The sequence below is a fragment of the Microbacterium sp. Leaf151 genome, assembly GCF_001424225.1.
Lineage (GTDB): Bacteria > Actinomycetota > Actinomycetes > Actinomycetales > Microbacteriaceae > Microbacterium.
This window is the reverse complement of record NZ_LMOR01000004.1, coordinates 169,300-1,085,332: the sequence shown is the minus strand read 5'-3', so window position 1 is coordinate 1,085,332 and position 916,033 is coordinate 169,300. Positions and strand designations below refer to the sequence as shown.

Here is a 916,033-nt window from a genome sequence, read left to right as displayed (position 1 = left end):
GAGGATCTGCGCGTCGGGCTTGAGGCTCGACACGAACATGAACACCAGCGGGAAGAGGAAGAACACCGCGAGGATCGACATCGACACGTAGGTGAGGATGCGACCGTTACGACCCTCCGTGGAGCGGGTGCGCGTGCGGGTGGGCGAGGTCCGACGCGCGGGGCGTGCAGCCCGCGCGGCGCCGTCAGGGCGCTCGAGGGTACTGGTCATGTCAGTTCTTCTCTCGGGTCAACCAGCGCTGGATGAGCGCGATGATGAGCACGGCGACGAAGAACAGCAGCGAGATGGAGGCGGCGTAGCCGATCTCCTGCTGCTCGTAGCCCTTGCGCACGGCGTGGAACACGACGGTCGACGTCGAGTTGAGGGGACCGCCCTGGGTCATCACGTCGACCTGCACGAACAGGCCGAGGGCGGCGATGGTGATCGTGACGAGGACGAACACCATGGTGGGACGAAGTCCGGGCCAGGTGACGTTGGTGAACTGGCGCCAGCGGCTCGCGCCGTCCATGCGCGCGGCCTCGTAGAGCTCCTCCGGGATGGTCTGCAGCCCCGCGAGCCAGATGATCATGTGGAAGCCGACGGCCTGCCAGATCGACAGCACGATGATCGCGCCGAGTGCTGTGCTCGGGTCGTTCAACCAGTCGGCGCCTTTCAGGGCTCCGAACGTGAGCGTGTCGATCATCGAGTTGATGAGGCCGTCGCTCTGGTACATGAAGCGCCAGAGGATCGACACCACGACGATCGAGGTGACGACGGGGATGAAGAAGACGACCCGGAAGAACGTCGTACCGCGCAGGCGCTGGTTCACCAGCACGGCGAGCAGCAGACCGAGGCCCGCCTGGACGGGGACGACGACCAGCGCGAACAGGAAGGTGTTCAGCGCCGACTGCAGGAACACCGGGTCGGCGGTGAAGGCCCGGAAGAAGTTGTCGAGACCGACGAAGCGCGGGGGGTTGGGCGAGATCAGGCGGGCGTTAGTGAACGACAGGGTGAAGGCCAGCAGCACCGGCACGATGAGGAAGAGCAGGAGCAGGAGGGCGGCGGGGGCCATCATCGCCAGGCCCGCCCACGTCTCGCGACCGCGTGAGGTGCGGAAGCGGCGAAGGGATCGGCGCGGCTGCTTCGCCGCGGCGACCGGAGGAGACACGGTCATCAGGTTCTTCTTTCGCGGGGTGCGGTGGGGGCCCGGAGCGGACCCCCACCGCTGGACGCGGCGTCAGTTCGCGCCGTAGCCGTCGTTGGAGGAGATGTTGGTGTCGATCTCGGTGACCGCGGCATCCAGTGCCGACTGCACGTCGGCGCCGTTCATGATGTCCTTGGCCGCGGTCTCGAACGTGCTCGAGATCACCGCGTACGCGGGGGTCTCGGGGCGCAGCACGGCGTACTCCTTCGAGAACTCCGCGAACGGCCGCAAGGGGCCGTCGGTGGAGTTGAAGTACTTCGACGCCTCGGTGGGCGCCTCGGTGGCGGGGATCACGAGCTGCTCGTCGGCGAACTGAGTGATGTACTCGTCGTTGAAGCTGAACTCCAGATACTCGCGCGCGCCCTCGGGGTCGCTGCACGACGCCGAGATGCCCCGCTGCCACGAACCTCCGCCGATCTTGGGACCGTTGCCGAGGTCCGGCGGCGGGAGGATCAGCAGGTCGTCGCCCACGGCATCCACTGCGGCGAGACCGTTCCACACACCGGTGTAGCTGAGCGCGACGTCGCCGTCGACGAACTCCTGGTTGCCCACGGTGCCGCCGCTGTTGGCGTAGCCGTTGGTGAAGAGCGACTGGAACCATTCGCCCCACTTCACGGCGTCCGGTCCGTTCAGGGCGCCGTCGGCCGAGAGCATGGTGTCGCGGTCGATGAGGTCGCCGCCGAAGCTCTGCAGGAACGGGGAGTAGGCGTAGGGCCACCATTCGCCCGTGTCCTCGGCACCGAGGTCGATCGGGGTCTCGTACCCGGCGGCCTTCAGGGTCGCGAGGGCGGCGTCGAACTCGGTGGCCGTCCAGGGCTGGTCCATGGTGGGGATGCGGATGCCGTTGGCGTCGAGCACCGACTTGCGCGCGAAGATGCCGAGGGCGGCATCCCAGTACCCGGCCGAGTAGATCTCGTCGTTGTACTTTCCGACCGCGGTGGGCAGCAGCTTGTCGGTGATGTCGCTCGAGAGGCCGAGCGGCTGCAGGTAGTTCGCCCACGCCCAGTTGGGCATGATGGGGCCGTCGAGGTCGAGCAGGCAGGGCAGGTCGCCCGAGGCCGCCGCCGCGACGATCGCGTCGTTGTACGCGCCCTGCGGGAACGACTCGGTCTTGACCTCGTACTGCTCCTGCGAGGCGTTGAAGTCGCTGATGATCTGCTCGTAGACCGCGAGCTCGGCGGGGTTGCCGGCCGAGTGGGTCCACATGGTCAGGACGGTCCGACCGTCTTCGGTCGTCGCGCCTCCCTGACCTGCCTGGCCGCAGCCGGTCAGCGCGAGCGCTGCGACGACACCTGTCGCGGCGAGCGGGATGAAGGACTTCTTCATCGTGTTCCTTTCGAGTGGCGGCGACATCGCTGTCGCCGGAGAGGGGGCCGCGTGGTGCGGCGTCAATCCGTGGCCCGGGGGTCCCGTGCGCTGCCGAGGTGCGCGGGAGGGCCGACGGAAGCCCGACGAACGATCGGGCAGTCCATGAGGTGGGGGGAATCGATGTCGGCCTCGCGGAGGCCGAGGGCGACCTCCATCGCCCAGCGGCCCATGGCCGCGTGGGGGAGCGAGACGGTGGTCAACGGCGGGTCGAGTTCCGACGCGACCAGCTGCTGATCGTCGTAGCCGACGATCGACAGGTCCTCGGGAATCCGGATGCCGTGGCGGTGCGCCCACGTCACGACCCCGGCCGCGATGCGGTCGTTGTAAGCGAAGACGCCGGTCGGGCGCTGCTCGGGCGCGAGCGCGAACAGCGCGGCGGCCGCCTGCTGCCCGCCCGCCGCCGAGGTCGGCGAGAACACGTGGAGGGCGGGGTCGGGCTCGATGCCGGACTCGGCGAGCACGTCGAGGTAGCCGCGCAGACGGAGTTGTGCGGCCACCGGGCGGTCTTCGTCGTTGTCGATGAAGGCGATGCGGCGGTGTCCGGCGTCGACGAGCTCCTGGGTGGCGACCCGGCCGCCGGCGTAGTCGTCGGGCACGACGGCGGGGTACCCGCCGTCTTCGGGGCGGCAGTCGAGGAACACCGTGCCGGCGGGGAGGCCCGCGGGCGCCGGGATGACCCGGTGGTACATCGAGGCGTAGACCATGCCGTCGACGCGGTGATTGACGAGCGTGGAGATCGCGTCGGATTCGATCTCGGGGTGGCCGTCGGTGTCGACGAGGATGACGAGTCGGCCGTTCTCGCGGGCGACCTCTTGCGCGCCGGCGAGCATGCGGCCGGCGAAGGGAGTCGTGGCGATGCGGTCGGAGACGAGGCCGATGGTGCCGGTGACGCGGGTGCGCAGGCTCCTGGCGATCGGGTTGGGCGAGTAGCCCACCTCGTCGGCGACGCGGCGAACCCGCTCTTTGGTCTCGTCGGAGATGCGCGACTCGGCGTCGTTGAGCACGAGCGAGACCGTCGCGGGGGAGACGCCGGCCGCTTTCGCGACGTCGGTCAGACGCACTCGAGTCATCGCCCCACCCTCCGTTGGATAATCGATTTTTCTTGCTGATAAACCGATTTATCAGCGACCGAGATCAGTGTGCAGTCTGGGTTGGCGTGATGTCAAGTAACGGTGGAGTAACGGTGGGTGCGGTGGTGTCGTGGTTCACCCCAGGTGGTGGCCGTGTCCCGATAAGTGCAGACCGCGTCCCCATTTGTGCTGCCTGGGACGCCTCGAGACCGCACAAAGTGGGACATGGTCTGAGCGAGCTGAGCGAGCTGAGCGAGCTGAGCGAATGAGCGAGCTGAGCCAGCTGAGCGAGCTGAGCGAGCCGCGCCGCGGCCCGGAAACGCCGAACGCACACGCTCCGAAGGTGTGGGAACGTGTGCGTTCGAGCCGATCGTGTGATCTCGGCGCGGGACGCCGCGGCAGCGGCGCCGCGCGGTCAGGCGGGGTCGCCGCCCAGCGGGCCGACCGCGGGGATGGGGCCGCCGTCGTCAGCGCCGGTCCGGCGGGCGCGGGCGATGGCGTTGCCGAGGTGGTAGATGACCAGGGCGGCGACCGACCCGAGCACGATGGCGCCCAGCTGGAACTGCCCGAACTGCAGGGTGAACCCGGCGATCGCCATCACCAGCGACACCGCGCCGGTGTACTGGTTGACCGGGCGCGAGAAGTCGACGCGGTTGTCGACCCAGATCTTGATGCCGATGATGCCGATCAGGCCGTAGAGGGCGGTGGTGACGCCGCCGAGCACCCCGGGCGGGATGGTGTTGAACACCGCGCCGACCTTGGGCGAGAGGCTCAGCACGATCGCGGTGAGACCGGCGACCCAGTACACCGCGGTCGAGTAGACGCGTGTCGCGGCCATCACGCCGATGTTCTCGCCGTAGGTGGTGGTGCCCGAGCCGCCGAAGGTTCCGGCGAGGGTCGTGGCGACGCCGTCGGCGATGAGGGCGCGACCGGTGGACCGGTTGGCTGTGGCATCCGTCATCGCGGCGACTCCGCGCACGTGGCCGACGTTCTCGGCGACCAGCACGAGCACGACGGGCAGGAACATCGCGATGACCGACCAGGTCGCGGGGGTGGTGAAGTCGGCGAACTGGAACGTGGGAAGGCCCACCCAGGGCGCGGCCTCCACGGCTCCGAAGTCGATGAGCATCTCACCCGAGACGGCCTGGATGATCACGGTCGCGACATAGCCGACGATGACCCCGAGGAAGATCGAGATGCGGCCCAGGAAGCCGCGGAACAGCACGCTGAACAGGATCACCGCCACCAGGGTGATGGTGCCGGGCAGGGGCTGCAGCTGGAAGTTCGACCATGCGACGGGGGCGAGGTTGAAGCCGATGAGGGCGACGATCGCGCCGGCGACGACCGGCGGCATGACCTTATCGACCCAGCCGAGACCAACGAACTGCACGACGAAACCGATGGCCGCGAGCAGGATGCCGACGGCCACGATTCCCGCGAGCGCCGACCCCGTGCCGGCCATGGTGGTGGCGGCGGTGATCGGTGCGATGAACGCGAACGACGAGCCGAGGTAGCTGGGGAGGCGGTTGCGCGTGACGAGCAGGAACAGCAGCGTTCCCACGCCCGAGAACAGCAGGGTCGTCGACACCGGGAAGCCGGTGAGCACCGGCACGAGGAAGGTGGCGCCGAACATGGCGATGACGTGCTGGAGCCCGATCGCGATCGTCGCGCCCCAGTTCAGACGTTCGCCGGGGGCGACGACGGCCCCCGGGGCGACGGTGCGGCCGTTGCCGTGCAGTTTCCAGCGGAACATGTGTCTCCTCAGGGGATGAATGGATGCCGAGATCACGCGCCTCTCGCGAGGTCACGCCCCGTTGCGTCGAACCGCGCGTGAGCTCGACGAAAGCGGGTCGTCTCGGCGACGCGCCGGCGCGGGAAGGCGGGTCAGGACGCCGTGAGCAGGCGCAAGAGCGTCGCGTAGCGCTCGCGCGTACGCTCGACGATCTCAGCGGGGAGTGCGGGCGGTTCGCCCTGCTTGTCCCAGTTCTCCGACAGCCAGTTGCGCACGATCTGCTTGTCGAAGCTCGCCATGCGTTCGGCGGGGGTGGTGCCGGTGCGCCAGGCCTCGGCATCCCAGTACCGGGACGAGTCCGACGTCAGCACCTCATCGGCCAGCGTCAGCACGCCGTCCGCGTCGAAGCCGAACTCGAACTTCGTGTCGGCGAGGATCAGCCCGTGCGCCTCGGCGGTCGCGGAGGCGCGGCGATAGATCTCCAGCGACGCATCGCGCAGCGCCGTCGCCGTGTCGGCGCCGACGAGCTCGACCGACCTCTCGAACGTGATGTTCTCGTCGTGCTCGCCCATCGGGGCCTTGAAGGCGGGGGTGTAGAGCGGCTCCGGCAGGCGGTCGCCGTCTTCGAGCCCCTCGGGGAGGGGGATGCCGCACACCGTGCCCTCTGCGCGGTACTCGGCCCAGCCCGAGCCGGTCAGGTAGCCCCGCACGACGCACTCGATCGGTTGCATGTCGAGCGAGCGGACGAGCATCGCGCGCCCTTGCACGGCATCCGGGATCAGCTCCACCGTGTCGTCGCCTGCGAGCGCGTGGTCGGGAGCGAGGTGATTCGGGATGCCGCGACCCCCGTCGGCGCCGGCGAGCTGGTCGAACCACCACAGGCTCAGTGTCGTCAGGAGCGCGCCCTTGCCGGGGATGCCGGGGGAGAGCACGTGATCGAACGCGCTGACGCGGTCGCTCGCCACGACGAGCAGGTGCGCAGGAGCCGCCTCGTCGCGGGTGTCGGCGGGGACGTAGAGGTCGCGCACCTTGCCGGAATAGATGTGGCGCCAACCGGGGAGCTCGAGCGGGGGAGCGAAGGTCACCCGCTCATTATTGCGGGTGCGGAGGGTCGGCACCGGCGCGGATTGTGCCACACCGCTCGCTCGGGCGCCCGCCCGCCGGCCGCCGGCGGCCCCCTGGCTACCCTGGAAAAATGACCGAGGCAGCCCCCGACACCGCGGCATCCATCGACCCCCACGCGGGGAGCCGCCACTCGACCATCCGCGGCTGGGTCTTCTGGCCCGCTGCGGCCATCGCCCTGGCCTTCATCGCCTTCGCCCTGCTCTTCCCGAACGCCGCGGAGGCGACCTTCGGTGCCGTGCAGACCTCGATCGTCTCGGCGTTCAACTGGTACTACGTGCTGATCGCCGCGTTCTTCGTCGTGTTCGCCCTCGCCATGGGATTCAGCCGATTCGGCAACATCAAGCTCGGCCAGGACGACGACGAACCGGAGTTCTCGACGATGTCGTGGTTCTCGCTGCTGTTCGCGGCGGGAATGGGCATCGGTCTGGTGTTCTACGGGGTCAGCGAGCCGCTCAGCCACTTCGTCGAGCCGCGCCCGGGCGTCGAGGGCACCCCGAACCAGCTCGCGCAGCAGGCGATGTCGCAGACGTTCCTGCACTGGGGCGTCCATGCGTGGTCGATCTACGTCGTGATCGGTCTCGCACTCGCCTACGCCTTCCATCGCCGCAAGCGTCCTCGCACGATCCGCTGGGCGCTCGAACCCATCCTCGGCGCGCGCCTCGTGCAGGGAGCATGGGGCAACGCGGTCGACGTCGCGGCTCTCGTGGGCACGCTGTTCGGTGTCGCGACGTCGCTCGGTCTCGGCGTCATCCAGATCAGCGCCGGTCTGGACTACCTGGGCATCGTGTCTCCGTCGGTGATCAGCGAGGCGATCATCGTGGGCATCATCACCGGCTTCGTGCTCTTCTCGGTGCTCTCCGGCGTCGGCAAGGGCATGAAGTGGCTGTCGAACATCAACCTCGTCCTCGCCGGTGTGCTGATGCTGTACCTGCTGTTCACCGGGCCCACCGAGTTCCTCCTGCGCGATGTGGTGCAGTCGATCGGCAATTACATCCAGAACTTCGTCGGACTCTCCTTCACCACGAGCGCGTACTCGGGCGAAGACGGCGTCGCCTGGCAGGGGACGTGGACGTCGTTCTATTGGGGCTGGTGGATCTCGTGGGCCCCCTTCGTCGGTATTTTCATCGCGCGCATCTCGCGCGGTCGCACGGTGCGGGAGTTCGTCACCGGGGTGATCCTGGTGCCCACGCTCGTCGGCATCCTGTGGTTCACCGTGCTCGGCGGCACGGCCATCTACGGCGAGCTGACCGGAACCGTGAGCCTCGTCGGTGCGGACGGCTCGGTCAACGTGTCGACGGCGCTCTTCCAGATGCTGCAGGGGGTGCCCGGCGCAGTATTCCTGTCGATCGGCTTCCTCGTGCTGATCGGGATCTTCTTCGTCACCTCCGCGGACTCCGGCGCGCTGGTCATGGGCATGATCGCCACGGGCGGCGAGGAGGAGCCCAAGCGCTGGGTGCGCGTCTTCTTCACCCTCGCGACCTCGCTCATCGCGTTCGCGCTGCTCCTGGCGGGCGGTCTCACCGCGCTGCAGGCGGCGGCGATCAGCATCGCCCTGCCGTTCAGTCTCGTCCTGCTCGCCATCTGCTGGGCCACGGTCGTGGCCTTCCGGCGCGAGCTGCGCGCGTACGACAAGGCCGAGCGAGCGCAGCTGCGCGACTCGATCGGCGAGCACTACGGGCTCGAGGTCGAGGAACCCAACCAACGCGGCATCTTCGGCATCCCGGTGCGGTGGGGTCAGCGACGGGCGGACCCGAACGCGTCTCCGCCCGTGCGGCCCGAGGCGCCGTCGTCGCCGCAGTCCTGACGCCGTCCCCTCCGCGCACCCCTCCCTCTCCCACGCCCACCCCCCTGTCGAGTGTCCAGAACACGCCGTGTGTGCTTGTGCGACGCGGCGTGTTCCGGACGTTCAACGGGTCTGCGCGGGGGTTCGCGTGCCGTCCGGAATAGGCGTATAGTCCACGTGGACTAGTCGACACGGACCACGAGGAGGACGGATGCCGCAGCCCCTCCGCCTCACCCCGATCGCGGTCATGATCCTCGCGACCCTGCGCCAAGCCGACATGCACACCTATGAGATGGTGCGCCTGCTGAAGGAGCGTCGCGACGACCGCCTGGTCCCCCTGCAGAAGGGCACGATATACCACACGGTCGCCCGCCTCGAGCGTGACGGCCTGCTCGCCGAGGTCGGCGTCGACCGCGACGGCAACCGCCCCGAGCGCACGACCTACACGCTGCGTCCCGCAGGCCGCCAGGCTGTGGAGGAGTGGGTGCGCGCCGAGCTGCCCCAGATCGACCGCGCGAGCGACTTCCGCGTCGCCCTCTCGGAGGCGCACAACCTCGAGCGCGACGAGGTCGTCGCCCTGCTCGACCAGCGCCGTGCCCTGCTCGTCGCCTCGGTGGGCGAGCACCGCACGGGACTCGCCGGGGCGACCCAGCGCGAGACCCCCGAGCAATTCCTCGTCGAGCTGCAGCGACAATCCGCTCTGCTCGACGCCGAACTCGCGTGGCAGGACTCCCTGCGCGCGCGCCTCGCCGACCGCTCCCTCGCCTGGGGCATCGCCGAGATCCCCGAGCACATCAAGAACAAGCGTCACGTCTCGAAGGAGACCACCCCATGACCGACTCCCGCGCCGCCTCCGCGGCATCCACCCCCACCGGGTCGACCCGCACCGGGTCCACCCGCACCGCCGAACGCAGCCCGTGGCCCGCTCTCTGGGCGCTCGTCATCGGGTTCTTCATGATCCTGGTCGACACCACGATCGTGTCGGTGGCGAACCCCGCCATCAAGGCGGCCCTCGACCCGAACACGGGCAACCTCGACAACGTGGTGTGGGTCACCAGCGCCTATCTGCTGACCTACGCCGTTCCGCTGCTCATCACCGGCCGCCTCGGCGACCGCTTCGGCCCGAAGAACATCTACCTCATCGGCCTCGCGCTCTTCACCATCGCCTCGCTCGCCTGCGGTCTCGCCCCCTCGCTCGAGATGCTGATCGCCGCCCGCGCCGTGCAGGGCCTGGGAGCGGCGATGATGACGCCGCAGACGATGGCCGTCATCACCCGCACCTTCCCGCCGCAGAACCGCGGAGCGGCCATGGGCCTGTGGGGCGCGACCGCGGGTGTCGCCACCCTCGTCGGTCCGCTCGCGGGCGGCCTGCTCGTCGACGGCCTCGGGTGGGAGTGGATCTTCTTCATCAACATCCCCGTCGGCATCATCGGGTTCATCGCCGCCGTCATCCTCGTGCCGCAGCTGCCGCGCACGGCGCACAAGTTCGACATCGTCGGAGTGGTGCTCAGTGCCGTCGGCCTGTTCCTCATCGTGTTCGGTCTGCAGGAGGGCGAGCACTACTCGTGGGCCGCGTGGATCTGGGCGATGGTCGCGGCGGGCATCGCCGTGATGGCGCTGTTCATCTGGACCCAGGCGCGCAGCAAGGGCGAGCCGCTCGTGCCGCTCGACCTCTTCCGCGACCGCAACTTCTCGATCGCGAACCTCGCCATCGCGGCCGTCGGCTTCACCGTGACGAGCATGGCGCTCCCGCAGATGTTCTACCTGCAGCTCGCCCGTGGACTCACCCCGACCGAGTCGGCGCTGCTGCTCATCCCGCTCGCCATCCTTTCGGGCGTGCTCGCCCCCTTCGCCGGCAAGCTGCTCGATCGCACCGACCCGCGGTTCCTGCTCGTGCCGGGTCTGCTGCTCGTCGGCGGAGCGCTGGGCATCTACGTCGCGCTCATCCTGAACGACGCGCCGATCTGGATGTTCCTCATCCCCTCCGTCTTCATGGGCATCGGAAACGCCGGCATGTGGGGTCCCCTCGCGACCACCGCGACGCGCAACCTCCCGCCGCGCCAGGCGGGCGCCGGCGCCGGCATCTACAACACCACCCGCACCGTCGGATCGGTGATCGGTTCGGCATCCATCGCCGCTTTCATGCAGGCGCGGCTCGAGGCCAACCTGCCCGGGGCGGGCGATGCCGGGGCGAGCTTCGGAACCGGAACGCTTCCACCGCAGATCGTCGGCGGATTCTCCGAGGCGATGGGTCAGTCGCTCGTGCTGCCGATCATCGTGATCGGCGTGGGTCTGATCGCGGTGCTGTTCATGCGGCGCCCCTCGGTGATCCGGCCGCACGGCGCTCCGCGCGACGCGGCCCCGGCCGCACAGGCACAGGCCGCACCGGCCGCCGCGGGCGAGTAGCGCTCCGACCCTGAACGCCGTCGTCCCCGCGTGGGGCGGCGGCGTTCGTCGTTTGCGCCCAGTGGCCAGGCGCTCGCGTCGGACGGGTCGCGGCGGTGACGAGGGGAGGAGGCGCGGCGGGGGGGAGGATGGATGCCGGGCCGGCGGTCCTCCGCTCGCCGCATCTCCTCCGCGGGGCACGGTTCAGCGGCGGTGACGCCCGGCGCTGTCGCCGCTCGGGGCTACGGCGTGATCTCGTCGACGAACGCGCGGGCCTCGTCGATGAGGCTCTGCCATCGGTCGGCGCCCGCGTCGAGGGGCACCTCCGCCCACTCGCGCAGTGGCCGCCCGCGCATGATCATGGGCGCGGCCACACCTTCGTCGACGATCTCGCCGATGCGCTCCTCCGGCAGTTTCACCACGAGCGAGCCGTTGTGCACGATGAAGGCGTAGACCTTGCCGCGCACGCGGAGTCCCTCAGTGCCGAACATCCGCCCGATGTCGACGCCGCGCAGCTCACACTGTCGCTCCGCGATCGGATCGAAGATCTCGCGGCCGCGGGCCATGGCATCCCTGTCGACCATGGCCCACACGCTAGCGGCGAGGGGAGGCCCGGGCCAGAGGGCGAAGGTGACGGCGACGGGGTTCGTGCGTATGCGACGGGCGCGGATGGCGCCTTGCCCAGAAAGTAGTATGCGCGCATACTAAAGACATGCGCACCCTCGCCTCCGCCGTCCGCGAATCCTCCGCTTCTCCCGCCTCGTTCTTCGCCCGGTGGGTCGACCACGACACGTGGCGGGAATGGTCGCCCGACACCGAGTGGGTGCGCATCGCGCACCCGGTCGCGCAGGGCAGTCGCGGCATCCTGAAGCCCGAGGGCGGACCGCGCGTGAGGTTCGTCGTCGCCGAGCTCGAGGCCGACCGTGTCTACACCGATGTCACACGGATGCCGGGAGCCCGACTGACGTTCCGTCACGGCGTCGAGCCCACCGCCGGGGGGTCTCGTGTCACCGCCGAAGTGACGATCGACGGTCCGCTGTCGGGGCTGTGGGCGCGCACCGCGTTCGCCGGCTTCGAGCAGTCGGTTCCCGCCGATCTCGACCGGCTCGTCGCCGTGGTGGAAGGCCGATGACCGCCTGGATCGGCGTTGCGTCCGCGGAGCACGTCGCGCGCGGTGTCGCGCTCGGTATCGCCCAGATCGGCCACGGCAAACGCCCCGGGCTCGCCCGCATGCGGCCGGGCGACACGCTCATCTATTACTCGCCGGTGCACCGCCTCGGCGATACCGCGAAACTGCGGGAGTTCACCGCCATCGGACGCGTGGACGAGGGGGAGATCTGGCAGGCCGACGAGGGGGACTTCCGTCCGTTCCGTCGGGCGGTGACGTATCGAGCGGCGCGACCCGTCGCCGTCGCCGACCTGCGGGGCCGGCTCGCTCTGACCGCCGAGCCGAACTGGGGGTATCAACTCCGGCGCGGTCTTGTCGAGATCGCGCCGGCCGACGCCGACGTCATCGAGCACGCGATGATCGAGAGATGACGAACCCCCTCGACAGCCGCTTCCCGACCGGCGATGTGAGTCCCGGGTTCTTGTTGTGGCAGGTGACGAACCGGTGGCAGGCCGCGATCCGTCGAGCGCTCGCCCCGCATGAGCTGACGCACGTGCAGTTCGTCCTGCTGGCGGTGCTCACCTGGGGCGACACCGCTGAAGGAATGACCCAGGCCGAGTTGAGTCACCGCGCGGGCGCCGACCCGATGATGGTGTCGCAAGTCGTCCGGGCGCTCGCCGAGCGCGGTCTCGTCGAACGGCATCCGGATGCCGCGGACCGCCGCGCCATTCGCGTGCGTGCCACCGCCGAGGGGTGCGAGCGGGCGCGGGCGGCCAATAACGCCGTCGAGGACGTGGATGAGGCGGCGTTCGGGGATCGGGCGGGCGATCCCAGCCCGCTCGCCGGTCATCTTGCCGACGTCCTGCGCCGGCTGCAGTCCTGAGGCCGCGACACGATCGTCGGTGAGTCGTGGCGGGCGGTTCCATATTCATTTATACGCCGCTATAGTGAAAACGAGCCGCCGTCCGATCCCGGTCACTCGCAGGAGCATCCATGACCACCTCCGCCCCGCACATCACCACCCCCACCGCCGTCGCGAGCGACGCCGCGACGATCGGCCCCCGCCCGCGGTGGGCCCGAACCGCCGGCATCCTGATCGCCGTCGGCGGGGCTCTGCTCACCGCGGCGACCGCGATCGAGCTCACCGCCGACGTCGCCACCGAGTCCGGGCCGGCGACGGCCTTCTGGGTGCTCTTCCTCGCGAGCACGCTCGCCCACGTCGCGGCGATGGTCCCGCTCGCGCTGGGCCGAGGCGACGGAGAGGGCGCCGTCGGCTCGTCTCTCGTGGGCAAGGTCGCGCTTCTCGGGTTTGGGGCTCTGTTCCTCGCGAACCAGAGCATGTACCTCGTCACGGCCTACCTGCTGCCGTCCGCCGTGTTCACCGATGGGGCGATGGCGTTCCTGTTCGCCATGAGCGCCGTGCAGGGCATCGCCCTGCTGGTCGGCGGCATCGTCATCGTCCGCGCCGGGGTTCTGACGGGCGCGGCACGCGGGGCCGTCTTGGTGCTGGCTCTCGTCGGCTTCGCGCTCGGCGCCGTGCTCAACCTCAGCACCATCGAGGCGCTGTCGAACGCGATGTACTTCGTCTCCACCGGCGCGCAGATCGTCGCGGGGCTCGTGATCTTCCGATCGACGGTCGCGGCGGCGAAGTAGCGTTCTCCCGTGCCCCGTAGCTACCACTCTCCCCGACGGCAGGCCGACGCAGCCGAAACCCGCGCGACGATCGTCGAGGCGGCGGCCCGGCTCTTCGTCCGCGACGGGTACGTCGCCACCTCGATCAAGGCGATCGCGGCCGAGGCGGGGGTGTCGGTTCCCACGGTGCACCTGAACGGGCCCAAGCACGCCCTGCTCATCGCGGCGTTCGAGCGCACGTTCGCGGGAGACGAGGGGAGGCACTCGCTCGCCGAGCGCCCCGAAATCGTCGCGATCATGGGCGAGCCCGACACCGATACCGCGATCACCCGGTACGTGGATTTTCTCATCGACGCCAATCAGCGCTCGGCGGCGATCGTGCGCGCGATGGTGGCCGCCGCCGACAGCGACCCGGAGGTGCGCGCCGCCTACCTCGACCTCGAGATGCGCCGCCACCGCGACATGACCATCGCCGCGGGCTGGTTCCAGCAGCGCGACCGCATCCGCGTCGACCAGCTCGACGTCGCCGCCGACGTCCTGGGGCTCATCACCGGCCCGGATCCGTGGACGCACCTCACCGTGGCCCGCGGGTGGGACATCGCCGCCTACCGCACCTGGCTGACCGCGCAGCTCGTCCACCTCTCCGACAACCTCGCCTAGACCCCGCCCCTCGGCGGACAGGGTCATCCTCGAAAGACGCAGACATGACACTCTCCGCCCTGCTGTGCAGCATGCCCGCCACAGGCCACGTGGGCCCGCTCCTCGTCGTCGCGCAGGAGCTGCAGCGGCGCGGGTGGCGCGTGCGCCTGCTCACCGGGTCGCGGTACCGGCGGATGGTGGAGCAGGCCGGCATCCTGTTCCTCCCTCTTCCGGCCGAGGCGGACACGCTGGACGGGATCGGCGCCGACGAACGCGATCGCGGGCTCGCGACCATCAACCGCGGCGTCGAGCGCGCCTTCGTCGACCCCGCGGCTCCAGCGGCGGCCGCCCTCGAGCAGATCTTGCGCGACGAACCCGCCGACGTGGTGCTGCACGACATGACCTTCCTCGGCGTGCAGACCTTGTTCGCACGGCCGCGCTCTCAGCGCCCCCTCACGGTGATGTGCGGCATCGGGCCGGCGGGTTTCTCCAGCCGTGACACGGCCCCGTACGGGCTCGGCATCACGCCGCTGCGGCACCCCACGCTCAACCGCCTGCGCAACGGCGTGCTCGGGGTGACGGCCAAGACGGTGCTGCGTCCCGTGCACCGCTCGCTCGACCGCTTCCTCGCGGGGGTCGGCGCGCCGCCCCTGAACGGCGCGTTCTTCATGGACGTCCTCTCGCGCAGCGACCTGCTCGCGCAGTTCACGGTGCAGGAGTTCGAATACGCCCGCCGCGACGCCCCGGCCGCCCTCCGGTTCTACGGTCCCATGGTCTCGGCCACCGCCCATCCCGTTGCGGCGCCGGCGTGGTTCGACGACCTCGACCCGACCCTGCCGCTCGTGCACGTCACGCAGGGAACGGTCGCGAACACCGATTACACCGAGGTGATCGAGCCGACGCTCGCGGCGCTGGCCGACCTGCCCGTGCAGGTGGCGGTGACCACCGGCGGTCGCGACGTCGACACCCTGCCCGCGCTCCCCGACAACGCCTTCGCCGCGAGCTACCTGCCCTACGACGACCTGCTCGCCCGCACGAGCGTGCTGGTCACCAACGGCGGCTACGGGGGCCTTCACCATGCGATGCGCCACGGCGTGCCGATCGTGATCGCCGGCGACTCGGAAGACAAGGTCGAGACCTCCGCGCGCGTGCAGCACGCCCGGGTGGGCGTCAACCTGCGGACGGGGCGTCCGACTCCGGATGCCGTCCGCACGGCCGTCCAGCGCATCCTCGCCGACGATGGCTATGCAGCCCGCGCCCGCCGTATCGGCGACGCGATCGCGGTCGCTCCCGGCGCCCCCGGGCTCGTCGACGACGTCGAGCAGCTGCTCGCCGCCCGCCGCCGCTGATCTCGCTCCGCGCAGGAGCGCCGAGACCCCCGGTGTCAGGCCTCGACGACGCGCGCGGCGATGTCGGTGCGGTACTGCCCGCCCTCGAGGCCGATGCGCTCGAGCCCGGCGTAGGCCGCGGTGCGCGCCTCGGCGAACGTCGTGCCGGTGGCGACGACGCTGAGCACGCGTCCGCCGGTGGCGACGAGCTCGCCGTCGCGGAGCGCCGTGGCGGCGTGGGCGACGTGTACGCCGTCGACCTCTTCGGCCTCGTCGATGCCCGTCAGCACTCGACCGGTGAGCGGCGCCTCGGGGTAGCCCTCGCTCGCGAGCACGACCGTGACCGCGGTCGCCTCGGCGAACGCGGGGCGGGGCTGATCCTCGAGTGTGCCCGAGGCAGCGGCCAGCAGCAGCCGCGACAGCGGGTCGACCAGGCGGGGGAGCACGACCTGCGTCTCGGGATCGCCGAATCGGGCGTTGAACTCGATGACCTTCACGCCCTGCTCGGTGAGGATGAGTCCCGCGTAGAGCAGTCCGATGAAGGGGGTGCCCTCGGCATCCATCTGTCGGATCACCGGTTCGGCGATCGCACGGGTGACGTGGTCGACGAACTCGGCTTCGCCGCCGAAGCGGTCGGTGAGCCACGGCAGCGGCGAGTAGGCGCCCATGCCGCCGGTGTTGGGGCCCTCGTCGCCGTCGCGCAGGCGCTTGAAGTCCTGCGCGGGGCTGAGGGGTGCGACGTGGTCGCCGTCGCTGAGGAAGAAGAGCGACACCTCGGGGCCGGAGAGGAACTCCTCGATCAGCACGGCGCCGGTGGGCAGATAGGTCTCGGCGTGCGCGATGGCGGCGCCGCGATCGGAGGTGACGATGACGCCCTTGCCCGCGGCCAGGCCGTCGGCCTTGACCACGTACGGGGCGCCGTACTCGTCGAGGGCCGCTTCGACCGATGCCAGGTCGCCTGCGCGCGCGGAGCGTCCGGTGGGGACGCCCGCGGCATCCATGATGCGCTTCGCGTACGTCTTCGAGCCCTCGAGCTGCGCCGCGGCCTTGCCGGGACCGAACACGGGGATGCCGTGTTGGCGCAGCGGATCGGCGACGCCGGCGACGAGGGGCGCCTCGGGGCCCACGATGACCAGGTCGACGGCCTCGGCCTTGGCGAACTCGAGCACGGCCGTGGGATCGAGCGGATCGAGGTCGACCAGGTGCGCCTCGCGGGCGATGCCGGCGTTGCCGGGCGAGGCGAAGATCGCGTGCGACTCCTCTTCAGAGCGCAGGGCGAGGATGATGGCGTGCTCGCGCGCGCCCGAACCGAGGACCAGGATTCTCACGCGGCCAGCCTATCGAGCCCGCGACGGGCCTCCTCGAGCGTCCAGGACACGCCGCGACCGCTGAAGCAATGCGGCGCGTGGTGGACAGTCACCGCCGGGGACCGCCACGGGTGCAGGCGTCGTCGCGGAACGAGACGAGCGAACGCGTCAGTTGCGCGGGATCGACGAACGGCGACATGTGCGCGCCGTCGCCGACGTGGAGGACGGCTCGCGGCAGACGCCCGGCGAACGCCGCCATGACCTCGGGCGTCGAGACCCCGTCGTGCCTCTGCGCGAGAAGGGTGACGGGGACGTCGAGCGTCGCGGCCTCGGCGGCTCGGTCGAACGTGGAGATGGCGCGCAGTGCGCGTGCCCAGTCCCGCGGCGCGCGGTGAGCGACCGTGAGGTCGGCTGCCGCACGGGCGACCGCGTCGCCGTGAGCCGCCAGCTCCGCGGGGACGAACCAGCGCGCCAGACCCGCCTCGACGGTCGGTCCCTTCCCGGCAGCGACCGCGTCGGCGACCGCCGCGAAGGCGGGGAACGGGGTGTCGCGGCTGCACAGCACCGTCAGCGAGCGGACCCGCTCGGGCTGCGCCAGTGCCAACTCGAGCACGATCTGTCCGCCGAATGAGTGACCGACGAGATCCCAGCGGCCCGGCGGCAGCGAGGGAGCGAGGCGACCGGCCACCGTGGCCTGGACGTCGACGCCGTCGGGCAGGTGCGACACGTCGGGGCAGACGACGGGTTGGTCCGTGAGCCGCGACGACACCCCGTCCCACACCGCGGGGCTCAGCGGGGTGCCGTGCACCAGGACCCAGGTCGTCACGCCCTCAGGGTGGCACTCCGTCGTCGGCGCGCGCGGCGCCGCGCGGCAGGCGCGACGTGGCGGATGCGGGTACGCGACCCGGCGACCCGCGTGCGCCGCGGGTAGCGTGGATGCCATGCCTCCCCGCCGTATCGAGACCGGAGACGGCCGCGCAGCCCTGGCCGCCGTCGCCGCCGGAGACGCCCCGCGCCCGGCGACCGCCACAGCGGTGCGTTACCTACTGCAGCTGCTGGTCGAGAAGGCGCCCGGCAACTCGGTCGAGATGCGCGTGCCGCCCTTCGGCGCCGTGCAGGTGATCGAGGGCCCCCGCCACACGCGAGGCACCCCGCCCAACGTCGTCGAGACCGACGCCGCCACCTGGATCGCCGTCGCCACGGGTCAGGAGCACTGGGCGGATGCCACGACCGCGGGCCGCATCGTCGCCTCCGGCGTGCGCGCCGACATCAGCGCGCTGCTGCCGCTGCGGCCCTAGGCCCGCCCTCCTGCCGCCCCCCCGCTCGCGCCGAGACGCCACCGGTGGGCGCCGAGACCGCATTCGTTCGCCGAGGCCGCACGGTATTGCGGACGAACACGTGCGGTCTCGACGAACGGATGCGTCCTCGCGGAGCGCCGAGGGGTGCGCCCTCCTCAGCGCTGAACCGGGTCGCCGCCGCCGGCGAGGAACCGCACCAGGTCGCGGCGGGTCGGGGCCGCCTCCCAGTCGCCGGGCACGAGGCACGCCATGGCGCCGCAGGCGTTGGCGCGCACGAGCGTGTCGGCGACATCGAGTCCCTCGAGGTGGGCGCTGAGGTAGCCGGCGACGAACGCGTCTCCGGCGCCGACGGTGTCGAGGGGGTCGATGACGAAGCCGAGCGCCTCGGTGAGGCCGGTGTCGGTGAAGACCGCCGCCCCCGCGGGACCGCGTTTGACCACGACCTGCGCGACGCCGGCGACGAGCAGCGATTCCGCGGCATCCGGGGTCAGCAGGGCGAACTCCTCCACGCCGCCGAAGACCAGCGTCGCGCGCTCGGCGATCTCGCGCAGGAGGGGCCCGGCGACGTCGGGGGCCGCCAGCGCGGAGCGGTAGTTCACGTCGAAGCTCACCGGCACGCCGGCGTCGCGGGCACGATCGACGGCGGCGAGCACCGCGTCGTGTGCCGTGGTCGACAGCAGCGGGGTGATGCCGGTCACGTGGAGCAGGTCGGCATCCTCGATCCATGCGGCGGGGATGTCGGAGGGCGCGAGGCGCGAGCCGGCCGAGCCGCGCCGGTAGTAGTGGACCGCGGTGGATGCCGCAGACGGACGCTCCTTCAGCATCAGGCCCGTCGCCGCTCCGTCGTCGACGAGCGCGTGCACGTCGAGGCCTTCTCCGCGCAGCTCTCGCGCGATGCGCTCGCCGAGGGGGTCGTCGCCCACGCGGCCGAGCCAGGAGGTGTCGACCCCGAGGCGCCGCAATCCGACGGCGACGTTGCTCTCGGCCCCGCCGATGCCGAGCGCGAGGCCCGCGGCGTGCCGGAGCGACCCGATCTCGGTGGTGCGGGCGAGCGCCATCGTCTCGCCGAGGGTGACGACGCGGGTCATGCGTCGTCACCCGTGTCGCGGGCCGACCTCGCAGCCGCGCGCGCGACGCCGGGACGGCCGACCGCCGAGGTGGCGGTGCAGGCCCGACCCGCCGGGGAGACACCACTCACGCCGAGACCCCCGCGCACACCTCGACGAACCGCTCGGCCCTCGCGCGCAACGCGCCCAGATCGCCGCCCCGGAACGCGTCGCCCAGCAACGGCCCGCCGACGCTGACCGCCACCGCGCCCGCCGCCAGCCACGCGGCCGCGCCGTCAGCATCCACCCCTCCGGAGGGGACGACGGCGATGTCGGGGAAGGGACCGCGCAGATCCTTGAGGTAGCCGGGGCCGACCTGGCCGGCCGGGAACACCTTGACCGCCGAGGCGCCCGCCGACCACGAGGCGAACAGTTCGGTGGGAGTGAGCCCTCCCGGGACGATCGGCATGCCGGCGGCGACCGCGCGCTCGACGAGGGTGGTCGAGGTGATCGGGGTGACGACGTAGTCGGCGCCGACGGCGATCGCCCGCTCGAGCTGGTCCAGGTTCGTGACCGTGCCGATGCCGAGGTCGCCGTCGAAGGACCCGCGCAGCTCGGCGAAGGCGTCGAACGTGCCCGGCGTCGTGAGGGTCAGCTCGACGCTCTGCACACCCGCGTCCGCGAGTGCGGCGAGCACCGGAGCGTAGTCCGAGGCCGCGGACGCGCGGGCGACCACGACGAGCTTCGACGAGACGGTGCGGGTGGGAAGCTCACCAGTCATGGACGGTCCCGTCGAGCAGGCGGTTCACGGGCAGGTAGGCCTTGGTGTACTCGAATGCGCCGGCGGCCTCCTCGTCGAGCTCCACGCCGAGACCGGGCTGGTCGCCCGGGTGGAGGAACCCCCTGTCGAAGGTGAAGGAGGTCTGGAACACCTCGAGCGTCTGCTCGTTGTGCGGCATGTACTCCTGGATGCCGAAGTTGTGGATCGCGAGGTCCAGGTGCAGGGCCGCCGCCATGCCGACGGGGGAGATGTCGGTGGGACCGTGGATGCCGGAGCGGATGCCGTAGATCGCGGCGAAGTCGAGCAGCTTCTTCATCGCGGTGATGCCGCCGGTGTGGGTGACGGCCGAGCGGACGTAGTCGATGAGGCGCTCCGTGATGAGCGTCTGATAGTCGTACACGGTGTTGAACACCTCGCCGATCGCGAGCGGCGTCGTCGAGTGCTGGCGGATGAGGCGCAGCGCCGTCTGGTCCTCGCCGGGGGTGGCGTCCTCGAGCCAGAACAGGTCGTAGGGCTCCACGTCCTTCGCGAAGCGCGCCGCCTCGATCGGCGACATGCGGTGGTGACCGTCGTGGAGGATGCGCAGGTCGGTACCGAACTGCTCGCGGATCTTCGAGAAGATCCCGGGCATGTGGTTGAGGTACTGGCGGGTGTCCCAGGTCTCCTCGGCCGGGCGGTCACCGGAGCGCTTCGCGGGCTCGTAGTCGTAGCGCACACCCGGGCCGGCGGCCGAGACGCCGTAGATCTGGCCGAGGCCGGGAACGCCGGTCTGTACGCGCACGGCGGTGAAGCCGAGCTCGCGGTAGCCCGTGATGGCGTTGGCCAGGGCCTCGAAGTCGGTCCCCGAGGCGTGCGCGTACACGCGGACGCCGTCGCGGCTCGCGCCTCCGAGCAGCTGGTACAGCGGCATCCCGGCCTTCTTGGCCTTGATGTCCCACAGCGCCATGTCGACCGCGGCGATCGCGGCCATCGTGACGGGGCCGCGGCGCCAGTAGGCGCCCCGGTAGAGGTACTGCCAGGTGTCTTCGATGCGGTCCTCGTCGCGGCCGATCAGCATCGAGGCGAGGTGGTCGGAGAGGTACGACGCCACCGACAGCTCGCGGCCGTTGAGGGTGGCATCCCCCCATCCGACGACGCCGTCGCTCGTGGTGATCTTGAGGGTGACGAAGTTGCGTCCGGGGCTGGTGACGATGACGTCGACGGAGGCGATGCTCATGAGGGACTTCCTGGTCGAGAGGTGGGGCGGGTCGGCATCCGGCCGTGAGGCGCGTGCAACGACCGTGAGAGGGAGGGATACCGGGCGGGCCCGCCGTCACGAGCCCACCCGGACGCGGGCTGCGCGGCCCGCCGGGTGACGGGGCTCCCCGGAGGAAGCCCCGTCGGATCACATCGCGGGGCGGGGATCCCGCAGGTCGCGGCCGGTCCACTCGGGTGCGACGATCGCGGCGACCAGGGCGGACGCCGTGAAGATGCCCATGAGCACCATGATCGGGATGATGCTGCCGGTCGCGGCGGCCACCCATGCGGCGGCGACGACCGGGCCGATGCCCGTGGCGATGATGGCGGCGACCTCGCGGACGACGGCGGTGAGGGTGTACCGGTTGCGGGCACCGAAGATCTCGGGGATCGAGATGTTCTCCATCGATGCCAGACCCAGCACCGAGATGTTGTGGATCAGCGCGTAGCCGACGAAGATCCAGCCCACCTCGCGGGAGTTGATCAACAGCAGGGTCGGGACGATCAGCACGAGCGACAGCGACGACATCACGATGTACATCCGGCGGCGACCGACCTTGTCGCCGAGGAACCCGACGAGGGGGATCGTGATGAAGCCGATCAGCGACGACACGATGACGATCTCGGGGCCGACCTCCTTCGAGATCGCGAGGGTGATCGTGATGAACGAGATGAGGTAGGTCTGCACGATGCCGGAGTTGCCGGCCTGGCCGAAGCGCAGGAAGAACGACACGAGGATGGCCTTCAGAGGCTTCTTCTGCAGCGACTCCAGCGTGCGGACGTCGTTGGTCTCGGTCGCCACGCGCTCCAGCTCGGCGCGCGAGAGCGCCTTGCCGTCGACGACGTCGGTGCGCTCCTCGAAGACCGGGCTCTCCTTGAGGTTGAAGCGCACCCACAGGGCGAAGAGCATGATCACGGCGCTGCCGATGAAGGGGATGCGCCAGCCCCACGCGATGACGTCGCTCTCCATCATCACGGCGAGCAGGATCGCCCAGATGCCCGAGGCGAAGAGGGTTCCGCAGTTGGTGCCGAGGGCGACCAGCGAGGCGACGACGCCGCGACGGTTATCGGGGGCGTACTCGGCGAGCATGACGCCCGCGCCCGAGATCTCGGCCCCCGCACCGAAGCCCTGCGCCAGACGCAGGATCACCAGCAGGATCGGAGCCAGGATGCCGACCTGCTCGTACGTGGGCAGCACGCCGATGAGGGTGGTCGCCGCTCCCATGAGCAGGATCGTGTAGAAGAGCACCTGCTTGCGGCCGATCTTGTCGCCGATGCGGGCGAAGAAGAACGCGCCGACGGGGCGGGCCACGTAACCCACGCCGTAGGTCGCCATCGCGAGGACGACCGCCATGGCGGCATCCCCTCCGGCGAAGAAGATCTGGCTGAAGACCAGGGCGGCGGCCAGCGAGTAGAGCTGGAAGTCCATGAACTCCAGCGCGGTGCCGAGCCAGCCCGAGACGGCGGCGCGGGCGAGGTCGCCGGTCGACCTCTTGGCGACGGGCGGTGACGTCGAGGCGTCGACGCCGGGGGCGGAAGAGCTGCTCATCGGATTACTCCTTTGTAGTGATGACGGGTCTGTGACAGCGGGTGTCGGTGGGTTAGAGGGAGAGGAGGACCTTGGCGGATGCCGAGGAGTCGCGCGCGGTGGCGAACGCGCTGATGGCGTCGGTCGCGGGGACGACGTGCGAGACGACCGCGTCGAGGGTGTCGGTCGACGCCAGCATCGCGATGGCGTCGTCGATCTCGGTCGAGAAGCGGAACGCACCGCGCAACGTGAGCTCCTTCGCGAGCATCGGGGCGAGGTTCACTCCGAGCTGGGTATCGGGGAGCATGCCGACCTGCACGACGGTGCCCGCACGGCGGGCTGCGCGCACGGCCTGCGTGAGGGCGACCCCCACGCCCGAGCACTCGAACACGACGTCGAACGATTCGTTCTCGATCGTGTCGGTGCCGACGAGGAAGGTCTCGGTCGCGCCGAGCGTCCGCGCCCGCTCGAGGGGTTCGGGTCGCACGTCGCTCGCGCCCACGACCTCGGCGCCCGCGTGGACGGCCGCGGCCGCGACGAGCAAGCCGATCGGACCCGCGCCGATGACGAGGGCGCGCCGGCCCGTGAGGTCGCCGGCCAGGCTCACCGCGTGGATGGCGACGGCCAGCGGCTCGGCGAGAGCGGCGCGCTCGAGGGGAAGCCCCTCGGGCAGAACGCGCACCATGTGCTCCTCCACGATGAGCAGCTCGGCGGCGCCGCCCTGACGGTGGGGGAATCCTGCGGCGCTGCCGAGGTAGTCGCCACCCGCGCGCAGGTGCGGGCGGTTTTCGAGACCCGCGACCGAGGGGCCGAATCGTGCCGGGTGCACGGTGACGGGGGTCCCCGGCGCGAGGCGTCCCGAGGGGTCGAGGTCGACCTCGGCGGAGAGTTCGTGACCGGGGGTCAGGGGCTCGCGGACGGCGTACTCGCCGTTCTTGCCGTGGAAGTAGTAGTGCAGGTCGGAGCCGCAGATGCCGACGTAGCGCACGCGCAGGCGCACCTCGCCGTCACCGGGCTCCGGGGTGGGGCGGTCTTCCCAGCGGATGTCCTCCGCGCCGTGGATCGCGAGAAGCTTCATCGCGTCTCCTTCGTGTCGTGTGCGCTTCTGGAGCGCCGGATGGTCAGGGGGTGGTGGTCGCCAGGGCTCGGGATGCCGAGAGGGCGTCGGCGACGGCGCTGTCGATGCCGCGCTGCACGATGGTGTCGAGCAGGTCACCGACCCGGTCGACGAAGGCGGTGCGGTGCGCGAGGTCTTCGCCGAACAGGTGCAGGTCGACGATGGCGCGGGCCGCGAGGTCGCGGCCACCGCGCCCGGCGCCTGCGGTGAGGCGCTCGCGCGCGTTGTCGTTCATCGCCGCGGCGTGCGGACCCGGGTCGAATCCGGCGGGCGGCGCGACGCAGGCGAGGTAGGCAGCGACGGTGAGGGCGATGAGGTGCGGGAACTCCCCGCGGTCCAGCGCCTGCAGGACGGGACCGGGGATGCGCTGGCCGAGCTTGACCGATCCGTCGGAGCCGACCTGGTCGGTGCGGTGTCCCAGTGCGCTGTTGCCCCAGCGCGCGAACAGCTCGCGCTCGTACTGCTCGACGTCGACGCCTGCGGGCGCGGTGACCGAGGGCTCGTACTCGTGACGCAGCACGGCCGCGGCGGAGGCCTCGATCTCGGGGAGGGCGATGGCATCCGGAATCGTCGCCGCGCCCTTCAGCGCGCCGAGGTAGGCGATGAGCGAGTGAGTGCCGTTGAGCAGACGCACCTTGAGCAGCTCGTACGCGCCGACCTCGTCGGTGAACACGGCGCCGCCGGCCTCCCACATCGGTCGTCCCGCGGCGAAGCGGTCTTCGATCGCCCACATCGTGAACGGCTCGGCGGGCACCGGCGCGTCGTCGCGCACGCCGAGCAGGGCGGCGACGCGATCGGCGAACTCCGGGGTCGTCGACGGGACGATGCGGTCGACCATGCTCGAGGGGAAAGTGACGGCGCGGTCGAGGTAGGCGAGGACGTCGGCACCTTCGGCATCCGGGAGCTCCTGCAGGAACGCCCGCACGAGCTTCTCGGTGTGCGAGCCGTTGGACAGCAGGTTGTCGCAGCTGAGGATCGACATCGGCTCSCCGCCGGCCCGGGCGCGACGCTGGAGCCCGCGGGCGAGCTGCCCGATCGTGGACCGGGGAGCGCCGCCGCGGATGTCGGCGGCGACGATCGGGTCGGCCACGTCGAGCCGCTGACTCGAGGGCGAGTAGTTGTAGCCGTTCTCGGTCACGGTGAGCGTGGCGATGCGGATCCGCGGGTCGGCGAGGTCGGCGACCACGCGCGCCGGGTCGTCGGCGGCGACGTAGGAGTCGGTGTGGACGCCCGGAATCTCGAGCGAGGTCTCCGTGGGCGAGACGGTCGCGACGGCGTAGAGGTGATCTTGCGCGTGCAGGGAGTCGACGATGCGCCGCGACCGCGAGGCGACTCCGACGATTCCCCAGTCCCCGCCGTCGGCGCGGAGGGCGGCGGCGGTGTAGACGGCCTGGTGAGCGCGGTGGAAGCTGCCCAGGCCCAGGTGCAGGATCCCGGCGGCGGCGGGCGCCGCGGGGATCGCCACCGTGCCGGACGTGGCGCGGGTCAGGCGAGCGGTCGCAGCGGCTCCGTCGGATGCGGCACGGGTCGCCTCGAGGGGATCGTCGATGATCGGCATGGAAACAGTGTGCAGTTGTTTGTACAAACTTGTCAAGTGTTTACATCGAACGATGAAGGATGATGGACACACGGCGACAGGAGGTGGAGATGGCGGCGAACCTCACAGAAGTGGCGCGGCACGCGGGAGTGTCGATCGCCACCGCGTCACGCGCCTTCGGCGAACCGGACCGATTGGCGCCCGCCACGCTCGAGCGCGTGCGCCGATCCGCCGTCGAACTGGGGTACTCCACGCCCCAGGTGGCCACGGGGACGCGCACGATCGCGGTGGTGGTCCCGGATGCCGCGAACCCGGTCTACGCCACCCTGCTCAAGGCGATACAGGGGCAGGCGTGGCACGGTCGGCATCGCATCGTGTTGTTCGACGCCGACGAAGACCTCCGCCGCGAACGCGAATCCATCGAACTCGGATGCCGTACCGACGGCCTGGTGCTGTGCTCTCCGCGCCTTCCCGAGGACGAGGTGCTCGCTCTCGTCCGCGACACCCCGCATGTCGTGATCAACCGCGTCCTCCCCGGCGCGGTGTGCGTGGTGATGGATGCCGAGCGGGGACCGACCCAGGCGGTGGAGCACCTCTCGGCCCTCGGTCACGACCACGTCGCGTATGCGTCCGGACCGCACGGCTCCTGGGCCGACGAGCAGCGCGTGGGTGCCGTGGCCCGCGCGTGCGAGCGCTTCGGCATCCGTCTCACGCGATTGAGCCATCACGCGGCATCCATTCAAGGAGGCCGGGCAGGGGCCGCGGCCGCCGTCGCCAGCGGCGCCACCGCGGTGATCGCCTACAACGACCTCGTCGCCCTGGGCCTCGAGGCGGGAATGGCCGAGCTCGGCCGCGTCTGCCCCGACGACATCAGCATCGTCGGCATCGACGACATCGACCTCGCCGGCGCCGTCACCCCGAGTCTCACCACTGTCCGTATGCCGATCGCCCGCTCCGGCGCCCTGGCCGTCGAGCTGCTGCTTCAGGCGATGGTGGGCGGTGCGCCGATCGACGAGACCGTGCTGCCCTCGCAACTCATCGTGCGCAGCTCCACCGCGCCGCCGCGCGGGCCCCGACGCTGACTCGACGCCGAAAGGTCACGGCCCACGGAGACCGCGACGGTGGGAGAATGAGCACATGGCCGAGCAGCCCGCCCCCGAACGACCGGTGTACGTCCGCGACGACATCGAGACCGCGACCGTACGTCGCGCACCCAAGTACGGCGTGTTCCTGGCGGCGGGGGCGTTCCTCGGCATCCTGGTCGCCCTGATCCTGACGGTCGCGATAGACGGATCCGACATCAGCCCCTACACGCAGGTCGTCTACTCCGAGCTGCAGGTGTTCGGCTTCACCGCTCTCATCTGCGTCGTCGCGGGCGTCGTGCTCGCCGCGATCGTCGCGCTGATCTTCGAGCGGGTCCTCAATGGGCGCACGCGCCGCGTCATGGTCGACCACGAGCAGTACGAGGTCTGATCTTCAGGCCAGCTCCGCGATGATCGGGTGGATCGCGGCGTCGAAGGCCACGACGTCGCTGCGCAGACCGTCGGTGACCGCCACGGTCAGTGAGCCGATCCACCACACCCCCCGCTGAGTCAGCGGCAGCACCTGCACGTTCAACTCGAACGAGTGTGCACGCCTGCCCACGGTCCGCTCGTGCGCCGCGATCGCGCTGGCGTAGGCGCGGTACGACACACCCGGACGCGCCGCCGATTCCCGCGAGTAGCGATCATGGGCGAGGCGGGCGAAGTCGAGCGCGTCGTCGGCGTGCGCGGTCGCGGCCCGGCGCAGCGTGTCGGCGCCGTCGACGGGCAGGGCGACGAGGCCGCCGAACCCGTCCACCAGCTCCAGCGGTACGGGTGAGGGGTGCGCCTGCGGCTCGACGGTCATCGCCCAGAAGCCCCGCCACTCGCGCTCCAGCTGTGCGTGCGCGGCATCCGTGTCGCTCGTGATCATCGGGGGCGGCACGCGCCGGAGAGCCGGAAGCTCCTCGGGAGAGCGGATGCCGAGCACCTGGCGCAGATACAGCGCGACGAGCACCGATTGCCCGGCGTCCTCGCGGATCACCCACTCCGGTTGACCGCTCGTCATGCCGACAGCTTAGGGACGCTCCGCGCCCGGGGGGACGGCCTTGCGCCCGGTCGGGGGTTCGGCGGGGAGAGCGGAGGGGCGGGGGCGGCGGGAGGGCCGTGTGTGGGGCCTCGGGCGCGGAGCACCGGGCGCGGGGCACCGGGCGCGGGGCACAGGGGAGGAGATTCCGGGAGGGGACGATGCCATGCACTGCGGGGTCCTCCGGTCGCGGGATGTCCTCCGCTCGCGGTGTGTGCGGGTGGCGTGTGTGCGGGGGAGGAGTTTCCGGTAGGGGAGGATGCCATGGCCCTGGGGGTCCTCCGGTCGCGGGATGTCCTCCGCTCGCGGGCAGGTGGCCGGTGGTGCGCGCCCCTCCTCCCCACCCGGTTGTCCACAGGCGGCGCCCCCGGCTTCCACACCGATTCCGAGCAGCCGGGCACGCTACCTCGATGAGTTCACCTTTCTCGCAACGCATCGATGCCCTCGTCAGCCGCGTCCGCGCGCTCGACGGGGTCGCCCCATCGGCGCGAATGCAGCGCGAGGGGACGTCCCCTGACACCATTGCCGCGGCCGTGCGGACCGGTGCTCTTCTCCGGGTTCGTCGACGGTGGGTCGCGCTCCCCGATGCCGACCCCCTTCTCGTCGCGGCTGCGCGGGCGGGGGTGACGCTCGCCTGCTGTACCGCGGCTGCGCGTCACGGGTTGTGGGTCCTCGATCAGTACGTCTTCCACGTGGCGGCACCGGCGCATGCGGGGCGAATCGTCGTCGCGTCCGGGACGCGCGTCCACCGTGCGCGACCGTTGCTTCCGCGGCATCCGGAAAGCCTCGTCGATGGAGTTGTCAACGTGCTCGGGATCGTGAGCGCGTGCCTTCCGGCGGAGCAAGCGCTGGCCGTGTGGGACTCGGCATTGAACAAACGGCTCGTCACCCTCGACGAGATGCGGCGCTACCCCCTCTCAGGACGCGCGCGAGACCTGGCCGAGGAGGCGACGCCCCTGCCGGACTCCGGTCTCGAGACCTTCTTGATCGTCCGGCTGCGGTGGCTGCGCGAACGACTCACACCGCAGGCGTGGATCCTGGGTCACCGGGTCGACCTGCTGATCGGGGAGAAGCTCGTGCTGCAGGTCGACGGCGGTCATCACGTGGGCGCGCAACGCGAGGCCGACATCCGCCACGACACGCTCCTGACCCTGAACGGGTATCACGTCATCCGCGTCGGTTATCGCCAGATGGTCGAGGACTGGCCGTCTGTTCAGCTCCTCATCGTGCAGGCCATCGCGCAGGGCTTGCATCGAGCCCGCTGACGCAGCGAATTCCGTTGCCGACCCCGGGAGCGGAGGAGATTCCGGGAGGGGAGGATGCCGGGGGCCCAACGCGTCCTCCCGTCGCCGGATCTCCTCCGACGGACGTGCCCCAAGCCCGCGCTCGGCAGGTGCCGCACTCGGGACGGGTGCGCGGCAGCGCGGTCCTGAGAGGCGCTCGCGCGGTGTCGGTTCCGTGTCCGCCCCCGGAGCGGAGGAGATTCCGGGAGGGGAGGATGCCGGGGGCCCGACTTGTCCTCCCGTCGCCGAATCTCCTCCCTCGCCGCACCTGTTCCCACTGCTATCGCGGAAGCGAACCCGGCCGTCGCAGACGCGAACCCGGCCTGCGCCGACGCCGACACCCGCGCCCCCGCCGCCCTGCTTGCGCTTGCGCCTGCGGCCGCGGGCCCGACCCGCGCGGAACGCGCGCGCGTCCACCCCGGGTAGTCTGTTGCGGTGGCTTCCGCTCCCCACGAAAACCCCTATTCCGCCGCCGGCGTCGACACTGCCGCCGGAGACCTCGCCGTCGAACTGATGAAGTCGGCCGTGCGTCGCACCCACGGCCCCGAAGTGCTCGGCGGTGTCGGTGGCTTCGCCGGCCTCTTCGACGCCTCGGCGCTGCGCGACTACGCCAAGCCGCTGCTCGCGACCAGCACCGACGGCGTCGGCACGAAGGTCGCCATCGCGCAGGCCATCGACAAGCACGACACCATCGGCGAAGACCTCGTCGGCATGGTCGTCGACGACATCGTCGTGGTCGGTGCCCGCCCGCTCTTCATGACCGACTACATCGCGTGCGGCAAGGTGGTGCCGCAGCGCATCGCCGACATCGTCGCGGGAATCGCGCGCGGCTGCTCGATGACCGGTACCGCGCTCGTCGGTGGCGAGACCGCCGAGCACCCCGGCCTGCTCGGCGTCGACGACTACGACGTCGCGGGGGCGGCGACCGGCGTGGTCGAGGCCGACCGCATCCTCGGCGCCGACCGCGTGCGTGGCGGCGACGTCGTGCTCGCCCTCGCCTCCAGCGGCCTGCACTCCAATGGCTACTCGCTCGTGCGCCACATCATCACCGGCGCGGGCATCGCCTACGGTGCCGCGTCGGCCGAGCTCGGGGGCACCTGGGGCGAAGCGCTGCTGGAGCCCACGCGCCTGTACACCTCGCCCCTGCTGCGCCTGCTCGACGACGAGGCGGTGGGCTCCGGCATCCATTCGCTCAGCCATGTCACCGGGGGCGGCATCGCGGCCAACCTCGCGCGCGTGCTGCCGCAGGACACGTGGGTCGACGTCGACCGCTCGACGTGGAGCCCGTCGCCGGTGTTCCGCGTGCTCGCCGACATCGGCGGGCTCGAGCTGACCGCGACCGAGGGCACGTGGAACCTCGGCATCGGCTTCCTCGCCGTCGTCGCACCCGAGATCGCGGATGCCGCGACCGCGGCGCTCACGGCCGAGGGCATCGCCACGTGGCAGGTCGGGGTCGTCCGTGACGACGCGCGCCCCGAAGGCGAGTACGAACAGGGCGCGAAGGGCGTCGACGGAGGCGCCGTGCGCCTGGTCGGGACCTACGCGGATGCCGGACACCCGGCGAACGGAGCGAGCTAACACCCCATGTGCGGCATCGTCGGCATGGCCGGGCAAGGCCCGGTCAACCAGGAGATCTACGACGCGCTCCTCCTCCTTCAGCACCGCGGACAGGACTCCACGGGCATGGCCACCGCCGAGGCGAGCGGTGTCTTCCACATCCACAAGGCCCGCGGCCAGGTGCGCGAGGCGTTCCGCACGCGCGATATGCGGGCACTCCTCGGCGACATCGGCCTCGGCCATGTGCGCTACGCCACCAAGGGCACCGCGTCGAACGAAGAAGAGGCGCAGCCCTTCTACGTCAACGCCCCGTACGGCATCGTGCTGGTGCACAACGGCAACCTGACGAACACGCGCGAGCTCACCCGTGAGCTGTTCAGCAAGGACCGCCGTCACCTCAACACCAGCAGCGACACCGAGCTGCTGGTGAACATCCTGGGTTCCGAGCTGCAGTCCGAGATCACCGGACCCGATCTCGACCCCGCGCAGGTCTTCCGCGCGGTCGCCCGCGTGCACGAGCGCGTCGAGGGCTCCTACGCCTCCATCGCCCTCATCGCCGGCTACGGACTCCTCGCCTTCCGCGACCCGTTCGGCATCCGTCCCCTCATCCTCGGCAAGCGCCCCGCCGCCGACGTGCCGGGCGGCGAGCCGCGCGACGAGTTCATCGTGGCATCCGAGTCGCTCGTGCTCGAGAACGCCGGCTTCGAGGTCGTGCGCGACATCGAGCCCGGCGAGGCGGTGTTCGTCGCCCTCGACGGCACGCTCCACGCCCAGCAGTGCGCGCCGAACGCGACGCTGGCCCCGTGCTCGTTCGAGTACGTCTACCTGGCTCGCCCCGACTCCGTGATGAACGGCGTCTCGGTGTACGAGACGCGCTTGCGCATGGGCGAGCGTCTCGCCGACACGGTCGCGAAGTACACCCCCGCGGGGTCCATCGACGTGGTCATGCCGATCCCCGACTCCGCCCGCCCGGCGGCGATGCAGGTGGCCCGCAAGCTCGGAATCGAGTACCGCGAGGGCTTCTACAAGAACCGCTACGTCGGCCGGACCTTCATCATGCCCGGGCAGGCAGTGCGCAAGAAGAGCGTGCGCCAGAAGCTCAACGCGATGTCGACCGAGTTCCAGGGCAAGAACGTGCTGCTCGTCGACGACTCGATCGTCCGCGGCACCACGAGCCGCGAGATCATCCAGATGGCGCGGGATGCCGGCGCGCTCAGCGTGACGTTCGCGTCGGCCGCGCCGCCCGTGCGGTACCCGCACGTGTACGGAATCAACATGCCCTCGCGCCACGAGCTCGTCGCGCACGACCGCACGATCCCCGAGATCGCCGCGGAGCTCGGGTGCGACTACCTGGTGTACCAGGAGGTCGACGACCTGAAGGCCGCGATCATGGAGGGCACCGACCTGGTCGACCTCGACATGAGCTGCTTCGACGGCCGCTACGTCACGGGAACCGTGTCGGAGGAGTACCTCGCCTGGGTCGAGGGCAGCCAGGAGTCTTGACCCGCCGCGCGGCGGGAAATGTCGCGCTCGCCGCGGCCGCCGTCGTGCTGCTCGCGTTGACGCTGCGCATCGCGGTGGCGTCGCTGTCACCCCTGCTGACGGTGATCGGCCGCGACTTCGAGGTGCCCGCCGCGGTCGTCGGGCTCATCGGCATGGCGCCGCCCGTCGCGTTCGCCCTGTCGGGCATGGTGACGCCGGCGATCGAGCGACGTCTCGGTCTGGAGCGCACGGTGCTCGTCGCCGCGATCGTCGGCGCCGTGATGCTGGCGCTGCGCGCGGCCGCCGTCGACGCCTGGACGCTGCTGGCGGCCACCGCAGGTGTCTTTGCCGCCGTAGGGGTGGCGAACGTGCTGCTGCCCACCGTGGTGAAGAAGTACTTCCCCGAGCGCATCGGACTCATGACCACCGTGTACTCGACCACGATGGCCGTGGCGACGTTCACGCCGCCGCTCGTGGCCGTGCCCCTCGCTGAGGCGGTCGGCTGGCGGGGGTCGTTCGTGACGTGGGCGGCCGTGGCGGTGGTCGCGGTGGTGCCGTGGATCGCGATGAGTGTGCGCGCCCGTGCCTCGCGCTCCGACATCGTCGCGCAACCCCGGGCGTCGGTGCTGTCGCGCATCGTGCGGGTGCCGCAGACCTGGGCGCTGGTGATCACGTTCGGCGTGAACTCCGCCGTCGCGTACGGGATGTTCGCGTGGCTGCCGCTGATCCTCATCGACGACGCCGGGGTGGATGCCGCCGAGGCGGGCGGTCTGCTCGCCCTGTTCGCGTTCATGGGGCTTCCGGTCTCGCTGCTGGTGCCCGTGCTCGTGGCGCGCCTCGGGCGGACGACCCCGTTCTACGCGGTGGCGATCCTCGGCGGGCTGACGGGGATCGTCGGTCTTCTCGTGGCGCCCGCGGCGGCGACCGCACTGTGGGTGGTGCTCATCGGCATCCCGCCCCTCATGTTCCCGCTCGCCCTCGTGCTGTTCGGGCTGCGCACGCGCTCGCACGAGACCGCCGTCGCGGTCAGCGCCTTCGTGCAGAGCACGGGCTACGCCTTCGCGGCGCTCATGCCCCTCGCGATCGGGGTGACGCACGAGCTGACCGGCGGATGGACGGCGGGGCTCCTCGTGCTCGGCGCGGCATTGCTGCTCGTCGTTCCCGCCGCGATCGTCATGGCCAGACGGGAGTCGGTCGAGGCGGCGTGGGAGAGGCGCACGGGGCATCGCTGGTGACATCGCTGCCGCCGGGGAGCGGCGAAAGGCGTAGTGCGGGTGGAGCTACCTTCCGCATGCCCCTCGACGTGACGTGAGCGGGCCCACCGGAGTCGGTCGTTCTCTGAACTTGCCCGGCCCGCGCCACATGGAGCCGACGTCCTCACGCTTCACCTTAAGGTGAACACGCCACGCCCGTTGGTCTTCACCTTAAGGTGAACTCCCGCCTTTGCATCCCCTGTAGCGGGCGACATCGACGTCGAGGGCGCGCGACCCGGAGAAGTGACCGGCTTACAGTGCACAGCGGTTCGTGCACATCTGCGAACCACTGACTTCGGGAGTGTTCATGCCACAGCTCAGCAACCAGAATCCGACCGCATCATCGTCGGGCATTCCTCGACGGGCGGTCCTCGGGGCGTCGGCGGTCGCCGTTCCCGCCATCGTGATGACCGCGTCGTCGCCCGCGGTGGCGGCGTCGGGCCAGGCGATGTCTATCGTGCTGTCTCCCTCGTCTGTGGTGGCCGGGGGCACCTCGTCGGTGGTCGTGACGGTCAAGAGCGCGGCGGGCGCTGCGGTGGCCGGACAGGCGGTCACGCTGTCGGCGGTGGCGGGGGTGTCGTTCTCGCCGGCGACCGGCGTGACGCAGTCCGACGGCACTTTCCGCTCGACGCTCACGGTCGCCTCGACGCGTGCGGCCGGGACGGTCACCATATCGGCGGTCGTCAGTGGGGCCAACGCGAGCGCGGCCCTGTTGGTCAAGACCGTGGCCGTGGCCGTGGTGGTCTCGCCGTCGTCGTCCGTGCGGGGCGATTCCGCGACGGTGACGGCGACGGTGAAGGACTCCAGCGGTGCCGTTCTGGCGGGTCGCGCGGTGACGTTGTCGACCTCGAGATCCGGCGTGTCGTTCGCGGCGGCGAGTGGGACGACGAACGCGTCGGGACAGTTCTCGACCACGGTGAGGTCGACCACGGCGACCGCGGCGGGAGTGGCGACGCTCACGGCTTCGTCGTCGGGGGCTTCGGGCAACGCGTCGTGGACGATGCTCGGGGTGAGGGTGGCGGTGGCGGTTTCACCGTCGTCGATCGGCGCGGGCGGGGCTTCCACCGTGACGGCGACGGTGACGGACTCCAACGGTGCCCCGTTGGCGAATCGGACCGTGTCATGGGGGACCACGTACAGCAAAGTGGGTCTCAAAAACGCCAGCGGAACAACGAACGCGGCGGGGCAGGTCCAGACGACGCTGCAGACGCGAGGCAACACGCCGGTCGGCGCAGGAACGGTGTCGGCGTCCAGTCTGGGCGCGTCGGGAAGCGGCGCCTTTACGGTGTCGACACCGACCTTGGCCATTTCCGCACCCCCGGAGATCGGGGCCGGCGGCAACGCCACGATCAGTCTGTCGGGCTGGCCCGGGCGCGATGTCACGGTCACGAACAGCGGATCCGGTATCGGTTACCCCAACGGGCCCACCGCGATCTTCGCCGCCAACGGCTCTGCCAGCGTCGTCGTGAGTGTGAGCAACGCGGCCGTCCCGTCGGTGACCTTCACCGCGACCTCGTGGGGTCTGGTGGCGTCCACCACGGCGCGCGTCGGCCCGGCTGGTTCGGCGGGAGCCGGCGGCACCCGACTCGACCTGGCGACGTTCACTGACGGGATCAAGCCGTCGAGGAACCAGGTCGTCGACGCGCTCCTGTTCGATGTTCTGACCGCCAGCGGGACGATCGTGCCTTCGAACCAATATCAGGTTCTCGTTCCGAACAGCGCACCGAGCGGGTTCGGATGGTTTGCCCTGAATGCCAGAGCCGGTGGAGGTGGGCTCACGGGCGGCTTCCGGGCGGTCTCTGCCGGACAGTGGCTGGTCGGATCCGGGGCGGCCAATGAGTTCTCCGAGACTTTGGCGTTGCGCCGGCTCGACGGCGCAGCCTTCAACAATCGGAGCGTTCCGACCGGATCGGGCTCGGACTACATCACGGCCAAGTCGCGCACGGGGGCAGCATTCTCGTACAGCCCCGCGATCGGCCTCTTCGCCTTCGCGTCGGGCGGCGCACAGTACGTTCGCTTCGAGTCCCGGGTCGCGTGGGTGTGATGCGCGCGTCCCGCTGAACAACAGGACACCGCTGGCCGCACTCTTCCCGGAAGGGAGAGTGCGGCCAGCGGTGTTCTGTCGCTCAGCGGTGTTCTGTCGCTCGCGTGATTGTGCGCACGGCCGCGGGAGTGCCGCAACGGCAAGACAGATCGACTACGCCACAAATGTCGACCGTTGCCGAGGTGCCGGGATAACTCACCGGACACCCCCGCGTCGGTGCTCAGGTATGAGGAAAGAGAGCTACGCCTTCTTGTCTTCGTACTCGTCGTTGTACTGGTCGGCCCACTTGTCGACGTACGCGTCTTCACCCGGAGCGGGGGCACCCAGTTCGCGCTCGAGAGCCGAGTAGTTCACCGAATAGGTGTCGTACTTCAGCTCACGGGCGATCTTGGTGTGCTTCGCCTTCTGACGGCCACGCCCCATGCGAGACCCCCTCACGATCGACGTGCAGGGCCGCGCTGTGCCCTGCGTATTGCGGTTCCGGACCGAGCCGGTAAGAGTAACACCCAGGATATCACGGCGCATTCCGGCTGCGCCGTCGTACGGCGTCTGCTGGGCCCGGCCGGCGAGAGGAGCACCCATGACCGACCAGCCCCACCACGCCCCCACGGGACCGGTGATCGCCGGCGTCGTTCCCGGGCAATCGCCCCGGGTTGTGCGGGAAGCCGCTCGGCAGGCGGCACTCGCACACGTCGACCTCGTCGTCGTGCACGTCGACACCACCCGATTCGTCGCCTTCGAAGACCCTGACGGCTACGTGCACCCCTCCTCCGGCGACGTCGCCGGAGCGGCATCCAGAGCCGCCCTCGACGACGTGCGACGATCCACCGCAGAGGTCCTGGGGGGTGACGCGGTCGCGTGGAGCGTCCGACAGGAGATCGGCGATCCGGCGCTCGCGCTGATCAAGCTCGCTGATGAGATCCACGCGTCTGTGCTGGTGGTGGGCACGCGAAAGCGCGGTCTGGGTGAGTCGCTGCGAGAGTTCCTCACCGGGTCTGTCGCCGCCCGGCTGAGTCACCGCCAGCGCCGACCGGTCCTCGTCGTCCCGCAGGACGACCCGGTCGGCGCCGACGATCAGCTCCCGTGGGAGTGACGCCTCAGCCGCGCATCGCGCGGGTCACCGCTTCGGACGCCTGACGCAGCGCCGCCTCGATCTCGTCGACCCCGGATGCCGCGAGCTCGCCGCCGCGGGTGACGTGCGACCGCAGTTCCGACCGCACGCGGCCGCGGAACTCGTTGATGGCGGCGTCAGCGCGCGAGAGCTGTTCGCGGCTGCGGACACGGGGATCGTCGGCCGGCGTGGTGTGCGCCTGTTCCCGTTCCTCGCGGGATGCGGCGGCGAGATCGGCGCGCAGGCTCCGCATGGCATCCCGTACGCTTCCGCGCACCTCGTCGGCGATGAGGCGGACGCTGTCGGCCAGACCCGCCTGGATGCCCTCGAGATCGCCGGTGCGGTTCGCGACCTCGGCGCGTCCGGCATCCGTGATCTCGTAGACGGTCTTGCGGCCGTCGACGGTCTTGGTGACCAGGCCCTCTTCCTCGAGCTTGGAGAGCCGGGGATAGATCGTGCCGGCCGAGGGCGAATATGTGCCGCCGGTGCGTTCGGTGAGAGCCTGCATCAGGTCGTAACCGTGGCGCGGCGCCTCATCGAGCAGGCTGAGGATGTACAGGCGCAGGTCGCCGTGCGAGAAGACGGGGCTCATCACCACTCCTCCTCTCCGGCGAGTTCCTCGGGGCGCAGGCCCGAGATGCCGCGTCGCAGAACCGTGATCTCGCCCGAGACGGTGTTGGCGCGCACGTCGACGAACGACCCCGCGAGGGCACCGGTCGAGCCGGTGTAGTTGGTGGGGCCTTTGCCCGAGCGCACCTGACCGTCGATCTGCACGCGGCCGCTGACCGAACGCGAGACGTAGTTGGCCGGAAGCGAGCGGTCGAGCCGCACGGTGGCCGTGCCGCTGACCGAGTTGAGGCTGATCGACTGGGTGGTTCCACCGGAGTCGACGAGCATCGCGCCCGACACCGTGTCGATCGACGCCTTGGTGATGCGGCCCGTGGCCGCGACGTCGCCCGAGACGCTGTTGGCGCTCAGAGCGCCGTCGAGCTCGCGCACCTGCACGTCGCCCGAGACGGCGTTGAGGTCGACGTCGCCGACGAGGCCGTCGACCATGATGTCGCCCGAGACGGTGTTCAGGCGCACGTCGGTGCGAAGGCCCGCCACGAGCGCGCTCGCGCTGACGACGCCGAGGGTCAGGGCGACGGTACGGGGGACGGCGACGCTGACCTCGGCCTTGGGGCCGCCGGCGCCGAAGTTGCGGAACACCTCGAGGAAGTTATCCCAGCGCAGCTGGGGGTGGTCGATCTCGAGGCGGCCGTCGACGACCTCGATGCGAAGGTCTTTGACGGTGACGCCGTGTACTTCGATGCGCGTGTCGGGCTCATCGTGGGCGATGACGTCGACCTGTCCGCCGACGAGGCCGATCTTGAGTTCGCGTACGGCATCGAGGTCGATGACGCGCGTCTCTCCGGGATGGATGATCCATTTCTCCATGGCTGGGGCTCCTCACTCGCGATATATCGCGTTAAGACGAGTATCGCGATATATCGCGTTCGCGTCAACCTCTCGGAAATGTGAGGTGGCTGTGTCTCCGCCCGGGGCGGACCGATGGCATCGATGGCTCGAACCTCGCCGATCCGGTGCGTTGTCAACCCCGCGCGCCCGCGGTCGTTGCCGCCCGTAGCGTCGTGATTCCGACGGAAGGAGACGGTCATGCCCCGAGGACGTGGATCCGGCAGTCTGAAGGACCCCGAACTCTACGAGGAGCTGCGCAAGCAGGGCGACTCGAAGGAGAAGGCGGCCCGCATCTCGAACGCCGCCGCAGCGGAGGGCCGTGAGGCGATCGGCGAGAAGGGCGGCCACGCCGAGGACTACGAGGACCGCACCGTCGACGAGCTGAAGAAGCGCGCGAGAGAACTGGGCATCACCGGATACTCGGGCAAGAAGAAGGCGGAGCTGATCGACCTGCTCCGAAACCACTGACGCGATGCCTCGCCTCATCCGCGTCCGGCCGTACGAAGACCCGGGCTACCGCCGGGTGCGGTCGGGCTCGGGCTTCCGTTACGTCGACCACACCGGCGCGGCCGTGCCCGAGCGCGACGCCGAGCGTGCGCGCGGGCTGGTCATCCCCCCGGCGTGGCGCGAGGTGTGGATCGCCACGACGGCGAACGCGCACATCCAGGCGGTCGGCACCGACGAGGCGGGGCGGCGGCAGTACACGTACCACGCCGACTGGTCGAAACGGCAGGACAAGGGCAAGTTCGCCCGCGCGTTGCAGCTGGCCGAGGCGCTGCCGCGGGCTCGTGCGCGGGTGACGCAGTCGTTGCGCCGCGCCGAGGCCGACCGGGAGCGGGTGCTGGCCGTGTCTTTCCGCTTCCTCGACCTCGTGGCCCCTCGCGTGGGCAACGCGCGCTATTTCGTCACCAACGGCAGCCGCGGGCTGACGACGCTGCAGAGGCGCGACGCGATCGTCGAGGGTGACCTCGTGCGGTTGTCGTTCCCGGCCAAGAGCGGCAAGCGCGCCGAGCTGTCTCTGCGTGATGCGGAGTTGGCATCCATCGTCGAGGAGCTCGCCCTCGGGCGCTCGCGCGCCGCGCTGCTGAGTTACAAGCGGGGTCGCCGCCGCGTGCCGCTGACACCGGGCGACGTCAACGCCTACGTTCGCTCGCTCACGGGCGGGCCGTTCAGCGCGAAAGACTTCCGGACGCTGCGGGGGACGATCCTCGCCGCCGAATCGCTCGCCCGGGTCGGCGCGACAGGGGGCAAGAACGAGCGCAAGAAGGCGGAGGTGGCCGCCGTCCGCGCCACCGCCGAGGCGCTCGGCAACACTCCCGCCGTCGCCCGCGCGAGCTACATCGACCCCCGGGTGTTCGCGTTGTACCGCAAGGGCCGCACGATGGATCTCGGAGGATCGAAGGATGCCGCGATCCGACGCCTGATCCTGGGGGAGTGATCGCGCGCACCAGGTTGGGGCCCGGCGGCCGCTGCGGGTGCAACCTCCGTGATGTGCGCAAACTCTGTTGGCATGCGTGTTCTGGGGCTGAGGTTGTGCGAATCGCCGACTCTGTGCGGGGTGTGGGCGGTACGGGTGCATCCTCCGTGATCTGCGCACCCTCAGTCGGCATCCGAGCTTCGGAACGGACGTCGTGCAGATCGATGACCTCGAGCGGACGCCCGGCTCGCGGGGGTCGACGGCGCGAGGCGGCGTAGGGTGGCGCGGTGAAGATGTGGCGCGACGTCGTTCTCGTCGCCATGGGCGGCGCGATCGGCACCGCGCTGCGCGCGGGCATCACCCTCGCGGTCGGTGACGACCTGGGACCCGCTCTCGTGCCGCTCATCAACGTCGTGGGGGCGTTTGCGATCGGCATCCTGTTCGGGTGGAGATCCCGGATGCCGGCATCCTCTCGTGCGCAGCGCGTACAGCTCTTCTTCGGCACCGGCGTGCTCGGCGGGTTCACGACCTACAGTGCGCTGGCCGTCGAGGCCGCCGAGCCGGGCCTGCTGTGGTGGGGCATCGGTTCGGTGGTGCTCGGCACGGGTGCGGCCTGGGGCGGCCTGGTGCTCGGCCGCGGCGGGCGGCGGCAGCGATGACCCCCCTCGTCTTCGTCGTCGTGGCCATCGCCGGGGGTGTGGGCGCAGCGCTGCGGTTCCTGCTCGACACCGCGGTGCGGCGCGGGACCGGCGACCGGTTTCCGTGGGGCATCCTCGTCGTCAACATCACGGGCGCCTTCGCGCTCGGCATCCTGAGCATGCTCCCCGCCGAGGAGGCCTGGCGATGGATCGTCGGCACGGGCCTGCTCGGCGGGTACACGACGTTCAGCGCGGTCGCGGTGACCACGGTGCTTCTCGCCGAGGAGGGGCGGACCGCGACCGCGACGAACTACGCGGCGGTGTCCTTCGCGGGGTCGTTGTTCGCGGCCGCGGCGGGATTGGCGCTCGGGTCGCTGTTCTGACCGGCCCCAGTCCCGCCGACGGGCTCAGCGACTGGGGGTGCGGTGGGCCGGTCATCTCGACGGACTCAGGACCGCGCCGCACCCCGCGGTGACGAGCGGCGGAGTCGGAGGAGCCGAAACACGACTGCTATCCGGTCGTCGTCGTGTGGAAACACCCCGTGGTTCTACTGGTCTGCATGGACAACGTCTCAGCGCTTGCACCGGTGGACCGTGACCGGGTGTCGACCCGTGTCAGCCTAGCTCTCCTCGGCGTCCGCAGCGACGCTCCCGTGCGGCGCACGGGTGGGGCGGGTCCCAGCGACGACGGGCACTTCGTCGTCGACGGCGAGGGAGCGGCGATCCCCCTCAACCCGAACAGTCCGTACGTCATCACGGCCGCGGGTCGTCTCACCCGGGACGGTGCCGACCTCGGCTTCGACGTCGCCCCCGTCGTGCGGCCGCGCTTCTACGACCTGAAGACCGCCGAGGGCGTGGCGTACGACCAGATCGCGAAGCTCCACGGCAAGAACGTGCTGGCCACGACAGTCGTGCAGACCTGCGTGCGCTACGACGAGAGCGAGCGGTGCCGATTCTGCGCGATCGAGGCGTCGCTCGACGCCGGCATGACGATCGCGGTGAAGACACCCGCGATGCTGGCCGAGGTGGCCGAGGCCGCCGTGCGGCTCGACGGTGTGACCCACATGGTCATGACGACCGGCACCTCCAACGGCTGGGATCGGGGCGCGAAGCACCTCGCCCGCTGTGTGCGTGCGGTGAAGGCGGCGGTGCCGCAGCTCGAGATCCAGGTGCAATGCGAGCCCCCCGCTGACCTGCAGGCCATCACCGACCTGTACGACGCGGGCTCGCGGTCCATCGGCATCCATGTCGAATCGATGGACGACGAGGTGCGCCGCAGATGGATGCCGGGGAAGTCCCGCGTGAGCATGGATGAGTATCGCGCCGCATGGCGTGAAGCGGTGCGGGTATTCGGCTGGAACCAGGTGTCGACCTATCTCATCGTCGGCATGGGTGAAGACCCCGACGAGGCGGTCGAGGGGGCGCGCGAGCTCATCGAGATGGGGGTCTACCCCTTCGTGGTGCCGTTCCGGCCGCTGAAGGGCACGCTCGCCACCGATGTCGACAAGGTGCCGGCGCCGCACCGTGCGGTCGTCGACGACATCACCTCGCGGGTGGCGGGCCTGCTGCACGCGGCGGGGATGCGCGGCGAAGATCAACGCGCCGGCTGCGCCGCGTGCGGGGCGTGCAGCATCCTCAAGACGGCAGGTGCATGATGTTCGACGTGCCGGTGCTGACCGGTTCGCGCCCGCGGACGGAGCCGCTGGCGTGGGAGATCCGCGTCGCCGACCCGATGCAGGTGGGCGCGTACCGGTTGATCCGCCGCGACGTGTTCGTGCGCGAGCAGGGCCTGTTCGCGGGACGAGACGACGACGACGTCGACGATGATCCCCGCACGGTCGTGCTGGTTGCGGTGGCAGCCTCCGGTGACGTTCTCGGCGGCGTTCGTCTGGCTCCGGCGACGCCCCGCGACATCGGGTGGTGGACCGGCAGTCGGCTCGCGGTGCGTCGCGATGCCCGCAATGCCGGCGGGATCGGTTCCGCTCTCGTGCGCGCCGCGTGCCGCGAGGCCGTCCAGCGGGGTGTGGTGCGGTTCGAAGCCACCGTCCAGGAGCGCAACGAGCCGCTCTTTCGTCACCTGGGGTGGGAACGGTGGGGCGATACGACCGTCGCTGGTGCTCCGCACGTGCGGATGCGGTGGCCCGTCGACAGGTTCGCCGCGCTCGTGGCCGCGACGAAGCAACCACTGGGTTCTCTCTTGTCGGGCATCCGCGACGACCATCCCGAGGGCCTCGGCGGCCCCGGTTGGGTCGGTGACGACGGCGCGCTCATCGCCGGCACCGACGTCGTGGTCGCCACCGACGCGATCCTGCCCGCACTCATCGACAGAGACCCCGAGTGGGCCGGGTGGTGCGGCGTACTGGTGAACGTCAACGACCTGTCCGCGATGGGCGCGCGTGCCGTCGGACTGATGGATGCCGTGTCGGCGCCGACCGCGTCGGCCGTTCGCCGGATCGTGTCGGGGTTTCGCAGCGCCGCCGTGGCGTGGGGCGTGCCCATCCTCGGCGGTCACACGCAGTGGGGTGGAGCGTCGTCACTCGCGGTGACCGCCCTCGGGCGCACCGAGCATCCCGTGGCCGGCGGCGGAGGTCGACCGGGGCAGACGCTCGGGCTCACCGTCGACCTGCACGGACGATGGCGGCGCGGCTTCGAGGGCCGCCAGTGGGATTCGACGTCGACCCGCGCCGGCGCCGAGCTGCGCCACCTCGCGGGACTCGTGCCCGAGCAGCGCCCCGCAGCGGCGAAAGACGTGAGCATGGCCGGCATCGTCGGCACCGCCGCGATGCTCGCCGAGGCTTCGGGCGCGGGGGCCCGTATCGACGTGGCCGAGGTTCCCGCCCCGCAGGGCGTCGGGTTCGGTGACTGGCTGACCTGCTTCCCCGGCTTCGGCATGGTGACCGCCGGGACCGCGACCCTCGCCTCGCCGCTCGCGAGCTCGGCGACCATCGGAGAGCTCACCACGGGCTCCGGCGTCGTGCTGCGCTGGCCCGACGGCGTCGAGACCTCTGTCGTCGCCGCCGGTGCCACCGGACTCGGCAAGGCGTAACGCAACCTCATTCCGGACGAAACCAATCCGAAACACCCGGACGCGAACCTGGTAACCAGACACGCGCTCCATCCCCGGCTCCACCCGACGCGAAGGACACGAACATGACCACCGACCTCGACGCCCAGATCGCGGAGAACATCGCCGCATCCCTCGGCGAGATCCCGCACCCCTCGCTCCCCAAGGGCAGCAACATCTACGGCTCCACCAAGCTGTTCCCCGACTTCCAGGCCGAGAACGGTGAGTCGTACTTCACGCTCATCCACGGCATCCCGCACGAGTCGTCGGTGAGCTTCGTCGCGATCCTGCAGGCGACCCGAGCCCTCCGTAAGGGCTTCGAGTCGGCCATCTACCTGTACGGCCCCGGCACCCTCGCGGCCGCCGCGAACCGCGGCTTCCCCACCACGGGAGATGCGGGCTTCCCCGGCGAGCTGAACATGAACAACTCCCTCGAGACCTTCATCAAGGAGGGTGGCACGGTCTACTGCTGCCGCTTCGGCCTGGCGCTGCACGGCATCCGCGAAGAGGACATCATCGAGGGCGTCATCCCCGCGCACCCGCTGGATGTGCAGGACGCGGTCATCTACTACGCGCGCAAGGGCGCGATCATCAACTCCGTCTACAACCTCTGAGGCTCGCCATGTCGATCACCGTTGCCTCCGTCTCGGCCAACTTCACGCGAGACCTGGAGCAGAACTACGCGCTCATCGCCGATCTGGTGGCCGAGGCGCGGGCCGTGGGGGTGTCGTTCCTGGCGTTCCCCGAAGCCGCGATCGGCGGCTACCTCTCGTCGCTCGGCAACCACGGCGACACCATCAAGACGACCACGCGCTCGATGCCGCCGGCGATCCGCCTCGACGGCCCCGAGATCGCCCGGGTGCAGGAACTCGCGGGCGACATGGTGCTCACCATCGGGTTCTGCGAGCTCGCCGACGACGGGGAGACGCGGTACAACGCCGCGGTCTGCCTGGACGGAGAGAACATCTACGGCTCGTACCGCAAGGTGCACCAGCCGCTGGGCGAGAACATGTCGTACTCGGCGGGGGACACCTACCGCGCGTTCGACACCCCCGTCGGCCGGGTCGGGATGCAGATCTGCTACGACAAGGCGTTCCCCGAGGCCGCGCGCATGCTCGCCCTCGACGGCGCCGAAATCGTCGTGAGCATGTCGGCGTGGCCGGCCGCGCGTACGGCGACCGCCGAGAACCTGCAGGACGACCGGTGGACGTACCGGTTCAACCAATTCGACATCGCGCGCGCCCTCGACAATCAGGTGTTCTGGCTGGCATCCAATCAGTCGGGCACCTTCGGGTCGCTCCGTTATGTCGGCAACGCGAAGGTGGTCGACCCCGGCGGCAACGTCCTTGCGACGACGCTGCTGGGCACCGGCCTGGCGATCGCCGAGATCGACGTCGCCGAGACCTTCCGTGCGATGCGCGGCGGCATGTTCCACCTTCGCGATCGGCGCCCCGACGTGTACGGCCCGGTCGCTGCCTCCACCGGCGCGCACGTCGAGGCGTGGAGGGAGCTCGCTCATGCCTGAGATGCGCTTCGCCGTCCGCTGGCCCGACGGCGCCGAGTCCTCGCACTACTCACCCAGCCTCGTCATGCACGACTACCTCTCGACGGGCGCTCGATACGGCGTCGCCGAGTTCGTCGCGCGCGCCGGTGAGGCGCTGGATGCCGCGGGCGAACGCGTGCGCGCCGCATACGGCTTCGCCTGCACCTCGGCCATGGCATCCCGAGACGAGATCGTGCGGACGGCGGCGGCCTATTCCGACGGGGAGGTCGTCGTGCTGCGCATGGAGCCGCCCCTGCCGGTGGGGGCGTCATGATCCCCGTCGAGCTGCGCCCGGGCGACCACTACCCGGCCGTGATCGTGGGCGGGGGCCAGGCCGGACTCTCGGTGAGCTGGCACCTCGAGCGCGCGGGGGTGCGGCACGTTGTGATCGAACGCGAATCGGCGGCGCACGAGTGGCGCGACGGACGGTGGGACAACTTCACCCTCGTCACCCCCAACTGGCAGTGCCGACTGCCCGGTTACCCCTACGACGGTCCCGACCCCGACGGGTTCATGACCCGCGACGAGGTGTACGCCTGGGTGCGCGGCTACGCCGACACGTTCGACGCCCCACTCGCCGAGGGCGTCGAGGTGCACCGGGTCGATCGCCGGGACGACGGGGTGTTCGTCGTCACGACCAGCGCCGGGGTCATCACGGCCGACACCGTGACCTCGGCCACCGGCGGGTACCACCGCCCGATCACGCCGTCGTGGGCCGCCGACATCCCCGATCGCGTCGTGCAGATGCACTCGCACCACTATCGCAACGCCGGACAATTGCCCGGCTCGGTGCTCGTCGTGGGCACCGGACAATCCGGTACCCAGATCGCCGAGGACCTCCACCTCGAGGGGCGGCAGGTGCACCTGGCCGTGGGGCGGGCGCCGCGCGTGGCACGGTTCTACCGGGGGCGCGACTGCATGACGTGGCTCGCCGACATGGGCGTGTACGACGTGCCCGCGGGGGTGCAGGCCGCGGCCAAGCGCGCCGCGACCAACCACTACGTCACCGGGCGCGACGGGGGGCGGGACATCGACCTGCGCGTGTTCGCGACGCAGGGGATGCGGCTGCACGGGCGGGCGACGGGCATCTCGCAAGGCGTGCTCGCCTTCGACGACACGTTGGCCGCCCACCTCGACCACGCCGATTTGGTCGCCGAGTCGATCAAGGACGACATCGACGCCTACATCGCACGCGCGGGAATGGACGCCCCCGTCGAACCCCGCCGCGCTCCCGTGTGGACGCCTCCGTCCGGTCCCACGCAACTCGACCTCGCCGAGGTGGATGCCGTCGTGTGGGCGATCGGCTTCCGCGCGGACTGGTCGTGGCTGGGCGAACTCGACGTGCTCGACGCGAACGGACACCCGGTGCACGAGCGCGGAGCGACGGCGGTGCCGGGCTTCTCGTTCGTCGGCCTCCCGTGGCTGCACACGTGGGGGTCGGGGCGGTTCCACGCGATCGCCAGGGACGCCGAGCACGTCGCCGAACAGGTCGTCACGGCGTCGCAGGGAGCCCTCGCGGTGGGCTGAGTGGCCACCGCGTACTCTCGAGAAATGGCATCCGTCACGATGGCTGCGGTGGCGGCCCACTTCGGGCGCGACGTCGAGCGCACGCTCGCGAAGCTCCCCGGTATCGTCGAGGACGCCCGCGGACGCGGGACCGATCTGCTCGTGCTCCCGGATGCCACCATCGGCGGCTATCTGCTCGACCTGCACCACCCGGTCGAAGAGGGCGACGGCATCCCCCACGCGGTCGAGATCGACGGCCCCGAGGTGGCGGCGATCGTCGCCCTCGCCGGCGACATGACAGTGTGCTTCGGCATTGCCGAGCGAGCGGTCGAGGGCGGCGAGGAGCGCCGCTACAACACGGCGCTCTGCGTCACCGGCGACGGTGTGCTGGGCGTGCATCGCAAGGTGCACCTGCCGCTGGGGGAGTCGGAGGTCTACGCCCCCGGCGACGACTTCCGCGCGTTCGACACCCCCGTGGGGCGCATCGGCATGCTCATCGACTTCGACAAGACCTTCCCCGAGGCCGCGCGTTCGGTCGCCCTCGACGGTGCGCAGATCATCGCGTGCCTGAGCGCGTGGCCGGCCAGCGTCACCGACCGATCCGACCGCATCCGCAACGACCGCCAGGCCCACCTCTTCGACCTCTACGACTGCGCGCGCGCCGCCGAGAATCAGGTGTACCTCGTGTCATCGAACCAGACCGGCGTGCTCGGCGGCCTGCGCTTCCTCGGCCAGGCCAAGGTCGTCGATCCGGCAGGCGAGATCGTCGCCAAGACGTGGGCGAAGGGCGGGCTGGCCGTCGCCGAAGCCGACGTCTCGGCCGACATCGTCCGCGCCCGACGCTCCCTCAACCACCTCGCCCAGCGCGCCGAACACGCCTACCGGCTGAGCGCCCCGGCGTAGATCGCGCGGCGAGGGCTCCGCGGAAAGGACGACCATGCGCATCGCGCAGCTGACCTACTCGACGAAGCCCCGCGGCGGGGTCGTGCACACCCTCGCACTCGCCGAGGCGCTCGCGACGCGCGGCCACGAGGTCGAGGTGTGGACCCTGGGGCGCGGCGACGACACCGCCTTCTTCCGCCCCGTCGACCCGCGCGTGCGCGTGCGGGTCGTGCCCTTCCCGTCGCTCGACGGTGAGGGGGTGGGGCAGCGCATCGAGCGCTCCATCGAGCTGATGGCCGCAGCCCTCGACGCGGATGCCGACATCGTCCACGCGCAGGACTGCATCTCGGCGAACGCGGCGCTGCGTCGTGGCATCCCGGTCGTCCGCACGATCCACCACCTCGACACCTTCACGACGCCGCAGCTCGTGGCGTGCCACGACCGAGCCGTCATCGAGCCGGTGGCCCGGCTGTGCGTGTCGCGGGCGGTGTCGCGTGAGGTCGAGCAGGCGTACGGGGTGCGTCCCGAGGTCATCGCCAACGGGGTGGATGCCGAGCGCTTCGGCGGGGCATCCGAACCCTCGGCGGCGGGTGCGCGCGAGCGGTGGCGGACGCAGCTGGGCGACTACGTGCTGGCGCTGGGCGGCATCGAACCGCGCAAGGGCTCGATCGATCTGCTCGACGCGTTCGCGCTCGTTCGTGATGCCCATCCGGACGTGCGCCTGGTGTTCGGCGGAGGCGAGACCCTGTTCGACTACCGCGAGTACCGTGAGCGGTTCGAGGCCCGCGCGGTCGAGCTCGGCATCCATCCGACCGTGCTGGGCCCGGTCGACGACGATGCGCTGCCCGCGCTCGTGGCCGCAGCGCGTGTCCTGGCGTTCGTCTCGACCAAAGAGGGTTTCGGGCTCGCCGCCATGGAGGCCCTGGCGGCCTCGACGCCCGTGGTCGCGCGCGACCTGCCGGTGATCCGCGAGGTGTTCGGCGATGCGGTGCTGTACGCGTCGACTCCCGCCGAGATCGCCGCGCGGCTCGACGAGGTGCTGCGCGGCGCCGCCCAGACGGATACGGCCGGCGGGGTCGCCCTCGCCCGGGCGCACACGTGGGATCGCGCCGCCCGCGCGCACGAGGAGTTCTACGCCCACGTGCCGCAGAGGACCGCGCGATGACGGAGCGCACGTTCTCGGCGATCCTCGCGGAACGTGCGGCGGCCGATGCCGGCGAGCCCCTCATCGTCGATGCGGCGGGGGTCATGACAGCGTCCGAACTGGATGCCGCGGCTACGGCGCTCGCGCACGAACTCCTCGCCCAGGGGGTCGATCACGACGACACGGTGGCGGTGTCGCTGCCGAACGGGCGGGATTTCGTCGTCGCGTGCTTCGGTATCTGGCGCGCGGGGGCGACGCCGCAACCGTTGTCGACCGACCTCACCGTGTCCGAGCGGGCGGAGCTCGAGCAGATCGCGCCGCCCGCAGCGGCGATCGGAGCGCCCGCTGTGTCGACCGGCGCCGCGTGGCTATCCGATGTGAACGTCGCGCCCCGCGAGGGGGTGCTGCCCGACACGGCGGCCACGTGCTGGAAAGCTCCGGCCACCTCGGGCTCCACCGGGCGCCCCAAGATCGTGCGGGCGACAGCCCCCGCCACCCTCGACCCCTCGCGGGCCGTCGCCGCCTTCCTGCCGCAGAAGGCCACGCAGATCGTCGCGGGCCCCCTGTGGCACTCCGCGGTGTTCACGTACGCCTTCCGCGGCCTGCTGACCGGCCACCGGCTCGTCATCCTCGACCGGTTCGACCCCGCCCGCTGGGTCGCCGCCGTCGAGGAGCACCGAGCCACCTGGGGGCTGCTCGTTCCGACCATGATGGCGCGGCTCCTGCGTCTTCCTCCGGCGGAACGGGCGGTCGAGCGGATCGCGAGCATCGAGCGGGTCCTGCACATGGGAGCGCCGTGCGCTCCCGCGCTCAAGCGGGCGTTTCTCGACTGGCTCGGGCCGGAGCGCGTCGACGAGGTGTACGCCGGCAGCGAGTCGAACGGCCTCACGCACATCACCGGAACGCAGTGGCTCGCGCGGCCCGGCAGTGTCGGACGACCGATCGGCGGAACCCGCATCCGCATCCGCGATCGCGCCGGCGGCGATCTGCCGGCGGGCGAGAACGGCCTGGTGTGGATGCGGCGTGGCGAAAGCGCCGCGTACGCGTACGTCGGTGCGGCCTCGCGGCGCGACGACGAGGGGTGGGACACGCTCGGCGATATCGGACATGTGGATGCCGAGGGCCACCTGTTCCTGCACGACCGCGCCGACGATCTCATCAACCGCGGCGGCGACAAGATCGCGCCGGCCGTCGTCGAGGCGGTGCTGGAGGCCCATCCGCACGTTGAAGAGGCGGTGGCTTTCGGGATGGCCGACGCCGAGTGGGGCCAGGTGGTGCACGCCGCGGTGCGGCCGGTCTGCGACGAGCTCGACGTGGAGGCACTGCGCGCGTTCGCGCGTGAGCGCCTCGGTTCACGAGCGCCCGCCGCCGTGCACGTCGTGTCGCGGGCGCTGCGCAACGACGCGGGCAAGGTGCGCCGAGCCGCGCTCGCGCGCCGGTTCGCGCCGCCCGGGGACTGATCCACAGCGGCGGTGCTTCCCGGCCCGCTCACCGACGCGCATGGGATACTTGTCCCGATACATCTCTGTATCGAATCTCGACCCCCGAAGGGTGCTCCGTGTCGTATCTGGCCGTGCTGAGCCTGAAGAACCGCGCCCTCATCGCCCTGGTCACCATCGTGGCGGCGATCTTCGGCGGCCTGGCCCTGACCAGTCTCAAGCAAGAGCTCATCCCCTCGATCGAGTTTCCCCAGCTCGCCGTCGTCACCACCTACCCCGGGGCCTCGCCCGAGGTGGTCGAGGCCGACGTGTCCACGCCCATCGAGAACGCCATCCGGGGTGTCGAGGGGCTCGAATCCACGACGGCGACCAGCACGACGAACTCCTCGATCGTGTCGGCGTCGTTCACCTACGGCACCGATCTCGCGGCGGCCCAGCAGAAGATCCTGGCCGCCATCGCCCGCATCGACGACCAGCTCCCCGAGTCGGCCGACACCACCGTCGCCTCCGCCAGCATCGACGACTTCCCCGTCATCCAGCTCGCCGTCACGGGCTTCTCCGACGCCCAGGCCACGCAGTCGGTGCTGCAGACGAGCGTCATCCCCGACCTCGAAGACGTCGCGGGCGTCAACGGCGCCCAGATCGTCGGCGGCACCGGTCAGCGCGTGACGATCACCCCCGACTCCTCCCAACTGGGCGAGCGGGGCTTCAGCCAGCAGGCGATCACCGACGCCCTGGATGCCAACGGCATCCTCTTCCCCGGAGGCTCTTTGACCGAGGGCGATCAGACGCTCACGGTGCAGACCGGCGCCAAGATCACGAGCGTCGACGAGATCGCCGCGCTCCCGCTCGTGCCCACCGACCAGGCGCAGTTCCAGGCGGGGCAGACCACGATCGGCGATGTCGCGGCGGTCGAGCTGCAGTCCGACCCCGTCTCGACCCTCTCGCGCGTCGACGGGCAGCCGGCGCTGACCATCGCCGTCACCAAGCTCCCCGCCGCCAACACCGTCGACGTCTCGCGCGGCGTGCTCGCGGTGCTGCCCACGCTCGAATCCGCGCTCGGTCAGGGCGCGACCTTCACCGTCGTCTTCGATCAGGCGCCGTTCGTCCAGCAGTCGATCGACGCCCTCGCGCAGGAGGGCCTGCTCGGTCTCGTCTTCGCGGTCGTGGTCATCTTGGTGTTCCTGATGTCTGTGCGCTCGACGCTGGTCACCGCCATCTCGATCCCGACCAGCGTGCTCATCACCTTCGTCGGGCTCCAGGCCTTCGGCTACTCGCTGAACATCCTCACCCTCGGCGCCCTCACCATCGCGATCGGCCGCGTCGTCGACGACTCCATCGTCGTCATCGAGAACATCAAGCGGCACTACGTCGGCGACGCCGAGAAGATCCCCACCATCATCCGCGCGGTGCGCGAAGTGGCGGCCGCCATCACGGCGTCCACGATCACCTCGGTCGCGGTGTTCCTGCCGATCGCCTTCGTGGGCGACGTCACCGGCGAGCTGTTCCGCCCCTTCTCCCTGACGGTGACGATCGCGATGGCGGCGTCGCTGCTGGTGTCGTTGACCATCGTGCCCGTACTCGCATCGTGGTTCCTCAAGCCCGGAAAGGTGATCCGGGATGCCGCGGGCAACCCGGTCGACCCCGAAGCCGCCGATGCTCCGCCCACGCGCCTGCAGAAGGCGTATGTGCCGGTGCTGAGTTGGACGCTGAAGCACTCGTGGGTGACCCTGACCCTGGCGGTGCTCGTGCTCGGCGGCACGCTGGCGTCGGTTCCGCTGTTGAAGACCGACTTCCTCGGGGATTCCGGCCAGAACACCTTCACCGTCACGCAGAAGATCGGCGCAGCTCCCAGCCTCGATGCCGAAGACGCGGCGGCACAGCAGGTCGAGGCCGTGCTGCTGGAGACCCCGGGCGTGCAGACGGTGCAGACCTCCATCGGCTCGAGCGGCTCGGCGCTGCGCGATGCCTTCTCGGGTGGGGGGACGGGCATCACGTACTCGATCACCTCGGAGTCCGGCGCCGATCAGGTGGAGCTGCGCGAACGCGTGCGCACCGAACTCGAGGGCCTCACCGACGCCGGTGAGATCGAGGTGCGCGCGGCCGGCGGCGGGTTCGGCTCGACCGACATCACCGTCGACGTCACCGCTCCCGACTCCCAATCGTTGCAGCAGGCGAGCGACGCCGTGGTCGCGGGCCTCGAGGGTCAGGACGGCATCGGTCAGGTGACCAGCAGCCTGTCGGCATCCCTGCCCTTCGTCTCGGTGCGCGTCGATCGTGACGCCGCCGCCGAGCGCGGCCTGTCGGAACGCGCCGTGGGCGCACTGGTGTCGGGCGCGCAGCAGCCGCGACAGGCGGGCACGGTCGAGCTCGACGGACGCGGCGTGACCGTGTACCTCGCCACGGCCAACCCTCCCCAGACGATCGACGACCTTCGCGCGCTCGAGATCCCCAGCGCCCAGGGTGCTGTGCGCCTCGACGAGATCGCCACGGTCGACGAGAGTCAGACGCCCCCCTCGATCACGACCGCGCGGGGGCTGCGCACGGCATCCATCACCGTCACACCCACCTCCGACGACCTCGGCAGCTCCTCGGGCACCGTCACCGACGCGCTCGCAGGACTGTCGCTGCCCGACGGGGCGACGGCGAAGGTCGGGGGTGTGGTCACCGACCAGCAGGACGCATTCGCGCAACTCGGGTTGGCTCTGCTGGCGGCCATCCTCATCGTCTACGTGGTGATGGTGGCCACCTTCAAGTCGCTGCGTCAGCCGCTCGAACTGCTCGTGTCGGTGCCGTTCGCCGCAACCGGCGCGATCGTGATGCTGCTCATCACGGGCGTTCCGCTGGGTGTCGCCGGCATGATCGGCGCGCTGATGCTCGTCGGCATCGTCGTCACCAACGCCATCGTGCTCATCGACCTCGTGAACCAGTACCGCGCCCGCGGTCTGAGCGTGCACGACGCGACGATCGTGGGAGGCGCCCGTCGTCTGCGGCCCATCCTGATGACCGCCCTCGCGGCGATCTTCGCCCTGGTGCCGATGGCGCTGGGGATCACCGGACACGGAGGCTTCATCTCTCAGCCGCTCGCGGTCGTGGTGATCGGCGGGCTCGTCTCGTCGACGTTCCTGACGCTGCTGGTGCTGCCGACGCTCTACAACCTCATCGAAGGGGCGAGCGAGCGACGTCGGGAGCGTCGGGCCGCGCGCGTCGGAGACGAGCGGCAGCCATTAGACGCCGGCGACCATCCGGTGACCCGTCGCGAGCTCCGCGCGCAGCACTGACGGGGCCTCGTCGGAGGCCGCGGCGCCGTCGAGGGGACGACACCCGAGGTGGGACCTCGCCGAGCGTCGACCCGTGATGCAATACGGACGCGACGCTGCGCGGATCCGTCGGCCGGCTGGGCGCGACGGTGCGAGTGCCCGTCCCGCCTGCGACCGTCCGCCGGGCGGCGCGGTCGCCGTCGAGGGACGGAAGGCGACGGGCGGCGAGGGCGATCGGGGAGGGCGAAACCCGCGGCACGTCGGTGGAGCGACGGTCGCCGCGGTGCCGACGGTCGACCGCCGCGCGAGAGGATGCGGGGGACGCGGTGAGCCGAGGGCGGCGGGCGACCGACCGCGTGATGCTCCCGACGGCCAGCCGGAGGCGTCGACCGGCGAACGGTCGGCGGGGGCGGCGACGCGGGCCGCACGCGATGCCGGGGTGGTCGGCGTCTGCGCGGCTCTCGGCGCGGAGCGCGACGGCGCGGAGCGTGTGGGTGAGCATGCCCGACCACGCGAACATCGCTCCGCACGAGATCGTCTCGAACAGGGCGAGGTTGATCGTGGCGGTGACGAAGAGCGCGATCGAGAGGGCGAGCCACACCAGGGCGATACCGGTGCTGATCGCCATCCGCGCTCCGAGCCGGCGCAGCATGATCGGAGCGCTCACGAGCAGGACCAGGAAACCGAGCACCATCATGGCCGCCACTCGGTCGTGGAGGTCCTTGTCGGTGTTCAGCGGCACGCATCCCACCAGAGCGAGGCTGATGCCGACCACGTTCAGGCAGATGCACGCGAGGGTCGCGGACCCGCGGCGGACGGTTTCTCGACCGAGGCGGCGGAGATCCCGTCTGACGAAGAGGGCGAACACGACGACCATGAGTCCGCTGACCTTGAGCGTCGTATTGAACAATGCACTCGAGAAATCACCGAAGATTCCGAGTTGGCTGAAATGCAGCTGCCACCACAGCGGGTCGCTCGTGGTGGCCATGGAAAGCAGTAGTCCGCCCAGCAGGACAGATAGCACTGCCCCGCCGACGTGCAGTGACGGCACGGCTGTGAGGCGGCGGGAGAGGCCGCCGAGGCGCGGCAGGCGGAGGATTTCGGGGTCGACGGACGGGAGCGCGGTGCTCATGTGGGGGAGTCTTTCCTCGGGACGGAACGGGACCCCCAGCACGTGGGATCCTCGGCCCCCGTCGGCTTCAAACGGACTATTGCCGAGAGAGCCGTGGTTCTCGGCCGCCCCGGCCTCGACGATTACCGTCACCGCAAATGGTAGCTTTTGTCCGCGTGAATTGAATCCGCTTGTTCTTTCTTTTTCCCCCAGGTCACAAAACAATTTTCTTGTCCCCCAAATGGGGGACAAGCTGCGGGTTTCAGGAGAAGCGGACGCCCCATTCCCGCGCCAGGACGGACCCCGGCTGCAGGGTGTCGAGATCCGTCCCCGTGGCGAAGGCGTTCGCCGGTGCCGTCATGGGTTCGATCGCCACGGCGAGTGGGTGCCCCGGGTAGCGGTCGGTCGTGAAGACCTGGACCCATCGGAAGCCCTCGTCCTGCCAGAGTTCCAGGCGGCGTCCATCCGGGGCGGTGAGCGTGTGGCGGGCGCGGCCTTCGGCATCCCGGTCGAGGCCGCGATAGCCGTTGTCGAGTGAGGCGTCGCCCAGCCGCCGGCCGCCGCGCAGGTCCGTCGCGTCGTCGACGGCCACTTCGTCGACGGGGATGTTCCGCTCGTCGACCACGAGCGTCGTCGTACCCGTGGAATGCACCACGAGATCCTCGGTCGCGACGCCGCCGATCTGGAAGTAGGGGTGCACGCCCAGTGCGACGGGGGCCGATCTCGCCCCGACGTTCTCGATTTCGTGCGCGACGCGCAGCCCGTCGGACTCGAGCGTGTAGGTGACGCGCGTGCGCAGATGGAAGGGGTACCCCGTCTGCGGCACGACGTCGGCGCCGAGCACCACCCGTTCGTCGGTGTGCTCGATGGGCTGGTACACCCCGAATCGAAGGAGGCCGTGGCTGGCGTTGCCGAACTTCGGCTCGCTGATCGCGAGCTGCTGATCGTCACCGTCGAAGGTGTACCGGCCGTCGCGGATACGGTTCGGCCACGGCACCAGAACGACCCCGGACGCCGCGGGCGTGGGCAGGTCGTCGGGATAGCGCGGCACGAGGTCGACGCCGTCGACGGTGAGGGCGCGAAGCGCCGCACCCACCTGGGTGACCTCGGCGGACGAGCGGGGTCCGCGCAGGTGGAAGCGCTGGCCGGTGGGATCGGCGGTCATGACGAGGCCTTTCTGGAGCGGGGTGGACGCTGCAGCCACGGCCGCAGCAGGCGGGTGACCCACGGGAGCACCGCGTAGGTCATGACGGGGGTGAGCATGAGGGTCGTCGCCAGCACGCGCAGGACGAGCGGGACCTCGGCGAAACCGGGGATGAAGCCCAGCAGCCAGGACGCGAGGAGGTTGGTGGGGAAGAACCCGACCCAGATGGTGACGGCCTGCTTCCACCGCGGGGGCGCGGACGGCACCGGCTGCTGCACGGGCGAGGTCGTGGCATCCGCGGGGGCGAGCACGGAACCGAACGAGGCGTCGAACCAGCCCTCGATGCCCGTGCGGCGCTCGACGCGCTCCTCGCGCGCGAAGGGGCGGCCGGAGTCGAGCCACCACTGCCGCTGCGACGAGGACTCCCATCCCTCGAGCGTGGCGATGTCGCGGAACCTGTACAGCATGTACCAGAGGTCGCTGTCTTCCCCCGCGCGCACCCACCCCGAGCCGAGGAAGCCCGGGAAGGCGGTCGCGAGGTCGGTGCCGGCCTGCATCCAGGAGGTCGCTTCGGCGGTGCGCGTCGGATCGATGCGCCGCTCGATCGCCACCGTGATGGGGTGGGCGTCGGTGTCTGCCATGCGTCCATCTTCCGTCAGGCCGCCGCTCCCGTCGGCGCCGGGCTCTCTTTCGGCGCACCTGGTCCCGCTCGCGGCGCACCTGGTCCCGCTCGCGGCGGACCTGGTCCCGCTCGCGGCCCACCGCGTCCCGCTCGCGGCCGACCTGTTCCCGCTCGCGACCGACCTCGTCCCACTTTCGGGGGGACGGTGTCCCATATACGGCTGTCTGCGGCACACCCAACCAGCCATAAGTGGGACACGGGTCCTCCGAGGGGTGTGGATGCCATTCCCAGGCGCGGGCTGTAACGTGGGGCGGTCGGCTCTGGACACCGTGCGTGATGCGCGGATGGGTTTGTAGTCCAAGGGGCCGATGGACAGGACGCGATCGCGGCCTCGACCATCACTAGTGAATTGGCCCCCGGCCGACGAGAGTCCGGGTCTCGCACCGCCATGAGCGGCGCCGCTGTTTCGCGCGAACAGAACCCAGGAAGTTTCCTCATGCCCAAGAACAAGAAGCCCGCCGGCGGTCGTCCCGCCAAGAACTTCGAGCCGCGCTATGCCGCTCAGACCTCGTTCCAGGACCGCAAGCGTCGTCCCGGTACGGAGGGCCCCGCCAAGCCCGGCAGCAAGAGCCCGAGCCACCGCGGCTACCGCCCCGAGGCGGAGTCGGCCGGTGACAAGGGTCGCTGGAACGCCTCCGATCGCGCCGGCCGCAGCGAGGCCCGCACCATCCGCACCTCGGCTCGCGACGACCGCCCCGCTCGTTCGTTCGAAGACCGTCCGGCGCGTTCGTTCGATCGCAGCGACCGTCCGGCGCGTTCGTTCGATCGCAGCGACCGTCCGGCGCGTTCGTTCGACCGCACCGACCGCCCGGCTCGTTCGTTCGATCGTGACGAGCGTCCTCGTCGTGATGCGGGAGAGCGTCCGGCGCGTTCGTTCGATCGCAGCGACCGCCCTGCCCGTTCGTTCGAAGACCGTCCCGCGCGTTCGTTCGACCGCAATGAGCGCCCTGCTCGTTCGTTCGATCGTGACGAGCGTCCTCGTCGTGATGCCGGTGAGCGTCCGGCTCGGGCGTTCGATCGCAGCGACCGTCCGGCGCGTTCGTTCGACCGCACCGACCGCCCTGCTCGTTCGTTCGATCGTGACGAGCGTCCTCGTCGTGACGCCGGTGAGCGTCCGGCTCGGGCGTTCGACCGCAGCGACCGCCCGGCTCGTTCCTTCGACCGCAGCGACCGCCCGGCTCGTTCCTTCGACCGCACCGATCGCCCCGCGCGTTCGTTCGACGAGCGTCCCGCCCGTTCCTTCGAGCGTCGGGACGACCGTCCGGCCCGCAGCGACGACCGTCCGGCGCGTTCGTTCGATCGCAGCGACCGCCCCGCTCGTTCCTTCGATCGCGCCGATCGCCCCGCGCGCTCGTTCGATCGTGACGAGCGTCCTCGTCGTGATGCCGGTGAGCGTCCTGCTCGTTCGTTCGATCGCGCCGATCGCCCCGCGCGTTCGTTCGACGACCGGCCGCGTCGCAACGACGGCCCGAGCCGCAGCGACTGGAACAACACGCCGAAGCGCTCCGCCGAGCACGACCAGCGCGTCGACGTCGTGCACGAGCGCCTGCAGGCGCAGGCCGTGGATGCGGCGACCGAAACCGGCGCCGGCTTCGCCGAGCTCGGCCTCGGCGACAACCTGGTGCGCGCCCTGGCAAGCCTCGGAGCGGCGAGCCCCTTCCCCATCCAGGCTGCCACGGTGAAGCCCATCCTCGACGGCCGCGACGTCCTTGCCCGTGGCCGCACCGGCTCCGGCAAGACGATCGCCTTCGGCGCCCCGCTCGTCGAGCGGATCCTCCGCGCCCAGGCCGGGCAGCGTCGTGAGTTCGGACGTTCGCCCAAGGCGCTCATCCTGGCGCCGACCCGAGAGCTCGCCCTGCAGATCGACGGCACCGTCCAGGTGCTCGCGCGCAGCGTCGGTCTCTTCACCACGCAGATCTACGGTGGCGTGCCCCAGGCACGTCAGGTGGGTGCGCTGAAGAAGGGCGTCGACATCGTCATCGGCACACCCGGTCGCATCGAGGACCTCCTCAACCAGGGCAAGCTCGACCTCTCGCAGGTGCAGGTCACCGTGCTCGACGAGGGCGACCACATGTGCGAGCTCGGGTTCCTCGAGCCCGTGCAGCGCATCCTGCGCGCGACCGCCGACGGCAGCCAGAAGCTGCTGTTCTCGGCCACGCTCGACCGTGAGGTCGCAGCGCTCGTCGACGAGTTCCTCGTGGAGCCCGCCGTCTACGAGGTCGCCGGCGAAGACCAGGACTCCGGCACGATCGAGCACCGCGTGCTCGTGATCGACCACCGCGACAAGGCCGAGATCCTCGGTTCGCTCGTCGACCGCGCGGGCAAGACGCTCGTCTTCGCCCGTACCCGCGCGTACGCCGAGATGCTCGCGGAGCAGTTCGACGATGCCGGTGTCGCCGCGGTCGCCCTGCACGGCGACCTCAACCAGCAGAAGCGCACCCGCAATCTCGAGAAGCTCACTTCGGGACGCGTCAACGTGCTCGTCGCCACCGACGTCGCCGCCCGCGGCATCCACGTCGACGACATCGACCTGGTCATCCAGGCCGACGCGCCCGACGAGTACAAGACGTACCTGCACCGCTCGGGTCGCACCGGACGCGCCGGTCGGACCGGCACCGTGGTGACCCTCATCACCCGTCAGCGTCAGCGTCGCATGACCGAACTGCTCGACCGGGCCGAGATCCAGGCGCCCTTCGAGCCGGCGCAGCTCGGCGATGACCTGATCGAGGAGATCTCGGGTCGCCAGCTGTCGAACGTCACCGCGTAAGCGCGTGCATCGAAACCCCCGTCGCATACGCGGCGGGGGTTTCGCGCGTCCGGGACCGGGCGGCTCCGTGTGTTCAGAACAGCGTGGGCTCGCTCGCGGGCGCGACCCGTGGTCGGGCGGATGCCGTGACCCCCGTGCTGCGGACCGGTCCCAGGGTGCTGCCCGCGGGCGTGCGGGCGGCGAGTCCCGGCTGCGGACGACCGCGCGGGTGCTCGTCTTCGTCCCAGCCGTCGAGCCGGTGCATGCGCAGCAGCGGGCGCATGCGTTTGCCGAGCCACGCGCGGTAGGCCTTCGGCGCGCTCGTGGACACGCCGGGGTAGAGACCGCGGTACGACGAGACGAGGTGAGGGCGCTCCCGTTCCAGCCACTGCAGGAACCACTCCTTCGCTCCCGGGCGGAGGTGCAGGGCTCCGTAGACGACGCGGGCCGCGCGCGCGGCGCGGATCTGCGCGAGGGCGTCGTCGAGCACGGCGATGGAGTCGGTGAGGTGCGGCAGGATCGGCATGAGGAAGACCGTCACGCGGAAACCCGCGGCCGTCGCGGCGCGCACGGTGTCGAGGCGTGCCTCCGCGCTGGGCGTGCCCGGCTCGATCGACTTCTGCAGGGCGTCGTCGAAGACGGCGATCGACATCGCGAGGGTCACTTTCACCTCGCGCGAGGCGTCGGTCAGCAACGGTAGGTCGCGACGCAGCAGGGTGCCCTTCGTGAGGATCGAGAACGGCGTGCCGTTCTCGGTGAGCGCCCCGACGATGTCGGGCATCAGGCGGTACCGCCCCTCGGCACGCTGGTAGGGGTCGGTGTTCGTACCGAGCATGACGGGTTCGCGTGCCCACGACCCGCGACGAAGTTCGGTGCGCAGCACGTCGGCGACATTGATCTTCACCACGATCTGCGAATCGAAATCGGCGCCGTAGTCGAGGTCGAGGTATTCGTGCGTCTTCCGGGCGAAGCAGTATGTGCATTGATGACCGCAGCCCCGGTACGGGTTCACTGTCCAGTCGAACGGCATCGCCGAGGCGCCCGGGACGCGGTTGAGAGCGCTCTTGGCCATCACCTCGTGGAAGGTCATACCCGCGAACTCGGGCGTGGTCACCGACCGCACCAGACCGTCCATACGCTCCATGCCGGGGAGCGCGGCGGCGTCGTCGACGCCCAATTGTTGACCTTGCCACCTCATGCCCTCAGTCGAACACATGTTCGATACATGCGCAACATCAGAGGTTCGGAACTCGATGATGACGTCGAGACGGGGGAGAGTGCCGTCCGTCAGCGCAGCAACTGTTCCGCGAGAAATCGCAGTGCCTGAGCGTCCGCCTCGAGGCACTCCTCCTGTTCGCGCCGCGTCTGCGCGTCGAGGTCGCCATCGGCGAGCAGCCGGCGACTCACCTGGCGGCTCTTCGCCACGATCTCGAGAAGGAACTCCTCGTCACCCTCGGCGAGCGGGACGGCGAGATGATCGTCGTCCCGCGGCCAGCCGCCGGTGGCGCGAGGGCCCGGGTGCCGTTCGGCGGCCACGCCGCCGGCATGTTGGATGCGGACGGCGCGCGCGGCGACCAGCGGGTCACCTCCCACTCGTTCGACCGACCCGGTGTTGCCGAGCGTGGCGTACACCGTGTGCCAGACCGGCATCGGAATGACGAGCTCGTGCGTCGGTGGTGTCGTGTCGACGGGGGAATCCGCCAGGTCCTCCCACGGCACGCCGCCCTCGGTCGGTACCAAGACCGGGTCGTCAGGGCCACCGGGAGAGAAAGCGGTTGCCGTGAACGGGGGCGCGCCGTCGGCGCCGGGTGTCGCGCTCAGCGTGAGCTCCTGTCGCGACCCGAGGAGCACGCGGGTGAGGGCGGCGCCCGAGTCGAGGAGCTCGTCGAGCGTGGCCGCCAGGTCGGCGTCGTCGGCTTCGGCGTCTCCGCGAAGTGCGGCGCGCAGCACGGTGCCGCGCAGCAGCTCCTTCGCGAACGATCCCGTCGTTCCCGCGGCCCGGTCGGCGGCGGCATCCAGGGCTTGTTCCGAGAGCGTCAACCCGTGGGCGTACCGCCGGAACAGGCGACGCCGATCGGCCTCGTCGGGGAGGGGGATCTCGACGCCGAGATCGACACGGCCCGGCCGGGCGGCGAGGGCCTCTTCGAGGATCTGCACGTGATTGGTCGTCATCACGAAGGCGATGTCGGCATCCGGTTCCAACCCGTCGAGGGCGTCGAGTACGTCGAAGAGCACCGGCTGGGGCGAGTGGCCGCGGTCGGCCGCGACCAGATCGATGTCCTCGAGCACCACGAGCGCGGGCGCGAAAGTGCGGGCGATCTCAGCCGCGGCGGTGATGAAGCGGATGCTCGAGCCGGTGAGCACGACCGCGGTCGTGTCGGGCGTGAGTGAGAGAAGGTGACGTACCGAGAGGGTCTTGCCCGTACCGGGTGGGCCGTACAGCAGTACGCCGCGTTTGAGATGCTGTCCGGCAGCGCGGAGCGCTTCGCGGTGGTCGCCGATCCCCACGACGTGGTCGACGATGCGCGACAGTACGCCTTCGCCGAGCACGATGTCGTCGGCGGCGACATCGGGGCGGGCGAGGAAGGTGGCCCCGGCTCCGTGGCCGTACTCGGTCGGCGCGAACGACAGCACCTGCCCACGCAAGACGCTGCGTTCGATCATGAGGCGGCGGATCTCCACGAGCGCGGCGGCGGTGGCATCCGCGTCGCTTCCGATCAATTCGAGCTGTGGCTGAGGTGGTGCCGATCGTGGGTTCGCCGCACGCTGGACGATCGCGAGCGGCTGCCCCGCGAAGGTCAGCAGCCGCACGCCGAACGACACGACGCGGCGTTGCGCGTCGGCGCTGACGTCGCGCGACTCGTACGACACCGGTCCCGGCGCGAACTGCGAGTACGCGCCCGCGATGAGATCGGATGCCGAGACGTGCAGGCGTTGCTCTCCCCCTGTCACGCCGATGAGGCGCCCGCCGCTTCGTGACATCAGCTCATCGAGGGCGATGTCGGCGTCGACGTAGCGGTGCGCCGACACCGATTCGCTCGTGACGGGGAGGGTGGCGGCATCCACCCCGAGATGAGCACTCAGTTCGTCGCCCAGTGGCGTGCGGTCGCCCGCGGTGTCGGATTGCACGACGCGATGCATGTCCTGCAGGTACGCGTTCACGGCGTGCATGAGTCGGCGGTCGTCGTCGTCGAGCATGGTCCCCCCGGGTTCGGTCTCGGCCATCACAGCCTGCCGTCCCTTTCTCGGTCGGGCAACACGTAGCGTCCGTCGGGTACCCGCGAGGGGAGCATCGCGCAGGGTTCGGAGCGGGGTCACGCCGCTTTCAGGATCCGGCGAGAGAATGGGTCGAGTGATACCCCCCGATCCCGAGCGTTCTCCCCGCCGCGCCGCGCGCGCGGAGGCCGAGCGACTCGCGACGGCGGCAGTCGCGGTGACGCCCCCGGTCGAGCCGGCCACGCGTCGTCGGCTCCGCGCGGAGAGCGGAGCCCCCTCCGTACGCGCACCGGTCGGCATCCGGGCCCTTCTCGCCGTCCGTGGCGGCACACTGACCATGCGCCGCCGTCGCGCGGGTTTGCTGGTGGTCGCGTTGCTGATCATGGCGACGGGAGCCGTCGCGATCGGCGCCGCAGCCTCCGCGGGCGGGGGCGAAGTGGCGGCGCAGACCGCGACCGTCGACACGGCGCCCGCGTTCCAGGGCCCGCCCGCCGTCCCCGCGGAGGGACTCCCCGTCCCGCAGCTCGCGGCCGTTCCGGCGACCGCCACCCCGTGCGACGATCCCGCCGTCACCGCGGCCCTCGCCTCGGGAGACGACGCCGCCGTCATCTCCGCGATCGGTGGGGGAGACGCCTTCCGCGAAGCGGTGGCATCCGGAATCGCCCCGTGCGTCTCGCTGTCGGATCCGAACCGCGAGTGGGTCGTCGTCAACAAGCAGCGCCCTCTCGATCCGCTCGACTACCGCGCCGGTGATCTCGTCATGCCGCAGAACGTCCGAGCGCTCGAGGAGTCGGCGCTGCGCTCCGCTCCCGCGAGCGCCCTGACCGAGTTGGTGCGGGCCGCATCCGATGCGGGGGCGGGCGAGATCGGATTCCTCAGCGCGTTCCGCTCGTACTCGACGCAGCAGTCGACCTACGCCGGCCGCGTCGATGTGGGCGGCGTCGAGGAAGCCGATCGCGAGAGCGCTCGCGCGGGCTACAGCGAGCATCAGACGGGGCTGGCCGTCGACATCGTTCCGTGCGACGGCTCCTGCGGGACCCTCGACGACATCGCCTCGTCACCGCAGGGGGCGTGGGTGCGGGATCACGCGTGGGAGTACGGCTTCATCACGCGCTACGCCGAGGGTCGTGAGAGCGTGAGCGGATACCTGCCCGAGGCATGGCACCAGCGCTACATCGGTCGCGAGCTCGCCCGCGCCTACCACGAGGGCGGGTACACCACGCTCGAGGAGTTCTTCGGCCTCCCGGCGGCGCCGACGTATTGATCGATGGATGCCGGGAGCCCCGGCATCCGTCCGCCTGCATCTGAGGTGGCTGAGCGTGTCGAGGCTTCCGGTCGCGCGGGCTCCCGGCCCCTTCGTCAGGCTCGGGGCCCAGGTGGAAGCCTCGGGGTCGGTGGGGCTCGATCGCTTCGACGGGCTCGGCGACCTGGGTTCGACGACGCCCGTCAGTTGACGACGCCGGCGCTGCAGGTCTGCTGCGCCGCGCTGGATCCGCTGATCGAGGGCGGCAGTGCGACCGCGCCGGTCGACGGATCGACGGTCCCCGGCTCGACCTCCTCGACGGGCGGGGTCTCGCCCGGCGACTCCTCGGGTGACGGTGTCGGATCGGCGACGACGGTGCCGCCGTTGACGGCGACGTCGCCGGTGACCTCGATCGCCTGGTTCGCCGCGAGGGCATCCCAGAGCACCTGGGCTGCATCCCAGTCGGGCGCGACGCGGTTGGCATCCGAACTCGCGGTGACCGTCGGGTACTGCACGAAGACGATGTCCTCGAACGGCACGTCCTTGACCGCCTGGGCCACCTGCACGAGCGTGAGGGGATTGGTGAGGCTCTGCGTCGGGGTGACGTTGCGCAGGCCCGTGGATGCCAGCCGGAACAGCGTCGCGGGGTTGGACAGCACCTCCTCGCTGACGAGCTTGCGCGCCAACCGCGACATGTACTGCTGCTGGTTGCTCACCCGAGCGAGGTCGCTGCCGCCGACGCCGTAGCGCGTGCGCAGGAACTGGAGAGCCTCGACCCCCTGGATGGTGCGGGGGCCGGCCTCCCAGTCGATGCCGGTGTTCTCGTCGCGCATGTCGCTGGCGAGGCAGATCTCGACGCCGCCGATGGCGTTGGTGATCTCGATGACCCCTCCGAAGGTGACCATCGCGCCGAACTGGATCTGCTGGCCGCTCATGTCGGAGATCGCCGTGATGACGCACGATAGTCCGCCGTAGGTGTAGAGCTCGTTGATCTGCAGGTACCCGCCGTCGAAGCGACCGCCGTCCGAGGTGTCGCACGCGGGTGCCTCGAACACCAGGTCGCGGGGGAACGACACCACCGTGACCTTTCGCGGGGCGTCCGAGATGTGCACGAGGATGTTGACGTCGTTGAGGCGCCCCTCGGAGTCGGGCCCCTCGCAGCGCTCGCCGAAGAGGGCGATGAGGTTCTCTTCGCACGCGTCGATGCCGACGACCATCATGTTGACGCCGCCCTCGAGCCGGCCGAGGTCGGGCGGGACCGGGGGCTGGTTCTCGACGGCGACGGCCTCGTCGACGAACTCCGACGTGAGGTCGTACGCGGTGTACGAGGCGACGCCGATCGCCGACACGACGGCGACGACCGCCGCCACGGCGATGAGGGTGGCGAGTTGCCCGAGTGGATGCGGGGAACGCAGGCGGGCGTGCTGTGCGACGGTGCGACGGCGCCGGGGCATGGCTACTCCTCTTCGGGTTTCGTCGCAGTCTAGGGGTGGCGGGCGCGGGGCTGCGCCCTCGGCGACGGTACGATTCCCGGTTCGACTGACCGTTCGTTTCGGGGCTGTGACGTTTTCGGACGCCGTCCAAACTGACCGTTGGTTATCAAACCCCCCTGCGTTATGTTTGTGCAACGCGCGCCACCGCTGCCGCGCACAACGCTCAATCATCCCCCCGTTTGGAGCGCACTATGGGTCGAACCCTGCGTTCGGTCGCGGCCATCACCCTGGCCGGACTGTTCACCGCCACCGGAGCCACCGCCGTTCAGGCTGCCGACGTGGGCGAGGGGGTGACACCCCCCACGCCCATCGAGTCGACCACCGGCCGCTACATCGTCGTGCTCGACGAAGCCCCCGTCGCCACCTACGGCGGCGGAGAAGCCGGTCTGGAAGCCACCAAGTCCGAGGATGCGAAGCTGGATCCGGACTCCCCGGCGGCGCGCGAGTACTCGGCCTTCCTCGAGCAGCGCCAGCAGGACGTCGCCGACGAGGCAGGCGTCAGCCCGGACACGACGTACACAGTCGCGGTCAACGGCTTCAGCGCGACGATGGATCCGAACCAGGCGGCGAAGCTCGCCGCCACCAAGGGTGTGCAGAAGGTCGTCCCCGACGAGATCCGCCACCCTGACGCCGTCCCCTCGACCGAGTTCCTCGGGCTCGAGGGCGACAACGGCGTCTGGCAGCGCGTCGGCGGTGTCGACGCCGCCGGTGAGGGCACGGTCGTCGGCGTGATCGACACCGGCATTGCGCCGGAGAACCCCTCGTTCGCGGGCGAGCCGCTCGGAACCACCCCGGGAGATGAGCCCTACCTCGACGGCAACGACGTCGTGTTCCGCAAGGGCGACGGTTCCGACTTCCGTTCTCCCCGCGTCGCCGAGGGCAACGGCTGGTCGCTGTCGGACTACTCCACCAAGCTCGTCGGCGCGCGATACTTCGACCAGGGTGCGGCCGCCACCGGTTTCACATTCGAGGCCGACTACGTCTCGCCCCGTGACGGCGACACCCACGGCTCGCACACGGCCAGCACCGCGGCCGGCAACACGGGCGTGGACGCCGACGTGGAGGGCGTCGACTTCGGCGCCATCTCCGGCGTCGCCCCCGCGGCCAAGGTCGCCGCATACAAGGCGTGCTGGGCCGGCCCCGATCCGCTCGTGACGACGGATGACGTCTGCGCCCTGAGCGACCTGCTCGGTGCCATCAACGCCGCCGTCGAAGACAACGTCGACGTCATCAACTACTCCATCGGCGGAGGAGCTGCCACCTCCACGTTCGCCCTGGAGGACCAGGCGTTCTTCAACGCCGCCGCGGCCGGCGTCTTCGTCGCCGTCTCGGCGGGCAACTCCGGCCCCGACGCCTCCACGGCAGACCACGCGTCGCCCTGGTACACCACCGTCGCCGCCTCCACGATCCCGACCTACGAGGGCACGGTGACCCTGGGGAACGGCTTCGAGGCCGCCGGTGCCTCCATCTCGGTGCCCGCAGGTCAAACCGTCACGGCTCCCGTGGTCTACGCCGGTGACATCGCGGCATCCGGAATCGATCCGGCGAACGCGGCCCTGTGCCTGCTCGGATCGCTCGACCCCGCTCAGGCCGCGGGCAAGATCGTCGTGTGCGACCGCGGGCAGAACGCCCGCGTCGAGAAGTCGGAGGCCGTGAAGGACGCCGGGGGCGTGGGCATGATCCTCGTCAACGTCACCCCCGCTTCGGTCGACAACGACTTCCACGCGGTGCCGACCGTGCACCTCGACGCGCGCTACCGCGAGGCGCTGCTGGCCTACGTGCGAGAGACCCCGGATGCCACGGCCACCCTCATCGGCGAGAACATCACCGACGAGGTGACCCCGACCCCGCAGGTCGCGGGCTTCTCGAGCCGCGGCCCGATGCTGGCGGACGGCAGCGACATCCTCAAGCCCGACATCTCGGCGCCCGGCGTCGCGATCCTCGCCGCGGCCGCCAACGCCCCCGGCGCGGTCCCCGCGTTCGAGTTCCTCTCGGGCACGTCGATGTCGTCTCCGCACGTGGCGGGTCTCGCGGCGCTCTACCTCGGCGAACGACCGCAGGCGACCCCGGCCGAGGTCAAGTCGGCCATGATGACGACCGCCTACGACACCGTGGACGCCGAAGGTGCCGCCGTCGAGGATCCGTTCGCCCAGGGCGCCGGACACGTCGACCCGACGAAGTATTTCGACCCGGGTCTGCTGTACCTCAACGGCTCCGCCGACTGGGCGGCGTTCCTCCAGGGCAAGGGCCTGTACGACTTCGGCGTCGTGCCGATCGACGGCAGCGACCTCAACCTCGCATCGATCTCGATCGGTTCGCTTGCCAAGCCGCAGACGGTCACCCGCACGGTCACCTCGACGCAGGCCGGTTCGTTCTCGGCATCCATCGAGGTGCCCGGAGTGGATGCCGTGGTCGAGCCGTCGACGCTGGAATTCGCCGCAGCGGGCGAGGAGAAGACCTTCACGGTGACCTTCTCGCGCACCACCGCCGAGGCCGAGCAGTGGGCGACCGGCTTCCTCACCTGGACGAGCGGTGACACCCAGGTGCGCTCGCCGATCGCGATCCGTCCGACGACGGCCGAGGCTCCCGCCGAGGTCTCGGGCACGGGCCCGTCGGGCACCACGAATGTCGAGATCCTGCCCGGGATCAGCGGTGAACTGCCGCTCACCCTGGCGGGCCTGACGGCCGAGACGCTGCTGACCGACCCCGACAACCCCGTCGAGGGACACTCCGGCGACCAGGACTCCGGTGACGCCGACGGCTACGTCCGGTGGGTCGTCGAGGTGCCCGAGGGCACGACGCTCTCGCGCTTCGACCTCGACTCGTCCGACGATGCCGGCAGCGACCTCGACCTCTTCGTCTCGCGTGTCGTCAGCCCCGATGACCTGCGGTACTACGAGCGGTTCACCTCGGCGACGGCCTCGGCCGACGAGCGGGTCTCGCTGTCGAACCCCACCCCGGGTACCTACCTCGTCGAGGCGAACGTGTACTCGTTCACCGCGCCGTTCACGTGGGACATGACCTACGCGAACGTCGCCCCCGGCGGCGAGGGCCAGCTCACGGCGACGCCGAACCCTCTCCAGGTGGAGCAGGGTGTCACGACCTCGTACGACCTGTCGTGGCAGGGTCTCGCGCCCCAGACGCGATACCTCGGTGTCGTGACCTACGGCGAGTCGGCGGTGCAGACCGTGCTCACGGTGGACTCGGGAGAGGCGGCGCCGGTCGTCGTCGAGGCCCCCACCGTGTCGGGCACGGTCGCGATCAACCGCACCCTGCGGGCGACCCCCGGCACGTGGAACCCCGCCGACGTGACCACGACGTACCAGTGGCTGCGTGACGGCGAACCCATCCAGGGTGCGACGTCGCAGACGTACCGCGTGCAGCGCGCCGACCTCGGTCGCGTCCTCAGCGTGCGGGTGACCGCGACGTCTCCGACCACCGGGCTCTCGGGCACGGCCGACAGTGCCGGTGTGGCATCCGTCGTCACCTCGCGCACGGAGGTGACGGTGAGCCCCTGGGTCGGGCGCACCACCGACACGTACAAGGTGAACGTCAAGATCCGTCCCGCCGGCGGCCCCGCGGCGACGGGCGACGTGGTCGTCAGGGTCGCGGGCAAGGATTACCCCGCCACCCTGAGGGACGGTCGCGCGACGGTCACCCTCGACCCGCAGACGCGCGGCGCCAAGCTGGTCAAGGTCACCTACGGCGGCAGCACCACCGTCCAGCCCTCGAGCGCGAGCAGCGCGTTCATCGTGCTGCGGTAGTCACCGTCGAACCACAGCGGCGCCCGGGCTTCGGCTCGGGCGCCGCTGTGCTGCGTGCGGGGGCCGGGGCGCCGCTGCCGCCGAGGTCCCTGAGCGGTCGTACGGCGACGTCGTCGGGCTCAGCCCCCTGTTCGTAGGGCGGCCCCTGAGCCTCGAAGGGACCGGGGCCGCAGGGGCCCGGAGGCTTCGACGAGGTCAGCCTCCTCCGTGCGTCAGTCCCGGCGCCGCCGGGGCGTCAGCCGCACCGCCGGCAGCGGCGGTGCCGGGATGCGCTCGGGGCCGTGATCGACCACTGCGCCGAAGCGCTCACCCTGCGCCTCCCACGCGTCGCGGGCCTCGACGATCTCGTCGTGCGAACGGCCGACGAAGTTCCACCACATCACGATGTCGGCCTCGAACGGCTCGCCGCCCAGCAGGAACACCCGCGCGCCCTCGTCGCTGCGCAACTCCACATGGTCGCGGCCCTTGCCGAGGTAGATCAGTCGCGTGTGATCGACGGATGCCGTCGTGCCCGGCTCGACCGCGGGCGAGGGGCGCCGCGCGGCGTCGGCGTCGGTGGCATCCATTCCCGTCGTGGCGACGGCGGTGCCGGTCATGCCGTAGACGGCATACTCCCAGTCCTCGCGGAGCGGGACGCGGACGCCGACCCCGGCGAGCAGGCGCAGTTCCGCGCCCACGATCGGGGTGTGCACCGTGGCGGGCGACTCGATCTCGCCCAACGACCCCATGACGACGACGGCGTCCGCCCCGTCGCCGAGGTCGAGCACCGGGAGGTCTTCGTGCCGTTCGAAAGCGGGTCCGCCGTGGCGGCGGGATTCCGGCAGCGCCACCCACAGCTGGAGGGCGTCGAGCGGAATCGGCTGCGCGCCCACCGAATACTCCGAATGGGCGATTCCCGCGCCGCTCGTCATGAGGTTGAGGGCGCCGGGGCGCACCACGACGTCGCTGCCCACGGCATCCCGGTGTCGCACCTCGCCGACGATCGGCCAGGTCACCGTCTGCAGGCCGATGTGCGGGTGCGGCTCGACGCGCATGAGGGTGTCCTGTGGACCGAAGCGGTCGAGGAAGCACCAGGCGCCCACCATGGGCAGCGCCCGGTGGGGGAGGGTGCGGTGAACCTCCATGCCGCGCACGCCGCCGAGCGGCACCTCGCGCGCACGCACCACGAGTGCCCGCGGTCCGTCGCAGTCGACCGGACCCTCGGATGCCGGAGGCGCGACGTCGAGTCGGGTCACGACGGTTCGCCGGGTCCCGCGGAGTCGGCCGCGTCGGCGTCGTTGGGCCATTCGACGACCAGGCCGGGCACGTCGTGCTCCTGCAGGTAGTGGGCCACGAAGGGGCAGGAGGGGATGACGGTGCCGCCGCGACGCGCGAGATCGCTCAGCGCTTCGCTCGCCAACGCCGTTCCGAGACCGCGGCCCTTGAACGCCGGGTCGATCTCGGTGTGGGGGAGGTTGAGGCGGTCCTCGCCCGCGGGGCGGAACTGGAGGAATCCGCCGAGCTCGTCGCCCACGTGGATCTCGTAGCGGCGCGCCTCGTCGTTGCGGGTCACGGTCAATTCATCGGCCATCGGCGTCTCCTGTCGTCGGTGTCCCCTGCAACGTATGTCGGGCGTGCGGTGTTCCGCACCCCCTCGACACGGCCGCGGCCGACCCCCTCGAAAGGATCGGGGACTCCCCGCGCGGGACGAGCGGAGGGGCGGGGGCGAGGGGAGGACGGAAGCGCTGCGAGAGTCCTCCCCCCGCCCCTGGCCCTCCGCCCATCACGCCTGCGGCTCCGCCCCGTCGCTCGATCCCACGTGCGAATCCGCCGCGTCGCCCAAACCACCCTGCGCACACCGCTCGTCGCACCGTTCGCGCCGCTCATCGCACGACCGACGGATGCCGCTGGCCCGCCGTCGCGGCATCCGATTAGCCTTCCGGAGTCCGCAGTGCCGCGAGCAGGAGAACCCATGAGCGCTTCCGTCGACGACGACATCGTCACCGATCCGAACCTTCCCCCGGTCGCCGTGGAGCCCGAAAAGCTCCGCAGCAGATGGACCCCCGCGAAGATCGCCCTGTGGATCGGGATCGCTCTGCTGGGCGGCCTCGGCTGGACGATGCTGGCGATCGTGCGCGGCGAGACGGTGAACGCGATCTGGTTCGTGTTCGCCGCCGTCTGCACCTACCTCATCGGGTATCGGTTCTACTCCAAGGTCATCGAGCGCTACATCACGCGTCCCGATGACCGCCGGGCCACGCCCGCCGAACGCAAGCAGGACGGCAAGGACTACGTCCCCACCGACCGCCGCGTGCTCTACGGCCACCACTTCGCCGCCATCGCCGGTGCCGGGCCCCTCGTCGGCCCCGTGCTCGCCGCGCAGATGGGCTACCTGCCGGGCACGATCTGGATCATCGTCGGCGTCATCCTCGCCGGGGCGGTGCAGGACTACCTCGTGCTGTTCTTCTCGATGCGGCGCGGCGGCCGCACGATCGGGCAGATGGCGCGTGACGAGCTCGGCAAGATCGGCGGCACGGCGGCGATCCTCGCGAGCCTGCTCATCATGCTGATCATCGTCGCGATCCTCGCCCTCGTCGTCGTCAACGCTCTCGGTGAGAGCCCATGGGGCGTGTTCAGCGTCTCGATGACGATCCCGATCGCCCTGTTCATGGGCCTCTACCTGCGCTTCATCCGCCCGGGTCGCATCACCGAGATCTCGATCATCGGCTTCGTGCTGCTGATCGCCGCGATCGTCGCCGGCGGATGGGTCGCCTCGACCGAGTGGGGCTACGCGGCCTTCCACCTCGACCGCACCGTGATCGCGTGGGGCATCATCGTCTACGGCTTCGTCGCCGCGGTGCTGCCCGTCTGGCTGCTCCTCGCCCCGCGCGACTACCTCTCCACCTTCATGAAGGTCGGCGTGATTGTCATGCTCGCCGGTGCCATCGTGCTCGTGCGTCCCGAGATCTCGGTGCCCGCATTCAGCGAGTTCGCCGGCGGCCAGACGGGCCCGGTGTTCAGCGGACCGATCTTCCCGTTCCTGTTCGTCACGATCGCGTGCGGAGCGTTGAGCGGATTCCACGCCCTCATCGCCTCGGGCACCACCCCGAAGCTCCTCGAGAAGGAGCGCCAGACGCGCTTCATCGGCTACGGCGGCATGCTCATGGAGTCGTTCGTGGCGATCATGGCGCTGGTCGCCGCACTGTCGATAGACCGGGGCATCTACTTCGCGATGAACTCCTCGCCCGCTGCCACCCTCGGCACCGTCGAGGGCGCGGTGGCGTTCGTCAACGGTCTGGGTCTCGCGGGTGTCAACCTCACGCCCGACATGCTCACCTCCACCGCCGCGGCGGTCGGTGAGGAATCGATCGTCTCGCGCACGGGCGGTGCCCCGACCCTGGCGCTCGGTCTCGCGCACATCATGCAGCAGGCCCTCGGCGGTCAGGCGATGATGGCGTTCTGGTACCACTTCGCCATCATGTTCGAGGCACTCTTCATCCTCACGGCGGTGGATGCCGGAACCCGCGTGGCCCGCTTCATGCTCCAGGACTCGATCGGCACCGTCATCCCCAAATTCAAGGACCTGTCGTGGCGACCGGGTGCCTGGATCTGCACCGCGGTGATGGTGGCCGGGTGGGGCGCGATCCTCATCCTGGGCGTGACCGATCCGCTGGGCGGCATCAACACCTTCTTCCCCCTTTTCGGCATCGCCAATCAGTTGCTCGCCGCGATCGCGCTCGCCGTGGTCCTGGCCATCGTCGCCAAGCGGGGCCGGTCGTACTTCCGGTGGCTGTGGATCGTCGCGCTGCCCCTGGCCTTCGCCGCCGTTGTGACCATCACGGCATCCATGTACAAGATCTTCTCGCCGGTTCCGGCGGTGGGGTATTGGGCCAATCACTTCGCGTTCCGCAACGCCCTCGCCGAGGGCAAGACGGAGTTCGGCACGGCCAAGAGCGTCGCCGCGATGGAGGCGGTGGTGCGCAACACCCTCGTGCAGGGCGTGCTGTCGATCGTCTTCGTCTCCCTCGCGATCATCGTCATCCTCATGGCCGTGATCGTCACCGTCCGGGCGATCCGCGCCGGCGGCGGTGAGAACCTCGAGGACGCACCCGTGCCCTCGCGTCGATTCGCCGCCGCCGGGTTCCTCGCCACCAAGGAGGAGCGCGCGATCGAGAAGCAGTGGGAGGCCCTCCCGGCCGATCACCCCGACCGCCCGTCCGTCTCCTCCCACTGAGCACGCCGACGATGACCGACACGGATGCCACGACCCCCGGCCCTCTGCAGCGCCTCGGCGCCCAGGTGGTGCGGGCGGGTCGTGGCATCCGGTGGTACGTCACGACGCTCATGGGGGACCGGGCGTACGACGTCTACGTCGCGCACCTGCTCTCCCAGCACCCGGAAGCGACACCGCTGACCGAGCGGCAGTTCTGGCGGCAGCGAACCGCGGAGCAGGACCGCAATCCGGGCGCCCGCTGCTGCTGAGTAGGCTTCGACAATGCTCGATGCCCCGCTCCTCGCCGGTGCCGCGGGCGTCGGCGTGGGCGCGGTGCTGACCCTCGTCCTGGTCTTCGCCCGCCGCTTCGCGCTCGCCCCGCGCGACCTCGGCAGCGACGCCGAACGGGCGACCCACCGCACCCTGCATGTGGCGGCGGCTGCGGCGGCGGCCCTCCGCGGCGGACGTGACGAGCCGGATGCCGCGCGCGCGGCGAAGCACCTGCGCGTGCTCCTCGCCGCCGACGCGGTGGCGATCGTCGAATCGGCGGCCGATCGGGTCGCCATCGACGGACCCGACGTCCTCGCCGCTCCCGCCCGCCGCGTCGCCGCCCGCGTGTACGAGTCGGGGCGTCGGCAGGTGTTCACCGAGGCGGGCGAGGCCGCCGTGGGCGCGCCGATCGTCGTCGACGGGCGGGTCTGGGGCGCCGTCGTCGCCTTCGCCGCCGACGTCCGCGCGCCGCTCGTGCGGGCCACGGGCGACGTCGCCGACTGGTGCGCCGCCCAGATCGAGCTCGCCGGTCTCGACGCGTCGCGCGCGGCTCTCGCAGAAGCGGAGCTGAGGGCGCTGCGGGCGCAGATCAGCCCTCACTTCATCTACAACGCCCTCACGGCGATCGCATCCTTCATCTCGACCGACCCGCCCCGTGCGCGCGACCTCGTCCTGGAGTTCGCGGACTTCACGCGCTACTCGTTCCGGCGGCAGGGGGAGTTCACGACGCTGTCGGAGGAGCTGCGCAGCATCCACTCCTACCTCGAACTGGAGCGGGCCCGCTTCGGAGACCGTCTGACCGTGAGGCTGCGCATCGCTCCCGAGACGCTCGCCACCGTCATCCCGTTCCTGTCGGTGCAACCGCTCGTCGAGAACGCGGTGCGCCACGGGCTGGAGCGACGCGAGAACGGAGGCGTGTTGACGGTCACCTCGATCGACGACGGCACGCACACCGAGGTGATCGTCGACGACGACGGTGTGGGGATGGACCCCGACGAACTCGCGACGCTGCTCGATCTCGACGCTTCGTCGTCGCACGTCGGTCTGCGCAACGTCGACGCGCGTCTGCGGCAGCTGTACGGTCCGGCCGGGGGACTGGTCGTCGAGACGAACGTCGGGTCAGGCACCTCGGTGCGCCTGCGCGTGCCCAAGTCGCAGCCGCAGCACGAGACGGCCCGCCCGTGAGCGTCGCGGTGTTGGTGGCCGACGACGAGGCGCCCGCCCTGCACGAACTGGCGACGCTGCTCGCGGCCGACCCGCGGGTGTCGGTCGTTCACACCGCGAGCGGTGGGGCCGAGGCGCTGCGGGTGCTCGAGCGGGGCGAGGTGGCCGTCGCCTTCCTCGACATCCACATGCCGGGGCTGACGGGGTTCGACCTCGCGCGGGCCACCGCGAAGCTGCGGATACGCCCCGCGGTGGTGTTCGTCACGGCCGACGAGTCGGGCGCTGTGCGGGCCTTCGATCTCGAAGCCGTCGACTACGTGCTCAAGCCCGTGCGCGTGGAGCGGCTGTCGCGCGCCCTCGGGCGGGCGCTCGCGGCCGGTTCGGGCGCTGAGACGACCGACGACGAGACCATCCCCGTCACCGTGGGAGCCCACACCCGTCTCGTGCGCCGGGCGGACGTGCGGTGGGTGCAGGCGAACGGCGACTACTCGCGCCTGTACACCGCGGCATCCGATCACCTCGTACGCGTTCCGCTGTCGGACCTCGCCGATCGGTGGGCCGACGCCGGCTTCGTGCGCGTGCACCGTTCGTACCTCGTCCACCGCGACGCCGTCACCGAGGTGCGCCTGGCGGGGTCCGCGCCGACGGTCGCGCTCGCCGAGATCGAGCTGCCGGTGAGCCGACGCCTCGTGTCGGCCGTGCGCGACGCGCTCCTACGTTGACGCCCTCCTCAGGTCGCTGACTTCGGGGAATGCGCGCGGGACGAGCGCTTCGCCGTATACACGGCCACGCCATCGGTCCGTGCGTCGTCCCGTCGACGCGGACGATCCCGGATGCCACGATGGGATGCCATGACCGACGATCCGCGCCCCCTTCCGCGCGTGCGGGTCACGGCATCCACCGCGGGCCGGGTGTCGCGGCCGGCGACGCGCGGCTTCGCGCTGCCCGGCCGCGTGGCCGACGAGGCGGACGACGTCTTCTCGCGCGGGCTGGTGCGCGCCCAGCTGCGTCTCGCCCTCGGGTGCGTCGCGGCGTTCGTCGTCGTCGCCGCAGCGCTCGCCGGGGTGATCGCGGCGCTGCCGACGCTCGGTGATCCCGCGGTGTGGTCGGTGCCCCTGTCGTGGCTGCTGCACGCCTACGGGTTCTATCCGCTGATCCTCGTCTTCGCCCTCATCTACGCCCGCGCCGCCGCCCGCAACGAGCGCCGGTACCGGCAACTCGCCGAACCCGAGGATCCCGCGTGAACCCCGTGTTCGACCTCGCCGCGGTGGGGCTGCTCGTGGTGACCACCGCGGTGCTCGGATTCGCCGGCATCCGCTCCTCTCGCACCCGTAGCGACTTCTTCGTCGCGTCCCGCAGCGTGGGGAGCGTGTGGAACGCCTCCGCGATCAGCGGGGAGTATCTCTCAGCGGGCACCTTCCTCGGCCTTGCGGGACTCGTGCTGCTGTCGGGGGCGGAGGGGTTCTGGTTCCCCATCGGGTACGCGGCCGGTTATCTGCTGGTGCTGCTGTTCGTGGCCGCTCCGCTCCGCCGGAGCGGGGCGTACACGATCCCCGACTTCGTCGAGGCTCGGCTGGAGTCGCGCGCGGTGCGCGGGGTGACCAGTGTCGTCGTGCTCGTGATCGGCTGGTTGTACATCGTGCCGCAGTTGCACGGGGCATCGCTCGCCCTCGGCGTCGTGGCCGACGTGCCGCGGTGGACGGGCGGTGTGCTCGTGGCGGTGCTGGTCGCCGGCATCGTCGCGGCGGGCGGCATGCGCGCGATCACCGCGGTGCAGGCGTTCCAGTACTGGCTGAAGCTCACCGCACTGCTCGTGCCGGCGGTGTTCCTGCTCGTGGCGCTGTCGGGCGGTGGCGTCGACATCGACACCGCGCGCGTGTTCCCCGCCGAGAGCGGGCCGGGCGCGATCGACGCCTATGCCACCGTCTCGCTGCTGTTGGCCCTGCTGCTCGGCACGATCGGCCTGCCGCACGTGCTCGTGCGGTTCTACACGAGTCCGAACGGCGCGTCGGCCCGGCGGACCACCGTGGTCGTCATCGTGCTCATCGGCGCCTTCTACGCGGTGTCGTCGACGATGGGACTGATCGCGCGCGTCGTCGCCCCCGACCTCGCCGCCCCCGGCGTCGCCGACACCGTCGTGCTCGCCCTCCCGTCGCGGGTGTTCCCGGGCCTGGTGGGGGAGCTGCTCACGTCGCTGCTGGTGGCGGGGGCCTTCGCCGCGTTCCTCGCAACGTCGTCGGGGATCGTCGTCTCGCTCGCCGGGGTCGTGAGTCAAGACGTCTTCGGGGGCGGGGTGCGCTCCTTCCGGCTCTCGGCGGTGGTGTGCACGGCCGTGCCGCTCGCCGTCGCGCTCCTGACCGAACCCGCGGGGCTCGTCGCGAGCGTCGGCCTGGTGTTCGTGTTCGCGGCGTCGACGCTGTCGCCGGTGCTGCTTCTGGGCGTGTGGTGGCCGCGGCTCACCGCGCGAGGCGCGGTCGCGGGCATGGTGGTCGGAGCCGTGTCGTGCGGCGCCGCGCTCCTGGCCGGTGGCGCGCTGCGCGGCATGGGCGGGTGGGCCGTGATCGTCACTCAGCCGGCGGCGTGGACCATTCCGTTGACGACGATCGTCATCGTCGCGGTGTCGCTGCTCGACCGCGGCGGCGCACCCACGCGGGTCGAGCGGTATCTGGCGCGGTTGCATACGCCGGACGCGTGAGCGGCGGCTGATGGCGCGGCTCTGCGCGTCGATCGCCGGCGCGGGGCGCGGGGCGGCGCGTGCATTGCTGGCGCTGGGGGCGCGGGGGCTGGGGGCGCGGGCCGCGCATGCATAAACGCGGGGCGTGGTGTGCGCACGCATGAACGCGGGCACGGGCGTGCAGGCATGAACCGCGGTGCGCGTATGCATAAACACTGTTCGTGCGCATAAATGCGGTGTCACCGTGTTTATGCGCACGAATCGCGTTTGCGCAGCGGGCTCGGGGAGTCGATGCCCGTCGCCTGCTGACGCCTCGACGACGCGTTTCTTCGCGCGGCTGCCGTTTCTCGGCGCCCGGGACGCCCGGCCCGTCGCGCCGGGGGGCCCGGCCGGTCGCGTCAGCCGCGCGCCCGATGCCGGCGGACGGCGGCGCGATTCGCGCACCGCACCGAGCAGTAGCGCTGCCGGCCGTTGCGCGTGACGTCGACGACCACGTTCGCGCACGGGTCGGCGGCGCAGCGGCCGAGGCGCTCCATTCCGCGGGTGACGAGGTGCAGCGAGGTGCCGACGGAGATCACGGCGGCGAGAACGCGCGGGAGGGCTTCGTCGCTGTCGCGGTAGTGCAGGTGCCATCCTTCGCCGTCGTGGTCGGTGAGGCGCGGGTACGCCGTCACCGCGGCCATCTGCGCGTTGAGCAGGAGCGCGCGCTCGTCGGGGTCGGTGGCGTCCACGACTCGGAGCCACTCGTCGATGACGCGTCGGGTTTCGATGTGATCGTCGGATGCCACGGGGAACCGCATCGTCATCCCCTTCTCGATCGTGCGCGCCTCGATGCCCGCGCGGTCGTGCGGCCAGTCGTTGGCGAGGGATGCCGCGAGGAGGGCGGCGTACTCCCCGTAAGGGTTGAGATGCATAACGGCATTACATCACGCTGAGGTCATGACCGCCCCTCGACTGCTCCCGGCCGCTGCTCCCGCCCTCCTCCACGAACACGCCTGGCTCACCGAGTCCGTGCACGCGACGAGCGAGGGGCGAGTCCGCTATGTCCGCTGCGCCGAGTGCGTCGCACGGCGGGTCGATCTCGATCCGGCCTGCGTGACGCCGGCGTCGGCGATTTCACGCGTGATCGGCTGATCCCCGTCCTCGCGCGGAGTTGGAGCCCCTCCTCCCCAGCCGGGTGATCGCACCGATGGATGCCACGTCGAGGTCGGTGTCGGCGGCCGGGGTTACCGTGGAGGGGTGACTCATCCCGGCGCTGCACCCGAGCCGTACGCCGACGCGCCGTCCGAGGGGTACGACGTCCTCGACGACCCGTACGCCGGAGCCGACTGGGATCCCGATCAGTTCGCCCCGCCCGAAGACTTCGATGCCCCGCCGCCTCCGGTCGACCCGTCGTCGCCGTTCGCGCGAGCGGTGGTGGCGACCGGCACCGCGCGCGAACTCCCGGCGGTGCGCGACTTCACCGGGCGCGACCCCCGCGAAGTACTGCACGAGGTCTACGGCTACGACGTGTTCCGCGGCGATCAGGCCGACATCGTGCAGCACGTCGTCGACGGCGGCGACGCGGTCGTGCTCATGCCCACCGGCGGCGGCAAGAGCGTCACCTATCAGGTGCCCGCGCTCGTGCGGCCGGGCACCGGCCTGGTCGTGAGCCCGCTGATCGCGCTCATGCACGACCAGGTCGAGGCGCTCATCGCCAACGGCGTGCGAGCGGGCTACCTGAACTCCACGCAGTCGCCGGCCGAACGGCAGGCCGTCGAACAGGCCTACCTCGCGGGCGAACTCGACCTGCTCTACGTCGCCCCCGAGCGCCTGAACGGTGCCCAGACCCTCTCTTTCCTCGCGCGCGGCCGGCTCAGCGTCATCGCGATCGACGAGGCGCACTGCGTATCGCAGTGGGGTCACGACTTCCGCCCCGACTATCTCGCCCTCGGCGACCTCGCCGACCGTTTCCCCGGTGTTCCGCGCATGGCGCTCACCGCGACGGCGACCCCGGCGACCGCGCAAGAGATCGTGGAGCGTCTGCGCCTGCGCGACGCCCGCGGATTCGTCGCGAGCTTCGACCGCCCGAACATCCAGTACCGCATCGACGCGAAGGTCGACCCGCGGCGTCAGCTCGTGCAGTTCATCAAGAGCCAGCCCGAGGGCTCGGCGGGCATCGTCTACGCGCTCAGCCGCAAGAGCGTCGAGCAGATGGCGGCGTACCTCTGCACCCAGGGCCTCGACGCACTGCCGTACCACGCGGGCCTCGACGCATCCGTGCGCGCGGCGAACCAGTCGCGCTTCCTCCGCGACGACGGGGTGATCATGGTCGCCACGATCGCCTTCGGCATGGGCATCGACAAGCCCGACGTGCGCTTCGTCGCCCACATCGACCTGCCCAAGTCGGTCGAGGGGTACTACCAAGAGACCGGGCGTGCCGGCCGAGACGGCGACGCCTCGGTGGTGTGGATGGCGTACGGCCTCGGCGACGTCGTGCAGCAGCGCCGCATGATCGATCAGTCGCCCGGCGACCGCTCCTACAAGCTGCGTCTCGGTCAGCACCTCGACGCCATGCTCGCCCTGTGCGAGACGGTCGGATGCCGTCGGCAGAACCTCCTCGATTATTTCGGGCAGCGGTCCGAGCCGTGCGGCAACTGCGACACCTGCCTCACCCCGCCCGACACGTGGGACGGTCTCGTCGCCGCCCAGAAGCTCCTTTCGACGATCGTGCGGCTGCAGCGCGAGCGCGGGCAGGCCTTCGGTGCTGGACACCTCATCGACATCCTCCGCGGAGCGAAGACCGAGCGCATCGCGCAGCAGGGCCACGATCGTCTCAGCACGTACGGGCTCGGCGCCGACCTGTCCGATCAGGACTGGCGCAGCGTCATCCGTCAGCTGCTCGCCCGGGGCATCATCGTCGCCCAGGGCGACTATGGCACGCTCGCGCTCAGCGAGGCGTCGGCGCCGGTGCTCCGGGGCGAAGCCCCGGTACCCCTCCGGCGCGACGTGCTCGGGCGCGCGGGTTCCAGCGGTGGAGGGAGCCGTCAGCGCAAATCCAGCGCCGACGACGTGGCCCCCGCCGACCGCGACCTGTTCGAGGCCCTTCGCGCCTGGCGCGCCGAGAAGTCCCGCGAGCAGGGCGTGCCGGCGTACATCGTCTTCGGCGACGCCACCCTGCGTGCCATCGCCGCCGCCCGGCCCGCGTCGGTCGGCGACCTCGACGGCATCACCGGCATCGGTGCGAAGAAGCGCGAGGCTTACGGCGACGGCATCCTGACGGTGGTCGCCGCGAACTGACGGTGCTCGCCGCGAACTGACGGGGGAACTCGCGCCGCGACATGGTTGGGGCGAGCATGGGTGCGTCGCGCTCCCGCCGGCGTGCCCGACGTTCCCACTGCGCGCGACCCCTCGTCATGACCCTCGCGCCGTACCCGTCGCGGCCCCCCATCGCGGCCGAGCCGCACGAAACCGGCGCCCGCCCGTCGCATCCCGTTCCGCACCGGCGATCACCCGCCCGCCCGGCGCGCTCCCGGGAATGTTGACCATCCACAACGACCCCGCGGTCCGCCACCCGGCATGCTTGTCGCGCATCCACACAATGATTGCCGGGACGTTGTCGAACACCTACCGTTATTGGCATCCCTGAGCCCCGTCGAGAGGTGCCGAGAATGACCGACGCCGCCGTCCGTCCCACCACGCCCGCCACGAGCACGCGTACGCCCGTCGGAGGTGCGCCCACCGCGGCGCACACCGCCGCCGAGGCCGCGGAAGCCCGCATCGATACCGAACGGGTCACCGATCTGCTGCTCGGAACGTGGGCCGACACGCGCCGCGCGGCGCGCGAGATGATCAAGGACCCCGCGCTGTGGCGCGACGACAGCCTCGGCATGGACGCGCACCGCGAGCGCACCCTGAGTCAGCTGCATCTGCTCGTGCAGAACAAGGCCGTGCATCGCGCCTTCCCGAAGCGCTTCGGCGGCGAGGACGACAACGGCGCCAACATCGCCGGCTTCGAGGAGCTCGTCGCCGCCGACCCCAGCCTGCAGATCAAGTCGGGTGTCCAGTGGGGCCTCTTCGGCTCGGCGGTTTTGCAGCTGGGCACGGCCGAACACCACGAGAAGTGGCTACCCGGCATCATGAGCCTCGACATCCCCGGCGCGTTCGCCATGACCGAGACCGGACACGGCTCCGACGTCTCGGCGATCGGCACGACCGCCACGTACGACCCCGCCGCAGAGGAGTTCGTCATCCACACGCCCTTCCGCGGCGCGTGGAAGGACTACCTCGGCAACGCCGCCCTGCACGGCAAGGCCGCAACGGTGTTCGCCCAGCTGATCACCGACGGTGTCAATCACGGCGTGCACTGCTTCTACGTGCCGTTGCGCGACGAGAACGGCGATTTCCTGCCCGGCATCGGCGGAGAAGACGACGGCCTCAAAGGCGGGCTCAACGGCATCGATAACGGCCGTCTGCACTTCGATCACGTGCGCGTCCCGCGCACCAACCTGCTGAACCGCTACGGCGACGTCGCCGCCGACGGCACGTACTCCAGCGACATCCCCAGCCCGGGTCGCCGGTTCTTCACGATGCTCGGCACCCTCGTGCAGGGTCGTGTGTCACTCGACGGCGCGGCTGCGTGGGCCTCGGCCATCGGCCTGATCATCGCGATCACCTACGGCAACCAGCGCCGGCAGTTCGACTCGGGCAGCGGCACCCCCGAGGTCACCCTGCTCGACTACGGCAAGCACCAGCGTCGCCTGCTGCCGCGCCTGGCGACGACCTACGCCGAGATCTTCGCGCACGACGAGTTCCTGCAGAAGTTCGACGGCGTCTTCAGCGGCGCCCTCGACACCGACGCCGATCGTGAAGACCTCGAGACCCTCGCCGCCGCCCTCAAGCCCCTGTCGACCTGGCACGCGCTCGACACGCTGCAGGAGTCGCGCGAGGCGTGCGGCGGGCAGGGCTTCCTGTTCGAGAACCGCCTCGTGGGGCTCCGCGCCGACCTCGACATCTTCGTCACCTTCGAAGGCGACAACAACGTCCTGCTCCAGCTCGTGGGCAAGCGCCTGCTCGCCGATTACGCCCGCCAGTTCAAGGGCAAGGATGCCAAGCAGCTCGCCGCCTTTGCCGTGGGCCAGACCGCCGGCAAGCTCTTCCACGGTGCCGGGATGCGTCAGCTCGGGCAGGCCGTCAGCGATTTCGGGTCCACCGCCCGCTCGGTCGAGAAGGGGCTCCGCGCCGAGCAGCAGCACGACCTGCTGGCGGGCCGCGTGCAGCAGATGGTGGCCGACATCGCGGGGCGCCTGCGTCCGGCATCCCGGCTCTCGCGTGACGACGCCGCGGCACTGTTCAACGAGAACCAGTCGGAGCTCATCGAAGCTGCCCGGGCTCACGGCGAGCTGCTCCAGTGGGAGGCGTTCACCGACGCCATCAATCGCATCGACGACCCCGACACCCTGCGGGTGCTGACCTGGTTGCGCGACCTCTTCGGCCTGCAGCTGATCGAGAAGCACCTCGCGTGGCACCTCATCAACGGGCGACTCTCGATGCAGCGCGGGTCCGCCGTCTCGAGCTACATCGACCGTCTCTGCGCGCGGCTGCGCCCGCACGCCCAGGATCTCGTGGATGCCTTCGGCTACGGCCCCGAGCACGTCCGGGCGTCCATCGCGACCGGCGTCGAGGACGACCGGCAGAACGAGGCCGCGGCCTACTACGCCGAGTTGGCGGCATCCGGGAACGCTCCCGTGCCGGAGAAGAAGCCCGCGCGCTGATCTGCCGTCGCACGAAGACCGCCCCGCGTCCTCTCGACGCGGGGCGGTCTTCTCGGGCAGCCCTGCGAGAGCAGGAGATCGTTCGAGGACAGGCCCTCAGGGGATGCTTCGGCCCTGGTCTCGCGGGATCGCCTGTGGGGAAGTGCTCTTCGCGGGGTGTCGGACGTCCGTCCTACTCTGAGGGCATGAGTGATCTGCTGACCGGGGCCGACGGAGTGATCCGCTGCGCCTGGGCGGGCGGCGACGCCGAGTATCAGCGCTACCACGACGAAGAGTGGGGCACGACGCTGCGCGGTGACCGTCCCCTCTTCGAGAAGCTCAGCCTCGAGGGCTTTCAGGCGGGCTTGGCCTGGATCACGATCCTGCGCAAGCGTCCGCGCTTCCGTCAGGTCTTCCACGGCTTCGAGCCGTCACTCGTGGCGGCTTTCGGTCCCGATGACATCGAGCGGTTGCTCCAGGATGCCGGAATCATCCGCCATCGCGGCAAGATCGAGGCCGTGATCGGCAACGCCGGAATCGTGGCCGACATGGCCGAGGGCGAGTTCGACGAGCTGATGTGGTCCTTCGCGCCCGTCCGGCATGCACCGCCGACGACGTTCGCCGAGGTGCCGGCGGTGACGCAGGAGTCGATCGCGATGAGCAAAGAGCTGCGTCGCCGAGGATTCCGTTTCGTCGGTCCGACCACGATGTACGCCCTCATGCAGTCCTCGGGCATGGTCGACGATCACGTCGCGGGGTGTTGGCGCGCAGTGGGCTGAGCGCGTAGCTCAGTCCTCAGCGCTCGCCTGATGCCGGGCCTCGAGTTCTTTCAGGCGGCGCATCTGCGCGAATGGGTAGAACGCGATCCAGGCGATGGAGGCGATGGATGCGCCCATGATCATCGATGCGATATCCATGATCTCGAGGCTACGAGGGGCGAGATGGCGGCGGATCCTCCGTGCGACGGAGATACGCCGCTCACCCGGTACACTGGTGTGCGGAGCTCTCGCTCCCAGCGTCGTCGAACGCACCGGCCCCCTCTTTTGGGGCCTTTGACCTTCACGGCGAACGGATGCGCCATTTGGCGCCTTCGCCCATTGCAGCCGCAGCATCGCGGCATCCCGAACCGCCGTGCGCGCGTGCGCCGCGGCAGGAGTATTCATGACGTCTCAGACTTTCGCCGACCTCGGCGTTCCCACCCCCCTCGTCGACGTTCTCGCCGCACAGGGCAAGAACGAGCCCTTCCCGATCCAGACCGACACCCTGCCCGACACCCTCGCCGGACGCGACGTGCTCGGCCGCGGAAAGACCGGCTCGGGCAAGACCCTCGCCTTCGCGATCCCGCTGGTCGCGCGGCTCGCGGCGAAGACCGACCGCCGTCGCGGGCGCAAGCCCCGCGCGCTCGTGCTCGCCCCCACCCGTGAGCTGGCGAACCAGATCGACGAGGTCATCAAGCCCCTCGCCGCGGCCTTCCAGCTCACCACGACCACCGTCTACGGCGGCATCAACCAGAAGCGCCAGGTCGACGCGCTCGCCACCGGCGTCGACATCCTCGTCGCCTGCCCGGGCCGCCTCGAAGACCTCATCAGCCAGGGGTTCGCCAACCTCGGCGATATCGAGATCACCGTGCTCGACGAGGCCGACCACATGGCCGACCTCGGCTTCCTCCCCGGCGTCACGCGCCTGCTCGCCCGTACGCCCGCCGACGGTCAGCGTCTGCTGTTCTCGGCCACGCTCGACAACGGTGTGGACAAGCTCGTCAAGCGGTTCCTGCGCAACGAGGTCCTGCACTCCGTCGACGAGGCTCACTCGCACGTGGCCGCGATGACCCACCACGTCTTCGCCCCCGCCGACGCCGACGCGAAGAAGGAGCTCGTGCAGACGCTCGCGTCGGGCACCGCGCGGCGCATCCTCTTCATGCGCACCAAGCACCAGGCCAAGAAGCTGGCGAAGGCGCTGACCGCCGCCGGCATCCCCTCGGTCGATCTGCACGGCAACCTGTCGCAGCCGCAGCGCGACCGCAACCTCGCCGCCTTCGGCGACGGCCGGGCGAAGGTGCTCGTCGCCACCGACGTCGCCGCGCGCGGTGTGCACGTCGACGGCGTCGAGCTCGTCGTGCACGTCGACCCGCCCGTCGAGCACAAGGCGTACCTGCACCGTTCGGGCCGTACCGCCCGCGCGGGCACGGCCGGTGACGTCGTGACGATCATGCTGCCCGAGCAGCGTCGCGACACCCTCGACATCCTGCGCAAAGCCAAGATCTCGGCCGCGCCGCAGCCGGTGACCCCCACCTCGCCCGAGGTCGTGGCTCTCGTCGGCGAGGTCGCGCCCTACGTCAAGCCCGAGCCGATCGTCGAGCAGCCCCAGGGCGGCGGACGCTCGCAGGGCGCCAACGCCCAGCGCAAGCGCGCCGAGCGTGCACAGGGACAGGATGCCGCGTCGGCCGGCGGCGGACGCCGTCGTCGCGGACGCGGTGGTAGCGGCCAGTCGGCCGAGGCTCCCGCCGCAGCCGGTCACGCGCCGCAGGGCGGCCGTGGTCAGGGCCAGCGCTCCGGCGCCGGTCGCGGCCAGGGCGCGGGCGGCACGCAGCGTGCCGGCGCGGGTGCGGGTCGGCCGCAGGGCGCGGGTCGCTCGGCATCCGGCGCTCCGACGACCGGCATGGTCGTGGGTTCACGCAGCCCCCGCACGAACCGTCGCGCTCAGGGCTGATCCCCTTCTCCGATGCCCCCGCGGATTCGTCTGCGGGGGCATCGTCGCGTTCGGCCGGTCCCCTCGCGTGGGCGCAGCGGGGTCCGCGGCCGTGCACGTCGGCGTGACGGCAACGGCCCACCGACACCCGCGCGCGTCGCGGATGTCGGTGGTGTCCGCCACACTGGGTGACGATCCCGAGGAGGCACCCGTGACCGATCCCGATGCCCATGACGTCATCCGCGTGCGCGGTGCTCGCGAGAACAACCTGAAGAACGTCGACCTCGATGTGCCCAAGCGCCGACTGACGGTCTTCACCGGCGTGAGCGGCTCGGGCAAGTCGTCCCTGGTGTTCGGCACGATCGCCGCCGAGTCGCAGCGGCTCATCAACGAGACCTATCCCACGTTCGTGCAGCAGTTCATGGGCGAGCTCTCACGTCCCGACGTCGACGCGCTCGAGAACCTCAGCGCCACCATCCGCGTCGACCAGGAGCGCATGGGCGCGAACGCCCGTTCCACTGTCGGCACGGCCACCGACGTGCACGCGATGCTCCGCGTGCTGTTCAGCCGTCTCGGTCAGCCGCACGTGGGCTCGTCGCAGGCGTTCTCGTTCAACGTCCCCTCGATCTCGGGTGCGGGCGCGGTGACCCTGGCGACGGGTGCGAAGAAGGGGCAGAAGCAGCGCCGTTCCTTCGAGATCACCGGCGGCATGTGTCCCGAGTGCGAGGGTCTCGGCCAGGTGAGCGACATCGACCTCGACCGGCTCGTCGACAAGTCGCTCTCGGTGAACGCCGGGGCGATCCTGGTGCCGGGCTACACCGCCGACGGATGGATGGTGCGCATCTACGGCGAGTCCGGTTTCCTCGACCCCGACAAGCCGGTGCAGGACTTCACCGAGCAGGAGCGCCAAGACTTCTTCTACAAAGAACAGACGAAGGTGCGCATCGCGAACACCAACATGACCTATGAGGGCCTCGTGCCCAAGGTCACCAAGAGCATGCTGCAGAAAGACCGCGACGCATTGCAGCCGCACGTGCGCGCTTTCGTCGACCGGGCGGTCACATTTATCTCCTGCCCGGCCTGCGAGGGCACCCGACTCAACGAGGGAGCGCGGTCGTCGCGCATCGGCGATGTCAACATCGCGGATGCCGCGGCCATGCAGATCACCGACCTCGCCGCCTGGGTACGCACCGTCGACGACCCCACGGTCGCGCCGCTCATCCAGGGCTTGCGTGACACCCTCGACGCCTTCGTGCATATCGGACTCGGCTACCTCTCCCTCGACCGAGCCAGCGGCACGCTGTCCGGCGGTGAGGCACAGCGCACGAAGATGATCCGCCACCTCGGCTCGAGCCTCAGCGACATCACCTACGTGTTCGACGAGCCCACCGCGGGTCTGCATCCCCACGACATCCAGCGCATGAACGAAACGCTCCTGCAGCTGCGCGACAAGGGCAACACGGTTCTCGTCGTCGAGCACAAACCCGAGGTGATCGAGATCGCCGACCACGTGGTCGACCTCGGCCCCCGTGCCGGGCGCGACGGCGGCACCGTGCAGTACGAGGGCGACGTCCCCGGGCTCCGCAGCTCCGACACCCTGACCGGCCGCTTCCTCGATCACCGGGCCGAGCTGAAGACCGCCGTCCGCAGCGCGGCGGGGGCCATGCCGATCCGGTGCGCGTCGCAGCACAACCTCCGCGACGTCGACGTCGACGTCCCGCGCGGTGTGCTGACCGTGGTGACGGGGGTCGCCGGTTCCGGCAAGTCGTCGCTCATCCACGGCAACCTGCCCGCGTTCGACGACGTGGTGGTCGTCGACCAGACCGCCATCAAGGGGTCTCGGCGCAGCAGTCCCGCCACGTACACCGGCATCCTCGACGCGGTGCGCACCGCGTTCGGCAAGGCCAACGGAGTCAAGCCCGCGCTCTTCAGCGCGAACAGCGAGGGCGCCTGCCCCGCGTGCAAGGGCCTCGGGGTCATCGTCACCCAGCTGGGTTTCCAGTCCACCGTCGAGACGGTGTGCGAGCTCTGCGAGGGCACCGGCTTCTCCGACGACGTGCTCGAGTACACCCTCGACGGTAAGAACATCGCCGAGGTGCTGGCCATGTCGGTCACCGAGGCGGGGGAGTTCCTCGTCAAGGGACCGGCAGTGGCGGTGCTCGGCCGGTTGCGCGACGTCGGACTCGGCTACCTGACGCTCGGGCAATCCCTCAATACCCTCTCGGGCGGGGAGCGTCAGCGCCTCAAGCTCGCGATATCCATGGCCAAGTCGGGCGCGGTCTACGTGCTCGATGAACCGACGACGGGTCTGCATCTCGCCGATGTCGACACGCTGCTGCGTCTGCTCGACCAGCTGGTGGATGCCGGCAACACCGTCGTCGTCATCGAGCACCACCAGGCCGTGATGGCGCACGCCGACTGGATCATCGACCTGGGGCCCGGAGCCGGCCGCGACGGCGGCGTCGTCGTGTTCGAGGGCACGCCCGCCGACCTCGTGGCCGCGCGCTCCACGCTCACCGCCGAGCACCTCGCCCGGTACGTCGGCGCCTGATCGTCCGCCTCGCCGACGTTCGAACGTCAGCCGTGTGTGCTGAACGTCGCGTCGTGGAGGTGCCGGTCGCCGTGCGGCAACACTTTCACCATCACTCCGCGCCGACGCAGGTCGGCGATCGCGCGGATCTCGTCCTCGCGCGTCGCACCGAGCGCGTGCACGCTCGCAACCACGAGCACGTCACCGCCGGTGAGGGTTCCGAAGAAGCGATCGAGGCGGTTCGCCCAGCCCTCCATCGTCTCGGGTGCGGGGTGACGGAAGCCCTCGATCGGTACCCCGAACCGGGTGAGGTCGTCGCGCTGCTGCACCACCGTCGGCATGTCCGGCCGTGAGACGACGAGGCCGACGAGCCGCGAACCGGCCGGACGCGCCCGCCACCAATCGCGGTCGCTCTGCAGCTCGGTGAAGCACTTCGGGCACTCTGCCGCGGCGTGCGCGTGGGGCACGGTGCCGGTCCCGGCGGCATCCACGGATGACGGCATCGTCGGGATCGAATCGCTCATGGAGACCTCCGCCTCCATTGTGCCTCACGCCTCCGTGAACGGACCTCCGCGTTCGCCGCCGGTCACTTCCTCGCCCCCTCCGTCGACGGGCCCCGCACCGGGGCGCATTCCGCGCCCCGTCAGGCTCGGGGCCGTGCCTGCGACCGCTGCCGTGATGGTCGAGCGCGGTGCCGGGGCGCTCTATGTGCACCGGGGCGGGTGCCGGACGCCCCGGTGCACATTCCACGCCCCGTCAGGCTCGGGGCCGTGCCTGCGACCGCTGCCGCGATGGTCGAGCGCGGTGCCGGGGCGCTCTATGTGCACCGGGGCGGGCGCCGGACGCCCCGGTGCACATTCCGCGCCCCGGCACGCCCGAGGCCGCGCCTGCGACCGCTGCCGTGATGGTCGAGCGCGGTGCCGGGGCGCTCTATGTGCACCGGGGCGGGCGCCGGACGCCCCGGTGCACATTCCACGCCCCGTCAGGCTCGGGGCCGTGCCTGCGACCGGTGCACATTCCGCGCCCCGGCACGCCCGCGCCAACGCCCGCCCCGCCCCGCCGCGCGACGTTCCACCCGCTGGCGGCTCTGCGATCAGCGCCGGGCGTGCGCTCGCCTCTACTCGTCTTCGCCGTCGTCGATGCGCAGTTCGAGGCTCAGCTGGTCGGCGTCGAGCTCGGCGAGGGCGTGACGCAGGGCGGCGGTGCTGTAGCGACCGTCGCGTCCCGCGTCGTGCAGGCGACGGCGCATCTCCTCGATCGAGGCGAGTCGCAGCTCGAGGAAGTCGCGCACGCGGGTCGAGGCATCCTCGTCGGGCGGCTGCACGATCCGAGCACCGGCGCGCTCCAGGAGCTCAGGGGGGAACGCCGCGCCGTCGCGTCGCCGGAGCGTTCCCCCACCGAGAGCGTCGCTGGCGGCTTCGCGCAGCTCTGCGTCGAGGGCGCGCTGCTCCTCCCGCGTCGGTCCTTCGCCGCCGGTACCGGCGAGACCGACCGACCGCACGACGGCCGGCAGCGTGAGCCCCTGCAGCACGAGGCTGAACAGGGCCACCAGGAAGGCGACGAAAATGAGCAGCGGACGCTGCGGAGTGTCCGCCGGCAGAGTCTGCGCGGCAGCGAGCGTGACGACCCCGCGCATGCCCGCCCACACGATGACGGTGCCGTGGCGCGCGCCGAGCGGGGTGTCGCGGTAGTAGTCGAGGTCGGCCATCGTGCGGGCGATGCGGGTGCGCATCCACCCGATCCGCCGCTCGGTGCGTACGGGATCCGCGCCGCGAGCAGTGAACTGCTCCGGCGTCTCGCGATAGGCCGCTTCGAATCTGTCGAGGCGGTCCTGCGCGCCCTCGATGCGGCCCTGCTCCCGCGCGTGGCGGTGGCTGCGACGCCCCTGCACCCAGATCAGCCCGGCCACCCACAGACCGCGCACGATGAGCACGATCCCGAGGGCGCTCAGCGCCAGCCACGTGCCGTGCCACAGCCCCTCGTGCTCGCGGAGGTTCGCACCCACGATGTCTTTCAATTCGAGACCGAAGACGAGGAACACGCCGCCCTCGAGCACCAGTTCGACCGTCCGCCAGTTGAGCCGGTCACTGATGCGTTGTTCGGGGGTGAAGCGCCGAGCGGCCCCCTGGCCGGTGACGATCCCCGCGACCACGGCGGCGACGAGACCGGATCCGCCGAGGTGCTCGGTGGGCAGGTAGGCGATGAAGGGGATCGTGAAGCTGAGCGCGGTATTGGCTGCGGGGTTCGCCAGTCGCTCGCGGACGCGCAGGTTCACCCAGCCGATGACGGCACCGAGGACGAGCGCGACGGCGACCGCCCACGCGAAGTCGGCCACCGCGTCACCGAACGCGAATCCGGATGCCACGGCGGCGACCGCCGTGCGAAGCAGCACCAGCGCGGTGGCGTCGTTGAGCAGGCTCTCGCCCTCCAGCATCGTCACCACGCGCGGCGAGATGCCCAGGCGTTTGGCGATGGAGGTGGCCACGGCATCCGTGGGGCTCAGGATCGCCCCGAGGGCGATTGCGAGAGCGAGGCCGAGACCGGGGATCACGGCCCAGAAGAACAGGCCCAGCAGCACGGAGCTGATGACGACCAGCACGACCGAGAGACCCGCGATCGGCGCGAAATCGCGACGGAACTCGATGGCCGGCAGTTGCACGGCAGCGGAGTACAGCAGGGGCGGCAGCACGCCGACCAGGATGATCTCGGGGTCGACCGCGAACGGCGGCACGAACGGGAGCAGGCTCACCCCCGCGCCCACGGCGAGCAGCACGAGGGGCCCCGCGACGTTGAAGCGCGGCCCGATGACCGTGGCGAGGGCGACCACCACGACGCCGGCGAGGACGACGAGGAGGGGATCGATCATGCTCCGAGGCTAGTCCGGCATGGCGGCCAGTCCGTTCCGGGCCGTGGGCGATCGGCGCCTCGTCGACGCGCGGGCCGCTTCAGCCCTCGGCGCGCACCGCGTCGGCGACGGCGCGGAGGCCCGTGAGGGTCTCTGCGAAGCTCGTCGACAGCGGCGACAGGCCGATGCGGAGGCCGTGCGGATCGCGATAGTCGGGGATGACGTCGCCCTGCCACAGGCGTGCGGTCACGGCCCGCATCGATGGATGCGAGAGCGTCACGTGGCCGCCTCGTTCGGCGGCGTCGCGCGGCGAGGCGAGGCGCACGCCGAGCGGGCTCAGGATGCCATCGGCGACCCGCACCGCGAACTCGGTCAGCGCGACGGACTTGGCCCGAACCGCGTCGATCCCGGCCTCCTCCAGGAGGTCGAGGGTGTCCTGCATCGCGATCATCGCCAGCACCGGCGGGGTCCCGGAGAGGAAGCGGCGCATCCCGTCGGCAGGCCGGTAGACCGGCCCCATCGAGAACACGTCGGCTGCCCCCATCCAGCCCTGTACGGGCTGCGTCAGGGTGCGCTGGTGGCGCGCGGCGACGTAGGCGAAAGCGGGCGAGCCCGGACCGCCGTTGAGGTATTTGTAGGTGCAGCCGACGGCGAGGTCGGCGCCCCACGCATCGAGCTCGATCGGCACGGATCCGGCCGAGTGGCAGAGGTCCCACAGCACGAGCGCCCCGGCATCGTGCGCGATCCGCGTGAGACCGGCACCGTCGGCAAGGTATCCCGAGCGGTACGACACGTGGCTGAGCAGTACCACCGCGGTGCGCTCGCCGACCGCGGCGCGGAGCAGCGCGGCATCCACTCCTCGAGAGGTGTCGACGTCGATCCACACGACGCGGGCGCCGCGCTCGGCCGCGATGCCTTCGACGAGGTAGCGGTCGGTGGGGAAGTCGTCGCGGCCCACGACGATCTCCACCCTCTGCGGGTCGAGGTTCATCTGCGCGTCGAGGGCCGCCCGCAGCAGCTTGTACAGCAGCACGGTGGTCGAGTCGCCGATGACGGTCTGACCGGATGCCGCGCCGAGCGCGAGCGCCGCGATCCGGTCGCCGATCGCGAAGGGGAGCTGCATCCACTGTTCGTCCCACCCGCGGATGAGGCGGCCGCCCCATTCGTCGGTGACGAAGCGTGCGAGGCGATCGGCCGTCGCTCGCGGCGGGCGCCCGAGCGAGTTGCCGTCGAAGTAGACCAGCGGTGTCTCGGCACCGACGAAGGCGGCGCGGTGGTGCGCCAGTGGGTCGTCGGCGTCGAGGGCCGACGCTTCGGCCGCGAGAGAGGCACGCGGCACCTGCAGCGCATCGACGGATCCGAAATCGGGGGTGGGGTCAGTCGACACGCGTCAGCTCCTCGGTGGCGACGACCGTGCCGCGGCTGAGCCAGGTGGGCAGGTCGTCGGGATCGGTGGGCGCCGGACCCGGCACGAAGGTGCAGACCGCGGTCGTCGGCTCGACGTTCGGCCACGCATCGGTCAGCGCGGCTACGAGCGCGTCGCCCCGCACGTCGGCATGGTGCAGGGCCAGAAGCTCGCGGCGGTTCAGCCCGACCGGCAGGGAGCCGTTGCCGAGGTCGGTTCCGTAAAGGACCCTGCCGCCGTGGGCGGCGAAGGCGCGGAGGTTCGTGATCGCCTGCTCGCGGGCGGCTCCCCGGTGGATGTCGAGCGTCGAGATCCATACCTGGCCCGCGTCGATCGCGCGCGAGAGGGTACGGCGGGAGAGGGGTGCGTCGAAGGGCGCGTGGGCAAGCGCGGCCACACCCGCTTCTATTGCGCGCTCGACCTGCCCCGCGCCCTGGGCGTGCGCGACGACCGGCAGACCCCGGTCTGCGGCGGCCGCCACGACCGCTGAGAGCACGTCGTCGGACACCACGGGCCCGGCGTCGGCGTGCAGGGCCACCTTGATGACCGACGCCCCGGCATCCGCCTGCGCGTCGACGGCGGTTCGCGCCCCGTCCGTGACACCCGGATGCCGGGACGGATCCGTGACGAGGCGCACGGTGGCATCCGGAGCCCACGACCGCCCTTGCGGGTACCCGCCGGGTGCGGTCAGGAACGCCCCCGCGTACGAGACGCGGGGGAGTCCGCGCGCGCGTCGGGCGAGGGCCACGGGGTCGCCACCCAGGTCGACGACCGCGGCGATGCCGCGAGCGGCCAACGTGGAGGCGTCGATCAGGTGCAGGTGCACGTGATGATCGACGAACGCCGGCAGGGCCGTGCCGTGCTCGGAGGTGAGTGCGCGCCGGACGGGCCAGGCGGCGGAGACGGTCACGCCGACCCGATCAGATCAGCGACAACTCGCGGAGCTTGGCCTCGACGTCGGCGTTCGAGGGCTCGACGTGGTGGCTGGAGTCGGGGTAGACGACAACGGGGATGCTGGTGCGACCCGAGATCTCTTTCGCGACGTCGGCCGCGGCGGGGTCGGCGACGAGGTCGACGTACTCGTAGTCGATACCCAGCTCGTCGAGCTGCTTCTTCGTGCGGATGCAATCGCGGCACCAGTCGGCGCCGAACATACGGATGGATGCGTCGGAGGACATGACTTCAGCGTACGCCGGTGCACCGACACCGGTCGCGGCCGGGCGATGGGTCCGTGGGAGCAGGCGCGCTGTGCCGCCGGTCGCGGACGGGAGCGCTCGCCGGCACGGCAGGCGACGTGGGTCGAGAGAGGGTCAGGCCCGATCTCCGCCGCACGGACGCGTCAGGCGGTGACTTCGTCTTCGAGGGGTTCGATGGCCCGCGCGACCTTGCCGATGCGGCTCTTCTTGGGCGCGTACACGACCAGGGCGTGGAAGACGAAACGCACGACGAAGGCGGCGATGAGCGTGAGCCCTGCGGCGACCACGCTCTGGAAGTGCGCCTGACTCACGAGCACCCAGATGACCGGGATGCGCACGATCGCCTCGACGCCGTTGAAGGTGAACGATTTGATGAAGCGGTGTCGCATGAGCCCGGACTCCGCGCGCATGTCGGCGAAGACCAGGTACTCGAGTGCGAGGAAGTTGGCGACGATGGTGACCACGCTCGCGATCACCGCGGCGATGATGTACTGCACGCCGACCATCTGCAGCGCCCACATGATGGCGAGGTTGGCGACGGCACCGAGGCCGCCCACCAGCGCGAAGGCCGACATGCGCCCGAAGCGCAGCATCGTCAGCTGCAGCAGGAACCGCATGCCCTGGCTGAACGAGGCCTTCGACTCGCCCGCGAAGCGGGGCGCGAACGAGAACGGCACCTCGGCGATGCGCATCTGCTTGCGCGCGAGGATCTCGAGCAGGATCTTGAACCCCCGCGGCTGCAGCGTTTCGACCTCGAGGGCGCTGCGGTCGACGAGGAAGAACCCCGTCATCGGGTCGGAGCAGTTGTGCAGCTTCTTGGGGAACATCGACTTGGTGAGAAGGGTCGATGCGCGGGACACCGTGGTGCGCACCGCGTTGGCGAGGCCGTCGGAGGTGCCGCCGGCGACGTAGCGGGATGCCACCACCACATCGACGTCGCCCAGTTCGGCGCGCGCGAGCAGGTCGGCGATCACCTCGGGCGGGTGCTGCAGGTCGCCGTCCATGACGACACATCGATCGGATGCCGCCGCCTTGATGCCCTCGACCACGGCGCCACCGAGTCCGCCCACCGGATCGTCGCGGTGGATCAAGCGCACCGGAATGCGCGCGTCCGCCGCGACCGCCCGGATGATGTCGGGGGTGTCGTCCGTGGAGTCGTCGACGAAGATCACCTCGACCGCGCGATCCGCCAGGGCATCCGTCGTGCGGCGCACGAGTTCGGCGACGTTCGGACCCTCGTTGAAGGTCGGAACGATGACGGAAAGATCCATGGGTACTCGCGATTCGTGAAACGTCAGGGGGAGCACAGCGTAATGCGCACGACATGTGCCTCCACAGGATTGTGGCGGACGTACCTGTGAGCTAGCGGATGCTCGCCCGGCGTCGGCCCGCAACGGCGGCGCGGGTGCCGATGGGGCGGAATCAACCGATCTTGGCCTCGAGGTCTTCGACGGTCATGCCGTAGTCGATGCGGACGACGGGCAATGCGAGCTTATCGGTCCCGATGCGCACGTACCCGGGTTCGATGCCGCGACCGAGTTCGAAACCCGCGCGCCGCACGCCCTCCTTGGTCGTGTCGGTGAAGTGGCCGAAGGGGTACGCCACGACCTCCTTGGCGCCGAGGATCTGGGCCGACGTCTCGAGGTCGGCGGCGATCGTGTCCGCGTCGTCGTTGACCATGCGGCCCTTGCCGTTGGCGCCGGCTCGATGCATGTCATGCGTGTGGGAGCGCTGCACCACGAAGCGGTTCGGGGTGGGTTCGGTGCGCGCGGAGGTGATGACGAACGAGGTGGTCAGCAGGTTCCGCCCGTCGACGATCGGCGCGGCCATCTCGAGCCAGGTGCTGTCGGCGTCGTCGTCGGTGATGACGACGGAGCGCTTCGGCAGGTAGAGCGCGCCGTCGATGAACGCGCTGACCTCGTCCCAGGTGGGCAGGTAGAACCTCCCGTCCTGGATGTGGGCCATCTGCGCGTCGAAGTCGCCGATGTAGGCGTAGTTGCCCCGGAGCCAGTTGTCCTCGCCCTCGGGGTTCCGCGTGAACTGGTGGTACATCAGGATCGGGAGTTCGGTGCCTTCGGCGCTGTTCGCCTCGGGCGTCGTCCAGGCGGCGTAGAGCGTGCGCTCGCGGTCCGTGCACGTGACGAGGTCGGCGCCGTTGACGCGCTCGGCGGTGTTCAGCGAGGTCGCGTCCGCGACCGTGGGGTACCACCCGGCGAACACGCGCCCGTCGGCACGGGGGAGGGGGAGCTTGTCGTAGCGGACGTCCTCCGCCTGCAGCTGCGGGTCGAAGGCGATGCCGTCGCCCGTGAACGACACGGCGCACGCCTTCGGATCGGTCGTGGTCGCCAGCAGTTCCTGAGCGGCGGTCAGCGGCGTGGGTGTGGGCGTCGGCGTCGGGCTCGGCGTCGGCTCGCCCGACGGCACCGTCTCGGCGACGGGGGCGGTGGACGGCCCGCGCGTCAGGGCGAACACGGTGACGCCGCCGGCGATCAGGGCGACGGCGGCGGTGGCGACGAGGGTACGGCGCAGGCGCACGCGTCGTGAGGTGCGGCGACGGTGCTCGGCTCGGGTGACGGTCATGATGCCTCGGATCGGCGGGTGGGTCGCGGAGATCCTATCGGGACCGTTTACGCACTCCGGGGACGCGCCACGCCGAGCCGAGACGACAGGGCAGGATGAGGGGATGATCCGCATCGGCATCGTCGGCACCAGCTCCATCTCCGAGCGCTTCGCGGAAGCGGTCGCCATCGTCGAGGGCATCGGGGTGTCGCGTGTCGCCTCGCGCGACGCGGAGCGCGCCCGCTCGTTCGCCGATCGCGTGGGAGCCCCCGGGGTCGCCGTCGGGCTCGACGACCTGCTCGCCGCTCCCGACGTCGACGCCGTCTACCTCGCCAGCCCCAACGCGGTGCACGCCGCGCAGATCACCTCGGCGGTGGATGCCGGCATCCCGGTTCTCGTGGAGAAGCCGGCGGTGCTGACGGCGGGGGAGTGGGATGCCGCTGTCGCACACGCCCGCCGTCGCGGTGTCGTGCTGCTCGAGGCCATGCGCACGGCCTACGACCCGGGTCTGTCCGCCGTCCGCGCGGCTCTCCCCGCACTCGGAACCGTCCGGCGCGTCTCGCTGCGGTACGAGAAGCGGTCGGCGCGCTACGACGAGGTGCTCGCCGGTCGACAGACGAACATCTTCGACCCCCGGCTCGGCGGGAGCGCGCTGCGCGACCTCGGCGTGTATCCGCTGCACGCCCTCGTGCGACTCTTCGGAGAGCCCCACGCCGTGCACGGCGTGCGCGTGGGGATCGGCTCGGGAACGGACGGGCTCGGCAGCGCCCTGGCCGTCTACGAGGGCTTCGTCGCCGACATCGCGTGGTCGAAGATCACCGACACGAGCCTGCCGAGCGAGATCCAGGGCGAGGACGCGTCGCTGCTCATCGACGCGATCGACGCGCCGCGACGGCTCGTCCTCACCCCGCGCGGCGGCGTTCCGAGCGTGATCACAGTGCCCGCCGACGACAACCCGATGGTCGGGGAGGTGCGGCGGTTCGTCGACGCCGTCGAAGGGGCCGACATCACGGACGATCAGGACTGCACGGCGACGACGCTGCGGCTCGTCGACGCCCTGCTGGACCGCCCCGTCGTCTGAGGGTTCACCCGGTGTTTCCCCCGCGGAGGGAGGATGCCTGGATGCACACAGCGGCCCGCGTGAGGGAGGTGTTCCTCGCGTTCCTCCGGCTCGGGCTGACCTCGTTCGGCGGGCCCGTCGCGCACCTGGGGTACTTCCGCGCCGACCTCGTCGTGCGGCGGAAGTGGATGGACGACCGCGCGTACGCCGACCTCGTCGCTCTGTGCCAGTTCCTGCCGGGACCGGCGTCGAGCCAGGTGGGCTTCGCGATGGGGCTTCAGCGGGCGGGGGTGCTCGGCGCGCTCGCCGCCTTCGCCGCCTTCACCCTGCCGTCCGCGGTCGTGCTCGTGGCGTTCGCGAGCGGTGCGGCCGCGATCGGCGGCCCGGTGGGCGAGGGGGTCCTGAACGGACTCGAGGTCGTCGCCGTCGCGATCGTCGCGCACGCCGTGTGGGGCATGGCGCAGACACTGACCCCCGATGCACCGCGCGCGGGGATCGCGGTCGCGGCCCTCGGCCTCGCCCTTCTGCTCCCCGCGGCTCCGGGCCAGCTCGCCGCCCTCGCGGTCGGGGTGGTGGCCGGGCTCGTCCTCCTGCGGGGCAACGACGTCGCCACCGCGGCGACGCTGCCGTCGTTCGGCGTGCGCCGGGGTGTCGCGGTCGCCTGCCTCGTCCTGTTCGTGGGAGGACTGGTGGCCCTGCCGGTGCTCGCGACCCTCACGGGGTCGGGTGCCGTCTCTCTGGTCGACGCCTTCTACCGCGCGGGGGCGCTGGTGTTCGGCGGGGGACACGTCGCCCTTCCTCTGCTGCAGGCCGGTGTCGTGGAGACCGGGTGGGTCTCATCGGGGTCGTTCCTGGCGGGCTACGGAGCCGCGCAAGCGGTTCCCGGACCGCTCTTCACGTTCGCGGCCTACCTCGGCGCCGTCTCGACCGTCGGACCGGGCGGCATCCCGGGTGCGGCCCTCGCCCTCGGGGCGATCTTCCTCCCCGGCTTCCTCGTCCTCGTCGGGGTGCTGCCGTTCTGGGATGCCGTGCGCACGCGTCCGCGCGTGCGGTCGGCGATGCGCGGCGCGAACGCCGCCGTCGTCGGCATCCTGGCTGCGGCGCTGTACGCGCCCGTCTTCACCACGGCGATCACCGGACCTGGACCACTCGTGCTCGCGGCGGTGGGCTTCGTGCTGCTGACCGCGTTCAAGATTCCGGCGTGGGGGGTCGTGCTCGTGGGCGCCGCGGGCGGGATCGTGCTGAGTCTGGTGTGATCGAGCCCGGTCGTGGAGCCGCGCGGCACCTCCCGGCATCCTGAGACTCGTCTCCACGGTGCGTGACACCGGGTACCGGCGGTGCCAGGATGAGCGCACGGCGACGACGCCGGTGTTTTCGAGGGAGAGAACCGTGTTCCACAGCCCCCACCCGCCCGTCGAGATCCCCGACCAGAGCATCTACGACTATCTGTTCGGCTCCCTCGACGCGAGCGATCTCGATCGGGTTGCCCTGGTGGATCCGGCCAGCGGCGCCGAGACCACCTACCGTGCCCTGCGCGCCCAGGTCGACGCCTTCGCGGGGGCGCTCGCCGCCCGCGGTGTCGGCACCGACACCGTCGTCGCGATGCTGTGCCCGAACGTGCCCGCGTTCGCGACCGTGTTCCACGGCATCCTGAGGCTCGGAGCGGCCATCACCACGATCAACTCCCTCTACACCGCGCACGAGATCGAGAACCAGCTCCGGGATGCCGAAGCCACCTGGCTCGTGACCGTGTCGCCGCTGCTTCCCCCGGCGTTGGAGGCCGCGCGAGCGGTCGGCATCCCCGATGACCGGGTCATCGTGCTCGACGGCGCCGAGGGCCACCCCGATCTGCGCGCGTTGCTGAGCGAGCAGCGGACGCCGCCCGAGGTCACCATCGACCCGGCCACGCACGTCGCCGTGCTGCCCTACTCGTCGGGCACCACGGGGGTGCCGAAGGGTGTGATGCTCTCGCACCGTAACCTCGTCGCGAATGTGCACCAGTGTCGTCCGGTGATCGAGATCGGCCCCGACGATCGTGTGCTCGCCGTGCTGCCGTTCTTCCACATCTACGGCATGACGGTGCTGCTGAACCTGGCACTCCGCCAGCGCGCGACCCTCGTCACGATGCCGCGGTTCGACCTGATGGAGTTCCTGCGCGTCATCCAGGATCACCGCTGTACGTTCCTCTTCATCGCCCCGCCGATCGCCGTCGCCCTCGCCAAACACCCCGCTGTCGAGCAGTTCGACCTCTCGAGCGTGCACAGCGTGTTCTCGGGCGCGGCCCCGCTCGACGGTGAGACGGCCGAGACCGCGGGCCGGCGCATCGGCGCCCGTTTCTTCCAGGGCTACGGCATGAGCGAGCTGAGTCCGGTGTCGCACGCCATCCCGGCCGAGGGAGGGATGCCGGTGAGCTCGGTCGGCGTGCTCATCCCGAACTGCGACGCCAAGCTCATCGACCCCGAGACAGGGGCGGAACTCGAGGAGCACGGCGACGACGGCCTGACCGCGCCGGGTGAGATCTGGGTGCGCGGACCGAACGTCATGCTCGGCTACCTCAACCGCCCCGACGCGACGGCCGAGACCCTCGACGCCGACGGCTTCCTGCACACCGGCGACATCGGCGTGCACCACGTCGACGGCTATTTCACGATCGTCGATCGGCTGAAGGAACTCATCAAGTACCACGGCTATCAGATCGCCCCGGCCGAGCTCGAGGCCCTGCTGCTGTCGCACCCGAAGATCCAGGATGCCGCGGTCATCGGCGTCCGCGGCGACGACGGTGAGGAGATTCCCAAGGCGTTCGTCGTGGCGGGCCCGGACGCGGGCCTGTCGGCGGAGGATGTGATGGCGTTCGTGGCCGGGAACGTCGCCCCGCACAAGAAGGTGCGTCGCGTGGAGTTCATCGACGTCATCCCGAAGTCGACATCGGGCAAGATCCTGCGGAAGGACCTGCGGGCGCGCGAGGCGGTGTGAGAACGCCGAAGGGCGGGGGCGTTCCGACGCCCCCGCCCTTCGTTGATGTCGCGGTGTTCGTGTCACCGCATCCGCGTCACGGCGTCAGCAGCGCGCCCGTCTGGGCAGCGGCCTCTTCGGCGCGCTTCTCTTCGTCGTCCTTGCCTCGGCGCTCGTCGGCGGCTTCCTGCAGTGCCGACTTAGCCCGCAGGGGTGGGGTGCGGAAGAACAGCGACAGCACGAAGGCGAGCAGCACGACGCCCATCGCGACCCAGTAGACGCTTGTCGCGGAGGAGTTGAATCCGACGAGGAACGGCTTGGTCAGCCGCGCGTCAGCGCCCACGAGGAACGACGTGTCGTCGAGAGTCGACCCGCCGATGGAGGTGTCCCGGTCGCCCGAGCTGAACTGGTCCGTCAGGGTGGTGGCCACGTCGTCGATGAAGGCGGTGCGATCGGCGGCGTTCGAGAAGTCGAGGCTGACCGACCCGTCCGCGCCGATGCGCGCGACGGGCACCTGCTGCTGGATCTGCGCCGTGGCGGCCGAGATCGCCTGTGCGACGGCGGCCTGCGTGACCTGCGCTTGAGCGGCGGCGGGGATCTGCCCTGCGGCCACCTGCTGCGCCACGGCCTGGGTCGCGGCATCCGTCGCCTGCTGCACACCCTGCTGCACCTGCTGGGTCACGGCATCCGTCGTCTGCTGCACGATCGGGGTGTAGATCGACGACATGATCTTCTCGTTGGCGGGCGCCGACGCCGTCGCCGGGTCGAAGGCGGCGTCCAGCGCGTCGGTCAGGGTCGCGCGGTCACTGAACGAACCGATGATGTTCGAGGGCATGAGCGTGAACAGCAGCGACAGCAGCACCGCGGTGCCGAGGGTTCCACCGATCTGACGGAAGAAGGTCGAGCCGCTGGTGGCCACACCCATGTCGCGCACGCCCACGGAGTTCTGGCTGGCGATCGTGAGCGTCTGCATGAGCTGGCCGAGGCCGAGGCCGATGACGAGCATGGCGATGGCGACGTGCCAGTACGGGCTGTCGTACTTCAGGAACGTCAGCAGGAAGAAGCCGACCGACATCAACAGCGTGCCGAGGATCGGGAACATGCGGTAACGCCCGGTGCGCGCGATGAGCTGACCGCTCGCGATGGAGGCGATCATGAGCCCGAGGATCATCGGGAGCATCTCGAACCCGCTCTGCGTGGGGGACGAACCGAGGACGAGCTGCAGGTACAGCGGCAGGGTGAGCATCGCGCCGAACATGCCGAAGCCGACGAGCACACCGATGACCGTGGCCATCGAGAAGGTGGGGGAGCGGAAGAGCTTGAGCGGGATGAGCGCGTCATCCTTCATCTTCGTCTCGGCGATGACGAAGGCCAGGATGCCGAGGGCTCCCACCACGTAGCAGGCGAGGGAGATGGGCGATCCCCAGCCCCACTCGCGGCCCTGCTCGGCGACGAGGAGCAGCGGGACCAGCGCGACGATCACGGTCGTTGCGCCCCACCAGTCGATGCGCACCGAGTGACGCGGCTGCTTCGGGATGTGCAGGAACCGCCACACGATCGCCAGCGCCACGATGCCGATGGGGACGTTGATAAGGAAGACCCAGCGCCAGCCGGTGATGAACAGGATCTCGTTCGCGCCGGCGAACAGACCGCCCACGAGCGGGCCGATGACGCTGGAGATGCCGAACACGGCGAGGAAGTAGCCCTGGTACTTGGCGCGCTCGCGCGGGGCGAGGATGTCGCCCATGATCGCCAGCGGCATCGACATGAGGCCACCGGCGCCGAGGCCCTGGACGGCGCGGAAGGCGGCGAGCTCGACCATCGACGTCGAGAAGCTGGCCAGCACCGAACCGATGATGAAGATGAGGATCGCGATGAGGAACAACGGGCGCCGACCGAAGATGTCGGAGAGCTTGCCGTAGATGGGCGTCGAGATGGTCGACACGATCAGGTAGGCGGTGGTGACCCACGCCTGCAGGCTGAGGCCCTGCAGGTCGTCGCCGATCGTGCGGATCGAGGTGCCGACCACGGTCTGGTCGAGGGCGGACAGGAACATGCCGGCCATGAGGCCGAAGATCACGAACATGATCATGCGGTGCGTCATGACCGTGTCGGTGGTGCCGGTGCGCGCGCGCCGGTTCTGGGTGATGTCTGACATCGGGTCCTCTTCACGAGAAGGCCTGGCGGACGGCAGGAAGGGCTCGGTCGGGCGCCAGGTGTTTGCTAAAAGTCAAACAAATAGTAGCGCTGTCCGGCGGCGTCGGAAACCACCCCTGCGTCGGGGGTCTCTTGGCGCGTTGCTCGGGAGCAGGGGATCGTTCGAGAACAGGATGAACCCCGCCGTCATCGCCCTGTTCTCGCGCCTTGGCCTGTGCTCACGCGGCGGCCCCGGATTGCGGTCCGTGCGGAGCGCGACGGTCGGCGTCGCCCGGGGAAGTGGGGTCGAGGGCGAGGGGTGCCGCGCGGGCGGGGTGCGGGGTGCGGGGCGCGAGGGGATGCCGACGCAGAACGGCAGGGGTGTCGTGCGCGCGGGGGGCGAGGGGATGCCGACGCAGAACGGCAGGGGTGTCGTGCGCGCGGGGGCGAGGGGATGCCGACGCAGAGCGGCATTCGGAAACGAAAAAAGGCCCCTGTGGAGAGGAGCCTCGCGAATCGACCCTCACCAGAGAAAAGCAAAACCCCCGCGGATAGAAGCTCCGCGAGGGTTTCTGGGATGACGTAATGATCATCCGTGTGGCTCCGACGGGCGTCGATCCCGTGACCTCACGATTTTCAGTCGTGCGCTCTACCAACTGAGCTACAGAGCCGAGCGACATGTCTGCCGCTTCCTAGACGAAGGGCCTTCCCGAAAGAAGGCCCGTCGCTATGGAGCGACCCTGACGGGACTTGAACCCGCGACCTCCGCCGTGACAGGGCGGCACGCTAACCAACTGCGCTACAGGGCCATGCATATTAAGTTATCCACCGGAAAGTGACCCCAACGGGATTCGAACCCGTGCTGCCGCCGTGAAAGGGCGGTGTCCTAGGCCGCTAAACGATGGGGCCCGATGAGGCTGAATCCTTGCGTTTTCAACCTCGCTTGCCGACGACCGAGCCTACTTCACATCTTTCGAGATTGCCAATCGGGGGCGTGGCGCTGCGACGTCCGCGCGTGTCGCGGGCCAGAATCGGGAGTGGACCGGGGAACTCGCCCTGTTGTGCCTGTGACTCGTGTTGCTACTGTGGGCCGAGTTGCGACCGGTGAGATGAGGTATTCCCGTGACGCTCGAGCGCCCCGAACCCCCCGAAGACTGCGGCTGCGCGCCCACGGCGAGTGAGCAGCGGCGCCTGTGGCCCGCGTTCGACCGCCGTAGCGCCCTGAAGATCGGAGCCTTCGGCGCTGTCGCCCTCGGAGCGTTCGGGTCCGTGGCATCCGGATTCGGCTCACCCGCGATGGCCGCCGACTACCCCTCGTGGGCCGACGTCGAGGCCGCGCGCGCCAACGAGGCGGCGAAGGGTGCTGAGATCACCCGCATCCAGGGGCTCATTCAGTCACTGCAGTCCGAGGTCGAGCGCACCCAGGCCGAGGTGCGCGCACGCTCCGACGAGTATTTCGCCGCGCAGCAGGCCTATCAGGACGCCGACTACCGCGCGCAGTTGCTGCGCCAGCAGGCCGACGCCGAGGCGAACCGCGCGACCGACGCCGCCAACAAGGCCGGCAAGGTCGCCGCCCAGCTCTACCGCTCCGGCGGGGACGACACCTCGCTCGACCTCTTCTTCTCGGGCTCCGCCGCCTCGGCCGACGACCTGCTCGCCAAGCTCGGCACGATGGACAAGCTCCTCGAGCGCAACCGCTCGGTGTATGCCGCGGCGGTGGCCGCGCGCGACAACGCAAAGAACCTCAGCGCCCAGGCCGACGACGCCACGGCCGAGCGCGAACGCCTGCGGGTGATCGCCGAAGAGAAGATGGCGGCGGCACAGCAGGCCGCCCAGGCGGCGCAGGAGGCCCTCGCCGCCCAGCAGGCCAACCAGTCCGTGCTCGAGGCGCAGCTCGCCGCCCTGCAGGACACCACGGCCAAGACGGTCGCCGACTACCAGGCCGGCGTCGAAGCCGAGCGCAAGGCCCGCGAGGAGCGCGAGCGCCGCGCTCGCGAAGAGGCCGCGGCCCGCGACGCCGAAGAGCGTGCGCGTCGCGAGCGGGAGGCCGCTGCACGCCAGAACAGCGGCGGCGGAAGCAGCAGCGGCGGGGGCGGCAGCAGCAGCGGCGGTGGAAGCAGCAGTGGCGGTGGCGGAGGTGGCGGCGGCGGGAACGTCAGCGGCGGAGGCTGGGCGCGACCCTCGTCGGCCTACACGTCATCGGGATACGGCCCTCGCTCGAGCCAGTGCAACGGCAGCTACTGCGCGAGCTCGTGGCACCTCGGTCTCGACTTCGGCGCGAGCTGCTGGTCGCCCATCTATGCCGCATCCGCTGGTCGCGTGACCTACGCCGGCTACAACGGCGGGTTCGGCAACTACATCCGCATCGCCCACGACGACGGCTCGGGCACCGGCTACGGCCACATCGTCGACGGCGGCATCTACGTCTCGTACGGCCAGCGCGTCGAGGCCGGTCAGCAGATCGCCGCGACCGGGCAGACAGGCAACTCGTTCGGGTGTCACCTGCATTTCGAGGTCTACCCGCCGTGGGGCGGGACCACCGACCCCGCGCCCTGGCTGCGCGATCGCGGCGTCAACGTCTGAGTCGTCGCACGAGAGAACCCCCGGTCGATCGACCGGGGGTTCTCGACGTACGGGCCGCGTCAGAGCGTGTTGGGCGCCTCGCCCGAGCCCTGCGTCTTCGTCTGGGCGTCGTGCTCGTCGAAGCGCGTGAACGCCTCGCTGACGAGACGCTCGGCCTCGGTGACGTCGGCCCAGTCGTCGACCTTGACCCACTTGTTGGGCTCGAGGTCCTTGTAGTGCTCGAAGAAGTGGGTGATCTCCTTCTTGGTCCACTCGTCGATGTCGCCGACGTCCTGGATGTGGTCCCAGCGCGGGTCCTTGGCGAGCACGGCCACGACCTTGTCGTCGCCGCCGGCCTCGTCGCTCATCTTCAGCACGCCGACGGGGCGGACCTTGGCGAGGATGCCGGGGTGCAGCTCACGATCGAGCAGCACGAGCACGTCGAGCGGGTCGCCGTCTTCGCCGAGGGTGTTCTCGAAGAACCCGTAGTTGGCCGGGTAGCCGAACACCGTGTACAGGATGCGGTCGAGGTAGACACGGCCGGTGCCGTGGTCGACCTCGTACTTCACGCGGCTGCCGCGGGGGATCTCGATGACGGCGTCGTATGCGCCCATACTCGTGCTCCTTCAAGTCTGTGGATTTCCGCGCCCAGCCTATCCGGGAGCTCGTCGCGCCCACGCACAGGCCCGACAGCGCCGCACAACGCGGGAGAGGGCCGGGGCGGCGGATGCCGGGGCGGCGCCCCCGCACGCGGGTTCGGGGCGAATACCGTGGACGGATGGATCACCGTCCGGGACTCGACCCGTCCGTCGCCGAGGTACGCCGCGCAGTGCGGGCGATGCTCGACACCACCGAGGGGCCGGTCGTCGTCGCCCTCTCCGGCGGCGCTGATTCGCTCGCTCTCGCGGCGGCGACCGCCTTCGAGGCTGCGAGGCGCGGCATCCACGCCGAGGCGGTCGTCATCGACCACGCACTGCAGGAGGCATCGGATGCCGTCGCCGCGGACGCCGCGGCGAAGGCGGTCGCGCGGGGGCTCGCCGCCCGAGTCGTGCGGGTCGATGTCGGCACGGACGACGGTCCCGAGGCCGCGGCGCGACGCGCCCGCTACGACGCGCTCGCCCGTGCGGCGGCCGACATCGGCGCCGACACGGTGCTGCTCGGGCACACCCTCGACGACCAGGCCGAGACGGTGCTCCTCGGCCTCGCGCGCGGATCGGGTGGGCTGAGCCTGGCCGGCATGCCCTCCGAGCGACGGGATGCCACCGGGCCGCGGTGGGCGCGCCCGTTGCTCAGCATCCGTCGGCGCACGACCGTGTCGGCCTGCCGCGCGGAGGGGCTCGAGCCGTGGTCCGACCCCCACAACGTCGATCCCGCCTACGCCCGCGTGCGCGTGCGCGAGAGCGTGATGCCCGTGCTCGAAGCCGAACTCGGCCCGGGAGTCGCCGAAGCCCTGGCGCGGACGGCGGAGCAGCTGCGGGAGGACGCCGAGGCGTTCCAGGACATGATCGACGAGACGATCGAAGACATCGTCGAGCACGCCGAGGCCGGCATCTCGATCTCGGTCGCCGCCCTCGCGGCCAACCCGGCGGCGCTCCGCAACCGCATCGTGCGGTACGTCGTCGAAAGCGAGTTCGGCGTCGCCCTGACGCGATCGCAGACGCTCGAGGTCGCGCGGCTCGCCATCGACTGGCGGGGACAGGGGCCGATCGACCTGCCGTCGTGCGTCGCCCGTCGCGTCGGCGCTCGGGTGGAGGTCGTCGCGCGCGCTGCATCCTGAGGTTCGCGCCGGAGGGATGCGGGCTGCTGCGGCACCCCGAACGCACCGACGACGGAAGATCCCCGAGCCCCACGGCATGCGGAGTCAGACGGCATCCTCAACCACCCGACGTAGACTCGACGGATGCGCGCGGCCGACATCTCCGACGACATCAGCGAAGTCCTCCTCACCGAGGAGCAGATCCACGAGAAGCTCGCCGAACTGGCGACGCAGGTGGTGACCGATTACGAGGGCCGCGAGGTGGTGCTCGTGGGCGTCCTCAAGGGCGCCGTCATGGTCATGGCCGACTTCGCGCGGCACCTGCCCGTTCACATCACGATGGACTGGATGGCGGTGTCGTCGTACGGCGCGAGCACCCGTTCCAGCGGCGTGGTGCAGATCCGCAAAGACCTCGACACCGACATCACCGGCAAGCACGTGCTGATCGTCGAAGACATCATCGACTCGGGTCTCACCCTCAGCTGGCTGCTCGAGAACTTCGCCTCGCGCGGCGCCGAGTCGGTGGAGGTGCTCGCGCTGTTGCGCAAGCCGGATGCCATGAAGGTCGAGGTCGACTGCCGGTACGTGGGCTTCGACATCCCCAACGACTTCGTCATCGGCTACGGGCTCGATTACGCCGAGCGCTACCGCAACCTCCGCGACGTCGCGGTGCTCGCGCCCCACGTCTACTCCTGACGAGAGCGTCTCTCAGAGGCGGGGATGCCGCGGCATCCGTGCCCTGTACGCCTGAAACGAACGCACAGGCCCGGCATAGTCGGCGCACGTTACCCTGATGCGACCGCATTTCTGCGGAGGATCACGAAAGGGCTGGGCTCGCCCACCATGAATTTGAAGAAGATCACGCGCAATCCGATCATCTACGTTCTGTTGGTCGTTCTGCTTCTGATCATCGGTTTCTCCCTCATCTCCAACCTCACCGGCGCCCGTCAGGTGTCGACGAAAGAGGGTCTGGAGCTGCTCCAGGGCAACACCGTGACCAAAGTGGTGACGAACGATCCTGATCAGCGCGTCGATCTGACGCTGTCCGAGCCCTTCGAGGGTGCTGACAGCGTGCAGTTCTACTTCGGCCAGGCCCGCGCCGCCGAGGTGGCGAACGCCATCGACGCCGCCGCGCCCTCCGACGGCTTCAACGACGAAGTGCCCCGCCCCAGCTGGTTCGACGGCTTCCTCGGGCTGATGCTCCCGCTCGTGCTCCTCGGCCTGCTCTTCTGGTGGCTGCTCTCCAGCGCCCAGGGCGGCGGTAGCAAGGTCATGCAGTTCGGCAAGTCGCGGGCGAAGCTCGTGACCAAAGAGACGCCGACCGTCACCTTCCAAGACGTCGCGGGTTCCGATGAGGCCATCGAAGAGCTCGAAGAGATCAAAGAATTCCTCAAGGACCCCAAGAAGTTCGAAGAGGTCGGTGCCCGCATCCCTAAGGGCGTGCTGCTGTACGGCCCTCCGGGAACCGGAAAGACCCTGCTGGCCCGTGCGGTCGCCGGTGAGGCGGGCGTGCCCTTCTACTCCATTTCGGGTTCGGACTTCGTCGAGATGTTCGTCGGTGTCGGCGCGAGCCGCGTGCGCGACCTGTTCAACCAGGCCAAAGAGAGCTCCCCGGCCATCATCTTCATCGACGAGATCGATGCCGTCGGTCGCCACCGCGGCGCCGGCATGGGCGGCGGCCACGACGAGCGCGAGCAGACGCTGAACCAGATGCTCGTCGAGATGGACGGCTTCGACCCCAAGGTCAACGTCATCGTGATCGCGGCGACGAACCGCCCCGACATCCTCGACCCCGCCCTGCTGCGCCCGGGCCGCTTCGACCGCCAGATCGGCGTCGACGCCCCTGACCTGAAGGGCCGCCAGCGCATCCTCGAGGTGCACGGCCGCGGCAAGCCCCTGTCCGACTCCGTCGACCTCGAGGTCGTCGCTCGCAAGACCCCCGGCTTCACCGGTGCCGATCTCGCCAACGTCCTCAACGAGGCTGCGCTGTTGACCGCACGCTCGAACGCGCAGCTCATCGACAACCGCGCCCTCGACGAGGCCATCGACCGCGTCATCGCCGGGCCCCAGCGCCGCACCCGTGTGATGAGGGACAAAGAGAAGCTCATCACGGCGTACCACGAGGGCGGCCACGCGCTCGCGGCGGCCGCGATGAACCACACCGACCCCGTCACGAAGGTCACGATCCTTCCGCGCGGCAAGGCGCTGGGTTACACGATGGTGCTGCCGCTCGACGACAAGTACTCCATCACCCGCAACGAGCTGCAGGACCAGCTGACCTACGCCATGGGCGGCCGTGTCGCCGAAGAGATCGTGTTCCACGACCCCACCACCGGGGCCTCGAACGACATCGAGAAGGCCACGAGCATCGCGCGCAAGATGGTCACCGAGTACGGCATGACGAACGAGGTGGGTCCGGTGAAGCTCGGCTCCTCCTCGGGCGAGGTCTTCATGGGTCGCGACATGGGACACGGCCGTGACTTCTCGGAGCGCATCGCCGAGCGCGTCGACGCCCAGGTGCGCGCGCTGATCGAGCAGGCGCACAACGAGGCGTACCAGGTCATCAACGACAACCGCGAGGTGCTCGACCGGCTCGCTCTGGCGCTGCTCGAGAAAGAGACGCTCGACCACAACGAGCTCGCCGAGATCTTCACCGACGTCAAGCGCCTCACCCCGCGCCCGCAGTGGCTGTCGTCGGGCGATCGTCCGGTCTCGACCCAGCCGCCGGTGAACGTCCCCCGTCGCGAGACGGCCGGAATCGCCGCATCCACCGAGGCCGAGGCGCAGACGCAGACGCAGGCGCAGCCCCGTCCGAGCGGACAGACGCGCCCGGCCACCGCCTGAGGCGCCGTGGCCGTCGATCGAGAACGGGTGGCAGCGCTCGTCCGCGAGCTGCTGGAGGCGATCGGGGAGGATCCCGATCGCCCCGGCCTCCGGCAGACCCCGACCCGCGTCGCCGACTCCTGGGCCGAGTTCTTCGGGGGAGTGGGCCAGGATGCCGGCGCGCCGCTCGAGCACACCATCTCGGTGTCGCGCGGACCGGCGCCCGACACGCTGCCCTCCGGGGCCGTCATGGTGCGCGACATCGCGTTCCGCTCGATGTGCGAGCACCACCTGCTGCCCTTCCGCGGACGCGCGCACGTGGCCTACCTCCCCGGCGAGGAGGTCGTCGGGCTCGGTGCGCTGCCGCGCGTCATCGACGTCCTCGCCACCCGCCCGCAGGTGCAGGAACGGCTCGGCGAGCAGGTCGCGGACGCGATCGATGCGGCCCTCGACGCCCGCGGGGTGCTCGTCGTGCTCGACGCGGTGCACGAGTGCGTCACCATGCGCGGTGGTCGGCAGCCCGACGCCTCGACGGTGACGATCGCGGCACGCGGTACCTATACCGAGCCCGCCGCGCGCGCGGAGCTCATCGCGCTCATCGGGGCGCGCGCGTGACCCTCGTCATGGGGATCGTCAACGTCACCCCCGACTCCTTCAGCGACGGCGGCCGTTACCTCGACCCCGACGTCGCGATCGCCCACGCGCGCTTCCTCCGCGAGCAGGGCGCCGATCTGCTCGACGTCGGCGGCGAGTCCACACGGCCCGGAGCCGAGCGGGTGGCACCCCGGGTCGAGCAGCAGCGGGTGCTGCCGGTCGTCGAGGCCCTGGCATCCGAGGGGGTGTCCGTCAGCATCGACACGATGAACGCGACGACCGCCGTCGCCGCGGTGTACGCCGGTGCGCGGCTGGTGAACGACGTCTCGGGCGGTCTCGCCGACCCCGACATGCTCGCCGCCGTCGCCGAGACCGGCGCCGACATCGCCCTGGGCCACTGGCGTGGACCGTCGAGCGAGATGTACGCACGCGCCGAGTACGTCGACGTGGGGAGGGAGGTGGCGACCGAGCTCGAGGCTCGCGCGGCCGCCGCCGTCGCCGCGGGGATCGACCCCTCGCGCATCGTCGTCGACCCCGGCATCGGGTTCGGCAAGCGCGGGGAGCAGAATTGGAAGGCGCTGCGCGCACTGCCCGAACTCGGCGGGCTGGGGTATCGCGTGCTCGTGGGGACGAGCCGCAAGCGGTTCCTCGCCGACGCCCTGGGCGACGACGCCGATCTTGCTCGCCGCGACCTCGCCACCGCCGTCACCAGCGCCCTCGCCGCCCGCTCCGGCGCGTGGGCCGTGCGCGTGCACGACGTCGCGACCACCCGCGACGCCCTCGCCGTCGCCCGCGCCTGGGAGGCCTGATGGATGCCGACGACCACATCACCCTGACGGGGGTGCGCGCCTTCGGTCACCACGGTGTGTACGCCGACGAGAAGCGCGAGGGTCAGGAGTTCGTGGTCGACGCGGTGCTCGCCCTGTCGTTGCGGCGTGCGGCCGAGACCGACGACGTGGTCGAGACCGTGCACTACGGCGAGCTCGCCGAACGGCTCGTCGCCGTCGTCGCGGGCGAGCCCGTCGACCTGCTCGAGACCCTCGCCCAGCGCCTCGCCGACGACGTGTTGCGCGATGACCGCGTCGATCGGGTGACCATCACCGTGCACAAGCCGCAGGCGCCCATCCCCGTGCCGTTCGGCGACGTCGCCGTGACCATCACACGGGGTCGATCGTGAGCGTGCGGCTGGCCCACGGAATGGGCGAAGCGCCGCGTTCGACGCCGGTCACGGCGGTCGTCGCCCTGGGCGCCAACCTCGGCCGGCGAGCGGAGACGTTGGCGGACGCGGCTGACGAGTTGAGCCGTCTGACCCTGACGAGCGACGTGCGGGTGTCGGAGCCGATCGAGACCGTCGCGGTGACCCTCGACGGAGAGGACGAAGACGCGCCGCGTTACCTCAACGCCGTCGCCATCCTGCGGACGCGCCTCGCCCCTGCCGAACTGCTCGCGTCACTGCATCGCATCGAGGCGCGACATGGACGCGTGCGACGTGAACGTTGGGGGGATCGCACGCTCGATCTCGACCTCATCACGTACGGTGACGAGAGAATCATCCGCGACGACCTCGTCGTGCCGCACCCCCGGGCCCATGAGCGGGAGTTCGTGCTCGCGCCGTGGGCGCAGCTGGATCCGGACGCCGAGATCCCCGGGCGCGGACGCGTCACCAACCTGCTGGAAGGGCTCCGACGATGAGACGCACGGGTGTCGGCATCCTCGCCGTCGCCGTCGTCGTCGGCGCGGCGGCCGGCTTCATCCTCGACACGATGCTGACCGCGATGGGCCGCGCGACGTTCTCTCCGGCGGCGAGCCTGCCGACGATCCTCGCATTGCTCGGTGCCGTGATCGTCGTCCTGGCGGTGCCGGTGTGGCGAGCGACCCGGAGTCGTGGCACTCGGCGCATCAATCCCTTCCAGGCTCTGCGCATCGCGATGCTGGCGAAGGCCTCGTCGTTGCTGGGGGCGGTGTCGTTCGGATTCTCGCTCGGTCTGATCGTGTTCCTGACGACCCGACCCGTGACGCCGTCGCTAGGCTCGATGGGAACGATCGTCGCGACGCTCGTGTGCGCCGTCGTCCTCGTCGTCGCGGGACTCGTTGCCGAGCAGCTGTGCACCATCCGGAAGGACGACGATGACGACACCCCCGGAAACACACCGACCGGACCCGTCCAGGCCTGACGAGCCCGCGCGGCCTCCGCTCGACGAGGGCACGCGGCTGACTCCGCCGGAGCCCGTCGAGGGTGCGCGGCTCGTTCCGCCGGAGCCCGTCGAAGGCGCGCGGCTCTCTGCATCCGAGCCCGTCGATGGCGTTCGGCTCACCCCGTCGGAGCCGGTCGAGGACCTGCGAGCGGCCGAGGACGAGGGCGCGCCCGCACCCTCGGCGAGCGCAGGGTTGCGTCGTGATCGCGCGCCCCGTGGGGCGGAGGTGGACCAGCCCGCCTGGATCGGATCCGAGCTCGGGACGGAAGCGCCGGTCGACGCCGGCGCCCGCGACGGTGGGGCGATGGCCGACGGCGGCACACCCGACGTCTCCGGCCTGCTCACCCCGCCCCGGGTGCACGACGGCGGACCGACGAGTGGGACGGGCGCTCACGACGACGGTGCCGTCCTGGGCGCACGCACGTACGACCGCGTCCTCGAGCCGCGCTCGCAGCGTCGTCTGCCCCTCGGCGACGGGACGTGGTACCAGCTCGCCCGCGCCTACGTGCGCGTCCAGCTCATCTCCCAGGGCGTCTTCTTCCTGCTGGTGGTCGCCGTCGCCGTCGCGGTGCAGGTGATCACCGGGGTGCTGTGGCAGTGGATCCCGGCGGGAATCGTCCTCGTCGTGACCCTCTTCGGGCTCGTCATCACCCCGCGGCAGGCCCGGTCGTTCGGATACCAGCTGCGGCGCGACGACCTCGTGTTCCGCCGCGGCATCCTGTGGCAGCGGGTCGTGGCGGTCCCCTACGGGCGCATGCAGCTCGTCGACATCACCCACGGCCCCCTGGACCGCGGCTTCGGCATCGCCCAGCTCAAGCTCGTCACTGCGGCTGCCTCGACGGGGGTCACGATCCCGGGGCTCACCCAAGAGGCAGCGGAGCACCTGCGCGACACACTCGTCGCGGTGGCCGAGACCCGGCGGACGGGTCTGTGAGCGACCCGGACGCGTCCGGCGGAGCGCGCGCGGCGAACCCGGCGGACGGTGCGTCTGAGCGCGAGAGTGCTCGGGTTCCCGAGGCGCCCCGCGCCGCGCCGACCGCCCGGCCGGCGGTGCGGTCGCCGTACAGCGACGGAGAATGGCACCGACTGCATCCGCTCACCCCCTTGCTGCGCGGGGGTCTGACGCTCCTCGTCATTATCGGAGTCATCGTCGCGAATCTCCGCGAGCGGCTGGTCGAGCTCCTGTTCCCGGTCTTCACCGACCTTCCACCGGGCGAGCTGCCGCCCGATCCGGTCGACTTCCTGTTCGCCAACAACCTCATCCTCATCGTCGGTGGTGCGACGCTGGCGCTGCTCATCGTGCTGCTGGTGCTGTTCCGGCTGTCATGGCGGTTCCACACTCTGCGGATCGGCGACGACGACGTCGAGGTGCGTTCGGGGGTGCTGTTCCGCACCCACCGCCGCGCACCCCTCGACCGCGTCCAGGGTGTCAACCTGACGCGCCCCATGATCGCCCGGCTCCTGGGGCTGGCGAAGCTGGAGGTCGTCGGGGCGGGCCTGGATGCCAACGTCAAGCTGGAGTACCTGTCGGGGAAGGATGCCGACGCCATCCGCGGCGACATCCTCCGCCTCGCCTCAGGGCGGCGCCGTCTCGCCGCCGGGCAGTCGCCCGAGAGCGGGCGGTCCTCGTTCGCGCGCCAGGCGGCGGCGGCGGTGGGTTCGGGCCTGCAGGGTCTGGTCGACGGCGAGGATCTCTCCGATGCCGAGCCCGAGAGCATCGTGCGCATCCCGGTCGGCCGGCTCGTGGCGTCCCGTGTGCTGAGTGGTTCGACGGTGTTCCTCATCGCGCTCGTGGTCGGCATCGTCGTGGCCGCGTCACTGTCGACGCTCTGGCTGCTGTTCACGGTCGTTCCCATGTTCCTCGCGTTCGGCGCCTACTACGTGCGATCGGTCGCGCGCGGGTTGCGGTACTCGATCGCCCCGACGCCCGACGGCGTCCGGGTGACGTTCGGGCTCTTCACCACCGTCTCCGAGATCGTGCCGCCCGGCCGGGTCCACGCCATCGAGGTGCGACAACCCCTGCTGTGGCGACCCTTCGGGTGGTGGACCGTGTCGGTCAACCGCCTGTCGGGTCGGTCGTCGACCGACTCGAGCACGGACCAGCTGGCTGCGGTGCTGCCCATCGGCACGCGAGACGATGTCGAGCGCGTGCTGGAGATCCTCGCCCCGGCCCTGACCGGCGGCGAGTGGACGAGCGTCTTCCGCGACGGCATCCTGGGTCCCGTGCAGGACGACCCCTACATGACGACCCCGGCGCGCGCCCGCTGGCTGCGGCCCCTGTCCTGGCGGCGCAACGGTGTGCTGCTGACCGATGCTGCCCTGCTCATGCGTCGGGGGTGGGTGTGGCGGTCGCTGAGCATCCTCCCTCTGGCGCGGCTGCAGTCGGTCGGACTGGAGCAGGGCCCGCTGGCGCGGGCGTTCGGCGCGGCGACGCTCACGGGCCACGTGATCGCCGGCACGGTGCAGACCTCGGTCGGCGCCCTCGATCGCGATGAGGCGGTGCGCATGTTCGAACGCACCGCATCCACGACCGTGGCGGCGGCCGCGACCGATCGCAGTCACCGGTGGGCCGGATGAGCGGCCGCGACGGACGCCTCGGCGTGGGGGTCATCGGCGCCGGGCGCGTGGGTCCCGTCCTCGCAGCCGCGCTCGCCGGCGCCGGGCATGCCCTCACCGGCATCACCTCCGGCTCCGATGACGACCGGGTCGAGGCGATCCTGCCCGGTCTTCCCGTCCTCACCGCGGACGAGGTCGTGCGACGCAGCGAGCTGGTCGTGATCGCGGTGCCGCACGACCAGCTGCCGGCGCTCGTCACGGGCCTCGCCGGGGTGGGTGCCTGGCAGCCTGGCCAGCTCGTGCTGCACACCGACGCCGCATTCGGCGCCCGCGTCCTCGACCCGGCCGCGCGGCTCGGTGCCATCCCGCTCGCGATCCACCCCGCCATCTCGTTCACCGGGACGTCGTCGATCGACCTGCGGCAGCTGGCGCAGGCGTACGCCGCGGTGACGGCTCCTGCGCCCGTCCTGCCCATCGCGCAGGCACTCGCCGTCGAACTCGGGTGCGAACCGGTGGTGGTCGCCGAAGACGATCGCGCGGCGTACGCGGAGGCGATCGCCACGGCGACGGAGTTCTCGCGATCGATCGTGCGCCAGTCCTCGGAGATGCTGTCGCGTGTCGGGGTCGACAACCCCGGCGGATACCTGTCAGCACTCGTGCGGTCGAGCGTAGACCAGGCGCTCGTCGAGGGCTCCGGACGTCGCACCCTCGACGACGACGCTACGATCGACGGATGATCCGCACCCTCGAGGATCTGCGCACCCGACTCGGCGAAGTCCGAGGCGCAGATCGGTCGTCCGGCGGCCCCCGTGTCGCACTTGTTTCGACCCTGGGAGCCCTGCACGACGGCCACGTCGACCTCATCCATGAAGCCCGCGAGCGCGCCGACGTCGTGGTGGTGTCGACCTTCGTCAACCCGCTGCGCTTCCGCACCGCCGACGAGACGGCCTCCTATCCGCGTTCGCCCGACGCCGATGAGCGCGTCCTCCGCGACCTGGGTGTCGATGTCGTCTTCGCGCCCTCGGCGGGGGAGTTCCTGCCCGCGGGCACCGCGACGACCCGCGTATCGGCGGGAGACGTCGGGCTGCGGTACGAGGGTCGGGTGCGCCCGTTCTATTTCGACGGCGTGCTGACCGTCGAGGCGAAGCTGTTCAACCTGGTCCGCCCTGACGTCGCCGTCTACGGCGAGCGCGACCTCCAGCGCGCGTTCCTGGTGCAGCGCATGGTGCGCGACCTCGACTTCGGCCTCGAGATCGCCACGGTGCCCACCGTCCGCACCGACGACGGGCTGCCGGTGTCCAGCCGCATCGCCCTTCTGGAGCCCGCGGATCGTCGCGCTGCGGCGAAGCTGCCCCGTGCGCTGGAGGCGGCGGCATCCAACTCCGACCTGGGGGTCGACGCGTGCATCGCGGCCGCTCAGTCGTCGCTCATGGGCGAGCAGCGCATCGCCCTCGAGTACCTCAGCGTGGTCGACCCCGCGACCTTCCTTCCCGTCGACGAGGGGCACCGCGGTCGCGCCCTGGCGCTCATCGCCGCGACGGTGGGTGGACACCGCTTCATCGACAATGCCGAGATCTCGCTGCGCTGACGGGGCCGTCCAGCGCATTCGTCTCTGAGGCGGTCGTTCGCGGGGAGCCGGCAGGGGACCGCTGTCACCGGGATCGGCCGGCCGCCGCATGCGGTGCTCTCCCCGAGATCGGTGCACGCCGTCGATCTGAGGCTCTCGGTCGCGGCGAATAGACTGGAGACGACCCCGAGGAGCCTCCCGATGACCGACGCGCCCGCGAACGACGCCGCCGAACCCACCGAAGACGAGGTCTTCGAGCAGAAGGCGGTGCGCCTCGCCAAACGCGAGCGCCTGCTCGCCCAGCGCGCCGACGCCGCGGGCGGGCCGTACCCGGTCGCCGTGCCCGTCACCACCACCATCCCGGCCCTGCGCGCCCGCTTCGGCGCTATCGGGGCCGGCGCCGAGACCGGCGAGACCGCCGGTGTCGCGGGGCGTGTGGTGTTCAGCCGCAACACCGGCAAACTGTGCTTCGCATCTCTCCAGGCCGGCGACGGGAGCCGCATTCAGGCCATGGTCTCGCTCGCGAGTGTCGGCGACGATTCCCTGCAGGCGTGGAAGGAGCTCGTCGACCTGGGCGACCACGTCTTCGTCTCGGGTGAGGTGATTTCGAGCCGCCGCGGCGAGCTGTCGATCATGGTGGCCGAGTGGAGCATCGCGGCGAAGGCCGTGCTTCCCCTTCCCAACCTCCACGGCGAGTTGAGCGAAGAGAGCCGCGTCCGCAGCCGCTTCCTCGACCTCATCGTGCGCGACCGTGCCCGCGAGACCGTCCTGGCGCGGGCGAAGGTCAACCAGAGCCTGCGCCGCACGTTCACCGAGCGCGAGTTCGTCGAGGTCGAGACGCCCATGCTGCAGGTGCAGCACGGCGGCGCGAGCGCTCGCCCCTTCACCACCCACTCCAACGCGTTCGACACCGAGCTGTACCTGCGCATCGCGCCCGAGCTGTTCCTCAAGCGCGCGGTCGTGGGCGGCATCGACCGGGTGTACGAGATCAACCGCAACTTCCGAAACGAGGGCGCCGACTCCACGCACAGCCCCGAGTTCGCGATGCTCGAGGCCTACCAGGCTTACACCGACTACAACGGCATCGCCGATCTCACGCAGACCTTGATCCAGGATGCCGCGATCGCCGTCGCCGGCTCCACCACGGTCACGTGGGCCGACGGCACCGAGTACGACCTGGGCGGAGAGTGGGACCGCATCTCGATGTACGACTCGCTGTCGGCCGCGGCCGGCCGCGCGATCACGCCCGAGACGACGCTCGAGGCGCTGCGCTCGCTGGGCGCCGAGCACGAGGTGGACGCCCCGCCGCACGAGACCCACGGCAAATGGGTCGAGGAGCTGTGGGAGCACTTCGTCAAGCCGGGCCTGACCCGGCCCACCTTCGTCATGGACTTCCCCGTCGACACCAGTCCTCTCGTGCGCGAGCACCGTTCCATCGCCGGTGTCGTGGAGAAGTGGGACCTGTACGTGCGCGGGTTCGAGCTGGCTACCGGCTACTCGGAACTCGTCGACCCGGTGATCCAGCGTCACCGGTTCACCGAGCAGGCCAAGCTCGCCGCCCGCGGCGACGACGAGGCCATGCCCATCGACGAAGAGTTCCTGCGGGCCCTCGAGCACGGCATGCCCCCCACCGGTGGCATGGGGATGGGAATCGACCGACTGCTCATGGCCATCACCGGACTCGGGATCCGCGAGACGATCCTTTTCCCGCTGGTGAAGTAGACCGCTCGAACACCCACTCGGGCAGCCGGCCGGCGTCGAGCATGGTCCGCATGATCTCGCTGAGCCCGTGCGTCCCATCGATCGCGAGGGCTGCGTCCGCGTAGAACGCGGCGTGGGTGGATCGTCCCGACGCCCACGCGAGCCACGCGCAGGCCGCGAGCGCTCCGGGCCGGCGTTCGGGGGCGACCAGCGAGGCGACGCGCCGGCACAGCTGGAGCCCCGCGCGCAGCCGAGCCGGATCGGGCTTCGCGCCCTCGCCCCACATCGGGCGGGCGAGGTCTTCGGGCACCGGCTCGCCGCCCCGGAAGACGGTCTGCGCGCGGAACACCGCGTCGCCCGTCGCCAGATCACCGGTCCACTGCATCAGCGCGACGTCGCGCAAGGCGGGTCGCTCCAAGCAGAAGGCGAGGGCCGCGATCCGCGTCATGTCCACCTGGTCGGCGGGTCGTCCGATGGCGCGCTCGAACAGTTCGGGCGGATCGGCAATCTCCGCGGCCACGGCGTCGGCTGCTGTGCGCCGCGCGGGCGAGAGGCGGCGCCGGTCGCGCGAACGCCTCAACGCGTGCTCCACGTCGACCAGGAGCTGTTCGAGGAGCCGCGAGTCCCCCGCGGACCCGGCGGGTAGGCGGGCGGCGGTGAGGTGGTCGCCGCTGATGTCGTGGTCGAGCCCCTCGAAGGCGGCATCCTGGATCTCGGTGAGTGGATGCGGCCCCGCCGCCGGCTCGAGATAGCTGGCCCACCCGTCGGATCCCACGACGAGCGCGTCGACGACGCGCAGGCCGCAGATGTCGGCGCGGGCGCGAACGGCATCCACGAGCCCGGTGTGCGGTGCGCCGGCCCCGCCGGTCACGGAGTCGTCGGTGTACACCGCGATCGCGACGGCGTCGGTGCGGGTCACCTTGCAGGCCATGCCGACGACGGTTGAGGCGACCCCCTCCTCGGTGGGCTGGTCGCCCTGCGGCGGCAGGTCGACACGCATCGCGCCGAGCGAACGCCCCTCACCGAAGGGGACGATCACGAGGCTGCGATGCGGGGTGCATTCGAGCAGGTGGGGGACGAGGGAGAGGAAAGCGGGAGACGAGGTTGCTCGCAGGACGGTGGTGGTCATGCGTCGAGGGTGGCCGTCGCGGGCGGTTACGTTCCCGGCCGATTCGCTCGATCGTGGATCATTCCGCTCATCGGCCGGGTGGGGAGGAGGCGCGAGCGGGCGTTCGCCCAGCCGCCGCGGGTATTCTCGAAGCATGGATGAGACCTGGACCGCTGTGCTGTGGGCGATCCTGCCGACGATCGTCGTGTCGTTCGTCTTCTTCTTCATCCTTCGCAACGTCATTCGCATGGATCGCACCGAGCGCAAGGTCTACGCGCGCATCGAGGCGCAGGAACGGGCCAAGCGCGGACTTCCGCCGGTGGCGTCCACGGGCGACGGCCCCGCGAACTGAGGTCCGCGAGACCGTTGTCGGCGGTCGTCGCTACGCTGGGTCCACAACCCGCCCAGGAGGACCCGTGATCAACGCCACGTTCGACGCGAGCTGGCTCGTCATCACGCTGTTCGTCGTCGACCTGGTCGTGCGTATCGCCGCGATCATCATCGTGCCCCGAAACCGCCGCCCCACCGCGGCGATGGCGTGGCTCCTGGCGATCTACTTCATCCCGTTCGTCGGGGTGTTCCTGTTCCTGCTCATCGGAAATCCGCGTCTGCCGCGCAAGCGTCGGCGCAAGCAGGCCGCGATCAACGAGTACATCCACGACACGAGTGCGTCGCTCGAGTTCGGAACGCTCCGCCCGAACGCGCCGCACTGGTTCCGCGCCCTCGTTCAGCTCAACCGCAATCTCGGCGCCATGCCCATCGCGGGCGACAACGCCGCCACCCTCATCGCCGATTACCAGCAGAGCCTGGATGCCATGGCCGACGCGATCCGCGGCGCCACGCGGTACGTGCACGTGGAGTTCTACATCCTGCAGTCCGACGACTCCACCGACAACTTCTTCCGCGCGCTCGAAGAGGTCGCGGAGCGGGGGGTCGTGGTGCGCGTACTGCTGGACCACTGGGCGAACCAAGGCAAACCGCGCTACAAGCAGACGGTGCGCCGCCTCGACGCGATGGGCGCCCACTGGCATCTGATGCTCCCCGTCCAGCCGCTGCGCGGCCGCTGGCAGCGCCCCGACCTGCGCAATCACCGAAAGCTGCTCGTCATCGACGGCGACGTCGCCTATATGGGCTCGCAGAACGTCACCGACTCCTCCTACAACCTGCGTAAGAACATCCGCCGGGGCCTCCACTGGGTCGACCTCATGGTGCGCGTCGAGGGCCCCGTCGTCGCCAGCATCAACGCGGTCTTCCTCTCCGACTGGTACAGCGAGACAGACGAGACGCTGGCCGACGAGATCGACCTGTTCAGTGTGACGACCGGCCCAGGAGACCTCGACTGTCAGATCGTTCCCTCGGGGCCGGGCTTCGACTTCCAAAACAACCTCAAGCTGTTCCTCGGTCTGCTCTTCGCCGCGCGCGAACGCATCATCATCGTGAGTCCGTACTTCGTCCCCGACGAGGCGCTGCTCCTCGCCATCACCACCGCGTGCCAGCGTGGCGTGCACGTGGAGCTGTTCGTGTCCGAAGAGGGCGACCAGGCCATGGTCTATCACGCCCAGCGCAGCTACTACGAGGCGCTCCTGCGTGCGGGAGTCGTCATCTGGATGTACCGCAAGCCCTTCATCCTGCACAGCAAGAGCGTCACCATCGACGACGAGGTCGCCGTCATCGGCTCGAGCAACATGGACATGCGCTCGTTCGGTCTGAATCTCGAGGTGTCGATGCTCGTGCGTGGTGAAGAGTTCGCGCGCGACATGCGCGCGGTCGAAGACCGCTATCGGCAGCTCAGCCGCCAGCTCACCATCGAGGAGTGGCGCCAGCAGCCCCTGCGCTCCACCATCCTCGACAACTTGGCCCGCCTCACCTCCGCGCTGCAGTGAGGCGGCGGGGCGTTCGCCGCAGGCATCCAGGAATCTCCGTCATCATGGGGTGAACCCACCCCCGGAGGTTTTCATGTCCCGCTCACGTCTGACCCTCATCGGCCTGCTGGGAGCGGGCCTGCTCGCCGCCGGCACCCTGGCCGGGTGCGCGTCGGGTGCCGCGTCATCGCCCGAGTCGTCGTCGCCCGCGGATGCCGCGACCGCGTCGCCCGCTGGTGACGTCAGCGCCGCGTGGCTCGACGCGGGCCGTGCGATCGCGGTCGTCACCTCCGGCAGCTCGTCGTGCGTCCCGGCTGTCGGCGGGGAGCCGCAGATCGCCGACGGGGCGCTGACGGTGGACCTCGTCGAGCCGACGCAGGAGCCGTGTACGCGCGACATGGCGCCGCGCGCGACGCTGGTGACCCTTCCGGTGGGTACGGATCCCGGTGCCGCCCTCACCGTGAAGGTGACGGGGGCCGCGGAGGGTGAGACGACGCTCGCCGCGCTGGCCGACGTGCCCACGCCCCCCGACGATTTCGCGCCGAGCGCGGGTTGGGTGAGCCAGTCGCTGGTCGCGATCGTCACTTACGGCAGCTCCAGCTGCGTGCCGACCGTCGAATCGGTGAGCTCCGACGGCGGCCAGGTGGCGGTGCGGTTCGCCACGCCGCCCGCTGATCAGGTGTGCACCATGGACTACGCCCCGCGCGTGACCCTGGCCGACGTGGGCGCGGAGGCCGGCGACGGTCCGGTCTCGCTGGTGCTCTCGGGTGGCAACGTCCAGGCGCCCGATCCGATCCCGGTGCTCGGCGCGCGCTGACGCGGCGACGTCAGCGCTCGACCGATCCCGTCCCGTGGCCTGCAGCCGCCGACGGCGTCAGCGCTCGACCACGAGGAGGTCGCCGACCTCGCACTCCAGCACGCGGCAGATCGCCGCGAGCGTGGAGTAGCGGATCGCGCGGGCGCGGTCGTTCTTCAGTACCGACAGGTTCACCACCGAGACCCCGACCAGTTCGCTGAGGCGCGTGAGCGTGAGGCCGCGCGCCTCGAGGAGCTCATCGAGACGGCAGTGGATGCCGCTCGGCCCGTCCTCCGCGGCAGCCGGGGTCATACGAGACCTTCCGTGTCGCGCTGGAGACGGTCGCCGACGGCGAAGACGGTGCTCGACAGGCCCGCGACGAATCCGATCGCGATGAGGACGGGCAGGTCGATCTGCTGCGTGAGTCCGCGGTCGTATGTGCGGTCAGACAGCCAGGCCAGCGCGCCGTTGGCGACCATGTTGTGGAAGAACGGCACGCCGAAGGCTCCGACCAACGCGATCACCCCGACGGACGTGACGAGGACGGTGTGGCGGCGGCTGAAGATGTGCCCGCGCAGGATGCCGACGCACAGCACGAGAAGCAGGACGACCACCGTGACGACCGTTGCGGCGAAGAGCCCCTCGCCCAGGAAGAGTGCCCAGAGCGAGGCGATCGGCAACGACGGGGCGGTGACCACGGCGCCGGTCAATTCGACGGGCACGGCGGCGCCATCAGGACCGACGGGAGCCTGGGCGACGGTGTCGAGGAACTCGATCGGCACGCGCACGTCGCGGTTTCCGACGGCCGCGACGATGTTGCCGATGCTGCGGATGACCGCCCACGCGGCGATCGCGACTCCCGCGACGATGAAGAGCAGGAAGCTCCAGGTGTCACCACGGGAGAGGGTGCGAGAGGTGGATTGGGGGGATGCCATGATCGCTCCTTATCGATGATCGTTGTTATCGGTGGTCGATAATGTAACGACTATCGATGGGTCCCGCAAGACCGGCCGGGGTCGCGGTATGCCCACGGCGAACATGCGTCCCTGGCCTCCGGCCGCTGGTTACTCTCGATGTACGGCGCGCGGAGGCGTGCCTGTCAGCCCATTTCTGGAGGGACTGAGATGTTCGAGAGATTCACCGACCGTGCCCGTCGTGTGGTCGTCCTCGCCCAAGAAGAGGCGAAGATGCTCAACCACAACTACATCGGCACCGAGCACATCCTGCTGGGACTGATCCACGAGGGCGAAGGTGTCGCGGCCAAGGCGCTCGAGTCCCTCGGCATCTCCCTCGACGCCGTGCGCGAGCAGGTGCAGGACATCATCGGCCAGGGACAGCAGCAGCCGACGGGGCACATCCCCTTCACGCCGCGTGCAAAGAAGGTCCTGGAGCTGTCCCTGCGCGAAGCGCTGCAGCTCGGCCACAACTACATCGGCACCGAGCACATCCTGCTCGGCCTCATCCGTGAGGGCGAGGGCGTGGCGGCCCAGGTGCTCGTCAAGCTGGGAGCCGACCTGAACAAGGTGCGCCAGCAGGTCATCCAGTTGCTCTCGGGCTACCAGGGCAAAGAGCCCGCCGGAGTCGCCACCGGCGCCGGCGAGCAGCAGTCCTCCGCCGCTCAGGGCGGCTCGGCCGTGCTGGACCAGTTCGGCCGCAACCTCACCCAGGCTGCGCGCGACAACAAGCTGGACCCCGTCATCGGGCGCGAGAAAGAGATCGAGCGCGTCATGCAGATCCTGTCGCGCCGCTCCAAGAACAACCCCGTCCTCATCGGCGAGCCCGGTGTCGGAAAGACGGCGGTCGTCGAGGGCCTCGCACAGGCCATCGTCAAGGGCGACGTGCCCGAGACGCTCAAGGACAAGCAGGTCTACTCGCTCGACCTCGGTTCGCTCATCGCCGGTTCCCGCTACCGCGGTGACTTCGAGGAGCGCCTGAAGAAGGTCACGAAAGAGATCCGCACGCGCGGCGACATCATCGTCTTCATCGACGAGATCCACACCCTCGTGGGTGCCGGTGCCGCCGAGGGTGCGATCGACGCCGCGTCGATCCTGAAGCCGCTTCTCGCCCGTGGAGAGCTCCAGACCATCGGTGCCACCACGCTCGACGAGTACCGCAAGCACTTCGAGAAGGATGCCGCGCTCGAGCGCCGCTTCCAGCCGATCCAGGTCGCCGAGCCGAGCCTGCCCCACGCGATCAACATCCTGAAGGGCCTGCGCGACCGCTACGAGGCGCACCACAAGGTGCAGATCACCGACGGTGCGATCGTCGCCGCGGCGAACCTCGCCGACCGCTACATCAGCGACCGGTTCCTGCCCGACAAGGCCATCGACCTGATCGACGAGGCCGGCGCCCGCCTGCGCCTGTCGATCCTGTCGTCGCCGCCGGAGCTGCGCGAATTCGACGAGAAGATCGCCAAGGTGCGCGAGCAGAAGGAGCAGGCCTCCGAGGAGCAGGACTTCGAGAAGGCCGCGTCGCTTCGCGATGAGGAGAAGTCGCTCCTCGCCGAGCGTCTGCGCCTCGAGAAGCAGTGGCGCTCGGGTGACGTCGCCTCCCACGCGGTGGTCGACGAGGGCCTGATCGCCGAGGTGCTCGCTCAGGCGACCGGCATCCCGGTGTTCAAGCTCACCGAGGAAGAGTCCAGCCGCCTCATGTTCATGGAGAAGGCGCTGCACCAGCGCGTCATCGGCCAGGAAGAGGCGATTGCGGCCCTCTCGCGCACGATCCGTCGCCAGCGCGCGGGCCTCAAGGACCCCAAGCGCCCCTCGGGCTCGTTCATCTTCGCCGGCCCCACGGGCGTCGGAAAGACCGAGCTCGCCAAGGCGCTCGCCGAGTTCCTCTTCGACGACGAGGGCGCGCTGATCTCCCTCGACATGTCGGAGTTCGGTGAGAAGCACACCGTCTCGCGTCTGTTCGGTGCCCCTCCCGGGTTCGTCGGATTCGAAGAGGGCGGCCAGCTCACCGAGAAGGTGCGCCGCAAGCCGTTCTCGGTCGTGCTCTTCGACGAGATCGAAAAGGCCCACCCCGACATCTTCAACTCGCTCCTGCAGATCCTCGAAGAGGGTCGCCTGACCGACGGTCAGGGTCGCGTCATCGACTTCAAGAACACGGTGATCATCATGACGACGAACCTCGGTTCGTCGGCGATCGCCGGGGGCCCGGTGGGCTTCCAGGTCGAGGGCAATGCCCAGACGTCCTACGAGCGGATGAAGGGCAAGGTCGACGAAGAGCTCAAGCGCCACTTCAAGCCCGAGTTCCTCAACCGCGTCGACGACGTCATCGTCTTCCCGCAGCTCAGCAAGCCCGAGCTCCGCCAGATCGTCGGTCTGTTCGTCAAGCGTCTGGCCGACCGTCTGCTCGACCGCGACATGACGGTGGAGTTGTCGGATGAGGCGAAGGACAAGCTCATCGAGATCGGGTTCGACCCCACGCTCGGCGCTCGTCCGCTCCGCCGCGCCATGCAGCGCGAAATCGAGGACCGTCTCAGCGAGAGGATCCTCCACGGCGAGCTCGAGGCCGGCGACCACGTCAAGGTCAGCGTCGAGAACGGACAGTTCGCCTTCGAGACCAGCCCGCGGGGCGAGAAGGTCGCGCTGGGCGTCGGGACGGCGGGCGAAATCGCCGCCACCCCCGACACCCTCGCCGGCAGCTGACGCTGTAGCACGAAGGGGCCCGGATGCCATGGCATCCGGGCCCCTTCGTCGTCGCGGCGTACGCTGGGAGGATGACTTCCCCCGCGTCGTTCGTCGTCCGCTCCGCCGGCACCGCCGACGTCCGACGCATCCACGAACTGCTCGAGCCGTTCGTGCAGAAGCGCATCCTGCTCGGCAAGGACCTGGTCGTGCTCTATGGCTCGGTGCAGCAATTCGTCGTCGCAGAGGTCGACGGGATCGTGGTCGGCTGCGGCGCGTTGCACATCATGTGGGAAGACCTCGGCGAGATCCGCACTCTCATCGTGCACGACGACTGGTTGCACCTGGGAGTCGGACGCGCCCTCGTCGAGACGTTGGAGCAGCGCGCGCGTGAGCTGGGCGTGTCGCGACTGTTCTGCCTCACCTTCGAGGTCGATTTCTTCTCGCGACGCGGGTTCTCCGAGATCGGCGAACAGGTGGTGCCCCCCGACGTGTATTCGCAGCTCGTGCGCAGCCCCGACGAAGGTGTCGCCGAGTTCCTCGACCTCGCGCACGTGAAGCCCAACACGCTCGGCAACACGCGCATGTTGAAGAACCTCTGAGCGCCGTCGGCCTCCCGCGGGGCGGTGACGCACCGGTGATTCCGAGCGTGCCGTGGAGAGGGCTCACGGCCAGGACGCCTACCCTGGAACCATGACCGATGCCCCCCGTAGGCGGAGGCAGTCCCCGGCGGTGTATCGCCGACGTCGTCTCGCGGCAGGGCTTCTGGCTCTGATCGTGATCGGCCTCGTCGTGTGGCTCGTCGCGGCTCCGCCTTGGCGTGTCGCACCGACCGCCGCCCCCTCGTCCGACCCGTCCGCGAGCGCCACCTCAGCGTCTCCGTCGGCGACCGCCGCCGCGCCCTCGGCCGTAGCCACCCCCACGGCAGGTTCCACGGCGACACCGACGCCGAGCGTGCCGGCGGGGCCCATCGAGTGCACCGCCGCGAACATCACGGTGGAGGCGCTGTCGGACAAGGCGGAGTACGCCCAGGGCGAGAACCCGCAGCTGTCCATCCGGCTGTCGAACGCCTCGGCCACTCCGTGCGTCTTGAACGTGGGCACGAGCGCGCAGTCGTTCACGGTGACGAGCGGCACCGACGTGTGGTGGCGCTCGACCGACTGCCAGTCGGAGCCGAGCGACATGGAGGTGACGCTCGCCGCGGGCCAGGTGGTCACCAGTTCTGCCCCGCTGACCTGGGACCGTACGCGCTCGTCCGTGAGCTCGTGCGACGGGGAACGCCCCTACGCACCGGGCGGAGGCGCGACGTATCACCTGAGCGTCTCGATCGGCGGCATCCCGTCGGCCGGGACGGCGTCGTTCGTGCTGCAGTGACCCGGGCCCGTTCGGGTGCGGCTCGGCTGACGCGGGCATCGGGGTGCGGGTGCCGGTCGGCGCAGCCGCGACCCCGCGCCGGGGCCGGGGAGGATGCGTGGTGAGCGGAGGACGCTTTCGCGTCGGCGGATCCTCCCTTCGTCGCATCTCCTCCGCTGGGCACCGGTCGGCGCGGGTTGCAGGGCTGCGGGGCATGCGACGACGCGGGCTGCGGGGCTGCGGCGCACCGGAGTACGGGGGCTGCGGGGCGCACCGGACGTCGCGGGGCCGCGGATAGGCTCGGAGGATGGCCGCAGGCAAGAAGCGCAAGGGGAAGAAGCTCGACGTGGACTTCACGAACACTGCACTCTCCGACGCGCTGCAGACCCAGGACATGGCCGCCATCGCCTTCGCGCTGCGTCACGGGCCCACCGTCGTTCCCCTCATGACTTCGGGTGACGCGGACAATCCCCTCAGCGTCGGCGAGGTGTGGACGTACCGCGATCCGAACAACGGCCAGGTCGCGCTGCTGCTGTTCAGCGACGCCGCGCACAAGCCCGAGACGCTGCCCCCGCACGTGGCTCTGCAGTCACCGCAGTGGCTTCGGGCGTTCCTCGGTGCGCACCAGGATGCCATCACCACGGTGTTCATCGATATCGCCGGGCCGCACCCGATCCAGGCGTCGCCCGCCGATCTGATCGCCGCTCTCGACGCCTGACCCGGCGAGGGGCCGGTTGAGGCGGCTTCGGGCGAGAACTTGTCCGTCCGGCGTGGACGCACGATGGAGCGACGTCGCGTGCGGGATCGCCCGGCGCCTGCGGCCGGGCGGGGTGGCCGCTGCGCGCCGCCTGCGGGCGGGCGGGGAGGCCGCTGCGCATGGGCTCGCCGAGCGGCGCGGCGCTCGCGGGCTATGCCACGGGAGCCTGCGGGCATGCCGGCACTGCGGGCGAGGGGTTCGCTCGGGGTGGTGAAGAACCCGAGTCGCGCGGGTGAGACCGGCGTGCAAGACTCGGGGCCATGGAGTTCCTGATCGCCGGTGCCGTGTGCGCCGCCGGACTTGTCATCCCCGCCGTTCTGGGCATGACATCGCCGCATCGCCGTCGTCGGTCCGCTCCTCCCGGGCGCTGACCCGAGTCAGGCGGCCGCAGGTCGGAAGCGACGGACGCACCACCGACGCCCACGGCTTCCGCTCCGCGTGATCGACCGTCGCTTCGGTCGTAGCCGCGGGTCAGCGCCGTCACCCGGCGGCGGTCAGAAACCGGGCTCGCTCTCGTCGCGCGGCATCCCGCGCACCTGCAGTTCGTTGAGCGCCTGAGCGAGCTTGCGCGATGACGAGTCGAGCACCGTGTGATACCCGAGCCGTTTGGCCTCGGACGCCCGCTGAGCAGCTTGCGTGACGTTGCGGATCTCGCCGGTCAGGGTGAGTTCCCCGATCGCGGCGAGTCGTTTCGACACCTTGCGGTTCTTCACGGCGTTGGCCACCGCGATGGCGATGGCGAGGTCGGCCGCGGGTTCGACGAGGCGTACGCCGCCGACGGTCGAGACATAGACGTCGCGGTCGGAGAGGGTGAGGCCCATGCGACTCTCGAGCACGGCGAGCACCATCGCCACGCGCGAGGAGTCGACGCCGTTCACGATGCGCCGTGGGTTGGGCGCGGTCTGCCGCACCGCGAGCGCCTGGATCTCGACGGGTAGGGCCCGGCGCCCCTCCATCGCGATGGTGACGCACGTGCCCGGCTCGGGTTCGCCGTGCCCGAGGAACAGCGCGCTCGGGTCGGCGACCTCGGCGATACCGGTGCCGGTCATGTCGAAGCAGCCGACCTCATCGGTGGGCCCGAAGCGGTTCTTGAGTGCGCGGACGAAGCGCAGCGACGTCTGCCGGTCGCCCTCGAAGTGACAGACCACGTCGACGAGGTGCTCGAGGATGCGGGGTCCGGCGATGGAGCCGTCCTTGGTGACGTGGCCGACGAGGATGATGGGCAGGCCGCGCTCTTTCGCGACGCGGATCAGCGCTGACGCGACCTCGCGCACCTGCGCCGGCTGGCCGGCGGCGCCGTCACTGTGCGCCGATGACACGGTCTGCACGGAGTCGACGATGAGCAGCCCCGGCTCGACCTGGTCGATGTGACCGAGGATCGTGGCGAGGTCGGTCTCGGCCGCGAGGAAGAGTTCGTCGTGCAGAGCCCCCGTGCGCTCGGCACGGAGGCGTACCTGAGCGGCGGACTCCTCACCGCTGGCGTACAGCACGCGGCGCCCCGCGCGGGCGCTCTGCGCCGCGACTTCGAGCAAGAGCGTCGATTTGCCGACCCCGGGCTCGCCGCTCAGCAGGATGGCCGCGCCGGGCACGATGCCCCCGCCCAGAACGCGGTCGAACTCGCCGACGCCGCTGGTGCGGCGCGGGGCGTCTTGTGTGTCGATCTCGGTGATGCGGCGGGCGGCGCGCGCGGCTCCGGGTGCGACCGGCGCGATGGAGCGGACGATGCCCGTCTGCTCTGCGGCTTCGACGACGGTGCCCCACGATTGGCACTCACCGCAGCGTCCGACCCACTTCACCGTCGTCCACCCGCACTCGGTGCAGCGGTACGGAGCGGGTGCTGCAGCGGGACGTCGGGATGCCATGGGTTCAGGCTACGCGGGGCCTCCGACATCGCCCGTGCCGTGCCGTGGCATCTGGCGCCCCGCGCCCGCTGTCGGCCTACGCATAAACCCGATCCGCGCGCAGAAACGCGCTGGCTGCGTGTTTATACGCTGCAATAGCGTTTATGCGTCGGAGCCACGCGCGTGTGGGCCCGCCGGTCGTGGGCACCGGTCGGTCGCCCGTTCGGCGCGTGTCCGCGGCCCGACGCGCGTCGGCGGCGTGACGCGCGTTCTGCCGGCGCGCCCTCAGCCGCGGAGGGAGTCCGCGACCTCGGTGAGGGCGTCGGCGGAGCGGCGCAGTAGCGCCACCTCGTCGTCGGAGAACGGCGTGCCGGCGACGGGCACCGCCCCGGCCGCGCTGACGATCGACGGGACGGAGAGAGCCATGCCGTCGATGCCGTGGAAGCCCTCCAGCACGGTGCTGACGGGCAGGATGGCGTGCTCGTCGCGCAGGATCGCCTCGACGATGCGCGCGCTCGACAGACCGATCGCGTAGTTCGTCGCACCCTTGCCCTTGATCACCTTGTACGCGGCATCGCGGACGTCGACGGCGATGGCATCCAATTCGTCCTTGTCGAAACGGCCCCCGTCGGGAAGCTCGAACTGCGTGATCGGCACCGAGCCGATCGTGGCGGTGGACCAGAGCGGAAACTCGGTGTCGCCGTGCTCACCCACGATCCAGGCGTGCACGCTCGAGGTGGCCACTCCCGCGCGCTGCGCGATCTTCCACCGCAGCCGTGAGGTGTCGAGCACCGTGCCGGAGGCGAAGATGCGGCGGGTGGGCAGGCCCGTCGCCTCCTGCGCGAGCACCGTCAGCACGTCGCAGGGGTTCGTCACGATCACGTAGACCGCGTTTGGCGCGACCTCGAGCAGGTTCGGCATCATGTCGCGGATGATGCGCGCGTTGGTCGCGGCGAGCTCAATGCGGGTCTGCCCGGGGTTCTGCTTCGCTCCCGCGGTGATCACCACGACGTGGGAGCCTTCGGCGACCGATACGTCACTGCCCCCGGTGATGTCGCTGGAACCGGTGAACTGCGTGCCGTGCGCGAGGTCGAGCACCTCCGCCTCGACCTTCTCGGTCGCGATGTCGTAGAGCGCGACGTGCCGCGCCGAGCCCCGGATCAGGGCCGCGTATGCGACGCTCGCCCCCACGCTTCCCGCGCCCACGACCGTCAGCTTCGAGTTCTCGATCACGCTCATGGCTCGATCCTGGCAGCGGCCGTGAGCGGCTTCCAGCGTGGTGGTTCGACGGTGGACGAATGGATGCCGACACCTCGCTCGGGCACCGATTCGCGGCATCCGCGCATCTGTCGTAAGCTTTCCGGCGGTGACGTGTCCGAGCGGCCGAAGGTGCAACACTCGAAATGTTGTGTAGGTTCACCCCTACCGTGGGTTCAAATCCCACCGTCACCGCCACCACGAAGGCCCCGATCCTCACGGATGCGGGGCCTTCGTCATGTCGGGGCAGCAGCTCCCGCGACACGGGTCCGCGGACATCGACGCCCATCGAGACACGGCTCAGCCGCCCGGACCCGACGGCTGAATGGGGGCGCCGTCGCCGTTCTCGGGAAGGTCGCCGCGTTCGACGGGCGTGTGCGGCTCGGTCGGCGCGTCGGCGAACAACGCCTCCACCTCGGCATCCGAGGGAACGCGGACCGCCTCGGCGGCCCGGCGCAGGTCGTCGAGCGGGGTTCCGTTCGCGCCGATCACCCAGATCGTGGCGCCGTCGCGGGCGACGAGGAACTCGTGCGCGCCCCCGCCCTCGCGGTGCCACAGCCCGGACTCCTCCGTGCAGGTGACGGCGGTGGCGGGCAGGTCCCACAGCGGCGTTGCCGCGCAGCCGGCGGCGTCGGGTTCTCCCGGCGAGGTGCGGATGGTGATCATGGCCGCGGTCTGCTCGTCGACCCACGTCGCCGACAGGCCGTCGTCGTTCGCCGGCCCGACCGACTGCGACGCGAGGTCGTATCCCTCGACCTGAGTCGTGAAGACCAGTGCGGGGTCGATGTCGAGCAGTGCGGCCTTCTCGGCGATCGAGGCGCTGTCGGCCGGGGTCGGCGTTCCCCCGCAGGCGGTGAGGGTGAGGGAGACGACCGCGGCGAGGCCGACGAGGACCGGAGCACGGGAGGCGGGGCGCATGACAGCATCTTCGCTCAGCCGGCCCGTTCGGTCGACGGCTTGCCCACCGCGGCGGGGTCCAGGGGATGTCGAAGCCTCGGCATCCGTCGACCGGACCGACGCCCGGGGAACCGTCGGCGGACCGGGTGTCGTCCGTCAGAGCCCGTCGATGAACTCCCGCACCGCCGCCGCGGCGCCGGCTGCGGCCGGGTACGTGTGCTCGCTCGCGGGGAAGACGCCCTCCCGCACCTCTCGGGCGTACGTCTCGACGCCCTCGACCATCGCGTCGCCGAGGGCGGCGTACCGCTTCACGAAGACGGGTGCGCGGCCCTCCGTGATCCCGAGCAGGTCGTGCTGCACGAGCACTTGTCCGTCCGCGGCCCCCGCGCCGATGCCGATGACGGGGATGCGCAGGGCCCGGCGGATCTCGTCGACGACGTCGGCGGGCACGGCCTCGATGACGAGCATGAAGGCCCCGGCCTCCTGCACGGCGAGCGCATCGCGCGCGACCCGGACCGCCTCATCGGACGTGCGTCCCTGGGCGCGGAGGCCGCCGAGCGCGGTCGCGGTCTGCGGTGTCAGTCCCACGTGCCCGACGACCGGGACTCCGGCTTCGACGATCGCCCGCAGGCGGGAGAGGCGTGCCGGGTTCGCGCCCTCGATCTTGACCGCTTCGGCGCCGGCCTCATGCACGAAACGGATCGACGTCGCGACCGCCTGTTCGTCACTCAGCTCGGTCGACCCGAACGGCAGGTCGCACAGCAGCAGGGGAGTCTGAAGCGCCCTGCGAACGGCTTTCGACAGCGTCAGCATCTCGTCGAGCGTCACCGACGTGGTGTCGGGGTGCCCCAGCACCACCTGAGCGCCGGAGTCGCCGACCAGCACGATGTCGACCCCCGCGCGTTCGGCCACCCGGCCCGAGGCGTAGTCGTACGCCGTCACCATGACCAGCGGCGTGCCGGCCTCGGCGAGCTCGCGGAGCCGGCGAAGCGTCACCTTGCGGCGTGTCATGTCAGGTTCCTCTCGAGGGTGATGCGGTCCTCGGTACCGGGATCGAGCACCACGTTGTCGATGAGTCGCACCTGCCCCACCCGTACGGCGAGCGCGAGCAGCGCCGGGCGCGCGATGTCGGTGAGCGGTTCGAGGCTGTCGGCGTCGACGATCTCCACGTACTCGTGATCCGATCCGACTTCGGTGAGTCCCTCGTGCACGAGGGCGATGAGGCGACTCGTGTTCCGGATGCCGGAGGCGAAGGCATCCTGAGCTGCGCGCAGCGACCGCGGGATGACCGCTGCCAGCTTGCGCTCCTCTGTCGACAACCGCGCGTTTCGGCTGGAGCGGGCCAGGCCGTCGGCGTCACGCGACGTCGGCCGGGTCACGATCTCGACGGGGATGCGGAGGTCGGTGACCATGCGCCGGACGACGACGACCTGCTGGGCGTCCTTCGCGCCGAAGTAGGCGCGGTCGGGTTGGACGGCGAGCAGCAGCTTGGCGACGACCGTGGCGACCCCGTCGAAGTGGGAGCGGCCGCGGACGGCGCCCTCGAGCGTTCCGGTGAGGGCGCCGCCGACCGAAACGGTGGTGGCGAAGCCCGCCGGATACATCTCGGCCGCCGACGGCGCGAAGACGACGTGGGTGCCGACGTTCTCGGCCAGCTCGATGTCGGCCTCCTCGGTGCGCGGATACGCGTCGAGGTCGGCGGCCTCGCCGAACTGGGTCGGGTTGACGAAGATCGACAGCACAACGGTGGCGTTGTCGGCCGCTGCGGCGCGCAGGAGCGAGAGGTGCCCCTCGTGGAGGGCGCCCATGGTCGGCACGAACCCGATCCCTCCGGACCGGCGCGGGGTGAGTACTGCGCGCAGTTCGTCGACGGTGCGCACGATGCGGATTGTCACGGGAGGCACTCGATTCCGGGTCGTTGAGCACTGGCGAGGTCGCGCGTCGCGTCGACGAGCGCGTCGAAGAGCGCCACGCGGTCGGGAAGACGCTCGACGACGGCGCGACGCTGCTGCGCCACCGTGGCGTCGTCGCCGCGCGAGACCGGGCCGGTGAGGGCTGCAGCCGCTCCGCGTTCCGCCCAGTTATCGACGGCGGCACGTACCAGGGGGACCAGGGCGTGTCTGCTGATCCCCGCGGTCGCGGCGAGCTCCTCGGCCATCCCCTCGAGCGTCACGAGGAAGTTCGCGGCCACGGACGCGGCCGCGTGGTAGGCCGCGCGGTCGCGGTCCCGCACCTCCACGCCCGTCATCCCGAGGGCCTCCGCGAGCGCCGAGGCGATGGCGGAAGCCGCGGGAGTCGTCGCGGCGAGGGCGGCCGTCACTCCGACGAACGAAGCTCCGGCCGTCGTGACCGTCATGAGCGGGTGGATGCTGAAGGCGTCATGAGGTCGGAGGACCGACAGGTCGAGTGCCCCCGAGAGGTGACCGACCGTGCGGCCGGGGGCGATCGTGCGCGCGGCGGTGGCGATCGCGGCATCCGGGACCGCGAGGAGCACGATCGCAGCGTCTTCGCCCGACTCGCCCAGACCCGCAGGTCCCACGACCGGCACCTCGGCGGCTGTCAATGCGGCCACGAGTGCGCGCCCCATGCGACCGTCGCCGACGACGAGCACGGGGCCCGGAAGCATCGGGGCGGAGGGGAGGGAAGGCGGTGTCATATGCGTGTGGCGCCGGCCCCTGGGGCGGCTTCGCCGCCTTCCACCGTACTCGCTCTCGCTCCCGGGGGAGCGGTGCCCACCGCGCCGTGGAGCGAGGTGGGCCCGTCGGCGGCCACCACGTCGGATTCGGCAGCGGGGGTCCGTCGACGAGACGCGGTCGCCTGCGTGATGCAGGAGATGCTGCCGCTGCGTTCGGGGTCGAGCGGGCGGCGACTCCACCGCGTGACGCATGCCGGCGCTCACGGCAAGTGCTGGCCCGCGGCGCCCGCGCCTGGGACGATTCGCGGATGGATGCCACGACAGACGACACCGCCCTGCTCCCCGATCGGCCGCGCATCGACCCGCGCCGCCCGATCGCCCTGGTCGTCGGCGTGGTCGCGGCGGTGCTGTTCGTGGGCTTGCGGTTCGCCGTGGCCCTCAGCGGATCCGCCCCCTTGCCGATCGATCAGGCGTGGGATGACGCGATGGCGGCGCTGGCGGACCCCGTCGGCGTGATCGTGGCGTGGGTGCCGGCGATCGTGGGCGGAACGATCGGCATGATCATCATCGGGGTCGCGACGACCATCGTCTTCCTCATCGTCCGCCGCCCGTGGGATGCTCTGAACATCGCGGCATCCATCGCCCTCGTGGTGCTGATCGGTGCGCCTCTCGCGGCGGTCATCGCCCGCAGTCGTCCGGCCGATTCGCTCGCCGAGACGGTGGCGACCTCGTTCCCCTCGGGGCACACCGCCGTAGCGACCACCATCGCGCTCACGCTCGCGCTCATCCTGCGGCGCCGATGGGTCTGGATCGTCGGGGCGGTGTGGGTGGTGCTGATGATGTGGAGCCGCACGTACCTGCACGCGCACTGGTTGTCGGACGTCGTGGCCGGCTTTCTCGAGGGCGTCGCCGTGGCCACGCTCGTGTGGGCGATGGTCGAGGTGTGGCGTGTACGCCGCGCGCAACGCCTTCACGCGTCCGCGGAGTGAGCGCTAGGGTTCGCGGATGACCTCCGCAACCGCCGCCGCCGACAAGGCACAGGACTCCACCGCGTTCCGGGTGACCGCCCGCGTCGGCTATGTCGTCCTCGGCCTCCTGCATCTGCTGATCGGTGTCATCGCCGTCTCGATCGCCACCGGCTCCGCCGGCGACAGCGCCGACCAGAGTGGAGCGCTGCAGCAGGTGCGCGACGCACCGCTCGGCATCGCGCTGCTGTGGGTGATCGTGGTGGGACTCGCCGCCCTTGCGGTCTGGCAGATCGCCGAGGCGATCGTGGAGCGCGATCCGGATGCCAAGAAGCGGTGGGCGCACCGCGCGAAGTACGTGGGCACCGCGATCGCCTACGTGGCGATCGCCGCCACGGCCTTCACCCTCGCGACGGGCGGGAGCTCGGAGTCGTCGGAGTCGTCCAAGACCCTCAGCGCGCAGATCCTGGCGATGCCCGGCGGCGTGGCCCTGCTCGTCATCGTCGGCCTCGGCGTCGCCGTGATCGGCGTCGCATTCGTTGTGCGCGGCATCACGCGCGCCTTCGAGAAGAGCCTGTCGATCCCCGGAGGCACCGCGGGTCGGGGCATCCGGGTCTTCGGCACCGTCGGCTACGTCGCCAAGGGCATCGCGGTGGGGGTCGCCGGCATCCTCTTCATCGTCGCCGCGGTCACCCACGACCCGAACGCGGCCGGCGGTATCGATGCGGCGCTGCGATCGCTCGCGAGTCTGCCCTTCGGCCAGATCGTGCTGTGGGTCGTGGGTGCCGGGCTCGTCGTCTACGGCGTGTTCTGCTTCGCCCGCGCCCGCTACGCGCGCATGTGAGAACGCGGGTGAGCCGGAGACGACCGGCGGGGTGCGATCCCCAGAGCGCTCGCAGGTGCGACGGGTAGGACGGAACCACCACCGCAGTGCCGAGGAGGCCCCATGATCGACCTCGCATCCGTCGGCTCCGCCCGGCGTCGCCACGCTTCGTCCCCGCATCGACCCTCCGCCCGCTCGGCTTCCGCGATGGCGATCGTGTTCTCGCTGTTCGCGCTCGCCGGGTGCGCGGCGGAACGGGAGTCGGATGCCGTGCCGCCCGCCGCCGCACCGATCCAGACGCCGCCCGCGAGCGCCGCCGCGCCCACCCTCGGGAACCTCGCCCCCGTCGGAGCGCCCGAGGTGGTGGCATCCGGATTCACGACTCCCTGGTCGGTCGTCTTCGTCGACGACACCGCGCTCGTGAGTCAGCGCGACACGGGGGAGATCCTCGAGATCACGGACGGGGACACGCGGGTCGTGGGGGAGGTGCCCGATCTCGCAGCGCGCGGAGAGGGCGGACTTCTGGGCATCGCGCACGCCGACGGTTATCTCTACACCTACGTGACGATCCCCGGAGGCAACCGGGTGATGCGGTTCCCACTCGAGGGAACGCCGGGCTCGTTCTCGCTCGGGGCCGCGCAGACCGTGCTCGACGGCATCCCCTCGGCGAACATCCACAACGGCGGACGGATCGCCTTCGGTCCCGACGGCCTGCTCTACGTCACGGCGGGCGACGCGGCCGACCCCGATGCTGCTCAGGATCCGGGGTCGCTCGGCGGCAAGATCCTGCGGGTCACCCCCGAGGGAGAGGTGCCCGCCGACAACCCCTTCCCGGGGTCGCCGGTGTGGAGTCTCGGTCACCGGAACCCGCAGGGCATCGGGTGGGATGCCGATGGCACCATGTACGCGTCGGAGTTCGGGCAGGACACCTGGGACGAGCTCAACGTCATCGAACCCGGTTCGAACTACGGCTGGCCCGAGGTGGAGGGCATCGGCGGACGGGCCGGGTTCGTCGACCCGGTTCAGCAGTGGGCGCCCGCGGATGCCAGTCCGAGCGGACTCGCGGTCGTCGAGGGCGCGGTGGTCATCGCGAACCTGCGGGGTGAGCGCCTCCGTATCGTCCCGACCGGCGACCTCGGCGTGTTCGACGATTATTTCGTAGGTGAATACGGGCGCCTTCGCGATGTCGCGGCGGCCCCGGATGGATCGCTGTGGGTGGTCACGAGCAACACCGATCGCGGTGGCGGCGATTCCGACGTGATCCTGCGGGTCAGCGTCTCGCGGGGGTGAGGCCGGCCTCGTGCCCTGCCGAGACCGTGCGGGTCATCTGCGGACGGGGTGGGAGGTCGCCCACGTTTCACCTCGCTCCTCGTCGGGGCACCTCGCGCCGTTCGGCAGGGCATTCTCCATCCGTGCCAGCGTCTCGCGCAGAGCGCGGGCAGAAGCGAAGCCCACGGCACGAGCACGTGTGTCGTCGCGTAGCACCCGCTCGCCGTTGACCCGGACAGCGGCCCGGGCAAGCGCGATCCGTGCGTCGCGGATGCGTTCGCGCGGCGACGCTCCCGTGTGAGAGAGGGCGCGGGTCAGATGGCGGCGACTCACCCGTAACATGCGCGCCAGCGCATCGACCGAGAACGTGGGGTCGTGAGCATTGCGACGGATGAGGCGCTCCGCATCGTGGACGAGAGACAACGACACCGGTGCACCCGCGGCGTCCGTCCCCGCACCCGTCGCCGCGAACTCCACGGCGAGGCTCAGGTGACCGATCTCGGTCGCGCGGATCTCCCGCGTGGTCGCGAGCAGGGAGAGGGCCAGAGAACGCGCCGCGATCGCCGCCGCGCGAGCGGGCGCGATGGAGAGCCGATGGGGCCACTCCACTCCCTTCGGTGCGAGTTCGACTTCGACAAGCTGGACGGGTGAGGACCATCGCACGCTGAAGGCCCCATCGGTCGGAAGGACGATGGCGGAGGGGACATCGAGACTCATGCGCGTCGGCGCCAGCACGGTGGCCTCGTCCGAGCCGGTGAGGAGGATCCGTCGGCGCGGGGACGCCGTCGCCGCCCGTGACGACGTCATGGTCACAGGCGTGCTCGCGAGGGAGCGGATGACGATGTCGTCCAGTCGCATCTCGCGAGACTCGAAGCGGAGTGCGGTCGCGCCACCCGCGGCCGATGCCACCCAGCCTCGCCGTCGGTACCAATGCGTCGCGGTCGCTCCCTCGCCCGAGAACACCCGCACACGTCCGATGCCCGGGCGTGCGGACTCGTCGAGGTCGTCGTCGCGTGGCATCCGGCGATCGTGGCATGCGCGCGATCACCTCCGCGGGGGTCTTCGCATCTGGCCGCGCGTTTGTGACCCGACCGCTCACCCGGGCCGACGCACATCGGACGTATCGACACGCGAAAGACGCATCTTGCCTCCGCGGGGCCGTGACAAGGAGACCGCGCTCGCAGGATGGAGCGCGGGTGCCGATTCGCGCGAGAGGAAACGACATGCTGGAAAACGAAACGATCATCGAGCCACCGACGGGCGGCGGTGGGCTCTCCCGTCGCACGGTGGTGGGCGCTTCCCTGTGGAGCGTTCCCGCTATCCTGCTCACGACCTCGACGCCGGCGCTCGCCGCGTCGAACTCGCGGTACAGGCTCAGCCTCGTCCCGATGACGACCGCCGTGGCATCCGGCGGCACCGCGGTGACCGGCGTGCTCACCACCCAGGCCGGCGCTCCCGCCGCGGGGCAGCCGATCACGCTGACGCTCGGGACCCGGAGCGCGACCGGAACGACTGACGGCTCGGGGGAGGTCACCGAGACGCTCGATCTCGGTCGCCCGTGGGCGACGCCGGGATCGGCGACCACCGTCACGGCTCTGTCGCACAACCTCTCCGAGTCCGGTTCGGCGACGGTGGTCGGGGCGAACATGCTGGTGGGTTCGAGCAACTACACGGGTCAGTTGGGTATCGGCTCGTCCGGGAACTCTCAGACGGAGTTGGTGCAGACGTCTTTGAAGTTCTCGTCGCCGGTGGTGGAGATCAGCGCGGCGGGGACGCATGCGCTGGCGTTGCTGGCGGACGGGACGGTGTGGTCCACGGGATCGAATGGTGACGGTTCATTGGGAGATGGGACGTTCACGAATCGGTTCGTCTGGGGAATCGTGCCGGGGCTGTCGGATGTCATCTCGGTGACCACGACGCTGGGGGCGTCGCATGCTCTGACCTCGAACGGGGACGTGTGGGCATGGGGCGATGGCATGAATGCGCAGTTGGGACAGGAGGATCCGTCGAAGTGGGGGTCGCGGTGGCCCACCCCTCAGAAGGTGAAGTCGCTGCCCGGGGCCACGCAACTGGCCTCGACCTCGCTGCGCGCGGTGTTCGCGCTCATGTCGGACGGGACGGTGAAGTCGTGGGGTGCTGGGGCGGGATTCCAGCGTGGTGACGGCGACGGGAACCCGCGGGGGTCGGCGGCGACGATCGCCGGGTTGACCGATGTGGTGCAGCTCGGGTCCGGATTCGGCGGCGGAGGGTTGGCGCTGAAGAGCGACGGGACGGTGTGGGCGTGGGGCAACAACGACAAGGGCCAGTTGTGCGACGGCACGACGACCGCGCGCGCGACGCCGGTTCAGATTCCGGGCCTGTCGGGCGTCACGCAGATCTCGGGAGGTCCGGGGTCGGACTTCGGATTCGGCAGCGGGTACGCGATGAAGTCGGACGGCACCGTGTGGGCGTGGGGCGAGAACAACCTCGGTCAACTCGGTGACGGCACCAAGGTCGACCGGAACACTCCGGTGCAGGTTCTGAACATCAGTACGGCGACCCAGATCACCGGTTCCATCACGTCGGGATTCGCGCTCCTGTCAGACAATCGGGTCGCCGCATGGGGGGAGACATTCCTGAACGGCGTCGGCACCACATCCACTCCCGGATATGTCACGCCGGCACGCCCCGTAGCGAAGATCCGCGCCTCGCAGCACAACAAGTACGGCTTCCACGGCCTGTACCTCATCACCGGCCAGGCCGTTCTGTCCGTCGACGTCGCCGATGCCACGGTGACGGCGGGTTCGGCGTCCGCTGTGACGGCGAAGGCATCGAACTCCGCACGCGTGCCCGTGGCCGGCGTCGCGCTGACCCTGGCGGCGACGCGGGGCGCCGTTGTGGGTGCAGCGAGCGGGTCGACGGATGCGAACGGTGAGTTCGCGACCACGGTCACCCCCGATGCATGGACCATGCCCGGCGACTCCGTCCGCGTCACCGTCGCAGACGATGCGAGCGAGGCGTCCGATTCGGTCACCGTGTTGGGAGCCAACATGATCGTCGCGGCGAGCAACTACTTCGGCATCCTCGGTGTCGGTACTAGCGGAACGACCGAATGGGTGCCTCGCCAGACCTCTCCCGTGTTCCCGTCGCCCGTCGTCGACCTCAGCTCATCGGGCGCCTGGGCGATCGCTCTGCTCCAGGACGGGACGGTCTGGACGACGGGCGGAAACTTCACGGGCGCTCTCGGCGATGGAACCTTCACCAACAGATACGTCTGGGGCATTGTGCCGGGTCTCTCCGACATCGTCGACGTGACGACCACGCTCGAGGGGTGCGTCGCTCTGACGCGCTCCGGTGACGTCTATGCCTGGGGTGGGGGTCTCGAAGGTCAGCTCGGGCAGGCCGACTCCTCGAAATGGTCCTCGAACTGGCCCACGCCGATGAAGGTCGACGGCATCTCCGGCGTCGTGAAGATCGCCAGCACCGTAGCGCGCGCGGTGTTCGCCCTCACGGCGGATGGTCAGGCGTGGGCGTGGGGAACCGGAGGCCGCACCGGCGACGGAACGGACGTCACGCGCGGAACGCCTCAACCGATACCGGGGATGTCCAATGTCGTGCAGATGGCGTCGGGAATGGACGGTGGGCTGATGTTGAAGGGCGACGGCACCGTGTGGGCGTGGGGGAGCAACCAGAATGGGCAGCTCTGCGACGGAACGACCACCTTCTCGAACACACCGCTGCAGATCAGCGCACTGACGAACGTCAAGCAGTTGTCGGGGTGCAACGGAGACGACTGGCTGAGCTACAACGGAATGGCGCTGAAGAACGACGGGACGGTCTGGACCTGGGGTTCGAACCTGGCCGGCCAGCTCGGTGACGGCACGACGAACGACCGTCACTATCCCGGTCAGGTCGCGAACCTCAGCGGAGTCAAGGAGATCGCCGGCTCCATCGGAGCCGCATATGCGCTGCTCGACGACGGACGCGTGGCCGCCTGGGGGAAGACGGGACTGGATGGAATCGGCTACACCACGACGCCGCGATTCGTGACTCCGGGTCGACCGGTGACGAAGATCCGTGCTTCGTTGCACAACTGGCACACCTTCCGTGCGCTGTACCTGATCACGGAGTGATCGCGCACTGACCGACATCGAACGGCTCCGGTCCGACGACCCTTTCGTCGGATCGGGGCCGTTCCGTCGTCGAGACCCGGACGAGACCCCGCGTCGATTCGCGACGTGCGACGTCCCCTCTGATTCTCGGGCCCACTCGCTAGGGCGTGAGTACCGTCACCCCCGCCTCCGACAAGGCGGCGGAGAGGTCGGGGGACGGCGGGGCGTCGGTGACGAGGTAGTCGGCCCTCTCGAGCGGAGTCACCTGCGCGAACAGTCGGCGGTCGAGTTTGCTCGAGTCGGCCAGGATGACGGTGCGATCGGCGCGCTGGATCATCTCGCTCATCATCGTGGCGTCGCCGAGATTGCTCGTGGAGTACCCCGATGCATCGACCGCGCCGACGGCGATGAGCGCGTAGTCGCAGCGGATGTCGAACTCGGTGGTGTTCGAGGTCATCGCGAGGGTGACCGGGCCGGTCGTGGCCTGCGTGATGGTGCGAACGGCGCCGCCGAAGATGAAGAGGTCGCGAAAGACGCTGGGGGAGATCTCCGCGGGGATGCGCAGGTTGTTCGTCGCGATCGTCAGGTTGCGATGGTTGCGCAGCGCGCGGGCGACGGCGAGGGTCGTCGTTCCGGCGTTGAGCATCAGGACGGAGCCGTCTTCGACGAGGTCGACGGCCAGGGCGGCGATGCGTTCCTTCTCGGAGATCTGCATCTGCAGACGGACGTCGAGACCCCGGTCGCGGCCGGGCACCGACATCGCACTCACCGCACCTCCGTGCGTGCGCACGACGATGCCCTCACGGTCCAGTTGATCGAGGTCACGGCGCACGGTGTCGATCGAGACACCGAAGTGCGAGGCGAGATCGACGACCGTGACCTGCCCTGATTCGGCGACGTATGCGGCGAGCTCGGCCTTCCTCCCCGCCGGCAAGCGCCTCTTCGTCGTCACTGCGGCTGCGTCCATGCCGTCATCTCTAGCACAGAGCGGCACGGGAAGCCGCATGAATTCCGCAAAAACAGCACGTAACAGCAGCAAAACGGCGGATTCTGCCGCCTCACGCGCAGTCCGGTGCCGCAATAGTCACGAATCTGCATCGAGCGCTTGACCGCTCCCGCAGAAGAGCGCATACTCATGCTTAAAGCAGCAAGAACGCGCAGAAGAGCGCGAAACAGTGCATATCTCAACGAGGAGAAACGATGGACAACAGCGGGCGCCGGCGTCGGAACGCCATCAAGCTCGTCGGTGTCGCAGCAGCGGCCACGACCCTCCTGGCGATGGCGGGGTGCTCGTCGAACAGCACCGGAACCGCCGACGGCGGAGGAGACGTCACGATCGAATTCGCCCAGTGGTGGGAGCCCGAGCTCGGTGACGGCGAGTTCCGCGGTCTCATGGACCAGTTCGAGCAGGAGAACCCCGGCATCAAGGTCGATCTGGTCAGCGGCCCGTACGCCTCGACCAAGGAGCAGCTCTTCGCCGGCGCGGCCTCCGGCACCATGCCCGACGTCGTCGGTCTCGACGGCGCCTGGGTGAGCGACTTCGCGAAGCAGGGCGTGATCGCCGACCTGACGCAGCTCATGAGCGAGGCAGGGTACGACGACAGCCAGCTCGCCAGCCAGATCAAGGTCGACGACAGCACCTACATGATCCCGGTCGTCAACTTCGTCTACCCGATGTTCACCAACGACGGTCTGCTCGCGCAGGCGGGTGTCACTGCTCCGCCCTCGACCCGCAGCGAGTTCGCGGACGCCGCCAAGAAGATCACGGCTCTCGGCGGCGACGTGTCGGGATGGGTGCTCCCCCTCTCGCTCGAGGCGCCCAACGGCGTGCAGAACGACGTCATGTCGTGGGTCTGGGCCTCCGGCGGCTCCATGCTGAAGGACGGCCAGCCCGACCTGACGAACTCCGACGTCTCCGACGCGACCGACTACATCCAGCAGCTCTGGGCCGACGGGGTCATCGCTCCCGGATCCTTCACCATGAAGGAGCAGGACAAGGTCGAGGAGTTCACCAACGGCCGCGTGGGCATGATGATCGACTCGCTCGCGCACATCAACCTCATCCGCGAGTCCAACCCCGACCTCACCTTCTCCATCTCGGCGATCCCGGCCGAGGACGGCTTCTCGGGTGAACGCGGCATCCCCTACGCCTCGTGGGGCATCGGCGTCGCCGAGAACTCCGAGCACAAGGATGCCGCCTTCAAGCTGGTGCAGTTCCTCATGGGCACGGACGTCAACAGCGAGCTGTCGACGATGGCCAAGGCCTTCCCGGGCAACACCGAGAGTGTGCCGACCTTCGTCGAGGACGACGAGCTGTTCAAGACGGCGTTCGAGATCTACAAGGACGGATACCCCGCGAACGAGTTCACGGGTCTGCCCGTCGCCGAGGAGCTCATGCGCCAGTTCGGCACGCAGTTCCAGTCGGCGCTGGACGGTCAGCAGTCGATGAGCGACGCGCTCACCAAGACGCAGGACGAATGGACGTCGGAGTTCTGATCCGACGCTGATCCGGGATGCCGCATCGCCCCCCGCGGTGCGGCATCCCGCTCATCGAAAGCCGCACACCATGACCATGCGCACCCTCACACCCCCCGACACCGAGGTGATCGTCACCGGACGACCGCTCTCGCGCCGCACCCGCCAGCTCCGCAAGGCCGGCGAGGCTTACGCGTTCCTCTCCCCGACCCTGATCCTTCTGCTCGTCCTCATGATCGTCCCGATCGTGATGGTGATGGGCTACTCGTTCCAGGACAACGTCATCCTGAACAAGAGCCCCGAGGTCCTGGGCGTCGCCAACTACGTCGCGATCCTCACCGACCCGGGCTTCTGGAAGGCGACCGGCAACACCCTCTTCTTCACTCTCACCAGCGTCGCCGCCCACCTCGTGCTGGGTTTGACGTTCGCCATGCTTCTGAACAGCCGACTGATCGGCGCGATCCCCCGAGCGATCTTCCGCGGCCTCTACGTGCTGCCGTGGCTGTTCACCGTCGCTGTGATCGCGGTGCTGTGGCGCATGCTGCTCGCCCCGAACGGCATCGTGAACTTCCTGCTCAACACCGACATCGAGTGGCTCGCCTCTCCGTCGCTCGCGCTCGGCACCGTGACATTCATCAACATCTGGGCCGGATACCCCTTCTTCATGGTGAGCCTGCTCGCGGGTCTCCAGGGCATCCCGAGCGACCTGTACGAGGCGGCGACCGTCGACGGCGCCAGCCCGGCGCAGCGCTTCTGGAACGTCACCATCCCGCAGCTCCGGCCGATCATCGTCAGCCTCGTGCTGCTCGACCTCATCTGGACGTCACAGCAGTTCGCCCTCATCTGGCTGACCACGGGCGGCGGTCCGATCGACGTCACCGAGATGCTCAGCACCTACACCTACAAGCTCGCATTCGCGAAGTACGACTTCTCGATGGCCTCCACCTCGGCGGTGCTGGTCCTGGCGTTGTCGATGATCATCGCGGTGCTCTACGTCCGCCAGCAGAAGGCGAGGGACTGACATGGCCCTGACCACCCCCGCGCGTCAGCGCGCCACCAGCCCCGCGCGTCAGCGCCCCACCCGCACCGCCACGCGACCCCGCACCGCCACGCGACGCCGCGTCGCCCAGACAGGCGTCTTCCTCGGCCTCGTCCTCGGCGCGGTCTTCGCCGCCGGCCCCGTGCTCTGGATGCTGTCGAGCTCGTTCAAGTCGAACACGCAGATCTTCGAGCTTCCCCCGCGGCTGGTCACCGAGACCTTCTCGTTCTACGCCTACATCTCGATCTTCACCAACCCCGAGACCGTGCGCTTCTTCATCAACAGCTACGTGGTGGCGGGAGCGGTCACGATCCTGACGCTGCTCGTCGCGATCCAAGCCGCGTACGCCTTCAGCCGCTTCGAGTTCCGCGGCAAGCGCATCGTCAACGTCATCATCGTGAGCGTCCAGGCCGTGCCGCCGATCACCCTGCTGATCCCGTACTTCGGCCTGATGGTCGGGCTCGGGCTCTACAACACCTACCCGGGACTCATCTTCACCTACATGGTGTTCACGCTGCCCTACGCGATCATCATGATGACCGGGTACTTCAACACCCTGCCCAAGGAGCTCGACGAGGCCGTCCGCGTCGACGGCGCCGGCTCCTTCACCGCCCTCTGGCGTGTGCTCGTGCCGATCTCGATCCCCGGGATCGTTTCGGTGGGCATCTACACGTTCATGATCGCGTGGAACGAGTTCCTCTTCGCGCTGACCCTCACGCGCACCATCGACATGCGCACCGTGCCGATCGGCATCCAGTTGCTCATGGGACAGCACTCGTACGAGTGGAACCAGATCATGGCGATGAGCATCCTCGGCTCGATCCCCGTGCTGCTGCTCTTCCTGTTCTTCCAGCGCTTCTTCATCAGCGGCCTCACGGCCGGCTCGGTGAAGAGCTAAGCCACCCGACCCCACCCAACAAGGAGAATCTCCGTGCTCTACACCGGCAAGTCCATCCTCGACGTGGCGAACGCCCACAGCTTCGCCATCCCGGCCTTCAACATCAGCGACTGGTCGATGTTCACCGGGATCATGGACATCAGCGAAGAGAAGTCCGCTCCGGTCATCATCGCCATCCACCCCGACGAGGTCTCGCACATCACGACCGACCTGATCGCGGCGATGCGCTCCCGCGCGCACCGCTCGAGCGTGCCCGTCGCCATCCACTGGGACCACGGCGGAACCTACGAGCAGATGATCGTCGCGATCCAGTCGGGCTTCACCTCGGTGATGATCGACGCCTCGCTCGAGCCGTTCGAGCAGAACGTCGCCCTCACCCGCAAGGTCGTCGAGGCCGCGCACGCCGTGGGCGTGCAGGTCGAGGGTGAGCTCGGCACCATCGGCGCGAACGACAGCTACGGAGAATCCGGCGCTGCCGAGATCATCTACACCAACGTGGATGACGCGGTGCGCTTCGTCGAGCAGACCGGTGTCGACAGCCTCGCGATCGCGATCGGCACCTCGCACGGGCTGTACCCGGCCGAGAAGAGCCCCGAACTGCGTCACGACCTTCTCGAGGAGATCAAGGCCGCGGTCGGCATTCCCCTCGTGCTGCACGGCGGCTCGAGCAACCCGGATGCCGAGCTGCGCCGTGCGGTCGAGCTGGGCGTGAACAAGATCAACATCTCCAGCGACATCAAGGTGGCCTACCACGACCGCATGCGCGAGATCCTCGGCACCGACCGGCGTCTCCGCGAGCCCAACGCGATCCAGCCCGAGCCCATCGCCGCCATGAAGATCACCGCGGCGGAGAAGATCGACCTGTTCGGCGCCGCCGGCAAGGCCGACCTGTACTGAGAGATCGGAGACCGGCACCATGGTGGGAGACCTCGTCCTCGGACTCGGCGGCACCGTCGATTATGAGATCGGATGGGATGCCGATGTGCTCTCGGCACTCGCCCGGAGTCACCGCATCCGTCTCGACGAGCTGACCACCACGACGCCGATCATCGACGAGCGCGCGCTCGTCGTGACGGTGCTCGCCTTCCTCGCCACCGGCGGGGGAGGCGAGCGCTTCGTCCTCTCCAGCGACATCGTCGAACGCTTCGCCGCGCACTTCGACGTCGAGATCACCCTTGGCGGCACGGGCGTGCGCGCGGGTATCGCCCTCGACCGCATCGGCGTGCCCACGGTGCAGCACCTCGTGAGCATCGACGACAACGTGCGGCGCCTGCTCCCGGCCACGATGCGCATCGTGTCGTCGGCGACGCGGGACACCCTCGATCCGCACCTCATCGTGCAGTACCCCGAGGCCACGACCGTCGAGCTGATGGATGCCACGGTGACCGCCCCGGCATCCAACCGCCTCATCTTCGCCAACGACGCCCCCAACCGCGAGATGGCGATCGCCGCCGACCTGGGCGAGGCGCTGACGGGAGCAGAGGCCTTCCTCGTCTCCGGCTTCAACACGATGCAGGATGCCGCCCTGCTCGAGCGTCGTCTCGACGACCTCACCGCGGCGATGCGGCACCTCCCCGCCGACGCACTCGTGTACTACGAGGACGCCGGGTTCTACCGGCGTGAGCTGTCGTCGCTCGTGCGCGCACGCCTGCTCGACCGCATCGACGTCTACGGCATGAACGAGGACGAGTTGCAGGAGTACCTCGGTCGCCCGGTCGACCTGCTCTCACCCGACGACGTCGTCGCCGCCCTCGCCGAGGTGCACGAGGTGATCCCCGCGCGGGCGCTCGTGGTGCACACGAAGTACTGGGCGATCGCCGTCGGTCCCGACTCCGCCCGGCATCGCGTGGGTCTCGAGAGTGCGGTGCGCACGGCCGCCACCCGTTACCGACGGGGCGACGCCTGCACGGTGGACGACCTCGACGACACGGCGCGGCTGCCGCGGCACGCCGGGGGCGCGGCGGTCGTCGCGGCGGCGGAGAGCAGGCGGGGGGCGACCGGCGTTCCCGCGTTCGTGGTCGACACCGCGCATCCCACGACCATCGGACTCGGCGACACGTTCGTCGGCGGCTTCCTCGCCGCGGTTCCCGCCGCCGCCCGTCTCGCGACGGCGGTGGCCCTGGAACGCGCGCTCGACGCGACGTCGCCCGTGCGCTGACCGGGTGACCGGCGGAGGAGGGGGGAGCTGAGGAGGACCAATGTGCCCGCCGGGCGCTCCGCTCCTCCCTGCTCCTCCGCTCGTCACGGCGAGCGAGCCTCGCACGCCCGCGGCGTCAGTCGCGGGAGCCGGGCCGATAGGCGTTCCACAGCACGCGCGAATGCCGGGCCTTCGCCCGCTGCACGCCGTTCTCGTCCTTGCGCGCCGCGCTGATCCACTCCGCCAGTCGACTCGCGATCGCCCCGAGCACCATACGGATGTCGGCGTGCGCGGCGGGCGGGACCGCGGCCTCGGCCGCCGGCATCCGCCCCTTCGGTGCGAGCTCGTCGCGCACGTGCTGCATCGTCAGCCGGGCGACGCCGACCGCGTGGCTGTTGACGACGCAGTGTGCGGCCCCCTCGATCTCCCACCGTCGGGCGGCGGCTGCACGAGCGACCAGACGCGAGTGGAGGCGCCGGGGAGAGGGGCGGTCGAACTCTCCGCGGATGAGCAGCACGGTGGCTCGGCCCGCACCGATGCGATCGGAGATCCGATATCGCAGCATGTGCGGGAGCGTCTCGAAGAAGTAGAGGAATCCGCACAGCAGGTAGGCCGAGACCGCCAGGAGGGTGATGTGGATCGACTCGCGCACGGTGGACTGCGCGAAGCGCACGGCCTGCAGCAGCGCGTTCGACTCGGTCTCGTCGACCACCGGGCTCACCAGCACCGCGTGCGTCAGGTGACGGCGTCGAGCGAGGACCTCGGTGACGACCTGCGTGCCCATCGAGTGACCGATCAGCACGGGCGCGGTGAGACCGTAGTGATCGATCACCCCTTCCACCTGATCGGCGAAGAACTGCGCGGTCGGGTGCTCACCGGATGCCGGGACACCGCCGAAACCGGGCAGGTCGAGGGCGTACACCTCTCCCTCTTCGGCCAGCAGGGGCGCGAGGAACTCGAAGTACGACGAAGCGACCCCGATGCCGGCGACGAGCACGAACGACCGGCCCGTGTCCGTCCCCGTCGACACGCGTGTCACCCGCGTGCGCGCGTCACCCCGGCGGTACGTGTCGACCTGCACGTCGGCGGGGCGAGAGTCATCAGCCATCAGACCAGGATGCCGTACACGCCTGAACGCCCTGTCAATCCCGGGTCCCGCGCCACGGAACGCGCCTAGCCTCGGTTCATGAGCGATTCCTCCCGTGAAGAAGAGACCCTGGGTGCCGTCCGCGAGGGTGAGAACCCGGCCGAGAAGGACCCGTCCGACTGGGTCACCGGCGACGAGCCGATGACTGCTCCCCAGCGCAGCTACCTCGACACGCTCGCGCGCGAGGCGGGCGAGGAGATCCCCGCCGATCTCAACAAAGCCGAGGCCTCCGAGCAGATCGAGCGCCTGCAGAACGAGACGGGCCGCGGCAACGCCTGATCGAACGCGCGAAGCGCCCCGACACCTGGGATTCAGGTTGTGCGGGGCGCTTCGTCGTTGGGGCACATCTCGCCCATGTCCTCGGTCTCGCTGCGGGCGATGTCATCGAGGAAGTCGGCGACGATGCGCCGTTCCTCCGGACCCAGTCGCGCGGCCGCGGCGACGGCGGACGCACGTCGGACGGCGAGGATGCGACGCGCGGGCGACGCGGCGTCGATGGTCTCGCGCACGACGATGGAGCGCCGGTCACCGGGATACGGCTCCCGCGTCACCCAGCCCGCGTCCGCGAGGCGGTCGATGAGCGCCGTCGTCGCCGCCGACGAGATGCCGAGCATCGCAGCGAGTATGCGGGGGGTGACGGGTTCGGCGTCGTCCGCGCGCTGCAGCAGGAACCGCAGGACTTTCGCATCGTTGGGACCGATGCCCAGGGATTGCAGCGCCGCACGCTCGGAGGCGATGCCCGAATCGGTGAGGTCGTTGAGTGCCTTCACCACGTCGTCCGCTGTCGCCGGGTCTCGCATCTCGCCTCCTCGGATATCTCGATGAGTTAGTGTCTTCGGGACCGATCAAGTAGTCAGCCACTCTAATTGCATGGTACCCGCCCTCCACATGCCTGGGCAGGGGGCTGGACGAGCCGGGCTGTCATAAGATGCCCTGGTGGTAAACGGGTCGGAGTCGTCGCGCTACTGGTACGGCGCGAGCGAAGAGGATCGCCGCCGACGCGCCGTCGACGTGCTCCAGGCCTTCCGCGTGTACCGGGCCGCCGAGGTGGCGATGCGGCGACGCACCCGCGACTCGATGTCGATGGGCGAGAACGAGCTCCTCGTCCTGCGATACCTGCTGAGGGCAGCGGGTCAGGAGCGGCAGGTCTCGCCCAGCGAGTTGACGCGCTACCTGGGGGTGTCGACCGCATCCACCACGGCGATCGTCGACCGCCTCGAGAAGTCCGGCCACGTGGTGCGGGTGCCGCACCCCACCGACCGCCGCAGCATCTTCATCGTCGCCACGTCCGCGAGCGACGACGAGGTGCGCGCCACCCTCGGGTCCATGCACTCGCGCATGATGGCGGCCGTGGTCGACATGACCCCGGAAGAGAGCGCGGCCGTCATCGCCTGCCTGGGCCGGCTGCAGGATGCCGTCGACCAGGTCGACCCGCACCCCGTCGACGCCGATCTCGCTCACTGACCCCGCCGCGCGACGATGAATCCGTGGCTGAGAAGGTCGCCTAGCTACTTTTCCGCGGAGTATTAGGCCCCGGCCGGGCGGCGTGAAACCATCTACGCATGGACGAACGCGCTGTCGAGAAGCGCCCGACCGCGCGCCCGGCTGAGATCGTCGCCGTCGTCGACGGGGTCCCGGTGGCGTCGTTCCACGACGTGGTCACGCGTCTGCGCGCGCAGTACCCCGGTGAAGACCCCGCGCACATCGAGGGCGTCGTCCTCCGTGAGTGGGATGCCTTCTCGGCGGGTCGCCCGCTCGTCGTACCGACCGCAGTCGAAGAGGGCGCGCGCGAGATCCTCGATCAACCGCGCGTCTGATTCACGACCCGGGGTGCGGGGGCTCCTCGACGAGAAGCAGCCCGCCCGAGGAGTTGGCCGAGTTCGCGAGGGCTTCGATCCACGCGCGGCTGAGCAGGGCCGGCTCAGGCTCGTCGAACACGAAGCGCAGCGGGATCGACGGGTGCAACCACACCGTGCTGCGTCCCACCTCCTGATCGGGTCCGTGCGTCCACGACAGCGTGAAGCTCTCGCCCCGACGGAGCTTGGTGGCGATGACGACCTTGACGTGCGCCAACGCACGATCGTCTATCTCGATCGGCGTCGCGGCATCTCCGTAGTAAAGCGTTCCCACACGTGCACGTTAGTCTCGCCGCGCGACACCGGCCCGAGGGCTTGATTCGGGCGAGCCGGCATGGCATCCGAGAATGAGGAGGGCGCTCTGTTTTCCTCGACTAGGCTCGTGAACATGGGCAGATTCATCTACGACACCGTGGCCAATGCGGTCGACATCGATGACCGCACGCTGGCGCACCTGCGCATCGTCGTGATGAACAAACTGCGCCGGTCGGAGTCGTTCATGTTCGACGTCGAGGTCGGCGACGGCAGTGGGCGTCGCAGCTTCTGGATGCACCCCTCGGTGCCGATCCAGTTCCACTTCTACGGCAGCCGCCAGCCGCGAATCAACCGCGTCTGGGTCGAAGACCTGATGCTCGCCGCATCCGGCCCGAACGGCCTCGCGATCACACCCGAGCCCAGCGAAGACGCTCACGTCGAAGAGGGCTGATCCCGCGGTCTCCGCGAGCAATGGCCCGCCGCGCTGCGAGCCGGGCTCAGGCCGTGCCGGAGTGCGCGGCCGGACTCATGTCTTCCGGAACGAGCAGGATGCCGCCCGAGGAGTTGGCCGAATCGGCCAGACGCTCGATCCATTCGCGGCTCAGGGTCGCCGGTTCGGCCTCGTCGAAGACGAAGCGCAGGGGGATCGCGGGATGCAGCCACAGCGTGCTGCGTCCGCGTTCCTCGTCGTCACGGTGACGCCATGAGAGCGTGAAGCTCTCGCCGCGACGCAGCTTCGTCGAGATCACGACCTTGAGGTGGGCGAGAGCACGGTCCTCGATGTGGACGACCGTGCCGCTTCCGCCGTAATGAATGGTCCCCATGCCGCCACGATACGCCAGAGCACGGGGGAAGTACGCGCCGCATTGCGCGGTGTCAAGACCACCCGGGGGCGCGCGAGCCTCCTGACAAAGTGGAGGGACGCACGGAAGGAGAGCGCCGTGACATACCCCCCGATCCCCCGGCACTCCGAGCCCGCGGACGACCCCGATCTGCCGGAGGTCTTCCGCAGCCTGATCGGCATCGACGTCATCGATGGCGAGTTGGTCCCGCGAGCATCGGAGCCGCCGCAACGGTGAGGCTCCCAGCGGCCTCGTAGTCATCGTCGGTACCGTCGTGTCCATGTCGGATGCGCTGGACGATCAGCAGATCACCGTCTCCGGTGCAGCGCTCAGGGCGCTGCGCGACGAGTTCCAACGCTTCCTGATGGAGTACCGGTTCGGGCTCGCCGAGGTCGAGACGAAGATCTCGATCCTGCGCGAAGAGTTCCAGGAGATGCACGCGTACAACCCGATCGAGCACGTCTCGAGCAGGGTGAAGTCGCCCGACAGCCTCGTCGACAAGGTGCGGCGCAAGGGCATCGAGGCCGACTTCGACTCGATCCGGTCCGCGATCACCGACATCGCCGGCATCCGCATCACGTGCAGCTTCGTCGACGACGCCTACCGTCTGTCCGACCTGCTCACGCGGCAGGACGACATCACCGTGCGCGATGTGAAGGACTACATCGCCCAGCCGAAGGCGAACGGCTACAAGAGTCTCCACGTCATCGTCGAGGTGCCCGTATACCTGTCGACGGGGCGCGTCGACGTGCCCGTCGAGGTGCAGTTCCGCACGATCGCGATGGACTTCTGGGCCAGCCTGGAGCACAAGATCTACTACAAGTACGACCGCCTCGTGCCGGCCGAGCTGCTGGACGAGTTGAAGAACGCCGCCGACACCGCGTCGGAACTCGATGCGCGCATGGAGCGACTGCATCGCGAGATCCGAGGCCCGCGTCCGGGCATCGTCTCGCTCTGAGCGCGCGGCGAGCGGGTGGTCACGCCCCTCCCGGGTGGGGAGAATAGGGGGATGAGCGACGACGACGCACGCCTCGACGAGGTCGCCGTCGATCTGCTCGCCCTGCCGCCCGCGCGGTTCACCGCAGCCCGCAACGAACGCGCCGCCGAGATCGGCGGAGGTGTCGGCCGCCGGATCGCCAAGCTGCGCAAGCCCACCGTCGCCGCGTGGGCCGTGAACCTGCTCGTGCGCGACGGGCAGCTCGGCGAAGCGGTGGAGCTGTCGCGCGCGCTGCACGAGGCGCAGGACGACCGGGACGCCGCCGAGCTCGCGCGGCTCGGACGGCAACGACGGCAGCTGGTTTCGGCACTCGCCCGCCGCGCAGGTGAACTGGCCGCTGGTGCGGGCACACCGTTGAGCGCCGCGATGGCGGATGCCGTGGAGAAGAGCGTGAATGCCGCGATCGTCGACGAGACGGCCGCCGCCGCCATTCTGACGGGCCGTCTCGTGTCAGCGATCGACCTGGCCGCTCTCGAGGACGACGCCCTCGGCCAGGCGGTCGCCGGCTCGCTCCCCGACGCCCTGCCGACGCCTCCCCCGCGCGACGACCTCGCCGCCCGCCGAGCGCGCAAGGCCGCCGAGCGGGCGGTGCGCGAGGCGGAGCGGGCGCACACCGATGCCGAGCGCGAGCGGACCTCGGTCGAGAAGAAGCTCGCCGCGGCACGCGAGAGAGCCGACCGCGCGCACGAGCGTGTGGACGCTCTTCGCGTCGACCTTGCGCGCGCCGAGAAAGACGCTGCGGATGCCGATACCGCCGTGCAGCGGCGGGAGGGCGAGCACGAAGATGCCACCGACGCGGCGCGCACGGCCCGGCGTGCCGTCGAGCGCGCCGAGGCCGAGCGAGACGCCGAGGCGCAGCGAGACGTGAGGGGCGGGGCATGATCGACGGGTCGGTGGACGAGATGCTCGCCGCCGCTCGCGCGCGCCTCGACGACGCGCCGCGCGAACGGCTGGGGGAGTTGCAGGAGGGGCGCCGCCTGCTCGGCATTCCTCGCGCGGCCCGCATCGCCTCGCGCGGGACGGCCTGGCACCTGGGGGTGCTGCTCCTCACCGACGACGGCCTGCTCGCCACCGGCGACATCGTGCGCTCGCGCGCTGAGGTGCGTCGCGGCTTCGCGGCCGAGTCGCAGCGGCGTCGGGCGGAGCTGTCGGCCGCGGCCGCTCGGGGCGGCGTCCCCGAGGGCGAGACCGTGCACATCGAGTGGCATCCGATCGATGTGGCCCGCCTGGGCACGAGATCGAGCCCGCTGGCCGTGCGCGGGGCAGAGACGCTCGTGAGATGGAGCGCGGCCGGCGGCTACATGCCCCTCGCGCGCTACCTCGACGAGCGGATCGACCTTCTGCGCCATCCCCCGGAACGGGCATAGGCAGCCGCGCGCATAGTCGGGGCGGGGGGACCTGTCAACAGCGGTGACTGCGGTCCGAGCCCGAAACCGCGCTGGTCTATCGTGAGCGACGTGCAGCAGGTATGGCCAGGATCCAGTTATCCCCTCGGGGCCACTTACGACGGTAATGGGACGAACTTCGCCCTGTTCAGTGAAGGAGCGGAACGCGTAGAGCTCTGCCTCTTCGAAGAAGACGGAACGGAGACGCGCTTCGATCTCGTGGACGCCGATGCGTTCGTGTGGCATGGCTACCTTCCCAACATCCAGCCCGGGCAGCGGTACGGCTACCGCGTGCACGGGGAGTACGAGCCGAAGAGCGGTAAGCGCTACAACGCGAGCAAGCTGCTTCTCGACCCGTACGCCAAGGCCGTCGAGGGGCAGATCGACTGGGGTCAGCCGGTCTTCAGCTACGAGTTCGGCGACCCCGACTCGTTCAATGACGAGGACTCCGCCGCGCACATGATGAAGGGCGTGGTCGTGAACCCGTTCTTCGACTGGGCGGGCGACCGACAGCCGAAGATCCCCTACGCCGAGAGCTTCATCTACGAGGCCCACGTGAAGGGCCTCACCCAGCTGCACCCCGACGTGCCCGAGGAGCTGCGCGGCACCTACGCCGGCATCGCCCACCCCGCCGTCATCGACCACCTGCGCAAGCTCGGCATCACCGCCATCGAGCTCATGCCGGTGCACCAGTTCGTCAACGACTCCACTCTCGAAGAGAAGGGGCTGTCGAACTACTGGGGCTACAACACCATCGCGTTCCTCGCCCCCCAGAACACGTACTCCTCGACCGGTGACCACGGTCAGCAGGTGCAGGAGTTCAAGGCCATGGTGAAGGCTCTGCACGCCGCCGGCATCGAGGTCATCCTCGACGTGGTCTACAACCACACCGCCGAGGGCAACCACATGGGCCCCACGCTCTCGATGCGCGGCATCGACAACGAGGCCTACTACCGCCTCGAAGACGACGACAAGCGCTACTACACCGACTACACCGGCACCGGCAACAGCATGAACGTGGGCAACCCCCACACGTTGCAGCTCATCATGGATTCGCTCCGCTACTGGGTTCTCGAGATGCACGTCGACGGCTTCCGCTTCGACCTGGCATCGACCCTCGCCCGCGAGTTCTACGAGGTGGACAAGCTCGCCACCTTCTTCGAACTCGTGCAGCAGGACCCGATCGTGTCGCAGGTCAAGCTCATCGCGGAGCCGTGGGACGTCGGCCCCGGGGGCTACCAGGTCGGCAACTTCCCGCCCCAGTGGACCGAGTGGAACGGCAAGTACCGCGACACCGTCCGCGACTTCTGGCGCGGCGAGCCCCAGGCTCTGGGCGAGTTCGCCTCGCGCCTGACCGGTTCGGCCGACCTCTACGAGCACTCGGGCCGCTTCCCCGTGGCATCCATCAACTTCGTCACCGCGCACGACGGCTTCACGCTCCGCGACCTCGTGTCGTACAACGACAAGCACAACGACGCCAACGGTGAAGACAACAACGACGGCGAATCGCACAACCGCTCCAGCAATATGGGTGTCGAAGGTCCCACCGACGATGCCGAGGTGCTGAAGCGTCGTGCGCAGCAGCAGCGCAACTTCATCGCGACCCTGCTCCTCAGCCAGGGCGTGCCGATGCTGCTCCACGGCGACGAGCTGGGCCGCACGCAGGGCGGCAACAACAACGGCTACGCGCAGGACAACGAGATCACGTGGGTGGACTGGTCGAACATCGACACCCCTCTCATCGAGTTCACCGCCGCCCTGGCCCGTCTGCGTAAGCAGCACCCCACCTTCCGTCGCAGCCGGTTCTTCGACGGCCGCCCCGTGAAGATGGAGGAGGGCGCTCCCATCCCCGACGTGGTGTGGCTGCGTCCCGACGGCTCACTCATGCAGCCCGAGGACTGGGACAACGGCTTCGGCCTCGCGGTCGGCGTGTTCCTCAACGGCCAGGGGATCCGCGAGCGCGATCGCCGCGGCGAGTCCATCAGCGACGACCACTTCCTCGTGCTCTTCAACGCGGGTGACGACAAGGTCGACTTCCGGCTCCCCGACTTCGAGTACGCCCCCAAGTGGGACGCGTACGTCGACACGGCGGGCGAGCGGGCGAACACCGAGCCGCTCGACCCGGGTGAGACGCTCCCCCTGGAGCCGAAGTCGCTCATGGTGCTGCGCGAGCACCACCTGCCCGAGCCGGAGATCGACCACTCGGTGGCCGCTTCGCTCACGGCGCAGATCCAGGTCGTCGGTACCGACGAGATGCCCGGGCAAGCGCCCAAGCCGGAGCTCTGAGCGACGTGCGGCATCCGCTCTCGACCTACCGCCTGCAGATCCGCGAATCGTTCACCCTCGACCAGGCCGCCGAGGTCACGGACTACCTCCGTGACCTCGGGGTCTCGTGGGCGTACCTGTCGCCGATCCTCGAGGCCACTCCGGGCTCGGACCACGGCTACGACGTCGTCGACGTCACACGGGTCGACCCCGCGCGGGGCGGCTCCGAAGGTCTCGATCGCTTCGCCGCCGCGGCGCGCGCCGAGGGACTCGGCATCCTGATCGACATCGTGCCCAACCACATGGGCGTCTCGGAACCACGCACGAACGCGTGGTGGTGGGACGTGCTCCGCCAGGGCCGCGCCTCGGCGCACGCTTCCGCGTTCGACATCGACTGGGAGTTCGGCGGCGGCAAGGTCCGCGTGCCGGTGCTCGGCGATCACCTCGACGCCGTCATCGACGACATCTCCTACGACCCGAAGCCGGCCGCAGACGCCCCCGACGGACTCATCCGCTACTTCGACCACGTCTTCCCGGTCGCGCCGGGAACGGGCTCCGCGGGCGATGACATCCGCGCACTGCTGGACGCGCAGAACTTCGAGCTCCGGTTCTGGCAGGACGAAGCGGCGGACCTGAACTACCGCCGATTCTTCGCCGTCACAACCCTCGCGGGCGTCCGCGTCGAACTGCCGGAGGTGTTCGAGGCCACGCACGCCGAGATCCTGCGGTGGGTTCGCGAGGGCCTCGCCGACGGTCTGCGGGTCGACCACCCCGACGGGCTCGTCGACCCCGGCGGTTACCTCGACCGACTCGCCGCGTCGCTGACCGAGGCGAGCGGGTCCGAGGTGGGCTACGTACTGGGGGAGAAGATCCTCGAACACGGCGAGGCTCTGCCCTCGTGGTGGAAGACCGCCGGCACCACCGGCTACGACGCGCTGGCCGAGATCGACCGCGTGCTCACCGATCCCGCAGGCGAAGCCGCACTCGACGCCCTCGACGCGCGGCTGCGCATGGACAGCGATCTGCCGGCCCTGACCGGCTGGCACGACCTCATCCACGACACCAAGCGCAAGATCGCCGACTCCATCCAGGTGTCGGAGATCCGCCGGATCGTTCGGGGACTTCCCGCGGCGCTCCGCGAGGAGTTCGAGGCCGAGGTGCTGCAGGACGCGCTCGCCGAGATCCTCGCGTGCTTCCCGGTCTACCGCTCCTACCTGCCGGCCGGCCGCGCGCACCTGGATGCCGCGGCGGGCGAGGCCGAGGTGCGCCGACCCGAGTTGGGCGACGTGATCGAGAAGCTCGTGCCGGCCCTTGCCGACACCGGCCTCGAGATCGCCTGGCGCTTCCAGCAGACGACGGGGCCCGTGATGGCGAAGGGCGTCGAAGACACGGCGTTCTACCGGTACACCCGACTCGGCTCGCTCACCGAGGTGGGCGGCGACCCGGGTCAGTTCGCGCTCGATGTCGCCGGCTTCCACGCCGCGCAGGCCGCCCGGCATGCGTCGTGGCCGCTCGCGATGACGACCCTGTCGACGCACGACACCAAGCGCGGTGAGGACACGCGCGCTCGCATCGCGGTGCTGGCCGAGATGCCCGAGCGGTGGGCGGCGCGCCTGGAGCAGTTCCAGAGCATCGCCTCGACCGGTCACGGCCCCTTCGACGCCCTGCTGTGGCAGGCGATCATCGGGGCGTGGCCCGCTTCGGCATCCACTCCCGAGGGGCTGAAGGTGTACCGCGAGCGTCTGCACGCGTACGCCGAGAAGGCCGCACGCGAGGCGAGCGAGGTCACGGGCTGGTGGGAGCAGGACGAGGCGTTCGAAGAGCGCATGCACGCGGTCGTCGACGCGGCGACCGGCCCCGCCGCCGAGCGCGTCCGTGCGTTCGTCGACGAGATCTCGGCCGCGGGCTGGTCGAACGGCCTCTCGGCGAAGCTTCTGCAGATCCTCGGCGCCGGTGTACCCGACGTCTACCAGGGCTCGGAGCTGTGGGAGCAGTCGCTCGTCGACCCCGACAACCGCCGAGCAGTCGACTTCGCCGAGCGGCGCCGTCTGCTCGCCGAGATCGACGCCCCGGGGGCGACCCCGCCGGTGGTGGATGCCACGGGCGCGGCCAAGCTGCTCGTGACCTCCCGGGCGCTGCGGGTGCGCCGCGATCACCCCCTCGACGTTTACCGGGCCCTCGAGGCGGCGGGAGTGGCATCCGATCACGTGGTCGCCTTCGACCGCGGCGGGGTGTCGGCTGTGTCGACGCGTCTGCCGTGGGGTCTGGCCGAGCGCGGCGGGTGGCGCGACACCGTGCTGCTGCTGCCCGAGACGCCGGTCACCGACGTCCTCACCGGCCGCACGTACCCCGGCGGTCCGACCGCAATGTCCGACCTGCTGTCGACATACCCCGTGGCCCTGCTGGTCTCGTAACCCTGCGCGCGGCGGGGTGCCCGCCCCGCCGCGCGACGACAACCTCACGCGTGAAGGAAGAACCCACATGAGCATCGACGTCTGGGCGCCCAAGGCGAAGCGGGTGCGGCTGCGCCGACTCGACGACAGCGGTGACACGGTCATCGAGGACGTCGAGATGGCATCCGCGACCGACGGATGGTGGACGGCCCCCGTCGACCTCGCCGACGGGGAGCGCTACGGCTTCGTACTCGGCGACGGCGACGATCTGCGCCCCGACCCGCGCTCGCGGCGTCAGCCCGGTGGCGTGCACGAGGCGTCGGCGTGGTTCGACCCCTCGGTGTACTCCTGGAACGACACGGCGTGGACGGGCAAGCAGCTCGCCGGCGGGCTGATCTACGAGCTGCACCTGGGAACGTTCACCCCCGAGGGGACCCTGGACGCCGCGGTCGACCGCCTCGACCACCTCGTCGACCTCGGCGTGACCCACGTCGAGCTGCTGCCGGTCAACGGCTTCAACGGCACCTGGAACTGGGGCTACGACGGGGTGCTCTGGTACACCGTGCACGAGGCCTACGGTGGCCCCGAGGCCTACCAGCGGTTCGTCGACGCGGCGCACGCGGCGGGCCTCGCCGTCATCCAGGACGTCGTGTACAACCACCTCGGCCCCTCGGGAAACTACCTGCCGGAGTTCGGCGAGTACCTGCGCGAGGGCAGCCGCAACACCTGGGGCGACTCGGTCAACCTCGACGAGGACGCGGTGCGCGCCTACATCGTCGAGAACGCCCTGATGTGGATGAGCGACTATCACGTCGATGGACTGCGTCTGGATGCCGTGCACGCGCTGCTCGACCACCGTCCGGTGCACGTGCTGCAGGAGCTCGCCGAGCGCACCGATGCCCTGTCGGCCCACCGCGGAGTGCCGCTCACCACCATCGCCGAGAGCGACATGAACGACCCGAAGCTGATCCTCCCGCGCGAGGCCGGCGGGTACGGCCTCACCGCGCAGTGGTCGGATGACTGGCACCACACCGCGCACGTGGCGTTGACCGGCGAGACCATCGGCTACTACGAGGACTTCGCCGACATCGAGGCGTTCCGCAAGGTCAGCGAGGGCGGCTTCTTCCACGACGGGACGTATTCGACGTTCCGCGAGGAGAAGCACGGCAAACCCATTCCGGATGCCGTGCCGAACTGGCGCCTGGTGACCTTCGCGCAGGACCACGACCAGATCGGCAACCGCGCCGCCGGCGACCGGCTCTCGCAGTCGCTCGACTACGACCGTCTCGCCGCAGCCGCGGTCTTGACCCTCACGGCGCCGGGCACGCCGATGCTGTTCATGGGCGAGGAGTGGGGAGCGACCACCCCCTGGCAGTTCTTCACCTCGCACCCCGAGCCCGAGCTCGGAAAGGCCACGGCCGAGGGCCGAATCGCCGAGTTCGAGAAGATGGGCTGGGACGAATCGACCGTTCCCGACCCGCAGGATCCCTCGACGTTCGAGAATTCGAAGCTCGACTGGGACGAGGTGGGCGAGGGCGATCACGCGCAGCTGCTGGGGCTCTACCGCGAGCTCGCGAAGCTCCGCCGCGAGCGCCCCGAGCTCACCGACCCGTCCCGCGAGGGACTGTCGGCCGAGGCGCGTGAGGCCCGGGGCGGACGCGTCTACGAGCTCCGCCGCCGCGACCTCCTCGTCGTGGTGAACCTGTCGGATGCCGAGGCGACGGCATCCGTCGTCTCCGGCGCCCGGGTGCTGCTGGCAACGGCGGAGGGCGTCGTGCTCGACGCCACATCGCTGACGGTTCCCGCGGGGGCGAGCGCGATCGTCGGTCCGACGCTCTGATACACCTTCGACGGCCCCGTCCCCTTTCGGGCGGGGCCGTCTGCCGTGCGGGCGCGGCGGGGCTTCGGGTTCTCAGACGGAGGATCAGCACGGCCCGGGCGAAGCGGCCCCGCCGATGACCTGCGCCCCTTCTCCGGAATCGCTCCGTGAACACGTCCTCGTTCCGTGATAGGAATCACGCCATGTCGCACACCGCTGTCGTCCCCGAGACCGCCCCGGCGGTGCACCTCCGCGCCGGCGGTACGAGCGTCGTCGTCGACCTCACCGCGCACCCGGCCCCGGCGATCATCCACTGGGGCCCCGACCTCGGAGCGCTCGGGGCCGATGTGCTGTCGTCGATGGTGATCGCGGCGCGTCCGCAGCGCGTATCCGGGGGCATCGACCAGACCCCCCGACTCACGATCGTCCCGACCGCCGCGGCGGGGTGGCCCGGTGCTCCCGGCTTCGAGGGCGGACGCGGCGGTGTCGTGCAGGGGACGGTGTTCACCCTGGCATCCGTCGATGCCGACGCTCACACCCTCGTGCTGCACCTCTTCGATCGCGAACGTGCACTGCGCCTGCGCGTCGACCTGCGGGTCGCGGCGTCGGGCCTGTTCTCGCAGACGCTCACCGTCGTCAACGACGGCGCCGACGACGTCGTGATCGCGGCGCTGCAGCCCACCTTCCCGCTGCCGTGGGAGGCGACCGAGATCCTCGACACGACCGGCAGACACCTGCGCGAGCGTTCCGCTCAGCGTCACGCGTTCACGTTCGGCACCCACCTGCGCGAGAGTCGGCGGGGTCGCCCCGGCGCCGATGCGACACTGCTGCTGGCCGCGGGTCGCCCCGGCTTCGGGTTCGAGGTGGGGCTGGTGTACGGCATCCACGTCGCCTGGAGCGGCAACCAGCGCGTGTTCGCCGAGCGGTTGCCACTGGGGGAGGCGCTGCTGGCGGGCGGTGAGCTCGCCGCGTGGGGCGAGATCGTGCTCGCCCCGGGCGAGGAGACGTCGTCGCCGACGGTCTACGGCTCGTGGGGTGACGGCCTCGACGACCTCGCCGCGCGTTTCCACGACACCTGGCGCGCACGTCCGCAGCACCCCACCCGCCCGCGCCCGATCACGCTGAATACATGGGAGGCGGTCTACTTCGACCACCGCCTGCCGAAGCTCACCGCGCTCGCCGACGTGGCCGCGGAGATCGGCGTCGAGCGGTTCGTGCTCGACGACGGCTGGTTCCGTCACCGCCGCGACGACACCGCGGGCCTGGGGGACTGGTACGTCGACGAGGACGTGTGGCCCGAAGGGCTGAGCCCGCTCGTCGACCACGTGACGGGTCTCGGCATGGAGTTCGGGCTGTGGTTCGAGCCCGAGATGGTCAACCCCGACAGCGATGTCGCCCGCGCCCACCCCGAGTGGATCCTGCGCGGACGCGAGGAGCTGCCGCCCCCGGCCCGCCAGCAGCAGGTGCTGAACCTCGCGCACCCCGACGCGTACGCGTTCATCCTCGAGCGCATGAGCGAAGTGCTGCGGACGTACCCGATCGCGTACGTGAAGTGGGACCACAATCGCGACCTCGTGGATGCCGCGACCGGGCCCGGCGGCGGCTCGGCCGTGCACGCCCACACGCTCGCGGTGTATCGGCTCCTCGATGAGCTCAAGACCGCCTTCCCGGGGCTCGAGATCGAGAGCTGCGCCTCGGGCGGAGCGCGGGTCGACCTCGGCATCCTGGACCGCACCGACCGCATCTGGACGAGCGACTGCCTCGACCCCGTCGAGCGGCTCGAGAACCAGCGTCACACCGCGTTGGTCGTGCCGCCCGAGATGATGGGCATGCACCTGACCACCCCGCACGTCCACTCCACCGGTCGCACGATCCCGCTCGCGTTCAGCGGCGCCGTGGCCCTGTTCGGGCATTTCGGCATCGAGTGGGATCTCACCACGCTCGACGAGCGCGACCGCGCCCTCGTGGGTGAGTGGGTCGCCCTCGCCCGCCGCGTGCGGCCCCTGGTGGCGACGGGACGCGTCGTCAACGCCGACGTCATCGACCCCGGTCTCGACGTGCGCGGCGTCGTCGCGGCCGGTCGCGAGCACGCCTTCTTCACCATCGCTCAGACCCAGACCCTCATCTCCTCGCCCGCCGGCCGCGTGCGCCTCCCGGGCCTCGACCCCGATCGCGAGTACCGGGTGCGCCTGATCACCCCGGGCGGGATGGTGCAGGAGCCCGCGCAGTCGCCGCTGGCGTGGGCGCACCAGGACACCGTGCTGACCGGGCGGCAGCTGGCCGTGACGGGCATCCGGCCGCCCGTGCAGAATCCGCAGCGCGCCGTGGTGGTGGAACTGACGACGGCGAGCTGACGCGATCGATCGATGAGGCGGAGATCGCGGAGAGTCCCGCGATGCCCCGCGCGTGCGCACCCGCAGGCGGCACGCCCGCTGCCACGGCATCCGGAGTCTTCACGCCCCGGACGCCGAAGGACGAAGGACTCCGGCTCCTGCGCCGGGGTCGTCGGGCTGTCAGTCGACGCTGGGGCGGATGAGACGCAACAGGCTCACGATCGCTGGCGGTACCAGCACGACGACGGCCACGACGATCGCGGTGACGCCGATCGGCGTGCTCTGGGGTTCGCCGCCGAAGCGTTCGACGGCCAGCCAGCCGAGGCCCCACGCGAGGGCGAGCGCGGGCGTGACGCGCCACGAGCTGCGCCACGCGATCGCGAGTCCGATGAGGGCGACCACGATCAGCACGGCGATGCCGATGGCACTCGCCGCGTCTTCCCAGTTGGGCGGGACGACGGTGGTGAGGTAAGCCGCGGTGTTCGCCACGGTGGCCAGCGTGACCCACCCGAGGTGAAGGCCGGTGACGCCGTCGATGAGAACGGAGTCGACCACGCCGCCACGCGGCTCGCGGGTGGCCACGGCGACCTTGAAGGTCCAGCCCAGGGCGGCGAGAAGCAGCACGATCACCACGACCGTGAGGAAAAGGGTGCCGAAGCGGGCGGCGACGAGCCAGAGGCCGTTGAGCGTCATCGTGAGCGCGATGAGCCACCCGAGTGCGCGCTGGCGCGGATTCGTCCGCTGGCCGGGGAGCGCCTGCCAGACGCTGTACGCGATGAGGCCGAGGTAGATGACCGACCAGATCGAGAACGCAGGACCGGCGGGGGCGAGGTAGGAGCCGTCGGTGTCGAGGGCGCCACCCTGCTGGTCTTGGACGGCGGAGTTGCCGAAGGCCCCCGCTCCGATGACGGCCGCGATGAGCATGAACGACAGCGCGGACAGGACGACGATCTGGCGCGCGAGGTCGGAACCCCGCCAGGTGCGTGAAGCGTTCATACCGAGAACACTAGAAAAGCTAGGTAAATGTGCGCGGTGGGCTTGACATCCTGCTGCGCGCGAGGGTGACGTGCTCGGTGCGCGCGCCGTCCCGCGGGTTCGGGCGCGACACGCCCCCCGCGGGCAGGGGTCGGGGCGGCGCGCCGTGCGCGAAATCTGCGCGACGGCGCTCGCCGCGGGATCAGGCGGCGACGACGCGAGCCGCGAACGAGCGCAGCAGACGGGTCGGCTGTTCGACCGACGCGGTGCGCACGTGCGCCGAGACCTCGTCGAACGCGTCGGCGTCGAAGTACCCCGCGTCGCGATACACGCGCATGCGGGCGACGAACGCGTCGGTGGTCGGCTCGGGATGGAACTGCGTGGCCCACAGCCCCGCGCCGGCGCGGTAGGCCTGCACCGGGCACGCGTCGTTCTCGGCGAGAAGGGTCGCACCGGGCGGCACGCTGTCGGCGCCCTCCTTGTGCGCGGTGAGTGCCTCGAAACGAGGACTCAGGATGCCGAACAGCTCGTCGCCGCGCCCCGCCTCGGTCAGCACGATGTCGGCGGGGCCGGTGTCTTCGGGGTGCTGCAGCGTCACCGTTCCGCCCAGCAGGCGAGTGACGACGCCGATTCCGAAGCAGGTGAAGAGGACGTTGCTCCGGCCCTCGATGGCTGTCGCCGCGAGGCGCTCGAGGTCGCGTTCGAGGCGGCGCTGCTCGTCGGTCTTGTCGGGGTCGGTGACGTTGAAGGGGCTTCCACCCACCACGACGGCGGCGAAGCGATCGAGGTCGGCGGGCAAGGGCTCGCGAACGAGGTCGTGGTGCACCAGGTCGGCGTCGCCAACCCCCAGCCCATCGCGGAATGAGGCCCATTCGGCTACGGCCGCAGCACGCTGCGGACGGGCGCAGACGTAGAGCAGGGAGGCGGTCACCAGGAGATTTTATGCGGCGAGGACCCCGCGCGGGGTGGGGGTGGAAACGCGGCGAAACGTTGGCGCGGCGGTGAGCGGGCAGTGTGGACGCTTACGCATAAATGCGATCCGTGCGCGGAAACACGTTGGGAGAGCGTTTATGCGCACGAATCGCGTTTATGCGTGAGCCGGCCGACGGGGTCTCGCCCTGCGCGGGGCGGCGGGCGGCCCGAGCGCTGACGCGGCGGGCCGTCCGTCCGTGGAGGCCGCGGTCGGAAGGGCGCCTCAGCGCGACGAGCGGGCGGTGCGTCCGCGCACGATGCCGACGAAGGCCTCGACGTCGGGCGTGGTGCGATCGCGCAGCCAGGCGAGGGCGACGCGGGACACCGGCCCGTCGCGCAGCACGCGGTATTCGACGTCGCGGCGCCGATTGGCCCGCGCCAGAGACATCGGCACGATGACCACGCCCACTCCGGCGGCCACCGTCGCGATCGCCTCTGCGGTGTCGGCCGGCGCCGTGAACGCGGGCGAGACGGCATCCGGGACATTGATGCCCAGCACATCGTCGGCGGGGACGATCACGACCTCCCCGGCGAGGTCGGCGAGCTCGATCTCGTCGCCGGCGGTGAGATCGGCGTCGGCCGACATCACCACCACGGGCTGCTCGTCGTAGAGGGGGATGAGGTGAAGATCGTCGGGTGCATCGATGGGAAGCCGCACGAGGGCGGCGTCGACGTCGTCGAACACCGTCCGTTGGTCGGCGACGTCGATTTCGCGGAGGACGAGCGTCACGTGCGGCATCCGCTCGCGCCACAGGCCGATCCACTTGCCGGGGGTCGCGCCCGGGACCGCGCCCAGCACGAAGTCGCGCGGTTCCTCGCGGGGAGGCGGCTCCGGCCTGTCGCGCTTCGGCGTCTTCGCGCGAGCGGGGGAGGGGGAAGGGGGCCTTCCGCCCCCGGTGCGACGGGGTCCCCCGGAGCGCCCTCGAGACCCGCCGCCGTTCGCCATGGTTCCAGGCTAGCCGCGGGGGTAGCGTCGAGGCATGATCGGCACTCTCGCGCTCGTTTTCGCGGGGCTCGCGGCCCTGCTGCACGTCTACATCTTCGTGCTCGAGAGCGTGCGGTGGACGAAGCCTGCGACGTGGCGGGTGTTCGGCATCGCCGACCAGCAGACTGCCGACGCCACCAAGCCCATGGCTTACAACCAGGGGTTCTACAACCTGTTCCTCGCGATCGGCGCCGCGGTCGGCGTCGTGCTGTGGATCGTGCAGGGCACGGGCGACGTCACCGGGCGCACGCTGTTGATCTTCTCGCTCGGGTCCATGGTGGCCGCCGCCCTCGTGCTGATCACGTCGGGGCGTGAATACTTGCGGCCCGCGAGCATCCAAGGGACGTTTCCGCTCATCGGACTGGTGCTGACGATCGTCGCCTGACCGCCCCGGGTACGAACAAACCCGCACGCTCCGAAGAGTCGTGCGGGTCGTGATTTCGCGTGTCCAGTGGCGTCAGGCTGCCAGGCGCAGCCCCCGCTGGTCGGTGGCGACCGCTTCGCCGTCGTTGATGATCTCGTCGTCGCCGATGAGCGAACCGACCGCGATGCGCGCGTTGTGGCCGACCTGGGTCCGGACGCCGATGTGGGCGCCCGCACCGATGACGGCGCCGGCGCAGATGTGCGCGTGCGGTTCGATGTGGGCCTCCGGTCCGATCACGGCGTCGGATTCGATCCAGGCGCCACGGCCGACCCGAACACCCGCGGCGATCTGCACGCCGGGTTCGACGTAGGCGCCGTTCTCGACCAGCGCCGACGGGTGGACTTTCGCGCCGTGCGCGACGAGACCGCGACCGTTGACGTGCTTGCGGTAACGCAGCGTCTCGCCATGGTCGTTCTCGATGTCGATGTAGTTCTTTCCCACGATCCCCTCCGGTCGGTCATCGGGTCTGCCGACATGTATGACAACTGGTCGGAAGTACCCTTCATTCCCTCGAATGGTTCTTCGTCGCCCCTACCGGTATCGGTTTTCTCGATGTCGAGAGACCTGCCGCTGTGGTGTCGTCCCCCTTGTTCTCGCATGTCGGGAGTGAAGGCGCGGGCGGGTTGACACGCGGGCCTGGAGGAGTCGACCGCGTCGATGCGGGGGCGTCGGGCCGGCGGAGCGGCCGGGCCGGGCGTCGATGCGGGGACGTCGGGCCGGGCGGGCGCGGCCGGGCCGGCCGAGGCGGGGCCGGTCGAAGGGATGCCGTCGCTCCGGCTTGGCGCACTCCCCCATCGGCGCGCCCATGACGTGCGCGTCGCGCCGCTCAACCGGGCTGGCAGGTGGGGCACCAGTAGACGTTGCGCTCGCTCGTCGCCGACGCCCCCAGGCTCGTCGCGCGGATCGGCGTGCCGCAGCGACGGCACGGTGCGCCTTCGCGGCCGTAGACCCAGAAGCGCCGCCCGGGGCGGGTGTCGCCGGTGAAGGTGCGTTCAGGCCGCGGGAGGTTGGCGCGGATCATGCGCTCGCCGAGGGCGATCGTCGCCCGCACATCGATCTCGGTTGCGGGCGTCGTGGGCGCGATCCCGCGCACGAACAGCAGCTCGTTCGCGTAGACGTTGCCGAAGCCCGCGACGTTGCGCTGGTCGAGGAGCGCCACGTGGGCGGCGCGTTCGTCGGCGGCCACGCGGCGGACGGCCTCGGCTTCATCCCAATCGTCGGCGAGGAGATCGGGGCCGAGGTGGCCGATCACCGTGTGCTCATCGACGGTGCGCAGCACCTCCACCATGGCGAGGTCGAAGCCGACGGCGTCGAAACCCGCGACGCCCACGATCGCGCGGGCCTTGAACGCTTGGCGTCGCCAGCGTTCGCCGGGGCGGTACACGTCCCAACGCCCCTCCATCTTCAGGTGCGAGTGCAGCGTGTAGCCGCCGATCCGGTGCAGCAGGTGCTTGCCGCGCGCCGCGACCTCGTGCACCGTCTCGCCGCGCAGGTCGGCGGTGGCGCTGCCGGGGACGCGTATGTCGAAGCGGGTGACGACCTTGCCCGCCAGGGCCGCGGTCAGCTTCGCCGCGGCCCGATAGACGGTGTCGCCCTCAGGCATGCGTGGCCTTCGGGCGCGGCGCGATCCGGAAGTCGGCGCGTCGGTGTGCCGGCCGCGGAGCGGCGGCGACGTCGGCGCGTCCACCTCCCTGCCGCGGAGCGTCCGGGACCGGTGCCGTCGTCTCGCTGTTCCGGAACATCGCGTCACGCACGCGCGGCCTCCCGCAGGGTGTCGCCGGCGGTGAGTTTGCGCAGCGTCAGGCCCTTGGGCGATTCGACGAACCCGGCCTCGCGGAGCGCACGGCCGACCGCGGTGCCGTAGACGAACTCTCCGTTGACCTGCTCGACGGTGAGCGTCTCGAGGCGTCGCTTCTTCGCCGTCTCGGCGAGGTGGCGCGCGGCGGCGAGCAGGGGGGCGTCGGCGTCGGTGAAGGCGAGGGCGCTGCGGCCCCCGCGTTCCAGGTACAGCGTCAGCTCGCCGTCGACCAGCACCACCAGCCCGCCGGCCTTGCGGCCCGGACGGTGGGTGACGCCCTCGATGGCGGGCCACCCGAGGGCGGCACCGTACGGGTTCGCGGGATCGGTCGCGGCGAGGGTGACCGTTCGCAGGGGAGGGGGATCGGCCACGGCGGCGAACTCGCGGAGTCGGTCGACGGTGGCGGAGGCGGCGAACTGCGCCGCACCGAGCTTCTCGATGACGTAGCCGCGACGACAGTGCCCCGCCTCTTCGAACCCGGCGAGGATGCGGTACACCTGCGCGAAGCCGCCCGGCACGCCCTCGGACTGCACGGCGCCGCGGGTGACGACGCCGTACCGGTCGAGCAGAAGGCTCGCCGTCGCCGTCGCCCGGGCCGCGGCATCCGGTTCGCGCTCGGGGAGGAGCGACCAGCGGCCGCCCAGGGTGGGCGGGCGGGGAGCCGACGTCGCGCGCGGCATCGTCGCGCCCCGATACATGCGGGCGCGGGGGGCGCGGCGGGCCACGCGATGCGATTGTCCGCCACCGCTGAGAAGCGTGCGCACGGGCGCGAACGTGTCGTTCGTGACCCGCCCTGCCCAGGTCAGCGCCCACAGGGCGTCGTTGACCGACTGCTCGTTGTCGGCGCCCGCCAGCTGCTTCAGCTGCGAGGCGAAGTAGGCACCTCCTCCGGCCAACGCGGTGAGCAACCGCGCTTCCACTGAGTCCGGTGCGGGGTCGTCGGCGTCGGAGGGATCTTGCAGCGTGAAGGGCGCGGCTTCGGCCGGGTGCAGCGCGATCCACCCGTCACGGCCGGGCAGGGTGCCGTGACCCGACCAGACGACCTCGCCCGTCGCGGTCAATTCGTCGAGGAGGGCGGGGGAGTAGTCGGTGACGCGCGACGGCAGGATGAGCGATTCCCACGCGCTCGCCGGGATGGGTACGCCCGCGAGCTGCTCGATCACCGCGAGCACCCCGTCGATGCCCTCGAGCGGGCGGCCGAGATGCTGCCAGACCGGGAGGAAGCGCGCGTAGGCGGCAGGGGGCACCGGCTCGACGCTGCCGCGGATCGCCGCGAGCGAGCGCATGCGCAGGCGCCGGAGCACCTCGACGTCGCACCACTCGGTGTCGTCGCCGCGGCTGCCCCCCGACGCCTCCGGCAGGAAGAAGCCGCTCGCCAGACGCCCCTGCGACTCGAGTCGTTGCAGGGTGAGGCGGGCGACGGCGATCCCGACGCCCAGGCGCTCGGCCACCGCGTCGGTCGTGAAGGGAGCATGGGTGCGGGCGAATCGCGCGACGAGATCGCCGAGGGGGTCGGCGAGGGGTTCGAGGAAGGCGTTCGGGATGCCGACCGGCAGGGCCGCGCCGAGGGCGTCGCGAAGACGCCCGGCGTCTTCGATCCCGGCGACCCGCGGCACGCCGCCAAAGGTGACGCGGATGGCGCGACGGTCGTCGACGAGGGTGGCGAGGTGCTGCTCCGCCTCGTCGAGGGCGTCGGATTCAGCGTCGAGGCGCGCGGCGACCTCGGTGGCATCGAGCGGACCGAGGATGCGCAGCAGGTCGGCTATGCCCTCCACGCCTCGGGCGCGGCGGTCGGGGTCGAGGCGCTGGGCCTCGCGTTCGAACTGGGCGATGACCTCGGGGTCGAGGAGCTCCCGCATCTCGACCTTGCCGAGCAGTTCGCTGAGCAGCGCCGGATCGACCGAGAGGGCCGCGGCCCGGCGCTCGGCGAGGGGGGAGTCGCCCTCGTACATGAACGCACCGACGTAGCCGAAGAGCAGGTCGCGGGCGTACGGCGAGGGCTGCGACGTCGTGATCTCGACGAGGCGGATGCGGCGCTCGCCGATCTGGCGCGTCACGCGCAGCAGCGCGGGGAGGTCGTAGACGTCTTGCAGCACCTCGCGCAGCGTTTCAAGGATGATCGGGAAGGCAGGATGGCGCTTGGCGACCTCGAGCAGCTGGGCCGATCGTTGGCGCTGCTGCCAGAGGGGTGAGCGACGGTTGGGGTTCAGCCGCGGCAGCAGCAGCGCCCGCGCGGCGCACTCGCGGAACCGGGAGGCGAACAGCGCCGAGCCCCCGACCTCGTCGGTGACGATCTGCTCGAGCTCCTCGGGTTCGAACACGAAGAGATCGGCCCCGGGCGGCTCGGCCGCGGCATCCGGAACCCGGGCGATGATGCCGTCGTCGCTCGCGACGGCGGCGCCCTCGACGCCGAGGCGCTCACGGATGCGTGCGTTGACCGCCAGCGCCCACGGCGCGTGCACCTGCATGCCGTAGGGCGAGTGCAGGATGATGCGCCAGTCGCCGACCTCGTCGCGGCTGCGTTCGACCGTGAGACTGCGGTCGGTCGGCAGCGTGCCGGTGGCCTCGCGCTGTTCGGCGAGGTATGACAGCAGGTTGGTGATGGCGTAATCGTCGAGACCGGACTCGCGCAGGCGCTCCTCGGCCTTCGCCCGTTCGGCGCCGGCGACGTCGCGTGAGAACTTACCGAGGGCCTCGCCCAGTTCGGCGGGTCGCCCGATGCCGTCGCCGTGCCAGAAGGGCAGCTTGCCGGGTTGGCCGAAGGCGGGCAGCACGTTGACCCGATCGTGGGTGATCTCGACGATGCGCCAGCTGGTCGTGCCGAGCGTGAAGACGTCGTTGACGCGCGACTCGTAGACCATCTCTTCGTCGAGCTCGCCGACCCGCGCGTTCTGCGATTCTCCCGCCACGAACACCCCGAAGAGACCGCGGTCGGGGATGGTGCCGCCGCTGGTGACGGCGACGCGCTGTGCGCCCGGGCGCCCGGTGAGCGTTCCCGCGTCGCGGTCCCATATGAGGCGGGGACGCAGCTCGGCGAACTCGTCGGAGGGATACCGCCCGGCGAGCAGGTCGAGGGTGGCCTCGTACGCCGAGCGGGGGAGCGAACGGAAGGGCGCACTGCGCTTGACCGTCTCGAACCACTCCTCGACGTCGATGGAACCCAGGGCCGACGCGGCCACCGTCTGCTGCGCGAGGATGTCGAGCGGGTTCTGCGGCACCGAGATGGCCTCGATACGCCCCGCGAGCATGCGCTCGGTGACGACGGCGGTGTGCAGCACGTCGCTGCGGTGCTTGGGGAAGAGGGCCGCACGGCTCACCTCTCCGACCTGGTGGCCGGCGCGGCCGACGCGCTGGAGCCCGGATGCGGCGCTCGGCGGCGCCTCGACCTGGATGACGAGGTCGACCGAGCCCATGTCGATGCCGAGCTCGAGGCTGCTCGTCGCCACGACGCAGCGCAGGACCCCCGATTTGAGCTCGTCTTCGACCTGGGCGCGCTGCTCTTTCGACACCGATCCGTGGTGGGCCTTCGCCAGGATCGCGGGGACGCCCGCGGTGGAACCCGCCTGCGCCATGGTGGCAGCCGGGACCGTGGGTTCGGGCACGTCGATGCCCTGCCGCTCGGCGTAGATCTCGTTCAACCGCCCGGTGAGACGCTCGGCGAGACGGCGCGAGTTGGAGAACACGATCGTGGAGCGTCGCTGGAGGATCCGGTCGACGATCGCCTCTTCGACGTGCGGCCAGACGGAGCCGGCCATCTCGGTGCTTTCCGGACGTTCCGAGAACCATTCGCCATCGGCCGCTTCGTCGGGCGCGGGGGAGCCCGGCGGCGGGGGCGGGTTCAGCATGTCCTCGATCGGCACGACGACCGAGAGGTCGAAGGCCTTCGTCGCTTTGGGGGCCACGATGTCGACGGGCTGCGCGCCACCCAGGAAGCGCGCCACCTCGTCGATGGGTCGCACGGTCGCCGAGAGGCCGATGCGCTGCGCGGGCTTGTCGAGCAGGGCGTCGAGCCGCTCGAGGCTCACCGCCAGGTGGGCGCCCCGCTTGGTCGCGGCGACCGCGTGCACCTCGTCGATGATGACGGTGTGGACGCCGCGGAGGGTCTCGGCTGCCTGGCTGGTCAGCATGAGGTAGAGCGACTCGGGCGTCGTGATGAGGATGTCGGGCGGAGCGGTGACGAGCTTGCGCCGATCGCTCGAACTCGTGTCGCCGGAGCGCACGCCCACCGTCACCCCAGGTACCTCGATGCCGAGGCGCCGAGCCGATTGACCGATGCCGACCAGGGGGGAGCGGAGGTTGCGTTCGACGTCGACACCGAGCGCCTTCAGCGGCGAGATGTAGAGCACGCGCGTGTTCGTGGGAGTTGCTTTCGGTGCTTTCGGCGCCGAGCGCCTCGCACGCCGGACGGGCTCTGCGTCGACGACCTCGGGCGACTTCTCGCGGAAGATGCGGTCGATCGCGAAGAGGAACGCCGAGAGCGTCTTGCCCGAGCCGGTGGGCGCGACGACCAGAGCGTTGCGTCCTGACGACACGGACTCCCACGCGCCCTTCTGCGCATTGGTGGGAGCGGCGAAGGCGCCACGGAACCAGTCCTGCGTCGCAGGACCGAATCTCTCCAACACGTCGGCCATGCCGACATCCTCTCTCGGACCTCCGACATCGGGTCGGGGTTGACGTTCGCCGGTCGCGGAACGGCTCCCCCCGGCGGCGGAGCGCGGGTCCTCCGGTGGGCGGAGGGGGCGACGGGGGCTGCTGAGGTCACCGCCCGCTCTCCCGCAGTCGTCCCTCCGCGAGCTCGAGGCGGAGGTCGAGGTCGAGCCGCGCGAGGAACGCGTCGTCGTGGCTCACCACCACAACGGCTCCCCGGTATGCCCGCACCGCCGCGACGAGCTGGTCGACGGTGTCGAGGTCGAGGTTGTTCGTCGGTTCGTCGAGGACGAGCAGCTGCGGCGGCGGATCCGCCAACAGCACCCGCGCCAGCGCCACGCGGAATCGTTCCCCGCCCGAGAGGGTGCCCACGCGTCGGCTGACGGCGTCACCCCTCACGAGGAACCGCGCGAGCCTGTCGCGCAGCTGCGCCACCGGCACGGTCGGCGCCGCTGCAGCGACGTCGTCGAGCACGGATGCCCCGTCGTCGAGGCCGTCCAGACGCTGCGGCAGATACCCGATGCGCTCCACGCTCGCCATCGCGCGGACGGATGCCGAGTCCTCACCACCGCCGTGCACGAGCCGCTCGAGCAGCGTCGTCTTCCCGCTGCCGTTGCGCCCCTCCAATGCCACGCGCTCGCGTCCGGTCACGATCCACTCCCGGTCCGCATCCCCGATCGAGAAGATGCGGCGGCCGGGGGAGTTCTGCGGATCGGGGAGGTCGATGCGAACCACGTCGTCGTCGCGCACCCGCGCCGCGGCGATGGCGAGCGCCGCCCGAGCGGCATCCTCCTTCCCGCGCATCTCGGTGCGCAGGCGCCCGGCGCTCACCTGTGCCGCGCTCGCGCGGAGGCCCGCGGCGATGCCGGGCACTCGCTTCTCGGCCTGCGCCGTGCGGGCCGTGCGCGAACGGGTGGCGAGCTTGTCCTGCGCCTCGATGCGATCCCGGCGCTCGCGTCGGAGCGCCTGCGTCGCGTCGCGCTCGACGCGCAGCGCGGCATCCTGCTCCCCATCGCGGTGGGCGCGCCACGCGCTGTACGGGCCGCCGACCACGCTCAGGGTGTGGCCGTACAGCTCGGCCGTGGCATCCATCTGCTCGAGAAGCTGCACGTCATGGCTCACCACGACCACGGCGCCGGACCATCGACGCAGAAGGTCGGTGACGCGGGCGCGGGCGTCTCGATCGAGGTCGTTCGTCGGCTCGTCGAGCAGGGTGACCGCCGCTCCGGCTTCTCGGATGCCGAGAAGCGCCACGAGCACGGCCTCGCCTCCCGAGAGCTCGCCGACCGTACGGTCGAGGAACCCGGGAGGGAGGCCCGCCTCGGCGAGCAACGCGTGAGCGCGGGCTTCGACGCCCCAATCGTCGCCGACCGCGTCGAAGTGACGAGGGTCGACGTCGCCCGATTCGATGGCGCGCACGGCGCCGAGGGCCCTCTCGACGCCCAGGAGCGAGACGACGGGGCGGTACGGGTCAGCGGCGAGCCGCTGCGGCAGCATCGCGACCTGGCCGGACGCGGTGACCGTGCCCGAAGTGGGACGGAGGTACCCCGCCGCGACCCGCAGCAGCGTGGACTTTCCGGTGCCGTTACGGCCGACGAGACCGGTGCGACCGGGGCCGAAGGCGCCGGACACATCGTCGAGGGCGACGGTGCCGTCGGGCCACACGAGGCGGACACGGTCGAGGACGAGAGACGGGGAAAGGGATGACACGACGAACTCCGGGGACGCAGGATGCGCGGACACCGGACCCGTCCGCGTCAGCGGAGGGCGGCCGAGAAGACGGCGGGTCGACGGGTCAGCGCGCGGACAGGGGCGCGGAAGCGTCGACGTTCTTCACCGGAGGAGACCTCGTTCTCGGGGACAGGGCTGCCCACGATAATCGAACGGCGGACGTTTCGGTACCCCTCCGGCCCCGCCTCGTCGGTGCAGAGAGGCGCCCCGAGGCACGTCCATGGCCCGCTGGACGACGACTGCTCGTCCGTCCCGGCTCCGTCCCACCCCCGGCTGGATGCCGTCCTCAGCCCGCGGTCGATTCGTCGCTCTCGGCCAGCCGCGCATCGAGGAACGTCCGGACGTCGTCGAGCTCGTCTTGCGAGATCGAGTGCGTCAACCCGGGGTACACCCGCCCGCTCAGTTGGCTGTGCACCGGCAGCCACTGCGCTGTGAGGGCGACCAACGCCTGCGGGATGACGTCGTCGGCGGCGCCGCGCCCCCAGAACACCGGGGGGCGTCGCTCGGCGAGGACGGCGTCGCCCGGCAGCTCGCCGCCCGCGGCGTACCCGGCGAGGACGACCGCGAACGACACCGCGTCGGGTGCCGCGCGCAGGGTCTGCAGCGCCACCGCGCCGCCCTGCGAGAAGCCCAGCAGACCCACGGGCACGTCGCCCACGGCATCGCGGATCCAGGCGAGTACCGCGCGCGCAGCGACGGAAACGGCCGCGGGATCACGGCCGTCGAGTCCCTCGATCGGATACCACGAAGCCCCGGGCATGGGCCAGGGCGGTGCCAGCGGAGCGCGCACGCTCGCCATGACGAAGGTGTCGGGCAGGTACGGCACGAGGCCGAAGAGATCGTGCTCGTCGGAGCCGTAGCCGTGCAAGAGCACCAGCACGGGCCTGTCGCCGCGCTCGTCGACGGGCACCGACCAGCGCACGACGGCGGGATCGAGTGAGGGATGCGCGCTCATGCGGCCATTGTGGCAAAACCCTCCGACATCGCCGCCCGGCGCGGGTGGAGCCGCTCGGGGCGGACGGGAGGAGATTCCGGGAACGGAGGATGTTTCGCCGGGTACTCCGCCCTCCGCTGCCCGAATCCCCTCCCGTCCACGGCGACGGCGAAGCCCGCGGGCGCCGAGACGGGCTTGGCTGAACGGGTCTTCGCGCGCGGGACACGCGGCATCCGGCACCGACGGTTGATATACAGGGGGTATGCCCGTGCGAACCCCCGACCCCGAACCCGGTGACAACGGCGACGAGCGCGAACCGCTCGGCGCCTCTTTCTCGGGCGCGTCCGCGAACCCCAACGCCAACCCGGGCTGGCTCAGCGAGGTCGAGTTGGCCGAGGCGCGGCGCCGCCTGCCGATGATCTACGTCGAGGCACTGCCCGTGCGCACCGACGGGATGGGGGCGGTGACGCAGGTCGGCATCCTGCTGCGCGCGACGCCGCTGGGCGAGATGACCCGCACCCTCGTGTCAGGCCGCGTGCGCTATGGCGAGACCGTGCGCGACGCGCTCTTCCGCCACCTCGAGAACGATCTCGGACCCATGGCGTTCCCGCTCCTGCCGCCGTCTCCGACGCCGCTCACCGTCGCCGAGTACTTCCCTCTCCCCGGGATGACCGCGTTCCACGACGATCGTCAGCACGCCGTCTCGCTCGTCTACGTGGTGCCGGTCACCGGCACCTGCGAGCCCCGCCAGGACGCACTCGAGGTCACCTGGCTGTCGCCGCAGGAAGCGGCCTCCGACGCCCTCTCCGACGAGATGGAGGGCGGTCGCGGGACGCTCATCCGCCTCGCCCTCGCCTCGGTGGGCGCCCTGCGCTGAAACGGGGGCCATTGCCGGTGTCGGTGGCCCTGCCTAGGGTCGGAGGATGCCGGTATTCCCCCTCGCACCCCTGACCCTGCCGAGCGACCTCGACGCGTGGCGTACCTTCGCCGACGAGCGTCCGCGTGAACGACTCGACCGGGTCGCCGCGATCGATGCGCGGCTCATCGCCGAGACCGACCTGACGCTCCGTGAGCGCCTCGCGTTGTGGAACGACGCCGACATCCTGCTCGCTGAGGCGGCCGCCCCCTCGCACCTGATCAGCGAGTCGCACCCCGACGCCGCTGTGCGCGACGCCGCCGAGAAGCAGGCGCAGGCCGTCGACGCGGCGCAGTCCCGCCGTCTGCTCGACCGCGACCTGTGGGGCGTCTTCGCCGATGCCGACGCCGACACCGCGGGCCTCGAGCCCGACGAGCAGCGTCTCCTGGACCACGTGCGCCGCGACTTCCGCCGCGGCGGCGTCGACCTCTCCGACGTCGATCGCGATCGAGTGCGCGAGCTCACCGAGCGCGACACGGAGCTGTCGCTGGCCTTCTCGCGCAACATCCGCGAGGGGCGCCGCCAGATCCGTGTGGCGGCCTCGTCGCTGAGCGGACTCCCAGCCGACTTCATCGACGAGCACCCCGTCGATGAGGAGGGCATGGTCACCCTCACCACCGGATACACCGATCTCATGCCCGTGCGCGAGTACGCGCACGATCGGGCGGTGCGCCACGCCCTCGTCGGCGCCTACAACGACCTCGCGTGGCCCGAGAACGAGCCCGTCCTGCGCGAACTGCTCGCGGGGCGGGCCGAGCGCGCGACGCTGCTGGGCTACGGCGACTGGGCCGACTACGAGACCGAGACGCGCATGATCGGCTCGAGCGCCGCGGTGGCGACGTTCCTCGAGCGCGTGGCAGAGGCCGCGGCCCCCGCCGCCGCGGCGGAGTACGAGCGGGTCCTCGAACGCCTCCGTCGTGACGCGCCCGACGCCGACGCGGTCACCATCGCCGACTTCTGGTACCTGCTGGGGGCGCTCAAGCGCGAGGAGTACGACGTCGACGCGCAGGTCGTGCGCTCCTACTTCCGATTCGACCGCGTCCTCGACGGCGTCCTCGCGACCACAGGACGCCTGCTCGATGTCGAGTACGTGCCCGTCGACGCCCCCTCGTGGCACGGCGATGTGCGCACCTACGATGTCGTCCGGGCGGGGGAGCGACTGGGCCGCATCCACCTCGATCTGCACCCCCGCGAGGGCAAGTACAACCATGCCGCGTGCTTCGGTCTCGCCCCCGGCATCAGCGGGCGGACGCTGCCCGAGTCGGTCCTGCTCTGCAACTTCTCGCGTGGTCTGCTCGAGCACGACGAAGTGGTGACCTTCTTCCACGAGTTCGGGCACCTGGTGCACGACATCCTCGGCGGGCACCAGAAGTGGGGACGGTGGACGGGAGTCGCCACCGAATGGGACTTCGTCGAGGCGCCGAGTCAGTTGCTCGAAGAATGGGCATGGGATGCCGAGGCCCTGGCATCCTTCGCCGTGAACGACGAGGGGCAGCCCATCCCGGCCGATCTGGTCGACCGCATGCGGACGGCCGACGCTTTCGGTCGCGGCCTCGAGGTGACCCGCCAACTCGGCCACGCGACGACGTCGTACCACCTGCACGTCGACCGACCCGCGGATCTGCAGACCGCGGTCGACGGGTACTACCGGGCCGCGAGTCCCGTCACACCCCTCGACGGTTCGCACTCGTACGCCGGATTCGGCCACCTCACCGGCTACGGCGCGTGTTATTACACGTACCAGTGGAGCCTCGTGATCGCGCGCGATCTTCTCTCGGCCTTCGGCGACGACCTTTTCGACGTCGAGACGGCGACGCGATACCGCCGGGAGATCCTCGAACCCGGCGGCACCCGCGATGCCCGTGACCTCGTGCGGGCGTTCCTGGGCCGCGACAGCACCTTCGACGCGTATCGCGACTGGCTCGCGGGCTCGTGACGCAGGGGGCCGCGGCATCCTGAATCGGATGCCACGGCTCCCCGGGTGCGCTCACGCGGTGGCGCCTCGTACAACGTCGATGTCGCACGGACGATGACGTGCCCTCGTGCGGGGTCGCCGCGACTACACCAGCTCCGGGTGCGCTCAGGCGGCGGTCTCGCGAGCGATCGCCGCGATGAAGGCGTCGATGTCGTCTTCGGTGGTGTCGAACGAGCACATCCACCGCACCTCGCGGCGCAGCTCGTCCCAATCGTAGAAGCGGAAGCTCTCGCGGAGGCGGTCGGCGACACCGGCCGGCAGGGTCGCGAAGACGCCGTTGGCCTGCGTCGGCTGGGTGAACTCCACGCCCTGGATCGAACCGTCGGCGAGTCCCGCTTCGACGCCGGCCCGCAGACGCTGCGCCATGGCATTGGAGTGCCGCGCATTGTGCAGCCACAAGCCGTTTTCGAGAAGAGCGACCAACTGCGCGGAGACGAAGCGCATCTTGCTCGAGAGCTGCATGTCGAGCTTGCGCAGATAGGTCAGACCCGTGGACGCCTCGGGATCGAGCACGACGATGGCCTCGCCGATCATCGCGCCGTTCTTCGTTCCCCCGAAGCTCAGCACGTCGACGCCGGCGTCGCGGGTGAAGGCGCGCAGCGGAACGCCGAGCGCGGCGGCCGCGTTGGAGATGCGGGCGCCGTCCATGTGCAGGCGCATGCCGTGGCCGTGCGCGTGCGCGGCGAGCTCGCGGATCTCGTCGACCGTGTACAGGGTGCCGAGCTCGGTCGACTGCGTGATCGACACGACCAGGGGCTGTGCGCGGTGCTCGTCGCCCCAGCCCCAGGCTTCGCGGTCGACGAGCTCGGGGGTGAGCTTGCCGTCGTCGGTGGGGACGGTCAGCAGCTTGATGCCGCCCACGCGCTCGGGCGCGCCGCCTTCGTCGACGTTGATGTGGGCGGTGGATGCCGAGATCACGGCGCCCCAGCGGGGGAGCATCGACTGCAGTCCGACCACGTTGGCGCCCGTCCCGTTGAAGACCGGGTAGGCCTCGACGCCGTCGCCGAGCAGGTCCGTGAAGAGCTCCTGCAGGCGCGCGGTGTAGACGTCTTCGCCGTACGCGACCTGGTGGCCCTCGTTCGCCGCGGCGATCGCGGCGAGGACGTCGGGGTGGATTCCGGAATAGTTGTCGGACGCGAAGCCGCGCACGGACGTGTCGTGGAGGGATGTCACCCCTCCAGCGTAACTTTTCCCGGCTCCTCCCCAGGGGGCATCTCTGCACCGTGCCGCCCGTGCGCACCGGGGTGTCGGTGACCCCGACGACAATGGGGGGATGCGGTTGGATCCCGAAGCGCTCAGCATCGCCGGCGAGATGTTCTCGTCGTCGGCGATGATGCGCGCCGACCGCCTCCTCGTCTACGGGTCGGTGGAGGTGGGCGACGCCCGATCCATCGGCGGAGTTCTCGTGGTGTCGGCGCAGTCTTTCGGTGCGGCGGGCTACGAGAACCTCGAGCTCCGGGTTCCCGGCGACTTCTCCCGGCTTTCAGGGTGGTGCTCGTGCGGGCGCGGCCCCGAGTGCGAGCATTCCTGCGCGGCCGCTCTCGTGCTCTTCGACCGCATGATCTCTGCCGGTCGTCCACCCCGCCCCGAGTGGCAGCGTTCGCTCGACGAGCTGTTCTCGGCGGCACCGGTCGTCGACGACGAACCGGCGTTCGACCTCTGCCTGTTCCTCGCGATCCGCCGCGGCGGAGGACACGGTCGCAGCACCGCCCTGACCCTCACCGCCCGCCCGGGGGTCCGCGGCACCCGCGGCACGTGGATCAAGGGCCGCGCCGGGTGGTCGGCGCTCGCGACACTGCCGGCCGACCCACGGGGGCGCGCCGCGCTCGACAGCCTCGGGCGGCTGGGGCGATCGGGCTCCGGGGCGTATCTCTCCGACGAATGGATGCCGCTATCGGCCGTCCCCCCGCACTCGCTGTGGTTGCAACTCGAGGCCGTCGTCGCTGCCGGTGTGCCCCTCGTGTCGGCGGCGGGCGCGCATCACCCGGTGCGCATCGTCGACGAGGTGGCGACGGTCGCCGTCGCCCTGGACCGCCGAGGCTCGACCCTCCAGGTGCGTGGGCTCGTTCAGGGCGTCGACGACGAGACCGCCGGCCTCCCCTCTTGGGTGGTGGGTGACCCGGCGGTCGCGGTGGCCTTCGTCGCCGACCGTGACGGAGAGGGCGAGCGCATCACCCTCGTGCGCCTGTCGACGCCCGCGACGGGGCCGGTGCGCGGGCTGCTCGCGCGGCCCGGTGCACTCACCATCGACCAGGGCGGTTCCGACACGTTCCTGCGCGAGTACCTCCCGCGACTGCAGCTCGAAGCGCCGGTGGTGTCGCCCAAGGGCACGGTGGAGGTGCCGGTCGCGCCCCGCCCCGTGCTCGAGGTTCTCGTGGAGCATCGCGACGGGTCGACGAGGCTCGCCACGAGCTGGGATCGCTCGCCCACCCGCGGTCGCCGTCACGACGAACACGAGCGGGCGGTCTGGGCCGCCGTCGCTCGCGTCGCCGACGACCTGCGCATCGATATCCCGGGTCCGTTCGACACGGGAAGGGCGCCGGCGCGCGTTCTGACCCCCGCTGTCGCGGCGGTCTTCGCGGTCGAGGGGCTGCCCCGCCTTCGAGCGATCGCAGACGTCCGGGTGGAGCTGACCGGCGAGGAGTTGGCCTATCGGGCGGCGCCCGAGGCCCCGGTGGTGCAGTTGATCACCGGCGCCGACGACGGTAGCGACTGGTTCGATCTGAACGCGCGGGTGAGCGTCGGCGACATCGAGGTCGACTTCACCGCCCTCTACACCGCTCTGTCACTCGGCGATCGGGTGCTGTTCCTCGGCGACGGGGAGTTCGTGCGCCTCGACACGGCGGAGTTCGACCGGCTGCGCGCCGTCATCGACGAGGCCCGGACCCTCGCCGATCGGCCCGGCAACCAGCTGAAGCTCAACCGCTACAACGTGGGTCTGTGGGACGACCTCTCCGAACTCGGCCTGCTCGCAGCGCACGAGGCGGAATGGTGGCTGCGCGTACGGGGCCTCACCGATGAGGCCTCCCTCGCGCCCGTCGCGCCGCCGGTGGGGCTTCGGGCGACCCTTCGCGACTATCAACGCACCGGTCTCGACTGGCTGCACTTTCTGCGCGTTCAGGGGCTCGGCGGCATCCTCGCCGACGACATGGGACTCGGCAAGACCGTGCAGACCATCGCCATGATGGAGGTCGCGCGCGACGCAGATCCCGACATGGCACCCTTCCTGATCGTCGCGCCGACGAGCGTCGTCGGCAACTGGGAGCGCGAGTGCGCCGCCTTCGCCCCGGATCTCGACGTCAGGGTGATCTCCGCCACGCGCGCGCGCCGGTCTACCAGCGTCGCCGAAGCCGCCGCCGGCGCGCACGTCGTGGTCACCAGCTACGCCCTCTTCCGGCTCGAGCAAGAGCAGTACGGCGACGTGGAGTGGTCGGGACTCGTGCTCGACGAGGCCCAGCAGATCAAGAACCCGTCCTCGCGGGGCTACCGAGCCGCCCGTGCCCTGGCGGTGCCGTTCACGCTCGTCATCACCGGCACGCCCATGGAGAACAACCTGCTCGAACTGTGGGCGCTGGTCTCACTCGTGGCTCCGGGCCTGCTCGGCACCCGCGAGTCGTTCACCACCCTTTACCGCACCCCCATCGAGAAGCATTCCGACGGGGCGAGGCTCGACCTTCTGCGGCGGCGCATCCGCCCGTTCCTGCTCCGGCGCACGAAAGACCTCGTGGCCTCCGAGCTGCCGCCGAAGCAGGAGACGATCGTCGAGGTCTCCCTGCATCCCGCGCACCGCAAGCTCTACGACCGCCGCTTCCATCGTGAGCGTCAGCGCCTGCTCGGCCTGCTCGATGACGATGCCGAGGGCAATCGCTTCGCGATCTTCCGCTCGCTCACGATGCTGCGTCAGCTCGCCCTCGACCCTGCGCTCGTCGACGAGGGGGAGGCGCCGTCGGCGAAGCTCGACGCGCTCGAGGAGTTGCTGGTGGAAGCGGCGGCCGAGGGACACCGCGTACTCGTGCTCAGCCAGTTCACGCGCTTCCTCCGCGCAGCCCGCCAGCGGTGCACCGATGCGGGTGTCCCTTCGGGCTACCTCGACGGCGCCACCACGCACCGGCAGGCCGAGATCGACCGGTTCCGCGAGGGCGACGACCCCGCCTTCTTCGTCTCGCTCAAGGCGGGCGGCGTGGGCCTGAACCTCGTCGAGGCCGACTACGTCGTGCTTCTCGATCCTTGGTGGAACCCCGCGGTCGAAGACCAGGCGATCGACCGGGCGCACCGCATCGGCCAGACGCGCCCGGTGATCGTCTACCGACTCGTTTCCTCCGACACCGTGGAGCAGAAGGTCGTCGCGCTGCGCGAGGCCAAGGCCGACCTGTTCTCGCGCGTCCTCGACGGGGGCGTCGACGGCGGTGGCGAGACGTTCGCCGGCGGTCCGCGTCTCACCGCCGATGACATCCGCAGCCTGCTCGACTGACGCGAGCCGGGCGCAGCGGCGGGCGGGGTCTGGCCGATGTCGGAGGTCGGGTCTAGCGTGACTGCCATGTCCGATGCACAGCTCCCGCCCGTCACCGGGGCGTCCGCCGCGCCGGCGGAGGGAAATCGCACCTTTCTCGCGGTGCTCGTCAACACGGCCGCGGCCAACGTCACCACGAGCTTCTTATGGTTCGCCCTGACCTTCTGGGTCTACCTCGAGACGCGCTCGGTGCTGGCGACCGGCATCGTCGGCGGCGCGTACATGCTGCTGCTCGCCGTCTTCGCGATGGTATTCGGCTCGATCGTCGACCGGCACCGCAAGCATCGCGTCATGGTGTTCTCCGGGCTCGTCACCCTGACGGCCTTCCTCGTGGCGGGGGCCCTGTGGCTGGCCTTCCCCGAGGCGGCGCTGCTCGATCTGGGCGGGCCGTGGTTCTGGCTGTTCTCCGGTGTCATCCTGGCCGGCGCCGTCGTCGAGAACATGCGCAACATCGCGCTGTCCACCACCGTCACCCTCCTCGTGCCGGTGGATCGCCATGCCAATGCGAACGGTCTCGTCGGCACGGTGCAGGGGCTCGCCTTCGTCGTCACGAGCGTGTTCAGCGGATTGTCTGTCGGGTTCCTCGGCATGGGGTGGACCCTCGCGATCGCCATCGGCCTGACGCTCGTGGCTCTGATGCACCTGCTGACCATCCGCATCCCCGAGGAGCGACCGGCGGCCGGCGGCGAGCCCGGCCCGATGGTGGACATCCGCGGTGCCGTCCGCGCCGTCCGCGCGGCACCCGGGCTTTTCGCCCTCATCATCTTCTCGACGTTCAACAACCTCATCGGCGGCGTCTACATGGCCCTGATGGATCCCTACGGCCTCGAGCTCTTCAGCGTGCAGGTGTGGGGCGTGGTGCTGGGTGTCACGGCGACCGGCTTCATCATCGGTGGTGGCCTGGTCGCGAAGTTCGGTCTCGGCAAGAACCCCATCCGCACGATGCTCTGGATCGTGATGGGAATGGGCGTGCTCGGAGCCGTCTTCGTGCTCCGCGACTGGTGGTGGCTCTACGCCGCCGGTATCTGGGTCTACATGGCGCTCATTCCGCCGGTGGAGGCCGCCGAGCAGACGGTGATCCAGAAGGTCGTGCCCTTCGCCACGCAGGGGCGGGTGTTCGGATTCGCCGCTGCCTTCGAGTCGGCCGCGGCTCCCGTGACGTCGTTCCTCATCGCCCCGATCGCCGAGTTCGCGATCATCCCCTACATGGAGGGCTCGGAGGGGCGCGCGACGTGGGGCTGGCTGCTCGGTGACGGCCAGTCGCGCGGGATCGCGCTGGTCTTCGTGTTCGCGGGCCTGGTGATGGTCGTCGCCGCCTCGCTCGCCTTCCTCACCCGGTCGTATCGGATCCTGTCGCAGCAATATCGGACGGCAGAGGTCAATGCCGACATCGCCGAACCGGCGACCGACCGCCACGACGACGGAGCGGACGACGCGTCGCCGGCCGCCGAGATACCCGAGGCCGCCTCCCGGGGGATGCGCGGGTCGGCACCCGCTCCCGCGTCCGACGAGCCGCGCGCGTAGGCGCTGATCGCACCGGCGGCGAGCGACGCCCGCACGCCCGCATTCGCACGCACCGCGCGATACCGCCCCCGCCCCGGCGTCGGCAGGTCATCGCCACCGACGCCCGCCGCGCGTCACCACATCAACACCCGCCGCCGCTACCGCGCCCGGCGCGCGGCACCACCTCCACCCCCGCCGCGCGCTACCGCGCTTGCGCGTCATCCACGCCGCGCGCACCACCCCGCCGCCCCGCGCGCGCCACCCCGCCGCCTGCGCCGCTGCGCTCGACGCTGCTCAAACGGGCGCGGCGATGTCGATCAGGACGTCGTTCCACGCCGCCGCGTCATCGTCCCAGAGCGCGACGAACGAGGCGGCCAGCGCGTCCTCGAGTCCGTCGAGACTCTTCACGCGGAAGACGACGGCCGCGGCCGCCGGATCGTGCCCCGCGTCGCGGGCGTGCTTGGCATACCCCTGCGCGACGGCGCGCACCCAGGCCTCGGATGCCGCCTTCACCGCCGCGTAGTTGGCTCCGCCGGCGAGCGGCCGGGCGACCGCGCTCGACGAGACGATCGCGAGGCGTCCGGCATCGGAGGTGCGGATGTCGTCGTCGAAGGCGCGGCTGACGTGTCGCAGCGCGATCAGCGACCGCAGCAGGAATGCGAAGTCGTCGTCGCTCTGGCCGGCGAGGCCGCCGCCGCCCCGCCACCCGCCGACGAGGTGCAGGATGCCGTCGACTCGGCCGTAGGCGGCGTGGACGCGGTCACGGAGACCCTCGACGGCGTCCGCGTCGGTCAGATCGCAGCGCTCGACGGCGATCCCGGGGACCTCCGCCGAGACCGCGGCCAGCCGATCATCGTCGCTGCCGACGACAATCACGTGCGCTCCGGCCTCCGCGAGGGCGCACGCGCACGCCCGCCCCGCCGCGCTCGTCCCGCCCGCGAGCAGCACCCGGCGCCCGTACACGCCTTCGTCCGCCGCTTCCGCATCCGTCATCGTCGGCCCCTTCTCCAGTGTGAGCCCCGGCGCCGCCCACGTCGAGCCCCCTCCGAGGGAGGGTTCATCGAGGGCCGCCGCGTGTCAGTCGGTACCGCGGATGCCCTCGGTCGACGCGATCACGGGCCGCATCTTCTTCTCGAGCGCCTCGAAGAACATCGACAGCGGGAACTCGTCGTCGAGGACCGCGTCGGTGTAGCCCTTCGGTAGTCCCGCGAGCACGTCATCCGTCAGACCGCGGGCCCACACCGATGCCGGGTGGGGCGTCACGACCGAGCGGACGAGGTCGTACGCGGCGAGCCAGTGAGCCGTCTTGGGTCGGTCGATCGAGCGCCAGTACAGCTCGTCGATCGCGTCGGCCAGGGCGACGACCGCCGCCGGCACCTCGTCCCAATCGAACGCCAGCGAGGTGTCGGTCCAGTGCAGCACTCGACGCTGGTGCAGCCACGCGAAGAGCAGCTGCCCGCCGAGACCGTCGTAGTTGCGCACGCGCGAGCCGGTGATGGCGAAACGGAAGATGCGGTCGAAGATCACCGCGTACTGCACGAGCTCGGCGTGCTCGAGCATCGCCTGCTCGGCGGCATCCAGGTCGTCGCGGGCCGAGAGACGAGCCTGCAGCGAGACGCTCTCGCGGAAAGCGGTGAGGTCGCAGCGCAGTTCCTCGAGCGAGTACAGGAAGAACGGCATCCGCTGCTTGATCATGAAGGGGTCGAAGGGCAGGTCGCCCCGCATGTGGGTGCGGTCGTGGATGAGGTCCCACATGACGAAGGTGCGTTCCGCGAGGTCCTGGTCATCGAGCAGGCGGGCGGCGGCGTCCGGCAGTTCGAGCTTGGTGATCTCGGATGCCGCGCGCGTGACACGGCGGTACCGGGCGGCCTCGCGGTCTTGGAAGATGGCGCCCCAGGTGAACGAGGGGACCTCTCGCATGGCGACCGTCTCGGGGAAGAGCACGGCCGAATTGGTGTCGTAGCCCGAGGTGAAGTCGATCAGGCGTAGCGAGACGAACAGTCTGTTGGTGTATTCCGTCTCGAGCCGCGCGATGAACTCCGGCCAGATCGCCTCGACGAGCACCGCCTCGACGTGCCTCTCACTCGAGCCGTTCTGCGTGTACATGGGGAACACGACGAGGTGACGGATGCCGTCGACCCGGTGCTCCTGCGGGTGGAACGCCACGAGGGAGTCGAGGAAGTCGGGAGCGCCAAGGCCCTCGGCGCGCCAGCGGCGGAAGTCGGCGACCGAGGCGGTGAGGTAGTCGGCGTCGTGCGGGAAGAGGGGGGCGAGGGCGTCGAGGGAGGCGATGACGTCGTCGATGAGGGGCTCGGCCGCGGCGGTGTCGTCGATCGACCCGTCCTTCGCCTGCAGCGCCTGCAGGGCGGTCGCAGCGGTCCGCAGCTGAGCCCAGGCGGGGGTGTGCTCGACCGTGTCGACGCCGTGACCGGCGAGCAGATCGTCGGCGGCACGGGTGGGCGTGGTCATGGTCATAGCATCCTCCGTCCGAAGCGGTAAATATTCCTGCTAAACGTAAATACTAACGGAAAACCTACGGCTCGCACCACTGCCGCCTGCGCAGCTCCTGCTACTGTCGACCCCATGACCGAGGCTCCCGCGCCCCGCGCCCCGCGTCTCGATGACGCCGTCGATGCCGCGATCGTGCGTGAGATCTCGCTCGACGCCCGCGCCACTCTCTCGCACCTGTCCGATCGCGTGGGCCTGTCGGTCTCCGCCGTGCAGTCGCGCCTCCGCCGGCTCGAAGCCCGAGGCATCGTGAAGGGGTATCGCCCCATCCTCGATGCCGAGGCACTTGGCCGGCCCCTGGCCGCCTTTGTCGAGATCACCCCGCTCGATCCGGCGCAGCCCGACAACGCCCCCGACCTTCTCGCCCACCTCGGGGCGATCGAGGCCTGCCACTCCATCGCCGGTGAGGCGGCCTACATGCTGTTCGTGCGCGTCCCCACCCCGCGCGAGCTCGAGTCCCTCATCCGCGACATCCGCTCCGCCGCCCAGGTGAACACGCGCACCACCGTGGTGCTGCAGACGTTCTTCGAGGCGCGTCCGGTCGAGCCGGCCGACTTCCCGGCCTGACCCGCGGCGGGGCGGGATACATCCTGAGACGGATGCCGGAGCATCCACCCCCGCGTAACGTGGCGACGGTGCTCTCCCCGCGCCCGCTTCAGCGATACCAGCTGATCACCGACCTCGGCCTCGCCGCGGTGTTCGGCCTGCTCGTCTTCGCCATCGAGCTCACCTCGACCCCGTGGCGGGTTGATGCGGGGGTGGCCGCGTCGGTCGTGGCCGACAACGTCGGGGCGGTCCTCACAGCCGCCGCGTTCACGGCGGCCGTGGCCGTGCGCCGCCTGCGTCCCGGTGTCGCCCTCTCGCTCGCCTGGGTCGGCGCCGTTCTGCAGATGGCCTTCTCGCGCTCTCCGTCGCCGAGCGATCTCGCCGTGTTCGCGGCGCTGTACACCACCGGCGCCTACGGGTCTCGGCGCGTGTTCTGGGCCGGCTTCGCGTCGGCGATCGCGGGTGCCGTGATCGTCCCGCTCTACCTCCTGCGCGGCGGGATGTCGGTGCCGCTCGGCGCGGAGCAGTGGTTCGCCGTCATCGCGGTCATGTTCGCGGCAGGCTTCGCCCTCCTGCTCTCGTGGGTGTCCGGCGCCCTCGTCCGCACGGCGCAGCGCGCGGCGGCGAACAGCCGGGCGCAGCGCGCGGCCGAAGCCGAGACGATCGCGGAACAGCAACGGGTGCAGATCGCGCGCGACATGCACGACGTCGTCGCGCACTCGCTGGCCGTCGTCATCGCGCAGGCCGACGGCGCGCGGTACGCGGCGGCGTCCGACCCCGGGGCGACCGTCGATGCCCTGACGACGATCTCCTCGACCGCGCGCTCCGCCCTCGGCGACGTGCGGCTGCTGCTGTCGCAGCTCCGCCACAGTCAGGGCGACGGGCCGCAACCGACCCTCGCCGACACCGAGGTCCTCTTCGAGCGGATGCGGGCGGCGGGCATCGATCTGCAGGTCGATGTCGACCCTGAGCCCACGGACCTCCCACCCGCCGCGGTCCAGCTCGCCGTCTACCGCATCCTGCAGGAGGCCCTCACCAACGCCCTGCGTCACGGCGTCGATCCGCGCGTGCGCGTGCACCTCGGGTGGTGGCCGGACCGCGTCGTCGTCTCCGTCCGCAACGCCCGTCCCACCTCGGCGGCCACCGGCACCCCACCCGCCGGTCACGGTCTCATCGGCATGCGCGAGCGCGCTCAGCTCGTGGGCGGCCACCTCACCGCCGGACCGGAGTACGGCGAGTTCGCCGTCCGCGCGACCCTGCCGATCGGGGCGACGGCGTGACCGCCTCTCCCTCGACCCCCGCGGAGACACCGCGAGACGCCGTGGGCGTCTCTCGCGGTCCTCGGCCACACATCGATCCGCTGCGCTCCCGCCCTCGAAAGGACGTGTCGTCATGACCGCCTCCGTCCGCATCGTCCTCGTCGACGATCAGGCGCTCTTCCGCGCCGGCATCAAGATGGTCCTCAACTCGCAGCCCGACCTCGAGGTGGTGGGTGAGGCCTCCGACGGGCGCGAGGGTGTCGAGGTCGTACGGGCGACCCGGCCCGACCTCGTCTTGATGGACGTGCGGATGCCGGTCATGGACGGCCTCGCCGCGACCGCGGAGATTCTGCGGGAACCTCACGCACCGCGCGTGGTCGTGCTCACCACGTTCGACCTCGACGAGGCCGCCGCGCGGGCGATCCAGGGCGGGGCGAGCGGTTTCCTACTGAAGGACTCCGAGCCGGAGTTCCTCCTCTCCGCGGTACGGACGGTGCACGCGGGATCGGCGGTGATCGCGGCGTCCGCGACGCGAGAGCTGTTCGCGCACATCGCCGAGGGGGGCTCGGCAGAACCCGTTCCCTCGTCCTACGGCGGGCTGACGGACCGTGAGCGGGAGATCTTCGCGCACGCGGCGTCCGGTCTGAGCAACGCCGAGATCGCCGAGCGGGAGTTCCTGTCGGAAGCCACCGTGAAGACGCACATCAGTCGCATCCTCACGAAGCTCGCGCTACGCGACCGCGTGCAGCTGGTGGTGTTCGCGTACCGGCACGGACTCGTCTGAGCGGCATCGCAGGTCGCGCACCGGCCGTCGTCCGGCCGCGGGGCGCGCCCGGCCGCCGGCCGCGTTCGGCGTCGCGGGCGCTGCACCCGCAACCTCGGCCGTCGTCCGGCCTCGCGCCTCCGCGGTCGTGTGCGTCAGGCCGCGTCGTCGGAACCCGATTCGTCTTCGAGGTCGTACGCCCAGGTCGGAGCGAGCGCGCGGATGCGCGTCGCCCGCCACTGCCAGGTCGCCCACAGTGCCGGCCAGAGGGCGGGGGCGGCGGCACCGCCGATGGTCAGACGCTCCCTCCACAGCGTGCGGGTCGGATCTCCCGGCGCGGCGGAGACGGCCATCTGGTGGTCCCAGACGTCGAGGACCGACAAGGGTCCCGTCAGCGGCACGCCCCAGTCGCGGAACACGCGGACGCCCCCGTTCGCATCGGTCGTCTCGCGGTCGGCGACCGAGATGAGTTGACGGCCGACGGGCACGATGCCCGCGACGCTCATCTGCACCGGCACGTCGTCGCCCGAAGTGAACGAGGTCGGCATGGTCCCGAGGGCGTCGACCTCGAGGAGGGGACCGTAGAGCTCGGCCACGGCGCGGGGCGAGTGCAGAGCGCGCCAGGCGGCATCCGGATCGCAGTCGACGACGAACTTCAGCAGGATGCGCATGACACCGATCCTCCCCGATCCGCGCCTCCGTCGTGCAGACCTTGACGTGATCCCGGCCGGGAGTGAAGCGGTCTTAGGCTCGAAGGATGCCGAACACCGCCGCCCACGCACAGTCCGATTACCAGGTTCGTCTGGAATGGGGTGCGGCGGGACTCGCCCGTCTCGCTCCCGCGGACGTCGTGGTGGTCGTGCAGACACTCGGACTGTCGGCCCGCGCCCTGAACGCATGCGAGGAAGGTGGCACGCTCGATCTCGAGATCGACGACGATGCTGCCGCATCCCTCGTCCGTGCCGCGGCGGCGGGCGGCGCCCACGTGATTGTCGGGGGCCTCCGAAACGCCGCCGCCGTGGCCGCGCACGTGATGGAGGTGCAGCGCACGAGGCGCCTTCGCACGAGCATCTCGATCGTCGCGGCGGGCTACGCCGACGACGGCGACGCCGCGGGTGTGCGCTTCGCCGTGGACGATCTGCTGGGCGCGGGCGCTGTCGTCGCGGCACTCGGCGATCTCGGCATCGACCACGCCTCCCCCGATGCGGCGGTCGCCGGCGAGGGGTTCCGTGCACTCGGCGGAGCCGTTCGGCATCTGCTCAGCGCGAGCGGCACCGGTCGCGCGCTCGCCGCCGACGGCCGACGCGACGCGGTGCTCGCGGCTGCGTCGCGCGACGCGACGACGGTGGTCCCCGTGCTGCGCGCCGGTGTGGTGTCCGCAGGCTGAGCGCTGCGGCATCCCCGACGGTGCGAGGCGTCGCTCCGCGCTTCGCGCCGTGCGGCGACCGTGATCAGCACGTGTGCGGCCGCGGCCCGAGCGCCGGCATCCGGGGCCGATGCCGACCGCCTGGCCGAGCGCCTCGGCATCCGGGGCCGATGCCGACCGCCTCGACGGCCCATGACCGTGGCGTCGCGGCCGCGAGGCGACGGCCTGTCACCGTGGCGTCGCGGCCGCGAGCCTCACGGACGGGCTGATATCGCGACGCACCCACGACAGCGCGAATCGCGGGTCGAAGGTCGGCGCGCATTTCGCGCACGACGTCGGGCGCGTGGCCCGACGGTGGCGGTAGGCCACGTGGCCTGCGGGGCAGGTGCCCACCCACGGGGCGAGCTCGTTCGCCGTCTCGCCGGCGTGGGTCGTGCCCCCGACGTAGCCGAGGTCGCGCGCCGTGCGCTTCCACGTCGCTCCGTGACCGGCGGACGCCCCCGCGATCGCGTGCGCGACCTCGTGCAAGAGGGTCTGGTGGTTGGTGTCGTCGTCGTAGCGGGCGGCGAGGTAGCGCGAGACGCTGATGCGCTTGCGTCCGTAGTCGCACAGGCCGGCGCGACGCTTGGCGTTGTCGAACGCGAAGGACCACGACGCATCGAGGTGCAAGGCGATCAACGCCTCGGCCCAGGTGCGCACGCGCTGCAAGTCCGACATGAGGGGAAGACTAAACGGGGCCTACGACATTCAGCTCGCGACGACCTCGCGCGCACGCCGGCGTTCGGCGGCGTCGATGGCGAGCAGCGTCGACTCGAGTTGTGCGTCGGTGGCGCCGGCGTTCTGCCGCAGGAACAGCGCCTGCTTGAAGTCGCGACGCGCGGACTCGTAGTCGCCCTCGTCGTAGTGCACCTTGCCGCGGTGCTGGAGCGCGAAGGCGGCGATGCTCGCCCAGCCCTGTCCGTCGGCCTCTTCGGCGCACATCGTCAGTTCCTGCTCGGCGGCGGCGTAGGCCCCTCGGCACTGCATGATCGTGGCGTGCAGGATGCGGGCGCGCAGCAGGTCGCGACGGGTCCCGGCCATGCGGGCGATGCGCACCGACTGGTCGGAGATGTCCAACGCCTCATCGAAGCGGTCGAGCACCTTCAGCAGCCACACCCGTTCGAGCAGGGCGTGCAGACTCCGCTGCGAACCGATCTCCTCGAGACGCTCCGCGCACTCGCGAGAGTCGGTGATCTCGCGCAACGTGTCGGGGTCGTACCCGTGGATATAGCTCACCGTCGCTCCTCTCGGTCGGGCAGGACTTCCAGTGTGCGTGGCGTGCGCGCCCAGAGCGACACCGCCACGCGGTCGGTCGGCGAACACGGGGGCGTCATCGCTCGAAAATGGATGCCGAGGGCTTCGGCGAGGGCGTCGCGTCGGCATCCGTCGCCGCGCGTGCCCCGCGCGTGAACTCGGTGATCTCGGCGCCCTGCGCGACTTTGGCGGGGTGGGGTCCGGCCGCCATGAGCCGCGGGAGCCACTCGACGGGCAGCGGCGCCGCGGAGGCGGCGACGACGAGGTTGCCGAAGCGACGTCCCTTGAGCACCTGCACCTCGGCGAGCACGATGACCTGCGGGAGCACCTCGCGGATGGTCGCGACCTGCCGACGGGCGAAGGCGAGGCCCGGCCCATCGGAGACGTTGACCAGCAGCACCCCGTCGGGTGCGAGCAGCCGTGCGGCGTCGCGGTAGAACTCCACGGTCGTCAGGTGCGCGGGCGTCTGGGCGCCCGAGTAGACGTCGCTGATGAGCAGGTCGACCGCGCCGGTGAGCCCGGCGGGAAGGCGCGAGAGACCCGCCCGTGCGTCGCCGATCCGCACCCGCACCGAGGCACCGCGGGGGAGGGGGAGGTTCTCGCGCACGAGGTCCCAGAGCGTCGGCTCCAACTCGATCACCTGCTGGCGCGAGCCGGGGCGGGTCGCCTCGACGTAGCGCGGGAGGGTGAGCGCCCCGGCGCCGAGGTGCACCGCGGTGAGGGGCTGTCCCGGCATCCGGAGTCGATCAATCACGGCGCCCATGCGCGCCACGTACTCGAAGTGCAGGTGAGTGGGATCGTCGAGATCGACGTGTGATTGAGGAGTGCCGTCGACGACGAGCTCGAAGCCCGACACGAACCCCGAGGGGGTGACGCGCGCGGTCGTGCCGTCCGACAGGCGCGCCGTCGGGGCGTCGTCGGGTTCGATGCGCATGCGGGCCATGTGTCAACGCTAGTCCGGCTCCCGCTCGGCCCACGCCCACGGGGTGACCGACGCCTCGTCCGCCTTGCGGGCAGGGTGCTGAGCCCACGTGTCGGAGGGCGGGCGGATTGCGTCGTCCGCACCCCGAGGAGCGATCAGGATGCCGGGATGCCGAAACACGATCGATACAAAGGTGCAATGGGCAGCGCGCCACCCGCCCTGTACGGTCGTCAGAACACAGCAAGTGGAGCGCGGCACGACGATGTGACAGCGCCGTCGTCCTCCTCCTTTTCCCCCCGGAAGGTGCATCGAACAATGCTCAGTACTCTTCGACGACGTCTGCTCGTCGGCGGCGCCGCCGTCGCCATCGGCGCCCTCGCTCTCTCGGGCTGCTCGAGTCAGCGCGATGACAACGACGGCGGCAGCGGCGACGTCGGCGGCGACGTCGACTCGACCTTCGTCTTCGGCGCGTCGGGTGACCCGTCGAGCCTCGACCCCGCCTTCGCCAGCGACGGCGAGTCGTTCCGCGTCTCGCGGCAGATCTTCGAGGGCCTCGTGGGCGTTCAGCCCGGTACGGCCGATCCCGCCCCGCTGCTCGCCGAGAGCTGGGAGCAGTCCGACGACGGCCTGACGTACACCTTCCAGCTCAAAGAGGGTGTCACCTTCCACGACGGCAGCGAGTTCAACGCCGAGGCCGTCTGCTTCAACTTCGACCGGCAGAACAACTTCACCGGTATCGCCCAGTCCGAGAGCTTGTCGTATTACTGGGGCAAGCTCATGCGCGGGTACGCCGACACCGGCACCTCCATCTACGGCGGGTGCGAGGCGGTCAGCCCCACCGAGGTGACGATCTCCCTCACCGAGCCGTTCGCGGGGTTCATCCCCGCGCTCTCGCTGCCGGCCTTCGCCATCCAGAGCCCCACCGCTCTGCAGGAGTACGGCGCCGACGACGTGGGAGGCACGTCCGAGGCCCCCACCCTCAGCGAGTACGCGCAGGCGCACCCCACGGGCACCGGCCCCTTCGCCTTCGAGTCCTCGGAACCCGGCGCGCAGACGACGGTCGCCGCGTACGACGGCTACTGGGGCGAGCAGGGTCAGGTGCAGCAGGTCATCTTCCGCGTGATCGGCGACACCACCGCCCGCCGCCAGGCGCTGGAGTCGGGCTCGATCGACGGGTACGACCTCGTCGCCCCGGCCGACCTCGGTGCCCTCGAGGGCGCGGGGTACACGCTCATCAACCGCGACCCGTTCAACATCCTCTACCTCGGTATGAACCAGGCCAACCCGGCGCTCGCCGACATCCGCGTGCGTCAGGCCATCGCCCAGGCCATCGACAAGGAGCAGCTGGTCACCCAGGTGCTGCCCGAGGGCACCACCGTGGCATCGCAGTTCATGCCCGACAGCGTCATCGGCTTCAACTCCGGCGTGACGACCTACGACTTCGATCAGGATGCCGCCCGGGCACTGCTCGCGGAAGCCGGTTTCTCCGAGGCGAACCCGCTGACGATCACGTTCAACTACCCCGTGAACATCTCGCGTCCGTACATGCCGAACCCCGAGCAGATCTTCACCAACCTGCAGTCGCAGCTGCAGGCCGTCGGCATCGTCGTCAATCCGGTGTCCAACGAGTGGGGCGAGTACCTCGACCTGATCCAGGGCGGTGCCGACCACGGCATCCACCTGCTGGGCTGGACCGGCGACTACAACGACCCCGACAACTTCGTGGGCACGTTCTTCGGCGGCACCTCGAACGAATGGGGCTTCGACAACGGCGAGCTGTTCTCGGCGCTCACCTCCGCTCGAGGTCTGGCGACCGAGACCGAGCAGGACTCGGCGTACCAGGCGGTCAACGAGCAGATCGCGACGTTCCTGCCCGGTGTTCCGCTCGCGAACCCCGTGCCGACGCTCGCCTTCGCCTCGCGCGTGAAGTCGTACCCCGCCAGCCCCGTGCAGGACGAGGTCTACAACCAGATCGAACTCACCGAGTGATCCGGATGCCGCGGACTCCCCGCCGTGGAGGCGCCGGGGTCCGCGGCATCCTGGTGCCGGGGGTTCCGCTCCGCTCGCGCGGTGGCGGAACCCCCGGCATCCCGCGTCCCCCCGCTCCCGACTCCCTGTGAGAACCCGTGCTCCGCACCATCGGCAGGCGCCTGCTCCTGCTCATCCCGACCCTGTTCGGTCTCTCGATCCTGCTCTTCGCCTGGGTGCGCGCGCTGCCCGGGGGCCCCGCAGTCGCCCTCCTCGGTGAGCGCGCGACCCCCGAGGCCGTGGAGCGCATCAACGAGCTCTACGGCTTCAACGAGCCGTTGTACGTGCAGTACTTCACCTGGCTCGGGCGACTCGTCAGCGGCGACTTCGGTTCATCGATCCAGACCGGCCGGCCCGTGCTGGAGGAATTCGTCCGCCGCTTCCCGGCCACCCTCGAGCTGTCCATCGCCGCCCTCATCGTGGCCGTGGGCATCGGCATCCCGCTCGGCTACTGGGCCGCTCGCCGTCACGGCAAGATCTGGGACCACGGCGCCGTCGTGCTGAGCCTCATCGGCATCACGATCCCGGTGTTCTTCCTGGCGTTCATCCTCAAGTACGTCTTCGCCGTACAGCTGGGTTGGCTGCCGTCGGACGGTCGGCAGAACCCGCGCATCGACGCGACGCACTACACGAACCTGTACGTGTTCGACGGGCTCATCACGGGCGAGTTCGACGCGTCATGGGATGCCATCCTGCACCTGATCCTGCCGGCGATCGCACTGGGCACGATCCCGCTCGCGATCATCGTGCGCATCACCCGCGCCTCGGTCCTCGAGGTGCAGAACGCCGACTACGTGCGCACCGGGCGCGCGAAGGGCATCGGCACCGGGACGCTGCGCAACCGGTTCATCCTGCGCAACGCCATGCTCCCCGTCATCACCACGGTGGGACTTCAGGCCGGGCTCCTCATCTCGGGGGCGGTGCTCACCGAGACGGTGTTCGCCTTCCCGGGCATCGGGCAGTTCCTCGCGCGGGCGATCTTCACGCGCGACTTCCCCGTGCTGCAAGGCTTCATCATCTTCATCGCGATCGCGTACGCGCTCATCAACCTGCTCGTCGACCTGTCGTACAGCGTCATCGACCCGAGAGTGAGAGTCCAGTGAGCTCCGGCATCCTTCCTCCCGCTCCCAGCGGCGGTCCCGTCGACGACAACGCGGTGGTCGATTCGCAGCTGCTCGCCGCGCAGACCCGCGGGGGCGGCTTCTGGCAGGACGTGTTCCAGCGACTGCGGCACAGTCCCGTCGCCTGGATCGGCGCGGTCATCGTGCTGGCGTTCCTGCTCGTGGCGGCCCTCGCGCCGTTGCTCGCGCCGTACCCGGCCGAGTCCCTGCCCGGACAGCGCTTCATCACGCCGACCGACATCCCGGGGCCGGGCGAGATGGCCGAGTTCCCCCTCGGTCTCGACCGCTTCGGCGGCGACGTGCTGTCCAAGCTCATCTGGGGCGCGCAGGCGTCGCTGCAGATCGGCGTGATCTCGACCGCTCTCGGCCTCCTCGGCGGGATGGCCCTGGGCCTGCTCGCGGGCATGTTCGGCGGGTGGGTCGACGCGGTCGTCATGCGCTTCGTCGACATCCTGCTGTCCGTGCCGAACCTGCTGCTCGCCGTCTCGATCGCGGCCGTCCTCGGACAGAGTCAGCTCGCCATCATGATCGCCATCGGAGCGTCGCAGGTGCCCGTGTTCGCTCGCCTGCTGCGCGCCTCGATGCTGCAGCAGCGCGGCGCCGACTACGTGCTGTCCGCCCAGACGCTGGGCCTCAGCCGGCGCTCGATCACCATGACGCACGTTCTTCCCAACAGCGTCGGACCCGTCATCGTGCAGGGCACCCTGACGCTCGCCACCGCCGTCATCGACGCGGCGGCACTGTCGTTCCTGGGACTGGGCGGCGGCTTGCCGCAGACCGCCGAGTGGGGGCGCATGCTCACCTACGCGCAGGCCGAACTGGCGATCGCGCCGTGGCTGGCGTTCCTGCCGGGCATCTGCATCGCGGTGACCGCGCTGGGCTTCACGCTGCTGGGCGAGTCCCTCCGCGAGTCGATGGACCCCCGCACCCGCGCGCGGTAGCCCACTCCCTTCGGCGGCCCCGTTCCGCCGTCGCGCCCCTGTTCCGCTGTCGCGCCCCTGTTCCGCTGTCGCGCCCCTGTTCCGCTGTCGCGGGTCAGGGGCGCGGCGGTGGCGGCCGTGGCATCCGTGTCCCACTTATGGCTGCCTGGTGGCTGTTCAGGCGGCCGTTTCTGGGACACGTGGCGTCAGAAGTGGGACGAGGATGGCGGCATGGCTGGCTAGGGCGCCCTCGTCCCACTTGTGGCGGCTTGGTGGCTGTTCAGGCGGCCGTTTCTGGGACATGCGGTGTCAGAACTGGGACGAGGGGGAGCGGCGACGCGCGCGGCGCGCAACAAGACCGCGACTCAGCCCGTCAGCCCCAACTCGTTGCCCGGGATCGACGACAGCAGGCGCCGCGTGTACGGGTCGCGGGGGTTGGTGAAGACCTCTTCGCTGGATGCCGCCTCGACGAGACGTCCGTCCTTCATCACGCAGACGTAATCGCTGATCAGGCGCACGACCGCGAGGTCGTGCGAGATGAAGAGGTAGCTCAGGCCGTACTCGCGCTGCAGGTCGCCCAGCAGGTCCAGGATCTGCGCCTGCACCAGCACGTCGAGGGCCGATACCGGCTCGTCGCACACGATGAGCTCGGGTGACAGCGCGAGGGCCCGGGCGATCGCAACGCGTTGGCGCTGGCCGCCCGACAGCTCCGACGGGTAACGGCGCAGCATGGATGCCGGTAGAGCCACGTCATCCATCAGCTGGCGCACGCGCTTCGCGCGATCTGCTTTTGAGCCCCGCTTGTAGACGGTGAGCGGTTCCTCGACGATGCGCTCGACGGTGAACATCGGGTTCAGGCTCGAGTAGGGGTCCTGGAAGATCGGCTGCACCTTCTGCCGGAACTGCCGCAGTGCCTCGCCCGTCAGTGAGGAGACGTCCTGGCCGTCGAAGCGGATCGTGCCGCTGGTGGGCTCGACGACCTTCAGCAGCATGCGCGCCGTCGTCGTCTTGCCCGAGCCGGACTCGCCCACGATCGCCACCGTCCGGCCCCGCGGGATCGACAGCGACACATCGTCGACGGCGCGGAAATCGTCGCCGCGTCCGCGCACCGGGTAGACCTTGGTCAGGCCCTCGATCTGGACGATGTCGTCGCGGACCGCCGTCTCGGGCCGCTCGCTGCGGAAGTCCTCCGGGCGCAGACGCACCGCCGCCACCGACGGCGCCGCCGCGACGAGCGACTTCGTATAGCTGTGCTGCGGGTTTTCGAGGATCTGCTTCGCCGGGCCCTGCTCGACCACGCGCCCGCGGTGCATCACGACGACCCTCGAGGCGCGCTCGGCAGCGAGGCCGAGATCATGCGTGATGAGCAGCACGGCGGCGCCCAACTCGTCCGTCTGCTTGTCGATCTGGTCGAGGATCGTCTGCTGCACGGTGACGTCGAGGGCGCTGGTCGGCTCGTCGGCGATGAGCAGGCGCGGCCGACACGCCAGTCCGATGGCGATGAGCGCGCGCTGACGCATACCGCCGGAGAACTCGTGGGGGTACTGCCTCGCCCGCTTCTCGGCATCCGGGAGTCCTGCGGCCTCGAGTGCCTCGACGACCTTGTCCTTCACGCTCGAGCGATCGGCGAGGCCGTGCGCGAGCAGCGTCTCGGCGACCTGCGTGCCGATCTTGGCGACGGGGTTCAGGTTCGACATCGGGTCCTGGGGAACCAGGCCGATCTGGCGTCCGCGCACCTGTCGCATCCGGGCCTCGCCGAAGGTGGTCAGGTCTTCGCCGTCGAGCAGGATCTGCCCGCGCGCGACGCGTCCACCGGATGCCAGCAGGCCGATGATCGCCATGGCGGTCGTCGACTTGCCGGAGCCGGACTCGCCGACGATGGCGATGGTCTCGCCCGCGTGGATGTCGAGATTCACCCCATCGACGGCCCGTACGGGACCGTCCATGGTGGCGAAGTCGACCGCGAGGTCGCGGACCGAGAGAAGGGGATGGGGGGATGCCGGAGCGGGGGGACCGGCGACATCGGAGGTCATCCCTCCATCCTCGCCCGCCCCGGCGCTCCTGCCCAGCCCTCCCGTCCGATCGTCACACCCCTGTAACGCACTCGGCCGCCCGGTGCATCGGGGTGTGGGGCGCGTTCCGCCGTTCGGGGCGGAAGAATCCCGCCCCGCAGCGAGAACCCGCCCCGCATCGCTACCCGGCCGCCCCCGACACGGCACCCGGAGCGCACGCCCGTGCGGCGCTACCGTGGGGATCATGCGCGTGGACCTCAACGCCGACCTCGGCGAGACCGTCGACGGGATGCCGACCGCCGACGACGAGGCCATGTTCGCCGTCGTCTCCAGCGCCAACGTCGCCTGCGGCGGCCACGCCGGCGATGCGGCATCCATGCGGGAAGCGGTCGACCGCGCCGCACGTTTCGGTGTCGCCGTGGGAGCCCATCCCTCGTACGACGACCGCGAGCACTTCGGACGCATCCGGCGCGATCCTGCTCCGGTGGACCTCCGCGCGAGCGTCGCCGCGCAGTTGGACGCGCTCGCCGCCGCCGGGGCCGACATCCGGTACGTCAAACCCCACGGTGCGCTCTACCACGCCGTGATCGACGACGAAGGGCACGCCCGCGCCGTGGTCGCCGCCGTCGCCGACCTCTCGTCCCGCCTCGGACGCGCCCTCCCCGTCCTCGGCCTCCCCGGCGCGATCGCGGAGGCGGCGGCATCCGCGGGACTGCCGTTCGTGCACGAGGCGTTCCTCGATCGCGGATATACGGCGAAAGGCGCGCTCGTACCGCGCGGCGAACCCGGCGCCCTCGTCGACGATCCCGCCGCGGTCGCCGCCCGTGCGCTGCGCTTCGTGCGTTATCGCGAGGTCGATACCGTCGACGGCACGCGCATCGCGGTGGACGCGGCATCGCTGTGCCTTCACGGAGACACCCCGTCGGCGGTCGCGATGGCCCATGCCGTCCGCGCGGCGCTGGACGCCGCGGGCGTCGAGGTGCGCGCGCCGTGGTGACGAGGCCGCGCGACGTCGACGAAGCCCGCGTGCGACTGCTCCCGATGGGGGAGCGGGCCGTGCTCGCCGAGGTCGCCGATCTCTCCGCCGTGCTGTCGCTGCACGCCGCGCTCGCCGAGAACCCGCTCGACGGCGTCGACGACCTCGTTCCCGCAGCGCGTACGGTGCTCGTCGCCTTCGATCCGGCCCGGGTGTCGCGCGAGGTCGTGCGCGCGTGGATCCTCGACGCCGCCCGACGGGCTCCGGATGCCGACGCCTCCGGCCCCCTCGTCGAGGTGCCGGTGCGCTACGACGGCGCCGACCTCGCCTCGACCGCCGATCTCCTCGGCATCCCGGTCGCCGAGCTCGTGTCACGACACGCGGGCGTGGAGTGGACGGTCGCCTTCACGGGCTTCGCGCCGGGGTTCGCGTATCTCGTCAGCGCGGGGTGGCCCTACGACGTGCCGCGCCTCGCCGAGCCGCGCACGCGCGTGCCGGCGGGGGCCGTGGGACTCGCGGGCGGCTTCAGTGGCGCCTATCCCCGCGAGACGCCCGGAGGTTGGCGGCTGATCGGCACGACCGACGAGATGCTGTTCGATCCGGATGCCGCCGCCCCCGTGCTGCTGCTCCCGCGCGCCCGCGTGCGCTTCGTACCCGAGCGCGCTCGCATCGCCGCCGCGGCTGCTTCGGCGGCGAGCGGAGGACATTCCGGGAAGGGAGGACCGGATGCCACGGACGCGTCCTCCCGTGCCGGAAACCCCTCCGCCCCCACCACCTCCGTCCCCGCCAGGACCACCGCCGCCGCCCCCACCTCAACCCCCACCAGGACCGCCGCCGCCCACGCCGCCGACGGCGCCCCCGCACTGCGCGTCATGACCCCCGGCGCCTTCACGACCGTGCAGGACCTCGGCCGCCCCGGCCGGGCCGCGCTCGGGGTCGCGAGGTCGGGGGCGCTCGACCGGGCGGCGTTGCGCATCGCGAACCGTCTGGTCGGCAATGACGAGGGTGCCGCCGGCCTCGAGATCGCGATGGGGGGCCTCGTCGCCCGCGCCGAGACCGCCACCTGGGTCTGCGTGACCGGCGCCCTCGTCGACGTCGACATCGACGGCCGGTCGGTGGATGCCTATAAGCCCGTGCTCGTACCGCCCGGTGCTGAGCTGCGCATCGGCCCCGCCCGCGCGGGACTCCGCATCTACCTGGCCGCGCGCGGCGGGGTCGTCGCACCCGCGGCGCTGGGTTCGCGCTCCCGCGACGTGCTGGCGGGTCTCGGACCCGACCCCGTGGCCGCCGGCGACGCCCTCCGCGTCGGGGTCCCGGCATCCGCGATCCCCGTGGTCGACACCTTTCCCTGGTCGGTTCCGCCGTCGCTCCTCGAGGTGCGCGTCACCGTGGGTCCACGCGCGGACTGGTTCGCCCCCGGTGCCCAGCCGGCGTTGCGGGGCGCGACCTGGACGGTGTCGTCGCACGCCGACCGCGTCGGCATCCGCTTCGACGGTCCCGCTCTCGAGCGCACCCGGCTCGACGAGCTGCCGAGCGAGGGGATGCGTCCCGGGGCGATCCAGGTACCGCCGCACGGGCGTCCCGTGGTGTTGCTGGCAGACGGTCCTGTGACCGGCGGATATCCCGTGATCGCCGTGGTGACGGATGCCGCCCTCGACGCGCTCGCCCAGGCGCGGCCCGGTGATCGCGTGCGGTTCCGGAGCGCGTGATCCGCCCTCGACGCAGGAATGCCGGGCGGGCGCACGCGGTTATACCGCAGGTCCGCAGACGCGTCAAGAATTGGACTGGACACGGCGAGTCCTCCCGCGTATGCTTGGACTTTGCGCTCCTCGATTCCCCCTGCCCTCATATGGTGGTCGGCTGAGCCTGCCCGTCCCCGCTTCACTGCGGCGTGCGACGTGCCGGTTTTCGGGGCAGGAACGCACTCCACCTGACGACAAGGAATCACGAGCCCCTCGCCCGGGCTTCTGGAGGTTATTCCCTTGGCTGCTGCGAGCAACGCATCCACCACCACCACCCCCAAGAGCGGACGCGGAGCATCCCGCCTCTCGTTCGCGAAGATCTCCGACAAGCTGACCGTTCCCGATCTGCTCGCGCTGCAGACCGAGTCGTTCGACTGGCTTGTCGGTAACGAAGCCTGGAAGGCGCGCGTCGCCGAGGCCCAGGAACAGGGTCGCACCGACGTCCCCGAGATCAGCGGTCTGGAAGAGATCTTCGAAGAGATCTCCCCGATCGAAGACCTCAGCGAGACGATGCAGCTCTCGTTCACGAACCCCTACCTCGAGCCCGAGAAGTACTCGATCGAAGAGTGCAAGGAGCGCGGCAAGACCTACGCCGCCCCTCTGTACGTCGAGGCCGAGTTCATGAACCACCAGACCGGTGAGATCAAGACGCAGACGGTCTTCATGGGCGACTTCCCGCTCCAGACCGACAAGGGCACGTTCATCATCAACGGCACCGAGCGTGTCGTGGTGTCGCAGCTCGTGCGCTCGCCCGGTGTCTACTTCGACAAGACGCCCGACAAGACCTCCGACAAAGACATCGTGTCGGCGCGCGTCATCCCCTCGCGCGGTGCGTGGCTCGAGTTCGAGATCGACAAGCGCGACCAGGTCGGCGTTCGCATCGACCGCAAGCGCAAGCAGTCGGTCACCGTGTTCCTCAAGGCCCTCGGCCTCACCAGCGAGGACATCCTCGCCGAGTTCGCAGGCTTCGACTCCATCGAAGAGACGCTGTCGAAAGACACGATCCTGACGAAGGAAGACGCGCTCCGCGACATCTACCGCAAGCTCCGTCCGGGCGAGCAGGTCGCCGCCGAGGCCGCCCGCGCGCTGCTCGACAACTTCTACTTCAACTCCAAGCGCTACGACCTGGCCAAGGTCGGTCGCTACAAGATCAACCAGAAGCTCGGCCTCGACAAGCCGCTGAGCGACTCGGTCCTCACCACCGACGACATCGTCGCCACGATCAAGTACCTCGTGCGCCTGCACCGCGGCGACGTCACGTTCGACGGTGTCCGCGGGGGCAGCAACGCCGAGATCCGTCTCGACACCGACGACATCGACAACTTCGGCAACCGTCGTATCCGCGCCGTAGGCGAGCTCATCCAGAACCAGGTCCGCACCGGTCTGTCGCGCATGGAGCGCGTCGTCCGCGAGCGCATGACCACGCAGGACATCGAGGCGATCACGCCGCAGACCCTGATCAACGTGCGCCCCGTCGTCGCCGCGATCAAGGAGTTCTTCGGAACGAGCCAGCTGTCGCAGTTCATGGACCAGAACAACCCCCTCGCGGGTCTGACCCACAAGCGCCGCCTGTCGGCGCTGGGCCCGGGTGGTCTGTCGCGCGAGCGTGCCGGCGTCGAGGTTCGTGACGTCCACCCCTCGCACTACGGCCGCATGTGCCCCATCGAGACCCCGGAAGGCCCGAACATCGGCCTGATCGGCTCGCTCGCCTCGTTCGCGCGCATCAACGCGTTCGGCTTCATCGAGACGCCGTACCGCCGTGTCGTCGACGGCCGGGTGACCGACCAGATCGACTACCTCACCGCCAGCGAAGAGAGCGACCACATCGTCGCTCAGGCCGGTGTGGCCCTCCAGGCCGACGGTCACTTCGTGGACGACCGCATTCTGGCCCGCCGCGGCCAGGGTGGCGAGGTCGACCTGTTCCCCGTCGACGAGATCGGCTACATGGACGTCTCGCCGCGCCAGATGGTGTCGGTGGCGACCTCGCTCATCCCGTTCCTCGAGCACGACGACGCGAACCGCGCCCTCATGGGTGCGAACATGCAGCGTCAGGCCGTGCCGCTCGTGCGTAGCGAGTCGCCCGTCGTCGGTACCGGTATGGAGGGCTTCGCGGCCATCGACGCCGGTGACGTGGTCACCGCCGACAAGGCCGGTGTGGTCATGGAGGTCTCGGCCGATGTCGTGACCGTCCAGCTCGACGAGGGTGGCACGCAGGACTACTTCCTGCGCAAGTTCGACCGCTCCAACCAGGGCACGTCGTACAACCAGCGGGTCGTCGTCTCGGCCGGTGAGCGCGTCGAGGCCGGCGAGGTCATCGCCGACGGTCCCGCCACCGAGAACGGCGAGCTCGCCCTCGGCAAGAACCTCCTCGTGGCGTTCATGACCTGGGAAGGCCACAACTTCGAGGACGCGATCATCCTCAGCCAGGACCTCGTGAAAGACGACACGCTGTCGTCGATCCACATCGAGGAGTACGAGGTCGACGCGCGCGACACCAAGCTCGGCAAGGAGGAGATCACCCGTGACCTCCCCAACGTCAGCCCCGACCTGCTGAAGGACCTCGACGACCGCGGCATCATCCGCATCGGTGCCGAGGTGCGTCCCGGCGACATCCTCGTCGGCAAGGTCACGCCCAAGGGTGAGACCGAGCTGTCGGCCGAGGAGCGTCTGCTCCGCGCGATCTTCAACGAGAAGAGCCGCGAAGTCCGTGACACCTCGCTGAAGGTGCCCCACGGCGAGCAGGGCACGATCATCGCCGTCAAGGAGTTCAACGCCGAAGACGGTGACGACGAGCTCGGCTCGGGCGTCAACCGCCGCGTCGTGGTCTACATCGCCCAGAAGCGCAAGATCACCGAGGGTGACAAGCTCGCCGGTCGCCACGGGAACAAGGGCGTCATCGCCAAGATCCTCCCGATCGAGGACATGCCCTTCCTCTCCGACGGCACGCCGGTCGACATCATCCTCAACCCGCTCGGCATCCCGGGTCGAATGAACTTCGGTCAGGTCCTCGAGCTCCACCTCGGCTGGATCGCCCAGCAGGGCTGGAAGGTCGAGGGCACGCCCGAGTGGGCGGCGAACCTGCCCGAGGCTGCTCGCGAAGCCGCCCCCGGCACGAAGGTCGCCACCCCGGTGTTCGACGGTGCGTTCGAGGCCGAGATCGCGGGTCTGCTGGACTCGACGATCAAGAACCGCGACGGCGACCGCCTGGTCGACTCCACGGGCAAGACGCTGCTGTTCGACGGCCGCTCCGGCGAGCCGTTCCCGGCGCCCATCTCGGTCGGCTACATGTACATCTTGAAGCTGCACCACCTCGTCGACGACAAGATCCACGCGCGTTCGACGGGCCCGTACTCGATGATCACCCAGCAGCCGCTCGGTGGTAAGGCGCAGTTCGGTGGTCAGCGCTTCGGTGAGATGGAGGTGTGGGCGCTCGAGGCATACGGTGCCGCGTACGCGCTGCAGGAGCTCCTCACGATCAAGTCCGACGACATCCTCGGCCGCGTCAAGGTGTACGAGGCCATCGTCAAGGGCGAGAACATCCAGGAGCCCGGCATCCCCGAGTCGTTCAAGGTGCTCATGAAGGAGATGCAGTCGCTCTGCCTGAACGTCGAGGTCCTCTCGGCCGACGGCACCGCGGTCAACCTCCGCGACACGGATGACGACGCCTTCCGCGCCGCGGAAGAGCTCGGCATCAACATCTCCAGCCGCTTCGAGTCCTCGTCGATCGACGAGATCTGAGCTCACAGCTCAGCGACCCGCTCAGATTTCAGAGAATTCCGACACAGGAGAACCAGTGCTCGAATCAACCACTTTCGATCAGATCCGTATCGGTCTGGCCACCGCCGACGACATCCGTCGTTGGTCCTTCGGTGAGGTCAAGAAGCCCGAGACGATCAACTACCGCACGCTGAAGCCCGAGAAGGACGGCCTCTTCGGCGAGCAGATCTTCGGGCCCTCCCGCGACTGGGAGTGCGCCTGCGGCAAGTACAAGCGCGTGCGCTTCAAGGGCATCGTCTGCGAGCGCTGCGGCGTCGAGGTCACCAAGAGCTCGGTGCGTCGCGAGCGCATGGGCCACATCGAACTCGCCGCGCCCGTCACGCACATCTGGTACTTCAAGGGCGTTCCCTCGCGCCTGGGCTACCTGCTCGACATGGCGCCGAAGGACCTCGAGAAGGTCATCTACTTCGCCGCCTACATGGTGATCTCGGTCGACGAGGATGCTCGTCACCGCGACCTCGCCACGCAGGAGAACAACATCCGTCTCGAGCTGAAGACGCTCGGCGACCGCCGCGATGCCCGCATCGCCGCCCGCCTGGCCAAGCTCGAGGAGGAGCTCGCCGCCCTCGAGGCGGAGGGCGCCAAGGCCGACCAGAAGAAAAAGGTCAAGGACGCCGCCGAGAAGGACATGACGTCGGCTCGTAAGAACGCCGACGAGCAGATCGCCAAGCTCGAGCGCGTGTGGGAGGACTTCCGCACGCTCGAGGTGGGCGCCCTGAAGCCCGAGGATGACGTCTTCCACGAGCTGCAGGACCGCTTCGGTCAGTACTTCGAGGCGCACATGGGTGCCGAGTCGATCAAGCGTCGCCTCGAGGCCTTCGATCTGGCCGCCGAGAGCGAGAACCTACACCTGCAGATCTCCGAGGGCAAGGGTCAGCGCAAGATCCGCGCGATCAAGCGCCTGAAGGTCGTCAACTCGTTCTTGCAGACCGGCATGTCGCCGGCCTCGATGGTGCTCGACGTCGTCCCGGTCATCCCGCCGGAGCTTCGTCCGATGGTGCAGCTCGACGGTGGCCGTTTCGCCACCAGCGACCTGAACGACCTCTACCGTCGCGTGATCAACCGCAACAACCGCCTCCGTCGCCTGATCGACCTCGGTGCCCCCGAGATCATCGTCAACAACGAGAAGCGCATGCTGCAGGAGGCCGTCGACGCGCTGTTCGACAACGGCCGCCGTGGTCGCCCCGTCACCGGTACCGGCAACCGCGCCCTGAAGTCCCTGAGCGACATGCTCAAGGGAAAGCAGGGTCGCTTCCGCCAGAACCTGCTCGGAAAGCGCGTGGACTACTCGGGCCGTTCCGTCATCATCGTCGGACCCCAGCTCAAGCTCCACCAGTGCGGTCTGCCCAAGCAGATGGCCCTCGAGCTGTTCAAGCCGTTCGTGATCAAGCGCCTGATCGATCTCGGTCATTCGCAGAACATCAAGGCCGCCAAGCGCGCCGTCGAGCGCTACCGTCCCGAGGTCTGGGACGTGCTGGAAGAGATCATCCGCGAGCGCCCCGTGCTGCTGAACCGTGCACCCACCCTGCACCGTCTCGGCATCCAGGCGTTCGAGCCCCAGCTCGTCGAGGGCAAGGCGATCCAGCTGCACCCGCTCGTGTGCGCGGCGTTCAACGCCGACTTCGACGGTGACCAGATGGCCGTGCACCTTCCGCTGTCGGTCGAGGCTCAGGCCGAGGCCCGCGTGCTGATGCTCGCCTCGAACAACATCCTGAAGCCGTCGGACGGCCGTCCGGTGACCCTGCCCTCGCAGGACATGATCATCGGTCTGCACCACCTGACCACCCTCAAGGAGGGGGCTGCGGGCGAAGGCCGTGCGTTCGGTTCGGTGGGCGAGGCGATCCTGGCCAAGGACGAGGGCACCCTCGACCTGCAGGCCAAGGCGCGCATCCGCATCCCCGGCCTCACGTTCCTCGAGGGCCAGGCGCCCGAGGGCTACGAGAAGCACGGTCTGGTCGACGCGTCGCTCGGTCAGGCGATCTTCAACGACACCCTCCCCAAGGGCTACCCGTTCGTGCGCGAACAGGCCGACAAGGGCAAGCTGTCGCAGATCGTCAACAAGCTGGCCGAGGAGTACCCCAAGGTCGAGGTCGCGGCATCGCTCGACCGCATCAAGGACGCCGGTTTCTACTGGGCCACCCGTTCGGGTGTCACGGTGGCGCTGAGCGACATCCTCACGCCGCCGAACAAGGCCGAGATCGTCGCGGGCTATGAGAAGCAGGCCGCGAAGGTCCAGGGCCAGTACGAGAAGGGCCTCACCACCGACGCCGAGCGTCGTCAGGAGCTCATCAAGATCTGGACCGAGGCCACCGACGAGGTCCAGAAGGCGATGCGGGACAACTTCCCCGCCGACAACACCATCAACCGCATGGTCTCGTCGGGCGCCCGTGGTAACTGGCTGCAGATCCGCAACATCGCGGGTATGCGAGGCCTGGTGAACAACCCCAAGGGTGAGATCATCCCGCGTCCGATCATCTCCTCGTACCGCGAGGGTCTGTCGGTCGCCGAGTACTTCATCGCGACGCACGGTGCCCGTAAGGGTCTGGCCGACACGGCCCTCCGTACGGCCGACTCGGGGTACCTCACCCGTCGTCTGGTCGACGTCTCGCAGGATGTCATCATCCGCGAAGAGGACTGCGGCACGTCGAAGGGCCTCGAGCTCCCGATCGCCGCGGCCGACTCGGCCGGTGCGCTGGTCAAGGACGCCAACGTCGAGAACTCGGTGTTCGCTCGTACGCTCGCCACGGCGGTCGTCGACGCGCAGGGCACCGTGCTGGCCGAGGCCGGCGACGACGTGGGCGACGTGCTCATCAACAAGCTGGTCGAGGGCGGTGTGGAGTCGATCAAGGTCCGCTCCGTGCTGACCTGCGACTCGGCCGTCGGTGTCTGCGCCAAGTGCTACGGCCGATCGCTGGCCACCGGCAAGATCGTCGACATCGGCGAGGCCGTCGGCATCATCGCGGCCCAGTCGATCGGTGAGCCCGGTACCCAGCTGACGATGCGTACCTTCCACACCGGTGGTTCCGCCTCGGCAGACGACATCACGCAGGGTCTGCCCCGCGTGCAGGAGCTGTTCGAGGCCCGTACCCCCAAGGGTGCGTCGCCGATCGCCGAGGCCGACGGCCGCATCACGATCGACGAGACCGACAAGGCCAAGAAGGTCATCCTCACGCCTGACAACGGCGACGAGCCTGTGGTCTACCCCGTCCTGAAGCGTGCGACGCTCCTGGTCGAGGACGGACAGCACGTCGTCGTCGGTCAGCCGATCCTCGTCGGAACGCTCGACCCCAAGGAGGTCATGCGCGTGCAGGGTGCCCGCGAGGTGCAGAAGTACCTCGTCAACGGCGTCCAGGGCGTGTACCGCTCGCAGGGTGTGCCGATCCACGACAAGCACATCGAGGTCATCGTCCGACAGATGCTCCGCAAGGTCACCGTCGTCGACCACGCCGACACCGACCTGCTGCCCGGTGAGCTGGTGGACTTCAAGCGCTACCAGGCCATCAACCGCGAGGCGGTCGGCGAGGGCAAGCGTCCCGCGTCGGGTCGTCCCGAGCTGATGGGTATCACGAAGGCGTCGCTCGCGACGGAGTCGTGGCTGTCCGCCGCGTCGTTCCAGGAGACCACCCGCGTCCTGACGCAGGCGGCCATGGAGGGCAAGAGCGACCCGCTCGTCGGCCTCAAGGAGAACGTCATCATCGGAAAGCTCATCCCCGCCGGAACCGGACTTGCGAAGTACCGCAACGTCACGGTCGAGGCGACGGAGGAAGCGAAGAGCGAGCGGTACCCCAACCGCATCTTCGCTTCGGACGGCGCGTACAGCGACGCCGACCTGAGCTACGTCGACTTCGACAGCTTCTCGACGGACGACTTCACGCCCGGCACGTACAACTGATCGCCGGACGGATGCCACGCCCCGGCGCGGCATCCTGATCCTCGAAGGCCCCCGGCTCGCGCCGGGGGCCTTCGTCATGTCCGACGATCGGTGCCCGCCGGTGCTTGCGGCGTGTCGGGAAGCGGGTGCGGCGGGGGAGTGCGCCTACCGTTGAAGAGGAGGAACGCATGGCCCGCATCGGTGGACGCAGCCTGTGGCTGGCATGGCCGGCCGGGCTTTTCTGCATGGCGGCGGTCGTGGGGCTGGGTGTGCTCGCGGCCCCCGGGGTGCCGGGTACCGTCGCGTTCGTCGGGGATACCCTCCGCGCCGCCACCGGAACGCCCACCGCGGGAGAGGCCGAGCCCGTGGCTCCCGCCACCGACTGCCGCCATCTGTACGCGCAGCCGATGTGGTCAGCGCTGGTGTGGTCGCCGGAGGCGCTGCTGTCGCAGCGCCGCACGCCACCGTTGTCCACCGTCGAGGCGGTCGCCGCGGCGGGGCCCACGACGATCGTCACGTGTCATTGGAGGGGTGTCGGCGGTCGCTTCCTCGAGACGACGGTGTCGACCGTGTCGGTGGAGGGCGCCTCCACCGTGGCCGCGACGCTGGCTGCGCAGGGGTTCGCGTGCGAGACGGCGGCCGACGCCACCCAGACTGACGCGACGCATTGCGAGCGCACCTCCGGGGACGTGAAAGAGGTGCACGATCTGAGGGGTGACCGGTGGGTGTCGTCGACCCTCAGCGGATGGGAGCCGGTCGGCTACGCCGCGACCGTGGCATCCCATGCCTTCTTCGGCGAGTGACGCCGCACCACGTCACCCGAAGATCGAGGCGATGATGCTCGCGGTGTACCCCGTGGGGGCGAGGTTGGAGTACTGCGTGTCGATGAGCACGTCGTCGCGCCAGTAGAGCGTGCGCCCGTCGTTGACCGGGTAGGTGGCGTTGATCCACGTCTTCTCGCAGCGGGTACCGCCGTCGGGGGTGTAGCAACTGAACCCCTGCGTGGCGACCAGATCGTTGAGCATGTCGAGCGCGGGCCCCCGGTTCATGCGGGAGATCGTGGTGGAGAGCCCCGTCGTGTCAGCGGCGGGATCGCGCCAGATGCACGTGATCGAGCCGTCGGGCTGCACCCCGGAGGGACCCAGCGACGGGTCGTTCAGCGGGATGGTGCCCAACTGGGCGAGGACGTCGGCCGAGAGCATCGCCTTGCAGTCGGCGGGGAGCCGGACCTCGGTGGGTGCCCGCGAGAACGTCGGGATGTTCGATGGGGTGGGGGAGGACGAGACGGACGGCGAGGGGACGGGAGCCGCCTCCTCGGCGGCGGGGGCGCACGCGGTCAGCGCGAGCACGGCAGCACCGACGAGCACCGCGGGAACGGCGGGGCGGAGCGGGCGACGAGACATGGGAACACCCTAAGCCGAGGTTCCGACACGGTCGAGACGCATTCCGTCGGCACGCCTACGCGACGGTCCGCCGCCCGCGGGATAGCCTGACGCCGCAATCACCGCGTGAGGAGACCCCATGAGCGACAACACGTCGGGCAGCGACCGCGTCGCTGGACGGACGGATTCCTACGGCGACCCCGTCGTCGAACCGAAAGACGACGCGCAGGACGTCGTCGGGCGGGCCCACGAGGGACTCGCCGACGCCGAGGCCGCCCGTCGCGACGCCGTCGACCCGCAGACGGCCGAGGCCGCCTGGCACGAGCGGGAACAGCACGAGCACGACGCCGCCGCCGCAGTCTCCGATCGCCGCGATCACACGGCGCCGGTCGTCCACGACGCCTCGCCCGTCGAGCCGCAGACGGCGCCGGCCGCTGTCCCCGCGTCGTCGTCGGTCGACCTCGACGACGAGGACGCGCGCTGGGCCGCCTACGCCGCCTCCGCTGAGCCGGAGCGCCAGGCCGCGCCGTACACGCGCCACGACGACGACGCGCGGACCACGGTCTCGCCGGTCGCCGAGACGGCCGTCACGGCAGGAGCCGGTGCTGCCGTGGCCGGTGCGGGTACCTCCGCGTCGACGCCCGCGTCAGAAGAGCCCACCCGCGCGTTCGGCACACCGCAGCCCATCTTCGTACAGGCCCCCGAGGCTCCCCGGCCGCGCGGCAACCGCGGCGCCGCCGGGGCGATCGGTCTGCTCGCGGCTCTCGCCTTCGCCGTGCTGTACCTCGCCGCGACTCTCGGCCTGCGACTGCTGACCGACGGGCTGGAGATCGCCGAACTCGGGTCGGCTGCCCTGTCGTCGCTCACCACGTGGGGCCTGTGGGTGCCGACGGTGGCGTTCTTCTTCGGCTTCTGGTTCCTGGGCGCCCTGATCAATCGGGGCCGTTGGGGTCACTGGGTGGTGTGGGGCCTGGTCGTCGGCGTCGTCGCCTGGGTCGGGCACCTGCTCGGTGTGCTCATCGCCGCGCCGTTCTGGATGATCACCGGGCGCGAGTCGGCCGACCTGCTGCTCGACAACGTGCTCGCTCCGCTGGCGATCGTGGCCTTCGTGCTCGGCCGCGAGCTCACCATCTGGTTCGGGGCGTGGGTGGCCGCCCGCGGTCGCCGCGTGACCGAGCTCAACGCCGAGGCGCAGCGCGAGTACGAGCGCACCCTCGAGGCCGGCCCGCAGCTTTCGCAGCGCTGAAACGGATGCCATGACGAATGAGCCGCGACCGGCGGGGGTGACCCCGCCGGTCGCGGTCGTTTTCGCCTCCGTCGTCTTCATCGCGCTCTCGATCGCCTCGCTGGGGGTGGCGAGCCTCGTCCTCGACGCCGATGTCATTCCGGTGCGCGGGCTCGGTGCGGTGCCGGGCGTGATCGGACAGGTGGCCGCCCTCGGCTCCTTCGCAGGCGCGCTTTTCTGGGGTCTACGGGCCGTCCCGCCGAGCTTCCTCACCGCCGTTCCGTGCGCGATCGCGGCGTACGTGGGCGAGATCGTCGGTGTCGTGATCGGGGCCCTCGTCAGTGGCGCCGATCTCGCGCGCGGCGTCGCGGCCGCGGGCAGCGTCGCCGTGGGCTTCGCCGGTCCGGTCGTTGCGGCGGTGGGTCTTCTGGCGGCGCTGTTCGGGGTGCTCCTCGCACGTGCGCGCACGAGCGGACCGCGGTGGAAGTGGGAGGACGACGACGACGCGCCCTGAGGCACGGCATCCGGGTGTCACACGCCCTCCTGACGCGCGGGGACCGTGGCGTCCGCGAGTTCCCGGGCGTGTCGGGCTAGCGTAGGACCGTGGAGCGGTCGCTCGAGAGCCAGGTCGGTCAGGCGGTGGATGCCTGGCTGCGTTGGTTGCCCCGGTGGGAGCCGGCGAACCACCGCGGGCGCGTCGCTCCGTGCCGCCGTTGCTTCGGCTCGCCCGTGCTCTCGGCCGCCGGGTTGGGCTCGGATGTGCCTCACGGCGTCCAGCACGGGCTCTCCACCCGCGTGAAGGGCATCGTCGATCACGCCGTCGCCGATTACACCGCCCGCAACCTCCCCATGCTCCAGGCCGAGCTCGACCAGCAGTCCGAGCGCAACCGGCGCCGCTCCTACCGCCCCTCCGAGGGTCTCGAGCCCGAGTTCGAAGGCATGCCGCTCGACCCCGATCCCGAGCCCGGCTCGCCGTTCCTGTTCACCCTGACCGGCCTGGCCGCCGAAGAGGATGCCGAGCTCCCGGCTCTTCCCCCGCTCTCGGATGCCGCCAAGGCGGCGCTCCGCCAGGAGGTCGGGCTGGCCGACGATTACGCGAACATGATCGGTCGCGAGGTGTGCTCGATCCTGCTCCATCACCGCCTGCGCATCCAGTCGGCCGTCGCGGAGTACGTGGAGCCGCAGATCGCGGCGCTCCTCGACGACCTCACGCGTTCGCTGGACGCGCCGTTCGATCCCCGGGAGTCCGAGCCCCCCGCATCGTGAACCGCCTGTGTACAGACGGCGGGCGCGATCATGCTGTTTTGTTAGCATCGTCGGGTCGTTCGCCAGTGGTGTCGCGGACGCATCGTCCGGAGGGAGCTCGATGCCGCAGCGGCTCCCCTCGTCGCCGCCCATCCTGCCCGGGCTCGCGTACATCCGTCCCCTCGGCTCCGGTGGCTTCGCCGACGTCTTCCTCTACGGGCAGGACATGCCCCGCCGTGACGTGGCCGTGAAGGTCCTGCCCAGCGACGTGCGAGATGCCGATCTGCTGCGCATGTTCAACGCCGAGGCCGACGTGCTCGCTCACCTGTCGGCCCACCCGTCGATCGTCACCGTCTACCAGGCGGGGATCTCGGCCGACGGTCGGCCCTACATCGTCATGGAGTACTGCCCGGGCTCGCTCGCCCAGCGTTTCCGGGTGGAACGGATGCCGCTGGCAGAGGTGCTGTCGATCGGCGTGCGCATGTCGGGGGCGCTCGAGTCGGCGCATCACGCGGGCCTCATCCATCGCGACGTCAAGCCGAGCAACATCCTCGTCACCACCTTCGGCGCCCCCGTGCTCGCCGACTTCGGCATCTCCTCGTCGCTGGTGCGGCAGGGCGCCGACGAGATGCTGGCGATGTCGGTGCCGTGGAGCGCGCCCGAGGTCGTCGCCGAGCAGACCGCGGGAACCGTCGCGAGCGAGGTGTGGAGCCTCGGGGCGACCGTGTACTCGCTGCTGGCCGGACACAGCCCGTTCGAACGCCGCGAGAAGGGGCAGAACTCGCGGGAGCAGCTGCGCCGACGCATCGCACGGGGGTCGTACACCGACGTCGCCCGTGCCGACGTCCCGGCGGGCCTGCAACGGGTGCTCGCGCGGTCGATGTCGCGCAACCCCTCCGATCGACACGCCAGCGCGCGCGAGTTCGGCGAGGCGTTGCAGACGGTGCAGGCCGAGATGGGCCTGCCCGCGACGCCCCTCGAAGTCCCCGCCGCAGAGTGGGCGCCCGCCGCCCGTGCGGTCGACTTCGCCGACGGAACACTGCGAGGACCGGCCCGCTCGCATATCGAGCGCGAGGGCGCGCGCAAACACCGCGCCTCGTCGGGGGTCGCCGGCTACGCCCGCGACGAAGACACCGACATCGCCGCACCCGCGTCGAAGACGTTCCACCCGCTGCCCTGGGTGCTCGCGGCGGCCACGGCCGTGACGGCGGGCGCCGTCGTCGTGGCGGCCCTTCACGCCACGGGCGTGCTCCGATGAAGCGCAGCACCGTCGCCGGCCTGACCGCCGCCGTGGTGTCGGCGGCGCTGGTGGTGACGGCGAGTGTCGTCTGGCCCGGGCTCGACGCGCAGCAGACGCCCGAGGTCGACACCTCCGTCTGGGCGCTGCAGACGGGCGACGGCCAGCGCTACGCGCGCGTGAACACCGCCGTCGGCGAGCTCGACACCGTCCGCACGGCGGGCAACCCCAGCCAGGTGGCTCAGTCCGGCGACGGCGCGTACCTCTTCACCGACAGCTACAGCAAGCTCACGCGCATCGATGAGGCGTTGCCCGTCGATCTGCAGGAGGAACAGCTGCAGGCCGCCCCCGACACACCGCCGGGGACCACCTCCGTCGTCACCGCCGGCGACTACGTCGTGTACCGCACCGATGCCGGGGCGCTTTTCGCCGGACGACTGAGCCGCGCCGATCAAACGGCCGTCGAGCTCGACCCCTTCGGTGCCGAGGGTGACGACGACGAGACCGCCTACGCGGCCGATGCCGTCACCCTTGATGACCGGGGGATGCTGTTCGCCTACTCATCGGCTGACTCATCGGTCCTGCGCTACGACATCGAGTCCGATGAGGTCCGGGGCCGCGACGACCTCGACGCCGACGTCACGTCGCCCGTCATCTCGGCGGCGGGCGATACCTGGGTGCTCGTCGACGCCGAAGCCGGGCGCGTGTGGGTCCGGGGTGGCGATCCCGTCGACATCGAGACCGGCGACCAGGTCGTGGTGGGTGATGCCGACCCCGACGCCCGTGCCGTCTACGTGGCCGACGATCAATCATTGTGGACGATTCCCGCCGACGGCTCCGCGCCCCGGCGCGAAATGGGCGGCGGGGGCAATGTGCTGGGGCAACCCGCACGACCGGTCTGGCATCAGGGGATCGCCTACGCCGCGTGGCTGCTCCCGGGCGAAGCGCGCGGCACGCTGTGGCGATCCGACCAGGGCGAGACCGGTCTCGATTACGGCGGGGCGACGATGCCCGACCAGCGCCGACCGGTCTTCGTCGCCACCGCGCACGCGGTCATCCTGAACGAGACGCGCACGGGCTGGGTGTGGACGGTGCCCGACGGCTCGCTCGTCCCCTCGAGCCAGAACTGGTCGCTGGACGACCGGACCGAGCAGACCGCGGTGCAGAGCGAGGAGCAGCTCAGCGTCGTGCTCGACCCGAAGCCGCCCATCGCCGAACCGGATTCGTTCGGGGTGCGTCCGGGGCGCCTCGTCACGCTTCCCGTCCTGCTGAATGACCACGACCCCAACGAAGACGTGCTGAGCATCGTGGGCGAGAGCGTGACGGGCCTGGATCCCGGCTTCGGGTCCCTCTCTCTGACCGACTCCGGACAGCGGCTCGCGGTGCGGGTCTCGCCGACGGCCGTGGGCAGCGCGACCTTCACCTACGCGGTGACCGACGGCACCGCCGCAGAAGGGCTGACGTCCGCGCCCACCACGGTCACGCTCGCCGTGTCACCCGCCGACGGCAACGCGGCGCCGGTGTGGTGCGGTGTCACGGCCTGCCTGCAGCCCTGGCCCACCCCTGAGGTCGCCCGCGGAGGCACCGTCACCGTCCCCGTCCTCTCCGGCTGGGTCGACCCCGACGGCGACCCGCTCCTCCTGCTCTCCGTCGACAACCCGGGCGGCATCGGCACCGTCGCCGCCACGCCCGGCGGCGACATCGTCTACCAGCACGCCGACGACGGATCCGGCGGCGAGCAGAACGTCGAGCTCGACGTCACCGTCGCCGACACCCGAGGGGCGACGACCACGAAGCCCCTCCTCGTTCGCGTGGCGCCCGACCCGGCGCTCTCCGTGCAGTCCTTCGCCGTGGTCGACACCGTCGATTCCTCGATCTCGGTCGACGTCGGCCCCCACGTGACCGGCACCGCGGGTGACATCTCGCTGGCCTCCGTTCGCGTCGTCGACGGCGCGGCGGCGACCGCCACGGTCATCGGCGGCAGCACCGCCTTCGAGCTCACCGCGGCGCAACCTGGTGTCTATCGCGTCGACTTCACCGTCAACGGAGGAGGCCGCGACGCGAACGGGACGGCGCGCATCACCCTGCTGCCCGCCGATGCCCCGGCGCAGTTGTCCACCGCCCCGGTGGTGGCCTTCGTCCGGCCGCAAGAAGATGCGACCCTCGATGTCTTCCGCGCCGTGTCCAATCCGACGGGACGGGTGCTGCTGCTGAGCGAGGTGGACGCCGACGCCGCGGAGGGCGCGTCGCTCTCCGTCGACACGGTGGGCCAGAACGACCTCCGCGTCTCGGGGAGCACGGCCGACGGCGCGGCCGGCCTCCTCGGTACGGTGGGCTACACCGTCAGCGACGGCACCGACGACGAGGGTTCGCAGGTGACGGGGGAGGCGACGGTCTACCTGCTGCCGCCGGCGCCCGAGATCGCGCCAATCGCCGTCAACGACACCGTGACCGTCCGCGCCGGCGCGCAGATCGACATCCCCGTGCTCGACAACGACATCTCGCCCGCCGGCGGGCGTCCCACGCTCGATCCCTCGAGCGTCCGGGCCACTCCTGCCGCCGACGGTCTCGCCTTCGCATCCGGCGGTCTGCTCCGTTACCTGGCGCCGACGACGCCGGGCGCCTACGAGGTCTCGTACCGCGTCTCGACGACCGGGACGCCGTCGCTGTGGGACGAAGCGACGGTGCGCATCACCGTCCTCGGCGACGAGGCGAACCGCGCGCCGCTCCCGGGCACGCTCGAGGGGCGTGTGCTCAGCGGCGGGACGACCACGGTCGACTTCGACGCCTTCGCGGTCGACCCGGACGGCGACGCCGTGACGCTCGACCGCATCGTGACGCAGCCCGAGCGGGGGACGGCATCCGTGTCGCCCGACGGGGCATCGATCCTGTACTCCTCGCTCCCGGGAGACCGCGGCCAGGTGTCGCTGCGCTACCGCGTGTCCGATTCGGCGGGCGCCACAGGAGAGGGCACCGTCCGCATCGGCGTGCTGGATGCCGAGGCGAACCCGAGCCCCATCACCTTCACCGACTACGTGCAGGTGCAGGCGGGCGCCGACCGCACGGTGCGTGTCAGTCCTCTGGCGAACGACATCGATCCCACGCAGGGCCGTCTGACCCTCAGCGGCGTGCGCCCGGATCTCCCCGAGAGGCTCGTCGACGGCAGCGACAACCCGGAATACGAGCGCCTCGACGGCTTCATCGGCTCCGTATCCGACACCGCCGTCGTCCTCCGCGCGGGTGAGCAGCCGGGCACCCTGTCCTTCCTGTACGACGTCGCGTCGGATTCCGGCAACACCGGCCGCGGCCTGATCGTGGTGAAGGTCGTGCGCGAGAACGTGCCCGACTACCCGGTCGTCACCGACACGGTCTTGACGGTGGAGAATCGCGACGACTTCGCCGCCGGTGTCGACGTGATCTCCGGCAGGGCCACGTGGTCGGGTGGCGAGGTCAGCGACCTCGACGTGGCACTGTGGGGTGATCCGGTCGACGTCCGGCTGGAAGGCCGGCGCATCTCCGGCGCACTCCCGGCGACGCGCCGGGTCGTTCCGTTCGCTGTCACCGGTCGCGTGGGTGACGCCGATGTCACCACGTACGCCTTCCTCCGGGTGCCGGGCGACGACGATCTGAGCCTCTCGCTCCGACCGAACGCGGCACAGCGCGTCGACGAGGTCGCATCCGTTTCGTTCGATATGGCCTCTCTGGTCGCCCTCCCTCGCCGTGCGACGCTCGAGGTCGGCGCCGACGTCACCTCCACGGGCGTTCGAGCCGAGGGGCGATGCACGGTCGCGGGTTCCGTCGTCACGTACGACGCGGGCAGCGGCTCGCCATGGACCGACGCGTGCCGCGTCCCCGTCCGGGTGGCGGGCAGCGAGGAGTGGACGATGTTGTCGGTGCCGATCGGTGTCGTCGCCCGCAACCCTCAGCCCGAACTGCGGCCGGGCGCGCTCACGGTGGGTCCGGGGGAGACGGCCACCTTCGACCTGCGCAACATGACGTCCTGGCAGCTCGGCCGCGAAGACGCGGGGGGCGTGCGCTACGCGCTGGAGTCCTCGGGCTCGGCCTTCTCGGTGTCGCTCGACGGATCCGTCGTGACCGTGACGGGCGACGACCGCGCCCTGCCCGGGACCGAGAACGCCGCCGTCGTGTCGATCACGAGCCACGAGGCGGTGGCGCCGGCGCGTCTCGTGCTGCGCGTGGGCGCCGCGCCCTCGACCCTGCCCCAGGGAGGCACCACGTCGTCGCAGTGCTCCCAGGGCGCGGGAACGAGCTGCACCATCGAGGTCATCGGGATCCCGGGTGAGGTGAACCCCCTTCCGCGAACGCCGCTCGAGGTCGTGGCGGTCAGACCGACGGCCAGCTGCACGGGCGTGAGCTTCTCCGTCGCGTCGCCGACCAGCGTCGCAGCGTCGTGGAACGACGACACACCGGGTGCATCGTGCAGCGCCGGCGTGACCCTCCGCGATGCACAGGGACGAACGACCGCGTCCACCCGCGATGCCCGCGTCACCCTCGACCTGCTGGGCTACCCCCGCACCCCGGCGAGCGTGCGGCAGACCGCCTTTGCCGACGGGTCCCTGACGCTGCGCGTCGATCCGGGCGAGTCGGGACGCGCGTACCCGGGCCTCTCCGGCTTCACGGTGCGCACGGGCGGACAGACCGTGGGCCAGTGCGCGCCCGACGGATCGTGCCCGCCCATCTCGGCCCCGAACGGAGAGCAGCGGGAGTACGTCGTGACCGCGGTCAACGCCGTCGGCGAGTCCCGGGGAGCGGTGCGCACGACCGGGTGGGCTTACCGTCCGCCCGCCCAGCCGCGCGAACTGGCTTTCACCCCGGTGCAGACCGGTGGCGAGGGCAATGTCGCCGACCTGTTGATCAGCGGCGTCGACGGGTCGGAGACCGGCGCGCTCGAAATCTCCAGCCCGGTGGGACAGACCGTCCGCGTCGATGTCGGACGCAACCAAGACGAGGTGCAGGTGCGCCGGTTCGTCGTCGGGTCCAACACCGCCACCAGCATCACGATCCGCCCGATCTCGCGGTTCACCCTGCCGCCGGGACTCGGCGGAGCATCGAACGGGAGCGAGCTCGTCGGCACCGCGCACGGTGTGGGCGTCGCGCAGAACCTCGTTCTGAACCTCACGTCGCGTTCGACGGGCGACCAGCAGTCGACCGTCGTCGCCGAGGGCTCGGCCCAGCCCAACGGCACCGATGTCGAGCTGAAGTACGACATTTCGGAGGGGCGGTCCCGGTGCCAGCCGTCTTCGGATTCCGCGCGCGAGGAGTTCCCGAAACGCAACGACGGCGAGAGCTACGACTACACACTCTGCGTCGAGACGTTCTTCCGGGGCGAGTCCTACGGAGCGGTCGGCGTCAAGCAGAGTCTGAACGTCGCGCAGAACGACGCCGCCCCGGAGGGCTACACGTTCCGCGTCAACCCCGATGCAGAAGTCAAGGACAACACCGCGCGCTGGTTCTTCGATCGCAGGATCGAGGCGGGCACCCCGCCGCCGCGCAACAACACGGTCGTGTACGACAACTGGGGTCCCGGATCCACCGTCTTCGGTCGCGACCCCAACATCCTCGTGTACTTCCAGCACGATGTGTGGGACACACGGTCTCAGCCCGGTCTGGTGAAGCCGGCCCAGGGCAGCGCTCCGTACCAGGTGCAAGCGTCGTGGAGCATCGCCAGTTGCGAGGGTGGCGGCCGACTCGTCGCAGAGGTCACGACGACCGACGGCGCGGGCATCGTGACCCCCATCTACGGCAACGTGGTGTACCGGGATGCGACTGGGACGCAGCTGCCGACGAACCCGGAAGACCCGACCCTCGTCCCGGTCGGCGCGACGACCGTCGACCGCGTCGGCGTCACGGTGGCCTGGTCCGATCCGGGGTGGAATCTGAACCCGAAGACCGTCGAGTTCGCCGGCACCTGCCGACCCGGCACGTCGAACCCCTGATTCCGAGCCGTCCCGGCATCCCTCCCCTCACAGCCAAGGAAGACGACATGACGATCACCCAGGAGCAGGCCACCTGGTTCTCCCAGACCTTCTCGCAGATCGCCGACAACGTCGAGCGCGCCGTCCTCGGGAAGCGTCACGTCGTCGAGCTCGTGCTGACGGCCATGCTCAGCGACGGTCATGTGCTGCTCGAAGACGTCCCCGGCACGGGCAAGACGTCGCTCGCGCGCGCCGTGGCGCAATCCGTGCAGGGCACGAACACGCGCATCCAGTTCACGCCCGATCTGCTGCCGGGCGACATCACCGGCATCACCGTCTACGACCAGAAGACCGGCTCGTTCGAGTTCCACACCGGCCCGATCTTCGCCAACATCGTGCTCGCCGATGAGATCAACCGCGCGAGTCCCAAGACCCAGTCGGCACTGTTGGAGGTCATGGAGGAGGGCAGCGTCACCATCGACGGTGTCTCGCGTCAGGTGGGGGTGCCGTTCCTCGTACTGGCGACGCAGAACCCCGTCGAGCAGGCCGGTACCTATCGTCTCCCCGAGGCGCAGCTCGATCGGTTCCTCCTGCGCACCTCGCTCGGGTACCCCGACCACGCCGCAACCGTCCGCATCCTCGACGGAGCGGCGGTCGCCACCGCCGAGCTGCGCGCCATCATCACCCCGCAGGCACTCGTCGGCATGGCCGACCTCGCGGCATCCGTGTACGTCGACGCGCTCGTGCTCGACTACATCGCCCGTCTCGTGGATGCGACCCGAACGGCCGACGAGGTGCGGCTCGGCGTCAGCATCCGCGGCGCTCTCGCCCTGACCCGGGCGACGCGTGCCCGAGCGGCCGCGAAGGGCCGCACCTACGTGACTCCCGACGACGTCAAAGCCCTCGCCGTCGCGGTGCTCTCGCATCGCCTGATCCTCCACCCCGAGGCCGAATTCGACGGGGTGACCCAGGAGGCCGTGATCGGCCAGGTCCTGCTCGACACGCTTCCGCCCACGCAGCGCGAGAGCGCGTGACGATGGCCCGTACCCCGACGGCCCATCCGGCGACGGGAGGTGACGCGTGCCCGATGCCGATCTCACCGAATCGCGCCTGACACGAACGTCTGCCGGTACGCTGCGGACCGGCTCGCGCACGTCGGTCACCTCGACGTCGGTCCGCCGTCAGCGCCGGATGGTGCGCGCCGTGGTGCGGGCGACGGAGCTGTGGCGGGCCCTCACCGACGCCGTCGTGACGGCCGCGCGGTGGGCTGGTCGAACGGTGCGCCCGGCCGGCGCCGTCGTGGTCGCCGCGGCCACGATCGGGCTGATCCTCGGCGTCGTGTTCGGATGGGTCGAGTGGATGGTCGCGGGGGCCGCCGCGCTCCTGCTGCTGGCCATGAGCGTGCCGTTCCTCTTCGGCGCCCGCGCCTACGACGTCGACCTCACGCTGCAGCACGAGCGCGTGGTCGCCGGCCACGGCGTGACGGGCCAGGTCGTGGTGCGCAACGACGCTGCGCGCGCCGCCCTGCCCGGGCGACTCGACATCCCGGTGGGGCGCGGGCTGGTCGAGTTCGGCGTGCCCTTCCTGCGTCCGGGACACGCCACGACCGAGCCGCTGCAGATCCCTCCGCTGCCCCGCGGCGTCGTCCGGATCGGTCCTGTGACGACCGTGCGGAGCGACCCGGTGGGGTTACTGCGGCGCGAGCACGCTTTCGACGACGTGCACGACCTCTTCGTGCACCCGCGCACCGTCGCCCTCCCCTCGACCAGCGCCGGTCTGATCCGCGACCTCGAGGGGAGCGCGACGCGTCGCCTCGTGGATGCCGACATGTCGTTCCACGCAATCCGCGAGTACGTCCCCGGCGACGCGCGCCGCCAGGTGCATTGGAAATCCACCGCCAAGACCGGGCGTCTCATGGTCCGCCAGTACGAGGAGTCCCGCCGCTCCCGCATGGCGGTCGTGCTCGCCGCGGCGACACCGGAGTATGCGGATGCCGATGAGTACGAGCTCGCCGTCTCCGCGGCCGCCTCCCTGGGCCTCCGCGCCGTTCGCGATGCCCGCGACGTCGACGTCGTCACCGGTTCCGAGATCCCCCGCGTGGTGAAGGGGCGCCTCCGCGCGATCCGCCACCTTCCAGTGGTGTCGCCGCGGGCGATGCTCGACGGCTTCAGCGGCCTCGATCGTCACGACAACACCATGCCCGTAGAAGACGTCTGCCGACTGGCGTCCGAGGCCGGCGAACGTCTGTCGATCGCGTTCGTCGTCGTGGGTTCGGCCGTGCCCCTGGCGCGCCTGCGGCAAGCGGCCCTGGCCTTCCCCGTCGACACCGCCGTGGCGGCCGTGATCTGCGACGAACGCGCGCACCCGCGCATGCAGAGCGTGGCGGGCCTCACCGTGCTGACCATCGGTACGCTCGACGACCTGTCGGGGCTGCTGGTGCGGGGGGCGGCTTCGTGAGCGCGCGCCGTGGTGCGCGCGCAAAGGCGGGTGGTCGCGAGCCGTCGGCAACGCCCCGCCTGGCCGCAGGCGCGATCTACACGGCGGTGTGCGTGGTCCTCGCCGCGGTCGCCGCGTGGCCGGTGTACGCGACGGGCGCGTTCCTCCTGCTCGTCGTGGTCTCCGCCGTCGTTGCGGCGGGGGTCGTCGCCCTCGTCTCCCGGCGAGCCGGGGGAGGGTGGGCGCTCACTGCCGCGCTCGCGGCGGCTTTCGCCGTGCTCGCCGTCCCTGTGGGGGTGCCTTCGCGGATGGCCTCGGTCCCCGAGGGGATCAGGGGCCTCGGCGAGGCCTTTGCCGGCGTCGTCGTCGCATGGAAAGACCTCGTCACCGTCGACCTGCCGGTCGGGGCCTACCGCAACCTGCTCGTCCCGGCGCTCGTCGTCTTCCTCGTGGGCACGGCGGTGACGCTCGCACTCTCGGTCCGCTCCGACCGTCGAGCACTCGCCGCCGTGATCCCGGGCTCGGCCATGATCGGGTTCGGCCTGTTCTTCGGACGCAGCGCGACGAGTGCTGCGCTGTCGCTCGGGCCGGTCGAGGTCGCGGCGCCGGTCGAGACGGCGGTCGGGCTCGGAGCGCTCCTCGCAGCGGTGCTGTGGCTGGCCTGGCGCGCCCGCGATGAGCGTGTTCGCGCGCTGTCGAGGGCGAGCGCCCGGTCGGCCGTGAATGTCGGGCGGGGACCGTCGCCGGCCGACCGCCGACGAGCAGCCCTGGGCGTCGCCATGCTGGCCGTCGCGGTGGTCGTGACTGTGGCCGTCGTCCCCTGGGTGGCGCGCGACGCCGACCGTCGGGTTCTCCGGTCGGTGGCCGGACCCGACCGGCAGATCGCCGAGGCGGTGAGTCCGCTCGCCGCTTACCGCGCCCTGTTCTCCGACGCCCGCTCCGACGACGTCCTGTTCCGCGTCACGAGTCCCGGGGGCGCCGGCGCCGGCGAGCTCCCCGAGCGCATCCGCATCGCAACCCTCGACACGTACGACGGCGAGATCTTCCGCGCGTCCGGCGATTCGGGGGGAGGCTTCGTCAGGCTGCCGTCGTCCCGCGACGCCGGCGAAGGCCGTGCGGTCGACGCCGACGTCGAGATCGTGGACCTCGGTGGATTGTGGATGCCGACGGCCGGGCGTTTGTCGGGGGCGACGTTCGAGGGCGACCGTCGGACGCTGCTCGCCGATCGGTTCTACTACAGCGCCGACGCACAGGCCGGCGTGCAGATCGCCGATGGCGGCTTGCGCCCGGGCGACCGATACCGCCTCGACGCCGTGGAGCCCGCGGGTGCCGACCTGGGGTCGCTCTCGCCCCCCGGTGACTCCGCCGGGACAGCCGGCGGCGACAACCTGCGCCGGTGGGTGGAGCAGAACGCCTCGGGGTCGGGCGGGGCGGCGCTACAGGGGCTCGTGCAGCTGCTGCGTGAGCGCGGCTATCTCAGCCACAGCCTCGCCCTCGAGGGATCCGCCCCGCCGAATTGGGCGGAGGACTTGCCGGGTTACCGACTCCAGCCGAGCGCCTCGGGCCACTCGATCGCCCGTATCGACCGCATGTTCGAGCGACTTCTGGAACGCGAAGACGATCCGCGCGCCGCCGCCTCCGACAACTTCGTCGCCGCGGTCGGCGATGACGAGCAGTTCTCGGTGGCGACGGCGCTCATCGCCCACGAACTGGGTTTCCCCGCCCGCGTCGTCGTGGGGGCGCGCGTGAGCTCCACCGACACCTCGCTCTCGACCTGCGACGCGGGGGAGTGCCGCGCGCGCGATGTGACCGCCTGGACCGAGGTGCAGGGCTCCGACGGTCGCTGGACGCCGGTCGACGTGACACCGCAGTGGGAGAAGTCGCCGAGCCTGGAGGTTACCCAGCAGCAGGACCCGGAGAACGTCACCGAGGTCCGGCCCGACACCGCCGAAGAGGTCGTCCCGCCCGAGCCGGTGCAGGAGGACGATGCGCTCGATGACGACGAGCGCGCCGACGACGGTGTCGATCTCGCCTGGCTGTGGGCGCTCGCGCGGATCGGCGGAATCGTGCTGCTCCTGCTCCTCATCGTGTTCGGCCCGTTCCTGACGGTCATCGTCGCCAAGCTGCTGCGCCGGCGCGGCCGTCGACTCGACCCCGACCCGCGCTCGGCCATCGCCGGCGGCTGGGACGAGTACGTCGACTCCGCCCTCGATTCCCGACGTACCCTGCCCCGCGCACCGACCCGTCGCGAAGTCGCCGATGTCCTGGCTACCCCCGGCGGAATCCGTCTGGCCGACGATGCGGATCGGGCGGTGTTCTCGCCGGGTGCGGTGACCGCTGACGAGGCCGCGGCCTTCTGGCGCATCGTCGACGAGGAACGGCGGGCCCTGCGGAGCCGCCAGAGCATGTGGCAGCGGGTACGCTCCGCCGTATCGTTGAGATCGTTCCTGGGGTTCCTCGCCCCGGGCCGTCGGCGGCGAAGGCCGCCGCACCGCGACGAGAGGGGGAAGCGTTCCACCGTCCAGGTGGAGCGCGACACGACATGACCGATTCGACGATGGTGATTCTCGGGATGACGTCGCTCGCGCTCGTCGTGGTGCTGTACGTCTGGTTCGCACTCGCCCTGGCGGCGATGTTCCGCAAGATGGATGAGCCGGCGTGGAAGGCCTGGGTGCCGGTCCTGAACGTCGCGACCGTGCTCCAGCGGGGTGACTTCTCGCCATGGCTGGTGCTGCTGAACGTCGTGCCGCTCTTCGGCGCGATCGCCTTCGTCATCGTGTTCGTCGTCGCGGTTCACCGCATCACGACAGCCTTCGGCGGCGGTACCGGGCTCACGGTGGTGGGTGCGCTGTTCCCCGTCGTCTGGGCCAGCATCCTCGGGTGGGGCTCGGCGCGGTGGTCGGGCCACGAGGGCGTCGGTCGTGTCGAGGAGCGCTCCGGCCCGTTCCGGCGCGGCACTGACGAGGCGCCGATCTACGTCCCGCTGGTGGGCGGATGGACCCCGGATGCCGCGGGCGCATCGGACGCGTCGGGCTCGGCGCTGAGCCGCTGGACTCCGGATGCCGACGGCGCGACGAAGGCGCCGAGCTCGGCACGGAGCCGCTGGACCCCGGATGCCGCGGGTGTCACGGAGGCGCCCGGGCCCGAGCGTGGAGCGGGGCCGTCCGTCCCCCTGTCCGAACCGGTCGTGATGCCGTTCGCCGCGCCGTCCGTCTCGCTGGCCGATGCGGTTCCCTCGCCCGCCGACTGGTCGCCCCCCGCCGATCCGGCACCCGCACTCTTCGTCGATCGCGACCGCGGCGACGACGATGCCGGTCCCGGACGAGCAGACGCGGCGCCCGACAGGTCGGTGTCGGAGGTGCTCGACGCGCTGCGTCACGACCCCCGTCGCGGCTCGGGCGGTCTCCGACGCGGTCTCGCCGTGGACGCGCTCCAAGGCATGTCGGACCCGCGAGTCGAGACGACACCCCCCGTCACGGAAGGGGCGTCGAGCATCACCTCCGACTCGATCGTCGGTGAAGCGGTCGAGGGCCGGGAATCCCTCGCCTCTCCGAGGCGCGAGCAGCCTGACGACCACGACGGGACGGGCGCGGATGCCGAGCCGCCCGTCGCCCCGTGGGTCAGCCCCTCCCGGCGATCGCAGCGATCCGGCGGCGAGCCCACGGTGCCGATCGCCGACGTCCCCCTCACGCGCCCCTCGCCCGAGCCCGGGGCGGCCTCGCGACCGTCGGTCGTCTCGCCCGGCGAGGAGTTCCCCGAGCTGTCCGAGGCGGTATCGGCTGTCGCCGAGCTGCCGGAGGCGGGGTCCCCCCGGTCCGCCCGCACGTCCGTGTCGACCCTGTTCACGCAGTCCGAATTGCCCGCCATCGCCGACGACGATGTCGACGCGCTCGATCGCACCGTCGTGACGCGTCGCAAGCGCATCCCGTGGATGCTGGTGCCGCCTGCGGGTGCGCCGGTCGCCCTGACGTCGGGAGTCGTCATCCTCGGGCGACGGCCGGGGCCGGATGCCGAGCACCCGGACGCGCAGCTCATCGCGATCTCGGATGAGACGCGGACGGTCTCCAAGACCCACGCGCGCCTCCAGCTGCGCGGAGAGGTCTGGTACGTCACCGACCTCGATTCGACGAACGGCGTCCTGTTCGCCACGCTCATGGGCACCGAGGTCGAGGCGCCGCCGGGGGAGGAGATCGAGGCCGGAGAACGGTTCTTCCTCGGTGACGCGGAGGTGCGATTGACGCGGAGCGACGCGTGAACGATCCCGACGGACACGACGACGACCCCGACGGCGTCACCCTCTGGTCCGGACGCCTGCGCGCGTGGCCGGCCGCGCCCGAACCCGACGGTAACGAGGACGACACGCTCAGTGCGCGTCGGACGACCTCCGGCGGCGGCGCGCCGCCGTCGCGCGCCGCCGAGAACGATGAGAGGCCGCCGTCGCACGGCGACACCGCGTCGCGCGCGGCCCGGCGCGGTGATGCCCCGCTCCCGCCGCCCGCGCTCGCCGACCAACGGCCCCCGTCCGCGCTCGACGACGTCACGGCGCCGTCGGTGCTCGATTCCGACACGGCGCCGTCGCGCTCACGGACACCGCACGCGGGGGCGGGGTTGTCGCCGCCGGGTGACACGTCGACGATCCCCGCCGCGATCGACGGGAGTCTGCCCGCGTCCGTCGCCGACACCTCGACGGTCCCGCGCGCGGGTGTCGAGCCGCGTCTGTCCGCATCCATCGCCGACACCGAGGAAGACTCCGGCCCCCGCGGCATCCGGCCGGTCGTCCCGGTCGTCGACGGAGAACCGCCGGCGCAGCGCGAGGCCCGATCGCCGGTCGCGCTTCGTCGGGAGTCCTACGCGCCGCGCGTAGACGAGCCCGCACGGGTCGCGCGAGCCTCCACCGGCGGCGCGGTCCGATCGAGCGACGCCGCGCTCGTCCACCCCCGGCGGTCGCCGGGCCGGGTACGTCTCGTGGTCCTCGCAGCCGCGGTCGTCGCCGTCGTCGCGCTCGCAGCGGTCGGCGTCGCACTCCTTCTCGGGTAGGGCGCGGGCATCCGGCAGCTCCCGGTGCGATCGCTGTCGCGAATGTTTGCCGCACCCCGGGAGAACGCGTATCATTGAGCGGGTGTGCGTTCACGCGCGCCGTGCGTCATGCCCTCGGGCGTGCCACGCGGACCAACGCTCGCACCATCTCAGGGATCGGCCTGCGAACAGGTCGCCCCCACGGCATATCCACCACGAATCGCGCCAGATCATTCTGTCGCGGGGCGGATCACACGTGAGCCCGACACGTCATGAATCGAAAGATGAGCGACATGCCGGGGGAGACACGACGCTGTCACCGTGCAGCACCCTGGGTGAGACCGAGAGGGACCACCCAGCCAATCAAGGAGAGAACGTGCCAACCATTCAGCAGTTGGTTCGCAAGGGCCGCTCGCCGAAGGTCTCGAAGACCAAGGCTCCCGCGCTGAAGTCGAACCCCCAGCAGGCCGGCGTGTGCACCCGCGTGTACACGACGACCCCCAAGAAGCCGAACTCGGCGATGCGCAAGGTCGCTCGTGTGAAGCTGCGCAACGGCACCGAGGTCACCGCCTACATCCCCGGCGAGGGCCACAACCTGCAGGAGCACTCGCTCGTGCTCGTCCGCGGTGGTCGCGTCAAGGACCTCCCCGGTGTCCGTTACAAGATCGTCCGCGGTGCACTCGACACCCAGGCTGTCAAGAACCGTAAGCAGGCTCGTAGCCGCTACGGCGCGAAGAAGGGCTGACTCAGATGCCTCGTAAAGGTCCCGTCACCAAGCGCCCGGTCGTCAACGACCCGGTCTACGGTGCTCCGATCGTCAGCCAGCTGGTCAACAAGATCCTCGTCGACGGTAAGAAGTCGATCGCAGAGTCGATCGTCTACACCGCCCTCAAGGGTGTCGAGGCGAAGAACAGCCAGGACGCCGTCGCCACGCTGAAGAAGGCGCTCGACAACGTCCGTCCCACCCTCGAGGTCAAGAGCCGCCGCGTCGGTGGCTCGACCTACCAGGTGCCCGTCGAAGTCAAGCCGCACCGCGCGAACACCCTCGCGCTGCGCTGGCTCGTGAGCTACGCCAAGGGTCGTCGTGAGAAGACGATGACCGAGCGTCTGCAGAACGAGATCCTCGACGCCTCGAACGGCCTCGGTGCCGCGGTCAAGCGCCGCGAAGACACCCACAAGATGGCCGAGTCGAACCGCGCCTTCGCGCACTACCGCTGGTAACAGCTCCCACTTCGACGGGCTCGGGCGGCCGACCCGGCCCGCGAGCCCGTCGAAGTTCCCACGACATCCGCCACCACACGTAAGGACATCCCGTGGCACAAGACGTGCTCACCGACCTCACCAAGGTCCGCAACATCGGCATCATGGCGCACATCGATGCCGGCAAGACGACGACGACCGAGCGCATCCTGTACTACACGGGAACCAACCACAAGATCGGCGAGACGCACGACGGCGCCTCGACGACCGACTGGATGGAGCAGGAGCAGGAGCGTGGCATCACGATCACCTCCGCTGCTGTCACGTGCTTCTGGGACAAGAACCAGATCAACATCATCGACACCCCCGGGCACGTCGACTTCACCGTCGAGGTGGAGCGCTCCCTGCGTGTGCTCGATGGTGCTGTGGCCGTCTTCGACGGCAAGGAGGGCGTCGAGCCCCAGTCCGAGACGGTCTGGCGTCAGGCCGACAAGTACAACGTCCCCCGCATCTGCTTCGTCAACAAGATGGACAAGCTCGGCGCGGACTTCTACTTCACGGTCGACACGATCATCAACAAGCTGAAGGCGAAGCCGCTCGTCATCCAGCTGCCCATCGGCGTCGAGAACGACTTCATCGGTGTCGTCGACCTCGTCGAGATGCGCGCGCTGGTCTGGGCCGGCGACGCCAAGGGCGACGTCACCATGGGTGCCAAGTACGACATCCAGGAGATCCCGGCCGACATGGCCGACGTCGTCGCGAAGTACCGCGAAGAGCTCCTCGAGACGGTCGCCGAGACCGATGAGGAGCTTCTCGAGAAGCACTTCGGTGGCGAAGAGCTGACCGTCGCCGAGATCAAGGCCGCCATCCGCAAGCTGACGGTCAACTCCGACATCTACCCCGTGCTCTGCGGCTCGGCGTTCAAGAACCGCGGTGTGCAGCCCATGCTGGACGCCGTCATCGACTACCTGCCGTCGCCCCTCGACGTGCCGGCCATCGAGGCGCATGACCCGAAGAACGAAGAGACGATCATCGAGCGGCACGCCGATCGTGAAGAGCCCTTCACCGCGCTGGCCTTCAAGATCGTCACGCACCCCTTCTTCGGTCGTCTGACCTACATCCGCGTGTACTCCGGTCACCTCGACTCGGGCGCGCAGATCGTCAACTCGACGAAGTCCAAGAAGGAGCGCATCGGGAAGATCTTCCAGATGTACGCCAACAAGGAGAACCCGGTTCCCTCGGTCACCGCCGGCCACATCTACGCGGTCATCGGCCTGAAGGACACCACGACCGGCGACACCCTCTGCGACGCGCAGAACCAGGTCGTCCTCGAGTCGATGACGTTCCCCGAGCCCGTCATCGAGGTCGCGATCGAGCCCAAGACCAAGGCCGACCAGGAGAAGCTGGGTCTGGCGATCCAGAAGCTGGCCGAGGAAGACCCGACGTTCCGCGTCGAGCAGAACAACGACACGGGCCAGACCGTCATCAAGGGGATGGGCGAGCTGCACCTCGACATCCTCGTGGACCGCATGAAGCGCGAGTTCAAGGTCGAGGCCAACGTCGGCAAGCCGCAGGTCGCGTACCGCGAGACAATCAAGAAGACCGTCGAGCGTCACGACTACACGCACAAGAAGCAGACCGGTGGTTCGGGTCAGTTCGCCAAGATCCAGTTCGCGCTCGAGCCCCTCGAGGTCACGGCCGACAAGATCTACGAGTTCGAGAACAAGGTCAGCGGTGGTCGTATCCCCCGCGAATACATCTCGCCCACCGACCAGGGCTTCCAGGACGCCATGAACGTCGGCGTGCTCGCCGGCTACCCCATGGTGGGCGTCAAGGCGATCCTCCTCGACGGCGCATCGCACGACGTCGACTCCTCGGAGATGGCGTTCAAGATCGCCGGCTCCATGGGCTTCAAGGAAGCGATCCGCAAGGCGAACCCCGTCATCCTCGAGCCGCTCATGTCGGTCGAGGTGCGTACTCCCGAGGAGTACATGGGCGACGTCATCGGCGACCTGAACTCGCGTCGTGGGCAGATCCAGTCGATGGAAGACGCCCAGGGTGTCAAGGTCGTGCGGGCACTCGTGCCGCTGTCCGAGATGTTCGGCTACATCGGCGACCTGCGCTCGAAGACCTCGGGCCGTGCCGTCTACTCGATGGAGTTCGACAGCTACGCCGAGGTTCCTCGTGCCGTGGCCGACGAGATCGTCCAGAAGAACAAGGGCGAGTAACACCGCTCTCATGGATGCCGGGAACCCGGGTTCCCCCGCGGTTCCCGGCATCCACTCAAACTGAATACCGACTCTCTAGTAATCTGAGAACCATCCCCGCGAAGAACCGGTCGCAATCCAGTGCCCGAGACCTCGCAACCAACGTCCTGAGGAGGACCCAGTGGCTAAGGCCAAGTTCGAGCGGACCAAGCCGCACGTGAACATCGGAACGATCGGTCACGTCGACCACGGCAAGACCACGCTCACCGCTGCCATCTCGAAGGTGCTCGCCGACAAGTTCCCGTCGGCCACCAACGTTCAGCGTGACTTCGCGTCGATCGACTCGGCGCCCGAAGAGCGTCAGCGTGGTATCACGATCAACATCTCGCACGTCGAGTACGAGACCCCCAAGCGTCACTACGCTCACGTCGACGCGCCCGGCCACGCCGACTACATCAAGAACATGATCACCGGTGCCGCTCAGATGGACGGCGCGATCCTCGTGGTCGCCGCCACCGACGGCCCGATGGCTCAGACCCGTGAGCACGTTCTGCTCGCCAAGCAGGTCGGCGTGCCCTACCTGCTCGTCGCGCTGAACAAGAGCGACATGGTCGACGACGAGGAGATCCTGGAGCTCGTCGAGCTCGAGGTCCGCGAGCTGCTCTCGTCGCAGGACTTCGACGGCGACAACGCCCCCGTCGTCCGCGTCTCGGGCCTCAAGGCTCTCGAGGGCGACGAGCAGTGGGTCAACGCCATCGTCGAGCTCATGGAAGCCGTCGACGAGTCGATCCCCGACCCGGTGCGTGACAAGGACAAGCCGTTCCTCATGCCCATCGAGGACGTCTTCACCATCACCGGCCGTGGCACGGTCGTCACGGGTCGCGCCGAGCGCGGCACCCTCGGCATCAACTCCGAGGTCGAGATCGTCGGCATCCGCCCGACGCAGAAGACCACGGTCACCGGTATCGAGATGTTCCACAAGCAGCTCGACGAGGCCTGGGCCGGCGAGAACTGTGGTCTGCTCCTCCGCGGCACCAAGCGTGACGACGTCGAGCGCGGCCAGGTCGTCGTGAAGCCCGGTTCGGTCACCCCGCACACCAACTTCGAGGGCACGGCGTACATCCTGTCCAAGGAAGAGGGCGGCCGCCACAACCCGTTCTTCACGAACTACCGCCCGCAGTTCTACTTCCGCACGACCGACGTGACCGGCGTCATCACGCTGCCCGAGGGCACCGAGATGGTCATGCCCGGTGACACCACCGAAATGTCGGTCGAGCTCATTCAGCCGATCGCCATGGAAGAGGGCCTCGGCTACGCGATCCGTGAGGGTGGCCGCACCGTCGGCGCCGGCACGGTCACGAAGATCGTCAAGTAAGTCTCAGCGACTTCACTCGGCACAGGCCGGGCCTTCGGGCCCGGCCTTTGTCGTTCCCGGACGACGCCGGAGCCGCGGGGCTTCCGCTTGCGGTCGCGCGCACTCCACAATGAACGGGAGGTCGGCACCCTTGCCGACCCGGTCATGAGGGAGACGTAATGAGCGGCGTGGACGACATCATCGCGAAGGGCAAGAAGCTCCTCGACGACAACCGCGACAAGATCGAAGAAGCGCTCAAGAGCGAAAAGGCCGAAGAGGTCAGCGACAAGGTGCTCGACGGTGCCGCGGAAGCGATCAAGAAGATCGTCCCGGCCGAACAGCACGGCAAGGTCGACGAGGTGCGGGCCAACGTCGACAAGAACATCGGCAACGCCTGAGCCCGATCGACGACGGCGCTGCTCCCGAACGGGAGCGGCGCCGTCGGCGTTCGCGGCTTCGAATTCTGGGCAAACGCCGCACGCGACACGCCCGGGTTTGCGACACGCCCGGCGGGTCCGTAGACTAGTCCAGTTCCACATTCCGGCGTGCGCTCGGCGCGCGCCAGGATCACTGTCTCGGCAGTGCACAGGCGGCGCGTGAGCGCAGGGTCCTGGGCCGCGGGCAGCAGAACACACACCGAATCCCCTCATCCCCAACGGGATTCGCACGCGTGCGTGCGAGGGGCGGGCCGGATGCCAAGGCGTCCGGTTTGACAGCTGAACAGCGGTGCAGCATCTCTCGCGTGAGCGAGGGGAAGTGCCAGGGTGCGTCAGCACCACCGTGCGTCCAATGCCCCAGGTCGGGTAAGACGCGAGAAAGAGAGAGAGCAGACAATGGCGGGACAGAAGATCCGCATTCGCCTGAAGTCGTACGACCACGCCGGGCTGGACTCGTCGGCGCGCAAGATCGTCGACACCGTGACCCGTGCCGGCGCCACCGTGGTGGGCCCGGTTCCCCTTCCGACCGAGAAGAACGTCGTGTGCGTCATCCGGTCGCCCCACAAGTACAAGGACAGCCGCGAGCACTTCGAGATGCGCACCCACAAGCGCCTCATCGACATCATCGACCCGACGCCCAAGGCCGTCGACTCGCTGATGCGCCTCGACCTCCCGGCCGATGTCAACATCGAGATCAAGCTCTGAGGTTCGACATGGCTGACATCAACTCCAAGATCTCCAAGGGCCTCCTCGGCACCAAGCTCGGTATGACCCAGGTGTGGGACGAGAACGGCAAGCTCGTTCCCGTCACCGTCATCGAGGTCGCGCCGAACGTCGTGACCCAGCTGCGCTCGCTCGAGAAGGACGGCTACAACGCCGTTCAGATCGGCTACGGCCAGATCGACCCCCGCAAGGTGAACAAGCCCCTGACGGCTCACTTCGACGCCGCCGGTGTCACCCCGCGCCGCCACCTCACCGAGGTCCGCACCGCGGATGCCGCCGACTACGCGCTGGGCCAGGAGCTCACCGTCGACGGCCTCTTCGAAGCCGGTCAGCTGGTCGACGTCGTCGGCACCAGCAAGGGCAAGGGAACCGCCGGTGTCATGAAGCGTCACAACTTCAAGGGCGTCTCCGCTTCGCACGGTTCGCACCGTAACCACCGCAAGCCCGGCTCGATCGGCGCCTCGTCGACTCCGAGCCGCGTCTTCAAGGGCATGCGCATGGCCGGCCGTATGGGTGGCGAGCGCGTGACCGTCCTCAACCTCACGGTGCACGCCGTCGACGCCGAGAAGGGACTCATGCTCGTCAAGGGCGCCGTCCCCGGTGCTCGTGGCCGCATCGTCTACGTCCGCAACGCAGTGAAGGGTGCCTGAACATGGCTGACTCGACTCTCGCGCTCGACGTCGTGAAGGCCGACGGCAACAAGGCTGGCTCGGTCGAGCTGCCCGCCGCGCTCTTCGACGTCAAGACGAACATCCCCCTCATCCACCAGGTCGTCGTGGCGCAGCGCGCCGCGGCTCGCCAGGGCACGCACTCGACCAAGCGTCGTGGCGAGGTCTCGGGTGCCGGCCGCAAGCCCTTCAAGCAGAAGGGCACCGGTAACGCCCGTCAGGGCTCGATCCGCGCGCCGCACATGACCGGTGGTGGCATCGTCCACGGGCCCAAGCCCCGCGACTACAGCCAGCGCACCCCCAAGAAGATGATCGCCGCCGCGCTCCTGGGCGCGCTGAGCGATCGTGCTCGTGGGCAGCGTCTGCACATCGTCGACAGCTTCGCCATCAAGGGTGCTCCCTCGACCAAGGCCGCTGCCGCCGCGCTCAAGGCTCTCGGTGCCGTCAAGAACGTCCTCGTGGTCATCGACCGCGACGACGAGCTGACGATCAAGAGCGTGCGCAACCTCGCGTACGTCCACGTGCTGACCGTCGGCCAGCTGAACACCTACGACGTGATCGTCTCCGACGACATCGTCTTCACCAAGGCCGCCTACGACACGTTCGTCGCGTCGAAGGCTGCGGCCACCGAGGAGGTCTCGGCATGACCACCGTCAACAAGGACCCGCGCGACATCATCCTGAAGCCGGTCGTCTCCGAGAAGAGCTACTCGCTCATCGACGAGGGCAAGTACACCTTCCTGGTGGACCCCCGCGCCTCGAAGACCGAGATCAAGCTCGCGATCGAGAAGATCTTCAGCGTCAAGGTGGCCTCGGTCAACACGATCAACCGCGTGGGCAAGGCCCGTCGCACCCGCTTCGGCATCGGCAAGCGCAAGGACACCAAGCGCGCCATCGTCTCGCTGAAGTCGGGCACCATCGACATCTTCACGTCTGTCGGCTGACGGTCGGGATAGAGGACAAGAACAATGGCTATTCGCAAGTACAAGCCCACGACCCCCGGTCGCCGCGGCTCGTCGGTGGCCGACTTCGCCGAGATCACTCGATCGACGCCCGAGAAGTCGCTGCTGCGCCCGCTGTCGAAGACCGGTGGCCGCAACAACCAGGGCCGCATCACGACGCGCCACATCGGTGGCGGTCACAAGCGTCAGTACCGTCTGATCGACTTCCGTCGTAACGACAAGGACGGTATCGACGCCAAGGTCGCTCACATCGAGTACGACCCCAACCGCACCGCGCGCATCGCGCTGCTGCACTACGCGGACGGCGAGAAGCGCTACATCCTCGCTCCCGCCAAGCTGTCGCAGGGCGACGTCGTCGAGTCGGGTGCCGGCGCTGACATCAAGCCCGGTAACAACCTGCCGCTGCGCAACATCCCCACCGGTACCGTCATCCACGCGATCGAGCTGCGTCCCGGTGGCGGCGCGAAGATGGCCCGTTCGGCCGGCGCATCCGTGCGTCTGGTCGCCAAGGACGGCCCTTACGCGCAGCTGCGTCTGCCCTCCGGCGAGATCCGCAACGTCGACGTGCGCTGCCGCGCCACGATCGGCGAGGTCGGCAACGCCGAGCAGTCGAACATCAACTGGGGCAAGGCCGGCCGCATGCGTTGGAAGGGCGTCCGCCCGACCGTGCGCGGTGTCGCCATGAACCCGGTCGACCACCCGCACGGTGGTGGTGAGGGTAAGACCTCCGGTGGTCGTCACCCTGTTTCGCCGTGGGGTAAGGCCGAAGGCCGCACCCGCCACGCGAACAAGGAGAGCGACAAGCTCATCGTCCGCCGTCGCACCGCCGGCAAGAAGCGCAAGTAGGAGTAGAGGAAGATGCCTCGCAGCCTTAAGAAGGGCCCCTTCGTCGACGAGCACCTGCTTCGCAAGGTCGTCTCGCAGAACGAAGCCGGTTCGAAGAACGTCATCAAGACCTGGTCGCGCCGTTCGATGATCATCCCCGCCATGCTGGGACACACCATCGCCGTGCACGACGGTCGCAAGCACATCCCCGTGTTCGTGACTGAGACCATGGTCGGCCACAAGCTGGGCGAGTTCTCGCCCACCCGCACCTTCCGCGGCCACGTGAAGGACGACAAGAAGGGCCGTCGCCGTTAAGGCGACCGAGGAGGAGAGAGAAATGGTGGAGTCCATCGCACGTGTGCGACACATCCGCGTGACCCCTCAGAAGGCTCGTCGCGTCGTCGCGCTCATCAAGGGCAAGCAGGCCGAAGAGGCCCTCGCCATCCTGAAGTTCGCGCCGCAGGGCGCGAGCGAGCCGATCTACAAGCTCGTCGCCTCGGCCATCGCGAACGCTCGCGTCACCGCCGACAAGACGAACGAATACCTGGATGACGCCGACCTGTACGTGAAGAACGCGTACGTCGACGAGGGCACGACGCTCAAGCGTTTCCGCCCCCGCGCACAGGGTCGCGCCTTCCAGATCAAGAAGCGCACGAGCCACATCACGGTCGTGCTCGCGACGCCGGAGAACGCTGAGGCGACCCCGGCCCGCGCCAACAAGAAGGCGAGCAAGTAATGGGACAGAAGGTCAACCCGTACGGCTTCCGCCTCGGCATCACCACCGACCACGTGTCGCGGTGGTTCTCGGACTCGACGAAGCCCGGTCAGCGTTACGCCGACTACCTCGCCGAGGACATCAAGATCCGTCGCCTGCTGACCACCTCGCTCGACCGCGCCGGTGTCAGCAACATCGAGATCGAGCGCACGCGTGACCGCGTCCGCGTCGACATTCACACCGCCCGTCCGGGTATCGTGATCGGTCGCCGCGGCGCCGAGGCCGAGCGCATCCGCGCCGACCTCGAGAAGCTCAGCGGCAAGCAGATCCAGCTGAACATCCTCGAGGTCAAGAACCCCGAGGCCGATGCTCAGCTGGTCGCTCAGGGTGTCGCCGAGCAGCTCTCCGCACGCGTGGCGTTCCGTCGCGCGATGCGCAAGGGTCTGCAGGGCGCGCAGCGTGCCGGCGCCAAGGGCGTCCGCATCCAGGTGTCGGGTCGCCTCGGCGGCGCCGAGATGAGCCGCTCGGAGTTCTACCGCGAAGGCCGTGTGCCCCTGCACACCCTGCGCGCGAACATCGACTACGGCTTCTACGAGGCCAAGACCACCTTCGGCCGTATCGGTGTGAAGGTGTGGATCTACAAGGGCGACCTCACCAACAAGGAGCTCGCCCGCGAGCAGGCCAACGCGCCCAAGTCGCGCGGTCGTGACGACCGCGGTGGCGACCGTCGTCGTGGCCCGCGCAACGAGGCCCCCGTGGCAGAAGGAGCGTCGGCGTAATGCTCATCCCCCGCAAGGTCAAGTACCGCAAGCAGCACCACCCCGGCCGTTCCGGCCAGGCCACCGGTGGCACTCAGGTGTCGTTCGGGGAGTACGGGATCCAGGCGCTGACCCCCGCTTACGTGACCAACCGTCAGATCGAGTCCGCTCGTATCGCCATGACGCGTCACATCAAGCGTGGCGGAAAGGTGTGGATCAACATCTACCCCGACCGTCCCCTCACCAAGAAGCCGGCTGAAACCCGCATGGGTTCCGGTAAGGGTTCGCCCGAGTGGTGGGTCGCGAACGTCAAGCCGGGCCGTGTCCTCTTCGAGGTCGCGGGTGTCGACGAGCAGCTCGCTCGTGAAGCACTGACCCGAGCCATTCACAAGCTGCCCCTGAAGGCACGCATCATCAAGCGCGAGGAGGGCGACGCGTAATGGCGATCGGCACCAAGCAGCTCGCTCCGAGCGAGCTCGACACGTTCGAAGACCAGCGCCTCGTCGAGGAGCTGCGCAAGGCCAAGGAAGAGCTGTTCAACCTGCGCTTCCAGTCGGCTACCGGCCAGCTCGAGAGCCACGGTCGCATCCGTGCAGTCAAGCGCGACATCGCGCGTCTGTACACGGTGATCCGTGAGCGCGAGCTCGGCATCCGCGCCACCCCGGCCCCGGTCGAGGCGACGACGAAGGCGAAGAAGAGCAAGGCGAAGAAGACGGATGCCGTCGACGACGCCGCGAAGGAAGAGGCGGAGTAATGGCTACCGCGAAGAAGGCCGAGGCGCAGGTCGCCGGCCACGAGCACGCCGAGAACGATGTCCGTGACGAGGACGCCCGCGGTTACCGCAAAGCGCGTCGCGGCTACGTCGTCAGCGACAAGATGGACAAGACGATCGTCGTCGAGGTCGAGGACCGCGTGAAGCACCCGCTCTACGGCAAGGTCATCCGTCGTACCTCGAAGGTCAAGGCGCACGACGAGACCAACTCGGCGGGCATCGGCGACCTCGTCGTCATCAACGAGACCCGTCCGCTCAGCGCCACCAAGCGCTGGCGTCTGGTCGAGATCCTCGAGAAGGCCAAGTAAGCCTCGCGGCTTACTTGGAACCCAAGGAGTAAAAAGTGATTCAGAACGAATCCCGGCTGAAGGTCGCCGACAACACCGGCGCGAAAGAGCTGCTCACCATCCGGGTGCTCGGCGGCTCCAACCGTCGGTACGCGGGCCTGGGCGACGTCATCGTCGCCACGGTCAAGGACGCGATCCCGGGTGGAAACGTCAAGAAGGGCGACGTGGTCAAGGCCGTTGTCGTCCGCGTCGTCAAGCAGACCCGTCGTTCCGACGGCTCGTACATCAAGTTCGACGAGAATGCCGCCGTCATCCTGAAGAGCGACGGGGAGCCCCGCGGCACCCGCATCTTCGGACCGGTCGGCCGTGAGCTTCGCGACAAGAAGTTCATGAAGATCGTCTCGCTCGCCCCGGAGGTCATCTGATCATGGCGAAAATCAAAAAGGGCGACCTGGTTCAGGTCATCTCGGGTGCTAAGCCCGAGCGTGGCGGCGACCGCGGCAAGCAGGGTAAGGTCCTCGAGGTCCTCACCGAGCAGAACCGCGTGATCGTCGAGGGCGTGAACTACGTCACCAAGCACAACCGCGTGGGCCAGTCCCAGCGCGGAACCAAGACCGGTGGCATCGAGACGTTCGAGGCCCCGATCCACATTTCCAACGTCGCGATCGTCGACCCCTCGACCAAGAAGCCGACCCGTGTCGGCCGCCGGGTCGAGGAGCAGGTGAAGGACGGCGTCAAGCGCACCGTCCGCGTGCGCTTCGCGAAGAAGAGCGGCAAGGACCTCTGAGTATGAGCACCGACACTGCCGCGGTAACTGGCACTTCGTCCGAAGGGCAGCCCTCGAAGGGCGCCGGCCAGCCCCGCCTGAAGCAGAAGTACAACAACGAGATCAAGAAGGCCCTGCAGGAGGAGTTCGGTTACGCGAACGTCATGCAGACGCCCGGCCTGGTCAAGGTCGTCGTCAACACCGGCGTCGGCGAGGCTGCTCGTGACAGCAAGGTGATCGATGGTGCGGTCGACGACCTCACCAAGATCACCGGTCAGAAGCCGATCGTCACGAAGGCCCGCAAGTCCATCGCGCAGTTCAAGCTGCGCGAGGGCCAGGCCATCGGTGCGCACGTCACCCTCCGTGGTGACCGCGCATGGGAGTTCGTGGACCGCCTCGTCAACCTCGCCCTGCCCCGCATCCGCGACTTCCGCGGTCTGTCGGCCAAGCAGTTCGACGGCAACGGCAACTACACCTTCGGCCTCCAGGAGCAGTCCGTGTTCCACGAGATCGACCAGGACCGCATCGACCGCGTGCGTGGTTTCGACATCACCATCGTCACCACCGCCAAGACCGACGACGAGGGCCGTTCGCTGCTGCGCCAGCTCGGCTTCCCGTTCCAGTCGGCCGACGCTCAGGCCTGACCCCATGGGCCCCCGGACACCCGGGGGCCCCTCATCGAAGGTCGACTGTCGTGTAACGGCAGCCGAAACCTCATGAAAGAAAGAAGCAACACATGACGATGACAGACCCGGTCGCAGACATGCTGACCCGTCTGCGCAACGCGAACTCGGCGCACCACGACTCCGTGTCGATGCCGAGCTCGAAGCTCAAGACCAACATCGCCGCCATCCTCAAGCAGGAGGGTTACATCGCCGACTGGAACGTCGAAGACGCCCGTGTCGGCCACACCCTCAACATGACGCTGAAGTACGGCCCGAACCGCGAGCGGTCGATCGCCGGGATCAAGCGCGTCTCCAAGCCCGGCCTCCGCGTGTACGCGAAGTCGACGGAGGTCCCCACGGTCCTCGGCGGGCTCGGCGTGGCCATCCTGTCCACCTCCTCCGGTCTCCTCACGGACCGTCAGGCCGAGCAGAAGGGCGTCGGCGGGGAAGTCCTCGCCTACGTGTGGTGATCTGACATGTCGCGTATTGGACGTCTTCCCATCGACATCCCCGCCGGCGTCACCGTTTCGGTGAACGGCCGGGACGTCTCCGTCAAGGGCCCGAAGGGCGAGCTCGAGCTCACCATCGCACAGCCCCTCGAGGTGTCGGTCGAGGAGAACCAGGTTCTCGTCACCCGCCCCGACGACGAGCGCGAGTCGCGGTCGCTCCACGGCCTGACCCGCACGCTCATCAACAACAACATCATCGGTGTCACCCAGGGCTACACCAAGGGCCTCGAGGTCGTCGGCACGGGTTACCGCGTCGCCCAGAAGGGCAGCGCGATCGAGTTCGCCCTCGGCTTCTCGCACCCCGTCCTCATCGACCCGCCCGCGGGTATCACCCTCACGGTCGAAGGCAACAACAAGGTCACCGTGAGCGGCATCGACAAGCAGGCCGTCGGCGAGGCCGCAGCCAACATCCGCAAGATCCGCAAGCCCGAGCCCTACAAGGGCAAGGGTGTGCGGTACGCGGGCGAGGTCGTCCGCCGCAAGGCCGGAAAGAGTGGTAAGTGACCATGGCTGTCAAGACAAAGTCCGTCGCTCGTGCTCGTCGCCACGCGCGCCTTCGCAAGAAGGTCGTCGGCACCGAGCTGCGTCCCCGTCTCGTCGTGACGCGCTCCGCGCGCCACGTGTTCGTCCAGGTCGTGGACGACAGCAAGGGCCACACCGTGGCCTCCGCTTCCACCCTCGAGACCGACCTGCGCGGCTTCGACGGTGACAAGACCGCCAAGGCCCGCAAGGTCGGCGAACTCGTCGCCGAGCGTGCCAAGGCCGTGGGCGTCTCCGACGTCGTGTTCGACCGTGGCGGTAACCGCTACGCCGGCCGCGTCGCCGCGATCGCCGACGGAGCTCGCGAAGGAGGGCTGAACCTGTGAGTGACAACAAGGAGACCGAAGTGACCGAGCAGACTGCCCCGGCTGAGGGTGCGGCTGCCGCTCAGGCTCCCGCCGAGCGTGAGCGCGAGCCGCGTCGCGGTGGTCGTGAGCGCAACACCAACCAGCGTGACCGTGGTTCGCGCGACCGCAACGAGAGCCAGTTCCTCGAGCGCGTCGTGACCATCAACCGCGTCTCGAAGGTCGTCAAGGGTGGTCGTCGCTTCAGCTTCACCGCACTCGTCGTCGTCGGTGACGGTAACGGCGTGGTCGGTGTCGGCTACGGCAAGGCGCGCGAAGTGCCCCTCGCCATCTCGAAGGGTGTCGAAGAGGCCAAGCGCAACTTCTTCCGCGTTCCCCGTTCGGGCTCGACCATTCCGCACCCCGTGCAGGGTGAGGCCGCTGCCGGTGTGGTGCTCCTGCGCCCCGCCGCCGCCGGTACCGGTGTCATCGCCGGTGGTCCCGTCCGCGCCGTGCTCGAGTGCGCCGGCATCCACGACGTCCTGTCGAAGTCCCTCGGCTCGTCGAACACGATCAACATCGTGCACGCGACCGTCGAGGCGCTCAAGGCGCTCGAGGAGCCCCGCGCCGTGGCTGCCCGCCGTGGCCTGGAGTTCGACCAGGTCGCCCCGGCCCGCCTCGTGCGCGCCGAGGCAGCCGCTCAGAAGGTAGGTGCCTGATGGCCGAGCGTCTGAAGGTCACGCAGATCAAGTCCAAGGTGAGCGAGAAGCAGAACCAGCGTGACACGCTGCGTTCGCTGGGTCTGAAGCGGATCGGCGACTCGGTCGTCCGTCCCGACGACGCGCAGACGCGCGGCTACGTCAAGACCGTCGCCCACCTCGTCAAGGTTGAGGAGATCGACTAATGGCTGCCAAGAAGGACGAGACCGCAACGGTCGACGCCCCCAAGAAGGCATCGGCCGCCAAGGCCGGTAAGAAGGAAGCCCCCGCGGCGCGCCCCGGCGTGCTCAAGGTCCACCACCTGCGTCCCGTCCCGGGCGCCCGCACCGCCAAGACCCGTGTGGGTCGCGGTGAGGGCTCGAAGGGTAAGACGTCCGGTCGCGGTACCAAGGGAACCAAGGCCCGTTACCAGGTCAAGGTCGGCTTCGAGGGTGGGCAGATGCCGCTGCACATGCGCACCCCGAAGCTGCGCGGCTTCAAGAACCCGTTCCGCGTCGAGTACCAGGTCGTGAACCTGGACAAGCTCGGCGAGCTCTACCCGCAGGGTGGCGACGTCACCGTTGCCGGCCTCGTGGCCAAGGGTGCTGTGCGCAAGAACGAGAAGGTCAAGGTGCTCGGCACCGGCGACATCTCGGTCGCACTGACCGTCTCCGTCGACAAGGTCTCCGGCTCCGCCGAGCAGAAGATCGTCGCCGCCGGCGGTACCGTCAACTGACGACCCGACCCGGAAGGGGCCGGCGGCCTTACGGCCGTCGGCCCCTTCTGCATTAGTCTGATTGGGAGTGCGCACTGCCGCGCTCCGAGATCGTTCTGGAGGAATCTCCCTTGTTCAGCGCCATCGCGCGGGTTTTCCGCACGCCCGACCTGAGGCGGAAGATCGCCTTCACGCTGGGCATCATCGCCATTTACCGGCTGGGTGCCCACGTGCCGACGCCCTTCGTCGACTTCCCCAACGTTCAGCAGTGTCTGAACCAGTCGGGTGGCACCGAGGGTCTGCTGTCCCTGGTGAACCTCTTCTCGGGCGGCGCTCTGCTGCAGCTGTCGATCTTCGCTCTCGGGGTCATGCCGTACATCACGGCGACGATCATCGTGCAGCTGCTGCGCGTGGTCATTCCGCACTTCGAGACTCTCTACAAAGAGGGTCAGGCGGGTCAGGCGAAGCTCACGCAGTACACGCGGTACCTCACGATCGCGCTGGCGCTGCTGCAGTCGACCACGCTGGTCACCGTCGCGCGCTCGGGCCAGCTCTTCGGCTCGGCCGGGGTGCCCGAGTGCCAGCAGTTGCTGACCAACGACATCTGGTGGGCCCAGCTGCTCATGATCATCACGATGACCGCCGGTACCGGCCTGGTCATGTGGTTCGCCGAACTCGTCACCGAGCGCGGCGTGGGCAACGGTATGTCCATCCTCATCTTCACCTCGATCGCCGCGACCTTCCCCGGCGCCATGCTGTCGATCCTGAACGCCCGCGGCGTCGAGGTCTTCCTGCTCGTCCTGGCCGTCAGTATCGTCATCGTCGCCCTCGTGGTGTTCGTCGAACAATCGCAGCGGCGTATCCCGGTCCAGTACGCCAAGCGCATGGTCGGCCGTCGTACCTACGGCGGCACGAACACCTACATCCCGATCAAGGTCAACATGGCCGGCGTCGTGCCCGTCATCTTCGCCTCGTCGCTGCTGTACATCCCGGCCCTCATCGCGCAGTTCAACCAGCCGCAGCCGGGCCAGGAGCCGTCGCCGTGGGTGACGTGGATCTCGCAGTACCTCACGCGTGGCGATCACCCGCTGTACATGCTGATCTACTTCCTCCTCATCATCGGGTTCGCCTACTTCTACGTCGCCATCACGTTCAACCCGGTCGACGTCGCCGACAACATGAAGAAGTACGGCGGGTTCATCCCCGGCATCCGCGCGGGGCGTCCGACCGCCGAGTACCTCGACTACGTCCTGACGCGCATCACCCTGCCCGGTTCGATCTACCTCGGTCTCATCGCGTTGCTGCCGCTGGTGGCACTCGCGACGGTGGGGGCCAACCAGAACTTCCCGTTCGGCGGCGCTTCCATCTTGATCATCGTCGGTGTCGGTCTCGAGACCGTGAAACAGATCGATGCGCAGCTTCAGCAGCGTCACTACGAGGGGCTGCTTCGATGAGCGCGCGTCTTCTGATCGTGGGCCCGCAGGGGTCGGGCAAGGGAACGCAGGGCGTCCGCATCGCAGAGGCACTCGGGGTCCCGGTGGTCTCCACCGGCGACGTGTTCCGGGCCAACGTCGCCCAGGGGACCGAGCTGGGCCAGCAGGTCAAGGCGATCATCGACGGCGGGAGCCTCGTCCCCGACGAGCTGACCAGTGCGGTCGTGCGTGACCGACTGTCGCAGGCCGACGCGGCAGAGGGCTTCCTCCTCGACGGCTACCCGCGCAACCTCGCCCAGGTGATGCACCTCGACGAATTCCTCGAGGGTCGCGACGAATCGCTCGACGCGGTCATCGCCCTCGTCGTACCCCGCGAGGAGTCGCTGTCGCGGCTCACCGCCCGTGCGTCCGAGCAGGGGCGCGCCGACGACACCGAAGAGGCCATCGCGACGCGCCTGGGCATCTACGAGCGCGAGACGGCTCCCATCCTCGACGTGTACGGTACGCGCGGGGTGGTCGACGAGATCGACGGCGTCGGTAGTCTCGACGAGGTGACCGCCCGCATCTTCGCGGCCCTCGAAGCGCGTGGTCTCCATGCGTCACCGGCTGCGTGACGTGGGTCTTCGTTCCTCCGTCTACAAGAAGCCGGCCCAACTGCGCTCGATGATCGAGCCCGGCCTCATCACCGCCGACGCTTTGGACGCGGTTCGTGCGCTGGTGGCTCCGGGGGTCACCACGCTCGAGCTCGACGCCGCGGCGTCTGCGCTCATCACCTCGCGCGGCGCCGTGTCGAATTTTCAGATGGTGCGGGGCTATCGGCACACGATCTGCGCCTCGGTCAACGAGCAGGTGGTCCACGGCATCCCGAACGATCGCCCTCTGCGGGCCGGCGACATCCTCTCGATCGACGCGGGCGCGGAGCTGCGCGGATGGAACGGCGACTCGGCGTTCACCGTGATCGTCCCGGGCGACGCTCCCGACGACATCGTGGCGCCACGTCGACGTCTCTCCGAGGTCACCGAGGGATCGTTGTGGGCGGGTATCGCCGCGCTGAGCCGCGCGTCGCACCTGGGCGAGGTCGGAGCCGCCATCGAGCAGTACATCCAGGCCCATGCCCCCGATGGGGGATACGGCATCCTGCGCGACTACGTCGGTCACGGCATCGGTCGCAAGATGCACGAGTCGCCGAGCATCTTCAACTACGCGGTGCCCGACCGCGGGGCGGAGGTGCGTCCGGGGCTGGCCGTGGCCATCGAGCCCATGGTCGTCATCGGCGAACAGGAGACCTTCGTGGAAGACGACGGCTGGACGGTGTCGACCCTCGACGGGACGGCCGGCTCCCACTGGGAACATAGCGTCGCCGTGCATGATGGGGGCATCTGGGTGCTGACCGCTCACGACGGGGGTGCCGAGAAGCTGGCGCCGTTCGGCGTGGTGCCGAAGGAGATCGATTCATGATGATGGCTGCTGTGCGAAAGTCCACCAATTGGTTCGCGATCGCAGTGACGGCGGCGGCGCTCGTCGTCGTCCTGATCGTGGCGGGTGTCGTGTGGTTCGCCAACAGCCAGGCGACCTCGCCCGGGACACTCCCGGAGTCGTCGGCGGTCAACACCGAGACGGGTGCGATCGCGGTCGGGTCCGGAGAGAAGACCGTCGACACGTACATCGACTTCATGTGCCCGGTCTGCAACCAGTTCGAGCAGGCCTACGGGCCCACGCTTGACGAGCTCGTGGCCAGCGACGAGATCACGTTGAACATCCACCCGATCTCGATCCTCGACCGCGCCTCCCAGGGCACCGAGTACTCCACACGGTCGGCCTCCGCGGCCTACTGCGTCGCCGTGGATGACGCCGCCAACGTTCCCGCGTTCGTGAAGGCCCTCTACGCGCAGCAGCCGTCGGAGAACACGGCCGGTCTGGACGACGCCACCCTCGCGTCCGTCGCCACCTCGGTGGGCGCGTCGGATGCCGCCACGTCGTGCATCTCCGACGGGACGTACACGAGGTTCGTGACGGCGATGACCCAGAACACCCCCGTGCAACCCGGGAGCGGCGGTATCGCAACGCCGACGATCGCCGTGGACGGAACCGTCCTCGCGAATCAGACCGACCTGACGGGCGACCCGCAGAAGGACATCGTCGACCGCCTCAACGGTTGACGACACTCCCGGCGAGTTGCCGGAGTGGGCGATACCACGTATGCTTGATCTTTGGTGCGTTGCGCCTTTATTGGCGTGTCGAAGCACCGAATCCCCATCCACCGCAGACCGGCCGGTCTGCAATTGAGCGTGAGCGAGTTTATGGCGAAGAAAGACGGTGTCATCGAGATCGAGGGCACGGTGTCCGAGGCACTGCCCAACGCGATGTTCCGTGTCGAACTGACCAACGGTCACAAGGTGCTCGCCACCATTTCGGGCAAGATGCGGCAGAACTACATCCGCATCATCCCGGAAGACCGGGTCGTCGTCGAACTGAGCCCATACGACCTCACCCGCGGTCGTATCGTCTACCGCTACCGCTGAGCCCGGCCGAGAAGTAACGAGCCGCACCCCGCGCGTTCGAAGACAGCGAAACAGGAACATCATGAAGGTCAACCCCTCCGTCAAGCCCATCTGCGACCACTGCAAGGTGATCCGTCGTCACGGGCGCGTGATGGTGATCTGCAAGAGCAACCCGCGCCACAAGCAGCGCCAGGGCTGAACTCTTCGCCGTTCGACCCCATTCCAACTGAATACACACCGGCAGGATCAGATCCGTCATCGTCCGGGCGCTTCGACAGGCTCAGCGATCGTGTGACGGGGACACCTCGGGGCGGAGGCCCGAGCACCGATCCTGCTCCACACCTCCACGACACTCTGAGGAGAGCCGCATGGCACGTCTCGCCGGCGTCGACATCCCGCGCGACAAGCGCGTGGTGATCGCACTTACTTACATCTACGGCGTGGGTCGCACCCGCTCCGTCGAGATCCTCGCGGCAACGGATATCGATCACGACATCCGCGTGAAGGATCTCACCGACGACCAGTTGGTCGCCCTGCGCGACCACATCGAAGGCACCTACAAGGTGGAGGGTGACCTCCGTCGCGAGGTCGCCGCCGACATCCGCCGCAAGGTCGAGATCGGCTCCTACGAGGGCATCCGCCACCGTCGCGGCCTCCCGGTGCGCGGTCAGCGCACGAAGACGAACGCGCGTACCCGCAAGGGTCCCAAGCGCACCGTCGCCGGCAAGAAGAAGGCGCGCTAAGCCGCGGGCTGAGCGTCAGGATTCAGGAGAACGCACATGGCACAGGCCAAGTCCGCCGCGCGCAAGCCGCGCCGCAAAGAGAAGAAGAACATCGCCGTGGGCCAGGCCCACATCAAGTCGACGTTCAACAACACCATCGTTTCGATCACCGACCCCTCGGGTGCCGTCATCAGCTGGGCTTCGTCCGGCGGTGTCGGGTTCAAGGGCTCGCGCAAGTCGACGCCGTACGCCGCCGGCATGGCCGCCGAGTCGGCCGCTCGCCAGGCGCAGGAGCACGGTGTGAAGAAGGTCGACGTCTTCGTGAAGGGACCGGGTTCGGGTCGTGAGACCGCGATCCGCTCGCTCACGGCCGCCGGCCTCGAGGTCGGTTCCATCCAGGACGTGACGCCGCAGGCCCACAACGGCTGCCGTCCGCCCAAGCGCCGCCGCGTCTGACGCGATCGTTCCCGGGGAGTGTTCGTCGCTCCCCGGGAACGGCGCGCTTGCGCGCGAAACAGACTTCCGGATGCCACGGCTCGCCCTCGGCGCACCGCCCGCGTGACGCGGCATCCCGCGAGTACAACTCAACACCTCACCCCATTACACGTGTCATATAGCGGGCACGTGATCGAAAGGAACACATAGTGCTCATCGCACAGCGTCCCACTCTGACCGAGGAGAAGATCGGGGAGTTCCGCAGCCGTTTCGTCATCGAGCCGCTGGAGCCCGGCTTCGGTTACACGATCGGCAACGCGCTGCGTCGCAGCCTCCTGTCGTCGATCCCCGGCGCGGCCGTCACGAGCATCCGCATCGACGGCGTGCTGCACGAGTTCAGCACCATCCCGGGCGTGAAAGAAGACGTCACCGAGATCATCCTGAACATCAAGCAGCTGGTCGTCTCGAGCGAGCGCGACGAGCCCATCACGGCGTACCTGCGCAAGACCGGCTCCGGTGAGGTCACCGCCGCCGACATCTCCGCTCCCGCGGGTGTCGAGGTGCACAACCCCGAGTTGGTCATCGCGACGCTCAACGACACCGCGAAGTTCGAGCTCGAGCTCACCATCGAGCGTGGCCGTGGCTACGTCTCGGCGACGCAGAACCGCAACGAGTACGCCGAGGCCGGTCAGATCCCGATCGACTCGATCTACTCGCCTGTGCTCAAGGTCAGCTACCGCGTCGACGCCACGCGCGCCGGTGAGCGTACCGACTTCGACAAGCTCGTCCTCGACGTCGAGTCGAAGGCATCCATCGCCCCGCGCGACGCCGTCGCCTCGGCCGGACGCACCCTCACCGAGCTGTTCGGCCTCGCTCGCGAGCTGAACGTCGAGGCCGAGGGCATCGAGATCGGCCCCGCGCCGGTCGAGACCGTCCTCTCGAATGAGCTGTCGATGCCGATCGAAGACCTCGATCTCTCGGTCCGCTCGTACAACTGCCTCAAGCGCGAGGGCATCAACACCGTTTCGGAGTTGGTGGCCCTTTCCGAGACGCAGCTGATGAACATCCGCAACTTCGGTCAGAAGTCGGTCGACGAGGTGCGTGACAAGCTCACCTCCCTCGGCCTGTCGCTCAAGGACTCGGTGCCCGGCTTCGACGGCGCCCAGTTCTACAGCGGCTACGACGAAGAGACCGTCTGACCCCGGTCGGACCCGACCGAACCTCTCACTGGAGTAACACGACATGCCTAAGCCCACGAAGGGTCCCCGCCTCGGAGGCGGCCCGGCCCACGAGCGTCTGCTTCTCGCCAACCTGGCCGCAGCGCTGTACACGCACAAGTCCATCAAGACGACCGAGACCAAGGCGAAGCGCCTGCGTCCGCTCGCCGAGCGCCTCATCACCTTCGCCAAGCGCGGCGACCTGCACGCGCGTCGTCGCGTGCTCGGCGTGATCGGCGACAAGGACGTCGTGCACACGCTGTTCACGGAGATCGCGCCCCTGGTGGCCGAGCGTGACGGCGGATACACCCGCATCACCAAGGTCGGAAACCGCAAGGGCGACAACGCCCCCATGGCCGTAATCGAGCTCGTTCTCGAGCCCGTCGCGAAGAAGGCGTCGAACAAGGCCGCCGCGGCTCCCGCCGCCGCTGCCGCACCGGCCGCCGAGGAGCCCGTCGCCGACGAGGCTTCCGCCGCGGAGAACACCACCGACGAGGCAGCCGAGGCCGGCGCCGAGTCGCCCGAAGAGGGAGCGGCCGCGGAGGCCGCCGCCGCCGACGCCGTCGAAAGCGACGCCAAGGCCTGAGTCTCTCTCACCGCGTACGATGCCCTCACCCCGATTCGGGTGGGGGCATCGTCGTTCCCGGGCTCCGCGGCCACCGTCCGGTGCTCGTAGGCTGGTGGGGTGCGTATCCGCCTCGACATCGCCTACGACGGCACACACTTCCGAGGGTGGGCCCGGCAACCGGGGCTGCGCACGGTGCAGGGCGAACTCGAGTCGGCCTTCACGCGCATCGTCGGCGGCGCCCCGCGGCTGATCGTGGCGGGACGCACCGATGCCGGCGTGCATGCGTCGGGGCAGGTCGCGCACCTGGATCTCGACGAGGACCAGATCGCGCGCTTGCCACGACGGCGTCGCGACCACGACGAGGCCGACGCCATCGCCGCCCTCCCGGGCCGTGTACGCGGCGTCCTGGGCCAGTATCCCGACGTCTCCGTCCTGCGCGCGTCGCGTGCCCCTGACGGGTTCGACGCGCGGTTCTCCGCCGTGTGGCGGCGGTACGCGTACCGACTGGCGGATGCGAACGCGGGCTACGACCCGCTCGATCGCCTGCGCACGACCACCCTGCGCAGCACCCTCGACCTGGAGGCGATGGATGCCGCCGCCTCGCGTCTGATCGGCCTGCACGACTTCGCCGCGTACTGCAAGGCGCGCGAAGAGGCGACGACCATTCGCACTCTGCTGGAGTACGACTGGCGGCGCGGTGACGACGGTGTCCTGGTGGCGAACGTCCGGGCGGACGCGTTCTGTCACAGCATGGTGCGTGCCCTCGTGGGGGCGTGCGTCGCCGTGGGGGAGGGGCGTATCGAGGTCGACGATGTCGTGGCCATCCGCGACGCGCGCATGCGCATCCCCGAGACCAAAGTGCTGGCCGCGCGGGGGCTCGTCCTCGCAGAGGTCGGCTACCCGGCGGACGAGTTGCTGGCGGCGCGCGCCGAACAGACACGCAGGCGTCGGGATGCCGACGACCCGGCATCCTGATTCCCCTCCGGGCGCCGATGCAACCCCTCGGGAGGCGCCGTGCAGCCGGACGTATGCTGACATCGCCATGAAGGTCATTTCCTACAACCTCAACAAGCACCGTGCTGCCGGTGAGCTGACCGCGCTCCTCGAGACGCACGGGGTGGATGTGCTGTGCCTGCAGGAGTGCGACACGAACGACATTCCCGAACAGGTCGGAGGGTTGCGTCTCGCCGAGGCCACCCAACGCAACCGCCTCGGTCTCGCCGTGTACTACCGGGAGAACACGTTCCGCGCCGAAGAGGTGCGGGCCATCTCGTTGAAGAAGTCCCTGCACGACTATGTGCTGAAGCCCGCAGAAGAGCGGATGCTGGGGGTTCGGCTGCGTGACATCGACACGGGGCGCGACGTGATCGTCGCCTCCTTCCACGCCGCGCCCCTCACCGCCCTGAACTCGCTGAGACGACACCAGATCCGCACGGCGCTCACCGAACTCCAGAACCTCGGGCCCGGCCTTCCCGCGCTGATGGTGGGGGACTACAACTACCCGGTCTTCAAGGAGAATCTGGGACAGAAGGTCCGTGACCAGGGCTATGAGTTGACCCTGAGCGACGCGCGCACGTACACCCGCTACCGCTTCTTCCGCGGACACTACGACTTCGCGACCTCGGTCGGATTCGACATTGCCCACATCACGACGCTGCCGCAGGGTCTCAGCGACCATCTGCCGATCCTCATCACGGCCGAGGTCACGGCATCCCGCGGCGGAGGGCTGAGCTGATCCTCGACAGGTGAAAGACGAGGAGGGGGTCGTCCGAAGACGACCCCCTCACGCGTTCGGGCGGTGGGTCAGGATTGCGCGCTGCGACGACGACGGACGACGGTACCGATCGCCACTGCGCCGCCCGCGAGGACGAGCGCCCCGCCTGCGATCCAGAGGCCGGCGGTGTTGCCGGCGTCGAAGCCGGTCACGGCCAGGCCGCCCTTCGCGGGGGACGTGATCGAGCCCGCCGGGGTGACGGTCACACTCGAGTGCAGCACGACACCGCTCGTGGCGCCGGTGAAGGTGAAGTAGTAGACGCCCTTGGCGTTGCTCGGGAAGCGCACCGGCGTCTTGAGGTAGCCGTTGACTGCGCGGGAACGCAGGGAGTCGTTGGTCTCGGTCGCGACCGAGGCGAGCGTGATGCTCTTCGCGGCGCCGCCGGTGACGGAGATGATGATCTCTTCATCGCCCTGGTAGGCCGCGCGGTCGGTGGTGAACGTTGCAACGCCGCCGGGGGCGGCCACCGACGGTGAGACGCTGATGACGGCGGGGTCGGTGTAGGCGTTGGCGGCCGTAGGGGCCATCAGCGCGGCCGCGGCGAGCGAGAGCGCAACGACGGCCCGGACGATCTTGGTCTTCATGGTGTGCCCCATCTGCTTGGCGAAGTCGAGCCGGCACGGGGATGCGGGGCGAGGTCCGCCTGCCGCAGTCCGAGTGGCTTCTAGCGGAGAGTCTTGTGGAGGAGGAGTGTGCGACTCGCCCGGTACGAGCTGGTTTCACGCGGTGATGCCTTGGAGTTCACCCCATTACGGGGCACGTCCGTGCGCGGTCACCCGGGGAAGCGGCACTCCCCGCCGCGGGGGAGCTCGGAGCTGTCACGGGTGGGCGTGGCGACGGCATCCAGTTCGGGGGTGCCCGTCAATCGCACGAGGAGGTCGAGCCGCGCGGTCTCGCCGGGGGCCACGCTCACGGACCACTTCACCACCTCGCGACCATCGTGCACCCCGCCGGCGAACCCCGCCGCGTCGTCTTCGCCGGTCGTTCGACGCTCGAGGAGTTCCGCGCCGGGTGGGAGGTAGACGTAGACCCCGGTGAGGGCGTCGCCGACGGGCACGCCGTACTCGCCGCCCCCGGTCACGTATGCCGGGAGCGAGGCGGGGTCGGGGGCGTCGCTGCGCAGCTCGACGTGCACCGAAGCCACGTCGGCGCCGCACCACGCCGTCTCGACGAGGGGATGGAGGTAGTAGTCCATCTTGGAGCCCGTGCCGTCGTTCAGGTAGACGCCGAAAGTGCTGCGCGTACCGTCGGAGACGGGGAGGGCGCCCTGCAGAGTCGACCCCTGGAGCACGGCTTGCTCCGCGGCGTCCGCGTTCCAGACGAGCAACCGCCGCTCGCGTCCGGCCTGGCCGACGGCATCCACCAGGGCCCTGGGATCCACCCGACCTTCGGCGAGGGCCTGGAAGACCGCCCCCGCCGCGCCTTGGAAGAAGGCGTCCTGTTCGCGCGGGTCGGAGTAGCGGCGATAGGTCTCGTCGAGAAGGAGTCGGACGGCGTTGTCGGCGGTCAGGTCATCGCCGGACGCCAGGCGCACGGGACCCGTCGCGCGCAGCAGATAGGACAGGGACACGGGATCCAGGGCGACCACGGCGTCGACGGTCGTGCCGTGCACGCGACGCCACATCTCACGCGCGAGCGGAGCTCCGACGGCGAAGTCGGGCACCTGCGTGGTGTTCTGCAGGTATCGGGCGGGACGGGTGTCGTAGATGCTCTGCACATCGGCCGCGAGACCGGCCACCGGCGCCGCGCCCAGGTCGCCGAAGTCGGCGGAGGACGCCTGGGCTGCCAGCGTCATCCGGCCGTCGACGGTGTCGAGCTGGGCGACCGCGCCGACGACACCGCCGAGCGAGCGCCACTCGGCGTTGTTCTGGAACAGCACGAGCGTCGATCGAGGGCCGTCGGCGCCGAGCATCACCGGCAGGAGACGGGCGGCGCGTTGGAGCGCGTCGGCCCCGTCGGCCGCCGTGTCGAGGAGCTCGCCCGCCTTCGAGACCCCCTCCGCCACACGCCCGATCAGCGGGCCCTGATCGATGGCGGTCAGACGGTCGGCCGATTCCCTGAGCGTGGACGCGGCAGCGGTGGCCGCGGGGGCGATGGCGGCGATCCTTGCGACATCGACGGTGCCGTCGACGGGGCGGATCACCTCGACCGACAACTCGGCGGAGGCGTCGGCCAGCGGCTCGAGGGCACTGACGGCGCTGTCGATCGCACTCGCGGTGTCGGAGACGGCCGACAGCTGCGGTCCGATCCACGGAAGCGCCTCGGCGAGTCTCCAGACGGGGTCGCCGGTCAGTTCGCGTGCCGCGGACGTGTCGTCACCGATGGACGCGAAGACGGTCATCGCGGCCGCGGGATCATCGAGCGCGCTCGTCGCGGCCGACACCGCCGCCCGTGCCTGCAGCAGGTGCGTCTGCGCGAGCGCGGCTCGCACGCCGATCCACGCGGTCATCGCGATTCCCGCGAGGGCGATGAGACAGACCGTGCCGGCGAAGGCGCGGCGCGCACGAGACGAGGATCGAGGGCGGGGTTCGGCGATCACGCGATCACCCTAGGCGGATCGTGGGGGGTGGCCGGCGGCACCTCTAGGCTGAAGGGATCTACTCGGGGGAGAAGCTATGGAGCTGACAGCGGGACGTGTCAGGGCGATCACAGCGGTGGCGCTCGCCGCGGCGTGCGTGACGACGATGACCGGGTGCGGCGCCCCGCCCTGGGCGCAGGGTGCGGGGGAACCTTCCGCCCCCTCGGCTGCGCCGACCGCCTCTGTCGCCCCGCAGCCCGTTCCCAACGATCTGTCGAGCGGTTTCACCCAGCGCACCTTGACCGCCGGTGCCGTGACGGCGCAGGTCGATTACTGGTCCACGTTGTCGATGGATCGCTGGACGTCGACGGAACTGAAGCCCGTGAACCTGTCGATGGTGACGACGGTGACGCCCGACGACGGCCAGAAGGTCTACCTCCAGCGCGCAACCATGACGGCCGTGCCCGGCAACTCCTCGGAGTCGCTGTCGCCCCTGACGCCGCAGGTCGACCAAGCAGACGCCCCCGGCTATCTGGTGCTCTCGCCCTACAGCTACTCGCAGACCTTCACCGTCGGCGAGGTTCCACCCGATGCAACCTTTGTCACCCTGCGCTTCACCTTCGAGTACCTCGTTCAGACCACGCCGACCTCGGACGAATTCGCGAAGCAGACCGCGAGCGACTCGCTCACCGTGGCGATCGCCGGCGGCGGGGCGGTGTCGGGCGGGTAGTCGTCGGGAGCGGCAGCCTCGCTCGGTGCGACCGCGTGTTCAGGAGGGGTGATCGTCTGAGAGCGCAGGCAGGATGACCGTCACGGTGGTGCCGACGCCGAGTTCGCTCTCGAGGAAGAGCGATCCGCCCTGATCCTCCACGATGGTGCGGATGATCCCCATGCCCAAGCCGGTACCCGGTGTGGCGCTCTCGCGCGCCGACCGCGCGCGGAAATACGGATCGAACACGCGCGGGAGGTCATCGGAACCGATGCCGATGCCGGAATCGGCGAAGCGCAGGATGACGTCGTCGGGGCTCACCTCGCCGGAGATGCGTATCGTGCCGCCGGATGGCGTGTACTTGATCGCGTTGCTCAGGATGTTGTCGAAGGCCTGGCGAAGGCGGAAACCATCGCACGCCACATCAGCGGTCGGGGGGAGTTCGTCGAGAACGCTGACGCCGCGCGAAGCGGCCGCGGGGCGGAACGACTCCAGCGAAGACGCGATGATCCGACTCGCGTCGGCGGAGGTGGGTGCCGCCATCTCGCGGAACACCCCGCGGGAGGACGCGAGGATCTCCGAGATGAGCTTCTGCATGCGCTCCCCTGCGCCGGCGATGACCTCGAGCTGCTCGCGCACCTTGGGCGCAAGGGTGGGGTCGTCGAGGGCGAGATCGGCGTGTCCGACGATGGCGGTGAGCGGGTTCCGCAGCTCGTGCGACACCGTGGCCGCCAGGCGCTCGCGTGCTCGTTCGGATTCGATGAGCGCGGTCACATCGTGGACGATGAGCAGCGTCCCCTCCGGCTCGTCGGACGAGACCAGCCGTCGCGTCGACACCGACAACGCGCGCCACTCGCCGCGGGTGTCGAACAGCCACACCCTCTCATCGTCGAGCTGCTCACCGCGCGCCGCCCGAGCGAAGGGACGCTCGTTGTCGGGCAGGGGCTCGCCGCGCAGCGTCGCGTACTCCACCGCACCACCGGGGCGTTGCGGTTCGTCGCGTTCGACACCGTAGAGGGAGACGTAGGTGTCGTTGAGGGCGAGGACCTCGCCGTGCGCGGAGAGCCGTGCGATTCCGGTATCGAGACCGTTGAGCATCTGCGATACGCGACGCTCCTGGCCGGAGACGCGCTGCAGCGTGCCCTGCAACCGGCTCGCTTGACGCCGGAGCAGCTGTTTGAACGCGCGGGTCTGTCGGGCGGACAGGTACGCGGTGATCGCGATGAAGGTCAGCGACAGCAGGACGACGAGCAGCCGGAGCGCGGAGGACGGCCCTGCCGCGTTGAGCGTCACGTCGACGAGGATGACGACCGTGACCGCACCGAGCGCGGAGACGAGGGGGACGAGCGTGAAGTGCGTGGCGATCCACATGATGGGGAACACCCAGAAGAATCCGAAGCGGAGGTCAGTGCCGACGCTCATGAGTCCGATGGCGATGATGTCACCGAACGGGATGAGGGAGACGGCAGCGCGGGGGACCCGATGCCAGGGCACGACGATGGCTACGGCCGTCAGGGCGATCACGACGCCGACGCCGGCCGAGAACGGCCAGTAGGAGAACAGTGTCGGTTCGATCATCTGGACCAGCAGGACGGTGATCATGACGCTCGCACCGAGCAGGAGCTGCAGGAGCCACACGGACCGCGTGCGTCCGCCGGGACCGGCTGCGTCGTCATCGCCCGCGGCGTCCGGGAGTGCCGCAGACGGGAGGCTCCTCGGCGATGCCATGCCTGCGAGTTTATCGACGCCGAGGGGGGCCGCGGCGGTCGCTCGATCGGGTCCCGTCCCCCGTGAACGTGGGCTCATCGCTTCACCGGAGCGTGCCGGAGCGCGGACGCGGGATGCGGCGCTTCATGAGTGCGGACAGACCGTCGACCGTCGAGACCAGGGAGTACTGGAAGGAAAGGTCGGGAACGTCGTCGGAGCCGAGGAGGTCCATGCGCCGGGCCCACGCGCGACGAATGGCGTCTTCCGTCTCATCGGGGGCCGTCTTCACCGAGGAAACGGCGAACACGGTATCACGCACGGGAATGCCTGCCGCTCCGTCGGGTAACGCGTCATCCACCGCATCAGCCGCTGCTCTCAGCATCTCGCGCCCGCGGTCGATGCTGTGTGCGGTCCGGATGAGGTCGAGCTCGGGCACGTGCACCACCGTGACCCGCAGGCGACCGTGCGCCGCGATCAGACGCGCGGCCTCGCGCCGGAGGGCTCCACGGTCGTGGGCGCGCGTGCCGGGTGACGGTCGGTCGTCGAGTTGGCGGCCGAGGCGAACCGCGCCCACGGTGACGAAGGCGATGGCGACCGCACTCACGATGGCGGTCGCCTCGGCGGAGAGGCGCCCCGGCTCCACCAGAGGGGCGGTGCCGACCGCCGCGACCACCGCGAGCCGTACGACGTTGTAGGCGGCGAAGACCCCGAGGGTCCACGTCAGCACCCGTGTTCCGCGCAGGTCGCCCAGCGGACGATGCGCGCACTCCACCGCGCCGAGCAGGGCGAAAACGGCGAGCCCGGCGGTTTTGAGCACGGTCGCGTCCTCGAGGGAGACGACGAAGGTCAGTCCCAGGAGGAAGATCCCGGTCGCGACGACACCGATCGCGCCGACGGTGCGGCGGAGATTGAGGCGACGCGCACCCGCCCACAGCAGACCGGCAGCCATCACGTTGGTGGCGTTTCCGCCCGCGGCGGCTGCGGTCCCGGCGCCCGCCGCCTCGAGGACGTTCATCGCCCCGCACAGCAGGGCGGCGAGCGCCGACATCCCGAAGTACCGCACCATCTCGGCGCGGGCCCCGCCGCGATCGTCGTCGCGCCGTCCATGGGCGAGGAACAGGACGGTGAGGGCGAAGACGGCAGCCGCGATTGTCGACACGAGCGCAAGGACGATCATGCGACGCTCGCTCCTCGAAGACGGACCGGCGAATCTTGCGCGAATCTTGCGGAGGCCGGGCCCCGGCGCAGGCGGGGCGTTGCGGCGGGTGGCCCAGAGTCGGTACCGGCCAACAGGTCACCCGCTGAGAGGAAGGCCCCGTCATGACCGATGTGCGAGAGTTCACACCCCGCTCGCGCACGCTTCGCGTGCACGAGCTCGAGCAGACGCCGGTTCACGACGAGACTCTCGCCGACGAGTTCGCGTCGGTTCTCGAAGACACCAACGTGCACCGCTCGACGATCGGGTGCGTGATCCCCGCCTACAACGAGGAGGAGTCGATCGCGGGCGTCATCGAGGCGCTTCTCGCGCAGACCCGCGTGCCGGATGTCATCCACGTCGTCGTCAACAACACCTCGGATGCGACGGTCAAGATCGCCTCCGCCTACAGCGGTCCCCATGAGCTGCGCACCGATCTCGGAGAGCAGTTCACCGAGGTGTTCGTGCACGACATCGGAAAGAACCCCGACAAGAAGGTCGGGGCGCTCAACTACGGCTACGCCCTCGTCGAGGGATACGACTACCTGCTGGGCGTCGACGGCGACACCGTCGCCGACAGTCGGGCCGTGGAGTACCTCGAGAGCGAGGCCGTCTCGGATTCGCGCATCGGCGGCATCTCGGCGATATACACGATCGACGACAAGCCCATCACCGGTGCGATGGCCCGCTTCCTCATCGCCGGACAGCGGACCCAGTTCGCCGCCTTCAACCTGCAGAACATGCTGCGCGGGCGCAACATGGCCGTGCTCGGGGGGCAGTTCTCGATCTTCTCCACGAGCGCCCTGCGCGAGGCCATGGCGCAGAACCATCAGTCGACTCCGTGGGTGAAGGACTCCGAGGTCGAGGACTCGCTGCTCTCGCTGCAGATCAAGAGCGCCGGGTACCTCACGAAGATCAGCCCGTTCGCTCGCGCCGACGTGGGCGGCATGACCACCCTCTCGGCGTACGACGCGCAGCAGGTCAAGTGGACCTATGGGGCGATCGAGCTCATGTGGCCCGGTCAGCGGGGCGACACGAAGGGTCAACCCTTCCACCCGAACCTGCGCCTGCGGTGGTTCGAGAACTTCGGCATGCTGACCAACCTCTTCGTCCGAGTGGCGTTTCTGACGCTGCTCGCCGGTTCGCTGTCGATCGATGCCTTCGCGTTCTCGCCGCTGTGGCTCATCCCGCCGGCGGTGGCCATGTTGTTGAACCTGCGTATCGCGCGCACCATGAAGAACGTCAACCGCACCGATATCTTTTTCGCCGTGCTGTTCCTGCCCGCCGAGATCTTCATGTGGGTGCGCATCAGTCACTTCGTGCGCTCGTGGTCTCGCTTCCTGTCGCGCAAGAAGGTGGACAACTGGGCGATGCAGGCGAAGGCGGAGCGCGGCGGGGGGCTGGGGCACTGGGTGCCGCTGCTCGTCCTCGTCGCCGCCGCCGTCGCACTGGCCGTCATCTGGATGCTGGTCGGGCCGACCGTCCAGTCGTCGATCCTGTGGATCGGGTGGCCGATCGTCGGGGTGGTCACCGTGCTGCAGACGCTGATGATGTTCTCCAAGCTCGTTCGTCGCCAGCACGGCTTCAAGGTCTGACGAACGATCGCCTCCGATCGCCCGAACGAGAGGAGGGGCGGATGCCGCGGCCCCGGGAGGGGGCGCGGCATCTGTTTCGTGCGGCGACATCAGGACGCGGAATGCTCCGACGTCAGGCGATACCCGACGCCCCGGACGGTCTCGATGTAGCGCGGGTTGGCCGGGGTGTCGCCGAGTTTGCGGCGGAGGTTCGTCATGTGCGCCTCGATCGCCCGCTTGTCGGCGTCGCCGACGAAGTAGCTGGTGACGTAGGACTCGCCGCGGAGAACGAGTGTGAGGTCCGCTTTGCTGCGGACGCGTCGCTTGGACTCCATCAGCGTGGCGAGCAGATCGAACTCCGTGCGGGTGAGGTCGAGCTCGTCACCCGCGAGCCGCACGAGTCGACTGTCGGGATCGAGGTGCAGATCGCGATGAACGAGCCAGACGTCTCCGGGGGAGACGATCTCGCCGACCGATGGACGCACGATGACATCGGTCCCCGTGGTCGGGCCTGCCTCTTCGGCCTCTGAACGAGGGGCAGGAAAAGACGGGCCGACGCTCTCTTGCCGCGGGGCGGGCGCGGGCGCACCAGCCTCACCGGCGCGCGGTCGGCGCAGCAGCGCCTCGATCCGCGCGCGAAGTTCGCGGGGCCGGAACGGCTTCACCACGTACTCGTCGGCGCCGGCTCCGAGACCGAGTACGACGTCAGCCTCTTCCTCGAGGCCCGTGAGCATGATGATGTACGTGTCACTCTGTTGACGGATACGGCGGGCGGCTTCGAAACCGTCGATGCCCGGCATGTTCACGTCGAGCGTGGTGATGAGCGGCTGGTACGCGATCACCGCGCGGACGCCGTCGATGCCGTTCCCCACGGAGACCGTGGAGAACCCCGCCGACTCGAGGACGTCGGCGAGGAGATGCCGGATGTCGGGATCGTCTTCGACGATGACCGCCGTTTTCGCCCGCGCTGTCGTGTCGCTCATTGCCCTACTCCTCCGCCTTCGCGCGTGACGCGCCCGCGTTCTCCCCCGAGACACGGTGTCGCAGTGCGACGAGCGCCATCTTGGCACACTTCGCGTCGTGGACAGCGGCTGCGCCGGTCAGCGACTCTCCCTTGTCAGCTCGACCGCGGCATCCGGCCACCACGTGCCGGCGGCAGGACCGCCGTTGCACCACCCGTCGCTCTCGCCGGGAGGCTTGATCCAGAGGTTCGTGTCGACGACCTCGTCGCCGAACGAGCCGCTCGGACTGCCGACGAGGCGGCCTCTCGGGTTGCACCACTGCGCTCCCGCGGGACCTGCGCCGTTGCGTGAGGTGTCGATGATGGCGTGCGTGCCGCCCAGGCGATCCGACAGGGCGTGCGCGTAGGCGATCTCGGCGGTGGTGTCCTGGTAGTTCGAGACGTTGAGGGCGATTCCGCGCACCTCGGGCAGGAGCTCCGTCGCCTGGAGCAGCGCGGCCATCTCATCCACCGGATGCCAGGCGGAGTGCCCTGCATCGACGTAGATAGAGATGTCGTCGCCCCTGAGGTTGTCGACGGCGCGGCGCAAATGGGCCGTGCGCTCGGCGATCGAGCCGCACGACGAGGCGAGGGCGATGCTGTCGGGCTCGAGGATGACGATCTTGTCGACGCCGGCTACCGCGTGCAGCGCTCGACCGATGCGCGCGGTCCATTCGCCGTAGGCGTCGGGAGCGAGGCCTCCCGCCGACTGATTGCCGCAGTCCCTGTCGGGGAGACCGTACACGGCGAGGGACAGGGCGGCACCCTGGTCGCGTGCCTCGTCGAGGAGGCGGGCCACGCGCTCCTCCACGGCGTCCACGGGGTCGGACTCCGGAGTGAGCCACACGGTGGTCGGCTGCTGCGCCAACCATTCCGCCGCGGCGGTCTGCTCGAGGTCGGCGGCGGGGTCGGATGCGGCGCTCGCCGCCTTGGATGCAGCGGGCACGAGGATACGTGTGCCGACGTGCGGGGCCTCCGGCGACGCGGCGAGCAGCGTGGAGGCCACGGCGATGCCGACGGCAACGATCAATGCCACCGCGCCCAGCGCGACGACGACGCGGCGAGCGACGCGCGGACGCGGTCGCCGTGACCTCGGAGTCGGACGCGGTGTCGGCACGCGAAGCACTCTATCCATCACGATGCGCCTATCCGTCAGATAGTTCGTGAGCCGCGCGATATAGACTTGTGCGGTGGGAAAATTGGTTTACAACACGCTCGGTCACACATTCGACATCGAGGACCGGACGCTCTCACACCTGCGCGTCGTCTTCATGAACAAGCTGCGCCGCAGCGAGCCGTTCATGTTCCACTTCCCGATGGGAGACGGAAGCGGCACGCGCTCCCTGTGGATCTCGCCGTCGATCCCCCTCGTCTTCCACTTCTACGGCAGCAAGCCCCCGCAGCTGAATCGCCGGTGGGTCGAGGACCTGATGAACGAGGCGAGCGCGCCCCAGGGACTCAGCGTCACCCCCGAGCCCGATGCCGACTCGCCGCCCAGCGTGTGATCGCGCTCAGGCGCATTCCGCGTCGACGACTTCTCGTACGCGGTCGAGGAACGCGGCCACGTGGTCTGCCGCGTCGTCGGGCAGCTCGGCAGCGAAGGCACGGATCTGCGCCGTGACCGGATCGATGGCGTCGGGATCGGTCCCGCGGTCGAACGGCACGACGAACTTGCTGCGACGGTCGGTCGGGTTCGCGACGAACGCGACCAGACCACCGGCATGCAGCCGGTCGAGCATGCCGGTGACCGATGCGGCGGAGATGCCGAGGTGCTGAGCGAGCTCGGAGGGCGTGACGGTGGCTCCCGCGTCGGCGCGCTCGAGGATGAAGCGCATCGCGGCGCGCGCGTTCTCGCTCGGCCCGCAATCGGACTGGCGGCGGCGGGCGAGCCGCGCCTCGGCGAGGCGTAGGCGCTCAACAGCCCGTGCAGCGGTGGTCGCGGCGTCGTCTTCGATCTCGATCGTCATACGTCTCCTCGAGGCTCAGCCACCCGTGCGGTCATTCTAGTTCGACAGCCGAGAATCACGGTGGCGGAACGAAGTGAGACCGCGCGCCGGCGGACTCAGCGACGGCCGGTGGCGTGTCGGTGGGCTATCGAGGACACCCAGTGCATCCCAGGGCACGGCGGGGCGCTGCGCCCACGCATGCGTTCCCACGCCTCGAGGTAGATGCCCTCCAGCAGCGCGTCTGCGCGGTCGGCGACACCCGTCACCGACAACAGCACCGCATACACCCGCGACGCCGTCGCATCGTAGAACGCGACGAAGGCATCGCAGTCGCCCGTGGCGGCGCGCACCAGAAGGGCATCGAGATCGCCGTCGCGGATCGCGGGGGACGCGGCGTCGGTCAGGGTCACGGTGCACCTCCTGTTCGTGATCCAGTCAACCGGGGCAGGCGGAAGGCGTCCCGGGGTTGCGAAATCCGGACGGGTGCCGTAGCGGTCGTCATGAGTACCTCGTCAAGCCCGCAGGGCCCGCCCGCAGGGCGAACTAGCGTGTCTGGCATGAGATCTGTCGTGCGTTGGACGCTGGCTGCGGCCATGATGTTCGCCGGTACCGCCCACCTGACCTTCGCGCGTCGCGATTTCCAGGCGCAGGTGCCCGACGTCATCGTCGAGCGCGGTCCGCTGGACCGGGATGCCGTGGTCGTGGCATCCGGAGTCGTCGAGGCCGCCTTCGGTCTGGCGCTCTTGGCTCTGCCGCGGGAACGACGTCGGATCGGTGCCGCGCTGGCGGCCTTCTTCATCGCGATCTTCCCCGGCAACATCGACCAGTGGCGCAAGGGCCGCTCGGCGTTCGGGCTCGACACCGACCGCAAGCGCTTCGTCCGCCTGTTCTTCCAGCCGCTGCTGGTGGCAGCGGCGTGGTGGTCGACCCGCTGAGCACCGTGTCCGCCGTCGTCAGCTTGGAACTCGTGTTCGACGAGGCCTCGGATGCCGCGGTGCGCCGGGAATGGGACGCACTGCGCGCCGCTGATCTGCCGAGCCAAGCGCGCCACACCGGCGAGAGCAACCGTCCGCACATCACACTGCTCGTACGCCCCGAGCTCGCCGACGCCGATCTTTCGGTGCTCGCCGCGGGGCTGCCTCTGAGGCTCACGCTGGGCGCGCCGCTGCTCTTCGGAGCCGGACGATCGCGAGTGATCGCGCGGTCGGTCATCCCCTCGGTCGAGCTGCTGGATCTCCATGCCCGCGTCCACGCACTGGCGGACCCCGGGGAGGACGCCATCCATACGCGGCCCGGCGCGTGGACGGCGCACGTCACCCTCGCGCGGCGTGTGCCGCTCGAACGCATCGGTGAGGCGTTGGCGGTGCTGGCCGAGACGGGGGAGACGGAGCTCGCCGTCACCGCAACCGGCGTGCGCCGGTGGGATTCCGCCACGCGGACGGTATCGGACCCGGTCGGACGTGGCACGCTGGAGACGTGCTGACCGACGACGCGCGCTCCTTCCTGAGCGAATATCACCTGGCCACCCTCTCGACCGTCGGACGTTCGGGGCGGGTGCACGCCGTCCCCGTCGGCTTCACCTACGAGGACGGCGTCGTGCGCGTCATCGGTTCCCGCGGTACGCAGAAGTTCGTCAACGCCGCACGGAGCGGGCGCGCCTCGATCTGCTCCGTCGACGGCGGGCGCTGGATCAGCTTCGAGGGCACGGCCCGGGTGAGCGACGACGCGGATGCCGTGGCGCACGCCGTCGATCTCTATGCGGCGCGTTACCGCCAACCGCGCGTCAACCCCGACCGCGTCGTGCTCGAGATCGCGGTGGAACGCACACTCGGCTCGGCCGCCCTGCGCGCCTGACCGGCGTATCGTAGGGGTATGGTCCCCTCCACCTCGTCGATGCCCTCCGGGCGTGAGGGGGTCGTCGGCGCGCGGAGCGCCGGCGGCACAGGCGCCGTGCGCGCCGCCTTCCTCGCCGGGTGACCGGTGCCGACGTCCCGCCGTTCGTGCGGGCGTCGCCGACCCGTGGTCGTTTGACGACCGGGTCCCCTCGTTCGCATGCCTTGCGGACGCCGTGCCGCCTGCTGCCCGGGCGGCCCATCGACGGGAACACCATGCACGCCCTCTCCGCAACCGCCCTCCGCGCCTCGTTCGTCAACGTCTCCACCCGTGAGCGCGGCGCGATCGTCCTCCCCACCGACATCGAAACCACCGACTGGGACCGGCGCGACTACGTCGGTTGGCGCGACGCCAAGGCTCCGCTCCTCGGGTTCGTCGTGGCCGAGATCGACGGAGAAGCCGTCGGCCTGCAGCTGCGCCAGGCGGAGCAGCCCACGCGTTCACGGCCGCAGTGCTCGTGGTGCTCTGACATCACGCTGCCCAACGACGTCGTGTTCTTCTCGGCCCGCCGTACGGGTAAGGCCGGGCGCGCCGGGAACACGGTCGGCATCCTGGTGTGCGCGCGATTCGAGTGCTCGCGCAACGTCCGCCGGCTCGATCCACCCGCATACCTCGGGCACGACGCGGCAGCCGCGCGCGACCGCCGGATCGAGGGCCTGCGACAGCATGTGGACGCCTTCTTCCGCGATCTGCGCGACGGCGTGTAAGGAGGGGGCGGTCGTCTCGTCGCCGTGTCCGTGACGGTCCCGGCGCCGATGGCGGCTCGAGGACCTGTGTGCGGACCGGGGGACTGCGGGCCGAGTCGAACAACCCGGCGAGTCCTCTGCGGGGCCCAGCGGCCCGGGGACCTTTCCGCGGGATCCCGGGGACCACTGCGTGGTCTCTCCGGGCCCCACGCGCAGAGGCACCCGGGCGGCAATCAGAGGGCGCGGAGCTTGTCCAGAAGAGGGGCGGCGATCTCGTCCACGAACTGCTGCTGCTTCTCGTCGCCGACCTGGACGATGGCGATGTCGGTGAAGCCGGCGTCGATGAAGGGACGCACGCTCTCGGCGAGCTCGTCGAGGTCAGGGCCGCACGCGATGGACTCCGCGACGTCCTCCGGGCGCACGAACTGCGACGCGCCGGCGAACCCGGCCGGAGTCGGCAGATCGGCGTTGACGGCCCACCCTCCCGCGAACCAGCGGAACTGATCGTGTGCGCGCGCGATCGCGGCATCCTTGTCGGGATCCCAGCTGATCGGGATCTGCCCGATCTTGCGCGACTCGCCGTCGTGGTGCTCGTCCCAGCCCTTCACGATCTCGGCGTCGGGTTCCGTGGTGATCAGGTGGTCGCCGAGCGGGGCGAATCGCTTGATGGAATGCTCGCCCGAAACGGCCACGCCGATCGGAACGCCGCCGTCGGGCGCATCCCACACCCGCGCCGAGTCGACGCGGAAGTACTCCCCGTCGTAGGTGACGAGGTCGCCCGTGTGGAGGGCCCGGATGATCTCGATGGCCTCCACGAGCATGTCCTGGCGGGCGTGCACCGCCGGCCAGCCCTCGCCCACGACGTGCTCGTTCAGGTTCTCGCCCGAGCCCAGGCCGAGCGTGAAGCGCCCCTCAGACAGCAGCTGCAGGGTCGCCGCCTTCTGCGCGACCACCGCGGGGTGATACCTCACCGTCGGGCAGGTGACATAGGTCATCAGTTCGACGTCCGACGTCGCCTGCGCGACAGCGCCGAGCACGGTCCAGGCGTAGGGTGCGTGCCCCTGGCTCGTCAGCCAGGGGGAGTAGTGATCGCTGGAGACGAGGAAGTCGTAGCCGGCGCGCTCGGCGCCGACGGCATAGTCGACGAGCGCCCGAGGGCCGCTCTGCTCGGTCATGAGGGTGTAGCCGAATCGCGTCATGCCCGCCACGGTAGGCCGCGGAATCCGCCCGCTCACCGGGGTTGCGCACCGATGCCGGATACGGCAGCGGGCCCGCGGCGTGCGCCGCGGACCCGCTGCGGGGCTCGGTTCTCAGGGACGTGGCGTGCGCCGCGGGCCCGCTGCGGGGCTCGGTTCTCAGGGACGTGGCGTGCGCCGCGGGCCCGGGCGAGGGATCAGTCCTCGGGAGCGTGGATGACCTTCTCGCCGTCGAAGGTCTCGCGCTCCTTCGCCTGGCGGTCGTTGCGTGTCTTGCGCAGACTCAGCCACGTCGCCACCGCCACGGTGGCCGCGATGAACAGCAACGAGAACCAGATCGGGATCTCCGGGGCCCACAGCATCGGCTCACCGCCGTTGATGAAGGGGAGCTCGTTGACGTGCATGGCGTGCAGCACCAGCTTCACACCGATGAAGGCGAGGATGACGGCCAGACCCTGTGCGAGGTAGACCAGGCGCTCGAGCAGGCCACCGATGAGGAAGTACAGCTGGCGCAGACCCATCAGGGCGAAGGCGTTGGCGGTGAAGACGATGTACGCCTCGTTCGTCAGGCCGTAGATGGCCGGGATCGAGTCGACCGCGAAAACGAGGTCGATGAAGCCGATCGCGATGATGACGAGAAGCATCGGGGTGACGAAGCGCTTGCCGCCCTTCTTCACGGTCAGCTTGTCGTCGTTGTACTGCTCGCTGACGGGCAGCACTCGGCGCACGAACTGCATGAACTTGCCGTTGGCCGGGTCGCTGTCGCCGTGGGCGAAGGCCTGGCGGTACGCAAGGAACAGCAGGAGGGCGCCGAAGATGTAGAAGATCCAGGAGAAGTTCTCGATGAGCGCCGCGCCCACGGCGATGAACGCGCCGCGCATGATGAGCGCGATCACGATGCCGACCATCAGAACCTTCTGCTGATAGATCTTCGGCACGGCGAACCCGGTCATGATGATCAGGAACACGAAGAGGTTGTCGATCGACAGGGCCTTTTCGGTCAGGTAGCCGGCGAAGTACTCGCCGCCGAAGGTCCATCCCGAGAAGACCCCGATGCCGACGCCGAACAGCAATGCCAGACCGATGTAGAACGCCGACCACCGGGCGGACTCGGCGACCGTGGGCTCGTGAGGCTTTCGCACGTGGGCGAAGAACTCGAAGACGAAGAACGCGATCGTGACCGCGATGGTGATGATCCAGACGAGGGGTGTGACGCCCAAGACGGCCTCCAAGGGAATTCAGGTGTACGACAGAACACCAAGGTCTCCTCCACCCGGCGAATGGGCCGACGTCCCGGGTTCACGATGGCGTGGACCGTACTGACGAGATCGTCGCGGTGGGAGTACTCCCCTTGCTCGCACCGATTCTACGGGATGCCGCCCGGTGAGCAGGCACTGGACCGCGAAGCCTCCGCTGTGCTACCCCGGGGACGCGCCGTGCGCGCCCCCGGGTGTCCCCTCTTCCCCCTACACCGGCACCGCGAACTCGCGGATCGTGATGCCGGAGAACAGGGCCGTGCCCCCGTCGGCGTACAGCGAGATGCCGGTGTCGCCGTCGAGGAAGTGCACCTGCTGAGACAGCACCGTGTGCCCGGCGTTGACGAAGACCTCGACGCTCTGCCGGTCGACGAAGATGCGCAGGTGCACCGACCGGGCGGCGGGATCGATCGGCGCCGCCGCCCGCGTATAGGGCGAGAGAGCGTAGCCGCTGCGTTCGGAGGGCCCCCGGTCGACGTACAGGTCGGCGCCGTACTTGCCGATGTTGGTGTGTCGCGAGCCGTCGCCGGACCGACCGACCGAGACGCCCACGTTGGCGGCATCCGTCCACGAGATGTCGAGCTCCAGCTCGTAGGCGCGACCCGTCCAGGGCAGCACCGCGCCGCCGTTCACCGCGCGATCGGGAAGCGTGACCGTCGATGTGGCGCGGGAGGCCAGAGCGGCGATGGGGGCGCTCAGGAGGCTGTACCACCCGCCGGACTGCCGTGCCAACCGCAGCTCGCGCACGATCGAGTTCTGACCGTTGTACCCGTCGGTGACGTCGGTGGGCACGTCGCGGGCGGCGTATTTCCAATTGTTCATCCACCCGATGGCGAGGCGTTTCGTGTCGGGGGCCTCGATGCTCGGCCAGGTCACCGCGCCGTACCAGTCCCATCCCCAGTCGAGCCACTGGGGGGTGAGGTCGTCGGCGACGAAGTGGGTGCCGTTCCACGTGCCCATCCAGTACGCGTAGGTCATCGGAAGGCCCACCCCGTAGGCATCCATGCTGGCCCCCAGCACCCAGTGGCGGGTGCCGTCGTCGGCGGTCATCTCGAACAGGTCGGGGCACTCGATGCCGCCGAGCTGCGGGTTCGGGTAGTCGAAGTTGCTGCGCCAGGTCCACTGCCGCAGGTTCGGCGAGGTGTAGAAGCCGGCGTAGCGGGCGCGCCCGAGGGCCATGACCCACTCGCCGCGCACGGCGTCCCAGTGCACCTTGGGGTCGCGGCACCACTCGGCGTTGTCGATCTGGGCGGGGGTCTGGGCGGTGCGGCCGTCGGTGTTGACCAGCACGGGATCGGGCAGCATGGTGAAGCTGAACCCGCCGTCGGTCGACCAGTAGAGGTACTGCTCCTGATACTTGCGGATGCCGTCGGTGGGACGGGTCGCGAGCGCGATCACGGTTCCCGCGCCGAAGCCGGCGGTGTTCGCCGCATCGACGACGAGGCATCCCGACCACACCGGCACGCCGCCGGTGAGCGGCATGACCGCGCCGTGATGGGTGAAGCTCACGCCGTCGGTGGTGGCGTGATCCCACCCGCCCGCCCCGTTGTTGACGTCGGAGTGCAAGTAGTAGAGCTGGTACTGCCCGCCGGAGACGATCGGACGCTGCGGGTCGCACAGCCAACCGGTCGGGGGTGTCATGTGGAACAGCGCGCGCTGCGACGCGGCCGCGTAGGCGGACGGGGCGGAGGTGGAGGCCAGAGCGAGGCCGAAGGCCCCGGCCCCGGCGCCCTGCAGGAGGGCGCGTCGGGAGATCTCGAACGGCATGGTGCTACTCACTTCCTCGTGATCGGCGGGCGCGGCGGTGCGCCCGCCGGGTGGGTCGGCGGTTCAGGGGAGACGTCGGTCAGGCGGCCGCCGGAGCCGCGGGACCTTCCTGCGCGGCGTCGCCGGTCGCGCCGACGCGTACCTCTCCGACGCGCACGGTGGGGACGACGGAGGTCTCAGCGCTCGCCGAGACCGTGATGGGTCCGGCGCCGAGGGTGACCAGGTGCGAGAGCACCGTGAGACCGTCGTCGGTGAAGACCTCCAGCAGCGGACCGTCGATCACGAGCGTCAGGGCGCCCGAGGCGGGGTCTGCCAGCGGTGCGGTGCGGACGCCGGCGAAGTCGGGGTGCAGACCATCGGCTGCGCGTCCCGTGCGCGAGACGGAGAGCGTGCGGGCGGCGGGGTCGTGGACGACCTCCACCACGGCATCCCCTTCGCCCTCCAGCCGGAGGCGCACGCTGCCCGCGGCGGCAGGATCCCACCGCACGTCGAGCACGGCGTGCGGCTCGAACCGCAGCGAAGAGGCGTCGAGCTCGCCGGACGGAGGCAGCACGGGGTGCTGGACGAGGTGGAGCGCGTCGTCGATGCGGCGCAGCCCGAGCGTCCGCGGCGACGACATGGCCCCGCGCCACGGCGAGGACGGGACGACGTGGGCGTAGCGCCAGTTGCCCATCCACGCCAGCATCACCGCGGAGCCACCGGGGGCGCTGTCGAAGGTGACCCCGGCGTAGCAGTCGCGGCCGTGGTCGAGCGGACGCAGATCGCCGTCGAGGGAGTGGAAGACGCCGTCGACGAGGTCGCCGACGACGTAGTGCATCGCCGAGCCTGCGGGGTCGGCGTCGTCGCCCACCGGGTTGGTGCTGAGGAGCAGCACCCAGACGCGTTCCGTGGTTCCCTCCACCGGCAGCCGCACGAGGTCGGGGCATTCCCACACGACGCCCTCGGAGCCGAGCGGGCCGAACGATCCCGTCTCGCGCCAGGTGGACAGGTCGTCGGAGGCGTAGAACACCACACGGCGCTCCACCGCTTCGACCGCGAGCATCAGCCAGCCGCCGCCGGGCACGCGCACCACCTTGGGGTCGCGGAAGTCCGAGCTTCCTCGATCGAGCACCGGGTTCGCGGCATCCATCGTCCAGGTCGTGCCGCCGTCGACGCTGGTCGCGCGCGATTGGGCCTGGATGCCGCGGTCGTACGCGCTCGTGTAGAACGCGCTGAGCGTGCCGTCGTCTCCCGCCACGATCGAGCCCGAGTAGATCTGCTCGCCGGGTCGGTGGCGAAGCGCCACGGGATGCTCGTCCCAGTGCAGGAGGTCGGCGCTCGAGGCGTGGCCCCAGCTCATGTTGCCCCAGTCGTTGCCCTCGGGGTTGAACTGGAAGAAGGCGTGCCATCGGTCCCCGGTGAAGACGAGCCCGTTGGGATCGTTCATCCAGTTGCGGGCGGGGGCGAGGTGGAATCGGGGGCGGGGAAGGCTCATACGGATTCCCGGGGGACCGAGGGGCACGCGATCAGCTGCCGCGCGCCGGTGGCGGGGGACTCGAGGCCGAGCAGTGTCCGCACCCCTGCGGCTCCGAGCTCGTAGTGGGGGAGCGCGACGGTCGACAGCGGCGGTCGGAGGTGCGCGGCGATGACGTCCTGGTTGTCGAAGCCGATCACGGCGACGTCGTCGGGGATGCGCAGGCCGCGCTCGCGCAGGCCGTCGTACAGTCCCATCGCAACGCGGTCGTTGTGGCAGAACACCGCCGTCGCGCCTGAGGCGACGACGGCGGCGGTCGCGTCGTAGCCGCCCTCCTGCTGGGGTGCGGCCTCCAAAACCAGCGCGTCGTCGCGGGCGATGCCCGCCGCCCCCAGCGCCGAGCGATACCCGGCCAGTCGGCCGCTGCGCGCCGGCGAGGGCGACGTGGTGTTCACGAACGCGATGCGGCGATGCCCCGCGGCCAGCAGGTGCTCGGTCGCGGTGCGTCCGCCCTGCTCTTCGTCGGGGACGACCGCGGCGAACGAGTCGTCGCCCGCGAAGCAGTTCACCAGCACCGTCTCGGTGTGCTGCAGCGGTGGCGGCACCTCGATCTCGCGGTGATACCAGGTGGAGTACAGGATGCCGCGCACCTGGTGCTCCAGCATCATCGCGATCGCGTCGTTCTCGGCGGCGGCGTTGCCCTCGGTGTTGGCCACGAGCAGGACGAAGCCGTGACGCCACGCCTCGTCCTGGGCGCCGTGGATGATCTGACCGGCGAAGGGCGTAGTGGCGATGGCATCCGCCACCAGCCCGATGAAGCGAGAGCTGCCCTCCGACAGCGTCTTGGCCAGGGCGTTCGGGCGGTATCCGAGCGCCACGATCGCCTCCTGCACGCGGCGTCGCGCATCTTCGCCGATGCGGGCGCCCGGCTTGTCGTTGACGACGTGCGACACGGTCGCGACCGAGACGCCGGCGGCCTTGGCGACATCGCGCATGGTCGTGGTCATGAGGGGGTCCTCGCGTTCATCCCTTGGTGGCTCCGCTCTCCAGGCCCGCGATCATCGCTTTGTTGAGCACGAGGAACACCAGCAGCAGTGGCGTCACCGTGACGCACACCGCCGCGAACGTCGCCGTCCAGTCGGTGTTGCCCATCGCTCCGATGTAGTTTTGCAGGCCCAGCGGGATGGTCTTGAGCCCGTCGGAGAGCACGAAGGTGTTCGCGAAGATGAAGTCGTTCCAGATGAAGATGCTGTTCACGAGCACGACGGTGATGATCGTGTTGACCGACAGGGGCGCGGTGATCTGCAGGAAGATGCGGTACGGGCCCGCTCCGTCGAGCGAGGCGGCCTCGTAGAGCTCCCGCGGGATGTACTCGTAGAACGAGGAGAACAGGTACACGCCCATCGGCAACGAGAACGCGGCCAGCGGCAGGATCATCGACAGGTGGGTGTCGAGCAGCCCGACCTGCGAGTAGTCGATGAACAGCGGCACGAGCGCGATCTGCACCGGCACGATGATCCCGAGCAGGAACAGCGCCCGCACGAACCCGCTCAGGCGGAAACCGAGCACCTGCAGTGCGTAGGCCGCCATCATGCCGGCGACGACGATCAGCAGGCTCGCCCCGAGCGTCACGATGAGGGAGTTGCCGATGTTCAGCAGCAGGTTGCCGGTGCCGAAGGCGCGGGCGTAGTTGTCGAGCGTCCACTCCCGCGGCAGGGCGAACGGATCGCCGCCGGCGAAGTCCGCGGCGCTTCGGAAACTCGTGAGGAACAGCCACAGCAGGGGATACACCTGCACGATCACGATCAGCACGACGGTGACGGTCAGCAGGGTGCGCTGCACCCGCAGGCGCGGCGAGCGCTGGACCCGGCGGTTCTCGGGCTCGGGAGCCCGGGGGGCGGATGCCACGGGGGCGGGGGTGAGGGTGATGCTCATCACGCGTCCTTCCGACGCAGCAGGAGGAAGATGAGGCCGACGGCGACCAGGCACTCCACGACGATGAAGACCGAGATCGCACTGGCATAGCCGTAGTCGGTGTGGACGAAGGCCGTCTTGTACATGTAGGTGGTCAGGAGTTCCGACGCCTGTCCCGGGCCGCCGTTGGTCAGCAGGTACGGGATGTCGAAGCCGCGCAGGGCGAAGGTGGTGGCCATGACGGTGGTGGTGATCCAGACGGGGCGGATGTAAGGGAAGCGGATGCGCCAGAACGTCTGCCACCACGAGGCGCCGTCCAGGCGGGCGGCCTCTTCGAGCTCCTTGGGCACGGCGATGAGCGCTGCGTAGATGATGAGCATGTACAGGCCCGTGAAGCGCCATCCCTCGGGGATCGACACCGCCGCCAGCACGGTCTGCACGTTCGACAGCCACGCCGTCTGCAGGCCCTCCAGGCCCACCCAGGCGAGCAGCTGGTTGACCAGGCCGACCGGCTCCAGCGAGTACACGCGCAGGAAGAGGAAGGCGATGGCGACGGTGGAGATGACCGCCGGCAGGAGGTAGAGCGTCTTGACGAGCTCGCGAGCCCGGGGGAGGGCCGTCAGCAGACCCGCCACAGCGAGTGCGCCACCGAGCTGCAGTACCAGGCAGATGGCGAGGTATCCGAGGGCGTTGCCGAACGCCGTCCAGAACACGTCGTCGCGGGTGAACATCTTGACGTAGTTGTCGAGCCCGACGAACTGCAGGTCGGTGATGCCGTCCCACTCGAACAGGCTCAGCACGAGCGACTGACCGATGGGCAGCAGCACGGCGGCGCTGTACAGCGCCAGGGGCGGGAGGAGGAAGACGGCGACCGCCCACCCCGATCGCCTCGGAAGCATCGAGGTGCGCATCGGCGCGCGGCGGGGGGTGGGCCGGCCGGCCCCGGTCACCCGGGGCCGGCGAGGTGCGAGCGTGTCAGCCACCGACGTTCTCCGTCAGGGCGGCATCCATGGTGCTCACGAACTCATCGGGCGTGATGTCGCCCTGCACGAGAAGGGTCAGCTCCTGCTGCAGGCGGGTGTTGGTGGCGGGGTCGAGCTGGGTGTCCCACGGCATGGCGATGTTCTCGCCGACCTCGCCCGCCTGGGCGATCGCCCGGCTGTAGAGCGGGGTGGCGGCCGCCGGGATCTCGGTCTCGACGCCGGTGGTCGGCGACAGGGCGCCGGAGGCGGCGACCTCGGCGGGGTAGCGCTCGAGGGCGAAGGCAAGGAAATCGCGTACGAGCGGGTCGAAGGTGGCGGAGTTGACGGCCATGCCGATGCCCGACGGGGTCACGTACTCGTCGTCGGCGGTGACGGCGCCGGGGAGTGTGGGGAGGGTGAAGTAGTCGACGCTGTCGCGGACGCCCGCGTCGAGCTTGTCGGTGGCGAGGTTGCCGAGCTCCCACGTGCCGATGTTGTAGACGGCGGCCTTGCCCGAAGTGAATTGCGCCTGCGCGTCGGCGTAACCGGTGGAGGAGAACCCCTCCTGGAAGCAGCCGGCCTGGCCGAGGCCCGAGAGCCACTCGGCGGCGGCGCGCCCGGGGGCGTCGGAGAACTTCGCCTCCCCGGTCTTGAGCTTCTGCACGTACTCGGGGCCGGCCTGACGGAAGGGGTAGTACGCCATGTAACGCTCGAGGGGCCAGCCGTCGGCGCCGTCGAGGGCGATGGGGGTGATGCCCTGTGCGCGAAGCGCCTCGCACATCGGTGCGAAGTCGTCGAGCGTCGCGGGCACCTCGACGCCGGCCTGCGCCAGCAGGTCGCGGTTGTACCAGAAGAACTCCAGCTGGAACTCGAACGGCACCATGTACAGCGAGCCGTCGTCGAAGCGCTGGTAGTTCAGCGCCGCTTCGCGGTAGTCGTCGGCCATGCCCAGGTCCTCGAGCAGCAGGTCGACGTCGACCATGCGCCCTTGGCCCGCGAGCTTCTGCGCGAAGGGGGTGGCATCCGTGTCGAAGAGCTCGGGCAGCTTGTTCGCGGCGGCGAGTGTCTCGTACTTCTGGATGTAGCTCGGCCGATCGGGCGTGGTGATGAGGGTCAGCGCGAAGCCGGGGTGGCTGGCTGCGTACTCGTCGGCGATCTTCTGCATCGCGGTGATGACCCCGCCGTCGGCGGGGCGCGAGAGCAGCCACGAGATCTCGCGGGGCTTCACCTCGCCCTCGGGATCGATGTTCGTCGGGTCGCCGCCGCCACCGGTGCCGGCGCAGCCGGAGAGGACGAGGGCGGTGGCGGCGGCCAGGGCGACCCAGGAGGCCGTGCGTGCGTGGTGGACCATGTGAATCTCCGTTGATGTGTGGTTCGGGTGCGGGTGGAGTCAGGAAGAGGTGACGAGCAGGGTGTCGCGCCGGGCCGTGGGGACCCCGCCGTCGGTTTCGCGAGTGGTCACCTCGAGCGCGACGACGCTCACCGCGCCTTCGCCGACGAACGCGCGGATACCGCCGGTCGTGCGGTCGTAGAGGCGGGTGCTGAGGGTGACGGCCCCGTCGACGGTGGCGACGCACAGGTCGCCGTCGACGATCACCTCGAGCCGGTGCGGGCCGGCGTCGAGCGTGACGGCGCGTTCGAGCTCGACCGCGAAGGGCACGTCGCCCGAGATCTGCCACTGCTCACCGCCGGTGCGACGACGCGGCCAGCGGTCGAAGACCAACCGGTTGCGGCGCGGCTCCAAACGCAGGATGTAGCCCTCGTCGCCGTCGTCGCTCGCGCGCAGCACGAGGCCGCACTCGGTCGTGCCCCCGGCGATGTCGAACACCGCATCGATGCGGAAGGCCGCCGGGGCGGTTTCGGCGACAACGAGGTCGGCGTAGCCGTCGGGGGCGGAAAGAACGGCTCCGGATGCCACGGCGGCGACGCCCTGATCGAAGCTCTCGCCCAGTTCGACCGGGGGGTGGAACCGCAGTGTGCCGTCGGGGTTCTGCTCGGCCTCCAGCACCGAGAGGGTGCCCGCCCACTGCCAGGCGCCGTCGTCGACGCCGCCCTCGCGCGAGGCGATCCAGCCGAAGAAGAAGCGCCGGTCGCCCCGGGCGGCGGACTTCGCCGCATAGTAGGCGCGGCCGTCGAGGCTGTCGTCGGCGGGGACCGTCCAGGGGCCGTGGAGGCTGCGCGAGACGCGGTAGCGGGTGGTGAAGGACTCGCTGAACTCGGAGTAGACCAGGTACCACCAGCCGTTCCACTCGAACACCTCGGGGCACTCGTGCGCGATGTAGCGCCGCGGGTCCCAGAACGGCTCGGCGGGTTCCCACGTGCGGAGGTCGCGCGAGACGCACTGCGCGATGACACCGCGGCGGCGCTCGGGTCCGTCGGCGTGGCGGGCGGTGACAAGCATGCGCCACAGGCCCGCAGCCTCGTCGCGGAAGACGAACGGATCGCGCCAGTCGGCCGTCTCGTAGCCCGTGGTCGCGCCGAACGTGTGCGCGGGGTGACGCTGCCAGGTGCGCATGCCGTCGGTGCTGGTCGCGTGCAGCACGAGCTGCAACGGCAGTCCGTCGGCGCCGCGGCGTTCGGGGTTCTGACCGGTGTAGAAGAGGTGATGGATGCCGTCGGCCACGACGACACTGCCGGTATAGACGTTGAAGTCGTCGGCATCCGGACCGCCGGAGGGCAATGCCGCGCCGGTTTCGGTGAAGGTGACGAGGTCGTCGGTGACGACGCGGTGCCACGGCATGCCGACCTTCGGCGTCCGGCGCGACTCGTGCAGGTAGAAGAGGTGGAAGCGGCCGTCCTCCTGCCACGGGATGACGTCGCCGACCCAGGCGTGGGGCGGGCGGAAGAACCCTCGTTCGTGCATTCGGATGACTCCTCGTCGAGACTCACTGCGCCGATGAAACCCGTGTGGTTAATCGGTTACGCAGAAGCTAGCAAGCTCTCCGAGTGATGGTCAAGCGGTTAATCAGATTTCGTTCGCGGAGGTCCTCCGGCGCAGCACGGGTGTGCCCGCGCTCACGTCGTCGGGTCCGTCGACGGCGCTGAACGCGCGTTCGTCGGCGTTCGTGACGATCGTGAGCACCACCGGATCCAACCCCGCCGCTGTAACGGCCGCGAGGTCGACGTGCACGAGCGCGTCACCGGGCGACACCCGGTCGCCGACGCGCACGAGCGGGCGGAACCCGCGGCCGCCCAGCCGTACCGTGTCGATACCCACGTGCACGAGCAGTTCCGTCCCGTCATCGGTGGTGACGCCGTAGGCGTGTGCAGCCGCAGCGATCGCGCTGATCGTTCCCTCCGCGGGAGAGGAGACGAGACCGGAGGCGGGGGCGATCGCGGAGGTCGGGCCCAGCGCACTCGCGGCGAAGGCCGGGTCACCGAGGGTCGAGACCTCGACCCGGGTGCCCGAGACGGGGGAGCGCACCACGGAGTCGTCGCGCGGCTCGGCCGACCCGTCCTGATCGAGTGGACGCCCGCGTCGTCGCCGCCACCGCGCCCACACCAGCGTTCCGGTGAACGACAGCGCGATCGAGACGCCGAGGCACAGCAGGAACGGTCCCACCCGGCCGGGGGCGATCGAGAGGAAGCCGAAGACACCCGCCGCCCCCAGGGTCACGGCCTCCACGCGGAAGGCGGCGAGCAGGGTCGCGGAGACCGCCGTCGCCCCCACCGCGATGGCGAAGGGCGCCCGGAGGCGCAGAGTCACGCCGAACATCGCGGGCTCGGCGATACCGAGCGCGGCCGGAGCGGTTGCGGTCGCCGCCAGCGCCCGCAACCGGGAGCCCCGGCGCGCCGACACCCACACGGCGAGCGTCGCTGCGGCCTGGGCGACGTTGGCGGCGGCGGCGACGGGGAAGATGAACGAGCCGCCGGTCGAGAGCAGTCCCAGCTCGATGGCGATGAGACCCTGGTGCAGCCCGGTCACGACGAGGGGGGAGTACACCGCGCCCACGACGGTACCGCCGAGGAGTCCGGCGCTGCTGTACAACCACTCCATGCCGACCGCGGCGGCGTCCGCGGTGACACGCAACGCCGGTCCGAGGGCCAGGAAGGCGAGCAGGCCCGTCGTCAGCAGGGTCAGCAGGGGAACGAGCAGCAGGCGAGCCGAGCCGCGCAGCCGGCGGCCGAAGAAGCGCTCGAGACGGGCCAGCACGAAGCAGATCGCGATGATCGGCAGGACCGTTCCCCGGTAGTCGATGGCGAGCACGTCGACTCCCGCGATCACCCACCCCGTGTCCGGGGTGAGGTGGATCGCGGGAAGGGCGGAGTCCGTCGAGAGACCGGGGGCGGCGACGAGCGCTGCCCCCATGGCCGCCCCGAGATACGGGCTGCCGCCGAAGCGCCCCGCGGCGGAGAAACCCAGGAGCACGGGCAGAAGGGCGAAGACGGCCGCCCCCAGCAGACCCACCAGTGCTACCGGTCCACGCAGCCAGGTCACGACATCCACCACCGCGAGGTCGCCGAAGGCCCCGGGGCCGGCGAGGACGTTGTGGAGCGCGGTGAGCAGTCCGCCCGCGACGAATGCGGGGAGCAACGGTGTGAAGACATCGACGAGCACGCTGATCGCCCGCGTCGGGAGGGGACGGACGGATGACGCGGCCGGCGGTGCGAGCCGACGATCCACCGCGTCTGCGACGTCGTCGACGCGCCCCGGGCCCACCACGATCTGCACCTGCGCGCCGACCACCTGCGCGGCCAACACGCCGGGAAGGGCGTCGAGGGCTGCTGTGTCCACCCGTGAGAGCTCGCGGGGATCGATCCGCAGGCGCGTGGCGCAGTGCGTCGCGGCCACCACGTTCTCCACGCCGCCGAGGGCACGGAGGATCGCGTCCGCCATCGACATGGCATCCATCGGCACCCGGACCCCTCACCACTCCTCCCCAGGGGTGGTGAAAGCCAGCGTACGCGTCCGGGCTCCTCGCGCCGTCGACGCCGGCACCCGTCTCGGAAAGGCGAAACGGGGCCCCGCCGCAGCGGAGCCCCGTTCCTGGGGTGGGGTACCCCGTCATTCGAGGTGGGGTGCCTCGCTCAACGGGGTGGGGATCCCCGTTCGCCGGGTGCAGCACCCGCTCACGGGCGGTGGGTCAGCCGATCGGCCGCGGGTCGGACGTGCCGGCGATCTCGTGCGCATAGCCCGAGGGGATGTCGGCCCACTCGCCGAGCCCATTCGTGCCGTACGAGCGATCGACCGTGACGGCCTCGCCCTCGATGTCGAGGCGCACCGTCGGGGCGAGGGTGCCGCCGCGGACGAAGTCGTCGCTCGTGCCGATCGTGTCGATGAACGACTGCACGAGGCCGTCGGGCATGACGTAGTGCGAGTAAGCCTGGAACTGCCCCGGGTGCTGATCGGGGTTCGGGGCGAAGGGGGTGCCCGCGGGGAAGTTCAGGTTGGCCGGGCTGCCGAGCGCGAGTCCCGAGCCGCGGTTCACGGGCTCGAAGTCGCTGCGGATGCCGTCGCCGACGAAGCCGTAGACGCCCTCGGGGCCGTCGATGCCGGCGGCGTACGTGCCGCGGTGGGTGATGGTGAACAGGTAGTACTTGCCGTCTTTGATGTAGATCTGGGGACGCTCGGTCTGATCGTTGACGCAGTTGGCGGACAGGATCGGCGGCAGGAAGCGCCACTCGGTGAGAGCGGCGTTCTCAGCGACCGCGAGACCGACGTTCGCCATCTGGAAGTGCGCACCCTTGTCCATCGCCTCATCGGCGGTCTCGGCGTGCGGATCGCCGGGGGCGTAGCCCATGTCTTCCTCTGTGCACGCGCGCTCGCCGCGGGCGAACGCCGAGTTGCCCTCGAACACCATGTAGGTCTTGCCGGGGTGGGCGGGGTCTTCGAAGGTGAACGGGTCGCGGAAGTTGAAGAACTCGTTCTGCTCGCCGGTCTGGTAGTACTCGCCGTCGGCCTGCAGCATGTCGTGCTGATCGCGGAAACCGGTCATCCAGACGCCGTTCTCATCGGCGAACAGGCGTCCCTCGCTCTGAACCAGGCGCGGATCGTACGGCTTGCGGTTGGAGCCGTCGTCATTGCGGTAGAAGGCCACCGCGGTGTAGAAGATGCGCAGCTTGTTGCCGTCGAAGATGCGCGTAGACCCCGACCACTCGGTCTGGTGGCTGAAGGACTGATCCTCGAAGATCGCGCCGGACGCGCCGTCGGGGAACACCAGTCCGCCGTAGGTCCAGCCGCCGTCCTCGGGGCGCTCGGCGACGTCGGCCTTGCGGAAGAAGTAGCCGAGCTTGGCGTAGGTGTGCCGGTCGTCGAAGCCGAGTTTGCGGTCGGCCACGAGCGAGAAGACGACCTCCCATCCCTTGAAGCTGGGCTGGGCGGAGGTGCCGTCGGTGAGGGTCCAGCTGTCCCAGACCCACACCTCCTCGTTGCTCATGTCGGGGAAGTCCTGAGGCACCGTCGGCATCGTGTACTCCTCGGGCATCGAGTTCTCCCGCGATGCGGCAGCGGGATCACTCATGGCCTGGAGCTGGCGCGCGTCGGCCCGGGTCCACTTGGCGGTGAAGTCGGCCTCCGGGTCGTAGGCCTTCTGGGTGTGCTCGGTCGGTGCGGGGAAGCCCGCGACGGCCTCGGGGGCGGGCTGCGCCTGCGCGGGGGCGCCCGCCGCCAGGACCGCCGTGGTGGCGATCACCGCGGCGATCGCTGCGAGTCGAAGGCGCGTACGCCCCGCTCGATTCTGCAATGTGGTCACGTCGTTCTGCTTTCTGAATCGCAAGACGTGGATCCTTCTCCTCGCCCTCAGCGTACGAAATGCCTTCACGTATGTCAAACGATTGACATAATTTGCATTCACCCTGAATGTCTGGCACTCTCGACCCCGAGTCGCCGCATGGCGTGCTCCGTGGCATCCCTCCTCTCGCGGACATCTGAGCCCGCACCAGCCACCCTCTTCGCGACGACGTGAACCCGGTCGGAAAGACCCGCATTCGTCGCGCCCACCCGTCATCCACAGGAGTGTCATGATCCAGCTCGTCCCCACCGCCCGCAGGTCTCCTGCGCGGCGCGTCCCCTTCGCGGTGGCGGCCGCCGCCGCCTCGTCGGCGGCGATCGTCCTGCTGGCCGCCGCGCCCGCGCACGCCGCCGCCACCGTCGCCACACTCGAGGGACAGGATGCCGCGAACGCGGCGAATTCCCTGGTTGGCGACCATGTTTCGCTGGCGTCCGCATCGCTCGCGCTCGGCCGCGCCGTGCAGGCCGGAACCGTCGCCGGCCTGGACCTGGCCCTGCCGGCCGGTCCCTTCGCGGGCGTCGCGCTGAGCACCGGCTCGCTGCGTGCGGCCGACCCCGCCGCCTCCGCCGACGTCGACTTCACGTCATCGTCGCTGGTCGGCCCCAACGCGAAGCTCACGACCACGGGCGATTTGGGCGGGCCGGGCTCGGCCCTGCTCGAATCATCGTTCGCCACGACGACCTACGACGCGGCGGAGCTCCGTCTGAGTGTCGTGCCCGAGGGCGACAGTCTGACAATCGTTTATCACATCGGCAGCGAGGAATACGCCGGCTGGGCCGAGCGGGACTACACCGACGCGTTCGGCGTGTACGTCGACGGGCGCCTGTGCTCGACGGTCGGCGACGTGCCGGCGGGTGTCACGAGCATCAACGCCGACACACGCGCTCAGCTGTACGTCTCGAACCTGACGGCCGCCGGTGCGCCCGGTACGACCGACACCGAGGTGAACGGCTACTCCGTCGCACTGACGTGCACGGCCGATGTCGCCCCCGGCCAGCCGGTCGAGGTGGTCGCCGCGGTCGCCGACACGGTCGACGGCCAGCTCGACTCGACGCTGCTGCTCGCCGCGAGCGGCATCACCTCGGTGCCCGGGCCCGCGCAGCCCTCGCCCTCGCCGTCGCCGTCGTCCACCGAGACGGTGCCCACGGCGGCTCCCGCTCCCGTCCCCGCGTCGGTGAACGGCCCGGTCGCCACGGGGACCACGAAGCCCGGCTCGCCTCTCGCGGTGACCGGCGTGGACTCGGCGGCGCTGGCCGCCGGCGCAGGCCTGGCCGTGGCCGCGATCGGTGTCGGTGCCGCGGCCCTCGTCATCTCGCGTCGTCGCCGGACCGCCCGTGAGGTGAGCGAGCAGTGATCCGCGTCGGCTCCCGTCTCCTCGCCCGCTCGCTCGCCGTCACCGGCGGTGCGGTCCTCGGCGCGATCCTCTTCACCGCGCCCGCCCACGCCGCCACCGACGTGCCGCTCACGGCCGACGTCGCGGTGACGCGCGACGGCGCCGAAACGGTCTCGGACGTGCGGTGGGAACTGCCCGCCGACGCGATGCCGGGTGACGTGGTGACGTTGTCGCTGCCCGAGCACGCGGGGGCTGAGGCGGGAGCCGACTGGATCGCCTCGACCGGAGTCTCCGTCGGCGTCGTCCGCATCGACGGCGACGGGTTCGCGACGATCGAGCTGACCGCCGCCGCCGCCGACCCCGCCAACCGGCGCGGCGAGGTCGCGGTACGTTCCCAGCTCGACACGTCGCCGCCGACGATCGACACCTCGGCGTCCACCGCCGACGCGACGCTTCACCCCGACCAAGAGCCGGGGCCGTTCTACGGCGCTCCCGACCGTTCACGCGGCAATAAGTACGGCGCGTGGACCGATGAGTCCGAGACGCGCGCCCGCTGGGTGCTCGAGTCGCCGCGGGGGCCGTGGGACTCGCTCGACATCGTCGACCGCCCCGGTTCCGGCCAGCGCGTCGACTGCGCGGCGGGCGTCCGCGTCCGTGCGGCGGCCGAAACCGACCCTGTCACGGGCTATCTGCTGAACCCGGTCGACGTTGCCGCTGAACGCGTGAGCATCGTATGCGGCGACGCCGAGGTGAGCGTCCGGGTCGAGCCCGTGGGTGCCGAGATCATCGAGATCACCCTGGAGACGATCCTCGACGTCGCGTCGACCGAGGTGTCGAACGCCGCGGACTTCACCGCGGAACGCTCGCTCCCCGGAGAGACGACCCGCACGATCTCGTTCGAGCCGCGCCTGACGGTCGCGCCGTCGCCGACCCCGGCCGTGCCCCCGGTGGTCGAGACGCCGGAGCCCGGTCCGGACCTCCCGGACCACCTGGCGGTGACCGGAACGGATGCCACCGTGCCCGTCGGTACCGGCGTGGCGCTTCTGCTGGCCGGTGCGGCACTGGCGGCCCACCGACGACTGACCCGGAGGCGCGCATGATGGAGATCGACCCCCACCCGGTCCGCCTCCGCCCGCGAGGTGGCCGCATCGGCATCCTGATCGCTTCGATCGTCGCGGTCGTCACCGCGGTCGTGCTCGTGATCGTGCTGTTGCCGCGGCCCGAGGAGTCGACGCCGCAGCCCACGCCCACGCCCACGCGGACCCTGACGCCGGATGCCTTCGCCACCCCCAAGGGGTGGGAGAGGTTCCGCCCGTCGTTTCACCTGACCCCGGAGCAGCACTGGATCAACGATCCCCAACGCCCCGTCTTCGTCGACGGCGAGTGGCGCCTCTACTACCTCTACAACGCCGATTACCCCGAGGGGAACGGTACCGAGTGGCACCTGGCCACCTCCACCGACATGGTGACGTGGAAGAACCGCGGTGTCGCGATCGAGAAGTATCGCAACGGTCTGGGGGACATCCTCACCGGCAGCGCCGTCATCGACGAGCGCAACACGGCCGGGTTCGGTGCGGGCGCGATCATCGCGCTCACCACCCAGCAGGACGACGGCGTGCAGCGCCAGTCATTGTTCTCCTCGACCGACGGCGGCGTGACCTTCCAGAACTACGAGGGGAACCCGGTCATGGACAATCCCGGTACGACCGATTGGCGCGATCCGAAGATCGTGTGGGACGACGCACGCGAACAGTGGGTGATGGTGCTCGCCGAGGGGGAGCGCCTGGGGTTCTACACCTCGCCCAACCTCCGCGAATGGACGTACGTCTCCGACTTCGTGCGCACGGAGTACGGTCTGCTCGAGTGCCCCGACCTGTTCGAGATGGTCGACCCCGACTCGGGTCGGCGCACGTGGGTACTGGGCGCGAGCGCAGATGCCTCCCGCGAGGGCGGGACGACGGGCTTCGCGTACTGGACGGGCGCATGGGACGGGGAGCGCTTCACCGCTGACGCCGACGAGCCGCAGTGGCTCGACGGGGGTGCCGACTTCTACGCCGCCGTGACCTGGGACGACCCGCGCGACGGTGACGAGGGCCGTCTGGAGCGCCGGTTCGCACTCGGGTGGATCAACAACTGGGCCTACGCCCGCGACCTGCCCGGGGGCAGCTGGCAGGGCGGATCGCTCTCGACCACCCGCGAGATCGTCCTCCGCGAGATCGACGGGCGCCTCCGTCTGCTGTCGCAGCCCGTCGCGGCACTGGACGCGCGGCAGGGCGAGTCCGTGACGGCGCCGGACCTCACGGTCGCCCCCGGCGAGATCGTTGATCTGCCCGCGCAACCGCGCACGGGCGCCTACCGCCTGCGAGCCCAGGTCGACGCGCCGGACGGAGGCGAGCTGCGCCTGCGATTCGGTTCCGCCGATGCGGAGGTGACCGTCGGTTACGACTCCGAGGCGGGGGTGATCTTCCTCGACCGACGACAGGACGCCGTGGCGGATGCCATGCCCGAGACATACCGCGAGATCCGCACCGCGCCGGTGGATGCCGACGGCTCGCTCGTCCTCGACATCCTCGTCGACGCCTCTTCCGTCGAGGTGTTCACCGGCGACGGGCGCGCCTCGCTGACCTCGGCGGCGTACGCCGATGCCCGCGCCGGCGTCACCGCGGAGGCGTCGGGCGGGGCGATCGGCATCCGGGACCTCTCGGTCGCCCCGCTCGCCGTCAACGATCCGAACGCCCCGTAGGCTCGCGGCCGCACCGCAACCCCCACCCGGTGCGGCCGCGACCACCCCTCGGCGTTGGGGGGACTCAGGACGTCCAGCCGTGGCGCAGCGCCACAGGGAGCGGTTCTTCCGCGGCGGCGCTCGCCGTGGCATCCGTCATCCGCTCCAGGAGCAGGTCGACCGCCCGTGTCGCCATCCGCTCGATGGGCTGTCGGATGGTGGTGAGGCCCGGTACGGCCAGCTGCAGCGCCGCCGCTCCGTCGTATCCGACGATCCGCAGGTCGTCGGGGACACGGCGCCCGGTCTTGCGCGCCCATTCCAGCGCCATCAGGGCGGTGAGGTCGTCGCTGGCGAAGACGCCGTCGCAGGCGTTCACCGTCAGCCAGGTCTCGATCGCGGCCCGACGCTCATCGAGTGAGGTGTCGTAGCCGTAGGCCATGACGCGCGGTTCGAGGTCGTGTGCGCGCATGCGTTCGCGGTATGCCGCTGCGCGCTGGTTGCCCGGGTGATCGGTGGCCGTGAGATGCACGGCGGTGCGCGATCCCCGGGCGATGAGGTGCTCGGTGGCGAGCACTCCGCCGGTGCGATTGTCGCTGTGGACGGTGGGGATGCCCTCGCCCAGGCGGCGGTCGATCGCCACGATGGGCAGGTCGGCACGCCCGTAGCCCGCGACATCGCGATTGTGCGTGGAACTGATGATCCCGTCGACCCGGTTGCCCTGCAGCAGATCGAGATACTTCTCCTCGCGCTCGGGGGTGTCATGGCAGTCGCACAGCAGCATCTTGTAGCCGCGCGTGGCGAGAGCCCCCTCGACGTGGGACGCCAGCTCGCCGAAGAACGGATCGGCGACCGTGGGCACGATCAGGCCCACGAGGGTCGAGCGCTGACCGATGAGCGATCGCGCGATCTCGTTCGGGCGGTAGCCGAGCTCGGACACCGCGTCGTCGACGCGACGTTTGATGTCGTCGCTGAGGTAGCCCCGGTTGTTGAGCACGCGCGAGACGGTGGTGACCGAGACGCCGGCGCGCGCGGCGACGTCCTGCAGCTTGGGTCGGCTCATCGGATGCTCATCGGGTCGAGGGATGGATGACGCTTCGACGCTATCCCACTGCGTGCGGCCGGCTGTCAGCGTGGGGGAGCGCCGTCGCCCACGATCGCGTCGACGAGCACGAGCATGTCGTCGGCGTCGAAGTCCTCGCGGCTGAGGGCGCGGAGGATGACGGCCCCCACCAGCGCGTCGGCGGCGGCGTCGAGCCGCGCGCCGCCGACGCCGCCCATGGCCTGCGACAGTCGGTCGATGAGGGGCGCGGCGAGGATCTCGGTGCGAAGGCGCCGGCCGGTCTCGGCGCTTCCGGCCGCCGCGGCGACCAGCGAGCGCAGCAGTCCCTCGCCGTCCGGACTCGCGCGCAGGGTGAACAGATCGGTCAGCCAGACGGCGAGATCGGTGCGGGCGTCGCCGGTGTCGGGGAGGTCGCGGCGCCCGCTGAGCAGGCGCCCCTCGAGGATCGCCTCGGCGATCACGTCGCCCTTGGTCGGCCACCACCGGTAGATGGTCTGCTTGCCCACGCCCGCTCGACGCGCGATGCCCTCCATCGTGAGGTGCTCGTATCCGCCCTCGGTGAACAGGGAGGCAGCCGCCTCCAGGATGGCCAGGCGCGCAGCCTCGCTGCGGATGGGACCACTGCGGGGAAGAGCCATGTCACACATTGTGCGCGATGTCGACCAGGATCAAGACGAGACGGTGCGTGTTATCTTTGCCCGGACTGGTCGGAGCCGACGGTGCTCCCTCGCGCGCACCGCACGAGAGGAACCCCGCATGGCCGAACTGCTGCACCGTCTCGGAACCCTCGCCGCTCGTCGTGCGTGGACCGTGATCGTCGCGTGGGTGGTGATCCTCGGCGTCGTAGGGGGCGGTTTCGCCATCGGTTTCACGGGCCTGAGCTCCAGTTTCGACATCCCGGGCACGGCATCCGGAGACGTCATCGCCGAACTGCAGGACGAACTCCCCGACTTCAGCGGTGCGTCCGGCGCGGTCGTCTTCCGCACCTCCGACGGCTCGGCCCTCACCGACGCACAGAAGAGCGACATCACCGCCCTCGTCGATTCGGCGGGAGACCTTCCCGACGTCGCGCGCGTGACCGATCCCTTCGAGGCGCAGACCCAGCTCGACACGCAGCGTCAGCAGGTCGTCGATGGTCGTCAGCAGCTCGCCGACGCCCGAGCACAGGCCGAATCGGGCCAGGCGCAGCTCGATGCCGGCGTCGCACAGCTCGACCAGGGTCAGCAGCAGCTCGACACCGGTCGCGCACAGCTCGACGCGGCGCCCCTGCCCGACGCCCAGAAGCAGGCTCAGCTCGACGAGCTCGACCAGCAGCAGGCCCAGCTCGATCAGCAGCGCGCCGCCCTCGCGCAGCAGCAGACGCAGCTCACCGACGGCCTCGCCGAGATCTCCGCGCAGGAGACGCAGCTCGCCGAGGGAGCCGAACTCCTCTCGTTCGCGGATGCCATTCGGCTCGTCTCCGACGACGGGTCGACCGCGATCGTCAACGTCTCGTTCGGCGAGCCGCGCCTGGAACTCTCGGAGTCCTCGAAGGAGGCCGTGGTCGAGCACTTCACCGCCGACCCGGTCGACGGGGTCGACGTCGCCTTCAACACCGAGATCTCGCAGGGCGTGCCCGAGATCCTCGGCGTGGGGGAGGCGATCGGCGTCGCCGTCGCCGCGATCGTCCTGATCGTGGTGCTCGGATCGCTCCTGGCGGCCTCCTTCCCGATCATCACGGCGCTCGTCGGTGTCGCCATCGGGGCCATGGCCACGCTGTCGTTCTCGGGGCTCGTGCAGATGGCATCCGTCACCCCGATCCTCGGTGTGATGCTGGGCCTCGCGGTGGGTATCGACTACGCGCTGTTCATCCTCTACCGACACCGTCGACAGCTGCTGCAGGGCGCCGACGTGGTCGAGTCGATCGGCCTCGCCAACGGCACCGCGGGCAACGCCGTCGTCTTCGCCGGCATGACGGTCATCGTCGCCCTGCTCGCCCTGAACATCACCGGCATCCCGTTCCTCGGGCTGATGGGTACCGCGGGTGCGGTGAGCGTCTTCGTCGCCGTCCTCATCGCGGTGTCGCTGACACCGGCGCTGCTGGGGCTCGCGGGCTCTCGGATCCTCAGCCGCCGTGCCCGGTCTCGCATCGCCGCGGCAGGCGAGGCGACGCACCCGCGCCGCGCAGCGCGGGCGGGCGCCCCGGTCGCGGATGCTGCGCAGCATCCCCGCCGCGCCGCGCGCACGGGTGCCGTGGCCACCGTGCCGACGGCGAAGCCGATGTCCACACTGCGTGCCGTCGTGACCATGGTGGTGGCCATCGCTGCGCTGCTGATCGTGGCCATCCCCGCGCTGTCGATGCGTCTGGGGCTCCCCGACGGTGGGTCCGAGGCCGAGGACTCGACCGCCTACCAGGCGTTCACCTGGACCGAGGACGCGTTCGGCGCCGGTGCCAACGCGCCGCTGCTCATCACCGCGGCGCTCCCCGCCGGCACCGCCGATGCCGACGTGCAGGGACTGCAGCTCGAGGTCGCCCGGGAGCTGTTCGCGCTGGACGACGTGGCGGCGGTCGCCCCGGTCGCCGTCTCCGACGACCGCGCGCTCGCGGCCTTCCAGGTGATCCCGCAGGAGGGGCCGAACGCGGTGTCGACCGAGCAGCTCGTGCGGGACCTCCGGGCACTGCCTCCCGTGGACGGCGACATCGAGCTCGGCGTCGCGGGGGCCGCCGCCATCAACATCGACATCTCCGAGGGGTTGGCGGACGTCCTGCCGATCTACCTCGTCGTCGTCGTCGGGTTGTCGTTCCTCATCATGGTGATGGTGTTCCGCTCGCTCCTGGTGCCCCTCATCGCCACCGCCGGGTTCGTCCTCTCCCTCTTCGCCACCTACGGCGCGGTGACGGCGGTGTTCCAATGGGGCTGGCTGGGGGAGGTACTGGGTGTGCACAATGCCGGCCCCATCCTCAGCTTCCTGCCGGTCATCCTCGTCGGCATCCTGTTCGGCCTCGCGATGGACTACCAGCTGTTCCTCGCCACCGGGATGCGAGAGGCCTGGGCGCACGGAGCCTCACCGCGCCTGGCGGTGGCGCAGGGCTTCCGTGCCGGCCGCACGGTGGTCTCCGCGGCCGCGATCATCATGATCGCGGTGTTCTCAGGATTCATCGCCTCCGACTCCGTGATCATCAAGTCGATGGGTCTGGGTCTCGCGCTGGGCGTCCTGTTCGACGCCTTCGTCGTGCGCATGCTGCTCATGCCCGCCGTCATGCACGTGCTCGGCGGGTCGGCCTGGTGGCTGCCGCGGTGGCTCGACCGCGTCGTCCCCAACGTCGATGTCGAGGGGTCGGCGCTCGAGCGGCGGCATCCCGCGCACCACTGATCGGCGATGTTGTTCAGCGGTGGATCGCTGTCCGCCCCGCCACCACTGCGCAACCCCTCCCTCGGTCACGAGCCGCTGCGCGAGGATTCCGATCACACCTGTTCCGAGGAGGACGATGATGACTGACCGTGAAGAGACCCAGGACGCCCCCGTCATGGACGGCGCCACCGACGCCGGCGTGGAGGAGAAGAAGGACGGTGCACGCGAGCAGCGTGCCGCCGACGCCGCGGTCGCCGACGAGGGTCTGCCCACCGAAGACCTGAAGGACGACCTCCGCAGCATCCGCGGCTACGGAGAAGATCGCTGAGGAAGCTCGTACGCCCGGAGGGCAGACGACGACCCTCGTCCGGAGCCAAGTGGGGGAAAGGCTCGACGGGCGAGGGCCATCGGGGACGCCAGGGGGGCGTCATCCGCGCCGACGATGGCGGCGGGGGTATTCGCAGAGTACGCCGCCGTCCCGCCATGCCGGCCGGATCTCAGCCAATCCGAAGGCGCGAGCGCATCGCCCCCGGGCGCACGGCGCGGCGCCCGGGGGCGGGGACTCAATCGGCGTCGGTGGGCACCTCGCCGGCGGCGATCGCGTCGGCGTAGGTGCGGATGTCGGGGCCGGGCTCGTAGTCGATGAAGCGGTCCTTGATGCGCGCGTTGATCTGAGCGAAGGCCTCATCCGACGAGATGCCGTCGCTCTCGCGGGCGATCGCGACGACCGCTTCGCGCAGCACGTTGTCGGCGTCGTCGAGGATCTTCTGGCGGGCGGGTTCGTTCCAGCGGATGTCTGAGATGTCCATGGGCGACACGATAGGGCGGGCCCGTGGGCACCTTTCCGGGGTTGCGCCCGGGGCGTGCGTGTGCGGAGTCGGCGACGCAACCCGGCCTCACCGTGGCACCGCCGCGGTGAGGATGGACACATGTCGACGGATGCGGGGAGAGGCATGGGAACGGGGCTTCACACGGCGCTGCGCGACCTGCGGTGGTGGGTGCGCGACTACGCGTACGCGCTCCGCGGCCAGTGGCGAGCCCTCGTCGGCCGGGAGGGCGCCGATTCTCTGGAAGAGGGGACGGGTACTCCGATCGTGCTGCTCCCGGGTATCTACGAGACCTGGCGCTTCCTCGAACCTCTCGCGCGCGCACTGCACGAACGCGGTCATCCGGTGTACGTCGTCGATGAACTCGGCGACAACCGTCGTCCGATCGCCGAGCAGGCCTCTCGCGTCGCCGTTTTCCTCCTCGCTCGTGGACTGGACGACGTCGTGCTCGTCGCGCACAGCAAGGGCGGCCTGATCGGCAAACACGTCATGGCGTTCGACCCCGCCGGTGCGAGGGTGCGGGCCATGATCGCCGTCGCGACGCCCTTCGGCGGTTCGCGCTACAGCCGGCTGATGCCGACCCCTTCGCTGCGGGCCTTCGCGTCGGGTGACGCCACGATGCGCGCGCTCGCTGCGGCGGCCGACGCCAACGCGCGGATCGTGTCGGTCTACGGGGCCTTCGATCCGCACATCCCCGAGGGCAGCGAACTCGCCGGAGCACGCAATGTGCGTTTGGCCGAGGGTGGGCACTTCCGCATCCTCGCCGACCCCCGGGTCATCGCCGAGGTCGCACGGGTCGCGGAATAGGGCTCGTGACGCGGCCCCGCCGTCGATGCGGAGGTCAGGGCGGACCGCGCCCGTCAGGGCAACAGCACGGATCGGGCGTGGTCGTCGGCGACGACATCGCCCGCCGCGACGGCCGTGACCTCGACGGACTCCAGGGTGAGGGCTCCCGACAGGGTCGTCAGAAATGCCGTGTCGGCCGCATCCCTGCCGGTGGCGATGCGCACGAGGTGGTCGCGGGGCGCCAGCCGGGTGGCATCCACAACCTCCCACCGGCCGTCGACGAAAGCCTCCACCACCGCATGGAAGTCCATGGGGTCGAGCCCCGGCGCGAATGCGGAGACCAGACGAGCCGGCGTGCCACTTGCGCGAAGGAGGGCGACGGTCAGATGGGCGTAGTCGCGGCAGACGCCTTCCCGTGCCTGGAGGGTGTCGGCGGCGGTATCGGTCGGTCCGCTCGAGCCGGGGACGTAGGACAGGTGCTCCCATACCCACGCCGGCACCTGCGCCACCGTTTCGCGGGGGCTGAGATCGGAGAAGACGGATGCCGCATCGCCCAGCTCGTCGGAGGGGACGTACCGACTCGGCCGAAGGTAACGGACGGGGTCGACGTCGTCGGACTCGGCCGGCGCGGTGGGCGGCGAGACCTCGGCGCGGTACACGATCATCGCGGTCCCTGCGGGCAGAGTGGCGCGATGCAGACGAGTGCCGTGAGCGTCGTGCTGCTCCCGGTACGGCACCGCGCGGCCCTCGGCGGTGATCTGCAGATGCTCCTCGACGACCCAGCCGGCGGCGGGGGCGATCGACAGGACCACTTCTGCCTCGTCGTCGACACGGAGTACCACTCGGGCTGCGACCGACGCATTCATGCGGCCGCGTCCGGTACCGCATCGGTGTCGGGGAGGAGGGTGGGACGGACCATCGAACGCACCGCGCAGCATCCGTCGCCCGCGACGTCGCATCCGTCGGCGACCGCGCAGCGCATGCGGTGCAGGAAAGACGTCACGACGGCGGCCTCGCCCTCGCTCATGCCGCGGGTGGCCTGCATCATGCGTGCGTGCATGGAAGCAAGGGTGTCATGCATCTCGACGTCGGCGTGCCCGGTCGCGGAGACCAGCACCTTCCGTCGATCGGTGGGGTGTGGTCGCCGCTGAAGGTGGCCGGAGCGTTCCAGCCTGTCCAGGAGCGCGGTGACCGACGCGGTCGACACACCCAGGTGCCGGGCGAGGTCGATCGGGGTCACTTCGAGCGCGGACGCCGACGCACGCGTGAGCACGCGAAGGACGAGCAGTTCGTTCTCGCTCATCGACATCGATGCCTGCGTGCGGCGGCGCATGGCCATCTCAGCGGTGCGGTACGAGCGCATGGCCTCCATGATCCGCGCTCCGCGGTCGTCGTCCGCGCTTTCGCTATACCAGTACGACGGAGGTGATGGGGTGTCGTTCGTCATCATCTCTCCTAATATCTCGCTTGCCTATTCGCTAGTCTAACTAGTAAGTTGAAACGTAAGCAACGAGCAGAGGGGTACATCATGGCAAAGCTCTACTACGGCACGACCACCGAGCCGATCACCGTCGACGACCGCGTCCTGGCGCACGTCAAGGTGGTCGTGGCGACCAAGCTGCGCCGTGGCGAGAGCTTCACGCTCTCGTGGGTACACGGACCCGACGAGCCTGCGGGCCGCTCCACCATCTGGCTGCAGCCGTCCATCCCGCTGCGCTTCGTCTTCGAGTCTGAGCAGCCCGAGTCGCTCGACCAGAACCTTCTGAAGCGCATGGCGAACGACGCGAACTCCTCGCGAGGCCTCAGCCTCGACGTCGCGATCGACGAGCTCGCCGCGGCGCCGGCTCCCGCGGCCCCGGCTCGCACCAAGGCCTCGCGCACGCTCGCTCGCGCCGCGTGATGTCACGGCACGCACGCCTCGTCGGTGCGTGCCGCGTCGTCGGCTCGCCCGCGGGGACGGTGTAGGCCGCTCCGACCGAGCCGATCGGCGCCGACAGCCTCGGCACCGCGGACCTCTGATTCCCGGGGGCGTCACCGGCGGCTCATGCGTGGGGTTCGTCTCCCAGGGGCCCGTGGGTCTGATCGACCTCCGAAGCCGCGTGCGGGCGAGTTCCCTCTTCGCTGCGAACGCGCGTGACGCCGACCATGAAGACGACGGCGGCCACCGCGAGGAGAGCGACCTTCGGCGCGTTGGGCGAATCCACCGGCAGTATCAGGGTGGGCACCGCGCAGATCACAGCGGATATCGCACTCAGGATGGCGCCCAGGGGTAGTCGTGTCAGCATCCTCATCCGGTTCTCCCTCCCGTGGCTGCGGCCAGCTTAGGGGAGTGCGCGAACCGCCTCTCATACCGTGCGGGTGCACGCCCGTCCATGGTCGGGCGGGCAGGCTCGGGCGTCATTAGCGTTGCCCGGACCGACGAAGGGATTCCCGTGCGAATCAGAACATCTCCGCTGGCCGTTGCCGTCCTGCTCGCCGCCCTGTCGAGCGTCCCGTCGCCCGCCTCAGCGGCCGCCGCGCCCACCGTGGTAGCGGCACCGTCGTCTCTTTCCGTCGGTGAGGTGACGACGATCACCGCGTCGGGTCTCGGCGGTCTCGAATCGGCGACGTTCGGTATCGACGACGCGAGCGCCGGGGCGTTCTCGGGCGACGGCGTCGAGACCGGTACCACCACCGCCGCTGTGCCGGTATCGGAGGGGTCTGCCGTCGTCGAGTTCACCGCCACGCGTTCCGGCGATGTCGTCATCGCGGTCGGCACCGGCGAGTCGGTTCTCGCCGAGGTCACGATCTCCGTCACGGCGGCGACGGCGGAACCCGCACCGTCCACCGTCAGCCCGACGCCCGCGCCCCTTACGGCGACCTCGGCGGCGGACGATTCGGCTCAGGCCGAACCCGACTCGGAGGCCGAGGCCGGACGCTTCGCCTTCGTGCTGATCCCGCTGATCGCGGCCGCGATCATCGTCGTCGGAGGCATCATCGTGATCAGCCGCGGACGCCGGAAGCGCCGCGGCGACTGAGACCGTACTCCCGCCGGTGGCGCGTCGTGCACCCGGTCAGGGGACGACGTAGCCCGCGGCCCGCACCAGCCCGTACCACTCCGCCCGCGTCAGCCGGAGGTCGGACCCCGCGGCCGCATCGGTGACGCGGCCCGGGCTCGTTGTGCCGAGCACGACCTGCATGTCCGCCGGATGCCGGGTGATCCAGGCGACCGCGATGGCGAGAGGCGGGACGCCGTACTTCTCCGACAGTCGGTCGATGACGGCGTTCAACTCGGCGTATTCGGGGTGACCGAGGAAGACGCCGCCGCCTCCGCGGGTTCCCTGCAGCGGCGACCACGCCTGAAGCGTGATGCCCTCGATCCGGCAGTACTCGACCAGCCCACCGCCGTCTCGCACCGACGACTGGGGGGCGCTCTCCATGTTCGCGGCGAGTCCCTGCACCACGACGGGCGCGTGAGCGATCGAAAGCTGCACCTGGTTGGCCACGAGCGGCTGACGCACGGCCGTCCGCAGCAGATCGATCTGGCGGGGCGTGTGATTCGACACACCGAATGCGCGCACCATGCCCGAGTTCTCGAGGTGATCGAAAGCGCGCGCCACCTCGTCCGGCTCGACGAGCGCGTCGGGGCGGTGCAGCAGCAGGACGTCGACGTAGTCGGTCCGCAGGGCGCGCAGTGATGCCTCCACGGAAGACACGAGGTGGTCGTAGGAGAAGTCGAAGTAGGGCCCCTCCCGCACGATGCCGGCCTTGGTCTGCAGGCGGATCTCACCGCGCTCGGCGGGGCTCAATCGCAGTGCCCCGGCGAATCGTTCCTCGGCGGAGTGCAGGGAGCGCGCGTAGATATCGGCGTGATCGAAGAAATCGATACCGGCGTCACGCGCGGCGCGGTAGAGCTCACGCACGTCGCTGTCGCTCTTGTCGTCGATGCGCATCATGCCGGCGACGACGTTGGGGACGGTCAGGCCGGAGGTACCGAGGGGAACGTTTCGCATCACCCCACGCTAATGCGCGGCATGACGCACCGGCTCACTCCTCCCGATCGGTGGCCGGCACGTCAGCTTCTATCGCCGGGGTGTCGCTCGTGCCGGCATCCGATGCCTCTTCGTGCACCGGATCGACGGGGATGCGCGAGCCCCGAGGTGCGGCGCGCAGTAACTCGTTCATGTCGGCAAGGAAACTGCCGAGCTGCTGCTGCTGCCAGCGCAGGTCGCGCGCGCGGTCCTCGGCGTCGCGCAGCACGCCGACGCTGTACGAACTGATCGTGTCGGCGATCCGCTGCGCCTTCTCGCCGGCGTCGTCGAGGATCTCGCGGGCTCGCAGTTGCGCATCGGCTCCGACTTGCTGGGCCTGGGCGCGCGCCAGCCGTTCGAAGTCGTCGGCACGCGCGCTGATACGCCGCGCGTGTTCGAGGGCGGCGGACACTTGCTCATTGGCATCTTCGGTGATGCGCTCGGCGTGCGCCACGGCCTGATTGTGCAGGACCAGGAACTCCTGCTGCGCTTCGTCCTGGCGGCGGCTGAGCGACTCTTCGAACTCGAGCACGCGCGCGGTCATCTCGCGCACGTCGCGTTCCGCCGCGGATCGCAGCTCGCTCGTCTCGCGCGACACCATCGACCGCAGCGCCGCGGCACCCCTCTCCGATTCGGTGCGCACGGCGACGGCCTCGCGCTCGGCCTGAGCAACGCGTTCGGTCGCGTGCGCGCTCTCGCGGTCGAGGCGTGCCGCGTGTGCCGTCGCCTCCGTCTCGATCCGCAGGCGCACCTGATCCGCGTCGTGGTGCGCCTCGGCGCGCAGGCGCGTCTGCTCGGCGACGGCCTCTTCGCGGAGGGATGCGGCTTCATCGCGCGCGCTCGCGAGAAGTCGCTCGGCCTGGCCGACGGCGTTCTGGACCAGGACGGATGCCTGTTCCTCGGCGACGCGCAGGATCGCATCGAACTGCTGTCGTTCCTGCTGCGGGTCGGAGTGCTCGTCGCGGCCGGAGGCGAACCCGGCCGACAACGCCGCCACCCGCATCTCGGCTTCCGCTGCGCGTGCCGAGGCTTCGCGCGCCTGTTCGTGCAGGGCGGCGGTCTCTTCTGCGCGGAGACGCGCGGCTTCTTCGAGTTCCCGATCGTGCTCGGCCCGCTGCTGGGCGAAGACCGTCTCCGCGTGCAGCCTCGCCTCGCGTGCCTCCGCGGTGGCCCGTCGCACCCGCTCATCGAGCTCGCGGACGGCATCGTCGACGGCTTCACGGTCGTATCCGCGGAAGCCGACGGGGAACGCCGGTGCCGACCGGTCATGCGACCCGGTCGGATCGAGCAGCGCGTGCAGCGATGTGACGTCCTCGTCGGCGACGACCGGAGCGGACGCGCGGTCACGCCGCCTGCCGTCGGATTCGGCGCTCTCGGTCACGTGTCCTCCTGGGTTCGTGCGTCTGTCACGAACGGCGTCCACGCCACGCGGACGAGGCGGGTCGGTGCGGCGGTCGGTTCGTGAGGAATGCGCGGTCCCGGGCTCGGGTGCCGGAGCCGCGGGACCGCGCATCGGGGAGAGCGATCGCTTTCGCAGAGGCGGGTCTTGGGGGAGAACCACGTGACGACCGCTCGGTGTCGAGGTTGGCACACTCGCGGGTGGTCGATGCGGGGCGAGGCTCTTTTCTCACCCGGGGATTCGCCCCTGGCGGGTGCCCGCGTCGACGGTGGGACGGGTCTGCCCGGGGGAGGACGGACAGGTCTGGCAGGGGGAGAAGGTGCGGGCAGGGCGAGGGCGTCCAGCGGTGCGGCCCCCCGGCTCGCAGGCGACGCGCTCGCTCTGCCCGCTCCTCCAGCTTGGTGCCGCGCGTCGGCGCACGCGGACGCCCCGGCACGAAATCACCCGCCCCGTCAGACAGATCACCTCGCACCACCGAGGGCGCGCGGGAGGAGACGATAGGGTGGCCGAGCCCGACCAGGAGGAGCCGATGACCGACACTCTCGAACGGCCCGTCGACGCGGATCCCGGGCGCGCCAGCGCCCGCCCGGCGCGGCTGGCCCTGATCGGCGCGATCGCCGCGTTCGCCAGCGCCGTGCTCATCTGGATCTGCCGAGCGGGCGACCCCAGCGTGCACTACGTCAGCCAGCTCGGGGCGACGGGGATGCCGACGGCACCGCTGTTCAATCTCGCGTTGCTGCTGCTGGCGGTGGCAGCGGTCCTCGTCGATCGTGCCACGATCGCCCGCGGGGCCGGCTACGTGGTGGGGTGGCCGGTGGCGACGACCCTGCTGGTGTGCGGCCTCTGCTTCGGGGTGGCATCCGTGATCACCTGTTCTCCGGGCTGCCCCGTTCCGTTCACGCCCGGCGCCCTGGTGCAGGATTTCGTGCACATCTCGTTCGCGGTTCTGGGTTTCGTGCTGGCGATCGTGGCCATGGGCCAGGTTGCCGCCCTCCGCCGACGTCCGTGGATGCGGGCAGCCAGCATCATCACCCTGGTGGCGGTGGGGGCCACCTCCCTCACCGGTGCCATGATCGCCCTGTTCAAGGGCGACACCGTCCTCGGGGGCAACCTGGAGTTCACCGCCGCCACGCTCGCCATCACCTGGTTCGGGGTCTTCGGCCTGCAGGTCGCCGCCGATCACCGCACGTCGCGCCGGCCCGCCGATCGATCCCATGAGTGACGGTCGCCCCGCGAGGACCGCGCCCGTCCGTCTCCGCCGCCTGCGTCAGGTGCTGTCGTGGGTCCTTCCGTTGGCATCGTTCGTCGTCATCCTGCTCGTGCTCCGCGGGGCCGGCGTCCCACTGTCCGTCCCGGGGGTCGTCGTCGTCCTGGTCGTGCTGGCGGTCGCTCGCGTGGTCGGAGCCCGGTCACGACGTCGCCGCCGCCGCGACCGAGCGCTCACACCTCCGGATCGGTCTCGATGAGACCCCAGGCGTGGGCCGCCCTGATCGCACTCGACCGGTCGGAGACCCCGAGCTTGCGGTAGAGACTCTGCAACTGCGTCTTGACCGTGTTGGGCGAGACCACGAGGGCCCTTGCGATGTCGGCGATGGTCGACGTGGGGGTGAGATGCACGAGGACCACCTGCTCGCGCTTCGTCAGATGAGGGACGCTGACCGATGAGGCGAAGAACGAACATCTGCGGGTGATCTCGTCCCTCGAGTTGGGCGAGAGCATCTGCAGCACGAGAGCCCTGTCTTCTGGCGCGACGGCACTCCACGGACTCCACAGGTCGTGACTCGCGCTCAGCGCCTCGGCCCGCTGCGCTGCCGTGCGGTGCGCGGCGACACCGTTCAAGCGCACGTCCGCCACGACGCTCACCACGAGACTCTCGAGTGCGGCCCTCGGGGCAGGCTCGTGGTGCAGACCCCACTTGACGCTCATCACGAAGGCTTCGTGCGCCCGTCCGGCGTACAGCTGCGACAGGGCGATGGCGGGTGCCGTCGTCGACGCGAGCGCGAACGGTCCCTCGAACAGGGAGAGGGCCTTGCGGGCCTGGCGGAGGGCGATGAGAACTTTCGCCCGCGCGGTGAGGATCTGGGTGGACTGGTAGTGGGAGGGCGGCGTGCTCCGCGCCCGCCCCATCCAGGTGCGAAGGAGCCCGAGTGCGTCCGACGCCGACCCTGACAGGAGGAAAGACAGAGCGTGGACGGCTGCCGCGAACGGCCACAGCTCGCGTGCTCCCGCCGTCGCAGGGATGTCGTCGAGAAGTGCGCGCGCACCCGTTGCGTCACCCGCTTCCAGCTGCAACCACGCGTCCGCGAGCCGGATGCCCTCCCCCCAGGGGGAGCTGCGCCAATTGTCGTCACGGTCGGGCGTCAGCACTACCTGACGCGCGCTGCGGACGTCACCCTCGAGCAGGTCGATGATCGCGATGACGCCACGAGCGCGCATCCGGCGGGCCGGGGGTGCGGCCCCTTCGACGTGGTTGAGCGCCGCACGCGCGTCGCGCAGTTTGCCCATCGCGAACGAGGTCATCCCGATCTGGTACCAGGCCTCGCAGGTCACCTCGGGGCGCAGGTCGCGCGACCTGCGGACGACGTCGCTGAGCAGGGCCGCCGCCTCCGTGGAGAGCGCGAAGCGCCCGGCCGCCCGCAGGAGGCTCACGCGGAGGATGAGGGCGTCGAGATTGCCCGACGCAGCGCTCTTGGCATCCGGAAGTTGACCGAGTGCGGCGACGACGTGCCCGGGAGTGTCAAGCGATGTCGCCGTCACGGGATCGAGCGTCAGCAGCACGTCGACCACCGCCGGCGTCATGGACGCGTGTGTCCGCAGATGCGCGACCAGGCGTTCGAAGCCCTCCGGATCGCGTGCCCAGATCTCGGGGCCCGACGAGCGCAGCACACCGGCGAGGGTGGTCCACTGCGCGGCGTCGGCCGCCAACTGCGCGGCGAGGAGGGGTTCGCCCCCGTCGACGAGGTGGGCGAGCAGGCGCAAGCGGGCGCGCCCCACGTCTTCGGGCCGACGCTCGGTGATCTCGCGCAGCCACTGCTGCCGGATAGGCTCGGCGAGGGTCAGACGCGTCGAACTCGGCCACATGAAACCCGCGTCCCGCAGATGGGCGACCATCTCGCCCGTCGATCCCGACATCGGATCCACCCCCATCGCATCGGCGATCGCCACAGTCACGTGGGGGGCGACCGCCAGGAGTCGAACGTCATCGGACACGGGCATGTCCAGACGCTGCTCGAGGTCGGCGGTCAGCGCGGCGGTGGCGTACTCGGCCACCGCCATCGCCTCGTCACGCGTGCGCAGCGGCATACCCTCGAGTCGCAGGCGGGCGCTCGCGAGCTGCACGAGTGCGGGCCACCCGTGGGTGCGCTCCGCGAGCGCGTCGATCCCCACCTCCGTGGTCGCGACCCCGTTCAGTTCCAAGACCTCCGCGAGTTCGTCCCTCGTCATGAGCAGGTGCTCGGCGGGGATCACCTGCACGTCGAACTCAAGGGCGACCAGCGGGCTCTCCAATCCCGTCGCCTGCCGGGTGGCGACGACGATCTGCAGATTCGAGTCGGAGCGGAGGAGGTGCAGCAGGTGGTCGGTCGACAGCCCCGCCCCCTCGACGTGGTTGTCGATCAGCAGAATGTGCGCGCTCGGCCCCTCGGCGAAGGCCGCGAGGATCTGCGGAATGCTCTCGGGGGTGGTGAGGCTGCCGTCGATGACCTGGACACCGCGCTGGGTGTCGTCGTCGAGCGAGGCCGCGAACTGCCGGAGCAGAGACGTCTTGCCCACACCGGCCGGTCCCCGCAGCAGCACGACGTCGCTCGTGAGGGCGTCGCGCAGGAGTGCGAGGGAATGGGTGCGTGAGGCCCAGAACCGGCTAATGCGCCGGACTGCACGAACGGCGGTCGGAACGGTGTCCACGTCGATGAGCATCGATACCTCCAGGTGGTCGGGACGACCTCTTCCTAGGGCGGGCGAAGAGGTTCGTCGTCGCGGCGAGACCCCCGCCGCGTGTAGATGATCCTGAGGGTGAAGACGTGTCGGATCGGGCGAAAAACGTATCTTTCATCCCCCTCGTCATCCCCTTCTCACCCCTATGACGTCACCCCTTTCGTTCGCCGTGACACCTCTCCGACGCCGCCTTCGCCCGCGGTGCGCGGATCGCGGGCGCACCGTGACCGGTTCGCGCCTGTGTCTAAGCTTCGGGCGACCCGACGGTGCCGCCGTCGCGTCGCGAAAGGCGGACGTTGTGGACATTCAACGGATGGTGCGCGTCGTGCGCGCCTATTGGAAGGCGATCGTCGCCCTGATCGTCGTGGGCGGGTTGGCGGGGCTCGGATGGAGCTCGCTGCAGCCGCGGGTGTACACCGCGGACGCGAGCGGCTATGTGGCCGCCGTGGCGTCCGACGGTTCCACGGGCGCCGCCCTCGCCGGGGATCAGCTCGCCCTGTCGAAGGTGAAGTCGTTCATCGACATGGGCTACTGGCGCAGCGTCGCCGAGACCGCGCGCGGCGAACTCGGGCTCTCCGACAGCCCCGAGTCACTCGTGCAGCGCGTCCGGGTGTCGAACCCCATCGAGACCGTCAACGTGAGAGTGGATGCCACGGGGCCGACCCCGGAGTCCGCGCGCGACCTCGCGGAGGCGTGGATCCGCGGAATGACGGAAGAGGTCGACCAGCTCGAGACGGGTGGGGGCGGGCAGAGCGCTGTGCGGCTGGTCGCCGGTGACTCGGCGCGCCTGCCGACCGCCCCCTCGTCACCGAACGTGCGGCTCGACGTCACCCTCGGGGCGCTCGCCGGTGGCGTGGCCGGGCTCATCTTCGCCTTCGTCCGGCGAGCCTTCGACCGGCGGGTGCGCTCGGCGCACGACATCACCGACGCCGTCGACGCCTCCGTCGTCGGCGTCCTCCCCGTCGACAAGGAACTCGCCGGGGGTCGCGCGGTGTTCTCCTTCGACGACATCAAGGACGGTCGCGGGTCGTTCGCCCACAAGGAGGCGATGCGCGAGCTGCGGACCAACCTGCAGTACGTCGACGTCGACCGTCCGGCCCGCGTCCTGGTGGTCACGAGCCCGCTGCCCGGCGACGGCAAGTCGACGATCGCCGCGAACCTCGCCGTGAGCATCGCGGCGACGGGACAGTCCGTCGTCCTCATCGACGCGGACATGCGGCGCCCGGTCGTGGGCGGCATGTTCGGGTTCTCCGACGACGTGGGCCTGTCGGACGTGCTGGCAGGTCGCGCGCAGATCGAGCAGGTCGCCCATCAGGTGGACGAACACGGTCGTCTGTTCGTGGTCGCGGCGGGGCGGACGCCGCCGAACCCGAGCGAGATGGTGGGTTCGCAGCGCATGCAGTCGCTCGCCCGCAAGCTCGCTGACGACATGGTCGTCATCATCGACTCGCCGCCGACGCTCGCCGTCGCCGACGCCGCCGTCATCGCGAGCTGGGCCGATGGCGCCGTGCTCGTCGTGACCGCCGGGCGCACGACAGACGACATGCTGACCCGCGCGACCGACAACATCGCGAAGACCCGTGGGCACCTCCTGGGGGTCGTCCTGAACCGGATGCCGTTGCGCGGTGCCGATTCCGGCTACTACGGATCGCAATACGGCGGGTACTACGGGTACGGCGTGCCGAGCTCCTCGCCGAATGGTCGGTGGCGTCTGGGTCTGCGCCGACGGGGGAAGAAGGCGGAAGTGGTCGACGCCGAGCAGGAGGCGACACCGCGTCGACGGTCTGGCGGGCTGCCACCGGAGAACGTCAGCGGGTTGCGTACGCTGTCGCAGCGGAGGATGTCCGCCACGGCTGAAGGTGAAGCCACGAGTGAAATCGCGGTCGCATCCACCGCGGAACCCGACACCGTCGACACGATGAGCCGCCGTCGCGCCCGTCGAGGTTGATCACCCGCACGGAACACGACGAAGGCGCCGGCTCGCAGGAGCCGGCGCCTTCGTCGTGTTCAGTGCGCGGTACCGCCCGGTGCCAGCACCGCTTTGAAGGTGCGGAGCAGAATGACGATGTCGCCGACGAGCGACCAGTTCTCGACGTAGAAGAGGTCGAGGCGGATGGCGTCGTCCCAGGCCAGAGCCGACCGACCGCTGACCTGCCACAGTCCGCTCATCCCCGGACGAACGATGAGTCGGCGGTGGGCGTCGTCGTCGTAGAACTCCATCTCGGCTTCACGCTGCGGACGGGGACCGACGAGGCTCATCTGACCTCCCAAGACGTTGAACAGCTGCGGCAGCTCGTCGAGCGAGAACTTGCGGAGCCATCGCCCGACCGGCGTGATGCGGGGGTCGTTCTCCACTTTGAACAGGGGGGTGCCGTCCCGCCCCTGCTCGCTGAGCAGCTGTTGCAGCCGGGAATCGGCGCCGTCCACCATGGAGCGGAACTTCAGCATGCCGAACCGACGGCCGCCCTGACCGACGCGCTCTTGGCGATAGAGGATCGGCCCGGGGCCGGATGCGCGCACGAGGACGGCCAACGCGGCGAAGATCGGCGCCAGGAGGATCACGAGCACGCCCGCCCCCGCGATGTCGAATGCGCGCTTCAGGACGCGTTGCGTCATCGAGTACTGCGGGGTCTCGATGTGCACCAGCGGGAGTCCCGCGACGGGACGGGTGTGCAGTCGGGGTCCGGCCACGTCGGTGAGGTTGACGGCGACGATGAGGTGGTGCCGGCCCGGGTCGAGGCTCCAGCCGATCCGGCGGATGTCGTGTGCATCGACCACGGCGCCGCCGGAGACGAGGACGCTGTCGGCGTCGAGGTCGTCGAGCCGCCGGCGCAGGTCGAGGGCCTGCTCCTCCGACCACGTCGATCCGAACTCGGCGCGGTCGAGGGTGTGGACACCGACGACCTGGAGCCCCGCCGACGGCTGACGGGCGAGCTCGGTGGCCACCCGCGCACTCTCTTCCGCGCTGCCGATGAGCACGACCCGCGCACTCATCGAGCCGCCCCGCCTCCTGCGAGCGAGCGCGCTGCGACACAGGAGCCTGCCGACGAGCAGCGCGACGGAGCCCAGCGGGAGCCCGATGAGGAAGTACCCGCGGGACAGCTCCGCCCCCGTCAGGTACGCGACGATGGCCACCAACCCGAACAACTGCACGGACGCACCGACGACGAGCCGGTACTCGGCGACGCCGTACCCGACCACGCGGGCTTGGCGGGTGCCCCAGAGCGACAGCGCGGACATCCACGCGATGGTGAGTACGACCGAGACGGTCGAGTACGTGAACGGCGCAGAGGCGACGGCGACGGGATGCGGGCCGAGCCACAGGACCTGGGTGCCGAGAGTGACCGCCGTCACGACGACGGCGTCCACGATGGTCACCCATCGCGCGTACCGACGCTGCCAGGGAGATGAGCGGGCGCGGGGGTGGGGGGTGACGCTTCGCGACTGCTCAGGTGAGTCGATGAGTGAGACGTATGTGCTCATGTGCGCTCCGTGGTCCATGCCCGTCGGATGTTCACGAGACCGGCGTCCGGGGTTGGACGCAGCGGTGGGCGCGGGCACTCTCTCACCGCTCCGCTCGGACCCGTCGGGTCGGAATGACCGCGGGGAGGGGGTGAAACGTCGCGCGACGACTTTTCGTCGTCAGGTGACCGGCCTGTCGGAACCCACTCGTGGACCGCGGGGGAGCGGCGTGCGAACACGATCGCCCCTGCCCTCACCCGACCGGGACGACCCCTCACCTCGGGCGGGGACGACGCACGACAGGGCGGTTGCGCGGGCATGAAATGTTTACATGTTCATGTGAGAGTGGGTGGGCCTGCAAGCTGGACCGATGAGCGACGAGCCCGACCCCTGGAACGACTTCGCGCGCGAGCTCGGCGCCCGGATGCTGCGCGCCCGAGCCGAGAAGCGGATGTCGCAGGAGCAGGTGGCCCACGCCGCGGGCCTCGCGACATTCACCTATCGGAAACTGGAGAAGGGCGAGTCGAACCCCGGAACGGCGGCGAACCCGAGACTGCGCACGCTCGTGGCACTCGCCGACGTGTTGGGCGTGCCGCTGCGCGAGCTGATCCCGACTCCTCCGCAGGGGCTTCCCCCCGCGCACTGACCGCGATGTCGGAGGTTGGCGGTTCACTTCGTTCGTGCCCACCGATGTTCGGGTCGTCGTCGCGTACGACGGCCCCGCGAGAAAGGTGTCAGGCATGAACGAGGGACTCTCCACCGACGGCGTCGACCGCGTGCGGTGCATTCACCCGTGGTGCGTCACCGAGCACGGTGCCACGGTGCACCCCGACGACGAAGATCACCGCAGCACAGGCGTCGCCCTGACGGTGAGGGGCCGCAGGGCAGAGGCGCGTGGCCCCGGAGAAGAAACTGAGCTCGAGCTCGGCGCGCTTCGCCGCGCGGGGGAGTTCGAGACGTGGATCGTCATCGAGACGGGCATCGGCGCATCGCTGGCGCTGACGCGTGACGGCGCGCAGCTCCTGCTGCGCCGACTGCGCGACCTGATCGCGCCCGACGGGATCCTCGGTCGCGACGGCGACGAAAGCTGAGCCGGCGCCGCGCCGCGCAGCTCAGCTCGACGAACGGGAGCGGCGCGCTGCTCGCCGGTCGTGCACCCACGTCCACGCCGCCGCGCCGACGTAGAGCACGCACAGCGGCAGCGCGATGATCCCCATGCTCATCAGGTCGGCCGGGGGCGTCACAGCCGCAGAGAAGACGACGATCACGACGAGCGCGACCCGCCAGCCCCGCACGACGCTGCGGGCGCTCAGAACGCCCACCGCGTTGAGGGCGATGATCGCCAACGGCGAGACGAAGGCCAGACCGACACCGACCACGAGCTTGAGAAGGAAATCGAAGTACTGGCTCGCGGTGAGCATGGTCGTCGAGCCAGACGGTGCGAACCCGGCGAGCAGTTCGACGATCTGCGGCACGACCATCCAGCCGAAACAGGCACCCCCGAGGAACAACGGCACGGCCAGGCCGACGAAAATGACGCCGGTGCGTCGTTCGCGCGACGTGAGCCCGGGCACGAGGAATGCCCAGGTCTGAGCGATCCATACCGGGGACGCGAGCACGATACCGACGGTCACGGCGATCTTGAACCGCAGATCGAATGCTTCGCCGATGCGGGTGAAGTTGAGCCCCGTCATCGACGGACCGTGCACATGGGAGAGCGGTTCTGCGGCGGCCGCGATGAGGGCGTCCGACAGCGCGAAGCCGACCATCCCGCCGATCACGATGGCGATCGCGGCGATCGACAGGCGATTCCTCAACTCAGACAGATGGGACAGGAGGGGCATCGCCCCTCCTGTCCCATCTGCGGGACGCCGCTCGCGCGGACGGCGAGTCCTCTGCGCCCGCGTCACGTCGTGGTCGACGACCCGGGCCGGGTGCGGTCCGGGTCTGCGGGCGCGGTGGGCTCTTCTTCACCCGTGGAGGCGGCGTCCTTGCTCTCGGAGCGGAGGATACGCACCGACTCGCCGACGCTCTTGGCCAGCCCGGGGAGCTTCGCAGCGCCGAAGAGGAGCAGGACGACGGCGAGGATGAGGAGGAGGTGCCAGCCGGAGAATGCGTTCCCGAAGATGCCCATGACGACCTTTCGTGTGGGGGTCAAGTTCCCATGTTCGGCCGGACGCACGGGTATCCGTCGGAGACGACCGCAACCTCGCCCGTCGGCCTCCGGCATATCACCCCGTGGAGCATGGAGCGGGCGTCGACCACCCACGGACGAGGGTCGATGGGGCATCGGTTTGACTGAGCGCTGAGGCGACCGTCGCACGGGTGGGGTCGCGCTGTCGGGAGAGGGAACCCTGGTGGGGAATCGCATCGTCGTCGTCTGTACGGCCAACATGATCCGTTCGCCATTCGTCGCCGGGCTCATCTCGTCACGGCTGGCGGCGATGACGGACGACCATCTGAGCGTCGAGAGCGCCGGTACGGCGGCCCGGCCGGGCGACGAGGCGGCGCCTGAGATCGTCGACCTCGGGCGCACCTACGGGCTCGACCTCTCCCCTCATCGCACGCGTCGACTCGACGATGGCGTCCTCGCGACCGGCGACACGGTGTTGTGCGCGGAACGCGCCCACCGCAGGGTGGTGCTCGATCTGCGCCCAGACCTCCTCTCGAGCGTGTTCACTGTTCGGGAGTTCGCGCGTCTCGTCGATGACGAGGCCGTGCAAGATGCCGCGTCCGATTGGGCCGGACTCGTCCGGGCGGCCTCGCGGGCGCGTCTGGCCGGGCGGTCGGCTCCGGACGAGGTCGACGACGTCATCGATCCCGTCGGCCGGCCGCAGCACGTGTGGACGGAGTTCGAGCGCCAGGCAACCCGGGCCGTGTCGACGATCCTGGGGGCGATGAAGGGATTGCCCGCGCTCGCATCTCCGATCGAGGCACCGCAGAGCGTTGCCGGGACACGCCGCGAGTACCGGATCAGCCATGGTGTGCCGTCGACTCGCCGCGCGGCGCGGAGGGCGTGAGATGTTCGGCATCGAACTCGACAAGCTCATCTTCGTCGGCGTCCTGATAGGGCTGATCATGGGACCCGCGCGCCTCGTCGAATGGCGCCGGAAGCTACCGCAGATGGTCGGACGCATGCACGCGCTCTACCAGCAGGGCAGAGCCCAGGTCACTCGCGACCTCGACGACATGGCCCCCGATTGGCGCGAGTACGACCCGCGGCAGCTGCATCCCCGACGCATCCTGCGCGAGCTCGGAGCCGACGTGCGGAAGGCGACCGAGAGTGATGGTGAGCAGGTGGGGTCAGACTTGCCGGCGGGTGAGTCACCGGTTGAGCCGCTGGCGCACGCTCGCGACGAGAAGAGCCGCCGTGAGGCTGCCCGCGGCGTTGGCGACGACGTCGAAGATGCTGCTGACGCGGGCCGGCAGGAGGAGTCCCTGGGCGATCTCCACGAGCATCGGCACGACCCAGGCGATGACCAGCACCGCCCAGGCGTGTCGCGGGACGAGGGGCGCGAGGAGGCTGCCGAACGGCAGGAAGAGCAGCACGTTCAGGCCGAAATCCACCTCCCGCCCATTGGCGGACGGGAACAGACGGAACGCGAGGCGGAAGGCCAGGTCCGCATGACGGTCGAGATGGTCGGGCCACAGAAGGATGACCGCGAGGACGACGAGGTAGATCGCCGCGGCGACGATCCCGAGCCGAGCGACCGTCGTGACGGTTCGACGGTCTTCGGAGGGGGAGGCGACGGAAGGCACGACACACCGTAAGCGGCGCCCGCGCCGGCACCCCACCGCGCGCGGTTCAGTCGCGACGGGTGAAACCGCGGCGCACGATTCTGAGCAACCCGAGGAAGCCGAAGAGCCCGACGACGGCGCCCAGAACGGCGAAGAGGGTGATCGACCCGCCCAGGACGGGACCCCCGCCCGCGATGACGAGGACGACGGCGATGACCACCGCCGCGATGGAGACGAGTGTCGACGCGATCTCGCCTGTCGCGCGCGCCAGGATGCCGCTGATGTCGGAGCCGTCCTGTCCGCGCAGGGTGATGCCGATCGAGCCCTTCTCCGCTCCGGTCAGGAGGGCGTCGAGGCGACGGGGGACCTGCTCGAGACGCGCGAGGGCGATCACGGATTGCGCCTGGAGGTCCGTTGCCATCCGTGAGAGCGACAGGGTGCGCCGCAGCAACGTGGGCATCAGCGGCAGGGCACGACCGGCCATGTCGAAGTCGTCGACGAGTACCCGCAGGCATCCCTCGAGGGTGGCGAAGCTGCGGAAGGCCGACGCCAGCTCGCCCGGAAGGGCGATGCGGTGCTGCCGGATCACGTCGACCATCCGCGTGAAGATCGATCCATGTCCGGTCGTGCGCAAGTGCTCGGTCGTGAGGACGACGCCCACGTCGTGGCGGAAGGCATCGAAGTCGAGATCGTCGGGGACGTCGACGATGAGCAGCAGCGCATCGGCGGCGGCGACGTCGTTCTCGCTGAGCGCCGCCAGCAGCAGGGCGGTCAATTGCTGGCGCCGACTGCGTTCGATGATCCCGACGGCGCCGAAGTCGATCATCCCAAGGGTCCCGTCGGCGCGCAGGAGCACGTTACCCGGGTGCAGATCGGCGTGGAAGACGCCATAGACGAGAATTTGTTCGATCACCGTCGACATCAGTACCTGCGCGAGACGGTCGCGTTGCGTGGCGTCCATCGCCGACAGTCGGTCGGCGGAGTCGCTCAGCGCCGCGCCGTCGACGAGCTCCATCGTCAGCACCCGCTGATGCGACGCGGCCGGGAAGACACGGGGCGCGGTGACCACGCCGCGACGGCCGGGTTCTGCACGGTCGATCTCGTCGAGGGTCGCTCCGATCATCGATGTGTTGCGCGCTTCGATGCGGTAGTCGAGCTCCTCGAGCAGGGTGGCTGTGAAGCCGCGCGCGACGGCCTCCAGACGCAGGTCGCGTCCGACACGGGTGCGCGCCTCGGCGCGGTGCGCCAGGCGGCCGATGATGTCGGCATCCGCTTCGACCTGGGAGCGCGCCGCGGGGCGTTGCACTTTCACGACCACGCGAGTGCCGTCCAGAAGACGCGCCCGGTGAACCTGGGCGACGGAGGCCGCGGCGAGGGGAGTGGGGTCCACATCGGCGAACACCTCGTCGATCGACGCTCCGAGGTCCGCCTCGATGACCTGGCGCACCGTGGACCACGGCAGCGTCGTGGCGCTCGTCTGCAGGGTCGCCAACGCGCTGAGGTACGGCTCGGGCACGAGGTCGCGGCGGGTGGAGAGTACCTGGCCCAGCTTGACGAAGCTGACCCCCGCGTCGTTGATCGTCGCCACGATGGCGTTCGCGCGCTCCTCGGACGTGCTCAGCTGCTCTTCGACCCGGGAGCGGCCACCGTGGAAGAGCCAGCCCACGCCGTGTCGCGAGGCGATGGTGAGGATCTCGAGGTAGCGACGCGTGCGCTTGCGCTGACGCAGCGCCGCACGGACGAGATCGATGGGGTTGGGCAGCGCACGCGTGGGGAAGATCGCCTCGCTCGCGACGAGCGCCGCGACGCCGAGGGCGAAGACCCAGGCGAGTGAGAGGGCGACGAGCCCCACCCACAGCCAGACGTCTTGGGCGGGAATCGTGTCTCCCGCCGCAGTCAGGCCCGTCTGTCTCAGGGTCCACGCCGCCGAGGGCACCCCCAGCACGAACACGAGAAGGCCGACCACGATACTCCGCGGCCACCCCACCGCCGTGCCGATGATGCGGCGCGCGACGAAGCCGACGAGCACGGCCGAGACGACGGCGGAGATCGAGATCAGGATGCTGGCGACCACGGGGTCAGCGTAGCCGCCGCGGTCAGCCGATCAGGGCGAGTGCGCAGTCGGGACACCGCCACGTGAGGGCGCGGCCCGCCTGCCAGGGCTCGCAGGTGCGCAGGCATCGAGGGCAGTGCGGGGCGAAGCCGGCGGCATCGTCGACGAGGTCGTCGACGCCGCCGGCTCCGCGGACGGGAAAGGGAAGCGGGGTGATGTCCATGGGTCTCCTCGGTGTGACATGCACATCTTGACATGCGCATGCGTAAGCCCTCGGATGTTGTCCACAGAGGCGCGCAGCGCGCGCACGCCCTCGCAGACCCGCCTCAGTGGCGCAGGTCGCGGAACGTCTTCTTCGCGCGCTTCTCCGCCGCCGCCGCGGCCTTCTTCGCAGCCTTGTGGCGGCGCTTGCGCGCACGAGGGTCGTTCCACAGGCGGACCACCTGATGTCCCACCGACTCCCGGTTCTTCACCTGGACCCTCGAGGTGCGGGTGCCCACCACATAAGCGATCAGCGCGACGGCGCCGACCAGGATGATCTTGTTGCGCATGGCATCCTCCGTTCGGACGAGGCGGTCCCGCTCGCCGTCTCCACCCCGATCGGGGTGGCGGAGGGGGCTCGTCACCTAGGAGACGTGTCGAGACCGCGATTCGTCACGCCGCTCGGCGTCATCCTTTCGCCGAGCGGGGGAGCGGTCGCCCGGCCTCGAGATGCGGCCACTCCACACGGGTCGGCCGGCCACGGAGTGCGGCCACGGGCTGTAGATGCAGCCCGCTCGCCACAGGCGAAACGCCCCGACCGAACGGTCGGGGCGTTTCATCCACGGCGCATCGGTCAGGGGCGACCCATGCCGAAGTAGGTCCAGCCCGCTGCCCGCCATGCGGCCGGGTCGAGGCAGTTGCGGCCGTCCACCACGACGAGCCCGCGAGCGAGCGACGCGGCGTGCTCGGGCGAGAGTTCGCGACGGTATTCGTCCCACTCCGTGACGACGATGACGGCGTCGGCATCGCGCAGGGTCGCGTCGAGGTCTTCCTCGTACGTCAGCTGCGGGTGGATGCGACGCGCGTTCTCGATCGCGGCGGGGTCGGTCAGCGTGACGCGGGCGCCCAGACCGTGCAGACGCACGGCGACGTCGAGCGCGGGAGAGTCGCGGATGTCGTCGCTGTGGGGCTTGAAGGCCGCGCCGAGCACGGCGATCTTCTTCTCGAACACGCTGCCGCCGAGCGCGTCGGTGGTGAGCTCGACGGCACGATCGCGCCGGCGTAGGTTGATGGCGTCGACCTCGCGCAGGAAGGCGACGGACTCGCCGCGGCCGAGCTCCTCGGCGCGGGCCGAGAACGCGCGGATGTCCTTGGGCAGGCACCCGCCGCCGAAGCCGATTCCCGCGCCCAGGAAGCGTCGTCCGATGCGGGCGTCGTGGCCGATGGCATCGGCCAGCGTCGTCACGTCGGCGCCGGTGACCTCGGCGATCTCGGCGATGGCGTTGATGAAGCTGATCTTGGTCGCCAGGAACGCGTTCGCCGAGACTTTCACCAGCTCGGCCGTGGCGTAGTCGGTGACGATGAAGGGCGTGCCCTTGGCGATGGAGGGGTGGTAGACCTCGCGCAGCACCTGCGCCGTCCGCTCGCCCTCGGCGGTCGGAGCGCCGTCCTCGGTGGGCACGCCCGCCACGAGGCGGTCGGGGTCGATGGTGTCCTGCACGGCCCAGCCCTCGCGAAGGAATTCGGGGTTCCACACCAGGGTGGCGCCGCGCTCGGCCACGCGGGGAGCGAGGCGAGCGGCTGTGCCGACGGGGACCGTGGACTTGCCGGCGACGATGTCGCCCTCGCTGAGGTAGGGCAGCAGGCCGTCGATGGCGGCATCCACATAGGTGAGGTCGGCGGCGTGCCCGCCGGCCTGCTGCGGGGTGCCGACGCCTACGAAGTGGACTTTCGCGCCCTGCGCGGCAGCCATGTCGGTGGTGAAGGACAGGCGACCCGACGCGATGCCCTCGGTGAGGATCTCCTGCAGGCCGGGCTCGAAGAAGGGGGCTTGGCCCTTGGACAGGACGGCGATCTTTCGCTCATCGACGTCGATGCCGACGACCTCGTGACCGATGGATGCCATGGCCGCGGCGTGCACGGCCCCCAGGTAGCCGCAACCAACTACAGACAGACGCACGATGGAAGCCTTTCGGAGGGGTGTCGCCCCGCACCGGCGATGCCGGCGCGGGGGAGGGGAAGGGACGGAAGTATCACGCAGCGGTCTCGCCCGGCGCCAGAGCGGCGCGGGCGGTCCTACCCAGGATGACGAAGTCGCCGAGCAGGGTCCAATTCTCGACGTAGGACAGGTCGAGTCGGACCGATTCCTCCCAGGACAGCGACGAGCGTCCGCTGACCTGCCACAGACCGGTGATGCCGGGCTTGGCCAGGAAGCGCCGGTGCACGTGATCGGCGTAGACGGCGACCTCAGAGGGAAGCGGAGGACGCGGGCCGACCAATGACATCGAGCCCCCGATCACGTTGAACAGCTGAGGGAGCTCATCGAGGCTGTACTTGCGCATGACGCGACCGATCGGCGTCACTCGCGGGTCGTTCTTCATCTTGAAGAGGACCTCGTTGCCCGAGTCGCGCTGCTGCTCGGCGAGCTGGGCGAGCAGTTCCTCGGCGTTGACGACCATCGATCGGAACTTGATCATCGTGAACTCGCGACCTCGGAAGCCCACACGCGTCTGCCGGAAGAAGATCGGACCGTCGCTGGAAAGACGGACCGAGAGCATGAGGAAGGCCAGGATCGGGCTCAACAGGGCCACCCCCACCAGCGCGGCGGTGAGGTCGACCGTGCGCTTGAGGAAGCTCTGGCCGCGGGAGAACTTCGGGGTCTCCACGTGGATGAGGGGGAGACCGGCGACGGGACGCGTGTGCAGGCGGGGCCCAGCGATGTCGACGATGCTCGGGGCGAGAACGAGGTGCTGGCGCCCGGCTTCGAGGCTCCACGAGATCTGCTTGACCTTGTCGGCGGGCAGCTCGTCGGCGCTCGTGACGGCGACCGTGTCGGCCCCGGTGACCTCGAGGGCGCGGGAGACGTCTCCCACGTGACCCATGACCGGGATCTCCGTGCCGGGGATGACGTCGGCGATCTTGCCGTTCGGTACGCAGGCGCCGACCACGCGATAACCCGCGCTGGGAGTGCGGGCGAACTCGCGTGCCAAATGTGTGACCGAGGGCAGTGACCCGACGAGCAAGACGTTCGCCGAATAGCGCCCCTTGGAGCGCTGCACGATCAGCCACTTACGCCACACCCATCGGGTGAACAGAAGGACGGCGATGCCCAGCGGCAGGCTGATGAGGAGGTACCCGCGGGCGATGTCGATCTGCGTGAGGAAGGCGATGATGGCGACGGTGCCGAAGAGGCGGAAGCTCGCATCGGCGATCCGGACGTACTCGGCGGAGCCGGTGCCGATCACGCGGTCGCTCCGCGACTCGACGAAGGCCAGGGCCCACATCCAGGTCACGACGAGGATGGCGGAGAACGCCCAGTACGACAGGTCGGTGATCCGCCCGTCGTTTCGTGCGGCCAGTTGCGCATTGCCGAGACCGAACCAGAGCAGCTGAGTGCCGTAGACGACCCAGGCGAGCGACAGGAGATCGGTGATGACCAGGGCGCGGCGGTACGTGCGGCGCCACGGATCGCGGCGGTACATCGGGGCGGGACGATCCGCCGTGAGCGGCGCTGTCGTCGTCTCGGCGACCGGCGGGTGCGACCCCGCTGCCGATGCGCTTCCCCGAAGGTCCACTGTCACGGCCTGTACCTCCCCCCGATCGACCTGCGTCGATCCCACCTCGCGAACACTAACAGGCCGAAGTCACCCGCAGATTCACCCTTCGGATGTCTTCATACGCCCGAAACGTGAACGGGAAGCACGTGGTGCGCGGTCGGGAGCGACGCATTCGCTCCCCCCTGCGGACTTCCCCTACACTCGGGCGCGCGTCGGCTCGGCTCGACCGGCGCGGAGTCCCCTCCTGCGGGGAGTAGCAGTGTCCGCCGTCCGTGAAAGGGGCATCCATGTCGCGCGCCTCCGTCCGGACGAGACGCGCCCGCCATCGACGCCGGTCAGCCGCCCTCATCGCGGCCGTCGTCCTCGCCGTGGTCGTCATCGCGGCGGTCGCCGGCATCTTCTCCTTCGCCGTCCTGCGGCCGGACCCCTCATCGGTGTCGACACCGGCGTCGCCCTCGCCGTCCTCCTCGGTCGCGCCCACCCCGACGGCATCCCCGACACCCTCTCCAGTAACGAGCGCGGTGACCGCACCGGCACCTGAGCCGCCCGTCTTGCCGGCGGCTCAGGGATGCGACGGCGCGACCACGGTGATGAGTGTCTGGGCACACCCCGACGACGACATCATCTTCGCGAACCCGACCATCTCCGACGCGATCGACGCCGGCGACTGCGTCCGGACGGTGTTCGTGACCGCCGGTGACGCGGGAAAGGGGATGCGTTACGTCGAAGCCCGCGAACTCGGCATCCTCCGCGCCTACAACGACATGCGGGGGACGCAGGGACTCTGGGACACCACAGATCTCACACTGACCAGTGGCGCCCACGTGCGACGACTGACCCCGACGGGCGACCCGCGCGTCTCGGTGATCTTCCTCCGTCTGCCCGACGGCAACATCACGGGCGCGGGGTTCGCGGACACGGGCTTCGCAACGCTCGGCCACCTGTTCGACGGCGGCATTCCCGCCCTCTCGCCGGTCTCGGGCGGCGCACACGTTTCGCGGGATCAGCTGCTGGCCACCGTGCGCGAGCTCTCGACGGGGTTCGCACCCGGACGCGTTCTCACCCACATCCCGCGGGGGAGCGCCTTCGCCCCTGGGGACCACCCCGACCATTCGGTCGTCGGCAGCGTCGTGCGCGAGGCCCTGGCTTCAGACCCGGCGGTGAGCCCTGGCATCCGCTACTTCGTGGGCTACCCATCGGCCGATCTGCCGCGCAACCTCGACGGGGCGGTGTTGGACGCCAAAGTCGACACCTACCGGATCTACACGCAGCAGGACGAGGTGATCCGTTGCGCCGATCGCGCCGCGTGCCTCGGGACACGCAAATTCGGTGAGTGGTTGCGACGCTCGTACCCCAAGACCGAGGCGGAGCTGCAACTACGCTGAGCGCCGTCAGCCCTGATCGAGTGTCTCCTCGACGGCTGCGCGCGCGTCGCGCTCGGCGATGATCTCGACGAAGTCCTTCACGGGCGCGTCCGCGTAACGGTCCACGGCGACGACGGCCTCGCCGTGGACCACGTCGGGTGATGCCCCCGGGAACCTCGCGGCTACGCGCTCCTCGACGCCGGCGACGGTCTCCTCCTTGTCGAAGCCGTCCGTGCGTTGTGTCATGACTGCTCCTCAGTGCCGATAGGTGCCGTGCACGATGGCTCGGCCCAGGGTGGTGAAAGCGAGGGCGAACGACGCCGCTGCGGGGGTGGCATCCGCGTCGATGCCCAGGGTGTCCTCGCCGACCGCGTGCACGACGAAGAAGTAGCGGTGGGGCTGGTCGCCCTGGGGAGGAGCTGCGCCGAGGAAGCCGGCCCGGCCGCCGTCGTTGCGCACGTGGAAGGCGCCCTCGGGAAGCGGTGCCGAGGCGGCACCGGTGGGCAGCTCTCGGGTGTCGGCGGGAAGGTCGACCAGCACCCAGTGCCAGAAGCCGCTCGGCGTCGGGGCATCGGGGTCGAAGCACGTCACCGTGAAGGACTTCGTGCCGTCGGGGACGTTCGACCAGCGCAGGTGCGGCGAGGTGTCGCCCTTGTCGGCGACCTGCGCGTCGTCGAGCGGACGACCGTCGACGAGGTCGTCGCTCGTCACGTCGAACGCGGCCACGGCGGGCAGGAGGGGGTACGGATCGGGAGTCTGCGGGCGGGTGAGATCGACCATGCATCGCACATTAGGACGGTCCGAGGGACCTCGGCAGGGCTTGCTCCGCCCGTCACCGCCGGGTAGGACGGGCGCTCAGTCGACGAGCGCGAGGAGCGAGCGCGCGGCGTCGTGCGACCCGGTGGGCGTCGGGAGCCCGTAATCGCGTTCGACGACCTCGCGGAGGTCGGCCGCCAGATGGTCGACCGAGGGGTGGACGTCGAGGGCATCGAGGACGGGGAGGATCAGGTCGTCGTACTCGTCGTCGGGCCAACCAGGACCGATGTGGTGGACGCCGATGGGGTCCCACTCGTTGAGCACCGCGCGAACGCGGAGCGCTACGGGCGTCAGTGACCGCGGCGGTGAGGAGGTCTGCATACGGCGAGTGTCACGACTGACCTTAGGTGCCCGCTGAGGATCACCGATGCGTGGGGTGCGGGCACCCGCGTCGGCCCCCGCACCCGTCGCATGATCGGTTCACCCCGACCCCTGCGGCGCGCGGCGTCGCGTCCGGAGAGGCGCGTCGAGCGCGATAGCGTCGAAGGGCGCCCACGGGCGCGACGTACCCGAAATCCGTCGCCGGGGGGCGCATCACAGGACGGAGTCGCCGTGAGTGACATCGACGAGCCTTCGCATGGCGACGGTGCCGATGCGGAGGGTGCTGAACGGCGGCGTCGCGTCATCAGTCGCCGCGCCCTGGTCTTCGGGGGGATCGCCGTGGGAGGACTCGCCGCACTGGGCGGGGGCGCGCTGGTATACCGCGACATCCGCCGGTCCGCCGGTCCGGAGGGCGCGTGGGTGAAGCTCGCCCCGATCGTCCTTTCGCCGGGCGCACCGCCGCGCGAGACGTCGCCCGCATTCGAGGAACCGGGAGAGGACACCACCGTCGCCGTGTGGGCGCACGCCGACGACGACATCATCTTCGCGAACCCCCACCTCGCGGGAGTGATCGCATCGGGGGCCACCCTGCGCACCATCTTCGTCACGGCCGGGGACGCGGGGCGCGGGCTCGCGTACGCGCGGCAGCGGGAGGCCGGCATCCGCGCGGCCTACGACCTCATGCGCGGCAGCACGGCGGCGTGGGACACACGGGAGATCACCCTGCTGAGCGGGGCCCGTGCGACCCGGTTCGTTCCCGTCGACGACGCCCGTCTGTCCATCACCATGCTGCGTCTGCCCGACGGCAACCTCAGCGCCAAAGGATTCCCCAGTACGGGTGATGCGGGCCTGACGCAGCTCATCAACGGCACCGTGCCGGTGCTCCGTCCGATCGACGACGGTCCGGCTGTCGACGCGAGCCGCTTGGCCGACACCGTCGCCGAGCTGATCCACGCCGGACGCCCCGATCACGTGACGACGAACATCCCGCACGAGAGCGTGTTCGCCCGCGGAGACCACCCCGATCATTCCTGCGTGGGCTCGCTGGTGCGAGCGGTCGCACCCGCCGTCGAGGTGCCGGCCGATGCCATCACCTACTACATCGGATATCCGTCTCAGCACCAGCCGGTGAATGTCGAAGGCGATGTGCTGGCCGCCAAGGTGGACGTGTACCAGACGTACGCCGCGGAGGACTCCGTCGTCACGTGCGAGAACGCGTCCGCGTGCCTGTCGCAGCCCGGTTTCGGCCAGTGGCTGCGTCGCTCGTACGGCAAGGCCGAGGGCGAGTTGCAGCTGCGCTGATCGGGGGCGGACGCAGCGACGCCGCCCGCAGAGCGGACGGCGTCGGGGTGATGCGACCGGGACGGGATGCGATACGTGGGCTCAGCACCCCGCCCCGGTGTCGAGGGGAGGTCAGTCCTCGGAGACCGTGACGGTGACCTCGATGTTGCCGCGTGTGGCGTTGGAGTAGGGGCAGACCTGGTGGGCTTCATCGGCGAGCTGCTGGGCGAGCTCGGCGTCGATGCCCGGGAGGACCACCTCGAGCAGCACGGCGAGCTGGTAGCCGCCCTGACCGTTGGAACCGATCTGCACGCGTCCGCCGACCGAGGAGTCCTCGAGCGTGACCTTGTGGCCGCGGGCCACCGCGTGCAGAGCACCGTGGAAGCACGCGGCGTATCCGGCGGCGAAGAGCTGCTCGGGATTGGTGCCCTGACCCGAGCCGCCCATCTCCTTCGGGGGAGCGACCTCGAGGTCGATGTAGCTGCCGGCGGTGACGTGGCCGGTGCGGCCGTGGCCCGTCGAGACGGCTTCGGCGGTGTAGAGGGCTTCCATGGGGTGTCCTTTCAAGGGTGGTTGGGGGAGGGGCGCTCACGCCGGGGGGCGCGGAGCGCCGACGGAGGCGAGCACCGCGTCAGGGTGATCGCGGAGATCTTTCATCGAGTCGGTGAGACGGTGCAACGCATCGATGAGTTCGCGCGCGTCGTCGGCGTCGGTGAAGCCGGCGCCGACAGCGATACACCGCGGCACGTGCGCGAGTTCGTCACGCAGCGCTGCGCCGCGTTCGGTGAGGGTGACGGTGACGACGCGCTCGTCGCGGGAACCACGGGTGCGTGTGACGTAGCCCGCGGCTTCCATGCGCGCGAGCATCGGCGACAGGGTGCCGGAGTCCAGCTGCAGGGCTTCGCCCAAGCTCTTCACCGACTGCTCGCCGTCGGCCCACAGGGTCACCAGGGCGATGTACTGCGGGTAGGTGAGATCGAAGGGCTCCAGAAGCACGCGATAGGCCTGGGTCGTGGTGCGGTTGGCGGCGTACAGCGCGAAACACACGAGGGCGTCGACGGCGGGCATGGACAGAGCATTGCACACAATCTAGTTGTGCACAATCTTTCTCGAACCGCGCTCATCGTCCGCTGTCAAGCCCTGCCGCGTCGTTGCGGCGCGCGTGAGCATGGGTCGCATGATCAGCAGCCGTGATGCGGATGCCGCGCCGTCCCCGGGTCTTCCCGCCGCCGCGGACGCCGATCTCCTCGCCATCAACGGACGTCATTTCGCGATCGGCGACACCGCGCCGCTCGGACGAGGCAACGCCTGATCGCACGCTCCTCCTGGCTGCCGCGACCGGGTCCGCGTCAGTCGCGCTCCGCACGCTCGTCGGCGGCGTCGGATTCGTCGAGGGGATGCCGCGTGACCAGCAACTCCGCGACGCGTCTGCGCTCCACGGCGCTCACCTGCAACGTCGCACCGTCGACCTCGACGGTGTCGCCGGCCCGAGCGAGGCGCCCCAGCCGCTCCACGACGAACCCCCCGACCGTATCTGCCGCGCCGCGCGGCAGGCTCACCCCCGTCGCCTCCTCGAAGTCCTGCAGGTTGAGGCGACCTTCGACGACGCCGTGCTCGCCCTCGGCGAGAGGCTGTTCGGCGTCGGTGTCGTACTCGTCGAAGATCTCGCCCACCACTTCCTCGACCAGATCCTCGAGCGTGACGATGCCGTCGGTGCCGCCGTACTCGTCGACGACCACCGCGATGTGGCTCCCGTCGGCGCGCATCGCCGTGAGCGTCGGCAGGACCCGGGCGGTCGAGGGGATGTAACGGATCTCGCGCATGACAGCGCTGAGCGGACGCTCGGTGTCGTCGGAGAGATCGCGCACGTGGACGAACCCCACGACATCGTCGATGGACTGCTCCGCGACCGGGTAACGCGAATACGGCAGATCCCGCACCGTCTCCCGGGCTTCGGCGATGGTGCCTCCGGCATCCAGGGTCACCACCTCGGGCCGTGGACGCATGACCTCGCTCACGTGACGGTCGCGCAGCGACAGCACGTCGTCGAGGATGCGGCGCTCGTCGGCCGGCAGACCCTCGTGGCTGGAGACGATGTCACGGAGCTCCTCCTCGGTGAGCTCCTCGCCGGTCTTGTTCGGGTCTCCGCCGAGCAGGCGCACGAGCACGTTGGTCGAGAGCGACAGCAACCAGATCACCGGCCGCATGAGCTTCGCGAACCCGTTCAGCACCGGGGCGACCGTGTATGCGAAGGCCGCGTTGCGCTGGATGGCCAGGCGCTTGGGCACGAGTTCGCCGAGCACGAGCGACAGGTAGGCGATCACGAGGGTGAGGGCGATCGTCGACACCGTCGCCGCCATGCCCGGCTCCAGACCCAGGTTCTCGAACAGCGGTGCGACCGAGGGGGCGAGGGATGACGCCCCGTATGCGGCCGAGGCGAACCCCGCCACCGTCACGCCGATCTGCACCGCCGACAGGAACGTATTGGGGTTGCGCGCCAGATCGGCGACCTTCTGCCCCCGTTTCCCCCGGGCGGCGAGGGCGTTCACCTGGCTCTCGCGCAGGGTCACCAGTGCCATCTCGGTCGCGGCGAACACGCCGCCGATGAGCACGAACACGATGACGAGCACGATGTTGAGGGCGAGGTCGCTCATGGGTGGATCGCCCCCGCTCGGGGGGAAGCTGCGCCCGGGGTCACCCGGGCGCGCGGACTATGACCGACGGAGTCGCAGGCGTGGCGCATGGCGCGAGTGTAGTGAGACGGGGGCGTCGCGGTCCGGTCGGACCGGAGGGGTTGCGTCCCCGCGGCGCCTCTGCCTCAGAGGACTGCCCCGTCGGATGCCGAGATGCGCACCGTCGCCCCGTCGCGCATCTCCACCTTCCAGACCCACGCACCCCCGTCGTCGTCGAGCTGGACCTCGTCGAGGCGTTCGCCGCCCGGGTTCTGCGTCGCGGCGATCCGCACCGCGTCGGCGAGCGTCGTCACGGCCGCGTCCAGCGCGGCACGTTCCTCGGCGTCGATGTCGTCGTCGTCCCGCGAGGACTGCACGCTCGTCCCCTCGGATGCCACGTGCACCTCGACCTCGCGCTCGCCCACGGCGACGTGCACCTCCCAGGTGTCGTCGTCGCCGCGTTCCAGCTCGAACGCGCGACCGCCCGCGCTCGACTCGGCGGTGGTGATGGCGGTCACAGCGGTCCTGCCGTCGTCGTCGACGGAGGTCGCACCGGATGCCCCGCTCCCGGGCGCGCCCGATGCTGCGGGGACGGGGTCGCCCCCGGATGCGGGGGCGCAGGCGCTGAGGGTCAGCGCGCCGGCGACGATGAGCAGGGCGATACCGGGGATGCGGGTCGGAGCCATGCCGGAAGGCTAACGACGCCGAGCGGGTGGCCCCGAGCCGTTGCATCCGCGCTCGCCCTGTGCGAGAGGCGGGTCGTTACCAATCCGAAACATCCCCGTCAAGCAGGGGCCCGTGTTCAGGTACGAGCCGAAGCATTGCGGCCATGAGCGAGATCACCGCACACCACGGACTTCTGACCGACATCGACCTTCACGTCGACGACACCGGCGGCACCGGCCGACCGATCGTCCTCATCCATGGCTGGCCCCTCTCGGGCGAGTCCTGGGCCCACCAGGTCCCCGCGATCGAGGCGGCCGGGTACCGCGTCGTCACCTACGACCGCCGAGGATTCGGTCGCAGCGACAAGCCCCGCACCGGATACGACTACGACACCTTCTCCGACGACCTGCAGGCCGTGATCGAGACCCTCGATCTGCGCGACGTCACCCTCGTGGGCTTCTCGATGGGCGGCGGCGAAGTGGCCCGCTACATCACGCGCCACGGTGCCGACCGCATCCACAGCGTCGTGTTCGCCTCCGCCGTGCCCCCCTACCTGGCCAAGACGGACGACAACCCCGAGGGTCCGCTCGACGATGAGACCGCCGACGGCATGAAGCAGGGCCTCAAGGGCGACGAGAAGGCGTTCTACCACCAGTTCACGACCGACTTCTTCTCGGTCGACGGCACCCTCGCCGTCTCCGAGGCCGACCGTGCCGAGGCCGAGCGCCTCGCGAATCAGGCCGACCATCACGCTGCGCTGAAGTCGATGGAGGCGTTCGCCACCACCGATTTCCGCGACGACCTGCCGAACGTCACCGTCCCCACCCTCGTCATCCACGGCGACAGCGACGCGACCGTCCCCTTCGAGGGCTCGGGCAAGCGCACGCACGAGGCCATCGCCGGGAGCGAACTGCACGTCGTCACCGGCGCGCCCCACGGCGTGAACGTCAGCCACGCCGACGAGTTCAACCGGGTCGTCATCGACTTCCTCCAGCGCTGATCCGCCGCGCTCGCGTTCGCACTCTCGCCCGCATCCGCGGTGGACGCGTTCGGACGGGTCATGCCCCGTCGCCTTCGGGCGGCGGGGCATCGTCGTGCCGGGCCATACCCGTGAGCGGCGGGGTGAAGACGGTGGTGAAGCCTGCGGTGCGCGCGCCGTCCGACGGCAGGCCAGGGCGTTTCGGCGTCCTACCCTGACCCGCATGTCCTCGCTCGACGCTCCCGCCGCTCGTCACCGGGGGCGCCGCCGACGTCGCCGGTGGGGGGAGGGCGGCTCGAGCATCGCCCGGTGGGACGTCGAGATGCTCGGGTGGGCCGTCTGCGCCGTCGGGGTGGCCGCGGTCGGAGCCCACGCGGCGCCCCTGCTGTTCCCGGTCGAAACGGCCGCCGCCGGGGCGCAGGGGATCATCTGGACGGCGATGGCTGCGCCCGTCGCCCTGGCCTTCGCGCGCTCGCGCCCGCGGGGACTGCTGCGCTTCCGGGTCATCGACCTCGTGTACGGGGTCGTCTTCGGGATCCTGCTCCGACTCGTCCAGGGCGCCGTCGCCGGCATCGGCGGCGACGCCGCACCGTGGCCGTCGACGTTCTCGACCGACGGCGGGCTTCCACCGGCGTTCGCGCTCGACGCGATCGCCGGATCACTGGTGACCCCGACGATCGAGGAGTCGCTCTTCCGCGCGGTCGTCCTGGTCAGCACCTTCGCCGTTCTCCGGCGCCGCGCCGGCGGTGTCGCCGCGGGCATCGCCGCAATGGCAGTGTCGACGGCTCTCTTCGTCGCCGCGCACGAACTGACGGCGCCGCGCGGGCCGTCGGATCTCGCTGCCCTGACGCTGCTCGGCGTCGTCGCGGGAGCGTTCACGATCGGGACGGGGCGCATCTGGCCGGCGGTGGCCGTGCACGTCGTCTTCAACGCGTCCGGCTTCGCCCTGGTCGCCGCGGGCACGCTCCTCGCCTGACGGCGGCGGCATTTGGTCGTGGCATCCGGATGCCGTAGTCTTGCTCTTTGGTGCCCGCCTCTCTGCGAGCGGGTTGCCCGAACGTGAGCCCTCCACCGGCCCTGGTTGCGTCGTCATCGACGAGGCAACGGACCACCGGAGCGGGATTCACGAACTCCTCCGTTCGAACAAGAAAGCAGCACTACTGTGACGCGCACTTTCACCCCCAAGGCCGCTGAGGTCACGCGCGAGTGGGTCGTTATCGACGCCGCCGACGTCGTCCTCGGCCGTCTCGCCTCGCACGCGGCGGTCCTCCTCCGCGGCAAGCACAAGGCGACCTTCGCCAACCACATCGACTCCGGCGACTTCGTCATCGTGATCAACGCCGAAAAGGTGGCGCTCACGGGTCAGAAGCTCCAGAAGAAGAAGGCCTACCGCCACTCGGGTTACCCGGGCGGCCTCAAGTCGGTCACGTACGAGGAACTCCTCGACAAGAACCCCGTCCGCGCGGTCGAGAAGGCCATCCGCGGCATGCTGCCCAAGAACAGCCTCGGCGCGGCGCAGCTCAAGAAGCTCAAGGTGTACCGCGGCGCCGAGCACCCCCACGGTGCCCAGCAGCCCACGGCATACACCTTCGACCAGGTCGCCCAGTAAGCGCCGCCGGATAAGGACGAAACAGTGTCGAACATCGACCCCAGCAACTACAGCACCGAAACGCCGGCCGAGCAGTCGACCGTCGAAGCCTCGCGCCCCGTGCTCTCGGTCCCCGGCGCAGCCGTCGGCCGTCGCAAGCAGGCCATCGCCCGCGTGCGCCTCATCCCCGGTTCGGGCACGATCACGGTCAACGGCCGCACGATCGAGGACTACTTCCCGAACAAGCTGCACCAGCAGCTGATCAACGATCCGTTCACGGTTCTCGAGCTCGCGGGCTCGTACGACGTGATCGCGCGCATCTCCGGTGGAGGCCCCTCGGGTCAGGCCGGCGCGCTGCGTCTCGGAATCGCCCGTTCGCTGAACGGCATCGACGAAGAGAACAACCGCCCCACCCTGAAGAAGGCCGGCTTCCTCTCGCGTGACGCTCGCGTCAAGGAGCGCAAGAAGGCCGGTCTCAAGAAGGCCCGCAAGGCGCCCCAGTACTCCAAGCGCTGAGTTCGACGATCCGGATGCCTCTTTTCGGCACGGACGGGGTGCGGGGGCTGGCCAACGGCCTCCTCACCGCCGAACTCGCGCTGCACCTGGCCCAGGCGACTGCTGTCGTCCTGGGCCAGGGCCGTTCTGCGGAGGCGCGCAAGGCCGAAGGCCGCCGGCTCACCGCCGTCGTCGCGCGCGACCCGCGCGTCTCGGGGGAGTTCCTCGCGGCGGCGGTCTCGGCGGGACTCGCGTCGTCGGGCGTCGACGTGCTCGATGCGGGGGTCATCCCCACGCCCGCCCTGGCCTTCCTCATCGCCGACCACGACGCCGACTTCGGTGTGATGGTGTCGGCGTCGCACAACCCCGCTCCCGACAACGGCATCAAGATCTTCGCCCGAGGCGGTAAGAAGCTGCCCGACATCGTCGAGCAGCGCATCGAGCTCGCCCTCGAGTGGGACCGCCTGCAGCCCACGGGTGCGGGTGTCGGTCGCATCCGGCGTTTCGCCGACGCCGAAGACCGGTACGTGCTTCACCTGCTGGCCTCGCTGCCGCACCGCCTCGACGGCATCCACGTCGTGCTCGACTGCGCGCACGGTGCCGCCGCCGGCGTGTCGCCCGAGACCTTCAAGGACGCGGGCGCGATCGTCACCGTCATCGGCGCCGAGCCCGACGGGCTCAACATCAACGACGGCGTGGGCTCGACGCACCTCGACGTGCTCGCCGAAGCCGTCGTGCGTCTCGGAGCAGATGTCGGCATCGCCCACGACGGTGACGCCGACCGCTGCCTCGCCGTCGACGCGCAGGGCAACGTGGTCGACGGCGATCAGATCATGGCGATCCTCGCGGTGGCGATGAAGGAGCGCGGCGCGCTCGTCGACGACACCCTCGTCGCCACGGTCATGAGCAATCTCGGGCTGCACCGCGCGATGGCCGACCACGGCATCCGCGTCCTGCAGACCGGCGTCGGCGACCGCTACGTGCTCGAGGCCATGAACGAGGGGGGCTACTCCCTGGGCGGGGAGCAGTCGGGCCACGTCATCATGAGCGACTTCGCCACCACCGGCGACGGTCTGCTGACGGGGTTGCACATCGTGGCCGAGATGGCCCGGCAGGGCAAGACCCTCGCCGAACTCGCGTCGCTGATGACGGTGTACCCGCAGGTACTCGTCAATGTTCGCGGCGTCGACCGCGACGGCGTGACCGACGAGGGCGTTCAGGAGGCGGTGACCGCCTCGATCGCCGACCTCGGCGATTCCGGCCGTGTGCTGCTGCGCGCGTCCGGCACCGAGCCGCTCGTGCGCGTGATGGTGGAGGCGGCGAGCGAAGAGGTAGCCCGCGCCCACGCGGATCGTCTGGCCGACGTCGTTCGGGAGCGTCTCGCGCTCTGACGCGACACCTGCTCGCCCAGGTCGGGCGGATGCTCGGCTCGCTGACCTCGGGCGACTCCTCGCGTGCCCCGCGCCGGGCGAGCATACGACCGGAGGCAGCGGGGAGGGGTCAGTACTCCAGCGACTCGATGTAGCGCAGGAGGACTCCCTCGCGCAGTGCCCAGGGGGAGACCTCGAGCTCCTCGACGTCGAGCGCTTTCATCGCCCGCTCCACGACCACGGCCGCGGCGACGATCTGGAACGTGCGGTCGGCGGTGATTCCGGGGAGCGCTTCACGCGCCTCGGCGGGGATGCGGGCCAGTCGCGGGATCCAGTCCTTCAGTTCCCGGCGCGGCAGCACCATGCGGTCGATGCCCGACCATCCCGGCACCGGGTAGCCCGCGAGCTTGGCGAGCGAGCGGATCGCCTTCGACGACCCCACCACGTGGTCTGGCCGGGGGAGCGCGGCGAAGCGCGCGGCCACCGGCGCGAGGACGGCCATCGCGTGCTGGCGCAGCGCGTCGATCTCATCGGCGCTGGGCGGATCGTGCGGCAGGAACTGCACCGTGGAGCGTCCGGCGCCCAGCGGCACCGATTCGGCGAGGTCGGGCAGCTCGTCTCCGCCGCCGGCGATCTCGAGGGAGCCGCCGCCGATGTCGAACAGCAGGATCTGCCCCGCCGACCAGCCGAACCACCGCCGCACCGCCAGGTAGGTGAAACGCGCTTCCGTCTCGCCGCCGAGGACCTGGAGCGGTTGGCCGAGGACGTCTTCGATCTGCGCGATGACCGCCTCGCCGTTGGTCGCCTCGCGCACGGCCGAGGTCGCCGTCGCGAGGAGTTCATCCACCCCCTCGGCGCGCGCGTGCGCGCACGCCGCGGCCACGGCATCCACGAGTCCGGTCACGCCCTCGGGCGAGATGGAGCCGTCCGGCTGCAGGTAGCGCATGAGGCGCAGCACCGAGCGGTGGGAGGTGGTGGCCGTCGGCCGGCCCCCCGCGCGGGCGTTGGCGACGAGCAGGTGGACGGTGTTCGAACCGATGTCGAGGACTCCCAGGCGCACGCTCCGAGCGTAGTGGCGCCGACCCCGCCTCCCGGTGCCCGCGGTGGGGCCGCGCGGGAGCCAGCCGGGAGAGCGCGATCGCGCCGGTAGCATGGGGCGGGTGTCCGCCGCCGAGACCGACGCTCCCGCGCCGTCGCTGAGCCCCTACCGTCAGATCGACCGCGACGACTGGTCGCGCTTGGCCGGCGGACTCCCGCAGCCGCTGACCGAGAACGAGATCGTGCAGCTGCGCGGGATCGGTGACCGCCTCGACCCTCGCGAGGTCGCCGAGGTGTACCTGCCCCTCAGCCGGCTGCTGAGCCTCTACGCACGCGCGACGCGCCGACTGGGTGCCGACACGAGCGAGTTCCTCGGCGAACCGGATGCCACGACCCCGTTCGTCATCGGCGTCGCCGGGTCCGTGGCGGTCGGCAAATCGACCATCGCCCGCCTGCTGCGTGAACTCATGAGCCGCTGGCCCGACACCCCCCGGGTGGAGCTGGTCACCACGGACGGCTTCCTCTATCCGAACGCCGAGCTCGAACGCCGCGGACTCATGGATCGCAAGGGTTTCCCCGAGTCGTACGACCGGCGGGCGCTGGTGCAGTTCCTCAGCGAGGTGAAGTCGGGCGCCGAAGAGGCGCGTGCACCCTTCTACTCGCACGTGCGGTACGACATCATGCCCGACGCCCACGTCACCGTGCACCGACCCGATGTCGTCATCGTCGAGGGGCTGAACGTGCTGCAGCCACCGCCCTCGCCGAACGAGGTCGCCGTGAGCGACCTGTTCGACTTCTCGATCTACGTCGACGCCGACGCCGCCCACATCGAGAAGTGGTACGTCGAGCGGTTCCTCGCGTTGCGCGACAACGCCTTCACGAACCCGACGTCGTTCTTCCGCGTGTTCGCCGACATCAGCGACGAGGAGGCCGTGGAACGCGCCCTCGGTTACTGGCGCGAGATCAACCTCCCCAACCTCGAGGAGAACGTCCTACCGACGAGACACCGTGCGGGGCTCGTGCTGCAGAAGGGCGCCGACCACACGGTCGAGTCGGTGCTGTTGCGAAAGCTCTAGGGCCGCCTCTCGCCGGTCTGCGCGGCGTCGGGTGCGGTCGCAGGGGGCGCTCGGCATCGCCCCGTAGGATGGGGGCTCATGTGCGGAATCATCGGTTACGTGGGTCCTCGGCAGAGCCAGGACATCCTTCTCGCCGGACTGTCTCGGCTGGAATACCGGGGCTACGACTCCGCCGGCATCGCCGTGATCGACGGTGAGGGCACCCTCGACATGCGCAAGCGCGCGGGAAAGCTCGCGGTGCTCCGTGACGACCTCGTGGCCACGCCCATGCCAAACGGCACCACCGGCATCGGCCACACGCGCTGGGCGACGCACGGCGGACCGACGGATGCCAATGCGCACCCGCACCTCGCCGACGACGACAAGCTCGCCGTCATCCACAACGGCATCATCGAGAACTTCGCCGAGCTCAAGAGCGAGATGGTCGGCGAGGGCTTCGCGTTCCGCAGCGAGACCGACACCGAGGTCGCTGCCGTCATGATCGGCCGCGAGTACGCCCGCACCAAGGACCTGGTGCAGGCGTTCCGTGCGGTCGTCTCGCGCCTCGAGGGCGCCTACACGCTCCTCGCCATGCACCAGGACCACCCGGGTCTCGTCGTGGGCGCGCGCCGCAACTCTCCGCTGGTCATCGGCCTCGGCGAGGGCGAGAACTTCCTCGGCTCCGACGTCGCCGCCTTCGTCGAGCACACCCGCAACGCCCTCGCGATTGGCCAGGACGAGATCGTGGCCATCACCCCCGAGGGTGTCGAGGTGACCGATTTCTCGGGCGCGCCGGTCGAGGTCGAGGCGTTCGAGGTCACGTGGGACGCCTCGGCGGCCGAGAAGGGCGGCTGGTCCTCGTTCATGGCGAAAGAGGTCTCGGAAGAGCCCGAAGCCGTCGCCAACACGCTGCGCGGCCGGATCCACGAGGGCCGGGTCGAGATCCCCGAGCTCGAGGGACTCGATGACTTCCTCGCCGACATCGACCGCATCCTCATCATCGCGTGCGGCACCGCCGCGTACGCCGGCATGGTCGGCAAGTACGCGCTCGAGACATGGACGCGCGTGCCCGTCGACGTCGAGCTCGCCCACGAGTTCCGTTACCGCGACCCGGTGCTCTCGGATCGCACGCTGGTCGTCTCGATCAGCCAGTCGGGCGAGACCATGGACACGCTCATGGCGGTGAAGTACGCCCGTTCGCGCGGGGCCAAGACGCTGTCGATCTGCAACACGCAGGGCGCGACCATTCCGCGCGAGTCGGACGCCATCGTCTACACCCACGCCGGTCCCGAAGTCGCCGTGGCCTCCACGAAGGCCTTCGTCGCGCAGATCACCGCGCTCTACCTGCTCGCGCTGCACGTGGGCCGCATCCGCGGCGCCGTCGACCCCGTCGCAGCCGTCGAGGCCGTCGCCGAGCTCGAGGCCGTACCGGGCAAGATCGCCCGCGTGCTCGAGAGCGAGCAGGCGCGCATCGAACAGCTCGCCCACTGGATGGCCGACACGCGCTCAGTCCTCTTCCTCGGCCGCAACGTCGGATACCCGATCGCGCTCGAGGGGGCGCTCAAGCTGAAAGAACTGGCGTACATCCACGCCGAGGGCTTCGCAGCCGGCGAACTCAAGCACGGGCCCATCGCCCTCATCGAGCCGGGCCAGCCCGTGTTCGTCGTGGTGCCGTCGCCGCGTGGCTCGGGCGAGATGCACAAGAAGGTCGTCTCGAACATCGAGGAGATCCGCGCGCGCGGCGCCCGCGTGATCGCGATCGCCGAAGAGGGTGACGTCGCCGTGCTCCCCGCCGCCGACGAGGTGCTGCGCATCCCTCTCGCCGCCCCGCTGTTCGAGCCGCTGCTGGCCGTCGTGCCGCTGCACATCTTCGCGATGGGCCTCGCCGAGGCCAAGGGCCTCGATGTCGACCAGCCGCGCAACCTGGCGAAGTCGGTGACGGTGGAGTAACCCGTCGTCTTCGGGGCCGGATGCCGTGGCATCCGGCCCCTTCGTCGTTTCCGGGGAGCGGGTGCGTGGGGCTCGGCGCTGGCGTCGGCGGCCTGGAGCTGGGGCGGGTCCCGGGTGCAGCCCGCGAGCGTGGGGCGGGGATCCCGACCGGGGCGACACGACGCGGGAGATCTGCGCACGAGGGAGCTCGGCGGGGCGCCTTAACGACGGATGACGGGCAACTTTCCCGCGTCGTGCTCGGGCTGTGGCTTTAAAGGCCCCGCAGCCTGCGTCGGGCGGCAGGAGCGGCGGCCCGACGTCGGCCTGCACCGGCAGAATGGAGAGGATGCCACGAGGGGAGGGCGCATGATCGTCGGAATCGGCGTCGACGTGGTCGACGTGCCGCGGTTCGCCGCGACCCTGGCGCGGACCCCACGACTTCTTCCGCGGCTGTTCGCCCCCGCCGAGCGCGTGCTCAAGCCCCGCTCGCTCGCCGCGCGGTACGCCGCGAAAGAGGCGCTGATCAAAGCGCTCGGCGGATCGGACGGGGTGCACTGGACCGACATCGAGGTCGCCTCCGAACCGTCGGGGCGCCCCATCTTCGCGCTGACCGGAGAGACCGCCGCCACCGTCGCCGGTCGGGGGATCACCGCCCTGCACCTGTCGATGTCGCACGACGCGGGACTCGCGACGGCGTACGTCATCGCCGAGGCAGCGTCCGGTGTACCCGCGCCGATGCGGGAGAACGCGGCGTCCGCCGTACCCGACACGGCGGCGGAGCCCTCGGCATCCGCCCCCGACACCGCCAGAGAGGACACCGCATGAGACTTCCGCGGGGAGTGCTGCGCGAAGCGCTCATCGACGTCGAAGCGATCACCGAGAACGTGCGGCACCTGCGCACGCTGACGGGCTCGCAGATCATCGCGGTGGTGAAGGCCGACGGCTACGGTCACGGTGCCCTCCGCACGGCCCTCGCGGCGCTCGAGGGCGGCGCGACGCGCATCGGCGTCTCCGACATCGACGAGGCGCTCGCCCTGCGACGAGCGGGCCTGCGCGCGCCGCTCTTCGCGTGGCTGCACGCGCCGGGGGCGTCGTTCGCCGAGGCCGCGCGGCACGACATCGAACTCGGCGTCTCCGATCTCGACCAGCTGCAGCGCGCCGGAGAGGCGTTCGCGGGTGGACGACCGGCGAGCGTCCACCTCAAGATCGAGACGGGACTGTCGCGCAACGGTATCGCCCCCGACCAGTGGCGGACCGTGTTCTCCGAGGCGGCGCGACTGGAACGCATCGGGCGCGTGCGGGTGATCGGGATCTTCTCGCACCTGTCCAACACCAGCCTCGACGACGATCGCGCGGCGCTCGCCCGCTTCGAAGAGGGCGTGGCGCTCGCCGCAGCCGCGGGACTGAACCCGCCGTTGCGGCACATCGCGGCGACGAACGCGGCGATCACCCTCCCCGAAGCACGGCTGGGGTGCGTGCGGATCGGAATCGGTCTGTACGGCGTCTCGCCCCTGGCCGACCGTACGGCCGCCGACCTGGGCCTGCGGCCGGCCATGACACTGCGCGGAGCAGTGGCCGCGGTGCGGCGCGTTCCCGCCGGCACCGGGGTATCGTACGGCTACGACTACCGCACAGAGCGCGACACGACCCTCGTGCTCGTACCGCTGGGCTACGCCGACGGCGTTCCCCGTCAGGCGTCGGGACGCGGACCGGTGTCGATCGGCGGTCGCCGCTTCACGGTCGCCGGTCGCATCGCGATGGACCAGTTCGTCGTCGACGTCGGCGATCACCCGGTCGCGCTGGGCGACGAGGTCGTGCTCTTCGGCGATCCGACCCTGGGGGCGCCCTCGGCTCGTGACTGGGCGGATGCCGCCGACACCATCGACTACGAGATCGTCACGCGCGTGGGTGCTCGCGTCCCCCGGCGGGAGGTCGACGCGTGAGCGTACCCGACGAGCTGCTGGGCACGCGCGAGATCGCAGAGCCCGCCGACATGCACGAACTGGGCCGCGCGATCGGCCGCGCTCTGGCGCCCGGAGACGTGGTCGTGCTCACCGGGCCCCTCGGCGCTGGCAAGACGACCCTGACGCGCGGGATCGGCGAGGGACTCGGCATCCGTGGTCCCGTTCAGAGCCCCACGTTCGTCATCGCCCGCACGCACCCCTCGCTGGTGGGCGGCACATCGCTGGTGCACGTGGACGCCTACCGGCTGGGAGCGGCGGTCGAGCTCGACGACCTCGACATCGACGTGGCGCATTCGGCCGTGATCGTGGAGTGGGGGCGAGGCGTCGCCGAACACCTGTCGGATGCGTGGTGGGAGATCGAGATCGACCGGCACCTCGGCGGCCGCGGCGTCGACAATGCGTGCGGTGAGATCGCCGTGCACACCGTCGAGCTTGACGTCGATGCGCCACGGACGGTGACGATCTCGCGTCGGCCCTGACCTGCCGACGGAACGATCAGCGCGTTCCGGTGCCCGCCGACTGCGGCTGCGCCCGGGTGGATCGCCCCGGCGGACGGTCGACCGCCCAGACGTCTCGGAGTGCCCGTAGCGTCTCGACGGGCTGCTCCACGTGGGCGAAGTGCCCGCTGTCGTCGAGCACGACGTCGTCGTAGTCGCGCAGCAACCGCCTCCAGGCGCGAGGGTCGCTCGCGGCGACGAAGACGTCGTGGCTGCCCCGCACCGACCGCACGGGGCACACGATGCGGCGCCAGACGCCATCGTCGTGCGTGCGCGAGACCCTCGCGGCCGCGAGGAACGCCGCCGGGCGGATCTCCGAGGCGAGGGCGTCGGTCAGGGAGCGGTCCACGCGGTCGGGATGCCGGAACAGCGGTCGTGCGAGGACGCGGAGCAGCCCGGTGCGCCGCAGCCCCCGCAGCAACGGACCCGAGACCGGCCCGATTGCGCGCAGCACCCGCATCGCCGCCACCATGCCAGCCAGCCACGGGAGGCGCACGGCACCCGAGAGCGGACGGCGGGTGACGGCCCGAGCGCCCGCTCCGCTCGGCGACACGACGCCGACGGCGACGGTCTCGCGGGGGAAGCGGGCGGCGATGTCGAGTGCGATGACTCCGCCGAGCGAGTGTCCGACCACCCGCCATCGCGGGTAGCCGAGGGCGCGCGCGACGGCCGCGATCGCGACGGCGAGCTCCGCCGGGTCGGGAACGGGGCCGGGCGTCTCGCCCCACCCCGGAAGGTCGACCGCGATCACATCGGACACACGTTTCGTGGACGCCGAGAGCATCGGCATCCACGTCGTCCAGGACCCTGCCGCCCCATGGAGCAGGACCGTGGCGACCGGACTACCCGAACCGCGACCCGCGTGGACGACGATGGGCCCTACGCCGGTGGGCACGACCACACGACGGAGGCCGAGCTGGGTGGCATCCATGGTCCTTCTTCGGAGCGGACGGCGCGAACGGATGCCGCCACGGGGCGGTGTCGGAGGGGCCGGATACCCTGGAACCGTGATCATCGGCATCGACACCTCGCTCGGCACCGCCGTCGCGGCGATCGCCCGCGACGGGGAGGTGCTCGCCGACGAGCAGAGCGCGAATCCCCTCGGCCACGCGGAGGTGATCGGCGACCTGTTGCGGCGGGCGACGGCGGTCGTTCCCGCTCCGACGCACGTTGCGATCGGCATGGGACCGGGGCCGTTCACCGGACTGCGCGTCGGCATCGCCGCCGCGCGGGTGTACGCGCTCGGACGCGGCGTTCCGGTGGTCCCCGTGCCCAGCCACGACGCCGTCGCCCTCGGCGTGCTGTTGGCCGATGCCCTGACCGGCGTCGACACCCCCCGCTTCGCCGTCGTCACCGACGCCCGTCGTCGCGAGTTCGCGTACAGCGTCTACGACGGGATCGACGACGACGGACTCCCCGTGCGCATTACGGATGCCGCGCTCAGCCCCCGTGACGACCTCGACGAACGGTTGGCCGATCTCGGAGCCGTGCGGATCGAGACCACGAGGGTCTCGGCCGCGATGATCGCGCTCGCCGCCGCGCGCGCCCTCGACGCCGGCCGTACCCTCGCCGACGGGGAACCGCTGTACCTGCGCAGCCCCGACGTGGTCGCCGCGCACGCACCGAAGCGGGTCAGCTGATGGCCACGCGTACCGCCACGGTCTCCGACCTCGACGCGATCATGGCGCTCGAGAACGCCTCGTTCCCGACCGACGCGTGGAGCGCGGCCATGATGCGCGAGGAGCTCGCCTCGCCGCACGGCTGGTACGTCGTCGTCGAAGAGGGGGAGCGCCTGGTCGGCTACGCGGGACTGCGCGCCGTGCGCGGGGCGCGAGATGCCGATGTGCAGACCATCGCCGTCTCAGCGACGGCGCGAGGCCGCGGTCGCGGCCGGGCGCTGCTGGGTGAACTGCTCGGCGAGGCCGTGCGCCGCGATGTGCATCAGGTGTTCCTCGAGGTGCGGGCGGACAACCCCGTCGCGCATGCGCTGTACGCCTCGGAGGGCTTCATCGAGGTGGGTCGCCGCCCGCGGTATTACCAGCCCGACGACGTCGACGCGATCGTCATGCAGCTCGATCTTCGGGGGTGGGCGGCCACCCGCTCCACCACCACCACGACCGGAAAGGGGTGGTGCTGATGAACGCGCCCCTCGTGCTCGGCATCGAGACCAGCTGCGACGAGACCGGCATCGGCATCGTCCGCGGCCGGCAGCTGCTCAGCAACACCATCGCTTCGAGCATGGACGAACACGCCCGGTACGGAGGTGTGGTTCCCGAGGTCGCCGCCCGCGCGCACCTCGAGGCCCTGCAGCCTTCCATCGACGCCGCCCTCGCCGAGGCCGGGGTGACCCTCGGAGACCTCGATGCCGTCGCCGTCACCAGTGGGCCCGGGCTCGCCGGCGCCCTGATGGTCGGTGTCGGGGCGGCGAAGGGGCTCGCCGTCGCGCTCGACAAGCCGCTCTACGCCGTGAATCATCTCGTCGGGCACATCGCGGCCGACATCCTCGACGCCGATGCCGGCGAGCTCGAGTACCCCACGGTCGCTCTGCTGGTCAGCGGTGGACACACCTCGCTGCTGCTGGTGCGCGACCTCACGAGCGATGTCGAACAGCTCGGCGAGACGATGGACGATGCCGCCGGAGAGGCCTTCGACAAGGTTGCGCGGCTGCTGAAGCTGCCGTACCCCGGCGGACCCGAGATCGATCGCGCCGCAGCGACCGGCGATCCCACCGCGATCCGATTCCCCCGCGGGCTGTCGCGGGCCTCCGACATGGCATCCCACCGCTACGACTTCTCGTTCTCGGGGCTGAAGACGGCCGTCGCGCGCTGGGTCGAGCAGCACGAGGCCGCGGGGCGGCCCGTGCCGGTGGCCGATGTCGCGGCCTCCTTCCGCGAGGCCGTCGTCGACGTGCTCGTCACCAAGGCCCTCGACGCGTGCGCGCGCCACGGTGTTCCCCGTCTGCTCCTCGGCGGAGGCGTCATCGCCAACAAACGTCTGCGCGACGTCGCCCTCGAGCGTGCCGGCGCCGCCGGCGTCGCCGTGCGCATCCCGCCCCTGCGCCTGTGCACCGACAACGGTGCGATGATCGCCGCGCTCGCCGCCGAGCTCATCGCCTCGGGTCGGCGCCCCTCGACTCTCGCGTTCGGCGCGGACTCGACCCTGCCGGTGACCGAGATCCAGGTCGCCGAGGATCCGGATGCCGAGCCCCCGATCCTCCGCGCCGAGTCGTCGCCGCGCGCCGGAGCGGCATCGTGACCGAGGTGCCGCCGCCGACGCGGCGCGCGCGCAAAGACACCACGGCATCCGGTGGCGACACGGCGGTGGGTGCGAGGGCCGAGGACTCCGCTCCGGCGGAGCCGGGGGCTGCATCGACCACCCGCACGATCGCGGCCCCGGGCGGGAGCCCGGCGGTGCCGGCCACCGCGGCATCCGGGGCGGCGGTGTCCGCCCCGTCGGTCCCGCCGTTCGACGACGACCCCGAACGCCTACCCACGGCCCAGCTCGAGATGGCCGCGTTCGGCGATCACCTCATCCCCTACGTGCCCCCGGTACCGCCCGCACCGCCGTCCCTGGCGCCGTGGGCGCTCGCGCTGGCGACCGTCGCGCTGCTGGGATCCCTGTTCACGGGGTGGCTCCTGCCGCTGGGGGTGACCGGCGTCATCTTCGCGACGCTGTCGCTCCGGCGGCCGCACGACAGTCGTCGGTCCGCCGTGTGGGCGTTGTGCCTCGCCGTGCTCTCGCTCGTCTTCAGTGTCGGCTGGCTCGTCTGGGGCTTCTCGCAGCTCGCCGTCGTCTGAGCGGGGTCGTGGCGGTGCGTCGCCGGTCTTCGCCGCGTGCGTCGCCGGGCTCCGCGGCGTGCGTCGTCGGGCTCCGCGGTGTGCGGCGGTGGCGGGGTGAGCCGTGCTCTCACACGCGATCGGCGAGCACGGCGAGGCGCTTGGACCCCACGCGCGTCACGATGAGCGTCGCCGATTCGTCTCCACGCAGCGAGAGCTTCTTGCGCAGGATGGCGGGGTCGATGTCGACGCCGCGCTTCTTGATCTCCAGCGTCCCGATGCCCCGTGCGCGCAAGGCCTGCGCGAGCTTCTTCGTGTCCACCGGGAGCTGCTCGCGCACCCGGAACGTCGAGACGAACGGGCTGGTGAGCGCCGCATCCGAGGTCAGATAGGCGATCCCGTCCGCCACCATCCCCGCGTCGAGGGCGCGGGCGACCTCGCCGATGAGCCGGGCGCGGATCACCGCCCCATCCGGCTCGTGCACGAAGGCGCCGAGCTCGCGCGCCTCGACGTCGGGACTGTCGGCGGGGGCGGTGAGCTCCCAGGCGTCACCGCTGCGCACCACGAGCGCCGCCCGCCGCACCCGCTCACGTGCCAGGGCGCCCGCCCACAGCACCAGCTCGATCGTGGAGCCGTCGGCGCTGATCCACTGGGCTTCGACGTCGTCGGGGATCTGCGTGCGGTCGAAGCCCGGGCCGAGCTTCACGCCGCCCGGGGTGCGCCGCAGCACATCGAAGACCCAGTCGAGCGACGGCGACCACTCCGCGGACGCCACCTGTCGCGTCTCCGCGTGGCCGGCGGTACGTCGTGCGGGGTCGAGCCACACGGCATCCGTTTCCGACAGATCGACGTCTTCCGCGCGTGCGTGGGCCACGGTCGCGGCCTCGCCGAAGGGCGCGAGGTTGTACGCGGCGATCGCGGCCGTCACCTCATCGGCGTCGACGGCGTGGACCCGGATGCCGAGACCGGCAAGGCCGAGCGCGTCGCCGCCGATTCCGCAGCCCAGGTCGGCGACGCTCATCATCCCGGCGTCGCGGAACCGCCCCGCATGACGGGCGGCGATCGACAGGCGCGTCGCCTGTTCGAGCCCCGCGCGGGTGAACAGCATCCGGTCGGCGAACGGGCCGAACTTCGCCGCCGCCCGCACCCGGAGGCGGGCCTGCCCCACGACGGCGGCGACCAGGTCGGGGGAGTGTCCAGCCGCCCTGAGCCGCGAGACGGCGCGCGCCGCGTCGTCGGTCGAGGCGAGGGGGCCGATGCCGTCGAGCAGGCGGAGGCCCTCGGGGGTCAGCAGGGCGGTGAGCTCGGCGGTGTCCACCGAACCAGCCTAGGCGCGCCAATCCACGGGGCCGGGCGGGGCGGCGGGGTGCGGACCCTTCGACGGGCTCAGGGTCCTGCGGCGGCGGGGTCTTATGCATGGGGTGGGGCACGTCGACGGGCTCGGGTTTTTCGGCGGGGCCTGTACTCCTCCGCAGGGTCGGACCCTTCGACGAGCTCAGGGTCCTTCAGCGTCGGGGCCTTTACCCGTGGGGTAGGGCCCGTCGCAGACTCGGGGTCTGAGGTGGCTGCGCTCGTCGAAGCCACCGGGCCCGAGCGGCGGATATCCCCGCGGTCCCCCTCCCCCTCCCCAGAAACCCCGGGGTCCCCCCTACCCGATACCGGGGAGGCCCCCGATGCCGGATATGCGGGCCGTTCTTACTCTCGAAGAACGAACAGTACTGCGGGCCGCGGCCCGAGAATGGGATGGAAGAAATGCCTACCACCGGCGACATCAACAACTCGCTCAACACGGCCGTCGCGGACTCGCTCAACGAGACCAATGAGGACAACTCGGTCAACGTCGACCTCGGGGCCACGGACTCGTTCAACGAGACCAACACCGAGACCGTCACCAACGACACCACGATCGGTGTGGACGGATCTTTCAACGAGGGTTCGAACAACGAGTCGACCGTCATCACCGACTCCGGCAACGACAACTCGGACAACTCGGACAACTCCGTCGACCTCGACTGGACCGAGGGCTCGTACAACGAGTACACCGACGCCTCCAGCACCGACAACTCGGTGAACGCGGGCGTCCGCGAGTACAACACCGGCGTCTGGGGCGGCGCGGGTTCGTCCTCGGCGGCGGCTGCAGGCTCTGGCCACACCGAGATCTGGAGCAGCTCCACGATCGTCGACCAGTCGGTCAACCAGAACCTCGCGGTCGACGGCGGTGTCGACCAGTCGTTCGACAACTCCTCGGTCACCGCTTCGGGTGAAGGCTCGATCGCAGCTGGCGGCAACGTCGACTGGGACTACTCGGTCGACGAGTCCAGCAACTTCAGCGCCGGCGGCGACATCAACATCGGCAACGAGACCACGATCACCACGATCACGGACTCGATGAACGAGTACAACCTGGACTACTCGTACACCGACAGCTCCACCGTCATCGACGTCACCGACTCGTTCAACGACTTCTCGGAGAACTACTCGGCCGACGGCTCGTTCAACACCTCCGAGGTGTTCGAGAGCGACACCGCGATCGACGTCGACATCACCGCGGTCGTGGACAGCTTCAACACCGCCGACCTCAACCTGCCCCTGGCCTGAGCCTCTTCGTAAAGTAAGGAACCAACATCATGGTGTGGAACATCGGTGACGTGAACGACTCGGGTAACGAGGGCTGGGTCAACGTCGGTAACGAGACCAACTCGGACAACAGCAACAACCTGGGCCTCACGCTCGAGAACGTCGGCAATGTCGACAACTCGTCCGAGGAGACCAACACGTCGGAGACGACGATCGTCGACTCCGGCAACATCGACTCCGGCAACACGGACTGGAGCATCGACGGCTCGTTCAACGACAACTCCGACAACTCGGACAACTCGGTGGACGCCGTCGTGACGGTCGACTCGCACAACTCCTACTGGGACGAGTCCACCGAGGACAACTCCACCAACGCGGGTGTCCGCGAGTACAACACGGGCTTCTCCGGCTGGAGCGGTGCGGGTGGCGGCGGCAACGCCTCGATCTACAGCCAGTCGACCATCGTCGACCAGTCGGTCAACCAGAACGTCCTCGGTGGCGGAATCACCCAGGACTTCAGCAGCAGCGCCGTGACCGCCTCGGGTGAGGGCGCCGTGGCCGCCGGCGGCGACGTCTCGATCTCGCGCTCGCTGGACGCGTCGACCAACTTCGACGCCGAGGGCGACATCAACATCGACAACACCACCGAGATCACCACGTGGGACAACGTGGGCAACACGACCGACATCTCGGTCGAGCTCACGGACAACTCGCAGGACTGGTCGATCGACAACTCGTACAACGACGAGTCCGTCAACGTCGACCTGACCGACTCGTTCAACGACGACTTCAGCTCGACCGAGTCGCAGGACTGGACGATCAACGCCGACGTCATCTGGGGCTCCGGCAACTCCGAGGTCGTGGACGTGCAGCTCCCCGACGCCGATCTCGACGCCTGAGTCGCCATCCGTACCCACGGAAGCGTCTGAACGGTAGCCCTGGGCGGGTTCTCCCGCCCGGGGCTATCGTCGTTCCCAGATCCTTCGACGTCGAAGAGGCGTCGGCCCGACCGAGAGGTTCCCCGCGTGTCCGCACCGGCCCAGCCCACCACGTCTCCCGCGCCGAACGGTGCCGCCGAGGACGGGAGGAAGAGCCCGGCGCCGGCAGCCGAACTGGCAGCCCTCGTCGAACGGGCGCGCAAGTACTCCGGAGTCCTCGGGCGTGAGGACCTGGTCGAGAAGCTGACGAGCACCCGTGCCCGGCTGCAGGACCCGCACGTGCGCGTGGTCATCGTCGGGCAGTTCAAGCAGGGCAAGAGCAAGTTGGTCAACGCCCTCATCAACGCCCCCGCCTGCGCCGTCGACGACGACATCGCCACCAGCGTGCCGACCTCCGTGGGCTACGCCGAGGAGCCATCCGCGACCGTGCTCGTGAAACGCGAGAGCGGAGAGTCGCACGAGGTCCGCCGCGTCGACATCCCCTTCGAACGTCTCTCCGATTACGTCACCTCCCGCGCCGATGACGAGCAGGACGGTGACGTGGTGGGCGCCGAGGTGCTGCTGCCGCGCGAGATCCTCAAAGGGGGTCTGCGCATCGTGGACTCGCCCGGAGTCGGCGGGCTCGAATCGACCCGCTCCCTCGCCACCCTCGCCGCCCTCACGACCGCGCACGCCGTGCTTCTGGTCTCCGACGCGTCGCAGGAGTACACCGAGCCCGAGATCCAGTTCCTGCGCCACGCGATGCGCATCTCGCCGAACGTCGCGGCGGTGCTGTCGAAGACCGATCTCTACCCCGAGTGGCGCGAGATCCAGCGCGTCGACGAGAAGCATCTGAACGAGCTGGGCGTCGACATCGACGACGTCCCCGTTTTCGCCGTCTCGAGCGACCTGCGGTTGCTGGCCGCCGAGCAGCAGGACCGCGAACTCAACGACGAGTCCGGCTTCCCCGAGCTCGTGGCGCATCTGCGCCGCGACGTGCTCGGCAAGGCGGAGGACCTGAACCGCCGCGCCGCCGTGCACGACCTGCTGACCGTGTCGGACCAGCTCTCGCTGGCGGTGAAGACCGAGCTCAACGCCCTGCTGCACCCCGAGGACACACCGGGCATGATCGCGCGACTCGAGGATGCCAAGGCCAAGGCCGACGATTTCCGCAGCCGCACGTCCCGCTGGCAGGTCACGCTCTCCGACGGTATCGCCGACCTGATCTCCGACACCGAGCACGACCTGCGCGACCGCCTCCGCAAGGTGCAGCGCGAGGGTGAGACCGCCATCGACGAGGGCGACCCGGGCCCCATCTGGGACCAGATCGCCGAGTGGGTCGACCAGCGGGTGAACGCCGCCGTCTCCGAGACGTTCGTCTGGACCAACGAGCGGTCCCAGTGGTTGGCCGAGCAGGTGGCCGACGAGTTCCGCATGGGCGAGGGCTCGATCCCCCTGATCGACGTCGCCGGCACCGACGGCCTGCTCGACCCGGTCGAGGAGCTGCAGCACCTCGACGACGGCAAGATGGGCGCCGCCGAGAAGATCTACATCGGCGTGCGCGGCTCCTACGGCGGCGTGCTGATGGTGGGACTCGCCACCAGCATCGTCGGCCTCTCGCTCATCAACCCGCTGTCGCTGCTCGCCGGCGTCCTGGTGGGTCGCCGCGCCTTCCGCGAAGACATGTCCTCGCGACTGCTGCGTCGGCAGAACGAGGCGAAGAACCTCCTGCGTCGTCACATCGAAGACACCGTCTTCCAGGTGGGCAAGCAGCTGAAGGACCGTCTGCGCGTCGTCCAGCGCACCGCCCGCGACCACTTCGGCTCGATCGCCGAAGAACTGCACCGTTCGCTCAGCGACTCGGTGCTGGTGGCCAAGCAGGCCGCGGCGACCTACACCGCCGACCGCGACAAGCGCATCACCACCCTGCAGGCGCAGCTGCGCGACATCGAGGCCCTTCGCGGCCGCATCCCCACGGCTGAGCTCGAGGCGGCACGCCCCGCCCGCGCGGCGGTCGGGCAGTGAGCGCCGGGCTGCCGGAGGTCGCCCGCATCGTCGACGACGCCCTGAGCGCGTACGCCGATGACGCGGCCGCGGTCGAGGTGCTGGAGTCGTTCCGCGCGCGGCTGCGCGAGCCCCTGCGCCTGGCCGTGGCCGGCATCGTCAAAGCGGGCAAGTCGACCCTGCTGAACGCCCTCATCGGCGAGCGGATCGCCCCGACCGACGCGGGGGAGTGCACGCGCACGATCACGTGGTACCGCTACGGATCGACCGCGCGCGTGGATCTGCGCCTGCACGACGGCCGTCGGATCTCGCGTCCGGTGCGCCGGCACGAGGGGCGCCTGGTGCTGGACATGGGCGGGTTCACCGCCGAAGAGGTCGCCTGGATCGATGTGGCGTGGCCGAGCGAGAGCCTCCGTTCCACGGTCCTCATCGACACCCCCGGCATCGCCTCGCTCACCGTGGAGAACTCGGCGCGATCGACCGACTTCTTCATCCCGAAAGACACCCCGACGGCGGCGGATGCCATCATCTACCTGCTCCGCCACGTGCACGCCGAAGACCTCAAGTTCCTTGAGGCCTTCCGCGACACCGCCGCGGGGGAGTCGCAGACCGTCAACGCCCTGGCCGTCCTCTCCCGCGCCGACGAGATCGGCTCGGGCCGCATCGACTCGCTGCTGTCGGCGGCCAAGATCGCCGACCGGTACCGTCGCGACGGCGAATTGCGTGCCCTGGCGCTCGACGTGGTGCCGGTGGCGGGCCTCCTCGCCGAGGGGGGACGCACGCTCCGCGAGAGCGAGTTCATCGCCCTCCGTCACATCGCGCTGATGGACCGCGCGACGCGCGACAAGCTGCTGCTGACCGTCGACCGCTTCACTCGCGCAACCGACGACACCGCCCTGAGCGTGGAGATACGCCGCGGCCTGCTGCGTCGCTTCGGCCTGTTCGGAGTGCGGCTGGCGGCGGCGCTCATCCGCGGCGGGGCGACCACGTCGTCGGCTCTGTCCGACCGGCTCGTGCAGCAGAGCGGCCTGGTCGAGGTGCAGCGCTTCGTCGAGGACCAGTTCCGCGGTCGCGCCTTCGCGCTGAAGGCGCGCGGCATCCTGCACAGTGTCGAACGTCTCGTTCGCGAGCGCCCGCGCCCGCACACCGCCGGGCTGCTGGCTTCCATCGAGCGACTCACGGCGCAGAGCCACGATCTGCGGGAGCTGTCGCTGCTGGCGGAGCTGCGCACCGCCCCGCCCGAAATCGACGCCGAGGCACTCGCCGAGGCGGAGCGGATCGTGGGCGGGTCAGGACTCGCGCCCGCGCGTCGGTTGGGTCTCGGCGACGATGCGGCACCTCCCGCGCAGCGTGAGCGTATCGACGGCCTGCTCGCGCACTGGCACTCCCTCGCGGAGTCGCCCCTGACCGATCGCCACACCGCCGACCTGTGCCGCGGCGTGGTCCGCAGCGTCGAGGGTGCGGCATCCGATCTGCTCGGACCCGACGCGACCGGTGACGCCGACCGCGGTGTCGCGTCGGACGCGGTGCTCTCGCGCGGACCTGCCTGACGTGTGGATCGCGGCGTTGTCTGACCGCTTTGTGACGCCGCTCCGTGTCGCTCGTTTGTGCCGATGACGCGGACGCTCGCATCTGATTCGACGACGTCGCCGGTAATGGTCTCGAGCTCGTCGAGTTCGAGGACGCGGGCCGCCGAGCTGCAGCATCGTTTGCCTCCTGACCACTGAGTCGGGGGATGACAGGTGCGACCTCGATCGGCAGCCGCGCTGCGCTACGGTGGTCGTGACAGCGCCTAGGGTTCCGGGACGATTCATCGTCCGCCTGGTTCGAGCGGCGCCACGGCCCTCGCCGCCATCGGCGGGCCGTCATCTCAAGGGATAGAAGCCTGGAGGACCCCTGTGTCGCGCCCTCGCGGCCGGATCGGGTCCTCTGATGTCTGCCTTCGTCCTCTTCCTCGTCCTCGCCGCGGCCGTGTGCCACTCGGGGTGGAACATCCTCGCCCACCGCGTAAGCGGTCTCGGGTTGCCGTTCCTCTGGTGGGGAGCTCTGGCGAGCACGGTGCTGTGGGTTCCGGTGATCCCGTTCACTGGCGGCTTGGGGTCGGGCGGCGATGTCGTATCCGGTCTCGCGATCGGTGCCGTGACCTCCGGCGTACTGCACGTGGTCTACATGCTCGTCCTGCAGCAGGGCTACGCCCGGGGCCGCCTGTCGACCGTGTACGCGACGGCGCGCGGAACGGGTCCGGCGCTGAGCGCGATCTTGGCCGTGCTCCTGCTGGGCGAGCGGATCTCGGCCGTCGCCGTCGTCGGCATCGTCGTGATCGTGGTCGCCGTCGTCGGGACCGGGCTGATCGATCCAGGCCGGATGCCCTCGGGGACCAGGCGAGCGCGCATCGACCCGAGCGTCCTGTATGGAGCGCTCACCGGTGTGGCGATCGCGGCGTACACGATCTGGGATGCGCACGTGATCCGCTCCTGGGACCTCTCCCCGGTCGCCTTCATGGTCGGCTGCACCGCCGTGGAGGTGGTGCTCTACACGCTCGCCCTCCGCAGGCGCGGGCACGAGCTCGTCATGGTCGCACGGGCGCACTGGCCGCGCATCCTCCTCTTCGGAGTGCTGTCGCCGCTCTCCTACATCCTGGTCCTCACCGCCGTCACGATGGCGCCGGTCGCGCTCGTCGCGCCGGTACGGGAAGTGAGCGTGGTGCTCGTCTCGCTGTTCGGCGCGCTCGTGCTGAGGGAGGGCTTCGCGGCGCGCCGCGTCGCGGCGTCGATCGTGGTCGTCGTCGGCGTGCTGCTCCTGGCGATCTGAGTCGCGTGGGCCTGCTCAGACGCCGACGGGCCGGATGAAATGGTCGCCGTCGCGGCGGCGTCCGGTAGCGGAGACGGTGAACCGGACGATGTCGCTGCGATAGCGGTCGTCGGAGGCCTCGAAGGTCCGGCCGGCGGCGTCGCGCGTGACGCGATGAAGGCGCAGCACCGGCGAGCCCGGGGCGAGTTCGAGCAGTCGGGCGTCGGTGTCGTCGGCCGCGACGGCGTCGATCTCGTGATCGACCTCGGCCGATTTCCAGCCGCGTGATTCGAGGAACTCGGTGATCGAGATCGTGTCGAGGTCGACGTCGAAGAGGTTGCGGCCTGCGGGCTCGATGAAGGTGAGGCGCTCGAGCATGGTCGGCCGCCCGTCGAGGGAGCGCAGGCGTAGGACGTCGACGACCAGGTCGCCGGGCTCGATCCCGAGCAGTGCCGCCTGGTCGTCGTCGGAGCGGCGGAGCGAGACCTGCTGCGTGACAGCGCCCGGTCGGGCTCCCATGGTGCGCGCCCACCGGGTGAAGGGGATCGAGACGTCGACGGCCTGCTGGGTCTTGCGTTCGATGACCCGGCTCGGCCGGCCCCGTGTCGTCTCGATGAGGCCCTCGCTGCGCAGGGCCGCCAGTGCGTTCCGGATCGGGCCGCGGGAGGTGTCCCACTTCGCCGCGAGTTCGCCCTCAGTCGGTACCTCGTCGCCGGGGGCGAGGCGCCCGCTCGCGATCGCCCGACGCAGGTCGTCGGCAATCGTCTTGTACATCACCTCTGCCACATAGGCACCTTACGGGCCGGAAGCCTGCAGGGGCCGCTGACGAGCCGGACAGTAGGGAAATGCGAAGAAGATCCGCACGAGTCGGTTTCCTAAGTTGGGTTAACACGTCGTGAATAATAGGCACGTAGGTATACACCGCTGCTTGAGATGCGGCAATGTTCCTGTCGTCCCCTTTGACATCCCTCCTCCTCCTGCTTGAAAGGCGATCATGAACACCCGCGCACGTATCTCGATCGCGACGCTCGCCGTCGCCAGTGCCCTCACGCTCCTGGCCGGCTGCTCCGGCGCCTCCACTGCCGCCGGGACGGACTCCGCCGACGCGGGCGCCGGCTACGCCGTCGACTCCGACACCCTCGTCTTCGGCGTCGTCCCCGACTCGGTCGACACCGAGACCAACTACCAGCCGCTGATGGACTACATCGCGCAGGAGACCGGCAAGACCGTCGAGTACAACGAGTCGACCGACTACGCGGCCCTCATCGAGGCGGCCATCGCCGGCCAGGTCGACGTCGCCTCCTTCTCGGGCTTCACCTACGTAACGGCAGTCAACAACGGCGCCCAGCTCACTCCGATCTCCTCGATCACCACGGCGGAGGGCCAGGAGCCGGGCTACTACTCCGAGGCGATCGTCCCCAAGGGCAGCACCATCACGGATCTCGCCGGGATGAAGGGCAAGAAGGTCTGCTTCGTCGACCCGTCCTCCACCTCCGGTTACCTCTTCCCCTCCTACAACCTGATCGAGGCCGGCATCGACCCCGAGACCGACATCACGCCGGTCTTCGCGGGCAAGCACGACGTCAGCGTCCAGAAGGTGGGCGAGGGCGTCGAGTGCGAGGCTGGCTTCGCCGAGGACAGCGAGGTCGAGAAGTCCGACAAGGTCGACGTCATCGCCAAGACCATGGTCCCCGGTGCCCCGATCGTCGAGTCGGACACCCTCCCGGACGACGTCAAGGAGCAACTGCGCGACATCCTCGGCGAGGTCACCATCGACGACATCATCGCCTCCGGCGTCGAGTCGGCCGACACCGACGGCTTCCGCAGCGTCTTCTACGCGACCACCCCGGTCGACGACGCCTACTACGACCAGATCCGCGACATCTGCGAGGTCACCAACGCCACGCAGTGTCAGAAGTAGCCGACCGGCGACGCTAACGAACCCGACCTGGAGAAGGCCATGACGACAACTCCCGCCTCGACGACCGACACCGTGGTCACGATCACCGATGTCACCAAGAGATTCGGCACCACGACCGCCCTCGACAGGGTGTCGCTCACGGTCCGCCGCGGCGAGATCGTCGTTCTCCTCGGCCTCTCCGGGTCGGGCAAGTCCACCCTCCTGCGCCACCTCGACGCCCTCGAGATCCCCACCAGCGGATTCGTCTCAGTGCTCGGCGAGGAGGTGCCGGTCCTCCGCGGGCGACGACTGCGGGAGCTGCGGGGCCAGGTCGGCTTCATCTTCCAGCAGTTCGAGCTCGTGCCCTCGCTCACCGTCCTCGAGAACGTGCTGACCGGAGCCCTCGCCGAGCTGCGCGGCCCGCGCCTGGGCCTGTGGAGCTACCCGAGATCGAAGAAGCTGCGCGCACTGCAGCACCTCGACCGCGTCGGACTGCTCGAGCGCGCTTACCAGCGGGCCGACACCCTGTCGGGTGGACAGCAGCAGCGCGTGGCCATCGCCCGGGCTCTCATGCAGAACCCGAGCATCCTCCTCGCCGACGAGCCAGTCGCCTCCCTCGACCCTGAGTCCAGCGACCAGGTGATGAGCCTCATCCGCGAGATCGCGTCGGAGGAGGGGCTCACGGTGATCTGCAGCCTGCACCAGGTCGACCTCGCCATCTCGTGGGCCGACCGCATCGTCGGCCTCCGTCACGGCGCCGTCGTCCTCGACACCCCCTCTGCAGGCCTCAGCAAGGCCGAGGTGATGGAGATCTACGGTCGCGTCGCCACCACGACCTCCGAGCTGCAGGCCGTGCAGAACGAGCTCCTCACCCCGGAGGCGGCGAAGTGACGGTCACGCTCCCTCCCCGCCTGCGCTCGGGGGCCGGTTCGGCCGGCGTCGCCGAGCGCGCCCCGCGCCCCCGCCGCTCCCCCGAGCGGATCGCCGCTGTCCTCACGCTCGTCGCCCTCGTCGTCGTCTCGATCGGCGCCCTGGTCGAGATCGACATTTCTGTCCCGCGGATGATCCAGTCGCTGTCGAACGCCGAGCGCTTCTTCGTCCGAGTCGGCGCAATCACCTTCCCCGACGCCCCCGAGCTCCTCGCCCTGACGGCGCTGACGCTCGGCCTCGTCCTCACCGGAACCCTTCTCGCCGCGGTCCTCTCGGTCCCGCTCGCGTATCTCGCCGCCTCGAACACCACTCCCGGCAACGGCTGGCGTGCAGCGGCCCGCTTCCTCGGCGTCCTCGCCAGGGCCGTCCCCGACGTGGTCCTCGCGATGGCGTTCGTTCTCCTCTTCTCCCTCGGCTCCCTGCCGGGCATCCTCGCGATCGGCCTGCACTCGGTGGGCATGATCTCCAAGCTGTTCGCCGACGCGATCGAGCAGATCGACGAGGGTCCCCGGCTCGCGATCCGCGCCGCTGGCGGCTCGAAGCTGCAGGAGTTCACCTCCGGTGTCCTGCCTCAGGTCCTCCCCTCTTGGGTCGCGACGGTGCTGCACCGCAACGACATCAACCTGCGCGGCTCCGTGATCCTCGGCTACGTCGGAGTCGCCGGCCTGGGGCTCGAGATGTCCTACGCCTTCAAGTCGCTGCAGTACGGGCGCGGCATCGGCATCGCGATCGTCATCTTCGCGCTCTGCGTGGCGATGGAGATCGTCTCGAGCTCCGTCCGCACCGCCATGCTCGGCAAGGGCGCCCCCTCGTCAGGGCCGGTCGACGCGATGATGCGGCGCCTCCGCCGCCGTGAACCGGCGGCACCCTCCGTCCCACTCGCGGCCGCCACCCCGGAGGCGGCGCTACGCCGGCCCTGGACGCCGGCGCGACTCCGCACCGCGATCGCGGGCGTCGTCGCTGTCGCGGCGGTCATCGGGGGAGTCGTCGTCAGCGACATCACATGGAGCGACTTCGCGACGTTCTGGGCGCGGATCCCCGCGGTGGCCGTGCAGTTCTGGCCGCCGTCGTTCGGGAGCTACGACACGGCGCAGATGGTCGAGGCCATGCGCGAGACCATCGCGATCGCCCTCGCCGCGACACTGCTGACGCTCCTCGCGTCTATCGTGATCGGCTCCCTCGCCGCCCGCAACGTCGCACCGAACCCCACTGCGCGCGGCGGATTCCGCCTGCTCCTGGTCGCGGTGCGAGGAGTGCCCGAGCTAATCCTCGCGATCGTCTTCATCGTGATCTCGGGTCTCGGCACTCAGGCCGGCACCATCGCCCTGGCCGTCGGAGGAATCGGACTGCTCGGCAAGCTGATCGCCGATTCCCTCGAGGAGGTCGACGCCGGGCCCGAGCGGGCGCTCACGGCGGCCGGCGCCACCCGCTTCCAGGTCTATGCGGGATCGACCCTGTCGCAGGGAGCCCGCGCGATGCTGGGGCACACCTTCTACCTGCTCGACACGAACATTCGGGCGGCTACGCTGCTGGGCATCGTTGGCGGCGGCGGCATCGGCTACTACCTGCTGAACGCGGCGCAGGGCTCGAACTACGCCACCGTGACCGCGATCGTGCTGATGATCCTGGTGACCGTGCTGCTGGTCGAGGGGCTCGCGACGTGGCTGCGCCGGGTGTTCCGATGAGCGGCCGGTACGACGTCGCCGTCGTCGGCTCCGGCATCGTCGGCCTCGGCGCCGCGTACGCCGCCGCGAGACGCGGACTCCGCGTCGTCGTGCTCGACCGTACCGCCGAGCCCGTCGGCGCGACGGTGCGCAACTTCGGGCACCTCTGCTTCACCCCGCAGAGCGGCCAGGCGCTGACCTACAGCCTCGCCGCCCGAGAGGCATGGCTGCGGCTCGCCCGCGACGCCCGCTTCTGGCTCCGCGCGAGCGGCACGCACATCGTCGCCCGGCACGAGGACGAGCAGGCGCTGCTCGCCGCCGCAGCCGAGCGCCCCGCCGTCGGATTCGGCGACGGCGCCGAGATCCGCTTGCTGGACGCCCGCGAGACGACCTCGGCCGTCCCCGTCGCTCCCGGCGACATCGTCGGCGGTGCCGTGCTGCCCTACGACCTGCAGACGGATCCGCGGTCGGCCGCTGCGGCGATCGTGCGGTACCTCGGCTCCCTCGGTGTCGAGTTCCGGATGCGCACCGCCGTCGGGCAGGTCCGCGAGGGCGTCGTCCAGACCAGTCGCGGAGACGTCGCGGCCGACACGATCGTGGTCGCGGTCAATCACGACATCGACCAGCTCTTCCCCGAGCTGGCGGAGGCGGACGACGTGCTGCGCTGCTCGCTCGACATGATGCGTGTGGAGCTCCCGCTCTCAGCACCGCTGAGCGCCCCGCTCCTCACCGGGTGGTCGCTGATCCGGTACAGCGGATTCGCGACCCTGCCGGAAGCCGCCGCGGTGCGGGCGCGTCTGCACGCCGGTCGCCCCGATCTCGCCGGGATCGACTTGAACCAGATGTACACCCAGCTGCCCGACGGCTCCATCGTCGTCGGCGACTCCCACCACCGCTCCGTGAGCCCGGAGCCCTTCCAGTCCGAGACCGTGGCGGACCTGCTCCTCGCCGAGACCGAGCACCTCTTCGGAGCACCCGCACGGGTGATCGAACGGTGGCAGGGCGTGTACGCGAGCGGTCGCGACGAGTTCCTCGTCGCCGAACCGGCCCCGGGCGTGCTCGTCCTCACCGTCACCACCGGCATCGGGATGACGACCGGTCTCGGACTCACCGAGACCGTCCTCGCCGGACGGTTCGACACCACCTCCACCCCACTCTCATCACCTCTCATCACCGCGGAAGGCACCCGATGACCACTCTCACCCCCACCCCCTCGACCCTCGGCCCGGCTCTGACGGGCATCGAGCTCGTCGTGCTGGACATGGCCGGCACCACCGTCGCCGATGACGGAGTCGTCGAGCAGGCGTTCCAGCGCGCCGCCGAGCGCACCGGAGTCGCCGACCGCCTGCCTTGGGCGGAGGCGCTCGAGTACGTCCGGCACACCATGGGGCAGTCGAAGATCGACGTCTTCACTCATCTCGCCGGCGGCGACACGGCGGCGGCGGAGCGAGCGACGGCCGCCTTCGAGGACGCCTACGCCGAGCTGATCACCGAAGGGGCTGCCGCCCCTCTCCCGGGCGCCGAGGAGGTCATCCGATCGCTGCGCACCTCCGGCCTCGTCGTCGCCCTCACGACGGGCTTCGCACCCGTCACTCGAGACGCGATCCTCGAGGCGCTCGGCTGGGCCGACCTCGTCGACATCGCCCTCTCGCCCGTCGACGCCGGACGGGGCCGCCCCGCTCCCGACCTGGTGCTCACCGCTGCGCTCCGCGCCGGCGTCAGCGCCATGAGCGCCGTCGCCGTCGTCGGCGACACCGCGAGCGACGTCCTCTCCGGACGCGCCGCGGGAGCCGGACTCGTCGTCGGAGTATTGTCCGGCGCCCACAACCGCGACCGCCTCGACGAGGCCGGAGCCGACGCCGTCGTCGACGACGTCACCGCGCTGCACTCCCTCACCCTCGCCACCCGATGACCGTTCTGGCTCGTCCTGCGGGCACCTCCGTCCGGGTCGAGCTGGACCCCTCGGCGACCGCCATGGTGTGGATGGCCGTCGATCGACCGCATGAAGCGGTCGCGTTCGTCAGCGTCCACCTCGCGCCGGGCGAGGTGCTGGTCGAGGTGGAGCTGGCCACGATCTGCGGGTCGGACGTGCACACGGTACGCGGTGACCGCCCGGCTCCGGCGCCTCTCGTCCTCGGCCACGAGCAGCTCGGCCGCATCGTCGCGCTCGGAGCCGCGCCCGTCTCCGCCGTCGACGGCTCACCGCTCCGCCTCGGCGACCGGGTGCTCTGGTCCATCGCCGCGAGCTGCGGCGACTGCGACCGCTGCCGCTCCGGGCGGAGTCAGAAGTGCCGCACGCTCCGCAAGTACGGGCACGAGCGGATCGAGGACCGCTGGGTGCTGTCGGGCGGATTCGCGACCCATACCCACCTCCTCGCCGGGACCCCGATCGTCCGCGTGCCCGACGACATCCCCGCGGCGGTGCTCGCGCCGGTCTCCTGCGGGACCGCCACAGCCTTTGCCGCCCTCGCCGCCGTCGAGCAGGTCCGTCCGCTCAAGGGGGCGGAGGTGCTCATCAGCGGCGCCGGGATGATCGGACTGACCGCCACCGCCATGGCGGTCGACCGCGGCGCCTCCGTCACGGTCGTCGACCCCGACCCCGCTCGCCGAGACCTCGCTCGCCGCTTCGGCGCCGCGCAGACCCTTGCACCCGGTGCGTCCCCGGGCGAGTTCGACGCCGCCATAGAAGCATCGGGGTCACCCGCCGCCGTGGCGACCTCGCTCGTCTCGACGGGGATCGGCGGTGTCGTCCTCCTCGTGGGCAGTGTGTCCCCGACCGAGGCGGTCCCTCTCGACCCGGAGCGGGTCGTGCGTTCCCTGCTCACGATCCGCGGAGTGCACAACTACACACCCCTCCAGCTCGCCGCCGCGACCGACTACATGGTCGACCGTTGGCAGTCCTGGCCCTTCGCCGAACTCGTCGGCGAGACCGTCTCCCTCGACCACCTCGACGACGGCATCCGACGCGCCGGCGCCGGAGGGCCCGTCCGCGTCGCCGTCTCGCCCCGCTGAGGCCCGCCCCCGGCTGAGGGCCGTTAACCTCCACGGCTCGCCGGGGCGCCGAATTGATCGCTACAGCATGAATGCGATCTAAACATGTATTTATATCTTACCTTCTTGTCCCCTGGTAGGTAGATATGTGGGCAGTCTGGAGGGGCGCGGTTCGACACCGCCATCGCACAGTTCCGTCTCGACGATCCCCTCAGGAGTGGATGATGTCCCTGTTCTCCCGCACGCTCGGTGCTGTCTGCGCGACGGCGATGGTCGGCGGCGCATTGTTCGCCGCGCCGTCCGCCGCGACCGCCGTCGGTACCACCTACAACGGCCTGCCCTCCGGCACGCAGACCGCCAAGACCCTCGTCGTCGGCATCGACGGCGCGTCCTTCGACCAGCTCGACGCCGCCGACATGCCGAATCTCGACGGCCTCCGGGCCGACGGACTGACCGCTACCAGCAACCTCTACGCCGCTCCGATGTCGGGCACCGTCTCCGGCCCGGGCTGGTCCACGATCGCCACCGGCGTCTGGCCTGACAAGCACAACGTCGTCGACAACAACTTCACCGCCCCGAAGTTCGGCCAGTACCCCGACTACCTCACCCGGATCGAGGCCGCCGACCCGGCTCGGTCGAGCCTGGTAGTGGCGACCTGGTCTCCGGTCGCGCAGACGATCTTCGGTCCCTCCGTCGACCTGCGCCCCACCGGCGGCGGAGACGTGCAGACCACCGCGACCGCCGCCGACTATCTCCGCAACGGCAACCCCGACAACACCTTCGTGCACCTCGACGAGGTCGACGGAGCCGGCCACTCGGTCGGCACCAACGGCGCGGCCTATGCGACGGCACTCACCCGCGCAGACGCTCAGCTCGGTGAGCTCGTCGCCGCCGTGAAGGCCCGCCCGAGCTACGCCTCGGAGCAATGGACGATCCTCGTCACGGCCGACCACGGCCACACGCCTACCGGCGGGCACGGCGGGAACACACTCGCCGAGCGCAAGACCTTCGTCGTCGCTGCCGGTCCGGGCATCGCCGCCGGATCGACGCGCAATGAGGTCAAGATCGTCGACATCGCCGCGACCGTCCTGGCCGTGAACGGCATCGCGAAGGACCCGCGCTGGAACCTTGACGGCTTCGCCCTGTCCGTACTGAAGCCCGACGATTTCGACACCCTCCGCGGCGTCCTCCAGTCCAAGGTCGACGAGACCCGCCCGGTCGCGGGCCTGCTCGGTTGGACCCACTCAACTCCCGCCGGATGGAGCATCGACAACTCCGCGATGCCCGCCGGCGGCGTCACCGAGTGGGCCGGATGGTCTTTCGCGACCGACTCATTCTTCACCAGCGTCGAGCCGGGGCAGAAGCGCGAGACGAACGTCCGTTCGCGCGACGTCTTCGCCGTCGCCGACTCCGACGAGTGGGACGATAAGGCGCACGCCGCCGGCCAGTTCGACTCCACCCTCATCAGCCCCGCCTACCCGCTGACCGGAGCCGCGACGGCCACGCTCAGCTACGCGACCGACTACGTGATCGACGGCCCGCAGACCGCCGCCGTCTCGGTCAGCTTCGATGGAGCGGCACCCGTCGCCGTGAAGAGCTACACCGCGAACACGAACGCGAACGAGTCCCTCGAGATCGCGGTGCCCGCCGGTGCTCGGAGCGCGCAGTTCCGTTTCCGGTACACCGGCCAGAACAGTGCGTTCTGGACGCTCGACCAAGTCGCGCTCGCGCAGGCCGCGCTGCCCGCACCGAAGGTCACGGCGGCCGCCGCGACGAAGTGCGTGGCGGGCAGGGCTCTCGTAACCGTGCAGGCGCTGAACGCGAACGCCTTCCCGGTCGCGATGACGGCAACCTCCGCCTTCGGCAGCAAGTCATTCCCCTCGGTCGGCGCCGGGAAGAACGCGTCCCATGCGTTCTCGACCCGCGCCGCGTCGATACCCGCGGGCTCCGTCACCATCGCGGCTTCCGGCACCGTCGACGGCGCGGCGGTCGCCGTCACAGTCTCGGCTCCCTACGCCGCGACGTCCTGCAACTGATTCCCACTGCTGAAGGAGAGAACACTGTGAACAAGTCCAGATTTGCGGTCCGCTGGGCCGCCGTCGCCCTCGGAGCCGCACTGCTCACCGCCGTCGCGGGACCCGCCGTCGCAGATGAGAATCACGGCGATCAGGACGTGGACGTGGACGTCTCGATCGCCGAGCTCACCGAACCGGGAGTCCTCGCGATGACCGTCGCCGGCACGTCGACCGACCTGACCGAGAACGGCTCGACCGAGCTCGTTCGCCAGTTCACCGGCACCCTGCCCACCGTGACCGTCACCGACACACGCTCTGCGGACGAGATCCCCGACGGTGCCGGCTGGTACGTCCTCGGCTCGGCCAGCGTCTTCACCGGTGAGACGGGGCAGAACCCAATCGGCGCCGACCATTTCGGTTGGACCCCACGCCTGATCGACGGCGGCGACTCCGGGCTCGTCACCGAGGGCGACCAGGTCGACACCGTCCTCGACGACGGCGACGACGCGGTCGGCCTCGTCGACCAAGAGCTGCTCGCACTCGCGCTCGGCTCCGGCGCCGTCGCGGAGGAGGGTCAGTGGACCGCCTCCGCGGACCTGTTCCTCCGTACCGATTCCACGGTCGAGGCCGGTGACTACACCGGGCGGCTCACCCTGTCGCTCTTCGAATGATCGACGCTGTGGGGCGCGGTGCCACCGCGCCCCACAGCCAGGGGAGTCGACGTGCCCTGATCGGAACGCGCCGCATCACTGGTGCTGATCTACCTGATCGGGTCACTGCTGATCGGTGTCGGCGAGGAACTCTACTTCCGCGGCATCTTCCGTGTGGCCGCGCTCGGCCGACACGGGGAGCTGGTCGCGCTGCTTGTCACCTCGGTGGCGTTCGGGCTGGCCCACACCGTCGGGTACCTCTTCAATGGTGTCCCTCTCGGTGCGACGGCACTCAGCGTCGCGTTCCTCGCGATGGACGGAGCCCTCTTTTACGGCGTCCTCAGGGCCACCGGGACACTCTGGGTTCCGATGCTGCTCCACGGAATCGGCGACTTGCCCGATTCCTGGATCAGGGAGGCGACGCGCGCGAGGAGGCGCAGAGCTTCGGAGGCGGGGCCGGTTCGGCTCTCATCGAGTACGTGCTGATCGGGCTCTCGATCGCCCTCGTCGGCAGCACCGCCCGCAACGATCGCCGCAATCGGACAAAATCGACTCCTCACTCGACCCGGCACTGACGCAGACGCCGGCGACAGCCTCGGCGAGCCCGCCGCGAGGGACGGCAGCACTCGCCGAGCACTGGGCATCCGGCACACCACCCGTGAAGTGCACTTGGAACAATCTCGCGGTGCTCGCGCGAAGCGAGAGACCGACACGAAGCCCCGTGAGAACGCCGCCATCGAGCGCGGATGTCCACGTGCCTGACGCGGCAGACAAGCGGCATCCGTCCGTCGAGGATCGGATGCCGCTTCGTCAGAACTCGGCTGAGGGGCTGCTGCCGGGACTGCCGCGCCGGATGTCGTGCTTGCGTCGGGTCCAGCGCAGAGCCGCCGGGATCACCGAGAACAGCAGACCGAGCGCCGACAGGCCGAGTTGGATCAGCAGCAGCCGATCCAGCGGCACACCCCGGTCGCCGACGGCCACGAACTGCCGCGCCGCCAGGACCGTCACGGCCAGGAACAGCAGGATTCCGAGCATCCACCACCGCGCGTTGTTGCGGCGGTTGTTGAACGACACGAGCGAGGTGATCTGCACCAGCAGCACCGTGACCAGCGCGCCGAAGACGCACCAGAAGACGATGTCGGCGGCGGTGCTGACCGTCTCGGACGGCCGCGAGGAATCGACCCCGCGCACGATCGCCTCGATATCGGGATCGATCGTCTGGCGGATGATGAAGAGGTACCCCACGGTGATGGCGCCGACGACCAGGCTGAGCACCCAGCTGATCTGCGCGAGGCGCACCGCGGCGGGCGGCGGCATCTTGACCATGACGGGGGCTGCGGCCTTGTCGTGCAGCGCGGGACGCTCGGGCTTGACGGCCTTGGGGGGCGGTTCGTACGGCGGCGGTGCCGGCGAGCGGCGCACCTGCGCTTGAGGCGCGGGCGCACCGGAACGGCGGGTGAGCTCGTGAGAGCCCACCCGCCGTTCCGAAGGCGTGTCAGAGGGTGTCATCCGAGGTGTCTTCGATGATGACATCGTTACCCGAGTCGAACACGACGGTGGTGTCCTCGTCGACCGAGGTGTCGACCGTCGTGTCGGTGGTGTCGTTGAACGAGTCGTCGACCACGACGTCCGTCGAGGAGTCGTTGGCCGAATCGGTCAGGTCGACGTCGGTGGAGTTGTCGGTCGTCTCGGTGGTCTCGTCGGTGTCGTTGTACGAGCCGTCGATGTCGGTGTTCGTCTCGTCGTTGCCGATATTGACGTCGTTGCCGGCGTTGATGTCGGTGGAGTTGTCGAGAGTGGTGTCCTGATCGACGTCGTTACCGGCGGCGATCGCGTCGTCACCCGAGGCGACGACGGCTTCGTTGCCGAAGGTCTGGTTGACGTCGCCGTTGGCCCAGATGTTCTGGTTCACCGACTGGTCGACGATCGTGTCACGGTCGTCGATGTGGGTGTAGGACAGCTGGGTGGTGATCGACTTGATCTCCTTGACCACCGGGTTCCACTCCGGCTTGGGACCCACCGGAACCGGCGCGGGCTGGGGGTTCACGATCACGTGGGGCTTCTCGGCGATGACCGGGGCGACCGAGCACACGTCCGCGTACGAGACGTTGTTCAACCCCCGTGCCGCCATCGCGCCTTCCGGGTCTTCTTCGAACTCGGCTGCGGCCTCCGGATCGCGTAGGAGGCTCAGGATGAATTCGATCAGCGCATCTGCCATGGTCGCCAGCGTGACGCTCATTGGGGTCTCCTCACGGTTGTTCCTTGGGATCGACGTTAGGTCGAGGGGGTGTGTGTGCGCGTCGGGGGGAACCCCCATAGCGCGGGGTGGGTCATAGGGGTTTGGCGGACGCGAGCACCCTGGCGGATCGCGCGTCGTCGCCGGTGGCCTCCGCCGTCGGTTCCGGGGCATGCGAACCGTCGTCGAGAGCCATGCGCAGACGGCTCATGAGGTCCGAGCGCGAGGTGGCGCCCAGGCGCCTGCGGATGCGGGCGATGTGGTGCTCGGCGGTGCGCGGCGAGATGAAGATCGTCTCGCCGATCTCGGCGTAGGTCTTGCCCTGCAGCACCAGTGCGGCGACCTCTCGCTCGCGTTCGCTCAGGATGCCGGAACCCTCGGCCGCGCGCGTGGGAACCGGAACCGGGCCGGTGTCGCTCGCCGGGGTCACGGGCGTCTCCGCGCGCTCTCGCGGGTGGAGCTGGCGGGCGCACGCGAGGAGGCGCGCGATGATACGTCGATCGGTCGACTTGCTCGCGCCGTGACTGGCCAGGCGCGCACCGTCCCAGGCGAACCCGCTCGCCGCGAGGCCGGCGGCGGACTCTTCGATGGCATCCACGTCGACGACGCCGGTGAGGACGTCCGTCCACACCCGTCCGGCGCGTGCCAGGCGGGCCGCCAGGGGCGAGTGCTCGGCCGCGGCCCGCAGGGCCCGCGCGTGCACCGTGAGCTCCTCGGGACTGCCCAGCAGGATGCTGGCATGCAGGCCCGACCACTGCAGGCTCGTCTCCCACAGGGCGGGGCGTCCGAGAGCGGTCAGCAGCTGCTCAGCCCGTTCGAGCGACGAGCGCACGGCGCTGAATTCGCCGACACGAGCCGCCGACACGGCGAACTCGCCGAGGGGGACGAGGGTGAACAGGTCGACCTGAACGCGCAGCAGGGACTCCTGTGCGCGCTGCCAGACCGGCGGGAGCTCGGAGGGCTGGCCGTTGCGCCGCACGAGCCCGAGCTCGACGGCATCGGCGAGGAGTCGATCGCGCGCGCCGAGAGGGCGTCCGCCGGTCGCCGCGCGCAGGGCGTTCTCGGCCTCCGACGCGTGCTCGCGCTGCAGGGCGACCCAGGCGCGCCAGAGCAGCAATCGCGGAGCGGCCCACGCGCCGCCCTGCGCGCCGGCGATCGCCGCATCCAGCACCCGTTGCGCGACGGCGGCTTCGCCCCCGTGCAGGGCGACGAGCGCGGCGATCACAGCAGGCAGTTCGGGGAGAGGCGCGTCGCTCCCCGACGCGGTGTACATCTCGCTGGCACGCACGAGATCCTGCAGACCGTCGTTGTCGCCGGTGCCGAGCGAGGCCCGGAGCCCCCGCGAGAGGAGCTCGAGCGAGACACCGTGGGCGGTCGGAATGGTGCGAACGGGTGCGGAGACGGGCGTTGCGGCCGGATCGGTGTGACCGGCGCCCGCGCCGGCGATCGTCCACTTCGCCCGGCTCTCGGATGTCGTCGGTACCCCGCCGCGGTAGACCTGGGCCCCGAGGTCCATGTCGCCGCGCATCGCCCAGACGGCGGCGGCCATATCGAGGGCGGCGTCGCCCGGGGCGTCGGAGCCCGCCAGCAGAAGGTCGACGAAGGTTCCGGCGGCATCCACGTCGCCCAGCGCCCAGGCGGCGCGTGCGCGGCGCAGAGCGAGGGTGGCCGAGGGGGCTCCCGCACGGTCGGCCGCTTCGTAGAGTTCGGCCGCCTTCGCCGGATCGCGCGACAGTTCGCGGTCACCGTCGGCGACCAGGGCGGATGCCACCCGATCGTCCGTCGTGCCGCCCAGGAGCGCCTGCACGGAGGCGGCGTCGCGCACGAGCCGCGCGGAGTACAGCTCGAGCAGGCGGTCGGCGGTCAGCCGTGCGCGCACCGCATCGCGTACGAGCGGCACCGTGCGTCCGCCGCGCTGCAGCAGACCGGCGTCGTAGCCGGCGGCGCAGGCGGGGCCGGCGCCGGCGTCCAGCGCGGAGCGTTCGTCGAGGCAGAGCGCTTCGACGGCGAGACGCAGCGACGGGTCGAGGGAGTCGATGCGGTGCGAAACCAGATCGTCCAGCGACCGGGCGATCTCGTCGTGGTCGCACCGGCCGTCGCAGATCGCGTCACCGTGCAGCACGAGCGCCTCGGCGGTCAGCCAGGCCAGACCCCCGGTTGCCTCGAGCAGGCGCGTGAGGCACTCTCGCGACGAGTCCGTCGCCTCGGCGCCCAGGTGCGCGGTGACGTCGGACATCGTGATGTGTCCGAGCAGCATGGGCGGCTGGTGGCGTTCGATGTCGTCGATCAGCGCGCGAAGGGCGGGGGAGTCGGGGTCGGGACGGGTGGCGAGCAGCACCGTCGCGGTTCCCGTGCGCAGCCGCTCCGCCAGCGCGGACAGCGTTTCATCGTCGAGGAGGTGCGCGTCGTCGACGACGACGACCGCGTCCCGCGCGGCGGGGAGGTCGGAGAGGTGCGTCAGTGCGACGGGGGAGACTCCGGCCGCGCGCAATGCCGTGAAGAGGTGGCGCAGCACGCGGGATTTCCCGGAGCCGGCCGTTCCCACGACCGCGAGCGGTGCGGGTTCGACCGCCGCGACAGAGGCGTCGAGGAGGGCGCGTGCGACGCGCGGCAGCAGCAGCGACTCGAGGTCGCCGTGGGCAGCATCGGAGGACGTGTTCGAGATCGACATCGGTGGTGATCTTCCGACGACGCGCGTCAGGGCGTGGGCTCGGCGGAGGCGGGCGGCGTCTCGGGGGCCGGAGAACTCGTCTCGGCCGGTTGCTCCGACGGCGGCGTGGTCTCGGTCGGCGGCGGGTTCTCCGTCGACGGAGACGGAGCCGGCTCCTCGGTGGCGGGCGGGTCGGTGACCGGAGTCTCGGTGACCGGCGTATCGGTCGGCGAGGTGGTGGGGGCCGGGTCGGAGGGCGAGGGGGCGGTCGTCGTCGGGTCGGTCGACGGGGTTCCGGTCGACGGCTCCGACGGCGCCGACGACGAGGGCTCGGTGGCCGGGGCGGGGTTACCGCCCCCGCCGCCACCACCGCCCGAGGCCTGCTGCTGTGCGGGTGGCGCCGCGGAGGGGCTGCGCTGCTCGGCGGCCTGGGGTGTCAGTCGCTGGGGGGTGCGCTGACGCTCCTCGGTACGGTTCGTCGCCCGGGTCTCCTCGGGGGCGGCAGCCTCCTGCGATGCGGCGGGCTGGTCGGCGACGGGCTGCACCGCGGGGGCCGCGATGCTCGGCGGGGGCGACGAGGGCGTGTCGAGGGGATCGAAAAGCCGCACCTCGAGATCGGCGGCGAGGGGCTGGGAGGTGACGGCCATCCCCGTGCGCGCGAGGATGCCGACGCCCAGGGCGGGCACGCTCACGACGCCCACGGTCACGGTCAGAACGGCCACTCCCGCCGCGACGTACGCCGTGGCGGGAACGCGACGGAACCACGGAGCACGCTTCCCGGTCCGATCGGCGGTGAAGCCGTCTTCCGCGGACGCGTCATCGAGATCGTCGTCTTCCGGGACGTCGTCGTCATCGACGTCCGCGATCGCGATCGCGACGGAATGCAGACCCCCGCCCGCGGCCGTACGGGCGGCGCCGAGGGCGATGATCGCCTTGGGGTCGGCGTCGACGGCGATGGGGCGGTCGAAGCGCTCCGAAAGCAGTTGCGCCACGCGGGGGATGCGGGAGGTACCGCCCGTGAGCAGGATCGCGTCGAGGTCGTCGGCGGTCAGCCCGGACTGCTCCAGCGCGATCTCGAGCACCTCGACGGTGCGCTCGATCTCGGGTTCGATCATGTCCTCGAACTCGGCGCGGGTCAGACGGACGGCGCCGTGCCCGTCGCCGATGAGCACCGGCACGACGGCCTCCCCGTCGAACGACAGCGATTCCTTGGCGTCGACGCACTCGCGTCGGAGCGACGCCAGCGCCATGCGGAGGCCCGCATCGGACTCCACGCCCGCGAGGGCGGATGCCGGGATGCCGGCGGCACGGACGGTGTGACGCAGCACGATGTCGTCGAAGTCGGCGCCGCCCAGGTCGGGGATTCCGATGGGGCTGCCGACGAAGTCAACGGTGCCGTCGGGCATCTTCTGGAGGATGACGGTGTCGAAGGTGCCGCCGCCGAAGTCGTAGACCGCCAGCGCGCGGCCGCTGTCGAGGGGGTGCGTCGATTCGTAGTGGCGTGCGGCGGCCTCGGGCTCGGTGATGACCTGCACGTCGCTCCAGCCGAGGCGGCCGATGGCGTCGCGCACCAGTTGCGTGCGGTACTCGCCCCAGGTGACGGGGACCGAGACGGCGATGCCGGCGGGGTGCTGTCCTTCACGCTCGACCGCGGTGCCGATCACCCACCCCACGACGAGGGCGTAGAGGTCCTGCGGCGAGAAGCGCCGGTCTCCGGCCACGATGGGCACGTCATCGCCGATACGGCGCTTGAACTCGCGCACCAGACGCTCCGGCTGGGCAGTGCCCCGACGCTCCGCGGCGTCACCGAACAGCAGTCCGCTGTCCGAGACGAAGACGGTCGTCGGAGTGCTGTCGGCGTTGCGCCCTAGCGGCAGCGATGCTGCCAGCAGCGCCCCGTCCGGCGCGGAGCGCGCAGTCGCTGCCGCAGTCCTGCTCGTCCCGACATCGATCGCCAAGAAGTACGGCGTAGCCATGTGTTCGACCCCCCGGGGGCGCACAGAAGCGCCGCATGGCACCCCTGAATCCCCCGACTCTCCGAGCTCGACGACGAGCCCGCTTGTGTTCCACCGACCCATGCCCCCTGCATGTGTCGACGCTGTGCCTGAAGTGTTGCACACCCGTAAACAGGATGAAAGGGCAGGTGAGATGGGTATGACTCATGGCGTAAAGGTGCAATACTTCGCGCCGCTCCGGCGCACGCTCGCCGCAGTCTCCGCGTTGGGGCCGATCAGATCGTCTCGCGTCTCGAACGCCCCAATCGGCGACACGTTGGCACTCGCATTGCACGAGTGCCAACCCTTCTCTAGACTCTGGTTAGCACTCTCCCCGCGTGAGTGCTGACAAGTCTTCTGTAACGAGAAAGAGGTAGACCGTGTCGGTTTCCATCAAGCCGCTCGAGGACCGGATCGTCATCAAGCAGGTCGAGGCTGAGCAGACCACCGCGAGTGGTCTCGTCATCCCCGATACCGCCAAAGAGAAGCCGCAGGAGGGCGAAGTCGTCGCCGTCGGCCCCGGCCGCATCGACGACAACGGCAACCGTGTCCCCCTCGACGTCGCCGTCGGTGACCGCGTGCTCTACAGCAAGTACGGCGGCACCGAGGTCAAGTTCGGCGCCGACGAGTACCTGGTGCTCTCGGCTCGCGACGTCCTGGCGGTCGTCGTCCGCTGAGCGCGTGACGTCAACGAAGACCCCGGATGCCACGGCATCCGGGGTCTTCGTCGTTCGATCGGCCCGCACAGCTCGGCGTTCGCCTGCGGGGATGGCAGGAAAGCGGGGCTCGACGGCGGCCCCCGCCTCGACGCCGCGCATAGGCTGAGGAAGTGACCGCCGCCCCTCCCGCCCCCGCCGGCGGGAGCACCCGCGGCGCGCTGTACGCGCTGAGTGCTTACTTGCTTTGGGGCGTCCTGCCGATCTACTTCCTGCAGCTCAAGCCGACCAATCCGTTCGAGGTCGTGGCGTGGCGCATCATCCTGGCCTTCGGCTTCTGTCTCCTGCTGCTCACCGTGCTGCGCGTGTGGCGGCCGTTCCTGGCGATCGTGCGGCAACCGCGCTTGATGGCGCTCACCGCCCTCGCGGGCGTGCTCATCTACGTCAACTGGCAGACGTATCTGATCGGGGCGTTGACCGATCGCGTCATCGAGACGAGCCTCGGGTACTTCGCCAACCCGATCGTCACGGTCCTGCTCGGTGTCATCGTGCTGCGCGAGCGACTGCGCGTCCTCCCGTGGATCGCGGTGGGCATCGCGGTCGTCGCGGTCGTCGTCATCGTCGTCGGCTACGGCTCCTTCCCGTGGATCGCCCTGACGCTGGCGTTCTCGTTCGGGTTCTACGGTCTGGTGAAGAAGCAGATCGGCCCGTCGGTGGATGCCGTGAGCGGTCTGACCCTCGAGTCGCTGTGGCTCCTGCCGGTCGCAGCGATCCAGCTGGTGTTCGTCGCGAACCTCTCGGGGATCACGCTGGGCACCGTGGGAGTGCTCCACACGGTGCTCCTCCTGTCGGCCGGCGTCGTGACGGCCATTCCGCTGCTGCTGTTCGCGTCGGGCGCCCGGCGGGTGCCGCTGACGGTGATCGGGCTGCTGCAGTTCGTGGCGCCCGTCATCCAGTTCGTCATCGGTGTCTGGGTGCTCCACGAGCCGATGACCCTCGAGCGCTGGCTCGGCTTCGCCCTGGTCTGGCTGGCGCTGGTGCTCTTGAGCGCCGATTCGATCGTGGCGTCGCGGCGTCACCGTCGCGTAGTGGCCGATGTCGCCGAGCCGGTATGAGCCGCGTCATTCCTGCGTTTACCGGCTGAATCCGTCCGTTCTCGTCGGTGCGCCGCCGACCGTTATGCGCCCGTGACCGCCGGGACGCACATCGTTAACGAACGGCAACATGCGGAAAACGTGCATCCGATTAGGTTGGGGGAATCAGGTGACCCCATGGGTCTCCCCCCGCGTTCATCCACAGCAAGGAGCACTATGAACGTCTTCCCGCGCACGCGCAGCGCCCGAGTCCTCGGCGGTATCGCCCTGGTCGGCGCCAGCGCGCTCGTCCTCGCCGGTTGTGCCGGCGGCGGCGGCGGAGCCGAGCCCAGCGATGCACCCAGCAGCGCCGTTGGCGGCACCTCGACGGCAGACAGCGTCTTCCACGTCGGCACGATCCTTCCCGCCACGGGCAACCTCGCCTTCCTCGGCCCGCCCGAGGTCGCCGGTGTCAAAGCCGCCGTGCAAGACATCGAGGCCGCGGGCGACGCGTTCCCGTTCTCGGTCGAGCTCACCGAGCGCGACTCGGGTGACACCACCACCGACATCGCCACGCAGTCGGCGACCGAGCTCGTCGACGCCGGTGCCGACGTCGTCATCGGTGCCGCCTCGTCGGGTGTGTCGTTCACGTTCGTCGACCAGCTCGTCAACGCCGGTGTCGTCCAGATCTCTCCGGCCAACACGTCGCCCGACTTCACCACCTACGCCGACGGCGGGTACTACTGGCGTACCGCCCCGTCCGACGTGCTGCAGGGCCGCGTGCTCGGCAACCTGATGACGGGTGACGGTGCCGCGAACGTCGGCATCATCTACATCAACGACCCGTACGGCATCGGCCTGAAGGACAACGCGACGACGGCCATCGAGGCCGCCGGTGGCGAGGTCTCCGTCGCGGTTCCGTACAACCCGGGTGACACGGTCTTCACGTCGCAGGTCGACGAGCTGCTCGCGGCTGAGCCCGACGCCGTCGCGGTCATCGCGTTCGAAGAGACGTCGTCGATCATCCCGCAGCTCGTCAGCACGCAGGGCTACCCGGCGGCGCAGGTCTACTTCGTCGACGGCAACCTGTCGAACTCGTACGAGTTCCCCGCCGGCACCCTGCAGGGCGCCAAGGGCACGCTGCCCGGCAACCCGGCCGACACGACCTTCCAGCAGAAGCTGCTGACGGTCGACCCCGCGCTGACCGACTTCAGCTACGCACCGGAGTCCTACGACGCCGTCATCGTCGCAGCTCTCGCCGCGGCGCAGGCCAAGGACGACTCGGGCACCGCCATCCGCGACAACCTCCAGTCGGTCTCCGAGGGTGGCGAGAAGTGCACCACCTTCGCCGACTGCCTCGCGCTGGTCAACGAGGGCACCGACATCGACTACGACGGTGTCTCCGGCCCGATCACCTTCGACGAGAACGGTGACCCGACCGAGGCGTACATCGGCATCTACCAGTACGGTGCCGACAACAAGTACACCCTGCTGAACACGGAGTTCGGCTCGCTCAACGAGTGACCTGAGTCCGCGAAGGGCCCGGATGCCATCGGCATCCGGGCCCTTTCCCGTTCGCGGGTGGGTCATCAGGGTCGTCGCCGCGGGCACGCACCCGGTCCGCCTCTTGGCGGCGCGCTGGCGCTGGTGCGGGGGAGGGCGCTGGTGCTGGCATTGGTGCGGGCGCGGGCGCTGGCGGCGGTGTCGGCGGTGCGGCTCGGCCTCGTCGAATCGGCCCCGGCAACGCGGGCCGGCCCCGTCAGCGCGGCGTCCTCCATCCGGACCCGACCGCGGCGGTGCGGTCCCGGCCGCTCGCGCCTGTCAGTCGGACGGTGTCAGGCCGCAGGTCGCCGCAGTGAAGGCCAAGAGGTCGCCGGCCACCTCTTGCGAGCGGGCGAGGGGCACGACGACCTCGCGTCCGTCCACCCGCGCGACGAGGTCGAACAGCGTCCCCACCTTGTCCTCGGCGATGGCGTGCGCGTCGCACCGGATCGGCGTCACGGCGACAGCGGCCTCCGACGGTGCGTCGTCGCCCTCGACCGTCAGGCCGATCGGAGCCTCGGAGCCCCCGGCGAAACGCAGCAGGGGAGTGCCGCGCAGAGAGACGATCTCGAGCCGTCCGGCCGCGGCATCCCCGCTCGGCTCGATCGACAGCACCAGGTTCGCGAAGCCGTCGCCGGTGGAGGTCACCCTCGTCGCCGAGATGCGGGCGATGGATGCCACCGCATCCCGGTCGCACTGCGTCGCGCTGAGCCGCGAGAGCACGCTCAGCCGGTCGTCCACCGCCACGGTGGCGTCGCGGTCGCCGCCGCCGTAGTCGACGTGCAGCACAGCCTCAGCCGCGGCATCGTCGCGCCAGCAGCGGATCCCGGGGAGGGGAATGGGGAGATCCGTCGTGCGTCCCGAGCCGATCGTGACCGGACGCGCGGTCTCGCCGCCGGCGACACCGTCGAGAGCCGCCGAGCTGAGACCCGCCGAGGTCACCGTCACCGGAGTTGCGGAGGTGTTCGTGACCCGCAACTGCACCCGCTGGGCGACGATGTCGCCGCGTTGCTGCACGAGAACGACGTCGAGTGACGGACCGGGCGGCGAGGGGGCCGAACATGCCGAGAGTGCGACGCCCACCAGGGTGAGCGCCGCACTCGCGATCAGACGACGGTCGATCAGGCCTCGGGGTGCGGGTGATCGCGCTTGGCGTCCTCGTCGGCGGCCAGCGTGCCGAGGTACAGCTCGATGACGCGGGGGTCGGTGAGAAGCTCCCGACCGGTTCCCGTGTACGCGTCCTTGCCCTGGTCGAGCACGTAGGCGCGGTGGCAGATCTGCAGGCATCGCCGCGCATTCTGCTCGACCATGATGATAGTCACGCCCGCGCGGTTGATCTCGGCCACGCGCAGGAACGTCTCGTCCTGGCGGACGGGGGAGAGCCCGGCCGACGGCTCGTCGAGCAACAGCACCGAGGGGTCCATCATGAGCGCGCGGCCCATGGCGACCATCTGACGCTCGCCGCCCGACAGTGACCCCGCGCGTTGACGGCGCCGCTTGGCCAACTCGGGGAACAGCCCGCTGACGAACTCGAAGCGCTCGGCGAAGGCCTTGGGACGCTGGAAGAGCCCCATTTGCAGGTTCTCTTCGATCGACAGGCTCGGGAACACGTTGTTGTTCTGCGGGACCATGCCGACGCCCTTGCCGACGAGCTTGTCGGCTTTCAGCGTGGTGATGTCTTCCCCGTTGAGCAGCACGGAGCCGCTGCGGATCTTGACCTGGCCGAAGATGGCTTTCAGCAGCGTCGACTTGCCGGCGCCGTTCGGGCCGATGATGCCGATCAGGTCGCCCTGGTAGGCGTCCACCGTGCAGCCGTTGAGGATGTTGACCCCGGGCAGGTACCCCGCGACCAGGTCGTCGGTGCGCAGCACCGCGGTGCGGGTGGCGGTCGAGGTGTCGGACATCAGAGCTTCCCGTCCTTTTCGTCGGCGATGAGCTCCGCCTCCGCCTCGGCGGCGGCCTCGGCCTGGATGGTCTCGAGCTGCGACGTGGTCATGTCGCCGAGATCGGTGTCGTGGTGCGCGCCCAGGTAGGCGTCGATCACCGCCTGGTCGGTCATGACGGTCTCGGGCGGACCCTCGGCCACCACGCGGCCCTCGGCCATGACGATGACCCAGTCCGAGATGTGGCGCACCATGTGCATGTCGTGCTCGACGAACAGGACGCTCATCCCCTCGCTCTTGAGGTTGAGGATGTGGCCCAGGAGGCTCTGGGTCAGCGCGGGGTTCACGCCGGCCATCGGCTCGTCGAGCATGACGAGCTTCGGGTCGCTCATCAGCGCACGCGCCATCTCGAGGAGCTTGCGCTGGCCGCCCGACAGCGACGCGGCGAAGTCCTCGCGCTTGGCATCCAATTTGAACCGGCGCAGCAGGTCGTCGGCCCGATCGGTGTTCGCCTGCTCCTGCGAGCGCCAGGTCGAGGGGATCAGGGCGCGGAAGATGTTCTCGCCCTTCTGCCCGCGGGCGCCGAGCAGCATGTTCTGCAGGACCGAGAGGCGCCCCAGCGACTTGGTGAGCTGGAAGGTGCGCACCATTCCCTTGCGCGAGACCTTGAATGCGGGTACCCCGGCGAGGTTCGACCCCTCGAAGCTCCAGCGACCCGTGTTCGGCTTGTCGAAGCCGGTCAGCAGATTGAACAACGTCGTCTTGCCGGCACCGTTCGGGCCGATCAGAGCGGTGATCTGTCCACGCGGGATCTCGAGGTGCTCGACATCGACGGCCTTGAGCCCGCCGAACTGCCGGGTGACGCCGTCGGCTACGACGATCGGGTCGACCTTGGCGCAGCCGGGGCCGACATCGCCCTTGACGAGCGGGTGGGTGAGGGTCGTGTCAGACATTGAACGACAGCTCCTTCTTGTTGCCGAAGATGCCCTGTGGTCGGAAGATCACCAGGAGCATCAGTCCGAGGCCGACGAGGATGAAGCGCACCTGCCCCGTCTGCGTGCTGGACATGAAGCCCAGGATGCCGACGTCGCGCAGCCCCACGATGATGCCGTTCGACAGCGACAGGAGCACCCAGAACAGCATCGATCCCACGATCGGGCCGAGCAGGGTCGCGGCGCCGCCGAGCAGCAGCGCCGTCCAGATGAAGAACGTCAGTGCCGTTCCGTAGTTACCGGGCTGCACCGCGCGGGGGAGGATGAACACCACACCCGCGAGGCCGCCCATGACACCGCCGAGCACGAGAGCTTGCATTTTGTAGGAGTAGACGTTCTTGCCGAGGCTGCGCACGGCGTCCTCGTCCTCGCGGATGCCCTTGACCACGCGGCCCCACGGGCTGCGCATGAGCAGGTAGACGAGGATCGTCGCGATGATGACGAGGCCCCAGCCGAAGACGCGGACCCACCAGTCGTTCGCGGAGTAGGTCCATGGCCCGATGCCGTAGGTGCCGGCCGGCAGGGGGTTGAGCGCCTGGAACTCGCGGTTGTAGCCGTTCAGACCCTGCGAGCCGCCGGTGATGTCGGTCAGACCGACAGTCGAGACCACGTAGCGCACGATCTCGGCCGCTGCGATCGTCACGATCGCGAGGTAGTCGGCGCGCAGACGCAGGGTCGGGATGCCGAGCAGGAAGGCGAAGAGCACGGACGCGCCGATGGCGATGAGGATGGCCAGCCACACCGGTGCCGAGAGCGAGAGCGTCGCGATGGCGAAGGCGTAGGCGCCGACGGCCATGAAGCCCGCCTGACCGAAGTTGAGGAGCCCCGCGTAGCCGAAGTGCACGCTGAGTCCGATGGCGGCGAGGGCGTAGGCCGCGGTGGTCGGGCTGATGAGCTCGCCCGCGGCGTTGTTGAAGATCGAAAACCAGTCCATGTCGTCTTTCCTCAACCGATCCGCTCTTTACGACCGAGCACACCTTGCGGCCGGAACAGCAGCACGCCGATGAGCACGATCAGGGCCACCGCGTACCGCAGGTCGGGTGGGATGACGATGGTCGACAGCTCCGTGATGATGCCGATGATGAGCGAACCCACGAGTGCGCCGAACGCGCTCCCGAGTCCACCCAGCGTGACCGCGGCGAACAGCAGCAGAAGGATGGCGAAGCCCATGTCCCACGTGACGCCGCGGTAGAGGCCGTAGAGAACGCCCGAGAGGCCCGTGAGGGCACCGGCGAGCACCCAGACGATACGGATCACCCGGTCGACGTTGATGCCGGACGCGGCGGCGAGCGAGGCGTTGTCGCTGACCGCGCGCGTCGCCTTGCCGATGCGCGTGCGGGTGAGGAAGTACCCCACGAGGCCGAGCATCACGATGCTGATGCCCATGCTGATGATCGAGGTGAGCGTCACCGTGACGGGCCCGATGGTGACGTTGTCGGTGATGCCGGTCGCGATGTTGCGCGTCCCGCCGTCGAAGAAGTACAGGTACAGGTAGCGCAGCACGATCGACAGGCCGATCGTGACGATCAGCACTTGGACCAAGCCCACCCCGCGTTTTCGCAGAGGTTTGAACAGCACGGCATCCTGGGTCCATCCGAGCGCGGCCGACAGCACCACCGTCAGCAGGATCGCCAGCAGCAGGTTCCAGCCCATCGCCGTGAAGATGTAGAAGATGATCGCGCCGAACGTGAGCATCTCGCCGTGGGCGAAGTTGTTCACGCCGGTCGTCCCGAAGATCAGCGAGATGCCGATCGCGGCCAGCGCCAGCAGCAGACCGAAGTTGAGGCCGTAGAAGAAGCGTGAGAACAGCGTGTCCCAGATGGTTCCGCTGGCCGCCGTCCCCTCGCCCGTCGGGAACAGCACGTTGACCGTGTTGGTCGTGCCGATCGTGACATCGCGGGTGACGTTGTCGGGATCGCGCGGGGCGACGCCTTCGGGCAGCGTGTCCACCTGCAGCTCGGCCGTGTACGCGCCCGGTCCGGGGACGGCGACCGACCAGCGCCCATCGGCGCCCGTCGTCCCGGTCTCGGAGAACCCCGTACCGGAGACGAGCACCTCGACGCCCTCGACCGGATCCTCGCCCGCGCGGATGATGCCGCCGATCGAGTATTGGGTCGAGACGTCACCGGTGCCCGCCGAAGCGGCGGGGGTGGGCGCCTGCGTGGCCTGCGCCATCGCGGGTGTCGCGAAGAACAGGCTCAGGATGGCGACCGCGCTCGCGAAGAGCGACACGATCACAGCCATGCGGGACAAAGTTCGCGATCGTATCGCGGTGGGGGAGGGGTGACCCACGGAATCTCCAGTTCGGCAGCGCTGACGAAGTCGTCCCGTCAGCTTCGACGGTCGACGCTACGAGCGTAATGTGTCCAGGGTGTTTCGCCAGCCGGGTCGTTAGCGAACCGTGTCATCGTGCATGCGCATCGTGGCCAGCCGTTGCGGGAACAATTCATGGCTCCCCGACGCTTAGAATCGCAGGCGGAGCGCGCAATGCGCGCCCCGGCCGACGACGTCCCTTTTCAACAGGCGCCGCGTGCGCAGGAGGATCCATGGAGCAGCACGACCCCTTCGGTTTCATCGGACTGACCTACGACGACGTCCTGCTCCTGCCGGGGCACACCGACGTCATCCCCAGCGAGGCCGACACGTCCTCGCGGCTCACGCGTCGCATCACCGTGGCGACACCCCTGCTCTCCAGCGCCATGGACACCGTGACCGAGGCCCGCATGGCGATCGCGATCGCGCGCCAGGGTGGGATCGGCATCGTGCACCGCAACCTCTCGATCGAAGATCAGGCGGGCATCGTCGATCAGGTCAAGCGCAGCGAGTCCGGTATGGTCTCCAACCCCATCACGACGACCCCGGATGCCACGGTGGCCGAGGTCGACGCCATGTGCGCGCAGTACCGCATCTCGGGTCTTCCCGTCATCGACCCCGACGGCGTGCTGGTGGGCATCATCACCAACCGCGACATGCGGTTCGTCTCGGGCTTCGAGCGTCAGACCACTCTCGTCAAAGACGTGATGACCAAGGACGGCTTGATCACGGGGCACGTCGGCATCCACGCCAACGACGTCATCGCGACCTTCGCCAAGCACCGCGTCGAGAAACTCCCGCTCGTCGACGACGACGGCAAGCTCGCCGGTCTCATCACCATCAAGGACTTCGACAAGAGCGAGAAGTACCCCCTCGCCACGAAGGACGATCAGGGCCGGCTCCGCGTGGGCGCGGCGATCGGTTTCTTCGGTGATGCGTGGCAGCGCGCCGAGGCCCTGCGCGACGCGGGCGTCGACGTGCTCGTCGTCGACACCGCCAACGGGCAGTCGGCGGGCGTCATCGACATCGTCACGCGCCTGAAGGCCGACGCCTCGTTCGCGCACATCGACGTCATCGGCGGCAACGTCGCCACCCGCGAGGGCGCCCAGGCCCTCATCGACGCGGGAGTGGATGCCGTCAAGGTCGGCGTCGGACCGGGCTCCATCTGCACCACCCGCGTCGTCGCCGGCGTCGGCGTGCCCCAGGTCACCGCGATCTACGAGGCCGCGCAGGCCGCGATCCCCGCGGGCGTCCCCGTGATCGCCGACGGCGGGTTGCAGTACTCGGGAGACATCGCCAAGGCGCTCGTCGCCGGCGCCGACACCGTCATGCTCGGTTCACTCCTCGCCGGCACCGACGAGTCGCCGGGCGAGATCGTCTTCCAGGGCGGAAAGCAGTTCAAGCAGTACCGCGGCATGGGTTCGCTCGGGGCCCTCCAGACGCGCGGCAAGAAGACGTCCTACTCGAAGGATCGCTACTTCCAGGCCGACGTGCCCAGCGACGACAAGCTGATCCCCGAGGGGATCGAGGGTCAGGTGCCTTACCGCGGCCCGGTCGCCGCCGTCGCCTACCAGCTCATCGGTGGCCTGCGTCAGTCGATGTTCTACGTGGGCGCCCGCACCGTCGAAGAGCTCAAGAGCAAGGGCCGTTTCGTGCGCATCACCTCGGCGGGCCTCAAGGAGTCGCACCCCCACGACGTGCAGATCGTCGTCGAGGCGCCCAACTACAAGAAGTGAACGCTCTTCCGAAGGGCCGGACGGGCGACCGTCCGGCCCTTCGTCGTCGCCGTCCGACGGCTACGCTGAGCGCATGATCCGGCGGAGGAGCCACCCCGACGCATTGGTGTCGGCGCGGCGTACAGAGGCGTTCACCGACGGGGTCTTCGCGATCGCGGCGACGCTGCTCGTGCTCGGTCTCACCGATCAGTCGCTGGGGACCGTGGGCTCTGATGCTGCGCTCGCCGCGGCGCTCGTCGAGTTGGCGCATCCGGTGTTCTCGTTCGTCGTCAGCTTCCTGATCCTGTGCCTCATGTGGATGACGCACGTGCGGCAGTTCGAATACATCGCGCGCATCGACGCCCTCGGCATGTGGATCAACGGCTTGCGTCTGCTGTTCGTTGTGCTGGTGCCCTTCACCTCCTCTCTCAACACCACGTACGACGAGCTGTTGCTCGGGCGGGTGCTGTTGCCGGTGAACTTCTTCCTCGCGATCCTGCTCGGGTGGGTGCAGTGGGTGTGGGCGGTCCGCTCGGGGTCGATTCCCGACCTCACCCGCTCGGACGCCCGTCGGATCGGGCGCGCGGGTCTCAGCGCGGTCCTCATCAGTGCGGTGGTCGTCGCCGTCAGCCCTCTCCTCGGATCGATCGCGTTCCTGCTCTTCGCCTTCGACGGTCTGGTCACGCGGATGCTGCGCGGTGGCAACGACCCGGCGGAGGCACCGTCCGCCCCCGCCGACGGCGATGTCGGAGGGCGCGGGTAGGCTGAGCGGGTGACCATGGAGATCGACCTCGGCCGCGCCAAGCGCGCCCGCCGCGCCTACACCTTCGACGACATCGCCGTCGTGCCGTCGCGGCGCACGCGTAATCCCGAAGACGTATCGACCGCGTGGACCATCGACGCCTTCTCGTTCGAGATCCCCGTGCTCGGCGCCCCGATGGACTCCGTCGTCAGCCCCCGCACCGCGATCGAGCTCGGGCGCCTCGGCGGCCTCGGTGTGCTCGACCTCGAGGGCCTGTGGACGCGCTACGACGACCCCGAGCCGCTCCTCGCCGAGATCGCGACGCTCCCCGAGGCCGACGCGACCCGCCGCATGCAGCAGCTCTACTCCGAGCCCATCAAGCCCGAACTCGTGCGCGACCGCCTCGCCGAGGTGCGCGACGCGGGCGTCCCCGTCGCCGGAGCCCTGACCCCGCAGCGCACGCACGACCTCTACGAGACCGTCGTCGCCGCCGGCGTCGACCTCTTCGTCATCCGTGGCACCACGGTGTCGGCAGAGCACGTCTCGAAGGTCGCCGAGCCGCTGAACCTGAAGAAGTTCATCTACGACCTCGATGTGCCCGTCATCGTCGGCGGCGCCGCCACGTACACGGCAGCCCTGCACCTCATGCGCACGGGAGCCGCCGGCGTGCTCGTCGGCTTCGGCGGGGGAGCGGCCTCCACCACGCGCGCCACCCTCGGACTGCACGCGCCGATGGCCACGGCCGTCGCCGACGTCGCCGGCGCGCGCCGTGATTACCTCGACGAGTCGGGCGGCCGCTACGTGCACGTCATCGCCGACGGTGGCGTGGGCACCTCGGGCGACATCGTGAAAGCCCTCGCCATGGGAGCGGATGCCGTCATGCTCGGCGTCGCACTGGCTCGGGCGACCGACGCGCCCGGACGCGGCTTCCACTGGGGCCCCGAGGCGCACCACGCGAAGCTGCCGCGCGGCCGTCGGGTCGCCGTCGACCGCGTCGGCCCACTCGAGCAGATCCTCTACGGCCCGGCGCCCGTCGCCGACGGCACCGCCAACCTCATCGGGGCTCTGAAGAAGTCGATGGCCACCACCGGCTACTCCGACCTCAAGGAGTTCCAGCGCGTCGAGGTCGTCGTCGCCCCCTACGGTCACTGACCGGCACCGCATGACCTCCGCCCCCGCGACCGACCCGGCGCCGCCGCAGATCTTCCCGCCCACCCTGCGGGAGGTGATGCTGCGGCCCCGCTGGATCGCGCTGCTGGCGTTCTCGCTGATCGTGGCGGGCGTGCTCGCGTGGCTGGGGCAGTGGCAGCTGGGCCGCGCGGTCGACACCTCGCCGCCGGAGCCGGGCATGACCGAGGTCGTCCGTCCCCTCGCCGACGTCGTGAAGCCGGGCGACTACCTGCCCGAACCCCTCGTGGGTCAGCGGGTCACGGTGACGGGCACGTGGGTGGCATCCGACTTCATCGTCGTCTCCTCGCGCTTCAACGACGACACCGAGGGGTACTGGGTCACCGGTCAGCTCCGCGTCACCGGCGCCGCGGAGCGCACGTCGGTCGCCGTCGCGACCGGCTGGACCCCGAGCCTCGACCAGGCGAACGCCGCCGCCGCCGAACTCGAGCAACAGGTCGCGGCCGATCCGGCGGCTGAGATCGACGTCACGGGACGCCTGATCTCCGACGAGGGGCCGTCCCTGCCGCCGTCGGGCGCCGACCCGTACACCCTCACGCGCATGTCGCCTGCCATGCTGCTCGGCCGGTGGCACGACATCACCGACGTGAGCGTCTACCGGCAGTACATCGCGTCGCAGACCGCCATCGGTCCGCTCGTCGACATCTCCTCGCCGGCCCCCGATGAGCGCTCGCGGGTCAACTGGTTGAACATCTTCTACGCCGCCGAGTGGGCCGTCTTCGCCGGTTTCGCGCTCTACCTCTGGTATCGCCTCGCTCGCGACGCGTGGGAGAAAGAGGTCGAGGACCTCGAAGACGAGCAGGCCGAAGCTCTCGCGGCGGGGCCCCCAGCGTCTCGCGAGTAGACTGGCATCCATGCCCCGCGCCCCCAAGCTCGCCTCGTTCCCGGCGATCCGCGGAGCCCTGAAGTTCTACCAGATCTGCTCGATCATCACCGGTGTCGGCCTGCTGCTGCTGGTCGCCGAGATGATCCTGAAGTACACGCCCATTCACGTGGAGCTGTTCCTCGGTGGTTCCGGTGGCTTCCTGTGGTTCGCGGATGCCGTGCCCGGTCCCGACTGCCAGTGGTTCTCGCTCTTCGTGCCCGGCGGCAGCGGCTGCGAGATCCTGTCGACCGGAGACGGCGTCAACGTCTCTCTCGCGATCCTCGTCGCGCACGGCTGGTTCTACGTGGTCTACCTCTTCTCGTGCTTCCGCGTGTGGAGCCTCATGCGGTGGCCGTTCCGCCGCTTCGTGTTCCTCGCCCTCGGCGGCGTGGTGCCCTTCCTCTCCTTCATCCTCGAGGTGCGCACCGCCCGGAGCGTGCGCGCCTACCTCGCCGAGCGCGAAGCCGCCCAGGCCAGCGCTCCCGTTCCCACCCCGGAAGGCAACCGGTGACCGAACAGACCGAAACGTCCCAGCGCCCCGTCCTCGTCGTCGACTTCGGCGCCCAGTACGCGCAGCTCATCGCCCGCCGAGTGCGCGAAGCCGGCGTGTACAGCGAGATCGTGCCCCACACCGCCACGGCGGACGAGATCGCGGCGAAGAACCCCGTCGGCATCATCCTTTCGGGCGGCCCGTCGTCGGTGTACGAAGACGGCGCTCCCAGCCTCGACAGCGGCGTGTTCGATCTCGACGTGCCGACCCTGGGCATCTGCTACGGCTTCCAGGTCATGGCGAAGGCGCTCGGCGGCGAGGTCGCGAACACCGGCCTGCGCGAGTACGGCGCCACCGACGCCACGATCGTGACCGAGGGCACGCTGCTGCAGGGTCAGCCGGTCGATCAGAACGTGTGGATGAGCCACGGTGACCAGGTATCGCGCGCCCCCGACGGTTTCGAGGTCCTCGCGCGCACCGCGCACACGCCCGTCGCCGCCTTCGCGAGTGACGCACGCCGCCTGTACGGCGTGCAGTGGCATCCCGAAGTGAAGCACTCCGACCACGGTCAGCACGTGATCGAGAACTTCCTGCACAAGGCCGCGGGCCTCCCCGCCGACTGGAACAGCGGCAACGTCATCGCCGAGCAGGTCGAGCGCATCCGCCAGCAGGTCGGCACCAGCCGTGTCATCTCGGCACTGTCGGGCGGTGTCGACTCCGCCGTCTCGACCGCTCTCGTCCACGAGGCCGTCGGCGACCAGCTGATCGCCGTCTTCGTCGATCATGGGCTCCTCCGCCAGGGCGAACGCGAGCAGGTCGAGAACGACTACGTCGCGTCCACCGGTGTGAAGCTCATCACCGTCGACGCGCGCGAGACGTTCCTGGACGCCCTCGCCGGTGTGAGCGACCCCGAGCAGAAGCGCAAGATCATCGGCCGCGAGTTCATCCGCGCGTTCGAGAAGGTGCAGGCCGACCTCGTCGCCGAAGCCGAGGCCGAGGGAGAGCAGGTGCGCTTCCTCGTGCAGGGCACCCTGTACCCCGACGTCGTGGAGTCCGGCGGCGGCGCCGGCACCGCCAACATCAAGAGCCACCACAACGTGGGCGGCCTGCCCGAAGACCTGCAGTTCGAGCTCGTCGAGCCGCTGCGCACCCTCTTCAAAGACGAGGTGCGCGCCATCGGCCGCGAGCTCGGCCTGCCCGAAGGGATCGTCGGTCGCCAGCCCTTTCCGGGGCCCGGCCTTGGCATCCGCATCGTGGGCGAGGTCACCGCTGACCGCCTCGAGATCCTGCGTGAGGCCGACGCCATCGCCCGCGCCGAGTTGACCAAGGCCGGCCTCGACAACGAGATCTGGCAGTGCCCCGTCGTGCTGCTCGCCGACGTGCGCTCCGTAGGCGTCCAGGGCGACGGCCGCACCTACGGCCACCCCATCGTGCTGCGCCCCGTCTCGAGCGAAGACGCGATGACCGCCGACTGGACGCGCCTGCCCTACGACGTGCTGTCGAAGATCTCGAACCGCATCACCAACGAGGTGCGCGACGTCAACCGCGTGGTGCTCGACGTGACGTCGAAGCCGCCGGGGACGATCGAATGGGAGTGAGCCGGGCTGTCGGTCGCGTCGTACGTCGCTGCTGACTCCCGGCTACGTGACACGCCCTCCTGAGTCGAGAGCGGGGCCCCTACCCCGATCGACTCAGGAGGGCGTGTCACTGCGCCTCGCGTCCGCGGCGGCGTGCACGCTCCGCCTGCCCGGCGAGAGGTATGGGGTCGAGAGCGGGGCCCCTACCCCGATCGACTCAGGAGGGCGTGTTACTTCGCCTCGCGTCCGCGGCGGCGTGCACGCTCCGCCTGCCGGGCCAGAGGTATGGGGTCGGGAGCGGGGCCCTACCCCGATCGTCCCGGAGGCGATGCCCCTTCGCCGTCCGGTGTCATTGGCGCTCTGTCGTTGCGCTGAGGGCGGTCGGCGGGTTTGGGGCGGGATCGGCGCTCTGGGGCGGGCGAGACGCGCCCCGGACGGCGATATGCGCCCCGAACCGAGGCGGAGCTCGTTCGCGGAGTGAGCGAGGGAGCGGGGGCGTGTGAGAGAGGATGGGGGCGTGAGCGACGCTGAGTTCCCCGACGCCTGGTATCTCATCCTCTCGAGCCGGCTCATCCCCGACCTCGACGGTGGGTACACGATCTCCGCGCTCGCGCGCGCGCGACAGATGGCCGAGGCGGGCACGCAGCCCCTGCTCCTCACGGTCGACCCGGGAGCCGTCGCCGCTCACGCCGCGCACCGGGCGACCTTCGTCGAGCGGGGGGCCGCAACGGCATCCGAGATCTTCCGCAACCTGTTCGACGAGGCCGTCGCGTCCGCGGGGGGAGCGGCCGACTGGCTGCGGGAAGCGGCCCATGACGGTCATGCGGATCCGTCGCTGGAGTACCGCGACGTCGCGGGCGGGGCGGTCTCGCTTCCCGTCGTCGTCGATCCCGACTGGCATCTCACGCGTGCACCGATCGTCATCCGCGACACCACGGGCGAGACCGTGGGCGTGGTCGACGGCTTCGGGGCGCTGTATCGTGCGTGGCTGTCGCGCATCGCGTCGGATCTCCGCGCCGAGAACGCCCGCCCGGTCGTGCTGATCTGCGAATCGCGGCAGCTCGGCGAGCTCCTCGTCGGGTGGGGTGAAGACGACGTGCGCATCCTGCACACCGTGCACACGATCCACCTCGAACCGCCCTACCGGGCCGATTCCCCCCTCAACAGCCTGTGGTCGAGGTGGTTCGAGATCGCCTCTCGCTTCGACGCGGTGCTCTGGCCGACCGCCCACCAGCGCGACGATGTGCGCGAACGTTTCGGAACCGCGGCGAACGATCTCGTCGTCCCGCACGCCGTCGGTGCACCCGCCACGACGCAACCCGCAGCAGATCGCGACCCGGGCCGTGTGGTGGTGCTGGGGCGTCTCGCACCCGGCAAACGACTCGCCCAGGCCGTCCGTGCGTTCGGCCGCGTCCTAGCCGACGTTCCCGAGGCACGGCTCGAGCTCTGGGGGGAGGGTGCCCAGCGCGCCGAGCTCGAAACGCTGATCGACGAGCTCGATCTGAGCGAAGCGGTGTCGCTCCCGGGCCTCACGACCGCCCCGGGCGATGTCCTCGGCGGTGCGGCGGTCTACCTCACCACCTCGGCGTTCGAGGGGCAGGGTCTGGCGATGGCCGAGGCCCTCGCGCACGGCACGCCGGTCGTCGCGTGGGACATCCGCTACGGCCCGCGCGACATGCTCGCCCGAGGCGGTGGCATCCTGGTTCCCGACGGAGACGAAGACGCGCTCGCCGCCGCACTGGTCGAGATCCTCACCGACCCCGACATGCGCGAGCGCCTTTCGGCCGAGGCCGTCGGCGCGGCGACGGTCACGAGCCCCGCCCGAACGATGCGGGCCCTCGCCGCGGCCGCCGGCGAGGCCCTGTCTCGACCCCGTCGCCGCTGAGACCAGGGTGCGCTGTCAGCGCGCGGCGGCCCGCACGGCGTCGACCGCGGCGGCCGGTGAGCCGTGAAACGCCGGACCGTGCCCGGGGAGGACCAAGTCGGCATCCAGATGCGCCATGCGAGACAGTGACACCAGCGCTTCGGCGGGGTCATCGGTGAACGGTGCGGGGCCCGGGCCCGTGCGGCCGGTCAACACGTGGCGCGTCGTCAGGGCGTCGCCGACGAACACGGCGCGTGAGATGGGCGAATGCACCGCGATGCTCCCGGGGGAGTGCCCGGGCATGCCGATCACGCGCGGGTGCCCGGGAAGGTCGAGAGTGTCGCCGTCGGTGACCTCGCGGACCTCGGTCAGCCATTGCGGACGCATTCCCTTGCGGACGCCGTAGGCCGCGAAGCTCAGCAGCGGACCGATACGCATCGGCCCCATCGCCGTCTTCGGTTTGTCGCCGCCCTGCGCCCGGCCGGCGTCGGCGGCGTGCACGAAGACGGGGATGCCGCGCTCTCGCCGGAGGCGCTCGGCGAAGCCGATGTGGTCGCTGTCGCCGTGGGTCAGGATCACGCCCCGGATGTCAGCGAGCGGTCGGCCGATGGCATCCAGTTCCTGTGCGAGGTCGGCGTACATGCCCGGGAGGCCGGCGTCGACCAGGGTGATGCCGTCGGAGGTGACGATGAGGTAGGCGGCGACGATGTCGTTGCCGATGCGGTGGAGAGTGGGGTTGAGTCTCATGACGGACCTCTCGTGCTGATGGCTACGGACTATAGCCATGATAGCTTAGAAATGTAGCCATGGAGGAATGATCGTGCCGACTCCGGAGAGGACCTCGCTCGACGAGATCGTCGACGCCGCCGCTCGTCTGCTCGAGACGGGGGGCGCTCCCGCCGTGACGATGCAGGCTGTCGCCCAGGCGGTGGGGGTCAAGGCGCCCTCGCTCTACAAGCGCGTGCGCGATCGCGACGCGCTGCTGCGGCTCGTGGGTGCGGCCGCGGCAGACGACCTCGCTCGGCGGCTCGGGGCGGCATCCGACCGACTCGACGACCTCCTGCTGGTCTTTCGGCGGTTCGGCCGCGAGCGTCCCGAGGCGTTCCGGATGCTCTTCACGGCGGCGGTGGATGCCGATCGGCTCSCCGCGACGAGCGAGCCGGTGCTCCGCGCCACCGCAGCGGCGGTCGGCGAGGAGCACGCCCTCGACGCGGCACGATTGCTCACGGCGTGGGCGACGGGGTTCGTCACGATGGAGCTCGCCGGCGCCTTCCGTCTCGGAGGCGACCTCGACGATGCGTACCGGTACGGCATCGCCCACCTCGTCGGCTCCCTCTCTCCGGGTCAGGAACCGGAGCGGCCCGCCCAGGGGTCGTAGTCAGCGATCAGATCTTCCTGCGGTGGGCGTTCGGCATCCGGGACGTGCTGCAGGTTCACGCGCACGCGGTACCAGAGCGAACTCGAGCCGCGCATGCCGTCGACGAGCACGTCGGCCGGGTGCAGGGCGGCGGTGGCATCCGGATGCCGTTGCTTCCACGTCTCGAGAGCGTCGAGGGCCTCGGGCTTGGTCTTGGTGCGCGCGACCTCGATGAGGGGCATGGTCGAGGTGCGGCGACCGGATCCGTCGGAGCCGCGCGGAGGCTTCTCGGCGGGTCCGAGCTCCTTCGAGAGGGCGATGAGGGCGTCGAGGGAGCCGGCGGCGTCGTCGATGCCGGCGTGCGGGTCGCCGATGCGGCGGAAGCGCTCGGGCACGGTGAGTACGGTGAACTCCTCGGGGCGACGGTCGCGCACTTCGTCCCACGAGAGCGGTGTCGACACGCGGGCATCGGGGAGCGGACGGATCGAGTAGGCCGAGGCGACGGTGCGGTCCTTGGCGTTCTGGTTGAAGTCGACGAAGACGCTCTCGCCGCGCTCCTCCTTCCACCACCGGGCCGTCGCGAGTCCCGGCGCGCGGTTCTCGACCTCGCGGGCGAGGGTCTCGGCCGCCAGGCGCACGTCGGTGTAGTCCCATTCGGGGCGGATACGCACCAGGATGTGAAGCCCGCGAGACCCGGAGGTCTTCGGCCAGCCGACCAGGCCGTGGTCCTCGAGCACCTCCCGCGCGATGAACGCGACATCGACGATCTGCGCCCAATCGACGCCGGGCATCGGATCGAGGTCGACCCGCAACTCGTCGGGGTGGTCGAGGTCTTCGGCGCGCACGGGGTGCGGGTTGAGGTCGAGGCAGCCGAGGTTGACGACCCAGGCCAGGCCCGCGGCATCCCGGATCACCGCCTCTTCGGCGGAGGTGCCGGAGGCGTAGCGCAGGGTCGCGGTATCGATGAACGCGGGGTGATTGTCGGGGACGCGCTTTTGGAAGAACGGCTCCTGATCGAGTCCCTTGGAGAAGCGCTTCAGGACCATGGGCCGCCCGCCCGCCCCGCGCAGAGCCCCCTCGGCGACGGAGAGGTAGTACCGCACGAGGTCGAGCTTGGTCAGGCCCGGCTCGGGGAAGACGACGCGGTCGGGGCTGGTGACGCGCACCTCGTGGCCGTCGACGTCGAGGATCTCGGGGGGAGTCTTCGCGGGGCTCATGTCGCGAGGCTAGCGCCGTGGCGTCTGGTGTCGCGCACCCCTTGCGGTGGGCGGGGCGGGGGTTCCCGGGGGTGGGTGCCCAGGACGCGCCGTCGTACGGGGGCGCGGTGTGCGCTGTTGAGTGTCCAGGACACGCCGCTGCGTGCGGGGAAGTGCGGAGTGTTGTGGACGCTCAACTCCTTTCGAGGAGGCGAGGAGGCGAGGAGGCGAGGAGGCGCGGAGGCGCGGAGGCGGGCACACGGGAGCCGCGGCGGCACCGTGGCGACAACGAAGGGCCGCCCCGAAACGGGACGGCCCTGCGTGCGCATCAGTGCGTCAGTTGTTGCCGCGCACGATCGCGATGAGGCGGAGGATCTCGACGTACAGCCACACGACGGTGACCATGATGCCGAACGCGCCGACCCAGCCGTAGACGCGGGCGGCGCCGTTGCGCACGCCGCGCTGGATCTGGTCGAAGTCGAGCACGAGCGAGTAGGCGGCCATGATGACCACGAACACGCCGACGACCACACCGAGCGGGATGCCGAGGATCTTGACCTCGCTCAGCAGACCGAAGGCGCCACCGGCGATCGGAACGTTGAACAGCATGAGGCCCAGGTTGACCAGGCTGAAGACGAGGTAGCCGACCATCGCGATCATGAAGATCTTGGTGGCCCGCTTCGACGCGCGGATCTTGCCGCTCGCGAACAGGGCGAGGGTCACGCCGACGACAGAGAGGGTTCCGAGCGTCGCCTGCAGGACGATGCCGGGGAAGATGAACTCGAAGAACGCCGAGATGCCGCCCACGAACAGACCCTCGAAGGCCGCGTAGGCGATGAAGACGGGGACGGAAGGCTTCTTCTTGAACGTCGCGACCATCGCCAGCACGAAACCGACGAGGCCACCGACGATCATCGGGGCGGCGCTCGGGTTCGGGTTGGCGGCGCTGACGCCGGCCATCGACCAGATCCAGCCGACGACGGCGGTCACGACGAGGATGCCGAACAGGGCGAGCGTCTTCATGACGGTGTCTTCGACCGTCATGCGGCCGGTGTCGACGGCGCTCGCGGACGGAGCCGCGTACGCGCCTTCGATCGACGCGGCGGCGGCGGGATCGACGGCCGGCGGCGGGCTGTAGCGCGTGTTGACGCCACCGGCTCGAGGGTCCTGGAACGCCGGGTTGTTGAATGCCGGGTTGTTGAGGGCCACGGGAACTCACACTCCAAAGATGGTGATCACAGCACCGTGCTGTCAGACAACACTAGCTGAGGAGCGTGTTCGATTCGTGGGGGCGACTGGGATTCTGCTATGAGCGATACCGTCGTTCACCTGGGACTCGTACGCTTCCCGCGTGCCCCTCGTCATCGGTCATCGCGGCGCCCCGGGATATCTGCCGGAGCACTCGCGAAGCTCCTACCAGCTCGCGATCTCGGCGGGGGTGGATGCCGTCGAGCCCGACGTCGTCCCCTCGCGTGACGGCGTCCTCGTCGTCCGGCACGAGAACGAGATCGGGTCGACCACCGATGTCGCCACACGACCCGAGTTAGCCGACCGGCGCACGTCGAAAGTCGTCGACGGCGAGCTTCTGACCGGATGGTTCACCGAGGATTTCACCTGGGATGAACTGCGGACGCTCCGATGCCGCGAGCGCATCCCCGCGCTCCGGCCGGACAGCGCTGCTCACGACGACACCCAGCCCGTCCTCCGGCTGCGCGAGGTGCTCGACCTGGCACGCGCGGGCGGTGCGGGGGTCGTCCTCGAGGTCAAGCACGCGGCATCCTTCGCCCGGCTCGGGTTCGACATGGCCGAGCTCGTCGATGCGGAGCTCCGCGCGGCCGGATGGGCGGATGCCGCGGACGCGCTCGTCATCGAGTCGTTCGAGCCGCTGGTTCTCGCGCGGCTGCGGGATCGCGGCATCCGGATCCCCCTCGTGCAACTCGTCGACAGCGAGGGGACGCCGTGGGACCTGCGCGAGCGCGATGGCGCGGGAGCGGCGACGTACGCCTCGATGCTCACGCCCTCCGGACTCGACGCGCTCGCCGCGGAGGTCGACGGGATCAGCCCCGACAAGCGACTCGTGCTCGCGCCCGACGAGCGGGGGGCGGTGCGCAGCCCGGCGCCTTTCGTCCGCGCGGCGCAGGAGAGGGGCCTGCGGGTGTTCACGTGGACGTGCCGACCCGAGAACGCGTTCCTGCTGCCGACGCATCGGGGGCCGGGCGGCGAGGCGGCGTTCGGCGACTGGCGGCGCGAGTGGGCGGTGCTGCGCGAGGCCGGGCTCGACGGGGTGTTCGTGGATCATCCCGACCTGGGGGTCGAGTTCTTCGGGTCGACGCGGTGACGTTCCGCGCCTCCCGGCGGGCGGCGTCACGCGCGGGGGAGGCCGAGCCTGACTCCGGAGATCGGTGAGGAGAGCGCGGCGCATCTCGGTAGCAGTCGCGGGCCGCACCCTTTTGTGGAGTTCAGCTCGGGCGCGGCCGGAGGGCGAGCCGGCGTGCGCGCAAGCCCGGTGGACGGCGACCGCGGAGCCGCGAAGATGACCCCATGACGGTGGACGTGACGGTGGTCGGCGGGGGAATCTCGGGACTCGCGTGCGCGCGGGCGGTGCAGGATGCCGGGCGCTCGGTGCGGGTGCTCGATCGCGGTCGGCGTGTAGGCGGTCGCCTGTCGAGCCGCACGATCGACGGCCGGCCGGTCGACCTCGGGGCGTCGTATTTCGTGGTGGGCGAGGCCGCGGACTTCGGACATGTCGTCGCCGACTGGGAGGAGCGGGAGCTCGCCCGCCCCTGGACGGACACGTTCCAGGTGATCGACGCCGAAGGCGGGCGGACGCCCAAACCCGGACCGATGCGATGGGCGGCCCCCCTCGGTCTGCGTACGCTCGCCCTGGATCTTGCCGAAGGTCTCGACGTCGAATCCGAGCGGACCGTCGAGCAGGTGAGACCGTACCGGATCGACGGTGAGGAGGCAGGCGAGGTCGTGCTCGCGATGCCCGCCCCGCAGGCCGCCCGCCTCACCGGCGAGGTCCCCGGCGGTCCGCAGGAGTGGGAGCCGGTCATCGCGGTCGTGCTGCGGTGGGACGAGCGGCAGTGGGATGCCGACCTGCACGGCGCCTTCGCCGACGGCGACGCCGACGTGTCGTTCATCGCCGACGACGGCGACCGCCGCGGCGACGGCGCCCCCGTGCTCGTCGTGCACACCACGGCCGATCACGCGCGACGGCACCTCGACGACCCGGATGACGCGATCGCGCCGGTGCTGGCAGCGACCCGTCGCCTGCTGCGAATCGACGCTGATCCCATCAGCACGCACGCGCATCGCTGGACATTCGCGCGGCCCGCGCAGGCGACGGGGCGACCCTTCTTCCGCTCGCCCGGGCTGTCCGCGTGCGGGGACGCGTGGGGCGAGAGTGCGGCCGTGCGCACGGCGTGGACGTCGGGCGATGCGCTGGGGCGGGCGCTCGCGGCATCCTGAGATCCGGCGCCCGCTCCGACCTCGATCGCCTACGGCCGGCCGCCGCGTACGCCCGGCGTCGGCTCTCGGACGAGGATGTCGTCGCGCGTCTCTCGGACGAGGATGTCGTCGCGCGTCGACGACCGCCGACACGCGCGGGCGTCAGCGCCGACCGATAGGTGATCGAGCCGCGGAACCGCCTGCGGATCCCGCATTGCCGACCGGGGCGGGGCCGGATGCCGTGTCGGAGGCCCCCTCTAGGGTGGGGCGCATGGATGCCGGTATCGATGTCGCGGGAGTCAAACGGTCGTTCGGCGCGGTCCACGCCGTGCGCGAGGTCACCTTCACCGCGGCACCCGGACGGGTGACGGGGCTGGTCGGCCCGAACGGCTCGGGCAAGACGACGCTCATGCTCATGCTCGCCTCGCTGCTGCAGCCCGACGCGGGGCGCATGAGTCTCGGCGGCGTCGATCCCGTGGCCGACCCGGCCGGGGTGAGGCGGCTCCTCGGATGGATGCCGGACTCCCTCGGCGCCTGGCCCAGTCTCACCGCGCGCGAGGTGCTCGTGGCCACCGCGCAGCTCTACGATCTCTCGCGCGATGCGGCGCGTGCGCGCGCCGACGAGCTGCTCGCGCTCGTCGACCTGAGCGCGATTGCCGGGTCGCCGGCCCGCGTGCTGTCCCGCGGGCAGAAGCAGCGCCTCGCCCTCGCGCGAGCGCTCGTCCACGACCCCCGCGTACTGCTTCTCGACGAGCCGGCGTCGGGTCTCGATCCTCAGGCGCGCATCGCCCTGCGCGTGCTGCTGAGACGTCTCGCCGCCGAGGGGCGCACCATCCTCATCTCCAGCCATGTGCTCTCGGAACTCGAGGAGGTCGTCGACGACGCGGTCTTCCTCGTCGACGGACGCACGGTGGGTGGCGACCGCGTCGCTGCAGCGGCCCGCCGCGTGCGGGCATGGCGCGTACGGGCGCCCGTCGATGTCTCCCGACCGACGGATGCGGTGCGTCTCGACGTCGCGGCCGCGCTCGGGCGCACGGGCGATGAGGTGCGTATCGACCGGCGCGACGTCCTCGTGCCGTTCTCCGACGAGGCCGGTGCGGTTGCCGGGCTCCGGGCGCTGATCAGCGCGGGGCTCCCCGTCGTCGAGTTCGCCCCCGCGGTCGGTGACCTCGAGCACGCCTTCCTCGACCTGGGGTCGACGCCGGCGGGCCCGGCGTCGCCCGGGGCTGCCACGCAGCCGCTGCCCCCGTCTTCCGATGTGCCACCAGGGATGACGTCGCCACCGGAGCCGGCGCCCCCGTCGTCCGAGGTCCCACCGCGACCTACGTCGCCGCCCGCGAACCGTCCCGGCGACGGGAGCGTCGCATGAACCTTCACCGCCTTCGCACGATCATCGGGATCGAGCTGCGCCAGCGCGCGAGATCCGTCGCGTGGTACGTCCTGCTCGGCGTCTTCGCCGTCATCCTGATCGGTCTGCTCGTGCTTTCGTTCGCGTCGTTCGCGCTGTGGACGGGCGGCAACGAGTGGTTCTTCTCGATCGTCATCATGCTGGTGCTGCTGCTCGTCCTGCTGGTGTCGCCGACGCTGAGCGGCAGCGCCGTCAACGGCGATCGGGATGCCGCCACCCTCGCGCCCGTGCAGGTCACTCTTGCGACCACCACCGAGATCGTCGTCGGCAAATTCCTCGCAGCCTGGATCTCAGGCCTGGCGTTCCTGGTGGTCGCGCTGCCCTTCTTGCTCGTGGCGACGTTCGCCGGCGAGTTGAACCCCCTCGTGATCATCAGCTCGTTGGCGATTCTGGTGATCGAGGTGGGTATCGTCGCGGCGATCGGCGTCGGGCTGAGTGCCATCGTCGCCCGCTCGCTCTTCTCGGTCGCGAGCACGTACCTCATCATCGCCGCGCTGACGATCGGCACCCTCCTGGCGTTCGGGCTGGGGGCGACGGCTCTGCGCACGACGCAGGAGACGGTGACGCGCGACTACGACGTCAGCACCGTCCCGCCAGGGTGCGACCCGTACGGTCCGGTCGGCGCGGAAGGATGCCCACCGATCAATGAGCTCGGGTGCACGGAGTCGAGCTCTCTCGGCGACGTGCCGCGGTTCGACCGGGTGTGGTGGCTGCTCGCGGCGAATCCGTTCGTCATCCTGGCCGACGCGACACCGCCGACGTACGACGACGGCTACGGTGCGCCGAGCGACCTGTTCTCGCAGATCGCCTACGGGGTTCGAATGGCCCAGATTCCTCCCGAGCCTCAGCGCGTGTACGACTATTGCGCGCAGTACTACCAGGAGGAGCAGCCGCCGTATGAGACGCCCGAGCAGCAGATCGAGGGGACGACCCCGAGCTGGTTCGTCGGTCTGCTCGCGCAGGCGGTGCTCGCCGTCGGGCTGATGGTCTGGGGAATCGCCCGCACCCGCACCCCCGCGAAGCGTTTGCCGCCGGGCACGCGCATCGCGTAGCAACGGTCGCTCGCGGTGTTGCGCTACCCCGCTCGGCGGCGCGCGGTCAGCGCGAGAAGGCGCGAACCGGGCGCCGTTCCGCGCAGACGGGGCTCGGTCAGCGCGAGAAGGCGCGAACCGGGCGCCGTTCTGCGCAGACGGAGTTCGGAGCGGTCAGGCGTGTCCCTCGGCGGCGGGGAAGCCGGGGTCGGGTTCGAGCACGTCACCGGTGTGGTCATCGAGGGTCGTGTGCTCTTCGGCCTGGGCGGCGTCTTCGCGGACCTCGTCCGTCACGGCATCGGTAGGGGCGGCGGAATCGGCGCGGGCGTCATCGGAGTGGCGGGTCGGGATGTCAGGAGTGCTCATGCGCCTACCGTGCCGCCTCGGCCGCGCACGGTCGACCCGCTTGACATCGCGCCGGGTCGCGGCGCCCTCGGCGTGGGTCGTGGTGCGCGTCGTGCGCGGTCGCCGCGCGGTTCGGGGTGCGTTCGGCGCTTCGGGGCGCGATTCGTCCGCCCCAAACCGCGATACCCGCCCCAAAACCATTCACGCGCCGCACCGCATCGGGCGTCGCGTGCCGCCCCGCCCGGTGCCGCACCGCATAGGGCGTCGCGTGCCGCCCCGCCCGGTGCCGCACCCCCATGACCGCGCCGCCGACCACCGCGGTCAGTCGGTGGCATCCGGGATCGACGAGTCCACCGCGGGCCAGGCCGGGAGCGGGTCGTCGAAGTCCACCCACGCCGCGGGACCCGCGGCCAGCTCGTCATCGGTCAGTGCGGCCAGATCGAGCAGGTGCGCGAGCTTCGGAGCCGACAGGTCGAGGCCGGTGAAGACGAGTTCCTGGCCCATACCCATGCGTCCGTCATCCGTTCCCAGTGGCGCGATCCACATGGCCGATCCGACGTGTTCCCACCGGGCGAGGATGCCGGGACGCGAGGCCAACCGGCAGAATCCGGCCGAGCGCACGAGGCGTCCGGCGGCTCCCTCGTCGAGACGGTCGAGGGTGGCCGACAGGCGTGCGGGATGGAAGGGCCGCAGCTGCTCGTAGCGCACCGTCATGACGCGGTTGTCGCGCATGTACGGGTCATGCCGGCCGTTGAGCGCGTGCACCCAGCCGGCGCGCTCGAGGATCTCGCCCTCGTGCACCGCCTCCGATCGCAGGTCGCTCAGCGGGTCGCGCGAGAGCCGCACGACGGCGGTCGGGTTCAGGTGGGACGCGAGGGCCATCTGCACGGCGACAGCCGGTGTCGGCACCTGCTCCCAGTTGATCCAGACGACCCGGGTCGCCAGCTCCAGCGCGAGTGCCGCCTGTCGGGCGCGTGCCCCGACGTCGCCGCGTGGGTCTCCCGAGCGGGTGGATGCCACGAGCGCTGCGTCGTCGAGCAGATCGCCGATCATGTGGCGGGCGTCCACCACGCAGACCGCCTCGACCTCGGCACCGCCGCGCGCACCGATCGCGTGGACGAGGTCGACGTCGCTCCCGAGGTCGACGACGACGGCGTCGGCGTGGGCGCGGGGGCGGGGATGGGGGAGGGCGTGCGGGGAGCGGAGGTCGGCGAACCGCAGCAGGTGCAGGGGGCGCGCGAGCGCCACCGCCGTGCGCTCGGCATAGGCGCGGCGTTCCGGGGCGCAGACGCCCATGACGACGATCGTGCGACTCATGGCATCCACCTCTCGTTTGTCAGGGAGCTTCCGACACCCTACCGTGTTGATGAGAACGATTATCAACAAGGAGGATGTCATGAAGGTTCGCGCATCTATCGCGTCGCTGAAGAAGCAACCGGGAGCGCAGGTGGTGCGCCGCCGCGGCAAGGTGTTCGTCATCAACAAACTCAATCCGCGGTTCAAGGGGCGGCAAGGGTGACTTCCGCGCGATCTCGATAACGCGAACGAGAACCGTTCCCGGTTGCGTGAACACATTGCAATCTCTGCATGTGTGTGGTCTCGTGGATGCCGTGGACAAGATCGCCGGGCTCGACGAGGCCGCCGAGCTGTTCAAGGTTCTCGGCAACGAGTCGCGTCTCGCGCTCGTGTGGCTGCTGAGCCGTGAACCGCTCACCGTCGGCGCGCTCGCCGACCGGGCCGGATTGTCGCAACCGCTGGTGTCGCAACACCTGCGCACCCTGCGGCAGGCGGGTCTGGTGAGCTCGGAGCGCGAGGGGAAAGAGATCCGTTACGCCCTCGCCGACCAGCACGTCGCGCACGTCGTGCTCGACGCGATCGCCCACGTCCAGGAACCGAACGACCAGGGGAACGAACAATGAGCACCGCTGAGACCCACGCCGAGCACTCCGTCGACGAGCACGCCCACGGCGACGACTGCGGCCACCAGAAGATCGAGCACGGCGACCACATCGACTACGTGCACGGCACCCACCACCACGCCCTGCACGGCGACCACTACGACGAGCACGAGTCGAAGGCCGAGCACGGGGTCGATGAGCACCGCCACGGCGACGACTGCGGGCACGAGAAGATCGCGCACGACGACCACGCCGACTACGTGCATGACGGTCACCGCCACGCGCTGCACACCGATCACTACGACGAGCACTGAGGTGTCACGGCATCGGCGTGTCACGAGCGCGCGATGCCGGGTCGGGGGTCCGCTTCTCTTTCGGGGAGGCGGGCCCTTCGTCATGCGGGGGGTCTCGGAGCGCGCGTGAGGCGGCCGACCGTTGCGGACAGGCGGGACTAGGCCTGCACGCGGAAGGATCGCCCCTCGAACGTCACGACGTCGCCGACCTGCAGCTGCCGCCCACGTCGGCGGTCGATCTCACCGTTGACCTGCACGTAGCCGTCGATGATCGCCTCCTTGACGTCACCTCCGGAGTCGAGGACTCCGGCGAACTTCAGGAACGCGCCGAGGCGGATGCCCTCGGTCCCGATGAGGACATCCTGGGGCGTGGGGGAGGTCATCGCTCCAGTCTGACAGCAGTCAGTCGACCGGCTACCTGCACCAGGACGGTCGACCTCGAGGCCGGTCATGCCGCACACCCACCCGGTGCAGCGCTGCGCGACGTGCGTAAGAGCGTCTCGGCCGAGCGCGGTTGAGACGTCGCGAACGAGCCGTGGCCGGACCGACGGGGGTACCCGGGAAGTGGACGCGACGGCGGGAGTCGAACCCGCCACGCCTTCGGTTATGAGCCGAGGCCCGGGACCGCCCGGATCGCCGCGATGTGCCCCCACGCTAACCCCGGTCGCGAGAGCGGTGCGCGGCCGTTGCGAGAAGTGACGCGATGTGTCGTCGTGTGGCGCTCAGCGCCCTCGCCGACCGTCGATGATCGCCCGTGTCGAGTGCTCGAGATGCGCCCGCACGGCGTGTTCGGGGTCGGCCAGCGCCTCGTCCACATACGCGCGATGCTCAGCCGTCAGCGCACCGCTGGCGTAGGCGGGTCGCACGTGCGTCAACAGCAGGTGCATCTCGGAGTCGAGGCGCCGGTACTCCTCCGCGATCCGCGGAGACCCCGCCGCGGCGACGAGCGCAAGGTGCACGCGTGCGTGCGCGGCGAGCGTGGCGGACCAGTCGCCCGAGGCTTCGGCGGTGGCGAGGTCGTCGAGCGCCTCATCGACGTCGGAGGGTCGGATGCCGCGGTCGCGAACGATCCGCAGCGCTTCGGTCTCGAGCGCACACCGCAGTTGCTGCAGGGCGACGAGCGCATCGTCGTCGAGCAGCGAGACCCGCACGCCGCGATAGGGCTCGGCGGTCACGAGGCGCTCGGCTGCGAGACGCGTCAACGCCGTGCGGGCGGTGTGACGGGAGACGCCGTGGGCGGCGCTGAGTTCCTCCTCGCGCAGCGGGGTGCCGGGGGCGAGGTCTCCGGAGAGGATGCCGGCGCGCACGGCGTCGGCGACGAGATCGGCCGCCCGGGGGCCGGGGGAGTCCGCGGTGGCGCGGCCGGGCGTCGCCGCGGCGCGGGCGGAGGCGTCACGAGCGGGCCGTGGCATCCGGAACCTCCTCACGACGACGTGACGGAACAGACACCACGGCGAGGCCCACCGCGATGAGCGCGAGGCCGGCGGCTCCCATCGGGGTGAGTTGCTCGTGCAGCACGAACAGCCCGAGCAGCGTCGCCGCGAGGGGCTCGGCGAGCGTCAGGGTCGAGACCGTGACGGCGGTCAGCCGTGCGAGCCCCCAGCCGAACAGCAAGTAGGCGATCGTCGTCGTGACCACTCCGAGCCAGAGCGCGAGCGCGAGGCCGTTGGGGGTGAGCAGCCAAGAGGACCCGGCTACCAGCAGCACCGGCAGGCTCGCCACCGCGGCGACACCGAACACCGTGCCCATGACGCGGGTGGAGTCCCACCCCCTCTCGATCAGCGCCTTGCCGCGCACCGTATAGAGGGCGTACGACATTCCCGCGCCCGCCGAGGCGAGGAGACCGCCCGGAGCGAGCGCGATCGAGTCGCCGGTGACTCCCGACACCAGCACGACACCGGCGAGGGCGATGGCCGTGGCGAGCATCCAGCGCGGCGAGGGGGCGCGACGCAGGCGCACGGCATCCACGATTCCGGTGGCGATCGGCGCGGAACCGAGAGCGACGACCGTGCCGATGGCCACGCCGTTCTCGCGCGTGCCGAGGAAGAACAGGGGTTGGTAGGCGAGCACGCCGATCGCTCCGAGGGCGACGAGTCCGCTGACGGATCCGCGCATCACCCGCAGCGGGGGAGTCGGCGCGCGACGCAGAAGGGCGACGAGACCCAGGATGCCGCCGCCCACGACGATCCGCGCGGCACCGACGGCGACGGGGGAGGCGCCGACGCCCGCCAGCGCCTGCGCCGTGCCAGTGGTCGAGAAGCACAGGGCCGCGGCGAGGACGGCGAGGGCGGGAAGCATGAGTGGATTGTTACACAATCCGCGGTCCGGCGTGCTGACGCGGAGCACTACGGCGGGCCGCGAGGAGGACACGCCGCGCCCAAGCGGGCCGTACCGGCGTGTCGGTGAATCGCCCCGCCGTTGTGCGCGGCGGCACCCGAGTCGGGCCAGGATCAGCCGCGGAGCGCCTGCACCATCGAACGCAGGGCGTGCAGGGCGGCGGCCTGCTCGGCATCCGTCATTCCGTTGAGCATGCGCTTCTCCACCGAACGGACGGCGGCGCTCGCCGCCTCGAGCGACTGCCGCCCCTTCGCGGTCAGGCGGGTCGGGAGAGCCTTGCCGACGGGCGCCGCGTCGGGCCGCTCGACGATGCCGTCGCGTTCGAGCGACTGGAGCAGCACGTTCATCGACTGGCGCGTGACGAAGGCGCCGCGCGCCAGGTCGGAGTTCGACAGGCCGGGACGCTGAGCGAGGAGTTCCAGACAGGAGTAGTGCGTGATCGTCATGCCCAGCGGTCGCAGGACGTCTTCCATCGCCGCGCGCAGAGCGCTCGCCGCCTCTTTCAGGAGGTAGCCGAGCGACGTGTCCAGATCGATTGCCTCTTGCGCCATGTCAGTATTCTGACATATCCTCTGTGTCAGATAACTGACACAGAGGAGCATGACATGCCCGTCACCGGACCCGACTTCATCTCGCTGCAGGTGCGCGACCTCGCCGCCTCCCACGCGTTCTACGCGCAGTTCCTCGGCCTGCGGCGGTCGCCCGCCGGTCCGCCCCACGCCGTCGTCTTCGACACCGCGCCGATCGCCTTCGCGCTACGCGACCTCGCCCCGGGAACCGACCTCACGGGCGTCGATCAGCCCGGTATCGGTGCGGCCGTCTGGCTCCATGCCACCGACGTGCAGCAGATCCACGACGCGCTCGCCGCCGACGGGCACCGCATCGTCGTGGCGCCCATCGACGGGCCTTTCGGCCGGACCTTCACCTTCGCCGACCCCGACGGCTACCACGTGACCCTTCACGACAAGGCCTGAGCGCACTCGTTCGAGACCCGCCGTCGCGCCGAGCGCACGTGCACGCCGCGCGGTCGGGGGCGCGAGGTGCGACGGGTAACGTAGGTGCATGGCGACGGCGGCGGGGCGAGGCATCCTGGCCCTGGTCGTCGCCGCCGTGCTTCTTCTCTCCGGTGCGGTCATCGCGGTCGCCATCGACCCGTTCGCCCGAGAGCCGATGGCGGTCGGCCCGACGACGGAGTGGGTCGCCCGCCTCCTGCTGCTGCTGGGGGTCGTCTGGGTCGGCATCGGCATGATCTCGGCCCGCACCCGGCTCGTGCGTCGTCCGGGAGCCGCTGCCGCTCGCGCCACCTGGGTCGCTTCGACGAGACCGTGGCGGGCGCGCGAGTCCAGCCTCGGTCTGCTTCCGCTCGACCGGTGTCTCATGATTGTCGTTCCGGGAGGCATCCTCGTCGCCACGCGCGTGGTGCAGACTCCACGCGACGGTCTCTGGAGCGTGGCGCTGGCCGTCGCGAGCTGGCTGGTGTTCGCCGTCGCCGTGCGGCTCCTGCTCGGGCGCCGCTCTCCGTGGCCGATCATCGCCGCGGTCGGGGGTGCCATCGTGCTGCGGTGCGTCGTGGCGCTGCTCGCGGTGTCATTCTCGGGACCCGCAGGCATCTGGCCGGAGGTGTGGTCGTCACCTGTCCTCCGCGTGCTCTATCTGACCGTGGCTTTCGCCCTGGTGGCGTGGATCTTCGTCGTCGCCGGGTGGTCTCTCTCCGCGCAGATCGGCCCACGCCGAGCGGTGGGGATCGCGCTCGCCGGGGTCGGGGTGGCATCCGCGCTTCCCGCGGCGACCATCGCGGTGGTGGGGGCGCGCGACGCTGTACGTTCCTGGAACGATCAAATCGGCATCCTGCCGTGGGATCTCGCGCGTCTGGCCGGCGCGCGCGACGGTTCGTTCCCGGTCGAGATCGTCACGGCGACGACGGTGGCCGGGCTGATGGCCGCGGTCGTCGGGATCGTGCTCGCCCTGCCTACGCGCAGCTCCAGCCGGGCGCGCTGAGGGTCGGGGTTCGGCGCTTGATCGTCTGGTTGCAGGTGTGGGCGGGGCTCGGTGCTCGGGGGTCTGGTCGCGCTTGTGGGCGGGGCTCCGTGCCCGAAGGCCTGGTCGTGCTCAGACGCGACGCGCGGCGCCCTGGCGCGGCGCCCGCGATCAGCGCCCGAGCGTGTTGTCGAACGGTCCGCCGCGGCGGATCTCGCGTACCTCGGTGCCCAACGGCATCAGCGACACGGGCACGAGCTTGAAATTGGCGATGCCCAGCGGGATGCCGATGATCGTCACGCACAGCAGCAGCCCCGTGAAGATGTGACCGAGCGCCAGCCACCACCCGGCGAGGACGACCCACACGATGTTGCCGAGCAGGGAGCCGAGGCCCGAGGTCGACTTCGACACGGTCTCGCGTCCGAACGGCCACAGCGCGTAGAACCCGATCCGGAACGAGGCGATGCCCCACGGGATCGTGACGATGAGGATGCACAGCACGACGCCCGCGGCGAGATAGCCGAGGAAGAGCCAGAAGCCCGACAGGACCAGCCACAGGATGTTGAGGATCAAGCGCATGGGTCCATCTTCGCGGCCGCGGCTGGGTGGCATCCATGGTTTGACAGGGGGTTCACCTATCCGGGTGTCGTACCGCGCGCAAGCGCCATCTACGCATCACCCGCCGCGTCTAGCGTGGAATTCACCGAGGGAAGGAACCCATCATGTCTGACGTCACCCGCGCCACGCCGGAACGCCGTGTCCTGTCGAGCTTCAGCGACTACACGGGGGCGCAGGCCGCCGTCGATCGTCTCTCCGACGCCGGTTTCCCCGTCGAGCACACCGCGATCGTCGGACACGACGTGCGCATCGTCGAGCAGATCACGGGGCGGATGACGCGGGGACGCGCGGCAGGTCTCGGTGCGGCGTCGGGCGCTTGGTTCGGCCTGATGATCGGCGTGCTCATCGGGCTGCTCAGCCCGGGCGGCTTCCTCGGCCTGCTGCTGATGGGCCTCGTGCTCGGTGCGGTGTGGGGCGCCGTGTTCGGCTTCGCCGGCCACGCGTTCACCGGCGGTCGCCGGGACTTCTCGTCGGTGCAGGGCTTCGAGGCAGAGCGGTGGGACGTGTCGGTGGATGCCGAGCACTTCTCCCGCGCGCAGTCGCTGCTGTCGTCGGGTGCGGCGGGCGAGACGCGCCCGTAGGTCAGGCTGCGAGGCGACCGGGGCCGATGTCGGAGGCCCCGCTTAGACTTGAACCCGCCATGACCGACGCCTCCACGCCCCTCATCGTCGACGGCCCGCTGCCGTCGTCGGCCCGACCCGACGCCGACCTCCTCGAGGGGTTGAACGGCCCTCAGCGCGAGGCCGTGACGTACCGCGGCCAGGCGTTGCTCATCGTTGCGGGCGCCGGCTCGGGAAAGACGAGCGTGCTGACGCGGCGGATTGCATCGCTGCTGCGCACGCGCGAGGCGTATCCGAGCCAGATCCTCGCGATCACCTTCACCAACAAGGCCGCGGGCGAGATGCGCGAGCGCGTGCATCAGCTGATCGGGCAGAAGGCCGACGGCATGTGGATCTCGACGTTCCACTCCGCGTGCGTGCGCATTCTGCGCCGCGAGGCCGAGCAGTTCGGTTTCACCAAGGCGTTCACCATCTACGACTCCGGCGACTCGCGCGCGCTCATCAAGCGGCTCGTGAAGGAGCACGAGGGTGACTCGTTCGGTCTCACGCCCGCCGGCACGCAGAGTCGCATCTCGAAGCTCAAGAACGAGTTGGCCGATGCCGAGTCGTACGCGCGGTCCGCCAACATGAGCGACCCGGCCGAACGCGTGTTCGTCGAGATCTTCTCGTCCTACCAGCGCGAGCTGCAGCGGGCCAACGCCTTCGACTTCGACGATCTCATCGCCCAGACGGTCTATCTGTTCCGCGCGTTCCCGCAGGTCGCAGACGTCTATCGCAAGCGGTTCCGCCACATCCTGGTCGACGAGTACCAAGACACCAACCACGCGCAGTACGCGCTCATCCACGAACTCACGCGGCCCCCGGGGTCGGATGCCGAACCGTTCTCGTCCGGCGGCATGATGATCTTCGACGCGGAGCCCGCGGGTGACGACGCTGGCTCACTCACCGTCGTCGGCGACTCCGACCAGTCGATCTACGCGTTCCGCGGTGCCGACATCCGCAACATCAGCGAGTTCGAGCGCGATTACCCGGGTGCGAAGGTCGTGCTGCTGGAGCAGAACTACCGCTCGACGCAGAACATCCTGTCGGCGGCCAACGCGGTCATCTCGAACAACTTCGACCGCAAAGACAAGAAGCTCTGGACCGACGTCGGCGCCGGCGATCCGATCATCGGCTTCACCGGCTACTCGCAACACGACGAGGCGCAGTTCGTCGCCGACGAGATCGAGGCGTTGCACAAGAAGGGCGTCGACTACTCCGGAGTCGCGGTGTTCTACCGCACCAACTCGCAGTCCCGCGCGCTGGAGGAGATCTTCATCCGCTCGGCGGTGCCCTACAAGATCATGGGCGGCACCAAGTTCTACGAGCGCGCCGAGATCAAAGACGCCCTCGCCTACCTGGTCGCGGTCGCCAATCCGGCCGATGGCATGGCAGTTCGCCGCATCCTGAACCGCCCGCGCCGCGGTATCGGCGACGTCACCGAGACCGCCATCGCCCGCTACGCCGCCGAGCACGGCATCACGTTCCGAGACGCCCTGGCCAATTCGGCGCAGATCGGCGTCGGCCCGAAGCTGCAGAAGGCCATCGACCAGCTCGACGCGGTGCTCACCGAGGCGACGGCGATCATGCTCCCGGCATCCGGGGAGCTCGCCCCCTCCACCTCGGTCAGCGAGGGACTCACCCTGCTGCTCAACAAGAGCGGCTATTTCGACGCCCTGCGCGCCAGCAAAGACCCCCAAGACGAGGCGCGCCTCGAGAACCTCGACGAGCTCGTCGCGGTGACCCGCGAGTTCGCCCGGAACAACCCCGAGGGCACCATCATCGACTTCCTCACCGAGGTCACCCTCGTGGCGGATGCCGACGACCTCGACGATGCGTCGGGCTCGGTGTCGCTCATGACGCTGCACACCGCCAAGGGCCTGGAGTACGACGCCGTGTTCCTCACCGGCGTCGAAGAAGACCTGCTGCCGCACCGTATCTCGGCGAACGAACCCGGCGGCCCGCAGGAAGAGCGGCGCCTGTTCTACGTCGGCATCACCCGCGCCCGCAAGCGCCTGCACGTGTCGCTGGCGATGACCCGCGCCCAGTTCGGCGAGGTGACCGTGGCGATGCCGAGCCGGTTCCTGCAAGAGATCCCCGCCGACCTCATCGACTGGCGCCAGTCGCCCGGCGACGTAAACGGCCGGGGCGGCTCGCAGTCGCGCGCGCTGAACGCTCGCGGGCGTCGCCCCGGCCAGCCCGGAAGCGGCAATCGCTACGGAGACGACCTCGTGCCGCTGCCCAAGCGCGCGCCGGCCGACCCGAGCAAGTTCCCCAACCGCATCCCCGCGAAGGTCCGCGACAACGGCGACCTGGAGCTGGCATCCGGAGACCGCATCCGTCACGACGACTTCGGCGAAGGACGCGTGGATGCCGTGACCGGCGAGGGCGCGAAGCGCGTGGCGCACGTGCGCTTCGACACGGTCGGGCCGAAGAAGCTTCTGGTTAAGATCGCGCCGATCGCGAAGCTGTAGCGCGGTCTCTCGGCACCGGCGTGCGTCGGTGACCGGGCGTCGGCGTGGTGGGGCGGTGCGGCGCGGTGGGGTGGTGCGGCGCGGTGGGCGGTGCGGCGCGGTGGGGTGGTGCGGCGCGGTGGGCGGTGCGGCGCGCTGGGTGCTGCGCAGTGAGCTGTGCGGTGGGGTGGTGTGCTGCGGTGGGCGGTCGGTTGGGCGGTGCGCTGTGTGCGTCGCGCGTGGGTGCCGTGCGGAGGGGTTCGACGCCGCGGACCGTCTTTGGGGCGTCTTTCGGGCATTGGGGCGGGCCATGCTCGCCCCAATGCGCAATTCGCGCCCCGAAACCGATGGCCGGGGCGGCGCGGGGCCGTGCGGCGGTGACGGCTTTGCCGCTGGTGGCCGGTTGTGGAGCGGGTTACGGGGGCGGGTTCGGGGCGTGTTTGGTGCATTGGGGCGGGCCATGCTCGCCCCACTGCACAATTTGCGCCCCAGAGCGGTGGCGGGGCGGCGGCGGGCCGCTCGCAGACGCGCGCCCGGTGCTCCGGCCCACCGTGGCCCGGGTGCCCTGGCCCGCCCCGGCTGGCCGCCTCGACCCGCTGCCGCGCGGGCGCCCCGGCTGGCCGCCTCGACCCGCTGCCGCGCGGGCGCCCCGGCTGGCCGCCTCGACCCGCCGCCGCGCGGGCGCCCCGGCTAGGCTTGCCCAATGGCTCTTTTCTCGCGCCGCAAGAAGTCCGATTCCGACGACGCATCGACCGACCGGCCCGAAACCGTGATCGAACCGGGTGAGCAGCCCGTCGACCCCGCCGGTCCGAGTGACGCTGCTCCGGCCGGGGAGGCGAACGCCACCGACGGCGACGCATCTCCCGCGCCGGCGCAGGCTCCCGCGCAGGCCCAGGCGGAGACGACCCCGACGGTCGGCATCTCGATGTCGTCGTTCCGCGGCGTCGGTGCGGGGCCCGAGACCCCCGCCGAGGCGTCAGCTGCGCCGACCGCCGCGCGCCCCTCGGCGCGACAGCCCGGCGAGATGGTGGCACCGGAGGCCCCCGAGACCATGCCCGGCCTCCGCGACAACGTGCTGCTCAGCAACGCCCTCGCCGAGATCGTCGGTCAGGCCGAGCCCGCCCAGCTGCTCAACGTCGCTCGCCAGTTGCTGCAGGGACACGTCTTCCTCCGCGTGAAGGGCGACGCGCGCGCCCTCATGGCCGAGGGCAAGGACCTGCCCCTCGCGGTGGCGAACAACGGCACCGAGCAGCTCGTGCTCGGCTACAGCGGTGGCATGGCCCTGCGGGCCAGCGTCGAGGCCGACCAAGACCGCGATACGTCGGCGATGGCGCAGCCCGTGCTGACGCTGCTGCGCCACATCATCGACGGCCCGTACGGCGGCATGGTGCTCAACCCCGCCGCGGCCGACGGGCGTGCGGTGCTGCCGAAGCCGCTGCTCGAGCGGATGATCGCCGAGGTAGACCCGCAGCTGCGCATCAAGACGGCCCTGTCCGACGCGCGGACGGAGTCCACGGCATCCACCGTCGTCGAAGCCATCGTGGCCGACGCGCCCATGTGGATCGCCGTCAACCAGACCGAAGAGGGCGGTCCCATGGGGGTCGCCGAGTCGCGAGCCGCCACGGGCGAGCGCTTCCTCGAGGTGTTCTCGCACCCGCTCGAACTGCTCGCCCTCGGCCGCGGCGACCAGCCCCTGCCGATCCGCACGATGCAGCTCGCCAAGGCGCTGTCACAGGATGCCGGGCTCACCGGCATCCTGATCGACCCGGCCGGTCCGTGGATCCGCCTCGGACGCGAAGAGCTCGGTCCGGTCATCGCCCTCGCCGCCGAGGACGACGCGCCGACCGCCTGACATTTCGACGCGGACGGGTCGCACCCCTCGGGGCGGCCCGTCCGTCGTCGGATCGGATCCGGATGCCGACAGTGGACCGGACGGCTCGGGGTAGGCGGTTTCGAACGCGGCGTCTTCCGCCAGAGAGGTGCCGTCGCCATACCGGATGCCATGCCGTGGACCGGACGACCCGGGCGAGACGGCTCCGAGCACAGCGTCCGTCGCCGGAGGGGTGCCGTTGCCACCGAGGTGCGCGGAGCAGGCCGCCGACCTCAGACCCCGTACATCTCCCCGACCGGCATGGCGACCGGCAGCACGTTTCCCGCGGGGGCGAGCGGGCACGCCCACATGGGGTCGTACGCGCACGAGGGGTTGTAGGCGAAGTTGAAGTCGATCACGAGACTGTCGGGCGCCGCACCTCGGCCGAGATCGGCGCCCTTGATGGTGTCGAGCAGGTAGCGCCCGCCGCCGTAGGTGCCGCCGGGGCGGCCGGCTGTGGCATCCCGAACCGGAACGAACAGGCCGCCACCGTACGACGACAGCCGCCACACGTCCAGCGAGCCCGTGTCGGGCAGTTCCACGCGGCCGATGCGCTCGAAGCCGACCTCGCCGTCGGTGCCGGTGGTGGCGACGAACGACGCCTCGTCGGCGTCGAGCAAGGGGACTTCGAAGCGCCAGGCCGCGTCGTACGGGGCCAGGGGCAGCCCCACGAAACCCTCTCGCTGCGCCGGGAGCAGGGGAGTGGCGGGGTGGTCCGCGAACAGCGCGTCGCGCTCGATGCGCCACAGTTCGTGCGCGTCTTCGGGATCGTCGGCTTCGCGCACCGCGTCGTACAGCGCGAAGACGCGCAGACGCCAGTCGGCGATGTCGAGGGCGGCGCGGGCGGCGGCGGTGGTCATGCTTCGAGCGTAGGGGGAGGGCGGATGCCGGCGGCCCGGGCTGGACGCGACCCGGTCCGTCAGTCTCCCGGTCCCTGCCTCGGGGCGCGCACCCCGGGCCCCGCGCATCACGGGAATGCCGCGCCCGGGCTGAACCCGAATGGCCGGCCCGACCCCGGCGCCGTCTCGCAGTGCCCGGCCAGGATCAGCCGCGCATGCCCCCAGCAACAGGCTGACACCAGGACGCAACGGGGCAGACACGACGTCGACGCGCGCACTAGCGTCGGGACATGGCATCCCCCCGCATCACGCTGACCGTCCCGGGCCCCGAGGGCGATCGCGAGGTCGGCATCTCCAACCCCGATCGGGTGCTCTGGCCCGAGGTCGGCATCACCAAGCGCGAACTCGCCGAGTACCTCATCGCCGTCGCCGAGCCCTTCATCGCCGCGAACGGGCATCGGCCGGTGTCGCTCGAGCGTTTCCCCGAGGGTGTGGGCGGCGAGGCGTTCTTCTCGAAGAACCCGCCGAAGGGGGCGCCGGCCTTCGTCGAGGCCGTGACCGTGACGTACAACAGCGGGCGTCGGCATCCGCAGCTCTTCCTCGGCGAGATCGCGTCGGCCGTGTGGGCGGCGCAGATGAACACGATCGTGTTCCACCCGTGGGCCTCGCTCGCGAGCGACGCCGACCACCCGGTCGAGCTACGCATCGATCTCGACCCGCAGCCGGGTACGGGCATCGCCGAGGCCGTCGTCGCCGCGCACGAATTGCGGGCCGTGCTGCGGGAGGCGGGTCTGGAGGCCTGGATCAAAACCAGCGGCAACCGCGGCCTGCACGTGTTCTGTCCCATTGAGCCGACGCACGAGTTCCTCGACGTGCGGCACGCCGTCATCGCCGCAGCCCGCGAGCTGGAGCGACGGATGCCGGATGCCGTGACCACCAACTGGTGGAAAGAGGAGCGCGGCGAGCGCATCTTCGTCGACTTCAACCAGGCGAACCGCGACCGCACGATGGCGGGGGCGTATTCGCCGCGCGCGCTGCCGACCGCGACCGTGTCGACGCCGGTGTCCTGGGATGAACTCGACGATCTCGACCCCCTCGCGTTCACGGTGCGGTCGATCCCGGAGCGGCTGGCATCCGTCGGTGACCCGTGGGCGGGGTTCTCCGAGAAGCCCGCGCGCATCGACACCCTGCTGCAGTGGTGGCAGCGCGACCTCGACGACGGCCTCGGCGAGCTGCCCTTCCCTCCCGAGTTCCCGAAGATGCCCGGCGAGCCGCCGCGCGTACAGCCGTCACGGGCGAAGAGTCCCGCGTCGGACTGAGGCGACACGCTCTCGCGCTACGACGACAGGGGATGAGAACAGCGCAGGGCGTTTGAGGCGCAGTCGGCCTGTTCCGCGGCATCCCACTTCTTGATGACGAGGGCGTGCGTTGCCTCCGACGGCGTCGCGAGTGGGGAGAGCCGGGTCGAGCCGGCATCGTCGCATTTTCGCGAAAGGGATGCCAGCGCACACCCGAGAGTTCACCGAACAGTGAGGACGCCGGGTGAACGTTCACCTCCGGGTGTCCTGAGATTCGTTCTCACGAGAGGACCTTCCGTCACCGTGGATTCCGACCGGCCCCCCGGCGGTCGGTGAATCCCATACGAAACGGAAGCGAACACATGAACAAGCGCACGACCGGACGTACGCGTCGTCTGATCGTCATGAGCACCGTCGCGGGCGTCGCCCTCGGTGCCACCCCCGGCGTCGCCGCCTCGGCGGAGACCACGGAGACCCCCGCCCCCCAGAACGTCATCGTCCTCATCTCGGACGGTGCGGGCTACAACCAGTTCGACGCCGCTCGCCTGTACGAGAACGGCACGAGCTACCAGCAGGTCGAGGTCGCTCCGAACTCCGGTGCGGCCACGAAGATCCCCGGCACCCCGAGCGAGGTCTACGACGGCTTCCCCGTGCAGCTCGCCCAGTCGCACTACTCAGCGGGCGGTCGCGCCGCGTACGCCCCCGAGCAGGCGTGGGGAGACTTCTCGTGGGTCGCATCGGGTGCCACCGACTCCGCCGCCGCCGGCACCGCACTCGGCACCGGCGTGAAGACCACCAACGGCACTCTCGGTTTCGCCCCCGACGGCACGCGCCTGCTGACCGTCGGCGAGCAGGCGATGGAGGTCGGCAAGAAGGTGGGCCTGGTCACCAGCGTTCCCTTCAACCACGCCACCCCCGCCGGCTTCATCGCGCACAACACGAGCCGAAACGACTACCACGGCCTCGCCACCGAGATGATCGATTCGGGCGTCGACGTGCTCATCGGCGGCGGACACCCGAACTACACGGATGCCGGGACCTCCCGCGCGTCGCACTTCGGCGCGGGGTCGTGGATCTCGCAGACCGACTTCGACCGTGTCACGCAGGGCAAGACGCCCTTCTCGTACGTCGAGAGCAAGGCCGACTTCGAGCGCGTCGCCGACGGGCAGAACGTCCCCGACAAGCTCTTCGGCCTCGCCCGCGTCGCCGAGACGTTCCAGTACAACCGTCCCGGGGTGCAGAACAAGAACGTGCTGCCCTTCACCGACGCGGCCAACGCCGACGTGCCGTCTCTCGCCACCTCCGCTCGGGCAGCGCTCAACGTGCTCGAGAAGGACGAGGACGGCTTCTTCCTCATGGTCGAGGGCGGTGCGGTCGACTGGGCCGGTCACGCCAACCAGACCACGCGCATCGTCGAGGAGCAGGTGTCGTTCAACGACTCCGTCGACGCCGTCACCGACTGGGTCGAGAAGAACTCGAGCTGGGACGAGACACTCGTTATCGTCACCGCCGACCACGAGACCGGCTACCTCGCCGGCCCCGGCGCCGGCGCAGAGAAGGGCTGGACCGCCCTCACCGGAACCGAGGGTCAGCTGCCGAACGTGTCGTGGCACTCCGGTGGTCACACCAACGCGCTCGTCCCGCTGTACGCGAAGGGCGCCGGCTCCGAGGCGCTCACGGCTCGCGCCACCCAGTGGGACTTCGTCCGCGGCGCCTACCTCGACAACACCGACCTGGGCAAGACGATCTTCGACGCCCTCGGGCACGCGGATGCCGAGGGTGACGCGGTCGGCGTGGAGGCCTCCGTGCCCCTGCCCGCCCAGGCCGGTCAGCTGAGCCTCGCCCTCCCCGCCACCGACGGCCCCGTCACCTTCGCCGGTGATGCCGCGTCGCAGCAGGCCGAGCTGCCGGAGGTCGTCGTGAACGACTCCCGCAACGAGGCGCAGGCGCAGGGACGCGGGTGGACGCTGTCGGGCTCGGCCTCGGCGTTCGTCGCCGGTAACCGCTCGTTCGGCGCTGACAACCTCAGCTGGACGCCGAAGGTCGTGCGCACGGCCGCCGGTGCCGCCGCCGGGGGCACCGCGACGCTGGACAAGCCCGCCACCCTCGCCGACGCCGGTCGCGTCGAGCGTGTCGGCGAGACCGTCGTCGCCGCCGACCTGGCGCTGACCATCCCCGCGACCGCCGAGAGTGGCCGCTACGGCAGCGAGATCACCCTCACGCTCTTCGCGAAGGACTGATCCCCTCCCGCCGGTGCGCTCCCTGGCGGGGGCGCACCGGCTCCGTCCGTCCCCCTGACCCGAGGATCCCCGTGTTCCCCCGCACCTCTGCTTCCGCTGCGGCCGTCGCCGCCATCCTGCTTTTCTCCGCCGCGCCCGCTGCCGCCGTCCCTCTTTTCTCCGCCGCGCCCGCTGCCGCCGTCCCGTTTTTCTCCGCCGCGCCCGCGGCCGCCGTCACCGTCGATCCGGCAGCAGCCTCCCCGTCCGCTGCGCAATGGTCGGTCTCGCCGGCGAGTTCCGCCGGCCCCGACGGGCGCATCTCGCTCCGTCACACCATCGACCCCGGTGCCGGTGTCGATGACGCCATCGCCGTGTCCAACCTCGGCACCGACTCCGTGACCTATGTCGTCGCGCCGGGTGACGGCGTCGTCGGCGACAGCGGTGCTTTCGACATCGCCGCGGGTGACCCGCAGGACTCCGGTGCCTGGATCACGGTCGGCGGACTGGATGCCGGCGCGGTGACCGTCGCGCCGGGGGAGACCCGGGTGCTCCCCGTCCGTATCGACGTGCCCGACGGGGTCACCCCCGGCGACCACCCCGCGGGAATCGTCGTCGGGGTCACCCGCTCGAGCGACGGGGTCTCCGTGACCAATCGGGTCGGCGTACGCGTGCACCTGCAGGTGGCCGGCGACATCGTCCCCGCGCTGCGGGTCGACGACATCGCGGCGACCTTCACGCCGTCGTGGATCCCGTTCGCTCCCGGCGTGCTTCGCGTCGAGACGCGGGTCGAGAACAGTGGCAACGTGCGGCTCGGCGCGCTCGCCGCTGTCTCGGGGACGGGCGTCGACGCCGCGTCTCTCGCGGGCGATCCCGCCGAGCTGCTGCCGGGCGACACGGCGACCCTCGTGACCGAGACGAGCGCCTGGCCCATCTTCGCTCTCGTCGGCACGACGACCGTGCGCCCTGTCGTTCTGGGCGACGACCCGATCAGCGCCCCCGCCCTCGTCGAGCAGGGGTTCACGACCGCGGCTGTGTCGTGGTCGGGGCTCGCGGTGCTGATGGTGGCCGCGGGCGCGATCGTGGCGGTGGTCATCGGGCGTCGGCGCGGGGGTCGGGCGGGGCGTCGCGGCGCGGATGCCGCGGCGTCGGCTGGCGCGGGAGCGGCGACGTCGGAGTCGGCTGAGCGGGTGGAGGCCGGGGCGCGGTAGCGGGTGCGGGTGGCTGAGCGGGTGGAGGCCGGGGCGCGGTAGCGGGTGCGGGTGGCTCAGCGGGTGGAGGCCGGGGCGCGGTTGCGGGCGCGGAGGTTGGGAACGGCCAGGGCGTCGGCGCTGGTACGAAGCGGTGTGTGCTCCCGGGCAGCAGGGTGCAGCAGGGCTTGGCTGGTCGCGGCTGCGGGGCGCAGAATGTGCACCGGGGCGTCCGCTGCCCGCCCCGGTGCACATCTTGCGCCCCGTACGTGGTGGCTGCATGGGCTGTGCGGTGGCGCGAGCGGATGCCGAGCGCGCCGGGGTCGGCGGCGCCTGGCGGGTTGGCGCGGAAGCGGGGCATCGGCGGCAGTCCGGGCGGCTGCGGGGCGTCGGAGCGATTGCGGGGCGCAGAATGTGCACCGGGGTGTCCGCTGCCCGCCCCGGTGCACATCACACGCCCCGAACCCAGGTTGCCTCGAGCGGGCTCCAGGATCCGCGCGACTCCCGCTCCGACAGGCGACGGCCGCGCGGCCCGGAGGCGGGTCACCACGATGGGGCGGCTACGGCGAGGCGACTCTCAGTCGAGCACGCCGCCGAGGTCGTACGAACTCACCGTCTCGAGCTGCGCGAAGGTGCACGAGCGGGCGTCGCGGTCGGGACGCCACCGGTCGAACTGCACCGTGTGGCGGAAGCGCATGCCCTCGAGCTGGTCGTAGCGCACCTCGAGGACGAGCTCCGGGCGCAAGCGCACGAAAGACACGTCTTTCGACGCCGAGAAGCGCGAACGGTCGGTCTCGCCGACGACGGCTCCGCCATCGGCATCCCGTTCCACGAGAGGGGCGAGCTCGTCGATCAGCTCGCGACGCTTCTTGTCGGTCCATGCCGACACGCCGCCGACGCCATGCAGGCGGCCCTCGTCGTCGTAGAGCCCGACGAGCAGAGAGCCGACGCCCTCGCCCGATTTGTGGATGCGGTACCCCAGGGCCACCACGTCGGCGGTGCGCGCGTGCTTGATCTTGAACATCGTGCGCTTGTTCGGTGCGTACGGCTGGGCGAGCGGCTTGGCGACGACTCCATCGAGGCCCGCTCCCTCGAACTCGGCCAGCCAGCGGCGGGCGAGGTCGGGATCGTCGGTCGTGCGTGTGACGTGCACGGGGTGCGGGACGGCGCCGAGGAGGTCTTCGAGCTGGGCGCGGCGCTCCGAGAACGGCTCCGCCTGGAGGTCGCGATCGCCGCGCGCGAGCAGATCGAAGGCGATGAACATCGCGGGGGTCTCTTCCGAGAGCAGGTTCACCCGGGAGGCCGCGGGGTGGATGCGCTGAGACAGCGCCTCCCAATCGAGGCGCTGTGCGCCTGGCTCACCGCGCGCGACGACGACCTCACCGTCGATCAGGCATGGCTCGGGCAGGATCTCGGCGAAGGCGGCGACGAGCTCGGGGAAGTAGCGGGTGAGGGGTTTCGCTCCGCGGCTGCCGATCTCGACGTCGCCGCCGTCCCACGACACGAGCGCCCGGAAGCCGTCCCACTTGGGCTCGTAGCTGAAGCCGCCCGCGACCTTCTCGTGCTCGGGCACGGCGGGCACGGACTTCGCCAGCATCGGTGCGGGGATGTCGTAGGCCACGGCGGTCAGCTCTCCTTGCCCTCGCGGTCTGCGTTGCCCTCGTTGCCCGAGAGGGGCACGGGGTTCGAGCGCTTCTTGCGTTGCGCCCACTCGGCCGGTTTGTCGTCGCCGTTCCACACGGTGATGATGCCCCAGACGACCGCCGTGAGGGGGACGGCAAGGAGGGTGCCGAGGATGCCGCCGATCGCCGTCCCACCGGCCAACACCACCAGCACCACGAACGAGTGCAGCTTCATCGAGCGGCCCATGAGCACGGGCTGCAGGAAGTTGCCCTCGAGCTGGTTCACGAGGACGACGATGCCGACCACGATGAGGGCGACCACCCAGCCGTTGGTGACGAGTGCGACGAGAGCGGCGAGGATGCCGGCCGTCACGGCGCCGACGATGGGGATGAAAGCGAGCAGGAACACCAGCACCGCGAGCGGCAGTGCGAGGGGCACCTGCAGGATCGCCAGACCGACGCCGATGCCGATGGCGTCGACGGCGGCGACGGATGCCGTGCCGCGCACGTAGGAGCCGAGGACGGTCACGGTCTTGTCGCCGATGCGGCGGGCGCGGTCGTAATCGCGTCCGTGGAAGGGACGCAGGACGAACTCCCACATGCGGGGGCCGTCTTTGAGGAAGAAGAACAGGATGACGACCATGAGCACGAAGCCGGTGACGAACGAGGCGACCGCACTCACCCCGGCGAGGGCGCCCGTGCCGAACTGGGCGCTCGTGACAAAGTCGCCGATGCCCTGGAGGGCGGCGTTCACCTGGTCGGGCGAGATCGCGAACGGCAGCGTGTGGTACCAGTCCTGGGCTTTCTCGAAGCCCTCGACGGCCTGCGAGCTCAGCGAGTCCCACTGGTTGATGACGGCATTGACGACCAGCCAGCCCAGCGCGGCCAGCACGACGACCACGGCGAGCAGCGTCAGGAGCGTCGCGACGACGGAGGGCACGCCCTTGCGCCGCATCCACATGGTGACGGGGCCGAAGGCCGAGGCGAAGATGAGGGCCAGGATCAGCGGGATGATCACGAGCGTCACCTGGCGGATACCCCAGATGAGGCCGGCCACGAGGATCACCACGATGATGATCTGCAGCGCCCGGACAGCGAGGCGGCCGAAGCCGTCGGCCCACAGGCTCTTCGGTGGTGCCTGTACCGCCTTGGCGACGGATGCGACCGCGTCGCGAGGCGCGGGATGACGAGAGAACAGGCCCATGCTCACAAGGTAGTGGGGGCCTCCGACATCGAGTGCGCGGTTGCGCCGCGCCGTGCCGCGGATTAGGGCCGCGGGTACGCGGCATCCGGAATCAGACGAACGCACTCATTCCGGTGATGTCGCGGCCCAGCAGGAGCGCCTGGACGCTTTCGGTGCCCTCGTAGGTGTGGATCGCCTCGATGTCGGCCATGTGCTGCATCACGCCGTTCTCGAGCAGGATGCCGTTGCCGCCGAGCAGGTCGCGGGCGATCGCCGCCACCCGTCGCGCGGCGCGGGTGTTGTGGTACTTGGCGAGCGACGCCTGCGTGGGACGGAGTCCGCCGGTGGTCTCGAGGTCTGCGAGGCGCCGGCAGTACAGCTGCATGGCGGTGAGCTCGTCGAGCATCTGCGCGAGGCGTTCCTGCACCATCTGGAACGCGGCGAGCGGCTTTCCGAACTGCATGCGCTCGGTGGCATACGTTCGAGCGATCTCGTAGCAGGCGGTCGCGTGCCCGAGCGCCGACCACGCGACGCCGGAGCGAGTGGCGTAGAGCACGCGCGAGGCATCCTTGAACGTGTGCGAGCCGGGGAGCACGGCATCCGCGGGGAGACGAAGGTCGTCCATCGCGATGTGTGCCTGATGGATGCCGCGCAGCGACACCTTGCCGGTGATGACGGTGCCGATGTACCCCGGCGTGTCCTGCTCGACGAGGAAGCAGCGCACTTTGCCGTGATCCTCGGCGCCGTCGTCATCGACCCGGGCCCACACGAAGGTGATGCCGCCGGAGGCGCCGTTGCCGATCCACTTCTTCGTACCGCTGAGCGACCAGCCGTCGGCCGTCCGCGTCGCGGTCGTCTCGAGCGACACGGAGTCGGAGCCGTGGTCGGGCTCGGTCAGGGCGAACGCGCCGAGCACCGTGCCGTCGGCGAGGGGCTTCAGCCACCGCCGCTGCTGCTCGGGAGAGCCGAAGAGCGCGAGGGTGCGGAGTGCGAGCCCTCCTTGAACGGCGAGGGCGGTGGCGAGCGAGCCGTCGTGCCGCGAGACCTCCATGTTGACGAGGCCCGCGGCCAGCGGCGACGTGTGCGGGAGCTCGGGGTGCTCGATGCCGTCGGTGAACAGTTCGAGTTCGCCCATGCGTCCCACGAGCTCGACGGGGTAGGTCGCGGCATCCCATTCGCCCTGCATGCGGGTGCCGACCTCGTCGGCGAACGCTTTGGCGCGGTCCCAGACCGCACGGTCGGCGTCGGGGATATCGGCGAACACCGCGTAGTAGTCGGTGTCGCGACGGCTCAGCAGGTCGTAGTGGGCGACGCGCTCCCCGGGGAGCGTGCGGGCATCGGCGTCGATGGTCATGGTTCCCAGTATCGCGCATGTTGGGACTGGGTGTCACTGTCTGCGCGTCGTCGGTTTCGGCGGAGTCGGGTCTCGCGCCGAGTGTCCGAAACGCCCGGACGTTTTCGTCGGGCGTTCGGGTGTTGTGGACACTCGGCAGGCGACCGCCGGCGGCAGCGAGATCCCGAGCGGGTAGGGTCGCGGCGTGAGCGCGCTGACCTTCCTCCCCGCCCTCGACCACCCCGAGCTCCTCGCCGCGCCCGTCGCCGCAGCGATGGAACGCCTGCCCGCCGATGTCGCCGCGCGCATCGAGGTCGCCGCGGTCGACCCCGCGCTCGCCGACACCGCGGCGTTCTGCGAGGCATACGGCCAGAGCCTCGACATCTCGGCGAACTGCCTCGTGGTGCAGGGAACGCGCGGCACCGACACCCGCACCGCCGCCTGCCTCGCCCTGGCCACCACCCGGCTCGACGTCAACGGCGCCGTGCGCAAGCTCCTCGACGCGCGGAAGGCGACGTTCGCCCCGATGGATGCCGCGGTGTCGGAAACGCGGATGGAGTACGGGGGGATCACGCCGCTCGGCATCCCGTCCGACTGGCGTCTACTGCTGGATGCCCGGGTCGCCGCACTACCGCGGGCCGTCGTCGGCGCGGGGATTCGCGGCGCGAAGCCGTTCCTCCCGGGCGAGGTGCTGGCATCCCTGCCCTCGGCCGAGGTCGTCGATGGGCTCGCCAAACCGGTTGCGTGAGCAGTGGCCCCGCGAGACTGCGCGGCGCTGGCAATCCGGTTGCGGGCTGCAGCGTGGATGTCAGCGGGATGCGGTTTCGCGGCGGTCCCGCCTGACGAGCGTCGACACCCGGCCGTGCGTCGGCAGCGTGCCGTCGACGGACGTCCGCGCGTCAGTCGGGGAGGCTCGCCCGCAGGCGCCGCGTGACCTCGGCCGCCGGCATCCGACGCGGGAACACCGCGACGACGAGGTCGTCGCCCGCGGCATCCGCACCGTCGGGGTGCACGCCGTAGCGGCGGAGGGCGTCGTCGAGGGCGCGACGCAGAACGGATGCCGGCACCCGGGCGCCGCGCATCAGCCGACGCAGCACGTGGTTGTGAACGGCCGTGACGAGGGCGGCGAAGCCGACGGCATCCAGGGGGTCGATGCCGGGGAGCGCGTCGCGCAGGTACTGGTCGAAGAGTCGCTCGTAGCGGAAGACCGTGACGATCTCGCGGTCGCGCAGGCCCGAGACCTCGCGCACGATCTTGTAGCGACGGCGGGCGAGCTCGGGGTCGGCGGCGAAGTGGCGGAACACCCGCACCGACGCTTCGCACACCGCAGCCCACGGGTCGTCGTGCTGCTGCGACAGATACGCGCGCGTCCCGGCGAGGAGCACCTCGTGGTCGGCGAAGACCACGTCTTCTTTGCCTCCGAACTGGCGGAAGAACGTCGAGCGCGACACCCCCGCGGCCTGGGCGATCTGCTCCACCGAGGTCTGGTCGTAACCGTGCTCCACGAAGAGGTCGATCGCGGCAGCCACCACCGCCGTGCGGCTCGAGGGGGCGGCGCTGTCGGTCACGTGCCGAGCATATCGGCGACCCGCGCGCGGGGGCGGTTCGGGCGCGCGGTCCCGATGCAGCGGTCGGGGGAGGCCACGGTGGGAGAGGGCGCGGTCGCCCGTCGCGCGCGTCGGTGGCGCGTGGGTAGCGGGGGTGGCGCGGCGGCGCGGGGGTGGCGCGGCGGCGGTGGCGGGGGCGCGGGGGTGGCACGGGGGTGGTGGCGCGGCGGGGGTGGCGCGGTGGCGCGTCGGCGGCGCGGCGGCGCGGGGGTGCGGGGGTGGCGCGGCGGTCAAGCCGCGGCCGACAAACGCGATTCGTGCGCAGAAACACATTGACGTCGTGTTTATCGCCGCGAATCGCGTTTACGGACGGGGGCGCGACGCGGGGTGGCCGCTCGGGGCAGCGGCGTAGGGCGACCGCGCGGAGCTGGGTGAGCGGGTGGGGCGTTGCGAGCCGTGACCACGTGAGAANGGGGCGCGACGCGGGGTGGCCGCTCGGGGCAGCGGCGTAGGGCGACCGCGCGGAGCTGGGTGAGCGGGTGGGGCGTTGCGAGCCGTGACCACGTGAGAAACGCGATTCGTGCGCAGAAACACATTGACGTCGTGTTTATCGCCGCGAATCGCGTTCATGGACAGGGGCGCGACGCGGGGTGGCCGCTCGGGGCAGCGGCGTAGGGCGACCGCGCGGAGCTGGGTGAGCGGGTGGGGCGTTGCGAGCCGTGACCACGTGAGAANGGGGCGCGACGCGGGGTGGCCGCTCGGGGCAGCGGCGTAGGGCGACCGCGCGGAGCTGGGTGAGCGGGTGGGGCGTTGCGAGCCGTGACCACGTGAGAAACGCGATTCGTGCGCAGAAACACGTTGACGTCGTGTTTATCGCCGCGGATCGCGTTTATGGACGGGGGCGCAACCGCACAGCGCAACCGCACAGCCCAATCGCACAGCGCAACCGCACAGCACGGCCGCCGCTAGACGATCCCCACGAACGAGGCAACGGGATGCCGCGCCGACGGCGCCCGCGATGGGATGGACGCATGACCTCTCCCCTGTGGACCCGAGACCGAACCTCCGTCGCAACCCCGTTCGAGGCGGATGCGCGGCACGACGTCGTCATCGTCGGCGCCGGGATCACCGGCCTGTCGACCGCGGTGATGCTCGCCGAAGCGGGCGTCGATGTCGCCGTCGTCGACGCGGGCGAGGTGGGCCAGGGGGCGACCGCGGCGTCGGTGGGAATGGCATCCCTTCTGCAGGGGACGACGCTCGCGGCGCTGCGGCGGCATCACCCGGCGAGTCTCGTCCGTGCGTACGTCGATGCGAATCGCGCGGGCCAGGAGTGGCTCGCCGAGCGGGCCGGAGGCGCGGCTGACCGCCGCACGGCGTTCACCTTCGGACGGGTGCTCGCCACCGACGTCGCGCTCGACGCGGTGCGCGACGCGGCCCGGGAGGCCGGCCTGCCTGTCCGTGAAGACGCGCCCGGCGACCTCGGCGGACACACTCCCGTCCGCGCCCTCGCCCTCGACGACCAGCTCGCGCTCGATCCGGTGCTGCTAGGGACCACGCTCGCGCGCGCGGCCGTCGACGCCGGCGCGGTCGTCCACACGGGCGTTCGCGTGGGCGACGTCCGGGCGCTGCCGAGCGGTCGGATCGACACCGACCACGGCACCCTCTTCGGCGACACGGTCGTGCTCGCCACCGGCACGCCGCTCACACGACGCGGACTGTACGACCTGAAGACGCGCGCCCTGCGCTCCTGGGCGATCGCCTTCGAGATGGAGGGGGATGCCGAGGCCCCGGGCGGCATGTGGAGCGAGGTCGGCGTCGACGGACGCAGCGTCATGGCGGCGCCGTGGTCGTTCGGGCGCCCCGTGCTCATCGTCACCGGGGCGCGGCATCCGGTGGGCTCGGCCCGGTCGGAGGTCGCGCTCGCCGAGGAACTGGCCGCGTGGGCGCAGCGGACGCTCCCCGTCGCCGCCGAGATCGCGCGCTGGTCGGGCCAGGACTATCAGTCGCACAACCTCGTGCCGTTCGTCGGAGGGATGCCGCGCGGCCTCGGCCGCCTGCGCTTCGCCACCGGATACGCGGGGTGGGGGCTGACCAACGGCCCGGCGGCGGCGATGCGACTGACCGATGAGATCCGCGGCGTGTCGCGCGGCGATCGGCCGCAGTGGATGCGCACGATCGGAACGCGCATGACCGTGCCCGCCGACCTCGGCCGCGGGATCGGCGAGGCGGGCCGGCGGATCGGAGTGGCTGCGGGGGCGCTGTCCTCGGCCGTGCCGGCCCCGGCGAAGCGTCCGGCCGAGGGTGCGGGCGTCGTCGCTCGCCAGGGGGTGCGCACCGCCGCCGTGTCGACCATCGACGGTCGGACTCGTGTCGTCGTCGCCCCGGCTCCGCTCACCTGGAACGACGCCGAGCGCTCCTGGGACAGCCCGGTCGACGGCTCGCGCTACGCGCCCGACGGCACGCGACTCGAGGGCGCGGCCTCGGCGGACCTCCCGTCGGCGGGCTGAGGCGCGGGATGCCGCGGCGCGCTGCGGTGGCGTCGCCGGTGGCCTGCTGAGGCGCGGGATGCCGCGGGGCGCTGCGGTGGCGTCGCCGGTGGCGGGCTGACGCGCGGGATGCCGCGGCGTGCTGCTGCGGCAGGCGGGGACCACGAGGGGACCTTCGGCTGACGAGACGGTTGCAGCCTGCAGCCGAGACGTCGTCTCGGGGCGGGTGCGGGTCCCGCCGGTGGAATGCCGCAGCGCGCCTCAGCTCTTCGCGCCGGTGAACGCCAGCGCGCCGCCGAGGCCGATCATCATGACGCCGCCCGTTCCCGACAGCGTCGAGATGCGCTTCGGCGAACGCGCGAACCACGTGCGCGCGGTGCCGGCGGCGAGGGCCCACACGCTGTCGCAGGTCAGCGCGAGCACCTGGAAGATGAGGCCGAGCACGAGTAGTTGCAACCAGACGGCTCCGGCGTGCGGGTCGACGAACTGCGGCAGCACGGCGACGAAGAACGCGATGGTCTTCGGGTTGGTGAGCCCCACGATGAAGCCCTGGCGCAGCAGCGTCATCGACGAAGTGGGGGCGAGCGCGGCGCCGGTGACGTGTGCGTTGCGGTGGCGGATCGCCTGGATGCCGAGCCACACGAGGTAGATCGCGCCGACGATCTTCAGCACGGTGAAGGCGACGATCGAGGATGCCACGATCGCGCCGACCCCGAATGCGACGGCGAGGACCGCAGGCACGGTGCCGAGGGCGTTGCCGACGACGCTGAGCACACCCGCGCGCCGACCGAGGGCGATCGACCGACCGATCACGAACAGCACGCTCGGACCCGGGATGACGATGATGACGACCGACGCGGCGACGAAGGCCACGAGGTTCTCGATCGGAGGCATGCGTGCAGCGTACTGCCCGTGCGTTTCGCGGGCGTTCCGGTCCGGCGCCGCCACGTGAGTTGCCGGTGTCCGCCGCTTCGGAGACGCTCAGGCGACAAGGCTCGGCGAGCCGAGCGCGCTGACGCCGCGGGCGCACGCGAGCTGTCTGCCCGGCGCCGGCACGTGAGTTTGCCGGTGTTCGCCGCTTCGGAGACGCTCAGGCGACGAGGCTCGGCGAGCCGAGCGCGCTGACGCCGCTGACGCATGCGAAACGCAACATGGAACGACACCTCGCGCGGGTGACGGCGAACGCCGCGCGGCCCTAGGCCGGCACGGCCTCCCGCGTGAGCAGTTCGTTGATGCGACCGACACAGCCTCCGCAGCCGGTGCCGGCGCGGGTCGACGCCTTGACGCAGGCCACGGTGGGTTCCCCGGCGGCGACGGCCTCGCGGATCGCCCCCGCACTCACCCCGTTGCACCAGCACACCGTGGCATCCGCGGCGAACGGGTCGGCGACGACGGCCATTCCGGCGTCGGGGGCGTCGAGTCGCAGCAGCGACGAGCGGTCGGCGGGCAGCTCGGATCCCCGCTCGAACAGCAGGGTGAGTTCGGCGCCGGTGCGCGGCATCCCGACCGCGACGAAGCCGGTCAGCACGCCGTCGACCGTGACGAGCTTGACGTAGGCGCCGCGGGCGGGGTCGGCCCAGAGGGTGACCTGGGGGCCGTGGCATCCGGGGGCGTGCGAGAAGGGGTCGGCGTCGACCGCGCCTCCGGCGACGACGTCGATGCCCTCGGCCTTCAGCATCACGACGCCGGGGCGCTCGACGGGTATGGGGCTGATGGATGCCACGACACCCGCAACCCCCGAAGCTGCTGCGGATGCCGGCCCCGTTGAGGCCGCCGCCGGACCCGCGGATGCCGCGCCCAGCGCAGCGCCCGACGACAACAGCTCCGCCAGCCGGTCGGCCTGCCGCCAGCCCGGGCCGATGAGTCCGCTCGGTCCTCCCGGCACGCGGCCGTCGGCTCCGGCGTCGGCGGGATCGGCGACGTGGGCGCAGTCGCCGATAGCGAAGACGTCCGGGTCGGTCCACGAGCGCGATGCCCCGTCGACCAGCACCCCGCTCGAGATGGCGAGACCGGCGAGGGATGCCACCTCGGTGCGCGCCGCGACCCCGCACGACAGCACGAGCAGGTCGCCCGCGAGCACCTTGCCGTCGGCGCAGACGAGGCCGTCGAACCACGCCTGACCGTGGTCGTCGTAGCGCTGCACGATGCTCTCGGCGCGGGCGTGGTGCATCATCTCGACGCCGACGGCGGTGGCTGCGGCGGCGAGTACGCGTCCGCCGTTCTCGTCGAGCGTGCGGTTCATCGGGGCGGCGGAGTGGTACGCCACCACCACCTCGGCGCCGGCTTCGGCGGCGGCCAGCGCCAGCTCCATGCCGAGCACCCCCGCGCCGAGCACGACGATCCGCTGACCGGCCGACACCGCCGCGCGCACGTGCTCCGCGTCGGTGAGGTCGCGGAGCGCCACGACCCCGCGGGGGAGCGGCGCCGAACCGTGGTCGAGCTGGTCGGGAACCCCCGGCCGTGCCGAGCGGTGCCGCTGCGCCCGCTCGAGCCCGGCGAGGGTGGGAACGTTCGCTCGGGCCCCGGTGGCCAGGACGAGCCGGTCGTACGGGATCCGGATGCCATCGTGCAGCCGCACGACGCGACGGTCGCGGTCGACGCCGACCACCGTCATCCCGAGCACGAACCGCACGCCGGCTTCTTCAGCGACGAGACGGTCGCCCATGTCGAGGCCGTCGCGATCGGCCCGGCCGACGGCGTACTCGGCGAGCAGCACGCGGTTGTAGACGTCGTGCGTCTCGGCACCGATGACCGTCAGGTCGATGCGCCCGTCGCGCACCGCGGGCAGGAGTCCCTCGAGCAGCCGTGCCCCGACGGGGCCGTAGCCCACCAGCACCACACGTTCAGACATGGATCTTCTCCTCGGTGGTGTCCGGCTGGTCGAACGTCCCACTCGCTCGGACGGAACCGGCGGACGTGGATGCCGCGGGCGCGGCGCCCGCCAGCGCGAAGGCCGCGACACCGGATGCCGCAGGCCCCACCCCCGGATGCTCCGACACCACCACGGGTCCGTGCTCCGTCGCCGCGGCAGCGGGCACGGCGGCATCCGGAGCCACCCGCACCCGCGTGCGCTTGAACTCGGGCATCGCCGAGGTCGGGTCCACCAGAGCCTCGGTGAGCCGGTTGGCGCACTCGTCACCGGCGTAGTGGAACGGCAGGAAGACGGTGTCGTGACGGATGTCGGTCGTCACGCTCGCCCGCGCCCGCACGGTGCCGCGCTCGTTCGACACCGCGACGAGCGCACCCTCGCGGATGCCGAGGCGAGAGGCCGTCGCGGGATGGATCTCGAGCCGCGCTTCGGGGCGGGCGCCGTTCAGCTCGGCGACGCGGCGGGTCTGGGTGCCCGACTGGTACTGCTGCAGGTAGCGGCCGGTGACGAGGGTGAGGTCGCCGCCGCGGTCGGTGGGCGCCGGGGGAGTGGCATCCACCGGCACGAGACGCGCGCGGCCGTCGGCGTGGGCGAAACGTCGGGTGAACGGGCGCGGGGTGCTCTCGGAGCGGTACGGCCAGTACGCCTCGATGTCGGTGTCGAGCAGCGCGTGCGAGAGGCCCGAGTAGTCGGCGATGCCGCCCTCCGAAGCGCGGGCGAGCTCGTCGAACACCTCTGAAGGATCGATCGACCAGGTGGATGCCGCGCCCAGGCGCCGCGCGATCTCGGCCATGATCCACAGCTCGCTGCGGGCACCGTCGGGTCCGGGCAGAGCCTGGCGGCGACGGATCACCCGGCCCTCGAGCGAGGTCATGGTGCCCTCCTCCTCGGCCCACTGCAGCACGGGCAGCACGATGTCGGCCAGGGCGGCGGTCTCGGAGAGGAAGAAGTCGCAGACGATCAGGGTGTCGAGGGCTTCCAGCCCCGCGCGCACGGCCTCGACGTCGGGCGCCGAGACGACGACGTTGGATCCGGCGACCAGCAGGGTCTTCACCGGCCCGCCGAGTTCTGCGAGGAGGGCTGTGGCCGGGATGCCGGCATCCGGAAGCTCATCCGGGCTGATACCCCAGACGCCCGCGACGTGCCGACGCGCTTCGGGGTCGCGGATCGAGCGGTAGCCGGGCAGCTGGTCGGCCTTCTGGCCGTGCTCGCGTCCGCCCTGGCCGTTGCCCTGGCCAGTGAGGGTGCCGTAGCCCGAGCCTTCGCGCCCGACGAGGCCGAGCACGAGGGCGAGGTTGATCGCGGCGGTGGCGGTGGCGGTGCCGTCGACGTGCTGTTCGACGCCGCGTCCGGTGAGGATGTACGCGCGTCCCGCGGCGAGGCGGCGCGCGGTCGCTTTCAGGTCGGCAACCGGGACGCCGGTGGTCGCAGAAGTCCGCTCCGGCCACCACTGCGCGACGCTGCGTCGGACCGCGTCGAACCCCGAGGTGCGCTCCTCTATATAGGCCTGGTCGGCGAGGCCCTCGGCGAGGGCGATGTGCGTGAGACCGAGGAGGAGGGGAAGGTCGGTGCCGGGGGCGGCCTGCAGGTGGGTGCCGGCGCCGTCTTCGGTGAGGCGCGCGGTGGCCGAGCGGCGCGGGTCGACGACGATGAGTCCGCCGGCGGCGCGCGCTCCGGCGAGGTGCGCGAGGAACGGCGGCATGGTCGCGGCGACGTTCGAGCCGAGCAGCAGGATGGTCGACGCGTCGTCGAGGTCGGTGACGGGGAAGGGCAGGCCGCGGTCCATGCCGAAGGCCCGATTGGATGCCGCGGCCGCCGACGACATGCAGAACCGGCCGTTGTAGTCGATGCGCGAGGTGCCGAGGGCGACGCGGGCGAATTTGCCCAGCTGGTAGGCCTTCTCGTTGGTGAGTCCGCCGCCGCCGAAGATGGCGTTGGCGTCGGGTCCGTGCGCGGCCTTCGTGTCGCGGAACGCCGCGGCGACGGCATCCAATGCCTCATCCCAGGGGGTCTCGGCGAGGGTTCCGTCGGACTGTCGGGTCAACGGCATCCGGAGTCTTTGGGGAGATGCCAGGAGCTCCGCCGACGTCCAGCCCTTGGCGCAGAGCCCTCCCCGGTTGGTGGGGAAGTCGCGGCCGGCGACCGTGGTGGACCCCTCGTGGGTCACGGTCATGGCGCACTGCAGCGCGCAGTAGGGGCAGTGGGTGTCGGCGGAGCTCATGGTCATCAGATCCGGGTGCCGGTCTTCTTCGCCATCCGCAGGTAGACGCCGGCGGTGAGGGCGAGGAAGGCGACGTACGCCAGGGCGAACCAGCCGAGGGCCGGGGTGTACGAGCCGAACGTCGTCTTCGAGAAGCCGAGCAGCTGCGGGATGAAGAACCCGCCGTACGCACCGATCGCCGAGACGAGGCCGAGGGCGGCGGCGGCCTTGCGCTGCGCGCCGATCCCGTTGTTGGAGCGGAGGGCGAAGATCGTCGGGATCATGCGGTAGGTCGCGCCGTTGCCCATGCCGGCGGCGGCGAACAGCACCAGGAAGCAGAGCAGGAAGATCGCGAAGTTCTGCATCGCCAGGGTCAGGATGACGCCCAGGATGCCGAGACCCATCACCGTGAACGCGCCCATCGTGATGACGGTACCGCCGAAGCGGTCGGCGAGTTTGCCGCCGTAGGGGCGGGCGAGCGACCCGACGAGGGCACCCAGGAAGGCGAGGGTGACGGTGGCGGTGCCGATCGCGATCCCCTTGAAGTCGGGGAACGTGTCGGCGAGCAGCTTCGGGAAGACGCCGGCGAAGCCGATGAACGAGCCGAAGGTGCCGATGTAGAGCACGGCCATGATCCACAGGTGCGGCTCTCTCAGGGCGGCGAGGGATGCCGTGATGTCGGCCTTGGCGCTCGAGAGGTTGTCCATGCGGAAGTACGCGCCGACCATGGCGACGATGATGAGCGGCACCCAGATGAGGCCCGCGAGCGGCAGGTTGAGGGTGGCGGCGGCGCCGACGGTGATGACGATCGGCACGACGAACTGCGCGACCGAGGCGCCGAGGTTGCCGCCGGCGGCGTTGAGTCCCAGCGCGTAGCCCTTCTGCGCGGCCGGGTAGAAGAACGTGATGTTCGCCATGGAGCTGGCGAAGTTGCCGCCGCCGAAGCCGGCGAACGCGGCGATCAGGAGCAGGAGGCCGAACGGGGTCGCGGGGTTCGACACCGCGATGGCGAGGCCGATGCTCGGGATGAGCAGCAGACCCGCGGAGACGATCGTCCAGTTGCGGCCGCCGAAGCGTGGAACCATGAACGTGTAGGGGATGCGCAGCGTCGCGCCCACCAGGCTCGGCATGGAGATGAGCCAGAAGATCTCACCGGTGGAGAGCTGGAAGCCCGCGGCGGGGAGCGAGACGACGACGACCGACCACAGCTGCCAGACGACGAACCCGAGGAACTCGGCGAAGATCGACCACCGCAGGTTGCGGGAGGCGATGGCCTTGCCCTCTTTCGCCCACTGGGTGGCGTTCTCGGGGTTCCAGTTGTCGATCCAGCGGCCGGGACGGTGTTGCAGTTCAGCTGTCTCTGTTGCGGCCGCGGGCGGCGTTGCTGCGGCTGCGGTGCGCGGGTCGGTGACGGTCACGGGTTCCTCCGGAAGGCGATGTGGGGAGGTGCAGCGCCCCGCATGGGTGGGGCGTGCCGCCAGCGTAGGGAGGAGGGGTTTCCCGGGGACGCGTGCCCGGGGGCGGGGAAGTAACGAGTGGCTCACCCGCGGTGGGGGAGGGGGAGAGGGGGAGTTTACGTGGGCGTTACACGGGCTACCATCGGTGGCTATTGCCCGGGACTGTCGCCGTCGATTTCACAGTCGTTCACGTCAGCACCTTCGGCCCGAAGGCCCGTAGGAACTGACGTGGTATAGGCAGAGCGGCGCGGCGGGCGATAACGCCGCGATGGAGAATTTCTTCCCGCTCCAGCAGAAGAACGTCGTCAACCGAGGCTCCTGGACCACCCGAGACGAACTGCGCATCGCGATCGTGACCTGGATTGACAAGACCTACCACCGCCGCCGACGCCAAAGCCGCCCCGGACGTTTGACGCCCGTCGAATTCGAGACCACGATGACCAAAACCCTAGCCCTCGCGCCCTGACTAACCCCTGTCACCCATCCGTGCATCAGACCCTCCTGCCCCGCATCGGGCTTGTCGTAGGTATCCTCGCGGCCGACGCCCGCTTCCAGCTCGGTGAGAGTGACGTTCACGCCGTCGACGTACACGTGTTACAGGAGGCGACCGTACTTGTCGGTTTCGGCTTGCGTGGGGTCTGTGAAGAGGTCCACGGTGTGGCCGTAAATGAGCTGATCGAGCTCGTCGCGGGCTTGATCGGCATGGCACTCACTCGCGGCGCCGTCGCGTCCAATCTCTGGGGTGACGATGCCGATGATGCGCAGGCCGACTGAGCCGCTCGTCGTGGTGATCTTGAACGTGTCCCCGTCGACGGCGGCAACGACGGGGACACGTTCCGACCTCACCGTCATAGGGAAAGGGTCGTCAGCTTCCCTTCGAGCCGGCAGGGTTCCCCCGCTTGACATACCAGCGCACTAGAAGGGTGACGAAGATTCCGGTCAGCACAACACCCGCGGCGACCAGAAATACGCGCATTCCTGCACTGGATGCGACCGTCGCAGCGTTGACAAAGGCCAGCAGCGCGCAGAACACGATCGCTGCCCAGCCCACAATCTGGCTACCACTCGGCCGTATAGCCTGACGATCTTCCCGCTCGGCCATGTCGTTCTCCTTCAAAATCGTATTCATCAGCAGGCGACTCTGCTGTGCGCTTACACCAACCACCCCCAAGCGAAAGAGTCTGTCCCTCTTCGGGGGCGAGACAAACAATCACACAGCCGTCACACGTCAGCCCGGTGATCATGCCTCCATAGATAGCGCCGAGTCCTCAAGGTTCACCCGTCGATTCGTCCTCAGTAGTCAGCCGCCGGCGACAGAGGTAGCCAGGCAACCGTCGCGGCAACGCGGGGCCACCCCGCACACCAACGCCGCGCTTAGCGTCGGATCTTGCGCTGCTTGTTTCGCGACCCCCGACGTGACGTCAGCGGTCGCGCGTGAAGAGAATCTCGAAAGCCATCGAGGCCATCATGGCCTCGCAACTTATAGTCATGTCGTCGCAGGCCGTCGCGAAGTAGCGGCACTTCTCGTCTATCTCGGCGCGCGCGGCATTTGGCAGCGCAGGCCCTCCCTACGGTCACGCTAGGGGGCATGTGCTGCGGGAGTGGCGTGTCGTGTTTCCGCGCTATCGCGATACGAGCACCGTGAACACCCAGAGCCCACCCAGATAGATCACAAAGGGCGCGGCGAAGAACGTGTAAAGGATTAGGAACCAGGGCGATTTCATCGACCACGCCGCGGCGCGAGCAACGATGCGCTCGGCGAGCGGAACGCCGAGGTGGGTGAGCCACGTTGCCTCGATCTGGTTGACGGCGTGTAGCCGTTCCGATTGGCGGGCTCGGAGAAGATCGACGGCGATCCACATCCAGAAGACGAAAGCGACTGAACCGGCGAGGGCGATGAAGATGCTCCATAGCTGGTTGGTGATCGAGGCGGAGTCTATGTGCGGCGTTTTCTGGAATGCGACACTTAGCGCGATGAGCCAGCTCAGCGCAGTGTTGCCGAAGAACGCAAGCAACCCGACGAGCAGCTTGCTCAGAGCTACCGTGTGCTTCCCAAGGATGGACACGTCGGCCACGGGCCGTAGCGGGCGGATCTTTGCGGCTACCGCGATCGAGACGCCGGTGTAGAAGATTATTACGATGCAGGCAGCGACCGCCAGCGACGAAACGAGTGCTGTCGCGGCCGCAGGTACGAAGCGGATTAGCAGTGAGAGGGCGCCGAAGATGAGTAGTAGCCCAGCTGACAGGACGATGATGCGTGTGAAGGAGCGGTTGAACACGCTTCGACTCTGTCCTTGACGTGTGACACGACTTCGGGTCGGAAGTTGTCGAATGAGGGCGCGGCGATCTTTCGCCTCAGCTTTCGGCAGACTGAGACCGCCGCGGGCACCGCATCCGCCCGGGGGCGCAAGGGCGACGCATCCACGATGCGCCGATCGTCCTGTCTGCGGTGCCACGCCTCGAATCACCCGCGTGCAGGGCGTCCTATGGCCTCATTTCACCAGCCCTTCCGACGTCACACGAAACTATGCCTAGCAACATCCCATCGACGGTCCACCTGATCCAGCGCAGCGAGGCAGCATCGAACTCGTCTGGGTCGGGGGACACCCAGGTGATCGACGTCGACGACGACGCGATGGCGACCGTCGTCTACTGAACGGCACGGCGGTCGAACGGCGGGTCGTCGGCTCGGCGAGCACCAGATCGCTGTCGGCGCAGGTCTTCAGCGGTTGCCTTGCTGCTTACGGGGCGGGTGGAGACAGTGGCTGAACCTGCATGGGAGCGATGAACCACTCGGGAGAAAGCTCCGGTGCGCGTGCGGCTTGCACCGTGACCTGCGCTGCAATGGGTGACCCCTTGATCTTCAACCAGGCTGCGGCGATGTGCCCTTCGCGCTCCAGATGCTGGATGGTCGGGAGGTAGTGAGGGCTCGTCGTGGACGTGAGTGAACCTACGGCGCGGCCGTCGATGCGCACTTCCACGGTGTGCTTGACGACTCCGCGGGTGCTCGTCGTCTCGACACGATGAAGGGTCCCGATCGCAATGCTTTCCGAGCCAGGGTTGATGTGCGGGGCGATTGCCTCGAGGTGGTTCTCTTCACCCGTGACCTGAAAGGCGTTTCCCCACGGCAGCAGAGAGTAGGAGACGGTTGGCGGCTCGTTGACGGGATACAACATGTGAGGCTCGTTCAGAGCCAAAGACACTCGAGCGTGCACTTTGGTGGGTCCGTCCCAACCGCGACGCTCGACCGCCCAGAGCCGAGCTCGGGTCGTGGGGATGTATCCGGCTGCCTCGACTTTGCTGATCGCGGAGTGGTATCGGTCAGCGTCGTCTCGCGCGAGATACCCGACGTGCGAACCGTCGATGACGACCATGATGGCCCGACGGTGGTAGCGGTTCTGCGGTTCCGTTCGCAGGCTGGCGGGGACGTCGGGGATCTCGACCTCCTGATCCACGCGAAGGGCCCGACCGGTTATCGACTTCACCACGGCAGCGATCTCCGACGTCCGTGCGAATTCCCCCTCGACCTCAGTCGACTTGTACTTGTCGCTGCCGAGCAGCACGTATGGCATGGGGTTTGTCCGATGTGGAGCCGAGGGTGGCGGGGGAGCCTGAGATGCGGGCGCGGGGGTGTGAACCGTTGTCCGTCTGGTGGCATCCGCCTCGGATGCTGCGGCCGCCCGGGCCTCGGCGCGGGTTGCGTACTCGCCGCGTGCGGGGCCGTTAATCTCCGGGCGAGATGCAGGTTGGCCGTCGGGGCGGGTGGACTCGACGGGAGGCGGAGGGATGACCTGAGCGACAGCTGTCCGAGTATCGCTCTTGCCGCCCGGGCGGGGTGACGAGGTGCGCGAACGGCGACGAAGGATCACCGACCACACAATGGCGCCGATGGTGATGATCGGAGCGAGGAGTATGCCGGCCAGCAACCACCCTGCTGCGGGAGTGAAGCGAGCCGGTGTCTCCGTCGTCTGGCCAGCGTCCACGCCCACCAGAATCAGGAGCACGACGATTGCTACGGCATGAATCGCCGCCATGATGAGGAGCGGTGTTCGTGGGCGCATCGATGTTCTCGCCATTGAGGTATGACCCTTCGTCTGGTTGCCCCTTCCGGCGCCAAACGTCTGTGCTGCCGCCGAGGTGCTGTCGGCGATCGTACAAGTGCAATGGCGACCCCTGCATCTCAGGTGATGCGGAAGCCGCACGCGCAGGACTTCGTCCTCAAGGGTGGCCTTCTGCTGGGCGCCTATGGTGTACGCCGTCCCACGAAGGATGCCGACTCGAACGCGATATCGGCTGATGTCACTCCGGCGCATCTTCGGCGGGTCGTCCAAGACATTGCTGCCGTTGAGGCTCGCGATGGGGTTCAGTTCTTACTGGACACGCTCGCGGTGGCGGATATCCGCGAGAATGCGAGCTACCCCGGCGTGCGCGTTCGCGTGAGAGCGACCGTGGGGAATTGGCAAGGGGGTCAAGGGTGTCCAAATCGGCCCGCGAGCGACGGCGTCGCTCGCCTACTTCCGAGTCCGGCGGAGATCCCACCACTTCCTCCTGCGTGAGGGCTGCGGAGTGCCGTCCGAGGGGCGGGGGGTGGCATCCGCGGGATCCTGTTGACCGAGGCGGATACGTCGGCCCTCCTCCACGTCGTCCTGCTCCTTCCGCCGCTGCTTGTCGCTCTTGCGGGTATCCCGGGCGGGGAGCTGAATGTCTTTCTCCGCGGCGATGCCTGCTTGGAGTTGCCGGCCACGCTCCAGTTCGGCATCGAACTCGGCACCGAAGAGGAGGGCGAGGTTGGCGATCCACAGCCAGAGCAAGAAAACGATGACACCGGCGAGAGAGCCGTAGGTTCGGTCATAGTTCGAGAAGCTCGCAATATAGAAACCGAACCCGGCCGTGGCGAGTGCGAGGACGAGGATGGCGATGACCGCGCCGAGACTGACCCAACGGAACGTGGGTTGTTTGGCGTTGGGTGTCGCGTAGTAGAGCACGGCGACGAGGAACACGATCACGAAAAGGATGACGGGCCACTTGGCGATATCCCAGGTGATCTGCACCCCCTGTCCGAGCCCGAGGGCCGAGCCGATGGCGGAGGTGACGTCTCCGGAGATGACGAGTCCGAGGACGACGAGGGTGAGGGCCACGACGGCGATGACGGTGACGACCAGCTGCATGGGCCGGAGTTTCCAGAACGGACGGCCCTCTTCGATCTCGTAGATGCGGTTCATGGCGCGGCTGAACGCGCCGACGTAACCGGATGCGGACCAGAGTGCCAGCACGATACCGGTGACCAGGGCGAAGCCCGCGCCGGGGGCCGAAGCGACCTGTTCGATAGGTCCGCGCAAGGTGTCGGCTGCGTCGGGTGCGACCTGTCTGAGAATGCCGACGATGGCGTCGGCCGCGGCATCCCCCTGCCCCACCACTCCGAGCACGGAGAAGATGGCGATCATGGCGGGGAAGAGGGCCAGCACGGCGTAGTAGACGAGTCCTGCTGCCGCGTCCGGGCACTCGTCTGCGATGAACTCCCGGACCGTTTTCCGGAGGACGTACTTCCAGGACCGCGTATGCAGTTCAGCGGGGGAGTCGGGTTTGGTACCTGCGTCCGGGTCCGGGTTGTCGGTACGTGTACTTTGCTGGGACATGAGGTCCTCCGCGGCCGTAGAGTCGGGGCCGACTTCCGTGAGTGACGTGACACTCGTGGGTGTGACGTGCCGAGTGCGGCACGAGCGCCCTATCGTGCGGGCTTGCGGAAGGGATGCCGCGCCCCTTGCGTTCCGGGCGGAGTTCCGTACACGCTCGGCGGCGTGGGGACTTTCCCACGATTCGGCGTCTGGCAACCCCCGTACGCGTCGGGTCGCAACGGACGTTTGGTGGAGCCTGCGCGCCGCTCGGTCACCGGGCCGACACGATCCCCTCGGCGCGGTGAGGAGAATCATGTACTTCCACCGGCAACAACTGCGGCGATCAACCGCCCCCGGCGAATACCGCCACCTGGTCTTCGGCAGGGTCTCGAAATGAGCGGGATGGATGCCGCCGCGCCCGGGCCGGGCGCCGCTGCACGCACCGGAGCCAGCTTCCCTGCGATGCGCAGCGCCAAGGTCCTGCGATCGATCGTCGCGGGGCCGTACGGGCACCCGCTGCATCCGATCGCGGTGACCGTTCCCATCGGGGCGTGGTCGTCGAGTCTCGTGTTCGATCTGCTCGGGCTCGCGATCACGGAGCCCCGCTCAGCGCCAGCGCTCCGACGTGGTGTTACGCCCCACTACGCCCGAGATCGCCCGCCCCCTCGGCATCCCGTAGCTTCATCTCACCAACCCCTCCGAAGGCAGGTGAAGCCATGTCCCGCACGATCTCGTCGACAGTCCACCCGATCCAGCGCTGCATGGCAGCCTCGAACCCTTCCGCGTGGTGGGACGGCCTCGTCGTCGACGCCGATGGCACGACGGTGACCGTCGCGCTGATCAACGGTGCGACGGTGGAGCTGCAGGTCGTCGGTCCGGCCGTCGACGTCGCGGTGGGGGAGCCGGTGGCTTTTCACCCGGTCGCAGAACTGCTCAGCGCGTCAGCGATTCTGACCACCGCACGCGCGGCCTGATTTCGGGGCAGAGGCGGAATGACTCAGGACGAGCGAAAGCGTTCTCCCGCCGTCCTGGTCGTCATCCTCGTTGTGGTGGTTCTCGCAGTGATCGTCGTGGTGACGTCCGGAGTGCTTGCGACGGTCTTTGATCCGGCGTGAGTCAGGCGGTCATCGAGGCCATCATGGCCTCGCACTTCATCACCATGTCGTCGCAGGCCATCGCGCAGTAGCGGCACATCTCGTCCATGTCGGCGTGGGCGCGGCATTCGGCGGCGCAGGCCTTGCCCATGGTCATGCAGGCGGTCATCATGGCGTTCATCACGTCCATGTTCATTCCGGCCGGACGCATCATCATGTGCATCGTCGCCTGAGCCATCTCGACCATGTTCGAGCACATCGCGCAGCACGTGGCCATCTCGGGGCCGTGCATCATGTCGCTGCCGGCGCACATCGCCGCGGCCATCGCGCAGGCGTTCAGCGACTGCATGCATTCCTGCATGGCATCCATGTCCATGGTCATCTCGCCCATGTCCATCGACTTCATCATTGCCATCGTGTCCATTGCTTCTCCCGTGTGCTCGTCGTGACGGAGGGACCGGATGCCGCGGAGGGACTCCGGCGTACCGGCGATGCTACGCCCGCGACGACGTCCGCCGACAGTGCTCAAGGGAGGTTGATCAGTCGATCGAGGACGTGCGACGATGCCCGGGCTTCGTCAGCGGATGGCGTCGGCGATGACGTCGCGGGCGACGTCGGCGAGCTTTCGCTGAGTGCTGCGAGCCTGTTCTCGAAGAAGGCGGAACGCCTCCTCCATATCGACACCATGAGAGTGAGACAGGACGCCTTTCGCCTGCTCGATCACGACACGGCTGTCGAGAGCGTGCTGCAACTGCGTGCGAGCGATGTCTGATTCTCGGAACGCTCGTTCATGAAGGATGCCGATCGTGGCGATATCTGCGAGACCTCGCGCCGCGAGGGCGTCCTCCGCGGAGAGCGGGTCGGGGGTGTCACCGAACAGGTTCAGCGAACCGATGACCTCGTCGCGGAGTCGAAGGGGGATCGCGTGCATCCACTGATACCCCAACTCACCGACGGCATCCGCGAACCGCGGCCACCGGTCGTGAATCGCGGCGAAGTCGTCGACGGTGACCGGTTGGCCGGAGTGGTACGCATCCAGGCACGGACCTTGGTCCGCGTTGAGTTGAAGCAGGGAGATGAGCTGGCTCCGTTCGCTCGTCGACGCGACCACCTCCAGGGATCCCCGGGCGTCGGGAAGAAGGATGCCGGCGTCGGCCGCACCGAAGGTCTTCGCGCACCGGCTGACCAACCGGTAGAGAAGGTCGACGACGTCGTAACCGCTGACCAGGGTGTCGGCGAGATCGACGAAAGTGTCGACCAGCTCTTTCTCCCGCGATGTGCTCGTCATGGGTGCAACCTACTTCCGTTCGTTCGCGATCACGTCGAAAAATCGATGTCGCGCGAGATGATCGCCTCCGCCACCTCGCGGACCGGCCGGCCCGAGGCGAAGGCGTGTGCGCGGATGATGAGCAACGCGTCGTCGGGTGCGACGCGCAACTGGGCGACCACCATCCCGGTCGCTTGATGGACGAATCGTCGGGGTGAGGCGTTCGCGGAAATGTCGTCGTCGAGGGAGTCGAGAGCGGACCTCAGGATCCGCTGACCCGCGGAGTTCGCCAGCACGGCAGCCTCATCGACCTGCTCGACCGACAATGCGTGGGCTCGGGTGGCGTATAGATTCACGACGCCCACCTCCACCAGGCCCACCACCATCGGAAACGCGTAAACCGACGAGATGCCGTGTCGTGTGGCTGTCGTCAGGAACATCGGCCACGCGGCGCCCGCGTCGCGCCGCAGGTCGGAAAGCAGCACGGGTGCGGCGGTTGCTCGAGCTCGCCAGCACGGCCCCACACCGGAATCGAGCTGCGTCTCGTCGAGCTCCGCGGCGATAGCGTCGCTCGCGCAGATCGTCTCGACTTCGAACGGTGCACCCAGCGATGAAACAGCGACGTGTTGCACCGGGAGCGAATGGACGAATCCCGCACACAATGAGCGCGCAAACGCATGATCGGATGCCATGGAACTCCTGACCTAGTCGAACACAGCGGCCTAGGTCCAGGGGACGCCTGCTTCTACTCTAGGTCCACAGCCTCGAAAGGGCAGTCGCATGGTGGCGCGTTCGAACGTTGCTTTCGACGGTGTGCGCCTTTATCGTATGAATAGTTGCCCCAGACCATGGTGACCTGTCGTATCGGCATGTCAAACGGGGTGAAAATGGGCAGCTTGTTCTACGGCTCCATGGCGGAGCCGATTCGTCTTCCTGACATCGTTCTCGCGCATCTGCAAGCAGTGACGACCGCGAGATTGCGCCGAGGCGAGAGCTTCATCGTGTCGTGCCGGCTGCCTGACGCAGCTGCGGGCTACCGATCCACGCTCTGGATGCATGCCGCCATCCCGTTGCGATTCGTCTTCGACGTCGACGCCGAAATCACCCTGAACGGGGAAACCCTGCGTCTCTTCGCGCAGGCCGCGCAATCTACGGCCGGCATCCTCATCGACGTCACCGAGCCCGACAGGCGAGACAGCCCGGCGCTGCCTGCCGCGGCTCGATCAGTGGCATGACCGCCCGAGGATTGCACCCCACGCCAAGCCGGGTTCACGCCGTGTGGATTCTGCAGGAGGAGGGTCACCTCACCGCGAAGATCGGGGACTCGACACTCGGACACGTCGTGATGGTCCCCGATGGATCGTTCATCGCCTTCGATGGACAGTCGACGCCCTTGGATCGCCACCAGACCCTTCGCGCCGCCCAGCTCTCCACGCTTCGCGCTGCCGAAGGAAGCGGCGCGCCGACCCTCGATCGCCTGAGTCCCGTCCTGGCACTCGTCGCCGGTGCGGTCGCGGCAGGGCTTCTGACCGTGGGGGTCGTCGTCCTGTCCGTCGCTCCGTGAAGGCCGACCCCGTTCGCACATAACACTCGCGCCGTGGGAGGCGCGCTTTTCATGGAGAAACTTCATTCGTTCTCCTGAGACTGACAAACGCCCGTGTAAAAGCGTCCAGCGAATCAGGCAAATCGCGGATTCACGCTCTTCAGGCCATCCAAATATGCGTATGCGCGAATACGCGAAGCGTAACTTGGAGAAAACAGTCCCTGGCATCCGCCTTCGGCTTCGGGCCCATCTGGTCACCCAACCGAGGAGCATGCAATGGCTGCACCCGTCATCGAGTCCCGGCTGGGACCGATCCGTCAGACCTACAGGGGAACGACCGACTTCCCGCCGATGGCGAAGGCCTACACCGAGTTGTCGCAGGTCGTGCGCGAGACGGGACTGCTCGCGCGAGCCCGCCGCTTCTACGCCGTCGTCGGCATCGTTCTCGCTCTCGGCTTCGGCGGAGCGATCACCGGCTTCGTGCTGCTGGGCGACAGCTGGTTCCAGCTGCTGATCGCCGCCGCCCTCGGCATCCTGTTCACGCAGGTTGCGTTCCTCGCGCACGAAGCGGCGCACAAGCAGATCTTCGCGTCGGGCAAGGCCAACGAGCGTCTCGCCCTGTGGCTCGCCGCAGGCGTCGTGGGCATGAGCGTGTCGTGGTGGAGTGCGAAGCACACCCGCCACCACGCCAACCCGAACCGCGTGGGCAAAGACCCCGACATCGAGATCGACACGATCTCGTTCCTGGACGAGGATGCCGCCAAGGCGCGCGGCATCCAGCGCTGGATCACCCAGCGCCAGGGATGGGCGTTCTTCCCGCTGCTCACCCTCGAGGGTGCCAACCTGCACGTCATCGGCCTGCGTCACCTGCTCTCGCGTGAGCCCGTCAGGGGCCGCTGGACCGAACTGTCGCTGATCGCCATGCGCTTCGCGATCTTCGTCGCCCCGGTGTTCGTCTTCCTGCCGCTCGGTATGGCCCTCGCCTTCCTCGGCGTGCAGCTCGCCGTCTTCGGCGTCTACATGGGGGCGTCGTTCGCGCCGAACCACAAGGGCATGGCCGTCATCGCCCCGGACGCGAAACTCGACTTCTTCAGCAAGCAGGTGCGCACCTCGCGCAACATCACCGGCGGCTGGTGGGCCACCTGGCTGATGGGCGGTCTGAACTACCAGATCGAGCACCACCTGTTCCCGAACATGCCCCGCCCGCACCTCAGCAAGGCTCGCGCCATCGTCAAGGAGCAGAGCGCCTCACTGAACGTCCCCTATGTCGAGACGACGCTGTTGCAGTCGTACGGCATCGTGATCGCCTACCTGAACCGCGTGGGCCTGGCCGCCCGCGACCCGTTCGAGTGCCCGATGACATCCACGGCAGCACGAAGCCTCCGGTAAGGCGAACGAGATTGCTGGACGCCGTCTCGTCTTCGGCGACGGGACGCGTCTTGAGGGCTACCCCCTAGCCCGTCGCAACCTCCACCTCGGCGAGTAGCGAGGGCAGCGCAGGCGCTGCCAACGCATCGGCAGGATCGCGCTGGTCGCTGATCCGTGCCCGCGATCGGCCGCGCGATCGCCGTTCTATCCCACAGCTTCACAACGGAGGTAGCAGAGTTGAATCCTGATGAGACCCTCGAAGGACGTCTGGCGAGCATCTTGACTCCTCACCTTCTGTCACAGGACCCCGCGCCGGTGATCCTGCGGCTTAAAGAAGCTGCCGGCACGGACACGCGCACGCTCGCTCGCTTCTGCGGGGTGACCGCAGGGTTCTTCATGAACGCTCAGACCTCGACCATGTGCACGGCACTGCTCACTGACATCGAGGGCGCGGAGGAATGGGCGGACCTCGGACGCGAACGGCGCAGGAGGGCCACCGCTCACCCCGACGGCGACTAGCGGCGAAGTCTCCGGATCCTCGCTGCGGCAGTGGCGGGGACTTCAGGCTTGCGACGGTGGAGGCGGGTCGTGCGGTGTCCGCCTGGGGCTCCGCCGTGCGGTCTACGCGATGCGCCGGAACCTGGGCCCCGAGTATCCGTCGCGATCGACGGTCTCGGTGAACATCTCCGCCGGGCGAACCCAGAACGAGTAGTCGTCGTAGAGCTTGCGGTAGGAGACGAAGAGCTCCTCGGTCTCGGAGTGCCTCGCCGTTCCGAAGACTTCGTAGCGCTGACCCTTGAAGTGTTCGTAGATGCCGGGTTCGATGCTCACTCGGACCGTCCCTTCGTGCAGAAGCCGGATCGTCGCGCACCGCGCCGACGCAATCAGGTGCCGAGTATGCCACGGGGGTTTCGGTACGGGACGGGGCGGGCGGCGGTAAGTAGAAGCGATCGGTCGTCTGATCGCCCGGCCGGCGGTGGCTGCAGCCAAGCCAGGCGAGCCGCGCCTCTTGCTCGTCGTTGCAGCAGGTGTTCACATCTGTCGAATAACGGTAGATTATGATCGTTTCTCGACGAACGGATGCACCATGAGCCCTCTCCTCACCCGCTTGGCGCAGGCCGCGATCGCCCTCGCGCTCGTGGGATCGATCATCGTGCAGGCGATGATCCTACCGGCGATCTACCGGGATCTCGCTGAGGCGCCCCCGGCTGCGAGAGCGACTTTCGTCGGGCTACTGGGGCTCGGCATCCTGGCTCTTCAGGTATTCGCGGTGTGCGTATGGCGGCTGCTGTCGACGATACGCACGGGGACGGTGGTCGCCGAGGAAGCGTTTCGCGATGTCGACGCCATCACGTGGGCGCTCGTAGCTCTCGCCCTCCTGCTCGTGGCGATCGGTCTGCTCCTTGCGCCGGGAGAGGTCGCGCCCGGTGTCGTCGGGTTGATCGGCGGTGCCGCGGTGGTGATCGGGGGTGTGGCGTTGCTCGTGCGCGTGATGAAGGGTCTCTTGCAGCAGGCCGTCGCCCGCGAGCGCGAGGTCCTGGGGCTGCGCGCCGAACTCGGCGAGGTGATCTGAGGTGTCGATCGTCATCGACATCGACGTGATGATCGCGCGCCGCAAGATGGGCGTCGGCGAACTCGCCGACCGAATCGGCATCACGCCCGCCAACCTCGCCGTTCTGAAGAACGGGCGCGCCAAGGCCGTGCGGTTCTCGACCCTCAGTGCGCTGTGCGAGGTGCTCGACTGCCAGCCCGGCGATCTGCTGCGTTGGGAGCCGGAGGGACGAGACGTCGAGCCCTCGACGCTCATCGATCAGCGCACCTAACGCTTCGCGCTTCGCGCTGCTCGACCGGGTTTCGGGCAACCTGGCTGATGCGCCAGAGCGCTCGGAGGAGCGCAGCGTGTGCGCGGTCCCCCCGGTGTCCTCGGCCATCTGTGCGACCGTCAGGTGCGTTTCATCGCGCGTCACCCGGTCAGACGAGGAACCGCTTGCCGTTCCTGCCGACGCTCATGAACGCGGTGCTGTGCGGAAGCAACGACTCTCGGAGGAACCACGATGAGCATTGCCTTCTTGCTGACCACCCTCATCGTGGTCGCCACACCCGGTACCGGGGCCGTCTACTCCATCGCCGCCGGGCTGTCACGCGGCACGAAGGCCGGCATCATCGCCGCCTTCGGGTGCACCCTCGGCGTCATCCCCCACATGATCGCGGCGATCACCGGTCTCGCCGCAATCCTGAATGCGTCCGCGATCGCATTCCAAACGATCAAATGGCTGGGCGTCGCGTACCTGCTCTACCTCGCCTGGCAGACAATCCGGGACAAGTCGCTGATCGATGTCGATGCGAGCTCGGCCCCCGTCTCGTTCTGGCGTGTCATTCGCACCGCCGTTCTCATCAACCTGCTCAACCCGAAGCTCACCATCTTCTTCTTCGCATTCCTCCCGCAGTTCGTTCCCGCGGGCGAGGCGAATGGCATGTGGCACACGGTCTGGCTCAGCCTCGTGTTCATGGCGCTGACGTTCGTCGTTTTCGCTATCTACGGCGTCTTCGCGGCCACGATGCGCAACCACGTCATCACGCGACCGAAGGTCATGGCCTGGCTGCGTCGCACGTTCGCCGCCACCTACGTTCTGCTCGCCGGACGCCTCGCCCTGGAGACGCGCTAGCGGACTACGAGATGCGACGGAATCTCGGCCGCGACGAGCTGTCGCGCCCGACGGTTCCCGCGAACATATTTGCGGGTGGAGCAGGGGAGTGTGTCGTCCTACCGTGGGCGGATGCCGACGGACCTCAACTCCAGCCCCGCGAGACGCCGCACGACATCGGGGTCGCCGCGACGCCAGGCGCCGAGGGCGTCGGGGTCGACCTTCGCGATCGCGGCGACCTTCTGGTTGGTCAGGGCGCGCAGCGCGAGCAGGTCGGAATTCAGACCGGCGCGCAGCAGCGTGCGGGTGCGTGTCGCGCGCGAGATGAAGCGGAGCCGCGGCAGCAGCCACATCAGCAGGGTGAGAAGGATCGGCAGGGCGGCTACGCCGATGCCGAGCGCGATGGCCGCCTGCAGCACGAGGTCCTGCTGCGTCTGGCCGGCCGACGCGAGGGTGTCGCCCGCGGAGCTCGCCGTCTCGAAGGGGGCACTGATGCCCGAACCGAGCAGGGGTACCCCGCCCAGCCGATCGCCGACGTCGGTCATCGACGTGCGGAAGTCCGCGCCCGCGGACTGCATCTCGCGCCCGAACTGAGCGAGCTGGTTGACGGTCGAGAAGACGATGACCCCCGTCGCCACGCTCACCGCGATGATCACGAGGGCGACGATGTCGGCCGTCATCTGGCGGGCACGGTGCGCGGCGAAGTCGGAATACAGTTTCACGTCGTCACTCTCCCACGCGGCTGGGGAAGGTACGATCCGGGGCCGGTCTCGTCGCGCACCGCACGTCCGCTCGGGCTGAGAAAGACAGGTGTTAGGAGAAGTCGGGGAGTTCGGGACGGAGCGGCGGGTTGGGGGCTCCCGACTCCAGTAGCCGCCGCACTCGTTCGAATGTTCGGGGGCTCAGATCCTCGGCGGGGAAGAATTCGTTCAACAGGTCCTCGGCTTCATCTGCTGTCTGTATTTCCAGCACTGCCAGCAGCACGGCCACGTCGTCGGCGTCACGCAGCCCTCGCCTTTCGAACGCGCGCAGCTTCATCGCGAGAAGCATCGCCGGGGATGCCGCTTGGATCAAAATTCCGTCCTGGTCATGGAGTGTCACCCATTCGGCGCTACGTCCCATCCCGTCGGGTAAGAAGATCTTCGCCTTGTCATTGACCCAATCAGGGGGCCAGCCCTTGTTTCGAGCGACCTCGGCGGCGGCGACCGCCACGGCTTCGGGCGGCGTGATCGGCCCGTCGATATCCACGGTCGCGGCACGATCGCCATCGATCGTCAGGGCTATGGCCGCCCCGCCGACAATCTGGATGGTGGCAGTGCTGCCAGCTTCTCTGAGGTGAAGGATGAGGTCGCGGATGCCGTCGATGATGTCATCGCGAGTCAGCGTGCCAGACATCGGAATCTCCGGTTATGGCGCGGTTCGCGCCTACGCGCTGATCAACTCGCCGGACTCGATTGCAACGCCTCGCCGGAGGAATTCGACGGGCACCTGCGTTCGATCCGCGGTCAGCGGCGAAGGGCGCGAGCTGCGCTGAGGCTCCCAGATGGCATCCGAATGTCCCGAATGTTCGGTGACCCATACGGGGATCGGCGCGGAGGCTTCCCGCAAGCGCACTTCGACGAGCGCGGCAACAGCGTCCACCCAGCGCGAGGGAGAGTCATCTGGTTCCTCTGCGGAGAGAAGCACCCTCGTCACGGGGTCGGAGGCGGCGAGATCGTCGGAGAGCTGGAGGAAGCGGCGGTAGGCCTGCGCGTGACGACCCTGCGCCTCGGCATGCGTGATCTCCTCTGCGGCAACCGCCGCGGGTGTGCGACCTCGCGCCGGGAAGGGAACCCATTCGACCCCGATTGTGGAGGCGAGTCGATCGAGAGTGGATGAGGTCGGGTCGCGGTGGCCGTTCTCGATGGCGCTGAGGTTACCGGCGCCCACGCCTGACCGTGAGGCCACCTTCCGAAGGCTCTCACCGGAGCGTATGCGTGCCCGGCGGAGAGATTTCACGATGCTCATGTCGACCCCCTGTTATCTATAACGATAACACTGAAGCTTGCTTGTCGGAGGAAGGGATCGGAGGGCCGGGGCGAACGCCTCGGCCCTCCGATCTCGCCCGCGATCGTCAGGGCCGACCGCCGCCCATGCCTCCTCCTCCCATTCCCATCCCGCCGGCCGCCGCGACACCGGCCGTGACCGAGGTGGCTGCGCCGTCCACGGTCACCGTGTACGTCTGTCCGTCGGTGATCGCCGACGACGTGAACACGACCGATCCGAAGGTCTTCGTGGCGGTGTACTCCGCGATGACCGTGCCCGTGGCATCCGTGATCCGAACCGTCGACCCGGCCGAACCCGACGCCGTCGCGGCGAGCCAGCCCTGCGCCGACGACTCATCTGGCGACTCGGCCATGCCGGTGCTGCCGATGGCGACGAGGGTGCCGCCTGAGACGTCGATGCCGCCGTTCGAGTCGAGCGCGCCGTTGCCCTGCTGGGTGGGGCCGTAGACGGTGACGTCTCCGCCGGTCATGGTGATGCTGCCGTTGGAGTCGAGGCCGTCGCCGGCGGCGTCGACCACGAGGGTGCCGCCCGAGATGGTGAGGGTCTCGCCGGTGTCCTGCATGCCACCGCCCATGCCGCCGCTCGAACTCGAGTCCGTGCTGGTGCCGCCCGAGGCGTTGACGCCGTCGTCCGCCGAGGTGACGTGCGTGGTGCCACCGGCGATGCGGATGTCGCCCGACTCGAGACCCTCGTTCGACTGGCTGACCGTCACGTCGCCGCCGGAGATGGCCAGCGCGATCTCGGAATGGATGCCGTCGTCCTCGGTCGCGAGCAAAACGGTGCCGCCGGTGAGGAGGGCGTCGGTCCACGCGTCGATGCCGTCGTCGACCGCCGTCGCCGTGATGGTGCCGCCGGCGATCCAGACGTAGCCCTGGGTGGCGTCATCCGTCTGGTCGCTCTTCAGCGCATCGCCGCCGGCCGTGAGGGTGAGTGTGCCGTCCTTCACGACGAGGGAGTCCTTGCCGCGGAGGGCGTCGTCGGCGGCATCCACCGTGATCGTGCCGCCGATGATCGCGAGGTCGTCGGTGGAGGAGATGCCGTCGTTGCCGGTGTCGGTGACGGTGAGGGTGCCTGCGCCCGAGACGGTGAGGTCGCTGTCGGCGTAGATCGCGGCGCTCGCGTCGGCGTCGGCGGAGCTCGCGGCGGTCACCGCGTTGGTGGAGCCCGAGGCGAGGTTGATGGCGACGTCGTCGGCGGTCACGACCTGGATCGCCGCGCCCGAGGTGCTCGCGATCGTCGCGTCGTCGAGCACCAGGATCACCTGCGCGTCGTCGGGGGCGGCGACGACCACGTTCCCGTCGAGCGTGCCGCTCAGCTGATAGACGCCGGCGGCGGTGATGGTCACGGTCGACCCGTCGATGCTCACTCCCGCCGAGTCACTGGATGCCGTGGAGCCCGCGAGCGTGATCGTCTCGGCATCCGCGATGCTCCACTCGTCGTCGTTCACGACCGTGCCGTCGGCGTTGGCCGCGAGCAGCTCGGCGGCGGCCTCGGGAATGGTGGAGTCGATGTCGGAGGTGGTCTGCACACTGGATTCGACAACGGATGAGGGCGCGGCGGAGGAGGTGGTCGACGCGACGGGCTGCGCGGTGACGGCGCAGCCGGCGAGCACGAGGCCGGCGAGGGCGAGGGGCAGGGCGAGGGGGGTCAGGCGGCGCATGATGCGTCCTTTCGGGTGGGGTGGGAGGAGGCGAAGGGGCCCGCGAGCACGCGGGTCCAGCGATTGGAGGGGAGGTCGGAGCGCAGGGCCGCCATGCCGGTGGCGTACTTGCTGATGCGCTGCGGGCGGTGGCCGGCTCTCCAGAGGGCGCGGTCGAAGGCGCCGGCCTGGCCGGGAGATTTCGTCTCGACGATGGCGAAGCGGGGGAGGGTGAAGCCCCCGCCGTCGGCGTCGGCCCAGCGCAGGTCGAGGTCGATCGTCGCGCGGGACGGGATCGCGCCCGGCAGCAGCAGCGTCGTGCGGCGGTACAGCGTCTGCAGGCGCGCGTCGAGGTCGTCGGCGCGGGTGGGCTCGACCCCGATCGCGTCGAGAGCCTCGGCCACCTCGTCGCGCGCCTCGGCGGTGAGCCGGTCGGCGGCGTCGAGGTCGTAGGCATCCCGGTCCTTGCGGGTGAGGCCCCGCGCCCCGCGGGTCTTCATCTCGAGGAACGCCGCCCCCGTGTCGACGTAGGTGCGGGTGCGCAGCTTGAAGCGGCGGCGGCGTCCGTGTGCGGCGAGGCGGTAGCTCAGCAGATCGGGGGTGTCGAAGTACACCGAGCGGTAGGCCAGCTCGCGCTCGCCGCCGATCTCGAGGGCGGCCGGAGCCTCGGCGGAGCGCTGGAGATCTTCGAGGAGGCATGCCGTGGCATCCATCGGCACGACGTACTTGCGGTCGACGCGGGTGAGCAGGGCGGCGTCGGTGGTGAGGGCGTCGAGTCCGATGGCGGGGAGAGCCGCGATGGCGGTGGCGGCGCGGTCGCGGGCGCTCACCGGGTGCCGCCGATCAGGTCGGCGAAGGAGGCGTCGGCGGGGTCCGATCGGCGCGGGCCGTGGACCGTGTCGGCGGCGTCGAGGGCGGCGCCCGATGCGGGGGCGGCCGGCGCTGAGGCCCGCACGCGGTACCGCACGTCGACCAGCGTCGTGTCGTCGACCAGGTCGAGCTGCTGCACGGTGACGCCCGTCACCTCGCCACCGAGCAGGCGTTCGAGCTCGGCGCGCAGCTCGGTCTCGTCGGCGATCGCACGGTCGAGATGCACCGTCTGGTGACGGGCTCGCGACAGCACGCGCGGGTGGTCGGCGACGGCGAGCACGGCCACGATGAGGCCGACCAGCAGGAGGGGGACGGAGAGGTCGACGGGCGGCAGGCCGCAGATCAGGCCGATCGCGAGAGCGGCGAAGTAGTACGCCACCTCGCGCTGGGTGATCTCGCTCGAACGCAGGCGGATGATTGACAGCACACCGAACAGGCCGAGACCGAGACCCAGCGCCACCTCGGCGGTGCCGAGCACGGTCGCGACGGCCAGCACACCGACGTTGACGCCGAGGAAGGCGACGACGAGATCGCGGCGGCGATGACGCTGGAAGTAGATGGCGCTGAGCAGGACGGCGGCGACGAGGTCGGTCGCGGCGAGGATGAGGGCGGTGGTGGTCATGAGGTGCTCCTTGCGGGGGTCGGGGTGGCGGGGTGGAGGGGGCTGAGCCCGTCGAAGCCTCCGGGCGTGCCGTGGGTGCCGGTCCCTTCGACGGGCTCAGGGACCTGGGTGAAAGGTGGGTCCGGCCGCGAGATCGGCCTGCGCACCGGGGCCCCGGCATCCGTCCGCGGGAAGACGAGCGAGCGCTGCACGCCGTAGCTGAGGACGAACAGCACGCCCTCGGTGACGACCTTCGCGGGAAGGAGGGCCAGGCCGTTGTCGGTGAGGAACGACATCCACGCGATGTTGGATGCCAGCAGAGCCAGCGCCAGCACGCCGTAGCGCACCGCCTGCCCGAGCATCGGGCCACCGCGTGCGCGGAACACCACCCGGCGGTTCACGACGAAATTCGCCGTGGCCGACAGCACGCGGGCGGCGATGATCGACGGCACGAGCCACCCGGTGACTGCCTGCAGCACGAGCAGCGCGACGGTGTCGACGACGAACGCGGCGAGCGACGACGACGCGAAGAGCAGCACCGGCAGAAGTACGCGCAGCGAATCGCGCACGGGGCGGAAGTGGCTCGAGGCATTGCGGTCGAGATACACCGTGTCGATGGGCACCTCGTGGGCGGCGAGCTGGTCGGGGCCGAGGCTCAGTAGCATCCGCTGCTCGTACTCGAATCCTTCGCCCGGGATGCCGAGCGCCCAGTCCAGGCGATCTGAGGGGATGCCACGCAGCCCCGTCTGCGTATCGGTGACCTGTCGACCGGTGGCGAGACGGAAGAGCCCGCGTGCGGCCGCGTTGCCGACCCGGCTGCGCAGTGGCACCGCGCCGCCGAACCCGCGGACGCCCAGCACGAGCGCACTCCGGCCGTCGGCCGCATCGCGGCGGAGGGCATCGGCCACGCGGCACACGTCGGCGGGCGTGTGCTGGCCGTCGGCGTCGGCGGTGACGACGTCGGCATCCGGATCGTGAACGGCGATGTGGGCGAAGCCCGTCTTCAGCGCCGCTCCCTTGCCGTGGTTGCTCGGGTGCGTGATGACGTGGGCGCCCGCCTCGCGGGCGGCGGCGAACACCGACGCGAACGCGGGACCACTGCCGTCGTCCACGATCAGGACGTCGAGGTCGGGATCGGCGCGCACCAGCTCGGCGACGAGGGTCGGCATCCGCGAGTCGGGCTCGAAGGCGGGGATGAGAACGAACACCGCTCAGCCCGCCACGTAGAGGATGTCGCTGGTGCCGCGCTCGCCGCCGTTCGAGGGCGAGTTGATCACCTGTCCGTTGAAGTACATCGTCGACGAGCCGCCGCCGTCGAGGTTGTAGGCGGTCGTCGCGCCGAGCGAGAGCATGATGTCGGCGAGTCCGGGCAGGGTCACGCCCTCGCTGTAGCCCTCCTGGCGACCGTCGACCACGACGAAGACGAGGTGGTTGTCGTCGATCACGCCGACGGCGGTGCGCGGCTGGTCGCCCTGGATCGAGTGGTTGCCGACGTTCGTGTCGATCTCGACGCCGTCGATGCCGTCGACCGCCTGGCCGTCTTCGACGACGGCGGGGCCGAAGCTGAGGGTGTTCCAGACTCCGGATGCCAGCAGCTCGGCCGCCGTGGTCGCGGTCTCGTCGTACACCTCGACGTGGCCGTCGGTGTAGAAGGCGAGTCCCTGACGGGCGCCCTCGTCGCGGTAGACGACGCCGTTGCGGATCTCGATGCCCGTCGAGCGGAAGCCGTAGTAGTCGCCGTTGATGGCGAAGACCGCGTCGTTGGCGGCGGCGATCTCGCTCGTGGTCTGCGTGATGTTCTCGCCGAATTGATTGTTGGCGAAGGCGGAACGCAGGTCGGTGGCGTCTCCGAGCACGACGTCGGCGACGAAGTAGGTGAGCGTGTCGGTCGTCACGGTCGAGACGGTGACCGAGGTGGAGCCGTCGCTGAAGCTGGTGTCGGTGAGGGTCGTCGTCGCCGCGGTGGCCGTGGCTGAGGTCGTCTCGCGTGTCGCGGTGGTGGCCGCCGTGGAGTGCTCGGCCTCGTAGGCGGCGACGTCGGTGACCTCGACGTGGGGAATGAGGAAACGGTTGGCCGCCCATGCCGCGGAGCCGCCCGCCGTGAGCAGCACGACGAGACCGCCGGCGAGGAGGGCCCGGCGGGCGGTGCGAGACGTCTTGCGCCGAGGGGCGGCGGCCGGCGTCGCCCGACCGCGGCGGGAGGCCGGGGCCGGTGCACCGTCGGGAGCGGTGTCGGGGGTGGGGTCTGCGGGGTCCATGGCACCAGGAAAGGTGCCGCGCCCTTCCCGTGGCCTAAGCCCGCCCTACCCGGAGCCAAGAGGAGCTATGAAAACGCTATGCGTGGGAGTATCGGGTGCGCCCGCCGGTGCCCGGGGTGCCGGGCCGTGTCGGGTGTGCCCGATCGCACCCCGACGGTACCGGTCAGACCGCGAACCGGATGACGCCGACGATGATCAACGTGATGACGGTCGTCCACAGCGCGATCGCCGCGGCCTGCCACGCGATCACGCGAACCGGCGGCACGCCGGTCGAGGTGAGGGCGGCAGCGGTGAACTGGGTGGGCAGCAGCAGGGGGCCGAGCAGGCTCACGCCGGGGGTGCCGTAACGGTGGTAGGCCTTCTCGAACTTCTGGCGGCGGGCCGTGACGGGCTTCTCGACGGCTCCACGGCGGGTGGTCACGGCGGTGCGCACGCGCGAGGCGACCAGCACGACGACGGCGACGCAGATGAGGTTGCCGATCGCGCCGGCGATGGCTGCGACGACGGGGTTGATACCGCCGATGATGCCGATCGCGGCGGCACCCTCGCCCTCGATGAACGGCACGGCGCCGGCGAGGGCGACGATGACCGGCTGCACGAGGTCGGGCACGTCGGCGACGAGGCCCTGGAAGCCGAGGACGAGATCGCTGATGGGGTTCGACATGGCTGCTCCTGGGGGTGAAGTGCGGCGTGTTCCGCGGTGATTCCATCCCATCGGCTCCGGTCGCGCGGCGGCAGTGTCGCGGTGTCACGACCGCGCGGGAGGATACGGCGGGTCACCCGTGACGAATGTCACGGCGGGCACGGCGGTCACGGCGGGGGAGGAGGGGAGGAGATCTGTCGACGGGAGGAACGGGAAGGGCGGATACGTCCTCCGCTCCCCGACCCTCCTCCCGCCATCACCTCCCGCCAGCACCGGACCCACGGGCGCCGGAGCCGGATGTGGAGCTGCGCTTTCGCCCGAGTGGCACGCCGGGTAGCGTCGATCACCCGCAACGGTTGCGGCGCAAGGAGGACACGTCATGCCCCCTCTCTTCGCCGCGTTGCAGTACTTCTTCTTCGCCGTGCTCGGCATCGGCATCCTGGTCCGGTTGTCGATCGCGCTGTTCCGCCGCCATGCCGGTCGGCGCACGGACGCCGTGCGTTCCGCTCTGGGGCCGGTCATGGGTGCGGGCGCGGCGCAGTCCGCGGCCGACGGGTGGACGCCGCCGCGGTCGATGGATGTCGCACCGCTCGACCGCTCGACCGAAACGAGTGAGTCCTGGGATCGCGCGCTGACCGACCTGTCTGACGATCACCGCGACGTCGATCGGGGAGACTGACCCGCGTCGCGGGCAGGATGGTCTCATGCCGCCAACGCCCCTTCCGCCCTGGCCCGCTGCGCCGCCCGCGTACGGCGGCATCCTGCTGCGCGAGGTGACCGACGCCGACGTCGACATGGTGCGTGAACTGGCGACCGACCCGTACATCGCGCAGACGGGTACCCTCCCCGCCGACGCGACCGAGCAGCACGCGCGCGCGTGGATCGCTCAGCAACGCGGCCGTCACGGCGAAGGGGCCGGCTTCTCTTTCACCATGGCGGACGCTGCGACCGGGGAGGCCGTCGGACACTGCGGTCTCTGGACCGGCGAGCTCTGCGCGGGCCGTTCCACCGCGGGCTACGTCGTCGCTCCCTCCTCCCGCGGCCGAAGGCTGGCGGCCGATGCGCTTCGCGCCCTGACGGCCTTCGGCGCGACCATTCCGGGCCTGTTCCGCGTCGGGCTGTACATCGAGCCGTGGAACGCGCCGTCTATCCGCACCGCCGAACGCGCCGGATACGATCGCGAGGGGCTGCTGCGCAGCTATCACCGCATCGGCGACCGGCGACGCGACATGCTCCTCTACGCCCGCGTTCTGCACAGCGACTGACTCCGCCACCCGTGACGAATGTCACGGCCGTACAGTGGCCGGGATGAGCACCTCCTCCGCGACCTATGCCCGCGATGTGCGCGCAACATGGTGGTACACGGCGTTGTCGATCGTGTTCCTCCACGTCTTCGCCGTCTTCATCTGGTCGTTCGTGGTCGTGCTCGAGGGCACGTCGCTCGAGATCGTCCTCAACCTCGTCGGTGCCGTGGGCTCGATGGCATCCGCGGTCCTGCTCCTGGTGCACTACCGCCGCGAGCCCCTCGACGACGGAGATGACACCGCCCGTCGCCCCGTCTGGCCGCTCGTCCTGCTCGGTCTGGTTTCGGCGGCGCTGATGGGGGTCTCGACGGGCTCGTTGCTGGTGGGCGTCGGGTTCGCCGCGCAGACCCTGTGCCTCGTGCGGTGGCGGCACGGAATCCGGCTCCGGCTGGTCGTTCTGCTGCTCGTCGTGATCGCCGCGGTGTGGTGGGTGGATGCCGCCCGCCTCCACCCCGACGGGTACGCCGTCAGCGGGTTCGCCCTGCCGCTCTTCGTCGCGATGCTTCCGCCGCTGTCCGCGACGTCGTTGTGGTGGTGGGACATCGTGCGCGAACTCGACCGCGCGCGCCGTGCCGAGGGGCGGCTCGCCGCGGCGCAGGAACGACTGCGCCTGGCGGGCGACCTGCACGACCTCCAGGGCCACCACCTGCAGGTGATCGCCCTGCAGCTCGAACTCGCCGAGAAGATGATGGCCCGCGACCCCGAGGCCGCCATCGAACAGGTGCGCGCGGCGCGCACGAGCGTCGACGAGGCGCGCCGCGGCACTCGCGACCTCGCGGCGAGGTTCCGAGGCGTGCCCCTCCCCGACGAACTCGCCAACGCCGCCGACCTGCTGCGGGCCGCGGGCCTCACCGTCGACCTGCTCGTCGACAGTGCGGCGGGCGGCGCACCGGCCGACGTGCTCGGCCCGGTCGTACGGGAGTCCACGACGAACGTGCTCAAGCACGGCGGCGGGGGCTCGGCATCCCTCTCGCTCGCCCGTCACGGAGGAGCCTGGGTGCTCACGGTCGAGAACGACGCCCGCGGGGCAGCCTCGCCGGTGGGCGACGGGGCCGGCCTCTCGGGCATCGCCGACCGCGTCGGCGCCGTCGGAGGGACGATGGATGCCACCCGCCTCGGCGACCGATTCCGCCTCACCGTCCACGTGCCCGAGGGGGTAACGGCATGATCCGCGTGCTCATCGCCGACGACGAAGACATGATCCGCACGGCGCTCGCCGCGTTGCTGCGACTCGAGGACGACCTGGAGGTCGTCGCCGAGTGCCGTGATGGCGAGAGCGCCGTGGCCGAGGCGCAGCGCGTGAAGCCCGACGTGTGTCTGCTCGACCTCGAGATGCCCGGCCTCGACGGCGTCGACACGGCCGCGCGGATACTACGAAGCGTTCCCTCGCGCTGCGTCATCGTCACGCGGCACGCGCGGCCCGGCGTTCTCCGGCGGGCACTCGGTGCGGGCGTCGACGGGTTCCTGCCCAAGTCACGGCCCGCGGATGACGTCGCCGCGGTGATCCGCGAGGTCGCCGCCGGGCGTCGCTACGTCGACCCCGAGATCGCCGCCGACGCGCTGAGCGACGAGCGCAGCCCCCTCACCGACCGTGAACTCGACGTGTTGCGTGCCGGCGCTCGCGGTGAGACGGTGGCCGAGATCGCGGGGGCATTGCACCTGTCGGCGGGGACGGTGCGCAACCACGTGTCGTCGGTGCTGGGCAAGCTCGGATTGGCGAGCCGGCAGCAGGCCACGATCCACGCGCGGGAGCGGGGGTGGATCTAGTCGACGACCGCGGCGACCGCCTCGATCTCGACGAGCTGATCGTCGTAACCGAGGACGGTCACGCCCATCAGTGTGCTGGGCACGTCGTGTTCGCCGAACGCGTCGCGCACGACCTCCCACGCGGCGACGAGATCGGCCTGACGCGACGAAGCGACGAGCACACGGGTGCTGATGACGTCGGTGAGCTCGGCGCTGGCCGCGTGCAGGGCGATCGTCATGGTCTCGATGCACCTCGCCGCCTGTGCGGCGTAGTCGCCCACACCGGCGGTCGACCCGTCGTCGTTCAGCGGGCACGATCCCGCCAGGAAGATGAGGCGGGAGTCGGCGGGCGCGGTGGCGGCGTAGGCGTACTCGGCGGCGCTCGACAGCGCGGAGGAACGGATGAGGGTCACGGCTGAGGGCACGATACGACTCCCGGGGAGAGAGGTGGGGGATTGAGCCTAGCGAGCGGCCCGCCACCCCCGTCGCCTATCAATGCTCCGCGACTCGCCCGTCGGATCCGGTGATGCGAACGGTGCCGTCTGCGCCCGGGATGCGCCCCGCGGATGTCGTCAAGGACTGTCCCCGGGGTTTCGAGGTCCGTTACAGTCGCCGCATGGCGGAGAAGGCAGCAGCAGACGCGGGACTGACGCGGTACATCATCATCGGAGTCATCGTCGGCATGATCGCGGGTCCGGTATTCGGGATGCTCGTGCCCTCGATCGGGGTGGGCTTCGGCATCTCGATCGGACTGGTCGTCGGCATCCTCGGCGCGGTCATCGCGTGGTTCGTGGTGCGCCCCAAGAAGTAGCGTCCGGCACGAGCACGAGGCGTCCGACGAAGCCGTCATCCGTGCGAGGGAGGTCGCCCGCCTCCATGCGCCGGTGAGCGTCAGCGGCGTCCGCGAATCCGAGTACCTCGCCGACGTGGGCGGTGAGGGGACGTCCCTCGGTCCAGCGGGCGTTCACCCGACCCGCGACCTCTCGCAGCTCTGAAGCGTCGAGTGCGCTCAGGATGAACCCCTCGACGCGTAGCTCGCGTACCTGCAGCGACCACAGGTCGATCTCGGCCGAGGTGCGCCCGGCCAGCACGATCACCCGTCCCCGCGGGACCAGGTGCGCGACCGCGGACGCCGTGTCGGCGCGACCGGTGGTGTCGATGAAGACGTGGATGCCGTCCGGCCGGCGCTCCGCCACAGCCTCGGCCGCAGAGCCGGCATCGGCGATCACGACCTCCGCACCCCATTCGCCGAGCGTCGCCGCCGCCCGAACGTCGCGGACGACCGCCACGACGTCGGCGCCGGATGCCACGCCCTCCTGCACGAGCGCCGCGCCGACCGCGCCGTTCGCCCCGACCACGACGAGCGTTTCCCCGGGCTGCACTCCCGCGCGCAGGTGCAGCGCGGCGACGGCGGTGGTCGCCGGATGCAGCGAGGCGACGAAGGCGACGGGGTCGGCGGCATCCGGAACGTCATACAGCCGATCGCGGTCGACGACGACGAACTGGGCGGTCGCGCCGGGGCGTCCGGCGTAGCCCGCGGAGCTCGTCCAGACACGGTCACCTTCATGCAGTCCGCTCGCGCCCGGACCGACGGCGTCGACCACACCGACGAGATCGCGGCCCACCGCCACGGGGAACGCCAGCGGAGTGGTCCACCGTCCGGACCGCACCAGCGTGTCCACGGCATCCACGGCCACCGCCTGCGGACGCACCCGCACCTGCCCGGGGCCCGGCGAGGGGTCGGGCAGCTCGCCCCATTCGATGACCGACGGGTCGCCCGTGCGCGAGAAGAAGGCAGCGTGCACGGTGGCTCCCATCGTCGAATGGGGAGAGGCTAATCCTTCCCGGGAGGCGGCGCACGCGTGGACGCTCAGACGTGGCATCCCTCCGTTCGAAGGGGTGAGGGTCGGGGGATTTCAGCCCGGTCGGGTAGGGTTGTCGCTTGGTGAATATCTCTTGATATCGAGAGAGTTCGCCTCCTCCCACCACCGATCGCCCAGCGAAGGATTGTCCGTGGATCTCTACGAGTACCAGGCACGAGACCTGTTCGAAAAGTACGAGGTGCCGGTACTCGCCGGCATCATCGCCGACACCCCTGAGGAGGCGAAGGCGGCCGCCGAGAAGATCGGCGGCGTGGTCGTCGTCAAGGCTCAGGTCAAGACCGGAGGCCGCGGCAAGGCCGGCGGTGTGAAGGTCGCGAAGACGCCCGACGAGGCCTTCGAGGCGGCTCAGGCCATCCTCGGCCTCGACATCAAGGGCCACGTCGTCAAGCGCGTCATGGTCGCCGCCGGCGCCCGCATCGCCAAGGAGTTCTACTTCTCGGTGCTGCTCGACCGCTCCAACCGCTCCTACCTCTCGCTTTCGAGCGTCGAGGGCGGCATGGAGATCGAAGAGCTCGCCGTCGAGCGTCCCGAGGCGCTCGCGCGCATCGAGGTCGACCCGATCGAGGGCATCACCTCCGAGAAGGCGCTCGAGATCGCTCGCGCCGCCAAGTTCGACGAGGAGCTCGCGCCCAAGGTCGCCGATGTCTTCGTCAAGCTCTTCAACGTCTACAAGGGCGAAGACGCCACGCTCGTCGAGGTGAACCCCCTCATCCAGAGCGAAGACGGCGACATCATCGCCCTCGACGGCAAGGTCTCGATCGACGAGAACGCCGGCTTCCGCCACCCCGACCACGAGGCGCTGGAAGACAAGGACGCGGCCGACCCGCTCGAGGCCAAGGCCAAGCAGCACGACCTCAACTACGTCAAGCTCGACGGCCAGGTCGGCATCATCGGCAACGGCGCGGGTCTGGTCATGTCGACCCTCGACGTCGTCGCCTACGCGGGCGAGAAGCACAACGGCGTCAAGCCCGCCAACTTCCTCGACATCGGTGGCGGCGCCTCGGCGACCGTCATGGCCGCCGGTCTCGACGTCATCCTCGGTGACGAGCAGGTCAAGAGCGTCTTCGTCAACGTCTTCGGCGGCATCACCTCGTGCGTCGCCGTAGCCGAGGGCATCGTGAAGGCCCTCGAGATCCTCGGTGACACCGCGACGAAGCCCCTCGTCGTGCGCCTCGACGGCAACCAGGTCGAGGAGGGCCGCGAGATCCTCGCCGCCGCCAACCACCCGCTCGTCACCCTCGCCGCCGGTATGGACGAGGGCGCCGACAAGGCCGCCGAACTGGCCAACGCGTAAGGGACAGGGATACAGAGAACATGTCGATCTACCTCAACAAGGACTCCAAGGTCATCGTCCAGGGCATCACCGGCGGCGAAGGCACCAAGCACACCGCCCTCATGCTCAAGGCCGGCACTCAGGTCGTCGGCGGCGTGAACGCCCGCAAGGCCGGCACCACCGTCTCGCACAAGGACGCGTCGGGCAACGACGTCGAGCTGCCCGTCTACGCCTCGGTCGAAGAGGCCATCCGCGAGACCGGCGCCGACGTGTCGATCGCGTTCGTGCCCCCGGCCTTCACGAAGGACGCGATGGTCGAGGCCATCGACGCCGAGATCCCCCTCCTCGTCGTGATCACCGAGGGCGTGCCCGTCGGCGACACCGCCGAGGCGTGGGCCTACGCGAAGAGCAAGGGCGAGAAGACCCGCATCATCGGTCCGAACTGCCCCGGCATCATCACGCCCGGTGAGGCGCTCGTCGGCATCACGCCCGCGAACATCACCGGCAAGGGTCCGATCGGCCTCGTGTCGAAGTCGGGCACCCTGACCTACCAGATGATGTTCGAGCTGCGCGACCTCGGCTTCTCGACCGCCATCGGCATCGGCGGCGACCCGGTCATCGGCACCACACACATCGATGCGCTCGCCGCGTTCGAGGCCGACCCCGAGACCAAGGCCATCGTCATGATCGGCGAGATCGGCGGCGACGCCGAAGAGCGCGCCGCTGCCTACATCGCCGAGAACGTCACCAAGCCCGTCGTCGGCTACGTCGCCGGCTTCACCGCCCCCGAGGGCAAGACCATGGGCCACGCCGGCGCCATCGTCTCCGGCTCGGCCGGTACCGCCCAGGCGAAGAAGGAGGCCCTCGAGGCCGCCGGTGTCAAGGTCGGCAAGACGCCGTCCGAGACCGCGTCGCTGATGCGCGAGATCATCGAAGCCCTCTGACGCTTCCTGACGAAAGGGCCCGGATGCCAGGGCATCCGGGCCCTTTCGCGTTCCCGGGGGAGTGAGCGAGCGGTGGTGGGCCGGTGTGCGTTCGGCGGGTGCGGCTTGGGGTTCCGCGAGGCCGCGCGCGATTACCGAAGACGTATCCGTTGGGCGGCGAAGGGGTGCGTCCTCGACGAACGAATGCGGCCTCGGCGCGGCCCCCGTCGCTCCGCCGCGCCGCGGCAGCGACTCAGACCGGGCCCGGATGTGATGGCATCCAGGCCTCTTCGAGGCGTGCGACGATCAGCCGAGCAGCGCCTCGACCGGCCCGCGAGCGAAGAAGACGACGAAGCCGGCGGCGACGATCCACAGCAGGGGGCTGACGCGGCGCGCGCGACCCGACAGGGCCTGGATCAGCACCCAGCTGACGAAGCCCGCGCCGATGCCGTTGGCGATCGAGTACGTCAGGGGCATGATCGTGACGGTCAGGAAGACCGGGATCAGCACCGACAGGTCGCTGAGGTCGACGTGGCGGATCTGTCCCATCATCAGCGCTCCGACGATGACCAGGGCGGCGGCCGCGATCTCGGTGGGCACGATGCTCGTCAGCGGCGTGAAGAACATCGCCAGCAGGAACAGGGCTCCGGTCACGACGTTCGCGAGGCCCGTGCGGGCGCCCTCGCCGATACCCGATCCCGACTCGATGAACACCGTGTTGGACGACGACGAGGTGGCGCCGCCCGCGACGGCGCCGATGCCCTCGATCACCAGCGCCGAACGCAGACGCGGGAAGGTGCCGTCGGGGGCGGCGAGGCCCGCCTCGCGAGAGAGGCCGGTCATCGTGCCCATCGCGTCGAAGAAGTTCGTGAACACCAGCGTGAAGACGAGCATGAGCGCGGCCAGCACGCCGATGCGGCCGAACGATCCGACGAGGTCGACCTGGCCGACCAATGACAGGTCGGGCAGGCTCACGAGCTGCGACGGAAGGGTGGGCACGCTCAGCCCCCACCCGCCGGCGTTGCCGTCGGCCTTGGCGCCGAGGCCCATGAACGCCTCGACGATCACGGCGATCACCGTGCCGGAGACCAGTCCGATCAGCAGCGCGGCTTTGACCTTGCGCACCATCAGCACGGCGGTGATGACGAGGGTCAGCACGAACAGCGCCGTCGGGATCGTCGTGATCGAGCCGCCGACACCGAGACCGACCGGCGGTGAGTTGAGCCCGGTCGCGGTGACCAGCCCGCTGTCGACGAAGCCGATGAACGCGATGAACAGGCCGATGCCGACGGTGATGGCGGTCTTGAGCGCGAGCGGCACGGCCTCGAAGATCATGCGGCGAAGGCCCGTGACAGCGAGCAACACGATGATCAGGCCGTTGATGACGACGAGACCCATCGCCTCGGGCCACGTGACTCCGCCGACGATGCCGACGGCCAGGAACGAGTTGATTCCGAGCCCCGCGGCGAACGCGAAGGGCAGGCGCGTGACGAGCCCGAACAGCATCGTCATGACGCCCGCGGTGAGAGCGGTGACGGCGGCGACCTGGGGGAAGCCGAGGGCGTTGCCCGCGACGTCGGGGGTTCCCGACAGGATGATCGGGTTCAGGATGACGATGTACGCCATCGTGACGAAGGTGACGACGCCGCCGCGCACCTCGGCGCCGACGGTCGAGCCGCGGGCGGTGATCTCGAAGAACCTGTCGAGACGGTTCTTCGGGGCGGGAACGGTCGTGGTCTCGGGAGCGGAAGCGCTCATGAAGGCTCCAGAAAAAGGGGGAAGGGTTAGACCGGAGGGGAAGACGCCGACGTATCGTGTGAGCTATGTCACTCTCAGGAGAGTATCTACCCAGCACCAGCGAATGGGCCCGCCAGCAGGCGGAGACGTTCGAAGCCACGGGGGGCCAGGAGTCCGCCGACATGCGGGGCGTACCCATCATCGTCCTCACCACCGTCGGCGCCAGAACCGGGGGTCTGCGCAAGACCGCCCTCATGCGCGTCGAGCACGACGGCAAGTACGCGGTCGTGGCATCCAAGGGTGGGGCGCCCGAGCACCCGGCCTGGTTCTACAACCTCGTGAAGAACCCCCGCGTCGCCCTGCAGGACGGCGACGTGAAGAAGGAGTACGACGCGCACCAGGCCGAGGGGGCCGAGCGCGACGAGTGGTGGGGCTACGCGACCGAGGTCTGGCCCGACTACGACGAGTACCAGAAGAAGACCGACCGCCGCATCGAGCTGTTCGTACTCGAGCCGGTGGCCTAGAGCCCGCCCCGGCCCCCCCCCGCGGGCGCCCCCGCCCGTTGAGTGTCCAAGACATGCCGCTGCGCCTTCGCGAAGGCGGCGTGTCATGGACACTCAAGGGGCCCGCGGCGTCGCTCCACGGCGTGAAGGCGGGCGCCGCCGGTCGAGCTGTTGAGTGTCCGAGACACGCCGCTGCTCGCCGGGGGATGCGGCGTGTTCTGGACACTCAACGGGGGTGGGTCGCCGCGGCGGGCCGAGGGGGGCGCTTCCGCCCGCCTCCTGAGTGTCCGAGACACGCCGCCGCCCGCCGGGTGGATGCGGCGTGTTCTGGACACTCGACGGGTCAGGGGGCCGGGTGATGGATGCCGGGGGGCGCAAACCTCACACGAACACCGCGGCCCCGTGAGAGAAACGTTCGCCGGGGGTAACGCCGGGGCGACGGCGGGGGAAACCTCGGTTGCTTAGCGTCGGGGCATGGCCCGCACGAACCCTGCAACCGGTACGAAACACGCTGCTGACCGCCGCGCAAAGTCCGCCGCGTACGGTGGCGGCGTGCTTCACCCCGCGTCATCCGGCTCCGTCGTCGTCGTCGGCGCGGGCATGGTGGCGCACCGCTTCGTCGAGAGCCTCACCAGCCGCGACACCGACGGACGCTGGGCGGTCACGGTGCTCGGCGACGAGGCCCGTGGCCCCTACGATCGCGTCGGATTGACCGGCTACTTCAACGGCAAGACACCCGACGACCTCGCCCTCGATCCCGCCGTGCTCGATCACGAGCGGGTGCGGGTCGAGACTGATGCGCGCGTGACGAGCATCGACCGCGAGAACCGCACCGTCACAACGGCCGGCGGCTCCACGCACTCCTACGACCGCCTCGTGCTCGCCACGGGCTCGTACGCGGCCCGCCTCGCGCTCGACGGCTTCGATCACCAGGGCTGCTTCGTGTACCGCACGCTCGACGACGTCGCCGGGATGCGCGCCTGGGTCGCCCAGCGCTCGGCGCAGCTGGGTCGTCCCCTGCGCGGAGCGGTGGTGGGCGGAGGCCTCCTCGGTCTCGAAGCGGCGGGTGCCCTCCAGGCCGAGGGCGTCTCGCCGTTCGTGCTGCAGTCGAACGAGCGGCTCATGTCGGCCCAGCTCGACCTGGGCGGCGCGAAGGCGCTGCAGCGGCTCATCGAGGCGCGCGGCATCGAGGTGCGCACGTCGTCGGTGACCACCCGGGTGGATGCCGACATCTCCGGCGCCGTGTGCGGTATCGAGCTGCGCGACGGCACGTGGGAGGCCGTCGACATCGTCGTCTTCACGGTCGGCGTGCGGCCCCGCGACGAACTCGCCCGCACCGCGGACCTCGCCGTCGACGCCCGCGGCGGCGTGGTGATCGACGGAGGGTGCGACACCTCCGACCCCTCCATCCTCGCGATCGGCGAGGTCGCCAGCTTCGACGGCCAGTGCATCGGTCTCGTCGCCCCCGGCTACGCGATGGCCGAGGTCGCCGCCACCCGCCTGCTGGGAGGCGAGGCGTCGTTCCCCGGCTTCGACACCTCGGCCAAGCTCAAGCTCTCGGGCGTCGAGGTCGCCAGCTTCGGCGACGCGTTCGCCGAGACGCCGAATGCGCTCGACGTCACCTACGCCGATCCGGTGTCGGGCGTCTACAAGAAGCTCGTGCTGAGCGACGATGCGCAGACCCTGCTCGGCGGCATCCTCGTCGGCGACGCCTCGGCGTACACCTCCCTCCGCCCCCTCGTCGGTCGCGCCCTCGGCGGCGACCCGGCGGCGTACCTCATGCCCTCGGACCTCGCGCCGGCCCCGCAGGGCGACCTGCCGGCCGACGCCATCGTGTGCTCGTGCAACGGCGTGACCGCGGGCACGGTTCGGGATGCCGTGACCGAGCACGACTGCGCGGATGCCGCCGAGGTCAAGGCGTGCACGAAGGCGGGAGCGGCGTGCGGCTCGTGCTTCACGCTCGTGAAGAAGCTCGTCGCGACCGAGCTGGCGGCATCCGGAAAAGAAGTGTCGAACGGCCTCTGCGAGCACTTCGCGTTCACCCGCGCGCAGCTCTTCGACGCCGTCCGGGTGTCGGGCCTGAAGACCTTCACCTCGATCGTCGAGCGCTTCGGCACCGGCCGCGGCTGCGACATCTGCAAGCCGGCGCTCGCCAGCATTCTGGCGAGCCTGTACTCGGGGCACGTGCTCGACGGCGAGCTCGCGACGATGCAGGACACCAACGACCACGTGATGGCCAACATCCAGCGCGACGGCACCTACAGCGTCGTCCCGCGCATCGCGGGTGGCGAGATCACGCCCGAGGGGCTCGTCGTGATCGGCGAGGTCGCCCGCGACTTCGGGCTCTACACGAAGATCACCGGCGGCCAGCGGATCGACATGTTCGGTGCCCGTCTCGAGCAGTTGCCTGAGATCTGGAAGCGCCTCGTCGACGCCGGCTTCGAGTCGGGGCAGGCGTACGGCAAGTCCCTGCGCACCGTGAAGTCGTGCGTCGGTCAGACCTGGTGCCGCTACGGCGTGCAGGACTCCGTCGGCATGGCCGTGCAGCTCGAACTGCGCTACCGCGGTCTGCGCTCGCCGCACAAGATCAAGTTCGGCGTCTCGGGTTGCGCGCGCGAGTGCGCCGAGGCCCGCGGCAAGGATGTCGGGGTCATCGCCACCGAGGCCGGCTGGAACATGTACGTCGGCGGCAACGGCGGCTTCACCCCGCGTCACGCGGTGCTCTTCGCTGAGGGGCTCGACGACGACGGGCTGCTGCGGGCGATCGACCGGTTCTTGATGTTCTACATTCGCACCGCCGACCGGCTTCAGCGGACGGCCCCGTGGATGGAGGACTACGAGGGCGGCCTCGACGCGCTGAAGGGCGTCGTTTTCGACGACACCCTGGGCGTTGCGGAAGACCTCGACCGCGCCATGGCCGCGCACATCGACAACTACGAGGACGAGTGGGCCGCGACTCTCGCCGACCCCGAGAAGCTCAAGCGGTTCCAGAGTTTCGTGAACGCCCCCGACAAGGCCGACCCCACGCTTGCGTACGTCTCCGAGCGCGGACAGCCCCGCCCCGCCACCGACGAGGAGCGCACCTCGGGTGCCGTGTTCATCGGCGGCACGACGCTGGCGGTGCGCTCGTGACGATCGTGGATGCCACGACCCCGGATGCCACGAAAACGGATGCCATGACCCCGGATGCCGCTGCCCCCGCCGCCCCGCCGCTCGCTGCTTCGCCGTCGGTCACGGCCGCCGCGGCCGCGCCGCCGTCGCCCGCCTCCTCTCCGTCGGCAGCGTCCGTCCTCGCCTCCGCCGCGTCCGGTGCCGCGGAGCCGGCCCCCGCGCCCGCTGCCGGCGCAACGGCCCCCGCGGCTCCGCCCGCCCCCGCCGCGGGCTGGGTGCGCGTCTGCCGCGTCGACGACCTGCTCGTCGAGCGCGGGGCCGCCGCCCTCATCGGCGACCGGCAGATCGCGCTGTTCCGCACCTTCGACGGTCGGCTCTACGCCACCGACCAGATCGATCCGTTCAGCGGCGCGGCCATCATGTCGCGCGGCATCGTCGGCGATCGAGCGGGCGTTCCCACCGTGGCATCCCCGATGTACAAGCAGGTGTTCGACCTGCGTACGGGTGGCTGCCTCGACACGCAGGGCAAGGATCCGCAGTCGCTTGCCGTCTACCCGGTGGCCGTCGCCGAAGGCGATGTGCTCGTGAAGATCCCAGGAGACCCCCGATGATCGCCCTCGCAGGACTCGACCTCACCGACCGTCTCGTCGTCTGCGTGGGCGCGGGCCGCGTCGCCGAACGCCGCATCGAGCGGCTGCGCGCCGCCGGTGCGCGCGTGCGACTCATCGCGCCCGAGGCCACCGTCGCTCTCGCGGCGCTCGCCGCGGCCGGCGACATCGAGTGGCTCGCCCGCTCGTTCGACCCGAGCGACCTCGACGACGCCTGGTTCTGCCACACAGCGACCGGGTCGGCATCCATCGACGCCCTCGTGGTCGACGCCGCCGAGGCGCGGCGCGTGTGGTGCGTGAACGCCGGGCACGGCGGCAAGGGCACCGCGCGCCTGGCCGCCGAGACCACCAGCGGCGACGTGATGGTCGGCGTCGTCTCCACGGCCGGCGCCGACCCGCGCCGCAGCGTCGCCGTGCGCGACGCCATCGCCGCGCGCCTCGCCGAAGGCGCCCTTCCGCTCCGCCGCCGACGGCGCACACCCGTGGGGGGTGTCGCGCTCGTCGGCGGCGGCCCAGGTCCGGTCGACCTGCTGACCGTGCGCGCTCGCGCCCTGCTCGCCGAGGCCGACGTCGTCGTGTACGACCGCCTCGGACCGACCGGCGTCCTCTCCGAACTTGGCGACGACGTCGAGCTGATCGACGTCGGCAAACGCCCTCAGCATCACCCCGTGCCGCAGGACGAGATCAACGCGCTCCTCGTCGACCGCGCCGCGAAGGGCCTGCGGGTCGTGCGTCTGAAGGGCGGCGACCCCTTCGTCTACGGCCGCGGCGGCGAAGAGGTCCTCGCGTGCCGGGCCGCCGGCATCCCCGTCGAGGTCGTCCCCGGCATCTCGAGTGCCATCGCAGTGCCGTCGGCCGCGGGTGTCCCCGTCACACACCGGGGTGTGGCCGGTACTCTGCACGTTGTGAACGGTCAGGAGACGCCGAGCGAGGCCACCCTCGCCGCCCTTCGCGACGACACCGCCACGGTGGTCGCGCTGATGGGTGTGAGCGCTCTGCCCCGCTTCGTCGCGGCAGCCCGCGCCGCGGGTGCGCCCGACACGCGCCCCGTCGCCTTCGTCGAGAACGGCCACACGCCCGCTCAGCGCACGATCCGCACGACCCTCGGCACGGCGATCCAGGATGCCGAGACCCACCGCCTGGCCAACCCGGCGGTGCTCGTGTTCGGCGAGGTCGCCCGCGCCGACCTGCTGATGCCGGTGCCCGCGCTGCGGGGCGAGGGGATCGGGTGACCGCTCCCGTCCGGACGATCAGCACGGTGCTCCAGGGGTGCACCATGCTGCTTCCCGTCGACCGGCGGTCGGGGGAGCTGTCGGCGGCCCTCGAGCGTCACGGTGCGCGCGTGCGCGTCGCTCCGGCGCTGACGATCATCCCGCACGTCGACGACGACGAGCTCATCGCCCAGACCCGCCAACTCGTCGCGGATCCGCCCGACGTGGTGGTGGCGACCACCGGCGTCGGATTCCGCGGCTGGATGGAGACCGCCGACGAGGCGGGCCTGCACGACGACCTGAGCTCCGTGCTCGAGCGGGCGCGCATCGTCGCGCGCGGCCCCAAGGCGCGCGGAGCGATCCAGCAGGCGGGGTTCGAGGCCGATTGGGTGGCCGAGAGCGAGACGGCGGCGGAGCTGCGCGACTTCCTCGTCGCCGAGGGGATCGAGGGGCTCCACGTCGCGGTGCAGCACCACGGCTCGGGTGCCGACGGCCTCGACGAGGCGTTCGAGGCGGCGGGCGCCCGCGTGACGAGCCTCACCATCTACCGCTGGGGTCCGCCGCCCGACCCCGAGGTCGTCGCAGCATCGACCCGCCAGGTCGCCCGGGGCGAGGTCGACGCCGTACTGTTCACCTCCGCCCCCGCGGCGCGCGAGTGGATTCTCGCAGCCGGCCGCGCCCACGCCCTCGAGGGGGTGGCATCCCGAGCTCGAGACGGCCGGGTGCTGGTGGCTGCGGTCGGTCCGATCACCGCCGGCCCCCTGCTCGACGCCGGGATCGATCCGCTCGTGCCCGACCGGGGGCGCCTCGGCGCGCTCGTCCGCGCGGTCGTGACGCACTACGGCGGCCCCGAGGCCCCCGCGATCCCCACGACGGTCGGTCGCCTCGGCATCCGATCCGCCGGTATCGTGCTCGACGGCGTCTTCACGGCTCTGCCGCGCACGGGGGTGGAGATCCTGCGGGCCCTCGCACGCCACCCCGGCGCGGTCGTCTCGCGCACCGACCTGGTGGCCGCACTCTCGAGCGCCGAGGCGAGCGGGCACGCGGTCGAGGTGGCCGTCGCCCGCACGCGCGAGGCGCTCGGCGGCATCGACCTGATCCGCACGGTCTACAAACGCGGCTACCGTCTCGACCTGGTCGACGAGGAGGACTCATGACCGCCGTACTCATCGCCAGCGCCCATGGCACCCGGTTCGAAGAAGGACGCGTGGTCATCCGCGCGCTGCTCGACGTGCTGCGCGAGACCGCGCCCGAGGGCGTCGAGGTGCACGAGGCCTACGTCGACGTCCACGGGCCCTTCGTCACCGACGTGGTGGCCGCCGCGCGCGAGCGCACGGACGACATCGTCATCGTGCCGCTGCTGCTCTCGACCGGTTACCACACCGAGGTCGACCTCGTGGAGGCCGCCGGAGGCCTGCCCATCGCCCGCGCCCTCGGGCCGCACCCGGTGCTCGCCGAGATCCTCGCCGACCGCGTGCGCGCCACCGGTGCCGGCGCCACCGACACGGTCGTGCTCGCCGCCGCCGGTTCCACGCGCCCGGGCGCGGTCGTCGACGTCGAGCGGATGGCTGAGCTCATGGCGGATGCCGGCGTGGCCGGCCCCATCGTGACGGCGTACGCCGCGGCATCCGAACCTCGCATTCCGGATGCCGTGGGCGCGGCGCGCTCCGCAGGCGAGCGGACGGTGGCCGCGAGCTACGTGCTCGCCCCCGGGCATTTCTCGCGCGTGATCGAAAAGGCGGAGGCCGACCTGACGTCGGAGCCGATCGGCGCCGACCCGCGGCTGGCTGACATCGTGTGGGAGCGCTGGCGCGAAGCGCGTGAGGCTGCGGCGGCCGACGCTGCTGCGGGGGAGGTGGCTGAGCCCGTCGACGCGTCCGGGCGTGCTGCGGCGGAGGGGGCTGTGCCTGTCGAAGCCTCCGGTGGTGCGGTGGGGCCGGTCCCTTCGACGGGCTCAGGGACCTCCTCGGGCTCAGGGACCTCCTCGGGCTCAGGGACCGTTTCGGGCTCAGGGACCTCTCCGGGGTCAGGGATCTCTCCGCGGCGACGCACCGCGAAGAAGGTCGCGCGGGTGACGGGCCGTGCCGTGCTGGTGGCGCTGCTCGTGCTCCTGGCCGGGGTCGTCGTCCTCGCGGCAGCGGGCCTCTCCGACGATCGGGGAGTGCGGCGACGCCGCCGCGCCTGAGAGGCGGGCTCCGGCTGCCCGGGTAGGGTTCCTCTCGCCCATGCATCGCCTTCTCGTCGCCCTCCTCGCCGCCCTCGACGCCGTGCTGGCCGCCGCGGGCGGCATCGCGGTGATCCTCGCGCCCCTCGCGCTGCTGTGGGTCTTCGGCGTCGGCGACCCCGACTGGGGAGCGCTGTGGCCGGCCTCGGCCTCCATCTGGCACCTCGGTCATCTCGTGCCGGTCACGGTCACCCTGCCCGACGCGTACCTCGCGGCGACCGGCATCGATCCCACGTTCGCATCGTTCACGTTGTCGCTCGCGCCGCTCGCCCTCGCGGCTTTCACCGCCCTGTTCGCCGCTCGCTCCGGAGCTCGCGCGGCCGCGGCCGGGGCGGCCATCACCGGGTGGCTCTCGGGCTCGGTGGTCTTCGCCGGGATCGCGGTGCTCGTGGGGGTGAGCGCCAACGCCGAGCTGGTGGCATCCGAGGTGTGGCTGGCCATCCTGCTCCCGTCGCTCCTGTTCTTCGTGCCGTCGTTCCTGGGCGCGTTCATCGGCGCCTGGCGCGTCGGCGACGACGGCCCGGTCGATGCCCTGCGGACGCGCATCCGACGGCTCCCGCACGCCTGGGCCGAGGTGCCCGCGCTCGTCGTGAGGGGACTCGCCTTCACCACCCTCGGACTCGTCGCCGTCGGCGGCGCCGTGGTCGTCGTGGGCCTCATCGCGCGCTCCGCTCAGGTCATCGGCCTGTATCAGGCGAGCAACGCGGATGCGATCGGTGCGACCGTCATCGCCCTCGGCCAGCTCATGTACCTGCCCACCCTCGTCGTGTGGGCGGTGGCCTTCACGGCCGGCCCCGGCTTCGCGCTGGGCACCGACACCGCCGTCACCCCGGCTGGGACGCAGGTCGGCGCGCTCCCCGGCATCCCGGTGCTCGGCGCCGTACCGGACTCGACCTCGTCGTGGCTGCTCCTCCTCGCGTTGCTGCCCGTGGCCGTGGGTGTGATGACCGGATGGATGCTGCGATCCCGGATGCCGCGTACCGCCGGCCCCGAACCGTTCGGCCCGCGCCTGGTGGTGACGCTCGCCGTCGCCGCGCTCACGGGCGGTGTCGGTGCGCTCGCCGCCCTCGCCTCATCGGGCTCGATCGGTCCTGGACGCCTCGCCGACACGGGACCCGAGCCCGGCCCGCTCGCCCTCGTGCTCGGACTCGAGGTGCTCGTCGGGCTCGCGATCCTGCTGCTGAGCCCGCGCGGGGGCGGGGACGACGTCGACGACGACCGCCACGACATCGCCGCTCGTTCCGGCGGGAACTCCGCGTTCGTGTCGTCCGGTGCTCGTTCGGACTTCCCGTCGTGGCCCTCCACCGATCGTTACCCCGACGCACCGCCGGCCACGGCGCCGTCGGGGTGGGGTCATCTGCCGGGGTGGGCCGGAGGCGACACGGACGAGCCCGCGGATGCCGTGCCGGCGGGTGCGACCCCGACCGGGGCGCCGTCGACCGGCAGCGATTCGAGCGGCGTCTCCCTCGGGGGTTCGCTCACGGGGACGACCCCGGCCGGCGCGGGAGCGTCGACGAAGAAGACGAAGGCTCCGACGAGCCCCTCCGACGTGCCGCCGAGCGACCCGTCGACGACGGACGCGCCGTCCTCGACCCCGGATGCCGTGCCGGACGACGACGTGCGCGCGCGTATCCGCGCAGCCTGGGCGGCGGCCGACGGCGACAGCGAGGGGGACGACACCGACCACCGGCGCTGAGGGGGTCGGCGGACCGCACCTCGGGCGCGACCTCGCCCGACCCTATGAGCGTCGACGCACCTGCGTAGACTGGGCGCGTGCTCACGGTCGCCGTTCTCATCTCCGGCACCGGCTCCAACCTCCGCGCCCTGCTCGAGGCGGCATCCGCCCACGACTTCCCGGCGCGCGTGGTCGCGGTCGGTGCGGATCGCGAGGCCGACGGCTTCGCCCACGCCGAGCACTTCGGCATCCCGACCTTCCTCGTGCCCTACGGGGCGTTCGCGTCTCGCGAGGAGTGGGGCGCCGAACTCGGGGCGCAGCTCGCCGTGTGGCAGCCCGACCTCGTCGTGCTGAGCGGCCTCATGCGCCTGCTGCCCGCCGACCTCGTCGCCGCATGGCAACCCCGCATGATCAACACGCACCCCGCGTTCCTGCCGGAGTTCCCCGGCGCGCACGGTGTGCGCGACGCGCTCGCCGCCGGGGTCGAGCAGACCGGCGCGAGCGTCATCGTCGTCGACTCGGGCGTCGACACCGGGCCGATCCTGGCGCAGGAGCGGATCCCCGTGCTGCCCGGCGATGATGAGGACGCCCTGCACGAGCGCATCAAACCCGTCGAGCGACGACTGCTGATCGACGTCGTCCGACGCATCGCCGAAGGTGAGCTCGACCTCGCCGCCACGGCATCCCGAACCGCCTGACCCGCCGGCGGGCGTCGGCCCGTCGCGCATACGAATCCGACTCGAGACACAGGAGCCGAAAGCCATGGCCGGACCCCGCCACGACCCCGCCGACTACCGTCCCCGCGACGTCGTCCCGATCCGCCGCGCGCTGGTGTCGGTGAGCGACAAGACCGGTCTCCTGCAGCTTGGTGAAGCGCTCGCCGCCGCCGGTGTCGAGATCGTCTCGACCGGCGGCTCGGCCACGCTGCTGCGCGACGCCGGCTACGACGTCAGCGACGTCTCGGCCGTGACCGGCTTCCCCGAATCGCTCGACGGACGCGTGAAGACGCTGCACCCGAACGTGCACGCGGGCCTCCTCGCCGACCTGCGGCTGGCCTCGCACGAGGCGCAGCTCGACGAGCTCGGCATCCGTCCCTTCGAGCTCGTCGTGGTGAACCTGTACCCGTTCGTGGAGACCGTGGCATCCGGTGCCGAGGGCGACGACGTCGTGGAGCAGATCGACATCGGCGGCCCCGCAATGGTGCGCGCGTCGGCGAAGAACCATGCCAACGTCGCCATCGTCGTCTCGCCCGAGTCGTACCCGGCGATCATCGACGCCCTGCGCACCGACGGCGGCACGTCGCTCGTGCAGCGGCGCGAGCTGGCGGCCCGCGCCTTCTCGCACACCGCCGCGTACGACACCGCCGTGTCGACGTGGTTCGCCGAGGGCACGCTCGGCGACGACATCGACCTGCCCGCTCACCTCACCATCCAGGCCGAGCGCCTGTCGACGCTGCGCTACGGCGAGAACTCGCACCAGCGTGCCGCGATCTACTCGCGCGTCGGCGGCCACGGCATCGCTCAAGCGGCGCAGCTGCAGGGCAAGGAGATGTCGTACAACAACTACGTCGACGCCGATGCCGCCCTCCGCGCCGCCTTCGACATGGTCAAGCCCGCGGTAGCGATCATCAAGCACGCGAACCCCTGCGGTATCGCCGTCGCCGCCCCCAACGCGCTCGACCCGATCGCCTCGGCGCACCTGCGCGCCCACGAGTGCGACCCGGTGTCGGCATTCGGTGGCGTCATCGCCGCCAACCGCACGGTGACGTTGAAGATGGCCGAGAACCTTCGCGACATCTTCACCGAGGTCATCATCGCGCCCGACTTCGAGCCCGAGGCGCTCGAGGTGTTCAAGCTGAAGAAGAATCTGCGCGTGCTGCGCCTGCCCGTCGACTGGCAGCAGGAGCGCATGGACGTGCGCCTGGTGTCGGGCGGCCTGCTGCTGCAGGACGCCGACCGGTTCCCCGACGACATCGAATCCGTCGCGAAGGACTGGGAGCTCGTGTCGGGCGAACGTCCCGCCGACGCCGACATGGAGAGCCTCATCTTCGCCTGGAAGTCGTGCCGCGCGGTGAAGTCGAACGCCATCGTGCTCGCCCAGGGCTCGGCCACGGTCGGCATCGGCATGGGCCAGGTCAACCGCGTCGACTCGTGCCGCCTCGCCGTCGAGCGCGCCGGCGATCGCGCAGCCGGCTCGATTGCGGCATCCGATGCCTTCTTCCCCTTCGCCGACGGTCCGCAGGTGCTCATCGACGCCGGGATCTCGGCGATCATCCAGCCCGGCGGGTCGGTGCGGGATGCCGAGGTGATCGACGCCGCGCGCGCGGCCGGCGTGACCATGTTCTTCACAGGCGAGCGCCACTTCTTCCACTGACGCGTCGCTCCACGCCGCCCCCGTGACGTCGGTCGCGGGGGCGGCGGTGCGTGTGCGGGGTGGGGTGGCGGCGGGTGCCGTCCGGTGTGGACGCATAAACGCGATTCGTGCTCGTAAACAGGCAGAGTGAGTGTTTACGCGCAGGAATGGCGTTTATGCGTGCGGAGTTCGAGGCGTCGTGCGCTGCGGGATGGGCCGCGGTGTCGCAGGCGGTGGTGGTGGGGCGGTGGGGCGGTGGGGTGGTGTGTGCGGTGGGGCGGGTGCCGTGCGGTGCGGCGGGTGCGGTGCGGCGGGTGCCGTGCGGTGGGCGCGATGCGGCGGGTGCCGTCCGGTGTGGACGCATAAACGCGATTCGTGCTCGTAAACACGCTGAGTGAGTGTTTACGCGCAGGAATGGCGTTTATGCGTGTGGAGTGCGACGCGTTGTGCGCTGGGAGATGGGCGGCGGTGTCGCAGGCGGTGGTGCCGGGGCGGTGGGGTGGGGTGTGCGGTGGCCGGGCGGTGCCTCGGAACGCGCGCCGTCGTGGTGGGCGAGCGCCGCGTGTGGAGGAGTAGAGCGCGTGTGGGAGGAGTAGAGAGCGCGTCAGGCGCTCATCGCGATGAGCTTCGCGATCGTGTTGGCGTTGCGGGCGGTGCCGACGACACCGAGCTGCTTCTCGAACCAGCCGGCCTGCAGCTTCGAGCCGCCGATGCCTTCGGGATACCGCACGAAGACCTCGCGGCCGTCGAGAACGGCCTCTTCGAGGATGCCGTCGGGCAGCGCGAGGGCTACTGAGGCCGGTCGGCCGTCGAGGAAGACGGTCTGCACCCACCGCCCCTCCGCGGCATCCGCCCACGGGTTCCGGATCACGGTGTCGACGAGCTGTGCGTGCGTGCGCACGACGACGGGCAGATCGAAGCCGAACGCACCGCGCACGGCGTCGCGGATCGCCTGCGCGATGTCGCCGGAGGCGCGCCCGGCGGCATCGAGCACGACGTTGCCCGCCACTTGCAGCGTCTCGACCTCGCCGACACCTGCGGATGCCAGAACCTCACGCAGCGCAGGCATCTTCAGCGCCGTGGGACCTCCGACTCCGCGGATGAGGGCGACGGTGCGAGGCATGCTGCGACCCTACGCCGAGCGGACGACCCGCGGGAGAACGCGTCACGCGGAGCCCCTGAGCCTCGACGAGAAAGACCTCGGCGAGTGAGGAACGCCGGGAGAAGTCGTTTCTCGCGCGTCAGAGCGTTTCTCCACGCAAGCCGAACGCCGCCGCCGCGGCTGTGCGCTCCCGCGAGTCGCCTGGGCCGTTCCGAGCGGCGCCGCGCCCCGCCGCCCCGGGCGCGCGCCGCCGCGAGTGAGCGCAGCGGCGCAACGTATCGCCGCTCCGCGCCGCTCCGCGCCGCCCGGGCCGCACGGCCGCGGTCAAGCGGAGTCGCGACCGAGCGTCTCCAGCAGACGCAGCCAGACCTCGCTCACCGTGGGGTACGACGGCACGGCGTGCCAGAGGCGTTTGACGGGCACCTCTCCGACGATTGCGATGGTGGCGGAGTGCAGCAGCTCCGCGATGTCGGGGCCGACGAAGGTGGCTCCGACGAGCACACCGCGATCGAGGTCGACGATCACGCGAGCCTTGCCGACGTACGCGTCGGACTGCTCGCTCGATCCGGCGATGCTCGCCAGGTCGTAGTCGAGGACCTTCGCGTTCAGCCCCTTCTCTTCCGCCTTCGCGGCGGTGAGACCGACGGATGCCACCTCGGGATCGGTGAACGTGACCTGGGGGACCGCGTCGTGATCGGCGGTGGCGACGTGCGCACCCCACGGTGCGTCGTCGACATCGGCACCCTGCGCACGGGCAGCGATCACGTCGCCGGCTGCGCGGGCCTGGTACTTGCCCTGGTGGGTGAGCAGCGCGCGGTGATTGACGTCGCCCACCGCGTAGAGCCAGTCGAAGCCGCGCACGAGCAGTGTGTCGTCGACGTCGAGCCAGGAGCCGGCTTCGAGGCCCACGGCATCCAGTCCGAGATCTTGCGTGCGGGGCGTGCGACCCACCGCGACAAGAACCTCGTCGGCGGTGACGGTGGTGCCGTCGGAGAGTTCGAGGACCACGCGGCCGTCGTCGTCGCGGCGGGCGGCGGTGGTGTCGGCCCCCGTCTTGACGGTGACGCCGCGCTCGCGCAGCGAGGTGGCCACGAGCTCGCCCGCGAACGGCTCGTTGCCCCCGAGCAGGCCCGAGCGCGCGATGATCGTGACGCGCGATCCGAGACTCTCGAACGCCGTCGCCATCTCGGCTCCCACAACGCCGCCGCCGATGATGGCGAGCGAGCCGGGGATCTGTTCGACCGCAGTGGCCTCGCGGCTCGTCCAGGGGGAGACGTCGACGAGGCCCGGGATGTCGGGCAGCAGAGCGGCGGAGCCCGTGCACACGGCCACGGCGTGCCGGGCGACGAGGTCGGTGACGCTGCCGTCGGCGGCCGCGACGCGCACGGTCTTCTCGCCGGTGAGGGTGCCGAGGCCGCGCACGAGGTCGATGCCCGCACCCTGGAGCCACTCGACCTGGCCGGAGTCGTCGTAGTTGCTGGTCATCGTGTCGCGGCGCCGCAGGACGGCCTCGACGTCGAGATCGCCGGTGACGGCCTGCTTCGCTCCATCGACATCGCGCGCAGCGCGCAGGGCGGCGGCACTGCGCAGCAGAGCCTTGGACGGCATGCACGCCCAGTACGAGCACTCACCGCCGACGAGCTCGGACTCGACGATGACAGTGGTGAGCCCGGCCCGTGTGGCGTAGTCGGCCACGTTCTCGCCGACGGGGCCGGCGCCGATGACGATGAGGTCGTATTCGCGTTCGCTCATGCCGCTCACGCTACCGACGCCCTCCGACATCGTGCGGGGGTTGCGGCGGCGGCGGTGACACCCCACGCGACCAACAGCTTCGGGGCGCGTAAGGCCGTCGGGGGCAGAGAATGCGCGCCTCGAACGAGGGATCACGCCGCGAACTTCGAATCGCCCCCCGAACAGGGGATGCCGCCCCGGACCGACGGTCGCGCCTGGATCCGGGATCGCACCGAACCGCGGGCGGCTTCGCGATCGCCCAGGGCTGAGCGCGAACGCGAAGGCGGCCGGTTCCTTCGGGCCCGGCCGCCGTGTCGTGTGGGTACGGGGCGTTGGTGCGCCGCCGTATGTTGCGCGCGGAGGCGGGGACGCGTGGGGGAGAGGAGGGGATCGAACCGAGGGAGGATGCCGGGGCGCGGGGCGATCCTCCGCTCGCTGAATCTCCTCCCGTGGCGGCCGCCGGTCGGGGCCCCTCACCCTAGGCCGGCGTGATCCCGCCGGAACGGCCATGTCCGATTTCCGCCGATCGATGTCGGGGGTCGGTGGCAGAGTGGATGCCATGACCCCCACCACCGTCGACGCACCGGGCTTCCCCGAGCGCTATCGCGCCATCCAGTCGCGCGATCGCCGCTTCGACGGGCAGTTCGTCACGGCGGTGCGCTCCACGCGCATCTATTGCCGTCCCAGTTGCCCCGCCCGCACGCCCAAAGAAGAGAACGTCACGTTCTTCGCCACCTCCGCCGCCGCGCACGAGGCCGGCTACCGCGCCTGCAAGAGATGCCTTCCCGAGGCCGCACCCGGCTCACCCCTGTGGGACGTGCGGGGAGACGTGGTGGCGCGGGCGATGCGTCTCATCGCCGACGGCGTGGTCGATCGCGAGGGCGTGCCCGGTCTCGCGCGACGACTCGGCTACTCCTCGCGGCACCTCACGCGGCTGCTCGCAACCGAGCTGGGCGCCGGGCCCCTGGCCCTCGCCCGTGCCCACCGGGCTCACACCGCGCGCGCCCTGCTCGTGGGCACCGATATGTCGTCGGCCGACATCGCCTTCTCCGCCGGTTTCTCGAGCATCCGGCAGTTCACCGAGACGATCGGCGAGGTGTTCGGCATGCCGCCGCGCGAGCTGCGGGCGCGCCGACCGGCGGGCAACGGCGCCGACGCCGCGGGGGCTGCGGCGGGCGAGATCGATCTCGCCCTGCCGGTGCGCGGACCGATCGACACGATCGGCCTGTTCGGATGGATGCGCGCCCACGCCGTCCCGGGCGCCGAGGTGGGCGACGACCGGTCGTTCGCTCGCGTCGTGCGCCTTCCCGGCGGGCCGGCGTGGTTCGAGGTGCGCCTGGCCGACGACGGTCGGCTCCGCCTGCGTGCGCGGCTGGGCGCCCTGGCCGATCTCGGCACCCTCATCGCCCGCGTCCGTCGGCTGTTCGACCTCGACGCCGACCCGCTCGCGGTCGACGAGGCCTTGTCCCGGCATCCGGAGCTGGCATCCGCGGTCGCGGCGATCCCGGGGGTGCGCGTGCCCGGGGCGATCGACGCCGACGAGATGCTTCTGCGCGCCATGATCGGTCAGCAGATCAGCGTCGCCTCGGCCCGCACGATGCAGGGGCATCTCACCGCCCAACTCGGTGAGCCCGTGACCATCGGACCGGAGCCGCTCTCCCTCTTCCCCGACCCGGCGGTGATCGCCGAACGAGGTCACGAGGTCCTGCGCGGCCCCGCCGCCCGAATGAGGGCGATCGTCGAGGTGGCCGGGGCGCTCGCTAACGGAACGCTCACCCTCGGACCGGGCGACGACGGCGTCGAGCAGCGACAGCGCCTCCTCGCGATGCGGGGGATCGGCCCGTGGACGGCCGACTACGTGCGCATGAGGGTCCTGGGCGACCCCGACGTCCTCCTCCCGGGCGACGTCGCGGCCCGAGCCGGGGCGGCCGCCCTGGGGGTGCCCTCCGACCCGGCCGGGTTCACCGCCTGGTCCGAGCGCCTCGCTCCCTGGCGCAGTTACGCGATGGCGCACTACTGGTATGCCGCCCCCGTCACCCAGGCGTGGCGATCGCCGGCCGAGACCGCGGCCGCCGCCGTCGTCTCGCGACCGCGTCGGTCGTCGCGGACCGCGCCGACCGATGTGGCCGCCGCCGTCGTCTCCCGACCGCGTCGATCGTCGCGGACCGTGCCGACAGATGTCGTGGTGAACGACGTGGCGATCGACCTGCCCGCTGCCGCCGCAACCACGGCTTCCCCTCCCCGACCCGAGAGCGAGATCCCCTCATGACCACCGCGACCCTGCAGTTCGTCGAGACGCCCGACGGCCCCTTCGCGATCCTGGCCGACGAAGACGATCGGGTGATCGTGTCCGGCTGGACCAACGACCCCGACGCGGTGGCGGCACGCCTCCGACCGGATCGCCGCCCCGCCACCGTCGTCGCCGGTGAGACGGCGGCGGCCGAGGCCGTCCGTGCCTACTACGCGGGCGACCTCGCGGCCATCGACGGCGTCGCCGTCGCGCAGTGGGGCACCACCCTGCAGCTCGCGGGCTGGGAGGCCCTGCGGCGCATCACCCCCGGCGACCCGCTCACCTACACGGGCTTCGCCGCGGCGCTCGGATCGCCCGCGGCGGTGCGGGCCGCGGCATCCATCTGCGCTCGCAACGCCGTCGCGCTCTTCGTCCCCTGCCACCGCGTGCTGCGCGGCGACGGCACGATGGGAGGTTTCGCGTGGGGCACCGACGTGAAGCGGGCGCTCCTCACGCGGGAGGTCGCGGCCTGACCCGTTTGCAGATGAAACTGGTCGCGGGGGGCGACCCGTTTGCGGATGCGAGGCACCTCCGTCTGACCCCGGTGGCGGAAGCGAGAGGTCGCGGGGATGAACCGGTCGCGGATGCGAGGCGCCGCTGCCTGAAGCCGCGTGTGACCGCGACTCAACCCGGGTGCGGCAAGACACCCTTGCCCCTGGCGGCCTCGCGGAGATAATCTGGAGGGCTGCCGTCCCCCCCGCGGGAGCTTCATTCGACCAAGGAGGATGCCATGGAACCGATCGACGCCCCCGTCGCCCCGGCAGTCGCCTCCTCCGTCGCTGTGCGCCTCGCCCGACGCTCCTAGGGCCACGTCTGCGCTCCGGCGCCGCCGCTCCGCCCGGCCGACGATCCTCGTCGCGCCCCCGACTTCCTGTCCGCGCCCGATCCCGGCGCCCGCTTCGACCCCACGAGGATCATGACCACCTCAACGCCTCCTCCCCGTCTCTCCACGCCGCGCGCCCTCGCGCGGTTGCTGCCCATCGCCCGGCCGGTGCTTCCGCGCCTCATCGCGGGTGCCGCCACCGCCCTCGTCGCGAGCCTGCTCGCGCTGGCCATCCCGCTGGTGCTCGAGCAGATCGTCGCCGGCCCGATCGCCTCGCTCGATCCGGGCGCCCTCGTCTGGGGCTCGCTCGCCGTGCTCGGCCTCGGTCTCGCCGAAGCCGCGATGGTGTGGCTGCGCCGCTGGTTCGTGCTCGCGCCCGCCACCAAGGTGGAGTACGACCTGCGTCAGTCGTTCTACTCGCGCCTGCAGAGCCTCCCCGTCGCGTTCCACGACCGGTGGCAGTCGGGTCAGCTGCTCTCGCGCATGATGCAGGACATCAGCATGCTGCGCCGTTGGTTGGCCTTCGGCGTCATCCTGCTCGTGGTCAACATGCTGACCATCGGCATCGGCGCCGTTCTGCTGTTCCGCTGGCACTGGCTGCTGGGCGCGCTGTTCCTGGTGACCTCCGCCCCGGTGATCTACGTCGGCTTCCGCTTCGAGAAGCGCTACGGCGCACTGACCCGCCAGAGCCAGGACCAGGCCGGCGACCTCGCCACCTCGGTGGAGGAGAGCGTCCACGGCATCCGCGTGCTCAAGGCGTTCGGCCGCGGCAAGCACGCTCTGCAGAAGTTCACCCGTCAGGCCGAGTCGCTGCGCGAGACCGAGATCGACAAGGCCCGTGCCGTCGGCTGGATCTGGTTCTGGCTCGTGCTACTGCCCGACATCGCCTTCGCGGTGTGCCTGGGCGCGGGCATCGTGCTGACCCAGCTCGGACAGCTTCAGGTGGCCGAGCTCGTGGCCTTCTTCGCCATGGCCACCGTGCTGCGCTGGCCCATGGAGTCCATCGGCTTCCTGTTCTCGTTCCTACTCGACGCGCGCACGGCGACCGACCGCATCTTCGAGGTGTTCGACGAGCAGAACACCATCGTCGACCCCGAGAACCCGCGCACGATCACGGAGCCGCGAGGGGAGCTCACGTTCGAGAACGCCCACTTCCGGTATCAGGATGCCGCCGCCACCGAGCGCGACCTGCTCGACGGCGTCGACCTCGTGCTGCGTCCGGGCGAGACGATGGCGCTCGTGGGGCTCACCGGCTCCGGCAAGACGACGCTCACGACCCTGCCCGGTCGCCTCTACGACGTCACCGGCGGTCGTGTGCTGATCGACGGCGTCGATGTGCGCGACCTCACGCTCGCCGAACTGCGCCGCCACGTCGGCATGGCCTTCGAAGACGCCACGCTGTTCTCGCAGTCGGTGCGCGACAACGTCCTACTCGGCCGTGAAGACCTCACGCCCGGCTCCGAACGTGCCGAGGAGATCCTCCGCGAAGCGCTCCAGGTCGCTCAGGCGCACTTCGTCTACGACCTGCCCGACGGTCTCGACACGGTCATCGGCGAGGAGGGGCTCAGCCTCTCCGGGGGCCAGCGTCAGCGTCTCGCGCTCGCGCGCGCCGTCGCCGCGCGTCCCGCCGTGCTCGTGCTCGACGACCCCCTGTCGGCGCTCGACGTCGACACCGAGGCACTCGTCGAAGACGCACTCCGCGAGGTGCTGAGCGAGACGACCGCCCTGGTCGTCGCGCACCGCCCCTCCACCGTCACCCTCGCCGATCGCGTGGCCCTCCTCGAGGACGGACGCGTCACCGCCGTGGGCACCCACTCCGACCTGCTCCGCGAGAGCGACCACTACCGCTACGTCATCTCGAGCCTCGAAGAGGCCGAGCGCGAGGCGCGCACGGGGGCGATCCCGGTGATCACCGCCGACGACGACGCCCGGACCGAGAAGGAGGCGACCCGATGACCACCGCGACCGTCTCCGGAACCAGCGGCGAAGACCGCTCCGACTACACGCGTGACGAGAGCCGCGCCATCCGTCAGCGCTCCCTCCGCCTGCTCGGCTCGCTCGTGTCGCCCCTGCGCAGGCAGCTCGTGCTCGCTGCCGCGGTGCTGGTCGTGTCGACGGCTCTGCGCGTCGCAGGCCCGGCGCTGATCGCTTTCGGCATCGACAACGCCCTGCCCGCCGTGATCGAGCGCAGCGACTGGATGCCGACCATCGGCGTCGTCGGGGTGTACCTGCTCGCGGGAATCGGCGGGGCGGTGCTCATCGGCTGGTACGTCGTCGTGGCCGCGCGCCTGACGCAGGCCGTCATGCTCGATCTCCGCAAGCGCATCTTCCTGCACACCCAGCGCTTGAGCCTGGAGTTCCACGAGTCCTACACCTCGGGGCGCATCATCTCGCGCCAGACGAGCGATCTCGACACCATCCGCGAGCTCCTCGACGGCGGTCTCAACGAGCTGGTGTCGGGCGTGCTCTACGGCCTGTTCACGCTGGCCGCACTGTTCCTCATCGACTGGCAGTCGGGCCTGATCCTCACGGTCATGGGCCTGCCGATGTACCTGCTCATGCGGTGGTTCTACACGCGCTCGCAGGTCATCTACCGCGAGTCGCGCGTCATCAGCGCCCAGGTCATCGTGAAGTTCGTCGAGACCATGACCGGCATCCGCGCCGTCAAGGCGTTCCGAAAGGAACCGCGCAACGACGAGGAGTTCGGCAAACTCGCCGACGACTACCGCGACGTCAACATGCGCTCGATCAAGCTGTTCGGAACGTTCGAGCCGGGCATCATGGCCGTCGCCGCCGTCTCGGTCGCGGTGGTTCTGCTCTGGGGCGGAGGCCGGGTGATCGCGGGTCCGCTCGAGATCGGCGTGCTGACGGCCGCCGTGCTGTACGTGCGCAACTTCTTCTCGCCGCTGCAGGAGGTCGCGTTCTTCCTGAACTCCTACCAGTCGGCCACCGCGGCGCTCGAGAAGGTGTCGGGCGTGCTCGAGGAGCAGCCCACGGTCCCCGATCCCACCGACCCGATCGACCTCTGGTCGGCGCGCGGGCACGTGCGCTTCGACGAGGTCACGTTCGGCTACTCCGACGACCGCGTCATCCTGCCGCACTTCTCGCTCGACATCCCCGCGGGACAGACCATCGCCCTGGTGGGCACGACCGGCGCCGGCAAGTCGACCCTGGCGAAGCTCGTGTCGCGGTTCTACGACCCCACCCGGGGAGCCGTGACGCTCGACGACGTCGACCTGCGCCGGCTGCACCCGAAGGATCTGCGCCGCGCGATCGTCATGGTCACGCAGGAGGCCTACCTGTTCAGCGGGACCGTCGCCGACAACATCGCCCTCGGCAAGCCCGAGGCCTCGATGGACGAGATCCGCGCGGCCGCTCGTGCCGTGGGCGCCGACGGGTTCATTCAGAAGCTGCCCGACGGTTACGACACCGACGTGAACAAGCGCGGCGGACGTGTGTCGGCGGGTCAGCGCCAGCTGATCTCGTTCGCGCGGGCGTTCCTCGCCGACCCTGCGGTGCTGATCCTCGACGAGGCGACGGCGTCACTCGACATCCCCAGCGAACGCCAGATCCAGGACGCGCTGCAGACCCTTCTCGCCGACCGCACGGCGATCATCATCGCCCACCGGCTGTCGACGGTGGCGATCGCCGACCGGGTGCTCGTCATGGAGCACGGCCGCATCATCGAGGACGACACCCCCGCCGCCCTCATCGCGGGCACGGGCAAGTTCGCGCAGCTGCACGCCGCCTGGCGGGAGTCGCTCGTCTGACCGACGGAAGAGGGATGCCACGGTCCTCCGGCCATGGCATCCCCCTCCTGTGCTGTCGAGTTGTCGCGGGCCCCGCTGTCGCGTCATCTCCCGACCGTGACGTCCTGTCGTCGCTGGGCGTGATGTCCTGACGTTCCCTGACGGTGACGTCCTGTCGTCGCTGGGCGTGTGTCCTGACGTTCCTTGACCGTGACGGCGTGGCGTTCCCGGCCGTGATGTCGCCGCGCTCGCTCGCCGTCGATCGGCCCGTCCGTCTGGTGAGGTGATCGCCTCTGGACCACCGGGTGAATCGGAACTCTCCCCCCTCGCGCGGCAAGCAAGGCATGTATACATTCCTTCTCAGTCCCCGGTCTCAACGGGGACCTCCGCACTCCGGACGAGCGCGGAGCTGCGGCGAGGGGAGGTGTCCGGTGGCCGGAGGAACCGTCGACGAGCGCGACGCCCGCGTCGTCGTGGAATGGATCACGGGGCGGCCCCGGTCGTTCCGGCGTGCGGTGTTCTGCGCTCCGGGCGCATCCGCCGGCCGGGTCGCGGTCACGCTCGGCGCGGACGACGTCCTTCTCGTCCCCGACGCCCTCCCGGTGGAGACGGCGGCGCGGGTCATCGGCTACCGGGGTGCGTTCGACGACATCGGCGACATGCTCCACGTCGCCGGTCACGCGATCGATCTGCAGCACTACGCGTCGGCGGCCTACGTCGAGCTCGTGGGTCCGACCGCCATGCGCTTCTTCGACCTCGACGGATGGCGTGCTTTCCTCGACGACGCCGATCTCGCCCGAGACGCGGGAGTCTTCGCCGGTCCGCTCGTCGACCCGAGACTGCGGCTCGCCGATGCCGGGACGGTCGACGCGCCGTTCGACGTCGCCCCGCCGAAAGCGCTTCACGTCCACGCCGATGGCCGCATCACCGCGGGCGCCCAGGGCGAGCGACTGGGAGCCGTCGACACCGCCGTCGACGACCTGTGGGCCTCCCGCCCGCGGTGGACGGCGCTGACGGGAGTCGTCGCCGAGACCGTCGTCGTCGACGGACTCGGCTCCCGGTCGTGGCTCGCGCGTTACCTGCGTGCCGCACAGGTCTGGGGCGTGCTCGGGATCCGACCCGGCGAGGGGCGGATCGACGGGTTCGGCTGGTCGGCGGACGCGGCGTCGGAGGGTGACGCGCAGCCGGGACCCGACGACGCCTTCCTCGTGGAGACGGCGGGCGGCGTGCTCCTCGCCGACCTGCGCACGCGTCGCCGGCAGCGCCTCTCCGACCTGACGGCCAGGGTCGTGGCGACCCTGCAGACCTCCAGCGATCCGAACCGTGCCACGGAGCGTCTCGCGCGGATGGAGCGGATCCCCGAGACGACCGCCGCGCAGTTGTGCGCCGAGGCCGCGGGGCGTCTCGGAGTCCGTGCCGGCGTGCCCCTGGCATCCCAGCCCGCCCGCTCCGCGCGCGCGGTCTCGGCGTCGCCGGTTCCCGGGCCGGGGGCATCGGGCGCCGGTCCCTCGGCGACGGTGGTTCTCGGAGGAGGCGCGTGAGTTCCGTCTGGCCGGCCCTGGTGCGCGCCGACGCGACCTTCGGCGCCGATCGGATCGCGATCTCGGCGCGCGGCCACCGCATCCGCTATGCCGACGGGTCGGAGCGCCTGTGCGCGACGAGCGGCCTGTGGAACGTGCCGCTCGGCTACGGCCACGAGGGTGTCGCCGACGCGGTCGCGAAAGCCCTGCACGACGCGTCGTATCTCACGCTGTTCCGCGCCGTCCACGGCCCCGCGCTCGAGGCTGCGGACGCCCTGCTCGACCTGGCGGGTCGCGAGTCGTATCGCCGCGTGATCTTCTCCACCTCGGGCGGCGCGGCCAACGACGCGGTGATGAAGCTCGTGCGGCAGTACCAGGGGGAGCGCGGCGAGGGTGCGCGCACGCTCGTCGTCGGTCTGCGCGGCAGCTACCACGGCACGATGTACGGCAGCCACGCGCTGAGCGGCGACGCGCTCGGCCAGGGCGCGTACGCACTCGACCGCCGCGCGGTGCGTCACGTCGAGTATCGCGACGGGGGTGAGGATCTCGGAGCGCTCCTGCGACGCGAAGGGCCCCGCGTAGCCGCCGTCGTCGTCGAGCCGGTGCTCGGCACCGGCGCTCACCCGCTTCCGACAGCGTTCGTCGAGACGGTTCTCGACCTCCGCGACGAGCACGGCTTCCTGCTCGTCGCGGACGAGGTCGCGACGGGATTCGGTCGCACCGGGCCGCTCTTCGCCTCGGAGGAGTGGTCGCGCTCGCCTGACCTGCTGGTGCTGTCCAAGGCCCTCACCAACGGAGCGGTCGGAGCCGCGGCCGTACTCGTCGGTGCGCGTGTCGCGGCGGAGTTCGCCGACCGCGGTGCCGTGTTCGTGCACGGCGAGACCCAGGCCGGGACTCCGACGTGCGCCGCTGCGGTGAGCGCCGTCGCGGAGGAGTTCCGCGGACGCGGGACGCGGGATGCCGTCGCGCGTGTGAGCGCAGGCGTCCGGGCACTCGCCGACGGCCTCGTCCGCGACGGTCTCGCCGTCGAGGTCCGGGGTCGCGGTGCCTTCCTCGGCCTGGCGCTCGCAGACCCCGTCGAGCCCCGCCTGCCCCCTGCGCGCGTCGCCGAGCTGGTGGACGCGATCCACACGGCCGGGGCGATCGTGCATCCGGGGGTCGACGGCATCCAGCTCCTCCCCGCCTACGGTTACACCGACGCCGATTTCGCGGAACTCGACGCGGCCATCCGGGTGGGCATCGCCCGGATGACGGAGCGGTGGGCGTGAGTGCGATCGTGCACCGGCGACGATCGACGCTCGTCGCCGGGTTCTCCGTCGCCCGTTCGGTGTGCGCGGCGGCGACGGCGGGGCGTCGGACGGCTGTCGTGGTCGACGCGCGGCTCGCGCATCTGGCCGACGTCGTCGCGCATCCCGCGGTCGTCGTCGCCCTCGACACCGCCCGCGTCGACGCCTCGGCCGTCGATGCCGTCGCCGCGCGACTCCGGGACGCCCGGGTCGAGACGGTCGTCGCGGTGGGAGGGGGCACGACGATCGACACGGCGGCGGTCGCCGCGGTCGGCGTCGCGTCGCCCCGCACGCTGACGTGGGCGCTCGATCGGTCGGCGCGTGTCGCGGTCGTGCCGCTCCCGCCCCCCGACGTCGCGGCGGTCGACGTCATCGCCGTCCCCACCACCCTTGGCACGTCCGCCGAGACGAACTCCGTCGCGATCGTCCGGACGGATCACGGGCAGCGACTGATCGTCGGCGAGGGGCTTCGCCCGCGCTACGCCGTCCTGGACGCCGATCACTACATCACGCTCCCGGGCGTGCAGGCCCGGACCGGATGCCTCGAAGCGATCCTGCGTCTGGCCGGTGCCAGTACGGCGGAACGTGCGCACCCCCGGGCGCACGCACACGCCGTCGCGATCGGCCGCGCCCTCGTCGGGCTCGGCGACGGGTCCTTGTCGCCCGCGGCGCGGCTGATGATCGCGCGCTGGAGCGCAGCCACGCAGCGCACGGCGGCCTTACGCGGACGCGTGTCCTTCAGTCCCCGTCACTGGTACCTCGCCAATGAGGTGTCCTTCGTCGCCCGCACGACGAAGATGCGCGCGACGGCGTCGATCGTCGCCGGCGTGTGGCGATGCATCGAGGATGGCGACTCCCGCTGGGGATCGCCGCGGCCGTTGGAGGCCTTCTGGCGCGAGGTGGTTCGCGGGACGCGGCTCCCGATCGCTCCCTCGGCGGGCATCGATGCTCTGGTCGCGCGATGGGCGCTCCCTCTCGCGACCCGACCCGACCCGGACGCCCTGACGTCGATGGCGGTCCGCGTGGAGCGGTGGTGGGGCGGGCGAGCACCCGCTCTGCCCGGGATCACGGCGTCCGACGTGCGCGCGGTGCTCGAGGGGGCCCGGTGGGCTCCGACCTCCGCACGCGCCGACGCGTCACGACTCGCCCCGGAGACCATCCCGATGAGATCGAGAGGAGGTGACCACACATGACGTCTCTCGCTCTTTCGCCGCAGCTGCAGTTCGAGGAGCTCGACGCCCTGGAGACCCCGAGCTGGGAGAGCTTCTATCAGGGCGTCCTGGGCGGACTCGCCGTCGTCGGTATCGGCATCGCCATCGCCACGTGAGGGCGAACCGATCGACCCCGTGACCATCAAGGAGGTGACATGCACATGACTTCCACCCTGGAGTTCGTCGAGCTCGACTCGATGGACGCCCCTGACGACGGATGGGATTGGTTCCGCGGCTTCAGCTACGGGGTGGCCCTCGGGCTCATCGCCCTGTCCGCCACCTGAGGACTCTCGACGGATGCCGCGACCGTGGCATCCCTTCCTCTGCCGCACTGAGGAGGTGACACATGCCGAACGATCTCGCTCTGGGCTTCGAGGAACTCGACGCCCTCGACGCGCCGATGGAGTGGTGGGAGCACGCCAGCTACCTCATCGCCATCGCCGCCGCGACGGTCGCCATCGCGACCTGAACGCCATCGAGGGGGAGACGCCGCCGGCGTGTCCCCCTCGACGGTCCACCACCACACCTCCAGGAGGAGCCATGACCGCACCGCTCACCGACTCCGTGCGCCACCGCCTGGCGGAAGCCGGATGCGTCGCCGACCCGAGCGACGTGTACGCCGGTGACGGCGCACGGTTCTACGACGACCTCGTCGGGCCGGACCGATCCGAGATCCTCGAGGTGCTCGCCGTCGCGCGCCGCAGCGGTCCCGAGGTGCTCGACCTCGCCGCGGGGACCGGCCGGCTCACCGTCCCGCTGCTGCGTTCCGGCGCGCGTGTCACCGCCCTCGACCTCTCGCCCGACATGCTCGCGCGACTTCGCGACGCCGTCCCGCCGCAGTCGCCGTGCACGTTCGTCGTCGCCGACATGTGCGCGTTCGATCTCGAGCGAGCCTTCGATCTCATCGTGCTCGGCGCGACCTCCATTACGCTGCTCGGCGGCGCGGACCGTCGACGCCTTTACGGTGCCGTCCGTCGGCACCTCGCTCCTACCGGGAGCCTGCTGCTCTCGGTCGCGGGGTCTGGCGCGGTCGCCCAGCTACGCGTTTCCTCCGATCGGGAGATCGCCGTCGAGACGGCACACGGACACACGGACTACCTGCAATCCCAGCAGGTCGAGGCGGGCGGCGCCACGCGCATCGTGAATTGGATGCCGTTCCCGCTGCCCACGTCGCCGGGTCCCGTGCGCGTGTTGACCACACGGCTGCAGCTCCTCGACGCGGCGACGGTGACCGCCGAACTGCGGGACGCCGGGTTCGCCCCGCCCGCGACGATCCCGGTGCGCACGAACGGGGCCGTGCCGGGTGAGGGCATGGTGCTGCTGCACACCCGCGCCGACGACGGAGGCGCCGATGTCGCGTGATGCGCTCCGCCCGCCCGCCCGTGCACCGCACGCCGCGGTACCGCCGCGGCTCGCCGACACCGTTCGCATCGAGCCCGCGGCCAACGGCGGGCACTGGCTCGTCAGCATCGACGGCGTGCCGGTGTCGCGGGCGTCCTCGACCGTCGCGGCGACCCTGAGTGCGATGGACGGCACTGCCGCCGTCGACGACCTGCGCCGGCGCTTCGCCCCCGACCAGGAGCCGGAAGCGTTCGCCGCACTCGTGGAGCGTTTCCGCCGGGCCGGTCTGCTCGAGGGCTCACCGAGGCGCCCCGCCGGGCGCGTGACCTATCGGCCGCCGCTGACGATCCAGCTCGCGACGCTGCGCGCCCCTCTCCTCTTCGATCGTCTGCATCGGCTGCTGCGGCCGCTCCTGCGTCGGTGGCTGGTGTGGCCGCTCGCGGCGATCGTCGTCCTGGGTGGCGTCGCTCTGGTGTGGCAGGCCGAGACGGCCGCCCGCGCGCTCACCTCTCCGCTCCCGCTGGCCGACCTGGGCCTCGTCGCGGCGGTGATGATCGCCGCAACCCTGGCCCACGAGGCCGCGCACGGCCTGACGCTTTCTCACGCGGGTGCGCAGCCGCGTCGCGCCGGGGTGATGCTGTTGTACCTCGGCCCGGCGTTCTTCGTCGACGTCACCGACGCGTGGCGCCTTCCCTCGCGCGCCTCCCGCGTCGTGGTGGCCCTGGCGGGTCCGGCGGTCCACGCCGTCCTCGGCGGGGCCGCGGCCCTGGGGGCGCTCGCCGTTCCCGACTCCGACCTGCGCCGGGCGCTGCTCGTCGTGGCGTGCACGTGCGTCACGGTGGTCGTGGTCAACCTGGTCCCGTTCGTCCGCTTCGACGGCTACCTGGCGCTCATGAGCGCGCTGGACGAGCCCCGTCTGCGCGCCCGCACGATGAGCGACGCCGCGGACGCCCTCCGTCGCGTCCTCTTCGGCGGCCCGGCGGGACCGCGGTCGTTTCCGCGTCGATGGAGCGTGCCCTTCGGGGTGCTGAGCGCCCTCGTACCCACCGTCATCGTGGGGTTCGCCGTCGAACGGGCGGTGCGCGCCCTCGCCGGCACGGGGCCGGTGGGCGCGTTCCTCGTCCTCGCCCTTCAATCGTTCGTCGTGGTCGCCGTCGGCGTACGCGTCGCGCGATGGCTGGTGGCGTGTTGGCGGCGGGGCACAGGACGCCTCCGATTCGTCCTGCTGGCGGCCTTCCTGACGGCCGCCGCCTTCGGCGCGGCGGCCTCCGTCCCGGTCGACGACGTCCGCACGACCGGCTTCGTCGTGGCCGACGACCGGGTGCTCCTCGTGTCGACGGATGATTCGCCCGCGTCGCTCCCCGTGGCCGACGGCAGCCCGGTCGACCTGTCGACGAGCGGGATCCTCTCCGCGCACGTCGCGACCGGGACCGCGTGGGCGACGGCGCCGCGCCCCCGGGCCGTGCCCCTCTCGGCGTTCTCGCCCCTCGAGGTGAGCGGAGTCGACGTGGACGCCGTCGTGATCGGCGCCGTTGATGTCGCCGAGAGCTCCGAACTGCCCGTCGCCGGCCGCGCGAGCCTCCGCCTCGGCTCCCGTTCCGTGCTCGAGGCGGCGTGGACGACCCACGTCGTCGAGCCGGCGTCTGTCCTCCTCTCGTTCCTGAGCCCGCCGGACACCGATACGAAAGAGACCCGACGATGATCGACCCCGCTATCGAGGTGCGCCACCTCACCAAGAGATACGGTTCCCGCACGGCCGTCGAAGACGTTTCGTTCGCCGTGCGTCGCGGCAGCGTCGTGGGGCTGCTCGGCCCGAACGGAGCGGGGAAGTCCACGACGCTGCGCACCGTCGTCGGTCTGTCCGCCCCGACCGACGGCGAGTCACTCGTCGACGGCCTGCCGTTCCGCCGTCTCGTGCAGCCGTCGGCCCACATCGGTGTGCAGATGGACGGATTCGGCTTCGAGCCCGGCATCACGGCGCGACGACACCTCGACATCGCACGCCTCGCTGTCGGTGCCCCCCGCCGGCGTGTCGACGAGGTGCTCGACGAGGTCGGGCTCGCCGGCGACGCCCGGCGGCGAGTGAAGTCCTTCTCGACGGGCATGGTGCAGAGGCTCGGGCTCGCGGCCGCGCTCATCGGCTCGCCCCGCACGCTCGTGCTCGACGAACCCTCTAACGGCCTCGACCCGGACGGCATCCGGTGGTTGCGTCGCTACCTCCGGTCCTTCGCGCAGGCCGGGGGATCGGTGCTCGTATCGAGCCATCAGCTCGCCGAACTCGAGCACACCGTCGACGAAGTCGTCATCCTCCAGCGCCGGGTGCTGTATTCCGGCGCGCTCGACGACCTGGTGCGCGGCCCCGGGGACTCCCTCGAGGATCGCTACTTCGACCTCGTCGAGGGGAGCCGCGCGTGATCGGGGCGATGCGTGCCGAGATCCTGCGCGCGCGCAGCGGGTTCAACACCCTCGCGGTCCTGCTGCTGGCGGGGTTCGTCCCCGTCATCGTCCTCACCAGCGACGACACCCTCGGGCGGATGACGGGCCTGGATGCCGAGACCGCCGCGGGTCTGCTCTTCGCCCCGGTCGCGTGGACCTTCGTGGTGGCGGCGTTCGCGGGGGCGTTCGGCGTGACCCGCGAGTTCTATTACGGATCGATGGGCCGGACGGTCGTCCAGGTCGGGTTCGCGCGCGCATTCGTCGGCAAGGTCCTCGCGGCGATGGTCGTCGGACTGGTCCTCACCGCCGGCCTGATCCTCCTCTGGTGCGGTGTCGGCGCCGTGGTGCTGAGCGTGAATGGGCTCGCTTTCGCTCCGTCCCCGGCGGTGTTCCGGACGGCGCTCGGCGCGCTTCCCGCGACGGCGCTGGGGTCCGTCTGCGGCGCCGCGGTCGGCTGGATCGTGGGCAACTACTACGCCGCGGCCGCCCTGGTACTGGCAGGTCCGATCGCCCTCGAGCTCGCTCTGCTCGGCACCGCACCCGACATGGCCCGCTTCCTGCCGGGGCTGTCGCTCGCTGCACTGGCGTCGCCGCAGAACCATCCCGTGCTGCTCTCGCCGGGCGGTGGTCTGGCCGTGGCCCTCGCCTGGGCTCTCGCCCTGACGACGGGTGCGTGGATCGTCGGACGGCGGCGGTTCGCGTGACGGCCGCTCCCGTGGTGGCCGCTCCCTCCCTGCCGCGGCGCGTGGGTCGCGCTCTCGCCGCTCAGGGGCGGAGCTTCGGGGCCGACCTGACCCTCGGCGGGATCGGTGCGGCCACGTTCGTGCTCTCCGCGTCCATCGCCGCGAGCATCCCCCCTGACGTCGCCGGGGCGCCCGAGGACGTGAAGATGCTGGTGGTCGGGCCGCTGTCGGCGGTGATCGGCGTCTATGCCGCTGTCATGGCCGCGATCTACGGCTCGTTCCGGTACACGGTGGACCGTCGCTCCGGGGTCGTCGCGCAGCGGGCGACGCTGCAGTCGCGCCCCTGGGCGCTCGTCGGTCGGGTGCCGTTCGCGGCGCTGGGCGGAGCGACGGTCGCTGCCGCGGCGGTGCTCGGCGGGCGTCTCGCGCTGGTGCCGACTTTCGGTCTCGCCGGCGTGGATCTCGGCGATGTCCTGGCGATCCTCGCCGTGGGCGCGGCCGCCGCGGTCTGGGGACTCGGCGTCGGGCTCGTCGTCCAGGCGCATCTGCCGGCGCTTTTCATCGCCCCGTTCTCGATCAGCGCCGCGTTGATGGCGGCTTCCCTGTGGCCGGACATCTCGGCCTGGATGCCGCTACCCACGATGCTCCGCGGCGCCGGCCTCGATCTCGAGGCGCTCGGCATCGGCGAGACCGTCGGACCGGGACAGGGGCTCGCGTGCGCTCTGGCGACCGCATGGGTAGCCATCGCGCTCGCCGCGGGCGCGTGGTCGTTCCTGCGGCGAGACGTGCGGTGACCAGAGCGTCGTCGGCGCTCTCCGGGGACGACGGAGAAGTGGATCGCCCCGTCGGTCGCCTCAGACGCGCACGCGCGCGATGATCTCGCCGTACTCGGTCTCGCCGACCGCCTCGAAGCCGACGCGCTCGAAGAACGCCTCGGGGCCGCCGACGCCGGGTTCGTAGATCACGTCGACGTGGTCCATGCCGCGGCCGCGTGCCTCCTCGAGGACGGCGGCGAGGGCGTAGCTGCCGACGCCGCGGCCCTGCTCGTCTGCGTCGACGTTGATGCGCCAGAGCACCGAGCGGAAGTGCTCCTCGTGCGCGTCGGGGTCGAAGTTGGCGCTGACGAACCCGACGACCTCGTCGGCGTCGAGCACGACCCGCTGCCACGACGTCTGCGGATTGCTCACGGTCGCAGCGATGCCGTAGCTGACCGGAGCGAGGAACTGCTCCTGGCCGGGCTTGAGCGACAGGGTGTTCACCGCCACGATCGTGGCGGCGGACAGTTCGACGAGACGCAGGTCAGCCATGCGCCCAGGTTAGCGGCACGGCCACCGAGTCCCAAGGTCGCCCGCGCTTCCCGGCCCCGCCCGTCACCCGCGCGTGGTCGATCCGCGTCTCGACGTTCACCCGTGCCGGTGCGGCGACCCCGGCGCGCGAAGTGGCGCGGCGAACGGTTCCGAGGGAGAAGTATCTCGATATCGAGAGACTTTGCCCACGTGCGATAGGCTGAAACGCAACCCTGGCCGCCTCTACGGAGAGATCTGACGTGCCCGATTCCACCATCATTTACACGTACACCGACGAGGCGCCGGCTCTTGCCACCGCGTCGTTCCTGCCCATCGTGCAGGCCGTCACGAAGCAGGCGGGGGTCGACGTCGAAACCCGCGACATCTCGCTCGCCGGCCGCATCCTGGCGGCCTTCCCCGAGCGGCTCACCGCCGAGCAGCGGGTCGGCGACGCGCTCGCCGAGCTCGGCGGCCTCGCGACGCTGCCCGAGGCGAACATCATCAAGCTGCCGAACATCTCGGCATCCATTCCTCAGCTGAAGGCCGCGATCGCCGAGCTGCGGGCGCAGGGCTACGACATCCCCGATTACCCCGATGAGGCATCGAGCGACGCCGACAAAGATGTGCGCGCCCGCTACGATCGCATCAAGGGGTCGGCTGTGAACCCGGTGCTGCGCGAGGGCAACAGCGATCGCCGCGCGCCCCTCGCGGTGAAGAATTACGCCAAGAAGCACCCGCACCGCAACAAGGCCTTCGGTGAGGGTTCGAAGACCCGGGTCGCCACCCTCGGCCACGACGACTTCCGCTCGAACGAGAAGTCGGTCGTGATCGCCGCCGACGACGTGCTCTCGATCCAGCACGTCGGCGCCGACGGCACCGTCACCACGCTGAAGCAGGGCCTGAAGGTGCTCCAGGACGAAATCGTGGATGCCACGTTCCTTTCGGCCGCCGCTCTCGACGCGTTCCTCGCCGACACGTTGGCCGAGGCGAAGGCCGACGACGTGCTGTACTCGGTGCACCTCAAGGCCACCATGATGAAGGTCAGCGACCCGATCATCTTCGGCCACGTCGTCAAGGCGTTCTTCGCCGACGTGTTCGACCGCTACGGCGACGCCCTCGCCGCCGCCGGCCTGACCCCCAACGACGGCCTCGGCTCGATCCTGGCGGGTCTGTCGAGCGTCGAGGGCGGCGACGCCATCGCGACCGACATCCGCGACGCGCTGGCATCCGGTCCCCGCCTGTCATACGTCAACAGTGACAAGGGCACCACCAATCTGCACGTGCCCTCCGACGTGATCGTGGATGCCTCCATGCCCGCGCTCATCCGCAACGGCGGCAAGCTGTGGGGGGTCGACGGGGGAGAAGACGACACCCTCGCCGTCATCCCCGACTCGTCCTACGCCGGCGTGTACCAGGCGACCATCGACGACGTCATCGCGAACGGTCCGCTGGATCCCGCCACCATCGGCTCGGTGCCGAACGTCGGGCTCATGGCCCAAGCCGCCGAGGAATACGGCAGCCACGATAAGACTTTCGAGATCCCCGCGGCCGGCCGCGTACAGGTCGTCGCCTCGAATGGTGATGTGCTGCTCGAGCACGAGGTGAACGCGGGCGACATCTGGCGCGCGACGCAGACGAAAGACGTCGCTGTGCGCGACTGGGTGAAGCTCGCCGTCACGCGCGCCCGGGCGGCCGGTGTGCCCGCGGTGTTCTGGCTCGACGAGAGCCGCGCGCACGACCGCAACCTGATCGCCAAGGTCAACGAGTACCTCGCCGACCACGACACCGAGGGCCTCACGATCGAGATCCTCGCCCCGGCGGACGCGACGAAGTACTCCCTCGACCGCATCCGCCGCGGCGAGGACACCATCTCGGTCACCGGCAATGTGCTGCGCGACTACCTCACCGACCTGTTCCCGATCCTCGAGGTGGGTACGAGCGCCAAGATGCTCTCGATCGTCCCGCTTCTCGCGGGTGGCGGCCTGTTCGAGACCGGCGCCGGCGGTTCCGCGCCGAAGCACGTGCAGCAGCTCGTCGAGCAGGACTATTTGCGCTGGGACTCGCTGGGGGAGTTCTTCGCCCTCGCGGCCTCGCTCGAGCACCTCGCCGACACCACCGGCAACGACCGCGCTCGCGTCCTCGCGCAGACCCTCGATGCCGCGACCGGCACGTTCCTCGAGAACGACAAGTCGCCCGGTCGCGCCCTCGGCACCATCGACAACCGCGGGAGCCACTTCTACCTCGCCCTCTACTGGGCGCAGGAGCTGGCGAAGCAGTCGACGGATGCCGACCTCGCGGCGATCTTCGCGCCGGTCGCCGAGCAGCTCGCCGCGGAGGAGCAGACCATCGTCTCCGAGCTGAACGCGGTGCAGGGCCACGCGGCCGAGATCGGCGGCTATTACCGCCCCGATACGGCCCTCGTCGAAAAGATCATGCGCCCCTCGACCACGCTGAACGCGGTGATCGACGGACTCCGCTGAGTCTCTGACACGCAGATCCCGGGAGGGGCGGATGCCGCACGGCATCCGCCCCTCCTTCGGGTCCGGCCGCGAAACGCGTGTTCGAGCCGGCACAGCTCCTGCTTGCGCGAGCTCACGACGCCGCTCGAGCGCCTCCCACAGACGCAGCGCAGGAGTCGTGCGCGAGGCGGCACGGCAACGCGGTGGTCAGCGAGGCGGCGGGAGCGGATTCCCTGCGTTGTTTCTCGAGGCGGAACGCCCCACGCGGCCCCCGCGAACGAGAACGCCGGCGACAAGCGGACGCGATCGACGCGATGCGGCAGGTGCCGGAATCTGCGTCGCCGGCGACGAGAAAGGGGCGGATGCCGTTCGGCGTCCGCCCCTTTCTTGGTCCGGGCTCAGTAGTGAACCGAGACCTCGGTGCCCTTGTACGCCCAGTCGTAGAGCTCTTTGGCGTTGTTGACCGTGAGGTTGATGCAGCCATGACTCATCGGGGTGCCGAAGTTGTTGTGCCAGTAGGTCCCGTGGAACCCCTCGTCGCCGTTGAAGTACGCGACCCACGGGACGTCTTTGGTGCAGTAGTCGTAGCCGTCGACGCACCCCATGTCTTGCATCGTCGTCTTCCAGCCGATGCGGAATTCGCCGGTGTGGGTCTCCCAGCCGCTCTTGCCCGACGACATCGACCAGTTGCGGTAGACCTGGCCGTTCTCGTACAGGGTGACGGACTGGGCGCTGAGGTTGACCTCGATGCGACGCTCGGTCTTCTTAGTGTCGAAGGGCGTCTCGGCGACGGTGAGGGCGTAACGTGCGTTGCCCTCGGCGAGCTGCGAAGCGAAGGCCGCGGCGATGCCGCTCGTGTCGCCGAGCGAGCGACCGGTCTGGCCCTCGGTGAAGGCCTTGATGACCTCGCCACCGCTGTCGACGATGACGTCGGCGTCGACGGCGGCACGGTCGACGGTGCCGGCGAGACCCGCGACGGCGTTCTGGATGGCGGCTTCGTCGGCCGAGATGGCGAACGCGCCCTTGCCGTCGGGCGTGACGGTGATCCAGGATGCCGCGGTGGCACGGTCGACGGGCACCGTGCGCTCGTCGCCGACGTAGAAGCCCGCCGAGTCGAGGATGCCGTTGAGCTTCGCCACGGCGGCGTCGGCCTCTTCGGTCGAGACGGGGGCGTCGACGGCGACCAGGCCCGCTTCGACCGTGGTCGAGGGGGTGCCGGCGTCGAACGCAGACTGCAGTGCGGCGGTGACGGTGGAGACGTCGATGCCCTCGCCGGCCTCGGCGGGGGTGGTCACGTAGGTCTGGGAACCGGCGTCGTACGCGAGCGAGGCGTCGACCGGCGCACGGAAGGCGCCGGGCGCGCGGTCGCGCAGGGCGGCGGCCGCATCGGCGGCGTCGACGTCGACAGCGACGCCGGTGCCCTGCGGGAACCACGACGCGGGCTTCCACATGGGGTTGTCGGCGAACGCCTTGTCGGCGACGGCGGCCGCGTCGACCGTGGCGCCGAGGTCGGCACCGGTGACGGTGACCTCACCGGCGGGGCTCTCGACGGTGACGGTCGTCTGCGCCAGGCGAGCCTCGATGGCCTGCGCTGCGGCTCCCGCGGTCAGGCCGCCGATCTGCACACCGGCGACGGACGCACCGGGCGCGATCAGCACCAGGGACGCGGCGATGAGGGCCACGGCCGTGGCGCCGGCGGGGATGCCGATCCACAGGCCGGAGCGGTTCTTACGCGCCTTGGGCTCGGCCGGAGCCCAGGCGTACGTGGCGCCGTCGGTACCGTCGGTCATTGGTCGAACCCCCCACAAGTCAGTCTTCCCATGCTATGGGAGACCGCTGCGCGTTCGCCGGGAGCCACGTCACGTTCTCATCACGCCCGTGTCGTCGCGACCCTCACGGCGCGAAGACCTTGCCCGGATTCAGGATGCCGAGCGGGTCGAACACCCGGGCGATGTCGCGCTGCAGTCGCCACTGGTCGTCGCCCAGCTCGTCGGCCAGCCAGCGCCGCTTGAGAACGCCGATCCCGTGCTCGCCGGTCAGCGTGCCACCCAGTGCGAGGGCCGCGCGGAAGAGCTCCTCGGCGGCATCCCACACCACCGGCGGGACCTCGGGGCCCTCGAACACGAAGTTCGGGTGCAGATTGCCGTCGCCCGCGTGAGCGACCGCCGGGATCGCGAGTCCGAACTGCCGCTCGATGCGCGCGATCTCGTCGAACATGTCGGGTAGCGCGCTGCGGGGAACGGAGACGTCCTCGATGAGCGTCGTGCCCAGCGTCTCCATCGCCGGATGCATGGCGCGGCGGATCGCCAGCAGCGCCTCGCCCTCGGCGGCGTCGGCTGCGACGGTGACGGTGCCGCCGGCCGCGCGGAGGACGTCGGCGATCGCGCGGGCTTCCGTGGCGGCGACGGGCCCGTCCGTCTGCACCGTCAGCTGCGCCGCGCCCGGGGGAGGAGCCGGCAGCGACAGCAACCGGTGCACGGCCGCGAGGCTCGTGGCATCCATGAGCTCCATGATCGCGGGCTGCGCACCGGATGCCGTGACCGCGGCCGAGGCTACGGCGGCGGCGCGCACGCCGTCGAACAGCGCGGTCAGCGTGACGCGCTCACCCTCGACGAGACGGCGGAGCTTCAGGGTGGCGCCCACCACCACGCCGAGCGTTCCCTCGGAGCCGATGACCAGCGACGTGAGGTCGAGACCGGTGACGCCCTTGACGCTGCGATGGCCGAGGCGCAGCAGGCGGCCGTCTGCGAGGACGAGGTCGACGCCGAGCACCGCGTCGCGCACCACGCCGTACTTCGCGCAGAGCAACCCGCCGGCACCGGTGGCGATGTTGCCACCGACCGTCGAGATGGCGCGGCTGGCCGGGTCGGGCGCCCACCAGACGCCGTGCGGCTCGAGCAGCGCGTTCAGATCGGCATTGAGGATGCCGGGCTCGACCACGGCGAGGAGGTCGTCGGGCCGCACCTCGAGCACCCGGTCCATGCCGCGCACCGAGAGGCTGATCTCGCCGCCGCCGGTGTTGGCGCCGCCCGCGAGTCCCGTGCCGGCGCCGCGCGGGACGACCGGGGTACGGGTGGCCGAGGCGATGCGCAACGTCGCCTGCACATCGGCGACGGATGCCGCGTGCACGACGGCGAGGGGGAGGCCCGGGGCCGAGTGACCCGACTTGTCGGCACGCACGGCCTCGAGGGCGGAGGGACGGACGTCGACCCGCTCGCCGAATTCCGCGCGCAGCAGGGCGACGACGTCGGTGCTCACGCCAAGCGCCGGCGGCCGTTCACCGCGCCCACGGTCACCGCGACGACGGCGAAGCCGAGTCCGATCCACGCCTGGCCCATGCTCCACCAGGCGATGGTGGCGGCGGCGTAGACGAAGAGCTCGACGATGGCGCGGATGAAGGGGTGCACGGCGAGCACCGCACGGGGAGAGACGAACAGCGCCCACACCACGATGGCGAGGGCGGGTGCACCGAGCCCCGCGACGATGTTCCAGGGCAGTGGCCAGGCCGTGAAGCCCCAGATGGCCAGCGTGACGAACGCGACGAGACCGCAGGCCACGCTGATGATCTCGATCGCGGTCGGGCGGGGACGCATGCCCGGATCGAGGGGCGCAGCGGCACGGACGCGGGGAGTGTCGGACACGTCTTCGATGGTACGTCGTCTGCGATGGTGCGGTGCCGGCCGGCTCGGCGCGGGCGATCCCTTGCGGGGGTCCGTCGCTCGGGGGCGGTGGCTCCTGCGCGACGGGGTCTTCCGCGCGGGCCGAGGTACGCCCTCGGCACCGTCCGTTCCCCGGGAAACCCGCAGGATGCGCTCTGCGTGCCGCGGGGGAAACCGGTAATGTGGCAGCGTCGCGACTGGCGTTGAGGTGGGACACCACCGGGGAGCGACCGCTTGACGGTATTCGACCGTACGCCTGGGTCGATGCGGTATCTCCGCGGATTCGCCGAGTCCGTGGCATCCCGAACCATCGTCAAGGAGATCGCATGACCGATCCGTACTTCAACGCCCCTCTCTCCGAGGTCGACCCCGAGATCGCCGAGGTTCTGCAGCGCGAGCTCGACCGTCAGCGCGGCTTCCTCGAGATGATCGCGTCCGAGAACTTCGTCCCCGTCTCGGTGCTGCAGTCGCAGGGCTCGGTGCTCACCAACAAGTACGCCGAGGGCTACCCGGGTCGTCGTTACTACGGCGGCTGCGAAGAGGTCGACGTGGCCGAGTCCCTCGCGATCGAGCGTGCCAAGACGCTGTTCGGTGCCGGGTACGCCAACGTCCAGCCGCACTCGGGTGCGTCGGCGAACGCGGCGGTGCTGCACGCCATCGCCCGCCCCGGCGACACGCTGCTCGGCCTCGCCCTCGACCAGGGCGGTCACCTCACTCACGGCATGAAGATCAACTTCTCGGGCCGCCTCTACGACATCGTCGCCTACGGCGTCGACCCCGAGACCTCGATCATCGACATGGACGAGGTGCGCCGTCTCGCCCTCGAGCACAAGCCGAAGGTCATCATCGCCGGTTGGTCGGCCTACCCCCGACAGCTCGACTTCGAGGCCTTCCGCGCGATCGCCGACGAGGTGGGCGCCCTGCTGTGGGTCGACATGGCTCACTTCGCCGGTCTGGTCGCCGCGGGCGTGCACCCCTCGCCGATCCCGCACGCGCACGTCGTGTCGACCACCGTGCACAAGACGATCGGCGGCCCCCGCTCGGGTCTCATCCTCACCAACGACGAAGCCCTCGCCAAGAAGATCAACACCGCGGTCTTCCCCGGTCAGCAGGGCGGCCCGCTCATGCACGTCATCGCCGCGAAGGCGACGGCGTTCAAGCTCGCGCTGACGCCGGAGTTCAAGGAGCGCCAGGAGCGCACCCTGCGGGGCGCGTCGATCCTCGCCGACCGTCTCACCCAGGACGACGTCAAGAATGCCGGCATCGCCGTGCGCTCGGGTGGCACCGACGTGCACCTCGTGCTCGTCGACCTCCGCGAGGCCGAGATCGACGGCAAGCAGGCCGAAGACCTGCTGCACGAGATCCACATCACGGTCAACCGCAACGCCGTGCCCAACGACCCGCGCCCGCCGATGGTGACCTCGGGTCTGCGCATCGGCACCCCGGCGCTCGCGACCCGCGGCTTCGGCGACGCGGAGTTCACCGAGGTGGCCGACATCATCGCCCTCGCGCTGATCCCGGGCGCCGACGTCGAGGCGCTGCGCGCGCGCGTCGCGAAGCTGGCCGACGCCTTCCCGCTGTACCCCGACCTGCAGCAGTGAGCCCCGCCGGGGCGGGGTGGCGTGCTGCGGCCCCGTCTCGGCGGGTGACCCGCCGTCTGCACGGCGGCGGGTGCCGGCATCCGGTCCCGCTGTGGCGCACACGGCATCCGACCCGCTTCGCATAAACGCGATCCGCTTCGCATAAACACGATCCGCGCGCATAAACGCGAGCAGAGCGTGTTTATCCCCGTCGTGGGCGTTTATGCGCGCGGTGGTGGCCGGTCCGCAGCCGACGGCCTCGCGGCCCTCAAAGGGCGCCGGCGTCACCGCTCAGCACGCACAAACGCAATCCGCTCGCACAAACGCGATCCGCTCGCATAAACGCGATCCGCTCGCATAAACGCGATCCGCTCGCATAAACGCGAGGACAGTGCGTTTACGCGAGCAGGAAGCGTTTATGCGTGGGGTGGACACCCCCGCGCAACCCGATCGACACTCCGTACGACCCCGATCAATACCCCGCACGACCCCGATCGACACCCCGCACGACCCCCATCGACACTCAGGAAGAGGGATGCCATGACGGCGACGATTCTCGACGGCAAGGCCGCGTCCGCGGCCATCAAAGACGAATTGGCCGAGCGGGTCGCCGCTCTGCGCGAGCGCGGCATCGTGCCCGGTATCGCCACCGTGCTCGTGGGCGCCGACCCGGCGTCGCAGCTGTACGTCGGGATGAAGCACAAGCAATCCGAGGCGATCGGCATGAACTCGATCCAGGTCGAGCTGCCCGCGGAGGCGACTCAGGAAGAGGTCGAGGCCGTCATCGACCGGCTCAATGCCGACCCCGCGTGTCACGGCTACATCGTCCAGCTGCCGCTGCCGAAGCACATCGACACGGATCGGGTGCTCGAGCGCATCGATCCGGCGAAGGATGCCGACGGCCTGCATCCCACCAACCTCGGCCGCCTGGTGCTCAACGTCAACGCACCCATCCTCACTCCGCTGCCCTGCACGCCGCGGGGAGTGATCGAGCTGCTGCTGCGCAACGATTACGACCTGAAGGGCAAAGAGGTCGTCGTTGTCGGGCGCGGCGTGACCATCGGCCGCTCGATCGGCCTGCTGTTGACCCGCCGCGAGATCAACGCGACCGTGACGCTGACGCACACCGGCACGGCCGACCTGTCGAAGCACCTGCGGGATGCCGACGTGATCGTGGCCGCCGCGGGCGTGAAGCACATCGTGCGCGCCGAAGACGTCAAGCCCGGAGCCGCCGTGCTCGACGTGGGTGTCACCCGCGAGACCGACCCCGAGACCGGCAAGTCGCGCGTGTACGGCGACGTGCACCCGGACGTCGCCGAGGTGGCGGGCTTCGTGTCGCCCAACCCCGGGGGCGTCGGACCGATGACGGTGGCCCTGCTGATGACGAACGTCGTCGAGGCCGCCGAGCGCGCGGCATCCGCCTGATCTCCGCGTGCGCGTCGCATCTGCGGAGCACAGGACGCGAGCCATCGCGTCTCACCACCGCACGCCGGTGAACCACGCCGTGCCGTCGACTGAACAGACGGATTCGCGCGCGCAATGGGGGAGGCGCGCACCCGCCCGACGTGGCAAGGTTTTCTCATGACTGAGTCAGTACTGAACGACCTCCTCCGCCGCGTGACCGAGAGCGGCCTTCTCGACGACGCCCAGATCGACGAAGACAGCGTCATCGGTGCGGCGCAGCTGGAGGCCGCGGGTGTCGAGGTCGAGGTCGACCTCGATCCCGAGCTCGACGACGAGGACGCCCCCGATCTCGACGCCATCATGTCGGGCCTGAAAGACATCCTCACGGTGAGCGAGGACCGCTGGCGCGCCATCGTCGAAGAGGTCGCGAGCGACATCGAGGACGCCCTCGACGACGGTGAGCTCGACGCCGATGTCGACCTCCGCACCGATCTCGAAGCGATCGGTGTGGGCGTGTTCGCCGACGCGATCATCGTGGTCTTCGCGGGTGAGACGTCGTTCCCCGACGCGCTCGTGCACGTGCAGCTGACGCCCGACCTCGAGGTCGAAGACATCGAGATCATCGGCGACGACGATGAGGACGACGAAGAGACCACCGAGGGCTGATCCTCGACACGAGAAGAGGGACCGAGCCGCTCGGCTCGGTCCCTCTTCTTTCGTTCGGCTCGGGCTGCGGTCAGACGATCGCGGCGCGGAGCGCGGCCGCGGCGGCGCCCACGTCGGGGGCGCTGTAGATGGCGCTGCCGGCGACGGCGACCCGCGCGCCCGACTTCTGCACGTCGGCGATGCTCGCGACGGTGACACCGCCGGCGACCGAGAAGGGCACACCGGCCGCTTCGCCGTCGCGCAGCAGGGTGCCGAAGGTGAAGCCCTCTTCGGCCTGCTCGTCGAGGCCGGCGTGCATCTCGACGAACTCGGCGCCGAGGGCGATGACCTCGCGGGCGCGGGCGGGCTTGTCGGCCACCCCGATCAGGTCGACGACGACGCCCTTGCCGTGCTTCTTGGCCGCGGTGACCGCGCCGACGATCGTGCTGTCACCGGCCGAGCCGAGCACGGTGACGAGGTCGGCACCGGCGCCGAAGGCGATGTCGGCTTCGAGCTCACCGGCATCCATCGTCTTCAGGTCGGCGAAGACGATCTTGTCGGGGTGCGCCTTCTTGATCGCGGTGATGGCCGAGAGGCCTTCGCTCTTGATGAGCGGCGTGCCCAGCTCGAGGATGTCGACGTGGGGCGCCGCGGCGGCGGCGAGATCGAGGGCGGCCTCGGTCGTGAGGGTGTCCATGGCGAACTGCAGCTTCATGCGGGTGTCCTTACTTTCTGCGGTGGGGAGGGAGGAATCATTCGAGGTTCGCGTGGCGCGGCCAGAGGTCGTCGGCCGAGAGCCCCGAGCGCTGCCACAGCGCGTCGAAGATCGCGTCGCCCACGAGCACGACGGCCTGCTCGAAGAGACCGCCCGCGTACTGCGTCGAGGAGGCTCCCGAGCGGTCGAGCTTCGCCGCGGCGGGCACCACGACGAGGGCGTCGGCAGTGCGGCCCAGCGGGGAATCGGCTGCCGTGGTGATCGCGACGATGCGCGCGCCGACCTCGGTCGCCGTGTCGGCCGCGCGGACGATTCCCGCCGTCGTGCCCGAGCCGCTCGCGGTCAGGAGCGCGTCGCCGGGGCCGATGGCCGGGGTGGTGGTCTCGCCGGCGACGTGTACGTCGAGGCCGAGGTGCATGAGGCGCATCGCGGTCATGCGCAGCGCCAGGCCCGAGCGACCGGCACCGAGGACGAAGACGCGGTCGGCGTCGGTCAGCACGTCGAGGACGACGTCAAGACCGGTTGGCTCGGCGGCGAGATGGTCGACGACCGCGGTCAGCTCGCCGGAGATCCGGGCGAGGGAGTCCGCTATGCGGGCGTCGGAAGAAGACATGCCTCCATGCTCCGCCTCACCGGGCGTGACCGTCGCCGGTCGATGGCACGGGCCTACCTACCCGAACGGGTAGGTGCCTGCCGATGGGCTAGGTTTGGCGCGTGAACGAGTCGCCCGAACCGTCCCCGACCGCGTCTCGCGATTCCGCCATCGAACACGAACGCATCGTCGCCGAGCAGGCCGACCGTCATGCCGTGACGCTCGAATCGGTGTTGGCGATCCTGCGGTCGACGAGGCTCGACGACCGGGCCGCGCGCGCCCTGGCCGTCGAGACCGCGGCTGCCGCCCTCGTCGATCTGCGGACGTCCACCGATCAGCAGCGCAGCGCCCTGCTGGAACCCGTGACCGGTGCGTTCGCTCGCCTGCGCACCGACCTCCGCCCGCTCGTCCGGCACGGCGACCTCGACGTGCAGTTCGTCGAGCCGCCGGCGACCGGACGTGCCCTGCCGGGCGAAGTCGCCCACGAGGCGCGGGCCATCGTCCGCAGCGCCGTGCTCGCCCTGCTCGACCGGGGCACCCCCCACCGCGTGCGCATCCAGTGGGACTGCGACGGGCTGAATCTGCTGGTCGGCATCCGCGACGACGGAGCGGGCACCCTCACCGCCCACGACGACTCGTTGGGGCCGATCGTGGAGCGGGTCAGCGCACTCAACGGCTCGTTCGACGTCGCTTCGACGCCCGGGTGGGGCTCTGAGCTGTCGGTCGTGCTGCCGCTCGATCCGCCGCCGCGGCCCGATTTCCTCGACGAGGCGGTCGACCTCAGCCCGCGCGAGAGCGAGGTGCTCAGCCTGGTCGTCGCGGGTTCGCGCAACCGCGCCATCGCGGAACGTCTGGGGATCAGCGAGAACACGGCGAAGTTCCACGTGTCGAACCTGCTGCGGAAGGCCGGCGTCTCCACGCGCGCGGAGCTGGCGGCGCTCGGGACCGCGCGCGGTCAGTAGCTCTCGCGCTCGCTGCTCCGCGGGGCGACGAAGCGCGCCGCGAGCGCCTCCGATGCGCGGGCGAGAAGGGCGACGTCGGCACCGACCGCGACGAAGTCGGCGCCCGCATCGAGGTACGCATCAGCGACGGCGGGATCGAAGGCGTTCACGCCGACCGGGGTCCCGGCATCCTGTGCTGCGGCGAATACCGCGTGCACCGCCGCGACGACGTCGGGGTGCGACTGCTGCCCCAGGAGCCCCATGGATGCCGAGAGGTCGGAGGGGCCGACGAAGACGGCATCCACCCCCTCGACGGCCGCGATCTCGGCGGCGTTGGCGACGCCCGCGGTCGTCTCGATCTGCACCGTCAGCGAGACGTGCTCGGCGGCCCCCGCGAGGTAGCCGTCGATGCGGTTCCAGCGGGCGCTGCGGGCGAGGGCGCTGCCGACCCCGCGGATGCCTGTCGGCGGGTACCGCGTCGCCGCGACCGCCGCGCGCGCCTCGTCGGCGGTGGAGATCATGGGGACGATGAGGTTCTGCGCCCCCACGTCGAGCACGCGTTTGATGATCACGGGGTCGTTCCACGGCACCCGGACGACCGGGGTCACCGGGTAGGCGGCGGCGACCTGCAGCTGGGTCAGCACCGACTCCAGCGAGGTCGCGGAATGCTCCATGTCGATGAGCAGCCAGTCGAGGCCGGAGCCGGCGGCGACCTCCGCGACCACCGCGCTGCCCGAGCACACCCACATTCCGGCGAGCGGGCGATCGGATGCTGCGAGGACGGCGCGGAAGGTGGGGCTCAGACGAAGCGGCACGAGATCGTTCCCATCGGTCCGTAGTCGCACAGCACGTCGTCGCCCCGCGACACCCACATCGGGCGTGTGAACGATCCTGCCAGGATGATCTCGCCCGCCTCCAGGCGCGCGCCGTGCTGGTGGAATTTGTTCGCGAGCCACGCGACGCCGGTGGCGGGGTGGCCGAGGACACCGGCGGCGACGCCGGTCTCCTCGATCTCGCCGTTGCGGCTGAGGACGCCCGGAACCCAGCGCAGGTCGACCTCGTCGGGGCGCTTGCGAACGTCGCCCAGCACCATCGCGCCGTAGGCGGCGTTGTCACTGATGGTGTCGACGATGGTGCGGCCCTCGAGCTCGATGTGCGAATTGAGCACCTCGAGCGCGGGCACGGCGTAGTCGATCGCGGCGAGGGCGTCCTCGAGCGTGCAGTCGGGGCCTTCGAGCGGCGCCTTCAGCACGAAGGCGAGCTCGACCTCGATGCGCACGTTCGAGAAGTGGTCGACGGGGATCTGCGCGCCGGAGCGGTAGACGGTGTCGTCGAACATCACGCCGTAGTCGGGCTCGGTGATCCCCGTCGCCTGCTGCATCGCCTTGGAGGTCAGCCCGATCTTGCGCCCCACGAGGGTGCGGCCGGCGGCGATCTGCGTGTCGCGCCAGCGGCCCTGGATCCGATACGAGTCGTCGACCGTGGCATCCGGGTACCTCGTCGTGATGCGCGGGATGACCGCGTGGGCGCGGTCGGCCTCGGCGAGCTTGGCCGCGATGGCGTCGATCTGTGCGTCGGTGAGCATGCTGTCCTTCTTGCGTCGTGCGGACGTCGTCCCGATTGTGGTCAGGCGTTGTCCCCGATTGTGCAGGCGGTGTCCCAGGTTCGGCGGCCTGGCGGGGGTGTGGGCAGCCGTTTGTGGGACGCGGTTGGTCGAGCGGGGCTGTGTCCCACTTTGTGCGGGCGGTGTCCCAGATTCGGCGGTGTGGCGAGGGCGTGGGCAGCCATAAGTGGGACGCGGTTCGCGGGGCGCCTGCTACAGCTGGTTGCCGAGCTTGAACTCGCCCGTGGGAGCGGAGACAGAGGAACCGGATGCCGAAGCCCCGGCGCCGACCTGCTCGGGCGGGCGCGTGTAGCTGAAGCCGTCGGCGCCGATCGTCACGGCCATCTCGCTCGAATCCGTGCGGGCGCGCACGGGCTGGGGCCGGCCGTCGAGGTCGAGCACGAGAGAGCCCTCGGTGTACCACGACGGAACGACCGGGTTGCCCCACCAGTCGCGGCGCTGGTTGTCGTGCACGTCCCATGTGATGACGGGGTTGTCGGGGTCGCCGGTGTAGTAGTCCTGCGTGTAGACCTCGACGCGGTGGCCGTCGGGGTCACGCAGGTACAGGTAGAACGCGTTCGAAACGCCGTGGCGGCCGGGGCCGCGCTCGATGGCATCCGATCGGCGGAGCGCGCCGAGCTTGTCGCAGATGGCGAGGATGTTGTGCTTCTCGTGCGTGGCGAAGCACACGTGGTGCATGCGGGGCCCGTCGCCGCCGGTCATGGCGGTGTCGTGCACGGTGGGCTTGCGGCGCATCCACGCGGCGTAGACGACGCCGTCTTCGTCCTGGATGTCCTCGGTGACGCGGAAGCCGAGCGACTGCATGAAGTTCACCGCCCGGGGCACGTCGGGGGTGATCTGGTTGAAGTGGTCGAGGCGGACGAGCTCGCCGGGGGAGTACAGGTCGTAGCGCCACGACAGGCGCTCCTGGTGCTCGGTGTCGAAGAAGAACTCGTACGGGAAACCGAGGGGATCGACGACGCGCACCGAGTCGCCGATGCCCTTCGTGAACCCGTTCGGCTCGCGGCGCACCTCGCAGCCGAGCTCGCCGTAGAACGCGACGGCCTTGTCGAGGTCTTCCGCGCTGCGGACGCGATACGAGAACGCGGCCACCGCGGCGATCGGGCCCTGGCGCAGGACCAGGTTGTGGTGGATGAACTCCTCGGTCGAGCGGAGGTAGATCGCTTCGTCATCCTCCTCGGTGATGTGCAGTCCCAGGATGTCGACGTAGAAGACACGGGATGCCGCGAGGTCGGTGACCACGAGCTCCATGTAGGCGCAGCGCAGGATGTCGGGCGCGGGGGCTTTCGGCGTGGGGATCGGGTCGTCGGAGTGGATCGGTGCTTCCTGGGTCACCCAGAACCCCGAGGAGGTCTTCTGTTCTTCGGTGTGCTTTGCCATGGTTCGCGTCCTTGCGTATGACGAGTAGGGGAGGGGGCGGGGGCGGCGTCAGTGCGCCTTGCCGAACGTGGGGTTGTGGGCGCCGCCGAGCGTGATGTGCACGGCCTGCTGATCGGTGTAGAAGTCGATCGAGCGGTAGCCGCCCTCGTGCCCGAGTCCCGAGGCCTTCACGCCGCCGAAGGGGGTGCGGAGGTCGCGCACGTTGTTGCTGTTCAGCCACACCATGCCGGCCTCGACGTTCTGGGCGAACAGGTGCGCGCGCTTCAGGTCGTTCGTCCAGACGTAGGCCGCGAGGCCGTAGCGCGTGTTGTTCGCGAGCGCGAGAGCCTCGGCGTCCGTGTCGAAGGGGGTGATCGCGACGACGGGACCGAAGATCTCCTCCTGGAAGATGCGCGCGTCGGGGGCGACGTCGGCGAACACCGTGGGGCGCACGAAATTGCCCTCGTCGAAGCCCTCGGGGCGGCCACCGCCGGCTACCAGGCGCCCCTCGGTCTTGCCGATCTCGACGTACGACATGACCTTCGCGTAGTGCTCGGGGTGCACCAGCGCCCCGACCTCGGTCGCGGGATCGTCGGGGAAGCCGACGACCACGCGATCGGCTTGTGCTGCGTACCGCTCGACGAACGCGTCGTACACCGAGCGCTCGACCAGGATGCGGCTGCCCGCGGTGCAGCGCTCGCCGTTGAGCGAGAAGACGCCGAAGATGGTGGCGTCGATCGCGGCGTCCAGGTCGGCGTCGGCGAACACGATCGCCGGGCTCTTGCCGCCGAGCTCCATCGACAGCCCCTTGAGGAAGGGCGCGGCGTTGCCGAAGATCAGCTGGCCGGTGCTGCTCTCGCCGGTGAACGAGATGAGCGGAACGTCGGGGTGTTTCACCAGCGCGTCGCCGGCGTCTTCGCCGAGGCCGTTGACGAGGTTGAACACGCCCTCGGGAAGCCCCGCCTCCTCGAAGATGCCCGCCCAGAGCGAAGCGGAGAGGGGCGTGAACTCGGCGGGCTTCAGCACCACGGTGTTGCCGGTCGCGAGCGCCGGGCCCAGCTTCCACGACTCGAGCATGAACGGGGTGTTCCACGGGGTGATGAGTCCGGCGACCCCGATGGGCTTGCGGTTGACGTAGTTGAGCTGCCGGCCGGGCACCTTGAACGCGTCGTCGGTCTGGGCGACGATCAGGTCGGCGAAGAAGCGGAAGTTCTCGGCGGCGCGGCGGGCCTGGCCCAGCGCCTGGGTGATCGGGAGCCCGGAGTCGAAACTTTCGAGTTCGGCGAGGCGCTGGTCGCGCGACTCGACGATGTCGGCGATGCGGTGCAGCACGCGCGAGCGCTCGCGGGGGAGCATGCGCGGCCATGGTCCCTCGGCGAAGGCCGTGCGGGCAGCGGCGACGGCGAGATCGACGTCGGCCTTCTTGCCTGCGGCGGCGGTCAGGTAGGTCTGGTTGGTCACCGGGTCGAGCACGTCGAACGTGTCCCCGTCGACCGAGTCGACGAAGGCGCCCCCGATGTAGTGCTGCATGCGCTCGGGGAGGTCGGCCGGGATGCGGCGCGCGGTGGTGAGCGGGGTGGTCATGTGAGCTCCTTCGGTGGAGGGGTGGATGCCGGCGACGCAGGGTCCGTGGCGACGGTGCCGTCGGGGCGTGGGGTGTGCGGCATCCGGAAATCAGAAGGCGGGCAGGCCGAGCACCTGGTCGGGGTGCTCGTGGATCATGTAGGCATCGAGGGTGGCCGAGCGGTGGCGTCGCGAGGCTTTCTCGATCTCGGCGAGTGGGGCGCCGGTCTCGATGAGCGCGAGGATGTTCTCGTGCTCACGCACCGACTCCGCAGCGCGGCCAGGCACGAAGCTGAAGGTGGAGTCGCGCAGGTGCCCGAGGCGAGCCCACTCGGCCTGCACCAGCTCGAGCATGCGCGGGTTGGCGCACTTGGCGAACAGGATGGCGTGGAACTCCTGGTTCAGCGCGGTGAACGCGCGCGGGTCGAAGTGCTCGAGGGTCTCGACCATCAGCTCGTTGATCTCGCGCGCGCGGCGCACGTCGTTCGCGGTGAGGGCCCGCGCGGAGAGCGCCGTCGCCGCCCCCTCGAGCAGGCTGAGCGCCTGCATGCTGAAGCGGTACGCGGTGTCGTCGACCATCGAGACGCGCGCGCCGACGTTGCGCTCGAACATCACCAGGCCCTCGGCCTCGAGCTGTCGGATCGCCTCGCGCACCGGCACGACGCTCATGTCGAGCTCGCCGGCGATCGTCCCGAGCACGAGGCGGTAGCCGGGGGTGAACTCCTGCGAGGCGATACGTTCCTTGACCCAGTGGTAGGCCTGCTGCGATTTGCTGCGGGAGGTCGCGGGGGTCGTGGCATCCATCAGGCGTTCCTTTCGCTCTCGTAGCGGGCGCGCCAGTCGGCGTTCATCGGGAAGAGTCCGTCGAGGGGATGACCGGATGCCACCTGGCGGGCGATCCAGGCGTCCTCCTCTTCCTGCACGAGGGCGGCGTCGGCCACCTCTTCGGCGAGGGCGGGAGGGATGACGATGACGCCGTCGCCGTCGCCGACGAGGATGTCGCCGGGTTCGACGGTCGTGCCGCCGCAGCCGACGGCCACGTCGGTCTCCCAGGGGACGTGCCGGCGACCGAGCACGGCCGGGTGCGGGCCGGCGGTGAAGACGGGGATGCCGACCGCGGCCACGGCTTCGGCGTCGCGAACGCCTCCGTCGGTGACGATGGCCGCGGCTCCGCGCGCGTGGGCGCGAAGGGCGAGGATGTCGCCGAGCGTGCCGGAGCCGGTCTCGCCTCGCGCCTCGATGACGATGACCTCACCCTCTCCGACCGCGTCGAACGCGCGCTTCTGCGCGTTCTGTCCGCCACCGCGCGCGGCGAAGAGGTCTTCACGGTGGGGGAGGAAGCGCAGGGTCCGGGCCGTGCCGACGAAGCGGCTGCCGGGGGTGAGGGCGTGCACGCCGTCGATCGTCACGTCGTCGAGGCCGCGCTTGCGGAGCTGTCCGCTGAGGGCGGCGACGGGCACGCGCGACAACTTGTCGCGGAGCTCGGCGGTGAGCACCGGGTGGGCGGCATCCCCCGCGGGGACAGGGGATCCGGCGAGAACAGGACGATCCGTGTCGGAGTGTCCTGTTCCGGCGTGATCCCCTGTTCTCACGAGGGCTCCTGCGGCCGCGGCCTCGGACGAGCCCCACGCCTCGGTGCGCTGGGTGTCGTCGACGCTCGGGAGCGACCCGATCTCGGCGTCGAAGGAGCGCCCGCCCTGCACCACCGTGGTGCGGAGCCGGCCGGTCGAATGGGAGCCGGCGTCCACCTGTACCTCGACGACCTGACCCGGCGTGACCACCGACGAGCCGGCGGGGGTGCCGGTGAGGATGACGTCGCCGGTTTCGAGGGTGAAGTGCTGCGACAGGTCGGCGATGATCTGGGCGAGCGGGAAGATGAGGCCCGCGGTGCTGTCGTCTTGGACGAGGTCGCCGTCGACCCAGGTGCGCAGGCGCAGCGCCGTGGGGTCGACCGCGCGGGCGTCGATGAGTTCCGGACCGAGCGGCGTGTAACCGTCGCCACCCTTGGACCGCACGTTGGAGCCCTTATCGTTCGCGCGCAGGTCGTACAGACCGAAGTCGTTCGCGGCGGTGACGGATGCCACGTGCGACCACGCGGCATCCGGGGTCACCCACCGAGCGGGCTCGCCGATGATCAGCGCGATCTCGCCTTCGAACGCCAGGAGTTCGGTGCCGGCGGGGCGGACGATCTCGGCACCCGAGGAGGCGAGCGAGCTCGACGGCTTGAAGAAGTAGGACGGGGCCGCGGGGCGGCGGCCCCTCTGGTCGGCGCGCGAGACGTAGGAGAGGTGGACGGCAACGATCTTGCCCGGGCGCCCGTCGAGGACGGTGAACCGGGGGTCGGTGCGGTCGATCATGGAAGCTCCCTTGCGTCGTATCCGAAATCGTATACGATGTCCAACGCCCCCGCAAACCGCGCCTCGTCACCGACGACGACGCCGGGGGGCCCATGACGACGACGTCTCGAAGGAGTCCCCATGTCTCGCTCGCAACCGCCGGGATTCACGCCCACCGGCACCATCTCCACGTCGACGGACCGCCGCCGCGTGGTCTTCGCCACCGTTGTCGGCACCACCGTCGAGTGGTACGACTTCTTCCTCTACGCGTCGGCTGCGGGGCTGGTGTTCGGTCAGCTCTTCTTCGCACCCGCCGGCCCCGGCATCGCGCAGATCCTGGCGTTCCTCACCGTGGGGTTGAGCTTCCTCTTCCGCCCGCTCGGCGCCTTCCTCGCCGGCCACCTCGGTGACAAGTACGGCCGCCGGGTCGTGCTGATGCTGACGCTCATCCTCATGGGAGCCTCGACCACCCTCATCGGCGTCCTTCCGACGTACGACGTCATCGGCGTCGCCGCTCCCGCGCTGCTGATCCTGCTGCGCGTGCTGCAGGGCATCTCGGCCGGTGGTGAATGGGGCGGCGCGGTGCTCATGGCCGTCGAACACGCCCCCAAGGCCAAGCGCAGCCTGTTCGGCGCGTCGCCGCAGCTCGGTGTGCCCCTCGGCCTGCTGCTCGCGAGCGGCATGCTGGCGCTCATGGCGCTCATCGCCCCCGGCGACGCGTTCCTCGCGTGGGGCTGGCGTGTGCCGTTCCTGCTGTCGTTCGTGCTCATCCTCATCGGCTACTACGTGCGCCGGAAGGTCGAGGAGAGCCCGGTGTTCGTCGAGATCGCCGAACGCAAGGAGCAGACCCGGATGCCGATCGTGCAGCTGTTCCGCAAGCACGCGCTGCTCGTGATCATCGCCGCGTTCGTGTTCGCCGGCAACAACGCCGTGGGCTACATGACCACCGGCGGCTACATCCAGCGGTATGCGACCAATCCCGACGGTCCGCTGGGCCTGGCGACGGCCGACGTGCTCGGCGCCGTGACCCTGTCGGCGGTGTCGTGGTTCGTCTTCACCTGGATCGGCGGTTGGCTGGGCGACAAGATCGGGCGCCGCAACACCTACGTCATCGGATGGATCGCGCTGCTCGTGGCGATCGTGGCGCTGTTCCCGCTCGTCAACTCCGGCAGCGTGGGGATGCTCGCGCTGGGTCTCGTGCTGCTGACGGTCGGTCTGGGCCTGACGTACGGTCCCCAAGCGGCGCTGTATGCCGAGCTGTTCCCGGCATCCATCCGCTTCTCGGGCGTCTCGATCTCCTACGCGATCGGCGCCATCTGCGGTGGCGCGTTCGCCCCGACCATCGCGACCGCGCTCGTCGACGCGACCGGAACGACCGTGTCGGTGACGGTGTATCTCGCGATCATGGCGGTGCTCGGACTCGTCGCGACCCTGCTGCTGCGCGACCGCAGCGGCATCCCCCTCGGCCCCGACCACGAGGCCGAGCAGGAGGTCAGCCCGATCCGCGGGTTGTCGCGGGTTTGAGGACGATCCCGGCACCCGAGGCGTCCCGCGTGAGACGGGGACGCGCTCGGGGCCGGGATCGGCCGGCCGTAGGGGTGATTACATGCCGTCGGTCAGCATGGATTGCACCAGCTTCACGTGCCTGTCGAAGTTCTGCCCGCTGAACTCGTTGTTGTAGTTCAGGCCGTAGGGGTAGATGTGCACCCCGCTGCAGTTGAGGTTCGCGCCGGAGCCGTCCCACGTCCGCAGCAGCGGCAGGGCGGAGTCCCAGCCGCCGTACTGGCACTTGTTGAAGAACGCGTTCGACTGCCCGACGCCGAAGGTGTGCGACATCTCGTGCAGCGCGGTGCCCTCCTGCATGTAGCCGCGGTTCCATCCGAAGCGGATGTAGCCGGAGAGGTTCGCATCGGCGGTCTCGACCCAGGGCGCGTACGCCACGGTCAGGTGCCGGTGGATGTTGTCGAGGCGGTTGTAGCGCTCGACCGCGCGGTCCATGGCGTAGGTGATCTTGTCATAGGCGTCCAGCTCATCGGCCGAGGGGTTCGAGGAGCGCTCGAGCGACCACGTGATCTTCTGCCAGGTCGGGTCCGAAGACACCCAGCGCTGGTTCTTCCCGCCGTTGCACGTCCACTGGCTGGCTGCGGTGCCATCGATCTGGTCGTACCCCGGGATCTCGAGGCACAGTTCGTTCTGCCGGTTGACGATATTCGCGCCGCCGCCGACGTCGGTGATCCTCCACTGCTGGTTGGTTCCCCCGTTGCACGTCCACAGCGCCACCGGTGAGCCCGGTGCCGTGGCGGCGTTCAGATTGTCGAGGCACAGGCCGCTGAGGACATTCTTGATCTCCGCGTAACCCGTGCCGAGGTCGGTGACCGCCCAGCGTTGGACGTCGCCCTCGCCGCACGTGTACTGTCGCACCTCGGTACCGGGCTGTGTGCCGGAATCCCAGTTGTCCAGGCACATGCTGCTGTGCTGGTTGCGGATCTCCTGGGCACTTCCGGTGCCGACGGGGGCCGTGACGGCCTGGGCCGGGGCGCCGCCCGCCAGGGTCGTCGTACCCGCGATCAGGATGGCCGTGAGAGCTCCGAGGAGTCTCTTCTTCGTTGTGGACTTCGTTGTCCGGGACATTGTCGCCTTTCGTTGTCCTCACGCATCCTTGCGACACCTGAGGGGTCCGGGGAGCCGGTGGCCGACGTGGCCGGCCGGATCCGTATCGGGGACGGCTCCGTGGCGGTGTGACTCCGGAGCGCCCGCGAATGTCGGTGCTTTCTTGCCCGGCTTCACACAGTGAGGCAGGCGAGAACATCCTACGAATCCGGCGAGAAAAAGACCACCCCTTCGGGCGAAATGTCGATTCTCTCCCTTCCTGAACGCTCTTTCTACCGAAATCGCGGGGACAATGGGGTCGAGTCGTCGACGGGCGTCGAAACACCCCGGCGTCGGAAAATGCGTGCCGCAGTCCCATTCCTGGGATGTCTTCCCTGAATCAGAAGGCGACGAGGGCGAGACGACACCTCCGGGATTCCGTGCTGGTGCTTCCCGTGGACCCCCGGAGTGTGGTCAGGTGCAGGATGCGCGCGCAGGACACCGTGCCGGAGTGTGCGGGACGGACGCCGTCATGCCGTGACTCCGACCGGCGGGCTCTCCGCGTCCGCGGGAAGCTCGAGTGCGGCGTCCACGAAGGGCAGAAGCCAGTCGTCGACCATCAGGATGCCGCAGAGGTCGATGCTATGCAGACGGCGTGTGCCGTCGCGGCGGGCGCGAACGAATCCGGCGTCTCGGAGCGCTGCGAGCTGTCGTGACGCCGTGAAGCGGTTGGTCTCGGTAGCAGCGGCCAGGGCCGTGATCGTCATCCCCTCGCCGCCGTCGCGGTGCGCGCTCAGCAGCACCTCGAGCAGCGCGCGGCGCTCGATGAAGGACAGAGCCGCCAGCTTGCGTCCGAGCTCGTCCTCAGACGCGACCGTGCCCGGCATGCCCGCTCACCCGAGCTCGCGAAGCACGGTGGACACGACGGCATCGGTCGAGAGACCGTACCGGTCGTGCAGGGTCGGCAGTGCGCCGGCATCGAGGAACCGGTCGGGGAGACCGATGGGGACGACCCGCCGACCGACCCCGCGGCGAGCCAGTGCCGAGGCGACGGTCTCGAACAGCCCGCCGATCACGGTGTGATTCTCCAACGTCACCGCGAGGCGGGGAGTGTCGATCTCGGCCACGACGGTGTCCTCGTCGAAGGGCTTCAGCGTCGGGGCGTGCACGACCGCCACATCCACGTGGTGCGCAGCCAGTGCCTCGGCGGCCTGCAGGGCGCGCATCGTCATGAGACCGCTCGAGACGAACACCACGTCAGCGCCGGGACGCAGGACCGCCGCCTTCCCGAGCTCGAAGGTGTAGTCGTACTCGTCCAGAACCGTGGGGACTTTGCCGCGCAGAAGGCGCAGGTAGGTGGGTCCGTCGGAGGCGGCGAGCTGCGGGACGGCCTGCTCGATGTCGACGGAGTCGCACGGATCGACGATGGTCAGGTTGGGCATTCCGCGGAAGATCGCGACGTCCTCGGTGGCCTGGTGGCTGGGGCCGTATCCGGTGGTGAGGCCGGGCAGGCCACCGACGATGTTGACGTTCAGAGAGGGCTCGGCGATGTCGAGGCAGATGAAGTCGTAGGCGCGGCGGGCGGCGAACACCGAGTAGGTCGAGGCGAACGGCACCAGACCGACCTCGGCCATGCCGGCCGCGGCGCCGAAGAGGAGCTGCTCTGCCATCCCCATCTGGAAGAAGCGTCCCGGGTGGGCATCGCGGAAGATGTGCATGTCGGTGTATTTTGCGAGATCGGCGCTGAGTCCGACGATGCGCTCGTCCGACTCTGCGAGCTCGGCGAGGGCGCGGCCGAACGGTGCGTTGGAGGTCTTCTGGCCGGGGTCCGCGAACGACGCGATCATCGCCGACGTCTTCAGCTTCGGCGGGGTCGTCGCGCTCATCGTCGTGCTCCTTCGTATCCGGCGATCAGCTGCTCTCGGCAGATGGCCCATTCGTGCTCTTCGATCCTCATGAAGTGGTTCTTCTCCCGGTCTTCGAGAAGGGGAACGCCGCGTCCGACCTTCGTGTCGCAGATGATCACGTGCGGTCGACCGACCGGGTTGCGGTCGCCGATCGCATCGAAGGCCCGTAGGAGCGCACCGACGTCGTTCCCGTCGACGCGGTGCGCCTCCCATCCGAAGGACTCCCACTTGGCCTCGACGGGCTCGATGCTCAGCACGGATGCCGTCGGACCGTCGGCCTGCAGGGCGTTCATGTCGACGAGGGCGATCAGGTTCCCCAGGCGGTGGGATGCCGCGCCCATCGCCGCCTCCCACGTCGAGCCTTCGTTGAGCTCGCCGTCGGAGAGGAAGTTGATGATCCGCGAGTCGGAGCCCAGGTGGCGAAGGCCCAGCGCCATTCCCACGGCGACGGTGAGACCGTGCCCGAGCGATCCGCCGGAGATCTCCATCCCGGGCGTGTAGCTGGCCATGCCGGACATGGGCAGACGCGAGTCGTCCGACCCGTACGTCTCGATCTCCTCCCGGGGGATGATGCCGGCCTCGGCCAGCGCCGCGTAGAGCCCGATGGCGTAGTGGCCCGTGGACAGGAGGAAGCGGTCGCGTTCCTTCCATTCCGGGTCTTCGGGGCGGTGCCGCAGCTGGTCGGTGTACACAGCGGCCAGGATGTCGGCGGCGCCGAGTGCTTGGCCGATGTATCCCTGCCCTTGCACCTCACCCATCCGCAGGGCATTCAACCGCACCCGCTGCGCCGCATCTCGGGTCGCTCGAACGCGTTCGGTCAGATCGGTGGCGATCGTCGAGGCTGTGCTCACGATGCAACTCCTTCGTCAGTCGTGTGCGGGGCGGTCAGTGCAGGTGCGAGCCGCCGTTGATGTCGATCGTGGTCCCCTGCAGGTAGGAGGCCGCGTCGCTGGAGAGGAAGACGAAGACGGCGGCGACCTCTTCGGGTGTCGCGGTGCGTCCGAGGGGGATGCCGCTCACGATCGCCGCCTCCTGTTCGTCCGTGCTGCCCACCCGGATGTTCGTGTCGACGGCGCCCGGGGTGACGGCATTGACCGTGACGCCCGTGCTTCCCAGCTCGCGCGCCAGCGCTTTGGTGAAGCCGAGGATGGCGGCCTTCGCGGCCGAGTACGGGACCTTGCCGAAGACGCCGCCGCCCCGCTGTGCGGACACGGACGACATGTTGACGATGCGTCCGAATCCCCGCTCGATCATGTCGGGGAGGAAGGCCTTCGTGACCAGGTAGGTACCCGTGGCGTTGACGGCCATCACCGTGTTCCACAGCTTCAGCGTCGTCTCCAAGAACGGAACGGGAGACGTGATGCCGGCGACGTTGGCGAGGGCGCCGACGGGAGGGAGGGTGCCGGCCCGTACGGCTTCGGCGATGCGCTCATGCGCGGTGGACACGCTCTCCTCGTCGGCGACGTCGACGACCCCGCCGTGAGTGGGCACGCCGACCTCGTCGGCGATCCGACGGGCGACTCGCTCGGCGGCTGCGCCGTCGAGGTCGAGGATCACGACGGCCCAGCCCGCCTCGGCATAAGCGCGGGCTACGGCCTGGCCGATACCCCGGTCGGCGGCTGCGCCGGTGACAACTGCGGTGCGTGTGATGGTCATGGTTACCGTCTTCCTCCGCTCCTTCGCGGTGGGACCATGAAACCACGGGGTTGTTGACAATACAAGTGTTTGATTGTTGACAATAATGGGTGAACCATTTCATACTCTCGGCATAGCCCCGTTTCGGGGTCACAATGACGTGAGGATGACTGAAATGAGCGCAGAGGCCGTTCAGATGCGGGGCCCGGTGAACGGGACTTCGTCCGTGAAGAGGGTCGCCGTCGGCTCCGGAGTAGGGGCGGTGATCGAGACCTACGACTTCATCGGCTTCGGCACCGCCGCGGCCCTGTACTTCGGCACCGCGTTCTTCCCCGGCAGCGACCCCCTGACGGGGACGCTGCTCTCCTTCGCCACGCTGGGTGTCGGGTTCGCCGCCCGCCCTCTCGGGGGCATCATCGGCGGCCATCTGGGCGACCGCGTCGGCCGCAAACCTGTGCTCGTCGCCTCCCTCATCGTGATGGGACTGGCGACGTTCGTCATCGGTCTCCTGCCGACGTATGCGGCGGCCGGCATCGTCGCGCCGATCCTGCTCGTCATCGTTCGCATCGTGCAGGGGTTGGCGTTCGGAGCCGAGTGGGGCGGTGCCATCCTGATGACCTACGAGCACGCTCCGTGGCGACGCAAGGGCAGCTTCACCGGCATCGTGCAGGCCGGCTTCCCCGTCGGCTTGCTGCTGGCCAACCTCGTCTTCCTCGTCAGCGTGCACCTTCCCGGCGACTGGGCCTGGCGCGTACCGTTCCTCGCCAGCATCCTGCTGGTCGCCGTCGGCCTCGTCATCCGATCGAAGGTCCCCGAGTCGCCCGTCTTCGAAGACGTCAAGACGCAGGGAATCGTTCTCAAATCCCCGCTCATCTCCGTCATCAAATCCGACTGGGGAAACATCCTGCGCGGTATCGGATTGCGCATCGCGGAAACGGCCGGTTACGCCGTGTCGATCACGTACCTGATCTCGTACCTCAACACCAACAAGATCACGGAGAGCTGGCAGACCCTGACCGCCCTGTGCATCGCGGCCGGCGTGGGGGTCTTCGCAACCTGGGGCTGGGCGAAACTGACGGACCGCATCGGCCGCCGACCGCTGTACATCGTCGTCACGGCCCTCGGCATCGTCTGGGGCTACCTCATGTTCCTCGGCGTGAACTCGGCGGTATACCCCCTGGTCGTGGTCGTCATCGTGCTGTCGTACGCCGTGTTCCAGAATGCCCTCGCCGGGGCGCAGGGGGCGTGGTTCCCGGAGCTCTTCACCGCGAACACGCGCACATCCGGTGCCTCGCTCGCCTACCAGATCTCGGCCATGGTGTCGGGGTTCACGCCGTTCATCACGACGCTGCTGTTCGGTGCCTTCGGCTGGGTGGGGCCGGCATCGTTGTTCTCCTTCTACGCCCTGATCGGGCTGCTGGCGGCGCTGTCGACGAAGGAGACGTGGACGAAGGAGCAGCGGGCGTACGCCGAGCGAGCGGCGCTCGCGGACTAGATGCCGCTGGCCAGCGGGAGCGGGCGAAGTCTGTGCGGGGGCGCGGTCAGACTTCGCCCGTAGACTGGCCTCCCACGGGAGGAGGAGCAGATGACGGACGCTCCCTCGATCCTCGGCTTGCAGCGGACGACCCTCCGCCAGCAGGCCGTCGAGGCTCTTCGCCGAGCCATCACCACGGGTGAGCTCGAGCCCGGGTCTCACGTCTCCGAGATCGAGATGGCCGGGCGCCTCGGCATCAGCCGCGGGACGTTACGCGAAGCCATGCGGACGCTCCAGATCGAGGGGCTGCTCACTGCAGGCACCCGCGGGCGACTGATGGTCCGACACATGAGCGAACGGGAGCTGCGGGACCTCTTCCAGGTGCGCGCCGCGCTCGAAGCGCTCGCCGCGGCGACCCTCGCGCAGCGACCCGACTGCGGCGCCGTCGCAGAACAGCTCGAGACTCTTGCGCGACGCATGACAATGCCCGATGCGTCTCTGGGGGAGCGGATGCGGGCGGACCTCGACTTCCACCTCGGCATGTGCCGCCTCACCGGCAACGAGACGCTCGTCCAGGCGTGGTCGGCGCTGGAGGGGTCCATCGAGATGTCGATCACGCACTCCGGACTCGATCGTGCGCTCAAGAACATGGATGCGGAGCGCCACCTCGCAATCGTGCGCGCGATCGCCGCGGGCGAACCCCACGAAGCCGCGGCGACCGTTCGGGCCCACATGGACGCCGCCGCCGAGGTCCTCATCCGATAGCGCGCACGTGCTCGCGCCCTCGCGTCGTCGGATTCCCGAAACGGGCCACCGCGGCCGTGATCGTGCTGCCGCCGACTCCGCCTCATGCTGCTTGCGGTCGGCCTCGGCCCGACCGACGGTCCGCAGGCGGCGCTGTACGCCGGTCCGCCTAGCGATCGAGGGCGGCGTCGATCACCGTTTCGAGGTCGTTCCATCGCTCGATGACGAGCGGTCGCCCGTCGACGAAGAACGTGGGGGTGCTGCCGACGCCGAGGGCCCGTCCCTCTTCGAAGTCGGCCCGCACGCGTTGTTCGGTGTCCGGATCCGAGACGGCGGCGTCGTAAGCCGTCATGTCGAGCCCGAGGTCGTCGGCATATTCGCGGAAGAGATCGGCGCGGGACTCCTGCGCTTCTCCCCACTCGGCCTGCGTATCGAAAAGGCGGTGGTACATGTCCTCGAAGCGGCCCTGCTGTGCGGCGGCTTCGGCGGCGACGGCGGAGGTCATCGAGTTGACGTGTCCGGGGAGTGGGAAGTAGCGGACGACGTAGGTGATCTGTCCGGCGTATTTCTGCCGCGCTTCTTCGACGACCGGGTAGTAGGCACCGCACGCCTCGCACTCGAAGTCGAGGAACTCGACGACGGTGACCGCACCGTCGCCCGCGTCGTCGAGAACATGGGAGTCGGCTCTCACCACGGCGGCGGCCGCCGGATCGGGGGCCTGCACACGGGCGACGAGGAACGCGACGAGGCCGACGACCACGACGACGATCAGGGCGGCGAGCGTGATCACAAGGGGCTTGGTCTGTGTCTTCACGGGTCAGTCCTTGTTCTCGTGCGCGTGGTGGTTGTCGTCCTCCTGCTCGAGAAGCATGCCCACCGAGGTCGCGCACGCGTCACCGCGCCACGCCTCGATGCCCTCCCGGATGGCGAAGGCGGCGATGACGAGTCCCGCGACCGCATCGGCCCACCACCACCCGAGCAGACTGTTGAGGACGAGTCCGATGAGCACCGCAGTTGACAGATAGGTGCACAGAAGGGTCTGCCGGGAGTCCGCGACAGCGGTGGCCGATCCCAGCTCTCGACCCGCGCGACGCTCCGCCAGCGACAGGAACGGCATGATGATCACGCTCAGAGCCGTGAGGACGATGCCGATCGTCGAGTGCTGCACGTCGATCCGCCCGACGAGCGCCAGCACGGACGTCGCTGTGACGTACGCCGCGAGGGCGAAGAACGCGACGGCGATCACGCGCAGCGTGCCCTTCTCCCATCGTTCCGGGTCGCGGCGGGTGAACTGCCACGCGACCGCAGCAGCGGAGAGGACCTCGATCGTCGAGTCCAGGCCGAATCCGACGAGCGCAGCCGACGAGGCGACCGTGCCGGCGGTGATCGCGACGATCGCCTCGATCAGGTTGTACGCGATCGTCGCTGCGACGATCCATCTGATGCGGCGTTGGAGGACAGGCCGTCGGTCAGCGGCGTGATGAGCAGTGGCGGCGGTCATGCGGCGCAGGTGCAGCGTCCCCCGGCGCAGCAGCCCGGCTCGACGTAGAGGACCACGCGCAGCAGCTCGTCCAGAGCGGGTGCGAGATGCTCGTCAGCGAGCCGGTATCGGGTACGTCGCCCTTCCGGCACGGCCTCCACCAGCCCGCACCCTCGCAGGCACGCGAGCTGGTTCGACATGACCTGCCTCGAGACGCCGAGCGCATCAGCCAGATCGGAGGGGTACGACGGCGCCTCTCGCAGGGCCAGCAGAACCCCCGCTCGGGTCGTGTCGGAGAGCGCGTGCCCGAGGCGGGCGAGTGCCGCGGTGTGCGTCAGCGTGGCCGTGAGGGTCGCGGTGGACATGCGCTAATAGTACACGAATCAGTGAATTAAGGATGCTATGTACTAGTTGCCGGGACACCGGACGACCCTGCGCGCGTCGCGACCGTGCGCGGTTCCCTCACTCGGGCGCCCGATGCATCAGCAGGCCCGCCGCGAGAACGACGATCCCCACGACGAAGACCAACGCCGCGACACCCATCGCGGCGGCGTCCTGGGGCAGCATCGAGCAGCCCGCCGAGGTGTCTTCGTACTCGCAACTCCGCCACGGCTGGAAGAAGTACAGCACCACGACGGCGCCGCTGATCATCGCGACCGCGGTGCCCGAGCCGATCAGACGCCTTCTCGTCCCCATGCGTCACCACCGTAGCGGCGGCTCGCAGAGCCGGCGGGTCGGACCTTTGCGACGCACGGTTCGGCGGGGCCTTGAGTCCCGGGCAGGCTATGGGATCGGAGGCCTCGGCGGCGGCGGGCGTTCGCGGCGACCACCTCGGCTGTCGCGGTGGCGGTGAGCCCGACCCCGCTTACGAGTTCACCTTGATGATCTCGCGCTGGTACGGCGCGATGACGTCGCCGCTGATACGCAGGTCGAGCAGCAGAAAAGCTCGGTCTTCGGGATCGCGCCGCGTCCACTCCGCCAGGGCGTCGAGGTCGGCCACCTCGCGCACGACGACGCCCTCGGCACCGAAGCCGCGCGCGACGGCCGCGAAGTCGACCTCCGGAATCAGCATGGGCTCGCGGGCGAGGCCCTTCAGGCCGTAGAGGTTGATCTCGGCGCCATAGGCGGCGTCGTTCCACACCACCGCGATGCCGTGGCCCCGCGCCGAGCGCACGGCGCTCTCGAGGTCGGCGATCGCCATGAGCCCCCCGCCGTCACCGGTCGTGAGCACGACGGTCGATTCGGGGCGGGCGGCGATGGCTCCCGCGACCGAGGGGAAGCCGAGGCCGATCGACTGATAGGCGGTGCCGACCATCATGACGCGATCGGGTGAGGCGACCGGCCAGTACATGTTCGACCAGCCGAGGAAGTGGCCGCCGTCGGAGACGACGACGCGGTCCTCGGGCAGCAATTCGGCGATGCGCGCGGCGGCCGAGCGGGGGTCGAGGCGGCCATCGGGGGCGAGGCCCTCGCCGGGCTCCTGCTCGCGAAGGGGAGCCACGTCCACGCGGTCACGCCAGCCGGACGACACGGCGCCGTGGGAGAGAAGACGCTCCACGAGCGCCTCGGCCGCCAGCGCGGCATCCGCCCGGACGAACCCGCCCACCTGCGCGTGCGTGGCGGTGGGGGCCACGTCGATCTGGAAGACCTGCGTGCGCGGGGCGAAGAGTTCGCCGAAGCGCATCGTGAACTGGTTGAGCCCCGCACCGAAGACCACCGCGACGTCTGCCTCGCGCACGAGCTCCATCGCGCCCGCGGCGCCGAAGCCCCCCGTGACGCCGAGGTCGTGGGCGGTGTCGGGGAAGATGCCGCGACCGAGGGCGGTGGATGCCGTGATCGCACCGGTCACCTCGGCGAGACGCCCGAGCGCAGCGCCCGCGTCGGCGAGCCATGCGCCGCGGCCGGCGAGCAGGAACGGCCGCTCGGCGCCGGCGAGGGCGTCGGCGATGCGGTCGAGGGTCGCCTCCGCCGCGGGTCCCCGCGGTGCGAGAGGCGCGGGCAGTGTCACCGTACCGGCGTCCGTCAGCGGGCCGGCCTCACGCGACACGACGTCATAGGGGATGGCCAGCACCACCGGCACGCGGTAGGTCAGCGCGTGTTCGAGGGCGATGAGGACGGTGGCCGTGGCATCCCGATCTCCCACCGTGTACGTGCGCACGCCGACCGCCGAGGCCAGGGCGACCTGGTCGACGCCCCACGGGCGGGGGCCGGAGGTGGGCTCGTCGCCCACGACCAGAAGCAGGGGGATGCGGGCCTGAGCTGCTTCGGCGAGCGCGGTGAGGGTGTTGGTGAAGCCCGCGCCGTAGGTGGCGGTCGCCGCGGCGATGCGGCCGGACGCGCGATAGTGGGCATCGGCGGCGACGACGCCGCCCGCCTCGTGCCGCATCGCGGTGAAGGCGACGTCGGTCTGGCGATGCAGGGCGTCGAGGAAGTGGGCGTTGCCGTTGCCCATCACGCCGAAGACGTGGTCGATGTGGCGACCGAGGGTGTGGGCGACGTGCGCGGAGACGATGGGCATGACGAGCCTTTCGCGAAACAGGAACGGGAATGAGCCGTATGTGTCTCGCGCGGGTCTCGCGCTACGTGCCCTTTTTTCGAGCAGCGACGCACGACCTCGTGCGCCTGACGGGAGTGATCATATACGATCCCGCGCCTCGAGGCGAAGGGAGATCGGTAACGGTGTGCCGAACTCCGGACTGCCTCGCGGCAGACTGCGGTCAGAGAGCACCGAGGATCGCGGATGCCGCAGCCTCGAGCCGCGCCGCGATCGCCGCGTCGTCGAGGTCGGTGGCCACGTGCACGGCGGCGACGGCGGCGGGCTCGCGCCCCCGCACGGCGAGGGGCACCGCCACGGCGCGGAACGTGGGGATCACCTCGTCATGACTCGTCGCCCACCCGCGCTCCGCGGCGTCCGCCACGTCCGACGCGAGACGCGCATCGACTCCGTCGGGCCAGCGCCGCGGGGGTAGCTGCGCGAGGATCGCGCGCCCGGGGGCACCCCGGGTGACCGGATGCCGCGACCCGGGCCGCTGCGCCACGGCGGTGACCGTGTGCCGGGGCTCGACGCTGACGAGCGTCACGCATTCGTCGTGATCGAGCACGACGAGGAAGCACGTCATGCCGAGGTCGTTCGCCGCCGCGGTGAGCTCGGGCAGCGCCTCGGCCTGCAGGTCGGCGGCGACTCCCGCAGCGAGGGCTGCGAGGCCCGTCCCCAGGCGCACCGCGCCGGCGGCGTCTCGAGTGACGAGACCGTGGTCTTCGAGTGTGCGGAGGAGTCGGTAAGCGACCGAGCGGTGGAGCTCGACCCGGGCCGCGAGGTCGTCGATCGAGAGCGGGGTGCCGGCGTCGGCGAGCTCTTCGAGCAGGCGGATGCCGCGACTCAGCGTCTGCGAGGCGGGGGAGGCGTCTTGCCGTGCGGGCATGGCTCGGGCTACTCTCTCGTTCGGTAGCAGAACGCTGCGTTCGAATATAGAACGCGTTGTGCTGGACCGCAACCCGACATCGACGTCAGGAGAAACGATGCAGTTCCATCACCACGGCTACGTCTCGGGCGACCCGCGCGTGCAGAACGCGGCCGGCACGGGTCTCGACCGTTCTGATCGTCTGCCCGAGGAGGTCGACGTGCTCATCGTCGGCTCCGGCCCCGCCGGCATGCTTCTCGCTGCGCAGATGTCGCAGTTCCCCCAGCTCACGACGCGTCTCATCGAGAAGCGTGAGGGGCGTCTCGCCCTCGGCCAGGCCGACGGCATCCAACCCCGAAGCGTCGAGACCTTCCAGGCGTTCGGTTTCGCCGACCGCATCACGGCCGAGGCGTACAACATCGGCTGGATGAACTTCTGGGCCCCCGATCCCGAGAATCCCGAGCGGATCGTCCGCACGACCCGCACCGAGGACTACGGCTACAAGATCAGCGAGTTCCCCCACCTCATCGTCAACCAGGCGCGGGTGCTCGACTACTTTGCCGAGGCCGCAGCCCACGGCCCCGCGCGCATCGTGCCCGACTACGGTGTGGAGTTCTCAGGCCTCGAGGTGGGCGCCGACCACGTCGAGGTCCGTGTGCGCACGGCCGAGGGTGAGCGGACGATCCGTGCGAAATACGTCGCCGGGTGCGACGGCGCGCGCAGCGGTGTGCGTCAGGCGATCGGCCGGACGCACGTCGGAGCCGCCGCGCGCCACGCGTGGGGCGTCATGGACGTGCTGGTGGAGACCGACTTCCCCGACTGGCGCATCAAGTGCGCGATCAATGCCGCCGCCGGGAACATCCTGCACATCCCGCGCGAGGGCGGCTACCTCAGCCGCATGTACATCGACCTCGGCGAGGTCGCCGAAGGCGACAACCACCGCGTGCGGCAGACCCCGATCGACGAGGTCATCCGTCGGGCGAACGAGATCCTTCACCCGTACTCCATCGACGTGAAACAGGTCGCGTGGCACAGCGTCTACGAGGTGGGTCACCGGGTGACCGACCAGTTCGTCGACGATCTCGATCACCCGCGCGTGTTCCTCACCGGTGACGCCTGCCACACGCACAGCGCCAAAGCGGGGCAGGGGATGAACGTCTCGATGCAGGACGGCTTCAACCTCGGCTGGAAGCTGGGCCACGTGCTCACCGGGCTCGCGCCGGCGGACCTGCTGCGCACGTACGACCAGGAGCGCCGGCCCGTCGCCCAGCAGCTCATCGACTTCGACCGCGAGTGGTCATCGCTCATGGCGCGCAAGCCCGGCGAGATCACCGACCCCGCGGAGCTGTCGACCTACTACCTGGCCACGGCCGAGTTCCCCTCGGGCTTCATGACGCACTACGCCCCCTCGACGATCACCGCCGAGGCGCCGGCGCAGGAGCTGGCATCCGGATTCCCCGTAGGAAGGCGCTTCAAGAGTGTCGAGGTCGTGCGGGTGTGCGACGGCAACGCCGTGCACCTCGGCCATCACGCGAGGGCCGATTGGCGCTGGCGGATCTACGCGTTCGCGGATGCGGACGGCTCGGCGCTGCGCGAGTGGGCCGGCGCCGCGCAAGACATCGTGGAGCGGTTGACCCCCGAGGGCGCCGACCTCGACGCCGTGTTCGATGTGAAGGCGGTGTTCCCTGGCCGGTGGGAGGACGTGGTCGAGGTGCCGGCGCTGTTCCGTCCGCGCTCGGGGCCGCTCGGCCTGACCGACCTCGAGAAGGTGTTCGCCGCCGCCCCCTCGGCCTGGACGAGCGCCGACATCTTCGCCGAACGCGGCATCGGTGCCGCCGGCGCGGTCGTGCTCGTGCGCCCCGACCAGTACGTCGCGCACGTGCTGCCCCTCTCGGCCCCGGAGGAGCTCCAGCGCTTCCTCGTCGGGGTGATGGCCTCGCCGGTTGCGGCATCCGCCCAGTCCCGCGCATAAACGCGATCGGCGCGCATAAACGCGGGCGCAGCGCGTTTATGCGCACGGAAAGCGTTTATGCCTGCGAAGGCGGCGCACCCCGGTCGCGCGTGAGATGCCCGAGGGCGATCCGCACCCCACCGGCCACGACGGCCAGCACGACGACCCGTTTGTACACCACGTATATCGGCTCCGCTACGCGGGCTGACGAGAATTGGCGGGAACCCCGCCCCGATCCAGGAGGACCCATGACCGATTCGCGCGAGAGCGAGCTGCTGGCATCCGTACCCACCGGCCTCTTGATCAACGGCGAGTGGCGAGAGGCGACCGGCGGCAAGACCGTCGCCGTGAACGACCCCGCCACCGGTGACGTCATCCACGAGATCGCCGACGCCACGGTCGACGACGGCGTCGCGGCGATGGATGCCGCTGCCGAGGCGTTCCCGTCATGGGCGGCGACCCCGGCTCGGGAGCGTGCCGAGATCCTCCGCCGCGCCTTCGACCTGCTGCAGGAGCGCAAGGAGGACGTCGCGCTGCTCATGACGCTCGAGATGGGCAAGCCCCTCGCCGAGGCGCGCGGCGAGGTCGCGTACGGCGGGGAGTTCCTGCGCTGGTTCAGCGAGGTCACCGCGCACACCCAGGGCCGCTACGGCGCGAGCCCCGAGGGCACCGGTCGCATGATCGTCTCGCATCACCCCGTGGGCCCCTGCTACCTCATCACCCCGTGGAACTTCCCCCTCGCCATGGCCACCCGCAAGATCGCCCCCGCGCTCGCCGCGGGCTGCACGGTGGTGATCAAGCCCGCGACCCTCACGCCCCTCACGACGCTCTTCTTCGCGCAGATCCTGCAGGACGCCGGTGTCCCCGCCGGTGTCGTCAACGTCGTCACCACGACCAGCACCGGGCCGGTGTCGGAGCGCATCATCTCCGACCCGCGCCTGCGCAAGCTGTCGTTCACCGGCTCCACCCCGGTCGGTGTGAAGCTGCTGCAGCAGGCGGCGCCCGGCGTGCTCCGCACGTCGATGGAGCTCGGCGGCAACGCCCCGTTCGTCGTGTTCGAGGATGCCGACCTCGACAAGGCCGTCGAGGGTGCGATGCTCGCGAAGTTCCGCAACATCGGCCAGGCCTGCACCGCCGCCAACCGCTTCCTCGTGCAGCGCAGCGTCGTCGAGGACTTCACCACGCGTGTCACCGAGCGCGTGAGGGCGATGAAGGTCGGCCGCGGTACCGAGGAGGGCGTGCAGATCGGGCCCCTCATCGACGACCGCGCGGTCGACAAGGCGAAGACCCTGGTGGGGGATGCCGTCGACCGCGGCGCCACCGTCACCACCGGTGGCTCGCCCGTCGACGGTCCCGGCACCTTCTTCGAGCCGACGGTCGTCGCAGACGTCAAACCGGGCAGCGACATCCTGCGCGAGGAGATCTTCGGACCCGTGCTCGCCATCGTCCCCTTCGATGATGAGGACGACGCGGTCCGCCTGGCCAACGACACCGAGTACGGCCTCGTCTCCTACGTCTTCACCGAGTCGTTCGCGCGCGGCCAGCGCATGATCGACAAGCTCGAGACCGGCATGATGGGCCTCAACGTCGGCGTGGTCTCCAACGCCGCGGCACCCTTCGGCGGCTGGAAGCAGTCCGGCCTGGGACGCGAAGGCGGCGACGAGGGCATCCACGAGTACCTGCAGACGAAATACACCCTCACGGCCAACCCCTACGCCTGAGACACCGGATGCCACGACCCCATCCTCTTCGGAGGGGCGGGGTCGTGGCATCCGTCGTTCCCCCGGCCTCTGTGGACACAGGGCAGGAGGTTCGGCGATGGGACGTCGATAAGTCGGGCCACGGGAGCGCAGGGACCGCAGAAGTCCTGCGTGGTGTCCGCCGCCGGCCGAGCACGCGACGCGTGGCATCCGTCGTCAGCGCTGCGTCGACTCGCCCGGGACGAGTTCGACGGGGATCACTGCGCGGTCTCCGTCGCCGCCCGCCATGAGGGTGTCGAGCATGTCCATCGCGCGTGCGGCGATCTTGCCCCAGTCTTGACGCACCGTGGTGATCGTGGGCGAGATCTGTCGCGTCCAGGCCACTCCGTCGAAGCCGCACAGCAGCAGATCGCCCGGTACGGACCGCCCCTCTTGCAGGGCACGGAAGAACGCGCCGACGGCGTGCAGGTCGCTCACCGCGAAGACGGCGTCGACCTCGGCGTCGGTCTCGAGGAGTTCCGCCATGGCGCTCTGACCGCCGTCCATGCCGTAGTTCTCGCCGACGATCAGCACCTCGGCCGCGGGGACGCCGCGGTCGGCGAGTCCGGTGAGGAACCCCTCGCGCCGTTCTTTCGTCGACGGCAGATAGCCCTCGCCGCCCAGCATGGCGAAGCGGGTGCCGCCGGCATCCACCAGGTGATGCGCGGCGACACGTCCGCCGCCGAAGTTGTCGGAGCGCACCCACCCGCCGATGAGGGCGGAGTCCGCGGGTTCGTCGCAGGCGACGATCGGCACGGGGCTCGCCCGCAGCCGATGCACCCCAGAGCGCGGGGGGCGCGAGGGCGACAGCAGCACGCCGTCCGTGCTGCGCACGAGGTTCTCGAGCGCTTCGAGCTCGTTGTCGGGCTCGTAATCGGACCCGGCGAGCACGAGCGCCCAGTCGCGCTGCGCGCCCTCGCGCTCGAACGCGTGCGCGAGTTCGGCGTACGCCGGATGCCGCACGTCGGGCAGGACGATCCCGACGGTCGTGCGGTCGGTGCGCCGGCGCCCGGACGCCCGGGGGTACCCGACCCGCTGAGCGGCGTCCAGCACCCGGTCGCGCAGCTTCGGGCTCACCCCTCGGTTGCCGGTGAGGGCGTTGCTGGCGGTGGCGAGGCTGACTTTCGCCTCCGTCGCCACCTCTTGGAGGGTCGGTGTCCGTCCCGGACCGTCGGTCATTCGGCATCCCCCCGCCGCGAGTGTACCCACTCGGGCGGAAGGGGGTGCGCAGCGACGGCGCGGACGATGTCGGCGAGGGCGGCGGCCTGCGTGGCGAACGCGCGTTCGCCCCACTCGGCGTCGGCCGTGGTCGGATCTCCGATCACGCCCGACGCAGACAGATCGTCGACGTGCCAGGGCACACTGACGGCGCCGAACGGCCGGGTGGGGGAGGCCGCGCGGGCCCTGACCCTCTCGAGACCGTCGGCGCGGGCGGCATCCATGTCGACGGCGCCCGGGTCCAGCGCGAGCAACAGGCTCGTCTCGTAGTGGCCGGCGTGCGCGTCGAGATCGCCCGTGGTCACGCCCTCGGCCAGCTCGGGAGGCAGTGCCAGCCCGGGCACGTGCACCGCGAACGCCGCGAGCCCCCGCCGCTCGCGCAACTGCCGGCACGCGACGTGCAGCAGTTCGGGATTGCCACCGTGTCCGTTGACGAACAGCAGACGACGGATGCCGCTGGCGGCGACGCCGCGGCCGATGTCGTCGACGAGGGCGAGCAGCGTCTCCGCCGACAGGCCGATCGTGCCGGCGCGTCCCGCGTGCTCGGGCGAGAAGCCGAACGGCAGCGCCGGAAGCACCCACGTTGCCACCTCGCCGGTCACCCGAGCGCCGGCCTCCGCGGCGAAAGCGGCCGCGATCGCCGTGTCGGTGGTCACGGGCAGGTGCGCACCGTGTTGCTCGGTGGCCCCGATCGGGACCAGGGCCACCCCGGCCCGCGCGGCGACCTCCGTCACCTCGATGGAGCTCGTCATCTCAGTGCAGTCCGAGCAGCACTCGCGCCTCTGCTCGCGCCGCCGGATCGGTCTCGTACACGCCGCGCCCCGCGAGGGAGAACGCGGTCGAGCCGACGGTCCGCTCCCCGCGCGCCCACATGCAGGCGTGCTGTGCGGTGAGGCGCACCAGCACGCCCTTCGCGTCGAGTGTCTCGGAGACGACCTCGGCGATCTGGTCGGCCAGGCGCTCCTGCATCTGCGGTCGGGCCGCGAGCACCCGCAGCATCGCGTCGAAGTCGCCGATGCCGGCGAGCGCCCGATCGGGCAGGTACACCACCGACACCACTCCCTGGAAGGGCAGCAGGTGGTGCTCGCACATCGAGGAGTAGGGGATGTCCCGCACCGCGACCGCCCCGGGGTACACGCCCTCGATGGGCTCACCGCCGCCCAGCGCGCGATGCGGGTCGCCTCCCATTCCCGAGAAGAGGTCGAGACCGGCGTGCGCGACGCGCCGGGGGGTGTCGATGAGGGTGGGGTGCTCGGTGTCGAGGCCGATCGCTCGCATGTACATGCGGATCCCCTTCTCCGCGGCGTCCAGATCGGGAGCGGTGTGCGTGGCGGCGACGGCAGTGAGTTCGGTCATGAGGGTGGGCCTTTCGGGGGGGATCAGTGGAACAGGAGCGCGCTGGCGCGGTCGACGTAGGCGTGGAATTCGGGCGACGTCGTCATTTCGAGGGTGCGCGGCCGCGGGAGGTCGACGTCGATGACTTCTTTGATGCGCCCCGGACGAGGGCTCATCACGGCGACCTTGTCGCTGAGGAAGATGGCCTCCTGGACGCCGTGCGTGACCATGACGGTCGTCGCCTGCTGCTCGCTCCACAAGCGCTGGAGCTCGACGTTCAGACGTTGGCGGGTGACGTCGTCGAGCGCTCCGAACGGTTCGTCGAGGAAGAGCACGTTGGGCCGGAGGGCCAGCGCGCGGGCGATGGCCACGCGTTGGCGCATGCCGCCCGACAACTGCCACGGTCGGGCCTTGGCGAACTGTTCCAGGCGCACGAGGCGCAGCAGTTCGCCCACCCAGTCGTGGTCGACGGGGAGCCCCGCGATCTCGAACGGGAACGCGATGTTGCGCTCGACCGTCCGCCACGGCAGCAGTGCGTGGTCTTGGAAGGCGATGCCGTACGCGTGCTTCCCACGGAGGGCGGCGGGGGCGAGATCGTTGACCGTCGCTGTGCCCGAGGTGGGGGTGTCCAGGCCGGCGAGCATGCGCAGCACGGTGGATTTGCCGCAGCCGGAGGGGCCGAGGAGCGACAGGAACGACCCGCGCGGAGTGTCGAGGTCGACCCCGTCGACGGCGACGACCGTCTCGCCGCGGGTGGCGAAATGGCGCGTGAGAGCACGGACGTGGACGCCGGACGCGGTCATGCGGGGCCTTTCTGAGCGAGGGTCGAATCGCGCGGCGGGAAACGACCGGCGAGCAGAAGCGTTTCGGCCGCGACGACGAGTCCGTAGGCGGCGAGCGAGAGGAGCACCGTGACGACGACGAGCGTCCACAGCAGCCCGTAGTCGGAGTACGACTTGCTGGTGAGCAGGTTCGCCCCGAGCCCTTCGAACGAGAACAGGAACTCATACAGGGTGGCCGCCGACACGGTCGCGGGGGCGGCCAGCTTGAGACCGGCGAACAACGACGGAAGGGATGCCGGCAGCTGCACGAACCGCAGCAGGGTCCATCGGCCGCCGCCATAGGCACGCACGAGGTCGGCCGTCTCCGGCGTCGACGAGGTGAGGCCTGCCCCGATGTTCATCAGCAGGGGGAAGAAGGTCACGACCGCGGCCACGACGGCGGCGGTGAGGATGCCGGAACCGAAGACGGCGTAGATGACGGGGGCCATGGCGATGAGGGGTACGGTCTGCAGCAGCAGGGCCAGCGGCAGGAAGATCGAGCGCAACGCCCGCGACACGGTCAGCGCGACCGCCCCGACGAACCCGGTGCTGACGCCGAGGAGGAGCCCGACGGCACTGTGCATCAGGGTGACGCCGATCATCGGGGCGAGGGCTGCGCGGCGTTCAGCGGCGCCGGCCGGATTGCCGGCCCCGTCGACGAAGAGGTACCCCCACACGTCCAGCGGCGTCTTCGCGAGGTAGGGCGAGAGCCCCGACAGGGTGATCGCCAGCTGCCAGCCGATCAGCAGCACGGCCGCCGTGGCGAGCGTGCACAGGGTCGTCGTGAGCCGGGAGGACATGCGCGTCATCGGGTGCCCCCCGTGTGAGTGGTCCACGGCGCGAGAATGCGTCCGAGCAGCGCGATCGCGCCGTACCCGAGGGCCGAGACGACCGTCGCGAGCAGGGCGATCGCCCACATGCCGGTGTAGTCGCCGACGTACTGCTGCGAGATGAGGAGTCGGCCGGCCCCTTCGTCGACGCCGACGGTGAAGAATTCGCCGGTCATGGCGCCGAGGAAGGCGGCGGGGGCGGCGAGCTTGAGGGCGGCGAGCAGCGCGGGGATCGCGGAGATCACCCGCACCTTGCGGATGGCCGTCCACGCGGTGCCTCCGTAGGCGTGCACGAGATCGAGCTGCGCCGGGGCGGCCGAGCGCAGTCCCAGAAGCACCCCGACCACGAGGGGGAACAGCACGGCGAGCATCGCCAGCACGACACTCACGGCACGGCTGCCCGACGGACTGAGCAGCACCACGATGGGCGCGATGGCGGCTGCGGGAGCGCACGCGGCCACCACTCCCAGTTGGGAGGCGAAGGGGCCCAGGGGCGGAGCCATCATGACCAGGATGCCGAGCCCCAGCGCGATCACGACGGCAACGCCGTAGCCGATCAGGGCGGCTCCCGCGGTCGCGGCCACGCCTTCTGCATAGGCTCCGTCACCCAATCCGGTGGCCGCGCGCACGAGGACCGGGAGAGGGGGCGGCACCGGACCGGGACTGCCGTTGGGGCGCTGGTAGACGGTCACGGCGACGATGTGCCAGGCCATCACCAGCACGGCGAGACCGGCGGCGCCGAAGAGGACGCCACGTGCGGGTATCGACGTCATGTCGTGGCGTCCTCTCGTGTCGGGGCGGTGGAGGAAGGGATCAGGATGCCGGGACGGTGAACCCGGGGATGAGTTCGGGGTTCTCGGCGTACACCTCGTCGAGCAGCGACGTGTCGAACATGTCCGGGTCGGCCGTGATGCCTGCCGCGGCGAGCGAGGACACGGCCTGGTCGACGAGGTCGGGCGTGAGCGTGAAGATGCCGTTGGTCACCGTGTCGGGGGTGAGCATGAAGGAGGGCAGCACGCTCGCGGAGTCGACCTGCAGCTGTCGGTCGAGCCCGTTGTCCGCGCCGCCGTAGGTCATGGCGATGTCGGCGATCGAGTCGGCGCCCTCGGTGAGGGCGGTGTTCCAGCCGATGATGCTGGCCTTCATGATCGCCTTCAGCGCGTCGCGGTTCTCGGCCAGCGCTTTCTCACTGACCACCACGGCGTCGCCGAATTGGGCGTAATTGGCGTCGGCGAACGACATGGTCACCACGTCGCCGCCGGCGTTCTTGACGGCGATCGGGTAGTTGGTCAGGAAGCCGATGAGAGCGTCGACCTCGCCGTTCATCAGCGGGTCGACGCCGCTGGGCACCGAGACGAACTGGACCGTGTCGGCGGGCAGGTCGTTCGCCTTCAGGACGGCTTCGACGGCGAGCTTTCCGCCGGCGTCGACGCCGATGCGCTTGCCCTTCAGGTCGGCGACCGTGCGGATGGGGTTGCCCGCGAGCGAGACGAAGCCGACGGGGTTCTTCACGAACTGCGCGCCGATGATCTTCAGTCCGGCGCCGTCGTTGATGGCGCCGGTGATGCCGGTGAGGTCGGACGCCAGGCCGATCTGCGCCTGGCCCGAGAGGACGAGGTCCCAGGAGTTCGTGTTGCCGCCGCCGGCGATGAGGTCGACCTCGTCGAACCCGGCGTCGGTGTAGGCCCCGTTCTCCTCCGCGAAGTAGTACCCCGCGAATTCGTAGTTCTTGATCCAGCTGAGGGCGACGCTGGCGGTGCCGAGCGAGGTGGGACCGTCACTGGGCGACGAGGCGGCGGGGGAGGCGCAGCCGGTGACGGTGAGGGCGAGGAGCAGAGCGCCGACGGCGGCAGCGGCAGCGGTGGTGCGCCGGCGGCGGCGGCGCGCGGCGGGAGCCGTGACGGGGTGCTTTGCTGCGGGAGGGGCGGTGATCAGGTCGGTGCGAAGGTGTGACATTCGGGAGCCTCCGTGTGGGTGGGTGTCCCGTAAACGTAAATGTTTTACTTTTCGTGAATTGTCCCGTCGTGTGTCGTTTTCGTTTCGTCGTCCCGGGAGAACGGGTGGCCGTGGCATCACCTTGTCCGGCGGGCCCCGGGCACGACGATCCTCTGACGGCACGGTCCGTGGCATCCGGTGGCCGTCCCGCAGCCCCGCGGCGCGACCGCTCCGTCTCGCGCGGCGACGTCTCGCGTGAGCGAGGCGGCTGGTCGGGCGCTTGCGCCCCTCAGCCGTCGGCGTGCCGGTCGAGGAACGCGAAGACCTCCGCGTCGTCGACACCCGGGAACATCCCGCGCGGAAGAGGCGAGAACATGTACCGGTGCACGCGGGCACTCGGCCATGCCTTGCCCTGCCAGCGTTCCGCGGCCTCGGTGTCGGGGCGCCGGCAGCACGACTCGTCGGGGCAGTGCGAGATCCCGCGCTTCGAGGTCTCGCGACCGCGGAACCACCGGGCGTCGTCGAAGGGCACGCCCACGGTGATCGAGAAGTCGCCGTCGCTGGTGGTGCCCGTCTGCGAGGAGCACCAGAAGGTGCCGGCGGGGGTGTCGGTGTACTGGTAGTGCTCGGTCGTGCGGTTGTGCTCGGCGAAGGCGGCGCGCGCCGAGAACTTCTTGCACACGACCTGCCCCTCCACCGACCCCGTGACATCGGTCGGCAGCGGTAGTCCGTCGTTCTCGTACACGCGCGAGATGGCGCCGTCGCCGTCGACGCGGAGGAAGTGCAGATGCACGCCGAGGTGGGTCGTCATGAGGTTGGTCATGCGCATCGCCGCGGCTTCGTGGGTCACGCCGAACGCATCGCGGAAATCCTCGACGGCGAGGTTGCGGTCTTTCTTCGCCTGCGTCAGGAACGCGACGGAGCTGGTCTCCGGCATCAGGCAGCACGCGGCGTAGTAGTTGATCTCGAGGCGCTGTTGCAGGAAGTCGGCGTAGTCGGTGGGCGGGCGGTGCCCGAGCAGGCGGTGGGCCATCGCCTGCAGGGCCATCGAGCGCAAGCCGTGCCCGCCGGGGATGGATGCCGGGGGCAGATAGATGCGACCGTGCTCGAGGTCGGTGACCGAGCGCGCCGAATGCGGCAGGTCGTTGACGTAGATGAGCTCGAACCCGAGCTGCTCGGCCATGATGCTGACCGTGCGGTGGGTGAGGGCGCCGGTCGCGTGCCCCGCCGCTTTGAGCTGCTTCTCGGCGAGGCTTTCGATCTCGGGCAGATGATTCGCCGTCTCGCGCATTCGCAGGCGCAGTTCGGTGTTGGCGCGGCGCGCCTCTTCGGGGCTCGCGATGGTCGCGCGCTCGCGCCGCTGCAGCTCTCGGTGCAGGCCCAGCACGGCTTCGATCGTGTCGTCGCTGGTGCCCTTGCTCACCTTGACCGGGGGGATTCCGAGCTGTCGGAAGAACGGGCTGCCCTGTGCCCGGTCGAGCTCGATCTCCAGGGCGGCGCGGCGGTTCGGCGGCTCGTTCGAGAGCAGCTCGGTGACCTCGGTCTCGGTCGCGCGCGCGATCTCCTGCAGGAGCGAGAGCTTGGGCTCGCGCTTGCCGTTCTCGATGAGGCTCAGCTGGCTGCCCGCCACGCCGACGAGCGCTCCCAGTTCATCGAGCGTCAGGCCACGGGCCAGACGATGATGACGGATGCGGTGACCCAGGGTGGTGAGTTCGAAGGACGACGCCATTCCTTGACCATATCGAAAGAATGCGGATTCTTACACTGGTCGATCACCGAAAGTCGGGTTGCAAGGGCCTCAACATGGAGGAACGACACCGAGTTTGCTCTCAACCGAGGAGAACGACATGGCTCTCGCCGACATCTTCAGCTCCAGCTCCCGCACTGCCGCGCCCGCTGCCGCCCGCGCCACCCGTCCCGGTCACGGCGTGCGTCCGGCCGTCGAGGGCCCGGGTCTTGCCGCGCTGAGCGCGTGGGTCGACCAGGTCGCCGCCCTCACGCAGCCCGACCGCATCCACTGGGTCGACGGCTCGCCCGCCGAGAACGACGCGCTGCTGCGCGACATGGTCGACGAGGGCAAGCTCATCAAGCTCAACCCCGAGTGGCGGCCCGGTTCGTACCTGGCCCGCTCGCACCCCGGCGATGTCGCTCGCCTCGAGTCGCGCACCTACATCGCCTCCGAGAGCGAAGAGGACGCCGGCCCCACGAACAACTGGATCGCCCCGGCCGAGATCCGCGAGACGCTCGACGGCGTCTTCGAGGGCTCGATGCGCGGGCGCACGATGTACGTCGTCCCCTTCTCGATGGGCGCGGTGGGCGGCCCCCTCAGCCACATCGGCGTGCAGATCACCGACAGCGCCTACGCCGTGGCATCCATCGGTGTCATGACCCGGGTCGGCACGGCAGTGCTCGAGCAGGTCGCGAAGGGCGCCCCGTGGGTCAAGACCGTCCACTCCGTCGGTGCTCCGCTCGCCCCCGGCGAGGCCGACGTCACGTGGCCGTGCAACGACGAGAAGTACATCGTGCACTTCCCCGACACCCTCGAGGTGTGGTCGTTCGGCTCGGGCTACGGCGGCAACGCCATCCTGGCCAAGAAGTGCTTCGCGCTGCGCATCGCCTCGGTCATCGGCCGCGACGAGGGCTGGCTCGCCGAACACATGCTGCTCATCCGCGTGATCGACCCCAAGGGCAAGGCCTACCACGTGGCCGCCGCGTTCCCCTCGGCCTGCGGCAAGACCAACCTCGCGATGCTGCGCCCCACCATCCCCGGCTGGCGCGTCGAGACCCTCGGTGACGACATCACCTGGATCCGCCCCGGTGAGGATGGACGCCTGTGGGCGATCAACCCCGAGGCCGGCTTCTTCGGTGTGGCGCCGGGCACGGGCGAATCGACCAACGTCACCGCGATCGAGACGCTGTGGGGCAACACGATCTTCACGAACGTGGCGCTGCGCCCCGACGGCGACGTGTGGTGGGAGGGACTGACCGACGAGGCGCCCCCGCACCTCACCGACTGGGAGGGCAACGCCTGGACGCCCGCGTCGGGTCGTCCCGCCGCCCACCCCAACTCGCGGTTCACCGTCGGCGCCGCCCAGTGCCCGCAGATCGCCGAGGACTGGGAGGCCCCCCAGGGCGTGCCCCTCGACGTCATCCTGTTCGGCGGTCGTCGCGCGACCAACGTGCCGCTGGTGGTCGAGGCCACCGACTGGTCGCACGGCGTGTTCATCGGCTCGACGGTGTCGTCCGAGAAGACCGCCGCCCAGGAGGGAACCGTCGGCGAACTGCGCCGCGACCCCTTCGCGATGCTGCCCTTCTGCGGCTACAACATGGGCGACTACTTCGCGCACTGGCTGAAGGTCGGCCAGAAGCTCCGTTTCGATCGAGCCCCGCGCATCTTCCAGGTCAACTGGTTCCGCAAGGGTGACGACGGCCGCTTCCTCTGGCCCGGGTTCGGCGACAACGCCCGCGTCATCGACTGGATCATCCGCCGTGTCGACGGTCAGGTCGACGCGGTGGAGAGCCCCATCGGGCGCCTGCCGAAGATCGAGGACCTCGACCTCACGGGTCTCGACCTCCCGGATGCCGATCTCGCCGAGCTCTTCTCCGTCGACGCCCGCTCATGGCTGGCCGAGGCCGACATGACCGAGGAGTTCTACGACACGTTCGGCTCGCACCTGCCGGCCGCTCTGCGCGCCGAGCTGGCGGCGCTGCGGTACCGCCTCCAGCGGTCCTGAGCCGGCCCCCTGCTCTCGCCCCGCCCGCCGTTTCGCGCGGTGGGGCGAGTGTCGGACGCGATGCCCCTCCCGTTCTTGGCGCGCGGGAGGGGCATCGTCCTGCCTGCGCTCGGCCGGGCCGGTCCGCCGGCGCGCGGCGCCCCTGTCCGGCGCCCCGTCGACCCGCGTGAGAAACGCTTCTCGCCGGCAGAAACGCGCTTCGCAAGCATTTTTCCCGCGGATCGTGTTTCTCGCCGCGCCCCACCACCACCCCGCGTGAGCGTGACGGCCGCGCCGGGTAGCGCTGCCGCCGCCCCGACGTCACACCAGCAGCTGGTGCTTCGCCAGGTCGCGGTAAAGGGGAGTGGATGCCACGAGCTCGCTGTGCGTGCCCTGACCGACGACCCGGCCGTCCTGCAGCACGACGATGAGGTCGCTGTCGACGACAGTGGACAGGCGATGGGCGATGACGAGGAGCGTGCGGTCGGTCGCGACGGCGTCGATGGCCTCGCGCATGCGCTGCTCGTTCACACCGTCCAGTGACGACGTCGACTCGTCGAGCAACAGCACCGGGGGAGCGGCCAGCAACGCCCGCGCGATCGCAAGACGCTGACGCTCACCGCCCGAGAGCATGACCCCGTCTTCACCGACGGGCGCATCGACGCCCAGCGAGTTGCGCTCCAGGACGTCGCCGAGATTCACCGCGCGCAGCACGCGCTCGCAGTCGGCATCGGATGCCGCGGGCGAGGCGAGGCGCAGATTGTCGGCGATCGTGCCGGCGAGAGTGGGCGCGTCCTGCTCGACGTACCCGAAGCGGGCGCGCAATTCGTCGCGGGACAGCTCGCGCGCGTCGACGCCGTCGATGAGGATCGCCCCCTCGGTGGGGTCGTAGAAGCGCTCGATGAGCGAGAGGATCGTGCTCTTCCCCGCCCCCGACGGTCCGACGAGCGCGACGCGCGACCCTCGCGGAACGTCGAACGACACTCCGCGCAGTACCTCGCGATCGGTCTCGGCGGGTGGCTCGGCGGAGTCCAGGTGCACGTCCGCCAACACCGACCGCGCCTCCGCGGCGGCGGCCTCGCGCGCCTTGACGACGTGGTCGGGATAGCGGAACCGCACCTCGCGGAAGGCGATCGCCGCGGCATCCGGAACCGCCGCAGACATGCCCGGCCGGTCTCCCTCGTCTTCGAGGGGCAGGTCGAGCACCTCCTGGATGCGTCCGAGCGCACCCAGTGCCTGGTTGACCGAAGTGATCGCGCCGATCGCCGACGCCAGCGGCTGCACCAGCAGGAACAAGAAGATGACGAACGTGACGAGGGAGGCGACGTCGATGGCTCCGGATGCCACGCGGAACCCGCCGACGCCCAGCACCACGAGCAGTGACACCTGCAGCGCGATACCCGCGACGGGGACGATGAGCGCCGACACTTTGGCGATGCGCACGCCCGCGTCGTAGGCCTCGGTCGCGGTCTCGGTCACCGCCGCCGTCTCGCGCGAGGTCGCTCCCGCGGCGCGGATGGTGCGGATGGAACCGACGGCGCGCTCGACGCCGGCCGACAGCTCGCCGACCTTCTCCTGCTGAGCGGCGGAGGCGACGCGGATCCTCGTGCTGAGGACGACGACCGTCGCGAGCGACGCGCCGATGACGACGACGATCAGGCCGAGCAGCAGGGGGTCGATGAACGCCATCGCGATGATCGCGCCGACGAGGATGAGCGCGCTGCCCACGGCATCCGCGAGTCCCTGCGTCAGCACGGCGTACAGCAGCGTGGTGTCGGTGCCCACTCGCGAGACGAGGTCGCCGGTGCGGCGCGCGTCGAATTCGCTGATGGGCAGGCGCAGGATCCGCGCGATGAGCCGTCGGCGGCTGGAGTAGACGACGGCGGTACCGGTGCGCTGGAGCAGGTAGTGCTGATAGCCCGAGATCAGCGACGACAGCACGACGAAACCGACGAGCAGCCACACCAGTGCGCCGAGCGGTACGGACTGCTGCACGCGCGTGATCACCTGGCCGACGAGAAGCGGCTGCACGAGCGTCGCGCCCGCACCGAGGATGCTCAGGACCGCGACGACGACGAGCGTGCGCTTGTGCTCGAGCAGGAAGGGCAGCAGCTGCCGGAACGACGCGCGCGGGCCCTCGGGCACGCGGCGGCCGCGCCGACCGCGCGCGGGAGCGGGAACGGACATGCTCACCTCGGGAAAGGAAATGGGGGTCCTTCGACCGTACCTCTCGCGGCTGTGCGCAGGACGGCAGAACGACGGATGCCACGAGGCCGGGGCCCCGTGGCATCCATCGTTCACAGGCAACGCGTTACGGCGCGGTCGCTCCGGCGGCGATGTTGTCGTCGTAGTCGACGTCCTTCGTCTCGGGCGAGAGCACGACGGCGATCAGCGTCAGCACGCCCATCCCTGACAGGTACAGGCCGACCAGCCACGGGTTGCCGTCTCCGGCGGCCCAGAGCGCGACGGCGACGATCGGGGCGAGGGCCGCTCCGAGGATCGACGAGACGTTGTACGAGATGGCCGAGCCGGTGTACCGGGTGTTGGTGGGGAAGAGTTCGGGCAGCACCGCGCCCATCGGTCCGAAGGTCGTGCCCATCAGCAGGAACCCGAATACGAGGAAGGCCTGCACGAGCGCGCCGGTGAACTTCGGGTCGGCGTGCGGCAGCAGGAACACCGAGAAGGTCAGGCCGAACACGATGATCGCGATGGTCACCCCGATCAGCAGACGCTTGCGCCCTATGGCGTCGGCCACGGGGCCCGACAGCATCGTGAAGACGCCGAAGAACACCACGCCGATGATCTGCATGATCACGAAGTCGGTGTAGCCGAAGCCCAGGCCCGGCACGTAGGCGGCCGCGTCGAACGGGGTGCCGGCCTTCTCGGCGGCCGCGGCGGCGCCTTCGACGGTGGGCTTGGTGCCGTACGACAGCGTGAAGCTGGTCATCAGGTAGAACAGCACGTAGGTCGCCAGCATGATGAACGTTCCGAGCACCAGCTGCTTGCCGTTGCGGCGAACGACCTCGCCGAGCGGGAACTTGCGGATCGCGCCGCTCTTCTCGGCCTTCGAGAACGACGTGCTCTCGACGAGCTTGAGGCGCACGTACAGGCCGACGATGACCATGACGGCCGAGAACAGGAACGGGACGCGCCAGCCCCAGGTGAGGAACTCCTCGGAGCGCTGGGCCGTGCCGTCGGGGTGCGGCAGCGCGAAGTTGATGACGAGGAACACCGTGTTGGCGATGATGAAGCCGATCGGGGCACCGAGCTGCGGGAACGTGCCGAACAGCGCGCGCTTGCCCTTCGGGGCGTTCTCGGTCGCGACGAGCGCCGCGCCGGACCATTCGCCGCCGAGGGCGAAGCCCTGCGCCAGGCGCATGACGAGCAGCAGCACCGACGCCCAGACGCCGATCTCGTTGAAGGTCGGGAGGCACCCGATGAGGAAGGTCGCGACACCCATCACGAGAAGGGATGCCACGAGCGTGGCCTTGCGGCCGAATCGGTCGCCGAAGTGGCCGAACACGATCGCCCCGAGGGGGCGCGCGACCATCGCGGCGCCGAAGACGCTGAACGACAGCAGCAGCGAGGTCGTCTCGTTGCCGGTGGGGAAGAAGAGCACCGGGAAGACGAGGACTGCGGCGGTGGCGTACGCGTAGAAGTCGTAGAACTCGATCGTCGTTCCGACGAGGCTCGCGGTGATGACGCGCGAGCGCGGGTTGGCCGGTGCGACGGTGGAGCGGGTGGAGGGGGATGACGTGGTCATGACTGCCTGACGGGAAGGTTCTTCGTTCGCGTCCGAGATGGGGCGCAGCGGTGGGGCGCAGCGATCACAGGGGTGGGAGTGAGGGAGCGCACGGCGGGAGCACCGGCGACGTCCCCGGGTGAGGGCCGTCTAGACCCTCCAGTCTATGCGTACGCTGAGCGCGCCCTGGTGTTCCCCCGGGAGAGTGCCCCGAGCCGTCTCGCGTGAGCGGCGATCAGCGCCAGATGACCGCGAGGCCGGCGTTCACCAGCGCAAGGATGCCGACCGGCCAGAACAGCCCCGGCGGGAGCGAGCCCGTGCGCTTCTGGCGCGCCGACCCGATGCCGATCAGCGCGCCGATCACGAGCAGGACGGCGAGCTTCACGCCGATCTTGACGTAATTGAGATCGTGGTCGAGGCCCCACGGCGCCGAGAGGATGAGGCCCGTGAGCAGTGAGATGCCCAGGGCGTTGTTCATGAGTGAGGTCACGCGCACGCGGCGGGCGACGACCTCGACGACCCACGCCCCGAACAGCACCGCGAAGCCGACGAGGTGCACGAGGACGACGACGTCACGCAAGATCTCCATGCCGTCAGGCTAGGGATGCCGCGGCCTCCGTCGCCAGCAAGGCGGGCCTCAGTCTCGCGTCGCGCTGCCCGCGTGCCGCCGAAGTCCGGACCGAGCTCGGTGTGTGCAGCGGGGCGTCGGCCTCAGCGGGGGCGCACCCGGACCGGGGCGTGAAACGTGCACCGGGGCGATCGCCGACCGCCCCGCTGCACATTTCACGCCCCGAAGTAGCGGTCCCGTGCAGGCGCCCCTCGCGCCCCGAAGCAGCGGTCCCCGCGCGCGTCTTTCGCGCACCGAAGCGGCGCGCCCCGGAGCAGCGACGCTCCGCAGCAGCAGCGGGCCGGTGCGCGTCAGCCGCGCAGCTCCCGCAGGACCAGGGCGGTGCGGATCGCCGCGTCGGCGGCCTCCTCGCCCTTGTCCTCCTTCGACCCCTCGAGTCCGGCGCGGTCGAGGCCCTGCTTCTCGTCGTCGAGCGTCAGCACGCCGAAGCCGACGGGCTTGCCGGCGTCCAGCGCCACGCGGGTCAGACCGTCGGTCGCGGCCGACGAGACGAACTCGAAGTGCGGTGTCCCGCCCCGGATGATCACGCCGAGGGCGACCACGGCATCCGCCCCGCCGTCGAACGCAGCGCGGGCGGCGACGGGCAGTTCGAACGAGCCCGGGACCCGCACGACCCGGTAGGTGGCTCCCGTGGCATCCAGGATCCGCTTCGCCCCGGCGATGAGGCCGTTCGTGATGACCTCGTGCCAGGTGCCGGCGACGACGACGATGTTCAGGCCGGACGCGTCGACGCCGCCGGTCTCGGGTGCTCCACTGCCGGCCATCAGGCGCTCTCTTCCTTCGTGTGCGCGAGGGCTTCGCGCAGATCGTCCTCGCCGATGATGTGACCCATACGGTCACGCTTGGTCTCGAGGTACTGGTGGTTGTTGGGTCCGACGCCCACGAGCAGGGGCACCTGCTCGACCACGTCGAGGCCGAAGCTGCGCAACTGCGCGACCTTGTCGGTGTTGTTCGTCAGCAACCGCACCTTGTCGACTCCCAGGTCGGCAAGAATGCCGGCGGCGGCGGCGTAGTCGCGCGCGTCGGCGGGAAGACCCAGGGCGAGGTTGGCATCCACGGTGTCCAGGCCCCGCTCCTGCAGGTTGTACGCGCGCAGCTTGTTGATGAGGCCGATGCCGCGACCCTCGTGTCCGCGCATGTAGATGACGATGCCGCCGTCGCGATCGATCGTGTCGAGCGCGGCATCCAACTGGGGTCCGCACTCGCATTTGAGCGAACCGAAGGCCTCGCCCGTCAGGCACTCGGAGTGCACGCGCACCAACGGCGCCGCCTCGGTCAGGTCGCCCGAGACCACGGCGAGGTGGTCGGTGCCGGTGACGCGGTCCTTGTACGCGAGGAAGCGGAAGGTGCCGTGCGAGGTCGGCACGTTCGACTCGGCGCGCAGGCTCACCCGACGTCGTGCCGGGACCGCCGCCGGAAGCGGATCGGTCTCGTTCAGGTAGCCGATGAGCTGCTCGATCGTGATGACCGGGATGCCGTCGCGCTCGCCGAGCTCGAACAGTCCGGGCAGGCGCATCATGCTGCCGTCTTCGGCGACGACCTCGGCGATCGCGCCGACCGGCTCGAGGCCGGCGAGCCGCATGAGGTCGACCGCGGCCTCGGTGTGACCCGCGCGCTCGCGCACGCCCCCGTCGACGGCGCGGAGGGGAAGGACGTGCCCCGGCCGGATGAGGTTGGTCGGAACCGATTCGGGGTCGGCCAGCACGTTCAGCGTGCGGGAGCGGTCGGCCGCGCTGATGCCCGTGGTGACGCCGGTGGCGGCGTCGACGCTCACCGTGTAGGCGGTGCCGCGGGCGTCCTGGTTCACCTCGACCATCGGGGGGAGGTCGAGGCGGTCGGCCCACTCGCCGGGCATGGGCGCGCAGACGTAGCCGCTCGACCAGCGGACCGTCCAGGCGAGCCACTCGGGGGTGGCGAGCTGCGCCGAGATGATGACGTCGCCCTCGTTCTCGCGGTTCTCGTCGTCGGCGACCAGGATGGGCCGCCCCAGACGCAGGGCCTCCAGGGCTTCGGGGATGGTGGACAGGCTCATGCGGAGCCCCTCTCGGTCGTTGCGGCCGCGGCCGCGGGGATCTCTTCGTTGTCGCCGGACACGCCGGCGGTCGTGCGGAAGGCGAGCATGCGTTGCACGTGCCGCGCAAGGATGTCGGTTTCGAGGTTGACGGAGGTTCCGGCCTCGGCGTGGCCGAGCGTGGTCGCCGCGAGGGTCTCGGGGATCAACGACACCTCGAGCCACGGCTGCGGGTCGGTGGCCTCGCTGACAGAGCTGACGGTGAGCGAGACTCCGTCGATCGCGATCGAGCCCTTGTCCACCACGAGCGGGGCGAGGTGCGCCGGGATGCCGACCCGCACGACGCTCCACCGCGCACCCGGCCGCACCTCGCGCACGACACCCGTGCCGTCGATGTGGCCCTGCACGATGTGCCCGCCGAGGCGACCGTGCGCGGCGGTGGCTCGCTCGAGGTTGACGGTGCGTCCCGGGGCGACATCGGCCAGGGTCGACATGTCGAGGGTCTGCTTCATCACGTCGGCGGTGAACCAGTCGTCGCCCTGGTCGACGACGGTGAGGCACACGCCACTGACCGAGATGGAGTCGCCGTGCCCGGCATCCGACACCGAGAGGGGGGCGCGCAGCGTCAGCCGCACGCCGTCGCCCGCGGGCTCGACGGCGGTGACGGCGCCGATCTCTTCGACGATTCCGGTGAACATCAGGCGTCTCCTCTGTTGTCTCTGCTGTGGGGGAAGGGTGAGGCGGAGGCGGGGGCCGCGGCACCCGGCTCGTTCGTCGCATGCGGTGGCGCGTTGCCGTAAGACTCCGCCGGGTGGGCGACGATCAGCAGATCGTCACCGAGATTCCGAGTGGATGCCACGGCCAGCCGCCGTGCATCCGCGATGCTCGCGACGCCGATGTCGGCGAGGGCCAGCCGCGAGCCGCCCAGCAGCACGGGGGCGACGTAGACGAGCAGTTCGTCGGCGAGCCCCTCGCGCACGAAGGCGCTCGCGAGAGTCGGTCCGCCCTCGACGAACACCCGTTGCACGCCCTGCTCGGCGAGGTCGGCGACCACGGCGTGGAGGTCATGGGTGGCGTAGAAGAGTGGCGCGCGCGGATGGCGGCGCGCGGCGGCATCCGGGGCCGTCTCGCTCTCGCCGATGATGACCGGCATCGGCTGGGTGTCGCGCAGCGAACCGTCGTCGGCCCGCGCGGTCAGGGCGGGGTCGTCGGCCCGCACGGTGCCCGTGCCCGCGACGATCGCGTCGGCCTCCGCGCGACGGTCGTGCACGTCGCGGCGGGCGGCGGGGCCGGTGATCCACTGACTCGTGCCGTCGTCAGCGGCGGCACGGCCGTCGAGGCTCTGCGCCCATTTGACCGTGACGTGCGGGCGGCCGGTGCGCTGCAGCGCGATCCAGTCGTGGATCAACGCCTCGGCGGCATCCCGTTCCGGTCCGGTCTCCACATCTACTCCCGCGGCGTGGAGTCGGTCGGCACCACCGGCGGCGGCGTCCGTGGGGTCGTCGAGGGCGTAGACGACGCGCGCGATGCCGGCGTCGATCAGGGCGAGGGCGCACGGGCCGGTGCGACCCGTGTGGTTGCACGGCTCGAGTGTCACCACGGCGGTGGCGCCGCGCGCGGCATCCGGTGGCAACTGGGAGAGCGCGTCGACCTCCGCGTGCGGGGTGCCGGCGCCGCGATGGAATCCCTCGGCCAGCACGTCGCCGTCGGGGGAGAGGATGACCGCGCCCACCTGCGGGTTCAGCCCGCGCGGGCCGCGCCGGGCGAGCTGCAGCGCTCGCCCCATGGCGTCGATCTCGACGGCGGATGCCATTTCCCTGTCCTTCCCGCGGTGTCCGGGGGGCAGGGTCAGCGGGATAGGCGCGACGCGCCATCCGTGCTGCCTCCTATCCGGACTAGCGACGGCTACCCGTCGCATCACCGTCGGTCCCGGAATTCCACCGGATCGGCCCCACCGCTGAGCGGAGGGGTTCGCGGACTGTCACCGCCGGTTCGGCTTCTCACCGACCCCGGAGCACGTTGTTGCTCTTCTGAGTCTAGTGAACGCGAAGCGGGCGGATTCATTCCCCGGAATGAACGGACACATGCCGAGCATGCGCGGTGGGGCGGGGGCGATGACGGCCTCCGCGGATGCGGGAGGTGGGAGCTCCGGAGGCGCGGACGGGCGATGCGTCCGACGAGAATGCAGGGATCGGAGCCCTTCTCTCCTACAACAAGGCCCGAAGCTATACCAAAGAATCTGCGCCCCGTCACCTGGTTGAAACGTTCTGGCCCTATTCTGTGTGTCCGCGGGCTTTGCTATCACTCCGCCCAGAGTTCTTCGCGAGGGTAGAGGGAATGGCATTGAGGATTTATCGTCCTGCGGGCGCGATGGTGGCTGTCGCCGCGATCTTGCTCGCCGGTGTGGTCGGCGCAGCACCGGCATCGGCGGCCACGCGTGCCGCCGGTAACTACGTCATCGGACTCGCTGACGGCGTGGACGCGGCCGCTCTCGCGGCCCGTTACGGCGTCGACATCGACGACCGTTACACCGCTGCCCTGAACGGTTTCGCGGCGTCGCTCACGGCCGCCGAGGCGACCGCGCTGGCGAACGACCGCCGCGTCAGTGCCCTCACGGCCGACGTCGAGGTCGAGGGCTTCGCGCAGGCCGATACTCCCACGCCCAAGACCGTGCAGGCGGACAAGCCGCCGGTCAACGCGGGCGATGGCGTGCAGACCGCCTTGACCGGACCCGCGGTGGCGGTGATCGACTCGGGCGTCAACCCGCACATCGACTACAACCTCGTCAAAGCGGTGAACTGCCTCGGCACCAGCGACGAGCGCGACGGCAACGGTCACGGCACCGGCGTCTCGGGATACATCGCCGCGTACGACAACGACTTCGGCACGGTCGGGGTCGCCCCCGGCGCACCGATCTATTCGGTTCGCGTGATGGATGCCAAGAACAAGGGCACGCTTTCCTCGGTGCTTTGTGGTGTCGACTGGGTCGTCGCGAATGCAGCGACCTACAACATCAAGGTCGCCAACATGAGCCTCGGCTTCGAAGGCGTCGATGACGGGAACTGCGGCTACTCCAACAGCGACGCGCTCCACCAGTCGATCTGCAAGCTGACGTCGCAGGGCGTCGTGGTGGTCTCGGGAGCCGGCAACGGCAACACCGACCTCGGGCGCGTCCTCCCGGGCTCGTACGACGAGGTGCTGGTGGCCACCAACATGGCCGACTACGACGGCAAGCCCGGTGGACTGGCCGCGAGCACGTGCGGCCTGGCCACCAAGGACGACTCGCCGTGGGCGAACACGAACTACGCCGTCTCCGCCGCCGACAAGGCCCACACGCTGGCAGCCCCCGGCACGTGCCCGTACACCACCCTCAAGGGCGACCGCTTCGGGTACATCTAGTCGGGTACATCGATGGCGACCGCGTCTCTCAGTGGTGTTGTCTTGAACTGCTTCGCCACGGGCAGCTGCCCCGGATTGTCCACTCCTCAGGTCATCCGACAGGTCATGGCGCAGGCGTCCGCAGCCGACGCCAAGGGCCACACGTGGTTCGGCAGCCCGTCGGCCGCCGGCTCCTCGCCGAACAAGTACTACGGCTACCTGGCCACGGTCGCGTCGACCGGCTCCGTCCCGTCGCCGACGCCCACCCCGACTCCGACGCCGACGCCCACCGCGTCTCCGACGCCCACCGCGTCGCCCACGGCGACCGCGTCCCCGACGCCGTCGCCGACTCCGACGCGCACGCCGACCCCCACGGCCACGCCGACCCCGTCGAAGGACACGACCGCGCCCACGACCGCGATCACCAGCCCGACCACGGGCACGACGATCTCCGGACGCGGTGACCTCGTCGCCTCGGCGACCGACAACGTCGCAGTGACCGGTGTCAGCTTCTGGGCGGGTTCGACCAAGCTCGGCGATGCCGTGCGCGGCAGCGACGGACTCTGGCGGACGAGCCTCGACTCCGGACAGTACCCCAAGGGTCGATACCAGATCCGCTCGCGTGCTGTCGACGCAGCGGGCAACATCGGGTGGAGCCCGGTCGTGACGATCGCGATCTCCTGATCCACTGACGACGGCGGCGGGCGGCACTTCGGTGTCGCCCGCCGCTGTCGTTCGTCGAGGCGGCGGGACGACTCCGGCCGCGGCGGCGGAGGGCGCGCGTTGCGGCCCCGAACCGGGACCCGACCCGGCGGCGGCGAGCTACTTGAGCAGGCGCGACAGCCGCCGATCGGCGAGCAGCTTGCCGCCGGTCTGGCAAGTGGGGCAGTACTCGAGGGAGTTGTCGGCGAAGAAGACGCTGCGCACCTTGTCGCCGCAGACCGGACACGCCTCGCCGCGTCGCCCGTGCACGCGCATGCCGCGTCGCTTGGCATCCTTCAGCTCCGCCGGGGGTTTGCCGCGGGCTGCGTCGATGGCCTCGGTGAGCGTCGTCGTCATGGCCGTGAAGAGGCGGTCCACCTCGTCGTCGGTGAGGGTGGCGGCGAGGGCGTAGGGCGACATCTTCGCCGCGTGCAGGATCTCGTCGGAGTAGGCGTTTCCGACGCCGGCGATGATCGACTGGTCGCGCAGCACGCCCTTGATCTGCGTGCGGCGACCGGTGAGCAGGGCACCGAACTCCGCGCGGCCGAAGTCGTCGTCGAGCGGGTCGGGGCCCAGGCGTGCGATACCGGGCACCTCGTCGGGCGTGGTCACGGCGTACACGGCGAGCGACTTCTTCGTGCCCGCCTCGGTGAGATCGAAGCCCGAGCCGTCGTCGAAGCCGACCCGCAGAGCGATCGGGGTCTTGCCCGGCTTGATCAGCGTCGTCGGTAGGGCGTCGTACCAGCGCAGCCACCCGGCTTTCGCCAGGTGGAACACGAGGTGGACGCCGCCATCGGTGGCGATGTCGACGAACTTGCCGTGGCGCTCGACCCCCGTCACCTGCGCACCGACGAGGTCGGTGAGGGGCGGCGCGTACGTCTTGAGGGCGTTGATCGCCGACACGGTGGCCCGCTCGAAACGCACACCCGCGAGGCGCATCCGTAGGAACTCGACGAGTCCCTCGACCTCTGGCATCTCCGGCATGCGCCCATGCTCCCACGCAACGGCGGCGCCGAGAACGGCCTTGCGCCCGAACGGCCCAGGCTCGGATACGCGCTGCCGTCATCGACGCGGGCCGGGAGGGGCGCGTGTCGGCCGCGGCGTGTATCGGCATGGGCACAAGTCCGGCGTCAGCCACCCCGTTGGCCGATCGGCGGGGCCGTTCTTGCAAAGACGCAGGAGTCGTGCGCCGATCCCCCCGGCGGGACGGCCGGCAGCCGGCAGCCGGCCGATGATCAGCTGAACGCCGACGCCCGCGGCATCTCGAGATGCGCGGGCGTCGGGGAGCCGGGGATCAGCCCCGCCGCAGCAGCCCGATGCGGTCGTATACGTCGGCGAGGGTCTTCTCGGCGACGGATGCCGCGCGGCCGGCGTTGGTCGCCAGCACCCGGTCGAGTTCGGCGGGGTCGTCCAGCAGCTCGAGGGCGCGCTCGCGAACCGGCTCGAATTCGTTCACGACGACCTCGGCCAGCCCCTTCTTGAAGTCGCCGTAGCCGCGACCGGCGTACTCGTCTTCGATCGCGGTGATCTCGCGGCCGGTGAGGGCCGAGTAGATGACGAGCAGGTTGGAGACGCCCGGCTTCTCGTCTCTGTCGAATCGCACGACCCCCTCGGAGTCGGTGACCGCGCGCATGATCTTCTTGGCGCTGACCTTCGACTCTTCGAGCATCCAGAGCACGCCCGCGTCGGATTCGGCTGACTTCGACATCTTCGACGTCGGGTTCTGCAGGTCGTAGATGCGGGCCGTTTCGCGCTGGATCATGGGCTTGGGCACCGTGAACGTCTCGCCGAAGCGCTGGTTGAAACGCTCTGCGAGGTCGCGCGTGAGCTCGATGTGCTGCTTCTGATCGTCTCCGACCGGCACGACGTCGGTCTGGTACAGCAGGATGTCGGCCGCCATCAGCACCGGGTAGGTGAACAGCCCGACGTTGGTGGCATCCGCGCCGTAGCGGGCCGACTTGTCTTTGAACTGGGTCATGCGGCCGGCCTCGCCGAAACCGGTGAGGGTCGACAAGACCCACTGCAGCTCGGCGTGCGCCGGCACATGCGACTGCACGTACAGCGTGGAGCGCGAAGGCTCGATGCCCGCGGCGATGTACTGCGCGGCGGTACGGCGGGTCTTCTCGCGACGCTCGGCGGGGTCGCCGGGCTGGGTGAGGGCGTGCAGGTCGACGACCGAGAAGAAGGCGTCGTACTGGTCTTGCAACTCACGCCACTGCAGCAGGGCCCCGATGTAGTTGCCGATCTGGAGGCTGTCGGCGGAGGGCTGCATTCCGGAGTAGAGGCGCTGCTGAGTCACCTCTCGATCCTAGGCGTCGCCGCGTGCGGCGCCGGCGCGGGAGGTGAGGGCGAGCTTCGAACCGACGGGCGATCCTGCGCGCGCCCGGGGAGCGACCAGGTGGATCGCATTGCGGGCTCTCGCCGGAGCTCCTCGCCGTGCCTAGGCCGAGGTTCTGACGACGGGTTGACGGAGGATGGTGCGGAGTTTGTCGGGGGTGACTTTGCGGGGGTCGCTGAGGTAGACCTCATGATGCTTTCCGCGCAGGTGGAGGCCCCGACCGGGGATGAACTCCCGGTGCATCTCTTCCAGCACGTCTGCCTCATCGTCGTAGGAGCCGAGATGGAGCGTTTGCACGCACAACCCCTCGGCGAAGGTCTCGATCCGCACGTCGTCCAGCCGTCCGGCCGACTCTTTCGCTCCGACGACGTCGATGGCTGCGCGGACCATGGCCTCGTCGATCCACTCGGGGATCATGAGCATCATCGTCCAGTCCCACCGCGATTTGTCTCTCGCCGTGGTAAATGCGTCCATGTCGTCCGCCCACCACAAGCCCTCCAGCGGTGGCACCACATAGTCGCGGCCGAGTTCACGTCTGCTGGCGAACTTCAACGTGTACGCAACGGGGTAAAGAGCTTGCAGTGCCTGCGTGTAGGAGGGCGAGATGTTCGGGTCGCCGTGTCCGTCGATCATGAGATACCGCATCTCGGGCATCTGTACGACCCTGAACTGCCCGCGCACCGCCTGATAGCCATCGAGGGTCTTCTTGAAGTCGACCTTCTCCGTCACGTCGCTCCTCCACTCGCCTCGAAGCTTTGCGTTCTCCGTCTGCGGCGGGACGAGCGAGGAGGAGACGAGCTCGTTCGCCGCACCCAGGATTTCGTCCGGAGACCGTCGATTATGCCCTTGGACGCTCGGTCACCGCCCGAGGGTGTAGTCGACGATAACGGGGGAGTGGTCGCTCCAGCGGGTGTCGTACGACGGCGCACGGTCGACGCGGTAGTAGGTCACGCGTTCCGCGAGGGCGGGGGTGGCGACGTGATAGTCGATGCGCCAGCCGCTGTCGGTGTCGAACGCCTTCCCGCGCATCGACCAGAACGTGTACGGCCCATCGACCTCGCCCATCTCGCGGCGTCCGACGTCGACCCACCCGAGCCCCGTGCCGACCGACCCGTCGACGCCCTCGACCTTCTCGCCCGCGGGCCCGAAGAAGCGGTCGAAATAGGCGCGCTCGCGGGGCAGGAACCCGGCGTTCTTGCGGTTGCCGCGCCAGTTCTTGATGTCGAGTTCGCGATGACCGACGTTCAGGTCGCCCAGGACGAGCGCGAGCTCCGTCGAGGCGCTCAGCTCAGAGAGGCGCTGCTCCATGGCATCCAGAAACAGCCACTTGGCGTCTTGCTTGGGGGTGTCGACCTCGCCGCTGTGCACGTAGGCGCTGACGATCGTCACGGTCTCGCCGTCGATGTCGAAATCGGTCTCGATCCATCGCCCTGACGCGTCGAGCGGCTCGGGGCCCAGATGAGTGCGCGTCTCGACGCCGGGAAGGCGGCTGATGATCGCCACGCCGGCACGCCCCTTCTGCAGGGCCTCGTCGTTGACGATCTGCCACCCGGGGAGAGCCTCGGCCAGCTGCTCGGCGGTCGCCCGGACCTCCTGGAGGGCGACGATGTCGGCCCCCGAGGCGCCGAGCCACTCGGTCATGCCCTTGCGGACGGCGGCACGGATGCCATTGACGTTGACGGAGACGATACGCACGGAACGAGGCACTCCACGAGCCTAACGGCGACCTCCGACATCGTTCCCTCGGGGAAACCGAGGCCCCCGGGCGGCGTCCGAGCGTCAGTCCGGGAGGAGAGAGACCCGCCGCGGCGCGGGCACGTCGGCCTCCGCGCGCACGAGCTGCTTCTCGGCCGCTCTGAGTCGCCGCTTCGCCCGCCAGCGAAGGGGCCACCGCGACAGGGCAACCTCTTTCTCGGCCTGGCGCACGCCGACCTGTGCCGCGATGACGAGGGCCGCCTGTTCCATGGCCAGGCGATCCTCGGGGGAGCGCAGGGGAACGTCGCGGTCGCGAGCCGCCACCGCGATCCACGCCGCCGAGACGAGGATCACGATGCCGATGAACCGGAACCACAGCAAGAACCCGATGAGCACGGTGAACGTGGCCAGCAGGGGGTTGGACGGCGTGTAGACGAAGAGGAAGCCCGCGGCGACCTGCAGCACGACCATGCCCGTCGCCCCGACGATCGCGCCCGGCCACGCGCGTCGCCAGGTGAGGGTCGTGCCCGTGAGGAAGCGGAACAGGGAGGCCAGGGCGACGGTGTTCACACCGAACGCGACGACGAGCGAGATGATCCGAGCGCCCACCGACCAGCCGAGGGTCTCGCGGTCCCAGCCGATGAGCCCGAACACCAGATCGACCGCACCGGTGGTGATCGAGCCGAGCAGAGCACCGACCAGCAGGGCGATGCCGAACAGGAGCGAGGCGACGAAGTCACGCGCCTTGAGCAGCACGTAGTTGCGCAGGTCGAAGGGCAGTCCGAAGGTGTCGCGCACGGCGCGGCGGGTGAATGTGACGAACCCAATGGCGGTCCACACCACCACCACGACGGCGACGATGCCGGTGATGGTGAGGAGGCGCCCGCTCTCCTGCGCGACGGCCTCGACCTGCTCGCGGTCGACGAGGCCGTTCTCGCTGATGATGCCGGGAATGTAGCTGTTGACGATGTGGATCAGACCGTCGATCGCGGTCTTGCTTCCGCCCAGCCAGATCCCCACGCCGGCGAACGCCAGATACAGCGCCGAGAACACCGCGAACAGCCCTTGATAGCTCATGCCCGCGGCGAGCAGGAAGCCGTTGTGCTGCAAAAAGTGCCGCCACACGCGGATCGGGAACCACTGCGCGATCTTCGCCGCCCGGGCGATGGGCTGATCCAGGCGCTCCCGCACGGCGGTCTGCGCGGCCTCGAGCCGGTCACGAAGCGAAGCGTCGTCATCACGCACAGAGGCGCTGTCGTCGCGCACCGCGGGCAACGGCCGCGGGTCGTGGCGGTTCTCAGTCACCCGACGAGCCTAATGAATGGATTCCGCCCCCTCGTCGTGGGGCGGTGCGCCTCGGCCCCACCGCGTGGGCGTTCGCTGCCGCGGCATCCGTCGTCCGGGCGCTCGCCGTTCGGCGCGATCCCTGCCTCCGTCGTTCGGGAATCCGCGAGGAGGTCGCGATTTCACGAGGAAGCATAGGGATGCCGGGGCGGCGATGGGGGTGTCGGGCCACATGACCCGCGAGCAAACGCCGAACGGCGGGGCGCCGAAGCGCACCCGCCGTTCGAGGGCGACGGTCAGCGACCGCCGCGGAGGACGGCCTGCTTGACCTCGGCGATGGCCTTGGTGACCTCGATGCCACGGGGGCACGCCTCGGTGCAGTTGAAGGTGGTGCGGCAGCGCCACACGCCCTCTTTGTCGTTGAGGATGTCGAGGCGCACGTCGCCCGCGTCGTCGCGCGAGTCGAAGATGAAGCGGTGCGCGTTCACGATCGCGGCGGGGCCGAAGTACTGCCCGTCGGTCCAGAACACGGGGCACGACGAGGTGCACGCGGCGCACAGGATGCACTTGGTCGTGTCGTCGAAGACCTCCCGGTCGACGATCGACTGCACGCGCTCCTTGCCCGGCTCGGGCTTCGAGTTGGAGATGAGGAAGGGCTGCACCTCGCGGTACGAGGCGAAGAACGGCTCCATGTCGACGATCAGGTCCTTCTCGAGCGGAAGGCCCTTGATCGCCTCGACGTAGATCGGCTGCGAGATGTCGAGATCTTTGATCAGCGTCTTGCAGGCCAGGCGGTTGCGGCCGTTGATGCGCATGGCATCCGATCCGCAGATGCCGTGCGCGCACGAGCGGCGGAACGACAATGAGCCGTCGGTCTCCCACTTGATCTTGTGCAGCGCGTCGAGTACCCGGTCGGTGGAGTACAGCTCCACGTCGTAGTCGACCCATCGCGGCTCGTCGTCGACCTCGGGGTCGAAGCGGCGGATGTTGAAGGTGACGAGGAACGACTGGATCCCGGTGTCTTCCGGCGTCTGCTCGACCTCGTCCGAGGTGTCGACGTTCTCGAGGACGGTGGATGCCATCTCAGTACTTCCTCTCCAGCGGCGGGTAGCGCAACTCGCCCGCCTCGTTCTTGGTGAACACCACGGGCTTCCAGCCGAGTTCGATGTGATCGGCGGGGTGCGACGAGTGGGGGTCTCCCGACAGGTACGCCATGGTGTGCTGCATGTACTTCTCGTCGTCGCGCGTGGGGAAGTCGTCGCGCATGTGACCGCCACGGCTCTCTTCACGGTTCTGCGCCGAGTAGACGACGACCTCGGCGAGGTCGAGCAGGAAGCCGAGCTCGACGGCCTCGAGCAGGTCGGTGTTGAAGCGCTTGCCCTTGTCGTCGACGTGGATGTTCTTGTAGCGCTCGCGGAGGTCCGCGATGACGTCCATCACGTGGGCGAGGGACTCGTGCGTGCGGAACACCTGCGCGCCCTTGTCCATCTCGTCCTGGAGCGTCTTGCGCAGGACCGCGATGCGCTCGGTGCCGCCGTTGTTGCGCAGGCCCTCGATCAGTCCGCGCACCTCGGCGGCGGGGTCTTCGGGCAGCGGCACGAAATCGGCGGTCTTGACGTACTCGACGGCGTTGCGGCCGGCGCGCTTGCCGAAGACGTTGATGTCGAGCAGCGAGTTGGTGCCGAGGCGGTTGGAGCCGTGCACCGAGACGCAGGCGCACTCACCCGCGGCGTACAGACCGGGGACGACGGTGTCGTTGTCGGCGAGCACCTCGGCCTTGATGTTGGTGGGGATGCCGCCCATCGCGTAGTGAGCGGTGGGCATGACCGGCACGGGCTCGACGACCGGATCGACACCCAGGTAGGTGCGGGCGAACTCGGTGATGTCGGGGAGCTTCGTCTCGAGCACCTCGGCGCCCAGGTGCGTGCAGTCCAGCAGCACGTAGTCGCGGTGGGGGCCCGCGCCGCGACCCTCGGCGACCTCTTGCACCATGCAGCGGGCGACGATGTCGCGCGGCGCGAGGTCTTTGATGGTGGGGGCGTAGCGCTCCATGAAGCGCTCGCCGCTGGCGTTACGGAGGATCGCGCCCTCGCCTCGGGCACCCTCGGTGAGGAGGATGCCGAGACCGGCGAGGCCGGTCGGGTGGAACTGGAAGAACTCCATGTCCTCCAGGGGGAGGCCCTTGCGCCACACGATGCCGACGCCGTCACCGGTGAGGGTGTGGGCGTTGGAGGTGGTCTTGAAGATCTTGCCGAAGCCGCCGGTGGCGAAGATGACGGCTTTCGACTGGAAGACGTGCAGCTCACCCGTGGCGAGGTCGTAGGCGACGACACCGGAGACCTGGGTCTTGCCCGCCGCGTCCTTCACCGTGATGAGGTCGAGGACGTAGAACTCGTTGAAGAAGTTGATGCCGAGCTTGACGCAGTTCTGGAACAGCGTCTGCAGGATCATGTGGCCGGTGCGGTCGGCGGCGTAGCACGCGCGGCGCACGGGGGTTTTGCCGTGGTCGGCGGTGTGGCCGCCGAAACGGCGCTGGTCGATCTTGCCCTCGGGCGTGCGGTTGAACGGCAGACCCATGTTCTCGAGGTCGATGACGGCGTCGATGGCCTCTTTGGCGAGGATCTCGGCGGCATCCTGATCGACGAGGTAGTCGCCACCCTTGATGGTGTCGAACGTGTGCCACTCCCACGAGTCCTCTTCGACGTTGGCGAGCGCCGCCGCCATGCCGCCCTGCGCTGCGCCGGTGTGCGAGCGGGTCGGGTACAGCTTCGAGATGACGGCGGTCTTCGCGCCGGGTCCGGCCTCGATGGCCGCGCGCATGCCCGCGCCGCCGGCACCGACGATGACGACATCGAATTGGTGGTAGTGGACGCCGTCTTTGACGATCGAGTCCGAGGAAGTCTGGGTGCTCACGTGTGCGATGCCTCTGCTGTCAGGGGGAAGAAGGGATGCCGTCGGCTCACGCCGCCTGGCACGCGTCCCAGAGGGAGCTGCTCTCGGTCACACCGAGGCAGGGGTCGAAGGTGAACACGACGAGCGTGCCGAGCAGGATCAGGAATCCCGCGGAGATCCACAGCGATCCCACGAGGATCTTGCGGATCGTGGCGTTCGTGACGTAGTCGTTCACGATCGTGCGCATGCCGTTGGCGCCGTGGATGAGGGCGAGCCAGAGCATCAGAACGTCCCACCACTGCCAGAACGGCGAGGCCAGCTTGCCCGCGACGAACGCGAAGTCGATCTGGTGGATGCCGTCGTTCGTCATCAGGTTGACGAACAAGTGGCCGAAGATGAGGACGATCAGCAGCACGCCGGAGGCGCGCATGTAGATCCATCCCCACTTCTCGAGGTTGGAGCCCTTCTTGCGGACGGCGGGCGTGCGCGGGGCGGGGATCGTGGCGGCTTCTTGGGCGACGGACATCAGTGGCTCCCAGTGACGGCGCTGAAGACGTTGATCAGGTGGCGGGGGGTGAAACCGAGCATGGTGACGACCCAGAGGCCCAGCACGCCCCACCACAGCTGACGCTGGTGGCGCGTGGCCCACGGCCAGAAGTCGACCAGGATGATGCGCAGCCCGTTGAACGCGTGGTACGCGATCGCGCCGACCAGGGCCACCTCGCCAAGACCCATGATCGGGTTCTTGTAGGTGCCGATGACGGCGTCGTACGCCTCGGGCGACACACGGATGAGCGCCGTGTCGAGGATGTGCACGAGGAGGAAGAAGAAGATCGCCACACCGGTGATGCGGTGCAAAACCCAGGACCACATGCCTTCCCGGCCGCGGTAGAGGGTGCCTCGGGGCCTCTTCGAAGTGGTCGTTTTCACCGACGGCGTGGCACGTGCTGGTGCTGACACGGTCGTCCTCCCTGATCGAACACGATGTGGGGGCCGACACCGGCCCCGAGCGTCACACGGGCGCCCCTGAATACTACGTCCGGCCTATGAACGCGGAGGATAAGGGGTGCCTAACTGTCTCTCGACATCGAGATAAATAGAGCGCGCTGGGAGCCCGTCTCACCCGGTGCGGGGCCGTCGGAGGGGAGGAGTCCGGACCGCTAGGGTCGGAGCCATGTCAGATCGCGCTATCGACGACTTCTACGCCGTGATCCCCGCCGGAGGCATCGGCAGCCGCCTCTGGCCGCTCTCGCGGGCGGACGCCCCCAAGTTCCTCCATGACCTGACCGGCTCGGGCCAGACCCTGCTGCGCGACACCTGGGACCGCCTCGCGCCGCTGTCGGGGGAGGATCGCATCGCCGTCGTCACCGGACGCGCTCACCGCGCCGCGGTCGAGCGGGAGCTTCCCGGCGTGCTCGACCACAACGTCTTCCTCGAGTCGGAGCCGCGCGACTCCTCCGCCGCGATCGGTCTCGCCGCCGCGATCCTCGTGCGTCGCGAGCCCGACGTGATCATCGGCTCCTTCGCGGCCGACCACGTGATCCGCCAGACCCGGCAGTTCGACTTCGCGGTGCGCCAGGCGGTCGCCGTGGCTCGGGCCGGTTACATCTGCACGATCGGCATCCAGCCCAGCGAGGCCTCGGTCGGCTTCGGCTACATCAAGCAGGCCGGCGAGTTGATCGTCGACGGGGCGCCCGAGGCCTACATGGTCGAGCGTTTCGTGGAGAAGCCCGATCTCGAGACGGCGAAGGAGTACTTCACCGACCGCGCCTACCTCTGGAACGCGGGCATGTTCATCACGCGCGCCGATGTCCTCCTCGCCGAGCTCGCCGTGAACGAGCCCGAGCTGCACGCGGGCCTGCTCGAGCTCGCCGAGTCGTGGGACGACCGCGACCGCCGCGGCCCCGCCGTCGACCGCATCTGGCCCGGGCTGAAGAAGATCGCCATCGATTACTCCGTCGCGGAGCCGGCGGCCGAGAAGGGGCGCCTCGCCGTCATCCCCGGTCACTTCGACTGGGACGACGTGGGAGATTTCGCGAGCCTGTCCAAGCTCAACTCCTCGGGTGGGCGCAACGAGCTCGCGATCCTCGGTGAGGACGCCCGCGTGCTCTCCGACTCCTCCAGCGGCATCGTCGTCTCGCAGACCAAGCGCGTGATCAGCCTGATCGGCGTGCGCGACATCGTCGTGGTGGACACCCCCGACGCCCTGCTCGTCACGACGACCGAGAACGCCCAGCGCGTCAAGGGCGTCGTCGACGCCCTGAAGCTCACGGGCCGCGGCGACGTTCTCTGACGAGCGAATCGGGCAGACGTCACGTAGATCGCGGCGCTCACCTGGGCTAGATGACCTCGGTTGTGTCGGCGCCACTCACCTTCATGGCTAACACGTGCCGGATTCAGCGCGACGTAATGCGTCGGTAGCCGCTTGATAGGCGAGTTCGCCCCGCTCGCAGTGAGCGGGGCGAACTTGGCAAAATTCTTACGCCGCACTCCTCGTGTAGAACGCCCAGCCGGCGCCGCCTCCGATGTAGTAGCACGCCTTCGCGACTCGAACGTAGGAGTTGTTGTAGGCGGGACTCGAAGATGAAGCCTCGCAGGCGGCTTTCGTCGAGTATGGGCCGTGCTGCGTCAAGGTACCCGCCGCTTGCGCGGCCGACGGCGCCCCCAAAGCCCCGGCGCAGACGAGAATCGCGGCCAGCATCCCAATAGTTTTCTTGCGCATAATTGCCCCCCTGGGCTTATGTCGGTCAGCTGTCGACGGGTGTCGACGGCCAGAACGTGCCATGTCGGCCGCAGCGCCCAGGATCTCGCTACCGACGTGGGGGGCGGTCCGCGAGCGGTAGTCCGTGACATGCCGCCTTGCTCCGTCATCCCCCCCCCCGTGGAGACCGAGACCGAGCACCGCTTGACGGCGGCACTCGGTGTCATGAACGTGGGGTGTCAGTTTCAGAGACCTCGGGTGTGGCAACGAGATAACGCGAGATTGCGTCTTTGTAACCATTGGCGCGCGGGGCGTCCCCCGACACGCAAGCGCGGTGACACAGTAGGTAACGTGACGGGATCGTCCCCCGAACCCGTTGGGGGCATCCGTCTTGGAGGACCCCTCGTGAAGACCACGAAGAAGGCCGTCGTCAGCGGCTTCGCCATGATCGGCGCCGCCGTGCTGCTCGCCGGTTGCGGCGCAGCGCCCGAGAGCAACGGCGCGAGCGCCGGAGCCGGGGGTGACGTCGTCGACGGTTTCACCCCGTGCCTCATCTCGGACGAGGGTGGCTGGAACGACAAGTCGTTCAATCAGTCCGCCAAGGAAGGTATGGACCGTGCCGCCGAAGAACTCGGCGTGAAGTCCGTCGAGGTCGAGTCCAGCTCCGCCAACGACTACGCCCCCAACCTCGAGAACCTCGTCGCCGAGGGCTGCACCTTCATCATCTCGGTCGGTTTCAAGCTCGGTGCGGACACCGTCGCCTCCGCCACGGCCAACCCGAACCTCCAGTACGCCATCATCGACGACCGGGCCGACACCGACAACGACGGCGAGACCGACGCCCCGAACATCAAACCTCTGTTGTTCGACACGGTGCAGGCCGCGTATCTCGGTGGCTACGCCGCCGCCGCGTACTCCGCCGAGGCCGGCGTCAACAAGGTCGGCACGGTCGGTGGCATCCCCATCCCGCCCGTCACGATCTTCATGGACGGCTTCGTCGACGGCGTGCAGAAGTACAACGAGGACAAGGGCGCCAGCGTCCAGACCTTCGGCTGGGATGTCGCCGCGCAGAATGGTTCGTTCACCGGGGCCTTCGCGGCCAACGACGCCGCGAAGCAGGCCGCGCAGGGCCTGCTCGACCAGGGTATCGACGTGCTCCTGCCCGTCGGCGGCCCGATCTACAGCAGCGCCGCCGACGCCATCCGCGACAGCGGTGGCACGAGCGTCATGCTCGGTGTCGACTCCGATCTGGCGCAGGCCGACCCGGCTGTGTCCGACCTCGTGCTCACCTCGATCCTGAAGCGCATCGACCAGGCTGTCTACGACTCGGTCCTGGCCACCGCGAAGGGCGAGTACGACGCGACCCCGTATGTGGGCACCCTCGAGAACGAGGGCGTCGGCCTGTCGGGCTTCGGCTCGTTCGAGAGCGCGCTGCCCTCGGGTCTCACCGATGAGATCGAGGCTCTTCGCCAGCAGATCATCTCCGGCGAGATCACCGTCACGTCGCCCAGCTCGCCGTAATCCGAGCTCACCCCGACCGCGCTCCGCCGATTCCCTTCCGGCCGGATCACGAGCGGGTTTGAGATACTCGACCGCGGTCGGTCGGACCAGCAGTCCGACCGACCGCGGTTTCTTTCCGTCCCTCCCAACGTCTCGAATAGGGTGCACAGCATGAAGCTCGAACTCCGCGGCATCACCAAGCGGTTCGGGTCACTGGTCGCGAACGATCACATCGATCTCGTCGTGCGACCGGGTGAGATCCACGCTCTCCTTGGAGAGAACGGTGCCGGCAAGTCCACTCTCATGAACGTCCTCTACGGCCTCTACCAGGCCGATGAGGGCGAAATCCTGCTGGACGACGCCGTTCAGCGTTTCCGCGGACCGGGCGACGCCATGTCCGCGGGAATCGGCATGGTGCACCAGCACTTCATGCTCATCCCCGTCTTTACGGTCGCCGAGAACGTCATGCTCGGACACGAGAACACCAAGGCACTGGGCGCGCTCGATCTCAACGCCGCCCGCCGCCATGTGCGCGAGGTCGCTCAGCGGTTCGGCTTCGAGGTCGACCCCGACGCCCGCGTGGGCGACCTGCCGGTCGGTGTCCAGCAGCGCGTCGAGATCATCAAGGCGCTCTCGCGCGACGCGAAGGTGCTCGTGTTCGACGAGCCGACCGCGGTGCTCACTCCGCAGGAGACCGACGATCTCATGGCCATCATGAGGCAGCTGCGAGACGAAGGGACCTCCATCGTCTTCATCACGCACAAGCTGCGCGAGGTGCGCGAGGTTGCCGATCGCATCACGGTCGTCCGTCTGGGCAAGATCGTCGGCGAGGCCGAGCCCACCGCCAGCAATGCCCAACTCGCCTCGCTCATGGTCGGCCGCGCGGTCGAGCTGACCGTGCAGAAGGACGCGCCGAAGGCGGCGGCGTCCGGGGGTCTTTCCATCCGGAACCTCCGTGTCGTGACTCCGGAGGGCACCGTCGTCGTCGACGACGTCGATCTGGACGTGCGTCCGGGGGAGATTCTCGCCGTCGCGGGCGTGCAGGGAAACGGTCAGACAGAGCTCGTCGAAGCCATCGTGGGCCTCGCCGACCGGGTGACCGGCACAATCAGCCTCGACGGAACAGACCTGGTCGGCAAGAGCGTCCGCGCCATCCTCGACGCCGGCGTCGGGTTCGTCCCCGAGGACCGGAAAGAAGATGGTCTCGTCGGCGCGTTCTCGGTTGCGGAGAACCTCATCCTGGACCGCTCCTCCGATCCGGCGTTCGTCTCGGGCGGCACGATCCGTCGGGGCTCGCTGGGCGAGTTCGCTCGTGACCGCATCGCCGAGTACGACATTCGCACGCAGTCGGCATCCACCCCGGTGGGCACTCTGTCGGGCGGCAATCAACAGAAGGTCGTCATCGCCCGTGAGATGAGCCGACCGCTCAAGCTCTTCGTGGCGGCGCAGCCCACCCGTGGCGTCGACGTCGGCTCCATCGAGTTCATCCACAAGCAGATCGTGGCCGCACGCGACGCGGGCGTGCCCGTGATCGTCGTGTCGACCGAGCTCGACGAGATCGCGGCCCTCGCCGACCGCATCGCGGTCATGTACCGCGGCAGCGTCGTCGGCATCGTGCCCGGTGACACCCCGCGCGACGTGCTCGGGCTCATGATGGCGGGCGAGAAGCCCGCGGAGGAGGCAGCGTGAGCGGCCACACCCCCAGCGCCGGCGGCGCCGGTGAGACCGGGATCCCGCCCGAGCAACTGCCGATGGCCTCGGGTCCGCTAACCGGTCATGCACCGGTCGAGACGCCCCCGCCGCCGCGCACCAATCAGTTCCTCACCGAGTTGCTCCGGTCCTCGTGGATCACCACCGTGCTCGCCGTGGTGGCCGCCATGATCGTGGGCGGTGTGCTGATGGCCGTGACCAACGAAGACGTGCGCACCGCGTCGGGCTATTTCTTCGCTCGACCCGGCGACATGATCAGTGCGGTGTGGAACGCCGTCTACGGCGGGTACGAGGCGCTGGTCCGCGGCGCAGTGTTCAACGCTCGGGGCGCCGACTTCGCCACGCAGATCCGACCGCTGACGAACACGCTCGGCTTCGCCGCCCCGCTGATCGCCGCCGGTCTCGGGGTGGCGCTGGCTTTCCGCGTCGGGTTGTTCAACATCGGCGGCCGAGGTCAGATCCTCATCGCGTGCGCCTTTGCGGGACTCGTCACCTTCAACCTCGATCTGCCGATGATCGTGCAGCTGCCCCTCACCTTGGTCGTCGGCATCGCCGGCGGAGCGCTCTGGGGCGGCATCGTGGGCCTTCTGAAGGCCCGCACGGGAGCGCACGAGGTCATCCTGACGATCATGCTCAACTACGTCGCCTACTACCTGGTGACGTGGATGGTGCGAACCCCCGGACTGTTGCAGCGCCCCGCCGGCGACCAGCCCATCTCGGCCGCCACACCCGCGAGCGCCCAGTTCCCGGAGCTTTTGGGGCCGCAGTTCCCCCTGCTCGACCTCGGCTTCGTGATCGTCGTGGCTGCCACGGTGTTCGTGTGGTGGCTGATGGAGCGTTCGAGCCTCGGCTTCCGTCTGCGCGCCGTGGGTGAGAACCCCCACGCCGCGCGAGCAGCCGGTATCTCGGTGCCGCGCATGTACATCTACGCGATGCTGTTCGCCGGAGGCCTCGCGGGGCTCGCGGGCATGAACCAGATCCAGGGGTCGGTGACTTCCGGCTTCGACGGGCTCATCGACGCCGGTATCGGCTTCGATGCGATCACCGTGGCACTCCTGGGGCGTAGTCGTCCGTGGGGCGTTTTCGCCGCTGGCATCCTGTTCGGCGCCCTCAAATCGGGGTCGTTCACCATGCAGGCTTCGCAGGGCATCCCCGTCGACATCGTGCTCGTCGTGCAGGCTCTCATCGTGTTGTTCATCGCGGCGCCGCCGCTGGTGCGCACGATCTTCTTCCTCCCCAAGAGCGAGGCCGAACGTGCGGCCAAGGACCGTGCCAAGGCGGCCAAGAAGGCGGTGGCGGCATGACCGCGACGCATCTCGCGGATGACGCGATCCAGCTGGCGACCGTGCGCGTTCGCCACATGAAACTGGCCGTGAGCCTCGCCGTCGTGACGGTGCTGCTCGGCCTGTTGTTCGCCCTCGTTCCCCGTGACGGGCAGAGTACGTTCCGGCTGGGCGACCCCGCGTCCGACATCGACCTGGGCAGCGTGGCGGTGCCCACCTCGGCCACGAGCTGGGGTGTGATGGTCGTCCTCGTCCTATTGACGGCGTGGGCCGTGTGGGATGCCGTCGGCTACCGCCGCACCGCGCTCTGGCTTCCCGTGGCGTTCGGTGTGCTCGCGGTCTTCGCCTTCCTCACCTGGGCTGCGGCCGACGGGCTCGTACCGGTCACAGGCCTGTTGTTCGGCGCGCTGTCGCTGTCGGTCCCGTTGATCTTCGGGGCGCTCGGTGGCGTGATCGGCGAGCGCGTGGGCGTCGTCAACGTCGCCATCGAGGGGCAGTTCCTCTTCGGTGCGTTCAGCGCCGCGCTCGTGGCATCCCTGACCGGGAATCCTTTCCTCGGTCTGATCGCCGCCATGCTCGGCGGGGTGGTCGTGGCCTTCGTGCTCGCGGCGTTCTCGATCAAGTACCTCGTTGACCAGGTGATCGTCGGTGTGGTGCTCAACGTGCTCGTCACCGGTCTCACCGGCTTCCTCTACGGCGCCCTGCTCGTGCCCAACGAAGACGTGCTCAACCGCCCGGAGCGATTCCCCCGCTGGGAGATCCCCCTGCTCGGCGACATCCCGATCATCGGACCGGTGCTCTTCAACCAGACCTTCATCGTCTACCTGATGTACGCGGTCGTCGCGGTGGTCGCGTGGGGCCTCTACCGCACGCGGTGGGGCCTGCGTCTCCGCGCCGTCGGCGAGCACCCGCAGGCCGCCGACACCGTCGGTATCAAGGTCAATTCGAGCCGGTTCTGGAACGTCTCGCTCGCGGGCGCCATCGCCGGTATCGGCGGCGCGTACTTCACCCTGGTCTCGGTCGGTCAGTTCACCAAGGAGATGACGGCCGGACTCGGCTTCATCGCCCTGGCCGCGGTCATCTTCGGCCGCTGGGACCCGATCCGCGCGACGCTCGCCGCCCTGCTGTTCGGTTTCGCGACCAACCTGCAGAATCTTCTGACGGTGTTGCGCACTCCCATCCCCAGCGAGTTCATGCTGATGCTGCCCTACATCGTGACCATCATCGCCGTGGCCGGTTTCGCGGGACAGATCCGCGGGCCGGCAGCAGCCGGAAAGCCCTACATCAAGGGCTGACACCCTTCCCCACGAGAGGACCCCTCACACCACGATGACCGACATCGACTGGGACGAACTCCGTTCCGCCGCGACGGATGCCATGCACCGCGCGTACGCGCCCTACTCCCGCTTCAAGGTGGGCGCCGCAGCGCTCGTCGCCGACGGTCGCATCGTCTCGGGGTGCAACGTCGAGAACGCCTCCTACGGGGTGACGCTGTGCGCCGAGTGCGGCCTGGTGTCCGAGTTGCACATGTCGGGCGGTGGCCAGCTGGTCGCGTTCGTCTGCGTCGACGGCGAGGGCCGCACCCTCATGCCGTGCGGACGGTGCCGACAGCTGCTGTTCGAGCACGCCATCCCCGGGATGCTGCTCGAGACGGTCAGCGGCATCCGCACCATCGACGAGGTGCTGCCCGATGCGTTCGGTCCGCGCGAGCTCGAGGAGGCGGCGCGATGACCCTTCGACAGGCTCAGGGACCGGTCGTCCACCCGCACGACGCTGTCGAAGTCATCCGCACGAAGCGCGACGGGGGCGCCATCTCGGAGTCGGCGCTGCGCTGGCTCATCGAGCACTACACGAAGGGCTACGTCTCGGACGCGCAGATGGCGTCGTTCGCCATGGCCGTGCTGCTGCGTGGCATGGAGCGCGACGAGATCCGCGTGATGACGGATGCCATGATCGCCTCGGGCGAGCGCATGGATTTCTCATCGCTCGGCAAGCCGACGGTCGACAAGCACTCCACCGGTGGGGTGGGCGACAAGATCACCCTGCCGCTGGCGCCCCTCGTGGCGGCCTTCGGCGTGGCCGTGCCGCAGCTCTCGGGCCGCGGCCTCGGGCACACCGGCGGCACACTCGACAAACTCGAGTCGATTCCCGGCTGGCGCGCGGCGCTGTCGAACGACGAGATCATGGCGCAGCTCGCCGACGTCGGCGCGGTCATCTGCGCCGCGGGCACCGGGCTCGCCCCGGCCGACAAGAAGCTGTACGCCCTGCGCGACGTCACCGGCACGGTGGAGGCGATCCCGCTCATCGCCTCGAGCATCATGTCGAAGAAGATCGCCGAGGGCACCGACTCGCTCGTGCTCGACGTGAAGTTCGGCTCGGGCGCGTTCATGCAGGACATCGATCGCGCTCGCGAACTGGCCCGCACGATGGTCGCACTGGGCACCGATTCGGGCGTGAACACCACCGCCCTGCTCACCGACATGAACACCCCGCTGGGCCGGGCCATCGGCAACGCCAACGAGGTGCGCGAGTCGGTCGAGGTGCTCGCCGGCGGCGGCCCCGCCGACGTGGTCGAGCTGACCGTCGCCCTCGCCCGCGAGATGCTCACCCTCGCGGGTCGCCCCGACGCCGACGTCGAGGCGGCGCTCAAGGACGGCCGTGCGATGGACGTGTGGAAGCGCATGATCCGCGCTCAGGACGGGGATCCGGATGCCGCCCTCCCGACGGCCCGTGAGACCCACACCGTCGTCGCCGAGCGTTCGGGCGTGCTCACCCGCATCGAAGCCTTGCCGTTCGGCGTCGGTGCCTGGCGTCTGGGCGCCGGTCGTGCGCGGGCCGAGGACGCCGTGGTGCACGCCGCGGGCATCGACCTGCACGTCGCGGTCGGCCAGTCGGTCACCGCCGGTCAGGCGCTGTTCACCCTGTCGGCCGACGACGGCGCCCGCTTCGACCGCGCGCTCGGTGCAGTCGAGGGTGCTTGGGAGATCGGCGACGCGGCCCCCGCGGCATCCCCCCTCGTCCGCGAACGCATCACGGCGTGATGGCCGCTCAGCAAAGGAACACAATGGCATCCGACGACGTCCGCATCGGCGACCGCACGGTGCGGGACCTCCCCAAGGTGTCGCTGCACGACCACCTCGACGGCGGGTTGCGCCCGCAGACCGTGCTGGAGCTGGCCGACGAGGTCGGCCTCGAGCTGCCGGCCCGCGACGCGAAGGGACTCGGCGCGTGGTTCTCGGACCACATCGACGGCGGGTCGCTCGAGGACTACCTCGAGAAGTTCTCGGTCACCGTCGGCGTGATGCAGACGCGCGAGGGACTCGTGCGCACCGCGAAGGAGTTCGTCGAGGACCTCGCCGCCGACGGTGTCGTCTACGGCGAGGTGCGCTGGGCGCCCGAGCAGCACCTCACGCGCGGCCTCACTCTCGACGAGGTCGTGGATGCCGTGCAGGAGGGCATCGAAGAGGGCGAGGACGCCGCCGACGCGCGCGGCCACGACATCCGGGTCGGGCAGCTGCTCACGGCGCTCCGCCACAACGACAACGCCCGCGACATCGCCGAGCTCGCCGTGTCGTGGCGCGGCCGCGGGGTGGTCGGCTTCGACCTCGCCGGCCCCGAGGACGGATTCCTGCCGTCGGGCCACCGCGCGGCGTTCGACTACCTCGCCGAGCAGTTCTTCCCCACGACGGTGCACGCCGGCGAGGGCGCGGGACTGGCATCCATCCGCTCCGCCCTCATCGACGGTCGCGCCCTGCGCCTCGGTCACGGCGTGCGCATCGCCAACGACCTCGACGTCGTCTCGCGCGAGGGTGAAGAAGTGCAGGTGACCTTCGGCGACCTGGCCCGCTGGGTGCGCGATCGCGAGATCACCCTCGAGCTGTCGCCGACGTCGAACCTGCAGTCGGGGGCCGTCACGGCGTGGGGCGACACGATGGACGCCCACCCGTTCGACCTGCTCTACCAACTCGACTTCTCGGTCACCGTGAACGTCGACAACCGTCTGATGAGCGCGACCTCGCTCACCCGCGAGCTGGGTCTGCTGGCGCAGGCGTTCGACTACGACCTCGACGACCTCGAAGCGTTCCAGCTGAACGCCGCGGCGGGGGCCTTCCTGCCGGTCGAGGAGCGCGAGGAGCTCATCGAGATCATCTCGGACGGTTTCCAGCGCTAGCGGGTCGCGCGCGGCGCGCGCGAGTTGAGTGTCCAAGAAACGCCGCCGGCGTGGCCGGCATCCGGCGTGTCTTGGACACTCAACCAGGGTGGCGGGGCGCTCAGGCGACGGCGACCGTGTAGCGCGTGCTCGGTCGCCCGGCGGTGGTGTAGTCGAGACTGCGCACGCACTCGCCGTCGTCGGCGAGGTGCTCGAGGTAGCGGCGGCAGCTCACCCGTGACAGGCCGAGGTGGTCGGCAACCTCGGCCGCACTCGCCGATCCCAGTTCGGCCAGGGCGGTGCGCACCAGATCGAGCGTCGGGCGCGACAGCCCCTTCGGCAGGGGGCGCTTCGTCACGGGCCGCAGCACCGCGTCGACGCCCTGCTGGTCGAGAGAGCCCGCGACCGCGGCGGAGGCTCGCCGCTCGGCCAGGACGTCGTCGATCCGTGCGTGCAGCTCACCGGCCGTGAACGGCTTCACCAGGTAGTGCTGCACGCCCATCAGCCGCGCCGTGCGCACGGTGTCGACATCGCGTGCCGCCGTCACGGCGATCACCTCCGGTTGCACGAGCGAGCCGTCGGCGCGCACGGAGCGCAGGGCGTCGAGGCCCGAGAAGCCCGGGAGGTGCACGTCGAGCAGCACGAGGTCGGGGTGGAGCTCGGCCACCGCCGACACGGCATCCGGTCCGGTGCCCGCCGTGCCGACGAGCTCGCACTGCGGGTGCGCCGACACGAACCGGCCGTGCAGTGACGCCACGGCGGGAATGTCGTCGACGACGAGGACGCGCAGCATCACGACACCCTCTCGGCCACGGGGAGCACCACCTCGAACCGCGCGCCCCCGAGCGGGGAACGCTCGACCCGGGCGTCGCCGCCACGGCGGCGGGCGACCCGTCGGACGAGCGCCAGTCCGATGCCGCGGGCGCGGGCGTTGGTGCCCTTCGTGCTCACGCCCTCGTCGAAGACGTGCGCGCGGAGCGCGTCGGGAACACCGGTACCGCTGTCGTCGACCCGCACGCGCACCGAGGAGTCGGTGGCATCCACCGTCACCCGCAACCGATCGCCGGGACGGCACGCCTCGAGGGCGTTGTCGACGAGGTTGCCGACCACGGTGATGAGATCGCCGATCGATTCGGCGGGGGGAGCGCCGTGCGCGACGACCTCGAGAGCGACGTCGAGCTCGCGGGAGCGGGCGATCTTGACCGACAGCAGCGCGGTCAGCTCGCTTCCGAGGGCTGCGGCATCCGGTCCCGGATCCAACGGGCCGCCAGGTCGCACCTGCGCGATGAACTCCCGCGCGTCGTCCCACGCGCCGAGTTCGAGCAGGCCCGACACGACGTGCAGCGAGTTGGCGAACTCGTGCGCCTGCGCGCGCAGCCCCTCGGTGAGCGACTGCTGCCCGTCCATGCTGCGGAGGGCCTCGTGGAGTTCGGTGTGATCGCGCAGCAGCAGGGTGCCGCCCACCATGCGGCCGCGGTCGTCGCGGAGTCCCGTGGAGCGGGCGATGACGGGACGCTCGCCCGCCAGCACGAGCCGCCCCTCGGGCTCGCCGTCCTCCATCACCTGCAGGAGGGGCCCGTCGAGCGTCTCATCGGCGCGACGCCCGCTGAGCGTCCCCCGCCCGATGAGGCGTTCGGCGGCGTCGTTGGCGCTGGTGACGATGCCGCGGTGGTCGACGCGGATCACACCCTCGCTGAGGCGGTGCAGCATCGTCTCGCGCTCGCCCACCAGCTCGGCGATCTCATCCGGTTCGAGCCCCAGGATGCGGCGGCGGATGAGGGCGGCGACCCACGCGGCGCCGAAGACCCCGGCCACCGCGGCACCGCCGAAGGCGAGGAACAGGCCCGGCAGGCGCGCCTGCAGATCGGCGGCGAGCTCTGACTCGAGCACTCCCACCGACACCGAGCCGATCACGGGGGCGCTCTCGTCGTCGCCGTCGGCGTAGACCGGCACCTTCACCCGGTAGGACTCACCAAGCGTCCCCGTCTCGGTGCCCGACCACACCTGCCCCGACAGGGGGATCGACGGGTCGGTCGACACGCTCTCGCCGATGCGGTCGGGGTTCGGGTGCGACAGACGGATGCCGTCGAGGTCGGTCACCACGACGTAGGTGAGCGCCGATGCCTCGCGGATGACCTCGGCCACGGGCTGGATCGCCACGGAGGGGTCGGGATCGTCAAAGGCCTCGACGATGACGGGCAGTCGCGCGATCGACAGCGCCACCCCGACCATGCGCTCGCGGTAGGAGTCGCGGATCGCGCTCTCTTGGATCCAGACGGTGACGATGCCCGCGCCGAGGGTCACGACGCACACGATCAGCGCCTGCAGCAGCAACAGCTGCAGTCTCAGCGACAGTGCTCGGACCACGGTTCATTCTCCCTCGCCGCACGCGTCGGGTGCAGGCCGGCGCGCGACCAATAGTTGCCGAAGTCGTCGTTAGTTGCACAAGCGCGACGGCCGACTTCGGTGCTGTCTACGGTGAGCCATCAGCGGGGAGGCGACGGCGCCTCCTCGAACTCGAAGAGGAGTACCGCGCATGCGTCGCACCACCATCGCCCTCGTCCCCCTGGCTGCGCTGTCGCTCGCGGCGCTCACCGGCTGCAACCCGCAGGGTGCGGGTGCCGGGGGAGCGGCCGCCTCCGACGACGCCGCCTCGATCGACTCCGTGAACATCGTCGTCCCCGCCGACCCGGGCGGCGGCTGGGACCAGACCGGTCGCGCCGTCTCGGATGTGCTCACCGGCGACGGCCTGGTCGGCACCGCGGCGGTCAGCAACGTCGGGGGCGCCGGCGGCACCGTCGGCCTCGCCTCGCTCGCGAACGAGCGCGACCCGTACACCCTGATGGTCACGGGTCTGGTGATGGTCGGCGCCGTCGAGACGAACGCCGCCGAGAACCGCATCGAGGACACCACCCCCATCGCCCGCCTGACCGAGGAGCCGCTCGTCGTCGTCGTGCCCGCCGCGAGCGAGTTCCAGACGCTGAAGGACCTCATCGACGCGGTCGTGGCCGACGGTCAGGGTGTCACCATCACCGGTGGCTCCGCCGGCGGCGCCGACCACATCCTCGCGGGTCTCCTGCTCGAGGAAGCCGGCCTCACGGGCGCCGACATCACCGAGAAGCTCAACTACGTGCCCAACGCCGGTGGCGGCGAGGCCGTGTCGCTGCTGCTCGGCAACAACGCCGCGGCCGGCATCTCGGGCGTGGGGGAGTTCGCCGAGTACGTCGAGTCGGGCGACCTGCGCGCCCTCGCCGTGTCGAGCGAGGAGGCGGCGACGCTGCTGCCCGACGTTCCCACCATGACCTCCGAGGGCTTCGACGTCGTCTACACCAACTGGCGCGGCCTGCTCGCCCCCGGCGGGATCAGCGAAGCGGATGCCGCGGGCCTCACCGCCCTGGTCACCGAGATGCACGAGTCGGGTGCGTGGAAGACCGTGCTCGAGGAGCGCGGCTGGACCGACGCCTTCCTGACGGGTGAGGAATTCACCTCGTTCGTCGACGAGAACATCGTCGACGTGTCGGGGACGCTGAAGAACATCGGGTTGGTCTCGTGACGACCACCGAGACACCGGGGGCGGACACCGTCCGCCCCCGGTGGGGCGCCGAGCGCATCGGCAACGCGATCTTCGCGGCCGTCGTGTTCGGTCTCGGCGTCTTCGCGCTGGTCGGGGCCTTCGCCATCCGCGTCCCCGCAGGTCAGGCCATCGGCCCGCAGGTGTTCCCCTTCGCCGTGGCGGTGATCCTGCTCGGCTCCGGTGCAGCGCTGGTGATCTCGGCCCTCCGGGGCCAGGTGGCGCCGCGCGAAGAAGGCGAAGACATCGACCCGGATGCCAAGACCGACTGGTGGACGATCCTCAAGCTCGTCGCGCTCCTCGTCGCCGTCCTGCTGCTGCTCGAACTGCTCGGCTGGTGGATGGTCGCGGCCCTCCTGTTCGGCGGCGTCGCCTGGACGCTCGGGGCGAAGCGCCCCTGGGTGGCCTTCCTCGTCGGGCTCGTCATCGGCATCGGCACCCAGCTCCTCTTCGGAGAGGGCCTGGGCCTCTTCCTTCCTCGCGGGGCCGCCTTCGACTGGTGGTACGGCCCCGGACCCCTGTTCGGCTAGGAGACCGTCGACATGGATTCTGTGAACTCCCTCCTGGAGGGCTTCGCCACCGCGCTGCAGCCGGAGTACCTGCTGTTCGCGCTGCTGGGCGTGGTCATCGGGACCGCGGTCGGGGTGCTCCCGGGTATCGGCCCGGCCATGACCGTGGCACTGCTGCTGCCTCTGACCTATACGCTGTCGCCGACGGCGGCGATCATCACCTTCGCGGGCATCTACTACGGCGGGATGTATGGCGGCTCGACCACCAGCATCCTGCTCAACACCCCGGGTGAATCGGCATCCGTCATCACCGCCATCGAGGGCAACAAGATGGCCAAGCTCGGTCGCGGGGCTGCGGCCCTGGCGACGGCGGCGATCGGCTCGTTCGTGGCCGGCACCATCGCCACGGTGCTGCTGACCCTCTTCGCCCCACTGCTCGCGCAATTCGCGGTCAACCTCTCACCGGCCGACTTCGTCGCCCTCATCGTGGTGGCCTTCATCACCGTCGGTGCGTTGCTGGGCTCCTCGCCCGCCCGCGGACTGGCCTCGCTCGGCATCGGCCTGCTCGTCGGGCTCATCGGCACCGAGGCGACCACCGGCCAGGCGCGGTACACGATGGGCGTGCTCGCGCTGTCGGACGGGGTGAGCGTCGTGCTCGTGGCCGTCGGGCTGTTCGCGGTGGGCGAGACCCTCTACGTCGCCGCGCGCCTGCGGCACGGACCGATCCCGGTGATCCCGGTCACGCGGGGCTGGCGCAACTGGATGACGCGCGAGGACTGGCGGCGCTCGTGGAAGCCGTGGCTGCGCGGCACCTTCATCGGCTTCCCCGTGGGCACCATCCCCGCCGGTGGCGCGGACGTGGCGACCTTCCTGTCGTACGCGAGCGAGAAGAAGCTGTCGAAGAACAAGGGACAGTTCGGGCGCGGAGCGATCGAGGGCGTCGCCGGACCCGAGGCGGCCAACAACGCCGCCGCGGCGGGCGTACTCGTGCCTCTTCTCACCCTGGGCCTGCCGACGACGGCCACCGCGGCCATCATCATCACGGCCTTCCAGTCGTACGGCATCCAGCCCGGGCCGCAGCTGTTCCAGAACCAGGGCGACCTGGTGTGGGCGCTGATCGCGAGCCTGTACATCGGCAACGTGCTGCTCATCGTGCTGAACCTGCCGCTGGCGGGACTGTGGGTGAAGGTGCTGCAGATCCCGCGGCCCTACCTCTACGCCGGCATCCTCACCTTCGCGGTGCTGGGCGCGTACGCGGTGAGCTTCTCGACGCTCGACATCGTCATCCTGCTGATCGTCGGCGCGCTGGGGTACTTCATGCGGCGCTTCGGCTTTCCGATCGCGCCGCTCATCGTGGGGTTGATCCTGGGGCCCATGGGCGAGCAGCAGCTGCGCAAGGCGCTGCAGCTGAGCCAGGGCAACGTCGCCGATCTCGTGCTGCACCCCTTCGCCGCGTCGGCGTACGTGCTGCTGGCGGTGTTCCTGGTCGTGGGTCTGTGGCTCAAGCGTCGGCAGAGCCGTTTCGAGCGGGCGCTCGAGGCGTCTCTCGCCGCCACCGAGGGGCACCCGCAGGCCGGGGTCGACCACCTGTGGGAGTCGGGCGAGCGCCCGACCGATGTGCGCACCGAGTCGATCCGCGCGGAGCTGGCCGCCGAGAAGGCCCGCGCCGCCCGGGACGAACCGTCCCGCGAGTAGCGCGCCCCCCGCGCTCCCGCGCCCCGAGTGTCCAAGACACGCGGATGCCGAGTCCTGGCATCCGGAGTGTCTTGGACACTCGTGCGTTCACCGCCGCCGCGGAGGGCGACCGGCCCACCAGACGTAGACGGACGCGGCGAGGAGGGCGGCCGCGAGGACGAAGATCCACCAGGGGAACGTGGGGATGTCGGGGCGGGCGCCCGCGCCGTCGAGCTCGGACTGGGGGGTGGGGATCACCCTCTCGCCCGTCACCAGGATGCGGTGGCTGTTCACCCCCAGCGGGGTGCAGGTGACGAGGGTCACCAGGTCGCGGCCCACCACCGGGGCGAGGGATTCGGTGTCTTCGGGCTCGACGACGCGCGTGTCGACGACGCGGTAGACGAGCACCTCGCCGAAGACCTCGATGGTGAAGGTGTCATCGAGGCCGACCCGGTCGAGATGGGTGAACAGCTCCGCCGTCGCGAGACCGCGGTGAGCGGTCAGCACGGAGTGCGTCGTCTCGCCGCCCACCGGCAGCGCGGTTCCCTCGAGATGACCGACCCCCTCGTACAGCACCTGCTCGCTCGTGCCGTGGTAGACGGGCAGGTCGACGTCGATGGCGGGGATCTTCAGCCGGGCCATGAGGCCCGCGGCATCCGATCGCAGTTGCTCGGCGTAGTCGCTGGTCTGGTCGGGGGAGTTGGCCAGGGGGAGGCGTTCGTTCGCGGCGATCTCGGCTCCGCCGTCGATGAGGCGGGAGTTGTAGGCCCGGGCGGCGTCGAGCTGGTCGGCGAGCGTGTCGGCGCCGAGGTCGCGGATCTGGTTCGAGTACCCGTCGATGACCTGGGACTGCACGTACTGGGCGAACCAGGCGGCCACCGTCGGGTACATCAGCAGGCCCACCCCGGCGAGGGCGCCCACCGCGAGAGCGAGGGAGACGAGGGAGAGCCTCCATCTCGGACGCCGGAGGTCGCGCCGAAGCGGCGCGGGCGAGGGGGACGACGGCGCGGCATCCCGCCGCACCGTCGCCCCCCTCGTCATCGTGTGATCCCTCAGGCGGGTGCCTGCACCGCGCGGGCGCGGCGACGCGACACGACGAACGCCGCGCCGATCATGGCGGTCAGCAGGGCCGCGCCACCGACGCCGAACCACAGGCCGCCGTCGCCACCGGTGATGGGCAGGGCGAACGCGGGCACCTGGTTGTGCGCGAACTCGACGTAGTTGCGCACGGGCGCGGTCGTCGACGTCGGGCCGGGGACGACCGCGGTGAGCACGCGGTCGGGCGAGGGCAGCTGGTAACCCGTCGGGGGCACCGTCTCGCGCACCCAGTAGTTGCCGGGCGTGATGATCGGCACGACCACGTTGCCGTTCGCGCCGGTCGTCCACGTGGTCTCGCCGTTGATGACGATCGGGTTGGCGCCGTTGATGGCATCCTGCTCCGTCAGGAACACCTGGTAGACCGCCCCCGCGAGCGGCACGCGGGAGCCGTTCGAGGTGGTGTAGGCCGACACGGTGAGCTGGCCGATCGGCGTGCTGCCGGTGACCTCCTCGGTCGAACCGTTGACGTTCGCGCGAGCGGTGTTGACGATCACGCCGCTGGCCGGGATGGCCGTCGCGCGCGTCAGCACATTGAACGTCACGGTTCCGCCCTGGAAGCCCGCGAGACGCGTGCGGCCGGCGGCGGTGAAGTCCAGGGTCAGGGTGCCCCCGGTGTTGGTGATCGTGTAGTCGGTTCCCTCGGTGAACGTCTGCGCGGCGCCGGCGGCATTCGTGACCACGACGTTCGAGGGGGCGACTCCCGCGGGAACGGTGGCAGCCGTCAGGTACGTCAGCTCCGACGGCAGGACGTCGGTGAGGGTGAACACGTCGATGGCGTCACCGGTCGCGAGGGTCGGGATCGACGAAGCGATGGCCCAACGGATGAGGTCGGGGTTGCGCTGCTCGACGGATCCGGCCGGGGCGGGAACGCGCGTCTTGGTGAGCTGGGTGACGGCGTTCTTCGGATAGACGTGCACGTCGTAGATCCACTGGTTGGCGGGCGAGCCCGCACTGCCGGTGGGCGTCGGCAACGTCACCAGGAACGGCGCCGCCGGGTTGGTGGCGGTGGCCGGCAGCTGGGTCTCGGTGATCAGGTACACGCCGATGGGCAGGCCGGTCGGGTACAGCGCCGGGTCGGGCGAGAACGTCGCGACACCGGCGGTGTTGGACACCGACGACACGAAGCTCACCGTGTTGGGACGCTGGGCAGCCTGGGCCGGTGTCAGCGAGGCCGCCTGCGTCCACCCGGCGGCCGTGGTCAGGTCGACGCCCGACACGAGCGTCGCGGTGAACTGCGCTCCGGCCAGCGGGTCGGCCGGCGGCGTGGCCAGCTGCTGGCCCGTCGAGGTCGGGTTCAGCGGCGTCGTGGGTCCGAGCGCGTGCTTGTGCAGCGTGAGGGTGCGGTTGACGGTCGAGTCGATGTTGCCCGGCAGCGTCACGGCCGATGCGGGAGCGACGGCCCCGACGGCGGTGAGGGCCCCGAGCGCGAGGACGCTCAGGACGGTTGCCGCTTTCTTGCGGATGGACATGGTGGTTCCTCTCGGAAGGTGATCGGTGATGCGGAAGTGGTGTCGTCGGCGGCGTCGCGCGACGGGAGGGGTCACGTCGGAAGGCTCCCTCCCCTGCGTCTGCGATGGATCACGGCGCCCACGACGGTGAGGGCGAGCAGGAGGCCTCCGGCGATGACGAACGCGTCGGCGCCGACACCGCCCGTGAGGGGGAGGACGGGGCCCACGACGGGGGCGTTGACGAAGCGGTAGATCGCGCTCTGGCCGGCGGCGGGAGCGGTGACGCTGCGTCCGGTGACGGCTGTCCACGTGGAGCCGTCGAGCCGTTCGAGGCGGAGGGTCGTGTAGGCCAGCCGCGTCCCGGGCACGGTGGGCGCCTCCGACAGCGTGTAGCCGTGGCCCGGGCGCACCTCGAACGTGCTCGCGGCGTTGCCGGCGACGGGGTCGTACGCCGCGCCCACTCGGCTCTGCGTCGGAAGCGTCGCGCCGGCCAGGGCGGCGGGAACGGCCGTCACGGTCCAGGTGGCGGGCACGAAGCCGGGGCTCGGGGCGGTGACGTCTTTCAGCAGCGTCAGGGTCGCCGTGGCGTTCGTGACGGTGCAGGTGACGGCGGTGCCGGTGCGCAGGGTGACGTCGCTCGCGGCGGTGACGGCGACCTCGGCACCCGTGGACTCGACGCAGCGCCACGCACCGACCTGCACGTAGGCGGCGTTCGTGCCGGTCTCGGCCAGCCGGTAGGGGCGGGCCGGTGACACCGGGACGTTCGTCGTCGCCGCGGTCGCCGTACGACCGGTGGGTCCGGCGAGTGCGCCCGTGGGGGCGGTGGCCGACAGTGTCCAGTCGGTGGCGGCGACCGAGCCCGACGACACGGCCTTCACCAGGGTGAGGGAGGTGATCGGTTGGTTGACGAGCGTGCACACGACGATCGCCGACGGCCCGACCCCGGCGATGCCGCCGCTGACCACCCCGCTCGCGGTCGTGAAGGTGACGGGCGCGACGGTGCCGTTGACCGTGCACGTGCCGCTGACGAAGGTGAAGCGGGTCTGCTGCACCTCCGAGACCGTGAGCGTGGCACGGGACGAGGCGGAGCCGAACAGCACGCTCCAGACGGCCGTTCCCGCGGCGTCGCTCGTCTGACGCGGCGCTTCGCTGGGCAGCACGGTGGCGCTGCCGGCGGTGGCTGTCGCGGCGGCGCCCAGGCTCCAGCCGGCCGCGGGCGCCGACTGGCCGGTGGCCGGATCGAGCACACGTTTGATCACCGTGACCGACGCCACGGGACTGGGGGAGTTGAAGAAGGTGCACACGACGTTGGCGCCGAAGCGGTCGGGCATGGTGACCGCGGCGCTGGTCGCTGCGGCGTTCGCGATCCGGATGCCGTCGCTCCAGCATTCGAGGCGGACCGTGTAGACCCCGATGGCCGAGGTCGAACCCGCCGCCATCGTCTCGGACACCGTCAGCGTCGACCCGATCGAGGCGGGGAAGGCGCCGACCTGCGCGGCCTGCCGACCGGTCGCGGTGCCGGCGGTCGTGGCCGTGCCCAGGGCACCGTTCGCGTCGGCGAGGGTGAGTTGGAACTGGTCGGCGCCGGCTGCCCGCCCGACCACGTTCTTCTGCACGGTGATGGTGCCGGGGCTGTTGCAGCTGGCGAGGTCGGTGGAGGCGAAGTCGATGCGGGGGGTGCTCGCGACCCGGGTCCAGGTGGTCGGGTCGAACTCGTAGGTGCTGGTGGAGCTCGAGAGGTAGACGGTGCCGCGGGGCGAGAAGGCGATGCCGTTCACGCTGCCGAAGGCCGGCGTGGCATCCAGGCCGTTCAGGGTCCGCGTCGCCGAGGTGCTGACGGCGAGGGTGCCGCCGGAGGCACCGGCCAGGGTCTCGGCGGTCACGGTGAAGATCGCGGCGCTGCTGGCGTTGTTGACCGTGGCGGCCCCGAGCACGTAGAGGTTGCCGCGGTTGTCGAAGGCCATGTCGCCGTTGCCGTTGGGGGCGGAGCCCGCGCTGAACGAGCCGAGGTAGGTGAAACGGGATGCCGCGGGGGCCGATTCGGTGAAGCTCCACGCGTAGAAAGAGCCGTTGTTGTACTTGCCGAAGAGGTAGCGACCGGTGGCCAGATCGATGGCTCCGGCGACGATGCTGCCGGGAATCACCGTGCCGGCGCGATCGGTCGTCGTGTACGCCGAGTTCGCGAGGGTCTCGAAGCCGCCGGTCGGCGTCCACTTCAGGATCGAGAGCACGTTCGCGGCATCCGTCGATCTGTTGAGGGCGTAGGCCCCGGTGCCGCCGGCGGCGACGCCCAGCGAGTTCGCTCCGGTGACGTTGCTCCACGAGCCGACGGTGGCCTGGCCGCCCACCGCGCCGTCGGCCTGGATGAGGGCGCCGTTGGCGGTCAGGCCGTAGAAGAGCCCGCTGTCGCAGAACAGGCGCGGTTGCTGCAGAGTGTTGGTGAAGGTGCAGACGACCTCGGCGCCGTCGTCCTGGGGCATGGTGAGCGGACCCGAGCGCGAGCTGCCCGCGGCGATGACCGTTCCCTCGCGCGTGCACTCGTAGGTGCTCGCGTACCCGAGCGCGACACCCGAGGTGGGTGTCTCGGAGATCGTGTACGTGGCGCCGGCTTCGACGATCTGCCGCGACACCTGCGCCGCCTGCAGCCCGGTCGCGGTGCCGGTGGTGGTCGCCGACGCGATGACCGTGCTGCCGCTGCGCACCGAGAGGGTGAACTGGTCGGTGGAGGCGAGGCGCGCCGGCAGGTTCTTGCGGACGGTGAGGCGCGAGGCGGGCGTGACGGTCAGGGTCGCGGTGTCGGGGGCGATCAGCGGGGTGACGACGTTGGAGGGGGCATTGGTGAAGGTGGCCTCGGCGGATGCCACGACGTTCACCGTGATCGTGCACGACGCGGCCGCGGCGGCCAGGTCGCCCCCGACCGCCGCGATGCTGGAGGAGCCGGCGAGGGCGGTGACGGCGAACGTCGTCCCCGTCACCTGGGCGCAGGTGCCGCCGACGGCGGGCGTCGGGGCGACCGTGAGACCGGCGGGGAGGGTGTTGGTGAACGTCCAGTCGCTCTTGGCGAGGAGGTCGGAGGTGTTGGTGATCGTGTAGGTGAGGGCCGAGGCCGTCCCGACGGGGACGCTCGCCGGGCTGAACGCCCAGTCGAGGCTCGGGGTCACATCGAGCACGCGCAGGTTGTCGACGCCGAACCCGCTGCCGACGCCGGTGGTGCTGTTGGTCACACGCACCTGGGCCGCGGCGATCTGCGTGGGGGTCAGGAGTGCCGCCGAGGGGCCCGTGAAGGTCGCGGCGCGGGCGGAGGAACCGATTGCGGGGTCGAGGAGACCGCCGGATGCCGTTTGTGCGGGGGACGTGTAGAAGACGTTGCCCGTGATCGCGCAGGGATTCACGGCGGTCGGGAATGGAGCCAGCAGCGTCGTGGCGCCCGAGAACAGGGAGAGCGAGAGCGCAGGTGCGTTGGCGCTGCAGGGCGCGGCCGCGGCGTCGAAGCGCAGCGTGTAATAGCGCGATCCGGCGGCGCTGACGGCGATCGGGCTCGAGCTCTGCGCCACGGTTGTGCCCGTGAGCGCCGCATAGGGAAGGTCGACGAGCGCGTGGTTCGTGCGCGTGGTGGAGGTGGAACCGTTTGCCGGTGCGGTCGACGTGGTCGAGCCGGTGGTACCGGCGGCCACCTGGCCGAGCACATCGGCGAGGCGACGGACTTCTCGCGCGGAGGCCGTCGACACGGGGATGTTCAACAGGGACTGACTCGGGCAGAACTGCGTGTTCGGGTAGGTCGCTGAGAAGTTCACCAGCACACCGGTGCAGTTCGAGGGTGTGGACCACCCGGGCGACGCCGTGTACCGCCCGCTCGCGTAGGCCGTCAGGGCCGTCGGCGCGGTGGCGCTCAGGCCCTGCTCGAAGGTCTCGGTCCAGACCTCGGCCGGTGCCTCCGGAACGCCTGCGGCCAGGATGCCGATGCGCGCCTCGGGGGGAGCGCGCATCCGGGCGGACGTGGTGGGGTCGTCGACCGTCTCGTCCGGCGGGGAGTCGACGACCTCGGGCGCCGCCGTCGGCTCGTCGGTCGGAGCGCCCGGAGCGTCGGCGTCGTCGGCCGGGTCGGCATCGGTCGGAGGGGTCGAGGCGACCGGCTCGGGAACGGTGTCAGCGGGCGGCTCGCTGGGGGCGGGCGACGGGGTCGCCTGCTCCGAGGGAGTCGGGGTCACCTGCTCCGCAGGCGTCGGCGTCACCGCCGGCGCGGATGCGGTCGGCATCGGCGAGGCCGGGGGAGACGGGTTCGCGCTCGCCGCGGTCACACTCGACCCGAGAAGCATCGCCACCACGACCGCGACGATGGCGGTGGAGGCGGCCCGCGTCCGAGCGGGACGCGCGGGGGGACGGCGCGACGAGAACATGAGCCTTTCGCACGACGATGAGCGCCGTGTCGACGTGATCCCGGTGCGATTCCGTGCGATTGAAAAGGGTGGTGACCGGCTATTTGAATCGTATGAATCCGCCGGGTATCGGGGCAATTCGACGACTACTCAGCTGACTACTGATTGCGCACTACTGGGATCGCGTCCTGGTCGGGTACGGCCGAGGCTTTTCGCATCGAGGCTTGCCGCGTCCGACGGGCGGCCAGTGCCACGGGCGACCGCGCCGGTTCGTCGACGCGGCCGCACGCCGGGTGGGGCGCAGGGTGCCCGTTCGTTTACGCGGCCCTAGGCCGGTCGGGCGTAAAGCGCCGGTCCGCCGACGCGGCACACACCGGCCCGGGCGCAGGGCGACCACCCGCGCGCGTCAGGGGCGCGGCAGGAACCCGCTCAGCTCTTCCGCGATGACGCGGTCCACCTCTGCAGGCTCGGCAGTCGGCGTGCCGTCGCCGGGCTGCGGGCCGTACGCGCCGAAGGAGGCGTGCGAGGCGCCGGGGATCTCGACGAACGTGGCCGACGCCGGCAGCTGTGCCTTGGCATCCGCGATCTTCTGCGGGGTGCTGAGGCCGTCCTCGGAGCCGGAGAGGCTCAGGACCGGCAGCTCGGATGCCGACAGGTCGTTCGCGCAATACGAGGCGAAGAGCACGAGTGCGTCGGCGTCGGAGGCCAACTGGCACGCGCGGACTCCGCCGAGGGAGTGGCCGCCGACCGCCCACGTGGTGACGTCGGGGGCGAGGTCGGTGAACGTCGACAGCGGCCGCGGATCGAAGAACGCGAGGTTCAGCCACGGGCGGGTGATGACGACCGTGATGCCGTCGTCGACGACGGTGTCGGCGAGGGTCGCGATGTAGCCCTCGGCCTCGACCTTCGCGCCCGGGATGAACACCAGACCCTGGCCGGTCGCCCCGGTGGTGGGGGAGAGGACGATGCCGGCGCCGTCGTCGCTGATCGTCAGCCCCGGGTCTTGTTCCGCCTGGGCGAGGGGGCCGGGCTCGGCGCCCATGACGCCCACTTGGGTGTAGATCAGGATGCCGCCGACCAGGAGTACCACGAGAGCCCCGATACCGCCGAGGACCCACGGCACCCACCGACGACGACGGGGGCGGGTCGCGGACGGGAGCTCACGGTCGGTCACGTCCCGAGCGTAAACCCCGGGACCGCCGCGGCGACGGGCTTGCGGCCGGGGCTCCGATCCCACCCGACGACGGTGGGGACGGGCCGAACGACAGCCGCCCGATGCGGCGCACTCGGCGACGCATCGGGCGGCGGTGTCCCTGCCGGGTACGGCTCAGTCGGCCAGAGCTTCCTGGCGGGCCGCGACGACCGCGACGATCCGGGCCGACAACGGGTGCGCCGCGTCGAGACCGGTCACCTCGGCCGTGAACGCCTCGGCGTCGAGCTCGCGCAGGAGGCGCTGCAGCTCGACGGCCTGGGCGTCCTCGGCATCCGAGAACTCGAGAGCCGCGGCCATCGCCGCCACGAGGGCATCGACGGGAAGACCCCGTTCGACGGCCTCGGCCGCGGGACCGACGAACCGCTCGTGGCGCGAGAGCTTGCGCAGGGGCTGACGGCCCACGCGCCACACCGTGTCGGGAAGGGCGGCGTTGCGGAAGCGCCGCAGGATCGTCGCGCGGTACTCGCCCTGCACGCCCGCATCCAACTCGTGCTTCTCGACCAGCAGGGCGCTGGTCTCCTCGAGCGCCGCCTCGACCTTGGCCGCGATCGCGGGGTCGGCGAGGGCGTCGGAGATGCGGTCGATACCCGCCTGCGCGCCGAAGTACGCCGTGGTGGCGTGCCCGGTGTTGACGGTGAAGAGCTTGCGCTCGATGTAGGGCTCGAGGTCGTCGACGAAGTGCGCACCGGGGATGTGCGGCGGGGTGTCGCCGAACGGGGCGCGCTCGATGGCCCACTCGTAGAACGGCTCGACGGTGACGTCGACGCCGCCCTGCGCCTGCGCCGGCACGATGCGGTCCACCGCGGTGTTGGCGAATACGGCGCGGGATGCCAGGGCGTCCCACGACTCGCCCGCCAGCGCGACCACGTGCTCGCGCAGCTGGTCGGTGGCGCCGATCGCGTTCTCGCACGCCATGATCTGCAGCGGCGCGAGCGAGGGGTCGCGAAGTGCCAGACCCGCGACGATGTGCGGGGCGACGAACTTCAGGATCGTCGGGCCGACCGCGGTGGTCACCACGTCGGCCGTGGCGATCTCGTCGACGAGTGCCTCGGCATCCACCGAGCTGTCGATCGCGCGGAAGCCCGTCACCTGCTTGTCGACGCCGCCGTCCCCCACCTCGTGCACGGTGTAGGACGACACGTCGTTGATGGCCTGGACGAGGGCCGCCGAGACGTCGGAGAAGACGAGATCGTACCCGCCCTCGTGCAGCAGCAGGCCGACGAAACCGCGCCCGATGTTGCCGGCGCCGAAGTGGACGGCCTTCATGCGTTGACGGACCCGGAGAGGGCCTCGTAGAGCTCATCGGGGGAGGAGGCGGCCTTGAGGCGCGCGACATCGTCCTCCTCGGAGAAGAGGATGGCGATCTGCGACAGGATCTCGAGGTGCTCGTCGCCCTTGCCGGCGATGCCGACGACGAAGGTCACCGGCTCGCCGCCCCAGTCGACGCCGCCGTCGTAGCGGACGACCGACAGACCCGAGGTGAGGATGGCCTGCTTGGTCTCGTTGGTGCCGTGGGGGATCGCGAGCTCGTTGCCCATGTACGTCGACACGGTCTCTTCACGCTGCTGCATGGCGGAGAAGTACTCGGCGGTGACCGAGCCCGCGGCCTGCAGCAGGTCGGCGGCCTCTTTCATCGCCTCCTCGCGGCTGGCGCTCCCGGGGTGGATGCGGACGGATTCGATGCGGAGGACGTCTGACATGGTTCTCGCCTTTCTCGTCGTGCTGTCCAGCCTTGCAAATGACGGGCCGGACGGGAAGGCGGAGGGGCCGGGCTTGCGCGCCGGCCCCTCCGTGGTAGGTGTTACTTCGCGTCGTGCTGCGCGCGGACCATCTCCACGACCTCGTCGTACTTCGGCGAGTTCATGAAGTTGTCGACCGACACGTGCACCGAGTCGGGCGACTGCGCCTTCGCGCGGTCGGTGAGCTGGTTCTGCGTGATGACCAGGTCGGCCGAGCCGTCGAGGTTCGCGATCGCCTGGTTGGTGACCGTGATGCCGTCGATGCCCGCCTTCTTGATCTTGTTGCGCAGGACGCTCGCGCCCATCGCCGACGAGCCCATACCGGCGTCGCAGGCGAACACGATGTTGTTCAGCTGCTTCGTGGCCACAGCGCCGCCGAGCCCGCCGAGGGCACCGTCGACATCGCGGTCGGCCGCCTCGGTCGTGCCGGCGCCGGTCGTACCGCCAGCTCGCGTGCGGAGGGCGCCGAGGGTCGACGACTCCTTGCCCTTGTTGGCCGCGGTCTGGTCGATGGCCGCGGCGAAGCTGTCGCCCTCGGCCTCCTGGTCGCGCTTGCGCGAGGCGCGCAGGATGACGCCCGCCACGAGGAAGGTGACGACGGCGGCGACGACCACCGACAGCAGGACGACGAGCACGTTCGCAACGCCGCCGCCGGCGGCGGCAGCTGTCACCGCGATGATGCTGCCGGGAGCGGCCGGGAACAGCAGACCGCCCTGGAAGATCATGTTCGTGGCCACACCCGAGGCGCCACCGGCGATCAGGGCGAGGATCGTCATGGGCTTGGCGAGGGCGTACGGGAAGTAGATCTCGTGGATGCCACCGAGGAACTGGATGACGATGGCGCCGGGGGCCGAGGCCTTCGCCGCGCCCACACCGAAGAAGGTGAAGGCCAGGAGGAGACCCAGGCCGGGGCCGGGGTTGGCCTCGATGAGGAACAGGATCGACTTGCCGGTATCGGCGACCTGCTCGACACCCAGGGGGGTGAACACGCCGTGGTTGATCGCGTTGTTGAGGAACAGCACCTTGGCCGGCTCGACGATGATCGACAGCACCGGCAGCAGGTTGAACTGCACCAGGAACGCCACGATGCTGCCGAGGACGGTGCTGATGCCGAGGAACACCGGACCGAAGGCGAAGAAGCCGACGATCGCGAGGACCATGCCGAGGATGCCGGCCGAGAAGTTGTTCACGAGCATCTCGAAGCCGGGGCGGATCTTGCCGTCCCACAGCTTGTCCATCTGCTTGGTGATCCACGCCGCGAGAGGGCCCATGATCATCGCGCCAAGGAACATCGGGATGTTGGTGCCGACGATGACACCCATCACGGCGATCGTCGCGACCACGCCACCGCGCGCACCGTAGACGATGCGTCCACCGGTATTGGCGATGAGCAGCGGCAGCAGGTACGTGATCATCACGCTGACCAGGCCCACGTAGCCCTGGTAGGTGGTGCCGTCTTCGGTCGCGGTGAGCGCGGTCATGGCGCCGGGCCAGTTGATGACCGCGGCGTCACCGCCGCCGCCGAGGATCTCGGCGACCGGCGCCCAGTGCCATGCCGCTCCGAAGGGGCTGTCGGCGCCGAAGAAGCCGGCGGGGATGAAGAGCATGGTGATGAAACCCCATGCGATGAATGCCGCGATGTTCGGCATGATCATGCCGGAGAGGAACGTCCCGAATCGCTGTACGGCGATCCGTGCTCCTCCCGGCTTCTTGGTGGCTGACGTCGTCGTCATTGCTGTGTCTCCTTGACTAGCGGTGCGGCAGGGCCGCGGTTGGGGTGGGCGGCTTACACCGCGACGGGGGTCGAGGAGGCGGCCTGGGCCGCCTCACGGGCTGAGGCCGCGTCATCGGCGGCCAGGGCTGCCTCGGCGATGCGGCGGGCATCGTCGAGAGTGTGGGTGAGCAGGCTCGCGCGCACGTCGGCGAGGGCCGTGGGGGCCATCGACAGGGTGGTGGCGCCGAGGCCGACGAGCACGACGGCGAGCAGCGGGTCGGCCGCGGCCTCGCCGCAGATGCCGACGGGCTTGTCGTTCGCGCGGCCCGCCGCCCCGACCTCGCGGATGAGGCGGAGGACGGCCGGATGCCACGGGTCCTGGAACGACGCGACCGAACCGAGCAGACGGTCGGCGGCGAGGGTGTACTGCGTCAGGTCGTTGGTGCCGATCGAGGCGAAGTCCGCGATCTGCAGGATGCGGTCGGCCAGCAGCGCCGAGGACGGCACCTCGACCATCACGCCGGTGGTCTTCAGGCCGTAGTCCTTCGCCAGATCCGTGAAGTAGCGGGTCTCCTCGACCGTCGACACCATGGGCGCCATGACCCACAGGTCGGCGGGGCCGGCCTCGGACGCCCGCGTCGCGGCATCCGCTTCGGCGAGAGCCGTCAGCTGCTCGCGCAGGATGTCCTCGCTCGCACGCAGGGCGCGGAGGCCGCGAAGGCCCAACGCGGGGTTCTCTTCGTGCGCGTCGTTGAGGAAGGGGAGGGGCTTGTCGGCGCCGGCGTCGAGCACGCGCACGACGACCTTCTTGCCGGGGAAGGCGGCGAGCAGCTCGGTGTACGCCGCGCGCTGCTCCTCGACCGTGGGGGCGGAGCTCGAGCTCAGGAACAGGAACTCGGTGCGGAAGAGGCCCACGCCCTCGGCGCCCAGCTCGACGGCCTCCGACGCGCCACCCGGCTTACCGAGGTTCGCCAGCAGCGGGACCTTCGTGCCGTCGGCGAGGGCGCCGTCGGTGATCGGGGCGGATGCCGCGGCGGCCCGCGAGGCGGCACGGGTGAGCGCGCGCGCCTTCTCGTCGTCGGTCGGGTCGACGGTGACCACGCCCGCGGCGGCGTCCACGATGACGGACTGCCCGTCGACGAGGTCTTTGGCGCCGCTCGCGCCCACGACGGCGACGATCGACTTCTCGCGGGCGAGGATCGCGGTGTGCGAGGTGGGTCCGCCCTCGGTGGTGACCAGGGCCAGCACCTTGTCGAGGTCGAGCAGCGCGGTGTCGGCGGGGGCGAGGTCTTTCGCGACCAGCACGAACGGGTGGCCGGGATCGGGGATGCCGGGGGCGGCGACGCCGCGGAGGCGTGCGATCACACGCTGGGCGACATCGTCGAGGTCGGCGGCGCGCTCGCCGAGGTAACCGCCCAGGGCGACCAACTGCTCGCGGAAGGAGGCGAAGGCGTCGTGCACGGCGAACTCGCCGGTCTTGCCACTCGCGAGGCGGCTGTCGACCTCGGCTTCGAGGGTCGGGTCCTCGGCGATCATCGCCTGCGCTTCGAGCACGTCGCGCGCGGCACCGCCGGCCTGGGCCCCGCGGGCCTCGAGCTCACGGGCGACGGCGGCGACGGCCTCGCGCACGCGCGCCGTCTCGGCCTCGACCGGGAGGTCGCTCTTGGCGTCCTTCGGCGCGGGCAGGGGCTCCGCCATGCGCGCGATAGGTCCCTGGGCGACGCCCAGTCCGATTCCGACTCCACGGAGTTCCGTCATGTTCCTGTGCTTCCTTTACTCGGCGTCGTGGTCGGTGGTCAGCAGTTCGCTGAGGCGGTCGATCGTGGCTTCGGCGTTCGCGCCGTCGGCGGTGAGGGTGACGTAGTCGCCGTACTCTAGGCCCAGGGCGATGATGCCGAGGATGCTGGCCGCGTTGATCGGCTTACCCGCGTCCTTCGCGATGGTCACGGGGATGCCGGACTGCTTGGCCGCCTGCGCGAAGAGCTTCGCCGGACGGGCGTGCAGGCCGTGCGACGATCCGATGCGGACGGTGCGGGTCAGGTGCGGCATGGGGTCCTTTCCGTCGATCTCAGATCGTGTCCGCGGGCTGGCGGACGCGCAGCGCCTCTTCGACCAGGGCGAGGGTTCGGGTGCCGGTGACGTCGGCGAAGACGTCGTCGGGGAGCAGGACGACGGTGACGCTCCGAGCCGCGGCGGCGTCTCGGATGCGGTCGATGTCGGCGGCGAGGTGGGGCCCCACGAGCACGATGTCGGCGGTGTCGAGGTCGATCGGCAGAGAACGCGACGTTCCCGCCGACGCGGAGTGGTCGAGTCCGCGTTCGAGTGCAGCACGGCGCACGCGCTGCGCGACGAACGTGCTTGACGCACCCGCTCCACACACCACGAGGATCCTCATCGACCGGCCTTTCTCCCTCACGATTGTCTGCACCTCGTTCCCAGCCGACAACCAGGTTCGTTTCCCACCCCCCGGAATAGGGATGGGGATCGCGATCTGTTCCGGCGCACCGCGCGGTGAGGTGCCGCGCACGCGCGAGCGCGACGACGGGTCTCGTCCCGCGCCGCGGGCGCGCGTGCGATCGCGACGACGGTTTCCTTCCGCGCCGCGGGCGCGCGCGGTCGTGACGGGCGGGGCGGGCCCCGCCCCGCTGTGGCGCACGCGTGGTTGGATGGAGGGGACGCGGCCCGCCGGGGCGGTGCGGAGGACGGATCGTGACGACGAAGACTCGCCAAGACCGCCTCGTGGCACTTCTGCTGCGCGATGCGGAGTGGTCGACGGCGGCGTCGCTCGCCGACGCTCTCGGGGTGACTCCGCGCAGCGTCCGCTCCTACGTCACGGCCGTCAACGCCCGCGTCCCCGGGGGCGCGGCGATCGAATCGGGTCCGCAGGGGTATCGCGCCGGAAGCAACGCGGCCGCCGCCCTGCGCACCATCACCGGGTCCGACGCGGGCACCCCGCGCGACCGCCTGCACACGCTCGTGCGCCGTCTGCTCGATGCCGCCGACGGCATCGACGTGTTCGACACCGCCGACTCGCTGCACGTCAGCCCCGCCACCCTCGAGGCCGACCTGTCGCGCGTGCGGGGACTGCTCGGCGGGACCGAGCTGACGCTCGAGCGTTCGGCATCCACCGCCCGCCTGCGGGGGACCGAGGTCGCACAACGGCGCCTGCTGTCCAAGCTCGCGCACGACGAGATGGATGCCGGCCTGTTCGACCTCGATGCGTTGCGGCGGACGCTCGGGGAGCGCTCGGTCGGCGCACGCGCCTTCGGGCCGTTCAAGGCCGAGCTGGTGGCCGAACTCGGGGCCCTGGGCTACTACGTCAACGAGATCGGCATCGGCGACGTGGTCATGCACATCGCCATCGCCGCCGACCGCACCACCCGCGACCGCGCCCTCGGCTCTCCGGGCGGCGACTCCTCCGACGCCGCGGCGGCCGTCGTGACGCTGCTCGACCGCCTCACCCTCAAACACATCGGCGTGCAGCTCGGCTCCGGTGACCTGCGCCACCTCGCCACCCTCGTGCTCACCCGCATCGTCGCCCCCGGCTCCCCGGGCGGCGACGACGTGCGCGCGCGCCTCGACCCGACGGTGGAGGTCGCCGTGCGCCGGGTCGTCGAGAACGCGGCATCCGAGTTCCTCGTCGACATCGCCCACGACGACTTCATCCTGCGCCTGGCGTTGCACGTGCAGAACCTCCTCGCGCGGGCGCGGGAGCAGGCGTGGTCGCGCAATCCACTCACGCGATCACTCAAGTCGACGTATCCGATGATCTTCGAGGTCGCCGTCTACATCGCCAAGGGGCTGCAGGACGGCCTCGGCATCCCGATCCTCGACGACGAGATCGCCTATATCGCCATGCACGTCGGCGGGCGGCTCGAACGCAGTCGCCGGGCCGACCAGCTGCTGACGGCGACCATCGTGTGCCCCGGGTACTACGAGATGCAGGAACTGCTGCGCTCGAGCGTGGACCGCTCGCTCGGGCAGGCGATCGAGGTCGTGGGCGTCGAGACGCGCATCGACCCTGCCTGGGATGCCATCGACACCGACCTCGTCCTCACCACGATCGACCCGCCGCGCCCGGGCGACCGCTTCGTGCGGATCCAGCCGTTCCTCACCGACGCCGACGTCGAGCGGGTACAGGCCGCGGCCGGCCGCATCCGCCGCGGGCGACGCCTGGCGCGTCTGCGAGCCGAACTCGAGCGCTACTTCGCGCCCGAGGCGTTCGTGCGGGGACTGGATGCCACCGACGGCGAGGCCGGCGTCATCCGGCGTCTGGGCGGGCTGCTGGTCGAGCAGGGCGTCATCGACGAGGCCTACGTGGCGCGAGCGGTGGAGCGTGAGTCGATCTCGTCCACGGCGTTCACCGACGCGCTCGCCGTGCCGCACGCGATGGGAATGACCGCGACCAAGACGCGCATCGCGATCGGCATCGCCGATCCCTCAATCACGTGGGGCGAGGGACGCGTGCAGGTGGTGGCGCTCGTGGCCTTCAGCGAGACCGACCGCGAGGCCTTCCAGACGGTGTTCGAACAGTTCGTCGAGGTGTTCAGCGAGCGCGACAGCGTGCAACGGATCGTCCGCCGGGCGACGTCGTTCCCGGCGTTCCTGGATGAGCTGGTCGCGGTGATCGACGGCTGACGCCGGCTGCGCGGGTGTTCGCCCCGCTGTCGCCGGATGGGCGGGGCGGGGGCTTGCTTCGCGGGCGGGGTTTGCTTCGCGGGGCGTGAAATGTGCAACGGGGCGGGTGTCGCACGCCCCAGTGCACATTCGGCGCCCCAGTGCGGGGTCGCGGGCGGATGCCGCGGATCGCGGCGCCGAGTGGGCTCGATGGACGCGGGTGTGGCGCCGGGCGGGCGTGGTCGACGCGGGCGCGGCGTCGGGGCGGAGATTGCGCTTCGGGGCGTGAAATGTGCAGCGGGGCGAGTTCTGGACGCCCCGGTGCACATTTGGTGCCCCGGTGCGGGGTCGTTGGCGGATGCGGATGCGGAGAATTGAGGCGCCGGCGCGGCGGTGGTGTCGAGCGGGCGGGGCGTCGAGCGGCGCGGCGCTGAGCGGGCGCGGTTGACGCGGGCTGGGCATCGGGGCGGAGATTGCGCTTCGGGGCGTGAAATGTGCAGCGGGGCGGGTTCTGGACGCCGCGGTGCACATTCGGCGCCCCGGTGTGGGGTCGTCGGCGGATGCCGTGATTGGCGGCTCCGGCAAGGGGAGCCCGGGTGTGGGGTCGTCGGCGGAGGCCGCGGATCGCGGCGCTGGCGCGGCGGTGGCGTCGAGCGGGCGCGGCGTTGAGCGGACGCCGTCGATGCGGGCGTGGGGGCGGAGCGGAGTGGGCGCCATCAGCGCGGGGGCTCGATTCCGAACGCGCGGAGGCGCCGGCCGAGGGTGGCGGCGTCGCGGAGGTCGTCCCAGCCCCATCGGGCGAAGCGCCTGTTCGTCGTGCCGCGAATCCAGTCCTCCCGCTGCTTCTCGCGATCGACGACCTCGAACGCCGATTGGCCGGCCGCCTCGGCGAGATCCCGGTACTTCGCCTTCCCGTCGAATTCTCCCCACGCTCCCACGTCGTCCAACCCGAAGTCGATCCAGAACGTCGCGCCGTGCGGCGCGGCCACGGGAACCTGAAGAGACGGTGAGGCGAAGCCGAGATCGAGCAGTCGCAAGCGGCTGACGCTCTCGCCCGGGAGCTGGGCGCGACCGTCTGCGAGGTGGAGGATCCGCTCCGCCGTGCGTCGGTTCCGGGTCGCCCGCGCCGTCCAGTCGAGGGCGTCCTGTCGAAACCGCGACGCGGCCTCCACGTCGTAGGCTCCTGGCGGCTCGAACGCGTATCGCCTGAGCGCTGCGTCGGCGACGCTGAGCGCGGCGTCCCGAGCATCGTTCCTCGCGACATCGGCGACCGTCCGGGCAAGGGGCGTGCACAGTAGGCCGTTCACTTCTTCCGCGCTCCGCTCGTGGAGGTCGCGATGCCGCACGACGTCCGCGGCCGCGCCGGGGCGATCCTCTGCGGTGAGCACGTGGAGCCTTCCGTCGTCTCGCACGCAGGGGAGTCCCTGTATCGCAGCAGCGGTCATGCCGCAGAATGTGGGCTGCGAACGACTGACGAGCGCGAGCGCACGAGCACGCAGCACGATCTTCTGCTCCGTGCTGGTGAGCCGCACGAGGTCGGCTGCGCGGGCGTACACGCCACGCCGGACGACGGCGAGGTTCCCCGCGTCGAGTTCGCGGCGCACGCGTCGGGAACCCCATCCGAGATCGTCGAGCTGGGTGCGGCGGATGAGCGGCAGCGTGAGTTCCGTCGGCATCCGTCCACGATGACGCCAAGCCCCCTCCGGTCATTGCGGCTCGCGCGGTTCCCGTGGACGAATCGGGCTCGATCGGTGCGGGGGAGGAAGGATGCCGCGAGCGTCACTGGGGTCGAGAATGTGCAGTGGGGCGATTATCGGACGCCCCGTTGCACATTACGTGCCCCGTCGAGACGCTGCTTTCGGTTTCGACGTGACCGCACGACGCCCGGTGACCGCACGACGCCCGGTGACCGCACGACGCACCGCCGCGCACCGCTGCAACGACGCCCCGGACTACAAGCCGACGCCGGCGAGTTGCGGCGCGACCCGCGACGACACCCCCAGCAGCCTTTCGATCGCGTCGACCGCCCGCGGCGCGGCGCGACCGTCGCCGTAGAGGTTCTGCGCTCGCGACATCCGGGCGTGCAGGGACGGGTCGTCGAGCAGGCCGGAGAGCTCCGCCACGACCGCCTCGCGGCGCGTGCCGATCAGCCGCGCCGCCCCCGCGGCGACGCCCTCGCCGCGCTCGGTGGTCTCGCGCACCACGAGGGCCGGGACGCCGAGCGCCGGCGCCTCCTCCTGTACCCCGCCCGAATCGGTCACGGTGCAGTAGGCCCGCGCCAGCATCCGCCCGAACTGCGCGTAGGGGAGGGGCTCGCACAGCACGACCCGCTCCGTCCCACCGACGGCCGCGCGCACCTCGGCGCGCACCTGCGGATTGGGGTGCAGGGGGAGCACCGCCACCACGTCGGGACGCGCGGAGACGACCTCGGCGACGCCCGAGGCGATACGCGCGAGCGGCCCGCCCCACGACTCGCGCCGGTGCACCGTGACCAGCACGACGCGTTCCGCGCCCACGGCGATCTCCTCCATCGCGGGGTCGTCGAAGCGCTGCGGGTGCGTCTTCTGGCGGTGCAGGGCATCGATGCCGGTGTTGCCCGTGACGACGATGTCGTCGGGGCGGATGCCCTCGGACAGCAGGTTCCGCTGCGCGGCCTCCGTCGGTGCCAGATGGAGCGATGCCAGCGGGGCGATCAGGCGGCGGTTGCCCTCCTCCGGGAAGGGGGAGCGCAGATCGCCCGATCGCAGGCCCGCTTCGAGATGGATGACGCGGGCGCCGGCGTAATAGGCCGCGACCGCCGCGAGCGCGGCACTGGCGGTGTCGCCCTGCACCACCACGGCATCCGGTGCTCCGTTCGCCCAGCGGGCCGAGAGGGCGGCGAAGATCGTCGATGTCGTCTCGGCGAGGGCGGCGCCGCGGCGGAACACGTCGAGGTCGGCGTCGGGGCGGATGCCGAACGACGCGTTGATCTCGGCGACCATCTCGCGGTGCTGGCCGGTGACGGTGACGGTCGTGCGGATGCCGTCGCGTCGCTGCAGTTCGGCGACGAGTGGGGCGCACTTGATCGCCTCTGGCCGTGTGCCGTATACGACGTCGATCCAGGGAGGGGTCATCAGCTGCTCTCCTCGTTCGGGCGGGATTCGTGTATGCGGGATGCAGCCGGGAGGGGAGCGGTCGCCCAAGGCTCGGTCGGACGAGCGGCCGCCCGACGCGGGCCCGACTCGCGCAGCGAGATGCGCAGCAGCAGCACGATCGCCAGGACGAAGCCGACGATGACGAACAACGACCCGACGTAGCGGTGCACGAGGTCGAACCCCTCACGGCCGTACACGCCGTACGCCCAGGCGGCGGAGGCGAAACGGACCATGTTGCAGAACACCGCGATGCCGAGTCCGACGAGAAGCCCGATCCCGACGCGGCCGGTCGGAGCGCGGGTGATGCCCGTAATCGCCACGGCTAGCAGCAGCAGCGGAACCGCGAGCACGGTGGTCGAGCACATGGTGGTGATCACCAGGCCCGTGACCTCCGGGGTGCCGATGCCGAACCACACGATGGGACCGGCGGCGACCGCGCGGCCGGGGGCGACGAGGCCGATGAACTCCCGCGCGAGGATCGCCTCGGCGGCGCGTGTCGTCGCCTCCGTCGCGATGAGGGCCGCCGCGGCGATCGCCAGCGCCCCCGCGGTGGCCAGGCGGGCGATCCTGACGCGTCGATCACGGGCGCTCGCCCGATCGCCGCGGGCCCGCAACGGCGTGACAGCGACGCTCACGATTCCACCGCCAGCAGCAGGCGTCCGGCCTCGGCGTTGCGGCGGGTCTTGGTCCAACCCCGGCGCCCGGTCATCATGCGGCCGAAGGCGCGCACGACGCAGATGTAGCTCTGGTACATGTACAGCCAGTACCCCAGGCCCCAGAGCCCCGCACGCCAGAGGGGATGCCGTTCCTCGCGCGTGACGTACACGAGCGGCCAGAGGGCGAAGGGGAGGATGCCGGTGAGGATCCACAGCGGGATGATCCAGGTGGCGCCGGCCAGCCAGCCGAACAGACCGCCCGGCGACAGCGCGCCGGACACGACCATGGCGATGGTGACCGTGGGCCACAGCACGAACCCGATCAGCTGGATGTACGGGATGGCGAGGAAATACGCCGCCTCCAACGCCCCCGCGTTGGTGAAGGTGCGGGACGCGTAGATCTTGGGCAGGTAGCGAGCGCACTGCAGGCCGCCCTGGCACCAGCGGGTGCGCTGGGTGAGCAGGCGTCGTGCGGAGGGCAGCGCCTCCTGCGACACCCACGTGTCGTGGGCGTACACGGTGCGGTAGCCGGCGAGCATGATGCGAAGGCCCACCTCGTAGTCCTCCAGCAGAGCGTCGCCCCAGGGCACGCCTTCCACGGCGGAGGCGGCGCGCAGGGCGCTGAGTCGGGTGAACTGCCCGTTGCCGCCGAGCCCCACCGACACCGTCCGCATGCGAAGCACCTGCATCGCCGCGATGGTCGTGCGGAATTCGATGTCCTGCATGCGGATGAGATACCGCGCCCAGGCCTGACCGAACCCGCTCTTCCCCGCGGCCGGGGCGGGGTCGTCTCGGTTGCTCATGCGCACGGCCACCTGGGTCGCTCCCACGTCGGGCGAGCCGAACGCCGCGGGGCCGGCCGCCTGACGGAGGGCGTTCTCGGCGAGCGACCCGTCGGCGTCGAGGACGATCACGATCGTGTGGTCGTCCTCGACGCCGCGGTCACCGCGCAGTTCCCGCCACTCCGCTAACCGGACGTACGCGGCGTTCAGGGCGGCCCCCTTGCCCGTGCGGGCATCGGGAAGCCGTCGGATCACGGCGTGCACCAGGGGATCCGCGTCGGCGAAGCCGGCGACGATGTCGCCCGTGCCGTCGGTGCTGGCGTCGTCGATGATCCACAGATGAACCGTCGGAAAGCGCTCGCGAGTCCTCCTGATCGTCTCGGCGATCACCGCCGCTTCGTCTCGACAGGGGATGAACGCGTGCCACTCGAACCCCGCGGGATCGCCCTCGACGGCGCCGCGACGGCGCACGAAGGGGACGACGATCAGCGCCGTGTAGGTGAGGAACATCACCAGGAAGACGAAGGAGAGCGAGAAGAGGAACTCGAGCGCGTTCACGAGCGGGGGGTGTCCTCTCCGGATGCCAGGTCGACGGCATCCTGTGACCGAAGACGCCGCGAGCGCCAGGCGAGCAGTCCGCCGATCACTGCTGCGCCGACCCCGACGACGGCGAGTGTCGCCGTCGGGGCCGCGTAGCCGGTGACCGCGAGGATGCCGACGGCGCCGCCGCCCATCGCACCGTTGCGGTACACGTGATCAGCCCTGGGCCGGTGTGGCCACGTGCTGGCTGCGACGTCGCAGCAGCACGGCGGCGACGATGACGGCTGCGAGACCGAATCCTCCTCCGGCGAGAGCCAGCGATTCGGGACCTGCCACGGGCACGGCCAGCTGACCGGCGTTGGGGCCGACCGACGCGGTGGCCAGGTCGACGATCGCGATAGCGCCCGCCGTGCCGAGGCCGACCCGCAGCGCCGTCTGGGTGAAGGTTCCGCTGTCCGTCGACTGCACGTTGACCTGCAGCTGCGCGAGCGCGGTGATCGCCGCGCCGAGCGGGCCCTGGAGGCTGTCGACCAGGCCGTCGAGCACCGGGTTGATGACGGCTTCCGCGGCACCGAGTGCGGTGCCGAGGACGAGACCGGCCAGACCCAGCTCGTCGACGCGGTCCTGGACGGCATCCAGGATCCCGTTGACACCGTCGGAGATCTGCGTGACCACGGCTGCGGGCACGAACGAGAGCAGGTCGGTGCCGGGCGGGAGAGCATTGATGTCGGCGACCCCCGCCGCCGCCAGCAGGTCGTCTTCGGTCAGCGTGATGGTGCCGGAGGCGAACGGGTTGTCCAGGTCGAGACCGGCGACGGCGGCCGCGGTCAGCAGCGTGTTGATCGCGGGGTTGAGGGTGTTCAGCACGCCCGAGACGAGGGTGCCGTTGACGACGACGCCGACGTCGGCGACGACGTATTGCCCGCTCTGCGTGCCGTCGGTCGTTTGGGTGGCGGATGCCGCGAGCGTTCCGATGTTCACCTGCAGCCCCGCCAGGGCGTCGGCGCCTCCGACCGTGATGCTGCCCGTGTTCTCCGCCGAGGGGTCGCCGACGCTGGAGGGCGTGACGGTGCCGACGCCGATGAGGCTCGGTGCCGCCGAGACCGCGCCCGAGAACGCCGACGAGCTGCCGTCGTCGTTCGCGCGAGCGTACTGACCCACCGCGCCGAGCTGGATGATGCCGTTGTCGCCGAAGAGGTTCGTCGAACCCGCCTGCAGTGCGACGAGACCCGCGAGGGCCTCGGCGTCGAGGGGCTGGTCGACGATGACGTCGCCCGAGGCGTCGGTGTTGACGGCGTTCGCGCCGCGGAGGGCGACGACGGTGTCGAGGATGTCGGTGCCGAGGAGGGACGTCTGAACGAGACGGCCCGTGCCCTGCGATACGACGTCCACCGGGGCGGCGTGCGCCGCCGTGGCGGGGAGGAGGAGGGCTGCGACGGCGACGGTGGCCCCGACGGCTCGCACGGCCCTCCCCGTTCGAGCAGAGGTGTGTGGACGAATGGTCATGGATGCCTGCTTCCTGGATGGCCGCACACCTTCGGGCCCACCGCGGGCCGGATGGTGCGGTGCAAGGTGAAAGTAGGCGCGCGATCGGGCGGAAGCATCCGTGCCCCGTACGGAATCGGACTACTTAGGGTTCTTCTTTCGGCTCCGTATGTCTCATTGACTACTGATTCCCCGTCGAAAGCTCGGAACCGACACCGAGTTCGGTGTAGGAACGATTCGGGGCCGCGTCCGTGGACGCGGGGGAGTGCAGGGAGACACCGCATGGGTGCAGGTCGACCACTGATGGGGCGCGCGCGGGAGAAATCCATCGCGGCGGAGGCGTTGCGCGCGAAACGCGGCGTTCTGCTGACGGGGCCGGCGCGGAGCGGTCGCTCACGCCTGCTGGCGGCGATCGCCGAGGCGCAGTCGCGGCCGACGTTCGTCATCGAGACACGGGCGGGCGTCGTGACGGTGCGCTCGGGGATGTCCGATCGGCGCGCCCTCATCGGTGCGGACGATGTCGCCGACGTGGTCGCGGAGGTCGAGTTTCGCGCCGGAGTCCTCGTCGTCGATGACATCGACTTGCTTCCGGATGCCGGGGCGGCCGCGCTCATCGACGCCCTGGGCGCATCGAGTGCCGTGCTCCTGGCGGCCCTCGCTCCCCGGCACGAGGTCGCCCGCGGCTCGATCCACCGCTGGGAGCTGCTGCGACCGCTGGTCGAGGACGCCGACCGATTGAACATCGCCGTGGGGCCGCTCGCTCTCGCTGAGACGGCCGCCCTGGCGAACGCGCTGAGGGAGAGCCGGCACGGGGTCGGACCCGCGGACGACGCGTGGATGATGGCGCTGCACCACCTCAGTGGGGGAAGCCCCGGGCTCGTCGGCGAGCTGATCGAGGTCGCCGCGGCCCGCGGGCGGATGCACGCGGTGTGCCCGATCGAGCCGTTCGCCGATCTGCTGCCCGGTGGCCTCGTGGCATCCCTGACGCGGATGCTGGCACCGCTGGACGCGCGCGACCGCCGTCTGCTGGGCATCGTCTTCGAGCTCGGCGCCATTCCACTGCGTCACATCGGATCGGTCGTGCCCGCCGACGTGCTCGCGCGCCTCCACGACGGGAACCTCGTCGTGGCCTCGGTCGAGGCGGGGTCGGCCGCCGTGAGTCCGCTGCTGGCCCGGGTCGTCCACGACTCCGCGCCGCGCGAAGAGCACCTCGACGAGCGTCGCGACATCGCCCACCGCCTCCTCGATCTCCTCCGGCACGGCGATGTGCTGACCCCCGCCGAAGAGGTGTTCTGCGCGCGTTTCGCCGGGACGGTCGAGGTGGTCGGACCCCTCGCCGAGCCTTTGGCGGCGGTGCTGCCGCGCGCGGCGCTCACACTCGCGCGATCGGGCGTGCCGCGCGACTCCCTGTCGGTGATCGCCCGCGTCCTCGACAACGGCCCCGACCTGCGCGCATCGGCGGCGCTCATTCTCACGCGTATCGCCCTCGAGGACTACGCCGAGGCCGAGCTCCTGCTGCGCACTCTTCCCGAGCCCGCGTCGGCGGCCGAGCGCGAGTTGGCCCTGCACGTGTACGTCCGGACGCTGTGCGCGACGTGCGCGGGGTCCGAAGCGGCCCGCGACCGTCTGCGGGCGCTGGCGAGCTGGGCGCCCGACGATGGCGACTGGCGCATCCGCGTCGAGCAGGCGGTGGCGATGCTGTCGCTGCCCAACGGTGCCTCGTTCGCTGAGAGGGCGCCGTCGCCGCAGCCCGTCGATGCGGGACGGCCCGACGCGGCCGTCGTCGACGACGCGCTCCAGGCTGCGCTCGCCGCGGCGCGCGGTGAGGCCGCCCGCGCGCGGGCCCTGCTGCGCGGTCGGCAGGAGACGCACGGGTGGGAGGTCGAGTCCGACCTCACGCTGTTCCTGCTGCACGCCTACACGATGGTGATGATCGGTGAAGATCTCGTCGTCATCGAAGGTGCGACCAGGCGCCGCCTCCTGTCGGCGCGGTGGGCCGACCGTCAGGACGAGGTCGCCGTCCTCGCCCTTCTGGACGCGTCGGTGCAGCTTCTGCGGATGCGGCCCGACGTCGCCTTCGCCAGCCTCCAGATCCCGCGCATCGCCCCGCCGGAGTCGTTCCGCATCTGGTTCGACGCCATCCGCGCCGTCGCCTTCATCACCCGGGGCGATCTCGTACACGCGGCCGAAGCGCTCGAGCGCATCGACGCTGCCTCGACGGGACGGGCGTGCGGCGCGTTCCCGGTACTGCGCGAAACGGTGTGCGCGCGGTTCGAGGTGGCCAACGGCCGGCCGGATGCCGCTGCGGCGCGGGCGTCCCGCGCGATCTCTCTGGCCGAACGGCGGATGCCGGTCCTCCTGCCCGCGCTCCTGCAGATCATGGTGGACGCCGGTGTTCCTGTGTCGGAGGTCCGGGAGCGCGCGGTGGCGCTGGCCGAGAGGTTCGATCTCGCACCCGTGCGCGCGTTCGTCGCCGACTTGCACGAGGCCGCCCGCGTCGACGCTCAGCCCACGCTCGATCTGCTGACCTCACGCGAACGGCAGGTGGTCGATCTCGCCATGACGGGCGCGACGAACGCGCAGATCGCCCGTCGTCTCGGTCTGTCGGTGCGTACGGTCGAATCGCACTTGCATCACGCCCGCACGCGCCTGGGCATGAGTCGCCAGGAGAGGTTCGGACAGGCCGTCGGCGCGGCCCGCCCGCTCGTACAGCGCTGACGGGATCGAGACCCGGCGAGGCCGCTCCGCCACGACGAAGGCGGCGACGCCGACTCGGACGCGGCCGCGCTCCGACGACGGTGCCGGAGCCCCGCCGCCGTCTTGGAGGCTCCCGCGCTCCGACGGCGCAGGAGCCCCGCCGCCGTCTCGGACGCTCCCGTGCTCCGACAACGCCGCCGGAGTCCCGCCGCAGACTCGCACGCCCCCGCGCTACGACGTCGAAGGAGCCTCGCCGCAGCGACGTCGCCCGCCCCTGTCAGCGCACCGCGGCCAGCAATTCCTCCGCGCCCGCGCGCAGCGCCTCGAGGCGGCGGCGGGCCTTCTTGGCCGAGGAGCCGCGCACGTCCAGGTACAGCTTGAGCTTCGGTTCCGTGCCGCTCGGGCGCACGATGAGGCGCGATCCGCCGTCGAGCCAGAGGCGCAGCACATCGCCCGGGGGCAGATCGTCGACACCGGCGAGCAGGTCGTCGATCCGCGCGACCGCGACACCGCCGACGGTCGTGGGCGGGTGAGCGCGCAGGGATGCCATGATCCCGGCGATCTCGCCCACGTCGCTGACCCGGATCGAGATCTGGTCGCTCGCGAACGCGCCGAAGGTGTCGCGGAACTCCTGCAGCAGGTCGGCGACCGTGCGCCCCTGCCCCCGTGCCTCGGCGGCCATGCCGAGCATCGCCACGGCGGCGGAGATGCCGTCTTTGTCGCGGACGGTGCGGGGGTTCACGAGGTAGCCGAGGGCCTCCTCGAAGCCGAAGACGATGCCCGGCGCCCGCGAGATCCACTTGAAGCCCGTAAGGGTGGAGTGGAAGGCGAGACCGTAGTGCTCGGCGACCGCCTGGAGCCCGGGCGACGACACGAGCGAGCAGGCGAGGGATGCCGGGGAGCCGGCATCCGCGTCGGGGGCGCCGTGCGACGAGCCGTCCGACGAGTCGTGGCCGGCTCCGCCGTCGCCGGCTGCGACCTTGTCCGCTGAGCCGTCGCGGGCGGCGGCTGCTTCCCGGGCGGCCCGCCACCCGAGCAGCAGCCCGATCTCGTTGCCGCTGAGCCGGCGCCAGCCGCCCTCCGCGTCGGCGTCGGGGATGGCGACGGCAAGGCGGTCGGCATCCGGATCGTTGGCGATGACGAGCTCGGCGTCCGAGGTGCGCGCGGTCTCGAAGGCGAGGTCCATCGCGCCCGGCTCCTCCGGGTTGGGGAAGGCGACGGTGGGGAAGCGGCCGTCAGGCTCGATCTGCGCCTCCACGAGCGTGGGCGCGGGGTACCCGGCCATGGCGAGCACCCGCGAGACGGTGTCCCATCCCACGCCGTGCATCGCGGTGTAGGCCCAGCGCAATCCCCGAGCGCCCGCGGGTGCCGGGGCGATGGCGGCGGTGGCGGCGACGTAGGCGTCGACGAGCGACTCGGGGGCGTTGGCGTACCCGACCGAGCGGGGGAGCACGCTCACGTTGCCCGCGTCGGCGATGCGCTGGATGCGGGCGGCGATCTCGGCGTCGGCGGGGGAGACGATCTGCGCGCCCTCGTCCGCTCCGCCGAGATAGACCTTGTAGCCGTTGTCGTCGGGCGGGTTGTGGCTGGCGGTGACCATGACGCCCGCATCGGCGCCGAGGTGGCGCACGGCGAAGGCGAGCACGGGAGTCGGCAGCATCCGCGGGAGCAGCACCGCGTTCAGCCCCGCCCCCGCGAAGATCTCGGCCGAGTCGCGTGCGAACACGTCGGAGTTGCGCCGACCGTCGTACCCGATGACGACGGTCGGGGTCGTCGAACCGGCACGCTCGCCGAGGAACGCGGCGAAGCCGGCCGCGGCCTGGGCGACGAGTACCCGGTTCATGCGGTTGGGGCCGGCGCCGAGAGCGCCGCGGAGTCCCGCGGTGCCGAACGCCAGGCGGGTGCGGAAGCGATCGGCGAGGTCCTCGGCCGCCTCGGCATCCCCGCCCTCCACGCGCGCGAGCAGAGCGGACAGCTCGTCGCGGGTCACGGCATCCGGGTCCTGCGCCATCCAGGCGCGGGCCGCGTCGACGAACGTGCCGGCATCGCCGGAAGGGTTCTCGCTCACAGCGCGCCGATCACGCGGGCCAGCAGCGCTGAGATGACGGGCTCGGCCTCGCGGCCGGCCTCGAGCACCTCTTCATGGCTGAGCGGGGTCTTCTGGATGCCGGCGGCCAGGTTCGTGATGAGCGAGAAGCCGAGGATCTCCATGCCCGCCTGGCGTGCGGCGATCGCCTCGAGGGCGGTCGACATGCCGACGATGTGCCCGCCGATGGTCTTGGCCATCTGCACCTCGGCCGGGGTCTCGTAGTGCGGCCCGCGGAACTGGCAGTAGACGCCCTCGTCGAGCGACGGGTCGATGCCCCGGGCGATGTCGCGCAGGCGCGTCGAATACAGGTCGGTGAGGTCGATGAAGGTGGCACCCTCGAGCGGCGAGTCGGCGGTGAGGTTGATGTGGTCGCTGATGAGCACGGGCTGCCCGGGCTTCCACGTCTCGCGGATACCGCCGGCGCCGTTCGTCAGGATCATCGTCTGGGCGCCCGTCGCAGCGGCGGTGCGCACACTGTGCACGACCCGGCGCACGCCGTGGTTCTCGTAGTAGTGCGTGCGCGCGCCGATGACGAGCACGTTCTTCCCGCCCGGGGTGCGGACGCTGCGGAGCGTGCCGACGTGCCCCTCGAGGGCGGGCTTGGAGAAGCCGACGACCTCGGTGGCGGGGAACGACGCCGTCTCCTCGCCGATGAGACCGGCTGCGCGCCCCCAGCCCGACCCCAGGGTGACGGCGATGTCGTGGTGCGCGACGCCCGAGAGGCGCGCGATGTCGGCCGCTGCGGCCGCGGCGACCTCGAAGGGGTCGACCGCGGGGTCGTCGAGCGGGTGAGAGATGCTGTTGGACATCCCCCCACTCTAGAAAGCACGGCGCGTGCGGGCCAGATGCCGGGCTCCGCCGGAGGGCGTGTCGGTCCCCGGCGGGTGGGCGTCGGGGATCCCCGCGCCCTCGTTCGCGGGCCGGCCCCCGGTGCGTTTCACCGCGGCAGCGGATCGGCGGTGGCCGCCACGCTGACAGAATGGATGCCATGGTGCAGAGCTTCGAGCGCAAGCAGTCCGTCGCGATCGTCGGCGGCGGCCCCGGCGGCTACGAGGCGGCCCTGTCGGCCGCGCAGCTCGGCGCCGACGTCACCCTCGTGGAGCGTGCGGGCGTGGGCGGCTCCGCCGTCATCACCGACGTGGTGCCCTCGAAGACCCTCATCGCCACGGCCGACGCCGCCGTCGCCATCCGCAATGCCAGCAGCCTCGGCGTGCAGCTGTTCGCCAAGGACGACCGCGGCAAGCCGCTGACCCCCGAGGTCGCGATCAACCTCGCCGCCGTCAACCAGCGCCTCCTTTCGCTCGCTCGTCAGCAGTCCGACGACATGCGCTCCTCCCTGCTCGAGGCCGGGGTGCGCATCATCTCCGGTCACGGCCGTCTCGATGGCAACGGCGCTGTCGTCGTCTCGACCGAGGCGGGAGGCACCGACTTCGACCGCGTCGAGGCCGAGACCCTCGTCGTCTCGGTCGGCGCGTCCCCGCGCGAACTCCCCTCGGCCAAGCCCGACGGGCAGCGCATCCTCACCTGGACGCAGCTCTACAACATGAAGTCCGTGCCGTCGCACCTCATCGTGGTGGGCTCGGGGGTCACGGGCGCGGAGTTCGCGTCGGCCTACATGAACCTCGGCGCGAAGGTCACGCTCGTCTCCAGCCGCGATCAGGTGCTCCCCGGCGAGGATCAGGATGCGGCTGCCGTGCTCGAACGCGTGTTCCAGCGCGGCGGCATGACGCTGCTCGCCAAGGCCCGTGCCGAGTCGGTCGTCAACACCGGAGACGGCGTCCTCGTCACCCTCGCCGACGGTCGCACGATCGAGGGCAGTCACTGCCTGATGGCGGTCGGCTCGATCCCCAACACGGCCGGCATCGGTCTCGAGCAGGCCGGGGTGCAGATGACGGCGGGCGGCAACATCCGCGTCAACCGCGTCGCGCGCACCTCGGTCCCCAACATCTACGCGGCCGGCGACTGCACGAACTTCGTGCCCCTGGCATCCGTCGCCTCGATGCAGGGACGTCAGGCGATCTTCCACGCCCTGGGCGACATCGTCATCCCGCTCGAGACCCGCCGCATCACGGCCAACATCTTCACCGCCCCCGAGATCGCCACCGTCGGCTTCAGCGAGCAGGACGTCACCGAGGGCCGCATCGCGGGCGTCGTCCGCAAGCTCCCGCTGTCGGCGAACCCCCGCGCGAAGATGCAAGGGATCACCGACGGCTTCGTCAAGCTCATCGCCCGCAAGGGCAGCGGCACGATGATGGGCGGCGTCATCGTCGGCCCCAAGGCGTCGGAGTTGATCTACCCGATCGCGATCGCCGTCGAACGCCGCCTCACCGTCGATCAGGTCGCCCGCGTCTTCGCCGTCTACCCGTCGCTGACGTCGAGCATCACCGACGCCGCCCGTGCGATGCACATCGTCGACCACGACGATCCCGGCGAGGACTGAGCCATTCCGGATGCCGGGACCCCCGGCATCCTCTCCCTCCGACGTCGTGCCCGGCCCCGGCGGCGACCGGTGGCTCGCTCGCCCGCGCGACCGGGCATCCTGCGCCCGTTGAAGGGGTCCGGGAACCGCGGCATCTGGGCCGTGCATAAACGCTCTCCGTGCGCGTAAACACGCTGTCGGTGTGTTTATGCGCACGAATCGCGTTTATGCGGGGAGTCGGGCCTGCTCGTCGGTCGCGCGCCGCGCCGCGCCGCCCGGTCGGCCCGGACCGTCATCCGGATGCCGCGTCCTCGCGTGTCCGCGGCGTTGCTACCCGCCCGCGGCGCTTAGTCCGTGCATAAACGCTCTCTGTGCGCGTAAACACGCTGTCGGTGTGTTTATGCGCACGAATCGCGTTTTTGCGTGGGAGTCGGGCCCGCTCGACGGTGACGCGGGAGCCGCGCCGGAACCGACGACGGCGCCGCACTCCCGAGGGAGCGCGGCGCCGGACGAACGAGTGAGACGTCAGTTGATCAGCAGCAGCTGGTGACCGGCCGAGACCGTGGTGCCGGCGGTGGCGTCGATGCCGGCGATCGTGCCGTCTTTGTGCGCCTGGATCGGCTGCTCCATCTTCATCGCCTCGAGCACGACCACGAGGTCGCCCTTGACGACCTGCTGGCCCTCTTCGACGGCGACCTTGACGATCGTGGCCTGCATGGGCGACTTCACCGCGTCTCCGGTGGCACCGGCCGCGGGCGAGGCCGCGTGCGAGCGGCGCGACGGGGGAGCGGCGACCGGGCGGCCGACCGCGGGAGCCGCGGCCGTGATGCGATCGGGCAGGCTGACCTCGAGGCGCTTGCCGCCGACCTCGACGACCACCGTGTGACGTCCGGGGACCGCCGCGGGGGCCTCGGGCTCGCCGTCCCACGCGGGGATGTCGTTGACGAACTCCGTCTCGATCCAGCGCGTGAAGACGCCGAAGTCGCCGTCCTCGGCGGTGAAGGCGGGGTCGCGCACGACTTTCCGGTGGAAGGGGAGCACGGTCGGCATGCCCGACACCTCGAACTCGTCGAGCGCTCGGCGCGAGCGCTCGAGCGCCTCGGCGCGGTCGCGGCCGGTGACGATGATCTTGGCCAGCAGCGAGTCGAACGCGCCCGAGACGCTGTCGCCCGCGGTCACGCCGGAGTCGAGGCGGATGCCGGGACCGCCGAACGTCTTGAAGACGTGGATGGGTCCGGGCTGGGGCAGGAAGCCTCGGCCCGGGTCCTCGCCGTTGATGCGGAACTCGATCGAGTGGCCCACGGGGGCGGGGTCGTCGTACCCGAGCTCTTCGCCCTCGGCGAGACGGAACTGCTCGCGCACCAGGTCGAGGCCGGTCACCTCTTCGGAGACGGGGTGCTCTACCTGCAGGCGCGTGTTCACTTCGAGGAACGAGATGGTGCCGTCGGCGCCGATGAGGAACTCGCAGGTGCCCGCACCGACGTAGCCGACCTCCTTGAGGATGGCCTTGGATGCCGAGTACAGCACCGCGTTCTGCTCGTCGCTGAGGAAGGGCGCCGGCGCCTCTTCGACCAGCTTCTGGTGGCGGCGCTGCAGCGAGCAGTCGCGGGTCGAGACGACGACGACGTTGCCCGCGGCATCCGCGAGGCACTGCGTCTCGACGTGGCGGGGCTTGTCGAGGTACTTCTCGACGAAGCACTCGCCGCGGCCGAAGGCGGCCACGGCCTCGCGTGTGGCGGACTCGAACATCTCGGCGACCTCACCGAGTTCGCGGGCGACCTTGAGGCCTCGTCCGCCGCCGCCGTACGCGGCCTTGATGGCGATGGGGAGGCCCACCTGCTCGGCGAAGGCGATGACCTCGTCGGCGCCGGACACGGGGCCGGGAGTGCCGGGGGCGAGCGGTGCCCCGACCTTCTCGGCGACGTGGCGGGCGGTGACCTTGTCGCCGAGGGCCTCGATGGCATCGGGCGAGGGGCCGATCCACACCAGCCCCGCGGCGATCACGGCACGGGCGAAGTCGGCGTTCTCGGCGAGGAAGCCGTAGCCGGGGTGCACCGCGTCGGCGCCGGCGCGGCGGGCGACCGAGAGGATCTTCTCAATGGAGAGGTAGGTGTCGGCGCTGGTGGTGCCGTCGAGGGCGTACGCCTCGTCGGCCAGGCGCGTGTGAAGCGCGTCGCGGTCCTGATCGGCGTAGACGGCGACGGAGGCCTTACCCGAGTCACGGGCGGCGCGGATGACACGGACGGCGATCTCGCCGCGGTTGGCGACAAGGACCTTGGCGATCTTCGGCATCCTCCCAGCCTATCGAGGGGCCACCCCCGCCTTTTGACCCCTCTCGACAAGAAACGTCGAAAAACGTGTGCGGGAGTCTACGAACGATTCCACAGGGCGGTCCACGAGCCCCCGAGCTCGCGTACGAGCCGGCGCACGGTCGACAGCGACATCCCGACCACCGTGGACGGGTCGCCCTCGACGCGTTCGATGAACGCCCCGCCGAGGCTGTCGACGGTGAAAGCACCCGCCACGAGCAGCGGTTCACCGCTCGCGACGTACGCGGCGATCTCGTCGTCGTCCACGTCGGCGGCGAAGGTCACCGATGCCTCGGCGACCGCGTGCGCTTCGGTGGGCTCCGCGCCGGGGGAGAGGCGGAACACGCTGTGACCCGAGTGAAGGATGCCGGTGCGCCCGCGCATGTGCCGCCACCGCTCGGTGGCAGCCTCGGACGTATACGGCTTGCCGAGGATCTCGTCGCCGAGCTCGAACATCGAATCGCCCCCGATGACGAAGCCGTCGAATGCGGGGTCCTCGGCGTTCAGGCGCCGGGCCACGTCTTCGGCCTTGCGCCTGGCGAGCAGCAGCACGTGCTCGGCCGCGGGGAGTCGCCGTCCCTCGGCCGCTTGGACCTCGGCGATCACGGCCTCCTCGTCGACCTGCGGGGCACGCGATTCGGGCTCGATGCCCGCCTGCCGCAGCAGCATGAGACGAGCGGGAGAAGTGGATGCCAAGCACACGCGCATGCCACAAAGCTACCCACGCCGCGGGTTGGGGGGCGCACGGGGGACGCGCGTCTGCGGCCGAGCCTGTCGAGGCCCCGGCGTCGACACGGCGTCGGATCAGACGACGGACTCGGGGTCCTCGGTATCCGCCCCGGCCGTCTCCCGGCCGGATGTGTCAGGCTCGGGGGATGCACGACGGCGACCTCATCGAACTCGACATCACCGGCATCGCCCACGGCGGTGTCTTCGTCGGGCGCCACGAGGGACGCGTGGTGTTCGTGCCCGACACCCTGCCGGGGGAGCGCATCCGCGCCCGGTTGACCGACACCCGCAAGAAGGCGTTCTGGCGCGCCGACGCCGTCGAGGTGCTCCAGGCAGCGCCCGAGCGGCGACCGCACGTCTGGGCCGCCGCGGGCATCGACGTCGACCCCGGTCAGCGCGTCGGCGGGGCCGAGTTCGGCCACATCGACCTCGCCCACCAGCGGGTGCTGAAGGAGCGGGTCGTCCGCGAGGCGATCGAGCGGGTGGGCCGACTGGAGCTGCCGGTCGACGTGGGTGCCGCGGGCACCCCCGAGCAGGGCGAATCCGTCGACGGCACCGGTTGGCGCACCCGCGTCAGCCTGCACGTCGACGCCGACGGTCGCATCGGCGCGTACGCCGCCCGCACGCACCACGTCGTCGAGACGCCCGACCTGCCCCTGGCGACCGACGCCGTCGCGCGAGCCGCCGCCGAGCTGGGCTCCGGCGCGCAACCCGGTCGCATCGACCTCGTGCAACCGGGCGACGGACGCGTGCGCGTGCTGCCGCGCCCGGACGGATCGCGCCCGAGCGGAACGCCCGAGGTCGTGGAGGAACGTGTCGGCGATCGGGTGTTCCGCGTCGATGCGGGCGGGTTCTGGCAGGTGCATCGGCTCGCCGCGCGCACGTTGACCTCCGTCGTATCGAGCGAGCTCACGGCATCCATCGGCGGACTCGACCCCGAGGCCACGCATCTCGACCTCTACGGTGGGGTCGGCCTGTTCGCTGCGACCCTCGGTGAACTGGGTGGGACAGGTACGCGGGTGGTCAGCGTGGAGTCCGATCCCCGAGCGACCGAGCACGCCGGCGAGAACCTCGTCGAGTGGGTCGGTGCCCGTGCCGAGACCGCGCGCGTCGACCGCTACATCGGGCGCCTGGCGGCCGATGCGTCCGATCGCGAGCGCGAACGGCTGGCCCGTGGCGTCATCCTGCTCGATCCGCCCCGCGCCGGGGCCGGAGCCCAGGTCGTCGAGGGTATCGCTGCACTGTCGCCGTCGGCTGTGGTGTACGTCGCCTGCGACCCCGTCGCCCTCGCGCGCGACCTCGCCACCTTCGCCGGGCTCGGATATCGTGCGCACGACGGCATCCGCGGGATCGATCTGTTCCCGAACTCGCACCACGTCGAGGCCGTCGCGGTCCTGCGTCGCTGAGCCCCGATGCCTGAGTCTTTCCGCATCGGCGAGGGCGGCGTGGATACGATGTGAAGATGACCAAAGTCGCTCTCATCGATGACCACGAGTCGGTTCGGCTCGGGCTGGAGGCGGCCCTCGCGCGCACCGCGTCGACCGAGGTCGTCTTCTCGGGTGCCAACGTCGCCGCCTACCTCACCTGGCGACACGCGGCCGTGGTGTCACCGGCCGATGTCGTCGTTCTCGATCTGACCCTCGGTGACGGCACGACCGTGTCGGAGAACGTCGACCGCGTCGTCCGTGACGGGTCGAGCGTCATCATCCACAGCGTCGCCGACCGCCCGGCGGCCGTGCGCGAAGCGCTCGCCGCGGGGGCCGCGGGCATCGTCAGCAAGTCGTCGCCGACGCACGAGGTGCTCGGCGCCATCGTCGCCGTCGCCCGCGGTGAGCTCATCGACAACGTCGAGTGGGCCAGCGCCGTGGAGGGCGATCGCGAGTTCGCCGATGCCCAGCTCTCGGCCCGCGAGCGCGAGGTGCTGCGACTGTACGCCGCGGGTCTTCCGCTGAAGGCCGTGGCCGAGCGGCTCGGCGTGGCCTACTCCACCGCCAAAGAGAACATCACCCGGGTGAGGGTGAAATACGTCGAGGTGGGAAGGCCCGCCCCCACGAAGGTCGACCTGCTTCGACGCGCGATGGAAGACGGCATCCTGCACGACGCTCCCGACGGCGCCGCGCCGCATGGCTGAGATACGCAGGTCGGTTCTCGACGAGGCGTGGGGGCGCATCCCCCACACGCGCGAGACGCAGGCCGATCAGGGCTCGTTCACACAGGCGCGCATCGAGCGGGTCATCACGCTGATCGTCGGATCCGGGTCGCTCGTTCTCGGGGCGCAGGCACTGGCTGCGGCCCTGGGGTCGCCCGATGAGGCGGCCGACTGGCACGTGCCGCTCGTCGTCGCCGTCTTCGTGCCACTAACGGCGATGATCCTGGCGTGTCTTCTCGGCCGGTTCACGAGGGTCTTCGCGGGAATCTTCGCGGTCGTGTTCGTCGTGGTCCTCGCGGTCTGGCCGTGGGCGACGGCTGGCGGGCCCGCCCCGGCGCCCACCCAGGATCCGTGGGTGTTCTTCCTCGTGAACGTGGCGACCGTCGCCAGCATCGTCGCGTTCCCGATCGGCCTTCAGGTCGCGTGGACGGTCGCGACTCCCGTCCTTTACGGTGTCGTCCGGCTGCTGCAGGCGGGGGACGATGCGGATTTCGTCGTGCCGGTGGCGCTCGACGCCTCTTTCGCGCTCATCCTCGGCAGCGTCCTGCTCACGCTCGGCTGGATGTACCGTTCCGTCGCCGCGAACGTCGACCAGGCGCGCGCGGCCGCCGTCTCCAGCTACGCCTCCGCCGCGGCGACAGCGGCGACGGAGTCCGAGCGGGTGGCGGTGGCCGCCCTCATGCACGACAGCGTGCTGGGCGCGCTGCTCGCGGCCGAACGTGCGTCGACCCCCCGCGAGCGCACGCTCGCCGTCAGCATGGCGCGCGAGGCGCTCACCCGTCTGGCCAACGCCGAGAAGGACGCCCTGGAGGGAAGCGACGAGCCCGTCCCCGCCTCGCGCCTCGCCGACGACATCGAGGCGGCCGCCCGCGAGCTGGGGGTGCAGCTGAGCGTCATCCGTCAGCTCGACGACGACACCCCGCGCGTGCCCGGACGCGTGGCGCGCGCGCTCGTGCTCGCCGCGCTCCAGGCCGTCGCCAACGCCGTCCAGCACGCCGACGCGCAGGGCCTGACGGTGCAGGTGACCGGCTCGGCATCGCCGGGCGGGGTGGTTCTACGCGTGCGCGACACCGGACCGGGTTTCGACGTCACCTCGGTCGCGCCCGACCGCCTCGGCATCCGCGGGTCGATCCACGCCCGCCTCGCCGCGGTGGGTGGGCGCAGCGACATCGACTCGCACGCGGGAGGCACCACGGTGACCCTCGAATGGGAGAGCGGGGACCGCTGGTGACCGTCCGCGCCATCCTGTCGTGCCTCGGCGTCGCCCTCACCGCGTATCTCGCCGCCCGTGGGCTCATCTGGACCTCCCCCGAGACGGTGGTGCGCGGCTGGCTGATCGTCGCCGCCCTCGTGGTCTATCTGCCGGTGACGCTGTTGTGGATCTTCGCCCTCGGTGTCCGTGACCGCCCGAGGTCGGCTCCGGCCGCAGCCCCCCCGCGCGCGCCGGCGTGGCAGGTCGGGCTGGCACTGGTCGTCGCGGTCTTCGTCTCGAACGCGACGTTCCTCGCCGTCACCGAGGAAGGGCGCACCGAGCCCTTCGTGACGTGGGTCATCGGAGCGATCGGTGCTCTGATGATGATCGTCATGGCGCGCCGACGGCCCGTCGCCGCCTGGACCGGCATCGCTGTGCTCACGCTGTCGACATCGGTGTGGCTCGGACCCCTGCAGGCGATGAGTCTCGGCCTCATCGGTTCGATCGTGTGGGTGGCCGCGGCGCAGTTGGTGGTCTTCGCACTGGATCGGGCGGCGAGGGATGCCGAGCGCCTCGCCGAACTCCAGCAGGCGGCCTCCGCGTGGCAGGCGTCGCAGAGCGGGCGGCAGCGCGAGCGTCGCCTGCACGTGCAGAGGGCTCTGCAGACGGCGGGCCCGATCCTGTCGCGCACCATCGAGACCGGCGGCAATCTGCGTCCCTCCGACAAGGAGGCGGCGCGCCGAGCCGAGGCCCGGCTGCGCGACGAGCTGCGCGGCAATCGTCTGCTCGACGACGAGGTGCGCGCTGAGATCGACGCCGCGCGGTGCCGCGGCGCGGCCATCAGCCTGTTCGACGAGGGCGGTCTGGACGGCCTCGGTGCGCGCGAGCTCGCCGAGGTCCGGCGGGAACTTGCCAGCATCCTGCGTGAGTCGGTGTCCGAGCGCGTGATCATCCGCACGTCTCCCGACGAGCAGATCGTGGTCACCGTCGTGGGGCGCTCCCGCGGCGACGCCGCGACCGACGACGACGACAACGTCGATCTCTGGCGCGAGATCAGCCGTCCGCGCTGACCCGCGGCGATGGCCGCGGCCGTGCCTGCCACCCGCGGCGGTGGCCGTGCCTGCCCCCCGCGACCGCGGCCGTGCCTGCCACCCGCGGCGGTGGCCGTGCCTGCCACCCGCGACCGCGGCCGTGCCTGCCACCCGCAACCCTGGCCGTGCCGACCCGCGACCGCAGCCGTGCCTACCACCCGCGGCGATGGCCGCGGCCGTGCCTGCCACCCGCGCCGTGCCTGCAACCCGCACCCGCGGCCATACCCGCGGCCCTGCCTGTCGGCCCACCCGGCTCACGCCTCGAAGAAGATGAGGGGTGAGGGGCGGCGATACGCCGGCCCCTCACCCCTGGCGAACGGCTACCCGAAAACCGCCCGCAAGGCCGGATCCGGCTCGAAGAGCGGACCGACCGAACGCATGATGCGTTCCAGCTCCTCCAGTATTCGCGTCGCGCGTCCCGTCGTCTGTAGGTATTTCGGGGGACACGATGCGGGGGCCTCAGCCGGTGAAGCCGTTCCAGCCCGCCGCACGGTTCAGCGGCTCCCGCAGACCGCGGGCGTGGAGTTCCCACCGCGAACGGACGACGTCGTCGGTGACGGTCGCGCTCGCGGCCTCGCGGGCGTACTCCTCGCTGACCACGACGATCGCGGCGGCCAGCTCCTCTTCGGTGGGCGCGCCGCGCACCACTTCCACCACGACCGGCGCGTTCTCCCGGGCGTCATCGGCGACGGTCACAGCGGGATGTTCCCGTGCTTCTTGGCGGGCATGCTCGCGCGCTTGTTGCGCAAAGCCCGCAGGGCCTTCGCGATCGACACCCGCGTCTGCGCCGGCTCGATGATCCCGTCGAGTTCGCCGCGCTCGGCCGCCAGGAACGGGGATGCCACGTTGTACGTGTACTCGTTGGCGAGGCGCGTGCGCACGGCCGCGACGTCTTCGCCGGCCTCTTCGGCGCGCTTGATCTCGCCACGGTAGAGGATGTTCACCGCACCCTGACCGCCCATGACGGCGATCTCGGCGGTGGGCCAGGCGAGGTTGATGTCTGCGCCGAGCTGCTTGGAGCCCATGACGATGTACGCCCCGCCGTAGGCCTTCCGAAGGATCACGGTGACCAGGGGCACGGTGGCCTCGGCGTACGCGTAGAGCAGCTTCGCCCCGCGGCGGATGACGCCGGTCCACTCCTGGTCGGTGCCCGGCAGGTAGCCGGGCACGTCGACGAGGGTGACGATGGGGATCGAGAACGCGTCGCAGAACCGCACGAAGCGGCTGGCCTTCTCGCCCGCGTCGATGTTGAGCGTTCCGGCCATCTGCGAGGGCTGGTTGGCGATGACGCCGACGGTGCGCCCCTCGATGCGGCCGAAGCCGATCACGATGTTCGGCGCGAAGAGCGGCTGCACCTCGAGGAACTCCCCGGCATCCACGATCCCGTCGATGACGGTGTGGATGTCGTAGGGCTGGTTCGGGGAGTCCGGGATGACGGTGTTCAGCGAACGGTCCGCGTCGGTCGTCTCGAACTCGAAGGGGGTGTCGTAGACGGGGATCTCGGCGAGGTTGTTGTCGGGAAGGTACCCGATGAGTCCGCGCGCGTAGTCGATCGCGTCGTCCTCGTCGTCGGCGAGGTAGTGCGCCACGCCCGAGCGGGTGTTGTGCGTGTGCGCGCCGCCGAGCTCTTCCATGCCGACGTCCTCGCCGGTGACGGTCTTGATCACGTCGGGACCGGTGACGAACATCTGACTGGTCTTGTCGACCATGATGACGAAGTCGGTCAGGGCGGGGGAGTACACCGCACCACCCGCGGCCGGGCCCATGATGATCGAGATCTGCGGGATGACGCCCGATGCGGCGGTGTTCAGACGGAAGATCTCGCCGTACTTGCCGAGGGCGACCACGCCCTCCTGGATGCGCGCGCCACCGGAGTCGAGGATGCCGATGATCGGGATGCCACTGCGCAGCGCCAGCTCCATCACCTTGATGATCTTGTCGCCGGCGACCTCGCCGAGCGAGCCGCCGAAGGTCGAGAAGTCCTGCGCGTACACCGCGACGGTGCGGCCGTGGATGGTGCCGGTGCCCGTGACGACGGAGTCGCCGTAGGGGCGCGACTTGTCCATGCCGAAAGCCGTGGTGCGATGGCGCACGTACTCGTCGAGTTCGACGAACGAGCCCGGGTCGACCAGCATCTCGAGCCGCTCACGGGCGGTGAGCTTGCCCTTCGCGTGCTGCTTGGTGCGGGCGGCGGTTTCGGCGTCGACGACCGCCTCCTGGAACCTGTTGCGCAGGTCCGCGATCTTGCCGGCGGTCGTGTAGAGATCGGGCTGGTCGGTCACCCTTCCCACCCTAGCGACCGCGCCGTCACCCACGTTGGAGGGTGCCCACAAGTCAAAGCTGCAGAGGCTGTGGCATCCGGCCAGCGTCACCGGTATGCGTTGGAGACGATCCGGGCAAGTGGATGCCACGGCCCCCGACCGTTCCTTAGGGTGTGGACATGCCGATCCCCGCCGCCGGATACCCGCGCACCGCCGCCCACAGCCCCCGTGTCCAGGTGGTCGAGACCACCGACTCCACCAACGCCGACGTCGTCGCGGCGGTCGTCACCGACCCCGCCGGGTGGCCGCACCTCTCGCTGCTGGTCACCGACGACCAGCGCGCCGGCCGCGGACGCCTCGACCGCACGTGGACCGCCCCGGCCGGTACGGCGCTCGCCGTCTCGGTCGTCGTCGACGCCGCGATGATCCCGCCCGCCCAGCGCGGGTGGATCCCGCTCGCCGCGGGCGCCGCGATGACCCGCGCGGTGCGGCACCAGCTGACCGGCCACGGCGCGACGGCGGAGCTGAAGTGGCCGAACGACGTGCTCGTCGACGGCGGCAAGATCTGCGGCATCCTCGCCGAGGTCGTGCCCGGCGACGTGGACATCGTGGTGGTGGGGGCGGGGGTGAACACCCGCATGAGCCGCGCCGACCTGCCGGTGACCACGGCGACGTCGTTCGCCGCGATCGGTGTCGAGTGCGACGACGACCGTCTGCTCGCCGACTTCGTCGACGACTTCGGCAAGACCCTCGCCCGCCTGGCCCACGACGACGTGGAGCGCGTGCACCGCGAGATCGAGAAGCTCTGCGCCACCGTCGGCCGCGAGGTCTCGGTGTCGCTTCCCGACGGGTCGACGCTGCAGGGCACGGCCGCCCGACTCGATGCCGACGGCCGCCTCGTGGTGGGGGTGGGCACGATCGAGACGGTGGTGTCGGCCGGAGACGTGGTGCACGTGCGCTGAGGCGCCGCACCTCGACCTCCGCGTGGCACCGGGCCCCGGCCCGCATCACGCCGCACAATGGAGGCGTGAGTCAGCCCTCGACCCCGCTCGGACGCCCGCGCATGCCGGCGCCGGGAGCGGCCGCGCCGGAGCTGCGCATCGCGCGGCTGCGGTCGCACGCGCGGCGCCTGTTCTGGTCGGCGCTCGTGCTGATCGGTGCGGCGGGGGCGACGGCCTACTTCTACGACAACCTCCCGGCCCCGTACGAGAACTGGATGCTGCTGACGACGGCGGGCGTGCTCGTGCTGCTGCTCGTCGTGGTCCCCTTCTTCCTCTGGCTGTCGCGCACGTGGACGATCACCACGAGGCGCGTGATTGAGCGCTCGGGGCCCTTCGGCGCGAATCGCCGTGAGATCTCGCACGTGCGCGGCTACGCGATCCAGTTGCGTCGCGGCATCCTGCAGCGGATGTGGGGCGCGGGAACGCTGACGCTGTCCAACGGCGTGGAGCCGGCGCTGCGACTGAAGAACGTTCCGAACGCGGTCCTCGTGCACGAGACCCTCGTCGACCAGGTCGAGGTGAACCAGATCCTGGCCCACCGCGACTCGCAGACCTTCGGCTCGGGGTCCGTCGGCCCCTGACCCACGGGTCGCGGTCCCTTCGCCGGCCGCAGGGGTGCGCGCCGGGGGGCTCGGGCGGACATGGCTCAGCCCGTCGACGCCGCCGGGGCTCACGGCATCCGGAGACCCGGCTCGCGTGCCCGAGGGAGGCCCGACAGAATGGATGCCGACGGAAGGAGCGGCATGGCGCTGCGAGTCGGAGTGGTCGGTGGCGGACAGCTGGCGCGGATGATGATCGCGCCCGCCGTCGAGTTGGGCATCGAGATCCGCGTCCTCGCGGAAGACGAGGGGATGTCGGCAGCGCTCGCCGCCACCGCCGTCGGCGACTACCGCGATGCCGACACCGTGGTGGCCTTCGCCCGTGACGTCGACGTGATCACCTTCGACCACGAGCACGTGCCGCAGGACGTGCTGACCGCCCTCGTCGACGCGGGCGTCGCCGTGCATCCCGGTCCTGCCCCCCTCGGGGTCGCACAGGACAAGCTCGTCATGCGTGCGCGGATGGCCGAGCTCGGCCTGCCGCAACCCGACTGGGCGGCCGTGACCGACGCCGCCGAGCTGCAGGACTTCCTCGCGGCCCACGGCGGTCGCGCCGTGGTGAAGACCCCGCGCGGCGGCTACGACGGCAAGGGCGTGCGCGTCGTGTCGGCGGCGACCGAGGCCGACGACTGGTTCGCCGCCCTCGCCGAAGACGCGGGTGGCGGGGCGCTGCTGGCGGAGGAGCTCGTCGACTTCAGCCGTGAGCTCGCGCAGCAGGTGGCGCGCCGCCCGTCGGGAGACGTGCGGGCTTACCCGGTGGTCGAGACCGTGCAGCGCGGGGGAGTGTGCGCCGAGGTCATCGCCCCGGCTCCGCGCGCCGACGAGCGCGTGCAACGCGTCGCCGCCGAGATCGGGGTGGCCGTGGCAGAAGGACTCGGTGTCACCGGCATGCTCGCGGTGGAGCTGTTCGAGACGACCGACCAGCGCATCCTCATCAACGAGCTCGCCATGCGTCCGCACAACAGCGGTCATTGGACGCAGGACGGGGCCGTCACCAGCCAGTTCGAGCAGCACCTGCGCGCCGTCCTCGACCTACCCCTCGGCTCGACGGATGCCGTCGCCCCGTGGGCGGTCATGATCAACGTGCTGGGCGGTCCCGCCGAGGGCGGTCTCGAGGAGCGATTCGCCGGGGCGATGGCCGCTCACCCGTCGGCCAAGGTCCACACCTACGGCAAGGCGCCGCGTCCCGGGCGCAAGGTGGGGCACGTCAACGTCGTCGGCGACGATCTCGACCAGATCGTCTACGAGGCGCGGGGCGCGGCTTCGTTCTTCGACTGATCGTGTCGCGTGCCGTTCCGCGATCTTCCAGCGAGCGCGCCTAGCCTGGACCGGTGACCCGGCCGCTGCATTCTTCCGAGACGCCCGTGGTCGGCGTCGTCATGGGCTCCGACTCCGATTGGCGCGTGATGAGCGACGCCTCCCAGGTGCTGACGGAGTTCGGCATCCCCCACGAGGTCGAGGTGGTCTCCGCACATCGCACCCCCGACAAGCTCGTGCGCTACGGCCGTGAAGCACGCGCCCGAGGGCTACGCGCGATCATCGCCGGCGCCGGCGGTGCCGCGCACCTGCCGGGCATGCTCGCATCCGTCACCGCCCTCCCGGTGATCGGCGTACCCGTCCAGCTGGCGACACTCGACGGTCTGGACTCGCTGTTGAGCATCGTGCAGATGCCCGCCGGCATCCCGGTCGCCACGGTCTCGATCAACGGCGCGAAGAACGCGGGGCTCCTCGCCGCTCGCATCCTGGGCAGCGCCGACCCCGAGCTCGCCGACAGCGTGGAGGCGTACGCGAAAGACCTGGAGTCGCAGGTCGAGGAGAAGAACCGACGACTCAAGGACTCCCTGTGACGCTCACCGCCGCGCGGCCCGGCGCGCCGGCCCGAGCCATCGAGTCGCGGCCGCTGCGCAACCCCGACGCCGCCTCGTCCGAGGTCATGACGCGTCGCGGCTGGTGGCTCGTCGCGCTCAACTTCCTGATACCCGGGTCGGCGCAGGTGCTGGCCGGCAGTCGACGGCTCGGACGCATCGGCCTGGGTGCCACGTTGGCGATGTGGACCCTTCTCGCCCTCGGCGCCCTGGGGGCGCTGCTGTGGCCGACGGGGCTCTTCACGGTGGTGACCGGGTCGTTCTTCCCCGACTTCCTGTCGGCGCTCCGGCCACTCCCGTTGACGCTCGTGCAGATCGCGCTGTTCGCCTACATCGTGTTGTGGATCGTGCTCACCATCGACACGCTTCGGCTCGTGCGTCTGGTGCGCGTCGGGCCGCTGGCGAGGGTCGCCATGGCGATCGTGGCCGTGGGTCTGCTGGTGCTCTCCGGCTCCGGGGCCGCCTATGCCGCGCAGATCGCAGGGAGCACGCGCGACGCCCTGTCGTCGCTCTTCACCCAGTCGGGGCCGATCGTGCCGCCGTCCGACGGGTACTACAACATCCTCCTCCTCGGCGCTGACTCCGGTGAGGGACGCGATTCGATGCGTTTCGACAGCATCTCGGTCGTGTCGGTCAACGCCGACACCGGCGCGACGACCATCACCGGCATCCCGCGCGACATGCCCCACTTCCCGTTCGCGCCCGGGCCGATGCAAGACAGGTATCCCGACGGTCACCAGGGTTACGCCGATCCCACCTGCGGGTGGGGGAGCGGCGTCAATCAGCTCCGCACCGAGGTCGAGGTCTGCCAGGACGGCAACGCGCTCTACCCCGACGCCGAGGCGAATGGCTCCGAGCCGGGTATCGAGGCGACGAAGGATGCCGCGGAGGGCATCCTCGGCATCCAGATCCCGTACTACGTGCTCATCGACATGAAGGGCTTTGCCGACGTGATCGACGCCCTCGGCGGCGTGGACATCACGGTGCAGGAGCGTCTGCCCAAGGGCGGGCCCGCCTACGACGGGCAGCCCGTCGACGACTGGGCGTTCGGGTGGATCGAGCCCGGCGCGCAGAAGATGGACGGCGACACCGCCCAGTGGTACGCCCGGTCGCGCTACACCACGAGCGACTTCGACCGCATGCGCCGCCAGCGAGAGCTGCAGGAGGCGATCCTCGCCCAGTTCACGCCGCAGAACGTGCTGACGCGGTTCCAGCAGGTCGCCGAATCCAGCACGAACATCGTCCAGACCGACCTGCCCCAGGGCCTGATCGCCCCCACGCTCGTCGATCTCGCGCTGAAGGCGAAGGATCAGCCCATCAACACCCTCGAGCTCACCCCCGAGGGCGGCGTCGACGAGTACGACCCGGACTACGCCCAGGTGCAGCAGATGGTGCGCGACGCACTGCACCCGGCGACCGCCACCGAGGAGCCGGCACCGTGACCGTTACTCTCCAGGTCGTGCTCGACCAGCTCGTCTCGCCGACCTCGCCCGACCTCGCCGAAGCATCGGCGTCGCTCACCGAGGCCCTCATCGCCACAGCTCCCCGCGGGTGCGACGTCTCGGCGATCGTCCCCGCCCCGGGCATCCCCGAGGACGCCGCCGTGGCCGGGCTCAGTTCCGAGACGCGGCTGGCCGTGCGCCGCCGCGAGCTCGCGGCATCCTGGCAGCTCGGCGTCACCCCCGGCATCGGCAAGGGCCTGATCCACTCGCCGACGGCGCTCGCCCCGCTCGTGCGCCACGACCGCGTCAACGAGACGCATCAGATCGTGGTCACCCTGTGGGAGCTGCGGGCGTGGGAGACGCCCGAAGAGCTGCCGAGGGCCGAGATCCTCGCGTGCCGCGCCTTGCTCGCCCGCGTCACCAAGCACGCCGACGCGGTCATCGTGCCCACCCACGCGATGGCTGCGCGTCTGGCCGAGCTGGCCAAGAGCAAGCTGTCGAAGAAGGTACGCGTGATCGGGGGAGCGCCCGCCGCCGGGATGCGCGTGCCCTCGGACGCCGTGGGGCGTTTGCGCGCGCTCGACCTGCCGTCGTCGTTCGTCGCGCTCGCCGGCGGGTCGGCGGCATCCGACGCTCTCGCCGCGGCTTTCGCCGCGGTCGTCGCCGCGGGCTGGGACGGCGACGTGGTCGTTCTCGACGTGCCCGAGGGGGAGGAACCCGTCGTCGCCGACATCGCCGCCGCCGCCGGTCTCGCCGAGAGTCGCGTGCACAGCCGCGGCTCCCTCGACCGGTGGGATCGAGCCGCCGTGCTCTCCCACGCCGCGGCTTTCATCGCGGCGTGCGGGCGCACCGACTGGCCGTGGCGCGCGGTCGACGCCCTCGCCGTCGGGGTGCCGATCGTCGCGGTCGACACCCCCGTGCATAGGGAGGTCCTCGCGGATGCCGCAGCCTACGCCGAGCCTGCCGAACTCGGCGGGGCGCTGTCGCGTGCGCTCGGAGAGGATGCCGGGCGCCTGCGCGTGCTGGCCGGCGACCGTGCGAAGGGCTTCGCCTGGAACGCGGCGGCCGAGCGGGTGTGGGCGTTGCACGCGGAGCTGTGACGGATGCCCGCTGATCGGCGCCCGTGGCTTGCGGCAATAAGCTCGTCAGCATGACAGAGCGCGTCGGGATCGTCGTCCGCACCCGGCAGCGACCGGACTTCCTGCGACGGGCGCTCGTCGACATCTCCGCGCAGACGTACGACAACTTCCGCGTCATCGTCGTCAACGACGGGGGAGGCCCCGCCGAGGTCGACGGCGTCGTGACCGCCTCCGGACTGGACGCGGTGACGGTCCGTCACATCGCGCCCGACGAGGGCGGACGCTGCGTCGCCGCGAACCTCGGCGTCCGCGACGCGGGAACGGAGTACGTCGTGCTGCACGACGACGACGACCGCTGGCATCCCGAATTCCTTGCCCGCACCGTGAAGTGGCTCGACGCCACGCCCGCCGACGCGGCCGTGGCGGTGCCGACGGAGATCGTCTACGAGGAGAAGCGCGGGGGAGCGTGGATCGAGGTGGGGCGGGCGCCGTTCTGGGCCGGAATGCAGCGCATCTCCCTCACCGAGATGCTCAGCGTCAACCGTGCGGTTCCGATCTCGGTGCTCTACCGCCGCGCCGTTCACGACGATGTCGGCCCCTACGACGAGACCCTCGATGCCGTGGAGGACTGGGACTTCTACCTGCGCATCCTCCGGTCGGGCCGTATCGGCTTCCTTCCCAGTGAAGCGCTCGCGTTCTGGACGCAGCGACCGGATGCCACGGGCCTCGACGCGAACAGCATGTTCGCGTTGACCGCCGAGCACGCGGCCGACGACGCACGCGTGCGCGACCGTGCGCTTGCGGAGTGGGTGAGCCGGGAGGGTGTCGGGCTGCCGCTGTACCTCGCCTCGCTGCACGAACAGACGATCACGCACATCGACGCCCGGGTCGCCGAGCTCGAGCGGACTCTGCACCAGCGGATCCAGGATGATCTGCGCCGCGAACTTGACGCGCACCAGCCGGTCTGGTCACGACTCCGACGTTTGCGTCGCCGCGTCAGCGGACGGTGACGGCGACGGCGTCGCCGGTTCAGCAGTGACGTCAGCGGTGCGATCATTCATACTGATCGCGTGAAGCACGTCACCGCCGCCGTCCCCCGCCTCTCCCGGCGCCCTCGAATCATGCTTTCCGGGGCGGCCCTCGCGGGGCTCCTTCTGCTATCGGCCTGTGCCACGCCGGGAGGATCGGCGGTTCCCACCCCCTCTCTCGACGCGTCCGGGTCCGCGTCGGCCCCCGCGTCGCCGACGCCCACCCTGGAACCCTCGCCCGGCGTGAGTCCTGAAGCGACACCTCCGACCGACGAGCCGTTCAACGGTCAGATCCTCATCGTCACGTCGGAGGTTCGCGACGGTCGGCTCGAGGTCACGGCGATGGTGCCGCAGGTGGCGGAGTCTGGCGGCCTCTGCACCCTGACGGTTCCGTCGACCGGTGCCAGCGTCACGACCCAGGCGAGCGAAGGCAAGGAGGTCACCTACTGCGGCGTGATGTCCGTCGAGGCCGTCGAACCTGCTGAGGATCTCGCCTTCACGGTGTCCTATGAGTCGTCGACGACGAGGGCCGAATCGTCGCTCACGACGGTCGAGCCCGCCGCGTGACCCGCGCGACGGCCGTAGGTCGGCGCGTGGCGGCGTTCGTCGCCATCTGGGCGTGCGCCTTCGCGGTGCTCGTCGCCCTCCCCGCCACCGTTTCGCCGACATCCTCGGCATCGGCCGCGAACGCCGCGGACTGGAACGCGGGCAACATCATCGACGACGCGGTCTTCTACGACAGCAACGCGATGAGCTCGGGCGAGATTCAGTCGTTCATGGACCGTCAGGTGCGCTCTTGCCAGTCGGGCTACACCTGCATCAAGGACTACCGCCAGAACACGGACAACAGACCCGCCGATCGCTACTGCGACGGCTACACCGGGCGCCCGAACGAGAGCGCGTCGACCATCATCGACCGCGTCGCTCGCTCCTGCGGCCTCAGTCAGAAGAGTCTGCTCGTGCTCCTGCAGAAGGAGCAGGGCCTCATCACCTCCACGTCGCCGTCGGCGTGGAACTACTCGGCCGCCACCGGACAGGGCTGCCCCGACACCGCCCCGTGCGACGCTTCGACCTCCGGGTTCTTCTACCAGGTGTATTACGCGGCGCGGCAGTTCGAGATCTATCGGCTGTCGCCCACCTCGTGGGGCTACCAGGCGGGCCGGTACAACAACATCCTGTACAACCCCAACGGCAACTGCGGAACCCAGCGCGTCTACATCGAGAACCAGGCGACGGCAGGGCTCTACATCTACACCCCGTACGTTCCGAACCAAGCAGCGCTGAACAACCTCTACGGCACGGGTGACGGCTGCTCGGCCTACGGCAATCGCAACTTCTGGCGCACCTTCACGGACTGGTTCGGGTCGACGCGGTACACGCCGCCGCGGCCGCAGTATGGCGTGGACCCCTCTGTCGTCGCGGTCGACAGCTCCGGCAACGTGTTCTCCTATCCGTTCAAGAACGGGGCCTGGGGTGATCGCGTTCAGACCGCGGCAGGAATCAGAACCGGCGAAAGTCCCATTGCGGTCGGGGACTTCGACGGTGACGGGCGACGCGACCTCGTCGTCGTCGACAGCGCCAAGGCCGTCTGGCTGCGGCCACTTCAAGCTCGGACCGGCGACCTCTCACCACGGCGGATCGACGTCGACTGGTCGACCACGGTATTGGTGACGGCGGCGAGCGATGCTGACCTCGACGGTGTCCCGGATGTCTACACGACAACGGCGTCGGGTCTTCTTCTGCTGTGGGAAGGCACCGGTTTCGGCACGTTCGCGCCCGCGCGTGTCGTGGGAAGCGGGTGGAGCGGATTCACCGCCCTTGTCGGCGGTGCCGACATCACCGGAGACGGTCGTCAAGACATCGTGGCTCGTGACGCCGCTGGAGACGTGTGGCTGTACCGGGGAGATGGCACGGGCGGTTGGCAGGCTGGTCGCACCCAGATAGCGACCGGGTGGGGCGCGATGCGCAACATTCTCACGCCGGGGGACTACACCGGCGACGGAGTCGCTGACATTCTGGTGGTCGATCAAGACGGTCTCCTGTGGTCGTATGCGGGGGACAACTCCGGCCGGTTCGTCCGCGGCGGGGCACCTGCGGGCACGGGATGGTCGATCATGAGCGTCGTCTCAGGCGAAGGGCCCACCCCTGGGCGGCCTCGGCCTTTTCCCGGTGGTTCTGGAGATCTCACAGGCGACGGTCTAGCGGACGTCGTGGCCGTTTCGGCGCGAGGTGGTCTGAGTGTGTACTCAGGTGACGGGGGCGGCGGATGGAAAGCGCCGGTTGCGGCATTGCCGCGATGGGGTACAGCCCGCGTTGTGCCGCTCGGCGATTTCACCGGCGACGGATTCGCCGATCTCGGAAGGATCGGCGACGATGGCGTGTTTCAACTGTGGAAAGGGCGGGGGGACGGAACGTTCAACGGTCCCACAGTGATCGGCAGCGAGTGGCAGAACCTGTCGTTGGTGACCGGCGGAGTCGATTTCGACGGCGATCGCCGCGTCGACATGGTCGGCAGGGATCGCACCGGCGTCCTCCGTCTTTATCGCGGTGACGGAAGCGGCGGGTGGCTCTCCGGCTCGGGCAGCGGCGTCGGTACGGGATGGTCGATCGTCACCTCCCTGTCTGCCGGGGGCGACCTCGACGGCGACGGGCGGAATGACCTGCTCGCCCGTCGGACAGACGGCACCCTCTGGTCCTACGGAACAGACGGCCGTGGGTCTTGGGGGGACGTCCGACAGATCGGAACCGGGTGGAATGCTTTCGAACCCGTGTGGGGAGTGGGGAACTTCGATGGCTCGGCGGGACCTGATGTCATGGGTCGCACGGCCAGTGGCGATCTCGTTCTCTACCGAGGCGATGGCGCCGCGGGATGGCGCGGGACCGGCACGCTCGTCGGAACGGGATGGAACGTCATGCGGGAGATCCGCTGACCTGCAGATACGCCCGAAGGCGCTGCCGGTGATCTCCCGTCACAACGAAACCATCGTCGCTCAGTTCAAGGACGCTGTTGCGGGGACGCGGAGCGACCGGGCCTGCGGCGCCGGCGAAGTACGCCTCCGTGCTCACTCCGGTGACGCGATCCGGGTCGTGCCCCGTGAGCTGGAAGACATCTCGAGCGATGTCGTACCATGAACAGGGTTCTCCGTCCCCGGTCACGTTATGGACGCCGTATGGTGCGCCCCGTTCCGTGACGGCGCGCACGGTCGCCGCGAGGTCGCGCGTGAAGGTGAGGCGCCCGAACTGGTCATCGACGACACGAGGATCGATGCCGCGCTCCGCCAGCGAGACCATAGTCTGCACGAAGTTGGCACCATCCCCGATGACCCAGCTCGTGCGGAGAATGTGATGCCGTGGCACGGCGGACACGATCGCGTCGCTCGCGGCTTTGGTCTGACCGTAGACGCCGAGCGGTGAAAGGGGATCTCCGGCCGCGTAGGCCCCGATCTTCGAGCCGTCGAAAACGTAATCGCTGGACACGTGCACAAGGGTGATCCCGTTCGAAGCCGCGATGCGGGCCAGAGCAGCCACTGCGGTCACATTCGCGGCCCACGCCTCCGCCCGCCCCTCCGGGGTCTCAGCGAAATCCACCTTGGTGAACGCCGCGGCGTTGATGATCGTTCCGTAGTCGCGCCACCGTCGCGCGGTGTCCAGATCCGATGAGGTCAGGTCGAGCTCGGCGCGTGTCGCGTACTCGATCCACGGGCGCTCGCCGAACTCCTCGCGCACCGCTCGACCGAGCTGACCGTTGGCTCCCGTGACGAGGATCTTTTGCGGCGGCATGGGGACGACGTCTCTCAGGCGCGGGTGGTTCTTGTCTTTCTCGCTGATCTCCACCTCGTCGAGCGGAATGGGCCAGTCGATCGCGGCCGTCTCGTCGGCGAGATTCAGGAACGTGTACGTCGTCTTGGGCGACCAATGGTCGTTGACGAGATAGGTGTATGCGGTGTCCGGAGCGAGAGTCTGATACGAGTTGCCCACGCCGCGCGGTACGAAGATCGCCATCGATGGGTCGAGCTCTGTGGTGAAGACGGCTCCGAAAGTGTCTCCCTCGCGCAGGTCTACCCATGCACCGAAGATGCGGCCGGTCGCCACCGAGACGTACTTGTCCCAGGGTTCGGCGTGGATCCCGCGGGTAGTCCCGATTGCGTCGTTGAAGGAGATGTTGTTCTGCACGGGGTTGAAGTCGGGGAGATCGACACCTGCGGCGGTCATCTTCTCGCGCTGCCAGTTCTCTTTGAACCATCCGCGCGCATCGCCGTGGACGGGGAGGTCCAGCACGATGAGTCCCGGGATAGGGGTTTCGCGCACGGAAAGGCGCTTGCCGAACTCAGTGGACACCGTGGTCACTGCCCCTTGCTCGCGTAGAACTCTTCTACGCCGTCCTTCGACGGGGCCCACCAGGCCTCGTTGTCGCGATACCAATCCATGGTGGCCGCCAGCCCCGACTCGAAATCGCCGTAGGTGGGTGTCCAGCCGAGTTCGGTCCGCAGCTTCGTGGAGTCGATGGCGTAACGGAGGTCGTGACCCGGGCGGTCGGTGACGAGGTCGTACGCATCGGTAGGCTGCCCCGCGATCTGCAAGATCAGTTCGACGACGCTCTTGTTGTCCTTCTCGCCGTCAGCGCCGATGAGGTAGGTCTCGCCGATCTCGCCCTTGTCGAGGATGGTGAGCACCGCGGATGAGTGGTCGTCGGCGTGGATCCAGTCGCGCACGTTCTCGCCCGTTCCGTAGAGCTTCGGGCGAATTCCACGCAGGACGTTGGTGATCTGGCGGGGAATGAACTTCTCGACGTGCTGGTAGGGGCCGTAGTTGTTCGAGCAATTGCTGATCGTCGCCCGCACCCCGAACGATCGCACCCATGCGCGCACGAGAAGATCGGATCCGGCCTTGGTGGACGAGTAGGGCGACGAGGGGTTGTACGGCGTGCTCTCGGTGAAGCGCGACGGATCGTCGAGTTCCAGGTCGCCGTAGACCTCGTCAGTGGAGATGTGATGGAAGCGCACATCGTGCTGGCGGGCCGCCTCCAGCAGGGTGTAGGTGCCGATGATGTTGGTATCCAGGAACGGGCGAGGGTCGTGCAGCGAGTTGTCGTTGTGCGACTCCGCGGCGTAGTGCACGACGACGTCCGCTTCAGCGACGAGTGGGTCCACCACGGAGGCGTCGGCGATGTCCCCGACGACCAGTCGAACCCGTTCAGCGGGCAATCCCGCCAGGGACGCCTCGTTGCCGGCGTAGGTGAGCTTGTCCAGCACGGTCACGGTGTGGTCGGTGTGTGCGATGACGTGGTGCACGAAGTTGGAACCGATGAAACCGGCGGCACCGGTGACGAGAAGACGACTCATGCGGCTAAGGCTATCGAAGAGCGAACTCACCCGCCGCGATGCCGGATTGGTTGGCGGTGGGCGATAGGGAAGACTGTGCCTCATGCGCGGAATCATTCTGGCGGGCGGCACAGGCTCGCGGTTACACCCAATCACGCTGGGTATCTCGAAGCAGCTCGTGCCGGTCTACGACAAGCCGATGATCTACTACCCGCTGTCGACGCTCATCCTCGCGGGGATTCGCGACATCCTCATCATCACGACGCCGCAGGACTCCGAGCAGTTCCAGCGTCTGCTCGGCGACGGATCCCGCTTCGGCATCTCTCTGACCTACCGCGTACAACCCTCGCCCGACGGTCTGGCACAGGCCTTCCTGCTCGGCGAGGAGCACATCGGGACGGAGTCGGTGGCCCTGGTGCTCGGCGACAACATCTTCTACGGGCAGGGCATGGGTACGCGACTGCGTCAATACACCGAACTCGACGGCGGTGTCGTCTTCGGCTATCGCGTGGCCGATCCAACCGCGTACGGCGTCGTCGAGTTCGACTCTGACGGGCGCGTCGTCTCCCTGGAAGAGAAGCCGGTCGTGCCGAAAAGCGACTATGCCGTCCCCGGTCTCTACTTCTACGACAACGACGTCATCGAGATCGCCAGCGAGCTCACCCCGTCACCACGTGGCGAGCTCGAGATCACGGACGTGAACCGCACCTACCTCGAACAGGGGCGACTCCGTGTCGAGCTCCTCCCGCGCGGAACCGCGTGGCTGGACACGGGGACCTTCGACTCGCTCAGCGAGGCGACGGAGTTCATCCGAACGGTGGAGAAGCGCCAGGGGTTGTCGATCGGCTGCCCCGAGGAGGTCGCGTGGCGGATGGGCTTCCTGAGCGACGATGAATTGCGTCAGCGCGCCGAGCCGTTGGTGAAGAGCGGATACGGTCAGTACCTGCTCAAGGCCCTTGCACAGGGAAACATCGACGGCCCCCTCTAAGCTCACCGGTGGTCTGCGTGCGGTTGAGGCCCCTGCCGCACCCGAGAGAATCACGGGATGTTCCGAGGGGCTGAACTGGAGCAAGCGTTGGTTTTCCCCCCCGATGGGCGACGGCTCGTCGTCTACGTCGTGTACGACCGGCGCGGCGGTGTCGACGACTACGTGGTCCATGCCCTTCAGGGGATGCGCGACCATGCGACCCACATTCTGGTCGTCATCAACGGGAAACTCTCCGATGACGCCCGGCGGCGTCTGGAGCCCGCGGTCGACGAAATCCTGCTGCGTGAAAACACGGGTTTCGACATCTGGGCGCATAAGGACGCCCTCGACCACCTGGGCCCGCAACTCGTCGAGTTCGACGAGATCGTGCTCACGAACGACACCTGGTTCGGCCCCGTCCGCCCGTACGGACCGGTCTTCGACCGCATGGACGCCCTCGACACCGACTTCTGGGGGATGACCGACCACGCCCGGGAGGAGCCCAACCCCTTCACGGGCGAGGGTGTGCTGCCGTATCACCTGCAGTCATTCTGGATCGCGGTGCGCCGGGACATGTTCATCTCGCCGCGTTGGGAGCGCTACTGGCGCGAGCTGCCCGAGATGCCGTCGTACTTCGACGCCGTGCTCAAGCACGAGACCATCTTCACCGAGACGTTCGTGGAGGCCGGGTTCGCGTCGGCTGTCGCTTTCGCGTCCGACGATTACCCGACCGACCACCCGGCGCTCTTCAACCCCACGTTGCTCATAGACGACGGCTGCCCGTTGGTGAAGCGTCGCCCGTTCTTTCATTGGCCGCCGTTCCTCGATCGGCATGCGGTGATCGGGCGCGCGGTGCTCGAGAAGGTGCAAGCGAGCGGCTATCCGACGTCGTTGATCTTCGAGAACCTCGCGCGGACAGTCCCGCCGAAGGTCGTGACCACCAACCTCGCGTTGCTCGACATCCTCCCGCGCACCGTGGTGACGGCATCCGAAGACCCGGCATCCCTGCGCGTGCTCGTTGTGATCCACGCGACCGGGGTGGCCTCGGTGAGTCCGCTTGTGGAGCGGCTGTCGTGGTTCCCGGCGCCGGTCGAAGTCATCGTCACCACCTCCGACCCTGCGCTGGCCCCGGCCATCGAGGAACTGCTGGTCAGGCACGGACAGAACATCTCCGCCGGTGAGGTGCGGGTCGTGCCGTCGGCGAACGGCCGTGACATGAGCGCCTTCCTGATCGGCTGCCGGGATGAATTGCTGAGCGACCGCTACGACGTCTTCGTCAAACTTCACGACCGTCTGCCCACCCGCCGCGGGAGGACCGTGTCGGAGTACTTCCGCCGGTACACACGCGACAACCTCGTCGGAAGCCCGGCGTACATCGCGAACCTTCTCGCGCTGTTCGTGCGTGAGCCGGGGTTGGGGGTCGTCCTCCCCCCCGTCATTCAGACCGGCTACGCAACGACAGGCGAAGGTTGGTCCTGGTATCGCGGCATGGGTCAAGACCTGGCAGACGATCTCGGTATCCGTGTTCCGCTGGACGGGATCACCCCGCTGGCGCCCTTCGGTGGCATGTGGGTCGGGCGCCCCGAAGGTCTTCGTCCGTACCTCTCGGCGAAGTGGACGTACGACGACTTCCGTGATCGGTCTCGCGAGCTCGTTCCGGACATGCAGCGGCTGCTCGAGCGTCTCGTATCGGTCGCGGCGGGGGAGCAGGGCTTACACGCGCGGATGGTGCTGGACGCCGAGCACGCGAGCCTCACGCACCTGTCGACGGAGTACAAGATCGACCAGCTCGCGGTCAACCTGCCCGGGTACCCCATCGAACAGATCCAGTTCCTCCATCGCGCCGGCTGGATGGGGACGGCAGGAGCCGTGGCGTTCTTCCGCATGTACATGAAGACCAATCACAACAAGGTCGTTCAACGTCTCGATCCGATCATGCACCCGTTCGGTCAGGGGGCCCGCGCTGTACTGCGCCGCGTGCGCGCCGCCGCGGCCGCGGGACGCACTCTGGTGAAGGGAGTCCGCTCGTGAGCGAAACCGAGGTCGCGCCGGCGGTCCCCTTTCCCGCAGACGGCCGCCGACTGATCGTTTACACGATCTTCGATCGCCGCGGTGAGGTCGAGGATTACGTCTTGTACGCTCTGGACGCCCTCCGCCAGCATGCAGATCACATCATCGCCGTGGTCAACGGTGTGCTCACCGACGCGGCCCGCGAACGACTGGCGCGCGCCGCCGACGAGATCATCGAACGCGAGAACGCCGGGTTCGACATCGGCGCTCAGCGGGCCGCGCTGACACACCTCGGTGACCGCATCGCGCAGTTCGACGAGATCGTCTTGACCAACGACACCTGGTTCGGCCCGGTGCGTCCTTTCGCCGCGCTCTTCGATCGTATGAACGCCCGTCCCGTGCACTTTTGGGCGATGACCGATCACACCGCCGAGGACCACAACCCGATCACGGGCAATGGCACGCTGCCCTATCACTTCCAGTCGTTCTGGATCGCCGTTCGGCGGGGGATGTTCCAGACTGAGCGGTGGCGGCGCTACTGGCGCGAGTTGTCTGAGATCTCCACCTACACCGATGCGGTAGTGCGGCACGAACTCGTCTTCCACAACACGTTCACGGGGAGCGGGTTCACGGGGGAGGTGGCGTTCTCGTCCGACGACTACGACGTTGTGAACGCCTCGTTGTTCGCCCCACGCGCCCTCATCGAGGACGGCTGCCCGCTGCTGAAACGGCGCCCCTTCTTGCACTGGCCGCCGTTCATGGATCGTCACGCGGTGATCGGTCGATGGGCGCTGAAGGCGGCGGCGGACGGCGGCTACCCGGTCGAGATCGCGCTGTCGAACCTCGCCCGCAACGTCGCGCCGAAGGTCTTGAACGCCGACGCCGGGCTCATGGACGTCATCGGACCCGACCACCCGCCCTACGATCCGGCCCTGGCACTGCGCGTCGTGGTCATCGCTCACATCTTCTACGACGAGATGACCGACGAGATGATCGAGCGGGCGAATACCCTCCCTGGTACGTACGACCTCATCGTGACGACCCCCGACGCCGATCGAGCGCGCCGCATCGAGACACGGATCGCGACCCTCCCGGGAGATCGAGGCGAGGTGTCGGTGCGCGTGGTCGATTCCAACGACGGCCGCGATCAGAGCGCATTCCTCATCGGATGCCGGGACGTGCTCCTTTCCGACGCCTACGACCTCGTCGTCAAGCTGCACAGCAAGAAGACTCCCCAGGATGGGTACAACGTCGGCACGCACTTCCGCGAGCAGCAGTTCCTCAACTTGCTGAACGACGAGGAGCACTCCTCCCGTGTGCTGGGGCTGTTTCAGCGCGAGCCGGGACTCGGACTCGCCTTCCCACCGATGATCCACATCGGCTATCCCACCCTGGGGCGGGCATGGTGGTCGAACAAGCCCGGGTTCGAGCGGCTGGCCAACGAACTCGGTGTCCGGGTTCCGCTCGACGACGTGTCGCCGCTCGCGCCATACGGGTCGATGTTCTTCGCACGTCCGCAAGCGCTGCGGTTGCTGGTCGAGCACCCCTGGAGATACTCCGATTTCGGCGGCGCGGAGGCGTACCACGACGGCGGGCTGGCGCATATCCTTGAACGTATGCCGTCTTACGTGGCCGGCGAATTGGGTTTCCACAGCCGGACGATCGTCACCCCCGTCTATGCCGCGGTCAGTCATACGGCGCTCGACTACAAGCTCGATGAAATGGCTGGCACGACGCCGGGATACGCCTTCGAGAAGATCGACCGGTTGCGGGCGCTCGGATTCGTGGGCACCGGATCCGGCAAAGATTTCCTCCGGATGTACATGCGTCTCAACCACATGGGCGCCGTGCATCGGTTGAGGCGGTTGATGGACCCGACCAAACGCCCCGGTCAGTTGATCGACCGGGCCGTGCGCGGGCTGACAGAACGACGAAAGAAATCATGACGAGAAACCGAGAATGGCAGCGATGAGCGAGGAGAGCGTGGCGCGATTCGCCCGCATCTCCGCAGCTCCCTACGCGGTCGTCGATGTGACCGGCCGCCGCACCAGCGGTCGGCTCGGCAAGATCGGCGAGATCCTCGGTCGCCGAGACCTGTTGAACCTGCTCGTGCGGCGCGACCTGCAGGCGCGCTACAGGGACAGCTTCCTCGGATTCCTGTGGACAGTGATCCGTCCACTCATCCAGTTCCTCATGTACTTCATCGTGCTGGGACAGTTCCTGCGGGCTGCCGAGGGCATCGACAATTTCGCTGTCTATCTGTTCTCCGGCCTCACGCTCTACGTCTTCTTCAACGACATGGTCTTCGGCGCCACCGGCTCCATTCTGCAAAACGGCGGGCTGGTGAAGAAGATCTACCTCCCGCGCGAGATCTTCCCCCTGGCGAGCATCGGCGGAGCGGGGTTCATGTTCCTCGTCCAGCTCGCGGTCCTCGTGGTCGCTGCGATGCTGTTCCGCGCTCTGCCCGAACCGGTTGAGATGCTGTGGTTCTTCCCGTCGGTCATTCTCATCACGATCTACGGTCTTGCCATCGGTCTGCTCCTCTCCGCACTCAACGTCTATCTACGCGACATCCAGTACCTGACGGAGGTCGTGTTGATGCTCGCGATGTGGGGCGCGCCCATCGTCTACTCCTGGCGCATGGTGCAGGACGTCATCATCCGTTTCGAGCTGCCGGAGTGGGTTCTGGATGTTTACGCGGCGAATCCTCTGACCATCGCTGTCCTCGGTTTCCATCGCGCCTTCTGGGGTGCCGGTACCGTTGACGATTACCCCGCGCAGCTGGGGTTGCGCATGCTCATCGCGGGCGTTGTCGGACTCATCCTGCTGGTCATCTCCCACCGCGTCTTTACCCGGATGCAGGGCAACTTCGCTCAGGAGCTGTGATGTCTGATATCGCCATTTCCGCGCCGGACATCGTGCGCCTGACCTCCGTCTCAAAGCACTTCCGCGTGCGAAAAGACAACAGTCTCAAGGACCGGGTGGTTCACCTCGGTCGTCTCGGCAAGTCGTTCCGTCGCGATTTCGTCGCCGTCGACGACGTGTCGCTCGCCATCCAGGCAGGCACCACGGTGGGCCTGCTCGGCGCGAACGGCTCCGGAAAGAGCACGCTGCTGAAACTGATCGGTGGCATCCTCTCGCCGTCGACCGGCTTGGTGGAGACGCGGGGACGAATGGCCGCGCTCCTCGAGCTGGGTGCCGGCTTCCACCCCGACCTCAGTGGTCGTGAGAATGTGTATCTGAACGCTTCCATCCTCGGAATGACGCGCGAAGAGATTGATCGTGAGTTCGACAACATCGTCGAGTTCAGCGGCATTGGTGACTTCATCGACACCGCTGTGAAGTTCTACTCATCGGGCATGTACGTGCGCCTCGCCTTTTCGGTTGCCATTCACACCGATCCCGATGTGCTGTTGGTCGACGAGGTGCTCGCCGTGGGAGACGAGACGTTCCAGCGGAAGTGCATGGACCGTATAGCCGAGTTCCGGGCGCAGGGTCGGACCATCATCCTGGTCACGCACTCGGCTCAGCAGGTCGCCGAACTTTGCGATCGCGGAATCGTTCTGAAGGACGGCGCGGTGGTCTTCGACGGCGAGACGCGTGCCGCCATCGGCGCACTTCGCGACGTGCTCGAAGGCCGACGCGTCGGCGAGGCTCCGCCGGAGCAGACGATTCATCCGATCCAGGTGAAAGGGGTGGAGCTGCTTCATGCAGACGGCACCCCCACCAAATCGGTCGACGAGGGGGATGCGCTCACCATCCGTGTGCATGTGGACTCGATGAAGCCGATCGAGCGGTGGGAACTCGGATTCAGCATCGACACCCCGCTGGGGCACATGGTGCTGGCATCGAACACGGAAATGATCGGACACCGTCTCGACCCGATCGGTGGACCAGTCACCGTCGACCTCCGCATCGATGCAATGCACCTCGGCGCGGGTCAGTACTACGTCAATGCCAATGCTGCGGGCGTCAGCGAGCCCAGCAGTCATGGTCTCGCGCAAGCGGCTTTGTTCACCGTGCGAACTCTTCAGGATGTCTCAGTAGGTACGGTCGCGGCCGCGGTGTCCGTTGACAGCGACCGAGTGGCCTGAGGCGATTCGCTCGAGGGACGTAGCCGCGGAGCGCGCCCGTGCATCAGCTCTCGGCCGGCGGGCCGTCGCTCCGACGTCGTCGGCTGCCCACCGCCGCGGTGGGTTCGTGGTCGTGGCGTTCGAGCCCGGTTGGGTCCGACCACTCGGTCCGCGAGGCCGCGGCGTCGGAGGCGTGGGCGAGAGGTAGCAGGGCGAGAGCGGCTAGCGCAAGCGAAAAAGCCACGGTGCCGATCGTGATGACGACCATGGGGGTCGGCCCCACGGGCCACCACCACTCCGCGAAAGTGCCAGGATCCAGAGCTGTGCCGTCCAGACCAGTTGTGTATCGCCGTACGTTCGTGTAGATCGCGAAGGCGAAGGCGACGGCGAGAGCGACCGCGGCGGACAGCCGGCGGAATCGTGTCCACTGGCGCTCGGTCGCGGCGCCGACGGACGCCACACCGAGGAGGATCACGATCAGCGGGAGAATGTACCGCGGCTGCACCTGCGTGCCGACGACGGCACGCGATTGCGCGAGAAGAATGAACGGCACCGCCCAGAGCGCGGCGAGTGTCACCAGCAGGGCGCTCGCTTCACGCCAGTTCGGCCGTCGGATGCCGATGAAAAGCACAGCGCTCGCGACGACCGTCGCGCAGACCGAGACCACCGAAGGCATGGGAGTGTCCAGCCATCCCAGTCCCCACCCACCCAGCGCGCCCGTCCACAGGTTCGGGACGTTCATCGCGTTGTCGATGAGCTGAGACCTCGTGAGCGGAGGGTTGTCGCTCGGGAGGCCCGATACGAGCGAACCGCTCTGGCCGGCGCTCAGGTAGAAACCGACACCGATGGCGCCGACGACGAGGAACGTGAGGAGCGGCACCAGCGACCGCTTGAGGCTGCGGACGCCGAGGAGAAGACCGACACCCGCGCCGAAGATGGCGAACGCCCCCGCGTCGGCGCGCGCGCCTGCACCCATGACCGTTCCGATCACGGCGAGCAAGGCCAGCAGCAGGCGCCTGCGACCCGTTGTCTGCGTCGCTCCGAATACGCCGATCCACACCGTGGCTGCGGCCAGGAGAGCCCACGACGACGGATTCGTCGACGCGTACACGAATATCCCCAGGGGAATGGCTGAGGCGATGACCGAGAGGATGAGCGCAGGGCGCAGACGCCGAGGCAACGCCCAGAAGGCGACGGTGATCAATCCGACCGCGATGAGCGAGTTCGCAAACCGCATGGCGACGACAGATGCCTCGACGTCGGGACTGGCGAAGACGCCCATAGCTCCGTAGAAGACGGGCGGATACAAAGGGCCCGTGTTGACGCGGTCGGCCTCGAACAGGCCCGGGGTGTCAGGATTCCAGCACTCGCCACTGTCGTTCGCCAGAAAGGCGTAGCAATTCGTCGTCGCGAGGGGAGTCGGGACCAGCTTCGTCGACGGATTGCCGGAGTCCTCGCAGAGGTCCGCTCGATCGCCGAGTCCGCACCAGATCGAGGGGAGATGGAAATCGTCGTCGGGACTCGATCCGACGGGTGAGGCGAGAGACCATGACCACAGCGCCACCAGCATCAACAACGGGATGAGCCAAGGTGAAACCGCGCGAAAGACGGTCGAAGAACGGCGGAGCACGCGTCGATCCTACGGGGGTCGCACAGACCTGCCCGGTAGACTCAATACCTATGTCTGCGATTTCTGAGCCCGCCTCGGCGGCTTCCGCACGCATCGATCCGTCAGCCGACGTCTCGGGCTCGACAATCGGTGCGGGCTCCTCCGTCTGGCATCTCGCGCAAGTTCGTGAGGGCGCGGTCATCGGTGAGAACTGCGTCATCGGCCGTGGTGCTTACATCGGCTCGGGCGTTGTCGTGGGCGACGGCTGCAAGATCCAGAACTATGCCTTGGTCTACGAGCCCGCTCGTCTGGAGAGCGGAGTCTTCGTCGGCCCCGCCGTCGTGTTCACCAATGACACCTACCCGCGTGCAGTCAACCCGGACGGTAGCCCGAAATCAGCCTCGGACTGGACCCCGGTGGGGGTGACTGTGCGGGAGGGGGCGTCCATCGGGGCTCGAGCGACCTGTGTCGCGCCCGTGGTGGTCGGCCGTTGGGCGACCGTTGCCGCGGGCGCCGTCGTCACCAAAGACGTTCCCGACTTTGCGCTCGTCGCCGGAGTGCCGGCACGACGCATCGGGTGGGTCGGGCCCGCGGGCCTTCCGCTCGAGAAAAAGGGTGAATCGTGGGTGTGTCCGCGCACCGGCGCCCGATTCATCGAGTCCGACGGCGCACTCAAGGAGGAAACCCGTGCCTGATCTCATTCCCGCGGCTAAGCCCCTCATCGGCGACGACGAGCGTGCCGCCGTCGACCGCGTGCTGCGAAGCGGCATGATCGCCCAGGGCCCGGAGGTGGCGGCTTTCGAACGCGAGTTCGCCGCCCACTTCGTCGGTGGGCGCGAGACCGTCGCCGTGAACTCGGGCACATCGGGACTTCACCTGGGGTTGCTGGCGTGCGGCGTCGGTCCGGGCGACGAGGTCATCGTGCCATCGTTCACGTTCGCCGCCACCGGCAACTCCGTCGCACTCACGGGGGCGACCCCGGTGTTCGCCGACATTGACCCTGTCAGCTTCACCCTCGACGTCGCGAGCGTCGAGGCGGCAATCACCCCGCGGACGCGCGCGATCATGCCCGTTCACCTGTATGGGCACCCGGCCGACATGGTGAGGTTGGGTGCTCTCGCCGAGCGGCACGGCCTCATGTTGTTCGAGGACGCGGCACAGGCGCACGGAGCGAAATTGCAGGGACGACCGGTCGGCTCCTTTGGATCCTTCACCATGTTCTCGCTGTACCCGACGAAGAACATGACCAGCGGGGAGGGCGGCATGGTGACTGCGGGCAACCCCGAGATCGCGCGCATGCTGCGGCTCCTGCGCAATCAGGGCATGGAGCGGCAGTACGAGAACGAGATCGTGGGCTTCAACGCACGGATGACGGATCTACACGCAGCCATCGGACGCGTTCAGCTGACGAAGGTCGATGCGTGGACCCAGAAGCGCCGCGACAACGCGGCTTTTCTCGACGCCCACCTATCGGGAGTGATCACGCCAGTCGTGGCAGACGGCGCTCACCACGTCTACCACCAGTACACCGTCCGTGTCCCGGAAGGTCGCGACGGATTCGTGAGGGCCCTGCGCGAGGAGCATCAGGTGGGGAGCGGCGTGTACTACCCGATCCCGAATCACCGATTGCCGTCGCTCGCGGGCTACGCGCCCGGACTCGACTTGCCCCAGACCGAGCGCGCGGCGAGCGAAGTCGTCTCGCTCCCCGTGCACCCGTCGCTGAGCGACGATGATCTGGAACGCATCGTCGAAGCCGTGACGGCCGTGACGGGAGCGGGCGCATGACCGCCGTGTTGCGCGCCGGTCTGCTCGGACTGGGGATGATGGGGCGCCACCACGCCCGTCTGCTGCGCGAGATCGACGGCGTCGAGCTGGTCGCCGTGGCAGACCCGGCAGGCGACCCGCACGGTGTTGCGGGCGGTCTCACGGTGCTGCCCGATGTCGATGCGCTCGCAGCCGCCGGCCTCGATATCGCGGTGGTTGCCGTCCCGACGCGTTTCCACGCCGCGGCGGCCGGAGCGCTCGCCGAAGCGGACGTGAACGTGCTCGTCGAGAAGCCCATCGCCGACAGTTCCGAGGAGGGACAGGCGCTCGCCGATCTCTTCGAATCCCGCGGACTCGTTGGTGCGGTCGGTCACGTCGAACGCTTCAACCCCGCTCTCCAGCAGCTGCGCGCTCGACTTGCCGAGGGCGAGATTGGTGACGTGTATCAGATCGCCACCCGCCGCCAGAGCACGTTCCCGGCGCGTATCGGTGACGTCGGCGTGGCCAAGGATCTCGCGACCCACGACATCGACCTCACCGCATGGGTGGCACAGTCGCGGTATGCCGCGGTGTCGGCGCAGACGGCTTTTCAGAGCGGCCGCTCGTTCGAAGACATGATTGCGATCTCCGGTCGCCTGATTGACGGTGCTGTGGTCAACCACCTCATCAACTGGCTGAGTCCGATGAAGGAGCGCGTCACCGTCGTCACGGGTGAGCGGGGTACTTTCATCGCCGACACCGCGACGGCGGACCTCACTCTGCACCGAAATGGCACCGCGGCGCTGGAGTGGGAGTCGGTTTCCACCTTCCGTGGAGTCTCCGAGGGCGACGTCACGCGGTTCGCTTTTCCCAAGCGCGAGCCGTTGCGGGCGGAGTTGGAGGCGTTCCGTGATGCCGTGAACGGTGCGACGACGACGCTTTCGACGATGCGGGAGGCCGTCCACGTGCTGCGTGTCGTCGAAGCTTCGCTGCAGTCCGCCCACGATGAGGGGCGCCTCGTACGTACGACGGAGACGGCATTCGCCGGCTGACCTTATCCAGCGAAAGGCCTCCGGGGCGCACACGCGTCCCGGAGGCCTTTTCGTTTGTCTGATCGTCAGCGTGCGATGAAGGGCGCATGCTCCGGCGTGGAAGGCGTCGCCTGGATATCGAGTTGCAAAGCGCTGATGAGCAATTGCGTCCCCAACATGAGTGGAAGTGCCGCCAACATCACCGTCGCCGCCGTCGCGATGGCGGATCCGAGGATCTGGAAGAACAGCCAAGTCGTGACGACCAGTCCGAAACCGAGGAAGAGCAGCCCGAGGAACAACAACAGGGCGATGGGCGAGAACGACCACAATACGTAGCGGTACCAGATGCGGTGCCAGAAGCCGACCGTCAGACGGTGGAGGAGCTCGGGGATCACCTTGCCGAGCCGGATGCTGGAGACCTCGTCGCCGTACACCGCCGGGATGGGCACGTCGACGGCGGACACCTGAAGGATGTTGAGGTGGATGAGCAGGTCGTTCTCGAAGCTGTACCGCTTGGCTACCCGATCAAGGGGCACTCGGCGCAATGCGTCGGATCGGATGGCTGTGTAGCCGTTCTGCGGGTCGAACAGATTCCAGTACCCCGACGAAAGCTTCGTGATGAAAGACAGGGCGATATTGCCGAACACGCGGTAGCCCGGCATTCCCGTGAACGACTCGGGGGAATAGAAGCGATTGGCCTTGGCGAAGCCGTACCCATCCTCGACGACTCTGTCGAGGAGGGCGGGAAGATACTCCGGGTCCATCTGAGCGTCTCCGGCCATGATGACGTTGACGTCGCTGCCCAGCTCGAGCGCGGTGCGATGACCGGTGATGATGGCACCCCCGACGCCCTGATTCACCTCGTGACGAATGAGCGTGACTCGGCCGTCGTCTGCGCGAGTCACGGCACCACTGGTGTCGTCGGGGCTGCAGTCATCCACGATCACAATATGATCGACGAACGCCGGCATGGTCTCGATGACGCGGGCGATCATTTTCTCTTCTTTGTACGCGGGAACGACCGCGGCGACGATGGCGCCTTTATACATGCGTCGGAGAACCTTTCGGACGGGCGAACACCCAATAGCGATATGCGAAGTAGTTGCCCACGGTCGTAACCGCGACCGCGACGACTTTGCCCACCGCCCAAGACCACCCCACCGAGTCGGCGAGGGCGACGATCCCCGTGGTGAGCGCGGTGTTGAGGAGGACGAGCAGGGCGTAGCGGACAACGCTCGGAGCGACGGCGTCGCTCGCGCGGAAAGCGAACAGCCGCTGCAGCGTGTACGTCACGACGAAGCTCGCCAGGAAAGCCGTCGGTGTCGCGATAGCGAGCGGTACGCCTGCAACGTCGTACAGCACGAAGAGGAGTCCGAAGTCGAAGGCGAACGACAGTCCGCCCATGACGAGGTATCGGACGAGGCTCGACGACCAGATACCGGAGAAGACACCGCCGCGCGATGAGGGGGTCTCCGAGGGCATGGATTCTATTCTGCCAGCCTCATCGTGTCGCATGAGACGTCCCGCGGCGCGTCCGACGAGCCCTCAGAGCGGCGTCGAGGAGGGTGCGGGCGCGAGCATCGAAGGAATGCTCGGCGCGGATGTGCGCCGAGATGGCATCCAGGTCTCCCGTGGAGGGGAATGCGTCGTCCAGCTCGCCGGACAGCATGCCGATGAGCTCGGAAACCGTGTCCCACGTGCGCACGGCTCCGCCGAAGAGGCCGTCGATCCCCTCGACGTGGTCGCTGATCGCGCGACCGCCGGCCGCCACCACATCGAACAGGCGGTTGCCGATGAAGCCGCGTTCCTGCATTGCGGGCCAGTGGTCATTCAGCACCACTCCCGCAGCCTCGTACAGCGCCGGAAGCTCGTCATTGGCAATCCCCGTCGCGCGGATGCGAGACGCCGGGATCCAGCCGCGCCAGTCCGGTCCGATCACGTCGACCGGAATACCCGCGCGGATGGGCTCGACTACAGAGGGACGGAGGATCCCCCGCGCCGTGCCGACGAAAAGGATGTCGCGGCCCCGGTCGCGACCAGCGGGACGGAACCGAGTCGCATCCGTGCACTGGAGGAGAGGGTCGATTCGCATACCGAGCTCGTTGCCGGTAGCCCGTGCCCAGGGAGCAGACGCGGCGAAAACCCGGTCGAAGCCCCGCGTATCGGTGGCAGTGATCTGGTCGGGATGGCTGATGATCCACAGAAGCGAGACGCCGTATGGGGAGGCTTCGAGAGGCTCCGGTCCGCGGAGGGCCACGGTCACGTCGTCGAGATGACGTGTCGCGCGGTTCCGTGCCGCGTATGAGTCGATCACGACCTCCTGGCCGAGCCGGCGGAGTGCAGCCGCAAGAGCGCGAGCGAAATGGGTGTCGCCCCACCCCTCGGCGCGGGGGCCCACCGGTGCTGCGGTGCGTAGTGCCCACCGCAGCACCGGAACCGTCGTGCCGTCGGCGAGGGTTGATGATCGCGCCGGTCTACGGATGCGAGGCTGCGGCCCCTGCGAGACCCGCTCCCATCCCGCGCGCCGAACCAGTTCGTCGGCGTTGCCTTCGAGGGGGGCGGGAGACGGCGGACCAGCCGCCGAGCGCGTTCGAGACTCGACGCCGAGTGCGACGACGGCGGTGCCCGTCAATGCGGAGGCGGGATCGGCTCCCCGCAGCAGCGCGTCGATGTCCGATCGGCGGGTTGCGAACGTCGAGCCGGCGAGGGCCGGCACCTCGAGAGTCAGGGCATCGCCGAAGGGCGCGAGATCCTCGACCGGGTGACCGGCGAGAAAACGACCCTCGCCGGTCGAGCCGACCGCGGCGAGAGTGCCGTCTCCGTCCCGCCACACCGGGCCGATGTGCGTCTGGGCTGGCGACGCCCGCACCAGGGCAGCGAGACGCTCGGCATCCCGAGCGGTGAGCGTCTCGTTCGGTCCGCGGACGACGACGATGTCCGCCAGGGAGGAGCGGACGAGTTCGTCCAAGGCCTGGCTGGCGTCGTCGTGACGACGCCGACTGATGCGCACGCGAGGGGAGCCCGCAGCCAGCAATGACGCCAACATCCAATCCTCGGCCCGGTCGTCCATCACCGCGATGGCGGCGCCCTGGTGGGGCGTGGCGGCGAAGGAGACGGCTTCAGCGAGGGACTCGTCGAAGTCCCACTCCTCCGGTCCGAGTGCGACGATCATCTCGTACGCGAGCGGCGTCGCCCCACGAGTCGCAGCCACTTCCCCGCCTCGACGGGCGAGCTCGGTCGCTCCGACGATGACCCGCGACAGCACCGGCCACGGTGTGTCGGAAGGCGTGGCTCCCGGTCCGAGGGGAAGGGAGTGTGTTTCGCGGCGCCGCCATGCGTGGCCGAGGGGTCCACCAGGGGCATCCCACGCGTCGGGGTGTGCCGCGCCGTACGCCACGGCGTCCCACAGGGGACTCACCTGCAACCCCCGCGGATCGGCGACCAAGTAGGCATAGAGCGCGGGAACCCGCCAGGCCTCGGGGAGATGATCGCCCACCGCGGTGTCGACGAAGAGGGGCGACAGGCGCAGACCGCGTCGGTATCCGCCGGAGACGTAGAGGCGGACAGCCGCAGCCTCGCTCAGTGGGCGGCCCACCTGAGCGCGCACGTAATTCAGGTCGACGATGCCCGCCCGCTGGATCACGCGGGCCCACCAGACGCGGTCGGCTCGAGCGACGAGGGGCCTGAGGAACGGCAGGTCGCGCGCGGCGCGCACGCGCGAACGAAGAGCGGACAGCACCCTTCGACTATAGGCAGGCCGCCCGGTCACGCGTGCCGGTGACGGCGAGGACCTCCGGAGACCCTACGGGCTCAGGCCCTCGCGCACATTGCAGCGGAGGGGGCGGTAGCGACCGTCGGGGTCCAGGCCGCTCTCATCGCGGCGATGCTGGCCGTCAGCGCGACACCGCAGTGACCTCGGCGGTGCCGAACGTGCGCCCCGTGACTCCCTCGAGGCGCCCGACGAACGCCGTCAGTCCGTCGACCGGGCGGTACTCGCTACCGCGGCGGACACCGATCACGAGACCCGCAGCGACGAAGCCCCAACGATGCCACACCGGGAAAGGATGCCGGGCGAGGACGCGACCGACGCCCCGGCCGTAGGCGCGAAGCTTGCGGCGGCGCTCGCGGGGGTCGAGACCGGAGGTCTCGGGGATGCCGCCGATGGCGACATCGTCAGCGGCCGTCCAGACGAATGAATCCGCGAGACGCGGCTCTGCCGCGAGAGCGCGCATCAGCAGATCGGTCACCTCGCCGGCCTGCCAGGGACTTGCGGCCCCTGTGCCGATCGTCACGTCGAACCCGCCGATGCGGCGGAGGATACCGAGGCGGACGACGAGGCTCATCTCGATCACTTGCCAGACCGTCTCGATACCGAGCGGTGTCCCCGGGGCGGGCAGGACGAAGCGCGGGCCGATCTCGGTGGACACGGTCACCGCCCCACCGGGAGCATCGGCGACTAGACGCCGGATCGCGTCGACGCTGCCCGGGGGGAACCACGTGGTGTCGTTGGGGAACATCACCAGGGCATCGTCATCGGCATCGACGAAGGCGTCGATGCCGGTGTTGCGTCCGAGCGATGCGCCGCGAGCCGAGGTGCGGACGACGATGAGATCGGGCGCGTCGGCGGCATCCGCCATCCGACGAACGTCTTCGGCATTGTCCTGCGCGACGATCGCGAGGCGGTCGCCGGGGCCGAGCTGGGGCACGACCGAGTCGATCAGACGTTGCAACGGGGCCTGGCGGCCCAGGGTCGACACGGCGAACAGGAGCGGACGGGTCATGCGGCAGTCTCTTCTTGCGCCAGGGCGTGCATGCGCGAGAGCGTGCGCGAGGCCAGCAAGACCGTGGATATGCTCTCGGTCAGTGCGTATCCGGCGGCGACGCCGAGGGGACCGAACAGCGCACCGCCCGCAACCATGAGGGGGATGCCGACGACGGTGGCTGCAAGGGTGGCGCGCATCACGGCGGTCTGCTCACCGGCCGGGAACAGAACGTGCCGGGTCATCGATGTACGCAGCGAGTACATCGCGAAGGCGAGTCCGAGGGCGAAGCAGACGCCGAGGGGAGCGGCGGCGGGATCGCCGAACATCAGGGCGCTCACGGGCGGTCCGAACAGACCGAGCACGATCATGCCGAGCACGCCGAATCCGCCGTGCAGGGCGAGGGCGACTTTCAGCCGTCGAAGGCGCGCGCCTCCTCCCACCTCGGCCGACCACGACTGGAGTGCGTTCGCCAGCGTCAAGGGCAGGAATTGTCCGAGCTTGGCCATCTTGTCGGCTGAGGCGAACCCCGCAGCAGCGGTTCCCGTCGCGATGACGTTGACGAGCGGCGTCGGCACGGAGGAGTAGGCGCCGAGAGCCGCGTCATTGAGTGCGACGGGAGCGCCGACACGGAAGAGACCGGGCACCTCGCGAAGCGGGGGCCACGGCGAGGGATAGCGGCGGAGCAAACGCAGCGAGAACAGGGTCGTTCCCACGACGGTGACCAGGATGCCGGCCAGCGGGTACACCTCGACGGGCAGCCCCGAGAGGATCGCCACCATCGACAGCACGGCGACCCCCAGCCGTGGGAGGGCGTCGTAGAAAAGGATCGAGCGGGGATCGCCCACGCCCACCGAGAACCACGTGAACGACAGCCCGATGAGCGCACCCTGCAGCCCCATCAGCGCCGCCAGTAGGCCGTAGCCCGGCGCTGCGACCAGGACGCAGACCACGACGAGCAAGGGCAGCGCGACGAGCGAGGTCAGCAGACGCACCAGGATCGCGTCGCGATAGAGGCGGCCACGTCGGGTGTCGTCGGGCGCGATGGAGATCAGCGCCGGGCCGACGGTCGTCCAACCGTACGCCACGGCGATGGCCGCGAACGTGCCGACCGACTCGCCGGCGATGGCGCTCGCCCACCCATCCGGACCCGCGGATCGCGAAACGGCTGGGAGCACGAGAAGCGGCGACACCGCCGCCACGGCGGGGATGAGAGTGAAGCCGACGAGGCGGGATTTCAGCGATGCCGGCTCAGCCACGGGCCGGTCCCTCTGCAGCCGCACGCCGCAACACCACCGAAAGACTGATCGCGGCCGACGCCCAGCTGAACCGGGTCGCCCACGCGCGTCCGTTGGCCGCGGACTCGGCGAGTGTCGCCTCATCGAGGGCGAGGACGTCCATCAGGGTCGAGGCGAAGGCGGCCGGCACCGTTGCGTCCACGTAGCGCGCGTGCACTCCGCCGACCTCGCGCAGAACGGCGGCGTCGTGGGCGACGACCGGCACGCCGGCGCCGAGCGCATCGACGACGGGGAGACCGAACCCCTCGGTCAGTGACGGGCAGGCGTAGACGGTGGCCACCTGGTAAAGCGCCCGCAACTGATCGTCGCCGACCCATCCGGGAAGGACGACGTCGTCCGCGAGGCCGAGGCGCTCGACGACCGGACGCAGCGGATCTTCGGCGCCGCCGCCGGCGATGACCGTCAGCGGCCGGTCCGGGGCGGGGATCTCGGCGACGGCATCGAGAAGACCCGCGAAGTTCTTGTGCGGCATCCGGTTTCCCGTCGACAGCACGATCGCGCGTCCGGGACCGATGCCGAGAGGGGCGAGCAGGCTCCAGGGATCGTCGACGGACGTGATCTCTGACCCGCCGTTGTGCACCACGGTGACACGCTCCCGGGGGACGCCGAGATGCCGGGAGATGGCATCCGCTGCAGACGCGGAGACCGTGACGACGGCGCTGGCGGTCCGAGCCGTGCGCGTCATGAGCCAAGCCGTGATGGCACGAGTGACGCGTGCAAGACCCGTGCCGGGCACCTCGTGGTAGATCACGTCGTGCACCGACACCACACGGGGCACCGCCCCCGCGGTGAGCGGGCCGAAGTTCGCGGGACTCCACACAAGGTCGGCGGCCACGGCCTTCGCCGTTCGTCCGACGGCCAAAATCTCTCCTGCCGCCCACGACGCGCGCCCGTCACCGACCCAACCGATCGTGCGTACCTCGCCGGGGAAGAAGCCGCGCACGCCCTCCGCACCCGACGACCCCGTCAGTGCGACGAACTCGGCGTCCGGCATTTCCGACGCGAGGCGGGGGAGCAGCTCGCGGACGTACGTCTCCGTCCCGCCGCGACCTCCCGTGTATCCCAGGAGATCGACGAGGATCCGCACCGGCTCAGCTCTCGATGACGGCTTCGGGGCGCTGTTCGCGCCGGGGCGTGGTCAGCACGCCTGAGAAGAAGCTCATCATCACCGTCTGGAAGCCGAGGATGATCAGCAGTGCGCTCGGAACGGCGATCCGCACCGCTTGAGCGGCGTTCTGGGTGCCGAAGTCGATGGCGCCCCACACGATCACCTGCACGATGCCGATGACCACGCCGAGGACGAACAACCCGACGCCGATCAGCAGGCCGCGCTCGGCCGACCACTTGGCCACGATCCGTCGATATCTCTCACTCGTCGGGAGGAAGCCTTCCTGTGTGGCGTAGAGCTTGGTCAGCCAGAAGAAGAGGAGGGACTGGAACCCGATCACGCACAACGCGCTGGCGTAGACCATCGTGGTGACGTCGAAACCGACACCGCCGATGTTCACGCCGCCGAAAGCGAGCACCCCCACCGTGAGGGCCCCGAGGAAGAAGGCCACGAGGCCGGGGTAGACGAAGAGCCAGCGCGGCGCGAACAGCAGCAGGAAGCGGAGGTGTCGCCACCCGTCGTGCCAGCTGCGCAGGTGCGGCGGGCGCGAGCGCCCGTCTTTCTTCAGCGTGGTGGGCACTTCTTCGATGCGGTAGCGGGCGAGGGAGGCGCGCACGACCATCTCGGAGGCGAACTCCATGCCGGTCGTCTGCAGGTCGAGCTCGCGGATGCGGGCGCGGTTGAAGCCGCGGAGGCCGCAGTGGAAGTCGCGGATGCCGGGGCGGAAGAACAGTTCGCCGATGAAGGAGAGCACCGGGTTGCCCAGGTATTTGTGCAGCGGCGGCATGGCGCCCGGCTCGATACCACCGCGGAAGCGGTTGCCCATCACGAGGTCGGCGCCGGCGCGGAGGCGCTCGACGAACGGCTCGAGGTTCTCGAAGTCGTAACTGTCGTCGGCGTCGGCCATGATGACGAACCGACCGTGCGCGGTCTCGATGCCGTTGATGAGTGCGGCCCCGTATCCGCGGCGAGGGGCATGCGAGACGCGCGCGCCGAGGCGCTCGGCGATGGCCTGCGAGCCGTCGGTGCTGCCGTTGTCGGAGATGAGGACTTCACCCTGGATGCCGCTGCGCCGCAGGAAGCCCTGCGCCTTGCGGATGCAGACTTCCAGCGTCTCGGCCTCGTTCAGGCAGGGCATGAGGATCGTCAGTTCGACGTCCGTGGGGGCGGGAGTGGTCACGGGCTGTCTTCTTTCGTCTTCACCGGGGCGGGGGTCGGCAGCGGCAGTGCCGAGAGGATCCCTTCCACGGTGCGGCGGATGGTGCGGGTGCCGACGGCGGTGTCGTACCAGGCGCGAGAGGAGCGGCGCAGGTCGTCACCGCCGTCGACGACGTCCCGGATGGCCCGGGCGAGGTCGGTGGGTCGAGTGGTGGGGGAGACGACGCCGTTGACGCCGTCGTCGATGAGTTCGGTGGCGGCGTTGCCTTCGTCGGCGACGAGGACGACCGGGGTGCCGTGGGCGTTGGCCTCGACGACGACGAGACCGTAGCCCTCGCGGCGGGACGGGTTGGCGAGGGCGACGGCTCCGTGCAGGAGGCGGTCGAGCTGGGCATCCGAGACGAACCCGGGGAAGTCGGTCCACGTTTCGCCACCGACGCGGCGGACCTCGGCCCGGACGGCATCCGAGCTCGGTCCCGTGCCCAGGATGACGAGGCGGAGACCGGGTATCTGTTCCCGCGCGGCGGCGACGGCGGCGGGGAGGACCTCGACGCGCTTGTCGGGGATGTGGCGGCCGGCGTAGAGCACGTACGGCGGGGTCGCAGCGGGGGAGGGGGCGGCCACCTCGGCGGCGCCGTCGATCAAACCGGGGCTCACCAGGGGCGGGCGGCGGAGTCCTTCGCGACGCAGGCGGGTCGCCGATAGCTGGGAGTGGCAGGTCGCCACTGGGGTGATCGCGATCGCGGCGCGCTGCAGGATCCATGCGATCGTGCCCGTGATCGAGCCCGAGTACGCGACCCACTGACGGCGGTGCCACACCTCGAGGTAATCGACGACGAGCTTCGTCCCCGAGCCGAGGAGCGCGAGACGGGCGGCGAAGACGTTGAAGATCGGCAGGCCGCTCACGATCACGGCGGCGTAACGGCGACGGCGGCGGAGCAGGCTGCCGAAGAGCGACGCGGCATACCGGAGGGCGGCCGGGATGCGCCGGACTCCCCGCGCGTCGTACAGGGACAGACGGGGCGCGATGGGCACAATCCGGAAGTGATCCTCCGTCGGCGTCGGACCGTCCCACTGCACGGATGTCAGGTAATCGACGTCGAAGCCGAGGTCGCCGAGCACATCCGCCGACGCGCGGTACTGGCGCTCGCCGCCGCCCGTCGTGAAGGGGAAGAGACAGTCGTAGGCGACGGCGACCGTCGTGGAACGCGCCATCAGCACCCCTCGATGCGGAACAGGCGGGCGTCGGGGCCCTGGGAGTCGACGAGCACGAGATGTGCACCGGGCGCGAGATCCTGGATGCCGTCGTACGCCACGGCGCCGGAGGGGTCGATGACGTCCTGTCGGCCGAAGTCGAGGACGTAGTCGACGCCGAGCTCATCGACCGTGTTGCACACGGCGGGATCCGAGTCGATGTCGCGGAGGTGGCTGTTGAGGAACAGCAGCTCCGGGGACGGCGAGCCGAAGACGTGCTTCTGCGTCACCTGCCGGTCCGCGAGTGCGAGTGCGAGAGACGTGCCGGTGCGCGGGCTTCCAATGATGAGCGCGTCGGGAGGGGTCTCGTCATCGAGTCGCTCGAGGAGGTTGCGTTCGTCGGAGGAGAGGATGAGAGAGCTGTCGGTGTAGGCGTACGCCTCGTGCACCTGCCCGAGCGCGATGCGCACGTTCGAGCCCACCGCCACCGAGAAGATGGCGACGATGCCCACCGCGGCGGCCGCCACACCTGTCCATCTCGGAAGTTTGCGCACGGCCGACCATCGGCGCAGAGCGTCGACGACGACGAGGGCGCCGAGGGTCGCGAGGGGGATCGCGACGAGCGGGAGGAGGGCTGCGAGACGGTTGGAGTCGTTGTACCAGGGGTTGGTGAGGAATTGGCGCAGGGGGTGGTCGATGCGCAGACCGGAGGAGATGACGAACAGCAGCACAGCCGTCGCGAAGGGCGCCAGGACGGTGAGGTACCGAGGGCGCCGGGCGACCACGAGTGTTCCGACGATGAGCAGCGCGGAGACGAGCACCGTCGGTGTGTACCCGCGGGGGGAGGCGAGGAAGCCCTCTCCGAACGACTGGGCCATCTGCTGCCATGGGGACCAGCCGGAGTGCTCCGCACCCGTGCGGAAGATGACGACCGTCGCAACGACAGCGAGACCGGATGCCGCGACGGCGATGAGCAGAGAGACCACGGCGGTGCGTGTGCGTCGGGCGACCGCACGAATGACGAATGAAGCCACGACGACGGCCGCGGCGAAGAACAGCAAGCTCAGGAAGGCATTCGGGTGGCCGAGGAACGTGCCGCCGGCGAGCAGGCAGATCAAGAGTCCGGAGCGAATCAGCTCGGGCGCTCCGCGATCGTCGAGGGTCGTGACGACGACGGCGAGAGCGGCGGGCACCATCGCGTACCCGACGAGGTTCGGATACAGCACGCCCCAGTTGAAGAAGAGGGCGGGAAAGGCGCCGAAGCTCGTCGACAGAGCGGCGGCCACGACGTAAGCCGTGCGTCGCTGGACGAAGAACGCTCCGGCCAGCGCCAGGGTCGAGGCCGGCCAGAGGATGGACACGATCGCCAGGTTCGCCCCGTTGACCGCGACCGGAACGGCAGTCCCCGTCACCTCAGCCCCGAGGGTGGTGAGAGCGTGCCACGCGTTCGGGTAGAAGCCGATGTCGGACGTCGCGCCGATCTGGAACGGCGAGGCATTGCCGTTCTGCAGCGCGAGGCCGATGGCGTTCAAGTGGACGATGTTGTCGAAACGCTGCGCGATGTTGTCGGGTGAGCCGAACGCGCGGGCGAACAGGACCACGTTGACCACGGCGGCCGCGCCAAGGGAGAGCAGTGCGGTGAGGCCCGACCGTCGTCCGGCCGGGGCGGCGTCGACGCCGGCCGCGCGGCGCAGCAGGAGCGCGATGCCCATCACGAGCAGCGTCACCACCGCGAGGGGCACGAGGTTCCACCTCAGACCGACGAGGGGCGCGAGCACGGTCGCCACGGCAGCGATCGTGGTCGAGATCGCAGGTGCGAGCAAGAGTCGCTGGGGGCTGCGCCAGCCCCAGCCGGCGACGACAACCGCTGCGCCCGGGATGATCAGAACGGCCGCCACCACGAGGTACGACGGAAGCACGCTGATCCATTCACCCATGCAGTTTCTTCCCCGTCCGCGGCTTTTTCGACACGTCATCGTATCGGACGCGCACTGCGCGGCCGCTGAGCGCCGCCCCGGGCCTTCGCAGGCACCGTGGGTACAATCGAGGGCGCTCCCGGTGGGCCGTCCCCTTATCTCTGACGCGAAAGTCGTGTGCTCTGTATGGATCTCCTCATCGTCGGTTCGGGCTTCTTCGGCCTCACCATCGCCGAGCGTGCGGCCGCCGCCGGCCGCAAGGTGACCGTCATCGACCGCCGCCATCACATCGGCGGCAACGCCTACTCGGCCGACGAGCCGGAGACCGGCATCGAGGTCCACAAGTACGGTGCTCACCTCTTCCACACCTCCAACCCGACGGTGTGGGAGTACGTCAACCGCTTCACGCAGTTCACGAACTACGTGCACCGCGTCTACACGACGCACAAGAACGTGGTGTTCCCCCTTCCGATCAACCTCGGCACCATCAACCAGTTCTTCCAGGCGGCCTACACGCCCGACCAAGCGAAAGCTCTCGTGCACGAGCTTGCGGGGGAGTTCGACACGAAGGATGCCGCGAACCTCGAGGAGAAGGGCATCGCCCTCATCGGCCGCCCGCTGTACGAGGCGTTCATCCGCGACTACACCGCGAAGCAGTGGCAGACCGACCCGAAGGACCTGCCGGCCGAGGTCATCTCCCGTCTGCCCGTGCGGTACACGTACGACAACCGCTACTTCAACGACACGTGGGAGGGCCTGCCCGTCGACGGGTACACCGCGTGGCTGGAGCGGATGGCCGATCACCCTAACATCGAGGTCAAGCTGTCGACGGACTACTTCGACGAGTCGCAGCCGTTGAACAAGAAGGCGACCGTCGGCCAGGTGCCCGTGATCTTCACCGGAGCCGTCGACCGGTACTTCGACTACGCCGAGGGCGAGCTGTCGTGGCGCACGCTCGACTTCGAGCAGGAGGTGCTGCCGATCGGCGACTTCCAGGGCACGAGCGTGATGAACTACGCCGACGCCGACGTGCCGTACACCCGCATCCACGAGTTCAAGCACTTCCATCCCGAGCGGGCCGACCGCTATCCGACCGACAAAACGGTCGTGGTGCGCGAGTACTCGCGTTTCGCCACGCGTGCGGACGAGCCGTACTACCCGGTGAACACCGCCGACGACCGTACTGGCCTGCTCGCTTACCGCGAGCTCGCCAAGGGAGAGCGCGACGTGTACTTCGGCGGGCGCCTGGGCACCTACCAGTACCTCGACATGCACATGGCGATCGGCGCGGCGCTGTCGATGTGGAACAACCAGCTCGCGTGATGCCCTCGTGCGTCTGACCCTCGGGTCGAGCACCCTGTCGGCGAGCGCTGACCGGGCGGACGAGGGGCGCTGGGCGTACCGGCCCGACATCGACGGGCTGCGCGCCGTGGCCATCCTGCTGGTCGTTTCGTACCACGTGTGGTTCGGGAGGGTCTCGGGCGGGGTCGACGTCTTCCTCATGCTGTCGGCGTTCTTCCTCACCCGCGGATTCGTCCGGAAGATGACGGGCCCGACGCCCATCCGCCCCGTTCCGCATCTCCTCGGAGTCTTCCGCCGGCTGCTGCCGGCGGCGGCCGTGACTCTCCTCGGCATCCTGATCGTGGTCTGGGCGGTCTACCCCGAGACCTCCTACCGGGCCGTGTGGGAGCAGACCTGGGCCTCGCTCACGTACACGCAGAACTGGCTGCTGGCGGCGGATGCCGTGGATTACTACGCGCGGACCGAGACGACGAGTCCGCTCCAGCATTTCTGGTCGATGTCGGTGCAGGGCCAGGCGTTCGTGCTGTGGATCGCGCTGTTGGGGCTGTGCCAGGTCGTGGTCAGGCGGTGGGGGCTCTCACCGGACCGAGTCGTCGGCTCGGTGTTCGGGGCGGTGTCCACCCTCTCGTTCGTCTATTCGGTTCTTCGGACGGCGACCGCACAGCAGGTGGCGTATTTCGATACCGGAGCGCGCCTGTGGGAATTCGCCGCCGGCTCTTTGCTGGTGGTGGCACTTCCGCACCTGCGTCTGGGCGCGACAACTCGAGCCGTCGTCGGCTGGGCGGGTATGGCGGGCCTGCTCGTCCTGGGAATGGTCCTCGACGTCCGTGGGGGCTTCCCCGGTTATCTCGCCCTCTGGCCGGTGCTGTGCGCTGCCGCGATCGTCGCTTCCGGCACGGGGGAGAGCCGTCTCGGACCGGGGCGCCTCCTGGCATCCCGTCCCGTGCGCGCCGTGGGCCGCGACGCTTACGCTCTCTACCTCGTGCATTGGCCCATCCTGGTGACGTTCCTCGTCGTCAACGACCGCGCCGAGGTGGGCCTCGTCGGCGGTCTCGGGATCGTCGTGCTGTCGCTGATCCTCGCGCGGGCGTTGACGTGGGCCGTCGACCGACCGGTGCGGGAGTGGCGTCGGGCGGATGCATCTCCTCTCGTGCCGATGGCCGTGCTCACCGCTGCCGCGGTTGTGGTCGCGCTGCCGGTCGGCGCGTGGCAGACCACCACCTGGATGCACGAACGAGCGGTCGAGGCGCGCGCCCAGGTCACGAATCCCGGGGCAGCCGTCCTCCGCGATCCCGCCCTCGCCGAAGTGCCGGAAGACGCGCCGATGCTTCCCCTCCCGACACTGCTCGATGCCGAGTGGACCCAGCTCGAGCGTGAATGCGCGGGTGACTGGGCTACCGACGCCGAAGAACTGCGCGGTACCTGTCACGAGACCGCGCACACCGCACGGGCGCGTCACACCGTGGCGGTGATCGGCGACTCGCACGCTCAGCAGATCACGGCCGCCCTGCTTCCCTCGGCCGAGGAGAACGGCTGGGGTGTCGTCCATCTCATCAAGGGCGGGTGCTCGATGGGGCTCGACGAACCGGGGATGGACGAGCTGTGCGACTCGTGGCGGGAAGCGGCCGTGAGCCTGGTCGAACAGGTGAAGCCCGACGCGGTGATGACGGTGGTCACGCGCTCCGACGCGGGCGAGGACGATGAGCGGGTGCGCCCGGGCGTCGACCGCTTCGTCGATCGGATGAGCGCTGCGGGCATCGAGGTGCTGGGGGTGCGTGACAATCCCCGCTTCGCCTTCGACATGTTCGGGTGCATCATCGACGCCGCCGACCCTCTCGATTGCGCCGTGCCCCGCTCGGCATCCCTTGCGGATAGCAACCCCGCCGACGCTCTCGCACGTCCCGGTGTGCGTCTCGTCGACCTCACTCCGTGGATCTGCCCCGACGATCTGTGCGTGGGCGTGATCGGCAACGTCGCGGTCTACCGTGACGACAACCACCTCACCCGCATCTACGCGCGCACCCTCGGCCCGTCGCTCGCGGAGCAGCTCCCCGCGCAGTTGGGCTGACGCCGCACGGTCATGACGGCCGTCGCGCGCGACGGGGTGGCCGGATCACGACGCCAGACACGGAGGGTGTGCGTCGAGGTAGGGCAAGGGGGCGTCGGACGGCGGCCGGGTGCGGCCGCGTCAGGCGACGGGTCGAGCCGGCTCCAGCGGAGGCATCGGCTTCCACGAGTCGTCCCGGGAGATCGTGCGTCCGTCGCGGAGCCCGCGGAACAGGTGGCTGGTGCCGCTGATCTTGCGCTCCACGACGACGAGGCGGATCAGCTCCTTCACGAACGTCAAGACCGTCCCCGCGGTGAAGGGGAGGGCGCGGTATTCGCCGAGGGCGCGATAGTACTTCTGCAGGTACGCGCGGTTGCGCATGATGTAGTACCGGTACGCGTCGCTCGAGGCGTTCATGTGGCGGATGCCCATGTCCCACTGCTTGATCTCGCGGGTGCGGCGCAGCACGAACTCGTTCACGATCACCGACGGCGTCTCGCGTGAGGCCAGCCAGCCGTAGAGCTGGTCATCCCAGTAGATGAAGAAGCGGGGGTCGGGGAGCCCGATCTTCGCCACGATGTCGCGGTGGATGAACATGCCCTCGAAGCATCCCGAGTTCATCGGCTTGAAGCCCGAGTCGTCGAAGGCCGCGGGGGCGTAGGGGATCGGGATCGCCATCGACTCGGCGATGCGGTACTGCCAGTAGAACTCGCTGCCGTCGTAGTCGTAGCGGCGTCCCTGGATGCTCCGGAACCGAGGGGCCCAATGCCCCATGCGCGCGAGTCCGTCGGAGACGACCTCGACGTCGTCGTCCATCAGCCACATCCACTGGGAGCCGAGGTCGTAGGCGACCCGCATGCCCTCGCTGAACCCGCCCGAGCCACCGGTATTGGTCTCGAGGCGGCGGTAGACGAGCTCGGTGGGCAGGCGATCGCGGAACGACTCCACGACAGCGGTGGTGTCGTCGGTCGAGGCGTTGTCGATGATCACGAGATGCCCCGGTGCCGGCGACATCCGCTCGATGCTTTCGAGGAGACGCGTGAGGAGGTTCGTGCGGTTGTAGGTGACGACGACGATGGTCGCGGTCGTGGGGTCAAACGTGCTCACGAAAGCTCCTCGAAGGTCGTGCGCCACTGCTGTTCGGAGACGAGGGTGGGCAACGCGCGTCGATACTGACGGGACAGGCGCGGCCACTCGCGCTGCAGACGGCGGTGCAGCCGCCAGCTGTCGACGAGCATGCGGCGGAACTGCGCGCGATCACGCGTGTAGATGTTCTTGCCCGAACCGTCCGCGGCGCTCACCAGCGCGCTGTCGTAGAGGGGCACCCGCCACCAGTGCGCGTCGCCCTTGCCGAACTCGACCTCGGGCTGGGCGAGGTTCTCGGGCTTCGGGGTGTGGAACCAATGGGAGATGAGCGTGCGCACCGTGAAGGTGCGAAGTGCGACACCGGTCGGACTGTCGAACTCGTTCTTCTTGAGCCGCTTGAAGACCTGGCGACCGTGGCGCGAGCGCAACGGCACCCCCGAGTCCTTGTGCACCACCGTTTCGGGATGCTTCTTGGCGACCGTGCGCGCCTCGGGCATAGCCGTCGCGAGCCCGCGGCGCATGTGCTCGGGGCCCGAGAGGACGTCGCGCAGAGCTCGGTGGCGCAGCTCGACGGGGTAGTACTGCATCATCATCAGGTGCTTCAGGTCGACCCGTCGGCTGTGGCGGATGAGCGTGCCCCCCAGCGGCGATCGGGAGTGCAGCAGGGCGGCCACGATGCGGTTCCGCGCATGGAAATACGCCTGCCAGTCGATCGAGTCGTCTTTGCCGATCCACGACACGTGCCAGAGCGCGACGCCCGGCATCGACACGGTCGGGTAGCCGGCATCCCGGGCCCGGACGCAGAACTCCGCGTCATCCCATTTGATGAAGGCCGGGAGTGACAGGCCGATCTCGCGCAGGATGCTGGTGGGGATGAGGCACATCCACCACCCGTTATAGTCGGCGTCGAGCCGCATGTGCAGCAGCGGCGACTGGCGGAGGTTGGCGACGCTGAAGTCGTGGGGGAGTCGCTCCTGAAAGAGGGCGCGCCACATGAAGGGGGCATCGTCGACGACCTCGGCCCACGCGTGGAGCTTGGGACGGTCGAGAAGATCGAACATGTGGGCGCCGACGATGGTGGGGACCGACGCGTAGCGGCCGAACACCACCGACCGACGGATGGACTCGGGTTCGATGCGCACATCGTCGTCGAGCAGCTGCACGAAGTCGCTGCCCTCGCGCGCCAGGGTCTCGACCATGCCCCGGGCGAAGCCGCCCGATCCACCGAGGTTGGGCTGGCGGATGACCTGGAGCGTCTCACCGAGTCGTTCCGCCACGGCGGGGTAGGCATCTTGCGCTTCGACGAGGTCGGTGCCCTGATCGATGATGAACACACGGTCGACGACGTCGAGCACGTCGGGGGCGTCGGCCAGGGCGCCAAGCGTCTCGACGCAGTAGTCGGGCTTGTTGTAGGTGGTGATTCCGATGCTCGCCTTGCCGCCGCGCACGGGCTCCTGCTCGGTGGTCCACTCTGCGCCCTCGAAGGTGGCGTCGGTGGTGTCGGCGGCGAGGTCGAACCAGATCCAGCCTCCGTCGCTGTACTGGTCCAATACGAGATCGAAGGAGCTGGCCGTCGCCTCGCCCCGCACCTCGCGGGTCTCGATGCGCTGTTTGGTGCCGCCGCCGTTCGAGCGGTAGACGAGGATCGTGGCATCCCCGGTCGTGCGCACCGTCAGACGCACCTGCCGCACGGCGGTCCAGTGCTGCCAGTACGAGGCCGGGAACGCATTGAAGTAGGTGCCGAAGGACACTCGGCGTCCGGCGACGATGCGGGCGCGGTGGCGATCGAGGATGTTCGCCAGTTGAGCGACGTTGGTGACACGGACCGGTTCTTCATCGATCGTCGACCACGTCTCGGGATCGACGTACAGGGGGAGGAGATCCGGATCGCGGTCGAGAGGAAGGACGGCGTTCTGCAGGGTGTACGTCACGAAGAAGTCTTTCGTCTAGGCGCAGCGGCCGCGGACGGCCAGCGGGAAGTCTACCGGGCGCACTCCGGGCGACCCTGGACGCCGGTCCGCCGCGCCGCTCAGGCGGACGGCCGCACCAGCTCGCCGCGCTCGATCGAGATGCTCTGCTCGCTGGGGCCGACGCCGACAAGCGGTGTCTGCTTGATCTTCGCGCCGAAGAGGACGACGAACATCCATCCCCACAGCAGCAGCGGACCCGATTCGGTGAGTCCCTGCACCACGAGCAGGGCGCCGATGAGGGTGGGCAGCAGCGTCAGGGGGGAGTGCGGGCGGTCGTCGCGCAGGTCCCAGCGGGGGCGGTCGACGGCGAAGAACCACGAGCGCCAGACGTACGCGAAGAAGACGAGGGCGAGCAGCGCGACACCGACGACGCCGAGCTGCAGGTAGGCGTCGAGCCACATGCTGTGCGCCTGCACAACGGTCTGGTCGTGGTCGACGATCCAGCCGTCGATGAGCGGCTCCGTGGGGACCCACGGCGTCGAGAACCCCCAGCCGGCGATGGGGCGTTGGTCGGCGCGCGCCAGCACGTCGGCCCAGATGCCTTCGCGCCCCAGCAGATCGGCTTCCCGGCCGAGCACGCCGAACACCGTCTCGCGTCCGAGCCACAGGGCGCCGCCGAAGCCCAGGCCGATCGCGGCGTAGAGCAGGTACCAGCGCGTGCGCTCGCCGGGGCGGCGGGCGGTGCGCATGACGAGGACCGTGCCGAGGACCAGCGCCACGAAGGCGGCGGCGATGAATGCGGTCGCGGAGCCCGCGCGCACGAACAGGAAGGCGGCGAGGGCGGTCCACAGCATCAGCAGCACGCGCCGGGGCGCGCCGGCGGCGAGACGCACGCCGAACACGATGATGGCGACGAGCATGGCCGCGGCGAGCAGGTCGGCGTTGCCGAAGAGGCCCTGGATGCGCCCGCCGTCGAAGAGGTTGTCGCGCGACCAGTACAGGATCGGGTCCATGCGCGCGGACGGCACGACGAAACCGGGGAGGAGGGGTCCGCGCACCAGCAGCGACACCGCGACCTCGAAGAGCAGCGAGAGTCCCACGACCCACTTCGCCGCCGATGCGACGGCGCGGACGACGTCGCGCCAGGTGAGCACCGCCCCGACGAACAGGCCCTGGAAGGTCGTGATCACGAGGAGGAGCCAGGTGAGGACGGATGCCGCGGGCCAGGCGCTCCACGCGATCGACGCCGTCGCCCAGGCCAGGTACGCGAAAGCCAGCCAGGGCAGACGCCGGACGGCCATCGGCGGGCGGGTCACGACCCAGATCACGGCGGAGACGATGGCCGAGGCCACCGCGACCACGGCTGCCACGACGGGACCGGCGGCGTTGACGAGCCCCACGCCGCCGAGGGCGAGCAGGATGACGAAAACGCACCACGCCCGCAGCAGCAGGTGCCCCGTCGTCTCGCGCGGAGGCGCCGTCGGCAGCGCCGACACGGGGTGGTTCGTGTACATCGCCATGATGGGTTCAGGCTACCCGTCGGCATCCGGGGCGTGTTCGGTGCTCGCACTATGCTGACGCCCGTGCTTGTTGCGATCTCGAACACGCCCCGCGACTACGCCTGGGGCAGCCCGACGCTCATCGCCGACCTGGAGGGACGCGAGCCCAGCGGCGCCCCCGAAGCCGAGGTCTGGTTCGGCGATCACCCGGGCTCGCCGGCCGTGGTGCACGACGGCACCGACCGCACGCTCGACGCGTGGCTGCCCGCCGTCGCGGAGCAGCAGCACGTGCCCGCGAAGCTGCCGTACCTGCTGAAGCTCCTCGCCGCAGGGGCCCCCCTGTCGATCCAGGTGCACCCCTCCAAGGAGCAGGCCGTCGAGGGGTTCGCCCGCGAAGAGGCTGCGGGTGTCCCGCGCGACGCGGGGTCGCGCAACTACAAGGACGACAACCACAAGCCCGAGGTGATCGTCGCCCTGAGCGACACCTTCACCGCGCTCGCGGGCCTGCGCGACATCTCACGCACCCGCGCCCTTGTCGATGCCCTCGGCGACGCGCCCGCCGTCGCGACGCTCCGCGCCCACCTGTCGGGGGGAGACGCCGCCGACGCGCTGCGCTCGACCATCGGCTGGCTGCTCGGCGAGGCCGATCCGGCCGAGATCGCACAGATCGTGGATGCCGCGGCATCCACCGAATCCTCCCCCTTCGCCGCGGAGCTGGAGCTGACCCGTTCGCTGCACTCGGCGTACCCGGCGGATCCCGGGATCGTCGTCGCGCTGCTGATGAACCTCGTGCAGCTGCGCCGGGGCGAGGCGATCTTCGTGCCGGCCGGCGTCCTGCACGCCTACGTCGCGGGGTTGGGCGTGGAGATCATGGCGGCGAGCGACAACGTGCTGCGCGGCGGTCTGACGCCCAAGCACATCGACGTGGCCGAGCTGCTCGCGCTCGTCGACTTCCGTCCGGCCGAGCCGCCCTTCCTGCGTCCGACACCGGCCGGGGAGGCGGAGGTCTTCGCCCCCGGCATCGCCGACTTCGCGCTGGGGCACCTCGCCGAGGGTGCGGAGGCGCGCCTCGACCTGCGCGACGTCGCGATCGCCCTCGGCGTGGCGGGGTCGACGACGTTGACCGGTGCGTCGGGCGCCGTGATCACCCTCGCTGCCGGCGAGGCGGCGCTGGTGACCCCCGACGAGTCGCCGCTGGCGAGCGACGGCGCCGGCGAGGTCTTCGTCGCCATGCCGGGGGCGTGACCGCGACACGCCGTGGCGTGTCCTGAAGGTTCAGGTCGCCCTTGAGGGTTTACCATCCGCGACTTGACCAATCCGAATCACACGGGTGTAATTATCCCTACGTGCAGGCCGCGTCATGGGGGCTCGAACGAGGGGGAGGATGATATGGCGACGTCGCAGTACCGGTCCGGTGTTCCGGACAACTGGTTCGTAGACCCGGTCGACCTCGGTGTTCCCGGCGTTCGCCGCGACATCGACACGACCGAGGAGAACACCCTCGCGTGGCAGACCGATGCGCTCTGCTCGCAGACCGACCCCGAGGCGTTCTTCCCCGAGAAGGGCGGATCGACCCGCGATGCCAAGCGCATCTGCACCTCGTGCGATGTCAAGAGCGAGTGCCTCGAGTACGCCCTGCAGAACGACGAGCGCTTCGGCATCTGGGGCGGACTCAGCGAGCGCGAGCGCCGCAAGCTCAAGCGTCGCGCCTGAGTCGCACGCCCCCGCCCCCGCTGCACGCGTGAGCGATCCGGTGGCCGACGGCGCGGCGTCCGCGATCGTGCCGAGGCGGACTTAGGCTGATCCGCGTCATGCCCGACCGTGTACACGCCATCCTCGTCGTGCGTCCCGAAGGACGCACTCCCGCGGCGAACCATCTCCAGCGCACGCTCTCCGCCCTCGCGGCCCAGACCCGTCGCGTCGATGCCCTCACCATCGTGCTGTGCGGCCCCGACGCCGAGCTCACTCGCCTGGCCGCCGGGTCAGGAGCCGAGGGTGTGATCACGGCATCCGCCGGGACGTCGTTCGCCGCGGCGACGGCGCTGGCGACACCCCGCCTGACGGGGGATGCGGTCTGGCTCCTGGCGCAGGACACCGCCGCCGATCCCGAGGCGCTCGAGCGTCTCGCGGGTGCCCTCGAACTCTCGCCGCCGCTGGTGGTGGCGGCCCCCAAGCTCGTCGACTGGGACGATCGTGACGTCATCCGGTCCCTGGGCGTGAGCATGAATCGTTACGGCGCCACCGTCGACCTCGTCGCGGGCGAGCTCGACCAGGGTCAGCGCGATCGCTCCTCCGACGTGCTCGGTGCCGACGTGCGCGGGCTCCTCGTGCGGCGCGACGCCTGGACCGCGCTCGGCGGACTCGATCCCGCCCTCGGCGGTGCCGACGAGGGACTCGACCTGGGGGTCCGCGCGCGATTGGGCGCGCGCCTCGTCGCCGTGGTCCCCGCCGCCCGGGTCGCCGTCGCCGGTGACGGCGTCGCGGCCATGGCCCGCGGTCGTCGTCGCGCGCGCCGCCGCGCGTTCGCGACCCGCACGGCGCAACTGCACCGCCGACTCGTGTACGCGCCGGCCCCCGCGGTCCCGCTGCACTGGCTGTCGTTCCTGCCCCTCGCCGTGTGGCGCACGTTCGTCCACCTGGTGACGAAGGTGCCGCACCGCGTGCTGCCCGAATGGGGGGCGACGCTGCTCGTGATGGCGCGGCCGGCCGCTGTCGCCCGCGCGCGGCGGCGGATTCGCGCGGTCCGGAGCGTCGGATGGTCTCGGATCGCCCCATTGCGCGTCTCGCGCGCCGAGATGCGCGTGCGCTGGCAGGGCGACGTGGGCGACCCCGACGCCCCCGTCCGCAGTGAACTGAAGTTCTTCGTGGGGGGCGGCGCGTGGACCGTGCTCGGCGCGCTCGCCGTGTCGGTGGCGCTGTTCGCCCCGCTGCTGGCCTGGCCGGTGCTCGGCGGCGGCGCACTGGCGCCTCTGCGGGCGAATGTCGCACAGTTGTGGCAGGACGCGGCCTGGGGGCAGCGCCCACTCGGACTGGATGCCATCGGCCCCGCCGACCCGTTCGCAGCTCTCGTCGCGATGGTCGGGACCCTGTCTCCGGGCGATCCGTCGCGCGCGTTCGTCGTGCTGTGGGTCCTCGCGCTCCCGCTCGCCGTGCTCGGCGGATGGTTCGCCGCCACGCGTGTGACGGAGTCGTCGCTGCTGCGCATCGTCGCGGCGATCTCGTGGGCGCTCGCACCGACCTTCCTCGCCGCGCTCGTCGAGGGCCGTCCCGCCGGGGTGCTGGCGCACCTGCTGCTGCCGTGGCTGTTCTCCGCCGCCAGCGTCGCGCATCGCTCCTGGGCACCGGCCGGGGCGGCATCCGTGCTGCTCGTCGCGGTACTCGCCTGCGCGCCGTCCCTCGCGCCCGCGGTGGTCGTGCTGTGGTGCGCCGCCCTCGTGGTCGTCGCCCTCGTCGCCGGCCGCGGCATCGCCCGCGTGGTGTGGCTGGTGATCCCCTCGGCGGTGATCTTCGCCCCGCTCGTATGGACCCAGGTGCGAGCGGGCAACGCGTGGGGTCTGCTCGCCGACCCCGGCGTGCCGTTCGCGGGAGCCGAGGTCTCGCCCGATCCGATCGGCCGTGCGCTGCTGGCCGCGGGGTTCCCCACCTCCGACCCGGGCGGGTGGGCGAGTCTGCTCGGTCACCCGGTGTGGTGGGTGGGGCTGCTCCTGGCACCGCTCGCGTTCCTCGCCGTGCTGTCGGTGCTCACGGCGCGCTGGATCACGGCATCCGGGCTCATCGTCATCGCCGTAGCGGGGCTCGCCACGGCGTTCGCCGCCGTCGGTGTCGCCGTGTCGTTCGACGACTCCGCCGCCGCGGTGCCGCTCTGGGCCGGTTCCGGCCTCAGCCTGGCGTGGGTGGGTGTGGTCGGCGCCGCCGTCGTCGCCCTGGACGCCGGCATCCCCGACCGTGTCCGGGCCCTGCGCCCGATCGGCGCGCTCGCGGCGGTGTTGGCGCTCGCCGTGGCCGTCGCTCCGGCGCTCACCGCGCAACTCGCCGACGGTGCCACCCAGCGCTCGGTGCTGACGAACGGACCCGTCTCGACCCTTCCCGCCTTCGTCGCCGCCGAGGGGCGCGGCTCGCTCGCCATCGGGACGCTCGTGCTCGACCCCCGCGACGACGGACTGCGCGTCGAGGTGGTCTGGGGCGGAAGCGCCACGCTGTCGGGCCAGAGTACGGTCGACGCCACGCGCACCTCCGCCGACGACCAGCAACGCGAACTCGCCGCCCTCGCCGCCGATCTGGTGTCACCGTCGACCGACGACGTCGTATCGCGGCTGGCCGAGCGGGGGATCGGCTTCGTCCTGCTGTCTTCGGCGCCGTCGACACAGAACGACGTCGTGCTCGGCGACCGGCTGGGAGCCGCCACCTCTCTCGACCAGCGCGACCTGCTCGATCCCGTGGGAACGACCTCGCGCGGAGACCTCTGGCGCGTGAACACCGAGGTCATCCCTCGCGCGCCGTTGGACGAGCACGGGACGACCCTTCAGCGGCTCGTCGCGCTGGGCTCGCTCGGCGTGCTGGTGATCGCGCTGCTGCTGGCCGTTCCCACCGCCGCCTCGCGTCGCATCGCGCGGCGCACCCCGCGCATCGTCGGACCGACATCGGGAGGTTCGCGATGAGTGAGCGCCGTCTCGCCCGTTACGCCGCCACGAGCGCTCGGCTGGTCGCCGGGGCGGCCATCGCTGCGGCAGCCGTCGTCGGCACCGTCGCCGCGATCGCGGTGCCCTGGCCCCAGTACGCGGCGCAACCGGTTCGCCTGCAGGCGACCCCGGCGCCCAGCGACACGGTGCTCGCCTGCGATGGTCCGCTGCTGGCGCTCGGGCGCAGTGCCGACGCCGCGGGCAGCCTCAGCGCCGCCGCCGCGTCGGAGATCGTGAGCGGACCGGCCGACGCCGGTGCGACCACGAGCGCGCTCGGCGGAGCGACGGGAGCGTCCGACGGCGACGCCCCCGCCCTCCGGGCGGCACCGCGCGAGGGGGTCCTGACGTCGATCGCCGCGGCGACCTCGGCCACCGCCTCATCCGACGACCTCGTCGGCTTCGCGGCATCCGCGTGCCGCCCGCCCCTGGCGGAGTCGTGGCTGGTAGGAGGCGCGAGCACCACGGGCGCGAACGATCTGATCGAGCTGGCCAACCCCGGCAGCGTGCCGGCGACGGTGCAGCTGTCGGTGTACGGCTCGCAGGGCGTGTCGACGCCGCCGAGCGGACAGAACGTCGTCATCGCGGCCGGTGAGCGCCGCATCGTCCCCCTGGCCGGACTGCTGCTGGGGGAGGAGAGTCCCGTCGTGCGGGTCGTCTCGGCCGGTGCTCCCGTGCACGCGGCTCTGCAGACGAGTGTGACCCGGGTGCTGCTGCCCGGTGGTGTCGAGCAGGTGGCCCCGACGGCGCAGGCCGACACGCGCCTGGTGATGCCGGGTGTGCAGGTCATCCCGGCCGCGGCGGGCCAGGTCGGCACCGTCCTGCGCCTGCTGGCGCCGGGTGAAGACGCCACCGCCACCATCACCCTGGTCCCGGTGGGTGCCGCGACCCCCGCCCCCGCCGCCTTCGACATCCCGCTGAGCGCCGGACTCCCCACCGCCGTCGACCTGTCGGGCACAGCCGAGGGCATGTACACGGTCGAGGTGACGGCCACGGCCCCCGTCGTGGGTGCGACGTGGTCGACGACGGGCTTCGGTCAGGGCTCCGACTTCGCCTGGTACGCCGCGGCCCCCGAGATCGCCGATCCCAGCGTCGTCGCCGTGGCCCCCGGCTCGGGGGCGGCGGTGGTGCTCGCGACGGGCACGAGCGACGCGAGCGTCACGCTCACTCCCGTCGAGGGCGGCGACCCCGTTGCGACCTCTATCGCTGCGGGTTCGAGCGCGGCACTGTCGGTCGCGGCCGGCGTGTACCGCCTCGAGACGACTGCGCCCGTGCGCGCCGCCGTCACATACGCCGGGACGTCGGTACTGGCGTCGTACCCGCTCTGGCCCGCCGATGCGGCGGCGTCGGCGGTCACCGTCCTGCCCTGAGGGGCCGACTCGGCGGCACGCGCCGGGGTCGCATCGCGGTGACGGCGAGATGCGCGGGATCGCGTCATTCCATGAGGCGGTGGCTCAGAAGAAGCGGAACCGCTCCGGTCCGAGGTCCCAGGGATCACGATCGAGATACTCGGCGGCCGCGCGGAACACCGCCCCCTCGATCACCATGCGACGGTGCAGATCGTCGTCCTGATGCGGGTGTCCCAAGCGTTCGATGGGCACGCGGTACAGGATGATGCGCTTCTGCTCCCGCAGAACCGTCCAGCGCGGGATGCCGTCGGCCGAGGCGGGGGGCATGATGCCGATCTCGAACGACACCTCGCGCAGGTCGGTCCAGGCCGAGCGCAGGAACTCCGCCGCGGTGCTCACCGCGATGTCGAATCTCTCGACGCGCGTGTCGATCGGGGGCAGCGGCGGTCGCACCACCGGGCTGCGGTTCTCGCGCCCGTGCCGCCCGTGACGCGACGGGCGGGCGACCGGCCGCGCTTCGCGGGATCGGCGACGCATCATGCGCCCATCCTACGTTCGCGCGTGCGCCCGGGTGGGCAGACCCGGGTGCACCGGCCGGCAGACCCTGCATGCGCCGGCGGTGAGGGAGCGGATGCCGGGCATCGGCGCGGCGCGAAGGCTGCGGGGGAGGTGCTGACTAGGCTGACCGGCGATGCGCGACAGACTCTGCTCGAAGGTGGGATGTGCCCGCGAGGCGATGAGCACCCTCACCTACGACTACGGCGACCAGATGGCAGCCCTGGGCCCCATGGGTCCCGCCGGCGACCCTCATGCGCACGACCTGTGCGCGATCCACGCCGATCGGCTGTCGGTTCCCAAGGGCTGGGTGGTCGTGCGTCACGAGACGCTGCGCACCTGATCCTCTCGCGCCGGAAGGGCGTGCGCGGAAGGTCGGGTTTCGCACTCCTCCATCGGGATGTTGGGGGAGTGCTTCACCTTTCGGGGCAAAGGAATCCCGCCCCGAACGGCCATATCCGCCCCGAATCGAAGCCGTGCGGGTCAGGGCTGCTCGGTGAGCGCCGCGGCCCGCGAACTCTCCAGGACCAGCGCGCGGTACTCGCGGTCGCGCCGCACGGCCGACACCGCGCGGACGAAAGTCTCGCCATCCACGGACGGGTGGGGTGAGACGAAGGGGCGCACGGCCTCGGCCAGGGATGCCGCGACGCGGGCTCGTGCGGCAGGCTCCAGTGCCTCGGCTCCGCGCACGAACTGCGACATGCGCGCGGCGAGACGATCGGGCAGCCGCGTGACGTCGGCGATCTCGGCCCAGGGCTCGAGACCCGGTGGCACCCCGGGGGCTGCGGGCGGCAAGGGGCGCGTACGGGTGCGTTCGCTGGCCGTACCCGCCAGCAGGTCGCCGAGGCGTTGCGCGCGCGGCGTGAAGATGCCGACGACGGCCGCGATCGCGCCCAGGGTGAACCACAGCTCGAGCACCCCCACCAACGCGCGGATGAAGGCCTGCCGGAAGCCCGCGGCGCCGCCGTCGGTGCGCACGATGCGGGCCCCCACAGCCAGCCGGCCGAGACTGCGCCCGCGAGACAGCGTCTCGACCGAGGTGGGCAGCACCACCATGACGACCACGAGCAACGAGATGACGCCGATGCCGATCGCCGACTCCGGCAGGGTGCCCGCCCCGATCATCCAGAGCAGGAGCAGAGCACAGCCCACCAGCACGGCGATACCGACGACGAAGTCGATGACGGCTCCGACGGCGCGAAGGAAGAAACCGACCGGCTGAACGTCGAGGGCGACGGCTTCGCCGGTGAGGGTTTCGTCCGCGTTCATGTGCACCACGGAGACCGCGGGAGCGGGGGTCGGAGGCAGAGCCATGCGTACAGTTGACCACATGGACCTCGACGCCCTCACGGCTGCTCGGCGGGACGAGTGGGCCCGTCTCGACGAGCTCGGGCGCATGCGGCATCTGAGCGGCCCTGAGGTCGACGAACTCGTCACCCGCTATCGTGCGGCGTCGGCCGATCTCGCCGACATCAAGACGTCGGCCGGCCGCACCCCGCAGGGCGACTACGTCTCGATCCTGCTGGCTCGCACCCGGCTCCGCCTGACCGGCGTCCGTGAGAACGTCCTCAAGCAGCTGCCTCGCTTCTTCCTGCTGCAGCTGCCGGCAGCCCTGTACCGCGTGCGATGGATGACGCTGGCGGTGACGGTGTTCTTCCTCCTGGTGTCGACGCTGGTCGCCCTGTGGATCTCGGGCGATCCCGCCGCGATCGCCGCGCTCGGCGCGCAGAGCGATCTGCAGAACTACGCCGACGAGCAGTTCGTCGACTACTACCGCGAGAATCCGAACGCGATCTTCGCGGGGACGGTCTGGACCAACAACGCCTGGATCGCGGCGCAGTGCGTGATGTTCGGGGTGACCGGGGTATGGCCGGCGATGGTGATCATGCAGAACGCCGTGGGCGTGGGTCAGTCGGCCGCGATCATGATCGCCTTCGACCGCGCCGATGTGTTCTTCCAGTTCATCCTCCCGCACGGTCTGCTCGAGCTCACGTGCATCTTCGTCGCGGGGGCGGCGGGGCTCCAGATCTTCTGGGCGTGGGTCGCGCCCGGCCGACGCACGCGCGGAGAGGCCCTCGCCGCTGCAGGGCGGTCGCTCGCGACGGTGGCGGTGGGACTCGTCTTCGCCCTCGCACTGTCGGGCGTCGTCGAGGGGTTCGTGACCCCGCGCGACTGGCCGTGGCCGATCAAGATCGCCATCGGCGCTGCGGCGTTGGGCGTCTTCCTCTTCTACATGCTGTGGGTGGGTCGCCGAGCCGCGAGCGTCGGTGAGACGGGTGACCTCACGGAGTACGAGGCGGGAACGCCGACGCTGACGGCCGGGTGAACGGCATCCGGAATCCCGATCGTTTCCCGGCGTGTCATTTTTGATTCACTCAAAATTAGGTAGGCTCGTCGCATGCTCGACAGTCGACCGGATGCCGCCGCGGATGCCCTCATCCGCGGCGCGGGTCTGCGGGTGACGGCGACGCGTGTCGCCGTGCTCGAGGCTCTGCGCGTTCATCCGCATGCGACGGCGGACGCCGTGTACGACGGAATCCGCGGCATCCTTCCGGGCACCAGCAAGCAGTCGGTGTACAACGCGCTCGGCGACTTCGCCGACGCGGGTCTCGCCCGCCGCATCGAACCCGCCGGTCACGCCGGCACGTTCGAACTGCGCGTGGGCGACAACCACCATCACGTGGTGTGCACCTCATGCGGACGCATCGACGATGTGGACTGCGTGGTGGGGTCCGCCCCCTGCCTGCACGTGCCCGAGGGAAGCGGCTACGTCATAGAGACCGCCGAGGTGACGTTCTGGGGCGTGTGCTCCGATTGTCGAGCGAAGTCCGAAGCCGAAAAACCGAGAGGATCCCGATGAGCGACACTCTGAACGGATGCCCCGTCTTCCACGACGGCGCCGCCCCCGACGACAACCGACTGCCGGTGGGCGAGGCCCCCGCCGACAGCGAGCCCGCCGGTGCCCTGCCGCACCCGACCCAGGGTTCGGCCAACCGCGTGTGGTGGCCCGAGGCCCTGAACGTGAAGATCCTCGCGAAGAACAACGCCCTGCGCGACCCCCTCGACGAGGGCTTCGACTACCGCGCGGCGTTCGAAGCGCTCGATCTGGATGCCGTGAAGAGCGACATCCAGCACGTCATGACGACCTCGCAGGACTGGTGGCCCGCCGACTTCGGTCACTACGGCCCGCTGATGATCCGCATGGCCTGGCACAGCGCCGGCACCTACCGGGTGACCGACGGCCGTGGTGGCTCCGGTGCCGGCATGCAGCGCTTCGCCCCGCTCAACAGCTGGCCCGACAACGTCAACCTCGACAAGGCCCGCCGTCTGCTGTGGCCCATCAAGAAGAAGTACGGCCAGTCGATCTCGTGGGCAGACCTCATGATCCTCGCCGGAAACGTCGCGCTCGAAGACATGGGTTTCCCGACCCTCGGCTTCGCCGGTGGCCGCACCGACGTGTGGGAGCCCGACGACGACGTGTACTGGGGCCCGGAGACCACGTGGCTCGGTGACGAGCGCTACACGGGCAACCGCGAGCTCGAGCGCCCGCTGGCGGCGGTGCAGATGGGTCTCATCTACGTCAACCCGGAGGGCCCCAACGGCACGCCCGACCCGCAGCTGTCGGCGCACGACATCCGCGAGACGTTCGGCCGCATGGCCATGAACGACGAGGAGACCGTCGCCCTGATCGCCGGTGGCCACACCTTCGGCAAGACGCACGGCGCCGCGAGCGATTCGCACGTGGGTGTGAACCCCGAAGCCGCCGACATCAACGACCAGGGCCTGGGCTGGACGAACAGTCACGGCACCGGCAAGGGCGACGACACCATCACCAGCGGTCTCGAGGTCACGTGGACCTACCACCCGACCCGCTGGGACAACGAGTTCTTCCACATCCTCTTCGCCTACGAGTGGGAGCTCTTCCAGAGCCCCGCGGGTGCGCACCAGTGGCGTCCCGTCAACGGCGGCGGCGCGGGCCTCGTGCCGGAGGCGCACTCCGACGGACGCCGGGAGCCCCGCATGCTCACCAGCGACCTGGCCCTCCGCGTCGACCCGGCATACGAGAAGATCTCGCGTCGCTTCGCTGAGGACCCCGCTGCGTTCCAGGACGCCTTCGCCCGCGCCTGGTTCAAGCTGACCCACCGCGACATGGGCCCGCGCGAGCGCTACCTCGGCTCCGAGGTGCCCGCCGAGGTGCTCGTGTGGCAGGACCCCGTGCCCGCCGTCGACCACGCGCTGATCGACGCCTCCGACGCAGCGGCGCTCAAGCGGCAGATCCTCGACAGCGGCCTCACGGTGCAGCAGCTGGTCACCACGACCTGGGCCGCGGCATCCACGTTCCGCGGCTCCGACAAGCGCGGTGGCGTGAACGGTGCGCGCATCCGCCTCGAGCCGCAGAAGAGCTGGGCGGTCAACAACCCCGAGCAGCTGGCATCCGTGCTCGAGGTGCTCGAGAACGTCAAGGCCGGGTTCGACGCGCAGGCCGCGGACGGCAAGAAGGTCTCGATCGCCGACCTGCTCGTGCTCGCGGGCAACGCCGGTGTCGAGCAGGCCGCCCTCGCCGGCGGCGTCGAGGTCGAGGTGCCCTTCACCCCCGGCCGCACCGACGCCTCGCAGGAGCAGACCGAGGTCGCCTCGTTCCGCTGGCTCGAGCCGATCGCCGACGGCTTCCGCAACTACGCCTCGCGCGAGACGCGGCTTCCGGCGGAGTTCCTGCTGCTCGACAAGGCCAACCTGCTCACGCTCACCGCGCCCGAGATGACCGTGCTGGTCGGCGGGCTCCGCGCGATCGGGGCTAACTGGGACGGCAGCGACTGGGGTGTGTTCACCGACACCCCCGGCGCGCTGACCAACGACGTGTTCGCGAACCTGCTCGACCTGGGCACGACGTGGAAGCCGCTCGACAGCGGCAAGCACGCGTTCGAGGGCACCCGCGACGGCTCGGGGGAGCGCATCGGGATCGGCACGCGCGTCGACCTGGTGTTCTCGTCGAACTCCGAGCTGCGGGCGCTCGCCGAGGTCTATGCCTCGGACGACGCGAAGGAGAAGTTCGTGCGGGACTTCGTCGCCGCCTGGCGCAAGGTCACCGAGCTCGACCGCTTCGACCTGGTCTGAGTTCCTTCGCCGCGGCTCTGTGGTCGCGGCATCCGGAAGGCTCGTCCCCCGCGTGGGGCGGGCCTTCCGTGGTGTGGGGCGGGCTCTGCGCCGTGCGGGGCGGGCGGTGGTCGCTGGTGGCCTCGTGAGAAACGCGTCTCGCGGCGAGAAACGACGCGACGGGGCGTTTCTTCGCGCGGATCGCGTTTCTCGCGGAGGGGTAGGGCGCGGTGCGGGCGCGCTGCCCGGGACGTCAGGCGAGCGAGAGCCGGCGCAGGCCCTCGTCGAGCGACACCGAAGGTGTCCAGCGCAGGTCGCGGCGGATCTCGGTCTGGTCGAACCAGTGCGCCGTCGACAGCTGCTCGGCGAGGAAGCGGGTCATCGGCGGCTCGTCCTCGCCCGGACGCACGGCCCACACGCGTTCGACGAGGGCGCCGGCCGCGCGAGCCAGCGCCGCGGGCACGCTGAATCTCGGCGGTGCGACACCTGAGGCACGGCAGATCCCGGCGAGCAGGTCGCCGACGGGACGCGGCTCGCCGTTGGTCAGCACGTACGCGCGTCCGCTGACGTCGTCGACGCGGGCGAGGGCGGCGGCGATCCCGGATGCCGCATTGTCGACGTAGGTGGAATCGATGAGCGCCGTACCGCCGTTCAGCAGGGGCAGACGGCCCCGGCGCGCGCGGTCGACGATGCGCGCGATGAGTTGCGTGTCACCCGGACCCCAGACCAGGTGCGGGCGGATCGCGACGAGCGCGGTACCCGCCTGCGCGCGTGAGAGCGCCAGCAGCTCGGCTTCGGCCTTGGTGCGGGCGTATTCGCCGTGCGCGGCATCCGGATCGGCGGGCTCGGCGCCGACGCCCGCGAGCGCGTGGCCGGCGTGTGCGACCGACGGCGAGGACACGTGCACGATGCGCGAGACACCGGCGGCGGCAGCAGCGTCGAGGAGCGTTCGCGTGCCCTCGACGTTGACCGCGCGGAACTGGGCGGGGTCGCCGGCGAGCGACACCTTGGCCGCCAGGTGCACCACGCCGTCGATACCGTCGAGGGCGGATGCCACGGCATCCGGATCCGTCACGGAACCGAGACGATCCTCGGCGCCGTCGACGCGCGAGGGGCGGCGCTGGAGGGTGCGGACGGAGTGTCCGGCGTCCTGCAGGGCACGCACGACGGCCCCGCCGAGGAAACCGGACGCACCGGTGGCGAGCACCCTCACGGCGCCGTGGGCTTCTCGCCGGCCAGGAGGCGCTCGGCCCACGCGGCGACGCGGGTGCGGTCGATCTTGGAGTTGTGACGGATGTCGGTCGGAAGGGTGGGCACCACCAGGACGGCCGCCAGCCGCTGCGGCGTCGCGGCACGGACGGCATCCGTGAGGGCGGGGGATGCGAGCCCGGGGCGTCGTGCGCCGGCCTCGACGACGGCGACGACGACCTGACGGCCGACGGGTCCGACTCCGACGGCCGCGGCGCGCGCGACGGCGTCGACGGTCTCGGCATCCTGCTCGATGCCGACCGGGGTCACGGGTCCCTCGGCGGTGGTGATGACGTGGGGGAGTCGCCCCTCGACCCAGAGGCGTCCCTCGGCGTCGAGGTGGCCGACGTCGCCGGTGCGGTGCCAGCGGTCGGGGAGACCCCGGCGCGCCTCGCGGTCGGTGAGGTAGAGGCGGAAGTAGCCCCGCTTGAGGTGGGGGGCGGAGATGACGATCTCGCCGGTCATTCCGGCGTCGGTCGTCGGCTCTCCGGTGGCGCGGCCGTCGGCGTCGATCGCCGAGATGCGCACCTGGCCCGTGCCGAGCGGGCGGCCGACGCAGACACCGCGGTCACCCGCAGCCTGCTCGATCTCGGGCAGAGTCACGTCGGCGACGAGCAGGCACTCCGTCATGCCGTAGGGCGTGTGGGCGACGGCGTTCGGCATCAGTCGCTGCGCGCGGCGGAGCAGGTCGATGCCGACCGGGGCGCCGGTGGACAGGAACGTCTCGACCCCCTCGAGCGCCGCCCGGTCTTCTCCGCCCAGGTCGGATGCCGTCGCGACGACGTTGGCGACGGCGGCGGGCGAGAGGAACACCATGCGCGCGTCGGAGGCCCGCACGGCCGCGGCGACGGCTGCGGCGGTGAGGGTGCGGGGAGCGGAGACGTCCATGGCGGGGGTGGCGGAGCGGGTACCCAGCGCCGGGCCGAGCAGCGCGAACGGCGCGAAACCGGTCACGAGACCCGTGTCGGCGGTGACGCCGAAGTGCGCGGCGAGGGTGTCGCGCAGGGCCGTGAGCTGCGCGTGCGTGTAGACGACGCCCTTGGCCGGCCCGGTCGAGCCGGACGTGAACAGCACGGCGGCATCGGCGTCGGGCGCGGGCGATGCGGGCAGGGCGCGACCCCGCCCGGCGCGGGCCAGGTCGGACAGACTCGCCTCGACGCCCAGAGCGCGCGAACCCGCCGCGGGGAGGGAGGCGGCCGAGATGCGGCGGCCGGGCCAGCCGAGCGCGCGCGCGGCCGCGAGCCCCGCGACCTCGCCGATGACGACGTCGGGGACGGTACCGCGGACGGCGCGCGACAGACCCCGGATGCCGAGACCGCGGTCGGCCACGACGACGACGGCGCCGATGCGCAGGCACGCGTACAGCGCGGCGGTGAGGGTGGGGCCGGGCTGCACGAGCAGGGAGACGCGGTCTCCCGCGCGGACGCCGAACGCGTCGAGGCCCGCGGCGATCTCATCGACGCGGGTGGCGAGCTGACGCCAGCTCACGCGCAGCGGCTCGCCGTCACGGGAGGTACTCATGTCGATGACGGCGGTGTCGTCATCGTCGCGGCGGGCGTCGAGGGCGTCCCAGAGGGAGCCGGTGACCGCCTCCGCCGGGGCGCCGGAGGCGGTGGGCGCGGGCTCGACGGAGCCGTCGCCCGCGGTGAGGGTCGAGCCGGCGTCGCCGGGCGGAACCGCGCCGGAGTCCTGCGTCGTGCGCGGGATCGCGGCATCCACGACCTTCTCGTCGAGCCAGTCGAGCACGACGTCGGCGTAGGGCCGCTCTTCGGCCATGAGGTGCCCGGCGCCCTCGAAGCGATGCACGTCGGCGTGGGGCAGACGGTCGGTGAGGTCGTCGAGGTGACCCTCGCCGAACACGGGGTCTTTGGGTCCGCGGAGCAGGAGCGCCGGTACGTCGAGCCGCCGCAGGCCGGCCGACATGCGACGCAGGGCCGGGGTGCTCTCGTCGGCCGAGGTGGCGGGGATGTCGGCGACGAACCCGCCGATGCCTCGGCGGCGGGCGACCGTGGCGTAGGGCGCGCGGAAGGCGGAGCGCACGGCCGGATCCAGATCGGCGAGCGCGAGCGTGGTGTCGAGGAACGCGGTCGTCCCCGTCGTCCCGGCGGCGAGCAGGCCCCGAGCGGTCGCCACACGCAACGCGAACGGCAGGGGCGCACCGTCGGGGTGGTGCACGGCGGTGTTCAGGGCGACGACCGCGGCGAGACGGTCGCGGTTCTCGACGGCCCACCCGAGCGAGACGGGCCCTCCCCAATCGTGCCCGATCGTCACGACCGGACCCGGGATGCCGAGCTCGTCGATGAGCGCGCCGAGATCGGCGATGCGCTGGGCGAGCGTTCGCCGCAGACCGGAGCGCTCCGAGAAGCCCATCTCCAGTTGGTCGACCGCGACGACCCGCCACGCCGTGCGGCCGGCTTCGGCGCGCTGCAGCGAGGTGCTCACCAGTGCACGCCAGAGATACGACCAGGTGGGGTTTCCGTGGACGGCGACGATCGTGCCGACGGGGACGATGCCGTGTTCGGCGAGAGCGTCGCCGGTGTCGAGCACGTGCCAGGTGCGGGTGGTGCGCGCATCGGCGGCGACACCGTCGACCGCGACGAGGCGGGACAGGGCCGGGTCGAGGCCGGGCAGACCCACCGGGGGCAGGGTCGCGCCGGGGGCGGTTACCTTCACCAGGCCAGCTCCAGCATGCCGGTGTTCAGCCCGGAGCCCACTCCCATCAGCAGGACGCGGTCGCCCCGGCGCAGCGTCTTCTGCTCGGCGGCAAGGGTGATGGGGATGGATGCCGGTCCCACGTTGCCCAGGGTGGGGTAGGTGACCGGCACACGAGTGCGTTCGAGCTTGGCGGCGCGGACGATCGCGGAGGTGTGCACGGAGGAGACCTGGTGCGTGATGTAGCGGTCCATGCCCGTCCACGAGAATTCGTCCTTCGCCTCCTTCCACGCCGACACGACGAGGTCGAGGCCTCCCTTGAGCAGCGCCTTCGCGTCGGTGAACATGCCGTCGACGCTGCCGACGCACAGGTCGTAGAACTGCGTGGCGGCGCGCGTCACGCCGCCGACGATGCGGTGGCCCTCGGGATGATCGCTCGCGCGGCCGAGTACGGCGGCGGCGGCGCCCGAGCCCAGGGTCAGCGAGGCGAACTCCTGCATGAAGGCGTCGCGGTCGAGGTCTTCGCGCACGAGACGGTTGATGGTGTTGACCTGGATCTCGTCGGCATCCTCGCCGTTGACGATCAGGGCGTACTTCACCTGGCCCGACTGGATCATGCCGGCGGCCAGGCTCATGCCGTTGATGAAGCCGAGGCATGCGTTGGCGACATCGAAGTTGATGGCCGAGCTCGGCAGGCCGAGACCGTGGTGGAGGCGCACGGCCACCGACGGCTCGAGGTGCTTGCGGGTGACCGAGGTGTTGATGATCAGGCCGACTTCGCTGGGGTCGACTCCGGCCTCGGCGAGCGCCTGCTTGCCCGCGGCGATCGTCGCCTCGTCGGAGGACTCGCCCTCGGCCCAGTTGCGACGCTCGTCGACACCCGCGACGCGGCGCAGAAGACCGGGCTTGAGCTTGAGACGCTCCAGCGCCGGGGCCAGCCTCGCCTCGATGTCGTCGGACGTCGTCACGCGGCTGGGCAGGACGCTCGCCACCGAAACAAGAGCCACATCGTCGAAGTGCGTGGTGGCATTACCTGGCAAGAGAGCTCCCGCATCCTGTGCGTAGACGGCGCAGCCGAGCGCGGAGGGGACGCGCAGACGGCTCGAAGATTACCCCTCAGGATAAGCCGCGTCGTATGTCGCGGGCTGCATGGGGGCTGAACGTGCTAAAGGCGGCCCGCCGCCTTGAGCGCGAGGTAGCGGTCGGCGACGAGGGGCGGCAGGTCGTCGGCCGATGCCGACACCGCGTCGCCGCCCGCGCGCACCACCGCGTCGCGCACGCGCTCGGCGTCATGCCGGGCACGCTCGACGGCCGCGGCGGCGTACACGTCGGCGGCATCCCGGTGCGGCGGTGCCTGGCCCGGACCGTCCGTCGCCGTCGCCACCAACAGCCGCGACCGTGACGCGACGGCGGGCAACGATGCGAGGAATGCCCGCGCGGCCTCGGGATCGTCGGCCGCGGTCAGCAGCACGACCAGGGCGGGGCGCACGGACAGGCCGCGCATCTGCGCGAAGGCGGCATCCCAGTCGGTGTCGATCAGCTGGGGGTCGACCGGGCACATGGCATCCACCAGGGCGGGAAGCAGCTGCGAGCCGTCGATCCGGGTGACGCGCGCGCGGGTGACGCGGTCGAACATGAGCAGGTGCACGTGGTCGCCGGCGCGTGTCGCGAGCACCGAGAGCAGCAATGCGGCCTCCATCGCGGCGTCCAGGCGCACTCCATCGCCGACCCGGGCGGCGGCCGTCCGCCCGGTGTCGATGACGATGACGACGTGCCGGTCGCGCTCCGGTCGCCACGTGCGCAGCATCGTCGTTCCCGCGCGGGCGGTGGCCCGCCAGTCGATCGAGCGCACGTCGTCTCCGCGGACGTACTCGCGCAGGCTGTCGAACTCCGTGCCCTGTCCGCGCACCTGCAGCGTGGTGTTGCCGTCGAGCTCCCGCAGCCGGGCGAGCCGTGAAGGCAGATGGCGCCGAGAGGTGAACGGGGGCAGCACCCGCAGGCGCGCGGGAGTGTCGATAACCGCCTGCCGGCCCGCGAGGCCGATCGGACCCACCGAACGCACGACGACGAACGCGCTGCGCAGCTCGCCCCGGCGGCGGGGAAGCAGAGACAGGGGAGCCCCCCGCCGCTCACCCGGGGGGACGGTGACGCTCTGCCGCGCCGTGGGCGCACCCGCTGTCGGCTGCCACGCGTCGCGCAGCCGCGCTCTCAGCGGGCGGGTGCCGAGATTGCGCACCCGCAGTTCCCCCGCGACGGGTTCGTCGCGCAGCGCCCGCTCCGGCAGCGTCCGCGTGATCTCCACGCGTCGCGCGTCGGCGGCCACGGCCGTGTCGACGGCGGCCAGGACGGCGCAGAGCACCACCCAGCCGCCCGCGGCGGTCCACGCCGACACCCCCGCGCTGCTCAGCAGCACGAGGGGAACGACGCCGAGGGCGACGAGCAGGGCGAGGCGGCCGGTGACGAACATCAGATGGGGACGCGGGTCTGCTGCAGGACGGAGGTGAGGATGGCATCCACCGAGACGCCCTCGATCTCGGCTTCGGGGCGCAGGCGGATACGGTGCCGCCAGACGGGCACGAGCATGGTCTGCACATGGTCGGGCGTGATCGCGGGGTAGCCGCCGAGCCACGCCCAGGCCTTGGCGGCGGCCAGCAGTCCCGTGGTGGCGCGGGGGCTGACGCCCAGGAGCACCGAGGGGCTCTGGCGGGTGGCGCGGGCGAGGTCGACGACGTACCCGAGCAGGTCGTCGTCGACGGCGACGGATGCCGCGGCGCGCTGCGCTGCGAGGATTTCGTCGGCCGTGACCACGGCGTGCACCCCGGCGTCATCCAATCGCCGGGGGTCGAAACCGCTCGCGTGGCGACGCAGCACGTCGACCTCGGCGTCGCGCCCGGGCAGGTCGACGACGAGCTTGAGGAGGAAGCGGTCGAGCTGCGCCTCGGGGAGCGTGTAGGTGCCCTCGTGCTCGATGGGGTTCTGGGTCGCCGCGACCAGGAAGGGGTCGGGGAGGGTGCGGCTCTCGCCGTCGGACGACACCTGTCGCTCCTCCATGGCCTCCAGCAGCGCCGCCTGGGTCTTGGGCGGCGTGCGGTTGATCTCGTCGGCCAGCAGCACGTGGGTGAAGACGGGGCCGGGGCGGAAATCGAATCCGCCGGCGCGGGGGTCGTACACGAGCGACCCGGTGACGTCTCCCGGCATGAGGTCGGGGGTGAACTGCACGCGACGCGTATCGAGACCCAGGGCGCGGCTGAAGGAGCGCACGAGCAGCGTCTTGGCCACGCCGGGGACGCCTTCGAGCAGGACATGGCCGCGTGAGAGCAGGGCGATGAGGAGGCCGGTGACCGTCCCGTCCTGTCCGACGACGGCTTTGCCCACCTCGAGGCGCACGCGGTGCATGGACTCGCGGAGGGCGGCGTGGTCGTCGGCGGCCCGGGCCTGAGCCCGTGTGGTGGCGGGGGCGGCGCCGGGCGCGGGCGCTGAGCCGGCGGCGCGCGGGTCGCTCGACGCAGGAGCGTCGGGACCGGGGACCGCCGCCGGGTGCGAGGGGGCGGGCCAGGCCGGGTTCTCGGGGCTGTCGGTCATCGTGTGGTCCCTTCGGTTCGGACGGCGGCGCGCACGCTCGCCTCGAGATCGCGGAGTCGATCGGCGGCTGCGACGAGATCGCGGTCGGTGCGGGGCTGATCGTCGACGAGGATGCCGTGCACCCGGGCTCGATCGGCGCCCAGGCGTGCGGCGACGGCGTCGGCGATCCGACCGGGGTCGCTCCGCGCGGAGAGTCCGAGCAGACGCTCCAGCCGTCCCCGTGTCGCCCGCCGCAGCTCGTCGAGGGCGTGCGGCGCATCGCGCGCCGTGGCGTAGAGACGGGCGCGTCCCTCGGTGGTCTCGTTCGCCCGTACGGTCACCGGGAGTCGCTCCGTCACGAGGGGGCCGAAGCGGCGTCCGCGCCAGACCGCGGCGACGAGGGCGGCGACGATGAGCAACAGGATGCCGGGGGTGACCCAGGGCGGGGTGAGATCGCTGAGCGTCGGGGCGTCGGCCGCGCGGTCGGCGTCGGCGGGGGAGGGCATGTACCAGACGAGCGTGTCGGTCTGGCCGAGCACCGCGAGGGCGAGGGCTGCGTTGCCGTCGCGGGGGAGGGTCGCGTTCGTCAGCGTCGCGAGCCCGTCGAGCGCGGTGACCGTGCGGCCCGCCGTCTCGAGGGTGAGGAGGGCGAACTCGCCGTCGACGGGGAAGCAGCTGACGACGCCCTCGCCCGGTGTCATCAGTTCGCCGACCCGCGCGGTGCCGGCGTTCGCCGACGCGGGCTCGGAGCAGTCCGCGGCCACTGCCTCGTCGTCGGCGAAGCCGCCGAGTCGGGAGCCGTTCAGCAGGATGTCGAGTGCGCGCGTGCGCGGCTCGAGCAGGAAGACATTGCGCGCTCGATCGGTCAGGTCCCGCAGCGCGTCGTCCGACAGCATGGGGGCGTCGCGCATCGCGAGGGTCGCCTCGCCGTCGGCCAACGCCCGCTCGGCGGCCGAGCGATCACGCGCGACGATGACGCGGACGCCCTGCTGTTCGAGGATCCGCACGACGGCGCGCGTGCCGTCGGCTCCGGCGGACTCGGGGTCGAGGGCGGCGCGCTGGACGTACCCGCCGTAGATGAGGGTGCCCCCCACGAGTGCAACCACGAGCAGTCCCACGGCCAGCGCCACCCAGCCGAGGGCTCCGCGCCGCCGGGATCGGACGGGGGCCACCGTGACGCTCACGGTGCGGCCGCCGGGGTCGGACGCGTGCGCACGGCTTGGTCGTCGAGGTCGGTGATCGCCCGGTAACGCTCGGCGGAGCCGGGTCGGCGCAGGTACCGCACGTCGTCGAAGATCTCGGCCGCCTCGTCGAGGGGTGATGCGAGGGTCGGGAGAGCGCCGGCCGCTTCGCGGCAGAACGCGCGAACCGTCGCGCCGGGCGGCGGGTCGACGAGACCGCGCTCGGTGAGTCCGCGGGCGAAGGCGCGGAAGCGCAGCACGATCGCCTCATCCCAGTCGGCGCGGGCGGCGGCCCGGGCGGCGTCGGCACGCAGATCGTCGGCCGACCGGGCGTCGTCCTCGTCGAACAGGGCGTGAGCGGGCCGCGTTGCACGCGACAGCGGTCGGGGTCGTCCCCAGATGAGGATGGCGACCACGATCAGGGCGGCGATGACGATCGCGAGAACGATGAGCGCGGACGGGCCCCACCCGGAGGTGTCGGGCACACGCAGCAGGTCGGCGAGGAAACGACCCACCGCCTGGGCGATGCGGTCGACGACGCTGGGCTCCGCTGCCTGGTATGCCGGATCGGCCAGCTCCCGTTCCGCCCACTCCCGTGCCTCGTCGGGGTCGGGCAGCAGCGGGACGGCTGTCGCGAGCGTGGCGGGAAATCTCACGCGTCGCCGTTCGACCCGGGTGCGGCCCAGGTGGTCGGGGACGCTTTGGTGGTGTCGGATCGCGAGGGCGGCGCTTCGGGCCGAGCGGGGTGATCGGTCGCGGTCGAGGGGGCAGAATCGCCCGCGGCCGACGCGTCGTCGCGCGATCGCTCGTCATACCCCGGAGGACTAGCCGGCGCCGCGTATCCCGGCCAGGCGGCCGGCTGCGCGTGTCCCGGCTGCGGGTACCCCGGCTGCCCCACCGGCCCGCCGTATCCCGGCTGTCCGCCTGGCGCCGCGTACCCCGGCTGTCCGCCGTACCCGGCCGGCCCACCGGGCGCGATGTACTCCTGCTGCCCGCCGACCGCCCCGTACGGCATCGGCGCGGGACGAGCGACGAGACGCCCGACGCCGACCAGGTAGGGGTCGTCGAGCTCGGTGGCTCCCGCGTCGCGCGCTTCGACGTAGGTCTGCAGGTCGTGGTCGAGTGCTTCCAGGCGCATGCGGGCGTTGACGTAGACGAGCGCCGCCGACGTCGACTGCACGACGAGCGCGATGCACTGCACGAGCAGGATGCCGAACTGGCCGATGACCTGCACGACGATCAGGCCGACCACCGCGCCGGTGTCGCTCTCGCCGGTCGGGGCGATGATGACCGGCAGGAGGCTCCCGACGAGGCTGAAGGGGATCGAGATGATCTGGGCGACGATGCTGAACGCCACCGAGATCACGATGAACACGCCGAGCGTGGACCAGAACCGCCCGCGCGTCAGCCGCCACGACCGACCGATGGCGCGGAACACCGGCGCGCGCTCGAGGATGATCGCCGACGGCACCAGGTAGAGCTTGGCGGCGAGCCAGAGCGACACCACGACGAGTCCGAGCACGGCCAGGACGCCGAAGAGGATGCCGAGCCACAGCACCGACATCACCAGCAGCGCGACGATGCCGGCGAGCGCACCGATCGCGACGACGGTGGCGAGGACGGTGAGGGCGCTGTAACCGATCAAACGCCAGACGACGGGCTTCACACGCGCCCACACGGCCTTGAGCGACGGCTTCTCGGCGACCACGGCGTGCGCGACCTCGGCGACGACGACGCCCTGCACGACGACGCTCAGTGCGCCGGTCGCCACCCCCAGGACGAGGGCGGTGGCACCGGTGAGCACCACCGAGCCGGCGAGGATGGCGTCGAAGTCGTCGCTGCCCGGGGCGACGGTGTCGAGGCGCGTGAAGCTCGCGACCGCGGCGGCGGCCACGGCGGCGGTCAGCACGATGTAGGCCACGGCCTGGGTGATGAGGGCGAAGCCGAGCAGGACCTTCGGGTTGTGGCGCAGGGCGACGAAGGAGCGGCCGAGGATCGTGCCGAACCCGTACGGGTGCAGCGGCACGATGCCGGGGCGGGATGCCGGAGTCCAGGCCGGGTACGCGGTCACGGTTGCGCCTCCTCGTCACATGGCGGTCTGTTCATCGTGTCACACACCCCCGACACGCTCGCCTCTCGTGCAGGCAGGTCGACTACTCTCGATGGGACATGCCCCCACCGGGCGTCCTGCCCGTTTCCGAGCGGGTCCGAGCTGGAAGACGTACACCCGAATGACTTCACGGATCCTCGTTGTCGACGACGACACCGCGCTGGCCGAGATGATCGGCATCGTGCTGCGCACCGAGGGATTCGACACCGTCTTCTGCGCCGACGGTGCGCAGGCCGTGGACGCCTGGCGCACCGAGCGCCCCGACCTCATCCTCCTCGACCTCATGCTCCCCGGGGTCGACGGCATCGAGATCTGCACGCGGGTGCGCGCAGAATCCGGCGTCCCGATCATCATGCTCACCGCACGCACCGACACCGCCGACGTGGTGAAGGGGCTCGAGTCGGGCGCCGACGACTACATCATGAAGCCCTTCAATCCGAAGGAGCTCGTCGCGCGCATCCGTACGCGCCTGCGGCCGGTGCAGGCGGCGGCCGACGAGACCCTCCGCATCGGTGATCTGACCGTCGACGTCGCCGCCCACGAGGTGCGTCGAGGCGATGCTCCCATCGCGCTGACGCCGCTGGAGTTCGAACTGCTCGTCGCGCTCGCCGAGAAGCCGCAGCAGGTGTTCTCGCGAGAGATGCTGCTCGAGCAGGTGTGGGGCTACCACTACAAGGCCGATACGCGTCTGGTGAACGTGCACGTGCAGCGTCTGCGCGCCAAGATCGAGGCCGACCCCGACAACCCGCGGATCGTGACCACCGTGCGCGGCGTGGGGTACCGCGCCGGCGCGGTGGCCTGAGCACCTCATGACGGGGGCGGTCCGCACCCTCCCGCCTCGGCCGCGCGGCCTCCGCGACTGGCGTCTCGCCCGTGACCGCCTGCGCTCGCTGTGGCGCCGATCGCTGCGCTTCCGCACCATCGTCATCGCCGTCACGCTGACGGCGGTGACGATCCTCGCGACGTGTCTCGCGATGGCGCTCGTCATCCAGAACGAGCTCTTCACCGCGCGAAAAGACCAGGTGCTCCTCGAGGCGCAACGCGCCACCGCCGCGGCGCAGGCGACGCTCGACGCCGCGGTGGACTCCACCGACCCGGCCGCGGCGCAGACCCTGATGAACGGCATCGCGACCCGCCTGTCGCAGCAGTCGTCCAGCGATCTCATCGCGCTGTACCGCATCGGCCCGCCCTCACCGCTGGCTCCTCAGCCCTTCATCTCCCCCGCGTTCGAGTCGGGCTTGGTCACCGAGGCGCTCAGCACGCAGGTGCAGTCGAGCCCCGACCTGCAGTGGTGGCAGTCGGTGGCATTGCCCTCCGACGGCGGCCGCGAGGTCCCCGGCATCCTGGTCGGACACCAACTCCGTTTCCCCGCCTCGGACGGCGTCGATTCGTACGAGCTCTACATGGGGTACGACCTCGTCAGCGCCTCGCAGACGCTCTCCTTCGTGCAGGTGCTGCTGTGGGTGGTGGGACTCGTCCTGGTCGTGCTCATCGGGGCGATCGCCTGGTTCGTCCTGCGGTCGGTGACCACCCCGATCGCGGATGCCGCCGAGACCAGCGCGAAGCTTGCGGCGGGCGACCTGGGTGTGCGGTTGCCGGTGCGCGGCGAAGACGAACTGGCGACGTTGAACCGCTCGTTCAACGCCATGGCCGACAGCATCGAATCGCAGATCAAGGAGCTCGCCGATCTCTCGCTCGTGCAACAGCGTTTTGTCTCCGACGTCTCGCACGAACTTCGCACGCCCCTGACCACCATCAAGCTCGCCGCCGACATGATCAACGACCAGCGCGAGGAGTTCGACCCGGTGACGGGCCGCGCTGCCGAGCTGCTGCACGCGCAGGTGCAGCGATTCGAGGTGCTGCTCACCGATCTGCTCGAGATCAGCCGGTACGACGCGGGGTCGGTGCAGCTCGAGCTCGAGCCGACCAGTCTCGCCCACCTCGCCGAAGACGTCATCCTCTCGATGGAGCAGCTGGCCGAGGGGCACGGCTCCGACGTGCGGCTTGTCGCCCCCGGCGGCTACACCCCGGTCGACATGGACGCCCGTCGCGTGCGCCGCATCGTGCGAAACCTCCTCGGCAACGCCATCGAGCACGGCGAGGGGCGCCCGATCGTCGTCTCGGTCGACAGCGATCGGGATGCCATCGCCCTCGGTGTGCGCGACTTCGGTCTCGGCATGCGCGCCGACGACGTCGAGCGCGTCTTCGACCGCTTCTGGCGCGCGGACCCGTCGCGGGTGCGCACCATCGGCGGCACGGGCCTGGGGCTGTCGATCGCCCTCGGCGACGCGCGCCTGCACGGCGGCACCCTGGCGGTGTGGTCCGAGCTCGGTCGGGGGTCGAACTTCGTGCTCACCCTGCCGCGCACCGGCAGGCCGGTGACCGGCTCGCCCCTGCCGCTCGAACCCGACGACGAGCAGGGGGGCGCCCTCGAGGCGCTCGGTCTCACGCAGCCCATCTCGACCCGTCCCGGAGTCAGGAGGCCGTCATGAGGCGCGCCCTCGCCCTCGTCGGCCTCGCACTCGTGCTCGCCCTCACCGCGTGCACGGGTCTGCCCACCACCGGCTACGTCAACCCGGGCCGCGGCCCGCAGATCGACGACACCCAGGCCTTCGCGTTCGTCCCCGACGGTCCGCAGGACGATGCCACACCCAGCGAGATCGTGGAGGGGTTCCTCCGCGCCGGTTCCGGTCCCGCCGACGACTGGGCCACCGCGAAGCTGTTCCTGGCGGCGGGCACCCAGTGGGATCCGCGGGCACGCGTGACGATCGACCGTCTGGCCGACCGTCGCGCCACGGCCGCAGCGGACGGCACGTCGGTCTCGGTGTCCGTGGTGGCGACGGCCGGGGTGGATGCCGACGGCGCCTACGCCCCCGCCGCGTCCGCCACGGCCGAGACGCTGTCGTTCACCCTTGCGCGGGTGGAGGATCAGTGGCGCATCACCGCCGCCCCCGACGGGGTCGTGCTGTACGAAGAGGTGTTCCCGACCGTCTACCAACCGGCATCCATCGCGTACTTCGATCCCACGTACAGCTTCATCGTGCCCGACGTGCGCTGGTTCCCCCGCGCCCTGGTCGCCAGCCGCGTGGCGACCGCGCTCGTCGACGGGCAGCCCAGCACGTGGCTCGCGGGTGCCGTGGAGTCGGCCTTCCCCGACGAACTGTCGCTCGTGGGGCGCTCGGTCACCCTGTCGCAGAACGGTGTGGCTCAGGTGCAGTTGCCGCGGGCGGCGCTGAGTCTCGACCGCACGCGGCTCGACCGCATGCAGACCCAGCTCGCCCGGAGCCTCGCTACGGCCGGGATCAGCGACGTGCAGATGACCGTCGAGGGCACACCCATCACGGCTACCGAGGTGCCGGTGCGCGTCACGCGCGTCGATCCCTCGCCGGCGGTGCTGACCTCGATCGGTCTGTTCGGTTCGCTCGCGGGCGATGCGGTCGAGCCGATCGACGGCCTCTCCGACGCCGTCAAGTCGCTGGCGCCGTCCGCGATCGAGCTCGAAGCCGATCGCAGCCTCGCCGCGATCCGCACGCAGCAGGGGACTGTCGCGAGCGCGCTCGCCGACGGGCGCACGTTCCTCCTCGATGACCGCCCCGGCCTGATCGCCCCCTCGATCGACGCGGAGGGCGCGATCTGGAGCGTTCCCGCGGCGGCACCCACGCAGATGCGAGCCACCACCGCCGAGGGCGTTCCGCGCGACGTCGGCAACGCCTGGCCGGATGCCGCGGAGATCACCGCCATGCAGATCTCGCGTGACGGCACGCGTATCGCCGCGATCGTGACCGTCTCGGGCACGCGCGAGGTGTGGGTGGCCGGCATCCAGCGCACCAACGGCGACATCGACCTGGGCCCGCCCCACGTTCTCTCGTTCGCGCAGCCGGGGGCGTTCGATCTCGCCTGGCTCGACGACACCACTGTCGGCGTGCTCTCGAGCGTCGACGGCGTGAGCACCCTGCACGAACTGGGCGTGGGCGGCCGCGGCACCGACTCGGTCGCACCCGAGGGCACCCGCACGGTGGCGGCGGGCAGCACGAGCGTCCGTGTGCTCGACGACCAAGGGCGTCTGTTCAGCCGCCGCGGGAGTTCGTGGACGCTCGTGGCCTCGGGCATCCGTGTTCTGGCGGCGCAGCAGGGCACCACCTCCTGACCCTCCTCCCCAGGCGGCGGGCGTCCACCGACCCCGCGTCCGGTCGATCGCGTCGGTGCCCGACGCGGGAGGCTGGCCGCATGGCCCTTTCCGTTCTGGTCGCCTCCGCGCTGCGCGACGCCCTGACGTTCTGGCTGCCGCTCGCCTGCGCGGGGTGCGGCGATCCCGACGTGTCGTTGTGCGACGCGTGCCGTGGCCACCTGGCTCCGCAGCCGTCACGCCATGAGCGCGAGTCCGATCTCGCCGTCGTTTGCGGCCTGCCCTTCGAGGGCGTCGCGGCGCGGGTCATCCGGGCCTTCAAGGAGGAGGGGCGCACGACGCTGGCGCGTGACCTCGCCCCCGCGCTGGCCGCGGCGCTCGCGGCATCCGGTCCGTCGGGGGCGCGGATCACGACGGTGCCCTCGTCGCGCGCAGCGTTCCGACGGCGCGGCTATCGCCCGGTCGAGGTGCTGGTGCGGCGGGCGGGTCGACGCCCCGAGCGGCTGCTACGGCTGCGTCGGGCGCCCGCCGATCAGCGCGGACTCGGAGATCGCGCCCGTCGCGAGAACGTCCGCGACGTCTTCGCGGCCCGCGCCGTCTTGAGCGGGCCGGTGGTGGTGGTCGACGATGTGGTCACAACGGGTGCGACCTTGGCCGAGGCGGTTCGCGCCCTGCGCGCGGCGGGCGCTACCGACGTGCGGGCGGTCGCACTCGCGCACACGCCGCGTCGCAGCACATCGAAAGGTGAATGGGAGGTGATTGCCACGTGACACGGCGGTGGCCTCCCACTAGCGTGGGGATGACTGAAGGCGACGGATGTTCCGCCCTTAGACCGGGCGGAACCCGGAACAAGGAGGTCACTGATGGACACCAACATCGTCGGCGTGGGAGTCGGTATCACCGATCGATTCCGCACCGTGGTTGAAGAGAAGGTCAGTCGCATCGAGCACCTGGCGCCCCGCGCCGGCGCGCTCGAGGTCAAGGTGACTCATCGGGCCTATCGCAATGGCCGCATGGAAGACGACACGGTCGAACTCACGCTCGACGGCAAGGGCCCCGTCGTCCGCGCAGAGGCGACCGATGTCGACAAGTTCGCCGCACTCGACCTCGCGGTAGACAAGATCTCGGAGCAGGTGCGCCGCGCGAAAGACAAGCGCATCGACGCCCGCAACCACCCTCGCGGTGCCAAGTTCGAAAAGGGCACCGGCGAACTCTCGGGCATCGACGTCGAGCCGGCCTCCGTCGAGGTGCTGCGCGCCGTCGCCACCGGATCCATCCCGGTGCAGGCCGAGGGCGCCGCCGACGACGAGGACTACTCGCCCGTCGTCATCCGCCAGAAGGAATTCGGCGCCGAGTGGATGACGGTCGAAGACGCCGTCGACCGCATGGAACTCGTCGGCCACGACTTCTTCCTCTTCATCGACGCCCGCACCGATCACCCCAGCGTCGTCTACCGCCGCAAGGGGTGGGACTACGGCGTGATCGCCCTCGCCACGCAGGCTCCGCCCGTGGCGCAGGTCGCGTCCTGATCTGATGCACGACGAAGCCCCCGGCTCCAAAGCCGGGGGCTTCGTCATGTCCTTCGCATCCGCGCGTCGAAGGCGGTTCAGCCGTCGAAGATGTCGCCGAGCAGCGACCCGATGACCAGACCACCGAGCATTCCGCCGACCATGTTGCCGCCGCCCATGCCCCCGCCGCGGCCGCCCATGCCCCCGCGTCCATAGCCGTTGCCGCCCCAGTCGTCGGGCCGGGACTGCTCGATGTCGCGCTGCGCGATCTGCAGCGATTCGGATGCCAGCGACCCGGCTCGGCGCGCGGTGGCCAGCACTGTTTCTCGATCGTCCTCGGCGACGGGACCGAGGGGGAGCCCTGCGCGCAGGCGTTCCGCCTCGACGAAGCGCGTGCGCGCGTCGGCACCGATCCAACCCCGGTGTCCGGTGATGAGGCCGCGGGCGACCGCGAGCTGACGGTCAGCGTCATCGATGGCGTGGTCCACCTGCTGTTGCGAGAGGACCGGGCGCGCCGCGCGTTCCCGGGCGTGGTCCAGATCGGCGTTCGTCTGGCGCAGGGACGACAGTGCGGCGAAGGGGTCGCTGCGGGTACCGGATGCCGGCAGCGCGCTGAGCGCGCCCTGGAGCGCCGTCATGGCGGCGATCACGGCGGGGGTCTGCGCCTCGCGGCGCGCCTCGACCAGATCGTTGCGGGAATCGTCGACGACGGCGGCCAGGGTGGACTCGGCGCGCAGCGCCTCGATCTCGAAGGTGTCCACGGCATCCAGGAGGGATTCGGCACGTCGGACCGCCTCGGTGGCCGCTTCCAGCGCGACCGACGCCTGCTCGCGCTGGCCGGCCTCACGGCGTCGCTCCGAGACGGATGCCGTGTGCACGGCGAAGTCGAGGAGCTGCTCGATCTCTTCGGGATTTCCGCCGATCTGCGCGAGCGCCGAATCGCTGTATCGGCGGGAGAGCCGTTCGACCACGTCGCGGGCGTTCGGGATGCGCTCCTGGAGCCGTTCGCGGTCGGCGCGTACGCGGGCGAGCGTCTCGGGTGCGCGGCGCACAGCGTCGATCTTGGGCTGCAGAACCTGCGTGCGTTCCTCGAGGAGGTCTTCCGCCCACTGGGAGAGCTGGATGACGCGCGCGTTGCGCGTGCGCAGCTCCTCCTTGGTGTCGGGGATCTCGTCGTGGTTGAGCTGGTGCAGCCGGAAGGCCTCGGCGAGATGGGTGCGCACGGAGTCGAGGGCGGCGGCGAGGTCTTCGGTCGCCTTGTCGCCGAGCTCGGCCCGCGCGAAATCGAGCTCGTCGGAGGTGAGACGCACCCGCTCGTCGGCGGCGACGATCGCCAGCTCGGCCCGCCGAGCCAGATCCGCGTCGGCCGCGTCTTGCTCTTCGCGCTTCCTCTTGCCCCAGAAACCCGCCATGGCTCGATCCTAAGCGGCGGGTTCGTACCCGTCGCCGTGTGTTCGCTGCGGGCGCGCAACCCGGCCTGAGGATTGCGGCTCCTTCGCAGGTCACGAACCGGTAACACGGATACCATGGGCCACGTATGCCTGTTCGCAGGCCGGCGTCCGTACGGGCGTCGCACCCGACAGATGGAGATTCTTCGTGGCAAATCCGCTCGAGAGACTGCTGCGCGCCGGCGAAGGCCGCGTCCTGCGTCGCCTACAGGGCGTCGTCAAGGCGACCGGGGCGCTCGAAGAGGACTACGAGCAGCTCACCGACGACGAGCTGCGTAACGAGACCGTCGAGCTCCGCGCCCGTTTCGAGGCCGGCGAGACGCTCGACCAGCTCATGCCCGAGGCGTTCGCCGCCGTCCGCGAGGCGGCCAAGCGCACCCTCGGTCAGCGCCCGTACGACGTGCAGATCATGGGCGGCGCCGCCCTGCATCTGGGCAACATCGCCGAGATGAAGACCGGTGAAGGAAAGACGCTGACCGCGGCCCTCCCGGCCTACCTGAACGCCATCGCCGGCAAGGGCGTGCACGTCATCACCGTGAACGACTTCCTCGCCAGCTACCAGTCGGAGCTCATGGGCCGCGTCTACCGTGCACTCGGGATGACGACGGGCACCGTCGTCTCGGGCCAGACGCCCGAGGTGCGCCGTGAGCAGTACGAGGCCGACATCAGCTACGGCACGAACAACGAGTTCGGCTTCGACTACCTGCGCGACAACATGGCGTGGCGCAAGGAAGACCTCGTGCAACGCGGCCACTTCTACGCCATCGTCGACGAGGTCGACTCGATCCTCATCGACGAGGCGCGTACTCCGCTGATCATCTCCGGGCCGGCATCCGGTGAGGCCAACCGCTGGTTCGCCGAGTTCGCGAAGCTCGCCCGCACCCTCGAGGCGGGCGTCGACTACGAGGTCGACGAGAAGAAGCGCACGATCGGTGTGCTCGAGCCCGGCATCGAGAAGGTCGAAGACTACCTCGGCATCGACAACCTCTACGAGTCGGCCAACACCCCGCTCATCTCGTTCCTCAACAACTCGATCAAGTCGATCGCGTTGTTCAAGCGCGACACCGACTACGTCGTCATGAACGACGAGGTCATGATCGTCGACGAGCACACCGGTCGCATCCTGGTCGGGCGCCGCTACAACGAGGGCATCCACCAGGCCATCGAGGCGAAGGAGGGCGTGCCGGTCAAGGCCGAGAACCAGACCCTCGCCACCGTCACCCTGCAGAACTACTTCCGTCTCTACGACAAGCTCTCGGGCATGACCGGTACCGCCGAGACCGAGGCAGCCGAGTTCATGTCGACGTACAAGCTCGGTGTGGTCCCCATCCCCACCAACCGGCCCATGGTCCGCAAAGACCAGTCGGATCTCGTCTACAAGAACGAGACGGCCAAGTTCGCGCAGGTCGTCGAAGACATCGTCGAGCGCCACGCGAAGGGCCAGCCCGTCCTGGTCGGCACGACGAGCGTCGAGAAGAGCGAGTACCTCTCACGTCTGCTGGCGAAGAAGGGCGTGCGTCACGAGGTGCTGAACGCCAAGAACCACGCGCGCGAGGCGGAGATCGTCGCCCGCGCCGGTCGCCTCGGCGCCGTGACGGTGGCCACCAACATGGCCGGCCGTGGAACCGACATCATGCTCGGCGGTAACGCCGAGTTCCTCGCCGTGCAGGAGATGAAGGCGCGCAATCTCGACCCCGTCGAGACGCCCGACGCCTACGAGTCCGAGTGGGACACGGTGTACCAGTCCATGCGCGACACCGTCGCCGAGGAGGCCGCGAAGGTCACCGAGGCCGGTGGTCTCTACGTGCTGGGCACCGAGCGCCACGAGTCGCGTCGCATCGACAACCAGCTACGCGGTCGTTCGGGACGTCAGGGCGACCCGGGCGAGAGCCGGTTCTACCTGTCGCTCACCGACGACCTGATGCGTCTGTTCCAGTCGGGGGCCGCGGAGGCGATCCTCGCGCGCACCAACTTCCCCGACGACGTCGCGATCGAGTCGGGCCTGGTGTCGCGAGCGATCAAGAGCGCCCAGTCGCAGGTGGAAGCGCGCAACGCCGAGATGCGGAAGAACGTCCTGAAGTACGACGACGTGCTGAACCGTCAGCGTGAGGCCATCTACGCCGACCGTCGGCACATGCTCCAGGGCGATGACATCGCCGACCGCGTGCAGCACTTCATCGAAGACGCCATCACCGCCGTGATCGACGACCACACCGGCTCGGGCCACACCGAGTCTTGGGACTTCGACGCGCTCTGGACCGAGCTGAAGACCATGTACCCGGTGAGCGTCACGATCGACGAGGTCGTCGCCGAGGCCGGCGGCACCAAGGGGCGCATCACGCCCGAGGGGCTCAAGCGCGAGATCATCTCCGACGCGCGGATCGCGTACGAGAATCGCGAGCAGCAGCTCGGTGAGCAGGCGCTGCGCGAACTCGAACGCCGCGTGGTGCTGCAGGTGCTCGACCGCCGCTGGCGCGAGCACCTCTACGAGATGGACTACCTCAAAGACGGCATCGGACTCCGTGCCATGGCCCAGCGAGACCCGCTGATCGAGTACCAGCGCGAGGGCTACCAGATGTTCCAGTCGATGATGGGGCAGATCAAGGAGGAGTCCGTCGGCTTCCTCTACAACCTCGAGGTCGAGGTCCGCAAGGTTGAGGGTGACGAGGCGCAGGTCGAGGCCAAGGGCCTTACGCCGACCCCGGTCGAGACGCAGCGCCTCGAGTACTCGGCCGCGAACGACGCGGGTGAGGTCGAGGTGCGCAACGACCGCGGCCAGGTGCAGCAGGCGGCGACCAACCGACTGCGTCAGGCGGCGCAGCCCGCGGCACCTGCGGCGGAGCCGGTGCCCACCGGCGCCCGCGGTGCTTTCGGCCAGCGCACCGACGCCGCCGACGAGTCCGCGGCGTCGAACCGCGCCGACCGTCGCGCCGCGAAGAAGAAGTAACGAACGAACGAAGGATGCCGTGCCCCGATCACCGGGGCGCGGCATTCGTCGTCCGCGGCGACCGATGCGTGGTCCACTCGGTGTCGATTGGCCCGCTGAGGCCGGGGATATCCTGAACCGATGAGCCCGCTACGCCCTCTCGATCAGTCGTCGAAACTGAAAGACGTCCTCTACGAGATCCGGGGGGAGGCCCTCGTCGAGGCCGACCGACTCGAGGCCGAGGGGCACTCCATCCTCAAGCTGAACACCGGCAACCCGGCGATCTTCGGTTTCGAGGCACCGCATCAGATCGTCCGCGACATGATCGCGTCGGTGCCCAACGCCCACGGCTACAGCGACAGCCGCGGCATCCTGTCCGCCCGTCGTGCGGTGGTATCGCGCTACGAGCAGGAGCCCGGGTTTCCCGCGCTCGATACCGATCACGTGTTCCTCGGCAACGGTGTGTCCGAGTTGATCACGATGACCATGCAGGCGCTCCTCGACGAGGGCGACGAGGTGCTGATCCCCGCCCCCGATTACCCGCTGTGGACGGCGATGACGAGCCTCGGCGGGGGTACGCCCGTCCACTACCTTTGCGACGAGTCGCGCGAGTGGCAGCCCGATCTGGACGACATCCGCTCGAAGGTCACGCCCCGCACCAAGGCCATCGTCGTCATCAACCCCAACAACCCGACGGGAGCGGTGTACTCGCGCGAGATCCTCGACGGCATCGCCGACATCGCCCGCGAGAATTCGCTGCTGCTGCTCGCCGACGAGATCTACGACCGCATCCTGTTCGACGACGCTGTGCACATCCCCATGGCCACCGTTGCGCCCGACCTGCTCTGCCTGACCTTCAACGGTCTGTCGAAGACCTACCGCGTCGCCGGTTACCGCTCCGGCTGGCTCGCCATCACCGGCCCCAAGGATCACGCGCAGGGGTTTCTGCACGGTATCAACCTGTTGGCATCCACTCGTCTCTGCCCGAACGTGCCGGCGCAGTTCGCGGTGCAGGCGGCGCTGTCGGGGGTGCAGTCGATCGACGCGCTCATCGCTCCTTCCGGCCGTCTCCACGAGCAGAGGGATGCCGCCTGGCAGGGCCTCGAGGCCATTCCCGGCGTCTCGTGCGTGATGCCCCGCGGTGCGCTCTACGCCTTCCCGCGCTTCGACCCCGAGGTGTACGAGATCCCCGATGACGGCAAGTTCGTGCACGACTTCCTGCTCGCCGAGCACGTACTGCTCGTGCAGGGGTCGGGCTTCAACTGGCCCGCGACCGATCACGTGCGCATCGTGACGCTGCCCGAAGCGCGCGTCATCTCGGACGCCATCGAGCGGCTCGGCAACTTCCTGTCGTCCTGGCGTCCCTGACCGCTCTGCGCCTCCGCGGTTTCGGCCGCTGACGCCGTGGCGGGTGCACGCGGCGTTCGGCGGTCTGCCCCTCGTGCGGTCACGGCTGCTCATGCGGCGGGGCCTCGAAGAGACGCGCCCGCCGCGTCGTGCGACGTTCGTCGTCGCGGGACGGTGTCTGCGACCCGCCTGACGCTCACAGCAGGCCCAGCGACGTGACCCGCCAGCGACCGTCCAGCCCCTCGAGGCGGAGGGCGACGGCGCGGGTGCGCAGTCGCGTCGCCGCGGTCACGGTGGCCTCGACGACGTGATCCGCCGGGGACGAGAGGTGCACGCTCTGGATGATGTGCGTCGCCCGGGGCGCGGGCATGCCGCGGGCGCTGCGCGCGCGGGCCGCGAGGCCGGCCCGAACGACCACCGTGCGGTACACATCTTCCGACAGCCATCGGGCGAGCTGGTCGACCTCGCGTACTCCGGCGAGCACCTCGAGGACACCGCGGACGATGTTGAGCGTGAAGGTCTCTGCGGACGGCAGCTCGTGGGTCGAGGTCTTCTGCCGGCCGAAGAACTCCTCCGACCGGGAGGCGGCTGCGAGCGAGCGCCGCGTCGGGCTCGAGGTGGTGTGGACGTGCGGCTGTGACATGGTTCCCTCCGATGATCTGGTGCGTGAAGCGAGCGGGGGGTGACGCCGAGAGTAGGGCAGCGGTGGCCCGCGAGCCGAAGCGTTCGGGGCGTCTGTGGAGGAATGCGAGATGAGGTCAGGGTGGTGAGAAGCTGCCGCCGTGGGAGCGACGAGCGCGACGTCGGCTCGCGACCCCGGCGCGCCGCCGGGCCGGCGGTGGGGGTCGACGATCCGCGTGACGACGGGCTTCGCGTGCGGTCGTCGGCGCCGCGTTGCGGGCGTGTCAGGACCGCGTGATGTGCGCGGGCTTCAGCGTGGGGGTGCCAGCCCGGCGTTCGACTCGAGGTCGTCGGGAAGGCGCTACGGGCCGTGGACGAGAAGGCGAACGGGACCAGAAATCAACACAGAAGGGCCTCCCGCTCACGATGTCCGCCGTTCGGGGGAGGAGGCGCCCTCACCCGCTGGCGGAAGCAGTGGACGATCGGTTCCCCGGGCGTCGTCCGCGGGTCCGTCCCCCGGGTCGCCCCGCCCTGGTTCCGGCCGGCCGGCCGGCTCACCCGACGGCTCACGAGCGCTCTTTCCTGCAGCTGTCGGAAGCAGCGGCCTCCACCCTCTCCCCTAGGGTGGGAGGGTGTCGACACTCAGTGAACTCGTCTTCGCCCAGGGCCGCTCCAGCGAGGCCGACGTCGAGTGGCTGCACCGCCTGGCCGGCGACGGACAACTGCTCGCCGACCTGGCCTTCGCCGACATCGTGATCTGGGTTCCCACCCCCGACGATTCGTTCGTCGCTGTCGCGCACACGCGCCCCGGGGGAGCTGCGACCCTGTTCTACCGCGATATCGTCGGCGACCGTGTGCGGCCGCAGTGGCGCACGCAAGTGCGAGACGCCTTCCAGAGCGGGCGGATCGTCGACTCGGCTTCCCCCGACTGGTTCGAGGAGACGCCGACGCGTGTGCGCGCGGTGCCGATCGTGCGGGAGCTCTCGCGCGAGGGCGCGGCGGTCACCACCGTCGGCGTGCTGACCCGCCACACCAACCTCGGCGAGACGCGGACGCCGTCACGTCAGCAGATCACCTTCAACGACTGCGCCGACGACGTGTTCCGCATGATCTCGTCGGCCGAGTTCCCCGATCTCGCCGCCCCGACGGCCCCTCGCCGCGGCGCCCCTCGCGCCTCCGACGGGCTCATCCGCCTCGACGTCGACGGAATCACGACGTTCGCGAGCCCCAACGCGCTCTCAGCGTTCAACCGCATGGGCTTCGACGACGAGCTCGAAGGCGAGTCGCTGGCCGAGGTGACGGCGCGCATCCTCCCCGCCAAGCGTCAGGACGTCGACGAGTCGCTCCCCGTCGTCGTCAGCGGCCGTGCACCGTGGCGCGCCGACATGGAGGCGCGGGGTGTGCAGGTCTCTCTGCGCACGATTCCCCTGCGCGATCGCGGAAACCGTATCGGCGCCATCGTGCTCAGCCGCGACGTGACCGAGATCCGCCATCAGGAACAGGAGCTCATCACCAAGGACGCGACGATCCGCGAGATCCACCACCGCGTCAAGAACAACCTCCAGACGGTCGCTTCGCTGCTGCGCATCCAGGCCCGCCGCACGCACTCCGACGAGGCGCGGGACGCCCTCACGCAGGCCATGCGCCGCGTGTCGGCAATCGCGGTGGTCCACGACACCCTGTCGGAGGGTCTCGCGCAGAACGTCGACTTCGACGACGTCTTCGCTCGCGTGCTGAAGCTCGTCGCCGAGGTGGCGGCGGCGCCGAACACCCGCGCGCGCACCCGCTCGACGGGTCAATTCGGCATCCTGCCGAGCCAGTTCGCGACCCCGCTCGCCCTCGCGCTCACCGAGCTGGTCACCAATGCCGTCGAGCACGGACTCGCCGGGCAGGAGGGAGACGTGGAGATCGCGGCGGAGCGTACGGGCGAGATGCTCGAGGTCAGCGTCCGCGACACCGGCGTGGGCCTACCAGAGGGGCAGGTCGGCCGCGGGCTCGGCACGCAGATCGTGCGCACCCTGATCCAGGGCGAACTCGGCGGCACGATCGACTGGCACACCCTCATGGGCAGTGGGACCGAGGTCACCATCGAAATCCCGTTGCGTTACATCGGCGGCACGTCAGCCTGAGCCGGAGCTCTTCGGGTCGGCGCGCGGGCGCGAGAAACGGCATCCGCAGGCAAGAACGCGATGTCGAGGCGTTCCGCCCGCCGATCGCGTTCCTCGCTTCATGACCGGGCAGACCGCGGTCCGCGCGGCATGACCCCGCCGACCGCGTTTCTCGCCGTGTGCCCCCGCTGATCGCATTCGTTCGCGGCGCACCAAGCTCCTCGGGTCCGCGCGGTCGCCGGGCCTGACGGTCGCGGCACGCGAAGAAGCCCACCCCGCGGGGATGGGCTTCTTCGAACGACGGATGCCGTGGGTCAGGAGGCGCGGCGTGCGCGGGCGGCGCGACGCTTCAGGGCGCGACGCTCATCTTCGCTCAGACCGCCCCACACGCCCGAATCCTGCCCGGATTCGAGGGCGTACTGCAGGCAGACCTCGGTGACGGTGCAGCGTGCGCAGACCGACTTGGCCTTTTCGATCTGGTCGACCGCGGGGCCGGTGTTGCCGACGGGGAAGAACAGCTCGGGGTCGACTGTCAGGCAGGCTGCTTTGTCGCGCCAATCCATAGGGGTGCTCCTTGTAACAGAAATTTTGGTCGATTCGGCACCGGCTATCGGGTCCGGTACCCTGGTGGGAACGCGAGCGATTGCTCGCCCCACTTCGCTGTGGGAGCACACGGCTTGTTCCATGCTCCCATAGCGTTTCGGCCTGATCAAGAGGTAACCGGCAGGTTTCCGGATCGTAACGCGCCAGCGGCGCCCGTCGGAGGGTTTCGGATGCCGATTCGACTCGCGGCCTCCGCGCTCCTCGGACTCGAGGCCCTCGGCATCCTGGCTCTCGCCGGATGGCAGGTCGTCGCGCTCATCGGCGGTGACACCGACTCGGTGGTGAGCTCGATCGCCCTCATCGTCCTGACCCTCATCGGCGCGGCCATCGTCGGCGCGTTCGGCGTCGGGACAGCGCGCGACGCCTCCGCGGCACGCTCGGGCGGCATCGTGACGCAGCTGCTGATCCTGTCGGTCGCCATCGGCGCCGTCACCGGCGAGTGGGCCGCCCCCACCGCCGCCGCGCTCATCGCCCTCCCCGCGGTCATCGGGCTGGTTGTGCTCGTGCTGGCCGTGCGGCGTGCCGCACCGCGGCGTCGCGACGACGACTGAGACCTCTTCGAAGCCCCGCGAGCGCAGCTCCCCTCGGCCCGGGATTCACATCGTTTGTCGCCCGTCGCGGCACGCCGTCGCCGCCGTTCGCAGTGCCCGTCCCCGGTGGTCCCGTGCTGTTGCGAGAACCCCGCCGATCGCGAGGGCGATGGCGGGGTTCGAGGCGGGAGGGGCTCAGGCGGCGGCGAGGCCGAGCGTCTTGCGCAAACGCGCGACGTGGCCGGTGGCCTTGACGTTGTAGAGCGCCTCGACGATCTTGCCGTCCTCGTCGACGACGAAGGTCGAGCGCAGCACGCCGGTCACGGTCTTGCCGTAGTTCTGCTTCTCGCCCCACGCGCCGTACGCCTCGTGCACCGTGTGCTCGGGATCGCTGAGCAGGGGGAAGGTGAGGCCGTCGCTGTCGCGGAACGCCCGGAGCTTCTCAGGGGTGTCACGAGAGAGACCGAGAACCGTGTACCCGGCTCCCTGCAGGGAGGCCAGGCTGTCGCGGAAGTCGCACGCCTGGGTCGTGCAGCCGGGGGTCTGGGCGGCCGGGTAGAAGTACAGGATCACGCGGCGGCCACGGAAGTCGCTCAGCGAGACGGGGTGCTCGTCTTGGTCGAGAAGGGTGAAGTCGGGGGCGGTGTCGCCCTTGTCGAGGTTCGTCACCCCTCCAGCCTAGAACGCTCGATCGCTTGGAACGTCGTCAGCAGCCGGTGCAGGGAGTCCAGGCGCGCCGCGGCTCCGGGGCCCAGGCGACCGGATGCCACGGCCTCGGCGATCGCGCAGTCCGGCGCGTCGGGAAGGTGGGTGCAGCCTCGCGGGCAGTCTTCGGCCGCCTCGGCGAGGTCGGTGAAGGCGCCGAGCACGTGGGCGGGATCCACGTGGCCGAGACCGAACGAGCGTACGCCCGGGGTGTCGATGACCCAGCCTGATCCGGCAGGTCCCCGATAGCGCAGGGAGACGGCCGACGACGACGTGTGCCGCCCCCGACCGGTGACCACGTTCACATGCCCGATCGCACGCTCCGAGCCGGTCAGCGCGTTGACGAGCGTGGACTTTCCGACGCCGGAGTGTCCCACGAAGACGGTGGAGTGCCCGGCGATCGCTTCGCCGATCTCGTCCAGCGGCATGGCGCCCTGTGCGCTGGTGAAGACGCGCAGATCGATGCCGGTGAAGTGCGCGAGGAACTCGGTCGGGTCGGCCAGGTCGGTCTTGGTCACCACGAGGAGGGGACGGATACCGGCGTCGAGGGCGGCGACGAGGTAGCGGTCGACGAGCCTTTCGCGGGGCTCCGGGTCAGCTGCGGCGACCACGATCAACATCTGGTCCGCGTTGGCGACGATCACCCGCTCGACCTGGTCGGTGTCGTCGGCGCTGCGGCGGAGGAGCGACGTTCGCTCCTCGATGCCGACGATGCGGCCGAGCGTGCCCTCGCCGCCCGTCAGGTCGCCGACGACCCGTGCTCGGTCGCCGTTGACGATCGGCTGCTTGCGGAGTTCGCGGGCGCGGGTCGCGAGCATGCGGCGCTCGTCGGGGCCGTCCTCGTCGACGAGCACGGTGTAACGGCCGCGGTCGACGCCCAGGACCCGGGCGATCTGCGCGTCGGCGTGGGCCGGGCGACGCTTGGTGCGCGGCCGGTTCGCCTTGGGGTTCGGTCGCGACCGGATCGACGACTCGTCGTAGGCGAGATCGTCGTCGTCGTCGTCGGCGAGCCAGCTCACGCGTCTGTCTTACTCACGCGTCGACCGAGGCGTCGGTGCCGAGCATGGCATGCCAGAGCGCGGCGAACTGGGGGAGGGTCTTGGCCGTCGTTCTGATGTCGTCGACCTGCACGCCGGGGACGCGGAGCCCGATCAGGGCGCCCGTCGTGGCCAGGCGATGGTCGTGGTGGGCCTTCCACTCGCCGCCGACCAGGGCGCGCGGGACGATGCGGATGCCGTCTTCGAGCTCGTGGGCCTCGCCGCCGAGCGCGCGCAGGTTGCCGACGAGGGCGGCGATGCGATCGGTCTCGTGCCCGCGGATGTGACCGATGCCGTGCAGGGTCGTGGGGCCGTCGGCGAAAGCCGCAAGACCGAAGAGCGTAGGGGCGAGTTCGCCCGCGGCGGAGAGGTCGAGTTCGACACCCAGGATGCCTTCGTCTCCCGCGGCGACGGTGAGGGCACCGCCGCGGCGGCTGACGCGCGCACCCATCTCGGCGAGGATGTCGACGAGGAGCGCGCCGGGTTGGGTGCTGTGGAGAGGCCAGCCCGTGACCGTGACCGAGCCGCCGGCGACCATCGCCGCGGCCAGGAAGGGCGAGGCATTGGAGAGATCGGGCTCGATCGCGACGTCCTTGGCCCGGACCGGACCCGCGGGCACGATCCACTCGCCCGGAGCCGGTCGCTCCACGTGGACGGCGCGGTGGGCGAGTGCCTCGACGGTCATGTCGATGTGCGGGACGCTCGGAAGCCGCGAGCCGACGTGGCGCAGCCGTAGGCCCACGTCGAAGCGGGGAGCTGCCAGGAGGAGACCCGAGACGAACTGACTCGACTGACTCGCATCGATCTCGACCTCGCCGCCGCGCACGTGACCGTGTCCCCGGACGGAGAAGGGCAGAGCCCAGTGGCCGCCGTCGTCGATGTCGACACCGACATCGCGCAGCGCCCGGATCATCGCGCCCATCGGGCGGTGCAGGGCGCTCTCGTGCGCGGTGACATGCACGTCGCCTCGTGCGAAGCCCGCCAGGGGGGTGACGAAGCGCATGACGGTGCCGGCTTGACCGCAGTCCACCGTGGTGCCGCCGAGGAACGACGACGGGGGAGTGATCAGCAGGTCGGGACCGAAGGGGGATTCGGTGTCGATCTCGTCGATGCCCACGCCGAGCGCCCGGAGGGAGTCGATCATGCGTGCGGAGTCGTCGGAGTGCAAAGGGGCATGCAGCGTGCCCGGGCCGTCGGCGATCGCGGCGAGCACGAGCTCGCGATTCGTCAGCGACTTCGAACCCGGCACGGTCACCGTGGCATCCATGGGACCGGCGGCGACAGGCGCGTCCCACGCGCCGCGGGGCGTGGCGGCGGAGAGGGAATATCCGAGCGGAGTCATCGGTTCCTAGCCTACTGAAAGGGGGACGACACGTGACCGCACTTCTCGAGCGCGACAGCCCGCCGGCGAGCACCCCGGCGGCCTTCGACATGCCCGACGTAGACTGGCGCGCGATGGACGACACCGCAGAAGCGGGCTCGCAGGTCGAGCCGCGCGCACAGTTCGAAGAGCAGGCTCTGCCCTTCATGGACCAGCTCTATGCCGCGGCGATGCGGATGACCCGCAATCCCGCCGATGCGGCGGACCTCGTGCAGGAGACCTTCGTGAAGGCCTTCGGATCGTGGGCGTCGTTCGCACAGGGGACGAACCTGAAGGCGTGGCTGTACCGCATCCTGACGAACACGTACATCAACACGTACCGCAAGAAGCAGCGCGAGCCGTACCAGAGCGCCATCGACGACCTCGAGGACTGGCAGCTCGGCGGTGCCGAGTCGACCACCGCGAGCAGCGCACGTTCGGCCGAGGCCGAAGCGATCGACCACATGCCGGCATCCGTCGTGAAAGACGCCCTGCAGTCGATCCCCGAAGATTTCCGGATGGCGGTGTACCTCGCGGACGTCGAGGGCTTCGCCTACCAGGAGATCGCCGACATCATGAAGACTCCGATCGGCACGGTCATGAGCCGTCTGCACCGCGGCCGGCGGCTGCTGCGCGACCTGCTGTCGGACTACGCCAAGGAGCGCGGCATCAAGGCCGCGACGGGAGAGACGAAATGAGCGACTGCGGCTGCGACAAGGCACGGCGCGATCTGGAGGAATACCTCCGCAACGAGGTCTGCAAGACCGAGGCGAGCGACATCCGTCAGCACCTCGAGAACTGCCCCGGATGCCAGGACGAGGCCCTCGTGGCGCGCACCCTGACCGACGTGGTGGCGCGGGCGTGCAAAGAGACCGCTCCCGACGAGCTGCGCGATCAGGTGCTGACGCGTCTGCGGGCGATCCAGGCCACCCACTGACCCCTCCCGCGGTGCCCTCGGGTGGGTGTCGGTAGGTGTCCGTAGGCTGGGGATCATGGCATCCATCGACCCCTTGACGCTGCCCCTCGACCAGACCTCCGCCGCTGACCTCGCGGCCTCCGGGCTCGACTACGCCCGGGTGGATGCCGACGGCGATGCGTATCGCCCGTTCCAACGGGCCGTGGCGCGAGGTTTCCTCGGCGGGGAGTCCACCGACGACGAAGCCGAGAACGCCCGCCTGACGCTGCGCACCCGCCGGCTCACCGCGGTCTACGACCGCGACGGGGTGGAGCCCGGAGTGCCCGTGGGTACGGTCGACTCTTGGGCCACCGAGCTCACCACGTCGCCGGGGCGGCAGACCGACCTCTGGGCCATCAGCGCCGTGACGGTGGCGCCGACTCATCGGCGTCGCGGGATCGCCCGGGCGATGCTGGGTGGCGAACTGCGCACCGCCGCGGCTGCCGGGTTCGCCCTCGCGGGCCTGACCGTGACCGAGGCGACCATCTACGGCCGCTGGGGCTTCTCACCGGCTACCTGGGCCTCCGATGTCGAGGTCGACACCACCCGTGCCCGCTGGACGGGTCCGACCCCCACCGGACGGCTCGACTTCGTCCCGCGTGACGGCCTCGCCGATCGGGTGAGCGCCGTTCACGAGCGCGTGCGGCGGCAGCGCCCCGGGTCGGTTCCCGGGTGGGACGGCCGTTGGCGGGGGATCGCGGGTGTCGCGCCCGGCGATAAAGAGGGCGAGAAGGTGCGCGCCGTGGCATACCGCGACACCGACGGGGTGGAACGCGGCATCGTCGTTTACACGATCGCCGACCGCGATGATTTCGCCGCACACGACCTCTCCGTGCGCGCGCTCTTCGCGGAGTCGCCCGATGCCTATGCCGCCCTATGGCGGTTCGTCCTCGAGCACGACCTGGTGGGCACGGTGAAGGCCTGGTTGCAGGCGCCCGTGCCGCCCGTGCAGTGGATGGTGACCGACCGCCGCGCGGTCACGGCGACACTCACCGACCACCAGTGGCTGCGGGTCCTCGACGTGCCGCACGCCCTCGCCTCGCGCGCCTACGCCGCGCCGCTGCGAGTTGCTGTGCGCGTCACCGATCCGCTCGGGTTCGCCGACGGCGCGTGGCGCCTGGTCATCGGCGACGACGGCGAGGCCGTGGTCGAACCCGTCTCCGACGGCGACTCGGTCGACGTCGAGATGACCGTCAACGCCCTCGGATCCATCCTGCTCGGCGGTGCGCGCGCCACCGAGCTGGCCGCGGCGGGGATCGTCTCGGGGCACACCGGGGTCCTTGCGGCGATCGACCGTTCCTTTGCGCCGTCTATGACTCCGCTTCTCGACATCTGGTACTGATGCCCTCCGCCCAGCTTTGCTCGTAGGCTTTCGCCGATGTCCGAAACAGCACCAGCCGCGCCCGGCGCGCGTACGCCCTCGCGGCTGCGAGCGGCGGGTCCCTACCTCCGCCGGTACCTCGCCCGCAATCCCGTCGCCGTCAGCGCGGCCGTCATCGTCATCGCCGCGGCTGCCGTGACCGGGTCGCTGTGGAACGACGGGGGAGCTCTCGTCTGGGGTGCGGGGCCGTTGGCCACGTTCGCGAGCGGCCGGTGGTGGACGATCCTCACCGCGCTCGTCGTGCCGGACTCGGCTATCGATGCCGCGGCCTCCGTGCTGCTCGCCCTCACGGTGCTCGCCTACGGTGAGCGTCTGCTGGGATCGCGCCGTACGGCGCTGCTGCTGGCCGTGACGGGCGTGGCAGGGCTCCTCGTGGGCATCGGCCTGCATGCCGTGGCGTGGACGGTGACCGACCTCCGACCCGTCGTGGCGGCCGAAGTCCCCGTACTCGACCCGACGACACCCATCGCCGGCGCGGTCATGGCGGCTTCGGCGTTCGCGACCACGCTCTGGCGACGCCGACTGCGCTTGGTGGGCTTCGCGCTGCTCGCTCTCTTCGCCCTGTACGCGGGCGACGCCGACTCCTGGTACCGTCTCACGGCCGCGGCGATCGGCCTCGCGCTAGGCGCCGTCCTCGCGCGGGGGCGCGAGCGGCGATCGTGGCACCGCAGCTCGACGAGGGAGAGCCGCACGCTGCTGGCACTGCTGGTCGCCGTGGTCGGCAGCGGGCCGATCGTCGCGTTGGTCAGCGGCGGCGGTCGTGGCCCGCTCTCTCTCGTCGTCGACGCCTACACCCAGTACGACGACGAGGTGCTCGCCCAGTGCGGAACGGTCGCGGCGTCGGTGTGCGACGAACAGGTGGCCCTCCTGATGACGCGCGGCGCCGGGCCGGCCCTGTTGGCCATCACCCCGCTCGTCCTGCTGTTGGTGGCGGCGTGGGGGCTGCGACAGGGCCGTCGCGCGGCGTGGGTCGTCGCGGTGTTCGTGCTCGTGGCATCCGCCGTCCTTCCCCTCGTCTCCCTCGCCGACGGTCGCCTGCGCATCGACCCCTGGGTCGACGGCAGTGGCGCGGAGTACGTCCTGTGGGCGATCGCGAGCGTGGTCATCCCACTCGTGCTCGCGGCGGCGCTGGTCGTCGCCCGCGCGCGGTTCTCGGTGCGTGCGACGCCGAAGGCCGCGAAGAGCGTGGCCGTCGTGCTCGCTCTGGCGTTCTTCGCCTGCGCGACGACGCTCTTCCTCGTCGAGGCCATCGGCAAACGCGCGTTCGACCGCGACGTCTCCTTCTTCGACCTTCTCTCGGTGACGTTGCGACGTTTCCTGCCGCCCGCGTTCACCCATCCGGGCGGCTCGACAGCGTTCCCCCACAGCGGCCCCGCCCTCTTCGCGTACCAGTGGATCGGCGTGTTGTTCTGGATCATCGTGGTGGCGTCGATCCTGTGGCTCTACCGCCGTGTGCAGCGCCCCGACGCGGGCGACGAGGGCCGGTACCGCGAGCTGCTCCGTCGCGGCAGCGACACTCTCGGTTTCCTGGGCACCTGGGCGGGCAACCGTCACTGGTACTCCGAGGACGGAGAGTGCGCCGTCGCCTATCGGCTCTCCGGCGACGTCGCTCTCGCGGTCGCCGATCCCCTCGCGCCGGTCGGCCGGCGCCCCGAGGCCCTGCGAGGCTTCACCGACTACTGCGTCGAGCACGGGTGGATCCCCGCGTTCTACAGCGTGCACGCGGACACCCTGCACGACCTCGTCGACCTGGGGTGGCGGCACGTGCCGGTCGGCGTCGAGACCGTGATGGATCTACCGGGGCTCACCTTCGCGGGCAAGACCTGGCAGAAGGTGCGTCAGCCCCTCACCCGTGCCGAGCGGGAGGGCTACACGGCCGTCTGGTCGCGGTGGCACGAGCTCACCGTGTCGCAGGCGTCGCAGGTCGTCGCCATCGACGAGGAGTGGGTCGCCGATCGGGCGCTGCCCGAGATGGGCTTCACGCTGGGGTCCCTCGACGAGCTGCGCGACCGAGACGTGCGGCTTCTGCTCGCCGTCGGTCCCGATGAGCGCATCGAGGCGGTCACGAGCTGGATGCCGAGCTGGATCGACGGCGAGATCACGGGGTGGACCCTCGACTTCATGCGACGCCGCACCGACGGTCCGAACGGGATGATGGAGTTCCTCATCGCCAAGGCCGCTCTGCAGCTGCAAGAAGAGGGGGCCATGGTGCTGAGCCTGTCGGGTGCCCCGCTCGCAGACGACCCGGACGAAGCGGTGGAGGGCGATCCCGCGCCGCTGCGTGCGCTGCTGCGCTGGCTCGCCGAGGTACTGGAGCCGGCGTACGGCTTCGCGTCGCTGTTCCGTTTCAAGGGCAAGTTCCGCCCGCGGTACCGCCCGCTCGCCCTGGCCTACCGCGACCCGCTGGAGCTGCCGGGCATCGGGGCCGCCGTCGGTCGCGCCTACCTGCCCGACGCCTCGCGACGGGAGATGGTCGCGTTGGCGCGGACAGCGTGGGAGGGGCGTCGGTGAACAGATTCATCCTGTCGCTCGAACTGATCGACTCACCGCTCCTGCTCGTCAGCGCTGCCGTCGCCGTTCTCGGAGTGATCGTCGTGATCGTACGGCCGCACCGACGCGTCGTCCTCACGCTCTCGATCGCGGCCGCGGCGGGGGTCGTGATGTTCGTCGTCGCGAAGATCCTCGAGGCGATGGACACTTTCCAGGGCCCGCTGCCGGGCGCGGCGATCTGGTGGGCGTCCGGAGCGGTCGCCGCCATCGCCGTCGGCATCGTCGGGATCTTCCGCAGCCCCTGGGTGCGCCGGGTCGTGGGCGTCGTGACGGTCGTCTCGGCGCTTCTGGCCGGCATCCTCGGTGTCAACGCGGCGTACGGAGTGACGCACAACCTCGCCGCGATCCTCGGCGTACAGGCGCTCGACCCGGCGTCGCTGCCGCAGCAGAGCGCCGCCGCCGGTGATCCCGCGACTCTGTACCAGACGTGGCAGCCGCCCGCCGACATGCCCGCGAAGGGATCGGTCAGCGCGCTGACCGGCGGCACCAAGATCCCCACCGGGCAGTACGCCGCACGTGACGCGTCGCTGTACCTTCCCCCCGCGGCTCAGGTCGCCAACCCGCCGGCCCTGCCCCTGCTGGTGTTCATGATGGGTCAGCCCGGCTCGCCCGACCCCACTCCTTTGGCGAAGGCGCTCGACGCGTTCGCGGCCGCGAACAAGGGGCTCGCCCCGATCGCCGTCGTGGTCGACCAGCTCACCGCGCCCGACCTCGACCCCACGTGCGTCGACTCCGCGAAGTACGGAGCGGTGGCGACGTACATCAACCAGCTCGTGCCGCAGTGGGCCGAACAGAACCTGAACATCATCACGGACCGCCACTACTGGACCATCGGCGGCTTCTCGAACGGGGGGTCGTGTGCGGCCATGTACGGCTCGCGCTACCCCGACACCTGGGGACAGATACTCGACGTGATGGGTAACGAGTTCCCGGGTTCGGAGCACGTCGGCCAGACCGTCGCCGACGTGTACAACGGCGATGCGGCCGCGTTCCAGGCTGGCAAGCCGTCGGTCATCATGGGCGCCGCTCCCGCCGGGACCTATGCCGGGCACACGGCGATCTTCACCTGGGGCAGTGCCGACACCACATACGGCCCCGGGCAGCTGTCGAACTCTCAGGCGGCCGACGCCGCGGGCTTCACGACCCTGACCTACATCGTGGAGGGGGGCGGGCACACGGGCGAGACGCTCGATGCGAGCCTCGCCTGGGCGATCCCGGCGCTCGCGCCCACGCTCGGGCTGGCCGCGCCGCCATCCTGAATCGGTTCGTTCTGCGGAGGCGGACGCAGTGTCGTCCTACCCGCGGGCGGTGTCTGCCTCACATCCCGACGCCATGACGAAAGGCCCGGCCGACATCGACCGGGCCTTTCGCGGTGGGTATCAGCTCCCGAGCGCTTCTTTCATGATCGCCGCGTGCTCGTTGGCGTGCACCTTCGGCGAGCCGGTCGCCGTGGAGGCGGCGGACGCACGCGAGATGCGGCGGACCGGGCGACCATCGAGCTGGTCGGCGACTTCGAGAGCGATGAACGGCCACGCACCCTGGTTCTCGGGCTCGTCCTGCACCCACGCCAGTTCGGCGTTCGGGTACTGCGCGAGCACCTGGTTGAGCTCGTCGATCGGGGCGGGGTAGTACTGCTCGACCCGCACGAGGGCGATCTCGGGGTTGGGGTTCTTGTCGAGCTCGGCGCGCAGATCCCAGTGGATCTTGCCGGCGTGCAGGAGCACACGCTTCACGGCACCGCGGTCGATGCCGCGATCGTCGTCGAGCACGGGCTCGAACCGGCCCTCGAGGAAGTTCTCGACCGGGCTCGTCGCTCCGCGCAGACGCAGCATGGCCTTCGGCGTGAACACCACGAGTGGGCGGCGCGGACGCTGGTAGGCCTGACGTCGCAGCAGGTGGAAGTACGACGCGGGGGTCGACGGACGCGCGACGATCATGTTGTCTTGCGCGCACATCTGCAGGTAACGCTCGATGCGTGCAGACGAGTGGTCGGGACCCTGGCCCTCGTAGCCGTGGGGGAGCAGCAGCACGACGCTCGACTGCTGCGCCCACTTCTGGTCGGCTGACGAGATGAACTCGTCGATGACTGACTGGGCGCCGTTGGCGAAGTCGCCGAACTGGGCCTCCCACAGCACGAGCGCGTCCGGGCGCTCGACCGAGTAGCCGTACTCGAACGCCATGGCCGCGTACTCGCTGAGCAGCGAGTCGTACACCCAGAAGCGTCCCTGGTTCTCGCTGAGGTTCGCCAGCGGCAGCCACTCCTGCCCGTTGCTGCGGTCGTGCAGTACCGAGTGGCGCTGCACGAAGGTGCCGCGCCGCGAGTCCTGCCCGGCGAGACGCACCGGGGTGCCCTCCATCAGCACGGAGCCGAAGGCGAGCAGCTCGCCGAACGCCCAGTCGATGTTGCCGTTGCGGCTCATGTCGAATCGCTTGTCGAGCAGCTGCTGCAGCTTGGTGTGCACCGTGAAGCCGTCGGGCTTGTTCACGAAGGCGTCACCGATGTGCTGCACGACCTCGCGCGACACTCCGGTCGTCTCGGGCGCACCCACGGCGGGCTCGTCGGCTGCATCGATCGTGACGACCGGGTTGACGCCCGTCTCGGCCTCGTGCGTATCGGCGAAGGCCACCTCGAGGCGGTTCTGGAAGTCCTGCTTCGCCTGCTCGTACTCGTCTTCGGTGATGTCACCACGGCCGACGAGAGACTCGGTGTACAACCGGCGGACGGAGCGCTTCGCCTCGATGAGGTTCGTCATCAGCGGCTGCGTCATCGAGGGGTCGTCACCCTCGTTGTGGCCGCGTCGGCGGTAGCAGACCAGGTCGATGACGATGTCGCGGTGGAATTCCTCGCGGTACTGGAACGCGAGCTCGGCCGCGCGGACGACGGCCTCGGGGTCGTCTCCGTTCACGTGCAGGATCGGGGCCTGGATCGTCTTCGCCACGTCGGTGGCGTACACCGAGGTCCGCGCATCGTTCGGCGTGGTGGTGAAGCCGACCTGGTTGTTGACCACGACGTGGATCGTGCCGCCGGTGCGGTAACCGCGCAGCTGCGACATCTGCAGCGTCTCGACCACGACACCCTGGCCCGCGAACGCGGCGTCACCGTGCACGAGGATGGGCAGCCACGAGAAGGTGCCGATGGGCTTGCGGTCCTGCTTGGCGCGGACGATCCCCTCGAGCACGCCGTCGACGGTCTCGAGGTGGGAGGGGTTGGCGGCGAGGTACACGGGCAACTCGTCACCGGCGTCGCCCACGAACGTGCCCTCGGTGCCGAGGTGGTACTTCACGTCGCCCGAGCCGCGCTTGCTGCCGATGGCGACCGCGCCCTCGAACTCGCGGAAGACGTGACCATAGGTCTTTCCCGCGATGTTGGTGAGGACGTTCAGGCGACCACGGTGGGCCATACCGATCGCCGCCCCGTCGAGGCCGACCGTGGCCGCGCCCTGCAGAATCTGGTCGAGCAGTGGGATGAGCGACTCGCCGCCCTCGAGGCTGAAACGCTTCTGACCGACGTACTTGGTCTGCAGGAACGTCTCGAACGCCTCGGCCTGGTTGAGCTTGGACAGGATCCGCAGCTGCTCGTCGTGACCGGGCTTGGTGTACTTGACCTCGACGTTGCGCTGGAACCACTGGCGCTGCACGGGGTCTTGGATGTGCATGTACTCCACACCCATGGTGCGGCAGTACGAGTCGCGCAGCACGCCGAGGATGTCACGGAGCTTGGCGACGCGCTTGCCGCCGAGACCGCCGGTGACGAACTCCCGGTCGAGGTCCCAGAACGTGAGGCCGTGTTGCTCGATCTCGAGGTCGGGGTGCGTGCGCTGGACGTACTCGAGCGGGTCGATATCGGCCATGAGGTGGCCGCGCACGCGGAAGGAGTTGATGAGCTCCTGCACGCGAGCGCTCTTGTCGATGCGCTCGGAGATGTCGACGCTGATGTCGGCGGCCCAGTGGATGGGGGCGTAGGGGATGCGCAGCGCCGAGAAGATGTCGTCGTAGAAGCCCCGCTGCCCGATGAGCAGCTCGTGCACCTTCTTGAGGAACTCGCCCGAGCCCGCACCCTGGATGACGCGGTGGTCGTACGTGCTCGTCAGGGTGATCGTCTTGCCGATCGCCAGCTCGTTGAGCGTCTTCTCGCTCGCACCCTGGAACTCGGCGGGGTAGTCGAGCGCACCGGCGCCGATGATGGCGCCCTGGCCGCGCATGAGACGCGGAACGGAATGGACCGTGCCGATGCCGCCGGGGTTGGTCAGCGATACCGTCGTGCCCTGGAAGTCGCCGGGGGTGAGCTTGTTGCCGCGGGCTCGGCGCACGAGGTCTTCATACGAGGCGAGGAACTCGCCGAACGTGAGCGTGTCGGCGCGCTTGACGCTCGGCACCAGCAGCGCGCGCGAGCCGTCGGGCTTGGGCATGTCGATCGCGATGCCGAGGTTGATGTGCGCGGGCGCCACCACCGACGGCTTGCCGCCGATCTCGGCGTAGTACACGTTCTGGCTCGGGAACTCCTTCAGCGCCTGGATCAATGCCCAGCCGATGAGGTGCGTGAAGCTGACCTTGCCGCCGCGCGTGCGGGACATGTGGTTGTTGATGACGATGCGGTTGTCGATCATCAGCTTCGCGGGGATGGTGCGCACGCTCGTGGCGGTGGGCACCGTCAGGGAGTCGTCCATGTTGGACGCCAGCGCCTTCGGCATGCCCTTCAGGACCGTCACACGATCTTCTTCGGTGCTCTCGGAGCTCGCGGAGGGGACGGCGTTCGGCGCCTGTGCAGGGATCGGCTGCGGCTTGGCGGGCTTCGCGGTGGTGCGCGCCACCGGTGCCTGGCCGACGATCGGGATCGGGGCAGTCACGGGCTTGGGCTCGGAGACCGCCTGCGCCGGCGGCGCCGAGGGCGGGGGAGCGGCGGCGGATGACCCGTCGACGACCGGGTGGTACGCCTCCAGAATCGGCCACCAGGCCTTGTCTACGGAGTGCTTGTCGACTTTGAACTGTTCGTAGAGTTCGTCTACGAGCCACTCGTTCGCGCCGAACTCGCCCTCGCTCGAAGTACCGACGCCCGTCACCTGGCTCGACACAGTCGATCGCCTGCTTTCCTCGATGAAGATTCCTGTGGATGCACAGACGTCGCCGTCTGCGCTCGGGCCAGCCTAGCCGAGGTTGCCGAGGGCGACCCGGGCCTTTACGGGGCCTTTACTTTCGAATCGCCATCGGGTCGTTCATCCGGCTGGTGTGATGAGGTGGACACCATGGAGTTCTCCGGTGCCCAGCCCGATGTCGACCTGACGTACTCGGACGTGTTCCTCGTCCCGCGTCATTCCGAGGTGCGCAGCCGCCTCGATGTGGATCTCGCCCCCGCCGACGGGAGCGGGGCGACCCTGCCGCTGGTCTCGGCCAACATGAACTCGGTGACGGGAACGCGGCTCGCCGCGGCCCTCGCGCGTCGGGGCGGGCTCGGCGTCCTCCCGCAGGACCTCGCCCTGCCCGACCTGCTCGACGCGGTCGAGTGGGTCAAGTCGCGGCCGGTGGCCTGGGACGCACCCCTCGTGCTGCCTCCCGGCGCCACGGTGGCCGACGCGCGTCTCCTTCTGCCGCCGGTACCCGGTCACGGCATCATCGTCGCCGAGACCCGAGAGGGCGGCGTCGTCGACCTCGCCGACTTCCGCGGCATCGTGCCTGCTCCCCGCCTGGCGACGGCGCTTCTGGATGCCACGCTCGGCGACATCACGCGCGGCGAGACCCCCGTGATCGAGGCGCACCGCGTGGGCGACCCGCGGACGGTGTTCGCGCTCATCGAGGAATCCGGCACCGACGTCGTCGCGGTCGTCGACGGGGACCGCGTGGTGGGGACCCTCTCCCTGCGCAGCGCCTTGCGCGACTCCGTCTACCGTCCGGGCATCGACGCCGACGGACGTCTCATCGTGGCCGCGGCCGTCGGCATCAACGGCGACGTCGCCGGCAAGGCGCGCGCGCTCGCGGCCGCCGGCGTCGACGTCCTCGTCGTCGACACCGCACACGGGCACCAGGCGCAGATGCTCCGCGCACTCCGCGAGGTCGCGGCTCTCGATCTGGGCATCCCGATCGCCGCCGGCAACGTCGTGACCGCCGAGGGGGTACGAGACCTCACCGACGCCGGCGCGACGATCCTGAAGGTCGGCGTGGGGCCCGGCGCCATGTGCACGACACGCATGATGACCGCGGTGGGGCGCCCGCAGTTCTCCGCGGTGCTCGAGACGGCGGAGGCGGCGCGCAGCGTCGGCGCGCACGTATGGGCCGACGGCGGCGTGCGCTACCCCCGGGACGTCGCGCTGGCGCTGGCCGCAGGCGCGGCATCCGTCATGATCGGGTCGTGGTTCGCCGGCACCATCGAGTCTCCCGGTCGGCTCCGGACCGACGATGCGGGCCTGCTCTACAAGGAGTCATGGGGTATGGCATCCACCAAGGCCGTGCAGGGCCGATTCGAGCGCCTCGATCCGTTCGAGCGGGCCCGCAAGGAACTGTTCGCCGAGGGGATCTCGTCGTCGCGCATCTACCTCGACCCGCAGCGCCCGGGTCTCGAAGACCTTCTCGACATGATCACCTCGGGGGTGCGCTCCTCGTTCACGTACGCCGGCGCGTCGACCGTCGCGCAGTTCCACGAGCGCGCCCGGGTGGGCCTGCAGTCCGCGGCCGGGTACGAAGAGGGAAAGGCGCTCCCCGTCAGCTGGTGACGAGGCCCGACACGGCGACGTCCGCTTCGAGGGTGATCCACGCGCCCAGCTGCACCGAGAGGTCGAGGTCTTCCCCGGCCGCGCGGGCTGCGCGTCGGGGGTCCGCGGCGAACAACCCCGCACGTCGTCCGTTCCACAGCGCGTCGGCGTTGCGGTGGACGAGATCGCGCGCGGCGCGGGACGTGGCGCGGTGTTCGTCATTCGCCCCGTCGTCGGCGAACCACACCGCCGCCTCCGCGAGATAGCGGGCCAGGATGCCGGCGAACAGCCCCCCGTCTCCGCCACCGGCAGAGAGGAAGAGTCCTCCCTCGGCCGCGCACCAGCGCGCGACGGCGTGGACCAGCGATGCCGCTCGCGCCTCGTGCGCCTCCCGGGCGTCGGCGTCGGGGGCGCCCTCTGCGAGGGCGAGCGCGGAGCCGATCGCGACACCCTGGTTGTAGGTCCACAGCTCGGGGCGGACGATGCCGTCTTCCACGCCGTCGCGCACCAATCCCGTGATCGGGTCGTCGAGGGTCGCTGCGACCCATGCGTCGAGATCGATCGCCGATCCGCGGTGCGCGGACCGCGCCAGCGCGATCGCCGCGGGGCCGTTGGCGGGGGCGTTGTAGAGCGCACTGCCGACCGCCCAGGGCAGCGCTCCGACCGCGGGATCGACGGCCTCGTCGAGCCGCCGGACGAGACGGTCGATGCGCCGGTCGTTCAGGTCCTCGTGCTGCAGCGCCAGGGTCATCCAGGCGACGTCGTCGTAGAACGGCGTGGTCCAGCGCCCCAGCGTCCGCAACGTGACACCCCGGTGCAGCGCGCGCAGGAGCCGCCTGCGCCGGGGATCGGGTCGGTGCTGCTCGGCGTCGTGGAAGACGTGGATCAGGTGGGCGTGCCACCAGTAGTGCCAGGTGCGCGAACCCTCGACGCCCGGCGTCGCGGCGTGCGCCCACGCGAACGGCCCGTAACGGTGGACGTAGCGGCGGACGACGGCCGATTCGGCGGAAAGCGCGCGTGCCTGCGCCGGAGATGTCGCATCCATTCCCCCATCCTCCACAGGCCGTCGGGCGCGGGGGAAACGGGTGCCGGTCGCCCGTGGCTGCCATAGAATCATCCGCACGATGGACGACCCTCCCAGTTGTAGACCCGAGCCCCGAAACCCTTCTTCCGCCGAGCGATCGAGCGGGGGTGACGACTGATGGAATTCGTCATGCTGGGCGTGGGGCTCCTGCTCACGGTAGGCACAGGACTCTTCGTCGCGAGCGAGTTCGCCCTGGTCAACCTCGACCGCGCCGATCTCGAGGCGCGCCGCAACGCGGGCGAGACGCGGCTCTCGCTGACGATCGACGCGCTGCGCATCACCTCGACCCACCTCTCGAGCGCGCAACTGGGCATCACGCTGACCACGCTGCTCACCGGTTACACCATGGAACCGGCGATCTCCAGCCTGCTGCGTCCGGTCTTCCAGACGTGGGGACTGCCCGAGGCGCTGATCGTTTCGCTCGCCGCGGTCATCGGCGTCGCTTTCGCCACGGTGCTGTCGATGATCCTGGGCGAGCTGGTGCCCAAGAACTTCGCGCTCGCCATTCCGCGGCAGACCGCGAAGCTCGTCATTCCGTTCCAGGTGGCGTTCACCGCCGTGTTCAAGCCCGCGATCATCGTGCTCAACGGCAGCGCCAACGGGGTGCTGCGCGCCATGGGCGTCGAGCCCAAGGAGGAACTGTCGGGTGCGCGCTCGGCCGAGGAGCTGTCGAGCCTGGTCCGACGCTCGGCGAACGCCGGGATGCTCGAGAAGGACACCGCATCGCTCCTGGATCGCAGCCTGACCTTCGCGCGGCTCAGCGCGGCCGACGTCATGACCCCCCGCCCGAGCGTGCATGCGCTCGCCGCGGGCGATCCCGCCGACGACGTCGTGCAGCTCGCGCGACGCACCGGCCACAGCCGCTTCCCCGTGTACGACGAGTCGATGGACGACATCGTCGGCGTCGTCCATCTCAAGGCGGCCATCGGGGTGCCGCGCGAGAAGCGGGGTGACGTGCCGGTCGCGGCGCTGGCGACCGAGCCGCTGCGCGTTCCCGAGACCGTCCACCTCGACACGCTCGTCTCGGAACTGCGCTCGCGGGGTTATCAGATGGCGATCGTCGTCGACGAGTACGGCGGTACCGCCGGGGTCGTCACCCTCGAGGACCTCGTCGAGGAGATCGTCGGCGAGGTGCTCGACGAGCACGACCGCTCCCGCGCCGGCGTGGTGCGCTCGGCGGCATCGCTCACCTTCCCCGGCGACCTGCGACCCGACGAGGTGCTCGACCGAGCCGGCGTCCGGGTGCCCGAGGGCGAGGTCTACGACACCGTGGGCGGGTTCATCATGGCCGCACTCGAGCGCATCCCCGTCGTGGGCGACACCGTCGACCTCGACGACGGCATCCTCGCCGTTCAGCGCATGGACGGCCGCCGCGTCGACCGGGTGCAGTTCACCCCCACCCCGCGGGAGCAGAACGTCGACGACCTCGTCCGCGCGGCGAAGGGCGGTGATCAGTGATGAGCGACTGGGCCGGAATCGCCTGGCTGGTGGTGCTCCTCATCGCCAACGCCTTCTTCGTCGGAGCGGAGTTCGCCGTCATCTCCGCGCGCCGCTCGCAGATCGAGCCGCACGCCGACCGCGGGTCGCGCGCCGCCAAGACCGCGCTGTACGCGATGGAGCACGCCACCCTCATGCTGGCGACGTGTCAGCTCGGCATCACGATCTGCTCGCTGCTGATCCTGAACGTGTCGGAGCCGGCCATCCACCACCTGCTGGCAGGTCCCCTCGGGCTCACCGGGCTCCCCGAGGCCGCGGTCGACGTCGCATCCTTCGTCGTCGCGCTGCTGATCGTGTCGTACCTGCACGTCGTGTTCGGCGAGATGGTGCCCAAGAACCTCGCGTTCACGCTGCCCGACCGCGCGGTGCTGATGCTGGCGCCGCCCCTGGTGGCGGTGTCGAAGGCGTTCTACCCGATCATCGTCGCGTTGAACTGGACGGCGAACCACGTGCTGCGCCTGTTCCGTGTGGAGCCGAAAGACGAGGCCGCCTCGACCTACACGCTCGACGAGGTCGCGACGATCGTGACGCAGTCGCGTCGCGAGGGCGTGCTCGACGACTCCGCCGGCACCGTCCGCGCGGTGGTCGAGTTCACCGAGAAGAAGGCCGCCGACATCGCGGTGCCGATGGGCGCGCTGGTCACGCTCCCGGAGACGACGACCCCGGCCGAGATCGAGCGAGCTGTCGCGCAGCACGGCTACTCGCGGTATGTGATCGTCGACGAGACCGGTAGCCCGACCGGTTACGTGCACCTGAAAGACGTGCTGCGTGCGGCGGAGGGGTCGGATGCCGACATGGTCCGACCCATCCCGGCGAAGCGCATCCACCACATGGTGTCGGTGCTGGAGACGACGGATCTCGAAGATGCGCTCGCCCTCATGCGCCGCTCGGGGCGCCACCTTGCACAGGTGCGCGACGAGCGCGGCGACGTCAAGGCGGTGCTGTTCCTCGAGGACGTCATCGAAGAGCTCGTCGGCGAAGTGCAGGACGCCACCGAGCGTCGCCGTTTCGTCTAGCCGCAGAACACCGGATGCCGCGGGGCTCGGGCCTCGCGGCATCCGGTGTTCTGCGTCTCGGAGCCCCGTGGAGAGGGTGCGCAGTACGCGAAGAGTCCGCGCGGGCACGCGGGATCCCGCGCTGGGCGGCGGGATCAGACGTCAGTACGCCCGAAGGTACTGCGCGGGGGCGGGCGAGTCGGCACCCAGGACAGCGGCCGCGCGGAGGGCGTAGTGGGGGTCGCGGAGCCATTCGCGAGCCGACATGATCGCATCGGCGCGGCCGTCGGCGACGATCTGCTCGCCGAAGGTCGGGTCGTCGATCATGCCGACGGCGCTCACGAGCAGGCCCGTCTCGCGGCGGACCGTCTCGGCGTACTCGACCTGATAGCCCGGGCCCGGGACGATTCTCTGATGGGGCACGAGACCGCCGCTGGAGACGTCGATGAGGTCGGCGCCCGCCTCGGCCACCACCGTGGACGCGGCGACGGTGTCGGCGACGTCCCATCCGCCCTCTGCGGCGTCGGTCGCGGAGAAGCGCACGAACAGCGCAGCGTCGGGAGCGGCCGCGCGAACGGCCTCGGTCACCCGCACGAGCAGGCGGACCCGGTTCTCGAACGATCCACCGTAGGCGTCGGTGCGGTGGTTCGTCAGCGGCGACAGGAACTGATGCAGCAGGTAACCGTGGGCGGCGTGCACCTCGACCACCTCGAACCCGGCCCCGACGGCGCGGCGGGCGGCATCCGCGAAGTCGTTCACCACGTCGTCGATCGCCGCGGCATCCAGAGCCACCGGCTCGGCGAAGGAGCCGTACGCGATCGCAGACGGGCCGACGGTGGTCCATCCGCCCGCGTCGCGGGCGACGGATCCGCGCTCGCCGGAGAGCGGCGAGGTGGTCGAGGCCTTTCGGCCGGCGTGGCTCAGCTGCACGCCCGCGACGGCGCCGCGGGAGCGGACCGCCGCGACGATCGGCGCCCACGCCTCGGCCTGCGCGTCGTTCCACAGGCCCGCGTCGTCGGGCGAGATACGACCCTCGGGCGAGACCGCGCTCGCTTCGGCGATCACCAGGCCCGCCCCTCCCGCGGCGAACTGGGCGAGGTGCACGTGGTGCCAGTCGTTCGGCATCCCCTCGACCGCGCTGTACTGGCACATCGGCGACACCCACAGTCGGTTGCGGAACGCGATACCGCGGATGGACAGGGGTGTGAAGAGGGCGCTCACGGGGGACCTTTGCGTTCTAGGGTGACGCCATGACGGCGAAGGACTGGAGCGGGCTGGATGCCGCCCGCACACTGCGGAGGCCAACCGCGGACGACGACAAGTATTCCCGCGGCGTCGTGGGGATGCGAACCGGGTCCACGCGGTATCCGGGGGCCGCCGTGCTGGGCGTCGAAGCGGCGTGGCGGGCGGGCACGGGGATGGTCCGCTACCTCGGTCCCGCGCGCGCGCAGGATCTCGTGCTGCAGCGTCGCCCCGAGACGGTCACCTCCGACGGGCGCGTGCAGGCTTGGGTGATCGGGTCGGGAACGGATGCCACCGAGCGCGAGCCTTGCGAGGCCGCGGCGCTCCGCCGCATCCTGAGCGGCGAGGTTCCGGTCGTCGTCGACGCCGGATCGCTGGACCTCGTGCCGCAGGCTGCCGCGCCGGTCATCGTCACGCCGCATGCGCGGGAGATGGCCCGTCTGCGGGACGCACTGGGAATGTCCGCGGTCGCGACGACGGACGTCGACGCACGGGAGCGTGCGGCGTGCGAGACGGCGGACGCGTTCGGCGGCGTCGTGCTCTTGAAGGGGGCGGTGACCATCGTGGCCGCGGCGGGTGGATGGGTGCGCCGTGTGTCGGCGGGCACGCCCTGGCTCGCCACCGCGGGCACCGGAGATGTGCTGGGAGGCGTCCTCGGGGCGGTCACGGCCGGAGCCGTCGCCGCCGGACGAAGCGGCGTCGAAGAACTGGGGGCGTGCGCGGCGACCGCGGCGTGGCTGCACGGCCGCGCCGGTACGGCGGCATCCCTCGCCCACGGGGGTGGGGGCGGTCCGATCACCGCTCTCGACGTCGCCGACGCGCTGCCCGGCGTCGTCTCCGCCCTGCTCGGGGACTCGATCGCATAACGTTCGTGTCGTGCTCGCCCGTTGTGGCGCGAGAGCGTCCGGCCGTCGGTGGGGGCGCTCAGACAGCCCCGTTTAGGATTACCCGGTGCTGAGGCGTGTCGTTCCCCTGTTGATCGCGTTCGTCGCCGTGCACGTCGTCGTGGCGGTGTTGGGCTATCAGCAGCCCAATGAGCCGATGGGCGACGTGTACCTGGTGTACGAGCCCTGGTCGCGGTGCGCCCTTTTCGGCGGCGTCGACGTGACCTCCTGCACGCGAAGCGACACCTGGCAGTGGCCCGGCATCACCGAGAAGTGGATCTATCCTCAGCTCGCGTTCCTTCCGATGACCTTCGCGTGGGTGTTCGCGTGGGCCATCAGCTACACCCCGGCGTGGGCGCTGACGGTGTCGCTGTTCAACCTCGTCGCCTTCCTGATCCTCGTGGGCGACGCTCGCTCGCGCGGTCGCGTGATCGCGGCGTGGTTCTGGCTCGCGGCGATCCTGCTGATCGGTCCGGTCGGGCTCTACCGCATCGACGGCATCACCGTGCCGCTGGCCCTCCTCGGCGGCATCTGGATGCTGCGTCGTCCGTTCCTGGCATCCGTTCTCCTTTCGATCGCCGTGTGGATGAAGGTGTGGCCGGCGGCCATCCTCGCTGCGGGTCTCGTGGTCATCCGTCGCCGCCTGGCGCTCGTGTGGGGCGCGGTGGCGGTTTCGCTGGCGACGATCATCCCCGTCGTCGCTCTGGGCGGTGCCGCTTTCGTCTTCGGATTCGTCGGTGATCAGACCTCGCGCGGCATTCAGATGGAGGCGCCCGTGGGCGGCCTCTACATGTTCCTCGCCGCCTTCTACGTGCCCGGCAGCGAGGTGTACTACGACGGCGACGTCCTCACCTTCCAGGTGACCGGACCGGGAGCCGAGCCGCTCATCGCGGCGATGACGCCGATCATGCTGCTCGTCATGGCCGGCGTGGCGGGTGTCGGAGTGTGGAAACTGCGCCACGGCGCGACCTTCCTGAGTCTCTTCCCGCCGTTGTCCCTCGCGCTGGTGACCGCTTTCATCGCCCTGAACAAGGTGGGATCGCCCCAGTACTACGTGTGGCTGTTCGCACCCGTCGCGCTCGGCTTGATGCTGGACCGTCGTCGCTGGTACGCCTTCGCCGGGATGACGCTGGTGATCGCCGGTCTCACGCAGTGGATGTACCCGCTCCTGTACGACGGCCTCATGGCGACGCACCCCAACCCGTTCCCGGTGGTCGTGCTCGAGGTGCGCAACCTCCTCGCCCTGGTGCTGCTGGTATGGGCGGTCGTGCGTGTCGTGAAAGCCCCCGTCGCACGCGTGCGCCCGCCCGCGGGGCTCCGCGAGATCGTCACGGGACGACGGCCGGTGCCGCGCCTGCCTGCCGGACGGTGATCTCGCACGCGCGCTGAGCGTGGCGTCGCCCGGGTTCGGGCGTTCTGAGCGCCTGCCGCCGGTGGGCGGCCTTGCGAACCGCCCTCTGCCGTTGGGCGGCTCGCGTGCGGATCGCCGGCCCGGGGGGAGCGGTTCGCGTGCGACCACGTGCTGCGATGGGCAGCTCGCGTGCGGATCGCCGGCCCGGGGGGAGCGGCTCGCATGCGACCGCGCGCCGTGGGCGCGTCGTTCGCTCGCAGCCTGTCGCCCGCGCGCGGCCCGTAGTCTCGAGACATGCTCATCGCCTTCTCTGTCGCTCCCTCCGGCATCGGTTACGCTTCGGCGGAGAACCCCGACGGGTCGGTGCACGACGCCGTCGCCGCGGCGGTCGCGGTCGTGCGCGCGTCGGGGCTGCCGCACCGCACCAGCTCGATGTTCACCGAGATCGAGGGGGAGTGGGACGAGGTGTTCGCCGTCGTCAAGGCGGCGACGGATGCCGTGATGCCATACGGGTCGCGCGTGTCGCTGGTGCTGAAGGCCGACATCCGACCGGGCCGCACGGGCGAGATGGACGGCAAGGTCGAGCGCCTCGAGGAGGCCTTGGGGCGCCGGGCCGGCTGAGGCTCCCTCCCACCTCGTCCGAGCGCTGATCGGGGACGCTCGGCGTCATGTCGCACGTCGGCCATCGCTCGGGCGTTCGCGTGTGGGCCGGCCCGTCACGGCCCCGTCGGTCTCGTGCGGCGGACCGGCCCGTCACCGCCCCGTCGATCTCACGCGGCGGGCGGGTCGTTCCAGACGCGCTTCGCGATGGCGGTCACGTCTGAGTCGATGCGGGCCATATCGCCGCGGAGTCGACTCTCGACGCTCTCGATCTGGGAGCTGAGGCGCGCCTCGACGCTGTCGATCTTGGCGTTGAGTCCCGCCTCGACGCTATCGATCTTGGCGTTGAGTCCCGCCTCGACGCTGTCGATTCTGAATCTTGTGACCTGGATCTCCGACACCGTCTCGTGACGCAGCGCGTCGATCCGCGCTTCGAGCCGATCCGTGTTCGCCGTGATGACCTTCGTCAGCGATCCCATGATGAGGTTGGTGCTGAACGTCATTCCGCCGAGCACGGCCGCGGCGAAGGTTCCGATCAGCACCCAGACCTGTGGTTCCGTCATCTCCGGCATCCCTTCATTGTGCGGTGAGGTGTGAGAGAGTGCCACGTCCTGACCGGGTGAAAAACGGCGCATCCGCGCGATGGGGGAGAGCCCGCCGATCGAGCGCCCTGTGCAGGAGGGGCGAGGGGTGCGGGACAACGGGGCGGGCCCATGCGCCGCTCTCGAAACGATTCGACCAGACGGCCGTGAGCCCCCTACACTCGTCGGGTGACCTCTTCGACGACCTCGAGAGGTGCGGCGATGCGGGCGCTCCTTTCTCTCGCCATCGGCAGTTTCGGTATCGGCATGACCGAGTTCGTGGTGATGGGCCTGCTGCCCAACATCGCCCGCGAGCTCGTCCCCGGCGCGTGGGCGGCCTCGCCCGACGACGCCATCGCCCAGGCGGGCTGGCTCATCTCTCTCTACGCCCTCGGTGTGGTCGTCGGCGCGCCCACGATCGCCGGGTCCGTCGCGCGCTTCCCGCGCCATCGCGTGATGATCGTGCTGGCCGCCGCGCTGGCGTTCTTCACGCTGCTGACCGTCATCGCTCCCACCTTCGAGCTCGTTGCGGCATCCCGATTCCTCGCTGGACTCCCGCACGGCGCCTACTTCGGTATCGGAGCCCTCGTGGCCGCGGACGCGCTCGGCCCCGGGAACCGCGCCAAGGGCGTCGCCTTCGTGCTCACCGGTCTCACGATCGCCAACGTCGTCGGCGTGCCGCTCGGCACCCTGCTCGGCCAGCAGGTCGGCTGGCGCGCGGCGTTCGCCGTCGTCACCGGCATCTTCCTGCTGGCGACCATCTGCATCGCGATGTTCGTGCCGAAGCACCCCGGCTCACCGGGTCGCCGATTGCGTGACGAGTTGCGGGTGTTCCGCATCGGCCAGGTGTGGTTCGCGCTCGGGATCGGCGCGGTGGGCTTCGGCGGATTCTTCGCCATGTACAGCTACATCGCTCCCATGATCACCGACGTCGCCGGGCAGCCGGAGTGGAGCGTCTCCCTCGTCCTCGTGCTGGTCGGCATCGGCATGACGATCGGCAACGTCGTGGGGGGCGCGCTGGCCGACAAGGACCTGCGGTTCTGGCTCTCCGTCGGTCTGATCGCCCTCGCCGCGGCATCCGTCGGTCTCGCCCTGACCGCCGGCTGGATCGTCAGTCTCGTGCTGTTCGCATTCCTGGTCGCCTTCTGCGGGGCGGGGTTGAGCCCGGCCATCCAGACCCGTCTGATGGACGTCGCCGAAGACAATCAGTCCATCGCCGCCGCCCTGAACCATTCGGCGCTCAACATCGGCAACAGCCTCGGAGCGTTCCTGGGTGGCCTCGCGATCGCGGCCGGCCTCGGACTGGTCGCCCCCGCCTGGGTCGGCGCCGTGCTCGCCCTGGGCGGGCTCGTCGTCGCCGTCGTGTCGTACCGCATCGAGGATCGCAGCGGCCGTCATCCCGAACACCGGATGCCGGCTGCCGAGGCCGCGCAGACAGCGATCACGGGGTCGATTCCCACGCAGCGCTGACGCGGTGCTGACGCAGCGCTGACGCGTCGCTGAGGCAGCGCTGAGGCGTCGCGGGCACGGACCGATCGCACGCCGCGTGCGGTCGGCGCCGAAGTTGTGCGAGTGTCCAGGACACGCCGCAAGTCTTCGCCGCGCGCGGCGTGTCGTGGACACTCGACGGTGCCCGCGCGAGGCGGACGGGCGACGGCACTTCCGTGATGAGGGAGTGGCACGGCGTGGATGCCAGGGACCAGGCATCCGGGATCGTCAGGTCGCCAGCAGGCGACGCAGGTGCGTGGCGACGGCGGCGGTCTCGATGAGGAAGCCGTCGTGGCCGAAGTCGCTCGAGAGCACGACGGCGTCGTCACCGTCGAGGGTCTGCGGGATGCCGCGCGCGATGCGGTGCTGGCCGTCGATGGGGAAGAGACGGTCGCTGTCGATCCCGAGCACGAGGGTCGTGGCGGTGACGCGGGCCAGGGCGTCTTCGACCCCATCGCGATCGCGGCCGACGTCGTGAGAATTCATGGCCTCGACCAGGGCCAGGTAGCTGTTGGCGTCGAATCGACGGGTGAACTTGTTGCCGTGGAAGTCGAGGTATGACTCCACCGCGAAGCGCCCGCCGCGGCCCAGGGGGCTCACACCCGACTGCCACGAGCGCTGGAAGCGCTGGTTCAGCTCGGTGGGGCTGCGGTAGTTGAGCAGCGCCATGCGACGGGCGAGGGCCAGCCCGCGGTGCGGCCCGTCGCCGTCACCGGCGTCGTAGTACTCGCCACCGGCGAAGCGCGGGTCGACGCGGATGGCGTCCAGTTGTACCGAGTTCAGCGCGATCTGGTCGGCCGTCGTGATCGGCGGGGCCGACAGGATCGCGGCACGCGCGACCCGGTCGGGGTGACCGACCGCCCATTCGATCGCGTGCATGCCGCCCATCGACCCGCCGACGACGGCGAACCACCGCTCGACGCCGAGCTCGTCGGCGAGCAGCGCCTGCGCGGTGACCTGGTCGCGGATGGTCAGGTACGGAAAACGCGACGCCCACTCGTACCCGTCGGGCGCGATGCTCGCCGGGCCGGTCGATCCCTGGCATCCGCCCAGCATGTTGGGGGCGATGACGAAGAAGCGGTCGGTGTCGATCGCGGCTCCGGGTCCGACGAGGTCGCTCCACCACCCGGCGGTGGGGTGCCCGGGGCCGGCGGCACCGCGGACGTGACTGTCACCGGTGAGGGCGTGCAGGATCAGCACCGCGTTGTCGCGGGCGGGGGAGAGCTCCCCCCAGGTCTCGTAGGCGAGGCGCACGTGCGGCAGGGACTCGCCGTTCTCGGTGCGGAAGGACCCGAACGATGCGAAGCGCCGATCACCCGCGGGGTCGCCGTCGCGCCACGCGCCGGTGGCCGGGGGACGGCCGAGGAGCGAACGGGCGTCGGCCTCCGTCACCGGGGCCGAGGGCACCGTGTCTTCGGAGATCTGCCAGTCCATGGCATCCATTCTCTCCGGGCGGGGCGGGGAGGTTCGTTCTGTTACGGCGATGTCGGAGGTCGTCGACTCGCGCACAGCGCACGGATGATCGCGACGTGGGATGCGGGAGAGCCGGTCGGACGACGGGAGGGCGACGCCGACCGGCTGAGCGAGAACGAGCGCCCTCGCGCCGCGCTGACCACGGGGTGACCGCTTGTCCAGCCCCCGATCACGGTCGTCGGGTGTGGTCAGACTCGCCGCATGGCGAACTTCCTTCTCATCGCGGCCTCGAGCGACATCGGCGGGGCGACGGCGACACGACTGCGCGACGCGGGCCACCGCGTCCTCACAACCGCTCGCGATTCATCCGTCATCGAGCCGGATTTCACCCTGGATGCCACCGACTTCGACGCCGTCGATCAGGTTGTCGGTGAGGCGGGCGATCTCGACGGCATCGCGGTGTTCGCGGGATCCATGCTGCTCAAACCCGCGCACCTCACCTCGCGCGAGCAGTACGACGGCCTGATCGCCGCGTCATTGACGACGTCGTTCGCGGCGGTGCGCGCGGCGGGGGCGCACATGCGCGACGGTGGATCGGTGGTGCTGGTGTCGTCGGCTGCCGCCCTGGCGGGCCTGCCGAACCATGACGGCATCGCGGCGGCCAAAGCCGGCGTGATCGGCCTGACCTTGTCGGCGGCCGCGAGTTACGCCGCTCATGGACTTCGCGTGAACGCGGTGGCCCCGGGCCTGGTGCAGACGCGTCTGACCGAGAAGCTGACCTCGACCGATATGTCGAGGAAGGTCTCGGAGGCGATGCATCCGCTCGGCCGGCTCGGCGAACCCGACGACGTCGCGCGGGCCGTGGAGTTCCTGCTCTCGCCGGAGAACGCGTGGATGACCGGACAGATCATCGGCGTCGACGGCGGGCTGGGGAGTCTCCGGCCGCGGCAGAGGATCTGACGCGCGGCGCGGGCTCGGCACAGCGGAGGAGATCCGGCGGGCGGAGGGGCTTTCTCGTGCCGAGTCCTCCTTCGTGGGATGTCCTCGTTCGCGGGGCGGCGGTGTCGGGGCGGCGGTGTCGGGAACGGCGGTGTTGCGGCGGCGATGCCGCGGCGGAGGAGATTCGGCGAGCGGAGGATCTTTCTCTTTCGGTGGGTCCTCCCTTCGCGGGATGTCCTCCGGTTTCGGCGCGGGGCGTGCGCCCCGCGACAGGCCGCGCGCGGCGCGGTGCGCGAGACCTCCGCTGATCACCGGGTCGCCGTCTCCCGTGAGGCCGAACCCACAGGCTAGACGCCCGTGAACGACGAACGCCCCGAACCGGATGGCCGGATCGGGGCGTTCGGTGACGCAAGGCTCAGACGCGGGATGCCTCGGACAGTCGACGCGCGGCGGCGAGAGCCTGATCGAGGTCGGCCTTCAGGTCGTCGATGTTCTCGAGGCCCACGGACAGGCGCACGAGACCCGGGGTCACGCCGGCCGTGAGCTGCTGCTCGGGCGTGAGCTGGGAGTGCGTCGTGGATGCCGGGTGGATGACGAGCGAGCGCACGTCGCCGATGTTGGCGAGGTGGCTGAACAGGCTGAGCGAGTTGACGAACTCGCGACCCGCCTGGACACCACCCTTGAGCTCGAACGACAGCACCGCGCCGACACCCTTGGGGGCGTAGTTGTTGGCGGCGGCGTACCAGGGCGACGTGGGAAGGCCCGAGTAGTTCACGGTCGCGACGTCGGGGTGCGACTCGAGCCACTCCGCGATCTCCTGCGCGTTCTGCACGTGGCGCTCGATGCGCAGCGACAGGGTCTCGATGCCCTGGATGAGCTGCCATGCGCTCTGCGGGGCGATCGAGGCGCCGAGGTCGCGCAGCAGCTGCACGCGCGCCTTGATGATGTACGCGAGTCCGTCGCCCACCGCCTGCGTGTAAACCGCGCCGTGGTACGAGGGGTCGGGCGTGGTGAGACCGGGGAAGCGGTCGGAACGCTCCGACCACGGGAAGGTGCCGCCGTCGACGATGACGCCGCCGATCGTGGTGCCGTGCCCGCCGAGGAATTTGGTCGCGGAGTGCACGATGATGTCGGCGCCGTGCTCGAAGGGCCGGATGAGGTAGGGCGTCGCGATCGTGTTGTCGACGATCAGCGGCACGCCCGCCTCGTGGGCGACGTCGGCGACGGAGCGGATGTCGAGCACGTTGATCTTGGGGTTGCCGATGGTCTCGGCGAAGAACAGCTTCGTGTTCGGGCGGACCGCTGCGCGCCACTCCTCGGGGTCGTCCTGGTTCTCCACGAACGTCGTCTCGATGCCGAGCTTGGCGAGGGTGTACTTGAAGAGGTTGTAGGTGCCGCCGTAGATCGAGCTCGACGAGACGATGTGGTCGCCGGCCTGGGCGATGTTCAGCACCGCGAACGTCTCGGCAGCCTGGCCGCTGGCGACGAGGAGGGCGCCGGTGCCGCCCTCGAGGCCCGCGACGCGCTGCTCGACGACGTCTTGCGTGGGGTTCTGGATGCGCGTGTAGATGTTGCCGAACTCGGCCAGCGCGAAGAGGTTAGCGGCGTGGTCGGCGTTGTCGAACACGTACGAGGTGGTCTGGTAGATCGGGGTGGCACGAGCCTTGGTCACCGGGTCGGGCTGTGCGCCCGTGTGGATCTGCTTGGTCTCGAAACGCCAGTTCTCGGGTGCCGACATGGCTGCTCCTCCGGTCGAGTGGGCCGTGGCGGACGCCGTGGCCTGCTGCGAGCGTAGACACCGCCCCCGACGCCGACAAGCGCCCCGGACACGGGCCGTAACACCGCTCACCGGGCCGTCGACCGCGCCGGCATTGCGAGGCGTGCTCCGTTTCATCGCCGGGCGCTGTGCGCGGCCCGCAGCCCCTCGGCGCCCCGCACGCGGCGGCGACGCGGTGCCCGCGCGGCGGGGGAGCGGGGCCGACCGGCGGCACGCGGCATCCGGTGTCGGAGGGGCGCAGTAGCGTGGATGTCATGACGCGACGCGCAGTGGTGACCGGGGCCAGTTCGGGTATCGGAGAGGCGGCCGCGCGGGCGCTGCGGGCCCGCGGATGGGACGTCGTGGGTGTCGCACGCCGGGCCGACCGACTCGCGGCGCTCGAGGGCGAGACGGGCGTGGTGGCCCATGCCGCCGACCTGACCGACGGCGACGCCGTGGCGGCGCTGGCCACGTGGCTCGATGAGACCGGCGGCGTCGACGCGCTCGTGCATGTGGCCGGAGGTGCCCGCGGCAGCGATCGCATCGAAGCCGGTGACCCGGAGGACTGGCGCTGGATGTTCGAAGCGAACGTTCTGTCGGCGCAGCGCCTGGTGGCTTCCCTTCTTCCGGCCCTCCGGCGCGCGGCCGACGACTCGGGCCACGCCGACCTGCTCTTCGTCACCTCGACCGCCGCGCAGACGGCCTACCCGGGTGGTGGCGGGTACAACGCGGCCAAGGCCGGAGAGTCGATGCTCGTGCACGCGTTGCGTCAGGAGCTGAACGGCGAGCCGTTGCGCGTGATCGAAATAGCCCCGGGCATGGTGCGCACCGAGGAGTTCAGCCTGAACCGTCTCGGTGGCGACCGCGACGCGGCAGACAAGCTCTACGAGGGCGTCGAGGCGCCTCTCGTGGCAGCCGACGTCGCCGATGTCATCGCCTACGCGCTCGACGCCCCCGGGCACGTGAACCTCGACCTCGTGACGATGCGCCCCGTGGCGCAGTCCGCACAGCACCTGCTGGCGCGCGGGCCGCTGACGACGCGCTGACCCCGCGTCGCCGTGTCCGTGCCCCGGACGGGGGGTACCCCTCGAGCGCCTAGGGTGAGAGCAGTCGAGGAGAGGATCCGGTGTGACGGACGAGCGCGAACGGTTGAGCTGGGACGATTTCGGGGTCGCGACGCGCGACATCTCGCGCGCGATCGTCGCCGACGGGTTCCGTCCGGAGGTGGTCGTCGCCATCGCGCGGGGCGGGCTGCTGCCGGGAGGGGCGATCGCCTACGGCCTCGGCGTGAAGAACTGCGGCGCGCTCAACGTCGAGTTCTACACGGGTGTGGGTACCGTGCTCGATGCGCCTGAGGTGCTGCCCCCGGCGCTGGACCTGTCGTACCTCGAGGGACGCCGCGTGCTGCTCGTCGACGACGTCGCCGACAGCGGTCGCACGCTCGACCTCGCCGTCAAACTGCTCGACCGGCATGGCGCGGAAGCGCGGTCAGCCGTGATCTACACCAAGCCGACGACGGTCGTGACGCCCGACTATTCCTGGAAGGACACGACCCTCTGGATCGAGTTCCCCTGGTCGCACCTCGGGTCGGTGCACGAAGAAGACGCGGAGTGACCGCGAAGTCCCTCGCCCAACTCGCCGACGCCGGCCTGATCGACTCCACCTGGGTGGAGCCCCTCGCCCCGGTCGCCGACGACATCGCCGCGCTCGGTGAGCGTCTGCGGCAGGAGGGCAAGCCGTATCTGCCGGCGGGCGAGCTCGTGCTCCGCGCATTCCGCACGCCGGTGGACGCCGTCCGGGTCCTCATCGTGGGACAAGACCCCTACCCGACGCCGGGTCACCCGATCGGGCTGTCGTTCGCGGTCGACCCGCACGTGCGGCCCCTGCCGCGAAGCCTCGCGAACATCTACCGGGAGCTCTCCGACGATCTCGGGATCGCTCCCGCCCCGCACGGCGATCTCTCGGCATGGGCGGCCCAGGGTGTCATGCTGCTGAACAGGGTACTCACGGTAGCGCCGGGGTCGCCGGCATCCCATCGCGGCTGGGGATGGGAACGCGTCACCGAGCACGCCATCCGGTGTCTCGTCGAACGAGATGCGCCGCTGGTCGCGGTGCTCTGGGGGCGGGATGCCATCAACCTCACGCCCCTGCTGGGGAGCACCGCCATCGTCTCCTCGCCGCACCCCTCGCCGCTGTCGGCCAGCCGGGGCTTCTTCGGCTCGAAGCCGTTCTCGCGGGTCAACTCCCTGCTGGCCGAGCAGGGCGCGGATGCCGTGGACTGGCGCCTCCCGGCCTGACGGCGTCGTCATGCGGCCCGACGTCGCGGCCCGGTGACACACGCGGGAAACGGGGTCGCCCGTAGAGTTACGACGTGCTGGAAGAGGAGTACGAGAAGAGCCGTCGGCGACCACCCGCGCATCTGCGCCGTGCCCCCGAGCCCGAGCGCCCGTTCTCGTTCGAGATCCGCGCGGCGACCGAGGCCGACATCCCCGACATCCGGGAGATCTACAACTACTACGTGCGCAACTCCGTCGTCACCTTCGACGAGAAGGCGTGGACCATCGCCAAATGGCGAGACAAGTTCGCCACGCTCCAGAAGTTGAAGCTGCCCTTCCTCGTGGCGCAGTCGCCCAGCGGGCAGATCCTCGGCTACGCCCTCGTGCAGCCCTGGCAGTCGAAGTCCGCCTATCGGTACACGGTCGAGAACTCGATCTACCTCGGTCAAGCGGCGGCGGGCAAGGGACTCGGACGTGCTCTGCTCGAAGCGCTCATCGCCGCCTGCCAGGATCTCGGCATTCGCGAGATGGTCGCCGCGATCAGCGACAAGGGCGCCGATGCGTCGATCGCGCTCCACGAGAAGCTCGGCTTCACCGAGGTCGGCCGGATGGGCCGCGTCGGTTTCAAATTCGGACGATGGCTCGGGGTTGTCTACCTGCAGAAGAGCATCCCGTCGAAGAAGAAGCGGCGGAAGCTCTTCGGCTGACGGTTGCCGTCACACAGAGGGGCAGCGCGATCTTCGTCAGGATGTCGACGTGCCTGTCTCGGCAGCGGTTGAGCGCCCGCGCGGCTGCGGGTGAGCCGCCTGACGCACTTCGTCCACGAGCGTGCGCCACGCGCCCTCGACCTGCCCGTCGCCCAGGCGCGCCTGGTGCACGGGTGCCCCGCCGTGATGCACCTCGATGCGCCATTGGTAACGGTCTGCCCCGGCCGTCGGCGGGGGTGTCGCGTCCCAGGGGCAGCTCTCGACGAGTTCCCTCCAGCGCGGCGCATGTTCGGCATCGGCATCGGCCCGCCACTGTCTCGAGAGCCCGGCGATGCCGCCCGAGCGCACGACGACGATCGTCAGACGCTCGTCGCTGACGGCTTCAGGCTGCGGCATCCTCCACAACGCCGACCCCGGCCCAAGCGGCGCGGACGGCGGCGACCTCCTCCGACTCCTCACCGTACTCCGCAGCGGCCGCCGCCAGGGTGGCGGCCGCGAAGGAGGTGAAGTCGGCGGTGGGGGAGAGGGTGCCCGCGGTGAGCGTGCGGTACCAGATCAGACCCGCGCGGTCCCAGGCCTTGCCGCCCAGGGCGATGGCGGCGAGGTAGAACGCCCGGTTGGGGATACCGGAGTTGATGTGCACGCCGCCGTTGTCGTCGTCGGTCTCGACGTAGTCGCGCATGTGCCCCGGCTGCGGGTCTTTGCCGAGCACGTCGTCGTCGTACGCCGTGCCGGGCGCCTTCATCGATCGCAGGGCCTCGCCCTGGACGTCAGGCGCGAAGATGCCCGCCCCGATGAGCCAGGTCGCCTCATCGGCCTGCTGGCCGAGGTGGTGCTGCTCGGCGAGGGCCCCGAAGACGTCGGACAACGATTCGTTCAGAGCGCCGGACTGCCCCTGGTATTCGAGGCCGCCGGCGGCCTCGGTCACCCCGTGGCCGAGCTCGTGGGCGATGACGCTGAGAGAGCGCGTGAACCCGACGAACACCTCGCCGTCGCCGTCGCCGAAGACCATGCGCTCGCCGTTCCAGAACGCGTTGTCGTAGTCGTCACCGAAGTGCACCGTGGCCAGGAGCGACCCGCCCGCGGCGTCGATCCCGTCGCGTGAGAAGGCGTCCCAGAAGAAATCGTAGGTCGCACCCAGACCGTCGTAGGCCTCGTCGACGGCGACGTCGCCGCTGGGGGCGTCGTCTTCGCTGCGCACCCGGCGCCCCGGCAGGTTCTCGGTGTTGCCGGCGTCGGAGATGATGCGATCGGGGGCGGGCGCGGTCTCGGCGACGAGCGCATCGCCGTCGATCGACAGGCGCAGTCGTGTGCGGGTGGGCCGCGGAGGACGCGGCATGGCCAGTGTCTTGCGGGCGGCTGCGGCGGCCCGTGCGAGACGGGGGTCGTCGGTCTGGGCGAGACGGTCGAGCAGGAAGGGGGGAACGATGCCGGCGATCATGCGCCCGAGGCTAGCGCGCACCTCCGACATCGCGGCATCCCTTGCTCTCGATCTGGGGGCGTATTCCCATCACCCCGCCGTGGGGAGGAGCCGTGCGCGGCACGGCGGTGCGGATCCGGTCCGAACGATCGCCCCGTCAGCGGGGCAGAGTCGGGATGGATGCCAGCAGCTGGCGGGTGTACGCGGCCTGCGGCTGCAGCAGGACCTTCTCGGTGGGGCCCTGCTCGACGATGCGCCCGTCCTTCATCACGACGACCTGATCGCAGACTCTCTGGACGACGCCGATGTCGTGCGACACCAGCACGAGGGTCAACTGCTCTTCGACCCGCAGCCGCGCCAGCAGACGCAGGATCTGCGCCCGCACCGTCACGTCGAGCGCCGACAGCGGCTCGTCGCCGACGAGGATGCGCGGCCGGTGCACGATGGCACGGGCGAGCGCGATGCGCTGTCGCTGTCCGCCCGAGAACTCGTGGGGGAAGCGGGCGGCCATGTCGGCCTCTAGTCCGACCTGTTCGAGGACCTCCCGCACGCGGGCGCGACGATCGCCCTCGATGCCCAGCGCCCACAGGGGCTCGCCGACGATGCGCCCGACGTTCATGCGCGGATCGAGAGAGGCGTACGGATCCTGGAAGACGACGCCGGTCGTGCGGCGGAGCCAGTGCAGCGAACGCGCCGAGCCGCGGGCGTCCACCGCGCGTCCCTCGACGTCGACCGTTCCCGCGGTCGCGACGTCGAGTCCGAGCAGCAGGCGCACGAGCGTTGACTTGCCCGAGCCAGACTCGCCGATGATGCCGACCGCGGAACCCGCGAGCACCGAGAGGTCGACGTCGACGAGACCCGGGGTGCGCTCGGCGCGTCCGAATCCGCGCGTGCGGGGGGTCGGGTAGTCGCGGGAGAGTCCGCGGGCCCGCATGATCGTCTCGGTCATGGGGTCCGCCCCGTCTCCGAGGCGCCGGGTTCCGTGGGGGCGGTCGGTGGGGTGGCGCCATCCTCGCCCGCCACGGAGGCATCGATCGCCCCGCCGCTCGGCGCGGTGAGGGCGGGTCCGTCTTGGACGGCCGCCGCCGCGGCATCCGAGACCGATGGATGCGCACGCTCGGGATGCCACAGTGTCGCCGTCGCGTCGCGCAGCAGGGCCTGCGTGACCGGCGACGACGGCGCGTGCAGCAGGTCGGCGACACCGCCCTGCTCGACCACCCGGCCGTGCTCGAGGACGACAGCGTGGGTGGCGACCTGCGCGAGCACCGCGAGGTCGTGCGTGATGAAGACGAGGGACATGCCGGCATCCTGGACCAGGGTGCGCAGCAGCGTGAGGACACCCGCTTGGATCGTCACATCGAGCGCGGTCGTCGGCTCGTCGGCGATGAGCAGCCGCGGGCGGCAGGCGAGGGCCATGGCGATCGCGACGCGCTGGCGCTGGCCCCCGGACAGCTGATGCGGGTACCGCGAGACGATGCGCTCGGGGTCGGGCAGCGCGACGCGCTCCGCCTCTGCGACCGCCCTGCGCAGCGCCTCGCGGCGCGAGACGCGCTCGTGGATGCGCACCGACTCGCCGATCTGCCGGCCGACCGTGCGGATGGGGTTCAGCGCGGTGCGGGGCTCCTGGAACACCATGCCGATGTCGTCGCCGCGCAGGCGCGCGAGCTCCCGGTCGGGGAGCCCCAGGATCTCGCGCCCGTTCCACCGCACACTGCCGCTCGCCCGCGCCCCGTCGGGCAGGAGCCCGAGGATCGCCAGGGCGGTGAGCGACTTGCCCGAGCCGGATTCGCCGATGATGCCCACCCGTGCGCCGTCGGGCACGGCGAACGAGACCCCGTCGACGACCGGGCGTCCGCCGATCTCGACGCGCAGATCGGTCACCTCGAGGCTCACGCGATCACCCCCGGCACGTGCAGGCGGGCGGAGGGCGCGCGCTCGGAGAGGGTGGGATCGGCGGCCTCGCGCAGGGCGTCGCCCAGCAGGTTCAGCCCCAGTACGGTGACCGTGATGGCCATGCCCGGCCACACCACCGTCAGCGGATGCACGGCGATGTACGCCTGCAGATCGCTCAGCAGCACGCCCCACGAGGGCTGAGTGACCGGGGCGCCGAAGCCGAGGTACGACAGTCCCGCCTCGGCGAGCACCGCCACCGCCATGCCCCACGACAGCTGCACGATGAACACCGGTGCGACGTTGGGCAGGAGATGCCGGGTGAGGTTCTGCCAAGTCGTCAGACCGCTCGCGCGTCCGGCGAGCACGTAATCGCTGCGCAGGACACGGCGTAGCTCCGGCCGTGTCACGCGGGCGACGTTCACACCGAAGCCGATGCCCACGGCCCAGATGACGACCGCCAGCGAGCCGCCCCATACCGCCGAGATCATCATCGCGATGATGAGCACCGGGAAGGCGATCAGGATGTCGACGAGAACCGCGACGCTCTCGCGGACCCACCGCGTCGTCAGCGAGCCGAGGGCCGCGAGGGCGACTCCGAGCACCGAGGCGACCACCCCCGCCCCGACGGCGACGATCACCGTCGTGCGCGCGCCCGCCATGAGCAGGCTCGCGATGTCGCGACCGCTGTTGTCGGTGCCCAGCACGTGCGGCCACGACGGGTCGCTCCAGCGCTCCCGCGCATCGACGGCCGCCGGATCGAACGGCGTCCACACGAGAGACACCAGCGCCGTGACGAGCACGAGAAGGACGATGAGGATGCCGAATCGGCCGGTTCCGAGCCCCCAGAGACGTCGCAGGGTGGTCATGCGGCCTCCCGTTGGCGAGGGTCGACGAGACGGTGGACGAGATCGACGAGGAATCCCACGAAAAGGACGAAGCCGGTCAGCGCGAGAAGTTCCCCCTGCACCTTCGGGAGGTCTCTCGAGGCGACGTCGCCGACGAGCATGCGGCCGATGCCCGGAAGCGTGAACAGTTGCTCGATGATCACCGCTCCCACGATGACGCCGGCGATCTGCAGCCCCAGCACGGTGATGACCGAGAGCCCGACATTGGGGAGACCGTGGCTGAGGAGCGCGCGCGTGCGGGTGAGACCTTTCGCCGCGGCGGTGCGCACGTAGTCCTGGCCGAGCGCCTGGAGTGTGGCGCTGCGCACGAAGCGCAGGAGCATGGCTCCCTCGACGACGCCGATGGTCACGGCAGGCAGCACGAGCGCGCGGAAGGCGGCTGCGGGGTCGTCCCATCCGGCCCGGGGGAAGCCCTGCGGCGGCAACCAGCCCAGCCACACCGAGAAGACCACCACCAGCATGAGACCCGCCCAGACCACCGGTACGGCCGCCAGCGCCTGCGCGACGACACTCACCGCGGTGCCGCTCGCGCGGCGACGTCCCAGAGCAGACAGCACCCCGAACGGGATGCCGACGAGCATCGCGACCGTGAGGGACATGGCCGCGAGCGGAACGGTGACCCGCGCCTTGTCGGCCAGCTCCGCGGCGACCGAGGTGCCCGTGACGAGGGAGGTGCCGAGGTCGCCGCGCAGCAATCCGCCGATCCAGTGGCCGTACTGCGACCACAGCGGCACGTCGAGGCCGAGACTCGCGCGCACGGCGGCGATCTGCGCGGGTGTCGCTTCGCCGCCGGCGATGAGTTGCGCGACGTCGCCCGGGAGAACGCGTAGCGAGAGGAAGATCAGCACGCTGGCCACGGCCAGGCCCAGCACGAGCAGGCCCAGCCGTGTCAGCGCGTAGCGGATCACTCCGACGAGACCGTCACGCCGGCCAGCGGCAGGCGCACGTTGAGGGAGTTCTTCGGGAAGTTCGCGACGTTCGTGCCCACCGCGGTGAGCGGTGTCGACAGGAACAGCCAGTCGGCCGCATCTTCGTCGCTCACGATCCGCGCGGCCTCGGCCAAGAAGTCGGACGACTGCTGCTCGTCCGTGGTGGCGAGTGCCTGTGCGTAGAGGCCCTGCACCTCGGCGTTGTCGTAGCCGAAGTAGTACGACGGATCGGCCCAGTTGCCGAAGTCGCGCGCCTCGACGTGGCGGACGAAGCTGAGGTCGTAATCCTTGTTCGTGTAGACGTCCTGCAACCACGCGGTGAAGTCGACCTGCTCGACCTGCAGAGTGACGCCCACGTCGGCGAACGAGGACACCAAGAACGTGGCGATCGTGCCGGGGTAGACGTTGGGGATGGTCAGCGTGAGGTTCAGGTTCTGTGCGCCGGCCTCGGCGAGCAACTCACGGGCCCGGTCGGGATCGAAGGCGACGGAGCCCGTGAGGTCTTCGTAGCCGGGATCGAGCGGCGGGATGGGGCCGTAGAGGGTGTCGCCGGAGCCGAGGGTCTCGACGAGGGCGTCGTGGTCGATCGCCAGGCGTAGGGCCTCGCGCACCCGCTGGTCGTTCAGAGGAGCCCGCTGGTTGTTGAACGCCAGGGTGCCCTTGTCGGTCGTCAGGCCCGACGCGATCGTGAAGTTCCCGCCGTCTTCGAGCTGGCCGCGCAACTCGGGGTCGATCTCGAGAGCGACGTCGAGGTCGCCGTTGACAGCGGCGTTGATGGCGGCGCTGTCGTCGGGGATGTAGTCGAGCACGACCTCGGCGACGCCGGCCGTGTCGCCCCAGTACCCGTCGTAGCGCGCGAGCGTGAGGCTCTGGCCGGTGTTCCAGCTCGCGACCGTGAACGGTCCGGTGCCGTTGGCGGCCGTTTGGAGGTTCGTCGTGTCGCCGCTGTTGAAGACGAGGCCGACCCGCCCGGTGAGGGTGAAGAGGAAGTCGATGTTGGGTTGTGCGAGAGTCAGCACGACGGTCGAGGCGTCGGGGGCGGCGATCGAGGTCACACCGGCCAGGTCGGAGCTGTCGGCGATGGTCGCATCGTCTTTCGCCGTCTGCAGGGAGGCGACGACGTCGTCGGCGGCGAGCTCGCTGCCGTCGTGGAAGGTCACCCCCTGCCGCAGGGTGAAGGTGTAGGTGAGGCCATCGGCCGACACGTTCCATTCCGTCGCCAGGGCCGGGGTGATGGCGTTGTCGTCGTCGGCGTTGCGCGTCACGAGTCCCTGATAGACGTTGTCGACCAGTGCCTGCTCGAGGGCGGCACCACCGGTGCGGCGGATGTCGAGGTTCGACGGCTCGAGCGACAGGCGCACCGTGAGAGTGGCATCCGGATTCGCCTCGCCCGTCGGGTTCTGCGCGGTGTTCGAACCGGTGCAGGAGGTGAGGAGCAGGGCTCCGATGAGAAGCGCACTCGTGGCGAGGGTGGTGCGGCGCAGCATTGCGGGGTTGTCCTTTCGCAGGCCGAAGGCATCGAGGGTGCTGTGGATGCCGTGCAGGGGTGGGAACAGCCTACTTTCACCCGTATTCCCTCCCCTCCGCGTGTGACGGTGCGCGACGGTTCGTGACCCGGGGGAGGAGGGGCTCCTCGGTCGACCGCTCGCGCTCAGTCGTTCGACTGAGCGTCGGCGAGGAGCGCGGCGAGAGCGCCGGGATCCTCCTCCTGCGCGTTGTGGCCGGTGGGGAGGGTGCGCACCGCGGCGCCGGGGACGCGACGCGTGAATTCCTCGGCATCGGCGGGCGTGACGAAACCGCGCTCGCCGCGAACCAGGGTGATCGGACGCGCCACGTCGGCTATGTCGTCCCACCCCGTGGTGGCCAGCACCTCTCGAACCGCGTCGGGGGTCGTCGCATCGGCGCCCGCGTTCGCGGCAGCGGCCGCGAGGTGGGCGAAGTGGTGCTTCCACTCCACCCGTCCGTCGGGTCGAACCCGCGAGTTGAGGAAGACGCCGCGGGTTGCCGCCTCGCGCGTGCCGCCGAGACCGAAGGAGAGCGCGCGGTCGACGAGCTCGTCGCGCGATGCCCAGTCGGTCGGGCCGGCGAAGAAGGCACGGATCTGCGCGGGGCCCGCGCTGGGATCGACGCCGGGGGTGATGTCGACGATCACGAGCTGCGACACGAGATCGGGCCGGGATGCCGCGACGGCGGCCGCCGTGAGCCCGCCGAGCGAGTGGCCCACGAGCGTCTGCGGCCGGTCGCTCCAGGCCTCGATCGCCGCCACGACATCGGGCGCGAGGATGCGGGCGACGTAGGCGGCGTCGTCGCGCCACGACGAATCGCCGTGGCCGGGCAGATCGAGCGCCAGGGCCGGCGCACCCAGATGCAGCAGCGTCGTGTCCCAGGTGTGGGCGTTGAGTCCGGCGCCGTGCAGCAGCGTCACGCGCGGAGGTGCGTCGCCCCACGCCAGACCGCTGAGGGAACGACCGTCGGAGAGCGTCAGGCGCACGCGGTGCACCGTCGGCTCCGCACGTCCCAGGGAGGCGGCTTGCGCGGGCAGGAAGGAGAACTCGTCGAGCTCGGGCATGGCACCCAGCCTGTCACCGCTGTCGACACCGACGCCACCGCCGTGCCGCGGGGCGTCACGGCGCGGTCGTTCGGGCGACGGGGGTGTTCGCCGGGTCCCGAAGCCCGACCCTCGGCATCCCGACCCGTGCGCGCACGGCGGCCCATAGGCTGTGGCCATGGCCGAGGAACGCGTGCACCTGTCGAAGAAGGCCCCCGAGGCGTACGCGGCATTGCGGTCGTTCTCGACCACGGTCGGCCGGCTCGCAGCCGACGCCGGGCTCGACGCTCGCCTGCGCGAGATCGTGCAGATCCACGCCTCGCAGCTGAACGGCTGCGCCTTCTGCGTGCGCGTTCACGTCGAGGCGGCGGTGAAAGCCGGACTCGACGCCGATGTCATCGCGCAGATCGCCACGTGGCGCGAGTCGGGCGTCTTCGACGAACGCGAGCGGGCCGCGCTCGAGCTGACCGAATCTTTCACCTTCATCCACGAGGACGGCATCCCCGACGACGTCTACGATCAGGCCGGCGGCATCCTGAGCGAGCGGGAGTACGTCGCCCTCAGCTGGGTCCTGGTGGCTATCAACGCGTTCAATCGCGTGGCCATCGCCGGCCGCTACCCGGTACCGCCGCGCACAGACGCGCCCGCGAACGCGCCCCGGGGGCACGACGTATGACGGCGTCGTTGGTCTCGGGTGCGACGAACTTCCGCGACGTCGGCGGTCTGCGCGCCGGCGACGGACGCACGCGCGACGGGGTGCTGTTCCGGTCGGGCAACCTCGTCGCCGTCGATGACGCCGGTGTCCGCACACTCCGTCAGCTCGGCATCCGACGCGTCATCGATCTGCGCGATGACGCCGAGGTGGCCCACGCTCCGAGCCGTCTGGACGATCTCGCGGTCGACGTGCAGCACGAACCGCTCTTCCTCGGCTCCGTCGCGTCCTTCTTCGCGAACGACCTGAGCCTCGACGCCCTGTACGCCGCGATCGTCGACGATTCCGCCGACCGCGTCGTCGCGGTGGTGCGCGGCATCCTCAGCGCGCAGCCCGTGCTCGTGCACTGCACCGTCGGCAAGGATCGCACGGGCGTCACCGTCGCCATCGCGCTCGACGCCGCCGGGGTCGACCGCGAAGCCGTGATCGCCGACTACGCCCGCACAGAGCAACTTCTGCCGGCCGAACGCAACGCCGCCGTGCTGCGGGCCGTCCGTGCCCTGCACCCGCGCGCCGTGCACGCGGAGGCGCTGGCGACGCGGTCCCCGGCGCCGGTCATGCGCACGCTGCTCGAACGCCTCGATCGCGAGTACGGCTCCCCGGCCGGATACCTGCGCGCGAACGGTGTGACCGACGACGAATTGCGCCGACTGCGAGATCTGCTGGTCGTCTGACCTGTTGGGCCCGCCGCGCCCCGGGATCGGCAGCGGGATCGCATGATGCGCGGTAGATGTCCTGCGTCGGCGGACGATCCGCGGCCACGGCTCGTGCCCGGCGACCGCCTCGACGTCGAGATACAGGGCGCGAACTCAGGTTAGGCAACCCTTCGCCGGGGGTATAGTGGATGCCATCATGACCACGTCCACCGAGCACAACGCCGCCGCCTGCCGGGCGTCGCGGCACACGCGCGTGCAGCATCTCGTGACGGCCGACGAGACCTCTCTCGTCGAGCTCGAGACGCTGTTGGCCACGCTGCCCATCTGCTCGACCGGACGCGTGTTCATCGAGGTCCCCGACGAGTCGTGGATGGGTTCCGTCGCCGCCCCGGCGCGCATGACGCTCACCTGGCTCGACCGCTCCCGCCGGGCCGGCGCCCCCGGGACCGGCCGTGGCTGCGCGCCCGGAGAGGCTCTTGCGCGCGCTGTCTCGGGCTGGGCCGGCGAGATGCTCTGTGCAGACGACGACGCGACCCGCGTGGTGCTGCTGGGTGGATACCTCGGGACGGCCGAGATCGTCGACGACCTGATGAGCCGTCACGGCGTCGCCGCGCTGGCCATCCACACTCCCGAGCGCTTCGGTCTCGCGACCGCGCGTTGACGTCGACGCGCTCCGGCGCCTGTCCGCCTGCGAGAGCCTCGCGGTGCATCCTTTTCGCGGACGACCTCTCGCGGCGCACGTAAGTGAATCGACCGGGCGCGGACGCCGAGGCACCCCACCGTGCTTCGCCCACGGACGTCGTCTCGTCGCGAGCTGTCCCGGTGCCGGTCGAGGCCCGCGCGTCAGCTGCCGCGCGGCACGTAGTTGCCCTCGATCAGGCCCGCCTCGATCTCGAAGCGGTTGCGGAGTGGATCACGCCCGGCCAGCGCGTAGAGCACCGGCATGAGGAATCCGTAGCGGCGCCACTGGCGTCGGTGCACGGCCTCGTGTCTGAGCACCGTGTCGGTCGGACGGTCGTCGCCGGTCAGGAAGCAGGCGCCCACACACACGCCGCCGCGGGGGAACGCCCACGACGGAAGCCCCCGGAAGACCCACAGACCCGCCCGCTTCTCGATGCGGCCGGTACTCCACACGGATCCCCAGGTCCACCCGAGGGCGCAGCCGTACCAGTAGCCGATCCGGCTGACGGGCGTGTCGAGCAGCGCGGCCGGGATGAAGCGATCGAACCGTCGCCCGCGAGCGACCGCGCTGTCTGCGCGCTCGCGCCACCCGGCCGGAGGTCGGGGGATGGGGCTCACGCGAGGGCTCCCACGAGCCGCAGGATCGTGCCGAGGTCATCGACGGCAGCCACCGGCGACGACGGCGAGAATTCCGTCAGCGTCGCGCCGACGAGGGGGAGTCGTTCCCGCAATCGTCGGATGGATGCCACGACGTCGACGGTGCGGGCACCGAAGGGCTCGGGCAGGGCGACGCCCGCCACCTCGGCGGGGTCGAGCACGTCGAGGTCGACATGGACGTACACGCGAGTCGCTCCGGTCGCGACCACGGCGTCGGCCAGCACGTCGGGGTCGGCCATCTCGCTCGGGGCGACGACCCGCACGCCGTGATGCTCGATGAAGCGCTGCTCCTCGGCATCCAGTGACCGCGTGCCCGCGAGCACGAGGCGCGCGGGAGGGATTCCGGGCTCGAGGCGCAGGAGACTCTCGCCCTCGCCGGCGATCGCGCGCAGCACCATGCCGTGGAAGGCGCCGCTGGGGGAGCTTGCGGGGGTGTTGAGGTCGGCGTGCGCGTCGATCCACACCACCGCGAGATCGTCTCCCGCGACGGGCGTGAGCGAGCCCAGGGCGACTCCGCAGTCGCCACCCACGACGATCGCGGGCTCGGCGGACCCGCGGACGGCGTCTTCGATGCGCTCGCGCATGCGCACCAGCGCGCTGAGGCGGTGAACCCCCGTCCCCTGGGCGTCGCCGGCCTCGGTGGGCACGTCGAGCACGGTGGTCGAGCTGCGCGGCAGGTCTCCGGCGATGGCCTCGGCGCCGTCGATGAGCTGCATGGCGCGTGACGACGACGACCCCTGCCATTGCGGGGCGACGATGAATCGGGTCACGGGTGCTCCTCGCCGCAAGACGTGAGTGCGCCGCCCGGACGAGCGGGCGGTGCACTCACGAGCATGTCAGACCTGGTCGGGGCTGGGTGCGTCGATCGCGGCACGCTGAGGTCCGCCGACCTTGAGGGCGGCCAGTCGCGCCTCGACCTCGGTGAGCTCGCCCACGTCGTCGAGCGCGTTGAACTGGGCGTCGATGCTGGAGGCGGCGAGCTCCTGCTTGCCCGCTGCCAGGGCCTCTTCGCGCCGGATCTTGTCTTCGAAGCGACCGAGCTCGCTGGTGGGGTCGAGCACGTCGATCGACTTGACGGCGTCGTGCACCTTGTTCTGCGCCTCGGCGACCTTGGCGCGAGCGGTGAGCTCGTTGCGCTTGGCGCGGAGCTGCTCGAGCTTGCCCTTCATGCCGTTCAGGCCGTCTTTGAGCTTGTCGACGACCTCGGTCTGCGCCGCGATGGTGGGAGCGGCCGACTTCGCCTCGCCCTCGGCCGAGATCTGCCGCTGCAGGGCGATCTTGGCGAGGTTGTCGAACTTGTCGGCTTCGCCGGCGTTGCCGGAGGCGCGGAGCTCGTCACCCTTGCGGCTGGCGGCGAGGGCCTTGTTGCCCCACTCCGCCGCAGCCTGCATGTCTTCCTGGTGGTCGCGCTCGAGCAGGCGGAGGTTGCCGATCGTCTCGGCGATCGCCGACTCGGCGTCGGCGATCGAGTTCGAGTAATCGCGGACGAGCTGGTCGAGCATCTTCTGCGGGTCCTCGGCCTGGTCGAGGAGCGAATTGATGTTCGCGCGGACGAGGGTCGAGATGCGACCGAAGATGGACTGCTTGGCCATGCGGGGTGTTCCTTCCTGAGGGCGACGATGTCGAGTCTGGTATCGGATGCTACGAATTCTCTGTGATCGGGCGGGGTGCCCGCGAGGGGTGGACTAGCGGCGTCTGCCGCTCCCCCCGCCGGCACGGCCGCGTCCGCCGCCGGAGAAGCCGCCGCCCCCACCGGCACGGCTGCGTCCCCCGCCGGAGAAGCCGCCGCCGAAGCCTCCGCCGCGTGAGCGCCCGCCGCCGGTGCCGCCGAAGCCGCCGCCCAGGCCGCCCAGGGCCCCGCCACCGAAGCCGCCACGGCGCTGCCCGCCGCCGAGCAGGGCGTCGACCGCGATGCCGCCGAGGATGGCCCCCATCATGCCGCCGCCTCCGCCGCCGGTGCCGCCGAAGCCGCCCGCGCCTCCGAAGGCGCCGACGTCGTTCTGGGCGAGCGAGGCCGCCTCGCCGGCCAGCTGTGCCGCGCGCTGGGCGGTCGCGAGGGCGGCGACGGGGTCGGTCGCGCGCAGTTGCTGCGCCTGCACGACGGCGGCGCCGGCCTCGGCGAGGCGCGTGCGCGGGGTCGGCCCGACGGCTCCCCGCCGCGCGGAGATGAAGTCCTCGGTCGCGGAGACCTGCGCACGGGCCTGCGCCAGCGTGGCGTCGAGCTGGCTCTCGGCGCGCCGACGCCTCTCTGTCTCGTCACGGACCGCGTCGAGGACGGCGTCGATCGTCGTGTTCGCCTGCTGCAGCATGTCGACTGCCCGCAGCGGGCTGGTGCGGGCGCCGCCCAGGGCACCGCGGGCGGCGTCGAGCTGGGTGCGCGTCGAGGTCGTCGCGGCGGCGACACGTCCGTCGGAATCGGGCAGACGCGCGGCCGCGGCCAGATCGCCCTCGATCTCGGCGACGAGGGCCGCAGCGCGCTGCTGCGCATCGGTGAGGTCAGCGCCCCGCGTTGCGATGGCGCGCTCGAGGGTCTCGGCCTGGGCGACGGCAGCTTGAGCTGCGCGGATCGCCACGGCGGCCTCACCGGTGCGGCCCTCGCTCAGCGCGGTCTCCGCCGCGCGGGACTGCGCGATACCGAAGTCGAGACGCTCTCGGGCCTGCGCGGGGTTGTCGGCGATGGCCTCGAGGGCGTCGTCGGCGAAGCGTTCGCGCAACCGCGCGAGGTCGGCCTCGGCCGTCGCCAACGCGGCGTCAGCCGCTGCCTGCCGCTCCCGCGTGGCCGCGAGGGCCGCCGGCGCGTCGGCCTCGAGGGCGCGGAGCTCGTCGAAGGCCGCGGCCTTGGCATCCAGGGCCTCGTCTGCACTGGCGCACAGGCGGATGATCTCGGCGTACGCGACGCGCTGCTGCTCGGGGGTCTCGGGCACGTCGTCATCGAGCTGCTGCTGAAGAGAGAACGCCCGGTCGAGGTCGGCCTTCGCCTGCGTCAGCACCTCGGTGAACGGCTCCGCCGCCTCGTCGCCGAACTGGGCGCGGGCGAAACCGAGCTCCTGCTCGCTGGTCTTGACGGCGTCGTCGGTCGCGACCAGCGCCGAGCCCGCCCGCCGCGACAGGTCTTCGATGCTCTCGGTGGGGGCGTTCGAGGTGCCGGCGGCAGCCTGCTTCCGACGTCGCAGCGCGAACCACACGAGACCGATCGCGACGGCCAGGAGCAGGAGTCCGACGAGCACGATGGGGCCGAGCGCGGGTCCGCCGGAGCCGGCGGGCGAGGGGGGAGGGGCGGGCTCGCCCCCACCGGCCTCGATGTGTGCGGCGCGGATCCCGTCGGCGGCCGAGATGGCGGCTCCCACGTCGTCGCCCGCCTCGAGGGCCGGCTGCACGCGGTTCTGCTCGATCTCGCCGAGCTGCGCGGCGGACAGGTCGCCGTCTTCGGCGTCTCCGGAGAGGTAGTAGGAGAAGGTGTCGCCGCTGAGGGCGATGGCGAGCACGTACTGATCGGGGCCCAACTGATTGCGGTTCGCCGTCTCGTTCGCCCAGTCGGCGGCCCCCGGCGGGTCGGTGAACTCCGGAACGTACACGACCCACAGATCGAGCCCGGTCTGCTCGCGCAGCGACACCATGCGGCTCTGGACGGAGGCCTCTTCACCGTCGGTGAGCGCGTCGGCTCGGTCGATCACGTAACTGGAGCCCAGCGACGGCGGGGGAACCGCGGAGGCACTCAGTGGGGCGACGAGAACGCCGACGGACACGATCAACAGCGTGGCCAGCATGTGTGCCGCCCTGGGCGTTCGCATGCTTCCCCCTTCGGTCGCCGGACTGTCCCACCCTACAAACGACCTCCGACATCCGGGCGTCGCCACGGGACTGGATCGGCGCGTCCGCTGCCAGCGCACAGCACCGCCGCCTAGGCTCGGACCCTCGGAGGTACAGATGGACGACCGCTACGGCACCGATGTGCTCGCCCGCGGCTGGCGCGACGCCGGACGGAAGAAGCCGGCGCAGATCGCGGCATCCACCGACCTCGTCGTCGAGGTCGCCGGCGACGGCTACGTCGGTGCGGTGACCCGCGTCGACGGGATGAACGTCGAGCTGGAGGACCGATTCGGCAAGCGCCGCCTGTTCCCCCTCGGAGGGGGCTTCCTCGTCGACGGTGCGCCGGCGGTGCTCACGGCTCCGGCACCCGCCGCGAAGGGCCGCACCCGCACGGCATCCGGATCCTTCGTCGCCGCCGACCAGCGCGCCCGTACCGCGCGGGCCAGCCGAATCTTCGTCGAGGGCAAGCACGACGCCGAACTCGTCGAGAAGGTCTGGGGCGCAGACCTGCGCGCTGAGGGCGTCGTCGTGGAGTTCCTCGAGGGCGTCGACCTGCTGGAGCAGACCCTGGATGCCGAGCCCCCCACCGCCGAGCGCCGCTACGGCGTGCTCGTCGACCACCTCGTGCCGAACTCCAAGGAGTCGCGCATCGCCGAGAAGATCGCCCGCGGCCGTCATGGCGCGCACGTGCGCATCGTCGGGCACCCCTTCGTCGACGTCTGGCAGTGCGTCACCCCGCGCGCCCTCGGGATCGCCGCGTGGCCCGAAGTGCCCCGGGGCATCGAGTGGAAGGTCGGGGTGTGCCGCGCACTCGGCTGGCCCGCCGAGGAGCAGGCCGACACCGCCCGCGCGTGGCAGCACATCCTGTCGCGCGTCACGACCTTCCGCGACCTCGAGCCGGCCCTTCTCGGCCGCGTCGAGGAGCTCATCGACTTCGTGACCGTCCCGTGAGCGGCCGCAAGCGTTCCCTCTCGCGTGAGGGGGCGGAATCCGCCGCCTCCGCGTCAGTTGAGCGACACGAAGCGACCCCTCACGCGGCGGATAGCGTGAGAGACATGGATGCCGCGCCCGTCTTCCGCGACAAGCCGGTGTCGTTCGTGCGTCGCAGCGGCCGCATGTCGGAGGCCCAGGACCGCGCATGGGCCGAGCTGTCGCCGTTCTACCTGCTGCCCGTGGTGCGCGCAGCCGCCACGACCAGCGTCAAGGCCGGTACGGCTGTCGACGTCGAAGAGGTCTACGGTCGCCGCGCGCGACTGGTCGTGGAGATCGGCTCCGGCCAGGGCCACCAGATCGTCTCGGCCGCAGCCAGCGATCCCGACAGCGACTTCCTGGCCGTCGAGGTGTTCACGGCCGGACTCGCCCGGACGATGCTCGACGCCGACCGCGACGGCGTGAAGAACCTCCGCCTCGTCGAGGCCAACGCGCCCGAGGCCCTCGAACACCTGCTGCCCGCGGCATCCGTCGACGAGCTCTGGGTGTTCTTCCCCGATCCGTGGCACAAGAACAAGCACACGAAGCGCCGTCTCGTCGCCCCCGACTTCGCCCGCGTCGCAGCCCAGGCCCTACGCCCCGGTGGCACCCTGCGCCTGGCCACCGACTGGCAGGACTACGCCGACCAGATGCGCGACGTGCTGGACGCGGCTCCCGGTTTCGAGCGGGCGTTCGCGGGGGAGTGGGCCGAGCGCTTCGCGGGGCGCGTGCTCACCGCCTTCGAGAACAAGGGCCTGCGCGTCGGGCGCGACATTCGCGACCTCACGTACACACGGGTCTCGCCGTGACCGCGCACACCGCGGTACCCGTGCGCGAGCGCTCCACGTGGACGCCGAAGCTCATCCCGGCGCTGTTGGTGTGCCTGGCCGCCCCCGCTCTCTTCGTCGTGCAGGTCGTCTGGCTCGGGTGGGTGCTCCTCGCGCTGGCCGTGGCATCCGGGGTGCTCATCGACCGTCGCGCTGGAGTGCCGCTCGCGCGCGGCGAGGAACCGAGCATCGCCCGCGACGTCTCCCTGATCGCGATCGGCCAGTTCATCGTCAGCCTCATCCCCCTGCAGGCTGAGCTCGACAACGCCGCCTTCGTCCGCTTCACGCTCGCCCTCGGCGGTGCGGTGGTGGTGCCCTACGTCATCTCGCGCTTCGTCTACCGCGATTACGCGATCCGCTTCCCCTGGCGCGGCGGTGGGCGATGGACATGGTGGCAGTGGGCGTGGCTGGCCGGCGTCATCGTGCTCGGTTACCTGATCCTGCCGTTCTACTTCATCACCTCGGGCGTCTACATGAACTGGCCCGTCGTGAACACCCCTGATCTCATCGCGCGACTGTTCGTCGGCGTCGGCGCGGTCGGCATCTGGGACGAACTGTTCTTCATCTGCACGGTCTTCGTGCTGCTGCGCCGTCACTTCCCCGATCTCACCGCCAACCTGCTCCAGGCGATCGTGTTCGTGTCGTTCCTGTGGGAGCTGGGCTACCAGGCGTGGGGGCCCCTGCTGACCGTCCCCTTCGCCATCGTGCAGGGGTTCCTCTTCCTCAAGACGCGGTCGCTCTGGTACGTCGTGACGGTGCACCTGCTGTTCGACGCCGTCGTCTTCGGCGTGCTCGTGCACGCCCACAACCCCGGCGCGGCATCCATCTTCCTCATCTGACCCCGGATGCCGTGACCCCGGCCGCTCTGTCCGGTCGATTTCGCGTCGCCCCACTTCCCCCCCCATGCATAAACGCGATCGGCGCCCACAAACGCGAGCACAGCGTGTTTCTGCGCGTGGGGAGCGTTTACGCGTGGTCGTGGAGGGCGGATGCCGGACTGCACGGGCACTGCCCAGGTGCGCTGGGTATCGTGGCCACCGGACGCCCACCGCGTCACCGGACGAGGGATCAGTACCCGGACAGCGACAAGACTGGCCAAGGAGCACAGTCATGTCGTGGATCATCCTCATCCTCTCCGGTGTCCTCGAGGCCGTGTGGGCCACGGCCCTCGGTCGGTCGGAGGGGTTCACGAAGCTCTGGCCGAGCGTGATCTTCGGTGCGGCACTGGTGGTGTCCATGGGGGGCCTCGCCTTCGCGATGCGCGACATCCCCACCGGTACCGCCTACGCGGTGTGGGTGGGAATCGGCGCGGCGCTGACCGTGGTGGTGGCCATGGTCACGGGCGCGGAGGCGATCTCGGTGGTGAAAGTTCTGCTCGTGCTGGGCCTCGTCGGCTGCGTCATCGGCCTGAAGCTCGTCGGAGACACCCACTGATCAGGGGGTTTCCCTGGAAGTCAACGGGATGGAACGCACATTTCCATCCGGTACCATCTGGTTTCCTGCACTTATCCGGGCCCCGACACCGTCGTCACTCGCCCACATCTTCCCTTGTGAAAGGTTCCGAGTGAGCGCACCGCCGAGCGAGCTTGTCTCCCCGACGCGTCCTTCGCGTGTCATCGCACCACCGCGTCGCCTCGACCGCCTGCGCGATTCGCGCATCGGTCGGGCCCTGCGTCAGTACGGGCACGATGTCCTGCGCAAGCCCGAGGGCATCGTCCCCATCGAGCGTGGCGCCTTCACGCGCATCCTGCTGCTGTGGGCCGTGGCGCGCGTGGTCAACTTCGGGATGCTGTGGGGCTATTACTCGATCGCGAAGGCCGCGCGCTGGGGTTTCGGTCCTGACGGCGAGCGCCTCGGCACCTTCTTCGACTACCTGACCGGGTGGGACGCCGACCGCTACGGACAGATCGCGGCCGAGGGCTACCCGATGTCGCTCCCGATGAACGTCTCGGGCGACATCCTGCCGAACAACTGGGCGTTCCTCCCCGTCTTCCCCAGCCTGATACGCGCCATCTCGGGTGCGACCGGTCTCGGATGGCAGCCGGTCTCGGTGCTGCTCAGCCTGGGAGCGAGCCTCGGCGCCACCTGGTTGCTGTTCGTGCTCATGCGCACCGTCACCAAGCCCCAGCCGGCCTGGTGGGCGGTGGTGTTCTTCTCCTTCGCGCCCATGTCGTTCCTCTTCGTGATCGGCTACAGCGAGGGCCTGTTCATGCTGCTGATGTTCGCCGGCATGCTGCTGGCCATCAAACGCCGCTACCTGTGGATACTGCCGATCGGCGTCCTCACCGCGTACACGCGACCCGGCGTGCTCGCTCTCGGCCTCGCCCTGGGCATCGTGTTCCTCGTGCGCTTCTTCCGTCGCAAGGTCGATCCGTTCCCGATGAAGGAATGGGCGCCGCTGATGGCCTCCGGTCTCGCGATCGCGGTGACGGGGCTGTCGTGGAACCACATCGCCCAGTACGTCACCGGCACCCACAACGCGTACATCCGCACCGAGCTCGGCTGGTGGCTCGACTACGTCGGAAACGACGAGTTCACCCCGTTCACCCCATGGTTCCGGCAAGCCGGGACGCACCTGGGTGTCGTGGGCATCATCCTCGTCATCGCGCTCATCATCGGCTTCCTCGCCCTGATGTGGTCGCGACCGGTACGAAAGCTCGGCCTGATGGTCGTCGCCTACGGCTTCAGCTACGGCGTGTACATCCTCGCGGTGTTCCTGCCGCAGCAGAGCACCTTCCGTCTGCTCATGCCCATGGCACCCCTGCTCGGCGACGAGCGGTGGTCGTCGACACCGCGTCGACGGGTGGCGATCCTCGCCGGCTGCCTCGTTCTCCAGGCCGTGGCGATCCTGCTGCTGTGGACCCGCGGCAACCCGTGATCCCCACCTGACGACGAGGAGGGCGGAGCCGATGGCTTCGCCCTCTTCTTCGTCGCGGGGTCGTCAGTCGGGACTCCCGCCGGGATCGACGGCGTCGATCATGTCCTGTTCGACCGCGTTGTCGGCATCCATCTCCGCGGAGCCGATGCCGGAGGTGTCGTCGTCCTGCGCGAAAGCGCCGCCGGACGAGGGCGAGGGCGCGGTCTCGGGCGGAAGGGGGATCGTGGGCTCCGCAGGGGTGGGCGCCGTCGGCTCGGTGGGGGTGGGCGCGACGGGCTCCCCGGGGGAGGGGGCGCCGGGCTCGGACGGTGTCTGGGGGAATGCGGGGGTGCTCATGTGCCGACTCTTCGTCATCCGGCCGGCGCGCGCGAGCCCCTTCCTGATCCGCCCGAGACGGTGTACCAGGACCGTTAGGCTCACGAGAAGGACGACCGCGAGGGGATGACGTGTCGACGGCGCAGGATGTGACCCGGCGGGAAGCGATCGCGCAGTACCGTCTGATCGGCGAACCCACCGAGCCCGACCTCCAGGGTCTCGTGGAGCTCGCCGCGACGGTGTGCCGCGTGCCGACGGCGGTGATCAACATCATCGACGACCGGATGCAGCACCAGATCGCCGCGGTCGGCGTACAGGCGGCGTCTTGCGCGCGTGAGGATTCGATGTGCGCGGTCGTGATCTCCGACCCTCGCCGCGTCGTCGTGGCCGACGCCCGCCTCGACGTCCGCTTCGCCACGAACGCGTTCGTCACGGGGGAGATCGCCCTGACGCGCTTCTACGCGTCGAGTCCGCTCATCACCCCGGCGGGCGTCTCCATCGGCACGCTGTGCGTCTTCGACACGGAGGTCGGCGAGTTGTCGGACGCCGCGGCCCACGGTCTCGACCTGCTCGCGGGGCAGGTGATCGACGTCCTCGAACTGCGCCGCGTGCAGCGGGATCTGCTGCAGTCGAACGCCCTGCTCGAGGACTTCGCCACACAGATCAGCCACGACCTGCGCAATCCGCTCACGGCGCTGGCCGGCTTTCTCGAGCTCGCCGCCGACAGCCCCGAGATGGGCCAGGCGCCGCGCGCTGCGCAGTCCCTCGCCCGCGCGGAAGCCGCCGCCTCGCGCATGTCGACGATGGTGAGCGACCTGTTGGATTTCGCGCGCATCGGCGGCACACGGCCTCACCTCACCGACGTCGACATCGCCGACACGGTGGATGCCGTGCTGGAAGACCTCGACGGCGCGGTCGTCCGTGCGGGAGCCCGGGTGTCGGTCGACGCTTCCACCTTCGTCCGCGGCGATGGGACCCTGCTGCGCGTGCTGTTGCAGAACCTCATCGCCAACGCGGTGAAGTTCACCGTGGCGGCCGAGAGGGTCCCCGTGATCCGTGTGAGCGTGGAGACGCTGCCCGACGGGTGGCGCGTCAGCGTCGACGACAACGGCGACGCCGTCGCCCCTGAGCTGCGCGATCGATTGTTCGAACCGATGCAGCGAGGACACGGGTCCGAGGTGCAGGGCATCGGCATCGGTCTGGCGACCTGCCGACGCATCGTCGATGCGCACGGGGGATCGATCGGACTCGATGCCTCACCGACCGGCGGTACGCGTGCGTGGTTCGTCCTGCCGGCGACGGGGTGAGGACTCCCGTGAGGCGGTACCCGGCCGCGCGTCGCGGCGCAACCTCGGCGACCGCCGACGTCGGCGGGCCGTAGCGTGGGCGATGTCGGGACGGCTGCGTCGCGGCATCCGTCCATCGCATCGACGAGGAGGAACAATCCATGGCACGCAACGTCCGCCTGATGCACTGCACCCCTGACGACGTGTTCCGCGTTCTCGCCAGCGGATGGCTGTACCCCCTCTGGGTCGTCGGCACCTCGCGCATGCGCGACGTCGGCGATACCTGGCCCGCCGAGGGGGCGACGCTGCACCACTCCTTCGGGTCGTGGCCCCTGGTGGTCGACGACACGACGGTCATGCGCGTGTGGGACCCGCCGTACCGCGCGGTGATGGAGCCGCACGGCGGACCCATCGGCGTCGCCCGTGTCGCGATCGACGTCAAGCCGCGCGGCGATGCGTGCGTCGTGCGCATCCAGGAGGAACCGGTCACGGGCCCCACCCGGATCCTCCCCGACACGGTGTTCGATGCGGTCACCCGGTGGCGCAACGCCGAGACGTTGCACCGCCTCGCCTACCTCGCCGAGGGAGGGGCCCCCGGCACCGATGGCGGTGCCGCCGCCATCGGGCACGAGTCCACCGCCCAGAAGGAGCCGATCGACCGATGAGCGAGAGCTACGACGCGATCATCGTCGGTTCGGGCCCGAACGGCCTGGCCGCGGCCGTCACGCTCGCGCGGTCGGGGTTGTCGGTCGCCGTGTACGAGAGGTCGGAGACGTTCGGGGGAGCGGCCTCGACGGCAGAGCTCACGCTCCCGGGCTTCCGCCATGACGTGGGATCGGCCGTTCACCCGTTGGCTCTGGAGTCGTGGTTCTTCCGCGAGTTCGGCCTCGATCGCCGCATCCGCCTGACCGTCCCCGAGATCTCCTACGCCCATCCGCTCGACGGGGCGCGGGCGGGCCTCGCGTTCCGCGACCTCGCTCGAGCGTCGGAGGGGCTCGGGGTCGATGGGCCGGCTTACGAGCGCCTCATGCGCCCGCTCGTCGACCACCTTCGTGGGGTCGCCGACTTCACGGGCAACGCGCTGCTGCGCATACCGGGTGACCCGCTCGCGGCGTTCTTGTTCGGCATCCGGGCTCTCGAGCAGGGGGGACCCTGGTGGAACGCGCGCTTCCGCGAAGAGGTCGCACCGAGCTTGATCACGGGTGTCTCAGCCCACACGATCCTGCATCAGCCGAGCCTCGCCGCCGGCGGCGCGGGTCTCGTGCTCGCCACGTACGGGCACGGTCGCGGGTGGCCGATCCCGGTGGGCGGCAGCCAGGCGATCGCCGATGCGATGATCGCCGACATCCGGGCACACGGCGGAGTGCTGCGCGCCGGTGTCGAGGTCACCTCGCTCGACGAGCTCCCGCCCGCTCGCGCGGTGCTGCTCGACACCACGCCGCGCGCTCTGATCGCTCTGGCGGGAGAGCGGATGCCGGTGGCCTACCGTCGGGCCCTCGAACGCTTCCGCTACGGGGGCGGTGTCGCGAAGGTCGACTTCGCGCTCTCGGAGCCCGTGCCCTGGACCAATGCCGACGTCGCGCGGGCGGGGACCGTGCACCTGGGCGGGACCCGAGCCGAGATCGCCGCGGCCGAGAACACCGTCGCCCGCGGGGACCTGCCCGATGCGCCATATGTGCTGGCTGCGCAGCCGACGCTGTTCGATCCGACGCGCGCGCCCGCCGGCAAGCACGTGTTCTGGGCCTATACGCACGTACCGGCGGGCAGCCCCGCCGACCGCGAGGCCGCCGTCGTGGCGCAGATCGAGCGCTTCGCTCCCGGTTTCCGCGACACGATCCTCGCCTCCGCGTCTCGTACGGCGGTCGACGTCGAGGCGTGGAACCCGAACTTCCCCGGCGGAGACATCTCCGCGGGCGCGCCGACCCTGACGCAGCTCCTCGGTCGGCCGGTCTACAGCCCCGATCCGTGGCGCACGCCCATGAAGGGCGTCTATCTGTGCTCGTCATCGACGAGTCCCGGTCCCGGCGTACACGGTCTTGCGGGGTGGCAGGCGGCGCTCAGTGCCCTGCGGCACGAATTCGGCACGCGCCTCCGCCCCGATCTGGCGCCGCGCGCGGACCAGCTCTCGCCGACGGCTCCCTGACGGTGCCCGAGGGGGACAGCGTCTATCGTCTGCGACAGCGCCTGGATGCCGCGACCTGCGGCATCCGCGTGATCGACGGCGAACTGCGGTCCGGCAACGGTGCGGGGGTCTCGCTCGCGGGACGATCGATCATCGCGCACGACACCCACGGCAAGCACCTGCTCACGCGCTTCGACGACCTTTCGACCCTCCACACCCATCTGCGCATGCAGGGCAGCTGGACGATCATACGGGCGGGTCGGGCGCTGCCCTCCGCGGCGCGTGAGAAGGCGCGCGTACGCCTCCGCCTCGAAGACGGGCGGGAGGTGTGGGGCCTCGACCTCCCGGTGGTCGACCTCCTCCCCACCGCCCGGGAGCACGATGTCGTCGGGCATCTCGGTCCCGACCCCCTTCGGGAGGACTGGGACGCGGCTGAAGCAGTCCGCCGGTTGTCGGCGCGTCCCGACCGTCCGTTCGTGGCGGCGCTGCTGGACCAGACGCGCATCGCAGGACTCGGCAACCTGTGGGTGAACGAGCTGGCCTTCCTGCGCGGTGTCCATCCCTTCGCCCCGATCGGGGCCACCGATCTCGGTGCGCTCATCGCGCTCGCCGCGCGATGCCTACGGATTTCGGCGACGGTGCCGGGCATGTACCAGGTGACCACCGGCGATCGTCGCAAGGGATCGTCGCACTGGGTCGCCGGCCGGGCGGGGCGACCGTGCCTCCGCTGCGGGACGCGGGTGCGCGTGCGCGACGAGGTGGCGAACGACCCCGAGCGGCGTCGCACCTGGTGGTGCCCACGGTGTCAGCCGGCGCCGTCCGGCGACGGGGCGGGAACTCGGGAGCAGGCGTAGACCGATGCTGCCAGCGCCCACGGTGCCTGACATGCGTCACGCGGGTGACGTATCCGAGCGTCCTGTACGCATCGACGGGTGAACCACGGCTCGTGAGTCCTCGCCCCTGGGCGAAGAGGCGGGCGGCGACGAGGAAAGCTGCCACGCTCGGCGAGACGGAAAGAGTCCGCGAGCGAAGGGACGGCAACATGACGAAAGAGGCTTTCGCCGACGAGCGTGTGAGCGAGGTCGACTCCCACGCGATGTCTCGACGTGCTGTCGTCACCACCGCCGCGTGGGCGGTGCCGGCGATCATCGTCACCACCGCCTCACCCGCCTCGGCGGCGAGTACGTCCGCTCTGACTCTGACCTTCTCGCAGGTGTCCGACGTGCCCGTCGGCGGCAGCGTGAGTGTCACGGGAAAGTACGAGGGTGCGGTGCGCGGTCAGAGGCTGACCTTGTCGAGCTCCGACGCCAACGTCACGCTGGCTCGGACGAGCTTCTCCCTGACGACCGCGGGGACGTTCTCCACGACGGCGTCGGTCGCCCGCGTGAAGACATCGCAGACCGCCAGCGTCACCGCCCTCTCGAACGGTCTCGCCACCACGGCGTCCTTCTCCTACGTCTTCGTCCCCGTGGCTTCCATCACGGTGAACCTCTCGAGGTCGTTCTCCGGCGACACCAACCAGTACTACATCAACGTGTCCGGAACGCTGAAAAGCGCGAGCGGCAGCGGTGTCCCCTATCGCACGGTGTCCGTCGTTGCGAGCGAAGGGGGCACGTGGCGCGATCAGCTCGGGGGGAGCACCCCCGACAGCTCAGACCGCGGGAGCTACACGACGCAGTTGTTCCTCAATCCCGGGGGTGCGCGAACGATCACCTTCACCGTGTCGTGCGAGGGCGTTTCGACCACCGGGTCCATCTCTATCGCGGGCTCGTAGACGGCGTCTGCAACCCGCGCTCCAGGCCGCGCACCTCCGGGACGGAGGGAGCGAGACCTGACCGCGTGGAGGATGTTCAGCCGATGTCGCCGGTGGGGGAACCATCCGTCGTCGCTGCGTCGTCTGCATCCTGCTGAGCGGCAGCACCCTCTTCCGGGGATTCACTGCCCGCGCCGTTCGACTGCGAGTCGGGGGCGTCATCGGGGTGTGCGTGGCGGTCGGCCATGAAGGACTCCGTTCGTCGGTGGAGTGACGACCGTGACACGCGTTGCGTGCCCTGTACAGGGGGTCGACATCGCTCGCGGTGACGGCGAGCGGGAAACCGTTCTCAGAGGTAGGGCGCCATCGCCCCGGCGGTCAGCGCGAACACGAGGGCGGTTGAGCCGAGAGCCGTGGCGGCAACCAAGGACGTACGCTCCATTCTCCGACGTCGCAACGTATTCGTCGGGTGCGTCGTCGAACGCAGCGATGCCTTGGCCTCGGCGAGCACGTCGTATCGGCCGATGGGGACGCCGTGGGCGTCACGCGCGACGAAGCCGCCGGCGACGGCGTCGACGCAGCCGAAGTATTCACCGCCACGATGGGCGACCCAGAAGCCGGCGTCGACCTTGACCCAGAGGATACGAACCGCCGACAGGGGAGCGGCGGAAGGAGCGGAGGTGACGGCCATGTCAGGCCGCCGCAGAAAGTGCAGCGCGACGGCCGGAGCGCTCAGTCGAGCGGGCAGGCGCGGGACGCGGGCCGACCTCGGCCGTGGGGATGTCCGCGCCGAGGTCGACGATGAGACCCGCGGAGGAGCCCGCCATGTCGGCCATGGACTTCAGCGTCGCGGCGTCGAGGGATTCGGGCTCCGCGGAGTCGAAGACGAAGCGCAGCGGGATCGCCGGCTGCAGCCAGAGGGTGGAACGACCGGGGGTGCCGTCGACATGGGCCCAGCTGAGGGTGAAGCTCTCGCTGCGGCGGAGCTTGGTGGTCGCGACCACCTTGAGGTGTGAGAGCAGGCGGTCGGGAATCCGGATCGATTCGGTCGACGTTCCGTAATACAGGTGGCCCATGGGGTGCTCCCTTCGAAAGCGATTAGCTGTGTTGAGAACATACTCGCTTAGTAACTAGTTTGCCTAACTATTATTTGCGTTGTATAGTCGCGGTACGAGCGGAGGAGTGTGACATGACGGACGTCGAAACCACGCCCCGCGCACCCTCGACAGCGGAATCCGTCCGCGAGGTGACGTACTGGTACGGCGACGAGCCGGCCGACCGTCGGCAGCGAAGCAAGGCCGTGCTCGAATCCCTCCGGGTCTACCGCGCCGCCGAGGTGGCCATGCGGCGACGCACGCGCGACTCGATGTCGATGGGTGAGAACGAGCTGCTGGTGTTGCGTTACCTGCTTCGCGACCAGAAGAGGCAGGTCCGTCCGGGGGAGCTGACTCGGTATCTGGGACTGTCGACGGCGTCTACGACGGCGATCCTCGACCGGTTGGAACGCTCCGGCCACATCACGCGCTCCGCCAACCCCGACGACCGCCGCAGCATCTTCATCGCGGTCACGCCGCGGGCTGACGAAGAAGTTCGGCAGACGCTGGGGAACATGCACGACCGAATGCTGGCTGCGGTCATCGACATGACGCCCGATGAGTCGGCGGCCGTCGTCGCTTTCCTGCGGCGCATGAGCGACGCCGTCGACGGTGTAGCCGCCGAGGCGCCCGCGGTCGATTCGCCGTGATCTACGTGCTCGTCGGCGGACCGCGCGACGGACAACACGTGGACGACCTGCCTCGTGGCTACCGACTGTCGCTCGACGACCCGCAACCCGAACCTTTCGGCGACTTCGACACCGTGCGCGCGGTGTGGTTCGAGCTCGACGAGGCGATGTTCCGGTCGTCCCAGCGCAGGGGCTGAGTCGTACCCCACTGGTCGTATCCCGGCAACCCACCCCCTCGCCGTTCGATCGGACCCCAGGGTGGAGGGATGCGATGCGTGACCTATGCCGGCGAGACCGTGATGACCACAGACGACGTCGCCGCGTCGCTGATCGAGCTGACCGCGGCAGTCGCGAAAGAGGGGCAGGCCGAAGCGGTCAGCATCCCCATCGTCACGGACGCGAAGAAGGTCGCTCAGGCGGACTTGGTGATCGGCGTCGGCAACGACGTGCTCTCGGCTCCCCTCGAGTGGGACGACGAGGAGCCGGACTTCGCCGCCGCAGTTGAGGAGTTACGCGCCCACCGTCTCTTCCCCCGAGCGCGCCTCCGCGCCGTCGAGCCCGACCCCGGTGGAAACGACGAACTGATCGACTGGGACTTCGATCAGCCCACCCAGGGCTGATCCCACGCCGGTGAACCGCCGGGCGATGTGTGGAGCGGAAGCCTTGCGATGGGCGTGCGGCATCCACTAAGTTCGCAAGTCCGTGCCGGTTGGCGCGACGAGTCGAGAAAGGACGAGGCGATGACCGCTAAGCGCGATCTGCGTCCGGAGCAGCAGCAGTACCAGCCGTTTCTCCCCTCGTCGTACCCTCCGGCGCCGGTCGTCTAGACACTGTCTTCTCACGCCCCGCACCGTCAGGTCGGGGCGTTTCTCTTTCCCTTCGAGTGGGGGAGTGCGCTCAGGTCTGTGGCTCACTCACCGCGCAGCAGCGCATCACCGAAGGAAAGGATCCATGCAGAAGCTCAACGAACGACTCGTGTCGTGGGCGAGCCTGATCGATGACAAGACCATCGAACAGGCCCGCACCTCATCGCGCATGCCGTTCATCTATCCCCACCTGGCCCTCATGCCCGACGCCCACCTCGGGCTCGGCGCGACGGTCGGCTCGGTCATCCCGACGCGTGGGGCCATCATGCCCGCGGCTGTCGGCGTCGACATCGGCTGCGGCATGATCGCCGTCAAGACGCAGTTCGCGGCCCACGATCTCGCCGGTCGGGATCTTGCAGAGCTCCGTCAGCAGATCGAACGGGCCATCCCGCTCTCGGCCGGGCGCGACAACCGCAAGATCGTCGCCACCGCCGAGCCGCGGATCGCCGAGCTCGAAGCTCTCGCCGAGACGGCCGAGTTCGACCCGACGTCGTACGCCGGTCACTGGCGCAACCAGCTGGGTTCGCTGGGCAGCGGCAACCACTTCATCGAAATCTCGCTGGACGAGAACGACGACGTGTGGATGTTCCTGCACTCGGGGTCGCGGGGCGTCGGCAACCGCATCGCGCAGCATCACATCAAGGTGGCGCAGCGCCTCGCGCAGCAATGGTGGATCGAGCTCCCGCATCCCGATCTGGCTTACCTCGTCGAAGGCACGCCCGAGTTCGCCCGGTACATCCGGGAGCTGCGATGGGCTCAGCACTTCGCCCTGCTAAATCGGGAGGAGATGATGGACCGTGTCTCGAATCAGCTCGGTCGCTTCCTCGACACCCCCGTCGAAGAGCGCGAGCGGATCAATTGCCACCACAACTTCACCGAGTCCGAGCGGCACTTCGGTAAGCAGGTGTGGGTGTCGCGCAAGGGCGCGATCATGGCCGATGCCGGGCGTCCTGGTCTCATCCCCGGGTCGATGGGCACGGCCTCGTACGTGGTCGAGGGTCGAGGCAACCCGGTCGCGTTGAACTCGTCACCGCACGGAGCGGGTCGGGAATACTCCCGGTCGGCGGCCCGGAAGACCTTCACACACGAGCAGTTGCGCGAGGCGATGACGGGGATCGAATACCGCGACACCGAGGCGTTCATCGACGAGATACCGCAGGCCTACAAGCCGATCGATCAGGTGATGGCGGATGCTGCCGACCTGGTGACGATCCGTCACACGCTGCGACAGATCGTCAACGTCAAGGGGGATTGAGAAAGACCGGATGCCACGGGGCGACCCCGTGGCATCCGTCTTCTTCATATGGCGTGGCGGCCGCCTCGCCCTCAGATGCGCTCGGGACGGTACTTGTCGTCGCTGAAGCCGATGATGAGGTAGCCGACGACGTAGAGGAACACGAGCAGGAAGAGCGAGAACACCCAACCGTGTCCGAAGGCTCGTCCGACTCGCAGTTGGACGATGATGTGAAAAACGACACCCACGATCGGGACGATGTAGAGCAGGGCGAACCACCCGGAGAACCCGGCGATCTTGGTCAGGAAGACGATGTTGACGATTGGGATGATCGCCAGCCAGCCGGGGTGCCCGGCCTTGGTGAAGACCTTCCACAATGCCACGACCGTGAGGACGTAGAGGGCGACGGCGAGGAACGACGTGGTGCCGCTCAGGGCGAAGATGGAGGTCTGATCGGTGATCGATGACGGCGACGAGGTCAGCATGCGCTCATCGTAGGGCCCCGCTGTTGCGCGCGAAGTCTTCTGCGCGCGGAGCCGGCGCGCGAACCCGGGGTTACCCTCTGGGGAGGACGAGGGCACGGGCGGTGACGGGATGAGCGAGCGCAGGTTCGAGTGGGGCGGGTTGGGCGCCGACCGCGGTGATTACGTCACCGCGGCAGAAGCCCTCGCCATGCTCGAGGTGCTCTGCATCGCCCAGGCCGATCTCGAGGTGACCACAGCCCTCAGGAGTGGCGCGGCGTGGGCGCGGTTCGAACGGAACGAGCGCTGGGCGCTCGTGTCGACGCCCGGGTCCCGGTGGTTCTCGGTCGAGACCGACACGGGACACCGGCTGCAGCTGGTCGACGCGAACTCGTCGAAGGACCAGAGCGCGCAGCTGCTCGCCGCCTACGTCGACATCGCCGAGGCGTACGTCCGCGGCGACGCGCAGCCGGCGCGCGGGCGGGGATGGGGAGGCTCGATCCTCGCCCTCGACGTGAACGGGCGACAGGTAATCCTGACCCAGCCGCTCTCGCGGCGCCTGCGCGCCATGCTGGGTCGCTAAGCCCGTGAGCCTCCCCGGTCAAGCCGCTGCGTCCGTTCGCTCGAGCTTGCGAGGGTGGAGGTCCACGTGACGAAGGGAAACCCCATGAGCGACCCGCAGAACTCCGCCCCCGCGGAAGACCCGACCGACGACGCCGCCGACCTCGGCGACGACCCCACGGTCCGGCCGAGCCAGGAGAACGACCCCGAAGAGGCGTCGAAGGCTCCCACGAAGGACGACCCCAACGCCGACCACCAGGCCACCGGCATCGGCGTCGTCGGCGACGAGTGATCCGGATGCCGCGGGGCGGTCGCAGGCGTCCACGGCGCCGCCCCGCGTCGTCGGGGTGCGCTGCGCCGCGGTGATAACCTGGAGCTGTCCGCCTCCGTAGCTCAGGGGATAGAGCGTTGGTTTCCGGTACCAAAGGTCGCTGGTTCGATTCCAGTCGGGGGCACCACCACGAAAGAGGCCGCGATCCACGATCGCGGCCTCTTTCGTCGTTTCTCTGCGGTCAGTCCTCGTCGGTGACCGCCCCGGTCGGCTCGGCATCCTCGACGATGTGCTCGGAACCGAGCTCGTCCGCCGTGGCGCGCCCCTGATCGACCGCCTCCTGCTTGCTCGAGAAGCTGGCCGACAGCTCGGGGCGGCCCTCGACCGCGTTCTCCCACTGGCCGCGGTTGGATCGGGTGGTCACGTCGTTCTCGCTCATGGCATCCATGTCACACCCGACCCCGGCTCGTCGCCCCCGTCTTGACAGGCGTTGTCAAGAGCGTGTCGGGTCGGGGTCGTCCTTGCCATGCTGGGAACTCCTTCGAAAGGGGTCTGACATGAGCATCGGAGCCGGCATCGCCCTGTTCGTCATCGGGGCCATCCTCGCCTTCGCGGTGAACCTTCCCAACGACTACGTCAGCCTGAGCATGATCGGCTACATCATGATGGGCGCCGGCGTCGTCGTCTTCCTGATCGGCATCGTGCTCCTGGCGAAGCGCCGTCAGACCGACACGGTCACGCGCACCGAGGGCGTCGGCGGCGCCCAGGTCACCCGTTCGACGACGCGATCCTCGAACGACGACCTCGTCTGATGCGCTCGGGGCCGCACCCCGGGATGAGATCATGAGCGAGCAGACGCACACGGCCGCCGACCCGGTCGACGGTGAGTTGCTCGACGGACGCTACCGCGTGGGCCGCCTCCTCGGCCGCGGTGGGTACGCGCGCGTGCATGAAGCCGTCGACACGGCGCTGGAGCGGAGCGTCGCCCTCAAGATCATCGACGGCGACGGCGCCGATCCCCCGGATGTCGCGCGCGTCCGGTCGGAGATACGGTTGCTGGCGTCGATGTCGCATCCGTCTCTGGTGACCCTCTACGACGCCAGACTCGCGGGGAGCCCGGCCTATCTCGTCATGGAGCTGATCTCGGGGCCCACGCTGTCGGACCGCATCGCACGCGGTCCGCTGCCCGCGCCCGAGGTCGCTCTCATCGGCCGCGAGATCGCCGAGGCCTTCGCCGTCATCCACGCGCGGGGGATCGTGCACCGCGACGTGAAGCCGTCGAACATCCTCATCCGCCCCGCCGCCCATGTGGGCGAGAGGCCACGGGCGACCCTCGCCGACTTCGGCATCGCGGCCCTGGTGGGCGCCACCCGTGTCACCCGGGCCGACACCGTCATCGGCACCGCCGCCTACCTCAGTCCCGAGCAGGCGCGCGGCCTTCCCGCCGCCCCCACGAGCGATGTGTACGCGCTCGGACTCGTGCTGCTCGAGGCGCTGACCGGATCGCGCCCGTTCGGGTCGCGCGCGCCCCACGAAGCGCTCGCGGCACGGCTCGTCTCGACGCCCGAGATTCCCGCGCACGTTCCGCCGGCGTGGCGCGACGTGCTCCAGCGCATGACCGCCCTCGAACCCGCGGAGAGACCGGATGCCGCGGGAGTGATCACGGCGCTGCGCGCTGCCGCGGGCGCCTCGGCGGCGTCGGTCGATGCGCGAACGGCGGTCCTGCCGCACGCGACGGCTCCGACGCGCGCGTTCGACGGGAGCGACCACCGCACGCGGGTGCTCCCGCAACCCGACAGTCACCCCTCGTCGACGAGCGCGGACCGCACGCAGGTGCTCTCGCCGACGGGCGGCGCCACGTCGCAGGGTTCGTCTGTGGGCGGCGGTCCGCGCTCCGTGGCGCCGGCGTCCCGCCGCGGGTCCAAGAAGAACGTCGTGGTGGCATCCGTCGTGGCCGTCATCCTCGCCGTGGGAGCGTTGGTCGCCGCCGTCTCGCTCTCGAATTCGGGTGCACCCGGCCAATCCGACCTGCCGGCGCTCCCGCAGCCGCTCGACCAGCACATGGACGAGCTGTGGACGGAGGTCGGCCCGTGATCCGTCGCGCCGCACCGGCGGCCGCGCTCCTGCTCGCCGCCGGCATCGCGCTCGCCGCGTGCACGCCGCCGGACGCTGCTCCCACTGCGTGGCAGCAGTCGGTGCAGACCGTCGCCGAGCAGGCCTCCGCCGGCGACTACGCCTCAGCGCTGACGAGCCTCGACGCCCTCGAGGCCGACGTCGTCGCGCGGCGTGACGCGGGGGAGATCACCTCGGCGGAGGCCGACGGCATCCTGGCTCGCATCGCCACCGTGCGGGCGGACCTCACTTCACTCACACCGGCGCCATCGTCGTCGCCGGCGCCGGAGGAGACCGGCGAGCCCGAACCGAGCGAGACGACCGCGCCGGAACCGACCGAGAGCGCCGAGCCGGAACCCGCTGAGACCGCCGAGCCGACGGCGGAACCGACGCCCGAAGAGCCGGAGAACGGCGTCGGGGATGACGACAGATCCCCGCCGAACGGCGGCGACGGCAAGGGGCCTGGAAACGGCGGCCCCGGCGGCAACGACGACAAGAAGCCGAGTCAGGGAGCGTCTCCCGGAGCGGGTGAGAAAGACGGGTGACCCGATTCGTCCGCGGTGGTCCGAGGGCCTTCGACCGCGTGCGAGGATTGCCCGGTGCCGCGCCGTGTGACCGCCGAACTCGACCTCGATCTGGGGGCGTCCGTCGACCTCATCTTCCAGATCACCGCGGCCCAGGGCGTACCGGTCGCCGACGAGACACTGACCTTCTCTCAGGGCGATCGCGTGTACACCCCGACCGAGATCGTCGACCAGTCGGGCAGTCGTCTGCACCGTCTCACGGGGGAGCAGGGGCCGCTGTCGGTGCGCTACGACGCCGTGGTCTCGGGACCGGCGCAGGGTCCTCGATCGAGCGACCTCGAGACCATCACCTACCTGCGCCCGAGTCGGTACTGCCAGTCCGATGAGGTGTTCGCTCAGGCGCGGCGGCAGTTCCGTGGCCTCGGCGGAGAGGAACTGCTGGCCGCGGTGTCGGGTTTCGTCGCCTCCACCGTCACCTACACCCCCGGACTCAGCTTCGGCACCGACAGTGCCGTGACCACCTTGATGACCGGGCAGGGCGTCTGCCGCGACTACGCGCACGTGGTCATCGCCCTGCTTCGTGCGATGGACATGCCCGCCCGGTACGCCGCGTGCTACGCCCCGGGCCTCGAGCCCATGGACTTCCACGCCGTGGCCGAGGCCTACATCGACGGGGCCTGGTACGTCGTCGACGCCACGCGACTCGCCGACCGCCGTTCGCTGGTGCGCATCGCGACGGGTCGCGACGCCGCCGACTGCGCCTTCCTCAGCTACCACGGCGGCTACGTCGGGCTCGAGCGCATGCATGTCGACGCGGTGCTCGACGGTGACACTCCGGATACCACGACCCCCGACGACCATGAGGCCCTGGTGCAGATCGGCTGACGCGGCCACCCCGGCGTCGCGCCCTAGACTTGACGGGCTATGGATCCCGCTGCCCTCTCCGCCGCCCTGCTCGCCGTCATCGCCCCGCTCGCGGAGGCGCGACGAGAGGGGTCCTCGACGGGGATCACGGTCGTCGACCTGCCGCTCGAGCGTCCGAAGAACCGCGACCACGGCGACTGGGCATCCAACGCCGCGTTGAAGCTGTCGAAGGTCGTCGGTGCGAATCCGCGCGAGTTCGCCGGAGAGATCGCCGCGGGGCTCGAGGCCGTCGACGGCATCGCGAGCGTCGAGGTCGCCGGACCCGGTTTCATCAACATCCGCCTCGATGCGGCGGCCGCCGGCGCCCTGGCCAAGACGATCGTCGACGAGGGGGCTGCGTTCGGAACGAACGAGTCCCGCGCCGACGAGATCATCAACCTCGAGTTCGTCAGTGCGAACCCCACCGGTCCGATCCACCTCGGCGGCACCCGGTGGGCCGCGGCGGGCGACGCGCTCGCGCGCATCCTCTCGTCTCAGGGCGCGAAGGTCACCCGCGAGTATTACTTCAACGACCACGGCGCCCAGATCGACCGCTTCGCCCGCAGCCTCGTCGCCGCCCACCAGGGCGACCCCACCCCGGACGACGGCTACGGCGGCGCGTACATCCACGACATCGCCGCGCGCGTCACCGAGCAGTACGACGGCGACATCGACGCCCTCGATCCGGATGCCAAGCAAGAGGCCTTCCGCGAGCTCGGCGTGACCCTCATGTTCGGCGAGATCAAGCAGTCGCTGCACGACTTCGGCGTGGACTTCGACGTGTACTTCCACGAGAACGACCTGCACGATTCGGGCGCCGTCGACCGGGCCGTCGCGCGCCTGCGCGAGCTCGGCCACATCTTCGAGGCGGACGGGGCGACGTGGCTGCGCTCGACCGAGTTCGGTGACGACAAGGATCGCGTCATCATCAAGTCCGACGGGCAGCCCGCCTACATCTCGGGCGACCTCGCGTACTACCTCGACAAGCGCGAGCGCGGTTTCAACCGCTGCATCATCATGCTCGGCGCCGACCACCACGGGTACGTGCAGCGCCTCATGGCGATGTGCGCCGCCTTCGGCGACGTACCGAACGTCAACCTCCAGGTGCTCATCGGTCAGATGGTCAACCTCGTGCGTGACGGGCAGCCGATGCGTATGTCCAAGCGCGCCGGCACCGTGGTGACCCTCGAAGACCTCGTCGAGATCGTCGGGGTGGATGCCGCCCGCTACGCCTTGACGCGCAGTTCGGCCGACTCCAATCTCGACATCGACCTCGACGTGCTGCAGAAGCGCACGAACGACAACCCCGTGTTCTACGTGCAGTACGCCCACGCCCGCACGCACAACGTCGCGCGCAATGCCGCGGCATCCGGGGTCGACCGCTCGGAGTTCGCCCCCGAGCTGCTCGACCACGAGACCGAGTCGGCCCTGCTGGGTGCCCTCCAGGAGTTCCCGCGCATCGTGGCCTTCGCCGCCGAGGTGCGCGAGCCGCACCGTGTCGCGCGCTACCTCGAAGAGCTCGCGGGCCTCTACCACCGCTGGTACGACAACTGCCGCGTCATCCCGCTCGGTGACGCGTCTGTCGAGTCGGTGCACCGCACGCGCCTCTGGCTCAATGACGCGACCGGTCAGGTACTGCGCAACGGCCTCACCCTGCTCGGCGTGAGCGCTCCGGAACGGATGTGACGATGACGGATGCCACGACGCCCCGCCCCTCGTCGGGCCGGAAGACCGGTCGCTGGATCGCGGTGATCGTCGTGGTCGTCGTGCTGCTGGCAGCCGCGGTCGTCGCCGCTGAGTTCATCGCGCGCTCGGTCGTCACGAGCACGGTGCGCTCCCTCGTCGTGTCCAACGTCGGGCTGCCCGACGACCAGGACGTCGACGTGCAGGTGGCCGGCCTCGTTCTGCCGCAGGTGATCGGGGGGCGCCTCGACGAGGTCGCCGTGGCCTCCGACGACGTCACCCTGGGGCCGATCACCGGCGATGTGCGCGTCGACCTGCGCGGTGTGCCGGTCTCGGCCGGATCGCCCGCCGAAGGGGGAACCGCCTCCGTCCGCCTCGATCAGGAGCAGGTGCGGGCGCTGCTCGCAGAGCTTCCGGACCTCCCCGCCGGCACGATCGACGTCGCCGCGCCGGACGTCACGTTCGAGACGTCGCTGTCGCTGTTCGGCATCGGCATCCCGGTCGGTGTCGCCGTAACACCCGGCGCGGCCGAAGGCGATCTCACACTGACGCCGTCGTCGTTCCAGGTCGCGGGCAACGTGCTCGACGCCGACACCCTCCGCGGTCAATTCGGTGGTGTCGCCGACGGCATCCTGCAGACGTCGCGCCTGTGCATCGCCGACCGGTTGCCGGCGGGGCTGACGTTGACGTCCGCGAGCGTGCAAGGTCAGGACCTGGTGGCCACGTTCGACATCGCCGGCGCCATCGTCAGCGATCCGGCTCTGCAGGTCGACGGCACCTGCGGCTGATCGCAGCGTCGCTGTCGTTCATCGGGTGACGGTGAGCAGTCCGGCCTCGACGAGCTGACTCAGGACGTCGTCCACTGCGCGGGCCGCCTCGTCATAGGGCGCGCCGCCGGTCGCCGCGTTCAGCAGGTCGTCGCGGGTGGAATCATCTGCGGCGAGCCACAGCGCGGGGGCGGCACCGGCGAGGATGCGCAGCGTGCCCCGGCCGTCGGGCTCCGCCGACAGAAGCGCGATTCGGTCGTCGGGCAGCGCGCAGGAGTCGACGACGGCGCCGCGGCGGTAGCGTCTGACCACCCCGTTCGACGACCCGGGGACGGTCGACGGAACGACAGCGTGGGACGGGGGCTCGGTGGCCGTGGGGGAGTAGTCGAGTGCCTCGGACATGAGCTCGTCCACCAGGGCGACGAGCTGCTCCGCCTCGGCGTACTGGGCTCGGAGTGCGCCGCCCGTTCGCGCGAGCACGCTCATGATGGTGCGCAAGGGGTGCGGCATCGAGGCGAGGGCGCTTGAGTGCGGCGCGAGGAGGACGAGGGCCTCGGACGCGGGAATGGGGACGAGGCGCGCTCGCGTGTGGGCGCTGTCGCGGTCGAGGAGCACGACGCGGCGTGCGCGTAGCGGTGCGGCCGGGAGGGGCAGGAGGCCCAGGTCGCGAGGAGCGTGCTGGACCTTGTAGCCCTGTCCCTCCGTGATGACCGAGAGCGGCTTGCGGTAGCTGGAGATGCGTGTGTCGGACTCGATCCCGATGGTCTCGTCGGAGACGTAGCCCCACGACCGTGCGAGTACCCGTGTAGCGGTGGTCTTGCCGGCGCCTGACGGCCCGACGAGCACGACCACGCCGCCGTCGGGGGCCGCGAGCCCGGCCGCATGCAGCATCCACGCGTCGCCTCGCCGGGCCTCGATCGCCGCCTGGGTGACCATGCTCGACAGATCCGACAGCATCTGCCCCTCGCCGTCACGGGAGACCGGGACCACCGTGACGTCCGCCGGGGCGTGATCGCCGACGCGGGCGTCCGCCCAGGCGCGCGTGACCGACTCGCGGTCGGCGGACGACAGACCCGAGACTTCGATGCGGACGCGCACGCCGACGGCGTCGACGGCGAGCGGAGAGGAGAGGGGCGACGTCACGTCGACACCGTATGGTGCCCCCGCGCACTCGACGGCCAGCGTTGAGCGTCACGCGCCGCGACCCGCCCCGCCATCACCCGATTCGTCATCCGTCGAGGCAGTCGCCCTCACCCCTTCGGAGGGGGCGGCGCCCGTAGCCGCGACGGAACCACCGGCGCCCTCGTCCACCGAGCGTCGTCCCGCGCACCGACGACGCGTCGGGGTGGTCGCCGGGCGCGGGGGCGGCCGCGGACGCCGCACGGGAGGGGAGGGGCATATGCCGTGCCCTAGACTGCAAGGAACACCCTCGCGTGACTCTCCGCAGGGGTGGAGCCGTGATCCGCGGCCGTCGCGTCGCCGCAAACCCGATTGGTCCCCCTGTGTCCGCCTCGCACTCCGCGCTCGTGCCCGAGTGGCTCGTCGCCCCGGCCGAAGCGAATGAGCTCGTCGCCCCTGTCTGGCCTGCGTCCGCTCGACGCGTCGACGGCGGGTCCGTCGAGATCGGCGGGGTCTCGGTCTTCGACCTGCGCGACCGTTTCGGTACCCCGCTCTACGTCCTCGACGAGGACGAGGTGCGCGCCCACGCGCGTCGCGCCCGCGCGGCGTTCGAGTCCGCGGCCGCACGCCACGGCATCCGGGCACGCGTGTACTACGCGGGCAAGGCGTTCCTCTCGACGGAGGTCGTGAGGTGGGTCATCGATGAGGGACTCGCCGTCGACGTCTGCACCCGCGGTGAGCTCGAGGTGGCCCTGGCCGGCGGCGCAGATCCCGCGCGCCTCGGCTTCCACGGCAACAACAAGAGCGTGGGCGAACTCGAGCGCGCGGTCGAGGTCGGCATCGGGTCGGTGGTGGTCGACAGCCCCATCGAGATCGAGCGGCTCGCCGCCATCTCCGACCGCCGCGGTGTGGTGCAGCCCGTGCTCGTGCGGGTGCGGACCGGCGTCCACGCCGAGACCCACGCGTTCCTGGCCACGGCGCACGAGGATCAGAAGTTCGGCTTCTCGCTCGAGGGGGCGGCCGACGCCGTCGCCCGCATCCGCGAGCTGCCGAGCCTGCGATTCGTGGGCCTGCACGCGCACATCGGGTCGCAGATCTTCGACTCCTCCGGGTTCCGCGAGTCGGCCGCGCGCCTGGTCGACCTGCACGCCGACCTGCTCGCCGGGGGAGAGATCCCGGTGATCAACGTCGGCGGCGGGTTCGGCATCTCCTACACCTCGGTCGACGATCCCCGACCCATCGAAGAGATCGCCGACGGCATCCTGGATGCCATCGCCGACGAGTGCGCGGTGCGCGGCATCCCGATGCCCGACATCGCCACCGAACCCGGACGCATCATCGTCGCTCAGGCGGGCGTGACGCTGTACGAGGTGGGCACAGTCAAAACCGTCACGGCGGCCGAGGGTCTCGATCGCACGTACATCAGCGTCGACGGCGGCATGAGCGACAACGCCCGCCCGGCGCTGTACGGAGCCGACTTCTCGGCGCGCATCGTCTCGCGCACGAGTCATGTCGCCCCGGCGCTGTCGCGGGTCGTCGGTCGGCACTGCGAGTCGGGAGACATCGTGGTGGATGCCGAGTACCTCCCCGCCGACGTCACGCCCGGCGATCTGGTGGGCGTCCCCGCGACCGGCGCCTACTGCTTCTCGCTCGCGAGCAACTACAACTACACCCCGCGCCCGCCCGTCGTGGCGGTGCGAGGGGGCGAGGCGCGCGTGATCGTCCGCGGCGAGACCGTCGACGATCTGCTCGCCCGCGACGCCGGAGTCCCGGCATCCGATACCGACACACCCCACGGAGAAACCGCATGACCGACTACCGCACGTTGCGCGTGGCGCTCCTCGGCGCCGGCGCCGTCGGCTCCCAGGTCGCCGACCTGCTGCTCAGACACGGCGACGAACTCGCCGACCGCGCGGGCGCGAAGCTCGAGCTCGCCGGCATCGCGGTGCGAAACCTCGACGCGAAGCGCGACGTCGAGCTGCCCCGCGAACTCTTCACCACGGATGCCGAGACGCTCATCGTCGGCAGCGACATCGTCATCGAGCTGATGGGCGGCATCGAGCCCGCGCGGACGCAGGTGCTGCACGCGATCGCCTCGGGCGCCGACGTCGTCACCGCGAACAAGGCGCTGCTCGCCACCCACGGCTCCGAGGTCTTCGAGGCCGCCGACCAGGTCGGCGCCGAGGTCTACTACGAGGCCGCCGCCGCCGGCGCCATCCCCATCATCCGGCCCCTGCGCGACTCCCTCGCCGGCGACCGCGTCGTGCGGATCATGGGCATCGTCAACGGCACCACCAACTACATCCTCGATCGTATGGACACCGAGGGCGCCGACTTCGCCGACGTGCTGGCCCAGGCGCAGGCGCTCGGCTACGCCGAAGCCGACCCGACCGCCGACGTCGAGGGTTACGACGCCGCGCAGAAGGCTGCCATCCTGGCGAGCCTCGCGTTCCACACCGCGGTTCCCCTGGATGCCGTGCACCGCGAGGGAATCACCTCGGTCGACGCCGCGATGATCGAGTCCGCTCGTCACGCCGGCTACGTCATCAAGCTGCTCGCCGTGTGCGAGCGCCTCGCCGCCGAAGACGGTGGCACGGAGTCGATCTCGGTGCGCGTGTACCCGGCCCTCGTGGACCGCGCGCACCCGCTCGCGAGCGTCCACGGCGCGAACAACGCCGTGTTCGTCCAGGCCGAGGCCGCGGGCGACCTGATGTTCTACGGCGCCGGCGCCGGCGGCGTACAGACGGCGTCCGCCGTACTCGGCGACGTCGTCTCGGCTGCGCGTCGGCACATCGCGGGTGGCGTGGGCGTGGGGGAGTCGACCCGCGCGAACCTCCCCGCCGTGCCGATCGGGCGCGTCATCACGCGGTACCAGATCACCCTCGAGGTCGACGACAAGCCGGGCGTGCTCGCCACGGTCGCCGGCATCCTGAGCGAGGGTCGCGTGTCGATCGCGACCGTCGAGCAGACCGTGATCGAGGCTTCTCCGGATGCCGGAGAAACGGGCGCTGCGACAGGCTCATCGACCGCAGCGGGCTCGGCCCGTCTGGTCATCGGAACACACAAGGCCCGTGAGCAGGACCTGAGCGAGACCGTCGAGCGTCTCGCCGCGAGCGGCGTCGTCGAGCGCGTGGTCTCCGTGCTGCGCGTGGAAGGGAACTGAACATGGCTCATCTCTGGCGCGGAGTCCTCCGCGAATACGCCGACCGTCTGGGCGTCACCGACGCCTCCACCGTCGTCACCCTCGGCGAGGGCGGCACGCCCCTCATCCCCGCCCCGGCCCTGTCGCGTCGTACCGGCGCCGACGTGTGGGTGAAGTTCGAGGGCATGAACCCGACGGGCTCCTTCAAGGACCGCGGCATGACGGTCGCGCTCTCGCGCGCCGTCGAGCACGGCGCGAAGGCCGTCATCTGCGCCTCGACCGGCAACACCTCAGCCTCGGCCGCGGCCTACGCCGCCCACGCCGGCATCACCGCCGCCGTGCTCGTGCCCGAGGGCAAGATCGCGATGGGCAAGCTGAGCCAGGCGGTCGCCCACAACGGTCGTCTGATCCAGATCCGCGGCAACTTCGACGACTGCCTCGAGATCGCGCGCGAGCTCGCCGACCACTACCCGGTGCACCTGGTCAACTCGGTCAACCCCGACCGCATCGAGGGGCAGAAGACCGCCGCGTACGAGGTCGTCGAGCAGCTGGGCGATGCCCCCGACTTCCACTTCATCCCCGTGGGCAACGCCGGCAACTACACCGCGTACTCGCGCGGCTACCGGGAAGAGGCCGCCCGCGGCGTCGCCACCCGCGTGCCCCGCATGTTCGGTTTCCAGGCCGCCGGTTCCGCGCCGCTCGTGCGCGGCGAGGTCGTGAAGAACCCCGAGACGATCGCCAGTGCCATCCGCATCGGCAACCCCGCGTCGTGGGACCTCGCGCTCGAGGCGCGCGACGCCACCGACGGCTGGTTCGGCGCGATCGACGACGATGGCATCCTCGAGGCGCAGAAGATCCTCGCGGGCGAGGTCGGCGTCTTCGTCGAGCCCGCATCGGCGATCAGCGTTGCGGGCCTGCTCGACCGCGCGGAGGCGGGGATCGTCCCGGCCGGCGCGAAGGTCGTGCTGACCGTCACCGGTCACGGTCTCAAGGACCCGCAGTGGGCGCTTCGCAAGGCCGACGGCACCGACGTGAAGCCCACCGTCGTCGACGCGACCACCTCGGAGGTCGCCTCGGTGCTCGACCTGCAGCCGGTGACCGCGTGAGCTCAGGCCCCGGTCGCCGAGTCGCGGTCCGCGTTCCCGCTACGAGCGCGAACCTCGGGCCCGGCTTCGACACCCTCGGCTTGGCGCTGAGCGTGTACGACGATCTCACCGTCGAGCAGATCGAGGGCGACGGCCTCGAGATCGAGGTCGCGGGCGAGGGCACGGCCGACGTGCCGCGCGACGCGTCGCACCTCGTGGTGCGCGCGATGGCGCACACGTACGCGTCGGTCGGCCGCACCCTCCCGGGGCTGCGGTTGACCGCGCACAACGTCATCCCGCACGGGCGCGGCATGGGCTCGTCGGGAGCCGCCGTGGTCGCCGGCATCCTCGCCGCGAAGGGTCTGCTCGAGGGCGAGGTCGCCTTCAGCGACGTCGACCTGCTGCGCCTGGCCACCGAACTGGAGGGGCACCCCGACAACGTCGCACCGGGCCTCTTCGGCGGTCTGACGATCGCGTGGATGGATGCCGCCGGCCCGCAGCACAAGCAGCTGATCGTCCACCGTGGCGTGTCGCCGCTGGTGTTCGTGCCGGGCTTCACGATGTCGACGGCCGTCGCCCGAAGCCTGCAGCCCCTGCAGGTCCCGCGCGAGGACGCGGTGTTCAACGTCTCGCGCTCGGCCCTGCTGATAGCCGCGATGACGCAGAGCCCCGAACTGCTCATGGCGGCCACCGAAGACAAGCTGCACCAGAACTACCGCGCGCAGGCCATGCCCGAGACCGACCGGCTCGTTCGAGCGCTCCGTGCCGAGGGATACGCGGCCGTGGTCTCGGGGGCGGGCCCCAGCGTTCTGGTCCTCGCCGACGGACCCGGGCAGCGACTCGAAGCCGCTGATCTCATGGCATCCGTGGTCGACACCCCGTGGCAGGCGCTCATGCTCGCCGTCGACGTCAAGGGTGGTACAGTGAAAAACGCAGAGGGTTCCGCGTAAGTTCGCGAATCTGAGCCTCTGCACCACCTGCGAAATCCGCAACACATCGCGAACCCGGTATCGGCTGCAATCTCCCGAACCGCTGGTGTCTCTTCGTCTGCGATCTGCACGGCGAAGCGCGATCTGACACGTTTCATTCTGAGGAGCACTCGTGGAGTCCATCTCCGAGACCCATTCCGTCGACGCGCCCGAGGGCGCCGAGATCCCCGCCGAAGAGCAGCCCACGGCTGACGCGCAGGGCACCGCAACGCCGGACACCGACACCGAGCCGAGCACGGTCGACACCGCGACGACCAAGGGCACGGACGCCCCGGACACCGCGGCCGCCGATGCGCAGCCCGAGGCGTTGTTCGCCGACGACACTCTCGTCGCCGACGGCCCTGCAGCAGAAGCCGACGCTGCGGCCGACGACGCGGTGACTCCGGCAGACGAGACGGCATCCGCCGACGCCGCGCCCGCGGTGGAGCCGACTGCCGAGCCCGCTGCCGAGTCTGCACCCGAGGAGGCCGCCCCGGCGGAGAAGCCCGCACGCGCCCCGCGCAAGCGTGCCCCCCGTCGTGCGACGACCGCCACCGCCAAGGAGAAGGCGGCCGCTGAAGCCGCTGCCGCCGAGGCCGCTGCCGCTGAGGCCGCTGCCGCCGAGGCCGCTGCCGCCGAGGCCGGCACCGACGTCGAGGCTCCGGCCGACGCCGCGTCGGACGAGACGTCGACCACCCCCGTCACGACCGCGGCCGACGTCGCCGAGGACGCAGCGTCTTCCGAGGAGACGCCGGTCGTCGCCGAGGCGACCGACACACCGAGCACCGACGCACCGATCGCGGACGCCGCCATCGAAGAATCCGGTGCCCCCGATGCGGCGGAGCCCGTGGCGGAGGCCGTGGCGAACGACGGCGAGAACGCCGCCTCCGACAACGCCGAGCAGAACGATGAGACCCCCGCTCGTGGTCGTGGCCGAAGCCGCTCGCGCAACCGCAACCGCAACAAGCCCGACGCCGCCGCAGAGAAGCCCGAAGCCGGCTCCGACGACGCCGACGCGCCCACGCAGGGTGGCCAGCGCGAGGGCGGCCAGCAGGGCGCGTCGCAGCGTGACAACGCGCAGCAGGGCGGCCAGCGCGAGAACGGTCAGCGAGAGAGCGGTCAGCGCGAGAGCGGTCAGCGCGATAACGGTCAGCAGGGCGGTGGTTCGCAGCGCGACAATGCGCAGCAGAGCGGTCAGCAGGCCCAGCAGCAGCAGGGCGCGGCGAACAGCCGCAACCGTCAGCGCAACAAGCGCCGCGGCCAGAGCACCACGGGCGATGAGTTCGAGACCGAGATCGGCGAGGACGACGTGCTCGTCCCCATCGCCGGCGTGCTCGATGTGCTCGACAACTACGCGTTCGTGCGCACCACCGGCTACCTGCCGGGCCCCAGCGATGTCTACGTCTCGCTCGGCCAGGTCAAGAAATACAACCTGCGCAAGGGTGACGCCGTCGTCGGCGCCATCAAGCAGCCGCGCGAGGGCGAGCAGCAGGGGCGTCAGAAGTACAACGCGCTCGTGCAGGTCGATTCCGTCAACGGCCTGTCGGTCGACGACGCCGCCGCCCGTGTGGAGTTCAACAACCTCACCCCCCTCTACCCCCAGGAGCGTCTGCGCCTGGAGACCGGCCCTGAGAAGCTCACGCAGCGCATCATCGACCTGGTCGCCCCGGTGGGCAAGGGCCAGCGCGGGCTGATCGTCGCGCCTCCGAAGGCCGGCAAGACCATCGTTCTGCAGCAGATCGCCAACGCGATCGCCACGAACAACCCCGAGGTCCACCTCATGGTCGTGCTCGTCGACGAACGCCCCGAAGAGGTCACCGACATGCAGCGGACAGTCCGCGGCGAGGTCATCGCCTCGACGTTCGATCGGCCGGCCGAAGACCACACCACGGTCGCCGAGCTCGCCATCGAGCGCGCGAAGCGCCTGGTCGAGCTCGGCCGCGACGTCGTCGTGCTGCTCGACTCGATCACCCGTCTGGGTCGCGCGTACAACCTCGCCGCCCCGACCTCGGGCCGCGTGCTGTCCGGCGGGGTCGATGCCTCCGCGCTGTACCCGCCCAAGCGCTTCTTCGGTGCCGCACGCAACATCGAGAACGGCGGATCGCTCACGATCCTCGCCACCGCGCTGGTGGAGACCGGCTCGAAGATGGACGACGTGATCTTCGAGGAGTTCAAGGGCACCGGCAACAGCGAGCTTCGTCTGAACCGCCAGCTCGCCGACAAGCGCATCTTCCCGGCCGTCGACGTCAACGCGTCGAGCACCCGCCGCGAGGAGATGCTGTTGTCGAACGACGAGGTCAAGATCACCTGGAAGCTCCGCCGCGCCCTGGCCGGCCTCGAGCCCCAGCAGGCCCTCGAGGTCGTGCTCGGCAAGCTCAAAGAGACCCAGTCGAACGTCGAGTTCCTCGTGCAGATGCAGAAGTCGATCCCGGCGCCCGCGCGCGGCGGTGACGACAACAGCATCCGCTGACCCCGGCCGCCAGCGCGATGTCGGTGCCCGCGATGTTCGAGTCGGTCCGAGGGCTCCTCGACGAGCACAAAGCCGTCCAGGAGGAGCTCTCCGACCCCGCCGTACACGCGGACGCGGGACGCGCGAAGCGCGTCAACCGGCGCTATGCGGAGCTGTCGCGCATCGTCTCCGCCCATGAGACGTGGGTCTCGGCCTCCGATGATCTGGATGCGGCGCGTGAACTGGCTCGCGAGGACGACGCGTTCGCCGACGAGGTGCCGGGGCTGGAGCAGCGGGTCGTCGAGACGCAGGAGCGTCTGCGGCGCCTGCTCATCCCGCGCGACCCCGACGATGCGCGTGATGTGATCATGGAGATCAAGGGCGGTGAGGGCGGGGCCGAGAGCGCCCTGTTCGCGGCCGACCTCCTGCGCATGTACCTGCAGTACGCGGCGTCCATGGGGTGGAAGACCGAGCTGCTCGAGCGCACCGAGAGCGATCTGGGCGGATACAAGGACGTCCAGGTCGCGATCAAGGGCTCCTCGAGCGACCCGGCGCAAGGCGTGTGGGCGCACCTGAAGTACGAGGGCGGCGTGCACCGCGTACAGCGCGTGCCGGCGACGGAGTCGCAGGGCCGCATCCATACCTCGACGACCGGTGTGCTCGTCTTCCCCGAAGTCGACGAGCCCGAAGAGGTCGGCATCGACCCCAACGACCTCAAGATCGACGTCTTCCGCTCGTCGGGTCCCGGAGGGCAGTCGGTCAACACGACCGACTCTGCGGTGCGCATCACGCATGTGCCCACGGGCATCGTCGTATCGATGCAGAACGAGAAGTCGCAGTTGCAGAACCGCGAGGCGGGTATGCGTGTGCTGCGTGCGCGCCTGCTCGCCAAACAGCAGGAGGAGCGCGACGCTGTCGCCGCCGACGCGCGAAAGTCGCAGATCCGCGGCATGGACCGCTCCGAGCGCATCCGCACCTACAACTTCCCCGAGAACCGGATCGCCGACCACCGCACCGGCTACAAGGCGTACAACCTCGACCAGGTGATGGACGGTGCCCTCGGCCCGATCATCGAGTCGGCCATCACCGCCGACGAAGAGGCGCGGCTCGCGGCACTGGCCGACGGGTGACCAACCGGCCGCCGTCCGTCGGAGACGGGGGAGTCCGAAGCGACGTACCTTTCGCACCTCGATGCGCGTCGGGGCCGTCGGGCGCCCCCGCGGAGCCCGACCCGTTCACCCGGCAGAGGTGACGGAGGGGGGAGGGCCCGCGGGCCCTCCCCCCTCACGCACCGTCTCGGTGCGTGCTCGTCAGCGGCAGCTGATGGCAGCGTAGGCGGCGGTGATCGTGCGCGAACCCGACCCGTCCGTGGCCGTCACCTCGACAGAGCCGGCCACGACCGTCGAGGCGCGCACGGTGGTTGCCGTGGAGACCGAGGCACCGGGGGCGACGGCGGTGTGCGCTTTGCCGCCCCACGCCGTGTTCACGGTGAGATCGGCGACGGCGTCGCTGTCGTTGGTCGCTCGCGTGGTGATGACGACCTTCCCCGCAACGCACCGGGCGGATGCCACGGCACTCACGGCGGGTCCCGGGGGAGCCGTGGCGGTGATGGTCGCGATCGCGGGTGTGCCAGCCGAGTTGGCGAGCTGTCCGCGCACCTGGACGGTGTCGCCGGCCTTCTTCAACGACGACAGGTCGGCCTTGTCCCATGTCACCGCGACGGTCTCGCGGTGCCCGTCCTTGAAGGTGGCCTGCACGGTTCCGGGAAGCGTGACGTCGGCGGATCCGGCCTGCGCGGTCGCGGCGACCGGGTCGATCGAGGTGACGAGCAGCGACGGGTTCCACTTCGCGGCGAGGGTGTCGCGCTCCTGCGCCGTGATGGCGAGGATCGAGCCGTGGCGGGGTGAGGCCGGCAGCGAGAAGCTGTTCGGGATCGTCCACTGGATGTCACCCTCGAGCGAGTTCGTCCCGAGGGGGATGTACCCTCGTCCGCCGTAGTTGTCGACCCAGAGGAAGTACTCGTACCCGGCGCGGTCGCCCTCGTTGGCCTTGAAGATCTCCGGACCTTCGACCTCGGGCGTGCCGGCGGTGCGGCCGATGCAGGTGTCGATGAGCGACCAGGCACCGGATGCCGTCGTGGCGCGCAAGTCGGTCGATTTCTGCGCGATGATGTCGGGTGAAGCGCAGCCGCTGGTCTGGGTGGCCTTGGTGAAGCGGTACCAGGTGTCACCCTCCTTCAGCACGGTGGAGTCGATCAGTCCGTTGCCGGCGTTCAGCCCGGGTACGTCCGCGGCCTTGAACCACGGCCGGGGGGTGGCGAAATCGCGGAAGTCGCGGGTCGTCGAGATGAGGATCTGCGGTCCGTTTCCGTCGGCGACGTTACGGGCGGCGCCGTCCGTGAAGAGCGAAGACGTCCAGTAGACGGTGTAGGCCTCGATGCTTTCGTCGTAGATCGCCTCCGGGGCCCAGGTCATGCCCGCATTGGGCAGGTTGACCTCGACGTGACGCTGCTCGCCCCAGTTGACCAGGTCGGTGGACTCCCAGATCTCGAGGTGCTGACTGCCGCGGTTCGTCGCGCCGCCCCAGCCGGAGGTGCCGACCGACAGGTCGGTGGCCAGAAGGAAGAACCGGTCGCCCTCTTTCGATCGCAGGATGAAGGGATCGCGCAGGCCCGTCGTGCCCTTGGTCGAGCTGAGGACGGGTTGCGCGTCGTTGAGCGTCTTCCAGCGCAGCGAATCGTTGCCGTCAGAGGTCGCGAAGCGGATCTTCTCGCCCTGGATGCTGTCGCCGGTGAAGTACGCGAAGAGGTACGCGTCCAGGTCGCTGGCTGCGACGGGGGCCGCGGCGGGAACGGTGCGCACGAGTGTCCGAACGAGCGGCGCGGTGCCGTTGACGGTGATCGTCGCCGTCAGCGTGACCTGCGTGTCGGCGGCAGGGCGCGTGACGGCGCCCTTGGCGACGACGTTCGGGGCCGTGCCCTTGTCGGTCGTTGAGATGACCGCTTCGTTCGACGAAGACCACGCGATGGCGGCGTTCGCCGCTCCCGAGCGCGTAGCGGTGGCGGCCACGTCGGCACCGGTCGTCGGCAGCGTGACGCTGCCGCGGATCGGCCCTGCCACGGCAGCATCAGCGGCTACGCCGTCGGCGACGGCGCGGGCCAGTTCGGCCTGTGCACTGTCACCCTGGGCGTACGCCGGGATCTTCACCGTGATGCTCGATCCGGTGACAGCGGTGCCACCGTGGGTGGCGGTGGGCGTCAGAACGACGCTGGCATCGCCGGCACCGGCGGTCGGGCGGATGACCGCTCCGGTCGTGCTGACGACAGCGGGGTTGCTCGAGGTCCACGTGAGGCTCGAGCCACCCGCACCGGTGGTCGGGAGCGTCAGGTCGGAGGTGACGTTGGAGGTGTCGCCGAGCGAGACGGCCGCGTCGCCCCGCGCGATGCCCACGTGCACATCGCCCTCGGTCTGCTGCAGTTGGCCCGCGGAGAGAGCCGAGGTCCACACCTTCACGTCATCGATGGCGCCGGCCCAGTAGGCATCGGGTCCGTAGAACGACTTGCCGAGGTAGCCCGAGAAGGTGGAGCTGCCGATCGCCGCCGACGCGTTGTAGGTCGTCGCGGCCTGACCGACCAGGGCGCCGTCGAGGAAGGTCTGGACGGTCTTGCCGCCGGTGACGACGACCGCCATGTGCACCCAGCGCGAGGCGGCGACCGGGGCGGTGCCCGACGCGCGGATCTCGGAGCCGTTCTTGATGGCGCCGTAGCCGGAACTGCCGCACTGCGTGGTCGCGAGGATGTGCGCATCGACGCTGGAGCCGAGCGTGAACGGCCAGGTGCACTGCGGTGCGCCGGTCCACCGGATCCATGCCGACATCGTGACGTCGGCCGTTCCTGCGGGGATGAGGCCCGGGGCGATGCGCACGTGCGGCGCCGCGGCGGTGCTGGCCCCGCCGGGCAGCGACAGCGCCATGTCGCCCGCGGCGCCGCTCGGCCCTGAGACGCTCGTCGCGCCGCCGTTCACGACCGTTCCGGCGTGGTTGCCGGGGGCGCTGTCAGCGATCACGGCGCCGTTGGCCGGGCGGGCGTCGATCTGATCGAAGGTGTACTCGAGGACCGGTGCCGGCACCGTCTCGGCCGCGATCGCGGCCGACGCGGGCGTCAGCATCGCTCCCAGGCTCGCGACGGCGAGCGAGACGGCGAGTATCCGGCGCGACGGGCGCGTGCGCCTCGCTCGAACGGGCGTGTGATCAGACGGCATGGGTGTCCTTTCGGAAGCCGGTCGGCATCGACTCGTGCTCCACGGGTTCGGCATCGAGCCCGGTTCGGAAGTTATGGCGCCGCTCAGGCTAGCGCAAATTGTTTCCGCTAACAATGGCGACCTCTACCCCTCGAAGCAGTCTCGCGTTACGAGCACGAGCACGAGCACGAGCACGAGCACGAGCACGAGCACGAGCACGAGCCGCGTCGGCCTCGGCGAACAGTGGTCGTCGTCGCCGCCGGCCCGTGCGCCCGAGGGTGCTCCGGTCGCGCCGCCCGCAAGGCGCCGCTCGTCCTCGTCAGGCGCTCCAGACCGGCGGGTGGGGGAGTGGCCCCCGACGCCCTTCGAGCTGCGCGGCGAGAGCGAGCAGCGTCGCTTCGCCGCCCGGACGGCCGACGAGCTGGACTGAGACCGGGTGGCCGGTGGCATCCATCGTGAGGGGCACGGTCACCGCGGGAAGACCCGCGACGTTGACGAAGCTGGAGTAGGGCGCGTACTCGACCTGCATCGCGAACGTGCGCTCGGGCGAGTGCCCCTCATACGTCCCGATCGGCTGCGGCGGCTGCGCGAGGGCGGGGGTGAGTACCGCGTCGAACGCCGAGAAGTCCGTGACCGTTCGCCGCTCGAACGCCCGGGCCGCCGCCAGGCCGTCGAGCAGGTCGAGCGCAGACAGACGTCGACCCTCCTGCACGAGCCAGGCGGTGAGAGGCTCGACGAGGGCGAGATCCTCGTGGCTCAGGGGGATCCGCGCCGCGCTCGCGCGCCACAGCACTCGGAAGAGTGCGGCGTAGCCCCGCGGACGCCACGCGGCATCCTCCACGTCGTGTCCGCTGTCGCTCAGCCAGGCGGAGGCCGTCTCGAACGCCGCACGGGCGTCGGGATGGAGGCGGATGTCTTCGTCGTCGTCCCACGGGGAAACCGTGGTTTTTCCCACACGGAGCCCGGTCGTCTCTCGCCGTGCGGCGTCGACGAACGGACCGCTCCCGGGTGCTGCCGTGGCATACGTGAACGGCGCCAGGCCGACGAGAGCGTCGAGGAGGTGTGCCGCATCCTCGGCGGAGCGGGCGATCGGGCCCGTCACGGAGAGCCCGTCGGGGGAGTCGAAGCCCGAACCGATCGGAAGTCGCCCCCGTGAGGGTTTCAATCCCACCACCCCGACCGTTGCGGAGGGGATGCGGATGGAGCCGCCACCGTCGGAACCCACCGCTGCGGGCAGGAACCCCGCCGCGACCGCGACGGCCGCGCCGCCGCTCGACCCGCCGGCGCCGGCCGACGGCATCCACGGATCGCGGGCGGGGGCGTGGATCAGCGGCTCGGTGAACCCGGTGAGCCCGAACTCCGACGTGCTCGTCTTGCCCACGTTCACCGCACCGGCGGCGTCGAGGGCGCGTGCGAGGGGATCGGATGACGTCGGCACGTGGTCCACGCGCGATCGCGAGCCGTAACGGGTGGCGACGCCGGCGCGGGCGACGAGGTCCTTGTCGGCGAGGGGGACACTCCACAACGACCCCGCCGGGGGATACGGGAGCGAGGTAGCGCGATCCCGAGCGGCGCCCGCGGTCACCTCGGCGAACGCGCCGAGATCGTCCAGTCGTTCGATGCGGTCGAGGTAATGTGCGGTCACCTCGGTCGGGGAGAGCTCGCCCACGCGCAGCGCCTCGGTCTGGGCGACGAGCGACAGATCGTGCAGGCGTGGCATGAATCGAGCCTACGGCGCGGGTCGGGTCGACCCGCGCCGCGGAACTCCCGTCAGATCCAGTACTCCGGGGTCGTCAGCAGGGCACGGGTGTCTTCACCGCTCCGGCGCATCCGTGCCTTGGCCGGCACACCGACGAGCACGCTGTCGGCGGGGGCGTCGCGGGTCACCACGGCGTTCGCGCCGACCACCGTCCCGGCTCCCAGGGTGATGGGACCGAGGATCTTCGCCCCGGCGCCCACGGCGACCCCGTCATGAAGTGTGGGGTGCCTCTTGCCGCCCTCGCGCTGCCGGCCGCCGAGGGTGACGCCGTGGTACAGCATCACGTCGTCGCCCACCTCGGCCGTCTCGCCGACGACGACACCCATGCCGTGGTCGATGAAGAAGCGCCGCCCGATCGTCGCGCCCGGATGGATCTCGACACCGGTCAGCCACCGGGTCACCTGCGACAGGGCCCGCGCCGGAAAGCGCAGACCCCGTCGCCACAGACGGTGGGCGATCCGGTACGACCAGACGGCGTGGAGCCCCGGGTACAGCAGGGCGATCTCGAGTGCGCCGCGCGCCGCGGGGTCGCGGAGCTTGGCGGAGGAGATGTCTTCGCGGATGCGGGAGAGGACCCCCACCGTCAGTCTTCGCGCAGGTGCTCGTACAGCGCCGTCGAGAGGTAGCGCTCGCCGTACGACGGGATGATCACGACGATGTTCTTGCCGGCTGCCTCGGGACGGCGGGCGACCTCGAGGGCGGCCCAGATGGCCGCGCCCGACGACATGCCGACGAGGATGCCGTCTTTTGCGGCCGTTTCACGGGCCAGGCGGATGGCGTCGTCGAACTCGACGTCGATGACCTCGTCGAGGATCTCGCGGTCGAGGATCGCGGGGACGAAGTTCGGGCCGATGCCCTGGATCTTGTGCGGGCCGGGGTGGCCCTTGGTGAGGATGGGGGAGTCGGCCGGCTCGACGGCGACGATTTGCACGCCGGGGACGCGCTCCTTGAGCACCTGACCGACGCCCGTGATGGTGCCGCCCGTGCCGATGCCGGCGACGAAGTAGTCGACCTTGCCCTCGGTGTCGCGCAGGATCTCCTCGGCCGTCGTGCGGCGGTGGATGGCAGGGTTGGCCTCGTTCTCGAACTGACGTGCCCAGACGGCACCAGGGGTCTCGGCGACGATGCGCTTGGCCTCGTCGACCGCGTGCGACATGCCCTTGGTGGGGTCGGTCAGCACGAGCTCTGCGCCGAAGGCCTTGAGCAGGATGCGGCGTTCCTTCGACATCGAGGCGGGCATGGTCAGAACGACCTTGTACCCGCGCGCCGCCCCGACCATCGCGAGGGCGATGCCGGTGTTGCCGCTGGTGGACTCCACGATGGTGCCGCCGGGCTTCAGCTCACCCGATGCCTCGGCCGCGTCGACGATCGCGATGCCCAGGCGGTCCTTGACGCTGGATGCCGGGTTGTAGAACTCCAGCTTCAGCAGGATCTGCGCCTCGGTGCCCTCCGCGACGCGGTTCAACCGCACGAGGGGGGTGTCGCCGAATGCGGAAGTGATGTCGGGGTGAATGCCGGGCATGGGGCGCCTTTCGCCGTCTGTCAGAACGCGATCATCCTAGGCGAGGCGCCCGGGTCCGAGATCGTTGTGTGACGCTGCGCTACTAGGCTGGGGTTCCGTCATGCCCGAGACGCACTCGCCCCCGCCCTTTTCCCCTCGCGTCGCCGACGTCGTCCGCGAGACCGCCCGCCGATTCGGTGCGGCCGGAGTCCCCGACGCGCAGGTCGACGCCGAGCTGCTCGTCGCCCACGTGCTCGACACCTCGCGTGGGGGAGTGCAGGCTGCAGCAGTCCGTGGAGATCGGATGCCGTCCGCCGCCGCCGCGGGACTGGCCCCGCTCGTCGACCGACGTTGCCAGCGTGAGCCGCTGCAGCACCTGACGGGCGTCGCCCCGTTCCGCTCCCTCGAGTTGGCGGTCGGCCCGGGCGTCTTCGTGCCCCGGCCCGAGACCGAGATGGTGGCCCAGCTCGCGATCGACGCGCTCCGCGGAGTGGCATCCGAGTCCCCCATCGCGGTCGACCTCGGAACCGGCAGCGGCGCGATCGCCCTCGCGATGGCGACCGAGGTGCCCCACGCGCGCGTGTTCGCCGCCGAGAACTCGGTCGACGCGTTCATCTGGACCAGGCTCAACCACTCCCGTGTCGGCGCCGACAACCTCACCCTCGCTTTCATCGATCTGGCGGCCGCGTTCCCCGAACTGGACGGGACCGTCTCGGTCGTGGCCTCCAACCCGCCGTACGTGCCCGACGATGCGATCCCGCGCGATCCCGAGGTGCGCCTCTACGACCCGCCGGCGGCCTTGTACGGCGGCCCCGACGGACTGGATGCCGTGCGTCGGCTCAGTCACGTGGGTCTGCGTCTGGCCCATCCCGGCGGCACAATCGTGCTCGAGCACGGGGAGTGGCAGGGCGAGGCGATCCGCGGCATCCTGACCGCCGACGGATGGCGCTCGGTCGCCACGCACATCGACCTGACGATGCGCGACCGCGCGACGACGGCCGTTCGTCCGTGACTGCGCTCTCAGCAGGGCACGACTAGACTTGCGCGCGACATGTCACCCGTCTACGACTGCCGTGACGAGTCGCAGCTGCTGTCCGGGATGCGCCACGCGCGTCAGGCGATCGGCCGAGGCGAACTCGTCGTGCTCCCCACCGACACCGTCTACGGAATCGCCGCCGACGCGTTCAATGCGCGCGCCGTCGCAGGGCTCCTCGAAGCGAAGGGGCGGGGACGCCAGCAACCACCGCCCGTGCTCGTGCCGGGGGTGGCGACCCTGCGCGCCCTCGTCGCCGAGATCCCTCCCGCCGTCGACGACCTCGTGCGCGAGTTCTGGCCCGGCGGGCTGACCATCGTCCTGCCCGCTCAGCCCTCGCTGTCGTGGGACCTCGGCGACACCCACGGGACGGTCGCGGTGCGCATGCCCGCGCAGAAGCTGACGCTCGAGCTGCTGGAGGAGACGGGCCCCCTCGCCGTCTCGAGTGCGAACCTGACCGGCATGGCGGCCGCCGTCGACATCGACTCCGCCCGCGACATGCTGCGTGACAGCGTCGCCGCCTACCTCGACGCCGGTCCCAGCGAGACGGGCGTCGCCTCGACGATCGTCGATGCCACGACCCTGGTCGGCGGTGCCGAGCCCCAGGTGCGCGTGCTGCGCGAAGGCGCCATCTCGCGCGAGCGTCTGCGTGCGGTGCTCGGCGATCTGCTCGAGCCCGACCCGGAGGACGGCGACGTCAGCCCCATCGCGCCGTCGGTCGAACCGTCGCCGGATTCCGAGGCGCCGGGTCCGTGACCCAATACCTCCTCATCATCCTGTTCACGGCGGCGGTCACGCTCGCGTTGTCGTGGGTGGTGTGGAAGCTCGCGCTGCGGTTCAAGCTCTATCCCGGCATCCGGGATCGCGACGTCCATCAGACGCCGACGCCCCGACTGGGCGGAGTGGCGATGTTCCTGGGTGTCGCGGCGGCATTCGCCCTGTCGAGTCGCAACCCTTATTTCGCAATACTCTGGGCCGACCCGGTGCCGGTGCTCTCGCTCCTGGGCGCCGTACTCCTCATCGTGCTCGTCGGCGTCGCGGATGACCTGTGGGACCTCGACTGGATGATCAAGCTCGGCGCGCAGTTCGTCGCCGCCGGCATCATCGCGTGGTTCGGGCAACTTCAGATCCTGTCCTTGCCGATCGGGGCGCTCACGGTCGGGTCGGGGTGGGTGAGCTTTCTGCTCACCGTCTTCGCCCTCGTGGTCGTGATGAACGCCGTCAACTTCATCGATGGCCTCAACGGCCTCGTCGCGGGCGTCTGTCTGATCGCCAACGGCGTGTTCTTCGCCTACTCCTACCTCCTGGTGCGTGACACCGGAGCCAGCACCTACTTCAACCTCGCCTCGTTCATCGCCGCCGTCCTCATCGGGGCGTGCGTGGGGTTCCTGCCCATGAACTGGACGCCGGCGAAGCTGTTCATGGGCGACGCGGGCGCGCTCATGCTGGGACTCCTCATGGCCAGTTCGGCCATCGCCATCACCGGTCAACTCGATCCGGCCGTGCTCGACCCCGAGAAGATCGGTCGTTCGCAGCTCCTCGGTGCCTTCATCCCGATCCTGCTGCCGGTCGTGATCGTGCTGCTTCCCCTGCTCGATTTCGGCCTCGCGGTCCTGCGACGTCAGTGGGCCGGTAGGTCGCCCTTCTCGCCAGATCGCAAGCACCTCCACCACCGCATGCTCGACATGGGCCACAGCGACCGCGACGCGGTGCTCATCTTTTACAGCTGGACCGCAGTGGTCAGCCTGGCGTTCCTGCTGATGTACATCGGAACCCAGCAGAGCTGGCCCGGCGACTACCTGATCGGTGTCCTGTTCGGCCTCACCGGTGTCGCCGCGTGCGCCGTGCTGACACTCCTTCCCTCACAGCACCGTCTACGGCGGTTGACCCGTCGTGCCCGACCCATCCGACCGGAGACCCCCTCATGAGCAGCGCCACGCCCGAAGCCCGTCGACCCCTTTCGAGTACGCCGGTGCTGCGCACCGCCCTGGTCTGGGGCGGGATCGTGACCGCCGTCCTGCTCGTGGTGGGCGCCGCCGTCGGCTTCGCCGTCGGGGGAGCGCCCGGTCTCGGCAGCGCACTGGCGGGAGTCGCCGTGAGCGCGATCTTCCTGGCCGTGACGGCGACCAGCATCCTGGTGGCCAACCGGTGGTACGGCGATCCGCTCTATGTCCCCATCTTCTTCGGGATCGTTCTCGGCGGCTGGCTGCTCAAGCTGATCCTGTTCATCGTCGCCATCGCCGTGCTGCGGGGGCAGGATTGGGTCGACCTCGTCGTCTTCTACGTCGCGCTCGTGATCAGCGTGCTCGCCTCGCTGGCGGTGGACGTCGTGGTGCTCATGCGCATGCGCATCCCCAGCGCCAGCGACGTCACCCTGCCCACCGATCCCGACGCCAGCGACCGCCGCGCGTGAGTTCGCGGGGCGCATAGTCCACGACGAGGGCCGCCGCCGCGCATTAGTCCGGCGGCGAGAGGATCCTCCGGCCCGACACGTGGACAGCCTGGGAGTTTGATAGGGTGGCATTCGTACCCACCCGCGATCGGAACTCTTTTCCAGGTCTCCTCATCGGGTACCATCACCGACCATCGTCGCAACGGTTCACACCGATGCCCCGAAGCTGGAGCCAGCGCTGACTACTCAAGCTGCGACCCTGATCACGAATCTCGCGTCTGCGGGTGCGGAATTCCACCCGCCCTCTATTTCCGAGTTCTTTCCCGACGCGGTCATCACGTTCCCGGGCCTGTACATCTTCGGTGCGCCGTTCGAGATCACCCGTATCAACCTGGTGCAGTTCCTGGCGACGCTGGCCCTCGTCCTCTTCCTCGTGCTCGGCACGCGGCGTATGAAGATCGTCCCCGGTCGCTTCCAGAGCATCGCCGAGATGGGCCTCGACTTCGTGCGCGTCAACATCGCCGAAGACATCCTGGGCAAGAAGGACGGGCGTCGGTTCCTGCCCATTCTCACCACCATCTTCTTCATGGTGCTGTTCATGAACATCACCGGCGTCATCCCCGGTCTGAACATCGCCGGCACCAGCGTCATCGCCGTGCCCATGCTGCTCGCGATCGTCGCCTACGTCACCTTCATCTACGCGGGCATCAAGAAGAGCCCCGGCGGCTTCTTCAAGAACGCCCTGCTGCCCTCGGGCGTGCCGTGGCCGCTGTACATCATCATCGTCCCGCTCGAGTTCCTCTCGACCTTCATCATCCGCCCCGTCACGCTGACGCTGCGTCTGCTGATGAACATGGTCGTCGGTCACCTCATGCTCGTGCTGTTCTTCTCGGCGACGCAGTTCTTCGTCGTCGGGCTCGGCGGTTGGTGGACGGCGCTCGGCGCCGGATCCCTCGCCTTCGGTCTCGCCTTCACCCTGTTCGAAATCTTCGTCGCCTTCCTCCAGGCGTACGTCTTCGCGATCCTCACCGCGGTCTACATCCAGCTCGCGGTCGCAGAAGAGCACTGAGCGGCCCGGCGCACGCCGAGCCACCCAACGAAAGGAAAAAACCCGTGGACGCAACTACGGTTCTCGCCCAGGTCACCGGTAACGTCGCCACGATCGGCTACGGCCTCGCCGCCATCGGCCCCGCCATCGGCGTGGGCATCGTCGTCGGCAAGACGATCGAGGGTGTCGCCCGTCAGCCCGAACTCGCGGGCCGCCTCCAGGTCCTGATGTTCATCGGTATCGCCTTCACCGAGGCGCTCGCCTTCATCGGTATCGCGACCGGCTTCATCTTCACCTGATCCGGCCGCTCTCGACTCACTGTAAGGAGACAGGATGCTGAACGCTCTTGTCACACTCGCCGCGGAGCCCGCGGGCGAGGAAGCGCAGAACCCGCTCCTGCCTGCCGCGTACGACATCCTCTGGTCGTTCGTGTGCTTCGTCATCATCGCCGTCGTGGTGTGGCGTGTGGCTCTGCCGCGCATGGCGAAGCTGCTCGACGAGCGCAGTGCTGCCATCGAGGGCAACATCGCCAAGGCCGACGAGGCCCAGCGACAGGCCGAGGCCGCCCTCGAGGAGTACACCGCCCAGCTCGCCGAAGCGCGCAAGCAGGCCGGCGAGATCCGTGAGGGCGCGACGCAGGACGGTCGGAAGATCGTCGCTGAGGCGAAAGAGACGGCTGCCACCGAGGCAGCACGCATCACCGCCAGCGCGCACGCGCAGATCGAGGCCGAGCGTCAGACGGCTCTCGTGCAGCTGCGCTCGGAGGTCGGCACCCTCGCGGTCGACCTCGCGGGCAACGTGATCGGCGAGACGCTGACCGACGACGCGCGTGCGAACGCCGTGGTCGACCGCTTCCTCGCCGAGCTCGAGGCCTCCGAGAAGGCGGCCAAGTAATGGGCAGCGCGACCACTCAGGCCCGGACCGCGACGACGGAGGCGCTGGCCTCCACGTCGGGCGTCGACCTCGACGTCGCGCGCGAACTGTTCGCGGCCGTCGCCGCCGTGAGCGGTTCGGCGCAGCTGAGCGGCGCGCTGTCCGACTCGTCGGTGCCGCCCGCTGTCCGTGCGGGTCTCGTCTCGGCGGTCTTCGGTCCGTCGTACCAGCCGGCGACGGTTGCGCTGCTCTCCAGCGCCGCTCAACAGCGCTGGTCCAACTCCGGCCAGTTCATCGAGGGGCTCGAAGAGCTCGCGGTGCAGGCGACCTCGGTCGCCGAGCCGGCCGACATCGAGGCGGAGCTGTTCGCCTTCTCACGGACGGTCGCCTCCAACGGCGAGCTCGAGCTTGCGCTGGGCGGTCGCCTCGGCGGCGCCACGGCGAAGGGCGACCTCGTCTCGAAGCTGCTCGATGGACGCACGAGCGCCGGTACCGCACTCATCGTCTCGTCGCTGGTGAAGCACGCCCGCGGTCGCCGGGTGCGCGCCCTGCTGCGCCGGGCCGAGCGCATCGTCTCCGACCAGCGTGCGCGCATCGTCGCCACCGTGTACGCCGCGGCCCCGCTGAGCGACGACCAGCAGGCCCGCCTGCAGAACTCCCTCAGCGCGCGATACGGCTCAGCGGTCACGCTGAACACCGTGATCGACCCGACGGTGCTCGGCGGACTGCGTGTGCAGGTCGCCGACGATGTCATCGACGCGAGCGTGTCCGCACGTCTCGCCGATCTCCGCCAGCGGATCGCCGGCTAAAGACTTTCCGCCCGAGCGGGCGTGGATCTGGGGGCCGAGTGCCCCACGAACGAAGGAAGACAATGGCAGATCTCTCTATCAGCCCCGACGTCATTCGTGACGCGCTGAAAGACTTCGTCACCGCCTACGAGCCCAACGGCGCCGCGGCGACCGAGGTCGGCGCCGTCGTCGACGCGGCCGATGGCATCGCGCACGTCGAGGGCCTTCCCGGCGTGATGGCCAACGAGCTCATTCGCTTCGCGAACGGCACGCTGGGTCTGGCGCAGAACCTCGACGAGAACGAGATCGGTGTCGTCGTGCTCGGCGAGTTCTCCGGTATCGAAGAGGGTCAGAGTGTGACCCGCACGGGTGAGGTCCTCTCGGTCGGCGTCGGTGACGGCTACCTGGGCCGCGTCGTCGACCCGCTCGGAAACCCGATCGACGGTCTCGGTGAGATCGCGACCGAGGGTCGTCGTGCACTCGAGCTCCAGGCTCCAGGCGTCATGCAGCGCAAGAGCGTGCACGAGCCGCTGCAGACGGGCATCAAGGCCATCGACGCAATGATCCCGGTCGGACGCGGACAGCGTCAGCTGATCATCGGCGACCGCCAGACCGGTAAGACGGCCATCGCGATCGACACGATCATCAACCAGCGCGCGAACTGGGAGTCCGGCGATGTCGACAAGCAGGTGCGCTGCATCTACGTCGCCATCGGCCAGAAGGGTTCGACCATCGCCTCGGTGAAGGGTGCCCTCGAAGATGCCGGCGCGATGGAGTACACCACCATCGTCGCGGCCCCGGCCTCCGACCCCGCGGGCTTCAAGTACCTCGCTCCCTACACCGGTTCGGCCATCGGCCAGCACTGGATGTACGGCGGCAAGCACGTTCTCATCATCTTCGACGACCTGTCGAAGCAGGCCGAGGCCTACCGCGCCGTGTCGCTGCTGCTCCGCCGCCCGCCGGGCCGCGAGGCGTACCCCGGTGACGTCTTCTACCTGCACTCGCGTCTGCTCGAGCGTTGCGCGAAGCTGTCCGACGAGCTCGGTGCCGGTTCGATGACGGGTCTGCCGATCATCGAGACCAAGGCGAACGACGTCTCGGCGTACATCCCGACCAACGTGATCTCGATCACCGACGGCCAGATCTTCCTGCAGTCCGACTTGTTCAACGCCAACCAGCGACCCGCGGTCGATGTGGGTATCTCGGTGTCGCGCGTGGGTGGTGACGCCCAGGTGAAGTCGATCAAGAAGGTCTCGGGCACGCTGAAGCTCGAGTTGGCCCAGTACCGCTCGCTCGAAGCGTTCGCGATGTTCGCGAGCGACCTCGATGCGGCGTCGCGTCGTCAGCTGGCCCGTGGTGCGCGTCTGACCGAGCTGCTCAAGCAGCCGCAGTACTCGCCCTACCCGGTCGAGGAGCAGGTCGTCTCGATCTGGGCAGGCACGAACGGAAAGCTCGACACCGTCGAGGTCTCCGACGTGCTCCGCTTCGAGCGCGAGCTGCTCGACTACCTCCGTCGCAACTCGACGGTGCTCGACACCCTGCGCGAGACCAACGCGCTCGGCGACGACACCCTCGCCGAGCTCGAGAAGCACGTCGATGCCTTCTCGAAGGAGTTCCAACCCGGCAAGGACCAGAGCGTCGTCGGCGCCGAGAAGGTCGACGCCGCCGGGGCGGAAGACGTCAACCAGGAGCGGATCGTCAAAGGCCGTCGCTGAGTAGCGACGACACGAGAACGGAATCATGGGCGCACAACTGCGGGTCTACAAGCAGAAGATCTCTTCTGCTCAGACGACCAAGAAGATCACGAAGGCGATGGAGCTCATCGCGGCCTCTCGCATCCAGAAGGCGATGGCGCGTGTGCGCGCGGCGTCGCCTTTCGCGAAGGCCGTGACGAACGCCGTCTCCGCCGTGGCGACGTACTCGTCGGTCGATCACCCGCTGACGACCGAGCGCGAGAACATCCGCCGATCGGCCGTGGTCATCTTCACGTCCGATCGCGGTCTCGCCGGTGCGTTCAACTCGCAGATCCTCCGAGAGGGTCTCGAGTTGTCCGAACTGCTGCGGTCGCAGGGTAAAGAGGTCGTCTACTACCTGGTCGGGCGCAAGGCCGTCGGATACTTCCAGTTCCGTCGCATGCCGAGCGTCGCGCAATGGGTGGGCGACACCGACACTCCGCAGTTCTCGACGGCGGAAGCCATCTCGGATGCCGTCCTCGAGGCGTACCGGGCCGGCGGCGAGAACGACGGCGTCGACGAGATCCACCTCGTGTACAACCGTTTCGTCAGCATGATGACCCAGTCGCCGGAATCGGTGCGACTCCTTCCCCTCGAAGTGATCGAGGCGGACGAAGCGCCGTCCCAGTCCGAGGTCTACCCGCTGTACGAGTTCGAGCCCGACGCCGAGACCGTGCTCGACGCGCTCCTGCCGACCTACGTGCAGAGCCGCATTTTCAACGCCCTCCTGCAGTCGTCGGCCGCGAAGCACGCCGCGACCCAGAAGGCCATGAAGTCGGCGAGCGACAACGCCGACAAGCTCATCACCGACTACACCCGCCTGCGCAACAACGCGCGTCAGGCGGAGATCACGCAGCAGATCGCCGAGATCGTCGGCGGCGCCGATGCCCTGGCATCCGGCAAGTAAGTTCCCAAGGAGAGAAGAAGCCATGAGCCTCACCGCCGAGAAGACCGACGCGGCCGTCGTCGGACGCGTCGCGCGCGTCACCGGCCCGGTCGTCGACATCGAGTTCCCGCATGACGCGATCCCCGAGATCTACAACGCGCTGAAGACCACGATCACCATCGGTGATCAGTCGACCGAGATCACCCTCGAAGTCGCCCAGCACCTCGGTGACGACCTCGTCCGCGCCATCTCGCTCAAGCCCACCGACGGCATGGTCCGCGGCCAGGAAGTGCGCGACACCCGCGGCCCCATCTCGGTGCCCGTCGGAGACGTGACCAAGGGCAAGGTGTTCGACGTCACCGGTGAGGTGCTCAACGGCGTCCCCGGTGAGACCATCGAGGTCACCGAGCGCTGGGGTATCCACCGCAAGGCGCCGAGCTTCGACCAGCTCGAGTCCAAGACCGAGATGTTCGAGACCGGCATCAAGTCGATCGACCTTCTGACCCCCTACGTGCAGGGTGGAAAGATCGGCCTGTTCGGTGGCGCCGGTGTCGGCAAGACCGTCCTGATCCAGGAAATGATCCAGCGCGTCGCGCAGGACCACGGTGGTGTGTCGGTGTTCGCCGGTGTCGGTGAGCGCACCCGTGAGGGCAACGACCTCATCGCCGAGATGGAAGAGGCGGGTGTCTTCGACAAGACCGCACTCGTGTTCGGCCAGATGGACGAGCCGCCGGGAACGCGTCTGCGCGTTGCCCTGTCGGCCCTGACGATGGCGGAGTACTTCCGCGACGTGCAGAAGCAGGACGTGCTGTTGTTCATCGACAACATCTTCCGCTTCACGCAGGCCGGCTCAGAGGTTTCGACGCTGCTCGGTCGCATGCCTTCGGCCGTGGGTTACCAGCCCAACCTCGCCGACGAGATGGGTGTGCTCCAGGAGCGCATCACCTCGACGCGCGGCCACTCGATCACGTCGCTCCAGGCCATTTACGTGCCCGCCGACGACTACACCGACCCGGCCCCGGCAACGACGTTCGCGCACCTCGATGCGACGACCGAGCTCTCACGTGAGATCGCCTCGAAGGGTCTTTACCCGGCCATCGACCCGCTGACCTCGACGAGCCGCATCCTCGACCCCCGCTACATCGGTGCCGACCACTACCGCGTCGCCACCAACGTGAAGCAGATCCTCCAGAAGAACAAGGAACTGCAGGAGATCATCGCGATCCTCGGTGTCGACGAGCTCTCGGAAGAGGACAAGATCGTCGTGTCGCGTGCACGTCGTATCCAGCAGTTCCTTTCGCAGAACACCTACATGGCGAAGAAGTTCACCGGCGTCGAGGGCTCCACGGTCCCGATCAAGGAGACGATCGAGTCGTTCGACGCCATCGTCAAGGGCGACTTCGACCACGTCGCCGAGCAGGCGTTCTTCAACGTCGGTGGCATCGCCGACGTCGAGGCCAAGTGGGCGCAGATCCAGAAGGAGAACGGCTGACATGCCGCTGCGCGTGAGCCTGGTCTCGGCCGACGCCGAGGTGTGGACGGGAGAAGCGTCTCTCGTCGTGGCCAAGACCGTCGAGGGCGAGATCGGCTTCATGCAGGGGCACGAACCGGTGCTCGCCATCCTCGCCCAGGGCGAGGTGCGCATCACTCGCACCGACGGAACGAAGATCCTGGCCAACGCCGAGGACGGCTTCCTGTCGATGGCGAGCGACGAGCTGACCATCGTCGCCGGAAACGCCTCACTCGTCTCCTGACGCCGCTTCATCGCTGACGCGCGTCGCCCGATCACTCGGGCGGCGCGCGTCGCCGTTTTCCCGGAGTGCACATGCTCGTCCTGCTTCCCCCGTCCGAGACCAAGCGCCCCGGAGGTGTGGGTGCTCCGCTCGACACCACCCGTCTCGTCTTCCCGACCCTCCGCGAGCCCCGCGACGCCGTCGTGGACGCCCTCGTCGCGTTGTCCGCCGACGAGGACGCGGCCGCACGGGTTCTCAAGCTGAGCCCGAAGCGACGGCATGAGATCGCCGATAACGCCGCTTTTCGCACTGCGCCCACGATGGCCGCCGTCGACCGCTACACGGGGGTGCTCTACGACGCACTGGATGCCGCGTCCCTCGACGACGAGGCACGCTCGTGGCTCGGGGCGCACGTCGCCATCCACTCAGCACCGCTGGGGCCTGTGGGAGCCCTCGACCGGATTCCGGCGTACCGGCTGGCGGCGGGTACATCTCTCCCCGGTGTCCCGCCGCTCCGACGCATCTGGGCCGACGCGGTTCGCGATGCGGTGGCCGCGACCACCCCCGACTTCGTGCTCGACCTCCGATCCGAGGCGTACGTCGCCCTCGGGCCCCTCCCTTCGACGGTCTCGTCCGCATACGTCCGTGTCGTGACCCCGACGTCGGAGGGAGCGGCGCGTGTGCTGAACCACTTCAACAAGCACGCGAAGGGAGAGTTCGTGCGTGCACTTGCGACGCACCGCCCCGCGGTCGCGGACGTCCATGAGCTTCGAGCCTGGGCGACGTCGACGGGGTGGGCGATCGTCGACGGTCGAGACGGCGAGATCGCTCTCGTCGTGTAAAGGTGGAACGTGTCTTTCAGTGTTCTCACAGCTTCGCTAACATGTGAGCGCACGGGGCGTACGGACGCTTCGTCGCGCACTCGCCTGGAAAGGAATCCACATGAGTGGTTCGTCTTATACCTACGATGACGGGAACGGCTTCGCTGCCCTCGCATTCCTGATCGTCTTGTTGCCCCTGCTGCTCATCAGCATCTTCGCGGGCTACATCATCTCGTCGTTCTTCCTCATGAAGATCTTCGAAAAGGCCGGCGTGCAGGGCAAGTGGCGCGCCTGGGTGCCGATCTACAACACGCTCGTGGCGGCGAAGCTCGGCGATGTCTCGCCGTGGGCGTATCTCATCGTGGTCGTCGGCGCGAGCGTTCTGAGCAACATCCCGGTGATCGGCTTCGTCTTCGGGCTCGTGGCGCTCGCAGCCAGCGTCGTGGTCGCCTGGCGGATCGGTCTGAAGTTCGGCAAGGACTGGCCGTTGCTGCTGCTGTGGCTCATCCCCGGCGTCGGAACTCTCATCTGGCTCGGCATCCTGGCCTTCGGATCCGCCCGCTGGAACCCGGCCATCGCGTCCGCACCTTGGGCGAACACCATCGCCGCCGACAAGACCGTTTGGGACGGCGTCCCGGTGCAGCCCGGCCAGCAGGTCACCGGCACCGGTGGCCCCGGCTACGGTGGCCCCGCAACCGGCTCCACACCTCCGCCGGCGCCGGGCACCACGCCTCCGCCGCCCGCACCGCCGCAGTATTGATCCGGGGAAGGGCCTCTCGCAGGGCGGGGGGCCCTTCGTCGTCGCGTGGGCAGAGGCGTCCGATTGGGACCGGCTCCGCGGGTAGGAGGTCGGCGCTCGTCCGAACAGCCGGTGCAGTCGGCGTCTGGACGCTTCGCGCCGCCGGTGGGCCGACTGCGCAGGGGAGGTTCGCGGGTCGCGTCCAGGCGTCTACTAGGATGACAGGGCCGTGCGCTTTCGCCGGCTCTGTCGTCGGCCAACCGGAGGATCTTTCGTGCCCGAGGTGACCACCCACACGCGCAACGTCCCGTTGGGGTCGATGACTCTGGAGTTGTCGTGGGCTGCCGGCACCGACACCGGTCGGCGGCGCGAGGTCAACCAGGACGCCGTCCTCGCCGAATTCCCGCTGTTCGTCGTCGCAGACGGAATGGGCGGTCATCTCGGCGGCGAGATCGCCAGCGCGAGCACGGTCGATCGTCTGCGTGCCGTCGTCGAAGGTGGCGCGGTCTCGACGAAGAACATCGAGAAGGCCCTGTCGCGTGCGGTGAAAGACATCGTCTCGCACCCCGAGACCACCGACGAGGGCACCGGCACGACCCTCACCGGGGTCTACCTCGAGACGCATACCGAAGAGCCGCACTGGGTGACGCTGAACATCGGCGACTCCCGTGTGTACGTGCTGCGCGACGGCGAGATCGTGCAGGTCACCACCGACCACTCCGTCGTGCAGGAACTCATCGCCGCGGGTCGGCTCAGCCCCGAAGAGGCTGAGAACCACCCCTACGGCAACGTCATCACCCGCGCGGTCGGCCCGAGTGACAGCGTCAAGCCCGACTACCTGCGGCTCGACGTCCTCGACGGCGACCGCTTCGTGATCTGCTCGGACGGGCTCACGAAAGAGCTCACCGACTTCGGCATCCGCCATTTCCTCGAGGCCAACTCCGACCCCGCCGCCGCTGTCGAGGCGATGATGGCCGCGGCTCTCGAGAACGGCGGCCGCGACAACATCACCATCGTCGTCCTCGACGTCGGTCGCCGCGACGCCTGACCTCGCGGCCCACCTCCGCCGGAGACTGCGCCGCGACGGCTGACCTCGCGGCCCGCCGGGCCCGAAGTCTCCGCTTGACCGCGGTGGGGCGCGGCTCCTACGTTCAGGTCATGACCGCTGCACCCGAACGCACGGCCGGCAAGGGCTTGGCCACCGGCACCCTGGGCCTGTGGGGCTCGACCGTGATCGGTTTGGCATCCACTGCCCCGGTGTACTCCCTCGTCGCCACCCTGGGCTTCGTCGTGCTCGCCGTGGGGTCGTCGGCGCCGATCGCCTTCATCATCGCGTTCGTCCCGATGCTGTTCATCGCCTTCGCCTACCGCGAGCTGAACAACGACGTGCCCGACTGCGGCACGACGTTCACGTGGAGCACGAAGGCCTTCGGGCCGTGGATCGGATGGATGGGCGGGTGGGGCGTGGCCGTGGCCGGCATGGTGGTGCTGGCGAACCTCTCCCAGATCGCGGGCATCTACCTGTGGTCGCTGATCGGCGACGGATCCCTCGCCGAGAACGTGCCGCTCGTCACGGCTACGGGTGTCGCCTTCATCGCGGCGATGACCTACGTCAGCTACCGCGGGGTGGAGATCGGCGAGCGGATCCAGAACGTCCTGCTCGGAGTGCAGTACCTCGTGCTGGCATTGTTCGTGGTGCTGGCGCTGTGGAAGTTCTTCGACGGCACCGCACCCAACCCGACCCCGTTCGACATCGCGTGGTTCAACCCGTTCGGCTTCAGCGACTACAGCGGCTTCATCGAGGCGGTGCTGCTGGCCCTGTTCATCTACTGGGGATGGGACACCTGCCTCGCCCTCAACGAGGAGACGAAGGACCCGAAGCGCATCCCCGGTCGGGCGGCACTGCTGACGACCGTGATCCTGCTCGGCACGTACGTCACAGTGACGGTCGCTGCCATGATGTACGCCGGTGTCGGTGAGGACGGCGCGGGCCTTGCGAACCCCGAGAACGCGGATGACGTGTTCCTGGCGCTCAAAGACGGGCTCTTCGGACCGTTCGGCTGGGTGCTCATCGTCGCGGTGCTCATCTCCGCCGTGTCGTCGACGCAGACCACCATCCTCCCCACCGCACGCGGAACCCTCGCCATGGCGGCGTACAAGGCCCTGCCGCGCCGCTTCGGGACGGTGCACCCCCGCTACCGCACGCCGTCGTTCTCGACGCTCGTGATGGGCATCGTCGCGAGCGTCTACTACGTGGGCATGACGCTGATCAGCGACAACATCCTGCAGGACTCGATCCTCTCGCTGGGGCTGGCGATCGCGTTCTACTACGCCATGACCGGGTACGCCTGCGTCTGGTACTTCCGCCGCGAGCTGACCCGCTCGGCGAAGGACCTCGTCACCCGTGGCATCCTGCCGCTCCTCGGAGCCCTCATGCTCACGTACGCCTTCGTGCAGTCCGCTATCGACATGTACGACCCCGAGTACGGCAACACCGTGCTCCTCGGGATCGGCGGGACCTTCGTCGTGGGGATCGGCGCGCTGGCGATCGGTTTCGTCCTGATGCTCATCTGGTTCGCCTTCCCCGGGGCGAAGCCGTTCTTCCGGGGTGAGAGCCTGAACCGCGACACCGAGGTGCTCGTGCCCGACGAGCCGATCGCCTACCCCAGGTCGGTGGACGGCGGCATCTGAGCGCCGGGCCGTCGCCCTCAGACGGCGGAGCGGATGGCGCCGACCTCGTGGCCGCCGCCGAGCACCGACAGCGACAGGTGGGAGACGACGTCGGCAACGGCCTCGGGTGCGAGCGCTCCGACGCGCTCCAACAAGCGCAACGCGACGACGTGTCCCGCCCGGTTGGAGCCGTCGAGCATCTTCAACGCCACCGTGGTCCCGTCGGGGGCCGTCATGACCTGCACGCCCTCGGCGCCCATCTTGCTGAAGACGCCGAGACGCTCGATGACCACCGTGTCGGGTCGACCGGGGCCGTCGATGGTCCACGGGTGCTCGCGAACGGCGCGCACGAGGGTGCCGGCGCTGCGATGCAGCGCGAAGGGCGAGCGCTCCGACGACGTGGCGATGCGCTGGATGGCACGCGCCAGCCCGACGAGGCTCATGGCGTACACCGGGGCGCCGCAGCCGTCGATCGCGGTGGTCGTCAGCCGCTCGCCGACGAGGCGTTCGATCACCTCGCGGATGTGCACCTGCAGGGGGTGCTGCGTGTCGAGGTACCCCTCGGTCGCCCACCCGTTCGCGACGCACGTGAGCAGCATCGCCGCGTGCTTGCCCGAGCAGTTCATGCGAAGAGGCGAGGGAGCGCCATGGTCGCGCACGAGCTCATCACGCGACGCGGCGTCGGACGGCCATGCGGCGGGACAGCCCAGGTCGTCTTCGGTCAGTCCCGCCGATTGCAGGATGCCGCGGGCCACCTCGGCGTGCCGCTCGGTGCCGCAGTGACTCGCCATCGAGATCGCGAGACGCTCGTCAGCGAGGTCGACGCCGGCTGAGAGGCACGCGAGCGCCTGCAGGGGCTTCATGCTGGAGCGGGGGAGGAACGCGGCCGTGGCGTCACCGAGGGTGAGCATCTCAGACCCGTCGGGGGCCAGGACGACAGCGACACCGTGGTGCCGCGACTCGACGAATCCGTTGCGGTCGACGACGGCGAGCTCGGCGAAAGCGGGGGGCGTGGGCATCCCTCCATGGTATCCCGGCACCCCTTCGCCGGCGGGTGGCCGTCGTCGGCGCGAGGCGTCGTCGTCTGTTGCACATCCGGCACGTCGGGCGACGAATTGCGGCGACTCGCGCGGTGGGAGACCGGGGGAGGGGCAGACTGGGGGGCATGAACGGAGAGCATCACTACCGCCTGCGCTCGACCTGGACCGGCGACCGGGGGAGCGGCACGAGCGGCTACCGCGACTACGACCGCGCCGTCACCCTCGAGGTCGAGGGCAAGCCGGCCATCGCGGCATCCGCCGACAAGCCCTTCCGGGGCGACCCCACCAAGTGGAACCCCGAAGAGCTGCTGCTCGCGGCCCTCAGCGAGTGCCACCTGCTGTCCTACCTGCATGCGTGCACCACGACCGGGGTCGTCGTCACCGCGTACGAGGACGACGCGATCGGCACGATGCAGGAGGACGGCAACAGCGGCGGAGCGTTCACCGAGGTCGTGCTGCGGCCGCGCGTGCGGGTCGCCGAGGAGTCGATGGTCGAGGCTGCGCGCGCCGCGCATCGGCAGGCGCGCGAGTGGTGCTTCATCGCGAACTCGGTCAACTTCCCCGTGCGACACGAAGCGGAGATCACCGTCGGCTGAGCGAGGTGCGCGTCGGTGCACGGGATATCGCGGCGTCGTACAGTGAGCGGATGCAGCTCGAACCGACCCTGCGGCGTCTCGATCGGATCGCCGGCGGACGTCAGGCCGATCACCGCGTCGCGGTCTCGGACGACCCGAAAGTGCGCCGCGCCTTCCGCGCGATCACGCTCCTGCTGGCCCTGGGGTTCGTCCTCGGCGTGGCGACGGTGGTCTTCGCCCTCGTGATGACGGTCAGCGGGGACGACGTCGGGTTCGCCGTCTGGATGCGCTGTCTGGTCGTGCTGGCGATCACCACGACGCTGTTCTATTTCCTGTGGCGGGCGCGGGCCGGGTGGTACTGGGCATTCCGCCGCCTGCAGCTGTTCAGTCGCATCTTCCCCGTCATCGCCCTTGTGCTGGCGGCCATCCCCGGGCTCTACCCGTTCTGGGTGGTGACCGAGCAGATCCTCTTCGCGATCCTGCTGATCGGCGTCTCCGACTACCTGCAGTCCGACGCGATGCGCGCGGCGTATCCGAAGCCGCAGCGCTGAGACTCGGCATCCGGATGCCGGGAGCCCGGCCACGCGAGGAGATGACCGGTCTTCCTCGCCGGGCGCTGCCGCGTCTATCTGTGCGCGAACGACGGAACCCCGCCGGCAGGACGCCGACGGGGTTCCGTTCGTGATGAATGCGCTCAGCGCACGTCTTCGTCGACCCAGTCCATCGACTTGGTGACGGCCTTCTTCCACAGGCGCAGCTCGCGGTCGCGCTCGGCGGAGTCCATGTCGGGCTCCCAGCGCTTGTCCTCCTGCCAGTTGGCGCGGAGGTCGTCGAGGTTGTCCCAGAAGCCCACGGCGAGACCCGCGGCGTAGGCGGCACCGAGGGCGGTGGTCTCGGCGACGACGGGACGCACGACCGGCACACCGAGGATGTCGGCCTGGAACTGCATGAGCTCGTCGTTGGCGGTCATGCCGCCGTCGACCTTGAGCTCGGTCAGGTCCACGCCCGAGTCGGCGTTGACGGCCTCGAGCACCTCGCGGGTCTGGAAGGCCGTGGCCTCCAGGGCGGCGCGGGCGATGTGGCCCTTGTTGACGAAGCGGGTCATGCCGACGATGGCGCCACGGGCGTCGGGGCGCCAGTACGGCGCGAACAGCCCCGAGAACGCCGGGACGAAGTACACCCCGCCGTTGTCGTCGACGGTGCGGGCCAGGGCCTCCACCTCGGGAGCCGAGGAGATGATGCCGAGCTGATCGCGCAGCCACTGGATGAGCGAGCCGGTGACGGCGATCGATCCCTCGAGTGCGTAGTGCGCGGGCTGGTCCCCGAGCTTGTACCCGAGGGTGGTCAGCAGACCGTTCTTCGAGCGGACGATCTCCTCACCCGTCTGGAAGATGAGGAAGTTGCCGGTGCCGTAGGTGTTCTTGCTCTCGCCCGGATCGTAGGCGGCCTGACCGAAGGTCGCGGCCTGCTGGTCGCCGAGGATGCCGGCGATCGGGGTCTCGCGCAGCAGAGACGACGACTCGACGGCGCCGTACACCTCGGAGGAGGAGCGGATCTCGGGCATCATCGAGCGGGGAACACCGAAGTCCGACAGGATGTCGTCGCGCCACTCGAGGGTCTCGAGGTCCATGAACAGCGTACGGCTGGCGTTGGTGACATCGGTGGCGTGCACGCCACCGTCGGTGCCGCCGGTGAGGTTCCAGAGCACCCAGGTGTCGGTCGTGCCGAAGATGAGGTCTCCGGCCTCGGCCTTGTCGCGTGCGCCGTCGACGTTCTCGAGGATCCAGACGATCTTGGTGCCCGAGAAGTAGGTCGCCAGCGGCAGACCCACGATGCTCTTGTAACGCTCGGGGTCGCCGTCGGCGAGGCGGTCGACGATCGACTGCGTGCGCGTGTCCTGCCAGACGATGGCGTTGTAGACGGGCTTGCCGGTGTTCTTGTCCCAGACCACCGCGGTCTCGCGCTGGTTGGTGATACCCACCGCGGCGATGTCGTGGCGGGTGATGTCGGCGCGGCTGAGGGCCAGGCCGATCACCTCCTGGGTGTTGCGCCAGATCTCGAGCGGGTCGTGTTCGACCCATCCCGCGCGGGGGAAGATCTGCTCGTGCTCCTTCTGCCCGACGGAGACGACGCTCCCGGACTTGTCGAAGATCATCGCGCGCGTCGAGGTCGTGCCCTGGTCGATGGCGAGGACGTAGTCGGCCATGGAGGGACTCCTTTGTCTTGTTTCAGTGGAAGAGGGGGGAAAACGGGTCGGGCGCCGGCGGCGCCCCGGGGATCACGAGCCGAGGCTGAGGAGCACGGGAGCCAGCAGACCCGCGAGCAGACCACCGACGAGGGGACCGGCCACGGGGACCCAGGCGTAGCCCCAGTCGCTGCCGCCCTTGCCCTTGATGGGCAGGATGGCGTGGGCGATGCGGGGTCCGAGGTCACGGGCGGGGTTGATCGCGTAGCCGGTCGGGCCACCCAGCGAGGCGCCGATACCGACGACGAGCAGGGCCACGGGAACGGCTGCGAGACCGCCGATGCCACCCGGGACGCCGATGTCGGCCACGCCGTAGTCGCTGAAGCCGAAGATCACGAACACCAGGACGAAGGTGGCGATGACCTCGGTGAGGAAGTTGAAGCCGTAGGAGCGGATGGCGGGACCGGTGGAGAAGACGCCGAGCTTGGCGGCGGGGTCGGGCTCGTCGTCGAAGTGCTGCTTGTAGGACGCCCAGGCGAGCACGGCACCGATGATGGCACCCACCATCTGCGCGGCGACGGCCACGAGGAATTGCACGAAGGCGATCTTGCCGGCCACCAGAAGGCCGATCGAGACCGCGGGGTTCAGCTGTGCGCCCGAATACGCGGAGACGATGACACCGGCGAAGACCGCCAGACCCCATCCCCAGTTGACCATCAGGGTGCCGCCGGCGTTGCCCTTGGTCTTGGCCAGGGCCACGTTCGCCACGACGCCACAACCCAACAGGATGAGCATCGCGGTGCCGACCACCTCCGAGAGGAAGTACAGCCCCAAGTTCACTTCTAGCATGTCGTCATCGACCTTTCTTCGGTCACCCGGTCAACTTCGGCGCGGGTGATGTTATGCGGCTCAGTGCTCTGAACCTACGACCGGTGTGCGGGCGCGCAACAGACGGCGCGCCCGCACGTTCTCTCAGATTCGAGCGACTCCGGCCTGAGCGAGGTCCACACGGTGGGATGCGCGCAGGATCTCCGTCGTGCGGGAGACCTCCTCGTCGACCCGATCAGCGTCCCAGCCCAACGGAGCGGCGATCGTCTCGGCGACTTCGCGCAGAGTGCGGTCGGTCATGCCGCCGACGAAAGCGAGGTGCGTACGCCGCAGCAGCACGTCGATCAGGTGCACGACCTGCTCGTTCTCGGCGATCCAGGTCAGCTCCTCCCGGTAGTAGCCGGGGGCGTCGGGGACCGGGGTCGGCTCCAAGGGAAGGGCGGCGAGGATCGCGTCCGCGCGCGTGCCGTAGCGCTCGAGCATCGCCTCGACGAGGTCGGCGCTGTGCGCATTCGTGCGCGCCGAGACCCAACGACGACGCTGCTCGGGGGTGGCGGGGTATCCGGCGCCGCCGCCGATGGACAGCCCCTGGGTGCTGACCCGGTGCGGACGACGCAGCTTCTGCAGCGTCTTCATGCTCAGGTGCTCGGCGAGGGCGCGGAACGTCGTCCACTTACCGCCGACGAGACTCAGGGCGGGGACACCGGCGATCTCGTCCTCGACGATCCGGTAGTCGCGCGACACGAAGCCGGGTGCGGTGTCGTCGTGGCGGGGGAGGGGACGGATGCCGGAGAACGTGTAGACGATCTGCGAGCGGTCCACCCCGACGTTCGGGAAGACATGTCCGATGAGGTCGAAGAAGTAGGCGATCTCGTCGTCGGTGCACACGACCGGCTTCGACGGGTCGGCGTCGATGTCGGTGGTGCCGACGAGCACGCGGCCCTTGAGGGGGTAGATGAGCACGATGCGGCCGTCGGAGTGCTCGAAGAAGATCTCGCGTCCACCGGTGGCTGCGAGCAGCTCGGGGTTGTCGAGGACGATGTGCGAGCCCTTGGTGCCGCCCATGAACGTCGTGGTGAGCCCCATTGCCGCGTTGGCGAGGTCGGTCCAGGGGCCGGCCGTGTTGAGCACGACCTTGGCTTTGACGCTGAACTCCTCGCCCGAGATCTCGTCGCGGACGCGGACGCCGTCGGCGTCGGCACCGACGGCCGAGACGTAGTTGACCGCCTGCGTGCGACCGCCGCCGGCCTCGATGCCATCGCGCAGCACATCGAGGGCGATGCGTTCCGGGTCGTGCATGGAGGCGTCGAAGTAGGTCGCGGTGTAGGCGAGGTCGGAGTTGAGCTGGGGGAGCTCGGCGAGCGACTTCTTCTTACCGAGGAACTTGTGCCGGGGGACCGAGCCGCCGTCGCGCGAGAAGGTGTCGTACATGATCAGGCCGACCTTGATCAGCAGAGCGCCGCGCTCGTTGGGCTTGCCGCGGCCGTGCGTGACGAGCAAGCGGAAGGGGGCCGAGAGGATGCCGGAGAACGTCTTGTAGATCGGGATCGTCGTCTCGAGCGGCTTGACGTAGTGGGGAGCGGTCTTGAGCAGGTCGTTGCGCTCGGTCACCGCTTCTTTCACGAGACGGAACTCGCCGTTCTCGAGGTAGCGGATGCCGCCGTGCACCATGTGGCTCGACGCGGACGACGCTCCCGAGACGAAGTCGCCGCGTTCGACGAGGGCGACCCGCACACCCTGCAGGGCGAGGTCGCGGAGAGTGGCGAGGCCGTTGATGCCCCCGCCGATGATCAGGACGTCGAGGCCTTCGGCGTCACGGAGCGCCTGAACGTCGGCGCGGAGCGGAGTTGCGGGGGACGACATGTCGACTGCGACCTTTCGTTGGGGTACCCGATGAGGATGCGCCTGTGTGCACGTTGTTGCAAGCCCCTTGAACAAACGTGCAGAATGGGCTCCGTGATAGCGAGAAGACCGTGACGACGCAGGCCGAGGAGCGCTCCCGCGACGCGCTGCGCGCGGCGCAGCTGTACTACATGCAGGACCTCACGATGGATGCCATCGCGCACGAGATGCGCGTCTCGCGCTCGTCGGTCTCGCGTCTGCTTCAGCACGCCCGCGACGTGGGACTCGTCACCATCTCGATCAGCCCACCCGACGACGCACGGGGGCAGATGGCGCAGCGCATCGCCGACCGGTTCGGAATCACCGCGCACGTCGTGCCCACGCCCGCACGGACCTCCGAGGCGGAGCGCCTCGAGCGGACCGCGCTGACCGCGGCGCGCATCCTCGCCGAGCGCGTCGAGTCATCCATGACCGTCGGGGTGGCCTGGGGGTCGACGCTGTCGGCCGTGGCCCGCCATGTCCCGCTCAAAGACGTGCACGACACCCACATCGTGCAGATGAACGGAGCCGCGAACGTCCGCACCTCCGGCATCCCGTACGCGGGGGAGATCCTGTCGAGGTTCGGCGCGGCGTGGTCGTCATCGGTGCACCAATTCCCGGTGCCGGCGCTGTTCGACGACCCGCGCACCAAGCACGCCATGTGGCGCGAGCGCTCGGTGCGATCGGTGCTGGAGATCCAGCAGCGGGTGGGGTTGTTCGTCTTCGGTCTCGGCTCGCCTCACGCCGACGTCCCGTCGCACGTCTACAGCGGCGACTACTTCGACGAGCGCGACCGTGCGGTGATCGAGCGCGAGGGAGTCGTCGGCGACTGCGCGACGGTGTTCTACCGTGCGGACGGGTCGAGCGACATCCCGGAGCTGAACGCCCGCTCCAGCGGACCCGACCTCGACACCGTCCGCCGCATCCCCCGGCGGTTCTGCGTCGTGTCGAGCCTGTCGAAGCTCGACGGTCTGCGCGGAGCGCTCGCCGCGGGACTGATCACCGAACTCGTCGTCGAGGAGGCGCTCGCTCGCCGCCTGCTCAGCGTCACCCGTTGAGCACTCCCCGGCCGTCGGATGCGCGGGTCAGCGTTCGCCGAAACCGTCGTCGATGAGCGCGCGGAGCTCGACGAGCGCGGGGTGGGCCTGCGGCCCCGTCGCGCTCACACGCACGCGCGATCCGCGACGCACCCCCAGCGCCATGAGCGCCAGCAGGCTGCGCGCCGACACCTCTTCGCCGCCCGCGTCGAGGTCGACGATGCGGATGTCGGCGTCGTACCGCGACGCGGCTTTGACGAAGGTCGCGGGGACCGCTGGCGCCGCCGACCGAAGAGACCAGAGTCATGCCGACGGTCTTGAACAGCTCGGAGGCGCTCGCCGGCGTCTCATCGAGCCTGGCCACCACCGCGTCGAGGCCGCGCGCCATGTTGGAGCCGTGGTCGGCGTCGCCGATCTCCGAGTCCAGGCGCGTCAGCTCGTCTTTGTGTTGCTGCACGGCGTCGCGGAACGCGCGCACCCATGCGACGAGGTCGTCGGTCGAGACGGCGCCGCTCATGCGCCCCACCGCAGTCCGGGGGTGACGACGGGCGCGTCCCACAGCCTCAGCATCTCGTCATCGGCCTTGACGACGGTGAGCGAGGCGCCGGCCATGTCGAGGCTCGTGATGTAGTCGCCGACGAGCACCCGGTTCACCTCGACGCCGTACTCCGCCAGCAGCGGTGCGATCTCGCCGTACAGCAGGTACTGCTCGATCAGCGGCGTCCCGCCCAGGCCCGACAGCAGCACGATCGCCGGGCCCACCGGCTCGCCGAAGTCGTGCACGATGGGATCGACCATCAGCCTCGCGATCTCGTGAGCGGACGCCATTTTCACCCGCGAGCGACCGGGTTCGCCGTGGATGCCGACCCCGACCTCCATCTCATCGTCGGGGAGCTCGAAGGTGGGGCGGCCCGCGGCGGGGACGGTGCAACTGGTCAGTGCCACGCCCATCGATCGGCCCGCGGCCGACACGCGCCGCGCGAGCTCGGCGACGGCGGCGAGGTCGGCCCCCTCCTCCGCCAGCGCACCGACGATCTTCTCGAGGACGACCGTTGTGCCGGTGCCGCGGCGACCGGCGGTCCAGGTGGAGTCCGTGACGGCGACGTCGTCGGCGACCACGACCGACTCGACCTGCACGCCCTCGGCGGCGGCGAGTTCGGCGGCCATCTCGAAGTTCAGCACGTCGCCGGTGTAGTTCTTCACGATGTGCAGCACCCCGGCCCCGGAATTCACCGCCTGCGTCGCCGCGAGCACCTGATCGGGCGTCGGAGACGTGAAAACCTCACCGGCGGCGGCGGCATCGAGCATGCCCCGCCCCACGAACCCGCCGTGCAGCGGCTCGTGTCCGGAGCCCCCACCCGACACCAGCGCGACCTTCCCCGCTCGCGTCGGCTCCGCGCGCGAGATGACGCGGTTCTCGGCATCCACCTTCAGCTCGGGGTGGGCGGCTTCGATTCCCCGTAGGGCCTCGGCCAGCACGTTGCCCGGGTCGTTCACGAACTTCTTCACGGTGCCTCCTCGTCGTGGCGTCGACGGCGCGAGCCGTCGCACACCCGACGATGCTCGTCGGCCGCCGTCGCGTCAAGGGTGCGGAGGGCGAGGTCAGAGGCGTTCGTGCGGGAGGACCTGCTTGATGCGCTCGATCGGATTCTGCGCGGGAGCCTCGTTGTAGGCGCCCGCGAGTTCCTGCTCGCTGAGAGCGTGGATCGCGGCCATGATCTCGTCGGTCGCTCCGCGGCGGGCGCGTCCCGACGACGCGGGGCCGTGAGGTGACAGATCGAGCGGCGAGCCGAAGCGCACCGTGATGCGCGGCTTCGTGCTCGGGAACTTCGCGCCGACGGGCATGACCGCGTCGGTGCCGATGAGACCCACGGGCACGACGGGCGCGCCGGTCTGCAGCGCCAGGAAGGCGACGCCGGTGCGGCCCTTGTACAGCCGACCGTCGAGCGAGCGCGTGCCTTCGGGGTACAACGCCACCGCGCGGCCGTCTTCGAGCAGGGCCCGCTGCTGATCGAGGGCCTCGAGGGCTTTCTGGCCCGCTCCGCGTTCGACGCCGATGGCCCCGATCGCGGTGAAGAACTGTCGCGACGCCCACTTCTCGAAGTACGCCGCCTTCGCCATGAAGTGCACCGGCCGGGGGGCGGCCACCGGGATCGCGATGGAGTCGATGAACGACAGGTGGTTGCTGGCGAAGATGACGGGACCGGTGCGCGGGACGTTCTCACGGCCCTCCACACGGGGTCGGTAGACGGCGCGGGCCAGCGGCGCGATGAGGGAGCGCCCGAGGAGGTAGGTGGCGCCCATCTGCTGCGGCCGTGCTGCGGGGGGTTCGGCGGGCAGGTCGGAACTCACCCGACGAGATTACTCGCCGCCGCATACCCGCGCGCGCATGAGGACTCCCGAGCGCGATAGCCGCGCGCGCACGAGGACTCCCAGGCGCGACCAAGCGGAATGCGCCAAGATGGAATCTTCCCCGCTCCCTTCGAGAGGTCTCCCGTGCGCTTCCGCCCGTTCGCTTCCCTGTCCGTCGCCGCCGCCGCGGCGTTGCTGCTGGCGGGGTGCGCCGGTTCACCCGACCAGGCGCAGAGCCCGGATGCCACGACCGGGACGGCCGACGCCGGGCAGTGCCAGGCCCCCCTCGCCGAAGCCCCCGCACCCGAGGGACTCACGGTCGCGGGCGACTTCCAATCGAAGGTCGACGTGACCCTTCCCGACGCCTACGCCCCCGCGGAGCTGCAGCGCACCACCCTGATCGAGGGGTCCGGCGAGCAGGTGCAGGCGGGCGATGTGCTCAAGGCCAACTTCACGCTGGTGGACGCTGCGAGCGGCGCCGTTCAGCTGCAGTCGATCGAGTCGGCGCCCGACGGCATGGACACACTCATCTCGTCGCAGCAGATCTTCGGCGCCTCGCTCCAGTGCGCGACGATCGGCTCGCGAACCGTGTCGTCTTTCCCTGCGGGAGCCCTCGGTGAAGGCTCGCCCGCTTTCGTTCTCATCGCGGACGCGATCGAAGAGCTGCCCACGCGCGCCGAAGGCGCCGAAGTCGCCCCCGTCGAGGGCTTGCCGACCGTGACCTTGGCCGACGACGGTGCACCCACGATCACCGTCCCCGGCACGCCCGCGCCCGCCGAGACGCGCATCGAGAACCTGCGGAAGGGCTCCGGCGACGTGGTCAACCCCGGCGACACGGTCATCGTGCAGTACACCGGCGTCCTCTACGACGGCGGCACCGTCTTCGACTCCAGCTGGGACCGGGGCGAGCCGGCGCAGTTCGCGACGACGGGCGTGGTGCCCGGGTTCAAGAAGGCGCTCGAAGGGCAGACGGTCGGCTCCCAGGTCGTCGCGGTGATCCCCGCCGTCGACGGCTACGGCGACCAGGCGTCGGGCTCGATCCCGGCGAACTCCGCGCTCGTCTTCGTCGTGGACATCCTCGGCGTACAGCACGCCACCGAAGCCGCTCAGTAGGCTGACGGCATGCGTCGCGTCCTCATCCTCGGTTCCACCGGCTCGATCGGGACGCAGGCACTCGACGTCATCCGCGCCAATCCCGACCGCTTCGACGTGGTGGGGTTGGCCGCGGGGAGCGACCGCGCCGGCGTCGAGGCCCAGGCCGACGCTTTCGGCGTCGAGCACATCGCGCTGGGCGCCGTCGAGGCGGAGCAGCTGGTTCGCGACGTCGAGGCAGACGTGGTGCTCAATGGCATCACCGGCTCCGTGGGACTCGGACCCACGATCGCCGCGCTCGAAGAGGGGCGCACGCTCGCCCTCGCCAACAAGGAGTCATTGATCGTCGGCGGCGACCTCGTCACGGCGCTCGCCGCTCCGGGCCAGATCGTGCCCGTCGACTCCGAGCACTCCGCCATCGCGCAGGCGCTGCGTTCGGGGGAGCAGCACGAGGTGCGCCGGTTGGTGCTGACGGCATCCGGCGGTCCCTTCCGCGGTCGTTCGCGAGAACAGCTCGTCGACGTCACCCCCGCTCAGGCGCTCGCCCACCCGACGTGGGACATGGGTCGCGTCGTCACGACCAACTCGGCGACGCTCGTGAACAAGGGCCTCGAGGTCATCGAGGCGCACCTGCTGTTCGACGTCGCCTACGACCGCATCGACGTCACGGTGCACCCGCAGTCGATCGTGCACTCGATGGTCGAGTTCGTCGACGGGTCGACCATCGCGCAGGCCTCGCCGCCCGACATGCGCCTGCCCATCTCGCTCGGCCTCGACTGGCCGCACCGCATCGGGGGCGTCGGCGCCCCGCTCGACTGGACGCGCGCGTCGCAGTGGACGTTCGAGCCGCTCGACGAGGAGGCCTTCGGCTCGGTCGCCCTGGCCAAACGTGTCGGGCGCGCGGGAGCGACGTTCCCGGCGGTCTTCAACGCCGCCAACGAGCAGGCCGTCGATGCGTTCCACGAGGGGCGCCTCGGCTTCCTCGACATCGTCGAGCTCATCGAACGGGTCGTGGAACGGCACGAGGCGCCGGCGGCTCTCACGCGTGAGTCCCTCGCCGAGGCCGAGGCGTGGGCGCGCCGCACGGCTGACGAGATCATCGCCGCGCGTTGACCCGGCGACCGGATGCCACGGTGGCTTCGACGGGCTCAACCACCTCGCGGGAGCTGACGGCCTCGAGGAGACCCCTGCGCCTGCCGAAGGGACCGGATGCGCGTCGGAATGCGGGTCCGCCTCACGCGGGGAAGTCGACCGGGCGCTCGGGGTCGGACGACGGGGTGCTGTCGGCGGGGTAGGGCACCGGCCACTGCGGGTCGGGCACGGGCCAGCCGGCCGCGCGCAGCGCACGACGTGAGAGCTCCCGCGCCGAGTACGGGGTGCGCACCCCGCGGATGTCGCGGTAGTCCTGGTGGCCGGGACCTGCCCACAGGATCGCATCGCCCGGGCCCACGCGCTTCACCGCCTCGAGGATCGCGCGCTCCGGCGGCGTGAACGCGAGGATCTCGGCGTCGGGGCGTGCGCGGCGCGCACCCTCGACGAGCACCGCGCGGATGGCATCCGGATCCTCCCGCCGGGGGTGGTGGTCGGTGATGATGAGGATGTCGCTGCCGAGCACCGCGGTGCGGCCCATGTCGTGGCGCTTGGTGGCGTCGCGATCGCCGTCGGCGCCGAAGACCATGACCACCGAGCCGGGGGTCACCCGGCGGACGGCCGCGAGCGTCTTCTCGAACGCGTCGGGGGAGTGGCCGAAGTCGACGTAGACCGCCGGTCCTTCGGCTCCGGACACGAGCTGCGTGCGTCCGGGGAGCGAGGCGTCGATGCGGCCACCGTCGAGCGTCTGCACGAGGCGCTCCCAGGCGTACCCGGTCTCGAGCAGCATGACGATCGCGAGACCCGCGTTGGCGGCCATGTGCCGACCGATGACCGGCACCACGGTCGTCAGACGGCGGCCGTCGCGCGCGCGAAGCGTGAACTCGGTGCCCTCCTGGCGCTCATCGACGATGTCGACCGTCCAGTCGGCGTCGACCGCCGGGTCTTCGGCGATCGCCGGGGTGATGATCGTGACGACCGGGATCTCGGCCCGCGCGGCGATCTCGGCGCCCGCCGAGGAGTCGAGGCAGACCACGCCCCGGCGCGAACGATCCGAACGGAACAGCGGCAGCTTCGCCTCGAAGTACTCGCTCATGTCGGCGTAGTCGTCGAGATGGTCGTGGGTGAGGTTGGTGAAACCCGCGACGTCGAACACGAGCCCGTCGACGCGGTGGCGGGTGAGTGCCTGCGCGCTCACCTCGACTGCGACGGCCTCGACGCCGCGCTCGCGCATGAGGGCGAGGAGGGCGTGGAACTCGGATGCCTCGGGCGTGGTCAGGCGCGAGACGATGACCTCGCCGGCGATGTGGCGCTCGGCCGTCGACGACAGGCCCGTGACGACGCCGAGCTGGCCGAGGATCCCCTCGAGCAGGTGCGACACGCTCGTCTTGCCGTTGGTGCCGGTCGTGGCCAGCAACTGCGGCAGGTCGTCGCCGGCGCCGGTGCCGTACACCCACGCCGACAGGTTGCCCAGCAGCGCCCGGGGGTCATCGACGACGACGATCGGAAGACCGGCGGATGCGGCGATGTCGGCGCCGTCGGCGTCGGTGATGACGGCTACCGCACCGCGTTCGGCGGCCGTCGCGGCGAAATCGGCGCCGTGACGATTGACGCCGCGGATGGCGACGAAAGCCTCGCCCGCGCGCAGATCGGCGGTGGCGAGGGTGATGCCGGTCAGGGTGGTGCCCTCGACGTCACCGACGCTGCGTACGCCGAAGCGTCGGGCGAGTTCCGCGAGGTCGCGGTGGGGCGGTCGCTCCGGCCGGAGCACGGGCGGGAGGTTCGAGGGCGCGTCGGTCGGCATCCCGTCCATTGTCTCATCCGGCGCCGCACAGACACCGCATCGCCGTCGCACGGGCGGTTCAAAGCCGAGCGGAGGTATGGTCACCGGGTGACCGCGATCGCCTTCCTCATCGGCGTGCTCGTGCTCGTGATCGGCCTGGCCGTCTCGATCGCCCTGCACGAGGTCGGGCATCTGCTGCCCGCCAAGCTCTTCGGCGTGCGCGTCGGCCAGTACATGATCGGGTTCGGCCCCACCCTGTGGTCGAAGCGCGTGGGCGAGACCGAGTACGGATTCAAGCTCCTGCCGCTCGGTGGGTTCATCTCGATGGCGGGCATGTATCCACCCGCCCCCGAGGGGGAGGAGCCGACGAGACGTCGCTCCCGCTTCTTCGCCACGATGGTGCAGGACGCACGCGACGCCAACGCCGAGACCCTGGTCGCCGCCGACGATCGCGTCTTCTACAAGCTGCCGGTGTGGAAGCGCGTCGTCGTCATGCTCGGCGGCCCGGTCATGAACCTGCTGCTCGCCTTCGTGCTCTCGGCCGTCGCCGTCAGCGGCATCGGCATCGCGACCACCACCACGACCGTCGCATCGGTGTCGCAGTGCGTCATCCCCGCGAGCGAGGACCGCACCGATTGCACCTCGGCCGACCCGGTCGCACCCGCGGCCGCCGCCGGCATCCAACCGGGTGACGTCGTCGTGTCGGTCGACGGTCGAGCGGTGTCGACGTTCGCCGAGGCGGCCGCCATCATCCAGGATGCACCCGGTCAGGCGCTTCCCGTCGTGATCGAGCGCGACGGTGCCACGCAGACGGTCACCGTCACCCCCGAGCGCACCGACCGCGCCGTCACCGACGCGCAGGGACAACCGGTGAGGGATGCCGCCGGAGCGATCGAGTACGAGAGCGTCGGTTTCGCGGGGCTCCGCGCTCAGCAGGCTCTCGTGCCCCAGCCGATCTGGGTGGGTCCCGAGGCGACGATCCAGCAGGTGGGCGCCGTCGCGCAGATCATGACGCAGCTGCCGGTGCGCATCTACGACACCGCCGCCGACCTCGTCACCGGTCAGCCGCGCGACCCGAATGGACCGCTCAGCGTCGTGGGTGCCGGCCGTCTCGCGGGCGAGTACGCCGCTGTCGACGCGCCGATCCTCGCGCGGGTTCAATCGATCATCGGCCTGCTGGCGGCTTTGAACATCGCGCTCTTCGTCTTCAACCTCATCCCCCTGCTCCCGCTGGACGGCGGGCACGTCGTGGTCGCTCTGTGGGACGGCCTCAAGCGCTGGATCGCGCGTCTGCGCGGGAAGGTCGCGCGGCCGGTGGATGCCACCAGGCTCGTGCCCGTGACCTTCGTCGTCGTCGTGCTGCTCATCGGCATGGGCGGCGTGCTGTTCCTCGCCGACGTCTTCAACCCGGTGCAGTTGCTCTAGCGTGCGGGTCGAGGCGGCGTCGACGACGCGCAGCCATCCCGATTCGGGGCTTCGTCGGGCGTGTCGCCCCCGTCTCGCGGCAGGCTCGACGGGGCTCAGCCACCTCGCCGTCGCCGGGTCGAAGGGCCGCGCGTCGTCAGAGGGCGTGGGCGATGAGGCGCTCCAACGTGCGCATGCCGTCGCGCGACAGGATCGACTCGAGGTGTCCCTGCACGCTGGCGAACTCGCGCCCCCGCATCGCGTAGACGTCACCTGTCTCGGGGTCGGCCGCGACTTCGGCGGGGAGATCGAGCGTGAGCGTCTCGGGGTCGAGGGCGAGGGGGCGCGGTGACTCCGCTCCCGACGTCTCCGCGTTCGCCGTCACGCCTCCGAACCAGACGCCGCGCTCGGTCGTCCCGGGCGCAACGCGCGCGGTGAAGGTGTTGTAGAACCCGATCGACGCATCCTCGCCGAACAGGTCGACGCTCTTCTGCAGACCCTGGTGCGGCTGCGCGAGCGGCTCGAGGTCGATGCCGAGTTGGTCGGCGAGGATCTGGTGGCTCAGGCACACGGCGAGCAGCGGAGAACGGCTGTGCAGGCGGCGCGAGACGACACGGCGCATCGCGCTCATGCGCGGGCTGTCGTCGCGCGGGTCGCCGGGACCGGGGCCCGAGACGACGAGATCGGCGGCGTCGATCTCGGCATCCGTCACCTCCGACCAGTGCACGATGCGGGTGTCGAGGCCGAGGTGGCGAAGCTGGTGCGCGAGCATCGTGGTGAAACGGTCCTCGGCATCCACGACGAGAGCCGTGCGGCCGGCGAAGGGTCCGGAGCCGTCGGGGTCCTGCGGGTTCATCCAGAACGGCGCGAGGCGGTCGTTGCGCGATGCCAGCAGCTCGGTGATCGCGGGGTCTTCTCCCAGCGGGCGGCGCGGCGCGACGGGGGCGTCGGGGTCGGCGTCGGCGGGCGCCGCGGGGACGACCGGCGCGCTGTCGCGCGGGATCGCCCCGATCGCGCCGAGCACACCCGCGGCCTTGCCGTGGGTTTCGCCCACCTCGCCGTACGGGTCGGAGTGTCGCACGAGTGTCGCGCCGACCGGCACACGCAGGCGTCCGTCGACGAGATACGCGGTGCGGATGAGGATCGGCGCGTCGAGGTCGTGCGTGGGCCCCTCGATCGCACCGTTCGGGGTGAACAGCGCCGCGACACCGGAGTAGTAGCCACGCGGCGTGGACTCGTGGCGGGCGATGACCGTGCACGCGTTCTTCATCGGGGAGCCGGTGACGGTGGGCGCGAACATCGTCTCGCGCAGGATGTCACGGGGGTCGAGATCGCTGCGCCCGCGCAGCATGTACTCGGTGTGCGTGAGACGCGACATCTCCTTGAGGTGCGGACCGGTGATGCGCCCGCCGTCGCTGCAGACGGCGCTCATCATCTTCAGCTCCTCGTCGACGACCATGAAGAGCTCCTCGGTCTCCTTGGTCGAGCGCAGGAATTCCGCCAGCGTGTCGGCCGTCGCCCCACCCGCGGGGTGACGGAACGTGCCCGAGATGGGGTTCATCGTGACGATGCCGTCCCGGGCGCTGACGTGCGCCTCGGGGCTCGCTCCGACCGCGATATGCCCGTCGGTGACCACGGCGAAGGTCCAGTAGGCGCCCTTCTCGTGCTCGAGCAGCGCACGGAACCACGTCAGCGCGGCGATGCGCGGGTCGACGTCGACCCCGGCGACGAAATCGCGGCGGATGACGAAGTTCGCGCCCTCGCCGCGACCGATCTCCTCGGCGATGACGCGACGGACGATGTCGGCGTACTCCTCGTCGGCGATGTCGAAACCGGCTCCGGTCAAGGGGACGGGGGAGGAAGGGAGGGATGCCATGGCCTCGGCGCGCGGGACGGCGACGCGCTCGTCGATGACGAGGCAGCGCAACGGCGCGGCGTCGTCGTGGCAGACGAAGCCGCGCTCGCGCACCTGGCGGTACGGCACGAGGGCGAGGACCTCGCGCGCGGCGCCTTCGGCATCCGTCAGGGGGATGTCGGCGAGCAGTTCGACGTCGACGACGTCACCGGTGAGTACCTCGACGGTCGCGCCATCGCGGGCGATCAGCGCGAAGGGCGCGGTGCCGCCGGCGAGGTCGCGGAGCAGGGAGGAGGGGTCGGGCCCGGTCATCGAGAATCTTTCCGTCTGTGAGGGAGGGTCCAAAGCGGCCGCCGAAAACGCGAAGACCGCCCGGGTTCCCCAGGGGGAGGGCGGTCTGTTGCATGCGTGCGCACCGCCTAGACGGTGGGCCACCAGGGTGTGTACGCGCGCATGGCGCCGAACCTACCACAGGGCGTCTTCAGCCCCCGTCCGGGGCCTGAGGCGTAGGCTGATCGGCGTGCCTGCAGTGAACATCGGGATGCCCCGCGTGCCGGAGGTCCTCGCGCCTCGTCGGAAGACTCGTCAGATCAAGGTCGGCAAGGTGCTCGTCGGCGGTAACGCGCCGGTCAGCGTGCAGTCCATGTGCACGACCCCGACCACCAACATCAACGCCACGCTGCAGCAGATCGCCGAGCTCACGGCATCCGGTTGCGAGATCGTGCGCGTGGCCGTGCCGTCGCAGGACGACGCGGATGTGCTGCACATCATCGCGAAGAAGAGCCAGATCCCGGTCATCGCCGACATCCACTTCCAGCCCAAGTACGTCTTCCAGGCGATCGACGCCGGCTGCGGCGCGGTACGCGTGAACCCGGGCAACATCCGCAAGTTCGACGACCAGGTCGGCGCGATCGCCGCCGCTGCCAAGGCCGCCGGCGTGTCGCTGCGTATCGGCGTGAACGCCGGTTCCCTCGACCGGCGTCTGCTGGAGAAGTACGGCAAGGCCACGCCCGAGGCGCTCGTCGAGAGCGCCGTGTGGGAGGCCTCGCTGTTCGAAGAGCACGACTTCCACGACTTCAAGATCTCGGTGAAGCACAACGACCCCATCGTCATGGTGAAGGCGTATCGCATGCTGTCCGAGCGCGGCGACTGGCCGCTCCACCTCGGTGTGACCGAGGCGGGTCCGGCGTTCCAGGGCACGATCAAGAGCGCCACGGCGTTCGGCATCCTGCTGTCGGAGGGCATCGGCGACACGATCCGCGTCTCGCTCTCGGCCCCGCCCGCCGAAGAGGTCAAGGTCGGCCACCAGATCCTGCAGTCGCTGAACCTCCGCGAGCGCAAGCTCGAGATCGTCTCGTGCCCCTCGTGCGGCCGTGCGCAGGTCGACGTCTACACGCTCGCCGACGATGTCACCGAGGGTCTGAAAGACCTGACCGTGCCGCTGCGCGTGGCCGTGATGGGCTGCGTCGTCAACGGGCCCGGAGAAGCGCGCGACGCCGACCTGGGCGTGGCATCCGGCAACGGCAAGGGTCAGATCTTCGTCAAGGGACAGGTCGTCAAGACCGTGCCCGAGGCCGAGATCGTGCAGACGCTCATCGAAGAGGCGAACCGTCTCGCCGACGAGATGGGCCCCGACGCCACACCCGGCACCGCGCAGGTCGTCACGGCCTGAGTCGGCTGTCACCCGGCCGCCGCGCGCAACGGCGTCGGCGGCGCGGAGCGGGGTTCCGCTAGCGTCGGGATCCTCATGACCGAGACACCCGCCGCCTCCCTCACCCGCCCGCTCATCGCCGGGGTCGTCACCGCCCTCGTCGGCTTCACCAGCACCTTCGCGGTCGTGCTGACGGGCCTTCGGGCCGTGGGCGCCACCCCTGAGCAGGCGGCGAGCGGCCTGCTGGCCATCACGCTCGTCGTCGGGATCGGCTGCATCCTGCTCGCCGGGCGCTATCGCATCCCGATCACCGTCGCGTGGTCGACGCCCGGCGTCGCTCTGCTGGCGGCGACGGGCTCGGTCGACGGGGGCTGGCCGGCGGTCGTGGGCGGATTCCTCGTGTCGGCGGCGCTGATCCTCTGCACCGCGCTGTTCCCCCCGCTGGGGGCCCTGATCGCCCGCATTCCCCCCTCGATCGCGCAGGCGATGCTGGCCGGCGTGCTGCTGCCGCTGTGCGTGGCGCCGTTCGTCGGCGTGGTGGACGACCCGTGGGGCGTCGCGCCGGTGCTGATCGTCTGGCTCGTGGCATCCCGTCTCTTGCCGCGCTGGGCGGTCCCGCTGGCCTTCGTCGCGGCGATCGCCGTCGTCGCCGTCGAACTCGCCCGCACCGGCGTCGAAATGGATGCCGCGACCCTGCTGCCCCGGCTGGAGCTCACGCCGCCCACCCTCACCGTGGGCTCGGTCGTGGGTATCGCCCTGCCGCTGTTCGTGGTGACGATGGCGTCGCAGAACGTGCCGGGCGTCGCCGTCATGCGCAGCCTCGGGTACACGATCCCGTGGCGTCCGGCCATGCTCGTGACCGGACTCGGATCGGCCGCCGCCGCAGGCTTCGGCGGGCACGCGATGAACCTCGGGGCGATCAGCGCGGCGATCGCCGCGGGACCGGATTCCCATCCCGACCCGAAGCGCCGGTGGGTCGCGGGCGTCTCCGCGGGCGGCACCTATCTGGTGCTCGGCGCACTGTCGGCGGCGTTCGCGGCGATCGTGCTGCTGGCCCCCGCCGGCGTCATCCCCGCCGTCGCGGGCGTCGCGCTGTTCGGCGCGTTCGGTTCGGCGGTGCAGCAGGCCATCGACGACCCGGGCGAGCGGGTGCCCGCGGTGGTGACGTTCCTCGTCGCGGCATCCGGGATCGCGGTGTTCGGGGTGAGCGCCGCCTTCTGGGCGCTCGTGGCGGGTCTCGTGGTGCGTACCGTGCTGCACGTGGGAAAGCGCGCGGGCTGAGGCTGCCCCATCGTTCTCGCGCAGGGCGGCGGAGCGTGCGCGCTGAGACTGCCCGATCGTTCCCGTGCGGGGCGGTGGGTAGGAGGCTCGCAGGTCGGTCCGGCCGTTCGCACGCGGGGCGACGGTGAGCCTGGGGACTGAGCCCGGCTCGCCTCAGTGCAGGGCGCCCGCGGGGATCGAGAGGTCGTCGGCAACCTCGACACAGGTGCGCACCGCGATCTCAAGCGCCCGCGCGATGTCGGCGAGGGGAAGCGCGGGGGCGCCTTCGAGGGCCTCTTCACGGGCGTACGGCACATGCACGAACCCTGCCCGAACACCGGGCGCGGCGGCATCCAGTGCGGTGAACATCACGTGATTGCAGACGAACGTGCCGGCGGAATGCGAGACGGCGGACGGGATGCCGGCGGCGGCCACGGCCGCCGCGATGGCCTTGACGGGGATCGTCGCGAAGTAGGCCGCAGGGCCGCCGGGCACCACCGCCAGGTCGACGGGCTGCGCGCCGTCGTTGTCGGGGATCCGCGCATCGGCGAGGTTGACGGCCACCCGTTCGGGGGTGACCTGGCTCCGGCCGCCGGCGAGCCCCGTCGCGACGACGATGTCGGGGCGGTGCACGGCGATGAGCGCGCGCAGGCGCGTCGACGCCGCGTCGAAAGCGACCGGCAGCACGTCGACGACCAACCGCTCCGGCCCGCGCCAGCCCGCGGCGACCGTGTTCACCGCGTCGCCGGACGGATTCGTGGCATCGCCCGCGAACGGCTCGAACCCGGTGAGCAGGATCGTGGTCATCGCTCCAGGCTATGTCGCGGTCCCGCAGTCGGGTCGGTCGGCGTCGGAGCGCGTGGTGAGACGGGGGCGCCGCCGCGGGTCCTCCGCCCTCCGCGGGGGTGACGCCGGGCGTGCCGGGGGTTGCTGCGGCCATGGTCGCCGCGCTGTTGTCGTTTCGTTATCGGGTGGGGGAACCGATGCCCGTCTGGCGGACACTTCTGAGTGTGGATGATGACGACGCCGGGCTCTGGACCCGGGTGCGCCAAGGCGACGAGGTCGCGCTCGCCGCGCTGTTCGATCGGCACGAGGCGCGTCTGTTCCGGCATGCGTCGCGGTTGCTGACGCACCGGGAGGATGCGAAGGATGCCGTGACGGTGGCGTTCTTCGAGCTGTGGCGCAAGCGCGTCACGGTGCGTCTGGTGGATGGGTCGCCGTTGCCGTGGCTGCTGACGACGGTGGCGCATTGCGCTCGGAACCTGGAGCGTTCGAGTCGGCGGTATCGGGCGCTGCTCGACCGGGCGCCGGTGGCGGAGGCGGTGCCGTCCGCGGGGCACGACGACAGTGGCGTGCTGTCGGCGTTGAAGCGTCTGCCCGAACGGGAGCAGGCGGTCGTGGTGCTGTCGGTGCTGGAGGGGTACGCCGAGCGCGAGGTGGCGGAGGCCCTGGGAATTCCTGCCGGGACCGTGAAGTCGCGGTTGGCCCGCGCGAAAGCGAAACTGCGCGATGAGCTCGCGCTGGAAGGGGTTCGGGCATGAACGACGAACTGACGCCCTCCGAGCGTTCGGCTCTGCGCGCTCAGATCTTGGGTGGTGCGCGCGGGATCAAGCCGGTCGGCGCGCACCGGAACGCGGTGATCGCGGGATCCATCGCCGCGGTGCTCGTGGTCGCCATCGCCGGGGGAGTGGCCGCGACGTCGACGCTCAGCGCCCCGGAGATCGCGGCGACGCCCACTCCGACGGAAACTGCCACGTCGCCCCCCGCGCCGACTTCCGCCCCGAGCCCTACACCGACCGCGACCCCGACCTCGGTGAGCCGGGTGACGCAACCTGCGCCGCGGTTCGCATTCGCGTGCGACGACGTTGCACAAACGGTGCGCGGCTACTTCGGTGGGGAGGTCGTCGAGACGGTCGACACCCGGCCAAGTCCCCGGGGCAACTCTTGGACGAGGGGACCGATGCAGTACTCGTTCGCGCAGGCCGGCGCCGTGTATTGCGAGTTCGGCGATCCGGAAGCAACATGGCTGACGGTCGCGGTGGTTCCCGACGCGGAGGGCGCGATCGAGGACCGCGACTCGTTGAGCGGGGGCGAGTGCGACCCCGAGAACCCGCCCTGCGAGCTCGTGGCGGGCAGCTACATCCTCGTTGAGGGCGCGTACGCCGGTGCGGAACGGGAAGACGCGGTGCCCGCTCTCGACGCGGCCTATGACTCGATGCGGGATCTCGTCCTGGCCTCGCCGCCCTCGCCGTCTGTGTGGGCGCCACCCGCGGGGACGACTCCGCTGACGGGCGACTGCGCGACCTTCCTGCCGGCGGAGCGGCTCAGCTTGCTGTTGGGCCAGGACGGGATGATCATCGAGCCCGTCGGACGGGGAGGGTGGAGCCTCCAGTCTTGGATGATGTCCGGTTACTGGGATGCGCCGTTCTGCACGGCCCACCAGAGCGGGGTCAACCAATACGAGGACCCCCTGCTCATGTCGATCATCTGGCTGCCCGGCGGCGAGTGGGCGTTCGACGGGGGTGCCCCTGGCCAACCGCTCGCGGTGACGGGTGGGCAGCAGACGGACGCTGCGCGACTGAGCTGCCAGCAGGTTGAGTACGGAGCGTCGTGCAGCGTCGACGTCCTCGTCGACGGAAATTGGGTCCGCATCGGGCTCCCCTTCAGCTCGGACGAATCCGGGACGGGGGTTCTCGCGGCCCAGATCGCGGAGACCGTCTTCGCACAGGTTTACGGCTGAGTGTCGCGGGGAGGTACGCCGGCTATCGCGTAGGCGGGCCCGCCCGCGGCATCCCGCACCCGGCGCCTCCTCCCGTGCGCCTTAGACTCGACTCTCGTGGTCACCCGTCTGTCGAACTACTTCCTCCGCACGCTCCGCGAAGATCCCTCGGATGCCGAGGTCACGAGTCACCGTCTGCTCGTGCGCGCCGGCTACATCCGCCGAAACGCCCCGGGCATCTTCGCATGGCTGCCGCTGGGCCTGAAGGTCAAGGCCAAGATCGAGACGGTCGTGCGCGAAGAGATGGCGAATGCCGGGGCCTTCGAGGTGCATTTCCCGGCGCTCCTTCCCCGTGAACCGTACGAGGTCACGGGCCGCTGGGAGGAGTACGGCGATGCGCTGTTCCGCCTGCAGGACCGAAAGGGCGCCGACTACCTGCTCGCGCCGACGCACGAAGAGATGTTCACCCTGCTGGTGAAGGACCTCTACTCGTCGTACAAAGACCTGCCGCTGACGCTCTACCAGATCCAGGACAAGTACCGCGATGAGGCGCGACCCCGCGCCGGACTCCTGCGCGGCCGCGAGTTCACGATGAAAGACGCCTATTCGTTCGACGCGACGGATGCCGGGCTCGACGCCTCGTACCAGGCGCAGCGCGACGCCTACGAGCGCATCTTCACCCGCCTCGGTCTCGAATACGTCATCGTCGCCGCCGACGCGGGCGCGATGGGCGGCTCGAAGTCGGAGGAGTTCCTGCACCCGACCCCCATCGGCGAAGACACCTTCGTGCGCTCCGCCGGCGGCTACGCGGCCAACGTCGAGGCGTTCACGACCGTCGCCCCCGAGGCGCTGCCCATCGATGGACAGCCGGATGCCGAGATCTTCGACTCGCCGAACACCCCGACGATCGCGACCCTCGTCGATCACTCGAACGCCCACCTCGACGCGCCCGCCGCCGGTATCGCCGGCCCGGCGACCGACGGGGTCACCGAGTGGACCGCCGCCCACACGCTGAAGAACGTCGTGATGGCCCTCACCCACCTCGACGGCACGCGCGAGCTCGTCGTCGTGGGTCTTCCCGGCGACCGCGACGTCGACGACAAGCGCGTCGAGGTCGCCTTCGCACCCGCCGAGGTCGAAGCCGCCACCGAGGCCGACTTCGCGAAGCACCCCCTGCTGGTCAAGGGCTACATCGGCCCCTGGTCGCCGACGGGCGCCGTGCTGGGCGAGGAGTCGGCCACGAAGATCCGCTACGTGCTCGACCCCCGCGTCGTCGACGGCACCGCGTGGATCACCGGCGCGAACATCGACCAGAAGCACGTGCACTCCCTCGTCGCCGGCCGGGACTTCGTCGGCGACGGCTTCGTCGAGGTCGCCACCGTCCGACCCGGCGATCCGGCTCCCGACGGCTCCGGCCCGGTGGAATTGGCGCGTGGCATGGAGATCGGTCACGTGTTCCAGCTCGGCCGCAAGTACGCCGAAGCGCTCGGGTTGAAGGTGCTCGACGAGAACGGCAAGCTCGCCACCGTCACGATGGGCTCGTACGGCATCGGCGTCACCCGCATCCTCGCGATCATCGCCGAGCGCAACAACGACGCCAAGGGCCTCATCTGGCCCGAGTCGGTCGCCCCGTTCGACGTGCACGTCGTGGCCACCGGTCGTGACGCGGTCGCGTTCGAGCTCGCGGCATCCGTCTCGGATCAGCTCGAGGCCGCCGGCCTCGACGTGCTCTACGACGACCGCCCCAAGGTCTCGCCGGGTGTCAAGTTCGGCGACGCCGAGCTCGTCGGCATCCCGCGCATCCTCATCGTCGGTCGCGGCGCCGCCGAGGGCCAGGTCGAGCTCTGGGACCGCCGCACGGGCGAGCGCGAGACCGTCCCGGTCGCCGACGCGGTGGCTGCGCTCACGCGCTGAGGCTCTTGCGGAACGGCATCCCCAGCGGACGACAGGGGGATGCCGTTCCGCCTTTCCCCGGCGTGAGCGCCGGTAGCGTGGATGCCATGATCGCCGCCCCCCGCCTGTCGCTGTCCGACGGCTCCACGATCCCGCAGCTCGGTATCGGCACCTACAAGGTGCCCGCCGACGTCACCGCCGACCTGGTCGAGGGGGCGCTCGCCGCAGGCTATCGGCACGTCGACACCGCCGCCCTCTACGGCAACGAGACCGAGGTCGGGGAGGGGCTGCGCGCTTCGGGCCTCGACCGCGACGACGTGTTCGTCACCACCAAGGTGTGGAACGACGACCAGGGCTTCGACGAGACGCTGCGCGCGTTCGACGCGAGCAGCGCGCGCCTGGGCCTCGACCGGGTCGACCTGTACCTCATCCACTGGCCCATCCCCAGTGCCGACCGGTACGTCGACACGTGGCGCGCTCTGCTGCGGTTGCAGCAGGAAGGGCGGGCGACCTCGATCGGCGTCAGCAACTTCTCGATCGCGCACCTCGAGCGCCTCCGCACCGAGACCGGTGTGCTGCCGGCGGTCAACCAGGTGGAGCTGCACCCGCGCTTCCCGCAGGACGCGCTCGTCGACTGGGACACCGCGAACGGCATCGTCACCGAGTCGTGGGCACCGCTGGCGCGCGGCGGACTGCTCGACGAGCCCGTGCTCGCGCGGATCGCCGAGCGCTACGGCAAGACCCCGGCGCAGGTCGTGGTGCGCTGGCACCTCGACCGGGGGTTGGTGGTGTTCCCCAAGTCGGTGTCGCTCGAGCGCATCCGCGAGAACGGCGACGTGTTCGACTTCGCCCTCGCCGCCGACGATCACGCCGCGATCGCCGGGCTCGACACGGGCGAGCGCACCGGACGAGACCCCGCTCTCGACTGAGTCCGCCGCGCACGACGCGGCCGAACGTCCGTGCCCACGGGTACCGACCGTCATCCGCGAACGAGACTCCGACGGGTTGCTCGAGCGCTACGCGTCCAACCGTGCATAGCGCGCACGGAAGACAGTGAACACGCCGTACCCGAGGAATCCGAGCCCCACGAGCAGAGCGAGGAACGGACCCGCGGGCAGCGCGATCAGCGCGGATACGGCTCCGTCGAGGCCGCCGGCGGTGTCGGGTTCGATTCGTACGGCGGCGATGACCAGCAGGACGCCCACGACGACGAGCGCCACGCCCTTCGCGAGGAAGCCCACCACCCCCAGTGCGCTGAGCACGTGACCTCCCACGCCGTCGGGCAGCCGCACTTTGCTGTGGAACGAGCGCCGAAGGCCCATCCACCCGAACCCGATGCCCACGCCCGCCACAGCCAGTCCCACCGTCCCCAGGATGAACCCGCCGATCGGGAGGGTGAGCGCGACCTCGCTGGCGTCCTCCGCCGCCTGCTCCGCGTGGGGGCGGGCGCCGAGGGCGACGGACGCCGAGATCACACCGATCACGATGAAGACGACGCCCTGCGGCGCCTCGGCGGCGACCCATGCGAGGCGCTTCCACCCGGAGAGGCCGCGTGGGGCGACGGCCTGCAGCAGGTGCCAACATCCCAGGGCCACGAGGCCCAGGGCCAGCGCCCCGAGCGCCACCGCCCCGAGCGGCAGGGCCGCCACGGCGCGGAAGGCGCCCGTCTGATCCGTGTCTTCCGCCGCGCCGAAACCCACGGCGAGCACGAGCCCGCCGATGAGCAGATGCAGGATGCCGTTGGCGACGTAGCCCGCGCGGGCGGCGACGCGGAAGGCGGTGTTGGCCTCGGCGTCACGCGCGACGGAGCGGGCGGAGGAGGGCACCCCGGAACCGTACGGCCTCGTGCCGCACCGCGCCACTCGCTTGCGCTCGGGGGACGGGCCCCCATGGGGAGGAGGGTGAGAGCACCTGTGGGGTTCCTTCAAGGAATGCGGCGAATGGGTGAAGATCGTGTGTCGTTCCCGTTCCGCCTTGGCGCCGCGGCGCGCGACTCATTACGGTCGGATGGTGCCCGAGAACACCTCTGAGCTGCGCCCCACCCACCCGCTGGCCATCGCGCCCGTCGTCGCCCCCGCGGCATCCGTCGACGGGTTCGCGAAACAGTTCCTCCAGAACCTGAACTTCGATCAGGGTGTCACGCTGTCGGCCTCCGACGTCAACGACCAGTACCTCGCGCTCGCGTACACGGTGCGCGACTACCTCATGGCGCGGTGGTTCGACGATCGGGCGCAGCAGAAGGCCCAGCAGAACAAGACCGTCTGCTACCTCTCGGCGGAGTACCTGCTGGGCCGCCAGCTCGACAACAACCTGCTCGCCTCGCGCTTGACCGACATCGCTACCGAGGCGCTCGCGCAGTGCGGTATCGACATCGACGACCTGCGCCAGGTCGAGATCGAGCCCGGTCTCGGCAACGGCGGTCTCGGACGCTTGGCCGCCTGCTTCATCGACTCGCTCGCGACCATGAGCGTGCCGACGATCGGTTACGGCATCCGCTACGAGTACGGCATCTTCCGTCAGGCCTTCGCCGACGGTCAGCAGATCGAGCAGCCCGACGCGTGGCTGCGCATGGGCTCGCCGTGGGACTTCGCCCACCCCGAGGCGGCGCAGACCATCTCGTTCGCCGGCACCACCGAGACCTACGACGACGACGGGGTCGAGCGCACCCGCTGGGTCCCCGAGTGGAACGTCCTCGCGGTGCCGTACAACATGATGGTGCCCGGCTACCACAACGGACGCGTCAACACCCTGCGCCTGTGGCGCGCGGTGGCCACCAACGCCTTCGACCTGCACACCTTCAACTCCGGTGACTACGTGCAGTCGGTGCGCGCGCAGACCTTCGCCGAGAACATCTCCAAGGTGCTCTACCCCGAGGACTCCACCCCCCAGGGCAAAGAGCTCCGTCTCCAGCAGCAGTACTTCTTCGTCGCCGCCTCGATCGCCGACTTCATCGGGAACGTGCTGCCCGACGACTTCGACATCGAGAAGCTGCCCGAGCGCGTCATCTTCCAGCTCAACGACACCCACCCCGTCATCGGCGTCCCCGAGCTCATGCGCGTCCTGGTCGACGAGAAGAAGCTCGAATGGGATGCCGCGTGGGCCATCACGCAGAAGTGCTTCGCGTACACGTGCCACACGTTGCTGCCCGAGGCGCTCGAAGTCTGGTCGGTCGACCTGCTGGGGCGTCTGCTGCCGCGGCACCTGGAGATCATCTACCGCATCAACGACGAGTTCCTCCTCGAGGTGCGCGAGCGTTTCGGCGACGACGAGATGCTCATCCGCAACATGTCGATCATCGGCGAGCACCCCTCCCGCTCCGTGCGGATGGCGTACCTCGCCACGGTCGCCGGTTCCAAGGTCAACGGTGTCGCCGAGCTCCACTCCCAGCTGCTGCGCGACAACGTGCTCAAGGACTTCGCCGAGATGTGGCCGGATAAGTTCACCAACGTCACCAACGGCGTCACGCCCCGCCGGTTCCTGCGTTTGGCCAACCCCGAGCTGTCCGACCTCATCACCGAGGCCCTCGGCGCGGGCTGGACCGTCGACCTCGAGCGGCTCCGGGGCCTGGAGGCCCTCGCCGACGACGACGACTTCCGCGAGCGCTTCGCGGCGGTGAAGGCCTCGAACAAGCGCCGCCTGAGCCGCGTGCTGGAGGCGCGGGGGGAAGCCCCGCTCGACGACGGTCACATGCTCGACGTGATGATCAAGCGCCTGCACGAATACAAGCGCCAGACGCTGAAGGTGCTGCACATCGTCAGCACCTACGAGGGCATCGTGTCGGGCCGTCTCGACGTGGATGCCGTGCAGCCGCGCACGTTCCTCTTCGGCGCCAAGGCCGCCCCCGGTTACGGCATGGCCAAGCGCATCATCCACCTGATCAACGCCGTCGGCGAGGTCGTGAGCACCGACGAACGCGTCAAGGGCAAGCTCAAGGTGCTCTACCCCGCCAACTACAACGTCACCCTCGCTGAGCGCATCATCCCGGCCGCCGACCTGTCGGAGCAGATCTCGCTCGCCGGCAAGGAGGCGTCGGGCACGGGAAACATGAAGCTGGCGCTGAACGGTGCCCTCACCATCGGCACCGACGACGGCGCGAACGTCGAGATCCGCAAGCTCGTCGGCGACGACAACTTCTTCCTGTTCGGTATGAGCGAACCCGAGGTCGAGGCGCTGTGGACCGAGGGCTACCGCCCCGCCGACTTCTACCAGGAAGACGACGAACTCCGTCGCGCCATCGATCTGATCGCATCCGGAGCGTTCTCCGACGGAGACCGTTCGATCTTCGAGCCGCTCGTGTCGAACCTGCTCTACGACGACCGCTTCATGGCGCTCGCCGACTTCCGGTCGTACCTCGACGCGCAGGGTCGCGTCGATGCCGCGTACGCCGACCAGGATGCCTGGGTGCGCTCGGCCATTCTCAACGTCGCGCGGAGCGGCTACTTCTCGTCCGATCGCGCCATGCGCGATTACCTCGACCGCATCTGGCACGCCACGCCGATCAGCTGACGTGCTCCGGATGCCGCGGCCTGAGGGTCGCGGCATCCGGTCTCTTCTGACACGAGGGCAGCATGCCGGGGCCTCGGCGCCACGGCATTCGTTTCTGCCGACGCGGGTTCCGCGCCGCCCCGGGCGCGGAACGAGGCGAAGCCCCCGGCCGACCTCCTGCGTCGTGCACGGTGCTCTGGCAGGAAGGCGCCGACGGCTGGCTGCCGGGAATGCGCCGTTCGCGGCGTGGTCGCGGCAGAGTGGGAACCACCCGACCCCCGGAGGCTCCGTGCGCATCAGCGACATCCCCGTGCCCGACACCCTCGCCGCCCGCGGCGCTCTGGCGCTGGCGACCGAGTACCAGACGCCCGCCCTCACCGCACACGCGCTGCGTTCGTGGCTGTGGGCAGAGGCGTTCGCCCTCGTAGACGGCATCACGGGCGTCGACCACGAACTGCTCTACGTTTCCGCCCTGCTCCACGACATCGGCACCGTCACCGAGTTCGACAACCACTCGCTGTCGTACGAGCACGCGGGTGGCCACGTCGGCATCGCCCTCACGGCCGGGGCCGGGTGGCCGCGCGAGCGGCGGGAACGCGTGTTGGAGGTGATCGTGCGTCACAACTGGCCGAGCGTGGATCCGTCGATGGATGCCGAGGGCCACCTGCTCGAGACGGCGACCGCCCTCGACATCTCGGGGTCGCGCCCCGACGCCCTGCCTGCCTCGTTCCTCCGCGAGGTGCTCGTAGCGCACCCCCGCGGCGCTCTGGCCGCGGAGTTCGGCGCGTGCGTCGTCGATCAGGCATCGCGAAAGCCCGACACCGCAGCGCGGCGGCTCGTCGACGGGGGAGTGGTGGCGAAGCTCGCAGGGAACCCGCTCGAGCGCGTGTGAGGGCTGACGAGAGGAGACCGGACCGCCACCGGGTCGCGGGCGAGACGGCATCCCGGGTATCGTAGGAGGGTTGTCGGCGCCGGTCGCGTCGACGAGAGCTGAATAACGGAGGGCCTTGTGGACATCGATCTCGCACTTCTCAAGACGATCGAACGCGAGAAGGAGATCCCCTTCGATGAACTCGCGCGCATCATCGAGCAGGCGATCCTGACCGCCTACGCGAAGCACATCTCGCCCAGCGGTGAGATCCCCGAGGGTGCGCGCGCGACGCTCGATCGCAAGACCGGTCACGTGGGCATCTTCACCCCCGTCACCGACGAAGAGGGCGCCGTCATCGGCGAAGAGGAGCAGGCGCCCGATGACTTCGGCCGCATCGCGGCGTTCGCTGCGAAGCAGGTCATCAGCCAGCGCCTCCGCGACATCGCCGACGACGCCGTGCTGGGGGAGTTCCGAGGAAAAGAGGGGGACATCGTCGCGGGTGTCGTGCAGCAGGGTCCGAACCCGCGCATGGTGCACGTCGACCTCGGCACCGTCGAGGCGATCCTCCCGCCCGAGGAGCAGGTGCCCGGCGAGACGTACGCGCACGGTTCGCGTCTGCGCGTGTACGTCACCAGCGTCTCCAAGGGCAACAAGGGTCCGCAGATCACGGTGTCGCGCACGCACCCCGGCCTGGTGCGCAAGCTCTTCGCGCTCGAGGTCCCCGAGATCGCCGCGGGTCTCGTCGAGATCGTGTCGCTCGCCCGCGAGGCCGGCCACCGTTCGAAGATCGCCGTCAAGGCGAACGACCCGACGGTCAACGCCAAGGGCGCCTGCATCGGCGAGCTGGGCCGCCGCGTCCGCGCGGTCACCGAAGAGCTCGCGGGCGAGAAGATCGACATCATCGACTACGACGCCGAGCTGCCCCGCTTCGTCGCGAACGCCCTGTCGCCCGCCAAGGTGACGTCGTCGTTCGTCCTCGACGCCTCCACCAAGGCCGTTCGCGCTCTGGTGCCCGACTACCAGCTGTCGCTCGCCATCGGCAAAGAGGGGCAGAACGCCCGCCTCGCCGCCAAGCTGACCGGCGCGAAGATCGACATCCAGCCCGACAGCATCCTCGAAGACAACTGAGCGTCCGTCGCTGGGGCGACGGCGAGGTGTACGATGGAACCAGTACGAACGTGCGTCGGATGCCGCGCACGCGCCCCCCGATCATCGCTTCTGCGTGTGGTCGCCCACGGATCGATGCTCGTCGCTGACGAGCGAGCGGTCCTTCCGGGACGGGGAGCGTGGGTGCACGAGACGGACGCGTGCGTGAGGAAAGCTCTCACGCGTCGCGCCTTCGTACGAGCATTGCGTGTGTCAGGCCCGCTTGACACGCAGACCTTCGAATCACACCTCCAGCGAAAAGGCTGAACGGCTATGGACACGAAGTGAACGGCTCGAAATGAGACCCGTCCGCAACTAGCGGTCTGCCCTGTCCGGGGTAGGCCCTCAGACAGGAGAATTGTGGCAAAACCACGCGTGCACGAGATCGCTTCCGAGCTCGGCGTCGACAGCAAGGTCGCGCTTGCGAAGCTGAAGGAGCTCGGCGAGTTCGTCAAGAGCCCCTCATCCACCATCGAGCCCCCCGTGGCTCGTAAGCTCCGCGCCGCCCTCGCGGCCGAGAGCTCCTCGGGGTCCTCGGATGCCAAGTCCGCCGCGCCCGCGGCGCGTCCCGCATCCGGCGCTCGCCCCGGACCCGCGCGTCCCGCGGCGACCCCCGGTGCCCGTCCCTCGGGCCCCCGTCCCGGACCCGCGAAGCCCGCCGCCGCAGCCGAGCCCGCGGCTCCGGCCGAGCCCGCCGCCGCACCGGCTGCTTCCGCTCCCGCGGAGACCACCCCCGCTCCGGCCGCCCCCGCGGCCGCGCCTGCCGCCGACGCCGCGGCTTCGCCGGCCACCCCGTCGTCGCCGCCGAGCCCGGGTTCGACGGCCCCCAAGCCCGGCCCCAGCTCGCCCCCGCGTCCCGGTGGCGCCCGTCCCGGCAACAACCCGTTCGCCTCGGCGCAGGGCATGGGCCAGCGGCCCTCGGGTCCCCGTCCCGGCAACAACCCCTTCGCCTCGGCGCAGGGCATGGGTCAGCGGCCGACTCCCGGCAACATCCCCCGCCCGCAGGCTCCGCGTCCCGGTGCCCCGCGTCCGGGCGCCCCGCGTCCCGGTGGTGCAGGTCGACCCGGCGGTGCCGGTCGTCCCGGCGGCGCTCCGTTCCAGCAGCGTCCCGGCGGCCCCGGTCGTCCCGGCGGTGCCGGTGGCGGCTTCCAGCGTCCCGGTGGCGCCCCCGGTGCTCCCGGTGGCGGCGGCTTCGCCGGTCGCCCCGGCGGTGGTGGCGGTCGCGGCCGTGGCCCCGGCGGTGGAACCGCGGGTGCCTTCGGTAAGGGCGGCGGCAAGTCGAAGCAGCGCAAGTCGCGTCGTGCGAAGCGGCAGGAATTCGAGATGCGGTCGGCGCCGGTCGTCGGCGGCGTCAACGTCTCGAAGGGCAACGGCGAGATCATCCGCCTGCGTCGCGGTGCCTCGATCTCGGACTTCGCCGACAAGCTCGAGGCCCTGCGCGGCTACAACGTGCAGCCCGGCACGCTCGTGACCATCCTGTTCAACCTGGGCGAGATGGCCACCGCGACCGAGTCGCTCGACGAGGCCACCTTCGAGGTGCTCGGCGCCGAGCTCGGCTACAAGATCCAGATGGTCTCGCCCGAGGACGAAGACAAGGAGCTCCTCGAGGGCTTCGGTCTCGACCTCGATGCCGAGCTCGAGGCCGAGAGCGAGGACGATCTCGAGATCCGTCCTCCCGTGGTCACCGTCATGGGTCACGTCGACCACGGTAAGACGCGACTGCTCGACGCCATCCGTCAGACCAACGTGGTCGCGGGCGAAGCCGGTGGCATCACGCAGCACATCGGTGCGTACCAGATCTGGACCGAGCACGAGGGCATCGAGCGCGCGATCACCTTCATCGACACCCCGGGTCACGAGGCCTTCACCGCCATGCGTGCCCGTGGTGCGCAGGTGACCGACATCGCGATCCTCGTGGTCGCTGCCGACGACGGCATCATGCCCCAGACGGTCGAGGCGCTGAACCACGCCCAGGCGGCGAACGTGCCGATCGTGGTCGCGGTCAACAAGGTCGACAAGCCCGACGCCAACCCCGCGAAGGTGCGCCAGCAGCTCACCGAGTACGGTCTGGTCGCCGAGGAGTACGGCGGAGACGTCATGTTCGTCGACGTGTCGGCCCGAGAGAACCTCAACATCCAGGCCCTCCTGGATGCGGTGCTGCTCACCGCCGATGCCGGGCTCGACCTCACGGCCAACCCCAACAAGGCGGCCCGTGGTGTCGCGATCGAAGCGAAGCTCGACAAGGGCCGCGGTTCGGTGGCCACGGTGCTCATCCAGTCGGGAACGCTGCGCGTCGGCGATGCGATCGTCGCGGGCACCGCGTACGGCCGCGTCCGCGCGATGATGGACGAGAACGGCGACGCCGTCGACGAGGCCTACCCCTCGCGTCCCGTGTCGGTGCAGGGTCTGAACTCCGTGCCCCGGGCCGGTGACGTCTTCATCGTCGCCGAGGAAGACCGCACCGCCCGTCAGATCGCCGAGAAGCGTGAAGCCGCACAGCGCAACGCCCAGCTGGCCAAGGCCCGCAAGCGCATCTCGCTCGAGGACTTCACCCGCGCTCTCGAAGAGGGCAAGGTCGAGTCGCTCAACCTCATCATCAAGGGTGACGTCTCCGGTGCCGTCGAGGCGCTGGAAGAATCGCTGCTCAAGATCGAGGTCGACGACAGCGTGCAGCTGCGCATCATCCACCGCGGTGTGGGTGCGATCACCGAGTCGGACATCAACCTGGCCACGATCGACAACGCGATCGTGATCGGCTTCAACGTCCGTCCCGACACGAAGGCCCGTGAGCGCGCCGCCCGCGAGGGTGTCGACGTGCGGTTCTACTCGGTCATCTACAACGCGATCGACGACGTCGAGCAGTCGCTCAAGGGCCTGCTCAAGCCGGAGTTCGAAGAGGTGCAGTCGGGTGTCGCCGAGATCCGCGAGGTGTTCCGCTCCTCGAAGTTCGGCAACATCGCCGGTGTCATCGTGCGGTCGGGAACGATCACGCGCAATGCCAAGGCTCGCGTCATCCGCGATGGTGTCGTGCTGGCAGATGGTCTGGCCATCGAGTCGCTGCGCCGCTTCAAGGACGACGTCACCGAGGTGCGTACGGACTTCGAGGCCGGTATCGGTCTCGGCAAGTTCAACGACATCCAGATCGGTGACGAGATCGAAACGACGGAACTCATCGAGAAGCCGCGAGGCTGATCGTCGAGCGGGAGTCGTGCCACCGGGCGCGGCTCCCGCTTCGGCCTGCGGGGTGTGCATCTCCGAGAGCAGAGCGGGGCCCCTACCCCGATGCTCTCGGAGATGCACACCCCTCCGGCCCACGCTGGTGCAGTTGCCCCGCGACGCGCCTCCCACTCGGCAATGAGCCGCGGGGCGCTCGACTCGCGGCGGTATGGAACAAGAAGGAGAAGGCAGTGGCAGGGGAACGACAGGCCCGCGTGGCCGATCGCATTCGCGTGGTGCTCGCTGAGCGGCTCGAGAAGGGGCTGCGCGACCCGCGGCTCGGATTCGTGACGATCACCGACGTCCGCGTCACCGGCGACCTCCAGCATGCGTCGGTGTTCTACACCGTCATGGGCGACGAGGCGCACCGCAACGACACCGCGGCGGCGCTGAAGTCGGCGACCGGCATGCTGCGCAGCGAGGTGGGAAAGAATCTCAACACGCGTCTCACCCCGTCGCTCGAGTTCATCCTCGACGCGATCCCCGAGAATGCCGATCACATCTCCGCGCTCCTGCGTGAAGCGCGTGAGCGCGACGAGTCGGTCGCGGGACTCGCGGCATCGGCCGCGTACGCCGGCGACGCCGACCCGTACGTCAAGCCGCGCGACACCGACGAAGACGATGACGACCTCGGCGAGGACGACACCGCCGACGACGACGAGGACGGCACGCGGGCCTGAGCCTGGTGCGTCGACGGCCGGATGCCCACCCCGAGCGGGTGGCATCCGGCCGTTCGTCGTCACCGGGCTCACCCGTCTGGCATCCTCCGGACCGGCCGGTCGTCCCGTGCGTCGGAAACGTCATCGCAGGACGTGTGCGCTGGCGGCACGCGATCTGCTGATCGCCGGGCAGAGGTGTGTGACCAGCACGAATCCGGCGTGCCCGATCGCCGCCCCCTACGGAGGCCGTGGCGGCACAGCACCGCGCGAGTCGTGCTCCGCGAATGTGGGACGCCGGACCCGGGACGCGAAACCCGTGGATCAGGATGCCGGATGGCCCGGGAGGCGCAGGATGCCGTCGATCGCTTCGGCGAGGCCGTCAGCCACGAGTGAGTCGATCGCGCGATCTCGCTGGGCGGCGTCCGGCCAGTCGGGCAGCACCGCCACCAGCGGCACGGGCGAGGGCGCAGCATCACGGAGCACCCTCAGCACCGCACCGCGCGCCTGTCTGTCGCTGCCCTCGTAGGTCGCCTGCTTGCGGCGTCTGTCCTCGGATTCCGGATACCCCGACGCACGCCACGCGCACTGCGCCGCGAGCGGGCACAGCTCGCACTTCGGCGACCGGGCCGTGCAGACGATTGCGCCGAGCTCCATTGCGGCGGCGTTCACGATGGCCGCGTCGACGACGCCGTCGGGGAGTTCGGCATCCATTCGCTCCAGGTCGCGGCGGTGGGGCGGTCCGGGCTGCGCGCGTCCCTCGACGGCGCGGGCCAGCACGCGGCGCGTGTTGGTGTCGACGACCGGATGCCGATCTCCGTACGCGAACACCGCCACCGCGCGGGCGGTGTAGTCGCCGATGCCGGTGAGGGCGAGGAGCGCCTCGACATCGCGCGGCACGACGCCATCGTGCCTGTCGCGGATCTCGACGGCGGCTCGGTGCAGCCACAGCGCTCGACGGGGATAGCCGAGGTTTGCCCACTGGGTCACCGCGTCTCCGGGCGGCGAGGCGGCCAGATCCGTCGGGGTCGGCCACCGCGTGAGCCACGCCTCGAGGTGCGGGATGACCCGCGCCACGGGGGTCTGCTGCAGCATGAATTCGCTGACGAGCGTGCCCCACGCCCCGAACGCCTCTCGCCGCCAGGGGAGGTCGCGCGCCGCCTGGCCGTACCAGGCGATGAGCGGGGCGGCGAGTCCTGGCATCCGTCCAGCCTACGAGCGCCCGCGTGGGAAACCGCCATGCCTAAACGCCGTCCGTGCGCGGAAACACGGTGAGAGCGTGTTTCTGCGCATGGATCGTGTTTATGCGTGGGTAGGGCCGCCGGTCGGCAGGACGCGTGTGGGGGTGAGGGCGCCGGTCGGCGGGATCAGCGTGGCGCGCCTGGCGGCGGATGCGCCGGGGCGGTGCGGGCTGCGGGCGTGGCGGGTCGCGGGCGTGGCGGGTCGTCGGCCCGGTCGGCACGTATAAACGCTGTCCGTGCGCAAAAACACGGCGAGAGCGCGTTCATGCGCACGGATCGCGTTTATGCGTGGAGCGGAGCGACGGGACGTCCCCGCGGCCCACAGGTTTCCGCGGATGAGGGAGGGCGGCGCGGCGGCGAAAGTAGGCTGGGAGCATGTCGTCGTCCGAGAACACCGCCCGTGACCTGCAGCGGAGTCTGCTCGGCCTCATGCGTCAGAACAGTCGCGCGGGTCGCGTCGTGGTCGCCGTCGACGCGCTGGACAGCGAAGCGGCCGGTGCCTTCGCGGATGCGTTCGCGGCGGCCGTCGAGCAGGAGGGCACGACGGTCTTTCGCGCCGCCCTGGCCGACGGCGTGCCGAACGCCCGTGAGCGTCTGATCGCGCCCTTCCGTGCGGGCGAACCTTTCGGTCCGGGCGACGTCGCCCCCGCCGATGCGGTGCTCGTCGTCTCGGGACGCTTCCTGCACACTCCCGAGGTGCGGGGCCTGTGGAACTTCTCCGTCTGGCTCGAGAGCAACCCGCCGATCGGCGCCCCGCGTCCGGAGCTTCCGGATGCCGAGAAGCACTACCTGCGCACCTCGCGGCCCAAGGCCGCCGCCTCGGTCATCGTGGAGAACTCCGACACGGCCCACCCCGTTCAGGTCTTCGGGGACTTCTGCTGATGGTCCGCGCCGGCATCCTCCTGGTCGATAAGCCGGGGGGCATCACCAGCCATGACGTCGTCTCGCGCGCACGTCGCGCGCTCGGCACCCGCAAGATCGGACACGCGGGCACGCTCGACCCCATGGCGACGGGTCTGCTGGTGCTCGGCGTCGAGGGCGCGACACGGCTGTTGACCTACATCGTCGGCGCTGACAAGACGTACCAGGCGACGATCGTGCTCGGCGTCGCCACCGACAGCGATGACGCCGACGGGGTCGAGACGGAGCGGGCGGATGCCACGGCCGTGGCCGCGGTCACCGACGAAGCCATCGCCGCGGGGATCGCCGCGCTCACCGGCGAGATCGAGCAGGTCCCGAGCACGGTCTCGGCGATCAAGGTCGGCGGCCGCCGCGCGTACGACCTCGCCCGCGCCGGCGAAGAGGTCGAGCTGAAGGCCCGACGCGTGACGGTGTCGCGCTTCGAGGTTCGCGCGATGCGCCGCGGTGACGGGATCATCGAACTCGACGTCGTCGTCGACTGCACGAGTGGTACCTACATCCGCGCCCTCGCCCGCGACCTCGGGCGCGCGCTCGGCGTGGGCGGACACCTGACCATGCTGCGTCGCACGCGTATCGGGTCGTTCGAGGTGGCCGCGGCGGAATCGATCGACGACGTCTCCGAAGACACCCTCATCGAACCGGCGACCGCCGCGGCGGTCGTGGTTGGAGCCCTCGCCGTCGGGGCGGACGAAGCGCAGGATCTGCGCCACGGCAAGCGCATCGACGGCGGCGGACGACTCACGGGTGCCGTGGCCGCGGCGATCGACCCCGACGGCCGGTTGATCGGCATCGTCGAGAGGCGCGGGACGCAGCTGAAGAGCGTCATGAACATGCCCGAGGAGGTCGCGCGATGATCCTGTGGTTCACGCTCGCGCAGGTGGGCATCGCGGTGCTCGCCGGAACCGTCGCCGTCGTCGCCGGTCTCGTCGGCCGGCGGCCGGGTGACCTGACTGTCGGATCCCTCGCGCTCATCGAGCTTCTGCTCGTCGTGCAGATCGTGGTGGCGATCATCGCCCCGTTCGCGGGGAACCCGCCCTCGGGCAGCCTGTTGGAATTCTGGACGTACCTCGTCTCGGCGGCGCTGGTGCCGGTCGCGGGAGTGGCGTGGGCGCTGATCGAACGCAGCCGCTGGAGCACCGTCATCATGGGCGTCGCCGCCCTCGCGGTCGCCGTGATGGTGTGGCGCATGCACGTCATCTGGACGGTGCAGATCGCCTGAGTGGTTCGCGGATGCCCTGACACGGGCGCATCGCTCGGGTCAGACGCCGGAGAACTAGAATCGAGGGGTCATGGCATCCACCACTCCCACCCGCCCCCGGGGGATGACCGGCATCGGCCGTGTCCTCGTCGTCTTCTACGGCATCATGGCGCTCGCCGCCACGGGCCGCTCCTTCGTGCAGATCGCCCGCGAATTCGATGACGCCCCGTTGGCGTACTCGTTGTCAGCGCTCGCCGCCGTCGTCTACATCCTCGCGACCCTCGCCCTCATCTTCTCGGCGCGGCCCGCCTGGTACCGCGTCGCGTGGATCGCGATCGGCTTCGAACTCGTCGGCGTGCTCGTCGTGGGCACGCTGAGTCTGGTCGACCCCGCGCTGTTCCAGCACCCGACGGTCTGGTCGGTGTACGGCTACGGCTACCTGTTCATCCCGCTGGTGCTGCCGTTCCTCGGCCTGTGGTGGTTGATGCGCCACCGCCGGGCGACGACATGATCGTGTTCCGCGACCCCGCCGAGGTCCCCGCGGGCTTCGGACCGTCGGTGGTGGCGATCGGCAAGTTCGACGGCGTCCACACCGGCCACCGCGCGGTGATCGACCGTGCCCGCGTCGACGCGTCCGACGGGGCGCGGGTCGTGGCGGTGACCTTCGACCGCAACCCTCTCAGCGTGCTGATGCCGGGTCGCTGCCCACCCGACGTGATCGGACCGCACCAGAAGCTCGAACTCCTCGAACGAGCCGGAGTGGATGCCACCCTGCTCCTCACCTTCGACGACGCGCTGGCGTCGATCGCGGCGGAGGAGTTCGTCCGCGGCATCCTGGTCGACGCCCTCGAGGCGCGCACGGTGCTCGTCGGGCGCGACTTCCGTTTCGGCGCGGGCGGTATGGGCGATCCGGCGCTGCTCGAGCGGATGGGCGCCGAACACGGTTTCCGCGTCGACGTGGTCGATGACGTGCGCGCGGTGCACGCCGACCGTCGCGTGTCGTCGACATGGATCCGCGAGGCGCTGTCGGCCGGCGACGTCACCACCGCCGCACGCCTTCTGGGACGCGCTCCGTCGGTGTGGGGTGAGGTCGTGCACGGGCTCAAACGCGGGCGGGAGCTCGGTTACCCGACGGCGAATCTCTCGCAGGACCTCGAGGGCTTCGTGCCGGCCGACGGCGTCTACGCCGGCTGGCTCATCGACGTCGACGGCACACGCCGCATCAGCTACCCCGCGGCGATCAGCGTCGGTACCAACCCCACGTTCGACGACGTGCACTCCCGGCAGGTCGAGGCCTACGTGCTGGACGAGACGGGCCTCGACCTCTACGGACACCACGTCGAGGTGCGCTTCGTCGAGCGTGTGCGCGGCATGACCGCCTTCGACGGGATCGATGCGTTGCTGGTGCAGATGGCCGACGACGTGGAGCGCACGCGCGCGCTCCTGCGCTGAGTCCCGCTCGCGCCCTGCGCGGCTCCGGCGTCGAGTCGAGGCATCCGTTCGCGGTGTCCGTGCTCACGCGGACGTCCGCCGCGGGTCAGGGTGAGGGACGCTCAGGAGATGACGGCGTCGGGTCAGTCGGTCCGTGACAGGTGATTGCGGATGCCGAGGAAGGACGCCGCAGCCCCCAGCAGCATCAGGGCGGCGGTGACGATGGCGGCGCGGTGGAACCCGTCGAGGTCGAGCGACCCGCCGACGACCGCTGAGACCGCAGCGATCGCGAGGAGCCCGGCGACGCGGGAGACGGCGTTGTTCACGGCCGACGCGATGCCCGACCGTTCGGTCTCGATCGCACCGAGCACGGCGGCCGTCAAGGGCGAGACGGTCGCCGTCAAGCCCAGGCCGAAGAGCGCGATACCGGGGAGCACCTGCGTCCAGTAGTCGAAATCGTCTCGGACGCTCAGCAGCAGGAGCGACCCGATCGCCATCAGGACCGGCCCGAGCGTCATGAACAGTCGCGGACCGTACCGCCCGGCGAGGGCGCCCATGCGCGAGCTCAGCAAGATCATGAGGAGGGTGCTGGGCAGCGAGGCGAGTCCGGCGAGGGTCGCGGACAGGCCCGCACCCTGCTGCAGGTAGACGCTCACGACGAAGCCGTTGAGCGAGAGTGCGGCGTAGACGAACACGGTGGCGAGGTTGCCCGCCCAGAAGTTGCGCGAGCGGAACAGGTCGAGCGGCATCATCGGGTCACGGGCGAGACGCTGACGCACGATGAAGCCGACGAACGCGGCCGCGCCGATGAGTCCCGGCAGCCAGATCACGGGGGACGCCCACCCGAGGTTCGGTTGCTCGATGAGGGCGAAGACGACGCCGCCCAGACCGACGGCGCACAACACGGCCCCGACGATGTCGACGCGCGCGTCGGGGCGACGGTGGTCGTGATGCCCGAGGCGCACGAGGAGCCACATCGTCACCGCGATCGGCAGCACATTCACCAGGAACGCCAGGCGCCACGACAGCGTATCGACGAAGACGCCGCCGATCAGGGGGCCGGCGATGATGGCGATGGTCGTGGCTCCGGTCCAGATGCCGATCGCGCGGGCTTGCGCGGGCCCCCGGAAGGTGGAGGTGATGAGGGCGAGCGAGCTGGGCACCAGCAGTGCTCCCGCGATGCCCTGCACGGCGCGCGCCACGATGAGGAATTCCGCCGTGGGTGCCGCGGCGATGGCGACCGAGGTGATGCCGAAGCCGATGAGGCCGACACGCAGCACGACCACGCGTCCGAACACGTCGCTCAGCGAACCGGCGACGAGGATGAAGGCGCCGAGGGTCACCAGGTAGGCGTCGACGACCCACTGCTGGGTCGACAGACCGCCGCCGAGTTCACCGGCGATGGCGGGAAGGGCGACGTTGACGACGGTGCCATCGAGGAACGACACGAAAGAGGCGAGTACCGCGATCGTCAGCACCATGCGCTGTTCGCGCGTCATCGTCTCGACCATCGTCCCAGAGTAGGGTCGTGCGCCGCGGCGGGATAGGGCTCGCGGTCCGGCGGGACGGGGCGGTCCTGCTTCTCGTGGACGGGGCGCTGGAATACCCCCAGGGGGTATCCTGTTATCGACGGGGTGACCGAAGGAGAAGCCATGAGCGAGAACACGGATGCCACCGCACCCACGGCCGAGGCGGTGCTTGACATCGAGGGCATGACCTGCGCGAGCTGCGTCGCCCGCGTCGAGAAGCGACTGGGCCGGGTGGAGGGGGTCGAAGCCGCCGTGAACCTCGCGACCGAGACGGCCCGCGTGCGCTACCCGGCAGGACTCGACACCACCGCGCTGATCGATGCGGTCCGCGCGGCCGGGTACGACGCCACCGTCCGCACCAGGGTGGCCCGGCTCCCCGCGACGGGCGCCGTGGCATCCCCGCCTCTCGTCGCTCCCGCCACCGAGACGGGCATCACGGATGCCGGCACCCGGTTGCCGCACCCCGCCGCCGTTCCGGCCCCGGGCGGCGCGATCGACGCCGCCGCCGATCACCACGCCGGCGCGATCGACGCCGCCGCCGATCACCACGCCGGCGCGATCGACGCCGCCGCCGGCCACCACGCCGGCGCGCACTCCGCCGCCGACCAGCCGACCGACGCGCAGCACGAGGGACATGTGCACGACACCGCCGACGCGCCCGGCGCGACGCCGCTCCGCGTGCGGCTGCGGGTTTCGCTCGCGCTCGCCGTGCCGGTCGTGGCGCTCGGGATGGTCCCGGCATGGCAGTTCCCCGGCTGGCAGTGGGTCTCGCTCGTGCTCGCCACGCCGATCGTGCTGTGGGGCGGCTGGCCCTTCCACCGCGCGACCCTACGCAATGCGCGGCACGGCGCCGCCACGATGGACACCCTCATCACGCTCGGTACGTTCGCGGCCTACCTCTGGAGCGTCTGGGCGCTCGTCTTCGGCAGCGCGGGGCGCATCGGCATCCGGCACGAGGTCATGCTGTTCGGGCCGGTCCACGACGCCACCTCCGTCGTCTACTTCGAGGTCGCGGCCGCGGTGACCGTCTTCCTGCTGCTCGGCCGCGTGATCGAGCAGCGCTCCACGCGTCGCGCGGGCGCGGCGCTGCGTTCCCTGCTCGACCTCGGCGCGCGCGAGGCCGAGCTCGCCGACGGGCGTCGCATCGACATCGCCTCCCTCGCCGTGGGTGACGACTTCGTCGTGCGGCCGGGCGCGACCATCGCCACCGACGGCGTCGTGATCGAGGGACGCGCCTCGGTCGACGAGAGCATGTTGACGGGGGAGTCGGTGCCGGTCGACGTGGAACCCGGATCGAGCGTCACGGGCGGCACCATCGCCTCGGGAGGTCGACTCGTCGTGCGCGCGACGGGTGTCGGCGAGGAGACGCGGCTGGCACGCATCGCGCGCCTGGTCGAGGACGCGCAGCTCGGCAAGAGCCGTGTGCAGCGCCTCGCCGACCGCATCTCGGGCGTCTTCGTTCCCGTGGTCATCGTGCTGGCGGCGCTGACCCTGGTCGCATGGATCGTCGCCGGCCAACCCGTCGCCGCCGGCTTCACGGCCGCGGTGGCGGTGCTGATCATCGCGTGCCCGTGTGCCCTGGGCCTGGCCACGCCCATCGCGATCCTGGTGGGCACCGGCCGCGGGGCGCAGCTCGGCATCCTCGTCACGGGGCCCGCGGCCCTGGAGTCGGCCGAGCGCATCGACACGATCGTGCTCGACAAGACCGGCACGCTCACGGCGGGACGGATGAGCGTCATTGCGGTCACGGTGGACGAGGGATCGGATGCCGCCGAGGCGCTCCGCCTGATCGCCGCCGTCGAGCGCGGATCGGAGCACCCCGTTGCGCACGCCATCGTGGCTGCGGCGGGGGAGGGGCCGGTGGCCTCCGACCTCGACGCGCTCCCGGGCCGGGGGATCACGGGCAGCGTCGGCGGTGTGCGCGTCTTCGCCGGTCGCCGGTCGCTTGCCGCGGACCTCGGTGCGCCGCTGTCGCCGGTCCTGGCTGCGGCGGTCGCCGACGGCGAGCAACGGGGCACCGTCGTGGTGGCCGGGTGGGCCGAGGGCGACGGGATGCGGGCGCGCGCGGTGATCGAGGTCGCCGACACGGTGCGTCCCGAGAGCGCCACCGCCGTCGCGGAGCTGCGCGCGATGGGACTCGAACCCGTGCTCCTCACCGGCGACAACGAGCACGTCGCCCGTGCCGTCGCGGCCGAGCTCGGTATCGAGCGGGTGCGCGCGGGGGTGCTGCCCGAGGGCAAGGTCGCCGAGATCGCGGCCCTGCGCGCCGAGGGACGCACCGTGGCGATGGTCGGCGACGGGGTCAACGACGCCGCCGCCCTGGCATCCGCCGACCTGGGGATCGCCATGGGGGGCGGAACGGATGCCGCGCTGCACGCGAGCGACGTGGCTCTCATGCGCGACGACCCGCGCGGGATCGTCACCGCCGTGCGCCTCAGCCGCCGCACGATGCGGGTGATCCGCGGCAACCTCTTCTGGGCGTTCGCGTATAACGTCGCAGCTCTCCCGCTGGCGGCGCTGGGTTTGCTCAACCCCATGATCGCGGGCGCGGCGATGGCGTTCTCGAGCGTGTTCGTGGTGCTGAACAGCCTGCGCCTGCGACGCGCGGGCTGACACATAGCCGGGGGCTCGCGCGCACCCGGGCCGACGGGTCCTGGTCCCTTTCTGCACAGATCCGGCGCTGTATGCGAGCAAACGACACAGGACCGCTAGAATGGATGAGACTTCGACTTCCGCTGTCTCGCGAGCCGTTCCGGCGTAGACGCGATGCGGGTCGCCGACACCGCTTCTCCGGCGGCGGTTCGTGCGACGACTTCCCGGGGTCACTGTTCCACCGGCCCAGGCCGGAACGTTCCGGGACGAGATTCCGGACGACACGCTCAGGAGGAGCATGCCGACCACGGCAACCGCCGCCCGTAGCTCGACCCAGCGGCGCAGAAAGACCACGTCATCCCGACGCGACGAGGAAGCCCCCGTCATCCCGATCCTCGCCCGCAAGGTGCGCGAGGTCGAGGCGAAGGCGCAGCGCGGCAAGCTCGGGCCCACCAACCGCGTCAAGTTCCAGGTGATCGCCTTCCTCGTGCGCGAAGAACGCGCCCGGGTCAAGGCCGACACCGAGATCACCGACGCCGCCCGCGCCGAGCTGCTCAAGCGCCTCGACGGGGTGGCGACGATCCTCGCCAAGACGGCCGCGCGCGACACCTCGCTGATCCAGTTGCTCGAAGTCGATCAGGCCACCTCTCCCGTCGCCCGCCGCATGCGCCGCGACTGGCTGCTCGAGGCCGGCTCGGAACTACCGCCCGACGAGCTCATCATCACCGACAACGCGCCCAAGATCGCCCCCGTGGTGCCGGCGTCGCTCGCCGAGAAGCAGGTCATCCCGGCATCCATCGAGGCGCGCCAGATGGCCAACCCGTTCCTCCCGCCCGACCTCACCCCGCGCACGAGCGGTGACGCCCCGCGCCGCCGCCTCGATGGATGGGAGCTCATGGGCCCCCTCTACAAGGCGTTCGAGATCGGCGCCGGCGGTTCGGCGGCGAGCATGGAACTGCCGCCCGTCCCCGAGTTCGACAGGCTGTCGCCGCGCGGGCTCGAGGTCATGCCGCACCAGTCGCGCTTCCTCGAAGCCGTCCGCACCGGTCACCGGTCGTTCCTGCTCGCCGACGAACCCGGTCTCGGCAAGACCGCCGAGTCGGTGCTCGCCGCCAGCGTCGCCGACGCCTATCCGCTGCTGGTCGTCGTGCCCAACGTCGTCAAGATGAACTGGGCCCGCGAGGTGCAGCGCTGGACGCCGCAGCGTCGCGCGACCGTCATCTCGGGCGGCGGTGCCGACATCGACGCCTTCGCCGACATCTTCATCGTCAACTACGAGATCCTCGACCGGCACCTGTCGTGGCTGTCGTCGATCGGTCTCAAGGGCGTCGTCGTCGACGAGGCGCACTTCATCAAGAACCTCACGTCGCAGCGCTCGCAGAACGTGCTGGCCCTGGCATCCCGTGTCCGTCAGCAGACACGCGATCCACTGATGCTCGCCCTCACCGGTACCCCCCTGATCAACGACGTCGAGGACTTCGACGCGATCTGGCGGTTCCTCGGGTGGACCAACGGCGAGAAGCCCGGTCCCGAGCTGATGGAGAAATTGGATGCCACGGGCCTGACGCCCGCCGACAAGGCGTTCTACCCCGAGGCGCGCGAGGCCGTGATCTCGATGGGAATCGTGCGGCGCAAGAAGAAGGACGTCGCCGCCGACCTGCCCGACAAGCTCGTCGCCGACCTGCCCGTCGAGCTCGACGATGAATTCGGTCGTTCCATCCGCCAGGCCGAACGCGAACTCGGCGCCCGCCTCGCGGCGAAGTACCGCCGCATCATCGAGGCGCGCGGCGATCGAGGTCTCGCCGCCGGCGCGATCGACGAGGACATCGTGCGCCTCGTCGCCCACGGCGAACTCGAAGAGTCGAAGGCTGCGGGCTCGGGCAGCGAGAACGTGTTCACCATGGTTCGTCGGATCGGTCAGGCCAAGGCGCACCTCGCCGCCGACTACGCCGTGCAGTTGCAGCGCTCGGTGGGCAAGGTGGTCTTCTTCGCGAAGCACATCGATGTCATGGATGCCGCGGAGGCCCACTTCAAGGCCTCCGGCCTGAAGTCCGTGTCGGTGCGCGGCGAGCAGACCTCGACCGCCCGCCAGGCGGCCATCGACGCGTTCAACAGCGACCCCGGCGTGGGGATCGCGGTGTGTTCGCTGACAGCCGCCGGTGTCGGCCTGAACATGCAGGCGGCTTCCAACGTGGTGCTCGCCGAATTGTCGTGGACGGCCGCCGAGCAGACGCAGGCCATCGACCGCGTGCACCGCATCGGCCAGGGGGAGCCCGTGACCGCGTGGCGCATCATCGCCGCGCACACGATCGACACCAAGATCGCCGAGCTGATCGACTCGAAGGAGGGCCTCGCTCAGCGCGCCCTCGACGGCCAGTCGATCGAGCCCGGTTCGAGCGACTCGGTGCAGCTCTCGGCGCTCATGCACCTGCTGCGACAGGCACTCGGCAAAGCCTGAGTCGGTTCTTCGCGAACGCCCCGGTCGCTTCGGCATCGGGGCGTTCGTGCGTTCGCGGCCCCGGGCAGCGCGTCTGGACGTCGCGAGAACAGGGGATCGGTTGAGAACAGGGTGGGCAGCGCCCGGGATGGCCTGTTTCGGCGCGACCGCCTGTACACGCTGACAGTGGCAGAGCCGAGCGCGGCTCCGGGGTCGAGGTCGTGGCATCCGCCCGCCCGTCGTCACCGTGTGGCAGCGGTCCCGCCCGCGGCGATAGGGTCGAAGACGGCAACGGCGCCGTCACCTCCACCCGAATCACAGCACTTGAGGACTCTGCCCATGAAGATCGGCATCCTGACCAGCGGCGGCGACTGCCCCGGGCTGAACGCGGTCATCCGTGGCGTCGTGCTCAAGGGCACGACCAATTACGACATCGAGTTCGTCGGCATCCGCGACGGGTGGCGTGGCGTCGTCGACGGCGACTTCTTCCCCCTCACGCGCCACGAGGTGAAGGGCCTGTCCAAGGTGGGCGGCACCATCCTCGGTACGAGCCGCACCAACCCGTACGAGGGTGCGCGCGGCGGCGCCGAGAACATCTCCAAGACGCTCTACGGGCACCGGATCGACGGCATCCTGGCCATCGGTGGCGAGGGCACTCTCGCCGCGGCCGACCGCCTGTCGAAGGACGGCATCAACGTGCTCGGGGTCCCCAAGACGATCGACAACGACCTGCGCGCCACCGACTATTCGTTCGGCTTCGACACCGCCGTCAACATCGCCACGGATGCCATGGACCGCCTACGCACCACGGGCGATTCGCATCAGCGCTGCATGGTGGCCGAGGTCATGGGTCGCCACGTCGGCTGGATCGCGCTGCACGCGGGTATCGCCGCGGGCGCGCACGTCATCTGCATCCCCGAGGTGCCGATGTCGATCGACGAGATCGTCGAGCAGGTCACCCGCGCGCACGACCGTGGCCGTGCGCCGCTCGTCGTCGTGTCCGAAGGATTCAAGCTCACCGGAATGGACGAGGCCTTCAGCGACAAGGGCCTCGATGCCTTCAACCGCCCGCGTCTCGGCGGCATCGGCGAGTTGCTCGCCCCCGAGATCGAGCGTCTGACCGGCATCGAGACCCGCTCCACGGTGCTCGGCCACATCCAGCGCGGCGGTTCGCCGTCGGGCTTCGACCGCGTGCTCGCCACGCGTCTCGGGTTGCACGCCGCCGACGCGCTGCACGAGGGCGCCTGGGGTCAGATGGTCGCGATGCGCGGCACCGACATCGTGCGCGTCCCCTTCGGCGACGCCCTCGGCGAGCTCAACAGCGTTCCGCTGTACCGCTACGAAGAGGCCGCCGCGCTGTTCGGTTGAGCCCGGCTCGTTCGTCGCCCCGTCCCGCTCGCGCGGGGCGGGGCGTCGGCGTTGGGCGGGGGATCGGCGTTGCGCGGGGGATCGGCGTTGCGCGGGGGATCCGACCATGTCCCGATTCGGTCGAGGTGTGTCCCAGGTTAGGTTGGCTGGCGGTGTCCCAGGCAGCCGAAATGGGGACATGGGTGGAGATCTGGCCGGAGCGCTCGCTCCGACGCCTGGGGATAGCGCCGAAAGAGGGTGGACGAGACGGGATGCTGAGGCATGCCGAGCCCCGCTCCCCTTCCCGCATCGATTCCCCGCTCTTTCTCTGTTGCCGACGCGGCGGAGCTCGGGGTGACGCGTGCTCGATTGCGCGCCGCCGATCTGGAGTCGCCGTTCCACGGCATCCGGTCAAGGGATCGCGCGCGGCCAACGACCCTGGTGGAGCAATGCCTGGTCTACGCCCCGCGACTGAGGCCGTGGCAGTTCTTCAGCCATGAGACAGCACTCGCACTTCGCGGGGTCAGCACGCCGGAGTGGCCGTACGTGCCGAGGATCCATGTGTCCGCTCATCGTCCCGAGCGAGAGCCTCGAACCTCGGGCGTCGTCGGGCACCGATTGCAGACCCGGGCGCCGGCCGTACGCTCGGGGACGCATGGCCTGCCGGTCGAAGACCCTGTCCGAGCGTGGCGCCAGTGCGGTCGGCTGTGGCCGCTGGACGACCTGGTGGCCGCCGCGGATTCGCTCGTCGGCGGAAAGGAGCCGACCGCGTCGGTGGAGGATCTCCGTTCTGAGATTCGTGAGATGGGCGATGTCCGAGGTGGCATCCTCCGTGCTGCTGCGGACCTCGCCCATCCCGGCGTTCGTTCGCCGCGAGAGACGCGTCTGCGACTGTTGCTTGCCCGGAATGGTCTTCCCGCTCCCGACGTCAACGCCGATATCTTCGACGAGCGGGGGAACTTCGTCGCCGAGATCGACCTGGCCTACCCGCGATGGAAGGTCGCCGTCGAGTACGACGGAAGAGTTCACGCGGAAGACGAACGGCAGTTCGCTCGCGACGCCGATCGATGGGCCGAGATCCGGGCGGCAGGCTGGGATCACGTGCGCGTCCTCAACCATCACCTCCGCGGCGACGGCGCGCGAGCCGTCTCGCTGGCCCGCGACGCTCTCGTTCGAGCGGGCTGGCGGCCGGGGTTGTCGGCTCGCTGAGGATGATGCGCGTCCCGAAAATGGTCGGCTGGAGGGGCTTCAGACAACCGAAAGTGGGACACGACGTGCACAAATCGGGACGCGATCGCCGCGGCCCCCACCGCTCCACGAGGCCGAACTCGCCGCCGCGTCACAACGCCGACCTCGCCGCCGCGCCACAACGCCGAACTCCCCGCCGCACGAAGCGACGAGGCATCCAGCGGCGGCTCGGCTTACTCCGCCAAGCCGAGCACGTCGAGCAGCCAGGCGAGTTCGAACGCGCGCTCGCGCCAGGCGTTGTAGCGGCCGCTCACGCCGCCGTGACCGGCCACCATCTCGCACTTGAGCAGCGCGTCGGCGCCGACCTCGCGGAGACGCGCGACCCATTTCGCGGGCTCGACGTACAGCACGCGGGTGTCGTTGAGCGAGGTGACAGCCAGCATGCGGGGGTACTCGACGCCCTCGCGGACGTTCTCGTAGGGCGAGTACGACTTCATGTAGGCGTACACGTCGGCGTCGTGCAGCGGGTCGCCCCACTCGTCCCACTCGATGACGGTGAGAGGGAGCGAGGGGTCGAGGATCGTGGTCAGTGCGTCGACGAAAGGTACGTCGGCGAGGACGCCGGCGAACAACTCCGGGGCGAGGTTGGCGACGGCGCCCATCAACAGCCCGCCGGCGCTGCCGCCCTCGGCGACGACGCGGTCGGGGGTCGTGTAGCCCTCGGCGACCAGGTGACGCGCCGCCGCGACGAAGTCGGTGAAGGTGTTGCGCTTGGCCAGGAGCTTGCCGTCTTCGTACCACTGCCGTCCCATCTCGCCGCCGCCGCGCACGTGGGCGACGGCGAAGACGACGCCGCGGTCGAGCATCGACAACCGCGCCACCGAGAAACCGGGCTCGATGGAGTGCTCGTACGAGCCGTACCCGTACAGGTGCACGGGCCGGGGGGTCGCCCCGGGCTCGCCGAAGGAACGCTTCCACACCAGCGACACCGGCACGAGGGTGCCGTCGTCGGCGGGCGCCCAGACGCGTGCCTGACCGTAGTCGGCGGGGTCGAACCCGCCCAGTACGGGCTGTCGCTTGCGCAGCACCAACTCGCCGGTGTCGACGACGTGGTCGTAGACGGTGCCGGGCGTGACGAACGACCCGTAGCCCAATCGCAGCACGGGAGGAGCCCACTCGGGATTCCCGCCGGTGCCGACGCTGTACAGAGGTTCGTCGAAGGAGATCTCGTCGACCGTGCCGTCGCTGTACGACAGCATGCCGAGGCGGGCGAGGCCGTCGCGGCGGTAGCCGACCACACCCCAGTCGCGGAACGTGTCGACGCCGAGCAGGCGGTGCCCGCTCCGGTGCGGGATGACGGTCTGCCGCGCACCCTGAGGATCGGATGCCGAGACCCGCACGAGCTCGAAGTCGAGCGCGCCGTCGTTGTGAAGGATGTAGAGAACGTCCTCGCCGTCGACGACGGCATGCGACGACGAATACTCGACGCCGTCGCGTCGCGGCCACACCACGCGAGGCTCTCCGCGGAGGTCGTCGGCATCCAGGAGCCATTCCTCCGACGTGATCGACGAGCCCATCTCGATGACGAGGAAGCGGTCGCTGCGCGTGAAGTCGGCGCCCACCCAGTAGCGGTCGTCGCTCTCGTGGAAGAGCTTCTCGTCGGAGTCGACGGAGGTGCCGATCTCGTGCAGCCACACGGTGTCGGGGCGCCAAGCGTCATCGACGGTCGTGTACACGATGAAGCGGCCGTCGGGCGAGAACGATGCGCCCGAGAAAGTGCCGGGGATCTCGTCGGAGAGCGTCTCGCCTGAGACGAGGTCGCGCACCCGCACGGTGTAGCGCTCATCACCGGCGATGTCGATGCCGTACAGCATGCGCGTGCCGTCGTTCGATATCTCGAAGCTGCCGAGCGAGAAGAATTCGTTGCCCTCGGCTTCGACGTTGCCGTCGAACAGCACCTGCTCGCCCGGTACGGGGCGGTCGGGGGACAGGGTGGGCGGTGTCCAGTCGTCGGGGGAGTCCAGCGGGGCGCGGCACTGGATGCCGTACTGCGCGCCCGCGACCGTGCGGCCGTAGTACCACCACTCGCCCCGGCGGGCGGGCACGGAGAGGTCGGTCTCGAGGGTGCGGCCCTTGATCTCGCCGAAGATCGTGTCGCGCAGCGGCGCGAGGTGGGCGGTGCGCGCCGACGTGTAGGCGTTCTCGGCCTCGAGGTGGGCGACGACCTCGGCGTCGTCCTTCGCGCGGAGCCACTCGTACGGGTCGTCGAAGGTGTCGCCGTGGTGCGTGCGCGCCGCGGAGCGGCGTTCGGTGACGGGTGGTGTCGGCTGGTGCTGAAGGTCGGTCACCGTTCCACGCTACTGCGCCGTCCCGACATCGGGCCGGGCGGCGCGATCCGCGCGCGTTTGACCACCGCCGCCGCCGATGAAAGGATGACGACGCGACCTCGGTGAACGAGTGTCGAACTCCAGGTGAACTCTTCGTTCGTCACGCCGATTTCGTCGGCATCCCTTCCTCCTTCTCACGGAAAGCGAACGGTGGAGAGCGCAGCCCTCATCATCGTGCTGGTCATCGTGCTGGCACTCTTCTTCGACTTCACCAACGGTTTCCACGACACCGCCAACGCGATGGCCACGCCCATCGCGACCGGTGCTCTTAAGCCCAAGGTGGCGGTCCTCCTCGCCGCGAGCCTCAACCTGGTCGGCGCCTTTCTGTCGACCGAGGTCGCGAAGACGATCTCGGGCGGCATGATCCGCGAAGATCAGCTCAGTCCCGACATCTTCCCGCCGATCATCTTCGCCGGCCTCATCGGCGCGATCACCTGGAACATGCTCACGTGGCTGCTCGGACTCCCGTCGAGTTCGTCGCACGCCCTGTTCGGCGGACTGATCGGGGCGACGCTGGTGGGCGTCGGCGCGAGCGCCATCGACACCGGCGTGGTGCTGAGCAAGGTCATCCTGCCGGCGCTCATCGCCCCGCTCACCGCGGGCATCATCGCCTTCACCGTGACCAAGATCGCGTACGGCGTCACCCGTCGCCACGACGCGAAGGCCGACGGTCGAGACGGCTTCCGCTGGGGGCAGATCTTCACCTCGTCGCTCGTCGCCCTGGCGCACGGGACCAACGACGCGCAGAAGACGATGGGCGTCATCACCCTCGCCCTCATCACCGTCGGGTGGCAGTCCAGCGCGAACCCCGACCCGCAGCTCTGGGTCGTCTTCGCGTGCGCCATCACCATCGCGCTCGGCACGTACATGGGCGGCTGGCGCATCATCCGCACCCTCGGCAAGGGCCTGACCGACGTGAAGCCCGCCCAGGGCTTCTCGGCCGAGACCTCGACGGCGGCGACGATCCTGGCATCCAGTGCCCTCGGTTTCGCGCTGTCGACGACGCAGGTGGCGTCGGGATCGGTCATCGGCTCGGGCCTCGGCCGCCGCGGATCGACCGTGCGGTGGAACACTGTCGGACGCATCATGATCGGCTGGGTGCTGACGCTGCCCGCCGCAGGTGCCGTGGGGGCGGCCGCCGCGCTGATCGTGGTGTGGCTGGGCGGCTGGGGCGTCGCCGTCGACGCGGTGATCGCCGTCATCATCATCCTGGGCCTGTTCCTGCGCTCGCGCCGCGATTCGGTCACGTCGGCGAACGCGATGAGCGAGGTCGCCGACTCGGGAGCGGCGGTGAACGTGCCCCGCAAGCCCGGGCCGACGCGCCATCAGCGCCGGCTCGACCGCGACAAGGCCGGGAAGGACGCCTGATGGTCATCGACTGGGGAGCGTTCCTGCAGGTCTTCGTCGCCGCCCTCGTGGGTGCGTCGATCGTCGTCACGTCCTACGCGCTGGGTCTGCGCCTGCTCGTGCGCGGCGGGCGCCCTCCGCTGGTGACCCCGGCGGAGTTCACGGATGCCATCACCGTGCTCACCGACAAGCAACGCCGCCGCGGCGAGAAGGCGGTGGCGAAGGCCGCGCGGAAGAATCCGCTGAGCGACGGCCAGAAGCGCCTCTCGCTCCTCGGTGCCTACGCCTGCTTCGCCGTGTGCGCGGCGGTGGTGCTCGGCGCTCTGCTGCTCATCCTGTTCAACCACTGAACCCGGACGCGATGTCGGAGCCCCCTCCTAGGCTGAGGGAATGGCATCCGTGCACTTCGGTCAGCACGCGCCCGCTGCGCGCGTGATCCTCCACCTCAGCGACACCCATCTGCTGGGCGGCGACCGCCTGCTCGGCGAGCGCTACGACACCGCGCGACACCTGCGGCGCACGCTCGAGGCCGCCGAGGCGACCGGCGTGCGGCCGGATGCCGTGGTGTTCACGGGCGACCTGACCGACCTCGGCGAGCCCGAGGCGTATCGGGCCCTCCGCGCCGCGGTGGAGCCCTGGGCGGCGCGTCTCGGTGCACCGGTCGTTTGGGTGGCCGGCAATCACGACGAACGGCCGGCTCTGCGCGCCGAACTTCTCGACGCAGAGGCGAGCGAGGAGCCGGTGACCGGCGTGTGGGACCTCGGTGGTCTGCGGCTCATCGCCCTCGATTCGACGGTTCCGGGCTGGCACCACGGCGACCTCGACGCCGCGCAGCTCGACTGGCTCCGCGGCGAGCTCGTCGAGCCGGCTCCGCTCGGCACGATCCTCGCCCTCCACCACCCGCCCCTGCCCACGCACATCCCGTTCTTCGACATCCTCGAGCTCCGCGACCAGCGCGGTCTCGCCGAGGTCATCCGGGGAAGCGATGTGCGGGCCATCCTCGCCGGCCACCTGCACTACTCGACATCGGGCACGTTCGCCGGGGTTCCCGTGAGCGTCGCCGCAGCCTCGTGTTACACGATGGATCTCGCCCGTCCGGCCGATGAGGTCAACGGCATGGATGCCGGGCGCTCCTTCCACCTCGTGCACGTCTGGGACGACACCGTCACGCATGCCGTCGTCCCCGTCGTCGAGGCGGAGGCGACGGGTTTCTTCACCCCCGAGTGGACGGCGCGCATGGCGGCGCTGAGCGCGGAGGAGCGGCTCGAGGCGTTCTCGCGAAAGCGGTGAGCCGCTGCTCGTCGCCCCCGGGTGGAGGGCAGCCCGCGCGTACTCGCAGAGCGTGCAATAGACGCACCGGACGGTGCGGATGCGGCGGCAGGCCGTCGCGGCCACCGACTCCGCCCGAGGCGGTCGTTAGGCTCAGGGCATCCCTGCTCGCCGTGACACCCACAAGGACGTATCCATGGCTTTGGACGCGATGACGCGCACCCGTACCGAGACCGACTCCCTCGGATCGCTCGAGATCCCCGCCGACGCGTACTGGGGCATCCACACCGCTCGCGCGTTGGAGAACTTCCCGATCGCCAAGCGCCCCATCTCGGTGTACCCCGACCTGGTGCGGGGCCTCGCCATGGTCAAGCAGGCCTCAGCCCGCGCCAACCGCGAGATCGGCGTGCTCGACGAGGCGAAGGCCGACCTCATCGACCGCGCCGCCCAGCGCGTCATCGACGGCGAGTTCCACGACGAGTTCACCGTCGGCGTCATCCAGGGCGGGGCCGGGACCTCGACGAACATGAACGCCAACGAGGTCATCACCAACATCGCCCTCGAGATGGCGGGCCGAGAGAAGGGCGACTACGCCTTCCTCTCGCCGATCGACGACACCAACCGCAGCCAGTCGACCAACGACGTCTATCCGACGGCGATCAAGATCGGTCTCTCGCTGACGCTGCAGAGTCTGCTCGAAGAGCTCTCGATGCTGCGGAAGTCGTTCCTGGCGAAGGCGGAAGAGTTCCACGACGTCCTGAAGGTGGGGCGGACGCAGCTCCAGGATGCCGTGCCGATGACGCTGGGTCAGGAGTTCCACGGCTTCGCCACGACGCTCGGCGAGGATTACAGCCGCCTCACCGAGAACGCCTACCTGATGTACGAGATCAACATGGGCGCCACCGCCATCGGCACGGGCATCACCGCCCACGCCGGGTACGGGGGAGCGGTGCTGCGGCACCTGAGGGCCATCACCGGCCTCGACCTCGAGACCGCGACCGACCTGGTGGAGTCGACGAGCGACACCGGTGCTTTCATGTCGTTCTCGTCGTCGTTGAAGCGCAACGCCGTGAAGCTGTCGAAGATCTGCAACGACCTGCGGCTGCTGTCGTCCGGCCCGCAGGCGGGGCTCGGCGAGATCAACCTGCCGCCGCGCCAGGCGGGTTCCAGCATCATGCCCGGCAAGGTGAACCCGGTGATCCCGGAGGTCGTGAATCAGGTGGCCTTCTCCGTCGTCGGCGCCGACATGACGGTGACCATGGCCGTCGAGGGCGGCCAGCTGCAGCTCAACGCCTTCGAACCGGTCATCGCGCACTCGATCTACCAGTCGATCACCTGGATGCGGCAGGCGATGTGGACTCTGCGCGTGAACTGCGTCGACGGCATCACCGCGAACCGCGAGCGACTGGGTGCAATGGTCGGCTCTTCGGTCGGCGTCGTGACCGCGCTCACGCCGTTCATCGGTTACGCCGCGTCCGCGGCGCTGGCCAAGACCGCGCTGCTGACGCACCGCAACGTCGCCGACCTCGTCGTGGAGGCGGGCCTGATGACCCGTGAAGAGGTCACGAAGCAGCTGTCGCCCGCACGCCTGTCGGGCCTGCAGGCGGTCACCGCGGCCATCCCGATCGTCCGGGCCGCCGACAGCGTCGTGGAGGAGTGACCCGCTGAACGACGAAGGGTCGGGACCACACGTCCCGGCCCTTCACCGCGGAGCCGCCTCTCGTGACGCCGAGACCGCTTCTCGCTGACGTCCCGTCCGGGCCGCAGCGCTCTCGTCGGTGAGACTCCGTCCCGCGGGAGCGGGGCCGGCTCAGTCGAGGATGCGGCAGTGGGTCGTCAGCTCGCCGATGCCGTCGATGCCGACGGTCACGGTCGAGCGGTCGCGGAGGAAGATCTGCGGATCGCGTGAGTACCCGGCACCGCCGGGGCTGCCCGTCGAGATGAGGGTCCCCGGCAGCAGCGTCACCGACTCGGACAGTTTGTGGATCAGCGTCGCCACCGACCGCACCATCTGGCCGGTGCTGGCATCCTGCACGGTGTGTCCGTCGACGACCGTCCAGATGTGCAGGTCCTGCGGGTCGGGGATCTCGTCTGCCGTGACCACGAACGGACCCGTCGGGGTGAAACCGTCGAAGGATTTGCAGCGCGACCACTGCGCCTCGGAGAACTGGATGTTGCGGGCGGTGATGTCGTTGACCACCGTGTAGCCCCACACGTGTCGGAGCGCGTCAGCCTCGGCGATGTCCCGGCCGGGCCGGCCGATGATGACGCCGAGCTCGGCCTCGTAATCGACGGCCTCGCTGAGCGCGCGCGGCCACGAGGTGGTCGCCTCGTGCGCGGTGAGCGAGTTGGGCCAGAGCACGAACACCGTCGGCCCCGCGTCGGTCTTGAGCCCGAGCTCGCCCGAGTGGGCCGCGTAGTTCAGCCCCACAGCGAGGATCGAGGGGGGAGCGAGGACGGCCGAGGCGTACCGGATGCCGGAGAGCGGATGCCGCGGGGCCGAGGACGCGGCCTCGCGCACGCGGTCGAGCAGGGCGTCGCCGCCGGCGATCAGTTGCTCGAGCGTTCCGGGGGCGCCGTCGAAGAGCGCGTCGACGAAGACGATCTCCTCGTCGTGGACCGAGACGAGACGGGGGGCTTCGGCCCCTTCCTGGGACTGGGCGTGGGCGAAGCGCATACGTCCACGCTACCTGGACGGGCGCGCGGCCGGGGAGCTCGCAAGCCCCGGATGCCGTGCCGGAGTTCGGCCCTAGGCTGTGCGCATGAGCTCCCCCTCGCCGTTCTCCCGACCGGGATCGGGTGAACCCACCCGCATCTCGAGCGCGCCGCAGGCGCCCGCCTCCGCGGCGCCCCCGCGGTCACGTCGCGGTGGCGTGGCGCTGTGGGTGATCGCGGTGCTGCTCGTGCCCCTGTTGGCACTGCTCGTGCGGTACTTCACCGGCTTCCTGGGTACGGTGGCATCCTTCATCGGTCTGATCCTCGCGGCGATCCCGTTCGTCATCGTGTGGTTCGCGGTGCGGTACATCGACCGGTGGGAGCCCGAGCCACGGCGGCTGCTCGTCTTCGCCGTTGCGTGGGGAGCTGTCGCGTCGGTGGTGATCGCGCTGGGCATCGATCTGCTGATCAGCCTCGTGACCGGCGGGCTCCCGCCGGCCATCGGCGCTGTCGTGCAGGCACCGATCGTCGAGGAGGTGGCGAAGGGGCTCGGGGTGCTGCTCATCTTCGCCTTCGCGCGCCGCGTGTTCGACGGGCCGGTCGACGGCATCGTCTACGGGGCACTGATCGGGGCGGGATTCGCCCTCACCGAGAACGTGCAGTACTTCGCCATCAGCTACCTCGAGGGCGGGCCGGGGCAGGTGGCGAGCACCTTCTTCCTCCGGGCGGTGCTTTCCCCGTTCGCGCACGTCATGTTCACCAGCCTCGCGGGCTTCGCTTTCGGCCTGGCCGCCCGCCGCGGTCTGAGCACGCGCGCGGCGCTGGCCTACGGCATCCCCGGGGTGATCGGCGCGATCGTGCTGCACGCACTGTGGAACGGCTCGGCCACGTTCTTCGACTTCTTCGAGCTGTATGCGGCTCTACAGGTGCCGCTGTTCGTGTTGTTCATCCTCGGCGTCCTGGCGCTGCGACGCGAGGAGACCCGCCTGACCCGGGCCCGTCTCGGCGAGTACGCGGCGGCCGGTTGGTTCACCCCGCAAGAGGTCGACATGCTCGCCACCGGTCCCGGGCGCCGCTCCGCGGTGGCCTGGGCGCGCACCCTCCCCGGCGACCGGTCCGCGGTGATGAAGACGTTCATCGTCGACGCCACGGCACTGGCCGCCGCGCGACAGCGGTCATTGTCGGGCCGCGATCCGCACGCACCGGCGACCGAGCGCTATCTGCTCGAGCGCACGATGGCGGCTCGGACGGCTTTGCTGTCGTCGTGAGGCCCGCCGAGCCATGGCCCGGCGAGCCATGGCGCGGCGAGCCGTGGTCCGGCTCTCCCGCAGGCTGGTAGCGCGTCATGGTGTCGTGCCGAACGGGCCGGGTCTTGACAGTCGGCCGGGGCGGGCGCACCATCGTTGTAGGCCAACTCAGCGCCCGGTAGACACGCAGGCATCGCCGCGGCACCGGGCGCTGAGTCTTTCCCCCGTTCGTTGTCCAGGGGCTTCCTGAGCGGTTGCGGCGTGCTTGGATGGAGGCATGACTGATCGCACCAAGCCGGAGTTCGACGCTCCCAGCGGCCCCGCCCCCTCCGACCTCGTCATCCGCGACATCATCGTCGGAGACGGCGACGAGGCCAAGCCCGGTGACACCGTCACCGTGCACTACGCCGGTGTCGAGTACGAGTCGGGCGAAGAGTTCGACTCGTCGTGGGGCCGTGGCGAGAGCATCCAGTTCCCCCTCCGCGGGTTGATCCAGGGCTGGCAGGACGGCATCCCGGGCATGAAGGTCGGCGGACGCCGCGAGCTCGTCATCCCGCCGCACCTGGCCTACGGTCCTGCCGGCGGACACTTCCTCGGCGGGAAGACCCTCATCTTCATCATCGACCTGCTGAAGGTCGGCTGACCGGGGCTTCTTCACCCGACGTTCACGAACCCGAGGGGGCTACGGCTCCCTCGGGTTCGTTGTTTACCTCGATCGTGGAATACATTCGTGTGAATGGGAGTTCGGCTTCTTCAGGACGCCGACACGGCTCCCCAGACCTCAAGGAGTGACATGACCGACACCACTGCCCTCGACATCCCCGGCTACAAGACCGGCACCTGGGTCCTCGACCCCGCCCACAGCGAGGTCACCTTCTCGGTGCGTCACATGATGATCTCGAAGGTGCGCGGCACGTTCGGCGTCAAGAGCGCCACGATCGTCGCCCCCGAAAACCCCTACGACGCCACCGTCGAGGCCTCCGTCGACGTCACCTCGGTCGACACCAAGGACGAGGGTCGCGACCAGCACCTCCGCAGCGCCGAGTTCTTCGACATCGAGACGTACCCGACCATGGACTTCCGCTCCACCGGTATCCGCCTCGAAGACGGCGACTTCCTCGTCGACGGCGACCTCACGATCCGCGGCATCACCAAGCCCGCGACCTTCTCGCTCGACTTCGGCGGCTTCGGCACCGACCCGTGGGGCAACTACAAGGCCGGCGCGACCGCCAAGACCGTCGTCAACCGCGAGGACTTCGGCCTCACCTGGAACGCCGCCCTCGAGACCGGCGGCGTGCTCGTCGGCAAGGACGTCACCATCGAGCTCGACCTTCAGCTCGCGCTCCAGGCGTGATCGTTCCGCAGCGGTTGCTGCGGGCGTGATGCTTCACGAGGGCCCCGGATGCCATGGCATCCGGGGCCCTCGTCCTGTCCGTGGACGGCATCGACGTCAGCCGGCCACGGCCGGGACGCTCACACGCGTGGGTGGAGCGGCAACTGCGAGCCTCGGGACGCCCCGCTCAGACGGGCCGCTACGCCCACACGTGCCGGCGCCAAGAGTCTGCAAGCCGCGGAGCGCGCCGCTCAGGCCGCCTGCCACTCCCGCACGTGCCGGCGGTGCGGAGCTCGCGTGCGGGCCGGTGCGCTCACACGAGCGTGCGTCGGGGGATCCGCAGCCTCTGCTGCACCAAGAGGATGCCGACGAACACCACGGCGGCGCCGACCGGCTCGTTCCACGAGATGCGCTCGCCGAGCACGAGGACGCCGAGCGCCACCCCGACGACCGGCGTGATGTACGTGACGGTGGACGCCCGGGTCGGACCCCACGCGCGCAGCACGTTCTGGTTCCAGATGTAGGCCAGACCCGTACCGAGCATGCCGAGCGTGACGATGCTGGCGACCACCGCTGGTGTGAGGCGCATCGGCTCGGCCAGGATCACGGGCGACAGCAGCACCGTCAGCGCCGCCGCCGGACCGATGTAGCCGAAGGCCAGCGCGATCCCCGACAGCCCGGTGTCGTTGAGGAACCGCCGCACGTACGCGAGGCTGAAGCCGTAGCAGGCGGTGGCGCCGAGGAGGGCGAGTTGGGCGACGGTGCTGTTGCCGACGTCGGTCACGGCGCCGGGTGCGATGATCACGACGACGCCCGCGATGCCGACGGCGATGCCGACCAGCTGGCCGGGCTTGAGGCTTTCGACGCGGAATGCCGCCCACGCCATGATCGCCGTCATGATCGGGGTCGTCGCGTTGAAGATGCTCGCCAAACCCGACGACACGTGCTGCTCGGCCCAGGCGAACAGCAGGAACGGCACCGCGCAGAACGTCACCGCGAGCACGCACAGGTGACCCCAGATACGTCGGCTTCGCGGGAGGCGCTCGCGGCGGATCGCGATGATCGCGGCGAGGGTCAGGGCGCCGAAGAGCAGACGACCGCCGGCGACCTGCGCCGGTGTCATACCGGTCAGGGCGACCGCGATGAAAAGGAAGCTCGAGCCCCAGACGACGCCGGCGAGGACGAACTGGACGGCGATCGAGACGGGGGAGGGAGAGGGACCGGAAGCCACGTTCCCGACCCTAGGCCCGCGCTCCGACATCGCACCGTCCGGGCGAGTGCGACGGCCGGAATCCGCCGACGATCGGCAGTCGGGCCCGTCTTCGCTCGCCGTGTCGGGGGTGCGGGTGCGGGTGCGGAGTGCGGGCATGGGGACGTGGAGCTCGGGGTGCTGGGCGCGCGGGCGCGGCGGGGAGCGCCGAGCGGTGAGTGCAGCGTCAGGGCTGCGGATCGAGCGCGTCGTACTGCCGGAACCGGGGCGAGAAGCGCACGAGTGTGCCCACGAGGGCGAGGATCACGATGCCGCCGAACAGGGGCGGCACCCAGAGCGCCGCAATTGTCGCGAGGGTTCCCGCATAGAGGGCGCCCACGCGGGGACCCCCGGCCACCACGACGATGAAGATGCCTTGGAGGCGGCCGCGCATGGCATCCGGAACCGCCGCCTGCATCATGGTCGACCGATAGATGGCGCTGACGTTGTCGGCGGCGCCGGAGACCGAGAGGGTGATCGCCGCCAGGACGATCAGGGCGACGGCGGCGTGCGACTCGTCGACGACGTCGGGGCGGAGCCAGCCTGACGCGGCGGCGAGCAGCACGAGCCCGAAGGCGCCGATGGACAGCCCATAGACCTGGATCGCCCTCTCGATGCCGAGCCCCTGGCGGCGGACGCGCCCGATGGGTCCGGAGAACAGGCTCGACAGGAAGGCACCCGCGGCGACCGCCGCCGTGAGCACGCCCGTGGTGATCGCGCCGCCGCCGAGGAGGACCGCGCCGATCGCGGGGAACAGGGCCACCGGCTGGCCGAAGGTCATTGCGATGATGTCGAGCACGTACTGCAGGCGGATGTTGGGTGCGCGGCGCAGGAACCGCACGCCGTCGCGCAGCGACTCCAGGCCGGGGCGCACCACCTCGCCTTCCGGACGGAGCTTCGGCAGCGACCACAGGCCGAGGAACAGCGAGGTCATGAGCAGCACGTCGAGCGAATAGGTCCACGCATAGCCGGCGAACGCGACGAGCACCCCGGCGAGGGCGGGGCCGGCCATGACCATGATTCCGACGGTGACGCCCTGCAGCGCGGCGGCGGCCGGCAGCAGGTCGCGCGGGATGAGGCGCGGGGTGATGGCCGACTTCGTGGCCATGACGATCGAGTTGGCTGCGGAGTTCACCACGCTGAGGACGAAGAGCCACCCCACCGTCTCGAGGCCCGTCCACGCCAGCACAGCGAGCAGCGCGGTCGAGGCGAAGGTGACCACGGCCGCGAGCAGGGCCACCGTGCGGCGGTCGAACGCGTCGGCGAGCATGCCGCCGTACAGGCCCGCCGCGATCATCGGCAGGAGTCCGGCGACCGCGATCATCGACACCGCGAGAGTGCTCTGGGTCAACTCGAACACGTGCAGCATGACCGCCACCACGGTGAGCTGCCCGCCGAGTCCGGCCAGCGTGGAGCCGATCCACAGGCGGGCGAACGCGGGGGAGGTGGTGAGGGGCCGCAGGTCGATGAACGCGCTCTGCCGCGCGCTCACGCGTCGACCTCGACGCGTTTCACGCGAGAGGCGTGCCCCCGCAGGATCTCGACGTCGCGCGGCCGCACGCCGAAGTGGGCGGCGAGCGCCAAGACGACACCGCTGTTGGCGGCGCCGTCGACGGCGCGCTCGCGCACGCGGACCACGAGGCCGTCGGCGGTGTCTTCGACGAGGGGGCCGCGTCGATCGCCGGGCTTGACGCGGACGGTGAGCTGCACGGATCGAGGCTACGCCAGCCCTCCGACACCGGGCGCGGTGGGCGGGAAGGCGCGGCGATACGGCGTAGCGGCCGGCGCGGCTCGACGACGAAACGGGATGCCGCAGCGGTTCGGCTGCGGCATCCGCATGGGGTAGACTCATGCGGTTGCCGTTTGATCGGCCGCGGATAAAGAGAGCCCACGCATCAGGCGTCGGGCGCCGCGCAATGAGAGAAAGGGGATCCCATCTATGCCGCTCGAGTCTGACGCCAAGAAGGCGATCATCGAAGAGTACGCGACGCACCCCGGTGACACCGGATCCCCCGAGGTGCAGGTCGCGATGTTGACGCAGCGCATCAAGGACCTCACCGAGCACCTCAAGGAGCACAAGCACGACCACCACTCGCGTCGTGGTCTGTTCTTGATGGTGGGTCAGCGCCGTCGTCTGCTCGGCTACCTCCAGGACATCGACATCGCGCGTTACCGCTCGCTGATCGAGCGCCTGGGTCTCCGTCGCTAAGCGCGACCCCCGCGTATATCGCTTTCTCGAAGGCCGCCCCACGGTGTGGGGCGGCCTTCGTCGTTCCCGGATGCCGCCGGCCCGCAAGATGCTCCCGGTTCCCGGGGCGAGCGGCAACCGCTGGCACGAGACCGGCGATACCATCCCGCCGCCGGACTGACCCCGAAGAGGATCAGATCAGCGGGTGAAAAGCGGTCACATCGCGAGTCGGTGGGGCCGCGAACCTTTGGCCCCGATAGCGTCTTGTTAGTTACAGAAGGGCGGGGCCAATGGCGACGGAGGGGCGACTCCACACTGAAGCACGGCCGATCGACGATCTGGTCGACGACGTGCTGAGCGGTGCCATACGAATACCCTCATTCCAGCGAGGGTTGAAATGGCAGCGGCCCGATGTAATCCGTCTTTTCGACTCGATAGTCCGCGGTTACCCCGTCGGCAATCTTCTGCTCTGGCGTCGCCGAGCGGGCGCAGCGGCAGGTATGCGGATCGGAGCTTTAAGGATCGACGCGAAGGAAACAGACGCGGCCCTTTTCGTCGTGGACGGACAGCAACGGCTCACGTCACTCGCGAACGCTCTCAGCGATGAAGGACATATCGATCCGCGTTTCGCGCTCGCGTATGACGTTGACAGGGAGCGGTTTGTCCCTTCTCAGAACAAGTCGGTGTTCGAGATCCCCCTTCCTATCATCTTTGATCTCACGAAATTGTTGAGGTGGTTCGCGGACAACTCGATCCTGATGAGCGACCCGGCGTATATCGACCGCGCTAATAAAGTTGCCAAGGCAATCCGCGAATTTCGAGTTCCCGTGTACGTAGTCGAACAATCGGAGGAGGGCGTCCTCAGGGACATCTTCGATCGCATGAACAACTACGGTCGCAAACTAACTCGGGCCGAGGTGTTCAGCGCGCTGCACGAAAGCGGAGAGGGTGAGCGTTCAGAAACGACTCACGACTTGACCCATATTGCTTCGGAAGTTCACGCCGAAACGGGTTACGGTGTCGTCGACGATAGCACCGTTTTGCTTGCGTTCCTCGGTAGAAGGGGCGCCAATATATCGCGAGATATTCGAAGGGAGTTTGATCTTGCTGCAAACTCTCCCGGTGACAGGTACACGTCTGAATTCCCTCGCGAGGACGCGGGCGAAGCGCGTGATGCGACTATCCGCGCCATGGTCCTGGCGGTGAAATTCCTCCAGGACGAAGCCGGTGCTCCCCACTTCGCGTTCTTGCCGTATCGATACCTCCTGGTCGTGCTGACCCGTTTCTTTGCCCACCACCCGTGGCCGGCCGTCGGCACCACTCGGAACCTTCGCCGATGGTTCTGGCGAGCAGCCGTGCTCGGCCCGCAAGTGACAAAGGGAAACATCACATACGCAACTCGATCTCTTTGCGATCGTATTGTCCCGGGCGAAGAATCGCGGTCAGTAGAGGGATTGCTGGAAATGGTTGCGGGCCCACCCGCCTCTGAGGTCGAGGTCACGGATTTTCGCACCAATCACGCCGTTACCCGGATAATGGTGGCTGCCCTATGGGACCTGCGTCCGATGCCTCTATCCGGATATGAGGACGTCCGTGGCTATTCGATGGATGACCTATTGGAAGCACTTGGCGAGCAGAGTACAGCGAATGAAATCACACCCTCCATCTTCACGTCCTCGACTTTCCCCGTACGGCTTCGCTCCCTCGCTGGCAACCGAGTTATGGTGCCGGACCCGGCGGGCACGGTTGAGTCGGTGCGAGACTCATTGTGGCGTGTTGCGGTGGACCGCATCGGGGGCGAGTCGAAATGGGCGTCCTCAGTCCTTCGGTCTCACGCTGTTACGCCCGATGCGGCCCAGGCGCTGATCTCCGGAGATGAAGAGGGCTTCGTTCGCATGCGGCAGGCTTCTCTGTCGGCGCATCTGCGGACATTCCTCGCCCGTCAGGCTGAGTGGTCGTTCGAGGACACGCCGTCGCTGGATCTGCTGATTGTGGAGGATGATCCACGCGATGACAACCTCGAGGTGAACTGAATTGCACCTGGATGTTCGGCTGCACGGCATTAGCATCGGTGTGATTGAAAACCGCGGGGATCGCGCTAGTCGCTTTTACTTTAGAGACGAGTACATAGACTCGGCTGACCGCAGCGTGATGGGTCTGCATTTCGAACAAGATCTCCGTAGGGCGCACGTTTCAGACCGCGGATTGCCGGTGTGGTTTGAGAACCTTTTGCCCGAGGGGTCGCTGCTCCAACTAATCGAGCAGCAACTGCAGTCCGAGTACGGCCGCAAGCCAAGTGACGTTGAGATTATCGCCCAGGTCGGTGGGGATCTCCCCGGCGCGGTGACGGTCCACCCATTGGACGAGACCGTCCCTGTTCGGGAGCGGTATCCTCTCCCCGCACAGGCTGCCTCTCTTCCAAGCTTAGGCACCCGACTCAATTTCTCCGTTCCCGGAGTTGGTCTGAAGTTCTCTGTGTTGCGACGCGACGAGAAATTTGTGGCACCAGCGAGCGGCCAGGACGGGGACTGGCTCCTGAAGTTGCCGGATCCTGTGTTTCGGCTTCTTCCTCAGAATGAGTGGGCGAGCATGCGACTTGCCTCGCGCGTGGGGATCGACACTCCTGAGGTTCAACTTCTCCATCGCGACGAACTCTCGAATGTTCCTGAACGGTTTTGGCGTTCAGAGCAGATGGCGATTGCGGTGCGCCGTTTCGATCGGGTCGACGGTGGTCGGGTGCACATGGAAGATTTCGCCCAAGTGCGAAACTTCGAGGTCGATGACCGTTACGAAGGCAACTTCGAGACTCTCGCTGGCCTCATTTGGCGTCGGACTAACGAGAGCGATCTCCACGAATTTGTGCGGCGACTCACCTTGAATTTGGTCATCGGAAACGATGACGCGCATCTCAAAAATTGGTCTGTGCTTTATCGCGATGCTCGGACGCCAGCCCTCTCTCCTGTCTACGACGTTGTCTCAGTCGAGGCCTACCCGGTAGGTGGCATGCTGCGAGGCACGGGACTCAAGCTTCACAACTCACGTAGATACGAAGATGTTACTGGGGCGGCGATCAGGCGCATTGGTCGGAAGATTGGCTATTTCGGGAGCGATCTCGCTAGTGTCGCCGCAGACACAATTTCGAGCATCGAGGCGCATTGGGATCAGTACCTGGCAGATCTCGGAGATCACGAGATCATGACGAGGGTGGACGAGCACAAGCGAGTGATGCTGCCGCGATTGGCTAACGCCACTTCTCGATGGTGAGGGAATCCTCGTGGCTCCCCGGCTGAGCCGTCTAGGAGAAATAAGCCATGACCGCAATCTCGTGCGACCGGTTCAGGAGGCCGCCCGGGCGGCGACGAGGTCGGGATGCCAGCGCTCGGCCACGTCGGGGTGGGCGCGCAGGCGTGACTTGAGCGCGTTCTCGCCGTAGGTCGCGTGGATCGGGTTGGTCGGGTCGTCCTCGACGCCGCGGGCTTCGGCCGCCAACTCCGCGGGGAGCTCGATGATGGGCAGCCGCGCGTCGAGGGCGGGGTTGAAGAAGAACGGCACCGAGATGCGCTCGTCGGGAAACCGCGGCGAGATCACGCGGTGGTTCGTCGCCCGCAGGTACCCCTGGGTGGCGTACTCGAGCAGCTCGCCGATGTTGACCACGAAGGCGCCGGGCACCGGGGGAGCGTCGACCCACTCACCGTCGCGCTCCACCTGCAGGCCGCCCTTGCCCGGTTCGACCCACAGGAGCGTGAGAACACCGGAGTCCTTGTGCGCGCCGACGCCTTGTTGGGGCGTCGGGTCGTCCTTGCCGGGGTAGCGGACGATCTTGATGAGCGTCTGCGGGTCGCCGAAGTGGCGGTCGAAGTACTGCTCCTCGGCCCCGAGCGCGAGCGCCCATGCGCGCAGCAGCTTGCGCGCGACACCGGTGAGGTGGTCGTGCCACTCGGTGACGACGTCTCTTAGCTCGGGCTGGGCGGCCGGCCACAGGTTCGGTCCGATCAGGCGGTTGTATCCGGGGGCGTCGGGGGCGTCCCCTTGCTGAACCGTCGCGTCGCTCGAGCGCTGCGGCGAGCCTCCGGGCGTGTGGGCCCAGACCGCCTCGCGCTCGGGTCCGATGTCGATCTGCTCACGCCAGTCGACCCGGCCCTGCGTGCGCTCGCCGCCGACGCGCGTGTATCCGCGGAAGTGGGGGCTCGTGACGTTCTCGATCGAGAGTTTCTCGGCCTCGGGGAGGGCGAAGAAGTCCTTGGCCGCGCGCAGCAGGCTCGCCTCGAGTGCGGGGCTGACGCCGGTGCCCGTCAGATAGAAGAACCCGACGTCGTGGGTCGCGGCGCGCAGCTCATCGCGGAAGCGGGCGGCGGCATCCGGCCCCTGGTCGAGGAGCGAGAGGTCGAGCACGGGGAGATTGAGGTCGGACATGCGACGAGGCTAGGTCGATCGCCCGCGCGACGGGGCGAATGTTGCCGATGGTTACCCCGCTCGCGCTCCCGCGCCGCGCCGACGCGGAAGAAAGGTGCGCGCAGCGGCGGAAATGCGTAATCTGTCATGGTCAGGTGAGGCTGTCCTTACCCGTCCCGCAGCGTCGCGGCTCCTCTGAACCCGAAAGTCGGAACTCCGCCCGTGCTCGCCAGCTTCTTCGCCACCTTCCTCATCGGCCTCCGTGAGGGGCTCGAAGCCGCGCTCGTCGTCGGCATCCTCGTCGCGTACCTCACCCGAGTCGGGCGCCGCGACGCGCTGCCGAAGCTCTGGACCGGGGTCGGGCTCGCGGTCGCCCTGGCGCTCGGCATCGGCGCGATCTTCACCTTCGGGGCCTACATGCTGACGTTCGAGGCGCAGGAGCTCCTCGGAGGTGGTCTGTCGCTGCTCGCGGTGGCGATGGTGACGTGGATGATCTTCTGGATGCAGAAGGCCGGCCGCACACTCAAGACGGGGCTCGAGGGCGGTGTCGACAAGGCGCTGCGCGGGGGTGTGTGGGCTCTCGTCGCCATCGGCTTCGTCTCGGTCGCGCGCGAGGGCGTCGAGACGACTCTCCTTCTCTGGTCCATGGTGCAGTCGTTCGGTGATTCTCCGAGTGCGTTGCTCGGCGCGCTGGTGGGCCTGATCACCGCTGTTGTGCTCGGCTGGTTCATCGCGCGCGGCATGCTGCGCCTCAACCTCGGCCGTTTCTTCGCCTGGACCGGGGGATTTCTCGTCATTGTCGCGGCCGGGGTGCTCGCGTACGCCCTGCACGACCTGCAGGAGGCCGGCGCCCTACCCGGGCCCTTCGGCGCGGGGGCGCCCATCGACCCGATCACGGGTTCGGTCGCGATCGGGTGGGCGGGCTTCCCGTTCGGCTGGGCCTTCGACGTCTCGGCGGCCATCGCCCCCGACGGTGCGCTCGCCGTTCTGCTGCAGGCCACCGTCGGCTTCATGCCCGCGATGACGTGGCTGCAGGTGATCGCGTGGACGCTGTACATCGCGATCGTGGTGCCGTTGTTCGTCCGCGGCGTACGTGCAAACCGTCGACCGCGCGCGGCGTCGAAGGGGGATGCCACGGCATCCACGTCCGGGACCTCGCCCGCTGTCGCCTCGACGTCGGCGGTCGACGCCACGGCATCCGCGTCCCGAACATCGTCGCCCGCGCTCGCGGCTCCGACCGCCCCCGCAGCGGGGTCGCACTCCTCGTCGGCCCCGGCGACCCCGCCCCTTTCCGGCGCACCCGCCGCCTCCTAGACCCCCGGCTCCCGTGCGCACCCGACGCCGCGGAATCCGCCCTCCATCCGAACGGAGCATCATGACCCCGACCCGCCTCCTCGCGGCTACGACCGTGGCCGGCGTCGCCGCCCTCGTCCTCTCGGGCTGCGTCGCCAAGACCGACGCCGCAGCCTCCGGAGCCCTCTCCGTCGCCTCGACCGCCGACGGCTGCGCCGTCTCGGCGGCATCGGCACCGAGCGGCACGCTCGCCTTCGACGTCAGCAACGACAGCGACCAGACCACGGAGTTCTACCTCCTCGCATCCGACGGCCTGCGTATCGTCGGCGAGGTCGAGAACATCGCCCCCGGCGCGTCGCGCAGCCTCACCGTCGTCGCGCAGCCGGGCGAGTACTACACGCTCTGCAAGCCCGGCATGGTCGGCGACGGCGTCGGGCGGGCGAGCTTCTCGGTCACCGGAGACGCGGTGGCGATCGAGGGCCCGGATGCCGAGCAGAAGCAGCGGGCCGTCGACCTCTACGCCGCCTTCGTGAAGGACCAGGTCGGCCAGCTCATCCCCGCGGTGCAGACCTTCGCCAGCGCCTACGAGGGCGGGGACGACGCGGCCGCGCGCGAGCAGTTCCCCCGCGTGCGCGCCTATTACGAGCGCATCGAGCCGATCGCCGAGGCCCTGGGCGACCTCGACCCCCGCATCGACTACCGCGAGGTCGACGCCGTCGCCGAGCAGTTGGACTGGACCGGATTCCACCGCATCGAGAAAGACCTGTGGGTCCCCGCGCAGGACGCCCTGAACGCCGACGGTGAAACGCCGGCGTGGACAGACTGGGCACCCTCCACCCCCGCCGAGCGGGCGACGTACGGCGACAAGCTCATCGCCGACACGCAGGAGCTGTACGACTACGTGCACTCCGACGCGTTCACCGAGGCGCTCGACGCGCAGGGCGTCGCGGGCATCTCGAACGGCGCGATCGCGCTGCTCGACGAGGTCGCCACCGGCAAGATCAGCGGCGAGGAGGACTGGTGGTCGGGAACCGACCTCTACGACTTCGCCGCCAACGTCGAGGGATCCAAGATGGCGTTCTCGCTCGTGCGCGACTTCGCCGAGTCGAAGGGCGACAAGGGCGCCGAGCTCGTCTCCCGCATCGACGCCGGGTACGCCGATCTCGAGGCCAGTCTTGCCGCCCACGGCTCGGCTACGGCCGGGTTCGTCCCGTACGCGCAGCTCACCGAGGCCGACAAGCGCCAGTTCACCGACCTGATCAACGCCCTCGCCGAGCCGCTGTCGCAGCTGACGGTCACGATCCTGGAGTGAGCGTGAGCGACGAGGAGAAGACCACCGCTGCCGCCGGATCCGCGGGTCCGGCGGCAGCGGCGGGTCCGGATGCAGCGGTTCCGGCCACCGAACCCGAAGCGGGCGTGTCGCGTCGCGGTCTCATCGGCCTCGCGCTCGGGGCAAGTGCGACGAGCCTCGTCGTCGGTGCGGGCGCAGGCGTCGTCGGCGGTGCCGCGTACGGCCAAGAGCAGGCGCGGCACGTCATGGATGCCGCGGCCCCGGCATCTGGCATCCACCAGGTCGGGATCACCACCCCGGTGCAGGAACACCTGCACTTCGCGGCGTACGACATGATGGCGCGGACGACGCGCGACGACCTCGCCGAACTGCTGCAGGACTGGACGTACGCGGCCACGCGGATGATGCAGGGCCTCGACGTCAGTGCGACCGGGGCGGTGGGCGGCTCGCCCGAGGCGCCGCCGGACGACACCGGCGAGGCGCTCGGCCTTCCGGCCAGCAACCTCACCATCACGTTCGGATTCGGTCCGTCGTTGTTCGACGCGCGTTTCGGGTTGGAGGGGCAGCGCCCCGCGGGGCTCGAGCGGCTGCCGGCGTTCCTCGGCGACGACCTCGATCCGTCGCGATCCGACGGAGACCTGTGCATCCAGGCCTGCGCCGACGACCCGCAGGTGGCGGTGCACGCGATCCGCAACCTGAGCCGTATCGCCTTCGGGCGCGCGACGATCCGGTGGTCGCAGCTCGGCTTCGGCCGCACGTCGAAGACCACCGCCGCTCAGACGACGCCGCGGAACCTCTTCGGGTTCAAGGACGGAACGGCCAACATCCTCGCCGACGACACGGCGGCGCTCGACGAGAACGTCTGGGTCTCGGCATCCGAGGGTCCGGCGTGGCTCGCGGGAGGGTCCTACCTCGTCGCGCGGCGCATCGCGATGCTCATCGAGACATGGGACCGCACGCGCCTCGCCGAGCAGGACCGCGTGGTCGGACGCGACAAGGCGAACGGTGCGCCCCTGTCGGGCGGCGACGAGTTCACGGCGCCGGACTTCTCGGCGGCCGGTTCGGCCGGTACACCGGCGATCGACGCGCGCAGTCACGTGCGCCTCGCGCATCCCGACAGCAACGGGGGTGTCCGTCTGTTGCGACGCGGGTACAACTTCGTCGACGGCACGACCGACCTCGGGCGGCTGAACGCGGGGCTGTTCTTCCTGTCGTTTCAAAAGAGTCCAGACTCTTTCATCACGGTGCAGCGGTCGTTGTCGACGGATGCCATGGGCGAGTACCTCCGTCACGTCGGGTCGGGGCTGTGGGCCGTGCCGCCCGCGCCCGCGGCGGGCGCGTCGGTGGGCGCGGGCCTGCTCGGGGCGTGAGTCCGCTCCCACTCGGGGTGCTCCACGCGAAAGTCACTCTTCGGGTGCGATGAACGCCATCCGCGGTGAGACACGCCTTGTTGCGTTGTTTCTTCCCGCAGATGCCGTTCCTCTCACCCGGGCCGGGCCGGGAGCGGTCCGGGCGGGGCGGGGGCGAGCCGGGCGGGCCGGGCGCGAGCCGGGCGGGCCGGGCGCGAGCCGGGCGGGCCGGGCGCGAGCCGGGCGGGGCGGGAGCGAGCCGGGCGGGGACGCGGCGCGGGCGACCTTGCACCCGACCGGAGCGCGCCGGCGGAATAAACCTCTGCGGCGCGCGTTCCACCATGTATATTCAGATGCATACAAAACGGAGGCGCATCACGATGAGCGAGACGAACAACTGGCCCGGAATGCAGTTCGGTGTCATGACGGTGAGCGACATCACCCAGGACCCCACCACGGGCAAGACGCCGAGCGAAGCCCAGCGCATCAAGGACACGCTCACGATCGCCAAGCACACCGAAGAGGTGGGGCTCGACGTCTTCGCCCTCGGCGAGCACCACAACCCCCCGTTCTGGTCGTCGTCCCCGACGACGACGCTGGCGTACATCGCGGCCCAGACCGAGCGCCTCATCCTCACGACCTCGACGACCCTCATCACCACGAACGACCCGGTGAAGATCGCCGAAGACTTCGCGATGCTGCAGCACGTGTCGAACGGTCGCGCCGACCTCATGCTCGGCCGCGGCAACACCGGGCCCGTGTACCCCTGGTTCGGCAAGGACATCCGCCAGGGCCTGCCGCTGACCATCGAGAACTACGACCTGCTGCACAAGCTCTGGCGGGAAGACGTCGTCGACTGGGAGGGGAAGTTCCGCACCCCGCTGCAGGGCTTCACCTCGACCCCGCGCCCGCTCGACGGCGTTCCCCCGTTCGTGTGGCACGGCTCGATCCGCACCCCCGAGATCGCCGAGCAGGCCGCGTACTACGGCAACGGCTTCTTCGCCAACAACATCTTCTGGCCCAAGGAGCACTACCAGCGTCTCATCACGCTGTACCGCGAGCGCTTCGCCCACTACGGTCACGGCACGCCGCAGCAGGCGATCGTCGGTCTCGGCGGCCAGGTGTTCATGCGCGCCAACTCCCAGGACGCGGTACGCGAATTCCGCCCGTACTTCGACAACGCCCCCGTCTACGGCCACGGCCCGAGCCTCGAGGACTTCAGCGAGATGACTCCGCTGACCGTCGGCTCGCCGCAGCAGGTCATCGACCGCTACGCCGCGATGCGCGAGACCTTCGGCGACTACCAGCGTCAGCTGTTCCTCATCGACCACGCGGGTCTTCCCACCAAGACGGTGCTCGAGCAACTCGACATCCTCGGCTCCGAGGTCGTGCCGGTGCTGCGCAAGGAGCTGCAGAAGAACCGTCCGGCCGAGGTGCCCGACGCGCCCACGCACGCCAACCAGATCGAGAAGATCTACGCCGGAGCCGCCCCGCGTCAGGCCGTTCCCGGCGCGAACCGCGGCGACAACCTCACCGCGGGCAGCCCGTACCAGGATGCCTCGCGTGCGGGCAGTGCCTTCGGTACGGCCGCGACGAAGGTGGGTGCCTGACATGGCCGGCCGACGCATCGCGGTCATCACCGCGGGGCTGTCGACCCCGTCGTCCACGCGCATGCTCGGCGACCGTCTCGCGCACGCCGCGCTCGCCGAGCTCCGGGAGCGAGGGATCGACGCCACCAGCGACGTGTTCGAGCTCCGCGACTATGCGCACGATCTCACCGACAACCTGCTCACGGGCTTCGCGCCGCCCGCTCTCGAGCAGATGATCAACACGGTCGTCTCGGCCGACGGCGTCATCGCGGTGACGCCGATCTTCTCGACCAGCTACTCGGGCCTGTTCAAGTCGTTCATCGACGTGCTCGACCCGCAGGCGCTGAACGGCACTCCCGTGCTGATCGGTGCCAACGCAGGGACGGCGCGTCACTCGCTTGCGATCGACTACGCCATTCGTCCGCTGTTCACCTACCTGCACGCCAATCCCGTGCCGACCGGCGTGTTCGCGGCATCCAGCGACTGGGGATCCAACGCCGACGAGGTCGCCCCGCTCGGTGCGCGTGTCGACCGCGGCGCCCGCGAGCTGGCCGACGCCATCGCCGCGCGCGAGCCCGTGCGTGACGCTGACCCGTTCGACCCGTCGTCGTATCTCGGCGAGGGTCGCTCGTTCGGCCACCTGCTGGGCGGTCTGTCGGGGGAGTGACCCCGCCGAGAAGCCCCGCCGCCCGTGAAGGGGGGCGGGGCTTCGTCGTGCCAGCGAGGTGCGTGGAGTGGCGACGACGGGCATCGGAATCGCGATGCCGCCACAGAATCGGGGCGGCACGGCCGTGGCATCCGATTCCGTTGCGTCGGGCTGATTCTGATGCGATGCCGGGTGGGGCGCCGCATCGAGCGTCGGCAGGACACGGCGGCCCTAGGGTGGGGGCGACGAGAAGGAGCCCGAATGGATGCCGCGCAGTGGGACGAGCGTTACCGCGCCTCGGCCGGGGGAGTGTGGGCCGCCGAGCCGCCCGCCGTCGTGCGCGAGATCACCGCGTCTCTGCGACCGGGAACCACCATCGACGTCGCGACCGGTGACGGACGCACGGCGCTCTGGCTCGCAGCCCGCGGCTGGACGACCACCGGCGTCGACTTCTCGACCGAGGCCCTCGCGCTGGCCGCGGCGCGTCCCGGCGGGGATGCCGTGACCTGGGTGCGCGGCGATGTGACCACGTGGGAGCCGGTGGCATCCGTGGATCTCGTCGTCTCGTGCTACCTGCACCTGCCCGACAGTGCGGCCGCCGTGGCGCGGATGGCGGAGTGGGTGGCTCCGGGCGGTGTGCTCGTGGTCGTCGGCCACGACGTCGACAACATCGCGGCCGGCGGCCACGGGCCCGCCGATCCGGCGATCCTTTACACGCCGGAGCTCCTGCGCGGGGCAGTGGATGAGCGGTTCCACGTCGCCCGGTGCGGTCGGATGACGCGTTCCCCCGCGGATGCCGAGCTGCGCGGCGGTCATGCCGCACATGCGGTCGACACGTTGCTGCACGCGGTGCGGGTGCGCTGACCGAGGCCGCGGAGGGCATGCCGCGTCCGCCGGGCAATGGTGCGGGCCCGGCGATCAGCCCCCGTGCTCGGGGTTGTGGATCGCTGACGTGCAGTGCCCCCGGGGGTCCTGCGTGCGCCGGGAAGAATGTGTCAGCCGCGCTCGCTTCGACGGAACGGCTTGCGTCGATCGGCGAACACGTAGCCGACTCCGACGACGAGCAGCAGGACGAACACGAACGCGATCGACCCGAGAATCTCAGCGGGGGGCGCCTCGGTCGGGTCGAGGAACGGGTAGGGATAGTTGCTGGGCTTCAGCGCGAAACCGGTGAACCGCGGGTCGAAGAACGCGCCCCGCACCATCGTGTAGACCAGCCACAGGGCCGGCCAGCCGAGGAAAGCGAGGTCGCGGCGACGAAAGCCCTGCCGCGGCTCCACGACGAGAAAACCGACCAACGTGAGAAGCGGGGCGGCGTGATGGAACACCTGGTTGTACACCGCCGCGAGGCCGGTCAGGTGCACGGACCGTGCGAGGAACAGCACGTAGACGATGCCCGTGACGGTGATTCCGACCAGCGCCGCCAACCGGAGGATCCTCCACCAGGTGGCCCCCGACGGCCGGGGCCGCAGACAGAGGATCGCGGAAGTGACGAGCACCAACACGTTCGACTGGATCGTGAAATAGCTGAAGGTGTTGGCCAGGCTGCGCCCCTCGGATGCCGTGAGGATGCACTGCGCGATAAGGGTGGCGGTGAGCCCCACCGCCAGGATCCCGTAGTACACACGGACCGCCAGCAGTCGACGCACGCTCATCGGCGGCAGGGACACGTCAGGACCGATGAAGCGGCTCACGCGCTCATGCTATGGCGCGGTCCCCGCGTCGTCACGCACCTGCGTGTGGCGTACGACCCGTTGCGGCCGGCCGGTGCACGAAGACACGGCGCTCACGAGTGTCGCCGGCATCGCGTGACCGTGCGGCCGCCACCCGGTGACCGGGCCGGGCCCCCTCACAGCACGATGTCGGCGACCCCCTCGAGCTCGCGGGCGATGACCGGGCGCAGCCCCCGCCGCACGAAGATGTCGGCGTCGGCGAGCGGACCGACGTCGAGGCCCGCTTCTGCCGCGATGTCGGCGATCGGCACCTGGAACGTGCGGAAGGTACCGAGCGGCGTCACCGTCAGCCCCTGACGCGTGTCGACGAGCTCGGTCTGATCGAGCACGAAACCGGCCGCCGCGAGCTCCTCACCGTTGCGCCAGGCCGCGATCTTCCAGAACCGCAGGGGCACGCGGATGCCGCGGTAGGGCGGGTCGGCCTCGTCGAGCACCGGGGCGGTGAACACCGCGATGCGCTGGTCGGTCGTCTCGGCGTAGGCGAGGACGTGGTCTTCGAGCCCGAGCCACAGCTCTTTCGACTGGTTGAAGCCGGCCGCCTGGGGAGCGGCGTTCGTATAGAAGAACGTCGCCTCGGTGGCATCCCGAGCCTCCGACACCGACCCCCAGCCGGGATCGCGGCGACGCACGAGGTGGCCGCGATCGAGGTCGTTGCGACTGTAGACCTCGGGGCCGGCCTGGGCGTCGTCGTCCACCCGCGGGTCGAGGCGCCACTCGCCCGTGCGGGGCTGATCGCGCAGCGTCGCGCCGTCGATGACGACGCCGGTGACGGCGGCGAATCGGCGCTCCTCGTCGAGCAGCACCGAGAACCGCGGGTAATCGAGCCGCGTGGCGGGTCGGGTGGGCGCGGGAAGGGGAAGGGGGATGCCGAGGAAGTCGGGGTCGTAGCCGTCGCTCATGCCTCCATCGTGCCGTGGACCTCCGACATCGCGACAGACTGGCGCAATGGAACAGCACGTGAAGACGAGGTCGGACGCGCCCGCCGGATTCTTCGCCGTGGAGGCCGCGGGCCTGCGGTGGCTGGCGGAGGCGCAGGGAGCGCGCACGGCCGAGGTCATCGATGTCGAGCCCGACCGCATCGCCCTCGAACGCATCGCGGGGGTGCGTCCGACCGCGGACGCCGCCGCCGGCTTCGGCGCCGCGCTCGCCGCGACCCACGACGCCGGCGCCGACGCCTTCGGCTCCCCGCCGCCCGGACACCACGGCGACATCTTCATCGGCCGCCGCCCGCAGCCCGCTCGGCCCACCGCGACGTGGGGCGCGTTCTACGCTGCCCAGCGCGTCGAGCCGTTCGTGCCGGTCGCGGTGGCCGCGGGAAACCTGTCGGCATCCGGAGCCGAGGTCGTCGGCCGCGCCTGCGAAGTCGTCGCGGCCGGTGCGTTCGACGACCACGAACCGCCCGCGCGCCTGCACGGCGACCTCTGGGCGGGAAACGTGCTGTGGTCACCCGGGGGAGTGGTGCTGATCGACCCCGCGGCCCACGGCGGGCACCGCGAGACCGATCTGGCGATGCTGTCGCTGTTCGGCTGCCCGTTCCTGGAGGACATCGTCGCCGCCTATGACCGCGCCCGGCCGCTTCGCACCGGGTGGCGCGAGCGAACGCCGCTGCATCAGTTGCACCCGCTCGCCGTTCATGCCGCGGGACACGGCCCCTCGTACGGCCGGGCGCTCGTCGACGCCGCGGAGCGGACGCTCGCGCTCGTGTGAGGCGCCGGGCTTCGGCATCCGGGAGCCGACACCGCATCGTGGCCGCCGACCCTGCTCCGCCCGGGTCACCCCGCCGCTGCCGCCCGCCGCTTCGCCCGCCGCGCGAGTATGAGGTCGATCCCCACGCCGATCCCCACCGCCACCACGATCGAGACGACCACCGCCACCACGGGCCCGCCGGGCACCACGGCCGCGATGATCGCCCCGATGACCGCCTGGTACGCCGCCCATGCCAGCGCGGCCAGCGCCGCCACCGGGAGGTAGCGCACCGGATTCACCCGCGCCGCCCCGGCCGCGAGGTTGACGGCGAGACGGGCGAACGGCACGAAGCGCGCCGTGAAGAGCACGACCGCGGCGTTGCGTTCGAGACGTGCCCGCGCCCATTCCAGCGCGCCGCGCACGCGGGGTCCGCGCATCCACGCCCAGCGCTCCACACCCACCGTGCGTCCGACCAGGTAGCAGCAGGTGTCACCCGCGAAGGCCGCCGCCGCCGCCACGAGGATCACTGATGCCAGGGGAAACGTCTCGTGCGACACGGCCAGCGCCCCGAACGCGGTCACCGCCGCCTCGCCCGGGACGACGACGAGGAACGCGTCGGCGAAGACGAGCGCCGCCATTCCGACAAGCGCCCAGGGGCTCGCGGCGATCGCCTGCAACCACGCGTCGACACCGTCCATCCGGTCACTCTCCGCCGCCGATCGAGACGCCCGGCCGACCGGGCGGTGTCGCCCGGCGGAGCATCCGGTGAACATCGCGAACGTCGCGCACGGAGCTGGCGTCCGGCCCCCACCCTGGTGTCGTGAGAGTCGCGCTGCTGGCCGAATCCTTCCTCCCGCACATGAACGGGGTCACCGGTTCCGTTCTCCATGTGCTGCGTCACCTCGCCGAGGCGGGGCACGAGACCCTGGTCATCGCCCCCCGGGCGGGTGATGTGACCGCCGATCTGCACGGAGCCCGCACGGAGTTGCTGCGCTCCGTCCCGCTGCCGTCCTACCCCGAGGTGCGCGTGGTCTTCGCCCGCGCGGCGCGCCTGGGGGCGCTGCTGCGCGACTTCGACCCCGACGTGGTGCACCTCGCATCCCCGTTCGTACTCGGATGGCAGGGACTCGCCGCCGCCGACGCGTTGAAGATCCCCTCGGTCGCGATCTACCAGACCGACGTCGTCGCCTACGCCCAGAAGTACGGCGTGCCCCACGCCACCGCCCTCGTCGCCGGTCACGTCGCGCGCCTCCACCGTCGCGCGACCCTCACCCTCGCGCCCTCGTCGGCCTCGACCCGCCAGCTCTCCGACCTCGGTGTCGACCGCATCCGCCGCTGGGGCAGGGGAGTGGATGCCGTGCGCTTCGCGCCCGAGCACCGCGACGCGGCATGGAGGGCCGAGGTCGCCCCGCGCGGCGAGCGCATCATCGGATACGTCGGACGCCTCGCGCCCGAGAAGCAGGTCGACGACCTGCGGGCCCTCGCCGATCTCCCCGGCACCCGACTGGTCATCGTGGGCGACGGGCCCTCGCGCCCCGCGCTCGAGAGGGCGATCCCGGATGCCGTGTTCACCGGCCACCTGTCGGGCGACGCCCTCGCGCAGGCCATGGCGGGCTTCGACGTCTTCGTGCACCCGGGCGAGAGCGAGACGTTCGGGCAGACCATCCAGGAAGCCCTCGCCAGTGGCGTTCCCGTCGTCGCGACGGGTGTCGGCGGTCCGCTGGACCTCGTGCGTTCGAGTGTCGACGGGTGGCTCTACAAGCCGGGCGACCTCGACGATCTGCGCGGGCGCGTCGCCGACCTCGTGGGCGATGAGTCGAAGCGCCGCGCGTTCGCCCGCGCCGCCCGCGAGGCCGTGCAGGGGCGTACGTGGGAAGCCCTGACCCGCGACCTCGTCGGGCACTATCAGGATGCCGTGGCCCTGCGCCGCATCGACGACAGCCTGCTGCTGCGCGGGGGTCCACGGCCGGCCGCGCCCGCGGCATCCCGCACCCGGGGCCGCTGGACGCGCTACGTCGCCCTCGGCGACTCGCTCACCGAGGGATTGTGCGACACCTCGCGTATGCCGGCGGGGCAGTTCCGCGGGTGGGCGGACCGCCTCGCCGAGTTGCTCGCGCACACGAGCGAGGCGGGTCCGTTCCGTTACGCGAACCTCGCCGTCCGCAGCCGCCGGGTGCGCCATCTCATCGATGAGCAGGTGCCCGACGCCCTCGCGCTGCAGCCCGATCTGGTGTCGATCCTCATCGGGGCGAACGACCTGCTCGCTCCGGCGCTGGTGATGCCGGCCCTCGTCGCCGAGGTCGACTCCGCGGTGCGGGCGGTCCGTCGCACCGGGGCCGATGTGCTGCTCGTCACGACGTTCCTTCCGCGCCGGCCCGCCGCGCGCCTGTTCGCACGACGGTTCGCGGCCTACAACGTGGAGCTGCGCCGCATCGCGCAGGAGCAGGGGGCGATCCTGCTCGATCTCGAGGCCGTCGCCGAACTCGGCGAGCTGCCCCTGTGGGCGGACGACCTCGTGCACCTGCGCTCGTCGGGGCATCGCCTCGTCGCTTATCGCGCCGCGGAGGCGCTGGGCGTGCCCGATGCCCGCGCGCTGCTGGATCTCGACGAGGCGTTGCACGCCGACACCGACGACGCGCCGCGCGGGACCTGGCTGACCCGCGACGCGTTGCCGTGGGTGTGGCGCCGCGTGCGCGGACGCACCGCCGGCGACGGTATCCGGGCGAAGCACGCCGGTTACGTGGAGCTTCCCACGCGTGGCGATCGGGAGCGCGCCGACGCGGTGTGAGGCCGGGGTCCCGGGGTGTGTGGCGGGTCCGGCGACCTCGACGGGCTCAGCCACCGGTAGCGGGTGAGCGGAGCTCAGTACCAGCCGTTCCGTTCGGAGTGGTCCCACGCGCCGCAGGGGCTCCCGTACCGCGCGTCGATGTACGACAGGCCCCACGAGATCTGCGTGGCTCCGTTGGTACGCCAGTCCAGTCCCGCGGATGCCATCTTCTCGCCCGGCAGAGCCTGTGGGATGCCGTAGGCGCCGCTCCAGGGGTTCTCGGCCTGTACGCGCCACCCCGACTCGCGGTTCCACAGCAGATTCAGGCACGAGAACTGATCGTCGCCCCAGCCGTAGGCGCCGATCTGTCCGCGGGCGTTCGCCCGGGCCTCATCGGGGGTCATGATCGATGTCGACGGCGGAGGTGTCGACCCGCCGCCCGAGCCCGAACCGCCGGAGTCGGACCCACCGGAGCCCGAGCCGTCGGAGCCTGCCCCGCCGCCCGAACTCGACCCTCCGCCGCTTCCCGATCCGCCGGAGCCGGACCCCCCACCGGAGCCCGAGCCGCCGGAGCCGGACCCACCGGAGCCGGACCCGCCGGAGCCTGACGACCCACTGGAGCCCGAAGAACCACTGGAGCCCGATGAACCGCCGGACGACGATCCGCCGCCGGCAGAGCCCGCCCCGCCGCCCGTCGCCCCGCCCGGTGCCGCGGCGTCCTGCTGCGCCTTCTCGCGAGCACGTGCGGCTTTCTCGGCCGCAGCCGTCGACGCGCGCAGTGCCGCGAGCTGCGCGTAGAGGTCGTCGAGGCGTGCCTGCGCGGCCGCGACGCTGGCCGACTCGGCGTCCGCCTCGACCCGCGCCGCGTCGGCGGTGGCGCGGGCTTCATCGGCGAGTCGCGCGGCCTCCGCGCGCGCCTGGTCGGCTTGGTCGCTCAGGGACGCGGCGATGTCGGCCGCGCTGCGCGCTTGCCCGGCGGTGCGCGCGGTCGCCGTCGCCACCCGGTCCAGAATGCCGAGACGCGCGAGCAGTGAGTCGGGGTCGGCGTCGGTCAGCAGCTGTGCGACGAGCGGCCCGCCGCCGACCGTGCGGTACAGGCGCGCGGCGGTCGCTCCCGCTTTCTCGCTCTTATCCGACAGGTCGGTCGCGGCCTCGGCGCTGCGGGCGGCGAGGGCGTCCGCCCGCGCCGCCGTCGAGTCGGCGAGGGCCCGCGTGCGCTCCGCGGCGGTCGACGCGTCGAGGGCGCGTCGTGAGGCCTGCACGGCCGTGGCCTCCGCGGCATCCAGTTGCTGCTTCACCTGGTCGACAGCTGCTTCGTCGACGGCCGCGAGCGGGGGTGTCGTCCGCGCCGACAGCGCCGTGGCGCTCGCCGGAGCGACGAGGAGGGCGCCCGCCAGCACGGCGCACGCGAGGAGCGTGTGACCTCTGCGACGGATGGGACCCATGAGGTCACGGTAGAGCACGCGGACCCTCCGCGCCCAGCTCCGGAGCGCGGTCGCTGGTAGGGTGGAGACGAATGCCGTCTTGGCATCCGCTCAATTGCATATGAGCTCACGGAGCAGGCCGGCAGACGCTGGTCCCCTGTGGTGGACTCCCCGTCGCTTGCCGGGTGGTCGTCTACTGGTGGCCAGTCGCCGGGATTTCCGGGCCGACACGTCGGCGCGCCCTTTCTGCCTGTTCCTGCTCCTTCGCATGTCAGCTCGTCGCCCACACGGGGCGGCGAGCCTAAACAAAGAAGGAGGGACCTCTTGGAAGGTCCAGAAATCACCGCCGCTGAAGCCGTTCTCGACAACGGCCGTTTCGGCACCCGCACCATCCGTTTCGAGACCGGCCGCCTCGCCCAGCAGGCGCAGGGCGCCGTCGCCGCCTACCTCGACGAAGAAACGATGCTCCTGTCGGCCACCAGCGCCGGCAAGCACCCGCGTGAAGGCTTCGACTTCTTCCCGCTGACCGTCGACGTCGAAGAGCGTTCGTACGCCGCCGGCAAGATCCCCGGCTCGTTCTTCCGCCGCGAGGGTCGCCCCTCCACCGAGGCCATCCTCGTGTGCCGCCTCATCGACCGCCCGCTGCGCCCGTCGTTCGTCGACGGCCTCCGCAACGAGGTGCAGATCGTCGTCACCGTGCTGTCGATCGCCCCCGGCGAGTTCTACGACGCCCTCGCGATCAACGCGGCGTCGCTTTCGACCCAGATCTCGGGTCTGCCGTTCTCCGGCCCCATCGCGGGTGTGCGCCTCGCGCTCATCCCCGGTCACGGCGAGAACGCCGACCAGTGGGTCGCGTTCCCCACCGTCACCCAGCTCGAAGACGCCGTCTTCGACCTGATCGTCGCGGGCCGCGTGCTCGACGACGGCGACGTCGCCATCATGATGGTGGAGGCCGAAGCCACCGAGGGCAGCTGGAACATGATCAAGGGCGGTGCGACCAAGCCGAACGAGCAGGTCGTCGCCGAGGGTCTCGAGGCTGCGAAGCCGTTCCTGCGTCAGCTCGTCGACGCGCAGAACGAGGTCGCCCGCACGGCGGCCAAGGAGATCCAGTCGTTCCCCGTGTTCCCGGCCTACAGCCAGCAGACGTACGACTTCGTCGCCGGCCGCGCCTACGACCGTCTGGTGCCCGTGTACCAGATCGCCGACAAGCAGGAGCGCCAGAACGCCGACGACGAGGTCAAGACCTCGGTGAAGGAGCAGCTGCTCTCCGCCGTCGAGTCGGGCGAGCTGCCCGCGGTCGCGACCCTGGAATTCAACGCCGCGTACAAGTCGGTCACCAAGACCATCGTCCGTGGTCGCATCCTCGCCGAGGGCGTCCGTATGGACGGTCGTGGCCTGGCGGACATCCGTCCGCTCGACGCCGAGGTGCAGGTCATCCCGCGCGTGCACGGTTCGGCGATCTTCCAGCGCGGCGAGACCCAGATCCTGGGTGTCACCACGCTGAACATGCTCAAGATGGAGCAGCAGATCGACTCGCTGTCGCCGGTGACGCACAAGCGCTACATGCACCACTACAACTTCCCGCCCTACTCGACCGGTGAGACCGGTCGCGTGGGCAGCCCGAAGCGTCGCGAGATCGGGCACGGCTTCCTCGCCGAGCGCGCGCTCGTCCCGGTGCTCCCCAGCCGCGAGGAGTTCCCCTACGCGATCCGCCAGGTGTCCGAGGCTCTCGGCTCCAACGGTTCGACGTCGATGGGCTCGGTCTGCGCTTCGACCCTGTCGCTGCTGAACGCGGGTGTGCCGCTGCGCGCCCCCGTCGCCGGTATCGCCATGGGCCTGGTCACGGACGAGGTCGATGGACAGACGCGCTACGCCGCCCTGACCGACATCCTCGGTGCCGAAGACGCCCTCGGCGACATGGACTTCAAGGTCGCCGGTACCTCGGAGTTCATCACCGCGATCCAGCTCGACACCAAGCTCGACGGCATCCCGTCGTCGGTCCTGGCCGCCGCCCTCACCCAGGCGAAAGAGGCGCGTCTGACGATCCTCAACGTCCTGAACGCCGCGATCGACGCGCCCGACGAGATGGCGCCCACCGCGCCCCGCGTCATCAGCGTGCAGATCCCGGTCGACAAGATCGGCGAGCTCATCGGACCCAAGGGCAAGACGATCAACTCCATCCAGGACGAGACCGGCGCCCAGATCTCGATCGAAGACGACGGCACCGTGTACATCGGTGCGACCGACGGCCCCTCGGCCGAGGCCGCCCGTGCGCAGGTGAACGCGATCGCCAACCCGACCAACCCCGAGGTCGGCGAGCAGTTCCTCGGAACCGTCGTCAAGATCGCGACCTTCGGCGCCTTCGTCTCGCTGCTGCCCGGCAAGGACGGCCTGCTGCACGTCAGCGAGGTCCGCAAGCTCGCCGGTGGCAAGCGCGTCGAGAACGTCGAAGACGTGCTGTCGGTCGGTCGCAAGATCCTCGTGCGCATCACGAAGATCGACGACCGCGGCAAGCTGTCGCTCGAGCCCGTCGTCGACGAGGAGGCCACCACTCCCGAGCCCGCCGACACGCAGAGCTCGGCCGCCGCGAGCGAGGGCCCCGAGGCTCCCGCCGAAGGCTGATCCTCACCTCTTCGGATGCCCGTCCCGCCTCGTGCGGGGCGGGCATCCGTCGTGTGACGGGTGAGACGGATGGGAATAGTGTGACGACGCCGCGCGCAAGCGTTACGCAATGTTTATCGGCGGACCGGGCGAAAGGCGGGCGCCTTTCGGGTGAGCGCCTAATCTCGAAGTACGTCGGGGGGCGTGCTGATACGGCGTCGGCCGTACCGTCGCCTGACGCGGGAGGACCCCATGAGCGGCTCGGGCGTCGGAGAGACGGCCACGCCGCGCCTGCGCCGCGATCGTGCCCCGCACCCCTCGGCGCCCGTCACCCTCCAGGGCCCGGGTCTCGGTTCGCACGTGCGGGTGCCGCTCGGTGAGACGGGGTTCTCGGTCTTCCCGCTCTTTCTCGGCGGCGGCGAGTTCGGCTGGAACGTCGACGCCCGCGAGAGCCACGAGATCCTCGACGCCTACGCCGAGCTCGGTGGCAACGCCCTGCACACGGCCGACAGCTACGCGGCCGGTCGCAGCGAGTTCATCATCGGCGAGTGGCTGCGCACGCGCCGGATGCGCGACGACGCGGTGCTGGCCGTGCGCGTCGGCGGCCACCCCGATCATCCCGGCCTCGACTCGGTCAACCTCGTGCGTGCGGTCGAAGCCTCGCTCACCCGTCTCGGCACCGATCGCATCGACGTGCTCTCGCTCGACGCCGCTCGTGGCGGTCGGGGGCTGCTCGAAGACACGCTCGCCACCAGCGAATGGCTGGTGGAGTCGGGCAAGGTCCGTGCGATCGGCGCCCACGGCTACACCGCGGCGCAGCTCGTCGAGGCGCGCATCCTGTCGTCCGCGGGTTACCCGCGCATCACGGTGCTCGACGTGCCGTACAACGTGCTGCACCGGACGGAGTTCGACGGCGACGTGCGGTTGATCGCCGCGGCGCAGAACATGGCCGTCACCCCGTCCCACCCCCTCGCGCACGGCTTCCTGGCGGGCGAGACGCGCACGCGCGGCCAGTCGCCGAAGTCGGTGCGCGGCACCCAGGTCGCGGCGAACCTGAACCGCCGGGGGTCGCGGGTGCTCCGGGCGCTCGACGCCGTCGGCATGGAACTGGGCCTCCCGGATGCCGCCGTGGCGGTGGCCTGGCTCCTCGCGCAGAAGATCGTCACGGCGCCGATCGTCAACGCCTTCGCGCCGCGCCATGTCGTGGAATGCATGCGCGCCGTCGGCGTGCGACTCAGTCGGGCCCAGCTGTCGGATATCGCGCGCGCCGCCGAGTGACGGTCTCCTCTTCGGGGGCGTGACGTAGGCTGGTGGGACCGGCCGGGGGACGGCAGATCGACAACGGGGTGGGCTTGACGTGACGCATTACATCTACCTGGTGCGCCATGGCGAGCACCAGGATGCCGAGCATGGGCTCACCGACGGCCCCCTCTCTCCGCGGGGTCACCGTCAGGCGGCCCTGCTCGCCGATCGCCTCTCGGGTCTTCCCCTCGACGCGGTGTGGCACTCGCCCCTCGAGCGCGCGGCCCAGACGGCGGGTGCCGTGGCCGATCGGTTGCCGGCGGTCTCGCCGGTGTCCTCGGCACTGCTGTTCGACTGCGTACCCACGGGCATGACCCCCGAGACGCCCGCCGCCTATGAGCCGTTCTTCGGATCGGTCACCGACGCCGAGATCGATGCCGGGCGCGCCCAGATGGCCGACGCCACGGCGGAATTCCTCGCCCGCAAGGCTGGGGAGGTGCACGAGCTCCTCATCACCCACAACTTCGTCATCTCGTGGTTCGTGCGCGAGGTGCTGCAGGCGCCCGACTGGCGGTGGATGACGATCAACCAGGCGTACTGCGGTCTCACCGTCATCGCGCAGAAGAAGGGTCGCCCCTGGACGCTGCTCTCGCACAACGACCTCGCGCATCTGCCGGTCGAACTGCGCACGGGGTTGGTCGACCCCCTGCCGGTCTGAGGCGCGGCGGCCGGCCGTGCCGGACACCGATCGGTTGCCGGCCGTGGTGTCCGCGGCGCGTCTGTGGACAGAGCCCGGCCACCTCCCGCGGCGCCGCTTAGGCTGGAACGCATGACGACACGCGTGGCCATCGTGGGCGGAACCGGCAAGCTGGGCGGGGTGATCCGCGAGGTCATCGACGGCGAAGAGGGGTACGAGGTCGTCGCGGTGCTGGGCTCGCGGTCCGACCTCGCCGAGCTCGCCGGGGCCGATCTCGTCGTCGATGCCTCGACTCCCGCCGTCTCCATCGACGTCGTGCGCGCCGCGATCGAACGCGGGATCAACGTGCTGGTCGGCACGTCGGGGTGGTCCAACGAGCGCATCGCGCTCGTGCGGCCCCTGGTCGAAGCGAGCGGTACCGGTGCGGTGTTCATCCCCAACTTCTCGCTCGGCTCCGTCATCGGCAGCGCCCTCGCGGCAGCTGCGGCACCGTTCTTCCCCTCGATCGAGATCATCGAAGCGCACCGCGAGACCAAGGTGGATTCACCGAGCGGCACGGCCGTTCGCACGGCCGAGCTGATCGCCGCCGCCCGCGCCGATGTGGGGCCCGTCGAGTCCCCGCACGTCGACCAGCGCGCTCGGGGCCAGCGTGTGGCATCCGTGCCCATCCACTCGCTGCGGCGCCCGGGTGTGGTCGCGCGACAGGAGACGGTCCTCTCCGGTGCGGGGGAGTCGCTGACCCTCGTCCATGACACCGTCGACCCCGCCACGGCGTACGCTCCCGGCATCCGTATCGCCCTGGCCGCCGCCCGTGAGACGCTGGGCGTGGTGATCGGGCTCGACAGTTTCATCGACATCGGGGTGCGCACGCGTCCCGAGATGCCCGAAGCACCCGTCGCCGACGGAGATGTGTCGGGCCAGGTCGCCGGCGCCACCAGCGCATGAGGGTCCGCGTCGCCGTCGCCCTGATGACGGTGCTGCTTCTGCTCTACGTCGCGCTGGCGGGGCAACGCGCCCTCATTCTGGTGACCAGCGGCGAGCCCGTCGCCATCGCGATGGGCGTTGCGCTGTTCGTGCTGCCTCTCTTGGCGCTGTGGGCGATCGGGCGCGAAGTGTGGTTCGGCGTCCGAGCCCAGCAGCTCGGCGAGCGACTGGATGCCGAGGGGGGTCTTCCCGACGAAGACCTGCCGGTGCGGCCGAGCGGGCGCATCGAACGCGAAGACGGCGACGCGCTGTTTCCGCGGTATCGCGCAGATGTCGAGGCGAACCCCGGCGACTGGCGCGCACGCTACCGCCTCGCGCTGGCCTATGACGCGGCGGGCGACCGTCGGCGAGCGCGCTCGGCTGTGCGCACGGCGATCCGGCTCGAGAGCGCGGATCGCCGCACGGGCTGACGGGCGGGGGCGCCTTCAGGCCGCGTCGTGGGCGGGGACGGCGGATGCCACGGCCTCCTCGACCGTGCGGTGCGTGAAGGTGAAGCCGCTCTCCTCCAGCGCCGCCGGACGCACATCGGCATCCGAGGTCAGCAGGGCCTCGGTCGCATCCTTCCCGAGGGCGAGCTTGACCCCCCACACGGGAGCACGCAGAAGATACGGACGGTTCATGCGCTGTGCGAGAGCGAAGCCCAGGTCGTTCGCCGTCGCCCGCGTGGGACCGGTCAGGTTCACGGGCCCGGACAGGTCTGAGTCGATGACGTGGCGGATGGCGCGCACCTCATCGTCGAGGGTGATCCAGGGCCATACCTGAGTTCCTCGTCCGATCGGACCCGAGACGCCGAGCTTCGTCAGGAGGAGGAGTGGCTTGAGCACACCTCGTTCGTGCACGACGGGAGCGGTGCGCAACAGGGCGACACGGGCGCGGTCGCCTGCGGCACGCGCCGCCTCCTCCCAGTCGACGCAGATGTCGACGAGGAATCCCTCGCCGCGCGGGGACGTCTCGGTGAGGACCGCACCGGGCTGAGAGCCATAGAAGCCCGTCGCGCTCGCGTTGACGAGCGCGGGAGCGTCGTCGCCGAGCGCACGGACGGCGGCGGCCAGGGTGCGCGTGGGCGTGATGCGCGACCACAGCAGGGTGCTCTTGTACGACGGGGTCCACGGGAAGCGTCCGATCGACGCACCGTTCAGACAGACCACGGCGTCGGCGCCCGCGATCGCATCCGGGTCCAACGGAGTGGCACCCTGCAGCCATTGCACCTCGTGCGGGCTCTCGGGCGCGTGGCGCACCAGAGAGGTGACCTCGACGCCGTCGCCGCGCAGCGAGTCGATGAGGGCGGAGCCGATGAGGCCCGACGCGCCGGCGATGACGACGCGTCGGGCGGGGGTCTCAGGCAAGCGTCGCCTCGAGGGTGATGTCGATGCCCGAGAGCGCCTGCGAGACCGGGCAGTTGGCCTTGGCATCGGCGGCGATCTTCTGGAACGTCTCGTCGTCGAGGCCGGGGACGACCGCGTTGACGTTGAGGTGACTGCCGGTGATGCCGGTGCCGGGCTTGAAGGTCACGGACGCGGTCGTGTCGACGGATTCCGGCGGCGTGCCGTTGTCGGCAAGGGCGTTGGACAGCGCCATGCTGAAGCACGCGGAGTGCGCGCCGGCGAGCAGTTCTTCGGGCGTCGTGACGGAGCTCGAGCCTTCGCTACGGGCCTTCCAGTTCACGTCGAACGAGCCGATGCCCGACGAGGTGAAAGTGACTTCGCCCGATCCCTCGAACAGGCTGCCCTTCCAGGCGGTGGCTGCTTCGCTCGTGACGGCCATGGGAACCTCCGTGATGTCTGCGCGGCCGGGGTGACCGCGGCGCGTGCGCACGGTCTGGGCGACCGTGACGCGGCCAGCCTAGTGAGCGCGCACGGCGCCGCCCGGGTCTTGACAGCCCCTCGTGCGCCCGCGCTAGGCGATGGCCGAACCGCGCCGCCCCACGAGTCCGGTGCGCTGCAGGAGCAGGTAGAGCTGGCATCCGAGGCACAGGCCGAACACCGCGTTGAGGAAGGCGGCGACGAAGGCCATCGCGGCGGCGATCGGCAGCGCCCAGGGAACCCCGGCCAGGTGCAGCAGCAGGCCGACCGCGGTCACGAACAGGCCGACGCCCTGCGCGAAGCGCGGGGGGCGTGGGTCTTCGAACTCGGTCGGCGGCGACAGGCGCGGTTGGACCACCCGGCGGTACATAACGCCCCAGGGGGCGGTGCGGGGCGCGGCGACGGCCCAGACGAACAGCAGGGCGACGACGAGGAGCAGGAGGAAGCCGGGGTCGGCGACACGGGCGCCGAGGGACGCTTGCTGCACGGCCCAGACCGAGGGGGCGAAGGTCTGGCCCGACAGGGGTTGGTAGGCGATGTAGCCTCCGGTGGCGCGTGTCGAGATGCCTACGAGGCTGAGCACGGTCGCGACCAGCAGCAGGACCGCGGTGATGGATGCCGCGAAGCGCGGGCCGCGGGCGTCGATGCGCGAGACGTCAGGCATGGGTGTTCTCCTTCAGCAGTCGGTCGAGCTCGAGTTCGATGACCGCGCGGCCGGGGGGCCCGCCGAACCGCGTGCGGATCGCCCCGCGTCGGTCGAGGACGAGGGTGGTCGGTGTCTGCAGGACGCGGAAGTGCTGTGCGAGGTCGGGACGGTTCGTGAGGTCCACGTCGAGGTGGCGGACGCCGGCGCGCGCGTCGGCGACCTCGGACAGCATCCGATGCACACCCGGGCAGCGCGAGCACATCTCGGTGCTGAACTGGAGCAACGTCGCCTTCTCGCCGAGTCCGTCGGCGCCGAGACGCCGGGGATCCACGACCTCGGCCGAATCGACCGCACGAGCGCGGCCCTGTCGGCGGCGCAGGGCGAGCCCGGCGACGGCCGTCAGGGCGACGAGCGCCCCGGCCGCGATGAGCGCGAGAGTCAGATCCACGACACGCAACGCTAATGCGCGTCGACGCGCCCGGGGCCGATGAGTCGCCGCATGACGACGGGCGCGAGGGGACCCTGCGACCGCGGCGCACCGGCATCCCTCCTCTCCAGCCGGAGTCCATCCCCGGTGCCGTGCGCGCACCCTCCTCGCGACGCTCGCGCGGGTATCGTGAACCGCGTGACAGCCGACATCCCCACCCCGTACGAAGACCTGCTCCGCGACGTGCTCGCGACGGGTGTGCACAAGTCCGATCGCACGGGCACCGGCACCACAAGCGTCTTCGGGCGACAGATCCGTTTCGATCTGGCCGAGGGCTTCCCCCTCGTCACCACGAAGCGCGTCCACCTCAAATCGATCGTGTACGAACTGCTGTGGTTCCTCCGCGGCGAGTCCAACGTCGCCTGGCTGCAGGAGAACGGCGTCTCGATCTGGGACGAATGGGCAAATGCCGACGGCGAACTCGGGCCCGTCTACGGGGTGCAGTGGCGCTCATGGCCGACCGCCGACGGCGGCACCATCGACCAGATCACCCAGGTCATCGAGCAGATCCGCCGCGACCCCGACTCGCGTCGGCTGATCGTGTCGGCATGGAACCCCGCCGACATCCCCGAGATGGCGCTCGCGCCCTGCCATGCGCTGTTCCAGTTCTACGTCGCCGACGGCAAGCTGTCGTGCCAGCTGTATCAGCGCAGCGCCGACATGTTCCTCGGCGTCCCGTTCAACATCGCGTCGTACGCGCTGCTGACCCTCATGATCGCTCAGCAGACGGGCTTGGAGCCGGGCGAGTTCGTCTGGACCGGCGGCGATTGCCACGTCTACGACAACCACCGCGAGCAGGTGGCCGAGCAACTCACCCGCGAGCCGTACGCGTACCCGACGCTGCGTTTCGCCCGGACGCCGGAGTCGATCTTCGGCTACGCCTACGACGACATCGTCATCGAGAACTACCAGCACCACCCCGCCATCCGCGCGGCCGTCGCGGTATGACGATGCTCGGGCTCGTCTGGGCGCAGGCGCACGACGGCGTGATCGGCGCCGACGGGGGGATGCCGTGGCACGTACCCGAAGACATGACGCATTTCCGTGCGGTCACGGGGTCGTCCGACGTCATCATGGGCCGGCGTACATGGGAGTCGCTTCCCCCGCGTTTCCGGCCGCTCCCGGGTCGCCGCAACATCGTGGTCACCCGTTCGGCGGACTGGGCGGCCGACGGGGCGCACCGCGCCGCCTCGCTCGACGACGCGCTCGCGCTGGCCGCGGGCGCCGAGGTCTGGGTGATCGGGGGCGGTCGCCTCTACGCCGAGGCCATCCACCGCGCCGACGTCATCGAACTGACCCGGCTCGATCTCGCCGTCGAGGGCGACACCTTCGCCCCGTCGCTCGACGGGTGGCGCACGGTGTCCGGAGACCCCGCCGACGGCTGGCATACGTCGACGAGTGGCATCCGGTACCGTTTCGAGACCCTCCGGCCGTCGGGGCGCTGACGTGGCGACCGCGCTGATCACCGGCGCCAGCTCGGGACTCGGTGCCGAGTTCGCACGCCAGCTCGCCGCCCGCGGGGCCGACCTCGTGATCGTTGCCCGCGACCGTCTTGCGCTCGAGGCGCTCGCCGCCGACCTTCGCGGCCGTCACCGGGTGGGGGTCGACGTGCTCGTCGCCGATCTGCTCGACGACGTCGCACGCGGGGCGGTCGAGGCGCGTCTCGCAGACGGCGTCGACGTGCTCGTCAACAACGCCGGATTCGGTCTCGACCTCGCCTTCGCCGACAACCCGGTCGACGACGAGGTGCGGCATCTGCGCCTGCACGTCGAGGCGGCCATGCGCCTCACCCACGCCGCGCTGGGGCCCATGCTCGCGCGGGGGAGCGGCCGCATCGTCAATGTGGCCTCGGTCGCGGGCTTCGTCCCGCGCGGCACCTACGGTGCGGCGAAGGGCTGGCTCATCTCTTTCAGCCGGTGGGCGAATGTGGTCTACCGGCCCCGCGGCGTCACCGTCACCGCGGTATGCCCCGGCTTCGTGCACACGAACTTCCACGAGCGTCTCGGTCTCGCCCCCGGTCACGAGGGGGTCGCGCCCGGTCTGTGGCTCGACGCGACGACCGTCGTGCGACAGGGACTCCGGGCGTCCGCACGCGGGCGAGGGGTGAGCGTGCCGTCATGGCGCTACAAGATGCTCGTGGCGGGTTCGCGCCTGCTCCCCGACGGCGCCGTCGTACGCGCGGCGGCTCGAGGGCGGTGAACCCAGCGCGGCGTTCCTCGCGGGAAACCCGACTCCGGGGCTCCGGGCCTGAGCCGCGTCTTGCGGGCGCCGATTCCGCGACGACCTCCCGCGTCGAGGCACGGCGACGGGGCTGCGTCCCGCTCGTCTAGCGGAATCGCCCCAGCCGAATGCCCGCGAAAGCCAGCGCCGCGATCGTCTCACCGTCGGTGATCTCCCCGTCGGCGATGAGGCGCAGTGCGTCGGCGAACGGCACCCACCGCACGGCGTCGATCCCCTCTTCGCGCTGCGAGATCGCCGCGTCCGCCACCGTCAGACCCCGCGCGAGGAAGACGTGCTCGGGGGCGTCGGCGATGCCGTTCAGGGCGTTCATGCGCCCGAGGGACTGCCATTCGGATGCCGTGACGCCGGTTTCCTCGAGCAGTTCGCGCCGGGCGGCCACCAGTGGATCCTCCCCGTCGGAGCCGCCCGCCGGAACCTCGACGGAGCGCCCGGTGGTGTAGCGGTCCAGCTCGATCAGGCAGACACGATCCTCCTCGTCGAGGGCGATCACGAACACCGCGGGGTGCTGCATCCGGACGACCCCGTAGATGCCGGCGCCGTGCGGTCCGGTCACCTCGTCTTCGCGCACGTGGATCCAGCGGTTCTCGTACACGGTGCGCGTGGTGCGGGTGGTCCAGGCCATGCCGCCACCCTAGGCCGCTCGGCGGTCGCGGATTGTTCGCCACAGACGGGCGCCCCGCCGGGGGAGGCGCCCGCCGAACCGATAACCTGGACGTATGACGCACTCCGGCAATCCCTTCGGTCAGGTGCTCGTCGCGCTCATCACCCCGATGACCGCCGACGGCGAAGTCGATTGGCCCGCCACAGAGAAGCACATCGACGACGTCATCACCGCCGGTGCCGACGGCATCGTCGTCACGGGGACGACGGGTGAGACCTCCACCCTCACCGACCCCGAGAAGCTGCGGCTGGTCGAGGTCGGCAAAGACGTTTCGGCCGGGCGCGCCAAGATCATCACCGGCGGCGGATCGAACGAGACCGCGCACGCGATCGAGCTCTACAAGGCCAGCGAGAAGGCCGGCGCCGACGGCATCATGATCGTCACGCCGTACTACAACAAGCCCACGCAGGCCGGCATCCTGACGCACTTCCGTCTCGTCGCCGACGCCACCGACCTGCCGGTCATCCTGTACGACATCCCCGGTCGCACGGGCGTGCCCATCAAGTACGAGACGATCCTGCGCCTCGCCAAGCACCCCAACATCCTCGCGATCAAAGACGCCAAGGGTGACTTCAGTGAGGTCAGCCGGGTGCTGAATCAGACCGACCTGATGTACTTCTCGGGCGACGACGCCAACGTCCTCCCGCACCTCTCCATCGGTGCGTCGGGACTCATCGGGGTGACGGCCAACATCGCCGCGGCTCCGTACCGCACGATCGTCGATGCCGTGAACGCCGGCGACCTGGCATCCGCCACCGCCGCCCACAAGGGCCTCGAGCCGCTCGTGCGCGCCGTCATGACGCATGTGCCCGGGACGGTCGCCGCGAAGTACATCCTGCACGGGCTCGGCCGCATCGGCAGCCCGCGCGTGCGTCTGCCCCTCGTCGGTCCCGAAGAGTGGGAGGCCGCCGTGATCGAAGACGAGCTGGCCCTCGTGAAAGACGTGGCCGGCGCCGACTTCTCCAACTTCCGCCCCGACCGCAATGCGGCCGCCGGCGGTGCCCTGCCGAAGGTGCACGGCACCACGCGATAAGAACATCGGCGTCCGCCGATCCGCGGCCAGGGACGCCACACAGAGGGATGCCACGCGGTGGCATCCGAGGAGAAAATATGCCCACGACCGTCTACGATCCCCCCGCCCTCGCTCCCGGCACCCTGCGCGTGATCCCGCTCGGCGGCCTCGGCGAGGTCGGTCGAAACATGACCGTGTTCGAGTACGAGGGCAAGCTCCTCGTCGTCGATTGCGGCGTGCTGTTCCCCGAGGAGCATCAGCCCGGGGTCGACCTGATCCTGCCCGACTTCGAGCCCATCAAGCACCGCCTCGACGACATCGTCGGCGTCGTGCTCACCCATGGTCACGAAGACCACATCGGTGCCGTTCCCTACCTGCTCAAGCTCAAGGGCGACATCCCCCTCATCGGGTCGGGCCTCACTCTCGCCCTCATCGAGGCGAAGCTCAAAGAGCACCGGATCCGCCCCTACACGCTGACCGTGAAAGAGGGTCAGCGTGAGCAGGTCGGCCCGTTCGACCTCGAGTTCGTCGCCGTCAACCACTCCATTCCTGACGCGCTCGCCGTCGCCATCCGAACGCCCGCCGGTCTCGTGCTGGCCACCGGCGACTTCAAGATGGACCAGCTGCCGCTCGACGGCCGCATCACCGACCTCCGCGCCTTCGCGCGGCTGGGCGAAGAGGGCGTCGACCTGTTCCTGGTCGACTCCACGAACGCCGACGTTCCGGGCTTCACCCCCGCCGAGAAGGCCATCGGCCCCGTGCTCGACCAGGTCATCGCGCGCGCCCCGCGCCGCGTCGTCGTGGCGAGCTTCTCGAGCCACGTGCACCGCGTGCAGCAGGTGCTCGACGCCGCCCACGCGAACGGGCGCCGCGTGGCGCTGCTCGGGCGCAGCATGGTGCGCAACATGGGCATCGCCGCCGACCTCGGCTACCTGAACGTCCCCGACGGCGTGCTGATCGACTACAAGAAGGCCCGCGACCTGCCCGACAACAAGATCGTCTACATGTCGACAGGATCGCAGGGCGAGCCGATGGCGGTGCTGAGCCGCATGGCCAACCTCGACCACGCGATCGAGCCGGGCGCGGGCGACACGATCATCCTGGCATCCAGCCAGATCCCCGGGAATGAGAACGCGATCTACCGCGTGATCGACGGGCTGACCAAGCTCGGCGCGACCGTCGTGCACAAAGGCAACGCCAAGGTGCACGTGTCGGGTCACGCCGCCGCGGGCGAGTTGCTGTACTGCTACAACATCCTCAAGCCCAAGAACGTCCTGCCCGTGCACGGCGAGTACCGCCACCTCATGGCGAACGCGAAGCTGGCGCGCGAGACGGGGATCCCGGAAGACAACACGATCCTGGGCGAGAACGGCACCGTCGTCGACCTGCGTGACGGCGTCGCCCGCGTCGTCGGCCAGGTCGACATCGGATTCGTCTACGTCGACGGTTCGTCGGTGGGCGAGATCACGGATGCCGACCTCAAGGACCGCCGCATCCTGGGCGAAGAGGGCTTCATCTCGGTGATCGTCGTCGTCGATTCGGCGACCGGGAAGATCATCTCGGGTCCTGAGATCCACGCCCGTGGTTTCGCCGAGGACGACAAGGTCTTCGACAGCGTCAAGCCGAAGATCGCGGCCGCCCTGGCCGAAGCGGCGAAGTCGGGCGTCCGTGACAATCACGCGCTCCAGCAGGTCGTCCGCCGCACCATCGGTCGCTGGGTCAACCAGTCGCTCCGTCGTCGGCCCATGATCGTGCCGATGGTCATCGAGGCCTGATCGACACCGAAGCGCCGCGGGTTCGCCCGCGGCGCTTCGTCGTCTCCAGACGCCCGCCCGCATCGGTGATCGCTCCCTGCGGTGCCGGGTGGTGTGAGGGTGCGGCTGCCGTGCGGACCTCGCCGTTCTGTCGCGACCGGCGCTTATCGCTATCATGCGGGCATGCCCGCTCTCCCGATTCGCGCGGCGCTCCGGTCCGACGGCGTGTTCCTGGCCGACATGGCCGTCGAGGCCGCCAATTGGCGCGCCGGCGCTGCGCGTCCGCGCCACGAGATCATCAGCAGCCCGGAGTACAGCCGGTACATCGCCGGCTGGCTCCGTCCCGGCGACGCCGGATTCATCGCCGAGTCTCCCGGCGGCGAGCCGGTGGGGGCGGCGTGGTACCGCATGCTGCCCCGTGACGAGCCCGGTTTCGGGTGGGTGGGCACCGGCGTCCCCGAACTCATCATCGGCGTACGGCCGGTATGGAGAGCCCACGGAATCGGTCGTGCCCTGCTGCGGCGGCTCGCCGACCATGCCCGCGGCGAGGGGTACGCGCGCATCAGCCTCAGCGTCGAGCGTGACAACTACGCGGTCTCGCTGTACCGGTCGGAGGGCTTCGCGGTCGTCCGCCGTGGGATCGGACGCGACGCCATGGTCAAGCGGCTGGGCTGAACCCCGCGTCGGTGCGAGCGAATGTCGGAGGTGCCGCCTACCGTGGAGGAATGGCTCGAACCTCGTCCCCGTCCGGCGGTCGCGCCCCCGCGAAGGGGTCAGCGCGGTCCAAGGCTCCCGCTCCCGCGCCCAAGCGCTACGTCGACGAGCCCGAGAAGCCCGCGGCAGCCGTTCGAGCCTGGATGGCGGTCGCCCACGGCGTCGGCGGCATGTTCCGCGCGTTCGGCCCCGAGACCCTCGAGCGCGATCAGCGTCGCGACGGGTTCCCGTTCTTCCTCGTCGTGCTCGCCGTGATCGGCGCCGTCGTCGAGTGGTTCTTCATCGGGACGGATGCCGCGGCGATCATCAGCGCCTACAGCTTCGGCGCCCTCGTCGGTCGCGTCGCATTCGTGCTCCCGGTGCTGCTTCTCCTGCTCGCGGGCTGGCTCTTCCGCCACCCGGCCTCCGTTCATGACAACGGGCGGGTGGGGATCGGCTTCGGCTTGTTCGTCGTGACCGTCGCCGGCTTCCTGCACGTCGCGGGCGATCGTCCCGTGCCCAACCAGGGCGGCCTGCCCGCCCTGAGCCCTGCCGGCGGTATCGCCGGGTGGATCGTCGGTGAGCCCCTCGCGCTCGTCCTGCAAGACGTGGGCGCCTACATCGCACTGTCGCTGCTCGCCGTGTTGAGCGTCCTCATCCTCACCAAGACGCCGCCCAACCGCATCGGCCGTCGTCTGGGCGACCTGTACGCGTGGATGTTCGGGGTCGAACGCACCGAGCGGCCTGATCCGGCCACCAAGGCGCTCCCCGTCGACGACGACGATGACGCGCCCGCCGAGAAGTCGCTCCCGTGGTGGCGGCGCAACCGCTCCGGGCGTGAAGAAGACGCCGACGGCGCCCTCGGGTCCGACGACCTCACGACGCTGCTGTCCCCGGGGACGCCGCAGGGCGGCTTCGAGTCGGCTGTCGTCGCTCCCGAGCCGGTCGCGCCACGCGTGTCGACGCCGTCCGTGACGACTCCGCCGCGCCCCCCGGCCCCCGATGCGGTGACCGAGATCTTCGACCCACGCGTCCTCCAGGCGGCCGCATCCGGCCGCGGCCTCCACGACGATTCGCCGGTCGACGACAGTGTCGACGACGATGACCTGCCCGGCATCGCGGGCCTCGGCGGCGACAACGCCGGTGCGCCGCCGGCGGCCAACTACCGCCTCCCGGCCGTCACCGCGCTGGCCAGCGGCACACCGCCCAAGGCGCGATCGGCCGCCAACGACGCGGTCGTCGCGGCCATCGAGAGCGTGATGCAGCAGTTCAAGGTCGACGCGCGCGTCACCGGGTTCTCGCGGGGTCCGACTGTCACGCAGTACGAGATCGAGGTGGGGCACGGCGTCAAGGTCGAACGCATCACCGCCCTGACGAACAACATCGCCTACGCCGTCGCCTCGAACGAGGTGCGCATCCTCGCCCCCATCCCGGGCAAGAGCGCCATCGGTGTCGAGATCCCCAACGCCGATCGCGAGATCGTCACGCTGGGCGACATCCTCCGATCGGATGCCGCCACCACCTCGACCCACCCCATGACCATCGGCGTCGGCAAAGACGTGGGCGGCGGGTTCGTCGTGGCCAACCTCGCGAAGATGCCCCACCTGCTGGTCGCCGGTTCCACCGGCTCCGGCAAGTCCAGCTTCGTGAATTCGATGATCACGAGCCTGCTCATGCGGGCGAAGCCGTCCGACGTGCGAATGGTGCTCATCGACCCGAAGCGCGTCGAGTTGACTTCGTACGCGGGCGTCCCACACCTCATCACGCCCATCATCACGAACCCGAAGAAGGCCGCCGAGGCGCTGCAGTGGGTCGTCAAAGAGATGGACATGCGTTACGACGACCTCGCGTCGTTCGGCTTCCGCCACATCGACGACTTCAACCGGGCCGTCGTCGCCGGTGAGCTCAAGCTGCCGGCGGGCAGCGAGCGCGTGCTCAAGCCCTACCCCTACCTCCTCGTGGTCGTCGACGAGCTCGCCGACCTCATGATGGTCGCTCCCCGCGATGTCGAAGACTCGATCGTGCGAATCACGCAGCTCGCCCGCGCCAGTGGCATCCACCTGGTCCTGGCCACGCAGCGACCGTCGGTCGACGTGGTGACGGGACTCATCAAGGCCAACGTGCCCTCGCGTCTCGCGTTCGCGGTCACGAGCGTCACGGACTCCCGCGTCATCCTCGACCAGCCGGGCGCCGACCGGCTGATCGGCCAGGGCGATGGGCTGTTCCTCCCGATGGGCGCGTCGAAGGCGGTCCGCGTGCAAGGCGCGTGGGTGAGTGAGCAAGAGATCGAGAAGGTCGTCGCGCACGTCACGCAGCAGGCGCGGCCCGAGTACCGCTCCGACGTGCAGGCCGCTGCCGAGAAGAAAGAGATCGACGCCGACATCGGTGACGACCTCGAGCTGCTCCTCGCCGCCGCCGAGCTGGTCGTGTCGACCCAGTTCGGATCGACCTCGATGCTGCAGCGCAAGCTCCGCGTCGGCTTTGCGAAGGCCGGGCGCCTGATGGATCTTCTCGAGTCGCGCGAGATCGTCGGACCCTCGGAGGGGTCGAAGGCCCGCGATGTGCTCGTCACCAACGAACAGCTGCCGGCGGTGATGGCCCGCCTGCGCGGCGACGACACCCCGTCCGCCCCCGTGACTGCGGCGTCCGACGATCGCTACGGCGACGACCCCATCGAGGCGCAGTTCGAGGGTCTGCCCGTCGTGAACGACGACGACGACGAGGGTTCGGAAGACGCCTGGCAGCTGACGGGGCGCGACTGATGGCCGTCCATCCTCAGCTGCCCAACGCGATCACGATCGCGCGCATCCTCTGTGCGCCGATCTTCCTGTGGATGCTCCTGGCCGACGGGGGCGCGGGCGGCGGGTTGCGGTGGGCAGCGGCGGTTCTGTTCATCGTCGCCATCGCCACGGACGGCGTCGACGGCTATATCGCGCGTCGGTACAACATCGTCAGCGATCTCGGCAAGCTCCTCGACCCCATCGCCGACAAGGTTCTGACCGGTGTCGCCTTCGTCGGCCTCTCGATCCTGGGCGAGCTCGATTGGTGGGTCACGATCATCGTGCTCGTGCGCGAGATCGGCATCACCGTCTACCGCTTCATCGTCGTCAGCGATCACGTGCTGGCGGCTGCCTGGATGGGCAAGCTCAAGACCGTCTTCCAGTCGATCGCGTTGTCCATTGCGCTTCTGCCGTTGGGGAGCTTGTCGGATGCGGCGGCCTGGCAGAGCGCCGTGTGGTGGGCGAGCGTGGTGACGATGACGATCGCGGTGATTCTCACGATCGCGTCGGGAATCGACTACGTCGTGACCGAGGTTCGCGCGGCGCGGAAGCGCGGAAGCCGGTGATCGAGGGCATCCCCGAGGACTTCGACGAAACCGTCGTACGAACGCCCCGAGAAAGCGCCGGGCTCCTGCTCGAGCGTCTCGGAGAGCTCGGGTGGACGATCGCGGTCGCGGAGTCGCTCACCGGTGGCCTCGTCGTGTCGTCTCTGGTCGACGTCCCGGGCGCGTCGCGTGCGGTGCGCGGGGGAGTGGTCGCGTACGCGACCGACCTGAAACACGGTCTGTTGGGCGTCGATCAGGCGCTCCTCGACGCACACGGTGCCGTACACCCGCGTGTCGCCCGACAGATGGCCCGCGGCGTTCGTGACGTCCTCGGCCGTGACGGGGTCGCCGCCGATGTCGGAATCGCCACCACCGGGGTCGCGGGCCCCGACGAGCAAGACGGCCAGCCCGTCGGAACCGTGCACATCGCCGTCTCGACGCCGCTGGGCACCCGCGTCGACTCGCTCGTCATCGCGGGCGACAGAGAGCGCATCCGCCGCGAGACCGCCCACCTGGCGATCCGACGCGCGTTGGCTGCGTTGTGACGCGCTGGCTACGCGGTGATCCGGGGCCGAAATCTCCCCGAGCCAGATCGCGGGAACAAATGATCGCACATCCTGGTTTCGTCCAGCGATTCCCATCCGGTGCACAGCGCACGGCATTAGGGTGACCACAGACGGTGTTTCACAGTTGTCCACTCGGGCAACGACGGAATCAGCAGTGAGGAGGGCCCCCAAGTGATCCTGGTTCGTCAAGAGATCGGCGAAGTCCTGCGTGACCTCCGCCAGCAGAAGGGGCGCACTCTCCGCCAGGTCGCCAGCCGCGCAAGCGTGGCCCTCGGCTACCTCAGTGAGGTCGAGCGTGGTCAAAAAGAGGCGTCCAGCGAGATCCTCGCCTCCGTGGCTGAGGCCCTCGACGTCCCGATCTCGACCATCATGCGTCAGGTCGGCGACCGGCTCTCGGTGCTTGAAGGCCTGCAGACCTTCCCCGACGTGGTCCCCGACGAGCTCGTTGCGTCGGTCGAGCCCGAGCTGTCACTGCGCTGATCCGTTCCGAGCATGCGTCGTAGCGAGTTCGATCGCGCCGTCGCCGACGAATTCGGTGCGCGCGGCGGATCGCTACTGAGCGATCTGATCCTGTCCGCCGTGGGCGGTCGCACCAGCGCGGACGCCTTGGCCGCGGGCGTGGATCCGCGCGAGGTCTGGTTGGCGCTCTGCGAAGAGACCGACGTGGCCGATGATCGCCGTTACGGCGTCGGCCGGCTGGAGCCGCGTCGTTCCTGACGAGTTCGGGGGCGGCCGAGAAGGTTCCCGGGTCGCTGCACGCCGTCCGGGTGAGCCCGCGTCGGGGGCTCTGGCGGGAGCGCGCTTTGTATGCTTTCTGCCGGCACGAAGGTGCGTCATCTGTGTAAGCGTCGTGCCGGGTGCGCCGGTGGCATGAGCCCTGCGGCGCGGTGTTGTGCCCGGCCGACGCCGCGGCGGGTGTCCCAGCGCGAGCTCCGCGGTCGTCGTGCACTCGCGTATGCGCGTCGGAGTAGGGATACCAGTCGTCGCGGCCGGGCTCGGAACATTCGTACATAAGTTCCCGGCGTGTCCTCGAAACTACGTTCGAGCCAGGCGTAGGCTCCTTCACAGCAGGCAAAGTGACGTGTTCGTCCCCAGACGGGCGGCGCTCCGACACCAATGTCGGAGGCCCTCCCTAACGTGGAGAACGTCGAACGACACCTGAACGCCTTGTCGGACTGACCCACCGTCGGTGGGAGGCACGACAGCCTATAGGCGACCGGAACGCGAGCAGAAAGAAGATGTCATGCCCTCACCCGCAGAGCGCGAGAAGGCCCTCGAGTCGGCCCTCGCCCAGATCGACCGTCAATTCGGAAAAGGCTCGGTCATGCGACTGGGCAGCGACGAGCGCGCCCCGATCGAGACCATCCCCACCGGATCCATCGCCCTCGACGCCGCGCTGGGGATCGGCGGACTGCCGCGCGGTCGCATCATCGAGATCTACGGGCCGGAGTCGTCGGGTAAGACGACCTTGACGCTGCACGCCATCGCCAATGCGCAGCGCGCCGGCGGCATCGCGGCGTTCATCGATGCCGAGCACGCACTCGATCCCGAGTACGCCAAGAAGCTCGGCGTCGACATCGATGCCCTCCTCGTGTCGCAGCCCGACACCGGCGAGCAGGCGCTCGAGATCGCCGACATGCTGATTCGTTCGGGAGCCATCGATCTCGTCGTCATCGACTCCGTCGCGGCGCTCGTTCCCGAGGCCGAGATCAAGGGTGAGATGGGTGACTCGCACGTCGGTCTGCAGGCCCGCCTCATGTCGCAGGCCCTCCGCAAGCTCACCGGTGGCCTGAGCAACACCAAGACGACGGCGATCTTCATCAACCAGCTCCGCGAGAAGATCGGCGTGTTCTTCGGCTCGCCCGAGACCACCGCCGGCGGAAAGGCACTCAAGTTCTATGCGTCGGTGCGTCTCGACATCCGCCGTATCGAGACTCTGAAAGATGGCACCGAGGCAGTGGGCAACCGTACCCGCGTCAAGGTCGTCAAGAACAAGATGGCCCCGCCGTTCAAACAGGCCGAGTTCGACATCATCTACGGAGTCGGCATCTCCCGAGAAGGCAGCCTGATCGACTTCGGCGTCGAGCACGGCATCGTCAAGAAGTCCGGCGCGTGGTACACCTACGACGGCGAGCAGCTCGGCCAGGGCAAAGAGAACGCCCGCAACTTCCTCATCAAGAACCCTGACATCGCCGCCGAGATCGAGACGAAGATCAAGACCAAGCTGGGCATCGGCGTGGCTCCCGTTGCTGCTGTCGAGGCCGCTCCCGCGGACGACGAGCTGGCCGCACGTCGCCCGGCGTGATGACAGACGACGGTAACGATTCGGGTCGTCGCCCGTTCTACGGGGCGGGCGACGACCACGGGACCGACGGGGCGCGTGACGACCACGGGACCGACGGGGCGCGTGACGACCACGGGACCGGCGGAACGTTAGGTGAGCTCGGTCAAAGTGGGCGGATCCTTCGCGGCCTGTCGCGTACGGCGGATGATGCCCTCGCACCGGTCATCCCTCTCTTCGGTTCCCGGGGGCGGTCCTCCTCTGCGCACCCGTCGCTCGGGCGGGACGCCGCTGATGCGTCCGCGGACGCCGCCGATGCTCTTGGCGAGCAGGTCGCGAGGCGTCCTCGCCTGCGGCCCCTCCGAGATCTCGGCGGTGGGGACGATGCGTCCGAGCAGAGTGCTTCTCCAGCGGAGCCGGATCCCCCGCGCGGCGATGGCCGTGGAGGCCGCGACGATGTCGCAGCGGCGGAAGAGATACGACAGCACGCCGAGGCCGTGCTCCTGCGAAAGCTGCGGTCGAGGTCGTTGTCACTCTCCGAAGCCCGAGGGGTGGTGCGTGGCACAGAGGGCGCCGACGATGTCCTCGCCGACGAGATCGTCGACCACTTCGTCGACCTCGGATATCTGGATGACACGACGTTCGCTGAGCAGCTGGCGATGTCGGCCGTCGAGAAGCGGGGAGAGGGTCGCCGTGCCGTGGCGGAGACGCTGCGCAAGCGCGGCATCCCGCGAGACGTCGCCGAGGCGGCACTCGCTGCGCTGCCCGATGACGACGCCGAGCGTGCACTCGAGTTCGCCCGGTCGAAGGTGCGCGCGGTCGAAGGCGTCGAGTACGAAGCGGCGCTCCGCCGCCTGGCAGGACAACTGGGCCGTCGCGGTTATCCCTCTTCGATCGCTCTGACAGCATCCCGGTCCGCTCTGGCGGAGGCCGGCATCGGCCGGTCGCGCCCATTCGCCCGTCCTGCCTCAGGCGTGCGGTTCACCCCCGACGAGTGAGGTGTGTCGTCGCCCCGGCGGGCGGCTTCACGCCCGAGGGGTGAGGTGTGTTGTCGCCCCGGCGGGCGGCTTCACGCCCGAGGGGTGAGGTGTGTCGTCGCCCCGGCGGGCGGCCTCACGCCCGAGGGGTGGGGTGTGTCGTCGCCCCGGCGGGCGGCCTCACGCCCGAGGGGTGGGGTGTGTCGTCGCCCCGGCGGGCGGCCTCACGCCCGACGAGTGAGGTGTGTCGTCGCCCCCGGCTGGTGGGGGAGCGCCGTGAGACGCTCGGTAGCGGGGGACCCGACGTGCTGGTCGCCGCCCTCGTCAGCCGCGGCTATCGACTGCGTGGTCGTCGTCCGCTCCCGCTCGACCTCCGCGGCCACCATGCGCCCCAACTCCCTGCGAGAGGCGGCCCCCACTTTGGCGCGCGCCTGGTAGATGTGCGACTCCACCGTTCGCACCGACAGGAACAGCCGCGTCGCGATCTCGCGGTTCGTGAGCCCCTCATCGGCCATCAACGCGATCTCGTGCTCGCGCGCGGTCAGCTCGCCCCTCACGGCATCGATCTCCGGCGGACGAGGGAAGTCGGTCACGGCGTCGAAATGTTGTCGGCGCACGTCACGAGTCGACCACAGCGCATGCAGGCGGAGCTCGTCGACCGGGAGAGCCTCCTCGACGGTCGATCGCGCCGACGCGCGACGGACCGCTTCGGCCGCGAGGGGCAGGTCGGTCGTCGCGGCGAGTTGGACGAGCTCGTCGACTTCGTCCTCGCTCGCGGCCCCCAAGGCGGTGAGTCGGAAAAGGTCGCGGATGCGCAGGGCTGCCGCGGAGCGTCCTCGTGTCAGCTCCGCCGCACCGCGTGCCGCGACGCGAGCGGCGTCGTGGCGTCCCTCCGCCGCGAGGACGGTCGTCTGCACGTAGAGGCTGCTCCGACGCAGCAGGGGGATGCCGCGGTCGTCCAGACGCATGACGATCGCGCGAGCGTCGTCGAACCTGCCGGCCAAGGCGAGTTCCTCCGCGACGCTCAATTCGATCATCGTCGTATCGAGATCGGCGACGGCCGACGGCGTGCGCGACATCGCCGACGCCAACTCACGGCGTGACTCGACGGCCCGCCCTGCTCCGGCGAAAGCGATCGCGGCCGCCGCGCCCGCCAGGCTCAGCTCCGCCCCGTCGCCCTCACGCGCGGTCCTCGCCAGCTCGCGTTCGAGGCGGGCGTGCACGACGGCTCCGTCGGCTCCGGCGATCTGGTGACCCGCCAGCATCGAGATGAGAGCCGTGAGCCGGTCGCGTGCAAGGAGCCCGTCGTCGACGTATCGCGCGTCGAGCATGCGCTCCGCAGCGCGATAGCAAGCTCGCGCGCGCCGCCAGCAGCCGGCGATGGCCTCGGCCGTGCCCGCCGCCACGAGGGCGCGCAGGCGTGCCGCCGGTGCCGCCGACACCTCCGCCGCGGCACGTCCCGCGGCCTCGGCAGCGGCGGTCCACTCCAGTCGCGCTCCTGCGCGCGATGCTTGTGCGAGCAGATCATCGACGCGGGAGTCCGCGAGAGCCCGGTCGTGAGAGGTTTCTCCACGCCAGTCGTGCCCTTCATCCGAGGCGTCGCCCCGTGCCATCCGACGACGCATCTCGACGTCGCCAGCGTCGTCGGTCTCGCCCACGCCGACCGTGGCGCGAGCGCGGGCCGCGAGCTCGGCTTCGAGTCGGAGCGCGGGAACGTCCGCCGACCCCAGCCCCCGCGCCGCATAGGCGGCGGCGTGTGCGGCGTCGCCACGATCATTCGCCTCACGCGCGGCATCCAAGGCGACGCGTGCCCGGACCGCCGGGGGATGGGCGGTCTCGCCCGAGAGTTCCGGCCCGAGACGGTGCCAGCGCTGCGCGACCGTGACGGCGACGGCGGAACTCCACCACTCGTCGGACTCCGCGAGCATTCGTCGACCCGCAGCATCGACGATGGCGTCGACTCGGGAGACGCCCAGACGGCGTTGCGCCTCCTGAGAGATCAGGTCGTTCGCGGTGAGACGACGCTCGGGCGAGGGGTCCGCGTGAAGGAGTCCGCGCGCCACGAGCGCGTGGAGACTGTCGACCTCGAAGAACCGGGTCGCCACGGCCGTCTCGAGATGAGCGAGACGGCGGATGCCGGCAAGGCTCTCGAGATCTTCTGTGGGCATCTCGGACACATGCCGTTCGAGCGCGACGGCGAGTCGACTGTGAGGGGCGATCGTGCGGAACGCCTCCAGCGGATCGCGACCGGCCCGCGCGTCGGCGATGGCGTGCAGGACGAGACGTCGCAGGAGCGCCCTCGAGCGGTCTGCGCGCCACACGAGCGCCGCACGTGTGGGGCTGTCGAGGAGTCGCGCGTCGGGGAAGACGTCGATGAGTCGGAACGCCTCCTCGTCGTCCAGCTCGGTGAGATCGACGCGTCGCGCCAGTCCCTCGACCCAGAGGTCCCTCAGGCCGCGACGCGCGCCCGCATCGTCGGGCGCCTCGACATCCCGGGGGCGGGCGGTGCGATGAGCGAGAACCGCGGTCAGTCTCCGAGCTGCCACGGACCGAGCGATCGCCCGTGCCGAATCCGCGTCGAGGAGCTCGATGTCGTCGACGATGAGCACGCCGTCCGCGACCGTGTGGTCGTCCGAGCCTGCCCGCAGCATCCCGAGCGCGGGGTCGGCGGTGGCGTCGACTGCGCCGAACGGCTGTTGCGAGAGAGCCGACGCGGTGTGCAGGACGATGGCGCGTCCGCCGAGGCGCGCGATCTCCGCGGTGATCCCGCGCAAGAGATGGCTTCGGCCGCTCCCTCGGGGACCCGCCACGACCAGCGAGGCTCCATCCAGGACGCGCGCCGCCCACGCCCCTGCATCCCGATCCGCGCCGATCGCTTCCACCGAGCGCACCTTCCTCCGGTCGCTGTTCATGCTCCCCCCTGGCACTCGTCGGTAAACGCTAGCGCCGCGGATGCGCGGGGGACGTCCAGCGCACGCACGCTTCTGCCCGGATCGCGCCACAGGAGGCCCGGGCAGAGACCTGGCGATCTGCGCGGCTCCGGAGTGGGCCGCTTAGACTTGCACTCATCATGACCACCCCCGTTTCCTCCCCGACGCTGATCGAGCCGTCCTCCGCAGCCCAGGGCGCGGAGGGCCCGCGCACGTACGAAGTCCGCACCTTCGGGTGCCAGATGAACGTGCACGATTCCGAGCGTCTTTCCGGCTCACTGGAGAGCGCGGGATACGTGCGCGCCGATGCCGGGGTCGAGGCCGACGTCGTCGTCATCAACACGTGCGCCGTCCGCGACAACGCGGCGGGCAAGCTGTACGGCACCCTCGGTCACCTGAAATCGAGAAAAGACGCGCACGCGGGCATGCAGATCGCCGTCGGCGGATGTCTCGCCCAGATGGACAAGGATGCCGTGCAGCAGAAGGCCCCGTGGGTCGACGTCGTCTTCGGCACGCACAACATGGGGTCGCTGCCCGGCATGCTCGAACGCGCGCGGCACAACGGCGAGGCCGAGCTCGAGATCCTCGAGTCGCTGGAGATCTTCCCCTCCACCCTCCCGACCAAGCGCGATTCGATCCACAGCGGCTGGGTCTCGATCTCGGTGGGGTGCAACAACACCTGCACGTTCTGCATCGTGCCGAGCCTGCGCGGCAAAGAGAAAGATCGCCGCCCGGGCGACATCCTCAACGAGATCCGGCTGCTCGTCGACGACGGTGCGATCGAGGTCACGCTGCTCGGGCAGAACGTGAACTCGTACGGCGTCGAGTTCGGCGACCGTCTCGCGTTCGGCAAGCTGCTGCGCGCCGCGGGTGAGATCGAGGGTCTCGAGCGCATCCGGTTCACGAGTCCCCACCCCGCAGCCTTCACCGACGACGTCATCGCCGCAATGGCTGAGACTCCGTCCGTCATGCCGCAGCTGCACATGCCGCTGCAGTCCGGCTCCGACCGCATCCTCAAGGCGATGCGCCGGTCGTACCGGAGCGAGAAGTTCCTCGGCATCCTGGACCGTGTGCGCGAGCGCATCCCCTACGCGGCGATCACGACCGACATCATCGTCGGCTTCCCCGGCGAGACCGAGGAAGACTTCCAGGAGACCCTGCGCGTGGTGGAAGCCTCTCGCTTCTCGAGCGCCTTCACGTTCCAGTACTCCATCCGCGAGGGCACTCCGGCGGCGACGATGGCCGACCAGGTGCCGAAGGCCGTCGTGCAGGAACGCTACGAGCGGCTCACCGCCCTGCAGGACCGGATCGCCGCAGAAGAGAACCGTAAGCAGCTCGGTCGCACCCTCGACGTGCTCATCTCGGCCGGCGAGGGCAAGAAGGACGCCGAGACGCACCGCCTCACCGGCCGCGCCGAAGACAACCGGCTCGTGCACGTCGAGGTGCCCGCCGGCTCACCCGTGCCGCGGCCAGGTGACGTGGTCTCGGCGACGGTCACGCATGCGGCACCCTTCCACCTGCTCGCCGACTCGCCCGACGGCGCGCCTCTGCGGATCCGTCGCACGCGTGCGGGAGACGCCTGGGACCGCTCGCAGGCCGAGTCGTGCGGCGTGCCCGCGCCCGCCGGCGAGAGCGACGCGCCGCGCGCAGTGTCGTTGGGTCTTCCCACCCTCCGCGTCGGCGTGTGACCGCGCCGGTCCTCTGGGCGGTCGTCGGTGCGACGGGGACCGGCAAGACCGGCCTCTCGCTCGACCTCGCCGACGCGCTGGCCGCCCGTGGACGCCGCGCCGAGATCGTCAACGCCGATGCGATGCAGCTGTACCGCGGTATGGACATCGGCACCGCCAAGATCCCGCTCGCCGAGCGCCGTGGCATCCCGCACCACCTCTTCGATGCGCTCGCCGTGACCGATGAGGCCGCGGTCGCCTGGTACCAGGATGCCGCCCGCACGGTCATCGGCGACATCCACGACCGTGGTGCGGACGCCATCCTCGTCGGGGGGTCGGGCCTGTACGTCTCGAGCGTGCTGTGGGACTTCCGCTTCCCCCCGCGCGACGAGGCGCTGCGCGCACGGCTGGAGGCGGAGCTGGAGGCCGCGGGGGCGGGTGCACTCTACGCGCGACTGCGCGCGGCCGACCCGGTCGCGGCCGGTCGCATCGACCCACGCAACGGACGCCGTGTGGTGCGGGCCCTGGAGGTTCTGGCGCAGGGCGGCGAGACGCACGGCGGTGCGCTTCCGGATGCGCCGGAGTTCTGGCATCCGCACACGCGCATCGTCGCCACCGCGATCGATCGAGACGAACTGGTGCCGATGCTCGACGCACGTGTCGAGCGCATGTGGGAGCAGGGCCTCGTCGACGAGGTGCGGGCGTTGCGCGCGGAAGGCCTCGAGCGGGGCGCGACCGCCGGGCGGGCGATCGGCTACGCGCAGGCCCTCGGGCAGCTTCGCGGCGAGCTCACGCGCGAGGACGCCGTCGCCGAGACCCAGGCGCTCACCCGTCGCTATGCGCGCCGCCAGGTGTCGTGGTTCCGGCGTTACGCCCGAGCCGTGTGGGTCGACGCGCGCCGCGTGAGCGCTGAGAGCCTGGTATCCGACACGGGGGAGCGCGCGTGACGGGTGGGCGGGAGGGGTCTTCGTCGATCGCTGCGGGACGACTGATCGCCGGGTGGGTGCAGCTCGCTCCGTAGACTGGACGCATGGCGACTCTCCCGTTCACCAAGGGCCACGGCACCGGCAACGACTTCGTGGTGGTGGCCGATCCCGACGGCGAACTCGACCTCTCCGACGCGCAGGTCGCGGTGCTGTGCGACCGTCACTTCGGCATCGGCGCCGACGGATTGCTGCGGGTCGTCCGCACGACGGCGATCGTCGAGGGCGCGGATGCCGCGGCATCCGGCGCCGAGTGGTTCATGGACTACCGCAACGCCGACGGGTCGATCGCCGAGATGTGCGGCAACGGCACCCGCGTCTTCGCGCGCTATCTCACCGACACCGGCCTCGCGTCCATCGACGAGGGCTTACGCATCGGCACCCGCGCAGGGGTCAAGACGCTCACGCGCAGCGACCGCGGTTTCGAGGTCGACCTCGGGGCCTTCGAGGTGGATGCCGATGAGACCCTCGTCCGTGCGAAGGGACTGTCGGTGGCACGCCCGGGCGTCGGCATCGACGTGGGCAACCCGCACGTGGTCGTCGCCCTGTCGTCCGACGCCGAACTCGACGGTCTCGATCTCGCGTATCAGCCGGTTCTCGATCCCGCTCCGCGGCACGGCGCGAACGTGGAGTTCGTCGTGCCGGCCGATCCGCTCGTGCGCGACGGCGTCGGTGCGATCCGCCTGCGGGTGTTCGAGCGCGGTGTCGGAGAGACACTGAGTTGCGGCACCGGCGTGGCTGCGGCCGCGCTCGCCGTGCGGCACTGGGCGGGTCCGGCAGCCCCCGACCACTGGGTGGTCGACACCCCGGGCGGCACGCTGGGTGTGCGCGTGTCCGGCGGGCGGGTGTTCCTCTCGGGTCCCGCGTCTCTGGTGTTCACCGGCGAGGTCGCGCTCGCCTGACCCACGGGCACGTGGCTCGAAGTGACACGACCGGCGCGACCACGCACAGAACGTGCCGCCTCGATCGAGTGACATCGCGCGGTACGTGTGCTCACGGCATCCATCGGCGCGGCGCGGCGCGCGGCTCAGCTGACGATGTCGATGGGCTCGCTCGGCGGCGAGCCGTGGCGGCGCACCCGGATCACGCGGAACCCGCGGCCGGTCGCGGCCCGTTGCACGCTGTAGCCGTCGATGAAGGTCGCCGCGAGCCACCGCTGCAGCGAATCCGAACCGAGGTTGCGCTGAACGACGAACCACCCGTCGGAACGCTCCGTCATGCGCGGGATCCAGTGCTGCAGCATCCCGTGCAGCTCGTTCTTGCCCACGCGGATCGGAGGGTTGGAGCGGATGGTGCGAAACGACACGTCGTCGGGAACATCCTCGGGGCGCACGGCGTTGATGTTCGAGAGGCCATGCGACTGCGCGTTGCGCCTCACGAGATCGAGAGCCCGTTCGTTGACGTCGACCGCCCAGACGGTCGCGTGCGGTGAGGCGAGCGCCAGCGACATCGAGATCGGACCCCACCCGCACCCCAGGTCGAGGAAGTGCCCACCGGCGGGAGGGGGAGGGGTGTTGGCGAGCAGCACCGAGGTCCCGGCATCCACGTGGTCGGGGCTGAAGACGCCGCCCGCCGTGACCACCTCGAGCTCACGACCGGCGAGCGTCACGCTGATGCGGCGGAGCTGTTCGGGACTCGACGGCGATGCGCTGAAGTAGTGCTCGCTCCCCATCACGCCAGGATATCCGACCGACCCCTCGGGCGTCGGGACGGATAAAGTTCCAGAACACCGAGATATCCACCGCGGCCAGGCCCGCGGCCGAAAGGAACACATGACCGAACAGACCACACCCCCGAGCATCGACGCGTCGCCGGTCGACCCGGTGGACCGCGTGCTCTCGCGCGCCGAAGCGCACCGCGGGGTCCGGGTCTTCGGTGCAGCGCAGGCGCTCCAAGATGCCACCACCGCCTACGGCGGCGACGCCGACGGCGACCAGTGGGACCGCGAGGAGCGCGCCGCGCTCCGCCGCGTCGCCGGACTCTCCACCGAGCTCGAAGACGTCACCGAGGTCGAGTACCGCCAGTTGCGCCTCGAGAACGTCGTCCTCGTCGGCGTGCACCCGCAGGGCGAGCAGGCGGATGCCGAGAACTCGCTGCGCGAGCTGTCGGCGCTGGCCGAGACGGCCGGTGCCGTCGTGCTCGACGGCGTGCTGCAGCGGCGCCCGCACCCGGATCCGGCGACCTACGTCGGTCGGGGCAAGGCGGCGGAGCTGCGCGACATCGTCGCCGCCGTCGGTGCCGACACCGTCATCGCCGATACCGAACTGGCACCCAGCCAGCGCCGTGCGCTCGAAGACGTGGTGAAGGTGAAGGTGATCGACCGCACGACGGTCATCCTCGACATCTTCAGCCAGCACGCCAAGAGCCGCGAGGGCAAAGCCCAGGTCGAGCTGGCACAGCTCGAGTACCTCCTCCCGCGTCTGCGCGGCTGGGGTGACTCGATGTCGCGTCAGGCCGGTGGCCAGGTCGGTGCGGGCGGTGCGGGAATGGGCTCGCGCGGCCCCGGTGAGACGAAGATCGAGCTCGACCGTCGCCGCATCCGCACGAAGATGGCCCTGCTGCGCAAACAGCTGCGCGACTTCGCCCCCGCCCGTGAGGCGAAACGCGCCGAACGCAAGCGTCACACCATCCCCTCGGTCGCGATCGCCGGCTACACCAACGCCGGGAAGTCGAGTCTGCTGAACCGGCTCACCAGTGCCGGTGTGCTGGTCGAGAACGCCCTGTTCGCGACCCTGGATGCCACGGTCCGGCGTTCGGAGACGAGCGACGGTCGCGTCTACACGCTGACCGACACGGTGGGCTTCGTGCGCAACCTTCCGCACCAGCTGGTCGAGGCCTTCCGCTCGACCCTGGAGGAGGTCGGCGACGCCGACGTCATCCTGCACGTCGTCGACGCCTCGCACCCCGACCCGGCCGCGCAGCTGATGACGGTGCGCGACGTGATGGGCGACGTCGATGCGAACTTCGGTCAGGAGATCGTCGTCTTCAACAAGGCCGATCTCGTCACGGATGACGACCGGCTCGTGCTGCGCGGACTCGCGCCGAAGGCGAAGTTCGTGTCCTCGCGCACCGGTGAGGGTATCGAGGAGCTGCGCGCCGCGATCGAAGAGGCGCTGCCGTTGCCGGCGGTCGAGGTGCAGGCGGTCGTTCCGTACGACCGCGGCGACCTGGTGTCGGCCGTCCACGAGAGCGGGCTGATCCTGGCGCAGGAGCACCGCGAGACCGGAACGTTCCTGCACGCCCACGTGGGCGCCCGCCTCGCGGCGGAGTTGGAGCCGTTCGCGGCCTGATTGGCGACGAAGAACCCCGCCGACGAGTGTTCGGCGGGGTTCTTCGCGGTCGTGTGCGGCTGCCGATCGGCATCTTCGTCGCACAGTGAAAGACGGCACGGCTCGGCGGAGACCGCTTCACCGGGCCGCCCTCCCGCGGTCGGGGGAGATCAGTCGAGCTCGAGGCTCGGCACCCCCGGGGTCTCGAAGCCGAACACCGCACCCAGGAATCCGAGTTCGCGACGGAGCGAGTCGATGACCGTCTCGGCACGGCGGAAGCCGTGGCCTTCTCCCTCGTACAGCACATAGGCGTGAGGGACTCCGTGCGCGGACAGGGCGTTGCGGATCGCCTCGGCCTGCGACGGCGGCACGACCCGGTCTTCCGTGCCCTGCAGGATCAGCAGGGGCACGCGGAACCGCTCGGGACGGCTGAGCGGCGACCGGTCGATGTACACCTGTTCTGCCTCGGGGAGCGGTCCGATGAGACCGTCGAGGTAGCGCGCCTCGAAGTCGTGGGTGTCTTCGGCCAGGGCGCGGGCGTCGCCGACGCCGTAACGGGAGATGCCCGCCGAGAAGACATCGGTGCGGGTGACGGCGGCCAGCACGGTCCATCCGCCCGCGGAGCCGCCCGCGATGGCGAGACGCTCGGGATCGGCGAGACCCGCCGCGGCGAGGGCGGATGCCGCTGCGGCGACGTCATCGACGTCGACCACGCCCCACTGGCCCTTCAGTCGCTCGCGGTAGGCGCGCCCGTATCCGGTGGAGCCCCCGTAGTTGACGTCGAGCACGCCGATGCCGCGGCTGGTGAAGAACGCCGTCTTCGCGGACGGCGCGGGGCCGACATGGGAGGTCGGGCCGCCGTGCACGAGCACGACGTAGGGCGGACGCTCGTCCGCGGGCGCCGTGACGGCGGGATGCGTGGGTGCGTAGGCGAAGGCGTGCACCGGGCCGTGCGGCCCCTCCGTCTCGAGGGCGCGCGCCGACGGCATCCACTCGTCTCCCCAGGAGCCGGAGCCCCCTGTCACGAGGTCGACGACGCCGGAGTCGAGGTCGACCAGCCACAGGCCGGAGCGACCCGCGGCGTCGGCGCCCGAGATCAGTACCCTATTGCCTCGCGCATCGTCGACGGCGGCACCGGCCACCACGGGGACATCGAGCGGCCGGACGCCCGACGGCGCGATCTCGACGATCTCGTCAGCGCCGTCGGTTCGTACGGCGACGATGCGGCCGTCGGCCGCCGCACCGAACCATCTCGTGCCCAGTACCCACAGTCCGCCGCCGGTGTCGGCGTCCGCCGGCGCGACGGGCTGCGCGTCGCCGTCGAGGGGACGGCGGAACAGGTTCCACCGGCCGCCCGGATCGTCGGCGTACAGCAGTTCGTCATCGGCGAGCCACACGGGCTGGAGGGGCGCGCGTTCGTCGCCACCCGCGAGGTCGTGCACCTCTCCGGATGCGAGGTCGGCGACGCGCAGGATCGTGGCGTCCCAGGGCATGTCGGGGTGGTTCCACGCGATCCACGCGAGTCGGGTGCCGTCGGGGCTGAGGGCGGGCTGCGCGAGGAAGTCGCTGCCCTCGGCGAGCACGTCGACGGCTCCGGAACCGTCGGTGGCGATGCGGACGATGGCGCGCGTCGGGACGCGCTCGGCGCCGTGCGTCTCGCGCACGGCCAGGAGGGTGCCGTGCTCGAACAGCAGGCCGCCGTGGCGCACGGTGTCGTCGGACGGGGTGAGGGCTCGCGCCCCGCCCCCCGGCCGCAGGGCGTAGACCCGCTGGTCGGTCTTCTCGACGTAGTAGAGCTCGCCCTCGTCGGACGCGGTCCACGCGCCGCCACCGTACTCGTGGACCGCGGAACGGGCATTGGCGGGAGCGGGGAGGACGGTCTCGACGGACCCGTCGGCGCGGCGACGCTTCACCGCGACCCTCCCGGCCTCGGTGGGGACGGACTCGCCCCACCACACCTCGTCGCTCACCATCCGCGCACCGTCTACGCGCGGGGTCGACTGCGCCACCGATTCGGGGGTGATCGGCGAGGGCCAGGAACCGTAGGGGAGGGTGTCTGCCATGGTTCCCACCCTACGGACCACCTCCGCCACGCGGCACGGGCGATGTTCTCAGGCCGTTCTCTGCGCGAGCGGCCACGCCGGCTGCGCCGCGTGTCCACCCCGTTTCGCGCCGTGGAGAACGTCCGAACACCTGACAGCGACCCTCTCTTCGGGTGTCGCCGCGAGTGGACGATGGCGTCACACCGCGCGCAGCACCGCCACGACACGACCCAGCAGGACGGCCTCGTCTCCGAGGATGGGTTCGAAGGCGGTGTTGCGGGGCAGGAGCCAGGTGTGGCCGTCGCGGCGACGGAACGTCTTCACCGTGGCCTCGCCGTCGAGCATCGCGGCGACGATCTCGCCGTTCTCGGCGTTCGCCTGCGACCGCACGACCACCCAGTCGCCGTCGCAGATCGCCGCGTCGATCATCGATTCGCCCGAGACCTTGAGCATGAACAACTCGCCCTTGCCGACGAGCTGGCGGGGGAGGGGGAAGATCTCCTCCACCTGCTGGTCGGCGGTGATGGGCACGCCCGCCGCGATCCGGCCCACCAGCGGCACGAGGGCGGCGTCGCCCACCGAGGGTGCGGTGTCGGCCGGGTTCTCGGCGGCGGTGCCGGGAAGGTCGATCAGCACCTCCATGGCGCGGGTCTTGCCCGGGTCGCGGCGCAGGTAGCCGCTGAGCTCGAGCTGGTTCAGCTGGTGGGTGACGCTCGACAGCGATTTCAGGCCGACCGCGTCGCCGATCTCGCGCATGCTCGGCGGATAGCCGTGCCGCGCGATCGAACGCTGGATGACCTCGAGGATCGCGAGCTGCTTGTCGCTGAGGTTCTTGCGCCGACGCGTCTGCGGTCGGTCGCGGCCGGCGGTCGTCGCGTCGGTCATCTGATGCTCCCCTCGCGCCGCGGGAAGGGCGGCGGAAATTCGAATGTCGGAGGTTGGTGATGAGGTCTCCGTGTCGAAACCGTATCCGGTCGGCGAGGCGAATCACACGGAAGCTCACGCGTGTCGCGTTCGATTCGTCTCCGACAGACGTCGTCTTGACACCCACGCAGTATCGAAGATAGATTCGGAACACAGATTCGCACTCCCGTCCTCCCGGCCGAGGGCGGGGTGCGAATCTCTCCCCACTGAGGAGCACACCATGACCAGCATCGCCATCTCCACCCCCACCACCCGCCTGCGCATCACGCCGCGCGGTCGCCGCGCCGTCACCTTCCTGGTGTCGCTGCCGCTCGCCGTGGCTCTGGGTGTCGCGGTCGTCGGCGGCGGTGCCGCGCTGGCCTCGAACGACGCCGGGGCCCCCGCGGGTTCCTTCCCCGAGGTCACCGTCATGAGCGGCGACACCCTGTGGTCGATCGCCGAAGAGCTGGCGCCCGCGGCCGATCCCCGCGACGTCGTCGCCAAGATCTCCCGTCTCAACGCCCTGTCCGGCGGTTCGGTGGCGGCCGGTCAGCGCATTGCGATCCCCGTCGAGTACGCCCCCGCGAACTGACGCCCGCTCCGCGCAGGCCATGCCGCGTGAGTCGCCGCGCCGCCCGCCGCCTACGATGGGTGAGGTGACCGTACGCCTCGACGACCTGCCTCTTCGCGACGATCTGCGGGGGATGACCCCGTATGGAGCACCGCAGGCGCCGCTCCCGGTGGCGCTGAACGTGAACGAGAACACGCATCCCGTTCCATCGGAGGTCGCCGACGACATCTTGGATGCCGTCGCCCGGGCCCTCCGCGACGTGAACCGTTATCCCGATCGTGAGTTCACCGGGTTGCGCGAGGCGTTCGCGCACTACCTGGGCCACGGCCTGGGTGCCGAGCAGATCTGGGCGGCCAACGGCTCGAACGAGGTCCTGCAGCACATCCTTCAGGCGTTCGGCGGTCCCGGTCGTACCGCGATGGGCTTCGCGCCCACCTACTCGATGTATCCGATTCTCACGCGCGCCACCGGTGCGCGATGGATCGCCGGGCACCGCGATCACGATTTCTCCCTGACGGCGGAGTCCGCGGCCGCTCAGGTCCGCGAGCAGCGTCCCGACATCGTCTTCCTCTGTGCGCCCAACAACCCCACGGGTACCCCGCTCCGACGCGACGTCATCGAGGCGGTCTACGACGCGACCGACGGTGTCGTCATCGTCGACGAGGCGTACGAGGAGTTCGCCCCGCGCGACGAGCCGTCCGCCGTGGCGCTTCTTCCCGGTCGCCCGCGCTTGGTCGTCTCGCGCACGATGAGCAAGGCCTTCGCTTTCGCCGGCGCGCGGGTGGGCTATCTCGCGGCCGACCCGGCCTTCGTCGACGCCCTGCGTCTGGTGCGTCTGCCCTACCACCTGAGCGCCTTGACCCAGGCGGCGGCGACCGCGGCGCTGGGCCACGCCGAGACGATGCTGGGCATGGTCGACGAGATCGTCGCCCAGCGCGATCGCATCTCGGCGACGGTGTCGGCCCTCGGCTACACGGCGCACGAGTCGTGGGCGAACTTCGTGTTGTTCGGAGCGGTCGACGACCCGGCCGCGACGTGGAAGGCCCTCTACGACCGCGGCGTGCTCATCCGCGACGTGGGAATCCCCCACCACCTGCGCGTGTCGGCCGGCACGGCCGACGAGACCACCGCGTTCCTCGACGCCCTCGCCTCGATAGGATCCCGATCATGACCGGCCCCGCCACGCCCCGCACCGCCTCGTTCACGCGCGAGACGAGCGAGTCGCACATCGAGCTCGAGTTGGATCTCGACGGACGCGGTGCGAGCGACATCCAGACGACGGTGCCGTTCTTCGACCACATGCTCACGGCGTTCGCGAAGCACTCGCTCACCGACCTGCGCGTGCGCGCAACCGGCGACACCCACATCGACGCCCACCACACCGTCGAGGACACCTCGATCGTGCTCGGCCAGGCCATCCGCCAGGCACTCGGCGACAAGTCCGGCATCGCGCGCTACGGCGACGCCCTCGTGCCGCTCGACGAGGCACTGGCGCAGGCGGTGGTCGACATCAGCGGTCGTCCGTATCTCGTGCACACCGGCGAGCCCGCCGGCTTCGAGCACCACCTCATCGGGGGCCACTTCACCGGCTCACTCGTGCGCCACTCGTTCGAGGCCATCTCGATCCACGCGGGGCTCACCGTGCACGTGCGCGTCCTCGGCGGACGCGACCCGCACCACATCGCCGAGGCGGAGTACAAGGCGCTCGCGCGCGCCTTCCGGCAGGCAAAGGCCCTCGATCCCCTCGTCGACGGCATCCCGAGCACCAAGGGTGCACTGTGACGGCCAAGCCCGTCGTCGCGGTTCTCGACTACGGGTCGGGCAACGTCCACTCCGCCGTCAAGGCCCTCGTCGAGGCCGGTGCCGACGCCCGCCTGACCGCCGACCGGTCGCTGCTGCTCGACGCCGACGGTCTCCTGGTGCCCGGCGTCGGCGCGTTTCGCGCGGTCATGGATTCCCTGAACGCCAGTCGCGGCGGCGAGATCATCGACCGCCGCCTCGCCGGCGGTCGACCGGTCCTGGGCATCTGCGTCGGCATGCAGGTCATGTTCGACCGCGGGATCGAGCGCGGCACCGACACGCCGGGGCTGGGGGAGTGGCCGGGCACCGTCGCCGAGCTCAAGGCGCCCGTGTTGCCGCACATGGGCTGGAACACCGTCACCGCGGGCGAGGATTCCCGCCTTTTCGAGGGCATCGAGCGCGAGCGGTTCTACTTCGTGCACTCGTACGCCGCGCAGGAGTGGCAGCTGGACGTCACCCCGCCGTTCCCGCAGCCGTCCGTGACGTGGTGCACCTACGGCGCGCCCTTCATCGCAGCGGTCGAGAACGGCCCGCTGGCGGCGACCCAGTTCCACCCCGAGAAGTCGGGCGAAGCCGGCATCCGCCTCCTCGCCAATTGGATCGACGGGCTGAGCGCGACTACTGTGTGACCTCGTGCCCCGGCTCGGCGAGATGCGCCGAAGGGTGCGAGGAGCCATGAACGATTTCGCGTCCACGCCCGAACTTGTGCTGCTTCCGGCGGTCGATGTGGCTGACGGCAAAGCCGTCCGTCTGACCCAGGGCGAGGCCGGTACCGAGACCAGCTACGGCGACCCCGTCGACGCGGCCGCCGACTTCGCCCGCCAGGGCGCGCAGTGGATCCACCTCGTCGACCTCGACGCCGCCTTCGGCCGTGGCAGCAATGCCCACGTCATGCGCAAGGTCATCAAGCAGGTCAAGGGCGTGCAGGTGGAGCTGTCGGGCGGCATCCGTGACGACCGCACGCTCGAGGCGGCGCTCGAAAGCGGAGCGAGCCGTATCAACCTCGGCACCGCGGCGCTCGAGAACCCCGAGTGGGCAGCCGATGTCATCAACCGCTACGGCGAGGCCATCGCCGTCGGTCTCGACGTGCGCGGCACGACCCTCGCGGCCCGCGGATGGACGCGCGACGGCGGCGATCTGTGGACGGTGCTCGATCGTCTCGAGGATGCCGGCTGCAGTCGCTACGTCGTCACCGACGTCACCAAAGACGGCACGCTCCGCGGCCCCAACATCGAACTGCTGCGCGAGATGACCCAGCGCACCCCGAAGCCGATCGTCGCCTCCGGCGGCGTGTCGAGCCTCGACGACATCGTGGCGCTGCGCGACCTCGTGCCCCTCGGTGTCGAGGGCGCCATCGTCGGCAAGGCGCTCTACGCGGGGCAGTTCACGCTCGCTGAGGCACTGGATGTCGCCGGACACTGACGGTCCGCACGGTCACGGGTCGCACGATCACGTCCCGCACGGCGCCGGCGCCGACTCGGCGGGCCTGCCCTGGGAGGGGCGCAGCTTCTCACCCAATCCGCACTCGGGCGATGACGGGTCGGCCGATCCGGCACTGCTCTCGGCGCTCCTGGTATTCGGAACAGCGGAGGGCGATGCGCGTGCGGTCGTCGACGCCTATCGCACGGCGCGCCTGCTGATCCCGCTCGTCGCCGAGAAGGGCGACCACGGCATCGGCGCGCACGGGCTCGAGGTCGATAAGACGCAGGAGCTGTCGATCGTCACCGTCGCCGCCCCGGACGGGCGCAAGGTCCTCCCGGTCTTCACCTCCGTCACGGCACTTCAGACCTGGGATGCCACGGCGCGCCCCGTTCCCGCAGACGGTCGACGCACGGCGCTGGCCGCCGCATCCGAAGACACCGAGCTCATCGTGATCGATCCGGGATCCGAGACGGAGTTCGTCATCCGCCGCCCCGCGCTCTGGGCGATCGCCCAGGGCGAGTCGTGGGAACCCGCTCACACCTCGCCGCTGATCTTCACGGGCCTTCAGCAGAGCATCTCGGGCGAACTCGCGGTGCTCGACCTCGCCGTGGAGTCGGGCGACCCCACGGGTCGTCTGCGCGGGCCGGAGCTCGTCGTGCACCTGCAGTTGATGTCGGGCCTTGAGCAGGAGGAGCTGGATGCCGTGCTCGCGCGCATCGCCCGCCGGTGGGCCTCCGATGACCGCATCGCCGTGCTCGTCGACTCGCTCACCGTCAAGTTGCACCGCAGCAAAGACGTCTGACCCGCGCCGCGCGGAAACGCAAGTACGACCGCGCCGTGACAGGCGATCGCTCGAGAACAGGACCTCGCTCGGTCGACGCGTCCTGTTCTCGCGGAATCCCCTGTCCTCATGCGGCGTCGAAGGCCGGATGCCACTGCCTCGGTCGACGGGCAAGGCATTGCGGCAATGTCGCGGCGGAGTCGGCCTTCGGCACAGGGATGCCTCTCATACCCCTGCGGGTGTCACGGCGGAGTCGGCCCGCGGTACAGGGCGCAGTGATACCTCTCATACCCTGCGGGTGTCACGGCGGAGTCGGCCTGCGGTACAGGGCGCAGTGATGCCCCCTTCCCCAGGCAATCGGGGTAGGGGCCCTGCTCTTGCCTGGGGAAGGGGGCATCACGGAGCCCAGTACCCCAGAACGAACGACCTACGTGACGGGACCCGTCCACTTCTCTCCCGGCCCCTTGCCGATCGGGTCCTGGATCGTCGACGCCTCACGGAACGCCAGCTGGAGCGAACGCAGTCCGTCGCGGAGCGATCGCGCGTGCATGTCACTGATCTCGGGGGCGCCGGCGGTGATGAGACCGGCGAGGGCGTTGATGAGCTTGCGCGCCTCGTCGAGGTCGAGCTGGTGAGTGGGATCGTCGGCAAGTCCCGTTTTGACGGCGGCGGCGCTCATGAGGTGCACGGCCGCCGTCGTGATGACCTCGACCGCGGGGACGTCCGCGATGTCGCGGGTGGCGGAGGACGCGGCGCGCTCCTGCTCTTCCCATCGCGCGAGACGTTCGTCTTCAGCTCCGTGGCGGTGCGCGGAGGGGTCTTCGGCGGGCTGGTCGGAGGGGATCGTGTCCACGTGAATCTCTCTGCTAGACTGTGGCGGGCTTCGGAGCTTTTCGCTCCGTACGAAAGAGGATCACATCCCACCCGCGCTTGCCGTTCCAGGCTACCGGGTTCCCGCACTCCGCTCCGTTTCCCACGGGGTCGCCTGGGTGCAGAAGCCGGTGCTGACAGCACCGTGCCGGGTGGCGTGTTTCTCCTCTTCGCCCGCGATTCCCTCGGATCGCGGCGGCCGTCATCCGCATACAAGAGGAGTTCCGCATCAGCGATCCCCGCACCAACGAGCGCATCCGAGTCCCGGAGGTCCGTCTCGTCGGACCCAACGGCGAGCAGGTCGGCATCGTCCGCATCGAAGCTGCGCTGCGCCTGGCCCAGGAAGCGGACCTCGACCTGGTCGAGGTTGCGCCGAGCTCGAAGCCGCCCGTGGTCAAGATCATGGATTACGGCAAGTTCAAGTACGAGGCCGCGCAGAAGGCCAAGGAGACGCGTCGTAACCAGGCGAACACCGTCCTCAAAGAGGTCCGGTTCCGTCTGAAGATCGAGGCCCACGACTACATCACCAAGCTCAAGCGCGCCGAGGGCTTCCTCCAGGCGGGCGACAAGGTGAAGGCCATGATCCTGTTCCGCGGTCGCGAGCAGTCGCGTCCCGAGCAGGGTGTGCGTCTGCTCCGCAAGTTCGCCGAAGACGTCGCCGAGTTCGGCACCGTCGAGTCGAACCCCACGATCGACGGCCGCAACATGGTGATGGTGGTCGCGCCCCACAAGAACAAGTCCGAGGTCAAGACCGAGCAGAACGCGCAGCGCGCGGCGAACCGTGAGGCGGCGCGCAGCGCTGCTCGCGGCGACTCGGACTCGGAAGAAACGCCCACCTCGGCCCCCGCCGAGTAAAGCTCCCCAGACTCCCGCTCCGCCGGGAAGACCAACGAAGGAAGACAGATGCCGAAGCAGAAGACCCACTCGGGCGCCAAGAAGCGCTTCAAGCTCACCGGTAGCGGCAAGCTCATGAAGCAGCAGGCCGGCATGCGCCACAACCTCGAAGGCAAGGCCTCGAAGCGCACCCGCCGCCTGAACCAGGAGCAGGTCCTGGCCAAGGGCGACTCGAAGGTCGCCAAGAAGCTCCTCGGTCTCTGAGCGCCGACGCACGTTAGGAAGAAACAGAAATGGCTAGAGTCAAGCGGGCAGTAAACGCCCACAAGAAGCGTCGCGTCATCCTCGAGCGCGCGTCCGGTTACCGCGGGCAGCGTTCGCGCCTGTACCGCAAGGCCAAGGAGCAGGTCACCCACTCCCTGGTCTACGCGTACCGCGACCGTCGCAAGCGCAAGGGCGACTTCCGTCGTCTGTGGATCCAGCGCATCAACGCCGCGTCCCGCCAGAACGGGCTCACCTACAACCGCTTCATCCAGGGCCTCGGCCTCGCGGGTGTGCAGGTCGACCGCCGCATGCTCGCTGAGCTCGCGGTGAACGAGCCCACCGTGTTCGCCTCGCTCGTGCAGACCGCCAAGGCGGCCCTGCCCAGCGACGTCAACGCGCCGAAGTCCGCGTAACCCGCGTCTTCTTCCCGGAACGGGCGTCCTCCTCGCGAGGGCGCCCGTTCCGCTGTTTCCCCACCCGGGCGGGTCCGCGTCGCGCTGGGCACGGCGCAGCATCCCGTCGGCGTCCGCGCGGCATCCGGAGTGCTCATCGGGGGGAGCCATACACTGAGGGCGTGCTGGAGAACCCTCGTTCGCCGCGGGTGCGCGCCGTGGCCAAGCTGAGCAAGCGTGCCGCCCGTCAAGAGACCGGACTCTTTCTGCTCGAGGGTCCTCAGGCGGCGCGAGAGGCTCTCGCGTGGGCTCCTGAGACGGTCCTCGAGGTGTACGCCACTCCCACGGCCCTCGAGAAGCACGTCGATGTGCGCGACGCCGCCGAGCAGGCCGGCGTCGACCTGCAGTACACGACCGAAGCGGTCCTGGATGCAATGGCCGACACCGTGACGCCGCAGGGCATCGTCGCGGTGGCCCGGCAGGCGCCGACGGCGCTGAAGGACGTGCTGGCGGCAGGCCCGCGGCTCATCGCCATCTGCGAGGAGGTCCGCGACCCGGGCAACCTCGGCACGATCATCCGTGCCGCCGACGCGGCGGGGGCGGATGCCGTCATCCTCACCGGACGCACCGTCGACCCCTACAACCCGAAGGTCGTCCGCTCGACGACGGGCTCGCTTTTCCACCTGCCGGTGGCCGTCGATCTCGATCTCGCCGACGTCGTGGAACGCGTGCACGAGGCGGGTCTTCGCGTCGTCGCCGCCGACGTGGGTGGTGACGACTTCCTGGCGTCGCGCGAGGTCCTCGCCGAACCGACCGCGTGGTTGTTCGGTAACGAGGCGCGGGGCCTGGATGACGAAGCGCTTGCTCGTGCCGACCTGGCGTTACGGCTGCCGATCTACGGCCGGGCCGAGTCGCTCAACCTCGCGACGGCGGCGAGCGTGTGCCTCTACGAGACGGCATTCGCGCAGCGGGCGCGCTGACGGCGGCTGTTACAGAACGGTTAAGGCGCGCGCCGGAAGGTGGTCGGCGGCGCGTCGCCCTCATAGTGTGGGGGCATGGCATCCGTTCCCCCGACGACCTCCGAGCCGCTGGTCGTCGTCTCCGACGTCCAGAAGCACTACGGGCAGTTCCAGGCGCTCAAAGACATCGACCTCACGGTCGACCGCGGCGAGGTCGTCGTGGTCATCGGTCCGTCGGGGTCGGGCAAGTCGACGCTCTGCCGCACCATCAACCGCCTCGAGACCATCACGAGCGGCACCATCACGATCGACGGCAAGGAGCTGCCCAAAGAGGGGAAGGGTCTCGCCGACCTGCGCGCCGACGTGGGCATGGTCTTCCAGTCGTTCAACCTGTTCGCGCACCTGACGATCCTCCAGAACATCACCCTCGGCCCCCTCAAGGTCCGCAAGATGAAGAAGGCGGATGCCGAGAAAGAGGCGCGCGCGCTCCTGGACCGCGTCGGCGTCGGGCACCAGGCCGACAAGCTCCCCGCCCAGCTCTCCGGCGGTCAGCAGCAGCGCGTGGCCATCGCCCGTGCCCTGGCGATGAAGCCGAAGGTCATGCTTTTCGACGAGCCCACCTCGGCCCTCGACCCCGAGATGATCAACGAAGTGCTCGACGTCATGGTCGGTCTCGCCAAGGACGGCATGACGATGGTCGTCGTCACGCACGAGATGGGCTTCGCCCGCAAGGCCGCCAACCGCGTCGTCTTCATGGCCGACGGACAGATCGTCGAGCAGGCGGCGCCCGAGCAGTTCTTCACCAACCCGCAGTCCGACCGGGCCAAAGACTTCTTGTCGAAGCTCATCACCCACTGACGGTTCCCCTGATGACGGCGACGAACGAGGAGGTTCTTCGCCGAGGCGCGAGTGTCCCACCCCCCAGGTGCTCCGCCGTGCCGTCCCCCAGACCCATACATCCGCACAGCACACGTAACCAAGGAGACATCACATGCGTAAGACACGTTTTCTCGCCGGCGCGAGCATCGTCGCCGCCGGCCTGCTGGCCCTGACGGCCTGCAACAGCGGCACCCCCGGCGCGGCACCCGGCGCCGAAGGCGACGGAGCCGACACGACCCAGCTGTGGGAGGTCGCCTCCGACGTCTCCCTCGAGGGCAGCTTCACCTTCGACCGCATGACGTCGGCCGACAAGGTCGTCGTCGGCGTCAAGGAAGACCAGCCGGGACTCGGCTTCAAGGACCCGGTCTCGAACGAGCGCGGCGGCTTCGACGTCGAGATCGCGCAGTGGATCGCCGCTTCCCTCGGCTTCGACGCCGACCAGATCGAGTACAAGACGATCCCTTCGGCCAACCGCGAGCAGGAGCTGGTGAACGGCAACGTCGACTACTACGTCGGCACCTACTCCATCACCGACAAGCGCAAGCAGCAGATCGACTTCGCCGGCCCCTACCTGATCACCGGTCAGGGCCTGCTCGTCGCCGCCGACAACGACGACATCTCCGGTCCCGACGACCTCGCGGGCAAGATCGTGTGCTCGGTGACCGGTTCGACGCCGCTCCAGCGCATCCGCGACGAGTACAACCCCGGCGACACCGTCGAATACGACACCTACACGCAGTGCCTCGAGCAGCTGCGCGCCGGTTCGGTCGACGCCGTCACGACCGACCAGGCGATCCTCGCCGGGTACGTCGCGCAGGAGCCCGACGCCTTCAAGATCGCCGGTGACACCTTCAGCGAAGAGCGCTACGGCGTGGGCGTGCCCAAGGGCGACACCGTGCTGAAGGACCACATCAACACCCTCTTCAACGACGGTGGCGATGTGTGGACCGCGCTGTTCGACAAGAACCTCGCACCCTCCGGCATCGAGGCCGAGCAGCCCACCGCCGACGAGTGACCCGTTCGGGGGCCGCGTGTCGCGCGGCCCCCGAACCCCTTCGAGATAAGGACCACGCATGGGTGTCATCACCGACAACCTCGACATCTGGGGCGAAGCGCTCGTCGGCACGCTCGTGCTCTTCTTCGCCGGCGGCGCGCTGGCGCTCGTAATCGGCATCATCGTCGGCGCGATGCGTGTCTCGCCGGTGCCCGTCGCGCGCGGCGTGGGCACGTTCTACGTCAGCGTCATCCGCAACACCCCGCTGACGCTGGTCTTCTTCGCCTTCGTGTTCGCGCTTCCGCCCCTGTTGGGGCTGCGGCTCACCGGCGACGTGTCGCTCACCCTCGGCATCTGCGCCCTGGGCATCTACACGGCCACCTACGTCGCCGAGGCGATCCGTTCCGGCGTCAACACCGTGCCGGTCGGTCAGGCGGAGGCCGCGCGCGCCCTCGGCCTGAGCTTCGGGCAGGTGATGTCGCTCGTTATCCTCCCGCAGGCGTTCCGCTCCGTCATCCCGCCGATGATGAGCGTGTTCATCGCCCTGCTGAAGAACACCACCGTCGCCGCCGGGTTCTCGATCGTGAACCTCGGGTCGGTGCGCAACTACCTCAGTGAGCGCGGCGAGAACGCGTTCATCGTCATCCTGTGGATCATGGTCGTCTTCGTCGCGCTGGTGCTCCTCCTGTCGTGGCTGCAGCGAACGCTCGAGAATCGATGGAGGGTCGCACGATGAGCAGCGTCCTGTACGACGTCCCCGGCCCGAAGGCGATCGCGCGCAACCGCATCCTCGGGGTGCTGACGATCGTCGTTGTCCTCGCGATCGTCGGCTTCTTCGTCTGGCGCCTCGCCGACACCGGGCAGTTCACCGCCCAGAAGTGGTCGGCCTTCACCTATACGAACGTGTGGGCGAGCATTCTCGACGCCACCCTGGCGACCCTCGCCGCCTTCGCGGCGGCGGCGGTCGGTGCCCTGGCGCTCGGCTTCGTCCTGGCCATCGGCCGGCTCTCCGACCACAAGTGGGTGCGCTGGCCCTTCACGGCCGTCATCGAGGTCTTCCGCGCGATCCCCGTGCTGGTCTTCATGTTCCTGCTGTACTACGGCTTCCCCGTGATCGGCATCCGCATGGAACCGTACTGGGCCGTGGTCATCGCCCTCGTCTGCTACAACGGCTCAGTCCTCGCGGAGGTCATCCGCGCCGGTGTGGAGTCGCTGCCGAGCGGACAGGCCGAGGCCGGCTACGCCGTGGGTCTGCGCAAGGCGGGCGTCATGCGCCTGATCCTGCTCCCGCAGGCGATCCGCGCGATGATGCCGGTCATCATCGCTCAGCTCGTCGTCACCCTGAAGGACACGGCGCTCGGTTTCGTCATCACCTATCCCGAGCTGCTCTTCTACGCGAAGTACATCGGCGCGCAGCCGAGCGTCGGTTCGCCCATCATCCCGGCCACGATCATCGTCGGTGCGATCTACATCGCGCTCTGCCTGATCCTGTCGTTCGTGGCGACCCTGGTCGAGAAGCGTCTGCGCCGCTCGCCGCGGGGCGACGTCGCCGCTCCCGTGCAGCCTCTCCAGCAGGGTGCCACCGACACCTCCCTGATCGTCGCCCAGCGCGGCGGCTCGGCGACCTGAGCCGATCTGTCGACGGGCGGGGGAGTGTCCCCGCCCGTCGGTAGACTCTCATCTCGTGTCCGACGCACCTGAGATCACCCCCGAGGCCGTCGCCTCCGCCGTCGATGCCGCCCTCGCGGCCATCGCCGCGGCCGCGACCACGGCCGAGTTGAAAGCCGCCCGCTCCGCGCACACCGGTGACCAGTCCGCCCTCGCGCGGCTGAACGCCCAGATGCGCCAGGTCGCCCCCGACCAGAAGGCCGCCGTCGGCAAGCTCGTCGGTCAGGCCCGCGGGCAGGTGAACCAGGCGCTCGTCGCCCGCGAGGCCGAGTTGGCCGAGGCCGAGACGGCATCGCAGCTCGAGGCCGAGCGCATCGACGTCACGGCGCTGCCGCAGCGCGCCCGCGTGGGGGCACGGCATCCCATATCCCTTCTGCAGGAGCAGGTGTCCGACATCTTCGTCGGCATGGGGTGGGAGATCGCCGAAGGCCCCGAGCTCGAGCACGAGTGGTTCAACTTCGACGCGCTGAACTTCGACGTCGACCACCCCGCCCGCCAGATGCAGGACACGTTCTTCGTCGACCCGGTCGCCCGTCACCTGGTGCTGCGCACGCACACCAGCCCCGTGCAGGTGCGTTCGATGCTCGAGCGCGATCTGCCGATCTACGTGCTGTGCCCGGGCCGCGTGTACCGCACCGACGAGTTCGACGCCACGCACCTGCCGGTGTTCACGCAGTTCGAGGGTCTCGTCATCGACAAGGGCATCACGATGGCGCACCTGAAGGGCACGCTCGACCACGCCGCGCGCGTGCTGTTCGGCCCCGAGGCCAAGACGCGTTTCCGCGCCAACTTCTTCCCCTTCACCGAGCCGAGCGCCGAACTCGACCTGTGGCACCCGACCTTCAAGGGCGGTGCGCGCTGGATCGAGTGGGGCGGCTGCGGCATGGTGAACCCCAACGTCCTGCGGGCGGCCGGCATCGATCCCGAGGAGTACTCGGGCTTCGCATTCGGCATGGGCATCGAGCGCACGCTCATGTTCCGCAGCGACGTGCAAGACATGCGCGACATGGCCGAGGGCGATGTGCGCTTCAGCGAGCAGTTCGGAATGGTGGTCTGATGCGCGTCCCGCTCTCCTGGTTGCGCGAGTACGTCGACGTGCCCGTCGAGGCGACTCCCGAAGACGTGCTCGAAGCACTGGTGTCCGTCGGCTTCGAAGAAGAAGACGTGCACCGCTTCGAGCTGTCCGGCCCCATCGTCGTCGGAGAGGTGAAGGAGTTCACCCCCGAGCCGCAGTCCAACGGCAAGACCATCCGCTGGTGCCAGGTCGACGTCGGTGCCGAGAACGGGGGAGTGCGCGGCGTCGTCTGCGGCGCAGGCAACTTCTTCGAGGGCGACAAGGTCGTGGTGACCCTCCCCGGCTCGGTCCTACCAGGGCCGTTCCCCATCGCTGCACGGAAGACCTACGGGCACGTGTCCGACGGCATGATCGCCTCGGCGAAGGAGCTGGGTCTCGGCAGCGAGCACTCCGGCATCCTGCGTCTGATCGACCTCGGCATCGACGCGCCCGTCGGAACGGATGCCATCGCGCTGCTGGGGCTCGACGACCTCGCCGTCGAGATCAACGTCACTCCCGACCGCGGCTACGCCCTGTCGCTGCGCGGCGTCGCCCGCGAGTACTCGCACGCCACGGGCGCCGCCTTCCGCGACCCGGGGACCGGTCACGACGACGCCGTCGCCCGCACACCGCAGGGCTTCTCGGTCGCGGTCGACGACAAGGCGCCCATCCGCGGACGCGCGGGCGCGACGGAGTTCGTCGCCCGCATCGTGCGCGACGTCGACCCCTCGCGCCCGACGCCGCCGTGGATGATCACGCGCCTGTCGTTGGCCGGCATCCGCTCGCTCGGGGTGCTCATCGACATCACCAACTACGTCATGCTCGAGCTCGGCCAGCCCATCCACGGCTACGACCTCGACCGGTTGCAGGGCGGCCTCACCGTGCGCCGTGCGGAGCAGGGCGAGAAGCTCGAGACCCTCGACGGCCAGGTTCGTACGCTCAATGCCGAAGACCTGTTGATCACCGACGAGTCGGGCCCCATCGGCCTCGCCGGCGTCATGGGCGGCGGTCCCACCGAGATGAGCGATGCGACGCGCAACGTGCTCATCGAAGCGGCGACCTTCGACCAGGTGTCGATCGCCCGTACCGCCCGCCGGCACAAGCTGCCTTCGGAGGCGTCACGCCGCTTCGAGCGCGGTGTCGACCCGCTCGTGCCCTACGTCGCCGCCGAGCGCGTGGCATCGCTGATGGTCGAACTCGCCGGCGGCACGCTCGACACCGAGCTCGGCGGTTCACTGTCGTCGACCTATCGACGCGAGCCGATCACGCTGCCCACGGGCTTCGTGTCGGGGCTGATCGGCGTCGACTACACCGACGACGAGACCGTCTCGGCGCTGCGCCTCATCGGCTGCTCCGTCGCGCAGGGCGACGCCGGCTGGGCGGTGACCGCGCCGTCGTGGCGCCACGACCTGACCGACAAATGGACGCTCGCCGAAGAGGTGGCCCGCATCGAGGGTTACGACCGCATCCCCTCGGTGCTCCCCACTCCGCCCTCCGGGCGCGGCCTGACCGCCGCCCAGCAGGGGCGCCGACGCGTGTCGAACGCGCTGGCCTCGGCCGGATTCGTCGAGACGCCGTCGTTCCCGTTCACCACCGAGGAGCAGAACGCGCTGCACGGCTCGCCCTCGGGCGACAAGCTGCCGAGTGTGAAGCTCGCCAACCCGCTCGACGGGCTGTCGCCGTTCCTCCGCCGGTCCCTCGTGCCGGCCCTGCTGCAGGTGGCGCACCGCAACGTCTCGCGCGGCATCGTCGACCTGGCCCTGTTCGAGGTCGGCACGGTGTTCCTGCCCAAGCCCGGCGTGCAGTACGGCACCGTGTCGGTGCCGCCCTTGGCGGTGCGTCCGGATGCCGCGACCCTCACCGCCCTCGACGCCTCGATCCCGCCGCAGCGCCGCCACATCGCCGTGCTGCTCGCCGGACATACGGTGCCGAAGCAGCCCGGGCAGCCGGCCGTGGCCGCCGATCTCGCCGACGCGGTCGACGCCGTGCGCGTGCTGGCCGCGGCCGCCGGCCTCGACATCGAGCTCGTGCAGGCGCAGCGCGCGGCCCTGCACCCCGGACGCACCGCCCGCGTGCTCGCGGCGGGGCACGACATCGGTTACGTCGGCGAGCTGCTTCCCGCGGTCGCAGCCGGAGCCGACCTGCCGGGCCGGGTGCTCGTCGCCGAGCTCGATCTCGATGCGATGCTCGACCTCGCGCAGGCCCGCGTGGTCGCGGCCTCGCTCTCGGGCTTCCCGGCGGCGACGCAGGACGTCTCGCTCACCGTGCCGCTCGACGTGGCGGCCGGCGCCGTGCGCGCGGCGCTCATCGAGGGGGGCGCACCGCTCCTCGAGGGCGCGCGCCTGGTCGACGACTATCGCGGCCCCGGGCTCGCCGAGGGCGCGAAGAGCCTGACGTTCGCGCTGCGGTTCCGCGCCGACGATCGCACGCTCACCGCGGCCGAGGCGACGGATGCCAAGCTCGCCGGCGTCGCGGTGGCCGCCGAGCGATTCGGCGCCGCCATCCGCGACTGAACGCTCGATCCGAGGCGCCGCCGGCTCCCGCCGTGCGGCGCTTCGGCGTCGAAAGGCCCGGGATGCTCCGGCTGCCGTGCCGCTTCGGCGTCGAAAGGCCCGGGATGCTCCGGCTGCCGTGCCGCTTCGGCGTCGAAAGGCCCGGGATGCTCCGGCCGCCGTGCCGCTTCGGCGTGAGAACGCACGAAACGCCCCGCGCGCCTCGCCGCGCCTCGTGAACGGCACGCCCGACCCGCCCTGCCTCCGCCGCGGGGTGTTTCGGCATTCTCCCCGCCCGCGCCGATTTGCCCGCCCGCCCGCGGGGCGGCTACCCTCGCCACATGTCGTCGAACAACGTGCGCCCCGAGGAGCTCTCCGTGAGCACCGGTGGCGAGCGTCGACGTCGGGTCACGCGCCGACTCTCGGCGACCTCGTAAACCCGCCGACGGTCGGGCATGCGGGCGTCGCCGCCCCGGTTCACGCTGATTCAGCACACGCCCCGACTCCTAAGGTAGAAACATGACCCTCTCGGTCGCCGTCTCCGGCGCTTCCGGCTATGCGGGCGGCGAGATCCTGCGCTTGCTCGCGGCCCATCCCGATATCGAGATCCGCACGGTCACCGCGCACTCCAGCGCCGGCCAGCCGCTCGTCGCGCACCAGCCGCACCTTCGCTCTCTCGCCCACCTCGAGCTGCAGGCCACGACACCCGAGGTGCTCGCGGGGCACGACGTGGTGGTCCTCGCCCTTCCGCACGGGCAGTCGGCGCAGTACACCGACGCGCTCGCCGACACACCACTGGTGATCGACGCCGGCGCCGACCATCGGCTGACCTCGCCCGCAGACTGGGCGACGTTCTACGGGGGAGACCACCCCGAGCCGTGGGCGTACGGGGTGCCGGAACTCACCGTCGGCGGTGTCAAGCAGCGCGAGCACCTCCGCGGTGCGACCCGCATCGCCGCCCCCGGGTGCAACGCCTCGACCGTCGCACTCTCGCTCGCCCCGGGCGTCGCCGCCGGGGTGATCGACCCGGGCGACATCGTCTCGGTGCTCGCGGTGGGCCCGAGCGGTGCCGGCAAGGCCGCCAAGACCAACCTGCTCGCCAGCGAGATCCTCGGTTCTGCGAATCCGTATGCCGTCGGCGGTACGCATCGTCACATCCCCGAGATCCGCCAGGCACTCGTCGCCGCGGGAGCCCCGGCCGACGGCATCCGGCTCTCCTTCACCCCGGTGCTCGTGCCGATGTCGCGGGGCATCCTCGCCACGTCGACCGCTCCGATCCGCGCAGGCGCGACGGATGCCGAGATCCGCGCCGCGTGGGAGGCCGCGTACGCCGACGAACCCTTCGTCGAACTGCTTCCGGCGGGGGTGTTCCCCCGTACGGCCGACGTGCTGGGTGCAAACATCGCCTCGCTCGGGCTGGCGATCGACCGGGGAGCGAACCGGGTCATCGTGGTCGCCGCCGTCGACAACCTCGTCAAGGGCACGGCCGGTGCCGCCGTGCAGTCCATGAACATCGCGCTGGGCCTCGACGAGGCCACCGCCCTTCCCCTGAATGGAGTCGCCCCGTGAGCGTGACCGTCGCCGCCGGATTCGAAGCGGCCGGGGTCGCCGTAGGGCTGAAGTCGACCGGCGCGCGTGACGTCGCCGTCGTCGTCAACCGCGGGCCTCGGAAGGTGGGAGCGGCGGTGTTCACGTCGAACCGCGCGAAGGCCAACCCCATCCTGTGGTCGGAGCAGGTCGTGAAGGACGGCGTCGTCGAGGCGGTCGTGCTCAACTCCGGCGGCGCGAACTGCTTCACCGGCTCGTTCGGCTTCCAGACGACTCACCAGACCGCCGAGCGTGTCGCCGAGCTCCTCGGTGTCGGCGCGGGCGACGTGGTCGTGTGCTCGACGGGGCTCATCGGCACGGGTGACGAGGTGTTCCGCGCCAAAGTGCTCGACGGTGTCGAGCAGGGTGTCGCAGCACTCTCCGCGGACGGCGGCGACGACGCTTCTCTCGCGATCATGACGACCGACTCGAAGCCCAAGCGGGCCGTCCACACCGGCGACGGGTGGGCGATCGGCGGCATGGCCAAGGGCGCCGGCATGCTCGCACCGGGCCTTGCCACGATGCTCGTCGTCATCACCACCGACGTCGTACTGGAACCCTCCGAAGCGGATGCCGCGCTCCGTGCCGCCACCCGGGTGAGCTTCGACCGGCTGGACTCCGACGGGTGCATGTCGACCAACGACCAGGTGACGCTCATGGCGAGCGGGGCCAGTGGCATCCATCTCTCCGCCAATGAGTTCACCGCCGCTCTGACCGCGGTGTGCGACGACCTCGCCACCCAGTTGCAGGGCGACGCCGAGGGGGCGAGCCACGACATCACCATCCGGGTGATCGGCGCCGCCACCGAGGACGACGCGGTCGAGGTGGGCCGCTCGATCGCCCGGAACAACCTGTTCAAGGCCGCGATCTTCGGGAACGATCCCAACTGGGGACGCGTGCTCGCGGCCATCGGCACGACCGACGCGGATTTCGACCCCTACGACGTCGACGTGTCGATGAACGGTGTGCGCGTCTGCACCGCCGGCGGCCCCGACCGCCCTCGCGAAGACGTCGACCTCACCCCCCGCGCGACCGACCTCGTCGTCGACCTGCGCGTCGGGTCGGCTGCGGCCACCATTCGCACCAACGACCTCACGCACGATTACGTCCACGAGAACAGCGCCTACTCCTCATGACCCACGTCGATCTTCAAGACACAGATCCCGCTGAAGCCAGCGAACGGGCGGTCACGCTCGTGGAGTCGCTGCCGTGGGTGCGCAAGTACCGCGACCAGGTGGTGGTGGTGAAGTACGGCGGCAACGCCATGGTCAGCGAAGAACTGCAGGACGCGTTCGCCGCCGACATCGCCTACCTCCGCTACGTGGGCGTCAAGCCCGTCGTCGTGCACGGCGGAGGACCGCAGATCTCGTCGATGCTGAACCGACTCGACATCCCCAGCGAATTCCGCGGCGGCTACCGCGTGACCTCGACCGAGGCGATCGGTGTCGTGCGCATGGTGCTCACGGGCCAGATCAACCCGCAGCTGGTGGCCAAGGTCAATGCGCACGGCCCGTTGGCGACGGGCCTCAGCGGTGAGGACGCGGGCCTCTTCGGCGGTCGTCGTCGCGGCGTGGTCGTCGACGGCGTCGAGCACGACCTCGGGCGTGTCGGCGACGTCGTCACCGTCGACCCGCAGACCGTGCTCGACCACCTCGCCGCGGGTCGCGTGCCGATCGTGTCGAGCATCGCGCCCGACCTCGACAACCCGGGCACGTCGTTGAACGTGAACGCGGATGCCGCGGCGGCCGCTCTCGCGACGGCGCTCAACGCCAAGAAGCTCGTCGTGCTGACCGACGTGCCCGGTCTCTACGCCGACTGGCCGAACCGGGACTCGCTCGTGTCGCACCTGACCTCGACGGAGCTGCGCGCGATGCTGCCGAAGCTCGAGTCGGGCATGATCCCGAAGATGCAGGCGTGCCTCGACGCGGTCGAGGGCGGCGTGCCCACGGCCGCCATCATCGACGGACGCGTGCCGCACTCGGTACTCGTCGAATTGTTCACCAACAAGGGAATCGGAACGGAGGTGGTCGCATGACCACCGCAACCTGGCAGGAGGACGCCGGACGCGACCTCGTCCGCAGCTTCGGCGACCGGATGGCCCTGTTCGTGCGCGGGCAGGGTGCCTACGTCTGGGACAGCGACGACAAGAAGTATCTCGATTTCCTCGCGGGCATCGCCGTCAACGCCCTGGGCCATGCCCACCCGGTGTTCGTGCAGGCGCTGACGGCGCAGGCGTCGACGCTTTCGCACGTCTCGAACTACTTCGCCACGCCCCCGCAGCTGGCGATGGCCGCGCGCCTCAAGCGCCTCGCGGGCACGGGGGAGTCGGGTCGGGTCTACTTCGGCAACTCCGGTGCCGAGGCCAACGAGGCGGCGCTGAAACTCGCGCGCCTGCACGGCCGCGGCACCGACCGCACCCGCATCCTGACGCTGAAGGGCGGCTTCCACGGCCGCACGATGGGTGCGCTGGCCCTCACGGGCAAGCCGGCGCTCCAGGCCGACTTCCTCCCCATGGTGTCCGGCGTCGAGCACATCGACGCGACCATCGATGCTCTCGACGCCGCGATGGACGAGCGCGTCGCCGCCCTGCTCGTCGAGCCCATCCAGGGTGAGGCCGGGGTGGTCGAATTGCCCGAGGGGTACCTGCAGGCGGCGCGCGAGATCACCGAGCGGCACGGCGCCCTGCTGATCGTGGACGAGATCCAGACCGGCGCCGGACGCACCGGTGCGTGGTTCGCCTTCCAGCACGCCGGCATCGTGCCCGACGCCATCACGGTGGCGAAGGGCATCGGCGGCGGCTTCCCCATCGGCGCGCTGATCACCTTCGGCGCGGCCAGCGATCTGTTCTTCCCCGGCACGCACGGCTCGACCTTCGGCGGCAACGCCCTCGGCACCGCCGTCGGCGGCGCCGTGTTGGAAGAGATCGAGTCGGCGGGTCTGGTCGACAACGCCGCGCGCCGCGAGACGCAGCTGCGCGAGGGCATCGCCGCGCTCGGCTCTCCGCTGATCTCGGGCGTCCGCGGTCGTGGCCTTCTGCTGGGCATCGGGCTCACGAGTCCGGTCGCCAAGGCCGTCGTCGCCGCCGCACAGCAGCACGGTCTGATCGTGAACGCCGCGAACGACGACACCATCCGCATCGCGCCGCCGCTGACGATCGGGGATGCCGAGGTGGCCGGGTTCCTCGAGCTGTTCGGCGCTGCGCTCGCCACCGTCTCCGATGCCCTGATCCTCGAAGGAGCCCCCGCGTGACCCGCCATCTGCTGCGTGACGACGACCTGACCCCGGCCGAACAGGCCGAGATCCTCGACCTCGCCATCGAGCTGAAGAAGGACCGCTGGTCGCAGAAGCCGCTCGAGGGCCCGCAGACCGTCGCGGTGATCTTCGACAAGTCGTCGACCCGAACGCGCGTGTCGTTCGCCGTGGGCATCGCCGACCTGGGTGGCTCACCGCTGATCATCTCCACCGCCAACAGTCAGCTCGGTGGTAAGGAGACCCCCTCCGACACCGCGCGCGTGCTCGAGCGTCAGGTGGCCGCGATCGTCTGGCGCACCTACGCGCAGGCGGGGCTGGAAGAGATGGCGCGCGGCACCCGGGTGCCGGTCGTGAATGCGTTGAGCGACGACTTCCACCCGTGCCAGCTGCTCGCCGATCTGCTCACGATCCGGGAGCACAAGGGCGACCTGAAGGGGCTGACCCTGTCGTTCTTCGGCGACGGGCGCAGCAACATGGCCCACTCGTATGTCCTCGCCTGCGTCACCGCCGGCATGCACGTGCGCGTCGCCGCACCCGCCGACTACGCACCCCGGGCCGACGTGATCGCGGACGCGGAGCGCATCGCCGCCGAGACCGGGGGATCGATCACGCTCTCGAGCGACCCGGAGGCCGCGGCATCCGGAGCCGACGTCGTCGTCACCGACACCTGGGTGTCGATGGGCAAAGAGGAGGAGAAGATCGCGCGCATCCGCGATCTCGGCGGGTTCAAGGTCACGACCGAGCTCATGACGCGGGCCGCCGGCGACGCGATCTTCATCCACTGCCTCCCCGCCGACCGCGGCTATGAGGTCGACGCCGAGGTCATCGACGGACCGCAGAGCGTGGTGTGGGACGAGGCCGAGAACCGCCTCCACGCCCAGAAGGCGTTGCTGGTGTGGCTTCTGCGTCAGCAGTGACCACCTCGCCGATCGGTCGCGCCTGGGCCCGTTTCGACGGGCCGGGCCGGCTGGTGGGCGTGGATCTCGCGCGCGGCCTCGCGGTGCTGGGCATGCTGGCCGCGCACCTGCTCGACACCGAGCGCCGGCTCACCCTCGACCCCGACACCTGGGTCACCCTGGTCAACGGACGTTCCTCGATCCTGTTCGCGACCCTCGCGGGCGTCTCGATTGCGCTCGTGACCGGCGGATGGCGCCCGATCGGAGCGGAGCGCCGCCCCCGCGCCGGCGCGCGACTGGCCCTGCGGGGAGCGATGCTCTGGGTCATCGGCATGCTGCTGGTGGCCACCGGAGTGCCGGTCTACGTCATCCTGCCCGCGTACGCCCTGCTGTTCGTGCTGGCCCTGCCGTTCCTCGGGATGCGCGCGCGGGGGCTGTTCATCGCTGCGGGGGTGCTCGCGCTCGTGATGCCGTGGATCCAGCCGGTGCTCGACGCGGCTCCCATCTGGGCGGGGCGCGCGGGCGCGGAGATCTCCGCGGCGGTCGGGTGGAACTATCCGTTCACGGTGTGGATCGCGTTCCTGCTCGCCGGGATGGGTGTCGGGCGGCTCGACCTGCGTCGACTCGACGTGCAGGCCGCGCTCGTGACGGCGGGCGGGGCTCTTCTGCTCGCGGGCTACGGCGCTGCCCTCGCGACCGCGCCCGCCGTCGCGGGAAGCCCGTACCTGGCGACCGTGCTGACCGCAGAGGACCACTCCTCGGGGCTGTGGGAGGTCATCGGGTCGGGCGGGTTCGCGATCGCCGCGATCGGTGTCTGCCTGCTGATCTGCCGCACCCCGCTGCGGTGGGTGGCCGTGCCGCTGCGGGCGGTCGGATCCATGCCCCTGACGGCCTACGTGCTGCAGCTGGTCGTGTGGGCCCTCGTCGCCCTCGCCCTGCTCGGCGACACGGGCGACCTGTACGGCATCCGCGAGGCGGGGCTGTTCCTGCCCCTGACCCTGGGTCTCGTCGCCGGGTGCACGGTGTGGGCGCTCACCCTCGGTCGCGGTCCGCTGGAGTGGCTCATCGACCTCGTGGTGCGTCTCGTCGTGGGACGGGATGCCACTGCCGGCCCCGCCGCGTCGCGCGCGGGCTCCGGCACGGGTACGGGGACCGGCTCCGGCTCCGGCTCCGGCTCAGGCTCCGGCTCCGGCGGTGTCGGCGGCCCTCGGTAGGCTGGGGGCATGAGTCACGAGAGCGGTCAGACGACGAACGAGGGCGCCCTGTGGGGGGCCCGTTTCTCGGGCGGACCGTCTCCCGAACTGGCGGCGCTGAGCCGCTCGACCCACTTCGACTGGGATCTCGCGCTCTACGACATCGCCGGTTCTCACGCCCACGCGGCCGCTCTGGAGTCGGCCGGATACCTCACGGCCGACGAAGCGCGGATCATGCACGACGGTCTCGACGAGCTCACCGCCCGTGTGCGCGACGGCTCGCTCGTCGCGGCTCCCGGCGATGAAGACGTGCACGGTGCCCTCGAGCGCGTGCTCATCGAGACGGTCGGTCCGGCCGTCGGCGGCAAGCTCCGCGCCGGTCGCAGCCGCAACGACCAGATCGCCACCCTGGTGCGGCTCTACCTGCTCGATCACGCCCGCACCATCACCCGTGAGGTGCTCCGCCTCGTCGACGCCCTCGTCGCCCAGGCCGAGGCGCACGAAAGCGCCATCATGCCCGGCCGTACGCACCTGCAGCACGCCCAGCCCGTGCTGCTCGCGCATCACCTGCAGGCCTACGGATGGGCGTTCACGCGCGGCATCGAGCGCCTGCGCGACTGGTCGGTGCGCGCCTCGGTGTCGCCGTACGGCGGCGGTGCGCTCGCCGGGGCCACCCTGGGCCTCGACCCGCAGCTCGTGGCCGACCGTCTGGGGCTGGCGCGCCCCGCCGAGAACTCGCTCGACGGCACCGCCTCGCGTGATGTCGTGGCCGAGTTCGCGTTCATCGCCGCGATGATCGGCGTCGACCTGTCGCGGTTGTCCGAAGACATCATCCTGTGGAACACACGCGAGTTCGGCTTCGTCACCCTCGACGACGCGTACTCGACCGGGTCGAGCATCATGCCGCAGAAGAAGAACCCCGACATCGCCGAGCTCGCTCGCGGCAAGGCCGGACGCCTGATCGGCAACCTGTCGGGTCTGCTCGCCACGCTCAAGGGTCTGCCGCTGGCCTACAACCGCGATCTGCAGGAAGACAAGGAGCCGGTCTTCGATTCCGTGCGCACCCTCGAGCTCGTCCTGCCCGCTTTCTCCGGCATGATCGCAACCCTCCGCTTCCACACCGACCGCATGGCCGAGCTCGCCCCGCAGGGATTCTCGCTGGCCACCGACGTCGCCGAGTGGCTCGTGCGTCAGGGCGTCGCGTTCCGTGACGCGCACGAGATCTCGGGCTCCCTCGTGCGGGCGTGCGAGGAGCGCGAGATCGGGCTCGAAGACGCCGATGACGCTCTCCTGGCATCCGTGTCACCGTCGCTCACCCCCGCCGTGCGCGAGGTGTTGACCATCGAAGGCTCGGTGGCGAGTCGCACGGGTGCGGGCGGCACGGCTCCCGAGCGCGTGCGCGAGCAGCGTGAAGACCTCGTGGCCCGCGCGCAGGCCGCCTCCCGGACACTCATCGGCTGAGTATCAGTCA

830 protein-coding genes, 6 tRNA genes, 6 pseudogenes and 3 riboswitches (1 of these 845 cut by a window edge) are annotated in these 916,033 nt (G+C 70.1%); of the genes and pseudogenes, 503 read left to right on the top strand and 339 right to left on the bottom strand.

All coding sequences use genetic code 11. From position 1 onward, the window contains the following. The 6 genes from ASF76_RS15720 to ASF76_RS15695 all read right to left on the bottom strand — a co-directional run. Positions 1-210, bottom strand: partial view of a carbohydrate ABC transporter permease gene (locus tag ASF76_RS15720; protein WP_055959676.1) — the 5' portion only. 753 nt of this gene lie to the left of the window's left edge; only the first 210 of its 963 coding nucleotides appear in the window; the start codon lies at positions 208-210; its stop codon lies off the left edge, out of view. A 1-nt stretch (position 211) separates the two neighbouring features. Next, the gene (locus tag ASF76_RS15715) at positions 212-1,153 is read right to left on the bottom strand and encodes a carbohydrate ABC transporter permease (protein ID WP_055959674.1); all 942 of its coding nucleotides are present in this window, start codon (positions 1,151-1,153) and stop codon (positions 212-214) included. 63 nt (positions 1,154-1,216) lie between these two features. Further along, entirely contained in the window at positions 1,217-2,509 is a 1,293-nt protein-coding gene (locus ASF76_RS15710; protein WP_055959672.1) for a sugar ABC transporter substrate-binding protein, read from the bottom strand. Positions 2,510-2,571: 62 nt separating this feature from the next. Continuing rightward, complete coding sequence (locus ASF76_RS15705) at positions 2,572-3,621, bottom strand: LacI family DNA-binding transcriptional regulator (RefSeq protein WP_055959670.1); 1,050 nt, start codon at positions 3,619-3,621, stop codon at positions 2,572-2,574. A 415-nt stretch (positions 3,622-4,036) separates the two neighbouring features. Next, positions 4,037-5,374 (bottom strand): uracil-xanthine permease family protein, encoded by a 1,338-nt coding sequence (locus ASF76_RS15700; RefSeq protein WP_055959668.1) that lies wholly within the window; start codon positions 5,372-5,374, stop codon positions 4,037-4,039. 131 nt (positions 5,375-5,505) lie between these two features. Beyond that, on the bottom strand, positions 5,506-6,438 hold the full coding sequence (locus ASF76_RS15695; protein ID WP_055959667.1) for a phosphoribosylaminoimidazolesuccinocarboxamide synthase: 933 nt from the start codon (positions 6,436-6,438) through the stop codon (positions 5,506-5,508). 110 nt (positions 6,439-6,548) lie between these two features. Between ASF76_RS15695 and ASF76_RS15690 the strand changes: the two genes are divergently transcribed. The 3 genes from ASF76_RS15690 (at position 6,549) to ASF76_RS15680 (ending at position 10,667) form a co-directional block, all read left to right on the top strand. After that, on the top strand, positions 6,549-8,282 hold the full coding sequence (locus ASF76_RS15690; RefSeq protein WP_055959664.1) for a BCCT family transporter: 1,734 nt from the start codon (positions 6,549-6,551) through the stop codon (positions 8,280-8,282). A gap of 190 nt (positions 8,283-8,472) precedes the next feature. Next, a complete protein-coding gene (locus ASF76_RS15685; protein ID WP_055959663.1) occupies positions 8,473-9,096 on the top strand; it encodes a PadR family transcriptional regulator in 624 nt (207 codons plus the stop codon). Further along, positions 9,093-10,667, top strand: coding sequence for a DHA2 family efflux MFS transporter permease subunit (locus ASF76_RS15680; RefSeq protein ID WP_055959661.1), 1,575 nt, complete (start codon positions 9,093-9,095; stop codon positions 10,665-10,667). Before ASF76_RS15685 ends, ASF76_RS15680 begins: the two co-directional genes overlap by 4 nt. A gap of 221 nt (positions 10,668-10,888) precedes the next feature. Here the strand turns inward: ASF76_RS15680 and ASF76_RS15675 are convergent, their stop codons facing one another. Next, positions 10,889-11,230, bottom strand: coding sequence for a TfoX/Sxy family protein (locus ASF76_RS15675; protein ID WP_055959659.1), 342 nt, complete (start codon positions 11,228-11,230; stop codon positions 10,889-10,891). 128 nt (positions 11,231-11,358) lie between these two features. On the opposite strand from ASF76_RS15675, the gene ASF76_RS15670 reads away from it, so the two are divergent. From ASF76_RS15670 to ASF76_RS15645, 6 genes are all read left to right on the top strand, one after another. Then, on the top strand, positions 11,359-11,778 hold the full coding sequence (locus tag ASF76_RS15670; protein WP_055959657.1) for an SRPBCC family protein: 420 nt from the start codon (positions 11,359-11,361) through the stop codon (positions 11,776-11,778). Further along, the gene (locus ASF76_RS15665) at positions 11,775-12,185 is read left to right on the top strand and encodes an EVE domain-containing protein (RefSeq protein WP_055959654.1); all 411 of its coding nucleotides are present in this window, start codon (positions 11,775-11,777) and stop codon (positions 12,183-12,185) included. The genes ASF76_RS15670 and ASF76_RS15665 overlap by 4 nt, the downstream gene beginning before the upstream one ends. Further along, positions 12,182-12,637, top strand: a complete 456-nt coding sequence (locus ASF76_RS15660) for a MarR family winged helix-turn-helix transcriptional regulator (RefSeq protein WP_055959652.1) — start codon at positions 12,182-12,184, stop codon at positions 12,635-12,637. The genes ASF76_RS15665 and ASF76_RS15660 overlap by 4 nt, the downstream gene beginning before the upstream one ends. Positions 12,638-12,747: 110 nt before the next feature. Beyond that, positions 12,748-13,407, top strand: a complete 660-nt coding sequence (locus ASF76_RS15655) for a hypothetical protein (RefSeq protein WP_055959650.1) — start codon at positions 12,748-12,750, stop codon at positions 13,405-13,407. 9 nt (positions 13,408-13,416) lie between these two features. Then, a complete protein-coding gene (locus ASF76_RS15650; protein WP_055959649.1) occupies positions 13,417-14,046 on the top strand; it encodes a TetR/AcrR family transcriptional regulator in 630 nt (209 codons plus the stop codon). Positions 14,047-14,090: 44 nt separating this feature from the next. Then, entirely contained in the window at positions 14,091-15,374 is a 1,284-nt protein-coding gene (locus tag ASF76_RS15645; protein WP_055959647.1) for a glycosyltransferase, read from the top strand. A 35-nt stretch (positions 15,375-15,409) separates the two neighbouring features. Here ASF76_RS15645 and purD read toward each other — a convergent pair whose 3' ends face one another. Further along, positions 15,410-16,681 carry a phosphoribosylamine--glycine ligase gene (purD, locus tag ASF76_RS15640; protein WP_055959645.1) on the bottom strand — a complete coding sequence of 424 codons (1,272 nt, stop codon included), beginning with the start codon at positions 16,679-16,681 and terminating at the stop codon, positions 15,410-15,412. An 88-nt stretch (positions 16,682-16,769) separates the two neighbouring features. Beyond that, entirely contained in the window at positions 16,770-17,486 is a 717-nt protein-coding gene (locus ASF76_RS15635; RefSeq protein WP_055959643.1) for an alpha/beta fold hydrolase, read from the bottom strand. Between the two features lie 115 nt (positions 17,487-17,601). Here ASF76_RS15635 and ASF76_RS15630 point away from each other — a divergent pair, with 115 nt between their 5' ends. Then, positions 17,602-17,958, top strand: coding sequence for a sterol carrier family protein (locus ASF76_RS15630; RefSeq protein ID WP_055959641.1), 357 nt, complete (start codon positions 17,602-17,604; stop codon positions 17,956-17,958). Between the two features lie 155 nt (positions 17,959-18,113). Here ASF76_RS15630 and ASF76_RS15625 read toward each other — a convergent pair whose 3' ends face one another. The 6 genes from ASF76_RS15625 to ASF76_RS15600 form a co-directional block, all read right to left on the bottom strand. Further along, on the bottom strand, positions 18,114-19,046 hold the full coding sequence (locus tag ASF76_RS15625; protein WP_055959638.1) for a sugar kinase: 933 nt from the start codon (positions 19,044-19,046) through the stop codon (positions 18,114-18,116). 106 nt (positions 19,047-19,152) lie between these two features. Continuing rightward, the gene (locus tag ASF76_RS15620) at positions 19,153-19,785 is read right to left on the bottom strand and encodes a bifunctional 4-hydroxy-2-oxoglutarate aldolase/2-dehydro-3-deoxy-phosphogluconate aldolase (RefSeq protein WP_055959636.1); all 633 of its coding nucleotides are present in this window, start codon (positions 19,783-19,785) and stop codon (positions 19,153-19,155) included. After that, a complete protein-coding gene (gene manD, locus ASF76_RS15615) occupies positions 19,775-21,001 on the bottom strand; it encodes a D-mannonate dehydratase ManD (protein ID WP_055959633.1) in 1,227 nt (408 codons plus the stop codon). Before manD ends, ASF76_RS15620 begins: the two co-directional genes overlap by 11 nt. Before the next feature lie 168 nt (positions 21,002-21,169). After that, on the bottom strand, positions 21,170-22,570 hold the full coding sequence (locus ASF76_RS15610) for an MFS transporter (RefSeq protein WP_055959632.1): 1,401 nt from the start codon (positions 22,568-22,570) through the stop codon (positions 21,170-21,172). A gap of 52 nt (positions 22,571-22,622) precedes the next feature. Further along, on the bottom strand, positions 22,623-23,627 hold the full coding sequence (locus ASF76_RS15605; protein WP_055959630.1) for an L-idonate 5-dehydrogenase: 1,005 nt from the start codon (positions 23,625-23,627) through the stop codon (positions 22,623-22,625). Positions 23,628-23,670: 43 nt separating this feature from the next. Beyond that, positions 23,671-25,224, bottom strand: a complete 1,554-nt coding sequence (locus ASF76_RS15600; protein WP_082485133.1) for a mannitol dehydrogenase family protein — start codon at positions 25,222-25,224, stop codon at positions 23,671-23,673. Between the two features lie 62 nt (positions 25,225-25,286). Between ASF76_RS15600 and ASF76_RS15595 the strand changes: the two genes are divergently transcribed. Both ASF76_RS15595 and ASF76_RS15590 read left to right on the top strand, forming a co-directional pair. After that, a complete protein-coding gene (locus ASF76_RS15595) occupies positions 25,287-26,285 on the top strand; it encodes a LacI family DNA-binding transcriptional regulator (RefSeq protein ID WP_235561329.1) in 999 nt (332 codons plus the stop codon). A 55-nt stretch (positions 26,286-26,340) separates the two neighbouring features. Further along, positions 26,341-26,676, top strand: a complete 336-nt coding sequence (locus tag ASF76_RS15590) for a hypothetical protein (protein ID WP_055959627.1) — start codon at positions 26,341-26,343, stop codon at positions 26,674-26,676. A 3-nt stretch (positions 26,677-26,679) separates the two neighbouring features. On the opposite strand, the gene ASF76_RS15585 is transcribed toward ASF76_RS15590, so the two are convergent. Then, a complete protein-coding gene (locus tag ASF76_RS15585; RefSeq protein ID WP_055959625.1) occupies positions 26,680-27,291 on the bottom strand; it encodes a hypothetical protein in 612 nt (203 codons plus the stop codon). 428 nt (positions 27,292-27,719) lie between these two features. Here ASF76_RS15585 and ASF76_RS15580 point away from each other — a divergent pair, with 428 nt between their 5' ends. From ASF76_RS15580 to ASF76_RS17560, 6 genes and pseudogenes are all read left to right on the top strand, one after another. Continuing rightward, positions 27,720-28,574, top strand: coding sequence for a DUF559 domain-containing protein (locus tag ASF76_RS15580; protein WP_055959622.1), 855 nt, complete (start codon positions 27,720-27,722; stop codon positions 28,572-28,574). A gap of 453 nt (positions 28,575-29,027) precedes the next feature. Continuing rightward, positions 29,028-30,170, top strand: coding sequence for a phosphoribosylformylglycinamidine cyclo-ligase (gene purM / locus ASF76_RS15575; RefSeq protein ID WP_055959621.1), 1,143 nt, complete (start codon positions 29,028-29,030; stop codon positions 30,168-30,170). 6 nt (positions 30,171-30,176) lie between these two features. After that, positions 30,177-31,652, top strand: coding sequence for an amidophosphoribosyltransferase (gene purF, locus ASF76_RS15570; RefSeq protein ID WP_055959619.1), 1,476 nt, complete (start codon positions 30,177-30,179; stop codon positions 31,650-31,652). After that, positions 31,649-32,866 (top strand): MFS transporter, encoded by a 1,218-nt coding sequence (locus ASF76_RS15565; RefSeq protein ID WP_055959617.1) that lies wholly within the window; start codon positions 31,649-31,651, stop codon positions 32,864-32,866. Before purF ends, ASF76_RS15565 begins: the two co-directional genes overlap by 4 nt. Positions 32,867-33,191: 325 nt before the next feature. Then, positions 33,192-33,806, top strand: a pseudogene (locus tag ASF76_RS17745) (Ig-like domain-containing protein); the annotation flags it as partial. Positions 33,807-33,950: 144 nt separating this feature from the next. Further along, a complete protein-coding gene (locus ASF76_RS17560) occupies positions 33,951-34,928 on the top strand; it encodes an Ig-like domain-containing protein (RefSeq protein ID WP_156459281.1) in 978 nt (325 codons plus the stop codon). Positions 34,929-35,168: 240 nt separating this feature from the next. Here ASF76_RS17560 and ASF76_RS15550 read toward each other — a convergent pair whose 3' ends face one another. Next, positions 35,169-35,351: a DUF3073 domain-containing protein gene (locus ASF76_RS15550; RefSeq protein WP_055959610.1), complete on the bottom strand. Its 183-nt coding sequence runs from the start codon at positions 35,349-35,351 to the stop codon at positions 35,169-35,171. A 157-nt stretch (positions 35,352-35,508) separates the two neighbouring features. On the opposite strand from ASF76_RS15550, the gene ASF76_RS15545 reads away from it, so the two are divergent. Further along, a complete protein-coding gene (locus ASF76_RS15545; protein ID WP_055959607.1) occupies positions 35,509-36,021 on the top strand; it encodes a universal stress protein in 513 nt (170 codons plus the stop codon). 4 nt (positions 36,022-36,025) lie between these two features. Here the strand turns inward: ASF76_RS15545 and ASF76_RS15540 are convergent, their stop codons facing one another. Together ASF76_RS15540 and ASF76_RS15535 are read right to left on the bottom strand one after the other, a co-directional pair. Further along, the gene (locus ASF76_RS15540; protein ID WP_055959606.1) at positions 36,026-36,631 is read right to left on the bottom strand and encodes a PadR family transcriptional regulator; all 606 of its coding nucleotides are present in this window, start codon (positions 36,629-36,631) and stop codon (positions 36,026-36,028) included. Then, a complete protein-coding gene (locus ASF76_RS15535) occupies positions 36,631-37,476 on the bottom strand; it encodes a DUF4097 family beta strand repeat-containing protein (RefSeq protein WP_055959604.1) in 846 nt (281 codons plus the stop codon). The genes ASF76_RS15540 and ASF76_RS15535 overlap by 1 nt, the downstream gene beginning before the upstream one ends. 219 nt (positions 37,477-37,695) lie before the next feature. Here ASF76_RS15535 and ASF76_RS15530 point away from each other — a divergent pair, with 219 nt between their 5' ends. From ASF76_RS15530 to ASF76_RS15465, 14 genes are all read left to right on the top strand, one after another. Beyond that, positions 37,696-37,965 carry a DUF7218 family protein gene (locus tag ASF76_RS15530; protein WP_055959602.1) on the top strand — a complete coding sequence of 90 codons (270 nt, stop codon included), beginning with the start codon at positions 37,696-37,698 and terminating at the stop codon, positions 37,963-37,965. A gap of 4 nt (positions 37,966-37,969) precedes the next feature. Then, a complete protein-coding gene (locus ASF76_RS15525; RefSeq protein WP_055959600.1) occupies positions 37,970-38,935 on the top strand; it encodes a DNA topoisomerase IB in 966 nt (321 codons plus the stop codon). Between the two features lie 272 nt (positions 38,936-39,207). Next, on the top strand, positions 39,208-39,573 hold the full coding sequence (locus ASF76_RS15520) for a fluoride efflux transporter FluC (protein ID WP_055960253.1): 366 nt from the start codon (positions 39,208-39,210) through the stop codon (positions 39,571-39,573). Continuing rightward, positions 39,570-39,935, top strand: a complete 366-nt coding sequence (locus ASF76_RS15515; protein WP_055959598.1) for a fluoride efflux transporter FluC — start codon at positions 39,570-39,572, stop codon at positions 39,933-39,935. Before ASF76_RS15520 ends, ASF76_RS15515 begins: the two co-directional genes overlap by 4 nt. 176 nt (positions 39,936-40,111) lie before the next feature. Then, positions 40,112-41,206 (top strand): MSMEG_0568 family radical SAM protein, encoded by a 1,095-nt coding sequence (locus ASF76_RS15510; RefSeq protein ID WP_055959596.1) that lies wholly within the window; start codon positions 40,112-40,114, stop codon positions 41,204-41,206. Further along, complete coding sequence (locus tag ASF76_RS15505) at positions 41,203-42,597, top strand: MSMEG_0567/sll0787 family protein (protein WP_156459280.1); 1,395 nt, start codon at positions 41,203-41,205, stop codon at positions 42,595-42,597. The genes ASF76_RS15510 and ASF76_RS15505 overlap by 4 nt, the downstream gene beginning before the upstream one ends. Positions 42,598-42,701: 104 nt before the next feature. Continuing rightward, positions 42,702-43,229: an MSMEG_0572/Sll0783 family nitrogen starvation response protein gene (locus ASF76_RS15500; RefSeq protein ID WP_055959592.1), complete on the top strand. Its 528-nt coding sequence runs from the start codon at positions 42,702-42,704 to the stop codon at positions 43,227-43,229. 8 nt (positions 43,230-43,237) lie between these two features. Next, entirely contained in the window at positions 43,238-44,140 is a 903-nt protein-coding gene (locus tag ASF76_RS15495; protein WP_055959590.1) for a carbon-nitrogen hydrolase family protein, read from the top strand. After that, positions 44,133-44,432 carry an MSMEG_0570 family nitrogen starvation response protein gene (locus ASF76_RS15490; protein ID WP_055959587.1) on the top strand — a complete coding sequence of 100 codons (300 nt, stop codon included), beginning with the start codon at positions 44,133-44,135 and terminating at the stop codon, positions 44,430-44,432. The genes ASF76_RS15495 and ASF76_RS15490 overlap by 8 nt, the downstream gene beginning before the upstream one ends. Next, positions 44,429-45,685, top strand: coding sequence for an MSMEG_0569 family flavin-dependent oxidoreductase (locus ASF76_RS15485; RefSeq protein WP_055959585.1), 1,257 nt, complete (start codon positions 44,429-44,431; stop codon positions 45,683-45,685). The genes ASF76_RS15490 and ASF76_RS15485 overlap by 4 nt, the downstream gene beginning before the upstream one ends. Positions 45,686-45,709: 24 nt before the next feature. Then, the gene (locus ASF76_RS15480) at positions 45,710-46,567 is read left to right on the top strand and encodes a carbon-nitrogen hydrolase family protein (RefSeq protein ID WP_055959583.1); all 858 of its coding nucleotides are present in this window, start codon (positions 45,710-45,712) and stop codon (positions 46,565-46,567) included. 34 nt (positions 46,568-46,601) lie between these two features. Next, positions 46,602-47,711, top strand: coding sequence for an MSMEG_0565 family glycosyltransferase (locus ASF76_RS15475; protein WP_055959581.1), 1,110 nt, complete (start codon positions 46,602-46,604; stop codon positions 47,709-47,711). Continuing rightward, positions 47,708-49,150 carry an AMP-binding protein gene (locus ASF76_RS15470; protein ID WP_055959579.1) on the top strand — a complete coding sequence of 481 codons (1,443 nt, stop codon included), beginning with the start codon at positions 47,708-47,710 and terminating at the stop codon, positions 49,148-49,150. The genes ASF76_RS15475 and ASF76_RS15470 overlap by 4 nt, the downstream gene beginning before the upstream one ends. Positions 49,151-49,248: 98 nt before the next feature. Continuing rightward, the gene (locus ASF76_RS15465) at positions 49,249-52,410 is read left to right on the top strand and encodes an efflux RND transporter permease subunit (RefSeq protein ID WP_055959576.1); all 3,162 of its coding nucleotides are present in this window, start codon (positions 49,249-49,251) and stop codon (positions 52,408-52,410) included. Between the two features lie 484 nt (positions 52,411-52,894). Here the strand turns inward: ASF76_RS15465 and ASF76_RS17555 are convergent. From ASF76_RS17555 to ASF76_RS15455, 3 genes and pseudogenes are all read right to left on the bottom strand, one after another. Further along, positions 52,895-53,521, bottom strand: a pseudogene (locus ASF76_RS17555) (DUF998 domain-containing protein); the annotation flags it as partial. A 241-nt stretch (positions 53,522-53,762) separates the two neighbouring features. Then, entirely contained in the window at positions 53,763-54,665 is a 903-nt protein-coding gene (locus ASF76_RS15460; RefSeq protein WP_055959574.1) for an aldose 1-epimerase family protein, read from the bottom strand. Further along, positions 54,662-55,285 carry an antibiotic biosynthesis monooxygenase gene (locus tag ASF76_RS15455; protein WP_055959572.1) on the bottom strand — a complete coding sequence of 208 codons (624 nt, stop codon included), beginning with the start codon at positions 55,283-55,285 and terminating at the stop codon, positions 54,662-54,664. The genes ASF76_RS15460 and ASF76_RS15455 overlap by 4 nt, the downstream gene beginning before the upstream one ends. Positions 55,286-55,762: 477 nt before the next feature. Here ASF76_RS15455 and ASF76_RS15450 point away from each other — a divergent pair, with 477 nt between their 5' ends. Next, on the top strand, positions 55,763-58,093 hold the full coding sequence (locus ASF76_RS15450; RefSeq protein ID WP_055959570.1) for a DEAD/DEAH box helicase: 2,331 nt from the start codon (positions 55,763-55,765) through the stop codon (positions 58,091-58,093). Positions 58,094-58,166: 73 nt separating this feature from the next. On the opposite strand, the gene ASF76_RS15445 is transcribed toward ASF76_RS15450, so the two are convergent. Together ASF76_RS15445 and ASF76_RS15440 are read right to left on the bottom strand one after the other, a co-directional pair. Beyond that, positions 58,167-59,270, bottom strand: a complete 1,104-nt coding sequence (locus ASF76_RS15445; protein WP_055959568.1) for an Rv2578c family radical SAM protein — start codon at positions 59,268-59,270, stop codon at positions 58,167-58,169. Between the two features lie 89 nt (positions 59,271-59,359). Then, complete coding sequence (locus tag ASF76_RS15440; RefSeq protein ID WP_235561328.1) at positions 59,360-61,297, bottom strand: AAA family ATPase; 1,938 nt, start codon at positions 61,295-61,297, stop codon at positions 59,360-59,362. A 127-nt stretch (positions 61,298-61,424) separates the two neighbouring features. Between ASF76_RS15440 and ASF76_RS15435 the strand changes: the two genes are divergently transcribed. Continuing rightward, on the top strand, positions 61,425-62,552 hold the full coding sequence (locus ASF76_RS15435; protein WP_235561327.1) for a M15 family metallopeptidase: 1,128 nt from the start codon (positions 61,425-61,427) through the stop codon (positions 62,550-62,552). 55 nt (positions 62,553-62,607) lie between these two features. After that, positions 62,608-62,742: a hypothetical protein gene (locus ASF76_RS17650; protein ID WP_268774914.1), complete on the top strand. Its 135-nt coding sequence runs from the start codon at positions 62,608-62,610 to the stop codon at positions 62,740-62,742. Here the strand turns inward: ASF76_RS17650 and ASF76_RS15425 are convergent. Then, positions 62,735-63,985: an LCP family protein gene (locus ASF76_RS15425; protein ID WP_055959564.1), complete on the bottom strand. Its 1,251-nt coding sequence runs from the start codon at positions 63,983-63,985 to the stop codon at positions 62,735-62,737. The genes ASF76_RS17650 and ASF76_RS15425 overlap by 8 nt on opposite strands. Positions 63,986-64,215: 230 nt before the next feature. Between ASF76_RS15425 and ASF76_RS15420 the strand changes: the two genes are divergently transcribed. Continuing rightward, entirely contained in the window at positions 64,216-67,788 is a 3,573-nt protein-coding gene (locus ASF76_RS15420; RefSeq protein ID WP_055959562.1) for a S8 family serine peptidase, read from the top strand. A 212-nt stretch (positions 67,789-68,000) separates the two neighbouring features. Here ASF76_RS15420 and ASF76_RS15415 read toward each other — a convergent pair whose 3' ends face one another. Together ASF76_RS15415 and ASF76_RS15410 are read right to left on the bottom strand one after the other, a co-directional pair. Next, positions 68,001-69,023 carry a pirin family protein gene (locus tag ASF76_RS15415; RefSeq protein WP_055959560.1) on the bottom strand — a complete coding sequence of 341 codons (1,023 nt, stop codon included), beginning with the start codon at positions 69,021-69,023 and terminating at the stop codon, positions 68,001-68,003. Beyond that, positions 69,020-69,358, bottom strand: a complete 339-nt coding sequence (locus tag ASF76_RS15410; RefSeq protein WP_055959557.1) for a GNAT family N-acetyltransferase — start codon at positions 69,356-69,358, stop codon at positions 69,020-69,022. The genes ASF76_RS15415 and ASF76_RS15410 overlap by 4 nt, the downstream gene beginning before the upstream one ends. A gap of 381 nt (positions 69,359-69,739) precedes the next feature. On the opposite strand from ASF76_RS15410, the gene ASF76_RS15405 reads away from it, so the two are divergent. The 6 genes from ASF76_RS15405 (at position 69,740) to ASF76_RS15380 (ending at position 76,109) form a co-directional block, all read left to right on the top strand. Further along, entirely contained in the window at positions 69,740-72,001 is a 2,262-nt protein-coding gene (locus ASF76_RS15405) for a carbon starvation CstA family protein (RefSeq protein ID WP_055959555.1), read from the top strand. Between the two features lie 11 nt (positions 72,002-72,012). Then, a complete protein-coding gene (locus ASF76_RS15400) occupies positions 72,013-72,249 on the top strand; it encodes a YbdD/YjiX family protein (RefSeq protein ID WP_055959553.1) in 237 nt (78 codons plus the stop codon). 13 nt (positions 72,250-72,262) lie between these two features. After that, positions 72,263-73,435 (top strand): sensor histidine kinase, encoded by a 1,173-nt coding sequence (locus ASF76_RS15395; protein WP_055959551.1) that lies wholly within the window; start codon positions 72,263-72,265, stop codon positions 73,433-73,435. Continuing rightward, complete coding sequence (locus ASF76_RS15390; RefSeq protein ID WP_055959549.1) at positions 73,432-74,136, top strand: LytR/AlgR family response regulator transcription factor; 705 nt, start codon at positions 73,432-73,434, stop codon at positions 74,134-74,136. The genes ASF76_RS15395 and ASF76_RS15390 overlap by 4 nt, the downstream gene beginning before the upstream one ends. 129 nt (positions 74,137-74,265) lie before the next feature. Continuing rightward, entirely contained in the window at positions 74,266-74,658 is a 393-nt protein-coding gene (locus tag ASF76_RS15385) for a hypothetical protein (RefSeq protein WP_055959547.1), read from the top strand. Then, entirely contained in the window at positions 74,655-76,109 is a 1,455-nt protein-coding gene (locus tag ASF76_RS15380; protein WP_055959545.1) for a sodium/solute symporter, read from the top strand. The genes ASF76_RS15385 and ASF76_RS15380 overlap by 4 nt, the downstream gene beginning before the upstream one ends. Before the next feature lie 377 nt (positions 76,110-76,486). Here ASF76_RS15380 and ASF76_RS15375 read toward each other — a convergent pair whose 3' ends face one another. Beyond that, positions 76,487-77,002 (bottom strand): CGNR zinc finger domain-containing protein, encoded by a 516-nt coding sequence (locus ASF76_RS15375; RefSeq protein ID WP_055959543.1) that lies wholly within the window; start codon positions 77,000-77,002, stop codon positions 76,487-76,489. A 325-nt stretch (positions 77,003-77,327) separates the two neighbouring features. Here ASF76_RS15375 and recQ point away from each other — a divergent pair, with 325 nt between their 5' ends. The 3 genes from recQ (at position 77,328) to ASF76_RS15355 (ending at position 82,599) form a co-directional block, all read left to right on the top strand. Next, entirely contained in the window at positions 77,328-79,367 is a 2,040-nt protein-coding gene (gene recQ / locus ASF76_RS15365; protein ID WP_055959539.1) for a DNA helicase RecQ, read from the top strand. Between the two features lie 371 nt (positions 79,368-79,738). Then, the gene (locus ASF76_RS15360) at positions 79,739-81,841 is read left to right on the top strand and encodes an acyl-CoA dehydrogenase family protein (protein ID WP_055959537.1); all 2,103 of its coding nucleotides are present in this window, start codon (positions 79,739-79,741) and stop codon (positions 81,839-81,841) included. 185 nt (positions 81,842-82,026) lie between these two features. Further along, the gene (locus ASF76_RS15355; protein ID WP_055959535.1) at positions 82,027-82,599 is read left to right on the top strand and encodes a DNA-3-methyladenine glycosylase I; all 573 of its coding nucleotides are present in this window, start codon (positions 82,027-82,029) and stop codon (positions 82,597-82,599) included. A gap of 9 nt (positions 82,600-82,608) precedes the next feature. Here ASF76_RS15355 and ASF76_RS17645 read toward each other — a convergent pair whose 3' ends face one another. Continuing rightward, positions 82,609-82,737 (bottom strand): hypothetical protein, encoded by a 129-nt coding sequence (locus tag ASF76_RS17645; RefSeq protein WP_268774910.1) that lies wholly within the window; start codon positions 82,735-82,737, stop codon positions 82,609-82,611. 244 nt (positions 82,738-82,981) lie between these two features. On the opposite strand from ASF76_RS17645, the gene ASF76_RS15350 reads away from it, so the two are divergent. Both ASF76_RS15350 and ASF76_RS15345 read left to right on the top strand, forming a co-directional pair. Continuing rightward, entirely contained in the window at positions 82,982-84,529 is a 1,548-nt protein-coding gene (locus ASF76_RS15350; protein ID WP_055959533.1) for a DEAD/DEAH box helicase, read from the top strand. A gap of 142 nt (positions 84,530-84,671) precedes the next feature. Next, positions 84,672-87,059, top strand: a complete 2,388-nt coding sequence (locus tag ASF76_RS15345; protein WP_055959531.1) for an ATP-binding cassette domain-containing protein — start codon at positions 84,672-84,674, stop codon at positions 87,057-87,059. A gap of 26 nt (positions 87,060-87,085) precedes the next feature. Here ASF76_RS15345 and ASF76_RS15340 read toward each other — a convergent pair whose 3' ends face one another. The 7 genes from ASF76_RS15340 to ASF76_RS15310 all read right to left on the bottom strand — a co-directional run bounded on the left by ASF76_RS15340 (position 87,086) and on the right by ASF76_RS15310 (position 95,064). Next, positions 87,086-87,562 (bottom strand): hypothetical protein, encoded by a 477-nt coding sequence (locus tag ASF76_RS15340; protein ID WP_055960247.1) that lies wholly within the window; start codon positions 87,560-87,562, stop codon positions 87,086-87,088. Positions 87,563-88,155: 593 nt separating this feature from the next. Beyond that, on the bottom strand, positions 88,156-89,904 hold the full coding sequence (locus tag ASF76_RS15335; RefSeq protein ID WP_082485129.1) for a cation:proton antiporter: 1,749 nt from the start codon (positions 89,902-89,904) through the stop codon (positions 88,156-88,158). A 79-nt stretch (positions 89,905-89,983) separates the two neighbouring features. Continuing rightward, positions 89,984-91,228 carry a kynureninase gene (locus ASF76_RS15330; protein WP_055960241.1) on the bottom strand — a complete coding sequence of 415 codons (1,245 nt, stop codon included), beginning with the start codon at positions 91,226-91,228 and terminating at the stop codon, positions 89,984-89,986. Positions 91,229-91,259: 31 nt separating this feature from the next. Next, positions 91,260-92,198, bottom strand: coding sequence for an amidohydrolase family protein (locus tag ASF76_RS15325; RefSeq protein ID WP_055959529.1), 939 nt, complete (start codon positions 92,196-92,198; stop codon positions 91,260-91,262). A gap of 10 nt (positions 92,199-92,208) precedes the next feature. Continuing rightward, positions 92,209-92,466, bottom strand: a complete 258-nt coding sequence (locus ASF76_RS15320) for a glutaredoxin family protein (RefSeq protein WP_055959528.1) — start codon at positions 92,464-92,466, stop codon at positions 92,209-92,211. Between the two features lie 161 nt (positions 92,467-92,627). Continuing rightward, positions 92,628-93,755 (bottom strand): glycosyltransferase, encoded by a 1,128-nt coding sequence (locus ASF76_RS15315; RefSeq protein WP_055959526.1) that lies wholly within the window; start codon positions 93,753-93,755, stop codon positions 92,628-92,630. A 151-nt stretch (positions 93,756-93,906) separates the two neighbouring features. Further along, on the bottom strand, positions 93,907-95,064 hold the full coding sequence (locus ASF76_RS15310; protein WP_082485127.1) for a polysaccharide deacetylase family protein: 1,158 nt from the start codon (positions 95,062-95,064) through the stop codon (positions 93,907-93,909). 103 nt (positions 95,065-95,167) lie between these two features. On the opposite strand from ASF76_RS15310, the gene ASF76_RS15305 reads away from it, so the two are divergent. The 3 genes from ASF76_RS15305 (at position 95,168) to ASF76_RS15295 (ending at position 99,076) form a co-directional block, all read left to right on the top strand. Next, on the top strand, positions 95,168-96,124 hold the full coding sequence (locus ASF76_RS15305; RefSeq protein WP_055959524.1) for a Gfo/Idh/MocA family protein: 957 nt from the start codon (positions 95,168-95,170) through the stop codon (positions 96,122-96,124). A gap of 41 nt (positions 96,125-96,165) precedes the next feature. After that, positions 96,166-97,359 carry a chromate efflux transporter gene (gene chrA, locus ASF76_RS15300; protein WP_055959522.1) on the top strand — a complete coding sequence of 398 codons (1,194 nt, stop codon included), beginning with the start codon at positions 96,166-96,168 and terminating at the stop codon, positions 97,357-97,359. 133 nt (positions 97,360-97,492) lie between these two features. Beyond that, positions 97,493-99,076, top strand: coding sequence for an AMP-binding protein (locus tag ASF76_RS15295; protein WP_055959520.1), 1,584 nt, complete (start codon positions 97,493-97,495; stop codon positions 99,074-99,076). 76 nt (positions 99,077-99,152) lie between these two features. Here ASF76_RS15295 and ASF76_RS15290 read toward each other — a convergent pair whose 3' ends face one another. From ASF76_RS15290 to ASF76_RS15275, 4 genes are all read right to left on the bottom strand, one after another. Next, complete coding sequence (locus ASF76_RS15290; RefSeq protein ID WP_055959518.1) at positions 99,153-101,213, bottom strand: MDR family MFS transporter; 2,061 nt, start codon at positions 101,211-101,213, stop codon at positions 99,153-99,155. Positions 101,214-101,789: 576 nt separating this feature from the next. Then, positions 101,790-101,862: transfer RNA gene (locus ASF76_RS15285), tRNA-Phe, on the bottom strand. A 64-nt stretch (positions 101,863-101,926) separates the two neighbouring features. After that, positions 101,927-102,000, bottom strand: a tRNA-Asp gene (locus ASF76_RS15280). Positions 102,001-102,027: 27 nt separating this feature from the next. Then, positions 102,028-102,100: transfer RNA gene (locus ASF76_RS15275), tRNA-Glu, on the bottom strand. A 213-nt stretch (positions 102,101-102,313) separates the two neighbouring features. Between ASF76_RS15275 and ASF76_RS15270 the strand changes: the two genes are divergently transcribed. After that, positions 102,314-103,774 carry a M23 family metallopeptidase gene (locus ASF76_RS15270; RefSeq protein WP_055959516.1) on the top strand — a complete coding sequence of 487 codons (1,461 nt, stop codon included), beginning with the start codon at positions 102,314-102,316 and terminating at the stop codon, positions 103,772-103,774. A gap of 59 nt (positions 103,775-103,833) precedes the next feature. Here the strand turns inward: ASF76_RS15270 and ASF76_RS15265 are convergent, their stop codons facing one another. Continuing rightward, positions 103,834-104,367: an inorganic diphosphatase gene (locus ASF76_RS15265; RefSeq protein ID WP_055959514.1), complete on the bottom strand. Its 534-nt coding sequence runs from the start codon at positions 104,365-104,367 to the stop codon at positions 103,834-103,836. Between the two features lie 164 nt (positions 104,368-104,531). Between ASF76_RS15265 and tilS the strand changes: the two genes are divergently transcribed. The 13 genes from tilS to lysS all read left to right on the top strand — a co-directional run bounded on the left by tilS (position 104,532) and on the right by lysS (position 116,966). Next, a complete protein-coding gene (gene tilS, locus ASF76_RS15260) occupies positions 104,532-105,530 on the top strand; it encodes a tRNA lysidine(34) synthetase TilS (RefSeq protein ID WP_055959512.1) in 999 nt (332 codons plus the stop codon). Positions 105,531-105,653: 123 nt separating this feature from the next. Continuing rightward, the gene (gene hpt / locus ASF76_RS15255; RefSeq protein ID WP_055959510.1) at positions 105,654-106,205 is read left to right on the top strand and encodes a hypoxanthine phosphoribosyltransferase; all 552 of its coding nucleotides are present in this window, start codon (positions 105,654-105,656) and stop codon (positions 106,203-106,205) included. A 147-nt stretch (positions 106,206-106,352) separates the two neighbouring features. Continuing rightward, complete coding sequence (ftsH, locus tag ASF76_RS15250; RefSeq protein ID WP_055959508.1) at positions 106,353-108,353, top strand: ATP-dependent zinc metalloprotease FtsH; 2,001 nt, start codon at positions 106,353-106,355, stop codon at positions 108,351-108,353. 6 nt (positions 108,354-108,359) lie between these two features. After that, positions 108,360-108,947, top strand: a complete 588-nt coding sequence (gene folE / locus ASF76_RS15245) for a GTP cyclohydrolase I (RefSeq protein ID WP_055959506.1) — start codon at positions 108,360-108,362, stop codon at positions 108,945-108,947. Continuing rightward, a complete protein-coding gene (gene folP / locus ASF76_RS15240; RefSeq protein ID WP_055959504.1) occupies positions 108,944-109,735 on the top strand; it encodes a dihydropteroate synthase in 792 nt (263 codons plus the stop codon). The genes folE (ASF76_RS15245) and folP overlap by 4 nt, the downstream gene beginning before the upstream one ends. Then, entirely contained in the window at positions 109,735-110,103 is a 369-nt protein-coding gene (gene folB, locus ASF76_RS15235) for a dihydroneopterin aldolase (protein WP_055959502.1), read from the top strand. Before folP ends, folB begins: the two co-directional genes overlap by 1 nt. Beyond that, positions 110,100-110,618 carry a 2-amino-4-hydroxy-6-hydroxymethyldihydropteridine diphosphokinase gene (gene folK / locus ASF76_RS15230; protein WP_055959500.1) on the top strand — a complete coding sequence of 173 codons (519 nt, stop codon included), beginning with the start codon at positions 110,100-110,102 and terminating at the stop codon, positions 110,616-110,618. Before folB ends, folK begins: the two co-directional genes overlap by 4 nt. Then, the gene (locus ASF76_RS15225; protein WP_055959498.1) at positions 110,615-111,100 is read left to right on the top strand and encodes a DUF3180 domain-containing protein; all 486 of its coding nucleotides are present in this window, start codon (positions 110,615-110,617) and stop codon (positions 111,098-111,100) included. The genes folK and ASF76_RS15225 overlap by 4 nt, the downstream gene beginning before the upstream one ends. A gap of 325 nt (positions 111,101-111,425) precedes the next feature. Beyond that, the gene (locus ASF76_RS15220) at positions 111,426-112,055 is read left to right on the top strand and encodes a PH domain-containing protein (RefSeq protein ID WP_082485215.1); all 630 of its coding nucleotides are present in this window, start codon (positions 111,426-111,428) and stop codon (positions 112,053-112,055) included. Further along, positions 112,052-113,698: a PH domain-containing protein gene (locus tag ASF76_RS15215; protein ID WP_235561326.1), complete on the top strand. Its 1,647-nt coding sequence runs from the start codon at positions 112,052-112,054 to the stop codon at positions 113,696-113,698. Before ASF76_RS15220 ends, ASF76_RS15215 begins: the two co-directional genes overlap by 4 nt. After that, positions 113,695-114,414 carry a DUF2520 domain-containing protein gene (locus ASF76_RS15210; protein ID WP_055960227.1) on the top strand — a complete coding sequence of 240 codons (720 nt, stop codon included), beginning with the start codon at positions 113,695-113,697 and terminating at the stop codon, positions 114,412-114,414. Before ASF76_RS15215 ends, ASF76_RS15210 begins: the two co-directional genes overlap by 4 nt. Continuing rightward, positions 114,411-115,265, top strand: a complete 855-nt coding sequence (panC, locus tag ASF76_RS15205; protein ID WP_055959496.1) for a pantoate--beta-alanine ligase — start codon at positions 114,411-114,413, stop codon at positions 115,263-115,265. The genes ASF76_RS15210 and panC (ASF76_RS15205) overlap by 4 nt, the downstream gene beginning before the upstream one ends. A 180-nt stretch (positions 115,266-115,445) precedes the next feature. Next, the gene (gene lysS / locus ASF76_RS15200; protein ID WP_055959494.1) at positions 115,446-116,966 is read left to right on the top strand and encodes a lysine--tRNA ligase; all 1,521 of its coding nucleotides are present in this window, start codon (positions 115,446-115,448) and stop codon (positions 116,964-116,966) included. On the opposite strand, the gene ASF76_RS15195 is transcribed toward lysS, so the two are convergent. Beyond that, a complete protein-coding gene (locus ASF76_RS15195; protein ID WP_055959492.1) occupies positions 116,917-118,074 on the bottom strand; it encodes a DUF4192 family protein in 1,158 nt (385 codons plus the stop codon). The genes lysS and ASF76_RS15195 overlap by 50 nt on opposite strands. A 133-nt stretch (positions 118,075-118,207) precedes the next feature. Here ASF76_RS15195 and ASF76_RS15190 point away from each other — a divergent pair, with 133 nt between their 5' ends. From ASF76_RS15190 to ASF76_RS15180, 3 genes are all read left to right on the top strand, one after another. Next, positions 118,208-118,405, top strand: coding sequence for a hypothetical protein (locus tag ASF76_RS15190; protein WP_055959490.1), 198 nt, complete (start codon positions 118,208-118,210; stop codon positions 118,403-118,405). A 64-nt stretch (positions 118,406-118,469) separates the two neighbouring features. Beyond that, the gene (cls, locus tag ASF76_RS15185) at positions 118,470-119,936 is read left to right on the top strand and encodes a cardiolipin synthase (RefSeq protein WP_055959488.1); all 1,467 of its coding nucleotides are present in this window, start codon (positions 118,470-118,472) and stop codon (positions 119,934-119,936) included. A 73-nt stretch (positions 119,937-120,009) separates the two neighbouring features. Next, complete coding sequence (locus ASF76_RS15180) at positions 120,010-120,732, top strand: hypothetical protein (RefSeq protein WP_055959486.1); 723 nt, start codon at positions 120,010-120,012, stop codon at positions 120,730-120,732. A 57-nt stretch (positions 120,733-120,789) separates the two neighbouring features. Here ASF76_RS15180 and ASF76_RS15175 read toward each other — a convergent pair whose 3' ends face one another. Both ASF76_RS15175 and ASF76_RS15170 read right to left on the bottom strand, forming a co-directional pair. Beyond that, positions 120,790-121,023, bottom strand: a complete 234-nt coding sequence (locus tag ASF76_RS15175) for a helix-turn-helix domain-containing protein (RefSeq protein WP_055959484.1) — start codon at positions 121,021-121,023, stop codon at positions 120,790-120,792. After that, positions 121,020-121,646: a hypothetical protein gene (locus ASF76_RS15170; RefSeq protein WP_055959482.1), complete on the bottom strand. Its 627-nt coding sequence runs from the start codon at positions 121,644-121,646 to the stop codon at positions 121,020-121,022. The genes ASF76_RS15175 and ASF76_RS15170 overlap by 4 nt, the downstream gene beginning before the upstream one ends. 189 nt (positions 121,647-121,835) lie before the next feature. On the opposite strand from ASF76_RS15170, the gene ASF76_RS15165 reads away from it, so the two are divergent. From ASF76_RS15165 to ASF76_RS15150, 4 genes are all read left to right on the top strand, one after another. Next, positions 121,836-124,361 carry an ATP-dependent Clp protease ATP-binding subunit gene (locus ASF76_RS15165; protein ID WP_055959480.1) on the top strand — a complete coding sequence of 842 codons (2,526 nt, stop codon included), beginning with the start codon at positions 121,836-121,838 and terminating at the stop codon, positions 124,359-124,361. A gap of 71 nt (positions 124,362-124,432) precedes the next feature. Further along, complete coding sequence (locus ASF76_RS15160) at positions 124,433-124,942, top strand: amino-acid N-acetyltransferase (RefSeq protein ID WP_055959478.1); 510 nt, start codon at positions 124,433-124,435, stop codon at positions 124,940-124,942. Positions 124,943-125,033: 91 nt separating this feature from the next. Beyond that, the gene (locus ASF76_RS15155) at positions 125,034-125,714 is read left to right on the top strand and encodes a hypothetical protein (RefSeq protein ID WP_200936139.1); all 681 of its coding nucleotides are present in this window, start codon (positions 125,034-125,036) and stop codon (positions 125,712-125,714) included. Between the two features lie 286 nt (positions 125,715-126,000). Beyond that, positions 126,001-126,411, top strand: a complete 411-nt coding sequence (locus ASF76_RS15150; protein ID WP_055959474.1) for a hypothetical protein — start codon at positions 126,001-126,003, stop codon at positions 126,409-126,411. 533 nt (positions 126,412-126,944) lie between these two features. Here ASF76_RS15150 and radA read toward each other — a convergent pair. Next, on the bottom strand, positions 126,945-128,312 hold the full coding sequence (gene radA / locus ASF76_RS15145) for a DNA repair protein RadA (protein WP_055959472.1): 1,368 nt from the start codon (positions 128,310-128,312) through the stop codon (positions 126,945-126,947). 264 nt (positions 128,313-128,576) lie between these two features. Then, a complete protein-coding gene (locus tag ASF76_RS15140) occupies positions 128,577-129,530 on the bottom strand; it encodes an L-lactate dehydrogenase (protein ID WP_055959469.1) in 954 nt (317 codons plus the stop codon). A gap of 126 nt (positions 129,531-129,656) precedes the next feature. On the opposite strand from ASF76_RS15140, the gene ASF76_RS15135 reads away from it, so the two are divergent. Then, positions 129,657-129,746 (top strand) — tRNA-Ser (locus ASF76_RS15135). 102 nt (positions 129,747-129,848) lie between these two features. Here the strand turns inward: ASF76_RS15135 and ASF76_RS15130 are convergent. The 4 genes from ASF76_RS15130 to ASF76_RS15115 all read right to left on the bottom strand — a co-directional run bounded on the left by ASF76_RS15130 (position 129,849) and on the right by ASF76_RS15115 (position 133,071). Next, positions 129,849-130,466, bottom strand: coding sequence for a hypothetical protein (locus tag ASF76_RS15130; RefSeq protein WP_055959467.1), 618 nt, complete (start codon positions 130,464-130,466; stop codon positions 129,849-129,851). A 135-nt stretch (positions 130,467-130,601) separates the two neighbouring features. Further along, on the bottom strand, positions 130,602-131,456 hold the full coding sequence (gene panB, locus ASF76_RS15125) for a 3-methyl-2-oxobutanoate hydroxymethyltransferase (protein ID WP_055959465.1): 855 nt from the start codon (positions 131,454-131,456) through the stop codon (positions 130,602-130,604). Beyond that, positions 131,453-132,334 (bottom strand): pantoate--beta-alanine ligase, encoded by an 882-nt coding sequence (panC, locus tag ASF76_RS15120; RefSeq protein ID WP_055960223.1) that lies wholly within the window; start codon positions 132,332-132,334, stop codon positions 131,453-131,455. The genes panB and panC (ASF76_RS15120) overlap by 4 nt, the downstream gene beginning before the upstream one ends. Positions 132,335-132,336: 2 nt before the next feature. Continuing rightward, on the bottom strand, positions 132,337-133,071 hold the full coding sequence (locus tag ASF76_RS15115; RefSeq protein ID WP_235561325.1) for a Rossmann-like and DUF2520 domain-containing protein: 735 nt from the start codon (positions 133,069-133,071) through the stop codon (positions 132,337-132,339). A 317-nt stretch (positions 133,072-133,388) separates the two neighbouring features. On the opposite strand from ASF76_RS15115, the gene ASF76_RS15110 reads away from it, so the two are divergent. From ASF76_RS15110 to ASF76_RS15100, 3 genes are all read left to right on the top strand, one after another. Next, the gene (locus ASF76_RS15110) at positions 133,389-134,069 is read left to right on the top strand and encodes a phosphatase PAP2 family protein (RefSeq protein ID WP_055959462.1); all 681 of its coding nucleotides are present in this window, start codon (positions 133,389-133,391) and stop codon (positions 134,067-134,069) included. A 16-nt stretch (positions 134,070-134,085) separates the two neighbouring features. Continuing rightward, entirely contained in the window at positions 134,086-134,889 is an 804-nt protein-coding gene (locus ASF76_RS15105) for a DUF1206 domain-containing protein (protein WP_055959460.1), read from the top strand. A 186-nt stretch (positions 134,890-135,075) separates the two neighbouring features. Beyond that, complete coding sequence (locus ASF76_RS15100; protein WP_082485211.1) at positions 135,076-136,158, top strand: PQQ-dependent sugar dehydrogenase; 1,083 nt, start codon at positions 135,076-135,078, stop codon at positions 136,156-136,158. Between the two features lie 33 nt (positions 136,159-136,191). Here the strand turns inward: ASF76_RS15100 and ASF76_RS15095 are convergent, their stop codons facing one another. Continuing rightward, on the bottom strand, positions 136,192-137,157 hold the full coding sequence (locus tag ASF76_RS15095; RefSeq protein WP_055959459.1) for an AraC family transcriptional regulator: 966 nt from the start codon (positions 137,155-137,157) through the stop codon (positions 136,192-136,194). Between the two features lie 203 nt (positions 137,158-137,360). Here ASF76_RS15095 and ASF76_RS15090 point away from each other — a divergent pair, with 203 nt between their 5' ends. Beyond that, positions 137,361-140,249 (top strand): RCC1 domain-containing protein, encoded by a 2,889-nt coding sequence (locus ASF76_RS15090; protein WP_055959456.1) that lies wholly within the window; start codon positions 137,361-137,363, stop codon positions 140,247-140,249. Between the two features lie 139 nt (positions 140,250-140,388). On the opposite strand, the gene ASF76_RS15085 is transcribed toward ASF76_RS15090, so the two are convergent. Beyond that, positions 140,389-141,195: a DeoR/GlpR family DNA-binding transcription regulator gene (locus ASF76_RS15085; protein WP_055959455.1), complete on the bottom strand. Its 807-nt coding sequence runs from the start codon at positions 141,193-141,195 to the stop codon at positions 140,389-140,391. A 233-nt stretch (positions 141,196-141,428) separates the two neighbouring features. On the opposite strand from ASF76_RS15085, the gene ASF76_RS15080 reads away from it, so the two are divergent. From ASF76_RS15080 to ASF76_RS15060, 5 genes are all read left to right on the top strand, one after another. Next, positions 141,429-142,724, top strand: a complete 1,296-nt coding sequence (locus ASF76_RS15080; protein WP_055959453.1) for an ABC transporter substrate-binding protein — start codon at positions 141,429-141,431, stop codon at positions 142,722-142,724. A 70-nt stretch (positions 142,725-142,794) separates the two neighbouring features. Continuing rightward, positions 142,795-143,724 (top strand): carbohydrate ABC transporter permease, encoded by a 930-nt coding sequence (locus tag ASF76_RS15075; protein WP_055959451.1) that lies wholly within the window; start codon positions 142,795-142,797, stop codon positions 143,722-143,724. A 1-nt stretch (position 143,725) separates the two neighbouring features. Then, positions 143,726-144,640 (top strand): carbohydrate ABC transporter permease, encoded by a 915-nt coding sequence (locus ASF76_RS15070; protein WP_235561324.1) that lies wholly within the window; start codon positions 143,726-143,728, stop codon positions 144,638-144,640. Between the two features lie 33 nt (positions 144,641-144,673). After that, positions 144,674-145,537, top strand: a complete 864-nt coding sequence (locus tag ASF76_RS15065) for a ketose-bisphosphate aldolase (RefSeq protein WP_055959449.1) — start codon at positions 144,674-144,676, stop codon at positions 145,535-145,537. A gap of 19 nt (positions 145,538-145,556) precedes the next feature. Further along, positions 145,557-146,798, top strand: a complete 1,242-nt coding sequence (locus ASF76_RS15060; protein WP_055959447.1) for an ADP-dependent glucokinase/phosphofructokinase — start codon at positions 145,557-145,559, stop codon at positions 146,796-146,798. Positions 146,799-146,913: 115 nt separating this feature from the next. Here the strand turns inward: ASF76_RS15060 and ASF76_RS15055 are convergent, their stop codons facing one another. Next, positions 146,914-147,885, bottom strand: coding sequence for an alpha/beta fold hydrolase (locus tag ASF76_RS15055; protein ID WP_156459277.1), 972 nt, complete (start codon positions 147,883-147,885; stop codon positions 146,914-146,916). 78 nt (positions 147,886-147,963) lie between these two features. Between ASF76_RS15055 and ASF76_RS15050 the strand changes: the two genes are divergently transcribed. Then, a complete protein-coding gene (locus ASF76_RS15050; protein WP_055960210.1) occupies positions 147,964-148,203 on the top strand; it encodes a DUF3072 domain-containing protein in 240 nt (79 codons plus the stop codon). Positions 148,204-148,235: 32 nt separating this feature from the next. Here ASF76_RS15050 and ASF76_RS15045 read toward each other — a convergent pair whose 3' ends face one another. After that, the gene (locus tag ASF76_RS15045) at positions 148,236-148,724 is read right to left on the bottom strand and encodes a MarR family winged helix-turn-helix transcriptional regulator (RefSeq protein WP_055959445.1); all 489 of its coding nucleotides are present in this window, start codon (positions 148,722-148,724) and stop codon (positions 148,236-148,238) included. 133 nt (positions 148,725-148,857) lie between these two features. Between ASF76_RS15045 and ASF76_RS15040 the strand changes: the two genes are divergently transcribed. Both ASF76_RS15040 and ASF76_RS15035 read left to right on the top strand, forming a co-directional pair. After that, a complete protein-coding gene (locus tag ASF76_RS15040; RefSeq protein WP_279292013.1) occupies positions 148,858-149,388 on the top strand; it encodes a MarR family winged helix-turn-helix transcriptional regulator in 531 nt (176 codons plus the stop codon). Positions 149,389-149,486: 98 nt separating this feature from the next. Then, a complete protein-coding gene (locus tag ASF76_RS15035; protein ID WP_055959441.1) occupies positions 149,487-149,741 on the top strand; it encodes a three-helix bundle dimerization domain-containing protein in 255 nt (84 codons plus the stop codon). A gap of 1 nt (position 149,742) precedes the next feature. On the opposite strand, the gene ASF76_RS15030 is transcribed toward ASF76_RS15035, so the two are convergent. Further along, positions 149,743-150,054, bottom strand: a complete 312-nt coding sequence (locus ASF76_RS15030) for a DUF7882 family protein (RefSeq protein ID WP_055959439.1) — start codon at positions 150,052-150,054, stop codon at positions 149,743-149,745. A gap of 114 nt (positions 150,055-150,168) precedes the next feature. Here ASF76_RS15030 and ASF76_RS15025 point away from each other — a divergent pair, with 114 nt between their 5' ends. Further along, a complete protein-coding gene (locus tag ASF76_RS15025) occupies positions 150,169-150,486 on the top strand; it encodes a DUF7882 family protein (protein ID WP_055959437.1) in 318 nt (105 codons plus the stop codon). Between the two features lie 46 nt (positions 150,487-150,532). Here the strand turns inward: ASF76_RS15025 and ASF76_RS15020 are convergent, their stop codons facing one another. Then, positions 150,533-150,859 carry a DUF7882 family protein gene (locus tag ASF76_RS15020; protein WP_055959435.1) on the bottom strand — a complete coding sequence of 109 codons (327 nt, stop codon included), beginning with the start codon at positions 150,857-150,859 and terminating at the stop codon, positions 150,533-150,535. 117 nt (positions 150,860-150,976) lie between these two features. Between ASF76_RS15020 and ASF76_RS17155 the strand changes: the two genes are divergently transcribed. The 8 genes from ASF76_RS17155 (at position 150,977) to ASF76_RS14985 (ending at position 162,090) form a co-directional block, all read left to right on the top strand. After that, positions 150,977-151,114, top strand: a complete 138-nt coding sequence (locus ASF76_RS17155; protein WP_156459276.1) for a hypothetical protein — start codon at positions 150,977-150,979, stop codon at positions 151,112-151,114. Positions 151,115-151,157: 43 nt separating this feature from the next. Next, positions 151,158-151,835 (top strand): GTP pyrophosphokinase, encoded by a 678-nt coding sequence (locus ASF76_RS15015; RefSeq protein WP_055959433.1) that lies wholly within the window; start codon positions 151,158-151,160, stop codon positions 151,833-151,835. A 51-nt stretch (positions 151,836-151,886) separates the two neighbouring features. Beyond that, positions 151,887-152,756, top strand: coding sequence for a hypothetical protein (locus tag ASF76_RS15010; protein WP_055959431.1), 870 nt, complete (start codon positions 151,887-151,889; stop codon positions 152,754-152,756). Then, positions 152,753-153,241 carry a hypothetical protein gene (locus ASF76_RS15005; protein WP_055959429.1) on the top strand — a complete coding sequence of 163 codons (489 nt, stop codon included), beginning with the start codon at positions 152,753-152,755 and terminating at the stop codon, positions 153,239-153,241. Before ASF76_RS15010 ends, ASF76_RS15005 begins: the two co-directional genes overlap by 4 nt. Before the next feature lie 81 nt (positions 153,242-153,322). Then, positions 153,323-155,545: a glycogen debranching protein GlgX gene (gene glgX / locus ASF76_RS15000; protein WP_235561323.1), complete on the top strand. Its 2,223-nt coding sequence runs from the start codon at positions 153,323-153,325 to the stop codon at positions 155,543-155,545. A 5-nt stretch (positions 155,546-155,550) separates the two neighbouring features. After that, positions 155,551-157,938, top strand: coding sequence for a malto-oligosyltrehalose synthase (gene treY / locus ASF76_RS14995; RefSeq protein ID WP_055959427.1), 2,388 nt, complete (start codon positions 155,551-155,553; stop codon positions 157,936-157,938). Between the two features lie 67 nt (positions 157,939-158,005). Continuing rightward, positions 158,006-159,757, top strand: a complete 1,752-nt coding sequence (gene treZ, locus ASF76_RS14990; RefSeq protein ID WP_055959425.1) for a malto-oligosyltrehalose trehalohydrolase — start codon at positions 158,006-158,008, stop codon at positions 159,755-159,757. Between the two features lie 182 nt (positions 159,758-159,939). Beyond that, entirely contained in the window at positions 159,940-162,090 is a 2,151-nt protein-coding gene (locus ASF76_RS14985) for an alpha-galactosidase (protein ID WP_055959423.1), read from the top strand. A gap of 159 nt (positions 162,091-162,249) precedes the next feature. On the opposite strand, the gene ASF76_RS14980 is transcribed toward ASF76_RS14985, so the two are convergent. The 3 genes from ASF76_RS14980 to ASF76_RS14970 all read right to left on the bottom strand — a co-directional run bounded on the left by ASF76_RS14980 (position 162,250) and on the right by ASF76_RS14970 (position 164,815). Then, complete coding sequence (locus ASF76_RS14980) at positions 162,250-163,065, bottom strand: tryptophan-rich sensory protein (protein ID WP_055959421.1); 816 nt, start codon at positions 163,063-163,065, stop codon at positions 162,250-162,252. A gap of 181 nt (positions 163,066-163,246) precedes the next feature. Then, on the bottom strand, positions 163,247-163,975 hold the full coding sequence (locus ASF76_RS14975) for a glutamine amidotransferase-related protein (RefSeq protein ID WP_055959419.1): 729 nt from the start codon (positions 163,973-163,975) through the stop codon (positions 163,247-163,249). 264 nt (positions 163,976-164,239) lie between these two features. Continuing rightward, positions 164,240-164,815 (bottom strand): LysR substrate-binding domain-containing protein, encoded by a 576-nt coding sequence (locus ASF76_RS14970; protein WP_235561322.1) that lies wholly within the window; start codon positions 164,813-164,815, stop codon positions 164,240-164,242. Between the two features lie 181 nt (positions 164,816-164,996). On the opposite strand from ASF76_RS14970, the gene ASF76_RS14965 reads away from it, so the two are divergent. Then, positions 164,997-165,386 (top strand): DUF1304 domain-containing protein, encoded by a 390-nt coding sequence (locus ASF76_RS14965; RefSeq protein ID WP_055959415.1) that lies wholly within the window; start codon positions 164,997-164,999, stop codon positions 165,384-165,386. Between the two features lie 72 nt (positions 165,387-165,458). Here ASF76_RS14965 and ASF76_RS14960 read toward each other — a convergent pair whose 3' ends face one another. The 5 genes from ASF76_RS14960 to ASF76_RS14940 all read right to left on the bottom strand — a co-directional run bounded on the left by ASF76_RS14960 (position 165,459) and on the right by ASF76_RS14940 (position 174,556). Then, entirely contained in the window at positions 165,459-165,866 is a 408-nt protein-coding gene (locus ASF76_RS14960) for a transferase (protein ID WP_055959412.1), read from the bottom strand. Between the two features lie 385 nt (positions 165,867-166,251). Continuing rightward, positions 166,252-167,028, bottom strand: a complete 777-nt coding sequence (locus ASF76_RS14955; protein WP_055959410.1) for a DNA-formamidopyrimidine glycosylase family protein — start codon at positions 167,026-167,028, stop codon at positions 166,252-166,254. Between the two features lie 143 nt (positions 167,029-167,171). Next, entirely contained in the window at positions 167,172-171,854 is a 4,683-nt protein-coding gene (locus tag ASF76_RS14950; protein WP_055959407.1) for an ATP-dependent helicase, read from the bottom strand. 127 nt (positions 171,855-171,981) lie between these two features. Next, a complete protein-coding gene (locus ASF76_RS14945) occupies positions 171,982-173,580 on the bottom strand; it encodes an ATP-binding cassette domain-containing protein (RefSeq protein ID WP_055960205.1) in 1,599 nt (532 codons plus the stop codon). 307 nt (positions 173,581-173,887) lie between these two features. Continuing rightward, complete coding sequence (locus ASF76_RS14940; protein ID WP_055959404.1) at positions 173,888-174,556, bottom strand: alpha/beta hydrolase; 669 nt, start codon at positions 174,554-174,556, stop codon at positions 173,888-173,890. A 241-nt stretch (positions 174,557-174,797) separates the two neighbouring features. Here ASF76_RS14940 and ASF76_RS14935 point away from each other — a divergent pair, with 241 nt between their 5' ends. Together ASF76_RS14935 and ASF76_RS14930 are read left to right on the top strand one after the other, a co-directional pair. Next, complete coding sequence (locus tag ASF76_RS14935) at positions 174,798-175,412, top strand: DUF4916 domain-containing protein (RefSeq protein WP_055959402.1); 615 nt, start codon at positions 174,798-174,800, stop codon at positions 175,410-175,412. Between the two features lie 46 nt (positions 175,413-175,458). After that, positions 175,459-177,387, top strand: coding sequence for a M3 family metallopeptidase (locus tag ASF76_RS14930; protein ID WP_055959400.1), 1,929 nt, complete (start codon positions 175,459-175,461; stop codon positions 177,385-177,387). Positions 177,388-177,531: 144 nt separating this feature from the next. Here the strand turns inward: ASF76_RS14930 and ASF76_RS14925 are convergent, their stop codons facing one another. Continuing rightward, on the bottom strand, positions 177,532-178,599 hold the full coding sequence (locus ASF76_RS14925; RefSeq protein ID WP_055959398.1) for a threonine aldolase family protein: 1,068 nt from the start codon (positions 178,597-178,599) through the stop codon (positions 177,532-177,534). A 100-nt stretch (positions 178,600-178,699) separates the two neighbouring features. Here ASF76_RS14925 and ASF76_RS14920 point away from each other — a divergent pair, with 100 nt between their 5' ends. Then, positions 178,700-181,897 carry a DEAD/DEAH box helicase gene (locus ASF76_RS14920; protein ID WP_055959396.1) on the top strand — a complete coding sequence of 1,066 codons (3,198 nt, stop codon included), beginning with the start codon at positions 178,700-178,702 and terminating at the stop codon, positions 181,895-181,897. Positions 181,898-181,963: 66 nt separating this feature from the next. Further along, positions 181,964-183,460 carry an MFS transporter gene (locus ASF76_RS14915; protein ID WP_055959394.1) on the top strand — a complete coding sequence of 499 codons (1,497 nt, stop codon included), beginning with the start codon at positions 181,964-181,966 and terminating at the stop codon, positions 183,458-183,460. Positions 183,461-183,733: 273 nt separating this feature from the next. On the opposite strand, the gene ASF76_RS14910 is transcribed toward ASF76_RS14915, so the two are convergent. Then, positions 183,734-184,432 (bottom strand): SDR family NAD(P)-dependent oxidoreductase, encoded by a 699-nt coding sequence (locus tag ASF76_RS14910; RefSeq protein ID WP_055959392.1) that lies wholly within the window; start codon positions 184,430-184,432, stop codon positions 183,734-183,736. A gap of 84 nt (positions 184,433-184,516) precedes the next feature. Next, positions 184,517-185,908: a DUF6421 family protein gene (locus tag ASF76_RS14905; RefSeq protein ID WP_055960202.1), complete on the bottom strand. Its 1,392-nt coding sequence runs from the start codon at positions 185,906-185,908 to the stop codon at positions 184,517-184,519. A 114-nt stretch (positions 185,909-186,022) separates the two neighbouring features. Here ASF76_RS14905 and ASF76_RS14900 point away from each other — a divergent pair, with 114 nt between their 5' ends. The 3 genes from ASF76_RS14900 (at position 186,023) to ASF76_RS14890 (ending at position 188,536) form a co-directional block, all read left to right on the top strand. Beyond that, positions 186,023-186,514 carry an Lrp/AsnC family transcriptional regulator gene (locus tag ASF76_RS14900; RefSeq protein WP_055959389.1) on the top strand — a complete coding sequence of 164 codons (492 nt, stop codon included), beginning with the start codon at positions 186,023-186,025 and terminating at the stop codon, positions 186,512-186,514. 68 nt (positions 186,515-186,582) lie between these two features. Next, entirely contained in the window at positions 186,583-187,773 is a 1,191-nt protein-coding gene (locus ASF76_RS14895; protein ID WP_235561321.1) for a sensor histidine kinase, read from the top strand. Positions 187,774-187,885: 112 nt separating this feature from the next. Then, positions 187,886-188,536 carry a response regulator gene (locus tag ASF76_RS14890; protein WP_055959386.1) on the top strand — a complete coding sequence of 217 codons (651 nt, stop codon included), beginning with the start codon at positions 187,886-187,888 and terminating at the stop codon, positions 188,534-188,536. Positions 188,537-188,670: 134 nt separating this feature from the next. Here ASF76_RS14890 and ASF76_RS14885 read toward each other — a convergent pair whose 3' ends face one another. Next, entirely contained in the window at positions 188,671-189,186 is a 516-nt protein-coding gene (locus ASF76_RS14885; protein ID WP_055959385.1) for a hypothetical protein, read from the bottom strand. A gap of 86 nt (positions 189,187-189,272) precedes the next feature. On the opposite strand from ASF76_RS14885, the gene ASF76_RS14880 reads away from it, so the two are divergent. Then, the gene (locus ASF76_RS14880; protein ID WP_055959383.1) at positions 189,273-189,902 is read left to right on the top strand and encodes a 2-phosphosulfolactate phosphatase; all 630 of its coding nucleotides are present in this window, start codon (positions 189,273-189,275) and stop codon (positions 189,900-189,902) included. Positions 189,903-190,109: 207 nt separating this feature from the next. On the opposite strand, the gene ASF76_RS14875 is transcribed toward ASF76_RS14880, so the two are convergent. The 3 genes from ASF76_RS14875 to ASF76_RS14865 all read right to left on the bottom strand — a co-directional run bounded on the left by ASF76_RS14875 (position 190,110) and on the right by ASF76_RS14865 (position 192,117). After that, positions 190,110-190,598: a SprT-like domain-containing protein gene (locus ASF76_RS14875; protein WP_055959381.1), complete on the bottom strand. Its 489-nt coding sequence runs from the start codon at positions 190,596-190,598 to the stop codon at positions 190,110-190,112. 30 nt (positions 190,599-190,628) lie between these two features. Next, complete coding sequence (locus tag ASF76_RS14870) at positions 190,629-191,156, bottom strand: tetratricopeptide repeat protein (RefSeq protein WP_055959379.1); 528 nt, start codon at positions 191,154-191,156, stop codon at positions 190,629-190,631. Positions 191,157-191,250: 94 nt separating this feature from the next. Continuing rightward, positions 191,251-192,117: a spermidine synthase gene (locus ASF76_RS14865; protein WP_055959377.1), complete on the bottom strand. Its 867-nt coding sequence runs from the start codon at positions 192,115-192,117 to the stop codon at positions 191,251-191,253. A gap of 294 nt (positions 192,118-192,411) precedes the next feature. On the opposite strand from ASF76_RS14865, the gene ASF76_RS14860 reads away from it, so the two are divergent. The 3 genes from ASF76_RS14860 to ASF76_RS14850 all read left to right on the top strand — a co-directional run bounded on the left by ASF76_RS14860 (position 192,412) and on the right by ASF76_RS14850 (position 196,186). Next, positions 192,412-194,085, top strand: a complete 1,674-nt coding sequence (locus ASF76_RS14860) for an ABC transporter substrate-binding protein (protein WP_055959374.1) — start codon at positions 192,412-192,414, stop codon at positions 194,083-194,085. Positions 194,086-194,222: 137 nt separating this feature from the next. Continuing rightward, on the top strand, positions 194,223-195,227 hold the full coding sequence (locus ASF76_RS14855; protein ID WP_055959372.1) for an ABC transporter permease: 1,005 nt from the start codon (positions 194,223-194,225) through the stop codon (positions 195,225-195,227). Further along, positions 195,224-196,186 (top strand): ABC transporter permease, encoded by a 963-nt coding sequence (locus tag ASF76_RS14850; protein ID WP_055959370.1) that lies wholly within the window; start codon positions 195,224-195,226, stop codon positions 196,184-196,186. Before ASF76_RS14855 ends, ASF76_RS14850 begins: the two co-directional genes overlap by 4 nt. A gap of 344 nt (positions 196,187-196,530) precedes the next feature. Here ASF76_RS14850 and ASF76_RS14845 read toward each other — a convergent pair whose 3' ends face one another. After that, positions 196,531-198,198, bottom strand: coding sequence for an ABC transporter ATP-binding protein (locus ASF76_RS14845; RefSeq protein WP_055959368.1), 1,668 nt, complete (start codon positions 198,196-198,198; stop codon positions 196,531-196,533). 220 nt (positions 198,199-198,418) lie between these two features. On the opposite strand from ASF76_RS14845, the gene pxpA reads away from it, so the two are divergent. From pxpA to ASF76_RS14820, 5 genes are all read left to right on the top strand, one after another. Next, a complete protein-coding gene (gene pxpA, locus ASF76_RS14840; RefSeq protein ID WP_156459298.1) occupies positions 198,419-199,174 on the top strand; it encodes a 5-oxoprolinase subunit PxpA in 756 nt (251 codons plus the stop codon). Between the two features lie 29 nt (positions 199,175-199,203). Further along, on the top strand, positions 199,204-200,862 hold the full coding sequence (locus ASF76_RS14835; protein ID WP_235561320.1) for an urea amidolyase family protein: 1,659 nt from the start codon (positions 199,204-199,206) through the stop codon (positions 200,860-200,862). 273 nt (positions 200,863-201,135) lie between these two features. Continuing rightward, positions 201,136-204,633 carry a DNA-directed RNA polymerase subunit beta gene (gene rpoB / locus ASF76_RS14830; RefSeq protein WP_055959366.1) on the top strand — a complete coding sequence of 1,166 codons (3,498 nt, stop codon included), beginning with the start codon at positions 201,136-201,138 and terminating at the stop codon, positions 204,631-204,633. A gap of 55 nt (positions 204,634-204,688) precedes the next feature. Continuing rightward, on the top strand, positions 204,689-208,564 hold the full coding sequence (gene rpoC / locus ASF76_RS14825) for a DNA-directed RNA polymerase subunit beta' (protein WP_055959364.1): 3,876 nt from the start codon (positions 204,689-204,691) through the stop codon (positions 208,562-208,564). A 167-nt stretch (positions 208,565-208,731) separates the two neighbouring features. Further along, a complete protein-coding gene (locus ASF76_RS14820) occupies positions 208,732-209,346 on the top strand; it encodes a hypothetical protein (RefSeq protein WP_055959362.1) in 615 nt (204 codons plus the stop codon). Positions 209,347-209,358: 12 nt separating this feature from the next. Here ASF76_RS14820 and ASF76_RS14815 read toward each other — a convergent pair whose 3' ends face one another. Continuing rightward, entirely contained in the window at positions 209,359-209,946 is a 588-nt protein-coding gene (locus ASF76_RS14815; protein ID WP_055959360.1) for a hypothetical protein, read from the bottom strand. A 118-nt stretch (positions 209,947-210,064) separates the two neighbouring features. On the opposite strand from ASF76_RS14815, the gene ASF76_RS14810 reads away from it, so the two are divergent. The 47 genes from ASF76_RS14810 (at position 210,065) to ASF76_RS14580 (ending at position 250,715) form a co-directional block, all read left to right on the top strand. Further along, complete coding sequence (locus tag ASF76_RS14810; RefSeq protein ID WP_055959359.1) at positions 210,065-211,171, top strand: hypothetical protein; 1,107 nt, start codon at positions 210,065-210,067, stop codon at positions 211,169-211,171. A 10-nt stretch (positions 211,172-211,181) separates the two neighbouring features. After that, complete coding sequence (locus ASF76_RS14805) at positions 211,182-211,664, top strand: hypothetical protein (protein WP_055959357.1); 483 nt, start codon at positions 211,182-211,184, stop codon at positions 211,662-211,664. Positions 211,665-211,753: 89 nt separating this feature from the next. Then, complete coding sequence (locus ASF76_RS14800; protein ID WP_055959355.1) at positions 211,754-212,416, top strand: hypothetical protein; 663 nt, start codon at positions 211,754-211,756, stop codon at positions 212,414-212,416. A 100-nt stretch (positions 212,417-212,516) separates the two neighbouring features. Continuing rightward, on the top strand, positions 212,517-213,653 hold the full coding sequence (locus ASF76_RS14795) for a serine/threonine-protein kinase (RefSeq protein WP_055959353.1): 1,137 nt from the start codon (positions 212,517-212,519) through the stop codon (positions 213,651-213,653). Next, entirely contained in the window at positions 213,650-219,589 is a 5,940-nt protein-coding gene (locus tag ASF76_RS14790; RefSeq protein WP_055959351.1) for an Ig-like domain-containing protein, read from the top strand. Before ASF76_RS14795 ends, ASF76_RS14790 begins: the two co-directional genes overlap by 4 nt. 47 nt (positions 219,590-219,636) lie before the next feature. Then, on the top strand, positions 219,637-220,602 hold the full coding sequence (locus ASF76_RS14785) for an AAA family ATPase (RefSeq protein ID WP_055959349.1): 966 nt from the start codon (positions 219,637-219,639) through the stop codon (positions 220,600-220,602). A gap of 46 nt (positions 220,603-220,648) precedes the next feature. Further along, positions 220,649-222,025, top strand: a complete 1,377-nt coding sequence (locus ASF76_RS14780; RefSeq protein ID WP_055959347.1) for a DUF58 domain-containing protein — start codon at positions 220,649-220,651, stop codon at positions 222,023-222,025. Then, the gene (locus ASF76_RS14775; protein ID WP_235561319.1) at positions 222,022-224,550 is read left to right on the top strand and encodes a DUF3488 and transglutaminase-like domain-containing protein; all 2,529 of its coding nucleotides are present in this window, start codon (positions 222,022-222,024) and stop codon (positions 224,548-224,550) included. The genes ASF76_RS14780 and ASF76_RS14775 overlap by 4 nt, the downstream gene beginning before the upstream one ends. Next, positions 224,547-226,259, top strand: a complete 1,713-nt coding sequence (locus ASF76_RS14770) for an FHA domain-containing protein (protein ID WP_055959345.1) — start codon at positions 224,547-224,549, stop codon at positions 226,257-226,259. Before ASF76_RS14775 ends, ASF76_RS14770 begins: the two co-directional genes overlap by 4 nt. Further along, complete coding sequence (locus ASF76_RS14765) at positions 226,256-227,041, top strand: hypothetical protein (RefSeq protein ID WP_055959343.1); 786 nt, start codon at positions 226,256-226,258, stop codon at positions 227,039-227,041. The genes ASF76_RS14770 and ASF76_RS14765 overlap by 4 nt, the downstream gene beginning before the upstream one ends. A gap of 355 nt (positions 227,042-227,396) precedes the next feature. Then, positions 227,397-227,765 carry a 30S ribosomal protein S12 gene (rpsL, locus tag ASF76_RS14760; protein WP_013584051.1) on the top strand — a complete coding sequence of 123 codons (369 nt, stop codon included), beginning with the start codon at positions 227,397-227,399 and terminating at the stop codon, positions 227,763-227,765. 5 nt (positions 227,766-227,770) lie between these two features. Then, positions 227,771-228,241 carry a 30S ribosomal protein S7 gene (gene rpsG / locus ASF76_RS14755; protein ID WP_055833595.1) on the top strand — a complete coding sequence of 157 codons (471 nt, stop codon included), beginning with the start codon at positions 227,771-227,773 and terminating at the stop codon, positions 228,239-228,241. A gap of 92 nt (positions 228,242-228,333) precedes the next feature. Beyond that, entirely contained in the window at positions 228,334-230,448 is a 2,115-nt protein-coding gene (gene fusA / locus ASF76_RS14750) for an elongation factor G (RefSeq protein WP_055959341.1), read from the top strand. A 160-nt stretch (positions 230,449-230,608) separates the two neighbouring features. Continuing rightward, positions 230,609-231,802, top strand: a complete 1,194-nt coding sequence (gene tuf, locus ASF76_RS14745; RefSeq protein WP_055959340.1) for an elongation factor Tu — start codon at positions 230,609-230,611, stop codon at positions 231,800-231,802. A 158-nt stretch (positions 231,803-231,960) separates the two neighbouring features. Then, positions 231,961-232,179: a hypothetical protein gene (locus ASF76_RS14740; RefSeq protein WP_055959338.1), complete on the top strand. Its 219-nt coding sequence runs from the start codon at positions 231,961-231,963 to the stop codon at positions 232,177-232,179. 435 nt (positions 232,180-232,614) lie between these two features. Then, positions 232,615-232,923 (top strand): 30S ribosomal protein S10, encoded by a 309-nt coding sequence (gene rpsJ, locus ASF76_RS14735; RefSeq protein ID WP_013584016.1) that lies wholly within the window; start codon positions 232,615-232,617, stop codon positions 232,921-232,923. 8 nt (positions 232,924-232,931) lie between these two features. Next, complete coding sequence (gene rplC, locus ASF76_RS14730) at positions 232,932-233,591, top strand: 50S ribosomal protein L3 (RefSeq protein ID WP_055959336.1); 660 nt, start codon at positions 232,932-232,934, stop codon at positions 233,589-233,591. Positions 233,592-233,593: 2 nt separating this feature from the next. Beyond that, the gene (gene rplD, locus ASF76_RS14725; protein ID WP_055959334.1) at positions 233,594-234,256 is read left to right on the top strand and encodes a 50S ribosomal protein L4; all 663 of its coding nucleotides are present in this window, start codon (positions 233,594-233,596) and stop codon (positions 234,254-234,256) included. After that, positions 234,253-234,552 (top strand): 50S ribosomal protein L23, encoded by a 300-nt coding sequence (rplW, locus tag ASF76_RS14720; RefSeq protein WP_055959332.1) that lies wholly within the window; start codon positions 234,253-234,255, stop codon positions 234,550-234,552. The genes rplD and rplW overlap by 4 nt, the downstream gene beginning before the upstream one ends. Positions 234,553-234,576: 24 nt before the next feature. Then, complete coding sequence (gene rplB / locus ASF76_RS14715) at positions 234,577-235,416, top strand: 50S ribosomal protein L2 (protein WP_013584012.1); 840 nt, start codon at positions 234,577-234,579, stop codon at positions 235,414-235,416. A 12-nt stretch (positions 235,417-235,428) separates the two neighbouring features. After that, a complete protein-coding gene (gene rpsS, locus ASF76_RS14710) occupies positions 235,429-235,710 on the top strand; it encodes a 30S ribosomal protein S19 (RefSeq protein ID WP_013584011.1) in 282 nt (93 codons plus the stop codon). 22 nt (positions 235,711-235,732) lie between these two features. Then, a complete protein-coding gene (rplV, locus tag ASF76_RS14705) occupies positions 235,733-236,131 on the top strand; it encodes a 50S ribosomal protein L22 (protein ID WP_055959330.1) in 399 nt (132 codons plus the stop codon). Then, entirely contained in the window at positions 236,131-236,889 is a 759-nt protein-coding gene (gene rpsC / locus ASF76_RS14700; protein ID WP_055959329.1) for a 30S ribosomal protein S3, read from the top strand. Before rplV ends, rpsC begins: the two co-directional genes overlap by 1 nt. Then, positions 236,889-237,308 (top strand): 50S ribosomal protein L16, encoded by a 420-nt coding sequence (gene rplP / locus ASF76_RS14695; protein ID WP_055833705.1) that lies wholly within the window; start codon positions 236,889-236,891, stop codon positions 237,306-237,308. Before rpsC ends, rplP begins: the two co-directional genes overlap by 1 nt. Then, complete coding sequence (gene rpmC, locus ASF76_RS17550) at positions 237,308-237,622, top strand: 50S ribosomal protein L29 (RefSeq protein ID WP_055959327.1); 315 nt, start codon at positions 237,308-237,310, stop codon at positions 237,620-237,622. Before rplP ends, rpmC begins: the two co-directional genes overlap by 1 nt. Beyond that, on the top strand, positions 237,622-237,948 hold the full coding sequence (gene rpsQ / locus ASF76_RS14685) for a 30S ribosomal protein S17 (RefSeq protein WP_055959326.1): 327 nt from the start codon (positions 237,622-237,624) through the stop codon (positions 237,946-237,948). The genes rpmC and rpsQ overlap by 1 nt, the downstream gene beginning before the upstream one ends. A 35-nt stretch (positions 237,949-237,983) precedes the next feature. Continuing rightward, entirely contained in the window at positions 237,984-238,352 is a 369-nt protein-coding gene (rplN, locus tag ASF76_RS14680; RefSeq protein ID WP_055959324.1) for a 50S ribosomal protein L14, read from the top strand. 2 nt (positions 238,353-238,354) lie between these two features. Further along, the gene (gene rplX, locus ASF76_RS14675; protein ID WP_013584004.1) at positions 238,355-238,714 is read left to right on the top strand and encodes a 50S ribosomal protein L24; all 360 of its coding nucleotides are present in this window, start codon (positions 238,355-238,357) and stop codon (positions 238,712-238,714) included. A 2-nt stretch (positions 238,715-238,716) separates the two neighbouring features. Next, positions 238,717-239,337 carry a 50S ribosomal protein L5 gene (gene rplE / locus ASF76_RS14670; RefSeq protein WP_235561318.1) on the top strand — a complete coding sequence of 207 codons (621 nt, stop codon included), beginning with the start codon at positions 238,717-238,719 and terminating at the stop codon, positions 239,335-239,337. Between the two features lie 92 nt (positions 239,338-239,429). Then, positions 239,430-239,828, top strand: a complete 399-nt coding sequence (gene rpsH / locus ASF76_RS14665) for a 30S ribosomal protein S8 (RefSeq protein WP_055959322.1) — start codon at positions 239,430-239,432, stop codon at positions 239,826-239,828. Between the two features lie 6 nt (positions 239,829-239,834). Next, positions 239,835-240,371, top strand: coding sequence for a 50S ribosomal protein L6 (rplF, locus tag ASF76_RS14660; RefSeq protein WP_055959320.1), 537 nt, complete (start codon positions 239,835-239,837; stop codon positions 240,369-240,371). A 2-nt stretch (positions 240,372-240,373) separates the two neighbouring features. Beyond that, entirely contained in the window at positions 240,374-240,733 is a 360-nt protein-coding gene (rplR, locus tag ASF76_RS14655; protein ID WP_043361012.1) for a 50S ribosomal protein L18, read from the top strand. After that, a complete protein-coding gene (gene rpsE / locus ASF76_RS14650) occupies positions 240,730-241,410 on the top strand; it encodes a 30S ribosomal protein S5 (RefSeq protein WP_055959318.1) in 681 nt (226 codons plus the stop codon). Before rplR ends, rpsE begins: the two co-directional genes overlap by 4 nt. After that, positions 241,410-241,595: a 50S ribosomal protein L30 gene (gene rpmD, locus ASF76_RS14645; protein ID WP_013583998.1), complete on the top strand. Its 186-nt coding sequence runs from the start codon at positions 241,410-241,412 to the stop codon at positions 241,593-241,595. Before rpsE ends, rpmD begins: the two co-directional genes overlap by 1 nt. Further along, positions 241,595-242,125 carry a 50S ribosomal protein L15 gene (rplO, locus tag ASF76_RS14640; protein WP_082485117.1) on the top strand — a complete coding sequence of 177 codons (531 nt, stop codon included), beginning with the start codon at positions 241,595-241,597 and terminating at the stop codon, positions 242,123-242,125. The genes rpmD and rplO overlap by 1 nt, the downstream gene beginning before the upstream one ends. Positions 242,126-242,235: 110 nt before the next feature. Beyond that, the gene (secY, locus tag ASF76_RS14635; RefSeq protein ID WP_055959315.1) at positions 242,236-243,558 is read left to right on the top strand and encodes a preprotein translocase subunit SecY; all 1,323 of its coding nucleotides are present in this window, start codon (positions 242,236-242,238) and stop codon (positions 243,556-243,558) included. Continuing rightward, a complete protein-coding gene (locus tag ASF76_RS14630; protein ID WP_055959313.1) occupies positions 243,555-244,151 on the top strand; it encodes an adenylate kinase in 597 nt (198 codons plus the stop codon). The genes secY and ASF76_RS14630 overlap by 4 nt, the downstream gene beginning before the upstream one ends. 1 nt (position 244,152) lies before the next feature. Beyond that, entirely contained in the window at positions 244,153-244,995 is an 843-nt protein-coding gene (map, locus tag ASF76_RS14625; protein ID WP_156459274.1) for a type I methionyl aminopeptidase, read from the top strand. A 2-nt stretch (positions 244,996-244,997) separates the two neighbouring features. Beyond that, positions 244,998-245,696 carry a DsbA family protein gene (locus ASF76_RS14620; protein ID WP_235561316.1) on the top strand — a complete coding sequence of 233 codons (699 nt, stop codon included), beginning with the start codon at positions 244,998-245,000 and terminating at the stop codon, positions 245,694-245,696. 141 nt (positions 245,697-245,837) lie between these two features. Next, a complete protein-coding gene (infA, locus tag ASF76_RS14615) occupies positions 245,838-246,059 on the top strand; it encodes a translation initiation factor IF-1 (protein WP_013583992.1) in 222 nt (73 codons plus the stop codon). Between the two features lie 61 nt (positions 246,060-246,120). Then, complete coding sequence (gene rpmJ / locus ASF76_RS14610; protein ID WP_005050492.1) at positions 246,121-246,237, top strand: 50S ribosomal protein L36; 117 nt, start codon at positions 246,121-246,123, stop codon at positions 246,235-246,237. A 169-nt stretch (positions 246,238-246,406) separates the two neighbouring features. Continuing rightward, entirely contained in the window at positions 246,407-246,781 is a 375-nt protein-coding gene (rpsM, locus tag ASF76_RS14605) for a 30S ribosomal protein S13 (protein ID WP_055959307.1), read from the top strand. Positions 246,782-246,817: 36 nt separating this feature from the next. Further along, positions 246,818-247,216: a 30S ribosomal protein S11 gene (gene rpsK, locus ASF76_RS14600; protein ID WP_013583990.1), complete on the top strand. Its 399-nt coding sequence runs from the start codon at positions 246,818-246,820 to the stop codon at positions 247,214-247,216. Between the two features lie 188 nt (positions 247,217-247,404). Then, complete coding sequence (locus ASF76_RS14595) at positions 247,405-248,394, top strand: DNA-directed RNA polymerase subunit alpha (protein ID WP_055959305.1); 990 nt, start codon at positions 247,405-247,407, stop codon at positions 248,392-248,394. 43 nt (positions 248,395-248,437) lie between these two features. Further along, positions 248,438-248,998 (top strand): 50S ribosomal protein L17, encoded by a 561-nt coding sequence (rplQ, locus tag ASF76_RS14590; RefSeq protein ID WP_055959304.1) that lies wholly within the window; start codon positions 248,438-248,440, stop codon positions 248,996-248,998. 99 nt (positions 248,999-249,097) lie between these two features. Continuing rightward, positions 249,098-249,955: a tRNA pseudouridine(38-40) synthase TruA gene (gene truA, locus ASF76_RS14585; protein WP_055959302.1), complete on the top strand. Its 858-nt coding sequence runs from the start codon at positions 249,098-249,100 to the stop codon at positions 249,953-249,955. A 67-nt stretch (positions 249,956-250,022) separates the two neighbouring features. Further along, a complete protein-coding gene (locus tag ASF76_RS14580) occupies positions 250,023-250,715 on the top strand; it encodes an endonuclease/exonuclease/phosphatase family protein (protein WP_055959300.1) in 693 nt (230 codons plus the stop codon). Between the two features lie 68 nt (positions 250,716-250,783). On the opposite strand, the gene ASF76_RS14575 is transcribed toward ASF76_RS14580, so the two are convergent. Continuing rightward, a complete protein-coding gene (locus ASF76_RS14575; protein ID WP_156459273.1) occupies positions 250,784-251,338 on the bottom strand; it encodes a hypothetical protein in 555 nt (184 codons plus the stop codon). Between the two features lie 188 nt (positions 251,339-251,526). Then, entirely contained in the window at positions 251,527-253,293 is a 1,767-nt protein-coding gene (locus ASF76_RS14570; RefSeq protein WP_055959296.1) for a DUF4012 domain-containing protein, read from the bottom strand. Positions 253,294-253,369: 76 nt separating this feature from the next. Here ASF76_RS14570 and ASF76_RS14565 point away from each other — a divergent pair, with 76 nt between their 5' ends. Next, the gene (locus ASF76_RS14565) at positions 253,370-254,002 is read left to right on the top strand and encodes a hypothetical protein (protein WP_235561315.1); all 633 of its coding nucleotides are present in this window, start codon (positions 253,370-253,372) and stop codon (positions 254,000-254,002) included. 39 nt (positions 254,003-254,041) lie between these two features. On the opposite strand, the gene ASF76_RS14560 is transcribed toward ASF76_RS14565, so the two are convergent. Together ASF76_RS14560 and ASF76_RS14555 are read right to left on the bottom strand one after the other, a co-directional pair. Further along, complete coding sequence (locus tag ASF76_RS14560; RefSeq protein WP_082485115.1) at positions 254,042-255,709, bottom strand: sensor histidine kinase; 1,668 nt, start codon at positions 255,707-255,709, stop codon at positions 254,042-254,044. Between the two features lie 82 nt (positions 255,710-255,791). Next, positions 255,792-256,865: a hypothetical protein gene (locus ASF76_RS14555; RefSeq protein ID WP_055959294.1), complete on the bottom strand. Its 1,074-nt coding sequence runs from the start codon at positions 256,863-256,865 to the stop codon at positions 255,792-255,794. Positions 256,866-257,008: 143 nt separating this feature from the next. Here ASF76_RS14555 and ASF76_RS14550 point away from each other — a divergent pair, with 143 nt between their 5' ends. Further along, positions 257,009-258,478 carry a glycosyltransferase family 2 protein gene (locus ASF76_RS14550; RefSeq protein ID WP_055959292.1) on the top strand — a complete coding sequence of 490 codons (1,470 nt, stop codon included), beginning with the start codon at positions 257,009-257,011 and terminating at the stop codon, positions 258,476-258,478. A gap of 89 nt (positions 258,479-258,567) precedes the next feature. On the opposite strand, the gene ASF76_RS14545 is transcribed toward ASF76_RS14550, so the two are convergent. Next, positions 258,568-259,440 (bottom strand): response regulator transcription factor, encoded by an 873-nt coding sequence (locus ASF76_RS14545; RefSeq protein WP_055959289.1) that lies wholly within the window; start codon positions 259,438-259,440, stop codon positions 258,568-258,570. 117 nt (positions 259,441-259,557) lie between these two features. After that, positions 259,558-260,574: a glycoside hydrolase family 6 protein gene (locus ASF76_RS14540; RefSeq protein ID WP_055960185.1), complete on the bottom strand. Its 1,017-nt coding sequence runs from the start codon at positions 260,572-260,574 to the stop codon at positions 259,558-259,560. A gap of 73 nt (positions 260,575-260,647) precedes the next feature. Here ASF76_RS14540 and ASF76_RS14535 point away from each other — a divergent pair, with 73 nt between their 5' ends. Then, positions 260,648-260,962 (top strand): DUF7882 family protein, encoded by a 315-nt coding sequence (locus ASF76_RS14535; protein ID WP_055959287.1) that lies wholly within the window; start codon positions 260,648-260,650, stop codon positions 260,960-260,962. 6 nt (positions 260,963-260,968) lie between these two features. Here the strand turns inward: ASF76_RS14535 and ASF76_RS14530 are convergent, their stop codons facing one another. Continuing rightward, complete coding sequence (locus tag ASF76_RS14530; RefSeq protein WP_055959285.1) at positions 260,969-261,424, bottom strand: MarR family winged helix-turn-helix transcriptional regulator; 456 nt, start codon at positions 261,422-261,424, stop codon at positions 260,969-260,971. Positions 261,425-261,519: 95 nt separating this feature from the next. Further along, positions 261,520-261,813: a hypothetical protein gene (locus ASF76_RS14525; RefSeq protein WP_055959282.1), complete on the bottom strand. Its 294-nt coding sequence runs from the start codon at positions 261,811-261,813 to the stop codon at positions 261,520-261,522. 147 nt (positions 261,814-261,960) lie between these two features. Here ASF76_RS14525 and ASF76_RS14520 point away from each other — a divergent pair, with 147 nt between their 5' ends. The 4 genes from ASF76_RS14520 to ASF76_RS14505 all read left to right on the top strand — a co-directional run bounded on the left by ASF76_RS14520 (position 261,961) and on the right by ASF76_RS14505 (position 264,003). Further along, complete coding sequence (locus tag ASF76_RS14520; protein ID WP_055959280.1) at positions 261,961-262,338, top strand: DoxX family protein; 378 nt, start codon at positions 261,961-261,963, stop codon at positions 262,336-262,338. Beyond that, a complete protein-coding gene (locus ASF76_RS14515) occupies positions 262,323-262,886 on the top strand; it encodes a 2'-5' RNA ligase family protein (RefSeq protein WP_235561314.1) in 564 nt (187 codons plus the stop codon). The genes ASF76_RS14520 and ASF76_RS14515 overlap by 16 nt, the downstream gene beginning before the upstream one ends. Then, a complete protein-coding gene (locus ASF76_RS14510) occupies positions 262,880-263,257 on the top strand; it encodes a PPOX class F420-dependent oxidoreductase (protein WP_055959278.1) in 378 nt (125 codons plus the stop codon). Before ASF76_RS14515 ends, ASF76_RS14510 begins: the two co-directional genes overlap by 7 nt. A gap of 254 nt (positions 263,258-263,511) precedes the next feature. Next, entirely contained in the window at positions 263,512-264,003 is a 492-nt protein-coding gene (locus tag ASF76_RS14505) for an FBP domain-containing protein (RefSeq protein ID WP_055959276.1), read from the top strand. A gap of 212 nt (positions 264,004-264,215) precedes the next feature. On the opposite strand, the gene ASF76_RS14500 is transcribed toward ASF76_RS14505, so the two are convergent. From ASF76_RS14500 to ASF76_RS14450, 11 genes are all read right to left on the bottom strand, one after another. Continuing rightward, positions 264,216-265,181, bottom strand: a complete 966-nt coding sequence (locus tag ASF76_RS14500; protein ID WP_055959273.1) for an LLM class F420-dependent oxidoreductase — start codon at positions 265,179-265,181, stop codon at positions 264,216-264,218. A 194-nt stretch (positions 265,182-265,375) separates the two neighbouring features. Then, on the bottom strand, positions 265,376-266,398 hold the full coding sequence (locus ASF76_RS14495) for a TerC family protein (RefSeq protein WP_055960180.1): 1,023 nt from the start codon (positions 266,396-266,398) through the stop codon (positions 265,376-265,378). Positions 266,399-266,644: 246 nt separating this feature from the next. Continuing rightward, positions 266,645-268,201, bottom strand: a complete 1,557-nt coding sequence (locus tag ASF76_RS14490) for a glycoside hydrolase family 32 protein (protein WP_055959271.1) — start codon at positions 268,199-268,201, stop codon at positions 266,645-266,647. Positions 268,202-268,280: 79 nt separating this feature from the next. Continuing rightward, positions 268,281-269,675: a glycoside hydrolase family 32 protein gene (locus ASF76_RS14485; protein WP_055959269.1), complete on the bottom strand. Its 1,395-nt coding sequence runs from the start codon at positions 269,673-269,675 to the stop codon at positions 268,281-268,283. Further along, positions 269,672-270,661, bottom strand: coding sequence for a LacI family DNA-binding transcriptional regulator (locus ASF76_RS14480; protein WP_055959267.1), 990 nt, complete (start codon positions 270,659-270,661; stop codon positions 269,672-269,674). Before ASF76_RS14480 ends, ASF76_RS14485 begins: the two co-directional genes overlap by 4 nt. A 16-nt stretch (positions 270,662-270,677) precedes the next feature. Beyond that, complete coding sequence (locus ASF76_RS14475; protein ID WP_055959265.1) at positions 270,678-271,589, bottom strand: carbohydrate ABC transporter permease; 912 nt, start codon at positions 271,587-271,589, stop codon at positions 270,678-270,680. Continuing rightward, positions 271,589-272,467, bottom strand: a complete 879-nt coding sequence (locus ASF76_RS14470) for a carbohydrate ABC transporter permease (RefSeq protein ID WP_055959263.1) — start codon at positions 272,465-272,467, stop codon at positions 271,589-271,591. The genes ASF76_RS14475 and ASF76_RS14470 overlap by 1 nt, the downstream gene beginning before the upstream one ends. Positions 272,468-272,543: 76 nt before the next feature. Continuing rightward, positions 272,544-273,881 (bottom strand): ABC transporter substrate-binding protein, encoded by a 1,338-nt coding sequence (locus tag ASF76_RS14465; RefSeq protein ID WP_055959260.1) that lies wholly within the window; start codon positions 273,879-273,881, stop codon positions 272,544-272,546. 39 nt (positions 273,882-273,920) lie between these two features. Continuing rightward, complete coding sequence (locus ASF76_RS14460; protein ID WP_055959258.1) at positions 273,921-275,393, bottom strand: glycoside hydrolase family 32 protein; 1,473 nt, start codon at positions 275,391-275,393, stop codon at positions 273,921-273,923. Positions 275,394-275,495: 102 nt separating this feature from the next. Beyond that, positions 275,496-277,382 carry a glucose PTS transporter subunit IIA gene (locus tag ASF76_RS14455; RefSeq protein ID WP_055959256.1) on the bottom strand — a complete coding sequence of 629 codons (1,887 nt, stop codon included), beginning with the start codon at positions 277,380-277,382 and terminating at the stop codon, positions 275,496-275,498. 232 nt (positions 277,383-277,614) lie between these two features. Beyond that, entirely contained in the window at positions 277,615-279,222 is a 1,608-nt protein-coding gene (locus ASF76_RS14450; protein ID WP_235561313.1) for a glycoside hydrolase family 68 protein, read from the bottom strand. A gap of 268 nt (positions 279,223-279,490) precedes the next feature. Here ASF76_RS14450 and ASF76_RS14445 point away from each other — a divergent pair, with 268 nt between their 5' ends. From ASF76_RS14445 to ASF76_RS14435, 3 genes are read left to right on the top strand one after another with little or no spacing between them, the layout of a single operon-like run. Next, positions 279,491-280,615, top strand: a complete 1,125-nt coding sequence (locus ASF76_RS14445) for a choice-of-anchor L domain-containing protein (protein ID WP_055959254.1) — start codon at positions 279,491-279,493, stop codon at positions 280,613-280,615. Further along, positions 280,612-281,694, top strand: a complete 1,083-nt coding sequence (locus ASF76_RS14440; protein WP_055959251.1) for a hypothetical protein — start codon at positions 280,612-280,614, stop codon at positions 281,692-281,694. The genes ASF76_RS14445 and ASF76_RS14440 overlap by 4 nt, the downstream gene beginning before the upstream one ends. Continuing rightward, positions 281,694-283,337 (top strand): glycoside hydrolase family 32 protein, encoded by a 1,644-nt coding sequence (locus ASF76_RS14435; RefSeq protein ID WP_082485111.1) that lies wholly within the window; start codon positions 281,694-281,696, stop codon positions 283,335-283,337. Before ASF76_RS14440 ends, ASF76_RS14435 begins: the two co-directional genes overlap by 1 nt. 64 nt (positions 283,338-283,401) lie before the next feature. Here ASF76_RS14435 and ASF76_RS14430 read toward each other — a convergent pair whose 3' ends face one another. Together ASF76_RS14430 and ASF76_RS14425 are read right to left on the bottom strand one after the other, a co-directional pair. Beyond that, entirely contained in the window at positions 283,402-284,376 is a 975-nt protein-coding gene (locus ASF76_RS14430; RefSeq protein WP_055959249.1) for a LacI family DNA-binding transcriptional regulator, read from the bottom strand. A gap of 65 nt (positions 284,377-284,441) precedes the next feature. Then, complete coding sequence (locus ASF76_RS14425; RefSeq protein ID WP_055959247.1) at positions 284,442-285,014, bottom strand: TetR/AcrR family transcriptional regulator; 573 nt, start codon at positions 285,012-285,014, stop codon at positions 284,442-284,444. Positions 285,015-285,132: 118 nt separating this feature from the next. Here ASF76_RS14425 and ASF76_RS14420 point away from each other — a divergent pair, with 118 nt between their 5' ends. Beyond that, complete coding sequence (locus tag ASF76_RS14420; protein ID WP_055959245.1) at positions 285,133-287,730, top strand: MMPL family transporter; 2,598 nt, start codon at positions 285,133-285,135, stop codon at positions 287,728-287,730. Between the two features lie 118 nt (positions 287,731-287,848). Further along, a complete protein-coding gene (locus ASF76_RS14415; RefSeq protein ID WP_055960171.1) occupies positions 287,849-288,037 on the top strand; it encodes a hypothetical protein in 189 nt (62 codons plus the stop codon). Between the two features lie 235 nt (positions 288,038-288,272). Here the strand turns inward: ASF76_RS14415 and ASF76_RS14410 are convergent, their stop codons facing one another. After that, positions 288,273-288,518 carry a hypothetical protein gene (locus ASF76_RS14410; RefSeq protein ID WP_055959243.1) on the bottom strand — a complete coding sequence of 82 codons (246 nt, stop codon included), beginning with the start codon at positions 288,516-288,518 and terminating at the stop codon, positions 288,273-288,275. A 120-nt stretch (positions 288,519-288,638) separates the two neighbouring features. On the opposite strand from ASF76_RS14410, the gene ASF76_RS14405 reads away from it, so the two are divergent. Then, on the top strand, positions 288,639-289,343 hold the full coding sequence (locus ASF76_RS14405) for an esterase/lipase family protein (RefSeq protein ID WP_235561312.1): 705 nt from the start codon (positions 288,639-288,641) through the stop codon (positions 289,341-289,343). A 53-nt stretch (positions 289,344-289,396) separates the two neighbouring features. On the opposite strand, the gene ASF76_RS14400 is transcribed toward ASF76_RS14405, so the two are convergent. Beyond that, complete coding sequence (locus tag ASF76_RS14400; protein ID WP_055959239.1) at positions 289,397-290,188, bottom strand: transglutaminase-like domain-containing protein; 792 nt, start codon at positions 290,186-290,188, stop codon at positions 289,397-289,399. Continuing rightward, positions 290,185-290,769 carry a MarR family winged helix-turn-helix transcriptional regulator gene (locus ASF76_RS14395; RefSeq protein ID WP_082485207.1) on the bottom strand — a complete coding sequence of 195 codons (585 nt, stop codon included), beginning with the start codon at positions 290,767-290,769 and terminating at the stop codon, positions 290,185-290,187. The genes ASF76_RS14400 and ASF76_RS14395 overlap by 4 nt, the downstream gene beginning before the upstream one ends. 81 nt (positions 290,770-290,850) lie before the next feature. On the opposite strand from ASF76_RS14395, the gene ASF76_RS14390 reads away from it, so the two are divergent. Beyond that, on the top strand, positions 290,851-291,222 hold the full coding sequence (locus tag ASF76_RS14390; RefSeq protein ID WP_055959236.1) for a DUF7882 family protein: 372 nt from the start codon (positions 290,851-290,853) through the stop codon (positions 291,220-291,222). Between the two features lie 142 nt (positions 291,223-291,364). On the opposite strand, the gene ASF76_RS14385 is transcribed toward ASF76_RS14390, so the two are convergent. Further along, positions 291,365-291,547, bottom strand: coding sequence for a hypothetical protein (locus ASF76_RS14385; RefSeq protein WP_156459272.1), 183 nt, complete (start codon positions 291,545-291,547; stop codon positions 291,365-291,367). Between the two features lie 207 nt (positions 291,548-291,754). On the opposite strand from ASF76_RS14385, the gene ASF76_RS14380 reads away from it, so the two are divergent. Then, positions 291,755-292,339 (top strand): hypothetical protein, encoded by a 585-nt coding sequence (locus tag ASF76_RS14380; protein WP_055959233.1) that lies wholly within the window; start codon positions 291,755-291,757, stop codon positions 292,337-292,339. 36 nt (positions 292,340-292,375) lie between these two features. Here the strand turns inward: ASF76_RS14380 and ASF76_RS14375 are convergent, their stop codons facing one another. After that, on the bottom strand, positions 292,376-293,314 hold the full coding sequence (locus ASF76_RS14375; RefSeq protein WP_055960168.1) for an aldo/keto reductase: 939 nt from the start codon (positions 293,312-293,314) through the stop codon (positions 292,376-292,378). A gap of 34 nt (positions 293,315-293,348) precedes the next feature. After that, positions 293,349-294,713 carry a cell division initiation protein gene (locus ASF76_RS14370; RefSeq protein ID WP_200936138.1) on the bottom strand — a complete coding sequence of 455 codons (1,365 nt, stop codon included), beginning with the start codon at positions 294,711-294,713 and terminating at the stop codon, positions 293,349-293,351. A gap of 547 nt (positions 294,714-295,260) precedes the next feature. On the opposite strand from ASF76_RS14370, the gene ASF76_RS14365 reads away from it, so the two are divergent. Together ASF76_RS14365 and ASF76_RS14360 are read left to right on the top strand one after the other, a co-directional pair. Then, entirely contained in the window at positions 295,261-295,953 is a 693-nt protein-coding gene (locus ASF76_RS14365) for a DUF998 domain-containing protein (RefSeq protein WP_156459271.1), read from the top strand. After that, positions 295,946-296,197, top strand: coding sequence for a hypothetical protein (locus tag ASF76_RS14360; protein WP_055959229.1), 252 nt, complete (start codon positions 295,946-295,948; stop codon positions 296,195-296,197). The genes ASF76_RS14365 and ASF76_RS14360 overlap by 8 nt, the downstream gene beginning before the upstream one ends. Here ASF76_RS14360 and ASF76_RS17545 read toward each other — a convergent pair. Next, positions 296,172-298,634 (bottom strand): LuxR C-terminal-related transcriptional regulator, encoded by a 2,463-nt coding sequence (locus ASF76_RS17545; RefSeq protein ID WP_156459270.1) that lies wholly within the window; start codon positions 298,632-298,634, stop codon positions 296,172-296,174. The genes ASF76_RS14360 and ASF76_RS17545 overlap by 26 nt on opposite strands. A 328-nt stretch (positions 298,635-298,962) precedes the next feature. Between ASF76_RS17545 and ASF76_RS14350 the strand changes: the two genes are divergently transcribed. Next, on the top strand, positions 298,963-300,612 hold the full coding sequence (locus ASF76_RS14350; RefSeq protein WP_162240827.1) for a polysaccharide biosynthesis tyrosine autokinase: 1,650 nt from the start codon (positions 298,963-298,965) through the stop codon (positions 300,610-300,612). 59 nt (positions 300,613-300,671) lie between these two features. On the opposite strand, the gene ASF76_RS14345 is transcribed toward ASF76_RS14350, so the two are convergent. Continuing rightward, positions 300,672-302,147, bottom strand: coding sequence for a sugar transferase (locus ASF76_RS14345; protein ID WP_055959224.1), 1,476 nt, complete (start codon positions 302,145-302,147; stop codon positions 300,672-300,674). 349 nt (positions 302,148-302,496) lie between these two features. Between ASF76_RS14345 and ASF76_RS14340 the strand changes: the two genes are divergently transcribed. Then, a complete protein-coding gene (locus ASF76_RS14340) occupies positions 302,497-302,772 on the top strand; it encodes a helix-turn-helix domain-containing protein (protein ID WP_055959222.1) in 276 nt (91 codons plus the stop codon). 34 nt (positions 302,773-302,806) lie between these two features. Further along, positions 302,807-303,217, top strand: coding sequence for a hypothetical protein (locus tag ASF76_RS14335; protein ID WP_055959219.1), 411 nt, complete (start codon positions 302,807-302,809; stop codon positions 303,215-303,217). 21 nt (positions 303,218-303,238) lie between these two features. On the opposite strand, the gene tatC is transcribed toward ASF76_RS14335, so the two are convergent. Together tatC and tatA are read right to left on the bottom strand one after the other, a co-directional pair. Continuing rightward, positions 303,239-303,970: a twin-arginine translocase subunit TatC gene (gene tatC, locus ASF76_RS14330; protein ID WP_055959217.1), complete on the bottom strand. Its 732-nt coding sequence runs from the start codon at positions 303,968-303,970 to the stop codon at positions 303,239-303,241. 62 nt (positions 303,971-304,032) lie between these two features. Then, positions 304,033-304,260: a twin-arginine translocase TatA/TatE family subunit gene (gene tatA / locus ASF76_RS14325; protein ID WP_055959215.1), complete on the bottom strand. Its 228-nt coding sequence runs from the start codon at positions 304,258-304,260 to the stop codon at positions 304,033-304,035. A 223-nt stretch (positions 304,261-304,483) separates the two neighbouring features. Between tatA and ASF76_RS14320 the strand changes: the two genes are divergently transcribed. Next, positions 304,484-305,146 carry an arsenate reductase/protein-tyrosine-phosphatase family protein gene (locus tag ASF76_RS14320; RefSeq protein WP_055959213.1) on the top strand — a complete coding sequence of 221 codons (663 nt, stop codon included), beginning with the start codon at positions 304,484-304,486 and terminating at the stop codon, positions 305,144-305,146. A 304-nt stretch (positions 305,147-305,450) separates the two neighbouring features. Here ASF76_RS14320 and ASF76_RS14315 read toward each other — a convergent pair whose 3' ends face one another. From ASF76_RS14315 to ASF76_RS14290, 6 genes are all read right to left on the bottom strand, one after another. Then, positions 305,451-305,885 carry a VanZ family protein gene (locus ASF76_RS14315; protein ID WP_055959211.1) on the bottom strand — a complete coding sequence of 145 codons (435 nt, stop codon included), beginning with the start codon at positions 305,883-305,885 and terminating at the stop codon, positions 305,451-305,453. A 46-nt stretch (positions 305,886-305,931) separates the two neighbouring features. Beyond that, positions 305,932-307,938 (bottom strand): ABC1 kinase family protein, encoded by a 2,007-nt coding sequence (locus ASF76_RS14310; RefSeq protein ID WP_055959208.1) that lies wholly within the window; start codon positions 307,936-307,938, stop codon positions 305,932-305,934. Between the two features lie 22 nt (positions 307,939-307,960). Continuing rightward, complete coding sequence (locus ASF76_RS14305; RefSeq protein WP_055959205.1) at positions 307,961-308,140, bottom strand: hypothetical protein; 180 nt, start codon at positions 308,138-308,140, stop codon at positions 307,961-307,963. Positions 308,141-308,243: 103 nt separating this feature from the next. Beyond that, complete coding sequence (locus ASF76_RS14300; RefSeq protein WP_055959202.1) at positions 308,244-308,468, bottom strand: hypothetical protein; 225 nt, start codon at positions 308,466-308,468, stop codon at positions 308,244-308,246. A gap of 284 nt (positions 308,469-308,752) precedes the next feature. Further along, positions 308,753-310,078 (bottom strand): UDP-glucose dehydrogenase family protein, encoded by a 1,326-nt coding sequence (locus ASF76_RS14295; RefSeq protein ID WP_055959200.1) that lies wholly within the window; start codon positions 310,076-310,078, stop codon positions 308,753-308,755. A gap of 73 nt (positions 310,079-310,151) precedes the next feature. Continuing rightward, positions 310,152-311,600: a sugar transferase gene (locus tag ASF76_RS14290; RefSeq protein WP_055959197.1), complete on the bottom strand. Its 1,449-nt coding sequence runs from the start codon at positions 311,598-311,600 to the stop codon at positions 310,152-310,154. Positions 311,601-311,962: 362 nt separating this feature from the next. Here ASF76_RS14290 and ASF76_RS14280 point away from each other — a divergent pair, with 362 nt between their 5' ends. Further along, positions 311,963-313,060, top strand: a complete 1,098-nt coding sequence (locus tag ASF76_RS14280) for a PIG-L family deacetylase (protein ID WP_082485105.1) — start codon at positions 311,963-311,965, stop codon at positions 313,058-313,060. A 6-nt stretch (positions 313,061-313,066) separates the two neighbouring features. On the opposite strand, the gene ASF76_RS14275 is transcribed toward ASF76_RS14280, so the two are convergent. From ASF76_RS14275 to ASF76_RS14265, 3 genes are all read right to left on the bottom strand, one after another. Continuing rightward, a complete protein-coding gene (locus tag ASF76_RS14275; protein ID WP_055959186.1) occupies positions 313,067-313,285 on the bottom strand; it encodes a three-helix bundle dimerization domain-containing protein in 219 nt (72 codons plus the stop codon). A gap of 9 nt (positions 313,286-313,294) precedes the next feature. Then, positions 313,295-313,819, bottom strand: a complete 525-nt coding sequence (locus ASF76_RS14270; protein WP_055959183.1) for a YbhB/YbcL family Raf kinase inhibitor-like protein — start codon at positions 313,817-313,819, stop codon at positions 313,295-313,297. A gap of 75 nt (positions 313,820-313,894) precedes the next feature. After that, a complete protein-coding gene (locus ASF76_RS14265; RefSeq protein WP_055959180.1) occupies positions 313,895-314,176 on the bottom strand; it encodes a hypothetical protein in 282 nt (93 codons plus the stop codon). Positions 314,177-314,407: 231 nt separating this feature from the next. Here ASF76_RS14265 and ASF76_RS14260 point away from each other — a divergent pair, with 231 nt between their 5' ends. Beyond that, positions 314,408-315,478: a PIG-L family deacetylase gene (locus ASF76_RS14260; RefSeq protein WP_055959177.1), complete on the top strand. Its 1,071-nt coding sequence runs from the start codon at positions 314,408-314,410 to the stop codon at positions 315,476-315,478. Between the two features lie 111 nt (positions 315,479-315,589). On the opposite strand, the gene ASF76_RS14255 is transcribed toward ASF76_RS14260, so the two are convergent. Further along, complete coding sequence (locus ASF76_RS14255) at positions 315,590-316,009, bottom strand: organic hydroperoxide resistance protein (protein WP_055959174.1); 420 nt, start codon at positions 316,007-316,009, stop codon at positions 315,590-315,592. A 36-nt stretch (positions 316,010-316,045) separates the two neighbouring features. Beyond that, positions 316,046-316,525, bottom strand: a complete 480-nt coding sequence (locus ASF76_RS14250; RefSeq protein ID WP_055959171.1) for a MarR family winged helix-turn-helix transcriptional regulator — start codon at positions 316,523-316,525, stop codon at positions 316,046-316,048. Positions 316,526-316,634: 109 nt separating this feature from the next. On the opposite strand from ASF76_RS14250, the gene ASF76_RS17640 reads away from it, so the two are divergent. Then, on the top strand, positions 316,635-316,769 hold the full coding sequence (locus ASF76_RS17640; RefSeq protein ID WP_268774796.1) for a hypothetical protein: 135 nt from the start codon (positions 316,635-316,637) through the stop codon (positions 316,767-316,769). Between the two features lie 37 nt (positions 316,770-316,806). On the opposite strand, the gene ASF76_RS14245 is transcribed toward ASF76_RS17640, so the two are convergent. Both ASF76_RS14245 and ASF76_RS14240 read right to left on the bottom strand, forming a co-directional pair. Beyond that, the gene (locus ASF76_RS14245; RefSeq protein ID WP_055959168.1) at positions 316,807-318,111 is read right to left on the bottom strand and encodes a hemolysin family protein; all 1,305 of its coding nucleotides are present in this window, start codon (positions 318,109-318,111) and stop codon (positions 316,807-316,809) included. 164 nt (positions 318,112-318,275) lie between these two features. After that, entirely contained in the window at positions 318,276-318,815 is a 540-nt protein-coding gene (locus ASF76_RS14240; RefSeq protein WP_055959165.1) for a PepSY domain-containing protein, read from the bottom strand. Between the two features lie 143 nt (positions 318,816-318,958). On the opposite strand from ASF76_RS14240, the gene ASF76_RS14235 reads away from it, so the two are divergent. The 5 genes from ASF76_RS14235 to glmM all read left to right on the top strand — a co-directional run bounded on the left by ASF76_RS14235 (position 318,959) and on the right by glmM (position 323,248). After that, positions 318,959-319,795 carry an alpha/beta fold hydrolase gene (locus tag ASF76_RS14235; RefSeq protein WP_055959162.1) on the top strand — a complete coding sequence of 279 codons (837 nt, stop codon included), beginning with the start codon at positions 318,959-318,961 and terminating at the stop codon, positions 319,793-319,795. A gap of 202 nt (positions 319,796-319,997) precedes the next feature. Continuing rightward, the gene (locus ASF76_RS14230) at positions 319,998-320,750 is read left to right on the top strand and encodes a CPBP family intramembrane glutamic endopeptidase (RefSeq protein WP_156459269.1); all 753 of its coding nucleotides are present in this window, start codon (positions 319,998-320,000) and stop codon (positions 320,748-320,750) included. Positions 320,751-320,936: 186 nt separating this feature from the next. Then, entirely contained in the window at positions 320,937-321,383 is a 447-nt protein-coding gene (rplM, locus tag ASF76_RS14225) for a 50S ribosomal protein L13 (protein ID WP_055959156.1), read from the top strand. A gap of 33 nt (positions 321,384-321,416) precedes the next feature. Continuing rightward, a complete protein-coding gene (rpsI, locus tag ASF76_RS14220) occupies positions 321,417-321,878 on the top strand; it encodes a 30S ribosomal protein S9 (RefSeq protein ID WP_314452236.1) in 462 nt (153 codons plus the stop codon). A gap of 14 nt (positions 321,879-321,892) precedes the next feature. Beyond that, on the top strand, positions 321,893-323,248 hold the full coding sequence (gene glmM, locus ASF76_RS14215; protein ID WP_055959150.1) for a phosphoglucosamine mutase: 1,356 nt from the start codon (positions 321,893-321,895) through the stop codon (positions 323,246-323,248). Between the two features lie 109 nt (positions 323,249-323,357). Here glmM and ASF76_RS14210 read toward each other — a convergent pair whose 3' ends face one another. Further along, positions 323,358-324,287, bottom strand: coding sequence for a Ppx/GppA phosphatase family protein (locus ASF76_RS14210; RefSeq protein ID WP_055959147.1), 930 nt, complete (start codon positions 324,285-324,287; stop codon positions 323,358-323,360). A 91-nt stretch (positions 324,288-324,378) separates the two neighbouring features. Here ASF76_RS14210 and coaA point away from each other — a divergent pair, with 91 nt between their 5' ends. The 5 genes from coaA to tsaE all read left to right on the top strand — a co-directional run bounded on the left by coaA (position 324,379) and on the right by tsaE (position 329,692). Further along, the gene (coaA, locus tag ASF76_RS14205) at positions 324,379-325,341 is read left to right on the top strand and encodes a type I pantothenate kinase (RefSeq protein ID WP_055959144.1); all 963 of its coding nucleotides are present in this window, start codon (positions 324,379-324,381) and stop codon (positions 325,339-325,341) included. A gap of 78 nt (positions 325,342-325,419) precedes the next feature. Further along, positions 325,420-327,270, top strand: coding sequence for a glutamine--fructose-6-phosphate transaminase (isomerizing) (gene glmS, locus ASF76_RS14200; RefSeq protein ID WP_055959141.1), 1,851 nt, complete (start codon positions 325,420-325,422; stop codon positions 327,268-327,270). A gap of 345 nt (positions 327,271-327,615) precedes the next feature. Then, positions 327,616-328,074, top strand: coding sequence for a holo-ACP synthase (locus ASF76_RS14195; RefSeq protein ID WP_055959139.1), 459 nt, complete (start codon positions 327,616-327,618; stop codon positions 328,072-328,074). Beyond that, entirely contained in the window at positions 328,071-329,192 is a 1,122-nt protein-coding gene (gene alr, locus ASF76_RS14190; RefSeq protein ID WP_055959135.1) for an alanine racemase, read from the top strand. Before ASF76_RS14195 ends, alr begins: the two co-directional genes overlap by 4 nt. Continuing rightward, positions 329,189-329,692, top strand: coding sequence for a tRNA (adenosine(37)-N6)-threonylcarbamoyltransferase complex ATPase subunit type 1 TsaE (tsaE, locus tag ASF76_RS14185; protein ID WP_055959132.1), 504 nt, complete (start codon positions 329,189-329,191; stop codon positions 329,690-329,692). The genes alr and tsaE overlap by 4 nt, the downstream gene beginning before the upstream one ends. A gap of 16 nt (positions 329,693-329,708) precedes the next feature. On the opposite strand, the gene ASF76_RS14180 is transcribed toward tsaE, so the two are convergent. Further along, positions 329,709-330,641, bottom strand: coding sequence for an alpha/beta fold hydrolase (locus ASF76_RS14180; RefSeq protein WP_055959129.1), 933 nt, complete (start codon positions 330,639-330,641; stop codon positions 329,709-329,711). A gap of 76 nt (positions 330,642-330,717) precedes the next feature. Between ASF76_RS14180 and tsaB the strand changes: the two genes are divergently transcribed. Genes tsaB through ASF76_RS14160 form a run of 4 tightly spaced genes read left to right on the top strand, consistent with a single transcriptional unit; the run spans position 330,718 to position 333,507 of the window. After that, a complete protein-coding gene (gene tsaB / locus ASF76_RS14175; RefSeq protein ID WP_055959126.1) occupies positions 330,718-331,350 on the top strand; it encodes a tRNA (adenosine(37)-N6)-threonylcarbamoyltransferase complex dimerization subunit type 1 TsaB in 633 nt (210 codons plus the stop codon). Further along, complete coding sequence (gene rimI / locus ASF76_RS14170; protein WP_055959122.1) at positions 331,350-331,847, top strand: ribosomal protein S18-alanine N-acetyltransferase; 498 nt, start codon at positions 331,350-331,352, stop codon at positions 331,845-331,847. Before tsaB ends, rimI begins: the two co-directional genes overlap by 1 nt. Continuing rightward, a complete protein-coding gene (tsaD, locus tag ASF76_RS14165; RefSeq protein WP_156459268.1) occupies positions 331,847-332,965 on the top strand; it encodes a tRNA (adenosine(37)-N6)-threonylcarbamoyltransferase complex transferase subunit TsaD in 1,119 nt (372 codons plus the stop codon). Before rimI ends, tsaD begins: the two co-directional genes overlap by 1 nt. Next, positions 332,962-333,507 carry a hypothetical protein gene (locus ASF76_RS14160; RefSeq protein ID WP_055959119.1) on the top strand — a complete coding sequence of 182 codons (546 nt, stop codon included), beginning with the start codon at positions 332,962-332,964 and terminating at the stop codon, positions 333,505-333,507. The genes tsaD and ASF76_RS14160 overlap by 4 nt, the downstream gene beginning before the upstream one ends. Positions 333,508-333,616: 109 nt before the next feature. Here the strand turns inward: ASF76_RS14160 and ASF76_RS14155 are convergent, their stop codons facing one another. Then, positions 333,617-334,804 carry a class I SAM-dependent methyltransferase gene (locus ASF76_RS14155; protein WP_055959115.1) on the bottom strand — a complete coding sequence of 396 codons (1,188 nt, stop codon included), beginning with the start codon at positions 334,802-334,804 and terminating at the stop codon, positions 333,617-333,619. Between the two features lie 434 nt (positions 334,805-335,238). Between ASF76_RS14155 and ASF76_RS14150 the strand changes: the two genes are divergently transcribed. The 5 genes from ASF76_RS14150 (at position 335,239) to ASF76_RS14130 (ending at position 341,795) form a co-directional block, all read left to right on the top strand. After that, positions 335,239-336,084, top strand: a complete 846-nt coding sequence (locus ASF76_RS14150) for a hypothetical protein (RefSeq protein ID WP_055959111.1) — start codon at positions 335,239-335,241, stop codon at positions 336,082-336,084. Positions 336,085-336,113: 29 nt separating this feature from the next. After that, a complete protein-coding gene (locus tag ASF76_RS14145; protein WP_055959107.1) occupies positions 336,114-336,962 on the top strand; it encodes a hypothetical protein in 849 nt (282 codons plus the stop codon). A gap of 126 nt (positions 336,963-337,088) precedes the next feature. Beyond that, the gene (locus ASF76_RS14140; RefSeq protein WP_082485101.1) at positions 337,089-339,005 is read left to right on the top strand and encodes a dynamin family protein; all 1,917 of its coding nucleotides are present in this window, start codon (positions 337,089-337,091) and stop codon (positions 339,003-339,005) included. Continuing rightward, positions 339,002-340,534: a dynamin family protein gene (locus ASF76_RS14135; RefSeq protein WP_082485099.1), complete on the top strand. Its 1,533-nt coding sequence runs from the start codon at positions 339,002-339,004 to the stop codon at positions 340,532-340,534. The genes ASF76_RS14140 and ASF76_RS14135 overlap by 4 nt, the downstream gene beginning before the upstream one ends. A gap of 382 nt (positions 340,535-340,916) precedes the next feature. Next, positions 340,917-341,795 (top strand): EamA family transporter, encoded by an 879-nt coding sequence (locus ASF76_RS14130; RefSeq protein WP_055959104.1) that lies wholly within the window; start codon positions 340,917-340,919, stop codon positions 341,793-341,795. Positions 341,796-341,810: 15 nt separating this feature from the next. On the opposite strand, the gene ASF76_RS14125 is transcribed toward ASF76_RS14130, so the two are convergent. Then, on the bottom strand, positions 341,811-342,560 hold the full coding sequence (locus tag ASF76_RS14125) for a GntR family transcriptional regulator (RefSeq protein ID WP_235561311.1): 750 nt from the start codon (positions 342,558-342,560) through the stop codon (positions 341,811-341,813). 208 nt (positions 342,561-342,768) lie between these two features. Here ASF76_RS14125 and ASF76_RS14120 point away from each other — a divergent pair, with 208 nt between their 5' ends. The 9 genes from ASF76_RS14120 (at position 342,769) to ASF76_RS14080 (ending at position 352,410) form a co-directional block, all read left to right on the top strand. Further along, positions 342,769-343,695 (top strand): phosphate/phosphite/phosphonate ABC transporter substrate-binding protein, encoded by a 927-nt coding sequence (locus ASF76_RS14120; protein WP_055959101.1) that lies wholly within the window; start codon positions 342,769-342,771, stop codon positions 343,693-343,695. A gap of 39 nt (positions 343,696-343,734) precedes the next feature. Continuing rightward, positions 343,735-344,565: a phosphonate ABC transporter ATP-binding protein gene (phnC, locus tag ASF76_RS14115; protein WP_055959098.1), complete on the top strand. Its 831-nt coding sequence runs from the start codon at positions 343,735-343,737 to the stop codon at positions 344,563-344,565. Continuing rightward, positions 344,562-346,289, top strand: coding sequence for a PhnE/PtxC family ABC transporter permease (locus ASF76_RS14110; RefSeq protein ID WP_235561310.1), 1,728 nt, complete (start codon positions 344,562-344,564; stop codon positions 346,287-346,289). The genes phnC and ASF76_RS14110 overlap by 4 nt, the downstream gene beginning before the upstream one ends. Continuing rightward, a complete protein-coding gene (locus ASF76_RS14105; protein WP_055959095.1) occupies positions 346,286-347,461 on the top strand; it encodes a TIGR03364 family FAD-dependent oxidoreductase in 1,176 nt (391 codons plus the stop codon). The genes ASF76_RS14110 and ASF76_RS14105 overlap by 4 nt, the downstream gene beginning before the upstream one ends. Then, positions 347,458-348,180 carry an HAD-IA family hydrolase gene (locus ASF76_RS14100; protein ID WP_055959092.1) on the top strand — a complete coding sequence of 241 codons (723 nt, stop codon included), beginning with the start codon at positions 347,458-347,460 and terminating at the stop codon, positions 348,178-348,180. Before ASF76_RS14105 ends, ASF76_RS14100 begins: the two co-directional genes overlap by 4 nt. After that, positions 348,177-349,280 (top strand): zinc-binding dehydrogenase, encoded by a 1,104-nt coding sequence (locus tag ASF76_RS14095; protein WP_055959089.1) that lies wholly within the window; start codon positions 348,177-348,179, stop codon positions 349,278-349,280. The genes ASF76_RS14100 and ASF76_RS14095 overlap by 4 nt, the downstream gene beginning before the upstream one ends. Before the next feature lie 203 nt (positions 349,281-349,483). Beyond that, the gene (locus tag ASF76_RS14090) at positions 349,484-351,295 is read left to right on the top strand and encodes an alkaline phosphatase family protein (protein ID WP_235561309.1); all 1,812 of its coding nucleotides are present in this window, start codon (positions 349,484-349,486) and stop codon (positions 351,293-351,295) included. Between the two features lie 26 nt (positions 351,296-351,321). After that, positions 351,322-351,945 carry a hypothetical protein gene (locus ASF76_RS14085; RefSeq protein ID WP_055959085.1) on the top strand — a complete coding sequence of 208 codons (624 nt, stop codon included), beginning with the start codon at positions 351,322-351,324 and terminating at the stop codon, positions 351,943-351,945. Positions 351,946-352,026: 81 nt separating this feature from the next. Continuing rightward, entirely contained in the window at positions 352,027-352,410 is a 384-nt protein-coding gene (locus ASF76_RS14080; RefSeq protein WP_055959082.1) for a CPBP family intramembrane glutamic endopeptidase, read from the top strand. Positions 352,411-352,734: 324 nt separating this feature from the next. On the opposite strand, the gene ASF76_RS14075 is transcribed toward ASF76_RS14080, so the two are convergent. The 4 genes from ASF76_RS14075 to ASF76_RS14060 form a co-directional block, all read right to left on the bottom strand. Continuing rightward, positions 352,735-353,433, bottom strand: coding sequence for a hypothetical protein (locus ASF76_RS14075; protein WP_156459267.1), 699 nt, complete (start codon positions 353,431-353,433; stop codon positions 352,735-352,737). Next, on the bottom strand, positions 353,420-354,163 hold the full coding sequence (locus ASF76_RS14070; RefSeq protein ID WP_055959076.1) for an IniB N-terminal domain-containing protein: 744 nt from the start codon (positions 354,161-354,163) through the stop codon (positions 353,420-353,422). The genes ASF76_RS14075 and ASF76_RS14070 overlap by 14 nt, the downstream gene beginning before the upstream one ends. A gap of 91 nt (positions 354,164-354,254) precedes the next feature. Next, positions 354,255-356,831, bottom strand: coding sequence for a helix-turn-helix transcriptional regulator (locus ASF76_RS14065; RefSeq protein WP_055959074.1), 2,577 nt, complete (start codon positions 356,829-356,831; stop codon positions 354,255-354,257). A 26-nt stretch (positions 356,832-356,857) separates the two neighbouring features. Beyond that, on the bottom strand, positions 356,858-358,786 hold the full coding sequence (locus tag ASF76_RS14060; protein ID WP_055959071.1) for an Hsp70 family protein: 1,929 nt from the start codon (positions 358,784-358,786) through the stop codon (positions 356,858-356,860). Between the two features lie 398 nt (positions 358,787-359,184). Here ASF76_RS14060 and groES point away from each other — a divergent pair, with 398 nt between their 5' ends. The 3 genes from groES to ASF76_RS14045 all read left to right on the top strand — a co-directional run bounded on the left by groES (position 359,185) and on the right by ASF76_RS14045 (position 362,057). Continuing rightward, on the top strand, positions 359,185-359,481 hold the full coding sequence (gene groES, locus ASF76_RS14055; protein WP_039394204.1) for a co-chaperone GroES: 297 nt from the start codon (positions 359,185-359,187) through the stop codon (positions 359,479-359,481). Positions 359,482-359,633: 152 nt separating this feature from the next. Then, positions 359,634-360,575: an EamA family transporter RarD gene (gene rarD, locus ASF76_RS14050; protein ID WP_055959068.1), complete on the top strand. Its 942-nt coding sequence runs from the start codon at positions 359,634-359,636 to the stop codon at positions 360,573-360,575. A 195-nt stretch (positions 360,576-360,770) separates the two neighbouring features. Next, positions 360,771-362,057: an ABC transporter substrate-binding protein gene (locus ASF76_RS14045; RefSeq protein WP_055959064.1), complete on the top strand. Its 1,287-nt coding sequence runs from the start codon at positions 360,771-360,773 to the stop codon at positions 362,055-362,057. A 297-nt stretch (positions 362,058-362,354) separates the two neighbouring features. On the opposite strand, the gene ASF76_RS14040 is transcribed toward ASF76_RS14045, so the two are convergent. The 5 genes from ASF76_RS14040 to ASF76_RS14020 are packed head-to-tail and all read right to left on the bottom strand — an operon-like array spanning position 362,355 to position 367,194. Next, the gene (locus ASF76_RS14040) at positions 362,355-363,158 is read right to left on the bottom strand and encodes a hypothetical protein (RefSeq protein ID WP_055959061.1); all 804 of its coding nucleotides are present in this window, start codon (positions 363,156-363,158) and stop codon (positions 362,355-362,357) included. A gap of 38 nt (positions 363,159-363,196) precedes the next feature. After that, entirely contained in the window at positions 363,197-363,979 is a 783-nt protein-coding gene (locus ASF76_RS14035) for an ABC transporter ATP-binding protein (RefSeq protein WP_055959059.1), read from the bottom strand. Continuing rightward, positions 363,979-364,911, bottom strand: a complete 933-nt coding sequence (locus ASF76_RS14030) for an ABC transporter ATP-binding protein (RefSeq protein ID WP_055959055.1) — start codon at positions 364,909-364,911, stop codon at positions 363,979-363,981. The genes ASF76_RS14035 and ASF76_RS14030 overlap by 1 nt, the downstream gene beginning before the upstream one ends. Then, entirely contained in the window at positions 364,904-365,884 is a 981-nt protein-coding gene (locus ASF76_RS14025) for a branched-chain amino acid ABC transporter permease (RefSeq protein WP_055959053.1), read from the bottom strand. Before ASF76_RS14025 ends, ASF76_RS14030 begins: the two co-directional genes overlap by 8 nt. 11 nt (positions 365,885-365,895) lie before the next feature. Further along, the gene (locus tag ASF76_RS14020) at positions 365,896-367,194 is read right to left on the bottom strand and encodes a branched-chain amino acid ABC transporter permease (protein WP_055959050.1); all 1,299 of its coding nucleotides are present in this window, start codon (positions 367,192-367,194) and stop codon (positions 365,896-365,898) included. A 302-nt stretch (positions 367,195-367,496) separates the two neighbouring features. On the opposite strand from ASF76_RS14020, the gene guaB reads away from it, so the two are divergent. The 7 genes from guaB to ASF76_RS13985 all read left to right on the top strand — a co-directional run bounded on the left by guaB (position 367,497) and on the right by ASF76_RS13985 (position 375,725). Continuing rightward, a complete protein-coding gene (gene guaB / locus ASF76_RS14015) occupies positions 367,497-368,999 on the top strand; it encodes an IMP dehydrogenase (protein WP_055959046.1) in 1,503 nt (500 codons plus the stop codon). 73 nt (positions 369,000-369,072) lie between these two features. Then, a complete protein-coding gene (locus ASF76_RS14010; RefSeq protein WP_055959043.1) occupies positions 369,073-369,741 on the top strand; it encodes a TMEM175 family protein in 669 nt (222 codons plus the stop codon). Between the two features lie 15 nt (positions 369,742-369,756). Further along, positions 369,757-370,872 carry a GuaB3 family IMP dehydrogenase-related protein gene (locus ASF76_RS14005; RefSeq protein ID WP_055959040.1) on the top strand — a complete coding sequence of 372 codons (1,116 nt, stop codon included), beginning with the start codon at positions 369,757-369,759 and terminating at the stop codon, positions 370,870-370,872. Between the two features lie 10 nt (positions 370,873-370,882). Further along, positions 370,883-371,752, top strand: a complete 870-nt coding sequence (locus tag ASF76_RS14000) for an SURF1 family protein (RefSeq protein WP_055959037.1) — start codon at positions 370,883-370,885, stop codon at positions 371,750-371,752. Positions 371,753-371,762: 10 nt separating this feature from the next. Next, entirely contained in the window at positions 371,763-372,284 is a 522-nt protein-coding gene (locus tag ASF76_RS13995) for a DUF3817 domain-containing protein (RefSeq protein WP_055959033.1), read from the top strand. Then, positions 372,281-373,861: a glutamine-hydrolyzing GMP synthase gene (gene guaA / locus ASF76_RS13990; protein WP_055959030.1), complete on the top strand. Its 1,581-nt coding sequence runs from the start codon at positions 372,281-372,283 to the stop codon at positions 373,859-373,861. Before ASF76_RS13995 ends, guaA begins: the two co-directional genes overlap by 4 nt. A 496-nt stretch (positions 373,862-374,357) precedes the next feature. Beyond that, positions 374,358-375,725 (top strand): glycosyltransferase, encoded by a 1,368-nt coding sequence (locus tag ASF76_RS13985; protein ID WP_055959027.1) that lies wholly within the window; start codon positions 374,358-374,360, stop codon positions 375,723-375,725. Between the two features lie 15 nt (positions 375,726-375,740). Here ASF76_RS13985 and ASF76_RS13980 read toward each other — a convergent pair whose 3' ends face one another. Beyond that, positions 375,741-376,451, bottom strand: coding sequence for an MBL fold metallo-hydrolase (locus ASF76_RS13980; protein ID WP_055959024.1), 711 nt, complete (start codon positions 376,449-376,451; stop codon positions 375,741-375,743). Between the two features lie 67 nt (positions 376,452-376,518). On the opposite strand from ASF76_RS13980, the gene ASF76_RS13975 reads away from it, so the two are divergent. Next, entirely contained in the window at positions 376,519-377,082 is a 564-nt protein-coding gene (locus ASF76_RS13975) for a TetR/AcrR family transcriptional regulator (RefSeq protein ID WP_235561308.1), read from the top strand. On the opposite strand, the gene ligD (ASF76_RS13970) is transcribed toward ASF76_RS13975, so the two are convergent. Beyond that, positions 377,049-378,278 carry a non-homologous end-joining DNA ligase gene (gene ligD / locus ASF76_RS13970; protein WP_055959021.1) on the bottom strand — a complete coding sequence of 410 codons (1,230 nt, stop codon included), beginning with the start codon at positions 378,276-378,278 and terminating at the stop codon, positions 377,049-377,051. The genes ASF76_RS13975 and ligD (ASF76_RS13970) overlap by 34 nt on opposite strands. A gap of 315 nt (positions 378,279-378,593) precedes the next feature. Further along, positions 378,594-379,466 carry a Bax inhibitor-1/YccA family protein gene (locus ASF76_RS13965; RefSeq protein WP_055959018.1) on the bottom strand — a complete coding sequence of 291 codons (873 nt, stop codon included), beginning with the start codon at positions 379,464-379,466 and terminating at the stop codon, positions 378,594-378,596. 142 nt (positions 379,467-379,608) lie between these two features. Here ASF76_RS13965 and ASF76_RS13960 point away from each other — a divergent pair, with 142 nt between their 5' ends. From ASF76_RS13960 to ASF76_RS13945, 4 genes are all read left to right on the top strand, one after another. After that, positions 379,609-380,595 (top strand): glycerophosphodiester phosphodiesterase family protein, encoded by a 987-nt coding sequence (locus ASF76_RS13960; protein WP_055959015.1) that lies wholly within the window; start codon positions 379,609-379,611, stop codon positions 380,593-380,595. Positions 380,596-380,798: 203 nt separating this feature from the next. Beyond that, positions 380,799-381,728, top strand: a complete 930-nt coding sequence (locus tag ASF76_RS13955) for an NAD(P)/FAD-dependent oxidoreductase (RefSeq protein ID WP_055959012.1) — start codon at positions 380,799-380,801, stop codon at positions 381,726-381,728. 250 nt (positions 381,729-381,978) lie between these two features. Then, positions 381,979-383,076: an ABC transporter ATP-binding protein gene (locus ASF76_RS13950; protein ID WP_082485089.1), complete on the top strand. Its 1,098-nt coding sequence runs from the start codon at positions 381,979-381,981 to the stop codon at positions 383,074-383,076. Then, positions 383,073-384,167, top strand: a complete 1,095-nt coding sequence (locus tag ASF76_RS13945; protein WP_055959009.1) for an ABC transporter permease — start codon at positions 383,073-383,075, stop codon at positions 384,165-384,167. Before ASF76_RS13950 ends, ASF76_RS13945 begins: the two co-directional genes overlap by 4 nt. Positions 384,168-384,320: 153 nt before the next feature. On the opposite strand, the gene ASF76_RS13940 is transcribed toward ASF76_RS13945, so the two are convergent. Together ASF76_RS13940 and ASF76_RS13935 are read right to left on the bottom strand one after the other, a co-directional pair. Next, positions 384,321-384,512 (bottom strand): hypothetical protein, encoded by a 192-nt coding sequence (locus ASF76_RS13940; protein ID WP_055959006.1) that lies wholly within the window; start codon positions 384,510-384,512, stop codon positions 384,321-384,323. Between the two features lie 300 nt (positions 384,513-384,812). After that, on the bottom strand, positions 384,813-385,808 hold the full coding sequence (locus ASF76_RS13935; RefSeq protein ID WP_055960151.1) for a GTP-binding protein: 996 nt from the start codon (positions 385,806-385,808) through the stop codon (positions 384,813-384,815). Positions 385,809-385,887: 79 nt separating this feature from the next. Between ASF76_RS13935 and ykgO the strand changes: the two genes are divergently transcribed. The 3 genes from ykgO to ASF76_RS17540 all read left to right on the top strand — a co-directional run bounded on the left by ykgO (position 385,888) and on the right by ASF76_RS17540 (position 386,703). Next, entirely contained in the window at positions 385,888-386,010 is a 123-nt protein-coding gene (ykgO, locus tag ASF76_RS13930; RefSeq protein WP_055959003.1) for a type B 50S ribosomal protein L36, read from the top strand. 91 nt (positions 386,011-386,101) lie between these two features. After that, positions 386,102-386,410, top strand: coding sequence for an ArsR/SmtB family transcription factor (locus ASF76_RS13925; RefSeq protein ID WP_055959000.1), 309 nt, complete (start codon positions 386,102-386,104; stop codon positions 386,408-386,410). Beyond that, positions 386,407-386,703: a hypothetical protein gene (locus ASF76_RS17540; protein ID WP_055958998.1), complete on the top strand. Its 297-nt coding sequence runs from the start codon at positions 386,407-386,409 to the stop codon at positions 386,701-386,703. The genes ASF76_RS13925 and ASF76_RS17540 overlap by 4 nt, the downstream gene beginning before the upstream one ends. A 137-nt stretch (positions 386,704-386,840) precedes the next feature. Here the strand turns inward: ASF76_RS17540 and ASF76_RS13915 are convergent, their stop codons facing one another. From ASF76_RS13915 to ASF76_RS13900, 5 genes are all read right to left on the bottom strand, one after another. Further along, complete coding sequence (locus ASF76_RS13915) at positions 386,841-387,065, bottom strand: RNA-binding S4 domain-containing protein (protein WP_055958994.1); 225 nt, start codon at positions 387,063-387,065, stop codon at positions 386,841-386,843. A gap of 182 nt (positions 387,066-387,247) precedes the next feature. Beyond that, positions 387,248-387,323: transfer RNA gene (locus tag ASF76_RS17150), tRNA-Met, on the bottom strand. 81 nt (positions 387,324-387,404) lie between these two features. Then, a complete protein-coding gene (locus tag ASF76_RS13910; RefSeq protein ID WP_055958991.1) occupies positions 387,405-388,094 on the bottom strand; it encodes a GntR family transcriptional regulator in 690 nt (229 codons plus the stop codon). Then, positions 388,075-388,980 (bottom strand): DMT family transporter, encoded by a 906-nt coding sequence (locus tag ASF76_RS13905; protein WP_055958988.1) that lies wholly within the window; start codon positions 388,978-388,980, stop codon positions 388,075-388,077. Before ASF76_RS13905 ends, ASF76_RS13910 begins: the two co-directional genes overlap by 20 nt. A 152-nt stretch (positions 388,981-389,132) precedes the next feature. Further along, complete coding sequence (locus ASF76_RS13900; RefSeq protein ID WP_055958986.1) at positions 389,133-389,570, bottom strand: MarR family winged helix-turn-helix transcriptional regulator; 438 nt, start codon at positions 389,568-389,570, stop codon at positions 389,133-389,135. 54 nt (positions 389,571-389,624) lie between these two features. On the opposite strand from ASF76_RS13900, the gene ASF76_RS13895 reads away from it, so the two are divergent. Both ASF76_RS13895 and ASF76_RS13890 read left to right on the top strand, forming a co-directional pair. Further along, positions 389,625-389,993 (top strand): VOC family protein, encoded by a 369-nt coding sequence (locus tag ASF76_RS13895; protein ID WP_055958983.1) that lies wholly within the window; start codon positions 389,625-389,627, stop codon positions 389,991-389,993. 88 nt (positions 389,994-390,081) lie between these two features. Then, the gene (locus ASF76_RS13890) at positions 390,082-391,017 is read left to right on the top strand and encodes a hypothetical protein (protein WP_055958980.1); all 936 of its coding nucleotides are present in this window, start codon (positions 390,082-390,084) and stop codon (positions 391,015-391,017) included. Positions 391,018-391,167: 150 nt separating this feature from the next. Here the strand turns inward: ASF76_RS13890 and ASF76_RS13885 are convergent, their stop codons facing one another. Beyond that, a complete protein-coding gene (locus ASF76_RS13885; RefSeq protein ID WP_055958977.1) occupies positions 391,168-391,575 on the bottom strand; it encodes a YccF domain-containing protein in 408 nt (135 codons plus the stop codon). Positions 391,576-391,718: 143 nt separating this feature from the next. Here ASF76_RS13885 and ASF76_RS13880 point away from each other — a divergent pair, with 143 nt between their 5' ends. The 3 genes from ASF76_RS13880 to ASF76_RS13870 all read left to right on the top strand — a co-directional run bounded on the left by ASF76_RS13880 (position 391,719) and on the right by ASF76_RS13870 (position 396,518). Continuing rightward, entirely contained in the window at positions 391,719-392,195 is a 477-nt protein-coding gene (locus ASF76_RS13880; protein WP_055958974.1) for a general stress protein, read from the top strand. A gap of 59 nt (positions 392,196-392,254) precedes the next feature. Then, the gene (locus ASF76_RS13875; RefSeq protein ID WP_055958971.1) at positions 392,255-394,687 is read left to right on the top strand and encodes an ATP-dependent helicase; all 2,433 of its coding nucleotides are present in this window, start codon (positions 392,255-392,257) and stop codon (positions 394,685-394,687) included. Positions 394,688-395,369: 682 nt separating this feature from the next. Further along, the gene (locus ASF76_RS13870) at positions 395,370-396,518 is read left to right on the top strand and encodes an SseB family protein (RefSeq protein ID WP_055958968.1); all 1,149 of its coding nucleotides are present in this window, start codon (positions 395,370-395,372) and stop codon (positions 396,516-396,518) included. Between the two features lie 251 nt (positions 396,519-396,769). On the opposite strand, the gene ASF76_RS13865 is transcribed toward ASF76_RS13870, so the two are convergent. After that, a complete protein-coding gene (locus ASF76_RS13865) occupies positions 396,770-397,396 on the bottom strand; it encodes a DUF1684 domain-containing protein (protein ID WP_055958965.1) in 627 nt (208 codons plus the stop codon). A gap of 269 nt (positions 397,397-397,665) precedes the next feature. Here ASF76_RS13865 and ligD (ASF76_RS13860) point away from each other — a divergent pair, with 269 nt between their 5' ends. The 3 genes from ligD (ASF76_RS13860) (at position 397,666) to ASF76_RS13850 (ending at position 402,100) form a co-directional block, all read left to right on the top strand. Next, positions 397,666-398,694 (top strand): non-homologous end-joining DNA ligase, encoded by a 1,029-nt coding sequence (gene ligD / locus ASF76_RS13860; RefSeq protein ID WP_055958962.1) that lies wholly within the window; start codon positions 397,666-397,668, stop codon positions 398,692-398,694. A gap of 341 nt (positions 398,695-399,035) precedes the next feature. Further along, positions 399,036-400,913: an alkaline phosphatase gene (locus tag ASF76_RS13855; RefSeq protein ID WP_055958959.1), complete on the top strand. Its 1,878-nt coding sequence runs from the start codon at positions 399,036-399,038 to the stop codon at positions 400,911-400,913. A 71-nt stretch (positions 400,914-400,984) separates the two neighbouring features. After that, positions 400,985-402,100: a hypothetical protein gene (locus ASF76_RS13850; protein ID WP_055958955.1), complete on the top strand. Its 1,116-nt coding sequence runs from the start codon at positions 400,985-400,987 to the stop codon at positions 402,098-402,100. 56 nt (positions 402,101-402,156) lie between these two features. Here ASF76_RS13850 and ASF76_RS17145 read toward each other — a convergent pair whose 3' ends face one another. From ASF76_RS17145 to ASF76_RS13835, 4 genes are all read right to left on the bottom strand, one after another. After that, entirely contained in the window at positions 402,157-402,303 is a 147-nt protein-coding gene (locus ASF76_RS17145) for a hypothetical protein (protein ID WP_156459266.1), read from the bottom strand. A 353-nt stretch (positions 402,304-402,656) separates the two neighbouring features. Continuing rightward, positions 402,657-403,700, bottom strand: coding sequence for an ATP-dependent DNA ligase (locus ASF76_RS13845; protein WP_200936137.1), 1,044 nt, complete (start codon positions 403,698-403,700; stop codon positions 402,657-402,659). Between the two features lie 5 nt (positions 403,701-403,705). Then, a complete protein-coding gene (locus ASF76_RS13840) occupies positions 403,706-404,905 on the bottom strand; it encodes an AI-2E family transporter (protein ID WP_055958952.1) in 1,200 nt (399 codons plus the stop codon). A gap of 91 nt (positions 404,906-404,996) precedes the next feature. Next, the gene (locus ASF76_RS13835) at positions 404,997-406,238 is read right to left on the bottom strand and encodes an acyl-CoA dehydrogenase family protein (protein WP_055958947.1); all 1,242 of its coding nucleotides are present in this window, start codon (positions 406,236-406,238) and stop codon (positions 404,997-404,999) included. A 184-nt stretch (positions 406,239-406,422) separates the two neighbouring features. Between ASF76_RS13835 and ASF76_RS13830 the strand changes: the two genes are divergently transcribed. Continuing rightward, positions 406,423-406,965 (top strand): YbaK/EbsC family protein, encoded by a 543-nt coding sequence (locus ASF76_RS13830; protein WP_055958944.1) that lies wholly within the window; start codon positions 406,423-406,425, stop codon positions 406,963-406,965. Between the two features lie 151 nt (positions 406,966-407,116). Here the strand turns inward: ASF76_RS13830 and ASF76_RS13825 are convergent, their stop codons facing one another. Further along, a complete protein-coding gene (locus ASF76_RS13825) occupies positions 407,117-407,785 on the bottom strand; it encodes a TetR/AcrR family transcriptional regulator (protein WP_055958941.1) in 669 nt (222 codons plus the stop codon). Between the two features lie 1,010 nt (positions 407,786-408,795). On the opposite strand from ASF76_RS13825, the gene ASF76_RS13820 reads away from it, so the two are divergent. Continuing rightward, complete coding sequence (locus tag ASF76_RS13820) at positions 408,796-410,271, top strand: FAD-dependent oxidoreductase (RefSeq protein WP_055958938.1); 1,476 nt, start codon at positions 408,796-408,798, stop codon at positions 410,269-410,271. Positions 410,272-410,511: 240 nt separating this feature from the next. Here ASF76_RS13820 and ASF76_RS13815 read toward each other — a convergent pair whose 3' ends face one another. From ASF76_RS13815 to ASF76_RS13800, 4 genes are all read right to left on the bottom strand, one after another. Then, the gene (locus tag ASF76_RS13815) at positions 410,512-411,144 is read right to left on the bottom strand and encodes a LysE family translocator (RefSeq protein ID WP_055958935.1); all 633 of its coding nucleotides are present in this window, start codon (positions 411,142-411,144) and stop codon (positions 410,512-410,514) included. A gap of 301 nt (positions 411,145-411,445) precedes the next feature. Further along, the gene (locus ASF76_RS13810) at positions 411,446-413,101 is read right to left on the bottom strand and encodes an FAD-dependent oxidoreductase (RefSeq protein WP_082485087.1); all 1,656 of its coding nucleotides are present in this window, start codon (positions 413,099-413,101) and stop codon (positions 411,446-411,448) included. Next, positions 413,094-415,340: a molybdopterin oxidoreductase family protein gene (locus tag ASF76_RS13805; protein ID WP_442922770.1), complete on the bottom strand. Its 2,247-nt coding sequence runs from the start codon at positions 415,338-415,340 to the stop codon at positions 413,094-413,096. The genes ASF76_RS13810 and ASF76_RS13805 overlap by 8 nt, the downstream gene beginning before the upstream one ends. Positions 415,341-415,345: 5 nt before the next feature. Then, a complete protein-coding gene (locus ASF76_RS13800) occupies positions 415,346-416,737 on the bottom strand; it encodes an MFS transporter (protein WP_055958928.1) in 1,392 nt (463 codons plus the stop codon). A gap of 283 nt (positions 416,738-417,020) precedes the next feature. Between ASF76_RS13800 and ASF76_RS13795 the strand changes: the two are divergent. Then, a pseudogene (locus ASF76_RS13795) lies at positions 417,021-417,242 on the top strand (IS3 family transposase); the annotation flags it as partial. A gap of 20 nt (positions 417,243-417,262) precedes the next feature. Beyond that, a complete protein-coding gene (locus ASF76_RS17140) occupies positions 417,263-417,550 on the top strand; it encodes a hypothetical protein (RefSeq protein ID WP_156459265.1) in 288 nt (95 codons plus the stop codon). 91 nt (positions 417,551-417,641) lie between these two features. Here ASF76_RS17140 and ASF76_RS17135 read toward each other — a convergent pair whose 3' ends face one another. Further along, a complete protein-coding gene (locus ASF76_RS17135) occupies positions 417,642-417,905 on the bottom strand; it encodes a hypothetical protein (RefSeq protein ID WP_156459264.1) in 264 nt (87 codons plus the stop codon). A 493-nt stretch (positions 417,906-418,398) separates the two neighbouring features. After that, complete coding sequence (locus ASF76_RS13785; RefSeq protein WP_055958916.1) at positions 418,399-419,055, bottom strand: hypothetical protein; 657 nt, start codon at positions 419,053-419,055, stop codon at positions 418,399-418,401. A 248-nt stretch (positions 419,056-419,303) separates the two neighbouring features. Between ASF76_RS13785 and ASF76_RS17635 the strand changes: the two genes are divergently transcribed. After that, positions 419,304-419,432: a hypothetical protein gene (locus ASF76_RS17635; RefSeq protein ID WP_268774764.1), complete on the top strand. Its 129-nt coding sequence runs from the start codon at positions 419,304-419,306 to the stop codon at positions 419,430-419,432. An 85-nt stretch (positions 419,433-419,517) separates the two neighbouring features. Here ASF76_RS17635 and ASF76_RS13780 read toward each other — a convergent pair whose 3' ends face one another. Further along, the gene (locus ASF76_RS13780; protein ID WP_055958913.1) at positions 419,518-420,348 is read right to left on the bottom strand and encodes a hypothetical protein; all 831 of its coding nucleotides are present in this window, start codon (positions 420,346-420,348) and stop codon (positions 419,518-419,520) included. A 510-nt stretch (positions 420,349-420,858) separates the two neighbouring features. On the opposite strand from ASF76_RS13780, the gene ASF76_RS17740 reads away from it, so the two are divergent. Then, positions 420,859-421,332, top strand: coding sequence for a nucleotidyl transferase AbiEii/AbiGii toxin family protein (locus ASF76_RS17740; protein ID WP_162240826.1), 474 nt, complete (start codon positions 420,859-420,861; stop codon positions 421,330-421,332). On the opposite strand, the gene ASF76_RS13775 is transcribed toward ASF76_RS17740, so the two are convergent. Beyond that, positions 421,288-422,412: a YihY/virulence factor BrkB family protein gene (locus ASF76_RS13775; RefSeq protein WP_055958912.1), complete on the bottom strand. Its 1,125-nt coding sequence runs from the start codon at positions 422,410-422,412 to the stop codon at positions 421,288-421,290. The genes ASF76_RS17740 and ASF76_RS13775 overlap by 45 nt on opposite strands. A 695-nt stretch (positions 422,413-423,107) precedes the next feature. On the opposite strand from ASF76_RS13775, the gene ASF76_RS13770 reads away from it, so the two are divergent. Then, positions 423,108-423,365: a nuclease gene (locus ASF76_RS13770; RefSeq protein ID WP_082485085.1), complete on the top strand. Its 258-nt coding sequence runs from the start codon at positions 423,108-423,110 to the stop codon at positions 423,363-423,365. A 142-nt stretch (positions 423,366-423,507) separates the two neighbouring features. Here the strand turns inward: ASF76_RS13770 and ASF76_RS13765 are convergent, their stop codons facing one another. The 3 genes from ASF76_RS13765 to ASF76_RS13755 all read right to left on the bottom strand — a co-directional run bounded on the left by ASF76_RS13765 (position 423,508) and on the right by ASF76_RS13755 (position 425,384). Beyond that, complete coding sequence (locus tag ASF76_RS13765) at positions 423,508-423,909, bottom strand: hypothetical protein (protein ID WP_055958905.1); 402 nt, start codon at positions 423,907-423,909, stop codon at positions 423,508-423,510. Between the two features lie 153 nt (positions 423,910-424,062). Beyond that, the gene (locus ASF76_RS13760; RefSeq protein ID WP_055958902.1) at positions 424,063-424,773 is read right to left on the bottom strand and encodes a GAF and ANTAR domain-containing protein; all 711 of its coding nucleotides are present in this window, start codon (positions 424,771-424,773) and stop codon (positions 424,063-424,065) included. A gap of 29 nt (positions 424,774-424,802) precedes the next feature. Beyond that, a complete protein-coding gene (locus ASF76_RS13755; RefSeq protein ID WP_055958899.1) occupies positions 424,803-425,384 on the bottom strand; it encodes an ANTAR domain-containing protein in 582 nt (193 codons plus the stop codon). 204 nt (positions 425,385-425,588) lie between these two features. Between ASF76_RS13755 and ASF76_RS13750 the strand changes: the two genes are divergently transcribed. The 4 genes from ASF76_RS13750 to ASF76_RS17630 all read left to right on the top strand — a co-directional run bounded on the left by ASF76_RS13750 (position 425,589) and on the right by ASF76_RS17630 (position 428,182). Next, the gene (locus tag ASF76_RS13750; protein WP_235561306.1) at positions 425,589-425,987 is read left to right on the top strand and encodes a DUF7882 family protein; all 399 of its coding nucleotides are present in this window, start codon (positions 425,589-425,591) and stop codon (positions 425,985-425,987) included. Between the two features lie 41 nt (positions 425,988-426,028). Further along, on the top strand, positions 426,029-426,316 hold the full coding sequence (locus ASF76_RS13745) for a hypothetical protein (RefSeq protein WP_055958893.1): 288 nt from the start codon (positions 426,029-426,031) through the stop codon (positions 426,314-426,316). Between the two features lie 255 nt (positions 426,317-426,571). After that, a complete protein-coding gene (locus tag ASF76_RS13740) occupies positions 426,572-427,684 on the top strand; it encodes a fatty acid desaturase family protein (protein ID WP_055958890.1) in 1,113 nt (370 codons plus the stop codon). A gap of 375 nt (positions 427,685-428,059) precedes the next feature. Then, positions 428,060-428,182, top strand: a complete 123-nt coding sequence (locus ASF76_RS17630; protein WP_268774759.1) for a hypothetical protein — start codon at positions 428,060-428,062, stop codon at positions 428,180-428,182. Between the two features lie 102 nt (positions 428,183-428,284). Here ASF76_RS17630 and ASF76_RS13730 read toward each other — a convergent pair whose 3' ends face one another. Beyond that, positions 428,285-428,494: a DUF1653 domain-containing protein gene (locus ASF76_RS13730; RefSeq protein ID WP_055958883.1), complete on the bottom strand. Its 210-nt coding sequence runs from the start codon at positions 428,492-428,494 to the stop codon at positions 428,285-428,287. A gap of 256 nt (positions 428,495-428,750) precedes the next feature. On the opposite strand from ASF76_RS13730, the gene ASF76_RS13725 reads away from it, so the two are divergent. From ASF76_RS13725 to ASF76_RS13715, 3 genes are all read left to right on the top strand, one after another. Further along, entirely contained in the window at positions 428,751-429,236 is a 486-nt protein-coding gene (locus ASF76_RS13725) for a DUF2975 domain-containing protein (protein WP_055958880.1), read from the top strand. A 1-nt stretch (position 429,237) separates the two neighbouring features. After that, entirely contained in the window at positions 429,238-429,486 is a 249-nt protein-coding gene (locus ASF76_RS13720; protein ID WP_055958877.1) for a helix-turn-helix domain-containing protein, read from the top strand. Between the two features lie 231 nt (positions 429,487-429,717). Further along, a complete protein-coding gene (locus ASF76_RS13715) occupies positions 429,718-430,329 on the top strand; it encodes a LysE family translocator (protein ID WP_055958873.1) in 612 nt (203 codons plus the stop codon). 98 nt (positions 430,330-430,427) lie between these two features. Here ASF76_RS13715 and ASF76_RS13710 read toward each other — a convergent pair whose 3' ends face one another. The 9 genes from ASF76_RS13710 to ASF76_RS13670 all read right to left on the bottom strand — a co-directional run bounded on the left by ASF76_RS13710 (position 430,428) and on the right by ASF76_RS13670 (position 438,386). Next, complete coding sequence (locus ASF76_RS13710) at positions 430,428-431,030, bottom strand: hypothetical protein (RefSeq protein WP_055958869.1); 603 nt, start codon at positions 431,028-431,030, stop codon at positions 430,428-430,430. A 91-nt stretch (positions 431,031-431,121) separates the two neighbouring features. Continuing rightward, positions 431,122-431,703 (bottom strand): hypothetical protein, encoded by a 582-nt coding sequence (locus ASF76_RS13705; RefSeq protein ID WP_055958866.1) that lies wholly within the window; start codon positions 431,701-431,703, stop codon positions 431,122-431,124. 30 nt (positions 431,704-431,733) lie between these two features. Continuing rightward, positions 431,734-432,315, bottom strand: coding sequence for a helix-turn-helix domain-containing protein (locus tag ASF76_RS13700; protein ID WP_082485081.1), 582 nt, complete (start codon positions 432,313-432,315; stop codon positions 431,734-431,736). 106 nt (positions 432,316-432,421) lie between these two features. Then, entirely contained in the window at positions 432,422-434,014 is a 1,593-nt protein-coding gene (locus ASF76_RS13695) for a carbohydrate-binding domain-containing protein (protein WP_055958859.1), read from the bottom strand. Next, positions 434,002-434,823 carry a polyphosphate polymerase domain-containing protein gene (locus ASF76_RS13690; protein ID WP_055958856.1) on the bottom strand — a complete coding sequence of 274 codons (822 nt, stop codon included), beginning with the start codon at positions 434,821-434,823 and terminating at the stop codon, positions 434,002-434,004. The genes ASF76_RS13695 and ASF76_RS13690 overlap by 13 nt, the downstream gene beginning before the upstream one ends. Then, entirely contained in the window at positions 434,820-435,485 is a 666-nt protein-coding gene (locus tag ASF76_RS13685) for a DUF4956 domain-containing protein (protein WP_082485079.1), read from the bottom strand. The genes ASF76_RS13690 and ASF76_RS13685 overlap by 4 nt, the downstream gene beginning before the upstream one ends. Beyond that, complete coding sequence (locus ASF76_RS13680) at positions 435,482-436,672, bottom strand: bifunctional glycosyltransferase family 2/GtrA family protein (protein ID WP_055958853.1); 1,191 nt, start codon at positions 436,670-436,672, stop codon at positions 435,482-435,484. Before ASF76_RS13680 ends, ASF76_RS13685 begins: the two co-directional genes overlap by 4 nt. Positions 436,673-436,675: 3 nt before the next feature. Continuing rightward, complete coding sequence (locus ASF76_RS13675; RefSeq protein ID WP_082485077.1) at positions 436,676-437,722, bottom strand: phosphodiester glycosidase family protein; 1,047 nt, start codon at positions 437,720-437,722, stop codon at positions 436,676-436,678. Between the two features lie 163 nt (positions 437,723-437,885). Continuing rightward, on the bottom strand, positions 437,886-438,386 hold the full coding sequence (locus ASF76_RS13670) for a hypothetical protein (RefSeq protein WP_055958850.1): 501 nt from the start codon (positions 438,384-438,386) through the stop codon (positions 437,886-437,888). Positions 438,387-438,744: 358 nt separating this feature from the next. Between ASF76_RS13670 and ASF76_RS13665 the strand changes: the two genes are divergently transcribed. The 4 genes from ASF76_RS13665 to ASF76_RS13650 are packed head-to-tail and all read left to right on the top strand — an operon-like array spanning position 438,745 to position 441,436. Next, positions 438,745-439,044, top strand: coding sequence for a hypothetical protein (locus ASF76_RS13665; RefSeq protein ID WP_055958846.1), 300 nt, complete (start codon positions 438,745-438,747; stop codon positions 439,042-439,044). A gap of 25 nt (positions 439,045-439,069) precedes the next feature. Continuing rightward, positions 439,070-439,630 (top strand): GNAT family N-acetyltransferase, encoded by a 561-nt coding sequence (locus ASF76_RS13660; RefSeq protein WP_055958843.1) that lies wholly within the window; start codon positions 439,070-439,072, stop codon positions 439,628-439,630. Between the two features lie 43 nt (positions 439,631-439,673). Continuing rightward, positions 439,674-440,837 carry a sensor histidine kinase gene (locus ASF76_RS13655; RefSeq protein ID WP_055958841.1) on the top strand — a complete coding sequence of 388 codons (1,164 nt, stop codon included), beginning with the start codon at positions 439,674-439,676 and terminating at the stop codon, positions 440,835-440,837. Then, complete coding sequence (locus ASF76_RS13650) at positions 440,834-441,436, top strand: response regulator transcription factor (protein ID WP_055958838.1); 603 nt, start codon at positions 440,834-440,836, stop codon at positions 441,434-441,436. Before ASF76_RS13655 ends, ASF76_RS13650 begins: the two co-directional genes overlap by 4 nt. Here ASF76_RS13650 and ASF76_RS13645 read toward each other — a convergent pair. Continuing rightward, positions 441,433-441,840, bottom strand: coding sequence for a RidA family protein (locus ASF76_RS13645; RefSeq protein WP_055958835.1), 408 nt, complete (start codon positions 441,838-441,840; stop codon positions 441,433-441,435). The genes ASF76_RS13650 and ASF76_RS13645 overlap by 4 nt on opposite strands. A gap of 191 nt (positions 441,841-442,031) precedes the next feature. Between ASF76_RS13645 and ASF76_RS13640 the strand changes: the two genes are divergently transcribed. Next, positions 442,032-442,226: a hypothetical protein gene (locus tag ASF76_RS13640; protein WP_156459262.1), complete on the top strand. Its 195-nt coding sequence runs from the start codon at positions 442,032-442,034 to the stop codon at positions 442,224-442,226. Here the strand turns inward: ASF76_RS13640 and ASF76_RS13635 are convergent. After that, complete coding sequence (locus ASF76_RS13635; protein WP_055958829.1) at positions 442,192-443,232, bottom strand: alcohol dehydrogenase catalytic domain-containing protein; 1,041 nt, start codon at positions 443,230-443,232, stop codon at positions 442,192-442,194. The genes ASF76_RS13640 and ASF76_RS13635 overlap by 35 nt on opposite strands. A gap of 196 nt (positions 443,233-443,428) precedes the next feature. Between ASF76_RS13635 and sucC the strand changes: the two genes are divergently transcribed. Beyond that, entirely contained in the window at positions 443,429-444,592 is a 1,164-nt protein-coding gene (sucC, locus tag ASF76_RS13630; protein ID WP_055958826.1) for an ADP-forming succinate--CoA ligase subunit beta, read from the top strand. A 20-nt stretch (positions 444,593-444,612) separates the two neighbouring features. Further along, positions 444,613-445,515, top strand: coding sequence for a succinate--CoA ligase subunit alpha (gene sucD, locus ASF76_RS13625; protein WP_055958823.1), 903 nt, complete (start codon positions 444,613-444,615; stop codon positions 445,513-445,515). A 285-nt stretch (positions 445,516-445,800) separates the two neighbouring features. On the opposite strand, the gene ASF76_RS13620 is transcribed toward sucD, so the two are convergent. After that, positions 445,801-447,252 carry an NCS2 family permease gene (locus tag ASF76_RS13620; RefSeq protein ID WP_055958820.1) on the bottom strand — a complete coding sequence of 484 codons (1,452 nt, stop codon included), beginning with the start codon at positions 447,250-447,252 and terminating at the stop codon, positions 445,801-445,803. Between the two features lie 65 nt (positions 447,253-447,317). Here ASF76_RS13620 and ASF76_RS13615 point away from each other — a divergent pair, with 65 nt between their 5' ends. The 9 genes from ASF76_RS13615 (at position 447,318) to purH (ending at position 458,936) form a co-directional block, all read left to right on the top strand. After that, positions 447,318-447,755, top strand: coding sequence for a nitroreductase family deazaflavin-dependent oxidoreductase (locus ASF76_RS13615; protein WP_055958817.1), 438 nt, complete (start codon positions 447,318-447,320; stop codon positions 447,753-447,755). A gap of 453 nt (positions 447,756-448,208) precedes the next feature. Next, on the top strand, positions 448,209-450,866 hold the full coding sequence (gene nirB / locus ASF76_RS13610; RefSeq protein ID WP_082485073.1) for a nitrite reductase large subunit NirB: 2,658 nt from the start codon (positions 448,209-448,211) through the stop codon (positions 450,864-450,866). 5 nt (positions 450,867-450,871) lie between these two features. After that, the gene (gene nirD / locus ASF76_RS17700) at positions 450,872-451,456 is read left to right on the top strand and encodes a nitrite reductase small subunit NirD (RefSeq protein ID WP_327037577.1); all 585 of its coding nucleotides are present in this window, start codon (positions 450,872-450,874) and stop codon (positions 451,454-451,456) included. After that, positions 451,453-452,685: a uroporphyrinogen-III C-methyltransferase gene (cobA, locus tag ASF76_RS13600; RefSeq protein WP_055958814.1), complete on the top strand. Its 1,233-nt coding sequence runs from the start codon at positions 451,453-451,455 to the stop codon at positions 452,683-452,685. Before nirD ends, cobA begins: the two co-directional genes overlap by 4 nt. Next, complete coding sequence (locus tag ASF76_RS13595; protein WP_082485071.1) at positions 452,682-453,821, top strand: uroporphyrinogen-III synthase; 1,140 nt, start codon at positions 452,682-452,684, stop codon at positions 453,819-453,821. The genes cobA and ASF76_RS13595 overlap by 4 nt, the downstream gene beginning before the upstream one ends. Further along, a complete protein-coding gene (locus ASF76_RS16820; protein WP_082485069.1) occupies positions 453,818-454,849 on the top strand; it encodes a sirohydrochlorin chelatase in 1,032 nt (343 codons plus the stop codon). The genes ASF76_RS13595 and ASF76_RS16820 overlap by 4 nt, the downstream gene beginning before the upstream one ends. A gap of 40 nt (positions 454,850-454,889) precedes the next feature. After that, positions 454,890-456,584, top strand: coding sequence for a cell division protein PerM (locus tag ASF76_RS13585; RefSeq protein ID WP_055958811.1), 1,695 nt, complete (start codon positions 454,890-454,892; stop codon positions 456,582-456,584). A 77-nt stretch (positions 456,585-456,661) separates the two neighbouring features. Further along, positions 456,662-457,261, top strand: a complete 600-nt coding sequence (gene purN, locus ASF76_RS13580) for a phosphoribosylglycinamide formyltransferase (protein WP_055958808.1) — start codon at positions 456,662-456,664, stop codon at positions 457,259-457,261. Between the two features lie 64 nt (positions 457,262-457,325). Further along, the gene (purH, locus tag ASF76_RS13575; protein WP_055958805.1) at positions 457,326-458,936 is read left to right on the top strand and encodes a bifunctional phosphoribosylaminoimidazolecarboxamide formyltransferase/IMP cyclohydrolase; all 1,611 of its coding nucleotides are present in this window, start codon (positions 457,326-457,328) and stop codon (positions 458,934-458,936) included. A gap of 583 nt (positions 458,937-459,519) precedes the next feature. Here the strand turns inward: purH and ASF76_RS13570 are convergent. Next, on the bottom strand, positions 459,520-460,038 hold the full coding sequence (locus ASF76_RS13570) for a DUF1697 domain-containing protein (protein WP_055958802.1): 519 nt from the start codon (positions 460,036-460,038) through the stop codon (positions 459,520-459,522). A gap of 303 nt (positions 460,039-460,341) precedes the next feature. Further along, positions 460,342-461,769 carry a dihydrolipoyl dehydrogenase family protein gene (locus tag ASF76_RS13565; RefSeq protein ID WP_055958799.1) on the bottom strand — a complete coding sequence of 476 codons (1,428 nt, stop codon included), beginning with the start codon at positions 461,767-461,769 and terminating at the stop codon, positions 460,342-460,344. A gap of 538 nt (positions 461,770-462,307) precedes the next feature. Between ASF76_RS13565 and ASF76_RS13560 the strand changes: the two genes are divergently transcribed. From ASF76_RS13560 to ASF76_RS13505, 15 genes are all read left to right on the top strand, one after another. Beyond that, entirely contained in the window at positions 462,308-464,017 is a 1,710-nt protein-coding gene (locus tag ASF76_RS13560) for an Ada metal-binding domain-containing protein (protein WP_082485067.1), read from the top strand. Continuing rightward, a complete protein-coding gene (locus ASF76_RS13555) occupies positions 464,014-464,511 on the top strand; it encodes a methylated-DNA--[protein]-cysteine S-methyltransferase (RefSeq protein WP_055958796.1) in 498 nt (165 codons plus the stop codon). The genes ASF76_RS13560 and ASF76_RS13555 overlap by 4 nt, the downstream gene beginning before the upstream one ends. A gap of 443 nt (positions 464,512-464,954) precedes the next feature. Further along, positions 464,955-466,817, top strand: a complete 1,863-nt coding sequence (locus tag ASF76_RS13550) for an ABC transporter ATP-binding protein (protein ID WP_055958794.1) — start codon at positions 464,955-464,957, stop codon at positions 466,815-466,817. Next, positions 466,814-468,631 carry an ABC transporter ATP-binding protein gene (locus ASF76_RS13545; protein ID WP_055958790.1) on the top strand — a complete coding sequence of 606 codons (1,818 nt, stop codon included), beginning with the start codon at positions 466,814-466,816 and terminating at the stop codon, positions 468,629-468,631. Before ASF76_RS13550 ends, ASF76_RS13545 begins: the two co-directional genes overlap by 4 nt. Before the next feature lie 410 nt (positions 468,632-469,041). Beyond that, positions 469,042-470,151 carry a daptide biosynthesis RiPP recognition protein gene (gene mpaB / locus ASF76_RS13540; protein WP_055958788.1) on the top strand — a complete coding sequence of 370 codons (1,110 nt, stop codon included), beginning with the start codon at positions 469,042-469,044 and terminating at the stop codon, positions 470,149-470,151. Then, a complete protein-coding gene (gene mpaD / locus ASF76_RS13535; protein WP_156459261.1) occupies positions 470,148-471,398 on the top strand; it encodes a daptide-type RiPP biosynthesis aminotransferase in 1,251 nt (416 codons plus the stop codon). Before mpaB ends, mpaD begins: the two co-directional genes overlap by 4 nt. After that, complete coding sequence (locus tag ASF76_RS13530) at positions 471,395-472,609, top strand: iron-containing alcohol dehydrogenase (RefSeq protein ID WP_162240825.1); 1,215 nt, start codon at positions 471,395-471,397, stop codon at positions 472,607-472,609. The genes mpaD and ASF76_RS13530 overlap by 4 nt, the downstream gene beginning before the upstream one ends. Then, positions 472,606-472,743, top strand: a complete 138-nt coding sequence (mpaA1, locus tag ASF76_RS17365; protein WP_200936136.1) for an MpaA1 family daptide-type RiPP — start codon at positions 472,606-472,608, stop codon at positions 472,741-472,743. Before ASF76_RS13530 ends, mpaA1 begins: the two co-directional genes overlap by 4 nt. Positions 472,744-472,788: 45 nt before the next feature. Then, entirely contained in the window at positions 472,789-472,911 is a 123-nt protein-coding gene (gene mpaA2, locus ASF76_RS17625; protein WP_268774746.1) for an MpaA2 family daptide-type RiPP, read from the top strand. Between the two features lie 62 nt (positions 472,912-472,973). Beyond that, entirely contained in the window at positions 472,974-473,096 is a 123-nt protein-coding gene (mpaA3, locus tag ASF76_RS17620) for an MpaA3 family daptide-type RiPP (protein ID WP_268774744.1), read from the top strand. 71 nt (positions 473,097-473,167) lie between these two features. Next, positions 473,168-473,989, top strand: coding sequence for a daptide-type RiPP biosynthesis methyltransferase (gene mpaM, locus ASF76_RS13525; protein WP_055958782.1), 822 nt, complete (start codon positions 473,168-473,170; stop codon positions 473,987-473,989). Beyond that, positions 473,979-475,670, top strand: coding sequence for a daptide biosynthesis intramembrane metalloprotease (gene mpaP / locus ASF76_RS13520; RefSeq protein WP_055958779.1), 1,692 nt, complete (start codon positions 473,979-473,981; stop codon positions 475,668-475,670). The genes mpaM and mpaP overlap by 11 nt, the downstream gene beginning before the upstream one ends. Further along, the gene (locus ASF76_RS13515; protein WP_055958775.1) at positions 475,667-476,383 is read left to right on the top strand and encodes an ABC transporter ATP-binding protein; all 717 of its coding nucleotides are present in this window, start codon (positions 475,667-475,669) and stop codon (positions 476,381-476,383) included. The genes mpaP and ASF76_RS13515 overlap by 4 nt, the downstream gene beginning before the upstream one ends. Continuing rightward, positions 476,380-477,108 (top strand): hypothetical protein, encoded by a 729-nt coding sequence (locus ASF76_RS13510; RefSeq protein ID WP_055958772.1) that lies wholly within the window; start codon positions 476,380-476,382, stop codon positions 477,106-477,108. The genes ASF76_RS13515 and ASF76_RS13510 overlap by 4 nt, the downstream gene beginning before the upstream one ends. Next, positions 477,105-477,881, top strand: coding sequence for a hypothetical protein (locus tag ASF76_RS13505; protein ID WP_156459260.1), 777 nt, complete (start codon positions 477,105-477,107; stop codon positions 477,879-477,881). Before ASF76_RS13510 ends, ASF76_RS13505 begins: the two co-directional genes overlap by 4 nt. Before the next feature lie 60 nt (positions 477,882-477,941). Here ASF76_RS13505 and ASF76_RS13500 read toward each other — a convergent pair whose 3' ends face one another. Next, positions 477,942-478,394, bottom strand: coding sequence for a GNAT family N-acetyltransferase (locus tag ASF76_RS13500; RefSeq protein WP_055958767.1), 453 nt, complete (start codon positions 478,392-478,394; stop codon positions 477,942-477,944). Between the two features lie 239 nt (positions 478,395-478,633). On the opposite strand from ASF76_RS13500, the gene ASF76_RS13495 reads away from it, so the two are divergent. Beyond that, complete coding sequence (locus ASF76_RS13495) at positions 478,634-480,853, top strand: NADP-dependent isocitrate dehydrogenase (protein ID WP_055958763.1); 2,220 nt, start codon at positions 478,634-478,636, stop codon at positions 480,851-480,853. 377 nt (positions 480,854-481,230) lie between these two features. Here ASF76_RS13495 and ASF76_RS13490 read toward each other — a convergent pair whose 3' ends face one another. From ASF76_RS13490 to ASF76_RS13480, 3 genes are all read right to left on the bottom strand, one after another. Next, complete coding sequence (locus ASF76_RS13490) at positions 481,231-482,622, bottom strand: L,D-transpeptidase family protein (RefSeq protein WP_055958760.1); 1,392 nt, start codon at positions 482,620-482,622, stop codon at positions 481,231-481,233. 103 nt (positions 482,623-482,725) lie between these two features. After that, positions 482,726-484,090: an FAD-binding oxidoreductase gene (locus ASF76_RS13485; protein WP_055958756.1), complete on the bottom strand. Its 1,365-nt coding sequence runs from the start codon at positions 484,088-484,090 to the stop codon at positions 482,726-482,728. Further along, on the bottom strand, positions 484,087-484,473 hold the full coding sequence (locus ASF76_RS13480) for a YrdB family protein (RefSeq protein WP_235561304.1): 387 nt from the start codon (positions 484,471-484,473) through the stop codon (positions 484,087-484,089). The genes ASF76_RS13485 and ASF76_RS13480 overlap by 4 nt, the downstream gene beginning before the upstream one ends. A 201-nt stretch (positions 484,474-484,674) precedes the next feature. Next, a riboswitch (ZMP/ZTP riboswitch) is annotated at positions 484,675-484,760 on the top strand. Between the two features lie 57 nt (positions 484,761-484,817). Between ASF76_RS13480 and glyA the strand changes: the two genes are divergently transcribed. From glyA to ASF76_RS13465, 3 genes are all read left to right on the top strand, one after another. Next, positions 484,818-486,092: a serine hydroxymethyltransferase gene (glyA, locus tag ASF76_RS13475; RefSeq protein ID WP_055958753.1), complete on the top strand. Its 1,275-nt coding sequence runs from the start codon at positions 484,818-484,820 to the stop codon at positions 486,090-486,092. 519 nt (positions 486,093-486,611) lie between these two features. After that, complete coding sequence (locus tag ASF76_RS13470) at positions 486,612-487,496, top strand: bifunctional methylenetetrahydrofolate dehydrogenase/methenyltetrahydrofolate cyclohydrolase (RefSeq protein ID WP_055958748.1); 885 nt, start codon at positions 486,612-486,614, stop codon at positions 487,494-487,496. Positions 487,497-487,652: 156 nt separating this feature from the next. Next, complete coding sequence (locus ASF76_RS13465) at positions 487,653-488,141, top strand: hypothetical protein (RefSeq protein WP_055958745.1); 489 nt, start codon at positions 487,653-487,655, stop codon at positions 488,139-488,141. Positions 488,142-488,211: 70 nt separating this feature from the next. Here ASF76_RS13465 and hxlA read toward each other — a convergent pair whose 3' ends face one another. Further along, the gene (gene hxlA / locus ASF76_RS13460; protein WP_055958741.1) at positions 488,212-488,835 is read right to left on the bottom strand and encodes a 3-hexulose-6-phosphate synthase; all 624 of its coding nucleotides are present in this window, start codon (positions 488,833-488,835) and stop codon (positions 488,212-488,214) included. 37 nt (positions 488,836-488,872) lie between these two features. Then, positions 488,873-489,448, bottom strand: a complete 576-nt coding sequence (gene hxlB / locus ASF76_RS13455; RefSeq protein ID WP_055958738.1) for a 6-phospho-3-hexuloisomerase — start codon at positions 489,446-489,448, stop codon at positions 488,873-488,875. A gap of 101 nt (positions 489,449-489,549) precedes the next feature. On the opposite strand from hxlB, the gene ASF76_RS13450 reads away from it, so the two are divergent. Next, positions 489,550-490,389: a helix-turn-helix transcriptional regulator gene (locus ASF76_RS13450; RefSeq protein ID WP_055958735.1), complete on the top strand. Its 840-nt coding sequence runs from the start codon at positions 489,550-489,552 to the stop codon at positions 490,387-490,389. Here the strand turns inward: ASF76_RS13450 and ASF76_RS13445 are convergent. The 6 genes from ASF76_RS13445 to ASF76_RS13420 form a co-directional block, all read right to left on the bottom strand. After that, the gene (locus tag ASF76_RS13445; protein WP_055958731.1) at positions 490,383-491,183 is read right to left on the bottom strand and encodes an HpcH/HpaI aldolase family protein; all 801 of its coding nucleotides are present in this window, start codon (positions 491,181-491,183) and stop codon (positions 490,383-490,385) included. The two genes, ASF76_RS13450 and ASF76_RS13445, sit on opposite strands and share 7 nt — an antisense overlap. Next, positions 491,168-491,953: a fumarylacetoacetate hydrolase family protein gene (locus ASF76_RS13440; RefSeq protein WP_055958729.1), complete on the bottom strand. Its 786-nt coding sequence runs from the start codon at positions 491,951-491,953 to the stop codon at positions 491,168-491,170. The genes ASF76_RS13445 and ASF76_RS13440 overlap by 16 nt, the downstream gene beginning before the upstream one ends. A 231-nt stretch (positions 491,954-492,184) precedes the next feature. Next, the gene (hpaD, locus tag ASF76_RS13435; RefSeq protein ID WP_055958726.1) at positions 492,185-493,372 is read right to left on the bottom strand and encodes a 3,4-dihydroxyphenylacetate 2,3-dioxygenase; all 1,188 of its coding nucleotides are present in this window, start codon (positions 493,370-493,372) and stop codon (positions 492,185-492,187) included. A gap of 48 nt (positions 493,373-493,420) precedes the next feature. Continuing rightward, positions 493,421-494,935 carry a 5-carboxymethyl-2-hydroxymuconate semialdehyde dehydrogenase gene (gene hpaE / locus ASF76_RS13430; RefSeq protein WP_055958722.1) on the bottom strand — a complete coding sequence of 505 codons (1,515 nt, stop codon included), beginning with the start codon at positions 494,933-494,935 and terminating at the stop codon, positions 493,421-493,423. Positions 494,936-495,025: 90 nt separating this feature from the next. Further along, positions 495,026-495,718, bottom strand: coding sequence for a GntR family transcriptional regulator (locus tag ASF76_RS13425; RefSeq protein ID WP_055958719.1), 693 nt, complete (start codon positions 495,716-495,718; stop codon positions 495,026-495,028). Then, positions 495,718-497,271, bottom strand: a complete 1,554-nt coding sequence (locus ASF76_RS13420) for a fumarylacetoacetate hydrolase family protein (protein WP_055958716.1) — start codon at positions 497,269-497,271, stop codon at positions 495,718-495,720. The genes ASF76_RS13425 and ASF76_RS13420 overlap by 1 nt, the downstream gene beginning before the upstream one ends. A gap of 120 nt (positions 497,272-497,391) precedes the next feature. On the opposite strand from ASF76_RS13420, the gene ASF76_RS13415 reads away from it, so the two are divergent. Beyond that, a complete protein-coding gene (locus ASF76_RS13415) occupies positions 497,392-498,774 on the top strand; it encodes an MFS transporter (protein WP_055958713.1) in 1,383 nt (460 codons plus the stop codon). Positions 498,775-498,852: 78 nt separating this feature from the next. Here the strand turns inward: ASF76_RS13415 and ASF76_RS13410 are convergent, their stop codons facing one another. The 5 genes from ASF76_RS13410 to ASF76_RS13390 form a co-directional block, all read right to left on the bottom strand. Beyond that, the gene (locus ASF76_RS13410; protein ID WP_055958710.1) at positions 498,853-499,881 is read right to left on the bottom strand and encodes an RICIN domain-containing protein; all 1,029 of its coding nucleotides are present in this window, start codon (positions 499,879-499,881) and stop codon (positions 498,853-498,855) included. 488 nt (positions 499,882-500,369) lie between these two features. Continuing rightward, complete coding sequence (locus ASF76_RS13405; RefSeq protein ID WP_055958707.1) at positions 500,370-500,726, bottom strand: ArsR/SmtB family transcription factor; 357 nt, start codon at positions 500,724-500,726, stop codon at positions 500,370-500,372. 6 nt (positions 500,727-500,732) lie between these two features. Beyond that, positions 500,733-501,725 carry a transketolase family protein gene (locus ASF76_RS13400; RefSeq protein ID WP_055958704.1) on the bottom strand — a complete coding sequence of 331 codons (993 nt, stop codon included), beginning with the start codon at positions 501,723-501,725 and terminating at the stop codon, positions 500,733-500,735. Continuing rightward, positions 501,722-502,597, bottom strand: coding sequence for a transketolase (locus tag ASF76_RS13395; RefSeq protein ID WP_055958701.1), 876 nt, complete (start codon positions 502,595-502,597; stop codon positions 501,722-501,724). The genes ASF76_RS13400 and ASF76_RS13395 overlap by 4 nt, the downstream gene beginning before the upstream one ends. A gap of 34 nt (positions 502,598-502,631) precedes the next feature. After that, positions 502,632-503,402: an SDR family NAD(P)-dependent oxidoreductase gene (locus ASF76_RS13390; RefSeq protein ID WP_055958698.1), complete on the bottom strand. Its 771-nt coding sequence runs from the start codon at positions 503,400-503,402 to the stop codon at positions 502,632-502,634. Between the two features lie 154 nt (positions 503,403-503,556). On the opposite strand from ASF76_RS13390, the gene ASF76_RS13385 reads away from it, so the two are divergent. Together ASF76_RS13385 and ASF76_RS13380 are read left to right on the top strand one after the other, a co-directional pair. Then, on the top strand, positions 503,557-504,876 hold the full coding sequence (locus ASF76_RS13385) for an MFS transporter (protein ID WP_055958696.1): 1,320 nt from the start codon (positions 503,557-503,559) through the stop codon (positions 504,874-504,876). 90 nt (positions 504,877-504,966) lie between these two features. Beyond that, positions 504,967-505,620 (top strand): GntR family transcriptional regulator, encoded by a 654-nt coding sequence (locus tag ASF76_RS13380; RefSeq protein WP_055958692.1) that lies wholly within the window; start codon positions 504,967-504,969, stop codon positions 505,618-505,620. 148 nt (positions 505,621-505,768) lie between these two features. Here ASF76_RS13380 and ASF76_RS13375 read toward each other — a convergent pair whose 3' ends face one another. The 6 genes from ASF76_RS13375 to ASF76_RS13350 all read right to left on the bottom strand — a co-directional run bounded on the left by ASF76_RS13375 (position 505,769) and on the right by ASF76_RS13350 (position 510,501). Continuing rightward, the gene (locus tag ASF76_RS13375; RefSeq protein WP_055958689.1) at positions 505,769-506,413 is read right to left on the bottom strand and encodes a DsbA family protein; all 645 of its coding nucleotides are present in this window, start codon (positions 506,411-506,413) and stop codon (positions 505,769-505,771) included. Between the two features lie 3 nt (positions 506,414-506,416). Then, entirely contained in the window at positions 506,417-507,100 is a 684-nt protein-coding gene (locus ASF76_RS13370) for a cation diffusion facilitator family transporter (RefSeq protein ID WP_055958686.1), read from the bottom strand. Continuing rightward, entirely contained in the window at positions 507,097-507,444 is a 348-nt protein-coding gene (locus ASF76_RS13365) for an ArsR/SmtB family transcription factor (protein ID WP_055958683.1), read from the bottom strand. The genes ASF76_RS13370 and ASF76_RS13365 overlap by 4 nt, the downstream gene beginning before the upstream one ends. 97 nt (positions 507,445-507,541) lie before the next feature. Then, positions 507,542-507,775 carry a hypothetical protein gene (locus ASF76_RS13360; RefSeq protein WP_055958680.1) on the bottom strand — a complete coding sequence of 78 codons (234 nt, stop codon included), beginning with the start codon at positions 507,773-507,775 and terminating at the stop codon, positions 507,542-507,544. Between the two features lie 169 nt (positions 507,776-507,944). Next, a complete protein-coding gene (locus ASF76_RS13355) occupies positions 507,945-509,597 on the bottom strand; it encodes a thiamine pyrophosphate-binding protein (protein ID WP_055958676.1) in 1,653 nt (550 codons plus the stop codon). Positions 509,598-509,796: 199 nt separating this feature from the next. Continuing rightward, positions 509,797-510,501 carry an IclR family transcriptional regulator gene (locus ASF76_RS13350; protein ID WP_055958673.1) on the bottom strand — a complete coding sequence of 235 codons (705 nt, stop codon included), beginning with the start codon at positions 510,499-510,501 and terminating at the stop codon, positions 509,797-509,799. A 97-nt stretch (positions 510,502-510,598) separates the two neighbouring features. Here ASF76_RS13350 and ASF76_RS13345 point away from each other — a divergent pair, with 97 nt between their 5' ends. Together ASF76_RS13345 and ASF76_RS13340 are read left to right on the top strand one after the other, a co-directional pair. Next, entirely contained in the window at positions 510,599-512,452 is a 1,854-nt protein-coding gene (locus ASF76_RS13345; protein WP_055958670.1) for an FAD-dependent monooxygenase, read from the top strand. Between the two features lie 227 nt (positions 512,453-512,679). Beyond that, positions 512,680-514,152 carry an NAD-dependent succinate-semialdehyde dehydrogenase gene (locus ASF76_RS13340; RefSeq protein ID WP_055958668.1) on the top strand — a complete coding sequence of 491 codons (1,473 nt, stop codon included), beginning with the start codon at positions 512,680-512,682 and terminating at the stop codon, positions 514,150-514,152. Between the two features lie 195 nt (positions 514,153-514,347). On the opposite strand, the gene ASF76_RS13335 is transcribed toward ASF76_RS13340, so the two are convergent. The 8 genes from ASF76_RS13335 to ASF76_RS13300 all read right to left on the bottom strand — a co-directional run bounded on the left by ASF76_RS13335 (position 514,348) and on the right by ASF76_RS13300 (position 522,038). Beyond that, complete coding sequence (locus ASF76_RS13335; protein WP_055958665.1) at positions 514,348-515,349, bottom strand: LacI family DNA-binding transcriptional regulator; 1,002 nt, start codon at positions 515,347-515,349, stop codon at positions 514,348-514,350. Then, positions 515,346-516,140 carry a creatininase family protein gene (locus tag ASF76_RS13330; protein ID WP_055958661.1) on the bottom strand — a complete coding sequence of 265 codons (795 nt, stop codon included), beginning with the start codon at positions 516,138-516,140 and terminating at the stop codon, positions 515,346-515,348. Before ASF76_RS13330 ends, ASF76_RS13335 begins: the two co-directional genes overlap by 4 nt. 1 nt (position 516,141) lies before the next feature. Then, positions 516,142-516,744, bottom strand: a complete 603-nt coding sequence (folE, locus tag ASF76_RS13325) for a GTP cyclohydrolase I (RefSeq protein ID WP_055958658.1) — start codon at positions 516,742-516,744, stop codon at positions 516,142-516,144. A gap of 23 nt (positions 516,745-516,767) precedes the next feature. Beyond that, positions 516,768-517,526 (bottom strand): ABC transporter ATP-binding protein, encoded by a 759-nt coding sequence (locus ASF76_RS13320; RefSeq protein WP_055958655.1) that lies wholly within the window; start codon positions 517,524-517,526, stop codon positions 516,768-516,770. Beyond that, positions 517,523-518,353, bottom strand: coding sequence for an ABC transporter permease (locus tag ASF76_RS13315; RefSeq protein ID WP_055958652.1), 831 nt, complete (start codon positions 518,351-518,353; stop codon positions 517,523-517,525). Before ASF76_RS13315 ends, ASF76_RS13320 begins: the two co-directional genes overlap by 4 nt. Next, positions 518,350-519,147 (bottom strand): ABC transporter permease, encoded by a 798-nt coding sequence (locus tag ASF76_RS13310; RefSeq protein WP_055958649.1) that lies wholly within the window; start codon positions 519,145-519,147, stop codon positions 518,350-518,352. Before ASF76_RS13310 ends, ASF76_RS13315 begins: the two co-directional genes overlap by 4 nt. 40 nt (positions 519,148-519,187) lie before the next feature. After that, a complete protein-coding gene (locus ASF76_RS13305; protein ID WP_055958646.1) occupies positions 519,188-520,330 on the bottom strand; it encodes an ABC transporter substrate-binding protein in 1,143 nt (380 codons plus the stop codon). Between the two features lie 268 nt (positions 520,331-520,598). Beyond that, positions 520,599-522,038: an XRE family transcriptional regulator gene (locus tag ASF76_RS13300; RefSeq protein WP_055958643.1), complete on the bottom strand. Its 1,440-nt coding sequence runs from the start codon at positions 522,036-522,038 to the stop codon at positions 520,599-520,601. Positions 522,039-522,156: 118 nt separating this feature from the next. Here ASF76_RS13300 and ASF76_RS13295 point away from each other — a divergent pair, with 118 nt between their 5' ends. Beyond that, a complete protein-coding gene (locus ASF76_RS13295) occupies positions 522,157-524,043 on the top strand; it encodes a phosphoenolpyruvate carboxykinase (GTP) (RefSeq protein ID WP_055958640.1) in 1,887 nt (628 codons plus the stop codon). 300 nt (positions 524,044-524,343) lie between these two features. On the opposite strand, the gene ASF76_RS13290 is transcribed toward ASF76_RS13295, so the two are convergent. From ASF76_RS13290 to ribD, 7 genes are all read right to left on the bottom strand, one after another. Next, positions 524,344-526,209 (bottom strand): ABC transporter ATP-binding protein, encoded by a 1,866-nt coding sequence (locus ASF76_RS13290; protein ID WP_055958637.1) that lies wholly within the window; start codon positions 526,207-526,209, stop codon positions 524,344-524,346. 124 nt (positions 526,210-526,333) lie between these two features. After that, the gene (locus ASF76_RS13285) at positions 526,334-527,785 is read right to left on the bottom strand and encodes an MFS transporter (RefSeq protein WP_055958634.1); all 1,452 of its coding nucleotides are present in this window, start codon (positions 527,783-527,785) and stop codon (positions 526,334-526,336) included. 214 nt (positions 527,786-527,999) lie between these two features. Next, positions 528,000-528,353, bottom strand: coding sequence for a hypothetical protein (locus ASF76_RS13280; protein ID WP_055958631.1), 354 nt, complete (start codon positions 528,351-528,353; stop codon positions 528,000-528,002). Positions 528,354-528,682: 329 nt separating this feature from the next. Continuing rightward, entirely contained in the window at positions 528,683-529,156 is a 474-nt protein-coding gene (gene ribH / locus ASF76_RS13275) for a 6,7-dimethyl-8-ribityllumazine synthase (protein ID WP_055958629.1), read from the bottom strand. Beyond that, entirely contained in the window at positions 529,156-530,424 is a 1,269-nt protein-coding gene (locus ASF76_RS13270; RefSeq protein ID WP_055958626.1) for a bifunctional 3,4-dihydroxy-2-butanone-4-phosphate synthase/GTP cyclohydrolase II, read from the bottom strand. The genes ribH and ASF76_RS13270 overlap by 1 nt, the downstream gene beginning before the upstream one ends. Then, the gene (locus ASF76_RS13265) at positions 530,421-531,101 is read right to left on the bottom strand and encodes a riboflavin synthase (RefSeq protein ID WP_055958623.1); all 681 of its coding nucleotides are present in this window, start codon (positions 531,099-531,101) and stop codon (positions 530,421-530,423) included. Before ASF76_RS13265 ends, ASF76_RS13270 begins: the two co-directional genes overlap by 4 nt. Continuing rightward, positions 531,101-532,216: a bifunctional diaminohydroxyphosphoribosylaminopyrimidine deaminase/5-amino-6-(5-phosphoribosylamino)uracil reductase RibD gene (gene ribD / locus ASF76_RS13260; protein WP_082485063.1), complete on the bottom strand. Its 1,116-nt coding sequence runs from the start codon at positions 532,214-532,216 to the stop codon at positions 531,101-531,103. Before ribD ends, ASF76_RS13265 begins: the two co-directional genes overlap by 1 nt. Positions 532,217-532,276: 60 nt before the next feature. Then, positions 532,277-532,424, bottom strand: a riboswitch (FMN riboswitch). A gap of 316 nt (positions 532,425-532,740) precedes the next feature. Here ribD and ASF76_RS13255 point away from each other — a divergent pair. Continuing rightward, positions 532,741-533,802, top strand: a complete 1,062-nt coding sequence (locus tag ASF76_RS13255) for a S8 family serine peptidase (RefSeq protein ID WP_162240824.1) — start codon at positions 532,741-532,743, stop codon at positions 533,800-533,802. Positions 533,803-533,814: 12 nt separating this feature from the next. Next, on the top strand, positions 533,815-534,465 hold the full coding sequence (locus tag ASF76_RS17230) for an Ig-like domain-containing protein (protein ID WP_162240823.1): 651 nt from the start codon (positions 533,815-533,817) through the stop codon (positions 534,463-534,465). A gap of 138 nt (positions 534,466-534,603) precedes the next feature. Here the strand turns inward: ASF76_RS17230 and ASF76_RS13245 are convergent, their stop codons facing one another. The 9 genes from ASF76_RS13245 to sdhC form a co-directional block, all read right to left on the bottom strand. Beyond that, positions 534,604-535,467, bottom strand: a complete 864-nt coding sequence (locus ASF76_RS13245) for an Fpg/Nei family DNA glycosylase (protein ID WP_055958614.1) — start codon at positions 535,465-535,467, stop codon at positions 534,604-534,606. A gap of 310 nt (positions 535,468-535,777) precedes the next feature. Then, on the bottom strand, positions 535,778-536,782 hold the full coding sequence (gene trpS / locus ASF76_RS13240; RefSeq protein ID WP_082485059.1) for a tryptophan--tRNA ligase: 1,005 nt from the start codon (positions 536,780-536,782) through the stop codon (positions 535,778-535,780). Between the two features lie 141 nt (positions 536,783-536,923). Continuing rightward, positions 536,924-537,550, bottom strand: a complete 627-nt coding sequence (locus ASF76_RS13235; RefSeq protein ID WP_055958611.1) for a GyrI-like domain-containing protein — start codon at positions 537,548-537,550, stop codon at positions 536,924-536,926. 129 nt (positions 537,551-537,679) lie between these two features. Further along, the gene (locus ASF76_RS13230; protein WP_055958608.1) at positions 537,680-538,528 is read right to left on the bottom strand and encodes an exodeoxyribonuclease III; all 849 of its coding nucleotides are present in this window, start codon (positions 538,526-538,528) and stop codon (positions 537,680-537,682) included. 72 nt (positions 538,529-538,600) lie between these two features. Continuing rightward, entirely contained in the window at positions 538,601-539,821 is a 1,221-nt protein-coding gene (locus ASF76_RS13225) for a YihY/virulence factor BrkB family protein (protein WP_082485058.1), read from the bottom strand. 275 nt (positions 539,822-540,096) lie between these two features. Next, positions 540,097-540,882, bottom strand: coding sequence for a succinate dehydrogenase iron-sulfur subunit (locus ASF76_RS13220; RefSeq protein ID WP_055958605.1), 786 nt, complete (start codon positions 540,880-540,882; stop codon positions 540,097-540,099). Between the two features lies 1 nt (position 540,883). Continuing rightward, positions 540,884-542,713, bottom strand: coding sequence for a succinate dehydrogenase flavoprotein subunit (gene sdhA, locus ASF76_RS13215; RefSeq protein ID WP_055958601.1), 1,830 nt, complete (start codon positions 542,711-542,713; stop codon positions 540,884-540,886). Positions 542,714-542,759: 46 nt separating this feature from the next. Further along, positions 542,760-543,218 carry a succinate dehydrogenase hydrophobic membrane anchor subunit gene (locus ASF76_RS13210; protein WP_055958598.1) on the bottom strand — a complete coding sequence of 153 codons (459 nt, stop codon included), beginning with the start codon at positions 543,216-543,218 and terminating at the stop codon, positions 542,760-542,762. Beyond that, positions 543,218-543,652, bottom strand: coding sequence for a succinate dehydrogenase, cytochrome b556 subunit (gene sdhC, locus ASF76_RS13205; protein ID WP_082485057.1), 435 nt, complete (start codon positions 543,650-543,652; stop codon positions 543,218-543,220). Before sdhC ends, ASF76_RS13210 begins: the two co-directional genes overlap by 1 nt. Positions 543,653-543,866: 214 nt before the next feature. Here sdhC and ASF76_RS13200 point away from each other — a divergent pair, with 214 nt between their 5' ends. The 8 genes from ASF76_RS13200 to ASF76_RS13165 all read left to right on the top strand — a co-directional run bounded on the left by ASF76_RS13200 (position 543,867) and on the right by ASF76_RS13165 (position 554,057). Beyond that, a complete protein-coding gene (locus tag ASF76_RS13200) occupies positions 543,867-544,985 on the top strand; it encodes a mannose-1-phosphate guanylyltransferase (protein WP_055958595.1) in 1,119 nt (372 codons plus the stop codon). A gap of 852 nt (positions 544,986-545,837) precedes the next feature. Further along, entirely contained in the window at positions 545,838-546,914 is a 1,077-nt protein-coding gene (locus ASF76_RS13195) for a BMP family lipoprotein (protein ID WP_055960122.1), read from the top strand. A 150-nt stretch (positions 546,915-547,064) separates the two neighbouring features. Next, entirely contained in the window at positions 547,065-548,582 is a 1,518-nt protein-coding gene (locus ASF76_RS13190) for an ABC transporter ATP-binding protein (protein WP_055958590.1), read from the top strand. Beyond that, a complete protein-coding gene (locus tag ASF76_RS13185) occupies positions 548,579-549,907 on the top strand; it encodes an ABC transporter permease (protein ID WP_055958587.1) in 1,329 nt (442 codons plus the stop codon). Before ASF76_RS13190 ends, ASF76_RS13185 begins: the two co-directional genes overlap by 4 nt. Beyond that, positions 549,904-551,181 (top strand): ABC transporter permease, encoded by a 1,278-nt coding sequence (locus ASF76_RS13180; RefSeq protein WP_055958583.1) that lies wholly within the window; start codon positions 549,904-549,906, stop codon positions 551,179-551,181. Before ASF76_RS13185 ends, ASF76_RS13180 begins: the two co-directional genes overlap by 4 nt. Positions 551,182-551,215: 34 nt before the next feature. After that, positions 551,216-551,617 carry a cytidine deaminase gene (locus ASF76_RS13175; protein WP_055834370.1) on the top strand — a complete coding sequence of 134 codons (402 nt, stop codon included), beginning with the start codon at positions 551,216-551,218 and terminating at the stop codon, positions 551,615-551,617. Further along, the gene (locus ASF76_RS13170) at positions 551,614-552,927 is read left to right on the top strand and encodes a thymidine phosphorylase (RefSeq protein WP_055958578.1); all 1,314 of its coding nucleotides are present in this window, start codon (positions 551,614-551,616) and stop codon (positions 552,925-552,927) included. Before ASF76_RS13175 ends, ASF76_RS13170 begins: the two co-directional genes overlap by 4 nt. Positions 552,928-552,950: 23 nt before the next feature. Further along, on the top strand, positions 552,951-554,057 hold the full coding sequence (locus ASF76_RS13165; RefSeq protein WP_055958574.1) for an adenosine deaminase: 1,107 nt from the start codon (positions 552,951-552,953) through the stop codon (positions 554,055-554,057). 100 nt (positions 554,058-554,157) lie between these two features. On the opposite strand, the gene ASF76_RS13160 is transcribed toward ASF76_RS13165, so the two are convergent. Beyond that, entirely contained in the window at positions 554,158-554,829 is a 672-nt protein-coding gene (locus ASF76_RS13160) for a response regulator (RefSeq protein WP_055958571.1), read from the bottom strand. Next, positions 554,829-556,403 (bottom strand): ATP-binding protein, encoded by a 1,575-nt coding sequence (locus tag ASF76_RS13155; RefSeq protein WP_055958567.1) that lies wholly within the window; start codon positions 556,401-556,403, stop codon positions 554,829-554,831. The genes ASF76_RS13160 and ASF76_RS13155 overlap by 1 nt, the downstream gene beginning before the upstream one ends. A 169-nt stretch (positions 556,404-556,572) precedes the next feature. On the opposite strand from ASF76_RS13155, the gene ASF76_RS13150 reads away from it, so the two are divergent. The 3 genes from ASF76_RS13150 to ASF76_RS13140 are packed head-to-tail and all read left to right on the top strand — an operon-like array spanning position 556,573 to position 559,811. Beyond that, positions 556,573-557,589: a Bug family tripartite tricarboxylate transporter substrate binding protein gene (locus tag ASF76_RS13150; RefSeq protein ID WP_055958563.1), complete on the top strand. Its 1,017-nt coding sequence runs from the start codon at positions 556,573-556,575 to the stop codon at positions 557,587-557,589. Next, positions 557,586-558,137: a tripartite tricarboxylate transporter TctB family protein gene (locus tag ASF76_RS13145; protein ID WP_055958561.1), complete on the top strand. Its 552-nt coding sequence runs from the start codon at positions 557,586-557,588 to the stop codon at positions 558,135-558,137. The genes ASF76_RS13150 and ASF76_RS13145 overlap by 4 nt, the downstream gene beginning before the upstream one ends. Before the next feature lie 12 nt (positions 558,138-558,149). Continuing rightward, on the top strand, positions 558,150-559,811 hold the full coding sequence (locus ASF76_RS13140) for a tripartite tricarboxylate transporter permease (RefSeq protein WP_082485056.1): 1,662 nt from the start codon (positions 558,150-558,152) through the stop codon (positions 559,809-559,811). A gap of 87 nt (positions 559,812-559,898) precedes the next feature. Here ASF76_RS13140 and ASF76_RS13135 read toward each other — a convergent pair whose 3' ends face one another. The 10 genes from ASF76_RS13135 to ASF76_RS13090 all read right to left on the bottom strand — a co-directional run bounded on the left by ASF76_RS13135 (position 559,899) and on the right by ASF76_RS13090 (position 573,773). After that, complete coding sequence (locus ASF76_RS13135; protein ID WP_082485055.1) at positions 559,899-560,831, bottom strand: class C sortase; 933 nt, start codon at positions 560,829-560,831, stop codon at positions 559,899-559,901. Positions 560,832-560,842: 11 nt separating this feature from the next. Continuing rightward, entirely contained in the window at positions 560,843-562,357 is a 1,515-nt protein-coding gene (locus ASF76_RS13130; protein ID WP_055958559.1) for a SpaH/EbpB family LPXTG-anchored major pilin, read from the bottom strand. Between the two features lie 71 nt (positions 562,358-562,428). Continuing rightward, positions 562,429-566,733 carry a DUF7933 domain-containing protein gene (locus tag ASF76_RS13125; protein WP_055958557.1) on the bottom strand — a complete coding sequence of 1,435 codons (4,305 nt, stop codon included), beginning with the start codon at positions 566,731-566,733 and terminating at the stop codon, positions 562,429-562,431. A gap of 385 nt (positions 566,734-567,118) precedes the next feature. Further along, on the bottom strand, positions 567,119-567,886 hold the full coding sequence (locus ASF76_RS13120) for an alpha/beta hydrolase (protein WP_055958555.1): 768 nt from the start codon (positions 567,884-567,886) through the stop codon (positions 567,119-567,121). A 153-nt stretch (positions 567,887-568,039) separates the two neighbouring features. Further along, positions 568,040-569,191: a mannitol-1-phosphate 5-dehydrogenase gene (locus ASF76_RS13115; RefSeq protein WP_055958553.1), complete on the bottom strand. Its 1,152-nt coding sequence runs from the start codon at positions 569,189-569,191 to the stop codon at positions 568,040-568,042. After that, entirely contained in the window at positions 569,188-569,625 is a 438-nt protein-coding gene (locus ASF76_RS13110) for a PTS sugar transporter subunit IIA (protein ID WP_055958551.1), read from the bottom strand. The genes ASF76_RS13115 and ASF76_RS13110 overlap by 4 nt, the downstream gene beginning before the upstream one ends. A 101-nt stretch (positions 569,626-569,726) precedes the next feature. Beyond that, the gene (locus ASF76_RS13105; RefSeq protein ID WP_055958549.1) at positions 569,727-571,397 is read right to left on the bottom strand and encodes a PTS mannitol transporter subunit IICB; all 1,671 of its coding nucleotides are present in this window, start codon (positions 571,395-571,397) and stop codon (positions 569,727-569,729) included. A gap of 53 nt (positions 571,398-571,450) precedes the next feature. Further along, entirely contained in the window at positions 571,451-573,136 is a 1,686-nt protein-coding gene (gene ptsP, locus ASF76_RS13100) for a phosphoenolpyruvate--protein phosphotransferase (protein ID WP_055958546.1), read from the bottom strand. Positions 573,137-573,151: 15 nt separating this feature from the next. Then, positions 573,152-573,427: an HPr family phosphocarrier protein gene (locus tag ASF76_RS13095; protein ID WP_055958544.1), complete on the bottom strand. Its 276-nt coding sequence runs from the start codon at positions 573,425-573,427 to the stop codon at positions 573,152-573,154. A gap of 19 nt (positions 573,428-573,446) precedes the next feature. Beyond that, positions 573,447-573,773 (bottom strand): PTS sugar transporter subunit IIB, encoded by a 327-nt coding sequence (locus ASF76_RS13090; protein ID WP_055958541.1) that lies wholly within the window; start codon positions 573,771-573,773, stop codon positions 573,447-573,449. Positions 573,774-574,087: 314 nt separating this feature from the next. On the opposite strand from ASF76_RS13090, the gene ASF76_RS13085 reads away from it, so the two are divergent. Then, entirely contained in the window at positions 574,088-576,016 is a 1,929-nt protein-coding gene (locus ASF76_RS13085; protein WP_235561303.1) for a BglG family transcription antiterminator, read from the top strand. Between the two features lie 695 nt (positions 576,017-576,711). Here the strand turns inward: ASF76_RS13085 and ASF76_RS13080 are convergent. From ASF76_RS13080 to ASF76_RS13055, 6 genes are all read right to left on the bottom strand, one after another. Further along, complete coding sequence (locus ASF76_RS13080) at positions 576,712-577,671, bottom strand: hypothetical protein (protein WP_055958538.1); 960 nt, start codon at positions 577,669-577,671, stop codon at positions 576,712-576,714. A gap of 276 nt (positions 577,672-577,947) precedes the next feature. Continuing rightward, positions 577,948-579,108 (bottom strand): non-hydrolyzing UDP-N-acetylglucosamine 2-epimerase, encoded by a 1,161-nt coding sequence (gene wecB / locus ASF76_RS13075; protein WP_055958536.1) that lies wholly within the window; start codon positions 579,106-579,108, stop codon positions 577,948-577,950. Then, positions 579,108-579,764 (bottom strand): exosortase S, encoded by a 657-nt coding sequence (xrtS, locus tag ASF76_RS13070; RefSeq protein ID WP_055958532.1) that lies wholly within the window; start codon positions 579,762-579,764, stop codon positions 579,108-579,110. Before xrtS ends, wecB begins: the two co-directional genes overlap by 1 nt. Next, positions 579,761-581,125 (bottom strand): glycosyltransferase family 2 protein, encoded by a 1,365-nt coding sequence (locus tag ASF76_RS13065; protein WP_055958530.1) that lies wholly within the window; start codon positions 581,123-581,125, stop codon positions 579,761-579,763. Before ASF76_RS13065 ends, xrtS begins: the two co-directional genes overlap by 4 nt. After that, on the bottom strand, positions 581,122-581,319 hold the full coding sequence (locus ASF76_RS13060; protein WP_055958527.1) for a hypothetical protein: 198 nt from the start codon (positions 581,317-581,319) through the stop codon (positions 581,122-581,124). The genes ASF76_RS13065 and ASF76_RS13060 overlap by 4 nt, the downstream gene beginning before the upstream one ends. 4 nt (positions 581,320-581,323) lie before the next feature. Beyond that, positions 581,324-582,613: a PVV-CTERM domain-containing choice-of-anchor G protein gene (locus ASF76_RS13055; RefSeq protein ID WP_156459257.1), complete on the bottom strand. Its 1,290-nt coding sequence runs from the start codon at positions 582,611-582,613 to the stop codon at positions 581,324-581,326. Positions 582,614-582,874: 261 nt separating this feature from the next. Here ASF76_RS13055 and ASF76_RS13050 point away from each other — a divergent pair, with 261 nt between their 5' ends. After that, the gene (locus tag ASF76_RS13050; RefSeq protein WP_156459256.1) at positions 582,875-585,310 is read left to right on the top strand and encodes a helix-turn-helix transcriptional regulator; all 2,436 of its coding nucleotides are present in this window, start codon (positions 582,875-582,877) and stop codon (positions 585,308-585,310) included. A 256-nt stretch (positions 585,311-585,566) separates the two neighbouring features. Here the strand turns inward: ASF76_RS13050 and ASF76_RS13045 are convergent, their stop codons facing one another. Continuing rightward, positions 585,567-587,300, bottom strand: a complete 1,734-nt coding sequence (locus ASF76_RS13045; RefSeq protein ID WP_055960112.1) for a phospho-sugar mutase — start codon at positions 587,298-587,300, stop codon at positions 585,567-585,569. A gap of 53 nt (positions 587,301-587,353) precedes the next feature. Continuing rightward, positions 587,354-588,187 (bottom strand): purine-nucleoside phosphorylase, encoded by an 834-nt coding sequence (locus ASF76_RS13040; RefSeq protein WP_055958517.1) that lies wholly within the window; start codon positions 588,185-588,187, stop codon positions 587,354-587,356. A 170-nt stretch (positions 588,188-588,357) separates the two neighbouring features. Here ASF76_RS13040 and ASF76_RS13035 point away from each other — a divergent pair, with 170 nt between their 5' ends. Beyond that, the gene (locus tag ASF76_RS13035; protein WP_055958514.1) at positions 588,358-589,818 is read left to right on the top strand and encodes an NAD(P)H-quinone dehydrogenase; all 1,461 of its coding nucleotides are present in this window, start codon (positions 588,358-588,360) and stop codon (positions 589,816-589,818) included. A 504-nt stretch (positions 589,819-590,322) separates the two neighbouring features. Here the strand turns inward: ASF76_RS13035 and ASF76_RS13030 are convergent. Then, positions 590,323-592,089, bottom strand: a complete 1,767-nt coding sequence (locus ASF76_RS13030) for an ATP-binding protein (protein WP_055958506.1) — start codon at positions 592,087-592,089, stop codon at positions 590,323-590,325. A gap of 77 nt (positions 592,090-592,166) precedes the next feature. Then, positions 592,167-592,814 (bottom strand): Maf family protein, encoded by a 648-nt coding sequence (locus ASF76_RS13025; protein ID WP_055958503.1) that lies wholly within the window; start codon positions 592,812-592,814, stop codon positions 592,167-592,169. Positions 592,815-592,981: 167 nt separating this feature from the next. Here ASF76_RS13025 and ASF76_RS13020 point away from each other — a divergent pair, with 167 nt between their 5' ends. Genes ASF76_RS13020 through ASF76_RS13005 form a run of 4 tightly spaced genes read left to right on the top strand, consistent with a single transcriptional unit; the run spans position 592,982 to position 597,246 of the window. After that, positions 592,982-594,241 (top strand): class I SAM-dependent RNA methyltransferase, encoded by a 1,260-nt coding sequence (locus ASF76_RS13020; protein WP_055958500.1) that lies wholly within the window; start codon positions 592,982-592,984, stop codon positions 594,239-594,241. Between the two features lie 56 nt (positions 594,242-594,297). Next, positions 594,298-594,966: a response regulator transcription factor gene (locus ASF76_RS13015; RefSeq protein ID WP_055960109.1), complete on the top strand. Its 669-nt coding sequence runs from the start codon at positions 594,298-594,300 to the stop codon at positions 594,964-594,966. After that, on the top strand, positions 594,959-596,215 hold the full coding sequence (locus tag ASF76_RS13010) for a sensor histidine kinase (RefSeq protein WP_200936135.1): 1,257 nt from the start codon (positions 594,959-594,961) through the stop codon (positions 596,213-596,215). Before ASF76_RS13015 ends, ASF76_RS13010 begins: the two co-directional genes overlap by 8 nt. Further along, positions 596,212-597,246, top strand: coding sequence for a hypothetical protein (locus ASF76_RS13005; protein ID WP_235561302.1), 1,035 nt, complete (start codon positions 596,212-596,214; stop codon positions 597,244-597,246). The genes ASF76_RS13010 and ASF76_RS13005 overlap by 4 nt, the downstream gene beginning before the upstream one ends. Positions 597,247-597,726: 480 nt before the next feature. Here ASF76_RS13005 and ASF76_RS13000 read toward each other — a convergent pair whose 3' ends face one another. Further along, positions 597,727-597,963: an acyl-CoA carboxylase subunit epsilon gene (locus ASF76_RS13000; RefSeq protein WP_055958494.1), complete on the bottom strand. Its 237-nt coding sequence runs from the start codon at positions 597,961-597,963 to the stop codon at positions 597,727-597,729. After that, positions 597,960-599,549, bottom strand: coding sequence for an acyl-CoA carboxylase subunit beta (locus ASF76_RS12995; protein ID WP_055958492.1), 1,590 nt, complete (start codon positions 599,547-599,549; stop codon positions 597,960-597,962). The genes ASF76_RS13000 and ASF76_RS12995 overlap by 4 nt, the downstream gene beginning before the upstream one ends. Positions 599,550-599,707: 158 nt before the next feature. Here ASF76_RS12995 and ASF76_RS12990 point away from each other — a divergent pair, with 158 nt between their 5' ends. The 9 genes from ASF76_RS12990 (at position 599,708) to ASF76_RS12950 (ending at position 609,472) form a co-directional block, all read left to right on the top strand. Next, a complete protein-coding gene (locus tag ASF76_RS12990; RefSeq protein ID WP_055960103.1) occupies positions 599,708-600,490 on the top strand; it encodes a biotin--[acetyl-CoA-carboxylase] ligase in 783 nt (260 codons plus the stop codon). Between the two features lie 65 nt (positions 600,491-600,555). Then, positions 600,556-601,110: a PH domain-containing protein gene (locus ASF76_RS12985; RefSeq protein WP_055958489.1), complete on the top strand. Its 555-nt coding sequence runs from the start codon at positions 600,556-600,558 to the stop codon at positions 601,108-601,110. Positions 601,111-601,272: 162 nt separating this feature from the next. Then, positions 601,273-602,406 (top strand): 5-(carboxyamino)imidazole ribonucleotide synthase, encoded by a 1,134-nt coding sequence (locus ASF76_RS12980; protein WP_055958487.1) that lies wholly within the window; start codon positions 601,273-601,275, stop codon positions 602,404-602,406. A gap of 101 nt (positions 602,407-602,507) precedes the next feature. Further along, a complete protein-coding gene (gene purE, locus ASF76_RS12975; RefSeq protein ID WP_055960100.1) occupies positions 602,508-602,975 on the top strand; it encodes a 5-(carboxyamino)imidazole ribonucleotide mutase in 468 nt (155 codons plus the stop codon). Then, positions 602,972-604,435 carry an LCP family protein gene (locus ASF76_RS12970; protein WP_055958483.1) on the top strand — a complete coding sequence of 488 codons (1,464 nt, stop codon included), beginning with the start codon at positions 602,972-602,974 and terminating at the stop codon, positions 604,433-604,435. Before purE ends, ASF76_RS12970 begins: the two co-directional genes overlap by 4 nt. Further along, the gene (locus ASF76_RS12965) at positions 604,432-605,535 is read left to right on the top strand and encodes a hypothetical protein (RefSeq protein WP_055958481.1); all 1,104 of its coding nucleotides are present in this window, start codon (positions 604,432-604,434) and stop codon (positions 605,533-605,535) included. The genes ASF76_RS12970 and ASF76_RS12965 overlap by 4 nt, the downstream gene beginning before the upstream one ends. Before the next feature lie 50 nt (positions 605,536-605,585). Next, positions 605,586-606,524 carry a glycosyltransferase family 2 protein gene (locus tag ASF76_RS12960; RefSeq protein WP_082485054.1) on the top strand — a complete coding sequence of 313 codons (939 nt, stop codon included), beginning with the start codon at positions 605,586-605,588 and terminating at the stop codon, positions 606,522-606,524. A 261-nt stretch (positions 606,525-606,785) separates the two neighbouring features. Next, positions 606,786-607,109 carry a hypothetical protein gene (locus ASF76_RS12955; RefSeq protein ID WP_055958478.1) on the top strand — a complete coding sequence of 108 codons (324 nt, stop codon included), beginning with the start codon at positions 606,786-606,788 and terminating at the stop codon, positions 607,107-607,109. Next, positions 607,106-609,472, top strand: a complete 2,367-nt coding sequence (locus ASF76_RS12950; protein WP_055958475.1) for an FG-GAP repeat domain-containing protein — start codon at positions 607,106-607,108, stop codon at positions 609,470-609,472. The genes ASF76_RS12955 and ASF76_RS12950 overlap by 4 nt, the downstream gene beginning before the upstream one ends. On the opposite strand, the gene ASF76_RS12945 is transcribed toward ASF76_RS12950, so the two are convergent. Together ASF76_RS12945 and rfbB are read right to left on the bottom strand one after the other, a co-directional pair. Then, the gene (locus ASF76_RS12945) at positions 609,453-610,880 is read right to left on the bottom strand and encodes a sugar nucleotide-binding protein (protein ID WP_055960095.1); all 1,428 of its coding nucleotides are present in this window, start codon (positions 610,878-610,880) and stop codon (positions 609,453-609,455) included. The genes ASF76_RS12950 and ASF76_RS12945 overlap by 20 nt on opposite strands. Positions 610,881-610,885: 5 nt before the next feature. Continuing rightward, positions 610,886-611,884: a dTDP-glucose 4,6-dehydratase gene (rfbB, locus tag ASF76_RS12940; RefSeq protein WP_055958472.1), complete on the bottom strand. Its 999-nt coding sequence runs from the start codon at positions 611,882-611,884 to the stop codon at positions 610,886-610,888. 82 nt (positions 611,885-611,966) lie between these two features. Here rfbB and rfbA point away from each other — a divergent pair, with 82 nt between their 5' ends. Genes rfbA through ASF76_RS12915 form a run of 5 tightly spaced genes read left to right on the top strand, consistent with a single transcriptional unit; the run spans position 611,967 to position 618,934 of the window. After that, positions 611,967-612,851 carry a glucose-1-phosphate thymidylyltransferase RfbA gene (gene rfbA, locus ASF76_RS12935; RefSeq protein ID WP_055958469.1) on the top strand — a complete coding sequence of 295 codons (885 nt, stop codon included), beginning with the start codon at positions 611,967-611,969 and terminating at the stop codon, positions 612,849-612,851. A 57-nt stretch (positions 612,852-612,908) separates the two neighbouring features. After that, complete coding sequence (locus ASF76_RS12930; protein WP_082485053.1) at positions 612,909-614,861, top strand: rhamnan synthesis F family protein; 1,953 nt, start codon at positions 612,909-612,911, stop codon at positions 614,859-614,861. Beyond that, the gene (locus ASF76_RS12925; protein ID WP_055958463.1) at positions 614,858-616,786 is read left to right on the top strand and encodes a rhamnan synthesis F family protein; all 1,929 of its coding nucleotides are present in this window, start codon (positions 614,858-614,860) and stop codon (positions 616,784-616,786) included. The genes ASF76_RS12930 and ASF76_RS12925 overlap by 4 nt, the downstream gene beginning before the upstream one ends. A 22-nt stretch (positions 616,787-616,808) precedes the next feature. Beyond that, a complete protein-coding gene (locus ASF76_RS12920) occupies positions 616,809-617,726 on the top strand; it encodes an ABC transporter permease (protein WP_055960092.1) in 918 nt (305 codons plus the stop codon). Further along, a complete protein-coding gene (locus ASF76_RS12915; protein WP_055958460.1) occupies positions 617,726-618,934 on the top strand; it encodes an ABC transporter ATP-binding protein in 1,209 nt (402 codons plus the stop codon). Before ASF76_RS12920 ends, ASF76_RS12915 begins: the two co-directional genes overlap by 1 nt. A 43-nt stretch (positions 618,935-618,977) precedes the next feature. On the opposite strand, the gene ASF76_RS12910 is transcribed toward ASF76_RS12915, so the two are convergent. Continuing rightward, on the bottom strand, positions 618,978-620,543 hold the full coding sequence (locus ASF76_RS12910; RefSeq protein WP_156459253.1) for a DUF2142 domain-containing protein: 1,566 nt from the start codon (positions 620,541-620,543) through the stop codon (positions 618,978-618,980). Between the two features lie 50 nt (positions 620,544-620,593). Here ASF76_RS12910 and ASF76_RS12905 point away from each other — a divergent pair, with 50 nt between their 5' ends. From ASF76_RS12905 to ASF76_RS12895, 3 genes are read left to right on the top strand one after another with little or no spacing between them, the layout of a single operon-like run. Beyond that, complete coding sequence (locus tag ASF76_RS12905) at positions 620,594-621,217, top strand: acyltransferase (RefSeq protein ID WP_055958454.1); 624 nt, start codon at positions 620,594-620,596, stop codon at positions 621,215-621,217. Beyond that, positions 621,210-622,307: a DegT/DnrJ/EryC1/StrS family aminotransferase gene (locus ASF76_RS12900; protein WP_055958451.1), complete on the top strand. Its 1,098-nt coding sequence runs from the start codon at positions 621,210-621,212 to the stop codon at positions 622,305-622,307. Before ASF76_RS12905 ends, ASF76_RS12900 begins: the two co-directional genes overlap by 8 nt. After that, positions 622,304-623,317: a Gfo/Idh/MocA family protein gene (locus ASF76_RS12895; RefSeq protein WP_055958448.1), complete on the top strand. Its 1,014-nt coding sequence runs from the start codon at positions 622,304-622,306 to the stop codon at positions 623,315-623,317. The genes ASF76_RS12900 and ASF76_RS12895 overlap by 4 nt, the downstream gene beginning before the upstream one ends. Positions 623,318-623,382: 65 nt before the next feature. Here ASF76_RS12895 and ASF76_RS12890 read toward each other — a convergent pair whose 3' ends face one another. The 9 genes from ASF76_RS12890 to ASF76_RS12850 form a co-directional block, all read right to left on the bottom strand. After that, positions 623,383-624,345, bottom strand: a complete 963-nt coding sequence (locus ASF76_RS12890) for a glycosyltransferase family 2 protein (protein WP_055958445.1) — start codon at positions 624,343-624,345, stop codon at positions 623,383-623,385. After that, entirely contained in the window at positions 624,338-624,778 is a 441-nt protein-coding gene (locus ASF76_RS12885; protein ID WP_055958442.1) for a GtrA family protein, read from the bottom strand. Before ASF76_RS12885 ends, ASF76_RS12890 begins: the two co-directional genes overlap by 8 nt. 19 nt (positions 624,779-624,797) lie before the next feature. Beyond that, the gene (locus ASF76_RS12880; RefSeq protein WP_055958438.1) at positions 624,798-627,035 is read right to left on the bottom strand and encodes a glycosyltransferase family protein; all 2,238 of its coding nucleotides are present in this window, start codon (positions 627,033-627,035) and stop codon (positions 624,798-624,800) included. A gap of 154 nt (positions 627,036-627,189) precedes the next feature. Beyond that, positions 627,190-628,077: a hypothetical protein gene (locus ASF76_RS12875; protein ID WP_055958435.1), complete on the bottom strand. Its 888-nt coding sequence runs from the start codon at positions 628,075-628,077 to the stop codon at positions 627,190-627,192. Next, entirely contained in the window at positions 628,074-629,315 is a 1,242-nt protein-coding gene (locus ASF76_RS12870) for a lipopolysaccharide biosynthesis protein (protein WP_055958432.1), read from the bottom strand. The genes ASF76_RS12875 and ASF76_RS12870 overlap by 4 nt, the downstream gene beginning before the upstream one ends. After that, a complete protein-coding gene (locus ASF76_RS12865) occupies positions 629,308-630,441 on the bottom strand; it encodes a glycosyltransferase family 4 protein (RefSeq protein WP_055958429.1) in 1,134 nt (377 codons plus the stop codon). The genes ASF76_RS12870 and ASF76_RS12865 overlap by 8 nt, the downstream gene beginning before the upstream one ends. Before the next feature lie 4 nt (positions 630,442-630,445). Then, entirely contained in the window at positions 630,446-631,642 is a 1,197-nt protein-coding gene (locus tag ASF76_RS12860; RefSeq protein ID WP_082485050.1) for a glycosyltransferase family 2 protein, read from the bottom strand. Further along, the gene (locus ASF76_RS12855; protein ID WP_055958425.1) at positions 631,639-632,835 is read right to left on the bottom strand and encodes a glycosyltransferase family 4 protein; all 1,197 of its coding nucleotides are present in this window, start codon (positions 632,833-632,835) and stop codon (positions 631,639-631,641) included. Before ASF76_RS12855 ends, ASF76_RS12860 begins: the two co-directional genes overlap by 4 nt. Continuing rightward, positions 632,835-634,751 (bottom strand): DUF6541 family protein, encoded by a 1,917-nt coding sequence (locus ASF76_RS12850; RefSeq protein ID WP_055958422.1) that lies wholly within the window; start codon positions 634,749-634,751, stop codon positions 632,835-632,837. Before ASF76_RS12850 ends, ASF76_RS12855 begins: the two co-directional genes overlap by 1 nt. A gap of 165 nt (positions 634,752-634,916) precedes the next feature. On the opposite strand from ASF76_RS12850, the gene glf reads away from it, so the two are divergent. Further along, positions 634,917-636,053, top strand: coding sequence for a UDP-galactopyranose mutase (gene glf, locus ASF76_RS12845; protein WP_055958419.1), 1,137 nt, complete (start codon positions 634,917-634,919; stop codon positions 636,051-636,053). Positions 636,054-636,060: 7 nt separating this feature from the next. Continuing rightward, entirely contained in the window at positions 636,061-638,100 is a 2,040-nt protein-coding gene (locus ASF76_RS12840) for an acyltransferase family protein (RefSeq protein WP_082485049.1), read from the top strand. A gap of 120 nt (positions 638,101-638,220) precedes the next feature. On the opposite strand, the gene ASF76_RS12835 is transcribed toward ASF76_RS12840, so the two are convergent. The 3 genes from ASF76_RS12835 to ASF76_RS12825 all read right to left on the bottom strand — a co-directional run bounded on the left by ASF76_RS12835 (position 638,221) and on the right by ASF76_RS12825 (position 642,595). Next, the gene (locus ASF76_RS12835) at positions 638,221-639,186 is read right to left on the bottom strand and encodes a glycosyltransferase family 2 protein (RefSeq protein ID WP_055958416.1); all 966 of its coding nucleotides are present in this window, start codon (positions 639,184-639,186) and stop codon (positions 638,221-638,223) included. After that, on the bottom strand, positions 639,183-641,096 hold the full coding sequence (locus ASF76_RS17695) for a glycosyltransferase (protein WP_055958413.1): 1,914 nt from the start codon (positions 641,094-641,096) through the stop codon (positions 639,183-639,185). Before ASF76_RS17695 ends, ASF76_RS12835 begins: the two co-directional genes overlap by 4 nt. Positions 641,097-641,194: 98 nt before the next feature. Further along, positions 641,195-642,595: an O-antigen ligase family protein gene (locus ASF76_RS12825; RefSeq protein ID WP_055958411.1), complete on the bottom strand. Its 1,401-nt coding sequence runs from the start codon at positions 642,593-642,595 to the stop codon at positions 641,195-641,197. Between the two features lie 63 nt (positions 642,596-642,658). Between ASF76_RS12825 and manA the strand changes: the two genes are divergently transcribed. The 4 genes from manA (at position 642,659) to ASF76_RS12805 (ending at position 648,620) form a co-directional block, all read left to right on the top strand. Then, entirely contained in the window at positions 642,659-643,819 is a 1,161-nt protein-coding gene (gene manA, locus ASF76_RS12820; RefSeq protein WP_082485191.1) for a mannose-6-phosphate isomerase, class I, read from the top strand. 144 nt (positions 643,820-643,963) lie between these two features. Continuing rightward, complete coding sequence (locus ASF76_RS12815; RefSeq protein ID WP_055958404.1) at positions 643,964-644,287, top strand: WhiB family transcriptional regulator; 324 nt, start codon at positions 643,964-643,966, stop codon at positions 644,285-644,287. A gap of 98 nt (positions 644,288-644,385) precedes the next feature. After that, positions 644,386-647,232, top strand: a complete 2,847-nt coding sequence (locus tag ASF76_RS12810) for a glycosyltransferase (protein WP_055958400.1) — start codon at positions 644,386-644,388, stop codon at positions 647,230-647,232. After that, positions 647,229-648,620, top strand: coding sequence for a DUF5719 family protein (locus ASF76_RS12805; RefSeq protein ID WP_055958397.1), 1,392 nt, complete (start codon positions 647,229-647,231; stop codon positions 648,618-648,620). The genes ASF76_RS12810 and ASF76_RS12805 overlap by 4 nt, the downstream gene beginning before the upstream one ends. Positions 648,621-648,704: 84 nt before the next feature. Here the strand turns inward: ASF76_RS12805 and ASF76_RS12800 are convergent, their stop codons facing one another. Continuing rightward, positions 648,705-649,139 carry a hypothetical protein gene (locus ASF76_RS12800; protein ID WP_235561300.1) on the bottom strand — a complete coding sequence of 145 codons (435 nt, stop codon included), beginning with the start codon at positions 649,137-649,139 and terminating at the stop codon, positions 648,705-648,707. Between the two features lie 151 nt (positions 649,140-649,290). On the opposite strand from ASF76_RS12800, the gene ASF76_RS12795 reads away from it, so the two are divergent. Then, positions 649,291-649,497 carry a DUF3499 family protein gene (locus tag ASF76_RS12795; RefSeq protein ID WP_055958394.1) on the top strand — a complete coding sequence of 69 codons (207 nt, stop codon included), beginning with the start codon at positions 649,291-649,293 and terminating at the stop codon, positions 649,495-649,497. Positions 649,498-649,637: 140 nt separating this feature from the next. Here ASF76_RS12795 and ASF76_RS12790 read toward each other — a convergent pair whose 3' ends face one another. Beyond that, a complete protein-coding gene (locus ASF76_RS12790) occupies positions 649,638-650,468 on the bottom strand; it encodes an RDD family protein (protein ID WP_200936134.1) in 831 nt (276 codons plus the stop codon). A 16-nt stretch (positions 650,469-650,484) separates the two neighbouring features. Between ASF76_RS12790 and ASF76_RS12785 the strand changes: the two genes are divergently transcribed. From ASF76_RS12785 to katG, 3 genes are all read left to right on the top strand, one after another. Then, complete coding sequence (locus ASF76_RS12785; RefSeq protein WP_055958391.1) at positions 650,485-651,480, top strand: stage II sporulation protein M; 996 nt, start codon at positions 650,485-650,487, stop codon at positions 651,478-651,480. Between the two features lie 72 nt (positions 651,481-651,552). Then, the gene (locus tag ASF76_RS12780) at positions 651,553-652,014 is read left to right on the top strand and encodes a Fur family transcriptional regulator (protein WP_055958388.1); all 462 of its coding nucleotides are present in this window, start codon (positions 651,553-651,555) and stop codon (positions 652,012-652,014) included. After that, complete coding sequence (gene katG, locus ASF76_RS12775; protein ID WP_156459252.1) at positions 652,011-654,269, top strand: catalase/peroxidase HPI; 2,259 nt, start codon at positions 652,011-652,013, stop codon at positions 654,267-654,269. The genes ASF76_RS12780 and katG overlap by 4 nt, the downstream gene beginning before the upstream one ends. A 232-nt stretch (positions 654,270-654,501) precedes the next feature. Here the strand turns inward: katG and ASF76_RS12770 are convergent, their stop codons facing one another. The 8 genes from ASF76_RS12770 to ASF76_RS17360 form a co-directional block, all read right to left on the bottom strand. Continuing rightward, entirely contained in the window at positions 654,502-655,461 is a 960-nt protein-coding gene (locus tag ASF76_RS12770; protein ID WP_055958384.1) for an NAD-dependent epimerase/dehydratase family protein, read from the bottom strand. Next, on the bottom strand, positions 655,458-658,169 hold the full coding sequence (locus ASF76_RS12765) for an alpha/beta fold hydrolase (RefSeq protein WP_055958381.1): 2,712 nt from the start codon (positions 658,167-658,169) through the stop codon (positions 655,458-655,460). The genes ASF76_RS12770 and ASF76_RS12765 overlap by 4 nt, the downstream gene beginning before the upstream one ends. Next, positions 658,166-659,188, bottom strand: coding sequence for a 3-oxoacyl-ACP synthase III (locus ASF76_RS12760; RefSeq protein ID WP_055958378.1), 1,023 nt, complete (start codon positions 659,186-659,188; stop codon positions 658,166-658,168). Before ASF76_RS12760 ends, ASF76_RS12765 begins: the two co-directional genes overlap by 4 nt. Before the next feature lie 125 nt (positions 659,189-659,313). Continuing rightward, entirely contained in the window at positions 659,314-660,615 is a 1,302-nt protein-coding gene (locus ASF76_RS12755) for a DUF58 domain-containing protein (RefSeq protein ID WP_055958375.1), read from the bottom strand. Then, positions 660,615-661,544, bottom strand: coding sequence for an AAA family ATPase (locus ASF76_RS12750; protein WP_055960074.1), 930 nt, complete (start codon positions 661,542-661,544; stop codon positions 660,615-660,617). Before ASF76_RS12750 ends, ASF76_RS12755 begins: the two co-directional genes overlap by 1 nt. Before the next feature lie 182 nt (positions 661,545-661,726). Next, entirely contained in the window at positions 661,727-662,881 is a 1,155-nt protein-coding gene (locus tag ASF76_RS12745) for a DUF4350 domain-containing protein (protein WP_235561299.1), read from the bottom strand. An 8-nt stretch (positions 662,882-662,889) separates the two neighbouring features. Then, entirely contained in the window at positions 662,890-663,546 is a 657-nt protein-coding gene (locus ASF76_RS12740; RefSeq protein ID WP_055958369.1) for a DUF4129 domain-containing protein, read from the bottom strand. Further along, positions 663,543-664,961 carry a glycerophosphoryl diester phosphodiesterase membrane domain-containing protein gene (locus ASF76_RS17360; RefSeq protein ID WP_055958366.1) on the bottom strand — a complete coding sequence of 473 codons (1,419 nt, stop codon included), beginning with the start codon at positions 664,959-664,961 and terminating at the stop codon, positions 663,543-663,545. The genes ASF76_RS12740 and ASF76_RS17360 overlap by 4 nt, the downstream gene beginning before the upstream one ends. Before the next feature lie 160 nt (positions 664,962-665,121). Here ASF76_RS17360 and mtrA point away from each other — a divergent pair, with 160 nt between their 5' ends. The 5 genes from mtrA (at position 665,122) to hpf (ending at position 670,655) form a co-directional block, all read left to right on the top strand. Next, entirely contained in the window at positions 665,122-665,802 is a 681-nt protein-coding gene (mtrA, locus tag ASF76_RS12730; protein WP_055958363.1) for an MtrAB system response regulator MtrA, read from the top strand. A gap of 7 nt (positions 665,803-665,809) precedes the next feature. Next, entirely contained in the window at positions 665,810-667,492 is a 1,683-nt protein-coding gene (gene mtrB / locus ASF76_RS12725) for an MtrAB system histidine kinase MtrB (RefSeq protein WP_055958360.1), read from the top strand. After that, complete coding sequence (locus tag ASF76_RS12720; protein ID WP_055958357.1) at positions 667,489-669,147, top strand: LpqB family beta-propeller domain-containing protein; 1,659 nt, start codon at positions 667,489-667,491, stop codon at positions 669,145-669,147. The genes mtrB and ASF76_RS12720 overlap by 4 nt, the downstream gene beginning before the upstream one ends. Positions 669,148-669,227: 80 nt before the next feature. Beyond that, positions 669,228-669,896 carry a ComF family protein gene (locus ASF76_RS12715; protein ID WP_055958354.1) on the top strand — a complete coding sequence of 223 codons (669 nt, stop codon included), beginning with the start codon at positions 669,228-669,230 and terminating at the stop codon, positions 669,894-669,896. A 93-nt stretch (positions 669,897-669,989) separates the two neighbouring features. Next, positions 669,990-670,655 (top strand): ribosome hibernation-promoting factor, HPF/YfiA family, encoded by a 666-nt coding sequence (hpf, locus tag ASF76_RS12710; protein ID WP_055958351.1) that lies wholly within the window; start codon positions 669,990-669,992, stop codon positions 670,653-670,655. A gap of 77 nt (positions 670,656-670,732) precedes the next feature. On the opposite strand, the gene ASF76_RS12705 is transcribed toward hpf, so the two are convergent. After that, positions 670,733-672,046 (bottom strand): hypothetical protein, encoded by a 1,314-nt coding sequence (locus ASF76_RS12705; RefSeq protein ID WP_055958348.1) that lies wholly within the window; start codon positions 672,044-672,046, stop codon positions 670,733-670,735. 184 nt (positions 672,047-672,230) lie between these two features. Here ASF76_RS12705 and secA point away from each other — a divergent pair, with 184 nt between their 5' ends. Together secA and ASF76_RS12695 are read left to right on the top strand one after the other, a co-directional pair. Then, positions 672,231-675,029: a preprotein translocase subunit SecA gene (gene secA / locus ASF76_RS12700; RefSeq protein ID WP_055958344.1), complete on the top strand. Its 2,799-nt coding sequence runs from the start codon at positions 672,231-672,233 to the stop codon at positions 675,027-675,029. 120 nt (positions 675,030-675,149) lie between these two features. Continuing rightward, a complete protein-coding gene (locus ASF76_RS12695) occupies positions 675,150-676,376 on the top strand; it encodes a pyridoxal phosphate-dependent aminotransferase (protein ID WP_055958341.1) in 1,227 nt (408 codons plus the stop codon). Between the two features lie 175 nt (positions 676,377-676,551). Here the strand turns inward: ASF76_RS12695 and ASF76_RS12690 are convergent, their stop codons facing one another. Then, entirely contained in the window at positions 676,552-676,998 is a 447-nt protein-coding gene (locus ASF76_RS12690) for an Rv3235 family protein (RefSeq protein ID WP_055958338.1), read from the bottom strand. A gap of 610 nt (positions 676,999-677,608) precedes the next feature. On the opposite strand from ASF76_RS12690, the gene ASF76_RS12685 reads away from it, so the two are divergent. Beyond that, positions 677,609-679,105 (top strand): sensor histidine kinase, encoded by a 1,497-nt coding sequence (locus ASF76_RS12685; RefSeq protein WP_055958335.1) that lies wholly within the window; start codon positions 677,609-677,611, stop codon positions 679,103-679,105. A 293-nt stretch (positions 679,106-679,398) separates the two neighbouring features. Here ASF76_RS12685 and ASF76_RS12680 read toward each other — a convergent pair whose 3' ends face one another. After that, positions 679,399-679,647: a WhiB family transcriptional regulator gene (locus ASF76_RS12680; RefSeq protein ID WP_013583608.1), complete on the bottom strand. Its 249-nt coding sequence runs from the start codon at positions 679,645-679,647 to the stop codon at positions 679,399-679,401. A 210-nt stretch (positions 679,648-679,857) separates the two neighbouring features. On the opposite strand from ASF76_RS12680, the gene ASF76_RS12675 reads away from it, so the two are divergent. Beyond that, positions 679,858-680,238 carry a hypothetical protein gene (locus ASF76_RS12675; RefSeq protein WP_055958332.1) on the top strand — a complete coding sequence of 127 codons (381 nt, stop codon included), beginning with the start codon at positions 679,858-679,860 and terminating at the stop codon, positions 680,236-680,238. A 174-nt stretch (positions 680,239-680,412) separates the two neighbouring features. On the opposite strand, the gene bcp is transcribed toward ASF76_RS12675, so the two are convergent. The 3 genes from bcp to aroA are packed head-to-tail and all read right to left on the bottom strand — an operon-like array spanning position 680,413 to position 683,301. Further along, complete coding sequence (bcp, locus tag ASF76_RS12670) at positions 680,413-680,886, bottom strand: thioredoxin-dependent thiol peroxidase (protein WP_055958329.1); 474 nt, start codon at positions 680,884-680,886, stop codon at positions 680,413-680,415. Next, on the bottom strand, positions 680,883-681,941 hold the full coding sequence (gene rsgA, locus ASF76_RS12665; RefSeq protein WP_055958326.1) for a ribosome small subunit-dependent GTPase A: 1,059 nt from the start codon (positions 681,939-681,941) through the stop codon (positions 680,883-680,885). The genes bcp and rsgA overlap by 4 nt, the downstream gene beginning before the upstream one ends. 13 nt (positions 681,942-681,954) lie before the next feature. After that, positions 681,955-683,301: a 3-phosphoshikimate 1-carboxyvinyltransferase gene (gene aroA, locus ASF76_RS12660; RefSeq protein WP_055958323.1), complete on the bottom strand. Its 1,347-nt coding sequence runs from the start codon at positions 683,299-683,301 to the stop codon at positions 681,955-681,957. A gap of 113 nt (positions 683,302-683,414) precedes the next feature. On the opposite strand from aroA, the gene ASF76_RS12655 reads away from it, so the two are divergent. The 5 genes from ASF76_RS12655 to ASF76_RS12635 are packed head-to-tail and all read left to right on the top strand — an operon-like array spanning position 683,415 to position 689,464. Continuing rightward, positions 683,415-684,017 carry a sigma-70 family RNA polymerase sigma factor gene (locus ASF76_RS12655; protein ID WP_235561339.1) on the top strand — a complete coding sequence of 201 codons (603 nt, stop codon included), beginning with the start codon at positions 683,415-683,417 and terminating at the stop codon, positions 684,015-684,017. After that, complete coding sequence (locus ASF76_RS12650; protein ID WP_055958319.1) at positions 684,014-684,256, top strand: zf-HC2 domain-containing protein; 243 nt, start codon at positions 684,014-684,016, stop codon at positions 684,254-684,256. Before ASF76_RS12655 ends, ASF76_RS12650 begins: the two co-directional genes overlap by 4 nt. Before the next feature lie 55 nt (positions 684,257-684,311). After that, positions 684,312-685,616, top strand: a complete 1,305-nt coding sequence (locus tag ASF76_RS12645) for a GNAT family N-acetyltransferase (protein WP_055958316.1) — start codon at positions 684,312-684,314, stop codon at positions 685,614-685,616. A 36-nt stretch (positions 685,617-685,652) separates the two neighbouring features. Continuing rightward, positions 685,653-688,166 carry a bifunctional lysylphosphatidylglycerol flippase/synthetase MprF gene (locus tag ASF76_RS12640; protein ID WP_055958312.1) on the top strand — a complete coding sequence of 838 codons (2,514 nt, stop codon included), beginning with the start codon at positions 685,653-685,655 and terminating at the stop codon, positions 688,164-688,166. Next, the gene (locus ASF76_RS12635) at positions 688,163-689,464 is read left to right on the top strand and encodes an esterase (protein ID WP_156459251.1); all 1,302 of its coding nucleotides are present in this window, start codon (positions 688,163-688,165) and stop codon (positions 689,462-689,464) included. Before ASF76_RS12640 ends, ASF76_RS12635 begins: the two co-directional genes overlap by 4 nt. A 120-nt stretch (positions 689,465-689,584) precedes the next feature. Here ASF76_RS12635 and ASF76_RS12630 read toward each other — a convergent pair whose 3' ends face one another. Beyond that, positions 689,585-693,277: a multifunctional oxoglutarate decarboxylase/oxoglutarate dehydrogenase thiamine pyrophosphate-binding subunit/dihydrolipoyllysine-residue succinyltransferase subunit gene (locus ASF76_RS12630; protein WP_082485045.1), complete on the bottom strand. Its 3,693-nt coding sequence runs from the start codon at positions 693,275-693,277 to the stop codon at positions 689,585-689,587. A gap of 171 nt (positions 693,278-693,448) precedes the next feature. Here ASF76_RS12630 and ASF76_RS12625 point away from each other — a divergent pair, with 171 nt between their 5' ends. Next, positions 693,449-694,909 (top strand): GuaB1 family IMP dehydrogenase-related protein, encoded by a 1,461-nt coding sequence (locus tag ASF76_RS12625; protein ID WP_055958306.1) that lies wholly within the window; start codon positions 693,449-693,451, stop codon positions 694,907-694,909. Here the strand turns inward: ASF76_RS12625 and ASF76_RS12620 are convergent. Further along, positions 694,899-695,933 (bottom strand): glycoside hydrolase family 76 protein, encoded by a 1,035-nt coding sequence (locus tag ASF76_RS12620; protein ID WP_055958303.1) that lies wholly within the window; start codon positions 695,931-695,933, stop codon positions 694,899-694,901. The genes ASF76_RS12625 and ASF76_RS12620 overlap by 11 nt on opposite strands. A gap of 156 nt (positions 695,934-696,089) precedes the next feature. Here ASF76_RS12620 and ASF76_RS12615 point away from each other — a divergent pair, with 156 nt between their 5' ends. Together ASF76_RS12615 and ASF76_RS12610 are read left to right on the top strand one after the other, a co-directional pair. Continuing rightward, positions 696,090-697,430, top strand: a complete 1,341-nt coding sequence (locus ASF76_RS12615) for a hemolysin family protein (protein ID WP_055958299.1) — start codon at positions 696,090-696,092, stop codon at positions 697,428-697,430. After that, positions 697,430-698,485, top strand: a complete 1,056-nt coding sequence (locus ASF76_RS12610; RefSeq protein WP_055958295.1) for a hemolysin family protein — start codon at positions 697,430-697,432, stop codon at positions 698,483-698,485. The genes ASF76_RS12615 and ASF76_RS12610 overlap by 1 nt, the downstream gene beginning before the upstream one ends. A 141-nt stretch (positions 698,486-698,626) precedes the next feature. On the opposite strand, the gene ASF76_RS12605 is transcribed toward ASF76_RS12610, so the two are convergent. Further along, positions 698,627-699,685, bottom strand: coding sequence for an NADH:flavin oxidoreductase/NADH oxidase (locus tag ASF76_RS12605; RefSeq protein WP_055958292.1), 1,059 nt, complete (start codon positions 699,683-699,685; stop codon positions 698,627-698,629). Between the two features lie 29 nt (positions 699,686-699,714). Between ASF76_RS12605 and ASF76_RS12600 the strand changes: the two genes are divergently transcribed. From ASF76_RS12600 to ASF76_RS12590, 3 genes are all read left to right on the top strand, one after another. Next, entirely contained in the window at positions 699,715-700,572 is an 858-nt protein-coding gene (locus ASF76_RS12600) for an ADP-dependent NAD(P)H-hydrate dehydratase (protein ID WP_055958289.1), read from the top strand. An 85-nt stretch (positions 700,573-700,657) separates the two neighbouring features. Continuing rightward, entirely contained in the window at positions 700,658-701,962 is a 1,305-nt protein-coding gene (locus tag ASF76_RS12595; protein ID WP_156459249.1) for a glycosyltransferase family 87 protein, read from the top strand. Between the two features lie 273 nt (positions 701,963-702,235). Then, on the top strand, positions 702,236-702,562 hold the full coding sequence (locus ASF76_RS12590; RefSeq protein WP_055958286.1) for a thiamine-binding protein: 327 nt from the start codon (positions 702,236-702,238) through the stop codon (positions 702,560-702,562). A 149-nt stretch (positions 702,563-702,711) separates the two neighbouring features. Here ASF76_RS12590 and ASF76_RS12585 read toward each other — a convergent pair whose 3' ends face one another. Next, positions 702,712-703,104 (bottom strand): hypothetical protein, encoded by a 393-nt coding sequence (locus tag ASF76_RS12585; protein WP_156459248.1) that lies wholly within the window; start codon positions 703,102-703,104, stop codon positions 702,712-702,714. A gap of 240 nt (positions 703,105-703,344) precedes the next feature. Between ASF76_RS12585 and ASF76_RS12580 the strand changes: the two genes are divergently transcribed. Continuing rightward, positions 703,345-704,592 (top strand): MFS transporter, encoded by a 1,248-nt coding sequence (locus tag ASF76_RS12580; RefSeq protein ID WP_055958279.1) that lies wholly within the window; start codon positions 703,345-703,347, stop codon positions 704,590-704,592. A 246-nt stretch (positions 704,593-704,838) separates the two neighbouring features. Here the strand turns inward: ASF76_RS12580 and metX are convergent, their stop codons facing one another. Next, on the bottom strand, positions 704,839-706,044 hold the full coding sequence (gene metX, locus ASF76_RS12575) for a homoserine O-acetyltransferase MetX (RefSeq protein ID WP_055958276.1): 1,206 nt from the start codon (positions 706,042-706,044) through the stop codon (positions 704,839-704,841). Between the two features lie 240 nt (positions 706,045-706,284). On the opposite strand from metX, the gene ASF76_RS12570 reads away from it, so the two are divergent. Next, a complete protein-coding gene (locus ASF76_RS12570) occupies positions 706,285-706,983 on the top strand; it encodes an SDR family NAD(P)-dependent oxidoreductase (protein ID WP_055958273.1) in 699 nt (232 codons plus the stop codon). 394 nt (positions 706,984-707,377) lie between these two features. On the opposite strand, the gene ASF76_RS12565 is transcribed toward ASF76_RS12570, so the two are convergent. After that, positions 707,378-708,700, bottom strand: coding sequence for a bifunctional o-acetylhomoserine/o-acetylserine sulfhydrylase (locus ASF76_RS12565; protein WP_055958270.1), 1,323 nt, complete (start codon positions 708,698-708,700; stop codon positions 707,378-707,380). Positions 708,701-708,993: 293 nt separating this feature from the next. Between ASF76_RS12565 and ASF76_RS12560 the strand changes: the two genes are divergently transcribed. The 4 genes from ASF76_RS12560 to ASF76_RS12545 all read left to right on the top strand — a co-directional run bounded on the left by ASF76_RS12560 (position 708,994) and on the right by ASF76_RS12545 (position 711,701). Continuing rightward, the gene (locus tag ASF76_RS12560) at positions 708,994-709,764 is read left to right on the top strand and encodes an SDR family oxidoreductase (RefSeq protein WP_200936133.1); all 771 of its coding nucleotides are present in this window, start codon (positions 708,994-708,996) and stop codon (positions 709,762-709,764) included. An 82-nt stretch (positions 709,765-709,846) separates the two neighbouring features. Then, a complete protein-coding gene (locus ASF76_RS12555) occupies positions 709,847-710,332 on the top strand; it encodes a phosphoribosyltransferase (RefSeq protein ID WP_055958267.1) in 486 nt (161 codons plus the stop codon). Continuing rightward, positions 710,329-711,015: a uracil-DNA glycosylase gene (locus ASF76_RS12550; protein WP_055958264.1), complete on the top strand. Its 687-nt coding sequence runs from the start codon at positions 710,329-710,331 to the stop codon at positions 711,013-711,015. The genes ASF76_RS12555 and ASF76_RS12550 overlap by 4 nt, the downstream gene beginning before the upstream one ends. A 74-nt stretch (positions 711,016-711,089) precedes the next feature. Beyond that, positions 711,090-711,701: a GNAT family N-acetyltransferase gene (locus ASF76_RS12545; RefSeq protein WP_055958261.1), complete on the top strand. Its 612-nt coding sequence runs from the start codon at positions 711,090-711,092 to the stop codon at positions 711,699-711,701. A gap of 36 nt (positions 711,702-711,737) precedes the next feature. Here the strand turns inward: ASF76_RS12545 and ASF76_RS12540 are convergent, their stop codons facing one another. From ASF76_RS12540 to ASF76_RS12505, 8 genes and pseudogenes are all read right to left on the bottom strand, one after another. Beyond that, on the bottom strand, positions 711,738-712,097 hold the full coding sequence (locus ASF76_RS12540; protein ID WP_055958258.1) for a protealysin inhibitor emfourin: 360 nt from the start codon (positions 712,095-712,097) through the stop codon (positions 711,738-711,740). Further along, positions 712,084-713,142: a M4 family metallopeptidase gene (locus ASF76_RS12535; protein WP_055960058.1), complete on the bottom strand. Its 1,059-nt coding sequence runs from the start codon at positions 713,140-713,142 to the stop codon at positions 712,084-712,086. Before ASF76_RS12535 ends, ASF76_RS12540 begins: the two co-directional genes overlap by 14 nt. A 136-nt stretch (positions 713,143-713,278) precedes the next feature. Then, positions 713,279-714,070, bottom strand: a complete 792-nt coding sequence (locus tag ASF76_RS12530; RefSeq protein ID WP_055958255.1) for an ABC transporter ATP-binding protein — start codon at positions 714,068-714,070, stop codon at positions 713,279-713,281. Between the two features lie 170 nt (positions 714,071-714,240). After that, positions 714,241-715,014, bottom strand: a pseudogene (locus ASF76_RS12525) (ATP-binding cassette domain-containing protein); the annotation flags it as partial. After that, on the bottom strand, positions 715,011-715,880 hold the full coding sequence (locus tag ASF76_RS12520; protein ID WP_055958252.1) for an ABC transporter permease: 870 nt from the start codon (positions 715,878-715,880) through the stop codon (positions 715,011-715,013). The gene ASF76_RS12520 and the pseudogene ASF76_RS12525, both read right to left, overlap by 4 nt. Beyond that, the gene (locus ASF76_RS12515; RefSeq protein WP_055958249.1) at positions 715,877-716,827 is read right to left on the bottom strand and encodes an ABC transporter permease; all 951 of its coding nucleotides are present in this window, start codon (positions 716,825-716,827) and stop codon (positions 715,877-715,879) included. The genes ASF76_RS12520 and ASF76_RS12515 overlap by 4 nt, the downstream gene beginning before the upstream one ends. Continuing rightward, a complete protein-coding gene (locus ASF76_RS12510; RefSeq protein ID WP_055958246.1) occupies positions 716,824-718,335 on the bottom strand; it encodes an ABC transporter substrate-binding protein in 1,512 nt (503 codons plus the stop codon). The genes ASF76_RS12515 and ASF76_RS12510 overlap by 4 nt, the downstream gene beginning before the upstream one ends. Positions 718,336-718,499: 164 nt before the next feature. Further along, positions 718,500-719,417 carry an alpha/beta fold hydrolase gene (locus ASF76_RS12505; protein WP_055958242.1) on the bottom strand — a complete coding sequence of 306 codons (918 nt, stop codon included), beginning with the start codon at positions 719,415-719,417 and terminating at the stop codon, positions 718,500-718,502. A 157-nt stretch (positions 719,418-719,574) separates the two neighbouring features. On the opposite strand from ASF76_RS12505, the gene ASF76_RS12500 reads away from it, so the two are divergent. The 3 genes from ASF76_RS12500 (at position 719,575) to ASF76_RS12490 (ending at position 721,425) form a co-directional block, all read left to right on the top strand. Next, the gene (locus ASF76_RS12500; RefSeq protein ID WP_055958239.1) at positions 719,575-720,072 is read left to right on the top strand and encodes a carboxymuconolactone decarboxylase family protein; all 498 of its coding nucleotides are present in this window, start codon (positions 719,575-719,577) and stop codon (positions 720,070-720,072) included. Continuing rightward, the gene (locus tag ASF76_RS12495; RefSeq protein WP_055958236.1) at positions 720,069-720,782 is read left to right on the top strand and encodes a tyrosine-protein phosphatase; all 714 of its coding nucleotides are present in this window, start codon (positions 720,069-720,071) and stop codon (positions 720,780-720,782) included. Before ASF76_RS12500 ends, ASF76_RS12495 begins: the two co-directional genes overlap by 4 nt. A 178-nt stretch (positions 720,783-720,960) precedes the next feature. Then, positions 720,961-721,425, top strand: coding sequence for an SIP domain-containing protein (locus ASF76_RS12490; RefSeq protein WP_055958233.1), 465 nt, complete (start codon positions 720,961-720,963; stop codon positions 721,423-721,425). Between the two features lie 182 nt (positions 721,426-721,607). Here ASF76_RS12490 and ASF76_RS12485 read toward each other — a convergent pair whose 3' ends face one another. The 4 genes from ASF76_RS12485 to ASF76_RS17615 form a co-directional block, all read right to left on the bottom strand. Further along, positions 721,608-722,063: a hypothetical protein gene (locus ASF76_RS12485; protein WP_055958230.1), complete on the bottom strand. Its 456-nt coding sequence runs from the start codon at positions 722,061-722,063 to the stop codon at positions 721,608-721,610. Then, positions 722,060-722,872, bottom strand: a complete 813-nt coding sequence (locus tag ASF76_RS12480; protein WP_055958225.1) for an arginase family protein — start codon at positions 722,870-722,872, stop codon at positions 722,060-722,062. The genes ASF76_RS12485 and ASF76_RS12480 overlap by 4 nt, the downstream gene beginning before the upstream one ends. A gap of 66 nt (positions 722,873-722,938) precedes the next feature. Then, positions 722,939-723,694, bottom strand: coding sequence for a PspA/IM30 family protein (locus ASF76_RS12475; RefSeq protein ID WP_055958222.1), 756 nt, complete (start codon positions 723,692-723,694; stop codon positions 722,939-722,941). 93 nt (positions 723,695-723,787) lie between these two features. Beyond that, entirely contained in the window at positions 723,788-725,893 is a 2,106-nt protein-coding gene (locus ASF76_RS17615; RefSeq protein ID WP_055958219.1) for a TPM domain-containing protein, read from the bottom strand. A 136-nt stretch (positions 725,894-726,029) separates the two neighbouring features. Here ASF76_RS17615 and ASF76_RS12465 point away from each other — a divergent pair, with 136 nt between their 5' ends. From ASF76_RS12465 to ASF76_RS12445, 5 genes are all read left to right on the top strand, one after another. Then, positions 726,030-726,863, top strand: a complete 834-nt coding sequence (locus ASF76_RS12465) for a DUF3097 domain-containing protein (protein WP_055958215.1) — start codon at positions 726,030-726,032, stop codon at positions 726,861-726,863. Between the two features lie 104 nt (positions 726,864-726,967). Then, a complete protein-coding gene (gene trmB / locus ASF76_RS12460; protein WP_055958211.1) occupies positions 726,968-727,690 on the top strand; it encodes a tRNA (guanosine(46)-N7)-methyltransferase TrmB in 723 nt (240 codons plus the stop codon). Next, a complete protein-coding gene (locus ASF76_RS12455; protein ID WP_200936132.1) occupies positions 727,687-728,547 on the top strand; it encodes a CPBP family intramembrane glutamic endopeptidase in 861 nt (286 codons plus the stop codon). Before trmB ends, ASF76_RS12455 begins: the two co-directional genes overlap by 4 nt. A 196-nt stretch (positions 728,548-728,743) precedes the next feature. Next, positions 728,744-728,808: riboswitch (guanidine-III (ykkC-III) riboswitch) on the top strand. Positions 728,809-728,818: 10 nt separating this feature from the next. Further along, entirely contained in the window at positions 728,819-729,142 is a 324-nt protein-coding gene (locus ASF76_RS12450; RefSeq protein ID WP_055958207.1) for a DMT family transporter, read from the top strand. Between the two features lie 130 nt (positions 729,143-729,272). Then, a complete protein-coding gene (locus ASF76_RS12445; RefSeq protein ID WP_055958204.1) occupies positions 729,273-730,586 on the top strand; it encodes a hypothetical protein in 1,314 nt (437 codons plus the stop codon). Between the two features lie 63 nt (positions 730,587-730,649). Here ASF76_RS12445 and ASF76_RS12440 read toward each other — a convergent pair whose 3' ends face one another. Continuing rightward, complete coding sequence (locus ASF76_RS12440; protein ID WP_055958202.1) at positions 730,650-730,922, bottom strand: hypothetical protein; 273 nt, start codon at positions 730,920-730,922, stop codon at positions 730,650-730,652. A 110-nt stretch (positions 730,923-731,032) separates the two neighbouring features. On the opposite strand from ASF76_RS12440, the gene ASF76_RS12435 reads away from it, so the two are divergent. From ASF76_RS12435 to ASF76_RS12415, 5 genes are all read left to right on the top strand, one after another. Then, positions 731,033-732,208 (top strand): sensor histidine kinase, encoded by a 1,176-nt coding sequence (locus ASF76_RS12435; protein WP_055958199.1) that lies wholly within the window; start codon positions 731,033-731,035, stop codon positions 732,206-732,208. 140 nt (positions 732,209-732,348) lie between these two features. Further along, positions 732,349-732,852 carry an SRPBCC family protein gene (locus tag ASF76_RS12430; protein WP_055958196.1) on the top strand — a complete coding sequence of 168 codons (504 nt, stop codon included), beginning with the start codon at positions 732,349-732,351 and terminating at the stop codon, positions 732,850-732,852. Further along, entirely contained in the window at positions 732,849-734,330 is a 1,482-nt protein-coding gene (locus tag ASF76_RS12425; RefSeq protein WP_055958193.1) for a phytoene desaturase family protein, read from the top strand. Before ASF76_RS12430 ends, ASF76_RS12425 begins: the two co-directional genes overlap by 4 nt. Before the next feature lie 2 nt (positions 734,331-734,332). Then, a complete protein-coding gene (locus tag ASF76_RS12420) occupies positions 734,333-735,163 on the top strand; it encodes a DNA-formamidopyrimidine glycosylase family protein (protein WP_055958188.1) in 831 nt (276 codons plus the stop codon). A 188-nt stretch (positions 735,164-735,351) separates the two neighbouring features. Next, the gene (locus tag ASF76_RS12415; protein ID WP_055958185.1) at positions 735,352-736,083 is read left to right on the top strand and encodes a hypothetical protein; all 732 of its coding nucleotides are present in this window, start codon (positions 735,352-735,354) and stop codon (positions 736,081-736,083) included. Between the two features lie 76 nt (positions 736,084-736,159). On the opposite strand, the gene ASF76_RS17110 is transcribed toward ASF76_RS12415, so the two are convergent. The 3 genes from ASF76_RS17110 to ASF76_RS12405 all read right to left on the bottom strand — a co-directional run bounded on the left by ASF76_RS17110 (position 736,160) and on the right by ASF76_RS12405 (position 737,138). After that, positions 736,160-736,309 (bottom strand): hypothetical protein, encoded by a 150-nt coding sequence (locus tag ASF76_RS17110; RefSeq protein WP_156459247.1) that lies wholly within the window; start codon positions 736,307-736,309, stop codon positions 736,160-736,162. A 102-nt stretch (positions 736,310-736,411) separates the two neighbouring features. Next, on the bottom strand, positions 736,412-736,753 hold the full coding sequence (locus ASF76_RS12410; RefSeq protein ID WP_055958182.1) for a hypothetical protein: 342 nt from the start codon (positions 736,751-736,753) through the stop codon (positions 736,412-736,414). A 1-nt stretch (position 736,754) separates the two neighbouring features. After that, entirely contained in the window at positions 736,755-737,138 is a 384-nt protein-coding gene (locus ASF76_RS12405) for a DUF7882 family protein (RefSeq protein ID WP_055958179.1), read from the bottom strand. Between the two features lie 113 nt (positions 737,139-737,251). Here ASF76_RS12405 and ASF76_RS12400 point away from each other — a divergent pair, with 113 nt between their 5' ends. From ASF76_RS12400 to ASF76_RS12385, 4 genes are all read left to right on the top strand, one after another. After that, a complete protein-coding gene (locus tag ASF76_RS12400) occupies positions 737,252-737,806 on the top strand; it encodes a MarR family winged helix-turn-helix transcriptional regulator (protein ID WP_055958176.1) in 555 nt (184 codons plus the stop codon). Beyond that, a complete protein-coding gene (locus ASF76_RS12395; protein ID WP_055958173.1) occupies positions 737,803-737,982 on the top strand; it encodes a hypothetical protein in 180 nt (59 codons plus the stop codon). The genes ASF76_RS12400 and ASF76_RS12395 overlap by 4 nt, the downstream gene beginning before the upstream one ends. Positions 737,983-738,051: 69 nt before the next feature. After that, positions 738,052-738,405 (top strand): hypothetical protein, encoded by a 354-nt coding sequence (locus ASF76_RS12390; protein ID WP_055958171.1) that lies wholly within the window; start codon positions 738,052-738,054, stop codon positions 738,403-738,405. 331 nt (positions 738,406-738,736) lie between these two features. Beyond that, on the top strand, positions 738,737-739,906 hold the full coding sequence (locus ASF76_RS12385; RefSeq protein ID WP_055958167.1) for an RtcB family protein: 1,170 nt from the start codon (positions 738,737-738,739) through the stop codon (positions 739,904-739,906). A gap of 71 nt (positions 739,907-739,977) precedes the next feature. Here the strand turns inward: ASF76_RS12385 and ASF76_RS12380 are convergent, their stop codons facing one another. Then, positions 739,978-740,370 (bottom strand): DUF5684 domain-containing protein, encoded by a 393-nt coding sequence (locus tag ASF76_RS12380; protein ID WP_055958164.1) that lies wholly within the window; start codon positions 740,368-740,370, stop codon positions 739,978-739,980. Positions 740,371-740,479: 109 nt separating this feature from the next. On the opposite strand from ASF76_RS12380, the gene ASF76_RS12375 reads away from it, so the two are divergent. From ASF76_RS12375 to ASF76_RS12365, 3 genes are all read left to right on the top strand, one after another. Next, complete coding sequence (locus ASF76_RS12375; RefSeq protein WP_055958162.1) at positions 740,480-740,929, top strand: hypothetical protein; 450 nt, start codon at positions 740,480-740,482, stop codon at positions 740,927-740,929. Positions 740,930-741,013: 84 nt separating this feature from the next. Then, positions 741,014-741,199, top strand: a complete 186-nt coding sequence (locus ASF76_RS12370) for a hypothetical protein (protein WP_156459246.1) — start codon at positions 741,014-741,016, stop codon at positions 741,197-741,199. Between the two features lie 90 nt (positions 741,200-741,289). Further along, positions 741,290-741,365, top strand: a tRNA-Arg gene (locus ASF76_RS12365). A 54-nt stretch (positions 741,366-741,419) separates the two neighbouring features. On the opposite strand, the gene ASF76_RS12360 is transcribed toward ASF76_RS12365, so the two are convergent. Then, a complete protein-coding gene (locus ASF76_RS12360; protein WP_055960051.1) occupies positions 741,420-741,617 on the bottom strand; it encodes a DUF2188 domain-containing protein in 198 nt (65 codons plus the stop codon). Positions 741,618-741,735: 118 nt separating this feature from the next. Between ASF76_RS12360 and ASF76_RS12355 the strand changes: the two genes are divergently transcribed. Genes ASF76_RS12355 through ASF76_RS12330 form a run of 6 tightly spaced genes read left to right on the top strand, consistent with a single transcriptional unit; the run spans position 741,736 to position 747,188 of the window. Then, positions 741,736-741,990, top strand: a complete 255-nt coding sequence (locus tag ASF76_RS12355) for a DUF6458 family protein (RefSeq protein ID WP_055958156.1) — start codon at positions 741,736-741,738, stop codon at positions 741,988-741,990. Positions 741,991-742,021: 31 nt separating this feature from the next. Then, entirely contained in the window at positions 742,022-743,272 is a 1,251-nt protein-coding gene (locus ASF76_RS12350; protein ID WP_055958153.1) for a serine/threonine-protein kinase, read from the top strand. After that, on the top strand, positions 743,269-743,835 hold the full coding sequence (locus ASF76_RS12345; RefSeq protein WP_156459245.1) for a hypothetical protein: 567 nt from the start codon (positions 743,269-743,271) through the stop codon (positions 743,833-743,835). Before ASF76_RS12350 ends, ASF76_RS12345 begins: the two co-directional genes overlap by 4 nt. 54 nt (positions 743,836-743,889) lie before the next feature. Continuing rightward, a complete protein-coding gene (locus tag ASF76_RS12340; protein WP_055958145.1) occupies positions 743,890-744,699 on the top strand; it encodes a transglutaminase-like domain-containing protein in 810 nt (269 codons plus the stop codon). A 39-nt stretch (positions 744,700-744,738) separates the two neighbouring features. Continuing rightward, positions 744,739-746,403, top strand: coding sequence for an arginine--tRNA ligase (argS, locus tag ASF76_RS12335; protein ID WP_055958142.1), 1,665 nt, complete (start codon positions 744,739-744,741; stop codon positions 746,401-746,403). A 2-nt stretch (positions 746,404-746,405) separates the two neighbouring features. Continuing rightward, positions 746,406-747,188 carry an LmeA family phospholipid-binding protein gene (locus tag ASF76_RS12330; protein WP_055958139.1) on the top strand — a complete coding sequence of 261 codons (783 nt, stop codon included), beginning with the start codon at positions 746,406-746,408 and terminating at the stop codon, positions 747,186-747,188. Positions 747,189-747,206: 18 nt separating this feature from the next. On the opposite strand, the gene ASF76_RS12325 is transcribed toward ASF76_RS12330, so the two are convergent. Then, positions 747,207-748,310: a hypothetical protein gene (locus tag ASF76_RS12325; protein ID WP_055958136.1), complete on the bottom strand. Its 1,104-nt coding sequence runs from the start codon at positions 748,308-748,310 to the stop codon at positions 747,207-747,209. A 359-nt stretch (positions 748,311-748,669) separates the two neighbouring features. Here ASF76_RS12325 and lysA point away from each other — a divergent pair, with 359 nt between their 5' ends. The 6 genes from lysA (at position 748,670) to prfA (ending at position 757,060) form a co-directional block, all read left to right on the top strand. Next, positions 748,670-750,097 carry a diaminopimelate decarboxylase gene (gene lysA, locus ASF76_RS12320; RefSeq protein WP_082485042.1) on the top strand — a complete coding sequence of 476 codons (1,428 nt, stop codon included), beginning with the start codon at positions 748,670-748,672 and terminating at the stop codon, positions 750,095-750,097. Continuing rightward, positions 750,094-751,449, top strand: a complete 1,356-nt coding sequence (locus tag ASF76_RS12315; protein ID WP_055958133.1) for a homoserine dehydrogenase — start codon at positions 750,094-750,096, stop codon at positions 751,447-751,449. The genes lysA and ASF76_RS12315 overlap by 4 nt, the downstream gene beginning before the upstream one ends. Before the next feature lie 2 nt (positions 751,450-751,451). Further along, positions 751,452-752,534 carry a threonine synthase gene (gene thrC, locus ASF76_RS12310; RefSeq protein WP_055958129.1) on the top strand — a complete coding sequence of 361 codons (1,083 nt, stop codon included), beginning with the start codon at positions 751,452-751,454 and terminating at the stop codon, positions 752,532-752,534. After that, positions 752,531-753,463, top strand: coding sequence for a homoserine kinase (thrB, locus tag ASF76_RS12305; RefSeq protein WP_055958126.1), 933 nt, complete (start codon positions 752,531-752,533; stop codon positions 753,461-753,463). The genes thrC and thrB overlap by 4 nt, the downstream gene beginning before the upstream one ends. 151 nt (positions 753,464-753,614) lie before the next feature. Beyond that, positions 753,615-755,951 (top strand): transcription termination factor Rho, encoded by a 2,337-nt coding sequence (gene rho, locus ASF76_RS12300; RefSeq protein WP_055958122.1) that lies wholly within the window; start codon positions 753,615-753,617, stop codon positions 755,949-755,951. Between the two features lie 32 nt (positions 755,952-755,983). Further along, positions 755,984-757,060, top strand: a complete 1,077-nt coding sequence (gene prfA, locus ASF76_RS12295) for a peptide chain release factor 1 (protein ID WP_055960045.1) — start codon at positions 755,984-755,986, stop codon at positions 757,058-757,060. A gap of 180 nt (positions 757,061-757,240) precedes the next feature. Here the strand turns inward: prfA and ASF76_RS12290 are convergent, their stop codons facing one another. The 4 genes from ASF76_RS12290 to cysK all read right to left on the bottom strand — a co-directional run bounded on the left by ASF76_RS12290 (position 757,241) and on the right by cysK (position 763,449). Continuing rightward, positions 757,241-760,189: an immunoglobulin-like domain-containing protein gene (locus tag ASF76_RS12290; protein WP_055958119.1), complete on the bottom strand. Its 2,949-nt coding sequence runs from the start codon at positions 760,187-760,189 to the stop codon at positions 757,241-757,243. Positions 760,190-760,487: 298 nt separating this feature from the next. Next, on the bottom strand, positions 760,488-761,888 hold the full coding sequence (locus ASF76_RS12285; RefSeq protein ID WP_055958116.1) for an amidase: 1,401 nt from the start codon (positions 761,886-761,888) through the stop codon (positions 760,488-760,490). A gap of 50 nt (positions 761,889-761,938) precedes the next feature. Beyond that, a complete protein-coding gene (gene epsC / locus ASF76_RS12280) occupies positions 761,939-762,508 on the bottom strand; it encodes a serine O-acetyltransferase EpsC (protein WP_055958113.1) in 570 nt (189 codons plus the stop codon). Between the two features lie 2 nt (positions 762,509-762,510). Next, on the bottom strand, positions 762,511-763,449 hold the full coding sequence (gene cysK / locus ASF76_RS12275; protein WP_055958110.1) for a cysteine synthase A: 939 nt from the start codon (positions 763,447-763,449) through the stop codon (positions 762,511-762,513). A gap of 100 nt (positions 763,450-763,549) precedes the next feature. Here cysK and prmC point away from each other — a divergent pair, with 100 nt between their 5' ends. From prmC to ASF76_RS12195, 16 genes are all read left to right on the top strand, one after another. After that, entirely contained in the window at positions 763,550-764,440 is an 891-nt protein-coding gene (gene prmC, locus ASF76_RS12270; protein ID WP_055958108.1) for a peptide chain release factor N(5)-glutamine methyltransferase, read from the top strand. Between the two features lie 39 nt (positions 764,441-764,479). Then, positions 764,480-765,217, top strand: a complete 738-nt coding sequence (locus ASF76_RS12265) for an L-threonylcarbamoyladenylate synthase (protein ID WP_055958105.1) — start codon at positions 764,480-764,482, stop codon at positions 765,215-765,217. Next, complete coding sequence (locus tag ASF76_RS12260; protein ID WP_055958102.1) at positions 765,214-766,389, top strand: MraY family glycosyltransferase; 1,176 nt, start codon at positions 765,214-765,216, stop codon at positions 766,387-766,389. Before ASF76_RS12265 ends, ASF76_RS12260 begins: the two co-directional genes overlap by 4 nt. Positions 766,390-766,433: 44 nt before the next feature. Beyond that, positions 766,434-766,874, top strand: a complete 441-nt coding sequence (locus ASF76_RS12255; RefSeq protein ID WP_327037576.1) for a hypothetical protein — start codon at positions 766,434-766,436, stop codon at positions 766,872-766,874. Positions 766,875-767,091: 217 nt separating this feature from the next. Next, positions 767,092-767,922 (top strand): F0F1 ATP synthase subunit A, encoded by an 831-nt coding sequence (gene atpB / locus ASF76_RS12250; protein ID WP_200936147.1) that lies wholly within the window; start codon positions 767,092-767,094, stop codon positions 767,920-767,922. Positions 767,923-767,966: 44 nt separating this feature from the next. Continuing rightward, positions 767,967-768,200 (top strand): F0F1 ATP synthase subunit C, encoded by a 234-nt coding sequence (atpE, locus tag ASF76_RS12245; protein ID WP_043360904.1) that lies wholly within the window; start codon positions 767,967-767,969, stop codon positions 768,198-768,200. A 34-nt stretch (positions 768,201-768,234) separates the two neighbouring features. Further along, positions 768,235-768,795, top strand: coding sequence for a F0F1 ATP synthase subunit B (locus ASF76_RS12240; protein WP_055958096.1), 561 nt, complete (start codon positions 768,235-768,237; stop codon positions 768,793-768,795). Then, positions 768,795-769,583: a F0F1 ATP synthase subunit delta gene (locus tag ASF76_RS12235; protein WP_055958093.1), complete on the top strand. Its 789-nt coding sequence runs from the start codon at positions 768,795-768,797 to the stop codon at positions 769,581-769,583. The genes ASF76_RS12240 and ASF76_RS12235 overlap by 1 nt, the downstream gene beginning before the upstream one ends. Positions 769,584-769,645: 62 nt before the next feature. Beyond that, positions 769,646-771,277 (top strand): F0F1 ATP synthase subunit alpha, encoded by a 1,632-nt coding sequence (gene atpA / locus ASF76_RS12230; protein WP_055958091.1) that lies wholly within the window; start codon positions 769,646-769,648, stop codon positions 771,275-771,277. 25 nt (positions 771,278-771,302) lie between these two features. Further along, on the top strand, positions 771,303-772,202 hold the full coding sequence (locus ASF76_RS12225) for a F0F1 ATP synthase subunit gamma (protein WP_055958088.1): 900 nt from the start codon (positions 771,303-771,305) through the stop codon (positions 772,200-772,202). Positions 772,203-772,224: 22 nt separating this feature from the next. Beyond that, positions 772,225-773,673 (top strand): F0F1 ATP synthase subunit beta, encoded by a 1,449-nt coding sequence (gene atpD, locus ASF76_RS12220; RefSeq protein WP_055958085.1) that lies wholly within the window; start codon positions 772,225-772,227, stop codon positions 773,671-773,673. 1 nt (position 773,674) lies between these two features. Next, entirely contained in the window at positions 773,675-773,935 is a 261-nt protein-coding gene (locus ASF76_RS12215; protein ID WP_055958082.1) for a F0F1 ATP synthase subunit epsilon, read from the top strand. A 71-nt stretch (positions 773,936-774,006) separates the two neighbouring features. Beyond that, positions 774,007-774,756, top strand: coding sequence for a YaaA family protein (locus tag ASF76_RS12210; protein ID WP_055958079.1), 750 nt, complete (start codon positions 774,007-774,009; stop codon positions 774,754-774,756). 100 nt (positions 774,757-774,856) lie between these two features. Further along, on the top strand, positions 774,857-775,495 hold the full coding sequence (locus ASF76_RS12205) for a hypothetical protein (RefSeq protein WP_055958076.1): 639 nt from the start codon (positions 774,857-774,859) through the stop codon (positions 775,493-775,495). A 253-nt stretch (positions 775,496-775,748) separates the two neighbouring features. Continuing rightward, complete coding sequence (locus tag ASF76_RS12200) at positions 775,749-776,522, top strand: PP2C family protein-serine/threonine phosphatase (protein ID WP_055958073.1); 774 nt, start codon at positions 775,749-775,751, stop codon at positions 776,520-776,522. A 110-nt stretch (positions 776,523-776,632) separates the two neighbouring features. Continuing rightward, positions 776,633-778,165: an APC family permease gene (locus tag ASF76_RS12195; protein ID WP_055958070.1), complete on the top strand. Its 1,533-nt coding sequence runs from the start codon at positions 776,633-776,635 to the stop codon at positions 778,163-778,165. Positions 778,166-778,182: 17 nt separating this feature from the next. Here ASF76_RS12195 and ASF76_RS12190 read toward each other — a convergent pair whose 3' ends face one another. Beyond that, the gene (locus ASF76_RS12190; RefSeq protein WP_055958067.1) at positions 778,183-779,163 is read right to left on the bottom strand and encodes an asparaginase; all 981 of its coding nucleotides are present in this window, start codon (positions 779,161-779,163) and stop codon (positions 778,183-778,185) included. 146 nt (positions 779,164-779,309) lie between these two features. On the opposite strand from ASF76_RS12190, the gene ASF76_RS12185 reads away from it, so the two are divergent. Both ASF76_RS12185 and ASF76_RS12180 read left to right on the top strand, forming a co-directional pair. Then, positions 779,310-779,780, top strand: a complete 471-nt coding sequence (locus tag ASF76_RS12185; protein ID WP_055958064.1) for an OsmC family protein — start codon at positions 779,310-779,312, stop codon at positions 779,778-779,780. Positions 779,781-779,830: 50 nt separating this feature from the next. After that, positions 779,831-780,310 carry a hypothetical protein gene (locus ASF76_RS12180; protein WP_055960039.1) on the top strand — a complete coding sequence of 160 codons (480 nt, stop codon included), beginning with the start codon at positions 779,831-779,833 and terminating at the stop codon, positions 780,308-780,310. 143 nt (positions 780,311-780,453) lie between these two features. Here the strand turns inward: ASF76_RS12180 and glpK are convergent, their stop codons facing one another. The 3 genes from glpK to ASF76_RS12165 all read right to left on the bottom strand — a co-directional run bounded on the left by glpK (position 780,454) and on the right by ASF76_RS12165 (position 784,635). After that, on the bottom strand, positions 780,454-781,965 hold the full coding sequence (gene glpK, locus ASF76_RS12175) for a glycerol kinase GlpK (RefSeq protein ID WP_055958061.1): 1,512 nt from the start codon (positions 781,963-781,965) through the stop codon (positions 780,454-780,456). 72 nt (positions 781,966-782,037) lie between these two features. Continuing rightward, positions 782,038-782,793, bottom strand: coding sequence for an MIP/aquaporin family protein (locus ASF76_RS12170; protein WP_055958057.1), 756 nt, complete (start codon positions 782,791-782,793; stop codon positions 782,038-782,040). 123 nt (positions 782,794-782,916) lie between these two features. Then, positions 782,917-784,635 carry a glycerol-3-phosphate dehydrogenase/oxidase gene (locus ASF76_RS12165; RefSeq protein WP_055958054.1) on the bottom strand — a complete coding sequence of 573 codons (1,719 nt, stop codon included), beginning with the start codon at positions 784,633-784,635 and terminating at the stop codon, positions 782,917-782,919. Between the two features lie 110 nt (positions 784,636-784,745). Between ASF76_RS12165 and ASF76_RS12160 the strand changes: the two genes are divergently transcribed. Further along, positions 784,746-785,711, top strand: a complete 966-nt coding sequence (locus ASF76_RS12160) for a sugar-binding transcriptional regulator (protein WP_055958051.1) — start codon at positions 784,746-784,748, stop codon at positions 785,709-785,711. Positions 785,712-785,738: 27 nt separating this feature from the next. Here ASF76_RS12160 and ASF76_RS16815 read toward each other — a convergent pair. The 4 genes and pseudogenes from ASF76_RS16815 to ASF76_RS12145 all read right to left on the bottom strand — a co-directional run. Next, a pseudogene (locus ASF76_RS16815) lies at positions 785,739-785,945 on the bottom strand (HPr family phosphocarrier protein); the annotation flags it as partial. Positions 785,946-786,018: 73 nt separating this feature from the next. After that, positions 786,019-786,078: pseudogene (locus ASF76_RS17515) on the bottom strand (hypothetical protein); the annotation flags it as partial. Between the two features lie 125 nt (positions 786,079-786,203). After that, positions 786,204-787,199 (bottom strand): dihydroxyacetone kinase subunit DhaK, encoded by a 996-nt coding sequence (dhaK, locus tag ASF76_RS12150; RefSeq protein ID WP_055958043.1) that lies wholly within the window; start codon positions 787,197-787,199, stop codon positions 786,204-786,206. 93 nt (positions 787,200-787,292) lie between these two features. Continuing rightward, the gene (locus ASF76_RS12145) at positions 787,293-788,042 is read right to left on the bottom strand and encodes a lysophospholipid acyltransferase family protein (RefSeq protein ID WP_055958040.1); all 750 of its coding nucleotides are present in this window, start codon (positions 788,040-788,042) and stop codon (positions 787,293-787,295) included. 99 nt (positions 788,043-788,141) lie between these two features. Between ASF76_RS12145 and ASF76_RS12140 the strand changes: the two genes are divergently transcribed. Together ASF76_RS12140 and dxr are read left to right on the top strand one after the other, a co-directional pair. Next, positions 788,142-789,155 carry an FKBP-type peptidyl-prolyl cis-trans isomerase gene (locus ASF76_RS12140; RefSeq protein WP_082485038.1) on the top strand — a complete coding sequence of 338 codons (1,014 nt, stop codon included), beginning with the start codon at positions 788,142-788,144 and terminating at the stop codon, positions 789,153-789,155. 9 nt (positions 789,156-789,164) lie between these two features. After that, positions 789,165-790,247, top strand: a complete 1,083-nt coding sequence (dxr, locus tag ASF76_RS12135; protein WP_055958034.1) for a 1-deoxy-D-xylulose-5-phosphate reductoisomerase — start codon at positions 789,165-789,167, stop codon at positions 790,245-790,247. 121 nt (positions 790,248-790,368) lie between these two features. On the opposite strand, the gene ASF76_RS12130 is transcribed toward dxr, so the two are convergent. Then, positions 790,369-792,027: a Mur ligase family protein gene (locus tag ASF76_RS12130; RefSeq protein ID WP_055960036.1), complete on the bottom strand. Its 1,659-nt coding sequence runs from the start codon at positions 792,025-792,027 to the stop codon at positions 790,369-790,371. A gap of 87 nt (positions 792,028-792,114) precedes the next feature. Between ASF76_RS12130 and ASF76_RS12125 the strand changes: the two genes are divergently transcribed. Next, positions 792,115-793,431, top strand: a complete 1,317-nt coding sequence (locus tag ASF76_RS12125; RefSeq protein ID WP_055958033.1) for a M50 family metallopeptidase — start codon at positions 792,115-792,117, stop codon at positions 793,429-793,431. 136 nt (positions 793,432-793,567) lie between these two features. On the opposite strand, the gene ASF76_RS12120 is transcribed toward ASF76_RS12125, so the two are convergent. After that, a complete protein-coding gene (locus ASF76_RS12120; protein ID WP_055958030.1) occupies positions 793,568-795,577 on the bottom strand; it encodes an anthranilate synthase family protein in 2,010 nt (669 codons plus the stop codon). 208 nt (positions 795,578-795,785) lie between these two features. Between ASF76_RS12120 and ispG the strand changes: the two genes are divergently transcribed. Next, positions 795,786-796,937, top strand: a complete 1,152-nt coding sequence (gene ispG, locus ASF76_RS12115) for a flavodoxin-dependent (E)-4-hydroxy-3-methylbut-2-enyl-diphosphate synthase (RefSeq protein ID WP_200936131.1) — start codon at positions 795,786-795,788, stop codon at positions 796,935-796,937. Between the two features lie 75 nt (positions 796,938-797,012). Then, on the top strand, positions 797,013-798,197 hold the full coding sequence (locus ASF76_RS12110) for a benzoate/H(+) symporter BenE family transporter (RefSeq protein WP_055958027.1): 1,185 nt from the start codon (positions 797,013-797,015) through the stop codon (positions 798,195-798,197). 153 nt (positions 798,198-798,350) lie between these two features. On the opposite strand, the gene pcp is transcribed toward ASF76_RS12110, so the two are convergent. Then, entirely contained in the window at positions 798,351-798,983 is a 633-nt protein-coding gene (gene pcp / locus ASF76_RS12105; protein ID WP_200936130.1) for a pyroglutamyl-peptidase I, read from the bottom strand. A 131-nt stretch (positions 798,984-799,114) separates the two neighbouring features. Here pcp and ASF76_RS12100 point away from each other — a divergent pair, with 131 nt between their 5' ends. From ASF76_RS12100 to ASF76_RS12085, 4 genes are all read left to right on the top strand, one after another. Then, entirely contained in the window at positions 799,115-799,717 is a 603-nt protein-coding gene (locus ASF76_RS12100; RefSeq protein ID WP_082485037.1) for an RNA polymerase sigma factor, read from the top strand. Further along, positions 799,714-800,916, top strand: a complete 1,203-nt coding sequence (locus ASF76_RS17105; RefSeq protein WP_156459244.1) for a hypothetical protein — start codon at positions 799,714-799,716, stop codon at positions 800,914-800,916. Before ASF76_RS12100 ends, ASF76_RS17105 begins: the two co-directional genes overlap by 4 nt. A gap of 96 nt (positions 800,917-801,012) precedes the next feature. Then, on the top strand, positions 801,013-802,809 hold the full coding sequence (locus tag ASF76_RS12090) for a proline--tRNA ligase (protein ID WP_055958018.1): 1,797 nt from the start codon (positions 801,013-801,015) through the stop codon (positions 802,807-802,809). Positions 802,810-802,895: 86 nt separating this feature from the next. Then, on the top strand, positions 802,896-803,717 hold the full coding sequence (locus ASF76_RS12085) for an aldo/keto reductase (RefSeq protein WP_055958015.1): 822 nt from the start codon (positions 802,896-802,898) through the stop codon (positions 803,715-803,717). Between the two features lie 87 nt (positions 803,718-803,804). Here the strand turns inward: ASF76_RS12085 and ASF76_RS12080 are convergent, their stop codons facing one another. Continuing rightward, positions 803,805-804,614 (bottom strand): DUF1206 domain-containing protein, encoded by an 810-nt coding sequence (locus ASF76_RS12080; protein ID WP_055958012.1) that lies wholly within the window; start codon positions 804,612-804,614, stop codon positions 803,805-803,807. A 184-nt stretch (positions 804,615-804,798) separates the two neighbouring features. Here ASF76_RS12080 and ASF76_RS12075 point away from each other — a divergent pair, with 184 nt between their 5' ends. The 6 genes from ASF76_RS12075 to rbfA all read left to right on the top strand — a co-directional run bounded on the left by ASF76_RS12075 (position 804,799) and on the right by rbfA (position 813,186). Next, positions 804,799-807,294: a glycogen/starch/alpha-glucan phosphorylase gene (locus ASF76_RS12075; protein ID WP_235561297.1), complete on the top strand. Its 2,496-nt coding sequence runs from the start codon at positions 804,799-804,801 to the stop codon at positions 807,292-807,294. A 268-nt stretch (positions 807,295-807,562) separates the two neighbouring features. Further along, positions 807,563-808,165 carry an HD domain-containing protein gene (locus tag ASF76_RS12070; protein WP_055958006.1) on the top strand — a complete coding sequence of 201 codons (603 nt, stop codon included), beginning with the start codon at positions 807,563-807,565 and terminating at the stop codon, positions 808,163-808,165. A 117-nt stretch (positions 808,166-808,282) separates the two neighbouring features. Next, on the top strand, positions 808,283-809,272 hold the full coding sequence (gene nusA, locus ASF76_RS12065; protein WP_055958004.1) for a transcription termination factor NusA: 990 nt from the start codon (positions 808,283-808,285) through the stop codon (positions 809,270-809,272). A gap of 33 nt (positions 809,273-809,305) precedes the next feature. Next, on the top strand, positions 809,306-809,557 hold the full coding sequence (locus ASF76_RS16805; protein ID WP_082485035.1) for a YlxR family protein: 252 nt from the start codon (positions 809,306-809,308) through the stop codon (positions 809,555-809,557). Between the two features lie 93 nt (positions 809,558-809,650). Further along, positions 809,651-812,482, top strand: coding sequence for a translation initiation factor IF-2 (gene infB, locus ASF76_RS12060; protein ID WP_200936129.1), 2,832 nt, complete (start codon positions 809,651-809,653; stop codon positions 812,480-812,482). A gap of 215 nt (positions 812,483-812,697) precedes the next feature. Beyond that, positions 812,698-813,186, top strand: a complete 489-nt coding sequence (gene rbfA, locus ASF76_RS12055; protein WP_055957998.1) for a 30S ribosome-binding factor RbfA — start codon at positions 812,698-812,700, stop codon at positions 813,184-813,186. Between the two features lie 300 nt (positions 813,187-813,486). Here the strand turns inward: rbfA and ASF76_RS12050 are convergent, their stop codons facing one another. Then, positions 813,487-814,365, bottom strand: a complete 879-nt coding sequence (locus ASF76_RS12050) for an A/G-specific adenine glycosylase (RefSeq protein ID WP_055957995.1) — start codon at positions 814,363-814,365, stop codon at positions 813,487-813,489. Positions 814,366-814,778: 413 nt separating this feature from the next. On the opposite strand from ASF76_RS12050, the gene ASF76_RS12045 reads away from it, so the two are divergent. The 5 genes from ASF76_RS12045 (at position 814,779) to ASF76_RS12025 (ending at position 817,974) form a co-directional block, all read left to right on the top strand. Continuing rightward, a complete protein-coding gene (locus ASF76_RS12045; RefSeq protein ID WP_055957992.1) occupies positions 814,779-815,285 on the top strand; it encodes a hypothetical protein in 507 nt (168 codons plus the stop codon). Then, complete coding sequence (truB, locus tag ASF76_RS12040; protein WP_055957989.1) at positions 815,285-816,178, top strand: tRNA pseudouridine(55) synthase TruB; 894 nt, start codon at positions 815,285-815,287, stop codon at positions 816,176-816,178. Before ASF76_RS12045 ends, truB begins: the two co-directional genes overlap by 1 nt. Next, positions 816,175-816,543, top strand: coding sequence for a hypothetical protein (locus ASF76_RS12035; RefSeq protein ID WP_055957984.1), 369 nt, complete (start codon positions 816,175-816,177; stop codon positions 816,541-816,543). The genes truB and ASF76_RS12035 overlap by 4 nt, the downstream gene beginning before the upstream one ends. 70 nt (positions 816,544-816,613) lie before the next feature. Next, positions 816,614-817,033 carry a hypothetical protein gene (locus tag ASF76_RS12030; RefSeq protein ID WP_055957981.1) on the top strand — a complete coding sequence of 140 codons (420 nt, stop codon included), beginning with the start codon at positions 816,614-816,616 and terminating at the stop codon, positions 817,031-817,033. Next, positions 817,030-817,974 (top strand): bifunctional riboflavin kinase/FAD synthetase, encoded by a 945-nt coding sequence (locus tag ASF76_RS12025; RefSeq protein ID WP_055957978.1) that lies wholly within the window; start codon positions 817,030-817,032, stop codon positions 817,972-817,974. The genes ASF76_RS12030 and ASF76_RS12025 overlap by 4 nt, the downstream gene beginning before the upstream one ends. 122 nt (positions 817,975-818,096) lie before the next feature. Here the strand turns inward: ASF76_RS12025 and ASF76_RS12020 are convergent, their stop codons facing one another. Further along, a complete protein-coding gene (locus ASF76_RS12020) occupies positions 818,097-819,464 on the bottom strand; it encodes an MFS transporter (protein ID WP_055957975.1) in 1,368 nt (455 codons plus the stop codon). Between the two features lie 141 nt (positions 819,465-819,605). On the opposite strand from ASF76_RS12020, the gene ASF76_RS12015 reads away from it, so the two are divergent. The 4 genes from ASF76_RS12015 to ASF76_RS12000 all read left to right on the top strand — a co-directional run bounded on the left by ASF76_RS12015 (position 819,606) and on the right by ASF76_RS12000 (position 827,067). Then, positions 819,606-822,095 (top strand): heavy metal translocating P-type ATPase, encoded by a 2,490-nt coding sequence (locus ASF76_RS12015; RefSeq protein ID WP_055957972.1) that lies wholly within the window; start codon positions 819,606-819,608, stop codon positions 822,093-822,095. A gap of 277 nt (positions 822,096-822,372) precedes the next feature. Beyond that, positions 822,373-824,532, top strand: a complete 2,160-nt coding sequence (locus ASF76_RS12010) for a DEAD/DEAH box helicase (RefSeq protein WP_055957969.1) — start codon at positions 822,373-822,375, stop codon at positions 824,530-824,532. Positions 824,533-824,850: 318 nt separating this feature from the next. Continuing rightward, complete coding sequence (locus tag ASF76_RS12005) at positions 824,851-825,879, top strand: 6-phosphofructokinase (RefSeq protein ID WP_055957966.1); 1,029 nt, start codon at positions 824,851-824,853, stop codon at positions 825,877-825,879. Positions 825,880-826,662: 783 nt separating this feature from the next. Next, positions 826,663-827,067, top strand: a complete 405-nt coding sequence (locus ASF76_RS12000; protein WP_156459243.1) for a DUF559 domain-containing protein — start codon at positions 826,663-826,665, stop codon at positions 827,065-827,067. Positions 827,068-827,279: 212 nt separating this feature from the next. Here the strand turns inward: ASF76_RS12000 and ASF76_RS11995 are convergent, their stop codons facing one another. Beyond that, the gene (locus ASF76_RS11995; RefSeq protein ID WP_055957961.1) at positions 827,280-829,394 is read right to left on the bottom strand and encodes a S9 family peptidase; all 2,115 of its coding nucleotides are present in this window, start codon (positions 829,392-829,394) and stop codon (positions 827,280-827,282) included. A 189-nt stretch (positions 829,395-829,583) separates the two neighbouring features. On the opposite strand from ASF76_RS11995, the gene ASF76_RS11990 reads away from it, so the two are divergent. The 4 genes from ASF76_RS11990 to ASF76_RS11975 all read left to right on the top strand — a co-directional run bounded on the left by ASF76_RS11990 (position 829,584) and on the right by ASF76_RS11975 (position 833,709). After that, a complete protein-coding gene (locus tag ASF76_RS11990) occupies positions 829,584-830,801 on the top strand; it encodes an inorganic phosphate transporter (protein WP_055957958.1) in 1,218 nt (405 codons plus the stop codon). Further along, complete coding sequence (locus tag ASF76_RS11985) at positions 830,801-831,130, top strand: hypothetical protein (RefSeq protein ID WP_055957955.1); 330 nt, start codon at positions 830,801-830,803, stop codon at positions 831,128-831,130. The genes ASF76_RS11990 and ASF76_RS11985 overlap by 1 nt, the downstream gene beginning before the upstream one ends. Positions 831,131-831,170: 40 nt before the next feature. Continuing rightward, positions 831,171-832,070 carry a phosphodiesterase gene (locus tag ASF76_RS11980; protein WP_055957952.1) on the top strand — a complete coding sequence of 300 codons (900 nt, stop codon included), beginning with the start codon at positions 831,171-831,173 and terminating at the stop codon, positions 832,068-832,070. Positions 832,071-832,245: 175 nt separating this feature from the next. Further along, complete coding sequence (locus ASF76_RS11975) at positions 832,246-833,709, top strand: aspartate ammonia-lyase (RefSeq protein WP_055957949.1); 1,464 nt, start codon at positions 832,246-832,248, stop codon at positions 833,707-833,709. 150 nt (positions 833,710-833,859) lie between these two features. On the opposite strand, the gene ASF76_RS11970 is transcribed toward ASF76_RS11975, so the two are convergent. After that, positions 833,860-834,726, bottom strand: a complete 867-nt coding sequence (locus ASF76_RS11970; protein ID WP_055957946.1) for a fumarylacetoacetate hydrolase family protein — start codon at positions 834,724-834,726, stop codon at positions 833,860-833,862. 85 nt (positions 834,727-834,811) lie between these two features. Between ASF76_RS11970 and ASF76_RS11965 the strand changes: the two genes are divergently transcribed. From ASF76_RS11965 to ASF76_RS11955, 3 genes are all read left to right on the top strand, one after another. Then, the gene (locus ASF76_RS11965; RefSeq protein ID WP_055957943.1) at positions 834,812-835,972 is read left to right on the top strand and encodes a PrsW family intramembrane metalloprotease; all 1,161 of its coding nucleotides are present in this window, start codon (positions 834,812-834,814) and stop codon (positions 835,970-835,972) included. 256 nt (positions 835,973-836,228) lie between these two features. Beyond that, a complete protein-coding gene (locus ASF76_RS11960; RefSeq protein ID WP_013583439.1) occupies positions 836,229-836,594 on the top strand; it encodes an FKBP-type peptidyl-prolyl cis-trans isomerase in 366 nt (121 codons plus the stop codon). A 150-nt stretch (positions 836,595-836,744) separates the two neighbouring features. Then, positions 836,745-837,305, top strand: coding sequence for a YceI family protein (locus tag ASF76_RS11955; RefSeq protein WP_055957940.1), 561 nt, complete (start codon positions 836,745-836,747; stop codon positions 837,303-837,305). Between the two features lie 292 nt (positions 837,306-837,597). Here ASF76_RS11955 and ASF76_RS11950 read toward each other — a convergent pair whose 3' ends face one another. The 3 genes from ASF76_RS11950 to ASF76_RS11940 all read right to left on the bottom strand — a co-directional run bounded on the left by ASF76_RS11950 (position 837,598) and on the right by ASF76_RS11940 (position 840,243). Next, positions 837,598-838,515: a DMT family transporter gene (locus ASF76_RS11950; RefSeq protein ID WP_082485034.1), complete on the bottom strand. Its 918-nt coding sequence runs from the start codon at positions 838,513-838,515 to the stop codon at positions 837,598-837,600. A gap of 205 nt (positions 838,516-838,720) precedes the next feature. Continuing rightward, complete coding sequence (locus ASF76_RS11945) at positions 838,721-840,025, bottom strand: MFS transporter (RefSeq protein WP_055957937.1); 1,305 nt, start codon at positions 840,023-840,025, stop codon at positions 838,721-838,723. Further along, a complete protein-coding gene (locus ASF76_RS11940) occupies positions 840,022-840,243 on the bottom strand; it encodes a DUF167 domain-containing protein (protein WP_055957934.1) in 222 nt (73 codons plus the stop codon). Before ASF76_RS11940 ends, ASF76_RS11945 begins: the two co-directional genes overlap by 4 nt. 229 nt (positions 840,244-840,472) lie before the next feature. Between ASF76_RS11940 and rpsO the strand changes: the two genes are divergently transcribed. The 3 genes from rpsO to ASF76_RS16795 all read left to right on the top strand — a co-directional run bounded on the left by rpsO (position 840,473) and on the right by ASF76_RS16795 (position 843,985). Then, on the top strand, positions 840,473-840,742 hold the full coding sequence (gene rpsO, locus ASF76_RS11935; RefSeq protein WP_019180606.1) for a 30S ribosomal protein S15: 270 nt from the start codon (positions 840,473-840,475) through the stop codon (positions 840,740-840,742). Between the two features lie 269 nt (positions 840,743-841,011). Next, positions 841,012-842,754: a DUF262 domain-containing protein gene (locus ASF76_RS16800; protein ID WP_082485033.1), complete on the top strand. Its 1,743-nt coding sequence runs from the start codon at positions 841,012-841,014 to the stop codon at positions 842,752-842,754. 1 nt (position 842,755) lies between these two features. Further along, the gene (locus tag ASF76_RS16795) at positions 842,756-843,985 is read left to right on the top strand and encodes a type II toxin-antitoxin system HipA family toxin (protein ID WP_082485032.1); all 1,230 of its coding nucleotides are present in this window, start codon (positions 842,756-842,758) and stop codon (positions 843,983-843,985) included. A gap of 72 nt (positions 843,986-844,057) precedes the next feature. Here ASF76_RS16795 and ASF76_RS11920 read toward each other — a convergent pair whose 3' ends face one another. After that, positions 844,058-845,134 (bottom strand): isopenicillin N synthase family dioxygenase, encoded by a 1,077-nt coding sequence (locus tag ASF76_RS11920; RefSeq protein WP_055957925.1) that lies wholly within the window; start codon positions 845,132-845,134, stop codon positions 844,058-844,060. Between the two features lie 201 nt (positions 845,135-845,335). On the opposite strand from ASF76_RS11920, the gene efeU reads away from it, so the two are divergent. The 6 genes from efeU (at position 845,336) to ASF76_RS11890 (ending at position 852,145) form a co-directional block, all read left to right on the top strand. Continuing rightward, on the top strand, positions 845,336-846,427 hold the full coding sequence (gene efeU / locus ASF76_RS11915) for an iron uptake transporter permease EfeU (RefSeq protein WP_082485031.1): 1,092 nt from the start codon (positions 845,336-845,338) through the stop codon (positions 846,425-846,427). Positions 846,428-846,488: 61 nt separating this feature from the next. Continuing rightward, the gene (gene efeO / locus ASF76_RS11910; protein ID WP_055957922.1) at positions 846,489-847,718 is read left to right on the top strand and encodes an iron uptake system protein EfeO; all 1,230 of its coding nucleotides are present in this window, start codon (positions 846,489-846,491) and stop codon (positions 847,716-847,718) included. Between the two features lie 2 nt (positions 847,719-847,720). Beyond that, positions 847,721-849,067: an iron uptake transporter deferrochelatase/peroxidase subunit gene (gene efeB, locus ASF76_RS11905; RefSeq protein WP_055960024.1), complete on the top strand. Its 1,347-nt coding sequence runs from the start codon at positions 847,721-847,723 to the stop codon at positions 849,065-849,067. A gap of 359 nt (positions 849,068-849,426) precedes the next feature. Continuing rightward, positions 849,427-850,656: an LLM class flavin-dependent oxidoreductase gene (locus tag ASF76_RS11900; protein WP_055957918.1), complete on the top strand. Its 1,230-nt coding sequence runs from the start codon at positions 849,427-849,429 to the stop codon at positions 850,654-850,656. A gap of 1 nt (position 850,657) precedes the next feature. After that, positions 850,658-851,302, top strand: a complete 645-nt coding sequence (locus ASF76_RS11895; RefSeq protein ID WP_055957915.1) for an FMN reductase — start codon at positions 850,658-850,660, stop codon at positions 851,300-851,302. 240 nt (positions 851,303-851,542) lie between these two features. Further along, positions 851,543-852,145 carry a class I SAM-dependent methyltransferase gene (locus ASF76_RS11890; RefSeq protein ID WP_055957912.1) on the top strand — a complete coding sequence of 201 codons (603 nt, stop codon included), beginning with the start codon at positions 851,543-851,545 and terminating at the stop codon, positions 852,143-852,145. Between the two features lie 131 nt (positions 852,146-852,276). Here ASF76_RS11890 and ASF76_RS11885 read toward each other — a convergent pair whose 3' ends face one another. Further along, a complete protein-coding gene (locus tag ASF76_RS11885) occupies positions 852,277-852,975 on the bottom strand; it encodes a Pr6Pr family membrane protein (RefSeq protein ID WP_055957909.1) in 699 nt (232 codons plus the stop codon). A 155-nt stretch (positions 852,976-853,130) separates the two neighbouring features. Then, the gene (locus tag ASF76_RS11880) at positions 853,131-853,913 is read right to left on the bottom strand and encodes a DNA/RNA non-specific endonuclease (protein WP_055957906.1); all 783 of its coding nucleotides are present in this window, start codon (positions 853,911-853,913) and stop codon (positions 853,131-853,133) included. 46 nt (positions 853,914-853,959) lie between these two features. Here ASF76_RS11880 and ASF76_RS11875 point away from each other — a divergent pair, with 46 nt between their 5' ends. Continuing rightward, positions 853,960-854,721, top strand: a complete 762-nt coding sequence (locus tag ASF76_RS11875; RefSeq protein WP_055957903.1) for a fructosamine kinase family protein — start codon at positions 853,960-853,962, stop codon at positions 854,719-854,721. A 65-nt stretch (positions 854,722-854,786) separates the two neighbouring features. Here ASF76_RS11875 and ASF76_RS11870 read toward each other — a convergent pair whose 3' ends face one another. Further along, a complete protein-coding gene (locus tag ASF76_RS11870; RefSeq protein WP_055957900.1) occupies positions 854,787-855,398 on the bottom strand; it encodes a DedA family protein in 612 nt (203 codons plus the stop codon). Positions 855,399-855,520: 122 nt separating this feature from the next. On the opposite strand from ASF76_RS11870, the gene ASF76_RS11865 reads away from it, so the two are divergent. After that, a complete protein-coding gene (locus ASF76_RS11865) occupies positions 855,521-857,488 on the top strand; it encodes a glycosyltransferase (RefSeq protein WP_055957897.1) in 1,968 nt (655 codons plus the stop codon). 74 nt (positions 857,489-857,562) lie between these two features. Here the strand turns inward: ASF76_RS11865 and ASF76_RS17510 are convergent, their stop codons facing one another. Continuing rightward, the gene (locus ASF76_RS17510; RefSeq protein ID WP_235561296.1) at positions 857,563-858,912 is read right to left on the bottom strand and encodes a coiled-coil domain-containing protein; all 1,350 of its coding nucleotides are present in this window, start codon (positions 858,910-858,912) and stop codon (positions 857,563-857,565) included. 303 nt (positions 858,913-859,215) lie between these two features. Between ASF76_RS17510 and ASF76_RS11855 the strand changes: the two genes are divergently transcribed. From ASF76_RS11855 to ASF76_RS11835, 5 genes are all read left to right on the top strand, one after another. After that, entirely contained in the window at positions 859,216-861,513 is a 2,298-nt protein-coding gene (locus ASF76_RS11855) for a polyribonucleotide nucleotidyltransferase (protein ID WP_055957889.1), read from the top strand. Between the two features lie 231 nt (positions 861,514-861,744). Further along, a complete protein-coding gene (locus ASF76_RS11850) occupies positions 861,745-862,770 on the top strand; it encodes an aldo/keto reductase (protein ID WP_055957886.1) in 1,026 nt (341 codons plus the stop codon). A gap of 79 nt (positions 862,771-862,849) precedes the next feature. Next, positions 862,850-863,452 carry a histidine phosphatase family protein gene (locus ASF76_RS11845; protein ID WP_055957884.1) on the top strand — a complete coding sequence of 201 codons (603 nt, stop codon included), beginning with the start codon at positions 862,850-862,852 and terminating at the stop codon, positions 863,450-863,452. 111 nt (positions 863,453-863,563) lie between these two features. Beyond that, positions 863,564-864,376 carry a 4-hydroxy-tetrahydrodipicolinate reductase gene (gene dapB / locus ASF76_RS11840; protein ID WP_055957881.1) on the top strand — a complete coding sequence of 271 codons (813 nt, stop codon included), beginning with the start codon at positions 863,564-863,566 and terminating at the stop codon, positions 864,374-864,376. After that, positions 864,373-864,825 (top strand): hypothetical protein, encoded by a 453-nt coding sequence (locus ASF76_RS11835; protein WP_055957878.1) that lies wholly within the window; start codon positions 864,373-864,375, stop codon positions 864,823-864,825. Before dapB ends, ASF76_RS11835 begins: the two co-directional genes overlap by 4 nt. 15 nt (positions 864,826-864,840) lie before the next feature. On the opposite strand, the gene ASF76_RS11830 is transcribed toward ASF76_RS11835, so the two are convergent. From ASF76_RS11830 to ASF76_RS11815, 4 genes are all read right to left on the bottom strand, one after another. Continuing rightward, positions 864,841-865,761 (bottom strand): TIGR01777 family oxidoreductase, encoded by a 921-nt coding sequence (locus ASF76_RS11830; RefSeq protein WP_055957875.1) that lies wholly within the window; start codon positions 865,759-865,761, stop codon positions 864,841-864,843. Beyond that, a complete protein-coding gene (locus ASF76_RS11825) occupies positions 865,754-866,179 on the bottom strand; it encodes an OsmC family peroxiredoxin (RefSeq protein WP_055957872.1) in 426 nt (141 codons plus the stop codon). The genes ASF76_RS11830 and ASF76_RS11825 overlap by 8 nt, the downstream gene beginning before the upstream one ends. Positions 866,180-866,311: 132 nt before the next feature. Continuing rightward, positions 866,312-866,881, bottom strand: a complete 570-nt coding sequence (locus ASF76_RS11820) for a DUF4395 domain-containing protein (protein ID WP_055957869.1) — start codon at positions 866,879-866,881, stop codon at positions 866,312-866,314. After that, positions 866,874-867,320 carry a TlpA family protein disulfide reductase gene (locus ASF76_RS11815; RefSeq protein ID WP_442922765.1) on the bottom strand — a complete coding sequence of 149 codons (447 nt, stop codon included), beginning with the start codon at positions 867,318-867,320 and terminating at the stop codon, positions 866,874-866,876. Before ASF76_RS11815 ends, ASF76_RS11820 begins: the two co-directional genes overlap by 8 nt. A gap of 168 nt (positions 867,321-867,488) precedes the next feature. On the opposite strand from ASF76_RS11815, the gene ASF76_RS11810 reads away from it, so the two are divergent. The 3 genes from ASF76_RS11810 to ASF76_RS11800 are packed head-to-tail and all read left to right on the top strand — an operon-like array spanning position 867,489 to position 869,549. Next, complete coding sequence (locus ASF76_RS11810) at positions 867,489-868,298, top strand: thymidylate synthase (protein WP_055957862.1); 810 nt, start codon at positions 867,489-867,491, stop codon at positions 868,296-868,298. Continuing rightward, positions 868,295-868,795, top strand: coding sequence for a dihydrofolate reductase (locus ASF76_RS11805; protein ID WP_055957859.1), 501 nt, complete (start codon positions 868,295-868,297; stop codon positions 868,793-868,795). The genes ASF76_RS11810 and ASF76_RS11805 overlap by 4 nt, the downstream gene beginning before the upstream one ends. Position 868,796: 1 nt before the next feature. Continuing rightward, positions 868,797-869,549, top strand: coding sequence for an SDR family NAD(P)-dependent oxidoreductase (locus tag ASF76_RS11800; RefSeq protein ID WP_055957855.1), 753 nt, complete (start codon positions 868,797-868,799; stop codon positions 869,547-869,549). 127 nt (positions 869,550-869,676) lie between these two features. Here the strand turns inward: ASF76_RS11800 and ASF76_RS11795 are convergent, their stop codons facing one another. Beyond that, on the bottom strand, positions 869,677-870,213 hold the full coding sequence (locus ASF76_RS11795; RefSeq protein ID WP_055957853.1) for an NUDIX domain-containing protein: 537 nt from the start codon (positions 870,211-870,213) through the stop codon (positions 869,677-869,679). A gap of 94 nt (positions 870,214-870,307) precedes the next feature. Between ASF76_RS11795 and dapA the strand changes: the two genes are divergently transcribed. From dapA to recA, 9 genes are all read left to right on the top strand, one after another. Then, the gene (gene dapA, locus ASF76_RS11790; protein ID WP_055957850.1) at positions 870,308-871,285 is read left to right on the top strand and encodes a 4-hydroxy-tetrahydrodipicolinate synthase; all 978 of its coding nucleotides are present in this window, start codon (positions 870,308-870,310) and stop codon (positions 871,283-871,285) included. A gap of 77 nt (positions 871,286-871,362) precedes the next feature. Further along, positions 871,363-873,039, top strand: a complete 1,677-nt coding sequence (locus tag ASF76_RS11785; protein WP_055957846.1) for a ribonuclease J — start codon at positions 871,363-871,365, stop codon at positions 873,037-873,039. Positions 873,040-873,201: 162 nt separating this feature from the next. Continuing rightward, the gene (locus tag ASF76_RS11780; protein WP_055957843.1) at positions 873,202-873,693 is read left to right on the top strand and encodes a GNAT family N-acetyltransferase; all 492 of its coding nucleotides are present in this window, start codon (positions 873,202-873,204) and stop codon (positions 873,691-873,693) included. A gap of 50 nt (positions 873,694-873,743) precedes the next feature. After that, positions 873,744-876,473 carry a DNA translocase FtsK gene (locus ASF76_RS11775; protein ID WP_055957840.1) on the top strand — a complete coding sequence of 910 codons (2,730 nt, stop codon included), beginning with the start codon at positions 873,744-873,746 and terminating at the stop codon, positions 876,471-876,473. Then, on the top strand, positions 876,473-877,057 hold the full coding sequence (gene pgsA, locus ASF76_RS11770; protein WP_055957835.1) for a CDP-diacylglycerol--glycerol-3-phosphate 3-phosphatidyltransferase: 585 nt from the start codon (positions 876,473-876,475) through the stop codon (positions 877,055-877,057). The genes ASF76_RS11775 and pgsA overlap by 1 nt, the downstream gene beginning before the upstream one ends. Then, entirely contained in the window at positions 877,054-877,581 is a 528-nt protein-coding gene (locus tag ASF76_RS11765) for a CinA family protein (protein WP_055957833.1), read from the top strand. Before pgsA ends, ASF76_RS11765 begins: the two co-directional genes overlap by 4 nt. Before the next feature lie 192 nt (positions 877,582-877,773). Beyond that, the gene (locus ASF76_RS11760; RefSeq protein ID WP_055957830.1) at positions 877,774-878,082 is read left to right on the top strand and encodes a helix-turn-helix domain-containing protein; all 309 of its coding nucleotides are present in this window, start codon (positions 877,774-877,776) and stop codon (positions 878,080-878,082) included. A 12-nt stretch (positions 878,083-878,094) separates the two neighbouring features. Then, complete coding sequence (locus ASF76_RS11755) at positions 878,095-878,319, top strand: DUF3046 domain-containing protein (RefSeq protein ID WP_055957827.1); 225 nt, start codon at positions 878,095-878,097, stop codon at positions 878,317-878,319. A 526-nt stretch (positions 878,320-878,845) separates the two neighbouring features. Beyond that, complete coding sequence (gene recA, locus ASF76_RS11750; protein WP_055957823.1) at positions 878,846-879,907, top strand: recombinase RecA; 1,062 nt, start codon at positions 878,846-878,848, stop codon at positions 879,905-879,907. A gap of 128 nt (positions 879,908-880,035) precedes the next feature. Here recA and ASF76_RS17505 read toward each other — a convergent pair whose 3' ends face one another. Then, positions 880,036-880,371, bottom strand: coding sequence for a hypothetical protein (locus ASF76_RS17505; RefSeq protein WP_055957820.1), 336 nt, complete (start codon positions 880,369-880,371; stop codon positions 880,036-880,038). Positions 880,372-880,434: 63 nt separating this feature from the next. Between ASF76_RS17505 and ASF76_RS17500 the strand changes: the two genes are divergently transcribed. Then, positions 880,435-880,881: a regulatory protein RecX gene (locus tag ASF76_RS17500; protein WP_055957817.1), complete on the top strand. Its 447-nt coding sequence runs from the start codon at positions 880,435-880,437 to the stop codon at positions 880,879-880,881. A gap of 203 nt (positions 880,882-881,084) precedes the next feature. Here ASF76_RS17500 and ASF76_RS11735 read toward each other — a convergent pair whose 3' ends face one another. Continuing rightward, positions 881,085-883,634, bottom strand: coding sequence for a LuxR family transcriptional regulator (locus ASF76_RS11735; protein WP_156459240.1), 2,550 nt, complete (start codon positions 883,632-883,634; stop codon positions 881,085-881,087). A gap of 296 nt (positions 883,635-883,930) precedes the next feature. On the opposite strand from ASF76_RS11735, the gene miaB reads away from it, so the two are divergent. The 3 genes from miaB (at position 883,931) to dapF (ending at position 887,342) form a co-directional block, all read left to right on the top strand. Continuing rightward, complete coding sequence (miaB, locus tag ASF76_RS11730) at positions 883,931-885,478, top strand: tRNA (N6-isopentenyl adenosine(37)-C2)-methylthiotransferase MiaB (RefSeq protein ID WP_055957810.1); 1,548 nt, start codon at positions 883,931-883,933, stop codon at positions 885,476-885,478. Then, positions 885,475-886,404: a tRNA (adenosine(37)-N6)-dimethylallyltransferase MiaA gene (gene miaA, locus ASF76_RS11725; RefSeq protein WP_055957808.1), complete on the top strand. Its 930-nt coding sequence runs from the start codon at positions 885,475-885,477 to the stop codon at positions 886,402-886,404. The genes miaB and miaA overlap by 4 nt, the downstream gene beginning before the upstream one ends. Positions 886,405-886,487: 83 nt before the next feature. Further along, a complete protein-coding gene (gene dapF, locus ASF76_RS11720; RefSeq protein ID WP_055957806.1) occupies positions 886,488-887,342 on the top strand; it encodes a diaminopimelate epimerase in 855 nt (284 codons plus the stop codon). 125 nt (positions 887,343-887,467) lie between these two features. Here the strand turns inward: dapF and ASF76_RS11715 are convergent, their stop codons facing one another. Then, a complete protein-coding gene (locus ASF76_RS11715) occupies positions 887,468-888,112 on the bottom strand; it encodes a class I SAM-dependent methyltransferase (protein WP_055957804.1) in 645 nt (214 codons plus the stop codon). A gap of 100 nt (positions 888,113-888,212) precedes the next feature. On the opposite strand from ASF76_RS11715, the gene hflX reads away from it, so the two are divergent. Continuing rightward, positions 888,213-889,730: a GTPase HflX gene (gene hflX, locus ASF76_RS11710; RefSeq protein ID WP_055957801.1), complete on the top strand. Its 1,518-nt coding sequence runs from the start codon at positions 888,213-888,215 to the stop codon at positions 889,728-889,730. A gap of 149 nt (positions 889,731-889,879) precedes the next feature. On the opposite strand, the gene ASF76_RS11705 is transcribed toward hflX, so the two are convergent. Further along, positions 889,880-891,772 (bottom strand): S9 family peptidase, encoded by a 1,893-nt coding sequence (locus ASF76_RS11705; protein WP_055957798.1) that lies wholly within the window; start codon positions 891,770-891,772, stop codon positions 889,880-889,882. Between the two features lie 177 nt (positions 891,773-891,949). After that, positions 891,950-892,636 (bottom strand): transcriptional repressor LexA, encoded by a 687-nt coding sequence (gene lexA / locus ASF76_RS11700; protein ID WP_055957796.1) that lies wholly within the window; start codon positions 892,634-892,636, stop codon positions 891,950-891,952. A gap of 259 nt (positions 892,637-892,895) precedes the next feature. Between lexA and ASF76_RS11695 the strand changes: the two genes are divergently transcribed. Genes ASF76_RS11695 through ASF76_RS11670 form a run of 6 tightly spaced genes read left to right on the top strand, consistent with a single transcriptional unit; the run spans position 892,896 to position 897,249 of the window. Then, positions 892,896-893,246 carry a LysM peptidoglycan-binding domain-containing protein gene (locus ASF76_RS11695; RefSeq protein WP_055957791.1) on the top strand — a complete coding sequence of 117 codons (351 nt, stop codon included), beginning with the start codon at positions 892,896-892,898 and terminating at the stop codon, positions 893,244-893,246. A 55-nt stretch (positions 893,247-893,301) separates the two neighbouring features. Further along, complete coding sequence (locus ASF76_RS11690; protein ID WP_200936127.1) at positions 893,302-894,396, top strand: histidinol-phosphate transaminase; 1,095 nt, start codon at positions 893,302-893,304, stop codon at positions 894,394-894,396. Next, positions 894,393-895,007 carry an imidazoleglycerol-phosphate dehydratase HisB gene (gene hisB, locus ASF76_RS11685; RefSeq protein WP_055957785.1) on the top strand — a complete coding sequence of 205 codons (615 nt, stop codon included), beginning with the start codon at positions 894,393-894,395 and terminating at the stop codon, positions 895,005-895,007. Before ASF76_RS11690 ends, hisB begins: the two co-directional genes overlap by 4 nt. After that, a complete protein-coding gene (hisH, locus tag ASF76_RS11680; RefSeq protein ID WP_055957782.1) occupies positions 895,004-895,654 on the top strand; it encodes an imidazole glycerol phosphate synthase subunit HisH in 651 nt (216 codons plus the stop codon). Before hisB ends, hisH begins: the two co-directional genes overlap by 4 nt. A 46-nt stretch (positions 895,655-895,700) precedes the next feature. After that, positions 895,701-896,447, top strand: coding sequence for a bifunctional 1-(5-phosphoribosyl)-5-((5-phosphoribosylamino)methylideneamino)imidazole-4-carboxamide isomerase/phosphoribosylanthranilate isomerase PriA (gene priA, locus ASF76_RS11675; RefSeq protein ID WP_055957780.1), 747 nt, complete (start codon positions 895,701-895,703; stop codon positions 896,445-896,447). Then, positions 896,431-897,249 (top strand): SseB family protein, encoded by an 819-nt coding sequence (locus ASF76_RS11670; RefSeq protein ID WP_055957777.1) that lies wholly within the window; start codon positions 896,431-896,433, stop codon positions 897,247-897,249. Before priA ends, ASF76_RS11670 begins: the two co-directional genes overlap by 17 nt. Before the next feature lie 406 nt (positions 897,250-897,655). Here ASF76_RS11670 and ASF76_RS11665 read toward each other — a convergent pair whose 3' ends face one another. Further along, entirely contained in the window at positions 897,656-898,081 is a 426-nt protein-coding gene (locus ASF76_RS11665) for a DUF1844 domain-containing protein (protein WP_374108641.1), read from the bottom strand. A gap of 221 nt (positions 898,082-898,302) precedes the next feature. Here ASF76_RS11665 and infC point away from each other — a divergent pair, with 221 nt between their 5' ends. The 17 genes from infC to argH all read left to right on the top strand — a co-directional run bounded on the left by infC (position 898,303) and on the right by argH (position 916,023). Next, positions 898,303-898,953 carry a translation initiation factor IF-3 gene (infC, locus tag ASF76_RS11660; RefSeq protein WP_082485029.1) on the top strand — a complete coding sequence of 217 codons (651 nt, stop codon included), beginning with the start codon at positions 898,303-898,305 and terminating at the stop codon, positions 898,951-898,953. 48 nt (positions 898,954-899,001) lie between these two features. Beyond that, positions 899,002-899,196 (top strand): 50S ribosomal protein L35, encoded by a 195-nt coding sequence (rpmI, locus tag ASF76_RS11655; protein WP_013583375.1) that lies wholly within the window; start codon positions 899,002-899,004, stop codon positions 899,194-899,196. A gap of 29 nt (positions 899,197-899,225) precedes the next feature. Further along, entirely contained in the window at positions 899,226-899,609 is a 384-nt protein-coding gene (gene rplT, locus ASF76_RS11650; RefSeq protein ID WP_055957776.1) for a 50S ribosomal protein L20, read from the top strand. A 161-nt stretch (positions 899,610-899,770) separates the two neighbouring features. After that, positions 899,771-900,568 carry a TrmH family RNA methyltransferase gene (locus ASF76_RS11645; RefSeq protein ID WP_055957772.1) on the top strand — a complete coding sequence of 266 codons (798 nt, stop codon included), beginning with the start codon at positions 899,771-899,773 and terminating at the stop codon, positions 900,566-900,568. Between the two features lie 75 nt (positions 900,569-900,643). After that, the gene (locus ASF76_RS11640) at positions 900,644-901,405 is read left to right on the top strand and encodes an amino acid ABC transporter ATP-binding protein (RefSeq protein WP_055957769.1); all 762 of its coding nucleotides are present in this window, start codon (positions 900,644-900,646) and stop codon (positions 901,403-901,405) included. Positions 901,406-901,538: 133 nt separating this feature from the next. Beyond that, positions 901,539-902,441, top strand: a complete 903-nt coding sequence (locus ASF76_RS11635; protein WP_055957766.1) for a glutamate ABC transporter substrate-binding protein — start codon at positions 901,539-901,541, stop codon at positions 902,439-902,441. Between the two features lie 58 nt (positions 902,442-902,499). Further along, entirely contained in the window at positions 902,500-903,156 is a 657-nt protein-coding gene (locus tag ASF76_RS11630) for an amino acid ABC transporter permease (protein WP_055957761.1), read from the top strand. Next, a complete protein-coding gene (locus tag ASF76_RS11625) occupies positions 903,153-904,049 on the top strand; it encodes an amino acid ABC transporter permease (protein ID WP_055960017.1) in 897 nt (298 codons plus the stop codon). Before ASF76_RS11630 ends, ASF76_RS11625 begins: the two co-directional genes overlap by 4 nt. Before the next feature lie 55 nt (positions 904,050-904,104). Next, positions 904,105-905,145: a phenylalanine--tRNA ligase subunit alpha gene (pheS, locus tag ASF76_RS11620; protein ID WP_055957759.1), complete on the top strand. Its 1,041-nt coding sequence runs from the start codon at positions 904,105-904,107 to the stop codon at positions 905,143-905,145. Beyond that, positions 905,145-907,655, top strand: a complete 2,511-nt coding sequence (pheT, locus tag ASF76_RS11615) for a phenylalanine--tRNA ligase subunit beta (RefSeq protein ID WP_055957756.1) — start codon at positions 905,145-905,147, stop codon at positions 907,653-907,655. Before pheS ends, pheT begins: the two co-directional genes overlap by 1 nt. Before the next feature lie 498 nt (positions 907,656-908,153). Continuing rightward, positions 908,154-909,203: an N-acetyl-gamma-glutamyl-phosphate reductase gene (gene argC, locus ASF76_RS11610; RefSeq protein ID WP_055957754.1), complete on the top strand. Its 1,050-nt coding sequence runs from the start codon at positions 908,154-908,156 to the stop codon at positions 909,201-909,203. Beyond that, on the top strand, positions 909,200-910,357 hold the full coding sequence (gene argJ / locus ASF76_RS11605; protein ID WP_055957751.1) for a bifunctional glutamate N-acetyltransferase/amino-acid acetyltransferase ArgJ: 1,158 nt from the start codon (positions 909,200-909,202) through the stop codon (positions 910,355-910,357). The genes argC and argJ overlap by 4 nt, the downstream gene beginning before the upstream one ends. Then, positions 910,354-911,256, top strand: a complete 903-nt coding sequence (gene argB / locus ASF76_RS11600; RefSeq protein ID WP_055957747.1) for an acetylglutamate kinase — start codon at positions 910,354-910,356, stop codon at positions 911,254-911,256. Before argJ ends, argB begins: the two co-directional genes overlap by 4 nt. Then, positions 911,253-912,470 carry an acetylornithine transaminase gene (locus tag ASF76_RS11595; RefSeq protein WP_055957744.1) on the top strand — a complete coding sequence of 406 codons (1,218 nt, stop codon included), beginning with the start codon at positions 911,253-911,255 and terminating at the stop codon, positions 912,468-912,470. The genes argB and ASF76_RS11595 overlap by 4 nt, the downstream gene beginning before the upstream one ends. After that, the gene (gene argF, locus ASF76_RS11590) at positions 912,467-913,390 is read left to right on the top strand and encodes an ornithine carbamoyltransferase (RefSeq protein WP_055957741.1); all 924 of its coding nucleotides are present in this window, start codon (positions 912,467-912,469) and stop codon (positions 913,388-913,390) included. Before ASF76_RS11595 ends, argF begins: the two co-directional genes overlap by 4 nt. Next, positions 913,369-914,583, top strand: coding sequence for a heparan-alpha-glucosaminide N-acetyltransferase domain-containing protein (locus ASF76_RS11585; protein WP_082485028.1), 1,215 nt, complete (start codon positions 913,369-913,371; stop codon positions 914,581-914,583). The genes argF and ASF76_RS11585 overlap by 22 nt, the downstream gene beginning before the upstream one ends. 9 nt (positions 914,584-914,592) lie before the next feature. Continuing rightward, entirely contained in the window at positions 914,593-916,023 is a 1,431-nt protein-coding gene (gene argH, locus ASF76_RS11580) for an argininosuccinate lyase (protein WP_055957736.1), read from the top strand. Positions 916,024-916,033: the final 10 nt, after the last annotated feature.

What these genes read in the sequence shown, in the direction of transcription:
- ASF76_RS14955 (WP_055959410.1), bottom strand. Translation starts at nt 167,028, where the DNA reads ATGCCTGAGGGCGACACCGTCTATCGGGCCGCGGCGAAGCTGACCGCG.
- ASF76_RS14475 (WP_055959265.1), bottom strand. Translation starts at nt 271,589, where the DNA reads ATGAGCATCACCCTCACCCCCGCCCCCGTGGCATCCGCCCCCCGGGCT.
- ASF76_RS12170 (WP_055958057.1), bottom strand. Translation starts at nt 782,793, where the DNA reads ATGCTAGAAGTGAACTTGGGGCTGTACTTCCTCTCGGAGGTGGTCGGC.
- ASF76_RS15360 (WP_055959537.1), top strand. Translation starts at nt 79,739, where the DNA reads ATGACCGACGCCGCCGTCCGTCCCACCACGCCCGCCACGAGCACGCGT.
- ASF76_RS12360 (WP_055960051.1), bottom strand. Translation starts at nt 741,617, where the DNA reads ATGAGCGAGAACGACGTGACCACCCGATCCAACCGCGGCCAGTGGGAG.
- ASF76_RS13310 (WP_055958649.1), bottom strand. Translation starts at nt 519,147, where the DNA reads ATGACGTCGATACCCGCACGTGGCGTCCTCTTCGGCGCCGCCGGTCTC.
- ASF76_RS14290 (WP_055959197.1), bottom strand. Translation starts at nt 311,600, where the DNA reads ATGTACCGCCGCGATCCGTGGCGCCGCACGTACCGCCGCGCCCTGGTC.
- rplD (WP_055959334.1), top strand. Translation starts at nt 233,594, where the DNA reads ATGGCTGACTCGACTCTCGCGCTCGACGTCGTGAAGGCCGACGGCAAC.
- ASF76_RS15445 (WP_055959568.1), bottom strand. Translation starts at nt 59,270, where the DNA reads ATGAGGTGGCAAGGTCAACAATTGGGCGTCGACGACGCCGCCGCGCTC.
- ASF76_RS14180 (WP_055959129.1), bottom strand. Translation starts at nt 330,641, where the DNA reads ATGGATGCCACCCAGCTCGGCCTCCGTCGTGTGGTCGTGCCCACCGGC.
- rfbA (WP_055958469.1), top strand. Translation starts at nt 611,967, where the DNA reads ATGCGCGGAATCATTCTGGCGGGCGGCACAGGCTCGCGGTTACACCCA.
- ASF76_RS13305 (WP_055958646.1), bottom strand. Translation starts at nt 520,330, where the DNA reads ATGTCACACCTTCGCACCGACCTGATCACCGCCCCTCCCGCAGCAAAG.
- ASF76_RS12795 (WP_055958394.1), top strand. Translation starts at nt 649,291, where the DNA reads ATGCGCGACAGACTCTGCTCGAAGGTGGGATGTGCCCGCGAGGCGATG.
- ASF76_RS12905 (WP_055958454.1), top strand. Translation starts at nt 620,594, where the DNA reads ATGTCTGCGATTTCTGAGCCCGCCTCGGCGGCTTCCGCACGCATCGAT.
- ASF76_RS13835 (WP_055958947.1), bottom strand. Translation starts at nt 406,238, where the DNA reads ATGACCATCGACGCCGATGCCCGCACGCTCCCCGGGGAGCGCGTCGCC.
- ASF76_RS13865 (WP_055958965.1), bottom strand. Translation starts at nt 397,396, where the DNA reads ATGACCACCGCCGCCGCCCGCGCCGCCCTCGACATCGCCGACTGGCGT.
- ASF76_RS14930 (WP_055959400.1), top strand. Translation starts at nt 175,459, where the DNA reads ATGCCGGTATTCCCCCTCGCACCCCTGACCCTGCCGAGCGACCTCGAC.
- ASF76_RS15450 (WP_055959570.1), top strand. Translation starts at nt 55,763, where the DNA reads ATGCCCAAGAACAAGAAGCCCGCCGGCGGTCGTCCCGCCAAGAACTTC.
- ASF76_RS12680 (WP_013583608.1), bottom strand. Translation starts at nt 679,647, where the DNA reads ATGGATTGGCGCGACAAAGCAGCCTGCCTGACAGTCGACCCCGAGCTG.
- panC (WP_055959496.1), top strand. Translation starts at nt 114,411, where the DNA reads ATGATCCGCACCCTCGAGGATCTGCGCACCCGACTCGGCGAAGTCCGA.
- ASF76_RS13465 (WP_055958745.1), top strand. Translation starts at nt 487,653, where the DNA reads ATGACTGAGTCAGTACTGAACGACCTCCTCCGCCGCGTGACCGAGAGC.
- ASF76_RS12655 (WP_235561339.1), top strand. Translation starts at nt 683,415, where the DNA reads ATGGACGACACCGCAGAAGCGGGCTCGCAGGTCGAGCCGCGCGCACAG.
- glmS (WP_055959141.1), top strand. Translation starts at nt 325,420, where the DNA reads ATGTGCGGAATCATCGGTTACGTGGGTCCTCGGCAGAGCCAGGACATC.
- ASF76_RS12290 (WP_055958119.1), bottom strand. Translation starts at nt 760,189, where the DNA reads ATGCCGTCTGATCACACGCCCGTTCGAGCGAGGCGCACGCGCCCGTCG.
- ASF76_RS15710 (WP_055959672.1), bottom strand. Translation starts at nt 2,509, where the DNA reads ATGAAGAAGTCCTTCATCCCGCTCGCCGCGACAGGTGTCGTCGCAGCG.
- ASF76_RS15410 (WP_055959557.1), bottom strand. Translation starts at nt 69,358, where the DNA reads ATGGCCGATGAATTGACCGTGACCCGCAACGACGAGGCGCGCCGCTAC.
- ASF76_RS12405 (WP_055958179.1), bottom strand. Translation starts at nt 737,138, where the DNA reads ATGGGCCACCTGTATTACGGAACGTCGACCGAATCGATCCGGATTCCC.
- ASF76_RS15350 (WP_055959533.1), top strand. Translation starts at nt 82,982, where the DNA reads ATGACGTCTCAGACTTTCGCCGACCTCGGCGTTCCCACCCCCCTCGTC.
- ASF76_RS12225 (WP_055958088.1), top strand. Translation starts at nt 771,303, where the DNA reads ATGGGCGCACAACTGCGGGTCTACAAGCAGAAGATCTCTTCTGCTCAG.
- glf (WP_055958419.1), top strand. Translation starts at nt 634,917, where the DNA reads ATGGATCTCCTCATCGTCGGTTCGGGCTTCTTCGGCCTCACCATCGCC.
- ASF76_RS11690 (WP_200936127.1), top strand. Translation starts at nt 893,302, where the DNA reads ATGGGTGAGGTGACCGTACGCCTCGACGACCTGCCTCTTCGCGACGAT.
- ASF76_RS15495 (WP_055959590.1), top strand. Translation starts at nt 43,238, where the DNA reads ATGTCGATCACCGTTGCCTCCGTCTCGGCCAACTTCACGCGAGACCTG.
- ASF76_RS12790 (WP_200936134.1), bottom strand. Translation starts at nt 650,468, where the DNA reads ATGGCTCTGCCTCCGACCCCCGCTCCCGCGGTCTCCGTGGTGCACATG.
- ASF76_RS13255 (WP_162240824.1), top strand. Translation starts at nt 532,741, where the DNA reads ATGGCATTGAGGATTTATCGTCCTGCGGGCGCGATGGTGGCTGTCGCC.
- ASF76_RS14845 (WP_055959368.1), bottom strand. Translation starts at nt 198,198, where the DNA reads ATGACCTCCGATGTCGCCGGTCCCCCCGCTCCGGCATCCCCCCATCCC.
- ASF76_RS13020 (WP_055958500.1), top strand. Translation starts at nt 592,982, where the DNA reads ATGCACGACGGCGACCTCATCGAACTCGACATCACCGGCATCGCCCAC.
- folB (WP_055959502.1), top strand. Translation starts at nt 109,735, where the DNA reads ATGGATGCCGACGACCACATCACCCTGACGGGGGTGCGCGCCTTCGGT.
- ASF76_RS15535 (WP_055959604.1), bottom strand. Translation starts at nt 37,476, where the DNA reads ATGGAGAAATGGATCATCCATCCCGGAGAGACGCGCGTCATCGACCTC.
- katG (WP_156459252.1), top strand. Translation starts at nt 652,011, where the DNA reads ATGAGCGACACTCTGAACGGATGCCCCGTCTTCCACGACGGCGCCGCC.
- ASF76_RS15520 (WP_055960253.1), top strand. Translation starts at nt 39,208, where the DNA reads ATGTGGCGCGACGTCGTTCTCGTCGCCATGGGCGGCGCGATCGGCACC.
- ASF76_RS11870 (WP_055957900.1), bottom strand. Translation starts at nt 855,398, where the DNA reads ATGGACGGTGTCGACGCGTGGTTGCAGGCGATCGCCGCGAGCCCCTGG.
- ASF76_RS12425 (WP_055958193.1), top strand. Translation starts at nt 732,849, where the DNA reads ATGAGCGAGAGCTACGACGCGATCATCGTCGGTTCGGGCCCGAACGGC.
- ASF76_RS15470 (WP_055959579.1), top strand. Translation starts at nt 47,708, where the DNA reads ATGACGGAGCGCACGTTCTCGGCGATCCTCGCGGAACGTGCGGCGGCC.
- ASF76_RS17510 (WP_235561296.1), bottom strand. Translation starts at nt 858,912, where the DNA reads ATGGGTCCCATCCGTCGCAGAGGTCACACGCTCCTCGCGTGCGCCGTG.
- ASF76_RS15460 (WP_055959574.1), bottom strand. Translation starts at nt 54,665, where the DNA reads ATGACCGCCGATCCCACCGGCCAGCGCTTCCACCTGCGCGGACCCCGC.
- rpsS (WP_013584011.1), top strand. Translation starts at nt 235,429, where the DNA reads ATGCCTCGCAGCCTTAAGAAGGGCCCCTTCGTCGACGAGCACCTGCTT.
- ASF76_RS11955 (WP_055957940.1), top strand. Translation starts at nt 836,745, where the DNA reads ATGACCGACACCACTGCCCTCGACATCCCCGGCTACAAGACCGGCACC.
- ASF76_RS13640 (WP_156459262.1), top strand. Translation starts at nt 442,032, where the DNA reads ATGGCGGAGAAGGCAGCAGCAGACGCGGGACTGACGCGGTACATCATC.
- ASF76_RS15550 (WP_055959610.1), bottom strand. Translation starts at nt 35,351, where the DNA reads ATGGGGCGTGGCCGTCAGAAGGCGAAGCACACCAAGATCGCCCGTGAG.
- ASF76_RS14560 (WP_082485115.1), bottom strand. Translation starts at nt 255,709, where the DNA reads ATGGCATCGCCGAGGAGCCTCCCGTCTGCGGCACTCCCGGACGCCGCG.
- ribH (WP_055958629.1), bottom strand. Translation starts at nt 529,156, where the DNA reads ATGGCCGGCAGTGGAGCACCCGAGACCGGCGGCGTCGACGCGTCCGGC.
- ASF76_RS13950 (WP_082485089.1), top strand. Translation starts at nt 381,979, where the DNA reads ATGGATGCCGGTATCGATGTCGCGGGAGTCAAACGGTCGTTCGGCGCG.
- ASF76_RS11805 (WP_055957859.1), top strand. Translation starts at nt 868,295, where the DNA reads ATGACGATGCTCGGGCTCGTCTGGGCGCAGGCGCACGACGGCGTGATC.
- ASF76_RS12035 (WP_055957984.1), top strand. Translation starts at nt 816,175, where the DNA reads ATGATCCTGTGGTTCACGCTCGCGCAGGTGGGCATCGCGGTGCTCGCC.
- rimI (WP_055959122.1), top strand. Translation starts at nt 331,350, where the DNA reads ATGGCCACGCGTACCGCCACGGTCTCCGACCTCGACGCGATCATGGCG.
- ASF76_RS13385 (WP_055958696.1), top strand. Translation starts at nt 503,557, where the DNA reads ATGAGCGCAGAGGCCGTTCAGATGCGGGGCCCGGTGAACGGGACTTCG.
- ASF76_RS14860 (WP_055959374.1), top strand. Translation starts at nt 192,412, where the DNA reads ATGCTCAGTACTCTTCGACGACGTCTGCTCGTCGGCGGCGCCGCCGTC.
- ASF76_RS13670 (WP_055958850.1), bottom strand. Translation starts at nt 438,386, where the DNA reads ATGTCGAACCCCATCAGCGATCTCGTCCTCGGCTTCCAGGGCCTCGTC.
- ASF76_RS14070 (WP_055959076.1), bottom strand. Translation starts at nt 354,163, where the DNA reads ATGAGCGTCACGCTGGCGACCATGGCAGATGCGCTGATCGAATTCATC.
- ASF76_RS11895 (WP_055957915.1), top strand. Translation starts at nt 850,658, where the DNA reads ATGGCCGGCCGACGCATCGCGGTCATCACCGCGGGGCTGTCGACCCCG.
- ASF76_RS13765 (WP_055958905.1), bottom strand. Translation starts at nt 423,909, where the DNA reads ATGGACACGATGGCAATGATGAAGTCGATGGACATGGGCGAGATGACC.
- rpmJ (WP_005050492.1), top strand. Translation starts at nt 246,121, where the DNA reads ATGAAGGTCAACCCCTCCGTCAAGCCCATCTGCGACCACTGCAAGGTG.
- ASF76_RS14465 (WP_055959260.1), bottom strand. Translation starts at nt 273,881, where the DNA reads ATGGTCCACCACGCACGCACGGCCTCCTGGGTCGCCCTGGCCGCCGCC.
- rpsJ (WP_013584016.1), top strand. Translation starts at nt 232,615, where the DNA reads ATGGCGGGACAGAAGATCCGCATTCGCCTGAAGTCGTACGACCACGCC.
- ASF76_RS14550 (WP_055959292.1), top strand. Translation starts at nt 257,009, where the DNA reads ATGACCGATGTGCGAGAGTTCACACCCCGCTCGCGCACGCTTCGCGTG.
- ASF76_RS13405 (WP_055958707.1), bottom strand. Translation starts at nt 500,726, where the DNA reads ATGCCGGGCACGGTCGCGTCTGAGGACGAGCTCGGACGCAAGCTGGCG.
- phnC (WP_055959098.1), top strand. Translation starts at nt 343,735, where the DNA reads ATGACGACAACTCCCGCCTCGACGACCGACACCGTGGTCACGATCACC.
- lysS (WP_055959494.1), top strand. Translation starts at nt 115,446, where the DNA reads ATGACCGACGCGCCCGCGAACGACGCCGCCGAACCCACCGAAGACGAG.
- pheT (WP_055957756.1), top strand. Translation starts at nt 905,145, where the DNA reads ATGCGCGTCCCGCTCTCCTGGTTGCGCGAGTACGTCGACGTGCCCGTC.
- guaB (WP_055959046.1), top strand. Translation starts at nt 367,497, where the DNA reads ATGGAGCAGCACGACCCCTTCGGTTTCATCGGACTGACCTACGACGAC.
- ASF76_RS13565 (WP_055958799.1), bottom strand. Translation starts at nt 461,769, where the DNA reads ATGAGCGAACGCGAATACGACCTCATCGTCATCGGCGCCGGCCCCGTC.
- ASF76_RS17640 (WP_268774796.1), top strand. Translation starts at nt 316,635, where the DNA reads ATGATCAGCAGCCGTGATGCGGATGCCGCGCCGTCCCCGGGTCTTCCC.
- ASF76_RS12195 (WP_055958070.1), top strand. Translation starts at nt 776,633, where the DNA reads ATGACCGCTGCACCCGAACGCACGGCCGGCAAGGGCTTGGCCACCGGC.
- ASF76_RS15315 (WP_055959526.1), bottom strand. Translation starts at nt 93,755, where the DNA reads ATGGATCTTTCCGTCATCGTTCCGACCTTCAACGAGGGTCCGAACGTC.
- ASF76_RS15110 (WP_055959462.1), top strand. Translation starts at nt 133,389, where the DNA reads ATGGATGCCACGACAGACGACACCGCCCTGCTCCCCGATCGGCCGCGC.
- ASF76_RS13815 (WP_055958935.1), bottom strand. Translation starts at nt 411,144, where the DNA reads ATGCCTCCGATCGAGAACCTCGTGGCCTTCGTCGCCGCGTCGGTCGTC.
- ASF76_RS12535 (WP_055960058.1), bottom strand. Translation starts at nt 713,142, where the DNA reads ATGATCGCCGGCATCGTTCCCCCCTTCCTGCTCGACCGTCTCGCCCAG.
- ASF76_RS12530 (WP_055958255.1), bottom strand. Translation starts at nt 714,070, where the DNA reads ATGACCGAGACGATCATGCGGGCCCGCGGACTCTCCCGCGACTACCCG.
- ASF76_RS13650 (WP_055958838.1), top strand. Translation starts at nt 440,834, where the DNA reads ATGATCCGCGTGCTCATCGCCGACGACGAAGACATGATCCGCACGGCG.
- ASF76_RS13050 (WP_156459256.1), top strand. Translation starts at nt 582,875, where the DNA reads ATGGGTGCAGGTCGACCACTGATGGGGCGCGCGCGGGAGAAATCCATC.
- ASF76_RS15355 (WP_055959535.1), top strand. Translation starts at nt 82,027, where the DNA reads ATGAGTGATCTGCTGACCGGGGCCGACGGAGTGATCCGCTGCGCCTGG.
- ASF76_RS11920 (WP_055957925.1), bottom strand. Translation starts at nt 845,134, where the DNA reads ATGTCCGACCTCAATCTCCCCGTGCTCGACCTCTCGCTCCTCGACCAG.
- ASF76_RS15665 (WP_055959654.1), top strand. Translation starts at nt 11,775, where the DNA reads ATGACCGCCTGGATCGGCGTTGCGTCCGCGGAGCACGTCGCGCGCGGT.
- ASF76_RS14985 (WP_055959423.1), top strand. Translation starts at nt 159,940, where the DNA reads ATGTCGCACACCGCTGTCGTCCCCGAGACCGCCCCGGCGGTGCACCTC.
- ASF76_RS12690 (WP_055958338.1), bottom strand. Translation starts at nt 676,998, where the DNA reads ATGTCACAGCCGCACGTCCACACCACCTCGAGCCCGACGCGGCGCTCG.
- ASF76_RS12780 (WP_055958388.1), top strand. Translation starts at nt 651,553, where the DNA reads ATGCTCGACAGTCGACCGGATGCCGCCGCGGATGCCCTCATCCGCGGC.
- ASF76_RS14520 (WP_055959280.1), top strand. Translation starts at nt 261,961, where the DNA reads ATGAGATCTGTCGTGCGTTGGACGCTGGCTGCGGCCATGATGTTCGCC.
- ASF76_RS14460 (WP_055959258.1), bottom strand. Translation starts at nt 275,393, where the DNA reads ATGCACGAACGAGGGTTCTTCCGCCCGCCCCACGCCTGGGTCGGCGAC.
- ASF76_RS15715 (WP_055959674.1), bottom strand. Translation starts at nt 1,153, where the DNA reads ATGACCGTGTCTCCTCCGGTCGCCGCGGCGAAGCAGCCGCGCCGATCC.
- tatA (WP_055959215.1), bottom strand. Translation starts at nt 304,260, where the DNA reads ATGGGCATCTTCGGGAACGCATTCTCCGGCTGGCACCTCCTCCTCATC.
- ASF76_RS15055 (WP_156459277.1), bottom strand. Translation starts at nt 147,885, where the DNA reads ATGGCTGATGACTCTCGCCCCGCCGACGTGCAGGTCGACACGTACCGC.
- ASF76_RS14035 (WP_055959059.1), bottom strand. Translation starts at nt 363,979, where the DNA reads ATGTCCGACACCTCGACCGCCACCCGCACCGCGGTGCTGCGCACCGAC.
- ASF76_RS17740 (WP_162240826.1), top strand. Translation starts at nt 420,859, where the DNA reads ATGACCCTTCGTCTGGTTGCCCCTTCCGGCGCCAAACGTCTGTGCTGC.
- ASF76_RS14950 (WP_055959407.1), bottom strand. Translation starts at nt 171,854, where the DNA reads ATGGCCGACGTGTTGGAGAGATTCGGTCCTGCGACGCAGGACTGGTTC.
- ASF76_RS13195 (WP_055960122.1), top strand. Translation starts at nt 545,838, where the DNA reads ATGATCGGCGCCGCCGTGCTGCTCGCCGGTTGCGGCGCAGCGCCCGAG.
- ASF76_RS14410 (WP_055959243.1), bottom strand. Translation starts at nt 288,518, where the DNA reads ATGGACATCTCAGACATCCGCTGGAACGAACCCGCCCGCCAGAAGATC.
- ASF76_RS15155 (WP_200936139.1), top strand. Translation starts at nt 125,034, where the DNA reads ATGACCGATGCCCCCCGTAGGCGGAGGCAGTCCCCGGCGGTGTATCGC.
- ASF76_RS14090 (WP_235561309.1), top strand. Translation starts at nt 349,484, where the DNA reads ATGTCCCTGTTCTCCCGCACGCTCGGTGCTGTCTGCGCGACGGCGATG.
- ASF76_RS15320 (WP_055959528.1), bottom strand. Translation starts at nt 92,466, where the DNA reads ATGTCCTCCGACGCATCCATCCGTATGTTCGGCGCCGACTGGTGCCGC.
- ASF76_RS12165 (WP_055958054.1), bottom strand. Translation starts at nt 784,635, where the DNA reads ATGTCGTCCCCCGCAACTCCGCTCCGCGCCGACGTTCAGGCGCTCCGT.
- rpsM (WP_055959307.1), top strand. Translation starts at nt 246,407, where the DNA reads ATGGCACGTCTCGCCGGCGTCGACATCCCGCGCGACAAGCGCGTGGTG.
- ASF76_RS15500 (WP_055959592.1), top strand. Translation starts at nt 42,702, where the DNA reads ATGACCACCGACCTCGACGCCCAGATCGCGGAGAACATCGCCGCATCC.
- ASF76_RS13360 (WP_055958680.1), bottom strand. Translation starts at nt 507,775, where the DNA reads ATGGGGACGAGAAGGCGTCTGATCGGCTCGGGCACCGCGGTCGCGATG.
- ASF76_RS15595 (WP_235561329.1), top strand. Translation starts at nt 25,287, where the DNA reads ATGGACACACGGCGACAGGAGGTGGAGATGGCGGCGAACCTCACAGAA.
- ASF76_RS15425 (WP_055959564.1), bottom strand. Translation starts at nt 63,985, where the DNA reads ATGCCCCGGCGCCGTCGCACCGTCGCACAGCACGCCCGCCTGCGTTCC.
- argC (WP_055957754.1), top strand. Translation starts at nt 908,154, where the DNA reads ATGACCCTCTCGGTCGCCGTCTCCGGCGCTTCCGGCTATGCGGGCGGC.
- ASF76_RS12500 (WP_055958239.1), top strand. Translation starts at nt 719,575, where the DNA reads ATGGCCGAGGAACGCGTGCACCTGTCGAAGAAGGCCCCCGAGGCGTAC.
- rplW (WP_055959332.1), top strand. Translation starts at nt 234,253, where the DNA reads ATGACCACCGTCAACAAGGACCCGCGCGACATCATCCTGAAGCCGGTC.
- ASF76_RS14045 (WP_055959064.1), top strand. Translation starts at nt 360,771, where the DNA reads ATGAACGTCTTCCCGCGCACGCGCAGCGCCCGAGTCCTCGGCGGTATC.
- miaB (WP_055957810.1), top strand. Translation starts at nt 883,931, where the DNA reads ATGACCACCCCCGTTTCCTCCCCGACGCTGATCGAGCCGTCCTCCGCA.
- mtrB (WP_055958360.1), top strand. Translation starts at nt 665,810, where the DNA reads ATGACGGGGGCGGTCCGCACCCTCCCGCCTCGGCCGCGCGGCCTCCGC.
- ASF76_RS11715 (WP_055957804.1), bottom strand. Translation starts at nt 888,112, where the DNA reads ATGGGGAGCGAGCACTACTTCAGCGCATCGCCGTCGAGTCCCGAACAG.
- ASF76_RS11695 (WP_055957791.1), top strand. Translation starts at nt 892,896, where the DNA reads ATGACCAGCATCGCCATCTCCACCCCCACCACCCGCCTGCGCATCACG.
- ASF76_RS11985 (WP_055957955.1), top strand. Translation starts at nt 830,801, where the DNA reads ATGGTCATCGACTGGGGAGCGTTCCTGCAGGTCTTCGTCGCCGCCCTC.
- ASF76_RS15095 (WP_055959459.1), bottom strand. Translation starts at nt 137,157, where the DNA reads ATGCCACGCGACGACGACCTCGACGAGTCCGCACGCCCGGGCATCGGA.
- ASF76_RS13080 (WP_055958538.1), bottom strand. Translation starts at nt 577,671, where the DNA reads ATGCCGACGGAACTCACGCTGCCGCTCATCCGCCGCACCCAGCTCGAC.
- ASF76_RS13045 (WP_055960112.1), bottom strand. Translation starts at nt 587,300, where the DNA reads ATGGCGCAGGACCCGGATGCCGTGACCCGCGACGAGCTGTCCGCTCTG.
- ASF76_RS15670 (WP_055959657.1), top strand. Translation starts at nt 11,359, where the DNA reads ATGCGCACCCTCGCCTCCGCCGTCCGCGAATCCTCCGCTTCTCCCGCC.
- ASF76_RS12540 (WP_055958258.1), bottom strand. Translation starts at nt 712,097, where the DNA reads ATGCCGCAGCCTGAAGCCGTCAGCGACGAGCGTCTGACGATCGTCGTC.
- pgsA (WP_055957835.1), top strand. Translation starts at nt 876,473, where the DNA reads ATGGCCGTCCATCCTCAGCTGCCCAACGCGATCACGATCGCGCGCATC.
- ASF76_RS13265 (WP_055958623.1), bottom strand. Translation starts at nt 531,101, where the DNA reads ATGTTCACCGGAATCGTCGAAGAGATCGGCGCCGTCACCGCCGTCGAG.
- ASF76_RS15220 (WP_082485215.1), top strand. Translation starts at nt 111,426, where the DNA reads ATGGCCGACGGCGGCACACCCGACGTCTCCGGCCTGCTCACCCCGCCC.
- ASF76_RS11965 (WP_055957943.1), top strand. Translation starts at nt 834,812, where the DNA reads ATGAGCTCCCCCTCGCCGTTCTCCCGACCGGGATCGGGTGAACCCACC.
- ASF76_RS13805 (WP_442922770.1), bottom strand. Translation starts at nt 415,340, where the DNA reads ATGAGCTCCGCCGACACCCACTGCCCCTACTGCGCGCTGCAGTGCGCC.
- ASF76_RS12980 (WP_055958487.1), top strand. Translation starts at nt 601,273, where the DNA reads ATGGCGCTGCGAGTCGGAGTGGTCGGTGGCGGACAGCTGGCGCGGATG.
- dxr (WP_055958034.1), top strand. Translation starts at nt 789,165, where the DNA reads ATGCGTCGCGTCCTCATCCTCGGTTCCACCGGCTCGATCGGGACGCAG.
- cobA (WP_055958814.1), top strand. Translation starts at nt 451,453, where the DNA reads ATGATCGCCCTCGCAGGACTCGACCTCACCGACCGTCTCGTCGTCTGC.
- alr (WP_055959135.1), top strand. Translation starts at nt 328,071, where the DNA reads ATGAGACTTCCGCGGGGAGTGCTGCGCGAAGCGCTCATCGACGTCGAA.
- ASF76_RS14740 (WP_055959338.1), top strand. Translation starts at nt 231,961, where the DNA reads ATGAGCGGCGTGGACGACATCATCGCGAAGGGCAAGAAGCTCCTCGAC.
- nirB (WP_082485073.1), top strand. Translation starts at nt 448,209, where the DNA reads ATGGCCCGCACGAACCCTGCAACCGGTACGAAACACGCTGCTGACCGC.
- ASF76_RS15510 (WP_055959596.1), top strand. Translation starts at nt 40,112, where the DNA reads ATGGACAACGTCTCAGCGCTTGCACCGGTGGACCGTGACCGGGTGTCG.
- ASF76_RS11850 (WP_055957886.1), top strand. Translation starts at nt 861,745, where the DNA reads ATGAGCGGCTCGGGCGTCGGAGAGACGGCCACGCCGCGCCTGCGCCGC.
- ASF76_RS17230 (WP_162240823.1), top strand. Translation starts at nt 533,815, where the DNA reads ATGGCGACCGCGTCTCTCAGTGGTGTTGTCTTGAACTGCTTCGCCACG.
- thrC (WP_055958129.1), top strand. Translation starts at nt 751,452, where the DNA reads ATGGCTCATCTCTGGCGCGGAGTCCTCCGCGAATACGCCGACCGTCTG.
- ASF76_RS12620 (WP_055958303.1), bottom strand. Translation starts at nt 695,933, where the DNA reads ATGGATGCGACATCTCCGGCGCAGGCACGCGCGCTTTCCGCCGAATCG.
- ASF76_RS12510 (WP_055958246.1), bottom strand. Translation starts at nt 718,335, where the DNA reads ATGCTGCGCCGCACCACCCTCGCCACGAGTGCGCTTCTCATCGGAGCC.
- ASF76_RS13160 (WP_055958571.1), bottom strand. Translation starts at nt 554,829, where the DNA reads ATGCTGCGCGTCCTCGTCGTCGACGACATTCCCGCCGTGGCGTCACTG.
- ASF76_RS13335 (WP_055958665.1), bottom strand. Translation starts at nt 515,349, where the DNA reads ATGACCGACGGTCCGGGACGGACACCGACCCTCCAAGAGGTGGCGACG.
- ASF76_RS15505 (WP_156459280.1), top strand. Translation starts at nt 41,203, where the DNA reads ATGATGTTCGACGTGCCGGTGCTGACCGGTTCGCGCCCGCGGACGGAG.
- ASF76_RS12640 (WP_055958312.1), top strand. Translation starts at nt 685,653, where the DNA reads ATGTCCGAAACAGCACCAGCCGCGCCCGGCGCGCGTACGCCCTCGCGG.
- ASF76_RS11975 (WP_055957949.1), top strand. Translation starts at nt 832,246, where the DNA reads ATGGCTTTGGACGCGATGACGCGCACCCGTACCGAGACCGACTCCCTC.
- ASF76_RS12715 (WP_055958354.1), top strand. Translation starts at nt 669,228, where the DNA reads ATGGCCCTTTCCGTTCTGGTCGCCTCCGCGCTGCGCGACGCCCTGACG.
- ASF76_RS12505 (WP_055958242.1), bottom strand. Translation starts at nt 719,417, where the DNA reads ATGCCCGAGCTCGACGAGTTCTCCTTCCTGCCCGCGCAAGCCGCCTCC.
- ASF76_RS14910 (WP_055959392.1), bottom strand. Translation starts at nt 184,432, where the DNA reads ATGACGGATGCGGAAGCGGCGGACGAAGGCGTGTACGGGCGCCGGGTG.
- ASF76_RS13870 (WP_055958968.1), top strand. Translation starts at nt 395,370, where the DNA reads ATGGCTCTTTTCTCGCGCCGCAAGAAGTCCGATTCCGACGACGCATCG.
- ASF76_RS12355 (WP_055958156.1), top strand. Translation starts at nt 741,736, where the DNA reads ATGAGCATCGGAGCCGGCATCGCCCTGTTCGTCATCGGGGCCATCCTC.
- efeO (WP_055957922.1), top strand. Translation starts at nt 846,489, where the DNA reads ATGACCCCGACCCGCCTCCTCGCGGCTACGACCGTGGCCGGCGTCGCC.
- mpaA3 (WP_268774744.1), top strand. Translation starts at nt 472,974, where the DNA reads ATGCCGAACGATCTCGCTCTGGGCTTCGAGGAACTCGACGCCCTCGAC.
- trmB (WP_055958211.1), top strand. Translation starts at nt 726,968, where the DNA reads ATGGATGCCGCGCCCGTCTTCCGCGACAAGCCGGTGTCGTTCGTGCGT.
- ASF76_RS14305 (WP_055959205.1), bottom strand. Translation starts at nt 308,140, where the DNA reads ATGGACATCACCCCGCTTCCCTTTCCCGTCCGCGGAGCCGGCGGCGTC.
- ASF76_RS13770 (WP_082485085.1), top strand. Translation starts at nt 423,108, where the DNA reads ATGTCCCGCACGATCTCGTCGACAGTCCACCCGATCCAGCGCTGCATG.
- ASF76_RS12020 (WP_055957975.1), bottom strand. Translation starts at nt 819,464, where the DNA reads ATGGTCGAGACGATGACGCGCGAACAGCGCATGGTGCTGACGATCGCG.
- ASF76_RS13685 (WP_082485079.1), bottom strand. Translation starts at nt 435,485, where the DNA reads ATGACCACCACCGCCCTCATCCTCGCCGCGACCGACCTCGTCGCCGCC.
- ASF76_RS14415 (WP_055960171.1), top strand. Translation starts at nt 287,849, where the DNA reads ATGACTGACCGTGAAGAGACCCAGGACGCCCCCGTCATGGACGGCGCC.
- ASF76_RS13055 (WP_156459257.1), bottom strand. Translation starts at nt 582,613, where the DNA reads ATGACCATTCGTCCACACACCTCTGCTCGAACGGGGAGGGCCGTGCGA.
- ASF76_RS13135 (WP_082485055.1), bottom strand. Translation starts at nt 560,831, where the DNA reads ATGACGAGGGGGGCGACGGTGCGGCGGGATGCCGCGCCGTCGTCCCCC.
- ASF76_RS14360 (WP_055959229.1), top strand. Translation starts at nt 295,946, where the DNA reads ATGAGTGACGGTCGCCCCGCGAGGACCGCGCCCGTCCGTCTCCGCCGC.
- ASF76_RS13420 (WP_055958716.1), bottom strand. Translation starts at nt 497,271, where the DNA reads ATGATCGACCGCACCGACCCCCGGTTCACCGTCCTCGACGGGCGCCCG.
- ASF76_RS14230 (WP_156459269.1), top strand. Translation starts at nt 319,998, where the DNA reads ATGTCCTCGCTCGACGCTCCCGCCGCTCGTCACCGGGGGCGCCGCCGA.
- ASF76_RS12750 (WP_055960074.1), bottom strand. Translation starts at nt 661,544, where the DNA reads ATGCACCGCGTGCGCCTCGAGGTGGGCAAAGCCGTCGTCGGACAGGAC.
- ASF76_RS15515 (WP_055959598.1), top strand. Translation starts at nt 39,570, where the DNA reads ATGACCCCCCTCGTCTTCGTCGTCGTGGCCATCGCCGGGGGTGTGGGC.
- ASF76_RS12805 (WP_055958397.1), top strand. Translation starts at nt 647,229, where the DNA reads ATGAGTGAGCGCCGTCTCGCCCGTTACGCCGCCACGAGCGCTCGGCTG.
- ASF76_RS12010 (WP_055957969.1), top strand. Translation starts at nt 822,373, where the DNA reads ATGCCGACCACGGCAACCGCCGCCCGTAGCTCGACCCAGCGGCGCAGA.
- ASF76_RS13425 (WP_055958719.1), bottom strand. Translation starts at nt 495,718, where the DNA reads ATGGATGCCACGACCCCCGCGACCTCCCGCAGCAAATCGCAGCAGGCC.
- ASF76_RS14255 (WP_055959174.1), bottom strand. Translation starts at nt 316,009, where the DNA reads ATGGAAGCCCTCTACACCGCCGAAGCCGTCTCGACGGGCCACGGCCGC.
- ASF76_RS14400 (WP_055959239.1), bottom strand. Translation starts at nt 290,188, where the DNA reads ATGAATGCGTCGGTCGCAGCCCGAGTGGTACTCCGTGTCGACGACGAG.
- hflX (WP_055957801.1), top strand. Translation starts at nt 888,213, where the DNA reads ATGACCGAACAGACCACACCCCCGAGCATCGACGCGTCGCCGGTCGAC.
- ASF76_RS15005 (WP_055959429.1), top strand. Translation starts at nt 152,753, where the DNA reads ATGATCGACGGGTCGGTGGACGAGATGCTCGCCGCCGCTCGCGCGCGC.
- ASF76_RS16805 (WP_082485035.1), top strand. Translation starts at nt 809,306, where the DNA reads ATGGAACCAGTACGAACGTGCGTCGGATGCCGCGCACGCGCCCCCCGA.
- ASF76_RS14480 (WP_055959267.1), bottom strand. Translation starts at nt 270,661, where the DNA reads ATGACCACGACCATGCGCGATGTCGCCAAGGCCGCCGGCGTCTCGGTC.
- ASF76_RS12110 (WP_055958027.1), top strand. Translation starts at nt 797,013, where the DNA reads ATGACCGAGACACCCGCCGCCTCCCTCACCCGCCCGCTCATCGCCGGG.
- ASF76_RS14280 (WP_082485105.1), top strand. Translation starts at nt 311,963, where the DNA reads ATGTCGCGCGCCTCCGTCCGGACGAGACGCGCCCGCCATCGACGCCGG.
- ptsP (WP_055958546.1), bottom strand. Translation starts at nt 573,136, where the DNA reads ATGACGGAACTCCGTGGAGTCGGAATCGGACTGGGCGTCGCCCAGGGA.
- ASF76_RS14425 (WP_055959247.1), bottom strand. Translation starts at nt 285,014, where the DNA reads ATGGCTCTTCCCCGCAGTGGTCCCATCCGCAGCGAGGCTGCGCGCCTG.
- ASF76_RS14100 (WP_055959092.1), top strand. Translation starts at nt 347,458, where the DNA reads ATGACCACTCTCACCCCCACCCCCTCGACCCTCGGCCCGGCTCTGACG.
- ASF76_RS14880 (WP_055959383.1), top strand. Translation starts at nt 189,273, where the DNA reads ATGCCGAACACCGCCGCCCACGCACAGTCCGATTACCAGGTTCGTCTG.
- ASF76_RS11705 (WP_055957798.1), bottom strand. Translation starts at nt 891,772, where the DNA reads ATGGCAGACACCCTCCCCTACGGTTCCTGGCCCTCGCCGATCACCCCC.
- ASF76_RS13040 (WP_055958517.1), bottom strand. Translation starts at nt 588,187, where the DNA reads ATGTCCAACAGCATCTCTCACCCGCTCGACGACCCCGCGGTCGACCCC.
- ASF76_RS15440 (WP_235561328.1), bottom strand. Translation starts at nt 61,297, where the DNA reads ATGGCCGAGACCGAACCCGGGGGGACCATGCTCGACGACGACGACCGC.
- ASF76_RS14060 (WP_055959071.1), bottom strand. Translation starts at nt 358,786, where the DNA reads ATGGCTACGCCGTACTTCTTGGCGATCGATGTCGGGACGAGCAGGACT.
- ASF76_RS14390 (WP_055959236.1), top strand. Translation starts at nt 290,851, where the DNA reads ATGGCAAAGCTCTACTACGGCACGACCACCGAGCCGATCACCGTCGAC.
- ASF76_RS14235 (WP_055959162.1), top strand. Translation starts at nt 318,959, where the DNA reads ATGAGCGAGATCACCGCACACCACGGACTTCTGACCGACATCGACCTT.
- ASF76_RS13125 (WP_055958557.1), bottom strand. Translation starts at nt 566,733, where the DNA reads ATGTTCTCGTCGCGCCGTCCCCCCGCGCGTCCCGCTCGGACGCGGGCC.
- ASF76_RS13840 (WP_055958952.1), bottom strand. Translation starts at nt 404,905, where the DNA reads ATGGGCCTGTTCTCTCGTCATCCCGCGCCTCGCGACGCGGTCGCATCC.
- rpsG (WP_055833595.1), top strand. Translation starts at nt 227,771, where the DNA reads ATGCCTCGTAAAGGTCCCGTCACCAAGCGCCCGGTCGTCAACGACCCG.
- ASF76_RS13130 (WP_055958559.1), bottom strand. Translation starts at nt 562,357, where the DNA reads ATGTCCATCCGCAAGAAAGCGGCAACCGTCCTGAGCGTCCTCGCGCTC.
- ASF76_RS13560 (WP_082485067.1), top strand. Translation starts at nt 462,308, where the DNA reads ATGACCCCCACCACCGTCGACGCACCGGGCTTCCCCGAGCGCTATCGC.
- ASF76_RS15075 (WP_055959451.1), top strand. Translation starts at nt 142,795, where the DNA reads ATGACCATGCGCACCCTCACACCCCCCGACACCGAGGTGATCGTCACC.
- ASF76_RS13620 (WP_055958820.1), bottom strand. Translation starts at nt 447,252, where the DNA reads ATGAGCGCTTCCGCTCCCGAGACCACGACCGTTCCCGCCCCGAAGAAC.
- rpsO (WP_019180606.1), top strand. Translation starts at nt 840,473, where the DNA reads ATGCCGCTCGAGTCTGACGCCAAGAAGGCGATCATCGAAGAGTACGCG.
- ASF76_RS13500 (WP_055958767.1), bottom strand. Translation starts at nt 478,394, where the DNA reads ATGGCTGACCTGCGTCTCGTCGAACTGTCCGCCGCCACGATCGTGGCG.
- ASF76_RS12930 (WP_082485053.1), top strand. Translation starts at nt 612,909, where the DNA reads ATGTTCCGAGGGGCTGAACTGGAGCAAGCGTTGGTTTTCCCCCCCGAT.
- ASF76_RS12100 (WP_082485037.1), top strand. Translation starts at nt 799,115, where the DNA reads ATGGTCGCCGCGCTGTTGTCGTTTCGTTATCGGGTGGGGGAACCGATG.
- ASF76_RS15580 (WP_055959622.1), top strand. Translation starts at nt 27,720, where the DNA reads ATGAGTTCACCTTTCTCGCAACGCATCGATGCCCTCGTCAGCCGCGTC.
- ASF76_RS14435 (WP_082485111.1), top strand. Translation starts at nt 281,694, where the DNA reads ATGGAGATCGACCCCCACCCGGTCCGCCTCCGCCCGCGAGGTGGCCGC.
- ASF76_RS11900 (WP_055957918.1), top strand. Translation starts at nt 849,427, where the DNA reads ATGAGCGAGACGAACAACTGGCCCGGAATGCAGTTCGGTGTCATGACG.
- ASF76_RS15100 (WP_082485211.1), top strand. Translation starts at nt 135,076, where the DNA reads ATGGCGATCGTGTTCTCGCTGTTCGCGCTCGCCGGGTGCGCGGCGGAA.
- ASF76_RS11835 (WP_055957878.1), top strand. Translation starts at nt 864,373, where the DNA reads ATGAGGGTCCGCGTCGCCGTCGCCCTGATGACGGTGCTGCTTCTGCTC.
- ASF76_RS15655 (WP_055959650.1), top strand. Translation starts at nt 12,748, where the DNA reads ATGACCACCTCCGCCCCGCACATCACCACCCCCACCGCCGTCGCGAGC.
- ASF76_RS14000 (WP_055959037.1), top strand. Translation starts at nt 370,883, where the DNA reads ATGACCTCCGCCCCCGCGACCGACCCGGCGCCGCCGCAGATCTTCCCG.
- ASF76_RS12920 (WP_055960092.1), top strand. Translation starts at nt 616,809, where the DNA reads ATGAGCGAGGAGAGCGTGGCGCGATTCGCCCGCATCTCCGCAGCTCCC.
- ASF76_RS12000 (WP_156459243.1), top strand. Translation starts at nt 826,663, where the DNA reads ATGGGCGATGTCCGAGGTGGCATCCTCCGTGCTGCTGCGGACCTCGCC.
- ASF76_RS13700 (WP_082485081.1), bottom strand. Translation starts at nt 432,315, where the DNA reads ATGAGCATCGTGAAATCTCTCCGCCGGGCACGCATACGCTCCGGTGAG.
- ASF76_RS12215 (WP_055958082.1), top strand. Translation starts at nt 773,675, where the DNA reads ATGCCGCTGCGCGTGAGCCTGGTCTCGGCCGACGCCGAGGTGTGGACG.
- ASF76_RS13280 (WP_055958631.1), bottom strand. Translation starts at nt 528,353, where the DNA reads ATGGAGATCTTGCGTGACGTCGTCGTCCTCGTGCACCTCGTCGGCTTC.
- ASF76_RS11670 (WP_055957777.1), top strand. Translation starts at nt 896,431, where the DNA reads ATGTCGCCGGACACTGACGGTCCGCACGGTCACGGGTCGCACGATCAC.
- ASF76_RS15010 (WP_055959431.1), top strand. Translation starts at nt 151,887, where the DNA reads ATGAGCGACGACGACGCACGCCTCGACGAGGTCGCCGTCGATCTGCTC.
- ASF76_RS14345 (WP_055959224.1), bottom strand. Translation starts at nt 302,147, where the DNA reads ATGAGCACATACGTCTCACTCATCGACTCACCTGAGCAGTCGCGAAGC.
- ASF76_RS13910 (WP_055958991.1), bottom strand. Translation starts at nt 388,094, where the DNA reads ATGCCACGGCCCGCTCGTGACGCCTCCGCCCGCGCCGCGGCGACGCCC.
- ASF76_RS12140 (WP_082485038.1), top strand. Translation starts at nt 788,142, where the DNA reads ATGCGCCAAGATGGAATCTTCCCCGCTCCCTTCGAGAGGTCTCCCGTG.
- ASF76_RS12600 (WP_055958289.1), top strand. Translation starts at nt 699,715, where the DNA reads ATGACGGCGAAGGACTGGAGCGGGCTGGATGCCGCCCGCACACTGCGG.
- ASF76_RS13820 (WP_055958938.1), top strand. Translation starts at nt 408,796, where the DNA reads ATGACCTCTCCCCTGTGGACCCGAGACCGAACCTCCGTCGCAACCCCG.
- ASF76_RS12205 (WP_055958076.1), top strand. Translation starts at nt 774,857, where the DNA reads ATGAGTGGTTCGTCTTATACCTACGATGACGGGAACGGCTTCGCTGCC.
- ASF76_RS14240 (WP_055959165.1), bottom strand. Translation starts at nt 318,815, where the DNA reads ATGGCTCCGACCCGCATCCCCGGTATCGCCCTGCTCATCGTCGCCGGC.
- ASF76_RS15345 (WP_055959531.1), top strand. Translation starts at nt 84,672, where the DNA reads ATGTCGGTGGTGTCCGCCACACTGGGTGACGATCCCGAGGAGGCACCC.
- ASF76_RS13885 (WP_055958977.1), bottom strand. Translation starts at nt 391,575, where the DNA reads ATGCGCTTGATCCTCAACATCCTGTGGCTGGTCCTGTCGGGCTTCTGG.
- chrA (WP_055959522.1), top strand. Translation starts at nt 96,166, where the DNA reads ATGCACACAGCGGCCCGCGTGAGGGAGGTGTTCCTCGCGTTCCTCCGG.
- ASF76_RS14455 (WP_055959256.1), bottom strand. Translation starts at nt 277,382, where the DNA reads ATGGATGCCATGTCGATGGCGGACGCGATCCTCCGTGCCCTCGGCGGC.
- mpaA2 (WP_268774746.1), top strand. Translation starts at nt 472,789, where the DNA reads ATGACTTCCACCCTGGAGTTCGTCGAGCTCGACTCGATGGACGCCCCT.
- purF (WP_055959619.1), top strand. Translation starts at nt 30,177, where the DNA reads ATGTGCGGCATCGTCGGCATGGCCGGGCAAGGCCCGGTCAACCAGGAG.
- ASF76_RS11825 (WP_055957872.1), bottom strand. Translation starts at nt 866,179, where the DNA reads ATGGCCGTCACGAGCGAAGCAGCCACCGCCTGGAAGGGCAGCCTGTTC.
- ASF76_RS17635 (WP_268774764.1), top strand. Translation starts at nt 419,304, where the DNA reads ATGCCTAGCAACATCCCATCGACGGTCCACCTGATCCAGCGCAGCGAG.
- ASF76_RS13220 (WP_055958605.1), bottom strand. Translation starts at nt 540,882, where the DNA reads ATGGCATCCACCGTCCTCGAGAACGTCGACACCTCGGACGAGGTCGAG.
- ASF76_RS15020 (WP_055959435.1), bottom strand. Translation starts at nt 150,859, where the DNA reads ATGGGGACCATTCATTACGGCGGAAGCGGCACGGTCGTCCACATCGAG.
- ASF76_RS12695 (WP_055958341.1), top strand. Translation starts at nt 675,150, where the DNA reads ATGAGCCCGCTACGCCCTCTCGATCAGTCGTCGAAACTGAAAGACGTC.
- ASF76_RS12675 (WP_055958332.1), top strand. Translation starts at nt 679,858, where the DNA reads ATGCCGATTCGACTCGCGGCCTCCGCGCTCCTCGGACTCGAGGCCCTC.
- manD (WP_055959633.1), bottom strand. Translation starts at nt 21,001, where the DNA reads ATGAGCATCGCCTCCGTCGACGTCATCGTCACCAGCCCCGGACGCAAC.
- ASF76_RS17645 (WP_268774910.1), bottom strand. Translation starts at nt 82,737, where the DNA reads ATGGATATCGCATCGATGATCATGGGCGCATCCATCGCCTCCATCGCC.
- ASF76_RS12350 (WP_055958153.1), top strand. Translation starts at nt 742,022, where the DNA reads ATGAGCGAGCAGACGCACACGGCCGCCGACCCGGTCGACGGTGAGTTG.
- ASF76_RS13180 (WP_055958583.1), top strand. Translation starts at nt 549,904, where the DNA reads ATGACCGCGACGCATCTCGCGGATGACGCGATCCAGCTGGCGACCGTG.
- ASF76_RS15335 (WP_082485129.1), bottom strand. Translation starts at nt 89,904, where the DNA reads ATGATCGATCCCCTCCTCGTCGTCCTCGCCGGCGTCGTGGTGGTCGCC.
- ASF76_RS14915 (WP_055959394.1), top strand. Translation starts at nt 181,964, where the DNA reads ATGTCCGATGCACAGCTCCCGCCCGTCACCGGGGCGTCCGCCGCGCCG.
- ASF76_RS13895 (WP_055958983.1), top strand. Translation starts at nt 389,625, where the DNA reads ATGCCCGTCACCGGACCCGACTTCATCTCGCTGCAGGTGCGCGACCTC.
- ASF76_RS12030 (WP_055957981.1), top strand. Translation starts at nt 816,614, where the DNA reads ATGGCATCCACCACTCCCACCCGCCCCCGGGGGATGACCGGCATCGGC.
- hxlA (WP_055958741.1), bottom strand. Translation starts at nt 488,835, where the DNA reads ATGAAGCTGCAGTTCGCCATGGACACCCTCACGACCGAGGCCGCCCTC.
- ASF76_RS13940 (WP_055959006.1), bottom strand. Translation starts at nt 384,512, where the DNA reads ATGAGCACTCCTGACATCCCGACCCGCCACTCCGATGACGCCCGCGCC.
- ASF76_RS13635 (WP_055958829.1), bottom strand. Translation starts at nt 443,232, where the DNA reads ATGGGAGCCACCGTGCACGCTGCCTTCTTCTCGCGCACGGGCGACCCG.
- ASF76_RS16820 (WP_082485069.1), top strand. Translation starts at nt 453,818, where the DNA reads ATGACCGCCGTACTCATCGCCAGCGCCCATGGCACCCGGTTCGAAGAA.
- ASF76_RS11755 (WP_055957827.1), top strand. Translation starts at nt 878,095, where the DNA reads ATGCGTCGTAGCGAGTTCGATCGCGCCGTCGCCGACGAATTCGGTGCG.
- rpsK (WP_013583990.1), top strand. Translation starts at nt 246,818, where the DNA reads ATGGCACAGGCCAAGTCCGCCGCGCGCAAGCCGCGCCGCAAAGAGAAG.
- ASF76_RS15525 (WP_055959600.1), top strand. Translation starts at nt 37,970, where the DNA reads ATGCCTCGCCTCATCCGCGTCCGGCCGTACGAAGACCCGGGCTACCGC.
- ASF76_RS11780 (WP_055957843.1), top strand. Translation starts at nt 873,202, where the DNA reads ATGCCCGCTCTCCCGATTCGCGCGGCGCTCCGGTCCGACGGCGTGTTC.
- ASF76_RS15585 (WP_055959625.1), bottom strand. Translation starts at nt 27,291, where the DNA reads ATGACGAGCGGTCAACCGGAGTGGGTGATCCGCGAGGACGCCGGGCAA.
- dapA (WP_055957850.1), top strand. Translation starts at nt 870,308, where the DNA reads ATGACGCACTCCGGCAATCCCTTCGGTCAGGTGCTCGTCGCGCTCATC.
- ASF76_RS12825 (WP_055958411.1), bottom strand. Translation starts at nt 642,595, where the DNA reads ATGGCGATGTACACGAACCACCCCGTGTCGGCGCTGCCGACGGCGCCT.
- ASF76_RS15070 (WP_235561324.1), top strand. Translation starts at nt 143,726, where the DNA reads ATGGCCCTGACCACCCCCGCGCGTCAGCGCGCCACCAGCCCCGCGCGT.
- ASF76_RS13355 (WP_055958676.1), bottom strand. Translation starts at nt 509,597, where the DNA reads ATGCCCATCGTCTCCGCGCACGTCGCCCACACCCTCGGTCGCCACATC.
- hxlB (WP_055958738.1), bottom strand. Translation starts at nt 489,448, where the DNA reads ATGTCTTCTTCCGACGCCCGCATAGCGGACTCCCTCGCCCGGATCTCC.
- rfbB (WP_055958472.1), bottom strand. Translation starts at nt 611,884, where the DNA reads ATGAGTCGTCTTCTCGTCACCGGTGCCGCCGGTTTCATCGGTTCCAAC.
- ASF76_RS12235 (WP_055958093.1), top strand. Translation starts at nt 768,795, where the DNA reads ATGGGCAGCGCGACCACTCAGGCCCGGACCGCGACGACGGAGGCGCTG.
- ASF76_RS14580 (WP_055959300.1), top strand. Translation starts at nt 250,023, where the DNA reads ATGAAGGTCATTTCCTACAACCTCAACAAGCACCGTGCTGCCGGTGAG.
- ASF76_RS14075 (WP_156459267.1), bottom strand. Translation starts at nt 353,433, where the DNA reads ATGACACCCTCTGACACGCCTTCGGAACGGCGGGTGGGCTCTCACGAG.
- ASF76_RS15405 (WP_055959555.1), top strand. Translation starts at nt 69,740, where the DNA reads ATGAGCGCTTCCGTCGACGACGACATCGTCACCGATCCGAACCTTCCC.
- ASF76_RS14150 (WP_055959111.1), top strand. Translation starts at nt 335,239, where the DNA reads ATGCCTACCACCGGCGACATCAACAACTCGCTCAACACGGCCGTCGCG.
- atpA (WP_055958091.1), top strand. Translation starts at nt 769,646, where the DNA reads ATGGCAGATCTCTCTATCAGCCCCGACGTCATTCGTGACGCGCTGAAA.
- ASF76_RS12850 (WP_055958422.1), bottom strand. Translation starts at nt 634,751, where the DNA reads ATGGGTGAATGGATCAGCGTGCTTCCGTCGTACCTCGTGGTGGCGGCC.
- coaA (WP_055959144.1), top strand. Translation starts at nt 324,379, where the DNA reads ATGGGGCGGGTGTCCGCCGCCGAGACCGACGCTCCCGCGCCGTCGCTG.
- ASF76_RS15210 (WP_055960227.1), top strand. Translation starts at nt 113,695, where the DNA reads ATGAGCGGCCGCGACGGACGCCTCGGCGTGGGGGTCATCGGCGCCGGG.
- ASF76_RS13290 (WP_055958637.1), bottom strand. Translation starts at nt 526,209, where the DNA reads ATGTCCGTTCCCGCTCCCGCGCGCGGTCGGCGCGGCCGCCGCGTGCCC.
- ASF76_RS12855 (WP_055958425.1), bottom strand. Translation starts at nt 632,835, where the DNA reads ATGGCGCGTTCCACGACGGTCGCCGTCGCCTACGACTGTCTCTTCCCC.
- ASF76_RS13945 (WP_055959009.1), top strand. Translation starts at nt 383,073, where the DNA reads ATGAACCTTCACCGCCTTCGCACGATCATCGGGATCGAGCTGCGCCAG.
- ASF76_RS13675 (WP_082485077.1), bottom strand. Translation starts at nt 437,722, where the DNA reads ATGGACCCCGCAGACCCCACCCCCGACACCGCTCCCGACGGTGCACCG.
- ASF76_RS14025 (WP_055959053.1), bottom strand. Translation starts at nt 365,884, where the DNA reads ATGGACTGGTTTTCGATCTTCAACAACGCCGCGGGCGAGCTCATCAGC.
- ASF76_RS13415 (WP_055958713.1), top strand. Translation starts at nt 497,392, where the DNA reads ATGTCTCGCTCGCAACCGCCGGGATTCACGCCCACCGGCACCATCTCC.
- ASF76_RS11980 (WP_055957952.1), top strand. Translation starts at nt 831,171, where the DNA reads ATGGCATCCGTGCACTTCGGTCAGCACGCGCCCGCTGCGCGCGTGATC.
- ASF76_RS15375 (WP_055959543.1), bottom strand. Translation starts at nt 77,002, where the DNA reads ATGCATCTCAACCCTTACGGGGAGTACGCCGCCCTCCTCGCGGCATCC.
- ASF76_RS13200 (WP_055958595.1), top strand. Translation starts at nt 543,867, where the DNA reads ATGTCAGATCGCGCTATCGACGACTTCTACGCCGTGATCCCCGCCGGA.
- ASF76_RS14565 (WP_235561315.1), top strand. Translation starts at nt 253,370, where the DNA reads ATGGAGCTGACAGCGGGACGTGTCAGGGCGATCACAGCGGTGGCGCTC.
- ASF76_RS15290 (WP_055959518.1), bottom strand. Translation starts at nt 101,213, where the DNA reads ATGTCAGACATCACCCAGAACCGGCGCGCGCGCACCGGCACCACCGAC.
- ASF76_RS14245 (WP_055959168.1), bottom strand. Translation starts at nt 318,111, where the DNA reads ATGAGCGACCTCGCCCTCAACATCGTGCTCGTCATCGTGTTCGTGCTC.
- ASF76_RS14020 (WP_055959050.1), bottom strand. Translation starts at nt 367,194, where the DNA reads ATGGCTGTGATCGTGTCGCTCTTCGCGAGCGCGGTCGCCATCCTGAGC.
- ASF76_RS15645 (WP_055959647.1), top strand. Translation starts at nt 14,091, where the DNA reads ATGACACTCTCCGCCCTGCTGTGCAGCATGCCCGCCACAGGCCACGTG.
- ASF76_RS12720 (WP_055958357.1), top strand. Translation starts at nt 667,489, where the DNA reads ATGAGGCGCGCCCTCGCCCTCGTCGGCCTCGCACTCGTGCTCGCCCTC.
- rplV (WP_055959330.1), top strand. Translation starts at nt 235,733, where the DNA reads ATGGTGGAGTCCATCGCACGTGTGCGACACATCCGCGTGACCCCTCAG.
- ASF76_RS12185 (WP_055958064.1), top strand. Translation starts at nt 779,310, where the DNA reads ATGAACGGAGAGCATCACTACCGCCTGCGCTCGACCTGGACCGGCGAC.
- ASF76_RS13285 (WP_055958634.1), bottom strand. Translation starts at nt 527,785, where the DNA reads ATGACCACGTCATCCCCCTCCACCCGCTCCACCGTCGCACCGGCCAAC.
- ASF76_RS13915 (WP_055958994.1), bottom strand. Translation starts at nt 387,065, where the DNA reads ATGACCTCCCCCACGCCCCAGGATGTCCTCATCGGGACCGAGGGCATC.
- ASF76_RS13655 (WP_055958841.1), top strand. Translation starts at nt 439,674, where the DNA reads ATGAGCACCTCCTCCGCGACCTATGCCCGCGATGTGCGCGCAACATGG.
- ASF76_RS15140 (WP_055959469.1), bottom strand. Translation starts at nt 129,530, where the DNA reads ATGAGCGTGATCGAGAACTCGAAGCTGACGGTCGTGGGCGCGGGAAGC.
- dapF (WP_055957806.1), top strand. Translation starts at nt 886,488, where the DNA reads ATGGCGACTCTCCCGTTCACCAAGGGCCACGGCACCGGCAACGACTTC.
- ASF76_RS14195 (WP_055959139.1), top strand. Translation starts at nt 327,616, where the DNA reads ATGATCGTCGGAATCGGCGTCGACGTGGTCGACGTGCCGCGGTTCGCC.
- ASF76_RS15610 (WP_055959632.1), bottom strand. Translation starts at nt 22,570, where the DNA reads ATGAGCAGCTCTTCCGCCCCCGGCGTCGACGCCTCGACGTCACCGCCC.
- ASF76_RS14885 (WP_055959385.1), bottom strand. Translation starts at nt 189,186, where the DNA reads ATGCGCATCCTGCTGAAGTTCGTCGTCGACTGCGATCCGGATGCCGCC.
- ASF76_RS11775 (WP_055957840.1), top strand. Translation starts at nt 873,744, where the DNA reads ATGGCTCGAACCTCGTCCCCGTCCGGCGGTCGCGCCCCCGCGAAGGGG.
- ASF76_RS13015 (WP_055960109.1), top strand. Translation starts at nt 594,298, where the DNA reads ATGACCAAAGTCGCTCTCATCGATGACCACGAGTCGGTTCGGCTCGGG.
- ASF76_RS12315 (WP_055958133.1), top strand. Translation starts at nt 750,094, where the DNA reads ATGACCGACTACCGCACGTTGCGCGTGGCGCTCCTCGGCGCCGGCGCC.
- rpmI (WP_013583375.1), top strand. Translation starts at nt 899,002, where the DNA reads ATGCCGAAGCAGAAGACCCACTCGGGCGCCAAGAAGCGCTTCAAGCTC.
- ASF76_RS14095 (WP_055959089.1), top strand. Translation starts at nt 348,177, where the DNA reads ATGACCGTTCTGGCTCGTCCTGCGGGCACCTCCGTCCGGGTCGAGCTG.
- ASF76_RS14300 (WP_055959202.1), bottom strand. Translation starts at nt 308,468, where the DNA reads ATGCGCAACAAGATCATCCTGGTCGGCGCCGTCGCGCTGATCGCTTAT.
- ASF76_RS12590 (WP_055958286.1), top strand. Translation starts at nt 702,236, where the DNA reads ATGCTCATCGCCTTCTCTGTCGCTCCCTCCGGCATCGGTTACGCTTCG.
- ligD (WP_055959021.1), bottom strand. Translation starts at nt 378,278, where the DNA reads ATGAGCCCCGCGAAGACTCCCCCCGAGATCCTCGACGTCGACGGCCAC.
- ASF76_RS14790 (WP_055959351.1), top strand. Translation starts at nt 213,650, where the DNA reads ATGAAGCGCAGCACCGTCGCCGGCCTGACCGCCGCCGTGGTGTCGGCG.
- ASF76_RS15685 (WP_055959663.1), top strand. Translation starts at nt 8,473, where the DNA reads ATGCCGCAGCCCCTCCGCCTCACCCCGATCGCGGTCATGATCCTCGCG.
- ASF76_RS15310 (WP_082485127.1), bottom strand. Translation starts at nt 95,064, where the DNA reads ATGACCGTCACCCGAGCCGAGCACCGTCGCCGCACCTCACGACGCGTG.
- ASF76_RS12380 (WP_055958164.1), bottom strand. Translation starts at nt 740,370, where the DNA reads ATGCTGACCTCGTCGCCGTCATCGATCACCGATCAGACCTCCATCTTC.
- ASF76_RS15265 (WP_055959514.1), bottom strand. Translation starts at nt 104,367, where the DNA reads ATGGGCGCATACGACGCCGTCATCGAGATCCCCCGCGGCAGCCGCGTG.
- ASF76_RS15150 (WP_055959474.1), top strand. Translation starts at nt 126,001, where the DNA reads ATGGCCGCAGGCAAGAAGCGCAAGGGGAAGAAGCTCGACGTGGACTTC.
- ASF76_RS14005 (WP_055959040.1), top strand. Translation starts at nt 369,757, where the DNA reads ATGGAGATCGACCTCGGCCGCGCCAAGCGCGCCCGCCGCGCCTACACC.
- ASF76_RS14905 (WP_055960202.1), bottom strand. Translation starts at nt 185,908, where the DNA reads ATGACCACGCCCACCCGTGCCGCCGACGATCTGCTCGCCGGTCACGGC.
- rplQ (WP_055959304.1), top strand. Translation starts at nt 248,438, where the DNA reads ATGCCTAAGCCCACGAAGGGTCCCCGCCTCGGAGGCGGCCCGGCCCAC.
- ASF76_RS12045 (WP_055957992.1), top strand. Translation starts at nt 814,779, where the DNA reads ATGTCGTCGTCCGAGAACACCGCCCGTGACCTGCAGCGGAGTCTGCTC.
- ASF76_RS12885 (WP_055958442.1), bottom strand. Translation starts at nt 624,778, where the DNA reads ATGCCCTCGGAGACCCCCTCATCGCGCGGCGGTGTCTTCTCCGGTATC.
- ASF76_RS13555 (WP_055958796.1), top strand. Translation starts at nt 464,014, where the DNA reads ATGACCACCGCGACCCTGCAGTTCGTCGAGACGCCCGACGGCCCCTTC.
- ASF76_RS14365 (WP_156459271.1), top strand. Translation starts at nt 295,261, where the DNA reads ATGACCGACACTCTCGAACGGCCCGTCGACGCGGATCCCGGGCGCGCC.
- hpf (WP_055958351.1), top strand. Translation starts at nt 669,990, where the DNA reads ATGGACACCAACATCGTCGGCGTGGGAGTCGGTATCACCGATCGATTC.
- tilS (WP_055959512.1), top strand. Translation starts at nt 104,532, where the DNA reads ATGGATCACCGTCCGGGACTCGACCCGTCCGTCGCCGAGGTACGCCGC.
- ASF76_RS13150 (WP_055958563.1), top strand. Translation starts at nt 556,573, where the DNA reads ATGCGTCGCACCACCATCGCCCTCGTCCCCCTGGCTGCGCTGTCGCTC.
- mpaP (WP_055958779.1), top strand. Translation starts at nt 473,979, where the DNA reads ATGTCGCGTGATGCGCTCCGCCCGCCCGCCCGTGCACCGCACGCCGCG.
- ASF76_RS14805 (WP_055959357.1), top strand. Translation starts at nt 211,182, where the DNA reads ATGACGAATGAGCCGCGACCGGCGGGGGTGACCCCGCCGGTCGCGGTC.
- ASF76_RS14340 (WP_055959222.1), top strand. Translation starts at nt 302,497, where the DNA reads ATGAGCGACGAGCCCGACCCCTGGAACGACTTCGCGCGCGAGCTCGGC.
- ASF76_RS13935 (WP_055960151.1), bottom strand. Translation starts at nt 385,808, where the DNA reads ATGAGTCGCACGATCGTCGTCATGGGCGTCTGCGCCCCGGAACGCCGC.
- ASF76_RS14065 (WP_055959074.1), bottom strand. Translation starts at nt 356,831, where the DNA reads ATGTCGATCTCGAACACGTCCTCCGATGCTGCCCACGGCGACCTCGAG.
- ASF76_RS13245 (WP_055958614.1), bottom strand. Translation starts at nt 535,467, where the DNA reads ATGCCGGAGATGCCAGAGGTCGAGGGACTCGTCGAGTTCCTACGGATG.
- ASF76_RS13105 (WP_055958549.1), bottom strand. Translation starts at nt 571,397, where the DNA reads ATGACGACGACGTCAGCCACCAAGAAGCCGGGAGGAGCACGGATCGCC.
- tatC (WP_055959217.1), bottom strand. Translation starts at nt 303,970, where the DNA reads ATGCCCCTCCTGTCCCATCTGTCTGAGTTGAGGAATCGCCTGTCGATC.
- ASF76_RS11595 (WP_055957744.1), top strand. Translation starts at nt 911,253, where the DNA reads ATGACCACCGCAACCTGGCAGGAGGACGCCGGACGCGACCTCGTCCGC.
- ASF76_RS14505 (WP_055959276.1), top strand. Translation starts at nt 263,512, where the DNA reads ATGCACGCCCTCTCCGCAACCGCCCTCCGCGCCTCGTTCGTCAACGTC.
- truB (WP_055957989.1), top strand. Translation starts at nt 815,285, where the DNA reads ATGGTCCGCGCCGGCATCCTCCTGGTCGATAAGCCGGGGGGCATCACC.
- purH (WP_055958805.1), top strand. Translation starts at nt 457,326, where the DNA reads ATGGCCGGACCCCGCCACGACCCCGCCGACTACCGTCCCCGCGACGTC.
- ASF76_RS13010 (WP_200936135.1), top strand. Translation starts at nt 594,959, where the DNA reads ATGGCTGAGATACGCAGGTCGGTTCTCGACGAGGCGTGGGGGCGCATC.
- ASF76_RS14820 (WP_055959362.1), top strand. Translation starts at nt 208,732, where the DNA reads ATGGCCCGCATCGGTGGACGCAGCCTGTGGCTGGCATGGCCGGCCGGG.
- ASF76_RS11785 (WP_055957846.1), top strand. Translation starts at nt 871,363, where the DNA reads ATGCCCACGACCGTCTACGATCCCCCCGCCCTCGCTCCCGGCACCCTG.
- ASF76_RS13665 (WP_055958846.1), top strand. Translation starts at nt 438,745, where the DNA reads ATGCCCCCTCTCTTCGCCGCGTTGCAGTACTTCTTCTTCGCCGTGCTC.
- ASF76_RS14785 (WP_055959349.1), top strand. Translation starts at nt 219,637, where the DNA reads ATGACGATCACCCAGGAGCAGGCCACCTGGTTCTCCCAGACCTTCTCG.
- ASF76_RS13760 (WP_055958902.1), bottom strand. Translation starts at nt 424,773, where the DNA reads ATGACGAGCACATCGCGGGAGAAAGAGCTGGTCGACACTTTCGTCGAT.
- ASF76_RS15475 (WP_055959581.1), top strand. Translation starts at nt 46,602, where the DNA reads ATGCGCATCGCGCAGCTGACCTACTCGACGAAGCCCCGCGGCGGGGTC.
- ASF76_RS12755 (WP_055958375.1), bottom strand. Translation starts at nt 660,615, where the DNA reads ATGTTCGTCACCGGCCGCCTCGCCCTGCTCGTCGCCCTCGGCGTCGTT.
- ASF76_RS14130 (WP_055959104.1), top strand. Translation starts at nt 340,917, where the DNA reads ATGTCTGCCTTCGTCCTCTTCCTCGTCCTCGCCGCGGCCGTGTGCCAC.
- ASF76_RS17105 (WP_156459244.1), top strand. Translation starts at nt 799,714, where the DNA reads ATGAACGACGAACTGACGCCCTCCGAGCGTTCGGCTCTGCGCGCTCAG.
- cysK (WP_055958110.1), bottom strand. Translation starts at nt 763,449, where the DNA reads ATGCCCGGCATTCACCCCGACATCACTTCCGCATTCGGCGACACCCCC.
- ASF76_RS14445 (WP_055959254.1), top strand. Translation starts at nt 279,491, where the DNA reads ATGATCCAGCTCGTCCCCACCGCCCGCAGGTCTCCTGCGCGGCGCGTC.
- ASF76_RS11960 (WP_013583439.1), top strand. Translation starts at nt 836,229, where the DNA reads ATGACTGATCGCACCAAGCCGGAGTTCGACGCTCCCAGCGGCCCCGCC.
- ASF76_RS15625 (WP_055959638.1), bottom strand. Translation starts at nt 19,046, where the DNA reads ATGACCCGCGTCGTCACCCTCGGCGAGACGATGGCGCTCGCCCGCACC.
- ASF76_RS15605 (WP_055959630.1), bottom strand. Translation starts at nt 23,627, where the DNA reads ATGAAGCTTCTCGCGATCCACGGCGCGGAGGACATCCGCTGGGAAGAC.
- mpaM (WP_055958782.1), top strand. Translation starts at nt 473,168, where the DNA reads ATGACCGCACCGCTCACCGACTCCGTGCGCCACCGCCTGGCGGAAGCC.
- ASF76_RS15675 (WP_055959659.1), bottom strand. Translation starts at nt 11,230, where the DNA reads ATGGTCGACAGGGATGCCATGGCCCGCGGCCGCGAGATCTTCGATCCG.
- ASF76_RS12120 (WP_055958030.1), bottom strand. Translation starts at nt 795,577, where the DNA reads ATGACCGGGCCCGACCCCTCCTCCCTGCTCCGCGACCTCGCCGGCGGC.
- ASF76_RS12375 (WP_055958162.1), top strand. Translation starts at nt 740,480, where the DNA reads ATGAGCGAGCGCAGGTTCGAGTGGGGCGGGTTGGGCGCCGACCGCGGT.
- rplT (WP_055957776.1), top strand. Translation starts at nt 899,226, where the DNA reads ATGGCTAGAGTCAAGCGGGCAGTAAACGCCCACAAGAAGCGTCGCGTC.
- tsaD (WP_156459268.1), top strand. Translation starts at nt 331,847, where the DNA reads ATGAACGCGCCCCTCGTGCTCGGCATCGAGACCAGCTGCGACGAGACC.
- ASF76_RS14250 (WP_055959171.1), bottom strand. Translation starts at nt 316,525, where the DNA reads ATGCCCGCCGTCGACGCCCTCGTGTGTTTCGCGCTGTACGCCGCCAAC.
- ASF76_RS13810 (WP_082485087.1), bottom strand. Translation starts at nt 413,101, where the DNA reads ATGTCTGAACGTGTGGTGCTGGTGGGCTACGGCCCCGTCGGGGCACGG.
- ASF76_RS12370 (WP_156459246.1), top strand. Translation starts at nt 741,014, where the DNA reads ATGAGCGACCCGCAGAACTCCGCCCCCGCGGAAGACCCGACCGACGAC.
- mpaA1 (WP_200936136.1), top strand. Translation starts at nt 472,606, where the DNA reads ATGACGTCTCTCGCTCTTTCGCCGCAGCTGCAGTTCGAGGAGCTCGAC.
- ASF76_RS13140 (WP_082485056.1), top strand. Translation starts at nt 558,150, where the DNA reads ATGGATTCTGTGAACTCCCTCCTGGAGGGCTTCGCCACCGCGCTGCAG.
- ASF76_RS12915 (WP_055958460.1), top strand. Translation starts at nt 617,726, where the DNA reads ATGTCTGATATCGCCATTTCCGCGCCGGACATCGTGCGCCTGACCTCC.
- ASF76_RS13550 (WP_055958794.1), top strand. Translation starts at nt 464,955, where the DNA reads ATGACCACCTCAACGCCTCCTCCCCGTCTCTCCACGCCGCGCGCCCTC.
- ASF76_RS13470 (WP_055958748.1), top strand. Translation starts at nt 486,612, where the DNA reads ATGACGGCGACGATTCTCGACGGCAAGGCCGCGTCCGCGGCCATCAAA.
- ASF76_RS13330 (WP_055958661.1), bottom strand. Translation starts at nt 516,140, where the DNA reads ATGACGAGCTCCATCGAGGTGACGGAGGTCGCCGCGCGGGCCGGGGTG.
- prfA (WP_055960045.1), top strand. Translation starts at nt 755,984, where the DNA reads ATGTTCGAGTCGGTCCGAGGGCTCCTCGACGAGCACAAAGCCGTCCAG.
- glyA (WP_055958753.1), top strand. Translation starts at nt 484,818, where the DNA reads ATGACCGATCCGTACTTCAACGCCCCTCTCTCCGAGGTCGACCCCGAG.
- ASF76_RS12265 (WP_055958105.1), top strand. Translation starts at nt 764,480, where the DNA reads ATGTCACCCGTCTACGACTGCCGTGACGAGTCGCAGCTGCTGTCCGGG.
- ASF76_RS15225 (WP_055959498.1), top strand. Translation starts at nt 110,615, where the DNA reads ATGAGACGCACGGGTGTCGGCATCCTCGCCGTCGCCGTCGTCGTCGGC.
- ASF76_RS15175 (WP_055959484.1), bottom strand. Translation starts at nt 121,023, where the DNA reads ATGACCCCGGCTGCCGCGGAGGACGGGCCGAGCGGCATCCACTGCCGT.
- ASF76_RS12650 (WP_055958319.1), top strand. Translation starts at nt 684,014, where the DNA reads ATGAGCGACTGCGGCTGCGACAAGGCACGGCGCGATCTGGAGGAATAC.
- ASF76_RS12240 (WP_055958096.1), top strand. Translation starts at nt 768,235, where the DNA reads ATGCTGAACGCTCTTGTCACACTCGCCGCGGAGCCCGCGGGCGAGGAA.
- ASF76_RS15395 (WP_055959551.1), top strand. Translation starts at nt 72,263, where the DNA reads ATGCTCGATGCCCCGCTCCTCGCCGGTGCCGCGGGCGTCGGCGTGGGC.
- ASF76_RS15180 (WP_055959486.1), top strand. Translation starts at nt 120,010, where the DNA reads ATGTCCCGCTCACGTCTGACCCTCATCGGCCTGCTGGGAGCGGGCCTG.
- ASF76_RS15160 (WP_055959478.1), top strand. Translation starts at nt 124,433, where the DNA reads ATGACTTCCCCCGCGTCGTTCGTCGTCCGCTCCGCCGGCACCGCCGAC.
- ASF76_RS14375 (WP_055960168.1), bottom strand. Translation starts at nt 293,314, where the DNA reads ATGCGAAACGTTCCCCTCGGTACCTCCGGCCTGACCGTCCCCAACGTC.
- ASF76_RS13345 (WP_055958670.1), top strand. Translation starts at nt 510,599, where the DNA reads ATGCAGTTCCATCACCACGGCTACGTCTCGGGCGACCCGCGCGTGCAG.
- aroA (WP_055958323.1), bottom strand. Translation starts at nt 683,301, where the DNA reads ATGACTCCGCTCGGATATTCCCTCTCCGCCGCCACGCCCCGCGGCGCG.
- ASF76_RS12440 (WP_055958202.1), bottom strand. Translation starts at nt 730,922, where the DNA reads ATGAGCACCCCCGCATTCCCCCAGACACCGTCCGAGCCCGGCGCCCCC.
- ASF76_RS13905 (WP_055958988.1), bottom strand. Translation starts at nt 388,980, where the DNA reads ATGCTTCCCGCCCTCGCCGTCCTCGCCGCGGCCCTGTGCTTCTCGACC.
- ASF76_RS11875 (WP_055957903.1), top strand. Translation starts at nt 853,960, where the DNA reads ATGGAACAGCACGTGAAGACGAGGTCGGACGCGCCCGCCGGATTCTTC.
- ASF76_RS14935 (WP_055959402.1), top strand. Translation starts at nt 174,798, where the DNA reads ATGCCCGTGCGAACCCCCGACCCCGAACCCGGTGACAACGGCGACGAG.
- ASF76_RS12430 (WP_055958196.1), top strand. Translation starts at nt 732,349, where the DNA reads ATGGCACGCAACGTCCGCCTGATGCACTGCACCCCTGACGACGTGTTC.
- ASF76_RS14265 (WP_055959180.1), bottom strand. Translation starts at nt 314,176, where the DNA reads ATGCAGACCTCCTCACCGCCGCGGTCACTGACGCCCGTAGCGCTCCGC.
- rplC (WP_055959336.1), top strand. Translation starts at nt 232,932, where the DNA reads ATGGCTGACATCAACTCCAAGATCTCCAAGGGCCTCCTCGGCACCAAG.
- ASF76_RS13350 (WP_055958673.1), bottom strand. Translation starts at nt 510,501, where the DNA reads ATGCCCGCACGGCAAGACGCCTCCCCCGCCTCGCAGACGCTGAGTCGC.
- ASF76_RS15045 (WP_055959445.1), bottom strand. Translation starts at nt 148,724, where the DNA reads ATGCGAGACCCGGCGACAGCGGACGACGTGGTGAAGGCACTCAACGAC.
- ASF76_RS14620 (WP_235561316.1), top strand. Translation starts at nt 244,998, where the DNA reads ATGGCTGCTGTGCGAAAGTCCACCAATTGGTTCGCGATCGCAGTGACG.
- ASF76_RS14530 (WP_055959285.1), bottom strand. Translation starts at nt 261,424, where the DNA reads ATGACGATCGAGATCGAAGACGACGCCGCGACCACCGCTGCACGGGCT.
- ASF76_RS12465 (WP_055958215.1), top strand. Translation starts at nt 726,030, where the DNA reads ATGGACGACCGCTACGGCACCGATGTGCTCGCCCGCGGCTGGCGCGAC.
- ftsH (WP_055959508.1), top strand. Translation starts at nt 106,353, where the DNA reads ATGAATTTGAAGAAGATCACGCGCAATCCGATCATCTACGTTCTGTTG.
- ASF76_RS13110 (WP_055958551.1), bottom strand. Translation starts at nt 569,625, where the DNA reads ATGTCAGACGTCCTCCGCATCGAATCCGTCCGCATCCACCCCGGGAGC.
- ASF76_RS11625 (WP_055960017.1), top strand. Translation starts at nt 903,153, where the DNA reads ATGAGCAGCGTCCTGTACGACGTCCCCGGCCCGAAGGCGATCGCGCGC.
- ASF76_RS13025 (WP_055958503.1), bottom strand. Translation starts at nt 592,814, where the DNA reads ATGCGCGTGTGCTTGGCATCCACTTCTCCCGCTCGTCTCATGCTGCTG.
- ASF76_RS12415 (WP_055958185.1), top strand. Translation starts at nt 735,352, where the DNA reads ATGACGAAAGAGGCTTTCGCCGACGAGCGTGTGAGCGAGGTCGACTCC.
- ASF76_RS15690 (WP_055959664.1), top strand. Translation starts at nt 6,549, where the DNA reads ATGACCGAGGCAGCCCCCGACACCGCGGCATCCATCGACCCCCACGCG.
- ASF76_RS13705 (WP_055958866.1), bottom strand. Translation starts at nt 431,703, where the DNA reads ATGTCTGGCACGCTGACTCGCGATGACATCATCGACGGCATCCGCGAC.
- ASF76_RS15130 (WP_055959467.1), bottom strand. Translation starts at nt 130,466, where the DNA reads ATGCGCCCCGCCTCCCGTGCTCCGGTCCTCGTCGGCCTCGCCGCGGTC.
- ASF76_RS11630 (WP_055957761.1), top strand. Translation starts at nt 902,500, where the DNA reads ATGGGTGTCATCACCGACAACCTCGACATCTGGGGCGAAGCGCTCGTC.
- ASF76_RS15420 (WP_055959562.1), top strand. Translation starts at nt 64,216, where the DNA reads ATGGGTCGAACCCTGCGTTCGGTCGCGGCCATCACCCTGGCCGGACTG.
- ASF76_RS12625 (WP_055958306.1), top strand. Translation starts at nt 693,449, where the DNA reads ATGGAGTTCTCCGGTGCCCAGCCCGATGTCGACCTGACGTACTCGGAC.
- rplE (WP_235561318.1), top strand. Translation starts at nt 238,717, where the DNA reads ATGAGCACCGACACTGCCGCGGTAACTGGCACTTCGTCCGAAGGGCAG.
- ASF76_RS15705 (WP_055959670.1), bottom strand. Translation starts at nt 3,621, where the DNA reads ATGACTCGAGTGCGTCTGACCGACGTCGCGAAAGCGGCCGGCGTCTCC.
- ASF76_RS12015 (WP_055957972.1), top strand. Translation starts at nt 819,606, where the DNA reads ATGAGCGAGAACACGGATGCCACCGCACCCACGGCCGAGGCGGTGCTT.
- ASF76_RS13570 (WP_055958802.1), bottom strand. Translation starts at nt 460,038, where the DNA reads ATGCCTCGCACCGTCGCCCTCATCCGCGGAGTCGGAGGTCCCACGGCG.
- ASF76_RS12490 (WP_055958233.1), top strand. Translation starts at nt 720,961, where the DNA reads ATGACCACGTCCACCGAGCACAACGCCGCCGCCTGCCGGGCGTCGCGG.
- ASF76_RS14630 (WP_055959313.1), top strand. Translation starts at nt 243,555, where the DNA reads ATGAGCGCGCGTCTTCTGATCGTGGGCCCGCAGGGGTCGGGCAAGGGA.
- rpsC (WP_055959329.1), top strand. Translation starts at nt 236,131, where the DNA reads ATGGGACAGAAGGTCAACCCGTACGGCTTCCGCCTCGGCATCACCACC.
- ASF76_RS13175 (WP_055834370.1), top strand. Translation starts at nt 551,216, where the DNA reads ATGACCGACATCGACTGGGACGAACTCCGTTCCGCCGCGACGGATGCC.
- ASF76_RS13490 (WP_055958760.1), bottom strand. Translation starts at nt 482,622, where the DNA reads ATGACCGACGGTACCGACGGCGCCACGTACGCCTGGGCTCCGGCCGAG.
- ASF76_RS14030 (WP_055959055.1), bottom strand. Translation starts at nt 364,911, where the DNA reads ATGTCTGACACGACCCTCACCCACCCGCTCGTCAAGGGCGATGTCGGC.
- dapB (WP_055957881.1), top strand. Translation starts at nt 863,564, where the DNA reads ATGACGACACGCGTGGCCATCGTGGGCGGAACCGGCAAGCTGGGCGGG.
- ASF76_RS12130 (WP_055960036.1), bottom strand. Translation starts at nt 792,027, where the DNA reads ATGCCGACCGACGCGCCCTCGAACCTCCCGCCCGTGCTCCGGCCGGAG.
- recA (WP_055957823.1), top strand. Translation starts at nt 878,846, where the DNA reads ATGCCCTCACCCGCAGAGCGCGAGAAGGCCCTCGAGTCGGCCCTCGCC.
- ASF76_RS14875 (WP_055959381.1), bottom strand. Translation starts at nt 190,598, where the DNA reads ATGTCGGACTTGCAGCGCGTGCGCACCTGGGCCGAGGCGTTGATCGCC.
- ASF76_RS12025 (WP_055957978.1), top strand. Translation starts at nt 817,030, where the DNA reads ATGATCGTGTTCCGCGACCCCGCCGAGGTCCCCGCGGGCTTCGGACCG.
- ASF76_RS12810 (WP_055958400.1), top strand. Translation starts at nt 644,386, where the DNA reads ATGCCCGACCGTGTACACGCCATCCTCGTCGTGCGTCCCGAAGGACGC.
- ASF76_RS12005 (WP_055957966.1), top strand. Translation starts at nt 824,851, where the DNA reads ATGAAGATCGGCATCCTGACCAGCGGCGGCGACTGCCCCGGGCTGAAC.
- ASF76_RS12565 (WP_055958270.1), bottom strand. Translation starts at nt 708,700, where the DNA reads ATGTCGGCACCCGAGAACTGGCGTTTCGAGACCAAGCAGATCCACACG.
- ASF76_RS13095 (WP_055958544.1), bottom strand. Translation starts at nt 573,427, where the DNA reads ATGCCGCACCTGACCCGCACCGTCCGCATCGGATCGTCGCACGGCCTG.
- ASF76_RS12610 (WP_055958295.1), top strand. Translation starts at nt 697,430, where the DNA reads ATGAGCGACTGGGCCGGAATCGCCTGGCTGGTGGTGCTCCTCATCGCC.
- ASF76_RS12785 (WP_055958391.1), top strand. Translation starts at nt 650,485, where the DNA reads ATGGACCTCGACGCCCTCACGGCTGCTCGGCGGGACGAGTGGGCCCGT.
- ASF76_RS14545 (WP_055959289.1), bottom strand. Translation starts at nt 259,440, where the DNA reads ATGAGCGACACGACAGCGCGGGCGAAAACGGCGGTCATCGTCGAAGAC.
- ASF76_RS14770 (WP_055959345.1), top strand. Translation starts at nt 224,547, where the DNA reads ATGACCGATTCGACGATGGTGATTCTCGGGATGACGTCGCTCGCGCTC.
- ASF76_RS15400 (WP_055959553.1), top strand. Translation starts at nt 72,013, where the DNA reads ATGACCGACACGGATGCCACGACCCCCGGCCCTCTGCAGCGCCTCGGC.
- ASF76_RS13400 (WP_055958704.1), bottom strand. Translation starts at nt 501,725, where the DNA reads ATGAGCGCGACGACCCCGCCGAAGCTGAAGACGTCGGCGATGATCGCG.
- ASF76_RS12815 (WP_055958404.1), top strand. Translation starts at nt 643,964, where the DNA reads ATGGCGACGTCGCAGTACCGGTCCGGTGTTCCGGACAACTGGTTCGTA.
- ASF76_RS15090 (WP_055959456.1), top strand. Translation starts at nt 137,361, where the DNA reads ATGCTGGAAAACGAAACGATCATCGAGCCACCGACGGGCGGCGGTGGG.
- ASF76_RS14900 (WP_055959389.1), top strand. Translation starts at nt 186,023, where the DNA reads ATGACCGAGGCTCCCGCGCCCCGCGCCCCGCGTCTCGATGACGCCGTC.
- hpaD (WP_055958726.1), bottom strand. Translation starts at nt 493,372, where the DNA reads ATGGCAAAGCACACCGAAGAACAGAAGACCTCCTCGGGGTTCTGGGTG.
- ASF76_RS12190 (WP_055958067.1), bottom strand. Translation starts at nt 779,163, where the DNA reads ATGCCCACGCCCCCCGCTTTCGCCGAGCTCGCCGTCGTCGACCGCAAC.
- ASF76_RS15170 (WP_055959482.1), bottom strand. Translation starts at nt 121,646, where the DNA reads ATGGCATCCCCCCAATCCACCTCTCGCACCCTCTCCCGTGGTGACACC.
- ASF76_RS14405 (WP_235561312.1), top strand. Translation starts at nt 288,639, where the DNA reads ATGTCGACGGATGCGGGGAGAGGCATGGGAACGGGGCTTCACACGGCG.
- ASF76_RS14795 (WP_055959353.1), top strand. Translation starts at nt 212,517, where the DNA reads ATGCCGCAGCGGCTCCCCTCGTCGCCGCCCATCCTGCCCGGGCTCGCG.
- ASF76_RS15105 (WP_055959460.1), top strand. Translation starts at nt 134,086, where the DNA reads ATGACCTCCGCAACCGCCGCCGCCGACAAGGCACAGGACTCCACCGCG.
- ASF76_RS12875 (WP_055958435.1), bottom strand. Translation starts at nt 628,077, where the DNA reads ATGACCCGTCCGCTCCTGTTCGCCGTGTCGACCCTGGGCCGCCAGGCC.
- rpmC (WP_055959327.1), top strand. Translation starts at nt 237,308, where the DNA reads ATGGCGATCGGCACCAAGCAGCTCGCTCCGAGCGAGCTCGACACGTTC.
- ASF76_RS14485 (WP_055959269.1), bottom strand. Translation starts at nt 269,675, where the DNA reads ATGAGCCTTCCCCGCCCCCGATTCCACCTCGCCCCCGCCCGCAACTGG.
- ASF76_RS13740 (WP_055958890.1), top strand. Translation starts at nt 426,572, where the DNA reads ATGGCTGCACCCGTCATCGAGTCCCGGCTGGGACCGATCCGTCAGACC.
- glpK (WP_055958061.1), bottom strand. Translation starts at nt 781,965, where the DNA reads ATGGCCGACTACGTCCTCGCCATCGACCAGGGCACGACCTCGACGCGC.
- ASF76_RS11820 (WP_055957869.1), bottom strand. Translation starts at nt 866,881, where the DNA reads ATGCCTGACGTCTCGCGCATCGACGCCCGCGGCCCGCGCTTCGCGGCA.
- ASF76_RS14865 (WP_055959377.1), bottom strand. Translation starts at nt 192,117, where the DNA reads ATGGCCCGCATGCGCATCGAACCCGACGACGCCCCGACGGCGCGCCTG.
- sucD (WP_055958823.1), top strand. Translation starts at nt 444,613, where the DNA reads ATGTCGATCTACCTCAACAAGGACTCCAAGGTCATCGTCCAGGGCATC.
- ASF76_RS11880 (WP_055957906.1), bottom strand. Translation starts at nt 853,913, where the DNA reads ATGAGCGACGGCTACGACCCCGACTTCCTCGGCATCCCCCTTCCCCTT.
- ASF76_RS13660 (WP_055958843.1), top strand. Translation starts at nt 439,070, where the DNA reads ATGCCGCCAACGCCCCTTCCGCCCTGGCCCGCTGCGCCGCCCGCGTAC.
- ASF76_RS14470 (WP_055959263.1), bottom strand. Translation starts at nt 272,467, where the DNA reads ATGCTTCCGAGGCGATCGGGGTGGGCGGTCGCCGTCTTCCTCCTCCCG.
- panB (WP_055959465.1), bottom strand. Translation starts at nt 131,456, where the DNA reads ATGACACGCCGCAAGGTGACGCTTCGCCGGCTCCGCGAGCTCGCCGAG.
- ASF76_RS14500 (WP_055959273.1), bottom strand. Translation starts at nt 265,181, where the DNA reads ATGACGCGATTCGGCTACACCCTCATGACCGAGCAGAGCGGCCCTCGG.
- rpmD (WP_013583998.1), top strand. Translation starts at nt 241,410, where the DNA reads ATGGCCGAGCGTCTGAAGGTCACGCAGATCAAGTCCAAGGTGAGCGAG.
- ASF76_RS15305 (WP_055959524.1), top strand. Translation starts at nt 95,168, where the DNA reads ATGATCCGCATCGGCATCGTCGGCACCAGCTCCATCTCCGAGCGCTTC.
- prmC (WP_055958108.1), top strand. Translation starts at nt 763,550, where the DNA reads ATGCCCGAGACGCACTCGCCCCCGCCCTTTTCCCCTCGCGTCGCCGAC.
- ASF76_RS14420 (WP_055959245.1), top strand. Translation starts at nt 285,133, where the DNA reads ATGGCCGAACTGCTGCACCGTCTCGGAACCCTCGCCGCTCGTCGTGCG.
- ASF76_RS14275 (WP_055959186.1), bottom strand. Translation starts at nt 313,285, where the DNA reads ATGACACAACGCACGGACGGCTTCGACAAGGAGGAGACCGTCGCCGGC.
- ASF76_RS15630 (WP_055959641.1), top strand. Translation starts at nt 17,602, where the DNA reads ATGCCTCCCCGCCGTATCGAGACCGGAGACGGCCGCGCAGCCCTGGCC.
- ASF76_RS14920 (WP_055959396.1), top strand. Translation starts at nt 178,700, where the DNA reads ATGCGGTTGGATCCCGAAGCGCTCAGCATCGCCGGCGAGATGTTCTCG.
- ASF76_RS13090 (WP_055958541.1), bottom strand. Translation starts at nt 573,773, where the DNA reads ATGAGGATCCTCGTGGTGTGTGGAGCGGGTGCGTCAAGCACGTTCGTC.
- ASF76_RS13585 (WP_055958811.1), top strand. Translation starts at nt 454,890, where the DNA reads ATGCATCGCCTTCTCGTCGCCCTCCTCGCCGCCCTCGACGCCGTGCTG.
- ASF76_RS15490 (WP_055959587.1), top strand. Translation starts at nt 44,133, where the DNA reads ATGCCTGAGATGCGCTTCGCCGTCCGCTGGCCCGACGGCGCCGAGTCC.
- ASF76_RS15485 (WP_055959585.1), top strand. Translation starts at nt 44,429, where the DNA reads ATGATCCCCGTCGAGCTGCGCCCGGGCGACCACTACCCGGCCGTGATC.
- ASF76_RS14575 (WP_156459273.1), bottom strand. Translation starts at nt 251,338, where the DNA reads ATGAAGACCAAGATCGTCCGGGCCGTCGTTGCGCTCTCGCTCGCCGCG.
- ASF76_RS14120 (WP_055959101.1), top strand. Translation starts at nt 342,769, where the DNA reads ATGAACACCCGCGCACGTATCTCGATCGCGACGCTCGCCGTCGCCAGT.
- ASF76_RS12960 (WP_082485054.1), top strand. Translation starts at nt 605,586, where the DNA reads ATGACAGAGCGCGTCGGGATCGTCGTCCGCACCCGGCAGCGACCGGAC.
- ASF76_RS13030 (WP_055958506.1), bottom strand. Translation starts at nt 592,089, where the DNA reads ATGCCGAAGATCGCCAAGGTCCTTGTCGCCAACCGCGGCGAGATCGCC.
- infA (WP_013583992.1), top strand. Translation starts at nt 245,838, where the DNA reads ATGGCGAAGAAAGACGGTGTCATCGAGATCGAGGGCACGGTGTCCGAG.
- ASF76_RS12645 (WP_055958316.1), top strand. Translation starts at nt 684,312, where the DNA reads ATGGCATCCATCGACCCCTTGACGCTGCCCCTCGACCAGACCTCCGCC.
- ASF76_RS12210 (WP_055958079.1), top strand. Translation starts at nt 774,007, where the DNA reads ATGCTCGTCCTGCTTCCCCCGTCCGAGACCAAGCGCCCCGGAGGTGTG.
- glmM (WP_055959150.1), top strand. Translation starts at nt 321,893, where the DNA reads ATGCCTCTTTTCGGCACGGACGGGGTGCGGGGGCTGGCCAACGGCCTC.
- ASF76_RS13210 (WP_055958598.1), bottom strand. Translation starts at nt 543,218, where the DNA reads ATGTCCGTCGCCCAAGAAGCCGCCACGATCCCCGCCCCGCGCACGCCC.
- lexA (WP_055957796.1), bottom strand. Translation starts at nt 892,636, where the DNA reads ATGACCGACGCGACGACCGCCGGCCGCGACCGACCGCAGACGCGTCGG.
- ASF76_RS13190 (WP_055958590.1), top strand. Translation starts at nt 547,065, where the DNA reads ATGAAGCTCGAACTCCGCGGCATCACCAAGCGGTTCGGGTCACTGGTC.
- ASF76_RS11890 (WP_055957912.1), top strand. Translation starts at nt 851,543, where the DNA reads ATGGATGCCGCGCAGTGGGACGAGCGTTACCGCGCCTCGGCCGGGGGA.
- ASF76_RS15620 (WP_055959636.1), bottom strand. Translation starts at nt 19,785, where the DNA reads ATGACTGGTGAGCTTCCCACCCGCACCGTCTCGTCGAAGCTCGTCGTG.
- ASF76_RS14395 (WP_082485207.1), bottom strand. Translation starts at nt 290,769, where the DNA reads ATGACGAACGACACCCCATCACCTCCGTCGTACTGGTATAGCGAAAGC.
- ASF76_RS13340 (WP_055958668.1), top strand. Translation starts at nt 512,680, where the DNA reads ATGACCGATTCGCGCGAGAGCGAGCTGCTGGCATCCGTACCCACCGGC.
- ASF76_RS15050 (WP_055960210.1), top strand. Translation starts at nt 147,964, where the DNA reads ATGAGCGATTCCTCCCGTGAAGAAGAGACCCTGGGTGCCGTCCGCGAG.
- ASF76_RS12895 (WP_055958448.1), top strand. Translation starts at nt 622,304, where the DNA reads ATGACCGCCGTGTTGCGCGCCGGTCTGCTCGGACTGGGGATGATGGGG.
- wecB (WP_055958536.1), bottom strand. Translation starts at nt 579,108, where the DNA reads ATGACCCCTCCCTGGATCGACGTCGTATACGGCACACGGCCAGAGGCG.
- ASF76_RS15590 (WP_055959627.1), top strand. Translation starts at nt 26,341, where the DNA reads ATGGCCGAGCAGCCCGCCCCCGAACGACCGGTGTACGTCCGCGACGAC.
- ASF76_RS15115 (WP_235561325.1), bottom strand. Translation starts at nt 133,071, where the DNA reads ATGCTTCCGGGCCCCGTGCTCGTCGTCGGCGACGGTCGCATGGGGCGC.
- ASF76_RS13875 (WP_055958971.1), top strand. Translation starts at nt 392,255, where the DNA reads ATGACCGACGCCTCCACGCCCCTCATCGTCGACGGCCCGCTGCCGTCG.
- ASF76_RS13515 (WP_055958775.1), top strand. Translation starts at nt 475,667, where the DNA reads ATGATCGACCCCGCTATCGAGGTGCGCCACCTCACCAAGAGATACGGT.
- ASF76_RS11795 (WP_055957853.1), bottom strand. Translation starts at nt 870,213, where the DNA reads ATGGCCTGGACCACCCGCACCACGCGCACCGTGTACGAGAACCGCTGG.
- rplB (WP_013584012.1), top strand. Translation starts at nt 234,577, where the DNA reads ATGGCTATTCGCAAGTACAAGCCCACGACCCCCGGTCGCCGCGGCTCG.
- ASF76_RS14270 (WP_055959183.1), bottom strand. Translation starts at nt 313,819, where the DNA reads ATGGTCGATCTCACCCGCCCGCAGACTCCCGATCCGTACCCCCTCCTG.
- ASF76_RS13320 (WP_055958655.1), bottom strand. Translation starts at nt 517,526, where the DNA reads ATGACCGCGTCCGGCGTCCACGTCCGTGCTCTCACGCGCCATTTCGCC.
- ASF76_RS12285 (WP_055958116.1), bottom strand. Translation starts at nt 761,888, where the DNA reads ATGCCACGCCTGCACGATCTGTCGCTCGTCGCCCAGACCGAGGCGCTG.
- ASF76_RS15530 (WP_055959602.1), top strand. Translation starts at nt 37,696, where the DNA reads ATGCCCCGAGGACGTGGATCCGGCAGTCTGAAGGACCCCGAACTCTAC.
- ASF76_RS12570 (WP_055958273.1), top strand. Translation starts at nt 706,285, where the DNA reads ATGGCGAACTTCCTTCTCATCGCGGCCTCGAGCGACATCGGCGGGGCG.
- ASF76_RS13955 (WP_055959012.1), top strand. Translation starts at nt 380,799, where the DNA reads ATGACGGTGGACGTGACGGTGGTCGGCGGGGGAATCTCGGGACTCGCG.
- ASF76_RS17110 (WP_156459247.1), bottom strand. Translation starts at nt 736,309, where the DNA reads ATGGCCGACCGCCACGCACACCCCGATGACGCCCCCGACTCGCAGTCG.
- ASF76_RS12705 (WP_055958348.1), bottom strand. Translation starts at nt 672,046, where the DNA reads ATGGCGGGTTTCTGGGGCAAGAGGAAGCGCGAAGAGCAAGACGCGGCC.
- ASF76_RS15455 (WP_055959572.1), bottom strand. Translation starts at nt 55,285, where the DNA reads ATGGCAGACACCGACGCCCACCCCATCACGGTGGCGATCGAGCGGCGC.
- ASF76_RS13315 (WP_055958652.1), bottom strand. Translation starts at nt 518,353, where the DNA reads ATGACGCGCATGTCCTCCCGGCTCACGACGACCCTGTGCACGCTCGCC.
- argH (WP_055957736.1), top strand. Translation starts at nt 914,593, where the DNA reads ATGAGTCACGAGAGCGGTCAGACGACGAACGAGGGCGCCCTGTGGGGG.
- ASF76_RS15340 (WP_055960247.1), bottom strand. Translation starts at nt 87,562, where the DNA reads ATGAGCGATTCGATCCCGACGATGCCGTCATCCGTGGATGCCGCCGGG.
- ASF76_RS14105 (WP_055959095.1), top strand. Translation starts at nt 346,286, where the DNA reads ATGAGCGGCCGGTACGACGTCGCCGTCGTCGGCTCCGGCATCGTCGGC.
- pcp (WP_200936130.1), bottom strand. Translation starts at nt 798,983, where the DNA reads ATGACCACGATCCTGCTCACCGGGTTCGAGCCGTTCGCGGGCGATGCC.
- ASF76_RS15385 (WP_055959547.1), top strand. Translation starts at nt 74,266, where the DNA reads ATGACCGACGATCCGCGCCCCCTTCCGCGCGTGCGGGTCACGGCATCC.
- ASF76_RS13615 (WP_055958817.1), top strand. Translation starts at nt 447,318, where the DNA reads ATGTCACTCTCAGGAGAGTATCTACCCAGCACCAGCGAATGGGCCCGC.
- ASF76_RS12050 (WP_055957995.1), bottom strand. Translation starts at nt 814,365, where the DNA reads ATGCCAGGACTCGCCGCCCCGCTCATCGCCTGGTACGGCCAGGCGGCG.
- ASF76_RS12085 (WP_055958015.1), top strand. Translation starts at nt 802,896, where the DNA reads ATGATCGCCGCCCCCCGCCTGTCGCTGTCCGACGGCTCCACGATCCCG.
- ASF76_RS13115 (WP_055958553.1), bottom strand. Translation starts at nt 569,191, where the DNA reads ATGAAGGCCGTCCACTTCGGCGCCGGCAACATCGGGCGCGGTTTCGTC.
- ASF76_RS12495 (WP_055958236.1), top strand. Translation starts at nt 720,069, where the DNA reads ATGACGGCGTCGTTGGTCTCGGGTGCGACGAACTTCCGCGACGTCGGC.
- ASF76_RS13980 (WP_055959024.1), bottom strand. Translation starts at nt 376,451, where the DNA reads ATGAGACTCAACCCCACTCTCCACCGCATCGGCAACGACATCGTCGCC.
- ASF76_RS13270 (WP_055958626.1), bottom strand. Translation starts at nt 530,424, where the DNA reads ATGAGCCTGTCCACCATCCCCGAAGCCCTGGAGGCCCTGCGTCTGGGG.
- ASF76_RS13035 (WP_055958514.1), top strand. Translation starts at nt 588,358, where the DNA reads ATGGATGCCATGGTGCAGAGCTTCGAGCGCAAGCAGTCCGTCGCGATC.
- ASF76_RS12180 (WP_055960039.1), top strand. Translation starts at nt 779,831, where the DNA reads ATGCAGCTCGAACCGACCCTGCGGCGTCTCGATCGGATCGCCGGCGGA.
- ASF76_RS13295 (WP_055958640.1), top strand. Translation starts at nt 522,157, where the DNA reads ATGGCTCTCGCCGACATCTTCAGCTCCAGCTCCCGCACTGCCGCGCCC.
- ASF76_RS13995 (WP_055959033.1), top strand. Translation starts at nt 371,763, where the DNA reads ATGCCCCGCGCCCCCAAGCTCGCCTCGTTCCCGGCGATCCGCGGAGCC.
- ASF76_RS13725 (WP_055958880.1), top strand. Translation starts at nt 428,751, where the DNA reads ATGAGCCCTCTCCTCACCCGCTTGGCGCAGGCCGCGATCGCCCTCGCG.
- ASF76_RS13410 (WP_055958710.1), bottom strand. Translation starts at nt 499,881, where the DNA reads ATGTCCCGGACAACGAAGTCCACAACGAAGAAGAGACTCCTCGGAGCT.
- ASF76_RS12800 (WP_235561300.1), bottom strand. Translation starts at nt 649,139, where the DNA reads ATGATGCGTCGCCGATCCCGCGAAGCGCGGCCGGTCGCCCGCCCGTCG.
- ASF76_RS15680 (WP_055959661.1), top strand. Translation starts at nt 9,093, where the DNA reads ATGACCGACTCCCGCGCCGCCTCCGCGGCATCCACCCCCACCGGGTCG.
- ligD (WP_055958962.1), top strand. Translation starts at nt 397,666, where the DNA reads ATGGCATCCCCCCGCATCACGCTGACCGTCCCGGGCCCCGAGGGCGAT.
- mtrA (WP_055958363.1), top strand. Translation starts at nt 665,122, where the DNA reads ATGACTTCACGGATCCTCGTTGTCGACGACGACACCGCGCTGGCCGAG.
- ASF76_RS15700 (WP_055959668.1), bottom strand. Translation starts at nt 5,374, where the DNA reads ATGTTCCGCTGGAAACTGCACGGCAACGGCCGCACCGTCGCCCCGGGG.
- ASF76_RS13855 (WP_055958959.1), top strand. Translation starts at nt 399,036, where the DNA reads ATGAACAAGCGCACGACCGGACGTACGCGTCGTCTGATCGTCATGAGC.
- ASF76_RS13900 (WP_055958986.1), bottom strand. Translation starts at nt 389,570, where the DNA reads ATGGCGCAAGAGGCAATCGATCTGGACACGTCGCTCGGCTACCTCCTG.
- ASF76_RS12560 (WP_200936133.1), top strand. Translation starts at nt 708,994, where the DNA reads ATGACGCGACGCGCAGTGGTGACCGGGGCCAGTTCGGGTATCGGAGAG.
- hpaE (WP_055958722.1), bottom strand. Translation starts at nt 494,935, where the DNA reads ATGACCACCCCGCTCACCACCGCGCGCCGCATCCCGGCCGACCTCCCC.
- ykgO (WP_055959003.1), top strand. Translation starts at nt 385,888, where the DNA reads ATGAAGGTTCGCGCATCTATCGCGTCGCTGAAGAAGCAACCGGGAGCG.
- ASF76_RS15195 (WP_055959492.1), bottom strand. Translation starts at nt 118,074, where the DNA reads ATGACCACCACCGTCCTGCGAGCAACCTCGTCTCCCGCTTTCCTCTCC.
- ASF76_RS17630 (WP_268774759.1), top strand. Translation starts at nt 428,060, where the DNA reads ATGAACGCTCAGACCTCGACCATGTGCACGGCACTGCTCACTGACATC.
- ASF76_RS13890 (WP_055958980.1), top strand. Translation starts at nt 390,082, where the DNA reads ATGGCGACGGCGGCGGGGCGAGGCATCCTGGCCCTGGTCGTCGCCGCC.
- ASF76_RS15190 (WP_055959490.1), top strand. Translation starts at nt 118,208, where the DNA reads ATGGATGAGACCTGGACCGCTGTGCTGTGGGCGATCCTGCCGACGATC.
- priA (WP_055957780.1), top strand. Translation starts at nt 895,701, where the DNA reads ATGAACGATTTCGCGTCCACGCCCGAACTTGTGCTGCTTCCGGCGGTC.
- ASF76_RS13300 (WP_055958643.1), bottom strand. Translation starts at nt 522,038, where the DNA reads ATGGCGTCGTCCTTCGAACTCACCACCCTGGGTCACCGCATCCGTCAT.
- ASF76_RS13780 (WP_055958913.1), bottom strand. Translation starts at nt 420,348, where the DNA reads ATGCCATACGTGCTGCTCGGCAGCGACAAGTACAAGTCGACTGAGGTC.
- radA (WP_055959472.1), bottom strand. Translation starts at nt 128,312, where the DNA reads ATGGCATCCCGACGTCCCGCTGCAGCACCCGCTCCGTACCGCTGCACC.
- ASF76_RS14555 (WP_055959294.1), bottom strand. Translation starts at nt 256,865, where the DNA reads ATGATCGTCCTTGCGCTCGTGTCGACAATCGCGGCTGCCGTCTTCGCC.
- ASF76_RS17615 (WP_055958219.1), bottom strand. Translation starts at nt 725,893, where the DNA reads ATGCGAACGCCCAGGGCGGCACACATGCTGGCCACGCTGTTGATCGTG.
- ASF76_RS12580 (WP_055958279.1), top strand. Translation starts at nt 703,345, where the DNA reads ATGCGGGCGCTCCTTTCTCTCGCCATCGGCAGTTTCGGTATCGGCATG.
- ASF76_RS15540 (WP_055959606.1), bottom strand. Translation starts at nt 36,631, where the DNA reads ATGAGCCCCGTCTTCTCGCACGGCGACCTGCGCCTGTACATCCTCAGC.
- rplP (WP_055833705.1), top strand. Translation starts at nt 236,889, where the DNA reads ATGCTCATCCCCCGCAAGGTCAAGTACCGCAAGCAGCACCACCCCGGC.
- ASF76_RS13390 (WP_055958698.1), bottom strand. Translation starts at nt 503,402, where the DNA reads ATGACCATCACACGCACCGCAGTTGTCACCGGCGCAGCCGCCGACCGG.
- ASF76_RS14965 (WP_055959415.1), top strand. Translation starts at nt 164,997, where the DNA reads ATGATCGGCACTCTCGCGCTCGTTTTCGCGGGGCTCGCGGCCCTGCTG.
- purE (WP_055960100.1), top strand. Translation starts at nt 602,508, where the DNA reads ATGGGCTCCGACTCCGATTGGCGCGTGATGAGCGACGCCTCCCAGGTG.
- folE (WP_055958658.1), bottom strand. Translation starts at nt 516,744, where the DNA reads ATGACCGAACTCACTGCCGTCGCCGCCACGCACACCGCTCCCGATCTG.
- rpsH (WP_055959322.1), top strand. Translation starts at nt 239,430, where the DNA reads ATGACGATGACAGACCCGGTCGCAGACATGCTGACCCGTCTGCGCAAC.
- rplR (WP_043361012.1), top strand. Translation starts at nt 240,374, where the DNA reads ATGGCTGTCAAGACAAAGTCCGTCGCTCGTGCTCGTCGCCACGCGCGC.
- metX (WP_055958276.1), bottom strand. Translation starts at nt 706,044, where the DNA reads ATGGACTGGCAGATCTCCGAAGACACGGTGCCCTCGGCCCCGGTGACG.
- ASF76_RS14815 (WP_055959360.1), bottom strand. Translation starts at nt 209,946, where the DNA reads ATGTCTCGTCGCCCGCTCCGCCCCGCCGTTCCCGCGGTGCTCGTCGGT.
- ASF76_RS16800 (WP_082485033.1), top strand. Translation starts at nt 841,012, where the DNA reads ATGGCGACGGAGGGGCGACTCCACACTGAAGCACGGCCGATCGACGAT.
- atpD (WP_055958085.1), top strand. Translation starts at nt 772,225, where the DNA reads ATGAGCCTCACCGCCGAGAAGACCGACGCGGCCGTCGTCGGACGCGTC.
- argB (WP_055957747.1), top strand. Translation starts at nt 910,354, where the DNA reads ATGACCCACGTCGATCTTCAAGACACAGATCCCGCTGAAGCCAGCGAA.
- ASF76_RS13365 (WP_055958683.1), bottom strand. Translation starts at nt 507,444, where the DNA reads ATGTCCACCGCGACCCTCACGGCCACGCTGACGCACACCGCGGCACTC.
- ASF76_RS15480 (WP_055959583.1), top strand. Translation starts at nt 45,710, where the DNA reads ATGGCATCCGTCACGATGGCTGCGGTGGCGGCCCACTTCGGGCGCGAC.
- ASF76_RS17135 (WP_156459264.1), bottom strand. Translation starts at nt 417,905, where the DNA reads ATGAATACGATTTTGAAGGAGAACGACATGGCCGAGCGGGAAGATCGT.
- ASF76_RS14980 (WP_055959421.1), bottom strand. Translation starts at nt 163,065, where the DNA reads ATGAACGCTTCACGCACCTGGCGGGGTTCCGACCTCGCGCGCCAGATC.
- rplX (WP_013584004.1), top strand. Translation starts at nt 238,355, where the DNA reads ATGGCGAAAATCAAAAAGGGCGACCTGGTTCAGGTCATCTCGGGTGCT.
- ASF76_RS12615 (WP_055958299.1), top strand. Translation starts at nt 696,090, where the DNA reads ATGGAATTCGTCATGCTGGGCGTGGGGCTCCTGCTCACGGTAGGCACA.
- ASF76_RS13775 (WP_055958912.1), bottom strand. Translation starts at nt 422,412, where the DNA reads ATGTCCCAGCAAAGTACACGTACCGACAACCCGGACCCGGACGCAGGT.
- ASF76_RS13545 (WP_055958790.1), top strand. Translation starts at nt 466,814, where the DNA reads ATGACCACCGCGACCGTCTCCGGAACCAGCGGCGAAGACCGCTCCGAC.
- ASF76_RS12450 (WP_055958207.1), top strand. Translation starts at nt 728,819, where the DNA reads ATGTCGTGGATCATCCTCATCCTCTCCGGTGTCCTCGAGGCCGTGTGG.
- ASF76_RS12585 (WP_156459248.1), bottom strand. Translation starts at nt 703,104, where the DNA reads ATGACGGAACCACAGGTCTGGGTGCTGATCGGAACCTTCGCCGCGGCC.
- ASF76_RS13695 (WP_055958859.1), bottom strand. Translation starts at nt 434,014, where the DNA reads ATGCGCCGCCTGACCCCCCTCGCCCTGCCCCTCGCCCTCGCCGGCCTC.
- ASF76_RS14940 (WP_055959404.1), bottom strand. Translation starts at nt 174,556, where the DNA reads ATGAGCGCGCATCCCTCACTCGATCCCGCCGTCGTGCGCTGGTCGGTG.
- argS (WP_055958142.1), top strand. Translation starts at nt 744,739, where the DNA reads ATGGATCCCGCTGCCCTCTCCGCCGCCCTGCTCGCCGTCATCGCCCCG.
- ASF76_RS12385 (WP_055958167.1), top strand. Translation starts at nt 738,737, where the DNA reads ATGCAGAAGCTCAACGAACGACTCGTGTCGTGGGCGAGCCTGATCGAT.
- ribD (WP_082485063.1), bottom strand. Translation starts at nt 532,216, where the DNA reads ATGGCATCCGCCGTCGAGATCGACGCCATGGGGCGAGCGCTGCAGCTC.
- hpt (WP_055959510.1), top strand. Translation starts at nt 105,654, where the DNA reads ATGCGCGCGGCCGACATCTCCGACGACATCAGCGAAGTCCTCCTCACC.
- ASF76_RS13880 (WP_055958974.1), top strand. Translation starts at nt 391,719, where the DNA reads ATGTCTGACGTCACCCGCGCCACGCCGGAACGCCGTGTCCTGTCGAGC.
- ASF76_RS14490 (WP_055959271.1), bottom strand. Translation starts at nt 268,201, where the DNA reads ATGCCGTTCGAGATCTCCCGACGCGCCCTCCTGCAGGGCGCCGGGGCC.
- ASF76_RS12390 (WP_055958171.1), top strand. Translation starts at nt 738,052, where the DNA reads ATGCGATGCGTGACCTATGCCGGCGAGACCGTGATGACCACAGACGAC.
- treZ (WP_055959425.1), top strand. Translation starts at nt 158,006, where the DNA reads ATGAGCATCGACGTCTGGGCGCCCAAGGCGAAGCGGGTGCGGCTGCGC.
- ASF76_RS12990 (WP_055960103.1), top strand. Translation starts at nt 599,708, where the DNA reads ATGCCGATCCCCGCCGCCGGATACCCGCGCACCGCCGCCCACAGCCCC.
- ASF76_RS12410 (WP_055958182.1), bottom strand. Translation starts at nt 736,753, where the DNA reads ATGGCCGTCACCTCCGCTCCTTCCGCCGCTCCCCTGTCGGCGGTTCGT.
- ASF76_RS12400 (WP_055958176.1), top strand. Translation starts at nt 737,252, where the DNA reads ATGACGGACGTCGAAACCACGCCCCGCGCACCCTCGACAGCGGAATCC.
- ASF76_RS14145 (WP_055959107.1), top strand. Translation starts at nt 336,114, where the DNA reads ATGGTGTGGAACATCGGTGACGTGAACGACTCGGGTAACGAGGGCTGG.
- ASF76_RS15165 (WP_055959480.1), top strand. Translation starts at nt 121,836, where the DNA reads ATGTTCGAGAGATTCACCGACCGTGCCCGTCGTGTGGTCGTCCTCGCC.
- ASF76_RS15545 (WP_055959607.1), top strand. Translation starts at nt 35,509, where the DNA reads ATGACCGACCAGCCCCACCACGCCCCCACGGGACCGGTGATCGCCGGC.
- ASF76_RS12520 (WP_055958252.1), bottom strand. Translation starts at nt 715,880, where the DNA reads ATGACCACCCTGCGACGTCTCTGGGGGCTCGGAACCGGCCGATTCGGC.
- ASF76_RS13440 (WP_055958729.1), bottom strand. Translation starts at nt 491,953, where the DNA reads ATGCTCACCGACGCACAGATCGACGCCATCGCGGCCAAGCTCGCCGAG.
- ASF76_RS12890 (WP_055958445.1), bottom strand. Translation starts at nt 624,345, where the DNA reads ATGTATAAAGGCGCCATCGTCGCCGCGGTCGTTCCCGCGTACAAAGAA.
- hisB (WP_055957785.1), top strand. Translation starts at nt 894,393, where the DNA reads ATGACCGGCCCCGCCACGCCCCGCACCGCCTCGTTCACGCGCGAGACG.
- ASF76_RS14810 (WP_055959359.1), top strand. Translation starts at nt 210,065, where the DNA reads ATGAGCGACAACACGTCGGGCAGCGACCGCGTCGCTGGACGGACGGAT.
- ASF76_RS13370 (WP_055958686.1), bottom strand. Translation starts at nt 507,100, where the DNA reads ATGACCGCCGCCACTGCTCATCACGCCGCTGACCGACGGCCTGTCCTC.
- rplF (WP_055959320.1), top strand. Translation starts at nt 239,835, where the DNA reads ATGTCGCGTATTGGACGTCTTCCCATCGACATCCCCGCCGGCGTCACC.
- ASF76_RS15035 (WP_055959441.1), top strand. Translation starts at nt 149,487, where the DNA reads ATGGACGAACGCGCTGTCGAGAAGCGCCCGACCGCGCGCCCGGCTGAG.
- ASF76_RS13170 (WP_055958578.1), top strand. Translation starts at nt 551,614, where the DNA reads ATGACCCTTCGACAGGCTCAGGGACCGGTCGTCCACCCGCACGACGCT.
- ASF76_RS11635 (WP_055957766.1), top strand. Translation starts at nt 901,539, where the DNA reads ATGCGTAAGACACGTTTTCTCGCCGGCGCGAGCATCGTCGCCGCCGGC.
- ASF76_RS13380 (WP_055958692.1), top strand. Translation starts at nt 504,967, where the DNA reads ATGACGGACGCTCCCTCGATCCTCGGCTTGCAGCGGACGACCCTCCGC.
- ASF76_RS12475 (WP_055958222.1), bottom strand. Translation starts at nt 723,694, where the DNA reads ATGGCCAAGCAGTCCATCTTCGGTCGCATCTCGACCCTCGTCCGCGCG.
- ASF76_RS15015 (WP_055959433.1), top strand. Translation starts at nt 151,158, where the DNA reads ATGTCGGATGCGCTGGACGATCAGCAGATCACCGTCTCCGGTGCAGCG.
- rplO (WP_082485117.1), top strand. Translation starts at nt 241,595, where the DNA reads ATGGCTGCCAAGAAGGACGAGACCGCAACGGTCGACGCCCCCAAGAAG.
- ASF76_RS15025 (WP_055959437.1), top strand. Translation starts at nt 150,169, where the DNA reads ATGGGCAGATTCATCTACGACACCGTGGCCAATGCGGTCGACATCGAT.
- ASF76_RS14890 (WP_055959386.1), top strand. Translation starts at nt 187,886, where the DNA reads ATGACCGCCTCCGTCCGCATCGTCCTCGTCGACGATCAGGCGCTCTTC.
- ASF76_RS14010 (WP_055959043.1), top strand. Translation starts at nt 369,073, where the DNA reads ATGATCCGGCGGAGGAGCCACCCCGACGCATTGGTGTCGGCGCGGCGT.
- ASF76_RS13715 (WP_055958873.1), top strand. Translation starts at nt 429,718, where the DNA reads ATGAGCATTGCCTTCTTGCTGACCACCCTCATCGTGGTCGCCACACCC.
- ASF76_RS12330 (WP_055958139.1), top strand. Translation starts at nt 746,406, where the DNA reads ATGACGGATGCCACGACGCCCCGCCCCTCGTCGGGCCGGAAGACCGGT.
- ASF76_RS15060 (WP_055959447.1), top strand. Translation starts at nt 145,557, where the DNA reads ATGGTGGGAGACCTCGTCCTCGGACTCGGCGGCACCGTCGATTATGAG.
- ASF76_RS15085 (WP_055959455.1), bottom strand. Translation starts at nt 141,195, where the DNA reads ATGGACGCAGCCGCAGTGACGACGAAGAGGCGCTTGCCGGCGGGGAGG.
- ASF76_RS14430 (WP_055959249.1), bottom strand. Translation starts at nt 284,376, where the DNA reads ATGAGCCGACCCAAGCTGCAGGACGTCGCCGCGCGCGCCGGCGTCTCG.
- ASF76_RS15080 (WP_055959453.1), top strand. Translation starts at nt 141,429, where the DNA reads ATGGACAACAGCGGGCGCCGGCGTCGGAACGCCATCAAGCTCGTCGGT.
- ASF76_RS13165 (WP_055958574.1), top strand. Translation starts at nt 552,951, where the DNA reads ATGGCATCCGACGACGTCCGCATCGGCGACCGCACGGTGCGGGACCTC.
- ASF76_RS11640 (WP_055957769.1), top strand. Translation starts at nt 900,644, where the DNA reads ATGGCATCCGTTCCCCCGACGACCTCCGAGCCGCTGGTCGTCGTCTCC.
- rpsQ (WP_055959326.1), top strand. Translation starts at nt 237,622, where the DNA reads ATGGCTACCGCGAAGAAGGCCGAGGCGCAGGTCGCCGGCCACGAGCAC.
- ASF76_RS15660 (WP_055959652.1), top strand. Translation starts at nt 12,182, where the DNA reads ATGACGAACCCCCTCGACAGCCGCTTCCCGACCGGCGATGTGAGTCCC.
- ASF76_RS17540 (WP_055958998.1), top strand. Translation starts at nt 386,407, where the DNA reads ATGAGCACCGCTGAGACCCACGCCGAGCACTCCGTCGACGAGCACGCC.
- ASF76_RS11970 (WP_055957946.1), bottom strand. Translation starts at nt 834,726, where the DNA reads ATGCGCTTCGCCCACGCCCAGTCCCAGGAAGGGGCCGAAGCCCCCCGT.